This window comes from Curtobacterium sp. SORGH_AS_0776, assembly GCF_031453355.1.
Taxonomy (GTDB): domain Bacteria; phylum Actinomycetota; class Actinomycetes; order Actinomycetales; family Microbacteriaceae; genus Curtobacterium.
This window is the reverse complement of sequence record NZ_JAVIYU010000001.1, coordinates 3007628-3877562: the sequence shown is the minus strand read 5'-3', so window position 1 is coordinate 3877562 and position 869935 is coordinate 3007628. Positions and strand designations below refer to the sequence as shown.

General features: G+C 71.1%; 824 protein-coding genes, 15 tRNA genes, 3 rRNA genes, 2 other RNA genes, 19 pseudogenes and 1 riboswitch (1 of these 864 only partly in view). Of the genes and pseudogenes, 482 read left to right on the top strand and 381 right to left on the bottom strand.

Going from position 1 to position 869935, the window contains the following annotated elements; genetic code table 11:
• Nucleotides 1–29: 29 nt before the first annotated feature.
• Nucleotides 30–947, bottom strand: coding sequence for a pentapeptide repeat-containing protein (locus QE359_RS19015; RefSeq protein ID WP_309780381.1), 918 nt, complete (start codon nt 945–947; stop codon nt 30–32).
• Nucleotides 947–1417, bottom strand: a complete 471-nt coding sequence (locus QE359_RS19010; RefSeq protein WP_309780380.1) for a YbaK/EbsC family protein — start codon at nt 1415–1417, stop codon at nt 947–949. Before QE359_RS19010 ends, QE359_RS19015 begins: the two co-directional genes overlap by 1 nt.
• A gap of 127 nt (nt 1418–1544) precedes the next feature.
• On the opposite strand from QE359_RS19010, the gene QE359_RS19005 reads away from it, so the two are divergent.
• The 3 genes from QE359_RS19005 to QE359_RS18995 all read left to right on the top strand — a co-directional run bounded on the left by QE359_RS19005 (nt 1545) and on the right by QE359_RS18995 (nt 3329).
• Nucleotides 1545–1769, top strand: a complete 225-nt coding sequence (locus QE359_RS19005; protein ID WP_139219788.1) for a hypothetical protein — start codon at nt 1545–1547, stop codon at nt 1767–1769.
• Nucleotides 1770–1865: 96 nt separating this feature from the next.
• A complete protein-coding gene (locus QE359_RS19000; RefSeq protein WP_309780379.1) occupies nt 1866–2810 on the top strand; it encodes a hypothetical protein in 945 nt (314 codons plus the stop codon).
• Nucleotides 2811–2867: 57 nt separating this feature from the next.
• Nucleotides 2868–3329, top strand: coding sequence for a hypothetical protein (locus QE359_RS18995; RefSeq protein WP_309780378.1), 462 nt, complete (start codon nt 2868–2870; stop codon nt 3327–3329).
• 54 nt (nt 3330–3383) lie between these two features.
• Here QE359_RS18995 and QE359_RS18990 read toward each other — a convergent pair whose 3' ends face one another.
• Nucleotides 3384–4175: an SDR family NAD(P)-dependent oxidoreductase gene (locus QE359_RS18990; protein WP_309780377.1), complete on the bottom strand. Its 792-nt coding sequence runs from the start codon at nt 4173–4175 to the stop codon at nt 3384–3386.
• 53 nt (nt 4176–4228) lie between these two features.
• Between QE359_RS18990 and QE359_RS18985 the strand changes: the two genes are divergently transcribed.
• From QE359_RS18985 to QE359_RS18965, 5 genes are all read left to right on the top strand, one after another.
• Nucleotides 4229–5071: a helix-turn-helix transcriptional regulator gene (locus QE359_RS18985; protein WP_309780376.1), complete on the top strand. Its 843-nt coding sequence runs from the start codon at nt 4229–4231 to the stop codon at nt 5069–5071.
• A 60-nt stretch (nt 5072–5131) separates the two neighbouring features.
• Entirely contained in the window at nt 5132–6130 is a 999-nt protein-coding gene (locus QE359_RS18980) for an alpha-L-glutamate ligase (protein WP_309780375.1), read from the top strand.
• Between the two features lie 90 nt (nt 6131–6220).
• Entirely contained in the window at nt 6221–7273 is a 1053-nt protein-coding gene (locus QE359_RS18975; RefSeq protein WP_071302821.1) for an LLM class flavin-dependent oxidoreductase, read from the top strand.
• A complete protein-coding gene (locus tag QE359_RS18970) occupies nt 7273–8589 on the top strand; it encodes a PLP-dependent transferase (RefSeq protein ID WP_309780374.1) in 1317 nt (438 codons plus the stop codon). The genes QE359_RS18975 and QE359_RS18970 overlap by 1 nt, the downstream gene beginning before the upstream one ends.
• A gap of 9 nt (nt 8590–8598) precedes the next feature.
• Nucleotides 8599–9531, top strand: a complete 933-nt coding sequence (locus tag QE359_RS18965; RefSeq protein ID WP_070418109.1) for a 4-(cytidine 5'-diphospho)-2-C-methyl-D-erythritol kinase — start codon at nt 8599–8601, stop codon at nt 9529–9531.
• Between the two features lie 7 nt (nt 9532–9538).
• Here QE359_RS18965 and QE359_RS18960 read toward each other — a convergent pair whose 3' ends face one another.
• Nucleotides 9539–11206, bottom strand: a complete 1668-nt coding sequence (locus QE359_RS18960) for a hypothetical protein (protein ID WP_309780373.1) — start codon at nt 11204–11206, stop codon at nt 9539–9541.
• Nucleotides 11207–11298: 92 nt separating this feature from the next.
• On the opposite strand from QE359_RS18960, the gene QE359_RS18955 reads away from it, so the two are divergent.
• The 5 genes from QE359_RS18955 to QE359_RS18935 are packed head-to-tail and all read left to right on the top strand — an operon-like array spanning nt 11299 to nt 15528.
• Nucleotides 11299–11709: a TOBE domain-containing protein gene (locus QE359_RS18955; protein ID WP_309780372.1), complete on the top strand. Its 411-nt coding sequence runs from the start codon at nt 11299–11301 to the stop codon at nt 11707–11709.
• Complete coding sequence (locus tag QE359_RS18950; protein WP_309780371.1) at nt 11706–12809, top strand: ThiF family adenylyltransferase; 1104 nt, start codon at nt 11706–11708, stop codon at nt 12807–12809. Before QE359_RS18955 ends, QE359_RS18950 begins: the two co-directional genes overlap by 4 nt.
• Complete coding sequence (gene modA / locus QE359_RS18945) at nt 12806–13657, top strand: molybdate ABC transporter substrate-binding protein (protein ID WP_309780370.1); 852 nt, start codon at nt 12806–12808, stop codon at nt 13655–13657. The genes QE359_RS18950 and modA overlap by 4 nt, the downstream gene beginning before the upstream one ends.
• A gap of 3 nt (nt 13658–13660) precedes the next feature.
• On the top strand, nt 13661–14485 hold the full coding sequence (locus QE359_RS18940) for an ABC transporter permease (protein ID WP_070418114.1): 825 nt from the start codon (nt 13661–13663) through the stop codon (nt 14483–14485).
• Entirely contained in the window at nt 14482–15528 is a 1047-nt protein-coding gene (locus tag QE359_RS18935; protein ID WP_309780369.1) for an ATP-binding cassette domain-containing protein, read from the top strand. The genes QE359_RS18940 and QE359_RS18935 overlap by 4 nt, the downstream gene beginning before the upstream one ends.
• Nucleotides 15529–15600: 72 nt before the next feature.
• Here the strand turns inward: QE359_RS18935 and QE359_RS18930 are convergent, their stop codons facing one another.
• The 3 genes from QE359_RS18930 to QE359_RS18920 are packed head-to-tail and all read right to left on the bottom strand — an operon-like array spanning nt 15601 to nt 18337.
• A complete protein-coding gene (locus QE359_RS18930) occupies nt 15601–15846 on the bottom strand; it encodes a MoaD/ThiS family protein (RefSeq protein WP_070418116.1) in 246 nt (81 codons plus the stop codon).
• The gene (moaA, locus tag QE359_RS18925; RefSeq protein ID WP_071302813.1) at nt 15843–16886 is read right to left on the bottom strand and encodes a GTP 3',8-cyclase MoaA; all 1044 of its coding nucleotides are present in this window, start codon (nt 16884–16886) and stop codon (nt 15843–15845) included. Before moaA ends, QE359_RS18930 begins: the two co-directional genes overlap by 4 nt.
• Before the next feature lie 5 nt (nt 16887–16891).
• On the bottom strand, nt 16892–18337 hold the full coding sequence (locus QE359_RS18920; RefSeq protein ID WP_309780366.1) for a glycosyltransferase family 87 protein: 1446 nt from the start codon (nt 18335–18337) through the stop codon (nt 16892–16894).
• A 54-nt stretch (nt 18338–18391) separates the two neighbouring features.
• Here QE359_RS18920 and QE359_RS18915 point away from each other — a divergent pair, with 54 nt between their 5' ends.
• Genes QE359_RS18915 through pheA form a run of 4 tightly spaced genes read left to right on the top strand, consistent with a single transcriptional unit; the run spans nt 18392 to nt 21836 of the window.
• Entirely contained in the window at nt 18392–19819 is a 1428-nt protein-coding gene (locus QE359_RS18915; protein ID WP_309780365.1) for a molybdopterin-dependent oxidoreductase, read from the top strand.
• Entirely contained in the window at nt 19816–20253 is a 438-nt protein-coding gene (locus tag QE359_RS18910) for a hypothetical protein (protein WP_309780364.1), read from the top strand. The genes QE359_RS18915 and QE359_RS18910 overlap by 4 nt, the downstream gene beginning before the upstream one ends.
• A 28-nt stretch (nt 20254–20281) precedes the next feature.
• A complete protein-coding gene (locus QE359_RS18905) occupies nt 20282–20827 on the top strand; it encodes a MarR family winged helix-turn-helix transcriptional regulator (protein ID WP_070418120.1) in 546 nt (181 codons plus the stop codon).
• Between the two features lie 52 nt (nt 20828–20879).
• Nucleotides 20880–21836, top strand: coding sequence for a prephenate dehydratase (pheA, locus tag QE359_RS18900; protein WP_071296051.1), 957 nt, complete (start codon nt 20880–20882; stop codon nt 21834–21836).
• Between the two features lie 144 nt (nt 21837–21980).
• On the opposite strand, the gene QE359_RS18895 is transcribed toward pheA, so the two are convergent.
• Entirely contained in the window at nt 21981–23051 is a 1071-nt protein-coding gene (locus QE359_RS18895) for a diacylglycerol kinase family protein (RefSeq protein ID WP_083403430.1), read from the bottom strand.
• 140 nt (nt 23052–23191) lie between these two features.
• On the opposite strand from QE359_RS18895, the gene serS reads away from it, so the two are divergent.
• From serS to QE359_RS18875, 4 genes are all read left to right on the top strand, one after another.
• Nucleotides 23192–24457: a serine--tRNA ligase gene (gene serS / locus QE359_RS18890; protein WP_070418122.1), complete on the top strand. Its 1266-nt coding sequence runs from the start codon at nt 23192–23194 to the stop codon at nt 24455–24457.
• Nucleotides 24454–25308, top strand: coding sequence for an HAD family hydrolase (locus QE359_RS18885; RefSeq protein ID WP_309780363.1), 855 nt, complete (start codon nt 24454–24456; stop codon nt 25306–25308). The genes serS and QE359_RS18885 overlap by 4 nt, the downstream gene beginning before the upstream one ends.
• A gap of 52 nt (nt 25309–25360) precedes the next feature.
• Nucleotides 25361–25448, top strand: a tRNA-Ser gene (locus QE359_RS18880).
• A complete protein-coding gene (locus tag QE359_RS18875) occupies nt 25448–25975 on the top strand; it encodes a GNAT family protein (RefSeq protein ID WP_309780362.1) in 528 nt (175 codons plus the stop codon). Before QE359_RS18880 ends, QE359_RS18875 begins: the two co-directional genes overlap by 1 nt.
• A gap of 9 nt (nt 25976–25984) precedes the next feature.
• Here the strand turns inward: QE359_RS18875 and mtnN are convergent, their stop codons facing one another.
• Complete coding sequence (mtnN, locus tag QE359_RS18870) at nt 25985–26695, bottom strand: 5'-methylthioadenosine/S-adenosylhomocysteine nucleosidase (RefSeq protein ID WP_309780361.1); 711 nt, start codon at nt 26693–26695, stop codon at nt 25985–25987.
• An 84-nt stretch (nt 26696–26779) separates the two neighbouring features.
• On the opposite strand from mtnN, the gene QE359_RS18865 reads away from it, so the two are divergent.
• A complete protein-coding gene (locus tag QE359_RS18865; RefSeq protein WP_309780359.1) occupies nt 26780–27340 on the top strand; it encodes a GrpB family protein in 561 nt (186 codons plus the stop codon).
• Between the two features lie 249 nt (nt 27341–27589).
• Here QE359_RS18865 and QE359_RS18860 read toward each other — a convergent pair whose 3' ends face one another.
• Nucleotides 27590–28285, bottom strand: a complete 696-nt coding sequence (locus tag QE359_RS18860) for an SDR family oxidoreductase (RefSeq protein WP_309780358.1) — start codon at nt 28283–28285, stop codon at nt 27590–27592.
• Between the two features lie 84 nt (nt 28286–28369).
• Here QE359_RS18860 and QE359_RS18855 point away from each other — a divergent pair, with 84 nt between their 5' ends.
• Entirely contained in the window at nt 28370–28819 is a 450-nt protein-coding gene (locus tag QE359_RS18855; RefSeq protein WP_309780357.1) for a helix-turn-helix domain-containing protein, read from the top strand.
• 90 nt (nt 28820–28909) lie between these two features.
• Here QE359_RS18855 and QE359_RS18850 read toward each other — a convergent pair whose 3' ends face one another.
• Both QE359_RS18850 and QE359_RS18845 read right to left on the bottom strand, forming a co-directional pair.
• A complete protein-coding gene (locus tag QE359_RS18850; protein ID WP_309780356.1) occupies nt 28910–29923 on the bottom strand; it encodes a LacI family DNA-binding transcriptional regulator in 1014 nt (337 codons plus the stop codon).
• A 74-nt stretch (nt 29924–29997) separates the two neighbouring features.
• On the bottom strand, nt 29998–31230 hold the full coding sequence (locus QE359_RS18845) for a Gfo/Idh/MocA family protein (protein ID WP_396127746.1): 1233 nt from the start codon (nt 31228–31230) through the stop codon (nt 29998–30000).
• Nucleotides 31231–31429: 199 nt separating this feature from the next.
• On the opposite strand from QE359_RS18845, the gene QE359_RS18840 reads away from it, so the two are divergent.
• From QE359_RS18840 to QE359_RS18830, 3 genes are read left to right on the top strand one after another with little or no spacing between them, the layout of a single operon-like run.
• A complete protein-coding gene (locus QE359_RS18840; protein WP_083403428.1) occupies nt 31430–32404 on the top strand; it encodes a carbohydrate ABC transporter permease in 975 nt (324 codons plus the stop codon).
• A 29-nt stretch (nt 32405–32433) separates the two neighbouring features.
• The gene (locus QE359_RS18835; RefSeq protein ID WP_083295227.1) at nt 32434–33390 is read left to right on the top strand and encodes a carbohydrate ABC transporter permease; all 957 of its coding nucleotides are present in this window, start codon (nt 32434–32436) and stop codon (nt 33388–33390) included.
• Nucleotides 33391–33400: 10 nt separating this feature from the next.
• On the top strand, nt 33401–34774 hold the full coding sequence (locus tag QE359_RS18830) for a sugar ABC transporter substrate-binding protein (RefSeq protein WP_309780355.1): 1374 nt from the start codon (nt 33401–33403) through the stop codon (nt 34772–34774).
• A gap of 252 nt (nt 34775–35026) precedes the next feature.
• On the opposite strand, the gene QE359_RS18825 is transcribed toward QE359_RS18830, so the two are convergent.
• Genes QE359_RS18825 through QE359_RS18815 form a run of 3 tightly spaced genes read right to left on the bottom strand, consistent with a single transcriptional unit; the run spans nt 35027 to nt 37454 of the window.
• On the bottom strand, nt 35027–35455 hold the full coding sequence (locus QE359_RS18825) for an RbsD/FucU domain-containing protein (protein ID WP_071302897.1): 429 nt from the start codon (nt 35453–35455) through the stop codon (nt 35027–35029).
• Nucleotides 35455–36465, bottom strand: coding sequence for a LacI family DNA-binding transcriptional regulator (locus QE359_RS18820; protein WP_309780354.1), 1011 nt, complete (start codon nt 36463–36465; stop codon nt 35455–35457). The genes QE359_RS18825 and QE359_RS18820 overlap by 1 nt, the downstream gene beginning before the upstream one ends.
• Nucleotides 36462–37454, bottom strand: a complete 993-nt coding sequence (locus QE359_RS18815; RefSeq protein WP_309780353.1) for an aldo/keto reductase — start codon at nt 37452–37454, stop codon at nt 36462–36464. Before QE359_RS18815 ends, QE359_RS18820 begins: the two co-directional genes overlap by 4 nt.
• Before the next feature lie 120 nt (nt 37455–37574).
• On the opposite strand from QE359_RS18815, the gene QE359_RS18810 reads away from it, so the two are divergent.
• The 3 genes from QE359_RS18810 (at nt 37575) to QE359_RS18800 (ending at nt 40143) form a co-directional block, all read left to right on the top strand.
• Complete coding sequence (locus tag QE359_RS18810) at nt 37575–39125, top strand: alpha-L-fucosidase (RefSeq protein WP_309780352.1); 1551 nt, start codon at nt 37575–37577, stop codon at nt 39123–39125.
• Between the two features lie 84 nt (nt 39126–39209).
• Complete coding sequence (locus QE359_RS18805) at nt 39210–39821, top strand: ScbR family autoregulator-binding transcription factor (RefSeq protein ID WP_309780351.1); 612 nt, start codon at nt 39210–39212, stop codon at nt 39819–39821.
• 4 nt (nt 39822–39825) lie between these two features.
• Nucleotides 39826–40143, top strand: coding sequence for a hypothetical protein (locus QE359_RS18800; RefSeq protein ID WP_309780350.1), 318 nt, complete (start codon nt 39826–39828; stop codon nt 40141–40143).
• A gap of 33 nt (nt 40144–40176) precedes the next feature.
• On the opposite strand, the gene QE359_RS18795 is transcribed toward QE359_RS18800, so the two are convergent.
• A complete protein-coding gene (locus tag QE359_RS18795; RefSeq protein WP_083295228.1) occupies nt 40177–40605 on the bottom strand; it encodes a BLUF domain-containing protein in 429 nt (142 codons plus the stop codon).
• A gap of 76 nt (nt 40606–40681) precedes the next feature.
• A complete protein-coding gene (locus QE359_RS18790) occupies nt 40682–41890 on the bottom strand; it encodes an MFS transporter (RefSeq protein WP_309780348.1) in 1209 nt (402 codons plus the stop codon).
• 67 nt (nt 41891–41957) lie between these two features.
• Between QE359_RS18790 and QE359_RS18785 the strand changes: the two genes are divergently transcribed.
• Genes QE359_RS18785 through QE359_RS18775 form a run of 3 tightly spaced genes read left to right on the top strand, consistent with a single transcriptional unit; the run spans nt 41958 to nt 44012 of the window.
• Nucleotides 41958–42680, top strand: coding sequence for a histidine phosphatase family protein (locus QE359_RS18785; RefSeq protein WP_309780347.1), 723 nt, complete (start codon nt 41958–41960; stop codon nt 42678–42680).
• Nucleotides 42681–42714: 34 nt separating this feature from the next.
• Entirely contained in the window at nt 42715–43242 is a 528-nt protein-coding gene (locus QE359_RS18780; RefSeq protein ID WP_070418140.1) for a DUF3090 domain-containing protein, read from the top strand.
• Nucleotides 43239–44012 (top strand): SCO1664 family protein, encoded by a 774-nt coding sequence (locus QE359_RS18775; protein ID WP_309780346.1) that lies wholly within the window; start codon nt 43239–43241, stop codon nt 44010–44012. Before QE359_RS18780 ends, QE359_RS18775 begins: the two co-directional genes overlap by 4 nt.
• A gap of 369 nt (nt 44013–44381) precedes the next feature.
• Here the strand turns inward: QE359_RS18775 and QE359_RS18770 are convergent, their stop codons facing one another.
• Both QE359_RS18770 and QE359_RS18765 read right to left on the bottom strand, forming a co-directional pair.
• Entirely contained in the window at nt 44382–46394 is a 2013-nt protein-coding gene (locus tag QE359_RS18770) for a VWA domain-containing protein (protein WP_156794852.1), read from the bottom strand.
• Nucleotides 46387–47772 carry a magnesium chelatase gene (locus QE359_RS18765; protein ID WP_309780345.1) on the bottom strand — a complete coding sequence of 462 codons (1386 nt, stop codon included), beginning with the start codon at nt 47770–47772 and terminating at the stop codon, nt 46387–46389. Before QE359_RS18765 ends, QE359_RS18770 begins: the two co-directional genes overlap by 8 nt.
• 211 nt (nt 47773–47983) lie before the next feature.
• Between QE359_RS18765 and QE359_RS18760 the strand changes: the two genes are divergently transcribed.
• The 4 genes from QE359_RS18760 to QE359_RS18745 all read left to right on the top strand — a co-directional run bounded on the left by QE359_RS18760 (nt 47984) and on the right by QE359_RS18745 (nt 52400).
• Nucleotides 47984–49441, top strand: coding sequence for an MFS transporter (locus QE359_RS18760; protein WP_309780344.1), 1458 nt, complete (start codon nt 47984–47986; stop codon nt 49439–49441).
• A gap of 149 nt (nt 49442–49590) precedes the next feature.
• On the top strand, nt 49591–50265 hold the full coding sequence (locus tag QE359_RS18755; RefSeq protein ID WP_309780343.1) for a GntR family transcriptional regulator: 675 nt from the start codon (nt 49591–49593) through the stop codon (nt 50263–50265).
• Between the two features lie 195 nt (nt 50266–50460).
• Complete coding sequence (locus tag QE359_RS18750) at nt 50461–51897, top strand: LCP family protein (RefSeq protein ID WP_309780342.1); 1437 nt, start codon at nt 50461–50463, stop codon at nt 51895–51897.
• A gap of 413 nt (nt 51898–52310) precedes the next feature.
• Nucleotides 52311–52400: transfer RNA gene (locus QE359_RS18745), tRNA-Ser, on the top strand.
• Between the two features lie 253 nt (nt 52401–52653).
• Here the strand turns inward: QE359_RS18745 and QE359_RS18740 are convergent.
• Nucleotides 52654–53847, bottom strand: a complete 1194-nt coding sequence (locus QE359_RS18740) for an MFS transporter (protein ID WP_229086070.1) — start codon at nt 53845–53847, stop codon at nt 52654–52656.
• Between the two features lie 134 nt (nt 53848–53981).
• Here QE359_RS18740 and QE359_RS18735 point away from each other — a divergent pair, with 134 nt between their 5' ends.
• Nucleotides 53982–54431 carry a MarR family winged helix-turn-helix transcriptional regulator gene (locus tag QE359_RS18735; RefSeq protein ID WP_070418145.1) on the top strand — a complete coding sequence of 150 codons (450 nt, stop codon included), beginning with the start codon at nt 53982–53984 and terminating at the stop codon, nt 54429–54431.
• Between the two features lie 48 nt (nt 54432–54479).
• Nucleotides 54480–55481 (top strand): glycosyl hydrolase family 18 protein, encoded by a 1002-nt coding sequence (locus QE359_RS18730; RefSeq protein WP_309780341.1) that lies wholly within the window; start codon nt 54480–54482, stop codon nt 55479–55481.
• A 202-nt stretch (nt 55482–55683) separates the two neighbouring features.
• Here the strand turns inward: QE359_RS18730 and QE359_RS18725 are convergent, their stop codons facing one another.
• Nucleotides 55684–56679 carry a LacI family DNA-binding transcriptional regulator gene (locus tag QE359_RS18725; protein WP_309780340.1) on the bottom strand — a complete coding sequence of 332 codons (996 nt, stop codon included), beginning with the start codon at nt 56677–56679 and terminating at the stop codon, nt 55684–55686.
• A gap of 96 nt (nt 56680–56775) precedes the next feature.
• On the opposite strand from QE359_RS18725, the gene QE359_RS18720 reads away from it, so the two are divergent.
• The 5 genes from QE359_RS18720 to QE359_RS18700 all read left to right on the top strand — a co-directional run bounded on the left by QE359_RS18720 (nt 56776) and on the right by QE359_RS18700 (nt 63847).
• Nucleotides 56776–57999 carry a Gfo/Idh/MocA family oxidoreductase gene (locus QE359_RS18720; protein ID WP_309780339.1) on the top strand — a complete coding sequence of 408 codons (1224 nt, stop codon included), beginning with the start codon at nt 56776–56778 and terminating at the stop codon, nt 57997–57999.
• The gene (locus QE359_RS18715) at nt 57996–59000 is read left to right on the top strand and encodes a sugar phosphate isomerase/epimerase (RefSeq protein WP_309780338.1); all 1005 of its coding nucleotides are present in this window, start codon (nt 57996–57998) and stop codon (nt 58998–59000) included. Before QE359_RS18720 ends, QE359_RS18715 begins: the two co-directional genes overlap by 4 nt.
• A gap of 175 nt (nt 59001–59175) precedes the next feature.
• Nucleotides 59176–60168, top strand: coding sequence for a MoxR family ATPase (locus QE359_RS18710; RefSeq protein WP_309780337.1), 993 nt, complete (start codon nt 59176–59178; stop codon nt 60166–60168).
• Nucleotides 60168–61499, top strand: a complete 1332-nt coding sequence (locus QE359_RS18705; protein WP_309780336.1) for a DUF58 domain-containing protein — start codon at nt 60168–60170, stop codon at nt 61497–61499. Before QE359_RS18710 ends, QE359_RS18705 begins: the two co-directional genes overlap by 1 nt.
• Nucleotides 61496–63847 carry a DUF3488 and transglutaminase-like domain-containing protein gene (locus QE359_RS18700; RefSeq protein WP_309780335.1) on the top strand — a complete coding sequence of 784 codons (2352 nt, stop codon included), beginning with the start codon at nt 61496–61498 and terminating at the stop codon, nt 63845–63847. The genes QE359_RS18705 and QE359_RS18700 overlap by 4 nt, the downstream gene beginning before the upstream one ends.
• Nucleotides 63848–63968: 121 nt before the next feature.
• Here the strand turns inward: QE359_RS18700 and QE359_RS18695 are convergent, their stop codons facing one another.
• The gene (locus tag QE359_RS18695; protein WP_309780334.1) at nt 63969–64598 is read right to left on the bottom strand and encodes a TetR/AcrR family transcriptional regulator; all 630 of its coding nucleotides are present in this window, start codon (nt 64596–64598) and stop codon (nt 63969–63971) included.
• A 284-nt stretch (nt 64599–64882) separates the two neighbouring features.
• A complete protein-coding gene (locus QE359_RS18690) occupies nt 64883–65668 on the bottom strand; it encodes a trimeric intracellular cation channel family protein (protein WP_070418153.1) in 786 nt (261 codons plus the stop codon).
• Between the two features lie 69 nt (nt 65669–65737).
• Between QE359_RS18690 and efeU the strand changes: the two genes are divergently transcribed.
• Genes efeU through QE359_RS18675 form a run of 3 tightly spaced genes read left to right on the top strand, consistent with a single transcriptional unit; the run spans nt 65738 to nt 69868 of the window.
• Nucleotides 65738–67324 carry an iron uptake transporter permease EfeU gene (gene efeU, locus QE359_RS18685; RefSeq protein WP_309780333.1) on the top strand — a complete coding sequence of 529 codons (1587 nt, stop codon included), beginning with the start codon at nt 65738–65740 and terminating at the stop codon, nt 67322–67324.
• Complete coding sequence (gene efeO, locus QE359_RS18680) at nt 67311–68534, top strand: iron uptake system protein EfeO (RefSeq protein ID WP_071296022.1); 1224 nt, start codon at nt 67311–67313, stop codon at nt 68532–68534. Before efeU ends, efeO begins: the two co-directional genes overlap by 14 nt.
• On the top strand, nt 68531–69868 hold the full coding sequence (locus QE359_RS18675) for a Dyp-type peroxidase (RefSeq protein ID WP_309780332.1): 1338 nt from the start codon (nt 68531–68533) through the stop codon (nt 69866–69868). The genes efeO and QE359_RS18675 overlap by 4 nt, the downstream gene beginning before the upstream one ends.
• 305 nt (nt 69869–70173) lie before the next feature.
• On the opposite strand, the gene QE359_RS18670 is transcribed toward QE359_RS18675, so the two are convergent.
• From QE359_RS18670 to QE359_RS18660, 3 genes are all read right to left on the bottom strand, one after another.
• Complete coding sequence (locus tag QE359_RS18670; RefSeq protein WP_309780331.1) at nt 70174–72531, bottom strand: bifunctional UDP-sugar hydrolase/5'-nucleotidase; 2358 nt, start codon at nt 72529–72531, stop codon at nt 70174–70176.
• Nucleotides 72532–72623: 92 nt separating this feature from the next.
• A complete protein-coding gene (locus tag QE359_RS18665; protein ID WP_309780330.1) occupies nt 72624–74438 on the bottom strand; it encodes a thiamine pyrophosphate-requiring protein in 1815 nt (604 codons plus the stop codon).
• A 65-nt stretch (nt 74439–74503) separates the two neighbouring features.
• A complete protein-coding gene (locus tag QE359_RS18660) occupies nt 74504–75673 on the bottom strand; it encodes a Gfo/Idh/MocA family oxidoreductase (protein ID WP_309780329.1) in 1170 nt (389 codons plus the stop codon).
• 82 nt (nt 75674–75755) lie between these two features.
• Here QE359_RS18660 and QE359_RS18655 point away from each other — a divergent pair, with 82 nt between their 5' ends.
• The 6 genes from QE359_RS18655 (at nt 75756) to QE359_RS18630 (ending at nt 79479) form a co-directional block, all read left to right on the top strand.
• Nucleotides 75756–77180, top strand: a complete 1425-nt coding sequence (locus QE359_RS18655) for a glucose-6-phosphate dehydrogenase (RefSeq protein ID WP_309780328.1) — start codon at nt 75756–75758, stop codon at nt 77178–77180.
• 27 nt (nt 77181–77207) lie between these two features.
• Entirely contained in the window at nt 77208–77993 is a 786-nt protein-coding gene (locus QE359_RS18650) for a dienelactone hydrolase family protein (protein WP_309780327.1), read from the top strand.
• A 90-nt stretch (nt 77994–78083) separates the two neighbouring features.
• Nucleotides 78084–78156 (top strand) — tRNA-Arg (locus tag QE359_RS18645).
• Nucleotides 78157–78561: 405 nt separating this feature from the next.
• Entirely contained in the window at nt 78562–78978 is a 417-nt protein-coding gene (locus QE359_RS18640) for a hypothetical protein (protein ID WP_309780326.1), read from the top strand.
• Nucleotides 78971–79249, top strand: coding sequence for a hypothetical protein (locus tag QE359_RS18635; protein ID WP_309780324.1), 279 nt, complete (start codon nt 78971–78973; stop codon nt 79247–79249). Before QE359_RS18640 ends, QE359_RS18635 begins: the two co-directional genes overlap by 8 nt.
• Before the next feature lie 29 nt (nt 79250–79278).
• Nucleotides 79279–79479: a helix-turn-helix domain-containing protein gene (locus tag QE359_RS18630; protein WP_309780323.1), complete on the top strand. Its 201-nt coding sequence runs from the start codon at nt 79279–79281 to the stop codon at nt 79477–79479.
• Nucleotides 79480–79600: 121 nt separating this feature from the next.
• Here QE359_RS18630 and QE359_RS19155 read toward each other — a convergent pair whose 3' ends face one another.
• Nucleotides 79601–79852 (bottom strand): DUF3263 domain-containing protein, encoded by a 252-nt coding sequence (locus tag QE359_RS19155; protein WP_396127745.1) that lies wholly within the window; start codon nt 79850–79852, stop codon nt 79601–79603.
• A 38-nt stretch (nt 79853–79890) separates the two neighbouring features.
• On the opposite strand from QE359_RS19155, the gene QE359_RS18625 reads away from it, so the two are divergent.
• Nucleotides 79891–80172, top strand: a complete 282-nt coding sequence (locus tag QE359_RS18625) for a hypothetical protein (RefSeq protein ID WP_309780322.1) — start codon at nt 79891–79893, stop codon at nt 80170–80172.
• An 18-nt stretch (nt 80173–80190) separates the two neighbouring features.
• Here QE359_RS18625 and QE359_RS18620 read toward each other — a convergent pair whose 3' ends face one another.
• The 12 genes from QE359_RS18620 to QE359_RS18565 all read right to left on the bottom strand — a co-directional run bounded on the left by QE359_RS18620 (nt 80191) and on the right by QE359_RS18565 (nt 91652).
• On the bottom strand, nt 80191–80856 hold the full coding sequence (locus QE359_RS18620; protein WP_309780321.1) for a hypothetical protein: 666 nt from the start codon (nt 80854–80856) through the stop codon (nt 80191–80193).
• Nucleotides 80853–81329: a hypothetical protein gene (locus tag QE359_RS18615; protein WP_309780320.1), complete on the bottom strand. Its 477-nt coding sequence runs from the start codon at nt 81327–81329 to the stop codon at nt 80853–80855. Before QE359_RS18615 ends, QE359_RS18620 begins: the two co-directional genes overlap by 4 nt.
• Nucleotides 81330–81348: 19 nt before the next feature.
• Nucleotides 81349–81726, bottom strand: coding sequence for a hypothetical protein (locus QE359_RS18610; RefSeq protein WP_309780319.1), 378 nt, complete (start codon nt 81724–81726; stop codon nt 81349–81351).
• Nucleotides 81723–82040: a hypothetical protein gene (locus QE359_RS18605; RefSeq protein WP_309780318.1), complete on the bottom strand. Its 318-nt coding sequence runs from the start codon at nt 82038–82040 to the stop codon at nt 81723–81725. The genes QE359_RS18610 and QE359_RS18605 overlap by 4 nt, the downstream gene beginning before the upstream one ends.
• 8 nt (nt 82041–82048) lie before the next feature.
• Nucleotides 82049–82798 (bottom strand): hypothetical protein, encoded by a 750-nt coding sequence (locus tag QE359_RS18600; protein WP_309780317.1) that lies wholly within the window; start codon nt 82796–82798, stop codon nt 82049–82051.
• A gap of 61 nt (nt 82799–82859) precedes the next feature.
• The gene (locus QE359_RS18595) at nt 82860–83222 is read right to left on the bottom strand and encodes a hypothetical protein (RefSeq protein WP_309780316.1); all 363 of its coding nucleotides are present in this window, start codon (nt 83220–83222) and stop codon (nt 82860–82862) included.
• A gap of 113 nt (nt 83223–83335) precedes the next feature.
• Nucleotides 83336–83548, bottom strand: a complete 213-nt coding sequence (locus tag QE359_RS18590) for a hypothetical protein (protein ID WP_309780314.1) — start codon at nt 83546–83548, stop codon at nt 83336–83338.
• Between the two features lie 40 nt (nt 83549–83588).
• Nucleotides 83589–84782 carry a hypothetical protein gene (locus tag QE359_RS18585; RefSeq protein WP_309780313.1) on the bottom strand — a complete coding sequence of 398 codons (1194 nt, stop codon included), beginning with the start codon at nt 84780–84782 and terminating at the stop codon, nt 83589–83591.
• 38 nt (nt 84783–84820) lie between these two features.
• Nucleotides 84821–85924, bottom strand: coding sequence for a hypothetical protein (locus QE359_RS18580; RefSeq protein WP_309780311.1), 1104 nt, complete (start codon nt 85922–85924; stop codon nt 84821–84823).
• The gene (locus QE359_RS18575) at nt 85921–86853 is read right to left on the bottom strand and encodes a hypothetical protein (RefSeq protein ID WP_309780310.1); all 933 of its coding nucleotides are present in this window, start codon (nt 86851–86853) and stop codon (nt 85921–85923) included. The genes QE359_RS18580 and QE359_RS18575 overlap by 4 nt, the downstream gene beginning before the upstream one ends.
• A gap of 3 nt (nt 86854–86856) precedes the next feature.
• Nucleotides 86857–87711 carry a phage distal tail protein gene (locus QE359_RS18570; RefSeq protein ID WP_309780309.1) on the bottom strand — a complete coding sequence of 285 codons (855 nt, stop codon included), beginning with the start codon at nt 87709–87711 and terminating at the stop codon, nt 86857–86859.
• The gene (locus QE359_RS18565) at nt 87711–91652 is read right to left on the bottom strand and encodes a phage tail tape measure protein (RefSeq protein WP_309780308.1); all 3942 of its coding nucleotides are present in this window, start codon (nt 91650–91652) and stop codon (nt 87711–87713) included. Before QE359_RS18565 ends, QE359_RS18570 begins: the two co-directional genes overlap by 1 nt.
• A gap of 43 nt (nt 91653–91695) precedes the next feature.
• Between QE359_RS18565 and QE359_RS18560 the strand changes: the two genes are divergently transcribed.
• Nucleotides 91696–91977 carry a hypothetical protein gene (locus tag QE359_RS18560; RefSeq protein WP_309780307.1) on the top strand — a complete coding sequence of 94 codons (282 nt, stop codon included), beginning with the start codon at nt 91696–91698 and terminating at the stop codon, nt 91975–91977.
• Here QE359_RS18560 and QE359_RS18555 read toward each other — a convergent pair.
• From QE359_RS18555 to QE359_RS18355, 41 genes are all read right to left on the bottom strand, one after another.
• Nucleotides 91925–92272 (bottom strand): hypothetical protein, encoded by a 348-nt coding sequence (locus QE359_RS18555; RefSeq protein ID WP_309780306.1) that lies wholly within the window; start codon nt 92270–92272, stop codon nt 91925–91927. The two genes, QE359_RS18560 and QE359_RS18555, sit on opposite strands and share 53 nt — an antisense overlap.
• A gap of 86 nt (nt 92273–92358) precedes the next feature.
• Nucleotides 92359–92925: a hypothetical protein gene (locus tag QE359_RS18550; protein ID WP_309780305.1), complete on the bottom strand. Its 567-nt coding sequence runs from the start codon at nt 92923–92925 to the stop codon at nt 92359–92361.
• A gap of 196 nt (nt 92926–93121) precedes the next feature.
• On the bottom strand, nt 93122–93652 hold the full coding sequence (locus tag QE359_RS18545) for a hypothetical protein (protein ID WP_309780304.1): 531 nt from the start codon (nt 93650–93652) through the stop codon (nt 93122–93124).
• Entirely contained in the window at nt 93642–93812 is a 171-nt protein-coding gene (locus QE359_RS18540) for a hypothetical protein (RefSeq protein WP_309780303.1), read from the bottom strand. The genes QE359_RS18545 and QE359_RS18540 overlap by 11 nt, the downstream gene beginning before the upstream one ends.
• 479 nt (nt 93813–94291) lie before the next feature.
• Entirely contained in the window at nt 94292–94681 is a 390-nt protein-coding gene (locus tag QE359_RS18535) for a hypothetical protein (RefSeq protein ID WP_309780302.1), read from the bottom strand.
• On the bottom strand, nt 94674–95075 hold the full coding sequence (locus QE359_RS18530; RefSeq protein WP_309780300.1) for a DUF6093 family protein: 402 nt from the start codon (nt 95073–95075) through the stop codon (nt 94674–94676). The genes QE359_RS18535 and QE359_RS18530 overlap by 8 nt, the downstream gene beginning before the upstream one ends.
• Before the next feature lie 472 nt (nt 95076–95547).
• Nucleotides 95548–96438 (bottom strand): P22 phage major capsid protein family protein, encoded by an 891-nt coding sequence (locus QE359_RS18525; protein ID WP_309780299.1) that lies wholly within the window; start codon nt 96436–96438, stop codon nt 95548–95550.
• Nucleotides 96439–96488: 50 nt separating this feature from the next.
• Nucleotides 96489–96977, bottom strand: a complete 489-nt coding sequence (locus QE359_RS18520; protein ID WP_309780298.1) for a hypothetical protein — start codon at nt 96975–96977, stop codon at nt 96489–96491.
• Nucleotides 96978–97018: 41 nt separating this feature from the next.
• Nucleotides 97019–97834 carry a hypothetical protein gene (locus tag QE359_RS18515; protein WP_309780297.1) on the bottom strand — a complete coding sequence of 272 codons (816 nt, stop codon included), beginning with the start codon at nt 97832–97834 and terminating at the stop codon, nt 97019–97021.
• Entirely contained in the window at nt 97800–99149 is a 1350-nt protein-coding gene (locus tag QE359_RS18510; protein WP_309780295.1) for a phage portal protein, read from the bottom strand. Before QE359_RS18510 ends, QE359_RS18515 begins: the two co-directional genes overlap by 35 nt.
• Nucleotides 99143–100912 (bottom strand): terminase, encoded by a 1770-nt coding sequence (locus tag QE359_RS18505; protein WP_309780294.1) that lies wholly within the window; start codon nt 100910–100912, stop codon nt 99143–99145. The genes QE359_RS18510 and QE359_RS18505 overlap by 7 nt, the downstream gene beginning before the upstream one ends.
• Nucleotides 100896–101252, bottom strand: coding sequence for a P27 family phage terminase small subunit (locus tag QE359_RS18500; protein WP_309780293.1), 357 nt, complete (start codon nt 101250–101252; stop codon nt 100896–100898). The genes QE359_RS18505 and QE359_RS18500 overlap by 17 nt, the downstream gene beginning before the upstream one ends.
• 41 nt (nt 101253–101293) lie before the next feature.
• A complete protein-coding gene (locus tag QE359_RS18495; protein ID WP_309780292.1) occupies nt 101294–101857 on the bottom strand; it encodes a hypothetical protein in 564 nt (187 codons plus the stop codon).
• Nucleotides 101858–102026: 169 nt separating this feature from the next.
• On the bottom strand, nt 102027–102245 hold the full coding sequence (locus tag QE359_RS18490) for a hypothetical protein (protein ID WP_309780291.1): 219 nt from the start codon (nt 102243–102245) through the stop codon (nt 102027–102029).
• A gap of 1227 nt (nt 102246–103472) precedes the next feature.
• Complete coding sequence (locus QE359_RS18485) at nt 103473–103751, bottom strand: hypothetical protein (protein WP_309780290.1); 279 nt, start codon at nt 103749–103751, stop codon at nt 103473–103475.
• 238 nt (nt 103752–103989) lie between these two features.
• The gene (locus tag QE359_RS18480) at nt 103990–104256 is read right to left on the bottom strand and encodes a hypothetical protein (RefSeq protein WP_309780289.1); all 267 of its coding nucleotides are present in this window, start codon (nt 104254–104256) and stop codon (nt 103990–103992) included.
• Nucleotides 104253–104975 carry an HNH endonuclease gene (locus tag QE359_RS18475; protein WP_309780288.1) on the bottom strand — a complete coding sequence of 241 codons (723 nt, stop codon included), beginning with the start codon at nt 104973–104975 and terminating at the stop codon, nt 104253–104255. The genes QE359_RS18480 and QE359_RS18475 overlap by 4 nt, the downstream gene beginning before the upstream one ends.
• A gap of 82 nt (nt 104976–105057) precedes the next feature.
• Nucleotides 105058–105720 carry a hypothetical protein gene (locus QE359_RS18470; protein WP_309780287.1) on the bottom strand — a complete coding sequence of 221 codons (663 nt, stop codon included), beginning with the start codon at nt 105718–105720 and terminating at the stop codon, nt 105058–105060.
• 309 nt (nt 105721–106029) lie between these two features.
• Nucleotides 106030–106287, bottom strand: coding sequence for a hypothetical protein (locus QE359_RS18465; protein WP_309780286.1), 258 nt, complete (start codon nt 106285–106287; stop codon nt 106030–106032).
• A gap of 177 nt (nt 106288–106464) precedes the next feature.
• Entirely contained in the window at nt 106465–106839 is a 375-nt protein-coding gene (locus QE359_RS18460) for a hypothetical protein (protein ID WP_309780285.1), read from the bottom strand.
• A 118-nt stretch (nt 106840–106957) separates the two neighbouring features.
• The gene (locus QE359_RS18455; RefSeq protein ID WP_309780284.1) at nt 106958–107416 is read right to left on the bottom strand and encodes a hypothetical protein; all 459 of its coding nucleotides are present in this window, start codon (nt 107414–107416) and stop codon (nt 106958–106960) included.
• Nucleotides 107416–107724 (bottom strand): hypothetical protein, encoded by a 309-nt coding sequence (locus QE359_RS18450; RefSeq protein WP_309780283.1) that lies wholly within the window; start codon nt 107722–107724, stop codon nt 107416–107418. The genes QE359_RS18455 and QE359_RS18450 overlap by 1 nt, the downstream gene beginning before the upstream one ends.
• The gene (locus QE359_RS18445; protein ID WP_309780282.1) at nt 107721–108374 is read right to left on the bottom strand and encodes a site-specific DNA-methyltransferase; all 654 of its coding nucleotides are present in this window, start codon (nt 108372–108374) and stop codon (nt 107721–107723) included. Before QE359_RS18445 ends, QE359_RS18450 begins: the two co-directional genes overlap by 4 nt.
• Nucleotides 108371–108721, bottom strand: a complete 351-nt coding sequence (locus QE359_RS18440) for a hypothetical protein (protein WP_309780281.1) — start codon at nt 108719–108721, stop codon at nt 108371–108373. Before QE359_RS18440 ends, QE359_RS18445 begins: the two co-directional genes overlap by 4 nt.
• Nucleotides 108712–109524, bottom strand: coding sequence for a hypothetical protein (locus QE359_RS18435; RefSeq protein ID WP_309780280.1), 813 nt, complete (start codon nt 109522–109524; stop codon nt 108712–108714). The genes QE359_RS18440 and QE359_RS18435 overlap by 10 nt, the downstream gene beginning before the upstream one ends.
• A 15-nt stretch (nt 109525–109539) precedes the next feature.
• A complete protein-coding gene (locus tag QE359_RS18430; protein ID WP_309780279.1) occupies nt 109540–109860 on the bottom strand; it encodes a hypothetical protein in 321 nt (106 codons plus the stop codon).
• A complete protein-coding gene (locus QE359_RS18425) occupies nt 109836–110216 on the bottom strand; it encodes a RusA family crossover junction endodeoxyribonuclease (RefSeq protein ID WP_309780278.1) in 381 nt (126 codons plus the stop codon). Before QE359_RS18425 ends, QE359_RS18430 begins: the two co-directional genes overlap by 25 nt.
• Nucleotides 110213–110365, bottom strand: a complete 153-nt coding sequence (locus tag QE359_RS18420) for a hypothetical protein (RefSeq protein WP_309780277.1) — start codon at nt 110363–110365, stop codon at nt 110213–110215. The genes QE359_RS18425 and QE359_RS18420 overlap by 4 nt, the downstream gene beginning before the upstream one ends.
• Complete coding sequence (locus tag QE359_RS18415; protein WP_309780276.1) at nt 110362–110910, bottom strand: hypothetical protein; 549 nt, start codon at nt 110908–110910, stop codon at nt 110362–110364. The genes QE359_RS18420 and QE359_RS18415 overlap by 4 nt, the downstream gene beginning before the upstream one ends.
• Before the next feature lie 3 nt (nt 110911–110913).
• Complete coding sequence (locus tag QE359_RS18410; protein WP_309780275.1) at nt 110914–111450, bottom strand: HNH endonuclease signature motif containing protein; 537 nt, start codon at nt 111448–111450, stop codon at nt 110914–110916.
• 50 nt (nt 111451–111500) lie between these two features.
• On the bottom strand, nt 111501–112181 hold the full coding sequence (locus QE359_RS18405; RefSeq protein ID WP_309780274.1) for a YqaJ viral recombinase family protein: 681 nt from the start codon (nt 112179–112181) through the stop codon (nt 111501–111503).
• 374 nt (nt 112182–112555) lie between these two features.
• Entirely contained in the window at nt 112556–112750 is a 195-nt protein-coding gene (locus tag QE359_RS18400; protein WP_309780273.1) for a hypothetical protein, read from the bottom strand.
• Nucleotides 112751–112757: 7 nt separating this feature from the next.
• Complete coding sequence (locus QE359_RS18395; protein WP_309780272.1) at nt 112758–112976, bottom strand: hypothetical protein; 219 nt, start codon at nt 112974–112976, stop codon at nt 112758–112760.
• The gene (locus tag QE359_RS18390; RefSeq protein WP_309780270.1) at nt 112973–113224 is read right to left on the bottom strand and encodes a hypothetical protein; all 252 of its coding nucleotides are present in this window, start codon (nt 113222–113224) and stop codon (nt 112973–112975) included. Before QE359_RS18390 ends, QE359_RS18395 begins: the two co-directional genes overlap by 4 nt.
• Before the next feature lie 112 nt (nt 113225–113336).
• Nucleotides 113337–113651, bottom strand: coding sequence for a hypothetical protein (locus QE359_RS18385; protein WP_309780269.1), 315 nt, complete (start codon nt 113649–113651; stop codon nt 113337–113339).
• Nucleotides 113648–113980, bottom strand: coding sequence for a hypothetical protein (locus tag QE359_RS18380; RefSeq protein WP_309780268.1), 333 nt, complete (start codon nt 113978–113980; stop codon nt 113648–113650). The genes QE359_RS18385 and QE359_RS18380 overlap by 4 nt, the downstream gene beginning before the upstream one ends.
• The gene (locus QE359_RS18375; protein WP_309780267.1) at nt 113977–114288 is read right to left on the bottom strand and encodes a hypothetical protein; all 312 of its coding nucleotides are present in this window, start codon (nt 114286–114288) and stop codon (nt 113977–113979) included. The genes QE359_RS18380 and QE359_RS18375 overlap by 4 nt, the downstream gene beginning before the upstream one ends.
• Nucleotides 114289–114517: 229 nt before the next feature.
• On the bottom strand, nt 114518–114757 hold the full coding sequence (locus QE359_RS18370) for a hypothetical protein (RefSeq protein WP_309780266.1): 240 nt from the start codon (nt 114755–114757) through the stop codon (nt 114518–114520).
• 31 nt (nt 114758–114788) lie between these two features.
• On the bottom strand, nt 114789–115223 hold the full coding sequence (locus QE359_RS18365) for a GIY-YIG nuclease family protein (protein WP_309780265.1): 435 nt from the start codon (nt 115221–115223) through the stop codon (nt 114789–114791).
• A gap of 320 nt (nt 115224–115543) precedes the next feature.
• Nucleotides 115544–115747 carry a hypothetical protein gene (locus tag QE359_RS18360; RefSeq protein ID WP_309780263.1) on the bottom strand — a complete coding sequence of 68 codons (204 nt, stop codon included), beginning with the start codon at nt 115745–115747 and terminating at the stop codon, nt 115544–115546.
• Nucleotides 115744–115953 (bottom strand): hypothetical protein, encoded by a 210-nt coding sequence (locus QE359_RS18355; RefSeq protein WP_309780261.1) that lies wholly within the window; start codon nt 115951–115953, stop codon nt 115744–115746. The genes QE359_RS18360 and QE359_RS18355 overlap by 4 nt, the downstream gene beginning before the upstream one ends.
• Before the next feature lie 92 nt (nt 115954–116045).
• Here QE359_RS18355 and QE359_RS18350 point away from each other — a divergent pair, with 92 nt between their 5' ends.
• Together QE359_RS18350 and QE359_RS18345 are read left to right on the top strand one after the other, a co-directional pair.
• The gene (locus QE359_RS18350) at nt 116046–116447 is read left to right on the top strand and encodes a helix-turn-helix transcriptional regulator (RefSeq protein ID WP_309780260.1); all 402 of its coding nucleotides are present in this window, start codon (nt 116046–116048) and stop codon (nt 116445–116447) included.
• Nucleotides 116448–116456: 9 nt separating this feature from the next.
• On the top strand, nt 116457–116852 hold the full coding sequence (locus QE359_RS18345) for an ImmA/IrrE family metallo-endopeptidase (protein WP_309780259.1): 396 nt from the start codon (nt 116457–116459) through the stop codon (nt 116850–116852).
• Here QE359_RS18345 and QE359_RS18340 read toward each other — a convergent pair.
• Nucleotides 116769–118094: a tyrosine-type recombinase/integrase gene (locus tag QE359_RS18340; RefSeq protein ID WP_309780258.1), complete on the bottom strand. Its 1326-nt coding sequence runs from the start codon at nt 118092–118094 to the stop codon at nt 116769–116771. The genes QE359_RS18345 and QE359_RS18340 overlap by 84 nt on opposite strands.
• Before the next feature lie 187 nt (nt 118095–118281).
• Nucleotides 118282–118491 carry a hypothetical protein gene (locus QE359_RS18335; protein WP_309780257.1) on the bottom strand — a complete coding sequence of 70 codons (210 nt, stop codon included), beginning with the start codon at nt 118489–118491 and terminating at the stop codon, nt 118282–118284.
• 107 nt (nt 118492–118598) lie between these two features.
• On the opposite strand from QE359_RS18335, the gene QE359_RS18330 reads away from it, so the two are divergent.
• The 3 genes from QE359_RS18330 to QE359_RS18320 all read left to right on the top strand — a co-directional run bounded on the left by QE359_RS18330 (nt 118599) and on the right by QE359_RS18320 (nt 119666).
• Nucleotides 118599–118674: transfer RNA gene (locus QE359_RS18330), tRNA-Arg, on the top strand.
• A gap of 133 nt (nt 118675–118807) precedes the next feature.
• Nucleotides 118808–119248: a hypothetical protein gene (locus QE359_RS18325; RefSeq protein ID WP_309780256.1), complete on the top strand. Its 441-nt coding sequence runs from the start codon at nt 118808–118810 to the stop codon at nt 119246–119248.
• Nucleotides 119241–119666 carry a hypothetical protein gene (locus QE359_RS18320; RefSeq protein WP_309780254.1) on the top strand — a complete coding sequence of 142 codons (426 nt, stop codon included), beginning with the start codon at nt 119241–119243 and terminating at the stop codon, nt 119664–119666. The genes QE359_RS18325 and QE359_RS18320 overlap by 8 nt, the downstream gene beginning before the upstream one ends.
• An 18-nt stretch (nt 119667–119684) precedes the next feature.
• Here QE359_RS18320 and QE359_RS18315 read toward each other — a convergent pair whose 3' ends face one another.
• The 7 genes from QE359_RS18315 to QE359_RS18285 all read right to left on the bottom strand — a co-directional run bounded on the left by QE359_RS18315 (nt 119685) and on the right by QE359_RS18285 (nt 126738).
• Nucleotides 119685–119945, bottom strand: coding sequence for a hypothetical protein (locus QE359_RS18315; RefSeq protein ID WP_309780253.1), 261 nt, complete (start codon nt 119943–119945; stop codon nt 119685–119687).
• A gap of 63 nt (nt 119946–120008) precedes the next feature.
• Nucleotides 120009–121103, bottom strand: coding sequence for a hypothetical protein (locus QE359_RS18310; RefSeq protein WP_309780252.1), 1095 nt, complete (start codon nt 121101–121103; stop codon nt 120009–120011).
• Nucleotides 121104–121209: 106 nt separating this feature from the next.
• On the bottom strand, nt 121210–122304 hold the full coding sequence (locus QE359_RS18305) for an alkene reductase (RefSeq protein ID WP_092386067.1): 1095 nt from the start codon (nt 122302–122304) through the stop codon (nt 121210–121212).
• Nucleotides 122305–122356: 52 nt separating this feature from the next.
• On the bottom strand, nt 122357–122569 hold the full coding sequence (locus QE359_RS18300; RefSeq protein WP_175473687.1) for a hypothetical protein: 213 nt from the start codon (nt 122567–122569) through the stop codon (nt 122357–122359).
• A 63-nt stretch (nt 122570–122632) separates the two neighbouring features.
• Nucleotides 122633–123076 (bottom strand): MarR family winged helix-turn-helix transcriptional regulator, encoded by a 444-nt coding sequence (locus tag QE359_RS18295; protein ID WP_070418166.1) that lies wholly within the window; start codon nt 123074–123076, stop codon nt 122633–122635.
• A 313-nt stretch (nt 123077–123389) separates the two neighbouring features.
• Nucleotides 123390–126026 carry an MMPL family transporter gene (locus QE359_RS18290; RefSeq protein ID WP_309780250.1) on the bottom strand — a complete coding sequence of 879 codons (2637 nt, stop codon included), beginning with the start codon at nt 126024–126026 and terminating at the stop codon, nt 123390–123392.
• A 73-nt stretch (nt 126027–126099) separates the two neighbouring features.
• Nucleotides 126100–126738 carry a TetR/AcrR family transcriptional regulator gene (locus QE359_RS18285; RefSeq protein WP_139219791.1) on the bottom strand — a complete coding sequence of 213 codons (639 nt, stop codon included), beginning with the start codon at nt 126736–126738 and terminating at the stop codon, nt 126100–126102.
• 145 nt (nt 126739–126883) lie between these two features.
• Between QE359_RS18285 and QE359_RS18280 the strand changes: the two genes are divergently transcribed.
• From QE359_RS18280 to QE359_RS18270, 3 genes are all read left to right on the top strand, one after another.
• Nucleotides 126884–128365, top strand: coding sequence for a mannitol dehydrogenase family protein (locus QE359_RS18280; protein WP_309780249.1), 1482 nt, complete (start codon nt 126884–126886; stop codon nt 128363–128365).
• 94 nt (nt 128366–128459) lie between these two features.
• Nucleotides 128460–129155 carry a YafY family protein gene (locus QE359_RS18275; protein WP_309780248.1) on the top strand — a complete coding sequence of 232 codons (696 nt, stop codon included), beginning with the start codon at nt 128460–128462 and terminating at the stop codon, nt 129153–129155.
• Nucleotides 129156–129209: 54 nt separating this feature from the next.
• Nucleotides 129210–130019: a hypothetical protein gene (locus tag QE359_RS18270; RefSeq protein WP_309780247.1), complete on the top strand. Its 810-nt coding sequence runs from the start codon at nt 129210–129212 to the stop codon at nt 130017–130019.
• A 27-nt stretch (nt 130020–130046) separates the two neighbouring features.
• Here the strand turns inward: QE359_RS18270 and QE359_RS18265 are convergent, their stop codons facing one another.
• Nucleotides 130047–130547, bottom strand: a complete 501-nt coding sequence (locus QE359_RS18265) for a GNAT family N-acetyltransferase (protein WP_309780246.1) — start codon at nt 130545–130547, stop codon at nt 130047–130049.
• Between the two features lie 246 nt (nt 130548–130793).
• On the opposite strand from QE359_RS18265, the gene QE359_RS18260 reads away from it, so the two are divergent.
• Together QE359_RS18260 and QE359_RS18255 are read left to right on the top strand one after the other, a co-directional pair.
• On the top strand, nt 130794–131141 hold the full coding sequence (locus QE359_RS18260) for a hypothetical protein (RefSeq protein ID WP_309780245.1): 348 nt from the start codon (nt 130794–130796) through the stop codon (nt 131139–131141).
• 115 nt (nt 131142–131256) lie between these two features.
• Nucleotides 131257–132159 carry an arginase family protein gene (locus QE359_RS18255; RefSeq protein WP_309780244.1) on the top strand — a complete coding sequence of 301 codons (903 nt, stop codon included), beginning with the start codon at nt 131257–131259 and terminating at the stop codon, nt 132157–132159.
• Between the two features lie 199 nt (nt 132160–132358).
• Here QE359_RS18255 and QE359_RS18250 read toward each other — a convergent pair whose 3' ends face one another.
• A complete protein-coding gene (locus QE359_RS18250; protein ID WP_309780243.1) occupies nt 132359–132928 on the bottom strand; it encodes a GNAT family protein in 570 nt (189 codons plus the stop codon).
• Nucleotides 132929–132977: 49 nt separating this feature from the next.
• Nucleotides 132978–133547: a HEAT repeat domain-containing protein gene (locus tag QE359_RS18245; protein WP_309780241.1), complete on the bottom strand. Its 570-nt coding sequence runs from the start codon at nt 133545–133547 to the stop codon at nt 132978–132980.
• Nucleotides 133548–133649: 102 nt separating this feature from the next.
• On the opposite strand from QE359_RS18245, the gene QE359_RS18240 reads away from it, so the two are divergent.
• Entirely contained in the window at nt 133650–134069 is a 420-nt protein-coding gene (locus QE359_RS18240; RefSeq protein WP_309780470.1) for a helix-turn-helix domain-containing protein, read from the top strand.
• A gap of 46 nt (nt 134070–134115) precedes the next feature.
• Entirely contained in the window at nt 134116–134931 is an 816-nt protein-coding gene (locus QE359_RS18235) for an alpha/beta fold hydrolase (RefSeq protein ID WP_309780240.1), read from the top strand.
• Nucleotides 134932–134938: 7 nt separating this feature from the next.
• Here QE359_RS18235 and QE359_RS18230 read toward each other — a convergent pair whose 3' ends face one another.
• Entirely contained in the window at nt 134939–135574 is a 636-nt protein-coding gene (locus QE359_RS18230) for a TetR family transcriptional regulator (RefSeq protein WP_309780239.1), read from the bottom strand.
• 98 nt (nt 135575–135672) lie between these two features.
• Here QE359_RS18230 and QE359_RS18225 point away from each other — a divergent pair, with 98 nt between their 5' ends.
• The 3 genes from QE359_RS18225 to QE359_RS18215 all read left to right on the top strand — a co-directional run bounded on the left by QE359_RS18225 (nt 135673) and on the right by QE359_RS18215 (nt 138552).
• A complete protein-coding gene (locus tag QE359_RS18225; RefSeq protein ID WP_309780238.1) occupies nt 135673–136488 on the top strand; it encodes an SDR family oxidoreductase in 816 nt (271 codons plus the stop codon).
• A 118-nt stretch (nt 136489–136606) separates the two neighbouring features.
• Entirely contained in the window at nt 136607–137371 is a 765-nt protein-coding gene (locus QE359_RS18220; RefSeq protein ID WP_309780237.1) for an SDR family oxidoreductase, read from the top strand.
• A 158-nt stretch (nt 137372–137529) separates the two neighbouring features.
• A complete protein-coding gene (locus tag QE359_RS18215; protein WP_309780236.1) occupies nt 137530–138552 on the top strand; it encodes an aldo/keto reductase in 1023 nt (340 codons plus the stop codon).
• A gap of 122 nt (nt 138553–138674) precedes the next feature.
• Here the strand turns inward: QE359_RS18215 and QE359_RS18210 are convergent, their stop codons facing one another.
• A complete protein-coding gene (locus tag QE359_RS18210) occupies nt 138675–139118 on the bottom strand; it encodes a barstar family protein (protein ID WP_309780235.1) in 444 nt (147 codons plus the stop codon).
• 450 nt (nt 139119–139568) lie between these two features.
• Between QE359_RS18210 and QE359_RS18205 the strand changes: the two genes are divergently transcribed.
• Nucleotides 139569–139940, top strand: a complete 372-nt coding sequence (locus QE359_RS18205) for a VOC family protein (RefSeq protein WP_070418171.1) — start codon at nt 139569–139571, stop codon at nt 139938–139940.
• Nucleotides 139941–139982: 42 nt separating this feature from the next.
• On the opposite strand, the gene QE359_RS18200 is transcribed toward QE359_RS18205, so the two are convergent.
• Both QE359_RS18200 and QE359_RS18195 read right to left on the bottom strand, forming a co-directional pair.
• Nucleotides 139983–140534: a GNAT family protein gene (locus tag QE359_RS18200; RefSeq protein ID WP_309780233.1), complete on the bottom strand. Its 552-nt coding sequence runs from the start codon at nt 140532–140534 to the stop codon at nt 139983–139985.
• Between the two features lie 54 nt (nt 140535–140588).
• Entirely contained in the window at nt 140589–141581 is a 993-nt protein-coding gene (locus QE359_RS18195; protein WP_309780232.1) for an alpha/beta hydrolase, read from the bottom strand.
• 112 nt (nt 141582–141693) lie between these two features.
• Between QE359_RS18195 and QE359_RS18190 the strand changes: the two genes are divergently transcribed.
• The 7 genes from QE359_RS18190 to QE359_RS18160 all read left to right on the top strand — a co-directional run bounded on the left by QE359_RS18190 (nt 141694) and on the right by QE359_RS18160 (nt 149039).
• On the top strand, nt 141694–142605 hold the full coding sequence (locus QE359_RS18190) for an ABC transporter ATP-binding protein (RefSeq protein ID WP_309780231.1): 912 nt from the start codon (nt 141694–141696) through the stop codon (nt 142603–142605).
• The gene (locus tag QE359_RS18185) at nt 142602–143465 is read left to right on the top strand and encodes an ABC transporter permease subunit (protein ID WP_309780230.1); all 864 of its coding nucleotides are present in this window, start codon (nt 142602–142604) and stop codon (nt 143463–143465) included. The genes QE359_RS18190 and QE359_RS18185 overlap by 4 nt, the downstream gene beginning before the upstream one ends.
• A gap of 2 nt (nt 143466–143467) precedes the next feature.
• Nucleotides 143468–144727, top strand: coding sequence for a histidine kinase (locus QE359_RS18180; protein WP_309780229.1), 1260 nt, complete (start codon nt 143468–143470; stop codon nt 144725–144727).
• Nucleotides 144728–145375 (top strand): response regulator transcription factor, encoded by a 648-nt coding sequence (locus QE359_RS18175; RefSeq protein ID WP_309780228.1) that lies wholly within the window; start codon nt 144728–144730, stop codon nt 145373–145375. It abuts the gene before it with no gap.
• A 136-nt stretch (nt 145376–145511) separates the two neighbouring features.
• Nucleotides 145512–147563, top strand: a complete 2052-nt coding sequence (locus tag QE359_RS18170) for a transglycosylase domain-containing protein (RefSeq protein ID WP_309780227.1) — start codon at nt 145512–145514, stop codon at nt 147561–147563.
• A 49-nt stretch (nt 147564–147612) separates the two neighbouring features.
• On the top strand, nt 147613–148614 hold the full coding sequence (locus QE359_RS18165; protein ID WP_309780226.1) for a zinc-binding dehydrogenase: 1002 nt from the start codon (nt 147613–147615) through the stop codon (nt 148612–148614).
• Nucleotides 148611–149039, top strand: a complete 429-nt coding sequence (locus QE359_RS18160) for a MarR family transcriptional regulator (protein WP_309780225.1) — start codon at nt 148611–148613, stop codon at nt 149037–149039. Before QE359_RS18165 ends, QE359_RS18160 begins: the two co-directional genes overlap by 4 nt.
• 58 nt (nt 149040–149097) lie before the next feature.
• Here QE359_RS18160 and QE359_RS18155 read toward each other — a convergent pair whose 3' ends face one another.
• The 4 genes from QE359_RS18155 to QE359_RS18140 form a co-directional block, all read right to left on the bottom strand.
• Nucleotides 149098–150120: an ABC transporter substrate-binding protein gene (locus QE359_RS18155; RefSeq protein WP_309780224.1), complete on the bottom strand. Its 1023-nt coding sequence runs from the start codon at nt 150118–150120 to the stop codon at nt 149098–149100.
• An 11-nt stretch (nt 150121–150131) separates the two neighbouring features.
• Complete coding sequence (locus tag QE359_RS18150; RefSeq protein ID WP_309780223.1) at nt 150132–150998, bottom strand: ABC transporter ATP-binding protein; 867 nt, start codon at nt 150996–150998, stop codon at nt 150132–150134.
• Complete coding sequence (locus QE359_RS18145) at nt 150995–152029, bottom strand: iron ABC transporter permease (RefSeq protein WP_309780222.1); 1035 nt, start codon at nt 152027–152029, stop codon at nt 150995–150997. Before QE359_RS18145 ends, QE359_RS18150 begins: the two co-directional genes overlap by 4 nt.
• A gap of 92 nt (nt 152030–152121) precedes the next feature.
• Nucleotides 152122–153201 carry an iron ABC transporter permease gene (locus tag QE359_RS18140; protein ID WP_229086028.1) on the bottom strand — a complete coding sequence of 360 codons (1080 nt, stop codon included), beginning with the start codon at nt 153199–153201 and terminating at the stop codon, nt 152122–152124.
• 28 nt (nt 153202–153229) lie between these two features.
• On the opposite strand from QE359_RS18140, the gene QE359_RS18135 reads away from it, so the two are divergent.
• Nucleotides 153230–154069, top strand: a complete 840-nt coding sequence (locus QE359_RS18135) for a siderophore-interacting protein (protein ID WP_309780221.1) — start codon at nt 153230–153232, stop codon at nt 154067–154069.
• A gap of 168 nt (nt 154070–154237) precedes the next feature.
• Here the strand turns inward: QE359_RS18135 and QE359_RS18130 are convergent, their stop codons facing one another.
• The 3 genes from QE359_RS18130 to QE359_RS18120 all read right to left on the bottom strand — a co-directional run bounded on the left by QE359_RS18130 (nt 154238) and on the right by QE359_RS18120 (nt 157517).
• Entirely contained in the window at nt 154238–155152 is a 915-nt protein-coding gene (locus QE359_RS18130) for a carbohydrate ABC transporter permease (protein ID WP_083413944.1), read from the bottom strand.
• A gap of 1 nt (nt 155153) precedes the next feature.
• A complete protein-coding gene (locus tag QE359_RS18125) occupies nt 155154–155576 on the bottom strand; it encodes a sugar ABC transporter permease (protein WP_309780220.1) in 423 nt (140 codons plus the stop codon).
• 573 nt (nt 155577–156149) lie between these two features.
• Nucleotides 156150–157517: an extracellular solute-binding protein gene (locus QE359_RS18120; RefSeq protein ID WP_309780219.1), complete on the bottom strand. Its 1368-nt coding sequence runs from the start codon at nt 157515–157517 to the stop codon at nt 156150–156152.
• Between the two features lie 226 nt (nt 157518–157743).
• Here QE359_RS18120 and QE359_RS18115 point away from each other — a divergent pair, with 226 nt between their 5' ends.
• Complete coding sequence (locus QE359_RS18115) at nt 157744–159246, top strand: alpha-N-arabinofuranosidase (RefSeq protein WP_309780218.1); 1503 nt, start codon at nt 157744–157746, stop codon at nt 159244–159246.
• A 414-nt stretch (nt 159247–159660) separates the two neighbouring features.
• On the opposite strand, the gene QE359_RS18110 is transcribed toward QE359_RS18115, so the two are convergent.
• A complete protein-coding gene (locus tag QE359_RS18110) occupies nt 159661–159951 on the bottom strand; it encodes a hypothetical protein (protein ID WP_309780217.1) in 291 nt (96 codons plus the stop codon).
• A gap of 163 nt (nt 159952–160114) precedes the next feature.
• The gene (locus QE359_RS18105) at nt 160115–161152 is read right to left on the bottom strand and encodes a LacI family DNA-binding transcriptional regulator (protein ID WP_309780216.1); all 1038 of its coding nucleotides are present in this window, start codon (nt 161150–161152) and stop codon (nt 160115–160117) included.
• A 135-nt stretch (nt 161153–161287) separates the two neighbouring features.
• On the opposite strand from QE359_RS18105, the gene QE359_RS18100 reads away from it, so the two are divergent.
• From QE359_RS18100 to QE359_RS18080, 5 genes are all read left to right on the top strand, one after another.
• Nucleotides 161288–162223, top strand: a complete 936-nt coding sequence (locus tag QE359_RS18100; protein ID WP_070418185.1) for a carbohydrate ABC transporter permease — start codon at nt 161288–161290, stop codon at nt 162221–162223.
• Nucleotides 162220–163209: a carbohydrate ABC transporter permease gene (locus QE359_RS18095; RefSeq protein WP_261646502.1), complete on the top strand. Its 990-nt coding sequence runs from the start codon at nt 162220–162222 to the stop codon at nt 163207–163209. The genes QE359_RS18100 and QE359_RS18095 overlap by 4 nt, the downstream gene beginning before the upstream one ends.
• 99 nt (nt 163210–163308) lie before the next feature.
• Nucleotides 163309–164643: a sugar ABC transporter substrate-binding protein gene (locus tag QE359_RS18090; protein WP_309780214.1), complete on the top strand. Its 1335-nt coding sequence runs from the start codon at nt 163309–163311 to the stop codon at nt 164641–164643.
• A gap of 71 nt (nt 164644–164714) precedes the next feature.
• Entirely contained in the window at nt 164715–166568 is a 1854-nt protein-coding gene (locus tag QE359_RS18085; protein WP_309780213.1) for a beta-galactosidase, read from the top strand.
• A 44-nt stretch (nt 166569–166612) separates the two neighbouring features.
• On the top strand, nt 166613–166765 hold the full coding sequence (locus tag QE359_RS18080) for a hypothetical protein (RefSeq protein ID WP_175473683.1): 153 nt from the start codon (nt 166613–166615) through the stop codon (nt 166763–166765).
• A gap of 12 nt (nt 166766–166777) precedes the next feature.
• Here the strand turns inward: QE359_RS18080 and QE359_RS18075 are convergent, their stop codons facing one another.
• Together QE359_RS18075 and QE359_RS18070 are read right to left on the bottom strand one after the other, a co-directional pair.
• Nucleotides 166778–167230: a hypothetical protein gene (locus QE359_RS18075; protein ID WP_309780212.1), complete on the bottom strand. Its 453-nt coding sequence runs from the start codon at nt 167228–167230 to the stop codon at nt 166778–166780.
• Nucleotides 167227–167562: a biopolymer transporter Tol gene (locus tag QE359_RS18070; RefSeq protein ID WP_309780211.1), complete on the bottom strand. Its 336-nt coding sequence runs from the start codon at nt 167560–167562 to the stop codon at nt 167227–167229. The genes QE359_RS18075 and QE359_RS18070 overlap by 4 nt, the downstream gene beginning before the upstream one ends.
• A gap of 39 nt (nt 167563–167601) precedes the next feature.
• Here QE359_RS18070 and QE359_RS18065 point away from each other — a divergent pair, with 39 nt between their 5' ends.
• Entirely contained in the window at nt 167602–168675 is a 1074-nt protein-coding gene (locus tag QE359_RS18065; RefSeq protein WP_309780210.1) for a spore photoproduct lyase family protein, read from the top strand.
• Between the two features lie 51 nt (nt 168676–168726).
• On the opposite strand, the gene QE359_RS18060 is transcribed toward QE359_RS18065, so the two are convergent.
• From QE359_RS18060 to QE359_RS18045, 4 genes are all read right to left on the bottom strand, one after another.
• Complete coding sequence (locus tag QE359_RS18060; protein ID WP_139199296.1) at nt 168727–168903, bottom strand: CsbD family protein; 177 nt, start codon at nt 168901–168903, stop codon at nt 168727–168729.
• Between the two features lie 131 nt (nt 168904–169034).
• A complete protein-coding gene (locus QE359_RS18055) occupies nt 169035–170135 on the bottom strand; it encodes an SDR family oxidoreductase (RefSeq protein ID WP_309780209.1) in 1101 nt (366 codons plus the stop codon).
• Nucleotides 170136–170143: 8 nt separating this feature from the next.
• The gene (locus QE359_RS18050) at nt 170144–170734 is read right to left on the bottom strand and encodes a hypothetical protein (protein ID WP_309780208.1); all 591 of its coding nucleotides are present in this window, start codon (nt 170732–170734) and stop codon (nt 170144–170146) included.
• 1 nt (nt 170735) lies between these two features.
• Entirely contained in the window at nt 170736–171047 is a 312-nt protein-coding gene (locus QE359_RS18045) for a DUF3253 domain-containing protein (protein ID WP_309780207.1), read from the bottom strand.
• A 225-nt stretch (nt 171048–171272) separates the two neighbouring features.
• Here QE359_RS18045 and QE359_RS18040 point away from each other — a divergent pair, with 225 nt between their 5' ends.
• Nucleotides 171273–172559, top strand: coding sequence for an alpha-amylase family glycosyl hydrolase (locus QE359_RS18040; RefSeq protein WP_309780469.1), 1287 nt, complete (start codon nt 171273–171275; stop codon nt 172557–172559).
• A gap of 91 nt (nt 172560–172650) precedes the next feature.
• Here QE359_RS18040 and mmsB read toward each other — a convergent pair whose 3' ends face one another.
• From mmsB to chvE, 3 genes are all read right to left on the bottom strand, one after another.
• Nucleotides 172651–173832, bottom strand: coding sequence for a multiple monosaccharide ABC transporter permease (mmsB, locus tag QE359_RS18035; RefSeq protein WP_071295576.1), 1182 nt, complete (start codon nt 173830–173832; stop codon nt 172651–172653).
• Nucleotides 173819–175372, bottom strand: a complete 1554-nt coding sequence (gene mmsA / locus QE359_RS18030; RefSeq protein WP_309780206.1) for a multiple monosaccharide ABC transporter ATP-binding protein — start codon at nt 175370–175372, stop codon at nt 173819–173821. The genes mmsB and mmsA overlap by 14 nt, the downstream gene beginning before the upstream one ends.
• 106 nt (nt 175373–175478) lie before the next feature.
• Entirely contained in the window at nt 175479–176609 is a 1131-nt protein-coding gene (gene chvE / locus QE359_RS18025; protein ID WP_083295236.1) for a multiple monosaccharide ABC transporter substrate-binding protein, read from the bottom strand.
• A 179-nt stretch (nt 176610–176788) separates the two neighbouring features.
• Here chvE and QE359_RS18020 point away from each other — a divergent pair, with 179 nt between their 5' ends.
• Nucleotides 176789–177838, top strand: coding sequence for a substrate-binding domain-containing protein (locus QE359_RS18020; protein WP_309780205.1), 1050 nt, complete (start codon nt 176789–176791; stop codon nt 177836–177838).
• 111 nt (nt 177839–177949) lie between these two features.
• On the opposite strand, the gene QE359_RS18015 is transcribed toward QE359_RS18020, so the two are convergent.
• The 4 genes from QE359_RS18015 to QE359_RS18000 form a co-directional block, all read right to left on the bottom strand.
• The gene (locus tag QE359_RS18015) at nt 177950–178903 is read right to left on the bottom strand and encodes a carbohydrate ABC transporter permease (RefSeq protein ID WP_309780204.1); all 954 of its coding nucleotides are present in this window, start codon (nt 178901–178903) and stop codon (nt 177950–177952) included.
• Between the two features lie 3 nt (nt 178904–178906).
• The gene (locus tag QE359_RS18010; RefSeq protein WP_070418198.1) at nt 178907–179857 is read right to left on the bottom strand and encodes a carbohydrate ABC transporter permease; all 951 of its coding nucleotides are present in this window, start codon (nt 179855–179857) and stop codon (nt 178907–178909) included.
• A 67-nt stretch (nt 179858–179924) separates the two neighbouring features.
• Nucleotides 179925–181232 carry a sugar ABC transporter substrate-binding protein gene (locus QE359_RS18005; RefSeq protein WP_309780203.1) on the bottom strand — a complete coding sequence of 436 codons (1308 nt, stop codon included), beginning with the start codon at nt 181230–181232 and terminating at the stop codon, nt 179925–179927.
• Between the two features lie 4 nt (nt 181233–181236).
• A complete protein-coding gene (locus QE359_RS18000; protein WP_309780202.1) occupies nt 181237–183213 on the bottom strand; it encodes a beta-L-arabinofuranosidase domain-containing protein in 1977 nt (658 codons plus the stop codon).
• A gap of 165 nt (nt 183214–183378) precedes the next feature.
• On the opposite strand from QE359_RS18000, the gene QE359_RS17995 reads away from it, so the two are divergent.
• From QE359_RS17995 to QE359_RS17965, 7 genes and pseudogenes are all read left to right on the top strand, one after another.
• On the top strand, nt 183379–184434 hold the full coding sequence (locus tag QE359_RS17995) for a LacI family DNA-binding transcriptional regulator (RefSeq protein ID WP_309780201.1): 1056 nt from the start codon (nt 183379–183381) through the stop codon (nt 184432–184434).
• Between the two features lie 342 nt (nt 184435–184776).
• Nucleotides 184777–186522, top strand: coding sequence for an FGGY-family carbohydrate kinase (locus QE359_RS17990; protein WP_309780200.1), 1746 nt, complete (start codon nt 184777–184779; stop codon nt 186520–186522).
• Complete coding sequence (locus tag QE359_RS17985) at nt 186519–187217, top strand: L-ribulose-5-phosphate 4-epimerase (protein ID WP_309780199.1); 699 nt, start codon at nt 186519–186521, stop codon at nt 187215–187217. The genes QE359_RS17990 and QE359_RS17985 overlap by 4 nt, the downstream gene beginning before the upstream one ends.
• The gene (araA, locus tag QE359_RS17980) at nt 187214–188755 is read left to right on the top strand and encodes an L-arabinose isomerase (RefSeq protein WP_309780198.1); all 1542 of its coding nucleotides are present in this window, start codon (nt 187214–187216) and stop codon (nt 188753–188755) included. Before QE359_RS17985 ends, araA begins: the two co-directional genes overlap by 4 nt.
• A gap of 4 nt (nt 188756–188759) precedes the next feature.
• Nucleotides 188760–189137: pseudogene (locus QE359_RS17975) on the top strand (FAD-binding protein); the annotation flags it as partial.
• 70 nt (nt 189138–189207) lie between these two features.
• A complete protein-coding gene (locus QE359_RS17970) occupies nt 189208–190026 on the top strand; it encodes a D-arabinono-1,4-lactone oxidase (protein WP_309780468.1) in 819 nt (272 codons plus the stop codon).
• A gap of 96 nt (nt 190027–190122) precedes the next feature.
• A complete protein-coding gene (locus QE359_RS17965; protein WP_309780197.1) occupies nt 190123–190941 on the top strand; it encodes a hypothetical protein in 819 nt (272 codons plus the stop codon).
• A 14-nt stretch (nt 190942–190955) separates the two neighbouring features.
• Here the strand turns inward: QE359_RS17965 and QE359_RS17960 are convergent, their stop codons facing one another.
• Nucleotides 190956–191909, bottom strand: a complete 954-nt coding sequence (locus tag QE359_RS17960; RefSeq protein WP_309780196.1) for a DUF5937 family protein — start codon at nt 191907–191909, stop codon at nt 190956–190958.
• A gap of 56 nt (nt 191910–191965) precedes the next feature.
• On the opposite strand from QE359_RS17960, the gene QE359_RS17955 reads away from it, so the two are divergent.
• A complete protein-coding gene (locus QE359_RS17955; RefSeq protein ID WP_309780195.1) occupies nt 191966–193306 on the top strand; it encodes an MFS transporter in 1341 nt (446 codons plus the stop codon).
• Here the strand turns inward: QE359_RS17955 and QE359_RS17950 are convergent.
• From QE359_RS17950 to QE359_RS17940, 3 genes are all read right to left on the bottom strand, one after another.
• A complete protein-coding gene (locus QE359_RS17950; protein ID WP_309780194.1) occupies nt 193271–194773 on the bottom strand; it encodes a glyceraldehyde-3-phosphate dehydrogenase in 1503 nt (500 codons plus the stop codon). The two genes, QE359_RS17955 and QE359_RS17950, sit on opposite strands and share 36 nt — an antisense overlap.
• Nucleotides 194770–196680 carry a phosphoenolpyruvate carboxykinase (GTP) gene (locus QE359_RS17945; RefSeq protein WP_309780193.1) on the bottom strand — a complete coding sequence of 637 codons (1911 nt, stop codon included), beginning with the start codon at nt 196678–196680 and terminating at the stop codon, nt 194770–194772. Before QE359_RS17945 ends, QE359_RS17950 begins: the two co-directional genes overlap by 4 nt.
• Before the next feature lie 98 nt (nt 196681–196778).
• On the bottom strand, nt 196779–198221 hold the full coding sequence (locus QE359_RS17940; RefSeq protein WP_309780191.1) for a cation:dicarboxylate symporter family transporter: 1443 nt from the start codon (nt 198219–198221) through the stop codon (nt 196779–196781).
• A gap of 188 nt (nt 198222–198409) precedes the next feature.
• Here QE359_RS17940 and QE359_RS17935 point away from each other — a divergent pair, with 188 nt between their 5' ends.
• From QE359_RS17935 to QE359_RS17910, 6 genes are all read left to right on the top strand, one after another.
• Complete coding sequence (locus QE359_RS17935) at nt 198410–200068, top strand: ATP-binding protein (RefSeq protein ID WP_309780190.1); 1659 nt, start codon at nt 198410–198412, stop codon at nt 200066–200068.
• Entirely contained in the window at nt 200065–200745 is a 681-nt protein-coding gene (locus tag QE359_RS17930; protein WP_309780189.1) for a response regulator, read from the top strand. The genes QE359_RS17935 and QE359_RS17930 overlap by 4 nt, the downstream gene beginning before the upstream one ends.
• A gap of 213 nt (nt 200746–200958) precedes the next feature.
• The gene (locus QE359_RS17925) at nt 200959–202626 is read left to right on the top strand and encodes an ABC transporter substrate-binding protein (RefSeq protein ID WP_309780188.1); all 1668 of its coding nucleotides are present in this window, start codon (nt 200959–200961) and stop codon (nt 202624–202626) included.
• The gene (locus QE359_RS17920) at nt 202623–204377 is read left to right on the top strand and encodes an ABC transporter ATP-binding protein (RefSeq protein ID WP_309780187.1); all 1755 of its coding nucleotides are present in this window, start codon (nt 202623–202625) and stop codon (nt 204375–204377) included. The genes QE359_RS17925 and QE359_RS17920 overlap by 4 nt, the downstream gene beginning before the upstream one ends.
• Entirely contained in the window at nt 204374–205312 is a 939-nt protein-coding gene (locus QE359_RS17915; RefSeq protein WP_071295585.1) for an ABC transporter permease, read from the top strand. The genes QE359_RS17920 and QE359_RS17915 overlap by 4 nt, the downstream gene beginning before the upstream one ends.
• The gene (locus tag QE359_RS17910) at nt 205309–206307 is read left to right on the top strand and encodes an ABC transporter permease (RefSeq protein ID WP_309780185.1); all 999 of its coding nucleotides are present in this window, start codon (nt 205309–205311) and stop codon (nt 206305–206307) included. Before QE359_RS17915 ends, QE359_RS17910 begins: the two co-directional genes overlap by 4 nt.
• On the opposite strand, the gene QE359_RS17905 is transcribed toward QE359_RS17910, so the two are convergent.
• The 10 genes from QE359_RS17905 to QE359_RS17860 form a co-directional block, all read right to left on the bottom strand.
• A complete protein-coding gene (locus tag QE359_RS17905; protein WP_309780183.1) occupies nt 206304–206840 on the bottom strand; it encodes a hypothetical protein in 537 nt (178 codons plus the stop codon). The two genes, QE359_RS17910 and QE359_RS17905, sit on opposite strands and share 4 nt — an antisense overlap.
• Nucleotides 206837–208165 carry a DUF58 domain-containing protein gene (locus tag QE359_RS17900; RefSeq protein WP_309780182.1) on the bottom strand — a complete coding sequence of 443 codons (1329 nt, stop codon included), beginning with the start codon at nt 208163–208165 and terminating at the stop codon, nt 206837–206839. Before QE359_RS17900 ends, QE359_RS17905 begins: the two co-directional genes overlap by 4 nt.
• Nucleotides 208162–209193 (bottom strand): MoxR family ATPase, encoded by a 1032-nt coding sequence (locus tag QE359_RS17895; protein WP_309780180.1) that lies wholly within the window; start codon nt 209191–209193, stop codon nt 208162–208164. The genes QE359_RS17900 and QE359_RS17895 overlap by 4 nt, the downstream gene beginning before the upstream one ends.
• Nucleotides 209190–209726 carry a hypothetical protein gene (locus QE359_RS17890; protein ID WP_309780179.1) on the bottom strand — a complete coding sequence of 179 codons (537 nt, stop codon included), beginning with the start codon at nt 209724–209726 and terminating at the stop codon, nt 209190–209192. The genes QE359_RS17895 and QE359_RS17890 overlap by 4 nt, the downstream gene beginning before the upstream one ends.
• Nucleotides 209723–210511, bottom strand: coding sequence for a DUF4129 domain-containing protein (locus QE359_RS17885; protein ID WP_309780178.1), 789 nt, complete (start codon nt 210509–210511; stop codon nt 209723–209725). The genes QE359_RS17890 and QE359_RS17885 overlap by 4 nt, the downstream gene beginning before the upstream one ends.
• A gap of 9 nt (nt 210512–210520) precedes the next feature.
• Nucleotides 210521–210790 (bottom strand): hypothetical protein, encoded by a 270-nt coding sequence (locus QE359_RS17880; protein ID WP_309780177.1) that lies wholly within the window; start codon nt 210788–210790, stop codon nt 210521–210523.
• Nucleotides 210791–210889: 99 nt separating this feature from the next.
• Nucleotides 210890–211849: a prenyltransferase/squalene oxidase repeat-containing protein gene (locus QE359_RS17875; protein ID WP_309780176.1), complete on the bottom strand. Its 960-nt coding sequence runs from the start codon at nt 211847–211849 to the stop codon at nt 210890–210892.
• A gap of 185 nt (nt 211850–212034) precedes the next feature.
• Nucleotides 212035–212490, bottom strand: coding sequence for a DUF2087 domain-containing protein (locus QE359_RS17870; protein WP_309780175.1), 456 nt, complete (start codon nt 212488–212490; stop codon nt 212035–212037).
• Nucleotides 212490–213809 (bottom strand): GNAT family N-acetyltransferase, encoded by a 1320-nt coding sequence (locus QE359_RS17865; protein ID WP_309780174.1) that lies wholly within the window; start codon nt 213807–213809, stop codon nt 212490–212492. The genes QE359_RS17870 and QE359_RS17865 overlap by 1 nt, the downstream gene beginning before the upstream one ends.
• A 119-nt stretch (nt 213810–213928) precedes the next feature.
• A complete protein-coding gene (locus QE359_RS17860) occupies nt 213929–214423 on the bottom strand; it encodes a MarR family transcriptional regulator (RefSeq protein WP_309780173.1) in 495 nt (164 codons plus the stop codon).
• 90 nt (nt 214424–214513) lie between these two features.
• Between QE359_RS17860 and QE359_RS17855 the strand changes: the two genes are divergently transcribed.
• Nucleotides 214514–215443: an NADP-dependent oxidoreductase gene (locus tag QE359_RS17855; protein WP_309780172.1), complete on the top strand. Its 930-nt coding sequence runs from the start codon at nt 214514–214516 to the stop codon at nt 215441–215443.
• Nucleotides 215444–215494: 51 nt separating this feature from the next.
• Here QE359_RS17855 and QE359_RS17850 read toward each other — a convergent pair whose 3' ends face one another.
• Nucleotides 215495–217018 carry a cryptochrome/photolyase family protein gene (locus tag QE359_RS17850; RefSeq protein ID WP_309780171.1) on the bottom strand — a complete coding sequence of 508 codons (1524 nt, stop codon included), beginning with the start codon at nt 217016–217018 and terminating at the stop codon, nt 215495–215497.
• A gap of 165 nt (nt 217019–217183) precedes the next feature.
• Between QE359_RS17850 and QE359_RS17845 the strand changes: the two genes are divergently transcribed.
• Complete coding sequence (locus QE359_RS17845; protein WP_309780170.1) at nt 217184–218053, top strand: SDR family oxidoreductase; 870 nt, start codon at nt 217184–217186, stop codon at nt 218051–218053.
• Between the two features lie 8 nt (nt 218054–218061).
• Here the strand turns inward: QE359_RS17845 and QE359_RS17840 are convergent, their stop codons facing one another.
• The 5 genes from QE359_RS17840 to QE359_RS17820 form a co-directional block, all read right to left on the bottom strand.
• The gene (locus QE359_RS17840) at nt 218062–218589 is read right to left on the bottom strand and encodes a hypothetical protein (RefSeq protein WP_309780169.1); all 528 of its coding nucleotides are present in this window, start codon (nt 218587–218589) and stop codon (nt 218062–218064) included.
• 1 nt (nt 218590) lies between these two features.
• Nucleotides 218591–219235 (bottom strand): signal peptidase I, encoded by a 645-nt coding sequence (locus tag QE359_RS17835; RefSeq protein ID WP_309780168.1) that lies wholly within the window; start codon nt 219233–219235, stop codon nt 218591–218593.
• Nucleotides 219232–220125 carry a hypothetical protein gene (locus tag QE359_RS17830; protein ID WP_309780167.1) on the bottom strand — a complete coding sequence of 298 codons (894 nt, stop codon included), beginning with the start codon at nt 220123–220125 and terminating at the stop codon, nt 219232–219234. The genes QE359_RS17835 and QE359_RS17830 overlap by 4 nt, the downstream gene beginning before the upstream one ends.
• Complete coding sequence (locus QE359_RS17825) at nt 220122–220718, bottom strand: TasA family protein (RefSeq protein ID WP_309780166.1); 597 nt, start codon at nt 220716–220718, stop codon at nt 220122–220124. Before QE359_RS17825 ends, QE359_RS17830 begins: the two co-directional genes overlap by 4 nt.
• A gap of 135 nt (nt 220719–220853) precedes the next feature.
• Nucleotides 220854–221408 carry an alternate-type signal peptide domain-containing protein gene (locus tag QE359_RS17820; RefSeq protein ID WP_070419449.1) on the bottom strand — a complete coding sequence of 185 codons (555 nt, stop codon included), beginning with the start codon at nt 221406–221408 and terminating at the stop codon, nt 220854–220856.
• 345 nt (nt 221409–221753) lie between these two features.
• On the opposite strand from QE359_RS17820, the gene pnuC reads away from it, so the two are divergent.
• The gene (gene pnuC, locus QE359_RS17815; protein WP_309780165.1) at nt 221754–222419 is read left to right on the top strand and encodes a nicotinamide riboside transporter PnuC; all 666 of its coding nucleotides are present in this window, start codon (nt 221754–221756) and stop codon (nt 222417–222419) included.
• Nucleotides 222420–222475: 56 nt separating this feature from the next.
• A complete protein-coding gene (locus tag QE359_RS17810; RefSeq protein WP_309780163.1) occupies nt 222476–223108 on the top strand; it encodes a TetR family transcriptional regulator C-terminal domain-containing protein in 633 nt (210 codons plus the stop codon).
• A gap of 13 nt (nt 223109–223121) precedes the next feature.
• Here QE359_RS17810 and QE359_RS17805 read toward each other — a convergent pair whose 3' ends face one another.
• From QE359_RS17805 to QE359_RS17780, 6 genes are all read right to left on the bottom strand, one after another.
• The gene (locus QE359_RS17805) at nt 223122–224342 is read right to left on the bottom strand and encodes an ABC transporter permease (protein ID WP_309780162.1); all 1221 of its coding nucleotides are present in this window, start codon (nt 224340–224342) and stop codon (nt 223122–223124) included.
• A complete protein-coding gene (locus tag QE359_RS17800) occupies nt 224339–225286 on the bottom strand; it encodes an ABC transporter ATP-binding protein (protein WP_229086857.1) in 948 nt (315 codons plus the stop codon). Before QE359_RS17800 ends, QE359_RS17805 begins: the two co-directional genes overlap by 4 nt.
• Nucleotides 225287–225413: 127 nt before the next feature.
• Nucleotides 225414–227084 carry a glycoside hydrolase family 13 protein gene (locus tag QE359_RS17795; protein WP_309780161.1) on the bottom strand — a complete coding sequence of 557 codons (1671 nt, stop codon included), beginning with the start codon at nt 227082–227084 and terminating at the stop codon, nt 225414–225416.
• A gap of 35 nt (nt 227085–227119) precedes the next feature.
• Nucleotides 227120–228025, bottom strand: a complete 906-nt coding sequence (locus QE359_RS17790; protein WP_070418228.1) for a carbohydrate ABC transporter permease — start codon at nt 228023–228025, stop codon at nt 227120–227122.
• Nucleotides 228025–228993 carry a sugar ABC transporter permease gene (locus QE359_RS17785; protein WP_309780160.1) on the bottom strand — a complete coding sequence of 323 codons (969 nt, stop codon included), beginning with the start codon at nt 228991–228993 and terminating at the stop codon, nt 228025–228027. The genes QE359_RS17790 and QE359_RS17785 overlap by 1 nt, the downstream gene beginning before the upstream one ends.
• A gap of 10 nt (nt 228994–229003) precedes the next feature.
• On the bottom strand, nt 229004–230302 hold the full coding sequence (locus QE359_RS17780; protein ID WP_309780159.1) for an extracellular solute-binding protein: 1299 nt from the start codon (nt 230300–230302) through the stop codon (nt 229004–229006).
• A 133-nt stretch (nt 230303–230435) separates the two neighbouring features.
• On the opposite strand from QE359_RS17780, the gene QE359_RS17775 reads away from it, so the two are divergent.
• Entirely contained in the window at nt 230436–231602 is a 1167-nt protein-coding gene (locus tag QE359_RS17775; protein WP_309780158.1) for an ROK family protein, read from the top strand.
• Nucleotides 231603–231638: 36 nt separating this feature from the next.
• On the opposite strand, the gene QE359_RS17770 is transcribed toward QE359_RS17775, so the two are convergent.
• The gene (locus QE359_RS17770) at nt 231639–232052 is read right to left on the bottom strand and encodes a hypothetical protein (RefSeq protein WP_309780157.1); all 414 of its coding nucleotides are present in this window, start codon (nt 232050–232052) and stop codon (nt 231639–231641) included.
• Nucleotides 232053–232135: 83 nt separating this feature from the next.
• On the opposite strand from QE359_RS17770, the gene QE359_RS17765 reads away from it, so the two are divergent.
• Nucleotides 232136–232669 (top strand): hypothetical protein, encoded by a 534-nt coding sequence (locus QE359_RS17765; RefSeq protein ID WP_309780156.1) that lies wholly within the window; start codon nt 232136–232138, stop codon nt 232667–232669.
• Between the two features lie 111 nt (nt 232670–232780).
• On the opposite strand, the gene QE359_RS17760 is transcribed toward QE359_RS17765, so the two are convergent.
• From QE359_RS17760 to QE359_RS17710, 11 genes are all read right to left on the bottom strand, one after another.
• On the bottom strand, nt 232781–233974 hold the full coding sequence (locus QE359_RS17760; RefSeq protein WP_309780466.1) for an alpha-hydroxy acid oxidase: 1194 nt from the start codon (nt 233972–233974) through the stop codon (nt 232781–232783).
• Nucleotides 233975–234102: 128 nt separating this feature from the next.
• Nucleotides 234103–235578 carry a rhamnulokinase family protein gene (locus tag QE359_RS17755; protein ID WP_309780155.1) on the bottom strand — a complete coding sequence of 492 codons (1476 nt, stop codon included), beginning with the start codon at nt 235576–235578 and terminating at the stop codon, nt 234103–234105.
• A 22-nt stretch (nt 235579–235600) separates the two neighbouring features.
• On the bottom strand, nt 235601–237688 hold the full coding sequence (locus QE359_RS17750; RefSeq protein WP_309780154.1) for a bifunctional aldolase/short-chain dehydrogenase: 2088 nt from the start codon (nt 237686–237688) through the stop codon (nt 235601–235603).
• Between the two features lie 5 nt (nt 237689–237693).
• Nucleotides 237694–238863 (bottom strand): L-rhamnose isomerase, encoded by a 1170-nt coding sequence (gene rhaI, locus QE359_RS17745; RefSeq protein ID WP_071295609.1) that lies wholly within the window; start codon nt 238861–238863, stop codon nt 237694–237696.
• A gap of 282 nt (nt 238864–239145) precedes the next feature.
• Nucleotides 239146–239556, bottom strand: coding sequence for an alpha-L-rhamnosidase C-terminal domain-containing protein (locus tag QE359_RS17740; RefSeq protein ID WP_309780465.1), 411 nt, complete (start codon nt 239554–239556; stop codon nt 239146–239148).
• Nucleotides 239544–241463: a family 78 glycoside hydrolase catalytic domain gene (locus QE359_RS17735; RefSeq protein WP_309780153.1), complete on the bottom strand. Its 1920-nt coding sequence runs from the start codon at nt 241461–241463 to the stop codon at nt 239544–239546. The genes QE359_RS17740 and QE359_RS17735 overlap by 13 nt, the downstream gene beginning before the upstream one ends.
• A 120-nt stretch (nt 241464–241583) precedes the next feature.
• Nucleotides 241584–242450, bottom strand: coding sequence for a carbohydrate ABC transporter permease (locus tag QE359_RS17730; RefSeq protein ID WP_309780464.1), 867 nt, complete (start codon nt 242448–242450; stop codon nt 241584–241586).
• A 5-nt stretch (nt 242451–242455) separates the two neighbouring features.
• Nucleotides 242456–243385 (bottom strand): sugar ABC transporter permease, encoded by a 930-nt coding sequence (locus QE359_RS17725; RefSeq protein WP_309780152.1) that lies wholly within the window; start codon nt 243383–243385, stop codon nt 242456–242458.
• Between the two features lie 4 nt (nt 243386–243389).
• Complete coding sequence (locus QE359_RS17720; protein ID WP_309780151.1) at nt 243390–244712, bottom strand: ABC transporter substrate-binding protein; 1323 nt, start codon at nt 244710–244712, stop codon at nt 243390–243392.
• Nucleotides 244713–245067: 355 nt separating this feature from the next.
• The gene (locus tag QE359_RS17715) at nt 245068–246162 is read right to left on the bottom strand and encodes a LacI family DNA-binding transcriptional regulator (RefSeq protein WP_309780149.1); all 1095 of its coding nucleotides are present in this window, start codon (nt 246160–246162) and stop codon (nt 245068–245070) included.
• Between the two features lie 352 nt (nt 246163–246514).
• On the bottom strand, nt 246515–247525 hold the full coding sequence (locus QE359_RS17710; RefSeq protein ID WP_309780148.1) for a LacI family DNA-binding transcriptional regulator: 1011 nt from the start codon (nt 247523–247525) through the stop codon (nt 246515–246517).
• Nucleotides 247526–247648: 123 nt separating this feature from the next.
• Here QE359_RS17710 and QE359_RS17705 point away from each other — a divergent pair, with 123 nt between their 5' ends.
• From QE359_RS17705 to QE359_RS17690, 4 genes are all read left to right on the top strand, one after another.
• Complete coding sequence (locus QE359_RS17705; RefSeq protein WP_309780147.1) at nt 247649–249010, top strand: MFS transporter; 1362 nt, start codon at nt 247649–247651, stop codon at nt 249008–249010.
• Nucleotides 249011–249025: 15 nt separating this feature from the next.
• Nucleotides 249026–249367, top strand: coding sequence for an L-rhamnose mutarotase (locus QE359_RS17700; RefSeq protein ID WP_309780146.1), 342 nt, complete (start codon nt 249026–249028; stop codon nt 249365–249367).
• 103 nt (nt 249368–249470) lie between these two features.
• Nucleotides 249471–250385: a metallophosphoesterase gene (locus tag QE359_RS17695; protein ID WP_309780145.1), complete on the top strand. Its 915-nt coding sequence runs from the start codon at nt 249471–249473 to the stop codon at nt 250383–250385.
• 147 nt (nt 250386–250532) lie between these two features.
• On the top strand, nt 250533–251594 hold the full coding sequence (locus tag QE359_RS17690; RefSeq protein WP_309780144.1) for an NADP-dependent oxidoreductase: 1062 nt from the start codon (nt 250533–250535) through the stop codon (nt 251592–251594).
• On the opposite strand, the pseudogene QE359_RS17685 reads toward QE359_RS17690, so the two are convergent.
• The 3 genes and pseudogenes from QE359_RS17685 to QE359_RS17675 form a co-directional block, all read right to left on the bottom strand.
• Nucleotides 251591–252482, bottom strand: a pseudogene (locus QE359_RS17685) (ABC transporter permease). The gene QE359_RS17690 and the pseudogene QE359_RS17685 overlap by 4 nt on opposite strands.
• A complete protein-coding gene (locus tag QE359_RS17680; protein ID WP_309780143.1) occupies nt 252469–253419 on the bottom strand; it encodes an ATP-binding cassette domain-containing protein in 951 nt (316 codons plus the stop codon). The pseudogene QE359_RS17685 and the gene QE359_RS17680 overlap by 14 nt, the downstream one beginning before the upstream one ends.
• On the bottom strand, nt 253416–254486 hold the full coding sequence (locus QE359_RS17675; RefSeq protein WP_309780142.1) for a sigma-E factor regulatory protein RseB domain-containing protein: 1071 nt from the start codon (nt 254484–254486) through the stop codon (nt 253416–253418). The genes QE359_RS17680 and QE359_RS17675 overlap by 4 nt, the downstream gene beginning before the upstream one ends.
• 122 nt (nt 254487–254608) lie before the next feature.
• Between QE359_RS17675 and QE359_RS17670 the strand changes: the two genes are divergently transcribed.
• The gene (locus QE359_RS17670) at nt 254609–256087 is read left to right on the top strand and encodes an FGGY family carbohydrate kinase (protein WP_309780141.1); all 1479 of its coding nucleotides are present in this window, start codon (nt 254609–254611) and stop codon (nt 256085–256087) included.
• A 70-nt stretch (nt 256088–256157) separates the two neighbouring features.
• Here QE359_RS17670 and QE359_RS17665 read toward each other — a convergent pair whose 3' ends face one another.
• The 4 genes from QE359_RS17665 to QE359_RS17650 form a co-directional block, all read right to left on the bottom strand.
• Nucleotides 256158–256652, bottom strand: a complete 495-nt coding sequence (locus QE359_RS17665) for a ribose-5-phosphate isomerase (protein ID WP_309780140.1) — start codon at nt 256650–256652, stop codon at nt 256158–256160.
• Nucleotides 256649–258391: a dihydroxyacetone kinase family protein gene (locus tag QE359_RS17660; RefSeq protein WP_309780139.1), complete on the bottom strand. Its 1743-nt coding sequence runs from the start codon at nt 258389–258391 to the stop codon at nt 256649–256651. The genes QE359_RS17665 and QE359_RS17660 overlap by 4 nt, the downstream gene beginning before the upstream one ends.
• Before the next feature lie 71 nt (nt 258392–258462).
• Nucleotides 258463–259776 (bottom strand): MFS transporter, encoded by a 1314-nt coding sequence (locus QE359_RS17655; RefSeq protein WP_309780138.1) that lies wholly within the window; start codon nt 259774–259776, stop codon nt 258463–258465.
• 28 nt (nt 259777–259804) lie between these two features.
• Nucleotides 259805–260941: a zinc-binding dehydrogenase gene (locus QE359_RS17650; protein ID WP_309780136.1), complete on the bottom strand. Its 1137-nt coding sequence runs from the start codon at nt 260939–260941 to the stop codon at nt 259805–259807.
• Between the two features lie 105 nt (nt 260942–261046).
• On the opposite strand from QE359_RS17650, the gene QE359_RS17645 reads away from it, so the two are divergent.
• A complete protein-coding gene (locus QE359_RS17645; protein WP_309780134.1) occupies nt 261047–261853 on the top strand; it encodes a GolD/DthD family dehydrogenase in 807 nt (268 codons plus the stop codon).
• 25 nt (nt 261854–261878) lie between these two features.
• On the top strand, nt 261879–262841 hold the full coding sequence (locus QE359_RS17640; RefSeq protein WP_070418254.1) for a sugar-binding transcriptional regulator: 963 nt from the start codon (nt 261879–261881) through the stop codon (nt 262839–262841).
• Between the two features lie 72 nt (nt 262842–262913).
• Here the strand turns inward: QE359_RS17640 and QE359_RS17635 are convergent, their stop codons facing one another.
• Nucleotides 262914–263438, bottom strand: coding sequence for a DinB family protein (locus tag QE359_RS17635; protein ID WP_309780133.1), 525 nt, complete (start codon nt 263436–263438; stop codon nt 262914–262916).
• Between the two features lie 196 nt (nt 263439–263634).
• Nucleotides 263635–264657 (bottom strand): GTP-binding protein, encoded by a 1023-nt coding sequence (locus QE359_RS17630; protein WP_309780132.1) that lies wholly within the window; start codon nt 264655–264657, stop codon nt 263635–263637.
• A gap of 61 nt (nt 264658–264718) precedes the next feature.
• Between QE359_RS17630 and ykgO the strand changes: the two genes are divergently transcribed.
• Nucleotides 264719–264841, top strand: coding sequence for a type B 50S ribosomal protein L36 (ykgO, locus tag QE359_RS17625; protein WP_022905672.1), 123 nt, complete (start codon nt 264719–264721; stop codon nt 264839–264841).
• Between the two features lie 28 nt (nt 264842–264869).
• On the top strand, nt 264870–265526 hold the full coding sequence (locus QE359_RS17620; RefSeq protein WP_070418258.1) for a histidine phosphatase family protein: 657 nt from the start codon (nt 264870–264872) through the stop codon (nt 265524–265526).
• Between the two features lie 73 nt (nt 265527–265599).
• On the opposite strand, the gene QE359_RS17615 is transcribed toward QE359_RS17620, so the two are convergent.
• A complete protein-coding gene (locus QE359_RS17615; RefSeq protein WP_309780131.1) occupies nt 265600–267342 on the bottom strand; it encodes a glycerol-3-phosphate dehydrogenase/oxidase in 1743 nt (580 codons plus the stop codon).
• A gap of 180 nt (nt 267343–267522) precedes the next feature.
• Here QE359_RS17615 and QE359_RS17610 point away from each other — a divergent pair, with 180 nt between their 5' ends.
• The 4 genes from QE359_RS17610 (at nt 267523) to ald (ending at nt 272141) form a co-directional block, all read left to right on the top strand.
• On the top strand, nt 267523–268485 hold the full coding sequence (locus tag QE359_RS17610) for a sugar-binding transcriptional regulator (protein WP_022905765.1): 963 nt from the start codon (nt 267523–267525) through the stop codon (nt 268483–268485).
• 50 nt (nt 268486–268535) lie between these two features.
• Nucleotides 268536–269522 (top strand): helix-turn-helix domain-containing protein, encoded by a 987-nt coding sequence (locus QE359_RS17605; protein WP_309780130.1) that lies wholly within the window; start codon nt 268536–268538, stop codon nt 269520–269522.
• A 9-nt stretch (nt 269523–269531) separates the two neighbouring features.
• On the top strand, nt 269532–270920 hold the full coding sequence (locus QE359_RS17600) for an FAD-linked oxidase C-terminal domain-containing protein (protein WP_309780129.1): 1389 nt from the start codon (nt 269532–269534) through the stop codon (nt 270918–270920).
• A gap of 120 nt (nt 270921–271040) precedes the next feature.
• Nucleotides 271041–272141 carry an alanine dehydrogenase gene (gene ald / locus QE359_RS17595; protein WP_309780128.1) on the top strand — a complete coding sequence of 367 codons (1101 nt, stop codon included), beginning with the start codon at nt 271041–271043 and terminating at the stop codon, nt 272139–272141.
• A gap of 148 nt (nt 272142–272289) precedes the next feature.
• Here ald and QE359_RS17590 read toward each other — a convergent pair whose 3' ends face one another.
• Nucleotides 272290–273093, bottom strand: coding sequence for a tryptophan-rich sensory protein (locus tag QE359_RS17590; protein WP_309780127.1), 804 nt, complete (start codon nt 273091–273093; stop codon nt 272290–272292).
• Nucleotides 273094–273282: 189 nt separating this feature from the next.
• On the opposite strand from QE359_RS17590, the gene QE359_RS17585 reads away from it, so the two are divergent.
• The 8 genes from QE359_RS17585 to QE359_RS17550 all read left to right on the top strand — a co-directional run bounded on the left by QE359_RS17585 (nt 273283) and on the right by QE359_RS17550 (nt 282203).
• A complete protein-coding gene (locus QE359_RS17585; RefSeq protein ID WP_309780126.1) occupies nt 273283–274266 on the top strand; it encodes a magnesium and cobalt transport protein CorA in 984 nt (327 codons plus the stop codon).
• Between the two features lie 81 nt (nt 274267–274347).
• Nucleotides 274348–276561, top strand: a complete 2214-nt coding sequence (locus QE359_RS17580) for an alpha-galactosidase (RefSeq protein ID WP_309780125.1) — start codon at nt 274348–274350, stop codon at nt 276559–276561.
• Nucleotides 276562–276659: 98 nt separating this feature from the next.
• Nucleotides 276660–277952, top strand: a complete 1293-nt coding sequence (locus QE359_RS17575; protein ID WP_309780124.1) for a chloride channel protein — start codon at nt 276660–276662, stop codon at nt 277950–277952.
• A gap of 204 nt (nt 277953–278156) precedes the next feature.
• The gene (locus QE359_RS17570; RefSeq protein WP_309780123.1) at nt 278157–278264 is read left to right on the top strand and encodes an Rv0909 family putative TA system antitoxin; all 108 of its coding nucleotides are present in this window, start codon (nt 278157–278159) and stop codon (nt 278262–278264) included.
• A 121-nt stretch (nt 278265–278385) separates the two neighbouring features.
• Nucleotides 278386–279678, top strand: a complete 1293-nt coding sequence (locus QE359_RS17565; protein WP_309780463.1) for a SufS family cysteine desulfurase — start codon at nt 278386–278388, stop codon at nt 279676–279678.
• Nucleotides 279675–280124 carry a Fe-S cluster assembly sulfur transfer protein SufU gene (sufU, locus tag QE359_RS17560; protein WP_092386206.1) on the top strand — a complete coding sequence of 150 codons (450 nt, stop codon included), beginning with the start codon at nt 279675–279677 and terminating at the stop codon, nt 280122–280124. Before QE359_RS17565 ends, sufU begins: the two co-directional genes overlap by 4 nt.
• Before the next feature lie 172 nt (nt 280125–280296).
• Nucleotides 280297–281661: an LLM class flavin-dependent oxidoreductase gene (locus QE359_RS17555; protein WP_309780462.1), complete on the top strand. Its 1365-nt coding sequence runs from the start codon at nt 280297–280299 to the stop codon at nt 281659–281661.
• Nucleotides 281658–282203, top strand: coding sequence for a GNAT family N-acetyltransferase (locus tag QE359_RS17550; RefSeq protein WP_309780122.1), 546 nt, complete (start codon nt 281658–281660; stop codon nt 282201–282203). The genes QE359_RS17555 and QE359_RS17550 overlap by 4 nt, the downstream gene beginning before the upstream one ends.
• A gap of 4 nt (nt 282204–282207) precedes the next feature.
• Here QE359_RS17550 and QE359_RS17545 read toward each other — a convergent pair whose 3' ends face one another.
• On the bottom strand, nt 282208–282789 hold the full coding sequence (locus tag QE359_RS17545; RefSeq protein ID WP_309780121.1) for a VOC family protein: 582 nt from the start codon (nt 282787–282789) through the stop codon (nt 282208–282210).
• Nucleotides 282790–282968: 179 nt separating this feature from the next.
• Here QE359_RS17545 and QE359_RS17540 point away from each other — a divergent pair, with 179 nt between their 5' ends.
• The 8 genes and pseudogenes from QE359_RS17540 to QE359_RS17505 all read left to right on the top strand — a co-directional run bounded on the left by QE359_RS17540 (nt 282969) and on the right by QE359_RS17505 (nt 290995).
• Nucleotides 282969–283688: a VIT1/CCC1 transporter family protein gene (locus tag QE359_RS17540; RefSeq protein WP_309780120.1), complete on the top strand. Its 720-nt coding sequence runs from the start codon at nt 282969–282971 to the stop codon at nt 283686–283688.
• A 167-nt stretch (nt 283689–283855) separates the two neighbouring features.
• Entirely contained in the window at nt 283856–285415 is a 1560-nt protein-coding gene (locus QE359_RS17535) for an NCS1 family nucleobase:cation symporter-1 (protein WP_309780119.1), read from the top strand.
• Nucleotides 285416–285464: 49 nt separating this feature from the next.
• On the top strand, nt 285465–286229 hold the full coding sequence (locus tag QE359_RS17530; RefSeq protein ID WP_309780118.1) for an aspartate/glutamate racemase family protein: 765 nt from the start codon (nt 285465–285467) through the stop codon (nt 286227–286229).
• On the top strand, nt 286226–287623 hold the full coding sequence (gene allB / locus QE359_RS17525; protein WP_309780117.1) for an allantoinase AllB: 1398 nt from the start codon (nt 286226–286228) through the stop codon (nt 287621–287623). Before QE359_RS17530 ends, allB begins: the two co-directional genes overlap by 4 nt.
• A 43-nt stretch (nt 287624–287666) precedes the next feature.
• Nucleotides 287667–288044: pseudogene (locus QE359_RS17520) on the top strand (alanine--glyoxylate aminotransferase family protein); the annotation flags it as partial.
• 112 nt (nt 288045–288156) lie between these two features.
• Nucleotides 288157–288909 carry an aminotransferase class V-fold PLP-dependent enzyme gene (locus QE359_RS17515; RefSeq protein WP_309780116.1) on the top strand — a complete coding sequence of 251 codons (753 nt, stop codon included), beginning with the start codon at nt 288157–288159 and terminating at the stop codon, nt 288907–288909.
• Nucleotides 288906–290165 carry an allantoate amidohydrolase gene (locus tag QE359_RS17510; protein WP_309780461.1) on the top strand — a complete coding sequence of 420 codons (1260 nt, stop codon included), beginning with the start codon at nt 288906–288908 and terminating at the stop codon, nt 290163–290165. Before QE359_RS17515 ends, QE359_RS17510 begins: the two co-directional genes overlap by 4 nt.
• Nucleotides 290162–290995, top strand: a complete 834-nt coding sequence (locus tag QE359_RS17505) for an SIS domain-containing protein (RefSeq protein WP_309780115.1) — start codon at nt 290162–290164, stop codon at nt 290993–290995. Before QE359_RS17510 ends, QE359_RS17505 begins: the two co-directional genes overlap by 4 nt.
• Here QE359_RS17505 and QE359_RS17500 read toward each other — a convergent pair.
• Together QE359_RS17500 and QE359_RS17495 are read right to left on the bottom strand one after the other, a co-directional pair.
• Nucleotides 290962–291489 carry an SRPBCC family protein gene (locus tag QE359_RS17500; protein WP_309780114.1) on the bottom strand — a complete coding sequence of 176 codons (528 nt, stop codon included), beginning with the start codon at nt 291487–291489 and terminating at the stop codon, nt 290962–290964. The two genes, QE359_RS17505 and QE359_RS17500, sit on opposite strands and share 34 nt — an antisense overlap.
• On the bottom strand, nt 291486–292061 hold the full coding sequence (locus QE359_RS17495; RefSeq protein WP_309780113.1) for a GNAT family protein: 576 nt from the start codon (nt 292059–292061) through the stop codon (nt 291486–291488). The genes QE359_RS17500 and QE359_RS17495 overlap by 4 nt, the downstream gene beginning before the upstream one ends.
• 44 nt (nt 292062–292105) lie before the next feature.
• Between QE359_RS17495 and QE359_RS17490 the strand changes: the two genes are divergently transcribed.
• Complete coding sequence (locus QE359_RS17490; RefSeq protein ID WP_309780112.1) at nt 292106–293143, top strand: dipeptidase; 1038 nt, start codon at nt 292106–292108, stop codon at nt 293141–293143.
• A 12-nt stretch (nt 293144–293155) separates the two neighbouring features.
• Here QE359_RS17490 and QE359_RS17485 read toward each other — a convergent pair whose 3' ends face one another.
• On the bottom strand, nt 293156–293827 hold the full coding sequence (locus QE359_RS17485; RefSeq protein WP_309780111.1) for a DUF899 family protein: 672 nt from the start codon (nt 293825–293827) through the stop codon (nt 293156–293158).
• Between the two features lie 194 nt (nt 293828–294021).
• Between QE359_RS17485 and cysK the strand changes: the two genes are divergently transcribed.
• A complete protein-coding gene (gene cysK, locus QE359_RS17480; RefSeq protein WP_071294571.1) occupies nt 294022–294960 on the top strand; it encodes a cysteine synthase A in 939 nt (312 codons plus the stop codon).
• The gene (epsC, locus tag QE359_RS17475) at nt 294957–295541 is read left to right on the top strand and encodes a serine O-acetyltransferase EpsC (protein ID WP_229086908.1); all 585 of its coding nucleotides are present in this window, start codon (nt 294957–294959) and stop codon (nt 295539–295541) included. The genes cysK and epsC overlap by 4 nt, the downstream gene beginning before the upstream one ends.
• 10 nt (nt 295542–295551) lie before the next feature.
• Here the strand turns inward: epsC and QE359_RS17470 are convergent, their stop codons facing one another.
• Entirely contained in the window at nt 295552–295851 is a 300-nt protein-coding gene (locus tag QE359_RS17470; RefSeq protein WP_139201839.1) for an excalibur calcium-binding domain-containing protein, read from the bottom strand.
• Between the two features lie 83 nt (nt 295852–295934).
• Here QE359_RS17470 and QE359_RS17465 point away from each other — a divergent pair, with 83 nt between their 5' ends.
• Nucleotides 295935–296318 carry an MmcQ/YjbR family DNA-binding protein gene (locus tag QE359_RS17465; protein ID WP_309780110.1) on the top strand — a complete coding sequence of 128 codons (384 nt, stop codon included), beginning with the start codon at nt 295935–295937 and terminating at the stop codon, nt 296316–296318.
• Between the two features lie 25 nt (nt 296319–296343).
• Here the strand turns inward: QE359_RS17465 and QE359_RS17460 are convergent, their stop codons facing one another.
• Complete coding sequence (locus tag QE359_RS17460; protein ID WP_309780109.1) at nt 296344–297009, bottom strand: MOSC domain-containing protein; 666 nt, start codon at nt 297007–297009, stop codon at nt 296344–296346.
• 96 nt (nt 297010–297105) lie between these two features.
• Here QE359_RS17460 and QE359_RS17455 point away from each other — a divergent pair, with 96 nt between their 5' ends.
• From QE359_RS17455 to QE359_RS17440, 4 genes are read left to right on the top strand one after another with little or no spacing between them, the layout of a single operon-like run.
• Complete coding sequence (locus QE359_RS17455) at nt 297106–297267, top strand: hypothetical protein (RefSeq protein ID WP_175473682.1); 162 nt, start codon at nt 297106–297108, stop codon at nt 297265–297267.
• A 56-nt stretch (nt 297268–297323) separates the two neighbouring features.
• Entirely contained in the window at nt 297324–297878 is a 555-nt protein-coding gene (locus QE359_RS17450) for a sigma-70 family RNA polymerase sigma factor (protein WP_309780108.1), read from the top strand.
• Nucleotides 297875–298507, top strand: coding sequence for a hypothetical protein (locus tag QE359_RS17445; protein ID WP_309780107.1), 633 nt, complete (start codon nt 297875–297877; stop codon nt 298505–298507). Before QE359_RS17450 ends, QE359_RS17445 begins: the two co-directional genes overlap by 4 nt.
• Nucleotides 298504–298812, top strand: a complete 309-nt coding sequence (locus tag QE359_RS17440) for a hypothetical protein (RefSeq protein WP_309780106.1) — start codon at nt 298504–298506, stop codon at nt 298810–298812. The genes QE359_RS17445 and QE359_RS17440 overlap by 4 nt, the downstream gene beginning before the upstream one ends.
• 160 nt (nt 298813–298972) lie before the next feature.
• Here the strand turns inward: QE359_RS17440 and QE359_RS17435 are convergent, their stop codons facing one another.
• The 8 genes from QE359_RS17435 to QE359_RS17400 all read right to left on the bottom strand — a co-directional run bounded on the left by QE359_RS17435 (nt 298973) and on the right by QE359_RS17400 (nt 305853).
• Nucleotides 298973–300121, bottom strand: coding sequence for a low temperature requirement protein A (locus tag QE359_RS17435; RefSeq protein ID WP_309780105.1), 1149 nt, complete (start codon nt 300119–300121; stop codon nt 298973–298975).
• Nucleotides 300122–300195: 74 nt separating this feature from the next.
• Nucleotides 300196–301059 carry a phospholipase gene (locus QE359_RS17430; RefSeq protein WP_309780104.1) on the bottom strand — a complete coding sequence of 288 codons (864 nt, stop codon included), beginning with the start codon at nt 301057–301059 and terminating at the stop codon, nt 300196–300198.
• A 284-nt stretch (nt 301060–301343) separates the two neighbouring features.
• Entirely contained in the window at nt 301344–301805 is a 462-nt protein-coding gene (locus QE359_RS17425; RefSeq protein WP_070418288.1) for a MarR family winged helix-turn-helix transcriptional regulator, read from the bottom strand.
• Nucleotides 301806–301981: 176 nt separating this feature from the next.
• Nucleotides 301982–302632 carry a GntR family transcriptional regulator gene (locus tag QE359_RS17420; protein ID WP_071294568.1) on the bottom strand — a complete coding sequence of 217 codons (651 nt, stop codon included), beginning with the start codon at nt 302630–302632 and terminating at the stop codon, nt 301982–301984.
• Between the two features lie 108 nt (nt 302633–302740).
• On the bottom strand, nt 302741–303205 hold the full coding sequence (locus QE359_RS17415; protein ID WP_309780103.1) for a DUF1810 domain-containing protein: 465 nt from the start codon (nt 303203–303205) through the stop codon (nt 302741–302743).
• Complete coding sequence (locus QE359_RS17410) at nt 303202–304047, bottom strand: DUF2071 domain-containing protein (RefSeq protein ID WP_309780102.1); 846 nt, start codon at nt 304045–304047, stop codon at nt 303202–303204. Before QE359_RS17410 ends, QE359_RS17415 begins: the two co-directional genes overlap by 4 nt.
• Nucleotides 304044–304442 carry a hypothetical protein gene (locus QE359_RS17405; RefSeq protein WP_309780101.1) on the bottom strand — a complete coding sequence of 133 codons (399 nt, stop codon included), beginning with the start codon at nt 304440–304442 and terminating at the stop codon, nt 304044–304046. Before QE359_RS17405 ends, QE359_RS17410 begins: the two co-directional genes overlap by 4 nt.
• A 64-nt stretch (nt 304443–304506) precedes the next feature.
• Nucleotides 304507–305853: a bifunctional phosphopantothenoylcysteine decarboxylase/phosphopantothenate synthase gene (locus tag QE359_RS17400; protein WP_309780460.1), complete on the bottom strand. Its 1347-nt coding sequence runs from the start codon at nt 305851–305853 to the stop codon at nt 304507–304509.
• A gap of 65 nt (nt 305854–305918) precedes the next feature.
• Between QE359_RS17400 and QE359_RS17395 the strand changes: the two genes are divergently transcribed.
• A complete protein-coding gene (locus QE359_RS17395) occupies nt 305919–306707 on the top strand; it encodes an NRDE family protein (protein WP_309780100.1) in 789 nt (262 codons plus the stop codon).
• Nucleotides 306708–306818: 111 nt separating this feature from the next.
• Nucleotides 306819–307529: an SGNH/GDSL hydrolase family protein gene (locus QE359_RS17390; protein WP_309780099.1), complete on the top strand. Its 711-nt coding sequence runs from the start codon at nt 306819–306821 to the stop codon at nt 307527–307529.
• 56 nt (nt 307530–307585) lie between these two features.
• Here the strand turns inward: QE359_RS17390 and QE359_RS17385 are convergent, their stop codons facing one another.
• Complete coding sequence (locus QE359_RS17385) at nt 307586–308494, bottom strand: SDR family oxidoreductase (protein ID WP_309780098.1); 909 nt, start codon at nt 308492–308494, stop codon at nt 307586–307588.
• 110 nt (nt 308495–308604) lie between these two features.
• Here QE359_RS17385 and QE359_RS17380 point away from each other — a divergent pair, with 110 nt between their 5' ends.
• The 3 genes from QE359_RS17380 to QE359_RS17370 all read left to right on the top strand — a co-directional run bounded on the left by QE359_RS17380 (nt 308605) and on the right by QE359_RS17370 (nt 311252).
• Entirely contained in the window at nt 308605–309714 is a 1110-nt protein-coding gene (locus QE359_RS17380; RefSeq protein WP_309780097.1) for an LLM class flavin-dependent oxidoreductase, read from the top strand.
• A gap of 133 nt (nt 309715–309847) precedes the next feature.
• Nucleotides 309848–310471 (top strand): hypothetical protein, encoded by a 624-nt coding sequence (locus QE359_RS17375; protein ID WP_070418295.1) that lies wholly within the window; start codon nt 309848–309850, stop codon nt 310469–310471.
• Nucleotides 310472–310760: 289 nt separating this feature from the next.
• Nucleotides 310761–311252: a pyridoxamine 5'-phosphate oxidase family protein gene (locus QE359_RS17370; RefSeq protein ID WP_070418296.1), complete on the top strand. Its 492-nt coding sequence runs from the start codon at nt 310761–310763 to the stop codon at nt 311250–311252.
• A gap of 70 nt (nt 311253–311322) precedes the next feature.
• On the opposite strand, the gene QE359_RS17365 is transcribed toward QE359_RS17370, so the two are convergent.
• Entirely contained in the window at nt 311323–312567 is a 1245-nt protein-coding gene (locus QE359_RS17365; protein WP_309780096.1) for a hypothetical protein, read from the bottom strand.
• A gap of 249 nt (nt 312568–312816) precedes the next feature.
• Between QE359_RS17365 and QE359_RS17360 the strand changes: the two genes are divergently transcribed.
• Nucleotides 312817–313206, top strand: coding sequence for a RidA family protein (locus QE359_RS17360; RefSeq protein ID WP_070418297.1), 390 nt, complete (start codon nt 312817–312819; stop codon nt 313204–313206).
• Nucleotides 313207–313240: 34 nt separating this feature from the next.
• Here the strand turns inward: QE359_RS17360 and QE359_RS17355 are convergent, their stop codons facing one another.
• From QE359_RS17355 to QE359_RS17335, 5 genes are read right to left on the bottom strand one after another with little or no spacing between them, the layout of a single operon-like run.
• A complete protein-coding gene (locus QE359_RS17355; RefSeq protein ID WP_309780094.1) occupies nt 313241–314854 on the bottom strand; it encodes an amidohydrolase family protein in 1614 nt (537 codons plus the stop codon).
• On the bottom strand, nt 314851–315513 hold the full coding sequence (locus QE359_RS17350; protein ID WP_309780093.1) for a bifunctional 4-hydroxy-2-oxoglutarate aldolase/2-dehydro-3-deoxy-phosphogluconate aldolase: 663 nt from the start codon (nt 315511–315513) through the stop codon (nt 314851–314853). The genes QE359_RS17355 and QE359_RS17350 overlap by 4 nt, the downstream gene beginning before the upstream one ends.
• Nucleotides 315514–315530: 17 nt before the next feature.
• Entirely contained in the window at nt 315531–316508 is a 978-nt protein-coding gene (locus QE359_RS17345; protein WP_309780092.1) for a sugar kinase, read from the bottom strand.
• Entirely contained in the window at nt 316505–317347 is an 843-nt protein-coding gene (locus QE359_RS17340) for an IclR family transcriptional regulator (RefSeq protein ID WP_071294560.1), read from the bottom strand. Before QE359_RS17340 ends, QE359_RS17345 begins: the two co-directional genes overlap by 4 nt.
• Nucleotides 317347–318570, bottom strand: coding sequence for an alanine racemase (locus QE359_RS17335; RefSeq protein WP_309780090.1), 1224 nt, complete (start codon nt 318568–318570; stop codon nt 317347–317349). Before QE359_RS17335 ends, QE359_RS17340 begins: the two co-directional genes overlap by 1 nt.
• 156 nt (nt 318571–318726) lie before the next feature.
• Here QE359_RS17335 and QE359_RS17330 point away from each other — a divergent pair, with 156 nt between their 5' ends.
• Both QE359_RS17330 and QE359_RS17325 read left to right on the top strand, forming a co-directional pair.
• Nucleotides 318727–320130 (top strand): MFS transporter, encoded by a 1404-nt coding sequence (locus QE359_RS17330; RefSeq protein WP_309780089.1) that lies wholly within the window; start codon nt 318727–318729, stop codon nt 320128–320130.
• A gap of 134 nt (nt 320131–320264) precedes the next feature.
• Entirely contained in the window at nt 320265–321041 is a 777-nt protein-coding gene (locus QE359_RS17325; protein WP_083403156.1) for an endonuclease/exonuclease/phosphatase family protein, read from the top strand.
• Between the two features lie 328 nt (nt 321042–321369).
• Here QE359_RS17325 and QE359_RS17320 read toward each other — a convergent pair whose 3' ends face one another.
• From QE359_RS17320 to QE359_RS17310, 3 genes are read right to left on the bottom strand one after another with little or no spacing between them, the layout of a single operon-like run.
• Nucleotides 321370–322041: a methionine ABC transporter permease gene (locus QE359_RS17320; RefSeq protein WP_309780088.1), complete on the bottom strand. Its 672-nt coding sequence runs from the start codon at nt 322039–322041 to the stop codon at nt 321370–321372.
• Nucleotides 322038–323078 carry a methionine ABC transporter ATP-binding protein gene (locus tag QE359_RS17315; RefSeq protein WP_071302673.1) on the bottom strand — a complete coding sequence of 347 codons (1041 nt, stop codon included), beginning with the start codon at nt 323076–323078 and terminating at the stop codon, nt 322038–322040. The genes QE359_RS17320 and QE359_RS17315 overlap by 4 nt, the downstream gene beginning before the upstream one ends.
• Complete coding sequence (locus tag QE359_RS17310; protein WP_309780087.1) at nt 323078–324028, bottom strand: MetQ/NlpA family ABC transporter substrate-binding protein; 951 nt, start codon at nt 324026–324028, stop codon at nt 323078–323080. The genes QE359_RS17315 and QE359_RS17310 overlap by 1 nt, the downstream gene beginning before the upstream one ends.
• 143 nt (nt 324029–324171) lie before the next feature.
• Here QE359_RS17310 and QE359_RS17305 point away from each other — a divergent pair, with 143 nt between their 5' ends.
• Entirely contained in the window at nt 324172–324660 is a 489-nt protein-coding gene (locus tag QE359_RS17305; protein ID WP_309780086.1) for a 2'-5' RNA ligase family protein, read from the top strand.
• 50 nt (nt 324661–324710) lie between these two features.
• On the opposite strand, the gene QE359_RS17300 is transcribed toward QE359_RS17305, so the two are convergent.
• From QE359_RS17300 to QE359_RS17290, 3 genes are all read right to left on the bottom strand, one after another.
• On the bottom strand, nt 324711–325958 hold the full coding sequence (locus tag QE359_RS17300; protein WP_309780085.1) for a D-arabinono-1,4-lactone oxidase: 1248 nt from the start codon (nt 325956–325958) through the stop codon (nt 324711–324713).
• A gap of 43 nt (nt 325959–326001) precedes the next feature.
• A complete protein-coding gene (locus tag QE359_RS17295) occupies nt 326002–327480 on the bottom strand; it encodes an MDR family MFS transporter (RefSeq protein ID WP_309780084.1) in 1479 nt (492 codons plus the stop codon).
• A gap of 128 nt (nt 327481–327608) precedes the next feature.
• Nucleotides 327609–327872 carry an acylphosphatase gene (locus QE359_RS17290; protein ID WP_083403155.1) on the bottom strand — a complete coding sequence of 88 codons (264 nt, stop codon included), beginning with the start codon at nt 327870–327872 and terminating at the stop codon, nt 327609–327611.
• 122 nt (nt 327873–327994) lie between these two features.
• On the opposite strand from QE359_RS17290, the gene QE359_RS17285 reads away from it, so the two are divergent.
• From QE359_RS17285 to QE359_RS17255, 7 genes are all read left to right on the top strand, one after another.
• Nucleotides 327995–328693 (top strand): NrtR DNA-binding winged helix domain-containing protein, encoded by a 699-nt coding sequence (locus QE359_RS17285; RefSeq protein ID WP_309780083.1) that lies wholly within the window; start codon nt 327995–327997, stop codon nt 328691–328693.
• Between the two features lie 16 nt (nt 328694–328709).
• Nucleotides 328710–329981 carry a quinolinate synthase NadA gene (nadA, locus tag QE359_RS17280; protein ID WP_309780082.1) on the top strand — a complete coding sequence of 424 codons (1272 nt, stop codon included), beginning with the start codon at nt 328710–328712 and terminating at the stop codon, nt 329979–329981.
• 2 nt (nt 329982–329983) lie between these two features.
• Nucleotides 329984–331603: an L-aspartate oxidase gene (gene nadB / locus QE359_RS17275; protein ID WP_309780081.1), complete on the top strand. Its 1620-nt coding sequence runs from the start codon at nt 329984–329986 to the stop codon at nt 331601–331603.
• Nucleotides 331600–332484 (top strand): carboxylating nicotinate-nucleotide diphosphorylase, encoded by an 885-nt coding sequence (gene nadC / locus QE359_RS17270; RefSeq protein ID WP_309780079.1) that lies wholly within the window; start codon nt 331600–331602, stop codon nt 332482–332484. Before nadB ends, nadC begins: the two co-directional genes overlap by 4 nt.
• A gap of 1 nt (nt 332485) precedes the next feature.
• Nucleotides 332486–333625: a cysteine desulfurase family protein gene (locus QE359_RS17265; RefSeq protein ID WP_309780078.1), complete on the top strand. Its 1140-nt coding sequence runs from the start codon at nt 332486–332488 to the stop codon at nt 333623–333625.
• A gap of 90 nt (nt 333626–333715) precedes the next feature.
• Nucleotides 333716–333982: a hypothetical protein gene (locus tag QE359_RS17260; protein ID WP_070418313.1), complete on the top strand. Its 267-nt coding sequence runs from the start codon at nt 333716–333718 to the stop codon at nt 333980–333982.
• A gap of 245 nt (nt 333983–334227) precedes the next feature.
• On the top strand, nt 334228–334518 hold the full coding sequence (locus QE359_RS17255; RefSeq protein WP_309780077.1) for a hypothetical protein: 291 nt from the start codon (nt 334228–334230) through the stop codon (nt 334516–334518).
• A gap of 21 nt (nt 334519–334539) precedes the next feature.
• Here the strand turns inward: QE359_RS17255 and QE359_RS17250 are convergent, their stop codons facing one another.
• On the bottom strand, nt 334540–335001 hold the full coding sequence (locus QE359_RS17250) for an MSMEG_6728 family protein (RefSeq protein WP_261647219.1): 462 nt from the start codon (nt 334999–335001) through the stop codon (nt 334540–334542).
• A gap of 88 nt (nt 335002–335089) precedes the next feature.
• Between QE359_RS17250 and QE359_RS17245 the strand changes: the two genes are divergently transcribed.
• Nucleotides 335090–335686, top strand: coding sequence for an NAD(P)H-dependent oxidoreductase (locus tag QE359_RS17245; RefSeq protein ID WP_309780075.1), 597 nt, complete (start codon nt 335090–335092; stop codon nt 335684–335686).
• 168 nt (nt 335687–335854) lie between these two features.
• On the opposite strand, the gene aroQ is transcribed toward QE359_RS17245, so the two are convergent.
• The gene (gene aroQ / locus QE359_RS17240) at nt 335855–336298 is read right to left on the bottom strand and encodes a type II 3-dehydroquinate dehydratase (protein WP_070418316.1); all 444 of its coding nucleotides are present in this window, start codon (nt 336296–336298) and stop codon (nt 335855–335857) included.
• Nucleotides 336299–336437: 139 nt separating this feature from the next.
• On the opposite strand from aroQ, the gene QE359_RS17235 reads away from it, so the two are divergent.
• Nucleotides 336438–338108, top strand: a complete 1671-nt coding sequence (locus tag QE359_RS17235) for a sodium:solute symporter family protein (protein WP_071294544.1) — start codon at nt 336438–336440, stop codon at nt 338106–338108.
• A gap of 30 nt (nt 338109–338138) precedes the next feature.
• Nucleotides 338139–338468 carry a hypothetical protein gene (locus QE359_RS17230; RefSeq protein ID WP_309780074.1) on the top strand — a complete coding sequence of 110 codons (330 nt, stop codon included), beginning with the start codon at nt 338139–338141 and terminating at the stop codon, nt 338466–338468.
• 215 nt (nt 338469–338683) lie between these two features.
• Here the strand turns inward: QE359_RS17230 and QE359_RS17225 are convergent, their stop codons facing one another.
• A complete protein-coding gene (locus QE359_RS17225; RefSeq protein WP_309780073.1) occupies nt 338684–339217 on the bottom strand; it encodes a DUF3800 domain-containing protein in 534 nt (177 codons plus the stop codon).
• Nucleotides 339218–339313: 96 nt separating this feature from the next.
• Here QE359_RS17225 and QE359_RS17220 point away from each other — a divergent pair, with 96 nt between their 5' ends.
• From QE359_RS17220 to QE359_RS17210, 3 genes are read left to right on the top strand one after another with little or no spacing between them, the layout of a single operon-like run.
• Nucleotides 339314–339730, top strand: coding sequence for a VOC family protein (locus QE359_RS17220; RefSeq protein WP_309780072.1), 417 nt, complete (start codon nt 339314–339316; stop codon nt 339728–339730).
• Nucleotides 339731–339769: 39 nt separating this feature from the next.
• Nucleotides 339770–340387: a DNA-3-methyladenine glycosylase I gene (locus QE359_RS17215; RefSeq protein WP_309780071.1), complete on the top strand. Its 618-nt coding sequence runs from the start codon at nt 339770–339772 to the stop codon at nt 340385–340387.
• A 38-nt stretch (nt 340388–340425) separates the two neighbouring features.
• On the top strand, nt 340426–341235 hold the full coding sequence (locus QE359_RS17210; protein ID WP_229086308.1) for a DJ-1/PfpI family protein: 810 nt from the start codon (nt 340426–340428) through the stop codon (nt 341233–341235).
• 1 nt (nt 341236) lies between these two features.
• On the opposite strand, the gene QE359_RS17205 is transcribed toward QE359_RS17210, so the two are convergent.
• Both QE359_RS17205 and QE359_RS17200 read right to left on the bottom strand, forming a co-directional pair.
• Nucleotides 341237–341707 (bottom strand): GNAT family N-acetyltransferase, encoded by a 471-nt coding sequence (locus QE359_RS17205; RefSeq protein ID WP_309780070.1) that lies wholly within the window; start codon nt 341705–341707, stop codon nt 341237–341239.
• On the bottom strand, nt 341704–342465 hold the full coding sequence (locus tag QE359_RS17200) for a LysR family transcriptional regulator substrate-binding protein (RefSeq protein ID WP_309780069.1): 762 nt from the start codon (nt 342463–342465) through the stop codon (nt 341704–341706). Before QE359_RS17200 ends, QE359_RS17205 begins: the two co-directional genes overlap by 4 nt.
• 33 nt (nt 342466–342498) lie before the next feature.
• Here QE359_RS17200 and QE359_RS17195 point away from each other — a divergent pair, with 33 nt between their 5' ends.
• Nucleotides 342499–342888 carry a DUF5997 family protein gene (locus QE359_RS17195; protein ID WP_070418322.1) on the top strand — a complete coding sequence of 130 codons (390 nt, stop codon included), beginning with the start codon at nt 342499–342501 and terminating at the stop codon, nt 342886–342888.
• 36 nt (nt 342889–342924) lie between these two features.
• Nucleotides 342925–343431, top strand: coding sequence for a hypothetical protein (locus tag QE359_RS17190; protein ID WP_309780068.1), 507 nt, complete (start codon nt 342925–342927; stop codon nt 343429–343431).
• Here the strand turns inward: QE359_RS17190 and QE359_RS17185 are convergent, their stop codons facing one another.
• Nucleotides 343432–343842 (bottom strand): phage holin family protein, encoded by a 411-nt coding sequence (locus tag QE359_RS17185; RefSeq protein ID WP_309780067.1) that lies wholly within the window; start codon nt 343840–343842, stop codon nt 343432–343434.
• 234 nt (nt 343843–344076) lie between these two features.
• Here QE359_RS17185 and QE359_RS17180 point away from each other — a divergent pair, with 234 nt between their 5' ends.
• Complete coding sequence (locus tag QE359_RS17180; RefSeq protein WP_309780066.1) at nt 344077–344604, top strand: Lrp/AsnC family transcriptional regulator; 528 nt, start codon at nt 344077–344079, stop codon at nt 344602–344604.
• Between the two features lies 1 nt (nt 344605).
• Here QE359_RS17180 and QE359_RS17175 read toward each other — a convergent pair whose 3' ends face one another.
• Nucleotides 344606–345037 carry a GNAT family N-acetyltransferase gene (locus tag QE359_RS17175; RefSeq protein ID WP_070418328.1) on the bottom strand — a complete coding sequence of 144 codons (432 nt, stop codon included), beginning with the start codon at nt 345035–345037 and terminating at the stop codon, nt 344606–344608.
• 111 nt (nt 345038–345148) lie between these two features.
• Here QE359_RS17175 and QE359_RS17170 point away from each other — a divergent pair, with 111 nt between their 5' ends.
• From QE359_RS17170 to ribH, 7 genes are all read left to right on the top strand, one after another.
• A complete protein-coding gene (locus QE359_RS17170; RefSeq protein ID WP_309780065.1) occupies nt 345149–346495 on the top strand; it encodes a hypothetical protein in 1347 nt (448 codons plus the stop codon).
• A 90-nt stretch (nt 346496–346585) separates the two neighbouring features.
• Nucleotides 346586–348403: a chaplin family protein gene (locus QE359_RS17165; protein WP_309780064.1), complete on the top strand. Its 1818-nt coding sequence runs from the start codon at nt 346586–346588 to the stop codon at nt 348401–348403.
• Between the two features lie 173 nt (nt 348404–348576).
• Nucleotides 348577–349890, top strand: coding sequence for an alpha/beta hydrolase-fold protein (locus tag QE359_RS17160; RefSeq protein ID WP_309780063.1), 1314 nt, complete (start codon nt 348577–348579; stop codon nt 349888–349890).
• Nucleotides 349887–352310, top strand: a complete 2424-nt coding sequence (locus tag QE359_RS17155) for a DUF2156 domain-containing protein (protein WP_309780062.1) — start codon at nt 349887–349889, stop codon at nt 352308–352310. The genes QE359_RS17160 and QE359_RS17155 overlap by 4 nt, the downstream gene beginning before the upstream one ends.
• A gap of 197 nt (nt 352311–352507) precedes the next feature.
• Nucleotides 352508–352642, top strand: a riboswitch (FMN riboswitch).
• Nucleotides 352643–352733: 91 nt separating this feature from the next.
• Complete coding sequence (locus QE359_RS17150; RefSeq protein ID WP_309780061.1) at nt 352734–353435, top strand: riboflavin synthase; 702 nt, start codon at nt 352734–352736, stop codon at nt 353433–353435.
• Nucleotides 353435–354187, top strand: coding sequence for a 3,4-dihydroxy-2-butanone-4-phosphate synthase (ribB, locus tag QE359_RS17145; protein ID WP_309780060.1), 753 nt, complete (start codon nt 353435–353437; stop codon nt 354185–354187). The genes QE359_RS17150 and ribB overlap by 1 nt, the downstream gene beginning before the upstream one ends.
• Complete coding sequence (gene ribH / locus QE359_RS17140) at nt 354184–354663, top strand: 6,7-dimethyl-8-ribityllumazine synthase (RefSeq protein WP_309780059.1); 480 nt, start codon at nt 354184–354186, stop codon at nt 354661–354663. The genes ribB and ribH overlap by 4 nt, the downstream gene beginning before the upstream one ends.
• Before the next feature lie 172 nt (nt 354664–354835).
• On the opposite strand, the gene QE359_RS17135 is transcribed toward ribH, so the two are convergent.
• The 5 genes from QE359_RS17135 to QE359_RS17115 form a co-directional block, all read right to left on the bottom strand.
• Nucleotides 354836–355006, bottom strand: coding sequence for a hypothetical protein (locus tag QE359_RS17135; protein WP_156794867.1), 171 nt, complete (start codon nt 355004–355006; stop codon nt 354836–354838).
• 66 nt (nt 355007–355072) lie between these two features.
• Nucleotides 355073–355621, bottom strand: a complete 549-nt coding sequence (locus QE359_RS17130) for a TetR/AcrR family transcriptional regulator (protein WP_070418334.1) — start codon at nt 355619–355621, stop codon at nt 355073–355075.
• Nucleotides 355622–355769: 148 nt separating this feature from the next.
• Nucleotides 355770–356693 (bottom strand): carbohydrate ABC transporter permease, encoded by a 924-nt coding sequence (locus QE359_RS17125; protein WP_309780057.1) that lies wholly within the window; start codon nt 356691–356693, stop codon nt 355770–355772.
• Nucleotides 356690–357730 carry a sugar ABC transporter permease gene (locus tag QE359_RS17120; RefSeq protein WP_309780056.1) on the bottom strand — a complete coding sequence of 347 codons (1041 nt, stop codon included), beginning with the start codon at nt 357728–357730 and terminating at the stop codon, nt 356690–356692. Before QE359_RS17120 ends, QE359_RS17125 begins: the two co-directional genes overlap by 4 nt.
• Nucleotides 357727–359028 (bottom strand): extracellular solute-binding protein, encoded by a 1302-nt coding sequence (locus tag QE359_RS17115; protein ID WP_070418335.1) that lies wholly within the window; start codon nt 359026–359028, stop codon nt 357727–357729. Before QE359_RS17115 ends, QE359_RS17120 begins: the two co-directional genes overlap by 4 nt.
• A gap of 183 nt (nt 359029–359211) precedes the next feature.
• Between QE359_RS17115 and QE359_RS17110 the strand changes: the two genes are divergently transcribed.
• The 5 genes and pseudogenes from QE359_RS17110 to QE359_RS17090 all read left to right on the top strand — a co-directional run bounded on the left by QE359_RS17110 (nt 359212) and on the right by QE359_RS17090 (nt 365343).
• Nucleotides 359212–361272, top strand: coding sequence for an aldo/keto reductase (locus tag QE359_RS17110; protein ID WP_309780055.1), 2061 nt, complete (start codon nt 359212–359214; stop codon nt 361270–361272).
• On the top strand, nt 361251–362273 hold the full coding sequence (locus tag QE359_RS17105) for a LacI family DNA-binding transcriptional regulator (protein WP_071296384.1): 1023 nt from the start codon (nt 361251–361253) through the stop codon (nt 362271–362273). The genes QE359_RS17110 and QE359_RS17105 overlap by 22 nt, the downstream gene beginning before the upstream one ends.
• Before the next feature lie 220 nt (nt 362274–362493).
• Nucleotides 362494–364020, top strand: a pseudogene (locus tag QE359_RS17100) (MFS transporter).
• Between the two features lie 154 nt (nt 364021–364174).
• Complete coding sequence (locus tag QE359_RS17095; protein WP_070418339.1) at nt 364175–364684, top strand: flavin reductase family protein; 510 nt, start codon at nt 364175–364177, stop codon at nt 364682–364684.
• A gap of 44 nt (nt 364685–364728) precedes the next feature.
• Complete coding sequence (locus QE359_RS17090; protein WP_070418340.1) at nt 364729–365343, top strand: superoxide dismutase; 615 nt, start codon at nt 364729–364731, stop codon at nt 365341–365343.
• Nucleotides 365344–365443: 100 nt separating this feature from the next.
• Here QE359_RS17090 and QE359_RS17085 read toward each other — a convergent pair whose 3' ends face one another.
• Nucleotides 365444–366019, bottom strand: coding sequence for a TetR/AcrR family transcriptional regulator (locus QE359_RS17085; protein WP_309780054.1), 576 nt, complete (start codon nt 366017–366019; stop codon nt 365444–365446).
• A gap of 161 nt (nt 366020–366180) precedes the next feature.
• Between QE359_RS17085 and QE359_RS17080 the strand changes: the two genes are divergently transcribed.
• The gene (locus QE359_RS17080) at nt 366181–367155 is read left to right on the top strand and encodes a PfkB family carbohydrate kinase (RefSeq protein WP_309780053.1); all 975 of its coding nucleotides are present in this window, start codon (nt 366181–366183) and stop codon (nt 367153–367155) included.
• Nucleotides 367156–367206: 51 nt separating this feature from the next.
• On the opposite strand, the gene QE359_RS17075 is transcribed toward QE359_RS17080, so the two are convergent.
• The 5 genes from QE359_RS17075 to upp all read right to left on the bottom strand — a co-directional run bounded on the left by QE359_RS17075 (nt 367207) and on the right by upp (nt 372668).
• Nucleotides 367207–368652 (bottom strand): serine hydrolase domain-containing protein, encoded by a 1446-nt coding sequence (locus QE359_RS17075; RefSeq protein ID WP_309780052.1) that lies wholly within the window; start codon nt 368650–368652, stop codon nt 367207–367209.
• The gene (locus tag QE359_RS17070) at nt 368649–369998 is read right to left on the bottom strand and encodes a deoxyribodipyrimidine photo-lyase (protein WP_309780051.1); all 1350 of its coding nucleotides are present in this window, start codon (nt 369996–369998) and stop codon (nt 368649–368651) included. Before QE359_RS17070 ends, QE359_RS17075 begins: the two co-directional genes overlap by 4 nt.
• Nucleotides 369995–370507: a MarR family winged helix-turn-helix transcriptional regulator gene (locus QE359_RS17065; RefSeq protein WP_309780050.1), complete on the bottom strand. Its 513-nt coding sequence runs from the start codon at nt 370505–370507 to the stop codon at nt 369995–369997. Before QE359_RS17065 ends, QE359_RS17070 begins: the two co-directional genes overlap by 4 nt.
• Nucleotides 370508–370789: 282 nt before the next feature.
• On the bottom strand, nt 370790–371560 hold the full coding sequence (locus tag QE359_RS17060; protein ID WP_309780049.1) for a winged helix-turn-helix domain-containing protein: 771 nt from the start codon (nt 371558–371560) through the stop codon (nt 370790–370792).
• Between the two features lie 472 nt (nt 371561–372032).
• Nucleotides 372033–372668 carry a uracil phosphoribosyltransferase gene (gene upp / locus QE359_RS17055; RefSeq protein WP_070418346.1) on the bottom strand — a complete coding sequence of 212 codons (636 nt, stop codon included), beginning with the start codon at nt 372666–372668 and terminating at the stop codon, nt 372033–372035.
• 76 nt (nt 372669–372744) lie between these two features.
• On the opposite strand from upp, the gene QE359_RS17050 reads away from it, so the two are divergent.
• Nucleotides 372745–373176 (top strand): nucleoside deaminase, encoded by a 432-nt coding sequence (locus tag QE359_RS17050; RefSeq protein ID WP_309780459.1) that lies wholly within the window; start codon nt 372745–372747, stop codon nt 373174–373176.
• Nucleotides 373177–373186: 10 nt separating this feature from the next.
• Here the strand turns inward: QE359_RS17050 and QE359_RS17045 are convergent, their stop codons facing one another.
• Both QE359_RS17045 and QE359_RS17040 read right to left on the bottom strand, forming a co-directional pair.
• Nucleotides 373187–373564: a hypothetical protein gene (locus QE359_RS17045; protein WP_071296693.1), complete on the bottom strand. Its 378-nt coding sequence runs from the start codon at nt 373562–373564 to the stop codon at nt 373187–373189.
• 60 nt (nt 373565–373624) lie between these two features.
• Nucleotides 373625–374581 (bottom strand): cation diffusion facilitator family transporter, encoded by a 957-nt coding sequence (locus QE359_RS17040; RefSeq protein ID WP_309780047.1) that lies wholly within the window; start codon nt 374579–374581, stop codon nt 373625–373627.
• Nucleotides 374582–374645: 64 nt separating this feature from the next.
• Between QE359_RS17040 and proC the strand changes: the two genes are divergently transcribed.
• The gene (proC, locus tag QE359_RS17035; protein WP_070418349.1) at nt 374646–375476 is read left to right on the top strand and encodes a pyrroline-5-carboxylate reductase; all 831 of its coding nucleotides are present in this window, start codon (nt 374646–374648) and stop codon (nt 375474–375476) included.
• Nucleotides 375477–375495: 19 nt separating this feature from the next.
• Here the strand turns inward: proC and QE359_RS17030 are convergent.
• A pseudogene (locus tag QE359_RS17030) lies at nt 375496–376908 on the bottom strand (MFS transporter); the annotation flags it as partial.
• A gap of 51 nt (nt 376909–376959) precedes the next feature.
• Between QE359_RS17030 and QE359_RS17025 the strand changes: the two are divergent.
• Nucleotides 376960–377547: a TetR/AcrR family transcriptional regulator gene (locus QE359_RS17025; RefSeq protein ID WP_309780046.1), complete on the top strand. Its 588-nt coding sequence runs from the start codon at nt 376960–376962 to the stop codon at nt 377545–377547.
• Between the two features lie 60 nt (nt 377548–377607).
• On the opposite strand, the gene QE359_RS17020 is transcribed toward QE359_RS17025, so the two are convergent.
• The gene (locus tag QE359_RS17020) at nt 377608–378300 is read right to left on the bottom strand and encodes a TrkA family potassium uptake protein (RefSeq protein ID WP_175473676.1); all 693 of its coding nucleotides are present in this window, start codon (nt 378298–378300) and stop codon (nt 377608–377610) included.
• Nucleotides 378293–379726, bottom strand: a complete 1434-nt coding sequence (locus QE359_RS17015; RefSeq protein WP_309780045.1) for a potassium transporter TrkG — start codon at nt 379724–379726, stop codon at nt 378293–378295. Before QE359_RS17015 ends, QE359_RS17020 begins: the two co-directional genes overlap by 8 nt.
• A gap of 72 nt (nt 379727–379798) precedes the next feature.
• Between QE359_RS17015 and QE359_RS17010 the strand changes: the two genes are divergently transcribed.
• From QE359_RS17010 to QE359_RS16990, 5 genes are all read left to right on the top strand, one after another.
• The gene (locus QE359_RS17010) at nt 379799–380314 is read left to right on the top strand and encodes a helix-turn-helix transcriptional regulator (protein WP_070418353.1); all 516 of its coding nucleotides are present in this window, start codon (nt 379799–379801) and stop codon (nt 380312–380314) included.
• A gap of 81 nt (nt 380315–380395) precedes the next feature.
• Nucleotides 380396–380590, top strand: a complete 195-nt coding sequence (locus QE359_RS17005) for a helix-turn-helix domain-containing protein (protein ID WP_022902482.1) — start codon at nt 380396–380398, stop codon at nt 380588–380590.
• A 118-nt stretch (nt 380591–380708) separates the two neighbouring features.
• A complete protein-coding gene (locus tag QE359_RS17000; protein WP_003792170.1) occupies nt 380709–380807 on the top strand; it encodes a 30S ribosomal protein bS22 in 99 nt (32 codons plus the stop codon).
• 72 nt (nt 380808–380879) lie between these two features.
• Nucleotides 380880–381134, top strand: a complete 255-nt coding sequence (locus QE359_RS16995; protein ID WP_071296698.1) for a glutaredoxin family protein — start codon at nt 380880–380882, stop codon at nt 381132–381134.
• The gene (locus QE359_RS16990) at nt 381131–381424 is read left to right on the top strand and encodes a Dabb family protein (RefSeq protein ID WP_229086360.1); all 294 of its coding nucleotides are present in this window, start codon (nt 381131–381133) and stop codon (nt 381422–381424) included. The genes QE359_RS16995 and QE359_RS16990 overlap by 4 nt, the downstream gene beginning before the upstream one ends.
• Before the next feature lie 80 nt (nt 381425–381504).
• Here the strand turns inward: QE359_RS16990 and aspS are convergent, their stop codons facing one another.
• Together aspS and QE359_RS16980 are read right to left on the bottom strand one after the other, a co-directional pair.
• Nucleotides 381505–382845: an aspartate--tRNA(Asn) ligase gene (gene aspS / locus QE359_RS16985; protein WP_309780043.1), complete on the bottom strand. Its 1341-nt coding sequence runs from the start codon at nt 382843–382845 to the stop codon at nt 381505–381507.
• A 228-nt stretch (nt 382846–383073) separates the two neighbouring features.
• Nucleotides 383074–383448 carry a MerR family transcriptional regulator gene (locus QE359_RS16980; RefSeq protein ID WP_261647099.1) on the bottom strand — a complete coding sequence of 125 codons (375 nt, stop codon included), beginning with the start codon at nt 383446–383448 and terminating at the stop codon, nt 383074–383076.
• Nucleotides 383449–383501: 53 nt separating this feature from the next.
• Here QE359_RS16980 and QE359_RS16975 point away from each other — a divergent pair, with 53 nt between their 5' ends.
• The 6 genes from QE359_RS16975 (at nt 383502) to ccsB (ending at nt 389742) form a co-directional block, all read left to right on the top strand.
• A complete protein-coding gene (locus QE359_RS16975; RefSeq protein WP_309780042.1) occupies nt 383502–384992 on the top strand; it encodes a SulP family inorganic anion transporter in 1491 nt (496 codons plus the stop codon).
• Between the two features lie 68 nt (nt 384993–385060).
• The gene (locus QE359_RS16970; protein ID WP_071296702.1) at nt 385061–385717 is read left to right on the top strand and encodes a histidine phosphatase family protein; all 657 of its coding nucleotides are present in this window, start codon (nt 385061–385063) and stop codon (nt 385715–385717) included.
• Nucleotides 385714–386331: a TlpA disulfide reductase family protein gene (locus QE359_RS16965; protein WP_309780041.1), complete on the top strand. Its 618-nt coding sequence runs from the start codon at nt 385714–385716 to the stop codon at nt 386329–386331. The genes QE359_RS16970 and QE359_RS16965 overlap by 4 nt, the downstream gene beginning before the upstream one ends.
• A 45-nt stretch (nt 386332–386376) precedes the next feature.
• Nucleotides 386377–387075 carry a cytochrome c biogenesis CcdA family protein gene (locus QE359_RS16960; RefSeq protein WP_070419481.1) on the top strand — a complete coding sequence of 233 codons (699 nt, stop codon included), beginning with the start codon at nt 386377–386379 and terminating at the stop codon, nt 387073–387075.
• Nucleotides 387059–388750 carry a cytochrome c biogenesis protein ResB gene (locus QE359_RS16955; protein WP_309780040.1) on the top strand — a complete coding sequence of 564 codons (1692 nt, stop codon included), beginning with the start codon at nt 387059–387061 and terminating at the stop codon, nt 388748–388750. The genes QE359_RS16960 and QE359_RS16955 overlap by 17 nt, the downstream gene beginning before the upstream one ends.
• A gap of 5 nt (nt 388751–388755) precedes the next feature.
• Complete coding sequence (gene ccsB, locus QE359_RS16950) at nt 388756–389742, top strand: c-type cytochrome biogenesis protein CcsB (RefSeq protein WP_309780458.1); 987 nt, start codon at nt 388756–388758, stop codon at nt 389740–389742.
• A gap of 268 nt (nt 389743–390010) precedes the next feature.
• Here the strand turns inward: ccsB and QE359_RS16945 are convergent, their stop codons facing one another.
• On the bottom strand, nt 390011–390988 hold the full coding sequence (locus QE359_RS16945; protein WP_309780039.1) for an o-succinylbenzoate synthase: 978 nt from the start codon (nt 390986–390988) through the stop codon (nt 390011–390013).
• 162 nt (nt 390989–391150) lie between these two features.
• Here QE359_RS16945 and QE359_RS16940 point away from each other — a divergent pair, with 162 nt between their 5' ends.
• The 4 genes from QE359_RS16940 (at nt 391151) to QE359_RS16925 (ending at nt 394821) form a co-directional block, all read left to right on the top strand.
• On the top strand, nt 391151–391651 hold the full coding sequence (locus QE359_RS16940; protein WP_092386337.1) for a hypothetical protein: 501 nt from the start codon (nt 391151–391153) through the stop codon (nt 391649–391651).
• 22 nt (nt 391652–391673) lie between these two features.
• Entirely contained in the window at nt 391674–392603 is a 930-nt protein-coding gene (locus QE359_RS16935) for a 1,4-dihydroxy-2-naphthoyl-CoA synthase (protein WP_070418360.1), read from the top strand.
• Complete coding sequence (locus QE359_RS16930; RefSeq protein ID WP_309780038.1) at nt 392603–393739, top strand: AMP-binding protein; 1137 nt, start codon at nt 392603–392605, stop codon at nt 393737–393739. The genes QE359_RS16935 and QE359_RS16930 overlap by 1 nt, the downstream gene beginning before the upstream one ends.
• 86 nt (nt 393740–393825) lie before the next feature.
• Nucleotides 393826–394821, top strand: coding sequence for a 1,4-dihydroxy-2-naphthoate polyprenyltransferase (locus QE359_RS16925; protein WP_309780037.1), 996 nt, complete (start codon nt 393826–393828; stop codon nt 394819–394821).
• Between the two features lie 9 nt (nt 394822–394830).
• Here the strand turns inward: QE359_RS16925 and QE359_RS16920 are convergent, their stop codons facing one another.
• Entirely contained in the window at nt 394831–395157 is a 327-nt protein-coding gene (locus QE359_RS16920) for a DUF4229 domain-containing protein (protein WP_071296706.1), read from the bottom strand.
• A gap of 65 nt (nt 395158–395222) precedes the next feature.
• On the opposite strand from QE359_RS16920, the gene QE359_RS16915 reads away from it, so the two are divergent.
• Both QE359_RS16915 and menD read left to right on the top strand, forming a co-directional pair.
• Complete coding sequence (locus QE359_RS16915; RefSeq protein ID WP_071296707.1) at nt 395223–395621, top strand: PLDc N-terminal domain-containing protein; 399 nt, start codon at nt 395223–395225, stop codon at nt 395619–395621.
• On the top strand, nt 395614–397362 hold the full coding sequence (gene menD / locus QE359_RS16910) for a 2-succinyl-5-enolpyruvyl-6-hydroxy-3-cyclohexene-1-carboxylic-acid synthase (protein ID WP_309780457.1): 1749 nt from the start codon (nt 395614–395616) through the stop codon (nt 397360–397362). The genes QE359_RS16915 and menD overlap by 8 nt, the downstream gene beginning before the upstream one ends.
• 56 nt (nt 397363–397418) lie before the next feature.
• Here menD and QE359_RS16905 read toward each other — a convergent pair whose 3' ends face one another.
• Entirely contained in the window at nt 397419–398678 is a 1260-nt protein-coding gene (locus tag QE359_RS16905; protein ID WP_309780035.1) for an isochorismate synthase, read from the bottom strand.
• 59 nt (nt 398679–398737) lie between these two features.
• On the opposite strand from QE359_RS16905, the gene QE359_RS16900 reads away from it, so the two are divergent.
• From QE359_RS16900 to QE359_RS16885, 4 genes are all read left to right on the top strand, one after another.
• Nucleotides 398738–399529, top strand: coding sequence for a demethylmenaquinone methyltransferase (locus QE359_RS16900; protein WP_070419487.1), 792 nt, complete (start codon nt 398738–398740; stop codon nt 399527–399529).
• A 33-nt stretch (nt 399530–399562) separates the two neighbouring features.
• Nucleotides 399563–400642, top strand: a complete 1080-nt coding sequence (locus tag QE359_RS16895) for a polyprenyl synthetase family protein (protein ID WP_070418365.1) — start codon at nt 399563–399565, stop codon at nt 400640–400642.
• An 82-nt stretch (nt 400643–400724) separates the two neighbouring features.
• On the top strand, nt 400725–402107 hold the full coding sequence (locus tag QE359_RS16890) for an FAD-dependent oxidoreductase (RefSeq protein WP_309780034.1): 1383 nt from the start codon (nt 400725–400727) through the stop codon (nt 402105–402107).
• Between the two features lie 19 nt (nt 402108–402126).
• A complete protein-coding gene (locus tag QE359_RS16885) occupies nt 402127–403245 on the top strand; it encodes a heparan-alpha-glucosaminide N-acetyltransferase domain-containing protein (protein WP_309780033.1) in 1119 nt (372 codons plus the stop codon).
• Nucleotides 403246–403388: 143 nt separating this feature from the next.
• Here QE359_RS16885 and cls read toward each other — a convergent pair whose 3' ends face one another.
• Both cls and QE359_RS16875 read right to left on the bottom strand, forming a co-directional pair.
• A complete protein-coding gene (cls, locus tag QE359_RS16880; protein WP_070418368.1) occupies nt 403389–404849 on the bottom strand; it encodes a cardiolipin synthase in 1461 nt (486 codons plus the stop codon).
• A 16-nt stretch (nt 404850–404865) separates the two neighbouring features.
• Nucleotides 404866–405354, bottom strand: a complete 489-nt coding sequence (locus QE359_RS16875) for a YajQ family cyclic di-GMP-binding protein (RefSeq protein ID WP_309780032.1) — start codon at nt 405352–405354, stop codon at nt 404866–404868.
• A gap of 139 nt (nt 405355–405493) precedes the next feature.
• Between QE359_RS16875 and QE359_RS16870 the strand changes: the two genes are divergently transcribed.
• The 5 genes from QE359_RS16870 to QE359_RS16850 all read left to right on the top strand — a co-directional run bounded on the left by QE359_RS16870 (nt 405494) and on the right by QE359_RS16850 (nt 408093).
• A tRNA-Tyr gene (locus QE359_RS16870) sits at nt 405494–405578 on the top strand.
• A 57-nt stretch (nt 405579–405635) separates the two neighbouring features.
• Nucleotides 405636–406457 (top strand): inositol monophosphatase family protein, encoded by an 822-nt coding sequence (locus tag QE359_RS16865; protein ID WP_309780031.1) that lies wholly within the window; start codon nt 405636–405638, stop codon nt 406455–406457.
• A gap of 113 nt (nt 406458–406570) precedes the next feature.
• A complete protein-coding gene (locus QE359_RS16860) occupies nt 406571–407824 on the top strand; it encodes a M23 family metallopeptidase (RefSeq protein WP_309780030.1) in 1254 nt (417 codons plus the stop codon).
• A gap of 91 nt (nt 407825–407915) precedes the next feature.
• Nucleotides 407916–407987: transfer RNA gene (locus tag QE359_RS16855), tRNA-Thr, on the top strand.
• A gap of 32 nt (nt 407988–408019) precedes the next feature.
• Nucleotides 408020–408093: transfer RNA gene (locus QE359_RS16850), tRNA-Met, on the top strand.
• A gap of 727 nt (nt 408094–408820) precedes the next feature.
• Here QE359_RS16850 and QE359_RS16845 read toward each other — a convergent pair.
• Complete coding sequence (locus QE359_RS16845) at nt 408821–409054, bottom strand: hypothetical protein (RefSeq protein ID WP_309780029.1); 234 nt, start codon at nt 409052–409054, stop codon at nt 408821–408823.
• A gap of 256 nt (nt 409055–409310) precedes the next feature.
• On the opposite strand from QE359_RS16845, the gene QE359_RS16840 reads away from it, so the two are divergent.
• From QE359_RS16840 to QE359_RS16830, 3 genes are read left to right on the top strand one after another with little or no spacing between them, the layout of a single operon-like run.
• The gene (locus QE359_RS16840) at nt 409311–409760 is read left to right on the top strand and encodes a MaoC family dehydratase N-terminal domain-containing protein (protein ID WP_083295268.1); all 450 of its coding nucleotides are present in this window, start codon (nt 409311–409313) and stop codon (nt 409758–409760) included.
• Nucleotides 409757–410182 (top strand): MaoC/PaaZ C-terminal domain-containing protein, encoded by a 426-nt coding sequence (locus QE359_RS16835; protein WP_309780028.1) that lies wholly within the window; start codon nt 409757–409759, stop codon nt 410180–410182. The genes QE359_RS16840 and QE359_RS16835 overlap by 4 nt, the downstream gene beginning before the upstream one ends.
• 2 nt (nt 410183–410184) lie before the next feature.
• On the top strand, nt 410185–411213 hold the full coding sequence (locus QE359_RS16830; protein WP_309780026.1) for a UDP-N-acetylmuramate dehydrogenase: 1029 nt from the start codon (nt 410185–410187) through the stop codon (nt 411211–411213).
• A 76-nt stretch (nt 411214–411289) separates the two neighbouring features.
• Here QE359_RS16830 and QE359_RS16825 read toward each other — a convergent pair whose 3' ends face one another.
• Nucleotides 411290–412471 carry a pyridoxal phosphate-dependent aminotransferase gene (locus QE359_RS16825; RefSeq protein ID WP_309780456.1) on the bottom strand — a complete coding sequence of 394 codons (1182 nt, stop codon included), beginning with the start codon at nt 412469–412471 and terminating at the stop codon, nt 411290–411292.
• Between the two features lie 181 nt (nt 412472–412652).
• On the opposite strand from QE359_RS16825, the gene QE359_RS16820 reads away from it, so the two are divergent.
• From QE359_RS16820 to QE359_RS16795, 6 genes are all read left to right on the top strand, one after another.
• Nucleotides 412653–412725 (top strand) — tRNA-Trp (locus QE359_RS16820).
• 35 nt (nt 412726–412760) lie between these two features.
• Nucleotides 412761–413024 (top strand): preprotein translocase subunit SecE, encoded by a 264-nt coding sequence (secE, locus tag QE359_RS16815; RefSeq protein WP_370871658.1) that lies wholly within the window; start codon nt 412761–412763, stop codon nt 413022–413024.
• 119 nt (nt 413025–413143) lie between these two features.
• Nucleotides 413144–414193: a transcription termination/antitermination protein NusG gene (nusG, locus tag QE359_RS16810; protein ID WP_070418373.1), complete on the top strand. Its 1050-nt coding sequence runs from the start codon at nt 413144–413146 to the stop codon at nt 414191–414193.
• Between the two features lie 142 nt (nt 414194–414335).
• Nucleotides 414336–414767 carry a 50S ribosomal protein L11 gene (gene rplK / locus QE359_RS16805; RefSeq protein WP_022906459.1) on the top strand — a complete coding sequence of 144 codons (432 nt, stop codon included), beginning with the start codon at nt 414336–414338 and terminating at the stop codon, nt 414765–414767.
• Nucleotides 414768–414855: 88 nt separating this feature from the next.
• Nucleotides 414856–415545, top strand: coding sequence for a 50S ribosomal protein L1 (rplA, locus tag QE359_RS16800; RefSeq protein WP_070418374.1), 690 nt, complete (start codon nt 414856–414858; stop codon nt 415543–415545).
• Nucleotides 415546–415617: 72 nt separating this feature from the next.
• Nucleotides 415618–416226 carry a Pr6Pr family membrane protein gene (locus QE359_RS16795; RefSeq protein ID WP_092386359.1) on the top strand — a complete coding sequence of 203 codons (609 nt, stop codon included), beginning with the start codon at nt 415618–415620 and terminating at the stop codon, nt 416224–416226.
• Here the strand turns inward: QE359_RS16795 and QE359_RS16790 are convergent.
• Together QE359_RS16790 and QE359_RS16785 are read right to left on the bottom strand one after the other, a co-directional pair.
• Nucleotides 416223–416942: a YqaJ viral recombinase family protein gene (locus tag QE359_RS16790; protein WP_309780025.1), complete on the bottom strand. Its 720-nt coding sequence runs from the start codon at nt 416940–416942 to the stop codon at nt 416223–416225. The two genes, QE359_RS16795 and QE359_RS16790, sit on opposite strands and share 4 nt — an antisense overlap.
• Before the next feature lie 73 nt (nt 416943–417015).
• Complete coding sequence (locus QE359_RS16785) at nt 417016–418227, bottom strand: ROK family protein (protein WP_309780024.1); 1212 nt, start codon at nt 418225–418227, stop codon at nt 417016–417018.
• A gap of 145 nt (nt 418228–418372) precedes the next feature.
• Between QE359_RS16785 and QE359_RS16780 the strand changes: the two genes are divergently transcribed.
• The 6 genes from QE359_RS16780 to QE359_RS16755 all read left to right on the top strand — a co-directional run bounded on the left by QE359_RS16780 (nt 418373) and on the right by QE359_RS16755 (nt 424884).
• Nucleotides 418373–419119: a sugar phosphate isomerase/epimerase gene (locus tag QE359_RS16780; protein ID WP_309780023.1), complete on the top strand. Its 747-nt coding sequence runs from the start codon at nt 418373–418375 to the stop codon at nt 419117–419119.
• Nucleotides 419116–420273: a Gfo/Idh/MocA family oxidoreductase gene (locus tag QE359_RS16775; protein ID WP_309780021.1), complete on the top strand. Its 1158-nt coding sequence runs from the start codon at nt 419116–419118 to the stop codon at nt 420271–420273. The genes QE359_RS16780 and QE359_RS16775 overlap by 4 nt, the downstream gene beginning before the upstream one ends.
• Nucleotides 420274–420365: 92 nt before the next feature.
• Nucleotides 420366–421667, top strand: a complete 1302-nt coding sequence (locus QE359_RS16770) for an ABC transporter substrate-binding protein (RefSeq protein ID WP_070418380.1) — start codon at nt 420366–420368, stop codon at nt 421665–421667.
• Between the two features lie 263 nt (nt 421668–421930).
• On the top strand, nt 421931–422926 hold the full coding sequence (locus QE359_RS16765; protein ID WP_092386365.1) for a carbohydrate ABC transporter permease: 996 nt from the start codon (nt 421931–421933) through the stop codon (nt 422924–422926).
• Entirely contained in the window at nt 422919–423758 is an 840-nt protein-coding gene (locus QE359_RS16760; RefSeq protein WP_070418381.1) for a carbohydrate ABC transporter permease, read from the top strand. The genes QE359_RS16765 and QE359_RS16760 overlap by 8 nt, the downstream gene beginning before the upstream one ends.
• A 190-nt stretch (nt 423759–423948) precedes the next feature.
• Nucleotides 423949–424884: a biopolymer transporter Tol gene (locus tag QE359_RS16755; protein ID WP_309780019.1), complete on the top strand. Its 936-nt coding sequence runs from the start codon at nt 423949–423951 to the stop codon at nt 424882–424884.
• 93 nt (nt 424885–424977) lie between these two features.
• Here QE359_RS16755 and QE359_RS16750 read toward each other — a convergent pair whose 3' ends face one another.
• Both QE359_RS16750 and QE359_RS16745 read right to left on the bottom strand, forming a co-directional pair.
• Nucleotides 424978–425709 carry an ABC transporter ATP-binding protein gene (locus tag QE359_RS16750; protein ID WP_309780018.1) on the bottom strand — a complete coding sequence of 244 codons (732 nt, stop codon included), beginning with the start codon at nt 425707–425709 and terminating at the stop codon, nt 424978–424980.
• Nucleotides 425710–425792: 83 nt separating this feature from the next.
• Nucleotides 425793–426584, bottom strand: a complete 792-nt coding sequence (locus tag QE359_RS16745; RefSeq protein WP_309780017.1) for an FtsX-like permease family protein — start codon at nt 426582–426584, stop codon at nt 425793–425795.
• 101 nt (nt 426585–426685) lie between these two features.
• Here QE359_RS16745 and QE359_RS16740 point away from each other — a divergent pair, with 101 nt between their 5' ends.
• Nucleotides 426686–427171 (top strand): hypothetical protein, encoded by a 486-nt coding sequence (locus tag QE359_RS16740; protein WP_309780016.1) that lies wholly within the window; start codon nt 426686–426688, stop codon nt 427169–427171.
• A 242-nt stretch (nt 427172–427413) separates the two neighbouring features.
• Here QE359_RS16740 and QE359_RS16735 read toward each other — a convergent pair whose 3' ends face one another.
• From QE359_RS16735 to QE359_RS16725, 3 genes are read right to left on the bottom strand one after another with little or no spacing between them, the layout of a single operon-like run.
• Complete coding sequence (locus QE359_RS16735; protein ID WP_309780015.1) at nt 427414–428142, bottom strand: glycosyltransferase; 729 nt, start codon at nt 428140–428142, stop codon at nt 427414–427416.
• Entirely contained in the window at nt 428139–429500 is a 1362-nt protein-coding gene (locus QE359_RS16730) for a PIG-L family deacetylase (protein WP_309780014.1), read from the bottom strand. Before QE359_RS16730 ends, QE359_RS16735 begins: the two co-directional genes overlap by 4 nt.
• Nucleotides 429494–430570, bottom strand: a complete 1077-nt coding sequence (locus QE359_RS16725) for an acyl-CoA dehydrogenase (RefSeq protein ID WP_309780013.1) — start codon at nt 430568–430570, stop codon at nt 429494–429496. The genes QE359_RS16730 and QE359_RS16725 overlap by 7 nt, the downstream gene beginning before the upstream one ends.
• A gap of 105 nt (nt 430571–430675) precedes the next feature.
• Here QE359_RS16725 and QE359_RS16720 point away from each other — a divergent pair, with 105 nt between their 5' ends.
• The 4 genes from QE359_RS16720 (at nt 430676) to rplL (ending at nt 434215) form a co-directional block, all read left to right on the top strand.
• Nucleotides 430676–431416, top strand: coding sequence for a response regulator transcription factor (locus QE359_RS16720; RefSeq protein ID WP_031274250.1), 741 nt, complete (start codon nt 430676–430678; stop codon nt 431414–431416).
• 10 nt (nt 431417–431426) lie between these two features.
• On the top strand, nt 431427–432995 hold the full coding sequence (locus QE359_RS16715; RefSeq protein WP_309780012.1) for an ATP-binding protein: 1569 nt from the start codon (nt 431427–431429) through the stop codon (nt 432993–432995).
• A 269-nt stretch (nt 432996–433264) separates the two neighbouring features.
• A complete protein-coding gene (gene rplJ, locus QE359_RS16710) occupies nt 433265–433780 on the top strand; it encodes a 50S ribosomal protein L10 (RefSeq protein WP_070418388.1) in 516 nt (171 codons plus the stop codon).
• A 51-nt stretch (nt 433781–433831) separates the two neighbouring features.
• The gene (gene rplL, locus QE359_RS16705; RefSeq protein ID WP_022907351.1) at nt 433832–434215 is read left to right on the top strand and encodes a 50S ribosomal protein L7/L12; all 384 of its coding nucleotides are present in this window, start codon (nt 433832–433834) and stop codon (nt 434213–434215) included.
• A 151-nt stretch (nt 434216–434366) separates the two neighbouring features.
• On the opposite strand, the gene QE359_RS16700 is transcribed toward rplL, so the two are convergent.
• Together QE359_RS16700 and QE359_RS16695 are read right to left on the bottom strand one after the other, a co-directional pair.
• Nucleotides 434367–435194, bottom strand: coding sequence for a hypothetical protein (locus QE359_RS16700; protein ID WP_309780008.1), 828 nt, complete (start codon nt 435192–435194; stop codon nt 434367–434369).
• A gap of 305 nt (nt 435195–435499) precedes the next feature.
• Complete coding sequence (locus tag QE359_RS16695; RefSeq protein ID WP_396127744.1) at nt 435500–436969, bottom strand: amino acid permease; 1470 nt, start codon at nt 436967–436969, stop codon at nt 435500–435502.
• Between the two features lie 92 nt (nt 436970–437061).
• Here QE359_RS16695 and QE359_RS16690 point away from each other — a divergent pair, with 92 nt between their 5' ends.
• The 7 genes from QE359_RS16690 (at nt 437062) to QE359_RS16660 (ending at nt 447372) form a co-directional block, all read left to right on the top strand.
• On the top strand, nt 437062–438951 hold the full coding sequence (locus QE359_RS16690) for an ABC transporter ATP-binding protein (protein WP_396127765.1): 1890 nt from the start codon (nt 437062–437064) through the stop codon (nt 438949–438951).
• Between the two features lie 212 nt (nt 438952–439163).
• Nucleotides 439164–441389, top strand: a complete 2226-nt coding sequence (locus QE359_RS16685) for an adenylate/guanylate cyclase domain-containing protein (RefSeq protein WP_309780004.1) — start codon at nt 439164–439166, stop codon at nt 441387–441389.
• Nucleotides 441386–442819: a mechanosensitive ion channel domain-containing protein gene (locus QE359_RS16680; RefSeq protein WP_309780003.1), complete on the top strand. Its 1434-nt coding sequence runs from the start codon at nt 441386–441388 to the stop codon at nt 442817–442819. The genes QE359_RS16685 and QE359_RS16680 overlap by 4 nt, the downstream gene beginning before the upstream one ends.
• Before the next feature lie 10 nt (nt 442820–442829).
• On the top strand, nt 442830–444194 hold the full coding sequence (locus QE359_RS16675; RefSeq protein ID WP_070418392.1) for a cystathionine beta-synthase: 1365 nt from the start codon (nt 442830–442832) through the stop codon (nt 444192–444194).
• Between the two features lie 47 nt (nt 444195–444241).
• Nucleotides 444242–445387, top strand: a complete 1146-nt coding sequence (locus tag QE359_RS16670) for a cystathionine gamma-synthase (protein ID WP_309780002.1) — start codon at nt 444242–444244, stop codon at nt 445385–445387.
• Between the two features lie 40 nt (nt 445388–445427).
• Complete coding sequence (locus tag QE359_RS16665; protein ID WP_309780001.1) at nt 445428–446816, top strand: MFS transporter; 1389 nt, start codon at nt 445428–445430, stop codon at nt 446814–446816.
• 10 nt (nt 446817–446826) lie between these two features.
• The gene (locus QE359_RS16660) at nt 446827–447372 is read left to right on the top strand and encodes a substrate-binding domain-containing protein (protein ID WP_175496048.1); all 546 of its coding nucleotides are present in this window, start codon (nt 446827–446829) and stop codon (nt 447370–447372) included.
• Nucleotides 447373–447391: 19 nt separating this feature from the next.
• Here the strand turns inward: QE359_RS16660 and QE359_RS16655 are convergent, their stop codons facing one another.
• Nucleotides 447392–447973, bottom strand: coding sequence for a TetR/AcrR family transcriptional regulator (locus tag QE359_RS16655; protein WP_070418395.1), 582 nt, complete (start codon nt 447971–447973; stop codon nt 447392–447394).
• A 271-nt stretch (nt 447974–448244) separates the two neighbouring features.
• Here QE359_RS16655 and QE359_RS16650 point away from each other — a divergent pair, with 271 nt between their 5' ends.
• A complete protein-coding gene (locus QE359_RS16650) occupies nt 448245–449501 on the top strand; it encodes a multidrug effflux MFS transporter (RefSeq protein WP_071295965.1) in 1257 nt (418 codons plus the stop codon).
• Nucleotides 449502–449563: 62 nt separating this feature from the next.
• Nucleotides 449564–451534: a helicase HerA-like domain-containing protein gene (locus QE359_RS16645; RefSeq protein ID WP_309780000.1), complete on the top strand. Its 1971-nt coding sequence runs from the start codon at nt 449564–449566 to the stop codon at nt 451532–451534.
• A gap of 4 nt (nt 451535–451538) precedes the next feature.
• Here the strand turns inward: QE359_RS16645 and QE359_RS16640 are convergent, their stop codons facing one another.
• Complete coding sequence (locus tag QE359_RS16640; protein WP_070418396.1) at nt 451539–452180, bottom strand: hypothetical protein; 642 nt, start codon at nt 452178–452180, stop codon at nt 451539–451541.
• Between the two features lie 300 nt (nt 452181–452480).
• Nucleotides 452481–452568, bottom strand: a tRNA-Ser gene (locus QE359_RS16635).
• A 120-nt stretch (nt 452569–452688) separates the two neighbouring features.
• Between QE359_RS16635 and pta the strand changes: the two genes are divergently transcribed.
• Both pta and QE359_RS16625 read left to right on the top strand, forming a co-directional pair.
• Nucleotides 452689–454797, top strand: coding sequence for a phosphate acetyltransferase (gene pta / locus QE359_RS16630; protein ID WP_309779999.1), 2109 nt, complete (start codon nt 452689–452691; stop codon nt 454795–454797).
• Between the two features lie 51 nt (nt 454798–454848).
• Nucleotides 454849–456045, top strand: a complete 1197-nt coding sequence (locus QE359_RS16625; RefSeq protein ID WP_309779998.1) for an acetate kinase — start codon at nt 454849–454851, stop codon at nt 456043–456045.
• Between the two features lie 146 nt (nt 456046–456191).
• Here QE359_RS16625 and QE359_RS16620 read toward each other — a convergent pair whose 3' ends face one another.
• The gene (locus tag QE359_RS16620; RefSeq protein ID WP_309779997.1) at nt 456192–456866 is read right to left on the bottom strand and encodes an SDR family oxidoreductase; all 675 of its coding nucleotides are present in this window, start codon (nt 456864–456866) and stop codon (nt 456192–456194) included.
• Nucleotides 456867–456903: 37 nt separating this feature from the next.
• On the opposite strand from QE359_RS16620, the gene ffs reads away from it, so the two are divergent.
• The 13 genes from ffs to QE359_RS16555 all read left to right on the top strand — a co-directional run bounded on the left by ffs (nt 456904) and on the right by QE359_RS16555 (nt 478773).
• An RNA gene (ffs, locus tag QE359_RS16615) (signal recognition particle sRNA small type) lies at nt 456904–457000 on the top strand.
• A 163-nt stretch (nt 457001–457163) separates the two neighbouring features.
• A complete protein-coding gene (locus tag QE359_RS16610) occupies nt 457164–464741 on the top strand; it encodes a choice-of-anchor G family protein (protein WP_309779996.1) in 7578 nt (2525 codons plus the stop codon).
• Between the two features lie 142 nt (nt 464742–464883).
• A complete protein-coding gene (locus QE359_RS16605) occupies nt 464884–467799 on the top strand; it encodes a DNA polymerase III subunit gamma and tau (protein WP_309779995.1) in 2916 nt (971 codons plus the stop codon).
• Complete coding sequence (recR, locus tag QE359_RS16600) at nt 467799–468398, top strand: recombination mediator RecR (protein ID WP_261647353.1); 600 nt, start codon at nt 467799–467801, stop codon at nt 468396–468398. The genes QE359_RS16605 and recR overlap by 1 nt, the downstream gene beginning before the upstream one ends.
• A gap of 131 nt (nt 468399–468529) precedes the next feature.
• Nucleotides 468530–469795: an aspartate kinase gene (locus QE359_RS16595; protein WP_070418403.1), complete on the top strand. Its 1266-nt coding sequence runs from the start codon at nt 468530–468532 to the stop codon at nt 469793–469795.
• A gap of 17 nt (nt 469796–469812) precedes the next feature.
• Complete coding sequence (locus QE359_RS16590; RefSeq protein ID WP_309779994.1) at nt 469813–470865, top strand: aspartate-semialdehyde dehydrogenase; 1053 nt, start codon at nt 469813–469815, stop codon at nt 470863–470865.
• A gap of 93 nt (nt 470866–470958) precedes the next feature.
• Nucleotides 470959–472446 (top strand): malate:quinone oxidoreductase, encoded by a 1488-nt coding sequence (locus QE359_RS16585; RefSeq protein WP_261647351.1) that lies wholly within the window; start codon nt 470959–470961, stop codon nt 472444–472446.
• 46 nt (nt 472447–472492) lie between these two features.
• Complete coding sequence (locus QE359_RS16580; RefSeq protein ID WP_309779993.1) at nt 472493–473656, top strand: Rv2578c family radical SAM protein; 1164 nt, start codon at nt 472493–472495, stop codon at nt 473654–473656.
• 170 nt (nt 473657–473826) lie between these two features.
• Entirely contained in the window at nt 473827–475050 is a 1224-nt protein-coding gene (locus QE359_RS16575) for an ATP-binding protein (RefSeq protein ID WP_309779992.1), read from the top strand.
• The gene (locus tag QE359_RS16570; protein ID WP_309779991.1) at nt 475047–476285 is read left to right on the top strand and encodes a hypothetical protein; all 1239 of its coding nucleotides are present in this window, start codon (nt 475047–475049) and stop codon (nt 476283–476285) included. Before QE359_RS16575 ends, QE359_RS16570 begins: the two co-directional genes overlap by 4 nt.
• Nucleotides 476272–476973 carry a response regulator transcription factor gene (locus QE359_RS16565; protein WP_229086463.1) on the top strand — a complete coding sequence of 234 codons (702 nt, stop codon included), beginning with the start codon at nt 476272–476274 and terminating at the stop codon, nt 476971–476973. The genes QE359_RS16570 and QE359_RS16565 overlap by 14 nt, the downstream gene beginning before the upstream one ends.
• Nucleotides 476973–477599, top strand: coding sequence for a thymidine kinase (locus QE359_RS16560; RefSeq protein ID WP_071295952.1), 627 nt, complete (start codon nt 476973–476975; stop codon nt 477597–477599). Before QE359_RS16565 ends, QE359_RS16560 begins: the two co-directional genes overlap by 1 nt.
• Nucleotides 477600–477729: 130 nt before the next feature.
• A complete protein-coding gene (locus QE359_RS16555; protein ID WP_261647349.1) occupies nt 477730–478773 on the top strand; it encodes an LLM class flavin-dependent oxidoreductase in 1044 nt (347 codons plus the stop codon).
• 17 nt (nt 478774–478790) lie between these two features.
• Here QE359_RS16555 and QE359_RS16550 read toward each other — a convergent pair whose 3' ends face one another.
• The 7 genes from QE359_RS16550 to QE359_RS16520 all read right to left on the bottom strand — a co-directional run bounded on the left by QE359_RS16550 (nt 478791) and on the right by QE359_RS16520 (nt 484669).
• Nucleotides 478791–479414 carry a response regulator transcription factor gene (locus tag QE359_RS16550; RefSeq protein WP_309779990.1) on the bottom strand — a complete coding sequence of 208 codons (624 nt, stop codon included), beginning with the start codon at nt 479412–479414 and terminating at the stop codon, nt 478791–478793.
• Nucleotides 479411–480439 (bottom strand): ATP-binding protein, encoded by a 1029-nt coding sequence (locus tag QE359_RS16545; RefSeq protein ID WP_309779989.1) that lies wholly within the window; start codon nt 480437–480439, stop codon nt 479411–479413. Before QE359_RS16545 ends, QE359_RS16550 begins: the two co-directional genes overlap by 4 nt.
• Before the next feature lie 114 nt (nt 480440–480553).
• The gene (locus QE359_RS16540) at nt 480554–481039 is read right to left on the bottom strand and encodes a hypothetical protein (protein ID WP_309779988.1); all 486 of its coding nucleotides are present in this window, start codon (nt 481037–481039) and stop codon (nt 480554–480556) included.
• 5 nt (nt 481040–481044) lie between these two features.
• Complete coding sequence (locus QE359_RS16535) at nt 481045–483042, bottom strand: glycoside hydrolase domain-containing protein (protein WP_309779987.1); 1998 nt, start codon at nt 483040–483042, stop codon at nt 481045–481047.
• A 55-nt stretch (nt 483043–483097) separates the two neighbouring features.
• Nucleotides 483098–483370 carry a hypothetical protein gene (locus QE359_RS16530; RefSeq protein ID WP_309779986.1) on the bottom strand — a complete coding sequence of 91 codons (273 nt, stop codon included), beginning with the start codon at nt 483368–483370 and terminating at the stop codon, nt 483098–483100.
• A 128-nt stretch (nt 483371–483498) separates the two neighbouring features.
• Nucleotides 483499–484356 carry a hypothetical protein gene (locus tag QE359_RS16525; RefSeq protein ID WP_309779985.1) on the bottom strand — a complete coding sequence of 286 codons (858 nt, stop codon included), beginning with the start codon at nt 484354–484356 and terminating at the stop codon, nt 483499–483501.
• Nucleotides 484357–484595: 239 nt separating this feature from the next.
• Nucleotides 484596–484669, bottom strand: a tRNA-Pro gene (locus QE359_RS16520).
• Between the two features lie 256 nt (nt 484670–484925).
• Here QE359_RS16520 and QE359_RS16515 point away from each other — a divergent pair.
• Nucleotides 484926–485366, top strand: a complete 441-nt coding sequence (locus QE359_RS16515) for a hypothetical protein (RefSeq protein WP_309779984.1) — start codon at nt 484926–484928, stop codon at nt 485364–485366.
• 106 nt (nt 485367–485472) lie between these two features.
• Here QE359_RS16515 and QE359_RS16510 read toward each other — a convergent pair whose 3' ends face one another.
• A complete protein-coding gene (locus QE359_RS16510; protein WP_309779983.1) occupies nt 485473–486426 on the bottom strand; it encodes a metallophosphoesterase in 954 nt (317 codons plus the stop codon).
• Entirely contained in the window at nt 486423–488981 is a 2559-nt protein-coding gene (locus tag QE359_RS16505) for a transglycosylase domain-containing protein (protein WP_309779982.1), read from the bottom strand. Before QE359_RS16505 ends, QE359_RS16510 begins: the two co-directional genes overlap by 4 nt.
• Nucleotides 488982–489031: 50 nt before the next feature.
• Here QE359_RS16505 and QE359_RS16500 point away from each other — a divergent pair, with 50 nt between their 5' ends.
• A complete protein-coding gene (locus QE359_RS16500) occupies nt 489032–489190 on the top strand; it encodes a hypothetical protein (RefSeq protein ID WP_022907077.1) in 159 nt (52 codons plus the stop codon).
• A complete protein-coding gene (locus tag QE359_RS16495; RefSeq protein WP_309779981.1) occupies nt 489187–489648 on the top strand; it encodes a RidA family protein in 462 nt (153 codons plus the stop codon). The genes QE359_RS16500 and QE359_RS16495 overlap by 4 nt, the downstream gene beginning before the upstream one ends.
• A 78-nt stretch (nt 489649–489726) precedes the next feature.
• Here the strand turns inward: QE359_RS16495 and acs are convergent, their stop codons facing one another.
• A complete protein-coding gene (gene acs, locus QE359_RS16490) occupies nt 489727–491715 on the bottom strand; it encodes an acetate--CoA ligase (RefSeq protein ID WP_309779980.1) in 1989 nt (662 codons plus the stop codon).
• A 604-nt stretch (nt 491716–492319) separates the two neighbouring features.
• Between acs and QE359_RS16485 the strand changes: the two genes are divergently transcribed.
• The 9 genes and pseudogenes from QE359_RS16485 to QE359_RS16445 all read left to right on the top strand — a co-directional run bounded on the left by QE359_RS16485 (nt 492320) and on the right by QE359_RS16445 (nt 500749).
• On the top strand, nt 492320–493318 hold the full coding sequence (locus tag QE359_RS16485; protein WP_092386415.1) for a TadA family conjugal transfer-associated ATPase: 999 nt from the start codon (nt 492320–492322) through the stop codon (nt 493316–493318).
• An 8-nt stretch (nt 493319–493326) separates the two neighbouring features.
• Nucleotides 493327–494163 carry a hypothetical protein gene (locus tag QE359_RS16480; RefSeq protein WP_309779979.1) on the top strand — a complete coding sequence of 279 codons (837 nt, stop codon included), beginning with the start codon at nt 493327–493329 and terminating at the stop codon, nt 494161–494163.
• A 93-nt stretch (nt 494164–494256) separates the two neighbouring features.
• Nucleotides 494257–494463, top strand: coding sequence for a DUF4244 domain-containing protein (locus QE359_RS16475; RefSeq protein ID WP_071295957.1), 207 nt, complete (start codon nt 494257–494259; stop codon nt 494461–494463).
• Nucleotides 494464–494512: 49 nt separating this feature from the next.
• Nucleotides 494513–494818, top strand: a complete 306-nt coding sequence (locus tag QE359_RS16470; RefSeq protein ID WP_309779978.1) for a TadE family type IV pilus minor pilin — start codon at nt 494513–494515, stop codon at nt 494816–494818.
• A gap of 440 nt (nt 494819–495258) precedes the next feature.
• A complete protein-coding gene (gene topA, locus QE359_RS16465; RefSeq protein ID WP_309780453.1) occupies nt 495259–498051 on the top strand; it encodes a type I DNA topoisomerase in 2793 nt (930 codons plus the stop codon).
• A pseudogene (tmk, locus tag QE359_RS16460) lies at nt 498048–498557 on the top strand (dTMP kinase); the annotation flags it as partial. The gene topA and the pseudogene tmk, both read left to right, overlap by 4 nt.
• Nucleotides 498558–498710: 153 nt before the next feature.
• Complete coding sequence (locus tag QE359_RS16455; RefSeq protein ID WP_071302639.1) at nt 498711–499853, top strand: DNA polymerase III subunit delta'; 1143 nt, start codon at nt 498711–498713, stop codon at nt 499851–499853.
• 134 nt (nt 499854–499987) lie between these two features.
• The gene (locus QE359_RS16450) at nt 499988–500632 is read left to right on the top strand and encodes a TetR/AcrR family transcriptional regulator (RefSeq protein ID WP_071295960.1); all 645 of its coding nucleotides are present in this window, start codon (nt 499988–499990) and stop codon (nt 500630–500632) included.
• Between the two features lie 44 nt (nt 500633–500676).
• Nucleotides 500677–500749: transfer RNA gene (locus QE359_RS16445), tRNA-Thr, on the top strand.
• A 116-nt stretch (nt 500750–500865) separates the two neighbouring features.
• Here the strand turns inward: QE359_RS16445 and QE359_RS16440 are convergent.
• The gene (locus QE359_RS16440) at nt 500866–500991 is read right to left on the bottom strand and encodes an HAD family acid phosphatase (protein WP_309780452.1); all 126 of its coding nucleotides are present in this window, start codon (nt 500989–500991) and stop codon (nt 500866–500868) included.
• 193 nt (nt 500992–501184) lie between these two features.
• A pseudogene (locus QE359_RS16435) lies at nt 501185–502231 on the bottom strand (HAD family acid phosphatase); the annotation flags it as partial.
• A gap of 483 nt (nt 502232–502714) precedes the next feature.
• Between QE359_RS16435 and QE359_RS16430 the strand changes: the two are divergent.
• From QE359_RS16430 to QE359_RS16420, 3 genes are all read left to right on the top strand, one after another.
• Nucleotides 502715–503695, top strand: a complete 981-nt coding sequence (locus QE359_RS16430; RefSeq protein ID WP_309779977.1) for a Gfo/Idh/MocA family oxidoreductase — start codon at nt 502715–502717, stop codon at nt 503693–503695.
• Between the two features lie 99 nt (nt 503696–503794).
• The gene (gene dacB, locus QE359_RS16425) at nt 503795–505288 is read left to right on the top strand and encodes a D-alanyl-D-alanine carboxypeptidase/D-alanyl-D-alanine-endopeptidase (RefSeq protein ID WP_309779976.1); all 1494 of its coding nucleotides are present in this window, start codon (nt 503795–503797) and stop codon (nt 505286–505288) included.
• Between the two features lie 23 nt (nt 505289–505311).
• Nucleotides 505312–505932, top strand: coding sequence for an isochorismatase family protein (locus tag QE359_RS16420; RefSeq protein WP_309779975.1), 621 nt, complete (start codon nt 505312–505314; stop codon nt 505930–505932).
• Between the two features lie 37 nt (nt 505933–505969).
• Here the strand turns inward: QE359_RS16420 and QE359_RS16415 are convergent, their stop codons facing one another.
• The 8 genes and pseudogenes from QE359_RS16415 to QE359_RS16380 form a co-directional block, all read right to left on the bottom strand.
• Complete coding sequence (locus QE359_RS16415) at nt 505970–507790, bottom strand: ABC transporter ATP-binding protein (RefSeq protein WP_309779974.1); 1821 nt, start codon at nt 507788–507790, stop codon at nt 505970–505972.
• Between the two features lie 7 nt (nt 507791–507797).
• Complete coding sequence (locus tag QE359_RS16410; protein ID WP_022907338.1) at nt 507798–508013, bottom strand: hypothetical protein; 216 nt, start codon at nt 508011–508013, stop codon at nt 507798–507800.
• A 318-nt stretch (nt 508014–508331) separates the two neighbouring features.
• Nucleotides 508332–509744, bottom strand: coding sequence for an MFS transporter (locus QE359_RS16405; protein ID WP_309779973.1), 1413 nt, complete (start codon nt 509742–509744; stop codon nt 508332–508334).
• A gap of 228 nt (nt 509745–509972) precedes the next feature.
• Nucleotides 509973–510599: pseudogene (gene ribA, locus QE359_RS16400) on the bottom strand (GTP cyclohydrolase II); the annotation flags it as partial.
• 29 nt (nt 510600–510628) lie between these two features.
• Complete coding sequence (gene ribD, locus QE359_RS16395; protein WP_309780451.1) at nt 510629–511681, bottom strand: bifunctional diaminohydroxyphosphoribosylaminopyrimidine deaminase/5-amino-6-(5-phosphoribosylamino)uracil reductase RibD; 1053 nt, start codon at nt 511679–511681, stop codon at nt 510629–510631.
• Nucleotides 511682–511771: 90 nt separating this feature from the next.
• Entirely contained in the window at nt 511772–512371 is a 600-nt protein-coding gene (locus tag QE359_RS16390) for a GNAT family N-acetyltransferase (RefSeq protein WP_261646971.1), read from the bottom strand.
• Nucleotides 512372–512373: 2 nt separating this feature from the next.
• The gene (gene trpS, locus QE359_RS16385) at nt 512374–513384 is read right to left on the bottom strand and encodes a tryptophan--tRNA ligase (protein WP_070418426.1); all 1011 of its coding nucleotides are present in this window, start codon (nt 513382–513384) and stop codon (nt 512374–512376) included.
• Between the two features lie 37 nt (nt 513385–513421).
• Nucleotides 513422–514264 carry an exodeoxyribonuclease III gene (locus QE359_RS16380; RefSeq protein ID WP_071296540.1) on the bottom strand — a complete coding sequence of 281 codons (843 nt, stop codon included), beginning with the start codon at nt 514262–514264 and terminating at the stop codon, nt 513422–513424.
• Between the two features lie 56 nt (nt 514265–514320).
• Between QE359_RS16380 and QE359_RS16375 the strand changes: the two genes are divergently transcribed.
• Nucleotides 514321–514743, top strand: a complete 423-nt coding sequence (locus QE359_RS16375) for a hypothetical protein (RefSeq protein WP_309779972.1) — start codon at nt 514321–514323, stop codon at nt 514741–514743.
• On the opposite strand, the gene QE359_RS16370 is transcribed toward QE359_RS16375, so the two are convergent.
• Nucleotides 514718–514990, bottom strand: coding sequence for an HPr family phosphocarrier protein (locus QE359_RS16370; RefSeq protein ID WP_070418429.1), 273 nt, complete (start codon nt 514988–514990; stop codon nt 514718–514720). The genes QE359_RS16375 and QE359_RS16370 overlap by 26 nt on opposite strands.
• A gap of 76 nt (nt 514991–515066) precedes the next feature.
• Nucleotides 515067–515837 carry a DeoR/GlpR family DNA-binding transcription regulator gene (locus QE359_RS16365; protein WP_071303090.1) on the bottom strand — a complete coding sequence of 257 codons (771 nt, stop codon included), beginning with the start codon at nt 515835–515837 and terminating at the stop codon, nt 515067–515069.
• A gap of 266 nt (nt 515838–516103) precedes the next feature.
• On the opposite strand from QE359_RS16365, the gene ptsP reads away from it, so the two are divergent.
• The 4 genes from ptsP (at nt 516104) to QE359_RS16345 (ending at nt 521058) form a co-directional block, all read left to right on the top strand.
• Nucleotides 516104–517759 (top strand): phosphoenolpyruvate--protein phosphotransferase, encoded by a 1656-nt coding sequence (ptsP, locus tag QE359_RS16360; RefSeq protein ID WP_309779971.1) that lies wholly within the window; start codon nt 516104–516106, stop codon nt 517757–517759.
• 65 nt (nt 517760–517824) lie between these two features.
• Entirely contained in the window at nt 517825–519381 is a 1557-nt protein-coding gene (locus QE359_RS16355) for a PTS mannitol transporter subunit IICB (protein ID WP_309779970.1), read from the top strand.
• A gap of 85 nt (nt 519382–519466) precedes the next feature.
• Entirely contained in the window at nt 519467–519904 is a 438-nt protein-coding gene (locus QE359_RS16350; protein WP_022907882.1) for a PTS sugar transporter subunit IIA, read from the top strand.
• Nucleotides 519901–521058: a mannitol-1-phosphate 5-dehydrogenase gene (locus QE359_RS16345; RefSeq protein ID WP_071294737.1), complete on the top strand. Its 1158-nt coding sequence runs from the start codon at nt 519901–519903 to the stop codon at nt 521056–521058. Before QE359_RS16350 ends, QE359_RS16345 begins: the two co-directional genes overlap by 4 nt.
• A gap of 92 nt (nt 521059–521150) precedes the next feature.
• Here QE359_RS16345 and QE359_RS16340 read toward each other — a convergent pair whose 3' ends face one another.
• A complete protein-coding gene (locus QE359_RS16340) occupies nt 521151–522149 on the bottom strand; it encodes a diacylglycerol kinase family protein (RefSeq protein WP_309779969.1) in 999 nt (332 codons plus the stop codon).
• Between the two features lie 186 nt (nt 522150–522335).
• On the opposite strand from QE359_RS16340, the gene QE359_RS16335 reads away from it, so the two are divergent.
• The 4 genes from QE359_RS16335 to QE359_RS16320 all read left to right on the top strand — a co-directional run bounded on the left by QE359_RS16335 (nt 522336) and on the right by QE359_RS16320 (nt 525812).
• Nucleotides 522336–523598, top strand: coding sequence for an ice-binding family protein (locus QE359_RS16335; RefSeq protein WP_309779968.1), 1263 nt, complete (start codon nt 522336–522338; stop codon nt 523596–523598).
• 10 nt (nt 523599–523608) lie between these two features.
• The gene (locus tag QE359_RS16330; RefSeq protein WP_309779967.1) at nt 523609–524553 is read left to right on the top strand and encodes an NADP-dependent oxidoreductase; all 945 of its coding nucleotides are present in this window, start codon (nt 523609–523611) and stop codon (nt 524551–524553) included.
• Between the two features lie 72 nt (nt 524554–524625).
• Complete coding sequence (locus QE359_RS16325; protein ID WP_309779966.1) at nt 524626–525150, top strand: DUF805 domain-containing protein; 525 nt, start codon at nt 524626–524628, stop codon at nt 525148–525150.
• A complete protein-coding gene (locus tag QE359_RS16320; protein WP_309779964.1) occupies nt 525147–525812 on the top strand; it encodes a DUF805 domain-containing protein in 666 nt (221 codons plus the stop codon). Before QE359_RS16325 ends, QE359_RS16320 begins: the two co-directional genes overlap by 4 nt.
• Before the next feature lie 74 nt (nt 525813–525886).
• On the opposite strand, the gene QE359_RS16315 is transcribed toward QE359_RS16320, so the two are convergent.
• The 6 genes from QE359_RS16315 to QE359_RS16290 form a co-directional block, all read right to left on the bottom strand.
• Entirely contained in the window at nt 525887–526531 is a 645-nt protein-coding gene (locus QE359_RS16315; protein ID WP_070418435.1) for a TNT domain-containing protein, read from the bottom strand.
• Between the two features lie 75 nt (nt 526532–526606).
• Complete coding sequence (locus QE359_RS16310; protein WP_071295792.1) at nt 526607–527380, bottom strand: succinate dehydrogenase iron-sulfur subunit; 774 nt, start codon at nt 527378–527380, stop codon at nt 526607–526609.
• 1 nt (nt 527381) lies between these two features.
• Nucleotides 527382–529214, bottom strand: a complete 1833-nt coding sequence (gene sdhA, locus QE359_RS16305; RefSeq protein WP_309779963.1) for a succinate dehydrogenase flavoprotein subunit — start codon at nt 529212–529214, stop codon at nt 527382–527384.
• Nucleotides 529215–529245: 31 nt separating this feature from the next.
• Nucleotides 529246–529692: a succinate dehydrogenase, hydrophobic membrane anchor protein gene (sdhD, locus tag QE359_RS16300; protein WP_070418438.1), complete on the bottom strand. Its 447-nt coding sequence runs from the start codon at nt 529690–529692 to the stop codon at nt 529246–529248.
• Between the two features lie 11 nt (nt 529693–529703).
• Nucleotides 529704–530153 carry a succinate dehydrogenase, cytochrome b556 subunit gene (sdhC, locus tag QE359_RS16295; protein ID WP_083414140.1) on the bottom strand — a complete coding sequence of 150 codons (450 nt, stop codon included), beginning with the start codon at nt 530151–530153 and terminating at the stop codon, nt 529704–529706.
• A gap of 78 nt (nt 530154–530231) precedes the next feature.
• A complete protein-coding gene (locus QE359_RS16290) occupies nt 530232–531470 on the bottom strand; it encodes a glycosyltransferase family 1 protein (protein WP_229086419.1) in 1239 nt (412 codons plus the stop codon).
• 256 nt (nt 531471–531726) lie between these two features.
• Here QE359_RS16290 and QE359_RS16285 point away from each other — a divergent pair, with 256 nt between their 5' ends.
• From QE359_RS16285 to QE359_RS16220, 14 genes are all read left to right on the top strand, one after another.
• A complete protein-coding gene (locus QE359_RS16285; RefSeq protein WP_070418440.1) occupies nt 531727–532842 on the top strand; it encodes a mannose-1-phosphate guanylyltransferase in 1116 nt (371 codons plus the stop codon).
• Nucleotides 532843–533051: 209 nt separating this feature from the next.
• Complete coding sequence (locus QE359_RS16280) at nt 533052–534128, top strand: BMP family protein (protein ID WP_070418441.1); 1077 nt, start codon at nt 533052–533054, stop codon at nt 534126–534128.
• A gap of 75 nt (nt 534129–534203) precedes the next feature.
• Nucleotides 534204–535724 carry an ABC transporter ATP-binding protein gene (locus tag QE359_RS16275; RefSeq protein WP_309779962.1) on the top strand — a complete coding sequence of 507 codons (1521 nt, stop codon included), beginning with the start codon at nt 534204–534206 and terminating at the stop codon, nt 535722–535724.
• A complete protein-coding gene (locus QE359_RS16270) occupies nt 535721–537079 on the top strand; it encodes an ABC transporter permease (protein ID WP_396127743.1) in 1359 nt (452 codons plus the stop codon). The genes QE359_RS16275 and QE359_RS16270 overlap by 4 nt, the downstream gene beginning before the upstream one ends.
• A complete protein-coding gene (locus QE359_RS16265; RefSeq protein WP_070418443.1) occupies nt 537076–538365 on the top strand; it encodes an ABC transporter permease in 1290 nt (429 codons plus the stop codon). Before QE359_RS16270 ends, QE359_RS16265 begins: the two co-directional genes overlap by 4 nt.
• A 163-nt stretch (nt 538366–538528) precedes the next feature.
• Nucleotides 538529–538927 (top strand): cytidine deaminase, encoded by a 399-nt coding sequence (locus QE359_RS16260; protein WP_070419511.1) that lies wholly within the window; start codon nt 538529–538531, stop codon nt 538925–538927.
• A gap of 5 nt (nt 538928–538932) precedes the next feature.
• A complete protein-coding gene (locus QE359_RS16255; protein WP_092386459.1) occupies nt 538933–540222 on the top strand; it encodes a thymidine phosphorylase in 1290 nt (429 codons plus the stop codon).
• A gap of 132 nt (nt 540223–540354) precedes the next feature.
• Entirely contained in the window at nt 540355–541467 is a 1113-nt protein-coding gene (locus QE359_RS16250; RefSeq protein ID WP_309779961.1) for an adenosine deaminase, read from the top strand.
• A 3-nt stretch (nt 541468–541470) separates the two neighbouring features.
• The gene (locus QE359_RS16245) at nt 541471–541917 is read left to right on the top strand and encodes a PTS sugar transporter subunit IIA (protein WP_070418446.1); all 447 of its coding nucleotides are present in this window, start codon (nt 541471–541473) and stop codon (nt 541915–541917) included.
• Complete coding sequence (locus QE359_RS16240) at nt 541914–542192, top strand: PTS sugar transporter subunit IIB (protein ID WP_070418447.1); 279 nt, start codon at nt 541914–541916, stop codon at nt 542190–542192. The genes QE359_RS16245 and QE359_RS16240 overlap by 4 nt, the downstream gene beginning before the upstream one ends.
• A gap of 30 nt (nt 542193–542222) precedes the next feature.
• Complete coding sequence (locus QE359_RS16235; RefSeq protein WP_070418448.1) at nt 542223–543062, top strand: purine-nucleoside phosphorylase; 840 nt, start codon at nt 542223–542225, stop codon at nt 543060–543062.
• Entirely contained in the window at nt 543059–544723 is a 1665-nt protein-coding gene (locus tag QE359_RS16230) for a phospho-sugar mutase (RefSeq protein ID WP_309779959.1), read from the top strand. Before QE359_RS16235 ends, QE359_RS16230 begins: the two co-directional genes overlap by 4 nt.
• 197 nt (nt 544724–544920) lie before the next feature.
• Nucleotides 544921–545253, top strand: coding sequence for a hypothetical protein (locus tag QE359_RS16225; protein WP_309779957.1), 333 nt, complete (start codon nt 544921–544923; stop codon nt 545251–545253).
• A gap of 36 nt (nt 545254–545289) precedes the next feature.
• Nucleotides 545290–545874, top strand: a complete 585-nt coding sequence (locus tag QE359_RS16220; protein ID WP_309779956.1) for a hypothetical protein — start codon at nt 545290–545292, stop codon at nt 545872–545874.
• 120 nt (nt 545875–545994) lie between these two features.
• On the opposite strand, the gene QE359_RS16215 is transcribed toward QE359_RS16220, so the two are convergent.
• Nucleotides 545995–547773, bottom strand: coding sequence for a biotin carboxylase N-terminal domain-containing protein (locus QE359_RS16215; RefSeq protein ID WP_309779954.1), 1779 nt, complete (start codon nt 547771–547773; stop codon nt 545995–545997).
• 79 nt (nt 547774–547852) lie between these two features.
• On the bottom strand, nt 547853–548680 hold the full coding sequence (locus tag QE359_RS16210; RefSeq protein WP_309779953.1) for a Maf family protein: 828 nt from the start codon (nt 548678–548680) through the stop codon (nt 547853–547855).
• A 14-nt stretch (nt 548681–548694) separates the two neighbouring features.
• On the opposite strand from QE359_RS16210, the gene QE359_RS16205 reads away from it, so the two are divergent.
• The 4 genes from QE359_RS16205 to QE359_RS16190 all read left to right on the top strand — a co-directional run bounded on the left by QE359_RS16205 (nt 548695) and on the right by QE359_RS16190 (nt 553235).
• A complete protein-coding gene (locus tag QE359_RS16205) occupies nt 548695–549954 on the top strand; it encodes a class I SAM-dependent RNA methyltransferase (RefSeq protein WP_070418453.1) in 1260 nt (419 codons plus the stop codon).
• Nucleotides 549955–550126: 172 nt separating this feature from the next.
• Nucleotides 550127–550891, top strand: a complete 765-nt coding sequence (locus QE359_RS16200) for a response regulator (RefSeq protein ID WP_374115184.1) — start codon at nt 550127–550129, stop codon at nt 550889–550891.
• Between the two features lie 5 nt (nt 550892–550896).
• Nucleotides 550897–552189 carry an ATP-binding protein gene (locus QE359_RS16195; RefSeq protein WP_309779952.1) on the top strand — a complete coding sequence of 431 codons (1293 nt, stop codon included), beginning with the start codon at nt 550897–550899 and terminating at the stop codon, nt 552187–552189.
• Nucleotides 552186–553235 (top strand): hypothetical protein, encoded by a 1050-nt coding sequence (locus tag QE359_RS16190; protein ID WP_309779951.1) that lies wholly within the window; start codon nt 552186–552188, stop codon nt 553233–553235. The genes QE359_RS16195 and QE359_RS16190 overlap by 4 nt, the downstream gene beginning before the upstream one ends.
• Nucleotides 553236–553645: 410 nt before the next feature.
• Here QE359_RS16190 and QE359_RS16185 read toward each other — a convergent pair whose 3' ends face one another.
• Nucleotides 553646–553912 carry an acyl-CoA carboxylase subunit epsilon gene (locus QE359_RS16185; protein WP_309779949.1) on the bottom strand — a complete coding sequence of 89 codons (267 nt, stop codon included), beginning with the start codon at nt 553910–553912 and terminating at the stop codon, nt 553646–553648.
• Nucleotides 553913–553925: 13 nt separating this feature from the next.
• On the bottom strand, nt 553926–555521 hold the full coding sequence (locus QE359_RS16180) for an acyl-CoA carboxylase subunit beta (protein WP_070418456.1): 1596 nt from the start codon (nt 555519–555521) through the stop codon (nt 553926–553928).
• A 73-nt stretch (nt 555522–555594) separates the two neighbouring features.
• Between QE359_RS16180 and QE359_RS16175 the strand changes: the two genes are divergently transcribed.
• From QE359_RS16175 to QE359_RS16160, 4 genes are all read left to right on the top strand, one after another.
• Nucleotides 555595–556395, top strand: a complete 801-nt coding sequence (locus tag QE359_RS16175) for a biotin--[acetyl-CoA-carboxylase] ligase (protein WP_309779948.1) — start codon at nt 555595–555597, stop codon at nt 556393–556395.
• A 4-nt stretch (nt 556396–556399) separates the two neighbouring features.
• Nucleotides 556400–556948 carry a PH domain-containing protein gene (locus tag QE359_RS16170; protein WP_309779947.1) on the top strand — a complete coding sequence of 183 codons (549 nt, stop codon included), beginning with the start codon at nt 556400–556402 and terminating at the stop codon, nt 556946–556948.
• Nucleotides 556949–557010: 62 nt separating this feature from the next.
• Nucleotides 557011–558318: a UDP-glucose/GDP-mannose dehydrogenase family protein gene (locus QE359_RS16165; RefSeq protein WP_309779946.1), complete on the top strand. Its 1308-nt coding sequence runs from the start codon at nt 557011–557013 to the stop codon at nt 558316–558318.
• A 20-nt stretch (nt 558319–558338) separates the two neighbouring features.
• Nucleotides 558339–560216, top strand: coding sequence for a hypothetical protein (locus tag QE359_RS16160; protein ID WP_309779945.1), 1878 nt, complete (start codon nt 558339–558341; stop codon nt 560214–560216).
• On the opposite strand, the gene QE359_RS16155 is transcribed toward QE359_RS16160, so the two are convergent.
• A complete protein-coding gene (locus QE359_RS16155; protein ID WP_309779944.1) occupies nt 560197–561744 on the bottom strand; it encodes a DUF2142 domain-containing protein in 1548 nt (515 codons plus the stop codon). The two genes, QE359_RS16160 and QE359_RS16155, sit on opposite strands and share 20 nt — an antisense overlap.
• Nucleotides 561745–561796: 52 nt before the next feature.
• Nucleotides 561797–562279: a GtrA family protein gene (locus QE359_RS16150; protein WP_309779943.1), complete on the bottom strand. Its 483-nt coding sequence runs from the start codon at nt 562277–562279 to the stop codon at nt 561797–561799.
• Nucleotides 562280–562432: 153 nt separating this feature from the next.
• On the opposite strand from QE359_RS16150, the gene QE359_RS16145 reads away from it, so the two are divergent.
• The 4 genes from QE359_RS16145 (at nt 562433) to purE (ending at nt 566732) form a co-directional block, all read left to right on the top strand.
• Nucleotides 562433–563569: a 5-(carboxyamino)imidazole ribonucleotide synthase gene (locus tag QE359_RS16145; protein WP_092386483.1), complete on the top strand. Its 1137-nt coding sequence runs from the start codon at nt 562433–562435 to the stop codon at nt 563567–563569.
• Nucleotides 563570–563704: 135 nt separating this feature from the next.
• Nucleotides 563705–565069, top strand: a complete 1365-nt coding sequence (locus tag QE359_RS16140; protein WP_309779942.1) for a glycoside hydrolase family 6 protein — start codon at nt 563705–563707, stop codon at nt 565067–565069.
• A 28-nt stretch (nt 565070–565097) separates the two neighbouring features.
• Nucleotides 565098–566210 (top strand): hypothetical protein, encoded by a 1113-nt coding sequence (locus tag QE359_RS16135; protein ID WP_309779941.1) that lies wholly within the window; start codon nt 565098–565100, stop codon nt 566208–566210.
• 9 nt (nt 566211–566219) lie between these two features.
• A complete protein-coding gene (gene purE / locus QE359_RS16130) occupies nt 566220–566732 on the top strand; it encodes a 5-(carboxyamino)imidazole ribonucleotide mutase (RefSeq protein ID WP_071295772.1) in 513 nt (170 codons plus the stop codon).
• 31 nt (nt 566733–566763) lie between these two features.
• On the opposite strand, the gene QE359_RS16125 is transcribed toward purE, so the two are convergent.
• Both QE359_RS16125 and QE359_RS16120 read right to left on the bottom strand, forming a co-directional pair.
• Entirely contained in the window at nt 566764–567906 is a 1143-nt protein-coding gene (locus tag QE359_RS16125; protein ID WP_309779940.1) for a glycosyltransferase family 1 protein, read from the bottom strand.
• A 57-nt stretch (nt 567907–567963) separates the two neighbouring features.
• Complete coding sequence (locus QE359_RS16120; protein WP_083295289.1) at nt 567964–569019, bottom strand: YbhN family protein; 1056 nt, start codon at nt 569017–569019, stop codon at nt 567964–567966.
• A gap of 29 nt (nt 569020–569048) precedes the next feature.
• Between QE359_RS16120 and QE359_RS16115 the strand changes: the two genes are divergently transcribed.
• The gene (locus QE359_RS16115) at nt 569049–570227 is read left to right on the top strand and encodes a glycosyltransferase (RefSeq protein ID WP_309779939.1); all 1179 of its coding nucleotides are present in this window, start codon (nt 569049–569051) and stop codon (nt 570225–570227) included.
• Between the two features lie 124 nt (nt 570228–570351).
• On the opposite strand, the gene QE359_RS16110 is transcribed toward QE359_RS16115, so the two are convergent.
• From QE359_RS16110 to QE359_RS16085, 6 genes are read right to left on the bottom strand one after another with little or no spacing between them, the layout of a single operon-like run.
• On the bottom strand, nt 570352–572481 hold the full coding sequence (locus QE359_RS16110) for an acyltransferase family protein (RefSeq protein WP_309779938.1): 2130 nt from the start codon (nt 572479–572481) through the stop codon (nt 570352–570354).
• Nucleotides 572482–572540: 59 nt separating this feature from the next.
• Nucleotides 572541–573479 carry an NAD-dependent epimerase/dehydratase family protein gene (locus QE359_RS16105; protein WP_309779937.1) on the bottom strand — a complete coding sequence of 313 codons (939 nt, stop codon included), beginning with the start codon at nt 573477–573479 and terminating at the stop codon, nt 572541–572543.
• Nucleotides 573476–574327, bottom strand: coding sequence for a dTDP-4-dehydrorhamnose reductase (gene rfbD, locus QE359_RS16100; RefSeq protein ID WP_309779936.1), 852 nt, complete (start codon nt 574325–574327; stop codon nt 573476–573478). The genes QE359_RS16105 and rfbD overlap by 4 nt, the downstream gene beginning before the upstream one ends.
• A gap of 14 nt (nt 574328–574341) precedes the next feature.
• The gene (rfbB, locus tag QE359_RS16095) at nt 574342–575328 is read right to left on the bottom strand and encodes a dTDP-glucose 4,6-dehydratase (protein WP_309779935.1); all 987 of its coding nucleotides are present in this window, start codon (nt 575326–575328) and stop codon (nt 574342–574344) included.
• The gene (locus QE359_RS16090; RefSeq protein WP_309779934.1) at nt 575325–576908 is read right to left on the bottom strand and encodes a DUF2142 domain-containing protein; all 1584 of its coding nucleotides are present in this window, start codon (nt 576906–576908) and stop codon (nt 575325–575327) included. The genes rfbB and QE359_RS16090 overlap by 4 nt, the downstream gene beginning before the upstream one ends.
• Entirely contained in the window at nt 576898–577839 is a 942-nt protein-coding gene (locus tag QE359_RS16085; protein ID WP_070418474.1) for a glycosyltransferase family 2 protein, read from the bottom strand. Before QE359_RS16085 ends, QE359_RS16090 begins: the two co-directional genes overlap by 11 nt.
• Before the next feature lie 85 nt (nt 577840–577924).
• Here QE359_RS16085 and QE359_RS16080 point away from each other — a divergent pair, with 85 nt between their 5' ends.
• Genes QE359_RS16080 through QE359_RS16070 form a run of 3 tightly spaced genes read left to right on the top strand, consistent with a single transcriptional unit; the run spans nt 577925 to nt 581294 of the window.
• Entirely contained in the window at nt 577925–578533 is a 609-nt protein-coding gene (locus tag QE359_RS16080) for a dTDP-4-dehydrorhamnose 3,5-epimerase (protein ID WP_309779933.1), read from the top strand.
• A gap of 19 nt (nt 578534–578552) precedes the next feature.
• Nucleotides 578553–579416 carry a glucose-1-phosphate thymidylyltransferase RfbA gene (gene rfbA, locus QE359_RS16075; protein WP_309779932.1) on the top strand — a complete coding sequence of 288 codons (864 nt, stop codon included), beginning with the start codon at nt 578553–578555 and terminating at the stop codon, nt 579414–579416.
• 9 nt (nt 579417–579425) lie between these two features.
• Nucleotides 579426–581294, top strand: coding sequence for a glycosyltransferase (locus QE359_RS16070; protein ID WP_309779931.1), 1869 nt, complete (start codon nt 579426–579428; stop codon nt 581292–581294).
• A 440-nt stretch (nt 581295–581734) separates the two neighbouring features.
• Here QE359_RS16070 and QE359_RS16065 read toward each other — a convergent pair whose 3' ends face one another.
• The 5 genes from QE359_RS16065 to QE359_RS16045 form a co-directional block, all read right to left on the bottom strand.
• A complete protein-coding gene (locus QE359_RS16065; protein WP_309779930.1) occupies nt 581735–582589 on the bottom strand; it encodes a glycosyltransferase family 2 protein in 855 nt (284 codons plus the stop codon).
• Nucleotides 582586–583761, bottom strand: a complete 1176-nt coding sequence (locus QE359_RS16060) for a glycosyltransferase family 1 protein (protein ID WP_309779929.1) — start codon at nt 583759–583761, stop codon at nt 582586–582588. The genes QE359_RS16065 and QE359_RS16060 overlap by 4 nt, the downstream gene beginning before the upstream one ends.
• A gap of 74 nt (nt 583762–583835) precedes the next feature.
• Entirely contained in the window at nt 583836–584948 is a 1113-nt protein-coding gene (locus QE359_RS16055) for a glycosyltransferase family 2 protein (RefSeq protein ID WP_309779928.1), read from the bottom strand.
• Nucleotides 584867–586096, bottom strand: a complete 1230-nt coding sequence (locus QE359_RS16050) for an ABC transporter ATP-binding protein (RefSeq protein WP_070418481.1) — start codon at nt 586094–586096, stop codon at nt 584867–584869. Before QE359_RS16050 ends, QE359_RS16055 begins: the two co-directional genes overlap by 82 nt.
• Nucleotides 586097–586100: 4 nt before the next feature.
• Nucleotides 586101–587003, bottom strand: a complete 903-nt coding sequence (locus tag QE359_RS16045; protein WP_070418482.1) for an ABC transporter permease — start codon at nt 587001–587003, stop codon at nt 586101–586103.
• Nucleotides 587004–587209: 206 nt separating this feature from the next.
• Between QE359_RS16045 and QE359_RS16040 the strand changes: the two genes are divergently transcribed.
• Both QE359_RS16040 and QE359_RS16035 read left to right on the top strand, forming a co-directional pair.
• Nucleotides 587210–587773: a hypothetical protein gene (locus tag QE359_RS16040; RefSeq protein WP_309779927.1), complete on the top strand. Its 564-nt coding sequence runs from the start codon at nt 587210–587212 to the stop codon at nt 587771–587773.
• 357 nt (nt 587774–588130) lie between these two features.
• Nucleotides 588131–590212, top strand: a complete 2082-nt coding sequence (locus QE359_RS16035; RefSeq protein ID WP_309779925.1) for a hypothetical protein — start codon at nt 588131–588133, stop codon at nt 590210–590212.
• A gap of 86 nt (nt 590213–590298) precedes the next feature.
• Here the strand turns inward: QE359_RS16035 and QE359_RS16030 are convergent, their stop codons facing one another.
• Nucleotides 590299–591597: a glycosyltransferase gene (locus QE359_RS16030; protein ID WP_309779924.1), complete on the bottom strand. Its 1299-nt coding sequence runs from the start codon at nt 591595–591597 to the stop codon at nt 590299–590301.
• Nucleotides 591598–591733: 136 nt separating this feature from the next.
• Between QE359_RS16030 and QE359_RS16025 the strand changes: the two genes are divergently transcribed.
• Together QE359_RS16025 and QE359_RS16020 are read left to right on the top strand one after the other, a co-directional pair.
• Complete coding sequence (locus QE359_RS16025; RefSeq protein WP_309779922.1) at nt 591734–594223, top strand: glycosyltransferase; 2490 nt, start codon at nt 591734–591736, stop codon at nt 594221–594223.
• Entirely contained in the window at nt 594220–594969 is a 750-nt protein-coding gene (locus QE359_RS16020) for a polyprenol monophosphomannose synthase (protein ID WP_309779920.1), read from the top strand. The genes QE359_RS16025 and QE359_RS16020 overlap by 4 nt, the downstream gene beginning before the upstream one ends.
• Nucleotides 594970–595156: 187 nt before the next feature.
• On the opposite strand, the gene QE359_RS16015 is transcribed toward QE359_RS16020, so the two are convergent.
• Entirely contained in the window at nt 595157–596539 is a 1383-nt protein-coding gene (locus QE359_RS16015; RefSeq protein WP_309779919.1) for a hypothetical protein, read from the bottom strand.
• 80 nt (nt 596540–596619) lie between these two features.
• On the opposite strand from QE359_RS16015, the gene QE359_RS16010 reads away from it, so the two are divergent.
• Nucleotides 596620–596754 (top strand): hypothetical protein, encoded by a 135-nt coding sequence (locus QE359_RS16010; RefSeq protein ID WP_309779918.1) that lies wholly within the window; start codon nt 596620–596622, stop codon nt 596752–596754.
• A gap of 372 nt (nt 596755–597126) precedes the next feature.
• Here QE359_RS16010 and QE359_RS16005 read toward each other — a convergent pair whose 3' ends face one another.
• Nucleotides 597127–598413 carry an exopolysaccharide production protein gene (locus QE359_RS16005; RefSeq protein ID WP_309779917.1) on the bottom strand — a complete coding sequence of 429 codons (1287 nt, stop codon included), beginning with the start codon at nt 598411–598413 and terminating at the stop codon, nt 597127–597129.
• 175 nt (nt 598414–598588) lie between these two features.
• On the opposite strand from QE359_RS16005, the gene QE359_RS16000 reads away from it, so the two are divergent.
• A complete protein-coding gene (locus QE359_RS16000; protein WP_309779916.1) occupies nt 598589–599980 on the top strand; it encodes a hypothetical protein in 1392 nt (463 codons plus the stop codon).
• Between the two features lie 37 nt (nt 599981–600017).
• On the opposite strand, the gene QE359_RS15995 is transcribed toward QE359_RS16000, so the two are convergent.
• A complete protein-coding gene (locus tag QE359_RS15995) occupies nt 600018–601397 on the bottom strand; it encodes an O-antigen ligase family protein (RefSeq protein WP_309779915.1) in 1380 nt (459 codons plus the stop codon).
• 51 nt (nt 601398–601448) lie between these two features.
• Between QE359_RS15995 and manA the strand changes: the two genes are divergently transcribed.
• The 5 genes and pseudogenes from manA to QE359_RS15970 all read left to right on the top strand — a co-directional run bounded on the left by manA (nt 601449) and on the right by QE359_RS15970 (nt 608624).
• On the top strand, nt 601449–602657 hold the full coding sequence (gene manA / locus QE359_RS15990) for a mannose-6-phosphate isomerase, class I (RefSeq protein WP_309779914.1): 1209 nt from the start codon (nt 601449–601451) through the stop codon (nt 602655–602657).
• Between the two features lie 53 nt (nt 602658–602710).
• A complete protein-coding gene (galE, locus tag QE359_RS15985) occupies nt 602711–603673 on the top strand; it encodes a UDP-glucose 4-epimerase GalE (RefSeq protein ID WP_309779913.1) in 963 nt (320 codons plus the stop codon).
• 265 nt (nt 603674–603938) lie between these two features.
• Nucleotides 603939–604210, top strand: a pseudogene (locus tag QE359_RS15980) (WhiB family transcriptional regulator).
• Nucleotides 604211–604386: 176 nt separating this feature from the next.
• Nucleotides 604387–607224, top strand: coding sequence for a glycosyltransferase family 2 protein (locus QE359_RS15975; protein WP_071303825.1), 2838 nt, complete (start codon nt 604387–604389; stop codon nt 607222–607224).
• Nucleotides 607221–608624, top strand: coding sequence for a DUF5719 family protein (locus QE359_RS15970; RefSeq protein ID WP_309779912.1), 1404 nt, complete (start codon nt 607221–607223; stop codon nt 608622–608624). Before QE359_RS15975 ends, QE359_RS15970 begins: the two co-directional genes overlap by 4 nt.
• A 16-nt stretch (nt 608625–608640) precedes the next feature.
• Here QE359_RS15970 and QE359_RS15965 read toward each other — a convergent pair whose 3' ends face one another.
• Nucleotides 608641–609000: a metallopeptidase family protein gene (locus tag QE359_RS15965; protein ID WP_254789530.1), complete on the bottom strand. Its 360-nt coding sequence runs from the start codon at nt 608998–609000 to the stop codon at nt 608641–608643.
• Nucleotides 609001–609139: 139 nt separating this feature from the next.
• On the opposite strand from QE359_RS15965, the gene QE359_RS15960 reads away from it, so the two are divergent.
• Nucleotides 609140–609355: a DUF3499 family protein gene (locus tag QE359_RS15960; RefSeq protein WP_309779911.1), complete on the top strand. Its 216-nt coding sequence runs from the start codon at nt 609140–609142 to the stop codon at nt 609353–609355.
• Between the two features lie 103 nt (nt 609356–609458).
• The gene (gene ahcY, locus QE359_RS15955; protein ID WP_309779910.1) at nt 609459–610937 is read left to right on the top strand and encodes an adenosylhomocysteinase; all 1479 of its coding nucleotides are present in this window, start codon (nt 609459–609461) and stop codon (nt 610935–610937) included.
• Between the two features lie 339 nt (nt 610938–611276).
• Here the strand turns inward: ahcY and QE359_RS15950 are convergent, their stop codons facing one another.
• Nucleotides 611277–612146: an RDD family protein gene (locus QE359_RS15950; protein WP_309779909.1), complete on the bottom strand. Its 870-nt coding sequence runs from the start codon at nt 612144–612146 to the stop codon at nt 611277–611279.
• 80 nt (nt 612147–612226) lie between these two features.
• On the opposite strand from QE359_RS15950, the gene QE359_RS15945 reads away from it, so the two are divergent.
• Nucleotides 612227–613222 (top strand): stage II sporulation protein M, encoded by a 996-nt coding sequence (locus QE359_RS15945; RefSeq protein WP_309779908.1) that lies wholly within the window; start codon nt 612227–612229, stop codon nt 613220–613222.
• Nucleotides 613223–613229: 7 nt separating this feature from the next.
• Here the strand turns inward: QE359_RS15945 and QE359_RS15940 are convergent, their stop codons facing one another.
• Genes QE359_RS15940 through QE359_RS15915 form a run of 6 tightly spaced genes read right to left on the bottom strand, consistent with a single transcriptional unit; the run spans nt 613230 to nt 618080 of the window.
• The gene (locus tag QE359_RS15940) at nt 613230–614582 is read right to left on the bottom strand and encodes a DUF58 domain-containing protein (protein ID WP_309779907.1); all 1353 of its coding nucleotides are present in this window, start codon (nt 614580–614582) and stop codon (nt 613230–613232) included.
• The gene (locus QE359_RS15935) at nt 614582–615577 is read right to left on the bottom strand and encodes an AAA family ATPase (protein WP_396127742.1); all 996 of its coding nucleotides are present in this window, start codon (nt 615575–615577) and stop codon (nt 614582–614584) included. The genes QE359_RS15940 and QE359_RS15935 overlap by 1 nt, the downstream gene beginning before the upstream one ends.
• On the bottom strand, nt 615574–616818 hold the full coding sequence (locus QE359_RS15930; RefSeq protein ID WP_309779906.1) for a DUF4350 domain-containing protein: 1245 nt from the start codon (nt 616816–616818) through the stop codon (nt 615574–615576). The genes QE359_RS15935 and QE359_RS15930 overlap by 4 nt, the downstream gene beginning before the upstream one ends.
• Entirely contained in the window at nt 616815–617090 is a 276-nt protein-coding gene (locus tag QE359_RS15925) for a DUF4129 domain-containing protein (protein WP_309779905.1), read from the bottom strand. Before QE359_RS15925 ends, QE359_RS15930 begins: the two co-directional genes overlap by 4 nt.
• Before the next feature lie 13 nt (nt 617091–617103).
• A complete protein-coding gene (locus tag QE359_RS15920; RefSeq protein WP_309779904.1) occupies nt 617104–617454 on the bottom strand; it encodes a hypothetical protein in 351 nt (116 codons plus the stop codon).
• A complete protein-coding gene (locus QE359_RS15915) occupies nt 617451–618080 on the bottom strand; it encodes a hypothetical protein (RefSeq protein ID WP_309779903.1) in 630 nt (209 codons plus the stop codon). Before QE359_RS15915 ends, QE359_RS15920 begins: the two co-directional genes overlap by 4 nt.
• 975 nt (nt 618081–619055) lie before the next feature.
• On the opposite strand from QE359_RS15915, the gene mtrA reads away from it, so the two are divergent.
• The 6 genes from mtrA to secA all read left to right on the top strand — a co-directional run bounded on the left by mtrA (nt 619056) and on the right by secA (nt 627785).
• Nucleotides 619056–619730 (top strand): MtrAB system response regulator MtrA, encoded by a 675-nt coding sequence (gene mtrA, locus QE359_RS15910; RefSeq protein ID WP_070418502.1) that lies wholly within the window; start codon nt 619056–619058, stop codon nt 619728–619730.
• 5 nt (nt 619731–619735) lie between these two features.
• Entirely contained in the window at nt 619736–621418 is a 1683-nt protein-coding gene (gene mtrB, locus QE359_RS15905; protein WP_309779902.1) for an MtrAB system histidine kinase MtrB, read from the top strand.
• Nucleotides 621418–623100, top strand: coding sequence for an LpqB family beta-propeller domain-containing protein (locus QE359_RS15900; RefSeq protein WP_261646657.1), 1683 nt, complete (start codon nt 621418–621420; stop codon nt 623098–623100). The genes mtrB and QE359_RS15900 overlap by 1 nt, the downstream gene beginning before the upstream one ends.
• A 95-nt stretch (nt 623101–623195) precedes the next feature.
• Nucleotides 623196–623954: a phosphoribosyltransferase family protein gene (locus QE359_RS15895; RefSeq protein ID WP_309779901.1), complete on the top strand. Its 759-nt coding sequence runs from the start codon at nt 623196–623198 to the stop codon at nt 623952–623954.
• A gap of 184 nt (nt 623955–624138) precedes the next feature.
• Nucleotides 624139–624846, top strand: coding sequence for a ribosome hibernation-promoting factor, HPF/YfiA family (gene hpf / locus QE359_RS15890; protein WP_309779900.1), 708 nt, complete (start codon nt 624139–624141; stop codon nt 624844–624846).
• 158 nt (nt 624847–625004) lie between these two features.
• Nucleotides 625005–627785, top strand: coding sequence for a preprotein translocase subunit SecA (secA, locus tag QE359_RS15885; RefSeq protein ID WP_071294918.1), 2781 nt, complete (start codon nt 625005–625007; stop codon nt 627783–627785).
• Between the two features lie 77 nt (nt 627786–627862).
• On the opposite strand, the gene QE359_RS15880 is transcribed toward secA, so the two are convergent.
• Nucleotides 627863–628276 carry an Rv3235 family protein gene (locus QE359_RS15880; RefSeq protein ID WP_083403212.1) on the bottom strand — a complete coding sequence of 138 codons (414 nt, stop codon included), beginning with the start codon at nt 628274–628276 and terminating at the stop codon, nt 627863–627865.
• 117 nt (nt 628277–628393) lie between these two features.
• Here QE359_RS15880 and QE359_RS15875 point away from each other — a divergent pair, with 117 nt between their 5' ends.
• Entirely contained in the window at nt 628394–629902 is a 1509-nt protein-coding gene (locus QE359_RS15875; RefSeq protein WP_070418508.1) for a sensor histidine kinase, read from the top strand.
• A 489-nt stretch (nt 629903–630391) separates the two neighbouring features.
• Here the strand turns inward: QE359_RS15875 and QE359_RS15870 are convergent, their stop codons facing one another.
• Entirely contained in the window at nt 630392–630640 is a 249-nt protein-coding gene (locus QE359_RS15870) for a WhiB family transcriptional regulator (protein WP_022904217.1), read from the bottom strand.
• 260 nt (nt 630641–630900) lie between these two features.
• Here QE359_RS15870 and QE359_RS15865 point away from each other — a divergent pair, with 260 nt between their 5' ends.
• Nucleotides 630901–631323 (top strand): hypothetical protein, encoded by a 423-nt coding sequence (locus QE359_RS15865; RefSeq protein WP_309779898.1) that lies wholly within the window; start codon nt 630901–630903, stop codon nt 631321–631323.
• Between the two features lie 73 nt (nt 631324–631396).
• Here the strand turns inward: QE359_RS15865 and bcp are convergent, their stop codons facing one another.
• The gene (gene bcp / locus QE359_RS15860; protein WP_309779897.1) at nt 631397–631867 is read right to left on the bottom strand and encodes a thioredoxin-dependent thiol peroxidase; all 471 of its coding nucleotides are present in this window, start codon (nt 631865–631867) and stop codon (nt 631397–631399) included.
• 93 nt (nt 631868–631960) lie between these two features.
• Here bcp and QE359_RS15855 point away from each other — a divergent pair.
• Nucleotides 631961–632036 (top strand) — tRNA-Lys (locus QE359_RS15855).
• 105 nt (nt 632037–632141) lie between these two features.
• On the opposite strand, the gene QE359_RS15850 is transcribed toward QE359_RS15855, so the two are convergent.
• Nucleotides 632142–632792 (bottom strand): YigZ family protein, encoded by a 651-nt coding sequence (locus QE359_RS15850; RefSeq protein WP_309779896.1) that lies wholly within the window; start codon nt 632790–632792, stop codon nt 632142–632144.
• An 84-nt stretch (nt 632793–632876) separates the two neighbouring features.
• Here QE359_RS15850 and QE359_RS15845 point away from each other — a divergent pair, with 84 nt between their 5' ends.
• The 8 genes from QE359_RS15845 (at nt 632877) to QE359_RS15810 (ending at nt 638969) form a co-directional block, all read left to right on the top strand.
• Complete coding sequence (locus QE359_RS15845) at nt 632877–633317, top strand: hypothetical protein (protein WP_070419521.1); 441 nt, start codon at nt 632877–632879, stop codon at nt 633315–633317.
• Nucleotides 633314–633781 (top strand): ImmA/IrrE family metallo-endopeptidase, encoded by a 468-nt coding sequence (locus QE359_RS15840; protein WP_309779895.1) that lies wholly within the window; start codon nt 633314–633316, stop codon nt 633779–633781. Before QE359_RS15845 ends, QE359_RS15840 begins: the two co-directional genes overlap by 4 nt.
• The gene (locus QE359_RS15835; protein ID WP_309779894.1) at nt 633778–634704 is read left to right on the top strand and encodes a hypothetical protein; all 927 of its coding nucleotides are present in this window, start codon (nt 633778–633780) and stop codon (nt 634702–634704) included. Before QE359_RS15840 ends, QE359_RS15835 begins: the two co-directional genes overlap by 4 nt.
• A gap of 178 nt (nt 634705–634882) precedes the next feature.
• A complete protein-coding gene (locus QE359_RS15830; protein ID WP_070418512.1) occupies nt 634883–635095 on the top strand; it encodes an SCO4848 family membrane protein in 213 nt (70 codons plus the stop codon).
• A 263-nt stretch (nt 635096–635358) separates the two neighbouring features.
• Nucleotides 635359–636036 (top strand): response regulator transcription factor, encoded by a 678-nt coding sequence (locus QE359_RS15825; protein ID WP_309779893.1) that lies wholly within the window; start codon nt 635359–635361, stop codon nt 636034–636036.
• A complete protein-coding gene (locus QE359_RS15820) occupies nt 636029–637372 on the top strand; it encodes a HAMP domain-containing sensor histidine kinase (RefSeq protein WP_309779892.1) in 1344 nt (447 codons plus the stop codon). The genes QE359_RS15825 and QE359_RS15820 overlap by 8 nt, the downstream gene beginning before the upstream one ends.
• A 48-nt stretch (nt 637373–637420) precedes the next feature.
• The gene (locus QE359_RS15815; RefSeq protein WP_309779891.1) at nt 637421–638047 is read left to right on the top strand and encodes a PepSY domain-containing protein; all 627 of its coding nucleotides are present in this window, start codon (nt 637421–637423) and stop codon (nt 638045–638047) included.
• A gap of 85 nt (nt 638048–638132) precedes the next feature.
• Complete coding sequence (locus tag QE359_RS15810; protein ID WP_309779890.1) at nt 638133–638969, top strand: VOC family protein; 837 nt, start codon at nt 638133–638135, stop codon at nt 638967–638969.
• Between the two features lie 11 nt (nt 638970–638980).
• Here the strand turns inward: QE359_RS15810 and QE359_RS15805 are convergent, their stop codons facing one another.
• Both QE359_RS15805 and QE359_RS15800 read right to left on the bottom strand, forming a co-directional pair.
• Nucleotides 638981–639286, bottom strand: a complete 306-nt coding sequence (locus QE359_RS15805; protein WP_261646670.1) for a hypothetical protein — start codon at nt 639284–639286, stop codon at nt 638981–638983.
• Between the two features lie 116 nt (nt 639287–639402).
• Entirely contained in the window at nt 639403–641016 is a 1614-nt protein-coding gene (locus tag QE359_RS15800) for an amino acid permease (RefSeq protein ID WP_309779889.1), read from the bottom strand.
• Between the two features lie 428 nt (nt 641017–641444).
• On the opposite strand from QE359_RS15800, the gene QE359_RS15795 reads away from it, so the two are divergent.
• The 4 genes from QE359_RS15795 (at nt 641445) to QE359_RS15780 (ending at nt 645938) form a co-directional block, all read left to right on the top strand.
• The gene (locus QE359_RS15795; RefSeq protein ID WP_374475309.1) at nt 641445–642761 is read left to right on the top strand and encodes a glycine betaine/L-proline ABC transporter ATP-binding protein; all 1317 of its coding nucleotides are present in this window, start codon (nt 641445–641447) and stop codon (nt 642759–642761) included.
• Nucleotides 642758–643735 (top strand): proline/glycine betaine ABC transporter permease, encoded by a 978-nt coding sequence (locus QE359_RS15790; RefSeq protein ID WP_309779888.1) that lies wholly within the window; start codon nt 642758–642760, stop codon nt 643733–643735. Before QE359_RS15795 ends, QE359_RS15790 begins: the two co-directional genes overlap by 4 nt.
• Nucleotides 643736–643749: 14 nt before the next feature.
• On the top strand, nt 643750–644664 hold the full coding sequence (locus QE359_RS15785; protein WP_309779887.1) for a glycine betaine ABC transporter substrate-binding protein: 915 nt from the start codon (nt 643750–643752) through the stop codon (nt 644662–644664).
• Nucleotides 644665–644771: 107 nt separating this feature from the next.
• On the top strand, nt 644772–645938 hold the full coding sequence (locus tag QE359_RS15780; RefSeq protein WP_070418520.1) for a mechanosensitive ion channel family protein: 1167 nt from the start codon (nt 644772–644774) through the stop codon (nt 645936–645938).
• An 84-nt stretch (nt 645939–646022) separates the two neighbouring features.
• Here the strand turns inward: QE359_RS15780 and QE359_RS15775 are convergent, their stop codons facing one another.
• Complete coding sequence (locus QE359_RS15775; RefSeq protein WP_071294931.1) at nt 646023–646214, bottom strand: hypothetical protein; 192 nt, start codon at nt 646212–646214, stop codon at nt 646023–646025.
• A 93-nt stretch (nt 646215–646307) separates the two neighbouring features.
• Between QE359_RS15775 and QE359_RS15770 the strand changes: the two genes are divergently transcribed.
• On the top strand, nt 646308–647459 hold the full coding sequence (locus tag QE359_RS15770; RefSeq protein ID WP_070418522.1) for an SLC13 family permease: 1152 nt from the start codon (nt 646308–646310) through the stop codon (nt 647457–647459).
• Here QE359_RS15770 and QE359_RS15765 read toward each other — a convergent pair.
• Together QE359_RS15765 and QE359_RS15760 are read right to left on the bottom strand one after the other, a co-directional pair.
• Nucleotides 647456–648427 (bottom strand): magnesium transporter CorA family protein, encoded by a 972-nt coding sequence (locus tag QE359_RS15765; protein ID WP_309779886.1) that lies wholly within the window; start codon nt 648425–648427, stop codon nt 647456–647458. The two genes, QE359_RS15770 and QE359_RS15765, sit on opposite strands and share 4 nt — an antisense overlap.
• A gap of 67 nt (nt 648428–648494) precedes the next feature.
• The gene (locus QE359_RS15760) at nt 648495–651029 is read right to left on the bottom strand and encodes a hypothetical protein (RefSeq protein ID WP_309779885.1); all 2535 of its coding nucleotides are present in this window, start codon (nt 651027–651029) and stop codon (nt 648495–648497) included.
• Nucleotides 651030–651215: 186 nt separating this feature from the next.
• Here QE359_RS15760 and otsA point away from each other — a divergent pair, with 186 nt between their 5' ends.
• The 19 genes and pseudogenes from otsA (at nt 651216) to QE359_RS15665 (ending at nt 674507) form a co-directional block, all read left to right on the top strand.
• The gene (otsA, locus tag QE359_RS15755; RefSeq protein WP_070418525.1) at nt 651216–652808 is read left to right on the top strand and encodes an alpha,alpha-trehalose-phosphate synthase (UDP-forming); all 1593 of its coding nucleotides are present in this window, start codon (nt 651216–651218) and stop codon (nt 652806–652808) included.
• The gene (otsB, locus tag QE359_RS15750) at nt 652801–653583 is read left to right on the top strand and encodes a trehalose-phosphatase (RefSeq protein WP_071303818.1); all 783 of its coding nucleotides are present in this window, start codon (nt 652801–652803) and stop codon (nt 653581–653583) included. Before otsA ends, otsB begins: the two co-directional genes overlap by 8 nt.
• A 107-nt stretch (nt 653584–653690) precedes the next feature.
• On the top strand, nt 653691–655385 hold the full coding sequence (gene ilvD / locus QE359_RS15745) for a dihydroxy-acid dehydratase (protein WP_070418527.1): 1695 nt from the start codon (nt 653691–653693) through the stop codon (nt 655383–655385).
• 46 nt (nt 655386–655431) lie between these two features.
• The gene (locus QE359_RS15740) at nt 655432–657255 is read left to right on the top strand and encodes an acetolactate synthase large subunit (RefSeq protein WP_070418528.1); all 1824 of its coding nucleotides are present in this window, start codon (nt 655432–655434) and stop codon (nt 657253–657255) included.
• Nucleotides 657252–657752, top strand: coding sequence for an acetolactate synthase small subunit (ilvN, locus tag QE359_RS15735; protein WP_022907763.1), 501 nt, complete (start codon nt 657252–657254; stop codon nt 657750–657752). The genes QE359_RS15740 and ilvN overlap by 4 nt, the downstream gene beginning before the upstream one ends.
• Nucleotides 657753–657869: 117 nt before the next feature.
• The gene (ilvC, locus tag QE359_RS15730) at nt 657870–658895 is read left to right on the top strand and encodes a ketol-acid reductoisomerase (protein WP_070418529.1); all 1026 of its coding nucleotides are present in this window, start codon (nt 657870–657872) and stop codon (nt 658893–658895) included.
• 209 nt (nt 658896–659104) lie between these two features.
• Nucleotides 659105–660295 carry a mannitol-1-phosphate 5-dehydrogenase gene (locus QE359_RS15725; protein WP_070418530.1) on the top strand — a complete coding sequence of 397 codons (1191 nt, stop codon included), beginning with the start codon at nt 659105–659107 and terminating at the stop codon, nt 660293–660295.
• Nucleotides 660296–660356: 61 nt separating this feature from the next.
• On the top strand, nt 660357–660797 hold the full coding sequence (locus QE359_RS15720; RefSeq protein ID WP_070418531.1) for a hypothetical protein: 441 nt from the start codon (nt 660357–660359) through the stop codon (nt 660795–660797).
• Nucleotides 660794–661186: a hypothetical protein gene (locus tag QE359_RS15715; RefSeq protein WP_309779881.1), complete on the top strand. Its 393-nt coding sequence runs from the start codon at nt 660794–660796 to the stop codon at nt 661184–661186. The genes QE359_RS15720 and QE359_RS15715 overlap by 4 nt, the downstream gene beginning before the upstream one ends.
• A gap of 144 nt (nt 661187–661330) precedes the next feature.
• Complete coding sequence (gene serA / locus QE359_RS15710; protein WP_071294936.1) at nt 661331–662920, top strand: phosphoglycerate dehydrogenase; 1590 nt, start codon at nt 661331–661333, stop codon at nt 662918–662920.
• 13 nt (nt 662921–662933) lie between these two features.
• Nucleotides 662934–664001, top strand: a complete 1068-nt coding sequence (locus QE359_RS15705) for a 3-isopropylmalate dehydrogenase (protein ID WP_309779879.1) — start codon at nt 662934–662936, stop codon at nt 663999–664001.
• Nucleotides 664002–664016: 15 nt separating this feature from the next.
• A pseudogene (locus tag QE359_RS15700) lies at nt 664017–665127 on the top strand (branched-chain amino acid aminotransferase).
• A gap of 30 nt (nt 665128–665157) precedes the next feature.
• Entirely contained in the window at nt 665158–665928 is a 771-nt protein-coding gene (locus QE359_RS15695; RefSeq protein WP_070418535.1) for a fumarylacetoacetate hydrolase family protein, read from the top strand.
• Nucleotides 665929–666426: 498 nt separating this feature from the next.
• Nucleotides 666427–667948 (top strand): 16S ribosomal RNA (locus QE359_RS15690).
• Nucleotides 667949–668394: 446 nt separating this feature from the next.
• A 23S ribosomal RNA gene (locus tag QE359_RS15685) occupies nt 668395–671525 on the top strand.
• A gap of 135 nt (nt 671526–671660) precedes the next feature.
• Nucleotides 671661–671777 (top strand): 5S ribosomal RNA (gene rrf, locus QE359_RS15680).
• Together the 16S, 23S and 5S rRNA genes form the textbook arrangement of a ribosomal RNA operon.
• 117 nt (nt 671778–671894) lie before the next feature.
• Entirely contained in the window at nt 671895–673382 is a 1488-nt protein-coding gene (gltX, locus tag QE359_RS15675; protein WP_309779877.1) for a glutamate--tRNA ligase, read from the top strand.
• 76 nt (nt 673383–673458) lie between these two features.
• On the top strand, nt 673459–674391 hold the full coding sequence (locus QE359_RS15670) for an NAD(P)/FAD-dependent oxidoreductase (RefSeq protein ID WP_309780448.1): 933 nt from the start codon (nt 673459–673461) through the stop codon (nt 674389–674391).
• 44 nt (nt 674392–674435) lie between these two features.
• Nucleotides 674436–674507, top strand: a tRNA-Gln gene (locus tag QE359_RS15665).
• Nucleotides 674508–674696: 189 nt separating this feature from the next.
• Here the strand turns inward: QE359_RS15665 and QE359_RS15660 are convergent.
• On the bottom strand, nt 674697–675581 hold the full coding sequence (locus tag QE359_RS15660; protein WP_309779875.1) for a glycoside hydrolase family 16 protein: 885 nt from the start codon (nt 675579–675581) through the stop codon (nt 674697–674699).
• On the bottom strand, nt 675571–677751 hold the full coding sequence (locus QE359_RS15655; protein WP_309779874.1) for a hypothetical protein: 2181 nt from the start codon (nt 677749–677751) through the stop codon (nt 675571–675573). Before QE359_RS15655 ends, QE359_RS15660 begins: the two co-directional genes overlap by 11 nt.
• 293 nt (nt 677752–678044) lie before the next feature.
• On the opposite strand from QE359_RS15655, the gene QE359_RS15650 reads away from it, so the two are divergent.
• The 5 genes from QE359_RS15650 (at nt 678045) to QE359_RS15630 (ending at nt 686314) form a co-directional block, all read left to right on the top strand.
• Entirely contained in the window at nt 678045–679385 is a 1341-nt protein-coding gene (locus tag QE359_RS15650) for a glycosyltransferase (protein ID WP_309779873.1), read from the top strand.
• Nucleotides 679386–679544: 159 nt separating this feature from the next.
• Entirely contained in the window at nt 679545–682289 is a 2745-nt protein-coding gene (locus QE359_RS15645) for an alpha/beta fold hydrolase (RefSeq protein WP_309779872.1), read from the top strand.
• 273 nt (nt 682290–682562) lie between these two features.
• Nucleotides 682563–683393, top strand: a complete 831-nt coding sequence (locus QE359_RS15640) for a glycosyltransferase family 2 protein (RefSeq protein ID WP_083294974.1) — start codon at nt 682563–682565, stop codon at nt 683391–683393.
• On the top strand, nt 683390–684364 hold the full coding sequence (locus QE359_RS15635; RefSeq protein ID WP_070416441.1) for a glycosyltransferase family 2 protein: 975 nt from the start codon (nt 683390–683392) through the stop codon (nt 684362–684364). Before QE359_RS15640 ends, QE359_RS15635 begins: the two co-directional genes overlap by 4 nt.
• 42 nt (nt 684365–684406) lie before the next feature.
• Entirely contained in the window at nt 684407–686314 is a 1908-nt protein-coding gene (locus QE359_RS15630) for a discoidin domain-containing protein (protein ID WP_309779871.1), read from the top strand.
• Nucleotides 686315–686754: 440 nt separating this feature from the next.
• Here QE359_RS15630 and QE359_RS15625 read toward each other — a convergent pair whose 3' ends face one another.
• The 5 genes from QE359_RS15625 to QE359_RS15605 form a co-directional block, all read right to left on the bottom strand.
• Nucleotides 686755–688017, bottom strand: a complete 1263-nt coding sequence (locus QE359_RS15625; protein ID WP_309779870.1) for a glycosyltransferase family 4 protein — start codon at nt 688015–688017, stop codon at nt 686755–686757.
• Nucleotides 688014–689579: an oligosaccharide flippase family protein gene (locus tag QE359_RS15620; protein ID WP_309779868.1), complete on the bottom strand. Its 1566-nt coding sequence runs from the start codon at nt 689577–689579 to the stop codon at nt 688014–688016. Before QE359_RS15620 ends, QE359_RS15625 begins: the two co-directional genes overlap by 4 nt.
• Nucleotides 689576–690487, bottom strand: coding sequence for a beta-1,6-N-acetylglucosaminyltransferase (locus QE359_RS15615; RefSeq protein ID WP_261646391.1), 912 nt, complete (start codon nt 690485–690487; stop codon nt 689576–689578). Before QE359_RS15615 ends, QE359_RS15620 begins: the two co-directional genes overlap by 4 nt.
• 81 nt (nt 690488–690568) lie before the next feature.
• Nucleotides 690569–690739: a hypothetical protein gene (locus tag QE359_RS15610; RefSeq protein ID WP_156794728.1), complete on the bottom strand. Its 171-nt coding sequence runs from the start codon at nt 690737–690739 to the stop codon at nt 690569–690571.
• Nucleotides 690740–690901: 162 nt separating this feature from the next.
• Nucleotides 690902–692254, bottom strand: coding sequence for a glycosyltransferase (locus QE359_RS15605; protein WP_309779867.1), 1353 nt, complete (start codon nt 692252–692254; stop codon nt 690902–690904).
• Between the two features lie 314 nt (nt 692255–692568).
• Here QE359_RS15605 and QE359_RS15600 point away from each other — a divergent pair, with 314 nt between their 5' ends.
• The 6 genes and pseudogenes from QE359_RS15600 to QE359_RS15575 all read left to right on the top strand — a co-directional run bounded on the left by QE359_RS15600 (nt 692569) and on the right by QE359_RS15575 (nt 698319).
• Complete coding sequence (locus QE359_RS15600; protein WP_309779866.1) at nt 692569–693831, top strand: ABC transporter substrate-binding protein; 1263 nt, start codon at nt 692569–692571, stop codon at nt 693829–693831.
• A 159-nt stretch (nt 693832–693990) separates the two neighbouring features.
• Nucleotides 693991–694965, top strand: coding sequence for a sugar ABC transporter permease (locus QE359_RS15595; protein ID WP_309780446.1), 975 nt, complete (start codon nt 693991–693993; stop codon nt 694963–694965).
• Nucleotides 694966–695060: 95 nt separating this feature from the next.
• A pseudogene (locus QE359_RS15590) lies at nt 695061–695874 on the top strand (carbohydrate ABC transporter permease).
• A 5-nt stretch (nt 695875–695879) separates the two neighbouring features.
• The gene (locus QE359_RS15585) at nt 695880–696446 is read left to right on the top strand and encodes a hypothetical protein (RefSeq protein WP_309779864.1); all 567 of its coding nucleotides are present in this window, start codon (nt 695880–695882) and stop codon (nt 696444–696446) included.
• Nucleotides 696447–696466: 20 nt separating this feature from the next.
• Nucleotides 696467–697507 (top strand): LacI family DNA-binding transcriptional regulator, encoded by a 1041-nt coding sequence (locus tag QE359_RS15580; protein ID WP_309779863.1) that lies wholly within the window; start codon nt 696467–696469, stop codon nt 697505–697507.
• A 137-nt stretch (nt 697508–697644) separates the two neighbouring features.
• On the top strand, nt 697645–698319 hold the full coding sequence (locus QE359_RS15575; protein ID WP_309779862.1) for an MBL fold metallo-hydrolase: 675 nt from the start codon (nt 697645–697647) through the stop codon (nt 698317–698319).
• 23 nt (nt 698320–698342) lie between these two features.
• Here QE359_RS15575 and QE359_RS15570 read toward each other — a convergent pair whose 3' ends face one another.
• A complete protein-coding gene (locus QE359_RS15570; RefSeq protein WP_309779861.1) occupies nt 698343–699179 on the bottom strand; it encodes a DUF72 domain-containing protein in 837 nt (278 codons plus the stop codon).
• A 102-nt stretch (nt 699180–699281) separates the two neighbouring features.
• On the opposite strand from QE359_RS15570, the gene QE359_RS15565 reads away from it, so the two are divergent.
• The 6 genes from QE359_RS15565 to QE359_RS15540 all read left to right on the top strand — a co-directional run bounded on the left by QE359_RS15565 (nt 699282) and on the right by QE359_RS15540 (nt 701511).
• A tRNA-Glu gene (locus tag QE359_RS15565) sits at nt 699282–699357 on the top strand.
• Between the two features lie 71 nt (nt 699358–699428).
• Nucleotides 699429–699501, top strand: a tRNA-Glu gene (locus tag QE359_RS15560).
• Between the two features lie 71 nt (nt 699502–699572).
• Nucleotides 699573–699980 (top strand): RidA family protein, encoded by a 408-nt coding sequence (locus QE359_RS15555; RefSeq protein ID WP_229086634.1) that lies wholly within the window; start codon nt 699573–699575, stop codon nt 699978–699980.
• Between the two features lie 168 nt (nt 699981–700148).
• Nucleotides 700149–700538 (top strand): CrcB family protein, encoded by a 390-nt coding sequence (locus QE359_RS15550; RefSeq protein WP_309780445.1) that lies wholly within the window; start codon nt 700149–700151, stop codon nt 700536–700538.
• The gene (gene crcB / locus QE359_RS15545) at nt 700535–700909 is read left to right on the top strand and encodes a fluoride efflux transporter CrcB (RefSeq protein ID WP_309779860.1); all 375 of its coding nucleotides are present in this window, start codon (nt 700535–700537) and stop codon (nt 700907–700909) included. Before QE359_RS15550 ends, crcB begins: the two co-directional genes overlap by 4 nt.
• Nucleotides 700906–701511, top strand: a complete 606-nt coding sequence (locus QE359_RS15540) for a histidine phosphatase family protein (protein ID WP_309779859.1) — start codon at nt 700906–700908, stop codon at nt 701509–701511. The genes crcB and QE359_RS15540 overlap by 4 nt, the downstream gene beginning before the upstream one ends.
• Nucleotides 701512–701610: 99 nt before the next feature.
• Here the strand turns inward: QE359_RS15540 and QE359_RS15535 are convergent, their stop codons facing one another.
• Nucleotides 701611–702681, bottom strand: coding sequence for an FUSC family protein (locus QE359_RS15535; RefSeq protein WP_309779858.1), 1071 nt, complete (start codon nt 702679–702681; stop codon nt 701611–701613).
• Between the two features lie 160 nt (nt 702682–702841).
• Here QE359_RS15535 and leuC point away from each other — a divergent pair, with 160 nt between their 5' ends.
• The 6 genes from leuC (at nt 702842) to QE359_RS15505 (ending at nt 709323) form a co-directional block, all read left to right on the top strand.
• On the top strand, nt 702842–704281 hold the full coding sequence (leuC, locus tag QE359_RS15530; RefSeq protein WP_309779857.1) for a 3-isopropylmalate dehydratase large subunit: 1440 nt from the start codon (nt 702842–702844) through the stop codon (nt 704279–704281).
• Nucleotides 704281–704877, top strand: coding sequence for a 3-isopropylmalate dehydratase small subunit (gene leuD, locus QE359_RS15525; RefSeq protein WP_229086632.1), 597 nt, complete (start codon nt 704281–704283; stop codon nt 704875–704877). Before leuC ends, leuD begins: the two co-directional genes overlap by 1 nt.
• Nucleotides 704877–706244: a UDP-N-acetylglucosamine 1-carboxyvinyltransferase gene (gene murA / locus QE359_RS15520; RefSeq protein ID WP_071296140.1), complete on the top strand. Its 1368-nt coding sequence runs from the start codon at nt 704877–704879 to the stop codon at nt 706242–706244. Before leuD ends, murA begins: the two co-directional genes overlap by 1 nt.
• Before the next feature lie 85 nt (nt 706245–706329).
• A complete protein-coding gene (locus tag QE359_RS15515) occupies nt 706330–707085 on the top strand; it encodes a 1-acyl-sn-glycerol-3-phosphate acyltransferase (protein WP_092386723.1) in 756 nt (251 codons plus the stop codon).
• A gap of 91 nt (nt 707086–707176) precedes the next feature.
• Entirely contained in the window at nt 707177–708190 is a 1014-nt protein-coding gene (locus QE359_RS15510; RefSeq protein ID WP_070419107.1) for an NAD(P)H-dependent glycerol-3-phosphate dehydrogenase, read from the top strand.
• Between the two features lie 32 nt (nt 708191–708222).
• Nucleotides 708223–709323: a D-alanine--D-alanine ligase family protein gene (locus tag QE359_RS15505; protein WP_071302178.1), complete on the top strand. Its 1101-nt coding sequence runs from the start codon at nt 708223–708225 to the stop codon at nt 709321–709323.
• A 7-nt stretch (nt 709324–709330) separates the two neighbouring features.
• Here QE359_RS15505 and QE359_RS15500 read toward each other — a convergent pair whose 3' ends face one another.
• Nucleotides 709331–709816 (bottom strand): DUF3515 family protein, encoded by a 486-nt coding sequence (locus tag QE359_RS15500; RefSeq protein WP_071302177.1) that lies wholly within the window; start codon nt 709814–709816, stop codon nt 709331–709333.
• A gap of 24 nt (nt 709817–709840) precedes the next feature.
• On the opposite strand from QE359_RS15500, the gene thiL reads away from it, so the two are divergent.
• On the top strand, nt 709841–710848 hold the full coding sequence (gene thiL / locus QE359_RS15495) for a thiamine-phosphate kinase (protein WP_309779856.1): 1008 nt from the start codon (nt 709841–709843) through the stop codon (nt 710846–710848).
• Nucleotides 710849–710888: 40 nt separating this feature from the next.
• Here the strand turns inward: thiL and QE359_RS15490 are convergent, their stop codons facing one another.
• Nucleotides 710889–711452 carry an RsmD family RNA methyltransferase gene (locus QE359_RS15490; RefSeq protein WP_070416420.1) on the bottom strand — a complete coding sequence of 188 codons (564 nt, stop codon included), beginning with the start codon at nt 711450–711452 and terminating at the stop codon, nt 710889–710891.
• Between the two features lie 129 nt (nt 711453–711581).
• Here QE359_RS15490 and QE359_RS15485 point away from each other — a divergent pair, with 129 nt between their 5' ends.
• The 7 genes from QE359_RS15485 (at nt 711582) to QE359_RS15455 (ending at nt 720778) form a co-directional block, all read left to right on the top strand.
• Entirely contained in the window at nt 711582–713771 is a 2190-nt protein-coding gene (locus QE359_RS15485; RefSeq protein ID WP_309780444.1) for an ATP-dependent DNA helicase RecG, read from the top strand.
• A gap of 20 nt (nt 713772–713791) precedes the next feature.
• Nucleotides 713792–714286, top strand: coding sequence for a pantetheine-phosphate adenylyltransferase (gene coaD, locus QE359_RS15480; RefSeq protein ID WP_070416419.1), 495 nt, complete (start codon nt 713792–713794; stop codon nt 714284–714286).
• A gap of 87 nt (nt 714287–714373) precedes the next feature.
• On the top strand, nt 714374–714976 hold the full coding sequence (locus QE359_RS15475) for a DUF177 domain-containing protein (protein ID WP_070416418.1): 603 nt from the start codon (nt 714374–714376) through the stop codon (nt 714974–714976).
• A 47-nt stretch (nt 714977–715023) separates the two neighbouring features.
• Nucleotides 715024–715227, top strand: coding sequence for a 50S ribosomal protein L32 (gene rpmF, locus QE359_RS15470; protein ID WP_022905230.1), 204 nt, complete (start codon nt 715024–715026; stop codon nt 715225–715227).
• A gap of 13 nt (nt 715228–715240) precedes the next feature.
• Entirely contained in the window at nt 715241–715966 is a 726-nt protein-coding gene (gene rnc / locus QE359_RS15465; RefSeq protein WP_229086630.1) for a ribonuclease III, read from the top strand.
• A 4-nt stretch (nt 715967–715970) separates the two neighbouring features.
• Nucleotides 715971–716942 carry a bifunctional DNA-formamidopyrimidine glycosylase/DNA-(apurinic or apyrimidinic site) lyase gene (mutM, locus tag QE359_RS15460; RefSeq protein WP_309779854.1) on the top strand — a complete coding sequence of 324 codons (972 nt, stop codon included), beginning with the start codon at nt 715971–715973 and terminating at the stop codon, nt 716940–716942.
• 32 nt (nt 716943–716974) lie between these two features.
• A complete protein-coding gene (locus tag QE359_RS15455) occupies nt 716975–720778 on the top strand; it encodes an AAA family ATPase (protein WP_309779853.1) in 3804 nt (1267 codons plus the stop codon).
• A 164-nt stretch (nt 720779–720942) separates the two neighbouring features.
• On the opposite strand, the gene QE359_RS15450 is transcribed toward QE359_RS15455, so the two are convergent.
• Nucleotides 720943–721971 (bottom strand): TerC family protein, encoded by a 1029-nt coding sequence (locus tag QE359_RS15450; protein WP_309779852.1) that lies wholly within the window; start codon nt 721969–721971, stop codon nt 720943–720945.
• Nucleotides 721972–722189: 218 nt separating this feature from the next.
• On the opposite strand from QE359_RS15450, the gene ftsY reads away from it, so the two are divergent.
• Nucleotides 722190–723059 carry a signal recognition particle-docking protein FtsY gene (gene ftsY, locus QE359_RS15445; RefSeq protein ID WP_070416414.1) on the top strand — a complete coding sequence of 290 codons (870 nt, stop codon included), beginning with the start codon at nt 722190–722192 and terminating at the stop codon, nt 723057–723059.
• A gap of 58 nt (nt 723060–723117) precedes the next feature.
• Nucleotides 723118–723276, top strand: a complete 159-nt coding sequence (locus tag QE359_RS15440; RefSeq protein ID WP_139199230.1) for a DUF4175 domain-containing protein — start codon at nt 723118–723120, stop codon at nt 723274–723276.
• A 96-nt stretch (nt 723277–723372) separates the two neighbouring features.
• Here the strand turns inward: QE359_RS15440 and lipA are convergent, their stop codons facing one another.
• The 3 genes from lipA to QE359_RS15425 all read right to left on the bottom strand — a co-directional run bounded on the left by lipA (nt 723373) and on the right by QE359_RS15425 (nt 725657).
• A complete protein-coding gene (gene lipA, locus QE359_RS15435) occupies nt 723373–724356 on the bottom strand; it encodes a lipoyl synthase (protein WP_309779850.1) in 984 nt (327 codons plus the stop codon).
• On the bottom strand, nt 724353–725060 hold the full coding sequence (lipB, locus tag QE359_RS15430; RefSeq protein WP_309779849.1) for a lipoyl(octanoyl) transferase LipB: 708 nt from the start codon (nt 725058–725060) through the stop codon (nt 724353–724355). The genes lipA and lipB overlap by 4 nt, the downstream gene beginning before the upstream one ends.
• Nucleotides 725061–725123: 63 nt before the next feature.
• Nucleotides 725124–725657 carry a hypothetical protein gene (locus QE359_RS15425; protein ID WP_309779848.1) on the bottom strand — a complete coding sequence of 178 codons (534 nt, stop codon included), beginning with the start codon at nt 725655–725657 and terminating at the stop codon, nt 725124–725126.
• A gap of 59 nt (nt 725658–725716) precedes the next feature.
• Here QE359_RS15425 and QE359_RS15420 point away from each other — a divergent pair, with 59 nt between their 5' ends.
• Nucleotides 725717–726430, top strand: coding sequence for a VOC family protein (locus QE359_RS15420; RefSeq protein WP_309779847.1), 714 nt, complete (start codon nt 725717–725719; stop codon nt 726428–726430).
• A gap of 44 nt (nt 726431–726474) precedes the next feature.
• Nucleotides 726475–728025 (top strand): signal recognition particle protein, encoded by a 1551-nt coding sequence (gene ffh, locus QE359_RS15415; protein ID WP_022905829.1) that lies wholly within the window; start codon nt 726475–726477, stop codon nt 728023–728025.
• 74 nt (nt 728026–728099) lie between these two features.
• On the opposite strand, the gene QE359_RS15410 is transcribed toward ffh, so the two are convergent.
• The 3 genes from QE359_RS15410 to QE359_RS15400 form a co-directional block, all read right to left on the bottom strand.
• Nucleotides 728100–729344, bottom strand: coding sequence for an ATP-binding protein (locus QE359_RS15410; RefSeq protein WP_309779846.1), 1245 nt, complete (start codon nt 729342–729344; stop codon nt 728100–728102).
• 23 nt (nt 729345–729367) lie between these two features.
• The gene (locus tag QE359_RS15405) at nt 729368–730504 is read right to left on the bottom strand and encodes a tetratricopeptide repeat protein (RefSeq protein WP_309779845.1); all 1137 of its coding nucleotides are present in this window, start codon (nt 730502–730504) and stop codon (nt 729368–729370) included.
• A 99-nt stretch (nt 730505–730603) separates the two neighbouring features.
• Entirely contained in the window at nt 730604–731743 is a 1140-nt protein-coding gene (locus QE359_RS15400) for a glutamate--cysteine ligase (protein WP_217637395.1), read from the bottom strand.
• Between the two features lie 118 nt (nt 731744–731861).
• On the opposite strand from QE359_RS15400, the gene aroA (QE359_RS15395) reads away from it, so the two are divergent.
• The 8 genes from aroA (QE359_RS15395) to trmD all read left to right on the top strand — a co-directional run bounded on the left by aroA (QE359_RS15395) (nt 731862) and on the right by trmD (nt 741345).
• Nucleotides 731862–735014, top strand: a complete 3153-nt coding sequence (aroA, locus tag QE359_RS15395; RefSeq protein WP_309779844.1) for a 3-phosphoshikimate 1-carboxyvinyltransferase — start codon at nt 731862–731864, stop codon at nt 735012–735014.
• A 3-nt stretch (nt 735015–735017) separates the two neighbouring features.
• Entirely contained in the window at nt 735018–736187 is a 1170-nt protein-coding gene (locus tag QE359_RS15390) for an acyl-CoA dehydrogenase family protein (RefSeq protein ID WP_071302165.1), read from the top strand.
• Nucleotides 736188–736265: 78 nt separating this feature from the next.
• Nucleotides 736266–737120 carry an SDR family oxidoreductase gene (locus tag QE359_RS15385; RefSeq protein WP_309779843.1) on the top strand — a complete coding sequence of 285 codons (855 nt, stop codon included), beginning with the start codon at nt 736266–736268 and terminating at the stop codon, nt 737118–737120.
• A 4-nt stretch (nt 737121–737124) separates the two neighbouring features.
• Nucleotides 737125–739257, top strand: coding sequence for an FAD-dependent oxidoreductase (locus QE359_RS15380; protein ID WP_309779842.1), 2133 nt, complete (start codon nt 737125–737127; stop codon nt 739255–739257).
• A gap of 167 nt (nt 739258–739424) precedes the next feature.
• On the top strand, nt 739425–739841 hold the full coding sequence (gene rpsP, locus QE359_RS15375; protein ID WP_070416404.1) for a 30S ribosomal protein S16: 417 nt from the start codon (nt 739425–739427) through the stop codon (nt 739839–739841).
• Between the two features lie 4 nt (nt 739842–739845).
• A complete protein-coding gene (locus QE359_RS15370) occupies nt 739846–740082 on the top strand; it encodes an RNA-binding protein (protein WP_022902329.1) in 237 nt (78 codons plus the stop codon).
• Nucleotides 740083–740101: 19 nt separating this feature from the next.
• On the top strand, nt 740102–740647 hold the full coding sequence (rimM, locus tag QE359_RS15365; RefSeq protein ID WP_022905821.1) for a ribosome maturation factor RimM: 546 nt from the start codon (nt 740102–740104) through the stop codon (nt 740645–740647).
• 5 nt (nt 740648–740652) lie between these two features.
• On the top strand, nt 740653–741345 hold the full coding sequence (gene trmD, locus QE359_RS15360; protein WP_309779841.1) for a tRNA (guanosine(37)-N1)-methyltransferase TrmD: 693 nt from the start codon (nt 740653–740655) through the stop codon (nt 741343–741345).
• 189 nt (nt 741346–741534) lie between these two features.
• On the opposite strand, the gene map is transcribed toward trmD, so the two are convergent.
• Nucleotides 741535–742326, bottom strand: coding sequence for a type I methionyl aminopeptidase (gene map / locus QE359_RS15355; protein ID WP_309779840.1), 792 nt, complete (start codon nt 742324–742326; stop codon nt 741535–741537).
• Between the two features lie 166 nt (nt 742327–742492).
• Here map and rplS point away from each other — a divergent pair, with 166 nt between their 5' ends.
• The 9 genes from rplS (at nt 742493) to QE359_RS15310 (ending at nt 749607) form a co-directional block, all read left to right on the top strand.
• Nucleotides 742493–742849 (top strand): 50S ribosomal protein L19, encoded by a 357-nt coding sequence (gene rplS, locus QE359_RS15350; RefSeq protein ID WP_022905818.1) that lies wholly within the window; start codon nt 742493–742495, stop codon nt 742847–742849.
• 140 nt (nt 742850–742989) lie between these two features.
• Entirely contained in the window at nt 742990–743736 is a 747-nt protein-coding gene (lepB, locus tag QE359_RS15345) for a signal peptidase I (protein WP_309779839.1), read from the top strand.
• A complete protein-coding gene (locus QE359_RS15340; protein WP_309779838.1) occupies nt 743733–744440 on the top strand; it encodes a ribonuclease HII in 708 nt (235 codons plus the stop codon). The genes lepB and QE359_RS15340 overlap by 4 nt, the downstream gene beginning before the upstream one ends.
• 79 nt (nt 744441–744519) lie before the next feature.
• On the top strand, nt 744520–744843 hold the full coding sequence (locus QE359_RS15335; protein ID WP_070419101.1) for a DUF2469 family protein: 324 nt from the start codon (nt 744520–744522) through the stop codon (nt 744841–744843).
• 110 nt (nt 744844–744953) lie between these two features.
• The gene (locus QE359_RS15330) at nt 744954–745301 is read left to right on the top strand and encodes an Lsr2 family protein (RefSeq protein WP_070416398.1); all 348 of its coding nucleotides are present in this window, start codon (nt 744954–744956) and stop codon (nt 745299–745301) included.
• A gap of 50 nt (nt 745302–745351) precedes the next feature.
• Entirely contained in the window at nt 745352–745822 is a 471-nt protein-coding gene (locus tag QE359_RS15325; protein ID WP_309779837.1) for a YraN family protein, read from the top strand.
• Nucleotides 745819–747345, top strand: coding sequence for a YifB family Mg chelatase-like AAA ATPase (locus QE359_RS15320; RefSeq protein WP_309779836.1), 1527 nt, complete (start codon nt 745819–745821; stop codon nt 747343–747345). Before QE359_RS15325 ends, QE359_RS15320 begins: the two co-directional genes overlap by 4 nt.
• A complete protein-coding gene (gene dprA, locus QE359_RS15315; RefSeq protein WP_309779835.1) occupies nt 747342–748535 on the top strand; it encodes a DNA-processing protein DprA in 1194 nt (397 codons plus the stop codon). Before QE359_RS15320 ends, dprA begins: the two co-directional genes overlap by 4 nt.
• A gap of 25 nt (nt 748536–748560) precedes the next feature.
• Nucleotides 748561–749607, top strand: a complete 1047-nt coding sequence (locus tag QE359_RS15310; protein WP_309779834.1) for a tyrosine recombinase XerC — start codon at nt 748561–748563, stop codon at nt 749605–749607.
• 6 nt (nt 749608–749613) lie between these two features.
• Here the strand turns inward: QE359_RS15310 and QE359_RS15305 are convergent, their stop codons facing one another.
• Nucleotides 749614–750264: a M23 family metallopeptidase gene (locus QE359_RS15305; protein ID WP_309779833.1), complete on the bottom strand. Its 651-nt coding sequence runs from the start codon at nt 750262–750264 to the stop codon at nt 749614–749616.
• A 422-nt stretch (nt 750265–750686) separates the two neighbouring features.
• On the opposite strand from QE359_RS15305, the gene QE359_RS15300 reads away from it, so the two are divergent.
• The 10 genes from QE359_RS15300 to QE359_RS15255 all read left to right on the top strand — a co-directional run bounded on the left by QE359_RS15300 (nt 750687) and on the right by QE359_RS15255 (nt 759462).
• Complete coding sequence (locus QE359_RS15300) at nt 750687–752129, top strand: sugar porter family MFS transporter (protein ID WP_071296160.1); 1443 nt, start codon at nt 750687–750689, stop codon at nt 752127–752129.
• Between the two features lie 300 nt (nt 752130–752429).
• Nucleotides 752430–753371: a 30S ribosomal protein S2 gene (rpsB, locus tag QE359_RS15295; RefSeq protein ID WP_070416392.1), complete on the top strand. Its 942-nt coding sequence runs from the start codon at nt 752430–752432 to the stop codon at nt 753369–753371.
• An 81-nt stretch (nt 753372–753452) separates the two neighbouring features.
• A complete protein-coding gene (tsf, locus tag QE359_RS15290; protein ID WP_309779832.1) occupies nt 753453–754280 on the top strand; it encodes a translation elongation factor Ts in 828 nt (275 codons plus the stop codon).
• A 153-nt stretch (nt 754281–754433) separates the two neighbouring features.
• Complete coding sequence (gene pyrH / locus QE359_RS15285; RefSeq protein ID WP_070416390.1) at nt 754434–755153, top strand: UMP kinase; 720 nt, start codon at nt 754434–754436, stop codon at nt 755151–755153.
• 47 nt (nt 755154–755200) lie between these two features.
• The gene (gene frr / locus QE359_RS15280) at nt 755201–755755 is read left to right on the top strand and encodes a ribosome recycling factor (RefSeq protein ID WP_070416389.1); all 555 of its coding nucleotides are present in this window, start codon (nt 755201–755203) and stop codon (nt 755753–755755) included.
• Nucleotides 755755–756747: a phosphatidate cytidylyltransferase gene (locus QE359_RS15275; protein WP_175473642.1), complete on the top strand. Its 993-nt coding sequence runs from the start codon at nt 755755–755757 to the stop codon at nt 756745–756747. The genes frr and QE359_RS15275 overlap by 1 nt, the downstream gene beginning before the upstream one ends.
• 68 nt (nt 756748–756815) lie before the next feature.
• Nucleotides 756816–757364 carry a DivIVA domain-containing protein gene (locus QE359_RS15270; RefSeq protein WP_070419098.1) on the top strand — a complete coding sequence of 183 codons (549 nt, stop codon included), beginning with the start codon at nt 756816–756818 and terminating at the stop codon, nt 757362–757364.
• 60 nt (nt 757365–757424) lie between these two features.
• Nucleotides 757425–758417: a transglycosylase SLT domain-containing protein gene (locus tag QE359_RS15265; protein ID WP_309779831.1), complete on the top strand. Its 993-nt coding sequence runs from the start codon at nt 757425–757427 to the stop codon at nt 758415–758417.
• Nucleotides 758418–758431: 14 nt separating this feature from the next.
• A complete protein-coding gene (locus QE359_RS15260) occupies nt 758432–758737 on the top strand; it encodes a hypothetical protein (RefSeq protein ID WP_070416388.1) in 306 nt (101 codons plus the stop codon).
• Nucleotides 758734–759462, top strand: a complete 729-nt coding sequence (locus QE359_RS15255; protein ID WP_309779829.1) for an alpha/beta family hydrolase — start codon at nt 758734–758736, stop codon at nt 759460–759462. The genes QE359_RS15260 and QE359_RS15255 overlap by 4 nt, the downstream gene beginning before the upstream one ends.
• Before the next feature lie 89 nt (nt 759463–759551).
• Here the strand turns inward: QE359_RS15255 and QE359_RS15250 are convergent, their stop codons facing one another.
• Nucleotides 759552–761444 (bottom strand): hypothetical protein, encoded by a 1893-nt coding sequence (locus tag QE359_RS15250; RefSeq protein ID WP_309779828.1) that lies wholly within the window; start codon nt 761442–761444, stop codon nt 759552–759554.
• Nucleotides 761445–761630: 186 nt separating this feature from the next.
• Here QE359_RS15250 and QE359_RS15245 point away from each other — a divergent pair, with 186 nt between their 5' ends.
• The 3 genes from QE359_RS15245 to QE359_RS15235 are packed head-to-tail and all read left to right on the top strand — an operon-like array spanning nt 761631 to nt 764370.
• The gene (locus QE359_RS15245) at nt 761631–763154 is read left to right on the top strand and encodes a hypothetical protein (protein WP_309779826.1); all 1524 of its coding nucleotides are present in this window, start codon (nt 761631–761633) and stop codon (nt 763152–763154) included.
• Nucleotides 763139–763369: a hypothetical protein gene (locus tag QE359_RS15240; protein ID WP_309779824.1), complete on the top strand. Its 231-nt coding sequence runs from the start codon at nt 763139–763141 to the stop codon at nt 763367–763369. The genes QE359_RS15245 and QE359_RS15240 overlap by 16 nt, the downstream gene beginning before the upstream one ends.
• The gene (locus QE359_RS15235) at nt 763366–764370 is read left to right on the top strand and encodes a tetratricopeptide repeat protein (protein WP_309779823.1); all 1005 of its coding nucleotides are present in this window, start codon (nt 763366–763368) and stop codon (nt 764368–764370) included. Before QE359_RS15240 ends, QE359_RS15235 begins: the two co-directional genes overlap by 4 nt.
• 222 nt (nt 764371–764592) lie before the next feature.
• Here QE359_RS15235 and glgB read toward each other — a convergent pair.
• The 3 genes and pseudogenes from glgB to QE359_RS15220 form a co-directional block, all read right to left on the bottom strand.
• Nucleotides 764593–767245, bottom strand: a pseudogene (glgB, locus tag QE359_RS15230) (1,4-alpha-glucan branching protein GlgB).
• A gap of 110 nt (nt 767246–767355) precedes the next feature.
• The gene (locus QE359_RS15225; protein WP_309779822.1) at nt 767356–769356 is read right to left on the bottom strand and encodes a maltotransferase domain-containing protein; all 2001 of its coding nucleotides are present in this window, start codon (nt 769354–769356) and stop codon (nt 767356–767358) included.
• A gap of 141 nt (nt 769357–769497) precedes the next feature.
• Nucleotides 769498–771516, bottom strand: coding sequence for a glycogen debranching enzyme (locus QE359_RS15220; protein ID WP_309779821.1), 2019 nt, complete (start codon nt 771514–771516; stop codon nt 769498–769500).
• Between the two features lie 58 nt (nt 771517–771574).
• Here QE359_RS15220 and QE359_RS15215 point away from each other — a divergent pair, with 58 nt between their 5' ends.
• From QE359_RS15215 to QE359_RS15180, 8 genes are all read left to right on the top strand, one after another.
• Nucleotides 771575–772738 (top strand): cysteine desulfurase family protein, encoded by a 1164-nt coding sequence (locus tag QE359_RS15215; RefSeq protein ID WP_309779820.1) that lies wholly within the window; start codon nt 771575–771577, stop codon nt 772736–772738.
• A gap of 61 nt (nt 772739–772799) precedes the next feature.
• Nucleotides 772800–773909, top strand: coding sequence for a peptide chain release factor 2 (gene prfB, locus QE359_RS15210; protein ID WP_070419094.1), 1110 nt, complete (start codon nt 772800–772802; stop codon nt 773907–773909).
• Between the two features lie 51 nt (nt 773910–773960).
• A complete protein-coding gene (ftsE, locus tag QE359_RS15205; RefSeq protein ID WP_070416382.1) occupies nt 773961–774716 on the top strand; it encodes a cell division ATP-binding protein FtsE in 756 nt (251 codons plus the stop codon).
• On the top strand, nt 774713–775627 hold the full coding sequence (gene ftsX / locus QE359_RS15200; RefSeq protein WP_070416381.1) for a permease-like cell division protein FtsX: 915 nt from the start codon (nt 774713–774715) through the stop codon (nt 775625–775627). The genes ftsE and ftsX overlap by 4 nt, the downstream gene beginning before the upstream one ends.
• Nucleotides 775628–775832: 205 nt before the next feature.
• On the top strand, nt 775833–776309 hold the full coding sequence (smpB, locus tag QE359_RS15195; RefSeq protein WP_022907777.1) for an SsrA-binding protein SmpB: 477 nt from the start codon (nt 775833–775835) through the stop codon (nt 776307–776309).
• Between the two features lie 96 nt (nt 776310–776405).
• Nucleotides 776406–776783: a transfer-messenger RNA gene (ssrA, locus tag QE359_RS15190) on the top strand.
• 156 nt (nt 776784–776939) lie between these two features.
• Nucleotides 776940–777713 (top strand): hypothetical protein, encoded by a 774-nt coding sequence (locus tag QE359_RS15185; protein WP_309779819.1) that lies wholly within the window; start codon nt 776940–776942, stop codon nt 777711–777713.
• 126 nt (nt 777714–777839) lie between these two features.
• Complete coding sequence (locus QE359_RS15180; RefSeq protein ID WP_070416379.1) at nt 777840–779504, top strand: APC family permease; 1665 nt, start codon at nt 777840–777842, stop codon at nt 779502–779504.
• A 25-nt stretch (nt 779505–779529) separates the two neighbouring features.
• Here QE359_RS15180 and QE359_RS15175 read toward each other — a convergent pair whose 3' ends face one another.
• From QE359_RS15175 to aroA (QE359_RS15125), 11 genes are all read right to left on the bottom strand, one after another.
• Nucleotides 779530–780834 (bottom strand): LLM class flavin-dependent oxidoreductase, encoded by a 1305-nt coding sequence (locus tag QE359_RS15175; protein WP_309779818.1) that lies wholly within the window; start codon nt 780832–780834, stop codon nt 779530–779532.
• A 3-nt stretch (nt 780835–780837) separates the two neighbouring features.
• The gene (locus QE359_RS15170; RefSeq protein WP_309779817.1) at nt 780838–782247 is read right to left on the bottom strand and encodes a PLP-dependent transferase; all 1410 of its coding nucleotides are present in this window, start codon (nt 782245–782247) and stop codon (nt 780838–780840) included.
• A gap of 208 nt (nt 782248–782455) precedes the next feature.
• The gene (locus QE359_RS15165; protein ID WP_309779816.1) at nt 782456–782989 is read right to left on the bottom strand and encodes an NUDIX domain-containing protein; all 534 of its coding nucleotides are present in this window, start codon (nt 782987–782989) and stop codon (nt 782456–782458) included.
• 209 nt (nt 782990–783198) lie between these two features.
• Nucleotides 783199–783912: a M50 family metallopeptidase gene (locus tag QE359_RS15160; RefSeq protein ID WP_071302148.1), complete on the bottom strand. Its 714-nt coding sequence runs from the start codon at nt 783910–783912 to the stop codon at nt 783199–783201.
• Nucleotides 783909–784043, bottom strand: coding sequence for a hypothetical protein (locus QE359_RS15155; protein WP_302847773.1), 135 nt, complete (start codon nt 784041–784043; stop codon nt 783909–783911). Before QE359_RS15155 ends, QE359_RS15160 begins: the two co-directional genes overlap by 4 nt.
• 29 nt (nt 784044–784072) lie before the next feature.
• Complete coding sequence (glmS, locus tag QE359_RS15150) at nt 784073–785887, bottom strand: glutamine--fructose-6-phosphate transaminase (isomerizing) (RefSeq protein ID WP_309779815.1); 1815 nt, start codon at nt 785885–785887, stop codon at nt 784073–784075.
• 417 nt (nt 785888–786304) lie between these two features.
• Nucleotides 786305–789001, bottom strand: a complete 2697-nt coding sequence (locus QE359_RS15145) for a LuxR C-terminal-related transcriptional regulator (protein WP_309779814.1) — start codon at nt 788999–789001, stop codon at nt 786305–786307.
• 663 nt (nt 789002–789664) lie between these two features.
• On the bottom strand, nt 789665–790447 hold the full coding sequence (locus QE359_RS15140) for an inositol monophosphatase family protein (protein ID WP_083294964.1): 783 nt from the start codon (nt 790445–790447) through the stop codon (nt 789665–789667).
• 20 nt (nt 790448–790467) lie between these two features.
• Nucleotides 790468–791580, bottom strand: coding sequence for a hypothetical protein (locus tag QE359_RS15135; protein ID WP_309779813.1), 1113 nt, complete (start codon nt 791578–791580; stop codon nt 790468–790470).
• A gap of 170 nt (nt 791581–791750) precedes the next feature.
• A complete protein-coding gene (gene rsgA, locus QE359_RS15130) occupies nt 791751–792797 on the bottom strand; it encodes a ribosome small subunit-dependent GTPase A (protein WP_070416372.1) in 1047 nt (348 codons plus the stop codon).
• A 4-nt stretch (nt 792798–792801) separates the two neighbouring features.
• Entirely contained in the window at nt 792802–794163 is a 1362-nt protein-coding gene (aroA, locus tag QE359_RS15125) for a 3-phosphoshikimate 1-carboxyvinyltransferase (RefSeq protein ID WP_309779812.1), read from the bottom strand.
• A 126-nt stretch (nt 794164–794289) separates the two neighbouring features.
• Between aroA (QE359_RS15125) and QE359_RS15120 the strand changes: the two genes are divergently transcribed.
• From QE359_RS15120 to QE359_RS15110, 3 genes are read left to right on the top strand one after another with little or no spacing between them, the layout of a single operon-like run.
• Entirely contained in the window at nt 794290–795111 is an 822-nt protein-coding gene (locus QE359_RS15120) for a sigma-70 family RNA polymerase sigma factor (protein ID WP_309779811.1), read from the top strand.
• Entirely contained in the window at nt 795108–795350 is a 243-nt protein-coding gene (locus QE359_RS15115; protein WP_070416370.1) for a zf-HC2 domain-containing protein, read from the top strand. The genes QE359_RS15120 and QE359_RS15115 overlap by 4 nt, the downstream gene beginning before the upstream one ends.
• A gap of 52 nt (nt 795351–795402) precedes the next feature.
• The gene (locus QE359_RS15110) at nt 795403–795843 is read left to right on the top strand and encodes a GNAT family N-acetyltransferase (protein ID WP_309779810.1); all 441 of its coding nucleotides are present in this window, start codon (nt 795403–795405) and stop codon (nt 795841–795843) included.
• A gap of 19 nt (nt 795844–795862) precedes the next feature.
• On the opposite strand, the pseudogene QE359_RS15105 reads toward QE359_RS15110, so the two are convergent.
• A pseudogene (locus QE359_RS15105) lies at nt 795863–799613 on the bottom strand (multifunctional oxoglutarate decarboxylase/oxoglutarate dehydrogenase thiamine pyrophosphate-binding subunit/dihydrolipoyllysine-residue succinyltransferase subunit).
• A 212-nt stretch (nt 799614–799825) separates the two neighbouring features.
• On the opposite strand from QE359_RS15105, the pseudogene QE359_RS15100 reads away from it, so the two are divergent.
• A pseudogene (locus QE359_RS15100) lies at nt 799826–801266 on the top strand (GuaB1 family IMP dehydrogenase-related protein).
• A 200-nt stretch (nt 801267–801466) separates the two neighbouring features.
• On the opposite strand, the gene QE359_RS15095 reads toward QE359_RS15100, so the two are convergent.
• The 4 genes from QE359_RS15095 to QE359_RS15080 form a co-directional block, all read right to left on the bottom strand.
• Complete coding sequence (locus tag QE359_RS15095; protein ID WP_070416367.1) at nt 801467–802504, bottom strand: hemolysin family protein; 1038 nt, start codon at nt 802502–802504, stop codon at nt 801467–801469.
• Nucleotides 802501–803880, bottom strand: a complete 1380-nt coding sequence (locus QE359_RS15090; protein WP_070416366.1) for a hemolysin family protein — start codon at nt 803878–803880, stop codon at nt 802501–802503. Before QE359_RS15090 ends, QE359_RS15095 begins: the two co-directional genes overlap by 4 nt.
• Nucleotides 803881–804026: 146 nt before the next feature.
• Entirely contained in the window at nt 804027–805109 is a 1083-nt protein-coding gene (locus QE359_RS15085) for an NADH:flavin oxidoreductase/NADH oxidase (RefSeq protein ID WP_309779809.1), read from the bottom strand.
• Nucleotides 805106–805747, bottom strand: coding sequence for an HAD family phosphatase (locus QE359_RS15080; RefSeq protein WP_309779808.1), 642 nt, complete (start codon nt 805745–805747; stop codon nt 805106–805108). The genes QE359_RS15085 and QE359_RS15080 overlap by 4 nt, the downstream gene beginning before the upstream one ends.
• Here QE359_RS15080 and QE359_RS15075 point away from each other — a divergent pair.
• Nucleotides 805746–806633, top strand: coding sequence for an ADP/ATP-dependent (S)-NAD(P)H-hydrate dehydratase (locus QE359_RS15075; RefSeq protein ID WP_309779807.1), 888 nt, complete (start codon nt 805746–805748; stop codon nt 806631–806633). The two genes, QE359_RS15080 and QE359_RS15075, sit on opposite strands and share 2 nt — an antisense overlap.
• Before the next feature lie 97 nt (nt 806634–806730).
• Here the strand turns inward: QE359_RS15075 and QE359_RS15070 are convergent, their stop codons facing one another.
• Nucleotides 806731–807441: a YceI family protein gene (locus tag QE359_RS15070; protein WP_309779806.1), complete on the bottom strand. Its 711-nt coding sequence runs from the start codon at nt 807439–807441 to the stop codon at nt 806731–806733.
• A 64-nt stretch (nt 807442–807505) separates the two neighbouring features.
• Here QE359_RS15070 and QE359_RS15065 point away from each other — a divergent pair, with 64 nt between their 5' ends.
• The 4 genes and pseudogenes from QE359_RS15065 (at nt 807506) to QE359_RS15050 (ending at nt 810570) form a co-directional block, all read left to right on the top strand.
• The gene (locus QE359_RS15065) at nt 807506–808783 is read left to right on the top strand and encodes a glycosyltransferase 87 family protein (protein ID WP_309779805.1); all 1278 of its coding nucleotides are present in this window, start codon (nt 807506–807508) and stop codon (nt 808781–808783) included.
• Nucleotides 808780–808929, top strand: a pseudogene (locus QE359_RS15060) (MTH1187 family thiamine-binding protein); the annotation flags it as partial. The gene QE359_RS15065 and the pseudogene QE359_RS15060, both read left to right, overlap by 4 nt.
• A 77-nt stretch (nt 808930–809006) precedes the next feature.
• Complete coding sequence (locus QE359_RS15055) at nt 809007–810173, top strand: hypothetical protein (protein ID WP_309779804.1); 1167 nt, start codon at nt 809007–809009, stop codon at nt 810171–810173.
• Between the two features lie 88 nt (nt 810174–810261).
• Nucleotides 810262–810570 carry a thiamine-binding protein gene (locus tag QE359_RS15050; protein WP_309780443.1) on the top strand — a complete coding sequence of 103 codons (309 nt, stop codon included), beginning with the start codon at nt 810262–810264 and terminating at the stop codon, nt 810568–810570.
• 382 nt (nt 810571–810952) lie between these two features.
• On the opposite strand, the gene QE359_RS15045 is transcribed toward QE359_RS15050, so the two are convergent.
• The gene (locus tag QE359_RS15045) at nt 810953–811153 is read right to left on the bottom strand and encodes a hypothetical protein (protein WP_309779803.1); all 201 of its coding nucleotides are present in this window, start codon (nt 811151–811153) and stop codon (nt 810953–810955) included.
• Between the two features lie 617 nt (nt 811154–811770).
• Here QE359_RS15045 and QE359_RS15040 point away from each other — a divergent pair.
• The 4 genes from QE359_RS15040 to QE359_RS15025 all read left to right on the top strand — a co-directional run bounded on the left by QE359_RS15040 (nt 811771) and on the right by QE359_RS15025 (nt 814374).
• Nucleotides 811771–811926: a hypothetical protein gene (locus tag QE359_RS15040; RefSeq protein WP_309779802.1), complete on the top strand. Its 156-nt coding sequence runs from the start codon at nt 811771–811773 to the stop codon at nt 811924–811926.
• Between the two features lie 59 nt (nt 811927–811985).
• Nucleotides 811986–812600, top strand: a complete 615-nt coding sequence (locus tag QE359_RS15035; protein WP_309779801.1) for a hypothetical protein — start codon at nt 811986–811988, stop codon at nt 812598–812600.
• A gap of 256 nt (nt 812601–812856) precedes the next feature.
• Nucleotides 812857–813411, top strand: coding sequence for a hypothetical protein (locus QE359_RS15030; protein ID WP_309779800.1), 555 nt, complete (start codon nt 812857–812859; stop codon nt 813409–813411).
• A 66-nt stretch (nt 813412–813477) separates the two neighbouring features.
• Nucleotides 813478–814374, top strand: coding sequence for a hypothetical protein (locus tag QE359_RS15025; RefSeq protein ID WP_309779799.1), 897 nt, complete (start codon nt 813478–813480; stop codon nt 814372–814374).
• A 1471-nt stretch (nt 814375–815845) separates the two neighbouring features.
• Here QE359_RS15025 and QE359_RS15020 read toward each other — a convergent pair.
• From QE359_RS15020 to QE359_RS15005, 5 genes and pseudogenes are all read right to left on the bottom strand, one after another.
• A complete protein-coding gene (locus tag QE359_RS15020; protein WP_309779797.1) occupies nt 815846–816082 on the bottom strand; it encodes a hypothetical protein in 237 nt (78 codons plus the stop codon).
• Nucleotides 816079–817011, bottom strand: coding sequence for a hypothetical protein (locus QE359_RS15015; protein ID WP_309779796.1), 933 nt, complete (start codon nt 817009–817011; stop codon nt 816079–816081). The genes QE359_RS15020 and QE359_RS15015 overlap by 4 nt, the downstream gene beginning before the upstream one ends.
• Nucleotides 817012–817662: 651 nt before the next feature.
• A complete protein-coding gene (locus tag QE359_RS15010) occupies nt 817663–818331 on the bottom strand; it encodes a zinc ribbon domain-containing protein (protein WP_309779795.1) in 669 nt (222 codons plus the stop codon).
• A 6-nt stretch (nt 818332–818337) separates the two neighbouring features.
• Nucleotides 818338–818493 (bottom strand): annotated as a pseudogene (locus QE359_RS19150) (recombinase family protein); the annotation flags it as partial.
• Complete coding sequence (locus tag QE359_RS15005) at nt 818472–819068, bottom strand: recombinase family protein (protein ID WP_309779794.1); 597 nt, start codon at nt 819066–819068, stop codon at nt 818472–818474. The gene QE359_RS15005 and the pseudogene QE359_RS19150, both read right to left, overlap by 22 nt.
• Nucleotides 819069–819123: 55 nt before the next feature.
• Here QE359_RS15005 and QE359_RS15000 point away from each other — a divergent pair.
• From QE359_RS15000 to QE359_RS14985, 4 genes and pseudogenes are all read left to right on the top strand, one after another.
• Nucleotides 819124–819303 (top strand): annotated as a pseudogene (locus QE359_RS15000) (MTH1187 family thiamine-binding protein); the annotation flags it as partial.
• A gap of 88 nt (nt 819304–819391) precedes the next feature.
• Nucleotides 819392–820051, top strand: a complete 660-nt coding sequence (locus QE359_RS14995; RefSeq protein ID WP_309779793.1) for a hypothetical protein — start codon at nt 819392–819394, stop codon at nt 820049–820051.
• A 108-nt stretch (nt 820052–820159) separates the two neighbouring features.
• A complete protein-coding gene (locus QE359_RS14990; RefSeq protein WP_309779792.1) occupies nt 820160–820378 on the top strand; it encodes a hypothetical protein in 219 nt (72 codons plus the stop codon).
• 261 nt (nt 820379–820639) lie between these two features.
• Entirely contained in the window at nt 820640–821905 is a 1266-nt protein-coding gene (locus QE359_RS14985) for an MFS transporter (RefSeq protein ID WP_309779791.1), read from the top strand.
• A 147-nt stretch (nt 821906–822052) separates the two neighbouring features.
• Here QE359_RS14985 and QE359_RS14980 read toward each other — a convergent pair whose 3' ends face one another.
• The 6 genes and pseudogenes from QE359_RS14980 to QE359_RS14955 form a co-directional block, all read right to left on the bottom strand.
• Nucleotides 822053–822724: a response regulator transcription factor gene (locus QE359_RS14980; protein ID WP_070416359.1), complete on the bottom strand. Its 672-nt coding sequence runs from the start codon at nt 822722–822724 to the stop codon at nt 822053–822055.
• Nucleotides 822725–822838: 114 nt separating this feature from the next.
• Complete coding sequence (locus QE359_RS14975) at nt 822839–823582, bottom strand: hypothetical protein (protein WP_309779790.1); 744 nt, start codon at nt 823580–823582, stop codon at nt 822839–822841.
• A 576-nt stretch (nt 823583–824158) separates the two neighbouring features.
• On the bottom strand, nt 824159–825316 hold the full coding sequence (locus QE359_RS14970; RefSeq protein ID WP_309779788.1) for an ATP-binding protein: 1158 nt from the start codon (nt 825314–825316) through the stop codon (nt 824159–824161).
• 148 nt (nt 825317–825464) lie between these two features.
• Nucleotides 825465–826667, bottom strand: coding sequence for a homoserine O-acetyltransferase (locus tag QE359_RS14965; RefSeq protein WP_309779787.1), 1203 nt, complete (start codon nt 826665–826667; stop codon nt 825465–825467).
• 286 nt (nt 826668–826953) lie between these two features.
• A pseudogene (locus QE359_RS14960) lies at nt 826954–828286 on the bottom strand (bifunctional o-acetylhomoserine/o-acetylserine sulfhydrylase).
• A 285-nt stretch (nt 828287–828571) separates the two neighbouring features.
• Nucleotides 828572–829660: an acyltransferase family protein gene (locus QE359_RS14955; protein ID WP_309779786.1), complete on the bottom strand. Its 1089-nt coding sequence runs from the start codon at nt 829658–829660 to the stop codon at nt 828572–828574.
• A gap of 80 nt (nt 829661–829740) precedes the next feature.
• Here QE359_RS14955 and QE359_RS14950 point away from each other — a divergent pair, with 80 nt between their 5' ends.
• From QE359_RS14950 to QE359_RS14930, 5 genes are all read left to right on the top strand, one after another.
• The gene (locus tag QE359_RS14950; RefSeq protein WP_309779785.1) at nt 829741–830517 is read left to right on the top strand and encodes an SDR family oxidoreductase; all 777 of its coding nucleotides are present in this window, start codon (nt 829741–829743) and stop codon (nt 830515–830517) included.
• Between the two features lie 100 nt (nt 830518–830617).
• Nucleotides 830618–831151, top strand: coding sequence for a phosphoribosyltransferase (locus tag QE359_RS14945; protein WP_175473674.1), 534 nt, complete (start codon nt 830618–830620; stop codon nt 831149–831151).
• Nucleotides 831148–831867, top strand: a complete 720-nt coding sequence (locus QE359_RS14940) for a Type 1 glutamine amidotransferase-like domain-containing protein (RefSeq protein ID WP_309779784.1) — start codon at nt 831148–831150, stop codon at nt 831865–831867. Before QE359_RS14945 ends, QE359_RS14940 begins: the two co-directional genes overlap by 4 nt.
• A gap of 4 nt (nt 831868–831871) precedes the next feature.
• Nucleotides 831872–832555: a uracil-DNA glycosylase gene (locus QE359_RS14935; protein ID WP_309779783.1), complete on the top strand. Its 684-nt coding sequence runs from the start codon at nt 831872–831874 to the stop codon at nt 832553–832555.
• 10 nt (nt 832556–832565) lie between these two features.
• Nucleotides 832566–833168 (top strand): GNAT family N-acetyltransferase, encoded by a 603-nt coding sequence (locus QE359_RS14930; RefSeq protein ID WP_070416352.1) that lies wholly within the window; start codon nt 832566–832568, stop codon nt 833166–833168.
• Nucleotides 833169–833799: 631 nt separating this feature from the next.
• On the opposite strand, the gene QE359_RS14925 is transcribed toward QE359_RS14930, so the two are convergent.
• Nucleotides 833800–834498: an FCD domain-containing protein gene (locus tag QE359_RS14925; protein WP_309779782.1), complete on the bottom strand. Its 699-nt coding sequence runs from the start codon at nt 834496–834498 to the stop codon at nt 833800–833802.
• A gap of 206 nt (nt 834499–834704) precedes the next feature.
• On the opposite strand from QE359_RS14925, the gene QE359_RS14920 reads away from it, so the two are divergent.
• The 3 genes from QE359_RS14920 to QE359_RS14910 are packed head-to-tail and all read left to right on the top strand — an operon-like array spanning nt 834705 to nt 837193.
• Nucleotides 834705–836267, top strand: coding sequence for an SLC13 family permease (locus tag QE359_RS14920; RefSeq protein WP_309779781.1), 1563 nt, complete (start codon nt 834705–834707; stop codon nt 836265–836267).
• 38 nt (nt 836268–836305) lie between these two features.
• Nucleotides 836306–836785, top strand: a complete 480-nt coding sequence (locus tag QE359_RS14915) for a gluconokinase (protein ID WP_309780442.1) — start codon at nt 836306–836308, stop codon at nt 836783–836785.
• A gap of 39 nt (nt 836786–836824) precedes the next feature.
• Nucleotides 836825–837193 carry a YciI family protein gene (locus QE359_RS14910; RefSeq protein WP_309779780.1) on the top strand — a complete coding sequence of 123 codons (369 nt, stop codon included), beginning with the start codon at nt 836825–836827 and terminating at the stop codon, nt 837191–837193.
• Nucleotides 837194–837234: 41 nt separating this feature from the next.
• Here QE359_RS14910 and QE359_RS14905 read toward each other — a convergent pair whose 3' ends face one another.
• Both QE359_RS14905 and QE359_RS14900 read right to left on the bottom strand, forming a co-directional pair.
• On the bottom strand, nt 837235–838899 hold the full coding sequence (locus QE359_RS14905; protein ID WP_309779779.1) for an ABC-F family ATP-binding cassette domain-containing protein: 1665 nt from the start codon (nt 838897–838899) through the stop codon (nt 837235–837237).
• A 65-nt stretch (nt 838900–838964) separates the two neighbouring features.
• Nucleotides 838965–839270, bottom strand: a complete 306-nt coding sequence (locus QE359_RS14900; protein WP_070416347.1) for a putative quinol monooxygenase — start codon at nt 839268–839270, stop codon at nt 838965–838967.
• 119 nt (nt 839271–839389) lie between these two features.
• Between QE359_RS14900 and QE359_RS14895 the strand changes: the two genes are divergently transcribed.
• Nucleotides 839390–839950 carry an RNA polymerase sigma factor gene (locus tag QE359_RS14895; RefSeq protein ID WP_071302559.1) on the top strand — a complete coding sequence of 187 codons (561 nt, stop codon included), beginning with the start codon at nt 839390–839392 and terminating at the stop codon, nt 839948–839950.
• Nucleotides 839947–840807, top strand: coding sequence for a hypothetical protein (locus tag QE359_RS14890; RefSeq protein ID WP_309779778.1), 861 nt, complete (start codon nt 839947–839949; stop codon nt 840805–840807). Before QE359_RS14895 ends, QE359_RS14890 begins: the two co-directional genes overlap by 4 nt.
• A 1-nt stretch (nt 840808) precedes the next feature.
• Here the strand turns inward: QE359_RS14890 and QE359_RS14885 are convergent, their stop codons facing one another.
• From QE359_RS14885 to QE359_RS14875, 3 genes are read right to left on the bottom strand one after another with little or no spacing between them, the layout of a single operon-like run.
• Entirely contained in the window at nt 840809–841693 is an 885-nt protein-coding gene (locus QE359_RS14885) for a biotin-dependent carboxyltransferase family protein (RefSeq protein WP_309779777.1), read from the bottom strand.
• Nucleotides 841690–842343: an allophanate hydrolase subunit 1 gene (locus QE359_RS14880; protein ID WP_309779776.1), complete on the bottom strand. Its 654-nt coding sequence runs from the start codon at nt 842341–842343 to the stop codon at nt 841690–841692. The genes QE359_RS14885 and QE359_RS14880 overlap by 4 nt, the downstream gene beginning before the upstream one ends.
• Entirely contained in the window at nt 842340–843107 is a 768-nt protein-coding gene (locus tag QE359_RS14875) for a 5-oxoprolinase subunit PxpA (protein ID WP_309779774.1), read from the bottom strand. Before QE359_RS14875 ends, QE359_RS14880 begins: the two co-directional genes overlap by 4 nt.
• Before the next feature lie 39 nt (nt 843108–843146).
• On the opposite strand from QE359_RS14875, the gene QE359_RS14870 reads away from it, so the two are divergent.
• The 4 genes from QE359_RS14870 (at nt 843147) to QE359_RS14855 (ending at nt 845720) form a co-directional block, all read left to right on the top strand.
• Nucleotides 843147–843581, top strand: a complete 435-nt coding sequence (locus QE359_RS14870; RefSeq protein ID WP_309779773.1) for an HIT family protein — start codon at nt 843147–843149, stop codon at nt 843579–843581.
• Nucleotides 843582–843612: 31 nt separating this feature from the next.
• A complete protein-coding gene (locus QE359_RS14865; protein ID WP_229085629.1) occupies nt 843613–843912 on the top strand; it encodes a hypothetical protein in 300 nt (99 codons plus the stop codon).
• A 2-nt stretch (nt 843913–843914) separates the two neighbouring features.
• Nucleotides 843915–844937, top strand: coding sequence for an LD-carboxypeptidase (locus QE359_RS14860; protein WP_309779772.1), 1023 nt, complete (start codon nt 843915–843917; stop codon nt 844935–844937).
• 252 nt (nt 844938–845189) lie between these two features.
• Nucleotides 845190–845720, top strand: coding sequence for a glyoxalase superfamily protein (locus QE359_RS14855; protein WP_309779771.1), 531 nt, complete (start codon nt 845190–845192; stop codon nt 845718–845720).
• Nucleotides 845721–845761: 41 nt separating this feature from the next.
• On the opposite strand, the gene QE359_RS14850 is transcribed toward QE359_RS14855, so the two are convergent.
• The gene (locus tag QE359_RS14850; RefSeq protein WP_309779770.1) at nt 845762–846637 is read right to left on the bottom strand and encodes a LysR substrate-binding domain-containing protein; all 876 of its coding nucleotides are present in this window, start codon (nt 846635–846637) and stop codon (nt 845762–845764) included.
• A gap of 37 nt (nt 846638–846674) precedes the next feature.
• Between QE359_RS14850 and QE359_RS19145 the strand changes: the two are divergent.
• Nucleotides 846675–847467, top strand: a pseudogene (locus QE359_RS19145) (SDR family oxidoreductase).
• On the opposite strand, the gene QE359_RS14835 reads toward QE359_RS19145, so the two are convergent.
• Nucleotides 847421–848140 (bottom strand): GNAT family N-acetyltransferase, encoded by a 720-nt coding sequence (locus QE359_RS14835; RefSeq protein WP_309779768.1) that lies wholly within the window; start codon nt 848138–848140, stop codon nt 847421–847423. The pseudogene QE359_RS19145 and the gene QE359_RS14835 sit on opposite strands and share 47 nt — an antisense overlap.
• A gap of 67 nt (nt 848141–848207) precedes the next feature.
• Here QE359_RS14835 and QE359_RS14830 point away from each other — a divergent pair, with 67 nt between their 5' ends.
• Together QE359_RS14830 and QE359_RS14825 are read left to right on the top strand one after the other, a co-directional pair.
• Complete coding sequence (locus QE359_RS14830; RefSeq protein ID WP_309779767.1) at nt 848208–848645, top strand: GNAT family N-acetyltransferase; 438 nt, start codon at nt 848208–848210, stop codon at nt 848643–848645.
• A 53-nt stretch (nt 848646–848698) separates the two neighbouring features.
• Nucleotides 848699–848884, top strand: a complete 186-nt coding sequence (locus QE359_RS14825) for a hypothetical protein (RefSeq protein ID WP_309779766.1) — start codon at nt 848699–848701, stop codon at nt 848882–848884.
• 53 nt (nt 848885–848937) lie between these two features.
• On the opposite strand, the gene QE359_RS14820 is transcribed toward QE359_RS14825, so the two are convergent.
• On the bottom strand, nt 848938–849159 hold the full coding sequence (locus QE359_RS14820) for a hypothetical protein (protein ID WP_309779765.1): 222 nt from the start codon (nt 849157–849159) through the stop codon (nt 848938–848940).
• A gap of 465 nt (nt 849160–849624) precedes the next feature.
• On the opposite strand from QE359_RS14820, the gene QE359_RS14815 reads away from it, so the two are divergent.
• Nucleotides 849625–849849, top strand: a complete 225-nt coding sequence (locus QE359_RS14815) for a cold shock domain-containing protein (RefSeq protein WP_309779764.1) — start codon at nt 849625–849627, stop codon at nt 849847–849849.
• Between the two features lie 119 nt (nt 849850–849968).
• Entirely contained in the window at nt 849969–851051 is a 1083-nt protein-coding gene (locus QE359_RS14810; RefSeq protein WP_309779763.1) for a hypothetical protein, read from the top strand.
• Nucleotides 851052–851110: 59 nt separating this feature from the next.
• On the opposite strand, the gene QE359_RS14805 is transcribed toward QE359_RS14810, so the two are convergent.
• Nucleotides 851111–851539 carry a hypothetical protein gene (locus tag QE359_RS14805; protein WP_175473673.1) on the bottom strand — a complete coding sequence of 143 codons (429 nt, stop codon included), beginning with the start codon at nt 851537–851539 and terminating at the stop codon, nt 851111–851113.
• Nucleotides 851540–851684: 145 nt separating this feature from the next.
• Here QE359_RS14805 and QE359_RS14800 point away from each other — a divergent pair, with 145 nt between their 5' ends.
• Together QE359_RS14800 and QE359_RS14795 are read left to right on the top strand one after the other, a co-directional pair.
• Nucleotides 851685–852107 carry a hypothetical protein gene (locus QE359_RS14800; RefSeq protein WP_309779762.1) on the top strand — a complete coding sequence of 141 codons (423 nt, stop codon included), beginning with the start codon at nt 851685–851687 and terminating at the stop codon, nt 852105–852107.
• Between the two features lies 1 nt (nt 852108).
• Nucleotides 852109–852546 carry a hypothetical protein gene (locus tag QE359_RS14795; protein ID WP_309779761.1) on the top strand — a complete coding sequence of 146 codons (438 nt, stop codon included), beginning with the start codon at nt 852109–852111 and terminating at the stop codon, nt 852544–852546.
• Between the two features lie 8 nt (nt 852547–852554).
• On the opposite strand, the gene QE359_RS14790 is transcribed toward QE359_RS14795, so the two are convergent.
• The 3 genes from QE359_RS14790 to QE359_RS14780 all read right to left on the bottom strand — a co-directional run bounded on the left by QE359_RS14790 (nt 852555) and on the right by QE359_RS14780 (nt 854873).
• Nucleotides 852555–853100, bottom strand: coding sequence for a cysteine hydrolase family protein (locus tag QE359_RS14790; RefSeq protein WP_309779760.1), 546 nt, complete (start codon nt 853098–853100; stop codon nt 852555–852557).
• A 114-nt stretch (nt 853101–853214) separates the two neighbouring features.
• A complete protein-coding gene (locus QE359_RS14785) occupies nt 853215–853793 on the bottom strand; it encodes a hypothetical protein (RefSeq protein WP_309779758.1) in 579 nt (192 codons plus the stop codon).
• Nucleotides 853794–854702: 909 nt separating this feature from the next.
• A complete protein-coding gene (locus QE359_RS14780) occupies nt 854703–854873 on the bottom strand; it encodes a hypothetical protein (RefSeq protein WP_175473671.1) in 171 nt (56 codons plus the stop codon).
• Between the two features lie 455 nt (nt 854874–855328).
• Between QE359_RS14780 and QE359_RS14775 the strand changes: the two genes are divergently transcribed.
• The 3 genes from QE359_RS14775 to QE359_RS14765 are packed head-to-tail and all read left to right on the top strand — an operon-like array spanning nt 855329 to nt 857180.
• A complete protein-coding gene (locus QE359_RS14775; RefSeq protein WP_309779757.1) occupies nt 855329–855634 on the top strand; it encodes an EthD family reductase in 306 nt (101 codons plus the stop codon).
• Nucleotides 855631–856530 carry an NmrA family NAD(P)-binding protein gene (locus tag QE359_RS14770; protein WP_309779756.1) on the top strand — a complete coding sequence of 300 codons (900 nt, stop codon included), beginning with the start codon at nt 855631–855633 and terminating at the stop codon, nt 856528–856530. The genes QE359_RS14775 and QE359_RS14770 overlap by 4 nt, the downstream gene beginning before the upstream one ends.
• A 41-nt stretch (nt 856531–856571) precedes the next feature.
• Complete coding sequence (locus QE359_RS14765; RefSeq protein ID WP_309779755.1) at nt 856572–857180, top strand: dihydrofolate reductase family protein; 609 nt, start codon at nt 856572–856574, stop codon at nt 857178–857180.
• 59 nt (nt 857181–857239) lie between these two features.
• On the opposite strand, the gene QE359_RS14760 is transcribed toward QE359_RS14765, so the two are convergent.
• The 4 genes from QE359_RS14760 to QE359_RS14745 form a co-directional block, all read right to left on the bottom strand.
• Complete coding sequence (locus QE359_RS14760; RefSeq protein WP_309779754.1) at nt 857240–857911, bottom strand: response regulator transcription factor; 672 nt, start codon at nt 857909–857911, stop codon at nt 857240–857242.
• A complete protein-coding gene (locus QE359_RS14755) occupies nt 857908–859314 on the bottom strand; it encodes a histidine kinase (protein WP_309779753.1) in 1407 nt (468 codons plus the stop codon). Before QE359_RS14755 ends, QE359_RS14760 begins: the two co-directional genes overlap by 4 nt.
• On the bottom strand, nt 859301–860269 hold the full coding sequence (locus tag QE359_RS14750) for a CPBP family intramembrane glutamic endopeptidase (RefSeq protein WP_309779751.1): 969 nt from the start codon (nt 860267–860269) through the stop codon (nt 859301–859303). The genes QE359_RS14755 and QE359_RS14750 overlap by 14 nt, the downstream gene beginning before the upstream one ends.
• Before the next feature lie 152 nt (nt 860270–860421).
• On the bottom strand, nt 860422–861207 hold the full coding sequence (locus tag QE359_RS14745) for a glycoside hydrolase family 16 protein (protein WP_309779750.1): 786 nt from the start codon (nt 861205–861207) through the stop codon (nt 860422–860424).
• A gap of 280 nt (nt 861208–861487) precedes the next feature.
• On the opposite strand from QE359_RS14745, the gene QE359_RS14740 reads away from it, so the two are divergent.
• Complete coding sequence (locus QE359_RS14740) at nt 861488–862933, top strand: amidase (RefSeq protein WP_309779749.1); 1446 nt, start codon at nt 861488–861490, stop codon at nt 862931–862933.
• A gap of 28 nt (nt 862934–862961) precedes the next feature.
• Here QE359_RS14740 and QE359_RS14735 read toward each other — a convergent pair whose 3' ends face one another.
• The 3 genes from QE359_RS14735 to QE359_RS14725 are packed head-to-tail and all read right to left on the bottom strand — an operon-like array spanning nt 862962 to nt 866540.
• Nucleotides 862962–864617: an extracellular solute-binding protein gene (locus QE359_RS14735; protein WP_309779748.1), complete on the bottom strand. Its 1656-nt coding sequence runs from the start codon at nt 864615–864617 to the stop codon at nt 862962–862964.
• Nucleotides 864618–864666: 49 nt separating this feature from the next.
• Nucleotides 864667–865560, bottom strand: a complete 894-nt coding sequence (locus QE359_RS14730; protein ID WP_071296218.1) for a carbohydrate ABC transporter permease — start codon at nt 865558–865560, stop codon at nt 864667–864669.
• On the bottom strand, nt 865557–866540 hold the full coding sequence (locus QE359_RS14725) for an ABC transporter permease subunit (RefSeq protein WP_309779747.1): 984 nt from the start codon (nt 866538–866540) through the stop codon (nt 865557–865559). The genes QE359_RS14730 and QE359_RS14725 overlap by 4 nt, the downstream gene beginning before the upstream one ends.
• Before the next feature lie 120 nt (nt 866541–866660).
• Here QE359_RS14725 and QE359_RS14720 point away from each other — a divergent pair, with 120 nt between their 5' ends.
• The 3 genes from QE359_RS14720 to QE359_RS14710 form a co-directional block, all read left to right on the top strand.
• Nucleotides 866661–867782: a substrate-binding domain-containing protein gene (locus tag QE359_RS14720; RefSeq protein WP_309779746.1), complete on the top strand. Its 1122-nt coding sequence runs from the start codon at nt 866661–866663 to the stop codon at nt 867780–867782.
• Nucleotides 867783–867958: 176 nt separating this feature from the next.
• Nucleotides 867959–868942, top strand: a complete 984-nt coding sequence (locus QE359_RS14715; protein WP_071302536.1) for a hydroxyacid dehydrogenase — start codon at nt 867959–867961, stop codon at nt 868940–868942.
• Between the two features lie 14 nt (nt 868943–868956).
• Nucleotides 868957–869935, top strand: the 5' portion of a protein-coding gene (locus QE359_RS14710; RefSeq protein WP_309779745.1) for a heparinase II/III family protein. The gene runs 890 nt beyond the window's last position; only the first 979 of its 1869 coding nucleotides appear in the window; the start codon lies at nt 868957–868959; its stop codon lies off the right edge, out of view.

The following is an 869935-nucleotide window of genomic DNA, read 5'->3' as shown; positions in this document are numbered from 1 at the left end:
GGTCGACCCGACGGCTCGGGGCGAGATGCTCAGCGCCGACGACTTCGTGCGCCTCGGCCGGACGGTCCTCGCCGCGGCGGAGTGACCCCGGCGGCGGCGTCCGCCGTCGTGCTCCAGTGCCCGGGGCGCTGGAACCCCTCCGGCAGGACCGTGGCCGCGTCGCCCCGCGCCGCGTTGACCTGCATCTGCGTGAGGAACACCGCGCCACGGAGATCGGTGCCGCGCAGGTCCGCGTCGCGGAGGTCCACGCCGAGCAGATCGCAACGGTCCAACCGGGCGCCCCGGAGGTCCGCCGCGATGGCGAGCGACCCCCGCAGCGTCGCCCCGCGCAGGTCGGCCCCGCGCAGGTCCGCGCCGACGAGGTCCGTCCCCGGACCGACTCGCTGGTCGTGGGCACCGACCGGACCCTGCCGACGCGCGATCGCACTCGCCTCGAGCAGGAGCGGACGGGCACGGTCGTACTCCGTGTCGACGTCGAGGGTGGCGAGGTCCTCCGGTGTCCCGTCGCTCAGCAGACGGACGTGCTCGAAGGCCCCGACCCAGGGGGCCCCGTCGTGTGTCGCTCGCACGAGGGTGATCGCCTCGTCGAGGTACCGCAGGAGATCGTGGAGTCGTCGGACGACCGGGAACGTGGCGAACATGGACCGCCGCGTCTCGGGGTCGTCGCGCCACGAGCGGCCCGCGAAGGTGTGCCGGGAGACCTTCTGCCCGGCCCCCGAGCAGTCGAACACCGTGCAGCCGGAGAAGCCCCGCTCACGCAGGTGCGGGTGGATCCGGCAGCCGTCCGCGTCGTCGAGGTTCGTGCACGGGTCGCCGGCGTCCTTGTCGAACGGGAAGTCCGCGGACTTCGCGAACGCCAGGGCGACGCAGCACAGGCCGAAGCAGTTCGCGCAGTCGGCGCCGAGGTCCTCGCGTCGCCCCAGCTCGACCCGCGTCCGCGTCGCCATCATTGGTCGTTGACCCGCACGACCGTCCCACCGGTCAGCGACAGCAACTGCTCGAAGGTCAGGGGGAGCACGCTGTTCGCGGTCCCCGCCGCCGACCAGACCGTGTCGTACTCGCGGAGCGCCTCGTCGACCACCGTGCGGATCGGGGCCGGGTGCCCGACGGGGGAGACGCCGCCGATCGGCTGCCCGGTGATCTCGCGGACCTGCTTCGCGGTGGCCATCGTGAGTTCGGTCGCGCCGATCTGGGCGGCGAGCAGGTCGGTGTCGACCCGGTGCCGGCCGGACGTCATCGCGAGCAGCGGTTCCCCGTCGGCGAGGAACAGCAGGCTGCTCGCGATCGCTCCCGGTTCGGTGCCGAGCGCGGCGGCGGCCTGCGCGGCGCTGTGGGTCGAGTCGGGGAGTTCCCGGGCGGTCGCGTCGATGCCGGCTTCGGCGACGATGCGCTGGACGGTGGCGAGGGGGTCGTTCATCACCGTCCATCCTCGCGGGAAGCGATGTCCAACGCGAGCACTTGCCCCGAAGTCATGGAAATCCAACATGTTTGCCGACCGGCTCCGCACCCGCCTACGGTCGTCCCCACGAACCGAAGGAGACACCATGAGCGTCCAGTACCGACCGCCCGCCACCGACACCGCTCCGGCAGAGGTGCGTCACGGAGTCCGCGTGTTCACCGCGGCGGAGATGGCATCGATCCTCACACGAACGCCGCCGCGCGAAGGGACGCGGGAAGAACGTCGAGCTCGGCTGCATCGCGCGCTGAACTCATTCCAGGGCGAGGTCAGGCCCGCACCGGTCGAACACTTCCGACGCACCGCGGTCTGAGCCGGTGTTCGAGCCGCTCAGCCCGACGGCGTTCGGTGACCGCGGAGTGCTCTCCTACTCCACCTGCACCGCGCGGACCAGGTACTCCTCGACCTGATGGACACCACGATCCTCTCCACCACGCTCCTCGAGCTCGACGTGTTCGACGCGGCGTTCGACATCGGCCAGGACGCCGCGGCCTCGTACATCGCGGCTTGGCAGGGCATGCTCGGGTCGATCTCGATGCACTGGGTGGGCGTGGACGAGGTCTCGTCCGATCTCCCGCTCCTGATGTCGACGTGGGGCTCACCACCCGGGGAGCAGTTCAGGTCGCGACCGCGATCGCCGCCGATGTCAGCGCCTTCGTCACGTGCGACGTCGCGTTCGGCACCGTTCCGCGCGAGGAACTCCCGCTCCTCATCTCGCCTGACGGCGTCGATGCTGCGCGGCGACTGCGGTCCGGATCCGCGAGCTGACGAGATCACGAGCGTGAAGCGATCGCACCGCCCCTACGATGGCGGCATGACCGACGGGACGGTGCGATCGCACGCGCAGGGGATGGCCGCCGACAACGTGCTCGCGGCGACCGGTCGCACGCCGGACGACTGGTACGCCCGCATCGACGAGATCGACGGACGGACGATCGGGCACGCCGCCATCGCCGTCTGGCTCGTCGAACAGGGCGTCGAGCCGTGGTGGGCGCAGGGCGTCACGATCGGGTACGAGCAGGCGAGGGGCCTCCGGATCCCCGGGCAACGATCGGACGGCTCGTTCGCGGTGTCGGCGTCGCGCCAGGTCCCCGGGGAGCGCGAGACGGTGCTCGACGGGGTCGTGCCGGTCTGCACGACGGCGTTCGGGTTCGCCCCGACCTCGGAACGCCGGGGCGGGAAGCGGCCCTCGGCGCGGTGGACGTTCCCCGATCGCGAGTCGGTGCTGCTCACCACCGAGGACGGCTCCCGGGCGGGCACGGTCCGGATCGCCGTGCAGCGGGAACGGCTCACCGGACCGGAACGCATGCCCGACGCCAAGGCGGAGCTCCAGGACCTGCTGGCGGCACTCTGAACCGGGGTCCCGAACGGGGCACGCGCGGATCGACCGGATGGCCCTAGGCTTCGACGGGTGTCTGCACCGCGTTCCCGTTCCGCACTCGTCCTCCTGCTCACGGCAGTGGTCGCGGGGTGTGCCATCGTGGTCTTCGCCGTGCTCGCGCTGCTCCGGGATCCGTCCGACGACGCCGCGTGGGTGGCCGTCGTGCTGGGCGGGCTGTTCGTCGCGTGGGGGATCACGTTCGACCGCCTCCCCGACGACGACGATGACGATGACGATGACGATGACGGCGACCACCACGACCACGACCACAGCCACGGCCAGGGCTGGACACCCCGCCGCCTCAACGCCGCCCTGTCGACCGGCCTGGCGATGACGGGCGCGTACGTCGTGATCCGCGCGCTCGGCCGCCCGGTCGACACGGCGCTGGTCGGGGCCCTCGCGTGGCCGGCCTGGCGACTCGTCAACCGGATCCTCGACGGCGTGATCCGACGGCGCGGAGCCCGCGGCGAGGCGGACGGCGCCACCGACTGAACGAGGCGGACGGCGCCACCGCCGACTCGCCAGCGGAGGCCGGCGAGCCGGTCGTCAGTGCCCCCGCGACGCCAGCGCCTCGATGAGCTGCTGCTGCGTCCCGTCCCGCTCCGACCACCGCAGCGGCAGCACGTTCTGCACCAGGATCTCCGGCGCCGCGCCGGCCTGCAGCAGCGACACCACCTCGTCGAGGAACGAGGACAGCGGCATCCCGCCGAAGTCGACGCCCTCGCCCATCAGATCCGTGGCGACCGCCGGCGGCACGAGCTCGAGCACCGAGACGGGTGACCCGGTCAGCTGCTGGCGGAGCGACTGCGTGTACGAGTGCACCGCGGCCTTCGTGGCGCTGTAGGTCGGGGTCGCGGCGAGCGGTGTGTACGCCAGCCCCGACGACACGGTGACGATCGTCGACGCCGGACGACCGAGCAGGTGCGGCAGGAACGCGTCGATGAGGCGGATGGTGCCGAGCAGGTTCGTCTCGACGGTGGCGACGGCGTCGGCCAGGTGTTCCGACGATCGCAGGTCCTCGGCGCGCATGATGCCCGACATCGTGACGAGGGCGTCGAGCGACGGGTAGGCGTCGATGACGGAGGCGGCCGCGGCGGTGATCGACGCCGGGTCGGTGACGTCGAGCTCGACGGTGCCGAAGCCGTACTCGTCGTGCAGCGAGTCGAGCAGGGCGCGACGTCGGCCGCCGATGACGACGGTGCTGCCCGCTGCCTGCAGGCGCTGGGCCAGCCCGAGGCCGATGCCCGAGGTCGCGCCGGGGATGAAGACGGTGGAGTTCGTGATGTCCATGACGACCACGATCCACCCGCCCGACCGCCGGAACCAGAGCGCCGTCATCGGGGGACCGCCGATCCCTGGCACGGTCGCCGGGCCCGGTGCACGATGAAGGCATGGACCGCCCCGGGCTCGCCGACTTCCTCCGCCGCCGCCGCGAACTGCTGCGCCCCGAGGACGTCGGGCTCGGCTCCGGGCAGCGCCGCCGCACGCCGGGCCTCCGGCGCGAGGAGGTCGCCGCGCTGGCGGGGATGTCCGCCGACTACTACACGCGCCTCGAGCAGCAGCGCGGACCGCAGCCGTCCGAGCAGATGGTGGCGGCGATCGCCCGGGCGCTCCGCTGCATCCTCGACGAGCGCGACCACCTGTTCCGCCTCGCCGGGCACAACGCGCCCGCTCGGGTCCACCGTTCCGACCACGTCGACCCCGCGATCCTCCGGGTGCTCGACCGCCTCGAGGACACCCCGGCGATCGTGGTGAACGACCTGGGCGAGACCCTCGTCGAGAACCGGCTCGGGGCGGCGCTCCTCGGCACGACCACGGGGTTGCCGGGCAACGAGCGGTACCAGCCGTGGCGCTGGTTCATGACGGGCTACGAACGGGCGAAGTACGCGCCGGAGGAGCACGAGCGGCTCGCCCGGGCACAGGTCGCCGCACTCCGCGCCGCGGTCGGCGCCGCGGGACCGACGGACACCCGGGCGGCTGAGCTGATCGCCGACCTCGAGGCGAACAGCGCGGACTTCCGAGCGCTGTGGTCCCTGCACGACGTGGCGAGCCGGTGGGAGGACCACAAGACGTTCGTCCACCCCGAGCTCGGTCGCATCGCCGTGGACTGCCAGGTGCTCCACACGACGAGCCAGACGCAGGCGCTGCTGCTCTTCACGGCACCGACGGGCAGCGAGGACGCGCAGAAGCTCGAGCTCCTCGGCGTCGTCGGCCAGCAGACCTTCGCCCGCTGACGGAGTAAACCCGCGTCACACACCTGGCGACTCCCGGCAGGCCGTGCCTAGGGTGGCGAGGTGAGCACTCCCCGCGTGTACGTCATCCACGAGAACCCCGAGTGGTTCCCGCCGCTCGCCGCTGCCTTCGAGGCCGAGGGGGTCCCCGTCGAGGAGATCCTCCTCACCGAGGGACAGATCGACCTCGGAGCCGACCCCGAACCGGGCGTGTACTGGTCGCGGATGTCGGCGAGCTCCCACACGCGCGGGCACGAGCACTCGAAGGAGTACACCCGCGCGGTCCTCGGCTGGCTCGAGCGTGCCGGTCGACAGGTCGTCGGCGGCAGCCACGTCCTCGAGCTCGAGGTCTCGAAGGTGGCCCAGCACGGACTGCTCCGGAACGCCGGGTTCGACGTGCCCCGCACCACGGCCGTCTTCGGGCGCACGACGCTGAAGCAGGCCGCCCACGACTTCACCGGCGGCCAGGACGTGCCGTTCATCACGAAGCACAACCAGGGCGGCAAGGGCCTCGGCGTCCGCCGGCTCGACTCGCTCGCCGAGTTCGACGCCTACGTCGACAGCCCGGAGTTCGAGGAGCCCGTCGACGGCATCACCCTGCTGCAGGAGTACCTCACGGCCCGCGAGCCGTTCATCACGCGCGTCGAGTTCGTCGGCGGCGAGTTCGTCTACGCCGTCCGCGTCGACACGAGCGCCGGCAGCTTCGAGCTGTGCCCGGCCGACGCGTGCGAGGTCCCGCAGGTCATCGCCGGTGCCGTCTGCGACGTCCCCGGCACCGAGGCAGCCGGGGCGCCCCCGGCGTTCAGCGTCCGCACGGAGGTCACCGCCGAGCACCCGCTCGTCCAGCAGCTCCGCGGGTTCCTCGCGGAGCAGCGGATCCAGATCGCGGGCGTCGAGTTCATGGAGACGACGGACGGTCGCACGGTCGTCTACGACATCAACACGAACACGAACTACAACCCCGCCGTCGAGGAGACCGCGCCGGCCTCCGGCCCGCGCTCCATCGCACGGTACCTCGGTGGCCTGCTGGAGACGCAGTACGCGGCGCAGCTCACGGCCTGAAAACGCAAGATCCACCGGACTGGAGGCGCGGTGCGGGCCCGCCCCGCGCCTCCAGTCCGTCCCTCCCCACCTCCCCAAGGAACTCACCCCGTGCGATTCGGATACTGGACCCCGCTCTTCGGCGGCTGGCTGCGCAACGTCGACAACGAGAACATGCCGGTCACCTTCGACTACGTGAAGCGGCTGGCGCAGCGCGCCGAGCGGATCGGCTTCGACCTGACGCTCGTGCCGGAGCTCAACCTCAACGACATCAAGGGCACGGCCGCGCCCTCGCTGGAGGCCTGGTCGCTCGCCGCGGCCATCGCGGCGACGACCGAGCGCCTCGAGATCATGGCGGCGATGCGTCCCGGGTACCACCTGCCCGCGGTGACGGCGAAGCAGGCGGCGACGATCGACGACATCTCGTGCGGCCGGTTCACGTTCAACGTGGTGAGCGCGTGGTGGGCGGAAGAGGCCAAGCAGTACGGCGGTATCTTCTCGGAGCACGACGACCGGTACAAGCGCACGGCGGAGTTCGTCGAGATCATGAAGGGGCTCTGGCGGGAGACGCCGTACTCCTTCCACGGCGAGTACTACGACATCGAGAACAGCCACCTCGAGCCGAAGCCCCGGGTCACCCCCCGCATCTACGCCGGCGGCGAGAGCGAGGCCGGCAAGGCGGCGATCACCGGGTACGCCGACGCCTACGTGACCCACGGCGGCACCGTCGAGGAGCTCCGGACGAAGATCGCCGAGATGAAACAGCGCCGCGTCGACGCGGGGCTGCCGCCGTTCGAGGCGTTCGGCATGGCCGCCTACGTCATCGTCCGCGAGACCGAGGAGGAGGCGCAGGCCGAGCTCGCCCGGATCACCGACGTGCAGCACGGGCACGCGTACGAGTCGTACCAGGACTTCATCTCGAAGTCGCAGCTCGAGCACGTGCCGTCGCTCGAGGACTACTCGGTGTCGAACCGTGGGCTCCGCCCCGGGTTCGTGGGGACGCCGGAGCAGGTGGCCGCGAGGATCCGCGAGTTCGAGGACGCCGGGGTGGACACGCTGCTGCTGCAGTTCTCGCCGCAGCTCGAGGAGATGGACCGGTTCGGCGAGCAGGTCATCCCGCTCGTCCGGCCGTCCGTGGCCGCGCCGTCCGGGGCGGTCGTCTGATGGGCGACGCCTCCGACGGCACCGAAGCCGGCTGGGCGTTCGAGACCCGGCAGATCCGTGCCGGCTTCCGGGCGGACCCCGGGTTCGGCGCCAACGTGCCGCCGATCGCGCAGAGCGCCGCGTTCGTGTACCCGTCGGGCGAGGACGCGGCCGACCGGTTCATGCTCAACGCGCCCGGTCACACGTACTCGCGGGTGAACAACCCGTCGGCTGCGGCGCTCGAGCGACGCATCGCGGACCTCGAGGGCGGTGTCGGCGCCCTCGCGCTCGCGTCCGGGCAGGCTGCGACCTCGCTCGCCGTCCTCGGCCTGGCCCGCGCCGGAGACCACATCGTGTCGAGTGCGTCGCTCTACGGCGCGACCTACACGCTCTTCGCCTCCACCCTGGGCGACCTCGGCATCGCGTTCACGTTCGTGCAGGACCCGACCGACCTCGACGAGTGGGCGGCGGCGGTCCGTCCGGAGACGAAGGCGTTCTTCGGCGAGTCGATCCCGAACCCGCGCGGCGACGTCCTCGACTTCGCGGGGGTGGCCGGTGTCGCGCACGAGCACGGCGTGCCGCTCATCGTCGACAACACCATCGCCACGCCGTACCTCGTCCGGCCGATCGAGCACGGTGCGGACATCGTCGTGCACTCGGCGACGAAGTACCTCGCCGGGCACGGCAGCGCCATCGCCGGACTCATCGTCGACAGCGGGAACTTCGACTGGGCGGCGCACGCCGAGCGGTACCCGCAGCTCGCGACGACCGAGCAGTCCGGGTTCGCGAACACGAACTTCGCGGAGAAGTTCGGGCGGCGCGCCTTCATCCAGCGCACCCGCTCGAAGCTCTCCGCCGACCTCGGGCCGGCGATCGCCCCTTTCAACGCCTTCCTCGTGCTGCAGGGCATCCAGACCCTGTCGCTCCGGATGGACCGGCACGTGTCGAACGCGGCCGCGGTGGCGACGTGGCTCGACGCGCACGACCAGGTGCTCGGCGTGCACTACGCCGGGCTGCCCTCGTCGCCGTGGCACGAACTCGCCCAGCGGTACGTGCCGGCGGGTCCGTCGGCGGTGCTCGCGTTCGACCTCGACGGCGGGGTCGACGCCGGGCGGCGGTTCGTCGCGGCGCTCGAGCTGTTCGACCACGTGTCGAACATCGGCGACGTGCGCTCCCTCGTCGTGCACCCGGCGTCGACGACCCACGTGCAGATGACCTCGGCGGAGCGGGCGGCCGCGGGGGTCGGGGACGGGCTGATCCGGCTGTCCATCGGACTCGAGCACGTGGACGACATCCTCGCGGACCTCACGCGCGGCTTCGCGGCTGCGTCGGGATAGGTTGGGGGCATGACCACGCTGGCCGCACCGACCCGTGTGCGGACGCGCGCCCCCGGGAAGATCAACGTCTACCTGTCGGTCGGGGCCCTGCAGGACGACGGCTACCACGACGTGGCGACGGCGTACCAGGCGGTCTCGTTGTACGAGGACGTCTCGGCCGAGCCGGCGGACGACTTCTCGGTGACCTTCACCGGGCCGATCGACACCCGGTCGGTCCCGGTCGACGAGTCGAACCTCGCGATCCGGGCCGCGCGCCTCGTGGCCGACGCCGCCGGGTACCGCGGGGGCGTCCGGCTCACCATCGACAAGCAGGTCCCGGTCGCCGGTGGGATGGGCGGTGGATCGGCCGACGCCGCAGCGACCCTGCTCGCCGTCGACACGCTGTGGGGGACCGCGCTCGGGCGTGAGGAACTGCTGCGTCTCGCCGCGCAGCTCGGCGCCGACGTGCCCTTCGCCTTCGCCGGCGGGACCGCGGTCGGGACCGGGCGCGGCGACGAGCTGAGCCCGGCGCTGGCCAAGGGCGAGTTCCACTGGGTGCTCGCCCTGAGTGACGCCGGCCTCTCGACGCCCGCCGTGTACCGGGCGCTCGACGAACACCGTGAGCGGTACCGTGCGGACATCGCGCCGGCACCCACCACGCCCGTGGTCGAGGCGAACGTGCTGCAGGCCCTCCGCGCGGGCGATCCCGACCTGCTCGCGGACTGCCTGCACAACGACCTGCAGGCCCCGGCGATGCGCCTCCAGCCCGCGCTCGCGACGACGCTCGAGATCGGGGAGAAGGCCGGTGCCCTCGCCGGACTGGTGTCGGGCAGCGGGCCGACGGTGGCGTTCCTCGTCGCCGACCGCGATGCCGCGCTCGAGGTGCAGGTCGAGCTCAGCGCCGCCGGCATGGTCGCGGTGCGTGCCGCCGGACCGGTGCACGGCGCCCGCGTCCTGCACTGACAGCCGGTCAGTTCCGGACGTACTCCGTGATGACGACCGTGCCGGTCTTCCAGTGCTCCTTCGCCGTGAAGCCGTGCTCCGCGAGCACCGCGGCGGTCTCCGGCTCGATGTTGCGCGCCTTCACCGTCCCGCCGACGAACCAGACCGTGTCGATGTCGCCCAGGCGGCTCGGGATCGTCGTCTCGAGATCCCCGGTCTGGTTCCACAGGACGCCGGACTCGGTTCCGACCTTGCGCACGCCGAGGTCGGTCATGCCCGCGAACGCCGACGGGTAGGAGATGCGGATGACGTCGGCGGTGGTGCCGGGGTGCCCGTAGACGCTGCCGAACACGACACCCTCGTCGGCGTCGGCGCGGTTGGTGCTCCGCTCGGCGGCGATGATCGAGGCGGCACGGGCCCAGGTCGAATCCTGCTTCGCGAGCGGCTCCTTCACGGCGACGGCCGTCGGCACCGACAGCACGAGGACGGCGGCCACGGCGGCGGCGAGCAGTGCCTTCGGCCGGACCAGCGTCAGGGCGAGGGCGATGAGCAGTGCGACGAACGGCAGGCTGAGCGTGGCGTACTTCGGCGAGTACAGGTGCTTCCCCATCGCCGTGGCGAGGACGAGCGCGGCCGTGGGGATGACGACGAGCGGCACGGCGACGCGGACCGACTGCGCACGGACCAGGGACCGGACCGTGGCGGAGCGCCGGTGCGCCTCGACGAGGGCGAACACCGTGCCGACGAGCATGAGCGCCCACGCGCCCGCGGCGTACACGTCGACGCCGCCGAACCACGCCGTGGCGAACACCTGCACGCCCGTACGTTCGCCGATGCCGGCGATCCACGCGACCTGCTTCGACTGCGAGGCGACCTCGACGACGAGCGGCGAGACGGCCACGGCGGCGAAGACGGCTGCGACGGCCCAGCGGACCAGGACCCCGCGGGTGACGAGCGCCGGACCCAGGTCGTGGCCGCGGCGGGACACCGTGGCGCGACGGGCGGCGGCGCGGCGGGCGACCAGCGTCCACAGCAGGGTCACGGCGTGCGCGACGACCGCGAGCGAGAGGTAGACGTTGAAGGTCACCGAGACGAGTGCGAGTGCTCCGTAGGCCGCCCACCAGTGCAGGCTGCGACCCGACCGGGTGCGGCGGACCGCGGTCAGACCGACGAGGGTGAGGCAGACGGCCAGGGTCGTGATCGTGGCGTACGGCCGACCTTCGGACCCGGCCCACTGCACGCGGGGCAGCGCGAGGAACACGAGCCCGGCGGTGATGCCCAGGCGAAGTCCGCCGAGCCGGCGCCCGAGCGCGACGACGAGCCCCGCCGCCACGCCGATGGCCAGGGCGCTCGGGAACCGCAGCGTGAACGGCGTGTACCCGACGAGCCAGAACCAGACGTGCATCAGCGAGTAGTAGAGCCCGTGCACGGCGTCGACGCTGTGCAGCTCGGCCCACAGCTGCGGCCAGGTCCGCTGGGCGCTCGTGACCGTCGCCGCCTCGTCGTACCAGAGCGAGGGGACCCAGGCGAAGGCGGCGCAGACGATCACGCCGAACGCGCCGACCGTCAGCTCGGGCGTGCGGACGACGGCGGTGCCGATGCTCGACACGAGGCCCCGGAACCCGGAGCGGGCACGGACCGGCGCGATCCCCGTCGTCCGGGGGATGCTGATGGTGCCGGTCCGTGGTGCAGTCACGGTGAGGACGGTATCCGCGGCGGCTGGGCAGGTGCCCGGCGTCCCCGCAGCCCAGACTGAGAGTTCCACATACCGGTATCGTGCGGAGGACCATGACGAAGCTCCGCATCCGCGACGCCGCGCGGTACCTCGGCGTCAGTGACGACACCGTCCGGCGGATGGTCGACGCCGGGACCTTCACGCGGGGGACCGACCCCTCCGGACGGACCGTCGTGGACGGGCGGGAACTCGCGGCGCACATCCGCGGCGTCGGCGGGCAGCTCGACGACCCGTCGGGGACGAAGAGCTCGGCGCGCAACCGGTTCGTCGGGATCGTCACCGACCTCGTGGTCGACGGCGTGATGGCGCAGGTGGAGCTGCAGAGCGGCCCACACCGGGTCGTGTCGCTCATGAGCGCCGAGGCCGTCCGCGACCTCGGGCTCGAGGTCGGGACGGTCGCCGTCGCGTCGGTCAAGGCGACGATGGTGTCGGTCGAGGTGCCGGCGGAACCGACCGACGCATGACCGACGACCGGCACACGAGCGACGACCGCCGTCGGTTGCTGTCCCGGACCGCGGCGCTCCAGGGCGCGGGGGACCGGGCCGTCCGGGCGCTGTCCGAGGCGAGCATCCTCGTCGTCGGCGCCGGTGGCCTCGGCGCGCCCGTGCTCACGTACCTGGCCGGGTCGGGGCTCCGCCGCGTCACCATCGTCGACCACGACGTCGTCGACACGTCCAACCTGGCACGGCAGACGCTCTTCGCCGCGGCGGACGTCGGGCGACCCAAGGCCGAGTGCGCGGCCGAGCGGGTGCGGGGCGTCGACCCGGAGCTCGAGGTCGTCGCACTCGCCGAGCCGTTCCACGCCGACCACGTCGCGGGCCACGACGTGGTCGTCGACGCCGCGGACAGCGTCGAGGTCACCCGGGCGATCTCGGACGCCTGCTCCACGGCCGGGGTCCCGTTCGTGTGGGGCACGGTCCTCGGCACCGACGGGCAGGTGTCCGTGTTCCACGACGCCGGGCCGGAGCCGATCGACTTCCACGACCTGCACCCGGACGCCCTGCCGGACGAGGGGTCCTGCGCGCTCGACGGCGTGCTGCCCGCGCTGTGCGGCGCCGTCGGCTCGGTGATGGCGGCCCAGGTGACCGCGCTCGTCGCCGGCATCGGGGAGCCGTTGACCGGCAGGGTGCTCACGGTCGACGCCCGGCGGTGGCGCTGGACCGAGAGCACGCTGCGGCGCGGCCCGGGCTCCCGGCGTCCGGCCCCCTCGGTGGACGAGGCCCCGCCCCGGATCGCCCCGGCGGCACTCGCCGCCCGACTCGACCGGACCACCGGCGGCAGCGGCGGACCCGTCCTCGTCGACGTCCGCACCCCGGCCGAACGCGCCACCGGGATCGTCGCCGGCAGCATCCCGCCGGACGACCTCGCCGCAGACGACGACCGACCCGTCGTCGTGGTGTGCGCCAGTGGCGTCCGCGCGACCGCCTGGGCACGCGCAGCCCGTGCCGCAGGTCGTGACGCGACGGTCCTCGACGGGGGCATCCAGGCCTGGGACCGGGAGGGCCTGCCGACGATCCGGCCGACAGCGACAGCGACCGCAGATGCGGATACGATCGAGCAATGACGACGCACGTGCGGAACGCCGCCCTCCTGATCGCCGCGACCGCCCTCGTCACCGTCGGCCTCGCCGGCTGCAGCACGGCCGACACGGCTGGCACGGCTGGCACGGCTGGCACGGCCGGCACGACGGACACCACCGCCCCGAGCGCCAGCGCGAGCAGCACGGCCGGGGCCCCGACCGGGAAGATCACCGTCTTCGCCGCGGCGTCGCTCCAGAAGACGTTCACGACCCTCGGCGAGCAGTACGAGGCCGCCCACCCGGGGACCACGATCACCTTCTCGTTCGCCGGCTCGAGCGACCTCGTCACCCAGATCCAGAACGGCGCCCCCGCCGACGTGTTCGCGTCCGCCGACGAGGCGAACATGGACAAGCTCGTGAAGACCGACATCGCCGCCGGTTCGCCGCGGGACTTCGCCACGAACGTCCTCGAGATCGCCGTGGCGCCCGGCAACCCGAAGGGCATCACGACCCTCGACGACCTGACCGCCCCGGACGTGCAGCTCGTCACCTGCGCCACCCCGGTGCCGTGCGGTGCCGCGACCGCGAAGGTCGAGCAGGCCACCGGTGTCGACCTGCAGCCGGTCAGCGAGGAGCAGTCGGTGACCGACGTCCTCGGCAAGGTCGAGTCCGGCCAGGCGGACGCGGGACTCGTCTACGTGACCGACGTCGAGGGTGCCGGCGGCAAGGTCGACGGCGTCCGGTTCGACGCGGCGTCGAAGGCCGTGAACACCTACCCGATCGGTGTCCTGAAGGACGCGTCGAACCCCGACCTCGCGGCGGCGTTCACGGCGTACGTGCGTTCCGACGCCGGCCAGAGGGTGCTCGCCGACGCCGGCTTCGGAGCCCCCTGAGCCGTGCCCGACCACACTGACCGAACACCCCGGGCGAGCCCGTCCGTCCGCACGCCGGTGCCGTGGTGGCTGCCGGTCCCGGCGGTCCTCGGCGGCCTGTTCGTGGTGGTCCCGGTCCTGGCGATGGTCGGCCGCGTCGACTGGGGGTCGTTCGGCGCACTCGTCACGTCGCCCGCTTCGCTCACCGCCCTCGGACTGAGCCTCGGGACCGCTGCCGCCGCGACGGGCATCGCCTTCGTGCTCGGCTACCCGCTCGCCGTCCTGTTCGCCCGGTCCACGTCGCGGTGGATCGGGGCCGCACGCGCCCTCGTCCTGCTGCCGCTCGTGCTGCCGCCGGTCGTCGGGGGACTGGCCCTGCTCGCGGCGTTCGGTCGGCTCGGCGTCGTCGGGGCGTGGCTCGACGACCACGGTCTCCGGATCGCCTTCACCACGGCCGCGGTCGTGATCGCGCAGACCTTCGTCGCGATGCCGTTCCTGGTGTCCTCGATCGAGGGCGCGTTGCGCGTCGGCGGCGACCGGTTCGAGCGGGTTGCCGCGACGCTCGGCGCGTCCCCGACCCGGACGTTCCTGACCGTGACGACACCGCGGGTGCTCCCGGGCATCCTGGCCGGCCTCGTCCTCTGCTTCGCGCGTGCCCTCGGGGAGTTCGGCGCGACCCTCACGTTCGCCGGCAGCTTGCAGGGCGTCACCCGGACGCTGCCCCTCGAGATCTACCTGCAGCGCGAGATCGACCCGGACACCGCGGTCGCGCTGGCGCTCGTGCTGGTCGTCGTCGCGCTCGTGGTCATCGGTGCCTCCGCACTCCGCACCCGGACGGCACTCGCTTGAGCCGCGAGCGTCCGGCGCACCGCGGCCTCCGCGCCCACGTCGTCGTCCCCGACCGCGGCGTCGACGTCCACCTCGACGTCGCACCGGACGAGTGCGTCGTGCTGGTCGGGCCGAACGGCGCCGGCAAGTCCACGGTCGTCGAGGCCCTCGCCGGGCTGCTGCGCATCCGGTCCGGATCGGTCCTGCTCGGCGACCGCGACCTCACCGGCGTCCGAGCGCACCGCCGCGGGGTCGGGCTCGTCGCCCAGCGCGCGGACCTCTTCCCCCACCTGTCGGTCGCCCGCAACGTCGGCTACGGACCGCGCGCGGCCGGTTCCGGGGGCCAGGAGGCGCGGCTCCGCTCCGACGCGGCCCTCGCCGCCGTCGGCGTGGCCGGTCTGGCGGACCGCGCACCGGGGACGCTCTCGGGAGGGCAGGCCCAGCGCGTGGCGATCGCCCGGGCCCTCGCCACCGAGCCGGCACTCCTGCTGCTCGACGAGCCCACCTCGGCGCTCGACGTCGACGCCCGGGCCGAGGTCCGCTCCGCCCTCGGGACTGCCCGGACCGGTCGACCGACGGTCCTCGTCACGCACGACCCGCTCGAGGCCGTCACCCTCGCGGACCGCATCGTCGTGCTCGAGGGCGGCCGGGTCGCCGAGCAGGGGCCGACCGCCGTCGTCCTCGGGCGTCCGACCAGCGCGTTCGCGGCGTCCTTCTCGGGCCTGACGCTCCTGCGCGGCACCGCCACCCGGGGTGGGATCGCCCTCGACGACGGGGGTGCGCTCGCGTCGTCGACCGGCACCGCGCCTCCTGGCTCGTCCGCCCTCGCCGTCTACCACCCGACGGCCGCCGTCGTGACGCGCGACGGTGCCGGGCCGGAGCGCCGGGTGACCGGACTCGAACCGCGGGACGGGCTCGTCCGGGTGCGGGCCGGCGACCTCGTGGCGGACGTCACGGTCGCGGTGGCTGCGTCGCTGGGGCTCGCGCCGGGGGATGCCGTGCGGATCGCGGTCCCGGCGGACGAACTGACGGTCTACCGGCCGGACGGACCCACGCCGGACTGAGCCGGACTCGGCCGCGGGGCCCAGCTGCCGGACTCGGCTGCCGGGCTCAGCTGCCGGACTCGGCCGCCGGGTTCAGCCGCCGGCGAAGGGCGGCATGACGTCGACGACCGCCACGCCGTCGAGCCCGGTCGCCCGATCGCGCGTGGTCACCCCGTCGACGAGGTACGAGCAGCGCTCCTGCAGCGCCCGCCACCGATCGGGGTCGTCCGCCGTCACCGACCGCAGGGCCTCGTCGAGTGTCGCTGCCTGCACGGCCACGTCGTCCACGCCCACCGCTGCCCGTGCCGCGGCGAAGAACCGGATCGTCGTCACCGTCATCCGCCGATCGCGCTCATGCCCCGGGTGGGGTGCACCAGGTCGTCGCTGTCGTCGCCGTGGTCGCGGGGCTTCGCCCACATCGCCAGGCGCCAGAGCTCGGCGACCTCGTCGTCGGAGGCACCCTGGCGCATCGGGCCGAGCACGTCGGTCTCGTCGTCCGAGAAGAGGCAGCTGCGGACGTTGCCGTCGGCCGTCAGACGGGTGCGGGTGCAGTCGGCGCAGAACGACTCGGTGATGCTCGCGATGATGCCGATCGTGCCGAGCTCCGCACCGACGCCGCCGTCGGCCGTCCGCGCGAGCACCCGGAAGCGCTCCGCCGGGGCGCCGTCGCGGGGCGCCTCGTCCGGCACCAGGGCGAACGACTCGGACAGCATCGCCCGGGTCTCGGCCGCGGTCACCATCGACGTGCGGTCCCAGGCGTGGTCGGGGTCGAGCGGCATCTGCTCGATGAACCGGAGCTCGTAGCCGCGGTCGAGGCACCACCGCATGAGGTCCGGCGCCAGGTGGTCGTTCACGCCGCGCAGCAGCACCGCGTTGACCTTGATCGCGAGCCCCGCTGCCCGGGCGGCCTCGAGCCCGGCGATGACCTTGTCGAGGAACGGGCGCCGGGTGACGGTGGTGAAGACGTCCGGGTCGACGGTGTCGAGCGACACGTTCACGCGTCGGAGGCCGGCGTCGTACAGGGCGGCTGCGCGGTGGGCGAGCCCGATCGCGTTCGTGGTGAGCGACAGCTCCGGGGCGTCGGGGAGCGCGGCGCACCGGGCGATCACGTCGACGAGGTCGTGGCGGAGCATCGGCTCACCGCCGGTGAAGCGGACCTTGCGCACGCCGAAGCGGTCGGTCGCGAGCCGGACGAGCCGCTCGATCTCGGCCGCGGTCATGAGTGCGTCGTCGGGGGCGAACGGCAGCCCGGCCGCCGGCATGCAGTAGGTGCAGCGCAGGTTGCAGCGCTCGGTGAGCGACACGCGCAGGTCGACCGCGCGCCGCCCGAACCGGTCGAGCAGGCCGCCGGTGGAGCCGAGCATGGTCGCGGGTGCCATGAGCGTCAGCGTACGGGGTCGGCGGGTCCTCCACCTGATGACATCGCGAGCGCTCGTTCCCGGAAGGCGAGCCGGCGCCCCCAGCGCTCCCAGTCGGACCGCCGGGTGCGCACCAGCGTGACGACGATGACCACGGCGACCGCGGCGGCGAGCCACCAGCGGTACGCGTCCGCCGACGGCCAGACGCCGCGCAGGGCGATGGCGAGCCCGATCGACAGCCACTCCCAGCGTCCGGAGAGCACCACGAAGGGGATGAGGAGCAGCGCGTACCAGGGGTAGCGCGGGCTCACCGCGAGGAACGTCACGCCGATGAGGAGGACCTCGCCGGACCACGGCCGCGCGGGGTCGGACAGCCGCCACGCCACGAACGCCGCCAGCAGGACGAGCAGTCCGACCACGAGCGTCGCCGCGTCGCCGTGGAAGACCAGCGAGACCAGGGCGAACCGGGAGCCGTCCTCGTAGCCCTCTTCCGACAGGTACCCGGGCAGGTAGCCGAGGACGTCGAGGCCCGTCGTCAGCACGTACGGCACGTAGAGCAGCCCGAACACCGCGATGCCGACCGGGATCGCCCACCAGTTCCGCCACCGACCGAGCAGTGGCGGGTACACGAGCGCGGGGATGAGCTTCGTCGCGGTCGCGGCGCCGAGGGCGATCCCGCCCCAGATCGGCCGGCCGAAGGCGACGAGCACGGCGCCGGCGGTGGCCAGGGCCGCGCCGAGGGCGTCGACGTGCGAGTTGGTGACGGCCTCGGACGCGACGAGCGGGGACCACGCCCACAGTGCGGCCCACCACGTCGGACGACCGAGCTTGCGGAGCACGACGACCAGGCCCACGGTGACGCCGAGCGACAGGAGCAGCCCCGCGACCTGGAACGGCATGTACTGCGCGGTGGCCGGCACGAACGCCCGCACCGCCGCGAACCAGAGCTGGGCCATCGGCGGGTAGATCGTCACGACGTCCGGGCGGTTGATCGCGACGCAGTGCCCGTCCGCGCCGTCGCCGAGCCCGCGGAACCGGGGCTCGAGCGGCTTGCACGTGCCGTCGACCTTGTCGGGGAAGAGCCAGTCGGGGCGCAGACCGGACAACGCGGTCGACTGCGGCGTGTGTGCGTACGGCGAGATCCCGGCGTGTTGCACGATGCCGTCCCAGGCGTAGCGAGCAGAGTCGGTGCTGGTGTTGGGCGGCCCGGCGATGGCGGCGAGCCCGACCACCAGGCCACCGCCGACCACGAGCCACGTCATCCACTTCGCCGGGACGAACCGCAGCGCGAGCACCGCGATCGCGAACACCGTCCAAGCGATCAGGGTCCACGCAACGAATGGGGAACGATGACCGGACCGGAGGAACCCCAGATGCGTGACGCCGAAGGCGATGACGCCCGACAGAGCGAGCACGCCGACCACGGCCAGCACGGTCGGCAGGAGTCGGCCGGGGCGAAGTCGTTCACTCATGGTGCGACGAGGCTATCCATGGTCCGCGGGCTGCTCCTGGATGCACGATCCGCGATGGCGTCGCCGAACCGGAACGCGCGGACGGCGGTCGTCCTGGGGCGGTTGCTCGGGGTGGCGTTCCTCGTCTGCTTCGCGACCGGCGTCTACAGCTACTTCCTGCAGCAGCCGCTGCCGTGGATGCGGTTCCCGACCCGTCCCGCGCAGCTCTACCAGTTCACGCAGGGCGTGCACATCACCGCGGGGATCGCGATCATCCCGCTGCTGCTCGCGAAGCTCAACACGGTCATGCCGGCACTCGTGCAGACCCCGCCGGTGCGTGGGCCCCTGCACCTGCTCGAGCGGCTGTCCATCGCGGTGTTCGTGGCGTCGGCGATCGTGCAGGTGACGACGGGCCTGCTCAACACGTACCAGTGGTACCCGTGGCCGTTCCCGTTCAAGCAGGTCCACAACGCGCTCGCGTACGTGCTCATCGGGTCGCTCGTGCTGCACATCGGCGTGAAGCTCCGGCTGATCAGCCGGTACTGGCGGAAGCGCGACTCGTACGACGAGCACGGCCGGTTCGTGGTCGACCCGGCCGCGGGGAGCGAGCTGCTCTCGCCCGTCCAGGAGGAACGGGGCGCTTCCGCCGCGCCGGAAGCGGCTCCGCAGGCGGTCGCGTCCTACCCCCGCGGCATCACCGGCCGCGTGCTCCGCTGGGTCGACGGCGTCCCGGCCGTCCCGGCCGTCCCGGCGGACGCTGCCGAGACTCGTCCCGGCGGACCGGACTCGGCGTCCGCGACCCGAGCGGCGTCCGCAGAGCCGAGTCTCGGCGTGCCGCAGGCCGGTGCGGCGGAGGCGAGCCGCGCCTCCAGGGCCACGCCGGAGGCGACCGACGGTCGACGTGAGCGGATCGCCCGGCGCGGGTTCTTCGCCGGTGTGACCGCCGCGACGGTCGGTGTCGTGGCGTTGACCGCCGGACAGTCGAGCACGCTCGCCGAGCCGTTCAACGTGTTCGGCGCCCGACAGCGGCACCGCGGGCCGAACGACCTGCCGGTCAACCGCACGGCTCGTGCCGCCGGTGTGCTGGCCACCGCCACCGCCGCCGACTGGTCCCTGACCGTCGTCGGGCACGACGTGGTCCGCACCTTCTCGCGTGCCGAGCTCGTGGCGCTCGGCACCGCCGAGGCCGAGCTCCCGATCTCCTGCGTCGAGGGCTGGAGCCAGATGGCGACCTGGAAGGGCGTGCGGATGCGCGACCTGCTCGATGCCGTGCAGGCGGCGCCGGGGTCGCACGTGCGGGTGACGAGCCTCGAGCGGCACGGCGGCTACCGCATCATGGACATGGGCCCCGAGTACGCCGAGGACCCGACGACGCTCATCGCGCTCGAGCTGAACGGCGCGACGCTCGACCTCGACCACGGGTTCCCGGCGCGGATCATCGCTCCCGGACGACCCGGTGTGCTGCAGACCAAGTGGATCGAGAAGATCGAGGTGATCGCATGAGGGCCGCACGCATCGTGCTCGTCGTGGTCGGGGTGCTCGTCATCGCGTTCGGGGCGTACGTCCTCGTGACGACGGTCCGACCGAACCGGATCTGGGGGCTGGCGACCTGGCTCCTCGGGGCCGTGATCCTGCACGACGCGATCCTGTCGCCGTTCGTCGTCGGAGTGGGGCTCTTGCTCCGCCGGACCGGGCGGACGCTGCGTGCCTGGGCGCTCGTCGTCGTGCAGGCGGTCGTCGTGCTCGGGAGCGTCCTCGCGCTCGTGGTCCTGCCGGAGATCGCGGCGAAGGCGCACGGGCAGAAGAACCCGACGGTGCTGCCGTTCGACTACGGCGCGCGGCTGCTCCTCGTCGAGGGGGTCCTGCTGCTCGTCGTCGTGGCGGTGGTCGTGGTCGCCGCACGTCGTCCGGCACGCGTTCGCGCGAGTACTGGTTGAACCGACAACCTTTCGGTAGACTCGACGCATGACCGACGACACCCCGTGGCTCACCCGCGACCAGCTGCGCGCGTGGATGAAGCTCGTCGCGGTCATGGAGCTCCTGCCGGCCGCGCTCGACCAGCAGCTCCAGCGCGACGCCGACTTGACGCACTTCGACTACATGGTCATCGCGATGCTCTCCGAGACCGACTCCCGGACGCTCCGGATGTCGGCGCTCGCCTCGGCGACGAACGCCTCGCTGCCGCGGCTGTCCCACGTGGTGTCCCGGCTCGAGAAGCGCGGCCTCGTGGCGCGCTGTCCCTCGACCGACGACCGGCGCGCGACGGACGTCCGGCTGACCGATGCCGGCTACGCGACCATCGTCGACGCGGCGCCCGACCACGTCCGGACCGCCCGTCGCGTGGTGATCGACGCGCTGAGCGACGAGCAGGTCGGGCAACTCGACGGCATCGCCGCGGCGCTCCTCAGCCGGCTCGACCCCGAGGGGCGGTTCGCCGCCCTGACCTACCCGCGCGACGACGACGAGCCCGCCATCTGCGAGGCCCGGCTGACCGGCACGGCCACCGACTGACGCCGCCGTCACGCACGCCTGCGGGCCGTGGGCGTTGCAATAGGCTCGCCGCATGACCGAGTCCGCCGCGCCGTCCGACACGTACTCCTACCTCGGACCCGCAGGGACCTTCACCGAGGCCGCGCTCAAGCTCGTGGACGCCGCGGCCGGCAAGCCCTGGCGGAGTGTCAACAACGTCGGCGAGGCCCTCGACGACGTCGTCAGCGGCCGGTCGATCGGTGCCGTCATCGCCATCGAGAACAGCGTCGACGGCGGGGTCAGCGCGACGCAGGACGCCCTCGCCCGGATCCCCGGCGTGCGCATCGTGGGGGAGTACCTCGTCCCCGTCGACTTCGTGCTCGTCGCCCGCCCCGGCACCGCGCTCGCCGACGTCCGGACCGTGAACGCGCACCCCGTGGCCTACGCCCAGACCCACAACTGGCTCGAGGCGAACGTCCGCGGCCACGGGCACATCCCGGCGTCCTCGAACGTGGCGGCCGCGGCCGCCCTGCTCGACGAGCACCCCACCGCCGACGCCGCGGTCGCACCCCCGGGGATCACCGACCACTACGCGCTCGAGGTCCTGGCCTCGTCCATCGGCGACAACGCCTCGGCGGTCACCCGGTTCGTGCTCGTGTCGAAGACCCTGGCGCTGCCCGAGCCGACCGGGGCCGACAAGACCAGCGTCATCGTCGAGCTCCCCGCCGACCACCCCGGCGCCCTGGTCGACATGCTCGAGCAGTTCGCGACGCGGGGCATCAACATGGGGTTGCTGTCCTCGCGGCCGATCGGCGACGAGCTCGGGCGGTACCGGTTCGTCATCGACCTCGACGGACACGTGCGGGACGAGCGCGTGGCGGACGCACTGCTCGGCCTGCGGCGGTTCAGCCCGCGCGTGACGTTCCTCGGGTCGTATCCGCGGGCCGACGGGGTCCGGCCCGAGGTGCCCGCGCGATACTCGGACGTCGCGTTCGTCGAGGCGCGCGACTGGCTGCGCGCGATCGTGTCCGGCGAGCCCGAGGCGCGCTGAGCGCTGGCTCCGCGCGCTGCGCGTGCCCCTCGTGCACCGGCGCGATCTGCTCCCGCACAACCAAAGTCCCGCGGAACCACGTCGTCGCGTGGTTCCGAGGGACTTTCGTCGTGCGGAGCGCCGCGGCGCGCGCGGCGCGCGCGGCTACCGCCGGCGGCCGCGGCCCGTCGCCGGCTCGACCGCGGGGATCCGGACGTCCAGCGAGCCCGGGTCGATCTTCGCGCGGAACGCCACGATCTCGCCCACCGGGTCGCCGTCGATCTCGAACTCGTCCGGCTTCGCCAGGCGCAGCGTGAACTCCTCGCCGCGCAGGTACCGCAGCGGGCGCTCCTGCTTCGCGGCCGTCGTGATCCGGCGGCCGATCACGGTGTCGGACAGGGCCGACCGGCGGAACCACCGCAGGATCCCGTTCTCCCAGAACACCCGGGCGGCGATGCGCACCCAGCCGAAGAACCCCCGAGGCCGCATCACGACGATGTCGAACACCCCGTCGTCGATCTCGGCATCGGGCAGGAGCATGGCGTTGGCCTGGAGCATGCCGCAGTTGCCGACGATGACCGAGTGCGCCCGGACCGAGCCGTTGCGCGCCGACTCGTCGAGCCGGTACTTGAACTCGAAGCCGTCGGTGTCCCGGACGGAGCGGAACAGCGAGTCGAGGTAGGCGAGCCACCCGACGCGCTTCTTCAGCTCGGGGCGCGTGTTCGCGAGCATGCGGGCGTCGAGCCCGAGGCCGGCCATCACGACGAAGCCGAACCGGTCGCGGGAGCCGTCGGGACGCTCGACACCGAGCAGTCCGAAGTCGATCGAACGGTCGTGCCCGGTGAAGATCGCCTTGGCCATCCCGCCGAGGTCGTCCAGCGGCAACTTCATGTTCCGCGCGAGCAGGTTGCCCGTGCCGCTCGGCAGCAGCGCCAGCGAGGCGTCGGACCCGTGCACCACCTCGGCCACGGCGCGGACGGTGCCGTCCCCACCCGCGGCGGCGACGACGTCGGCGCCGGCTTCGAGCGCGGCGCGGGCCATGCCGCCGCCCGGGTCCTCCTCCGTCGTCTCGAACCAGAGGGTCTCGGCCCAGCCGGCCTCCTGCTGGTGCTTCTCGACGGTGCGCTTGAGGGTCGGCAGGTGGACCTTGACCGGGTTGTAGACCACCGCGGCCGTCCGCTGTTCGGTCTGGAGGGCGTCCTGGTCCGCGGGCGCGGTCTCCGAAGGGGTCGACATGCACCAACGGTACCGATCGGATGCTGCGAGCGGACGGCCCTCGCGAACCGTCTCGGGCCTGGAGGCGCGGGTCGGGCCCGCACCGCGCCTCCAGTCCGTCTCGCACCCGGTCCGCAACCGGCGCTGGCTAGGATGATCCGGTGATCGATCCCCAGCTGCTGCGTGACAACCCGGACGTCATCAAGGCCTCGCAGGAGGCGCGCGGCGCCTCCGTCGCCGTCGTCGACGAGGCCGTCGCCGCGGACGCGGCACGGCGGAGCGCGATCACCTCGTTCGAGTCCCTCCGGGCCGAGCAGAACGCCTTCGGCAAGACCGTCGCGAAGGCCCCGAAGGACGAGAAGGCCGCGCTCGTGCAGCAGGCCCAGGCGCTCGCCGCGAAGGTGAAGGAAGCGCAGGCGACCGTCACCGCGGCCGAGGAGTCCTTCAACGCGGTCGTCCGGAGCATCCCGAACGTCGTGCTGCCCGACGTGCCGAAGGGCGGCGAGGACGACTTCGTCACGCTCCGCACCGTCGGCACGAAGCCGGAGTTCGACTTCGAGCCGAAGGACCACGCCGACCTCGGCGAGCACCTCGGCATCATCGACATCCCGCGCGGCGTGAAGGTCTCCGGCTCGCGGTTCTACTTCCTGCGCGGCCTCGGTGCACGGCTCGAGATCGCCCTGATGTCGCTCGGCCTCGACCGTGCGATCGCCGCAGGCTTCGAGCCGCTCATCACCCCGACGCTCGTGCGCCCCGAGACCATGGCCGGCACGGGCTTCCTCGGCGAGCACGCGGCCGAGGTCTACCGGCTCGAGGCGGACGACCTCTACCTGACCGGCACGAGCGAGGTCGCCCTCGCCGGGTTCCACGCCGACGAGATCCTCTCCTTCGACGGTGGCGACGGCCTGCGGTACGCCGGCTGGTCGACCTGCTACCGGCGCGAGGCCGGGTCGGCGGGCAAGGACAACCGCGGCATCCTCCGCGTGCACCAGTTCAACAAGCTCGAGATGTTCGCCTACGTCCACCCGGACCAGGCCGAGGCCGAGCACGCCAAGCTCGTCGGGTACCAGGAGCAGATGCTGCAGGACCTCGGGCTGCACTACCGCGTGATCGACGTGGCGGGTGGCGACCTGGGCACGAGTGCGGCGCGCAAGTACGACATCGAGGCGTGGGTCCCGACGCAGGGCACCTTCCGCGAGCTCACGTCGACGTCGAACTGCACGACGTTCCAGGCTCGTCGCCTCGACATCCGGTACCGCACCGAGAGCGGGAAGACCGCGCCGGTCGCGACCCTGAACGGCACCCTCGCGACCACCCGGTGGATCGTCGCGATCCTCGAGACGCACCAGCAGGCCGACGGTTCGGTCGTCGTGCCCGAGGTCCTCCGTCCCTACCTGGGCGGCGTCGAGGTGATCGAGCCCCGATGAGCACGCAGGGTCGGTTCGTCGACGGTTCGGCCGGTGCGGGTGCGCCGGCCCGGACGAAGCGCTGGTTGGTGGCGCTCGACATCGACGGCACCACCATGCGCGAGGACGGTGTCGTCACCGACACCGTGATCGCCGCGCTCCGCGATGCCGAGGCGGCCGGACACGAGGTCATGCTCAGCACCGGTCGCAGCGAGGGCATGACCGTCCCGCTGCTCGACACGCTCGGCATCCAGCCGAAGTACCTCGTCTGCGCGAACGGAGCGCTGACGCTCGCACGACGTCCCGACGGCTCCTACGAGCGGGTGCACGTCGAGCAGTTCGACCCGAGCGAGGTCCTGCAGACCATCCACGGCGCCCTCGAGAACGCCGCGTTCGGCGTCGAGGACCAGACCGGCCACTTCCTGCTGTCCGGCAACTTCCCCGACGACACGATGACCGTCGCCGGTGAGCACGTCCCGTTCGAGCGGCTGCTCGGCGTCGAGGCGACCCGCGTCGTGGTCATCTCTCCCGGGCACGACACCGAGGACTTCCTGCAGATCGTCGAGCAGATGGGCCTGCACAAGGTCTCGTACTCGGTGGGCTGGACGTCGTGGCTCGACATCGCTCCCGAGGGCGTGACGAAGGCCACCGCGATGGAACGGGTCCGCGAGTGGCTCGACATCCCGCGCTCCCGCGTGTTCGCCGCGGGCGACGGTCGGAACGACATCGACATGCTCCGGTGGGCCTCGACCTCGGGGCGCGGCGTCGTCATGGGGCAGGCACCCGAGGACGTCGTGGACGCGGGCAACGAGCTCACGGGTGGCGTGACCGACGACGGCCTGGCGGCTGCGCTCGACTCCCTGCCGCGCTAGCCCGGTAGACTTCCCGGGACGCGATCACGTCTCGCCACGTGGTCGCGTCGCTGGAGGGTTGTCCGAGCGGCCGATGGAGCCTGTCTTGAAAACAGGTGGGCAGAGATGTCTCGTGGGTTCGAATCCCACACCCTCCGCCATGGACACACGCCTGCGCCTGATCCGCGTCGACGACGCCGCGACGCTCGCGGCCGTCGTCAGTGCGAGCGCCGACCACCTGCGGCCGTGGGAACCGACCCGTTCGCCCGCCTACTTCACCGAGGCGGGGCAGCACGACGTCATCGTCCAGGCCCTCGCGGCCGAGCGTGCCGGCACGTCCGTCCCGTTCGTGATCGAGTCGGTCGACGGCGAACTGCTCGGCCGGATCACGCTGAGCGGCATCACCCGCGGTGCCCTGCAGTCGTGTGCGATGGGGTACTGGATCCGCGCCGACCGGGTCCGGCAGGGGCATGCCTCCCGAGCGGTCCGGGCGGCTGCGGCGCACGCGTTCGAGGTGCTCCGGCTCCACCGTGTCCAGGCGGAGACCCTGCCCGAGAACGTGGGCTCGCAGCGTGCACTGCAGGCAGCGGGGTTCACGCGCTACGGCCTGGCGCCCGAGTACCTCAGGATCGCCGGGGCGTGGCGCGACCACGTCATGTTCCAGCTCCTCGCTCCGACCGACCGGTGAGCACCCGGTTCAGCTGACGAGCCCCGTCACGACGTCGTGCACCACGCGGGCGGCACGGGCGGCCGCATCGTCGAGGTGCTCCTTGAACTCGTCGCCGTCCGGCGCACACAGGTCGCTGATGCACCGGACGGAGACGAACGGCATGGCGTGGACGTGCGCGAACTGCGCGATCGCCGCCGACTCCATGTCGACCGCCGCGACCGTGGAGAACGCCGTCCGGAGCAGACGTGCTCGACCCTCGGTGACGAAGATCTCGCTCGAGCCGATCGTGGCCGAGCGGAGGCGGTACCCGGCGTCCGAGGCGAGTGCCAGCTCGACGAGCCGGTCGTCGGGCTCGTACCCGGTGGGCATGCCCGGGACCTGGCCGAGCGCGTACCCGAACGCCGTCGCGTCGGCGTTGAGGTTGACGTAGCGGTCCCCGACGACGACGTCGCCGATCTCGACGCCGTGCATCAGCCCACCGGCCGTCCCGACGCTGATCACCGGGATGCCCGAGCCGAAGTCGTGGAACGCGTGGGCGACCGCTGCCGTGGCGTTCGTGAACCCGATGCCGCTGCGGCGCACGGCGACCGTGGCGCCACCGACGTCGAGCAGGTGGTGTTCGTCGTGGCCGCCGACCGGACCGTCGAGGATCGGGACACCGCCGAGGAGCCCGGCGAACGCGGACACCTCTTCGCTCATGGCGGCGATGACGACCGCGATCGGGGGAGGGAGTTGCACTGATCGATGATCGCACGGGCCGCCGACCGTCGGGACACCGGGACGCGTACCGTGCACCGTGCGCGAGGAGATCCAGGGGGCGGTGTGGTCGAGGTCGTCGAGTACCGGGCGGAGTGGCCGCGGCGCTTCGCGGTGCTGCGGACGGCGTACGGCGCGGCGCTCCTCGCCGCCGGCGTCCCGCACCGCATCGAGCACGTCGGCAGCACGGCGGTGCCCGGCCTCGCGGCGAAGCCCGTCATCGACGTCGACGTGGTCGTCGGGGCGGCGGACGTGCCCGCGGCCGTCGAGGCCCTCGCTGCGGTCGGTTTCGTGCCGCGCGGCGACCTCGGCATCCCGGGGCGGCAGGCGTTCCGCACGCCCGAGCGCTTCGCCCCGAGCAACACCTACGTCGTGGTCGAGGGATCGCTCGCGCTCCGCAACCACCTCGGCGTGCGCGATGTCCTGCGCGCGGACGGCGCACTCCGCGAGGAGTACGCCGCCGTGAAGCGTCGGGCTGCCGCCGAGGCGCTGGACATCGACGACTACCTCGTGCGCAAGACCGCGGTGCTCGACGGGGTGCTGCGCGCGGCGGGCCTCACCGACTCCGAGCGCGCGTCGATCGCCGATGCCACCGCGGGCATCACCGGCCGAGGCGCCCACGGCTGACCCCTGACGCGCGGGTGTGACCCGACCGGCTGCGATCGGCCGACTCGCCGCGGTCGTGCGCGTGTCGTCCCGCCGTCGTGACCGTTCCGGTTCGCGGATCGCGGGATCCGCGAACCGGAACGGTCACGCGCCCCGCGGAACCGGCCGTCCCGACGCCGCAGCGCGCCGCGGCGTGTCCCGACGCCTCGCCGTCGCGCGGAACGGCGGGCCGGGTCGCGAGCGCCGCCGGGGCCATCGACAGCGAAGGCGTCAGGCAGACGCCAGCGCCGGGTAGAGCGCGGTGAGCGGGGCGCTCAGCCCGGCGCGGACGTCGCGGCTGACCTGGTCGGCCAGGACCTCGTGCTCGCCGGCCTCGAGGGCGTCGTAGATCGCCGCCACGATGTCCGCCGGGTCGGCCTTCTCGACGTCGAGGTCGGCCGTCATGCCGGTGTCCGTGTAGCCGAGGTGCGCTCCGAGGACCTGCGTCCCCTGGGGTGCGAGCTCGAGGCGCAGGGAGTTCGTGATCGACCAGAACGCGGCCTTCGAGGCGGAGTAGCCCCCGGCCAGCGCGATCCAGCTGAGCACCGAGTGCACGTCGATGAGCGCGCCCCCGGCCAGCGACGGAGCGAAGGCCTTGGCGACCCGGAGCGCACCGAAGACGTTCGTGGCGAAGACGTGCTCGACCTCGTCGACCGAGGTCTCGAGGAGCGGCGCGGAGCCACCGATGCCGGCGTTGTTCACGACGATCGTCGCGTCGGCTGCTGCACGGGCGGCGGCGTCGACGCTCGCCTGGTCGGTGACGTCGAGGGCCAGCGGCACGATGCGCTCGTCGTCCCAGGTGCGCGGGGCCCGGGCCGTGGCGTAGACCTTGGCGGCGCCGCGGTCGAGGGCCTGCTGGACGAACGCGGCGCCGAGGCCGCCGTTCGCTCCGGTGACGAGGACGGTCGCGTCGGTGAGGGTGGTCATGGAGTGCTCCTGTCGAAGAGATTGGGTACGGAAAGTGAACCTAGCACGGTGTGTCTGGATTCCGAACCCAGGTAGGATGAACACATGCTCGGCATCCTCGGCGGCGACGAGCGCTGCCCCATCGCGCGGTCCCTCGACGTCCTCGGCGAGAAGTGGACGCTCATGATCGTCCGCGACGCCCTCGCGGGGTCGACCCGCTTCAGCCAGTTCCAGCGGAGCCTCGGGGTCCCGCGGGAGGTCCTCACGGCACGCCTCGGCTCCCTCGTCGAGGGTGGCGTGCTCGAACGCCACGCCTACAAGCCGGACGGCGGACGCGTCCGTGACGAGTACGTCCTCACCGAGGCCGGTCGCGACCTCTCGCTCGTGCTGCTCGCACTGGGCGGGTGGGCGGACCGGCACCGGCCGTCCGAACGCACGTCCGACCTCCGCTTCGTCGAGGCCACCACCGGCGAGCCGGTCGAGGCGGTCGCCGTGACGCGCAGCGGGCACCGCCGCGTCGCGCTCGACGCGCTCGAGGCGGTCATGGAGGGCTGACGGTGCGAGCAGGCGGGCTGGCGTGACCAGCGTCGGACGGGAGGCGCGGGTCGGCCCCGCACCGCGCCTCCCGGACCGCAGGCGGGTGCGTCAGCGACGCACGCCGCACCCGCAACTGGCGCCGAGCACCAACTCGGCGGGGACGAGGTCCCGGTGCCACTGGTTGTCCGCGTCGAGGCCGAGCACCCGGTCGACGGCGGCGGTCGCCATCGTCTCGATCGGCTGCCGGACCGTGGTGAGCTGCGGGTTCGTGTAGTCGGCCTCGACCGCGCCGTCGAAGGAGACGATCGCGACGTCGTCGGGCGCGGACAGTCCGAGCTCGAAGAGGGCGCGCAGGAGCCCGACCGCCTGCATGTCGGAGCTGACGAACACCGCTCGGGGGCCGGAGCCCTCGCCGAACATGCGGAGACCGGCCTCGTAGCCGCCCCGTCGGGTGAAGTCGCAGCGGACGATCGGGCCGTCGGGCAGCCCGGCGTCGCGGAGCGCCCGCATCCAGCCCTGCTCGCGGAGCTCCATCGAGCCGGCGTGTCCCATGACCAGGCCGATCGATCGGTAGCCGTGCTCGACGAGGTGCTGCGTGCCGTCGTACGCGCCGCGCAGGGCGTCGACGCCGATGCTCGCGTAGTCGGGCACCTCGAAGAAGGTGTTGAGCAGGACCATCGGGATGCCGGGGTCCGTCACGGTGGACAGGTCCGGCCGCGTCATGATGCTCGTGACGATGATGCCGTCGACCTGCCGGGCGGAGAGGCTGCGCAGGCGCTCCCGTTCCTGTGCGGCATCGCCGTCGCTGTTGGCGAGCAGGACGTCGTACCCGCGCGCGGCGGCGGCGTGCGTCACCGCGACACCGAGCTCGGACCAGAACGGGTTGTCGAGCTCGGGGACGATGAGTCCGAGCATCTTCGAGGACCCGGTGCGGAGGGCCTGGGCGCTCGCGTTCGGGCGGTAGCCGAGGACGCGGATCGCCTCGCGGACGCGTGCCGCGGTGGCCGCTGCGACCGGACGGGGTCCGTCGTGCACGACGTAGCTCACGACGGAGGTGCTCACGCCGGCGTACCGGGCGACGTCGGCGCGGGTGACCGCCCTCGGGATCGTCGGGACGGTCACGGGTGCCACCTTCGTCGGGTCGGAAGTCGCGTTCGGGTGCCGGCCCGTGCGGACCGACACCCGAACACCACTTGCTAGTCGCTGGCGATACTAGACGAGCCCACCGCCTCGACCGTCTCCGGGGCGTCGCCGAAGTCCGGCACCTCGAGGCGGACGCCGCCCTGCAGTGCGGACTGGTGGGCGATGATGCCGGGCAGCGTGAACCGGGCGGCGGTCCAGGCGTTCACCGGCGGCAGGGTCCGGTCGACGACGGCCCGGACGAAGTCGTCGGCGAGGAACTGGTGGCTGCCCTCGTGTCCGGTCGGCACGCCGGCGTACTCGGCCGGCAGGCGCGACGTGTCGTGCACAGCCGCGTAGCCGGAGACGAACGCGTCACGGAGCGAGGGGTCGACGCCGGCGAGGCGCGGGTCGTCGAGCTCCATCGTGGCCTGGGTGTCGATCTGGTCGCTGATGTCGTGCGAGTCCTCCTTGTCCTGCCAGACGCTGACCTTGGCGAGCTGCTCGAAGCTCGCCTCGGTGCCGAAGTAGCGGAAGCGGGACTCGCGGATGTGCGACGGGTAGCCGACGCGGCGCATCTCGTTGATCCTCATGACCCCGCCGTTGTCGAGCTCGAACAGGGCGGTGGCGTTCGAGAAGTCGTTGTCGAACTGGCTGACGTCCTTGTCGAAGACCCCGTCGCCGCGGTCGTCCTTGACGCCGATGCAGCTGACGCTGACCGCGTGCCCCGGGATCGCACCGAGGACCCCGCCGACCGAGTGCGTCGGGTAGAGCATGGGCGGGTAGCTGGCGGTGCGCTTCCAGTCCTCGCCGCCGCTGAACTGGTACGCGGCGTAGAAGCCGAGGTCCATGTCGTGCACGTAGTCGCCCTCGGCGTAGAAGACACGGCCGAAAGCACCCTCGGCGACCTTCGAGCGGGCGAACACCGTCGCGGGGTTGTAGTAGCTCGTCTCGCCCATCATGTAGGTGAGCCCGGTCTCGCGGACGGCCTCGATGATGGCCTCGATCTCCTCGACGGAGATCGCCATCGGCACAGCCGAGTACACGTGCTTGCCGGCGCGGAGGGCCTTGACCACGAGCGGCCCGTGCGTCCAGCGCTGCGTGAAGATCGCGACGGCGTCGACGTCCGAGGCGAGCACGGCGTCGAAGTCCGGGAACGTGCCGTCGAGGTGCTGTGACTCGACGAGCTCGGATGCCCGGTCGTCGACGAGGTCGGTGACGAAGACGCGGTCGACGTCCGGGTGCAGCTTGAACAGCTTGGCGAACTGGGGGGCGAACTGGCCCGCGCCGACCATTCCGACAGAGATCATCAGTGACCTTTCCAGGTGGGGGATGCGTCGCCGGGCAGGTCGCTCCGATGCGATCGAGGGCCATCCTGACACCGATGTCTACACGTGACAACCCCTGATTCAAACCAAGAAAAAGCCTCTTGCTACCCGCTGTCCCCACGTGTAGATTCCCGGCTCACGGACTGCTGCACGTCAGTCCACCGCAGACGAAGGAGTCGCGATGGCCACCGAGAGCCCTGTGTCGTCACCCTTGACGACGGCCAGCACGAGACGGCGGAGTCGGGCGACCGACCTCGCCCGTGCCGGCACCACCTCCCCGCGACGCCGGCCCAGGAACGACCTCTGGCTGGCGCTGATCTTCATCGCTCCGGCATCGGTCGGCTTCGCCGTGTTCCTCGCGTGGCCCACCGTCCGGGGCATCTACCTCAGCTTCACGTCGTTCAACCTGCTCACGCCGCCGGTGTTCACCGGGCTGCAGAACTACGAGCGCCTGGTGCAGGACTCGATCTTCTGGCACTCGATGGCGGTGACGGTCGAGTACGTCCTGCTGAACATCGGGTTCCAGACGATCCTCGCGCTGTTCATCGCCGTGATGATGCACCGCCTCACCAAGTCGACCTTCGTCCGGGGCATCGTCCTCGCGCCGTACCTCGTGTCGAACGTCGTCGCGGCGCTCATCTGGCTGTGGATCCTCGACACGCAGCTCGGCATCGGCAACGAGATCCTGTCGGCGATCGGTGTGGGCCGCATCCCGTTCCTGCAGAGCGACTTCTGGGGCATCCCGACCATCGCGTTCATCAACGTCTGGCGGAACGTCGGCTACACGGCACTCCTCATCTTCGCGGGCCTGCAGGCGCTGCCGGAGCAGGTCTACGAAGCCGGCCGCATCGACGGCGCCAGCGAGTGGAAGATGTTCTGGCGCATCACCGTGCCGCTGCTCCGACCGATCCTCTCGCTCGTGCTCATCATCACGATCATCGGGTCGTTCCAGGTGTTCGACACCGTCGCCATCGCCACCCAGGGCGGACCCGCGAACGCCACGAACGTCGTGCAGAACTACATCTACAACCTGGCGTTCGGCCGGTTCCAGTTCGGCTACGCGTCCGCCGTCTCGGTGGCCCTCCTCATCGTCCTCAGCATCATCACGATCATCCAGTACCGACTCTCGCGTTCCGGCGAGAGCGACCTGGACTGACGGCCAGAGCACACGGAAGCGAGTCGAAGATGACCAGCACCCTGCCCCCGGTGGTCGAACCGCAGACCACCCGCGCGATCACCACCCGCGGCGGCCCCCGACCGCCTCGTCGGAAGCCCTCCGTTGGACGGGTCATCGCCTGGATCGCGATGATCGCCGTCATCGTCGTGACTCTGTTCCCGTTCTACTGGATCCTCCGCACCGCCCTGTCCTCGAACGGTGCGATCTCGGCCGACCCCACCTCGCTCCTCCCCACGGGCTTCAGCCTCGGTGGCTTCGAGCGCGTGTTCGGCCTGCAGTCCACGAAGGAGGCGCTCGCCCAGGGCGGGTCCGGCGCTGCCATCAACTTCTGGCAGTACCTGCTGAACTCGGTGCTCACCGCGACGATGATCACCGTCGGCCAGGTGTTCTTCTCGGCCGGGGCGGCGTACGCGTTCGCGCGGTTGCGGTGGCCCGGGCGCGACCGGGTCTTCGCGGTCTTCCTCGCCGGACTGATGGTGCCGACGATCTTCACGCTCCTGCCGAACTTCACGCTGATCAAGTCGCTCGGCCTGGTCGACACCCTGTTCGGGATCGCCCTGCCGTCGATGCTCATGACGCCGTTCGCGGTGTTCTTCCTCCGGCAGTTCTTCCTCGGGATCTCCCGCGAGGTCGAGGAGGCGGCACTCATCGACGGCGCCGGCAAGGTCCGGGTCTTCTTCCGGCTCATCCTCCCGATGGCCTCCGCCCCGATCGCGACGCTCGCCGTCCTGACGTACATCACGGCGTGGAACGACTACTTCTGGCCGCTGATGGTCTCGTACACCGACAGCTCCCGCGTGCTCACGGTGGCGCTCGGGGTCTTCAAGTCGCAGTCGCCGCAGTCCGGCACCGACTGGGCCGGGCTCATGGCCGCGACGCTCGTGGCGGCGCTCCCGATGATCGTGCTCTTCGGCGTCTTCGCCAAGCGGATCGTCAACTCCATCGGCTTCTCCGGCATCAAGTAGGGATCCGCACATGACGAACTCCATCACCCGCCGCGCCCTCTTCGCCGGCGGAGCGTCCGCCCTGGCGCTCGGTGCGCTCGCCGCCTGCTCCACCACGGGCACCCCGAACCCGCGGAGCGGTGCGACCGGCACGGTGTCCTACTGGCTCTGGGACTCGAACCAGCTGCCGGCGTACCAGGCCGTCGCCAAGGCCTTCGAGCGCGAGAACCCCGGCATCACGATCAGGATCACCCAGCTCGGGTGGGCCGACTACTGGACGAAGCTCACCGCCGGGTTCATCGCCGGCACCGCTCCGGACGTGTTCACGGACCACCTGTCGAAGTTCCCGCAGTTCGCCGACCTCGACGTGCTGTACGAGCTCGACGAGCTCGAGGCGACGTCGGGGATCCGTGACGACGACTACCAGTCCGGGCTCGCCCAGCTCTGGAAGGGGCGGGACGGCCACCGGTACGGCTCGCCGAAGGACTGGGACACGGTCGCGATGTTCTACGACCAGAAGGTCATCGCGAAGGCCGGGTACACCGCAGACGACCTGGCCGCCCTGTCCTGGAACCCCGATGACGGCGGCACCTTCGAGCGTGCCGTCGCGCACCTCACGATCGACGGCAAGGGGCGCCGCGGGGACGAGCCGGGTTTCGACAAGACGGACGTCGCCGTCTACGGGATGAGCGCCAACGGCAGCGGGGGCGACGGGTTCGGGCAGACCCAATGGTCGCCGTTCACCGGGTCGATCGACTGGTTCTACACGAACAAGAACCCCTGGGGGAACCGATTCCGCTACGACGACGCCGGGTTCCAGAAGACGATCTCGTGGTACTTCGGGCTCGCCGAGAAGGGCTACATGCCGAAGTACGGGGTCTTCTCCACGACCACCGGACCGGACGTCCAGCTCGGCTCGAAGAAGGTGGCGCTCTCGTTCAACGGCTCGTGGATGATCGGGACGTACGCGAACCTCCCGGGCATCGACGTCGGGATCGCGCCGACGCCGACCGGACCGATCGGGCACCGCGCGTCGATGTTCAACGGGCTCGGCGACTCGATCACGAAGCAGGCGCGGAACCCGGAGGCAGCTGCGAAGTGGGTCGCGTACCTCGGCAGCGCTGCCGCCCAGGAGATCGTCGGCCGGGCGGGCATCGTCTTCCCGGCACGCCGATCGGGGACCGACGCAGCGGTGGCGGCGTACGCGAAGCGGGGCCTCGACGTGACGGCTTTCACCGAGCAAGTCGAGGACGGCACGACGTTCCTGTTCCCCGTGACCCGCAACCCGGCCGACGTGCAGGCCATCGTGCAACCCGCGTTCGACGACATCTACGCGAACGGCAAGCCGATCAGCACGCTGACGGGCGTGAACGAGCAGGTCAACAACCTCCTCGCCCTCACCTGAGCCGCCGTTGGTCGACCGCCTGGAGGCGCGGGTCGGGCCCGCACCGCGCCTCCGGTCCGCACGTGGGGGACTGGAGGCGCGGGTCGGGCCCGCACCGCGCCTCCAGTCCGCCCGTGGGGACGCGCACGCCGACGCGCGGACGTGCGCACCCTGACGACGACTGCGCGTGGTGGAACGCGCGCAGTGGTCGTCAGCGCGCGCACTCACGCCCGCGCCCGACCGCGCCCGCCCCGCCGCCCGCGCCCGCGCGCCCTACCGCTCCGGCGCGCGCTGGAACCCGATCTCGAGCAGCAGGTTCGCGTGCGAGCGCTGGTCGCCGGTCGCGATGACCAACCCGGTCTCGGGCGCCCGGACCGCGTCGTAGAACGCGAACCGGTCGAGCGCACCGAGCGGCACGTCCGGCCCGAGGATGCGCCGGTAGCCCTCGTGCGCTGCTACGACGGTGTCCGCCGGAGCCTCCATGACCGTCGCCGCCTCGACCGGGACCGCGTCGAGCAGGGTCGTCAGGACCTCGTCGACGTCGAGCAGTCCGGGGCGGAAGTTGAGGTGCACGAGCGCGGCGCCGGGCCGCATTGCCGTCGCGAACGGGTAGTTCCCGTCGGCGACCAGCACCTTGGAGCCGTGCCCGAGCGACGCGAGCGCGCTCAGCGTCGGTTGGTGGGTGAGGGTGTAGCGCAGCATCATGCCTCCGTGGGGGTGACGAGTCGGGCGACCGATCCACCGGCGACCAGACGGGGTGCGACGACGACGTCGACGGGAGCCGGGTCGGCGTCGGGGTCCGTCAGGCGCGCGTGGATCAGGTCGGCGGCGCGGACGGCGAGCTCGTGCGTGGGCTGCACGATGACGGTGAGCTTCGGGACGGTGGCCTGGGCGAGTTCGAGGCCGTCGAACCCGAGCACGGAGAGCTCCCGGCCGAGGGTCAGCCCGGACTCGTTCAGCGCGATGACGGCTCCGAGGGTGAGTTCGTAGTTCGCGCAGAAGACCGCGGTCGGGCGGTCCGGCTGCACGAGGAGCCGCTGCATCGCCGCCTGCCCGTGCTGCACCGTGAGGGGCCCCTCGACGACCGAGTCCGGTCCGAGGACACCGCCCTCCCGTTCGACCACCGCACGGAAGCCCGCGGTGCGCTCCCGCATGGTGGAGACCGCGGGGTCACCCGCGACGACCCCGACCCGGCGGTGCCCGTGGTCGAGCAGGTGCCGGGCGGCGAGGGCGCCGGCGCCGCGGTTGTCGAGGAAGACGCCGTCGGCGGCGAGGGCGTCCGCACGCCAGTCGATCTGCACGACCGGCACGCGCTCGGCCGCACGCGCCAGCGCCTCGACGTCGTGGTCCGACGGCACCGCGATGATGCCGTCCACCATCCGGCTGAGGAGCAGGTCGACCGCGCCCGCGGCGGCGTCCGGGCTCGACGAGACGATGACGCTCGTCCCGTGCGCCCGGAGTGCGCTCTCGACCCCGGCGATCACGGTGAGGTGGAAGTCGTTGTCGAGCGCGGGCAGCAGGACGCCGATCGTGCCGGACCGCCGGGAGCGCAGGCTCCGGGCGAACCCGTTGGGACGGAACCCGAGCGTCGCCGCGGCCCGTTCGATCGCCTGTGCGTTCTCGTCACGAACGGTGCCGCCGTTGTAGAACTTCGAGATCGTCGCGAGCGAGAGCCCCGTCGCCCGCTGCAGGTCCTTGTAGGTCGCCGTCACCCGACGCCCCCGGGGATCGTGCCGTCCTCGTCCCACAGGTCGTGCCAGCTGTCGGCGCCCGACCACAGGAACACCTGCCCCTTGATGAGCCGGACGCCGTGGTCGACGTCCTGCATCGCCCGGAGTTCCTCGTCGGTGAGCGGGTCCGTCAGCGCGCCGTCGAGGTTCGCGCGGTACTGCTCGGGCTTCACCGAGAACGGGATCGGGACCTGCCCGCGCGCGACCGCCCACTTGAGGCAGACCACGGCGGGGTGCACGCCGTGCGCCTCGGCGATCCGCCGGACGACGGGGTGGTCGACGTCCACGGGGTCGTCGTCCTCGCGGTCGCGCTCCGGGCGGGACGGTGACCCGAGCGGCGAGTAACCCACGGGCTGGATGTCGTTCGCGCGGCAGAAGTCGAACAGCTCCGGTTGCTGGAACGTCGGGTGCAGCTCCATCTCGTTGAGCGCGGGGAGGACCCGGGCGTCGCGGAGCAGCAGCCGCAGCTTCGGGACCGTCGTGTTCGACGTGCCGAGGTGCCGGACCAGTCCGGCGTCGACGAGCCCCTCGAGCGACCGCCAGAGCGCGAGGTACGCGGCGTGGTCGTAGGGGCGGGCCGACCGGTCGCGGTCCTCGACCGAGGCGTGCGGCGCGTGGTGGTTCGGGAACGGCCAGTGCACGAACACCGCGTCGAGGTGGTCGACCCGCAGGTCCCGGAGTGATCGCTCGACCGACGCGACCGCATCGGCCGGGTCGTGCGCGTCGTTCCAGACCTTCGACATCACGAAGAGGTCCTCGCGCGGGACACCGCTCGCCGCGATCGCCACGCCGACCTCGGGCTCGTTGCCGTAGACGGAGGCGCAGTCGACCAACCGGTAGCCGGCGTCGAGGCCGCCGCGGACCGCCGCCGCCACCTCGTCCGGGCCGTACCGGTCGGAGCCGAACGTGCCGAGCCCGATCGTCGGGATGCGTGCGCCGGTCCGCAGGGGTCGGCTCGTCGGGACGTCCACGGTGGCCTGCTTCCTGCGCGTCGTCGCGCATCACTCAACGTTTCACCCATGCGGGTGCAATGCACGCTACCGTAGAACCGTCTCCAGGACGAAACGTTTCGCTCGACTCGAGGAGGAGTCATGCCCGAACCCCACGACCTGCCACGGATCGACCCGGCAGCCCTGCCGGCGCCGGTCGACGTCAGCGACAACTCGGTGGCGCTCGCCGCCGTCGCCGAGGTCGTCGCCGCCGGTCCGTACGAGGCGACCTGGGAGTCGCTCCGCGGGTACACGCCACCGCGCTGGTACGAGGACGCCAAGTTCGGGGTCTTCCTGCACTGGGGCGTCTACTCGGTGCCGGCCTTCCGGAACGAGTGGTACTCGCGGGACATGTACCGCGCGGGCACCCCCGAGTTCGAGCACCACGTGGCCACCTACGGACCGCAGTCGGAGTTCGGCTACAAGGACTTCATCCCGTCGTTCACGATGGAGCACTTCGACCCGCAGGACTGGGCGACCCTGTTCCGTCGCGCGGGGGCGCAGTTCGTGGTCCCCGTCGCCGAGCACCACGACGGCTTCGCGATGTACGACACCGACCGCTCCCGGTGGAGCGCGGCGCGGATGGGGCCGGAGCGCGACGTGTTCGGCGACCTGCTCCAAGCGGTCGACGACGCGTTCATGGTCCGCGGCGCTTCCTCGCACCGGGCCGAGCACTGGTTCTTCATGAACGGGGGCGCCCGGTTCGACTCGGACGTGCTCGACCCGCGGTTCATCGACTTCTACGGCCCGGCCCAGCGCGAGGAGACCGCGCCGAACGAGCGACACCTCGAGGACTGGTTGCTCCGGACCGTCGAGGTCATCGACAAGTACCGGCCGCAGGTGCTCTGGTTCGACTGGTGGATCGAGCAGCCAGCGTTCGAGCCGTGGCTGCGCACCCTCGCCGCGTACTACTACAACCGTGCCGCCGAGTGGGGGCGCGAGGTCGTCATCAACTACAAGTGGCAGGCGTTCGCGGACGGCTCCGCGGTCTACGACATCGAGCGCGGTGCGATGGGGGACATCCCGCCGGTCGTCTGGCAGAACGACACCTCGGTGTCCAAGTCCGCCTGGTGCTGGATCGAGGGGCACGACTACAAGACCGCGCGCGACCTCGTCGCCGAGCTCGTCGACGTCGTCGCGAAGAACGGCGTCCTCCTGCTCAACGTCGGCCCGAAGCCGGACGGCACGATCGCCGAGCCCGAGCAGCGGCTGCTGGAGGGCATCGGCCGGTGGTTGACCGCCAACGGCGAGGCGATCTACGGCACCCGTCCCTGGCGCGTCTTCGGCGAGGGTCCGACGCACGTCCAGGCGGGGTCGTTCGTCGACGGCGCCGCTCCGGCCTACACGTCCGAGGACGTCCGGTTCACCACCCGCCACGACGTCACCGGCGAGTACGTCTACGCGGTCCTGCTCGCCGACCCGGCGGCCGGTGTCGCGCGCATCCGCTCGTTCGGCAGCGGGACGAACCTGCTCAGACGGCCGATCCGCAGCGTCGAGGTGCTCGGCGCCGAGGGCGAGGTGCAGTGGACGCAGACCGCCACGGCGCTCGAGGTCGTGGTGCCTACCGGCACCGATCCCGATTCCGGCCCGGTCGTGAAGGTCTGGCTGCGTCCGGAGGAGCGGCAGGAGCGAACCGACTCGCTGCACGGGTGAGCGAGCGGTCCGACGGTGACCCCCCCTCGGACTGGAGGCGCGGTGCGGGCCCGCACCGCGCCTCCAGTCCGTGACACTTAAAGCGTGGAACGACGCGCACTGATCCTGGAGGCCGCCGCCCGTGAGTTCGAGCGTGTCGGCTTCGCCGCCACGACGATCGCGGCCGTCGCCCGCGAGGCGGGCGTCTCGCAGGGCGCCCTGCACTTCCACTTCCCCACCAAGCTGTCCCTCGCGCTCGGCGTGATCGACGAACAGAACGTGCGGACGTTCGACGTCGTGAGCCACCACGACGCGTCGCCCGCCGAGGCGCTCGTCCGGGCCTCCCGGGGCATCGCCCGCATGCTGCTGACCGACCCCGTCGTGAGCGCCGGCATCCGGCTCTCGCTCGAACGCGGCGAGTTCGGTGCCGCGACCGCCGCCTTCTACGACCAGTGGATCGGTGGGATCAGCGACCTGTTCCGCCTCGCGATCGCGAGCGGCGAACTCCGGACGGACCTCACACCCGAGCAGCTCGGCGCGACCGTCGTCCCGATGTTCACCGGGGTCCAGCTCGTCTCGGCGGTGCGGACCGGCCGGCAGGACCTCTTCCCCGCGGTCGCGACGATGTGGCGGATGGTGCTCACCGCCGTCGCGGACCCTCGGCACCGGCCCCGCTTGCTGGGGGTCGTGGCGGACGCGTTCGGCACGGCAGACTGACGCTGTGGGCACCAGCGAGCACGACACCCCTCCTTACGGCGACCCGGCGCTCGCGACGTCCGGGGTCGAGCGGGTGGGGTGGTCCGCGAGCGTCGTCGCGCTGCACGTCGTCGCGACCGTGCTGCTCGCGGTCGGGTTCATCGCCGTCGCGGTGACGCTCTGGTCCCTGTTCGTCACGGTCGACGACGGTGGCGGCGCGAACATCGGCGCCGGGATCCTCGGGGTGTTCGGCCTGGGCGTCGGTGCGCTCGGGCTGGTCGTGCTCGCCGCTGCGGGCAGTGCGGCCGCGGTCACCCGTGTCCGGCGCCGACGAGCGCACTGACGCGGGACGGCACGGGGGCCGGGCTGCTGCGGGTCAGCGGTCGTGGAGCTCGCGGTCGCGGAACCACTTCAGCAGCCAGGCCGCGCTCGTGCGGTCGAAGGACCGCGGGAAGTCGACGCCGTCCGTGAGGAACGGGCTGAAGCCCTCCTCGGCGGCGATGTCGGAGTCGTCGAGCGACCGGTAGGCCATCGACCAGCCGTCGAACCGACGGCGTTCGATGTCCTCGCGCACGAGCGACTTCACCTCACCGTGGCGGGGGTCGCGCGCGATCGCGGCGAACCGGTCGTCCACGCTCCACGCCGGGCCCTCGAGCAGCTGCATGAAGCGGCCGTCCTTCGCCAGCAGGATGCCGGAGACCCCCAGCGCCTCGTTCCGGAGCCGCGACCCACGCAGGAGTTCGGTCAGGGCGGCGTCGTCGAAGGGGGTGGCCGCCCGGCTCATGTAGACGATGGAGACGAGCACGGCTCCATCTTGGCGCGGGCCGCCGACGACACGAAATGGTGTCCGCTACACGTAGTCCGTGGTCGGAACCGTCCCGTCAGTCCGCGGACGGGGCCGGTGCGCCGACCGGGGGCTCCCGCACGTCGAGCGTGGTGCGGTTCCGGGTCGCCGGGGCGGCGAGCAGCGCCACGACGAGGAGTGCGGCGGGGACGAGCATCGCCGCCTGCAGGCCGAGGTGCTCGCCGAGGAACCCGAGTGCCGGAGGACCCGCCAGGAACGCGATGTAGCCCGCGGTCGCGACGACGGACACCCGTCGATCACCATCGGTCGGGTGGTCGCCGGCGGCCGAGATCGCGAGGGGGAAGCCGAGGGCGATGCCGAGACCCCACACCCCGGCGGCGGCCGCGGTCAGCACGGGGCTCGGCGACACCACGACGAGCAGCACGCCGACGGTGCCGACCGCGGCGCACACCCGGACGACCGGGGCGCGACCGAACCGGGCGACGAGGGGCGTGCCGGCCGTCCGCCCGACGAACATCGCGAGGGCGAAGCCGGTGAAGACCAGGGACCCGACGGCCTCGGGGGCGCCGTGGTCGGTCGTCATGAGCAGCGGGAGCCAGTCGCTCGCGGCACCCTCGGCGAACGCCATCGCCAGGGTGATCACGGCGATGAGCAGCACCTGCACCGTGAGCACGGCCCGGAGCCGCGGAGCCGGTGCGGCCGCGGACGACGCCTCGGGCGCAGCGCGGGGGACCGGACGGAGGTTCAGGGCGGCGAACGCGGCGAGTGCGGCCATGACGACGGTGGCGCCGAGCAGGTGCGTGAGGACCGGCGTCCGGGCAGCGGTCACCGCGATGCCCGCCACCCCGCCGAGGACCGTGCCGAGACTGAAGCAGGCGTGGAGCAGCGGGACGACCGGCCGACCGATCCGCCGTTCGACCGCGGCCGCCTCGACGTTCAGGCCGATCTCGGCGACGCCGGACCCGAAGCCGATGAGGAACAGCCCGCCCCACACCCCGGCGGCGAGCTGCGCGGGGGCGGACAGGGCGACGAGGAGCATGCCGACGACGGGCAGGACCCCGCCGAGGACGATGAGCGGCCGGGTCCCGAGTCGCCGGACGAGCACACCGGCGCCGAGGATCCCGATCATCGAGCCGATCGAGAGCCCGAGGATGACGATGCCCATCGCCTCGATCGAGGCCCCGAGCGCGTCGCGGATCGCGGGCGTGCGCGTGATCCACGAGGCGATCCCGAACCCGGTCATCGTCGACGTGGCGAAGAGTGCCGCGCGGTGGCGCTCGATCATGGGTCCATCAGAACGTCCCACCGTGGTCGAGTCAAGGGAACGCGGTCGGCGGCCTAGGATCGGGCACATGGCGACCGTCCTCCTCGTCCGGCACGGACGCACCACCGCGAACGCGACCGGCGTCCTCGCCGGACGGACGGCAGGGGTGGCGCTCGACGCCGTCGGTCGCGAACAGGCCGCACGGACGGCCGGGCGACTCGCCGCGGTCCCGCTCGCCGTGGTCGTGTCCAGCCCGCTCGAACGGTGTCGGCAGACAGCCCGCGCGCTGCTCGGACGCCAGGCGGGCGATCCGGAGACCCGCATCGAGCGGGCGATCACGGAGTGCGACTACGGCGACTGGCAGGGCCGGAAGCTCGCGGACCTCGCGAAGGAGCCGCTCTGGCGGACGGTCCAGGCGAACCCGAGCGCCGTCGTGTTCCCCGGCGGGGAGTCCATGCAGGGGATGCAGTCGCGCGCGGTCGGCGCCGTCCGCCGGATCGACGCCGAGGTCGAGGCCGCCCACGGTCCGGGCGCCGTGTGGGTCGCGGTGAGCCACGGCGACGTGATCAAGTCCGTGCTCGCCGACGCGCTCGGCATGCACCTCGACCTGTTCCAGCGCATCGCGGTCGGACCGGCGTCGGTGTCCATCGTGCGCTACGGCGAGCACCGTCCCGAGGTCGTCGCCTCGAACACCGAGTCGGGTGACCTGACGTGGCTCGCGGCCGCACCGGCGCCGAGCGCGGACGCCGCGGTCGGGGGCGGCGCCGGCCACGACGACCCCGCCACCGGGACCGCTCCTGCCGGAGCCTGAACGACTGTCGCCCGGCGCTCCTACAATGCGGGGTATGCCCACCATCGTGCACGGCTTCGACTGGCCGGACCGTCTCGTCGTCGGGACCGTCGGCCGTCCGGGCGAGCGGTCCTTCTACATCCAGGCGCGTGACGGCCGCCGTGTCACGAGCGTCGCGCTCGAGAAGGAGCAGTCGGCCGTCCTCGCGGACAAGATCGACGAGCTCCTGGACGAGGTCGCGACCGTCGAGGACAACCGGTTCAGCGTCCCGCCATCCGCGCCCGCAGAACTCCGTGACGGTGAACCGCTCGACCAGCCGGTCGAGGCCGAGTTCCGTGCCGGCGCCCTGAGCCTCGGGTTCGACCCCGCGACCGCTCAGGTCGTGATCGAGGCGTACCCCATCGACGACGAGCTCGAGATCGTCGCCGAGACGACCGAGGACGGCGAGGAGATCGAGGCCGTGGTCGAGATCCCCGAGCCCGCCGAGCTGTTCCAGGTGAAGATCCCGGTCGGCACCGCTCGCGCGTTCGTCGAGCGCACGCGGGAGATCGTGGCCGCCGGCCGTCCGCCAGGGGCCGCATGAGCGACGGGTCGCTGTCCATCCGGGCACGCATCCGGGAAGCCTCGAACGCCACCTTCCTCGCCGACCTCGACGGCGAGGCGGTCGTCTACAAGCCGATCGAGGGGGAGCGACCGCTCTGGGACTTCCCGGACGGCACCCTCGCCGATCGAGAGGTCGCGGCGTACCTCGTGTCCGAGGCGTTCGGCTGGGACGTCGTCCCCCCGACGTGGATGGGCGAGGGGCCGTTCGGCCGCGGCATGGTCCAGCGGTGGCAGGACGTCGATCCCGAGCAGGACGCGGTCGACCTCGTCCCCACCGAGGACGCCGAGGCCGAGCTGTCCGGCGACGGCGCACCCCGCTGGCGGCCGGTGCTCGAGGCGATCGACGAAGCGGACCGTCCGGTGACCCTCGTGCACGAGGACACGACCGCACTGCGGCGGATGGCGGTGTTCGACGTCGTGGTGAACAACGCCGACCGCAAGGGCGGGCACGTCCTCGCGATGCCGGACGGTCACCGCTTCGGCGTCGACCACGGGCTGACCTTCCACGTCGAGCACAAGCTGCGCTCGGTGCTGTGGGGGTGGATCGGCGAACCGCTCGACGCGGACGAGCTCGAGGGCATCGACCGGGTGACCGACGCGCTGCAGGGCGATCTGGGTGCCGCACTCGACGAGCACCTCACCGTGGCCGAGGTCGACACCCTGCGCGCCCGGTGCGCGGCGCTGCGGGCGGTCGGGCTGTTCCCGCCGCCACCGGGACACGGCCCCGCCGTGCCCTGGCCGCTCTTCTAGCGAAGCGCTCGGCCGCCGGCGCGGAGATCGGGTCGGCGGGTTCCGTCGGGTGCGGAACCCACCGACCCCTACCGCGTCCCGCCTGCCGGGGCGCGGTGACCCATGGCGGTCGGACGGAGCGCGCCGTTGCCCTCCGGGACCCCACGGGGGTCGACCGGCCGAGGACGGATCAGGTGCCATCGGTCGGTCATCACCACCTCACCGACGCTGTCGGTGTACCGACAGCATCGGTGTACCGACGTGGTCGGTTCACCGACGAGGTCGGTTCACCGACGAGGTCGGTCAGGTGGAGCGGTGATCGCGGCCGGGGTCTGGGGCAGCTGTGGCGTCAGCATACGACCGAGATCGCCGGAGGAACAGACCCTGCCGTCAGATTGTCCAGTCGTCCCGGAAGAGCGCTCCACCGCGGCGCGATCCCAGGTACGACCCGACCACCGCGACGCCGAGGTCGTCGTTCTCGGGCGCGACGACCTTGCCGTCCACCCGCTTCGCCATCGCGTCGATGAAGCGCGCCAGCCCCGGGTCGTCGCCGAGCCGGAAGAAGGTCGTCTGCGCGCCGAGTCGTCCGGCGTTCTCGAGCTCCCGGACGGACAGCGCGATCGTGATCGGGTCCGGCGGGTACCCGAACCACACCTGGCCGTTCGGTTCGAGGTGGGAGGTGGGCTCGCCGTCGGTGACGATGAGCAGCACGGGCTGGGCGGTCGGGTGCTTCCGGAAGTGCCGGTTCGCGAGCAGCAAGGCGTGGTGGAGGTTGGTGCCCTTGTCCCACATCGCGTCGAGGCCGACGAGTTGCTCGATCTCCATCACCTCGGCTTCGCGGCCGAAGGCGATGAGCTGCAGGTCGTCGCCGCGGAAGCGCGTGGACACGAGGGTGTGGAGTGCGAGCGCGGTGCGCTTCATCGGCACCCACCGGTCCTCCATCGCCATCGAGAACGACGTGTCGACGAGCAGTGCGACACAGGCCTGCGTCCGCGCCTCGGTCTCCTGCACCTCGACGTCGTCGATCTCCAGGCGGACGCCGGGACCCATCCGTCCCGAGGCAGCGGTGCGGGTGAGCGCGTTCGTGATCGACCGCGTGACGTCCCACGGCTCGGTGTCGCCGTACTGCCACTGCCGGGTCGCACCGGAGGGTTCGCCGGACGCACCGGAGCGGCGGAGGTCTCGGGCGCCCTGGCGGCCGGACATGCGCTCGGCGACGTCCCGGAGCAGGCTCTTCCCGAGCTGCCGCATCGCCTTCGGGGTGAGCCGGAGCTGCCCGTCGGCACCGCGGCGCATCGCACCGGAGTTGCGCAGGGCCTTCTCGAGCTGCTGCAGGGTCCTCGCGTCGACGACAGCGTCGTTCCCGAGCTGGCGGCCGAGGGCGTCGAGGTCGAGGTCGTCGAGGTCGGAGCCCGGTCCGGCCTGCGCGATCTGGTCGGCGAGGGCGTCGAGGTCGGCGATGTCCTGGAACACCCCGGTCCCGTCGCCGAGGCCGAGTCCCTGCTCGCCCTCCATCCGCTCGGAGCCGCCCCAGTCCTCGCCCGGCCGGAGCGAGCGGAGGGTGTCGTCGAGCTGGGCGAGCTGTCCCATCAGGTCGGGGGAGCCGAACGCCTGCTGGGCGAGGGCGTCGAGCTCGTCGCGCTGCTCCTGGGTCATCGAGTTGCGCATGCGCTGCGCCGCGGCCGCCCGGGCAGCGAGGTCGTCGAGCAGTTCCTCGACGTTCTGCGGGTCCGACGGGAAGTACTGCCCGTGCTCGGCCATGAACGCGTCGAACTGCTCCTGCGTGTCCGTCCCCGCACGGTGGTCCTCGAGCAGGGTGTTGAGGTCGCGCATCATCGCGGCGACGTCCTCGCGGTCCTGGTCGGTGGCGCCCTCGAGCGCCTGCTTCATGCCGGCGAACCGCTGGTCGAGCACCTCGCGGCCGAGCAGGTCCTTGATCTCCTCGTACTTCTGGCGCGCGGTCGGGCTCGTCCAGTCGTAGCCGCTCAGCTCCTGCACCGCGGTGGCGGGCGACGGTGACAGGCTGTCGAGCTGCATCTCGGCGAGGGCTCGGTCGCCGTCGTCGATCTCGGTGTCGCGGGCGAGTTGTCCGCGTTCCGCGAGCACGGCCTCGTCGAGCAGCTGCTTGACCTGCTGCAGGGTGCCGTCGAGGTTGTTCTTCGCCGTCAGCTCGCGACGTCGCTCGGCCACGCGGCGGGCCAGGTCGTCGAGGCCGCGCTGGTCCTGACCGCCGCGGCGCAGGTACTCCCGGATGGCACGCTCGGGCGAGGTCCCGCCCATGACGTCCTCGCCGATGGCGTCGAGCGCCTCGGCCAGGTCGACCGGGGGAGCGAGCGGGTCCGGGCCGTCCTCGTACTTCCCGTAGCGCGCGTCCCGCGCCAGGCGTCGGTTCGCCCTAGCCATAGACGGCTTCGCCCCCGCCGGACTCCTTGCTGATCCTCCGGGCGAGGTACAGCCCCTCGAGCGCGAGTTCGATGGCGCCGGCACGCTCGCCGTCGTCGGTCGCACCGAGCCGTTCGCAGATCTGGTCGTACAGGTCGGACTCGCCGATCGACGGCAGGCCCTCGAGGAAGGCGCGGGCGCTGACCTGCTCACCCGTGGTCACCATCGTGCCCCCGTCGAGCGCCTCGACGAGGACCGCGAAGTCGAGCCCGCGGAAGCGCGCCCGGACGGTCTCGGCGGTCGCGGTCCGGAGCAGGTGCTCGAGCACCTCGTCGGCGCGGTCCTCCTCGCCGTTCTCGAACTCGATCTTCCCGCCGAGGACGTCGATCGCGGTCTCGAGGTCGATCGGCCGCGCCACCGCGTGCTCCTCGCCCTGCCGCGCAGCGCGGTGCACCGCGGCGGCGGAGATCGTCTCCGCGCCGGCGATCGCGAAGCGGGCGCTGACGCCGCTGCGCTGGTCGACCGCACTCGATCCGCGCAGGGCACGCGTGAACCGGGCGAGGATCTCGACCAGCGCGTCCGGCACGTCGGCGGTGAGCCGCGCCTCCTGGCGGATCACGGCGATCTCGTCCTCGAGCTCGATCGGGTAGTGGGTGCGGATCTCGGCGCCGAAGCGGTCCTTCAGCGGGGTGATGATCCGACCGCGGTTCGTGTAGTCCTCGGGGTTCGCGCTGGCGACCACGAGCACGTCGAGCGGGAGCCGCAGGACGTAGCCGCGGATCTGGACGTCGCGCTCTTCCATCACGTTGAGCATCGCGACCTGGATGCGCTCGGCGAGGTCGGGGAGCTCGTTGATGGCGACGATGCCGCGATGGCCCCGGGGGACGAGGCCGAAGTGGATGGTCTCGGGGTCACCCAGGCTGCGGCCCTCGGCGACCTTCATCGGGTCGACGTCGCCGATGAGGTCCGCGACGCTCGTGTCCGGCGTCGCGAGCTTCTCGACGTAGCGGTCGTCGCGGTGCCGCCAGCTGATGGGCAGGGCGTCGCCGAGGTCCGCGGCCCGGCGGATGCTCGCGGTCGTGATCGGTTCGTACGGGTGCTCGCCGAGTTCGGAGCCGGTGATGACCGGCGTCCACTCGTCGAGCAGGCCCTGCAGGGTGCGGAGGAGTCGGGTCTTGCCCTGTCCGCGTTCGCCGAGCAGGACGACGTCGTGCCCGGCGATCAGGGCGCGTTCGAGCTGCGGGACGACGGTGGTGGCGAAGCCGTGGAGGCCGGGCCAGGGGTCGCGCCCCTCGCGGAGGGCGCTGAGCAGGTTGTCGCGGATCTCGGCGCGGACCGTCTTCTGGACGTGGCCAGAGGTGCGGAGCTCGCCGACCGTTCTGATGTCGGGTCGGGTCACCTCTTCGAGGTTACGCCGTTCGGGCCAGGAGGCGCGGTGCCAGCTGGCACCGCGCCTCCTGGCCTCCTGCTTGTGAGTTTTCATAGCAATTGCAATTATTGAGGAACCGGCATCGAGCCGGATTCGATTAGGGGGATCCGGCTCCGGGCCCGGGACCCGTTCGTTTCCGGATCTGAACCATCTCGTCGATCTGGGCGTACGTTCCCCTCTCGTGAGCAGCACGACGAACGGGGCGATCAAGAGCCTGGTCCCCGCCAGGATGGACAGACTGCCGTGGACACGGTTCCACTGGAGCGTCGTGGTGGGACTCGGTGTCTCGTGGGTCCTCGACGGCCTCGAGATCCAGATCGTGTCGAACGCCGGGTTCCAGGCCGACCTGGACCTGTCGACGCAGCAGGTGACCTCGCTCGGCACCATCTACCTCGTCGGCCAGGTCGTCGGCGCGATCGTCTTCGGTCGGATGTCCGACCGGCTGGGTCGTCGGAAGCTCTTCATCCTCACGCTGGCCATCTACCTCATCGGCTCCGGCATCGCGGGGCTCGCGCAGGACTTCTGGTTCCTCGCGGCCTTCCGGTTCGTCGCCGGGCTCGGCATCGGCGGCGAGTACGCGGCGATCAACTCGGCGATCGACGAGCTCATCCCCGCGAAGTACCGCGGGCACGTCGACATCGCGATCAACGGCACCTACTGGGGCGGCGCGGCACTCGGCGCGTTCGCGAACATCTACCTGCTCGACACGGCCAACTTCGCCGAGAACATCGGCTGGCGCATCGGCTTCTTCCTCGGCCCGGTGCTCGGCATCGCGATCATCTTCCTGCGGCGGCACATCCCGGAGAGTCCGCGGTGGCTCATGACGCACGGACGTGAAGAGGAAGCCGAGGCGACGGTCACGCAGATCGAGGAGTCGGTCGAGAAGTCCACCGGGCACCGGCTGCCGGAGGTCGACGAGTCCAAGGCGATGACCGTCACGCCGACGGACAACGTGAAGTTCCGGACGATCGTGAAGGTGCTGTTCCGGCAGTACCCGACCCGGACCCTGGTCGGCGCGACGATGATGATCACGCAGGCGTTCCTCTACAACGCGATCTTCTTCACCTACGCACTGGTGCTCACGAACTTCTTCGGCCTGAAGACCGCCGAGACGAGCGTGTACTTCTTCCCGTTCGCGATCGGCAACCTGCTCGGACCGATCATCCTCGGTCGGTTCTTCGACACCTGGGGTCGTCGGCAGATGATCTTCTCGACGTACCTGGTGTCCGGGCTCGTGCTCGCCACCTCGGCGTTCCTGTTCCAGGCCGATGCGATCACCGCGCCGGTGCAGGTCGTCTTCTGGTGCATCTCGTTCTTCTTCGCCTCGGCCGGTGCCTCGAGCGCCTACCTGACCGTGAGCGAGATCTTCCCGCTCGAGCTCCGGTCGCAGGCGATCTCGTACTTCTTCGCGCTGGCGCAGATCTTCGGTGCCGTCGCGCCGCTCATCTACGGTGCGCTCATCGGCGACGGGTCGTCCCGCGAGCCGCTGTTCTGGGGGTACCTGCTCGGGTCCGCGGTGATGATCGCGGGCGGTGTCGTGGCGCTGATCTTCGGCGTCGACGCGGCCCGGAAGGGACTCGAGGACGTCACGCAACCCCTGTCGGTCCTGACCAAGGAAGCGGACGCGGCGCGGAAGTAGTATTCCGTATGCGGAGTGTTTAGCGCCGCGCTCCGGGGTCTGTCATCGTCCTCGCATGGCAGTCCTCCACAGCACGACAGTGTCCTGCACGGTCCACGGGCCGACCACTCGCGAAGCCGGCGGCGTGGGCCGTGCGTGATCCTGGCGGCATGGAGCGAGCACAGCACCGACCGGGTCGCGACGACGACGACCCGCACGGCATCCGACGCAGTCTGCTGCGGGACGCGGTCTTCGCGCGGCTGCTCGACAACGTGCTGCGCGGGGTCTACCGCCGTGGCCAGCGGATCCGGCTCGACACGATCGCGGCGGACATGCGGGTGTCCCGGACGCCGGTGCGCGAAGCGCTCGTGCCGCTCGAGAACCTGCGGCTCGTCTCGGTGCAGCGGTACGTCGGGGTGGTCGTCGCGCACTGGACCGTCGACCACATGATCGAGCGGATCCGGATCGCGCGGACGATGATCACCGAACCCCCGGCCGGCGCGGTGCGGTGCGCGGATCGCTTCGACGTCGCCTGGCTCCGCGAGTGCGTGACCGAGGGCGGGGTCTTCGTCGAGCTCGGTTCGTGGTGGCTCCGCCGGAGCGGTGCAGCCGTCAGTGCCGACTGGCTCCTGTCGCAGCGTGCCGTGCTCGACGCGTTCTTCACGGACGACGTGGCGCTGGCGAACGGGATCGACGCCGTGGTCGCTCGTCGGGAACGCCGGAAGATCGCCGAACGCGCGACCGCCGCGGCCGAGCGGGACGCGCTCGACGAGTGCGCGGTGGCACTCGTCGAGCTCGCCGATGCCCTGATCGGCCTGCCGGAACGGTTCCGGGCGGCAGCGTGAGCACTCACCGCGGATTCCGGGGCCGCTCGCACTGAATCGACAGGCGGGCGCATGGCAGGGTGGTCCGGTTGCCGTCCCCGCGGCACCGGGATCGACCGGGCCAGCGCGGGACCCCTCGGTGCCCGACAGGGAGGGCACTACCCGCGTGCTCGTCCGCTCGAGCACGCACCGTGTCCGCACACGACAGGAGTGCCCGTGAACGACGTCCGCGACCGATCCCACCGGCTGAACCGAGCGACCGGGATCGCACGGCACGGACGTCTCCGGCACCGCAACCCCGTCGGCACCGCGATGAAGGCGCTCTCCGGCGTGGCCGCGGTCGCCCTCGTGAGCACGGCGTCGGTCGCCGCGATCGCCGCCAAGCAGGTCACCGACGACTTCGGCGACGGCGTCGCGATCCAGGGGCAGTCAGCGCAGCCGGCGAAGGGACCGGCAGCGCTGAGTTCGTACCAGGGCGGCTTCAACATGCTGGTCGTCGGCACGGACAACGACCCCGAGCAGGGCACGGCGTACGGCGAACGCGACGCCACGTTGAACGACGTCAACATCCTGCTGCACGTCTCGGCCGACCACACCAACGCCACCGCGGTGAGCATCCCGCGCGACCTCGTCACGCCGATCCCTGCGTGCCGCAAGCAGGACGGCTCCGGGACGACCCCCGCCATGGCTGCGCAGCCGATCAACAGCGCGTGGGGCGAGGGCGGGCTGAACTGCGTCGTGCAGACCGTGCAGGGGCTGACCGGCCTCGACGTGCAGTACTCGGCGGCGGTGTCGTTCCAGGGCGTCATCGAGATGTCGAACGCGATCGGCGGTGTGCCGGTGTGCGTCGCGCAGCCGATCCACGACCGCTACACGGGGCTCGACCTGCCGCAGGGCACCTCGACGCTGCAGGGCGACCAGGCGCTGGCGTTCCTCCGCTCCCGGCACGGTGTGGGCGACGGCTCGGACCTCGGGCGGATCTCCAGCCAGCAGGCCTTCCTGTCCTCGCTGCTCCGCACGGTGAAGTCGAACGACACCCTCACCTCGCCGCCCACCCTGTACAAGCTGGCCCGGGCAGCGGCCTCGAACATGCAGCTGTCGCAGAGCCTGAACGACGCCGGCACGATGGTGGAGATGGGGCGGGCGCTCCAGGACCTCCCGCTCGCGCAGGTCAACTTCGTGCAGTACCCGGGGACGACCGGTGGCACGGGGGTGTACTCGGGGAAGGTGCAGCCGTCGGCGGAGCTCGCGGCGCAGTTGTTCGCGAAGATCCGGGCGGACCAGTCGTTCTCGCTCGGCGCGGACAGTACCGGGATCGGGGCGGAGCGCGCGGCGGGCGCGGGGTCTGCCGCGGGGTCCGCTGCGGGGTCGTCGGCCGCTGGGTCCGCTGCGGCCGCGGGATCGGCCTCGGGCGCCGGCGGCTCGGCTGCCGGCGCGGGGTCAAGTGCCGGTGCGAGCGGCGCGGGCGCGGCTGCCGGTTCGGGTGCGGACCTCGGTACGGATGGTACGAGCGCAGGTGCATCCGGTGCCGCTGCCCGTGGAGCCTCCGCGCCCGCGAGCAGCCCCGCGGCGACGGCTCCGGCCGAGACCCTCGACGGCTTGCAGGGGCAGTCCGCCGACGAGCAGACCTGCTCGAAGGCATTCGGCTCCTGACACCGTCCCCGAGGTTTCGCGCCCACCGACACTCCACGCGCTCCCCGGCCCGTGAGATGTCGCCCAGCGCGAAGAACCGCCCGCGAATCCAGCGCGCCCAGCGCGCCCGAACCACCGAGAGCGGGGGCGCGGTGGTGGGCCGCGCCCCCTGGTCACTCCTCGGTCTGAGCCTCGCGCGATCGGGCGCGCGGCGGGCTCGCCGCCCAGGAGCGACATCGGTGCTGTGTCGCGGCGACGGGGTGAGACCCCGGAATGTGATGGCCGCGCCTCGACGATGCTATTGACCGGGGTACGGGTGGACAACCCCCGACTGTCCCCACTTCGGGGGACCCCGCCGTGCACCCGACGCAGGGTCGGTGTCGAGACAGTGCTCGACCTCCTGTATGGTGGTGGGAGCGCTCGCGAGAGTGCTTGGAGACGTCGCATAGTCCGGCCGAGTGCACCACCCTGCTAAGGTGGAGTCCCCTTTGAGGGGACCGAGGGTTCAAATCCCTCCGTCTCCGCGGCACACGAAACCCCGGTCCTCCAGGACCGGGGTTTCGTCGTTCCCGAGGAACACCGGGAGCACCGAGCGCATCGAGTGCGCGGCGCAACCACCGCCGGTCGGGAGGCGCGGTGCCAGCCCGCACCGCGCCTCCCGTCCGTGCGTGGGTGCCGTGACTGCCGCGCATCTCGTGAGCAGAAATGGTCGGGTGCGCGCACGTGACCCGACCATTTCTGCTCACGAAACCTCGCGGGGCGCCCCGCGCCCGCGCATCAGACCGTCGCGACGCTGCCCGTCGGCACCGCGCCGCGCGAGCGCGCGCGCCGCGCCGCGCCCGCGGCGACGGACGTCAGCACCACGGCCGCCGCCGTGATCCCGGCCCCCGCCCAGATCGGCGAGGTGTACCCGAGCCCCGCAGCGATCGTGAGCCCACCGATCCAGGCGCCGAGCGCGTTCCCGAGGTTGAACGCCGCGATGTTCGCCCCGCTCGCCAGGGTCGGCGCGTGGTCCGCGTACTGCATCACCCGCGTCTGCAGCGCCGGCACGGTGGCGAACCCGAACGCCCCCATGAGCACGAGCGCGATCACGGTGAGCACGGGCGAGGCCGCCACTGCCGCGAACACGGCGAGCACCACCGTGAGGACGACGAGCACCACGAGCAGTGTGCCGTCGATCGACCGGGACGCGAGCTTCCCGCCCGCGAAGTTGCCGACGAACAGCCCGACGCCGAACACGATGAGCAGCCACGGCACGGCGCCCGACGAGAACCCGGACACCGAGGTCAGCGTGTACGCGATGTAGGTGAAGGCGCCGAACATCCCGCCGTAGCCGAGCACGGTGATGCCGAGCGAGAGCCACACCTGGCCGGAGCGGAAGGCGCCGAGCTCCCGGCGGAGCGAGGGGACGGCTGCGTCGGCCGAGCGGACGGTGGGGACGAGCAGGGCGACCCCGACGAGGGCGACGACACCGATCGCCGCGATGGTCCAGAACGTGGCGCGCCAGCCGAGCGCCTGGCCGAGGAAGGTGCCGAACGGGACGCCGAGCACGTTCGAGGCGGTGAGCCCGGTGAACATCAGGGCGACCGCGGACGCCCGCTTCTCCTTCGCGACCATGTTCGACGCGACCACCGAGCCGATGCCGAAGAACGCCCCGTGGCAGAGGGCCGCGATGACCCGGCCGAGCATCATCACGCCGTACACCGGCGCGAGGGCGGACAGGGTGTTGCCGATCACGAACAGCACGAGCAACCCGATGAGCACCGGCTTGCGGGGGAGCCGGGTGGTCGCGGCGGTGAGTCCGAGCGCGCCGACGATGACGGCGAGGGCGTACCCGGTGACGAGCCACCCGGCGGTGGTCTCGGTCACGCCGTAGTCGGCGGCGACCTCGGGCAGGAGCCCGGTGATGACGAACTCGGTCAGGCCGATGCCGAATCCGCCGAGTGCGAGGGCGATGAGTCCCGCGGGCATGGATGTCCTTCCGTTGTGCGGTGCAGCTGGGCCGCGTACGCTGGTTGTTGCAGACGCGGGATATCGATAGTTGCACACGCGGGGTATCCGCGCAAGCAACCAATCCTGCCCGGAAGCACACCAGGAGGCCCCTCATGTCCGTCGACGACTCCTCCGTCGCCGTCCGCGCCCACGGCTGGCGCACGCTCGCGGCCCTGCACGGCCTCATCGAGACGCGGCTCGAGCGGGCGCTGCGCGCGGTCGACCTGTCGGTCGTCGAGTTCACGGTGCTCGACGCCCTCCGCCGCCAGGACGGCTTCCACATGCGCATGCAGCAGCTCGCCCGGGCGGCAGCGCTCAGCCCGAGTGCGACCACCCGGCTCGTGAACCGCCTGGAGGAGCGCGCCCTCCTCACCCGCGTGCTCTGCGCCGACGACCGCCGCGGGCTCTACACGGAGCTCACGCACGCGGGCCAACGACTGCTCGACGAGGCCACGCCCGTGCACGCCGCCGCGCTCGAGGAAGCGCTCGCCGAGGCGCGCGAGGTCCCCGAGCTCGAGGAGCTCGCCGTCGCGGTCGACCGGCTCGAGGGCGCCACCGTCTGAGGTCCAGGAGGCGCGGCTCGACCCCGCCCCGCACGCTACGGTGAGCGGGTGGTGCGGCGGACAGGACTCGTGGTCGGCGTCGCGGTCGTGGTCGCGCTGGCCCTCGGTGGCTGCGTCGCCACGCAGCGTCCCGACGCCGACCTCGCTGTCGAGGCGTACGTCGAACCGGGTGACGGATCGGCGGCGACGGTCTCGGACGCGTCCCGTCGTGCGGCGACGATCGGGATCGACGGCGTCACGGTGGCGGACGACGGCGCCGGGCTGAACGACCTGCCCGGCGGCGTGGCGGCACTCGCCCGCACGGCGCGGGCCGGTGGAGCCGACCCCGAACTGCTCGTCAGCAACTTCTCCGAGTCGATCGGGGACTTCTCACCCGAGGTCGGCACCGCGCTGCTGTCGGACACGGGGAACCGCTCGCGGGTCGCCGACCACCTGGCCGAAGTCGCGTCCGACGCGCACATGCGTGGCGTGCAGATCGACCTCGAGTCGCTCCGGAGCCGCGACCGTGCCGGGCTCGTGGCGTTCGCCGCGACGCTCGAGGGCGCCGTGCACGAGCGGCTCGGATCGGACGCCGAGGTGTCGATGGCGGTCATGGCCTCGACGGACGAGCGGGGCTACCGCGACACCGGGTACGACCTCGGCGCGCTCGCGGACCACGTCGACCGGTTCGTCCTGATGACGTACGACCAGCACGGGCCCTGGAGCGGTGCCGGCACCATCGGGTCCCTGCCGTGGGCGGAGCGGGTGGCCCATGCGGCCGAGCGCTCGGGCGTCCCGGCCGACCGGATCGACCTCGGCATCGCGGGGTACGGGTACGTGTGGGGCGGCTCGGGTGACGCACAGGTGAGCCCGGCGCGGGCGCGGGAACTCGCGGGCGACGATGCCCGGTGGTCGGCCCGCACCGGCGAGTGGTCGGCGACGCTCGACGACGGCCGCGAGCTGCACTGGTCCGACGCACGTTCCTACCGGGCGCGGGTCGCGCTCGCCGAGGACCTCGGACTGCACGGCGTGGCGCTGTGGTCCCTGAACACGCTCGCCCTGCCGGGCTGAGCCCGCGCCGGGCGCTTGCCGAACGGTCCGGGCGACCCGCGCCTCCCGTCCGTCCTCGGCCGCGGCGGTGCTGCGCACAACGCAAGTCCTTCCGAACCGCGCGGATGCGCGGTTCCGGCGTACTCCGGTTGTGCGCCCGCACTGCGAACCGCGGGGCCGCCGGCCGCCGGGCCGCCGGCCGCCGGGCCGCGGGCCCCCGCGGTCAGGCGCGCGGGGGAGCGGTCGTCGACCGGACGACGAGCGACGGCGGCACGAGGACCCGGGTCGGCTCTGGCCGCTCGGCCGCAGCGATCAGCTCGACGAGCCGGTCCGCCGCGAGTCGCCCGACCTCGTCGTTGTGCGGGTCCACGGTCGTCAGGCGCAGCAGGGGTGACGCGGCGAGCGGGGTCTCGTCGTTGCCCATGACCGACACGTCCTGCGGTACCCGGAGCCCGGCCTCGTGCACGGCGGCGATCGCGCCCATCGCCATCACGTCGTTCGCCGCGAACACCGCGGTCAGGTCCGGGTGGTCCTCCAGTGCGCGGACGGTGCCCCGGTAGCCGGTCTGCTCCGAGGTCGGTCCGTCTCCGTACACCAGTGGCTCGATGCCGGAGGCGACCATCCGGGCGACGGTGGCCTCGCGGCGGACGGCAGCCGGGCCTCCTGCGCCGGTGACGTGGGCGATGCGGCGGTGACCGAGTCCGACCAGGTGGTCCGCGGCCAGGCGTCCGCCGGCGGCTTCGTCGGAGGCGACGACGTCGAGTCCTCCCGGGACGTCGGCGCGTGCGCCGGCGATGACGACCGGGGTGTCCGCGGGGACGACGAGGTCGGGGAAGCCCTCGGCGGCGAGCACGACACCGTCGACACGGAGCGAGACGAGGTCGTCGAACGGCGAGGAGTCGAGGTGGGCGTTCGCGCGGCTGTCCGCGAGCGTGAGGCGCAGGCCGTGCGGGGCGAGCGCGTCGCGGATGCCGTCGAGCATCGGGACGTACCAGGGGTTCCGGAAGTCGTCGACGACGACGCCGATCGTGCGCGTCCGCGTGCCGGCGAGGATCGCGGCGGCACGGTTGGGGCGGTAGCCGAGCTCGGCGGCCGCGGCGAGGACGGCTGCCCGGCGGGTGTCCGAGACGCCGGGGTCGTCGCGCATCACCATCGAGACGAGCGACTTCGAGACACCGGCACGGGTCGCGACGTCGATGATCGTCGGTGGTCGGGACACGCGGCTCCTTGACAGGACATGGGTGGGTGCGTCTACAGTCTACCGACGCTCTCTGGAACGTTCCAGAGCCATCACCGACTTCTCGAGGGAGAGAACATGAGCGACAGCATCGGCGTCGCCGTCATCGGCGCCGGCATGGCCGGCAAGGCCCACATGGCCGCGTGGCGGAACGCACCGTCCCTGTTCGGTCACACGCTGCCGCCCGTCCGGCTCGTGTCGGTCGGCGACGTCTACGAACCGCTCGCGGCCGAGGCTGCGACGCGCTTCGGGTACGACCGGCACGACACCGACTGGCGAGCGATCGCCGAGGCCGACGACATCGACGTGGTGAGCGTCGTCGTCGCGAACACGCTGCACCGCGAGATCGTCGAGGGGCTCCTCGCCGCCGGCAAGCACGTGCTGTGCGAGAAGCCGCTCTCGGACTCGCTCGACGATGCCCGCGCGATGGCGTCCGCCGCATCGCTCGCGGCCGGTCGTGGTCTCACCGCCCGCGTCGGCTTCACCTACCGACGTGCTCCCGGCCTCGCGGCCATCAAGCAGCTCGTCGAGGACGGCACACTCGGTCGCGTCCTGCACGTCTCCGCGCGCTACTGGACCGACTACGGCTCCTCGCCCGACGTCCCGTTCTCGTGGCGCTTCGCGGGGGCCCCGGGGACCGGCGCCCTCGCCGACGTCGGGTCGCACCTCGCGTACGTCGCCGAGTTCCTGGCCGGCGAGGTGCAGAGCGTCAACGGCGGCATGTTCACCACGGCCGTCACGAAGCGGCCGATCGCCGCCGGGTTCGCCCTCCGTGGCCAGGCCGTACCGTTGACCGGGGAGTTCGCCGACGTCGAGAACGACGACTACGCCACGTTCACCGCGCGCTTCGGCGACGGCTCGGTGGTCGGTTCGCTCGAGGTCTCCCGGCTCGCGACCTCGCACCCGAACGGCCTCGTCGTCGAGGTGTTCTGCGAGCACGGCGCCGCACGCTGGGACCAGGAGCGCGCATCCGAGATCGGACTCGCGCTGCAGTCCGACGGCTCCCGTCTCGGCGGCTACCGTCAGGTCGTCCTCGGCCCGGACCACCCGTACGTCGCCGGCGGCATGGCGATGGACGCTCCCGGTGTCGGCTGGGGCCAGAACCAGATGTTCGAGTACCAGGCGCGTGCATTCCTCGACGAGGTCGTGGGCAACACGGCCGACCCGCTGCCGGCGAACGCCACGTTCGACGACGGCGTCCACAACATGGAGATCCTCGACGCGGTGGCCCGGTCCGCCGCCGACGGAGGAGCAACCGTCGACCTCACCGCGGCGTCCGTCACCGGAGGAGCACACGCATGAAGCTCGGTCTCTACAACGCGATCTTCCACGACCGCCCGCTCGCCGCGGCGCTCGAGGCCATCGCGGGCAACGGCCTCACCGGCATCGAGCTGAACACCGGCGGGTTCCTGCCGCCGGTGCACGTGCCGAACGTCGACGAGATCCTCGACGACGACGCGGCGCGCGACGCCTTCCTCGCGCAGTTCGACGGGACCGGCGTCTCGATCGCCGGCCTGAACTGCAACGGCAACCCGCTGCACCCGGACCCGGCGATCGGGCCGAAGCACGCGGAGGACGTCCGCCGCAGCATCCGGCTCGCGGCCCGTCTCGGCCAGGACCGGGTCGTGACGATGTCGGGTCTCCCCGCTGGGGAACCCGGCGGCACCCGGCCGAACTGGATCGTGAACGCCTGGAGCTCCGCCGCGCTCGACGTGATCGATTACCAGTGGAGCGTCGCGGTGCCGTTCTGGCAGGAGATCGACGCCCTCGCACGCGAGCACGGGGTCAAGGTCGCGCTCGAGCTGCACCCGCAGAACGTCGTCTTCAACCCGGCCACGATCCGCGAGCTCGTCGAGCGCGGCGGGCTGACCAACGTCGGCGTCGAACTCGACGCGTCGCACCTGTTCTGGCAGCAGATGGACCCGGTGGCGGTCGTCCGCGACCTCGGTCCGCTCGTGTTCCACGCCGCCGCGAAGGACGTCCGGATCAACCCGCAGGCCGCGATCAACGGCGTGCTCGACAACTCGTTCCGTCGGCTCTCGCCGGACGAGCCGCGCACGAACCTCGGCGGGGACGAGTGGGCGAACGAGTGGCCGAAGCCGTCCGCGTGGGACTTCGTCGCGCTCGGCAAGGGGCACGACGAGGCGTACTGGTCGGCGTTCCTCGAGGCCCTGCGCGAGGTGGACCCGGACATGTGGGTGAACATCGAGCACGAGGACACCGAGCTCGGGCGCGAGGAGGGCGTCGCCGTGGCGGCGCAGGTCCTGCTGGCCGCCGACGCGTCGCTGGCGGCTCGCGTCTGAGGTGCAGCGGGATCCGGACTGGAGGCGCGGATCACGTGCGCCGATCAGCGCACGTGACCCGCGCCTCCAGTCCGTCGCCGTGCGTCCGGCGGCCCGGTCGGTGACGCATCCCCCGGTCCCTGTCACCGGGCCGTTGTAGCATGCACGACACCTGTCCTGAGCCGAGGAGGCCTGCGTGCCGGAACCGACCGACCCCGCCTTCCCGATCGAGCGCATCCGGGACGTCGGTGACGACATCACCGCCGCCGTCTCCACCGTCGTCGACGGCAAGACCGAGGCCATCCGCACCGCCCTGACGGTGATGCTGGCAGAGGGACACCTGCTCGTCGAGGACGTCCCCGGCGTCGGCAAGACGGTGCTGGCCAAGGCGCTCGGCGCATCGGTCGGCGGGTCCGTGAACCGCATCCAGTTCACCTCGGACATGCTGCCGTCGGACGTCACCGGCGTGAACATCTTCGACCAGTCCTCCGGTGCCTTCCGGTTCTCGCCGGGGCCGGTGTTCGCGAACGTCGTGATCGGCGACGAGATCAACCGCACGAGCCCGAAGACCCAGTCGGCGCTGCTCGAGGCCATGGCCGAGGCACAGGTGACCGTGGACGGCGTGACGCGCAAGCTGGACAGCCCGTTCATGATCGTCGCGACGCAGAACCCGATCGACATGGAGGGCACGTACCCGCTGCCCGAGGCCCAGCGCGACCGCTTCATGGCCCGCCTGACGATGGGGTACCCGAGTGCCGACGCCGAACGGCAGATGCTGACCAACCGCGGTGGGGGCGACCCGTTGGCGCACCTCCGACCGATCGTCGACGTGGACACCCTCCGCGACCTCATCCAGTCGGTGCGCACGGTCCACGTCGCGCCCGACGTCGAGGCGTACATCGTCGCGATCGTCCGGGCCACCCGCAGCCACCCCGACATCGTGCTCGGCGCCAGCCCGCGGGCCACGCTGCACCTCGCCTCGGCCGCCCGTGCCCACGCCGCGCTGCTCGGCCGTCCCTTCGTCACGCCGGACGACGTCGCCACGCTGGCGCCGGTCATCCTCGCGCACCGGCTCGTGCCGGTCGCCCGCGGCCTCGGTGGCACGGGCGACGACACCGTCCGCGACATCGTGGTGCGCATCGTGTCCGACACGGCCGTGCCGTTCACGGCGACCCCCGTCCGCTCCTGATGTCCGGGTCCCCGGCGCCGACGTCGCTCGCGCTGCGTGCCGGCGCCCTGCGCTCCGGGGCGCTCCGGTACGGGAGGCGTGGCCTCGCGCTGCTGCGCCGCACGCCGTTCCCCCGACCGACCGTGCGCGGCTGGACCGTGATCGCGGTCGGCATCGGGCTGATCGGCGGCGGGCTGGTGGGGACGACGAGCGTCGCGGTGTCCGCGGGGCTGCTGCTCCTCGTGCTCGTGGTGCTCGGCATCGTCATGGCGTTCGTCGTCGCGGCACCGCTGCGCGGCAGCCGGAGCACGGCGCGCGCGATCGTCCAGGTCGGCGAGGTGTACCGCGAGCGGATCACCCTCGGCGGGACGAGCCTGCCGATCGGCCCGCGGTCGACGCTCCTCGTGCGCGAACAGCTCGACGACGCCCTCGTCAGCATGTCCACCGCCGAGACGTACGCCGCCGTCGGGCCGAACCTCCCGCCGGCGGTGCTCGACGTCGAGGCCCTGGCGATGCACCGCGGGCGCAGCGTGGTCGGCCCGGTGACGATCCGCGTCGAGGACCCGTTCGGCCTGCTCCGCATCGACCGCCCGGTGGTCGCCGCCGAAGAGGTCGTCATCGTCCCGGCATCGACGCCGCTCGCGTCGCTCGACGCGGGTGCGCTCGCCGGAGCCGTCTCCGCCGACGAAGGCCGGGTGGGGCAGGGCGGGTCGGCCGACGACAGCGAGCTCCGTCCCTACCGCCCGGGTGACCCGATCCGCCGTGTGCACTGGGCCCAGAGCGCCCGCCGCGGGGAACTCCACGTCCGCCAGACCACGCAGGCGCAGCCGCCGGAGGCCGTCATCGCGCTCGACGTCCGACGCGAGTCGTACCAGCGCCTCGGCCGCGACGACCTGGCGGAGCTCTCGGACCTCGGCGGCGACGCCGCGTTCGAGCACGCGGTCGTCGTCGCCGCGAGCGTCGCACGGGCACTGGCCGCACGGACCTCGCGCGTCGTGCTCGTCAGCGACGGACCGTCCGGCAGCACCCGGCACGCGGGGGACGCCGGCGGACTGACCGACGTGCTCGTGGGGCTCGCCGACGTCCGGGTCCGCTCCGACGCACGTGAGGTCACCGAGGTCCTCCCGGACGTCCGCGGCCGCGACGTGCACGGCATGACCGCCGTCGTCACCGGCAACTGCACCGCCGAGCAGGCCGCCGAGCTCGTCTCCGCGACGACCGGGTCGAGCCGGGGGATCCTGGCGACCATCGTCCCGCCGGACCCGGTGGTGCGCGGCATCCTCGACCGCGGCGGGTGGCGGACCCTGGTGGTCCCGGTCGCCGGTGCCCACGCGCCCGGGAGCATCCGGTGAGCGGCGTCGCCACCCGTCCGGCGCCGCCCCGGGGCGAGGCGCGACGCGAACCCGACCGACGGGTCGACCGACCGGACTCGCCGAGCCCCTGGGTCGTCGCGCTCGCACCGGTGCCCGTGCTCATCGCCGCCCTCGCCATGCGTCCCCTCGTGCAGGGCGTCGCGTGGTGGGTGTCCGGCGTCCTCGTCGCCGCCGTCCTCGTCGGCACGATGCTCGCCGTCCGTCGTCGGGCGCCCGGGGTGCGGTTCGTGGCACTCGTCGCGGCGCTCGTGGTCTGCTCGTGCGCCGCCGCGGTCGTGAACGACGTCCAGCCACTCGGGTGGCTCGACCGGAACGGTGCGCTCGGCGAGACGCTCGCGGCGATCCGGCTGAACCCCGCACCGCTGCCGCAGTCCGACGCGATCCGGCTCATCGTCACGGTCGCGATCGGCTGGGTCGCCGGCGTCTCGCTGTTCCTCGCGGCCGTCGCCCCGACCGCCGCACTCGCCGCCGTCCCCGCGCTCGTGATCCTCATCGTGCCGGGCGTCGTCACCGGAGCCCCCGCGGCACCCGGGCTCGTGATCGCCACCGGCATCGCCTTCCTCGTCCTGCTCTGGCTCTCGGTGCGGCCGGTCCAACGGGCGTTCCCCGCCGCCGTCGTCGGGGCGATCGGACTCGTCGTCGCCGTGGGACTGCCCGCGATCGTGCCGCTCAACGCCAGCTGGTTGTCCGGCGTCACCGGGGCGATCCAGTCGCCCGTGCAGCCCGGACGTCCCGGCACGCTGCTCAACCTCGGGCAGGACCTCCGACAGCCGAACGAGCTCGAGGTGTTCCGCTACCGCTCGTCCGACGGTCGGCCGGAGTACCTGAAGCTCGCGAACCTCGACGAGTTCGGCACCGGCGACTGGGTGCCGACGACCACCGACGCCGCGAAGTCCGAGACCGCCGACCAGCAGCAGTGGGCGGTCGGCATCAACCCGCGGCTCTCCAGCCGCGGCGACGTCACGATCCGGGTCACCGGGCTGTCGAGCAACTACCTGCCCGTCCCCGCCGGCGCGGTCTCGATCGAGTCCCGCTCGACGAACCTCGACCTGTCGCAGTGGCGCTGGATGGGGGAGTCGAGCACGGTGCGTTCCACCGGCCCGGCCACCCCGCGCGGCGCCACCTACGAGGTGTACGGCGCCTCGACGTGGTCCGGCGAGTACCTCGACGCGATCGCCGGCTCCGGCTTGCTCGGGCGTGCCGACGGCCGGGGGTTCGCGACCCCCTCGGCGAACCAGCTCCGGACCGACCGCGAACTCCCCGACAAGCTGCCGGTCAGCATCGCGCGGACGGCGCAGCGCGTCGCGGGCAGCGCGGCCACCGACTACGAGAAGGGCCGCGCGCTGGAGCAGTGGTTCCGCAGCGACCTGTTCACGTACTCCGAGACCGCGCCGGTCGAACAGGGCTACGACGGCGACAGCATGGACGTCGTCGCGAAGTTCCTGCAGGTCCGCGAGGGCTACTGCGTCCACTTCTCCTCGGCGATGGCGGTGATGGCCCGCACGCTCGGCATCCCGTCGCGCATCGCGGTCGGCTACCGGGCGGGCTCCACGCAGGCCGACGGCGAGTACACGGTGTCGAACCGGCAGCTGCACTCGTGGCCGGAGCTCTACATCAAGGGCGCCGGCTGGGTCGCGTTCGAGCCGACCCCCGACTCCGACGCCGCCGCGACGCCCTCGACCGAGGCCACCTCCACCCCCTCGGCGGCCGCCCCGGAGACACCGCTGCCCGCCCCGGGCGAATCCGCTCCCGCCGCGTCCGAGACGCCGACGCCGAGCGCGTCCGCCGCACCGGGAGCCGCCGGGTCGACCGGTGGCGGGGGCAACGGACCGCTCGGGCTCGCGGTGGGACTGGTGATCGCCGTGGCGCTGCTGGTGTCCCCGGCGCTCGTCCGGGCACTCCGCCGTCGGACACGACTCGGCGCGGTGCGATCGGGCAGGTCGCCGGCGGTGAACGCCTGGCGTGAGGCGCTCGACGACGTCGCCGACCACGGCTACGCGCCGGGCCTCGCGCCGCCGGGTGACGCCGCTGCCGCAGCGCGGACGGCACGTGCGGTGCTCGGGCGGCTCCGGCCGTCGGTGCCGGCGACGGTGCTGCCGCACCTCGAGACGATCGTCGACGCGGTCGACCGGGAGCGGTTCGCCGCGGACGGTGCGGCCTCGGTGGACGCTGCGGCGTTGCTCGTGGCGGTCCAGGAGGCGCGGGTCGCCCTGGACGCCTCGGCCTCCGGTGCGCGGGTGCTCCGGTCGCGCCTGGTGCCGCCGAGCCTGCTGCCCTCGTCCGCGTGGTCGCACGAAGGGCGGCGCGCGCGCCGCAGCGCGGCGTAGCGCCGCCGCGCGCGCCGCGCGCCGCGCGCTCGTAGCGTGCGAGGTTCCGCGCGTGGTGCGGGGCCCGCAGGGTCACACCGCGCGCGGAACCTCGCACACTGCGTCACCCGCCGCCGCGGCGTCAGCGCCGGCGGATGACCGCCTCGACGAGGGCCGCGACGACCTCGCCCGGGTTCACCCCGGGCAGCGCCGCCGCGTCGAACACCATCCCCACGTTCGCCCCGATGAGCACCCGGGAGAAGTCCTCGAGCGACATCCCCGCATCGATCTCCGGGTGCGCCCCGAACCACAGCTCCACGAGCTCGAACACGCCGTCCTGCAGCTCCCGCCGCTGCCGCACGAACTCGGGCAGGAACTCGGGGTGGCGCGTGGCGTACCCCCGGAACTCCGACAGCAGGGCGAACTGGCCGCTCTGGTCGTGCCGCCCGAACGCTGCCCGGACGACGTCGCCGATGTCCACCGCGGCGATGTCGGCGCGGACGAGTTCCCGCAGCGACCCGAGCACCAGGTTCGTCGCGCGCTGCATGACCTGCGCGACGAGGTCTTCCTTCGACGAGAAGTTCGAGTAGACGGCGCCCTTGCTGAACCCGGCGCGGGCGGCGACCTCGTCGAGCCGAGCCTCGTGCACGCCCTGCTCGGCGAAGACCTGGGCCCCGGCGGTGAGGAGTCGTTCCCGCACCTCGGCCCGCGGGGTCCGGGGCGTGGGCGAACCGGTGACGGAGGGGCTGGGGTCGGAGGCGTCGTCGCTCATGGTTCCTGATTCGACGGGCCCGCCGTGATCCGTCGGGTCCGGCTTCGTCGGGCTGGCGTGGTGGTGGGTCACGACCATTGTGCTGGAGGCAGGGTGCGTCGGGAGACCTGCCGCGCCGCGCGTCTGATCCCGCGCGGCATCAGCGAAGCCCCCAACCACAGGTCCGTACGGAACCGGCGCGTTCGGGTCGCGTCGGTGCGCCAGCGGACCATGGATGCCGGGTCGATACCCGGCGGTACTGATTGTACGACCGAGCACCGACAGATGACAGCCCCTTCGCGGATTCAGCCGTCCGACGCGTCCGCGGGCCCCGACTCGTTCTCGTGGTGCACGCTCCCCGCGCCGGACCGTCGCCCCGGCCGACGCAGCAACCGGATCGCGTCCGGTCGGAGCTTCCGGCCGCGCTGGAGCAGGGATCCGAGCGTGGACTTCGGCTGCCACTCACGACCGTTCGGCAGCCCCCATCCGCGCCGCACCGCGCCCCACCGCAGCCCGAGGGAGAGCACGATCGCGGCGACGATGCCGATCGACGGCGACCCGAGGTGCGACGCGACGACCATCACGGCGGACGCGGCGACGGCGACCGTGGCGTAGAGCGCGTTGCCGCCGAACACCGCGGGGACCCGGCGGAGCAGCAGGTCGCGCATCGCACCACCGCCGACGGCCGTGATCGTGCCCATGATGATCGCGGCCGGCCAGTCGAGACCGGCGTCGAACGTCCGCTGCACCCCGACGACCGACCAGAAGCCGATGACCGCAGCGTCGAGCACGGTGAACAACCGGTCCCAGGTCAGCTCGGAGAACGACACGAAGAAGGCGATGAGCGCACCGGCGATCGCGACCGGCACGTACAGCGGGTCGACGAGCGCGACGGGCGGCCCGTTCTGCAACAGGGTGTCGCGGAGCATGCCGCCGCCGAGGCCGGACACGAACCCGACGACGAGGAACCCGAAGAGGTCGAAGTCCATCGTCCGCGCGAGCGATCCGCCGAGGAGCGCCGACGCGAACACCCCGGCCAGGTCGAGCACGTTCGTGACCGACGCCAGGCCATCGACGGACAGCAGGTTCATGAGAACCATCAAACATCACCGGCGGGAGGTGGCGGGTCGCGCGCTGGTTAGGTTAGCCTCACCTTTGCCATGCTCGCCACCCTCGTCATCGGCCTCCGTGAAGGCCTCGAAGCGACGCTCATCGTCGGCATCATCGCCGCGTTCCTCCGTCGCAACCGCGTCCCCCTCGCCCCCATGTGGTTCGGCGTCGGGGTCGCCGTGGTGCTCAGCATCGCCGTGGGCTTCGGCCTGCAGGTCGTCGAGCAGGCGCTCCCGCAGGCCCAGCAGGAGGGCATGGAGGCGATCATCGGCATCGTCGCCGTCGTCTTCGTGACGGGCATGATCGTCTGGATGCGCACCCACGCGCGGACGCTCACGACCGAGCTCGAGGCGAGCGCGACCGAGGCCCTCGGCCGCGGCACCGCCTGGGCACTCGCCGGCATGGCCTTCCTCGCCGTCCTCAAGGAGGGCTTCGAGACCGCGGTCTTCCTGCTCGCCACGTTCCAGGCGTCGTCGGACACCGGGCTCGCGGCGCTCGGTGCGGTCATCGGCATCGCGGGCGCCGTGGTCGTCGGGTACGGCATCTACACCGGCGGCGTCCGGCTGAACCTGTCGAAGTTCTTCACCGGCACGGGGATCTTCCTCGTGTTCGTCGCCGGCGGCCTCGTGCTGACCGTGCTCCGCCGCGCGCACGAGGCCGGTTGGATCGTGATCGGGCAGCAGCGCACGGTCGACCTCAGCTGGCTCGCGCCGAACGGCTCCGTGCAGGGCGCCCTCGTCACGGGCGTCCTCGGCATCCCGCCGGACCCCCGGGTCATCGAGGTGCTCGGCTGGGTGCTCTACGTCGTCCCCGTCCTCGCGATCTCCCTCTGGCCGCGTGCCTGGCGTCCGTCCCGCGAACGGGTCCCCGCCGTGCGGCTCGGCATCGCCGGTGTCCTCGCCGTCGCCGCTGCGACCCTGGCGATCGCGGTCCCGACCGGGGGCGTCGACCTCCCGTCCACGACCGCCGTGACCGGCGGCGGCTCCGTCACCGCGTCCGTCGACGGGACGGCCGCGAGCATGCGCACCAGCGGCACGGGCCAGGAGGCGCGGTTCGCCTTCCCGGCGTCGACCCACCGGAGCGTCACCCGCGCGGGCGTGACCGCCGACCGCTGGCGGCGGACCGAGGACGGGTCGGCCGCGCAGCGGCCATCGACCCTGACGCTCGACGACCTCGTCGACCTGTTCGGCCGCGTCCCCGTCGGCATCTCACCGAGCACGAACCCCGGGCCGTTCTCGGCGCGCTGGGCCGTCCGCGACACTGTCAGCCTCTGGACCGTCCGGGGTGGCGTCCTGGACGCGAGCCGCGCGGAACGCACCGTGCTCACGTTGAGCGGTGGGGGCCTCCCGTCCGCTCGCACCACGACCCTCGACCGCACCGTCTGGTCCGTGCCGGACGCCCGCGTCCAGCAGGCCGCCACCGCGGTGGCGGCCGCGGACACCCGCTCCGCCGAGCTGCTGCTCTGGAAGGCCTGGCTGCCGATCGCCCTGGGCGTCGCCGCCGCTGCCCAGGCGTTGCTCGCCCTCCGCGACCGCCGTCGGCGGCCGGAGCCCACGACCACCACCCCCGAAACCGACCCGTCACGCGGCCCACCCGCGGACGACCCCACGAGGAGCCCTGAGTATGCCGTTCGGTAGGACTGCCCGCCCCCTGACCACCCTCGGCGCCCTCGGCGTCGTCACCGCCCTCGCCCTGACCGGCTGCGCGAACTCGTCCACGTCGGCGGGTGACACCGCGAGCAGCTCCGGCAAGGTCTCCCGCGTCTCGGTCACACTGACGAACGACGGCTCCGACAAGTGCGCCGTGTCGACCACGAAGGTCCCCGCCGGTCCGGTCACGTTCACCGTGAAGAACGAGTCGTCGACCGCGATCACCGAGGTCGAGCTGCTGCAGGACCAGCGCATCCTCGGCGAGAAGGAGAACCTCGCGCCCGGGCTCGCCGCGGTCACGTTCACCGCCACGCTCACCGGCGGCAAGTACCAGGTGTACTGCCCCGGCGCCGACCAGGAGCTCACGGACTTCACCGTCACCGGCAAGGTGACCTCGACGGCGAACAGCAGCGCCGCGACCCTCCTCGACGAGGGCACGAAGGGCTACGCCGAGTACGTCGACGGCCAGGTCACCGACATGGTCGCCGCGGTCGAGCAGCTGCAGAAGGACGTCGACGCGGGTGACCTCGCCGCCGCGAAGACCGACTACGCGAACGCCCGTCCGTTCTACGAGCACGTCGAGAGCGACGTCGACGGCTTCGTGAAGAAGGGCTTCAAGGCGACCGACAACGCCGGCAACCTCGACTACCTCATCGACATGCGCGCCTCGAACCTCGACCCGGCCGTCGGCTGGAGCGGGTTCCACGCGGTCGAGAAGGACCTGTTCGAGGCGGGGGCGATCACCGCCTCGACCAAGCAGACCGCCGCCGACCTGACCGAGAACGTCCAGCTGCTCGCGAAGCTCGTGCCGACCCTCGACTACAAGCCCGAGGACCTCGCCAACGGTGCCGCGGGCCTGCTCGAGGAGGTCCAGTCGAACAAGATCACCGGCGAGGAGGAGGCGTACAGCCACATCGACCTCGTCGACCTCGCCGCGAACGTGGAGGGCGCCCGCCAGGCCTTCGCGTACCTCAAGCCGGGCTTGACGAAGCTCGACCCGACGCTGACGAAGCAGATCGCGACGCAGTTCGACCGCACGAACACGCTCATGGACGGCTACCGCAACGCCGACGACCTCGGCGGCTTCGACACGTGGGACGCCGCGACCAAGGCCTCGGACGCGAACACGATCTCGCAGCAGGTCCAGGCGCTGCAGGACCCGCTGTCCCGCCTCGCCGAGAAGGTCGCCACCGCGTGACGACCCCGCACGACGAGCCGGCCCGCGACGGGACGAGCGCCCCGCCCCTGTCCCGCCGCGGGCTCTTCGGCGCCGGCCTGACCGCCGGTGTGACCGCCGGCGTCGCGGCGGCCGGAGCCGGCCTCGGAGCCGCTGCCGGCGTCGCCGGTGCCACGGCCGCGACCGGGGTGAACCCGTTCACCGCGGCGACGAACGGCGACGAGTCGATCGACCTCTCGCGGAGCCACCCGTTCTACGCGACCGCCGCGCGGCAGCCGCAGGGCGGGGTGCAGACCGCTCCGCAGCGGTACTGCGTGTTCATGACGTTCGACATGTCCTCGACGGTCCGGACCGACCTGCAGGTGCTCCTCGCCCGCTGGTCGGCGTCGATCGCGCAGCTGCAGGCCGGGAAGACCGTCGGCAGCGTCGAACCCGCCCACGGCGACGGCGTCGGTGCGGACACGGGGGAGGCGCTCGACCTCGGTCCCGCGTCCCTGACGGTCACCGTCGGGCTCGGGCCGGGGCTCTTCGACGAGCGCTTCGGCCTCGCGTCGAAGAAGCCGGCGCACCTCGCCGCGATCCCGACGCTGCCGAGCGACAACCTCGATCGTGCCCTCACCGGCGGCGACCTGTCGCTGCAAGCGTGCGCGGACGACCCGCAGGTGGCGTACCACGCGGTCCGCGACCTCGCCCGGATGGCCCGCGGCACCGCGACCGTCCGGTGGACGGTGCTCGGCTTCGGTCGCGCCTCGGCCGGGCCCGACCAGTCCACGCCCCGGAACCTCATGGGGTTCAAGGACGGCACCCGGAACATCACCACCGACGAGGACTACGAACGCTTCGTCTGGGTCGACGAACCGGGGTCCGGGGCCGGCTGGATGCGCGGCGGCACGTACCAGGTCGTGCGGAAGATCCGGATGAACATCGAGATCTGGGACGCGGACGTCGTCAGCGACCAGCAGCGCGTGTTCGGCCGCACGAAGATCGAGGGCGGACCGCTCTCCGGCGGCTCGGAGCACACCACACCGGACTTCCACGCGAAGGGCTCGGACGGCACGACGAAGATCGACCCGACGTCGCACATCGCGCTCGCGGCCCACGAGGCGAACGGCGGCGTGAAGATCCTGCGGCGGCCGTACAACTACACCGACGGGCTCAACCAGTACGGTCAGCTCGACGCGGGGCTGCTCTTCGCGGCGTACATGAACGACCCGGAGCACTTCACGACGCTCCAGCGGAAGCTCGGCGCCTCCGACCGGCTCAACGAGTACGTCTCGCACATCGGGAGCGGCGTGTTCGCCGTCCCGCCGGCTCCGCGCAAGGGCTCGTACATCGGCGAGCAGCTCTTCCGCTGAGGCAGTGAGATGGGTGCCCTCCGTCGTTTCCCTGGAGACGGAGAGCACCCGCGTCGCGGAGTCCCCCGGGCGGAACCACCGTCCGGGATGAGAGGCGACCCAGCGCGACGCGTCGCGATGCGACAGGGCTGAGCGTACCCCGCCGATCGCCGGTACAGCAGGGAGGTACCGTGATGGGACAAGCGTCGCGGGCCACCCGCGGACGGGCGCCGACGCTGCGGACCGGCACCGCGCCTCCTGGACCCACGAGAACGGGCCGTCCCACCTGGGTGGGACGGCCCGTTCTCCTGCCTGGAGGCGCGGCGTCAGTCCGTCAGGTCCGTCGCCTCGCGCTCGGCGCGCTTCCGACGCGCGAGCACCAGCGCCACGAGGCCCGCGAGGACCAGGAGGCCGGCTGCGACGGCCGGGGCCGCGATGTCGGCACCGGTGTACGCGAGCGCTCCGCCGGCGTTCGCCGGGACCGTGCCGTCGACGACGCCGTCACCGTCGGTGTCGACACCGACCGCACCGTCGTCACCGCCGCCGGCGCCCGGGGTACCAGGCGTGCCCGGGTCGGTCGGGTCCGTGGGGTCAGCGGGGTCGGTCGGATCGGTCGGGTCCACGGCCGCGGCGACGGGGATCGTCACCGCGAGCGTGATCGTCTGCCCGTTCGGCAGCGTGACGACGAGGGGCTCGTCGGTCGTGGCGGCCGGGGCCACGGCTGCCGCGAGGGTCGTCGTGCCGGCTGCTCGGCCCAGTGCGGTCGCGGGGTCCGTGGTTGCGCCGGGGACGAGGAAGGACAGCGTCGCCTGTCCCTGCTCGTCCGTCGTGTCGACGATCGTCGTGTCGATCGTCGCGCGGTCGAGTTCCTTCCCACCGGCGCTGACCGTGACCGTGCCGCCCTGATCGGGTTCGTTGCTGAACGTCAGCGAGGAGAGCTCGATGGTGACCCGGTCCCCGGGCTGGAAGCCGCCGTCCGGGGTCGCCGTCGTGCGGATGCCGGTGGAGCGCTGGTCGTGGGCGACCGTCACCGTGGGGTCCGCGCGGAAGTACTCGACCTGCGCCTCGAGGTCGACCTTGCCGCTGTCCTGCTTCGCCGCAGCCTGCTTGAACGCGGCGAAGTTGTCGCCGCCGCCCGCGAGGAACGAGTTGACGGTGACCTTGTAGGTCGTGTCCGCGTCGATCGCCGTTCCGTCGAGGGTCATCGTGGTGATGCGCGAGCCGGCCGGAGCACCAGGGTCGTAGGTGTACCCGAAGCCGTCCGAGGCGCCGAGCTTGAGGAACGGCCGGCTCGACCCGGAGGGCTGCCACTGCTGTTCGAGCGCCTCCCGGATCTGCGCGCCGGTCAGGTCGAGGACGACGAGCGTGTTGGCGAAGGGCTGGACGACCGCGGCCTCCTTGTAGGTGACCGTGCCCGACGCGATGTCGGCGCGGAGCCCACCGGGGTTCATGAACGCGATCTGCGAGCCCTGGCGGGTCGTCGCGGCGCGCTGCACCTCGGCGACGAAGTTCCCCAGCGTGGACTCGCCGCCGCGGTTCTCGGAACCGTTGCGCTGCTTCGCACGGCCCAGGTCGCGGTCGACCGTGCCGAGCTCGACCGCACCGAGGACCTCGGCTTCGGCCACCGCGTCGTCGACGGTGGCCTGCACGTCGGCGTCGGGCGTGAAGGTCCCGTCGACGAGCCGGATGTTCTCCGCGACGGTCGACGTGACGGTGCCGTCCGCCGCGACGGTGAGCTGCACGTGTCCGAGGTTGAAGCCGTACGAGCCGGTCTGGATCACCGGGCGGGTGGCGGGACCGGCGCCGATCTTCGCCTGGTGCACGTACGTCTGGTGGGTGTGCGCGGAGAGGATCGCCGAGACACGGGGGTCCACGTCGCGGACGGCACGGGCGAAGTCGGAGTCGCCGTCGAGGTCCGTCGCAGCAGCGGACTCGGCGCCGTCGTGCACGAGCAGGACGAGGACGTCGGCCTCGCCGTTGCCCTCGACGCCGTCGGTGAGGTCCGCTGCGACCTTGTTCACCTCGGTCGTGATGTCGCCCATCTCGAGGCCCTCGATGCCGGCCGGGCTCACGAGGCCCTGTCCGACGAGGTCGACCGTGGCGCCGATGAACCCGACGCGCTTGCCGCTGATCTCCTCGATCGCGTACGGGTCGAACGCGGGCTTGCCCGACGCGGTGTCGAGGATGTTCGCCGAGACGTAGTCCCACTGCGCGTTCCGGTCGCCCTGGGGTCCGATGACGCGGTCGCGCAGGTCGTCCTGGCCCTTGTCGAGCTCGTGGTTGCCGATGGCACTGACGGAGAGGTCCATCTGGTTGAGGACGTCGATCGTCGGCTGGTCGTCCTGGATGAAGGACTCGAACGTCGATCCGCCGATGTTGTCGCCGGAGCTGACGAACGCGCTCGTCGTGGGGTCCGGCCCGCGGAGCTGCTCGAGCGCACCCGCCAGGGTCGCGGCACCGGCGGCGTCGCCGTCGCGCGGGGTCGGCTTGCCGTCGGTCTGCGAGATCGACTGTGCGATGCGGCCGTGGAAGTCGTTGACGTCGTAGAGGTCGATCGTCGTGTCGCCCTCGGCTGCGCCGGCGACGGACGGGACGGACAGTGCGACGAGGACACCGGCGGTCGCGAGCGCAGCGCCCGCGACGAAGCGCCCGCGACGCGTTCGTGAGTGGTGGGAAGTGTTCATCGGCGTCGAACCTAGGAGAACGCACAGGCGACACGCCAGCTGCCCCCCGGACGCGTCACACGATGTTCACATCGGTGATGCCCACCGTGCCGTCAGTCCCGGCCGAACACGCCCTTCACCCGTTCGACCGCCTCCGCCGCCATCGCCTTCGCGGAGTCCTTGACGACGTCCAGCTCGACCGGGTCGCCCTTGAGCAGGCTCTTCGCGGTGTTCATCGCGTACTCGGCGGTGATGTGCGGCGGGAGCGGCGGCACGTTCCGGCTCACGTACGCGTCGATGACGGTCACGCCCGGGTTGTCGAACGCCCGCTGGACGGCAGCCTCGACCTCGTCGTCGCGGTGCACCGCGATGCCCGTGAACCCGAGGAGCTCGGCGTACCCCGCGTAGTCCATCGTCTCGACGTCCTGCGACCCCCGCCACATCGGGTTGCCGTCCTCCGTGCGCATCTCCCACGAGACCTGACCGAGGTCGTCGTTGTGCATGATCACGATGACGAGCTGCTGGTTCGGCCACTGGGCCATGTACTTCTTCACGGTGATGAGCTCGTTCATGCCGAGCATCTGGAAGGCCCCGTCACCGATGGTGCACACGGCGGGCTTGTCCGGGAAGGCGAACTTGGCCGTCACCGCGTAGGGCATCGCGGCGAGCATGGTCGCGAGCCGGCCGGACATGTCGCCGTGCATGCCGCGACGCAGGCGGATGTGGTGCCCGTACCAGTCGGCGGTCGTCCCGGCGTCGCAGGTCACCGTGACGCCCTCGGGCAGGTGGTCGTTCACGGCGCGGATGACGCGTCGGGGGTTCACCCCGTCGTCGTAGGCGACCTCGGCCTGGCGGGCCATCTCCGCCTCCCACTCGCGCATCTCGTCGGCGAGCCGCTCCTGCCAGCTGCGGTCCGACGTCTGCTCGAGGAGGGGCAGGACTGCCTCGAGCGTCGCACCGACGTCGCCCCAGAGGTTGAGCTCGGTCGGGTACCGCAGGCCGAGCTGCTCGGGCTTGATGTCCACCTGCACACCGCGGGCCTGGCCGGACTCCGGCAGGTACTCGCCGTAGGGGTAGTTCGTCCCGAGGAGCACGATCGTGTCGCACTCCTTGATCTGCGTGAGGCTCGGTCGCGACCCGAGGAGCCCGACCTGCTGCGTGTGGTAGGGCACGTCCGACGGGACGACGTCCTTGCCGCGGAGCGCCGTGATGATGCCGGCACCGGCCTTCTCCGCCGCGGCGAGGACCTGGTCCGTCGCACCGCGGGCACCGGCCCCGACGAGGAAGGTGATCTTCTCGCCGGCGTTGAGGATCTCGGCGAAGCGCCGGACGTCCTCGGCGGGTGGGGTGATCCGGGTCGACGCGGGGACGTCGCTCGAGCGGGAGACCCAGTGCTCGACGCCCGGCTCCTCGTACGCCATCGCCTGCACGTCATGCGGGAGGACGACCACGGCCGGCTGCTTGCGGAGCATCGCCGTCCGGAACGCGGTGTCGACGACGACCCCGACGGCGTCCGGCGTCGTCACGGTCTCGACGTAGCACGCGACGTCGGCGAACACCCGCTCGAGGTTCGACTCCTGCTGCGTGAACGTCCCGATCGAGGCCAGTCCCTGCTGACCGACGATCGCGACCACCGGCTGGTTGTCCATCTGTGCGTCGTACAGGCCGTTGAGCATGTGGAACGCGCCCGGGCTCGACGTCGCGACGCAGACCCCGACCTCGCCGGTGAACTTCGCGTGCGCGGTCGCCATGAGGGCGGCGATCTCCTCGTGCGTCGGACGGACGTACTCGAGTGCTCGTTCGCCGCCGTCCGCCTTGCCGAGGGCACCGTCGAAGGCGCCGATCCCGTCGCCTGGGTAGCCGAAGACGCGGGAGACCCCCCATGCCTCGATGCGGTCGATGACGAAGTCGCTCACGGTCGTGCTCATGCGCCCACCGTGCTCGGCGGTTCCTGTACGCGCTCAGCGACGAGGGGGACGCGCGTCCGTGCCCGTCAGCCGATCTCCTGCCACGTGCCGCCGGCGGCGCTGCCGACCACGGCGTCGACGAGGTGGGCCGACCGGGCGCCGTCGGCGAACGTCGGCAGACCCTCGGGCCACCCGTCCGGGTCGGGTCCGCTCCGGACCGCGTCGTAGGTGTCGGCGACGAACGCGGCGAACGCGTCGAGGTAGCCCTGCGGGTGCCCCGACGGCACCACGGCCAGGCGCCGCTGGTCCGGCACGCCGAGCGACGGGTCTCGGACGACGATCTGCGCGCCGCGTTCGTTCCCGAACCAGGCCGACTCCGGCTGCTCCTGGTCGAAGGCGGCGGACCCACGGGTGCCGTCGACCTCGAACCACAGCCGGTTCTTCCGTCCCGAGGCCACCTGCGAGATGACCACGTTGCCGATGCGGCCGGTGTCGGTCCGGAAGGTAGCGACCGCGGTGTCCTCGGTGGTGACCTCGGCGCGCTGCGAGGCGTCGGCCACCGGGTCGGGGTCGGGGGAGCCGGAGAACGACGGACCGGACGCCGCCGGACGCGTCGGGTAGACGATGTCGGTCGCGGCCGAGACCGAGGCGAAGCGCTCACCCGTGACGAACTCGACCAGGTCGCACCAGTGCGAGCCGATGTCGGCGAACGCCCGCGAGAGGCCCCCAGAGCCCGCGTCGACCCGCCACGACGAGGCGTCCTCGTCGAGCATCCAGTCCTGCAGGTAGTGGCCGTGGACGGCGAGCACGCGCCCCAGGTCGCCGTCGGCGATGCGTCCGCGGATCTCCCGGACGATCGGGTGGTACCGGTACACGAACGGCACGGTCGCCACGACGCCGGCCAGCCGTGCGGCCTCGACCAGCTCGTCGGCCTCGGTGGCGTCGATGGCGAGCGGCTTCTCGCACACGACGTTGATCCCGGCGCGGATGACCGCGAGGGCCTGCGGGTGGTGCTGGTCGTTCGGCGTGCAGACGTGCACGACGTCGGGAGCGTCCGCGATCACCTCGTCGAGCGAGGCGTACCCGCGGGGGAGGTCGAGCTGGGCGGCGACCTGCTCGGAACGGGACGGACTCCGACCGAGCACCCCGAGGACCTCGGCCCCGGCCGCGCGGGCGGCTCGCGCGTGGACGCCGGCGATCATGCCGGTGCCGACCACAGCGACGCGCAGGCGTCGCCCTCCGTACCCACTGCTCATGGTGCTCCCTCGCGCCGGACTGGACCCCACCGTACCGACGTCTCCCGGCCACACGCCGGAACGCATGAGTACGTTCTGGGGCATGTCGAGCCTCCAGACCTCCCTGCTCATCCTCGGTGCCAGCGGCGACCTGTCCAAGCGACTCCTCCTGCCGGGCCTGGCCACCCTCCTCGAGGTGAAGGACGACTGGGACGTCCAGCTCGTCGGAGCCGGCGTGGAGGACATCTCGGACGCCGACTGGAAGGCGCAGGTCCGCGAGTCCTTCGAGAACGCGCAGGCGTCGAAGAACGAGGAGGACGAGGGGGCTGCCGACGGCGGTGAGCGCCTCAGCGAGCGGCTCCTCGGTGTCATCGACGCCTCGACCTACCGCAGGGCCGACGTCACCGACGCCGACGACCTCCGGACCCTGCTCGGCGACTGCCGGTACGACCCCGCGATCTACTTCGCCCTGCCGCCCGCCGTCACCGAGAAGAGCTGCGAGGTGCTCAAGGACCTGGACCTGCCGTCCGGGACGCGCCTGGCGCTGGAGAAACCGTTCGGCACCGACGCCGAGAGCGCCGAGCACCTCAACGACGTGCTGCACTCGTTCCTCCCCGAGGAGCGCATCCACCGGGTCGACCACTTCCTCGGCCGGTCCACCGTGCTGAACCTGCTCGGCCTCCGCTTCGCGAACCGCATCATCGAGCCGCTGCTGTCGTCCGCACACGTCGCCCGCGTCGACATCGTCTACGACGAGACGCTCGGACTCGAGGGGCGTGCGCGCTACTACGACAAGGCGGGCGCGCTCGTCGACATGATCCAGAGCCACCTGCTCCAGGTGATGGCCGTGGTCGCGATGGAGGCGCCGGCGTCGATCGACGCGGACGACCTGCGCACCCAGAAGGAACTCGTGCTCCGCGCCGTCCGGCCGTGGGGTGGCGACGTCGTCGCGGCGGGCAAGCGCGCCCGGTACACCGCGGGCACGATCGGCGACCGCTCGCTGCCGTCGTACACCGACGAGGACGGCGTGGACCCGTCCCTCGGGACCGAGACGCTCGCGCAGCTCACCCTCGAGATCGCGAACTGGCGCTGGGCCGGGGTGCCCTTCACGCTGCGGTCCGGCAAGGCCCTCGCCGAGCAGCGCCGCGAGATCGTGATCACCTTCAAGGACTCGCCGCACGTGCCGGTCGGCCTGCACGGTGCGGAACTGCCCGATCGGCTCCGGATCTGGATCGCACCCGACGAGATGCAGCTCGAGCTCAACGTCAACGGCGCCGGCGACCCGTACACGATCGACCACACGAGCCTGGACGTCACGTTCAACCCCGGACGCCTCAGTGCCTACGGCGAGGTGCTCGCCGGGGTGCTCGAGGGCGACGCCACCCTGTCCGTCCGCGGGGACAGCGCCGTGCAGGGCTGGAAGGTCGTCGAGCCGTTCCTGCAGGCCTGGCGCAGCGGGAAGGCCCCGCTCGACGAGTACCCGGCAGGCTCCGAGGGACCCGGTTCCTGGGACAACATCGACTGCTGACGGACCGCGCGGCGTAGGTTCCGACGCGTGACCACGATCGACGACGTCCTGCAGACCGTTCCCGAACCCGCCGGCGCCGACGTGCGCGTCGACCCCGTCCGCTACGACCACGAGGGCACCCCGCTGCTCGGCGTGCTGGCGAAGGACGCGGCGATCGCCGGTCGTCGCCCGGCCGTGCTCGTCGTCCACGACTGGCACGGCGTCAACGAGCACGTCGAGGCGCGCGTCACGATGCTCGCCCGCCTCGGGTACGTGGCCTTCGGCGCCGACGTCTACGGCGAGGGCGTCCGCCCGGGCGACGACACCGCCGCCCAGGTCGCCGGGTCGTTCTACCAGGACCTCCCGCTCATGCGGGCCCGCGTCCGCGCCGGCCTCGACCGCCTGCTCGAGGACCCCGACGTCGACCCGGCCCGGGTCGTCGTGATGGGCTACTGCTTCGGCGGATCCGCCGCGCTCGAACTCGCGCGCACCGGGGCCGACCTCGTCGGCGCGGTCTCGTTCCACGGCGGGCTGCTCACGCACGACCCCTCCGACGCGGCCGACGTCCGGGCGAAGCTGCTCGTCCTGACCGGCGCCGCGGACCCGGTCGTGCCGGACGAGAAGGTCCACGCGTGGCAGGACGAGATGCGGGCGGCGCCGACCGTCGACTGGCAGGTCGTGACCTACGCGGGCGCGATGCACGCCTTCGCGGTCCCCGGCACCGACGCACCGGACCACGGCGCCCAGTACCAGGCACGTGCCGACCGTCGGTCGTGGCGGGCGCTCGAGGTGTTCCTCGCCGAGGTCTTCGACGAGGAGCTCGCCGCGCTCTGAGGGCCGACACGCCGAGGGTGGGCTCGGGGTGGCCTCGATTGGCGTTCGGGGCCGCAGCTGTTGTAGAGTCTTCCACGGCCGCAAGGCCACGCGCTCGTAGCTCAATGGATAGAGCATCTGACTACGGATCAGAAGGTTGGGGGTTCGAGTCCCTTCGAGCGCACTGGAAGTACTGATCGGGTGCATCCCGAGAAGTATCCCATCAGTAGAAACACCGAACAGACAAGCCCCCAGGCGGATCGCCTGGGGGCTTTGTCGTGCTGCGGCAAGCACGAACGCCCCCACGTATGCGGTGGGGGCGTTCTGTGCACCGGCATGATTCCCGTCCGGTTGATGGACTGCGGGTGCGGTGTGAGGGTAGCGCAGGGGTGGAGCGCACATCGAGCTCGCTGCGACGTAACTTGTCCGCATGACTACAGAAGAGACATGCGGCCACCACTGGACGATCGAACGCTACCTGGGCTCGAAGGCGGGCGACGAGGTGTGCACGAAGTGCGGTGAGGATCGACCTCGTGAACGGCGCAGTCATCTGTAGCGGTACTGGCGACGGTTGGGGTAAACTGTTGCTATGAGCGAGACAGATGACAGGGCGATGACCGCCCCGGAGCAGATGCGGGCGCTAGCTGCCGAAGCGCACGACGCTATGAGCAGCATGATCACCCAGATTGAGGGCGAGTGGGGCAAGGGTCACGGCATCGATACGCTCCGACAGCAGGGTGACGAGGATGTACTCCTAGCCGATCGCGTCGCTGCCGCTCTCCGCGACGCCGCCGACCAACTCGAAGCGGTGCAGGAAGCGCTGACGGGCGGATCGGTGGCGACGCCAATGGTGGTGCGTGTGGCTGAGGCTCGACGTGCGCTTGACCGGTCAGAGCGGCTGGCGGCTGAGCTGCGGACGACCACGCTACAAAACCTCGGTCGCAGCAAGCGCGACCACCGTCCACACACCGCCGACACCGCACCACAGGAGGACCGTGATGTCTGACCCGGTGGACACGGACGCGCTGCGGGACGTGGCAGTCGTTCTAGAAGGCCATCACTCCTGGAACGATGAGGCAGAAGCCGCTGACCTTCTCCGCGTTGCTGCCGTCGAAGTAGACCGGCTGCGCGCAGAAATGGCTACGGTCAGCATCAACGCCGGTCTGCGCCTAGAAGAGCTGCGCGCCGTCATCGAGAACGCACCGCATGAGTGGACATGTCCTGCACGGCAGGGTGATCACTTGATGTGTCTTTGCTGGAAGGCGGACGTGCTGTGACTGCTGCTGCGCCCGCTACAGTTCCTCGTGTGGGTAACCCGAAGCGTGTCCTGTCAGCGGAGGACGAGCAGGCGATCCGGGACGTGCTGAACCGTGCTCAGGCCGTGCAAGACGAGGTGCGTACTGCCGTCCTCACCGCACACGCGCACGGTGCGTCCGTCCGCTCCCTGGCCGAGTTCACCGGGATGAGCACCAACACGATCATGCGATGGAAGAAGGACGCGACGTGAGTGCAACACGCAAGAAGCGCCGGGACATGACCAAGTATGAGCGAGCAGTCGACTGGCGGGATCGTCTCTCGCCGCGCTGGTGGCGGGCGGTTTGGGTCATATTTGGCCTGTCCGGTGCGCTCTACGTCCTCGGCGCTGTGCTGCGGATTTCTGGCATCTGACGCAACCCATTTCGCCGGCTGATCCGGACAACTCGCGCGCACACCATCGGGCACGCGGCGACAGCATCCCGGTCGCGGGTGAGCTGCATGAGTCGCTGCTGGTATCTGACCCATGAGTAGCCGAACGTGTCCCGGATCGCGGCTTCTTTGCTGCGGTCGTTGCGGGGATGCGTGGACTCGAAGTCGAGTAGCAGCCTGTCCGCGCCGTTCATGTCCACCAGTGTCAGTGCAGCCGCTGACACTGGTACGCATGGGTGTCCGTCGCCGTGATCGTTGGTTGCCGCCGGAAGCGTTCTCACTGTCCGAGGAAGCACGCGGGGTGGTGCGGCACGAGTTCGACCCGCCACGACCCGTGTACGCCTGGTTGCAGACTTCTGACCGGCTGATCCGTGTCGACGCAATGGCACTCGCAGCATCCGACGACGCCGTACTCGTCGAGTGGGGCAGCGGGCAAGCGAAGACGAGCGCGTGGATCTGGCGCACGGCCGTCAAGCAGCGCAGAGACGACGAAAGCCGCCCGCCCACCATGTAGGTGAGCGGGCGGAACGTCTTACGGGGTTGGCGTGCACATCGACTGGACACGGCCGATCTCAGCACCAGACTGGTCGTAGAACACGATGAACGTGCTCAGGCCGTCAGCGGTGCAGCCAACGGACGTGACCGAACGACCGTCAGCACCCGGTGCACCGTTCACGCCGTCTTTCCCGGCAGGTCCGGTCGCACCAGCAGGGCCTGCGGGACCGGCTGGGCCTGCAGCTCCGACCGGACCTTGCGGGCCGGGAACCGTCGAGTCGGCTCCATCCTTCCCGGAACCGCCAGTAGGGCCGGCAACAGTCGAATCCTTGCCCGGTGAACCGTCAGCACCATCCTTGCCGTCACGTCCCGGCTCACCCTGTGGCCCCGTTTGACCGCGAACGCCCGGCAGGCCCTGCGGACCGCGCTCACCGACAGCGCCAGCAGCGCCAGGGATGCCAGCAGCCGGAACGTCGTCCTTCTTGATCTCGTCCGGCGTTTTCGTGTTCGGCTTCACACCGTTGTCGATCAGCTGCTTCTGCGCCTGGGTGAGCGCGTCCGACAGGCTGTAGTTCTGCTTTCGCTGCACGTCGATGATCTGTGTCTTGTGCAGGTCGTCGTACACACCGAAGCCGATCGCGAGAGCGATCACTGCGGCGAGACACCAGAACAGCCAACGTGTTGCTTTGCTCCACTCGCTCACAAGCCAACACCTCGCAGCAGGATCGGAACGAACACGGCGGCGGCGATACCCAGACCCCACGTGATCCACATTTTCGCGGTGGCGTCCTTGCGGTTCGCGTTCGCCTTCTCCGCCTCGTCCAGACGCTTACGGAGCCCGTCAACGTCCTGGTCATGTTTCGTTTCGAGCACGCCAATACGGTTGTTCACTTGCGTGTTGCGTTCCTTCGAACCCGCCTCGAGCTCGGCCGCGCGAGTTGCGGACGCTGCCTGCATGTCCGCGAGGTCCGTGTGGATCTCCGTCATCTCACGGCGTTGACCTTCCTGGTACAGCGTGAACACCTCGAGGGTGAGTGCTTTGTCCAGGCGTGATTCGATGCGTGCGAACGCTTCCTTGTTGGAGGACTCGATGCGTGCGAACGCGTCTTGGTTTGCCCGTTCGATGCGGTTCAGTGTCCGCATCAGTTCGGGGATGGATAGTTCCTGGTCCGGCACGGCTGCCCCCTCCGCGTGGTCAGCCGATGGCTGCGAGGATTTCGTTCTTCGCGTTCAGCACTTGCAGGTTGAGTGCGTTGGCGTTCTGGTCGTCGCGGTTCTGCACCTGCAGCATCCGGTTGGTGATGAAGTCTTCCGACGCGCCCTGGACGGTGAGGGGGATGTCGGATGCGGGGTAGAACCGTGTCCAGACGCTGCCCTGCGTGAGCGGGAGAACGTCGGGGTCCCAGCCGTTGTGCTTCAGGACGGTGCGGCACACAGCATCGTTGACGCTGGTGACCGTGTAGCCGGCGGTCGACATGTGCTGCGTCTGCGTTCCCGTCACCCATCCGAGGATCGCTGGACTGATCGACCAGACGATGCCGGTGTCCGTGTTCCGGATCAGCTTCTGCGTCATGCGGAGTGTTCCGGACCGCCGAGGCCGTCACCCTTGACCAGTGCGTCGCTGGGGCCGGGCGCGGGGACGACGGTCGGCTGCGACGGGAACCATGCCCCGAAGAACGCGAGAACGAAGCCGCCGCCCACGGATGCGATGATGCCGCCAACCTCGGGGCCGTCGATCTTCCCGTCAGCGAAGATCCCTGCGAGGGAGATGGAACCGAAGCCTGCGATCGCACCGGCGACACCAGCCGTGTACGCCTTCTTGGCGCGAGCAAGCGAGAACTGGTCCTTGAGTGTGGTGCCGACGCTGGGGTCGATGATCTGAGTCATGGGTGCTCCTAGCTGATCTTCTTGAGGGCGACGCGGATGACATCGAACTCGAGGTCGTTGAACGTGGCTCGTGCGGTGGGGACGGACGCTTCGACACGCTCGAGCAGTTCTGCCACCTGCGTGCCCTTGAACTTCTGCCCTGCGACGGTGAGGTCCGCGATCTTCCACGTGTTGCGTGCGCCGACCGCGACCTTGTATGAGCCGGCCTGGATGACCTTCATGTCTGCCTCCTTGGGTGCCGGCCTGGTGCCGGGGACGTTGTTTGCGGTTTCGCCCATGAGGGGCGCGCCTGCGATGGGTGCTCGGGTGGCGGCGTAGATGCCGTTGCAGTGCCACGCTTCGGGGACGCGGAATGTTGCTCCGGTGTGGATGACGCCGCGGCGGTTGAGGATCACGTACAGCTGCTGGAACTCGCTGTCGGTGAGTGCACGGTTGCTGCCGTCGAGGCGGGTGACGCCGAAGTCGACTGCGGTGCCGATCTGCGGTCCGTGCGTGGACGTGCCGGGGTAGGCGGCGAGCGAACCTTTGCCAGCCAGGTAAAGGTTGTAAAGGTCCCACTGCCGGTCGAGCTCGCGGACACCTTCGTTGGGGGTGAGGTGTTCTCCGTTGCTGCGGAGGACATCGCGGTCGAATTCGAATGCTGCGGACCGGAGCTGTTGCGCGAGGTACGCGTCGGTGACGGTCTGCAGTTTGCCGCGTGGGGTTGATGCGGTGCCGTCGTGGTACGACGACACCCCGATTGGGTACCGGTCGGCCATGCCGCCTCCTAGAACGACGAAAGCCGCCCCGGATGGGACGGCTTGGATGATGTGGTGCGAGTCAGACGTGGATGCCGTAGACGGTGAGCACGGCGGTTGAGCCGAGTGCGATGCCGAGTGTGCGGACGCTGACTTTGCAGCCGGTGGTGGTGATGCTGCCGGGGACGACTGCTGCGATTGCGCCGAGTGCTGCACCGGATGAGGTGACGGTTGCGGCGACGGCGTAGTTCGTGTCGGCCATTGCTGTGTCCCAGGTAATCGTGTACGTCTGTTCGGCGTTGATGCCGAGTGGTGTCATGCCTGTGACGGTTTTGACGCGGACGACTGCGGAGTCTTTCTGCGCATGCCACGCGATGTGCCACGCCTTGTACTGCTTCACGTTGGCGATGCGTGAGAAGCAGAGTTGGCAGGTGAGGGCGGGCACGACGTAGACATTTGCGTCTCCGGGTGCCCACCCGTTTGGTGCTGGTACTCCGTTGGCGTCGAGTGCGTATTCGTAGTCGACTTGCTGAAAGACGTCCACTGATCCCCCGTTGGTTAGTCGGTGAGGTAGGTGATGCCGTCGAGGATCGCGTAGGTGGTGGTGCCGTTTGCGATGTCTCGAATGTCGATCTGCCCGTTGGTGTTGAAGTTGAAGCGGAACGCGGTGCCGGCGGTTCCTGTTGCTGAGAAGATCCGCGTGGTGCCCCCCGAGGGGACAGAGGGTGCATATGCGGCGGGAACGGTGATGACGTTCGTTTGCGAAGCCATGTTCGCGTTCCGGTTTAGCTGCCCCGTCCATTCCACGCGGTTACCGATCTTCCGATAGCGGAGGGTGATTGACGCTGTAGCCGGAGCCAGTTGCAACCGTTGGTGACAACCATTTCGAGTCCGCAGTGATCGATGTGCCGTCGAGCAACTGGAAGTCTCCCGCTGTAACAATCACTTTCGAGAGCGGCACAACTCCATTGGAATCTGCGTAGGCCGGCTTCACGATGTCAACGACATCGCCTCCATATGGATTGATCCAAGAGAAGCGATTCCCGAAAAAGCGTGTCCCTGCTGCAGTCGTGCCTGTGGTTCCGTTGGAATCCGTTTCAATGATCGGCAACTTTGGCACATCAGTTGCCGACGACTGCCCAGCGAAGACTCTCCGTACAACGAAGTCCGCGGTCGCCAAGCCACTCGGGATGCTTGCGGAAACCTTCACGGTGCCCGTCCACGATCCGGTCAGCGATGTATTGACGGGCGTGTAGATATTGCACGTTCCCGCACCGTTCGGCCCGTTGGCTTTCAGTTGCAAACCCGCATATGCGGATGAGCTGTAGATGATGCCTTCGATGCTGGCAGCGGAGGCCGTGGCATCGCTATAGACGTCGAGTCGCGTGTTCAGCAATTCGATTCGCTTGCCAGATGCGGCTGAACGAATTGTCGCGCCTGTGATGGTCTGCCCGTCGACCGCTCCAGCTTTCACCGTGTCAGCGATTACGTTCCGGAGTGCCGCCCCGTCGATCGGCGTGAGCGTCCACTGCGAGTTCGATGCGGACCACCGGTACTGGGCGGTTGCGTTGCCGCCCGTGCCGTTCGTCACGTACCAGACGTCGCCGTCTGTGGTGCCGGGGTTCTGCGTGTTGTCCGGAACCGCCGTCGACCACGTGGTCTTCGTCTTCGCAGCTGCCGCCTGCTGAGCCGCCTGAGCCTGCTGCTGAGCAGTCTGAGCCGCCGTCTGGGCAGTCGACGCGTTCGTGTTCGCCGCAGCCGCATCAGTCGACGCCTGCTGAGCCGCAGTCTGCGCCGTCTGCGCCGCCGTGTTCGCAGTCGTCGCCGTCGTCTGAGCAGTCTGCGCGGTCGTCTGCGCCGTCGTCGCCGTGCTCTGCGCCGTCGTAGCAGTCGACTGAGCAGTAGTCGCCGTGGACTGGGCAGTGTTCGCCGTCGACTGCGCCGAACGAGCCGACTGATTAGCCGACGCGAACAACTCCCGCACCTGACGCTGCAACTCCTGCACCCGAGCCGGAGTCTCCGCCTTATTCGGCATCCGAACCATCAGTCACCCGGCCCTTCCAAAACAGGAGTCACCTGCTCCAGACCATCAAGATCCAGAACCCAACCCAAAGCACGAACAACACCCGACAAGCCGCCAGGGAACGACCGCACACCAATCACCACGTAACCGATGTCGTCACCCTCAACCCAGTCGACGCCGAGACGTGGCGCGTTCTCGACCGCCGCCTTCAACGCCAGCGTCCGTGTCCCCTCAACCGCCTCAGCAGCACGAGCGCGAGCGAACGAATCCAAACGGTCGTCCACGTCATCCACGTTCGTGTCCGGTGTGAACCGGAGCTCAAACGTGGGCCGGTTCAGGTCCGGCGTCACCACATGGTTCGACTGCGGACGGGCAGTGCCCGAAGCGTTCGACGTCGCCATGACATCGTTCGCGCCGTTCCCCTCCGTGTAGTCCCGGTCCATCGAAACCGACGACACGGGGCCGGGGATCTCGAACGTGGCAGGCGCGGACAGGCCAGCCGGGACACGGTTGCCGAGCGTGGTGCCCGACACGCGAAACACTGGCGTGTAGGTGCGGCCCGAGTCGAGTGTTTCCCACCCGATCGTCCACTCCGGCCCGCCGTCCAACGCGGACAGGGTTTGCAGCGCCGACAGGACGGTCTTGTCGTCCGTGTCCTGATACGACTGGTCCGTCACCACACCACGCGACGACCCCTCAACGACGACCCGCATGGGGATGCCGCCGTTCGAGCCGGTCAGCACAAACCGGTTCAGAAGGTCGATGATGATATCCACCGCACCGACCTGCGAGTAGTCCACATCACCCACGAAGCGCCGGGACAGGTAACCCGTCTCGTACGTCGCCAACGACACCGGCACCTTGTCCGACTCGTCCGGGATCGTGTGCGTCACCATGCCGCCCCACACCGGCACACCCGACGCATCATCCACGAGCACCAGCGCGGAACCGCCCTCGAGGATCGCACGACGCCAGTTCTCCGGCGTCTTATGCGTCAACGGCAAGGTGCCCGAAGCGGTCGAACCGCCCCCAACTTCCTTGGACACGATGCCGCATTCAAACTCAGTAAGCTCAGCCAGCAGCAGACCGGTACGGCTCTCCACCGCCAGCCATGAGTACGTCACACGACCGCCTGCCAATGAATGCCGCTGCCGGTCAGTCCGGACTGCGACGACCACACCGAACCGTTGTAGTAGACCCGCAGCGTCACGTTCGTCGCCGTAGTCCCGACCACACGAGTCGTGAACTCGCTACCACCCGACGTGCCGTACCACTGCGCGAAGAACTGCGACGGGGCAACACCCAGCGAGTGCGGTACGGACACGTCACCGTTTGCGTTGCTGCCCGTGATCGCCTGCGTACCGAACTGCTGCAGCAGCGGCGAGATCCGCACCCAAGCCGTGCCCGTCCACGAGTAGACGCCGTTGTTGGTCGCAGTCGAATCACCGACCACCGTTGCGAGCTGCCCCGCGTACCCTCCCGTGATGCCAGTGAGCACTGACAGGGCGTTGAACGGCAGCGTTCCGCCAGCAGCAGTCAGCGCTCGAGCAACCCAGGTCACAGTCGGCGTGCCACCGCCCGACTTCGGCACGTTGATGCGCGCCAGAACCAGCGAACGAGCCGGAGTTGCCGGCGCACTCGGAGACGCAGCAGCAGTACCCGCCAGGTACCCGATCGTCGCACCAGGAGTCGACGAACCATCCGACTCAGCCGGATCGTTCACCTGCACGTACACGATGTCCACACGCGGGTTCGACGCATCAGCAGCCGTCAAACTCCCCGACACAGTCCCATCGTTCGAGAACGTGTACGGGCCAGCCTCAGCAGCCGCCTGAGCATCCACAACACCCGCAACCGGAGCGCACGACCACGTAGTAGAAGTCGCCGTCACAGTCGCAGTTGACGTACCCGGACGCACACCCGACGTCGCCCCCAACGGACGAGCCGACGTCGCACCCGACACAAACGGCGCATTCGTCGTCTGCCGCAACTGACGGCCCGCATACGTCGGATTGTTCGAAACAGCATTCACAGGCCACACGTTGATCGCCATGCTCTACCTCCAAGCGGGGACCGCAGTGACGGTCAGTTGAGAAGATGCGTTGTACTGCGCAGCCGTGAACGACCACGTGTTCGCGCCAGGACGGAACGACGACCAACCACGCGACGTGATGTAGCCGGCGCGGTTCGCCTGCCCGTTCGCGAGTGCGGTCCGGGCGTCCATGTCGATCAGCAGGTATTCGCCCGCCTGCAACGCCAGCGAGCTCGAAAACGCCAACACCCGGCCGGACGGCTGATGCGTGACGATCGGACCAGTGCATGGACCGTCGATCCGCAGCACCACGGTTCCGGACTCGTTGCCCGTGTTCGTCAGGCTCACCTGACCAGTCACCGTCGTCGCGTTGATGCTGAACGGCACAGTGAACGGAACCGTCAAACCGCCAGTAGTCGACGGCAACTTCGTGGAACCGGACAGGCTCTCACCAAACTTCCGCCAGTCCGCCGCCTCAACCTGAATCGACCACGTGCCGATGTTCGTCATCAGCCAGTTCGTCAGCACATCATCCGACTGCTGCACGTTCACCCAACGAGTGCCCGCAGCATCAGTGACCGCGAACTGACGATCAACACCAGCCGGGATTGCTGCGTTCAGACGGTCGAACGCGGACGACAGCGACGCGGCATCCGGGGCGAAGATCTTCCCCGAAGCGGAGATCGACCGGGCACCCGAATACCCAGTCGACCTCCACCCGCCAGACTGACGCGGCTTCTGCGTGATCTCCGACGTCGAACGAGTGGAGCCAGTCCACCCCTCCAACTGCTCAATCGACCAATCAACACCGAACTCGTCAACCTGACCGAACGGGATACCACCAACCGTGAACGACACCTGATCGGTTTCAAGAAGCATCAGGCGTACTCCGATCGTTCACGACGCTCAACGGCCTGCACAAACGGTTCAGGGTCGAGCGTGGTCAGGTGGTAATGGCGATCCCCAGTGCGAACCGGGGATGCCGGGGCAGCGGTCTGCGCTCTCATCGGAGTGGCGTCCATGTACCGGACCGAACCGCCCGAGTTGATCGCCTCGAGCCACCCACGGTTCTGAGCAGTCGCAGCAGCGTTCACCACGAACTCACGCCCATGCACAAGGCCAGCGACCTGCCCGGTGCCGTAATCGCCCGTGTACCCACCAACCGAGTACCCAGGCACACCAAGCGCCTTACCAATCAGCCGCTGCAACTTCCGCGACTCCGTAGTGATCGCCTTCGAGATCCCAGCCGCGTTCGCCTTCGCATCCCGCAACTGACGTTCCGCCGTGTCAATCAGCTTCCCGAAGTTCGCATCCGCCACCTGCGACCCAATCGCCGCAGACGTCGACTGAACAGCCCCATACTGCGTGTTGATCGCAGACAGTTGCCCCTTCGACATCGCCGCCAACGACTTCGCCAACGGCATGCCCTCATCGACACCCAACGACGCGATCTCGTTCAGCAGAGCCGGCGCGAGCCCGTTCTTCTGCAACGACACCAGCAGACCCTGGAACTGCTTCAACTTCCCAGCGCGCGACGTCAACCCCGTCAGCAGAGACGCACCCGACCGGTAGTTCCCGTACGACACGTCCGACAGCTTCGACTGCACCGCCGACGCCATCGACGTAGCCGATGACTTCAGATCACCGAGCTTCGACGACGCCTTCTCCACAGCGGCAGCAGCAGACGTCGACTGCTTCTCGAGCGCCAACATCTTCTTCTCGGACTGATCCGCGACACGACCAACCGCGTTCCGGAACTGCTCCGGGAAACGCGTATCCGTCGCCAACGAAAACGCCCGCTGCACCGCGTTGGAACCAGTCAGCTGACCGGTACGCATCGCCGTGTTGAAGTCGTACACGTCAGACCAGCTCTTCCGACGAGCAGCCGCCGCACGGTACTGGGCAGCACGAGCAGCCTTCAACTGACGCTGACGTTCCTTCGCGGCCTTCTCAGCAGCCTTCTGCGCCTTCGACACTGACCCGCCAGAAGCGAACTTCTGCACGTAACCACCGTTTGCGTAGTGACCCGCGTTCACCCGATCCAGGAACGGCGTCCCATACCGTGCAACCGACGACGCCTTGATGACGTACTCGCCGTTCGACAGCATCGCCGGAATCGAATCCGACGTTGCAGTACCAGGACCGTAGACAGCGCCACCAGAAGCGCGGTTGTATGCAGCGCCCGCAGCACCTCGAGCAGCGCCAGCACTGACTGCCTCGTCAACCTTTCGGTTCACGGTTGTGACAGTCAGAGTCTTCGACTGCAGCTGATTAAGCGTCCGCAGAACGGAAAGAAGATCAGCGTTCGCCTGAGCGACTTCCGCCTGCACCTTCGTCTTCTTCGAAGCAGGCACGCTTGCCAGCTTCTTCTTGACAGATTCGAGCTTGTCCTGCGCGTCCTGAACTTCGCCCTGGACCTTCAGGATCTTCTTCTGCGTCGCCTTGTCCGCAGCCGCTTCCACGTTCTTTGCAGCACCAACAACGCCCTCAGCGCCCTGCTGCTCAAACAACGTAGACACGTTGTCCGGAATCAGCTTCAACTGATCCGCCATTGCAACAGCCTGGTCCTTTGTCAGACCGAACTGCTCGGCTGCCTTGATATACGCATCACGCGTCGACTGCATCTTCGCGGCAGCATCCTCCTGCGTACCACCGTTCTCAGCAATCGCCGCCGTAGCAGCAACACCATCCTGAGCGATCTGGCGAAGAGCAGCCGCATTCGCACGGCCCTTTTCCGTGTTCAGGTCAAGGCTCTTGCCGTTCTCCTTGAGTGCCGCAGCAGCATCGTCGATAGCAGCTTGGAAGTCAGACTCAGTGGACTCCACATCAAGCTGCGTCGAACCGAAGTTCCGGATCGAATCAGCGAGCTGTGAAATGTCCTGGTTCGCTTCTGAAGCGACACCGGAGAGCTCGGCCAGCTGTTCCTTCTGCTTCTGCGTGGACTCCGCAGCCAACTGAGCCGCAAGCTTGCCCTTACCCTGCGCCAGGTTCAGCAGCTCCTGCTCCGAGAGCGTCTTGCCCTGCGCGCCGGCCAGGTCGATCAGTTCCGCCTTATACGGGCCGAGCTGGTCAAGCAGTCTCTTCGCAGTGTCCGACCCGCCGCCCATCTGCTTCACCAGGCTGTTGAAGCCCTTAGAAGCAGACGCGAGATCCGAACCGGCAGTCGAAGCGAGCGTCGTACCGATCTGCCGGAACTGCGCCTCGAACCGCTTCGACGTGTCAGACACATGCGTCAGACCGAATGTGAGGCCATCGAACATTTTGCCGAACGCCACGTTGACCGGACCAGTGCCCTGCGTCAAACCGTCCAGCGCATCCTTCGCGGACTTCGCGTCCTTGCCGAACGCGTCGAACGCGCCACCGCCACCAGAGAACGTCTGGTTGAGCGCCTTGGAGGACTTCGCCGTGAGAGCAGCGTTAACCTTCGACACTTGCTCATCGGTCAGCTGCGCCTGCGAACCGAGCGCCGCGAACGCCGAAGCGAGAGCAGCAACGCCAACGAAGATCGCGCCACCCTTACCCAGCCCGACAGCCATAGCCTTACCGGTCAGGTTCAGGTCAACCATCGCCGCCTTCGCAGCAGCGATCTTCGGCACCAACGTCAGGAACCCGCCACCAGCAAGCGCAGTCGCACCCACAAGAGCCGTCAGCCCCAGCGCCGTCCCCTGCACCCACGACGGTGCCTCCGAGAACGCACGCGCCGCAGCAGTGACGTTCTGCACCAGATCACGCAGCATGTCATTCGACGCGGAACCGGACTTGATTAGCCCAGACTCGAGCGCCGCACCAAGCTTCTTTACGTCACCGTTCAGGTTGTCCGTCTTGCCAGCAGCCTGCTGAGCCGCGAACCCTGCATCGTTGACCGAGTTCACCCACTCACGGGTGCCCTTCGCGCCATCCTTGTACAGAATGTTCGCCGCACGGATCGCGTCGGAACCGAAGATGATGCCCAGAGCGGAGTCACGTGAAGCCGAGTCGACGCCCTTGAACCCCTTCTGCAACTGGTCCGCAAGCGACGTCAGGCCAACGAAGTCACCGTTCGCGTCGTACGCACTGATGTGGTACTGCTTCATCGCATCCGACGCCTGCTTCGTCGGCGTAGCGAGCTGCAGGAACATCTGCTTCAGCGACGTACCAGCGTCCGAACCCATCAGGCCGGCCGAGGCGAACTCAGCGAGGACACCAACCGTGTCGTCCACGGAAAGGCCGAACTGTGCAGCAACCAGGCCCGACTGCTTCAGCGCCGCACCGAGCTCTTCAACACCACCGAGCGACTTGTCCGCACCAGCAGCGAGCAGATCAGCGACGTGCGGAATGTCCTTGCCGGACAGGCCAAACTGCGTCATCGCCGTCGCAGCGATCTCCGTAGCCTCAGCCACGTTGATCTGCCCCGCAGCAGCAAGATCCAGCGCACCCTTCAGCGCGCCGCCCATGATGTCCTTGACAGAGATACCGGCCTTGACCAGCTCGGTCTCTGCGTCAGCAACCTCGGTCGCGGAGAAGCCGATGGACTGCCCCATCGTCAGGGCCGCGTTCCGGAGCGTGTCCATCTCCGCTGCCGTCGCGTGCGACAGGGACTGCACCTGCGACATCTGCGCGTCGAAGTCAGCGAACGACTTCACCGCGAGCGCCATAGCAGCCGCAGCAGCCGCACCGATCGTCAGCAGACCAGCGCCGACCTTCTCGAACGCCGCAGACTGCTTCTCGAGCTTCTGCGCCTCATCCGACGTCTTCGCGGTCGCCGCCCGCACCTTCTCCATGCCAGCGAGATACCCGGCAACCTCAGCCCGGATGCTTACGGATACGACCCGATCAGCCATGAAGGTCTCCCGTCAAACGCTATGAAGATGTAAAGTTCGAGGCATGTTCGTGCGGACACGCTTCGGAATCCCGGCCTTCTGGCAGATCGCCGCCGGGGTGGTCGTCCTGCTCGGCGCAATCGCGCTCGTCGTAGTCGCCTCAATGAGCAACATCACCTGGCTGCTCGCCATCGGCATGGTGCTGATCGTCGCCTCCGGCGCAGCGATCGCATTCGGTGTCAGCGCCGTCAACCAAGCCGAAGAAACCGCACGACAGCAGCGTCAGGCGGATCTCACAGGCGAGGCCGTCGCTCGATCACTTCGACGGGGAACACAAGACCGCTGAGGTTCGCGCCCTCACCGGCAGACTTCTTGTACGCCTCCATGGCGTCGTCCTGAGTGCGCTGCGCGTAGTCGACCAACGGCGCGTAGATCGTGTTGCCCTCCGGCGTCACAACTGGCACACCAGCCCGATACATGCGGACGCCGTTACGGTTCGACGGGTCAGAGTCCGGCGACATCGCCTCATCCATCGGCTGACCATGCGGCCCAAGAGAACGCCGAAATGCCTCAACGCCAAGCACCAACGCGAGCTGTGCTGGCGTCCACTCCGACTCGCGCTCCACCAGCGCCGAAACCACGCGCCCCGCATCGTCATACGAGTAGGTGACCGTCTGCGACGGCTCCCACCCACGAAGACGCTGCGGAGACACGCCCAGCTTGATCGCTAGTTCGACTTCGTCCCGGAGTCGGGGGTTCCGACGCGCAGCGCTTTTCCCAGCTCCACCGCCCGACTCGACTCGCCCTCATTCAGCGCGTACACCGCGTTCACAATCTGCTCATGATCGCTGCCAGCCAGGAGCGCGAACAGGTCATCCCACTCGCTATCAGTCAGCTCGCGTTCAACGCCATCCTCGACAAGAACACCAGACTGAATCGCCCCAGCACGAGTCACCGCCTGATAGTTGTAGCCCAGGAACGTATCCGTAAGCACGTCAGGTCGAGGCGGGTTCGTACCAGTCAGATCAAGCCAATCCGCACCAAGCATCCGCGTGAACTTCAAATCCACCAAAGTCCCGGAGAACTCAGCCTTGACGGCCTCGACATCCTTCAGCAGCTTTGCAAGCGGGGAGGACTTCGCCAGACGCCCATCATCGGGCTTCTTGGCCTCTTCCTGCACCCTCGCCTCGAGCTCAGCCAGACGACCCGAAACCTCAGCATCCAGGGAAACCGTCACCGTCCTAGACGGCCGGCCCTTCTCCTTCGCCGCAGCCAGCTTCTCGTTGAAACCCATAAGTCTATTCCTCACCCTGAGACACCCTTGGAAGTGGAACCCCGTGCGGACGGCAGGGTGAGAACCGTCCGCACGGGAGTAGGTCAGCGATTACTGATCGAGTGAGTCATTGCGATGGTGAAGACGTACTCGCCGCGCTCCACAGGGACATCGAATGGCTGCGTCTCAATCGGAAAATAACCGCCGTGTTCGAACATCAGGAGCCGGTAGCCGGGGTGACGTCGCGCTGCACCTTCTGCAGCGGGTACAGCACCTGCGTCTTCGTGAACACCGAGTTAGCCGCAGCCTGGTCACGCTGCTTCTTGCCCGCCTTCACGTACCAGAAGTCGAACTTGCTGGTCGTAGTGATCGCCTCATCGTGGTCAGTCGCCCAACGCACCGCAGCGATCAGCGCTTCGTCCTCAACGAGCGTGTCGTCAGCCTTTGCCGACTCGTCGCCGTACACGTACTGCACGGTCAGGCCATTCGTGACCTTGCCCGGCTGCGCGAACGTCTCAGTCGCCGTCAGACGGTCATCCGAGATCGTCTCCTGCGAAGTCGTCTCAGCCCAACCCGAACCAGCAGTCAGGTCGTACGTGACATCCACGAACGACGCCGAGTTCAGCTGCGTCACCGTGATATCCGTGAGCGACTTACCAGCCGTGAGGATGCTCGCCGGAGCGAACATCACCAGGAGGTTGCCCTCAGTACCAACGGACAGGGACTGTCCAGTCGTGTCAATTGCCATTCTCAGGCTCCTTCTTCTGCTTCTGCGTCTTCCCGTCCGCGGATGCGGAGGGCTTCTCTCCCACGAGCGGGAAGCGCTCAGGCATAGACGCCTGAGTGGTCTTGTGAACCTCCATGTGCAGCCCATGCGGGCCGTACACGAGGACGTGGTTGTCGTCCATGCGGATTGCTCCTTACATGCGAAAACCCCGCCGAAGCGGGGTTAAGAAGTGGGGGCGGGTTGCGCGTCGAAGCTGTACTCAACGGTCTGAAACCACATCGGCGGCGAGGTGTCCGGGTCGATCTGCGCCGGACCGATGTAGTCACGCCGCAGCGGCCCTGTGCGCTCGCTTGGGACGCTCAAACGCACGCCGCGACCATTCGGACGCAGCACCTTGTCCAAACGCTCTGTGACGCTGATCGCCTGATCCGGTGTTGTTCCCACACACTGAAACGTGGTCGATGGGCGACGGTTCACGTACGCGACCCGTCTGGCGCTCCTGCGAGTCGTCATCCGCGCCCGGCTGAATCACCACGTACCACGTGTTCGTGATCGGCTTACCGTCAGTCGTCACCGCGCGGCCCGTGTACAGCTTGCCGGCGGGAGCGAACGTCGATTCAGTCAGCACCAGAGCTTTCAACGCGGCATTCTCAGCAGCAGTCATAAGCCCGCCGCCTTTAGACCGTCATCGATGGCCTTGTCTAGACCCGCCTCAAAGTCGTCAGCATTGTCAGCGAGAGCCTTCGGAATGCGGTGCTTACCCGGCTGACCCGGCCGACCCGCGTCGACCAGGCCGACAACGGAACCCTGCCCACCGAGCTCGGGGCCAATCTCGGCGGAGATGCCGCCGAGCCGTGCCCCCGTTGAACCGTGAAGGTCATAGGAGATGGATCGGGAAGCGCCCCCCAGGTTCCGCGCCCCGCTGTAGTCGTCCTTGATCTGATCCTTGATGCGCCGAGCAGTTACTTCAATCGCCTTGCGCACGAACGGGCCAGTTTCCTTTGGGATCTCGCCAAGATCACGCGCAAGTGAGTACAGGTCGTCAGCCACTTGTCACCTCCGATGCGAAGCGCCGTGCGGTCGCATACGACGACTTGAACGGCGCTTTGATCGTCGCTTCAGTGCCGGGTAGCGCCGGATCAGTTGCCGATTCGGTGATGCGGACGAGCATGCCGTTCCGCACGCCACCTGACCCGTCGATCGGGAGGCTCAGCGTCGCCAACTGGGTGACGAGCAGCTGTGTGGCCGACTCGATATCGGAAGCTTGAACGTTGCCTGCTTTGAACCGGCAAGGGCCGCTGTACGCCTCGGTGAAGACGTACTCGTATTCCAGGGTGTCGGGGTTTTGAACCTGGTCCGACGACTGGGTGCCAATGACGCATCGGTCGGTCATGAACTCTGCAGCCAGGGTGCGGCCACGTGCGAGGATTCGTGCTGCTCGCACGTGACCACCTCCTAGTACCAGGGGAAGAAAACGTTCGGCGTGCCAGTGGGAACCCAGCCGGCCGCGTCAGGACGCCACTCGCCCCGTGTGGTTGCTACGGTCCCCAAACCTCCGAACGTGTTCGACGTTCGAAGCGAACCGAGCGTGCGCCGCTCCGTCGCCGTGAGATACGCGCCGGACTCGTCGACCTTCCAACCCTCGCTGTAATCGTCGAGCCCACCCGACGTCTGCGCGTTCCGGTTGTCGAACACCCGAGACGCGCAGTACAGCGTGACCGTGAAAGCTTCCTCTGGAACGGGCTTGAGGGAGCCGTCATCGTTGAGCCATGTCTGCCCTGATTCCTTACGAACCAGGGCAGACGCCAGCCGAAGGCACAGAGCGGCGCGCTTAGCGTCGTCCGTGCCATCAGCGATTGGCTCACCGAGCCAGTCGGCAAGATCGCTAACCCCGGCCAGAGTCGCCGGGGCAGCCATTACGCCGCCAGCTTGAGCGAGACAGCCCGGTTCGCGTCGAGCGTTGCGGCACCGAAGAAGGTGTCCACGACCGACTGGTCCTCGAGCTGCAGCGGGTTGTAGTGCTGGATCCAGCGGAGGGCGTAACCGTCCTGCGCGACCGTGGCCGAGTAAGCGGCACCCTGCGGCTGCTTCGACGGGCGGGTGACGTGGGCGAACGCGTCACGGTTGTACGCGATGCCGAAGTCATCCGGAAGCGTCGGGTCAGCGACGATGGTGAAGCCGAACAGCTGGCCGATGGTTGCGTTCCGGAGGGTGTCGCCCGAGCCGGACTCGTTGACCTTCTGCAGCAGCTCGTCCTGCAGCGCAGCGGCCTCCATGCCGGGGCCGACCGCGAGGGTGCGACCGCCGGCCGGGATCTTCCGGTCGTTGAGCACCTGCCGAGCCTTGATCAGCGCGGTACGGAAGTTGGAGCCGTCGTCCGCAACCTCGGGGATCGAGGCGTCGGTGCCGATGGCGACCATCTCCGCGATGAGCGGCGCAGCGAGCTGGTCAACGACCGACTCCGCCTGCGGGATGAGAACCTGCTGGGTGAGGTCCGTGATGGTGAACGTGGCGAAGTCGTCGGGGAGACGGATCGCGTTGTACACCTGGTCCTCAAGCGTCACCGGGAACCAGTTCTGCGTGAGGTCGTTGAACTGGATCGCCTGACGGGCGTCACGGTTCGCCTTCGTGTACACGTGAGCAGTACCGGCCGAGATGGGGCCGAGAACGTTCACGGTCTGGCCGCGACCAGCAACGAACTCGTTGCTGAAGTCCTGTCGGACGGTGCGCGGAAGGTTGGTGAGGTACCGGAGAGACGCAAGCGTGGCGCGAGCAGCCTGCTCCGGGGTGTAGAGGTTGTGTGCCACGGTGGGCCTCCTAGATGAGAAAGTGGTTCAGCACCACCGGGACGGGGTGCCTAGCGGCGGAATGCTTCAGCCGCGAACTTGTCGAGATCCGCAGTCGGGTCTGCCTCAGCGGTGGGGTCACCACCGCCACGCAGACGCTCCTTCGGCTGGTTCGTGGGCACGGTCTTGCCCTTGAACAGCTCCATGAGCTCTTCCGCGTCCTGCAGCAGTTCCTCTTCGGTTGAACCGGAGAGGCGCTTCACCAGGGACTCGGGAAGGCCGTGCTTCACTCCGATGCGGAGACGCAGGTTCTCGGCCTCCAGGGCCGTCAGCCGCTCGCCGTTGTCGGCGTTCTCCTTCGCCTGCTGCTCGGCCTTCACGGCACGCTCACGCAGGTTCTTGCTCTCAGAGTTCAGCTTGCGGATCTTCTCGCGCGCCTTATCGGCGTCGAACGAGGGTGCTTCCTGCTCCGACTCCTGCTCAGTCTCAGTCGACTCGTCCACCTCAGTGTCGGTTGCCTGCTCCTGCTCAGTGGCGGTGCTGTCAGCGGTGTCACTCATTGGCCCTCCAGGGGCGTGTAGGGCTGCCACCGGGGCAGCGGTTACCCGTCCTGGTCGGACTGGGTGGTCTTGTTTCGCACGGACGGCGAGTCGCGGAAGTCGCCGTTAGCGCGCAGCCGGGGAAGAACTGACTGCTGCGTGCGGGCAAACCCGGCAGCGTTCGCTTCACGTGCCGCCTTCTGGTAGGCGTCGATGAATCCCTGCTCCTGCTCGTTCGGTTCCCACGAGCCGTAGACGATCTCGGCGTGGCACCCGCAGTGCGCGTGGTAGTGCAGGCCATTCCCCGCCACCGGATCTCCGGCAGATGATGCCGACCGGTATACGGGACCACGGGAGCACAACATGGCGCAGAACGCGCACGGGTTGCCGTCTGATACACGCCGCCAACCAACAGCCTGCTCATCCTGCGAGGCAGTCAGATCGACTGTCTGCCGGCCGCCCATCATCACCTGTCGGCGCAGCATGCCCGCGTACCCGGATTTTGCTGCAGCAAGTGCGCTTGAGCCCGAGAAACCCCGGCTGATGAAGTTCTTCACCCGCACCGGGCCAGCAACCAACAGAATCTGCGCCGTGAGGGCCGCATCAAACGTCGGCACCAGGACCGGTGCCGTGTTTCCAGCGGCCTCAACCGCACGGTACTGGCTGATGTACTCAGCCGTGGTCCGCGAAGACTCGTCGTAGTACCGGGAAGCAAGCGCCGTGTTCGACGCCAACCATTCCGGCGTCGAACCGTCTAGGTTGCTTGCCTGCAACTGATCCCACAGGATTAGCCCCACACCAGCAGCTTGAGACGCCAACTGCAATTGCAGCAGCCGGTTAGTTTCAGTTAGCCGTCGCCCCTGCGCTGTCAGTGCCATTCGCCTGCCCCCTAAGAGCGTCAGCCAGAAGCTGCTCAGAAGAAGGATGCTGCTGCCGGTACTCGAGCCAGGACGCGGCCTCTTCCGCCGTGACGGACGGGATGCGGTCCCACAGCTTCTCCGGCGGGATGCCGAGCTGCGTTGACAGCTTCCCGAGTGCGTCAGCCGCCTGAGACAGCGAACGAGAACCGAGGTCCGCCCACTGAATCGTCAGCGTGAAGTCTGACGCGTCCTGCTCGCGACCCTCGACGTGTGATGCGAGGCGCAGTGTCTGAGCGTGCGAATCGCCGAACCCGATCTTCCGTTCGTTCGCCTTCAAATCCAGCATCGACCGAGCTTCCTCGATCGCGTCAGCGGACAGGTTGATCATCTCGCCCGTCAGCGCATGCGTCGGCGTCTGCGAGACAGCAGCAAGCGCCTCAATGTCCGACTTCCACGCCGCGATGAACCCGTCAAGCGGTGTCTCGTCCAACGTGCCGAACGTGACGCCCTCTTCGCCAGTCAGTATGTCCTGCTGGCGGAGCAGCATCTTCACCCGGTCGCGTTCCTCCTGCGACTCAGGCATGTCCAGCCCGGTCGCGTACCGGATCTTCCACGAGTTGAAATGCTGCGTCAGCAGACGGTCGTACGACGTCTTGTTGATGCGCTTCGCCAGCGGAATGAACGGCTCAACCTCGCCAGGAGTGCGACCCTCAACGTCAATCAGATTCGAGTACCGCACAGCCGGCGCGACACCGACATCGTGCGCGTCAAACGTGACGAACTGCAGCTTCCCGTCCTGCATGACGAGCGTGTACCGAGCCTCGTCGTCAACGACCTCGAACCGGTTGCCGTGCACCTCAAGGAAGTACTCCGGGTACTCGTCAACCACGGCGTCGTTGTAGACCGCATACAGGTCACGGGGAGAATGACCGCGAATCACCGCAGCATCCTCACCGTTCACCTCACCAGGCAGCACCGTCGAGTACGAGTACCCATACGTGAGCGCCGCCCGGTGGATTGCACGCTGTCGAGACGGCATCCGGTTCCGCAGCCACGGCGTCCAAATCGGCTGCACATCCTCCGACTGCGACGATCGCACGAGCTCGGCCACCAGCTGCTGGTTGATCGTCGTCACGACAAGCATCAACCACGGCGTCTCGGACAGGTCGCGCAGATCCCGATGCTCCGGAGCGGAATGCGCCGGGATCGTCACCTTGTCAGGGTTCCAACGGCCCCAGTTGTCCGCAGCATCAAGCCGCTGCTTCTCCTGCTGCCACCCCGGGATCAGAACATCCTTCGCGAGAGCGACCACGTTGGCCTGGGACATCACCATGCGCGCCCGCCCTTCTTCTTCGAGTTGTTCAGGATCAGACGGCGCACCATGCGGGCACCGACCATGCAGATAGCCAGGTCGATCTTGTTCCGCGACTCGCGGCCGTCCTTCGCGATCGACACGTACCCCTGCACGGGGTAACGTCGAGCGTTCAGAACGTGTCGGCGGAGACGAGCATCACCGTCGTACGTGAAGTCAGCGGACTTAATTTCTTCCAAAGTGAAGCCCACAGCTGCAGCGAACTCACGTGCGTTGTCACGTGCGGACATGTCGAACATGACCGAGTGACCTTTGCCGCCCTTCGTGCCCGAAGCCCACACACGCAGCTTCGACCGGTACTCGCGGTGCCACTTGTCGAACAGCGGATCCCAGTAGCGGTCCATCGTTTCGTCGTCGACCACATGGGACGGGTCACCGAAGAAGCCGACAACGCGGTACTTGCGGAACGCGCGGTCAACAGTCGCGTCGACCTCTTCGCGGGGTGCCAACCATCCGTCGCCGCGCTTGCCAGGCGGACGCTGCCACATGCCCATCGTGAACACGTGGCCATCCGACATTCGGACACCGATCAAACCAGTCGCGTCATCCGACTTCGAGCAATCGAGGAACATGGCGATCTCTTCGCCGTCCTCAACTGTCTTGTCGACGTCCTTCAATGGGTCGAACTCGGCCGGTTCAGTCCACGCATCCTCGGCGGCAGTGATCTGGTTGTACCACTTCCGCCGCGACTCGCTCGGCGTGTTAACCGGGTTCGCGATCGACTTCTTGATGCGGCCCTCGGCGTCAAGCCACACCGCGTCACCGCGAACCGCCTTCACGACAGACGGCGCAGCGTCCAACGTCAACGGCGCTTCCGGAGGGGCCTCGAGCGAGTCGTACATGACACCGAACTCAGCGTTCTCCGCATCATCAGAGCCCAACGTGGACTCATACGCCTCACGCTGCCGCTGCCCCACCGAATCCTCGCCCGGGCGGTACGCATTGCAGATGTCCAACATTCTGGCCGGGAAACCGATCTCAGCCTTCGCAGCATTACCCTCGATCGCGCCGGCCATGTCGTGGCCACCGTTCGAACCGTTCCAGTTCTGCGTCTCGTTACGCACGATCAGCGTCGGGCGGCCACCCTCAATCGCCATAACCGAAGCAGTGACCGCCTCAATCTGACGGGTATCACCCATGCCCCACACGTTCAACTTGCCGACCTGAATGCCGAACCGCTTGCGTGCTTCAGGGCTGATCAGCGACGGGAACAATTTCATCGTGTTCTGCGTCTGAACCTGCGACACAGCAACCATCTGCACCCACGCGTTCGGGTTGTCACGACCGATCGGCCGGTCACCCTCCCAGCGGTCAAACAAAGTCGGCCCAAAGAGATGCCCGACACCGAGCGTCGCCGCGATCGGGTCCTTACCCCAGCCCTTCAGCCGCTGCAGAACCGCCGAGTGGTACGAGAACTGCCCATCCGACTCGAGCGCGAAGAACCACAGCAAGAAGCGTGCCTGCTCGGGCGTGAACTGCCACGGGCCCTTCTTGCCGCGCAGCCACATGCCGCACCAAGCCATGAACTCCCAGCCCAGCGATGCCTCTGGGAGTAGCCAACCGTTGTCCCACTGCCACGTCGGGCCGATACGGACCGGCTCCCACGCCAACTCAGCCGGCGGTGCGGTCTGCTCCAGCAGTTCGCGGTACCAAGTGATGATCTCCGCGTACTCAGCGTCATCACTCGTCAGAAGGGCAGGGCCAGCACTACGCGCCCTTGCCATACGCGGACGCCCAACGCGACTGAGCAGCAGACCGCTGCTGGTTCGAAGCGCCCTCACCAGCCTCGTCAGGCAGCTTCAGCTTCGCGAACAGCTGAGCCAACGTCGCACGATGCTGACGAAGCTCCTGCACGAGTGGGTGCGCCACAATTTGCCCCTGGGAACCAAGGACCGTCAGCGGCTCATCCTCAAGCGCTTCCTCCATGCGGGTGATCAGATCCACCTCACCGCACGCAGCACGAAGCGTCTCCAACTCATCCTGACGGAGCTCATACGCCCCCGTAGTCTCACGCCACAGCTTCTTGCCGCCAGCCTTCAGACTCTTCGGTGCAGCCACCGCCATGATGCCCTCCAGGGACGCAACAGCGCCCACCAGGGACGCAACTACAAGCTCGGCACCACAAGCGGTGCAAGCGACAATGGGGAACGGTTGAACCGTCGCCCCGTCAAAGCGATGTAGCGCCCAACCGAGTACCACTCGATTGCACGCACCCCATCGCGTACATTCCGCCCAGGCCCCTCAGTGAGCAGCCCGAACACGTGCAAACCAGATCCTGAACGAGACACCTCGACGTAGGTGCCGGGGTTGTTGTCCAGCACTTCTTGCGCCCAGTCCGCGACACGACCGTCCTCGATGCAGTGATCCAAGTCGATGCAGCCGATGCCGTCACCAAGGACGAACCCGACACCCTCGCCAACCTCAGACGCGACCGCATCCTTGTGTGAGCTCCACGTCGCAGCGTTCGTCGACGAAGCGTTCCGGCCAGCGACTGTCAGCGGCACCTTCTTGCTCGAGTACCGCACGAACCGATCACGGGAACGCATCTCAGTTGGCAACTTCTTGGCCTCACGGGCGGCGTAAACGCGGCATTTCGCGGAGCAGAACCGCGCATCTTCGCGCAGCAGCATCAGCGATGCTCCGCAGTGACGGCAGGTTCGTGTCTCCATGCCGTTGAGCCTACCTGTTACGGATAATCCGCGCCAGCACTGGGATGCAGTGGGATCAGTCAATCCGTCGCCGGCCGGAAACTAGAGGCCAAAACAGGCCAAAAGACACCCTGACCAGGGCTTTTCGCGGCGGAAAAACACAGAAGAGCCGCACGCAGGACCGGAAATGCTATCCGGCGGTAGAACCAGACTCCTTTGAAGAGACCCCCCCACCCTTGTCGGAGTCGCTGGAGTCGGTGGTCTTCTTGGGTCGACCTCGACGAGCGGTGTTCTCGACCTCTTCAGCATAGCCGGTGTTGATGAGATAGTCAGCTGCTCCGGGCGAAACATCGTAGGTTTCGCCTTCCTTCTTGCCGCCGACTGCCTTGATGATCTTGATGCTGGTCATGCGTGTCTCCGTCCGGGGTGTTGCTCGGCTGGTCGTCGCTTGAGTGCAGCGTTCGAGCGGTTGCGTGCGGCTGTCTCGCGTGCTGTCTTGGCTTTGTGGCATGGTGCGCTGAGCCATTGCAGGTTGATAAGCGAGTGGTTGTCACCAGCGATGATGTGGTCGCAGTCAGTGCCGAGCCCGTCGCATCGTGGGTCGTGCCGTGTCGCCTCGCATCGTCCGTGTGCTCGCTGCTTGACCTGACGCTTAATGCTGACCCAGTTGCTAGGTAGCCGTGAACTACGGTCACTGGTTGACCAGGCCACCAACTACCACCATTCGTCCTTGCCCCACGGTCTTTGCTCTTCGGTGCAGCATCGTTCGGCTGCGATACTTGAGTTGTATTCAGCCCCGCAGTTCACGCATCTCACCATTGTCCGGATGCTTTCATCCATGCGCTGTAGAGCACGTATCCGACGAGGATGGTGGCGAGCAGCACGCCGATGATGTTCCAGATGCGTTCGCGCTTGCTCACGGCTTTACTCCGCATCGGAGGCACCTGTAATCGAATCCGTAAAAGTTTCCGAAATCGCGCGCTAAAAGGCGGCTGTTGGCTCGGAGCGTGATCATGCGGTCCGCGCGATATCCCCAGTCGTGCCAGCCAAAACAACAGAAGATGCGTCCGATCATCAGTCCCTGTCTTCTATCGGCTGTTCGAAGATGGCGTTGACGTCTTGTTCGAGCGTGGTGTGTGGCTGCTCGGGTCGTCGGTTGGTGCGCGTCCTATGCGCGCTGAGCTCGTCTTCCATGACGTTCTCCGTTGTGGTTGGTTCCCGTTCAGCGCTCGAGCCGCTTTGCTCACGTTGCGCCGTGCCTCACCCGCGCTGACCTTTTGGTGACTTGGCAGGGGCCGGCTGGTCGTTGTGGAGACGACTGGCGTGAACGGGAAAGGGGTCACGCTTACACCGTCTATGCGGACGGGTCAGCGCGCGTTCGGTATGGCAGGGGTGACAGGATTCGAACCTGCAGCCGGCGGGTTTGGAGTCCGCTGCTCTTCCGTTGAGCTACACCCCATCGAGGCCCCGTATGCGTCTGCGGGGCTACCAGCTCGTATTCACCACTCCGCACCCGACGCGGGGGTCAGCGCGTCATGATCGCGCTTGCTTGTGGGTATGAGTAAAGCCACCGACCTGGTGTGGTTTGGTGGCTTGAAGGCGCACTGGTGGTACGCACTTCCGATGGTACAGCATTTCAGTGCGTGTCGGGAGTGCTTTCTGACTGCGACACACCGATTTCCGAAAGGTCGCCGGAAGCCAGATCTCCGCACATCACCTCGGCGTTTACGTGTCCGGCGTTGTTAAGCGCCTTCCGGATTGCATCTCGTTCCTGACCGCTGTACAGATCGATGGCGGGAATGCCTTGTGCTGGTAGCGCTGGTGTCCAAATGCCGTCGTGCCCGTGGTCAACTTCCCAGACCTCCGTGCCGTCCTCGAGTCGGTATCCCCAGATCGTCTCTACCTGATCCATCATGCTTATATCCTCTCACTCACCTCGTTCAGTTCTTCCCCGAGTTCCTTGATCGCGTCCCAGTTGTCCCACGCGGCTCCTCGGCTTCCACTAGGGCGTTCGTACCAAATGCGGCTGGTGCGAGTATCGCACCCAACCACATATCCGCGCTCGAGCATCTTCGCCATGACCTTATCGGCTAGCTTTCGGGCAAGACGCCGCGAGGCCTCGCTGTATTCAAAGTGCGTGTCTACCGGTTCAGTCATTCGTCGTCTCCGGTGTACTGCTTCATGCCGAGCGCCGTGCGCAGGTCACGCTCGAACCGCCACGAGTCCTCCGGGCTGTACTCGTACCAGCCTGCGTAGTCTAGAACCTCCTGGCGCACCGCTTCGAGTCGATCGGCGGCGACTTCAAGCGATTCAGCAACTTCGATCCAGTCCTGCTCTGCTTCAGTTGCATCCGCTCTGATGTTCGACGCCTTCGTTCGCAAGTCCTGCACCAGGTACTGCTCAGAGGTGGGAGTGGTCATCGGTCTTCCTCTCGCTTCGCGGCGCGGTAGCGCCGTCCGTTTTCTCGACCAGCTTCCGCACATGGCGCACATCGGCAGCCTGTCGTGTATCCGCTAGTTTTTCCGTGGTACTTGTGTTGCGGATCTGCTGTCATCTCGGTGAGCTTTCGCTGACGCCAATCGGCAATGGTCTTCTTGCCCTGCTCGCTGGCGTTGTAGGCCTTGGTCGCGGCTCGAACGCGTTCCTTGTTCGCCTCGTACCAACGACGCTTCGATGCCTTCGCTGTTTCCTGGCGTTCGTCCATGGTCATTCGCACTACTGGCTTGCGATTGGCGGCCTCACGTGCGTTCTGGCACGTCTTGCAACGTCGCGTCACGCCATTCTTCCCAGTACGGCGCGTCAGGTAGGTGTTCTCCGGGGTGAACTGATGCCCGTTGACGCAGTGCGTCTTGGATGCGAAGTAGCCGCGCCCCATGTTCTCGAGGTGGCTGACATCCTGAAGGTGGAGAGGATTCACGCAGGCACGCGTGCGGCAGAGATGGTCGAGTTCTGCCGGCAGGTAGCCGTTTGCCAGGAAGAACGAGAACCGATGGGCGTACTGCTGGGTGCGTCCGTCCCAGAAGCTTCCGTAGCCGTGGTTGTTCTTCGCGGCGGTCCAGAGCCAGCATGCTCCGGACTTGTCGACCTTTGACCAGAACCTGACGAGAGTACTTGCTTCGATGGATGCGATAGGCTTCATCGCAGCCCTCCTTGTCTTCCCAAGTGAGCGGTTAGGCCGGGGTTAGTGTTCCACCACTTTCCCCGGCCGTTTCAGTATATGTCTATCCGCTTACTTTCTCTACAGCCTCGCGCAATTCGTCTCCCAATTCTTCAATTGCGCCGAGGCCCTTCCACTCTGCGCGGCATTCCGGGTTGCGGCAGATGGTCCGCGCATGGCTTAGGTCGGGTTCGTCACGGGGGTACTCGACGATCAGCATGTTCGGGTACGACTCGCCATCGGTTCCGATCCACGGCTTCGGCCCGCAGATTGGGCACGGATAACCAGCTTCGAATGACTTGGGCCGTTCCATGCGGTGCCGAATCTGACCAGCCCACTTGTTCAGCGTCGAGACGTACCAACCCTCAGCATCGAACTGAGCTCTACCGATGTAGGCGGCATACCAGGCTCGCAATGTCGCCGGCAAATCGCTGCGGTTGGCTGCTACGTCCACCCATGCGCACATGTCGATCAGCTGCTTCTGAATGAGCAGCAAGTCGTAAAGCGCGTCCGAGTCGAGCACGTTGCGTTCCCGTGCGCTGGCCGACTTGGAGCCGCCGTCGTTCCCAGCGGACGGCACGACCGCATCGGCCAACTGTTGCAGCAGTGGCGGGTGTTCGACGGGGACGGTGCGCAGGTATTCGCCGTCGTCGGTGGTCTGCTTCACGTGGTCGATGGTCGGCTTCGTGAGGGCGTCCACGGCGTCGAGTAGGCGGGTGTCACTCATCTTCTGCTCCTGATTCGTCGTGAAGTCTTCCGCCGAATGTGAAAGGTGGCCCAACGTACGGCGACACCATTGCTCTGTGACAGACCGCACAGCCGTTGAGTTGCCACCATTTGAGTTCGATACAGCACCAGAAACAGCGTCGTCGCATCACGTACTTAGTCACAGTCGTATACCTCCCAGTACGCCTTGTCGGTGCCGCGTCCGAGCGGCCACCGTTGGACAGAGTGAGGGCCAGCAGTCGTTGTGACTGCTGGCCCATTGCCGCTTGCTTCTTCGACTAGCCAGCGGCGGAAGCGGTGTTCGAGTGCGTCATCCATCGGCGTTCGTTTCGTCGTAGTCCCGTTGACGTGCTGCCATCGCTCCTGCTCGGGTTGCTTCGTCTGCCCAAGGGATGAGCGTCGTCGTGATACTGTTTGCTTCTTCGCGCACGCTGCCACGTTCGGGCCACGCACCGACGACCATCAGCCCTTCTTCACGGAAGCCGTCTTGGGGTACCTGGTCGGCGCTGAACCCGAGGCTTTCGAGGTAGGCGATGCGGTTGCGGTAGACGGGGTTGTAGGTTGCCATGTCACTCATCTTCCTCTGTCGGTCGCTCAACACGCACGGGCGTCTCGAGCCATTCGTCCGGGCCTGCTCCGATGCCGTCGCGTTCGTCGTGCATCCGGAGCGCGTACCCATCGCCCACCTCCCATCCGAATTCCCGCATGCCGCAGATCGGACCGCAGGTAGGGCACGCGTCATCGGTCATGGCGTCACCCAGTTCTTCACCGAGCGGTAGTCGATGTCCGTATAAAGGATTTCCTTGTCGTGCGTGACGTCCCAAAGCTTGCCACCTTCACGCACTTCCACCCCGATTGGTGCCAGACCGGTCCATCGCGAACAAACAAAGGTTGTGCCGGGAGCGGTACGGCTCAGATCTCGCGATTCGAGTAAATCGCCCACTTCTACCAGTACCGTCATCTCTGGCTTCGACAGGCGCTGAGCTTCGGATGCCCAGTCCTTCCGCTCTTCGCGGAGGCGTTCCCGTCCTGCAAGCCAACCAAGCTTGAACATCAGCTGCTCTTCGTGACTTGCGTTGTCGTAGCCGTATTCAGCCCAGCCGTTTTCCCACGTGCTCATGCGCTTTCTCCTTCTTCTGCGTATCCGGTGGTCACGCACTTTTCGTGATGCTCACTACTCCAGACGCCGGCGTAGCAGCGAGCGCAGAACTCTTCGTCATCAAGGTCTTCATCGGAGTTCACCACGGCACCTCAGCATCCGCAATCTGCCCCGCGGTCGCCCACGAGCCCTGCGCGCCCGTATGCGCCCCGTTCCCACCTTGCGTGTCCCACTGCGACTGCGGGGCGGTGTTCGGGGCCGAGACGGGCTGCTGGCGGTTATTCTGGTCAGCCACGCGAACACTGGTCGCCTTCACCACGAGGTCGTAGTACTTCTTCCCGTCATGCTCACGAACCTCAGTGACCTCGGTGCCGGTGACGATCACGCGGTCGCCCTTGCGGAACTGGGTGAAGTCGATGCGGACAGGCTGGTCGTTCGCGTACCCACCCTTCACGGTGCGGAACGTGCGAGCTGTGGTCACCCACTGGTCGCCGTCACGCTTCCGGTGCGGCTCTGCGGTCTTCATCGCCCAGTCGGGATGCTGCGGGTTGTTCTGCGTCCAGTCCTCGACGAACGCGGTGTACTCGATCTTCGCCATCAGGCTGCCTTCCTTGCCCGGTACGCCGCGATGGACGCTTCGAGCTTTCTGTCGTGTTCGGTCATGTGGTTGTGGATGTTGCGGTCGGCGTCTGCGAGTTGCAGTCGGTAAATCTCGCCGGCCATGTCGTCGTCGATGGCGTCTCGGATGCGTTCCTGTTTCAGCCATTCGTGCGCGTGACGCATCTCGTGGTCCTGTCTGCTGCCGGGACGTTCGTGCTCGAGGTTGCCGTGAACGCGCATCCGTTCCCGTTCGAGCGTTACCGGGTCGATGGAGGCGATGAAGTTCGCCCACGCGTCATCGGTCATGCGAGCTCGCCCAGGTCGAGCGTCTGATGCTGACTGAGCCGGATCGCTGCCTTCTCGCAGTACGCCTCGTCAAGTTCAACGCCGATCGCTCGCCGCCCCATCCGCTGCGCGCTGATAAGCGTCGAGCCCGATCCTGCGAACGGGTCCGCGATCGAGCCGACCGTCTTCGCAATGAGCTCGTCCATCAGTCGCAGCGGCTTCTGGTGCGGGTGCACGCGACCGTTCTTCGCCATCGACTGCACCGGAGCAACCGAGATGACGTCCGAGCCGCGTTCTCCCTGCCACTTGCCGGAACCGAGTACGTAGATCTCCTGGTGCGATGGCTTCCACGGGATGCGCAGGTCGCCCATCCCGAGCGCACCTTTCGTATCCCAAATCAGCAGCGCCTTGGTGTGCGCCGGTCGCTGGATCTTCCACGACCCGAATACCAGCGCCGGCTTGTCGCCCCAAAGTGAAAGGACACCGTCCCCGAAGGAGGTGTCCTTGTCGTTGAGGATCGACTTGGCTAGCTTGTCTCTCTGCCTGCCGCTGTCGTAATCGACTCCGTACGGCGGATCTGTCACGAGAGTGTCTGCGGTTGCCCACATGTCGATCTCGAGGCAGTCGCCGTGGTAGAGCGTCACGAGATCGTCTTCGTAGTACGGCTTCATGTCTCGCTCCTTTCGTTTCGCGCCGCCCTGTACGTGGCGAGCGCTTCCTGGAACTCGGCTTCATGCGCTGCCCGGTCGAGTGTCACGGCGGCTGGTTCGAGTGCCGGTCGTGACATCCGCTGCTGCCGTTCCAACGCGTCCTGTACGCGTCGTGCAGCCGCGTTCACATGCCCAGGAAGCAAGTAAGCCGTGGACTCCTTGAAGTGGAGCACCACGGCCTGCTGTGCGACGTCGAGCGTGAGATGTGCGAGTGCTTGCTGCCAGACGATGACGGTTTCGCGTTGCACGTTCCGGTTGTCGTACGCGGCAATGACGGTGAGCAGCTTCGCGGTTTCGTCTAGGTCCACTCGGTGCCTCCAATCGCAACTTGGTTGGTGCCGAACGTGCCGACGAATGACGCAGCTCTCTGTGCCGGCGACTGCTTCTGCTGGGGTAGCCGCTGGTAGTCGTTGCGCAGCCAGTTGTTCCAAGCCGATCGCCAGTTCACCTTGGCTGCGTCCTTGCCGCTCTTAGCTCTCCAGTAGTCGACGAACTTCGCCGTCGTGAAGTCGACGTCCACGCCTGGTGTGTTCTCCGCGGCCCACTGCCTCATTGCTCCATCGACAATGAACGGCTCGGGGATGCGGGTGCCGCGATTGCGCGCACCTCCACCTACTTCGTTAGAAGTAGGTACTTCTGTCTCTGTCTCTGTCTCTGTCTCTGTCTCTGTCTCTGTAATAGCTAGGGGTGCACTAGGGGTAGTGCTAGCGTTTTGCTGTAGCAGATCCGTAGCAGGTGCTAGCGATGTGCTACCCCTTTTGGCAGCTTTTGCTAGCCCGCCCCTACGCCCGGCCTCGCGTTTCGCCTCGATGTCCGCGTTCGTGGTCTGGTGTTCCGCGAAGTCGTGGATCATGTAGCCGTCCACGCCGTCCTTCACATGTGGGTGCCATGACGGACGCTCTGGATCGTTGGCGGTGAGCTCGTCGATGACGTCACGGCCCCATTTGCGCTCAGCGATACGTGCAGCAAGGAACCCGTCCGTCAGCTGACGTCTCGAGTACAACGTCGCTTCGACAAGTGCACGAAAGCCGGCGTCGGACAGCAGCATGATCTTCGGGTGCTCGTCCATCGCGATGTCAAAGCGGGCGTAGAGCCTGTCGTCCTTCGCCATCGGTTCTCCTTTCTTTCATTGCCGCCACCCCAGGTGTGAACGCATAGCCGCAAGCCCGGACAGCACGTCGAATTCGTCGCGGTCGATGTCGCGAACTGATTGCACCTCGCGATGTGTCCAGTGGCCACCCAGGCGCTCAGTGCCGGCGTGACACCCCGTAGTGACGTATCCGGTGCCGCCGTCGTCCCAGCCAACGAATGCGCCATCGACGCTGTGGTCGATCGGGCTGTAGTGGACAGACGTAACGACGCCGTGTCTGCCTCCGATGATGCAGTTCGTTCCGGACACCTCGACGTAGATCGTGTCTGCGCTCATCGCGTCCACTTCGTCGCCCACAATTCGATCTCGGTACGTGGGTTATCCCGGTCGAGGTGCTTGCTGGCGATGAGCGACATGATCTGTGAGTCATCCACCCATGCGAGCTTGTTGAGTGCGTCCAGTGGGATCTTCGCCAAGTTGTCGAGGTCTACTCGGCGCATGTTTTCTCGGAAGAACCGCAGCCTCACACGCAGCGGCCCGGTGACAGGCGACTCAATCGTGTGCCGGACCCCGAGGTTGTCGCGGAACGAAGAAGCCACTCGAGCTTCTGCTGCTCGAGTGGCTTCTGTCGTGTATCCGCGGCCCCGACCGAAACGTGGTCGTTCCTTGGGTTTGGGATTCCCTGGGACTGTGAAGGTGGCGATCTTGATCACGGGCGTACCTGCACGCCGTCGACCCATACCCACACCGGTCGAGGATCGACGCGTTCGGTGAGCATGCGGACTTCAATGTGGTCGTGGTATTCACGGACCTCCACCTCTGTGTCCGTGTCCCCGCCGACATTTGCGCTGCTGATGATCATGCTTGCTCTCCCTTCACCTGCTGGAATCGTTCCCGGATCTGCTGCACGACGTCTGCGGGTGCGCCTGCCTGTGTTGCCTGCTGTCCGAGTTGACCGATCGCGACAATGTCGGTTCCTGCGTTGGCGAGCTCGGTCAGCCATGCGCGCTGAGGTGCGGCGTCAGGAAGTGGCTGCACGGTGAAGTTCTTCCGCTTGCCACGAGTGGCGGTGAGTGCGACGGTGAGCGGCTTGTCGAGGTGGCTCATGGCGGCGACCTCGATCCCACCCACGCGCTCACGTCCGAACGTGATGTCGGGGTTGCGGGTGAGTGTCACGCGCCGGCCGACGTAGTTCGACGCTTCCGGCCCCCACGCAGCGACCAGGACTCTGCGCATCGACTTGGACGGTCGCCAGGTGCGGTCGGGGATCTCCTGCAGGTGCACAAACACTGGCTGCTCAGCGCTTCCCGATTCGACGCCTGTGATGGTGACGGTGCGGTCGGACGCGATCAAATCATCCGCGTTGACCTGTGAGCTGTTCGGCTCGATACTTCGGGTGAGGTCCATGCCTCAACCTGCCTTTCGTTGGTCATGGATCGACGCGGGCATGTTGTCTCTGCGCCATGCGACGATCGCTGCTTCGGCTTCGTTGACGGTAGGAAACGGCCCCATCCGATAGATGCGGTCCCGGACTGACGCGGCAGCCATGTAGCCCTTGCGCGCCTCGTTCCAATACACGCCGCGGACGCCTGTTTTGCTGTTGCTGTTGGCGCTCGAGCGGTTCTGGCCGTTCTTCTGGTGGTCAAGCAAGCGCAAGTGCGATGGCCGTACGCAGCTACGGTTGAAGCACATGTGGTCGACCTCCGCACCGTGAGGAATCGGCCCGTGCTCCCACATGAATGCGACGCGATGGGCAACGTGGTTTCGACTGTTGAGCCGGAAGATGCCGTATCGACTCATCGTTGCTCCGCGCCAGAGCCAGCATTCGCCAGTCTTGTCGACCTTCGACCAGAAGCGCTCCGCGTCAGTCGCACGTGCATTGCGGACCGGTGGCTCCATTGGTCGGCCAAGTCGCTGCCGGGCGTAGTGCGCGTTGCACAGACCCAAGGCCTTTCCTCGCGGCATATCGCAACTGCCGTAGCTGCATGTCCCTGCCATCAGATCCTGATCTCATCGTCAGTGAAGAACTCGTTGCGCTCGGTCATGGGCGCACCGTTGGTTCTGGCGGTGTAGGTGGCGGTGATGCGTTCAGCTTCGACTTCGAAGAGCTCAAGAGCGCCGAGGATGGCTTCGAACCATCGCTGGTCGGGGTAGACGCGCTTCACGTAGAGGGGCATGCCACCGCAGAAGGACACGTAGTCGAGCCATTCGCGGCCGGTGACGAGTAGCCCGGTCTGGCATTGCGCCATGTTCTCGAGCGGTACGGCGTCTGCGAGGACGGTTGCGAGTTGCTGCTTCTGCCGGCGTGACTTGATCTCAATGAGTCCGTCATCGCCGACCACACCGTCCGGGCTGTACCCGAGCGTGTGCCCGTTGAAGGTGTTCGTCATGAAACCAACTTCGACGGCTGGTGCGTAGTGCTCGGAGTAGACATCGCGGGCGTAGGGCTCGTCGATCTTGCCGCGTTCCATGTCCATGGATGCGTAGGTCGGTTCTGTGTACCCGGTAATCCGTTCGGCGGTGAGGTGCATGACGAGGGCGCGCGCGCTGTCGTTCGCTGCGACCTTGACCGTCTTCGGGGTGATGAGATGCCCAATCGTGGACGCTGTGACGATGCCGCGGCGCAGTGCGTGCCACTCGTCGGTGCCCTGCTCGACGTCGTGGATGGTGAAAGTCATCGGAATCCCATCAGATCAGGTGCTGCATACTTCGGAGGACATTCTTGGTATCCGTCCGCGTGCGTCCAATATGTTCCACCCGCCCCATAAGCGGTCACAGTCATGACTGGGTTGCCACAGTGCAGACATTTGGTTGCGTTTACCACGTCCGCATCTCCTTCCTAAGAGTCCAGATCATCCGCACCCTCTGCCACCAGTTCGGCATGATGACCCATTCGTCGGGGTCGAAACGGTCCCAACCGGTGCAGAACGTGCCGGTCATGCTGTCTGCTCTTTCTCGTATTCGTGTCGCCACTCACACTGTTCAGCGGCGGACCATGAGTCGTATTGTTCTTCGCATGTGACGCATTCGAAGAACCGTGTTTCGCGTGGCATTAGTGCGCCTCCACCCTGTCGTCTCCGAGCAAGCCGATTTTGGATCTCTCGATGCGGAGTGCGTCTTCAGCAAGGTTGGACAGGTCGCGGCGACTGAACGCACCGGACACGACTACTTTCCCGTCCTGCCAGACACGCCATTCGCCGTCTTCGTACAGCTCGAAGTCGTACATGCTGGCGATGAAGATCGGCACCAATTCGTCATCCATATTTCGCCTCATCCCATAGGTGCATCGTGTTGTCTGCCAAGAGCGGCAAATGTTGCACGAGCGCGGAAACGTCTCTGCTGTCGAGCACACCGGTTGTCCACGATTTACCGTCGCGGAGAAACGCCATCCATTCGCCGTCCGCCCAAATAAGAAGCCGCCCATCAGCGAGGATGATGGGCGGCTCACGGAACGACTCACGTTCGGACGTCATTGCTGCATCCGTTCATCGGCGGCGACGATGGCGGCGGCCATTAGCTCTGCATACATCCGCACAATCGACGAGTCGGTGATCGCCCAGCGCCACAACAGCCCATCGATAGCGTCAAGCAAGTCTGAGTTACCAGCAGTGCCGGTTACCAGTGCGAGCCTTTTGGGTGTCTGAGCGTCGCCAGGCGGGAACGAAACACTGTCCTCGCGCCACTTCGTAAGCACGTCGCGAGCCTTTTCGATGTCGTTCACCACATCACTTCCTCGTTGTTGCAGATCGCCCACCAGACGACCCGTTCATGGACGGTCAATTCCACCTGTTCACGTGCAGGCGGGTCGTACACCCAACGCCACGGGAGCTCGTTCATGCTCGTCTCCTTGGCAAATACGCCATGTCTGTTCGTGATCGTCGTTCGCGGCCTGTGAGGTCACCGCCGCGTGCGTAGTCAGCCCGCCAGTCGTGTTCGTTCGACCAGAGGACAGTGATGACGCATGCCCGGTCTTCGCTGACGGACAATGTGATGCGGCCACGTACGAACCACCAGCAAGCGTACTTACGCGACCACAGCACGTCTTCTGGCCGGTCAAAGCACGCGCGGATCTCGGTGCCATCCACGTTCATCTCGAGCGCACGGTCAACCGCATGCTTCGACATGGTGAACGGCAGCTGCGTGCTCATGCTTTCCGCTCCCGTGCTTGCGCCATCAGCCGTTTGCAGAGGCGGCATTCCACGAACCCGTCAGCACGCACCTTCGCGTGCACCGCCCTGTCGTGGCCGCGCTTGCATTGGCCGGTGATGACACGTTCCGTTGACTTGCTGTCGTACGACATGAGGCCAAGCGCCTGCATGAACGCCTTCAACTCGTCACCGTTGGTCGCCTGCCGTTGTGCGTGCCGGGTGACGTTCACTGTCTGCACTGCTGTCGGCTCGAACGTGGTCGTATACGGGTCGCCGGGGAAGTAACGGGCGAACAGGTCATGTGCGGTGCCGCCCTGCTGCTTGGTCATGCCGCCAGCTCCTGGTATCCGTAGACGCCGACCGTCTTGCCGTGCGAGCTCTTCGTCGTGCCCACCTTCTGGATGCGCTTATCGAGACGCCTCGCATCGGAGCATCGTTTGCGCACCGATTCCCAGTCGCAAATAGGCCAGTGAAAACCGACGTAGTGGTGGAAGTACAGGTCTGCGATCTGCTCATCCGAGCTCGGGCCGAGCGTGTACAACCAAGACACGGCCTCGAGGATGATGTGCGCCTGTTCCGGGTTGTATGCGGCTGCGGACTCGGACGGGTCGTTTGCTCTAGCGTGCGCAACACTCATGACGCCACCTCCACAACGTGCTTGTCGTACCGGAACTGGTGTTGGATACGCAGCGTCTGCGCGTACTCGTTGGTCACGATGTGCGACTGCTTCCACGAGCAATTACGGCACCTGAGATCGAACACCTGCATCGTTTCCATGTACTTGCCCTTCGTTGGGTTGTTCGTGTGCGTTGAAGAGCGCCGAGATAGAGCTTCGGGTGAACTATCTCGGCGCTCGGCCTGTGGGATCACCGGTATGCGGCGTCGCATTGGGTACGCGTCAACACCGGGTCAGCAGTCGTCACCGTGTCCATCTGCGCGGTAACGCAGTGGTTCACGTGTGCTGCGTGAGTGAGGGTGGCTGCTGCGACGATTGCGGCTGCAACCAGGACCGTGACGAACACGGCCGCGATAAGACGAGACAGCACCACGTTGATGTGATGCGACAAAATGGACTCGTTCATGTGGCTCCGGCGCGATTCGATCACGCACCCATTCAGGGATTTACGGAGCCTGGGGTTATGCAGTGAGAGCGATTCGAGTCATGGCAGCGAGTACTTCGGGGGCTGGAGAGAACCACTCGCCCTCGAGTTGATGTGCGGCTAGCTCGTGATGCAGATCTCGCTCCACATCGAAGCCGCCCGCGAAAGTGCCGAGCACCCTGAGTTCAACAGGTGAGTGAGTGCGCAATGTCTTCAGTCGTTTGCCGAAGTTGCGGCTTGCTCCGATTTTGATCGGACCGTTGGTGCCTTGCTGCACGAAGTACACAACCGCTGGTGTCGCTTTCCGCCTCATGTATTCTGCGGCGTATTGCAGCGACTTCTGCTCTTCGAGAAAAAGCCGCAGGAAGTTCGGATGATCGAGAGCGGTGAGCCGCCACTGGTAGTAGCCGGACTCGCCTGCCCATGTGTCTGTCATGGCTTCCGCGTCAGGAAGCAGATCGTTTTCGTCCATGTGGGGGCAGCCGGAGTCGAACCGGAAGCCGCCGCCTGCCGGCAGGGACATACCTGCCGGACGTACGCACCTGAATCGCGCCTTCCTAGGCGGCTCACCATTTCGCTGCATGTAAGGGACCCAGCCGCCCGGAGGCTGGCTTGGGGTTGCTTCCCGCGTATCTCGCAACCAGATGCTTGTCTGTGTTCTCGAATCGCCCCGTACGTAGAGGCCTCACCACCGATCGACGCCTGCCTGTGACGGGGGCTACTGGTGGATCGCGTGTCGCGCTCCGAGCGCGACAAGTAACGCCCTGGTCGGGCGTCAAAATCAGGCAGCTGCTAAGCAGCCGGCCTTTCAGAGGGGAGTGATGCGAGCCAGCGCTCGCCCTCCGCCTTGGAGATGATCGGCTTGCGGCCTGCCTTGGTGGGGTAGGCCGGGATCAGATCACCGGAATCGATCGCCTTGCGGATCGTGTCGACGCTGAGGTCGACCGCGGTGGCGAAGTTGGGGATCGAGTAGGCGAGCTTCTCGAGAGTGTTCATGCTGCGGCTCCTGCGAACAGGTCTTCGGGGCGCAAACGAAGAACGCCGCTGACGCGCACGATCTCGGGCATCGTGAGGTCTCCGGTGTGGAGGTGCTCAACGAGGCTCGCGACGGGCACGCCAGCGGCGTTCGCAACGGTTGCGGTGTCGGTGCCGGATGCGACGATCGCGGTGGCGATCGCCTCGGCGGTCCTCCTGAGGTTCATGTTTGACACGCTACAGGTCAAAGTTGACCTGCGCAAGCATGTACAGCATGTTTCTTGTCAGATTTGGCGTCTGATGGCGCTACTCTGGCATGGTGCCTGATACAGCAGACTTCATCACGCCCGCGCTAGCGGCCGTCCTCACCGGCGCTTACAACAAGAAGGGGCTGACGTTGGTCGCCCTGGCTGAGCGCACTGGGATCAGCGTCTCCTCGCTCGGTCGCTACTTCAACGGCAAGTCGCACCTCACCAGTCCGGTGTTCCTCAAGATCGTCGAAGCAATCGGTGACCGGCCGGCGGTTGACCTGTACTCGGAGGCTCTGCGCGATGCGGCCAAGATGGCCGCGGAAGCCGAGCGAGTGTCAGGGGGTCGTGGGCACAATCCCGTCATCCCGCTGCGGAACCGCTCCGTTGACGACCTGGAATCGTCTGGAGACGCACGGGCGGCTATGTCCCGTGATCCTGAGTCGGACGAGCCGGAGGACCAGGCACCGTAGGGAGAGGCAATGGCTGGGCAGTACGACCCGTATGCGCACGCAGACCAGCTTGGTATCGACGTCATCCACCGGAAGCTGCGAACCGCAAACGGCTTCTGGTACCCGGACCACAACCTCATCGTGATCCGGCAGGGCATGCGAACCGTGCACGACAGGTCTGCCCTCGCGCATGAGCTCGCGCATGCGCACCTCGGCCACCGCGACTCATCCCCGAAGCACGAAAAGACGGCCGACCGCTTAGCGGCCGGCCGTCTCATCAACGCGGGTGAAGCTCTTGCTGTGTGCCAGTGGACTGACGACCCGGCGAAGATCGCCGCCGAGTTAGGCGTCAGTCTGCGGCTGTGGCAGGTCTGGTTCAGTACCTACGGTGAGCAGCTTGGACATCTTGGTGAGGGCATCGCGTAGTGCCCGCTGGTTGCCTCGTGACCGGTAGCGGCGGGACATGCCGATGGTGGAGTGTCCGACGATCTCGGTGATGACTGCTTCGGGTACTTCTGCCTCGTAGAGCAGGTCGACTGTGGTGTGGCGTGCGTCGTGCAGTCGGGCGTCGTTCACACCGGCGCGCTGCAGCAGTTCGTGCCAGGCGGCGTTGTCCACGCGCGGGTCGATGGGGGAGCCATCGAGTGGAAGTAGAACGCCTTGCGGGGTGCGCTTCTGCTCGGCGGTCCACACGAGTCCGTGCGGGTTCGGTTCCGCGGTGGCCACTGCGATGCGCCGTTCGATGATCTCCCGCAGCGGGTCGACGAGTGGGATTACGCGCCACCCCGCCGCCGACTTCGGGCGTGACAGCCAGAGGCCGCCAGTGAGGTGCCGGTGCTCCCAATCCACGGGTGCGTCGAGGAATCGTTGCGGGCAATCCGCGCCACGCTTCCACGGGCACGTTGGCTGCCGCGGATCGCTCTTGTTGCAGCCGTGTGCCCATGTCAGGCGCTGCAGCTGCCACGACAGGTCGAGGTGGTCGGACACACGGTCGATCTCGAGTCCCAACACTTCACCCTGACGAGCACCGGTCAGTAGCGCCGTCGCCCAACGTGACCCCATGCGGTCACCCGGACGTGCTGACTCCTGCAGGATGCGCACGCCGGCATCGAGGTCGAGTACGGCGAGGTTTGTCTGCGCTCGGCGTGGTGCATCAACCAGGGTGGTGACGTTACGTGTGACGCGTCCTTCTCGTTCGGCGTCGCGGAGTGCTGTGCCGAGGATGCGGTGCGCTTGTAGTGCGGTGGTTGATGAGAGGCCCTTGTCCGTGATCGCGTCGTGCATGCGGCGCACGTGTAGCGGCTCGAGCTTGTCGAGCCGGGTGCTGCCGATTGCGGGGACGATGTGGTTGTCGATGATGCCGCGTTGGGTGGCTATCGTCTTGGGTCGTACGCGCTTGCTGTGGATCTGGTCGAACCAGTGCCGGAGCCACGACTCAAGCGTTTGCGATGCGGTGGGCAAGTCGCCTACCTTCGCGAGATCCTTCTGTAGTTCGCGGAGCTTCGTCAGTGCAACGCGCTTGTCCTTGGATCGGACGAACTTGCGTCGTCGTTCCCCGTTTCGGGGAGGGAGCTCTACCGTGGCCTGCCAGAACTTCAGCGGCTTGCTGGTGTCGGCAGGGACTCGGAACAGTGCTCCCTCGCCCTTACCTCGCGTGATGCGGGCCATCACGGCCTCCTTCTCCTGTCGTGCGCAGTCCATTGACCGCCGAGCACTCCTACGTGGGTGAAGGCTGCGGGCCTCCTACGTCGGTGGCGTGGTGTAACTTCCACTTCTGTTCCTCCTGTGCTTGCTTCACTGGTGGGGCGTGAGGGCTGGTCCGTTGCCGCGAACCGGCCCTCGTTGATTGCTGGGATCAGCCGTTGTACGGAACCCAGTCGGTGACTTCGCGGGTCACGATGTACGGCTTGAAGTTGTTTCGTGCGTTCTTCTCGTAGGAGCTCATATGCCACTCGAGGTTCTCGCGCGCGCTGCGCTCCGAGGTGTATGCGACAGTCCCTTGGCTGTGCCGAACAGCCCACTCGGTGTAGGCGGGCTTAGCGTCACTGCTTTCCTTGGCGTTCATCACGCCCTCCTTCTGCGGTGCATCCGTGTATCCGTTCGGTGTATCCATGTGCCCCAGCCTGTGTCGGCTTGTGCGGGCATGTTTGAGACTCTAGCAGTCAAATCTGACGCTTGTCCAGCCAGTTCAGCATACTTCTTCTGACTACGGATCAGAAGGTTGGGGGTTCGAGTCCCTTCGAGCGCACTGCACCGCCGAACCGATCGAAGGCCCCGCCGCACTGCGACGGGGCCTTCGTCGTGTTGGCAGAGCGGCCGCAACGCGAGTTCGTATGCGGACTCCTTGCAGCCCGATCTCCGTGCTGTCTAGGTTCGTGCCCATGGCACGGCGCACCCAGCAGCAGCGGCGAGATGAGCGTCGTGCGCGTGCCACGGCAGAGCGAGTCACCGCCGACCAGACGCGCGGCGAGTACCGGCCGCCGGACCGGTCCACCTGCACCGAGCGCTCCTGGTACCAGAGCGTCGACGACGCCGACACCGTCCGGGTCGACCACCGGCTCTTCCGGAGCGGCGGGAGGCTGGTCGACTTCGCCATCCTCGTCCACACGCTCGACATCGACGGGGAGTGGATCGAAGCTGCTCGTGTCGACTGCTGCCACGGGTACGTCCACCTCCACCACACCTCGGGCGAGGTCAGCAGCATCGGGCCGGTCCACAGAGCCGACGACGTGGCCGCACTCTTCGCCGTGGCATCGGACCAGGCCATGCGGTACGCCGTTACAATCCGGGACATGAAGGGCAGGGACGAGCGCGATGTCTGAGCTGGACGCATTCCGTGCGGAGATCAACCGGTCGCTCGCAGTCGGCGACTTCGCGGCCGTCGAACTCGAGGTCGTGGACGTCGAGGGCCGCACGCCGGTCGTCGTGGCCCTGGCGGACGAACGTCTCCCGGTGCTGTTGCGGCGGATCGAGGCGGTGGGCGGCTACGCGAACGTCTTCGTGAAGACGGGCAGTGGTGTTCGTCGCGTCGCCGTGATGGACGTCGACGGCGCGCTCGACGTCCGGTCCGCCGATGACATGCGGTCGGCGGCTGAACAGCCGAGCTCGGACAGCACGGTCGGGGCGTTCGTCGACTACCTCGCACACCGGGTCGGCGGTGTCGTCCTGCCGGCTCGCCTCGCGACCGCGTCGCGCAGCGCTCTGCCCGCACGTCAGGTGGAGATCGTGGCCGCCCGCTGACCGCGGGGCGGAGCCGCGTCAGCGCAGGCGCGCCGCCTGCTGCCGGTCCTTCTCGTGCTCCCGCACCACCGCGCTCACCGCGAGCCACAGGAGCAGCGACACGAACCACCAGAAGCTCACCACGGCAGCGGCGCCGGCGAGCGACGCCGCGAGCGGCATGAGCTCGACCGAGTCCGTTCCCTTGCCGAAGATGACGATCGCCGAGACCCAGAGCCCGATCGCCGCCAGCAGGGAGATGATCCACACGACCAAGAGACCGTCGCGCCACCCGTTGTTCACGAGACCACCGTACCGGAGCGTCCGCACAGGAACGCCGCGGACGCCGGCCACCGAGCAGCCCGGTCAGGACAGGTTGATCGCCACGATCAGCGCGACGAACCCGAGCGTCACCGTCCCGACGATGAGCACCGTCCCGGCACCCCAGGTCGTCCGGAGCCGCCTCCCGGGCTTCGCGACCTCCCGCACCCGCACGACCGGGCCGTCGTCGGCGGAGACAGCCACCTCGGAGCGTTCGTCCCGCCACCGCGCCCAGCGCTCGACCCGGTCGTCGAGGGCGTCGACCGCCGCCGCGAGGGCTTCCCACCGCTCGGGCCGGTCCGTGATCAGGTCACGGGCGCTGATCAGGTACATCCAGTCGTCCACGATCTCGACGTCGAGCCCCTGCACGTGGTCGACGAGCCGCGCCATCACGTCCGGCGTGAACAGGTACAGCGCGTCGCGTTCGTACCCGGTGGGGCAGTACAGACGGAAGTACCGGTCGAAGTCGCCCTCCAACGACAGCACCTGCGAGCCACGAACGACCGACGAGGTGTGCAGCGGGCGTCGAGGGCCCTCCTCGGACCGCAGCAGGATGTTCGGCAACGCCACCGGCAGACGCATCGCGCAGTACCCGCCGAACGCCGGTGAGGTGTTCGTCATGGTCGACCGGACGAGCTCGTGGTTTGCGAACTCCAGGCCTCGGGGCCCGGGGGTCCGGAGCACCCGGTAGCAGTTCAGCGCGCCGCGTCGCCGGAGCGGGGCGTCACGACGGGTCCCGGTCGGGCCCGGGCTGTAGGTCATGCCGTTGGCCGCCGCGAACCGGGCGAGGCGGTGGTGCACCCGCTTCCGTGGGCGTCGGCGCCGCACCCGGATCCACGCCCAGGTGCAGAGGACCCCGGCCAGGCCGAGGAAGGCGCCGATCACGCTCTGCACGAGCACGGCGGTCGCCACGTCCTCGCCGCCCTCGGCGATGGTGGCGGTGATGACGAGGGCGAACGCGAGCAGGCCGATCGGCAGGCAGAGCGCTCCGGCGCCGAGGACGATCCGTCGGACGAGTCCGACCAGGTCGCGCGCCTCGGGGTGTTCGGCGACGAGGGCCTTCCAGGTCCGTCGCGCGTCGCGGCGTCGGACCGGCTCGGTGAGGGCGGTGGTGTCGATCGGTGTGCGCAGTGCCTGCACGGTTCCCCCCGGTTCGTGACCTCACGACCCTACCGGGTGGGCGGACGGACGGGAGGCGCGGTGCCAGCTGGCACCGCGCCTCCCGTCCGTGACCCGGTCGCGTCGACTACGCGACCTGCGCGCGCACCTCGGCCAGCGTCGGGTAGTCGGTGTAGCCCTCGGCGCCGTTGCCGTAGAACAGCTCCGGGCGCGGCTCGTTCAACTCGGTGTCCTGCTCCCAGCGGTACGCGAGGTCCGGGTTCGCGATCGCCGCGCGACCGACGCCCACGGCGTCCGCGTGGCCCTGCGTGACGAGGGCGATGGCCTCGTCACGGGTGGTCAGCGCGCTGAAGCCGGAGTTGGCGATGAACGGGGCGCCCGCGGTCCGGCGAATGTGCTGCACGAGGTCGCCGGTCGGCTCGGCGTGCAGGATGTCGACGAAGGCGAGTCCGAGCGGCGCGAGGCCCTCGGCGACGGCGGTGTAGACCGCGTGGACGTCCGCCGGGTCGCTCTCGAGGACACCCTGGATGCCGTGCTCGGGGGAGAGGCGGATGCCGGTGCGGTCGGCGCCGATGGCCTCGGCGACGGCCGTGGTGACCTCGATCGCGAAGCGGGCGCGGTTCTCTGGCGAACCGCCGTACTCGTCGGTGCGCGTGTTCGACGCTGCCGACATGAACTCGTGCACGAGGTAGCCGTTCGCCCCGTGCACCTCGACGCCGTCGAGTCCGGCGGCGATCGCGTTGCGGGCGGCGCGGACGAAGCCCTGGACGGCCTCGCGCACCTCGTCGGTGGTCAGGGCGTGGGGGACGGGCATGTCCGCCTTCGAGCCGTCGGGGAGGTGGGTCTGCCCAGGAGCGGCGATCGCGGACGGGGCGACGATGCGCGGCGTGCCGGAGATGGCGGTGTGGGACACCCGGCCACCGTGCATGAGCTGCATCACGATGCGACCGCCCTCGGCGTGCACGGCGTCGGCGACGCGGCGCCACCCGGCGATCTGCTCGTCGGTCTCGATGCCGGGCTGCCCGGGGTAGGAGCGGCCCTCCTGCACGGGCCAGGTGCCCTCGGTGACGATGAGCCCGAGGCCGGCGCGCTGGGCGTAGTGCTCGACGAGCAGGTCGTTCGGGATGCCGTGCTCACCGGCGCGCGTGCGAGTGAGGGGCGCCATCACGATGCGGTTCGACAGGGGGAGTGCGCCGAAGTCGGCGGGTTCGAAGAGCTTCACGTCTGGGGGGAACGAGGTGTTGCCGGATGCAATTCCCCGTTCCGGTGGATCGTCAGGCTCGGGGGCACACCAACGTCGAGGAGCGCACCTGCCCCTCGGGGCGGATCACCTGGTGCTGGGAGAGGGGCTGGCCGCAGATCGGGCAGCCGCGGTCGATCGTGCGGTCGTCGATGCCCTCGGGGTGGCCGGCGCCGATCTGCGACGGGCCCATCTTGGCGATGAGCGTGCTGTTCCACCGTTCGTACCACTGTCCGAAGCGACCCACGGTCCGTCCTTTCGTTCGTACACGAACCATTGTGCCACGAACGGCTTCGCAGCACACGGCCGATCACACGGTGTCGACGCGTTCGAGCAGTTCGGTGAGCTCGTCCTTCAGTGCTTCGAGGCGTTCCAGCGGCCAGCCGAGGCGGTCGGCGACGGCGAGCGGGACCGCCCGGGCCTGTTCGCGCAGGGAGCGCCCGGCGACGGTGAGGGAGACCTCGAGCTGGCGTTCGTCCGTGGTGCTCCGGGTGCGGCGGACGTAGCCGGAGGCCTCGAGGCGCTTGAGCAGCGGGCTGAGGGTGGCCGAGTCGAGCCGGAGTTCGCGGGCGATCTCGCGGACGGAGCGTGGGTCCTGCTCCCAGAGGGCCAGCATGACGAGGTACTGCGGGTGCGTCAGGCCCATGGGTTCGAGCAGGTCGCGGTAGAGCCCGATGACGCTCCGGCTCGTCGCCGCGAGCGCGAAGCAGAGCTGTCGGTCGAGGGCGAGCGGGTCGACGTCGGTCTCGGTCATCCGCCCACCCTACCGTTCGTGTACGAAGGAGCGGCAGGGGTCTGCGCGCGCGGTGCTCGGTCGAGTGGTTGCGGGCGCGGGGTTGCGACATTGTCGCGGTCGTACGACATCGGCGATGTCGCTGGAGCGCGCGTGCAACGGTTGCGGGCGCGGGGCTGCGACACCGTCGCTGTCGTACGACGTCGGCGATGTCGTTCCGAGTCGGCAGCGGGACCTGGGCAGCGGGACCTGGGCAGCGCGCCGGACGCACGCACGGGAGGCGCGGGCCGACCCGTGTGGGTCGACCCGCGCCTCCTGGGTGGTCGCGTCGTGCCTACGCGCGGTGCGCCGGCGGGTGCCCCGACTCGTGCGCGTTCGCGTCCGGCTCCACGGGGAGCGCGTGCGACCCGGTGTGGGTGCTCTCGTGCCCACCGGCCGGGTGCGACCGCTCGAGCTTGGCGCCCTCGACGTCGACGTCCGGCACGATCCGGTCGAGCCACTTCGGGAACCACCACGCGCTCTCGCCGAGCAGGTGCATCGCGGCCGGGATGAGCAGCATCCGGACGACGAACGCGTCGACCAGCACACCGAACGCCAGGCCGAAGCCGATCGGCTTGATGGTGGAGGAGTCCGAGAAGATGAAGCCCGCGAACACCGAGATCATGATGATCGCGGCCGCCGTGACCACTGCGCGACCGGCGTGCAGGCCTCGCTGGACCGCGACCTTCGCCGAGGCTCCGTGGGCGTACGCCTCGCGCATGCCCGACACCAGGAAGAGCTGGTAGTCCATCGCGAGCCCGAACAGGATGCCGATCTCGATGATGGGCAGGAAGCTCAGGATCGGTGCGGGGTCGTGCACCCCGAACACGCTGCCGAGCCAGCCCCACTGGTAGATCGCGGTCAGGCCGCCGAACGACGCCAGGACGGACAGGATGAAGCCGGCCGTCGCGGTGATCGGCACGAGGAACGACCGGAACACGATGATGAGGATGATCAGCGACAGGCCGACGACCACAACGAGGTAGAGCGGCAGCACGTTCGAGAGCTTCTCGGACACGTCGATGTTGGCGGACGCGTTGCCGGCGACCCCGAGCGTGACCTTCCCGTCGTCGGTGGAGACGGTCTGCTCGCGGAGGTCCTTCACGAGCGTCTCGGTCGAGACGCTGTCCGGGCCACCGGCGGGCTTCACCTGGAACGCGATGATGTCGCGGTCCTTCGAGGCGCCGATCGGAAGAACGGCCTTGACGTCGTCGTTCTTCGCGATCGCTTCACCGATGGTGACCTCGGTCGCGGTGACGTCGTCCTCGCTGACCGAGTCCGGCAGGGTGGCGACCACGAGGAGTGGCCCGTTCTGGCCGGCACCGAACTCGTCGTCGAGGGCCTTGTACGCCTTGTACTGGCTGGACTCCACGGACTCGGACGCGCCCGTCGGCAGGCCGAGGCGCATCTGCGTCGCGGGCAGGGCGATGGTGCCGAGCACCGCGACGCCGGCGACGAGCGTGATGACCGCGCGCCAGGTCGACATCGGCTTGTTCGGGACGCGGGTCGAGTCGGTGTTGCCGATCTTCGCGCGCTCCTTCTTCCGGAGGATCCGCATGCCGATGAGCGACAGCAGTGCCGGGGTGAAGGACGTGGCGATGAGGATCGCGAAGAACACCGCGACGGCACCGACCGTGCCCATCAGGCCGAGGAACGGGATGCCCGTGATGTTCAGGGCGAGCAGCGCGACGATGACGGTCGCGCCGGCGAAGACCACGGCGTTGCCGGAGGTCCCGTTCGCGAGCCCGATGGACTCGTGCACGCCCATGCCCTGCTTCAGCTGGGTCCGGTGTCGGTTGAGGATGAAGAGCGAGTAGTCGATGCCGACCGCCAGGCCCAGCATCACCCCCAGCACCGGCGTGACCGAGATGAACTCGACGAGGCTCGAGAACGACAGGGCCGCGAGGGACGCGACGCCGACGCCGAGCACGGCGGAGACGAGCGGGACGGCGGCGCCGATGATCGTGCGGAGCATGAGGAACAGCACGATCGCGGCGATGATCACGCCGCCGATCTCACCGGGGCCGAGGATCGACGGGACGCCCTGGGCGATGTCGTTCGAGACGTACACGTCGACGCCGCTGATGTCGGCCGCCTCGGCGTCGTCCGCGATCTGGGTCTTCGTGTCGGCCGGGACCTCGTAGGTCGACTTCGTGAACTGCACGGTGCCGATGACGGCGCTGCCGTTCGACGACACGAAGCGGATGTCCTTCGACAGGTCGAGGAGCTTCGAGCCCTGCTCGAGCTCCTTTTCGCTGTCGTCGAGCTTCTTCGTGTTGTCGTCGATCTTCTGCTGTGCGGCCTTGATCTGCTGCTCGCCCGAGGTGATCTGCTGCTGCTGCGCGTCGATCTGTGCCTGTGCCTGGGCGAGCTGGGCCTGGGCGGCCGCCGCCGCGGCACCTCCCGCTGCCTCGGCCTGGGCCTTCTGCGCGTTCAGCTGGGCCTGCGCGCTGGCGATCTGCTCCTTGCCGGACGCCAGCTGCGACTTCTGCGCGTCGAGCTCCTCCTGACCGCTCTCGATCTGCGCACGGCCGTCGGTGATCTGCTCGCGGCCGTCGACGATCTTCTGCCGCTGGTCGTCGAGCTGCTGCTGGGTGTCGAACCCGCTCGTGGCGCCCTTGACGCCGTCGAGCTTCTCGACCTTCTGCAGGAAGTCGGCGACGTCGGACTTCTGGGCGTCGCTGAAGGCCTTGCCGTTCGTCGTCTCGAAGACGATCGTGCCGGTGCCGCCGTTCGCGGACGGGAACTTGTCGGCGAGCTCGTCCTGCACCTGGCTCGTCTTGGTGTTCGGGATCGTGATCGACGACGAGATGGTGCCGGCGAAGAGCGAGTACGTGACACCCGCGATGCCCATGATCACCACCCACGCGATGATCACGAGCCAGTGGCGTCGTGCGGAGAACCGTCCGAGACGGTAGAGGAGACCGGCCATGCGGTTGCCCCGATCCTTTCGTTGTCAGCTGCTGTGGAGCGGGGTGCGCCGGTGGACCCCTGGGAGGGAAGTGTCAGTCGTCGGCCATGTAGCCGCTGCGGACGCTGTGCACGAGTCGTGCGAGCAGGGCGTCCCAGTCGTCGAGCGCGTCCTGGTCGAGGCGGGGTCCGGTCGTCGTGAGCCAGTGCTCGGCGATCACGACGATCCCGCTCATCAGGGACTCGACGAGGAGTGCGGCGTCGAGGGCGTCGGCGGCCGGGTGGCGTCGGGCGACCTCGTCACGGAGCCGTTCGGTGACCCGTGCGAAGGCGGTCTGGGTGAGCACCGCGGCCTTGGGGTCGTCCTTGCCGGGGTCGCCGAGGATCCGGTACATCCCGGCGATCGCGGGCGCCAGGTCGGCACCGCGGGCGGCGGACTCGAGCTCGTCGAACATCGACGACCGGCTGCCGTCGCCGACCGGGGTCTTCGCCATGTCGGCGAGGAAGCGGTCGATGATGACCGAGAGCTCCTGCTCGCAGACGGCCAGCAGGACCTCGTCGAGGGACCCGAAGTGGTTGAACACCGTCCGGCGGGCGATGTCGGCCCGTGAGGCGAGGTCCTCGACGCTGAACCCGCGGCCCCCGCGCTCCTCGACGAGGTCGCGGGCGGCCTGCAGGATCGCCGCACGGTGCTTCGCCTTGAGGGCAGCACGGCGGTCGATCGACAGGGTCACGGCCACGACACTAGGTGCATCGATGCACTCGGTGCAACGACGTGGAGAGCATCTTCAGGTACGTACCCCGGCGGGAACCGTGGTTCTGAACAGATGTGCACGTGGTTGACTGGGCGAGCACGTCCGCCGTACGAAGGAGTACCCGATGCCCGTCCGACTGTCCCCGCAGCACCTCGACGAGATCGCCGCGAGCGGTGTCGCCGTCCCGACCTACGACCGCGACGGGATCACCGCCGGCATCGTGCACTTCGGCGTCGGCGGCTTCCACCGGGCGCACCAGGCGATGGTGATCGACCGGCTGCTCCAGCAGGGCGAGGCCCGCGAGTACGGCATCTGCGGCGTCGGCGTGCTCGAGCAGGACCGTCGGATGGCCACGGCGATGGCCGAGCAGGGCGGGCTGTACACGCTCGTCCTCAAGCACGCCGACGGCACCCGCGAGTCCCGCGTGATCGGCAGCATCGTCGACTACCTGCTCGCCGTCGACGACCCCGACGCCGTCGTCGAGAAGATGGCGCACCCGGACACCCGGATCGTCAGCCTGACCATCACCGAGGGTGGCTACAACTTCGACCACGTCACCGGCGAGTTCGTCGCCGACGAGCCGGGCGTCGCGGCCGACCTGCGCGGCGACGGCCCGCCGCACACCGTGTTCGGACTCGTCGTCGAGGCCCTGCGGCGCCGGCGGGACCGCGGGCTGGAGCCCTTCACCGTGATGTCCTGCGACAACATCCAGGGGAACGGGCACGTCGCCCGCGAGATGTTCACCGCCTACGCCCGGCTGCAGGACCCGGCGTTCGCCGACTGGATGGACGAGCACGTCTCGTTCCCGAACTCGATGGTCGACCGGATCACCCCGGTCACCGCCGACGAGGACCGCGCCTGGGTCCGTGACGAGCTCGGCATCGAGGATGCCTGGCCCGTCGTCGCCGAACCGTTCTTCCAGTGGGTGCTCGAGGACGACCACCCCGCGGGCCGCCCGCCGTACGAGCAGGCCGACGTCCAGATCGTCGACGACGTCGAGCCGTACGAGCTCATGAAGTTGCGACTGTTGAACGCGAGCCACCAGGGCCTGTGCTACTTCGGGTACCTGTCCGGGTACCGCTACGCGCACGAGGCCACGCAGGACCCGGCGATCGCGACCTTCCTGCGCCGGTACATGGACGAGGAGGGCACGCCGACCCTGCACCCGGTGCCCGGCATCGACCTCGAGGACTACAAGTCCACCCTCATCGAGCGCTTCCAGAACCCCGAGGTCCGCGACACCCTCGCCCGGCTCTGCGCCGAGTCGAGCGACCGCATCCCGAAGTGGCTGCTGCCGGTGGTGCGCGAGAACCTCGCCGCCGACCGACCCGTCACCCTGTCCGCGGGCATCGTGGCCTCGTGGGCGCGCTACGACGAGGGCACCGACGAGTCCGGCGAGCCGATCCAGATCGTCGACCGGCTGGCCGAGCCGTTGCACCGGATCGCGCTCACCCAGCGGGACGACCGGCTCGCCTTCATCCGGAACCGCCAGGTCTTCGGGGACCTCGTGGACGACGACCGGTTCGTCACGGCCTACCGTGACGCCCTCGACGGGCTGATCGCGGACGGTGCCCACGCGACGGTGACGCGCCTGTCGCGTTCCTGAGACGCGACCGTCCACGGGCCAGGAGGCGCGGTGCCGGCCCGCACCGCGCCTCCTGGCCCGTCCCGTGGTGCGTCCAGGGCGCTAGGGTCGCGTCGTGAACCGGACCGACCGCCTGTACGCGCTCGTCGAGGAGCTGCGCGCGGCGGCACCCGGCCGGCGGAGCGCTCGTCGCCTGGCCGAGCACTTCGGGGTGAGCGTCCGCACCGTCGAACGGGACCTGCGGGCGCTGCAGGAGGCCGGCCTCCCGATCTGGTCCGAGCCCGGACGCACCGGCGGGTACACCATCGACGCCCGCGCGACGCTTCCGCCCCTCGGGCTCACGGTGGACGAGGCGCTCGCCGTGGCGATCGGCCTCGGGACCCTCGGCGCGAGCCCCTTCCGCGACGCCGCCAGGAGTGCGGCGCGCAAGGTCACCGCGGTGCTCGCCGAGGACGACGCCCGTCGGACGGCCCGACTCGCGGCACGGGTGCTCCTGCTCGAGGCGGGGGACCGGGCCCCGGCACCCGTCGCACTCGCGGGAGCGCTCACGGGTGGACGCGTGGTGCGGATGCGGTACCGGGACGCGACCGGCACCGAGACCGACCGCACGGTCGAGCCGCTCGGGTACGTCGGCAAGGGGGAGGACTGGTACCTCGTCGCCTGGTGCCGACTGCGCGACGGGGTCCGGGCGTTCCGCGGCGACCGGGTGCTCGCCGTCGAGGAGACGGACGAGGTCGCGCCGCCGCGGATCGTCCGGACCGAGGAGCTGGACATCCCGCACGGGGTGCTCCGACCCGTCCTCGGGGACTGACGGACCAATCCGCGGAAACGGTGAGCGGGCCGACTCCGGTGCCATGCTGACGGGGTGATCTTGCTGACCGAAGCCGTACGCGGTGCGTGGATCGTCGAGCGTGCCGGCCGCTGGGCGACCGTCGGAGGTGTCGCTGGCACGGGCTTCGAGGCGTACGCGAGGCTGCTGCACCCGGTGGATGCAGACCGGACCGACCCGGACACTGTGGACGAGTGGGGTGATCCCGTCGATGTTGAGCACGCGCGTTGGCGGTGGGCTGAGGTCGCGCGTCGCAATGGCCGGGTGATGCACCCCCTGGTGCAGTGGTGGCGCATCACTGACGAAGAGCAGACCAGGAGCTGGGTGGACGGGTGGAGTGTCGGTCAGTCCGATGACGGGTGGTTCGACCCGGAGGATCTCGCGGTCCTGACGACGCACCTGCGCGCCGCGACGTCGACCCCGGATGACCTGGTCGTCGGATCGTGGGAAGGCACAGGCAACCCGCCATGGGCAGAGGGGGGTCGAAACGTTTTCGCGCGCGACCGCATGCAGTTGCACTGGCCGGGCCGTGACATGTGGTTGTTCGGTTCGAGCCTGGGCGAGCTGGCGGATCCGACGTGGGCGCACCGCACCGTGCCTGGGTGGGAATGCAGTCGCTCCAACCAGGAGGGGCCGTACACGTCGATGATCTGGCCAGAGGATCGCGCCTGGGTCGTCGCGTCGGAGGAAGACTGGGATTCGTCGATCGTCGCTGGCTCACGCGCACTCGTCGACAGCATCCTCGCGGACGACCGCTTCGAGGCCTTCGAGGTGCACCACGATGACGACCTGAGTTGGGACGGCGATCTCCTCAATCCCCGCCGGCACCCGACACCAGGGTCCTGAGGCGGCCAGGCGCCCGGAGAGGATCGGTCATCTGACAGCGAATCGGACCCAGGTGTCGGCAGGAAGATGGGGCTGGCCCGGGACGGCGCGGTGCTCGAACGTGCACGTCGGGTCGATCTCGGTCGCGACCGTGCGCCAGAACTTCGCTGCTACTTCGTTGCGGTCCTGGTGGGCCACCGTCCATCTCCCCGGGTGCGCCGCCGTCAGTTCACTCACGGCGGCGCATCCGATGCCAGCGCGCCGCGCTCCGTGCGCGATGAAGAAGCTGCTGATGACGTGCTCCTCTGCGTCCAGCCCGCGGAGGACCGCGAGTCCGACCGGGTGCGGTCCGAGGTGGAAGACGTGTGCCGACCAGCCCGGCTCCGCAAGGCCGGCGTCGAGTCGTTCTTGGCGGAAGCGGCCGCGCTCGTCGGGGAGCGTGCCGGTGAACGCTGACATCTCGTGCCGGAACATGGTCCAGAGCTGTTCGAGCTGAGAGCGGTGCCGTTCGTCCGCGGTGGTGATGGTCAGGGGCGTTGGGGTGCTCATACAAGAAAACCTCCGCCGTGGTCGGCGGAGGTTTCGTTGCTGACAGTCTATCGCCCCGTCCGGCTCCCGATCGGCCATCGGACGGTGTGGTCCGTCTTCGATTCTGCCCTCGTCGGCGTGGGTGCCGCGTGTAAACATTCTGTTGTGGGGAACGACGGCACGGGGCGGGACGGACGCTGGGCAGTCCCGCTGCGCCGTGTCTTCCCTTGGTGGTACCTAGCCGGCGTGGTGGCGACGATGGGAATCTTGATCCTGCTCAACCCTGAGGGCAGCCAGGCCGCGATCGCCGTGTGGGGGCCAACGATCGGTGTCGCCATTCGGGATCGAGAGCAAGCCGCACGAGTACGTCTGGATCAGGGTCTCCCGGTAGACCGAGCATCGTTGCTGTCTCCGCCGTGGCTCGAACCGGTCTCCGCTGCATTGCTCGCCGGATTCGCGGTCGGTCTTGGTCTCCTGCTCGACGCACTGCTCGGACATCGGACGTTCGTCACGGTGTGGGTCGGTCTCAGCTTCCTGATCAGCAGTTCCCTCGGGTTCCTGCTGCTGTTCATCGTTCTTCGCGCGCTGCGTCGACGGGGACGGGCATCCGCCTGATGCTCCGATCCGTCTCCCTCAACGATCGCCAATCGGACGCCTCTTGCCGCGGTGTGCCGTCGTATCCACTTAGCTTCGGGAGGAGGCGCGGAGCCGTTCTGTCAGACTCGGTTGGGTGATCGCGCTTGTCTCGGCCCCGACCAACCTCGGCCTGCGGCCACCCGAGCCCGGTGCGGTCCCCGGCGCGGCGAAAGCACCTGAGGCGCTCCGAGAAGCCGGGCTCTTCCGCTGGTTCACCGAGCGGGGAGCCATCGACGCCGGCGTCGTCCTCCCTGGCCGGTACGTCGACGACGACGCGACCCGCAGTCCGGGTGTCGTGCGGAACGAGGGCGCGATGGTCGATCACGCGCGGCGGCTCGCGGACCGTGTCGAAGCGGTCCTGGCCACCGGGGCGGCGCCGTTGGTCATCGGTGGAGACTGCAGCGTGCTCCTCGGGGCCGGCCTGGCGATGAAGCGACGTGGCGGTGTCGGGCTGGTGCACGTGGACGGACACACCGACTTCCGGCACCCGGGCAACAGCGACGGGTGCGCGAGCGTCGCGGGGGAGGACCTGGCCGCCGCTGTCGGGCTCCACTGGCCAGCCGTGTCCGACATCGACGGCGCCGGCCCGTACTTCGAGCCCGCACGGACTGCACACGTCGGCTGCCGTGACGACGACGCCGAACTCGCGGAGGTCCGCACCGTGGTCGGTGCGGTGGTCCCGACCTCGGAGTGGCGCGGTCGCGGCACCGCTGCCGTCGTCGATGCCCTGCGGACGACAGCCGGTGCTGCCGGCTACTGGTTGCAGGTCGACGTCGACGTGCTCGACCCGTCGGTGATGCCCGCGGTCGACAGTCCGGACCCTGGTGGTTGCACGCCGGAGGAGCTGATCGAGCTGCTCCGTGGCCTTGCACCGCGCGCCGTCGGCGCCTCGGTCACGGTCTACGACCCGGACCTCGATCCCAATGGCACGTACGCCCGCCTCTTGACGGAGATTCTCACGGTCAGCCTTGGTGACCTCGGAAGCGAGCTGCGGTAGCAACGTCCGGTAGCAGATCGGCAGCCGGACGCTCGGCACGAAGCGAGTCCCGCGGATGAACATGCTGGCACGGGGCCGGGGTGCTCCTCTTGGCGTTCGGTTGGCCTGGAGCTGCGGCTGCTGTCGTGGTTCTACCCGGGGCCGTTCGGTCAAGGACGTTGACGGCGTTCTTGGGCGGAGGATCTGCGCCTGCGGTTGTTTACCTTGTCGAAGGCAGTGCTCGCCGGCCGTGCTCCTCGCGCAGCATCGCCCAGGTGTCGATGCTCGTCCATTCACCCTTGAACCAATCCGCATCCACAGCGCGGCCCTCGTGCCGCAGGCCGAGCCGCCTGAAGAGTTGCGCCGCGGCGATGTTGCGCGCATCCGTCATCGCGATGATCCGGTGAGCCTCCTGCAAGCGGAACAGATCGTCGATGAGCTGACGGAGTGACTCCTGGCCCGCTCCGATACCTTGCCACTCGGGTGCCAGTGTCACGCCGAGTTCGTACGTGTCTGGCTGATCCGCGATGGCGTGCACGGCGGCGTCGCCGACGAGTGATGTGGTATCTCGGTGGTGGACTGCGATCTGGAGCCAGTCGCCCGAGCCTGGGAGCAGCTTCGTCGGCTGGTCGGCGATGAGCGCGTCGGTGTCGGCGTCGGACCAGCTCGGTGTCCACGACTGGAACCGTGCCACGTTGGGGTCGCGGCGGTAGGCCGTGAAGGCCGTTCGGTCAGCCCGGCTCAGCACGCTGAGGGTGAATCGTTCCGTGAGGATGGGGAACTCGAGCACGGCAGGAACGCTACCGGGACCTTCGGCGCGGCCGTCCGGTAACGCCACCTCAGCCCTTCGCGTTCCGGGTGTTCCCCTTCGCGACCTCGCGGCGCGCTGCCTCAACCGCGAGCTGGCTGCCGGCAGCCGGATCCGTGAGGAGCCTGAGGGTCGCGGCGGCATGTGGCTCCTCCGCGCGTGACTCGAGCAGGGGCGTGATGACGTCTGCTCCGAGCGCGACGAGCGCCTGGCTCAAACTGAGCTGGACGGCGCGGTCTCCACGCCCGAGCTGACTGATAAGCAGCTCACCCAACGCTGGGGCTCCGCCGACCGGCACGGTGGCGACGGCGGCACGCCACGCGGCGCGCGCGACCTCATCATCGGGGTCGGTGATGGATGCGACCACCACCTGGTGGGTGGACGTGTCGGCGATCTTCGAGAGCGTGTGCAACGCCTGACTCCGCGCCTGCGGGGTGCCGCGTTCGACCTCATCGAGGAGGCGCGGCAGCACGGCGCGTGCAGGGAGACGTGTGAGCGCCCACGTGAGCATGTCGCGGACGAAGAAGTCGGGCTCGACCGCGCACCGGACGATGAGGGCGTCGAGGTCGACCGGGTCTGCTGCCGTGCCGATAGCGAGCACGGCTTGCAGCCGAACGGAGGGCGATGCGGCGTCGAGGCCGCGCTGTCGTAGGTCAGTTTGTGCGTTCATGGTTGTTTGTGTCAGTATAGGGCCGTGAGCGAGATGCTGAGTGTCGAAGATGTGGCGGAACGTCTGAAGCTCCGCCCGCGGACCATCCGTGACTACATCCGGACGGGGCGGTTGCAGGCGACGCGGATCGGTAAGCAGTACCGGATCCGGGTCGAGGACCTCCAACTGATCGGCAGGCAGGGGTCGTCCGCCGCTGCACCGTCGACGAGTCAGCCGGGCGGTGAAGCCGCGGTCTCGGCGACGGTGGTGGTTCGCATCGAGGCCGCAGACAGCCGGCAGGAGGAACGGGTGTTCACGTTGTTGAACGTCGTGGGCGGGACCTCGGGGGTCGCGTTGCAGGTCGCACGCATACCGAAGGATGGTGCGCTCCAGGTCGTGGCGACAGGAGAGCTCGCCGGTGCGCTGGACGTCCTGACGTTCATCAGCAATGCGATGGAGGCAACCCGTGACTGAGGATCGCCGGTTCCGCAGCGCTGACGGTGCCGCCGAACTCACGCGGATGTACGACGCCCTCGTCGACGAGCACTTGCCCCACGTCGGCCGGCAAACGATCGCGACCACGATTGGGCCTGTTGCCGTGCTCAGTGCCGGTCCGAGTGACGGCCACCCCGTCGTTCTGCTGCACGGTTCCGGAGCAACAGCACTCTCCTGGGCGCCCACGATCCGACGCCTGTCCGACGAGTACCGCGTCCACGCCGTCAACCTCCCCGGGGAGCCTGGCCCGAGCACAGCAACCCGTGTTCCGTTCCGGGCGGCAGAACAGGCGGACTGGTCCGCCCAGGTCGTCCGCGCGGTGGCCGATCGTCCCGCTGCCGTCGTGGGAGTCTCGATCGGCGGATGGATCGCGACCGCGCTCGCAGCACGCAACCCTGAGCTGGTGGCTCATCTCGTGCTCCAATCCGCGAGCGGGCTCGGACCCCGTCGGGTGCTTCCGCTCGTCCTCGCCGGCGCCCTGACGGTGCTCGGCGAACGGGGGCGTCGATCTGCGCTTTCGTACCTCACCGGTCCCCACGCCGCTCCGTCGGAGCGCACGCCGATGAACCGAGACCTCGATGCCTTCTCGCTCCGGACGTTCGAGCACTTCAGGCCCCGCACCGACCCGCTCCCTGAGCACGACAGCGTTGACCTGCAGCAGATCCGCGCACGGGTCAGCGCTGCCTACGGGGAACTCGACAGGATGCTCGATGCTCGAGCCGCTGCCGACCGGATCCGAAACCTCTTCCCGGCGGCCGTCGTCGAGCTGCGAACCGGTGCCGGCCACCTGATCGGTGACCAGGCCGCGTTGACACACGAGCAACTCGCGGCATCCGGTTAGCGATGGCTCAGCGGACGGATTCCAGGGACCCAGGGCGTGCGGGTGCCGCGTCGAGGGCGCCCATCGCCCGGTCGAGGTACACCTCGTATGGTTCGGTCTGGTCTGACTCGAGCCACGCGAGCCTGGCGGCCTGCATGCATGCGAATGCGGCGCCGACGATCGCCGCGGGACGCGGGTCGTCCGGTGCGTCGGCGAGCCCGAGGCGCGTCGCCACGCGTCCGGTGAGCAGAGTCTGGAGGCGCTGCATCTTCTCAAGGTAACGGGCGGTGAGCTGCGGAGTGGTCTGCACGATGCGTTCCATCGCGTCGTTCCGGGCCCGCTGGTGGTCGTCGCGGACGTAGTCGAGGGTGATGTCGAACACCCGCCGGAGGGACGTCCACACGGACTCGTCTGTGGGCCGGGCATCGAGGGCGTCCGCCATCCGGTCGCCGAACAGGTCGTACTTGCCGATCACCAGGTCGTCCTTCGACGGGAAGTACCGGAAGAAGGTCCGCTTCGACATACCGGCGGCAGCCGCGATCTGATCCACCGTCGTCGCCTCATAGCCGTGCTCGAGGAACAGGTCCTGCGCAACCGACGTCAGCTCCGTCTGCGCCAGGCGACGTGTGCGCTCCCGGATCGGTGTCGGGGTGTCCTCGTTCATCTCCTCAGCATACCCCCAGGACGCACACTTGACACTCGGTGTCACGGACGGCGTAGGGTCTACCCAGCGTCAGACGGGCGCATGAGTGAAGGAGCGTCATGAGCAAGGTTTGGTTCGTCACCGGTTCGTCCAAGGGCTTCGGCCGGGAGTTCGTCCTCGCCGCCCTGCAGCGCGGGGACAAGGTCGCCGCGACCGCGCGGAACACCGACACCCTGCAGGATCTCGTCGACCAGTACGGCGACCAGGTCCTCCCCATCCAGCTCGACGTCACGAACCGTGACCAGGCGTTCGCCGCGGTCCAGCAGGCGCACGAGACGTTCGGGCAGCTCGACGTGGTGATCAACAACGCCGGCTACGGCCTGTTCGGTACCGTCGAGGAGATCACCGAGCAGCAGCTCCGCGACCAGCTCGAGACGAACCTGTTCGGTGTCTTCCACGTCACCCAGGCGGTCCTGCCGATCCTCCGCGAGCAGGGCTCGGGCCACATCATCCAGATCTCCACCATCGGCGGCGTCGCCGCGTTCCCGTCCCTCGGCGGCTACCACGCGTCGAAGTGGGCGCTCGAGGGCCTGACCGAGTCCCTGTCGCAGGAGGTCGCCGGGTTCGGCATCAAGGTGACTCTGGTCGAGCCCGGCGGGTTCGACACCGACTGGGTCGGCGCGTCCGCTGTCGTCGCTGACGCGCAGCCGCAGTACCAGCCCATCCACGACGCGATGGCATCGATGTCGGGCGCTGAGCAGCCCAAGCCCGTCGGGTTCGGCTCCGCGATCCTCAAGGTCATCGACGCCGAGCAGGCGCCGCTGCGGGTGTTCTTCGGCGAGCAGCCCACCCAACTCGCACCGCACGTGTACCAGCAGCGCCTGGCCGAGTGGGCCGAGTGGGCGCCCGTCTCCCGCGAAGCCGAAGGCAAGTAATACCCCTGATCCCCGGCAGGGGTGGGTTCCCCCCTTCTCCACCCCTGCCGGTTTCTCACACCCATCCGCGCCTGACGACGGTCGCCGCCCCGCGCACATACGAAAGGCACCACCGCACATGTCCGATCTCAATGGCAAAGTCGCCATCATCACCGGCGGCAGCAAGGGGCTGGGCCTCGGCCTGGCCAAGGCCTACGTCAAGGAGGGCATCGCCGTCGTCCTCACCGGCCGCACCCAGTCCACCCTCGACGACGCCAAGGTCGAACTCGAGCAGCTCGTTCCCGACGCGCGGGTCCTCACCATCGCCGGCGACAACAAGGACCACGACGTCCCCGCCTCCGTGGTCCAGACCACCGTCGACACCTTCGGCCGGCTCGACGTCCTGATCAACAACGCGCAGGAGTTCCGCACCGTCATCCCGTTCGAGGACACCACCTGGGACGACATGATCGTCACCTACGAGTCCGGCGTCTTCGCCACCTGGCGGTACATGGTCGCAGCCCTTCCGCACCTCAAGGAGACCAAGGGCACAATCCTCAACATGAGCTCCGGCGCCGGCGCGCAATCACTGCCCAACCACGCCGCGTACGCATCGAACAAGGAAGCCATCCGCTCCCTGACCCGCGTCGCCGCCCGCGAGTGGGGCCAGTACGGCATCACCGTCAACGTGATGAGCCCGTTCGTCGCCTCCGCCGAGTCCGAGCGGTGGGAACAGGAACACCCCGACGAGCTCGAAGCGGTCCTGAAGACCATCCCGCTCGGCCGGATCGGTGACGCCGAACTGCACGCCGGGAGCCTGGCCGTGTACCTCGCCTCCGGCGCCGGCCACTACATGACCGGCTCCACCTTCGACGTCGAGGGCGGCGCGTTCGTCCGCCCCTGACCCCGACTCGCACCACCACCTCGGTGCGCCGAGTGCGGGGCCGGTCGAACCCCCTCCGGCCCCGCACCCACCCAGCATCAGCACCAGCACCAGCACCAGCACCAGCACCAGCACCAGCACCACAATCGCGGCCGCAGCCGCACGGAAGGAACCACCTCGTGGAACAGCGCACCCTCGGCACCACCGGCATGAAGACCAGCGTCCTCGGCTTCGGCGCGATGAACCTCGGAGCCTGGGGCAACGTCGACCAGGCCGACGCCAACCAGCTCGTCGGCGAAGCCCTCGACGCTGGCATCACCCTCTTCGACACCGCCGACATCTACAGCGGCGGCGAGTCCGAGACCCTCCTCGGCAAGGCCCTCGGCAACCGCCGCGACGAGATCGTCCTCGCCACCAAGGCCCGCAACACGATGGACCAGCACCCGCTCGCGGGTGGAGCATCCCGCCGCTACCTCACCAAGGCCCTCGACGCCAGCCTCCGCCGACTCGGCACCGACTACATCGACCTGTACCAGATTCACCGCCCGGACTGGGACACCAGCCTCGAGGAGACCCTCGGCGCACTCACCGACTTCCAGCGCGCTGGCAAGATCCGCAACTTCGGCTCCTCCACCTTCCCCGCCCACACCATCGTCGAGGGCCAGTGGATCGCCAAGGAACGCGGCCTGTCCCGGTTCATGACCGAGCAGATCTCCTACTCGATCTTCCAGCGCGCCGTCGAGGCCGACGTCCTCCCCCTCGCGCAGCAGTTCGGCATGGGCATCCTCATCTGGAGCCCCCTCGCCAACGGCTGGCTCGCCGGCAAGATCAAGCGCGACCAGCCCGTCACCGCACACCGCGCGAACCTCGCCGGCGGCGAGTTCGACCTCTCCACCCCCGAAGCCCAGCGCAAGCTCGACATCGTCGACGGTCTGACTTCGATCGCCGCCGACCTCGGCATCTCCCTGCCCGAACTCGCCCTCGCGTTCGTGAAGACCCACCCCGCTGTCAGCACCGTCCTCATCGGACCGCGCACCCCCGAGCACCTGCGGCAGAACCTCCGCGCCGCCGACATCACCCTCGATGACGCGACCCTCGATCGCATCGACGCCCTCACCCAGCCCGGCACCGACGTCGCCCCCCAGGACCGGTACGAAGTCCCCGTCCCCGCCGTCGCCGACACCCGCCTCCGCCGCCGCTGAGCAAGACCCGCACCAGGTAGGCAGTCACAACCCTGCATCCAGTCGCCGCCTTCCGCCCCGACCTCCACACGGGAGGTCGGGGCGAAGCCGTTGCAACGACCGGCTGAACCCAAGGATCCTCTTCAGGACAAGATCGTGAGGAGCCGGTTCCCGAAGAGCGCTGCGTAGCGTCCCTGCCTCCTCAGAATGTGCTGCACATCGTCGGCTATCCGTGGGAGTCGCTGAGTGAAACGCTCGAAGCCGGAGAGGATCAGGACGAGGCCTGTCTCGGTCGCATTCCACCCGTAGTCCGCCTCGGCTACGTCTGACATGCAGTCGTTGAGCGCGTCCAGGTTCTTTCCGAAGTGGCTGGGGAACTGAAGGGCCGTCGCGAAGGCGATGTGCATCTGCTTGTCTTCTTGCCAAGCCCCGGCGTCCAGCTCGATGACCCGGTAGCCCTCGCGCCGAAGCCACGTCTCGGCATTGCGCAACGCAGCATCGTCTCGCAGCCTGCGGACGAATCCGTCGCGGGCAATCTCAAAGTCCAGCCTGTTGCCGAGGATGTCGTCGGTGGAGAACGCGGGCACGTTCGAACCGTAGTACGCGAGGAGGTCAGAGTACGGCCTCGACCGATCTCGCAAGAGCCGTCGCTGCCCATCAGCGTCTCCGACGGGGGTCCTGATGGTCGTCCGACAGCCGGTCGACTGCCGGACTCGGCGGCATCGAGAGCAGGGAATGGCTTGCCGCAAGCGAGGTCGGTGCGTCGCTGGGGCGTCTTCTCGCACTGGCCTCCGGGAGCTCCTGTCTCACATAGGTGGTCCGCGGTTCTTCGCAAGGAACGTGCGTCATGCGGACGCGTCGCTCGCCACGAGGTCCTGGGGTGCACGAAGGACCGTCCCCCCCCCCGAACCGCGACGAGCTGTACGCGCGGGCGACGAGTTGCGTGCGCTTCGACAGAAACCCCGACAGGACGGTGTCGCGGACGGCGAGGATGCTCGACCCCGGGTGGCCACGGTGGTCACCCGGGAAGGCACACCGTGGAGTTCGCATCGATCCGCATCATCACCGACGACCTGGACGGGATGGTGGCGTTCTACGAGCGCGTCACCGACACCACCGCCCGACGTCCGGCTCCGGTCTTCGCGGAGATCGTGACCGGCGGCCTCGTGCTCGCGCTCGGGACGCCGGCGACGGTCGCGGTGCTCGGCGTCGACGCGCCCCGGGCGGGTGCGGCAGGCAGCGCGATCGTCGAGTTCCTCGTGGCGGACGTGGACGCGACGTTCGACCGCCTGCAGGTGGGTCCCGCCGACGTGGTGCTGCCGCCGACGACGATGCCGTGGGGCAACCGGTCCGCGATCCTCCGGGACCCGGACGGCACGCTGGTGAACCTGTTCAGCCGTCCCGCGTGACCGTTCCGGTTCGTCGATCCCGGGGATCGCGAACCGCGACGGTCAGCGCTCGTCGTCGTCCCACGGCACCGGCGTGGTCGTGCCCGTCTCCCAGTCGCGGCGGAGCACGCCGTACCCGACCGAGGCGACGGGGCGTCCGCCCTCGACGGGCCATCCCTCGCGGTAGTGCGCCTCCTTCACCCAGCCGGCGCGGACGAACACGCGGCGCATCGCGACGTTGTCCTCGCGCGTCTGTCCCTCGAAGCGCGTGACCTCGGGCAGGGTGCCGAACACGTGGTCGGTCGTCGCGCGGAGTGCCGGGACGCCGAGGCCCTGCCCGCGGAACCGACCGGCGATCCGGAGGTCGAAGAGCGGGACGGGGTCGGCGAGGTCCTCGAGCCGGACGATCCCGACGCGGCCGAGCTCGTCGTGCTCCAACCAGGAGGTGTCGTGCTCGTCGTCGCGGTACGCACCGGCGTCGACTGCGGCCTCGGCGTCAGCGCGGGGGATGGTGCGCCGGACGTGGAACGGGAACTCCTCGCCGGTGAGGAACGCGATCAGGTCGGTGCGGTCGGCGCCGGTCGGGTCGAGCCGGACGAGCGAGACGGAGGACATGGCGATCAGGGTAGCGGCGTCGTGCTCAGCGGCGTCGTGTTCAGCGGCGTCGTGTCAGCGGGGGAGCGCGGCGGCCCAGCGGCCGACGGCGTCGTACGCGTGCTCGCGGACCTCGGGGGCGGAGAGCACGACGTCGTGCACGGCGCCGTGCAGGCGTCGGACCGTGACCTCGCTGCCCAGGGACAGGGCACGGTGCGCGACGACGTCCACGTTGAGCGCGACGTCCGCCCGCGCCATCCCGTCGTCCCACCGGGGTTGCAGCATGCTCTTGTCGCTGAGGAGGACGAGCACGGGCACCTCGAGGTCGAGTCCGGCCTCGACCGTGGCCTGGCCGTCGAACACCGCGGCGAGCCAGTTCGGGTGCAGGGGGAAGCCCCGGTCGGGTCGCCACTGCTGGTCGTACGTCCACGAGCCCTCGCCCGCGGCGGACACCGTGCGGGTGTAGAAGCCGGGGTCGACGGCGGGCATCGGCGCGAGCGGGTTCCGACGGGCGCCGAGCTTGATGACCGGCGCCACGATCGCACGGCCGACCGCGCTCGCCTGGAACTCGAGCCACGGGCTGTTCAGGATGAGACCGTCGACCCGGTCGGCGTGCCGGGCCGCCCACAGCGACAGGGTCAGACCGCCGGTCGAGTGGCCCATCGGCACGAGCCGACGACCGGTCTCGCCGTGGTGCTCCGCGGCGATGGCGTCGAGCGCGGCGCCGATGTCCCCGTCGTAGGTGGCGAGGTCGTCGACGTTCCCCGGGGTCTGCCGCGGTCGCAGGCTCCGCCCGTACTTGCGCAGGTCGAGGGCGTGGAACCGGGCGCCGAGCCGCTCGACGCGCTCCGCGAGCTCGACCTGGAAGAAGTAGTCCGACCAGCCGTGCACGTACAGCACGTCGACGCCGTGCAGCGGACCGCGTGCGTGCAGCAGGAGGTCCGCAGCGGATCGGCGTCGTCGGACGAGCGTCGCCACCACCGGTCCCTCGTGGTCCTCGCCGAGCGGGAGCTCGAGGCGCTCGAACGGCGCTCCGAGGACGTCCTCGCGCCACCCGTGGTCCGCCATCCGTCGAGCGTATCCGGAGCCCCTCCGCGTGGTACCGGGGTACCACGCAGCGCGCCCGGAGATCGGTTCCGGTGCCGATGTGCGGCGGGTGCGGTCTCCGTACGGTTGCCGCATGATCGAGATCCAGAACCTGACGAAGCGCTACGGCGAGAAGGTCGCCGTCGACGACGTGTCGTTCACCGTCCGCCCCGGGGTGGTCACCGGCTTCCTCGGCCCGAACGGCGCCGGCAAGTCCACGACCATGCGGGCCGTGATGGGCCTCGACAGCCCGACCTCGGGCAGCGCCGTGGTCGACGGGCGCCCGTACCGCGAGCTCCGCGACCCGCTCCGCCGCGTCGGGGCGCTGCTCGAGGCGAAGGCCGTGCACAAGGGCCGCAGCGCGTACGACCACCTGCGCGCCCTCGCCGCGACGCACCGGATCCCGAAGGCCCGGGTCGAGGAGGTCATCGGCACGACCGGTCTCGAGCGGGTCGCGAAGCAGCGCGTCGGTGGGTTCTCCCTCGGCATGGGACAGCGGCTCGGCATCGCCGCGGCGCTCCTCGGCGACCCGCAGACGCTCATCCTCGACGAGCCGGTCAACGGCCTCGACCCCGAGGGCGTCGTGTGGGTGCGGCAGCTCGCCCGGAGCCTCGCCGCCGAGGGCCGTGCGGTCTTCATCTCGAGCCACCTGATGAGCGAGATGGCGCTGACCGCGGACCGCATCGTCGTGATGGGCCGTGGCCGGGTCCTCGCCGACATGGACCTCGCCGACCTCGTCGCGTCCTCGACCGAGCGCTCCGTCTCCGTCCGGACGCCGGAGCCCGACCGGCTCATGACCGCCATCGCCGGTCCGGACGTCACGGTCACGTACGAGGACGACGGCGCCATGCACGTGCGCGGACTCGGCTCGGAACAGATCGGCGAGGCGGCCGCTGCGTCCGGGATCGTCCTGCACCGGCTGGCCTCCACCGAGGCGAGCCTCGAGCAGGCGTACCTCGAACTCACGCACGACGAGGTCGAGTACCGGTCGGAGGTCGCGCGATGAGCGCCACGTTGACGACCGAGCGGCCCCGCACGCTGCACCAGCACGACGCCGCACGCATCCGGTTCTCGGGCGTCCTGCACTCCGAGTGGATCAAGCTGCGGTCTCTCCGCTCCACGATCTGGAGCCTGCTCGTCCTCGTCCTCGTGCCGATCGGCATCGGCGTCCTGCTCGCCTCGCTGGCGGACGACGGGGGCCGGACAGTCACCGGGGACGCCGCCCGGAACGCGCTCGTGCAGTACAGCACCAGCGGTGCGACGATCGCCGTCCTGGTCGTGGCCGTCATCGGCGCCCTCGTCGTGACCGGCGAGTACGGCACCGGCATGATCCGGTCGACGTTCTCGGCGGTGCCCCGGCGGTGGGAGGCGCTCGCCGCGAAGGGCATCGTGCTCGCCGCGACCGTGTTCGTGACGAGCGCCGTCAGCGTGTGGGCGACGGCGTTCACGACGCTGCCGATCGCCGACGCGAACGGCGTCGAAGCCTCGCTCGACGCCAGCGTCGCGATGCCGCTGCTCGGTGCATCGGTGTACCTGACCCTCATCGCGCTGCTCGCCTTCGCCGTGGGCATCGTGCTGCGTTCCACCGCGGGGGCGATCGCCACCGTGCTCGGGCTCATGCTGGTGGCCCCGGTGGTGGTCCAGCTCGTGCAGGGGTTCACGAACGCGACGTGGCTCGGCACGCTGAACAACCTGCTCCCGCAGAACGCCGGGCAGCCGCTCATGCAGTTCGGCACCGAGGACACCTCGGGCTGGCACGACGGCGTCCTAGCCTTGGGAGGGTGGAGCGGATTCGCGGTGCTGGCGGCCTGGGTGGTCGCGGCGTCGGCGACGGCACTCGTCCTGGCGCAGAAGCGGGACGCGTGACGATGACCGAACCCGTCCCCGGCGCCGTGCACGACGGCGCCGGGGACCTCACGCTGCCCGTCGCACCCGGACGGATCCGGCGCTGGTGGGCCGGACACCCGCGTGCGGCGGACGTCCTGCTCATCCTGTTCTGGGGCGGCCCCGAGGTCGCCTTCGCGATCGGCGGTGTCTGGCGCGCGGACTCCTCGGTCACGAACACGGTCGTGGTGCTGGTCCTCGTCGGCATCGCGGTCGCGGGCATCCCGTTCCGTCGGACCCGGCCGCAGGTCACGGTCCTGGCCGGGCTCGTGTCCGTCGTCGCGATGGCGTGGACCGAGGCGGGGTACTCGCCGATGCTGTTCGCCGCCTTCGCCGCGTGCGTGTGGTGGTCGCGGGCAGCGGGGTGGTGGAGCATCGCCGTCGCGTCCGTGCTCGGTGCGGGAGCCACCGCGGTCCGGGTGTGGGTCGTGGCCCCGGGGTCGGGTGGACTCGGCGAGGTCTTCGCACCCGCGCTGCCGGCCTTCCTGGTCATCGCCGTGCTGATCGGCACGACGGCGGGGGACCGCTGCCGCTACACCGAGGCGCTCATCGACCGGGCACGCCAGCTCGCGCGCGAGCGCGATCAGCAGGCCCGTCTCGCCGCGGCAGCCGAACGCGCACGGATCGCCCGCGAGATGCACGACATCGTGTCGCACTCGGTCACGGTCATGGTCCGACTGGCCGAGGGCGTCGCGGCGGGGCTGCCGGACGACGACCCGTCCGCGACGGCGATGCGCGGCGTCGCGGACGTCGGCCGGAGCGCGATGACCGACATGCGGCGCATGCTCGGCGTGCTGTCCGAGCCGGGTGCCGGCAGCGGCGGCGCCGACGCTGCGGACTCCCTCGCCCCGCAGCCGGCCGTCCGTGACCTCCCGCAACTCGTCGACGGCTTCCGCGCGCTCGGCACCCCCGTCACGCTCGAGGTCGCCGGTGGTCCGCCGGACGACGACGCCCTGCAGCTGGCGGTCTACCGCATCGTCCAGGAGGCCCTCACGAACGTCGTGCGGTACGCCCCCCGTGCCCGCGCGGTGACCGCCACCGTGACCACTTCGTCCGACGAGGTCGTCGTCACCGTGACGGACGACGCTCGACGGACCGCCCCCGCACCGCAGATCGGTGCCGGGCGTGGGCTCGTGGGCATCCGCGAGCGCGTGCACGCCCTCGGCGGCAGCGTCCACGCCGGTCCGCGCCCCGCGGACGGCTGGGAGGTCCGGGCGACGATCCCGGTCCGGAAGGAGGCCTGAGTGATCCGCGTCGCGATCGTCGACGACCAGCAGCTCATCCGCACGGGGTTCCGGCTCCTGCTCGACGCCCAGCCCGACATCGAGGTGGTCGGGGAGGCCGAGGACGGCGCCGCCGGTGTCCAGCTGGCACGCGCCCACCACCCGGACGTCGTGCTCATGGACGTCCGCATGCCCCGCGTCGACGGGGTCACCGCGACCGCCGCGATCGTCGAGCAGCTCCCCGACACCCGCGTGCTCGTGCTCACGACGTTCGACCTCGACGAGTACGCGTTCGGCGGGTTGCGAGCGGGGGCGAGCGGGTTCCTCCTCAAGGACATCAGCTCTGCGCAGCTGCTCGACGCGATCCGTGCCGTGGCCTCGGGTGAGGCGGTCGTCTCGCCCCGCGTCACGCAGCGGATGCTCGACCTGTTCGGCACCCGGCTGCCGGATCCGGGGGACGGCGGCCCGGACCCCGCGGCCGCGCTCACACCGCGGGAACGGGACGTGCTGCTCGCGATGGCGCGGGGACTGTCGAACCAGGAGATCGCGTCGTCGCTGCACACGAGCGGGTCGACGGTGAAGACACACGTCGGCCGGGTCCTCGCGAAGCTCGGTCTGCGGGACCGCGTGCACGCGGTCATCTTCGCCTACGAGCACGGCCTCCTGTAACGATCCGTACCGCCTCGGGACCTTCCCAGCCGCCGTGACGGACTTCCCCGGGGAAGTCCCGGGTGCCGTCCGACCTCGGCTGGGACGCTCCGGGAACCGCAGCAGCGGTGATCCACACGAGGGGGAGGCCCAGGGGATGACGTTCAGACGTGCAGGAGGAGCCGCGCTCGGCTTCGTCGGCGGGAGTGTGCTCGCCGGGTTGCTGGTCGGGGTCGGCGTGACGCCGGTGCTGGCGGTGGCAGGGGTGGGGACGACCTCGGCGATCGGGGTCTTCGACTCGATGCCGGAGTACATCGAAATCGGTGAGCTGCCGCAGCGCAACGAGGTCTGGGCGTACCGCGGCGGGAAGCCGGTGCACCTGGCGAACGTCTGGGCGCAGAACCGGCAGGAGCTCAGCCTCGACCAGATCAGCGACACCCTCGAGCACGCGGCCGTCGACGGCGAGGACAAGCGCTTCTACGAGACCGGCGGCGTCGACGCGACGAGCATGGTCCGGTCCCTCGTGAGCGTGGTCGCCGCGGGCGGCAAGGGCGGCTCCGGCGGGTCGACCATCACGATGCAGCTGGTGCGGAACATCAAGATCCAGCAGGCGAGCGAGCTCCCGACGGCCGAGGAGCGGGACGCCGCGTACAAGGAGGCGACGAAGCGTTCCGCGCAGCGCAAGCTCGCCGAGATGAAGCTGGCGATCGGCCTCGCGAAGGAGTACTCGAAGCAGGAGATCCTGTCGGCGTACCTCAACATCGCGTACTTCGGCGACCAGACGTACGGGGTGCAGGCCGCCGCGCAGCGCTACTACGGCAAGGACGCCACCGACCTGTCCCCGGCCGAGGCCGCGTCGCTCATCGCGATCGTGCAGTGGCCGGAGCGGCGGGACCTGTCGCGCCCGAGCCACTCCGCCGACAACGTCGCCCGCCGCGACGTCATCCTCCGGTCGATGCACGACCAGGGGCACCTGAGCCGTGCCGAGCTCACCGAGGCACTGGCGTCGAAGCCGGCCGAGTACGTCCGACTGACGCCCCCGCAGCAGGGGTGCGAGGCCGTCGCCCGCGGCGCCGAGTTCTTCTGCCAGTACGCGGTCGAGGCCGCGCGGGAACTACCGCAGCTCGGCCCGACGCAGGACCGCCGCGACGACGCCTGGCGGAAGGGCGGCTACCGCGTGCAGACGACCCTCGACCTCGACCTGAACGGGCAGCAGAAGGCGCTGCTCGACCGCTACGACCCGGCCAGTGAGTCCCGGTTCGCCCTCGGCGCCACGCTGGACACGGTCGAGGCCGGGACCGGTCGGGTCCTGACGATGGCGCAGAACAAGGACTACGACCGCTCGTCGAACGCGCCCGCGAGCGCGACCTCGCTGAACTACGCCACCGACGAGGCGAACGGCGACTCGACCGGGTTCCAGGTCGGCTCGACCTACAAGATGTTCACGCTCCTGCAGTGGCTGGCCGCCGGCAGGAGCCCGGACGCGGTCGTCGACGGTACCCGGCACGGACGGAGCACGTGGACGCAGTGCGGGCAGCCGATCGACCGGTACTGGAACCCGAAGAACGACTCACCGGGGCAGACCGGCCCCTTCACCGTCCGCGCAGCGACGGCGCAGTCGGTGAACGCCGCCTACGCATCGATGGCCGAGCAGCTCGACCTGTGCGACATCCGCGACACCGCGGCGGCGCTCGGCGTGCACCCGGCGACCGGGGGAGCCCTGCCGGCGAACCCCGCAGCCGTGCTCGGCACGACGAGCATCGCGCCGCTCACCATGGCGGCCGCGTACGCCGGCGTCGCGAACGGCGGCGTGTACTGCGCGCCGGTCGTCATCGACGAGGTGACCTCGCGGGACGGCGAGCAGCTCGGCGGCCAGCAGCGCTCGTGCCGGCAGGCGGTCCCGACCGCCGTCGCGACCACCGCGTTCGAGGTGATGCAGGGCGCGTTCCGCGGCGGCACCGCGAGCGGCGGGCAGACCCCGGACGGTGCGACCCTGTTCGGCAAGACCGGCACCACGGACGACGCCGACCAGATCTGGCTCATCGGCGGGACGACCCGCGCGGTGACGGCCTACTGGCAGGGGAACACCGACGGCGGGAAGGCGAACCTGCGCCACTTCGACAACGTCGAGGGGACGTACGCGAGCACCCGTGCCGCCGTGTGGCGGCAGGCGCAGACGGCGGTCAACGCGGCGGTACCCGTGGGGTGACCGGAAGGAATCGCTAGAAGTATCTTCCGTGGAATGCTAATCTCGACGAATGGAAGACACGATGCGCGCGATCGTCCTCGACGCCCCCGGCTCGCCCGAGGCACTGCGGATGCGGACCCTGCCGATCCCCGACCCCGAGCCGGGCTGGGTCCTCGTCCGGGTCGAGGCGTTCGGTCTGAACCGGTCGGAGCAGCACTTCCGGCAGGGGCTCGGATCGTTCGGCTCCTTCCCGCGGGTGCCCGGCATCGAAGCCGTCGGTCGGGTCGTCCGGGCACCCGGTGGCGAGTTCGCCGAAGGGCAGCAGGTCGCCGCGCTCATGGGCGGCATGGGGCGCACGATCGACGGCGGCTACGCGGAGTACACCTGCGTCCCGGTGTCGAGCGTCGTCCCGTTCCGCAGCGACCTCGACCCCTCGGTGCTCGGTGCGCTGCCCGAGATGGTGCAGACCGCGTACGGGTCCCTCACCACGGGCGTCGACCTGCGTGACGGCGGGTCGCTCCTCGTCCGGGGTGGCACGTCGTCCGTCGGGCTCGCGGTCGCGGTGCTCGCGAAGGAGCGCGGTGCGACGGTCTTCTCGACGACGCGGTCGGCGGCCAACGCGGACGTCCTGCACGCCGCCGGCGTCGACCACGTGCTCATCGACGACGGCAGCGTGGCCGACCAGGTCCGCGCGGTGCTGCCTGGCGGTGTGGACGGCGCGGTCGAACTCGTCGGCACCGGTGCGCTCCGGGACACGCTGCGGGCCGTCGCCGTGCACGGCACCGTGTGCTTCACGGGCATGCTCTCGGACGAGTGGACCGTTCCGGACTTCTACCCGAACGACTTCATCCCGAACGGCGTCCGGCTCACGGCGTACTCGGGCGACGCGGCAGACCTGCCGGCGGCCGTCCTGCAGCGCGTGGTGGACGCCGTCGCCGTGGGGACCCTGTCGTTCCCGATCGGGCGCGTCCACGACTTCACCGAGGACGGCGTCGTCCAGGCGCACCGCGACATGGAGACCGGAGCCGTCCGCGGCAAGCTGGTCGTCCGCGTCGACGGGGCACAGCGATGACCCCGGCGGACCGCCTCGGCTTCTTCGACACCCTGGTGCGGAGCCAGATCGAGCTGTGGAACGCCGTCGACCATTCCGTCACCGCGGCGAGCGGCATGTCGCTCGGGCTCGCGACGGCACTGCGAGTGGTCGACGAGCTGGCCGGGGCGGCGCGGGTGCAGGACGTCGCCGACACGGTGGTCATCACCGTCGGCGCGGCGAGCAAGATCGTCGACCGGCTGGAGCGCGACGGGTTCGTCCGTCGTGTCCCCAACCCGGACGACCGGCGCTCGTCGCTGATCGAGGTCACCCCGCGGGGAGCGGGAGCACTCGCGCTGGCGCTGGACGCGCAGCACGAGGTGCTCGCGCGCGCGACGGCGGGCGTGGACGACGAGCGTCTGGTGGCGGCGGGCGCGGTGCTCGGTCGCATCCGGGCCGAGGCGTGACGGACGGGAGGCGCGGTGCCAGCTGGCACCGCGCCTCCCGTCATCCACCTGGTGGCGACTAGGACAGCTTCTTGCTGTCCTCGAGCCAGCCCGCGAGCTTCGTCATGTAGCCGGCCTGCGAGGCGTAGTCGAGCGCCGGGAAGGTCCAGCTGTGGACCTGGCCGGCGTCGAGCGCCGCGTTGTCGGCGAACGTCGGCTGCTTCTCGAGGTCGGCGACCTGGTAGCCCTGCTGTGACAGCAGGATCACGTCACCGGTGATCTGCCCGGCGTTCTCCCACGAGTAGACGCCCCAGTAGAAGCCCTTGGGCTTCGGGTTCACGAAGTCGACGCCGAAGGACGTGTACATCTGCAGCGTCGGCTCGTCGCTCGGGCGGGTGACGTAGGCGCCGTCGCCGTCGGCGTACATCGAGACGACCGAGAGGTCGGACTCCTTCGCGGCCTTCTCGAGGTCGTCCGCTGCGGTCTCGAAGCGGTCCTCGGCCGCGTCGACCGTGGACTCCTTCGCACCGAGCGACTCGGCGAGGTCGGCGATGGTCGTGATGACGTCCTCGCCCTTGCCGCCCCACTTGACCTGGGCGACCGGAGCGATCGCCTGGACCTGCTTCTGCTGTTCCTTGTCCTTGAAGCCGTAGCCCGGCTGGGTGGTGTCGAGCGTGCCCTTCTCGTCCGTCGGGTAGACCGAGGTGACGACGAGGTCGGGCTTCAGCGCGGCGAGCTGCTCGAGGTCGATGTCGCCGTAGGCCTCGCCGAGCTGCGTGATGCCGTCGGTGTCGAGGTCGTCGAAGCGGGCGTCCTTCGCCATGGTGAGCTGCCCGAAGGTGCCGACCGGCTTGAGCCCGTACTCGATGAACGAGATCGCGATGTCGTTGAGCACGACGACGCGCTTCGGGGTGTGGTCGACCTTGACGGTCGTGCCGGTGGCGTCCTTGTACGACCAGGCGCCGTCGGCCGCGGCGCTGCTGCCACTGCCGGCGCTGTCGTCGGAGCTGTTCGTGCTGGAGCAGCCGGCGAGGAGGAGGGCCGAGACGGCCACGGAGGTCACGAGGGCGGCGCGGAAGGAGCTGCGGCGGAAGGTCTTCACGTTAGGAGAGGCTAACCTAAGTTGAGCGCGCCCGCCAGTTCGTCGTGGCGGACCACGTCGTGCTCGTCGGCCTCGGGGACGATCATCGGGGCCCCGGTCACCGGGTCGGCGACGACGCGGGCGTGCAGCCCGAACGCGCGTTCCAGCAGCTCCGGCGTGAGGACGTCCGCCGGGGTGCCGTCCGCTGCGACACCGCCCTCGTGCAGGACCACGAGCCGGTCCGAGTACCGGGCCGCCAGCGTCAGGTCGTGCAGGACCATGACGACGGTCGATCCCTGTTCGCGGTTGAGGCGCCGGACCAGCCGGAGGACCTCGAGCTGGTGCGCCAGGTCGAGGTAGGTCGTCGGTTCGTCGAGCAGGAGGGTCTCGGCCTGCTGGGCGACCACGAGTGCGATCCACGCGCGCTGCCGCTGCCCGCCCGACAGGCTCGCGACGTCCCGGTGGGCGACCTCGGTCAGACCGGTCGCCGCGATGGCCTGCTCGGCGACGTCGGCGTCGTCGGCGGTCCACGGCTTCGCCCACGACTGGTGCGGGTTCCGGCCGCGCATCACCAGGTCGAGCACGCTCGTCCCGGCCGGGGCGACGGGGGACTGCGGGAGGATCGCGAGCTTCTTCGCGACCGCTCGGTTCGACTCCCGGCGGATCGGGGTCCCGTCGAGGTGGACCTCGCCGGCCTGCGGCTTGAGCACCCGCCCGAAAGCCTTGAGGAGCGTGGACTTCCCGCAGCCGTTCGCGCCGAGGAACGTCGTGACGGTGCCCCGCTCGATCCGCAGGTCGAGGTCGGAGAGGACGGGGTGCCGGTCGTAGCCGACCGCGAGCCCGCGGGCCTCGAGCACGGGGACGGTGGTGCCGGGCGTGGTGTCCGGGGTGCGGGTCATCGGGACATCTCCTTGCGGTGACGGATGAGGAGCCAGATCAGGTAGGGGGCGCCGATCACCGTCGTGATGATGCCGACCGGCACCTGCCACGGGAACGCCGACCGGGCGAGCAGGTCCGCGGCGAGGACGAGGGCGGCACCGAGCGCTCCGGCGAGCAGCAGGGGTGGACGGTTCGTGCCGGCGAGCCGGAGCCCGACCTGCGGGACCACGAACGCGACGAAGCCGACCGGGCCGGCCGCGGCGACGGCGGCGGCGGTCAGGACGACCGCGAGCGCGATCACGACGAGTCGGTGTCGCTGCACGGCCAGGCCGACCCCGGTCGCGACCTCGTCGCCGAGCTGCCCGATGCCGAGGGCGGCGCTCGTGGCCAGGGCCAGGGGGACGGCGATCGCGGCGACCACGAGCAGCGGCCAGACGCTCGACCACGAGGTGCTCGACAGGCTGCCGACGAGCCACTGCGAGGCCGCCGCTGCCGCCGTGATCTTCGCGCGGACGAGCAGGTAGCTCGTGACGGCGTCGAGCGTGGCGCTCACCCCGATGCCGACGAGGATCAGCCGGTAGCTCTGCACGCCGCCGCGCCACCCGAACCCGTACACCGCCGCGGCCGCGAGGAGCGCACCGATCGTCGCGGCCACCGGGATGCCACCGCCGAGGACGATCGCCGAGACCGAGTACGACCCGCCGCCGAGCACGATCGCGGCCACCGCTCCGACGCTCGCGCCGGAGGTCACCCCGATGATGTCGGGCGTCCCGAGGGGGTTCCGCGTGAAGGTCTGGGTGAGGGCGCCGGCGACGCCGAGGGTCAGGCCGACGAGTGCGCCGGTGAGGACGCGGGGGAGGCGCAGGGTGGAGACGATGAAGGCGTCCGGTCCCGTCTCGAGCCCGAACAGCGAGCGAAGGACCGTGACCGGGGCGATCCAGGTCGAGCCGATCGCGACACCGAGGACGATCAGGACGCCGACGGCACCGAGCGCTGCGACCGTGTACCAGAAGACGCGGGGGCGCCAGGCGAGCCCGACGGGACCCACCACGACGCCGCGACGGCCGGCAGCGGCGTGCGCACGGGGGTGTGCTCCCGTGCGCGCCTGCGCCTCCGTGCGCGTTCGCGCCTGCTCCGCCGCGCTCACAGCGACACCAGCGATCGGCGACGTGCGACCGCGACGAACACGGGCCCGCCGATGACGGCCAGGACGATGCCGACCTCCACCTCGGCGAAGCCGCCGATCAGGCGACCGACCACGTCCGCGAGCACGACGAGCGCCGCACCCACGAGCGCGGACACCGGCAGGGTCCAGCGGTGCCCCGTGCCGACGAGCGCCCGGGCGACGTGCGGCACCGTGAGGCCGACGAACCCGATCGGCCCCGCGGCGGCGGTCGCCCCGGCGGCGAGCAGCGTGATGCCGCCGAGTCCGACGAGCCGCGCGACGAGCACGTTCTCGCCGAGGCCCTTCGCCAGGTCCGTCCCGAGCCCGAGTGCGTCGAGCGCCCGCACGTTCAGCACGGCGAGCACGAGTCCGACGACGAGGAACGGCCAGACCGCTCCGAGGACGTCGAGCTGCCGTGCCGCGAGCGACCCGACGACCCACAGGCGGTACGCGTCGAGCGAGTCCTGGTCGGTGAGCACCACGAACGACGTCAGGGCACCGAGCAGCGCTGAGACCGCGGCGCCGGCGAGGGCGAGGGGCACCGGGCTCGCGGTCCCGCTGCCCGCGATCGTCACCGAGAACACGACCACGCTCGCCACGAGGGCCCCGACGAGCGCGAACCACACCGTGGCGCCCGTGCTCGTGATGCCGAACACGTAGACGCCGATCACGACCGCGAGGCCGGCACCGGACGAGACGCCGAACAGGCCGGGGTCGGCGAGCGGGTTCCGGGTGTGCCCCTGCATGAGCAGGCCTGCGATCCCGAGCGCTGCTCCGACCGCGGCACCGATGAGGGTGCGGGGGATTCGGGAGCCCCAGACGATCGCCTCGTCCGTGCTGCTGCCGGTGCGCATGAGCCCGTCGAGGACGCGGTCGGCGCCGATCCGGTTGCTGCCGAGGAGCAGGCTCGCGACCGCCACCAGGGCGAGCACCACGACGAGGGCGACGATCACCAGGGCCCGGCGTCGGACGGCGGTTCGGTGCACGCCGAGCGCGTCGGTCGGACGCGTGGCGGGGGCCTCCCGGACGGGAGCCAGGGTGGGGATGGGGGCTGGCACGGAGATCATCTTAGGTTAGCCTTGCCTCATGGCGAAGATCCCGCGGCTCCTGCCCGAGAACCCCCGGCTCTTCCGCGCGCGGGTCGTCCGCACCGACCGGGTCACCCCGTCGATGCACCGCGTCACGGTCACCGGCGACGACCTGCACGAGTTCCGGTACCTCGGGTTCGACCACTGGTTCCGCCTGTTCGTGCAGCGCCCGGACCAGGACGCCTTCCGGATGCCCGACCTCGACGGCACCAAGTGGTGGCCGACCTACCTCGCCATCCCCGAGGACGTCCGGCCGCACTGCGCGAACTACACCGTCGCGGCCTTCCGCTGGCTCGCCGACGGCACACCTGAACTCGACGTCGACTTCGTCGTGCACACCGACGCGGACGGCACCCCCGAGGGCCGCGCAGCCATCTGGGCCTGCGACGCCCGCCCCGGTGACGAACTCGCGATGCTCGACCAGGGCTGCATCTTCGACTGCCCGCCCGACACGAGCGAGGTGCTGGTCGCCGCCGAGGAGACCGGGCTCCCCGGGGTCGTCGGCATCGCCGCCTCGCTCCCGCGCGACGCGGTCGGCCGCATCATCCAGGAGGTCCCGTCCAGAGGCGACGTCCGCCCCCTCGACGCTCCCACGGGTGTCACCGTCACCTGGATCGTCCGCGACGAGGTCGCCCCGCACGCGGTCCCGGGTCGGGCGGCGCTCGCCGAGCTCCAGCGGCACGTCCCGGCCGACGATCGCGGCTACGCCTTCGTCGTGGGCGAGTCGACGCTCGCGACGGAGGGACGTCGACACCTGCACCGTGCCGGCCTGCCGAAGTCCCGGATCACGTTCTCCGGCTTCTGGAAGCACCAGGCCCGCGAGTCCGTCTCCGCCTGACCCGCACCGGGCCCGTTCCGATCGGGCGTGCCGGATGCACCTGATCGATTCGGGTGTACTGCTACGAAAATACGGACCAGGTACGCCCGTTCCGGCCAGGTACGTTCCCACATGCGAGACGGGAGGGACGGTGCCAGCTGGCACCGTCCCTCCCGTCCTGTGGTCGCGTCAGCCCTTGAGGCCGGAACCCGTCACGCCCTCGACGATCTGCCGCTGGAAGATCAGGTACAGGATGATCAGCGGCAGCGCCGCCAGGATCGCCCCGGCCTGGATGTCCGCGTAGCGCTGACCGAAGCTGCCCTGGACCGTGGCGAGCCCGACCGGGATCGTCATGAGGTCCGGGTTCGACAGCACGAACAGCGGCAGCAGCAGGTTGTTCCAGACCCCGACGAACGTCAGGATCGCCACCGCCGCGATGACCGGACGCGAGAGCGGCAGGATCACCGACCAGTAGATCTTCCACATGCCGGCGCCGTCGATGCGCGCCGCCTCCTCGAGCTCCCGGGGGATGCCGTCGAAGAACTGCTTGAAGATGAACACCGCGATCACGGCGGGCACCTGCGGGAAGATGACCGACCAGTAGGTGTTCAGCAGGCCGACCGAGTTGAGCTCCTGGAAGATCGGGATGATCAGGACCTGCGTCGGGATCATGATGCCCAGGATGATGAGCAGGAACGCGACGTTCCGCCCGCGGAAGGCGAGCCGGGACAGCGCGAACGCCGCCATCGACGCGAACAGCACCGTCAGGGCGGTCGTCACGAGGCTCGTGATGCCGCTCGCCAGGTACCAGTTCCAGATGTCGCCGGCCTGGAACAGTGCCGCGTAGGAGTGCAGCGTCGGGTTCCAGTTCGACAGGATCGAGTTGGCGCCGAGGGCCGCGACGCCGTTGTCGGACAGGGACGTCTTCAGGGCGAACAGGCTCGGGATGAGCCAGATCACGGCGAAGACGCCGAGGATGATGCCGGCGACGAGGTTGAAGCCCTTGCCGGAGACGCCGATCTTGGCGGCGTTCGCCGGTGCCGCCGCGGAGACCCCGGTGCGGAGCTTCGGGCGGTCGGTCGTGATGCTCTCGGTGGTGGTCACGTCAGGCACCCATCTCTCGCTTGGCGGCAGCGCGCTCGACGATCTGCCGGATGATCGCGATCGCGACGATCACGATGAACAGGAGCACCGATGCGGCCGATGCTGCGCCGAGTCGGTTGTCGGTGAAGCCGACGCCGGTGATGAGCTGCAGCGAGACCTGGGTCGAGATGCCCGGTCCGCCGTTCGTCATCAGGTACACCTGGTCGAAGATCTTCAGGCTGGCGATGATCTGCAGCAGGATGACCAGGGTCGTGGTGCGGCCGAGCAGCGGGAGCGTGATCGACTTGATCTGCTGCCAGTTCGACGCGCCGTCGACGGCCGCCGCCTCGTACAGTTCGCGCGGGATCTCCTGCAGGCCAGCCAGGTAGAGCACGAAGTTGAAGCCGAGGGTCCACCAGACCGTGGCGATCGCGACACCGATCATCGCGGTGTTCGGGCTCGCCAGGACACCGGCGCCGGGGGGTCAGCCCGAGGGCCGACTGGATCGACGCGAACAGACCGGTCGCGGGGGTGAAGATGAACACCCAGATCAGCGAGATCGTCGCCGACGGCAGGATGAACGGCAGGAAGAACGCCAGTCGGAAGAACCACTGACCGCGGTTCATCCGGTTCGTCAGCACGGCGAAGAGGAACGCCAGGATGACGAGCGGCGGCGTCGTGTAGAGCGTGAACTGCAGGGTGTGCCAGAGCGACGACCAGAAGTCGTCACGGCCGAGCATCTCGGCGTAGTTCGCGAACCCGGCGAAGCTGCCGAGCCCGGTGCGGACCGTCGAGGTGTTGAAGAAGCTCGACACGATCATCCACACCGTGGGGCCGAGCAGGAAGGCCAGGTAGAACAGGCCGAAGGGGGCGAGGAAGAGCCACCCCGTGCGGCCCTGGCCGCGCGTGAGGCTGGTCCGGAAGGAGCCGGCCCGGCGTGCACGCGGCGCCGTGGTGGCGTCGGTGGGCCGGTCGAGGACAGGTGCTGTGGTCACGTCATCGTGCCTTTCGCGCGGGCTTACAGCGGGCTCGGGGTGTTGAGGTAGGTGGACAGCTGGGACTTGATCGCGGACATGGCCTGCGCGGGGGAGCTGCTGCCCTGCTGGATGAGGGCGAGCTGGGCGCCGACCGTGTTCTCGAAGGTCGACCCCGATCCGCCGTACCAGGCCGGGTCGTCGAACACCGCGGTCTCGGCGGCCGAGGCGTAGTTCGCCTGCGGCTCGAGCTTCTTGTACGCTGTGCTGTCGTAGGTCGGCAGGTAGGCGGGCACGTGGCCGCCCTGTGCCCACGTGAGGCTCTGCTCGAGCATCTGCTTGATGAAGAGCATGTGCGCCTTGCGTTGCTCCGGGGTGCGGTCCTTCCTCGGCAGGATGAAGGTGTGCGAGTCGGCCTGCGCTGCGGGCTTGTCGAAGAGCTGCGGGATCGGCGCCATGCCGAACTTGAGACCCTTGATGGACTGCGCCGTGCTGATCTCCCACTCGCCCTGCATGAAGAAGCCCGCCTTGCCGGTGAACATCAGCGTCTGCGCGGTGGCGTAGTCGAGGCCCTTGTTGAGCCAGCCGTTCTTCACCCACTTCTGGGTCATGTCGGTGACCTTCGTGTACGCGTCCTCGTTGACGGTGAGCTTCGCGCCGCCGTCGCTGATGAACGGCGTCGCACCGTCGATCTGGTTGTACATCGTCCAGAAGAACCGCCACGGGGTGGCGATCTCGCTGACGTTGGCGACGTTGAGGGCCGTGCCGCCGGTGACCTTCGCGACCGCGGCGAGCGCGCTCTCGAAGGCATCGATCCCGGTCAGGTCCTTGAGCTTGCCGTCGCTGTCGATGAGGCCGGCCTTCTGACAGACATCAACGTTGTAGAAGAGGACGAACGGGTGCGTGTCGAGCGGCACGCAGATGTTCTTGCCGTCGGTCTTCTGCGCCGTCCAGGCCTTCTGGTTGAAGTCGCTGGCGCTCAGTCCGACGCTCGCCAGGTCGTCGCTCGTGATCGGGTCGAGCAGGTCGCCGTCCCAGAGCGGCTTCGCGCGGGTGAGGTGGGCGATCGCGACGTCCGGCGGCTTGTTCCCGACGGTGGCCAGTGTGACCTTGGAGTAGTACGGGTTGCCCCACGCGAACGTGGTCGCCTGCAGCGAGGACGAGCCGCCGTGCTGCTTGGCGTAGCCGGCCTCCATCTCCTGCATGCGGAGGCCGTCACCGCCGCCGAACAGGTTCCAGAAGACGAGCGTCTCCGGGTTGAGCGGTGCACCGGCGATGCCGGCGGCGAGGGGGCTGGAGCAGGCGGCGAGCGGCAGGACCGTCGCGGCGGCTGCGCCGGCGGCGAGGAGGCTCCGCCGTGTGAAGGCGCCGCCTCGTGGGTGCGGGGTGGGTACGGGGATTCGGTTCGGCATGGCATCACTCCATCGGGACGGGCCGAGTCGGAGCAGGGTCGGTGCTCCGTGAGCGCTCACATTAGCGCGCGTCCCGGCGTGCCGCCACCCTTTGGACACGGGTGACTGCCGATCCGTGATGTTCGGGGGCGCCCCCTTTCGTGTCGCGCGGAAAGCCGCTAGCGTTTCGGGAACGTGAGCGCTCACTTTGACCGAGCGCAGGCTGCCCCACGATCGAAGGAGATCCATGCCCCGCACACACCTCGTCCTCGACGCCGCGTTCACCGTGGGGCCGGTGCGACGTCGCCTGTTCGGCGGGTTCGTCGAACACCTCGGACGCCACGTCTACGACGGCATCCACGAGCCGTCGCACGAGACCGCCGACGAGCACGGCTTCCGCAAGGACGTCATCGACCTCGTCAAGGACCTCAACGTGTCCGCGATCCGCTACCCCGGCGGCAACTTCGTCTCCGGCTACAAGTGGGAGGACGGCGTCGGCCCGGTCGAGCAGCGCCCCCGCCGACTCGACCTCGCCTGGCACTCGACCGAGACGAACGAGGTCGGCTTGCACGAGTTCCAGCACTGGCTCGACCAGGTCGGCTCGGAGCTCATGCTCGCCGTCAACCTCGGCACGCGCGGCACGCAGGAGGCCATCGAGCTCCTCGAGTACGCGAACATCGACGCCGGCACCGCGCTCAGCGAGTACCGGAAGTCGAACGGCCGCCAGGAGCCCTTCGCCATCAAGATGTGGTGCCTCGGCAACGAGATGGACGGCCCGTGGCAGCTCGGTCACAAGAACGCCGAGGACTACGGCAAGCTCGCCGCCATGACCGCCAAGGCCATGCGGCAGATCCAGCCCGACCTCGAGCTCGTCGCCTGCGGTTCCTCCGGGGCGTCGATGCCGACGTTCGGCGAGTGGGAGCGGACCGTCCTCGAGCACACCTACGACGACGTCGACTACATCTCCGCCCACGCCTACTACGAGGAGGGCGACGACCTCGCCTCCTTCCTCGCCTCCGGCGTGAACATGGACCACTTCATCAAGACGGTCACGACCGCCGCCGACCACGTGCAGGCGCAGAAGAAGTCCGACAAGCGGATCGACATCTCCTTCGACGAGTGGAACGTCTGGTCCATCTCGAAGTGGAACGAGCAGCAGAAGACCTTCGAGCTGCAGGACTGGCCGGTCGCCCCGCGCCTGCTCGAGGACGTCTACACGGTCGCCGACGCCGTCGTCGTCGGTGGCCTGCTCATCTCGCTGCTGCGGCACGCCGACCGCGTCGCCTCGGCCTCGCTCGCGCAGCTCGTCAACGTCATCGGCCCGATCATGACCGAGCCCGGCGGCCCGGCCTGGCGCCAGACGACGTTCTTCCCGTTCTCGCTGACGTCGAAGCTCGCCAACGGCACGTCGCTGCAGGTCAAGGCCTCGGGTGACACGGTCGACGGCGGCAAGTACGGCGAGGTCCCGGTCGTCGACTCGGCCGCCACGGTCTCGGACGACGGCGCCGCGGTGTTCCTCGTGAACCGGCACCCGTCGGAGTCGACCACAGTCACGATCGACCTCGCCGGCCTGTCGGTCGACGGTGACGTCCGTGCCGAGGGCGTCTGGGACGACGACCTGCACGCCGTGAACGACCTGGCGAACACCGAGCGCGTCGGGCTCCGCACGAACGAGTCCGTCCGCCGCGAGGGTGACACCATCACGATCGAGCTCCCGCCGGTCTCCTGGACCGCCGTGTCGATCGGCTGAGACGCCTCGGCGCACGCTGCGGCGGGCGTCGAGTGAGCACAGAGGGCGTCGGACCGCTTCGCGGTACCGGCGCCTTCTGCCGTGCGGCGCGGCCGCGGGGCGAGCGCGGCGCGGTCGCGACTTCACGGGGTGGGTGACAGTTCACGGGGCTGTTGGCGCGTGAGGTGCCGGTGGACGCGCGAGGTGCGCGACGGCGGACGGGACGCGCGGTGCGGGCTGGCGCCGCGCCTCCCGTCCGTCGGGCGGTGCGGCGCGGTCCGTGCTGCGGAAGCGACACCGTGCCGCGTGCGGCGCGCGTCCGTGTCGCCAGGGCGACAGATGTGCGCCGGAGGTCCGCTGTGACGTGTCGCTTTCGCGACGGCGGACGGGAGGCGCGGTGCGGACGGGCGCCGCGCCTACCGTCTGTCGGGTGCGTCAGGCGTGCGGCGGCGTGCAGCGCACAGCGCGCGCCCGCCACGAGATCTCCTCGACGAAGGCGGCCGTGTCGGGGCCGAGCGGATCGTCGGCGGCGTCCTCGATGAGGAGCCCGAGCGCCGGGGCGAGCAGGAACGAGGTCGTCGTGGTGCTCCCGAACGCGTCGACGGTGGGGACGGCGACGGTGTCCGCGAGTCCGGCGTGCGCGAGTGCTGCGGCGTAGTCCAGCACGGCGTCCGCGGCCTCGTCAGAGGTCAGGACGGCGGTCAGGCCGTACACGATGTTCTTCATGATCCGAACGCGCCGAGGTGGGGAGATGAGGACCGCAGCGGTGGCTCGTCCTCCGGACACACGGAAGTGGCGCACACCCGGGGCCGGGACAGCAGACCGGCTCCGTGTGCACGGTACGCCCCACGCGCTGACCGTGTGACGGACGCCGTGGCCGCGAGGTCGGTCAGGCCGGCGGCGGCGCCGTGCTCGCCCGGACCACCAAGCGGACCGGCACGAGGTCGGCCTCGGCGCGGACCGGCTGCCCGTCGATCTGAGCGAGGAGGTTCCGGACCGCCCGGCGCCCGACCTCGTCGAAGGACTGGTGCACGGTGGTCAGCGGCGGCCAGAACGAGTCGGACTCGGGGGAGTCGTCGAAGCCCACCACGCTGAGGGTCTCCGGCACGGGCCGCCCGAGCTCGTGGGCGGCGCGGAGCACCCCGAGGGCCGTCTGGTCGTTCGCGGCGAACACGGCGGTGATCTCGGGGCGTCGAGCGATCTCCTGCCCGGCGCGGTACCCGGACTCGGCGCCCCAGCCGCCGCGGAACACCGGCGGGACGGTGCGCCCCGCGGCCTCGAGCGTGGCCTGCCAGGCGGCGAGACGCCGGGCGGCCGAGTACGACGACTCGGGGCCGGCGACGTGCCAGACGGTCTCGTGCCCGAGGTCGAGCAGGTGCTGCGTGGCCCGGCGGGCGCCGTCGGCCTGGTCGGTGTCGATCGCCGGGTGCTGCGTGGTGCCGGTCGAGTCGACGACGACCATCGGGACGCCGTCGGGCAGCACGACCTCGGCCGTGTCGATGATGTGCGACTCGATGATGATGACGACACCGTCGACGGCCTGTTCGTGCAGGCGGGAGAAGGCCGAGCGGACGCCTTCCTCGGTGCGGGAGGCCATCGGCAGCAACGTGATCGTGAAGTCGGCGACACCAGCAGCGTCGGCGATCGCCTCGAGCGTGCGCATGTTGCCGTACGACGCGAGGGTGAACATGATCACGCCGATCGTCCGGAAGCGCCCGGAGCGGAGGGCCCGGGCAGCGCGGTTCGGGCGGTAGCCGAGGTCGTCCATGACGCGCTGGACCCGGTCGCGGGTGTCCGGCGAGACGTTGTCGAAGCCGCGGGCGACGCGGGACACGGTCTGCATCGAGACCCCGGCGGCCTCGGCCACGGCGGCCATCGAAGGGGACCGGCGCGTGGCGGACAGGTCGGTCGTCAGGGGGTCTCCCATCGGTTGCGAGTGGACGTCGAGCGCGACGGCCTGCACCGGACGCTAGCGCATGTTGACGTTGCCATGCTATCGTCGCGCCGTTCGATGTTGACGTCAACATCGACGGACCCGAACACAGCACGACAAGGGAGTCACATGAGCACGCTGGAAGCGCGCGCAGCCGGAGCCACCGCCCCGGCCGTGCCACCGCGGCGCCGCGCCAGACCGCGCGGCCGGTACACGGGATGGCTCTTCGTCGGCCCGTTCGTCGTCGTCCTCGTCGCGATGCTCATCGTCCCGATCGGCTACGCGCTCTGGCTCAGCCTCTTCCGCGACCAGCTCATCGGCGGCAACCAGTTCGTCTGGTTCGCCAACTACGTACAGCTCTTCCAGGACGCGAAGTTCTGGTCGGGTCTCGGCCGGGTCGCGGTGTTCCTCGTCGTGCAGGTCCCGATCATGCTCGGCCTCGCGCTCGTCGCCGCCCTCGCACTCGACAGCGCGCGGCTCTGGGGAACGAGCTTCTTCCGCATCGCGGTGTTCCTGCCCTACGCGGTCCCCGGTGTCGTCGCCGCGCTGATCTGGGGCTTCATCTACGGCAACCAGTTCGGCCTCACCGGTACCGCGAACCACGCGCTCGGCATCGACCTGCTGCAGCCGTTCAGCCCGGACTGGGTCCTCACGTCGATCGGCAACGTGGTCACGTGGGAGTTCCTCGGCTACAACATGCTGATCTTCTACGCCGCGCTCCGCACCGTGCCCGGCGAGCTGTACGAGGCGGCCGAGCTCGACGGCGCCGGCCCGATGCGCACGGTCTTCTCGATCAAGCTCCCGGCCCTGCGCGGCCCGATGGTCATCGCCACGATCTTCTCGATCATCGGCAGCTTCCAGCTCTTCAACGAGCCGAACCTGCTCAAGACGCTCGCCCCGAACGTCATCGGCAGTGCCTTCACGCCGAACATGTACGCCTACTCGCTGTCCTTCAGCGGCCAGCAGTTCAACTACTCCGCCACCGTCGCGATCGTCATGGGCGTGATCACCGCGGTGATCGCCTACGTCGTCCAGGTCCGCGGCACCCGCGAGGAGAACCGATGAGCACCCTGCAGCACCCGGCGACCGGCGCGTCCGGCCCGGCCACCGTCACCGAGGCGACCACGACGCTGCGCGACCCGCAGGCCCGGTCGACCCGCGCCTCCAGGCGTGCCGAGCGGAAGGCCGAGCAGCACGTCGACGGACGCAAGCCGAAGCGTTCCGGCCTCCTCACGGCCGTGATGATCGTCTTCGTCGTCTACTCGTTCGCGCCGCTGTTCTACCTGCTCGTGAACAGCACGAAGACGCAGGCCTCGCTCCTGTCGACCTTCGGCCTGTGGTTCGGCGGGAAGTTCAACCTCTGGCAGAACATCGTCGACACGCTGACGTACAACGACGGCATCTTCGTGCAGTGGCTCGGCAACACGCTGCTCTACGTGGTCGTCGGCGCCGGTGGCGCGACCCTCCTCGCCACGATCGCCGGCTACGGCATGGCGAAGTTCCAGTTCCCCGGCCGTCGCGCGGTCTTCGCCGTCGTCCTCGGAGCGATCGCCGTCCCCGGCACCGCCCTCGCCGTCCCGACCTTCCTGCTCTTCTCGCAGTTCGGCCTGACGAACACCCCGTGGGCGATCATCCTGCCGTCGCTCATCAGCCCGTTCGGCATGTACCTGATCTGGACCTACGCGGTGGACGCGATCCCCGCCGAACTCCTCGAGGCCGCCCGCATGGACGGCGCCGGCGAGTTCCGGATCTTCTTCACGATCGCGCTCCGCCTGCTCGCGCCCGGTGTCGTCACGGTCCTGCTCTTCGCGGTCGTGGCCACCTGGAACAACTACTTCCTGCCGCTCATCATGCTGAGCGACCCGAAGTGGTACCCGCTGACGGTCGGCCTCAACCAGTGGAACGCGCAGGCCACCGGGTCCGGTGCCGAGCCGATCTACAACCTCGTCGTCACGGGATCGCTCCTCACGATCATCCCGATCGTGGTCGCGTTCCTATTCCTCCAGCGCTTCTGGCAGTCCGGCCTCGCGGCCGGTTCCGTCAAGGCCTGATCCGTCGGACGGGAGGCACGCAGCGGCCCCGCCACGCGCCTCCCAGCCCGACACACAGCAGCTCCACCCCCTCTCCACGAAGAAGTGAAAGGCACCTCCATGAACAAGCGTCTCCGGCGCGGCCTCAGCGCCGTCGCCATCGGCGTCACCGCAGCCGTCGCCCTCGCCGCCTGCGCCTCCGGCGGCTCCTCGTCCGGCGGGTCGTCCGACGACATCTCGAAGGCCCTCAAGGACGGCGGCACGCTGACCTACTGGTCGTGGACCCCGTCCGCGAAGGACCAGGTCGCCGCGTTCGAGAAGGCCTACCCCAAGGTGAAGGTCAAGCTCGTCAACGCCGGCACCGGCGCCGACCAGTACACGAAGCTCCAGAACACGATCAAGGCCGGCTCGGGTGCCCCCGACGTCGCCCAGGTCGAGTACTACGCGCTCCCGCAGTTCGCGCTGTCCGACTCGCTGCTCGACCTGTCCTCGTACGGGTTCGGCGACCTGAAGGACAAGTTCGCGACGAGCACGTGGAACTCGGTCGACATGGACGGCAAGATCTACGGGCTGCCCCAGGACTCCGGCCCCATGGCGCTGTTCTACAACAAGAAGGTCTTCGACAAGTACGGCATCGACGTGCCGACGACGTGGGACGAGTACGTCGCCGCGGCCAAGAAGCTGCACGAGGCCGACCCGGACGCGTACATCGCGGCCGACTCCGGCGACGCGGGCTTCACCACGAGCATGATCGCCCAGGCCGGCGGCACGCCCTTCACCACGAAGGGCGACAAGGTCACGATCAACCTCGAGGACGCCGGCACGAAGAAGTGGACCAAGACCTGGGACCAGCTCGTCGAGCAGGGTCTGCTGTCGAAGACCGTCGGCTGGAGCGACGACTGGTACAAGCAGCTCGGCAACGGCCAGATCGCCACGCTCATCACCGGCGCCTGGATGCCCGGCAACCTCGAGGCGAGCGTCGCCGACGCCAGCGGTGACTGGCGCGTCGCGCCGATGCCGACCTACGACGGCGGCACCGCGCAGACCGCGAACAACGGCGGCAGCGCCGAGGCGGTCATGAAGCAGTCGAAGAACCCGGCCCTCGCGGCGGGCTTCCTCAAGTGGCTGAACTCCTCGAAGGAGTCGACCGGCATCTTCATGAAGTCCGGTGGGTTCCCGTCGACCACCGCCGACCTCGAGTCCTCGGCGTTCCTCGACGAGAAGCCGGAGTACTTCGGCGGCCAGCAGATCAACAAGGTGCTCGTCGACGCGTCGAAGTCGTCCGACAACGACTTCACCTACCTGCCCTACCAGGTGTACGCGAACAGCGTGTACGCGGACACCGTCGGCCAGTCGTACGAGAACGGCACCTCGCTCGAGAGCGGTCTCGCCGCCTGGCAGAAGGCCCTCGCGAAGTACGGCAAGGACCAGGGCTTCACGGTCTCGTCCAAGTAGTCACCACACCAGTTCGACCCGGGGCCGTGCGGAACCTTCCGCACGGCCCCGTCTCCTGAAAGAGTTCCCCCATGCGCTTCGCCATCGGCGACACCGACTTCCTGCTCGACGGCGAGCCGCACCGGATCCTGTCCGGCGCGATCCACTACTTCCGCGTCCACCCCGACCTGTGGGCGGACCGGATCCGCAAGGCGAAGCTGATGGGGCTCAACACCATCGAGACGTACGTCGCCTGGAACGCGCACGCGCCGTCGCCTTCTTCGTTCAGTTTCGAGGACGGTCTCGACCTCGGCCGCTTCCTGGACCTCGTCGCCGCCGAGGGCATGCACGCCATCGTCCGTCCCGGCCCCTACATCTGCGCCGAGTGGACGAACGGCGGCCTGCCGTACTGGCTCTTCGCCGACGGCACCGTCGGGGTCCGCCGCGACGAGCCGGGGTTCCTCGCCGCCGTGCAGGGGTACTTGGAGCATCTCGCGCCGGTGCTGGTCCCGCGGCAGATCGACCACGGCGGGCCGATCGTGCTCGTGCAGGTCGAGAACGAGTACGGCGCGTACGGCTCCGACCCCGTGTACCTGCGGAAGCTCGAGGCGATGCACCGCGCGATCGGGCTCACCGTCCCCTTCACGAGCGTCGACCAGCCGATGGGCACGATGCTCGAGGACGGTTCGCTGCCCTCGTTGCACAAGACCGGGTCGTTCGGCTCGCGTTCCGTCGAACGGCTCGCACGGCTCCGACAGGCCCAGCCGACCGGCCCCCTGATGTGCTCCGAGTTCTGGGACGGCTGGTTCGACAGCTGGGGCGAGCACCACCACACCACGCCGGCCGCTGCTTCGGCATCGGACCTCGACGACCTGCTGGCAGCGGGCGGCTCGGTCAACATCTACATGTTCCACGGCGGCACGAACTTCGGCTTCACGAACGGCGCGAACGACAAGGGTGTGTACCGCCCGATCGCGACGTCGTACGACTACGACGCCCCGCTTGACGAGGCCGGGCGTCCGACGGAGAAGTTCCACGCGTTCCGCTCGGTCATCGAGCGCTACGCGCCCGTGCCGCCGCTGCCCGCTGCGATGCAGCCCGGTGGGTCGGGTCGGCTCGGGTCCGTCGGTCCCGTCGGACCCGTCGGTCCCGTCGGGTCGGCTCCGGGCCAGGAGGCTCGGCTCGCCCCCGCCTCGGACGTCGCCGTCGGTCTCGACCGCGTCACACCCCTGCGCGCCCTGCTGCCGTCCCTCACGTCGTGGTCCGCGCACGACACCCCGCCGACGTTCGACGCCCTCGGCGCTGCGAGCGGCTTCGTGCTGTACCGGACCGAGGTGGACCTGCCGTCGGGCGGCGTGCTCACCGTCGGTGAGGAGGTCCGCGACCGCGCGGTCGTCTCCGTGGAGGGGATCGTCGTCGGGGTCCTCGAGCGGGAGCACCACGACCGCGCCATCGCCCTGCCCCCGGTCACCGGGACGCTCGAGCTCCTCGTCGAGGACCAGGGTCGCGTCGACTACGGCCCACGCATCGGCGAGCCGAAGGGCCTGATCGGCGGGATCGCCGTCGACGGGGTCCCGCTCGCCCGCTGGACCGCGTCGCCCCTGGCCCTCGACCCGATGCCCGCGGCCGCGCTGACGATCCTCGCCGACGCCCTGCCCACCGACGGCGACGTGCTGGCCGGACCGGTGTTCGCCACGGGGTCGTTCGACCTCGCCGAGGCAGGGGACCGCTACCTCGCCCTCGACGGGTTCCGGAAGGGCGTCGCCTGGGTGAACGGGTTCTGCCTCGGCCGGTACTGGTCCCGCGGGCCGCAGCAGACCCTGGCCGTCCCCGGACCGGTGCTCCGTGCCGGGAGGAACGACGTCGTCGTCCTCGAACTGCACGCCGCCGCGTCCCGGTCGGTGTGCCTGCGGGTCGAGCCGGACCTCGGGCACACGGAGGGCTGACCGGGTTAGGCTTCGCTGGAGTCCGAGCAGCCGAGGGGGATGCGATGGTGCGGGTGCTGCAGTGGGTGGGGCGCGTGGTCGTCTCCGTGCTCCACGTCCTGGCGGGGGTGCTCACCTCGTTCGGTTCCGGCGGGATCGTCGGTGCGGGAGCGCCGCCGACCCCGACCCCGAACAAGCCCGACGACTACCGCCCCTGACCGCTCCGGGAGTCAGACTGCTCGAGCTCCGGCCCACGCCCGCACCTCGAGCAGCGCCGCACGTCGCCACCGCCACAGTGGGGCGAACTTGGTGCCGTCGTCCTCCCACGCCTGCGTGAGCATCCAGATCTGCCGCCGGTGTTCCGTGCCGCTGTCATCACGCCACTCGACGAACGCGTCGTCGAGCACCGTGGTGATGCCGTCGCGCGGCGCCGACCAGCTGACGAGGAAGCCGTGGTACCGCAGCGTGTCTCCGCACAGTTGGACGCCGAGCCGCGGGAGCCGGACCAACACCCAGGTAGCGATCGCAGCGAACACGACACCCAGGACGAAGACGAAGACCCGGGCTGACGCGCCCCGTGAGAAGGCGACCGAAGCAACCGCGGCACCCGTCCCGATGCCGACGGGACCGAAGACGATCATGTTGAGCACGCGGTCGAGTCGCGGCGGCCGGATGGTCTTCACGGCAGCGGCCGGCTCGAGGCGTCGGGCGAATCGGTGTCGAGCGCGTCGAGGTCGGCGAGGGCCGCTCGGGCGTCGGCGATCCGGTCGGCCTCGGGGCGGGTCCACCACTCGGGTCCGCGTTCGCCGAGCCCGTGCTTCGCCAGGCCGTTGCGGTGCCGTGCTGCGGCGAGGGCGTCCTCGTCGCCGGAGTGCTTGGCCTGCTTGACGGCGTTGCGGCCCCGACCGAGGTGCGACCGGAGTGCTGCGGCGACGTCCTCGGGGAGCGCCGGGTCGGTCCGTCGCCACCGCCGACCGTCGACCACGAAGAAGTGGTCGTCGGGCGTCGCGGTCATGCCGCCAGTCTGTCAGGGGTGGGCGGTAGAACGGCGGTGATGCCCGAACCCCGCACCCGCGCCCTGCTCGACGTCCGCCGGATCTACGCCGAGCCGGCAGCCCTCGGGCTCCAGCGCGGGCAGGAGGTCGTCGGGCAGTGGCCCGACGCCGAGATCGTCCCCGTCGAGTCGCACTGGAACATCCCCGAGGTGCACGGCGACGAACGGAACGTCCAGCGGTGGGTGCGCATCAAGACCGAGGCGCTCGTTCTCGGCGTGAAGAAGTCGCTCGTGACCCGGCCGAACGGGCGCTCGGCGGACTTCATCGCCCCGTCGACGGCGAACGGCTGTGCCATGGCGTGCGCCTACTGCTACGTCCCGCGGCGCAAGGGCTACAGCAACCCGGTGACGGTCTTCGCGAACATCGACCAGATCACGAAGCACGTCGCCCGCAACATCGCGAAGCAGGGGCCGAAGACCGAACCGAACCAGTGCGACCCGCACGCGTGGGTCTACGACATCGGCGAGAACAGCGACTGCTCGGTGGACGCGATGCTCAGCGACAACGTGCGGGACCTCTGCGACCTGTTCCGGATGTCACCGACGGCCAAGGCCTCCTTCGCGACGAAGTACGTCAACCGCGACCTGCTCGACTGGGACCCGATGGGGCGCACGCGCATCCGGTTCTCGCTCATGCCGCACGACACCGCGAAGGTCACCGACATCCGCACCAGCCCGATCGCCGAGCGGATCGCCGCGGTGAACGACTTCGTCGACGCCGGGTACGAGGTCCACCTCAACTTCTCGCCCGTCACCCTGACCCCGACGTGGGAGTCCGACTGGGCCGACCTCCTGCGTCAGGTGGACGACGTCCTCTCCCCGGCGGCGAAGGCGCAGCTCGCGGCCGAGGTCATCTTCCTCACCCACAACGAGCCCCTGCACGAGGTCAACCTCGGCTGGCACCCGAAGGCCGAGGACCTGTTGTGGCGCCCGGACCTGCAGGAGCAGAAGGTGTCGCAGAACGGCGCGGTCAACGTCCGCTACCGCTCCGGGATGAAGGGGCAGCTGGTCGAGCGGTTCCGGGAACTCGTCGCGGAGCACCTGCCGAGCTGCCGCATCCGCTACGCCTTCTGAGACGACGAACGCCCGCGCCGTCGGGCGCGGGCGTTGCGTGGTGCGATGGGCTCAGTGACCGTCGAGGTGGTCCTTCGCCTTCTCGGTCTCGAGACGGCCCTCGCCCATGACCTGGTCCTTCTGGCCCTGGTGCTTGAGCTCGTCGTCGTCGGTGTGCTTGCCGACTGCTTCCTCGACCTTGCCGACGACCTTCTGGGTGACGTCCTTCGCCTTGTCTCCGAGCGACATGGTGTCTTCCTTCCTCCGGGGACCGCCGAGGGTCCTCGGGGCCTGTGCCACGAAGACAACCAGGGCCAGCAGCGCGGCTCGCGGCCGGGCCGCAGGTTCGTGTACCCCGAATACTTCCACCGGGGTACGGATCAGGGGATCAGTCGGTCGGCCCGGTAGCGGTCGAACAGCTCGGCGAAGGCGCGTTCGGTGCGACGGAAGGCGGTGAAACCGGCGTCGCGGCTCTTGCCCATGTCGGTGACGACCTCCATCGCGCGACCGAGGTCGGCGTCGGTGTGCCACCACGAGGCGAGCCGGGCGATGTCGGGTTCGACGAGGCCGTGGCGCTCCGCGATGTCGGCCCACGCAGCCTCGTGCGGCGCCATCTGCTCCTCGAGCGGACGCGGCGCATCCTCGTACCCCACGACCCGCGCCGGGTCGACACCGAGGTGGGCGGCGAGCCGGGGCCACATCCAGCGCCAGCGGAACACGTCGCCGTTCACGATGTTGAACGCCTCGTCGGCACCCTCGGGCGTGGTCGACGCCCAGACCATGTGCTCGGCCAGGATGCCGGCGTCCGTCATGTCGGTGAGGCCGTTCCACTGCGCCTCGCTGCCCGGGAACACGAAGTCCAGACCGAGCTCCTTCGCCAGGGTCGCCTGCACCGCGATCGTCAGCCCCATGTTCATCGCGTTGCCGACCGCGTGGCCGATCACCGTGTGCGAGCGGTGCACCGACCAGGTGAAGCCCTGGCGGTCGGCGGCGGCGAAGAGCTCGTCCTCCTGGGCGTAGTAGAAGTTCGGGGTGTCGAGGCGCGGTTCTTCCTCGTGGAACGGGGTGTCGGGCATCTCGCCGGCGGCGTACGCCTCGAACGGACCGAGGTAGTGCTTCAGGCCGGTCACGAGGGCGACGTGCTCGAGCGGCGCGTGGGCGAGGGCGGCGAGCAGGTCGCGCACCATGCCGCCGTTCACGCGGATGTTCTCGGCCTCGGTGTCCTGCCGCTGCCAGGCGGTGAAGAAGACGTGGGTCGGGCGCTCGTCGGCGAGGGCGGTGCCCAGCGACTCCGGGTCGCGCAGGTCCGCGGCCACGGTGCGGACACCGTCGCGGGCGAGGGGCCGGCGGGAGAGTGCGGTCACCTCCCACCCGAGGTCGAGCAGGTGCGCGACGAGCGCCGATCCGGTGATGCCGCTGGCACCCACCACGAGGGCTCGGGGACGGTCGGGGGACTGTGCGGCGGTGTCGTCGAGGGTCATCCCGGTGGTCAACACGTGTCGTGCTGTGCTTGTTCCCGGACGAGCAGTTGACGCCGCGATTCGAGGCGACTGACCACGGTGATGAACACGGCGACGGCGAGGAGGCCGACCATCAAGGACCATCCAGCCGTCCCGTTGGTCATCGCGACCGAACCGGAGAGCCCGACCAGACTGAGGAACATCCCGACGAGCACCGGGACGGCGGCACGCGACGAGCGGCGCTGCCAGTCGATCATGCTCCGGACGAGTCCTGCGTACGGTTCCGTGACGGTGCCGGGTCGCCGCAACTGTCGTCGGAGTTCGCGACGTTGCGCCGGGGTGAGGACCGCGAGCGGCCGCTCGGGAGCGGTGAGGAAGAACGGCAGCAAGGCCCCGGTCCGGCGGGCACGGATCCACACGGTGACGGTGAGCACTGCACCGATCGCTGCGATGATCGTCCAGACGAGTTCCGCGGGCCGGGTAGTCCCGACGGCGCCGAGTGCGGTCCACAACACCGAGAGTCCGGCGAGGGCGGCCTGTTGCGAGATGCCGATGACGGTGCCGCCGACGGCAGCGAGGTGATCGGCGCGGTGAGTGGCCGTGACGAGGCGGTCGTCCATGTCAGCGCGGTCGGCGGATACGGATCGGGCCCTTGGCGGTGGACGGGTCGACGACGCTGCCGTGCTGGGTGATCTCGACCTCGCCTCTGGACATCATCCGCCGCGCCGCACGCCGGGCGGGTTCCATCAGGTCACGCCAGCCGTCGGGGTCGAGGGCCCGGGCGGCGTCGGACGGGCAGATGCTGGACGTGCGGGCCCGTGCGGCGAGGAGTTCGTCGATGCGCTGCTCGAGCGCGAGGTCGGTTTCGTCGACCCCGTGCTTCCGGCACGCTGCCGAGCACCACTTCGCCTCCGGCCCGGCGGACTCGGGCATCCGTCGTCCGCACGCGGCGCAGGTGCGCTCGGCGTGCGCTGCCTCGGATGCCGATGCATCCGCTGCCGTCCTGATCGCCCGTCCCATTCCTCCATCATGGTCCTCGGCACCCTGTCCGTCCTCAGCACCGGCACGCGTGACCCAGCCGGCGCTGGCACGATCGGGTCGGTGAACACCGACACTGCACCCGAGCGTCCCGCCGAGCCCGCCTGGGTCGAGCACGTCATGTGGTGGCACGTCTACCCACTCGGGTTCGTCGGTGCCGACGTCCGGCCGGACACCCCCGTGGACGAACGCTCCGTCGACCACCGGCTCGGCCGCATCGAGCCCTGGCTCGACCACGTCGTGGACCTCGGGCTGAACGGGCTGCTGCTGGGCCCCGTCTTCACGAGCTCGACGCACGGCTACGACACGGTCGACCACTTCCGGATCGACCCGCGGCTCGGTGACGACGACGACTTCGACCGGCTCGTCACGGCCGCGCACGACCGGGGGATCCGGGTCCTGCTCGACGGGGTGTTCAACCACGTCGGACGGGAGCACCCGGCCTTCCGCGCCGTCGAGGAGCAGGGCCCGGACGCGCCGACGGCGGATCTGTTCGCGATCGACTGGGCAGGCTGGTCGCCCGGCGACGACGTGCCGGTCGGACTCTTCGAGGGGCACGACATCCTGGTCGCGCTCGACCACGGCAGCCGGGCCACCGAGGACCTCGTCGTCGAGGTGATGACGCACTGGCTCGCACGGGGCGTCGACGGCTGGCGACTCGACGCGGCCTACGCGGTACCGACGGCGTTCTGGGCACGGGTGCTGCCGCGCGTCCGGGAGCGCTTCCCGGACGCCTGGTTCACGGGCGAGGTCATCCACGGCGACACGGCTGCGTTCGTCCGCGCCTCGACGGTCGACTCCACCACGCAGTACGAGCTCTGGCAGGGCATCTGGCACGGCATCGCCGACCGGAACTGCTTCGAGCTCGCCCACGCCGTCGAACGGCACGACGAACTGCTCGCTGCACAGGCGCCGAGCACGTTCGTCGGCAACCACGACGTGACGCGCATCGCGAGCGCCGTGGGGGAGCGGTTCGCCGGGCACGCCGCCGCCGTCCTCTTCACGGTCGCCGGGACCCCGAGCGTCTGGGCCGGTGACGAGTACGGCTGGACGGGGGTGAAGGAGGAGCGCGTCGGCGGGGACGATGCCGTCCGCCCGGAGTTCCCAGCCGCTCCGCCCGAGTCCGTGGCGCTCACGCACACGTACGAGGCGCTCATCGCCCTCCGTCGCCGCGAGCCCTGGCTGCACCGCGCCCACACCGACGTCGTCCACCTGACGAACACCGCGATCGTGCTGCGGACCGCGACCGCGGAGCGGGCGGTGGTGACCGCCCTGAACCTGTCGCCCGATCCCGTCGACCTGCCCACAGCGGGTGCGACGCGCGTCGAGGCGGGCGGAGCCGACGTCGGGGACGGGACCCTGCGCCTCCAGGGCGCCGCCTGGGCCGTCCTGACGGCCGCCCACTGAACCGAGACTCGGCCCGGCGGACAGTTCCGCGGCACGGATGCCGCGAACGTGTCCGCCAGGCCGAGTCTCGGGGGCGACGCGCGCGCCCGCGCTACTTGCGCGCGGACGCCGCCCGGCGCTTGTTGAACACGTCGAACGCGACGGCGGCGAGCAGCACCAGGCCCTTGATGAGCGACTGGTACTCGGTCCCGATGCCGAGGATCGACATGCCGTTGTTCAGGATGCCGATGATGAGACCACCGACGATCGCTCCCGGCACCGTCCCGATGCCACCGGTGACGGCCGCGCCGCCGATGAACACTGCGGCGATGGCGTCGAGCTCGAAGCCGTTGCCGGCACCCGGAGCCGCGAGGTTGAGCTGGCCGGTGAACACCACGCCGGCCAGGGCCGAGATGACGCCCATGTTGACGAAGAGCAGGAACGTGACCCGCTTCGTCTTCACACCGGACAGCTGGGCTGCGAGGGCGTTCCCGCCGATCGCGTAGATGTGGCGGCCGAACACCGCGCTCCGCATGACGACCGAGTAGATCACCACGAGCGCACCGAGCACGACGAGCACGATCGGGGTGCCGTTGTAGCTCGCGAGCAGGAGCGCCACGTAGATGACGAGCGCGACCGTGAAGGCGAGCTTCGTGATGAACCAGGCGAACGGCTCGCTCTCGAGCTGGTACTTGCGCCGTGTGGCACGACCGCGGAACGCCGTGACCACGAGGACGATCGCGGCCGCGAAGCCGAGGATCATCGTGAGCGGCTCGTACCCGGTGGTGCCGAACGACGGCAGGAAGCCGGAGCCGAGGGAGCGGAAGCCCTCCGGGAACGGCGAGATCTGCTGGTTGTGCAGGACGATCTGCGCGGCGCCACGGAACGCGAGCATGCCCGCGAGCGTGACGATGAACGCGGGGATCCCGAAGTAGGCGATCCAGAACCCCTGCCAGGCACCGACGAGGGCGCCGACCACCAGGCAGAGCACGACCGCGATCGGCCAGGGCAGGCCCCACTGCGTGATCATGACGCCGGCCATGGCGCCGGTGAAGGCCACGACCGAGCCGACCGAGAGGTCGATGTGCCCGGCGATGATGACCATCACCATGCCGATGGCGAGGATGAGGATGTAGCTGTTCTGGACGATCAGGTTCGAGACGTTGATCGGGGCGAGGGTGATGCCGTTCGTCGTCACCTGGAAGAAGATGACGATGACGATCAGCGCGATGAACAGGCCGATCTGTCGGAGCTGCCCGGTGAGGTAGCCGGCGGCGGACTTAAGCGCGTTCATTGACAGGGGTCTCCCGTTCCTGGGTCATGTACTGCATGAGGGCCTCGGGCGTGGCCTCGGAGCGGGGCACGTCGGCGGTGATCGTGCCCTCGGAGAGCGTGTAGATGCGGTCGCAGATGCCGAGGAGCTCGGGGAGCTCGGAGGAGATCACGATGATCCCCTTCCCCTGGTCTGCGAGCTGGTTGATGATCGTGTAGATCTCGTACTTCGCGCCGACGTCGATGCCTCGCGTGGGCTCGTCGAGGATGAGCACGTCGGGGTCGGCGTACATCCACTTCGACAGGACGACCTTCTGCTGGTTGCCGCCGGAGAGCTTCCCGGTGACGACGTCGACGTTCGGTGCCTTGATGTTGAGGCTGCGGAGGAACTGCCCGGCGACGGTGGTCTCCTCGGACGCGTTGACGAAGCCCCAGTTCGCGAGCTTCCCGAGCGCCGACCCGGAGATGTTCCGCTTGATGTCGTCGATGAGGTTGAGCCCGTAGCGCTTCCGGTCCTCGGTGACGTAGGCGATGCCGTTGTCGATCGCCTGCGACACCGTGTGGGTCTTGATCGGGACGCCGCGCTTGTACACGGTGCCGCTGATCCCGGTGCCGTAGGACTGGCCGAACACGCTCATCGCGAGCTCGGTCCGTCCGGCGCCCATGAGCCCGGCGATGCCGACGACCTCGCCCGCGCGGACGGAGAGGTTCGCCTGGTGGATGATCTCGCGCGAGGCGTCGAGCTGGTGGTGGACGGTCCAGTCCTCGATGCGGAGGAGTTCCTCGCCGATCTGCGGGTCCTCGCGCTCGGGGTACCGGTTCGACAGGTCGCGACCGACCATGCCGCGGATGATCCGGTCCTCGGAGACGTCGTCGGCGTGCATGTCGAGCGTCTCGATGGTCTTGCCGTCGCGGATGATCGTGACCTTGTCCGCGATCGCCTTGATCTCGTTGAGCTTGTGGCTGATGATGATCGCCGTCATCCCCTCGGCCTGCAGCGACCGGATGAGGTCGAGCAGGTGCGTCGAGTCGTCGTCGTTCAGCGCCGCCGTCGGCTCGTCGAGGATGAGGAGCTTCACCCGCTTCGACAGGGCCTTCGCGATCTCGACGAGCTGCTGCTTGCCGACACCGATGTCGACGATCTTCGTGACCGGGTTGTCCTTGAGGCCGACGCGCTGCAGGAGCTCGGCGGCCGCGAGGTTCGTCTTGTTCCAGTCGATGAACCCGGCCTTCGACTGTTCGTTGCCGAGGAAGATGTTCTCGGCGATCGACAGGAACGGGCTGAGCGCGAGCTCCTGGTGGATGATCACGACCCCGGCCGCTTCCGAGCCGTTGATGTCGCCGAACTCGACGGGGGATCCGTCGATGAGGATCTCGCCGTCGAAGGAGCCGTGCGGGTAGACCCCGGACAGCACCTTCATCAGGGTGGACTTGCCGGCGCCGTTCTCGCCGCAGATCGCGTGGACCTGGCCGCGCTCGACCTCGATCGAGACCCCCTGCAGCGCCTTGACCCCGGGGAACGTCTTGGTGATGTCACGCATCTCGAGGATGGTGTCCGCCATGTGGGACCGCCTTTTCGTCGTCCGCGCGTGGGCGCGCGGGTGGTGACGGACTGGAGGCGCGGGGCGGGGTCGACCCGCGCCTCCAGTCCGACAGATGGGTTGCGTCCTACTTGAGGTCGGCCTCGGTGTAGTAGCCCGAGTCGACGAGGACTTCCTTGTAGTTGTCCTTCGTCACGACGGTCGGCTGGAACAGGTAGGTCGGGACGACCTTGACCTTGTTGTCGTAGCTCTTCGTGTCGTTGACCTCGGGCTTCTTGCCGGTGAGCAGGTCCTCGGCCATGGTGACCGACTGCTTGGCGAGCTTGCGCGTGTCCTTGTAGATGGTCGAGTACTGCTGACCGGCGATGATCGACTTCACGCTGGCCTGCTCGGCGTCCTGTCCCGTGATGGTCGGGAGCGGGCGGTCGCTCGAGCCGTACCCGGCGCCCTGCAGCGCCGAGATGATGCCGATCGACATGCCGTCGTAGGGCGAGAGCACGCCGTTCAGCGTGGTGCCGCCGGAGTAGGACTTCGCGATGAGGTTCTGCATGCGGGCCTTGGCGGTCGCCGGGTCCCACTGCTGCGTCGCGGCCTGGGAGAGCTGGTCCTGGCCGGACTGGATCTTCAGGGTGCCGTCCTCGAGGTACGGCTTGAGGGTCTTCATCGCACCGTCGAAGAAGAAGCCCGCGTTGTTGTCGTCGAGCGAGCCGGCGAAGACCTCGATGTTGAAGGGGCCCTTCTCGCCGGTCTTCTTGCCGTCCGCGTCGAGCACGCCGAGGCCGGTGAGCAGGCTCGTAGCCTGGTCGACGCCGACCTTCTCGTTGTCGAACGACACGTAGTAGTCGACGTTCTTGTTGCCCGTGAGCAGGCGGTCGTAGGAGATCACCTTGATGCCGGCCTTGGCGGCGGCGTCGAGCTGGTCGGAGAGCGCGCCGCCGTCGATCGACGCGATGATGAGGACCTTCGCGCCCTTCGTGATCATGTTGCTGACCTGCTGCGCCTGCTGCTGGACCTTGTTGTCGCCGTACTCGAGGTCGACCTTGTAGCCGGCCTTCTCGAGGTCGCTCTTGACGGCGTTGCCGTCCTTGATCCAGCGTTCCGAGACCTTGGTCGGCATCGCGACGCCCACCAGGGCGCCCTTGTTGTCGCCGCTGCTGCTCCCACCGTCGGTGGACGCGCGTCCGCCGGCGGAGCAGCCGGCGAGTGCGATGGCGATGCCGAGGGCGGCGACGCCCGCGACGATCTTGCGCTTCATCATCGAAGTACCTCTGTTCCTGCGCGTCCACGTCGACGCGCTCGGTGCCGGGGCTGCTGTGCCCCGAGGGATTTGCTCGTGTGAGCGCTCACATACTGGGGGTTCCGTGACGGGGTGTCAACTCACCGTGACCGTTTCGCGATCTTGTCGCGTCGGCCGGACTGCGCGGTACGGTTGGCGACGTGACGACCACGACCGCGCTCGGGGACGCCGGCGGCAAACGTCGCAAGGCACCCACGATCTTCGACGTCGCCGAGCGCGCGGGCGTCTCCCACCAGACCGTCTCGCGGGTGATCAACGGCGACCCGACGGTCCGCGAGCAGTTCCGCGCCCAGGTGTCCGACGCGGTCACCGAGCTCGGGTACCGGCCCCGCGCCGCGGCCCGGGCGCTCGCCGGGGGGCGCAGTCGTGCGCTCGGCATCATCACGGCCGGGGACGCGCTGTACGGACCGTCGAGCACCGCCATCGGGTTCGAGCGGGCAGCCCGGTCCGCCGGCTACCACGTCCTGCTCTCGACGCTGCCCGACGACCCGCGCCCCGTCGACCTGTCGAACGCCCTCGTGACGCTGCTCGCCCAGGACGTCGCCGCCATCGTGCTCGTCGCCGCCGACAACCGGGTGCTCGACGCCCTCGCCTCGCTGACCGTCCCGGTCTCGGTGCCCGTCGTCGTCGCGAACGCCGTGCAGCGGGACGCGGCCAGGGCCCCGGTGGCGCCGAGCGTCGCGGCGGTCGCGATCGACCAGGCGGCGGGGACCTCGCTCGTGATGGAGCACCTGTTCGCCCGCGGGCACCGCCGGATCGTGCACATCGCCGGCCCCGCGGTCTCGCAGGAGTCCGAGGTCCGCCGGGTGACCTACGAGCGGATCATGCGCGACGCGGGGCTCGAGCCCGTGGTGCTCGACGGCGACTGGACCCCGGCGAGCGGGTTCGCGGCTGCCCGGACCATCGACGTGCACACCGTCGACGCGGTCTTCGCCGGGAACGACCAGATGGCGCTCGGGGTCCTGCACGCCTTCGCGGACGAGGGACTGCGGGTGCCGGACGACATCGCCGTGGTGGGCTTCGACGACGTGCCCGAGGCGGCGCACTTCACGCCGCCGCTCACCACCGTGCGGCAGGACTTCCGGGCGATGGGGGAGCGGGTGCTCGACACCGTGCGGGGCCTCGTCGAGGGGGAGCCGCGGGACGAGACGCTGCTCGTGCCCGAGCTCGTGGTGCGCCGGAGCGCGTAGGGCGCGGGGCGTGCGGGCCGCAGTGTGCGAGGTTCCGCGCGCGGTGCGGGGCTCGCGCCGTCCCACGGAGCGCGGAACCTCGCACACAGCAGAGCGCGGCAGCGCCGCCCGTCAGCCCTTCAGCGCGCCGGACGACAGCCCGGCGACGTAGAACCGCTGCAGCCCGACGTAGAGCGCGATGCACGGGATCATCGCCACGACCGACCCGGCCACGAGGTTCCCGTACGACACCTGCCCGTACGCCCCGGTCTGCAGGTTGAGCAGCGCGACGGGCAGCGTGTAGAGCGAGTCCTTCGTGAGGAACGTCAGCGCTCCGAGGAACTCCGTCCATGACGCCAGGAACGCGTACAGTGCGGCCGTCGCGGCACCGGGCAGCAGCAGCGGCCGCAGCACCGACACGACGACCCGGAAGCGCGAGGCACCGTCGACGAACGCCGAGTCCTCGAGCTCCGTCGGGATCGACTCGAACGCGTTCCGCATCACGAACACCCCGAACGGCAGGTTCACCGTCGTGTAGAAGAGCACGAGCCCGAGCAGCGAGTTCGTGAGCTTCATCGCGTTCATCTCGAGGTACAGCGGCGTGAGGATCGCCTGGAACGGCACCATCATCGTCAGCAGCACCAGCCCGAAGACGACGCCGGAACCGCGGAACCGGAACCGGGCGAACCCGTACCCGGCCATCGTCGCGATCACGGCGGTCAGGACGGCCGTGGCGATCGACACGACGAGCGAGTTCACCACGCCGGTGAGCAGGTGCGACGAGGGGCTGAACACCGCGGCGAAGTTCTGCCACCCGAGCTGGAAGAACGTCGCCGGGTCGGCCGCCTGCGTGATGACGGCCTCGGACTGGAAGGCCCGCAGGATCGACCAGGTGAGCGGGACGCCGAACACGAGCGTCGCACCGACCCCGGCGATGACGTACAGCGTGCGCTTCACCGCGGTGTCGCGCGGGTGGCGCACGCTGCCCTGGTGGCGGCGACGGCGGCCTCCGTCGCCGGAGGTGGTGAGCGTGCGTGTGGACAGGTCCGGGGCCGCGAGGCCCGCACGGGAAGCGGTGGTGCTCATGGCTCAGTCCTTCTCTCGCAGTGCCCAGAACTGGAACACGGTGACGGCGGCGATGACGACGACGAGGGCGATCGACTCGGCGGTCGCCGCACCGAGCTGCAGGTTCACGAAGCCGCGGTTGTAGATCGCGTTGACGATCGTCGTGGTCTCCGTGCCCGGCCCGCCCTGGGTCAGGATGTAGAACTGGTTGAACGCGAGCAGTGACCCGATGACCGAGATGATCGCGCTGAGGGCGAGCGTGGAGCGGATCATCGGCATCGTGATGAGGCGTTCGGTCTGCCACCACGAGGCCCCTTCGAGCTGGGCGGACTCGTACACCTCGTCGGGGATGCCCTGCATGGCGGACATCACGAGCACCATCGTCAGCCCGGACACCGCCCAGACGACGAGCACGCAGATGAGCAGCGTCGCGAGCGGGCCGTTCACGAGCCACGCCGTGCTGCCGTCGGTGATCCCGAGCCAGCGCAGCACCATGTTCACCGCGCCGGAGTTCGGTTGTGCCTCGAGCACGAGCATGAACGACAGCGTGGTCAGCCCGACGACGTACGGCAGGAAGAACACCGTGCGCAGGAACGTCGACCCGCGCCGTCGGGCCCGGATGAGCACGGCGAGGAAGTACCCGAGCGCCAGGATCGGCACCGTCACGATCGCCGTGTAGAGCAGCGTGTACCCGATGGCGTGCACGAACGTCGGGTCCTGGAACAGCGTCAGGTAGTTCTGCAGCCCGATGAACCGGTACGGGCCGATCAGGGGCCAGTTCGTGAACGAGATGTAGAGCGCGAACACCAGCGGCGCGAGGACGAACACCGCGACGAACACGATCGCCGGGGTGACGAGCACGGCGCCGGTGCGCGGCGGGTGCGTGAGCGAGTTCCGGGACGGACCCGGGCGGCTGACGCCACGGCCGACGGTCGGACGGCCGGCGCCGGTCCGTCGGTTGGAGACGGTGGTCATGTCTGCACCTCTCTGTGCAACGAGCGAACGAGCGAACGAGCGAACGGGCGAACGGGCGAGCGGTCGCTCAGGCCTGGACCTGGTTGAGGATGCGCGTGTAGTCCGACTGCGCCGTCTTCATGGCCGCAGCGGCCCCCGAGCCGAACACCGCCTCGCGGAACATCGCGAAGTACGGCGACGAGGGCTGGTTCACGAGCAGGTTGTACGCGAGCGTCTGCGGCGCGTACCCCTTCTCGATCGCGTCGAGCGGGCCGAACGCGAGCGGGTACTTCTTCCGGTAGGCCGGTGTCGCGGCGTCGGACCGGGTCGGGAAGTACCCGCCGTCCGGCAGCGCCTGCTGTTGCTGCAGACCGTTCGCGTACTGCATGAACGCCCAGCCCCCGGACGGGTTCGCCGCCCCGTTCGGGATGCACATGTTGTCGCCGCCGTCGAAGAACGAACGCTTGCCGTCCCACGACGGGATGAGCACCGTCTGCATCTTCGCCCGCATCGCCTTCGTGGCGGCGGGCACGGTCGCCCCGTACGAGGTCGGGAAGATGCCGACCTTGCCGGCCCGGAAGTCGGCGCCCCACGTGGTGCCGGCGTCCGCGTAGGTCGCCTTCGACAGCACGCCGTCCTTCCACAGCTGCCGGTAGAACTCGAGCATGCGTTCGAGCGCCTCGTTGCCGGTGATGTTCGCCGTCTGCTTGCCGACCTCGCCGGACATCATGTCGACGCCGGTGGCCCAGACGTGCGGCTGCGTGACGAACCCGATGATGCCCGCGGCGTTGCCCGAGATCGACCACCCGTACACGTCGTCGCCGGTCTTCCGGATCGCCTTCGCGGCGGCGAGCAGCGAGTCGAGGTCCTTCGTCGCGTCCTCGACGTCGAGGCCGGCCCGGTCGAACAGCTCGGTGTTGACGAACAACTGCGAGTTGTCCGCCAGGTACGGCAGCCCGTAGTACCGGTCGCGGTACTCGAGCAGCCGGAGGTGGCCGGGCGAGATCGCGTCGAAGTAGTCGAGCCCCTTCACGACGTCGGTGAGGTCGGCGAACGCCTCGCGGAAGATGAACAGCTGCGAGTTGATGTCGTCGATGTCCACGACGTCCGGCGGCTCACCACCACGGATCGCGGTCGCGAGCTTCGTCACGTACTGTCCGTCCGGCACGGGCGTCAGCTCGACCTGCAGCTTCGGGTTCGCCTTGTTGAACCCGGCGACGGCCGCCGTCAGTCCGGCCTGCGTCGCGGACCGGCACCAGACGTGCACGGTGCCGGTCGCGTTCCGGCCGAAGCTCGCGACGCGCGCGTCGACCTTCGGCAGGGTGCCGGAGCATCCCGCCAGGGCGAGGGCCGCCCCGCCGGCGAGACCGCCGGCGAGGAACGCTCTGCGGTCCATCGTGTCACCGCGCCAGCGGGAGCCAGACGCGCATCGGCGCGGCTCCGCGGTTCGCCCAGGCGTAGTACGGGACCGCGGTGGCGGTGACGTCCTGGAGGCGCGTGGCGGCCGCCGTGGACCCGGCCGCGTCGTCGACGCTGGTCGCCGCACCTGCGTGATCCGTTCCTCCTGGACCGTCCAGTCGGCGGTACGGCCACGCTGCCTGCGCGTGCTCGGCCGGGGCGCGTCCGGCGACGCGCAGCGTGACGACGCCGTCGAGGAGCCCCTCTTGGCGCTCCTCGGTGATCGGCGCGTCGGCGTCGACCGTCAGGTCGTCGACCGTGAAGCCCTGCTGGTCCGCCTGCTCGACCGCGTACACGAGCGGTCCGCGCTCGATGGCGACCTGCCCGCGTGCGGCGTCGATCCGGGCGTCGGCGACGTACCGGTGCGGCGTCGTGTCGAAGACGAGTTCGACGGTGTCGCCGGCCGCCCACTCGCGGTCGATGACGTGCAGCGTGCCCGCGGTGGGGCTGGCCGTGCCGTCCGGACCCTGCACCGTCGTGGTGTCCGACCACGACGGGATCCGCAGGCCGAGGGCGAGCGGGCCGTCCTCGGTGACGGTGACGACCACGCGGCCGTCGTGCGGGTACCCGGTCTCGACATCGACCGGGCCGAGCGAGGCCGTGGCGTACTGGTGCAGCTGGAGGCCGCCGTCAGTCGCGGTGGCGAGGTAGCCGTCGAGGCTCGCGAACGTCCGCATGATGTTCGGCGGGCAGCAGGCGCAGTCGAACCAGCCGCGGCGGCCGTGCGCGGGGGAGCGGTTCTCGTCCTGGTGCGCGTGGTCACGCTGCTGCAGCGGGTTGACGTAGAAGTACTCGGTGCCGGCGAGGCTCACGCCCGCGAGGAACGCGTTGTACAGCAGGCGCTCGATCGCGTCGGCGTACACGGGCTTCCCGGTCGCGAGGAGCAGGCGCCAGGCCCACTGGATCCCGCCGATGGCCGCACAGGTCTCGGCGTACCCGCGGTCGGTCGGGAGCTCGTACGGGTCTCCGAACGCCTCCCAGTCCCAGCGCGCGCCGAGGCCGCCGGTGATGAACGCCTTCGTGGCCATCATGTCCGCGAACTGCGTCTCGCTCGCGGTCAGGAGCTCGGTGTCGCCGGTCTCGATCGCGACGTCCACGGCGCCGGCCGCGAGGTACACGGCGCGGACCGCGTGGCCCTCGACGGTCGTGGCCTGGCGGCTCGGCACCCGGTCGGAGAAGTACGTCGGCTCGCCGCCGGCGCGCTCGATGATGCCGGTGCCCCGGGCGTCGACGAACCAGTGCGCGAGGTCGAGGTAGTCGCGGTTGCCGGTCTCACGGTAGAGCTCGACGAGCCCCATCTCGACCACCGGGTGGCCGTCGATGTCGCGGACCTTGCCGGGGCCGTCGCCGAACGTGCGGACGAGGTGGTCCGCGCTCTTGATCGCGACGTCGAGCAGCCCGGTGTCGCCCGTCGCCCGGTGCTGTGCGACGGCTGCCTGGTACAGGTGTCCGGCGCAGTACATCTCGTGGCTCCACTTGAGGTCCGTGTACCGCTCGCCCTTCCCGCGGATCTGCTGCACCGAGTCGAGGTAGCCGTCGTCGGCCTGCGCCTGGGCGTACAGGGCGGTGACCTCGCGCTGGAGTTCCAGCAGGTCGTCGGCGGGGGCCCGCCCGTACTCCCACGCCACGGCCTCGAGCCACTTCGTGACGTCGGAGTCCATGAAGATCGGGCCGGTCGCGTCGCCCTCCTCGAGGCCGGCGGCGATGCGGAGGTTCCGGAAGTTCCCGGCCGTCTCGAGCAGGGCGTACCCGCCGCGGACCGCGTCGCGGCCGTTCCGCTCCTGTCGGAGGGCCCAGAAGCCGCCGGTGATCCGGGCGTCGCCCGTGGGCAGCGGACGGAGCGTCAGGTGCGCGTCCGCGGTCGGGAGGACCGGGGTCGCGGTGTGCGCGCGGCTGTCGGTCGCGAGCGTGGTGGTCATGTCGCCTCCTTGCGATGTGACTCAGGCCGGGTCCGGTCCCGTGATGGTTCCGGAAAACGGTTTCTGCGGAGGACGTTACGACACGATCTAGAGGCGCGCAAGAGCGTCTTCTCACATCCTGCGTATAGTCATGGTCAGTTTCCCGCATCCGGAAAGGGGTTTGCCGTGACACTGGAGCGCGCTGGGCGGACCGTGCGGATCACCGACGTGGCGGCGCTCGCCGGCGTGTCGATCGGCACCGCCTCGAAGGCACTGAACGGCACCGGGCAGCTCCGGGAGTCGACGCGCGCCCGGGTGAAGGACGCCGCCGAGAAGCTCGGGTTCGTCGGCGATGCCCGGGCCCGCGCGCTCTCCTCGGGGCGGACCTACACGGTGGGCATGATCACGACGGACTCGTTCGGGCGGTTCTCGATCCCGGTGCTGCTCGGCGCTGAGGACGCCCTCTCCGCCGGGCAGATGGCCGTGCTGCTGTGCGACACCCGCGACGACCACGTCCGCGAGGCCCACTACCTCCGCTCGCTCGCCGCCCGCGGGGTCGACGGCATCATCGTGACCGGCCGTTCCGCCGACGCCCGGCCGCCGATCGACGTGTCGATCCCGGTCGTGTACGCGTTCACGCCCTCGACCGACCCGGACGACGTGTCGGTCACGCTCGACGACGCCGCCGGATCGGCGGCCGTCGCCGCGCACGTGCTGTCGACCGGGCGACGGCGGGTGGCGATCGTCACGGGGCCCGAGCGGCACCGGTCGGCGGTCCGGCGTGTGTACGGGGCCACCGAGGTGCTCGGCGCGAGCCTCGTGGCCGAACCGCTGTACGGCGAGTGGTCGGAGCGGTGGGGGCGGCAGGCGGTGGACGTGCTGGCGCGGGGCGTGGGGCTCGCGTCGGCGGGGACCGGGACCGGGGTCGAGGCGGCGTCTGGGTCGGGTGCCCTCGGCGTGGACGCGATCGTCTGCGGGAGCGACCAGATCGCGCGGGGCGTGTGTGATCGACTGCGCGAGCTCGGGCTGTCCGTGCCGGACGACGTCGCGGTCGCCGGGTTCGACGACTGGGACGTGATGGCGCTCGCGAGCCGGCCGCCGCTGACCACGGTGGACCTGCGCCTCGAGGAGCTCGGGCGCGTGGCTGGTCGGGCGCTGCTCGACCTCATCGACGGGGGCGCTGCGGCGTCCGCGGCCGTGACTCCGTCCCTGGTCGTCCGCGAGAGCACGGTCGGCGCGTAGGGCCCCGCGCGGCGCGCCAGCCGGCGGGCGGGCGGGCGGGCCGAGGTTGCACGACTCGCCGTGGTCCGCTCGGTCAGGTCGCACGTCCTGCCGTTCGGGGCGGCGGCGGGCGGCAGTTCGTGCGACCTCGCCGAACGCAGGCCGGCGCCCGGGTCCGCGTGCTGAGGTCGTACGACTCGCCGTGGTCGAGCTGTCCAGGTCGCACGAAGTGCCGGGCGGGGCGGCGGCAAGCGGCGGTTCGTGCGACCTGGGCGCGCGCGGGCGTGGCGGCGTTGCGGGAGTGAGCGCTCACGTGCCAGGATGTGAGCGCTCACGGAGGACGACGAGGTTCTGGAGGAACGCATGGGCGACGACCGCAGGCAGCAGGTCGTGGACGGCCGCACCACGCTCGGGATCGAGCTCGGCTCCACCCGCATCAAGGCGTGCCTCGTGGACGAGGACCTCGTCCCCATCGCCGCGGGTGCCCACGAATGGGAGAACGAGTTCGTCGACGGGCGCTGGACGTACTCCCTCGAGGCCGTCGAGACCGGACTCCGCGCCGCGTACGCCGCCCTCGTGGCCGACGTCGAGGCCCAGTACGGCGTCACCCCGACGACCTTCCGCGCCGCCGGCGTGAGCGCGATGATGCACGGTTACCTCGCGTTCGACGCCGCGGGCGAGCTGCTCGTGCCGTTCCGCACCTGGCGCAACACCTCGACCGGCCCCGCCGCCGAACGGCTCAGCGACGCCCTCGGGTTCAACATCCCGCTGCGCTGGTCCATCGCGCACCTGTACCAGGCCGTCCTCGACGACGAGCCGCACGTCGCCGGCCTCGCGAGCGTCACGACCCTCGCCGGGTACGTGCACCGACGGCTCACGGGGCGGGACGTCCTCGGCGTCGGCGATGCGAGCGGTGTCTTCCCGATCGACAGCACCCCGGCGGACAGCGGTCCGGGCGACCCCGGCACGCGCGACTACGACGGCGCGATGCTCCGGACGGCCGAGGACCTGATCGGGGTCGGGGACCTCCGGGCGCTCCTGCCCGAGGTGCTCGTCGCCGGGGACGACGCGGGAGCCCTCACCCCCGAGGGCGCCGCGTGGCTCGACCCGTCCGGCACCCTGCTCCCCGGCGTTCCCCTCTGCCCGCCCGAGGGCGACGCCGGCACGGGCATGGTCGCGACGAACGCCGTCGCACCGCGCACGGGCAACGTCAGCGTCGGCACGAGCATCTTCGCGATGGTCGTGCTGGAGCACCCGCTCGCGACCCCGCACGAGGAGCTCGACGTCGTCACCACGCCCTCCGGGGACGCCGTCGCGATGGTGCACTGCAACAACGGTGCGAGCGAGATCGCGAGCTGGGCGCGCGTGTTCGGCCGGTTCGCCGAGGCCGCGAGCGAGCGCACCGGCAGCACGGCACCGGACATGGACACCGTCTACGCGACGCTGCTGGCCGAAGCCGAGCACGCGGACCCCGACGCAGGCGGCCTGCTCTCCTTCAACTACCTCGCCGGGGAGCCCGTCACGCACGTCGAGGACGGCCGACCCCTGCTGCTCCGGACCCCGGACGCACGCTTCACGCTCGGCAACCTCGTGCGCTCCGAGGTGCACGGTGCCTTCGCCACCCTCGCGATCGGCATGGACGTCCTGCACGGCGAGGAGGTCCAGGTCGACCGGATGACCGCCCACGGCGGGCTCTTCCGGACGCCGGGCGCACCGCAACGCCTGCTCGCAGCCGCCCTCCGCGTGCCCGTCGCGCTCGAGGAGACCGCGGGTGAGGGCGGTGCGTGGGGGATCGCGGTGCTCGCCGCCTACCTCGAGCACACCGACCAGCACCTGGCGGACTTCCTCGCCGACACGGTGTTCGGGGGTGACGCCGTGCACGTGGCCGAGCCCGAGCCGGCCGACGTCGACGGGTTCCAGACGTACCTCGAGCGCTACCGGCGGGCCCTGCCCGTCCAGGACGTCGCCGCCGCCGCGACCCGCCCCGGAGCGACCCCCGCAAGCACCGACACCAGCGCCAGCGCCGCCGCCAGCGCGACCACCCCCGGAGCCGAGCCGACGTCGGCAGGCGAGCCGCGCCTCCAGGCCGAGAAGGAGCCGACCCGATGACCACCGACACCCAGCAGGCCGTCGCCGCCACCCGCGAACGCGTCGCCCGCCTGCACGGCGAACTCGTCCGCTACGGCCTCGTGATCTGGACCGGCGGCAACGTCTCCGAGCGGGTGCCGGGCACGGACCTCTTCGTCATCAAGCCGAGCGGCGTGTCCAGCGACGACCTGACCCCCGCGAACCAGGTCGTCTGCACGCTCGACGGGGTGCCGGCCGACGGCTGGGAGAACAGCCACGGGCCGAGCTCCGACACCGCCGCGCACGCCTACGTCTACCGGAACATGCCGGAGGTCGGCGGCGTCGTGCACACCCACTCGACGTACGCGACGGCGTGGGCGGCACGGGCGGAGCCGATCCCGTGCGTCATCACCGCGATGGCGGACGAGTTCGGCGGACCGATCCCGGTCGGGCCGTTCGCGATCATCGGCGACGACTCGATCGGGCACGGCATCGTCGAGACCCTCGCGGGCCACCGCTCCCGTGCCGTGCTCATGCAGAACCACGGCGTCTTCACGATCGGTCGCGACGCGAAGGACGCCGTGAAGGCCGCCGTGATGTGCGAGGACGTCGCCCGGACGGTGCACATCGCGAAGCAGGGCGGGGACGTCGTCCCGATCGCCGAAGCAGACATCGACCGACTCTTCGATCGCTACCAGAACGTCTACGGACAGACCCCCGAAGGAGCACTCCAGTGACCCACGACACTGCGACGCACGTCGTCGACCCCGCCGAGACGTTGGCGGGCTACGAGGTCTGGTTCCTCACCGGGTCCCAGGGGCTGTACGGCGAGGAGACCCTGCGCCAGGTGGAGTCGCAGAGCAAGCACGTGCACGAGACGCTGGCGCCGCACGTGCCGGTGAAGCTCGTCTGGAAGCCCGTGCTGAAGGACGCCGACGGCATCCGGCGCGCCCTCATCGAGGCCAGCGCGGACGACAGGGTCATCGGTGTGACGACGTGGATGCACACGTTCAGCCCCGCGAAGATGTGGATCGGCGGCTTGCAGGCGCTCACGAAGCCGCTGCTGCACCTGCACACGCAGGCGAACGTCACGCTGCCGTGGTCGGACATCGACTTCGACTTCATGAACCTCAACCAGGCGGCACACGGGGACCGGGAGTTCGGGTACGCCCTGGCGCGCCTCGGCGTCCGGCACGCCACCGCAGTCGGGCACGTCTCTGACCCCCGCGTCCAGCAGCGGGTCGCGAACTGGACCCGCGCGGCCGCCGGTGCCGCGGCCGTGCGGGAGCTCAAGCTCACCCGGTTCGGCGACAACATGCGGTACGTCGCGGTCACCGAGGGCGACAAGACCGAGGCGGAGATCGAGCTCGGCGTGCAGGTGAACACCTGGGCCGTCAACGAGTTGGCCGAGGCGGTCGCCTCGGCGGAAGCCGACACGGCAGCGGTCGATGCGCTCGTCGCGACCTACCAGCAGGACTACGACGTCGACCCGTCGCTCCGTGACAGCGGTGACCGCCACCAGTCCCTCCGCGACGGCGCCGCGATCGAGATCGGGCTCCGCACCCTGCTCGCGCAGAACGGGTCCGCCGCCTTCACCACCAACTTCGAGGACCTCGGCACGCTCAAGCAGCTGCCCGGCCTCGCCGTGCAGCGCCTGATGGCCGACGGCTACGGGTTCGGTGCCGAGGGTGACTGGAAGACCGCCGTCCTCGTCCGTGCGATGAACGTCGCCGGCGCCGGGCTCCCCGGTGGCGCGTCGCTCATGGAGGACTACACGTACGACCTCACGCCGGGTGCCGAGAAGATCCTCGGCGCGCACATGCTCGAGGTCTCGCCGACCCTCACCACCACGAAGCCGACGCTCGAGATCCACCCGCTCGGCATCGGCGGCAAGGACGACCCGGTGCGCCTGGTCTTCACCGCCGACGCCGGCGAGGCCGTCGTGGTCGCGCTCTCCGACACCCGCGACGGCTTCCGCCTCACGGCGAACGTCGTGGACGTCGTCCCGCCGACCGCGGCGTTGCCGAAGCTGCCCGTCGGTCGCGCCGTCTGGGAGCCGCGCCCGTCGTTCCCCGTCGCCGCCGAGGCCTGGCTCACCGCCGGCGCCGCCCACCACACCGTCATGACGTCGGCCGTCGGCCTGCAGGTGGTCGAGGACTTCGCGACCATGGTCGGCACGGAGTTCCTCGTCATCGACGAGCACACCACCGAGCGCGGGTTCCGCGACGAGCTGCGCCTCCAGCAGACGTGGCACCGTCTCGACCGGGGGTTCTAGGCTCGTGACCGTGAGCGCGACGACGCGGACGAACTGGGCGGGCAACGTCACCTACCGGGCGTCCGGCCTGGCGCGCCCGACGTCGGTCGACGAGCTGCAGCAGCTCGTCGCGTCGACGCCGCGCCTGACGGCGCTCGGGTCACGGCACTCGTTCAACACGATCGCCGACACCGACGCGCTCCAGGTGTCGCTGGCGGACCTGCCGCCGGTGCTCGACATCGACGAGGACCGCCGGGTCGTGCGCGTCGCCGCCGGCATGATCCACAGCCAGGTGGCCGCGGGCCTGGAGGCGCGGGGCTGGGCACTCGCGAACCTCGCCTCCCTGCCGCACATCTCCACCGCCGGAGCGGTCGCCACCGGCACGCACGGCTCCGGCGTGCGCAACCCGTCGCTCGCGCAGGCCGTGGTCGGCCTCGAGGTCGTCCGCGCTTCCGGAGACCTGGCGTTCGTCGATGCGTCGACGCCGGGCGGCGCCCTCGACGCACACCGGGTGGCGCTCGGCGCGCTCGGCGTCGTCACCGCGGTCGAGCTCGCGATCGAGCCCACCTTCCAGGTCGCCACGACCGTGCACCTCGACCTGCCGTGGGACGCCGTCGCCGCGCACTTCGACGAGGTCGTGTCGGACGCGTACTCGGTGTCGCTGTTCACCTCGTTCGACGACCGCGGGGCCCGGCAGGTCTGGGTCAAGCACCGCGTGGGCGAACCGGCACCGGCCGTCGACCTCGTCACGCTCGGCGCCCGTCCCGCCGACGGTCCGGTGCACCCGGGGGAGAACGACCCCGCCGGCGTCACCGAGCAGGGCGGCGTGCCGGGGCCGTGGTCCGAGCGGCTCCCGCACTTCCGGTCCTCGTTCACCCCCGTCGACCGGGGCCGAGATCCAGGCGGAGTACCTGCTGCCGGCCGGTTCCGCGGTCGACGCACTGCAGGCGCTCCGGCCCCTGGAGTCGCTGTTCGCGCCGATCCTCATCGCGACCGAGGTCCGGACGATCGCCGCCGACACCGCGTGGCTCGCGCCGTCCTCGGAGCGGCAGTCGGTCGGCATCCACTTCACGTTCCGGCGGGACGCGAGCGCGGTGGCAGCCGCGGTGGAGCGGATCGAGGAGGTCCTCGCGCCGTTCGACGCCCGCCCGCACTGGGGGAAGGTGTCGGCGGCGAGTGCCGAGCGGCTGCACGAGGTGTACCCGCGGCTGTCCGACTTCGCCGCGCTCGCCCGTGACCTCGACCCGACCGGACGGTTCCGGAACGCGTTCCTCGCGCGCATCCTGAACTGACCGGGGTCGGCGCTCCCAGGGGCTTCGGATGACATCTCCGGCCGATCCACCGGGGCGTTCCTGAGCGCTCACATGTGCGATCACAAAGGTTGGGGCATGGCGAACCTCAACCGCATCATCGGCATGGCCGGCAAGGTCATCGACAAGCAGCTCCAGAAGCGCGGGCAGGCGGGACCCGCGGCCGGCGCCGGGCAGCAGCAGGGCGGGACGGACTGGCGCGACATCGTCCGGAGCGCGGCCGACAAGCTGACCGGGGACGACCGGAACCAGCAGGCACAGCACGGGCAGCAGCAGCCGTACGGGCAGCAGCAGCACGGCCAGCGGCAGCACGGGTCGGCCGACTCCGACCAGGTCGCGATCGCCAAGTACGACTACCTGCTGCGGACCGCCCCGCCCCAGCAGCTCGAGCAGGTCCACCACGACGCCTTCGCCCGGCTCACCCCCGCGCAGCGCCAGCAGATCCGCAACCGTCTGAACTCCGAGCTGCCGCCGCACGAGCACCTCCGCGACGACTCCGCCGGTGGGATGGCCCGCGCGATGACCCGCGGTGAGGTCGCTCGGCCCGGACTCGTCCGACGCGTCCTGGGCGGCGGCGGATCGGCGGGGCGCGGCCGCGGTGGAGCGTTCGCCGGCGGGGCAGCGGTCGGCGCCGGTGCGATGGCGCTCGGCGGTCTGGGCGCAGCGGTCGCCGGTGGCGCCGTGCTCAGCGCGGCCGCGGGGCCGGTGCTGGCCGAGGCCGCGAACCTCGGCGTCGACTTCGAGGGCATCGCCGCCGGGATCGGCGACCTCGGACTCGGGGACCTCGGCGGTGGTGTCGAGGGGCTCGCGGGCGAGGGTGAGCAGCTCCTCGGTGGGCTCGGTGAGCAGGCGTCGAACCTCGGCAACGACTTCCTCGGCGGGCTGTTCGACCGCTGACCCGGTGCCGCCGGTCAGGTCCGGGTCAGGGCATCTCCCACGGCACTCCGGTAGTAGAGCACGGCCCGCCCGTACCGCGACCGGTTCAGCAGGCCGCCCCGCTCCATCACGCGCAGGTGCTGGTTGACCGCCGAGGTCGACACCCCGAACCGCAGCGCGAGGTCGGTCGACGACGCCGGTTCCCCGAGCGCGTCGAGCAGCGCCGCGCGGGTCGCCCCCAGGAGGTCCCGGACCGAACCCGCGTCCGGGTGGTCCGACGTCGACCACATCGCACCCTGTCCGCGGGCGGGGTACATCACGGTCGGCGGCAGCTCGTCGTCGATCGGGAGCGAGGCGCGGACGACGAACATCGACGGCACGAGGGTCAGTCCCTCACCGTCGATCGGTCGATCGCGGGCGACCGAGCTCGTCAGCCGCACGTCGAGGTGCGTGCCGTCGTACGTGACCGCTTCCGACAGCCCACCGAGGACCGTGCCGATCCCTTCGTGCGACGCGATCCGCGCCCGGTGGCTGACGTCCGCCTGCAGCACCGCACGCATCCGTGCCCAGTGCGGTGCGAAGCAGAGCTCCCACGCGGTCGAGAGCGCGTGCTGGAGCCGCTCGACGACGCTCTCGTACCGGCCGGTGAACACCCGCGGGACCGTACCGTGCACGCGTTCCAGGTCGGCGAGCATCCGCGCGCGGGGGAGCCGACCGAGCGCCCGGAGCTCCTCGTCGATCGACGTCAGCGGCGATGCGGGTCGCGGGTTGACGAAGTCGGCCACCCACCGGCGCTCGTCCACGAGTCCGAGCAGGACCTCGTCGTCGAGCAGGGGACGGACGGCAGCGATCCGGTCGAGCCAGGGCTGCTGCAGCGGGTACCGCTCGGGCGCCCGGAACGCCCGGAGCCCGAGACCGAGCTCGGAGAGGGGAGAGATGCCGAAGCGGATCGCCGAGACGTCGCTCGGCTCGAGTCGGTACCGGATCATGAAGCTACACGCTACATCCGTTGTCCCGGCCGCCGCATCGGTGCGAGAACTGGGACATGCACGGCACCACCGCACCACGCGTCCCGCTCAGCACGCTCGTCCGGGACGACCGGGCCCTCCGACGGCTGCTCGTCGTCACGTTCGTGGACACGCTCGGGCGCGGTGCGTTCTTCACGCTGACGACGCTGTACCTCACCACCATCGTCGGGATCGCCCCGGTCGTCGTCGGGCTCGGACTGACGATCGCGGGAGCCGTCGGCGTCGCGAGCTCCCTGGTGTTCGGGCACCTCGCGGACCGGTTCAGCTCGCGCCGGATGCTCGCCTGGCTGCACGTCGTGCAGGGACTCGCGCTCGTCGGGTACGTGCTCGTCCACGACCTCCCGACGCTCGTCCTGACGGCATCGGTCGTGACGCTGGCACAGCAGGGCGGCGGCTCGGTCCGCTCGGCCGCGGTCGGTCGGGCGTTCCCGGGGGAGGAGCGGGTCCGGGTCCGCGCCACGATGCGGACCGTCACGAACGTCGGCATCGGACTCGGCACCGCGGTCGCGGCGATCCCGCTGGCGGTCGGCACGGGCGAGGCGTACCGGGTGACGATGGTCGCCGCGGGCGTCCTCTTCCTGGCGTCGGCCGTCCTCGTGCTCGGCCTGCCCGCCGCGCGGGTCGACGCCGCGCCCGCCGAGCGCACCGACACGGGCACCGTCGTCGTGCGGAACCCCGAGGGCCGCAGCCCCTACCGTGACGTGCAGTTCCTGACGATCACCGTCCTCACCGGGGTCTTCGGTATCCAGTTCGGGTTGTTCGAGGTCGCGGTGCCGCTGTGGGTCGTGCAGCACACCGTGGCACCGGACGTCCTCGTGTCCCCCCTGCTCCTCGTGAACACGCTCGCGGTCGTGCTCCTGCAGGTCCGGATGAGTCGCGGGACGGACACGGTCGGAGGCGCTGCGCGGGTGATGCGGTACGCGGGGTGGCTGATGGCGCTCGCGTGCGGGCTGTGGGCAGCGGCCGGGTGGGTGCGCGGCGATGACTGGGTGCCGATCGCGTTCGCCGCCGGGATCCTCGTCGTCGCGGCGATCGCGCACTCGCTCGCCGAGATCACCTCGAGCGCCGCGGGTTGGGCGCTGAGCTTCGAGCTGGCGCCGGCCGACCGGGTCGGGGCGTACCAGGGCGTGTACGGCACCGGGTTCGCGATCGGCGCGATGGTCGCCCCGACGGTGGTCACCGTCACCGCCATCGACCTCGGCACCCCGGGGTGGGCGGTCCTCGCGGTCGTGTTCCTCAGCGCGGCGCTCGGTACCGCACACGTGGCCCGTCGCGCCGCGGTGACCGACGCCGGTGCACCCGGCCGCACCGCGCCTCCTGGATCAGTGCAGACTGCGCAGGGCGAGCCGCTCGGCTGACGCGGGGAGGGACACCGCTCGACCGCCGGTCATCTCCTGCAGGACCCGGAACACCTGCCGGCTGTACCCGGACTCGTTGTCGTACCAGACGTAGAGCACGACGTGCTCGGACCCGTCCGCGATGGTCGCGAGGCCGTCGACCACCCCTGCCCGACGGCTGCCGAGGATGTCCGTCGAGACGATCTCCGGCGACTCGACGTAGTCGATCTGCCGTCGCAGCGGTGACGTCAGCGAGGCCTGGCGGAGCAGCTCGTTGACCTCGTCGCGGGTGGTCGGTCGGTCCAGTGTGAGGTGCAGGATCGCCAGCGAGACGTTCGGTGTCGGCACCCGGACGGCGTTGCCGGTCAACCGCCCGCGCAGCTCCGGCAGTGCCTTCTCGGCTGCCCGCGCCGCGCCGGTCGCGGTGATGACGAGGTTGAGCGGCGCCGCTCTGCCACGCCGCTCAGCCGGGTGGTAGTTGTCCACGAGGTTCTGGTCGTTCGTCGCGGAGTGGACGGTCTCGACGTGCCCGTGCCGGACGCCGTACCGATCGGACACGGCTCGGAGGACGGGGACGATCGCGTTGGTCGTGCAGGACGCCGCGCTGACGATCGGTGCGTCCGCGACCGCGTCGTGGTTGATGCCGTGCACGACGTTCGGCAGGTCCCCGCTCCCCGGCGCAGTGAGCAGCACGCGGGACGCCCCCGGGGCGCGCAGGTGCTGGGCGAGACCGTCAGCGTCCCGCCATCGACCCGTGGTGTCGACGATGATCGCGTCGTCGATGCCGTACGCGCGGTAGTCGACCTCGGACGGGGAGTCCGCGGAGAGGAACTGGATCGACGTGCCGTTCGCGAGCAGGGTGTCGTGCTCTGGGTCGACCGTGATGCTGCCGGCGAAGGGGCCGTGGATCGAGTCTCGGCGCAGCAGGCTGGCACGTTTGCGCAGGTCGTCGGGTCCGCGGCGCTTGACCACGACGGCGCGGAGCGTGAGCGGGGCGTGCTCGCCCGCGCGCTCCAGGAGGATGCGGGCCATCATCCGGCCGATCCGACCGAAGCCGTAGAGGACGACGTCGCGGGGTGCGGGGTGCGGCACCGTGTCGCTGCCTCGCGCCGCGGTGCCGCGAGCGAGGAAGAGTTCGTCCTGGAGGAAGTCACGGAGCGCGGTCCCGATGCGGTCGGCCCGGAAACGGACGGCGAGCTCGGCGAGGTCCACCGAGGCCGAACCGAGGCCGAGGGTGTCGAGCTCGACCAGGATCGCGAGGGTCTCGTGGACGCCGACCTCGGTCTCGTCGATGCGGCGGGTCGCTCGGTGCGCCTTGAGGACCGCGACCGGGGACTGCCCGACGAGTGGGTTGCCGTGGACGCTCGTCACGACGTCGTCGCGGCGGTGGAGGCGGCCGATCAGCGGGACCATCGCCTCGGCGGCGGCGAGCTGGTCCGTCCAGGCGCGTTGGAGGGCGAGGCGTTCGGCCGCGGACGTCGGGGTCACCGGAGGGCTCCGCTGGCGACGACCGCGGGGGCGGGCTCGACCGTGGGGGCGGGCTCGACCGCAGCGTCGAGCTCCGCTCGCAGCGCAGCGCGTCGGGTCGCCAAGAGGGTGTCGAACACCGCCGGCGCCCGACCGTCGAACGTCCGCAGGAACTCCTCGGTGAGGTCGCACTCCGCGAGCCACGACTCCGGGTCGACGGCGAAGAGCCCGTCCAGCTGCGACGGCTCGAGGCCGAGGCCCGCGACGTCGAGGTCACCGACGGCCGGCAGCCACCCGATCGCGGACTCCCGGCGGTCGACGCGGTCCTCGATGCGCCGGACGATCCACTCGAGCACGCGGGTGTTCTCGCCGAACCCGGGCCAGAGGAACGCGCCGTGGTCGTCGGTTCGGAACCAGTTCACCTGGAAGACCGCCGGGGCGTCTGCACCGAGCTGCGCGCCGATGTCGAGCCAGTGCGTCCAATGGTCCGCCATGTTGTAGCCGCAGAACGGCAGCATCGCGAACGGGTCGCGGCGCAGCGTGCCGATCGTGCCCTCGGCGGCGGCCGTCTGCTCCGACGAGATCGTCGCCCCCATGAAGACTCCGTCCGTCCACGTCGGGGCCTGCGCGACGAGCGGCACGTTCGAGGAGCGTCGCCCGCCGAAGAGGACCGCGTCGATGGGGACGCTCTGGTCGGCGTCGTCGGCGAGCGAGGGGCACTGGTCGAGCGCCACGGTGAACCGGCCGTTCGGGTGCGCGGCCGGCGTGCCGAGGTCCGGCGTCCAGTCCGCTCCCGTCCAGTCGACCAGGTGGGCGGGCGGGTCAGGCGTGAGTCCCTCCCACCACACGTCGCCGTCGTCCGTGAGCGCGACGTTCGTGAAGATCGTGTTCGAGCGGATCGTGTCGACGGCGACCGGGTTGGTCCTCCTGCCGGTGCCCGGGGCCACCCCGAACAGGCCCGTCTCGGGGTTGATCGCGTGCAACCGGCCGTCGGCACCGGGCCGGAGCCAGGCGATGTCGTCGCCGATCGTCTCGACCTTCCACCCGGGCAGCGTCGGCTGGAGCATCGCCAGGTTCGTCTTGCCGCAGGCCGACGGGAACGCCGCCGCGAGGTGGAACGCGCGGCCCTCGGGCGAGGTGACCCGGATCAGCAGCATGTGCTCGGCGAGCCAGCCGTCGTCGCGGCCCATCACCGACGCGATCCGGAGCGCGAAGCACTTCTTGGCGAGCAAGGCGTTCCCGCCGTAGCCGGAGCCGTACGACCACACCTCGCGGGTCTCGGGGAACTGCACGATGTACTTCGTCTCGTTGCACGGCCAGGCGACGTCGTCGTGGAGCACGCCGTCGTCGTCCCGTAGCGGGTGCCCGACGCTGTGGACCGTCGCGACCCACGGCGTGCCGGCGTCGATCGTGCGGAGCACCCGGTCACCGAGCCGGGTCATGACCGCCATGCTCAGCACGACGTAGGCGGAGTCGGTGAGCTCGACGCCGACCTGCGAGATCGGACCGTCCACCGGCCCCATCGAGAACGGCACGACGTACATCGTCCGACCGCGCATGCTCCCGGCGAACACCCCGTCGAGCTCGGCACGCATCGCGTCCGGGTCGCGCCAGAGGTTCGTCGGACCGGCGTCCTCGGCATCGGCGGAGCAGGTGAACGTCCGTCCCTCGACCCGCGCGACGTCGTCGGGGTCGGACCGGGCGAGGAAGCTACCGGGGCGCCGTTCGGGATCGAGCGGGATGAGCTTGCCCTCGGCGACGAGCATCGCGGTCAGGCGGTCCCGTTCACCGGGCGAGCCGTCGCACCACTCGATGCGGTCCGGCTCCGTGAGCGCCGCGACGCGGGCGACCCAGGACTCGAGCGCGACGCGGGGGGATCCGGGGACGACGTTGGGGGAGCCCGGCGTCCGGGTGGGGTTGGTGATCATCGGCGATCTCCTCGTGGGGATGGGAAGGGAAGTGGGGGCGGGGTGTGGTCGACGTGGACCCCGCCGTGCGCAGGTTCGTCGGCGTCCAGGTCGGTCCGTCATCGGCGTTCGGCGCGGGCCGCTCGGTCCTCGTCGGCTCCGACGATCGTGCGGACGGCCTCGGTGGAGATCCGTTCGTCCCCGGTGCCCGCGGTCGTGACGGGGGCGGCGCCGTGGTCGTCCGCCGACATCGTGCGCTCGTCGAACGGCGCGGCCCCGGAGAGGACCCGCTCGACCTGGTCCTTGTCGACCTCACGGGTCCAGGTGCCGACGAGCAGGGTCGCCACGGCGTTGCCGGTGAAGTTCGTCAGGGCACGTGCCTCGGACATGAACCGGTCGATGCCGACGATCAGGCCGACGCCGTTGACGAGGTCCGGACGGTGCGCCTGCAGTCCACCGGCGAGCGTGGCCAGGCCGGCGCCGGTGACTCCCGCGGCGCCCTTCGACGCGATGATCATGAAGACCAGGAGCGAGATCTGCTCCGGGATGTCGAGCGGGGTGCCGAGTGCGTTCGCGATGAACAACGAGGACATCGTCAGGTAGATGGCGGTGCCGTCGAGGTTGAACGAGTACCCGGTCGGGACCGTCACGCCGACGACGGGCTTGGAGACGCCGAGGTGCTCCATCTTCGCGATCAGGCGGGGCAGGCTGACCTCGCTGGACGACGTCGACACGATGAGCAGGTACTCGCGGCCGAGGTACTTCATGACGCGGAAGATGTTGATGCCGGTGACGATCCGCAGCAGGGTGCCGAGCACCCCGACGATGAACACCGCGCACGTGATGTAGAAGGCGACCATGAGCGTGCCGAGGGCGACGAGCGCCGAGACGCCGGTCGCGCCGACCACCGCGGCGATCGCGCCGAAGGCACCGACCGGGGCGACCCACATGATCATCGCGAGCACCCGGAACACGAGCGCCTGGATGTGCCGGATGCCGGTGAGGACGGGGGTGCCCTTCGACCCCATCGCCTGCAGGGCGAAGCCGACGAGCAGGGCGACGAACAGGGTCTGCAGGATGCTGCCGCTAGTGAGCGAGGACACGAGTGTCGCCGGGATGATGCTGAGCAGGAACCCGCTCGTGGAGGAGGCGTCCTCCGTGGCGGACGTCGACGCAGGCGGCTCGTAGGTGGCGTTCGACAGGTCCAGGTGGTCGCCGGGGTGGATGAGGTTGCCGACGACCAGGCCGATCGCGAGCGCGAACGTGGACATCGCGATGAAGTAGCCGAGCGCCAGGCCCCCGACCTTGCCGACCGTCGCCGCCTTCGCGATCGAGCCGACGCCGAGGACGATCGTGCAGAAGATGACCGGCGCGATCATCATCCGGATCAGGGCGATGAACCCGTCGCCGATCGGCTTCAGCCCGACGGCGAAGTCGGGCGCGGTGAGCCCGACGACGATGCCGGCGAGGACGGCCACGACGACGGCGATGTAGAGCCAGTGGGAGCGGTCGATGCCGCGGCGCCGCGACGTGCGGGGCTGGGACGTGCGCAGTGAGGCCATGAGACTTCCTTGTCGTCAGGACCGGGGCACCATCGCTCCGGTCGGCTCGTGCTGGGGAGCACGGCCCCACACTCGTGCACGTCGGGACGATCGGGGGATTTGCGTTCATAGCGTTCACGGCGCCGCAGCGGGATCCCGTCCCGTGCGTCAGAATGGTGCTCCCGCAACGACGCGAGGAGGGTCGAGCAGTGGCACCGAGACGATGGAGCATCGCACGGCGGCTCTTCGCGCTGCAGCTGCTGTTCGTCGTCGTCGGCGTCGCGGTCGGCGGGCTCTGGAGCTGGCGGTCCGCCCGGGCCGACCTCGAGTCCAGCGCGGCGGAGAAGTCCACCGCGGTCGCGGTGTCCGTGGCCCGCAACCCGTTCGTCGTCGACCAGGTGACCGGTCCGGATCCGTCGCGCGAGCTCGAACCGTACGCGCTCGACCTGATGCGCCGGACGCACACCGACTTCATCACGATCATGGCTCCGGACCGCACCCGGTTCACGCACCCCGACCCGTCGGAGATCGGCCGACCGTTCCTCGGCACGACCGCTCCTGCCCTCGCGGGCGGGACCTTCACCGAGACCTCGTCCGGCACGCTCGGCCCGTCCGTCCGCGCGGTGACGCCGATCACCGACGACGACGGGCGGGTCGTCGGGCTCGTCGCCGCGGGCGTGACGGTCGCGAACATCACGGACGCGCTCGTCCCGCGACTCGTGGGCGTCATCGGGCTGGCCGCCGTGGTCGTGGCGGTGTCGGCGCTCTTCACGTGGCTGCTCAGCCGCTACCTCGACCGGGTCACGGCGGGACGCGGACCCGAGGAGCTCGCCCGCGTGTTCGCGTCGTACTCCGGGGTGCTGCACTCCGTGCACGAGGGTCTCGTCGTGGTGGACCGTTCCGGGAAGATCGTGCTGCACAACGACCGTGCCGCTGAACTCCTGCACCTGCCGGCACCCGACGACCACCAGGAGCCGATCCCCGTCGACGCGCTCGACGTGCCGGACGGGCTGCGCGCGCTGCTGCGGTCGGGTGACCGTGCCGTCGACGAGGTCCACGAGACCGCCGACCGGGTCCTGATCGTCAACCAGGAGCTGGCGTTCGCGCGGACGTCGACGAAGCCGCTCGGCACGGTCACGACGATCCGGGACCAGACCGAGCTGCTGCACCTGTCCGGGGAGCTCGCGGCGACCCGGACCCTCACCGACGCGCTGCGGTCGCAGACGCACGAGTTCGCGAACCGCATGCACGCCGTGGTCGCGCTGATGGAGCTCGGCCGGGTGGACGAGGCGATCCGGTTCGCGTCGGACGAGATCGAGCGGGCAGCGGACCCGACCGCGGCGGCTGTCGCGGACGCCCACACTGCGGACTCCGACCGGTCGGGTTCCCCGCGCGAGGTCGTCATCGCCCTGCTGCGTGGCAAGCAGGCACAGGCACGCGAGCGCGGCGTCGACCTCGTCGTCGACACCGGGCGCCTCGCCGACCGGGTGCCGGTGGACCAACGGGACGTCGTCACCGTGCTCGGGAACCTCGTCGACAACGCCATCGACGCGGTCTCCGAGACGTGCGGCCCCGGCGGTGCCGACGAGCAGGACACCGTCCGGCGACCGCTCGTCCGGGTGACCGTCGCGACCACCGACGGCACGACCCGCGTGGTCGTCGCGGACAACGGGTCCGGGATCGTGGACGTCGAGTCCGCGTACCGGCGCGGGTGGTCGACGAAGGCGGCCGGCCCGGAGGGACGTGGCTTCGGGCTGGACCTGGTGCGGTCGACGGTCGCTCGCCTCGGCGGTTCGGTCGCCGTCGAGACCGGCTCCGGCGGCAGTACCTTCACGATCGAGCTCGCGCCGCGGGGAGCCCGCGTGTGACCGATCCGATCCGCGTCCTCGTCGTCGAGGACGAGCCCCTCACCGCCGAGGCGCACGCCGCGTACGTCGGTCGGCTGGACGGGTTCGTCGTCGTGGCGACGGCAGCCGACGGACGCGAGGCGCTCGCCGCCGTGGCAGCACACGCACCGGACCTCGTGCTGCTCGACTTCAACCTGCCCGACGCCCACGGTCTGCAGCTGGTCCGTGCCCTCCGCGCAGCCGGGTCGGCGGTGGACGTGATCGCGGTCACGGCAGCGCACGACGCCCGAGGCGTCCGGAACGCCATCGCGCTCGGGGTCGTGCAGTACCTCGTCAAGCCCTTCAGCTACCGGACCTTCGCCGAACGGCTCACCACGTACCGTGCGTTCCGCCTCGGGTTCGACGACCGCCGCACCCTGACCCAGGCCGACATCGACGAGCGCCTCGGCTCACTGCGACCGGCGGGACAGCCGGAGCTCGCGAAGGGCATCGCTCGCGAGACGCTGCAGGCCGTCCGCGAGGTGCTGGTGCAGGCCGGCGGCGGGGTCTCCGCCACCGAGGTCGCGTCGACCACGGGCACGTCGAGGGTCACGGCGCGTCGGTACCTGGAGCACCTCGTCGATGCGGGTCAGGCGGACAAGGACGTCCGGCACAGCGGTCCGGGGCGGCCGGAGTACGAGTACCGCTGGACCCGGTGACGCCCCGAGACGTCGGGGCGGACGCATCGGGAATGCCGTGGTGCCCGGCCGGAGTTGGACCGTTACGCCGTGCGACGTCCAGCGCACGCGAGATTCGGACGGGTACTCCTCCGGATGTCAGGATGGACGACGCCCGGTGACCCGACCCGGGACACCCCAGGCGACCACTCCGCGGCCGTCGAGCACAACCTTCCCCACGAGGAGCACCCCGTCATGAGACGCCCCACGCGCCTGACCATCACCGCTGCGGTCGCCGCAGCCGCAGCCCTGGTTCTCACCGGCTGCTCGGGCGGGGGTGCCTCGGACGACGCCTCGGGCGGAACGTCCAAGGGCGGCACGCTCAACATCCTGACGACGGCCACCGCGGTGCACCTCGACCCGGCGACCAGCCAGAACCTCAACATCACGACGCTCGGCCTGGTGCTGCGTCGCCTCACCGCGTGGGACGTCGAGCCCGGCAAGACGGCCAAGGTCGTCCCGGACCTCGCGACGACCACCGGCGACTCGAGCGACGGCGGCAAGACCTGGACCTACCACCTCAAGAAGGGGCTGAAGTTCCAGGACGGCACCGAGGTCACCACGAAGGACATCAAGTGGGGCATCGAGCGCTCGTTCGCGCCGACGCTCACCGGTGGCCTGAGCTACCACAAGTCGCTCCTCGTCGGCGGTGACAGCTACAAGGGTCCGTTCGACGGCAAGACCCTCGACAGCATCGAGACCCCGGACGACTCGACGATCGTCTTCAAGCTCAACGCGGCGTACGGCGACTGGCCGTGGATCGTGTCGATGCCCGCGTTCGCCCCGGTTCCCGAGGGCGACGGCACCGACACCGGTGCGTACGACGCCAAGCCCGTCGCCTCCGGCCCCTACGAGGTGCAGTCGAACACGCAGGGCTCGCAGATCACCCTCGTCCGGAACGAGGAGTGGAGCGCGAAGACCGACGACGTCCGCACCGCCGGCCCGTCGAAGGTCGTGTTCAAGGAGAGCCAGGACCCGTCGACCGTCACCCAGACGCTGATCGCCGACAACGGTGACGCGAAGGACTCGTTCGGCGCGACGTACCTCGGTGCTGCGGAGCTGAACCAGGTCCGCTCGAACCCGGCCGCCCAGGACCGCCTCGCCACCTCGAAGGCCGGCCCGATCAACTACCTCGCGATCAACACGCAGAAGGGCTCGCTCAAGGAGCTCAAGGTCCGGCAGGCGCTGCAGTACGCCGTCGACAAGAAGTCGTACCGGATCGCCGCCGGTGGTGCCCTCGCCGGCTCCTACGCGACGACGCTCATCACGCCCGGCATCGCGGGGCGCCAGCAGTACGACCTGTACGAGCCCGGCTCCACCGGTGACGTGGCGAAGGCGAAGAAGCTCCTGCAGGAAGCGGGTGTCTCGGACCTCAAGCTGACCCTGGTGACGCAGAACGACTCGGCGAACCTGGCCGAGGCGCAGGCGATCCAGGCCGGCCTCAAGCGCGCGGGCATCACCGTGACGCTCAAGCCGCTCGACATCGACTCGTTCTACACGGCGACGACGGACGGCGACGACTTCGACCTCGCGATGTTCAGCTGGCAGCCGGACTTCCCGAGCGCGAACGCCAACATCCAGCCGCTGTACGACTCGTCGCAGATCGGTGGGGGCGGCTACAACGTCTCGAAGTACAGCAACCCCGAGGTCGACGCATTGATCAAGCAGGCGACGGGCACCATCGACCAGCAGGATGCGCAGAAGCTCTGGGCCGAGGCGGACAAGAAGATCATGGCCGACGCCCCGATCGTCCCGCTCACCTACGCGAAGCAGTCCTTCCTCGCCGGTTCGAACGTGCAGAACTTCCAGATCGCGGACTTCCCGGCGTACCCGAACTACCTCAAGGTCTCGCTCGCCAAGTGAGTGCACCGCTGCTCGAGGTCGAGGGGCTCCGCGTCGCGTTCGGCGACGCGGAGCCCGTCGTCCGTGACGTCTCCTTCACCCTGACGCCCGGCCGCGTGCTCGCCCTCGTCGGCGAGTCCGGGTCGGGCAAGTCCGTCAGCGCGATGAGCGTGCTCGGCCTGCTCCCGCCGGAGGCCCGCGTCACCGGCAGCATCCGCTTCCGCGGCACCGAGCTCGTCGGGGCGTCGGACGACGAGCTCCGAGCGGTCCGCGGTGCCGGCATCGGCGTCGTGTTCCAGGAGCCGATGAACTCCTTCACCCCCGTGCTCTCGATCGGCAGCCAGATCGCCGAGGCGATCACGGCCCACCCGACGGACCTCGACCGACGCGGTGTGTCCGCGCGGACCGACGAGCTCCTCCGCGCGGCGGGGCTCCCGGACCCGCAGCGGATCCGGAAGGCCTACCCGCACGAGCTCTCCGGCGGCCAGCTCCAGCGCGCGATGATCGCGATGGCCCTCGCCGGTGACCCGGTCGCCCTCATCGCGGACGAGCCGACCACCGCGCTCGACGTCACGGTGCAGGCGGGCATCCTCGACCTGCTCCGCACGCTGGGTCGCGAGCGCGACCTCGCCGTGCTGCTCATCACGCACGACATGGGCGTGGTGGCGGACGTCGCCGACGAGGTGCTCGTGATGCGGCGCGGCGACCCGGTCGAGCACGGGACCGTGGCCGAGGTGTTCGCGCACCCGGACGCCGAGTACACGCGGGCACTCCTCGCGGCGGTGCCGGCCCTGGAGGCGCGACCCACCTCCGCACCGCACGCTGCGGACACCCCTGTGGCCGAGACTCGGCCCAGCGGACGAGATGCGGACACGGACGCCGCGGAACTGTCCGCGGGGGTGAGTCTCGGGTCCCGCGACGCGAGCCGCGTGACGGAGACGAGCCGCGCCTCCCGGCCCCTCGTCGCGCAGCTGCGCGACGTCGCCGTGCGCTACGCGCGCCGCGGTGACCCCACCGTCTCCGGCATCGACCTGGCGCTCCGCGCGGGCGAGACGCTCGGACTCGTGGGGGAGTCGGGGTCCGGCAAGTCCACCATCGGACGTGCGCTCGCCGGTCTCGTGCCGGTCGTCGCGGGGTCCGTCGAGGTCGACGGCAGCGACCTCCGCACCGCTCGTGGTGCACGCCTGCGCGAGCTCCGCAGCCGGGTGGGCATCGTCTTCCAGGACCCCGCGTCCTCGCTCAACCCGCGACAGACCATCGGGTGGAGCATCGCCGAGCCGCTCCTCGTGCACGGCACGGCCTCGGCGGCGGACCGTGCCGAACGGGTCCGCGAGCTGCTCGTGGCGGTTCAGCTCGACCCGTCGTGGGCCGAGCGCTTCCCACACCAGCTCTCCGGCGGGCAGCGGCAGCGCGTGGCGGTCGCCCGGGCCCTCGCGCTCCGGCCCGCGCTCGTGATCGCCGACGAACCGACGTCGGCGCTGGACGTCACCGTGCAGGCCGCCGTGCTCGACCTCCTCGCCGCGTTGCAGCAGGACTTCGGCTTCGGCATGCTCCTCATCAGCCACGACCTCGCCGTGGTGCGGCAGCTCGCCGACGAGGTGGTCGTGCTGCACGACGGCCGCGTGGTCGAGCGCGGCACGACCGACGCCGTGCTGGACGATCCGCAGCAGGACTACACGCGCATGCTCCTCGCGGCAGCGCCCGTCGCCGACCCGGCGCGACAGGCCGCCCGCCGCGAGGCCTGGCGCGCGTGGGAAGGGGTGGCCTCGTGACCGCCAACGTCGTCGACCGTCCGGTCGCGGCAGCCGCGAACCGGAGCACCGGCTTCCGCGCCGTCGTCCGCCGCGTGCGTCAGGACCGCTGGGCGGTCGCGTCCGCGGTCGTCATCGTGGTGTTCGTCGTCGTCGCGCTCGCGGCGCCGCTCATCGCCGCCGTCACCGGCCAGGACCCGTACGGGTACCACATCGACGCGCTCAACTCGTTCGGCGCCCCGCGCGGGGTCGGCGGAGGGATCAGCGCCGAGCACTGGTTCGGGGTCGAGCCCCTGACCGGGCGCGACCTGTTCGCGATCGTCACCTACGGTGCCCGCACCTCGCTCGGCATCGGGATCGCCGCGACGATCGTCTCGATCGTCATCGGCGTGCTCGTCGGCGTGACGACCGGGTTCTTCGGCGGCTGGTACGACCGCGTCCTCTCCCGCGTCGTCGACGTCATCTTCGGCTTCCCGTCGCTCGTCTTCATGATCGCCCTGACCGCGATCGTCCCGACGTCGTTCCCGAAGCCCGTGCTCGTCGTCCTCGTCATCGGGTTCTTCGGGTGGCCCTCGGTCGCCCGTGTCGTGCGCGGGCAGACGCTGTCGCTCGTCACCCGGAACTACGTCGTCGCCTCCACCGCGATGGGTGCCGGGCGCTGGCACGTCATCCGGACGCAGCTGCTGCCGAACCTCGCCGCGACGATCACCGTCTACGCGACGATCTCGATCCCGTCGATGATCGGCGCCGAGGCCGCGCTGTCGTTCCTCGCCGTCGGCGTCACCCCGCCGACACCGTCGTGGGGTCGCAGCATCGGCGACGCGATCGGCTGGGTGCAGACCGACCCGATGTACCTCGTGTTCCCGGGCCTGGCGCTGTTCCTCATCACCCTGGCGTTCAACGTGCTCGGCGACGCCCTGCGCGACGCCCTCGACCCGCGGAGGAGCAACCGGTGACCACCTTCCGCTTCATCGCGATCCGCGTGCTCGGCGCAGCGGTCGTCCTGCTCATCGTGGCCGCGATCACCTACGCCCTGTTCATGCTGCTGCCGACGAACCCGGCGCGCGCGATCTGCGACAAGCCCTGCACGCCCGACCGGCTGCGCGAGGTGCAGGCGTTCCTCGGGACGGACAAGCCGTGGATCGCCCAGTTCGGGGCGTACCTCGCGGGCATCTTCACCGGGCGGACGTTCGGGTCCGGCGCCTCCGTCATCCACTGCGCGGCGCCCTGCTTCGGCTACTCGTTCCAGCTCCACGACAGCGTCACGAACCTCATCCTCACGCGCCTGCCCGTCACCGCGTCGATCGCGGTCGGCGCAGCCGTGCTCTGGCTCGTCGCCGGGGTGGCCGGTGGCGCGCTGTCGGCACTGCGCCGAGGCACGTACGTCGACCGGACGGTCATGACGATCGCCGTCGCCGGGGTGTCCGCGCCGTCCTACCTCGTCGGGCTGCTGGCGATCCTGCTGTTCGGGTTCGTCCTCGGCGTCCTGCCCACCAGCGGCTACGTCGCGTTCGGGGACGATCCAGTCGGGTGGTTCACGCACCTCGTCCTGCCGTGGTGCGTGCTCGCCTTCATCAGTGCGGCGATCTACGCCCGACTGACCCGGGGCGAGATGCTCGAGTCGATGTCGCAGGACTTCGTCCGGACCGCCCGCGCGAAGGGCCTCCGCGAACGCCAGGTCGTCGTGCGCCACGGGCTGCGGACGGCGATCCTCCCGGTCGTGACGCTGTTCGGGCTCGACCTCGGGTCGCTGCTCGGCGGTGCCGTCATCACCGAGAAGGTGTTCTCGATGCAGGGGCTCGGTGCGCTGCTCATCGACGCGGTGCACACGCTCGACCTCCAGGTCGTCGTGGGGTTCACGCTGTTCTCGGCGCTGCTCATCGTCACGGCGAACGTGATCGTCGACGTCGTGTACGCGTTCGTCGACCCGCGGGTGCGCCGCCGGGCCTAGCGCTCCGCGTCGTCTCCGGCGCGCAGCAGCGTCGGCACGAACAGGCCGATCGCGAGCGCCAGGAGCGCGGCCGTCCCGGCGATCGCCAGCCACACGCCGCCGACCGGGCCGGAGCCACCGAGGAGGGCGACGACCACGAACGCGACCGCCTGGCTTCCGACCTGCACGGCGACGAACCGCAGTGCCGACGGCAGGAGTGCGCGGAGCTGCACCCTGGCGGTGCGCGGCGTCCAGGCCCAGAGCAGGCTCGTGGCAAGGACGAGGTGCGTCGTCAGGAGGAGGACCGGGAGGTCCGTCCCGCCGATCCCGGCCAGGGCGAGCTGTCCCACGAGCAGCGCCGCGAACGGGCCGCGGGGCAGGACCGCTGCGGCCGCCGCGAGGACGACCGCGACGACGAGCCAGCCGCTCGCCCCGATCACGACGACCGACCCGACGACACCCGCGACCAGGCCGAGCGCACCGATCGTCCACGCCGGGACCGCCGGACCGATCGACGGTGCTCCGCTGCGCTCTGCGCGCGACCCGGCGGTCATCCGGTCCGCCGAGCGCGGCTGAGCAGACGGAGTTGCACGGCAGGGGCGTCCTCGTCACCGGTGCGCCAGTGGATCAGCTCGACGCCGGTTGCCGTCATCTCCGAGAGCCGGTCGGATCGTTCGAGGGCGATGAGCCGGGACGCAGTGCGTTCGTGACGGGTCGCTCGCCGGACGTCGGGCGACGGGAGCACGTCGACGGCCACGACCCGGTGGCCGGTCGCGGCCCAGGTCACCGCCATCGTCGACGCCTGGTCGTCGAGGAACGTCGACAGGACCACCACGAGGGACGCCGCCGGTACGAGCGGCATGCGTGCCGTGGTCGTCGCGTCTTGGCGCGGCGTCGCCGCGGCGATCGTCGTGCGGAGCCGCTCGAGGTGCCGGGTCCCGCCGCCGGGTTCGACCGACCGCGCGGTGCCGGCGAGGTCTCGGAAGCCGACCCGGTCTCCGGCGCTGATGTACGCGGTGGCGAGGGAGACGGCGGCTTCGCGTGCGAGGTCGAGCGACGTCGCCTGCTGTCTGCCGTGCCGGGCGCCGCTCCACTCCGTGACGTCGGCGCCGAGGTCGTCCCGGCTGTCGAGGACGAGCACGACGAGGGCGTCCGCCGTGGCGAAGGTCCGGCGCACGTAGAGCTCTCCCGGGCGCTCGGCTCGCCGTGCGGTGCGCCGCCAGTCGATGCGCCTGAGCCGGTCGCCCGGGGCGAAGAGCGCGACGTCGCGGAACTCGCCGCCGTCACCGGGGCGGGCTGAGTCGTGCGGACCGGTGATGCCCGTCACCCGGCTCGGCATCGGCAGGTGCTGCACGCGCAGGTGCGGTGGCGGGACGACCGCGGACCGCACCGGGCCCGCCGCCGGCACGGAGACGGCGGTGCCGCCCCGACCGAGGAGCGACAGGTGCGTCCGCAGGATCTCCTGGGGGCCGGAGTGCGTGACCGGGACGGTACCGGTGAGCCGCCTCGCGCGGCGAGGGTCGACCACGACGACGTGCCGTCGGTCGCCGGCGACGCGGAACTCGACGGCGACGGCCTCCGCGGCGGACGGCAGGTCGACCTCCGTTCGGTACGCCACGCCCTCGCCGGAGTCGGACGGCACGAGCGTGGTCGTGGTGCGGACGGGCGTCGTGTCGAGTCGGGGGCGGACGCCGAAGGCGGCGGTCACGAGTGCCGGCAGTGCCACGACCGCGAGCTCGGGACGACCGGTGAGGAGAGCGAGCCCTGCGAGCAGCACGCCGACGGCGAGCCCCGAGACCAGCGCCGGGTTCCGGACCCAGAGCGGCGCGGTCCCTGACCCGGAGGCGGGTCGGACCGACGGCTCGTCGGGAACGCTCACCGTGCCTCCAGGCCGGACACTGGCCGCCCGCCGGACGCTCCCGACCCGACCACCGGCGGCCCCGGCACCTGCGCGACGATGCCCCGCACGATCACCGCGGGGTCCACGCCGTTCGCCCACGCCTGCGGCGTCAGCGAGATCCGGTGCGCGAGCACCGCGACGGCCGCGGTCTTGACGTCCTCCGGGGTGACGAAGTCGCGCCCGTCCATGACGGCTCGCGCACGGCCGACGAGCATGAGCGCCTGTGCGCCGCGCGGCGACGACCCGACCTGCACGTCGCGGTGGGTGCGCGTCGCGGCCGCGAGGTCGACGCAGTACAGCGCGATGTCCTCGTCGACGTGCACCCCCTCGACCGTCGCCTGCATGCGCAGCACGTCGGTCGCGTCGACCACGGCGGAGACCGTCGCGACCTCCTGCCGCCGGCCGATCCGGTTGAGGAGCACCTGCTGTTCCCCCTCGCGCGTCGGGTACCCGACCGAGAGGCGCACCATGAAGCGGTCGAGCTGGGCCTCCGGGAGGGCGTACGTGCCCTCGTACTCGATCGGGTTCGACGTCGCGATGACGTGGAACGGCCGGGGGAGCGGGAAGCCCTCGCCCTCGACCGTGACCTGTCCCTCGGCCATCGCCTCGAGGAGCGCCGACTGGGTCTTCGGCGACGTCCGGTTGATCTCGTCGGCGAGGAACATCCCGGTGAAGACGGGGCCCGGGCGGAAGACGAAGTCCGCGGTCGCCGGGGCGTAGACGAACGATCCGGTGATGTCGGCGGGCAGGAGGTCCGGGGTGCACTGCAGACGGCGGAAGTCGAGACCACACGCGGCCGCGAGGCTCCGCGCCGCGAGCGTCTTGCCGAGGCCGGGGACGTCCTCGAACAGGACGTGGCCGCCCGCGAGGATGCTCGCGAACGCCAGCTCGAGCGGCTCCCGCATCCCGACGACGACCGCGCTGACCGTGTCGAGGACGTCGCGGGCGCGCGCGGCGACATCGGCGATGGGCAGGGACGGTGCGCTCGGTGTCTGGGGGTCGGTCACGGGTGCCTCTCGATCGTGGTGTGGTCGGTGGTGCGCTGCTCGGTGGCACGCCCGGTGCCGTGTTGCTCGGGCGCGGGTCCCAGCGTCTCGAGCGCGGTGAGGACGTTCCCGAACGCGACGAGGTCGATCTCGGACCGCCGCTCGCCCACGAGGACGGCGACCACTCCCGACGGCAGGACGGCATCGATCGCCGTCCGGTCGCGCGGGTCGTCGAGGTCGAGTCGGTGGCGCGTCCACAGGCGGTGTCGGGCCACCGCACGCGCTCGGGCGAGCGTCCGCTCCGGCACGCCGCCCCGGGCACGCAGCGCCCACGCCGTCTCGGACAGGTCGCGTCGGGCACCGGGTTCGGACCGGACGGGAGGCACGGGCCAGGTCAACGGGACGTCCTCACGGACCGCGCTCCACGTCAGACCCACCGCGGCGACGACGCCGCCCACGGCGAGCGACTGCACGACGCCGACGCCGAAGAACCACGTCATCGCCGCAGCCACGACGGCGAGCACGAGCACCCCAGCGGTGCGGCGGCGTGTCACGGGCGGCCCGTCGCCGTGTCGGCGTCCGCCGGGGTCGTGGCCGACGTGTCCGCCCGGGTGTCGGCCGGTGCCTCGGCCCACTGGCCGTCGAGCGTTCGCAGCGCGGCACGGACGTCGGCGACGTCGGCATCGGTCGCCGGGGTCCCGCCGAAACGCACCGCGAGGTAGCAGCGACGAAGGGTGCCGAGGGCGGTCTCGTCGACGTCGAGCCGTCGCAGGATCCGCGTCGTGAACTCGGTCGGCGTCTCCGCGGCCTCCCGACGGAACCCGGCGTCCTCTGCCGACTCCTGCAGGCCGAGCCACGCCGCGGTGACGGCGTCGGACGGGTCGCGGGGTCCGGACAGCACCTCGAGGGCACGACCGATCCCGCGACGCAGGTGCTGGCGTCCGACCTCGGTCGAGGGATCGGCGGGCACCTCGACCGCGAGGCCGGCCACCTCGATCGCACCCGGGCGCGTGCGACGGCGTCGCTTCCTCACGAGGTGCAGGACCACGAGCACGAGGAGGGCGGTGCCGATCACCCCCAGGACGACGAGGACCCACGATGTGTCGACGTGCTGGGCTGCCGGAGCTCCGAGCGTCTGCGGCTCGTCGGTGGTGGGCGGTGAGACGGTCGGCTCGACGACCGGTGCGCGGGCCGGGGCGACCGCGGGGGACCAGCGGGCGCCGGTCAGGACGGGGCGCGCTCCGAGTCCGGCGGCGATGACGACCAGCGCGCCGAGGGTGAAGGCAGCGACGGGGACGAACGGGAAGCCGCCGCGGTGCGGACCGTCGTCGTTCGCCATGCCGTCACGCTACCCCGGGTCGAGCGGGCTCAGCCGTCGACCGGCTCGGCGGACCGTGCAGCCCGGACGACCTGCCAGACCGCGAGGGCGACGACGGCGGGCCCCAGCTGCCCCGGCGATCCACGATCCGGCGACCCCGAGCACGGGTTCGGTCTCGCAGGAGCTCGTGCCCTGGCCGGGCGCGGCATCGGAGCAGCTGGTCACCTGGACCATGACCAACCACAGCACCGTCACGACCACGATGACGGCGACCGTGCTCCACCCCACCACTCGCTCCACGATCCGCTCCGTCCCCGACGTCATCAGTGACGACCAGGCTCGCACGGTCCGGGCCACCCGTCGGTCTCGATCGCGCAACAGGACGCGGCCGTCGAGGGCTCAGTCGCCGTCCCACCACCGCAGCACGCGCGTGCCCACGAGCGTGAGCCAGCGGGACGGCTCACCGGCCGGCACGTCCACCTCGAACCACTGCCGGCCCGGCGGGCGGACGCCCTGGAGCCACCGTCCGTCAGCACCACAGGCAGCGCGGACCACCTCGATCGCCTCGGCGGCGCGGGGGTCCGGTTCCGCCTCGTCACGGAGCGCCGCGGCCCGGAAGTGGTCGGTCGCGCGGAGCACGCTGTACTTCCAGCGGAACGGGTACGCGAACTCCGCGGCCCAGGGGCCGACGAGTGCTCCGTCGGACTTCCGGTGGAGCAGTCGTCGGTCGAGGAGGTAGTCGGCGCCTCGGTGTCGGGCGTCCCGGAGCTCGGCCGCGCGGGGATGCCGTCCGTCGGTCAGGACCTCGTGCTGCAGGAGCCCCTCGAGCACGTTGAGGGTCGAGTGGAACGACGAGACCGTGGAGCCCTCGACCCACTCGCAGTTCCACCCGCCGTCGGGCTGCTGGTGTTCGAGCACCCAGTCGGCGATGCCGTCGACGTCGGCGCCGAGCCACGCGCCGTTCGCGAGGGTGAAGGCGTTGATGCAGCAGTCGACCTCGCCGCCCCAGTACGGCAGGTTGTCGTACTCCCATCGGCTGTTCGCGTCGAGCCGTGCGGCGGTGTCGCCGAGGACCGCGGCGTCCAACCCCCACTCGCGCAGGGCGTTGAGGGACCAGGTCGTCGCGGTGTACGGCTGCCCGGGTCCCTCGGGCTCGGGTTCGGCGGGGAAGTACGCGCCGCCTGCCCACTGTCCGTCGGGGTCCTGGTGGGCGAGGAGTGCGGCGCCGAGGCCCTCGGTCGCGACCCGTGCACGCGTGGCCTGCCAGGTCGGTGCCGGCGCGCCGACGATGTCCCGTTCCACCTGCCACCGCAGGGCCGGGTCCGAGTCGAGGAGCCAGTCGACCACCGTGTCGTCCATGGCGCGCCAGACTACGCCGACCACGGCGCGCGGCCGGGTCCGCACAACGGAAGTCGATCGGAGCCGTGCGTTCCCGTGGTTCGCGCGCACTTCGGTTGTGCGCCACCGCGCCGAACCGCGCCCGACGCGGCGCGCGCGGCAGCGCAGCGCCGCGCAGCGCTGCGCTGCCGCGCCCCGCGCCCGCGTCAGCCGACGGAGCGGTACGACGCCCCGTCGTCCGTCCGCACGAGCACGCCGAGGTCCACCGCGTCCCGCCGCACGATCGCGACGTCCTCGGCGAACATGGCGATCGCGGCGTTGAGCACCGGCTCGGGGACCGGCCTGCCCGTGCCGAGCCGCTCGAACACGAGCTCGACGATGCGCACGGACAGCGGGTGGCGCTGGTCGTCCGGCACCGGCATCCGGGCGATCCGGTCGAACTCGAGCAGCGCCGCCGGCCCCTGCAGCCGCTGCAGCTCCTGCGCCGTCCGCCCGAGGAGCGCCGTGTCGGGTCCGTCGTCGCCGATCCAGTCGAAGGCCGCGACGGCAGCAGTCGTCCGCTCGTCGAGGGCTGCGCCGCCGACGATCGCGGACCGGAGCGACGGGCTCGCCAGCACCGCGACGGCCTGGCGAGCCCGTGCGACCGACTCGCGGAGGGGCATCAGAAGTACGTGATGCCGTGCGGCGTCCGCGGCGGAGTCAGCATCGCCCGCAGGAGTGCCGGCGCCGCCGGGTCCGCCGCGCGGAGGAGCCCGGCCGCCGCGAGCGTCGTCGGCGACACCGACCCGATGAGCAACGCACCGAGGTCCGCGACGTCGAGCTGGAGGTCGGACCCGGCCGCGTCGGCGTCGTCGGCGGTCTTCGTCACGGTGCCCCGCGCCTCCTGGACGTCCAGCCGGTACGTGCCGGAGGCGAACCCGAGCGCATCCGTCACGGCGAGCGTCAGCGAACCGTCGACGGCGTACGGACGCGATGCGAGCACCCGCTCGACGTCGAGGACGCGCAGCCAGACGTGGTCCTCCTCGTGGTCGACGTCGTACGCGCGGTTGTCGCCGAGCGCGGCGACGATCGGGTCGTCGAGCCGCGACCGGTTGTACCTGACGACGTCGTTGAGGTCGATCGAGAGCAGGAACTCCCAGAGCGACAGGTAGGCGTCGTCGGTCGCGTAGACCAGGTCGACGACCTCGAGCGTGGTGTCGCCGTCGCGGCTCTCCTTGACGCGCCAGGTCACGTAGCCGTCGAGCTCGTCGGAGTCGTCCGGGCGGTGCACGGCTGCGCGGACGTCCTTCGCCTGCTCACCGTCGCCGTTGCGCAGCCCGAACACGATGGGCCAGGTGCCGGTGTTGCGCACCATGGAGCCCGGCGTCCGCGCGTTGAACCGGTCGAAGACGGCACGGCCGGGACCGCCGGCGAGCCACTCGGGCGTGACGACGCTGACGACACCGGTGGTCGGTGCGAGGAGTGGGAGCGCACGCTCGCGGCGGACCCGGACAGCCCGCTCGCGGATCGCGCTGCCGAAGCCGAAGCGGCGGTAGATGGTGCCCTCCGACGCGGTCAGCGAGGCCATGGCGTAGCCCTCGGCGACACCGCGCGCGAGGGCGTGCGTCATCATCGCGCGGAGGATCCCGCGGCGACGCTCGGTCGGTCGGACGGTCACGGCGGAGATCGCCTGGGTGTCGATCGACGAACCGTCGCCCCAGCTCAGCTCCTTGCCGAACCAGGCGAAGGTACCGGCCGGCCAGGTCTCGTCGACGGAGCCCGGGGCAGGTCGGCGGACGTACGCGCCGAGCCAGGTCTCGTCGTCCTCGATGAAGTGCGCGACCATCCGCGCCGCCGCCTCGTCGCCGGGGTGCGGTTCGTGGAACCCGAGTCCGACGGCCTGCATCCAGGCCTCGGTCTCGGCGTTCGGTGCCCCCTGCTCGTCCGTCCCGGGCGCGAAGGCGCGCAGCTCGTAGCGGTCGTCGAATGCCTCGTTGCTCACGTTCCCGACCCTATCGGGGTCCGGTGACGGAACGACAGGCGCGACGAGCGGGCCAGGAGGCGCGGGTCGTCCCCGCCACGCGCCGCACGCGGGCTCGGGTCACGCCGTCGCGCGTCGGCTCACCTCGCGGCGCGGCGGGACGCCGATCGGGGCGGGTTCTTCCGGAGGTGCTCGCTGATCCGGCCGAGGATCCGGTCGAGCTCCGCGGCGTCCTCGTCCGTGATCGGTGCGAACAGCAGCCCGTGCACCGTGCCGATGTGCCCGGGGAACACCGCGGCGAGGACGGCTCGCCCGTCGTCGGTCAGCGACACCACGGTGCTGCGCTCGTCGTCCGGAGAGGGGCCGCGCGTGACGAGTCCGCGCTGCTCGAGCAACTGCGCCTGGTAGGTCAGCCCGCTGCGGCTGTAGACCACCCCGTCGGCGAGGTCCGTCATCCGCAGGTGCCCGTCGGGGGAGTCCCCGAGTCGTGCCAGGAGCTGGAACTGCACGTACGACAGCCCGCCCACGTCCTTGAGCTGCTGCTCGACCGAGGGGCGCAGGAGCGCACTGACCTCGGTGAACGACAGGTAGGCGCGCAGCTGCGTCGGCGTCAGGGACGAGGGGGTTCCGGACATGATCCGATCCTACCTGTTGCTTCGAGTTCGAAGCAGTGTTACGGTTCCATCAATCGCTTCGAATTCGAAGCAAATGACGGAGGAGTCATCATGAAGGCAGTGCAGTTCCACGAGGTCGGCGGTCCCGAGGTCCTCACCTACGGCGACGTCGACCAGCCCACCCCCGGCCCGGGCGAGGTCCTCGTCCGGGTCACGGCATCGGCGTACAACGCGGCGGACAACGGCATGCGCGCCGGCTTCCTGCCCATCCCGGTCGCCCTGCCCCACGTCCCCGGGTACGACGTCTCCGGCACGGTCGCGTCCCTCGGCGACGACGTCACGGACCTGGCGGTCGGCGACGCGGTGGTCGGCTTCCTGCCGATGGAACGCGACGGCGGAGCGGCCGAGTACGTCGTCGCTCCGGCGGACGCGCTCGTCGCCGCCCCGACGAGCATCCCGCTGGCGGACGCGGCTGCGCTGCCGTCGGTGGCGCTCACGGCGTGGCAGGCCCTCTTCGACGACGGTCGGCTCGAGGCCGGGCAGCGCGTGCTCGTCGTCGGCGCGGGCGGTGTGGTCGGGAAGTACGCGATCCAGCTCGCGAAGCGCGCCGGTGTCGAGGTCATCGCCACGGCCAGCCCGCGCAGCGCCGACGCCGTCCGTGCCGCCGGTGCCGACCAGGTCGTCGACCACACCACGACCGACGTGCTGCAGGCGGTCGACGGGCAGGTCGACGTCCTGCTCAACCTCGCCCCGATCGAGCCGGAGCAGTTCGCCTCGTTCGTGGCCGCGGTCCGCGACGGGGGTGCGGTCGTGAGCACGACGGCGTTCATGGCGACCCCGGGGGACGAGTCCCGCGGGGTCCGTGCTGCGACGGTGTTCGTGCTGCGGAACCGCGAACGGCTGTCCGAGCTCGTCCGGCTCGTCGACGCCGGGGAGCTCACGGTCGAGGTGACGCGGCGCATCCCGCTGACCGAGCTGCAGGCGCTGCACACCGAGGGCGCCGCCGGACGGATCGCCGGCAAGGTCGTCGTCCTCGTCTGAGCGACCAGCGACCCGGTGGGGGGATCGTGACCCACCACCGGGCCGGGCGCGTCAGGGGGAGCCGCGCCGCGCCTCCTGGGCCACCACCTCGTCGAGGTCCGCCAGCTGCCGCATCTGCTGGAGCGGACGGGCCATCCGGTTGTTGTCCCGCAGGGCGGGCTCCGTCCGCGCGAGGAAGGCCCAGTAGCCCGCGGTGAACGGGCAGGCGTCCTCGCCGAGCCGCTTCGTCGGGTCGTAGCGGCACCCGCCGCAGTGGTCCGACATCCGGTCGATGTACCGACCACCGGACGCGTACGGCTTCGTCGCGACCATCCCGCCGTCGGCGTGCTGGGACATCCCGATGATGTTCGCGGGCATCACCCAGTCGGTCCCGTCGACGAACACGTCCGTGAACCACTCGGTGAGGTGCACGGGGTCGTACCCGCGCTGCAGCGCCCAGTTGCCCAGCACCATGAGCCGCTGGATGTGGTGCAGCCAGCCGTGGTCGTGCAGGCCCTCGATCGCGGTGCCGAGGCAGGCGGCCTCGACCCGGGACGCGTCGAGCTCCCGCCACCACCGGGGGAGCCGCTCGTGAGCTCCGAGGGCGTCCTCCGACGCCCCGTAGTCGTCGCCGAACCACCAGTAGAGGTGCCAGACGTAGTCGCGCCACCCGGCGATCTGCCGGATGAACCCCTCGACGCTCGCGAGCGGGGCGTCGTCGTCGCGGTGGGCCACGAGTGCCGCCTCGATCGCATCGCGCGGGTCGAGGACACCGAGGTTCATCGGGACGCTGAGCAGCGAGTGCGCCATGGTCCAGTCGTTCGTGAGCGTGGCGTCCTCGAACGGGCCGAAGTCGTTCAGCCGGGTGCGCACGAAGTCGTCGAGGGCGTGACGGGCCTCGTCGGGCGTGACCGCGAAGCGCCGACGGTCGTCCGCACCGACGAAGCGGGCGATGCCGTCCCGCTCCCAGCGGTCGAGGTCGCGCCGGACCTCCTCGTCGACCTCGTCCTCCTCGGGCCACCACGGTTCCGGGAGTCCGAGCGTGGTCGCACCCTTCGGCGGCGACTCCCGGTTCTGCTCGTCGAGGCTGAACCTCCCGCCGACGGGCGCGTCCGAGCGCATCAGCCAGCCCTCGCGACGACGGACCCGCTCGTAGAACGTCTCCATCCGGAAGCGAACGGTGCCCTGCGCGGCCCACTCGGCGAACTCGTCCTCGTCGGTCACGAAGCCGCGGCTCGGCAGCACCTCGGTGCCCCTGCCCCAGTGCCGCACCTGTGCGCGGAGCGTCCGCGACGGCGGGTCGACGACCTCGAGGTCGTCCCGGCCGACCAGCGCCTGGCGGAGCGTGTCGACCTGCACGTGCTCGACGCGGTCGCCCTCGCCCCGGTCGCGGAGGTCGCGGACCAGGTGCCGGAGCGCACTCAGCCACAGGTGCGCCTTCGCACGGTGCACGGGACGCGCGGTGAAGAACTCGCGGGCCTCGACCACGAGGAGCGGGCCGCCGTCGTCGAAGTCCGGGCCGTACTGTCCCGGCAGGATGAGACGCCGGCGCCGTTCGGAGCGTCGGTCGGCCGGGGCGGTGCGCGCGTCCGTCATGCGGCGGACGGTACGCGAGCACGCCGGTGCGGGCCCGGGACGTCCCCCGACTCCACGGCGGTTCCGCGGGCGCGCCGTCCTGTGTAGGGTGGCCGACATGCAGTGCCGCTGAACCCGCTTCCGACTCCCTCCAGTGCCCCCGTCGGGGCCGTCGAAAGGTTCAGCATGCCCGCATCCACCCTGCCCCTCGCCGGCAAGACCGCCCTCGTCACCGGTGTCTCACGACGCCGTGGCATCGGGTTCGCCGTCGCGTCGAAGCTCGCCGACCTCGGCGCGAGCATCGTCGTGCACCACCACCGCCCGCACGACCTCGACCTGCCGTGGGGCGGCGACGACCTCGACGCCGTCCGCGACGGACTGCGCGGACACCTCACCGAGGGCGCCCGGTTCGCGGACGTCCCCGGCGACCTGTCCGATCCCTCCGTGATCCCGGAGCTGATCGACACCGCGACGGCACTCACCGGCCGCCTCGACGTCCTCGTGTGCAACCACGCCAAGAGCGGGGACGACGGCAGCATCCTCGACATGACCCCGGAGCGGCTCACCGCCTTCTGGGAGGTCAACACCCGCGCGACGATGCTGCTGACCGCCGAGTTCGCCCGGCGCCGCGCACCGCGGACGGACGAGCCACGACGGCCGGGGGACCGGATCGTGGGGACCGGCCCGTACGCCGAGGCGCAGGGGCACGTGTTCTGGATGACCTCGGGACAGATCCACGGGGCGATGATCGGCGAGGTCGCGTACGCCGCGAGCAAGGCCGCGCTCGCCGGGGTGACCGCCACGGTCGCGAAGGAGCTGCTCGAGCTCGGCATCGTGCTCAACACCGTCAACCCCGGGCCGGTGAGCACGGGTTACATGGACCCGGAGACCACGGACCGGTCGCTCGACGGCCTCGACGAGTACCTGGCGAGCACGCCGTTCGGTCGCGTCGGGACGCCGCAGGACCCGGCCGAGCTCATCGGGTGGCTCGCGTCGTCCTCCGGCAGTTGGGTCGTCGGGCAGGTCCTCACCTCGGACGGCGGCTTCAGTCTGTGACGTGGTGGTCAGTCGGTCGTGCCGCGCGGGGGATCGACCAGCAGCCCGACGCGGTCCGCCAGGTACGCCTCGAGCGGGACGGCGGCGCCCGCGGTGGGGGACCAGCGGACGAACGGGCCGCCGTCGTCGACGAACAGCACGCCGTCCGAGCCGACGAGCGACCCGTCGACCGGGATCGGCGTCGCGCCGTGGTTCACGGTGTCCCCGGGCTCGAAGTGCCCCTTCTGCGCCGCTGCCCGGTAGGCCCGACGGACCTCGGCGGAGACGGACACGAACTGCGACCGCCCGGGTTCGGTGACGCGCGTGATCCGTCCGGTCGCCCACACCCGGCCGTCGGTCTCGGGGGAGGACCCGAGCAGCAGCGCGCCGACCCGCCACACGCGGCCGAGCGATCGGATGGTGGGCTCGCGGCGGATGCCGAGCACGGCCTTCGGCTCGACGTACTCGCCGAGGGCCTCGTCCGGGACGTCGGCGTCGCGGAGCCGTCGCGCCGCGTCGTCGAGCAGCGCCCTCGCCCGTTCCACGCCGTCCGTCACGTCACCCGAGCGTAGCCCGGTGGGTGCCGCGACCGCGTGGTCCCCGCCCGTCGGCGTCGCCCGCGGCGCGTCGGCGACGCACGGCCGACACGGTGCCGATCGTGACCATGACGGCGCCGTACGCCAGCAGGACCCCAGCGATCGCGGGCACGAGCCACGAGCGCGACCCGTTGACGAGCTGGTTCACCAGGCCGATGTCCGGCAGGCTGTACCAGACGACGCCGCGTACCTGGGCAGCCGTCACCGGTGCGGGATCGGCGAGCGCGTTGTTGTCGCCCCTGAGCGTGAACGTCCGGGACCCGTCCGACGACGACGCGACCGAGACCACCCGGTGGCTGATGACCGCCGGCTGCCCGGACGTGATCTGGTAGGTCACGACGTCGCCGATGCGGATGTCCTCGACGGGCGTCGGCCGGACCACGAGGAGCGTGCCGGGCGGCAGCGTCGGGTCCATCGACTGCGTGAGGACGGTGAGCGGCGTGGACCCGGTCGCCTTCGGTACGACGATGAGCACGACGGCGAGCCCGGCGACGATGACGAGCAGCCCCGTGCTCAGCCCGAGCGCGATGGCGTGGACGACCGCACGCCAGCCGGTGCGCGGCGGGCGCCGGGCGCGCCGGGCAGCGCCGTCGGTGGCCGCGCTCATGCGCCGCACCGGACGGCCGCCCCGTCGTTCTGGGTGAAGAGGGTGATCTGCCCGGTCCCGACCACGGTGCTCGTGGGGTTGCCCGCGCTGTCGAGGATCTTCACGGTGATCAGCACCGGGCCGCTCGTGGCGACGCTCGCGGGGATCTGGCTCGGCGCGATGGTGAAGCGGCCGTAGTAGTCCTGCTGCTTCGGGGCGACCATCGTGGACGCGTCGCGCCCGGCGTAGGCGCCGTACCAGGTGTCCTTCGGACGGGACGAGGTGGCCCAGGCGACCTCGACGTAGTTGCCGCTGTGGTCCGTGCACGTGAGGGCGGGCATGGCGGCGGAGGTGTTCAAGTAGAAGCCTCCGGACACGATGCCCGAGCTCCACGTGCCGGCCGTCACCGTGAGGTTCACGTTCACGTTCGCGGTGCTCGAGGCCGGCGCGGACGAGGACGGCGTGCTGCGGGTGCACCAGACAGCACTGGCGCCGGCGGCGAGCTTCGTGGTCAGGCTCGGCAGCGACGCCCAGGTGCCGGAGACGGAGCCGGTGCCGACCGAGGTCGACGCCGTGCAGGCCGCGGTCCCGGTCACGGGCCACGCGACGACGCTCACGGCCTGTGCGAGAGCGGTCGAGCTGCCGGACACGACGGAGACGGTGGTGGTGGCGGTGCCGGCGAGCGACCCCGCGTTGGTCAGGGTGAGCGGCTTCGTCGTGCTCGTCACGCTCGAGGAGAACGTGGTCGTCATGTCGCTCGTGCCGGTGAGGGACGCCCCGGTCTTCCCGATGGTCACGCTCGAGGCCGTCGTGCCGGTCGCGCTCCAGAGCGCCCACGCGGCGGACGACCCGCCGACGACGAACGCCAGCGCGAGCAGCCCGGCGAGCACGGTGCGGAGTCGGCGGCTCATGCGCTGACCTGCGTCCCGGTCACGGTCAGGGTGAAGTCGGTGACGGCCCCGGCGACGGTCTGCGGTGCGTCGGCGTCGAGGTCCATCTCGACGCACCCGACCGCGCTCGCGCCGGCCGCGAGGGTGAACGAGCCGCTGCCGGTGTCGAAGGCAGCGATCCGTCCGCTCGCGCCGGACAGGCCGGTGCGGCAGTCGGCGGTGCTGCCGACCACCGCGAGGCGCAGGGTCAGTTCACCGAGCACCGCAGCCGGGGTCGCGTTCGTGGCGTAGGCGACGTTCGTCGAGGTGGTGGCGACCCGCATGGTGAGCGGGATCGAGCCGGTGTTGCGGACCGTGAACGTGCCGGTGACGCCGCCACCAGGACCGAGGACGGACGTGTTCATCGCGGAGAGCGGGCCGGTGGCGATGGTGGCGGTCGCGGACCGCACCGTCGAGGCCGAAGTGCTGGCGGTGCCGTTCCAGAGCGCGTAGGTGCCGCCCGTGCCGAGCAGCGCCGTCACGACCGCGACGACCAGGGCGAGGGCAGTGGGCCAGATCCACCGGTGACGACGCGGCGCCGCGTGGCGTCCGCTCGTCCTCGGTGTGCTGGTCATGTCCGTCCCCTGGTCGTCGTGGTGGTGTGCACCGCCGTCCGGCGGTGCGGGTGGGCCAGGAGGCGCGTGGTCGCGATCGGCGGATCAGGGACCCATCGAGACCACGGGCTTCACGGCCCGGGTTGCTTCCGCGGGTCAGGAACCGATCGCGGTCTGGGTCAGCGTGAACGCGAGCGCGCCGACGTTGAGCGTGCCGCCCTGGCCCGTGGTGGCCGACGACGGCAAGGTGATCGTGAAGACGACCTTGACGGTCGAGGTCGCGGCCGAGGGGGAGACCACGAAGGTGTTCGCGTTCGCGGTCGACTGCACGACCGAGGCGCTCGACGAGGTCACCGCGAGGGTCTTCGTCGTCGCGGCGAGCAGGGCGCTGTCACCGGTGATGCTCTGGCTCGCGTAGGTGAGGTTCGCCTTGAGGTCCTGGCCGGTTGCACCGATCGTCAGGGTCTGCGTGAACTGGTACGAGTTGCCCGGCACCATGAGGGCGCTCGCCGGGTTGATCGTCGCGGAACGGCCGTTCGTGATGTCCGTCCAGACGCCGTCGTTGTTCGCGCTGAGGGTCAGCGATCCCGAGCTCACCGAGGAGGCCGCCGTGCTGGCGCTGGCGTTCCACAGGGCGAAGGTGCCCGCGCCGCCGAGGAGGAGGGCGACACCGGCGGCGCCGGCGATGGCACCGGTCACGATCTTGTGCATGAGGGGTCCGTTCTGCGCGTTCGGGCGCGCTGCGACCATCGGCAGTGCCGACGGGACGATGTCATCGACCCGAGGTTCGTGCGGGTCGCGGCTGACCTGTGCCGGAGAGCTGTCGCCGGGCTCCGCGACGTGACACGTCGCGGGCGGGCTGGACTCGCTCTGGTGTCGACGCTACCGGTCCCCAAAAGTGCGGACAAGTGGGAACATGCGTCTGAATGGACCCAGTACAGGGGTCAATTTCGTCCCCGAGAGTGCCGACACGGTTTGTACCCCGATCGGTCTCGGTCGTGCAAGGAATGCCGACCACCCTCGTACCGTTGCACCGTCCGGAAACGAGGAGGGCCCATGGGCATCGTGCGGTGGCTGTTCGACGCGCAGCTCGTCATCGGCGACCAGACCGTGCTCTGGCGCGAGGTGATCGGCAACGTGTTCGGCCTGCTCAGCGCCCTCGGTGGGATGCGCCGCAAGGTGTGGGCCTGGCCGGTCGGCATCGTCGGCAACGCCCTGCTCTTCACGGTCTTCATGGGAGCGCTCTTCGACACCCCCAACCCCGTGAACCTGCTCGGTCAGGCCGGACGCCAGGTGATGTTCATCATCGTGAGCGTCTACGGCTGGTACCGCTGGACGCACCGTCCTGACGACGCGACGACCGTGATCGAGCCGCGCTGGGCCTCCTGGAGGGCCCGTGGACTGATGGTCCTCGTCATGGTGGGCGGCACCGCCGTCCTGACCCCGGTGTTCCGCGCCCTCGGCTCGTACGAGCCGGTGTGGAGCGACGCCTGGATCTTCGTCGGCTCGCTGCTCGCCACCTACGGCATGGCCAAGGGCTGGGTGGAGTTCTGGCTGATCTGGGTCGCGGTCGACCTGGTCGGTGTGCCGCTCCTGTTCTCGGCCGGGTACTACGCCTCCGGGCTCATGTACGTGTTCTACGGCGTCTTCACCCTGACCGGGTTCTTCGTCTGGATGCGCCAGCGCACGAAGCCCTCGGCGGCCCCGGTCACGGTCGGCTGACCGAGGCCCCCGCTCTGGGACGAGACAAACCCTCGGGAACAGTGTGTGATGGTCGGATGGCACACCACCACGACGCGGCCTTCGAGGACGAACAGTCCCTGGCCGAACGGATCGTCCGCGCCGCGATCCGCGCCTACCGACTGCACCCGTTCGACTGCGTCGACGCCGAGGTGGTCGCCGAGGTCGCCGGCATCGAGGTGACCACGGTGGAGCGGCTCTTCCCGACGTGGGACGTGCTGCTGCTCGTGACCTACGACCGGTGGACGCAGCTGCGCGGGACGCGTCGGAGGAACCCGCCGACGTGCACGATCGAGCACGTCCGGATGACCCTCGCCGAGGACGTCGCCGACCCCGGCCTCGTGCGGGTGCTCGCCGGTGCCATCACGATCGCGGCGGCCGACACCGGCTTCGCCGAGCTCTTCCGCAAGCGCTTCGAGGAGTACGCCGAGCAGCTCTCGTCCGGGCTCGAGCGCGACGTCGAGTCCGGGTCCGAGCGCCTGGCGATCCCCGCCTACCAGGCCGCGACGCAGCTGCTCGCAGTGTACGAGGGGCTGCAGATCCAGATGCTCGTGCGCCCGCACATCGACGTGCTCGTGGAGTTCGACCGTGCCGTCCGCACCCTCCGTCAGGGGTGGCGCGAGCGCGAGGTGCGGGCGTGGGACCTCGACGAGGTCGTCCTCACCAGCTAGCCGGTCGGGCCGGTCAGGCCCGCGACCGACGCCGCCACGACACGATCTGCCGGAGCGTCACCTTCGAGCCGTACTGCGCGACGGAGTGCCGGAACAGGTACTCGGCGAACCACAGCAGCACGGCCGCGACCACGAACACCTCGACGATGCAGACCACCGACTCGGTGACGGTGAGCGAGCCGACCGCGTTCCGGACCATCGCGGTGATCGGCGTGAACGTCGGGAAGTACGTGAAGAACGACGCCACCGGTGAGGTCGGCGTCGTCATCACGAAGAACGCCGCGTAGAGCGGGATGATCAGCGAGAAGATCGCCACCGACTGCAGCGCCGAGGCGTCCTTGATCGAGGGCACGGCGGCCCCGACCGCGACGAACAGCGCCGACGCCAGCAGGACCCCGCCGACGAGGAGCAGCGCACCGACCACCATTCGCCAGGGGTCGATGGTCAGCCCGCCGAGTCGTGACGCCACGAGGGGGAGCGCGGCGAGCAGCCCGATCAGCCCTGGGACGACGAACACCCCGACCTGGACGAACCCGACGAGCAGCATCGCGATGACCTTGCCGCGGATGAGGTCGCCGGCCGTGACGGTCGTGAGGATCATCTCGGAGATGCGGTTCTCCTTCTCCTCGACCACCACCGTGACCATGCGGGTGGCGAGCAGGATGACGAGCCCGAAGAACGCGGCGACGTAGAGGAACGGCGGCACGATCGACAACCAGCCCGGCGCCACACGGCCGTCCGCGTAGGTCGTCAGGTCGGTGTCCGGCGGGTTCCGGAGGAGTTCGACGGACTCCGGGTCGTCGACGGTCGCGGCGACGCTCTGCTCGAGGACCCGCTCCGCCAGCGACGAGTACCCGCCGTTCCCGAAGAGTCCGCGATCGGCCGCCTCGACGCGGATCGGCGACGTCGACGGCGACTCGGGGAAGGTGATGAACGCGTCGAGGATCCCGGAGCGCACCGCGGCCCGGTCGGCGGCGGGATCGGTCGACGGCGACCCGCCCCACTTCGCGGCGATGCTCTCGGACACCAGGCCGGAGTCGTCCACGTACCGGAAGGGCGTCTTCGTCGCGGACGAGCTCGACACCACCGAGTCGGTCCCGGCGGACTGCCCGACCCCGACGAGGAGCGACACCACGACGATGACGACCGGCAGAGCCAGCGTGCCGATCCAGAACGCGGGCTTCTTCACCGCACGCACGAACTCGAACCGGATGACGGTCCCGAGGCGGCTCACGCGGCGGCTCCGGCCCGAGCGGTGTCGGCGGCCGCGTCGGCTCCTGCGTCGTGGCCGTACACCTGGACGAAGATCTCGTCGAGCGGGATGCGCCGCATCTCGAACCCGGTGACGTGCACGCCGGCCGAGACGAGCGACGCGAGGATGTCCGACCCGTCGGCCGCGGCCGTGGGCATGGGCACGAGGTAGGCGACGTGCCCCTCGTGCCGGGCGAGGCGGTACAGCGGCGACGGCGGCACCGGCCCGTCGAGGCCGACCCGGGCGACCGCGCCGCCGAAGGCGTCCTGCACGTCGGGGATGGTGCCGTACGCGGCCGCGGTGCCGTCCTTCAGGAGCAGGATGCGGTCGCAGAGCCGCTCGACCTCGTCCATGTGGTGGGTGACGAGGACGACCGTGGCACCGTCGGCCTTCCGCTCGTCGACGAGGTCCAGCAGCAGCCGACGGTTGACCGGGTCGAGGCCCTTCGTCGGCTCGTCGAGGATGAGCAGCCGGGGCCGGTCCATGATCGTGATGCCGAGCTGGACCTTCTGCTGCTGGCCGCCGGAGAGCTTGTCCACCCGGAGCTTCGCCCGGTCCGCCAGGCCGACGCGGGCGAGGTAGTCCATGCTCCACGCCGTCGCCTCCGGCCCGCGCAGGCCGCGGAGCCGCCCGAAGTACGTCATCACGTCGATGACCGACTCCTTGCGGTACAGGCCGCGTTCCTCGGGCAGGTAGCCGATCCCGCCGGTGGCCGGTCGGTAGGGCTGCCCGTCGATCGTGAGGGTGCCGGCGGTCGGGGTGGTGATGCCGAGCAGCGCACGGATGGTCGTGGTCTTGCCCGAGCCGTTGCTGCCGAGAAGTCCGAAGGTCTCGCCGGGGGCGATGTCGAACGACAGCCCGTCGACCACGTTCCGGTCCCCGAACCGCATCACGAAGTCCTGCACGCTGATGGTCGCCCCGCTCATGCCGCGACCCTACCGGCAGCGCCTGACGGCGCTCGGGCGTGACCGCCTGACGGACTGGAGGCGCGGTGCCTGCCCGCACCGCGCCTCCCGTCCGTCACCTGGTCGCGTCCGCGAAGCGCACCCTCCGTCAGGAACGCAACCAGGCCGTCCCCACACCCGACAGTGCGCCGTCTGCCACCGGCGCGGAGGCGAGCAGCAGCTCGCCTGCGGGGAGCTCGTACGGCTCGTCGCCGAACACCGTCACGCTCGTCCAGCCGTTCGGCCGGCGGAACGCGAGCACGTCGTCGCGGCCGGTCTCGAGCCACTCGAGGTGTTCCTCGGACTGCAGCTGGCCGCGCAGGCCGAGCGCCTTCCGGTACAGGTTCAGCGTCGAGTCGGGGTCGGCGTCCTCGGTCTCGACCGACACGTCGGCGAACCACGCCGGCTGCGGCAGGTGCGCACCGCCGTCGCCGAACCCGAAGCTCCTGCCGCTCCGGGTCCAGGGGAGTGGCACGCGGCAGCCGTCACGGCCGACGTCGACGCCCGGGTTCCGGAAGAACGCCGGGTCCTGGCGGTCGGCGTCGGGGATGTCGCCGACCTCCTGCAGGCCGAGCTCCTCGCCCTGGTAGAGGTAGGCCGAGCCGGGCAGCGCGAGTTCGAGCAGCGTCGCCGCGGTGGCACGGCGCAGTCCGAGCGAGCGGTCGAGCGCGTCCGGCGAGCCGCCGGCGAGCAGCCACGCGCTGCCCTGCTTCTCCTCGGCGCCGTTGCGCGCCGGCAGTGCGCAGCGGGTGGCGTGCCGGACGACGTCGTGGTTCGAGAAGACCCACGTGGTCGACGAGCCGGACTCCTCGGCGAGCCCGAGGTTGAACTCGATGATGCTCCGGAACTGCCCGGCGTCGAAGTCGGCCTCGAGCAGGTCGAAGTTGAACGCCTGCCCGAGCCCCTCGGCGCTGGCGTACCGGGCGCGGCGGTCGGCGGCGACCCACGCCTCGGCGACGGCCGTGCGTGCGGGCGTGTACTCGTCGAAGACCTTCCGCCACTCGGCGTAGATCTCGTGGACGTCGTCGCGGTCCCAGAGGATGTGCGAGCCGTCCTTCGGCGACGCGAGGACCTCGGCCCACGTCGGGAGCGGGCCGGACGGCAGGTCCTTCGCCAGGCCGTGCGCGACGTCGATGCGGAAGCCGTCCACACCGCGGTCGGACCAGAAGCGGAGGGTGTGCAGGAAGTCGTCGCGGACCTCGCGGTTCGCCCAGTTGAGGTCGGGCTGTTCCTTGGCGAAGTTGTGCAGGTACCACTGGCCGTCGCCGACCGCGGTCCAGGCCGGGCCGCCGAAGATCGACACCCAGTCGGCGGGCGCTTCCGCCCCGTCGGGACCGGTGCCGTCCCGGAACACGTACCGGTCGCGTGCCGGGCTGCCCTTCGGGGACGCCAGGGCCTCGCGGAACCACTCGTGCCGGTCGCTCGTGTGGTTCGGGACGACGTCGACGATCACGCGGATCCCGGCACCGTGCAGCGCCGCGACCATCTCGTCGAAGTCCTCGAGCGTGCCGAGGCGCGGGTCGACGTCCCGGTAGTCGTCCACGTCGTAGCCGCCGTCGGCGAGGGCGGACGGGTAGAACGGGCTGAGCCAGACGGCCTCGATCCCGAGGGACGCCAGGTACGGCACCTTCGCGGTGACACCGGGCAGGTCGCCGATGCCGTCGCCGTTCGCGTCGGCGAAGGACCGCGGGTAGATCTGGTAGACGCTTGCCTGGCGCCACCAGGTGCTGCTCCCGTCCTCGGTCGCGGGTGCGGCGGCGGTCTCGACGACGTCGGTCATGGTGGGGGTCCTCTCGGTTGCGGAGTCGGTGGTCGTCACTTGATCGCGCCCTGCGTGACCCCGGCCATCACCCAGCGCTGCGTGAACAGGTAGACGATGATCGCCGGCGCCATCGCCATCAGGTACGAGGCGAACGACACGTTGTAGTTGTTGCTGAACTGCGTCTGGAACATCTGCTGCAGCACCGGCAGGGTCTGCAGCGCCGGGTTCGAGGTGATCAGCGACGGCATCACGAAGTCGTTCCAGGACGCGAGGAACGCGAAGATGCCGACGGTGGCGCTCATCGGTGCCAGCAGCGGGAACACGAGTCGCCAGAACACCTGCCCCGTGCTCGCACCGTCGATGCGGGCACTCTCCTCCAGTTCGGCCGGGATCGACCGCAGGAACGCGGTGAAGAGCAGCACGCTGAACGACAGCTGGAACATGACGTGCAGGATCGCGACGCCGAACGGGTTGTCGAGGTGCGCCAGGCCGGTGAGCTTCACCTGCGACAGCGCGAGCACCGGGAACGGCAGGAACATCGCGGCGAGCAGGTAGAAGAACGACCAGCGGAACAGCCGGCGGTCCCAGTTCCGGGCGATCGCGTACGCCGTGAACGACGCGAGCAGGATCGTGCCGACGACGGTGATCGCGGCGACGAGCACCGAGACGCCGAACGCGCGCGGGAAGTCCGTCAGCTGCCAGGCCTGCACGAAGCCGTCGACGCTGAACGGCGCCGGGAGGGAGAACGCGTTGCCGTCGACCGCCTGGCTCGTCGTCTTGAACGCCATCGTGATCGTCACGTACAGCGGGACGAGGACGGACAGGGTGCAGAGGACGAGGACGACCGTGACCGGCCAGTTGAAGCGCTCGCCACGACGGCCGGCGTTCCGATCGGCGTCGACGGAGCGGATGGTGCCGGTCGCGGTGGTCCCCGGCTGGAGGGGTGCCTGGATGGTCATCAGAGCGCTGCCTTCCCGCGGGTCGCCCGCAGCTGGATCACGGCGATGACGACCGCGATGACGAAGAAGATCGTGGCGTTCGCCATCTGGTAGGCGTAGTCGCCGCCGTTGAAGCCCTTGAAGATCGACATCGCGACGCTGGTGGTCGAGGTGCCGGGGCCGCCGTCGGTGAGGCCGACGATGATGTCGTACGAGTTCAGGAAGTTCTTGAACCCGATCACGAGGTTGATGAGGATGTAGCCCGCCGTGAGCGGTGCCGTGATCGACACGAGCTGCCGCCAGGCGCTCGCGCCGTCGAGCGCCGACGCCTCGTACACCTCGGCCGGGATCGAGAGCACGCCGGCGATGTAGATGAGCAGTGTCGACGGGATCGCCTGCCACGCGGTCACGACCACGATCGCGATCCACGCCAGGTCCGGGTTCGCGAGGATGCTCTGCTCGAGCGGCGCGAAGCCGAGCGTGGTCGCGAGCGCCGGCAGGCTGTTCGCGAACAGGAACGAGAACACGTAGGCGATGACGATGCCCGAGATCACCATGGGCAGCACGAACACGGCTCGGAGGGTGATCTTGCCGCGGACCTTCGAGGTCAGGGCGATCGCGAGCAGGAACGCGACCGCGTTCACGACGAGGACCGTGACGAGCGAGAACCCGATCGTGAACAGGTACGCCTGCAGGATCGCCGGGTCGCTGAACACGGCGACGTAGTTCGTCAGGCCGATGAACCGGAAGTCACCGAAGCCGACAGAGTCGGTGAAGCTCAGCACGATGCCCATCACGGCGGGGAGCGTGATCGCCAGGGTGAAGAGCAGGAGGGTGGGGATCAGGAAGACCAGGAAGAGCGGGTCGGTCCGGCTGCGCTTCGTGCGCAGTCCGGCTCCGCCCCGTCGTCCGGACTGGAGGCGCGGTGCGGCTCTGCCCCGTCGGCGGCTGCCCGCCGTCGTGACGGATTCTGTGGTCGTGGTGGCCAAGGTCGTCTCCTTACGCGGCCGTACGGAGCGCGAGACGCGCCCAGTCGCCGTCGAGGGTGCGGAGTTGGGGAGCGGGGGCACCGCCGAAGGCGATGGACTGCAGGTAGTTCGCCACCGGGATCTCGGCGGGGATGAGCTGCGAGGCGCCCAGGGAGAACTTCGCCTGGTCGTACGAGTCCTGCATGCCGCGGAGCGCGGGGTTCGATGCGGGCGGCGAGTCCTTCCGGACGCCGAAACCGTTGTTGTCGGCGTTGTACTTGTCGTTCACGGCGGGGCTCATCAGGAACGACAGGAACTCGCGCGCCGCCTCCTTCTTGCGGGACGCCTCCGGGATCCAGAGGCCGAGGTCGACGTTCACGCGCACCTTGTTGTCGGCGGCGTCGTCGGTCGCCGGGAACGGGAACGTGCCGAGGTCGATGTCCTTGTTCGACTTCGCGATCTCACCGAGCGCCCACGGCCCCTGCAGGTACATCGCGGCCTTCCCCTGCGCGAACGCGAGGTTGCCGTCGCCGTACCCGCGGCTCGCCGCGCCCTTCTGGTGCCACCGCAGGAGGTCCACCATGCGGTCGACGGGGGCGGCGAAGTCCTTCTCGAACGAGACGCTCGAGCTCTTGCCCACCTTGGTGCCCTCGCGGTCGAGTGCCGCGAAGGTCTGCTGCAGGTCGAGCATCCCGCCCACCGAGTAGTCGAACATGCCCTGGGCGATCGTCCAGTTGTCCTTGTACGTGCCGTACATCGGCGTGATGCCGGCCTTGGTGAGTCGTTCGCAGACGTCGCGGAACTCGCTCCACGTGGTCGGCACGTCGATGCCCTGGTCGGCGAAGATCTGCTTGTTGTAGATCACCGACGCTGCGGTCACCGAGTACGGCAGCACGCTCGTCCGACCCGGGTAGTCCGCGGTCTGCTTCATGAGCGGCCACAGGTCGGGGTTGATCGTGTCCTTCTCCGGCAGGTCCGACAGGTCGGAGAGGGCGCCGTGCTCGACGAACGAGACCATCGCGTAGTTGTAGTTCAGGCAGCCGAGGTCCGGCGGTCGGTTCCGGACGAAGTTGGCGGACATGTTGGACGTCGAGTCGCGGATGACGCGGATCTTCGACTGGCTGTCGTGGAACTTCGCGATGACCTCGTCGAAGTACCCGATGACCTCGGGCTTCGACACGTAGAAGGTGATCGTCTCGGGGCGGCTGCTCGAGGAACCGAGCGGGGCACAGCCGGCGAGGGCCAGGCCCGCTCCGATGCCGCCCGCCCCGAGCAGGAACCCGCGGCGGCTGAGCGCGGCGGCGTTCCTGGTGGTGGCGTGTGTCTGCACGTCGTCTCCGTCCGTCCGGACCCGGCGTCCCTGCCGTTCCGGTTCGCGGTCCGGCTCCACTGCCGCCCGCAGAACTAAATCTAGCGACAAAATCTAATTCTGCAAGGAACTGTTTCCGCGGTAGTGTGCGGGCATGCCGCCGCCCCGTGGAACGAGCGCAGAGACGCTGCTCGCGTACGCCTTCTCCGTGCGCGCGTTCACCGCGACCGAGGCGATCGACACGACCGGCCTGACCCGTTCCACCGTCCTGGCCGCGTGCGAGGAGCTCGTCCGCCTCGGCTGGGTCCGCGAACTCGACGACGCCCGGGCCGCGGGGGAGTACCGCATCGGCCGACCGGCGCGCCGGTACGAGCTCGACACCGCCGGCGGCGTGGTCGTCGGCATCGACGCCGGGCAGCACCGGGTGACCGTGCTCGTCGCCGATCTGCGCGGCACCGTGCTCGGCCGCGCCGAAGGGGCCCTCGGCGACTCCGGTCTCGACGTCCCGGTCCGGCTCGGGGTCGTCGGCGAGACCGTCGCCGCCGCACTCCTCGACGCCGGGGTCGACCCGCTGCGGGTGCTCGTCTCCGTCGTCGGCATCCCCGCCCCCGTGGACGCCGGCGGCGCGTCACCCGGCGACGGCGGGTTCTGGGACCGGATGAACCCGGGCTTCGCCGACGCCGTCCCGGGTCACCGGGTCGTGGTCGAGAACGACGCCAACCTCGCCGCGCTCGCCGAACGGCCGTCCTCGGGTGATGCCTCGTTCGCAGCCCTGCTCTCCGGCGAGCGGTTCGGCAGCGGGCTCGTCGTCGACGGGGTCCTGCTCCGGGGCGCCCACGGCGGCGCGGGGGAGATGCGCGTGCTCGACCTCGTCGAGGGCGTCGGGTCGTCCGACGGCATCGGTGCCACCGCCCGCCGGCTCGTCGCCGAAGCGCTCGCCGCGGGCGACGTCCCGCCGGACAGCCCCCTCGCCGCGGACGCCGACGCCTCCGTCCTGTTCCGCGCGGCGTACGACGGGGACCCGGTCGCCCTCGGCATCGTCGACCGCCTGGGGGACCGGTTGGCCCGCGTCTGCGTCCTGCTCGTCAGCCTGCTCGACATCGACCGCGTGGTCGTCGCGGGGGCCATCGCCGAGCCCGCCGGTGCCGTGATCGACCGGGCGCGGGCCTGGCTCGACGGCGCGGGGTTCGACCCGGTCCCCGAGATCGTCGCGTCGACGCTCGGCGCCGACGTCGTCGTGCTCGGTGCGGTCGCGCACGCGGTCGACGCGGTCCGGGCGGCGCCGCTGTCCTTCTCCGTCCGCTCCGCCATCGCGTCGTGACCGCGGGCGGGCGCTGCGCGGAGCAGTGCTGACAGGTCAGCTGGCGCCGTCCGCACTGATCGTCACCGGCAGGCTCGCGCCGGACCCCTCGCCGTCATGGCTGGTCACCGCGAGGACGGCGTCGCCCACCGGCAGGTCGTCGGGCAGGTCGAAGCGCCCGGCGACGGTGAACTGCTCGCCCTGCGGGGTCGGCCGCCCGAGCAGCACCGGGTCACCGGTCGACGCGGGCGTGATGGTCACCGTGACGTCGTCGGACGCGCGGAACGTGCCGCCGGTGTCCTCGCAGTCGCGGTAGAGCCAGTCGACGTGCAGGTCGACCGTGCCGCCGGGGCGCAGGTCCGAGTCGCCGAGGTCGATCGAGGTTCCGGCGCAGGACGCGGCCGCCCCGGCCTGTACGGCGCAGCCCGACAGCGCCGCCCCGACCAGCAGCACCACGACCATCCCCGTCACCGCACGACCCTGTCCCCACCGCATGACGGCATTCCATCACCTCCGAGCGGTCCATCGGGTCACGATCTCGGTACGGTCGGAGCGTGGGGAACGAAGGATCAGCTGACCAGACCGAGCCGGAGCACGACCCGTACGTCCGGCGCCCGGGCTACGTCACCGCCATCGACGGCCGGACCGACCGGGTCACGACTGCGGCGGCGGTCGGCGTGGGCGTCGGCCTCGTCACGTCCTGGGTGCTCGGCTTCTTCCAAGCGCCCGAATGGGTCGTGTGGGCGGGGGCCATCGCCGTCGGTGTGACGACGTGGCTGCTGCTGCGCGCTCGACAACGTCGCCGCGACCGAAGTGAAGGCCGCGCGCCCGGCGCGGTCGCCCGTGCCCGCGACCGTGCCATCGCCGACGCGAACGGCGGCCGACGCTTCTTCGTCGCCCCGAACCCGGTCGTCCTGATCGTGTTGGGCGGGATCTTCATCGCGCTCGCCGTCGGCACGCTCGGGCTCGGGAGCATGTCGGTCCTCACCGTGATCCGGACGATCGTCCTCGTCGGCGGTGGCGCGTACTTCGTCGTCCAGGGCATCGGGACCCTCGTCGTGCGCCGCCGCCCGCCCGACCCTCGCTGACCCGCGCCGCCGCGTCCGCGCCGAACCACGAATCCGACATCGAACCAGCGGCGCTGCCTGGTTCGACGTCGGATTCGTGGTTCGACGTCCACATCGGCCACGCCGCGCCGGTCAGCCCCGCGCGACCGGCGTCAACCGCTGCAACTGCGTCACGTGCCCCGGCTCGAGCTCGTCGAGCGAGGCCACCCCGAGCAGCCGCATCGTCCGCTCGATCTGCTCGGACAGGATCTGGATCATCCGGTCGACGCCGGCCTCGCCACCCGCCATCAGGCCGTACAGGTACGCGCGACCGACCATCGTGAACTTCGCGCCGAGCGCCACGGCGGCGACGATGTCGGCGCCGGACATGATGCCCGTGTCGAGGTGCACCTCGGTGTCCTTGCCGACCTCGCGGACGACGGAGGGGAGCAGGTGGAACGGAACGGGAGCGCGGTCGAGCTGCCGGCCGCCGTGGTTCGACAGCGTGATCCCGTCGACGCCCATGTCCGCCAGGCGCTTCGCGTCCGCCAGTGACTGCACGCCCTTGACGACGACCTTGCCCTTCCACTGCGACCGGATCCACTCGAGGTCCTCGTAGGTGACGGTCGGGTCGAACATGTGGTCGAGGAGCTCGCCGACGGTGCCGGACCAGCGGTCGAGCGACGCGAACGCCAACGGCTCGGTGGTGAGGAAGTCGAACCACCACCAGGGCCGCGGGATCGCGTTCAGCACGGTGCGGGCGCTCAGCTGCGGCGGGATGGAGAACCCGTTGCGCTTGTCCCGCAGCCGGGCACCGGCGACGGGCACGTCCACGGTGACGAGCAGTGTGTCGAACCCGGCCTTCTCGGCGCGGGAGACGAGCGCCATCGACTTCTCGCGGTCCTTCCACATGTAGAGCTGGAACCAGTTGCGGCCCGACGGGTTGGCGTCGCGGACGTCCTCGATCGCGGTGGTCCCCATCGTGGAGAGCGAGAACGGGATGCCGGCGCGGCCCGCGGCCCGGGCTCCGGCGCGCTCGCCCTCGGTCTGCATCATGCGCGTGAAGCCGGTCGGGGCGATCCCGAACGGGCGGGCGACGGGCGCGCCGAGCACGTCGCGCGACGTGTCGACCTTCGAGACGTCGCGCAGGATCGCAGGGGTGAACTCGATGTCCTCGAACGCCTGGCGGGCACGGGCGAGGGAGATCTCGGCCTCGGCGGCGCCCTCGGTGTAGTCGAACGCGGCCTTCGGCGTGCGTCGGGCGGCGATGTCGCGTAGGTCCCAGATCGTCAGCGCCGACTCCAGACGCTGTCGCCGACCCGGCAGCGACGGCTTCTTGAACTGCATGAGCGGCGCGAGGTCGCGCACGGTCGGCAGCTGCCGCTTGATCGGTGTGCGCCGGGCCGACGGCGCCCCGGGGGTCGCTGCCGGAGCGCCCGTCGCGGGGTCGACGCGGTGCTGGTCGTCGGTCGAGGTCATACAGACATCCTACGTCTCGGGGTGGATCGGTGGGGGGAATGGTCGGCTCGCGGGGTGTAGCGCACGGGTTCGACGGAACGGGCGATCGTCGAGCGCAGGGCCTCGAGTGAGGCGCCACCGAGGCCGCCGAGCGCGACGGCCCGCGCCTGCACGAGGACGTTGCCGAGCGCGGTCGCCTCGACCGGTCCGGCGAGCACGGGGAGCCCGGTGCGGTCGGCGGTGAGCTGGCAGAGGAGCCGGTTCTGCGATCCTCCGCCGACGACGTGCACCTGTCGGACGTCTCTGCCCGTGACGGCGACGATCGTCTCGAGGGTCGAGGCGTACGCGGAGGCGAGCGACTCGAGGATCGACCGCACGGTCTCGGCCCGCGACGCCGGGGCGGCGAGTCCGTGTGCACCGCACCAGGCGGCGATCCGTGCCGGCATGTCACCCGGCGCGGTGAACGTCTCGTCCGCGACGTCGAAGACGGGGACCGGGGCGGTGACGTCCGCTGCGGAGGCGAGCAGCGCCTCCAGGTCGATGCGCTCGCCACCGCGCTCCCAGGCGCGGACGCTCTCGGAGAGCAGCCACAGTCCGGACACGTTCTTCAGGAACCGGACGCGTCCGTCGACGCCGCCCTCGTTGGTGCAGTTGGCCTCGCGAGCCGCGTCCGACAGGACGGGTGCGTCGAGCTCGACGCCGACGAGCGACCAGGTGCCGGACGAGATGTACGCGAAGTCCGGGTCGGTGGCCGGTACCGCCACCACGGCCGAGGCCGTGTCGTGGGAGCCGACGAGCGTGACCGGCGCGGTGCCGCCGACCGCCTCGGCGACGGCGGGCAGCAGGGGACCGAGTCGGTCGCCCGGGTCGCGCAGGGTGGGCAGGAGTCCGCTCGGGAGGCGCGCAGCAGCCCGCAACGCCGGGTCCCACCCGCGGGTGGTCGCGTTCAGGACCCCGGTCGTCGAGGCGTTCGTGCGCTCGGCCGCCTCGACGCCGGTCAGCCAGTAGCCGAGCAGGTCGGGCACGAGCAGCGCCCGTTGCGCGAGCTGCAGGGACGGGTCGGCGGCGAACTGGAACAGGGTGTTGAACGGCAGGTGCTGCAGGCCGTTCCGGGCGTACAGCTCGGCGGCGGAGAGCCGCTCGTGCACGGTCGCGACGCCGCCCTCGTGCCGTTCGTCGCGGTAGTGGTACGACAGCCCGAGCAGCCGACCGTCGCGCAGCAGGCCGTAGTCGACCGCCCACGAGTCGATGCCGATGCTGACGATCGCCGGGTGCGTGGCGAACGCCTGACGGAGGCCGTCGGTCACCTGCCGGTGGAGCTCGACGACGTCCCAGTGCAGGGCCTCGCGGTCCTGCTCGTGCAGGGTCACAGGGCCGTTCGGGAACCGGGCGACGTGCTCCATCCGGACGCCGTCGGTGTCGACGTGGCCGACGATCACCCGCCCGCTCGTGGCGCCGAGGTCGACCGCGGCGACGCTGCCGCTGTTCGTCACGCTGCTCCCTCTGTCCCGGACATCAGCGCAGGAACGCTGCCGCGACACCGGCGTCCACGGGGACGTGCAGGCCGGTCGTGTGCGAGAAGTCGTCGGTGCAGATGGCGTAGACGGCGTTGGCGACGTTCTCGGGCACGACCTCGCGCTTGAGGATCGTGCGCTGGGCGTAGAACTTGCCGAGATCCTGCTCCTCGATGCCGTACGTCTTCGCCCGGTTCGCACCCCAGCCGGACGCGAAGATGCCCGAGCCACGGACGACACCGTCGGGGTTGATGCCGTTGACGCGCACCCCGTGCTCACCGAGTTCGGCCGCCAGCAGCCGGACCTGGTGCGCCTGGTCGGCCTTGGTCGCCGAGTACGCGATGTTGTTCGGGCCGGCGAACACCGAGTTCTTCGACGAGATGTACACGATGTCGCCGCCGAGGCCCTGCTCGATGAGGACCTTCGCGGCCGCCTTCGACACCAGGAAGGAGCCCTTCGCCATGACGTCGTGCTGCAGGTCCCAGTCCTGCTCGGTGGTCTCGAGCAGGCTCTTGCTGAGGCTCAGCCCGGCGTTGTTCACGACGAGGTCGAGGCCGCCGAAGTGCAGGAGCGTCTGCTGGACCGCGTGGTCGATCGCGTCGGCGTCCGTCACGTTCGCGGCGACGCCGATCGCCGTGTCGGTGCCCCCGATCTCGGCCGCGGCCTCCTGCGCCTTGGCGAGGTCGAGGTCCGCGATGACGACCGCGGCGCCCTCGGCCGCCAGGCGCTTCGCGATGGCCTTGCCGATGCCGCTCGCGGCTCCGGTGACGAGGGCGATGCGCGTGGCGAGCTTCTTCGGTGCGGGCATCCGCTGGAGCTTCGCCTCCTCGAGGGCCCAGTACTCGATGCGGAACTTCTCGGCCTCGTCGATGGGGGCGTAGGTGCTGAGGGACTCCGCACCACGCATGACGTTGATGGCGTTCACGTAGAACTCGCCGGCGACGCGGGCGGTCTGGGCGTCCTTGCCGTAGGAGAACATGCCGATGCCCGGGACGAGCACGATGAGCGGGTCGGCGCCGCGGATCGCCGGGCTCGTCTCGTCGGCGTGCCGGTCGTAGTACGCCTGGTAGTCGACGCGGTACTGCTCGTGGAGCTCGTGCAGGCGGGCGGTCTGCTCCTCGACCGTCGCCGTGGCGGGCAGGTCGAGGATGAGCGGCTTCACCTTGGTGCGGAGGAAGTGGTCCGGGCAGCTCGTGCCGAGAGCTGCGAGCTCCTCTGCCCGTGACGACGCGAGGAAGTCGAGCACGACGTCGCTGTCGGTGAAGTGTCCCACCACCGGCTTGTCGTGGCCGGCGATGCCCCGGATCGTCGGGGCGAGGGCTGCGGCGCGCGCGCGGCGTTCGTCCGTCGGGAGCGCCTCGAAGCCTCGGCGGACGGGGCCGAACGGCTGGTCCTTCCCGTGTTCGGCGATGAAGGCCTCTGCCGTGTCGATGATCCAGCGGGAGTTCGCCTCGGCCTCGTCGCTGGTGTCGCCCCAGGCGGTGATGCCGTGGCCGCCGAGGATCGTGCCGATCGCCGCGGGGTGGTCTCGCTTGACCGCCGCGATGTCGAGCCCGAGCTGGAACCCCGGTCGGCGCCACGGCACCCAGACCACCTTGTCGCCGAAGACCTGCTCGGTCAGGGCCGGGCCGTCGGCTGCGGTCGCGATGGCGATGCCGGCGTCGGGGTGCAGGTGGTCGACGTGCGCGGCGTCGACGAGGGCGTGCATCGCGGTGTCGATGGAGGGTGCCGCCCCACCGCGACCGAACAGGGTGTGGTCGAACGCGGCGACCATCTCGTCCTCGCGCTCCACGCCGGGGTAGACGTCCTGCAGGGCGCGGACGCGGTCGACGCGCAGGACTGCGAGGCCCGCCGGGGTGAGGATGCCGAGGTCGCCCCCGGAGCCCTTCACCCAGAGCAGCTCCACCGGTTCGCCCGTGACCGGGTCGGTGTCGGTGCCCTTGGCGGAGGTGTTGCCGCCCGCGTAGTTCGTGATCCGCGGATCCGAGCCGAGCGCGTTCGAACGCGCGACGAGCGCACTGATCGTCGTGTCTGCGTCGGTGCCGTGCGTTGCGGGGTCCACCCGGGCCTCCAGTCCTGTGCTTGTCATGATGTCTACGCGCCCCAGCCGGCCTGGACGCCGCCGACCCGGTCCTCGGCGATCTGCCGCTGGTAACCGGAGTCGAGGTAGGCGCGCATCGGGTTCGCGGGGAGACCGCGGGACTCGCGCCACGCGGCGAGGTCGGCGCGGACGTCGGTCTGGTACGCGTCCATGAAGATCTCGTTCGCGCCGAGGACGTCGTGCGCTTCCTGTGCGGCGGTCAGTGCGACGCGGTCGAGGAGCAGTGCTCGGGCCGTCATCTCCTGGACGTTGAGCACCGAGCGGATCTGCCCGGGGATCTTGTCCTCGATGTTGTGGCACTGGTCGAGCATGAACGCGACGTCGGGGTTGTCGTAGCCGCCGCCGCGGATGACCTCGACGAGGATGCGGAACAGCTGGAACGGGTCGGCTGCGCCCACGATGAGGTCGTCGTCGGCGTAGAAGCGCGAGTTGAAGTCGAAGCTGCCGAGCTTGCCGAGGCGCAGGAGCTGCATGACGATGAACTCGATGTTCGTGCCGGGGGCGTGGTGGCCGGTGTCGAGGCAGACCATCGCCTTGTCGCCGAGCGCGGCCGTCTGCACGTAGCTCGTGCCCCAGTCCGGGACGTCCGTGTGGTAGAACGACGGCTCGAAGAACTTGTACTCGAGCACGAGGCGCTGGTCCGGGCCGAGTCGGTCGTAGATCGTGGTCAGCGAGTCGTGGAGGCGGTCCTGGCGGGAGCGCATGTCCTCCTGGCCGGGGTAGTTGGAGCCCTCCGCGAGCCAGATCTTCAGGTCGCGGGAACCGGTGGCGTCCATCACGTCGATGCAGCGCAGGTGGTGGTCGATCGCCTTCTGCCGGATCGTCTCGTCGACGTGGGTCAGGGCGCCGAACTTGTAGTCGTCGTCCTGGAAGGTGTTCGAGTTGACGGTGCCGAGGGAGACGCCGTGCTCTTCCGCGTGGCGCTTCAGGTCGGCGAAGTCGTCGACGAGGTCCCACGGGATGTGGAGCGCGACGGTCGGTGCGAGCCCGGTGTACCGGTGGACCTGGGCGGCGTCGGCGATCTTCTCGTAGGGGTCGCGCGGGGTGCCGGGGGTCCCGAACACCTTGAAGCGGGTGCCGGAGTTGCCGAACGCCCAGCTCGGGAGCTCGATCGCCTGCCGGGCCAGCTGGTCGGCGACGGAGCTGAAGCTCGCTGATGTCATCGTGTCACTTCCTCGTGTCGATTGAATCGTTTCATACGGTACGTGCTGCGCGAGGTTCGCGCAAGCCGGGGTCTGGTCGCGCTCCGTGGTGGCGGTTCGGGGCGGTGCTGCACAACCACAGTGCGTTCGAACCGCGCGATCGCGCGGCGCAACGTGACTTTGGTTGTGCGCCGCCGCGGCCGCCGCGGCCGCCGCGGCGGGAGCGGGCGGCGGAGCCAGCCGGGAGCGGGCCGGGCGGCGGGCGGCGGGCGGTGGCGCCCGCCGCCCGCCGCCCGGCCGCCGCTACCCCGCGGGGACCGCGGCCGACGCGCGCAGCTCGTGCGTGCCTCCCGACACGCGCTGCTCCGCAGCACCGGGCAGCCGCACCACCGCGGTGACGCCCTCGGGCACGGTCACCCGCACGAGCAGCTCCCCGTCGACGAGCTCCCACCGCACGGCGACGTGCCCGTGCACGGTGTCGAGCGAGGTCGACGCCCACGTGAGACCGCCTCCGGGCTGCGGCGCCACGAGCACCGACTCGTACCCGGGCGTCAACGGCGCGAGACCACCGACCACGCGGTGCATCCAGTCCGCCACGGCACCGAGCGCGTAGTGGTTGAACGACGTCATCTGGCCCGGGTTGATCGTGCCGTCCGGCAGCATCGAGTCCCACCGCTCCCACACCGTCGTCGCGCCCATCGTCACCGGGTACAGCCACGACGGGCACTCGGTCTGCAGCAGCAGCCGGTACGCGTCCTCGAGGTGTCCGGGGTCTGCGTCAGCGCATCCGTGATGAACGGCGTCCCGGCGAACCCCGTCGAGATCCGGTACCCGGACTGCTCGACGAGCTCCGCCAGACGGTCGCCGGCCGTGGCCTGCTCCGCCTCGGACAGGATCCCGAACACGATCGCGAGCGTGTACACGGTCGTGCAGTCGGAGAGGATCCGACCGTCGTCCTGCAGGTAGTGGGTCCGGAAGCCGGCCTGGAGGCGCGACGCGAGTTCCCGGAACTCGCCCGCTTCCGCCTCGTGGCCGCCCAACAGCTCGGCCGCGTCCGCCGCGATGGTGGCGGACCGGTACGCGCAGATCGTCGCGACGACGCCCTTGTCGGCCTTCGCCGCCGCGGGGTCCTCCGGCGGGGCGTCCGGGTCCAGCCAGTCGCCGAACTGGAACACGGTGTCCCACAGGTCCTCGGGGGAGAGGTGGTCGCGGATCCGCCGGAGGTGCGCGGCCATGGACGGGAACTGCTCCTCGAGCACCGCGGTGTCGCCGTACGCCTGGTAGAGCGTCCAGGGCACCCACACCCCGGCGTCCGACCAGACGGCGGTGGCGTCGGGCTTGCCGAAGTCCTCGGCGGGGGAGTACTTCAGCACGTCCGGCACGACGAAGGGGATGACGCCGTCGGCGTGCTGCTGCTCGAGCCACACGTCGCGGAGCCAGTCGCCGAGGAACGCCCGCGTGTCGAAGAGGTACGAGGCCGTCGGCGCGAACGCCGCGATGTCGCCGGTCCACCCGAGTCGTTCGTCGCGCTGGGGGCAGTCGGTCGGCACGCTGAGGAAGTTCCCCTGCATGCCCCGCACCACGTTGTCGTGGAAGGTGTTCAGCAGCTCGTGGCTCGACTCGAACGTGCCGGTGCGGGGGAGGTCCGACCCGACCTGCACCGCGGTGAGGGCGGTGCGGAGCTCGTCGAGCGTGCCGGGCCACCCGTCGACCTGGGCGTACCGGAAGCCGTGGAACGTGAAGCGCGGCTCGAAGACGTCATGGCCGTCCCCGCTGAGGGTGAAGTGGTCGGTGGCCTTCGCGGTGCGCAGGGGACGCGTGCCGAGCTCGTCGTGCTCGAGGACCTCGGCGTGCTGCAGCGTCAGGACCGTCCCCGCCGGGCCAGACGCGGTCACCCGGATCCAGCCGACGAGGTTCACGCCGAAGTCGACCAGCGTGGCGCCGCCGGGGCTCGTCCAGACCTCGACCGGGGCGATCTCGGCGAGCGGTCGGACGGGTGGCACGGTGTCGGCGACGAGCTCGCGCTCCCCGAGGTCCACCGTGTGCACCGTGCTCGTGCGGCCCTCGTGCCCGTTCACGCTCGGCACCGTCACGTCGCCGGGCGTGAGGAAGGAGCCGTCGCGCAGGCGGGCGTCGACGTCCTCGCCGTCGTAGAGCTGGTCGGCCGTGATCGCACTCGACAGCGCCTGCCAGTCGGTGTCGGTCGCGACGAGCTGCTCGTGGCCGTCGGCGAACGTGAGGCGGAGTTCGGCGAACCCGGCGACCTCGTCGGCGTACCAGCCGCCACCGCCGCCCCAGGCGAGGCGTCCGGCGGCCCAGCCCTTGCCGAGGACGAGCGCGAGGACGGCGGCGCCACCCGGCTCGGCGTCGGTGAGGTGTGCCGTGACGCCGTGCGAGACGACGCGGACGCGCCACTCGTAGCTCGTCCACCCCGGCTCGAGCAGGTGGTCGGAGACGCGCTGCCCGCCGAGCCAGGCCTCGACGACGCCGAGGGCGCTGACGTCGAGGGTCGCGCTCGTCACGGCGCCGTGGCCGTCGTCGAGGGTGAACTCTCGGCGCAGGATCGGTGCGCTCCCGAGGTCGGCGTCGCTCGCGATGAACGGTGCTGTCCAGGCGGTCATGTGGTGTGTCCTTTCACGCGACCGGTCGTCGTCGACCGGTGCGAGGTCGTGGGCCCGGCCACCCGCCCGCGGGGGCGGGGTGGTGGAGGCGGGTCGCGCCTCCAGGCCGTGGATCGGGCGTCAGCCCTTGACGGCGCCGCTCGTCATGCCGGCGACGATCTGACGGTTGAAGAAGATGTAGAGGATCAGCGGCGGGATCGTGATGAGCAGCACGTCCGTGAACAGCAGGTTCAGCTGGCTGACCGACTGGCTCTGGAACGTGTACAGCGTCTGCTGCACCGTCGCGTTCTCGGAACCCGGCAGGAAGTACAGCGGGTTCGTGAAGTCGTTGAACACCGTCACCGACTGCACGAGCACGACCGTGATGATGACCGGCTTGAGCAGCGGCAGGACGACCCCGAAGAACAGGCGGATCGGACCGGCGCCGTCGAGCACGGCTGCCTCGTCGAGCTCCTTGGGGATCGTCGCGACGAACGCCCTAAAGAGCAGGATGCAGAACGAGAGGCCGAAGGTCGCCTCGATGAGGATCATCCCGCCCATGGTCTTGAACAGGTTGAGCCCCTGCAGCACCCAGATCGTCGGGACGATCGCGGGCGGGACGATGAGGCCGGCCAGGACGAAGAAGTTGATCAGGCCGTTCCACTTGCTCGGCCGCCGTTGCAGGACGTAGCCGACCATCGCGGAGAACACCACCATGATGATGACGCTCCCCACGGTGAGTACGGCGCTGTTCAGGAACGAGCGCAGGATCCCGCCGTCGCCGGTCTGCATGACCGCCACGAGGTTCTGCCACAGCTGCCACTGGGTCGGCAGGCTGAAGCCGAGCTGGTTGGCCTCGGCCGGGCTCTTCGCGGCCTGCAGCAGGACGAAGACGAACGGCACGAGGAAGACCACGAAGCTGACGACGATCGCGACGATGCCGATGACCCACTTGCGTGCGGTGTTGCGGCTCCGGGCTCGTGTGGGGGTCAGCCGCTGGCTGGTGATCGCGGTCACAGGTCCGCCTCCTTGCGGTTGATGAGCCAGGAGATGGGGACCATGATCGCCGTCACCACGATGAACAACACGACGTTGCCGGCGGTCGACAGCCCGTAGAACCCGGCCTGGTACTGCTTGTAGATCACGCTCGCGATGACGTCGCTCGTGAAGCCGGGTCCGCCGCCGGTCATCGCCCAGATGAGGTCGAACGACCGCAGGCCGCCGATGAGCGACAGGATGATGACCGTCCCCATCGCCGGGCGGGACAGCGGCAGCGTGATGTTCGTGAAGATCGTCCACGCGCTGGCGCCGTCGACCCGGGCGGCCTCGAAGTACTCCTGGGGGATCGCCACGATGCCGGCGATGAAGATGAGCGTCGCGATGCCGACGCCCTTCCAGACGTCCACCGCGGCGACGCTCCAGAGGGCGAGGGCCGGGTCGGTCAGCCACCCCGGAGTGGGGAGGCCGACCGCCCCGAGGGCGCCGTTGATGATCCCGTGGAAGGGGTCCATCAGCGCCTTGAACGTGATGCCGATGCCGATGGTCGACACCAGCACGGGGAAGAACACCACCGCTCGGAGGTACCCGCGCCCGAGCACGGGGCTCGTGAGGAGCAGGGCGAGGGCGAGTCCGAGGACCACCTTCGCCGCGCTCGTCACGAACCCGTACTCGAACGTGTGCACGAACCCGGAGACGAGCTGCGGGTCCTGGAAGAACCGGACGAAGTTGTCGAAGCCGATGAAGGTCTGGTCGAACAGCGTCCAGCGGGTGAGCGAGAAGTAGAACCCCGCGAAGGTCGGGACCGCGAAGAACACGACGTAGAGCGCGATCGCCGGGATGAAGAACCAGGCCGGGTAGAACGAACGCATCCGCCTGCGGGCCGGGCCGGGGCCCGTCTTCGTGGTCTGCGGCGGGGCCACCGCCGTCGTGAGGGTCGCGGTCACCGGATCACCAGCCCTTGATGCCGAGCTGCTGGGCCTGCTGGACGACGTCGTCGTCGTACTGCTTCGCACCCACGGAGGCGGAGGAGATCCCGGAGCCGACCTGCACGCAGATCTTCTCGAGGTTCGGGCCCTTGATCGGGGAGAGGAACTCGAGTGCCGGGCTCGCCTTGCCGTCGTCGAGGTACTTCTGCAGGTCGCCGATCATCGGCGGGACGGAGTCGGGCAGGGTGCAGGTCGAGATGACGTACGGGCCACCGGGGGTGCCGGTGTCGTTCTGCACCTTGCAGCCCTCGGACGAGTTCGCGAAGGCGACGAACTTCTTGGCGGCCGCGAGCTTGTCACCCGTGGTCGTCTTCGGGATGTAGAGGCCGTTCGGCTCCCAGATGGTGAGGTTCGTGTCGTCCGCGTTCTCCGCCGGCAACGCGAAGGCACCGATGTCGTTCACCGCGTCGGGCGAATCCTGCTGGATCGCCGAGATCGCGTTGGTCAGCATCGGGTACTGGGCACCCGTGCCCTCGGCGAGCATCTTCAGGCCGTTCGCCTGCGTGGCCGAGGCGTAGTCCTCGTTGTAGAGGTCCTTGTCCTTGCCCTCCTGGAGGTGCTGGAACCCGGCGAGTGCGGGCTGCTTCGCGTAGGACTCCTTGTGCTTCGTGTACTGCGTCGCCCAGTTCTTCTGCTGCGCGGTGATGTTCGCGAAGTCGCCGAGGACGAACAGCTGGCTGGTCCAGGTGTCGCCGTAGGTCTGGATGATCGGCGCGATGCCGGCGTCCTTGATCTTCTCGCTGTTGCTGATGAAGTCCGCCCACGTGGTCGGGACGCTCAGGCCGAGGTCCGCGTAGACTTTCTTGTTGTAGAGGACGGCGCCGCCGAAGCTGGTGCCGAACGGTGCGCCGTACATGCCCTTGTCGGTGCTGACGACCTTGGTGAACTGCGGGTCGACGTCCTTCGCCCAGCTCTCCTTCGAGAGGTCGACGAGCGTGTTGTCCGGGTTGAGCGCCTGCATGAGCGAGCCGGAGTTGTAGTTGAAGACGTCGGCCATCTCGCCGGTCGACAGCCGGGTCTTCACCAGATTGTCGCCGTCGGTGCCCTGCGGCTTCGTGTCGAACTTGACGGTGATGTCGGGGTTCGCCTTCTCGAACGCGGCGATGAGCGGCTTCGCGGTGGCGGCGGTGGCCTCGGCGTTGTCGGCGAGGTACGTGATCGTGACCTTGCCGCCGCCGCTGCCGGTGTCGGCGGAGCCGCCCGACGAGCACGCGGCCAGGCTGCCGATGAGGACCGCGGCGCCGCCGATGGCGAGCAACCTGGTGGTCAGGGGACGAGCTGACATTCCTTACCTCCTCGTAAGGCCCGGGACTGGGGGAACCCGGGTGAAACGGACCCGGTCACCGCGCCGATGCGGTTCCCGGTGGTGCTGTTTAGAACGTTTCAATCGGAATGGAACCATGCGGATTGAAGCGTGTCAATCACCGATCCTGATTCGTTACGCAAGTGCGCGGTCGCGAGGTTTCGCGCTGGCCGACAGTTCACGGGGCCGGCGGCGCGTGAGGTGTCGCACAGCGCGAAACCGCACGCGCCCGGACGGCCGCGCGAGACTCGCCTCGGCGGGCACTTTCGCGGCTCCGCGCCCGCGAAAGTGTCCGCCGAGGCGAGACTCGGGAACGCCGAGCGCCGCGCGCGCCGCGTCAGGCCTCGGTACGCCTCGGGTCGCTCGGCGCCGTCCGCGCAGCCACCTCGGCCGCCCGCGCCCGCCCGAGCGTGCTCTCGCGCGGCACGAGCTCGCTCCCGAGCACCACCGTCCGGTGCACGTGCTCCGCGGGGTCCTCGTCGAGCTCGGCCAGCAGGAGGTCAACCGCCACCGAGCCCATCTCCGACCCGTGCATCGTCACCGAGGTCAGCGGCACGGCACCACCCCAGGCGATCGAGTTGTGGTCGCAGCCCGTGACCGGGATGTCCTCCGGCACGCGCAACCCCGCCGCCCGCAGCTCCGTCACCACCGCCATCGCGAGGAGGTCCGTCACCCCGAGCACCCCGTCCGGCCGCGACTCCGCCGACATCGCCGCGATCCGGGCGCCGGCGTCGGTGCCTCCCGGCGGGTCGATGTCACCGGCGTCGACGTCCACGAGTTCGACCCCGGGGTGCTCCGCGATCGCCCGCAGCAGCCCCTGCCGTCGACGCGCCACGGGCTGGAGGTCCGGACGCGCACTCACGAACCCGATCCGCCGGCACCCCTGCTCGATGAGGTGCGTCGTCGCGACGTACCCGGCCTGCTCGTTGTCGACCACGACCGAGCAGGCGTCGACCTCGGCGGGTTCGTAGTTGACGTACACGACGGGCAGCCCGTGCTTGCGGACGGTCTCGACCTGTTCCTTCGAGGTCGTCATCGACGCCAGCAGGATCCCCGACACCCGTGTGCTCTCCAGGAACGCGAGGTGCTCTGCCTGCGCGTCGAGGTCGTTGTCGCTGTTCGTCACGAGCAGGGTGTTGCCCCGCGCCCGCGCCGTTGTCTGCGCCCCGCTCACCATGTCCGTGAAGAGCGAGTTCCGCAGCGAGGTCACGACGAGCCCGATCGCCCGCGTGCTCCCCGAGACGAGTGCCCGCGCGTTGCGGTTCGGCGTGTACCCGAGGTCGGTGATCGCGGCACGGACCCGTGCTGCGGTCGCGTCGGCCACGCGTTCCGGGTGGTTCAGCACGTTCGAGACCGTCGCGAGCGAGACGCCCGCCCGAGCGGCGACGTGGTGCACGCTCGGCGGTCCGTCGCGCCGGGGGACATGCACCATGCTCCGATCGTAGGCGGACCGGCGCTCCCTCCCGGCCATCCGCCGGACAGGCCGGCGCACCGACGCGTCCACCCGGCTATCCGTCGGACGGGAGGTGGGCCCCACCAGCCGGTTCCGGCGCACCGCGCCAGCGGGGCGACGGCCGTGACTGGAGGGACGGTGCGGCGCCGACCCGCGCCTCCCGTCCGACGCGGCTCGCCGCCCCGTTCGCGAAAGCGACGGTGTGCCGCGAACGGTTGCCGGGGGTCTGTCGCTCTGCCGTCACGGACGCCACGGCATGCCTGTGTCCTGTCGCTCCGGCGGCACGGTCACGGGCACGACCACGGACGCGCGGCGAAGCGCGCAGCGCCCCTCAGCGCTCGGCGACGGTGGACTGCCGCACGACGAGCTCGGGCGTGAACTCCACGTGCAGCTGGTCCGTGCCCAGCCCCTGGTCCACCTGGGCGAGCAGCAGTTCGATCGCTCGCCGCCCGAGGTCCTGCGCCGGCTGCCGCACCGAGGTGAGCGGGACGACCGCGGCCTCGGCGAACGCGATGTCGTCGTACCCGACGATCGCGATCTCCTCCGGCACGCGGATCGACCCGCGCATGATGAACGCCTGTTCGAGGCCGACGGCGAGCAGGTCGTTCGCCGCGAACACCGCGTCCGGGCGTTCGGCGGCCGGGCGGGCCTGGATCTCCTCGCCGACGCGCCGGCCCTCGAGGACCGAGAGCGACGTGGTCGGGATCACCTCGAGTGCCGCACCCGCCGCCCCGGCCGCGGCGACCGCGCCGGTGTGGCGGTCGGTGACCTGCCGGATGCCGAACGGGCCGCCGACGAAGGCGATCCGCCGGCGTCCGATCGCGGTGAGGTGTGCGACGGCGATGCGGCCTCCGGCGACGTCGTCGACGGAGACGGACGCGAAGTGCTCGTCGTCGGCGCGGCGGTCCACCAGGACTACGGCGGTGCCCTGGTCGCGGAGTCGCTCGAGGCGGCCGAGGTCGTCCCCGGCGGGGGAGATGAGGAGTCCGGCGACGCGGCGCTCCTCGAAGAGGTCGACGTAGGTGTGCTCGCGGTCGACCGACTCGTCGGAGTTCCCGACGAGGACGGCCAGGCCCTTCTGCATCGCCGCGTCCTCGGCGCCGCGGGCGACGTCGGTGAAGAACGGGTTGCCGCCGTCGAGCACGATGAGCCCGACGGTCGAACTGCGGCCGGCGCGGAGCTGGCGGGCGGAGTCGTTGCGGACGAACCCGAGTTCGGCGATCGCGGACTGCACGCGTTCGACGGTCCCCGGTGCCACCTTGTCGGGACGGTTCAGCACGTTCGAGACGGTGCCGAGTGACACGCCGGCGAGCGCTGCGACGTCCCGAACGCTCACTGCCATGGGGTCATCCTGACATCGGGGTGGCCGTTCCGGTGGAGCGACTTGCCCTCCGGCCGAACGACGAGTACCGTCTCCGCAGCACCGTTGAAACGATTCACAGTCGAACACGCGAACGGAGGACCAATGGCGGTCCGTATCGGAGCCCGCAACACCACGGGCTGGAAGGCGACGATCTCGGTCGCCATGTCGAACTACATCGAGTCGGGGTCGATCATCGCGATCGCCACGAGCCTCAGCCTCTGGCAGGCGCAGTTCCACGTCGGGGACCTGCAGGTCGGGCTCCTCGCCAGCCTGTCCGCGAACGCGTTCGGCGCAGCGGCCGGAGCCATCATCGGCGGCCCCCTGTGCGACCGCTACGGCCGGAAGTTCATCTACACCTACGACCTGCTGCTCTACATGCTCGGGATCCTGCTCGCGGTGTTCGCCGGCAGCTACGGCATGCTCCTCGTCGGGTTCATCCTCACCGGCATCGCGGTCGGCGCGGGCGTCCCCGCGAGCTGGACCTACATCGCCGAGCAGGCCCCGGCCGACAAGCGCGCGGCCCACGTCGGCACCGCGCAGCTCGCCTGGTCGATCGGCCCCATGGTCGGCTTCGCCCTGGCCATCGCCGCCGCGCCGCTCGGGCTCCTCGGCAGCCGCCTGATCTTCGCGCACCTGTTCGTCGTCGCCGCGATCGTGTGGTGGCTGCGGCGCGGCCTGCCCGAGTCCACGATCTGGAAGGACGAGCGCGCGGCCACCGGGTCCGCGAACTTCTTCCACGGCTTCACCCAGCTGTTCAGCCGCCGCAAGAACCTCACCGCGATGCTGTTCCTGTTCGGCGTCTACGCGCTCTGGAACACCGTGGCCGGGCAGGCCGGCATCTTCCAGCCCCGCGTCTACTCCGCCACCGGCGTGACGAGCGTCACCGAGCAGTACGGGCTGCAGATCCTCGTGTGGGGCTGCACCGTCGCCGCGACGTACTTCGGGTTCATGCGCTTCGCCGACCGGATGAGCCGGAGGCTGCTCTACGCGATCGGCGCCGCGCTCGCGGTCGTCGCCTGGGCCGTCCTCATCTACGCGCCCGCGAACCTCGGCACGCTGCTGTTCTTCGCGATCGCGTGGGGCATCTCGTCGGGCATCGGCGCGCAGGCGTTCTACGGGCTCTGGACGAGCGAGCTGTTCGCGACCCGGTACCGGGCGAGCGCGCAGGGCGTCCTGTTCCTCGCCGCGCGGGTCATGGTCGGCCTGCTGAGCATCTGGTTCCCGCTCCTGCTCTCCGACATCGGGCTCCGTGCACTCGGCGGGCTCATCCTCGGCCTGCTCGCGCTGTCGTTCCTGGTCGGGACGATCTGGGCGCCGCGGACGCAGGGCAAGACCCTCGAGGAGATCGAAGCCGAACGCTACGGCACCGTCACCAGCGCGACCGGCACGGTCCGCACGCCAGAGGAGCACGCCGCGCGCCAGCAGGCGCTGCGGGGTGCGCGAGACGAGCGGACGCCACGGTGAGCGACGCGGACCCGCGTGATCCGCGCCTGCTTCCGCCTGCAGGTGGGGACCGAGCACCTCGACGCCTACCGCGAGCGGCACGCCGCGGTCTGGCCGGCGATGCTGCGGGCGATCGCGGCCGCGGGACGTCGGAACTACTCGCTGTTCCTCGACGACGACGGCCTGCTCATCGGGTACTACGAGACGGACTCGGTGGCGGATGCCGACGCGTCGCTCGCAGCGTCCGAGGTGGCCGCCGCGTGGGAGGCGCACATGCAGGACCTGTTCGACGGCGCGACCGGGCGGGCGGACCAGGCGGCGCGTGTACTGCCGGAGGTCTTCAACCTCGAGGACCAGCTCGAGTCGGGCGCATCGTGAGCAGGAATGGTCGGGTCCCGTCGCCGGACCCGACCATTCCTGCTCACTGAACGACGTCCGCGGGGCACCGGGGACTGCAAGGCACCCTCGCTACCGTGGGGCCATGCAGCAGCCCGCAGCCGGGACCCTCCGCGTCCTCCACCTGTCCGACACCCACCTCGCGGGCGACGGTGCGCTGCACCAGGGGTCCGTCGACACGACCGCCGCGCTCGAGGGCGTGCTCGCCCGGGTCGACGGCGTCCCGGGGATCGGGCTCGTGGTGGTGTCCGGCGACGTCTCCGAGGACGGCACTCCGGAGTCGTACGCCGCAGTGCTCGAGCGCGTCGGCGGCTGGGCGGAACGCCACGGTGCGGCGCTCGTCACCGTCCCGGGCAACCACGACCTCCGCGAGGGGTTCCGACAGGTCCTCGCGAACGGCCACGTCCTCGGCGAGGGCGGCCGGCCGCTCATGCACACCATGGAGTACCACCCGCCGACCGTGCCGGTCTGGGGGCAGTCGATCGTCGCGGGTCGGCGGATCGTCACGGTCGACACGAGCGTCCCCGGGGTCGGCTACGGCGAGATCGCCGAGGCGTCGCTCGAACGACTCCGCGCCGCGCTCGCCGGCGACCACGCGCCGCACGGCACCGTCGTCGTGCTGCACCACCCGCCGTTGCCGGCACCGACCGCGCTGCACGAAGCCCTGCGACTCCGCAACCCGGAGGTGCTCGCTGACGCGATCCGCGGCTCCGACGTCCGGGTCGTGCTCGCGGGGCACTACCACCACCACTTCGCCGGGACCCTCGCGGGCGTGCCCGTGCTCGTCGCGCCCGGTGTCGCGAACGACACCGACGTCACCGGCGCCTACGAGGAGGAGTCCGCGTACGTCGACTCCGGAGCGCTCGTCGTCGACGTCGCCGAGGACGGCTCGGTCTGGTCGACACCGGTCCGCGTGCCGCGGCCGGACGCGGATCCGCTCGCGTTCGCGCTCGACGCGGACACCGTGGCGCGCGTCATCGAGGCGTCCACCGGGCAGTAGACGCACCGTTCGTCGGACGGGAGGGACGGTGCGGGCCCGCACCGTCCCTCCCGTCCGTCGTGTGCGGACGCCGGTACCCCGCGCGTTCGGGTTGCAGTCGGGAACTCCGAGTAGGCCGGTGGCACACCTGGAGCGAAGGAGCACCCCATGCGGATCGGCAGTGCAGTGCAGTACGACCGGTACGGCGACTTCGACGTCGTCGAGCTCGTCCCGCAGGAACGCCCGGAAGCGGGTCCCGGCGAGATCGTCGTCGAGATCGTCGCGGCGGGGCTCAACCACATCGAACGGTTCCTGCGGGAGGGCAAGCTCCAGGACCACATCGAGCTCACGTTCCCGGCTCGTCAGGGCGTCGACTTCGCCGGCATCGTCCGGGCACGCGGCGACGGGGTCAAGGACCTGCGCATCGGCGACGAGGTGATGGGGCACGCACCGAACGGCGGGTCGCACGCCACCTGGCTCGTCGTGCCGCGCGCTGCCGTCATCAAGAAGCCGGAGCACGTCGGCTGGGAGGTCGCCGGCGGCCTCTACCTGGCCGGGTGCACCGCGGTGTCGGTCGTCCGCAGCCTCAAGCTCGGACCGGAGGACACCGTCGTCATCACCGCCGCGGCCGGCGGCGTCGGGCACATCGAGTGCCAGCTCGCGCACGACGCCGGGGCGACCGTCATCGCGCTCGGCAGTGCGCGCAACCACGACTACCTCCGCCAGATCGGCACCCTGCCCGTCGTGTACGGCGAGGGCGAGGAGGAACGCATCCGTGCTATCGCGGACGGTCGCCCGATCACCGCGTTCATCGACAACCACGGTGAGAGCCGGGCCGAGGAACTCGCGGAACGCCTCGGCGTCGCATCGGGGCGGTTCGTGTCGTCCGAGGCGCGGCGCGACATCGAGATCCGGTTCCTGCGGGCGCCCGCGGAGGACGAGGAGACCCGGGAGCTCCTGACCCTCCTGGCGAGGGCCGTGCAGGACCGTCGGGTGCAGGTGCTCATCTCCGGGTTCTACCCGTTCGAGTACATCGTCGAGGCGTACGAGGACCTCGCCGAGATGAAGTCCCGCGGCAAGGTCGTGATCGGGATGCAGACCGTCGAGACCGGTGCACGGATGGACTGGTACCGCTCGGAGAAGGCCCGTGACCTGCGCGACCGGTACGCCGACGCGCGGGGGACCGACACTGAGACGATGGCGGGCGGGTCGGCGAGTCCGAGCGCCTAGCTCAGGACGTCCTTCGTGGGTGAACCGGCTGTACGCCAGCGCGCCGAAGACGACGACGTAGCCGAGCTGGAGCACGGCGTTCGACCCGAACGAGTCGAACGCGATCGGGTCGCGGAGCAGGTCACCGAACCCGAGCCACTGGTGCGAGAACAGGTACGGGTGCAGCCAGTCGAGCTGCGGCAGCTGGTCGAGCACCTGGGACGCCCCGGCGAGCACCACCGTCGCGGCCATCGCACCGACCGGCACGCTCGTCAGGGTCGAGGCGAACAGCCCGATCGCCGACAGCCCGAGCATCGACAGCGTCACGTAGAGCGCGAGCAGGACGGCCCGTCCGGCGTAGGACCATCCGTCGACCTGCGTGCCCGAGAGCAGGGTCACCGGGCCGATCGGGAACAGCACGGCGCCGATCGCGGCCCCGACCAGGACGATGAGGAGCGTCGCGGCGAGGCAGAACGCCACCGCCCCCGCGTACTTGACGAGGATGAACCGCACGCGGCCGGTCGGGGCCACGAGCAGGTAGCGGATGGTGCCGTGGCTGGCCTCGCCCGCGACGGTGTCACCCGCGACCACGCCCACGGTGAGCGGCAGGAACAGCGGGATCGACACGGTCAGCGCGGTGAACGCCACGAACAGCCCGTTGTTCGTGATGTCGCCGAGGAACGCAGGACCGCCGGAGTCGTCACCGGTCGTGACCCGGACGGCGACGGCGATGAGGATCGGCACGAGGGCGAGCGCCCCGAGCATCGCCCACGTGCGGCGGCGTCGGAAGACGAGGGCGAGCTCGGACCCGAGGAGTGCGAAGGGGCGCTGGCGGGGACGCGGGGAGGCGCGGACGTCGTGCGTCTGCGGGTCGTCCGTCGGCACGGTGGCGGCGTCAGGCTGCGACATCGAAGCCCTCTCCGGTGAGGGCGACGAAGAGGTCTTCGAGGGTGCCGCCGCCGACGGTGAGCCCGCGCACCCGGACGTCGGCGCGGACGAGCTCGGTCGTGATGGTCTCGGGCAGGACCTCTGGTGGCAGGTCGGCCACGAGGACGTCGGCGCCGCCCTCGTGCCGCGGGGTCAGACCGAGACGGCTCAGCACGGTGCCGGCCTGCCCGAGGTCGGGCGTCCGGACCGTGACCGTCCGGGCACCGGCGGCGCGGAGCTCGTCGAGCGGCCCCTGCGCGACGAGCTTGCCGGTCCGCATCACGGCGGCGTGCGTGCACACCTGCTCGATCTCGGCGAGCAGGTGGCTCGAGACGAACACCGTGGTGCCGTCGTCGGCGAGGGAGCGGATGAGGTTGCGGACCTCGCGCGTGCCCTGGGGGTCGAGGCCGTTCGTCGGTTCGTCGAGCACGAGGAGGTCCCGCGGGGCGAGCAGGGCGTTCGCGAGCCCGAGCCGCTGCTTCATGCCGAGCGAGTACGCGTGCGCCTTCTTGTCGGCCGCGTGCGCGAGCCCGACGCGGTCGAGGGCGCTCGCCACCCGGGTCTTGCGGGTCCGTGGGTCGGAGGTGGGGTCGGCGGCGTCGAACCGGAACAGGTTCGCGCGGCCGGAGAGGTACGGGTAGAACGCCGGACCCTCGACGAGTGCACCGACGCGCGGCAGCACGTCGTGGAGGGCCTTCGGCATCGGTTCGCCGAGCACCTCGATCGTGCCGCCCGTCGCGCTGGAGAGCCCGAGGAGCATGCGGATCGTCGTCGTCTTGCCGGAGCCGTTCGGCCCGAGGAAGCCGAACACCGCGCCGCGCGGGACGGCGAGGTCGATCCCGTCGACCGCGCGCTGCTTGCGGAAGACCTTCGCCAGTCCGGTGGTGCGGATCGCGAGGGCTGCGTCGGGCGTGCTCACTCGGCTGCGGCGACCAGCGCCGACACCGGGACCGCGCCCGCGAGGACCCGGCCGTCGTCGGTGAGGTAGACCGAGACGAGCGAGGTCTGCACCGCACGGCCGCCGTCGACCGAACGGGTCAGCTGGTCGAGCAGTCCACTGGCGTCGTCGCCGAGCGCGGTCTGGTCGACCGAGCCCTTCGGCAGTTCGGCGATGGTGCTCCAGCCCGTCCCCGTGAACGTCGGCTCGTCGCCGGCGCGTCCGTGTCGGTGCTGCGCGTCGCCCGCGCCGTGGGCTGCCGCGTCGGAGAGGTCCTTCGCCTCGACTGTCGCGCCCGTGGGCGGCGTGAAGTCGAACAGGCGTGCGGCCGGCGCGCCGTACTGCAGGCTCGTGAAGCCGACCTCGACGGCGGGGTCGGACTGGCCCTTCGCCGCGATCGTGGCGCGCAGCGGCAGGCCGGTCTGCTGGTCGACCGCCAGGCGCACGGACCCGACGAGCGTGCCCGTCGACTTCGGCGTGAGGGTGATCTGCCAGGCGTCGTGGCCGGCGACCCGGACGTCCTCCGGCTTCGACACCGTGGTGCTCGGCGTGATCGCGTCGATCGCCTGCTTGGCGATGTCGGACGGCGTCGCGGCGCCGGACTCCGGCGTCCGGGCGTCCTTCGGGAGGGTGACGTGCGTCGCCGTGCGCTCCTTCGAGTCCCAGGTCCAGACGTCGGACCCGTTCCGGACGAGGTCCTGCTCGGCGAGCTGCTGCGTCAGCTGGACGCGCTGCTTGTCGGGGCCGTCGACGTAGACGCGGGCGGTGTGCGACGAGGTGAGGAGGCCGAGCGCGTCCGAGGCGTCGCCCTCGAGCGAGGAGCCGCCGGACCCGGTCGGGAGCTCCGGCAGGCCGAGGTCGCTCGTCTGCACGAGCTTGCCGGAGTACTTCGCGTCGGACGACCCCGCGATGCTGGCGATGACGTCCGCCGCGCTCGGGTTCGTCCCCGCGACCGGGTCGCTCGACGCGTTCGCGATCATCGGCGCTGCGACGGCGCCGGCGACGACGACCGGTGCGATGACGGCGGGCAGCCAGGCTGACTTCTTCATCGGTTTCCCCTCGGTGGAGCATTCGGAGTCGGCAGTACGGTACGTCGGCCCGCCGACAGTGGGCTGGGCGTTCGTAGACTCGGGGGCGACCGACGCGGGTCGGCGGCGGCGAAGGAGGCGGCATGCGGGCGGTGCTCGGTCTGGACATCGGGACGTCGAGCACGAAGGCGCTGCTCGCGCGGTTCGACGGCACGGTGATCGCCGAGGTCGGACGACGGCACGAGGTCGACCGGCCGGAGCAGGGGCTCGTCGAGATGGACGCCGCGGTGTGGTGGGACGAGTTCACCGCCCTGACCCGTGAGCTGCTCGAGCGGGTGCCGGACGCCGAGGTCGAGGCCGTCGGCGTGAGCGGCATCGGCCCGTGCGTGCTCCTCACCGACGACGACGGGGAACCGTTGCGGCCCGCGATCCTGTACGGCGTCGACACCCGGACGGCCGAGATGCTCCCCGCCGTGACGGCCGAGCTCGGCGGCGAGGAGGCGATCCGTTCCCGGTGCGGCTCCGCCCTCAGCACGCAGGCGGCTGGGGTGAAGCTCGCCTGGGTCGCCCGGCACGAACCCGACGTGTGGGCGCGTGCGGCGCGGTTCACGATGCCGTCGTCACGCGTGGTGGAGCTGCTGACGGGGGAGTACGTGCTCGACCACCACTCGGCGAGCCAGTGCACGCCGCTCTACGACGTGCACGAGGAGACGTGGATCGACGCGTGGTGCGAGCAGCTCGCTCCGGGGCTGGCGATGCCGCGTCTGGTCTGGTCGGGTGACCGGGCGGGGACCGTGACGGCTGCGGCGGCCGCGGCCACGGGCCTCCCGGCGGGCATCCCCGTGACGGCCGGGACCATCGACGCCTGGGCCGAGGGCGTGAGCGTCGGAGCCGCCGTGCCCGGTCGGATGTTCCTGCAGTACGGGACGACGATGTTCATGATCGCGCCGACCGACGAGCCGGTCTCGGTGCCGGGGATGTGGACCACCGTCGGGACCCGTCCGGGGCAGCCGAGCGTCGCCGGCGGGATGGCGACCTCGGGAGCGATCACCGACTGGCTGCGGCGGCTCGTCGACGGCGAGTGGTCGACGATGCTCGAGGAGGCCCGCTGCGCCGGCATCGGTGCGCACGGCCTGCTGATGCTGCCGTACTTCGCGGGGGAGCGGACCCCGATCGCGGACCCGGACGCACGCGGGGTGATCGCGGGCCTCACGGTGCGGCACACCCGCGGTGACCTGTACCGGGCGACGCTCGAGGCGACGGCCTACGCGGTGCGGCACAACGTCGAGGTGCTGCGCGAGGCCGGGGTCGAGGTCCACGAGCTCGTCGGCGCCGGCGGCGGACTGCTCGGACGGCTCTGGCCGACGATCGTCTCGGACGTCACCGGGCTGCCGCAGACGGTCCCGAGCGTGACGATCGGTGCGTGCTACGGGTCGGCGCTCCTCGCGGCCGGGCTCGTCGAGGACGTGGACGTCACCGCGTGGAACCCGCCGGCCGCGCGCATCGAGCCCGATCCCGCGGCGACGGCGGCGTACGAGCCGGGCTACCGCGACTACCGCGAGCTGTACGAGGCGACGAAGGCCGTCGTGCACCGGTTGGCCGCGCGCAGTCGCTCGCACTGACGAACCACGAATCCGACATCGAACCAGGCTCGGCGGCCGGTTCGATGTCGGATTCGTGGTTCGGAGCGCCCTACGCGGAAGCGGAAGCGGACGCGTCCACGCCCGCCGGCGCGCTGCCGTCGTACTCGCAGATCGCCGCGACCTTCGACGCGCTCGCGGACGAGCGGTCGAACTCGTAGCCGAGCCACTCCTTCGCCATGCGCCGGGCGACCTCGACGCCGACGACGCGCTGGCCCATGCAGAGGACCTGGGCGTCGTTCGACAGGATCGAGCGCTCGACGCTGAACGAGTCGTGCGCGGTGACGGCCCGGATGCCCGGGACCTTGTTCGCGCTGATCGCGACGCCGAGTCCGGTGCCGCAGATCAGGATCGCCCGGTCAGCGTCACCGTTCGCGACGAGCCGTGCGGCGTCGACGGCGACGTGCGGGTAGGCGGTGTGCCCGTCCGCGTCGACCCCCACGTCGACCACGGACTCCACCCGCGGATCGGCGAGCAGGTCTGCCTTGATGATCTCCTTGTAGTCGAACCCTGCGTCGTCCGAACCGACCACGAGACGGTACGTCATGCGTGTGTCCCTTCCTTGTCTGCTGCACGGGTGGCGAGGACCTCGCCGACCCGCGTGAGGATCATCCCCATCGAGGTGGCACCCGCGTCGGGTGTCCCCAGGCTCTTCTCCGCCAGCGGTCGGGCACGCCCGACCTTCGGCTTGAGGTCTGCGGTCGCAGCGGCTTCCGTGACCGCGACCTGCGCGGCAGCCTGCCACGCCTCGGTGAGCGGCGTGCCAGCCTCGACGCCGCTCCGCAGCTCGTCGACGAACGGGAGCAGCGCGTCGAGCAGGGTCTTGTCCCCGCGGGACGCCCCGCCGAGGTGCACGATCGAGTCCGCGAACGCCTGCGCCGCCTCGACGACGTCGGACGCCTCGTACGCGGAGCGGTCGTCGCGGAGCGACCGGCCGAACGCCTCGAGCGCCGCACCCCACAGGACCCCGGAGGTGCCGCCCGCGAACTCGGCCCACGCGTCACCGGCGCGTCCGAGGACGAAGGCGACCCCTGCCTCCTGGCCCGCCCGGTCGACCGCCTTGCGGGCCGCACCGATCCCCTTCACCATGCCGCGTCCGTGGTCGCCGTCCCCGGCGACCGCGTCGATGCGGCCGAGCTCCTCCTCGTGCTCCCGCAGGAGCGCGTCGACCGCCTCGATCGCGGCGCGCGCCGTCTGCGCGGCCTGCCTGGAGGCGCCACTCGCGTCCGGCACGACCGTCGCCTCGTCCTCGGCTGCGTCCACGGCGTCGGCCGGCACGAGCGCCGCGACCGGCGCCGCCACCTTGCGGTACGCGGGCGTGTACGCGTCGGCCCTCCACAGCGTCTCGAGCTCGTCGTCGAGCCACTGCAGGGTGAGCGAGCAGCCGCCCATGTCGAGGCTCGTGACGAGTTCGCCGACCTCGGGCTCGACGACCTCGATCCCGGCGTCCTGCAGGAGCGGGAGCACACGGCCCCAGAGCAGGAAGAGCTCCTCGTACTTGGTGTCGCCGAGACCGTTCAGGATCGGCGCGACCCGGGTGCCGGCGGCGTCCGGGCGGTCCGCGAGCAGCCGCTCGACGAGGAGCGACGCGAGTTCGGTCGCACGGAGGAGTGGGACGTCCTCGATGCCCGGCTCGCCGTGGATGCCGAGCCCGAGGCCGAGGTGGCCCTCGGGGACGGTGAAGAGCGGCTCGGTCGCGCCGGGCATCGTGCAGCCGGAGAACGCGACGCCGATGGTGCGCGTCGCCCGGTTGGACGCCGTGCCGATGCGCTCGACCTCGTCGAGGTCGGCTCCGGCGGCCGCCGCGGCACCCATGGCCTTGAAGACCGAGAAGTCACCGGCGATGCCGCGGCGCTTCGACTCCTCGTCGGCGCTGGCGATGTCGTCGGTGACGACCACGATGCGGGTGTCGATGCCCTCGGCGTTCAGCCGTTCGGCCGCGAGCCCGAAGTTCATCGTGTCGCCGGCGTAGTTGCCGAACGACAGCACGACGCCCTTCCCCTGGTCCGCCGCCTTGGCGACCGAGTAGACCTGCGCCGTGGACGGCGACGTGAAGATGTTGCCGACGACGGCCCCGGTGGCGAATCCCGGCCCGACCACGCCGCAGAACGCGGGGTAGTGGCCGGAACCGCCGCCGACGACGACCGCGACCTGCGGCTCGGCCCCCTCCGTCGGCAGGGCGACGACGCCGCCGTGGACGCCGCGGACCCGGTCGGCGTAGAGGGCGAGCCAGCCCGCGAGCTGGTCCTCGGCGAACTCCTCCGGGTCGTCGTGGATCGTGGTCATGGTGCTTGTCCTTCGCATCGAGTGGGGGTGGTGCACCGGGCGACGGCGGGACGGCCGCCGTCGCCCGGGGTTCAGTGTCCTCGGTCTCCCTGCGGGACCTTGAGGAAGTGGATCATCACGAACGCGCAGGCGTACAGGCCGACGAACGTCCAGGTCACGGCCTGGCCGCCACCGCCCAGGGCGAGGACCGCGGCGACGACGCCCGTGCCGAGGAACGCGGCTCCGCCGGCGGCCGTGGTGTACATCGCCATCGCGGCACCCTTGTGCTCGGGGGCGAGCGCCGGCATGATCGCGCCCATCGGGACGAAGCCCGCGAGCAGGCAGCCGAACACGCAGCCGGCGACGACGGAGAGCACGTAGCCCCAGTCGGACCCGGCGGGGACGAGCTGCGGGACGTACCACCAGGCGATGAGCCCGAGGGCGGACCCGACGATGCCGAACCACTTGACGGTGCGCTGCCAGCCGATCTTGTCGCCGACCCAGCCGAACAGGGCGTTCACGAGGATGTTCGTCGCGTAGACGCACACCGTCATGAGCAGCCACCGGCTCTGGCCCCAGCCGCGCTCGTTCGCGATCACGGCCGGGAGGATGACGAACATGCCGAACTCCGGCGCGGTGTTGATCAGACGGACGAGGAAGCCCATCAGGATCTTCGGTCGCGTGGCCGTCAGGCGGATGCCGCTCGTCAGCACGCGCCAGGCGCTCTCGCCCTCCGGCGCGATGCGGGAGAACCCGTTCGGCAGGCGCACCCCGAACAGCAGGATGAGGAACCCGATCACGACGAGGCCGATCGAGGCGATCATCGCGCCGGTCTCACCGACCGTGCCGCCGCCGAACACCGGGATGGCGCCGATCGCGAAGAGCGAGCCGAGCGTGGGCAGACCGCCGGTGAAGGCGACGTAGAACCAGCCGACGGCCGAGCCGTTGCGCTCCACGGGCGTCGTGATGTTCACCCAGACCAGGAACGCGAAGGCGAACAGCGGGTACCCGAAGCCCCGGATGGCGTAGGCGACGGCGGCGAACGGCACGCTGCCGAGTCCGAGGGCGATGAGGAACAGGACCTCGAACACGACCCAGACGGCGAACCCGAGGATCATCACCCGTCGCGGACCGATCAGGTCGGCGAGTGCGCCGGAGACGTAGCTCCCCACCAGGGCGGCGAGGCTGTAGAACGTGACGATCGTCGCGACCGTGGCCTCGGGGGAACCGAGGACCGCGACCATGTGCGGCGTGATGAAGTTCGACTCGACGCCGTTGCCGGTCATGAAGACCAGGACGGCGAGGAAGCCGAGGGCGAGCGGGCGGGGGATGCCCAACTTGTCGAGCCGGCCCTCGGGGCGGGGCATCGTCGGCGCACCGGTGGCGCGCTGTGTCGTCGTTGACATGCTTGCTGACTCCTGTGGTGGCTGCGGCTCAGGCCTGCAGGGACGGGATGATCGAGACCTTGACGCTCGCGCCCGCGGAGTCGCCGACGAGGTCGAGGGCCTCCTGGAAGCGCTCGAGCGGGAACTGGTGCGTGCAGATCTCCGACATCGGCAGGGTCTCGGCCTCGAGCAGCTTGATCGCCGCCGGCCAGGTGTGCGGGCCGAGGTGGGCACCGCGGACGTCGAGCTCCTTGTCGTCCGAGATGATCGACCAGTCGACGGACACGTTGTCCTTGAAGACCGAGTACTCGACGAACGTGCCGAGCTTGCGGAGCAGGTTGAGTCCCTGCGGGACCGCGGACGGGTGCCCGGTCGCCTCGATGTAGACGTCGGCGCCGTACCCGTCGGTGAGTTCCTTGACCCGGGCGACCGCGTCGTCCTGGGCGATGTTGATGGTGATGTCGGCACCGACCTTGCGGGCGAGTTCGAGCTTGTCCTCGACGACGTCGAGCGCGATGATCCGCAGCGGGTTCTTCTGGCGGGCACCGGCGATCGCGGAGAGCCCGATCGGCCCGGCGCCCGCGATGACGACGGTGTCGCCGAACTTGATGTCGCCCCGCTCGACGGCGTGGAACGCGCACGAGAGCGGCTCGGCGAAGGCGGCGACCTGCCCGGGGAGGGCGCTCGACACCGGGTGGGTCAGGGCCTTCGCCGGCACCAGGACGTACTCGGCCATCGCGCCGTCGTAGCCCTTGAAGCCGAACATGTCGTGCACGTTGCACATCCAGTACGCGCCCTCGAGGCAGTAGCGGCACTCCCAGCACGGCACGATCTGCTCGCAGGCGATCCGGTCGCCCACGGACACCCCGCGCTTGGCGAGGGCGGCGTCGTCACCGGCGACGATCGTGCCGACGAACTCGTGGCCGGGGATCCGGTCGGTGTCGGCCCAGGCCGGGCGGTTCTCGTCGCCCCAGAACTTCGCGGCGCCGTGGTAGCACTTCAGGTCGCTCGCGCAGATGCCGACGGCGTCGGTGCGGAGCAGGAGTTCGCCGGGTCCGGGGGCCGGCACGGGGCGGGTCTCGAGGCGGTAGTCCTCGGGACCGTGGACCACGACGGCGCGCATCGTGGTCGGGATCTCGGTGGGCGTCGCGGCCGTGGTGGTCGCGTTCTCGGTCGTCGTCGACATGAGCTGCTCCTTCGTCGGGGTGCTTCGGCGACGACTGTACACCTCACGGAACGTTTGTCCAGAACACAATTTCTGGTACGGTCGGCGCAACGCAAGGGAGCGAACATGACCACCGACTTCGCCGCAGCCCTCCGACCGGGCCCGGACACGATCGACCTGACGAACGACTTCAGCGGCCGCACGGCGGTGGTCACCGGCGGGGCGTCCGGCATCGGCAACGCGATCGCCGTGGCCCTCGCGTCCCGCGGAGCCCGGGTCGCCATCGTCGACGTGCGGGCGGATGGCGCAGCAGCCGCCGCGGCAGCGCTGCCGACCGCCGGCGCACCGGCCCACCTCGGCCTCGGCTGCGACGTCACGGACGAGACGTCGGTGGCCCGCGCGGTCGCCGCCGTCACCGGTGCCGCCGGCCGGATCGACGTCCTCGTGAACTGCGCCGGCGTCGCGCTGCTCGCCCCCGCCGAGGACCTCGACCCCGGCGCCTGGGCCACGACCATCGACGTCAACCTCACCGGCACCCACCGGGTCGCCCAGGCCGTCGGGCGGCACATGCTCGCCGCCGGGTACGGCCGGATCGTGAACATCGCCTCGCAGGCAGCGCACGTCGGCATCGACGGCCACGCGGCGTACTGCGCGTCGAAGGCCGGCGTCATCGGGCTCACCCGCGTGCTCGCGCTCGAGTGGGGCGGACGGGGCGTCACCGTCAACACCGTGTCACCGACGGTCGTGCTGACCGACCTCGGCCGCGGGGCGTGGGCGAACGAGAAGGGCCTGCGCCACCAAGACGAGATCCCCACCGGACGGTTCGCGACACCCGACGAGATCGCCGCCGCCGTCCTGTTCCTCGCCGGGGAGTCGAGCGCCATGGTGAACGGCGCCGACCTCCGCGTGGACGGCGGGTTCACGATCCGCTGACGCGTGCCAGGGCTACGATCGCCCCATGTCCGCCGAGAACCCCGCCGCCGAGGGTGCCCGGACCCGCTTCCCGCTCGACACCGTCTACCAGGCCGCGCGGATGTACTACCTCGAGGACGCCACCCAGGTCGAGATCGCCTCGCGCCTCGGAGTGTCCCGTCCGACGGTCAGCCGGCTCGTCGCCGAGGCACGGAAGGCCGGCCTGGTCCGGATCGAGGTCGTCGACCCGTTCCAGGACGAGACCGTCGCGCTCGCCGAACGACTGCAGGTCGTGCTGGGACTCCGTGCCGTGCACCTCGCCGCGGTGACGCACACCGCCACGCTCGGCGCCGACCTCGCCGCCCCGCTCGCCGCCGCGGTCGAGGGGATGGGGCTCGTGCCGGGTGACGCCGTGCTCATGTCGTCGGGTCGGACGGTGTACGACGTCGCGCACGCCGGCATGCCGCAGCTGCCGGGCGTGCAGCTCGTCCCGACGGTCGGCGGGCAGGCCGACCCGATGCCGTGGTTCCAGACGAACGAGATCACCCGCGCCGCCGCCGAGCACTCCGGCGCGATCCCGGCGTTCCTGTTCGCGCAGGCCCTGCCGTCACCGGCGATGCGGTCCTCGCTCGACGAGGACCCCGCGTTCCAGCACGTCGTCGGCCTGTGGGGTCGGGCGAAGGGCGCCATCCTCGGCATCGGCGCGCCGACCCCGACCCGCGACGCACTCGCGCGGGGCGTCCCGGTCGAGGACGCCGTCTTCGACCAGGCGGCGGGTGACGTCTGCCTCAACTTCTACGCCGCGGACGGCTCGGCGATCGAGTTCCCGGGCAGCGACCGGATGGTGCGCACCTCCCGCGAGGTCCTCTCCGCCGTCCCGCACGCGATCGGCGTCGCGGTCGGTGCCGCGAAGGTGTCGAGCATCGTCGGGGCCGTCCGCGGGCGTCTCGTCAACGAGCTGGTCACCGACGCGGCCACGGCGCGCGCCCTGCTGGACGCGCTCGCCTGAGCGGTTCCCACCTGTGGGCCCGGAGGCGCGGTGCCGGCCCGCACCGTGCCTCCAGGCCCACAGGTGGTGCGTCTACTGCGTGCGCCGCACGTCCCACAGATGGTGCACCGGGTCGTGCGCGTAGTAGGTGGCGAGCGTGGCGACGGTGAACGCGCTGCCGTCCGACCGGAGGCCGGTGCGTCCCAGCTGGTCCTCCCGCACGTCGTCGAAGGCCCGGGCAGCACGGTGCGCCGCCTCGCCGAGCTCCCGCACGACGGTGGCGGGGTCCTGCTCGCCGTAGCGGTCCTCGACGGCCGTGGCGTCCTGGTCCCAGTTCGGGAAGGTCGGGGCGTCCTCGGTGAGCATGAGGGTCAACCGCTCCGCCATCTTCCGGTGGACGTCACGCACGTGCGCGGCGTACTCGAGCGGCGACCAGGTGTGGTCGTCGGGGCGGTCGCGCACGTCCGCACGGTCGAGGACCGCCGGCCACGCCGAGGTGTTCGCGTCGATGATCCCCGGGACGTCGCGGATCGTGACCGTGCTGCCGTCGTAGCCGCACTCGGGGCACGCGGACTCGATGACCCACGTCCAGTTCTTCGTCTCCGGTTCGATCGCCATGACTGGATCGTACGGCCTGGTCGCGGTCCGTCTTGATCCGCGTCCCCGCGTCCGTCGACGCGGAACGACGAGGTCGATGTCGTACGACGTCGACCTCGTCGTTCGTTGCACGCGCCGGTCGTTGCACGGAGGCGGGAACGATATCGCGGTCGTCGTACGACGTCGAGGATGTCGTTCGGGGTCGGACGCAGCGGCGTCACTCGTGCCGGTGCTCCTCCGACGGGTCGAGCGCCGGCCACACCGGGAACGGGTCGGCCCACGTGCGCCACACCTCCGGCCCCGCGAGCAGCTCGTCCGACGTGAGGAGCGCCCCGTCCAGCGCCCGCTCGATCGCCGGCACGTCCAACCGTTCGCCGACGAACCAGAGCGCCTGCCCGATCGGCGCGTCCGCGTCCCACGACGGGTTCGCCGTCGGGTCGAGCGCCAGCATCGCCCCGAGGCTCGACCACGACCCGACGTGGTCCGGCCGGGAGGCGAGCCGGAAGAACCCCCGGGACCGCAGCACCCGGCCGTTCCGCCCCGCGGCCAGGTCCCGCTCGATCACCGACGCCAGGCGGCCGGGGTGGAAGGGCAGCGGCTCCCGGTAGCGCAGTGCGACCAGGCCGTCCCGCGGGTCCCGCCCGACCGAGCCCGAGAGCGCGCGCATCCATCCCGCTCCCTGGGCGAGGACCCGCGCCGCCCCGCCGTTCGACGCGGGCAGGTCGGCCGCGCTCCGGATCGACGAGAGCGCCACGACGACCGCCTGCGGGGCCAACCGGTGGAGCAGCGCGAGCAGACCGCGGCGGCGCTCCAGCGGCACCGGGCCGACCCGGTCGAGGACGATCACCGTGGCGTACTCGACGAGCGACGCCACGCGGTCGGCCGCGACGAACGCGTCGTCGACCTCGGACCAGAGCAGGTGCGCCACGTCGTCTGCGCGCAGCACGCTCACCACGTGGCGGAGCACCCGGTCGTCGCCGGTCTCCGCGCGCGCGGCGTTGGCGAGCATCATCCCCACCGCCCGGGTGTCGGCACCCGGCGGGAGCGTGACGACGAGTCCGTGGTCGGCATCCGGCCCGCAGACCCGGTCGAGGTGCTCGGCGCGGTCGGCGACGGCCCGGACCGCGGCGACGGCGTTCGCGGGCGCGTGCATCCGGTGACCGGTCGCGAGCCGGACGGCCACGCGGTCGGCGTCGACGTCGTGCAGGGCGGAGACGAGGGTGATGGCGGCGGGACGCATGTCAGCTAATGTACATGATCATCGTTCTCAACAATGAGGACACCGACGCAGGAGGTCGCTCGTGAAGGTCCGCAACTCGCTCAAGGCGCTCAAGAAGATCCCGGGGTCGCAGGTGGTCCGCCGCCGCGGCCGTGTCTACGTCATCAACAAGCAGAACCCCCGGTGGAACACCCGGCAGGGGTGACGTCACCGGCGTTCCGTAGGGTGGCTCCATGCGACTGCTGCTCATCCGCCACGGCCAGACCCCTGCGAACGTGAACGGCGTGCTCGACGCCGTCGTCCCCGGACCGGGCCTGACCGAACTCGGGCAGCAGCAGGCCGACGCCCTGCCGGCAGCACTCGCCGACCGGGGCATCGAGCGGCTGTTCGTCTCGACGATGGTCCGCACGCAGATCACCGCGGCGCCCCTCGCCACGTCGCTCGGCCTCGAGCCGGTGGTCCTGCCGGGCCTCCGCGAGATCGAGGCCGGCGACACCCAGGGCAAGCGCGACCAGGTGTCCGTGCAGACGTACATCTCGACCGTGCACGGCTGGTCGCTCGGGGACCGCACCACCCGGATGCCCGGCGCCGAGAGCGGGACCGAGTTCTTCGCGCGCTACGACGACGCGGTCCGGCAGATCCTCGAGACCGGCGTCGACGTGGCGGCCGCGGTCAGCCACGGAGCGGCCATCCGGACGTGGGCGAGTGCCGCGGCCGACAACACGCCGGACCACTTCGGCACGAAGCGCCACCTCGAGAACACCGGGATCGTCGAGCTCGAGGGGTCGTTCGACGACGGCTGGCGCCTCGTCGACTGGGAGGGCGAGCCCGTCGGCGGCGAGCAGCTCATCGACCGGACGGCGCAGGACCCGACCGGCGAGCGGTTCTGACGCGACCAGCAGACAGACGGGAGGCGCGGTGCCAGCTGGCACCGCGCCTCCCGTCCGTGGTCGGTCGCGTGGACTACGCGAGCTGCGAGGCGGACGTCAGCGGCACGATCACCCGGTGCGCTTCGCGCAGGACGTCGAGCGTCTGCTGGACCTCGTCCGCACGCTCCTCGGGCGTCCAGCCGAGCGACCCGGCGAGCACGTCGGCCAGCTCGTCGAGCAGGTCGATCGTGACGCCGCCCACGAACGCGAGGTTCGTGCGGCGCAGCACCACGTCGACCAGGTGCACGGCCTGCTCGTGCTCCGCGAAGTACGCGACCTCGGCGCGGGTCAGCGCCGGGTCCGACTCGAGGGGCTCGACCGGTCCGTCGACCAGGACGTCGACGACCTCGGCGGCACGGGTGCCGTAGCGCTCGAGCAGCCCCTCGACGACGGATGCGTCGAGACCGTCGCGGTGCGACTTGATCCAGAGGGCGCGCTGGGCGTCGGTGGTCGGGAAGTCCTTGCCGCCGCCGATCGCCATGCCGGTCGTGTCGACCGTCCGGGTGATGCCGAGCTTCGTCGTGACGTCGGTGGAGAGGTGCGCGGCGAGGGCGCGGAACGTGGTCCACTTGCCGCCGACGAGCGACAGCACCGTGGTCCCCGGCAGCCCGGCGATCGGGGTGTCGACGATCCGGTAGTCACGCGAGACGAAGCCGGGGGCGGTGTCCTCGTGACGGGGGAGCGGGCGGATACCGGAGTAGCTGTAGACGATGTGGTCGCGGGTGAGCGCGATCTGCGGGAAGACGTGCGCCACCAGGCCGAAGAAGTAGTCGATCTCCTCGTCGGTGGTGGTGACGGGCTTCGCCGGGTCGGCGTCGATGTCCGTCGTGCCGATGAGCACCCGGCCCTTGAGCGGGTAGATGAGCACGATGCGGCCGTCGTTGTTCTCGAAGAACAGCTCGCGGCCCTTCGTCGCCTCGAGCAGCTCGGGGTTGTCGACGACGATGTGGGAGCCCTTCGTGCCGCCCATGAACTTCGTCTCGCCGCCGAACGCCTGGTTCGTGAGGTCGGTCCAGGGGCCGGACGCGTTCACGACGACGTCCGCCGTGAAGACGAACTCCTCGCCGGTCTCACGGTCGCGGAGCAGGACGCCACCGTCGCGGGTCCCGGCGGCCTCGACGTAGTTCACCGCACGGGCGGTCGACGCCGCGCCCTCGCCCGTCCCCGCGGCGAGGCCGTCCTTGAGCACGTCGAGCGCCAGGCGCTCCGGCTCGTGCACCGAGGCGTCGTAGTACGTGCCCGTGTACTTGAGGTCCTTGTTGAGCGCCGGCATGTCCGCGAGTGCGGCCTTCTTCGTGAGGAAGCGGTGCTTCGGGACCGAACCGCCGTCGCGCGAGAAGGAGTCGTAGATCGTCATGCCGATCTTGATGAGCGCGGCACCGCGCTCCTTCGTCGAGCGCTGCTTGTGCGTGAGCATCCGCAGCGGGGCGTTCATGATGCCCGAGAACGTCGAGAAGATCGGCATCGTGGTCTGCAGCGGCTTGACGTAGTGCGGGGCGATGCGGATGAGGCCGTTGCGCTCCTGCACGCTCTCGCGGACGAGGCGGAACTCGCCGTTCTCGAGGTACCGGATGCCGCCGTGGATCATGTGGCTCGACGCGGCGGACGCGCCCGAGGCGTAGTCGCCGCGCTCGACGAGGGCCACGTCGACCCCCTGCAGGGCGAGGTCGCGGAAGGTGGCGATGCCGTTGATGCCGCCACCGACCACGAGGACCTGTGCATTCGGGCGCTCCGTGAGCGCGTTCACCGTGTTCCGGGGCTGCGTCTTCTTCGACATTGCTGCGTCGCTTCCTTCGTGGGTTCCGTGGTGGTTCGACATCGATCGTGCGCCTCCGTGAGAAGGCGGGCAACTCGCGTGCACGAACGTGCAGCACACGTGTCCGGCCGGGCCGATCGAGGGTCGGGAGGCGCGACAGGGGTTGCAGAGGCCGTGCACGTCCGTGCATGCTCGGTTCCCATGAGTGACGCAGCGCAGCCCATGCGCACGCAGCAGGCGCTGCGCGCCGCGCATCTGTACTACCTGCAGGACCTGACGATGGACGCGATCGCCGACGAACTCGGCACCTCGCGGTCGTCGGTCTCCCGCCTGCTGAAGTACGCGCGGGACACCGGACTCGTCGACATCCAGATCCGCTCGCCCCTCGACCAGGCCGCGGCGCTCAGCCGGAGCATCCGATCCCGCTTCGGGGTGCACGCGCACGTCGTGCCGGTGCCGGACCACACGAGTGACGTCGACCGACTCGAACGCGTCGCCCTGTCCGCTGCGCGCATCCTGACGCAGTACGTCGAGTCGAACATGGTGATCGGGATCTCGTGGGGCTCGACCGTCAGCGCGGTGAGCCGTTACCTCGTGCCGAAGACCACGCACGGCTCCACAGTGGTGCAGATCAACGGCGCCGCGAACACCCGGACGACGGGCATCGTCTACGCGTCCGAGATCCTGCGGCGGTTCGGCGAGGCGTACGGCGCGTTCGTGCAGCAGTTCCCGGTCCCGGCGTTCTTCGACGACCCGGCCACGAAGCAGGCGCTCTTCCGGGAGCGTTCGATCCGCCGGGTGCTCGACCTGCACGAGCGCATGGACCTCGTCGTGTTCGGTGTCGGAGCGCCCCAGGCCCCGGTCCCCTCGCACGTGTACTCCGGCGGGTACCTCGACCCGTCCGACCGCGACGAGCTGACCAAGGCCCAGGTCGTCGGTGACGTCTCGACGGTGTTCTACCGCGCGGACGGCTCGTGGAAGGACATCGGGGTGAACGCCCGAGCCGGGGCTCCGGACCTCGACACGATCAAGCGTGCGCCGCGCCGGGTCTGCGTCGTGGCAGGACGCTCGAAGGCCGCGTCGCTGAAGGGCGCCCTCGCCGCCGGGTTGATCACCGACCTCATCCTCGACGAGAGCGTCGGGCAGGCGATCCTGCAGCCCTGACCCCGGGGGCGCGGTCCGGTTTGTCGGTGGTGCCCCGTAGGTTCTCGACCATGGTTGCCACGATGGACACCCGCCACTCCGGTGACGCCTGCAGCGTCGGGGACACGCGGTACTCGCGGCGGATCGCCGGCACCGACGTCGACCAGGCGCTCGCCTTCTTCACCGGGGACTACGACTTCCGCTCGCCCGCGGTCCGACGGACCCACCGCGACACCCGCTGGGACTTCGCCGGCGTGGGCGACGAGCTGTTGTCACTCCGGTCCTCGCGCTTCCTGGTCGACCTGCGGAGCGACAGCCGTGTCGACGACGCGTTCCTGGTCGCCTGGATGCGCAGCGGGTCGAGCACGATCACGTACGGCGGGAGCTCCCACGAGCTCGAACCGGGCGTCCCGGTCGTGCTGCCCTTCGCCGACACGTACGAACTGCACCACCGCGACATCGGCCTCAACCTGGTGCACCTCGACGCCGCGTTCGTGCGCTCGATCGTCGGCGAGGACGACTTCGCCTTCGAAGCGCTCCGCCGACCGACCGCCGACGGCATGCGGGCGTGGCAGTCGGTGGTGCGGGCGCACTCGTCGACCTGGCTGGACGTCGGGCACGAGCTCAGCGCGGTGACGCAGCGTGACATCGCCGAGGCGTTCGCGAAAGCGGCGGTCGCGGCCTTCCCCGAGCGGAGCCGCTGGCGCACGACGGTCACCGGCAGCGGGCCCGAGCACGAGCGGGTCCGCCGTGCGCTCGAGTACGTCCACGAGCACGCGCGCGACGCGATCGGGACGCCGGAGATCGCCGCGGCGGCGGGGCTCAGCCCGCGCGGCCTGCAGCAGTCCCTCCGCCGGCACCTCGACCAGACGCCGGGCGACCTGCTCCGCGGCGTCCGGCTCGACGGTGCCCGTGCCGACCTGCTTCGTGGCGATCGCGACGACACCTCGGTGGCCGACATCGCCCGGGCGTGGGGCTTCGGGCACCTCGGGCGCTTCTCGGCCACGTACCGGGCGCGGTTCGGGGAACTGCCGAGCGAGTCCCTCCGCGCTCGGTAGCGTGGCGGGATGGACACCGTCGTCACCGCCCTCCGTTCCGCGCTCGCCGACCCGGACGGCGTGGTCGTCCGGACGGAGCGCGGTGTGCTCGACGCGGCACGGACGGACAAGTCCGGCTGGATCGCCCCGGGCGGCCCCGTCGCCGTGGTCGAGGCCCGGACGGTCGAGCACGTGCAGGCGACCCTCCGGACGTGTTCCGGGCTCGGCGTCCCGGTCGTCCCGCGTGGCGCCGGCACCGGGCTCGCGGGCGGGGCGAACGGCACCGAGGGCACCGTCGTCCTGAGCGTGGCGCGCATGGACCGCATCGTCTCGGTCTCGACGGAGGACGAGTACGCCGTGGTGGAACCCGGCGTGCTGAACGGCGACCTGAACGCGGCCGTCGCCGAACACGGCCTGCGGTTCGCGCCCGACCCGGCGAGTGCGGCCATCGCGAGCGTCGGCGGGAACATCGCGACCAACGCCGGCGGCCTGCGGTGCGTGAAGTACGGCGTCACGAGGGAGGCAGTGCTCGGCCTCGACGTCGTCCTCGCGGACGGGCGGCTCGTCGCCACCGGGCACCGCACCGTCAAGGGCGTCACCGGCCTCGACCTCACGGCGCTGCTCGTCGGGTCGGAGGGCACGCTCGGGGTGATCGTCGGCGCGACCGTCCGGCTCGTGCCGATCCCGGCGGGGGAGCCGGCCACCCTCGGCGCGGTGTACCCGACCGTCGAGGCCGCCGCCCGCGCCGCGGCGTCCGTCGTCGCCGGTGCGGAGCGTCCGTCCACGGTCGAGCTGCTCGACGCCGCAGCACTCGAGGGGATCGCGGCCCACCTCGGGCCGCAGGTGATCGCGGAGACGGTGGGGAGCACCGCGGCGGGCGGGGTGTTCCTCCTCGTGGAGTACGACGGGCCGGGTGCGACGGAGGCGGCGCTGGGAGCCGTGCCGCGCCTCCAGGCCGAGGGCGGGACCGTGCACCTGGCCGGGTCGGCGGCGGAACGCGACCGCCTGCTGACGATCCGTCGATCGTTCCACCCGGCCATGGAGGCGCGTGGCCGGGTCCTCATCGAGGACGTCGCGGTGCCGCGCAGTCGGCTCGCCGAGATGTTCGCGCGTGTCGAGGCCATCGGGCAGCAGTACGGCATCGCAATCCCCACCGTCGCGCACGCCGGGGACGGCAACCTGCACCCGAACTTCGTGTTCGAGGGCGACGAGGTGCCGCAGCACGTGTGGGACGCGGCCGACGCGATGTTCCGGGCGGCGATCGAGCTCGGCGGGACGCTGACGGGGGAGCACGGCGTGGGGGTGCTCAAGCGGCGGTGGATCGGCGACGAGCTCGGTGACGACGTGCTCGAGCTGCAGCGGGGAATCCGACGGGTGTTCGACCCCGCGGGGATCCTCAACCCGGGCAAGGTGTTCTGACGCCGAATCTCGGCACACGGAACCGGGCCACATTGCTCAGATGTTCGGCCGAAACAGTCCTGTAACGAACCTCGGCGCATCGTGGGTGTCGAACGCGCACCGCCCACGAAGGAGTCAGTGATGCTGATCGGCGTCCCCACCGAAGTCAAGAACAACGAATTCCGCGTCGCCGGGACACCCGCCGGTGTCGCCGAGCTGGCGCTGCACGGACACGAGGTGCTCGTGCAGTCGGGCGCCGGTGACGGGTCGTCCTTCCCGGACGCCGAGTACGCCGCGGCCGGGGCCGCCATCGTCCCGACGGCCGCCGAGGTCTGGGCGCGCGCCGAGATGATCCTGAAGGTCAAGGAGCCGGTCGCCGCCGAGTACTCCTCGATCCGACCCGGGCAGGTCCTGTTCACCTACCTGCACCTCGCCGCGGACCGGCCGCTGACCGATGCGCTCGTCGAGTCCGGAGCGACGGCGATCGCGTACGAGACCGTGCAGCTGCCGGACCGGTCGCTGCCCCTGCTGTCGCCGATGTCCGAGATCGCCGGGCGGTTGTCGGCGCAGGTCGGCGCGAACCACCTGATGCGGGCGAACGGCGGGCGCGGGCTCCTGCTCGGCGGCGTGCCCGGCACCCCGAAGGGCCGCGTCGTCGTGATCGGCGGCGGGGTCGCGGGCGAGCACGCGGCGACGATGGCGCTCGGCCTCGGCGCCGAGGTCACCGTGTTCGACATCAGCCTGCCGCGCCTGCGGGCGCTGGACGCCCGGTTCGACGGACGCATCACGACGCTGCGGTCCTCGGCGCACGCGATCGCCTCGGCCCTGCGCGAGGCCGACCTCGTCATCGGGTCGGTGCTCATCCCCGGGGCCTCGGCGCCGAAGCTCGTGACCGACGCCATGGTGGCGGACATGCAGCCGGGGTCGGTGCTCGTCGACATCGCGATCGACCAGGGCGGGTGCTTCGAGGGCTCGCACCCGACCACGCACGACGACCCGACGTTCGCCGTGCACGACACCGTCTTCTACTGCGTGGCGAACATGCCGGGAGCGGTGCCTCGCACCTCGACGATCTCGCTGACGAACGCGACGCTGCCCTACGCCGTGGCGATCGCGAACCAGGGGTGGGAGGCGGCGACCGCTGCCGACCCGGCCCTGGCGCTCGGGGTGAACGTGCACGCGGGGCAGGTCGTGAACGCCGCCGTGGCGGCGGCGCACGGCCTGGCGGCCGCGGCGCGCTGAGCGCGGGCGCGCCGCCGCGCCGCGCGCCGCGCGCGGCGCGCCGCTTCGCCGAGACTCGGCCCGACGGACGGTTTCGCGGCGCCCAGCCCGCGAAGGTGTCCGCCCAGCCGAGTCTCGGCTGCCCCGCGCACTTCGCAGCCGCGCGCCGCTAGGCGGCCGCGACGCGCGCCGGCGCAGCCGCGCCGCGCCACCCCGCGCGAGCCCGCACCACGAGCGTCACGACGACCGCCGCAGCCGCGGCCACCACCGCCGCGACCGCGGTCGGCGTCGACACGAGCGGCCCGTCGAGCCGAGCGACCGCGACCCACGCCAACCCCCACGCGAGCGACGCCGTCGGCGCCAGGCGTCCCCGGTCCCACACCGCGAGGAGCACCCCGACGAGCCCGGCCACGAGCGCGATCACCACGCCCCAGACGTCCAGCGACAGCCCGAAGCCCCGGAAGCCCGCGGCCGTCAGCACCGCGGCCGTGTTCGCCGCCGTCGCGACGCACACCCACCCCAGGTAGAGCCCGAACGTGCCGTCGGTGACGATCGCCTCGACGATCCCGGACGGCGTCGACCGCCGCAGCAGCACGAACGTCCACACCAGCACGGCGAGCAGCGCGACGATGATCGGCTCGCTCAACCACAGGAACCCGAACTGCACGCTCAGGATCCACGCCGCGTTGAGCAGGAGCGAGAGCACCGCCGGCACGGTCAGCCGCGCGTGCCGGTCGTCGTCGGCGGTGCGGAAGCACTGGCGGATCGCGTAGGCGAGCAGCCCGACGTAGATGACGCTCCAGATCGAGAACGCCGGCCCGTCCGGCGCGATCGCCGTCGATGACGCCGACAGTGCTCCGCCGGCAGCATCCTGGATCGGCGTCCCGCCGGCGGCTCCCGAGCCGACGAACGCGCCGACCACCGCGACCACCGCGCTCACCGCGACTGCGATCCGCTTCCAGATCCTCTTCATGTCAGCCCCTTTCGTCAGCATGCTGATGACCTGCACCGTAGGCGCGTGGCCGGGCCCGGCCCGCAGCGTACGTCCAGCAGACGGGGGACGGGCCGGTCTGGAGGCGCGGTGCGGGCCCGACCCGCGCCTCCTGGCCCGCACCTCGGTCGCGTCCGTCCCCCGCACGCTCGCCCTGCGTACGGTGGTGACGTGTCTGTCGAACTGAACACCGTCTACGTCGACCGGATCGCCCCGATCCCGAGTCCCTCGCTCGACGACACCTTCCGCATGCTCGAGGACCAGGGAGCGAGCGCGTGCATCGTGCTCCACCAGCCCGACGCCGAGGAGCTCGGCGACGTCGCGGTCGCCCTCGGCCTGCACGAACTCGCGGTCGAGGACTCCGCCGAGGGGCACCAGCGCCCGAAGCTCGAGCGCTACGGCTCGACGCTCTTCGTGGTCCTCAAGCCCGCGCTGTACAACGACCAGCAGGAGGAGGTCGCGTTCGGCGAGGTGCACGCCTTCGTCGGGGAGGACTTCTTCCTCGTGGTCGTGAAGGCCGACCCCCGTGGCAAGCAGACCGTCCCGCGGGCACTCCAGCGGATGAGCGGCAAGCCGGGACTCGTGACGGTGGGCCCGCAGGCGCAGCTCTGGGCGCTGATGGACTCGATCGTCGACGGGTACGTGCCGGTGATCGACGGCCTCGAGGAGGACATCAACCAGATCGAGGACCAGCTCTTCGCGGGCGAGGCCGGGGTCTCCCGTCGCATCTACGAGCTGTTCGGCGAGGTCGTGGACTTCCAGCGCGCCGCCCGACCGCTCATCCACATCATCGAGAACCTGCACCGCGGGGCGGAGAAGTACCACCTCCCGGTGGAGATGCAGCGCCGGTTCCGCGACGTGCTCGACCACGCGATCCGCACGGTGGAGCGACTGGACACGTTCCGGCAGCTGCTGCAGAACGCGCTGACGGTCGACTCGACCCTCGCGGCGCAGAAGCAGAACGACGACACGAAGAAGATCTCGGGCTGGGCGGCGATCCTCTTCGCCCCGACGCTCATCGCGGCGATCTACGGCATGAACTTCACGCACATGCCCGAGCTCTCCTGGACGTGGGGGTACCCGCTGTCGATCGTGGCGATGATCGTGTTCGCGGCGGTCCTGTGGGTGGTGTTCAAGGTCAAGCGCTGGTTCTGACGTGTTCGACCGCGCGCCCCGGCTTGCGGACGGACACCCGGACCCGCCAGGCTCGGGACGTCCCCGCCGACTGGAGCACCGATGCCGCACGACCTCGTCCACCTGACCGCCGGGGGCGTCTCCCTCGTCCTCGACTGCCGCGACCGTGCCCTGCCCGCGGTTGTGCACTGGGGCGCGGCGCTCGGTCCGCTCGACGCCGCGGAGCTCGCTGTCCTGGCCGAGGCGGACGTGGCACCGGTCGCGCCGAACGAGGCGGACGTGCCGGTCCGGCTGGCGATCCTGCCCGAGCCGCACCGGGGGTGGACCGGGCGACCGGGGCTGTCCGGGCACCGGGACGGGCGCGACTGGTCCCCGGCGTTCACGGTCACCGAGCTCGAGGTGACCGGCGCCGCCGGCACCGCGGGCACCGCCGGCGCCGCCGACACGGCCCGCACCCGCACCGACACCGCCGAGGCCGCCGGCGCCGCCGACTCGGGCACCCCCGCCCCCGGCACCGTCACCGCCCACGCCGTGGACGCCACCGCCGGCCTCGCCCTGCGCCTCACCGTCGAGATGCTCCCCTCCGGCCTCGTCCGCACCCGCGCCGCCGTCACCAACACGGCCGCCGGCACCTACACCGTCGACGACCTCACCCTGGCCCTCCCGGTCCCGTCGCACGCCCGCGAGGTCCTCGACTTCGCCGGCCGCTGGGGCAAGGAGCGCACCCCGCAGCGCCGCGAGCTCGTCGTCGGCACCCATGAGCGCGAGGGCCGGAAGGGCCGGACGGGCGCCGATGCCGCCACGGTCCTGAGCGTCGGCGTCCCCGGGTTCGGGTTCGCCCACGGCGAGGTCTGGGGCGTGCACACGGCGTGGAGCGGCAACCACCGGCACCTCGCGGAACGCCTCGCCACCGGCCGCCAGGTCGTCGGGGGCGGCGAACTCCTGCTCCCCGGCGAGGTGCGCCTCGGCACCGGGGACAGCTACGAGGGGCCGTGGGTGTACGCCGCGTACGGGGACGGCCTCGACGACCAGGCCCGCCGCTTCCACCGGTGGCTCCGCAGCCGCCCGCAGCACCCGAGGACGCCCCGCCCGGTGACGCTCAACGTCTGGGAGGCGGTCTACTTCGACCACGACCTCGCCCGGCTGACCGACCTCGCCGAGCGCGCGGCACGGCTCGGGGTCGAGCGGTACGTGCTCGACGACGGGTGGTTCCGGCACCGTCGCGACGACCACGCCGGCCTCGGCGACTGGTACGTGGACGAGGACGTCTGGCCGGACGGCCTCGGTCCGATCGTCGACCGGGTGCGGGCGCTCGGCATGCAGTTCGGCCTGTGGTTCGAGCCCGAGATGGTCAACGAGGACAGCGACCTCGCCCGAGCCCACCCGGAGTGGATCCTGCAGGCGGACGGTCGCCTGCCGGTGCGGTCCCGGGACCAGCAGGTGCTGAACCTCGCGATCCCCGAGGCGTTCGCGTACCTGCTCGAGCGGATGACCGCGGTCATCGGCGAGTACGGCGTCGACTACGTCAAGTGGGACCACAACCGCGACCTCGTCGAGGCGGGGCGCCCCGGCGGCGGCGCAGCGGTCCACGAGCAGACCCTGGCGGCGTACCGGCTCATGGCGACGCTGAAGGAACGGTTCCCGGCGCTCGAGATCGAGTCGTGCTCGTCGGGCGGCGCCCGCGTGGACCTCGGCGTGATCGACCACACCGACCGCGTCTGGGTGTCGGACGACATCGACCCGCTCGAGCGCCAGCAGATGCACCGGTGGACGCAGCAGCTCCTGCCCCCGGAACTGCTCGGGTCCCACGTCGCGAGCGGCCGGAACCACACGACCGGCCGGGTGCATGACCTGGCGTTCCGTGCCGGGACCGCGATCGTCGGGCACTTCGGCATCGAGTGGGACCTCGCGCAGGCGACGGACGCCGAGGAGACCGCGCTCGCCGAGTGGATCGCGCTCCACAAGGAGTGGCGGGGGCTGCTGCACGGCGGCGACCTCGTGCGCGTCGACGAGGTCGACGAGACCCGGCTCGTGTCCGGCACGGTCGCCGCCGACAAGCGGCAGGCGCTGTTCTTCTTCGTCAGCACCGGCCGGTCCGAGGTGTCGGGTACCGGCCGCGTCACCTTCCGCGACCTCGACCCGGACACCGCGTACCGGGTCGACCCGGTCGTGGTCGGCGACGGGCACGGCATCGTGCCGCCCCCGTGGTGGTCGGGGGACCGGCTGTTCCGCGGGCGCGCGCTCGAGACGGTCGGCCTGCAGCCGCCGCTCGTGCCGGCCGACTGCGTGGTGCCGTACCGGCTCACGGCCGTCTGACGGCAGCGGGTGCGGCCACCGCCCAGGAGGCGCGGCTCGGCCCGGCAGCGTCCGCCCGGTCGCGGGGGCGGTGCCGGTGTGCCGATAGGCTTCCGGTCATGCCGCACCCTGGACACGCGACACGTGCGACCCCGGTCTGGGCACTCAAGCTCGCCGTCGTCACCGGACTGGTGGGGGTGGCAGGCGGCATCGCCGGCATCTCGGTGTGGCTCGCGCTGCAGCTCATCCAGTTCGTCGCGTTCGGGTACCCGTTCGGCGGCCACCTCGAGGCCGCAGACGCACCGAGTGCCCTGAACCGCTTCCTCGCCCTCGTCGCCGCCGGCCTCCTGACCGGCGTCGCCTGGTGGGCGCTCCGACGCTGGGGCCGCCCGGTCGTCTCCGTGCCCGCAGCCGTCGGCGGGAAGCGGATGCCCGCCCTCGCGACGGTGGCGAACGCGGGCGTGCAGATCCTGGCCGTGGGGCTCGGCGCCTCGATCGGCAAGGAGGTGGCGCCGCGCGAGATCGGGGCGTGGCTGTCCCAGCTCGTGACGGCACGGGCCGGCCTGACCGCCCGCGAGACGAAGATCCTCGTCGCGTGCGGTGCCGCCGCCGGTCTGGCCGCGGTCTACGACGTCCCGCTCGGGGGCGCCCTGTTCGCGGTCGAGGTGCTGCTCGGCGAGCTCACCTTCGCGACCGCGCTGCCGGCCTTCGCGACGAGCGCGGTCGCGGCGTTCGTGGCACGCCTCGTGATCCCGGACGAGGTGCTCTACCACGTGCCGGCGATGCACCTCTCGTCGTCGCTGCTCGTCTGGGCGGTGATCGTCGGGCCGGTCCTCGGGTTCGCGGGCGTCGGCTTCGTGAAGCTCACGAACCGGCTGCAGGGCCTCGCGCCGAAGGGGTGGCGGCTCATCGTCGTGCTGCCCGTCGTCTTCGCCATGGTCGGACTCATCGCCGTGCCCTTCCCCGAGATCCTCGGCAACGGGCGGGCGCTCGGGGTCCTCGCGATGAACGCCTCGCTCGAGGACGGCTCCGTCGCCGGGCTCTCGCCGATCCTGTTCCTGCTCGCGCTCGGGGTCATCCGCACGATCACGACCTCGGCCACGATCGGTGCCGGGGCCGTCGGCGGCACGCTCACCCCGTCGATCGCGATCGGCTCCGCGGTCGGCGGTGGACTCGGTGGCCTCTGGCTGCTGCTCTGGCCGACCGACGGGCCGAGCCTCACGGCGTTCGCGTTCATCGGCGCCGCTGCCTTCCTCGCGACGACGATGCGGGCGCCCTTCACGGCCCTCGTGCTCGTCGTCGAGTTCACCCAGCAGGGGACCGACATCCTCATCCCCTCGCTCCTGGCGGTGTCCGGGTCGGTCGCCGTCGGCTACGTGCTCGCCCGTCGACGCAGCGCGCAGATGGTGTGAACACTTCGTCACGAACCGGCACACCCGACGGGCCACCGGCCTACGATCGGCCGCACGACGGAGCACCGGGCTCCGTAACCGGCGACGAGGAGCAACCGATGGCGGGGTTCGACGACATCACGAAGAAGGCCCAGGACTTCCTGCAGGACAACAAGGTCCCAGGACGCCCTGAAGAGCGAGAAGGCCGAGGACATCAGCGACAAGGTGCTCGGCGGTGTCGCCGACGCCGTCAAGAAGGCCACGGGCGGCAAGTACGACGACAAGATCGACGGCGCCCGTGACGCCGCGGACAAGCAGATCGGCAACGAGTGACGCGGTTCCCGCGCACCGTACGGACGGCCCCGGACCACGTGTCCGGGGCCGTTCGCCGTCAGCGGTACCCGTCCGACTGGACTCCGGGCCGCGAGCAGACCACCATTGTGTGGTGACTGTCGTGGCGCCCAACCAACCGCTCACCGAGTCCGAGGTCGAGGCGATCAAACGGGACTTCCCGATCCTCCAGCAGGAGGTGAACGGGTTCCCCCTCGCCTACCTCGACTCCGGGGCCACCGCCGAACGACCCCGCCAGGTGCTCGACGCCGAACGACGCTTCCTCGAGCACGACAACGCCGCCGTGCACCGCGGCGCGCACACCCTCGCCGCGCTGAGCACCGACGCGTACGAGGACGCCCGGGCCACCGTCGCCGGGTTCGTCGGGGCCGCGTCACCGTCCGAGGTCGTGTGGACCGCGAACGCCACCGACGCCCTCAACCTCGTGGCGTACGGCATCGCGAACGCCAGCCGAGGCCGTGGGGGACCGGACGCCGAGCGCTTCCGCATCGCACCCGGCGACGAGGTCCTGGTCACCGAGGCCGAGCACCACGCCAACCTCGTCCCGTGGCAGGAGCTCGCCGCGCTGACCGGTGCGACGCTCCGCTGGGTCCCCGTCGCGGACGACGGCACCTGGACGGCCGAGGACGCCGTCGCCCTGGTCTCCGACCGCACGAAGGTCGTCGCCTTCGCCCACGTCTCGAACGTCACCGGCATGGTCGCCCCGGTGTCCGCCGTCGTCGCGGCCGCCCACGCGCACGGTGCCCTCGTCGTCCTCGACGCCTGCCAGTCCGCACCGCACCGGCCGCTCGACGTGCAGGCGCTCGGCGTCGACTTCGCGGCGTTCTCCGGGCACAAGATGCTCGGGCCGAACGGCATCGGCGTGCTCTGGGGCCGCCACGAACTGCTCGACGCCCTGCCTCCGTTCCGGACCGGCGGCTCGATGATCACCACGGTGACGATGGAGCACACCGACTTCATGCCGGCACCCGAGCGGTTCGAGGCCGGCACCCAGCCCGTGTCGCAGGCCGTGGCGCTCGCCGAGGCGGTCCGTTACCTGCAGGGCATCGGCATGGAGCGGGTCCGTGCGCACGAGGAGCACCTGGCCGAGCGCATGCTCACCGGACTCGCCGCGATCCCGGGCGTCCACGTCGTCGGTCCGCCCGCCGGCGTGCCGCGGTCCGGTCTCGTGTCGTTCGACGTCGACGGCGTGCACGCCCACGACGTCTCGCAGTACCTCGACGCGCAGGGCATCGCGGTGCGCTCCGGCCACCACTGCGCCCAACCGCTGCACCGTCGGCTCGGCCTCGTCGCCACCAGCCGCGCGAGCACGTACGTCTACACGACCGAGCAGGACGTCGACCGGTTCCTCACGGCCGTCGGCGAGGTCCGCGACTACTTCGGAGCGACCGCATGAGCGCCCTCGACTCCCTCTACCAGCAGGTCATCCTCGACCACGCGAAAGCCCGGCACGGCGACGGCGAGCTGCCCGACGCCGACGCCGAGCACTTCGAGCGCAACCCCACCTGCGGCGACGAGATCACCGTGCGCGTGCGCCTCGAGCCCGGCACCGACCGCATCGCCGGTCTCGCGTGGCAGGGTGACGGCTGCTCGATCTCGATGGCGTCGGCGTCGGTCCTCACGGACATGGCGGTCGGCCGCACGGTGCCCGAGCTGCTCGCGCTCACCGAGGAGTTCCGCACGATGATGCGCTCCCGCGGTGCGGGCGAGCCCGACGAGGACGTGCTCGAGGACCTCGTCGCGTTCCACGGCGTCTCGAAGTTCGTCATGCGGGTCAAGTGCGGGATGCTCGCGTGGGTCGCGGCCGAGGCCGCCGCGCGCGAGGCGACCACGCGCTCCTGACGCGACCGGTGTGCGGTCCCGGAGGCGCGGTGCGGGCCCGCACCGTCCCTCCCGACCCGCAGTCCCACGTCACGGTTCGTCACCTTCCGCCGTCCGCCCCGGGACGGCACGTACCGTCACGCTCGTGAGCACGAGCAGCGAGCACCGACAGATCCGGTTCAACGCCTTCGACATGAACTGCGTGGCGCACCAGTCCTCCGGGCTCTGGCGGCACCCGCGGGACCGGTCCCGGCACTACAACGACCTGTCGTACTGGACCGACCTCGCGCAGCTGCTCGAGCGGGGCAACTTCGACGGGATCTTCATCGCCGACGTGCTCGGGACGTACGACGTCTACGGCGACTCCAACGAGGCCGCGCTCCGCACCGGGTCGCAGGTCCCCGTGAACGACCCGATCCTGCTCGTGTCGGCGATGGCGTCGGTGACCGAGCACCTCGGCTTCGGGATCACGGCGGGGACCGCGTACGAGCACCCGTACCCGTTCGCCCGGCGCATCTCGACGCTCGACCACCTCACGAAGGGCCGCATCGGCTGGAACGTCGTGACCGGGTACCTGCCGAGTGCCGCGCGGAACATGGGGCAGACCGACCAGCTCTCGCACGACGACCGGTACGACGTCGCCGACGAGTACCTCGAGGTCCTCTACAAGCTGTGGGAGGGCTCGTGGGAGGACGACGCCGTGGTCGAGGACCGCGAGACCGGCGTCTTCACCGACCCCGCGAAGGTCCACCCGATCGAGCACCACGGCACGCACTTCGACGTCCCGGGCATCCACCTGTCCGAGCCGTCGGTCCAGCGGTCGCCCGTGATCTACCAGGCCGGGGCCTCGCCGCGCGGCATCCGGTTCGCGGCCGAGAACGCCGAGGCGGTGTTCGTGGGCGCACCGACCGTCGAGCAGCTCGCGTCGACCGTGCGGAAGGTCCGTGACGCCCTGGAGGCTGCTGGTCGCGACCGGTACGCCGCCCGCGTCTACACGTTGCTCACCGTCATCACCGACGCCACCGACGAGCTCGCCCAGGCCAAGTACGAGGACTACCTGTCCTACGCCTCGGAGCTCGGCGCGCTCGTGCTCAACTCCGGCTGGATGGGTGTCGACCTGTCGCAGTGGGACCTCGACGAGCCACTCGGCGACGTCGAGTCGAACGCGATCCAGTCCGCGGCGGCGAACATCGCGGCGGCCACCGGGTCCGACGGGTCGAAGTGGACGATCCGGGACCTCGCGCGGCACACGGCGATCGGCGGCCTCGGCCCGGTCGCGGTCGGCGGCGGGGCGACCATCGCCGACCGGCTCGTCGAGATCCAGGAGCAGACGGACGTCGACGGGTTCAACCTCGCCTACGCGGTGACCCCGGGGACGTGGGAGGACGTCATCGAATTCGTCGTACCGGAGCTCCGTGCCCGCGGCGTCTACCCCGAGGGCTACGAGCCCGGATCGTTGCGGCACAAGCTGCACGGCCGCGGTGACCGGCTGCCGGCGGAGCACCGCGGGGGCGTCGTTCCGGGTGGGGCAGTCCGCAGCCGTACGCTGAACGGGTGATCGGGTCCTCGTTCGTCGTGCGTGCCGCCGTCGAGGACGAGGCCACCGCGTGCGTCGACCTGTGGACGCGCGCCGTCGCCACCCGTGACGGCGTGCCCGAGTCGGACGCGGTGCGGGAACGCGCTCGGTCGAAGTTCGCGGTGCCCCGCGTCGCGCTCGTCGTGGCGTCGACGGAGCCGGACCGTGGTGCGGCCGCGGCGATCGCCGGGTTCGCGCTCGTCACCGCTCCGGGGACGGGGCGTCCGGGGGACCCGGAGGACGCGGCCTACCTCTCGCTCCTCGCCGTCGACCCGCGGGCCCAGGGGCACGGACTCGGACGGTCCCTGCTGCTGGGAGCCGTCGCCGAGGCCGGAGCCGCGGGCCACCGCCGAGCCCTGCTGCACGCGCTGGACGACAACGCGCCGGCGCTCCGGCTGTACCGCAGCGCGGGGTTCCGTCCCGGGGGCGACCCCTTCGCGCACGCACTGAGCGGTCGGCCGACCCGGGTCTGGGTCGCCGACGGCGTCGACGCTGCCGAGGGTGTCGTCGCTGCCGACGACTGACCCGTCAGGACGGCTGGGGCTCCGGCTCCGGCTCCGGCTGGGGAACGGGCAGCGCGTCCGCCGCGCTCGGCCACGGCGCCCACTTCGCCCGTGGTGCGACGAGCAGGTACGGCTGCGGCGTCGGGTAGCTGACGAGTTCGAGCGTCGAGCCCCACGGGGTCCGGGTGTACACGAACCGGTTCCCCTCGCCGACCTCGAGGCCGCGGAGGTCCCGAGGGTCCGAGTTGCGGGTGCCCCCGGCTGCCTCGATGCGGGCGAGCGTGCCGTCGAGGTCGTCCGTGTACATCGCGAGGTGCTGCCACCCGAGGTCCGCGGGGTGCACGGGACGGTGCTGGTCCGGTCCGTGGTACTCGAACAGCTCGAGCCCCGGTCCGTCCGGCAGCGCGAGCATCCGCATCGCGCCCTGTGCCATCGTCGACGGGATCCCCAGGTAGCGGTGCGCCTCGGCCGTCGCGTTCGGCTCCTCGGTGCGGCAGCGCATGTCGTACAGCACGACGGCGTCGAACGCCGCCTCGAAGAACGCCGTGGCGGCATCGATGTCCGGCACCGTGACGCCCACGTGGTCGATCCTGATTCCCGCGCTCATGCGCCGATCCTGGCACCCGGGCGCCCGCACGTTCCGCCCGGGTGCCGAGGGTGCGGTGCCGATGCGGCTTCCCGCACGCCGCAGACCGGTGAGGTGAGGCTGCCCTCATCCGAAAACCCCTGATCAGGGTAGCCTCACCATGCTGGCGCCGACCCGCGCCGAGTGGCATCCTGACTCGCATGTCGACCGCTGCGGACCTCGTCCTGCCCTCCACGGACCACGACGCCACGAGCGCCGCCCGACTCAACTGGCTGCGCGCCGGCCTGCTCGGGGCCAACGACGGCATCGTCTCGGTCGCGGCGGTGCTCGTCGGCGTCGCGGGAGCCGGCGCGGGGACCGGTCCGGTCATCGCGGCGGGCACCGCGGCCCTCGTCGGCGGTGCGGTGTCGATGGCCCTCGGCGAGTACGTGTCCGTCAGCGGTGCCCGTGACGCCCAGCGCACCGGCCAGGCCGCCCACCAGGCCGAGCTCGAGGCGGAGTCGGAGGACGCCGGCACGATCGCCGCCCACTACCGGAGCCTCGGCGTCGACCCTGCCGTCGCGAGCGCCGTCGCCGACGAGCTCGTCCGACCCGAGGTGCGCCGTCGACGGGCAGCGGTCGCGCTCCGCGATGCCGAGGACGAGGTGGTGAGCCCGTGGCGTGCCGCCTGGGTGTCGGCGGCGACCTTCACGACCGGTGCCGCGCTGCCGTTCCTCGCGATGCTCCTCAGTCCCGAGCCGGCCCGCATGGCGGTGACGGTCGTCGCGGTGCTCGTCGCGCTCGCCGCCACCGGGACGACCGGTGCCACGCTCGGTGGTGCGCCGCGCACGCGGGCGACGATCCGTGTCGTGACCGGAGGAGCGCTGGCCCTGGCCGCGACGTACGCGGCCGGGGCGGTCCTCGGGGCGCACGCGCTCTGAGCGGGCGGACGGCGATCGGTGTCGGTGTCCGTGTCGGAACGATCGTTCCAGGACGGGCGTCACGACACACGACCGTTACACGGGGGTAACGGGCCGGGCGCAGTGTCTCCGTAGCGTCGTGGCAGAGGCGGGCACCGCTCGCCCTTCCCACTCCTTCGGAGGACGCCATGGCAACAGAGATCCAGCCCCCGGTCGCCGCGCCCCACGCCCCCCGCACGACGGCAGCACCCGCCGGTGCCGGCGTCGTCCGCCCCGGGTACGACCCGGCGCTCACCAACGAGGACCTCGCTCCGCTCCGCAAGCAGACGTGGACGAGCTACAACATCTTCGCGTTCTGGATGTCGGACGTGCACTCGGTCGGCGGCTACGTCACCGCCGGGTCGCTCTTCGCGCTGGGCATCGCCAGCTGGCAGGTGCTCATCGCCCTGGTGGTCGGCATCCTCATCGTGCAGGTGTTCGCGAACCTCGTCGCCAAGCCGTCCCAGCGCACCGGGGTGCCGTACCCGGTGATCAACCGCGCCGTGTTCGGCGTGCTCGGGGCGAACGTCCCCGCCATCATCCGCGGGCTCATCGCGATGGCCTGGTACGGCGTGCAGACCTTCCTCGCCGCCCAGTCGCTCAACATCGTCTTCCTCAAGTTCATCCCGGCCTCGGCGGGGCTCCTCGAGCACTCGTTCCTCGGGCTCTCCGCGCTCGGCTGGATCTCGTACGCCATCCTCTGGGTCGCACAGGGCGCCCTCTTCTGGATGGGCATGGACGCGATCCGGAAGTTCATCGACTGGGCCGGCCCGGCGGTGTACGTCATCATGATCGCCCTCGCCATCTACCTCGTCAGCCGTGCCGGCATCGGGAACATCTCGTTCACGCTGTCCGCCGGTGCGCCGCTGTCGTTCGGCGCGAGCATCCCGGTGATGCTGTCCGCGATCGCCCTCGTGGTGAGCTACTTCTCCGGCCCGATGCTGAACTTCGGCGACTTCTCCCGCTACGCGAAGTCGTTCGACGCGGTGAAGCGCGGCAACCTCTGGGGCCTGCCGATCAACTTCCTGTTCTTCTCGGTGCTCACCGTCCTCTGCGCCAGCGCCACGGTGCCGGTGTTCGGCAAGCTCATCACCGACCCGATCGAGACCGTGCAGGCGATCGGGGCGCCGTTCGCGATCCTCCTCGGCGGGTTGACCTTCGTCACCGCGACCGTCGGCATCAACATCGTCGCGAACTTCATCAGCCCCGCGTTCGACTTCTCGAACGTGGCCCCGCGGAAGATCAGCTGGCGGGCGGGCGGCATGATCGCGGCTGTCGGCTCCGTCCTCCTCACCCCGTGGAACTGGTACGGCAACGACCAGGCGATCCTGTACACGCTGGGGGTCCTCGGCGCCCTGATCGGCCCGCTGTTCGGGATCCTCATCGCCGGCTACTACATCGTCGCGAAGCAGCGCATCGCGGTCGACGACATGTACACGAAAGACCCCGCGGCCCGGTACTGGTACGTCAAGGGCTTCAATCCGAACGCCATCTGGACGCTCGTCGTCACCGGTGCGGTGTCGGTCGCCAGTGCGGTCCTGCCGTCGGCGCTCGGCGTCGTCCCGTGGCTGTCGAACTACAGCTGGTTCATCGGGTGCGCCCTCGGCCTCGTCGTCTTCGTCGGGATGGAGCGCCTGCGTCCGAGCATGCCCGTGCTGGCCGCCGACGACCCGTCCGTCGACGACGGTGCCGCGGTCGGCCGGGCCTGACCGACCGAGTCGTCCCACCCGCACCACCCGCACCACCGGAAGGAACCCGATGCGCATCCGCGTCGTCAACCCCAACACCACCTCCTCGATGACCGCGGCGATCGGCAGCGCCGCCGCCGCGGTCGCCGGGCCCGGGACGATCGTCGAAGCCGTCGACCCCACCATGGGGCCGGCGTCGATCGAGAGCCACTACGAGGAGGCGCTGGCCGTCCCCGGGCTCCTCGAGCAGATCGCGCTCGGCGAGCAGGACGGTGTCGACGCCTACGTGGTCGCGTGCTTCGGGGACCCCGGGCTCGATGCGGCACGCGAGGTCGCGTCCGGACCCGTCATCGGCATCGCGGAGGCGGCCTTCCACGCCGCCGCGATGCTCGGGCGCCGGTTCGGCGTGGTGACCACCCTGAGCCGGACCACCGGCCGGGCGCACGAGCTCGCCGAACGGTACGGGTTCGCGTCGCTCGTGACCGAGGTCCGGGCGTGCGAGGTCCCCGTGCTCCGCCTGGAGGACCCGGACTCCGACGCCCGGGCACTCGTCGTGGAGGAGTGCCGGGCCGTGCTCGCCGGCGGCGCCGACGCCGTGGTGCTCGGCTGCGCCGGCATGGCGGACTTCTGCACCGAGGTGTCCCGCGCCGTCGGGGCGCCGGTCGTCGACGGTGTCGCGGCGGCCACGGTGCTCGCCGAGTCCCTCGTGCGCCTCGGGCTCACGACCGGGCGACGCGGCGAGTACGCGCCACCCCCGGCCAAGCCGATGTCGGGACTGCTCGCGGGGTTCGAACGCCGGCCGATGGCGGGCGCGACGGTCGGGGCGGGCGCATGACGCGCCTCCAGGGCCCCGCCGGCGACACGACGGCCGCACCCGCGCCCGCTGACCTGGTCCTGCGCGCCGGCCGCGCCTGGATCGACGGCGCCTTCCGACCCGCAGCCGTCGTCGTCCGCGACGGGCGGGTCGACGCCGTCGTGGCCGTGGACGAGCCCGTCGACGCCGTCGAGGACCGCGCCGTGCCCGATGCGCACGTCCTGCTCCCGGGCCTGGTCGACACGCACGTGCACGTGAACGAGCCCGGCCGCACCGAGTGGGAGGGCTTCGCCTCGGCGACCCGTGCAGCCGCACTCGGCGGCGTCACCACGATCATCGACATGCCGCTCAACTCGATCCCCGCGACGACCACCGTCGAGGCGCTCGAGGTGAAGCGCACGAGTGCCGCGGGCCGCGTCGCCGTCGACGTCGGGTTCTGGGGCGGCGCCGTCCCGGCGAACCTCGGGTCGCTCGACGGCCTGCACGACGCCGGCGTGTTCGGCTTCAAGTGCTTCACCGCGCCGTCCGGGGTCGACGAGTTCCCGCACCTCGACGCACCGCAGCTGCGCGCGGCGATCGAGGAGGTCGCCCGCATCGACGCCCTGCTCATCGTGCACGCCGAGGACCCCGAGTTCCTGGTCGACCACGCGGCGCTCGGCGGACACTACGAGGACTTCCTCGCCACCCGCCCGGTCGACGCCGAGCGGTCCGCGATCGCCCGGGTCGTCGAGGGTGCCCGCGAGACGGGCGCTCGCGTGCACGTCCTGCACCTGTCGGACGCCGGCGCGCTGCCGATGATCCGCGCCGCGAAGGACGACGGCGTGCGGATCACGGTCGAGACCTGCCCGCACTACCTCGCCTTCGAGGCCGGCACGATCCCCGACGGGGCGACCGAGTTCAAGTGCTGCCCGCCGATCCGCGACGACGCCAACCGCGACGCGCTCTGGGCCGGGGTCCTGGACGGGACGATCGACATGATCGTGTCCGACCACTCGCCCTCCACCGCGGACCTCAAGACCGACGACTGGGGGACCGCCTGGGGTGGGATCGCCGGGCTGCAGGTCGGCTTCCGTGCCGTGTGGACGGAGGCCCAGCGCCGCGGTGTCGCGCTCGAGCAGCTGCTGCCGCACTTCACGACCGGCCCGGCGGGGCTCGCCGGCTTCGCCGACCGCGGGCGCATCGCGCCGGGCGCACTCGCGCACTTCGCGGTGTTCGACCCGACCGCCTCGGCGGTCGTCGACGTGGCCGGGCTCGCGCACCGCAACCCCGTCTCGGCGTTCGCCGGCCTGGAGGCGCGGGGCAGCGTCACCGAGACCTGGTTGCGCGGGCGGCTGGTCGCGACCGCGGACGGCGGCGTCACGTCCGTCAGCGGGGCGCTCGTCGACCGACCCGTGCTCGCGGGAACAGCGCTGTAACGATCGTTCCGATACGATCTCCACCGGAACGAGAGGACCGAACATGCTCCCTGTGAACCCACCCGCCCGTCTGCTCATGGGACCGGGGCCGATCACCGCCGACCCGCGGGTGCTCCGTGCCCTGTCGACACCGCTCGTCGGGCAGTACGACCCGTGGATGACCACCACGATGAACGAGACGCAGGAGCTGTACCGGCGGGTGTTCGGCACCACGAACGAGGCGACCGTCCTCGTCGACGGGACCTCCCGCGCCGGCATCGAGGCGGCGCTCGTGTCCCTGCTCGCCCCGGGGGACCGCGTGCTCGTGCCGGTGTTCGGGCGCTTCGGGCACCTGCTCGCCGAGATCGCCGGGCGTGCCGGGGCCGAGGTCCACACGATCGAGACCGAGTGGGGGCAGGTGTTCACCCCGTCGGCGATCGAGGACGCGATCGCGCAGGTGCGCCCGAAGGTCCTGGCGATCGTGCAGGGCGACACCTCGACCACGATGAACCCAGCCGCTCGACGAGCTCGGAGCGATCTGCGAACGGTACGGCGTGCTGTTCTACACGGACGCGACCGCCACCGTCGGGGGCAACCCGCTCGAGGTCGACGCATGGGGCATCGACGCCGTGAGCGCGGGGCTGCAGAAGTGCCTGGGCGGACCGTCCGGCAGCGCGCCGCTCACCGTCTCGCCGCGGGCCGTCGCCGTGCTCGACCAGCGGCGCAGCGTCGAGGCGGGCATCCGCGAACCCGGGGACGAGGTCGCCGACGAACCCATCCGGTCGAACTACCTCGACCTCGCGATGATCCTCGACTACTGGGGCCCGCGACGGCTCAACCACCACACCGAGGCCGCGTCGATGCTCTACGCCGCGAACGAGTGCGCCCGGATCCTGCTGGAGGAGGGCCGCGACGCCGTGGTCGCACGCCACGAGACCGCCGGCCGCGCGATGACCGCCGGGGTGCAGGCACTCGGTCTCGGCGTCTTCGGCGACCTCGGGCACAAGATGCACAACGTCGTCGCGGTCGAGATCCCGTCGGACGTCGTCGGCGACCAGGTCCGTGCCGCGATGCTCGACGACCACGGCATCGAGATCGGCACGTCGTTCGGGCCGCTGCACGGACGGGTCTGGCGGATCGGCACCATGGGCTACAACGCGCGCAAGGACACCGTCGTGACGACCCTCGCCGCGCTCGAGCACGCCCTGCGCCGGGCCGGGCACGCGGTGCCGTCCGGCGGTGGCGTGGACGCGGCGCTCGACGTCTACGCCGGTGCTGGCGTCGTCGCTGCCGGGGTGTCGGCGTGAGCGCGCCGTCCGCGGTCCGGGCCTCCGCGACCGCCACCGCCGACGCGACGCTGATCGCCGGGTGGTGCGACGAACTCGCGACCGTCACCGAGGAGCCCGGCCGGATCACCCGCGTCTACCTCTCGCCGGAGCACGCACGGGTCAACGCGATCGTCGCCGGCTGGATGCGCGACGCCGGCCTCAGCACCTGGCAGGACGCGGCGGGCAACCTGCACGGCCGCGTCGGCGGTGCGACCCCCGACGCCCCCGTGCTGCTGCTCGGATCGCACCTCGACACCGTGGTGGACGCCGGCCGGTACGACGGGATCGTCGGGGTCCTCATGGCCATCCGGACGGTGGCACGGGTGACCGCCGACGGCCCGCTCCCCGTCGCGCTCGAGGTCATCGCGTTCTCCGACGAGGAGGGCACCCGTTTCGGCAAGGCGCTGCTCGGGTCCTCCGCGGTCGCCGGTGTCTGGGACGAGTCCTGGTGGGACCTCACCGACGGCGACGGGGTCACCCTCCGCGACGCCTTCACCCGCTTCGGGCTCGACCCATCGCGCGTGCACGAGGCCGCGGTCGAACCGTCGGCGCTCGCCGGCTACCTCGAGGCGCACATCGAGCAGGGACCGTACCTCGAACAGGCCGGTCAGGCGCTCGGCGTCGTCACGAGCATCGCGAGCGCACGGCGGTTCACCGTCGAGGCCGTCGGCGAGGCCCGGCACGCCGGCGGCACCCCCTACGACCGCCGGCACGACGCCCTGCTCGCCGCCGCCGAGGCCGCCCTCGCCGTCGAACGGATCTGCCGGGCGTCGCAGCACGTCGGCACGGTCGGCACCATGACCGTCGAACCCGGAGCCGTGAACGTCGTCCCGGGGCTGGCACGGTTCTCGGTCGACCTGCGCGGGGAGTTCGACGAGGGACGCGACGCCGTGTGGGACGAGATCACGAAGGCGTTCGCGCTCATCGGGGAGCGCCGTGGCGTCAGCGTCGAGCCGACCGAGGTCCACCGTGCGCCGGCGGTGTTCTGCGCACCGCGGCTGATGGACGCCGTCCGGGCGGGCATCGAGTCGACGGGGGAGCCATGTCCGATCGAGCTGTTCTCCCGCGCGGGACACGACGCCATGTCGCTCGGGCTCGTGACCGACGTCGCGATGCTCTTCCTCCGCAACCCGGACGGCATCAGCCACCACCCCGACGAGTTCGTCTCCACCGAGGACATCGCCCTCGGGCTCGACGCGCTCGCGGTCGCGGTCGGACGGGTGGCCGCAGCGTGAGCGCCGCCGGCCCCGACGTCCGGGCGCGCATCGACTCGGTGTGGGAGCAGCTGTCCCCGGCCGAGCGCCGCGTCGCCGCGATGGTGCGCCACGACCCCGAACTCCTGCTCGTCGGGACGTCGGCCGAGCTCGCCGCCGAGTCGGGCACCTCGAAGGCCACGGTCTCCCGGCTCGTCCGGTCGCTCGGCTTCCAGGACGCCGCCGAGGTCCGGCAGAACCTGATGTCGGCGCGGGGCTCCGGCCTGCCGTGGGCCGCCGAGGACGCGGCGCACGTCGACCAGCGCGCCGTCGAGTCGCGCAACCTCGACGCCGCGTTCGCCTCGCTCGCCCGGGCCGACCGTCCCCGTCTCGCCCGTCGGATCGTCCGCGCCCGCCGGGTGCTCGTGGCGGGGGAACGCGGGGCGTACCCGATCGCCCTCCAACTGCGCGCCCAGCTCGCGCAGGTCCGACCGGACGTCCGCATCGGCCCGGCCCCGGGACAGCGCCTCGGCGAAGAGGTGGCCGACCTCGACCGACGCGACCTCGTCATCATCGTCACGGTGCGCCGGCACGCCGCCGGCATCGGCAAGCTCGTGCGGCACTGCGTCGCCAGCGGCGCGGACGTCGTCGTCCTGGGCGACCCGACCGCGGCGGTCATCGCGGCCCCGGCGGCCACGGCGATCCTCTGCCCTGTGGACTCTCCGTCGGCGTTCGACTCGATGGCGGCGCTGTTCGCCGTCGTCGCCGCGGTCGCGAACGACGTGTACGAGGCATCCGGCCCGGGCGGACGCGCACGGGTGGACGCGGTGGCGCAGGCCTACGACGCGCTGGGGGAGCTCGCCGCGCCCTGACCCGTGCCGTCGCCGCGCTCGTCGTCGCCGGCACCGCCGCGCTCGCCGGCGAGTTCGGCCGCCAGCGAGGCGTTGCGCTCCCGGATCAGCCGCGGCAGGTACCGAGCCAGCGCGAGCCGTTCGGCGACGACCCCGAGCACCCCGAGCGGTGCACGGAACTCGATCTCGTCGACCATCCGCGTGCCGCCGGCCGACGGTTCGAACCGGTGCTCGTGCCGGAACCGGGCGAACGGTCCACGCACCTGTTCGTCGACGAACCGGTGGGGCGCCTCCAGAGCCGTGATCCGACTCGTCATCCGCCACACGATCCCGAAGTGCCGCGCGCGCCACGTGACGGACTCACCGAGCCCGATCGTGCCGGCCGTGGTGCCCGCGACCGCGTGCTCGTCCGTGGCGGCCATGGACCGCTCGTGCGCGCCGATGTCGAGCGACAGCGCGAACGCGCGCTCCGGCGGGGCGGCGAGGTCGGTGACGACCCGGAACGCGACGGTCACGACGTCGGCCAGACTGGTCGGACGGATCGGTCGTCGTCGCGCAGGACAGCTGCCAGCAGCTGGTCGTGGCGCCGGCCGTGCTGGAGCACCGCGGACCGCTGACGCCCTTCGTACCGCATGCCGAGCCGCTGCGCGACGGCGATCGACGCACGGTTCTCCGCCATCGCCCGCCACTGCACGCGCGCGAGCCCGAGCCCGTCGGGAGCCGGCGCGAACGCCCACTGCAGCACGCGGTCCGCCGCCTCGGTCACGAAGCCGTGCCCGCGGGCGTCCGGGTGGGTCGCGTACCCGATCTCCGCGCCGCCGCCTGCGAACCCGAAGAGCCCGACCGTACCGAGCAGCCGTGGGTCGTCGGCACGGCGGAGGGCGAACTCGTAGCGGGTGTCCGACACCCAGCCGTCCTGCACCACGGCCGTGAGCCAGTGGCGGGCCTCGGCGTGACCGTACGGTTCGGGCATCGGGATGAACGCCACCACGTCGGGATCGGTCGCGTAGGCGACGACGTCGTCGGCATCGGTGAGCTCGGGGACCGAGAGGACCAGCCGCTCGGTCCGCAGCGTGACGGGGTCCATGGGGCGAGCCTAGCGACGGCGGTCGTCGCGGTAGCGTCGGTGGCATGACGTTCGACGCGCTCCCGTTCCCGGTCATCGACGGACACAACGACCTGCCCTGGGAGCGGCGCGAGACCCACGACTCCGGGGTCGAGGGCATCGACTCCGAGCAGGGGTCCCTGCACACCGACCTGCCGAAGCTCCGTGCCGGCGGGGTGGTCGGGCAGTTCTGGTCGGTGTTCGTCCCCACCGACGTCCCCGATCCCGTCCGCGCGACGCTGCAGCAGGTCGACCTCGCACACCGGATCATCGAGCGGTACCCGGAGTCGCTCACCCTCGCACGTACCGCGGCCGAGGTCGTCGCGGCCGTCGACGCCGGGCGGACCGCGTCGCTCCTCGGTGCCGAGGGCGGCCACTCGATCGGCGACGACCTGGCGGTACTCCGCGACCTCGCCCGGCTCGGGGTCCGGTACATGACCCTCACGCACAACGACGACACACCCTGGGCCGACTCGGCCACCGGCTCCCACCCGCACGGCGGGCTGACCGACCGCGGGCGCGAGGTCGTGGCCGAGATGGAGCGGATCGGGATGCTCGTCGACCTGTCGCACACGTCGCCGGAGACCATGCGTGACACCCTCGACGTCGCCACGCAGCCGGTGGTGTTCAGCCACTCGTCGACGATCGCGGTGAACGACCACCCGCGGAACGTCCCGGACGACGTGCTCGCCCGCCTGCGCGGCAACGGCGGTGTGGTGATGATCACCTTCGTGCCGAAGTTCGTGTCCCGGGCGTGGGCCGAGTGGGAGGACGCCGGTTCGGCGGGGGAGCCCCCGCTCGTCACGGTGTCGGACGTGGCGGACCACGTCGAGCACGCGCGCGAGGTGGCCGGTGCGGCGCACATCGGGCTCGGCGGCGACTACGACGGGACGCCCGTGCTGCCGCCGGACCTGCGGGACGTGTCGCGGTACCCGGTGCTGGCGGCGGAACTGCAGCGTCGTGGCTGGGGCCCGGAGGACCTGCGTGCCCTGGCCGGGGGCAACGTGCTGCGGGTGCTCGCGGCGACGGACGAGCGGTTCGCGCGGACGGCGCACGTGCGCTGACCGGCGGTCCGGTCAGCCGTAGGTGGGGTACTGCGGCCAGCCCTCGGGACTGTCCTCCCAGTCCTGCTGCCGCCCGTACACCGTGCGGTCCATGATGTGCGGCACCGGCAGGATCGCCTCCGTCCCGCGCGCACCGGTCGCGTAGGTCAGGTACGGCACACCGTCGCGCAGCAGGTAGTACGAGTACCCGGGCACCGGGCCGTCCCAGTCGTCGCTGTGCACGGTCCAGCCCCAGTCGTCGTGGTAGCTCGTCGCGCCGGACGACACCCACGTGTGCGGCCACCCGTGCTGCTGCCGCCAGGCCTCGAGCCGCTCGATCGGCCCCTCGGAGACCATCGCGAACGCGATCCCCTCGTCGTCGAGCCGGCCCATGTCGGCGGGCAGGTTGTCGACGGCCCACGTGCAGCTCGGGCAGCCGGCGTCCCAGTCCCGTCCGTACATGACGTTCTGCACGAGGAGCAGGTACTTCCCGGCGAACAGCTCCGTCAGTCGCAGGGGACCGTCGGGACCCGTGAACTCGTAGTCGTCGACGCGGACCATCGGGAGCCGTCGCCGCGCGGCCGAGACGCGGTCGCCGTGGCGGGTGAGTTCCTTCTCGTCGCGCACCTGCGCGGCGAGCGCCGTGTCGAACGCTGCGCGGTCGACGACCGGTGGCGTGGCGTCGGGTTGCTGCTCCTTGGACATGGCGACCTCCTCGTCGTTGCGGCGCACGGTACGCGCGTCCCGGTCGCGGCGTGACGGACGCGAGGCGCGGCCGGCGCCCGGTGCGCAGCACGCGTCACGAGGCAGCACCATCCGGGGTCGGATCGCTAGGATCGCAGCGCACGCCGTGCCTCCAGGGCGGAGGCACGCGACCTGACCCGAAGAGGACGGTACCGATGAGCGGCACGATCCACGACAACATCTCGCAGGCGTTCGGGAACACGCCGCTGGTCCGGCTGAACCGCCTCCCGAAGGAGGGCGGCGCCGAGGTCCTGGCGAAGCTCGAGTTCTACAACCCGGGTGCGAGCGTGAAGGACCGGCTCGGCGTCGCGATCATCGACGCTGCCGAGGAGTCCGGCGAGCTGCAGGCCGGCGGGACGATCGTCGAGGGTTCCTCCGGCAACACGGGCATCGCGCTCGCACTGGTCGGTGCGGCTCGCGGGTACCGGGTCGTCATCACGATGCCCGAGACGATGAGCGTCGAGCGTCGTGCCCTCATCCGCGCCTACGGTGCCGAGATCGTCCTCACCCCTGGGCCGGAGGGCATGAAGGGCGCGGTGTCGAAGGCGGAGCAGATCGTCGCCGAGACGCCCGGCGCGATCCTGGCCCACCAGTTCGAGACGCCGGCGAACGCGGCCATCCACCGGAAGACGACGGCGGAGGAGATCCTCCGCGACACCGAGGAGCACGTCGACGTGTTCGTCGCGGGCGTCGGTACGGGCGGCACGATCACCGGTGTCGGCCAGGTCCTCAAGGAGCGCGTGCCCGGTGTGCAGATCGTCGCGGTCGAGCCGAAGGACTCGCCGCTGCTGACCGAGGGCAAGGCGGGTCCGCACAAGATCCAGGGCATCGGCGCGAACTTCATCCCCGAGGTCCTCGACCAGTCCGTCATCGACGAGGTGTTCGACGTCGAGCTGGACGACGCGCTCCGGGTCGCCCGCGACCTCGGCACCCAGGAGGGCATCCTCGCGGGCATCTCGTCCGGCGCGATCATCCACGCCGCGATCGAGATCGCCGCGCGTCCGGAGAACGCGGGCAAGCGGGTCGTCGCGATCGTGTGCGACACCGGTGAGCGCTACCTGTCGACGGTCCTCTTCGAGGGACTCACTGCGTGAGTCGTCCCGCCCGACGAGGCGTGCTGCGGACCGTCCGGGAGGACCTGGCCGCAGCACGCCGCGGTGACCCCGCGTCCCGTGGCGACCTCGAGAACGCGATCGTCTACTCGGGGCTGCACGCCGTCTGGACCCACCGACTGACGCACCGGCTCTGGATCGCCGAGGGGTTGCCGGGGTCGCGGTTCGCTGCCCGGGTCCTCGCGCAGGTCGCCCGGTCGGTCACCGGCATCGAGATCCACCCCGGTGCCCGCATCGGCCGCCGGTTCTTCATCGACCACGGCATGGGGGTCGTCATCGGGGAGACCGCTGTGGTCGGCGACGACGTCGTGCTCTTCCACGGGGTGACCCTCGGCGGCCGCGGGGGCGACCACGGGCCCGGAGCTCGTCGGCACCCGGCGGTGGGGGACCGCGTCGTGCTCGGTGCCGGGTCGTCGCTCATCGGCGCGATCACGGTCGGCGCGGACTCCGTCGTCGGCGCGAACACGGTGGTGACGAAGGACGTCCCACCGGGGTCGGTCGTGACGGGTGTCGCCGGGACGGCGCGCCCGCGCTCGGGACACGAGGGCGTCCCGCCCCTCTGACGAGTCGGGGTCAGCTCTTCTCGCAGGCGATCCCGTCGCCGTCGGCGTCCATCTTCTTGTTCGCCGCGTACAGCGCGTCGTCCTTCTTCACCGTGCCCTTGAGCGCCCGGTACGTGACCTTGCCCTTCGAGGTGACGCGGTTCTTCGTGACGGACTTCTTCGCGATCCCGCCCGAGTACACCTTCTGCACGGCGGTGCAGTTCTTGTAGACGGTCGGGGCGGCCTGCGCGGTCGAGGCGCCTCCGACGACGGCGGTGGCGGCGAGCACGGCGGTGGCGGCGGCGATGCTGAGGGTTCGGGTGATGTGCACGGCCTGAGGATAGTTCGGAACCGGGGTCCGCACGCACCCCAGAACGAGGTGCACCGTCGGCGGTCCGGTGCATGCTGGAGCACATGGACGGCGAGACGCTGCACGAGGTGGCGATCCGCACCGCGATGGCCCTGCCCGCGGTGGCGGAGACCCAGCCCTTCGGCGAAGGCTCGTTCGTCTACAAGGTCGTCGGCAGGATGTTCGTGATGACCTCCGAGCTCCGTGGCGTGCCGATCGTGAACCTCAAGTGCGCGCCGCCCCACGGTGCCGCCCTGGTGCGCGACCACGCCGAGATCACCCCGGGCTGGCACATGAACAAGCAGCACTGGATCACGCTGTCGCCCGGGGACGGCATCGACGAGACCCTGGTCGAGGACCTCGTCGGCAACGCGTACGACCTCGTCGTCGCGAAGCTGCCGCAGGCGAAGCGCCCGATCGACCCCGTGCGCCGGCCGCAGCCGGACTGACCACGGCCCGGCGGACCGCCCGCACTCAGGCGGTCGCGCGCGCCAGGACCTTCGACACGTCCCGGACGACCTTCGGCGCGAGCCCACCCGTCCCCGGGCCGCCGGGACCCGTCCCGCGCCCCGACGACAGCACGGCCCGCGCCTGCTCGGGCGTCAGGCCCGCGAAGAGCTGGCCGATCGTGACGCCGTGGTCCGGTCGGTGGGTGACGACGACCGGGTCGCCGGCGGACACGGGCCCGGACCGCACCACGCGGAGGTAGGCGCCGGGGCGGGCCTCCTCCGTGAACCGCTTGACCCACTTGTCCACCCGCATCCGGCGGGCGAAGGTGCCGCAGGGGATCCGCGGGATCGTGACCTCGAGCTCGAGGGTCTCGCCGATCCGCCAGCGTTCCCCCGTCACGGCCCCGGTGACGTCGACGCCCGTCGTGCGCAGGTTCTCGCCGAACAGCCCCGGCGGGACGTCCCGGTCGAGCAGGTCCGCGAAGTACGCCGCGTCCTCGTCCGCGTAGGCGTACACCGCCTGGTCCTCGCCGCCGTGGTGCTTCCGGTCCGCCTGCACGTCGGCGTACAGCCCGAGCGGACGGACCCGGACGGGGCCGTCGACGGGGCGCTTGTCGATCGCGGTGACCCCGATGGTGCCGGAGTCGGGCAGCAGGCGGTCGACGCGGCAGACGGCGGTGACGAGGGACATGCCCCCAGCCTGCCGCAGAACCCGCGCACGCAGAAGTGTGACGATCCGGCTGTTCGTTCCGTCCCATCGGTGAGCACCCCGATGGAGGACCCCGTCATGACCGACACCGCACCCGCAGCACACCTCGCGACCACCGCGCTCGTCCGCGTCGGGCACGAGCACGTCCTGGCGCAGGCACGCGTCCGGTCGCTGTCCGCGCGGCCCGTCGGCCCGATGAAGGTCCGCCGCACGCACGGACACCCGGCCCACACGGCCTAGCGGCACGACGGCACCGCACTCAGGAACCCCCGACCCCACACCAGTAGAAGGAAAGCGTGCACCACCAGCCCCTCACCGACCTCGACGACGCCGTCCTCGCTGGTCGATCGTCCGACGGCGACGTCCGGGCGTTCGAGGTCCTCATCCGGCGCCACACCCCCCTGCTCCGTGCCTACGCGCGCCGGACCCTCGGCTCGACCGACGAACTCGACGACGTCGTGCAGGAGACGTTCATCACCGCCTGGAACCAGCTCGACACGCTCCAGGACGGCGCCCGGGTCAAGGCGTGGCTCATGCGCATCCTCAGCCGGAAGTGCATCGACCGCATCCGGGCCCGGCGGTTCCACGACGACGTCACCGAGCTCGAGGTCGAGGCACCGGCGGACGACGCACCCGAACGCGTCGCCGAGGCCCGCTCCCGCGAGGAAGCGGTCGAGACGGCGCTCGCGGAACTGCCCGAGGCGCAGCGCCGCACGTGGGTGATGAAGGAAGTGCTCGAGTACTCGTACGAGGCCATCGCGGAGGAACTGGACCTCCCGCCCTCGACCGTCCGGGGACTGCTGTCCCGGGCGCGCAAGAACATGATCCGTCTCATGGAGGGATGGCGATGACCGAACCCGATCCCGTCCGGCTCGACTCCCTCGAACCCGACGACCTCGACGGCCACACGATCGACGAGCTGGCCGACTACCTCGACGCCGGCATGCAGCCGGCCGACCCGAGCATCGACCACTCCCCGGCCTGCCAGAACGCCCTCGCCGCCATCGTGCGGCTCCGGCAGTCCTCGCTCGGCTCGCTCGAGGCCGCTGCCGAACAGGAAGCACCCGCCGACGAGTCGTGGATCAGCGGCGTGCTCGCGAACATCTCGCTCGAGGCACGCGCCGGCCGTGACGTCCCGCTCCGCCCGGCGGCGCCCACCGAACGCCCGGTGATGACCGAGGGCGCCATCCGCTCGCTCGTCCGGACCGCCGGCGACGCGGTGCCCGACGCCCTCATCGCACGGTGCACGCTCGAGGGCGACGTCACCGAGCTCGGTGCCCCGGTGCGCATCGTCGTCGAGATCGCCGTCCGCGTCGGGTCGACGATCCAGCGCGTGGCGTCGGACATCCGCGAGACCGTCGCCGAGGTCCTCGCGACCGAGACCGACCTGCTCGTCGAGTCCGTGGACGTCGTGGTGCGCGACCTGCTGCCACCGTCCGACGACGAGCCGGACCCCGACGCCGAGGAGGAACGAGCATGAGCAGCCACGACGAGACCTTCGCCGCGATCGAGGCAGCGGTCGTCGCGGTCCCCGGGGTCGCGGAGCTCTACCGGGCACGCCCGACGCTCGGCAGCGCGGTCGGTGCCGCCAAGAACCTCGCGACCCGCACCGCGGTCGCGCGCGTGGTGCTCGACGACGACGTCCTCCGCATCGTGATCGGGACTGACGGTTCCGTCCCGGCACCCGAGACGGCACGCGCAGCGCACCTCGCGGCGCTCGCCGCAGCGACCGAGCACGGCCTGCCGCTCAGCCGGGTCGACGTGCGGATCGCGCGCGTCGGCTGACGCACCCGCCTGCGGTTCAGGAGGTGGGCCCCACACGCCGGTACCGGCGTGGCGCGCCAGCGGCACGACGGCCGTGACGGGAGGGACGGTGCGGGCCTGCGCCGCGCCTCCCGTCCGTCATCCGGTCACCGTCACGGGCCCGGCTCACGTCCGCCGCGGGTCACGGTCGCCGGTCGGCGACCTCCAGCACGACGACCACGGCGGCGACGAGCAGTGCCGTCGCCACGAGGGACACCGACGGCACGGCGATGCTCGCGAGCACCGCGAGCGCGAGCGCCACGACGACGACGTTCCAGCTGAGGCTGAGGGACGGCCGGAGCGCCAGCGCCCAGATCGACAGCACGAACAACGCGACCGGCACGGCGATCGTGGCGGCGACGGTCGCGTGCGACAGGTCGGCCTCGCCCGCATCGGCGCTCACCGCGACCTCGATCCCCGCAGGGAGCGCACCGGCGGCGGCGAAGACGAGGTAGTGACCGTAGCCGAACAGGAGCGCGGTCGGCAGGGACCGGATGTGGTCGTGCTGCTCGCGGGAGAAGTAGATCCACCACAGCCCGGCGACGATCACGAGCCCGCACGCCGCCAGCACGAGGAGCGACCCGAGGTGGTCGGCGTGCGCGATGCCGTCGATGACCGCGTTTGCCGAGGCCACGAGCCCCTCGCCGAGGACGATCAGCGTGAAGAGGGAGTATCGCTCCGCGATGTGCCGGGTGTGCCACGGCGTGGTCTGCGTGCCCGCCTCGGCGAACGGCGGGACGAGGACCTCGAGCAGGATGAGCACCGGGACCACACCCCACGAGACGCCGTCCGGCAGCAGGAGCGCGAGCACCCAGAGCACCTGGACGACGACGATGCCGCCGGCGTACCGGAGTGCGGTCCGCCGGTACTCCGACGACGACGCGGCGACCCGGAGCCACTGCCCGACGAGGGCGAGCCGCATGATGACGTAGCCGAGCACGACGACCGTGGTCGTCCCCTCGACCATCGCGGCGTGCACCCCGGCGGCGAGCACGAGCACCCCCGCCATCTGCACGAAGGTCATCACGCGGTAGAGCCAGTCGTCGGTGTCGAACGAGGTGGCGAACCAGGTGAAGTTGATCCACGCCCACCAGATCGCGAAGAAGACGAAGGCGTACGCGAGGACGGCCGACGAGACGTGCCCCTCGACCTCGATCTCGTGCAGGTTCGTCGCGGCGAACCCGACGGCGACCACGAAGACGAGGTCGAAGAGGAGCTCGAGGGGGCTGGCGGCGCGGTGTCCCTCGGTGGGGTCGCGGGGTGCCATGCGGCGGAGTCCGATGGTGGTCACCTGCGTATGCCTACACGATGAACGACCCCGGGTGCAGGACCCGGGGTCGTTCATCGTGCGTGCCTGGCGTCGGCTCAGTAGAAGTTCGACGCCTGCGAGTGCGACCACGCGGCGCACGGGGTGCCGTACGCGTCGCTGATGTACTGCAGGCCCCAGGTGATCTGGGTGGTCGCGTTCGTCCGCCAGTCGGAGGCGATCGTGGCCATCTTCGACCCGGGGAGGGCCTGCGGGATGCCGGTCGCGCCGCCGTTCGCGTTGACGGCCTGGTAGTTCCAGCCGGACTCCTTGGTCCACAGGTTGTCGAGGCACTGGAACTGGTCGGAACCCCAGCCGTACTTCGACGAGGCGAGCGAGCTCGCGGTCGCCTTGGCGCCCTCGACCGTGTTCGCGGCGGCCTGCTTGCGCGCGGCCTCGGCGGCTGCTGCCCGTTCGGCCGCGGCGCGCTCCGCTGCGGCGGCCGCGGCGGCCTTCGCGTCGGCGTCCTGCTTGTCCTGCGCGGCGCTGGCGTCCGCGACCGCCGTCGTGGCGTCGACCGTCGAGGAGATCCGCGAGGTCAGTGCCGCGCCGGAGAGCTTCCGGTAGTCGTCGAGCGCGTCGATGCGGCGCTCGAGGACGCCGGTGTCGGTCTTCTCGTTCGCCGAGTCGGCGATCGTCTCAGCCGTGGCGATGGTCGCCGCGGCCTGGGCCCGGTCGAGCGCGGTCCCGGCGAGTGCCGGTGCCGCGGTCGCACTGGCGGTCGGCATGCCGAGGGCCTCGCCGATCGCGGGCTGCGTGCCGACGGTGGCGATGCCTCCGGCGACGGCGAGGACTGCGGCCCCGCCCACGATGAGCGTGGTGGGGCGGCGGAGCGCGCGGCGGAGGCGCCGGTTGGGGGAGTTCAGGGCCTCACGTCGGGTCGAGGCGGTGGTGGTGGGGAGGTCGGTGTTGCGTCCTGTCATCGATTCCGGTGGTCGGCCGGCTCGTGGTGCGTGACTCGTGACGCTGCACGCGGGGTGGGGGAGCGCGCAGGGGTGCGGATGAACGAGACGTCCGTCGTCAGGAGTTCGCGAGCCGGGGGAGGACCGGACGGTGGTGTGGGGCCCGTCCGTCCGCCGACGGGCGACCGTGGGGTGGCCGCCGCTGGGCGAAGCCGCCACGATGACCGGTGTTGCTGGGTGCACCGTCCAGTTTGTCTGGCAGAACCGTCCGTCCACCCGTTGGTAACGGTTCGGTAACGGCCCGATCAGGCCCGGGAGGTGTGAGCTTCCTGGGTGCGCTCGCCCTGTGCGACGCGTTCGAGGGCGTCGAGCGCGGCGGCGATGGCGTCGACGTCGGTGTCGGGCAGTTCGGCGATGAGCTCGGCGACGATGCCGGTGCGGGTGGAACGGGCTCGCTCGACCGCTGCGATGCCCTCGGGGGTGGCCGTCACCATGAACGCCCGACCGTCTCGGGGGTCCGCCTCGCGCTCGATGAACCCGCGCTGCTCGAGCTCGGTCAGGATGCGGGTCATCGTCGGCTTCGTGACGACCTCGATCCGCGACAGGTCGCCCGGGCGCAGGGGTCCCTCGCGCTGGATCGTCGCCAGCGCCGAGACGATGCCGTACCCGAGCGAGGCCGAGTCCGTGCGGGCCCGCCGGTTGATCCGGCCGACCGCCGCGGCGAGGCGCGCGGCGATCTCGGTACGGTCCGGCTGGCGGTGGCTCATACGGTGCTCCGGGTCGCTCGACGGGGTGGTCGGGGCGATGCTACCGGCTCGTCGAACGGTGTGACTGGGAGCGTCGCGCGGGTCGCCGTGGGTGTCGCCGACCACCGTGGCGGACGGAGCACGCCCGCCTCGCGAGGGCGAGACGGGCGTGCTCCTGTACGGGCGCTCAGGTGGGGTCAGCGCTTCTCGCCGGGGAGCAGGTGGATCGCCTCGGTCGCGAGCTCCGCCTCGATGTTGTCCCCGGACGCGGTGGCCTCACGCAGACGGCGGAAGTCGGCCGTCATCTGGTCCCAGTCGACGAGTTCGTCGAGGTTCGGGAGCCGCAGTCGGAACGCGAGGCCGTCCATGGTGTCCCGGCAGACGCGCTGGAGGTTCTCGTTGCCGCACTCCTCGACGTAGCGGGCGAACACGGCGAGGGCGTCACGGTTCACCGCGGCGACGTCGTGCGACTCGTAGTCCGCGATGGTGGCGTCGAGCTGGGCGAGGATCTTCTTCTTCGCGCTCGCACCGAGGCGCGGCACCGCCAGCCGCACGACCCCGCCGAACAGGACGCCCAGGGTCTGCAGCGCCTCGACCACCTCGGTCGGGTCCGGCGTGGTGACCCGCGTGTAGCGGTTCGGCGCCATCTCGATCAGGCCGGCGCGCGCGAGCTGGCTCAGTGCTTCGCGGATCGGGGTGCGGGAGACACCGAGCCAGGCGATGAGCTCGTCGTCGTTGAGCCGCTCGCCGGGCTCGAGCGTGCCGTCCATGATCGCGGCGTGGATCTTGAGCCGGACGGTGTCGCGGAGCAGCTGGTGCTCGGTCGGTGCACTGCTGGGGACCGGCATGCGGGTTCCTCCGGGATCGTGGCGTCGGCGGGCGTCCCACCGGTCGGTGCGGACGCACGGTTCACCGTACCTGATATGTGAACGGTGTCCCTGTCGGCTCGGAGCGTGTCAGTCGTGGGGGTGGAGCAGCCGGAGGGTCACCGGGTCCTCGGTGCCGTCGTACCAGCGGTCGAGGACGGCCCGGAACGGTTCCGGGTCGGCGGCGGCCGCGGCGAACAGGGTCATGGACGACCGGAGCTTCAGCGCGTCGACGCCCCCGAGCAGGTCGTCGGCGGTCCGGGCCGGGGCGGACTCCGCCGCACGGGTCGCCTCGAGCAGCCGCGGGCCGAGGACGGGGTGGTCGAGGTACGCCCGGGTCTCGTCGAGGCCGTCGAGTGCGTACCGCTGCGCGGTGGGCGAGCGGCCGAGGCCGGCGAGCTGGGGGAACACGAACCACATCCAGTGCGACGACTTCCGGCCGCGCCGCAGCTCGGCGAGCGCGGTGTCGTGCACACCCTGCTGCGCACGGACGAACCGGTCGAGGTCGAACCGGTCCGTGCCGTGCTGGTCGGTGTCGTGCGGATCGTCGCTCACTGGACCACGTCCCCCCAGGCGTAGCGGACGGTCGTGCCGTCCACGACGAGCAGCGAGTCGGGTTCTCGGTCGAGGAGCCCGGGCATCCCGACGGCGTCGGGCAGGTCGCCGCCGAGCCGCTCGAGCCGTGCCGACCGGATCGTCAGCGGCGGGTGCTGGCGCTGCCAGAACAGCGTCTGCGCGAGGTGCCGGGCGTGGATGCCCTGTCGGGTGGTGAGGTCCGTCGCCAGCCGGTCGTCGACGACGTCACCGGCCACGACCCGGACGGTGGCGTCGTGGCGGGGTCGCACCGCGCCTCCTGGCCCACCCGTGCTGCCCGGCCAGACCGGACCGCCGGGCCACGCCGCGCCGGACCCGGTTCCGCCCCGGCGTCCGCGGAGCCAGCGGACCGGGTGGAGGGAGCGTGCCGGGTGCCGCACCGACCGGTAGGACAGCGTGTCCCCACGTCGTCGCGCCCGCGCGTGCGCGAACGTGTACGGCACCCCGAGCAGGGCGTGCGCCGCCACGATCGCGGGCACGTTCGCGGTGTCGACCGTGCGGTAGGCGACCCCGCGGCGACCGCGGTCGTCGACGGTGAGCACCTCGATCGTCACCTCGGTCATCGAGCCGAGGCGTCCGGACGGTGGGAACGGCGGCACCCGGGTCTCGCGGAAGACGTACGCCGTCAGGCCGGCCCACGCGCTCCCGTCGACGACGTCAGGGCGGGTGCCGCGCGGCACCAGACGCGCGAGCGACTCGGGGTCGTGACGCCAGTGCGCGAAGACGACGTCCTCCCAGGCGTGCACCGTCACCGGTCGGTGCAGCAGGGGGACCGCTGCTCGGTCCCGCGCGGGCTCGGTCACCGTCGTGGCGCGTGCCGGCCGACGCGCACGGCCCAGGCGACGAGGGGTGCCTGCAGGGGCAGGCGGAGCACCGACACGAGTCGCATCGCCCGTGTCGACCGCGGGCTGTCGAGCAGGTCGTTCGCCATCTTCACGTTCGCGGGGAAGACGGCGAGGAACAGCGCGACGGCTGCCCAGCCCGCGGCACGGCGGGTGGCCGGGATCGCCAGGCCGGTCGCGATGCCGAGCTCGGCGGCGCCGGACGCCAGGGTGGTCAGGCGCGGCGGGAGGGCGTCCGGGACGATCCGGTCGTAGCCCCTCGGCCGCAGGAAGTGGGTGACGCCGGCCCCGCCCAGCACGACGGCGAGGAGGGTGGCGGTCCGGGTGGCGCGTCGTGCGCGCTCGCGTCGTCGCATGCGTCCATGGTGCCCGCGGCGCGCTCGGGACGCACGGAGAGTCCTCAGGTCGGCTCAGCTCAGCTCAGGTCAGTGCGGTCGCGACGAGGTCGAGGACGACCGTCGCGACGTCGGCCTTGCTGCCGGAGGCCTCGCGGACCACCTCGCCGCCGGGGACGAGCACCTCGACGGCGTTCTCCTCGCGCTCGAACCCCGCGGACCAGCCGACGTGGTTCACGACGAGCATGTCCGCCGGCTTGCGGGCGATCTTGGCGCGGCCGAGCTCGATGCGCGCGGCACGGTCGGGTTCGGTCTCCGCCGCGAAGCCGACGATGATCTGGCCGGTCCGGCGGGACGCGACGAGGTCGGCGAGGACGTCGGGGTTCCGCACCAGCTCCAGCGTCATGGTGTCGCCCTGCGCCTCCTTCTTGAGCTTGTCGGCTCGCACCTCGGCGGGCCGGTAGTCGGCCACGGCCGCGGTCATCACGACGACGTCGGCATCGGCTGCTGCGGCGTGGACGGCGTCGGCGAGCTCCAGGGCGGATCCCACCGGCACGACGGTCGCGTCGAGTCCGTCGGTCAGCGACGCGTCCACGTTCGCGCTCACGAGCGTCACGGCCGCGCCGCGTCGGGCCGCGTCGGCGGCGATCGCGACGCCCTGACGACCGCTCGAACGGTTGCCGACGAACCGGACCGGGTCGAAGGGCTCGCGCGTGCCGCCGGCGCTCACGACGACGCGGACGCCGGCGAGGTCGCCGAGCTCACCGCGGGCGCCGGTGGTCCCCGCCTTCTCGGCGGCGGCTCCGGTCGGCGGGAGGGCGGTGTCGGTCGGGAGGCCCGGGTCGTCCCCGTCGCCGCGACCCGGCTCCGTCGGGTGGTCCGCGCCGGTCGGGCCGGCCGGTGCCGGGTCGTCCAGCACCGCCAGGGCGCCGGCGACGATGTCCTCGGGCTCCGCCATCCGGCCGATCCCCGCGTCGTCGCCCGTCAGGGCCCCGACCACGGGGCCGACGAACCAGACGCCGCGCTCCCGCAGGGTCCGGACGTTCGCCCGGGTCGCCGGGTGCTCCCACATCTGCGGGTGCATCGCGGGAGCAACGACGACGGGCGCCTCGGTCGCGAGCAGCGTCGTGCCGAGCAGGTCCCCGGCGAGCCCCGCGGTCATCCGGGCGAGCGCGTCCGCGGTGGCGGGGGCGACGACCACGAGGTCCGCCCGGCGTCCGAGCGAGACGTGGCGCACCTCGGCGACGTCCTCGAACACGCTCGTGGTGACGGGGTTGCGGCTGAGCGCCTCGAGGGTCGGCAGCCCGACGAAGCGGAGCGCGCCCTCGGTCGGGACGACGTGCACGTCGTGTCCCCGCTTGACGAGGTCGCGCACCACGCCGACGGCCTTGTACGCGGCGATGCCCCCGGTGATCCCGACGACGACGGTCAGACGGCGCTCTGCTGCTGCGTTCACACCGGTCACGCTACCCGGCACGTCGTGCGAGGATCGATCCCATGTGCACCGTCGTCGTCCGCGTCGACCCCGGGTCCGAGTGGCCCGTCACGATGCTCGCCATGCGCGACGAGTCGCCGGAGCGGCCGTGGGACCCGCCGGCAGCCTGGTGGCCCGAGCGCGACCCGTCGATCCGCGGCGTCCGCGACCGTTCGGCGGGCGGGGCGTGGCTCGCGGCGTCGGACGGTGCCGGGCTCGCGGTCGTGCTCAACCGGGGCGAACCGGTTCCGAGCGACGACGGCACGTGGACCACCCGCGGGGTCGTCCCGCTCGACGCGGTCACCGGGGCGCTCCCGGGCCACGACGGCACCCTGCCCACGACGCGCGCGTTCAACCTCGTGCGGGCGACGGCCGACGGCGCCGAGGTCACGACGTGGGACGGCACCGAGGTCCGGACGACCGCGCTCGGCCCCGGTGTGCACATGGTCACGCACGGCGAACCGGACGACCCCGCGGCGCCGCGCATCGGGCGGTGGCTCGACGCCTTCCGTGCCGTCGACGCTCCGGTCGGCCCGCCGGTGCTCGGCCCCTTCGACGAGCTGCGGGCGGCCGACGCCGGTGCCGACGCCGGCGACGGGTGGGGCGGCTGGTTCGGACTGCTCGCGGGGTCGGCGTCGCTGCCGGCGGACGACCCGGACGCGATCCTCCGGGACGCGCACGAGTCGGACGGGCACTTCGCGACGCTGTCGATCGTCGCCGCGGCGGTCGCCCCCGGACGTACCGTCCTGCAGCACGCGCGGCTGACCGAACCGGGCCGGTTGGACGGTTCGGTCGAGCTGCACCGCGCCTGAGCGCGGTCCTCGCCGAGCCGAACCGCGCTGCACCGCGCCGCACCGCGCCTGAGCGCACCCGCAGCGCGCACCCGCGGCCGGGCATGGCCGGAGCGCGTACCTTCACCGTTCGTGACCACCGCAACCCGGAGCGTGCTCGCCGTCCTCACGGCGGTCGTCGTGGCCGTCTCCCTCGGGGCGTGCGCCTCGAACCCGCCGGCCGCTGCCGACGCGACGCCCCACCCGACGGCGACGGCCCGCCCCTGGGACGACGCCGCGGGTGTCGGCGTGGTGGTCGTCGGCGACTCGATCAGCGGCGGGCACGGCCTCACCACCGCCGAGGCGTGGCCGGCCATCGTCGCGGACGCCCAGGGCTGGTCGCTCACGAACCTGTCGTGCGACGGTGCCGGTGTGGCTGCCCTCGGCGACGACGACGACTGCGCGAGCGACTACGCGACCATCGTCGGGCGCGCGGTCGACCTCAGACCCGAGGTCGTCCTCGTGCAGGCGAGCTCGAACGACCTCGGACTCGACACCGCCGAGGTCCGGAGCGCCACCGACCAGGTCGTCGACGAGGTGCACCGTCGGCTGCCGCACGCGCGGCTCATCGGCCTCAGTGCCATCTGGAACCAGGACGCCCCGCCCGCGCAGCTCGCGTCCATCTCGGGGGCGCTCCGGCACGCCCTCGCCCGCGAGGGCGGCACCTACGTCGACATCGGCGAGCCGCTGCGGGGGCACCCGACGTGGATGCAGTCCGACGACGTGCACCCGACCGTGCGCGGACAGCGGGCCATCGCTGCGGCGGTGACGGCCGCGTTCGAACGCGACCACGTGCGGTTCTGACGGCGGACGGGCGGGGACGAGCCGCGCCTCCTGGACCGTCCGACCGACCGGGCGACTCAGGCGGGCGGGGTGGTCCCGGTGAGGTCCTCGGCGACCGCCCAGAGGGAACGCGCCAGGTCGGCCTTCCGTGCCGAACCGGGGATCGACACGGTCGTGGTCGGCCCGACGAGCCCGAACGGCCCCGACGGTCCGTAGTACGCCCCGCCGACCGCGTTCGGCCCGACCGCGGCGTACAGCAGCGGCTCGGAGCCCTGCTCGACGTCCTGCGTGAAGGGCAGCGCGCGGTTCGAGGACCGGACGGGCTTCGACCGACCGAGCGACCGCCCCGCCGACTGCAGGTTCGTCCGGGTGTAGCCGGGGTGCGCGGCGGTGCTCACGAGCGGCCAGTCGAGCTCGACCGACAGCCGGTGCAGGTGCAGCGCCAGCAGCAGGTCGGCGAGCTTCGACTGCGCGTACGCCCGCCAGCCGTTGTAGCCGCGCTCCCACTGCAGGTCGTCGAAGCGGATCCGGCCGGGGATCGCCGCGAGGCTCGACATCGTGGCGACCCGGGCGTCTGGCGAGCGCAGCAGCGTCGGGAGCAGCAGGTTCGTCAGGGCGAACGGGCCGAGGAAGTTCGTGCCGAACTGCAGCTCGAAGCCGTCGACCGTCTCGAACCGCTTCGGTGGCGCCATCACCCCGGCGTTGTTGACGAGGACGTCGAGCGTCCGGTCGTCCGCAGCGATGCCCGCGGCGAACCGTCGGACGCTCGCGAGGTCGGCGAGGTCGAGCTCCCGCACCTCGACGTCGGCGCCGGGGTGCGCGGCACGGATGTCGGCTGCGGCCTGGTCGCCCTTCGCGATGGTGCGGACGGCGAGGACGACGGACGCGCCGGCTGCTGCCAGGCGGGTGGCGGTCTCCTTGCCGGTTCCGCTGTTCGCGCCGGTGACGACGATGCGGCGGCCGGTCTGGTCGGGGATCTGCGGCATGGGCGTGACCGTACTCCGCCGGGGGTGCGGATCCGGTGCGAGGGTGCTAGATTGATGCGAACGCATGAACATGCAGATGCATGGACGTGCGGTCGGGAGGACAGGACACCATGAGCAACGCATTCGGCACCGACCGCCCCTCGGACGTGCCACCGCCCGCCCCCGAACGGATCGGCCCCGTGCAGCTCGGCCTCGACACGTTCGGCGACGTCACCGAGCTGCCCGACGGCACCGTCAAGTCGGACGCCCAGAGCATCCGCGACGTCGTCGACCAGGCAGTCCTCGCCGACCAGGTCGGCCTCGACTTCATCGGCGTCGGCGAGCACCACCGCGCCGACTTCATCGTGAGCGCCCCCGAGGTCGTCCTCGCCGCGATCGCCGCCCGGACCTCCTCGATCCGGATCGGGTCCGCCGTCACCGTGCTCTCGTCCGACGACCCGGTGCGGGTGTACGAGCGCTTCGCCACCGTCGACGCGATCTCCGACGGCCGTGCCGAGGTCATCCTCGGCCGCGGGTCCTTCACCGAGTCCTTCCCGCTCTTCGGGTACGAGCTCTCCGACTACGAGGTCCTCTTCGAGGAGAAGCTCCAGCTCTGGGCAGCCCTCCGCGGCGGCGACGCGGTCACCTGGTCCGGCACGAAGCGCGCCTCGCTCGTCGACCAGGACGTCTACCCGAAGCTCGAGCACGGTCCCATCCCGACGTGGATCGGCGTCGGCGGGTCCCCGCAGTCCGTCATCCGTGCGGCGTCGTACGGTCTGCCGCTGTTCCTCGCGATCATCGGCGGACAGCCCGCGCAGTTCGCGCCGTTCTCGCGCCTGTACCGCCAGGCGCTCACGCAGCTCGACCTGCCGCAGCAGCCGATCGCGATGCACTCGCCCGGGTTCGTCGCCGCCACCGACGAAGAGGCGGCCGAGCGCTACTGGCCGTACCACAAGGCCGTCACCGACCAGCTCGGTCGGGAGCGCGGCTGGCCGCCCCTGGACGTCGCCGGCTACCGTGCCGGGCTGTCCGCGGGCGGGTCGCTCTACGTCGGGTCGCCGGAGACGGTCGCCCGGAAGATCGCGCGGAACATGCGGATCCTCGGCGTCTCGCGGTTCGACATGCGGTACGCGACGGGGCGTCTGCCGCACGAGGACATGATGCGGTCGATCGAGCTCTACGGCACGCAGGTCGCGCCGCGGGTGCGCGAGCTGCTCGCGGCGCCGGTGCCGGTCGCGTAGGCGCTGGGTCGGCCGCGGCGGTGCGGCCGGGTCGGCCGGGTCGATCGGGTCCGTTCGGGTCCGTCCGGCGGGCCTGGAGGCGCGGCTCGCCCCGTCCGCGCCGCTCACGGGGTCGCCGGGTACGGTCCAGGGCATGTCGTCACGCCCCGCTGCACTCGAACGTCGGTTCCGTGGTCGGATCATGGGCGTCGGCACGACCTCGGGCATCCGCATCGTGGTCGGCATGTGGGAGCGCTCGCCGTTCGGTGCCTTCACGGACGTCTTCCTCGAGCTGCCGGACGGCTCGTCGGTGCTCCTCGCGCCCGACGAGATCGTGGCCGCGTACGTCTCCGGGACCTACCGGTTCGACACGGTCTCGGTCGTCGACGTCTCGGCTCGCCGGACCGCCAGGGGACTCGAGCTGTCGGCGGGTGCCCTCGAGGCCTCCATCGACGTCGGCACGATCTCCCCGCTCGGGAGGGTGCTCCGCATCGTCCCCAAGCAGATCGCCCGCGACCCCCGGTGGCTCGCCGCGATCGACCCGGTCGCACGGCTCGTCGCTCCCGGGTCGGGGACCGCGGGGTCGGCGGGCAACGGGCGCCGCGAGTACTACGGCGTGACCGGGGCACACGACGTCACGGGCGTACGGGGGACCTGGGCGGGGGAGTCGCTCGGGTCGTTGGCGCCGCTCGACCCGCCGGTGGCGTTCGGGTTCGCCTCGATGCCGCGGATCCCGCAGGTCGTCGACGTCGAGACGACCATCCGCGAGCCCGTCTGAGGCGCGGCGGGCGTCCGGGTCCCACCGCGTTTCCGACGTTCCGCCAGTCGATCCGCTCACGTGGTGTCGCTCGTTGCGCACGCATCCGATGCTCGTGCATGCTCCGACATCCCACCCGTCGATCGACGTGCGGAACGTCGAACCCCGCCCGTGACCGCGCCCGCACGGCCCCGCAGCCCCGTCCGCCGGACGCGCTCAGCGTCGAGGGGCAGACTGGCCGGAACGGACAGCGCCCCGAGGGCCGGCCGCACGTCGAGCACAACGGGGCGCACGACGCGAGAGGAGCACCATGACCGACACAGAGGCAGACCAGCGCGCAGCCATCTCGGACATCGTCCACGGAGCCCACACGGCACTCCTGACGACCGTGAGCGAGGACGGCCAGCTCCACGCACGGCCGCTCGCCGTGCAGGACAAGGCGTTCCACGGCACACTCCGCTTCCTCGTGCAGGACGGGAGCGAGAAGGTCGAGGACATCGCCCGGAACCCGCACGTCAACGTCGCGATCGAGTCGCAGGGCGGGTACCTGTCGATCGCCGGGACCGCGACGGTCAGCCAGGACGACTCCGTCATCGACGAGCTGTGGTCCCCGTTCGCCGAGGCCTGGTTCCCGGACGGCCGCGAGGACCCCTCGATCCGACTCCTCACCGTCGAGGGCGACTCGGTCGAGTACTGGACGCAGGACACCGGCCCGGTCGGCAGCCTCGTGCAGACCCTCAAGGCCGCCATCGGCAAGCAGAGTCAGCCGGACACCGGCGACCACGGCACGATCGAGCTCTAGCGCCGAAGACGGACGCCCGGCACCGCGCCCGGTCCCCGCACACCGCGGGTACCGGGCGTCGTCCGTCCGGTCACGGCGGGCCGAGCAGCCAGAGCACGGCGACGAGCACCGGCTGCCCGAGCACCGCGCAGACCACCAGGGTCCACCGCATCCACGGCTTCGCCACGAGCTCCGGCGATCCGAACAGCGGCGCGAGCGGCATCAGGAGCCGGGGCGTCGAGGCCATCGGCAACGACACCGCGAAGACGTAGAGCGCGTACGAGGCCGAGAAGACCACGGTCGTGAACCCGAGGCGCCGGGTCGACCGACGCAGCAGCCAGACCGGGTACGACACGAGCAGGAACACCACGATGAGGACCCCGCCCACGCCCAACCACCGGCCGGCGATGAGGAACCACGGTGTGAGCGGCATGAAGTCCACCCGCCCGATGAAGTTCACCCACCAGGACATCTCGGTCTCGAGGTAGGCGTTCGGTGACCCGGTCACGTGCGCGGCGATGAGCGGCCACGCGAACCCGGCGACCACCATCACGATGCCGGCGGCAACGACCCGCACGCGCTCCGCCACGGGGAACGCGTCGAGCGACCGGACCCCCTCGGTCCGACGCGCCCGGATCCACCGCACCAGCGCGATGACCCCGAGGACGAGCGGGATCGCGAGGGCTCCGGGCCGGGTGAACGCGGCGACGACCCCGAGCACCGTGAGGAGCCCGTACCGCCGGCGGTCGAGCGCGAGGAGCGCCCCGAACACGAGGGCGAGGAACATGCTCTCGGCGTACCCGACCTGCAGCAGGAACGACAGCGGACCGCACGTGAAGAAGAAGACCGCCCACATGGCCGCCGCCGACCCCGCACGGTCGCGGACGAGCCGGTGCAGCAGGTAGGTGGCGAGGAGTCCGGCGAGGAGTGCGATCGCCGGTGCGCCGACGTCGAACGGGACACCGGTCGACGCGGTCAGCATCCGGATCGTGAAGGGGAACGCCGGGAGGAACGCCCACGCGTTCTGCGCGACGTGGCCCGCGGCGTCGAGCGGCAGGGTCGTCGGGTACCCGTGCACCGAGATCTGCTCGTAGTACTGCCCGTCCCACGCCGTCAGGAAGTTGAGGAAGCCGTGGTCGTTGCCCCAGATCGCGTTCTCCGGCAGGGCGCGCCCGATGAGCGGGAACGCGAGCGCCAACCAGAACGTCGACACGATGCGCCCGCCGGTCCACACCAGGAGCACGGCGGCCCACGCCGGCAGGGCGGTCGCGAGGTCGAGGACACGGCGGCGTCCGCTCGCGATCGACTCCGTCAGGGTCCCGTCCAGGCGGCTCACCGCGGCGCTCCGCGGTGTTCGGGCATGGCAGAGGGCACGGTACGAGCGTAGACGGCGATTGCTTGGGTGTTCCTCACGGCTCGGCTCGGGAGGCGCGACTCGCGTTCTGCAGACCGGAACGAGTCCGACGGACGGCCGGGTCCGGCGCGGGGCGCTCACCTAGCCTGGGAGCGTCGTCCTCCGGCCGCGACGGCGCGGTCGGTGCCGTGGGCGACGTCCGACCGACCCCGATCGACACCGAGGAGCACCGTGCCGAACAAGACCGCCATCGTGACCGACAACGCGCCGAAGCCCGCCGGCCCGTACAGCCAGGGGATCGTCGCGAACGGCTTCCTCTACACCGCCGGCTTCGGCCCGCAGGACCCGGCCACGGGCGAGATCGCCGACGACGTCGCCGGTCAGACCGCCCAGGTGCTCGCGAACGTCGCCGCCGTCCTGGCCGAGCACGGCGCCACGCTCGACGACGTCGTGAAGTCGACCGTCCACCTCGAGCACTCCGACCGCGACTTCCCCGCCTTCAACGAGGAGTACGCCAAGCACTTCTCGCAGCCGTACCCGGTTCGCACCACGGTGCAGTCGCACCTGGCGAACATCCTCGTCGAGATCGACGTCGTGGCGGTGCTCCCGACGGCGGAGTGACCCGGCCGGCCCGGCGCGATCGCTGAGCGAAGCCTCATCGACCCCCGGTGCGCGCACCGCCCGGACGGCTCCACGTCGTCCGGCGGATGCCGGCACCGGGGGTCGCGTGCGTCAGGACGCCGTCGGTGAGCACCGGGACGCCCGCGACGACGACGTCGTCGACGCCCTCGGCCAGCAGCATCGGCTCGGCGTACGTCGATCGGGCTCGGACGCGCTCGGGGTCGACGACGACGAGGTCGGCGATCCACCCGGGCGCGACGGCGCCGCGGTGCCCGAGTCCGAAGCGCTCGGCGGGCAGGGTCGACAGGTGCTGCTGGACCTCCCACCACGTGAGCAGCCCGGGCCGTGCGTAGTCCCCGAGGTACCGCGCGAAGGTGCCGTACGCACGGGGGTGCGGGTGCGTCCCGACGAAGATGCCGTCGGACCCGCCGGTGTGGCCGCCGGACCGGAACAGCTCCGCCAGCTGCTCGGGCGTCCGCGGGTGCGGCACCCGCATCACGACCGTGACCTGCAGGTCCGAGTCGACCAGGACGTCGAGCGCGAGGTCGACCGCGTCCGTCCCGGTGGCCGTGGCGGCCTCGGCGAGGGTGCGGCCCTGCAGCGCGTGGAACTCGGGCGCGGGGACGTGCGACAGCGTGATCTGCTCGGCCCAGCCCGGTCCGAGGTCGGCGCGCCCGAGGACCCGTTCGAGCACCGCGGCGCGGACGGCAGCGCGCCCGCCGTCCACTGCGAGCGCCCGGGCGAGGTCGTCGGTGCCCGGCCGGGCCAGGCCCGCGGGCAGGAGCAGCATCGACAGGATCGTGCAGCCGCGCGAGTACGGGTAGGCGTCGAACGACAGCGGGGCGCCCTGGGCCTCGGCGTGGGCGAGCTCCGCCAGCGCGAGGTCGACGGGAGCGTGGAGGTGCGAGACGTGGGCGCGGCCGCCGCCGGCGCGCACGATCCGGACGACCTCCTCGATGCCGGCGCCGGCGTTGGTCTCGTAGCCGCCGCGCATGTGGGTCACGTAGGTGCCGCCGGCGGCCGCGGACTCGGCGGCGAGGGCGGCGATCTCCGCGGTGCCGGCGTGGAGTCCGGGGACGTAGTCGAGGCCGGTCGCGAGCCCCACGGCGCCGTCCGTCATGCCCTGCCGCACGAGGGCGCGCATGGCGTCGAGCTGACCGGGGTCGGCCGGGGCCGGGTCGTCGCCCGTGACCTCGTGCCGGACGGTGCCGGCCGGCACGAGGGTGGCGACGTTCAGCGCGGTCGTGCCGTCGTACGTCGCGAGCAGCCCCGCGATGCCGCCGCCGCGGTACGTCGGGTGGGGGCCGTCGATCGCCGCGAAGTACCGCGCGGCGTAGGAGCCGTCGCCCGGTGCCGGACCGACGCCGTCCTGTCCGGTGACGATCGTCGTGACGCCCTGCCGGAGGAGGGCGAGCTGCACGGGCTCGTCGAACACGAGCGACCCGGCGTGGGAGTGCGCATCGACGAACCCGGGCATGACGAGCCGACCGGTGCAGTCGACCACCGTGGCGTCGGCCCCGGCCCGGAGACGTTCGCCCGGACCGCCTCGCTCGGCGACCAGTCCGTCGCGGACGAGGACGTCCGACCGGTGGGCCGAGCCGTCGGTGTCGACGACGGAGCCGCCGGTGAGCAGGACCTCGGACGTCACCGTGCGAGCCCCGCGACGAGTCGCTCGGCGCGGGTGCGGAGGCCGTCCAGGTCGCCGGTCGTCAGGGCGTCACCGACGAGCGGCGAACCCAGGCCGACGGCGACGGCGCCGGCCGCCAGGTACTCGGACGCGTCCTCGATGCCGATGCCGCCCGTGGGGATGACGTCGACGAAGTCGAGCGGGGCGAGGACCTGCTTGAGGAACGCGGGTCCGCCGAGCTGTGCGGCCGGGAACACCTTGACCGCGCGCGCCCCGAGCTGCCAGGCGCGGACGATCTCGGTCGGGGTGGCGGCGCCCGGGTACCAGCCCAGACCACGCTCGTGCGCCCGTTCCCCGATGTCCGGGTCGAGGTGCGGGCTCACCGCGAACACGGCACCCGCGGCGGCGGCCTCGTCGAGCTGTCGTGGTTCGAGGACCGTGCCGACGCCGATCGACGCGCCCGTGCCGTAGCGCTCGACGGCCCAGGCGATGCCCTCCCGCCAGCGGGGCGTGTTGGTCGTGATCTCGATCGCCCGGACCCCGGCGTCGACCAGTGTCGCGACGACGTCCTCGACGTGCTCACCCGTCCCGCCGCGCAGGATCGCGATCGCCGGGCCGGCGGCGTGCCGGTGCCGGACGCGGGGAGCGGCGGACGGGTCGGTGCTGGTGGTGTTCGTCATGGTCTTCGTTCCTCGCCTCAGCGGTCGACGCGGTCGTGGACGGCGTGGTCGACGTCCGTGGGGGTGGTCGGGTCGTGCAGCGCGGCCGGGTCCGGACGGCGCCAGTCGCTCTCGACCGTGCAGGCGAGCGCACCGGCGTCGGCGGCACGGTCGAGCGCCTCGGCCGTCGTGGCTCCGCCGAGGGTCGCCGCGAGCCAGCCCGCGACGAAGGCGTCACCGGCACCGACGGGGTCGACGACGCGCACCGGGGTCGCCGGGCGCCGCAGGAACGCACCGTCCACCGACGCCACCGCGCCCCGGGAGCCGAGCTTGACGACGGCACGACCCCGGCCGAGGGCGGCGAGCTCGTGCGCGAGCGTCTCGTCGTCGCCCTCGTCGTCGCCGAGCCCGAGCACGAGTCGGGCCTCGTCGTCGCCGGCGAACACGATCGACGACCGTGTGGCGACGGCCCGGTAGCGGGCGCGGGCTGTCTCGGCGTCGATGAGCTTGGGCCGGTGGTTCACGTCGAAGGACACCGGGACCTCGGCGGCGTCCGCGCGGTCGAGCGCGGCCTCGACCGTGGCCCTGGCGTCCTCGGAGATGGCGAGGGTGATGCCCGTGACGTGCAGGAGCGCGGCGCGTTCGACGGCGCTCGCCGGCAGGTCGCTCGCCCGCAGCGCCGATCCCGCCGAACCCCGGCGGTGGTAGGTCACCCGCGTGCGTCCGTCGGCCAGGCGCTCCTTCATCATGATGCCCGTCGAGCGGTCCGGGTCCGGCACCGCGACGACGTCGACACCCGCGCTCCGGACGTCGCGCGTCACGCGGTCCCCGGCGGGGTCGGTGCCGACGCGACCGATCCACGTCGTCGGGACACCGGCGCGCACGAGGCCGATCGCGACGTTGCTCTCGGCTCCGCCGGTGTCGACCCGCATGTGCTCGAGGTCGGGGACCGCACCCGTGTCCCCGCCGGTGAGGAGCAGCATCGTCTCCCCGAAGGTCAGGACGTGGCCGGTCACCGGGTGCCCTTCGCCAGGGCGAGCTGGGCGGAGGAGGAGCCGAGCGCGACCGAGATCTCCAGCGCGGTCCGGACGACGCCGTCGCCGAGTTCGCGGACGGCCGCGGCGGGGAACCGGGAGGCGAGCCCCGAGATGCTCATCGCGCCGACGACCTGGTTCGCGTGGTCGAGCACGGGCGCGGCGACGCAGCGGATGTCGGGCTCGTTCTCGCGGTCGTCGATGCCGTAGCCACGGCCGTGCGTCCGGTCGATCTCGGCGCGCCAGCGGTCGTCGTCCACGATGGAGTGCTCGGTCATCGCCGTGGCCGGTTCCGCCAGCACCCGGTCGAGCAGCTCCGGCTCGCCGAACGCCACCATCGCCTTGCCCGAGGCCGTGTTCCGCATCGGCAGTCGGTTGCCGATCCGCGAACCCATCCGGACCGTGCCGCGCGTCTCGACCTTGTCGACGTAGACGATGTCGGTGCCGTCCGGGACGACGAGGTGGCAGGTGAGACCCGTGCGTTCGGCGGTCCGCCGGAGGAACGGCGCTGCGGCGGCGCGGAGGTCGATGCCCTCGAGGTAGCTCTGCCCGAGCAGCAGCGCCCCGAGCCCGAGGGTGAAGCCGGCGTCCGGGGTGCGGCGCAGCAGGTCGTTCTCGAGCATCGGGGCGGTCAGCCGGAGCACGGTCGACTTCGAGGTGCCGAGCTCCGCGGCGAGCACGGTCAGCGACACCGACGGCTCGCCGTTCCGGGTGCGGTCGGCGATGCGGTCGAGCAGCCGCAGCCCGCGTCGGAGCGACAGGGCGGCGTTCCGTGCCGGAGCGTCCTCGGTGGAGGGGGCGACGGGGGTCGTGGCGCGCATCAGAACCACGTCGCGATCGTGTCGAGGACGGTCTCGTCGTCGTCGATGACGGTCACCTGGCGCCACTTGTCGAAGACGGTGCACGGGTGCGAGATGCCGAACACGACGACGTCGCCGGGCGCGAGCCCGGGTGCCCCGTCCGCCAGCGCGAGGTAGCAGTGCTGGTCGTCGAGGCGGGTGACGGTGACCGCCCCGGGGTCGGGTGCGACGGGGACGACGCCAGCCGCGCCTCCTGGGCCGACGTGCCGGACGGAACGGACGGAACGGACCACCGGCAGCCCCTCGTCGAAGGAGATGTCCCGCTTGCCGACCGCGACGAGCGCGAGCCCGGGCTCGGGGCACGACGTGACGCGTCCCCAGACCTCGATCGCGGCCAGGAGCGAGCCCTCGTCGGGGTGGCGACCGAAGGGGGTGCGCTCGGCGTAGAAGCCGTCGTCGTGGGTGAGGGACGCGCCGGACCGGAGCAGCACGTCGAGGTCGTCGGGGCGGGCGGCGACCGCGTCGACCACGCCGTCGAACCAGGCGCTGCCGCCCATGCTGAGCAGGGCGCGCGGGGCCTCGACCAGCGGGCGGACGGCTGCCGCGACGGCGAGCACCCCCTCGACGTAGGCGCGGGCGGCGTGCACGTCGGGCAGGCCGCCCTCGTACCCGGCCACCCCGCGGAGCGAGAGCCCCCGGTCGTGGGCGAGCTGTGCGAGGTCCCGTGCCTGCTGCGCGGTGCGGACGCCGGTGCGACCGCCGGGGAACCCGACCTCGACGACCACGTGCAGGTCGCCGTCGACCGCGTCCTGTGCCGCGCGGCCGGCCTCGACCCCGGCGGGGGAGTCGACCCAGCAGAGGACGTCGGCTTCCGGGTCGGCGGCGCGGCGGGAGGCGAGCCAGGCGAGACCGGTGGGGTCGAGGACCTCGTTCGCGACGACGATCCGGTGGATGCCGTGCTCCCACGCGACCATCGCCTGCTGGACCGCGGCGACGGTGACGCCCCAGGCGCCGGCGGCGATCTGTCGTGCGGCCAGTGCCGGTGCCATGTGCGTCTTCATGTGCGGCGCGAAGAGCAGACCGTGCCGCTCGACGTACGCCTGCATGACGGCGGTGTTGTTCGCCAGTGCCGACTCGCGGAGGGTCATCACCGGCAGGAACGCGTGCTCGAGGACGTGCCGGCGCACCGGTGCTGCCGGGTCGGGCGCGCCCTTCGTGGTGACCGTGCCGGGTGTGGTCGTCATCGATCCTCCTGTGCGTCTGCGGTGCCTCCACGCTCCCGGTGGCCGGGTGTCGGGGGCAACGCGCTCGTCCTCCTCATTCTGCGGTGCAGAACACCATCCCGTCAGCGCCGTCCCCGGACGTCTCGGAAACCGATCGGGCATAGCATTCGTCCTGCCATGACGACGACGATGACGACACGACGACGGGGGAGCACCGCGGTGGCCGTGCTCGTCGCAGGGACCTTCTTCATGGAGCTCCTCGACGGCACCATCCTGGCCACGGCCGCTCCTGCGATGGGTCGGGACCTCGGCGTCGACTCGGCGGCCATCGGCGTGGCGATCACGGCGTACCTGGTCACCCTCGCGGTGTTCATCCCCGTGAGCGGATGGTTGACCGACCGGATCGGCTCGCGGACGGTCTTCGCCGGCGCGATCGTCCTGTTCACCGTGGCGTCGGGGCTGTGCGCCCTCTCCACCGGGCTCGTCGACCTGACGATCTGGCGCATCGTGCAGGGGCTCGGCGGCGCGCTGATGGTCCCCGTCGGGCGGCTCGTCGTCCTGCGGAGCGCCGGACGCGAGCAGCTCGTCACGGCCATCGCGATCCTGACCTGGCCGGCCCTCGCCGCGCCGATCATCGCGCCGTTCGTGGGCGGCGTGCTCGTCGACACCCTCACGTGGCACTGGATCTTCCTCATCAACATCCCGCTCGGGGTCGTCGCGTTCGTCGCCGCGCTCGTCCTCGTGCCACAGGAGCGGGCGTCCGAGCGGGTGCCGTTCGACTGGTTCGGGTCGCTGCTCGCCTGCTTCGGCCTCGGGTCGCTCGTGGTCATGGCGTCCCTGCTCGCCCTCGACCGCGTGCCCGTGCTGGCGGTCGTGCTCTCCGGCGTCGTCGGGGCGGTCGGCTGCTGGCTGGCGATCTGGCACTTCCGCCGGGCGCCGCACCCGATCATGGGGCTCGACTCGTTCCGGCTCGAGACCTTCCGGGTGTCGCACGCCGGCGGCAGCCTGTTCCGCCTGGCCGTCTCCGCCGTGCCGTTCGTCCTGCCGCTGCTGTTCCAGGACGCGTGGGGGTGGAGCGCCGTGCTCGCCGGGTCCGCCGTGCTGTGGGTCTTCGTCGGCAACCTCGGCATCAAGCCCATGACGACGCCGTTCCTGCGCTGGTTCGGGTACCGGCCGGTGATCATCGTGTCGAGCGCGGTCGCGGCGCTGAGCGTCGTCGCGATGGTGTTCATGACCGAGGACACCCCGTTCTGGCTCCTCGCCGTGCTCCTCGTCGTCAGCGGTGCGGCGCGGTCGGTGGGCTTCACGGCCTACAACACGATCGCGTTCGCCGACGTCGAGCAGGCGGACATGACCCCGGCGAACACGCTCTCGTCGACCCTGCAGCAGACCGCCGCCGGGTTCGGTGTGGCGGTCGGCGCCGTGGTCATCCGGGCCGCGTCGGGCCTCGGTGGATCCGGTCCGTACGACGCCGCGTTCTGGGTCATCGCCGCCCTGCTCGTCGTCGCCTGCGTCGAGGGCGTCCTGATGAGCCGTACAGCCGGTGAGACCGTCCGCCCCGCCCGTCGCGTCCGGGCCTGAGCGCGCATCGTCCGTTTTCCCCGCGGTCACACGCACGAAACCGAGGCCGCGCTACAGTCTCAGCAACAGTCCGCGAACGCCGAGTACGGTTGCCGCGGCAGGGCGACCGGAAACGCCCGGAACAGGAAGGCAGCATGGCCGCGCCAGAGCAGCAGGGGACGATCACAGCCGAGACGGCCGTGGAACCGACCGGGTTGCGCGTCGTCAGCTACAACCTCCGCGAGCACACTGCGAACGGCGAGCTCGCCTCCCTGGCCGAAGCGTCCCAGGCGGACGTCATCTGCGTGCAGGAGTGCGACAGCAACGACCTCGCCCCCTCGATCGCCGGCCTCTCCCTCGCCGCGTCGACCAAGGCGAACCGGCTCGGCCTCGCGATCTACAAGCGCGACGACCGGTTCGAGGTCGAGGACTTCAGCATCCACTCCCTGCAGAAGTCGCTGCACGACCGGGTCCTCGCGCCCGCGCACGAGCGCCTGATCGCCATGCACCTGCGCGACAAGGAGGTCGACGCCGAGGTCATCGTGGCGTCCTTCCACGCCTCACCCCTCACCGCCACGAACTCGCTGCGCCGCAAGCAGATCGAGGCCGCGCACCAGTTCGTCCGCGAGCTCTCGAACGACGCCCCGGCGATCATGGTCGGCGACTTCAACTACCCCTGGTTCCAGACGAACCTGCGCCGGAAGATCGAGCAGCACGGGTTCGCGCTGTCGCTCTCCGACCAGCCGACGTACCTGCGCTACCGCAAGTTCACGGGGCACTTCGACTTCGCCACGAGCGTGGGGCTGCACATCGCCGGCGTGGAGACCCTGCCCGCGGGCATCTCCGACCACCGGCCGATCCTGGTGCGTGCGCACTACGAGCACCCGGGCGCGACGGGCACCGTCGCCACCGTGGAGTCCCCGGCCGCCTGACGCGCCCGCCGAGGTCGCGCAACACGCCGCACGTGGGTCGCCGAGGTCTCACGAACTGCCGCGCGCTCGATGCAGGGACGGCAGGACGTGCGACCTCGGCCCGCGCGGTGACGGACGCACGCACAGGAGGCGCGGTGCCGGTCTCGTGGACCGGCACCGCGCCTCCAGGCCGTCGCGGTCGCAGGACATGCCGCCAGCGTGACGCCGAGGTCGCACGACGTGCCGCTGCGCGGTGCAGACGGCGGCACTTCGTGCGACCTCGGCCCCGCGCGGCGCGCGCGCGCCGCGCGGCGCGCGCGCCGGGCGCCCGCGCCCGCGCGCCCGCGCGTCAGCGACGCAGGGTCGCCCGCGCCAGCCGGTTGCCGATGAACTGGCCGAGCTGCACGATGATGACGATCGCCGCCACCGACACGTACACGATCCACCAGTCGTACCGCTGCGACCCGTACGTGATCGCGTACTCGCCGAGCCCACCGCCACCGATCAACGCTCCCTGCGCCGTCATGTCAACGATGCCGATGTAGATGAACGTGTAGCCGAGGATGAGCGGCCCGAGGCCCTCGGGGATGAGGACCGTGAGCAGGATCGACAGCGGGTGCGCTCCCGATGCCCGTGCCGCCTCGACGACGCCGGGGTCCACGGACAGCAGGTTCTGCTCGACGATCCGGGACACCGCGAACGACGCCGCGAGCGAGATCGCGAAGGTCACCGCGGGGACGCCGATCGTGGTCTGCACGACCACGCGGGAGAGCGGGGCGATCGCCGCCAGGAAGATCACGAACGGGATCGGCCGGACGAGGTTCACGACCACGTTGATCATCGTGTACGCGGCCCGGTTGCCGAGCAGGTTGCCCGGGCGGGTGGCGTACAGCGCGAGGCCGAGCGCCAGGCCGATGATGCCGGCGATGACGAGCGACACCAGGGACATCACGATCGTGTCGCGGATGGACGCGACGAAGACGTCGAACGTGTCGATCACGCTCTGGAACGAGTTGTTCACGCTGCGCCCTCCTCGTCGGTGGTGATGCGCGCGGCACGGAGGGCCGCGACGGCCGCGTCGATCTCGGACGGACCGGCCGCGGTCAGCTCGTAGGTGAGCGACCCGATCCGGCGTTCCCGGATCTCGCCGACCCCGCCGTAGACGAGCTCGGCGGTCACCCCGGCGGAGCGGAAGACCTGGTCGATGCGGTTCTGCAGCCCGGCCTCGTCGGTGATCTGGACCGTGACGAGGCGACCGGGGTGCCGTTCGCGCAGCCGTGCGACGGTCTCCGCCGAGGGCCGGTCGTGCAGGGCGGTCCGGACGAAGCGCTGGGCCGCGCCGGTCTGCGGGTTCGCGAACACGTCGTAGACGTCCCCGACCTCGACGACGCGCCCCTGCTCCATGACGGCGACGCGGTCGGCGATCTGTCGGACGGCGTCCATCTCGTGCGTGATGACGATGATCGTGACGCCGAGCTCCTTGTTCACCCGGCGGAGGAGCCCGAGGACCTCGGACGTGGTCTCGGGGTCGAGCGCGCTGGTCGCCTCGTCGGCGAGGAGCAGGTCGGGCGACGCCGCGAGCGCCCGGGCGATCCCGACGCGCTGCTTCTGCCCGCCGGAGAGCTGTTCGGGGTAGGCGTAGGCGCGGTCGAGGAGCCCGACGAAGTCGAGCAGCTCGGCGACCCGGCGGTCCCGTTCCTCCTTCGGCACGCCCGCGACCTTGAGCGGGTACGCGACGTTGCCGGCGATGGTGCGGGACCGGAAGAGGTTGAACTGCTGGAAGATCATCCCGATGTTGCGCCGTGCCGTCCGGCGGTCCCGCTCGGGCAGCGCCGTGAGCTCGTTGCCGGCGACCGTCACCGACCCGGACGAGGGCAGCTCGAGTGCGTTGACGAGCCGGACGAGCGTGGACTTGCCGGCACCGGAGTACCCGATGACGCCGAGGACCTCTCCCTGGTGCACGTCCAGGGAGACGTCCTCGACGGCCACCACGGTCTCGCCGGTGTCGGCGCGGCGGTAGTGCTTCGAGACGCCGCGGAGTTCGACGAGGACCGGCACTACTGCTTGGCCGCCTTCGCGTCCTGCTCGACCTTCGCGAGTTCCTCTTGCAAGGAGGACGCGCTCTCGTCGCGGCTGACCGCCTCGGGCAGGTCCTTCTTGAAGACCTTCTGCACGGACTCGTCCTGGAAGAGCTTCGCGAGGTCGAGGTAGGTCGTGTTGTCCTTGTCGGCGTTGCGCACGGCGAAGACGTTGACGTACGGTGCCGCGCTCGCGCTCGAGGGGTCGTCCTGGTAGATCGCGTCGGAGATCGGCAGGCCGGCGGCGGTGGCGTAGTTGTTGTTCACCACGGCGGCCGCGACCGAGCCCTGCTGCAGGGCGTTCGCCGTCTGCGAGGCGTTGAGCGGCTGGACGTCGACCTTCGACGACTCGATGTCGGTGGTCGTCGAGAAGGCCGACCCGCCGTCCTTGAGCGTGACGAGCTTCGCTGCCTGCAGGATGAGCAGCGCGCGGGCCTGGTTGATCGAGTCGTCCGGGATCGCGACCTTGGCGCCCTCGGGCAGGTCGGCGACGTCGTCGTACTTCGTCGCGTAGAGCGGCAGCGGGTAGACGGCCGTCGAGCCGATCGGCTGCAGGTCGTCGTTCGAGGTGACGTTGTAGTCGGCCAGGTACTGGATGTGCTGGAACTGGTTGATGTCCAGCTGCTTGTCCTTGAGCGCCGGGTTCGGCAGCGAGTAGTCGGAGAAGTTCGTCAGCTTGACCGTCACGTTGAGCTTCGACTTCGCCAGCTTCGTGTAGGTGCTCCAGTAGGAGAGCGACTTGTCCGCGACACCGATCGTGACGGTCTTCGGCGAACCACCGGCGGCAGCGCCGTCGTCGGACCCGCCGGAGCGGACGGCGCCGACGATGAGGGCGACGACGATCGCGACGACGACCACCGCGGCGGCGATGATCCAGCCGATCGGGCGCTTGCCCTTCGGCTTCTCGGGCAGAGCGGGTGCAGCGGACATGTCGGAGCTCCTCGTGGGCAGTGCTGTGGGGGTCCGCGGTGGTCCGCGGCGTGCAGTCGAGTGTGACGGGCCGCCCGGCACGGTGCGAGTTCCGTTCCGCCGTGTTACATCGCTGTCACACGGTTCATTGGTTCACTCGGTACGTGCGCAGTCTCGAACTCGTCCTCGATCCGTCGTCGGACGCCGCCGTGCGCGCCGCGTGGGACGCGCTGGTCCGTGCGGACCTGCCGAGCCTCGGACGGTCGGACACCAACAGCCCCCACGTCACGCTGGCCGCCGGCGACGACCTCCGGATCCCGAGCGGGTTCGACGTGCCGGTGCCGTCGCGGCTCCGGCTCGGTGGCGTCCTGCTGTTCCCCGCGGGACCGGGGCGCTCGGTGCTCGCCCGCGCGGTGGTCGTCGGCCGTGCGCTCGCCGCGTTCCACGAGGCGGTGCACCGGGCGTCCCCGGGAGGGATCGAGACCACGTCGCCGGGGGCGTGGTCACCGCACCTGACGTTCGCGCGACGGGTCCGGGACGAGGACCTCGGTGCGGCCGTCGCGGCGCTCCGCGGGACCCCGCTCCCCGATCTCGTGGTCGGTGGCGTGCGGTTCTGGGACGGAGGGTCCAGGACGGTCACGCCGGTCGGGTGACGCGGGTTCGGCTCACGTCCGCGTCGTGACGATGGTCCAGGAGGCGCGGCTCACGTCCCCAGGACCCGCTCGCCGAACGACGACGCGAACGTCCGCTCCGGGTCGGCCGCCGCGACGAGGTCGCGGAAGTCGGCCAGCCGCGGGTACAGCCCGGCGATGGCGGCCGCGTCGAGGGAGCTCATCTTGCCCCAGTGCGGTCGTCCGTCGAACGGTGCGAGGAGCGCCTCGAGGTCCGGGAGCAACGCGGCCACCTCGGCCGGGTGCTTCTGCCACGTGAACGCGATGCAGAGCACGTCCTCGCCCTGCGTCGGGCTCAACCAGAACGGGTCCGCCGCCATCGTGCGGAGCTCGCAGACGTGCAGGTGCGGCTGGATGCGGGCGGCCATGGTCCGGACGGCGTCGAGTGCCGCACCCGCGTGCCGGAGGGGGACGAAGTGCTCGCTCTGCACCTCGGAGCCGTGGCTCGGCACGGAGTCGATCGGGAAGTGCGGCAGCCGGTCCCACCACGGCCCGACCGAGCCGTCCCGGGCGGTGTGGTGTCCGTCGCCGGGCGAGCCGGGCAGCCGGGGCGCGCCGAACAGCTCGTCCGGGACGGCCACGTCGTCGTCGCCGTCCGGCACGCGCGACTTCAGCAGGACCTCGCTCACCGTCTCGCCGAACACCGTGTACGAGCAGACGGACGTCGCGGCGGCGTGGACCTCGGCGACGTGGGCGGTGAAGGTGTCCCACGGGATCGGTCCGTAGGTGTCCTGGCGCATCCGGTAGCTCGGCTGGACGTCGAGCGTGACCCGGGTGAGGACGCCGAGCAGGCCGAGGTGGAGCACGGCGCCGTCGAACGCCGGGTCGTCGCGGTCGATCGTCCGTGCGGACCCGTCGGGCCCGAGCACCTCGAACGACCGGACCGCGGTGCTCAGCGACCCGAGTGCGGTGCCGGAACCGTGCGTGCCGGTCGCGATGGCGCCGGCGATCGAGATGTGGGGGAGCGACCCCGTGTTGTGCAGCGCGAACCCGGCGCGGTCGATCTCGGGCGCGACGACGCCGTAGCGGGTGCCGGCGCCCATCGTGACCGTCCGTCGCTCGGCGTCGACTGCGAGGTCGGTCGGGATCCCGGTGAGGTCGAGCAGCACGCCGGGGGCGTCCGGCGCGTCGTTGAACGAGTGCCGGGTACCGAGGCCGTGCACCCGGGGCGACCGGGCGACGATCTCGGCGGCCTCGTCGATCGACGACGGGCGGAGGACCCGTTCGGCCGTGTAGGTGACCGTGCCGGACCAGTTCAGCTCGCTCGTCGTCGACCGCATGACGCCCACGATGCCACGCGCACCCCGGCGCGTGCAGTTCCCGTCAGTGCATCGACGGTGCGGGGGTACCGTCCGGGGTCGCCGGGCGACGCACGAGGGAGCACATCACGATCCCGAACAGCGAGATCACCGCGCCGACGAGGAACGCCGTCCGCACGCCGGAGGCCGTGGCCTCGGCGAGGCCCGCGGCGCCGCTGCCGGCCGCCGCACCCGAGGCACCGATGGTGAGGAGCGTGACGAACAGCGCCGTGCCGGCGGCTCCGGCCAGCTGCTGCGCCGTGCCGAGGACCGCGCTGCCGTGCGAGTAGAGCTTCGGGGGCAGCCCGCCGAGCGCCGCGGTGAACAGCGGCGTGAAGGTGAGGGCGAGCCCGATGCTCAGGACGACGTGGGCGCCGAGGACGAACCACACGCTGGTGTCGACGCCGACGGTCGAGAGCGCCCAGAGGACGGCGCTGACGATGATCGAGCCCGGGATGAGCAGTACCCGCGGACCACGGCGGTCGTAGACGCGACCGACGATCGGGGACAGCAGACCCATGATGAGGCCGCCGGGCAGCAGGAGCAGGCCGACGTTCAGGACGTCGAGCCCGAGGACCCGCTCGAGGTAGATCGGCAGCAGGATCAGCGTGCCGAACATCGCCATGAAGCTCAGGCCCATCGCGACGATCGGGACGGTGAAGCCCTTCGTCTGGAAGGTGCGGAGGTCGAGCAGGGCGCGGTCGCCACGCTGCAGCCGGGTCTGCCGGAACACGAACAGGGCGAGGGCGAGGGCGCCGACGACGAGGGAGACGATCGGCACGAGCGGCCCGGTGGTGCCGGCCTCGCCGATGCTCGAGAGGCCGTAGACGATGCCGCCGAACGCGAAGGCGGACAGCACGACCGAGAGCACGTCGAGCGGGGCCTTGCGGGGCGTCGACACGTTGCGGACCTTGACCATGCCGAGGATCAGCGCGGCGAGGGCGATGGGCAGCACGAAGCCGAAGAGCCAACGCCACGAGAAGGCGTTGAGGATGAGCCCGGAGATGGTCGGGCCGATCGCCGGGGCGACGGAGATGACGATCGAGATGTTGCCCATCACGCGGCCGCGGTGCGCCGGTTCGATGAGCGTGAGCACCGTCGTCATGAGCAGCGGCATCATGATCGCGGTCCCGCTGGCCTGCACGATGCGCCCGAGCAGCAGCATCGAGAACCCGGGCGCGAGCAGCGCGATCAGGGTGCCGGCCGAGAACAGGCTCATCGCCCAGACGAACACCGGCCGGGTGTTGAAGCGCTGCAGCAGGAACCCGGTGATCGGGATGACGACCGCCATGGTGAGCAGGAAGCCCGTGGTGAGCCACTGCCCGGTCGCGGCGCTGATGTCGAGGTCGTCCATGAGCCGCGGGAGCGCGACACCCATGATCGTCTCGTTGAGGATCACGACGAACGCCGAGACGAGCAGCAGCCCGATCACGAGTCGGGTCTCGCCGGCGGAGGGCTGCGCGACGCTCCCGGTGCGGGGTGCGGAATCGACGGCCTGGGTCATGCGGGGCTCCTGGTGGATCACGACTGGTGGAACGAGGGGGCGCCATGGGCGCAGACAGGGCAACCGCCTGAGTGGATTCGATTATTCCGCTTCGGTCCGACATCCGTCGACGTCGGGCGGCGACCGGGTCAGTGCAGGATCGCGAAGCCGTCGACGTCGCCGTGCGGCACCACCGCGCGGCAGGTCACGTCGGTGACCTCGGCGGACGGCGGGCCGGTCCGGATGAACGTCATCAGGGCGTCGACCGCGGGGGCCGGACCCTCGGCCTCGACCTCGACCGTGCCGTCGAACAGGTTGCGGGCGTACCCGGCGAGTTCGAGCCCGTCGGCCTTCCGTGCGGTCCAGTACCGGAAACCGACCCCCTGGACCGTCCCCGACACGACGGCGTGCATCCTCGTCACCGTAGTCATGCGGCTCAATGTAGGCGCGCGGTCCGACCAGGAGTTTTCGACGCTGTTTCCGTCTCGTGAAACCCGGTGATAGTGTCATCCCAACCCGAACACTTCGAGTCATCATGACACTTACTCCCGAGCTCCCCATCCGCGTCGCGGTCTCCACCGTGATCGTGGCGCTGCGCCCGCACCCGGACACCGGGGCGCCGGCGCTGTGGATGCCGCTCGTGCGTCGGGTGGCCGAACCGTACGAGGGGGCGTGGGCGCTCCCCGGCGGTTGGGTACGGCCGGACGAAGGACTCGAGGACTCTGCCGCGGCCCGCCTCCGCGAGACCACCAACGTCCAGCCGCGCTACCTCGAGCAGCTCTACGCCTTCGGTGACGTCGACCGCTCGCCGAGCCGCGTCGTGTCGATCGTGTACTGGGCCCTCGTCCACCCGGACGAGGCGAGTTCGGTCCCCGACGACTGGAACGTGCGGTGGTTCCTCGCCGACGAACACCCGCCGCTCGCCTTCGACCACGACCGGATCGTCGCGTACGCGCTCTGGCGGCTCCGCAACAAGATGTCGTACTCCCGGATCGCCCAGGCGTTCCTGGGGGACCGGTTCACCCTCGCCGAACTCCGCGGGGTGTACGAGGCGGTGCTCGGGCGTGCGCTCGACCCCGCGAACTTCCGTCGCCAGGTCGAGAAGACCGACGCGATCCTGCCGACGGACGAGACCACGAGCGGGGGCCGGCACCGGCCGGCCCGGCTGTACCGCTCGAACCCCGACCTGGCCTACGCGGACAACGGTCCGCTGCAGCAGGGCAAGAAGCCGTAGAACCGAAGGAACACCCGTGTCCATCGCCACCACCATCGAACTGATCTCCAACGGTCAGGCCGCCGGCAGCACCTGCACGCCCGACCTGGCGTTGCCGACGTGGGACTTCGACTCCCGGCCCGGCTACGGCCCCGGCTCGTCGATGTCGGACGTCATCCCGACCTCGGCGCCCCGGCAGGGCGTCATCCCGGACGAGTACCGGAACGCCCCGGACGACGAGCTGCACGAACGCATCGAGCGGGCGAAGGCCATCCTCGGCGACCGCGTCGTGGTCCTCGGGCACTTCTACCAGCGCGACGAGGTCGTGCGGCACGCGGACTTCCTCGGCGACTCGTTCCAGCTCGCGAACGCCGCGCTGACCAAGCCCGACGCCGAGGCCATCGTGTTCTGCGGCGTGCACTTCATGGCCGAGACCGCGGACATCCTCGCCCGCGACGACCAGCGCGTGATCCTGCCGAACCTCGCCGCGGGCTGCTCGATGGCCGACATGGCCGACATCGACAGCGTCGAGGCGGCGTGGGCCGAGCTCGAGCAGGTCTACGGCACCGAGCCCGACGCCGACGGCCGCGTGCCGGTCATCCCCGTCACGTACATGAACTCCGCCGCCGACCTCAAGGCGTTCTGCGGGCGGCACGGCGGCATCGTGTGCACGTCGTCGAACGCCGCGACCGTCCTCGAGTGGGCGTTCGAGCGCGGGCAGCGCGTGCTCTTCTTCCCCGACCAGCACCTCGGCCGGAACACCGCCAAGGCGATGGGCATCAGCACCGACCTCATGCCGATGTGGAACCCGCGGAAGCCCCTCGGCGGCAACGACGAGCAGACCCTGCAGGACGCCAGGGTCGTCCTCTGGCACGGCTTCTGCTCGGTGCACCGCCGCTTCACCGTCGACCAGATCGACCAGGCCCGCCGCGAGCACCCCGGCGTGCAGGTCATCGTGCACCCCGAGTGCCCGATGGCCGTCGTCGACGCCGCCGACCACGCCGGCAGCACCGACCTCATCCGGAAGACCGTCGCAGCCGCCACCGAACCGACCACGTTCGCGATCGGCACCGAGATCAACATGGTGAACCGGCTCGCCGCCGAGTACCCGCAGCACACGATCTTCTGCCTCGACCCGGTGGTGTGCCCCTGCTCGACGATGTACCGCATCCACCCCGGCTACCTCGCCTGGGTCCTCGAGGCGCTCGTGCGCGGCGAGGTCCTCAACGAGATCGTCGTGCCGGCGGACGTCCAGGCCGACGCCAAGGTCGCACTCGAGCGCATGCTCGCCGCCCGACCCACGGTCTGACCGTGCACGTCGTCATCGTCGGCTCCGGCGTCGCCGGACTCACCGCAGCGATCCGCGCGAGTGCCCGTCACGACGTCACCCTGGTGACGAAGGGCGCGCTCGCCGACGGCGCGACGGCGTACGCGCAGGGAGGCGTCGCCGTCGCGCTCGGCGCCGACGACTCCGCGTCGCTCCACCAGGCGGACACCCACGTGGCGGCAGCGGGCAGCGCCGACGCCCGCGCCGTCGAGGTGCTCTGCACCGACGGCCCCGCGCGGGTGCGGGACCTGCTGTCGCTCGGCGTCCCCTTCGACCGCACCACCGACCCGACGAGCCTCGACCGGTACGGCGACGACCTGGCCCGCGGGCGCGAGGCAGCGCACGGCCGGTGGCGCGTCGTGCACGCGGACGGCGACGCGACCGGGGCCGCCATCGAGCGCACCCTCATCGCCGCCCTGCACCGCCGGCACGTCACGATCCTCGAACGGACCTGCCTCGTCGACCTCGTGGTCCGGGACGGCTCGGTCGTCGGGGTCGACGTCCTCGACCTCCTCGGCGAACCCCGGCGGATCGACGCGGACGCCGTCGTGCTCGCGTCCGGTGGCGCCGGACACCTGTTCCGCGAGACCACCAACCCGCTCGTCGCGACGGGCGACGGGCAGGCAGCCGCCTGGCGTGCCGGTGCCGTGCTGGCCGACCTGGAGTTCGTGCAGTTCCACCCGACCCGCCTCGCGGTCCCCGGCGGCGGGCTCGTCTCCGAGGCGGTCCGTGGCGAGGGAGCGGTGCTCCGTGACGCACGAGGGCACCGCTTCATGGTGGACGTCCACCCCGACGCCGAGCTCGCCCCCCGCGACGTCGTCGCCCGGGGCATCGCGGCCGCCGTCCGGGAGCAGGACGGAGAGCCCGTGCTCCTCGACGCGACCGGCCTCGACCCCGCCTTCCTCGTCCGGCGCTTCCCCGGGCTCACCCGCGCCACCCGGTCCGCCGGCTTCGACTGGACCCGCGAGGGCGTCCCCGTCTCCCCGGCCGCGCACTACTCGATGGGCGGGGTCGCCACCGACGCCGAGGGACGGACGAGCCTGCCCGGCCTCCTCGCGATCGGCGAGGTCGCCTGCACGGGCGTCCACGGCGCCAACCGGCTCGCGTCGAACTCGCTGCTCGAAGGACTCGTCTTCGCGGTCCGCGCAGCGGACGCGCTCGACGTGCCGCGACCCGGCAGACTCCGCCTGCGCGGCGACGCGGGTCTCCCCGTCACCAGCGTGCCGAGTGTGACCGACGCGATCCGCGCCTCCCGTCCCCTGCTCCCAGGAGGCGCGGCTCGACCCACCGGCGACGCCGACGTCCGCCAGGCGGTCCAGTCCGTCATGACGGACCGGGTCGGGCTCCTCCGCGACGCGAGCGGTCTCGCGAGCGCACGACGCGACCTGTCCGCCCTCGTCGTGCCAGGGCCGACCGGCGTCCGCGACCTCGAGGACCGGGCACTGCTCGACCTCGCCCGGGTCACGGCGCTCGCCGCCGAGGCCCGGACCGAGTCCCGCGGTGCCCACGCCCGCACCGACCACCCCGACACCGATCCCACAGCCCCCGCGTCGACCGCGTGGGTCGCCCAGCACACCGCCGTCCCGCAGGAGGTACCCGCATGACCGTCGACCCCGGCACGATCCCCCCGCACGCCCTCCGACGCGTCATCGACACCGCGCTCGAGGAGGACGCCCCCTGGGGCGACGTCACGAGCGAGACGCTCATCCCCGCAGACGCCACGGCGACCGCGACCCTGGCGGCGCGCGAGCCCGGCGTCCTCAGCGGCGGCGACGTGTTCGTCGCCGTGATGCACGCGGTCGACCCGACGATCGACGCGGTCCTGCACGTGCCGGACGGCAGCCGCTTCACCGCGGGCGACGTCCTCGCGACCGTGAGCGGTCCCGCCCGGTCGGTCCTCCGTGCCGAGCGCGTCGCACTGAACCTGGCGCAGCGGATGTCCGGCATCGCCACGGCGACCGCGACCTACGTGGCGGCCGTGGCCGGCACCCGTGCCCGGATCGTCGACACCCGCAAGACGACGCCCGGTCTGCGGGCCCTGGAGCGGTACGCCGTGCGGTGCGGCGGCGGGCACAACCACCGGACCTCGCTGTCCGACGCCGTGCTCGCGAAGGACAACCACCTCGCCGTGCTCCTCGCGGGCGGGATCGGCATCGGGGACGCGATCGCCGCGGCCCGCGAGCGGCTCGGGCACACCGTCCACCTCGAGGTCGAGGTGGACCGCATCGACCAGATCGAGCCCGTCGTGGCGGCCGGCGTCGACACGATCATGCTCGACAACTTCACCACCGACCAGCTCGAGGCCGGCATCCAGGTCGTCGCCGGGCGAGCCCTCGTCGAGGCCTCCGGCGGGGTGTCCCTCGACACGGTCGCCGCGATCGCCGCCACCGGGGTCGACGTGATCTCCGTCGGGGCGCTCACCCACTCGGCGCGGGCGCTCGACCTCGGGCTCGACGTCGACGTGGCCGTCGGCACCGGCGTCTGACGTGTTCTACCTGGACCGCGCGGCCACGACGCCCGTGCGCCGCGAGGTGCTCGAGGCGATGTGGCCGTACCTCACCGGGACGTTCGGCAACCCGTCCTCCACGCACGGGGTCGGCGACGCCGCAGCCCGGGGTCTCGCCGACGCCCGCGCCACCGTCGCCGCGGTCCTCGGGTGCCGCCCGGCCGAGATCGTGTTCACCACCGGCGGGACCGAGGGTGCGAACACCGCGGTGAAGGGCATCGCCCTGGCGTCCCCCCGCGGTCGCCACGTCGTCACCAGCGCGATCGAGCACGAGGCGGTGCTCGAGAGCTGCCGGTACCTCGAACGGTTCCACGGGTTCGACGTCACGGTCCTGCCGGTCGACCGCGACGGGGTCGTCGACCCGGACGTCCTCGCGGCGGCGCTCCGCCCCGACACCACCCTCGTCTCGATCGCGCACGCCGACAACGAGATCGGCACGGTGCAGGACGTGCCGGCGCTCGCCGCGGTCGCCCACGCCGTCGGGGCCCGGTTCCACACCGACGCCGTCCAGTCGGCGCCGTGGCTCCCGGTCGGGCTCGACGTGCTCGGCGTCGACGCGGTGTCGGTGTCCGGGCACAAGCTCGGCGCACCGAAGGGCACCGGCGTGCTCGCCGTCCGGTCCGGCGTGGCGCTCGAACCGCTGCTGCACGGTGGGGGACAGGAGCGGGGGAGACGCTCCGGCACCGAGGACGTCGCGGGTGCCGTCGGCGTCGCCACGGCCTTCGCGCTCGTCGCCGCGGACCGGGACGACGCGGCCCGGACCGCGACCGCCACCCGGGCCGCCGTGCTCGACGGGGTGCTCCGGTCGGTGCCCGGGGCGTTCGTCACCGGGTCGCGGACGTCGCGGCTGCCCGGCCACGCGTCGTTCTGCTTCCCCGGGGTGAACGGCGAGACGGTCCTGCTCGAGCTCGAGGAGCGCGACGTCGTGTCGTCGTCCGGGAGCGCCTGCGCTGCCGGCAGCACCGAGGCCTCGCACGTGCTCACGGCGCTCGGCCTGTCCGACGAGGTCGCCCGGACGGCGCTGCGTCTGACGTTCGACGCCGGCCTGACCGCGGCGGACGTCCCGGTGGTCGTCGAAGCCGTCGCCGCAGCCGTCGCGACCGTCCGCGCCCTCGCCTGACACCCACCAAGGGTGTACTAGACGTTCTACTCCATGAGTGGGGTCGTGTCCCCCCTTTTGCGGACCGGCGAAGTGCGCCAGAGTGTTCACATGGCAAACGCGATGACGACTCGGGTCCGGCAGGAGGACCACTTCCGGGCGGTCCAGCTCCTCCCCGCACCCGCGACCGTCCTCGCGCTCGTCCTGGCCGCGCAGCACGACCTCGGCACCGCCCCGCTCGGGCTCATCGCCGTCGTCGGAGCACTGGCGACCATCGGGAGTGCCCTGCTCCCCATGGTCCGACCCGCCGCGGCCCGACGGTCGATGCCCGCACCGACCGAGACGGACCGGTACCGAGAGGACACCGAACACCCTTGAGGACCAGCACCGTCGAGTCCGACCCCTGCGGACTCGCCGGTGCGACGAGCCGGACCAGGTTCCCTGACCTGCGTCCGGCGCGGGGCACGACACCCCCTGATTCGTCGTGCTCCGCAGCACCTGTGACCCGTCGTGGGCGCGGGCGTCGCTTCCCCTGTGCGATGCCCGAACCCCCTGTGCCCACGGCGGGTCCCGGTGCGCTGCTCCGCGCCCACGAGCCCGGGCGCTCGCACTAGCGTGGGGCCGTGCCCTCCTACCGTGTGACCCTCGCCGTCGGAGCGCTCGCACCCGGCGCCACCCCGGACGCCGTGCTCCCCGAGGCCGCACGGCTCGTCGCCGAGCTCGTGGTGGTCGAGGCGCGGGATGTCCGACTGCTCGGCGGTGTCCCGTGCGCAGTGGTCCGGTTCGAGTCGCCGTCGGACGACGTGGCCGGAGCCGTCGCCGAGCACGCGGCCACCGGGCTGCGAGCGACAGCCGAGGTGCGGTCCGTCGCGGTCACCCGCCGTGACGGCGGTCGCTGGACCCCGATCGCCTGAGGCGACGAGGAGGACGCGTCGTCAGCGCGGCACCGGCGCGACCGTCCCCGGCCAGACGTAGTCGAGGTCGTCCGGCACGTCGGGGAACAGCGGCCGGTAGTGCTCCGGCGCCTTCTGCACGAGCTTCGACCGGTGCGAGCGGTGCACGGCGGGGTCCGCGTTCCACGACGGCACCGGGTAGTCGGCCCGCTCGTACGCGTCGAGGTCCTCGGGGACGAGCGCGAGGTCGGCGAGCGTCTTCTCCAGGCAGGTGTCGGCGTACCCGCGCTCGGTCCAGGCGCGGCACGTGGCCTGCTGGTACGCCATCAGTGCCGGTCGGTACCCGCGCCACATCGCCACGACGGGGTGGTGCTGCCAGCCGTAGTCCGGCAGCGTCAGTGCCCGCATCACCTGCAGCGTCTCGACCCGTTGCTTGCCGAGCCGCCGGTCGTCGAGCACCTCGGCCGAGGCGCGGAAGTCCGGGTACGGCAAGAACGTCTGCATGGCGCGGACGGTACGCGGCGGCGCTGGAACCCGACACATGCCGTCACACGCCGACCGACGGGCGTCCAGGCGTGTGAGCATCGAGCACATGAGCGGAGAACTCGTCGTCGGCGTCAGTGGCAGCCCCTCGGACCCCTCGCGGACGTCCACGCTGGTGGCTGCGACGGTGGCGCGCCTCGGACAGGAGATCGACGACGCCCGCACCGAGACCGTCGAGATCGGGCCGCTGCTCGCCGATCTCGGCGCGGCACCGTCCCGCGAGGCGATGTCGGACCGCACGCGACGCGCGCTCGAGACGGTCGAGGCGGCGGACGTCCTCGTCGTCGGCAGCCCGGCGTTCCGCGCCGCGTACTCCGGTGCGTTCAAGCTCTTCTTCGACTGGATCGGGCAGTACGACCTCGTCGACACCCCGGTGCTGCTCACCGCGACCGGCGGGAGCGATCGGCACGCCCTGCTCGTCGAGCACCAGATGCGGCCCCTGTTCGGCTTCTTCCAGTCGACGACGCTGCCGATCGGCGTCTTCGGCAACGAGCGGGACTTCGCCAAGCGCGAGGGTGGCTACGACATCGCGAACGTCGACCTCGAGCTCCGCATCGACCAGGCCGTGCAGCGGGCGCTCCCGATCATCCGCGGGGGCTTCGCCACCGCTGCCACCACCGACGTCCGGCGCCCCGCCGACTTCTGACCCGGAGCCCGTCGCGCGGCGAGTCTCGGCTCCGCGGACACTTCCGTGGTCCGTCGGCCGCGAAAGTGTCCGCGGGCGCGAGACTCGGCGCACGCCGGCCGGGCGCGGGCGCGGGCGCGTGGGACGGGAGGCGCGGTGCGGGCCCGACCCGCGCCTCCTGGACCCGACTCAGCCGAGCAGGGACGCGACGTGCGCGACCGCCAGGCGGTAGCCGTCCGCGCCGGCGCCGGCGATGACGGCCGTCGCGGCCGTCGCGACGTGGTCGACGTGCCGGAACGGCTCCCGCTTCCACGTGTTCGAGAGGTGCACCTCGACGACCGGTACCGACAGCGCCTCGACCGCGTCGTGCAGCGCGACCGAGGTGTGCGCGTAGGCGGCGGGGTTGATCACCACGCCCACGAAGTCGTCGAGTGCCTCGTGCAGCCACTCGACGAGCTCGCCCTCGCGGTTCGTCTGCCGGAAGTCCGCCTCGAGCTCGTGCACCGCGGCCTCGGTGTGCACGATCGCCTCGATCTCGGCGAGCGTCACCGTGCCGTACTGGTCCGGGTCGCGCCGTCCGAGGATGTCGAGGTTCGGGCCGTTGAGGACGAGGATGCGCGGCTGCTCGGTCATGCCAGGAGCCTACCGAGCGCCCGCAGTCGCATTGCGGGTGCGATGCATACCTCGGCTATGTGAACGGTCACAATTCGGTGTAACGTTCCCGTCCGGGTCGGCGGAGTTGTCGATCGCAACACACTGACGTGGAGTTTGAATGGTTCTCGCTGCAGCGAACAACGGGATCCGGCTCGATCTGGGCTGGGTCGACTACCTGATGATCATCGTGTACTTCGCGGTCGTCATCGGGATCGGTTTCACCGCCCGGAAGCAGGTCCGGACGAGCATGGACTTCTTCCTGTCGGGCCGCTCGATGCCCGCGTGGATCACGGGCCTCGCGTTCGTGTCCGCGAACCTCGGCGCGACCGAGATCCTCGGCATGGCCGCCAACGGTGCCCAGATCGGCATGGCGACCCTGCACTACTACCTGGTCGGTGCCGTGCCGGCCATGGTGTTCCTCGGGCTCGTGATGATGCCCTTCTACTACGGGTCCAAGGTCCGGAGCGTGCCGGAGTTCATGCTCCGCCGCTTCGGCAAGGCCCCGCACCTGGTGAACTCGATCGCGTTCGCGGTGTCGAACGTGCTCATCGCTGGCATCAACCTCTACGCCATGGCCATCGTCATCGAGGCGATGCTCGGCTGGCCGGAGTGGCTCGCGATCATCGTGTCCGCGGGCTTCGTCCTCGTCTACATCACCCTCGGCGGGCTCTCCAGCGCGATCTACAACGAGGTCATGCAGTTCTTCGTGATCATCGCCGGCCTCATCCCGCTGACGATCGTCGGTCTGCACCGTGTCGGTGGCTGGAGCGGCCTCTCGAAGGCCATCACCGAGACCCAGGGCGTGCAGCACCTGCAGGCGTGGGCCGGCACCGGCTTCGGCGACGTCACGAACCCGATCGGTGCGAACTGGCTCGCGATCGTGCTCGGCCTCGGGTTCGTCCTCGGCTTCGGCTACTGGACGACGAACTTCACCGAGGTGCAGCGCGCGTTCTCGGCGAAGAACATGTCCGCCGCCCGCCGCACCCCGCTCATCGCCGCGATCCCGAAGCTCTTCATCCCGGCGATCGTCGTCATCCCCGGCCTCATCGCCGCGGCCGTCGTGGGCAACCAGTTCGCCTCGGGTGCCCTCGACTACAACGACGCGATCCCGAAGCTCATCCAGATGTACCTGCCGACCGGTGTGCTCGGCGTCGCGGTCACGGGGCTCCTCGCCTCGTTCATGGCCGGTATGGCGGCGAACGTGTCGTCGTTCAACACCGTCTTCACGTACGACATCTGGCAGCGCTACATCAAGCCGAACATGCCCGACGTGCACTACCTGAAGACCGGGCGCTGGGTCACCGTCGTCGGCGTGCTCGTCGGCATCGCGACCGCGTTCATCGCCGCGCAGGCGTCGAACATCATGACGTACATGCAGACGCTGTTCTCGTTCTTCAACGCGCCGCTGTTCGCCGTGTTCATCCTCGGGCTGCTCTGGAAGCGGATGACCACCGCCGGTGCGCTGTGGGGCTACATCCTCGGCATCGTGACGCCGACGATCACGTGGATCGCGTACCTCGTCAACCCGGACCTGTTCGCCACCGCGACCGCCGAGACCCTCTACGGCGCGATCATCTCGTTCGTCACCGTGCTCGTCGTCGGGTTCGTCGTGTCGATGGTCACGAAGCCGAAGGACGAGAAGGAGCTCGGCGGGCTGGTGTACGGCGTCGGCAAGATCGACCTGCACAGCGACTCCGTCGCGACCGACACCGCCTGGTACCGCTCCCCGGCGCTGCTCGGCACCGTCGCACTGATCCTGTGCGTCGTCCTGTACCTCCCGTTCCTCTAGGCCCGCGAAGAACCGCGAAGGAGATCTCCCATGAGCGACACCAACACCGCCATGACCGAGGAGCAGAAGGCCGCCCTCGTCCGCTCCACCCGCCGACTCGACCTGCGTCGCATCCTCGGTGGCCTGTTCGTCCTGTACGGCGTCATCGTGACCATCGTCGGCATCGTGCACTGGAACACCGACCCCGAGAAGACCGGTGGCATCCACATCAACCTGTGGGTCGGGCTGTCGATGCTCGTCGGCGGGCTGCTCTTCTTCCTCTGGGATCGGCTGAACCCCGTCCCGGCGGAGGACATCATCGGCCAGGCCGAGGCCAAAGAGCACCAGAAGGCGGCCGGCGAAGGCCGCGACCTCGCGTGACCAGCTGAACTGACCGACGGACGGGAGGCGCGGTGCCGGCTGGCATCGCGCCTCCCGTCCGTCTCGGTGCCGGTTGACGGCAGTTCGGCGGCGGTCCTAGTATTGATATGTCGATCGGGTGCTGCTCGATCGGAAGTGAGCCCCGGAGCATCCTGCAGTCAGCGCGGGACCGGGGTTTTGCGCCATCGGGGCCAGGTTTCGACGGACGCGGCCGGTCAGCTGACGGCGATGACCGTGTGCGGCGTCGCAGCGGGGATCATCCCGTGCAGGTGAGCGCCACACGCTGTGTCTGCAAGCCCGAGCAGCGGTTCGTCGGCGCCGCGAACGTGCTCGTACCGCAAGGTGTGCCCGACTCCTCGGGCACGAAGTGATTCGAGCACCGACGCGTCGCTCGAGTCGCGCGCCGACCCCCGAGACTCGAGCGCGAGGACGTGCACCTCGCGGCGTTCGAGTTCCCACACCAGGCGTTCGAGGCATCGCCGGCGGCGTCGCTCTGCGCGTGCTGGTGCGCCGTCGTAGAGCACCACGACGAGTGCGGCGGTGTGCACGAGCAACCCGATCCAGGTGAGGCGCTGTCCGTCTGTGGCTTCGTACCAGTGCAACTTCCGCATGCGTTTCGGGGTGGCGGCACGAACTGCGTCCCGCGCGGGATCTGCGTGGCGATCATCGACGACCGCGGCGGCCATCACGTACGCGGTGTGGTCGCGACCGCCGCCGGGTTCGGACTCGTCGACGTACGCGCGGTGCATCGAGCCAGTATATTGCGTACCGGTTGCTTCGCCGGTGAAACGGTTGCGCTCCGTCCCCGGGCGCGCCAGGTTGAGCACGACGAAAGGATCCTCCCCATGGACACGATGGTCTTCATCAACCTGCCCGTCGTCGACCTCGAGCGCTCGAAGGCGTTCTACGAGGCCCTCGGCTACTCGATCAACCCGGCGTTCAGCGACGACACCGCGGCGTGCGTCGTGGTGAGCGACACGATCTACGTCATGGTGCTCACCCACGCCAAGTTCGCGGAGTTCACCACGAAGACCATCGCCGACGCCGACACGATCGAGGTCATCAACTCGCTCAGCGCCGACTCCAAGGACGAGGTGCACCGGATCGTCGACGCAGCGGTCGCCGCCGGCGGCTCCGAGGACCGCCCCGAGATGGACCTCGGGTTCATGTACCAGCGGAGCTTCGTCGACCCCGACGGGCACCGCTGGGAGTACGTGTGGATGGACCCGCAGGCAGCGCAGGACGGTCCGCCCGCCGAGTGAGCGACGACGGGTGTCGGCGGCGACGGCCAGGATGGTGCCATGAGCTCCGAGTCCGTCGCCGCTGCCCCGTCCGACCTCGTCGTGGGTGACGACGGCCTCGCCCGGCCCGTGTGGGCATCGAGTGACGAGCTGTTGCGCGACTACTACGACACAGAGTGGGGCATGCCCGTGCGCGACGAGCGCGGAGTGTTCGAACGCCTGTCGCTCGAGGCGTTCCAGTCCGGGCTGTCGTGGCGGACGATCCTCGCGAAGCGTCCGGCGTTCCGGGCAGCGTTCGCGGACTTCGACGCCGACACGGTCGCGGCGTTCGGCGAGGACGACGTCGCACGGCTCATGGCCGACGCCGGCATCGTGCGGAACCGGGCGAAGATCCTCGCGACGATCACCAACGCGAACGCCACGATCGCCCTGCGCGAGGACGGCGGCCTGTCCGACTTCGTGTGGTCGTTCCGGCCGGCGACGACGCCCGAGCCGGTCACGTACGCCGACGTCCCGACGAAGTCGGATGAGTCCGTCGCACTGTCGAAGGCACTCCGGAAGCGGGGCTTCGCCTTCGTCGGGCCCACCACGATGTACGCGCTGATGGAGGCGCTCGGCATCGTCGACACGCACCTCGTCGGCAGCCACCGCCGGGGGACCTCCGGCGTCTGGAGCTGACCCCGACGGTGCCGACGGTGCAGGGCTAGGGTCGCGGCATGAGCTCCGAGAACCCACGCGTCCGCCCCGTCCACCCGGTCGAGGCCGAGGTGGTGGAGGTGCCCCTCGACGCCGAGGTGCCGACGCCCGAGCCGTCCGACGACCCCGGTGCCGGCACTCCCGAGCACGACCCGGCCGAGATCCGGATCGCGTTCCTGTTGTTCCCCGGCCTGACGCAGCTCGACCTGACCGGGCCGGCGCAGGTGCTGTCCCGCGTCCCGGGAGCCCGCGTCGAGTACGTCGCGGCGACGCTCGACCCGGTACCGAGCGACTGCGGGCTGTCCCTCGTGCCGACCACCACCATCGCGGACGCCAGCCCGGCCGACGTGCTCGTCGTCCCCGGCGGCGACGGCGCCTTCGACGCGATGCTCGACCCCGCGGTGATCGCGTTCGTCCGGCGCGAGGCCGAGCGCGCCACCTGGGTGACCTCCGTGTGCACCGGCGCGTTCGTCATCGGCGCGGCGGGGTTGCTCGCCGGCAAGCGCGCGACGACGCACTGGGCGTCGAAGCCGATGCTCGCGGCGTTCGGCGCGCAGCCGGTCGACGATCGTGTCGTGGACGACGGGGCCGTCGTCACCGCGGCCGGGGTGAGCGCCGGCATCGACATGGCGCTCTGGCTCGCGGCCGAGCTGGCGGGGCAGCCTGCAGCCGAGGCGATCCAGCTCCAGATCGAGTACGACCCGCAGCCGCCGTTCGACGCGGGTTCGGCCGTCCGGGCGGACACCCGGATCGTGACCGAGGCGCGTGCCGCAGCGGAAGCGGCACGTGGTGACCGGGTGGCGCGGGCGGCCGCGGCCGTGATGCGCTGAGTCAGACGAGCGGAAGCTGCATCTGCGTCGCGGTGACGCCGTAGCCGAGTCGCTCGTAGAGGTCCTGCGCGCCCGTGTTGTACCCGAACACGTTCAGGCCGATGGTCCGGGCGCCGTTCGCTCGGGCGACCTCGTGCGCCTGCTCGAGTGCTCGGCGGGCGTGCCCCCTGCGTCGGTGCGGCTCGTCGATCTCGACGTCGAACACCCACCAGTCGGTGCTGCCCGGTGCGAACGGGCCGATCCAGAGGTACCCGACCACGGCGTCGGCACCGTCGAGGACGTCCCAGACGAAGTGCTCGGGCAGCGGCGTGCCGTCGGGGAACCACTTGTCGAGGGACTGCTGCTTGTTCGCCTCGGCGCGCTCCCGCGTCTCGCCCGCCCGGATGCGTGACTCGACGTACTCCGCCATCGTGCGGTCGAGCCACCCGGGCAGTCGCTCGGCCGGCATCGCGACGAGGTGCGTGTCCGTCACCGGTTGCCCTTCGACCCGCGCTTCGGCTTGCCCTTCATGCCGCGCTGCACACGCCCGCGACCGGTCGAGTTCTTCCCGCCGCCGCTCTTGCCTCCGGTGCCCTTGGTGGCGCCGCGCTTGGCGACCGTCTTCGCGTTCGACGGTGCGGCCTTGCCGCCGCCCTTCGCCGGACGCGACCCGTCCTTCGGGTCGGGAGCCGCGCCTCCTGGCTGGTCCTGGTCGCCCCGCGAACTGTTCGCGGTGCGCCCGCGGACCACGCCGATGAACTCCTCGGTGGTCTCGGTGGCGTCCTCGGAACGCCAGACGAGCACGATCCGGGTGCCGGGCGAGCCGGCGAGCGTGCGGCTGACGAGCTCCTTGCGGCTCGCGGCACGGAAGAGGGACTGGGGGAGGACGGCCACGCCGACGTTCGCCTCGACCAGGTCGAGCGTGGCGTCGACGTCGTCCGGGACCGGGCCGGGGTCGACGACGTGCACGTCCGTCGCGGCGAGGTCGACCTCGGCGAGGTCCGCGAGCGGGGAGTCCTTCGGCATCGCGACGACGGCGGTCTCGGTCCAGAGCGGGATGGCGTTGTGCGCGTCGGAGACGGGGACCCGGGCGAACACCATGTCGGCCTCGCCGGCGAGTGCGTCGTCGACCTCGTCCGCTCCGATCGGGCGGAGTCGGAGCTCGGTCGTGGGGAAGCGCTCGCGCCAGACGCGGGCCCACTTCGCGGGGGACACCCCCGGCACGAAGGCGATGGTGAGTGCCGCGGTCATGCAACCGAGCATAGGGGCCGTACCCTTGTGTCCATGGCGCAGGAACAGACCATGAAGCCCGAGACGGCCGCGAAGAAGCTCGGCATCCTGCTGGCGGCCGCCCCGGAGACCTTCCGGGACGCGCCGATCAGCCGGACCGCGTTCGACGAACTCCGCACGGAACCCCCGACCTGGCTCGAGGACCTCCGTCGCGACGGACCGCACCCGCGACCCGTCGTGGCGCAGAAGCTCGGCGTGTCGATCTCGGGGCTGACCCGTGCGGGCATCGACGAACCGCTCACCACGGCGGAGATCAAGACGCTGCTCGAGCAGAAGCCCGAGTGGCTCGTCCGCGAGCGCGCGACCCAGGCCGCGGTGCACGCCGAGAACGCCCGCGTGAAGCAGGAGCGTGCCGCGAAGGCCGCTGGCCGCACCGAGGACTGACCCGACCCGCACCACCCCGCCGCCCGAGGACACCCCGTGCACGAGACCGTCGCCGACGCCATGCTCGTCGTGCCGCAGTTCGCGTCGGTGTGCTGCATCGTGGGGGACCGGTACCGGCCTCGCCCGGGCGTGATCGTCCCCGCGGCGGTGATGCTCGTCGCGATGCTCATGCCCGTCGTGCACGCCGGAGCGGTGTGGACGCTCTTCGCCGCCACCGTGCTCCTGCTCCTCGCGCCGCTGCCCGTCATGCGGCGGCGCCGCGCCGACGGTCGCCGCGCTGAGCCGATGGACGTCCACCGGGCGCTGTCCGCGGTCGTGATGTCCGGGATGCTCCTGATGGGGCACGCCACGGGCATCGCCGACGGACACGCCGGCCACGGCATCGCCCTGACCGCGGTGCTCGGCGCCGGAGTGATCGGCTACGCCGCGTTCAGCGGGTGGCTGCTCCGCCACGAGTGGGCACGAGAGGACCGGCGTGCCGTCCGGAGCGGCGAGGTCTTCGCGATGACGGTCGCCGTCGTCGGCATGACGCTCGCGATGTAGTCAGCGGTTCGCCACGCGCTCCTGCACCTCGTGGATCGTGTCGGACGGCACCGGCGGCACACCCCGACGGATGCCGGCGATGCCGACGGCCGCGAGGACCGCGGTGACGACGCCGAACACGACGAGCGTGATGCCGGTCGCGGCCCAGAGCGGGAGCGCGAGCGCGAGCAGCACCACCACGAACCCGGCGAGCAGGACGAGGGTCGTCAACGCGAACGCCACCGCGACGCCGGTGAGCACGAGGCCCGTCTTCGCGCCGTTGACGCGGTCGCCGATCTCGCGTCGTGCCGATGCGACCTCGTCGCGGACGGCGCGGAGCACCGGCTCGAGCGCCTTCTGCACGAGCCCGGCGGTGACGGTGTCACGGAAGGACGGCTTGCCGGTCGTGGTGTCGTCGTAGTCGGTGCTCATGGTGTCTCCTGTTCCTCGAGCGCGGTCGTCCGCACCCACCAGGGTGACGCGTCGGAGACGGGAGTCGTCACGCCTGCGACGCGCATGCTCGGCGGGTTCCCAGGACCGCCGGCGACGAGCAGGTTCCGTCCGGCGCGTGACGGTTCTGGTTCGCGGATGCCGGGGATCGCGAACCGGAACGGTCACACGGTGAGGAGAACACGGGTCCGGGCGCGTCCGCGGTAGCGTCGAGCCGTGTCCGATCGCCACGTCCGTCGCCCCGATCCCGCGCCGCGCCTCGACGAGGTCGACGAGCGGATCCTCTGGACCCTCGCCGCCGACGCCCGGATCCCGAACAACCGCCTCGCCGCTGCGGTCGGCATCGCCCCGTCGACGTGCCTGACGCGCGTCCGCGCACTCGAGGACGCCGGGATCATCCGTGGCTACCGGGCCGACGTGGACGTCGCACGGCTCGGCTTCGCGATCGAGGCGATGGTCTCGGTCCGGGTGCACGCCGCAGCACGCCACGAGCTCCGCGACTTCGCGAAGCGGCTGCTCGGGGTGCCCGTCGTGCAGGACGTGTCGTTCCTGGCCGGCGACAAGGACTTCCTCGTGCACATCGCGTGCACGTCCACCGAGCAGCTCCGCGACTTCGTGGCCGACGAGCTCAGCGGCGACCCCTCGGTGGCGACGACGCAGACGAACATCGTGTTCGAACGGCTCGTCGCCGACCGTGCACAGCAGGGGCGGTCGTTCGACGAGCTCCGGCGCTGGCGGGCCTGACTCAGCGCGTGCGGGTCATCGGGAGGTGGGGGATCCCGTCCTCGTTGAAGTCCTCGCCCGAGCGCACGAACCCGAACCGGGCGTACCACTGCTCGAGGTGCGCCTGGGCGTCGATCGCGATGCGCGGGGAGCGTGCCTCGGCGATCGCGGCCTCCATCAGCAGCGACGACAGCCCCTGCCCCCTGGCGGCCTTCGCCGTGGCGACGCGGCCGATGCGCTCGGTGCCGTCGTCCTCGCGGAGGAGCCGGAGCGTGGCGTCGACCGAACCTTGCCCCGCCCAGAACTGCAGCGTGCCGGGCTCGAGGTCGCGCCCGTCGATGTCCGGGTAGGCGGCTGCCTGCTCCACCACGAACACGTCCTGCCGGAGTCGCAGGATCTCGTGCAGGGTGACGACGTCCAGGTTGCGCGTCGGGGCGTTGAAGATCGAGACCAAGACCGGCCTTTCCTGACGATTTCTTCCGAAACATGGTGCGTTCCGGAACGGAGCGGCGTACATTGCCGGACAACCACTCTACGTGCGCAGCCGAGATCAGGAGGTGAGCGCATGGACCAGCCGTTGCGCGCACCCTGGCGCGCGATGATCCGGTACGTCGTGTTCGGCGTCGGCATCGCCGCTGCCCTCGTGCTGCTCTCGTTGGTGCTCGGCGCTCGTCCGGCCGCGGCGGCCCCCGCGCCCGCCCAGCAGACGCTGCAGACCCACCCGTCGCAGCAGCGCGGGCTGGTCGGCGGGGTCGTCGACGGCCTCGGCGACACCGTCCAGGGCGTCGCCGGTGGGGTCGGGCACGTCGTCGACGGCGTCGTCGCCCCGGTCCGGAAGGCCGTCGTCCCCGCCGCTCCGGCAGCTCCGGCCGCGCCCGCACCGAGCGCCCCGGCAGCGCACCCGGCACCCGCGGCCCCGGCGGCGCCGGCCCCCGCAGCTCCGGCGCCGACCCGCCCGTCGAGCGCCGCTCCGGCCCACACGCAGCCGTCGAGCGCCGCTCCGGCACCGTCCACACCGGCACGCACCGCGCCCGCCCCGACTGCCCCCGCAGCACCGGCAGCGCAGCCCGCGACCGCCCCCGCGGCGGCACCCGCAGCGACCAGCGCGACCCACGCAGCACCGCAGGCCGGACCGGCGGAGGCGAGCAGCGCCTCCAGGCCCGTCACCGGCACGGTCGCGACCGTCCTCCGTCCCGTCACCGGCGCCGTCCAGACCCTCACCGACGCTCGCCCCGTGACCACCGTCGTGCACTCGCTCGACCAGGTGGTCGGCGGCCTCCCGGTCGTCGGCACGGTCCTCGGCGACGACACCCTCGGCACCGTGACCGACCCGGTCAGCGCGCTGGTGGACGACACCCTCGGCGGCGTCGGCACGGTCGTCGGATCGGTGCCGGACGTGCTCACCGGCCTGCCGCCGACGGTCGGTGGCGTCCTGCCAGGAGGCACGGATCCCGTCGTCGGCCTCCCCACCGCTCCGGTGGGCGGCACGTCCACGGCCCCGGTCGCGTCGACACCGTCGCTCACGTCCCCGGGCGCTGCCAGCGCTGTCGCGCCGGCAACCGTCGCGCAGGGGACCGCTGCCGAGCGGACGGACGCCGTCGCCACCGAGCGGGCCTCCGTGCTCGCCGGAAGCGGGAGCGCCGCCGCCGCACCCGGCGTGCAGGACGCGACGTTCGGCGGCCGGGCTCTCCTCGTCCCCGAGGGCCACGGCGTCACGTTCGGCGGCCCCGCGGACGGTTCCGCCACCGGTTCCCTCGGCGGCAGCGCTGCCGGTTCCGCCGGGTCGGCAGCAGCCGTCGGCATCGTCGGTTCCGACGACCAGGTCTCCCTCGCAGCGGGGTCACGCGGCACCATCGCCGACGACGCGGTCCCCGCGTCCATCGTCGGCGAGCACGACGTCGCCCCTGACTGAGATCGGTGCGCCTGTCCGACACGGCAGGCACGCACCACCGGCCGCCATCGCGGTCGGTCCACATCTCATCTCGATCAGGGAGCAACGATCATGAACAAGTACGTCTCGAGAGGGCTCTGGTTCGCCCTCTTCGTCGGCGGTCTGACGCTCGGGGGTGCGGTCGCGGCGAACGCGGCGACGACCTCCGGAGCGGACGGCACCGCCTCGGGCACACAGGTGTCGCCGTCGATCGACGCGCCGGTGTCCGCGACCGGCAACGCACTCGGGGTCCTCGGCGACGCGGTGTCGTCGGTCACCCGTCCGGCAGCGCCCGCGGCCCCGGCCGCACCGTCGTCCTCGGCTCCGGCCGCGACACCGTCCACGTCGGGTGCCGACGGCATCGCCTCGGGGACGCAGGTCGTGCCGGACGTCGCGGCGCCCGTGCAGATCTCGGGCAACGCGATCGCGGTCGGTGGCGACGCTGCCGCGGCATCCGCACCGGCACCGGCTCCGGCAGCTTCGGCTGCTCCGGCGGCCCCTGCTGCTGCGCCCGCGGCGGCGCCGACGACCTCCGGGTCGGACGGCATCGCCTCGGGGACCCAGGTCGCCGGTGCGGTGACCGCGCCGGTCTCCGCCACGGGCAACGCGGTGGCGGTCGGCGGCGACGCCGTGTCCGCTGCCGCCACGCCTGCCGCGTCGGCGCCCGCTGCCTCGACGCCTGCTGCTCCGGCCGCGGCGCCGACGACCTCGGGGTCGGACGGCACGGCCTCGGGCACGCAGGTCGCGCCGGTGGTGTCCGTGCCGGTGACGGTGTCGGGGAACGGTATCGGGCTGCTCGGTGACGGCACCTCGGCGGGGGCAGCTGCCCCGGCGGCCGGCACCACGACGCCGGCCGCGGGCGGTTCGACCTCCGGCAGTGACGGACTCCTCTCGGGGACGCAGATCCTCGGTGCGGTTTCCGTCCCGGTGACGGTGTCGGGCAACGGCATCGGGCTGCTCGGTGACGGCACCTCGGCGGGGGCAGCTGCCCCGGCGGCCGGCACCACGACGCCGGCCGCGGGTGGTTCGACCTCCGGCAGTGACGGACTCCTCTCGGGGACGCAGATCCTCGGTGCGGTCTCGGTGCCGGTGACGGTGTCGGGGAACGGCATCGGGCTGCTCGGTGACGGCACCTCGGCGGGGGCAGCTGCCCCGGCGGCCGGCACCACGACGCCGGCCGCGGGTGGTTCGACCTCCGGGTCGGACGGCACGGCCTCGGGCACGCAGGTATCCCCGGTGGTGTCGGTTCCGGTGACGATCGGTGGGAACGGCATCGGCCTCGTCGGGGACGGCACGAGCACCGGTTCCACGGCCCCGGCGACCGGGACCACGACGCCCACCACGGGCGGCTCCACCTCGGGTGACGGGGGACTGCTCTCGGGCAGCCAGATCACACCCGTGATCAGCCTCCCGATCACCATCGGCGGCAACGGGATCGGCATCGTCGGCGACGGCACCAGCTCGACGACGACGCCCGGTGGCGGCACCACTCCCGGTGACGGCACCGACCCCGGTGACGGCACGGACCCGGGCGACGGCACCACCCCTGGTGACGGCACGGACCCCGGAGACGGCACCACCCCTGGTGACGGCACCGACCCCGGCGACGGGAACGGCGCCGGCGACGGCACCACGCCCGTCTCGGTGACCACCCCGGCCACCGGGGCCGGTGCAGTCGTGGCGACCAGCGCCTCCCGGCCCGCGACGGTCGTCGCGACGACCGCCGGTGCCTCGACGGTCGTCCAGGCCGCCGTCCGCACGGTGGCTGCGTCGAGCAGCCAGCCGGCCCTCGCCTACACGGGAGCGTCCTCGCCGGTCGTCCCCGCCGGCATCGCCCTGCTGCTGCTCCTCGCCGGAGCGGGGACCCTGGTGCTGCGCAAGCGGCACTGACGTCCGACGGGCTCGAGGGGCACCGCACCGCGGTGCCCCTCGCACCCGTGCCCACTGTCCGCCGTCCGCTGGACGAACGCCGAAGGCTCTCTGGGAGCCGACCATGGCGAACCTGTGCGGAGCAGAAGCGCCTCCGAGGCCGCCCGGCAGCGGGGCAGCGCCACGATGAGAGCGTGCTCCACGACCTCCTGCGCATCCCCATCACGGGCTCGACCGTCCTCGTACCGGTCGACGTGCTCGCCGCCGTCCTCGTCGTGTGGGCGCTCCTCGCCCGGCCGCGGTCGCTCGGCCGCGTCCTCGTCCGGATCGCCGCCCTCGGCGTCGGTGCGGTCGCCGGGCTGGCGCTCGTCTGGTGGTTCGGCGACGTCCAGGACGCGTTCGGTGTCGCGTTCACCTCGGTGACCCGGATGTGGGTCGCCCTGGCGTGCGCCGGGATCCTGCTGCTGGTCGTGCTGCTCGTGCAGGGCGGCTGGACGGGCCGGGTGGTCGCCGGGGCCGCCGCCGCGAGCCTGCTGCTCGCAGCGGGACTCGGCATCAACGTCGACTTCGGCTTCTACAAGAACGTCGAGCAGGCCATCGCCACGAACCCCTACAAGACGCGGACCCTGGCGGAACGGGACCCCGCGGTCGAGCGGCTCGTCGACCTGCACGACTGGCACGCCCCGGCGGACATGCCGAAGAAGGGGGAGACGTTCAGCGTGACGATCCCCGGCACGATCTCGCACTTCCACGCCCGGAAGGCCGTGGTGTGGCTCCCGCCGGCCGCGCAGGTCCGGAACGCCCCGGCGCTGCCCGTGCTCGTCGCACTCTCCGGGCAACCCGGCGAACCGGCCGACCTCTTCCAGACCGGCGACATCGGCCACTACCTCGACCGGTACGCAGCAGCGCACGACGGCCTCGCCCCGATCGTCGTCGCCCCGGACCAGCTCGGCGCTCCGAACCGCAACCCGATGTGCGTGGACTCCCGGCGGCTCGGGCGCAGCGAGACCTACGTCATGACGGACACCGTCGACTGGATCCGGAAGCACCTCGCGGTCGCGACGGCACCGACGGGCTGGGGCGTGCTCGGCTTCTCCGAGGGGGCCACCTGCGCGATGCAGTTCTCGTCCGCCCACCCCGACGTCATCGGGTCCGCGCTGGCGATCTCGAGCGAGATCGCCCCGAAGAACGGCAGCCTGCAGCACACCATCGCCGTCGGCTTCGGCGGTTCCCGCTCCGCCTACGACGCCGCGACGCCGGTCGCCGAGATGCGCGCCCACGGCCGGTACGCCGACCACCTCGTCGTGTTCGGGGTGGGCGGGGACGACGCCCCGTACAAGGCGTCCACCGCCACGCTCCGTGCGGCGGCCGCGAGGGAGGGCATCGCCACGCAGCTGGTCGTCTCCCCGGGGTCGGCGCACGACTGGAACACCGTCCGCTACGTGCTCGCGCACGGCCTCCCACCGGTGCTCGAGCACCTCGGGCTCCCCGCGAGCGGACCGCTGTGAGCGGCGTCGCATCGGCAGTGGCGACCGTCCGCCGGGTCGTCGTCACCCGCCCGGTCACCACGGCGATCGTCCTGCTCGTGCTGGCGACCTCGACGCTCGCGTTCGTGCTCCGGCTGGAACACGGAGCGCACGCGACCGTGTTCGGTCCGTTCCGGGTCTTCGCGGCGTCGACCGGCGTGCTCGCCCTGCTGCTGACGCTCGCCGGGGTGGTCGTGCTCGTCGGGGCCTCGGAGCGGCTCATGGGGTCCTGGCGCACGGCACTGGCGTTCGTGGTCACGACCGTCGTCGGTACGGGCATCGCCGCGTTCGCCGTGCTCGTCGACCTCGACGGCAGGGGCGTCGTGCCGATGGTGCTCGGCCGGGCGACGAGCTTCGACCCCTGGACCGCCATCGTCGGCACGGTCGTCACCGCCAGCGCCTTCGCGGGGACGCTGTGGCGGCGGCGGATCCGGGTGAACGCCCTCGCCGTGGTCGCCGCCCTCCTGCTCTACGCCGGGCACGTCTCCGACCTGTCCGCCGTCCTCGCCGCGGCCGCCGGGTGGCTTCTCGGCGAACTCCTGCGCCGCACACCGAAGCGGCAGGGCTGGGTGCGCAGCTCGCACCGCGAGATCCGGGTGCTGCTCGGCACCGCGGTGCTGGTGTCCGCCGTCGGCCCCGTCATCGCGCTGGTGTCCCGCGCGCGGGTGGGGCTCCTCGCACCGATCGCCGCGGTCGTCGGCGCCGGCCCCGTCACCCCGGTGCGGGGCTGCCGTGCGGACGCGGTCGCGGGGGAGTGCCTCCGCGGGCTCCTGTCCTTCCGCGCGACCGACCCGTGGACCCTCGTGCTCGCCGTCGCGCCCCTGCTCGTGCTCGTCGTCGGCGGACTCGGGCTCTTCCGCGGCAGTCGCTTCGCGGTGTGGCTCGTGGTCGTCGTCGACACGGTGACGGCGATCGCCGCCGCGATCACCTACGGCCTCGTCCCGGGGCGCGTCGTCGCGCAGCACGGCCTCGAGGACCAGTTCGTCACCGACGTGTCCATCGTCGCGTCGATCGTCGTCCCGCTCGGGACCGCGGTCGTCCTCGTCGTGCTGCGGCGGTCCTTCACGGTGCTCACCAGCCGGCGCCGCGTCGTCGCCTTCGCGGTCACCGTCGGTGCGGCCGCGGTCGGCATCGTCAGCGTGGTGCTGGTCGTCGCCGCGTCCTCGGCACACCACGTCGAGGACCCCCTGCGGCTGGCGCTCGCCGCCCTCGGCCCGCTCGCACCGGTGAGCTTCTGGGACCGGCTCCCGTCGCTCGACCACGCGCTCCGGCTCGTGCTCGGGCTGAGCGGACCGGTGCTCTGGCTGGTCGTGGCGATCGCCGCCGTCCGGCCGACCGGGGCCGTCGAACCCGACACCGACGCCGACGCTGCGCACGCCGACCGCGAGCGCGCCCGCGCCCTGCTCATCGCCGGTGGCGGGGACGCGTTCGGCTGGATGACGACCTGGCAGGGCAACGCCTACTGGTTCGCCGAGGACGGTCGCGCCGGCGTCGCCTTCCGCCGCAACGGCCGCGTCGCGGTGACGGTCGGCGGGCCCTTCGGCTGGCCCGACGCCCGCACGGCGGCGATGACCGCGTTCGCCCGGTGGTGCGACGACAACGGCTGGACGGCGGTCTTCTACGGCATCGGTGCGGAGACCGCCGGGGTGCTCACCGCGCAGGGCTGGGCGACGCTCCCGGTGGCCGAGGACGCCGACTTCGACCCCCGGACGTGGACGACGAGCGGGAAGAAGAAGCAGGACGTCCGGACCTCGGTGAACAAGGCGGCGCGCGAGGGCCTCACCGCGACCTGGTCGAGCTGGCAGCAGCTGCCCGCGTCCACCACCCGGCAGATCGAGGCGATCTCCGAGGAGTGGGTCGCCGAGCGCGAGCTGCCCGAGATGGGGTTCACCCTGGGCGGGGTCGACGAGATGCGCGACCCCGCGGTGCGCACCCTCGTCGCGCAGGACCCCGAGGGCACGGTGCTCGCGGTCACCAGCTGGTTGCCGGGGTACCGGGACGGCCGGGTCGTCGCCTGGACGCTCGACGTCATGCGACGCACACCCGCGGCACCGAACGGCGTGATGGAGTTCCTCGTCGCGAGTGCGGCCGACCGGATGCGCGAGGACGGCGTCGAGCGACTCAGCCTGTCCGCGGCCCCGCTCGCGCAGGCCGCCGAGGGCCCGCAGGCGAACGACGGCGTGCAGAGCCTGCTGGACCTGGTCGGCGGGGTCCTCGAGCCGGTGTACGGGTTCCGGTCGCTGCTGCGGTTCAAGCAGAAGTTCGGCCCCGAGCTGCACCCGCTGGTGCTCGCCTACCCGGACCCGGTCGCGCTGCCGGCGATCGGGATCGCGGTGGTGCGCGCGTACCTGCCGGACCTGTCGCTCCGGCAGGCGGTGGCGTTGGCGCGCGGGCGCGGCTGAGCAGACGGACCGACGGACGGTTCGGGAGGCGCGGCGCACCTCCGCCCCGCGGCCAGCGGGACCGGGTGGCGGACGTGGGTCGCGGGGTCGGCCGCACCGCGCCTCCTGGCCCGCAGCGCGGTCACGCGACGTCCGGTTACGCCCACGGAACCGGCGCAACGTGTCCGTCACCTGCGTGGGGTATCGTTCCCGGTACGCAAGCGCTCCGGGGTCGGTGCAAGTCCGAACCGGTGGTGACAGTCCACGAACTGATGACGGGTGCGAACCCGGCAGAGGTTGACCCGGTGGAACTCCGGGACCGACGGTGAAAGTCCGGATGGGAGGCGCGCTGGCGGACGAGACGTCCCACGATCCGTGGGTGCGACCCGTCCGTCGATGCCGACGATCGTCGAACGCCCCCGGAGTCCCGTTGAGAGGACACCAGTGTTCACCGGCATCATCGAGGAACTCGGCACCGTCACCGCCGTCGAGCAGCACGGCGACTCCGTCGCGCTCACCGTCCGCGGGCCCGTCGTCGTGCAGGACGCCCGGCACGGCGACTCCATCGCGACGAGCGGCGTCTGCCTGACCGTCGTCGAGCAGACCCCGGAGACCTTCACGGCCTTCGTCATGAAGCAGACGCTCGACATGAGCGCGCACGGGTCGCTCGCGGTCGGCGACCGGCTCAACCTCGAACGCGCGGCCTCGGTCGGCGACCGGCTCGGCGGGCACATCGTCCAGGGCCACGTCGACGGCACCGCCACCGTGCTCGAGACCGCGGACGGCGACGGCTGGCGGCGCGTCCGGTTCTCGCTCGCGCCGGACCTCAGCCCCCTGGTCGTCGACAAGGGCTCGATCGCGATCGACGGCGTCTCGCTGACGGTCAGCGCCGTGTCCTCCGAGGACACCCCCGCCGCGGACGCCTGGTTCGAGGTGAGCCTCATCCCCGAGACGCTCGAGGCCACCACGCTCGGCGCCCGCGTGCCGGGGGACCGGGTGAACATCGAGACCGACGTCCTGGCCCGGCACGTCCGGCGGATGCTGCGCCTCGACGCCGCGGTGCGGCCGCTCGAGGGCGATGCGCGTCCGCTCGAGGGCGATGCGCGTCCGCTCGAGGGTGCCACGCTCGGCCAGGAGGAACGGTGATGGTCGCCGGGGCACGTCCCGCCGCGCAGGCGGGTGCCTCCGGTGTGGTTGCTGCGTCCGGTGCGGTCGCCGGGTCCGGTGTGGTCGGCCCGGGATCGCTCGGGCTGTCGAGCGTCGACGAGGCCATCGCCGCCATCGCCGCCGGCCGCCCGGTGATCGTCGCCGACGACGAGGACCGCGAGAACGAGGGCGACGTCATCCTTTCCGCCGAACTCGCCACCCCCGAGTGGATCGCCTGGACCGTGGCGCACTCGTCGGGGTTCATCTGCGCACCGGTGAGCGTCGAGATCGCCGACGCACTCGACCTCCCGCCGATGGTCGCCCACAACGAGGACGTCCGCGGGACGGCCTACACCGTGACCGTGGACGCCGCCGTCGGGGTCACCACCGGCATCAGCGCCCACGACCGAGCGCACACGTTGCGGGTCCTCGCCGACCCGGCGTCCGTGCGCGACGACCTGCACCGGCCCGGACACGTCGTGCCCCTGCGGGCCCGTCCGGGCGGGGTCCGCGAGCGTGCGGGCCACACCGAAGCCGCGATCGACCTGGTCACCGCCGCAGGGCTCCGGCCCGCCGCGGCGATCTGCGAGATCGTCGACGAGGACGGCGGCATGATGCGTCTGCCGGGACTCCTCGGACTCGGGGCACGCGCCGGCGTGCCCGTCATCACCATCGCCGCGCTCGCCGAGTGGCTCGACGCGGCAGACCGGGCAGCGGCGGAGTCCGCGCCCACGGAAGGAACGGCACGATGAGCGGAGCAGGCGCGGCGGACCGCGACCACGTCGACGGCAGCGGCATCCGGGTGGCGATCGTCGCCGGGCAGTGGCACGACGAGATCGCCGGGGGCCTCCTCGCCGGGGCGCAGCGCGAGGTCGAGCGACTCGGTGCCATGGCGGAGGTCATCCCTGTCCCCGGGAGCTTCGAGCTGCCCGTGGTCGCGAAGGCCGCGCTCGAGGCCGGGTTCGACGCGGCGGTCGCCCTCGGCGTGATCATCCGCGGTGGGACCCCGCACTTCGAGTACGTCTCGGACGCGGCGACGAGCGGCCTCACCCGGGTCGCGATCGACGCCGGCAAGCCCGTCGGCTTCGGCGTGCTCACCCTGGACGACGAGCAGCAGGGCCTCGACCGTGCCGGGCTGCCCGGTTCGAAGGAGGACAAGGGGGCCGAGGCCGTGCACGCCGCCGTGTCGACCGTGGTGACCCTGCGCCGGCTGCGCGTGCTCGCGTAGGCGACCCGCGCCTCCTGGCCCGCCGCGCGTCAGCGCGTCCGCGCGTCGCTGCTGCGCTCGCACAACCGAAGTCACCCCGCGCCACGCGATCACGTGGTGCGGGGTGACTTCCGTTGTGCGAACGGCCCCGCACCTCTTCAGGTGCGGGGCCGTTCGTGTGCGGTGGTGCTGACTACCGCTTGCCGAACACGTGGATCGGCAGGAAGAAGGAGAGGCACATGAGCACGAGACCGCCCATGAAGATGAACGCCTGACCCGAGCTCACCTGGAACGCGAAGCCGAACAGGTACATCGAAACCAGCAGCAGCAGGATCGAGAAAACAGCGGCGATGACGCGGCCCACAGTGGTACCTCCGGAATCAGGCGGGTGGATCGGACCCAGTGTATCCCCAGGAGCGACGAACTCGGTTCACGCTCCGGGGCGGGTGGCGATCAGCCGGTCGACCACGGCGAGGAGCGGCTCCATGTCGACCGAGGCGCGGTCCGGTCGGACCTCGCTGGCGGCGCCGAGGGACGCCGCGTGGTACAGCCCGTCGCCCATGAGCTTGATCGCCTGCGCCGTGGGGACGTCCCCGAGCGAGTCGACGAGCGTGGCCAGCCAGGCGTTCTCGGTCTCGTCGAGGGTGCGGCCCGCCTCTTCGTAGCCGGCCTGCTGCAGTCGGCTCGCGGCGAGGAGGGCGAGGTCGAGCTCGCTGCCCACGAACTGGCAGTTCCGCACGAAGTAGCGGGCGGCGCCGTCCTCGGCGTCACGCATGCGCTCGACGTCGATGGCGGAGAGGTCGGACAGGCGTTCGCAGAGGCCCTCGACCAGGGCGGCCTTCGAGCCGAAGTGGTAGAGCAGTCCGCCCTTGGACACCCCGGCCCGAGCGGCCACGGCGTCGAGGGTCGCCGGACGCTCTCCTTCCTCGCACACGATGGCGACGAAGCTGTCCAGGACACGATCGCGGGCGCTTGCCATGCCGGAAGTCTGCCATGCGACGCGGGCGTGCCGCGTCCGGCGGGCGCAGCGCAGGCGCGGAGGAGGCGCGGTGCCGACGACACGGCGGGCGCAGCGCAGGCGCAGCGCAGGCGCCGTGGGCCATCCTCCACGGCGCCTGCGGGTCCGGTCAGCCCTTCAGCGCTCCCGCCGCGATGTTCGCGATGAAGTGCCTCGAGCCGATGATGAACACCCCGATGAGCGGGAACACGCTGATCACGGCACCGGCCATCACCGAGCCGAGGTCGGTCGCGTTCACCGAGCTGAGCGAGGCGAGTGCCACCTGGAGCGTCTGCCCCTTCGGGTCGATCAGCACGATCAACGGCCACACGTAGTCGTTCCACGCCGTGATGAAGGTGAAGATGCCGAGGAACGCGAGGCCTCCGCGGAGCATCGGGACCGCGATCGACCACCAGGTGCGGAAGAACCCGGCGCCGTCCACGCGCGCGGAGTCGATGACCTCGTTCGGGATCGACCCGGTGGCGAACTGCCGCAGGAGGAAGATGCCGAACGCGTTCGCCGCCCCGGGGACGATGAGCGCCTGGAGTCCACCGATCCACCCGAGGTGCGCCATGAGCACGAAGCTCGGCACGAGCGACAGGCTGCCGGGGACGAGGAACGTCGCCAGCATGACGGTGAACAGCGAGCGCTTGAACGGGAACTCGTACTTGGCGAAGGCGAACGCGGCCAGCGAGTCGAACAGCATGACCAGGACCGCGGTGCCGCCGGCGACGATGACGGTGTTGCCGAGCGCCCGCAGCATGTCGACGCTGCTGAACACCGTGGCGAGGTTCTGCATGGTGTGGTCGCTGAACCACAGCGACGGCGGGTAGCCGAAGATCTGCGCGTTGGACGACGTCGACATGACGAGCAGCCAGTAGAACGGGAAGATCGACAGCACGACGCCGACGATGAGGCACAGGTGCGTGACGAGCCGTCCGACCCAGCCGTGCCTGAACCCCCGGCGGTGGTCGTCGGGCCGGTCGGTGACGGCGTTCGGCCGGCCGAGTGCGGCGGCGGTGTTCGTGGTGCGGGGTGCGGTGTCGGCGCTCATGCGCGGGGTCCCTTCGCGCTGGTCGTGACGGTGCGCGGGGTGCGCAGTCGCCGTGGGGTCTTGAGCCCGTCGCGCTCGCTGAGCAGTCGCCAGTTGATGATCGCGAAGACCACGGAGAAGAAGAACAGCACCCAGGCGATCGCCGAGCCGTACCCGAAGTCGAACTGGTTGAACGCCTGGTCGTACTGGTAGAGCACGATCGTCATGCCGGCCTCGTCGGGGCCACCGACCGCCTGCCCGTTGAACAGGATCTGCGGCTCGGTGAAGAGCCCGAGGCCACCGATGGTCGACGTGATGACGGTGAACAGGATGACCGGCCGCAGCATCGGGATCGTGATCCGCGTGAAGATCTGCCAGGTGTTCGCACCGTCCACCTTCGCCGCGTCGTACAGCTCGGTCGAGATCGACTGCAGGCCGGCGAGGTAGATGATCGCGTTGTACCCGGTCCAGCGCCAGATGACCATGACCGCGATCGTGACCTTGATGCCCCAGTACGACGAGAGCCAGCCGACCGGGTCGGCACCGACGGCTCGGAGCGCGGCGTTGACGAGCCCGAACCCGTCCGAGAACACCGAGCCGAACACGATGGCCATCGCGACCATGCTCGTTACGTTCGGGATGAAGAACGCGACCCGGTAGAAGCCCTTCGCCCGGATGTTGCCGTGCAGCAGGAACGCGAGCACGAGGGCGAGGAACAGCATCGGGACGGTCGAGATGATCCAGATGATGAAGGTGTTCGAGACGGCGTTCCAGAACCGCGGGTCGGTCAGCAGGTACTGGTACTGCGCGAGACCGACGAACGCGGGGGAGCCGACACCGTCCCAGTCGGTGAACGACAGCACGATCGAGAAGACGATCGGGAACAGCCCGAACACGAGGAACAGCACGTAGAACGGCGCGATCGCCACGTACTGCGGCCAGAACCGGCGCAGGCTGAAGCGGTGCCCGGTCGCCGCGGTGGAGATCGAGGCCGTGGGGGCGCCCCCGACGACGGGGTTCGCGGTGGTGGCGGTCTTCTCGCGGACCGGCGCGCTCATGCCGACACCCCGCGCTTCGCCAGGACGCGGTCGGTCTGGTCGATGGCGTCCTGCCAGGCGCGCTCCGGGTCCTTGCCGCCGGACTCCACGTTCGTGATCTCGGTCGCGAACGCGCCGATGAACCGCTCCGAGTTCGAGATGTACGTCACGGGGACCTCCGGTGCGGCCTTGCTGAAGAAGTCGAGCGGGTTCTGGTCCCCGAAGAAGTCGCCGGGGTTGCGCATGATGCCGTTCTCGAACGACGCGGGTGTCGACGGGAAGAGCTGGATGTCGTTGTAGGTGTGGGACTGCACGTCCGCGCCGGTGATCCACTTGGCGAACGCCACCGCGGCTTCGGGGTTCTTCGACGTCTTGGGCACGGCCAGGAACGAGCCGCCGCTGTTGCCCGGTCGCTCGGGCTGCCGGGCGATCCGCCACTTCCCGGACAGGTCCGGAGCCGTGTCGTGGATGATCTGCGTCCACCACGCGCCCTCGATCTGCCCGGCGACCCGACCCGCGACCCACCCGGCGTTCTGGTCGGTCCCGGACTGCAGGTTGCCGGTGATCCCGGCGTGGATCGACTCGACCGCGTTCTCCCAGGCCTTGCGGATCGAGCTGTCGTCGTCGTGGTAGAGCGGCTGGTCGTCACGGTCGAAGTACCGCGTGGGGCTCGCGGAGACGAACTGGTTGAAGAGCTGCGTCGCGGTGATGATCGTCGCGGCACCGGTCTTCTGCTTGATCTGCTTGCCGAAGGTCCGGAAGTCCGCCCAGGTCTGGATCGCCGCGCTCACCTCGTCCGGGTCGGTGGGGAGGTCGGCCTTCTGCAGGACGTCCTGGTTGTAGAAGAAGCCGGTGGGGCCGGTGTCGACGGGCCAGAAGCACTGCCGCCCGGACGGGGTCCGGCCGAGCGAGAGCTTCCAGTCGTAGTAGGCGGACTTCTCGGTGGCGGAGGGATCGAAGTCGGTGAAGAGGTCCTCGTCGGGGAAGTAGAGCCAGCAGTTCGAGTTCACCATGAGGACGTCGGGGATGAACGCGTTCCCGGCGAGTGCGGTCCGGAACTTGGTGTCGTACGACGCCCCGCCGATGAGGTCCGGCCGCAGCCGCATCGGTTCGTGGCCGCTGATGCCCCCGGCCGCCTGCTTCAGGAACTTCGGGTCGAGGGACCGGTTCCAGTACCAGAGGACGAGTTCGTCCGGGTCCTTGGAGATCGCGGTGCCGGTGGAACACCCTGCGAGGAGGGCCGTGGTGGCGAGTGCGCCGAGGGCGCCTGCGCCGGCGAGGAACCCCCGCCGGCTGAGACTGTGCGTTGCTGCTGTCACTGGAGTGCCTGCTCTCGTCGTTGAGATGCGGAACCGTTGAGCGCTCGACCGTGAACGCTCACGAAGTGGTCAGAGCATGCCCCGGCCGACACGCCGTGTCAAGCATCCGCATCGTTGCAGGTGCGGAGACTGGCGGGTACGGTCGTCGGGACCGTGAAGGTTCACGACACGATAGGGATCCGCATGTCAGCGCAGACCGCGACCACCGCCAGCAGCACCTCCTCGACGGGGCACGACACCCCCGGTTGGGCCGTCCTCGGCCCCGGTGGGATCGCCCGCCGCTTCCTCTCCCAGCTGCCCTCGAGCGGCGTCGGGGCCACCCTCGTCGCGGCCGGCAGCTCGTCGGCGGAGCGAGCGGGAGCGTTCGCTGCCGAGGCTGCCGAGCACGGGTTCGCCGACGTCGCCGCGGCCACCTACGACGAGGTACTCGCCGACCCGCGCGTCGACGCCGTCTACGTCTCGACGGTCCACACCGGGCACGCGGCGCTCGTCCTCGCGGCGCTCGCGGCGGGCAAGGCGGTCCTCTGCGAGAAGCCGCTCTCGCCGAACCACGGCACGTCCATGGTGCTCGCCGATGCCGCACGCCAGGCCGGTCTGCCCCTCGTCGAGGCGTACATGTACCGCTTCCACCCGCAGACCGCGGCCCTGCTCGACCTCGTCCGGCAGGGTGCGATCGGTACCGTCACGCACGTCGACGCCTCGTTCGCGTTCCGGGCGGGCAGCCGGTCCGGCCGGCTCTTCGACGTCGACACGGCCGGCGGCGGGATCCTCGACGTGGGCGGCTACCCGGTGACCATGACGGCCGCGATCGTGCAGGCCGCGACCGGCGTGGCCGTCGCCGAGCCCACCGAGCTCACCGCCACCGGGACCGTCGGCCCGACCGGCGTCGACGAGTGGACGGTGGCACAGCTCAGCTACACCGGCGGGATCACCGCGAACCTCCGGACCGGCGTCCGCGTGCAGGACGACAACGCCGTGGTCGTCCACGGCACCACGGGCAAGATCACGCTCACCGACCCGTGGACCCTCGGCGACGACCCCACGATCGAGATCAGCACGGTCGACGAGGACGCGCGCACGCTGTCCTTCGCCGGCGCGCACCCCTACGCCCTCGAGGCCGACGCCACCACGGCGGCCCTCGCGGCCGGTCGTGTCGACGCCCCCGAGTTCACCCTCGACGAGTCGCTCGCCACCGCCCGGACGCTCGACAAGTGGCGTGCCGCGATCGGTCTGCGCTTCCCGTTCGAGGCCGAGACCGCCGACATCCCGACCGTCAGCGGCCGACCCCTCACGGTCGCCGCGCACGAGCCGGACCGTGCCGACAACCCGATGCGCTACGGCGAGGTCGCGGGTGTCGGCAAGCGCATGTCCCGACTGGTGATGGGTGTCGACAACCAGCCCGACCTGGCGCACGCGAGCGCGATCTTCGACCTGTTCGTGGAGCAGGGCGGCAACGTGTTCGACACCGGCTACATCTACGGCGGGGGCGTGCTCGAGGGCCGGCTCGGCAAGTGGATCCAGAACCGCGGCGTCCGCGAGGACGTGGTCGTGATCACCAAGGGCGCGCACACGCCGTACTGCGACCCGGAGTCCCTCACCCGGCAGTTGCTCGAGAGCCTCGAGCGACAGGGCACCGACTACGCGGACATCTACATGATGCACCGCGACAACACGGACATCCCGGTGGGGGAGTTCGTCGACGTCCTCGACGAACACCGTCGTGCCGGCCGCATCCGCGTGTACGGCGGATCGAACTGGACCCCTGCCCGGTTCGACGAGGCGAACGCCTACGCCCGCGCGAACGGCAAGCACGAGTTCGAGGTGCTGAGCAACCACTTCGGCCTGGCCGAGGCGTACGACGTGCCGTGGGCCGGCTGCGAGCACGCCACCGACGCGGCGTCGAAGCAGTGGCTCGAGGAGCGCCAGGTGCCCCTGCTGCCCTGGTCCTCGCAGGCGCGTGGGTTCTTCACCAGCCGGGCCAAGCCGGAGGACACGAGCGACGCCGAACTCGTGCGCTGCTACTACAGCGACGAGAACTTCGAGCGGCTGCGCCGTGCGTCGGAGCTCGGCGAGCGGTTCGGCGTCCCCGCGACGGCGATCGCCCTGGCCTACGTGCTGCACCAGCCGTTCCCGACGTTCCCGCTCTTCGGACCGCGTACGATCGCGGAAGCCCGGTCGTCCATGACCGGCCTCTCCGTCGACCTCACTCCGGAACAGGTGGCATGGCTGGACCTCCGCGACTGACCGAACCCGTTCCCGCACCCGGCGGCCGGGCGACGATCATCGACGTCGCCGCGGCCGCCGGGGTGTCCCGACAGACCGTCACCCGGGCGATGAACGGCATGTCCGGCATCAGCGCGGCGACGAAGGAACGGGTCCTCGCCGCCGCGGAGCGCCTCGACTACCGGCCGTCGCGCTTCGGCCGCGGGCTCGTCACGGGTGGCGACCACCAGCTCGGCCTCGTCGTGAACGACCTGCGCAACCCCTACACGCCGCAGCTCGCCTCGGCCGTCTTCCGGCTCGCCGCCGAGCAGGGCTGGAACGTCATGCTCGCCGACGTCGACCTGGCGAGCGACGCCGACCGCATGGTGCAGGCGCTCGGGTCGCAGACGGACGTCGTCATCGGGTACCTCGGCTCCCGTCGCGACCGGTGGCGCGAGCTCCTCGGCACCGTGCCGATGGTCGAGCTCGACCCGTACTCGGAGCCACCGACCGCAGCCGTCTGGATCGACCCCGCCGACGCGATCGAGGTCCTCGCCGACCACCTCGTCGCCACCGGGGTCCGGCACCCGGTCGTGCTCGACAACTCCTCGCCGGAGCACACGAGTGTCCGCGGCATCCTCATGATGGACGCCCTCCAGCGGCGTGGGTACCTGCCCGAGCTCGTGCACGCGGAGCACGGCACGGCGGAGTGCGGCGCCGAGGAGACGACACGGATCCTCCGGCGACGCCGACGACAGGACGCGATCCTCGCCTTCAACGACGTGATGGCGCTCGGTGTCCTGCAGGCCTGTCGGCGGGCGGGCGTCGACGTCCCGCGGGAGCTCCGGGTCGTCGGCGTCGACGGCCTGCCGCTCGGCTCGCTCGTCTCGCCGACGCTCACCACGTTGGCGGTGGACCTCGACGAGGTCGCGCGTGAGGCGCTCGACCTCGCCCTCGGCATGCTCGCCGGCGAGCTGCCGCGGCAGGGTGACGCGGTGCAGCGCACGGTGCGGCACCGCCTGCTCCTGCGCGAGTCGGCCTGACGACGCGGCCCACGAGACAGCGCGACCGGAGGACGGACGGGAGGCGCGGTGCGGGCCCGCACCGCGCCTCCCGTCCGTCATCAGTTGCATTTGCAACCATTACCGTCCAGACGGTACACTAACGAAGTCCTGACGGGATGCGTGCACACCCCGCGTCCCGTCCGGTCCGTTCGTCAGTTCCGCCGTCGACCTGGTCCGGCTCGAAGTCCCTGGAGTCACCGTGTCCGCCCTGCTCACCAGCCCGATCCCCACTGCCGCCACCGGCAGCCGCGCCCGCCGGTTCGCCGCCCTCGCGGTGCTCATGCTGCCCGTCCTCCTCATCTCGGTGGACAACACACCGTCCTGAGCTTCGCGCTGCCGTCGATCTCGCGCGCGCTGAACCCGGACGCCACCACGCAGCTCTGGATCGTCGACGCGTACCCGCTCGTCCTCGCCGGCCTCCTCGTCGTGATGGGCAGCATCGGTGACCGCATCGGACGCCGTCGGATCCTCGTCGTCGGTGCCACCGGCTTCGCGCTCTTCTCCGTCGCCGCGGCCTTCGCGACCGACGCCTGGATGCTCGTCGCCGCACGGATCGTCATGGGCGTGTTCGGCGCGATGCTCATGCCGGCGACCCTCTCGATCATCCGCAACGTCTTCGTCCACGCGGGGGAGCGGCGGATGGCGCTCGCCGTCTGGTCCACCATGTTCGCGGCGGGCAACGCCCTCGGGCCACTCGTCGGTGGCGTGCTGCTCGCGCACTTCCACTGGGGCGCGGTGTTCCTCGTCGCGGTGCCGATCCTCGTCGTGATGCTCGTCGCCGTGCCGTTCTGCGTGCCGGAGTCCCGCGACCCGAACCCCGGGGCCGGTCGATGTGCCGAGCATGTTCCTGTCGCTCGGCGCCCTCGCCCCGATCGCGTGGGCGATCAAGTCCGTCGTGCACCCCGAGGAGCGCGGCTTCGCGATCGCGATGCTCGCCGTCGGCGTCCTGTGCGGCATCGCGTTCGTCCGTCGGCAGCTCCGCTCGCGGACCCCGATGCTCGACCTCCGGCTGTTCCGGAGCACGGCGTTCACCGGCAGCGTGCTCATGAACATGGCGGCGATGTTCTCGCTGACCGGGTTCCTGTTCTTCATCGCACAGCACCTGCAGCTCGTCGCCGGCCTCGACCCCTTCGCGTCCGGCATGGTGCTGGTGCCGGGGTCGGTCCTCACGATCGTGGCGGGGCTCGTCGTCGTGCCGATCGTCGCCCGGGTCGCTCCGCGCTGGGTCGTCGCCGTGTCGCTGCTGTTCTCGGCGGCCGCGTACGCGATGGTCGCGGTCCTCGGGCACCACGCCTCGATCGTGGCGCTGGCGTTCGCGTTCGTGCTGCTCGGGATCGGGATCGGCGCCTCGGAGACGGTGACGAACGACCTCATCATCTCGACGGCGCCGGCGGACAAGGCCGGTGCGGCGTCGGCGATGTCCGAGACGGCGTACGAGATCGGTGCCGTGCTGGGGACCGCGGTGCTCGGGACGATCCTGGCCACGGCCTACCGGGCGCACGTCGTGGTGCCGGACGGGCTGTCCTCGTCGGCGCACACCGCTGCCCAGGAGACCCTCGGCGGAGCGGTGTCGGCGGCGTCGTCCCTCGGCGGGTCGGCGGGGCAGGCGCTGCTCGAGTCGGCGCGGGCCGCGTTCGACTCCGGCGTCACGGTGACGGCGGGGGTGGCGGCGCTCCTGATGGTGGTCGCGGCCGCCGGTGCCGTCGTCATGCTCAAGCGCCGGTAGCGCGAGGCTGCACCCGACGTCACACGGGGTCACACGGCACGCCCGGGATCGACCGAACCTGGGAATCGTTGACCTCAACCATGGTTCAGGTCATACGTTGGGACATGGCCGCGGAGCCGCGGCCCTCCCCATCGAAGGAACGACCACGACTCCCATGCCCGACGCAGCACCGGCGAACATCGCGGACGCCTACAAGGCCGCCTTCCGGGGACACCCGGCCGGTGTCGCCGTCATCACCGCCGAAGGCCCCGACGGTCCGACCGGCCTCACCGCATCGAGCGTCGCGAGCGTGGCGATCGACCCGCCCGTGCTCGTGTTCTCGCTGTCCACGAACTCCGGGTCCGCCGGGGTCGTGCTCGGCGCCCCGATCTTCGTGGTGCACCTCGTCGACTCGCTCGGCGTCGCCCTCGCCCGTCGCTTCGCCTCCACCGGCAGCCCCGCGGCCGACGACCCGATCTGGGGCACCCTGCCGTCGGGTGACCGCTACCTGCCGAGTGCCGCGAGTGCCCTGCGCTGCCGGCCCCTCTCGACCACGCCGATCGGCTCGTCGACCGTCGTCGTCGCCGAGGTCCTCGACATCGTCGTCGGCCTCGAGCGGGGCGAGCCGCTGGTCTACCACAACCGGGAATTCCACTCCCTCACCGATCGTTCCCGGCTCTCGTGAGCCGCGGAGCACCATCCGCACACCACTGATCGAAAGGAACTCACATGGCTGAGTACACCCTGCCGGAGCTGCCGTACGACTACGCCGCACTCGAGCCGCACATCAGCGGCAAGATCATGCAGCTGCACCACGACAAGCACCACCAGACCTACGTGACGGGTGCGAACACCGCGCTCGAGCAGCTCGCCGAGGCCCGTGAGTCCGGCAATCTGGCGAACGTCAACAAGCTCGAGAAGGACCTCGCGTTCAACCTCGGTGGCCACGTCAACCACTCGATCTTCTGGACCAACCTCGGCCCGGACACGAAGGTCCCCGAGGGCGAGCTCGCCGCGGCGATCGACGAGTTCTTCGGCTCCTTCGAGAAGTTCCAGGCCCAGTTCACCGCCGTGGCCACGGGCATCCAGGGTTCCGGCTGGTCCGTCCTCGCCTGGGACACCGTCGGCCAGAAGCTGACCACGTTCCAGCTGTTCGACCAGCAGGCCAACGTGCCGTTCGGTCTCGTGCCGATCTTCATGCTCGACATGTGGGAGCACGCCTTCTACCTCGACTACCTCAACGTCAAGGCGGACTACGTCAAGGCCGTGTGGAACATCGTCGACTGGGAGAACGTCGCCGCGCGCTTCGCGAACGCGAAGTCGCAGAGCTTCGTCACCCTCTGAGACGGACGCAGCGTGTCACGGTCGTGACCCGGTGAACGACGGGAGGCGCGGTGCCGGCTGGCACCGCGCCTCCCGTCGTTCGTCGGTGCGCGTCGACCGCTCAGGCCGACTGGACGTGGGCCCCGGCGACCAGCTCGTGCGCGATCGCGCGCAGCGCGGCGTCGGGCGCCGTGCGCTCGCGGTCGACGATCGTGCCCCACTGCACGCCCCGAGCCGCGAGGACGGCACCGCGGGCCGCTCGTTCGGCGTCCACCGCGCCGTAGCCGTGTTCGGCGCACCAGGCGGCGATCGCGCTCACCTGCGCGCGGTGGAAGGTGCGCTCGCGATCACGGCCGTCGAGCGACTCGACCGATCCGAGCTCGAAGGTGAGCCGGGCGGCGAGGGAGCGCTCGGGGTCGTCGAGCCCGCCGAACACCGCGATGAGGTAGTCGGTCAGCCCGAGGTCGTCGGCGCCGGGGTCGAGCGTGACGTCGGAGACGGATTCCGCGAGGTGTTCCACCACGGCGTCGATCAGGGCTTCGCGCGTGCCGAAGTGGTACACGATCGGGTAGGCGCTCGTCCCGAGCACCCGGCCGAGGCTGCGGACGGAGACGTCCTCGAGCTTGGTGTCCTGCAGGTGCTCGGCCACCTTCGCGATGATCGCCGGCTTGAGTGTCGGGTCGGGCTTGCGGGGCATGGCGTCTCCAGCGGGCGTGATGGGCAGTACGCGACCGTTCACATACGATCACAGAGTATATTACTGAAGGTCACCGGGTGACAGCCGGGAATCCATCGCATGTGCGAGCTTTTTCAGCAGCCAAAGCGGAGTTTTACTCGATTCCACGTAGGATGGGCCTGATGTCCATGCCTCCAGAGCGCCCTGTGGCCCCGTCGCGCCCCGAGGCACCCCGTGCCGGGCGGGCGGTCGCAGGACGCCGCCGCGGGGCGGGGAAGCGATTCCTCGTGGTCGGCGACGTCCTCGACGGCGTGCTCGTGCACACCACCGCGGTGTCCATGGGGTCGCACGACCCGGCCGCGGTCATCCGGCACCGACCGGTCGGTGCCGCGGGCAACACCGCGACCTGGCTCGGCTGGCTCGGCGCCGAAGTGGACCTGGTGGGGCGGGTCGGCGTGGACGACGTCTACCGGCACGAGCGATCGCTCGCCGACGCCGGTGTCCGCGCGCACATCCGCTACGACGCCCGGACCGCGACCGGCGCCGTCGTGTCCGTGCGGAACGGGAACGGTCGGACCGCGATGTCCGATCCCGCAGCGAGCGGGGTGCTGTCGGCGGAGGACCTGCCGGTCGACCTCGTGGCGCGCGCGGACATCGTGCACCTGACCGGCTCGGCGATGCTCGGCGGAGGCGGTCCGGACCGCATCGCGGCACTCGTCGCCCAGGCCCGGTCCGGTTCCGCCCGGGTGTCCCTCGACCCCTCGTCCGCCGCGGTGGTGCGTGCGGTCGGTGCGTCGGAGTTCCTCGAGGCGCTCTCCGGCCTCGATGCCCTCTTCCCGAGCGAGGACGAGGCCCTCGCGCTGACCGGAGCACCCACCGTCACGGAGGCGATCGAGTCGCTCGCCGACCGCGTGCCCCTGGTCGTGGTGACCATGGGGACCGAGGGCGTCCTGCTCGGGCGGCGTGGTCGGACGCCGCAGCGGGTGCCGATCACGCCTGCGACGGTGGTGGACACGCTCGGCGCCGGGGACGCGTTCGCGGCGGGGTTCCTCCGTGCGTGGGCGACCGATCCGGTGCGGGTCGCGGCGGCTGCGCGCGAGGGCACGCGGGTCGCGGCGCGGGCGCTCGGGTTCGTGGGCGGGCGTCCGCCGGTCTGACGCTCGCGCGTCAGCGCTCGCTGGGTGCGGCCCGGTCCACTGGTCGCGGCGTCAGCGCTCGCTGGGTTCGGCCCGGACCACCAGGGTCTGCACGAGGCCGGCCGCGAGCGGCGCCAAGCGGATCTCGACCCGCAGACGACCGGCCGTCCCCGGCAGCCACCAGCGCAGGTGCGACTGGGCCAGGGACTCCTCGGCCAACGGTTCCGCCCCGAGGTCGGCACCGACGGCCGCCACCGCTTCCGCGACGGCCCGGCGGCGTCGTTCGTACGGCACGTCCATCGCCACGTTCGGCGTGCAGATCGCATCGGCGAGGTCGTCGTCCCAGAGGGCCAGGAGGCGCGTCACGGCAGCCTGCGCCGCCCGCGTCGCGTCCACGGTCGGCCCGGTGCCGGGTGCACGGACCGCCGCGGCGGTCCCGCGGGCGGTCAGCACGAGGTCGAGCGCCCGGTCCGCCGCCGCCGAGACCTTCGCCTGCGTGGCGTTCTCGAACGCGACGACGCCGAGGCCGTCCCGGACCGACCACCGCATGTGCGCCGAGAACCCCGGGTACCCGCCGGAGTGCGAGACGAGCTCGCCGAACGCCGGGTCCTGCTCGACGAACAGCCCGAAGCCGTAGGCCGTCGCGCGGCTCGAGGTCGGCACCACCGCTCGGGGCACGACCCGCATCGCCTGCTGCATGAGTCGGCGGTCGGCGGGGGAGACCGGTCCGGGTTCGGGCGCCTCGGTGAACGCCGACGCGAGGTGCCGACCCCAGCGGGCCAGGTCGGTGACCGTCGAGAAGAGCCCGCCGATCGACGAGAACGCGCCGGGACCCGACATCGGCAGCGGCTCCCACGTGCCGACGCCCGCCCCGTCAGCGGCGGGGCGCACGCCCGTGACCACGTGACCGCGGGCGTCGTCGGCGCGGAAGACGGTGTCGCGCAGGCCGAGGGGGTCGAGGACGAGCTCGGTCGCGACCTCGGGGAAGGGACCGCCGGCCACGACGGCGATCGCCCTGCCGAGCAACGCGTACCCGGTGTTCGAGTAGGCGAACCGGGTGCCCGGGACCGAGTCGAACAGGAGCCCGGCGCGCAGGACGTCGTCGAACTCGGCGTCGGAGATTGACTCCTGCCGGTCGGCCCACGGATCGTCGGTCGGGAAGCCGCCGGCCATGGTGAGGAGCATGCGCAGCGTCGGCACGGGGGAGTCGGCGGTGGGCAGCACGACGTCCGCGAAGGCGGGCACGAAGTCCGTGATCGGGGCGTCCAGCCGGACACGGTCGTCCGCGACGAGGGCGAGCAGGGTGGCCGCCGTCACGCTCTTCGTGCAGGAGGCGATCCGGTACACGGTGTCGGCGTCGGGAGCGATGCCGTCGCCGCGGTCGCCGTGCCCGCCCGAGGCGACGAGCCCGGTGCGGTCGAACACGCCCCAGACGCTGCTCGGTGCGACGCCGCGTTCGACTCGTTCGCGGAACAGCGCGTCGACGTCCGCGATCACCTGCGGATCGGTGCCGCTCACGACCGGCGCATCCGGTCGTACGCGTCGAGTGCCCGCTGCCGGGTCTCCTTGAGATCGAGCATGGGCTCCGGACGGTCTTCGTCGGCGGGGACCCAGCGGTGCACGTACTCGCGGTGCGGGTCGAACCGCTCGAGCTGCCGGTCCGGGTTGAACACCCGGAAGTACGGCGCCGCGTCGAACCCGGAGCCGGCGACCCACTGCCAGTTCGCCGCGTTGTTGGCGGAGTCGGCGTCGACGAGGGTGTCCCAGAACCACTGCTCGCCCACGCGCCAGTCGACGAGCATGTTCTTCACGAGGAAGCTGGCCGTCGCGAGCCGGACCCGGTTGTGCATCGCACCCGAGTGCCAGAGCTCCCGCATGCCCGCGTCGACGAGGTCGAACCCGGTCGTCCCCGTGCGCCAGCGGTCGACCTCGGCGTCCGGGACGTCCCGCCAGGGGAAGGCGTCGAACTCGCGCCGGACGTTCACCGTGGTGATGTCCTCGCAGTGGAAGTACTCGTTCCAGTTGAACTCGCGCCAGGCCAGCTGCCGGAGGAACGCTGAGGCGTTCCTGCGCTGCTCGGGCTCGAGCTGGCCGTGCAGGCGGTGCCAGACCTGGTACGGGCTGACCTCGCCCCACCGCAGGTGCGGGGAGAGGTCGCTCGTGGCGGCCATCGCGGGTTCGTCGCGCTGGTCGTAGTCCTCGAGCGCATGGTGCACGAAGTGTTCGAGCCGCCGGTGCGCGCCCTGCTCGCCGGGTTCCCAGGCGTCCCGGAGGCCGCCGGCCCAGTCGGGGTGCGTCGGCAGCAGGTCCCAGTCGTCGAGGTCGTCACTCGCGACCCGGGGCGCCGCGGGGAGGTCACGCGGCTTGGGCAGCGGGTGGCGGGGCTCGGGCATCGCCTGGGCGGCACGCCAGAACGGCGTGAACACCTTGTACGGCTCGCCCTGTCCGGTGAGGACGGTCCACGGTTCCCAGAGCAGGCTCGCGGCGAAGCTGTGCGCCTCGGTCCCGCCGTCGGTGAGCGTCGACTTGATGCCGGCGTCGAGGTCCCGCTCGGCTCGGCCGTACCGGCGGTTCCAGAACACCGCGTCGGCGCCGGTGTCGGACACGAGCGCGTCGACGGCCTCGGCAGCTGGCCCGCGGCGGAGGACCAGACGGGACCCGCGCTCGCGGAGTTCACCGTCGAGCGCGGCGAGCGAGTGGTGCAGCCACCACCGGGCCGCAGCCCCGATCGGGCGGATGCCGGGGGACTGCTCGTCGAGGACGTACGCGACCGTGACGTCGCCGCCGTGGTCGATCGCTGCTCGGAGTGCCGGGTTGTCCGCGAGACGGAGGTCGTCGCGGAGCCAGACCAGGGCGCCGGTCACACCGCTGCCGCGTCGACGTCGGACGCCGCCCGGGTCCCGCCACGTCGGGGTGAGGCCGCACCGGCCGCGGTCCGGAGCTTCGTGCAGAGTTCGGTGAGCGTGCGCAGCTCGGCGTCGTCGAGGCCGGCACCGACCTGGTCGGCGATGGTCTGCGCGTGCTGGACGGCGACGGCGCGGTACACGTCGAAGCCGTGCGCGGTGAGGGCCACGATCACGCCGCGGGCGTCGGCGGGGTCCGGCTGCTTCTCGACGATGCCGCGCGCGGAGAGCCGGTCGACCAGGCGGCTGACGCTCGGCTGCGTGAGGAGCAGGTGACCGGTGAGTTCGCGCATCCGGCATCGGCGGCCCGGCTGCGTGGAGAGGTTGAAGCAGACGTCGTACTCGTTGAACGAGATCTCGCCGCCCGGGAAGTCGGCGTTGAGCGCGCGCATCACCGTGACCTGGGCGCGGAAGAGCGCTTCCCAGGCCGCGACGGCGGTCGCCTTCTCGCTGCGGCGTGGCTCGTTCACGATCCCGCTCCCTCTGGTCGTACGGTCATGCCACACTACCGACGGCCTGGGACACGCGATGCTGCTGACGCGCAGCCGTGTCCCCCGGGACGCAACGAGGGCCGGTCATCACTGGGATGACCGGCCCTCTCCCTTGCACCAAGAGTGTCCTGCAATCACATTCCACAGGCGGTGCCACAGCAAACACCGTCTGCACGCACGACTGTATAACGAACGGGTAACGACGCGCTACCGGACGCGGCGGTCGTTCGCTGCGAGTTCACCAAGAACGACCGATCAGGATCAGAAGAGGTCCGGCGACGGCGTCGATGCGTAGCGCACGGCGACGTCCGCGTGGCGGTCGAAGCGGTAGCCGACACCGCGCACGGTGCGGACGATCTCCTCGAACGCGCCGAGCTTCGAGCGGAGGCGACGGACGTGGACGTCGATCGTGCGCTCGTTCGGGGTCTCGTCCTCGCCGTCCGACCACAGGCCGTCGATGATCGCCGAGCGGTCGACGGTCTGGCCCTCGCGGAGGACGAGGAACTGCAGGAGCTCGAACTCCTTGTACGTCAGGGGAGCGGCCTCGCCGTCGAGCGTGACGCGCTTCCGGGAGATGTCGATGACGACCCCGGTCTCCTCCGGCTCGGGCTTCTCCGCCTGCTTGCGGGCGGCCACGGCGGAGCGGTCCTGCAGGGCGAGCCGGACGACGTCGACGTCACGGCCGCCGGAGCCCTCGGCGGCGACGGCCACCGCGGCGTACGTCTCCGAGGTCGGGACGAGCTGCGCGGTCAGGGCCTTGAGCTGCTCGACGACCGCAGCGAGGGTCGTGCCCGCCACCGCTGCCTTCGCCTCGTCGATGCCGACGTAGAGGGCGAAGCCGCGTGCCTCGGTGCCCTCGGGCAGGGCACGGTTGCGCTGCGGGGCGACGACCGGGCTGGTCGGCACGCCGGTGGCGACGGGCGGCGCGACGGGCTCGCGACGCGGACGGATCGGGGTCACGGTGCCGAGGTCGGTCGGCGCGGGTGCGGCGGTGCGGAGGGCGGTGCGGGGCTGAGCGATGGTGAGCGACATGGCGGTTCTCCGGGCGATGTGGCTGCGGTGTCGAGGTGTGCCGCGGCCGTGTCGAATGCGTCGGTCCGGGTACGGCGAGTGCCGTGGGCTCTGCGGTCCTGCTGCGGACCGGGGCCGACCCGGGGGTACGGGAGACAGACCTCGTGACGTGGTGCGCGTCGTCGACGTGGTCGTCACCCGGGGATCACGCTCGCGCGACGGGGGTGGTGTCGCGGGGGATCCGGCTGGAACGGGTGCCGATCAGGCACACATTCGACAACGCATGACGGCCGTGGCCGGCATCATCATGCCGGCGGTCCCCTGGGCCTCGGAGAGGACGCGGGTGGACACGGTTGCAGTCATGGGACGAGTATCGGTGGGATACCAACGTCGTGTCAACCGTCCGCACGGACGGTGCCGTGGACCGGACAGCAGACGGACAGGAGGCGCGGTGCCAGCCGGCACCGCGCCTCCTGTCGGAACGTGGTCGTGTCTACTCGGCGAGACCGTAGAGGCGGTCGCCCGCGTCGCCGAGGCCTGGAACGATGTAGCCGTTCTCGTCGAGCTTCTCGTCGAGCGCACCGAGCACGATCGAGACGTTGCGGTCGCCCACGGCGGCCTCGACCGCGGCGAGCCCCTCGGGCGCGCCGAGGATGCAGACGCACGTGACCTCTTCCGCACCGCGGTCGAACAGGAAGTCGATCGCGGCCGCGAGGGTGCCGCCCGTGGCGAGCATCGGGTCGAGGACGAAGCACTGCCGGCCGGAGAGGTCGTCGGGCAGGCGCTCGGCGTAGGTCTGCGGCTCGAGGGTCTCCTCGTTGCGCGCCATGCCGAGGAAGCCGACCTCGGCCGTGGGGACGAGCTTGACCATGCCCTCGAGCATGCCGAGCCCGGCACGCAGGATCGGCACGACGAGCGGGCGCGGCTTCGCGATCGAGACGCCCATGGTGTGTGCCACCGGGGTGTCGATCGGCGTCGCGGTGACCCGGACGTTGCGCGTGGCCTCGTACGCGAGGAGCGTGACGAGCTCCTCGGTGAGGGCGCGGAACGTGGGGGACGGCGTCGTACGGTCGCGGAGCACCGAGAGCTTGTGGGTGATGAGCGGGTGGTCGGCGACGTGGACTCGCATAGGGTCGAGCCTACCGTGCTGCCGACCGCCAGGAGGTTCCGTGGAAGCACCCGCCGCCCGCCCGTTCGTCCCCGCGATGGAACGCGCGCTCGACGAGGCCCGCGCGTGCCTCGCGACCGGGGACGTCCCGGTGGGGGCGGTCGTCCTCGACCGGGACGGCGCGGTCGTCGCCGTGGGACGGAACGAGCGCGAGGCGCGACAGGACCCCACGGCGCACGCCGAGGTCCTCGCGCTCCGGGCGGCCGCGGCGGCGATCGGCGACTGGCACCTCGAGGAGCACACCCTGGTGGTGACGCTCGAGCCGTGCCCGATGTGCGCCGGTGCGGTCATGGCGGCCCGGGTGCCGCGGATCGTGTTCGGCGCGTGGGAACCGAAGGCCGGCGCGAGCGGGAGCGTCTACGACGTCGCGCGGGACCGCCGGCTGCCGCACCGGTCCGAGGTGATCGGCGGGGTGCTCGAGGGGGAGTGCGCCGCGCTGCTCGACGCGTTCTTCGCCGAGCGTCGCTGACCGGTGGGCGTCACTTCCAGAGGACCGCGACGAACACGTTGACGATCGCGAGCGCCCCGGCCGAGTGGAAGAACGGCAGGGCGGCCTTCGCCGTCGCGGTGCCGGCGTCCGCTCGCTTCTGACGCGCCCGCGCGACGAGCGCCAGCACGAGTGCGACCGCCGCGATGACGAGCTTCACGCCGAGCTTGACGTGGTTCGCGCCGCCGTCCTGCGTCGCGTCGATGATCCCCATCATCCCGAGGCCCGTGACGAGCTGCACGACGAGGCCGGTGATCGGCCAGGAGGTCTGGAAGCCGCCCTTGCGGCGGACCTGCACCAGGAAGGCGCCGATGACGGCAGCGAGACCGAGGAAGTGGAGGACGAGCAGGATGCTGAAGAGCGCCGACATGTGACCATCGTGGATGACCGGCAACGGCGCTCGCCAGCAAGGTTCCCCTGAGTCTGCGGCTCAGTCTGCGGCGCGGATCACGATCGCCTCGGTCGGCGGTCGGGGGCCCGTCCGGAGCACGTCGGGTTCGACGTAGATGACGCGTGCGATCGGCACCGCCTGCCGCACCCGGTGCTCGACCGTGTCGATGCCCGCAGCGACGTCGCCGAGCCGTCGGTCGCCGTCCACCGCGACCTTCACGCCGACCATGAGCTCGTCGGGGCCGAGGTACAGGGTCTTGATGTGGATGATCGAGTCGACCTCGGGCCCGTCGAGCACCGCGTGCTTGATGCGCTCGACGTCGGCCGCGGTGGCACCCTCGCCGACGAGGAGGCTCTTCGTCTCGATGCCGAGCACGACCGCCACGGCGATGAGCAGCGCGGCGATGCAGATCGTGCCGATCGCGTCGAACACGCCGTTGCCCGTGATCGCGGTGAGGCCGACGCCGAACAGGGCGAAGACGAGGCCGAGCAGCGCCGCGGTGTCCTCGAGCATCACGACGGGGAGCTCCGGGGCCTTGGCGCGGCGGACGAACTGCACCCAGCTCTGCCGGCCCTTCTGCGGTCGTGCTTCCTTCAGTGCGGTGCGGAGGGAGAAGCCCTCGAGCCCGATCGCGATGACGAGCACCACGAGCGGCAGCCACCAGTTCTCGAGCGGGTGCGGGTGGGTGAGCTTCTCGATGCCCTCGTAGAGGGAGAACACCCCGCCGACCGAGAAGAGGATGATCGACACGACGAACGCGTACACGTAGCGCTCACGACCGTAGCCGAACGGGTGCTCCTCGTCGGCGGCACGCCGGGCCCGACGGCCGCCGAGGAGCAGGAGGAGCTGGTTGGCGGAGTCGGCGAGCGAGTGGACGCCCTCGGCCAGCATCGACGCGGAACCGCTGATCGCCGCGGCGATGAACTTCACGATCGCGATCCCGACGTTCGCACCGAGTGCGGCGAGGATCGCCCTCGTGCCTCCAGAAGCGCTCACAGCTGTCCCCTTCTCCCGATCTGTTGGACGATCCTAGGCGAGGGCGCTCGGTAGGGTCTGGGGCATGACGATCGAACTGCCCCGCACCGCCCTGCTCGGCGTCGGCTCCATGTCCGGCGCGGTCCTCGACGGCCTGCTCGCCGCCGGTCTCGACCGGGCCACCGTGACCCTGACGACGAAGTCGGAGCAGTCCGCCGCGGCGCACCGGGAGCGTGGCCTGGACGCCACCGCCACCGACACCGACCCCGACGCGAACCGGGCAGCAGTGCGCGGCGCGTCGCTCGTCGTGCTCGGGGTGAAGCCCTACGCGATCGGTGACCTGCTCGACGAGGTCTCGGCGGACCTCGAGCCGGGGACCGTCGTCGTGAGCGTCGCCGTGGGGACGACGACCGCGAGCATGGAGGCGAAGGTGCCGGCCGGTGTCCGGGTCGTCCGGGCGCTCCCGAACACGCCGATCGGCGTCGGGCACGGGGTGACCGGGATCAGCGCCGGAGCCTCCGCGGACGCCGACGCCGTCGCGCTCGCGTCCTCCGTGTTCGACGCGTCCGGTGTCGTGATCGAGGTGCCGGAGTCCCAGCTCGACGCGCTCTCCGCCGTCTCGGGCTCCGGGCCCGCCTACGTCTTCCTCCTCGTGGAGCAGTGGCAGCAGGCCGCCGAGTCGCTCGGGTTCTCCCACGACCAGGCCGAGGCGATGGTGCAGGGGACGCTCCGCGGTGCCGTCGAACTGCTCGCCGCCTCCGGCAAGGAGCCCGCCGACCTGCGGAGGGCCGTCACGAGTCCGAAGGGGACCACCGAGCGTGCCGTCGCGGTGCTGCAGGACGCCGATCTCGCGGGGACGTTCGAGCGGGCGTCCCGCGCGGCGATCGCCCGCGCCGAGGAACTGGCGAAGGGCTAGCGGTCGTCCCGGCACGTCCGGCCCGGACCATCGCCCAGACGACGAGCACCCCGGCGAGCACGGTGAGCACCGACCCACCGATCGTCACCGCGTGGTCGAACGCCACCCCCTGGGCGTGGGTCCACGGCGTCGCGGTGAGTGACCCGGTGAACACGGCACCGAGCACCGTGCCGGCGATCGCCACCCCGACGGCCGAGGCCACCTCGGACGAGGTGTCCACGAGGGCGGCGCCGATCGTCGTGCGGTCCTCCGGCAGCCCGCGCAGGACGTTCGTGCCGGCGACCACCCCCACGACCCGCATGCCCGCGGCGACGAGCACGAGCGCCAGGGCGATCCACCCGTAGCCGAGCGGCCCGAGCAGCGTGTACACCGCGAGCCCGACGACCACGGCGGCCGCGCTCGACCACGCGGCGTGCCCGAGTCCGACGCGCCGGACGAAGGGTCCGACGAACCCGCTCCCGGCCACGAGCACGGCGACCTGCGGGAGCATGCCGATCGCGGCGAGGGCCGGCGGCCACCCCCAGGCGAGCTGCAGGTGCAGCGTCACCAGGTAGCCGAGGCCCGCGACCGCGAGGCCCGTGGCCGCCTTGTACGCGAGGCCGCTCGAGACCAGCGGCCGGGCGACGAGCGCGAGGTCGAGCAGCGGATGCTCGACGCGGCGCTGTCGCACGGCGAACCAGACGCCGCCGCCGATCGCGCCCGCGGCGGCCCCCCATGCCGTCCAGTCGTCGAGCCCACCGTCGGCGAACCGCGTCGGCGCGACGAGGGCGAGGACGATCGTCACGGTCCCCAGTCCCGCTCCGGTCCAGTCCACGGGAGCCCGGTGCAGCCCCGCTGGGTCGTCCGCGGCGACGCCGACGCGGATCCCCACGAACGCGAGTGCGGCGATCGGGACGTTGACGAGCAGGAGCACCTGCCAGGGCGCGACGGCGAGGACGAGTCCGCCCACCGTCGGTCCCACCGCCAGCCCGACGAGCCCGACGGTGGAGATCACCGTGATCGCCCGGACCCGCCGCTCGTCGTCGTCGAAGAGCCGGAACGCGAGGGCCATCGACCCGGGCGTCGTCATCGCCGCCGCGATCCCGGTGGCGACCCGGACGGCGATCAGCTGGTCGGCGGTGGTGACGAACGCGGTCGCGAGGCTCGCCAGCCCGAGGAGCACGAGTCCCACGAGCATCACCCGGCGTCGGCCGTACCGGTCCGCGACGGCACCCGCGGCGAGCATGAGCCCGCCGAACACCACCGAGTACGCCGTCGTGACCCACTGCAGCCCGGTCGCGCCGACCCGCAGCTCACGACCGATCGTGGGGAGCGCGACGTTCAGGACGGAGTTGTCGAGCATCTCGAACAGGAAGACCGCGGCGAGCCCGGCGAGGGCGACACGCGATCCGCGCAGGGATCGGGGAGAGTGGGGGGACCGGACGGCGTTCATGCGTTTAGGTTAAGTCAGTAAACTGAGTGAGTCAATCAACGAGGAGTCCGCATGCCCAGGAGCGCGCCCCGCGGCGGGCCGGAGACCCGTGCGCGGATCGCCGAGACCGCGTCCGGGATGTTCGCCGAGCACGGCTTCGACGGCGTCACCGTCGCGCAGGTCGCGAAGGCCGCCGGGGTCTCGAGCGTCACGGTCTTCAAGCACTTCCCGCGCAAGGAGGACCTGTTCCTCGACCGCTCCGCCGAGACGGTCGCGCTGTTCGTCGCAGCCGTCGACAACGTTCCGCGTGACGAGGCGCTCGACGCGCTCGAGGCGCTCGCACTGCGCCTGGTCGACGAGCGCGCGCCGGTCTCCGGGCTGGCGCCCGGCGCGCACGCGTTCTTCCGGACGATCGCCGACTCGTCCGCCCTGCAGTCGCGCGCGCTCGAGCTCGTGGCGGGGGCGCAGCGCGCGCTCGGAGACGCCGTCGGCGACCGACTCCTGGCGGCGCTCTTCGTCGCCGGCTACGCCACGGTCTTCGTCGGGACGGCACGTGCCGTCCTCGCGGGGGATGACGAGGACACCGTCGTCACGGCGCACCGCGCCGGGCTGGAACGGCTCTTCCGCGCACTCCGGGACGGCGTCGCGTCCGCGACGTGACCGGCTGACGGACTGGAGGGACGGTGCGGGCCCGCCCCGCGCCTCCTGTCCGTCCCGTCTTCACTCCAGGGCGGCGAACCGTTCCAGCGCGCTCTCGGTCCCCGAGACGATGATGACGTCGTTCTGGCCGATCACGCTCTCCGGCGTCGCCGGGACGAAGGCCTCGCCGGGGGTCTTGATGCCGAGCACGGTCAGGCCGAAGCGCGTGCGGATCACCGTGGTCGCCAGGTCCTTGCCGCGGACCGACGCCGGCGGGAACATCTTGACCACGGCGAAGTCGTCGTCGAACTCGATGAAGTCGAGCATCCGGCCGGACACCAGGTGTGCGGTGCGCTCGCCGGCCTCGCGCTCGGGGTAGACGACGTGGTTCGCGCCGATGCGGGACAGGATCGTGCCGTGCGACCGGCTGATCGCCTTCGCCCAGATCTGCGGGATGCCGAGGTCGACGAGGTTCGCGGTGATGAGCACGCTGGACTCGAGGTCGCTGCCGGTCCCGACGACGGCGATCGGGAAGTCCTGCGCACCGATCTGCCGCAGGGCGTCGATGTCGGTCGCGTCCGCCTGCACCGCGTGCGTGACGCGGTCCGACCACTTCTGCACGAGGCCGGCGTCCGTGTCGACGACGAGGACCTCGCGGTCCTGCCGCTCGAGCTGCCCGGCGGTGGCGGCACCGAACCGTCCGAGGCCGATGACGAGCACCGGAGCATCGTGGCTGACGGCGCCGAGCGGGTGCGGACGGTTGCGGTCAGCCAACGATCGGCCTCTCCTCGGGACGGCGGAACAGTTGCCGGCTCTGGCTGGCGGCCAGTGCAGCGGCGATGGTCACTGTACCGACACGGCCCAGGAACATCGTCGCCGCGAGCACGTACTTGCCGGACTCGGGCAGGTTCGCGGACACCCCGGAGGACAGCCCGCACGTCGCGAACGCCGAGATGACCTCGAACAGCACGCGGTCGAGGGACTCGTGGGTGATCTGCAGGAGCACGACGGTCGCGACGGCCACGATGGTGGCGCCCCAGAGCACGACCGCCACGGCCACGCGCAGGACGTCGCTCGGGATGCGCCGGCCGAACGCCTCCATGCTCTGGCGCCCGCGGGCCTCGGCGACGGCGGCGAGGAACAGGACCGCGAGCGTCGTGACCTTGATGCCGCCGGCGGTCGAGGCCGAGCCGCCGCCGATGAACATGAGCATGTCCGTGACGAGCAGGCTCGACCCGTTCAGCTGGTCGAAGTCGACGAGGGAGAAGCCGCCGGACCGGGTCATCGTGGAGAGGAAGAGGGCCTGGAACGCCGTGCGACCAGCGCCCTCCTCGCCGAAGGTGGTCGGGTTCGATGCCTCGAGCGCGATGTACACGGCCGCGCCGCCGACGAGCAGGACCGCGCTCGTCGCGAGCGTGAGCTTGACGTGGATCGGCCAGCGGCGCGGCGTGCGGAGCTGCTTCGTCAGGGCACGGATCACCGGGAAGCCGATCGAGCCCGCGACCACGCCGACCATGAGCAGCGAGAGGAACCAGTAGTCGTGCGCGAACGGGGTGAGTCCGCTGGCGTTCGGCGCGAAGCCGGTGTTCGTGAACGCCATCGCCGCGTAGTAGAAGGAGTCCCCGACCGCCGTCCAGAAGGGCATCCCGGCGATGAGCACGGACGGCAACAGGAGGAGCCCGAGGACGATCTCGATCGACAGGGTGCTCACCGCGACCGTCGCGAGCAGGGTGCCGACCTCGCCGAGACGGACGGCCTGGCCCTCGGGCACGGCGCCGTGGTGGGTCCGCAGGGGGTTCGAGTCGCCGGCCGCCATGAGCTTCGCGCGGAGTCCGAGCTTCCGGGTGACGAAGAGGCCGAGGATCGAGGCGAACGTCAGGACGCCCACGGCCCCGATCTGCGTGCCGATCACCACGAGGGTCTTGCCGAACACCGACCAGTGCGTCGCCATGTCCACGGTGGCGAGCCCGGTGACGCAGACCACCGACGCCGCGGTGAAGAGGGCGTCCGCGAAGTGCGTCGAGCGTCCGTCCGCCGCGGCCCACGGCGTCATGAACAGGCTCGTGAAGACGAAGATCAGCGCCACGAAGACGACGATCGCCAAGCGGGACGGCGACGAGCGGAGGGCGGTGCCGAGACGGGACGGCCGTCGACGGAGCGCTCCCGCCGAGCGGGACGGCGGCTCGTGTCGGTCGAGCATCGTATGCCTCCGTGGACATGGGCGGGACTGTTCGTCATGGTACATCCGTGACGCCCCGGCTAGCCTTGCCCCATGGCCGACATCTTCAGCGTCGTGGCGGACCCCACCAGGCGTGAGCTGCTCGGGACGCTCCTGTCCGCGTACGGCTCGGACGTCACCGGCGGCGAGCTCAGCGTCGGCCAGCTCGTGGAACGCCTCGGCGTCAGCCAGCCGACCGTGTCGAAGCACCTGCGCGTGCTCCGCGACATCGGCCTCGTGACGAGCCGCGAAGAGGGGCAGCACCGCTACTACCGCCTCGACCCGGAGCCACTCGTCGGCATCGAGGAGTGGGTCCTCCCGTTCACCGGCGCGGTGGACGCCGACGGCACCCCGGCCACGACGGCGTGGACGCTCGACGGGCAACCGGTCTCGGTCCGACGCTCCGGCACGGCGGGCAAGGCCACGGTCGAGGTCGGCACCGAGCTCGGCCGCGTGATGGCCGAGGCGTCCTACCGCGCGACCGCGGCGCTGTCCGGCGCGCAGCAGGGCTGGGAACGGGTCGTCGACCGCAGCCGGAAGCGCTTCACGCGTCGGGGCGACGAGGACTGAACGGGACCTGGACACCGGGTCGCACCCGCCCCTACAGTTGCCAGTGACCACACAGGTCACACCGATTCCCGAAGGCGGACCATGACCGGCAGTTTCGACGACGTGCGCTTCCTCACCGTCGCTGAGGTCGCCGAGATGATGCGCGTCTCCAAGATGACCGTCTACCGCATGGTCCACGCGGGGGAACTCCCCGCCATCCGCTTCGGCCGGTCCTTCCGCGTCCCGGAGTCCGCCGTCGCGGACGTCCTGCGCGGTGGCATCGCCGACGTCGGCTAGGCGGGTCCGAACCGGCCCGTTCGACATCGCGTCAGGCCTCCGCTAGACTCGGCGGGGTTGTTTTTCCGCGGTCTCGTTGGCCCGGTGTCCACACAACATCAGTCCGAGTGAGGTCCGTATGGGTTCTGTCATCAAGAAGCGTCGCAAGCGCATGGCGAAGAAGAAGCACCGCAAGCTGCTTCGCAAGACGCGCCACCAGCGTCGCAACAAGAAGTAGGCCCCGAGCCTGCAGCGTCATGCCCCGGTTCGCCGGGGCTTTCGCGTTTCCGGGGGCGGATATGGTGGTCCCATGCCCGCCGTGACCCTGCTGACCAAACCCGGCTGCCACCTCTGCGACGACGCCCGACCGGTCGTCGAACGTGTTGTGGCCGAACACCCGGGGACGACCCTGCAGGAGCTGTCCATCCTCGACGACGACGCCCTCCGCCTGGAGTACGCGGAGGACATCCCGGTCGTCCTGGTCGACGGGCGTGTCCACAGCAACTGGCACGTCGACGCCGACCGGCTCCACCGTGCCCTCGAGAAGGCCGAGGCCCGCGCATGATCCACCACGTCGTCTCCTGGACCCTGCGCGAGGACCTCGACCGCGCTCAGTCCGTCGAGCGGATCCGCGAGCTCCTCGTCGGGCTGATCGGCACCGTCGGCTCGATCCGTTCCCTGCAGGTCGTCGAGAACGTCGCCTACCCGGGGAAGAACCAGGACGTCGCCGTCGTGGCGACCTTCGACGACCTCGCCGGCCTCGACGAGTACCAGGTGCACCCGCAGCACCAGGCCGCGGCGGCGGAGATCCGCGGCCTGGTCACGGGGCGGGCGGCCATCGACTGGGAGAGCTGAGCCGCGCCTCCTGGCCCGCTCCGGCGCACGCAGAACGGCCCCCGTCCTCGGACAGGGGCCGTTCTCCGTGCAGCGGGTGACTACGGGGTGAGGCGCGTCGGGCCGCGGAACAGGTACGTGACCTCGCGGATCGATGGCTCGTGCAGCGCGAGCATGAGCACGCGCGCCAGGCCCATGCCGAACCCGCCGTGCGGCGGCACGCCGTAGCGGAAGAAGTCGAGGTACCAGCCGAGCTCCTCGGGGTCGAGGCCCTTCTCGACGGCCTGTGCCGTCAGGGTGTCGACACGGTGCTCGCGCTGTGCACCGGTCGAGATCTCGGCGCCGTTGAACAGCAGGTCGTAGCTGTTCGTGAGCGTCGGGTCGTCGGCGTGACGCATGTGGTAGTAGGGGCGGATCGACGCGTCGTAGTCGGTGACGAAGACGAACTCCGAACCATGCGTCTCCTTCGCCCAGGCGCTCACGCGGCGCTCGCCCTCGGGGTCGAGGTCACCGTCGGCGCGGACGACCTCGTAGCCGCTGTCGGCGACGATCTTCCGGGCCTCGGCCAGGGTCACGCGCGGGAAGGGTGCGGTCGGGACGACGAACTCGAAGCCGAAGACCGCTTCGATCTCGGCGCCGTACTTCTCCTTGACGGCGGTGAAGCCGGCGACGAGGAGCTCCTCGTGCATGGCCATGACGTCCTCATGCGACTCGACCCACGAGATCTCGGCGTCGACGCTCGTGAACTCGGTCGCGTGGCGGCTCGTGAACGACGGGTCCGCACGGAAGGCGTCGGCGATCTCGAAGACCGCGCCGAAGCCGGCCGGCTGCGCCATCTGCTTGAAGTTCTGGGGCGACTGCGCGAGGTACGCCGTCGTCTCGAAGTACTCGAGCTGGAAGAGCTCGGCACGCGACTCGGACGCCGAGGCCATCAGCTTCGGGGTGTGGATCTCGATGTAGTCACGCTCGACCCAGTACGTGCGGAACGCGTGCTCCATCGTCGTCTGGATGCGGAAGATGAGGTTCTGCTTGCGGTTGCGCAGGTCGAGGAAGCGCCAGTCGAGGCGCTTGTCGAGCGAGGAGTCGTCCGCGATCGGGGTCTCCGGGATGGCGGCGCTGATGACGGTCAGGTCGCCGACCTTGACCTCGAGCCCGCCGAGCTTGACGCGCTCGTCGTGCTTCAGGGTGCCCTGCACGTGCACGAAGGTGCCGTGCGCGAGGCCGGAGATCGCCTCGGTCGTCGCGAGTGCGGCGGCGGAGGCGTCGTCGCCCTCGACCGCTTCGCGCGTGGCGGGGTTGACGAGCTGTGCGGCGCCGGACTCGTCACGGAGGACGACGAACTGCACCTTCTTCTGGTCTCGGACGGTCTCCACCCATCCGGCGACGGAGACGGGGCCGTCGGGGCGTGCGGCGAGGTCGGCGATGCGGGTGCGTTCGATCACGGTGGTCGAGTCTACCGGTTGCGCCTCGGGCGCCGTCGTCGGGTGCGTTCGTTCCTCCACAGGTCGGCTGGCGTCCGGCATCGTCCACAGGATGGGCCCGGAGGCGCGGGTCGGGTCCGATGTCTCCGTAGCGTTCCTGACGTGGCCGGGTCGCGAGCTGGAGGGAGGCCCCGCACGACGGCAGGGGTCGAGGGGCTCGCGGCCCGGCCGCCTGGGGCGGGGGAGCCCTCACGGGAGTGAAGCGCGCAGGCTGCCGAGCGTCCCGATGAACTCCTCGGCCATGCCCGCCCGCTCGATGAGCTTCGCGTGCCGCGCCCGCGCGTCCACGAGGAACTCGTCGAGCCGTGCGGCCAGCGCTGGCGCGTCCCCGGGGTCCTTCGCGGCCAGACCGTCGACGACCCGGAGCAGCTCGGCCATCTCGTCCAGCGTGAACCCGAGCGGCTTCATCCGCCGGATCACGAGCAGCCGTTCGAGGTCCTGTTCCGTGTAGACCCGGAACCCGCCGGTCGTCCGTCCGCTCGGCACGAGCAGCCCGACCTCGTCGTAGTGCCGGATCGTGCGGAGGGACATCCCGGCGCGGTCGGCCAGTTCGCCGATGTGCATCGTGGTGCTCACGGGGACGACTCTACCCTCACGTGAGGGTAGAGTTCAGGGCGATGTCCGTGACCACCCACGCTCCCACCGCTCCGAGCGTCCTCAGCGCCCTGCGTTCGCCCCGCCTCCTCACGCGCGAGGTCCTCGCCGGGATCGTCACCGCGCTCGCCCTCATCCCCGAGGCGATCTCCTTCTCGGTCGTCGCCGGGGTCGACCCGGCGGTGGGGCTCTTCTCGAGCGTCGTCATCGCCGTCGTGATCTCGATCGTGGGCGGCCGTCCGGCGATGATCTCCGCCGCTGCCGGGTCCGTGGCGCTCGTGATCGCCCCGCTCGTGCGCGACCACGGGATCGCGTACCTCGTCCCGACGATCGTCCTCGGCGGCCTCATCCAGATCGTGCTCGGCTTCCTCGGGGTCGCCCGGCTGATGCGGTTCATCCCGCGCAGCGTGAACGTCGCGTTCGTGAACGCCCTCGCCATCCTGATCTTCACCGCGCAGCTGCCGAACCTGTTCGGTCCGGACGTGCCGGCGGTGGTCTGGGCGCTGACGGCACTCGGCGTCGCCGTCATCATCGGGTTCCCGTTCGTCACGAAGGCGGTCCCGGCACCGCTCGTCGCCGTCGTCGTGATCACCGCGATCACGATCCTGTTCGGCGTCGCCGTGCCAACGGTCGGCGACGAGGGCGCGCTGCCGAGCGCGCTGCCCGGGTTCAGCGGCATCACCACGCCGTTCTCGCTGGACACGCTGCAGCTCATCGCGCCGTACGCGTTCGGGGTCGCGATCGTCGGGCTCATCGAGACGCTCCTCACCGCGCAGCTCGTCGACTCGATCACCGAGACCGGTTCGAGCAAGTGGCGTGAGTCGTGGGGCCAGGGCATCGCGAACGTCGCGTCGGCCTTCTTCGGCGGCACCGGCGGCTGCGCGATGATCGGCCAGACCGTCATCAACGTGAAGACGGCCGGGGCCCGGACGCGCATCTCCACGTTCGCCGCCGGAGCGTCGGTGCTCGTGCTGACGATCGTCCTGCACGACCTCGTGGCCGAGATCCCGATGGCTGCACTCACCGCCGTGATGATCATGGTCTGCGTCGCCACCTTCGACTGGCACAGCATCCGACCCCGCACGCTCCGGCGGATGCCCCTGGGGGAGACGGCGGTGATGGTGATCACCGTCGTGGTCGTCGTCGCCACGGACAACCTCGCGACCGGCGTGCTCGTCGGGGTGGTCGTCGCCGCGCTCGTCTTCGCCCGCCGAGCCGCCCACGTGGTGACCGTCGCGCGTGAGGTCGTCGACGAGCACACGGTCCGCTACCGGGTCCGCGGGGCGCTGTTCTTCGCCTCGTCGAACGACCTCGTCACCCGCTTCTCCTACGCCGAGGACCCCGAGCACGTCGTCATCGACATGTCCGACGCGCACGTGTTCGACGCCAGCACGGTCGCGGCCCTCGACGGGGTCGAGCAGCGATTCGCCAAGCACGGGTCGACGGTCGAGGTGGTGCACCTCAACACCGGGTCCACGGCGCTCCACGGGCGGCTCTCCGGCGAACTGGGCTGAGTGGTTCCGCATCCGGTGAATCCCCTGTGCGGGCGGTGGGAACCCCTGAGCGACCTACACTGGAACCCATGCCCGCGTCCCGAATCCACCTCGTCCGTCACGGCGAGGTGCACAACCCGGACCGTGTCCTCTACGGGCGGCTCCCCGGCTTCGGGTTGAGCGACCTCGGCAAGCAGATGGCCCTCGCCTCCGCGACCGCGTGGAAGGACGCCGGCGTCGACGTCCGACGGATCGTGGCCTCGCCGTTGCAGCGCACGCAGGAGTCCGCCGCGCCCTGGTCCGAGGCCTTCGGGCTCGACGTCGCCCTCGACGAGCGGCTCATCGAGCCCACCAACCGGTACGAGGGACAGCCCCCGGGCTTCACCAAGCGTTCGCTCGGACGCCCGGCTGAGTGGCCCTGGATCGCGAACCCGTTCCGGCCGAGCTGGGGCGAGGCGTACGAGTCCATCGCGAACCGGATGCTCGCAGCCATAGCCACCGCGTGGGAGAGCGTCGACGACGGTGACGTCGTCCTCGTCAGCCACCAGCTGCCGATCTGGATGGTGCACCGCCGTCTCGCCGGCGAACAGCTCTGGCACGACCCGCGCAAGCGACGCTGCGACCTCTCCAGCATCACCACCGTCGAGCGTGTACCCGCCACCTCGTCCGGTCGGTTCACCGAAGTCGGGTACGCGGACCCGGCGCAGGCCCTGCGCGCGACCGCCATCGACGAAGGAGCAGTGTGATCACCAGCAGGAGCAAGCGGTTCGCGGTGCTCGCGGCGACGGCGGTGACCGCCGCCCTCGTCCTGACGGGGTGCTCGTCCGACAACGACTCACTGTCGAAGCAGTACGGCAGCGGCACGACCCAGAACTACATCTCCGGTGACGGCGCCGTGACCGAGGTCGCCGCCGACAAGCGCACCGACGCGGTCGACTTCGAGGCGAAGGACATCGACGGCGAGCCCCTGTCGTCGAAGGAGCTCACGGGCAAGGTCGTCGTCCTCAACTTCTGGTACGCCGGCTGCCCGCCGTGCCGTGCCGAGGCGAAGTACCTCAACAAGGTCCACGACCAGTTCGCCGACGACGACGTCCAGTTCATCGGCGTCAACGTCCGTGACGAGCAGGCCACGGCCGAGGCATTCGAGCGCACCTTCAAGGTCGACTACCCGACGGTGCTCGACCAGAAGACCGGCGCGATGCAGCTCGCGCTCTCCGGGCAGATCGCCCCGAACGCCGTGCCCGCCACGATCGTGCTCGACAAGCAGGGCCGCGTCGCCGCCCGCGTCCTCGGTGCGGTCGACGGCCCGGGCATCCTGAACACGCTCGTCTCCGACGAGTTGTCGGGCAAGGCTTCCTGACCCGTGTCCAGCAACCCCTTCGCCGACGCGATCCTCAGCGGGCAGATGGCCGTGGCGCTCCCCGTCGCGGCACTCGCCGGGCTCGTGTCGTTCCTGTCCCCGTGCGTGCTGCCCCTCGTGCCGGGCTACCTCGGCTACGTCGGCGGCGTCGCCGAGGGCGGACAGCGCCGCGGTCGCGTGGTGCTCGGGGTGCTGCTGTTCATCCTCGGCTTCACCGCGGTGTTCGTGGCGTACACGACGGTCTTCGGTGCGCTCGGGTTCTGGCTCGTCCGGTGGCGCGACCTCATCACGCAGATCCTCGGCGTCGTCGTCATCGCGATGGGTCTCGTCTTCGTCGGCCGCTTCACCTTCCTGCAGCGCACGATCAAGCCCGGGTGGACGCCCGCGACCGGCCTGGTCGGCGCGCCCCTGCTGGGCATCGTGTTCGGGCTCGGCTGGACGCCCTGCCTCGGCCCGACCCTCGCGGCGATCAACCTGCTCAGCGTCCAGTCCGGCAGCGCATGGCAGGGCATGTGGCTCGGTGTCGCGTACTGCCTCGGCCTCGGCATCCCGTTCGTCCTCGTCGCGCTCGGCGCCGGCTGGGCCACGGGCGCGATCCGCGCCGTGAAGCGCCACATGCGCATCGTCAACATCATCGGAGGAGCGATCCTGATCGTCATCGGTCTGCTCATGGTCACCGGCATCTGGTCGGCCGTCATGTCGAGCGTCGGGGCGGTGATCCAGACCTTTGTCCCCGCAGTCTGACCCCGACATCGACTCCACCGACACCTCGGCGGACCCGCAGCGACCGTCGGACCACGTCGACGGATCCGGCCCGGAGACGGCTGCAGGCGGGTCGGGCGACTCCGGCGTCAACCAGCCGAAGCTCGGGGCCGTCGGGTACCTCCGCTTCTTCTGGCGGCAGCTCACGAGCATGCGCACGGCGCTGTTCCTCCTCATGCTGCTGGCGCTCGCGGCGATCCCGGGGTCCCTGGTCCCGCAGCGCACGGCCGACCCGAACGGCGTCGTCCAGTACAAGGCCGACCACCCGCAGCTCTTCCCGGTCCTCGACAAGCTGCAGGTCTTCGACACCTACACGTCGGTGTGGTTCTCGGCGATCTACCTGCTGCTCTTCGTCTCCCTGATAGGCTGCATCGTCCCGCGCACGAAGCACCACTGGCAGGCGCTGCGCACCCGACCCCCGAAGACCCCGGTCCGCCTGAGCCGTCTGGCCGGCTACCGCTCGATCGCCGTCGACGGCGAGGGCGTCACGCCGGAGCACGCCGTCACCCGCGCGATGGCGATCCTCAAGCGCTCCGGCTACCGCGTCGAACGCTTCGGCGACTCGGTGAGCGCCGAGCGCGGCTACCTGCGCGAGACCGGCAACCTGGTGTTCCACGCGGCGCTCGTGGGTGTGCTGCTCGCGGTCGGTGTCGGCGGCGGGTTCGGGTACACCGGCCAGCGGCTCCTCGTCGAGGGCCAGACGTTCTCGAACGTGCTCGGCTCGTACGACTCGTTCAACCCCGGCCGCTGGTTCCAGCAGAGCGATCTCAAGGGCTACAACTTCACGCTCGACAAGTTCGTCACCAAGTACGAGGAGCGCAACCTCGACGCCCTCGGCCAGGCGCTCGACTACTCGGCGACGGTGACGACGCAGGAGAAGGGCGGCTCCAAGCAGACGAGCCGCCTCGGCGTCAACGACCCGGTGAGCGTCGGCGGCACCAACGTCTACCTCCTCGGCAACGGTTACGCGATGGACGTCACCGTGCGCGACGGCGACGGCAACGTGGCGTTCCAGGACACCGTGCCGTTCCTCCCCGAGGACGCGAACTACACGTCGACCGGCGTCATCAAGGTGCCGGACGCGCTGCCGGACCAGCTCGGCATGGTCGGGTTCTTCTACCCGACCGCGTCGAAGCTCTCGACCGGCGCGTACGCCAGCGCCTACCCAGACGACCAGAACCCGCTGCTGACCCTGCAGGTCTACACGGGTGACCTCGGGCTCGACGACGGCGTCCCGCAGAGCGTCTACACGCTCGACACCAGCGGGCTGCAGCAGATCGCGGGCCGCCAGTCCAAGACCGCCAGTGTCGAGCTGAAGCCCGGGCAGACCAAGACGCTGCCGGACGGCGCCGGGTCGATCACGTTCGACGGGGTGAAGCGCTACGTCTCGCTCGACGTCCACCACGACCCGTCGCAGCTGTGGGTCGGCGGCTTCGCCGTGCTGTCCGTCCTCGGGCTCCTCACGTCGCTCTTCGTCCCGCGCCGTCGCGTCTGGGTGAAGGTCGTGCCGCGCCGCGACGGCAGCGCCGACGCCGAGCCGGGCTACGACCTCGAGTACGCGGGCCTCGCACGCGGCGAGGACCCGAACCTCGAACGGGCCGTGGCGGACATCGCCAAGCGCCACACGTCGGACCTCGGAGTTAGGATGCCCCAGTGAACGACATGACCACGAACCTCGCGACCTACTCGGTCGTGCTGACGTACTCCGCCATGGCGGTCTACGTCATCGCGTTCATCGCGTTCGCCCTCGACATGGCGAAGCGGGCCGGCGACGTGACGGCTGCGTCCGACGCCGCTGCGGCGCCCGCCGCCGGCGCGGAGCGGACCGTCGCGACCGTCCAGGGCGGCACCGTCGTCCTCGAGCAGGTCGCCGTCACCGACGAACGAGCCGGGCGCCGCGGGACGAAGTTCGAGCGGGTCGGCATGGCGATGACGATCCTCGCGCTCGTGCTGCACGTCGCGTCCGTCGTCCTGCGCGGGATCGCGGCCGACCGCGTGCCGTGGGGCAACATGTTCGAGTTCTCGCTGACCGGCACGGCGCTGATCACCCTGATCTTCCTGCTCGTGCAGTTCTGGCAGAACCTGAAGTTCCTCGGCGTCTTCATCACCGGCCTGACGATCATCCTGCTCGGCATCGCGACCGTGAACTACTGGGTGCCCGTCGTGCCGCTGCAGCCCGCGCTGCAGTCGTACTGGCTCGTCATCCACGTCTTCGTCGCCATCGCCGGCACGGGCTTCTTCGCCCTCGGCGCCGGACTCGCCGTGGCGCAGCTCGTGCAGACCTACCGCCAGGGTCGGACCGCCTCGGGCAAGCTCCGCTTCATGGAGACGCTGCCGGACGCCGACCGGCTCGAGGTCCTCACCTACCGCGTCCTGCTCGTCGGGTTCGTCCTCTGGACCTTCACGCTCATCGCCGGTGCGATCTGGGCCGAGCGCGCCTGGGGTCGCTACTGGGGGTGGGACACGAAGGAGGTCTGGACCTTCATCATCTGGGTGGTCTACGCCGGGTACATCCACGCGCGTGCGACCCGCGGGTGGCGTGGCGCGCGGTCGTCGTGGCTGGCCCTCATCGGCTTCGCCGCGGTGATGTTCAACTTCTCGGTCGTGAACGTGTTCTTCAAGGGCCTGCACAGCTACTCCGGACTCTGATCCGGACGGGTCGCTGATGCGGCCCTGGTCGCGACCACGACCGGACGGGAGGCGCGGTGCCAGCTGGCACCGCGCCTCCCGTCCGTCGTCGGCGCGAGTCCGAGGCCCGAGCCCCGGTGCGAGCCCAGGCGCGAGCGCGAGGTCGCGCAATCCGTCGCCCGGCGCGCGTCGGAGCGACCGAACGTGCGACCTCGGCGAACGTGAGCGGCAGGTCGTGCGACCGGGCAGACCCGGGCGGCCGAGCCGACCGGCGCGGCCGGGCGGGCGGTCAGCCGGCGAGGAGCGCGTGCACCCGCTCGAGCCGCGCGAGCCACCACGCGGTACGCTCCGGCGACGCGGCGTTCCGCTCCAGCAGGTCCCGGTCGACCTCGACCCGCCGCACCGGCACCCGCCCGTCCACCGGCAGCAGCGGTGCCGCCGACACGTCCGACGTGAACATCGCCGCGGTGCCGAGCCCCGCGGCGTACCCCAGCGACATCGCCTCGGCCGCGAGGAACGCCCCCATCCCCAGCCCGACCGACGTGTCGAGCGCACTCGACACGACGCAGGGGAGCCCGGCGTCGGCGACGACCGCACGCGCGGCGGTGATGCCGCCGAGGGGCTGCGCCTTCACGACGAGGACGTCGGCGGCACCGGCCCGGGCGACGGCGAGCGGGTCCGAGGCCTTGCGGACGCTCTCGTCCGCGGCGATCGGCACGCCGAGTCCGGCGATCCGCTGCCGGAGCTCGGCGAGTTCCGGCACCGTGCGGCACGGCTGCTCGGCGTACTGCAGGTCGAACGGGGCGAGGCGCTCGAGGGCCTCTGCGGCGGAGTCGACGCTCCAGAGTCCGTTCGCGTCCACGCGGACCGCGGCGGAGGGTCCCATCACCCGTCGGACCTCGGCGACGCGGGCCACGTCGTCGTCGATGATGGTGCCTGGTTCGGCGACCTTGACCTTGGCGGTCGTGCAGCCCGGGTACCGCGCGAGGAGGTCCGCGACGCCGTCCGGAGCGATCGCCGGCACGGTGGCGTTCACGGGGACGCTGTCCGCGGCGGGCTCGTGCGTCGTCCAGCCGAAGTCGACCGCAGCCCGGAGCCACGCGGCGGCCTCGGCGTCGTCGTACTCGACGAACGGGGAGAACTCGGTCCACCCGGCCGGACCGCGCAGGACGAGGGCCTCGCGCACCGTGATGCCGCGGAACCGCACCCGCATGGGCAGCGCCACCACGTGGGCGGCGGAGAGGAGGTCGTCGAGGTCGGGGAGCACCTGGCCATCATCCCAGGAGCACCCAGGGCACCCCACGGTTCCTCGGAGCGGACCGCCAGGGCAGCGCACTAGTCTGCATCGGTCGGCCACGGTCGGCACCCCAGCACGAACGTCGGCCACGGTCGGCACTCCAGCACCAGCACCGAGGACGAGGGAGGACCTGTGGCGCCGGAACCGCAGCAGCGCGCGTCGCAGCGATCCGCAGCACCGTCCTCGGCGCGTGCGCAGTCTCCGAGTGCGCGTGCGCAGGCCCCCGGTCGCGACACCGGCGAGTTCGCCCGGCTCATGCAGCGGAACACCGTCGACGTCCGGCAGGAAGCCCAGAAGGGGCGCAAGAAGCGCAACCCGGTGGTCGGCAAGATCGCCCTGGGGCTCGCGGTCGTCTCCGCCGCGGTCGACGCCAGCGCCTTCGCCGTGTTCATGGGCGGCGACACCGACTTCGCCTTCGGCATCTGCTTCGTGGTGGTCTTCCTCACGCTCATCGCCGCGGTGCTCGGGTTCGTCGCCGCTGTGGGCTCGTTCGGCCGCTGGTACGGCGCCGTCGGGGTCGTCGTGGCGTTCTTCGCGAACCCGGTGATCCTCATCGTGCTGCTCGTGATCGTCGCCCCCGAGCTGCTGACCGACATGGGTGGTTCGGCCGCGACGGACGGCGCGGGGCTGTAGCACGCGGCGGTAGCGTTGGAGCATGGCTGCTCCCGTCTCCGACCTGTTCGACCCCGACGTCTGGACCGCGGCTCCCATCGCGGAGCAGTTCACCGACATCACGTACCACAAGCACGTCTCCCACGGGATCGTCCGGGTCGCGTTCGACCGGCCCGAGGTGCGGAACGCCTTCCGTCCGCGCACCGTCGACGAGCTGTACCGCGCGCTCGACGACGCCAGGCAGGACCCGCGTGTCGGCGTCGTGCTCCTCACCGGGAACGGCCCGAGCCCGAAGGACGGCGGGTGGGCGTTCTGCTCCGGCGGCGACCAGCGCATCCGCGGCCGGAGCGGCTACCAGTACGTCGGTGACGAGGGTGCGCCGCCCGAGGGTGTCGACCCGGCAGCGGCGCAGGCGTCGATGGGGCGGCTGCACATCCTCGAGGTCCAGCGGCTCATCCGGATGATGCCCAAGGTCGTCATCGCCGTCGTCCCGGGGTGGGCGGCGGGTGGGGGCCACTCGCTGCACGCGATCTGCGACCTCACCATCGCGAGCGCCGAGCACGGCAGGTTCAAGCAGACCGACGCCGACGTGGGGTCGTTCGACGGCGGGTACGGCAGCGCCTACTACGCCAAGCAGATCGGCCAGAAGTTCGCGCGTGAGGTCTTCTTCCTCGCGCAGGAGTACTCGGCGCAGCGTGCGTACGAGATGGGCGCCGTGAACGCCGTCGTCCCGCACGAGGACCTCGAGCGTGAGGCGATCCGCTGGGGCGAGATCGTGCTCGGCAAGTCCCCGACGGCGATCCGGATGCTCAAGTACGCCTTCAACGCGGTCGACGACGGCATGGTCGGCCAGCAGGTGTTCGCGGGCGAGGCCACGCGGCTCGCCTACGGCACCGACGAGGCGGTCGAGGGTCGCGACTCCTTCCTCGAGAAGCGCGCGCCCGAGTGGACGTCCTTCCCCTGGCACTACTGATGGCCCGTCCGCTGGTCGCGACCGGCACGGCGGACGCGTCGGTCGTGCTGCGGGGCCTGGAGGCGGCACTCGCCGGCGGCCCCGCCCTGCTCCCGGTCGCGGACGGCGCCCCGGCGCTGCCGACACCCGCTCCGGCCACCGTCCCGCAGCGGGTCGCCCTGGTCGTCGAGACGAGCGGGTCCACCGGCACCGGCAAGCGTGTGGCGCTCTCGTCGGAGGCGCTCCTCGCCGGTGCCGCTGCGGCGGACGCGGCACTCGGGGGCCCCGGCGGCTGGGTGCTCGCGTTGCCGACGCACTACATCGCGGGGCTCAACGTCCTGACCCGGTCGATCACCGCGGGGACGGCGCCCGTCGTCGTCGCTCCCGGGCACTTCGACGCGGGTGCGTTCGCCGACGCGGCCGACCGGCTCGTCACCGGTCCCGGGGCACCGCGGCGCTACACCTCGCTCGTCCCGGTGCAGCTCGCCCGGGTCCTCGACGACGACCGGGCCACCCGTGCCCTCGCCGGGTTCGACGCCGTGCTCGTCGGCGGGCAGGCGACCCCGGCGCCGCTCCGTGACCGGGCCCGCGCCGCCGGCGTCCGGATCGTGACGACCTACGGCGCGAGCGAGACGAGCGGCGGGTGCGTCTACGACGGCGTCCCGTTCGGTACCGTCCGCACCGAGCTCGTGGACGGCGAACTGTTCCTGTCCGGGCCGATGCTCGCCGAGGGCTACCTGGACGACCCCGACCGCACGGCGGCGACCTTCACCGAGCGCGACGGACACCGCTGGTACCGCACGGGCGACGCCGCCGAGGTCGTCGACGGTGTCGTGCGGGTGCTCGGCCGGCTCGACGACGTCGTGATCTCGGGCGGCGAGAAGGTCCCGCTCGGCGCCGTCGAACGGATCGTCCGCGGGCTCGACGGGCAGGAGGGTGCGGTGGTCACGCGCCGGGCGTCGGGGGAGTGGGGCGAGGTCCCGGTCGTCGTGACCGAGCGGCCGCTCGACCTCGACGTGGTCCGCGCCGCGGTCGGCGACGCCCTCGGGCGCGCGGCACGGCCGGCCGACGTGCTCGTCGTCGAGCGGCTCCCGATGCTCGCGACCGGCAAGCCGGACCGCCGGGCGATCCGCGCGATCGCGGACCCGACCGCCTGACGGACGCGGGTCGACCGCCGATCGCGATCCGTTCCTCCTGGGCCGGCGTCCCGGACGCACGGCGGACGCGGATACGATGGACGCTCGTGGCACGCACGAAGAACACGAACCGGTCCAGGAACCGCTCCGGCAACCCGGCCAAGGCCGCGGCACCGCAGCGCACGAAGCGCCGCGCGACCGCGGGCGACTGGATCGGTGGGGCGCGCCTGCGCACCCTGACGCTCGGCGTCGTCCCCGTCGTGATGGGCACGACGGTCGGGTTCGTCGACAGCGGTGAGGCCGGTGACTTCGGCGACTGGCTCGCGAAGGGCCACCACCTGCCCATCGCGATCCTGGCGCTGCTCGTCGCGCTGTTCCTGCAGATCGGCGTGAACTACAGCAACGACTACTCCGACGGGGTGCGCGGTACGGACGAGTTCCGCGTCGGGCCGGCCCGTCTCACCGGAGCCGGACTCGCGAAGCCCCGCACCGTGCTGACCGTCGCGCTGACGTTCTTCGGCCTCGCAGCGGTGGCCGGCGTCGTCATCGTGGTGCTCACCCAGCTGTGGTGGCTCCTGCTCGTCGGCGCTGCCGCGATCGTCGCCGCGTGGTTCTACACGGGCGGGAAGAAGCCGTACGGGTACAACGCCCTCGGTGAGGTCTTCGTGTTCGTGTTCTTCGGACTCGTCGCCGTCCTCGGCACCCAGTTCGTCCTCATCGACCGGGTGACCCCGAGCGGGTGGGCCGCTGCGATCGCGGCCGGGTTCTTCGCCTGTGCGGTGCTGATGGTGAACAACATCCGCGACATCGACGAGGACCGGCTCGCGGGCAAGCGCACCCTCGCGGTCGTGGTCGGACGCCCGGTCGCCCGGGTGCTCTACGGCCTGTTCCTGATGCTGCCGTACGTGGTGCTGCTCTGGTTCGTGCTGCTCTACTTCCGCACCGGGTTCACGTACTTCTCGCTGCTGCTGGCGCTGCCGGCACTCGCGATCGGCGTCTCGTCGCGGAAGCCGCGGGAGCTCATCACGGCGCTCCAGCTGTCGTCGTTCGCGTCGCTCGTGTTCGGCGTGGTGCTCGGCATCACGCTCGCCGTCCAGCCGTAACCAGGCGGGTCAATCGTCGCGGTGCTCGCGGCGCGCTGCGTGGCGGTCGGCGTCGGAGACCGGCTGCTCGACCGGGGAGTCGCTGTCGGCCGCGTCGACGAAGTCGTCCTCGAAGTCGGTGTCGACGTCGTGCTCCGGCGCCGGTCGACGGTTCGCCAGGCTCTCGGTGACGCGACCGCGCAGCTTCGGCAGGGCGATGTACGAGATGAGCAGCGCCACCAGCGCGGCGACGATCGTCGCCCAGTAGCCGGGCATCGGAGTCAGGAGCAGGAGCAGTGCCAGCGCCGCGGCGAAGATGCCGAGGCGGGCCAGGGTGTACACGAGCCACGCTTTCACCTGCGCAAGTCTACGGATGCGCAACCGGCAGGGACCCCACAGGCTGCCGACCTAGACTCCCGGCCATGATCCGACTGTGGCTGATCGTCGTCGTGGCCGCCGTGGCGTTCACGGTCTACGCGGCGATCGACTGCGCCACGATGCCCCGCGAGCGTGTCCGTTCCCTCAGCCGTGGCGTGTGGGTCCTCCTCGTGATCGTGCTCCCCGTGCTCGGCGGCGTCCTCTGGTTCGTCCTCGGCCGGGCACCGGCGACCCGTCCCGGCGGTGGCTCCGGGTACCGTGGTCCCGAAGACGACCCGGACTTCCTCGGCGGCCCCAGCGGCCCCGAGCAGCACCGCACGGACAAGGACCAGGACGACGAGACCCTCCGAGACCTCGAACAGCAGTTCCGCGAACGAGAACGACGCGCCGACCGAGACCGCCGCGACCAGCACCGCGACGACGACGGCCGCACCGATCGCTGACGGCTCGGCCGGTTCCGGCAGCCCGGCGACCGACTTCGCCGTCGCGCTCCTGACCGAGCTCGCCCGGGCCGGTGTGACCGACGTCGTGGTGAGCCCCGGCTCCCGGTCGCAGGCGCTCGCCCTCGCTGCCGTCGCCGTCGAGCGCGCGGGCGGCATCAGCGTGCACGTCCGGCTCGACGAGCGCACCGCCGGCTTCTTCGCGCTCGGGCTCGCCGTCGAGTCCGGTCGGCCCGCCGCGGTCGTGACCACCTCGGGCACCGCGGTCGCCAACCTGCACCCCGCCGTGCTCGAAGCGCACCACTCCGGTGTGCCGATGATCGTCGTCAGCGCGGACCGCCCCGACGAGCTCCGCGGCATCGGCAGCAACCAGACCACGGTGCAGCCCGGGCTCTTCGGGCCGGCCGTCGCCGTCGTCCGCGACGTCGAGGCGCCCACCGCGCACGGTGTCGACGCCGACACCGCCGACACCGTCCGGGAACTCGTGCGCGAAGTCGTCGCCGCGGCCGCCGGCCACACGGGGCAGCCCGGGCCGGTGCAGCTCAACGTCGCGTTCCGCGAACCCCTGTCCGCCGGGCTCGGCGCGGGTGCGGTCCAGCCGGTGCCCGACGACGAGGTCGACCTCGCGTTCGCCACCCGGCGCGTGTACTCCGGTCTGCCGGTCGTCGACCTCGCGCCGGACGACGAGCCCGCGACGGTCGTCATCGCGGGACACGACGCGGGGGCGGACGCCGAGCGGATCGCCTGGGAGCTCGGTGCGCCGTTGCTCGCCGAGGTGTCGAGTGGTGCGCGGTTCGGGCGGAACCTGGTCGTCACCTACCGGGAGCTCCTGCGCGACCCGGACTTCGGCGGCGCGGTCCGCCGCACCGTCGTGCTCGGCCACCCGACCCTCAGCCGCGAGGTCCCCGCCCTGCTCCAGCGCGCCGACGTCGAGACGATCGTGGTCCGCGGACCGGGAGCCGATCCCTACGACCCGGCCCGCGCCTCCCGGCCCGACGCCGCGACCACCTTCGTGTCGGACGTCCGCGTGACGGGCCGCACCCGGCCGGAGCACCGCGCCTGGGTCGGCCGGTGGGTCGCCACGAGCCGCGCGCTGCTCGGCGGTGGCGACGCCGGCCCCGACCTCGATGCGAAGCGCTCCAGCGACCGCGCCGAGCGCAACAAGTTCCTCCGCGACGAGGTGGCGCTCCGCCGCCGCGCCGTCGACCGCACGATGCTCGCGGACGCCGTCTGGGGTGCGACCTGGCCGCACGACCGCCTCGTGCTCGGCGCCTCGCAGATCATCCGGGTGGCCGACGGGCACGTCGCGGGCAAGGCGATCCGCGTGCACGCGAACCGCGGGCTCGCGGGCATCGACGGGACGATCTCGACCGCGCTCGGGATCGCCGCCGCGCTCGAGCGTTCCACGGCCTCGGTCGGCACGACACGCGTCCTGCTCGGCGACCTCACGTTCCTGCACGACCTCGGGGCGCTCGTGGCCGGCACCGAGGAGCACCCGCACCGCGTGCAGGTCATCGTCGGGAACGACGGCGGGGGAGCGATCTTCCGGGGGCTCGAGGTCGCGGCGACGACACCGGAGGCCGACATGCGCCGCATGATGACGACGCCGCAGCACGTCGACGTCGAGCCGGTGGTGACCGGGCTCGGCTGGGAGTACCGGCGCGCGGCGACCTGGGGCGACCTCGAGCGGGTCCTGACGGACCCGGCCGAGCGCGTCGTCATCGAGGTGCCGCTGGCCGACTGAGCGGCACCGGGCCGCCGCCGGCGCGCCGGGCCGGCACCGCGCCTCCTGGCAGTCGACTAGGCGAGCGCGTCGGTGACCGGCCGGAACTTCAGGGCCGTCTCGGCGACCTCGCGCGCCGGGTCGGACCCGGCCACGATGCCCGCGCCGGCCCACGCCCGCACGGTGCCGTCGTCGGTGATCCGGGCGCTCCGCAACGCGAGCATCCACTCGCCGTCCCCGTTCGCCCCGAGCCACCCGACCGGCCCGGCGTAGCGCCCGCGGTCGACGCCCTCGAGCTCGGAGACGAGCCGGACCGCGACGTCGGTCGGGGTCCCCGCGACCGCGGCGGTCGGGTGCAGGGCGTCGGCGACGTCGAGCGAGGTCGTGCCGACGGGCAGCGTCGCCTGGACGTCGGTCGCGAGGTGCCACAGGTTCGGCAGCTGCAACCGGAACGGCTCCGGGTCGGCGCGGAGGTCGGACGCGATCGGGGCGAGCGCGGCCAGCAGGCTCTGGATGGCGAAGCCGTGCTCCTCGACGTCCTTCGCGCTCGCGGCGAGGGCCTCCGCGGCGGCGCGGTCGGACACCGGGTCGGTCCCGCGCGCCGCACTGCCCGCGAGCACGCGCGCCGAGAGCCGGGTGCCGTCGGTCCGGGCGAGGGTCTCGGGCGTCGCGCCGACGATCCCGTCGACGGCGAACGTGACGCACTGCGGGTACGCCTCGGCGAGGTCGAGCAGGATCGCTCGCTGGTCGGCGCCGTCGGGGAGGGTCCCGACGAGGTCCCGCGCGAGTACCACCTTCTCGGCGTCGCCGGCGGTGATCCGCCGGACGGCGTCGGCGACCGTCGCGGCGTAGGCGTCCTCGTCGATGGCACCGGGACGGAGCGCGACGGACACGTGCGGACCGACGCGTGGCACCGGGACCGACGTGCGCGTGAAGGTGAGGGGTTCGGGGTCGAGCGTGGTGTCGACGGCGGTGAGCCAGGCCTTCCCGCGGCGGCGGCCGATCACGACGCGCGGGACGATCAGCACGCTCGTCTCGGTCGAGTCGTCGGCGAACGCGAACGAGCCGAACGCCACGAGCCCGGTGCCGCGCAGCTGCACGGGGTCGTCGACCACGGCGTCGCGGACCAGGGACCGCCAGGCCGCCGAGGCCTCGCGCATCCGGTCCGGGCCGGTGAACGTCCACCGCACGGCCTCGCCGATGCCGACGATCCCGTCGCCGTTCCGGACGAACGCGAGCGGGCTGTCCCGGAGGGTGTGGCGGAGGACGGCGCCCGGGTCGTCGAGGATCCGGGTCGAGACCGTCAGCGGTGGGGCCGCCGTGGTGGTTCGGGTCACCCCACAGATCGTACGCGCCGCGCGGGGAACGTCCGGGCACGACCTCTAGGATGTTGTGGGTGAGCAGAGCGGACCTGAACAAGCGGCCGGACGAGGTGGCGGCCATGTTCGACGACGTCGCCGCGAAGTACGACCTCACGAACGACATCCTCTCGGCGGGCAACGCTCCGCTGTGGCGTGTCGCGACGGTCCGCGCGGTCGACCCCCAGCCCGGCGAGAAGGTGTTGGACATCGCCGCGGGGACAGGCACGAGCGCAGCGGCCTTCGCGAAGAAGGGTGCCGAGGTCACGGCGCTCGACCTCTCCGCGGGCATGATCGCCGTCGGCCGGGAACGCCACCCCGAGATCACCTTCGTCGAGGGCGACGCCGAGCAGCTGCCCTTCGACGACGACACCTTCGACGCCGTCTCGATCTCGTTCGGGCTGCGCAACGTGAACGACCCGATGCAGGCGCTCGGCGAGATGCTCCGGGTCCTCAAGCCCGGCGGTCGTGTCGTCATCTGCGAGTTCTCCACGCCGCCGCTCGCCCTGCTCCGCTTCGGCTACGGCACGTACCTCAAGCGCGTGCTCCCGGGCGTGGCACGGCTGTCCAGCAGCAACCCGGCGGCCTACCGCTACCTCGCCGAGTCGATCGAGGCGTGGCCCGACCAGCAGGTCCTCAGCCAGTGGCTGCGCGGCGTCGGGTTCTCGGTCGTCGCCTACCGCAACCTCACGGCGGGTATCGTCGCACTGCACCGCGGTCGCAAGCCCGTCGCGGGCGAGGTCCGCGAGTCCGTCGCCCGGCGCGCCAAGGCCCGTCGCGAGCACCAGCACACCGGTGAGCAGCCGAGCGTCGACCCCACCGACGCCTGACCGGTCCCTCCACCCCCGAACACGGAGCAGCACTTGAATCCGAGCGTCCCGGTCGCACGTCGCGCACCGAGTCTCCGCGCATCGCTGGGCATCGGCGAGCGACTGTTCGCCACGCCCGCGGAACGCCGGTTCATCGCCGCGGTCGACGACGGCCTCGAGCTCGTCGAGCAGGGGCTCGAGGAAGCCATGCGCTCCACCGACACCCTCGCCGACACGACGAGCCGGTACCTGCTGTCGGCCGGGGGCAAGCGGATCCGGCCGACGCTCACGCTCCTCATCGCGCAGCTCGGTGACGGGGTGACCGACGCGGTCGTGAAGGCCGCCGTGAGCATCGAAACGACCCACCTGGCGTCGCTCTACCACGACGACGTGATGGACGAAGCGCCCGTCCGACGCGGTGTCCCCGCGGCCCACGTGACCTACGGCAACAACGTGGCGATCCTCACCGGCGACCTGCTGTTCGCGCGTGCCAGCCTCATCACGGCCGACCTCGGCACCGAGGGCATCCGGATGCAGGCGGAGACCTTCCAGCGGCTCTGCATGGGGCAGCTCCACGAGACGACGGGCCCCCAGCCCGAGGACGACCCGGTCGAGCACTACATCCAGGTGCTCAGCGACAAGACCGGCTCGCTCATCGCGACGGCCGCCCGTGCCGGCGTGATGTTCTCGGGCGCCGACCGCACGTACCTCGACGCCGTCGGCACGTTCGGCGAGAAGGTCGGCGTGGCCTTCCAGCTCGTCGACGACGTGATCGACCTCGCCCCCGCGAAGGCCAAGACCGGCAAGATCGCCGGCAACGACCTGCGCGCCGGCGTCGACACCCTGCCGCTGCTGCAGCTCAAGCGCCTCGCCGCGACCGGTGCCCCCGACGCGGTGGACCTGCTCGGGCGCATCGAGCGCGACGTGAACGCCGCACCGGACGACGTCGTCGACTCGGCGCCGTACCAGTCCGCCGTGGCCGCCCTGCGCGAGCACGAGGCGACCGCCGCGACCCGTGCCGTCGCGGTCCGCTGGGCGACGGACGCCGTCGACGCCCTCGCACCCCTGCCGGACGGCACCGTCAAGCGGGCACTCGTCCGCTTCGCCGAGTCCGTCGTCGAACGCAGCCGCTAGCGCCGGACCGCCGCGGAGACCGACGGTCCCGCCCCTCGAACCCCCTCGGGAGCACCCCACCCGAACGAACTGGAGACGATCAGTGCCCACCCTCCGAGTCGCCATCGTCGGCGCAGGCCCTGCCGGCATCTACGCCGCCGACATCCTGCTGCGCGAGGCCCACGGCCACGACGTGTCGATCGACCTGTTCGAGCAGCTGCCCGCCCCCTACGGCCTGGTCCGCTACGGCGTCGCCCCGGACCACCCGCGCATCAAGGGCATCGTCAACGCGCTGCGCGACGTGCTCGACCGCGGTGTCGTGCGGCTGTTCGGCAACGTCCGCTTCGGCGAGGACATCACCCTCGACGACCTCCGGCAGCACTACCACGCGGTCGTGTTCTCGACGGGTGCGATCAAGGACGCCGACCTCGACGTCCCCGGTGTCGAGCTCGACGGGTCGTACGGCGCCGCCGAGTTCGTCAGCTGGTTCGACGGCCACCCCGACGTCCCGCGCACCTGGCCGCTCGAGGCCGAGAGCGTCGCGGTGATCGGCAACGGCAACGTCGCCCTCGACGTCTCGCGCATCCTCGCGAAGCACGCCGACGACCTGCTGCCGACCGAGATCCCCGCGAACGTGTACGAGGGGCTCAAGGCGTCCCCGGTCACCGACGTGCACGTGTTCGGCCGCCGCGGCCCGGCGCAGGTGAAGTTCACCCCGCTCGAGCTCCGCGAGCTCGGCGAGCTCCGCGACGTCGACATGATCGTCTACGACGAGGACTTCGACCACGACGAGGCCTCGATGACCGCCATCGCCACGAACAAGCAGGTCATGGTGATGAACCGCGTCCTCGAGCAGTGGCGCACCCGTGAGACCGGCCAGGCGAGCCGCCGACTGCACCTGCACTTCTACGCGAAGCCCCTCGAGTTCGTCGGCGAGGACGGCAAGCTCACCGCCATCCGGTACGAGCGCACGCGGCCGAACGGCCAGGGCGGCGTCGAGGGCACCGGGGAGATCCGCGAGATCCCGATCCAGGCCGCCTACCGCGCGGTCGGGTACTTCGGCTCGCCGTTGCCCGGCGTCCCGTTCGACGAGCGCCACGGCGTCATCCCGAACCACGAGGGCCAGGTCCTCGACGACGACAACCAGCAGATCCCGGGCGTCTACGCGACCGGCTGGATCAAGCGCGGCCCCGTCGGGCTCATCGGCCACACCAAGTCCGACGCGATGGAGACCGTCCAGCACATCGTGAACGACCAGGCGAGCTGGTGGACCCCGGCCGACCCGTCCGAGGGGGCGATCCCGGCCCTGCTCGCCGAGCGCGGGGTCGAGTACACCGACCTCGACGGTTGGCACAACCTCGACACCCACGAGCTCGCCCTGGGCGAGGCCGAGGGGCGCGAGCGCATCAAGGTCGTCCCGCGCGAGGACATGGTCGACGTGTCCCTCGGCCGCGTCGACGCCCGCACGGGCTCGGCGACGAGCTGACCGGCAGCCCGCGAACGCCATGACGACCGCACGCCCCGCACCGCCCACCGCGCTGCGGGGCGTGTCCGTCTCTGGGGTCCGGCTCGAGGGCGTCGACGTCGCCCGTGCGCTGGCGCTGCTCGGCATGATGGCGACCCACGTCGGGGGCATCGCCGACCAGGTCGACTGGTCCGACCCCGGCACCTGGGCCGCCGTCGCCCACGGCCGGTCGTCGTCGCTCTTCGCGGTGCTCGCCGGCGTCTCGATCGGTCTGACGAGCGGTCGGACGTCGCCGCCCGGCCCGCCGCGGATCGGTCGGGTCCGTGGCCGGCTCGCGATCCGCGCGCTCGTCGTGGTCGCGGTCGGCTTGCTGCTCATGGCGCTGCGGACCCCGGTCTACGTCATCCTCCCGACGTACGGCGTGCTGTTCCTGCTGGCGATCCCGGTGCTCCGGGTCCGTGCGCGCTGGCTGCTGGTCCTCGCTGCGGCGTGCGCCGTGCTGTCGCCCGTCGTCGCCCTCGGCATCGTCCCGCTCTACGCGGACGCCGGCATGTGGGAGGTCCAGCTCGGCCTCGTCTACCCCGTGGTCACCTTCCTGGCGTACGTGCTAATCGGTCTCGCGATCGCCCGTGTCGGACTGGAGGCACGGCGCACCCAGGTGGTCCTCCTCGCGTCCGGCGCGGTGGTCGCCGCCCTCGCCTACCTCGTCGGCAACGCCGTCGCGCCGGTGCCCGCCGACGCCGGGTTCGCGTTCCCCGGTGTGCCGTACGCGGGCGAGGGGAGCACCGCCGCCGAGGCCACGGCGCAGCTGTTCCTGTCGCCGCGGGACCACTCCTCGTCGATCGTCGACGTCGTGGGGACCGCGGGGGTGGCCGTCGCCGTCATCGCGCTCTGCACGCTGGTGTTCGACGGGCGGGGCGAGGTCGTCCGACGCATCGGGTACCCGTTGGCCGCCGTGGGGTCGATGCCGCTCACGGTCTACGCGGGGCACCTCGTCGTGCTCGCGGCGCTGCCGACGTACCCGGACTCGGCGGCGGCGTGGGGCTGGTTCGCGCTGGGGTCGATCGTGTTCGCGATGCTCTGGAGGCGGTTCCTCGGGCGGGGACCGCTCGAGCGCGTGACGGCCCGGCTCACCCGCCTGGTGCCGGACCCGCGCTGACCGCCGCCGCCGCGCACCCGCGCACGCGCACCCGTGCCCGCGCACTCGCGCGCGCGGCACCGCCGTCGCGCACCCGCGCCCGCGCGACCACCCGCCGCCCGCACCTGCCCGCCGGTCGCGACCCGCGCCTCCTGGGCCGGCCGCTACTGCAGCGCCGCCGTGAGCCGCGCGACGTTGTCGAGCACCTGCGATCGACGCGGCCGCTCCACCCACGCGTCGAGCGTCAACTCGAAGCTGTGCTCCTTGTAGGCGTCCTGGACCTCGCGCAGCGCATCGACGAAGCGGCTGCCGCGGACCATCACGGAGACCTCGAGGTTGAGGCTGAACGACCGCATGTCCATGTTGCTCGACCCGATCACCGCCACGTCGTCGTCGATCGTGAAGTGCTTCGCGTGCAGGATCGTCGGCGCCCGGTACAGCCAGATCTTCACGCCGGCCCGGAGCAGCCCCTCGTAGTAGGAGCGCTGCGCGTGCCACGTCATCGCGTGGTCGCCCATCTCGCCGACGAACAGCTCGACCTCGACCCCGCGCTGCGCCGTGGTCGTGATGGCGTAGAGCATGGAGTCGTCGGGGACGAAGTACGGCGAGGTGATCGACACCTTCTGCTGGGCCGAGTAGAGCAGGGCGTTGAAGAGGCGCAGGTTGTTCTCGCCGTCGAACCCGGGGCCGGACGGGACGACCTGGCAGTCCAGTGCGTCACCGCGGTCGGCCCGCTGGACGGGGTCGCTCTCGCGGAGGAGCAGCTCGTCGGTCTCGCTGTACCAGTCGGTCACGAACAGGGCGTTGAGGCCGGCGACGACGGGGCCCTCGAACCGTGCGAAGAGGTCCTTGTACTGCATGCCCTTGTCGATGTGGGACTTCAGGTCGTAGGACTTGTCGATGAGGTTCTGCGACCCGGTGAACGCGATCGACCCGTCGATGACCACGATCTTCCGGTGGTTGCGGAGGTCCGGGCGCTGGAACTTCCCCTGCAGCGGCAGCAGCGGGAGCATGAGGTGCCACTCGATGCCCGCGCGGTCCATGAACGCGAGGGTGTCCTTGTAGCCCGGGTAGCCGCGGCTCGCCCAGTGGTCGAGCAGGACCCGGACGGTGACGCCGCGGGCCTGGGCGCGGGCGAGCGCCTCGAAGAACGGGCGCGTGGTGTCGTCGAGGGTCGCGATGTAGAACTCGACGTGCACGAACCGCCGCGAGCCGTCGATCGCGCGGGTCATCTCGGCGATCGACTCGTCGTAGTCGGGGTAGAGCTCCGCGGAGTTGCCGCCCACCAGGGGCATGGCGCCGAGTTCGCGGTTCAGGCGGGTGATGCTGTCCAGCCACGCCGGCCACGGGTGGTCGCGACGGACGCGCTCGATCCCCTCGGTCTGCTCGAGGATGTACGCGTTGATCTCGGTCTGCTTCTCACGCCGGGCGTGCGGGAGCTTCGTCGACCCGATGACGAGGAAGACGATGAACCCGATGTAGGGGATGAGGAAGATCGCCAGCAGCCAGGCCGTCGCGGTCTGCGGCTTCCGATTGATCGGGACGTAGATGATCGAGAAGACGCGGATCGCCAGGTCCAGCAGGACCAGGAAGACCGTGATCGCGACGGTGAGCCAGTGCTCCACAGCGGCGGGCGGCGCGTCAGCGGAAGTTGATGAACTGCAGCGGCACGTCGAACTCTTCACCCTTGAGGAGCTGGATCGTGTTCTGCAGGTCGTCGCGGCTCTTCGAGGAGACGCGCAGTTCGTCGCCCTGGATCTGGTTCTTCACGGTCTTCGGGGCGTTGGCCCGGAGGAACGCGCCGATCTTCTTCGCCGCGTCCTGCTCGATGCCGTTCTTGAACTTCACCTCGATGCGGTACTCCTTGCCCGACGGGTACGGGTCGCCCGCGTCGAGGCTCTTGAGGCTGATGTTCCGCTTGATCGCCTTGCTCTGCAGGACGTCGAGGACGGCCTTCGCGCGCTCTTCCGAGTTCGCCTTGATGAGGACGTCCTCACCGCTGAACGCGATCGATGCGTCGGCGCCCTTGAAGTCGTACCGCTGCTCGATCTCCTTGGCGGCCTGGTTGAGGGCGTTCTCCGCCTCCATCTTGTCGACCTTGCTGACCACGTCGAAGGAACTGTCTGCCATGCGGGACAGCCTAACGGCGGACGGGAAGCGCGGTTCGGCACCCGTGGATCGGCCCACGGTGGTCACGAGCACCGTCTGGGATCGGCTATGCTTTCATGCGCGCCTTCGGTTGGTGACTACACGAGCCGGGTGCGCACATGGCAAGTTACCCAAGCGGCCAAAGGGATCTGACTGTAAATCAGCCGGCGTAGCCTTCGGGGGTTCGAATCCCTCACTTGCCACCAACGGAACGGCCCCGTCCTCATCGGACGGGGCCGTTCCGTTTCCGCGAGGATGGACGCATGCCCTCCGACCTCACCGCCGTCCAGTTCGCCGACCTCGCCGAGTCCATCGCCCGAGAGGCAGCAGCGCTCGCCGCACGCCGACGGGTCGAGGGGGTCGAGGTCGCCGACCGGAAGTCGAGCATCGTCGACGTGGTCACGGCTGCCGACCGCGAGGTCGAGGCACTCGTCCGGGCCCGGATCGCCGAGGCCCGGCCGGACGACGCGTTCTTCGGTGAGGAGTCCGGCACCGGCGCGGGGACCTCGGGCATCACGTGGGTGGTCGACCCGATCGACGGCACGGTCAACTACCTCTACGGCAGCGCCGAGTACGGCGTGAGCATCGGCGTGGTGCGCGGGCCGGCCGACCCGACCTCGTGGGAGCCGATCGCCGGCGTGGTCGTCCAGCCCGCGACCGGCGTCGTGTTCCGCGCTGCCGCCGGCGAGGGTGCCACGCGCGACGGGGTGCCGCTGCACGTCGGGACGCCGGCCTCGCTCGCCGAGACGCTCGTCGCCACCGGCTTCGGGTACACCGCCGAGCGCCGCCGGCAGCAGGTCGCGGTGCTCGCCGGACTCATCGGCGAGGTCCGCGACATCCGCCGTGGGGGAGCGGCCTCGCTGGACTGCTGCGCGGTGGGGCTCGGCACCGTGGACGCCTACTACGAGCGCGGGATCAACCCGTGGGACATGGCTGCCGGGTCGATCGTCGCCCGTGAGGCCGGCGCCGAGACCCGGATCTGGGAGGCCGGCGGCACGCGGTCGTTCCTCTTCACCGCACCCGCGGTCGCGGACGAGCTCGCGGACCTGCTGCGGCGCCTCGAGGAGTCTGTGCTCGCCGGGTGAGGACATCCCGAGGACTGGCGTCTCCCGGACGCTCCTGCTAGCGTGCTCGGGTCCCGTTATCTGCTCGTTACCAACGAGCGCGTCTCGCCCCGATCAGGATCCACGCCGAACACATGCCCCACGCTCCCCTCACGCCCGTGCACACCGACGGCTCCGCGGACGCTCCCGCACCGGTCGTCCACCTGACCCGACGGGCCCGCATCGAGGCGGAACGCGCGGCGGCGACGGCGTCCTCCGGGGGAGCACCGGAGCACGTCGAGCACGCGACGGTCGTGGCGGAGACGAGCCGCGCCTCCCGGGCCGCCCTCGGTGACGCGACCTTCGACGACCTGGTGAGCCCGGGGACACCCGCGACCCCGGCCGCACCCGTGTCGCCCATCGACCTCGCGCCGGCCTCGCCCGCGATGCCCGCGGCGACCGCATCGCCCGTGACGCCGCCGGCGCCCTCGTCGCCGGTCGTGGCTGCTGCCCCTGCGGTCGCGGCACCCACACCGTCCGCGCCGGCCGCGCGCCGTGTCCTCGGACAGGTGCCGGCGTCCCGTCGGACCGGGCGTGCCGTCACCGCCCCGGTGCCGGCCGACCGGGCCACGCGCCACATCGCTCGCACCGCTCCCGCTGCAGCGACTCCGGTCGCCGGGGTCGCGCCGCGTGCCGCGCGGGGGTCGCAGGGTGCGTCGTTCCGTCGGGCGGCCTCGCGGGTGACGGCCGTCGGCGCGCTGCTGTTCGTCGCGGGGCTCGTCGTGTCGACCTCGCTGCCCGCACAGGCGCTGTACACCCCCGAGCCCGGCTCGACGTCGGCGCGGGCGACGGCCTCGGGTGACACGCAGTCCCTCAGCGTCGGTGCCGGCGCGACCGACGCCGAGACGAACCGCGACCAGTACTCGGTGTCCTCGGCGACGCAGTACAAGAACGTCGACTCCTCGAGCTTCACGAACGACCCGAACGGCACGATCCAGTGGCCGTTCCTGACCGGTGTGCCGATCACCTCCGGGTTCGGCGGACGCCAGGTCGAGGGATGCTCCTTCTGCTCGACGAACCACATGGGCGTCGACTTCGCTCCGGGTGAGGGCACGCCGATCCGGGTCATCGCCGCCGGCACCGTCCTCAAGGTGCAGGCGAACGACGGCGGCTTCGGCAACGACGTCTGGGTCGAGCACGACGTCGACGGCAAGCAGTTCGTCAGCGTCTACGGCCACATGGAGGACAACTCCTTCAAGGTCGTCAAGGGCCAGCAGGTCGAGGTCGGCGACGAGCTCGGTCTGGTCGGCAGCACCGGCAACTCGACCGGTCCGCACCTGCACCTCGAGGTGCACGTCGACGGTGTCCCGGTGGACCCGCTGGCGTGGCTCGAGGCCAACGCGAACTAGCGGTTCCACGCGGCACGCCCGGGCGTCACAGCCGGTTCCTGACCACCGTCGCGGGTCTGCTATCCTCGTGTGGTGCCGCCGAGCGGCACATGCCCCGATAGCTCAGTGGTAGAGCACTTCCATGGTAAGGAAGGGGTCGTCAGTTCAATCCTGACTCGGGGCTCCGACCCGGTGCGGTAGTCGTGCCGGATCCTTGGCGGGGTAGCTCAGTTGGTTAGAGCACACGACTCATAATCGTGGGGTCGCGGGTTCAAGTCCCGCCCTCGCTACCGCAAGCCCGGCGATCCGTTCGCCGGGCTTTCGTCGTTCTCGGGGCGGTGCCGTGCGCGCGTCTTGCGTGTGCGTCGGCGCGTCGGCGTCGGTGCCTCGGTGTGGGCTGCGGCGTCGAACCACGTTCCCGACGTCGAACCGGCCCCACGACCTGGTTCCGTGTCGTTCCCGTGGTTCGTCCCCGCGCCCGCGCACGCGCCGCCCCGCCCGCGCGTTGCGGGGTGCGCCGCGGCGCCGCCCCGCCCCGCCCGCGGCGTCGGGTGCCTGCGCACAACGCAAGTCGCCCCGAACCTGGGGAGTGCGCGGTTCGCCGTGCCTTGCGTTGTGCGGCGCGCGTGCCGGCGCGGGCGACCGCTCACCGTCGCGGTCCGCGGGCTGCGTCGAACCACGTTCCCGACGTCGAACCGGCCCCAGGACCTGGTTCCGTGTCGTTTCCGTGGTTGGTTCCCGGCCGCCGCGCGCCGCGCGCCGCGCGCCGGGCGCCGGCAGCGCCGGGCGCCGGCAGCGCCGGGTGCGTGCGCACAACGCAAGTCCCGCCGAACCGTGCGAAGACGCGGTTCGCAGCGACTTGCGTTGTGCGGCCAGCGCCCGCGCCCGGCGACGCGCCCGCGCCCGGCCGCAGGCGCCCGGCGGCCCGGCCCGGCCCGCCCGGCCCGCGGCGCGTCCCGCGCGCCCGCGCCCGCCCCCGCGCAGCCCGCGCCCCCCGCGCCGCCCCCGCGCGGCGCGCTACCGCGCGCTGAGCACGCCCGCCTGACGGAGCGCCCGCTCGATCACCGCGGCGGTGCTGCGCCAGGCATCGTGCCGCCGCTTCGCACCGATCTCCCCGCCCGACACCGCGGTGCCGTGCCCGGAGTGCCGCAGCGTGATCGTGGTCGACGTCCCCGTGACGGTCGTCGAGAGCTCGTACCGCCGGAACTCCCGCGACGGGTGCACGAACGCCCCGAGCAGGATCGTGAGCACTCGGTTGCCGGTCGTCGCGGTGAGCGTCCCGCCCGTCGACTCGACGTGGTGCCCCGCCCCGCTGCAGTGCGGCGCCGGCGGCCTCCATCGCGGTGCAGCGGTCGCCCGTGTGCACGGCGAACTCTGTCGTGTGGTCCATCGTTCCTCCCCATCCCCGGAGATCGGTGTCGGTTCCCCCGAACCGCGTCGGGTCAGCATAGCCGATGCATACTCATGGACACAGGCCCCCCGAGCGGGCGTCGCTAGACTGCCGGACGTGTCTGTGAACCCCGAGCTCGTCGGCAGGACGTTCCCGCCGGCCCAGCCCTACCTGGTCGGTCGTGAGAAGGTGCGCGAGTTCTCCCGCGCCGTGTTCGCGACGAACCCGATCCACCACGAGCCCGAGGCCGCCCGCGCCGCCGGCTACGACGACGTCGTCGCCCCGCCGACCTTCGCGGTCGTCGTGCAGGAGGCCACGCTCGCCCAGCTCCTCGCCGAGCCCGACGCCGGCATCGACTTCTCCCGCGTGGTCCACGGCGAGCAGGCCTTCGCCTACGAGCGCCCGATCGTCGCCGGGGACGAGCTCACCGCGACCCTGACCGTGACGAGCGTGAAGACCCTCGGCGGCAACGCCATGGTCACCGCCGAGAGCACGATGAACGACGCCGCGGGGGAGCACGTCGTCACGGCGACCTCCACCCTCGTGGTCCGAGGAGACGACGCATGACCACCGCACCCGTGACCGCGCTCGAGGTCGGCACCGTCGTCGCCGAGCGCGAGGTCCACCTCACCCGCGACTCGCTCGTCCGCTACGCCGGCGCGTCCGGCGACTTCAACCCGATCCACTACCGCGACGACGTCGCCGCCTCCGTCGGGCTGCCCGGTGTCCTGGCGCACGGCATGCTCACGATGGGACTCGCTGTGCAGCCGGTCTCCGAGTGGCTCGGCGACCGCGGCTGGGTGGTCCGCTACGGCGTCCGGTTCACCCGCCCCGTGGTCGTCGACCCGGAGCAGGGCGCCACCGTCGGCGTCGTCGCCAAGGTCGGCACCGTCGACGACGACGGCCGTCCGCAGCGCATCGACCTCACCGTGACCGCCGCCGGGCAGACCGTGCTCGGCAAGGCGCAGGTCACGGTGGCGTTCCGCTGACCGTGACGGAGTCGGTGCTCGCCGACCTCACGACGCTGCGCGTCGGTGGTCCCGCGGCGCGGCTGCTCACGGCGTCGACCACCGATGAGCTCGTCGCGCACGTGACGTCGGCGTGGGACGACGACGAGTGGCTGGTCCTCGGTGGCGGCAGCAACCTGCTCGTCGCCGACGACGGCTTCGACGGCACCGTCGTGCTCGTGCGCACGACGGGCATCGAGCACGACGCGGACGACGACGGCGTCACCGTCCGCGTCGCGGCCGGCGAGCCGTGGGACGCGTTCGTCGCCACGACGGTCGAGAACGGGTGGACGGGCCTGGAGGCGCTGAGCGGCATCCCGGGCACGGTCGGCGCCGCCCCCGTGCAGAACATCGGCGCCTACGGGGTCGAGCTGTCCGACGTGCTCACCCGGATCGAGTTCCTCGACGCGTCGACGGGGGAGCGCGCGTGGGTACCAGCGGCCGAGCTGGCGCTCGGCTACCGCACCTCGACCCTCAAGCACGGACGGCGCGGTGCCGTGCTGACGGTCGAGTTCCGGCTCGGAACCGTCCGCGGCGCCGGGGTCCCGGTCCGCTACGCCCAGCTCGCCGGGTCGCTCGGCGTCGAGCTCGGGGCGTTCGTCGGGCCGGCGACCGTGCGGTCCGAGGTCCTGCGGCTCCGAGGGTCGAAGGGGATGGTCCTCGACGCGAACGACCACGACACGTGGAGCGCGGGGTCGTTCTTCACGAACCCGATCGTGTCCGCCGCCTTCGCCGAGACCCTGCCGGCCGAGGCGCCGCGCTGGCCGGCGGGCGACGACGTCAAGCTCAGCGCCGCGTGGCTCATCGAGCACGCCGGCGTCCACCGCGGGTACGCCGTCCCCGGGTCCCGCGCCGCGATCTCGTCGAAGCACACGCTCGCGCTGACGAACCGCGGGGGAGCGACCGCCGCCCAGGTGGCCGAACTCGCCCGCTACGTCCAGGTGACCGTCCTGAACCGCTTCGGTGTCTCGCTCGTGCCGGAACCCGTCGTGGTGGGCGACCTGCTCGCCTGAGCCGAGCCGCGCCTCCTGGCCCGCAACGCGGAACGGCCCACCTCGACGAGGTGGGCCGTTCTGCGTCAACGGGTGACTACGCGAAGAACTTCGCGAGCCGCGCGACGCCCTCGGCGATGTCGTCGTCACCGAGCGCGTACGACAGGCGGAGGTAGCCGGAGGGGCCGAACGCCTCACCGGGGACGACCGCGACCTCGGCGTGCTCGAGGATGAGGTCGGCGAGTTCGAGCGTCGTGGTCGGAGTCGAGCCGGCCCACTCGCGGCCGAGGAGCGCCGAGACGTCCGGGTAGACGTAGAAGGCGCCGTGCGGGGTCGGCGTGACGAAGCCCGGGATCGCGTTCAGACCCGCGACGATCGCCTGACGACGGCGGTCAAAGGCCTCGCGCATGGCCGTGACGGGTTCCTGTGGGCCGGTCAGCGCGGCGATCGCGGCGCGCTGCGACACGTTCGACACGTTGCTCGACAGGTGCGACTGGAGGTTCGACGCCGCCTTGACCGCGTCGGACGGGCCGATGAACCACCCGACACGCCACCCGGTCATCGCGTACGTCTTCGCGACGCCGTTGACGAGGATCGTCGTGTCGGCGAGGGCCGGCACCGCCTCGAGGATGCCGGTGAACCGCACGCCGTCGTACACGAGGTCCTGGTAGATCTCGTCGCTGATGACCCAGATGCCGTGCTCGAGCGCCCACTCGCCGATGGCCTTCGTCTGCTCGGCGGTGTACACCGAGCCGGTCGGGTTCGACGGCGAGCAAAACAGCAGCGCCTTGGTCTTCGGGGTGCGGGCGGCCTCGAGCTGGTCGACCGTGACGAGGTAGTCCTGGTCGCTGCCGGCGAAGACGTCGACGGGGACGCCCCCGGCGAGCCGGATGGCCTCGGGGTAGGTGGTCCAGTACGGCGCCGGCAGGAGGACCTCGTCGCCCTCGTCCACGATCGTCTGGAACGCCTGGTAGACGGCCTGCTTGCCGCCGTTCGTGACGATCACCCGGGCGGGGTCGACGGTGATGCCGGACTCGCGGGCGGTCTTCTCGGCGATCGCCTGCTTGAGCTCGGGCAGGCCGGTCGCGGGCGTGTACCGGTGGTTCTTCGGGTCCTGCGCTGCCTGCACGGCGGCGTCGACGACGTGCTGCGGCGTGGCGAAGTCCGGCTCGCCCGCGGCGAACGAGATGACCGGGCGACCGGCGGCCTTGAGCGCCTTGGCCTTCGCATCGACCTTGAGCGTCGCGGACTCGGCGATCGCGGCGATGCGGGACGCGATGCGCGGCCGATCGGTGGTCGCGGCAGCGGGGTGGGCGGTGGACTCGGGGCCTGGGGCTTCGGTGCTCACGGGGCCCAGCCTACCGGCGCGGCACGCCGGAGCATCCGTCAAGTGGACACCGTGTGACGGACTCCCGTACACTCGACCACCGGAACACGGATCGGTGACGAACCGTGTCCGAAGGGCGGTGGCTCAATTGGTAGAGCAGCGGTCTCCAAAACCGCAGGTTGCAGGTTCGAGTCCTGTCCGCCCTGCACATCTGGAAGGGTAGAAGTTGGCGAGCAAAGACATGGAGACGACGGCGGATGACGTCGTCGCCAAGGCGAAGCAGGACCGGGCCGAGCGCCGTGGTCCGTTCGCTGCCATCGTGCTCTTCATCCGTCAGGTCCTCGGCGAGCTCCGCAAGGTGGTCACGCCGACCCGCAAGGAGCTCTTCAGCTACACGGGCGTCGTCCTGGTCTTCGTCGTCGTGATGATGATCCTGGTGTCGGTCCTCGACTTCGTGTTCGGACTCGGCGTCGGGTACGTGTTCGGCAACGGGCCGACGGCCTGAGCCGGACGCCGGCTGTCCTGACCGCTCGCGGACAGGAGTACGGTCGCCCGAGACGGCGCCGGTCGTGAACCGATCCGCCCGCCAACCCGATCCGCATCACCGAACGGAAAGATTCGACAGTGTCTGACAACTCCCGCGACGACATCGACCTCGCCACGGCTGCCGAGCAGTCCTCCGAAGTCGAGGAGAACCAGGAAGGCGACGTCGAGACCGGCGAGGAGCGTTCGGCCGAGTCCGCCGAAGAGCGAGCCATCGAGATCGAGGACGAGAACGACGAGTCCCTCGGCCTGAGCGACGAGCCCGACGACGGCACCGTCGACGCCGGCATCGACGAGGCGCTCACCGCGCTGGCCGAGTCGCGCGACCCCGAGGCCGACGCCGTCGTGGACGACGCGCTCGAGATCGACACCGCCGACGAGGCCGAGGCCGCCGTCGAGGCAGTCGAGGACGAAGAAGAGGTCGAGCTGGAAGAGGAGACCGCGGCCGAGGCCAACGCGACCCTCGCCGCCGACGAGGCCCTCGACGCTGAAGAAGCCGAAGAAGAGGCCGAGGTCGACCCGTACGAGGCCTTCAAGGCCGAGCTGCGGATGAAGCCGGGCAAGTGGTACGTCATCCACTCCTACGCGGGCTTCGAGCGCCGCGTGAAGTCGAACATCGAGAACCGCATGGTCTCGATGTCGATGGAGGACTACATCTACCAGGTCGAGGTCCCGATGGAGGACGTCGTCGAGATCAAGAACGGGCAGCGCAAGCTGGTCACCCGCGTCCGGATCCCCTCGTACGTGCTCGTCCGCATGGACCTCAACGAGGACTCGTGGTCCGTCGTCCGGCACACCCCGGGTGTCACCGGCTTCGTCGGCAACGCCCACAACCCGACGCCGCTCCGCTTCGACGAGGCGTTCGGCATGCTGAAGTCCCTGGTCCAGGTGGCCGAGGCCGCTCCGACCAAGGGCGGCGCGAAGGGCTCCGGCGGCGCACAGTCCCAGCCGGCGGCCGAGGTCGACTTCGAGATCGGCGAGACGATCACCATCAAGGAAGGTTCGTTCGCGGGTCTCCCGGGGTCGATCTCTGAGATCAAGCCGGAGAGCGGCAAGCTCACGGTCCTCGTCTCGCTGTTCGAGCGCGAGACCCCGGTCGAGCTCAGCTTCGACCAGGTCACCAAGCTGTAGTCCAACCCGATCATCGGGTAGACTCAACGAGTTTGGCCCCGCACGCTTCGTGCGTGCGGGGCTTCACCGCGGTCCGGAACGGCCGGGCCAGCGGGAGAGTGCACGGATCCCCGTGCGTTCGATTCCAGGAGGAAGACAAGTCATGGCACCGAAGAAGAAGGTCACGGGCCTGATCAAGCTGCAGATCAACGCGGGCGCCGCCAACCCGGCCCCGCCGATCGGTCCGGCGCTCGGTCAGCACGGCGTCAACATCATGGAGTTCTGCAAGGCGTACAACGCGGCGACCGAGTCGCAGCGTGGCAACGTCGTGCCGGTCGAGATCACCGTCTACGAGGACCGTTCGTTCACGTTCGTCCTCAAGACCCCGCCGGCGGCAGAGCTGATCAAGAAGGCCGCGGGTGTGCAGAAGGGTTCCGCGACCCCGCACACGGTCAAGGTCGCGAAGATCTCGATGGACCAGGTCCGTCAGATCGCCGAGACCAAGCAGGCCGACCTGAACGCCAACGACATCGAGCAGGCCGCGAAGATCATCGCCGGCACCGCTCGCTCGATGGGCATCACGGTCGAGGCGTAAGCCCCACCTGCTCAGGCACACAACCGAACACCCTTCCGTGGGAGAGCCGCGCCGGCTCGTCAACCACGTAGCTCCCAAGGAGAACACCATGGCGAAGAAGTCCAAGGCCTACCAGGCCGCGGCCGCGAAGATCGAGGCCGACAAGTTCTACACCCCCACCGAGGCAGTCGCCCTCGCGAAGGAGACCGGTTCCACCAAGACCGACTCCACCGTCGAGGTCGCCCTGAAGCTCGGTGTCGACCCGCGCAAGGCGGACCAGATGGTCCGTGGCACGGTCATCCTGCCGCACGGCACGGGCAAGACCGCCCGCGTCATCGTCTTCGCGGTCGGCGCAGCGGCTGAGGCCGCCATCGCCGCCGGCGCCGACGAGGTCGGTGGCGACGAGCTCATCGCGAAGGTCGCCGAGGGCTACACCGCCTTCGACTCCGCCGTCGCGACGCCGGAGCTCATGGGCAAGGTCGGCCGTCTCGGTAAGGTGCTCGGCCCGCGCGGCCTCATGCCGAACCCGAAGACCGGCACCGTGACCCCGAACGTGGCGCAGGCCGTCAACGACATCAAGGGCGGCAAGATCGAGTTCCGTGTCGACAAGCACGCCAACGTGCACTTCGTCGTCGGCAAGGCCTCGTTCACGCCGGAGCAGCTCGACGAGAACATCTCGACCGCACTCGAGGAGATCAACCGCCTCAAGCCGAGCGCCTCGAAGGGCCGCTACATCATGAAGGGCGCCGTCTCGACGACCTTCGGCCCGGGCATCCCGCTCGACGTCAACAGCATCTGAGTCATCTGACCAAGTGAAGGACCCGCACCGCTCCCGGTGCGGGTCCTTCCGCGTTCCCGGTAACGTGGCCTGGTGCGCACCCTCGTGAACTCGCTCCGGCTGCTCGCGGTCATCGCCGTCGTGGCCGCCATCGTCGGGCAGTGGCTGGTCAGCTCGAAGCTCCCGAGCTACAACCCGTGGAACTTCTTCGGCTACTTCACGATCCAGTCGAACATCATCATCGCGTTGGCCTTCGCCGTGACCCTCGTCGCGGCGGCCCGCCGGAAGCGCGGGGACCTGCGCGTGAGTCTGTTCCGCGGCGCGGCGACGGTGTACATCGCGACGACGGGAATCGTCTACAACACCCTGCTCACCGGGGTCGACGTGTCGGCGAACGTGCAGTGGTCGAACGACATCCTGCACAAGGTCCTCCCCGCGTACGCGGTGCTGGACTGGCTGCTGTTCTCCGACCGGTCGAAGCTCCTGCTCCGCCACGTGTGGTGGTTCCTCGTCTACCCGGCCGTCTGGACGATCGTGGTGCTGGTCCGCGGCGCGACGGACGGATGGGTGCCGTACCCGTTCCTGAACCCCGACCTGGGCTACGGCGTCGTCGCGCTGTACTGCCTCGGGGTAGCCGTGTCGATCGTCCTGCTCGGCGTGCTCGTCATCGGGATGAGTCGCCTGCGGATCGTGAAGGTCTAGCTCCGGAAGTCGCGCAGCCGGTCGAGCACGAGGTCGGCGAGCTGGATCAGCCCGCGGATCTGGTCGTCGTCGCGGTCGACCCACCGGCACTCGGGCTCGTCGGCGACGGGCACGAAGCCGTCGTGGCGTTCCCAGACGAACAGGGTGCGGTCGGCACCGAGCACGTACTGCTGCCACCAGATCTGGCGGAGGTAGTGCCGGGGGATGCTCCGCCACCCCTTGCCGGTGGTCTTGATCTCGGCGAGGACGACCCGTGACGAACCGTCGACGCCGACGCCGTCCGGGGTCGCGAGGTGGGCGCGGTTGGTTGCGGCGTGGAACAGGTGTGCGGACGGCTGGATGCCGTGCGTCGCGGCGACCCAGGCGGCGATGACCGGTTCGCGTTCCTTGCCGTGCTCCGTGAACGAGTTGCCGGAGAACCGCGAGCCGTACCGCTTGTCGGTGACGACCGCGTCGACGGCGCGCAGCGAGGCGAGCCGGGCGACGTCGGTGGCGGTGATGCCCATGGCGCGGGCGCGGAGCCACGCGACGCGGTCGGAGGAGTGCGCGACGATGCGCTCGGTGTGCCCGCGGAGCGCGGTGAACGCGTCGTGGACGACGGGGCCCGATGCCGTGGAGCCGGCCACGGATGCGACCGACGCCGGCGTACCGGGGGCGGGTTGCGCCTCCAGGCCGGGGTCCAGGTCGCCCCACAGGGTGGGCTGCACGATCGTCACCCGTCGATTCTCTCCCCACGCACCGACGAGACGAAACCGACGCACCGGCGGACGCACGGACGCGACGCACCGGTCAGGAGACCAGCTGGCGCCCCTCGGCGAACGTCACCAGCTCGTCGACCCCCGCGGGGGAGAGCGCGTACCCGATGGCGAGCGCCGCCGCGCCCTGGAGCGCCGCGAGCGACCCGGCCCGCGACTGCGCGATCACCAGGTGTTCCGTGGCGAGGGGCATGGAGCGGGAGTAGACGACCTCGCGGACCCCGGCGAGGAGGTGCTCCCCGGCCTGGGTGATCGATCCGCCGAGCGCGATGACCGACGGGTTCATGAGCGAGACGCACGTGGCGAGGACCTCGCCGATGTCACGTCCGGCCTGGCGCACCGCCTGGATGGCGTCGAGGTCCGACCGGTTGACGAGTTCGAGGACGTCCGCGCTGGAGTGCACGTCGTGCCCCTTCGCGCGGAGTCGTCGGGCGATGGCCGGACCGGAGGCGACGGCCTCGAGGCACCCGGTGTTCCCGCAGTGGCACGGCACGTCGCCGGCGCTCGAGACCCGGACGTGACCGATGTCACCCGCGGTGCCCTGCGCGCCGCGCTGGAGCTCGCCGTCCGAGACGATCCCGGAGCCGATGCCGGTGGCGACCTTGACGAAGAGCAGGTGGTCGACGCCGGGCCAGCCGTGCTCGCGCTCCCCGAGGGCCGCGATGTTCACGTCGTTGTCGAGCAGGACGTGGGCGGCGATGTGCGCGCGCAGCCATCCGGGCACGTCGAAGCCGTCCCAGCCCGGCATGATCGGCGGGTTCGCGGGGCGTCCGGTGGAGAACTCGACCGGCCCCGGGACGCCGATGCCGATCGCGATGACGTCCTCCCGGGCGCGGCCGACCTCGTCGAGGAGCGCGTCGATCGTCTCGACGAGCCACGTCAGGGTGGGGACCGGGCCGGCAGCGATGTCGATGCGTGCCTCGCGGGTGGCGAGCGGCTCGGCGACGAGGTCGGTGACGGCGACGCGGCCGTGCGAGGCCCCGAGGTCGGCGGCGATGACCAGGCGTGCGCGGGGCATGAGCGCCACCTGCGCGGGCGGGCGTCCGCCCGTGGACGCCGCGGTGTCCACGGGTCCGACGAGCCCGACCTCGATGAGGGCATCGAGGCGCACGCCGATCGTGGAGCGCGCGAGTCCCGTCAGGCTGGCGAGCTCGGCCCGGGTCCGCGGCACGCCGTCGCGGAGGATCTGGAAGAGCTCGCTCGTCCCGACCGGAGGCGACGCTGCCGTCCGGTTCAAGTCGACCATGTGGGGGAGTGAAGCACACATCGAACGCGCCACGCAACGAAGTTCGTCGAAGAACCACGAACTTCTGCTTGACCGCCGACAAAAGTGGTCATAGTGTGACGCTCGGTCGACGTCGACCACACCATCTCGACGAGGAGAACCCCTGGTGACCCAACCGCTCTCGGTCCAGCTCTACACAGTCCGCGACGCCCTCGCTGCCGATCTGCCCGGCACACTGCAGCGCATCGCCGACATCGGCTACACGAACGTCGAGGCCTTCGGCTTCGTCGACCGCGCCGAGGCTCTGCGCGATGCCCTCGCCGCGGCCGGACTGCAGAGCCCGAGCGGCCACGCCCGGCTCCTCGACGCCGGCGAGCAGGACCTCGAGCAGATCTTCCACGCGAGCGTCACCGTCGGCCTCACGACCCTCATCGACCCGCACATCGACGAGGCCCGCTGGACCACCCGCGAGGACGTCGAGGCCATCGCCCGCGAGCTGAGCGCCCTCGCTCCCCGTGCCGCGGACCACGGTCTCACTCTCGGCTACCACAACCACGCGTTCGAGTTCTCGAACCGCATCGACGGCGTCTCCGCCTACGAGGTCTTCGCCGACGCGCTGTCCGACGACGTCGTGCTCGAACTCGACACCTACTGGGTGAAGGTCGGCGGCGACGACCCGGTGGCGATCATCGACAAGTACGGCGACAAGGTCCAGTTCCTGCACGTCAAGGACGGCGACGGTTCGCACGACGACAAGAAGCAGGTCGCCGTGGGCAACGGTGTCATGCCGATCCGCGAGATCATCGCCGCGGCGCCGGACGCGCTGCACGTCGTCGAGCTCGACGACCACGAGGGCGACGTCTTCCAGGCCGTCACCGACTCCTACACGTTCCTCGAGGGGGCCCGCGCATGACCGACACCACCACCGCGACCGACACGCAGGTCGACGCCACCGAGACCACCCGCACCGGCCCGGTCGGCGTCGGCGTCATCGGCGCCGGGGTCATCTCGGACCAGTACCTCTCGAACCTCACGGTCTTCCCCGACGTGACGGTCCACTTCATCGCCGACATCGACCTGCCCCGCGCAGCGGCCCAGGCGGAGAAGTGGGGCGTCGCCGGATCCGGCACGGTCGAGGAGCTCCTCGCGAACGACGACATCGAGATCGTCGTCAACCTGACGATCCCGGCCGCCCACGTCGAGGTCGCCCTGCAGGCCCTCGCCGCCGGCAAGCACGTCTGGGGCGAGAAGCCCTACGCCCTCGACCGTGCGAGCGCCGCCGAACTGCGCGACGCCGCCCGTGCCGCCGGCAAGACCGTCAGCGTCGCCCCGGACACGTTCCTCGGTGCCGGGCTCCAGACCGCGCTGCGCACCATCCGCGACGGTCGCATCGGCACCCCGCTCAACGGCCTGACGCTCTTCCAGAGCCCCGGCCCGGAGTCGTGGCACCCGAGCCCCGAGTTCCTCTTCGCGTACGGCGCCGGCCCGCTGTTCGACATCGGCCCGTACTACATCACGACCCTCGTGCAGGCGTTCGGCCCGGTGAAGAAGGTCACCGCGACCGCGTCGAAGTCCCGCGCGACCCGCACCATCGGCTCCGGCCCGAAGGCGGGCACCGAGTTCCCGGTCGAGGTCCCGACGAACCACTCGGCCCTCATCGAGTTCGAGAACGGTGGCAGCGCGCAGAGCGTCTTCTCGTTCGAGTCCGACCGCGGCCGCACCGGCTTCGTCGAGATCGCGGGCGAGACCGGCACGGTCGTGTTCCCCGACCCGAACAACTTCGACGGCGACACCGAGCTGTACGCACTCGGTTCCGAGGAACCCGAGACGATCCCCGCCGTGGGGTCCACCTACTCGCGCGGCACCGGCGTGGTCGACCTGGCCCGCTCGCTCCGCGCAGGAGCGGAGAACCGGGTCCCCGGTGCCCTCGCCTTCCACGTCCTCGACGTGATGGTCTCCATCGCCGAGGCAGCCGAACGTGGTGAGGCGGTGCTCGTGGAGAGCACCGTCGCACCCTCCCCGACCCTCCCCGAGGGCTGGGACCCCGCGGCGTCGACCCTGGCCTGACCGGCCGGAGCGGCACCGCACACACAGCAGCACCCGACAGCACGAACAGCACCACCCCCTGCACCATCTCAACGACGAGAAAGTAGAGAGTCATGCGCACTGCCATCCGCGCACTGGCCATCACCGCGGCCGCGGCACTCACCGTGACCGGCCTCGCAGCCTGCTCCTCCGGAGGCTCCGGTTCGTCCGGCGACTCCAAGACGCTCACCTACTGGGCGTCCAACCAGGGCACGTCGCTCCAGAACGACAAGGAGGTGCTGACCCCCGTCCTCAAGAAGTTCACCAAGGAGACCGGGATCAAGGTCGACCTCCAGGTCATCGGCTGGAACGACCTGCAGAACAAGATCCAGACCGCCGTCACCTCGGGCCAGGGCCCGGACGTCGTCAACATCGGCAACACCTGGGCGACCTCGCTCCAGGCCACCGGCGCCTTCCAGGAGTTCGGTGACTCGGAGATGAAGGCGATCGGCGGGTCCGACAAGTTCGGCAAGGTCGCGCTCTCGACCGGTGGCGCGCCCGGCAAGACCGTCACGAGCGTCCCGCTCTACGGCCTCGCCTACGGCCTGTACTACAACAAGAAGATGTTCTCGGACGCCGGCATCGAAGCGCCGACCACGTGGGAGGACCTCACCGCCGACGCGAAGAAGCTCACCTCGGGTGACAAGTACGGCTTCACCATCGCCGGTGGCTCGTACACCGAGAACTCGCACTTCGCGTTCATCACCTCCGCCCAGAACGGCGGCGAGTGGTTCGACAAGGACGGCAAGCCGACCTTCACCCAGAAGGCGAACGTCGACGGCATCAAGCGCTACCTCGACCTGATGCAGTCCGACAAGGTCGTCAACCCGTCGAACGCGCAGTACGACAACGGCACCCAGGCCGTCTCGGACTTCGCGAACGGCAAGGCCGCGATGATGCTCACGCAGAACAACGCGAACGCGACCATCACGTCGCAGGGCATGAAGACGGACGAGTTCGGCGTCGTGCCGTTCCCGACCACCGCTGACGGTCAGGACATCGCGTCCTTCCCGGCCGGCATCAACCTGTCGATCTTCAAGAACACGAAGAACAAGGACGGCGCGCTCAAGTTCGTCAAGTACATGACGAGCGCGGACACGCAGACGACGCTCGACAAGCCGTACTCGGCGCTGCCGGTGCTCGCCGCGGCTGCTGACTCGGTCACCGACGAGCAGACGAAGACGTTCCTCGACATCTACAACAACAAGGCGAAGCCGCTCCCGCTGGTGCCCGCCGAGGACCAGTTCGAGTCCACGGTCGGCAAGGCGATGAACGACATGTTCGCCAAGATCGCGACCGGTTCCACCGTCTCGGACAGCGACATCAAGTCGGCGCTCCAGACCGCCCAGGACCAGGTGTCCCAGGCCGCTGGTTGATCCGCCCAGGAGGCCCGGGTCGCGTCCGAAAGGACGCGCCCCGGGCCTCCACCCCTCAGGTCTACGGCCCCTCCCGCTCCGGGACGGTCGTTTCCAGCCCCCTCAGGTCCACGGCCCCGCCCACGTCGAGCCCGCGACCTGCGGTTCCGCACCCGGCCACACGCCGGGGGTGAGCCGATCGGCTCACGCATGCCGCGCCTCCCGACCGCTGCCACGGTCCGCGCGAAGCACCCGATCCCCCTCCTGCCGAAAGGCCCCCGCTCATGTCCACCTCGGTCCTGCCCGACTCCGAGCGCATCGACCTGACCCACACGAAGGGCCCGACCACGTCGGGCCGTCCGCCCGGTCGGAAGCGCAAGGGACACTGGCTGCCCTACGCGCTCGTCGCGCCCGCCATCCTCTTCGAGCTGCTGATCCACATCGTGCCGATGCTCACCGGCATCTGGATCTCGTTCATCCAGCTCACCAAGTACTTCATCGCCAACTGGGGTGCCGCACCGTTCGCGGGGCTGCGCAACTACTCGGTCGTCATCGACTTCGACCAGGCGATCGGCAAGGGCGTCCTGAACTCGTTCCTCATCACGTGCGGCTTCACGGTCCTCGTGGTCGGGCTCTCGTGGACCTTCGGCATGGCCGCCGCGGTCGCGCTGCAGAAGCCGTTCAAGGGTCGCGGCCTGTTCCGCACGCTCTTCCTCGTGCCGTACGCGCTGCCGATGTACGCCGGCATCATCACCTGGAAGTTCATGTTCCAGCGTGACTCGGGTGCGATCAACCACATCCTCGTGGACCAGCTGCACCTGTTCAACGGCACCGGCCCGTTCTGGCTGATCGGCTCGAACGCCTTCGTCTCGGTCGTCGTCGTGGCGATCTGGAAGACCTGGCCGTTCGCGTTCCTCATGCTCATGGCCGGCCTGCAGTCCGTGCCGAACGACGTGTACGAGGCCGCCTCGGTCGACGGCGCGAAGCCCTTCCGGCAGTGGCGCTCGATCACGCTGCCGATGGTGCGCCCGGTCAACGTGACGCTCGTGCTCGTGATGTTCCTCTGGACGTTCAACGACTTCAACACACCGTTCGTGCTGTTCGGTTCGACCGCCCAGCCCCCGGCGGCGGACCTGCTGAGCTTCCACATCTACAACGCGTCCTTCATCACCTGGAACTTCGGCTCCGGTGCCGCGATGAGCGTCCTGCTCCTCATCTTCCTGCTCATCGTCACCGGCATCTACCTCGCCGTGACCAACCGGAGGTCCGTCCGTGCGTGAGACATTCGGCGCCAAGTCCTTCAAGGTCGTGACCCTGGTCGTCCTGACCCTGTTCACGGTCGTCCCGCTCTACGTGATGATCACCACGGCCATCAAGCCGCTCGGTGACGTGCAGAACGACTTCACGTGGATCCCGACGAACATCACCATCCAGCCGTTCATCGACATGTGGTCGACGGTCCCGCTCGGCAAGTACTTCATCAACTCGCTCGTGGTCTGCACGGTCGCGACGGTGTTCTCGCTGATCATCGCGACCTTCGCCGCCTACGGTGTCTCGCGCTGGAACTTCAAGGGCAAGAGCACCTTCACCACCGCGGTGCTCTCCACCCAGATGTTCCCCGGAGTGCTGTTCCTGCTCCCGCTGTTCCTGATCTTCACGAACCTCGGGAACGCGCTCGGCATCCAGCTCGTCGGCAGCTGGACCGGCCTGATCATCACCTACCTGACGTTCACGCTCCCGTTCTCGATCTGGATGCTCGCGGGCTACTTCGAGACCATCCCGCGTGAACTCGACGAGGCCGCGATGGTCGACGGCTCCGGCCCGATGGGTGCCCTGTTCCGGGTCATCCTGCCCTCGGCGCGTCCGGGTCTGGTCGCGGTCGGCATCTACTCGTTCATGACGGCCTGGGGCGAGGTGCTCTTCGCCTCGGTCATGACGAACGGCGACGGGCAGACGCTGGCGGTCGGTCTGCAGCAGTACTCGACGCAGACGAACGTGTACTGGAACCAGATCATGGCGGCGTCCCTCGTCGTCTCGATCCCGGTCGTGATCGCGTTCCTCATCGTGCAGCGGCAGTTCGTGGCCGGCCTGACGGCCGGTGCGGTGAAGTAGGCAGGACCGCCTGACGGGAGGCGCGGTGCGGGTCCGACCCGCACCGCGCCTCCCGTCCGTGCGTGCGCTGGTGCGCGGGTGCGTGCGCTGGCAGCGAGACTCGGCCGGGCGGACGCTTTCGCGTCCCCGAGGCCACGAAGGTGTCCGCCGGGGCGAGACTCGGCGGACGGAATCCAGACAGGATGGGACCATGAGCGAGCCACGCGGGCGGCAACTGCTGCCGGGACAGACCAGCCGGGTGCACGTGTACGACGTCGAGAGTCGGACGAGCCGGCTCGTCTTCGAGTCGAGCTCGGTGCTCGTCGAGGCGCCGAACGTGCTGCGGGATGGCACCCTCGTGCTGAACGGGGACGGCGATCTCTGGCTGCTGCGCCCCCCTGCCGACGGCGACGCCGTGCTCGACGAGACCGCCCTCGTGCGCGTCCCGATGCCCGGCGTCCCCGAGATCAACAACGACCACGTGCTCGACCCCTCGGGCAACTCCGTCGTGGTGAGCGCCCGCGACGGGGACCTGTACCGGGTGCCGGTGCCGGCCGGGGGAGCGGCGGCGACCCTCACCGACGTCACCACCGCGCTGCCGGTCGTCCGGAAGTTCTACCTGCACGGCATCGCGCCCGACGGCGAGACCCTCGCGGCGATCGTCGGGGAGCGCACCGAGGAGGGCGTCTGGACCACCGACGTCGCCCTCGTCGACCCGGCCACCGGGGACCCGACGTTCCTGACCCGCGACGAGCACCCCGACGACGGCGTCTCGTTCGCGGGCGAGATGCTCGTGTGGAACTCGGAGCGGTTCACGCCGGGCACCGCGCAGCTCGTCGCCCTCTGGCCCGGTGCGACCGACCCGGTCCGGATCACGAACGACGACCGGGTGAACTGGTTCCCGCACGTCTCGCCGGACGGTGCCCACCTGCTCTACCTGTCGTACGAACCCGGCGTGCAGGGCCACCCCGCTGACCACCGCGTGGAGCTCCGGCTCCTGCCCGGCTCGCTCGTGCGCGGCGCCCGGATCGCTGTCCAGCCGGAGACCCTCGTCACGCTCGAGGGCGGGCAGGGGACCGTGAACGTGCCGCCGTGGTCGCCGGACTCGCGCTGGTTCGCGTACTGCGACTACCCGGCGGGCGGCTGAGGGGCGCGAGACTCGCCGCCGCGGACACTTTCGTGGGTCGAGTGCCACGAAAGTGTCCGCATGGCCGAGACTCGGCCCCGGCGGCCGGCCTGCCTACACCTCGCGCACCTGGCCCTGCTTGATGTGCAGGCGGCGCTCGGCCCGCTTCGCCACCCACGAGTCGTGCGTGACGATGACCACGGTGAGCCCGCGCTCCTTCCACTGCTTCTCGATGAGCCCCATGATCTCGTCACGGGTCGTCTCGTCGAGCGCACCGGTCGGCTCGTCCGCCAGCAGCACGCTCGGGTTCTTGACCAGCGCCCGCGCGATGGCCACGCGCTGCTGCTGCCCGCCGGACAGTTCCGCGGGCAGGTGGTCGAGCCGTTCGCCGAGGCCGACCTCCCGGAGCGCAGCGGTCGCCCGGTCGCGGATCTCCGACCGCGACCGGTTCGCGAGGGACCCGGCGAACGCGGTCTCGACGTTCTCCAGCGCCGTCAACGTCGGGATGAGGTTGAAGCTCTGGAAGACGAACCCGATCTCGGTCGCCCGCAGGTTCGTCAGCGCCCCGTCCCCGAGCTCCGCCACGTCCTGGTCACCGAGGAGCACGCTGCCGGCACTCGGACGGTCGAGCGCGCCGAGCATCTGCAGCAGGGTCGACTTGCCGCCGCCGGTCGGCCCCTGGATCGCGACGAGCTGTCCCTGCGGGATGGTCAGGTCGACGTTCGTCAGCGCGGTGACGGTCCGGTTCTTCTGCTTGTACGTCTTGCTCACGTTCTTCAGGGCGTAGATCGGCCTGGAGGCGCGGCTCGCCTCCGCAGCGGAGGGGGCGGTCTCGATGCTGGTCACGGGGGCTCCTGTCGGTTCCGGTGTCGATGCGGTGCTGTCGGGGCCGGCGACGACGGGGGTCGTGCCGGTGGTCGGCCCGGGCATCAGGCCACACTCCGCAGTGCCTCGGCCGGACGGAGCCGGCTCGCCCGCCAGCCGCCGAGTGCGCCGGCGATGAGGCCGCCGAGCACGGCGAGGCCGATCGCGAGCAGGATCACCTCGACGGTGACGGGGGCGTGCAGGACGACGTCGGTCGTCGAGGCCGTGCTCGCACCGCCGCCGAACCCACCGGCGGGGGCGCCACCGGTCGTACCGCTGCCGGCCGCCGCCGTCGCCGCGCCACCGGGCATCCCGCCGCCGCCCATGCCGCCGCGGTTCGTCGTGGACGAGGCGCTCGCCGAGATCGTCGGGGAGATGACGTTCACGACGAGGATGCCGATGAGACCAGCGGCCGCACCGATCACGCCGCCGATGATGCCCTGCACGAGGGACTCGCCGGCGACCTGGCGCGTGATGCGGCCGTTCGACCAGCCGATCGCCTTGAGGGTGCCGAACTCCCGCGTGCGTCGGGTGACGCCGGAGATCGTGAAGAGGATGGCGATGAGGAACGCCGCCGCGAGGACGACGATCGACAGCCAGGTGCCGAGGTTCGAGACGAGGCTCGAGGCGGTGCTCAGCGAGCCGGAGACGCTCGACGCGAGGTCGGCCTCGGTCGAGACGGTGGCGCTGGTGAGCTGCTTCTGCAGCGCCGACTTGATCGTGCCGACGTCCGACGAGGACGACGCCGAGACGTAGATCGAGGTGACCTTGCCGTCCAGGTCGGCCAGGGACTGCGCGGTGTCCAGCGGGATGTACGTGTTCGAACCGGTGGTCGACGACGAGCCGGTGGACGACACGATGCCGATGACCGAGAAGTCCTTCCCGGCCGATGGAGACGGTGTCGCCGACGGCCTTCGACTCGCTCTTCGCGTAGGCGGCGTCGAGCACGACGACGTCCTTGCCCGCGTCCGCCGACGTGAACGCGCGACCCTTCGTGAGCTCGGTGCTCGTCAGCGGCCCGACGGTGTCACCGGACACCGGGATGCCCGTGACGGTGAACGAGTCGACGCTGAACGACCCGCCGCCGAAGCCGCCGCCCTCGCCGCCGCTCGGCGGACCCTGCTGGGTCCCGGTGCCGCTGCTGTCGCTCGAGCTGCTGCTGCTGTCCGACTGCTGCTGCACCTGGCCCGAGAACGTGCTGTTCTCGAGGGTCAGGACACCGGTCGCGGCCTTCACTCCGCTCGTGCTCGTGACGGTCTGCACGTCCGACGCGCTGAGCGTGCTGGACCCGCGGGAGACGGCGAGCCGGGACTGCGACAGGTCGGTCGAACCACTGCCGCTGCCGGAGCTGCCCTGGCTGCCGAAGTCGAAGCTCGGACGCCCGGTGGCGGAGCCGGTCGGGGTCTCGGTCTTCGTCACGGTGATGTCGGTACCGACGCCGTAGACGGACTGCAGCACGCTCGCCTGCGCGGCCTTCACGCCGCCCGCGATCGAGGACACGATGACCACGAGGGCGATGGCGAGCGCCATGCCGATCGCGATGATGACGGTCTGCTTCTTGCGGTTCGTGAGTTCGCGCCTGAGGTAGGTCAGGAACATGGTTCTCCTCGGTGTTGGGGTCGAGGAGACCGTAGGGAGGCAGTCGATGAGCGGTGCTGCGGGATCCCAAGAACTTCCGATGAAGCCTCAGCTGGCGTCGCCGTACGTCCGGCGGAGGTGCTCGGCGTAGCCACCGGGTGTCCGACCGTCGAACCGGCCGCTCGTCACCACGGGGAGGTCCGTCGTCGCACGCACGTCGAACCCGAGGGCTCGTGCACGCTCGACGAGCCGGACGTCCTCGTGCTCGGGCACCGGGTCGAAGCCGCCGATCGCCAGGCACACGTCCCCCCGCAGCCCGAGGTTCGCACCGTGCACGTGGCCGAGCGTCGACCCCGGCGGGTGCGCGTGCGTCCACCGGGCGAGGACCACGGGGTCGAGGTCGTCCGGGTCCGGGACCACCGCCCCCACCAGGACGTGCGCGCCGTCGGCGTGGGCCTCGACCTGCTGCACGAGCCAGCCCGGGTCGACGCGGGAGTCGGCGTCCGTGTGGGCCGTCCACCGCTCGGACGGATCCGGGCCCGTCGCGAGGGCACGGGTGGTCCCGACGGCCCGTGCTCGTCCGACGCCGAGGTGCGCGGTCTCGACGACCTCGAGGGGGACCTCGGTCCAGAGCGGGTCCGCGGCCGCCGCCGACCGGAGGACGAACGCCGTCCGGTCCGTGCACCCGTCCAGGACGACCACGACCGACACCTCGACGGTGGGGTGCGCTCGCCGCAGGACCCGGACCGCGTCGGCGAGGGCCTCGACGCAGCCGCCGATGCCGTCCTCCTCGTCGTGCGCCGGCACGACGACGTCGACGCGTGCGGGGAGCGTCACGGGGTCAGCCCTTCCGTCGTCGCGACGGAGACCACCGCCGGACCGGGGAAGACGCTCAGGACGAAGTCCTCCTCGACGTGCCGGACGAGCGCGGGCCGCGGCCACCGCTCGGCGATCCGGGCGTCCACGGCGTCGCCCGAGGTCACGGCGTCGTCGTCGGGGTGCCGCCAGTGACAGGCGACGAGGACACCGTCGTCGTCGAGGGAACCGAGCACCCGGTCGATCGTGGCGTCGAGGTCCGCCGGCGACAGGTAGTACCCGACCTCGGACACCACGACGAGGTCCCATCGACCGTCCGGCCACTCCGACGGCAGCTCGGCCTGGACGAACCGGGCGGCCGGCGCACGCAGCCGGGCACGTTCCAGTGGTGCCGCGGCGATGTCGGTCCCGAGCACGGCGTCGGCGCGCTCGGTCAACGCGGCCGTCAGCACCCCCGTCGCGCAGCCGAGCTCGAGCGCGGACCGGTACCGCTCGCGGGGGAGCGCCGCCAGGGTCACGGCACGCTTCCGCCGTTCGTACCAGGAGCCCTCGAAGTCCCAGCCCTCCGGCTTCCGCTCGTAGTGGGCGTCGAAGGACTCCCGGGAGCGGGAGGACTGCACCGCGGACACGGCGAAGAACCACTCGGTCGGCCGCAGGTGGTGCGCGGCGTGCCGGGCGTCGACGATCGCCTCGTCGCCCGGGGCCGGCGAGAGCGGCCGGGTCTGCGAGGGGTAGGCGTCGAGTGCAGCGCGCTTCCGGTCCAGGACCGCCGACGACAGCGCCAGCGACCGGGCCCGGTCCCAGGGCGCCGCGGGATCGGACGGCTCGTCCCAGTGCCACGCCCAGATCGGGTACTCGAGCATCTCCGCTCCCGGAGTGCCCGCGACGACGTCCGCGGCGACCTCGCCCGCGATGCGGTGGTCCCGGTGCCCGTCCCCATGCCACGGCGCGACGACGAGCACGGGACCGTCGACCGGCCCGACCCGCTCGGTGAGCGCGGCCCGGAGCACGTCCGGGTGCTCGCGGAGCCCACCGTCCGGGACGTCCAGGACCGTCGCGCTCGCCGTGGGGGCGAGTGCTGTCAGCGCCGCCCGGAACTCGGTGTCCCGGATCGTCCGGAGCCGCTCGGGGGAGGTGGTCGGCGAGTCCGGGTGCGAGCCCTCGCCGCGGGTCACGAGCAGCACGTGCACGGGGACACCGGCGTCCGCGGCGGACGCGATCAGCCCGCCGGCGCCGAGGGTCTCGTCGTCGGGGTGCGGTGCGACGACCACGACCGCGGCGACCCCGTCGAGCCGCACCGGCAGCGAGGGCACCGACCGCAGGAAGGGCGTCCAGTCGGCGGGGTCGGTGCCCGGCTCGCGGTGGTCGAAGCTCACCACGCGACACCGCCTCGCTCGACGACGAAGCGACCGGCGCGGGCGAGGTCCCGCTCGCCGTGGTCCTGCAGCACGTAGAGCTCGAGGTCGGCGACGCGCGCGGCGACCGCCGGGTCCGAAGTCAGAGGAGCGGGGCCGATCGTCCGCACGACCCGCTCCCGGACGGCGTCGACCGCCCGACGGACCCGGGAGCGCACGACCTGGGCGAGCAGCGACCAGTCGTCGTCGGAGATCGGGGCGGCTGCGGCGCCGGAGTCGGTGCCCGCGCCGTCGATCCGGGCCGCGGCGTCGGCGAGGGCGTCCTCGGCGTCGGCGAGGTCGGCGACCGTCGCGCCGAGGGCGGCCTGCAGCAGCTCGGACCCGGGCCGGGACGCCACCAGGGAGCGGAGGACCCGGGCGAGTCCGACCGCGCCGCCCCACCAGCACGCCGCGACACCGATCCCGCCCCAGGCGAACCCCGGACGTGTGAGGTACCAGCCGGGAGCGCCGACGGGCGTCGCGTGCACCCCGTCGAAGTCGACCGGGCCGCTCGGCACGTCCGGCATGCCACGGGCGACCCAGGCCTCGTCGTGCACCGTCACACCGTCCTGCCGGAGGTCCACCGCGAACAGCTGCCGCTCGTCCCCGACGTGGGCGGTGACGAGCGCGTTCGAGAGGCTCGACGCGAGGGAGCACCACGGCTTCGTGCCGTCGAGCGCGAACGAGCCGCCCGAGCCGCCCGACGTCGCCGTGAGCCGCAGCCCCGTGCCCTCGGCGGCGAACACGCCCCACGTCGACCCCTCCGGAGCGTCCACCCCGGCCTGCGCGAGGATGCCGAGCGCGTCGAGGTGCGGCTCGACCGTGCGCGCGAGGGCGACGTCCGCGGCCGCGACGGCAGCGAGCGCGGCGAAGGACCCGCCGGCCGTCCCCGCGGACAGCAGCGGGGCCGTGGAGGCGACCGACCGCGCGAACGCGAGCCGGTCCGCCGCGGTCGCGCCGCGCCTCCCGGGACCGCCTGCGATCCGGGCGGACTCCTCGATGCGCGCGGTGTCGACGGATCGGGCGGAGGCCGGCCAGGCCGAGGATCGGAGCATGGCACTCACGCTACGGAGCAGGCGCCGTGCGCCGGCTCGGGAATCCACAGAGCGCGGAGGGGCGCCCCACAGACCGCTCATAGGAAACTCTCGATACTCGAAGACGTGACCATCTCCCAGCCTGCAGCAGCCCCGCGCCTCACGCGTGCCGACGGAACCCCGTTGCGCATCCTCGTCGTCGACGACGAGGCCAGCCTCACCGACCTCCTGTCCATGGCGCTCCGCTACGAGGGCTGGGACGTCAAGAGCGCGAACGGCGGCCAAGACGCGCTGAGCACGGCACGCGAGTGGAAGCCGGACGCGATGGTGCTCGACGTGATGATGCCGGACCTCGACGGTCTGCAGGTGCTCAGCCGGCTGCGGCAGAACAACGACGACACCCCGGTGCTGTTCCTCACCGCCAAGGACTCCGTGGAGGACCGCGTCACCGGTCTCACCGCGGGCGGCGACGACTACGTCACGAAGCCCTTCTCCCTCGAAGAGGTCGTGGCGAGGCTCCGCGGGCTCATCCGTCGCTCCCAGATCTCGATCTCCGAGGCCGGCGACTCGCGCATCGTCGTGGGCGACCTGGTGCTCGACGAGGAGTCGTACGAGGTGTCCCGCGCCGGTCGGCCGATCGAGCTGACCGCGACCGAGTTCGAGCTCCTCCGCTTCCTGATGCGCAACCCGCGCCGCGTGCTGTCGAAGGCGCAGATCCTCGACCGCGTGTGGTCCTACGACTTCGGGGGCAAGTCCTCCGTCGTCGAGATCTACATCTCCTACCTGCGCAAGAAGATCGACGCGGGCGAGACCCCGATGATCCACACCGTGCGCGGCGTCGGGTACGTCATCAAGCCCACGTCCTGAGGTCGGTGCAGTGACCCTTCGTCGTCGGCTCGTCCTGAGCATCGTCGCGCTCGTCGTCGCCGTCAGTGCGGTCATCGGTGCCGGGAGCATCATCGCGCTCGCGTCCATCCAGACGGGCACGATCGACAGCCAGCTCTCGAAGGCGACCGACCGTGCGAGCACGAAGTTCGGCGAGGGACAGCAGAACCCGAACGGACAGCGCCCGAACGACGACGCCCTGCAACCCCTCGGCCAGGCGGCCGGCACCCTCACCGCGTACTACTTCTCCGGTGGTGGCGCGGGCGGGATCGTCCTGACCGACAACAGCTCGCGGCTGCAGCTCACGACGACGCAGCTCGACCGCCTCGGCAACGTCAAGGTCGGCGTCGACCCGGCAACGATGGACCTCGGCGGTTCGCTCGGCCGCTACCGCGTGGCCGCCGTGCAGGTCGACAACCCGGTGCTCGGCAACGCCGTCCTCGTGGTCGGACTCCCGATGTCGCCCGTGTACGAGAGTGTCCGGTCGCTGCTGCTCGTCGTGATCATCGTCGTCGCGGCGGCGCTCGTCGCCGCGTCCGTCGTCGCCGCGGTCGTCGTCCGCCGGTCCCTGCGGCCGCTCGAACGGGTCGCCGAGACCGCCTCGACCGTCGCCCGCATGCCACTCGAGCGCAGCGACGCCCTGCAGGACGTCCGCGTGCCCGACACCGACCCCCGCACCGAGGTCGGCCGCGTCGGCAGCGCCTTCAACCGGATGCTCGGCCACATCGCCGGCGCCATGCAGGCCCGCGAACGCTCGGAGCAGAAGGTCCGCCAGTTCGTCGCCGACGCGTCGCACGAACTGCGGACGCCCCTGGCATCGGTCCGCGGGTACGCCGAGCTCACCCGTCGGATGGGTGCGGACCTGCCGAAGGACGTCGTGTACGCGATGAGCAGGATCGAGTCCGAGTCGAAGCGCATGACGAGCATGGTCGAGGACCTGCTGCTGCTCGCCCGACTCGACGAGGGCCGCGAGATCCAGTTCGACGACGTGGACCTCACCGGGCTCGTGCTCGACGCGGTGAACGACGCGCACGCGGCCTCGCCGGACCACCCGATCGAGGTGGACGTCCCGTCGACCCCGGTGACGGTGGTGGGCGACGCCGCGCGCCTGCACCAGGTGATCGTCAACCTCGTCACCAACGCCCGGACCCACACCCCGGACGGCACCCGCATCACCGTGGGGCTCGCGCCGTCGGCCTCGGGCACCGGCGTGGACCTGACCGTGCGGGACACCGGGCAGGGCATCGACCCCGAGTTCCTGCCGAAGCTGTTCGAGCGGTTCGCCCGCGCCGACAGCTCCCGCTCGCGCACCGCGGGCTCGACGGGGCTCGGGCTCGCCATCGTGGACGCGGTCGTGCAGGCGCACGGCGGGTCCGTGGACGTGACGAGCGAGCCGGGGGACACCGTGTTCACGGTGCACCTGCCGTCGGAGCGGCCGGCGGCCGACGCGGCGTCGGCCGCGTCTGCTTCTGCTTCTGCTTCTGCTTCCGCTTCCGCTTCCGCGTCCGGGGACGCGACCGACGACTGGTCGGCGACCCCGGTCCCGTCCGCCACCGACTGACGGACGGGAGGCGCGGTGCGGGCCGGCACCGAGCCTCCCGTCCGACGGTTGGTCGCGACCGTCGTGCCGTGCTACAGTTCTCAAAGCCAAAGACCGCCGGTTGTCGTGCTGCTCGCAGCGCGAACGAAGGTCCTCACTCATGAGGCAGCCCGCGCAGGTGTTCCGAACCTCTCCTTCCGTTCGCGGGGGAGCAGCTCCGAGCCTCTGCGCCGGAGCTTTTTTCATGTGGTGGAGTCCTGGGGCTGCCGGCAAGAACCCCAAGGAGAACCATGGCGAACAAGGAAGCTGCGGTCGCCGAGCTCACGGAGTCCTTCCGTAGCTCGAACGCCGTTCTGCTCACCGAGTACCGCGGTCTCACGGTCGCGCAGCTCAAGGAGCTCCGCAACTCGATCCGTGAGCACGCCACGTACGCCGTGGTGAAGAACACGCTGACCAAGATCGCGGCGAACAACGCCGGCATCTCGTCGTTCGACGACGAGCTCGCCGGTCCGTCCGCTCTCGCCTTCGTCCACGGTGACACCGTCGCCGTCGCGAAGTCGCTGCGTGCATTCGCCAAGGCGAACCCCGAGCTCGTGGTGAAGGGTGGTTACTTCGACGGTAACCCGCTCTCCGCGACCGAGGTGGACAAGCTCGCCGACCTCGAGTCCCGTGAAGTCCTGCTCGGCAAGCTCGCCGGCGCCTTCAAGGCCTCGCTGTTCGGTGCTGCGTACCTGTTCCAGGCCCCCCTCTCGCAGGCCGTCCGCACCGTGGACGCCCTTCGCGAGAAGCAGGAGTCCGCGGCCTGATCAGGCTCGCGTTCCACAACCACACGATCTAGCTAGTAGTAGGAGAAAATCATGGCGAAGCTTTCGCAGGACGAGCTCATCGAGGCCTTCAAGGAGCTCACGCTCATCGAGCTCTCGGACTTCGTGAAGAAGTTCGAAGAGGTCTTCGAGGTCACCGCGGCCGCCCCGGTCGCCGCTGCCGCTCCGGCCGCCGCCGGTGCCCCGGCCGAGGCCGCTGAGGAGAAGTCGGAGTTCGACGTCGTCCTCAAGTCCGCTGGTGACAAGAAGATCCAGGTCATCAAGGAGGTCCGTGGCCTGACGTCGCTCGGCCTCGGTGAGGCCAAGGCGCTCGTCGAGACCGCTGACGCCAAGATCCTCGAGGGTGTCAACAAGGAGACGGCCGACAAGGCGAAGGAGGCCCTCGAGGCCGCCGGCGCCACGATCGAGCTCGCGTAGTCTCGACCGTTCGGTCACGAAGGCCGCTGCCCCTCGGGGCGGCGGCCTTCGTCGCGTGGGGGGGGGGGGGGGCTGCGCCGAGACTCGGCCAGGCGGACAGTTTCGTGGCGACGTCGCCGCAAAAGTGTCCGCGGAGACGAGTCTCGCGTGGTCACAAGAGCACACCATGCGCGCGGAAGAGCGCGCGGAGGCGATCCGGCTCGAGCAAGTGCCACCACGTCACCCGGATGACGGTCCTCACCCCGGGCTGGCTGCGGATCCGATCCTCGCGGAGTTTCTCCTGCCACAACGCTTCCTGCGGTGAACGGTTGCCGAGCATCGCCGGATCGACGTACTTCTGCTTGCCGTCGAACTCGACGACGACTCCGAGATCCGGGAGCCAGAAGTCCACGCGGTCGATGTGCTCTCCTGTCCGGAACTCGTGCTGCGGTTCGATCGATCGGACTCCGTGTTCGATGAGCCGGATCGCGGTGAAGGACTCACCGACGGACTCGTGCCGGGCGTCGAGCGCCATCGAGACGAGCCTCGCCCGCCGCGAACCGCGACTCGGGCCGGCGGGGAGCGCCCGTGTGAACCGGTCCACATCGAGCTGTCCGGCCCGGACCGCGGAGTCGACCGCCACCGCTGCCACGTGTGGTTCCAACGTCGTCGCCAGGAGCACGGCGGTGGAGACCGCATCGGCAACCGGAACGCCGTCGAAGCGCCCGGGAACCCGGCCGGGAAGTCGTCCCGCTGCGCCGTGTCGCACGACGCCCGCTCGGTGTTCGACACCCCGGAGCGTCTCGTCGACGACGTGGACGCGATCGGTGATCCCGCCGATCAAGGGCCAGCCGTGGATCAGTGCGGCGGTCTGGTGCGAGAAGACGGACGATCCCGGGAGTTCCGGCGCGATCGCCCAGGCACGGATGAGATGGCGGTCCGCGGTCTCGGCCGCCGTCCAGACGTCTGTTGCGACGTAGACCGAAGCACGGAGGCGCACGAGTTTGCCGGCCGCGTGGAGTCGTCTGAGCCGACGGCTCTCGGAAGGATCGGTTCCGCGAGCACGGAGGAGCGGTGGTCGAGTTCGGCGGTATCGCATGCCGAGATGCTGGCGCCCGGTGGGGGATCTGCGGCTCATGTCCGAGCTCGCTGTGGACAGGCCGGCACTCGTGGCGCGTTGTGCGGGAGTGCCGAGACTCGGCCGGGCGGACACTTTCGCGGCTCGCAGACCGCGAAAGTGTCCGGGGAGCCGAGTCTCGGGCGGGCGGGCGGGCCGGCGGGCCAGGCGGGTGGCAGCGCCGCGCGTCAGCGCAGCGTGCTGTGGCGGCGGCCGTAGGCCAGGTAGAGCGCGGCGCCGGCGACCATCCAGATGCCGAACGCGATCCAGGTGCCGATGCCGAGGAACACCGCGAGCAGCACGCAGCAGAGCGCGCCGACGATCGGCACGACGGGGAACAGCGGCACGCGGTACGACCGCTCGAGCGACGGCTGGGTCCGACGGAGCACGATGACCGACACGTTCACGAGGGCGAACGCCACGAGCGTGCCGATGCTCGTCGCGTCCGCGAGCTCCCCGAGCGGTACCAGTGCGGCGACGATCGTCACGACGACCCCGATGATGAGGGTGTTCCAGACGGGGGTGCCGGTGCGGTGCGAGACCCGGCCGAACACCTTCGGCACGAGTCCGTCGCGGGCCATCGTGAGCAGGATGCGGGTCTGCCCGTAGAGCACGGTGAGCACGACGCTCGCGATCGCGATGACGGCGCCGATCGAGAACACCAGGGCGACCCACGGCGCTCCGGTGACGTCGACGACGATGCGCACGAGCGAGGCCTCGGTCGACGAGAACGACGTCCACGAGCGGGCGCCGATGGCCGCGATCGCGACGAGGATGTACAGCGCCGTGATGAGCGCGATCGACCCGATGATCGCGCGGGGGAGGTCTCGGCGCGGGTTCTTCGCCTCTTCCCCGGCGGTCGACGCGGCGTCGAACCCGATGTACGAGAAGAACAGCCGGGACGCGGCCGCGGTGACCCCGGCGGCACCCATCGGTGCGAGCGGCTCGAAGTTCTGCGTCTGGAACGCCGAGAACGCCACGATGACGAAGAACACGAGCAGGGCGATCTTCACGATGACCATGACCGTGTTCACCCAGGCGCTCTCGCGCGCCCCCGGGAGGAGGACCGCCGTGGCGAGCAGCACCAGGACGGCGGCCGGCAGGTTGACCATGCCGCCCTCGCCCGGAGGCGCCGACAGTGCGGTCGGCAGGTGCAGGCCGAACACCCGCAGGGTCTCGTCGACGTACTCGCTCGCGCCGACCGCGACGGCGGCCACGGAGACGGCGTACTCGAGCACGAGGCACCAGCCGCACACCCAGGCGATGCCCTCGCCCATGGTGGCGTAGGTGTACGAGTAGCTCGACCCGGACGTCGGCACGGCACCCGCCATCTCGGCGTACGACAGCGCCGAGAGGAGGGCGGCGACACCGGCGACGACGAAGGAGATCCAGACCGCGGGACCGGCGAGCGGCACGGCGGTCCCGAGGACGACGAGGATGCCGGTGCCGAGCGTGGCGCCGACACTGATCATCGTGAGGTGCCAGACCCCGAGCGACCGCCGGAGGGGCTCGCCGTCCACCCCCGCCGAGGCCTCGGCCTGCAGCTGCTCGATCGGCTTCCGTCGGGCGAGCTGTGCGCGGAGGGACGTGGGGCGGGTGGGCGCGGACGTCAATGGGACCTCGAGTGGTGCGGGGAAGGGGACGGGAAATGGTCGCATGCCCCCTGAACGGGGTCAAATGAGCCACGGCGGCCCGATGTCCCACCCCGGGGCTAGGTTTGCAGCATGGATCGGGGTGACGCATCGTGAGCATGCACGGCGGGATGCGCGGCGGCGGCGGCGGTGGTGGCGGTCGCGGTGGCGGCCGGATCTCCAGCGGCGACTTCGAGGCGCAGAAGGCCGCCAACGCCGAGGCGCCCAAGATCCCGAACCTCCTCAAGCGCATCGCCGGGCTGTTCGTGCCGCACCGGAACGCGATCATCCTGACCGTCGTGCTGGTGCTGATCGGCGCCGCGATCTCCGTCGTCCCGCCGCTCCTCACCCAGCGGGCGTTCGACGAGGGGCTCTTCCCGAAGGGCGGCGGTGGGCCCGACCTGCCCGTGCTGTACGTCCTCGTCGGCGCCATGGTGGTGCTCTGGATCGCGAGCGCGGGGATCGGCGTCTGGCAGACCTACCTCACCGCGACGGTCGGCAACAAGGTCATGGGCGCGATGCGCATGCGGCTGTTCGGACACCTCCAGCGCATGGAGCTCGCGTTCTTCACCCGCACGAAGACCGGTGTCATCCAGTCCCGCCTGCAGAACGACGTCGGTGGCGTCGCGAGCGTGCTCAACAACACGATCTCGTCGATCCTCGGCAACACGGTGACGGTGATCGCCGCCGTCGTCGCGATGCTGCTCCTCAGCTGGCAGATGACCCTCATCGCGGTCGTCCTGCTGCCCCTCCTCGTGATCGCGCAGCGACGGGTCGGCCAGGTCCGGGCCAAGATCGCCGCGCAGACGCAGGAGTCGCTGTCGGACATGACCGCGATCACGCAGGAGGCACTGAGCGTCTCCGGCATCCTGCTCGCGAAGAGCTTCAACCAGCAGCGTGCGGAGACGCAGCGGTACGGCAACGAGAACCGCAACCAGATCCGCCTGCAGGTCCGTCAGCAGATGTCCGGTCAGTGGTTCTTCGCGATCGTGTCGATCTTCCTGTCGATCATCCCGGCGATCATCTACGTCGTCGCCGCGTACCTCATCATCGGCGACGTGCCGATCACGGCCGGCACGATCGTGGCCTTCACCACCGTGCAGTCCCGGTTGCTGTTCCCGACCGTCGGTCTGCTCCGGGTCGTCCTCGACCTGCAGACCTCCGGTGCGCTGTTCGCCCGCATCTTCGAGTACCTCGACCTCAAGCCCGCCATCACGGACCCGCCCACGGCGAAGCCCGTCGACGAGTCCCGGGTGGGGCACGTCGCCTTCGACGACGTGACGTTCACCTACCCGGACGGCGAGGCGGACAAGCCGACCCTCCGCGGGGTGTCGTTCGAGCTCCAGCCCGGCCAGTTCGCCGCGTTCGTGGGGCCGTCGGGTGCGGGGAAGACGACCGTGTCGTACCTCGTGCCCCGGCTGTACGAGGCGACCGCGGGCTCGGTCCGGTTCGCCGGACAGGACGTCCGCGAGCTGGCGCACGAGGACCTCATGCGCCACGTCGGCATCGTCAGCCAGGAGACCTACCTCTTCCACGCCACCATCGGCGACAACCTGCGGTACGCCAAGCCGGACGCGACCGACGACGAGATCGAGCAGGCCGCGCGGGCGGCGAACATCCACGAGACGATCGCCTCGTTCCCGGACGGCTACGAGACGGTCGTCGGGGAGCGCGGCTACCGGCTGTCCGGCGGCGAGAAGCAGCGGATCGCGATCGCGCGGGTGCTGCTCAAGGACCCACCGGTGCTCGTGCTCGACGAGGCGACGAGCGCCCTCGACTCGATCTCCGAGCGTGTCGTGCAGACGGCCCTCGACAACGCCGCGGCCGGCCGGACGACGATCTCGATCGCGCACCGGCTCTCGACGATCCGCGACGCCGACGTCATCTTCGTGCTCGACCACGGCCGGATCGTCGAGCAGGGCACGCACGAGGCGCTCCTCGAACGGGACGGCACGTACGCGATGCTGCACCACCAGCAGAACGCCCCCGCCGACGCCGTCGGCAGCTGACGCACCAGGTGAACGCGCACAGGCGAGCGTGCACCCGCCGAGCGCACCGCAGGCGGGACGGGAGGCGCGGTGCGGGCCCGCACCGCGCCTCCCGTCCGACGCCTGGTCGCGACCACGGCGTTTTCCGGTCGACCCGACGGACACGAACGATGCTCGCGTGGTAGCTGTGAAGGAACCACACAAGCGCACCGTGCCCCTGAGCGGAGTCCGAAGTGACAGCTGTCCCACCGACGTCCGACCCCATCCCGCCGACGGGCCCGATCGCCCCCGATGCACCACGCGTCGTCGAGGACGCGCCCCGCAAGAAGGGGAAGCTCCGCGCGTTCCTCACGAGCGGCTCCCTCGACATCCAGTCCAAGCTCCTCGTGATGCTCCTCGCGGTGAGCATCCTGGCGGCGCTGGTCGTCGGGGTCGTCGGCTACCTGAACGGCCGGAACTCGCTCGAGGCCGCGGCGTTCAACCAGGTGACCTCGTTGCGCGAGGCGAGGATCACCGAACTGCAGCGCTCGTTCGGCCAGTTCACCCAGACGGTCGTCGCGCAGACCCGCAACGAGAGCGTCATCGGCGCGACGAAGGCGTTCGAGTCGGGGTGGAACGACCTGCAGTCGCGGCCGGTGTCCGACGACGACCACACGAAGGTCGAGGACTGGTACCGGGACTCCTTCGTCCCGCAGCTCGACGACCGAAGCGGCGGCACCGCCAACCCGGACCAGTTCACGCCGACCGAGGACCCGCAGGCCTACCTGCAGGCGCGGTACACGGCGCCGTTCACCGACTACGACGAGGCCATCGGCCAGGACGACGCCGGTGACGGCAGTGCGTGGTCGGCGGCGCACGCCGAGTACCAGCCGTACTTCAAGCAGGCGGTCGAGGCCGCCGGGTACGAGGACCTCCTGCTCATGGACACCGACGGGGACGTCGTGTACTCGGCGTACTCCGGCGCGGACCTCGGCACGAACCTCGAGAGCGGGCCCTACCGCGACTCGAACCTCGCGACCGGGTACCAGCAGGCCCTGCAGCTGACGAGCTCGGACGACTTCGTGGTGACGGACTTGGCGCGGTACGTGCCGAGCCTCAACGTCCCGACGCTCTGGGTGATGTCGCCGGTGGGGGAGGACGGCAAGATCATCGGGGTGATGGCCGTCCAGGTGCCGGTCGACCTCATCACGCAGGTCATGACGGGCAACGAGCAGTGGAAGGACGACGGCCTCGGGGACACCGGGGAGTCGTACCTCGTCGGTGCCGACCACCTCATGCGGTCGTACCCGCGCCAGCTCATCGAGCACCCGAAGCAGTACCAGCGCGACGTCGTCGCTGCCGGGACGGCGCCGTCGACCGCGGCCCGCCAGGTCGCGGTGAAGGGATCCGTGCTCCTGCAGGAGGTGAACACCACCCCGGTGACACGCGCGCTGCAGGGGAAGTCCGGGACGGTGATCTCGACGGACCACCGCGGGAAGGAAGTGCTCGCGGCGTACGCGCCGCTCGAGGTCGACGGGCTCCGCTGGGTCGTCGTGGCGCAGATGGACACCGCCGAGGCGTTCGCCCCGGTGAACGACTTCGCCCGCAACATCGGCCTCGCGCTCGTCGGCATCATCGTCCTCGTCAGCCTGCTGTCCCTGCTGCTGGCCCAGGTGTTCGTCCGGCCGATCCGGCGGTTGCAGACCGCGGTGAACCGGGTGTCGTCCGGCGACCTCGGCGTCGAGGTGCAGACGAAGGCCGGCGACGAGATCGGCGACCTCGGACTCGCGTTCAACGACATGAGCCGCAGCCTCCAGGTGAAGCAGGACCTGCTCGACGAGCAGCGGCGGGAGAACGACACCCTGCTGCTGACGCTCATGCCGGAGGAGGTCGCCCGTCGCTACAAGCAGGGCGACGAGACGATCGCGGCCGACCACCAGGACGTCGCCGTCGTCTACGCGGACATCATCGGGTTCGACGAGTTCGCCGCCGGCCTCACCGCCGAGGAGTCCCTGTCCCTCGTCAACGACGTCTGGCGCTCCCTCGACGAGGCGGCCACCCGCCACGGCGTCGAGCGGGTGCGCACGACCCGGAGCGGGTACCTCGCCAGCTGCGGCCTGAGCGTGCCGCGTGTGGACAACGTCCGCCGCGTCGTCGACTGGGCAGAAGAGGCGCAGGGCGTGCTCGAGCGCTTCAACGCGCAGCACGGGTCGAAGATCGGCCTGCGCGCTGGCATCGACACCGGCCAGGTCACGAGCGGGCTCGTCGGGCGCTCGAGCATCGTCTACGACATGTGGGGCGACGCCGTCAGCCTGGCGTACCGGGTGCAGGGGATCGCCCCGGCGCCGGGCGTGTACGCGACGCAGCGCGTGGTCGACAAGCTCGGCGACCGCGGGGGCGTGCAGGACGCCGGCGAGGTGCAGACGCAGGCCGGCCCGCAGCGGGTCTGGAAGCTCGAGCGCACCGGAGCGGCGTCGTGACCGCGTTCTGGGAGCAGCCGTGGTTCTGGCCGGCGATCAGCGTCATCGTCGGCCTGCCGCTGCTGCTGCTCGTCCTGACCGAGCTGCAGTCGAACCTGGAGCGGCGCGGCAACTCGCTGCACAAGGTGGTCGGACTGCTGCGGAACGCCGTGGTGCCGGTCATCGCGATCCTCGTCCTGTCCGTCCAGGTCACCGACGCGGTCGACCCGGGCAAGCCCGTGGTGAACCAGATCATCGGCACCGTGCTCGGGTTCCTCGTGATCGTGTTCGTCCTGAACGGGCTGAACATCGTCCTGTTCACGAACGCCCGCAAGGGCACCTGGCGCGAGAAGATCCCGTCGATCTTCGTGGACATCGCCCGCATCGTGCTCATCGCGCTCGGGCTGGCGCTGGTGTTCAAGATCGTCTGGGGTGCGGACGTCGGCGGGATCTTCACCGCGCTCGGTGTCGGCTCGCTCGTCATCGGCCTCGCGCTGCAGTCCGCCGTCGGTCCGGTGATCGCCGGGCTGTTCCTGCTGTTCGAGCAGCCGTTCCGGCTGGGGGACTGGCTCGACGCCGGTGGCGTGCGCGGCCGGGTGGTCGAGGTGAACTGGCGGTCGGTGCACATCGACACGGGCGCCGGGATCCTCATCATGCCGAACTCCTCGTTGGCGGGGGCGTCGTTCACGAACCTCAGCCGGACAGGAGGCACGTTCCCGGTCGCCACGGACGTCACGTTCACGACGGACGATCCGCCGGCAGCGGTGGTCGCCCTGCTGCAGCGGGTCGCGTCCGGCCTGCCCCAGCGGTACCCCGGCACGCAGCCGGTGGCGGTGCCGACCGGCGGATCGTCGTACACCGTGTCCTTCGAGGTGCGCGGACCGTCGCAGGAGGGCGACGCACTCGCCCAGTTCCGGATGTGGCTCTGGTACGCCGCCCGGCGCGCAGGGCTCGGCCTCGACGGCGACACGACCGACGACTTCGTCACCGACGAGCGTCGGGACGCCGCCCTGGCGTCGATCGCGCCCACGCTGTACCTGACGGGCGACGACGGGGCCGCGCTGGCACCGCTCGTCCGGCTCGAGCGGTACGCCGCCGGCGAGACGATCGTCACGGCCGGCTCGGTGCCGGACGCGGTCCGGTTCGTCCTGTCCGGCAGCGTCGACCTGCGCGTCCCGTTCGAGGACGCCGAGTTGCCGGCGACCCGCGTCGAGGCCGGCGACTACCTCGGGCAGACGGCGTTGACCCGGGAGGCGCTGCTCACCACCGCCGTCGCGCTCACCGAGGTCGCGGTGCTGGTCGTGCCCGCCACCGCGCTCGACCAGATCGTGCGCGGCACGCCGGCGCTCGCCCGGGACATGGGGGAGGTCATCGACCGCCGCCGGCAGGAGGTCTCCGCGGCGGTGTCCGCCCACGTCGCATCCCAGCGGAAGACGGTGTCCGCCGCCTAGACTCGACCGCGTGCGTTACGCGAACTCCGTGGTCGACCTCGTCGGCGACACCCCGCTCGTCAAGCTCAACCGGGTGACCGAGGGGGTGCGCGCGACCGTCCTCGTGAAGGTCGAGTACCTCAACCCCGGTGGGTCGTCGAAGGACCGGATCGCCACCAGGATCATCGACGCGGCCGAGGCCTCCGGCGACCTGGGCCCCGGTGGCACGATCGTCGAGCCGACCTCCGGCAACACCGGTGTCGGCCTCGCGCTCGTCGCCCAGCAGCGCGGCTACCGCTGCGTGTTCGTCCTGCCCGACAAGGTCGGCGAGGACAAGCGGAACGTGCTCACCGCGTACGGCGCCGAGATCGTCGTCACGCCGACGGCCGTCCCGCCCGAGCACCCGGAGTCGTACTACTCGGTGTCCGACCGGCTGGTGCGCGAGATCCCCGGCGCCTACAAGCCGAACCAGTACGCGAACCCGAACGGCCCGCGCAGCCACTACGAGACCACCGGTCCGGAGATCTGGCGCGACACCGAGCAGCGCATCACGCACTTCGTCGCGGGTGTCGGCACCGGCGGCACCATCTCCGGTACCGGACGCTTCCTGAAGGAGGCCTCGGACGGCCGTGTCCGCATCGTCGGCGCCGACCCCGAGGGCTCCGTCTACTCGGGCGGCACCGGTCGCCCCTACCTGGTCGAGGGTGTCGGCGAGGACTTCTGGCCGACCGCGTACGACCCCGGGGTCCCCGACGAGATCATCGCCGTGTCGGACGCCGACTCGTTCGCGATGACCCGTCGGCTCGCCCGTGAAGAGGGCCTGCTCGTCGGTGGCTCGAGCGGCATGGCGGTCGTCGCCGCGCTCCGAGCCGCCCGCGACCTCACCGAGGACGACGTGGTCGTGGTGCTCCTGCCGGACGGCGGCCGCGGCTACCTCGGCAAGATCTTCAACGACCGGTGGATGCGCTCCTACGGCTTCGCCGAGACCGACGACGAGCGCACCGTGGGGTCGCTCATCGCGGGCAAGGACGGCCGGCTGCCCGACCTCGTCCACGCCCACCCGGCGGACACCGTGCGCGAGGTCGTCGACATCATGACGAAGTACGGCGTCTCGCAGATGCCCGTGCTCAGCGCCGAACCGCCCGTCGTCATCGGCGAGGTCGTCGGCGCGGTGGCGGAGAAGGACCTGCTCGAGCAGGTCTTCACGGGCGCCGCGAAGATGACGGACGCGCTGTCCGGGTTCGTGGGCGACCCGCTCCCGCTCATCGGTGTCGGCGAGTCGGTCTCGTCGGCGCGACGTGCGCTCGAGTCGGCGGACGCCCTGCTCGTCGTCGAGGACGGCAAGCCCGTCACCGTGCTGACCCGCCACGACCTGCTCGCCTACCTGTCCGAGTGACCCGCGTCCCGCGTGACGCCCCCGACCCAACGAGGAACGAAGCCCGCATGACCGAGTTCAGCACCCGCGCCGTCCACGCCGGCCAGGAGCCCGACGGCCCCACCGGCGCCGTCATCCCCCCGATCCACCTCACGTCGACGTACGTGCAGGACGGTGTCGGCGGCATGCGGAACGGCTACGAGTACTCGCGCGCCGGCAACCCGACGCGCGACTCGCTGCAGACCCTCCTGGCGGACCTCGACGGTGGCGTCGCGGCGTACTCGTTCGCGTCCGGGCTCGCCGCCGAGGACGCCCTGCTGCGCGCCACGCTCGTCCCCGGTGCCCGCGTGGTGATGGGCAACGACGTGTACGGCGGGACCCACCGCCTGGTCAGCCGGTTGCACGTGCCGTGGGGCGTCGAGCTCGTGGTCGTGGACATGAGCGACACCGACCGCGTCCGTGCCGCGCTCGAGGGTGCTCCGGCGCAGACCGTCCTCTGGGTCGAGACCCCGACGAACCCGCTCATGAAGATCGCCGACATCGCCGCGCTCGCCGAGATCGGCCACGCGGCCGGTGCCGTGGTCGTCGTCGACAACACCTTCGCGTCGCCGTACCTGCAGCAGCCGCTGTCGCTCGGCGCCGACGTCGTCGTGTACTCGACGACGAAGTACCTCGGCGGCCACTCCGACGTCGTCGGCGGCGCCGTGGTGCTCGCCGACGAGGAGCTCGCCGCGAAGGTGCAGTTCCTGCAGTTCGGCGCCGGGGCGATCTCGTCGCCGTTCGACGCGTTCCTCACCACGCGCGGCATCAAGACCCTCGCGGTCCGGATGGAGCGGCACTCGCGGAACGCCCAGGCGGTCGCCGAGGCACTCGTCGGAGCACCGGGAGTCGAGCGCGTGTACTACCCGGGGCTCGCCGAGCACCCCGGCCACGAGGTCGCGGCACGCCAGATGCGCGGCTTCGGGGGCATGCTCTCGGTCGCGCTGAGCGGTGGACCCGAGGCAGCGCGCCGTTTCGCGGAGTCGACCGAGGTGTTCGCGCTCGCCGAGTCGCTCGGCGGGGTCGAGTCGCTCATCGGGTACCCGTCCGAGATGACGCACGCGTCGGTGAAGGGCACGGAGCTGGCGGTGCCGGAGAACGTCGTGCGCCTGTCCGTCGGCATCGAGGACGCCGGCGACCTCGTGGCGGACCTGCAGCAGGCGCTCGCGCGCTGACGCACCGCGGGCCGTCGGTGGGCGGCCCTACGATGATCGGGTGAGCACCGCGGCGACGAGGACCAGCCTGTTCAGCGGACCGTACGCCCTCGCCACCGTCGGCATGGTCGCGATCGTCGCGGTCGCGGCGTTCCAGAACCTGGCGATGACCACCGTCATGCCGGAGATCAGCCGCGACCTCGACGGCGAGACCCTCTACGCGCTGGCCTTCGCCGCACCCCTGGCGGCCGGCGTGCCGGGCATGGTCCTCGCGGGCAACTGGACCGACCGCGCGGGTGGGCGCATCGTGGCGTGGGTGTCGGCCGGCCTCTTCGCCGTCGGCACCGCCGTCGTCATGCTGGCCCCGACGATGGAGGTCTTCCTCGTCGGCCGGCTCGTCGAGGGCTTCGGCGCCGGCGCGATCGACGTCGTGCTCTACGTCCTCGTCGCCCGGATCTTCCCCGCCGACCTGCACGGCCCGGTGTTCGCCGGGTTCGCCGCCGCGTGGGTGGTGCCGGCGCTCGTCGGTCCGGCGCTCGCGGGCATCGTCACCGACGTCTGGAACTGGCACTGGGTGTTCGCCGGTGCACTCGTCATCGCGGTCGGCGCGTTCTCCCTGCTCGTCCCGACCCTCGGCCGGCTGCACCCACCCGCACCCGAGCTCCGTCCGGCGTGGCAGCGGTCCCGGATCGGCTGGTCGGTCGCCGCCGCGGTGGCGATCCTGCTGCTCAACGTCGCCCCGGACCTCGGCGCGTGGGCGCGGGGCGCCGCCGTGCTCATCGGCCTCGTCGGGACGTGGTTCGCACTCCGCCCGCTGCTGCCCGCCGGCACCTTCCGCGCCGCCCCCGGGCTGCCGTCGGTGATCCTGCTGCGGGGGCTCGTCGCCGCCGCGTTCTTCGGCAGCGAGGCGTACGTGCCGTTCCTGCTGCAGGCGAAGGACGGCCTGTCCGCCTCGGCAGCGGGACTCGCGCTGACGGTCGCGGCGCTCAGCTGGGCCGGGTCGAGCTGGCTGCACGGACGGCTGGGCGAGGAACGGCTCACCGCGACCCGGACCTTCGCGATCGGGCTCGCGCTCGTGCTCGTCAGCCTGCTCACGGCGCTGACGGTCGCCACGTTCGGCCTGCCGTGGTGGCTGCTCGTGGTCGGGTGGTTCGTCGGCGGCGCGGGCATGGGGGCGATCTACCCGCGCACCTCGATGCTGACGCTGCGCTTCTCCGGCGAGGGCGACGACGGGTTCGCGAGCTCGGCCCTGACCATCGCCGACGCCTCGGGCAGCGTGATCGGGCTCGCCGTCACCGGGCTGCTGTTCATCGGGACGGGCGGTGCCGACGCCGCGGTGTCGTTCCCGCTCGTCTTCGGCGGCATGACCCTGATCGCGGTCCTCGCCGTCGCCGCGGTCCGTCGCCTCGGCCCTGTCCCGGCACCGTCCGTCGTCGCGGTGGGCGGGTAGCGTGGCGGTCGTGCTCCTCCGCGTCGTCACCGCCACCGTCGTCATCGGTGCGGCCCTCGCCCTGGCCGGCTGCCAGGGCACGACGTCGGCCGCGCCCACGCCGGTGCAGAGCACGGACCTGACCAGCTCCGACGGCGGGTTCGACCGGCACGCGGTCATCGGCGTGGTCCTCGAACCCGGGCAGGACACGCTCGGCGCAGACCTGCGGGCCGGACTGACCGACGCCGGCTTCGCCCCGGACGTCCGCGTCGCACCGGCCGACGGGTCCGCCGCCGCGCAGCGCACCGCGGTGGACCAGCTCGTGCGCACGGGCGCGAAGGCGTTGCTCGTGCGGGCGGTCGACGCCTCGGCGCTGACCGGGGTCATCCAGACGGCGCACGACGCCGGTGTCGTCGTGGTGTCGCTGGGGGACCCGCTGCCGACGAGTGGCACGGGTGGCGACGGGGTCTCTGCGGACTACCGCGTGCCGGCCGGCGACGACCAGGCCGACCTCGTCAGCGGGGCCGTCGACGTGGTCGAGTCGCTCCAGCGCGGCGAGAAGCCCACGACCGACTGACGTCCGTCGGGCAGGGCGGTCAGCGCCACCACGACGGGAACGACAGCACGATCGTGTCGACCAGTGCCTTCCGCGACCGTCGCGGTCCGGCGAGCCAGGCCTCGATCGCGCCGACGAAGCCCTGCGCCACGAAGCCCGCGGCGACGTCGTCGAGGAGTTCCGGCCGGTGCTCGCGCTCGAGCGTCCGGATGTGCTGCTCGCTCGACACCGTGAAGTGCTCCACGAGGAGACGGTGCAGCGACGCGTCGTTCGGGTCCGGCAGCGCCTTGCCGTAGATCTCGCGGTGCGCGACGACGTGCTCGACGACGGCGTTGATGCCGCGTCGGGTGATCGTCGCGAACTCGTCGACGCCGGCACCCCGGGCGAACGCCGCGCGTCGGACCTCGGCGTCGTCCTCGCGGATGCGGTCGAGCTCCGGCGTGAGGACGTCGGCGAGCAACGACCCGGGGGAGACCGCGTGCGAGTAGAACGTGGCGCGGTTAATGCCGGCCGCCCGGGTGACGTCGGCGACCGTGATCTCGGACACCGGCCGGTCGGCGGCCAGTCGCAGGATCGCCTCGCGCAGGGCAGCGGTCGTGTGCAGGATGCGGGCATCCACCATGACGCCACCCCCTTCTGATCCGGTTCCGTCCCGCCGGTGTTCCGGCGGAACGGGCGGGACGACGTCCGCCGGCGGTCGACCGGCGGCGAGCAGTCCGACGGTACCGCATGTGCCGCGTCCGAGCGGAGCGGGAGCCGTGGCAACACGCGGGAGAACGCCCCGGACTGCTGCGGTGGTGCTCGGGGGACCCGTAGGATGGTTCCGCGGACGAATCGATTCGATCGACGCCGCGATCACCTCCCCACCCCTCACCGTCGAAGGACTCCTGCTCGTGACCGCGCCCGCCACCACCGGTTCGCTCCGTGTCGTCCTGCATCCGGGAGACGCGCTCTCCCGCCGGCAGCGACTCGTCTACGTCTTCGTCCTGGGCGCCCTCACCGCGCTCGGACCGTTCACGATCGACCTCTACCTGCCGGCGTTCCCGTCGCTCAAGGACGAGTTCGGCATCACCGACGGGGCGGTGCAGCTCACCCTCACCGCGACGACGCTCGGCTTCGCGGCCGGACAGCTGCTGGTCGGCCCGTGGAGCGACAAGGTCGGTCGCCGGCTCCCGCTCATCATCGCGACGAGCCTGCACGTCGCAGCATCGCTCGGAGCCGCACTGGCGCCGAACGTCGAGGTGCTGGCGCTCTTCCGCGTCCTGCAGGGCATGGGTGCAGCGGCCGGTGGCGTCGTGGCGATGGCGACCGTGCGCGACCTGTTCGGCGGCAAGCCGCTCGTGCGGATGCTGTCCCGCCTCGCGATGGTGAACGGCCTGGCGCCCATCCTCGCCCCGCTCATCGGCTCGCAGATGCTCCGGTTCGTGAGCTGGCACGGGATCTTCGTCTTCCTCGCCTGCTACGGCGCCGCTGTCGTGCTCGCCGCGGTCCTGCTCATCGTCGAGACGCTCCCGCCGGCACGTCGGCACGAGGCCGGGCACTCCACCATCGGGCAGCGGTACCGGGCACTCTTCTCCGACCGCGTCTTCGTGGGGGTCGCGCTCATCGGGGCGATGGTCTTCAGCGGGCTCTTCTCGTACCTCAGCGCGTCGCCGTTCCTGTTCCAGGGCCTGTACGGGCTCGACGCGCAGCAGTACGGCCTGCTGTTCGCGGTGAACTCGGTCGGCGTCGTCGTCGGCGTGCAGGTCTCCGCGCGGTTGGCGCAGCGCGTCGGGCCGCAGTGGATCCTCGCGTGCTCGACCGCGACCCTGTTCCTCGCCGCCGTCGCGATCATGGTGCTCGACCAGCTCGGCGCCGGACTCGTCGGGGTTCTCGTGCCGCTCTGGTTCTTCATCGCCGCGTGCGGCTTCTCGTTCCCGCTCGTCCAGGTGATCGGGCTCGCCGCCCACGGCAAGGAGGCCGGCACCGCCGCCTCGCTGCTCGGCGCGCTGAACTTCGGCGTGGCGGGGATCATCTCGCCCGTGGTCGGGTGGATCGGCATCACCACGGCGACCCCGATGGCAGCGGTGATGGCGTGCACGTCGGCCGTCGCGATCGTGCTGCTCTGGGCGGTCGTCCGACCCAGGACGGTCCCGGCGCTCACGCACTGACCGTCGCACGGTGCCACGGCACGCGCCGGACAGGAGCGTCCGGCCGTTCGTATGCTGTGGACATGAGCGACGTGGTGGCGCAGGCACGAGCAGCGGCCGAGGCAGCGAAGCAGGCGGCCGACGAGGCCCGGCGCCTCGCGGACGAGGCGGTGCAGCGGGCGGAGGAGCTCGCCGCCGCGGTGGCGCAGGGCCAGGAGGCGCGGCTCGAGCCCGACGCGGAGCCGGCGGTCGTCGACTCCCCGGCCCCGGCGGTGGACGCGACCGCCCCGGCGGGCGAGCCGACGTCGACGACCGGCACCGTGCCTCCCGAGCCGACCACGAGCGAGGGGCCGCTCGGCGCCGACGCCGTCGCGGCGATCCGCGCCGGCTACGAGGTCGAGGGCAGCGCGCTGCAGCTCGGTGCCCTCGTGAACGGCGCCGCGGTGCCGGACGTGCAGGTCCGGATCCCGCTCGGCATGCTCAACCGACACGGTCTCGTCGCGGGCGCGACCGGCACGGGCAAGACGCGCACGCTGCAGGTCCTCGCCGAGCAGATCGCCGCGAACGGGGTGCCCGTCTTCGCGGCCGACATCAAGGGCGACCTGTCCGGGCTGGCGGTCCCGGGCACGCCGAACGACAAGCTCCTCGCGCGCACCGCCGGGATCGGCCAGGAGTGGCGCGCGGTGGCGAGCGAGGCGGAGCTCTACTCGCTCGGCGGGCAGGGGACCGGCGTGCCGATCCGTGCGACCGTGTCCGGGTTCGGGCCGCTCCTGCTGTCGAAGGTGCTCGGGCTGAACGACACGCAGGAGTCCTCCCTCGGGCTCGTGTTCCACTACGCCGAGCGGGCCGGGCTCCCGCTCGTCGACCTGTCCGACCTGCGGAGCGTGCTGACCTTCCTCGTGAGCGACCAGGGCAAGGCGGAGCTCGCCGAGCTCGGCGGGCTGTCGAAGCAGACCGCCGGGGTGATCCTCCGCGAGTTGATCACCTTCGCCGACAAGGGCGCCGACCAGTTCTTCGGCGAGACGGAGATCGACACGACCGTGTTCCTCCGCACCGCCGCCGACGGCCGGGGGATCGTCAGCCTGCTCGAGGTGCCCGGCGTGCAGGACCAGCCCGAGGTCTTCTCGACGTTCCTGATGTGGCTCCTCGCCGACCTCTTCAACGAGCTCCCCGAGGTGGGCGACCAGGACAAGCCGAAGCTCGTGTTCTTCTTCGACGAGGCGCACCTGCTCTTCAGCGGGGCGTCGGCGGACTTCCTCGAGCAGATCGTCCGCACGGTCCGGCTCATCCGTTCGAAGGGCGTCGGGATCTTCTTCGTCACGCAGACCCCGAAGGACGTCCCGAACGACGTGCTCGCCCAGCTCGGCTCGCGGATCCAGCACCAGCTGCGGGCGCACACCCCCGACGACGCGAAGGCGCTGCGGGCGACGGTGTCGACCTACCCGACGAGCGACTACGACCTCGGGGAGGTGCTGACCTCGCTCGCCACCGGTGAAGCGATCGTCACCGTGATGAACGAGAAGGGCGCGCCGACGCCGGTGGCCTGGACGCGCCTGCGAGCCCCCGAGGGGTCGATGGACCCGATGCCCGCGGCCGAGATGACGGCGCGGGCGCAGGCATCGCCGCTCCTGCCCACCTACGGCACGCGGCTCGACCCCGACTCGGCGTACGAGATGCTCGCCCGCCGGATGGAGGCCGCCGCTGCGGACGCGGCTGCCGCGGACGCCGAGAAGGCCGCGGCGACCGCTGCCGCCGAGGCGGAGAAGGAGGCGGCCCGCGCCGCTGCCGCCGCAGCGAAGGAGGCCGCCGCGAAGGAGAAGACCGAGGCGCGCGAACGGGCCGCGGCGCAGAAGGAGTACGAGCGGGCGCAGCGGGAGTTCGAGCGAGCCGAACGGGCGGCGGATGCGCGGCGGTCGGGGCGGACGTCGTCCCGGACGACGACGTCACGGAAGGCGGACGACCCGCTGTCGGACCTGCTCGGGTCCGGACTGGGCAGGACGATCGCCAAGGAGGTCGTGCAGGGGATCTTCTCGACCCTGCGCCGCCGTCGCTGAGGGGTCAGCCGAGGAGGCCGGTGGTCTCGACCACGAGCAGTCCGGCGACCGCGAGGACCGCCACCGCACCGACGGCGACGTACGCTCCGCGCTGCTCGTACCAGGACCGGCTCGCCGGGTAGCGCCGCACGAACTCGCGGATCGACATCGGCCGGGTCTCGTCGGTGACCTGCACGCCGAGGGCGTCCACGATGCTGTCGATGCCGGCGTCGCTCCAGGTGTCGGCGCGGAGGCGGAACAGGTGGGCACCGGCGGCGTCGAGCGCGATGAGCTCGCGCGTCGTGCGCTCGACCGCGCTGCCGTACGTGGTGGCGAGGACCAGGCTGTGGACGCGGTCGCGGTCCACCCGACGGTTCTGCGTGAGGACGCCGCGCACCGTGATCGCCACCGGGTCGATACCGATGAACGCGGTGCCGAGGCGCACGAAGACGACGGCGACGGCGGCCGCGAGCAGGATGACCGCACCCGTGACGACCGGCCAGAGGCGCATCGGGAGCGAGACCCAGACGAGGGCGACGGCGAGGGGGACGGCCGAGAACACGACGCTCAGGATCGTCGAGCGCACGAGCGAGCGACGCGGCCGGAGGACCACGTCGTACACGGTCGCGCTCGGCCGAGCTGCTGCCGGCGCCGTCAGGTCCCCCACGTGGACTCCTCGTCCCTCGGGTGCCCGGGCGGCGTTCGACGCTCGCCCGGGGAGCGCGCCCCTGCCGCTCCGTGCACCGTGTCCGACCCGTCCCGGGGTCGTCCGTCTGGGCAGTCTAGGCGACCGACGGGTATCGGGGACAGCCCGTTCCACCCCTCGGCGTCGTTTCCCGGCCAGTCCATGGCGAACGGGGTTCGGCCGGGTCCGCCGGGTGGGGGACCGTCCTGTCCGGAGTGCGCTGGAGCGCCCTGGACGACGGAAGCCCCGGGAACCGATCGGTTCCCGGGGCTTCCGGGCTGGTGGCGGAGAATGGGGGATTCGAACCCCCGAGGGCTTGCACCCAACACGCTTTCCAAGCGTGCGCCATAGGCCACTAGGCGAATTCTCCTGGCGCCGTCTTCCGACGACGACACCCAATGGTACAGGTTCTCCGGAGTGCTCACGACCGCGTGTCGGAAGTGCCGGGGCTCCCAGATGTCGTGCCGTGTGCGCCGACTACCCTGGACGCGTGTCGACCCGCATCTACATCACGTCAGCAGAAGGACACACGGGCAAGAGCACCGTCGCCCTCGGTGTCCTCGAGACCCTCGCACGCTCGGTCGGACGGGTCGGGGTGTACCGCCCGGTCGCCCGCTCCGTCGACGAACCGGACTACGTGCTCGAGCTCCTGCTGCAGCACACCGCGGTCGGCATCTCCTACGACGACGCGGTCGGCGTCACCTACGACGACGTGCACGCCGACCCGGACGCGGCGCTCGCGACGATCGTCACCCGCTTCGCCCAGGTCGAGCGGCAGTGCGACGCGGTCGTGGTGCTCGGGTCGGACTACACCGACGTCGGCAGCCCGACGGAGCTGTCGTTCAACGCCAAGGTCGCGGTCAACCTGGGCGCTCCGGTGCTGCTCGTGCTCGGTGGCCGCGACGCCGCCGAACGCGGTGCCCGCACCCCCGAGGACATGGCCCAGGTCGCCGACGTCACGACGAGCGAGCTCCGCGCCGCGCACGCCCAGCTGTTCGGCATCGTCGTGAACCGTGCCGACCCCGATGCCCTGCCGTCGGTCGTGTCGAGCGTCCGCCAGGCCGTCAGCGACGACCACCCCGACCTGCCCGTGTGGGCCATCCCCGAGGACCGCGTCCTCGTCGCCCCGACCGTCCGCGCCCTGCTCGAGGCGACCGGGGCGACCCTGGTGCGCGGCGACGAAGCGCTGCTCGACCGCGAGGCCCTCGGCACCGTCGTCGCCGGCATGAGCATGGAGAACGTCCTGCCGCGCCTGATCGAGGGCGGGATCGTCGTCGTCCCGGGGGACCGCAGCGACGTCCTCATCGCGACGCTCCTCGCGAACCAGTCCGAGACGTTCCCGAGCCTCGCCGGGGTGATCCTCAACGGCGGGTTCGAGACGGCACCGCAGATCTCCCGCCTGCTCGAGGGGCTGTCGAGCTCGCTGCCGATCGCGCAGAACGACCTCGGCACCTACGACACCGCGCTCCGCATCACCCAGACCCGCGGACGGCTCGCGGCGGACTCGCCCCGCAAGGCCGACCTCGCGCTCGCGCTGTTCGAGCAGCACGTCGACGCCGACGCCCTCCGCGACCGCCTGCAGCTCACGCCCTCCGGGGTCGTGACGCCGCTCATGTTCGAGCACGGACTGCTCGACCGGGCCCGCGGGTACGGCAAGCGCATCGTCCTGCCCGAGGGCGAGGACGACCGCATCCTCCGCGCCGCGTCCACGCTCCTGCAGCGTCAGGTGTGCGAGCTCACGATCCTCGGCGACCCCGCCGCGATCCGGCCCCGGGCGACCGAGCTCGGCCTCGACCTCGACGCCGCGCAGCTCGTCTCCCCGTTCGACCCCGAGCTCCGTGAGCGTTTCGCCGAGGAGTACACCCGCCTCCGGGCGCACAAGGGCATGTCGATCGAGCTCGCCCGCGACACCGTGACCGACGTGTCCTACTTCGGCACGATGATGGTGCAGCTCGGGCTCGCCGACGGCATGGTCTCCGGCGCGAAGCACACCACGGCGCACACGATCCGGCCGTCGTTCGAGATCATCAAGACCCGGCCGGACACCTCGATCGTGTCGAGCGTCTTCCTGATGGCCCTCGCCGACCGGGTCCTCGTCTACGGCGACTGCGCGGTCATCCCCGACCCGACGAGCGAGCAGCTCGCGGACATCGCGATCTCGTCCGCCGAGACCGCGACGCAGTTCGGCATCGACCCGCGCGTGGCGATGCTCAGCTACTCGACGGGCGACAGCGGCTCGGGAGCGGACGTCGACAAGGTCCGCGCCGGTACCGCCTTCGTGCGCGAGCGCCGCCCGGACCTGCTCGTCGAGGGACCGATCCAGTACGACGCCGCCGCCGACCCGACGGTCGCGTCGACGAAGATGCCGGACTCGCCCGTCGCGGGTCGCGCCACGGTGTTCATCTTCCCCGACCTCAACACGGGCAACAACACGTACAAGGCCGTGCAGCGCTCGGCCGGTGCCGTGGCGATCGGCCCGGTCCTGCAGGGTCTGCGCAAGCCGATCAACGACCTCTCCCGCGGTGCGCTCGTCGGCGACATCGTCAACACCGTCGCGATCACCGCGATCCAGGCCGGCACCGCGACCGACGCGGGCTGACCGCGCGACCCGCACCGCGCCTCCCGTCCGACCGAGAAAGTGACCCATCCCGTGACCGCAGCCCTCGTCGTGAACTCCGGATCGAGTTCGTTCAAGTACCAGCTCATCGAGCTCGAGGGGGAGCGCACGCTCGCCTCCGGGCTCGTCGAACGCATCGGCGAGTCGACGGGGGCGTGGAAGCACACCAACGCGCTCACGGGGGAGTCCTCGTCGAACGACTCGACCCCGGTGGCCGACCACGCGGCCGGTTTCCAGGCCATGATCGACGCCTTCGCGAAGGTCGGGCCGTCCTTCGACGAGCACCCGCCCGCCGTTGTCGGCCACCGCGTCGTGCACGGGGGCACCACCTTCGACCGGGCCACCGTGGTGACGGACGAGGTCGAGCGGCAGATCGAGGAGCTGAACAGCCTCGCGCCGCTGCACAACCCGGCGAACCTCGAGGGCATCCGCGCGGCGAAGCAGGTCTTCTCGGACGTGCCGCAGGTCGCCGTGTTCGACACCGCGTTCCACCAGACGATGCCGCCGCACGCCTACACGTACGCGATCCCGGCCGACCTCGCCGCGAAGTACGCGATCCGCCGCTACGGCATGCACGGGACGAGCCACAAGTACGTGTCCGAGCAGGCCGCAGAGTTCCTCGGCCGTCCGCTCGCCGAGCTCAAGACGATCGTGCTGCACCTCGGCAACGGGGCGTCCGCCGCGGCGATCGACGGTGGACGCTCGATCGAGACCTCGATGGGTCTCACCCCGCTCGAGGGTCTCGTGATGGGCACCCGCTCCGGGGACCTCGACCCCGCGGTCCTCATCCACCTCCACCGCGAGGCCGGGCTCTCCTTCGACGAGCTCGACACCATGCTCAACAAGGAGTCCGGGCTGCTCGGCCTGACCGGCAACGGGGACATGCGCGACGTGCAGGATGCGGCGCTGCACGGCGACGATGTCGCCGAGGCGGCGCTCGCCGTGTACCGCCACCGCATCCGTCGGTACGTCGGCGCCTACACGGCGCAGCTCGGCGGGCTGGACGCGGTGGTGTTCACCGCGGGTGTCGGCGAGAACAACGCGCTGCTGCGCCGGCGCGTGCTCGCCGGGCTCGAGCACCTGGGCATCGAGATCGACGCGGACCGCAACGAGTTGGCATCTCGGGAGGCGCGGCTCATCTCCACGGACACGTCGCGCGTCGCGGTGCTCGTGATCCCGACGAACGAGGAACTGGAGATCGCCCGGCAGTCGGCTGCGGTCGCGCTCTGAGGCGCGGCGCGCGCGGCCCGGCGCCGCGCGGCGGGCGCTTGCGGCGGGCGCGGCGCGGCGATCGAACCACGAATCCGACGTCGAACCAGCGTCGTCCCCCGGTTCGACGTCGGATTCGTGGTTCGACGCTGCTGCCGTGGTGTGCGTCAGCCGAGTGACGCGACCGCCGCGGGGATCGGGGTGTCGCCGCTCGTGACCTCGAACTGCACGCCGACCGCGGTGTCGTCGAGGAGCGCGTGGAGCACCACCGCCGCGACGTCCGCCCGTGGGATCGTGCCGCGGGGCACCGTGGCGCCGACGTCGACCGTGCCCTGGGGCGGCGTGTCGAGCAGACCCCCGGGTCGGACGATCGTCCAGCGCAGGTTCCGCGCCCGCAGGTTCGCGTCCGCCTCGGCCTTCGCGCGGAGGTACACCTGGAAGACGTCGGCCTCCGACCGGGCGGGCACGACCGCACGCTCCGGGTCGTACGAGTCCGCCGCCATCGCCGAGATCATCACGTAACGGCGGATGCCGGCGCGCTCGGCCGCGTCCGCCAGGAGGATCGCCCCGTCCCGGTCGACCGAGAGCTTCCGCTCGGCGCCGCTCCCCGGACCGGCCCCGGCGGCGAACACCACCGCGTCGACCCCGCGGAGCCGGAGCCCGAGTTCGTCGTCGTCGAGCTGCTCGAGGTCGGCGACGATCGCCCGTCCGCCCTTCTGCTCCACGTCGGTGACGTGCGCGGGGTTGCGGACGATGGCGACGGCGTCGTGGCCGGCGTCGGTGATCTGGCGGGCGAGGAGGAGGGCGATCTGGCCGTGGCCTCCGGCGATGGCGATCTTCATGTGTCCGATCTTGCCCGTCGCGTCCGGTAGACTTCTCGGCGGCTCCTCACGTGACGCCATCCAGGCCAACTCCCCCAGGGCGGAAACGCAGCAAGGGTAACCGGGCTCTGGCGGGTGCGTGAGGAGTCTTTTCGTGCGCCTGGTGTCTCTTTCGTAACGGGTTGCGGACAGCAACCTGATCGTGTGCAAAGATCGCCCTCAGGAACCCCCAACCAGGGCTCCTGACCCTCCACCGCCTCACCAGCGGGGGAGTTCCGGATCAGGTGGCGAGCGCGCTCGCCAGGAAAAGAGACACGCATGCGCAGGCACGTGTCGCTGCGGGGTACCCGTGTACCCACGACGGCGGGCGACTGGACACGACGGATCTTCGGTGCTGGCGGCCGAGCTCGACGACGAGCATCGGACGATCGGCGTCTCCTCCTGCGCGGCGGCGTCATCGCCACGGTGACGGCGCTCCTCGCCGCCACCGTGGCGATCCAACCCGCTGCGGCTGCACAGACCGACGTCTCCGAGGCCGAGGGGCTCCTGCTCAGCGGCTCGGGCATCGTGGACGTCGACGGCATCGCCCAGCTCGGCGGCGCCTACTCCGCACGCGGTGCGACGACCGGCGGCGGGACGACGAACCAGCCGCTCAACGTCGAGGCGCTGAACACCGTGGGGGTGGACCTCGGCAACGACATCGACCTGCTCGGGGCGAACGGCATCCTCACCCTCGGGGTGGCCGGCCAGTACGCGACGACCTCGGCGAACGGTGCGACGGCGTCCTCCGGCCTCCTCACGAACGACGGCGGCATCGGCGTCGGCACCGGGATCGGCACCGGGGCGTCGACGCTCGACCTCAACCCGCTCTTCAGCCGGGTCGGTGCCGACACGACGGTGCTCTCGAACGCGCAGCTGCGTGTCGGGGCGCTCGCCTCGACCCTGTCCGCGACGCGCGGCGCGACGGTCAGCACCACGAGCGACTACCGCATCGCCGGAGCCGACCTCACGCTGACGAGCCCCGCCGTCCAGGGGCTGACGACCTCGCTCCGCGACGAGCTCCGCACGGTCTCGGGTTCGGTGAACGGCGTCTTCGGCACCGGGGGAGCACTGCAGGGCACCACCGCGGCGGTGTCGAGCCAGATCCAGACGCTCCTCCGCCAGGCGCTGCTCGGCACGGTGAACGTGAGCGGCACCACCATCACCGCGAACGTGGACCTCAACCTCGACGGCACCCTCACCCAGGTCCTCCAGCAGCCGCTCACGGACGGTGCCGTGACGATCGTCCCGGCGACCGGCACCATCACGGTCGACCTCGACAAGCTCACGGCCCTCAACGGTCAGCCCGCGAACACCCCGGTGCTCACGACCGCCGCGGTGAACTCGATCAACCAGAGCATCACCACGATCCTCGGCACGCAGCTGCCCACGACGCTGCAGACCGCCGTGGTCAACACGATCAACTCGACCGCGGTGCGCGTGGACATCGCCACGAACGCGACCGTCGTCGGACAGCCCTCCGCTGCGATCGGTCTCCGGATCGACACCACCCTCGGAGCGCTCGCCGGTACGGCGACCGCGAACCCGACGGTCACCACCTCGGGGAGCCTCGTCGGCCTGCCGCTGCCCCTCGGCACCGTGCTCGCACCGGTCGTGAGCGGAACCGTCGTCCCCGCGCTGCAGAACGCGCTCCGACCGATCATCGGTGGGACCGCCCTGGCACAGCTCGGCACCGCCCTGACGAACACGACCACTGCCGTCGCGACCCTGCTGTCCCCGGTCGTTCTGCTCCTCCGCCAGGTCGTCGACCTCACCGTCAACGCGCAGGACACCACGACCGGGTTCCGCGACGGCCGCGGGTACGACCCCGGCTCGCGGAGCGTGCACGCCCTGCGGCTGTCGATCCTGCCCGGGGCGAACGTCGCCACCGTCGACCTCGCCACGTCGACCGTGCGGGCCTCGGCCTTCGTCGCGCCGACGATCACGGCACCGACCGCGAACCAGGTGTTCAGCGTGCCGACGGCGTCCTCCACCCGCACCGTCACGATCAGCGGCGCCGGCGAGCCCGGAGCCACGATCGCGGTGAGCCTCGGCGGCGGCCGGACGGGCACCGCGACCGTGGCGGCCAACGGGACGTGGACCACCTCGGTGGCGAACGTACCGACCGGCTCGTACACCGCGACCGCGACCCAGACCGTCGGGGGAGCAGCGGCGGGCTCGGCCACGCAGCAGTTCTCGGTCGTCGCGCAGCAGGCCCTGACCATCTCGACGCCGACCGCGGGGCAGACCTTCACGACCACCGGCACCACCGCGCCGGTGACCCTGACCGGCACCGCGACCGCGAACGCCCGCATCGACGTCGACCTCGGCGGCGGCCTCACCGCGACCGGCACGGCGAACGCGAGCGGCGCGTGGAGCATCACGGTGCCGGACGTCCCGATCGGCGAACCGACCGCGAGCGTGACGCAGACGGTCGGGGACACCACCTCGGCGCCCGTGACGCGGGCCTTCCGGGTCGTCGCCGCAGCCGGCCTCACGGTCGACAGCCCGACGGCCGGCCAGGACTTCCCGCTCGCCGGGACCACCCGGGACGTGCCGTTCTCCGGTTCGGCGCAGCCCGGCGCCCGGGTCGACGTCGACCTCGGTGGCGGCCGCACGGCCACGACCACGGCGAATGCCGGCGGTACCTGGTCGACGACGGTGACGGGTGTCCCCGCGGGGTCGTACTCCGCCCAGGTGACGCAGACCGTCGGGTCCTCGACGAGTGCCCCCGTGACACGTGCCTTCACGGTCACGGCCGCCCCGGCGCTGACGATCGACGCTCCCGAGGACGGCAGCACGATCACCGTCGCGGACCCGACCTCGACCACGCCCGTCACGGTGTCCGGCACCGCCGCACCGAACGCGCAGGTCACGGTCGGCATCGGCGGGTCCTTCGCCGCGACGGTGACCGCGACCGGCGGCGGCGACTGGGAGGCGACCTTCCAAGGCGTCCCGGTCGGCGACCGCACCGCGACCGCTCGGCAGACCGTGGGCGGGACGACCTCCGGCCCCGTGACGAGCGACTTCACCGTCGCCGCCGGTGACCCGATCGCGATCACCGCCCCGGCACCCGGTGCCACCGTCACCGTGCTCGACGCGGACACGACGACCGACCTCGACGTGACCGGTACCGCCGAGCCCGGCGCCGACGTCGCGGTCTCGCTCGGCGGCGGGCTGACCGCCACCGCGACCGCGAACGGCGACGGGGACTGGACCGCCACGGTCCAGGACGTCCCGGTCGGCCGGTACACGATCCAGGCGACGCAGACCGTGGGCGGGACCACCTCGCCGGCGGTCCGCCAGGTCGTGACGGTCGTCGCCGGCGCGGCGCTCGCCGTGACCTCGCCGACCCAGGACAGCACGACCGACGTCGCGACCGACGGCTCGACGATCGACGTCGTCGTCTCGGGCACCGCGCAGCCGGGCGCCGGCATCAGCGTCGTCCTCGACGGGACGGGCGACCCGGTCACCACGACCGCCGGCGACGACGGTGCGTGGTCGGTGACGCTGCCGGACGTCGGCACGGGCGACCACACCGCGAGCGTCACGCAGACGGTCGGCGGGCAGACGTCCGCAGCCGTCGACCGGGACTTCGCGATCGCGGTCGGCGACGACCTGGTGATCGAGTCACCGACGGACGCGCAGGAGGTCCCCGCGGGAGCGGGCGGCCAGATCGGCGTCGTCGTGCGCGGCACCGCCGAGCCGGGTGCGAGCGTGCGGGTCACGGTCGACGACGGCGACCCGGTCGACGTGGTCGCCGACGGCTCCGGCAACTGGGCGACCGACCCGACGCAGCTCGGCATCGGCGACCACACCGTCACCGCCGTGCAGACCGTGAACGGCACGACCGGACCCACGGTGACGCGCGACTTCACCGTCGTGCCGGGGACCGCCGTCGCGATCGACTCGCCGGCCGTCGGTTCGCGCTTCGTCGTCGTCGACGGCGACGCGACCGCGACCGTCCCGATCTCCGGCACCTCGGAGCCGGACGCGGACATCACGGTCTCGCTCGGCCCGGACACGCAGTTCACCACCACGGCCGACGGCGACGGCGTGTGGAGCGTCGACGCCACCGGTCTCGCACCCACCGGCACGTACACGGTGAACGCGAGCCAGAGCGTCGAGGGCGTGGTCACCACCGCGATCCCGACCACGTTCCAGGTCGTCACGGCCGCGCAGCTCGCGATCTCCACCCCCGGCACGGCGCCGATCACGGTCGCGGGCGACGACGTCCGACGTGACGTGACGGTCTCCGGCACCGGCCAGCCCGGCGCCGCGGTGACCGCGAGCACGACCGGCGAGGACGACCAGCGGACGACGGTCGCCCCGGACGGCACCTGGTCGGTGACCTTCCCGGACCTCGCGGTCGGCGAGCACCCGGTGTCGGTGACGCAGACGCTGCCCGGGACGGTCTCGTCCCCGGCGGTCTCCGACCCGGCGACGCGCACCGTCACGATCGAGGCCGCGGACGCGGTCACGGTGACGACCCCGGCCGCCGACGCCGTGCTGCTCGTCCCGGACGCCGACGCGACGCGTGACGTCACGGTCACCGGGACGGCCGAGCCGAACGCTCCGGTCACGGTGCGACTCGGCGACGACGAGGCGACCACCACCGCGGACGGCGACGGCGACTGGACGGTCACGTTCGGCGGGGTCGGTGTCGGTGACCCGACGCTCACCGCGACCCAGACGGTCGGCGGGACCAGCGCCTCCAGTCCCGCACAGACCGTCACCGTCCGTGCCGGGACCGCGCTCTCCCTGACCGCTCCGACGAACGGCGCCGTCCTGACGGTCGCCGACGCGGCCGGCACGGCCGACGTGCGGGCCGCGGGACGGGCCCAGGGCGGGGCCACGGTCACGGTGACGCTGTCGAACGGCGACTCCGACGAGGTGACCGCCGCTGCCGACGGCGCCTGGGAGACGACGTTCGCGGACGTCCCGGTCGGCGACTACACGGTCCGCGCGACGCAGGTCGTCGGCGGGCAGACGTCGGCACCCGTCACCGCGGCGGTGTCGGTCCGCGCCGGTGCGCCGCTCACGGTGACGACCCCGGCCCGGGCCACCTCCGTGACGGTGGCCGACGACGACGCGACGACCGACGTGCGGTTCGCCGGCACCGGCCAGCCCGGGGCGACCGTCACGGTCGACCTCGGTGACGGCGGGACCGCGACGGCACGGGTCGGCGACGACGGGGACTGGGCCACGACGGTCGAGGACGTGCCCACCGGTTCGTGGACGGCCGAGGTCACCCAGGCCGTGAACGGGACGACGAGCGCGGCGGTCGCACGACCGGTGTCCGTCGTCGCCGCGGCCGACCTGACCGTCCGCCAGCCCGGCGAGGACCCGATCACCGTCGCGGACGGCGACGCCACCACCACGGTGACGATTGCCGGTGACGCCCAGCCGGGCGCCACCGTCACGGTCACCGTCGACGACCGCGACCCCGTCGAGGTCACCGCCGGTGACGACGGCGCGTGGAGCGTCGACGTGCCGGACCTCGGCGTCGGCACGCACGACGTCAGCGTCACGCAGACGGTCGACGGGTCCACGTCCACCACCCCGGTCGAGTCGGCCTTCGAGATCGAGGCCGGAGCCCCGGTCGAGATCGCCGAACCGACGGCAGGCCAGGAGTACACCGTCGCCGGCGAGGGCGCGACCACCACGGTCGACGTCAGCGGGACGGCGGAGCCCGGTGCGACCGTCGTGGTCGACCTCGGCGGCGGACGCAGCGAGTCCACCACCGCGGACACCGACGGCAACTGGAGCGTCTCGGTGCCCGACGTGCCCGCCGGCACCCCGACGGTCAGCGTCACGCAGCGGATCGGTGACACCGTCTCCGCCCCGGTCACCGTCGGCATCCGGGTGCTCGTCGCGGACCCGATCACGATCGCCACCCCGGCGAACGGATCGACCGTGCGCGTCGCGCAGCAGGACTCGATCGCGACCGTGACCGCGAACGGCGCCGCCGAGCCGCTGGCGACCGTCCGGGTGGCGGTCGACGGGGGCGACCCCCGGACCGTGACGGCGACCGCCGCCGGCACCTGGTCCGTCGACCTCGAGGGCCTCGGCACCGGCGAGCACACCGTCCGTGCCACCCAGACGGTCGAGGGATCGACCTCGGCGCCGGTCTCGACGACCTTCACGGTCGCCGCGGGTGCAGCGCTGACGGTCGACACGCCGGCGGACGGCGACACCGTGACCGTGCCGGCCGGCACCACGACCGCGAGCGTCCCGGTCAGCGGCCAGGGGCAGCCCGGCGGCACCGTGCGGATCGTGACCGACGACGGCGTCCCCGTCCAGGTCCCGGTCGGCCCGGACGGTCGCTGGTCGACCGAGCTCACCGGTCTCGACGCCGGCGACCACACGATCGTCGTCACGCAGGTCGTGAACGGCACGACGTCGTCGCCGATCGAGCGCGACCTGACGGTGGAGGTCGCCGCGGTGGACGCGATCGTCGTCACCTCCCCGGAGAACGGCACCGCCTACCGCGTGCTCGGCGGCACCACGGACGTCCGGGTCTCCGGTGTCTCCGCCCCGAACGCGGCCGTCTCGGTCCGCGTCGACGGCGGGACCCCGGTCACGACGACGGCGGACGGCGACGGCGAGTGGGCCGTCACCGTGCCGGACGTCGGCACCGGCCCGCACACGATCGCCGCCGCGCAGACGGTCGGTGGGACGACGACGAACGCCCCGCAGGTCGGGTTCTCCGTCGCCGCGGCCGCACCGGTCCGGGTCACCAGCCCGACCGACGGCCAGGTCGTCCCGACCACCGGTGCCACGACGTCGATCCCGGTCAGCGGTACCGCCGAGCCGGGCGCCACGGTCTCCGTCGACATCGACGGCCGGACCGCGACGACGACCGCGGGTGGTGACGGTTCGTGGACCGTCACCGTCACCCGGGTCCCGCCGGGCACCCACACCGTGTCGGTCACCGAGACCGTCGGCGGCGTGACCTCCGACCCGGTGACGAGCACCGTGCGGGTCGTGGTCGCCCAGCCGACCGACGTGACCATCACGAGCCCGGTCCCCGGTCAGCTCATCCCCGCGACGGGCACCGGTGACACCGGCAGCTTCACCGTGACCGGGCACGCCACACCGGGAGCGCTCGTCACGGTGCGCCTGTCGAACGGGCAGGTCCGCACCACGACCGCGGACGCCGACGGCGACTGGAGCGTCACGTTCGACCGCGTCCCCGAGGGGGAGTGGACCATCGAGGCGTCGCAGTCCGTGAACGGCACGACGACGGTCTCGCAGCCGGTCCCGATCGTGGTCGACGCGGTGGAGCCGCTCGCGGTCACCTCGCCCACGCCGGGCGCGCACCAGACGGCCTCGGCCGCCGGGACCGTCGACTGGCGGGTCACCGGGACCGCCGAGCCGGGAGCGACCGTCACCGTCGTCGCCGACGACGGCACGCCGGTCACCACGACGGCGGCCGAGGACGGCACCTGGTCGGTCGTCCTGCGACTGGCGGTCGGGCAGCACACGATCCGCGTAACGCAGACGGTGGCGGGTGCGACGTCGGCCGTGCAGTCGGTCGCGGTCGTGGTCGACGCCGCGGTGCCGGGTGGCCCCGGCACGCCGGGGACGCCCGGAACGCCCGGAACGCCTGGGACACCCGGAACGCCTGGGACACCCGGAACGCCCGGGACGCCCGGGACGCCGGGCGCGCCCGGGACCGGCGGCAACGGGTCCGGGAGCGGGAGCGGGAGCGGCTCCGGGTCCGGTGGGCTCGCGTTCACCGGTGCCGACGTGGCCCCGCTCGCCGGGGCAGCGGGTGGCCTGGTGGTGCTCGGCTTCCTCCTGCTCGGTCTGTCGCGGCTCGCCCGCGGCCTCCGCCGCCGCGGACGCGTCTGAGTCCGTCGCACGCACGAACCGCGCCTCCCTTCCCGTCGTCTGCACGGACGGGAGGCGCGGTTCGTCACGCGCCCGCCGCCCACTTCCCACAGGTGGTCCGGTCCGACCATCGGGTGTCGGTCGTCCCGGCTACCCTTGGGGCGTGGTCACCGCCCTGTATCGCCGTTACCGGCCCGAGAACTTCGCCGAGCTGATCGGACAGTCGCAGGTCACCGATCCCCTCCGGACGGCCCTGCGCACGAACCGGGTCAACCACGCCTACCTGTTCAGCGGCCCGCGCGGCTGCGGCAAGACGACGTCCGCGCGCATCCTCGCGCGCTGCCTGAACTGCGCCGAGGGCCCCACCGACACCCCGTGCGGCGTCTGCCCGAGCTGCGTCGAACTCGCACGCGGCGGCGGGGGATCGCTCGACGTGATCGAGATCGACGCCGCCAGCCACAACGGCGTCGACGACGCCCGTGACCTGCGCGACCGCGCCGTGTTCGCCCCGGCGCGCGACCGCTACAAGATCTTCATCCTCGACGAGGCGCACATGGTGACGCCGCAGGGCTTCAACGCGCTGCTCAAGCTGGTCGAGGAACCGCCGGAGCACGTCAAGTTCATCTTCGCGACGACCGAGCCCGAGAAGGTCATCGGCACCATCCGGTCGCGCACCCACCACTACCCGTTCCGCCTCGTCCCACCGGCCGCGATGCTCGAGTACGTCGAGCAGCTCTGCCAGCAGGAGTCGGTCTCGGTCGCGCCCGGCGTGCTGCCCCTGGTCGTCCGCGCCGGCGGCGGTTCCGTCCGTGACACCCTGTCGCTGCTCGACCAGCTCATGGCCGGCAGCGAAGACGGGGCGATCGCGTACGAGCGGGCCGTCGCGCTCCTCGGCTACACCGACGCCGCACTGCTCGACGACGTGGTCGACGCGCTCGCCGTGGCCGACCCGGCATCGGCGTTCGCCGCCATCGACCGGGTCGTGCAGACCGGGCAGGACCCTCGTCGCTTCGTCGAGGACCTCCTCGAGCGCCTCCGTGACCTCATCGTCGTGGCCGCCACCAACGAGAGCGCCGCGGCCGTGCTCCGGGGCGTCTCGCCGGAAGAGCTCGACACGATGACCCGGCAGGCCGGTGTCTTCGGTGCGACCGGGCTCTCGCGTGCGGCGGACATCGCGAACCGGGCGCTGACGGACATGACCGGGGCGACCTCGCCGCGGTTGCACCTCGAACTCATGACCGCGCGGATGCTCGTGCCCGAGGCCGACGACACCCAGCGCGGTGCCCTCGCCCGGGTCGAGCGACTCGAGCGACGCATCGGTGTCGGGGACGCCGGCGGGCACCAGGCCGGGCCGGAGTCGCTCCCGGCCGCGGGATCGACCACCGCCCCCGCGCCGAGCACGCAGCCGGCCGCACCCGCTCCTCGGGCGGCCCAGGTCCCCGCGGCTCCCGCCCAGACCCAGGCCCAGGCCCAGACGCCGGCTCCTGCTCCGGTCGCCGCCGAACCGGCCGCCACCCCGGCCCCGACGTCGACCGACCCCGGGGCCACCGCTCGGGATGCCGCTGCCTCGTGGGCCGCCGCGGTGCCGAGCGCACCCGAGGCGCCGTCGAGCGGACCCGGGTCGACGCCGGCCCCCGGTGCGGCACCGACGCCCGCCGCGGGCGCTGCGAACGCGTCTTCGACCGGCCAGGGCACGGCTGCGGGTGACGAGCCGGCCGTGCGTCCCATCGGCGCCGTCGGGTTCCAGCAGCTCCGCGACTCCTGGCCGCAGATCGTCGAGCACGTCCAGCGGCAGAAGCGTTCTGCGTGGTCCGTGGTCGTCACGGCGCAGGTCACGGCGCTGCGCGACGACGTCCTCACCCTCACGTTCCCGAGCCAGCAGGACGTCGCCTCGTTCAAGGAGATGTCCGACCCGAACGCCAGCGTCAGCGAGCTCCTGCGGGCCGCGATCGTCGACGTGCTCGGGCTGCGTGTGAAGTTCGTCGCCCGTGGTCCCGGTGGGCCGGGGCAGCAGCGACCGCCGCAGCAGCCCGGGGCCCAGCCGCCGCAGGGGGCCGCGCAGCCGGTGCCGAGTGCCGCGCCTGCCGGTGCCGCTGCTGCGGGTGCTGCGCGACCCGGTGCCGACCAGGCCGCCGAGACAGCTCCGGCCGCTCCCGCGCGTCCGGAGCCGACGACGTCCGAGCCGCACGGGTCCGCCGAGCAGCCGGCGGCGGGGGAGTCCGCCGACCGATCCGCTGCCCAGGGGTCCGGTGGGGGCGCATCCGCCACCGGAGCATCCTCGGCGCCGGAGCCCGCCGCGCGCGAGACGGCAGCGTCGGAGCACGTGGCACCAGCACAGTCGCCGGCACCGGCACGGCCGGATGCGGCGCCCGCGCAGGGAGACCAGCGCCCGACGCAGTCCCGCCCTGCACCCACCCCCGCCTCGGAGCCCACCCCCGCCCCGGAGCCCACCCCCGCCCCGGAGCCCACCGGCGCCCCGGTCACCGAGTGGGCCGTCGCCACGATCCCCGCCGCGGATCCCACCGCCGGGGCCGAGCGCTCGTGGTCGGCACCGTTCGGCACCACCGACACCGGTGAGCCCGTCGCTCCCGTCCCGACCACGTCCGACCCGACGGTGGACGCGGCCCTCGCGGCACAGCTGCGCCCCGCGTCCTCGCTGGGCGCCCCCGCACCGCAGGCGACCCCGTCGACGCAGGCCGCGCCTCCCGGCAGTCCGGACACCGACGCCGATCGTGGCCCGGGCGCCGCGCCGTCCACCGGTCCGGCCACCGCACCGTCCGGCGGTCCGTCCGCCGCACCGGGCGGCAGCCCGGACGTCCCCGTCGACGACTACCCGCTCGACGACGACCCGTACGGCGACGGCGACCCCTACCCCGACGCGCAGCAGTCCGCCGCACCGCAGCAGCCCGCCGCCCCCGCGCCGAGCCAGCAGCGCCCGGCACCGGCCCAGCGCCCCGCCGCACCCGCACCGAAGGTCCGCCGGACCCCCGTCGCGGGCCGCTACGGCGAGGCCGTCGTCCGTGAGATCCTGAACGCCCAGTTCATCGAGGAGACCTCCCTCCACGAGGAAGGCGCCTGATGTACGACGGCATCGTGCAGGACCTCATCGACGAGTTCGGTCGCCTCCCCGGCATCGGACCGAAGTCGGCGCAGCGCATCGCGTTCCACATCCTCCAGACCGAGTCGTTCGACCCCACCCGGCTGTCCGAGCTCCTGGCGGACGTCAAGGAGCGGGTCCGCTTCTGCGAGATCTGCGGCAACGTCACCGAGAACGTGCAGTGCAGCATCTGCCGTGACCCGCGTCGGTCGCCGGCGGTCATCTGCGTCGTCGAAGAGGCGAAGGACGTCGCCGCGATCGAACGGACGCGCGAGTTCCGCGGGCTGTACCACGTGCTCGGCGGCGCGATCAGCCCGATCGACGGCGTCGGTCCGGACGACCTGCGCATCCAGCAGCTCATGACGCGGCTGGCGGACGGCACGGTGGACGAGGTCATCATCGCCACCGACCCCAACCTCGAGGGCGAGGCCACGGCGACGTACCTCAGCCGACTGCTCGTCCCGATGGGCATCCGCACGACTCGCCTGGCGTCCGGGCTGCCCGTCGGCGGCGACCTCGAGTACGCCGACGAGGTCACGCTCGGCCGCGCGTTCGAGGGCCGTCGGGTCGTCGGCGGCTGACCTGCCGGAGCCGAGCAGCGCGCAGGATCCTTGCGTCTGCACCGGCTCTGACGCAACATCCTCGAAACACCGACTACCATCATGAGACCGCGTGACAGTCGCGGAACCGTCGTCCCCGGGAGTACCAACCAGTGGCCTTGATCGTGCAGAAGTTCGGTGGATCGTCCGTCGCGGACGCCGAGAGCATCAAGCGCGTGGCGAAGCGGATCGTCCAGACGAAGAAGGCCGGCAACGACGTCGTCGTGGCCGTCTCGGCGATGGGCGACACCACCGACGAGCTCGTCGACCTCGCGCACTCCGTGACGCCGATCCCCGCCGGACGTGAACTCGACATGCTCCTCACCGCGGGGGAGCGCATCTCGATGGCGCTCCTGGCGATGGCGATCAAGAGCCTCGGGGTCGAGGCGTCGTCGTACACGGGCAGCCAGGCCGGCATGCTCACCGACGCCCAGCACGGCAAGGCCCGCATCGTCGACGTCACCCCGAAGCGCGTGCGCGAGGCACTCGACGCCGGGCACGTCGCGATCGTCGCCGGGTTCCAGGGCTTCAACCGCACGACCGGCGAGATCACCACGCTCGGTCGCGGCGGTTCGGACACGACGGCCGTCGCCCTCGCCGCGGCGCTCGACGCCGACATCTGCGAGATCTACACCGACGTGGACGGCATCTTCACCGCCGACCCGCGCGTGGTGCCGAAGGCCAAGAAGGTCGACCGCATCACCAGCGAGGAGATGCTCGAACTCGCAGCGTCCGGTGCCAAGGTCCTCTACATCCGTGCCGTCGAGTACGCCCGTCGGCACGGCGTCACCCTGCACGTCCGCTCCTCCTTCAGCAACGCCGAGGGAACCATCGTCTACAACCCTGCAGAGGGGGAAACCGTGGAAGAACCGATCATCACCGGCATCGCCGGAGACCTCTCCGAGGGCAAGATCACCGTCGTCGGCGTGCCCGACACCCCGGGCAAGGCGGCGGAGATCTTCACGATCGTCGCCCGCGCCGGCGCGAACATCGACATGATCGTGCAGAACGTGTCCGAGGCCGTCACCGGGCGGACCGACATCTCGTTCACGCTGCCGAAGGACCAGGGCCAGGGCGTCCTGACCGCGCTCGAGGTCGCGAAGGCCGACATCGGCTACGAGGGCATCCAGTACGACGACCAGATCGGCAAGCTCGCCCTGGTCGGCGCCGGCATGCGCACGAACGCGGGCGTCTCGGCGGCGCTCTTCCGCGCCCTGCACGAGGCGTCGATCAACATCGAGATGATCTCCACGTCGGAGATCCGCATCTCGGTCGTCACCCGTGCCGACACCCTCAACGAGGCCATGCGCGTGGTGCACAACGCGTTCGGCCTCGACGCCGACTCCGAGGCCGTCGTCTACGCCGGCACCGGCCGCTGACCCGTCAGGAGCACCGCATGAGCACCCTCACCGTCGCCGTCGTCGGCGCCACCGGCCAGGTCGGCGCCGTGATGCGCCGCCTGCTCGAGGAGCGCGCGTTCCCGGCCGACCACGTCCGGTTCTTCGCGAGCGCCCGGTCCGCCGGCACCACGCTGCCGTTCCGCGGCGAGCAGATCGTCGTCGAGGACTCCGAGACCGCCGACCCGTCGGGCATCGACATCGCGCTGTTCTCGGCCGGCGCCACCGCCTCGCGGGCACTCGCGCCGAAGTTCGCCGCCGCGGGCGCCCTCGTCGTCGACAACTCCAGCGCCTGGCGCATGGACCCGGACGTCCCGCTCGTCGTGAGCGAGGTGAACCCGCACGCCATCGACGATGCGCCGAAGGGCATCATCGCGAACCCGAACTGCACGACGATGGCGATCATGCCGGTCCTCAAGGTGCTCGACACCGAGGCCGGCCTCCGTCGCCTCGTCGCCACCACCTACCAGGCGGTCTCGGGTTCCGGGCTCGCCGGCGTCGAGGAGCTGCTCGGCCAGGCGCGGGCAGCGCTCGAGCAGGACACCGCGGCGCTCACGCACGACGGCTCCGCCGTGACGTTCCCCGAGCCGGTCAAGTACGTCCGCCCGATCGCGTTCGACGTCATCCCGCTCGCGGGCAGCATCGTCGACGACGGGCTGGGCGAGACCGACGAGGAGAAGAAGCTCCGCAACGAGAGCCGCAAGATCCTCGAGCTCCCCGACCTGCTCGTCGCCGGGACGTGCGTCCGCGTGCCCGTCTTCACGGGTCACTCCATCTCGGTCAACGCCGAGTTCGCGCGCCAGCTGTCGCCCGAGCGTGCGACCGAGATCCTCGCCGACGCGCCCGGTGTCGAGCTCGCCGACGTCCCGACGCCGCTGCAGGCCGCCGGGCAGGACCCGTCCTTCGTCGGCCGCATCCGTGCGGACCAGTCCGCACCCGAGGGACACGGCCTCGCGCTCTTCGTCAGCAACGACAACCTCCGCAAGGGCGCCGCGCTGAACGCGGTGCAGATCGCCGAGGCGATCGTCGCGCGCCGGACGGTCGCTGCGTAACCCTGTGCGATCCAGGAGGCGCGGTGCCAGCTGGCACCGCGCCTCCTGGCGTTCCCGGCCCGGCTTGTCAGCCGACGCCGCTAGCATTGTCGGGTGGCAGTGAAGCAGGTGGACCCCATCGACGTCGTCCTGGTCGGGGGAGGGATCATGAGCGCCACCCTCGGCGCCATCATCCACCGGCTCGAACCCACCTGGAAGATCCGCGTCTACGAGCGCCTCGGCACCGTCGCGCAGGAGAGCTCGAACCCGTGGAACAACGCCGGGACGGGCCACTCCGCGCTCTGCGAGCTGAACTACACGCCGGAACTGTCGGACGGCCGTGTCGACATCAGCAAGGCCGTGACCGTCAACGAGCAGTTCCAGGTCTCGCGCCAGTTCTGGGCCCACCTCGTCGAGACCGGTGACCTGCCGGAACCGTCGAACTTCATCAACCCCACGCCGCACATCTCGTTCGTCTGGGGCGCCGACAACGTCGAGTACATGCGCAAGCGGTACGAGGCCATGAAGGACCACCCGCTCTTCGCCGGGCTCGAGTTCTCCGACGACCCGCAGCAGATCCGGAAGTGGGCGCCCGCGCTCATCCCGGGCCGGAAGAAGGACCAGCCGATCGCGGCGACGTACTCCGCCGCCGGCTCCGACGTGGACTTCGGGTCGCTCACCCGGCAGCTCTTCGACCAGCTCGAGATCGACGGTGTCGAGTTCGAGCCGTCGCACCAGGTCACGAAGCTCACGCGTTCGACCGTCAGCGAGGGCTGGGTGCTCGACGTCCGCAACGAGATCGGTCGGTCGACCCAGCGCATCGCGGCGAAGTTCGTCTTCGTCGGCGCCGGGGGCGGGGCCCTCCACCTGCTGCAGAAGTCCGGCATCCCGGAGATCCGCGGGTACGGCGGGTTCCCGGTCTCCGGCGAGTTCCTCCGCACCGACGACCCCGAGGTGGTGCAGAAGCACTCGGCGAAGGTCTACGGCAAGGCCAGCGTCGGTGCACCGCCGATGTCCGTCCCGCACCTCGACACCCGGATCGTCGACGGCAACGCCTCGCTCATGTTCGGGCCGTACGCGGGCTTCAGCCCGAAGTTCCTCAAGCAGGGCTCGCTCTTCGACCTCGTGAAGTCGATCCGGCCGCACAACCTCCGGCCGATGCTGAGCGTCGCGTTCTCCAACTTCGACCTGGTGCGCTACCTGATCGGGCAGCTCCTCGCCTCGAAGCAGACGAAGTTCGACGCCCTGCGCGACTTCATGCCGAGCGCCGAGCCGGGCAACTGGCACCGGATCACCGCCGGACAGCGCGTGCAGGTCATCAAGCCCGACAAGGACAAGGGCGGCGTCCTGCAGTTCGGCACCGAGGTCATCACCTCGGCCGACGGCTCGATCGCCGGCCTGCTCGGTGCGAGCCCGGGGGCGTCCACCGCGGTGCCGATCATGCTCGGCCTGCTCCGGAAGTGCTTCCCGGACCGTTGGGACCGCTGGGAAGCCGCGGTCCGCGTGATGGTGCCCACCTACGGGCAGGACCTCGGGTCCGACGCCGAGCTCGCCGACGCGACGCTCGAGCGCACGGCGAAGGTGCTCGGACTCCACCACTGAGCCGGCCCTGCTTGCATGTCGTTCGAACGTGTGTTCGAATGACTGCATGCGGTGGAGTGGGCAGGCGATCGATGCCTCGCGGAGCGATGCGCTCCCCGGGCTCGAGTCGAACAGCGGGTTCGTCCGGAGCGTGACGACGCCGGAGTTCGCGGGTGTCACCTTCCACGAGGTCCTGGCCAAGAGCGCGCTGAACCGTGTCCCGAGCGCGGACGGCAGTGGGACGTACGGGTGGACGATCAACCCGTACCGGGGCTGCAGCCACGCGTGCGTGTACTGCTTCGCCCGCCCGACGCACACCTACCTCGAGTTCGACGGGGGAGCGGACTTCGACCAGCAGATCGTCGTGAAGACCAACGTGGCCGACGTCCTGCACCGCGAGCTCACGAAGCCGAGCTGGGACCGACACCCGGTCGCGCTCGGCACGAACACCGACCCGTACCAGCGGGCCGAGGGCAAGTACCGGCTGATGCCCGGCGTGATCCGTGCCCTGGCCGACTCGGGCACGCCGTTCAGCATCCTGACGAAGGGCACCCTGCTGCGCCGCGACATCCCGTTGCTGGTCGAGGCCGCGCGGTCGGTGCCGGTCGACCTGGCGATGTCGATCGCGGTCTACGACGACGAACTGCAGCAGCAGGTCGAGCCGGGCACCCCGACGACGGCGGCGCGCCTGGCGACGGTCCGGGCCATCCGTGACGCGGGCCTGACGTGCTCCGTGTTCCTCATGCCCGTCCTGCCGTACATCACCGACACCCGGGCCCACCTCGACGACGCCGTCGGGCGAGCCGCGGCCGCCGGGGCGTCGAGCGTCATGTACTCCGCACTCCACCTGCGTCCCGGCGTGAAGCCCTGGTGGTTCGCGTGGCTCCAGCGCACGCGGCCGGACCTCGTCGAGCGCTACCGGTCGATGTACCTCGACAACACCTACGCGCCGAAGGACTACCGGCGCTGGTTGTCGGAGCGGGTCCGTCCGATCCTGCGCGCGCACGGCATGGGGCTCGGCCACGTCGATCCGGCGACCGGCTCGATGGGGTTCTCGAACCGGCTGAGCGACCCGGGGGCAGCGCCCGCGACGCCGGCGGGAGCGATCTCCGGACCGTCGCCGTTCGAGGAGCAGTCCCGTCCGACGTCCTCGCCGCTCAAGCGCGCGGATCCGGGGTTCGACCAGCGCCTGGTCCCTCGGGCTGCACCGGTCGTGCCGACGCTCTTCTGACGGGCGTCTGGCACGAGGGCGTCGCTCCGCGTTCGGGGGACACCGGGAACGCCCGTGTGCCGGTATCATCGAGCGGGTCGCCGATCACTCCGACAATCGGGGTACACGGTCGCACCAACGGTGGTTGGATCGTGGGCGGCGTTCCCCCACGTCCGGAAGGACCCCCACCCGTGCTCGGCATCCCCACGCACCTCGCTCCGCGAGTGAACGCGTGGTCGACCGTGCGGGCCTTCCACGCAGCGGCCATCGGTTCGCTCGCCGCCGCCGCGATCGCCCTGGTCCTCTACCGGCTGGCCGAACCGGACGTGCGGGTGATCGGCGCCGTGCTGGCGCTGGTCCCGATGCTCGGCATGATCGCCGTGCACGTGCAGTTCGGCACGTGGCGGTCGGCGGTCGCGTTCCTCGTCGTCGGAGGGGTGTGCGCGTGGTGGTTCGCCGTCGTCGTGCAGCGCGAGGTCCCCGCCGGGTGGGTCGCCTCGTACCTGCTCTCCCTGTCGATCATCCCGCTCGTACTGGTGGGCGGTGCCGGCGCGGTCGCCGGCCGGGTGGCGCTGTGGTCGATCGCCGGGTTCCTGGTGGGTCGGGTCGCGACGTCGATCGCGATCGCGCAGGAAGGCGGCCCTTCGCACCCTCTCGCACTCGCGTGGGTGACGCTCGCGTTCGTCATCGCCCTCGTGCTCATCACGAGCCGCAACACCGCCCGCTCCGAGCGTGTGCAGCCCGAGCTGCTCCGTTCCGCGCGTGAGGAGCACGTCTCCGCGTACCGCGCCGGGGTCGAGGCCGAGGCGGCGGCCATCCTGCACGACACGGTCCTCAACCACCTCGGCGCGATCGCCCTCGCGCCCGACGGCCCGATGGACCCGCAGCTCGCCCGCACGGTCGAGGCGGACGTCGCGATGCTCACGGGCAAGGAGTGGCTCGCCCCCGGGGCCCGCCCGGCGCGAGCCGAACCCGGTGCCGCGGTGCGCGCGTTCGAGCAGATGGTCGACGACCACCGTGCGCTCGGACTCACGGTGACCGTCACCGGTGACCCCGCGGCCCTCGTCCGGTTGGACCAGGCGGCGATGACGGCGATCCTCCGTGCCGTCGGCCAGTGCCTGGCGAACGTCCGGAAGCACGCGGGCACCGACGCGGCCGAGGTGAGCGTGTTCGACGACGGGGTGGCGTGCACGGTCATGGTGGTGGACGACGGCCGCGGCTTCGACGAGTCCACGACGAGCCCCGACCGGATGGGCCTGCGCGGATCCGTGCGGGAGCGGATCGGCCGGGTCGGCGGCGACGTCCAGGTGTGGTCGTCGCCGGGCTCGGGGACGAGCGTCATGATGTCCGTGCCGTACGGTGCGGTCACCGGGACGACCCCGGTGCCGAACGCCGGGTCCGAGGTCGGCCGGTGACGCGCCCCGGTGCCGCCCGCGACGTCGGCCGCACCGCGCAGCAGTACGACCCGCTCGGCGCGATGGGGTCCCGCCCGCTGGCGATCGTGCTCGGCGCCTGCGGCGTGCTGTGGGCGCTGTTCGTGTCCGTCTTCGACCGGGACGTCGTCGGCAGCCCCACCCTGAGCGCCCTCACCGTGCTGCTCGTCGCGGCGTCCGGAGCGGTCGTGTTCGTCGCGTCGAGTCCGTTCCGCGCACCGTTCCCGCGCTGGGCCTTCGTGGTGCACGTGCTGCTCCTCGCCGCGGCGACGATCACGAGCGTCGCCGCCCAGTGGGGCCCGGACCGCAGCGCACTGAACGACTTCATGTCCCTGCTCGCCGCGACCGGCATCGTGATGACGGCGCCGTACCGACCCTGGACGGACCTGGCCCTGGGCGGCCTGCTGCTCGCGGTCGTCACCGGGGTCTCGTGGGGCATCGGGGCGTGGGCGTTCCCGCACCACGTCCCGATCGGCGTCGCGGCGTTCCTGGCAGCAGCGCCGACGCTCGTGCTCACCGCGGCCTCGGCGGTGTTCGCGTGGACGTTCGCCGGGCTCGCCGAGCGCGTGCAGATCCGTGCCGGGTCGTACTCGGTCGAGCGCGCGGAGCGCGACGGCATCGACGCCAGCGTGCAGCAGGACCGTTCGACGATCCTCGCCCGCGACGTCGCACCCTTCTTCGCCGAGCTCCGCACGCGCGAGGTCATCACCGACGCCGACCGCGCCCGGGCCCGGTCTATCGCCGACGGCATCCGGCGCTCGATGGTGGCCGACGCCGACCGGACCTGGTTCGAGCAGGCCGTCCGCACCGACGGTGGCACCGACGCCGTCGTCGACGACCCCGACGGGCTCATCGCCACCCTCGACGCCGACCAGCGCACGGTGGTCCGGACGTTCCTGCGGGCCGCACTGCGTGCATCCACGGTCGACCCCGCGGGGTTCCGCGCCACGATCCGACGGACGGGGACGGACGACGGGGCGCGCGGTGACGCGGACGGAGGCGCAAGTGGCGACGAGCGCACCACCGGCACCGCGCAGCCGCCCGCGACGAGCCGCGGCGTGACCGTCGCGATCGACCTCGCCGTCGCCGATTCCGACGTCGGCATCCACCGCACCTTCGACCCCTACTTCGCGGTCCTCCGCGTGACGTTCCCCGATCTGGACGTCGCGGTCCGACCCTCCGCCCTCGCACTAAGGTTCTCGTATGACCAGCACTGACCCGAGCCGGATCACGGATGGTGCGCCCGCCGTCCCGAACCCGGGGACACGACGCGTGCGGCTGGCGATCCTCGACGACCACGAGGTGCTGTTGGACAGCCTGTCGAGCTGGATCGCGGTGAACGCGTTCGACTTCGACCTCGCGCTGACGGCCCACACGTGGCTCGAGATGGTGCACAGCGAGAACTTCCCGACCGACCTGGTGTTCCTCGACTTCCAGCTCAAGGAACCGGTCTCGATCGAGGCCCGCGTGCGCACCTGCCGTGCCGCCGGGGCCAAGGTCATCGTCCTGTCGAGCGTCGACAGCCGAGAGTCCCGCGACCGTGCGCTCGCCGCCGGCGCCGCCGCCTTCCTGTCGAAGTCGCTCCCCATGCGCGAGGTCATGGACGTCGCGCGCGAGATCATGGGTGTCGCGCGGGACACCCCGCCGCAGCGCGACTGGCGGCCGCTGCCGACCGGGGCGAACGCGCACCAGCGACCGAAGCTCAGCCACGGCGAAGAGGAAGCGCTGCGCCTGTACGTGTCGGGCTACTCGACGAACGAGGTCGCCGCGCAGATGAACGTGCAGTACGAGACGGCGAAGACCTACCTGCGCCGCGTGCGCGAGAAGTACAGCAAGGTCGGCCGACCCGCGTCCAAGAAGTCCGACCTCATCCGTCGTGCGGCCGAGGACGGGTTCCTCGCGTAGTGGCGAAGCTCTACTTCCGCTACGGCGCCATGAACAGCGGCAAGAGCACCGGGCTCCTGCAGGCGGCCTACAACTACGAGGAACGCGGTCACCGGGTCCTGCTGGCGAAGCCGTCGGTCGACACCAAGGGCGACCGTGAGATCGTCTCGCGCCTCGGGGTGACGCGCACCGTCGACATCGTGTTCACGCCCGACGCCGACGTCCGCGCGGCGGTCACCGAGGCCGGTGCCACCGACCCCGAGTCCGACCGGCTCGACGGCATGGTCCGGCCGGTCAGCTGCGTGCTCGTCGACGAGGCGCAGTTCCTCACGCCCCGCCAGGTCGACGACCTGCTGCGCATCGCCGTCCTCGACGAGGTGCCGGTCATCACGTACGGCATCCGGACGGACTTCCGCACCGAGGCGTTCCCCGGCAGCGCCCGGCTGCTCGAAGTCGCGCACTCGCTCGAGGAACTCAAGACGATCTGCCGCTGCGGCCGCAAGGCGGTCTTCAACGCCCGCAAGGTCGACGGACGGTTCGTCTTCGACGGATCGCAGGTCGCGATCGACGGCGTGGACGTCACCTACGAGTCGCTCTGCGCCAACTGCTACCTCACGGAGTCCGGCGGACGCCTCGACGGCGACTGACGGGTCCGCCGGCCCACCTCGTGCAGACGCGACCGTCTGCCGGACTGGAGGCGCGGGTCGGCGCCGACCCGCGCCTCCAGGCCCGCACGCGGTGCGGAATGCACGTCGGCCGGGTGGCGTTGGCGACTGCATGAGCGACGCATCCGTGCACCTGTCCGTCCTCGACCTGGCGACCCGCGAGTACGGCCAGTCCAACACCGAAGCCCTGCAGGGCTCCATCGACATGGCGGTGCACGCCGAGAAGCTCGGCTACGAGCGCTTCTGGGTCGCCGAGCACCACGGCATGCCGGGGATCACGTCCTCCGCGCCGGCGGTGCTGCTCAGCGCCGTGGGGGCCGCGACGTCCACCATCCGGATCGGCTCCGGCGGCGTCATGCTCCCGAACCACGCGCCGCTCGTCATCGCGGAGCAGTTCGGCACGCTCCGCGCGCTCTACGGCGACCGGGTCGACCTCGGCCTCGGGCGTGCCCCGGGCACCGACGGCGCGACCGCGATGGCGCTGCGCCGCACGGACCGGCTCGACGTCGACGACTTCCCCGACCGGCTGGCCGACCTGATCGGCTTCTTCACCGGGATGGACCCCGCGAACCCCCTCGCCAGGATCCAAGCGGTGCCGGGCTACGGCGACGTGCCGGAGTTCTGGCTGCTCGGGTCCTCCGGGTACAGCGCGCAGGTCGCCGGTGCCCTCGGCGTCTCGTTCGCCTTCGCGCACCACTTCGCGTCGGACAACACCGAGGCCGCGCTCGCGCTCTACCGTGACTCCTTCCGGCCGTCGCGCTTCCGGCAGACCCCGAACGCGCTGATCGGCGTGCAGGTCGTCACCGACGAGGACCCCGCCGTGATCGACGAGCAGAGTGCCCCGGGCATGATCTCGTTCATCCGGATGCGGCAGGGCGCGAAGCCCGAGCCGGTGTCCATGGAGGAGGCCCGCGCGTACGAGTTCAGCGACCTCGAGCGGCGGTTCATCCAGGCACGGACCGAGCGTCAGGCGTACGGCACCGCGGACGAGGTCGCGGCGAAGATCAACGCCCTCGTGGCGTCGACCGGGGCGAACGGCGTGATCGTCGCTCCTGGCGCGGCCCAGGCGCGGTACCGGCACCAGGCGCTCGACGTGGTGGCGGGGCTGCACGCGGAGGGCCGGCTCGTGGCTGCGGGGGAGGGCGCGTCGGTCTAGCCCGTCCGAGCGGGCGCTCAGTCGAGCAGGCCGAGCCGTGTCGCGGCGGAGATCGCGGCGACGCGGGAGCTGACCTCGAGCTTGCGGAAGACGTTGTAGACGTGTCGTTTGACCGTCCCGATGGCGAGGCCGAGTTCGGCGGCGATCTCGGCGTTGGTACGGGCGCGCGTGATGAGCCGGAGGACCTCGAGCTCCCGGTCGCTCAACAGGGCGGCCGTCCCCGTGTCGGACTGCGTCTCCGCCGTCGACGACGTGGGCGGACGGTCGGACGCCGCCCGGATGATCCGCTCGACGAGTTCACTGCTCGGCGTGGTCTTGGTGAGGAAGTCGGTCGCACCCGCCGCGAGGAGCGTACGGCGGAGGACCGCGTCGCGGTGCATCGTCAGCACGATGACCGCGATGTCCGGACGCGTCCGGCGCAGTGATGCGATCGTGGTCCGAGCGGGCGGCCCGTCGAGTTCGACGTCGAGGAGCAGTACGTCGATGGCCACGGCCTCCGTCGTGGCGAGGACGTCCGCCGGGCGAGCGCCGTGCGCCACGACCCGCAACCCGGACCGTGCGCCGAGGATAGCCGCGAGGCCTTCGCGGAACAGGTCGTGGTCGTCGACGATCGCGACGTGGACCACACCGAAGCCGGTCACACGCCGCCGATCGGGACGATGAGCGCGACGGTGGTCCCGTCGCCCGGTCGGCTCGTGATCGCGAACCGGGCGCCGATCAACCCGGCTCGCTCCTGCATCGTCCGGCGCCCCAACCGGCCCCTGCGCTCCTCGGTGTCGTCGAAGCCCGGTCCGTCGTCCGAGACGGTGACGGTGACGGCGGTGTCGGACCACTCGAAGTGGACGGTCGCGGTCGAGTCCCGCGCGTGCTTCCGCCAGTTCGTCAGCGCCTCCAGCAGGATCGTCAGGGCCTCCTCGGACTTCCAGCTCGGCATCGCCACGGGTGTCCCGTGCGAGCTGATCGAGATCGATGCGTCCTCGGGGAAGAGGTCCGCCGCGTGGCGTGCCAGCGCGGAGTCGAGGAGGTCGTCACCGACCCGGGCGTGCAGGGCGACCGCGAGGTCCTGCACTTCGCCGAGCGCGTCGCGGAGGAGTCGTGCCGCATCCTCGAGGTGTCCGACCCTCGTCGGCGCCGGCGGATCCGTGAAGAGGACGAGGTCGACCCGCTGCACCCCGGCGATGATCGCGTGGGCGATCCGGTCGTGGAGGTCTCGGGCGATCTGCGTCCGTGAGTCCAGGTGCGCGCTGCTCGCCCGCTGCCGGAGCGCTTCGGTGTAGGCGATGGCGCCGGCGGGGAACCGGTTCCAGATGCCCGCGTGGAGCGCGCGGGTGGCTCGCAGGACGTCGGGGACGTCGACGGCACCGACTTCCTCGACGAAGACCGGCAGGTACGCGTCGAAGAGCATCTCCGCTGCGAGCATCGCTCCGGCGGGGTGCTGCGACTGCTCGGCGTGCAGGGTGCCCGTCGCGAGGTGCTCGGGGTCGAGGAACGCATCGCTCACGATGCTGGAACCGTCGCCCGCGGCGTAGCGGGCGTAGGCCTCGTGGATCATCGAGGTGACGTTGTCCTCGAGGCTCTGCGCCAGGTCCGGGTCCGTGGCCAGTTCGGGGAAACGCGCCTCGATCTGTTCGGCTATCGCGATGAGGGGGTCGCTCGGATGTTGCATGACACGGTCAGGTTACCCCAACCCAGCAGTGGCACGAGCCGGAGATCGGACAGTGGAAGATCTGGAGGGTGTCGCCCCGCTCCTGGCTCCACTGTTTTGACGCAGCGCTTCCCGTCAAGCAGCGAGACCATGACTGAGGACAGCGATGCGCAGGGACGCGACACCTACCGGCAGGAACGCGGTGACCAAGCCGAGCGGAATGAAGACCGCACTAGGAACTCGCTGCGTCCCCAGTGCTATGACGCCCACGACGGACGCGGCCGACCATGCGGCAGCGAACGTGCCCGTCGCAGCAAGGAGCAACCCTTCGAGCAGGGGGTGCCCGTGCATCGCGACGAAGCTGATGAAACCGAAAACGGCCACGGTGCAAGCCAGCACCACGGCTGCACCGATCAGAGCGGGCCGACGATACTGCTGCATGGAAGGACGACGGAGGACGGCTGCCATCACGAACCCGGCTCCGGCCAGCACGGCGATCTGCGCGACCAGACCCAGCCAGCTGGGCGCAAGTAGATTCGCGCGGGCGGAGAAGTTCGTGGCCAGCCCGCTCAGCACAGCTGAGTACCCCGCGGCGGCGGCGAATGCGATGGACCCGGACAATCGTCTCACCCGAGGCCCGCCTTGTCGTAGAGCTGCTTCACAGCGCTAGCGGCGAAGGTCTCGAGCTCGGAGTCCGTCGGGAATGCCTTGAAATCGACGAATGCAAATACGCTGGCGAAGTTCGTGAACGAAGCAGACCGGAAAACATCCTTGACGGCAGCGACCGCGACAGCACGGCTTCCGAAGCGCGCGTTCAAGAAGGCTGCTAAACGGTCCTCCGCCCGGGCGTTCGCCACGTAGACCGCACGGAAAGCGTCGTCCGCAGCTAGTCCGCCCCTCGTTGCGTGGCCAACAAGCCAGCCGTCTGCATCGCCGAACAGGTCGCTTTCACCGAAGGTGTTCTCGTCGTCTTTGACTCCAAGGTGTGCCGACACGAAGCTCTCGATGTCTGGATTTCCTGCTGCCCTGTACTTGCCCCAGAACGTCGCGAGATCAAGGGCCCAGCCTCCCAGATCGCCCTTTCCGAGCAAGCTCGAATGTGCGTGGTCTCCCCAGTGCAGGACGCCCTGTGCTGTCGCGGCCATGTGCGCCGGATCATGTGGCATGTTCGCAAGGACCGCCGTTACGTCCGGGAATGTACTGTCTATCTCCCCACGTACCCGTGAGTGCGCCAGCCCCAGATCACCCGGAGCATTCTGGAGCCGAGGCAAATAGGCATTGAATGCCGCGGCAAACGACTTGCCTACTTGCGCCGAATCGTAATAGCGTTGCATCAGGAATCCCAGCGTGTGGATGCTTGCAACATCTTCCGCCGGCTCCAAAGCTTCTCGGGAAGCGACCTTCGCGGCCACGTATTGAATCTTCGACACGTCGAACTGGGCCGACCAAATCTCCTCAGAGTATGCGGGAGAAAGCGACACGTCGGCGCGCGTCGCTGGAGCCGCAGAACTGGATACCGCATTCCGATCGATGTTCTGGCTCTTGTCTTCCTTTATCTGGTTGTACCACCAACCCCGAGGCATCGGGTAGCCGAGGTTGCCTGAGTACCCCGTCGACATACCGCTCACCCAGATGGCGTCGGCAAGGCCCATAGACGCAACCTCCGCTGCGACGTTCCTCGTAGCGTAGACCCCGATGCGATACGGCCGTACTGACGCTTTGAGTCCGTTTCGGAAGCCCACGAAGTACGGCCGGATGCGGGTCTGAATTTCGGCGCCGAACGCGTCGTAGTCCACCGCAACGAAGATCACTGTGTTTTCGGTGAAGCCAAGTTGTCGTGCTCTGAGGCTTGCGGCGTAGCCGTCCTCATAGCCGAAGTCCTCACGGAAGAACTCGGCGGCATTGTTCCAGTTCTGCATGACCGGCGAGACCCGAAAGCCAGCACTGAACAAGGTGTCCAGTTCGCCCCTCGCGATGCTCTTGGCGGCAACGGTGAGATAGCGAAGGATGACGTCAAACCCTTGGGTGCGAAGCGAGGCTGCCATCTCCTTGGACACCTTCGTGGTGGTGTCGACTCCTCGCACCGGACGGTCCGGGTTTCCCGTGCTAACGAGTAGCGCAGCCCACGTATCGAAGTCGCCTCGCCCAGTCTGTTCGAGGAGCATGAAGCTCTGGTACTTCCGAACTGAGGCCTCCAGTGTGCTGTTGAACGAACCGGTTCGCGTCACGCTTTCGCCATTGAACAGCAATGCCAACTGGAAGAGCGAGACAAACTTTTTTGCGCCATCCGCTGACCCAGGGCCCACATTCGCTTGATTTCGAAGCCCAGACTGGGTGCTTGGGCCGAAGTTCCCGTTCGCAGCGCTGTCCGAGATGCCGATCTCGTATTGAATACCGAGCATGAAACCGAACTGAACGTCGCGGCTGTAAATCCCATCGCAAGGGACAAGTCGATAACCCGAGTGGGACGAATAGCGTCCATTGAGCCACTGCTGTGCTTGGCGCACCGCCGCGCTTCCGCCGGACAGCATGGTGTAGGCGTCCAGCGTCAAGAGAGACCGCATAAGTTTCACGTCGACGTCAGTTCCGCTGGTTACGCCGAGGCGAGCGCGGATCGTCGACACCGACGACGATGTTGCGTCCGCCCATGTGCCGAAGGTTGCTCCCGCTGCATACCCTTTACACCAGAGAGCGGCATTGCAGCAGCCCGATCACGTTCTTGTACTTCGAGGAAGACGAGAGCTTGTTGATCTTGGAGACGTATGCAGAAGCGGTGCCTTCTCCGAAGTTGTTGGACAACGCGCTGATCCCGAGCTCGTGCTGGAGACCCTTCGTGATCGCGTACATCGTTGCCCATCCCGGGATGCCGTCCGCGGATATTACCTCGTACCCCTTGATGGACCGGTAGCGGGTGTTCAACCAGTTCTGCGCGGCCTGCACTTGCGCATCCATCAGTTGACTCCTTGAAGTCGAGGAGCAGTTGTCGAAAGTCCGCCACTCGTTCGTGAGGTCTCTGTCATGCTCGCTGCCGGTCGGATTCGCGCGAAGTGCTCGCTCGTGAGTTGGAGTGAGACCGCGGCCTATTGAGGTGCGTGCCCCTGTACAAGGTCAGTCGCGAAGGTCAGCTCGGCGGACACCGAGTGGCCCGGCAACAGGTCGTGGATCAGGCGAAGACTGAGGCTTCCGGGCCCGGATGAGTCGAGTTCCAAATCGAGTGCAGTCTGCCCCTGGGACGGGACGGATGGATCCACTACTCGAGATAACGAGCACGCTCTGACTATCTCAGGGTCATAGCTCACCGCGATGAGCGCGCCGACAGGGAGCGCTCCTGGACCTTCATTGAGTACCGTGATGACCGAAGGAAGATCGTACTCGCCATCAGTCAGACGAATCGACGTCCATCCGACCGACAGGATGGGGCGGAACGCGGGTGCGGGAAGTTCGACCGAGGCCGGACGGTCGACAGGTGTGCGCGTCGTGCCTGTGCTTGTCTCGATCAACATCGCTGACGGCCTGAGAGCGCCGATGCCGTCATTCATCAGAGGTCCTACGCTGGCGAGGGGGAGGGCGAGTGCGCCTCCACGCTCCGCGTCACTGATTTCCTGGGGAAGAGTGACTGTCACGCTTCCGGCCTGACGACGGGTAGGGCAGGCGATCGTGCTCTTCCCGAACGACAGCATGGCGTCGTCGAGGGTGTCCGAGAAGCCCCGCTCGTCGAAGGTCAAGGTGAAGGAGGCCCCAGCCAACGCGGCGATAGCGGGTACGGTGACCACGATTGGGGCGGTATTTTCGTAACGGATGCGGTGCGCCGTGTCGAACGTGGAGGTGGTCGTTACCGCGACGTCGAATGGCGGCACGACGGTTCCTGCTTGCGCTGGAGAGGTCTCGAGAGAAGCGACCACCCATGCCGACGCGACTGCACCGCTCGTTGCGATCATGGATCGTCGGCTCATGCCTCGCCGTTTCGGGACGTCCGTACCTGTGGAGTGATGCACTCTCGGAAAGCTAGCGAGCTCAGGCGGACGATCAGGCAAGGGATCTGGCAGATGTGTCTGGAGACGCATCGGCGCTCCTAGCGAACTGTCCTCTGGACAGCTTCAGTTGCGCGACGAGACGACGGAAGCCTGGCGTCCATCGACGCCAGGCTTCCGGTGTTACTTACTGTCTCAACACAGTGTCGGGGTGACAGGATTTGAACCTGCGACCTCCTCGTCCCGAACGAGGCGCGCTACCAAGCTGCGCCACACCCCGCGGTGTGTTCGCTTCTCTCGAAGCGACGGATCGAGTCTACACGACCGGATGGGTGGTCTTGACCACGCACGTGGCGGCACTGTGTCCTGCGATGCATTGCGGGTTGTCGACTTGCACCGGCGGGTCTCTGCTGCCAGCTTCGACCCGGGGCGGCGATCATCATTCGTAGGGGGAGTCGCCTCGTCGTACAGAGCTCAGCGCGTCACATGACGCATGAAGCCCTACCAGCTTGGTGGGGAAGGAAGGGTGTGCACCCATGGAAACGAAGAAGCGTTTTGCCCTGATTGCGGCTTCGGCAGCGGTTGCGATGGGACTCGTGATCGGTCCGGCCGCGTCGGCCTCGGCTGCGACGACTTCGACGATCGAAGGAAGCGTCCCGAAGAACGGCGGCAACGCGTTCTTCGAGCGGGGGCGATCCCACAGCTCGGGTCCGATCAAGGTGTCGATGTCCTCGTACAACGGGTGCGGTAGCCAACTCGTCATGGCCCTCCGCAACGGCCCGAGCGCCGGCGCGACGCGTGTCACGAACGTCGTTCAGTTCAAGAAGCTGAACACGACGTACACGTTCACGAAGAAGGGTTCGACCTCGACGACCATCCCGAGCGGGACGTATTACATCACGGCGGCGCTGGTCGAGCCCGGCGCTGGCTGCCCTGGGCAGAACCAGCTGCCGTTCTCCGGCAAGATCACCATCTGAGTCGGACACGAACTGGCGACGCGATCCGGGAGGGCAGCAGATCGTCCCCTGGAGCACTCGAGTGGCCCCGCTGCACTGGTAGCGGGGCCACTTCCAGCTTGGCCGGTCAGGCTCGGGCGGTCAGGGTGACCACGACGGCCTCGGGTCGGCAGGCGAAGCGGACCGGCGCGTAGATCGACGTGCCCAGGCCCGCAGAGACCTCGAGCCACGACCAGTGCCCACGGTGCTGCCACTTGTGCAGCCCGCTGACGTACCGACGCGGCAGGTCGCAGTTCGTGACGAGGGCACCCACGCCGGGGACCTGGACCTGTCCGCCGTGGGTGTGCCCGGCGAAGATGACGTCGGCGCCCTGGGTGACGAAGGCGTCGAGCACCCGGCGGTACGGCGCGTGGGTGATGCCGAGGGCGACGGGGGAGGGGCCGTCCTCGTCCTCCGACCAGGGCACGTCGCCGCGCATCTCGTCGACGTTGGTCGGCAGCAGGTCGAGCCGGTCCCAGTCGCGGTGGGCGTCCGACGTCCCGAAGAGCTCGAACCGCGACCCGCGGAGTTCGATGGCGTGTGCCTGGTCGTTCACGTCCAGCCAGCCGAGGGACTCGAAGAACGCCGTCTGCCGGTCGATGTCGAGCTCGACCGGACGGGTGCCGTGCTTGTGGGTGCTCGGACCGCCGAAGTACTTGAGCGGGTTGCGCGGCGTCGGCCCGTAGAAGTCGTTCGACCCGTGCGCGAACGCCCCGGGGACGCCGCGGAACGGCTCGAGCGCGTACTCCACCGCAGCGTTGGCCGTGGGGTGCCCGAGGTTGTCGCCGGTGTTGACGATGAAGTCGGGCTCGACGAGGCTCAGGTCACGCAGCCACTGCTGCTTGTCGGCCTGCCACGGCGCCATATGGATGTCGGACAGGTGCAGCACGGTGACGTCGCGCGACCCCGGCGGGAGCACCGGGATGGTCTCCCACCGGATACCGAACCGACGTCGCTCGACGAGCGTGCCCCAGGCCGCCGACGCGGCACCGACGGCCGCGCCCGCTGCGATGACCCCCAGCGCAGCGCGACCGCGACTCACTTGCAGTCCTTGGGCGCCTTGCCGTTCTTGTCGCCGTAGAGGGTCAGCGTCACCGCGGAGTCCTTGCTCGCCGCGGCGTGCACGCCCGGGTCGACCGAGGCCACACGGCACGTCTTACCGGCGCCGCCCTTCTCGTAGGAGCCTGAGATGTTCACGTTCGTGAAGCCGAGCTGGTTGAGCTTGGAGCGGGCGGTGTCGAGCGTTGCGCCGGCGATGGCGGGCATGACGATCTGCGATCCGTCGGAGGTGTACACCGTGACGCTCGCGCCCTTCGACAGGAACGAACCGCTCGCGGGGGAGGTCGCCTTCACGGTGCCGGCCTTCTCGGAACCCGGCTGCGAGCCGCCGTCGACGTACGTGAACCCAGCGCCCGCAATTGCTGAACGGGCTTCCTCGACGGTCTTCCCCGCGACGTCGGGGATTTGGATGCTGTTCCCGCGGATCGATGACGACGACGGATCAGTGAAGGCGCCCCCCGGGTACGCGGCGTTCACCGGGGTCTGCGCCTGGCGCCAGACGTCGGCACGGACGCCGGCGTACGTGCCGTTCACACCATTGCTGAAGTGACGGAGGTTGATCTTCTTGCCGTCGGTGTTGCCCTGCCAGTACGCGGTCGCGACGCGGGTGCTCGCGCCGACGAGCCAGATCTGCTCAGCCTCGTCCGTGGTACCGGTCTTGGCGAACATCTGCGTGCCGTCGTAGGTCTGCGCGCCGCGAGCGGTACCGCTCGTGATCGTCCGCTTCATCGCGTACACCGCGGTCTGCGCGACCGCGGGGTCGATGGCCTGCTTGCAGTCCTTCGGCTGTCCGCCGAGCTGCTTACCGTCGGCGTTCGTGATCTGCTCGACCGCCACCGGGGCGCAGAAGAGGCCGTTGTTCGCGATACCGGCGTAGGCGGCGGCCATCGTGAGCGGCGCGATCTCGTTCGTACCGAGGATGAAGGACGGATTCGTGGTCAGCTCGCCGCCGTCGGCACGGTGCACGCCGAAGTTCTGCGCAACGCTCTTGATCTCGCAGAGATCGAGCTTCTGTGCCATTGAGGCGAATGCGCCGTTGATCGAACCAGCGGTGGCTCCGATGACGCTGTAGTTTCCGTTCTCGCCAGGCGAGTCGTTCGAGACGTCGAACTGCGTGTAGTCGGTTTGACCACAGATATTCCACGGCGACACCACCCGCGCCGTGCCGTTCACCGTTTCGTTGAGCCCGTGCCCGGCCTTGATCCAGTCGAGCAGTGTGAACGCCTTGAAGGTCGAACCCGTCTGGAAGCCGTTCGAGTTGCCGTACTTCTTGTCGACGCTGTAGTTCAGCGAGGTCGCGGTGGGCGGGGACTGCAGGGACTGGTCGTAGTCCTTGTTCTGCGCCATCGTCAGGATGCGTCCGGTGCCGACCTCGACCGAGTCGAGCGTGGCTCCGAGCGCGATCCGGGTCTCCGCCTTGTTGTCGTACGTGTTCAGGATCTGCTTCTGCTGCGCGTTCAGGTCGATGTCCAGCGTTGTCTGGATCTTGTACCCGCCGTTGCGCCATGCAGCATCGCGGTCCTTCTGGGTGGCGCCGAGCTGCGACATCTCCTTGACGACCTTGACCGCGTAGTCGCAGAAGAACTGCGAGCCGTCGCCGACAGAGGCGCGGCATCCCTGGGACGGCTGCGTCAGGTGGACGTAGTCCTTCGGGTTCGACTTGACGGCTTCGTCGTACTCGGCCTTCGTCAGGTGCTTCTGCGCGTACATCGACTTGAGGATGACGTTGCGGCGAGCGACGTTGGCGTCGTAGTACTTCGGGTTCGACAGGTTGCGCGTGTTCGGCGACTGCACGATCGCGAGGATCGAGGCGGCCTCGGCCGGGGTCAGGTCGGTCGCGCTCTTGTTGTAGTAGTGCTGCGCGGCGGCCTGCACGCCGTAGGTCTGGTCGCCGAAGTACGCGATGTTGAGGTACCCGGTGAGGATCTCCTTGTGGGTGTACTTCTTGGCGAGCCCGATCGCGAGCTTCATCTCCTCGAGCTTGCGGGGGATGGAGGTCTCGGTCGCTTCTTGGTAGGCCTTGAGCTGCTCTTCCTTCGTCGGGAGCTCGAGCGCCTGGTTCATCTTGATGTTGCGGACGAGCTGCATGGTCAGCGTCGACCCACCGCCCGACTCGCCGAGGCCGCCCGCGAGGGAGCCCACGCCCGCGCGGACGAGCGAGGTCATGTCGACGCCGCCGTGGTCGTAGAAGCGCTTGTCCTCGCCGTCGATCGCCGCGTTCTTCAGCTGGTCGCTGATCTGGTCGAACTTCAGCTCCTGACGGTTCTGGTCGTAGACCGTCGCGAAGTGCACGCTCTTGCCGCCCTGGTACGCGTACAGCTCGTTGCGCTGCGGGAGGTCACCGATCTCGATGTACTCCGGCAGGGACTCGAACACGCCGATCGTCGACGTCGTCGTGACACCGGCGACCGCGATGGCTGGGGTGACACCGATCGTGACGAGCAGACCGGCGAGCACGCTGAAACCGACGAAACCGACGAAGGCGCCGACTGCAGAGACGGGCTTGGTCCGCGAGGCAGACGTCTTCTGGGCAGACATAGGATGCAGCCTAAACGACACCGCCGACTGAAAGGCTGGCAAGGATCTCCATGACTCGCTGGGAATACCTCACGACCCCGTTGATCATCCACAACACCACCGCCATCCTCAACAACTTCGGTGACGAGGGGTGGGAACTCGTCCAGGTCGTCACCGGCCCCGAGGGCGGACTCGTCGCCTACCTGAAGCGCCCGAAGGCCGACGCATGACCATCGCGGACCGGCTCGCCGAGCTCGGGCTGACCCTGCCGGCGGTCGCGGCCCCCGTCGCGGCCTACGTGCCCGCCGTCGTCACCGGCCGGTACGTCTACACGGCCGGTCAGCTGCCGTTCGTGGACGGTTCGCTGCCGGTCACCGGCAAGGTGGGCGGCACGGTCGACGCCGAGACCGCCACCGCCCAGGCGCGGGTGGCGGCACTCAACGCCCTCGCCGCCGTCGAGTCGGTCGCCGGTTCGCTCGAACGGGTCGCCCGGATCGTCAAGGTCACGGTGTTCGTCGCGTCCGACGCGTCCTTCACCGGGCAGCCGGGTGTCGCGAACGGCGCATCGACGCTCGTCGGCGACGTGTTCGGTGATGCCGGCGTCCACGCGCGGAGCGCGGTGGGCGTCGCCGTGCTCCCGCTTGACGCGCCGGTCGAGGTGGAGCTGGTGGTGGAGCTCACCGACTGACGGACCGTCAGCAGCGCACGTCACGCGAGCCGCGCCTCCAGTCCGAACGGACAGGAGGCGCGGCTCGCGTCGTTCCTGCTACATGAGTTCCGAGATGGTCGCCATGATCGTCGGGTCGGCCAGCGTGGTCGTGTCGCCGATGCGACGGCCCTCGGCCGCGTCGCGGAGCAGGCGACGCATGATCTTGCCGGAGCGTGTCTTCGGCAGCTCGGGCACGATCACCACCTGCCGGGGCTTCGCGATGGCGCCGATCCGCTTGCCCACCCAGTTCCGGAGCTCCGCGGCGGCGGACTCGCGGTCGACATCGGCCGCCGCTTCCGAGGTGAGGATGACGTAGGCGACGACCGCCTGCCCGGTCGTCTCGTCGGCGGCACCGACGACCGCGGCCTCGGCCACGCCCTCGTGCCCGACGAGGGCCGACTCGATCTCGGCCGTCGACAGGCGGTGTCCCGACACGTTCATGACGTCGTCGACCCGACCCTGGATCCAGATGTCGCCCTGGCCGTCGAGTCGGGCGCCGTCGCCCGCGAAGTACCGACCGGGGAAGCGTGACCAGTAGGTCTCGACGAAGCGGTCCGGGTCGCCCCAGATGCCGCGCGCCATCGACGGCCACGGCTCGGTGATGGTGAGGTAGCCGCTCTCGCCGGGGTCGGCGCGGTGGCCGTCGTCGTCGACGATCTCGGCGACGATGCCGGGCAACGGTGTCTGGGCGGCTCCGGGCTTGAGCTTCGTGACGCCGGGCAGCGCGGAGATCATGATCGCGCCGGTCTCGGTCTGCCACCACGTGTCGACGATGGGCGTGCGGTCGTGGCCGATGACCTGGCGGTACCAGTTCCAGGCCTCGGGGTTGATCGGTTCGCCGACGCTGCCGAGCAGGCGGAGCGTCTCGAGGCTGCGGGCCTCCGGGACCGCGCGGCCGGCCTTCATCGCGGCGCGGACCGCGGTCGGCGCGGTGTAGAGGACCGTGACGCCGTACGCGTCGACGATGTCCCACCAGCGGCCGGGCTTCGGCTCGTCCGGGGTGCCCTCGTAGAGCACCTGCGTGACGCCGTTCGCGAGGGGGCCGTAGACGACGTAGGAGTGCCCGGTGATCCAGCCGATGTCGGCGGTGCACCAGTAGACGTCCTTCTCCGGGTGCATGTCGAACACGTTCTTGTGCGTGTACGCCGCCTGGGTCAGGTACCCGCCGGAGGTGTGCACGATGCCCTTCGGCTTCCCGGTCGTGCCGGAGGTGTAGAGGATGAAGAGGGGTGTCTCGGCGGGGAAGGCCTGCGCCTCGTGGGTGGGGTCCGCCTTCGCCAGTTCGTCGTGCCACCAGAGGTCGCGCTCGCTCCAGGCGATGTCGTTGCCGCCGCGCTTGACGACGAGGACGTGCTCGACGCTGTCGGTGCCCTCGCCCTCGAGTGCCTCGTCGACCGCGGGCTTGAGTGCTGAGACCGCGCCACGGCGCCAGCCGCCGTCGGCCGTGACGACGAGCTTCGCGCCGGCGTCCTCGATGCGGGCGCGGAGGCTCTCGGCGCTGAAGCCACCGAACACGACCGAGTGCACGGCGCCGATGCGGGCGACGGCGAGCATCGTGACGACGGCCTCGGGGATGAGGGGGAGGTAGACGACGACGCGGTCGCCCCGCCCGACGCCGAGGTCGGTGAGCATGTTCGCGGCGCGCTGCACGTCGGCGGTCAGCTCGGCGTAGGTGATGCGTCGGGTGTCCCCGGGAGCGCCCTCGAAGTGGATCGCCACCCGGTCGCCGTTGCCCGCGCGGACGTGCCGGTCGAGGCAGTTCTCGGCGACGTTGAGCGTGCCGTCGGCGAACCACTTCGCGAACGGGGCTCCGGACCAGTCGAGGGTCTGGGTGAACGGCGTCCGCCAGTCGAGGAGCGCGCGGGACTGGTCCGCCCAGAACGCCTCGCGGTCGGCGGAGGCGGCCTCGTGCAGGTCCTCGTGCGCGACGGCGTCGGCGACGAACTCCGGCGACGGGGGGAACGTGGCGTCTCGGCCGGCGTCCGGGGTGTCCGGGCTGCCGGGGGCTCCGTCGTTGCGGGGGTCGGTCTGGGTCGGAGCGGACATCGATGTCCTTTCGCGTCGTTGCGGCAGGGGTGCAGTCGGAGACTACCCCTCGGCATGGGCGCGGGTCGGCGGGGGCGCGTGCGGCCGTGGCGGTCCTGTTCGCTCTGGGCGTGCAGCGCGGCACGCCGAGAAGTCGATCCGGGGGTTGCTTCCGGAGGCCGATCATGGGGTACAGTAGTTCCCGCTGGACTCGTTTCCGGCGGCAACGGTTCGGATTCCCCCCAATCCACCGATGTCAAGGCGGCACCTGTTCCCCCCAACCGGTGCCGCCTCTTCTCGTTTCCGGGCCGGTTCGTGCCACGGTCGACCGCGCTCGGGGTCGGCGACACGCGTCGATCCGCGCGGGCAAGCCGAAGCGTGGACAGACCTGTCCATGCTCCTGCATCGAACCGCGCTGTGGGTTGTTCGACACGTGTTGCACAATCGAACTCGGTACCGCTGGGCGGGTGGTGGTGTCCAGGCGTTCCAGCACTGGGACACCGACTGGGGTACGGCATTGCGTGCCGGGGTACAAAACGGTCCGTTGCTCGCCGAGCGGGCAGCTCTCCACAGGAGGTGGAGTGGACCTCCGAGCGGCGACGGCCGCTCCCTACTCTCTGGTCGCATGCACCGACACCGTGCCGACGCCCCGTTCCTGCCCGGCGCCACGCGACCGATCCGGAGTCGGGACGTCGTCGCCGCCGAGTTCGAGGAGCTCGCCGCGCTCGTCGGCGACGCGGGCGTCACCGACGTGCTCGTGGTCGGCGGCCGCGGGACGTGGGTCGACCGGGGGCGCGGGCTCGAACGCGCCGGCCCCGAGCTGCCCGAGCGGCGGGTGCGGGAACTCGCGACCGAACTCGTGGCACGGGGCGGGCGGCACGTCGACGAGACCACGCCCTGCGTCGACGTCCGCCACGGCGACGGCATCCGCGTGCACGTCGTGCTCGCACCCGTCTCCGTCGGCGGGACCGCGGTCTCGATCCGACTGCCCGCGCCGACCCGGCCGACCCTGCAGTCGCTCGAGGCGCTCGGAGCGTTCGCGCGCGTCCCTCGGTCGGTCCTCGAGCGAGCGGTCGACGAGCGCCGCAACGTGCTCGTCACCGGCGCGACCGGGAGCGGCAAGACCACCATGCTCGCCGCGATGCTGGCGGCCGTCCCGCCCGACGAGCGGATCGTCACCGTCGAGGACGTCGCCGAACTCCGGATCGACCACCCGCACGTCGTCACGCTCGAGGCCCGGCAGGCGAACGCCGAGGGCGCCGGTGCGCTCGGCCTCGACCGGCTCGTCCGCGAAGCGCTCCGCATGCGGCCAGACCGCATCGTCGTCGGGGAGTGCCGGGGCGCCGAGGTCCGCGAGCTCCTCTCCGCCCTGAACACCGGGCACGACGGGGGAGCGGGGACGGTGCACGCCAACGGGATCGCCGACGTGGCGGCGCGGCTCGAGGCGCTCGGTGCGCTCGCCGGGCTCGGGCCGGAGGCGCTCGCCCGACAGGCGGTCAGTGCGCTCGACCTGGTGGTGCACGTCGAGCGGCACGCGGGTCGGCGGCGGTTGGGCGCGGTGGGTGCGTTCCGTGTCGGGCCGGACGGGAGGCTCGTGGTCCGTCCGGTGGACCGGTCGCGGTGAGACGGTCGGTGCGCTCACCGCACGCGGCCCTCGACCCAGCGGCGGCGGCCCGGACGCTGGACCGGGTCGCGACGCTCGTCGCCGCCGGCGTCCCGCCCACCCGGGCGTGGGCACTGGTGGGCGGCTTCCCGCAGGACGCCGGTCCCGCGTGGCAGGACGTCGCCGCCGTGCTCCGCGTCGCCGAACACACCGGGGCGCCGTCGGCGGGTACCGTCCGCGCACTCGCCGGAGCGCTCCGGCGGTCGGCGGCATCGGACCGCGCCGTCCTCGTGGCACTCGCCGGTCCACGAGCGAGCGCCCGGGTGGTGCTCGCGCTGCCGCTGCTCGGCATCGCGCTCGGGTCGACCTGGGGATCGGGTGCCGTCCAGGTGCTCGTGGCGTCGCCGGTCGGCTGGACCTGCGTCGTCCTCTCCACCGTGCTCGTCGTGCTGGGGCGGGCGTGGACCGCGCGCCTCGTCTGTGCGGTGACGCCCGACGGGCACCTGCCGGGCGTGCTGCTCGACGCGTGGGCGGTCGCGGTGTCGGGTGGTGGGTCGTGGGCGGACGGGGGAGCGGCCGTGCGGACCGCCTTCGCCGACCGACCGTGCCGTGCTGCGGACGGCGAACACCTCCGGGAGGTCCTCGCACTCGCGCAGCGTGCCGGGGTCCCGGCGGCGTCGCTCCTCCGCGCGGCTGCCGAGGACGTCCGCGACGACGTCGCTGCCGCGGGCCTCGCCGCCGCGGAACGGCTCGCGGTCCGGCTCGTCCTGCCGCTCGGCGTGTGCGTCCTCCCCGCGTTCGTCCTCGTCGGGGTCGTCCCGGTGGTGGTCGGCGTCCTCTCCTCCACCGTCGTCGACGTCGGGTGATCCTCCACAGATCCGGTGACCGGTCCCGTGCCGAGGGCGGCCCGCGGCGAGGCTGGTCGCATCGCATCGCATCGCATCAGGAAGGACAGTCACATGACCGACTCACCCAGCACGCACCGCCAGCCCCTCGGCGCCCGACTCCGGCGACGACTCGACGACGACCGTGGATCGGCGACGGCCGAGTACGCGGTGGTGATCCTCGCCGCCGTCGCGTTCGCCGGGGTCCTCGTCGCCGTGATGCGCTCCGGAGAAGTGCAGAGCATCCTCACGGAACTCGTCCGTGGTGCCCTGTCCCTCTGACCCGCGCACGGCTGACCCGCGCCCGGCGGCGGACGGGGAGCGCGGCACCGTGAGCGTCGAGTTCGCGGTCGTGCTCCCCGTCGTGGCCCTCGTCCTGACCTCGCTCGTCGCCGCGGTGCTCGTCGTCGACGGTCTCGGTCGCCTCCAGCTCGCGGCGGCCACGGCGGCGCGAGCGTTCGGTCGCGGGGACGACGACGCCGGGCGCGCAGCCCTCGAGCACCTCGCACCCGGGGCCGGCATGACGGTGCACCGCGACGGCGGCGTCGTCTGCGTCCGGGCAGCACGAGGGGCCGCGGGGCCGTTCGAGGCCGTCCCGCTCCGTGCCACCGGCTGCGCTGCGGAGGACGGACGGTGAACGAGCGCGGGTCCGCCACGGTCCTCCTCTCGGCGGTCGTCGGCGTCGTCCTCGTCGTCCTGACGGCGGCGCTCGCCGGAGCCGGACTGCGCGTGGCCACGATCCGCGCCCAGGCTGCTGCCGACGCCTCGGCGCTCGCCGCCGCGGCGGCCCTCGTCGGGCTCGTCCCGGGCGAACCCTGCGCCGCCGCGACGCGCGTGGCAGCGCGGAACCAGGCAGCCCTCGACACCTGCGGCACGGCTGCCTCCGCCGCCCGGGTCCGGGTCGTGGTCGGCGGCGGACCGTTCGCCGTGGGCGCAGTCGCAGTCGCCGGTCCGGCGGACGACCAGCCCGAACACTATGTGTATGGTGTGCCTGTCGGCCCCCGGTCATCGGTGCCCCGGTCGACCCGGACGCGCTCGTCGTCCAGGGCCGACGCGCACCATCGATCAAGGAGACACGTGCCAGGCACGAAGAAGCTCGTCATCGTCGAGAGCCCCGCGAAGGCCAAGACGATCGCGCAATACCTCGGTGACGGATACGAGGTCCAGGCGTCCGTCGGACACATCCGGGACCTCGTCGAGCCCAAGAACCTGCCGGCGGAGCTCAAGAAGGGCTCGCTCGGCAAGTTCTCGGTGGACGTCGACAACGGCTTCGAGCCCTACTACGTCGTCTCGGACGCGAAGAAGAAGACCGTCTCCGAGCTGAAGCGTGCGCTCAAGGAAGCCGACGAGCTCTACCTCGCAACTGATGAGGACCGCGAAGGCGAGGCCATCGCGTGGCACCTGCTGCAGGTCCTCAAGCCCAAGGTGCCGGTCAAGCGCATGGTCTTCCACGAGATCACGAAGGAGGCGATCCAGCGCGCGCAGGAAGCCACCCGTGAGCTCGACACCGCGCTCGTCGACGCGCAGGAGACCCGCCGCATCCTCGACCGTCTCTACGGGTACGAGGTCTCGCCCGTGCTCTGGCGCAAGATCGGGCCGGGGCTCTCGGCCGGTCGCGTGCAGTCCGCTGCCACGCGTCTCGTAGTCGACCGTGAGCGCGAACGCCTCGCGTTCGTGTCCGCCAACTACTGGGACCTCAGCGCGCGCTTCGAGAAGGAGGGCGACGCCGCCTTCACCGCTCGACTCGCGCGGGTCCAGGGGACCCGCGTCGCCTCCGGTCGTGACTTCGACGACCGCGGTGCCCTGAAGGGCGAGGCCGTCCGCCTCGACGAAGCCGCCGCGGCCGCGCTCACCACCGTGCTCGAGCGTGCCGGTGACGCCACCGTCCGCAGCGTCGAGTCGAAGCCCTACACGCGCCGCCCGGCAGCGCCGTTCACGACGTCGACCATGCAGCAGGAAGCAGCGCGCAAGCTCCGCCTCTCGCCGAGACAGACCGCCCGTGCGGCGCAGACGCTGTACGAGAACGGCTACATCACCTACATCCGTACGGACTCGGTCAACCTGTCGAAGCAGGCGCTCGACGCCGCTCGCAAGCAGGCAGCAGACCTCTACGGCGCCGCGACCGTGCCGGACAAGCCGCGCGTCTACGCGAGCAAGAGCAAGAACGCGCAGGAAGCGCACGAGGCGATCCGCCCCGCCGGCGACACCTTCCGCACCCCGTCGCAGCTCGAGGGGACGTTGACCGGTGTCGAGTGGCGCCTCTACGACCTCATCTGGAAGCGCACCATCGCGTCGCAGATGGCGGACGCCAAGGGCTCCACGGCGTCGATCGTGCTCGGAATCTCCTCCGAGGAGTCCGTCGAGGGCATCCCGGCCACGGCGAACGGCACCGACGCCGAGTTCACGGCGTCCGGCACGGTCATCACCTTCCGCGGGTTCCTCAACGCCTACGAAGAGGGCAAGGACGAGGACCGCCACGAGTCCTCGGACCGCTCGGGCAACGACGTGGCGCTGCCGGACGTCAAGGAAGGCGAGCACCTCGCCGTCGACGACGTCGTCGCGAAGGGGCACGACACCACCCCGCCGCCGCGCTACACCGAGGCGAGCCTCATCAAGACGCTCGAAGACCTCGACATCGGTCGCCCGTCGACCTTCCCGACGATCAGCCCGACGATCATCGACCGCGGCTACGTCTCGCTGCGCGGGACCCAGCTCGTGCCGAACTGGATCGCGTTCAGCGTGGTCCGGCTGCTCGAGGAGTACTTCGGTGACCTCGTGCAGTACCAGTTCACGGCCGACATGGAAGCCGACCTCGACCGGATCGCGAACGGCGACGCCGACCGGGTCGACTGGCTCAAGGAGTTCTACTTCGGTGGTGGTGACCAGCGCGGGCTCCGCACGGTCATCGACAACCTCGGCGAGATCGATGCGCGCGAGATCAACTCCGTCGAACTGGCGCCGGGGCTGACCCTCCGCATCGGTCGCTACGGCCCCTACATCGAGGTGCCGAGCGACGACCCCGAGAAGCCCCGTCGCGTCAACGTGCCCGAGGACCTCGCTCCCGACGAGCTCACCGCCGAGAAGGCCCGCGAGCTCGTGGACGCCCCGGTGCTCGGTGACCGCGTCGTCGGCATCAACCCCGAGACCGGGAAAGAGGTGCTCGCGAAGGACGGCCGGTTCGGTCCGTACGTGACCGAGCGCACCCCGGAGCCGGAACCCGCGGTCGACGCCGCGACGGGCGAGGTGCTCGACGCGCAGGCCACGCCGGCCGCCGCCGAGGCGGAGCCCGCAGCGAAGACCACCGCGAAGGGGGCTGCGAAGAAGGCACCGGCGAAGAAGACCACGAAGAAGCCCGCGGCGCCCAAGGAGCGCACGGCCTCCCTCTTCAAGTCGATGGACCCGCAGACGGTCGACCTCGAGACGGCGCTGAAGCTGCTCGACCTGCCGCGGGTCGTCGGCAAGGACCCCGAGTCCGGCGACGACATCACCGCGCAGAACGGCCGGTACGGTCCGTACCTCAAGAAGGGCACGGACACCCGGACCCTGCCGGGCGAGGACGCGATCTTCGACATCGACCTCCCCGGTGCGCTCGAGCTCTTCGCCCAGCCCAAGTACGGCGGCCGCAGCTCGGCGAGCGCAGCGCTCAAGGAGTTCGATGCCGACCCGGTCTCCGGCAAGCCGATCAAGATGAAGGACGGCCGGTTCGGTCCGTACGTCACGGACGGCGAGACCAACGCGACGATCCCGCGCGGTGAGGACGTCGAGGCGGTCGACCACGCCCGCGCCGTGCAGCTCATCGCGGACAAGCGGGCCAAGGGACCGGTGAAGAAGAAGGCACCGGCGCGGAAGCCGGCGGCCAAGAAGAAGTGACCGGCCGGTTCATCACGCTCGAGGGCGGCGACGGCGCGGGCAAGACGACCCAGGCGGAGCTGCTGACGGCCTGGCTCGAGGAGCACGGCCGGACCGTGGTGCGCACCCGTGAGCCGGGCGGCACCGACCTCGGCACGCGGATCCGCGAGATCGTCCTGCACGAGCGCGGCCACGTCGCACCTCGGGCCGAGGCCCTGCTCTACGCGGCCGATCGCGCGCACCACGTCGAGACCCTCGTCCGCCCTGCCATCGCTCGCGGCGACGTGGTGCTGCAGGACCGGTACATCGACTCCTCGGTCGCGTACCAGGGGGTCGCGCGCGGCCTCGGCGCCGAGCACATCCGTTCGGTGTCGGACTGGGCGTCGGACGGGCTCACGCCGGACCGCACGATCCTGCTCGACCTCGACGTCACCGCCGGGCGTGCGCGGGTGGCCGCGGCGCGCGGCGACACCTTCGACCGACTCGAGTCCGAGGCCGAGACGTTCCACGAGACGGTCCGCCAGGCGTTCCTCGACATGGCCGCCGCCGAGCCCGAGCGCTTCCTCGTCGTGGACGCGTCCGCGCCCCGGCCGCGGACGTCCAGCGCGCGATCCGTGCCGCGGTCGCTCCAATGGTCGGGATCGTCGAAGGATGACGGTGGCGGCTGGCAGGATGATCCCGTGAGCGTGTGGGACGGCCTGACAGGGCAAGAGGAAGCGGTCGCGTCGCTCCGCAACGCGGCCGAGTCGCCCGACGGCACCGGTGGCATGACGCACTCGTGGCTGATCACCGGGCCTCCCGGCTCCGGCCGGTCGAACGTCGCGTCCGCCTTCGCCGCCGCACTCGTCGGGAACGGTCCGGACGACGACCACACGCTCCAGCAGATCACCGCGAAGACCCACCCGGACGTCTCGGTCCTGACCACGCAGCGGGTCATCATCACCATCGACGAGATCCGGCAGCTCGTCACGTCGTCGCACTACTCGCCCTCCGTCGGCCGGTACCGCGTGGTGATCATCGAGGACGCGGACCGCATGACGGAACGCACGTCGAACCTGCTCCTCAAGGCGCTCGAGGAACCGCCGGAGCGCACCGTGTGGATCCTCTGCGCCCCGAGCGAGGCCGACCTGCTGCCGACGATCCGGTCGCGCGTGCGGTCGGTCCGCCTCCGCGTGCCGGGCATCGAGTCCGTCGCAGACCTGCTCGTCGCCCGGACCGGTGTGGACCGCGTCCTCGCGATGGACGCCGCACGCCAGGCGCAGAGCCACATCGGCATGGCACAGCGTCTCGCCACCAGCGAGGACGCCCGCGACCGTCGACGCCGCACGCTCAGCACGGTGCTCGGCGTCCGGACCGTCGGAGACGCCGTGATGGCCGCCGCCGACCTGCTCGCCGTCGCCGACGAGGACGCGAAGGCGATCACGCAGCAGCGCGACGCCGAAGAACGTGACGCCGCGATGCGCTCGCTCGGCATCGAGCCCGGCGGCACGATCCCGCCGGCGCTCCGTTCGCAGCTGCGCCTGCTCGAGGAAGACCAGAAGCGTCGGGCGACGCGGAGCCTCCGGGACGGGCTGGACCGGATCCTCGTGGACGTCTCGTCGCTGTACCGTGACCTGTTGCTGCTCGGGCTCGGGGCGCCGGCGGAACCGGTGAACCTCGCGATGCGGGAACAGCTCGACCACGCGCTGCAGTCGGTGACCCCGGCCGCTGCGCTCGAGGTGCTCGACGCCATCGCGCTCGCTCGGCAGCGCATCGCCGCGAACGTGGCGGCCCTCCTCGCGCTCGAGGCGCTGCTCGTCACCATCGCTCGCGCGCGCCGCTGACCCGCGCCCTGGGCGGGACCACCTGCCCGAGGTGCGACGCAGGACGCGCTCGCACCGCGCCTCCAGGCCGTCCGGAACCACACCCTGTGACGTTCCCCATCCGCCCGCGCCCCCGCGCATGGGACAATCACCGCATGTCCGACGCAGAACCCGGCCTGCGCGAGCGGAAGCGCCGCGCCACCCGACTCGCGATCCAGCAGGCCGCGCTCCGCATCGCGATCGAGGAAGGGCTCGCGGCTGTGACGGTCGACGAGATCTCGCGGCGGGCAGACGTGTCGCCGCGCACGTTCTTCAACTACTTCCCGAACAAGGAAGGCGCGATCCTCGGCGACGATCCGACACTGCCGGACGACGACACCCTCGCGGACTTCGTGGCCGGTGGGCCGACGGGGGACCTGCTCGCCGACCTCGGGGCGTTGCTCGTGCACTCGACGCGCGAACTCATCGAGGAGCGTGGGCTGATCGAGGAGCGGCAGCAGGTGCTCCGCGCCGCGCCGGAGCTCTTCAGTCGGCGGATGGAGTCGATGAAGGAGTTCCAGGCGGCGATCGAGGGGGCCATCGTGGCGCGCTTCGCGGCGGCCGCGGACGGAGCTCCGGACGCCTCCGGAGAGACCCCGGAGCGGCGTCGGCGGGCGCGGCTGGCGTCCCTCGTGGCGTTGGCTGCGCTGCGGCACGCGTGGTGGGAGTGGTCGGACGCGGGGTCGGACACCCACCTCGTCGACGAGCTCGAACGGTCGTTCGCCGACCTCGACGCGCTCGTTTCGCGTTCGCTCGTCTGAACCTGTATAGTCGTGTCCCGTGCCGCTCCGGCAACGGAGCGTCCGCCGCCTTAGCTCAGTCGGCAGAGCGATTCACTCGTAATGAATAGGTCGTCGGTTCGATTCCGACAGGCGGCTCCGAGAAGCCCCGGTCAGACAGTGTCTGACCGGGGCTTTCTGCTTCGCGCGCCGCGCGCCGGGCGCCGGGCGCCGGGCGCCGGGTCGGGCCGAGCGCCTGCGCGCCCGGCCCGGCCTCAGGGCAGGTAGTACGTCGGGTTCGGCAGCTTCACGCTCCGGTCCGCCGACCCGCCGAGCAGGTCGCTGTACTGGTCGCCGAAGTTCGCCACCACGTCGTACCGCCCACCCGAGCGCGACTCGATGTGCGCACGGGTCTGCGACTTGTACTCGACGGTGGTGCACTTCGCCGTGGCGCAGGTGATGTACGACGGCTGCTGCGAGGCCCCGACGCCGGTCCACTTCGTGTAGTACGTCTGCGTGCCGCGCCTGCGTCGCCGCGAACTGCGGGTACCCGACCTTCTGCAGGTTCTCGATCGTGGCGGTCTTCTGGTCGTCGTTGCGTCCGGTGAGCCCGATGATCGTGCAGCCGGAGCGCTGGGCGATCGACACGAGCGAGGTCATCGACGGGGTGGCGGGGAAGCGCTCGTCCTGCACCCACTCGTCCTGGCGGGCGGGATCGAACACGAAGTGCATGTCGGCGACCTCCATGTCGTAGGTCCACAGAGTGGTGTCGTCGGCGTCGAGCACGATGGCGGGGTTGCGGTGGAGCTTCCGGCCGACGGCGCACTGGGCGGCGACGACGGGAGCCTGCTTCCGGACGATGGAGCGCATCTCGCGGATGTACGGCGAGTCGGTGCGGTTGGCGAGGCCGGTGCCGGGGTCGCCGTAGTACGTCGCGATGGTCGACTTCACGGAGTCGATGTTCGGGATGCCCTCGCCGCTCTGGGTCGCGCCGGAGGAGCCGTCGGCGGCCATGGTGAAGTGCGTGCGGGGCGTCAGGCGCGGCTCGGACACGCCGTGCAGGTCGGCCGAGGGCAGGTAGTAGGTCGGGTTCGGCAACTTCACCGCGCGGTCGGCGTACCCGCCCTGCAGGTCGCTCCACTGGTCACCGACGTTGAGCGTGATGTCGTAGCCGAGGTCCTGCTCGATGTGCTTCCGCGTGAGCGCCTTGTACTCGACGGTCGTGCACTTCGCCGTGGCGCAGGTGATGTACGACGGCTGCTGGGACGTCCCGACTCCGGTCCACTTCGTGAAGAAGCGGTCCTGGGTGAACGCGGTGTAGCCGACCTTCGACAGGTTCTGGACGGTGGCGGCCTTCTGGTCGTCGTTCCGACCGGTGAGTCCGAAGACCGTGAACCCGAGCGACTGCGCCCGGTTCACGAAGCCGACCATCGACGGCGTCGCGGGGAAGCGCTCGTCCTGCACCCACTCGTCCTGGCGAGCCGGGTCGAACACGAAGTGCATGTCCGCGACCTCCATGTCGTAGGTCCACAGCGTCGTGTCGTCGGCGTCGAGGACGATCGCGGGCTTCTCGCCGCGACGGACCGCGGCGTCGTGGATGCGCTGCAGCTGGGCGCTCTGCCGGTCGACGATGGACCGCATCTCGCGGATGTAGGGGGAGTCGGTGCGGTTCGCGAGTCCGGTGCCGGGGTCGCCGTAGTACGTCGCGATGGTCTTCTTGACCGAGTCGATGTTCGGGATGCCCTCGCCGCCCTGGCTCGCGCCGGAGGAGCCGTCGGCCGCCATCGTGAACTGCGTCCGGGGCTGCAGCCCCGCGTCGGCCGAGTGGCCCGGCGGTGCCCAGCCGTGTCCGGGCGATCCCCAGCCGTGCGCGGTCGCCGGGGTGACACCGACGAGGGTCGAGGTGATGACGATGGCCGCGCTCGTGGCGACGACGGACAGGACGGATCGGCGCATGGAGGACCTGATCGCTTTCTGCTGGGGGAGCGGCCGTCGGACGCGACCGCGGGACCCCCGTTCAGGGGGCGCAGCAGCACGCTAGCTGGCAATCACCAGTGCAGTCCATACCAAAGTGCTGCGGGTGGACAGCGGTGTGCCGAGCACGGCCCCTGGTAGACAGGTCCCATGACGGTTCGCTGGGGAGTCATCGGTACGGGCGGCATCGCACGGTCCTTCGTGGGCGACTGCACGGCCGCGGGGGTCGAGTTCGTCGCGGTCGGCAGCCGGACGCCCGCGAGCGCCGAGACGTTCGCGGCCGAGTTCGGGATCCCGCGGGCGCACGGCTCCTACGAGGACCTCGTCGCCGACGACGGCGTCGACGCCGTCTACGTCGCGACACCGCACTCGCGGCACGCGGCGGACGCACTGCTCGCCATCGAGGCCGGCAAGCACGTCCTCGTCGAGAAGGCCTTCACGATCACGGCGGACGAGGCCCGCCTGGTGGTCGACGCCGCCCGGCGCGCCGACGTCGCCGTCATGGAGGCGATGTGGACGCGCTTCCTCCCGCAGATGTCGATGATCCGCGAGCTCGTGGCCGAGGGCCGCATCGGGCGGGTCCGGCTCGTCGAGGCGACCCACCACCAGGCGCTGCCGTCCGACCCGGCACACCGGTTGAACGACCCTGCGCTCGGCGGTGGCGCGATGCTCGACCTCGGCATCTACCCGATCTCCTTCGCGGTCGACGTCCTCGGCGTCCCCACGTCGGTCGTCGCCGCGGGCACCCTGAGCGAGCAGGGCGTCGACACCCAGATGGGCCTGGTGCTGACGCACGAGGGCGGGACGCAGTCGATGCTCCACTTCGGGCTCGACCTCCGCAGTCCGAACACCGCCTCGGTCATCGGCGAGGACGGCCGCATCGACCTGGACTCGACGTGGTTCACGCCGACGACCTGGCGGCTCCGCGACCGCGACGGGAACGTCGTCGAGGAGTTCGACGGGCGCGAGGAACTCACCGGCTACGCGCACGAGGTCCGCGCGTTCGAGTCGATGGTCGAGTCCGGCACCCACGAGGGCGGCCCGATGGACCCCGAGGAGACGGTCGCGATCATGGCGCTCATGGACGAGGCTCGCCGACAGGTCGGCGTCCGGTACCCGGCTGACGGCTGACGCGACCGACCGACGGCTGACGCCCGGAAGGGCGCGGAACGTCCGGATCCGGAAAGTGGGCCTGGAGGCTCCTCCCGCAGTTCCGTAGGATCGTTCGCGATGTCCGACCAGCAGCCTTCACCGCGCGGCGTCGCGGACCGCCTCCGCGACGCGCGCACCGCCGTCCGCGCCTCGTTCGCCCGCCGCCCGGTGCCGTGGGTCGCGGGTGGTCTCGCGACCGTGCTCGTGCTCGGGTCCGGCGGTGCCGTGGCCGTGGCGGCGGCGACGATGCCGACCCCGACGACCACGGCGGCCGCGACGCCGTCCGCCACCGCGTCGAGCAGCCCCGCACCGACGACGGCCGCCCCCACCCCGACACCGACGCCGAGCGGCCGCACGGTGCCGGACGACGCCGCGGGCCCCTCCGCCCTCCGGACGTGCACGATCACGAACGCCGCCTCGGCGAGCGGCCTCGGCGCGTTCGAGGGGTACGTCATGAACGCGAAGACCGGCGAGGTGCTGTTCTCGCGCAACGGTGACGAGGCCGCACAGACCGGCAGCGTGATGAAGACCCTGACGACGGCGACCGCGCTGGCCGTCCTCGGCGGCGACCACCGCATCCCGACCACCGTGACGAAGGAGTCCGGCGGTGCGATCGCCCTCGTCGGCCACGGTGACGCCACGCTCTCGGCAGGCGGAGCGACGGTGTACCCGGGCGCCCCGACGCTCGCGCAGCTCGCCCAGCAGGTGAAGGCGAAGCTCGGCAACACCCCGGTGACGACGATCGTCACGGACGACACGTACTGGAACGACGCCGACGCCTGGGACCCCACCTGGCCGGTGAGCGAGCGGACGATCGGCTACCAGCCGAACGTCACGGCGCTCATGGTCGACGGTGACCGCGCGAACCCGGGTGCCCAGACCTCGCCGCGCTCCACCGATCCGGTCGGTCGCGCCGGGGACCTGTTCCGCACGGCCCTCGCGAACGCCGGGGTCGCCGGTGCGGGGAACGCGCAGATCGTCAAGCGTGCCACGACCAGCACGGACACGATCGCCACGGTCTCCTCGCAGCCGGTGTCGACGCTCATCGGGCAGATGATCCCGAACTCGGACAACACCCTCGCCGAGATGCTCGCGCGGATCTCGTCGAAGGAGTCCGGCTCGGACGGCTCCGCAGCCTCGCTGACCGCCGTGTACCAGGCAGCCCTGAAGTCGTACGGCGTCGACCCGGCCGGCATCGTCATCAAGGACGGCTCGGGGGAGAGCGCCGCGAACGCCGTGTCGCCGAACTTCGTCGCGCACCTCATGGTGCAGGTCGCCGCCGGTGCGAAGGGCCTCGGGACGCTCGCGAACGCCCTGCCGGTGTCCGGACAGTCCGGCACGCTGGCCAGTCGGTTCACCGGGGCGAACGCCGTCGCCCGGGGCAAGGTGCACGCGAAGACCGGGTGGATCGACAGTGCGAACACCCTCGGCGGCTACATCGACGCGGCCGACGGCACCCGGCTGACGTTCGCCTTCTACGCGATCGGGTCCTCGCGGGCCGCGGCGCTGCCCGCACTCGACGCGGTGACGGCGGCGACCTACTCGTGCGGGAGCAGGCTCACCGGCTCCTGAGGCCGCGGGTGTTGGATGGACCCATGTCCAGGGCACTCCTCGTCGTCGACGTCCAGAACGACTTCACCGAGGGCGGTGCCCTCGGTGTGACCGGCGGGGACGACCTCGCGCGACGCATCACCGCGTTCCTCGGTCGGCACGCCGACGAGTACGACCTCATCGTCGGCTCCCGCGACTGGCACCACGGCGACGACGACAACGGCGGCCACTTCGCCGGTCCCGAGGGTCCGGACTACGAGACGACCTGGCCGGTGCACTGCGTCGCCGGGACCCCGGGGGCCGAGTACCACCCGCGGCTCGACACCGCTCCGATCGACGTGCACGTCTTCAAGGGGCAGGGCACGCCGGACTACTCGGCGTTCCAGGCGCGCACCGAGGACGGCGTCCCGCTGCCCGAGGTCCTCGCCGAGCACCGCGTCGTGACGATCGACGTGGTCGGCATCGCCACCGACCACTGCGTGCGCGCATCGGCGCTCGACGCCCGGGCTGCGGGATACGACGTCGCGGTCTACGACGACCTGGTGGTCGGGGTGGACGAAGCCCGCAGCGCGCGGGCGCTCGACGAGATCCGCGCCGCAGGCGGGCACGTCGACCACAGCGACATGGACGAGGGACTGGCGAACCCCGGCGGGGCGCTCCTCTGACCTCGGCGTACCGTCGACCGACCGCGGCCGCGCCGGCTCAGACGAGCAGCTGGTGCTTCGCCAGGTCGCGGTAGAGCGGCGTCGACTCGACGAGTTCCGAGTGGGTCCCGACGCCGACGACCCGGCCGTGCTCGAGCACGACGATCACGTCCGAGTCCACCACCGTGGACAGTCGGTGCGCGATCACGAGCAGCGTGCGGTCCTCGGTCACGGCGTCGATCGCGAGGCGCATCTTCTGCTCGTTGACGCCGTCGAGCGACGAGGTGGACTCGTCGAGCAGCAGGATCGGCGGAGCGGCGAGGAGTGCCCGTGCGATCGCGAGCCGCTGCCGTTCACCGCCGGAGAGCATGACGCCGTCCTCGCCGACCTGGGCGTCGAGGCCGCGGGGATCGCGGTGCAGGACCTCGCCGAGGTTGACGGCCTCGAGCACGCGGACGCAGTCGTCCTCGGTGGCGTCCGGTGAACCGAGCAGCAGGTTCGCCCGGATCGTGCCGGCGAGCACCGGAGCGTCCTGTTCGACGTACCCGATCTGCGCGCGCAGCTCGGCGCGGTCGAGGCCACGGACGTCGACGCCGCCGAGCCGGATGACCCCGTCGGTCGGGTCGTAGAACCGTTCGATGAGGGCGAGCGTGGTCGACTTGCCCGCGCCGGACGGTCCCACGAGTGCGACCCGCGATCCGCGTGGGACCCGGAAGGACACGTCGTGCAGCACCACGTCGTCGGAGGCGGTGTCGTCGTCGACGGCCGGCTCGGCGCCGTCCGCACCGGAGGCTTGGGCCGGACGCGCGTACCGGAACGACACGTGTTCGAAGGCGATCGCGTCGTCGCTCTCCACCGCGGCGGCGACGCGGACGGCCTGATCCTCCTGCGCCTCGGTCGGGAGGTGCAGGATCTCCTCGATGCGGCCGAGCGCACCGAGCGCCTGGGCGACGGCGACGGCAGCGCCCATGGCCTGGCCGAGCGGCATGATCATCATGAAGAGCAGCAGGATGAACGTGATGAGCGTCGCGATCGTGATGGTGCCGGCTGCGACCTGCGCACCACCGACGCCGAGGACGGCGATGAACGCGACCTGCATGACGATGCTCGCGACGGGCACCACGAACGCCGACATCCGCGCGATGTCGAGGCCACGACGGTAGGCCTCGGTCGCGTGGCTGTCGACCTCGTGCACCTCGCGCTCAGTGGCACCGGCGGCACGGATCGTGCGGACGGCACCGATGCCGCGTTCGACCGCCGCGGTGAGGTCGCCGACCTTCTCCTGCGCACGCTTCGACGCGACGCGGATGCGGCGGCTGAGCCCGCCGACGACGACGATCGCGACGAGCACGATGACGACGACGATGCCGAGGAGCAGTGGGTCGATGACGGCCATCGCGATGATGGCGCCGATGAACGTCAGGGCGCCGCCGATCGACTCGATGAGGCCCTGCGTCAGCACGGCGCGCAGCAGTGTCGTGTCGCTGCCGACGCGGGAGACGAGGTCGCCAGTGCGGCGCGTGTCGAACTCGGAGATCGGCAGGTTGAGGATGCGCGCGATGAGCTTCCGCCGGGTGGACAGGACGACGCCTTCACCCGCGCGCTGCAGCAGGAAGTGCTGCACACCGTTGAGGACGCCCGCGACGATGACGAGTCCGACGAGCAGCCAGACGAGGGTGCTCAGGGTGTTGCCGTGCTGGACGGCGGTGATGACCTGGTTGACGAGCAGCGGCTGCGCGAGGGACGCACCCGCACCGAGGACGCTCAGCACGATGATGACGACCATCGCGGGCTTGTTCTCGAACAGGTAGCTCAGCAGTCGGCCGAACGTGGCGCGGGGACCGTCGGTCTTCTTGGGTCTGGCGAAGGGGGAGCTCATCGTGTTCCTAGTTTCTGCCGTACTTCTTGTGCACTGCCTGGCGGCTGACGCCGAGCAGCGTCGCGATCTCCTGCCACGAGGCGCCGGCGTTCCGGGCACGTCGGGCCGCGAGTTCCTCGGTCCGGTCGAGCTCACGACGGAGTTCGCGCACGCTGGCGAGGGCGGAGAACGGGTCGTCTCCGGCTGCGCCGGCGGCGAGGCTCGTGATGGTCGGTCGGTCCACGCGTGTCAACCTACATTGACGCACCGATAGTGTCAACTCGGGTTGACGCGCGGGGGTGGGCGGCGTGGTGCGGTGACGCCTGTGAGCGTGCATGCGCGTGCACGTTCCGACGAAGCACGCGTCGATCGACTGGTGGAGTGTCGGAACATGCGGACGCACACGGTACGCGTGCATGTTCCGACGAAGCGCGCGTCGATCGACTGGTGGGGTGTCGGATCATGCGTACGGCCCCGGTACGTCCCCGGTACGTCCCCGCACGACGGACGGGAGGCGCGGTGCCAGCCGGCACCGCGCCTCCCGTCTGCGGAGGTGGTCGCGTCAGGCGCGCGCGTCCACCGGTGCTGCGTCCGGTTCGCCGGCGGTGTCCGCCGCGTCGAGCGCGGCGCTCTTCGTCTCACGGATGAAGAACAGGGCGACGAGCGTCACGACCGCGGCGATCGTGAGGTAGAGCCCGACCAGGAAGATGTTGCCGTCCGGCTGCCACAGCGCGAGCGCGATGGTCGGAGCGAGCGAAGCGCCGAGGATCGACGCGACGTTGTAGGCGATCGCCGAACCCGTGTACCGCACGTTCGTCGGGAAGAGCTCCGGCAGCAGGGCGCCCATCGGACCGAACGTCAGGCCCATCAGCGACAGTCCCACGATCAGGAACGTCACCACCGTGATCGGACCGGTCGACGCGGCGAACCAGAACTGGAACGTCAGGCCGAAGATCGCGATGCCGATCGTGGTCGGGATGAGCGTGCGACGACGGCCGAACTTGTCGGCGAGGATGCCTGCGATCGGCGTGAAGATGCCGAAGAACACGACGCCGATCATGAGCAGCGTGAGGAACTCGCCACGGGTGTAGCCGAGGCCGATCTTCGGGACGAGGGGGCCGGCCTCGGCTCCGGTGGTGCCGTAGGACAGCGTGAACGTCGTCATGAAGTAGAAGAGGACGTAGGTCGCGACCATGCCGAAGGTCCCGACGATGACGGCGCGCCACGAGGTGCGGAACACCCGGCCGAGCGGGACCTTGGCGACCGAACCGGACTCCTGGACGCCACGGAACACCGTCGACTCGACGAGCTTGAACCGCACGTAGAGGCCCACGATCACCAGGACGGCCGACAGCAGGAACGGGAGTCGCCAGCCCCAGGCCTGGAAGTCCGGGTTCGGGGTGCCGTCGGCGCCGGCGGGCATCGCCGCGTTGATCGCGATGAACAGGCCGTTGGCGAGCAGGAAGCCGATCGGGGCGCCGAGCTGCGGCATCGAGCCGAACACCCCGCGCTTGCCCTTCGGCGCGTTCTCGGTCGCGAGCAGTGCCGCGCCCGACCACTCGCCACCGAGCCCGACGCCCTGCGCGAAGCGCATCACGGCGAGGAGCACCGGAGCCCAGATGCCGATCGAGTCGAACGTCGGCAGGCAGCCGATGAGGAACGTCGCGGTGCCCATCACGAGCAGGGACGCCACGAGGGTCGCCTTGCGGCCGACGCGGTCGCCGAAGTGGCCGAAGATGATCGACCCGACCGGGCGGGCGAAGAACGCGAGGGCGAACGTGACGAACGAGGACAGCTGCGAGGCCGTCGGGTCCTCGTTCGGGAAGAAGAGCGTCGGGAAGACGAGGACCGCGGCGGTCGCGTAGACGTAGAAGTCGTAGAACTCGATGGAGGTGCCGACGAGGCTGGCGATCACGACGCGGGAGCGCGGGTTGCCTGCGGTCTTCGGGGATGCGGGTGCCGGTGCGGCGGACATGGGGTGAGGAGACTCCGTGGATGACGCTCACGGGGGAGCGCAGCGGTGTTCCGGACGGCGGACACCGATCGGTTCGCGCAGGGTGGCGCGGGCACTGATCGGGTGCGTTCGGTTCGGGGTGGTGTACCGCTTGTGACGGGGGCCACCATCGTACGACAGATGTCGGGAACCTGCGAATCCGCTGGATCGTGCCCGGGCCGGGCCGGGCCGGGCCGGGCCGGGGCTCGGTCAGGCCAGCGGGCTGCCCGCTTCGAGGTGCGCGGGGAGCTGGTGCCCCATCCGGTCGCGCTTCGTGTCGAGGTACGCCGCGTTCTGCGCGGAGACGCCGACGACCAGCGGCACCAGGCTCTCGACCGTGATGCCGTGCTCCTCGAGCTGACGACGCTTCTCGGGGTTGTTCGACAGGAGGCGGACGGTGGTGATGCCGAGGTCGGCGAGGATGCCGGCCGCGCCGCCGTACGCCCGCGAGTCGGCGGGGAGACCGAGCGCGAGGTTCGCGTCGAGCGTGTCGAGGCCGTCCTCCTGCAGGCGGTAGGCCTTGAGCTTGTTGATGAGACCGATGCCGCGGCCCTCCTGCCCGCGGAGGTAGATCACGACGCCGCCCTCGGCCGCGATCGTGTCGAGCGCGGCGTCGAGCTGCGGGCCGCACTCGCACTTGAGGGACCCGAACGCCTCGCCCGTCAGGCACTCCGAGTGCACCCGGACGAGGGCGCCGTCGCGCGGTGCTGCACCGTCCGGGCCGGTGGCGATGATCGCGACGTGCTCGGCGCTCGTCACGAGGTCGCGGTACGCGCGCATCTCGAACGTGCCGTGCGTGGTCGGGACGTTCGTCGACACCTCGAACTGGACCGGGCTCCCGGGGGTGGGGGAGGTGAGTGCATCGGTCATGTGGTGCTCCGGTCGTTCTGGGGCCCCGCGATCCCGGGCTCGGCCGCTGCCGGCCGGGGTGCGCGGTGGGGTCGTGCTCGGACCAGCAGGTCGGGGCCGAGGCTGGTGGTCGATAGTACGTCCAACCGCCGACGCTCGCCGATGCTTCCCACGCCGACGTCACCGAGGGCGACACGGGGGCCGCCGAGCAGGACGGGCGCGAGGTAGACGAGGTACTCATCCACCAGACCGGCCGCGATGAGCGCCGAGGCGACGGTGGGCCCGCCCTCGACGAACACCGAGTGCACGCCGTGGTCCCGCAGTGCGTGGAGCGAGGCGGCGAGGTCGTGGCCGGACAGCGTCAGCAGGGTGCGAGGGTGGCGGCGGACCGCGGCGTCGTCGGGGACCGGCCGGTCGCCGAACACCACCGGGACGGGCTGGTCGGCGAGGAGTTCGCCGGCGTCGCCCCGCGCGGTGAGGCTCGGGTCGTCGGCGAGGACCGTGCCCGTCCCGACGAGGATCGCGTCGTGCGCGGCGCGCTGTTCGTGGACGTGCTGGCGTGCGGCCGCACCGGTGATCCACTGGCTCGTGCCGTCGGCCGCTGCGGCCCGGCCGTCGAGGCTCGATGCCCACTTCACCGTCACCCACGGGCGTCCGAGGCGCACCGAGAGGAGCCAGCGCTCGAGGAAGTCCTCGACCTCGTCGGCGAGGACGCCCGAGACGACGTCGACTCCGCCGGACCGCAGTCGCTCGGCACCCCCGTGGGCCGCCGGCCCGGGGTCGTCGACGGCGTACACGACGCGGCCGATCCCCGCTTCGAGCAGGGCGACGGCGCACGGACCGGTGCGTCCGGTGTGGTTGCAGGGTTCGAGGGTGACGACGGCGGTCGCGCCGACCAGGTGTGCGGGGTCGACCTTCGCCATCGCGTCGACCTCGGCGTGCGGGGTGCCGGCGCCCTTGTGCCAGCCCTCGGCGAGGACCGCTCCGTCGGGGGAGAGGATCACGGCGCCGACGCGGACGTGGTCACCGACCGCAGGGCCGAGGGCCGCGAGCTCGAGGCCGCGGCGCATCGCACGGAGCTCGGCCGGCGAGACCGAGGGGTGCGCTGCGGGGGAGGCCGCGGAGTCCGACGGCCGAGGGGTGACGGTCACGGTCCGAGACTATCCGCGAACGGTCGGTGACGCGTCATCCGGGCGTGCCGTCGTCGTCTCGGCCGGCCACGGCAGGTCGGACGCGGGAGCGCCGTCGGCCCGTCGGAGCCCCTTCCACGCCGTCGTCGGAGCGCCGTCCCGCCCGGGGATGAGCGCGTCGCCGGTGCCGGTGTACGAGAACCCCGCGGCACGGGCGACCGAGGCCGAGGCGGTGTTGCCGACGTAGCACTCCCAGTACACGTCCGGCGCACCCTGCGCGAAGGCCCAGTCGAGCACGAGGCCGACGGCGTCGTGCATCAGCCCGGCCCCGCGTGCGGAGGGTGCGAGCCAGAAGCCGAGGTCTCGCCGCGCGGTGCGGTACCCGATGATCCCCTCGAGCCAGGTGGACCCCGTCCGACGGATCGCCCAGGTGTACTCGCGGTCGGAGGCCCACCCCGGACCGACGAGCGCGTCGACGAAGGTCGTGGCGTCCCGGGCGGTGTAGGGCGTGGGGATCGTCGTCCAGCGCACGATGTCCGGGTCTTGGCAGGCCTCGGTGATCGCCGACGCGTCCGCCCGGGTGGGCACGTCGAGGTGCACCCGGGCGGACGACAGCGTGACGGGGCGCACGGTCAGCGCCGGGTGCGGGGCACGAAGCCGATGCGCTCGTAGACCTTCGCGAGGGTCTCGGCGGCGATCGACTCGGCACGCTCGGCGCCGACGGCGAGGAGCCGATCGAGCTCGGCCGGGTCGTCGAGCAGCTCGAGCGTGCGGGCGCGCACGGGCTCGAGCTCGGCCACGACGGCGTCGGCGACCTCGCCCTTCAGGTCGCCGTAGCCCTTGCCCTGGAACGACTCCTCGAGCGCGGCGACCGGGGTGCCGGTGAACGCCGAGAGGATCGACAGCAGGTTCGTCACGCCCGGCTTCGCCTGACGGTCGGCCCGGATCTCGCGCTCGGTGTCGGTGACCGCCGAGCGGATCTTCTTCGCGGTGCGCTTCGGGTCGTCGAGCAGGCGGATGAGGCCGTTGTCCGACGCGGCCGACTTGCTCATCTTGCTCGTCGGGTCCTGCAGGTCGTAGATCCGCGCCGTGTCGGTGAGGATCCGGGCCTCCGGCACGACGAACGTGTCGCCGAACCGCGAGTTGAAGCGCCCGGCGAGGTCGCGGGTGAGCTCGACGTGCTGCCGCTGGTCGTCACCGACCGGCACGACCTTCGTGTCGTACAGCAGGATGTCCGCCGCCATCAGGATCGGGTACGTGAAGAGCCCGACCGACGCGGCTTCGGTGCCCTGCCGAGCGGACTTGTCCTTGAACTGGGTCATCCGGCTCGCCTCGCCGAAGCCGGTGAGGGTGTTCAGCACCCACGCGAGCTCGGCGTGCGCCGGGACGTGCGACTGCACGAACAGCGTCGCCTTGGTCGGGTCGATGCCCGAGGCGATGTACTGCGCGGCCGTCGCCCGGGTGTTCGCGCGGAGCTCGGCCGGGTCCTGCGGGGACGTGATCGCGTGCATGTCGACGACGCAGTAGATGGCGTCGTAGTCGTCGAGCAGCGTCCGCCACTGCATGAGCGCGCCGATGTAGTTGCCGAGGTGGAGGGAACCGGCCGAGGGCTGGATGCCCGAGAAGATGCGCGTCTTGGTCATGGTGCTGTCCTGTGCTGGAGAAGTGTGGGGGTGCGGGTCAGAGCTCGTAGTCGACGACCACGGGGGCGTGGTCGGACCATCGCTGGTCGTACGCGGCAGCGCGGTCGACCGTGTACTGCGTGACCTTCGCGGCGAGTTCCGGGGTCGCCATCTGGTAGTCGATCCGCCAGCCCGTGTCGTTGTCGAACGCCTGGCCGCGCCACGACCACCACGTGTACGGCCCCTCGACGTCGCCGGCCTGGGCGCGACCGACGTCGACCCAGCCGAGACCGGGCCCGGTCGTGCCGTCGGCGCCCTCGACCTCGGCGCCCTGCTCGCCGAAGAACCGCGAGAAGTAGGCACGCTCACGCGGCAGGAAGCCCGCGCGCTTGACGTTGCCCTTCCAGTTCTTGATGTCCCGCTGGTCGTGCCCGACGTTGAGGTCGCCGACGACGACCGCGAGCGGGTTGTGCTCGCGGAGCTTCGGCAGCCGCTCGGTCATCGCGTCGAGGAACTTCCACTTCTCGTCCTGCTTCGGGGTGTCCACCTCGCCCGAGTGCACGTACGTCGAGACGACCGTCACCGTGGTGCCGCCGATCTCGTAGTCGGCCTCGAGCCAGCGCCCGGCGGAGTCGAAGTCGTCCGCACCGAGCGCGACGCGGTGCACGTGCGCGCTGTGGCGGGAGGCGATCGCGACGCCCGCCCGACCCTTCGCGGTGGCGGGGTCGTGCACGATGTCCCACTCGTCGCCGAGGAGCCCGGCGAGGTCGTCGCTCGACGCGCGGACCTCTTGCAGGGCGAGCACGTCGACGTCGCGGGTGGCGAGCCAGTCGCCCATGCCCTTCCGGAACGCGGCACGGATGCCGTTCACGTTGACGGATGCGAGGCGCAGGCGTGTCATGCAGAACACCCTATCGGCGGGTGCCGACACGGCTGCGCCGGTCGTAGGCTCGCGCCGTGACCGTCGTGATGACCGTGGGGGAGCTGCTCGATGCGTTCCGTCCCGTGGCCGAGCAGATGCTGCGCCGGGACGAGTTCCGTGCGGCGGAGTTCTGGGTGTACAGCGACTGGTCCGAACGATTGCGGCGGGTGGTCGACACCGAGGTCGCCGACGAGGGGATGGCGCTCGCCTGGTCGGTCGCCGGGGACGACGGCGATTCGTGGCTGTGGCTCCGCGACGGGGAACCGGAGATGCTGCTGAAGATCGCCGACGACTTCCAGGACTTCATCGCCGAGAGCGCCTTCGCCTGGGGGCGAGCTGCGCCCGATCCCGCCGCTGGGGCAGTAGGGGCGACCGGACGACGGACGGGAGGCGCGGTGCCAGCTGGCACCGCGCCTCCCGTCCGTCCTGTGGTCAGGCCGCGTCGTGGTCCGTCTTGAGGAACTCGACCAGGCTGTCCGCGGTGGTCTCGGCGTCGTCGCCGTTCACCGTGAGGGTGACCTCGTCGCCGTTCTCGATGCCGAGGCCGAGGAGCGCGAGGATGCTGCCGGCGTTCCCGGACTTGTCGCCCTTCGCGATCGTGACCTGGTGGCCGGACGCGGTCACGGTCTGGACGAAGAGGGAGGCCGGGCGTGCGTGCAGGCCGGACGCGCTGGCGACGGTGACGGTGCGGGTGGCTTCGGACATCGATGTACTCCTGTCGATGGGTGGTTGGCTCATGGTAGCGAGCGCGGGGTGGGCGGTTCCGGGGCGGGACGCAGGGTCAGTCGCGGCCGGGCCAGAAGACCTCGGTGCCGGCGGCCTCGACCTCGCGGACGAGGTCGGCGTTCACGCCGGGGTCGGTGATGATCGTGTCGATCGCGGCGAGCGGGGCGACGCGGCCGAACTCCTCGCGACCGAACTTGGTGTGGTCGGCGAGCAGGATGCTGCGGCGCGCGGACTTGATCATCGCGGACTTCACGGCGGCCTCGGCCATGTTATGCGTCGTGAGGCCGCGCTCGGGCGTGATGCCGTTGATGCTGATGAACGCGACGTCCACGCTGACCATCCCGATGAGCTGGTGCGTCCACGTGCCGACGCCGGCGAGCGAGTCGCTGCGGATGTTGCCGCCGAGCAGGTGCAGGTCGATGCCCGGCCGGTTCGCGACCGCCATCGCCACTGGGAGGGAGTGCGTCACGACGGTGAGGCCACGGTCGGTCGGGAGCATCTCGGCGAGGCAGATCGTCGAGGTGCCGGCGTCGATCATGACCGACCCGTTCTCGGGCAGCTCGCCGAGCGCGGCCTCGGCGATGACCATCTTCTCGGCCTGGTTGATGCCGCCACGGTCGCCGACCCCCGGGTGCAGGGTGATGCGTTCGACGGGGATCGCGCCACCGTGCGCACGTCGGACCAGCCCGCGCCGCTCGAGCGAGGTGAGGTCGCGGCGGATCGTCTCGGGGGTCACCTCGAGCAGCTCGGCGAGGTCCTTGACGTCGACCCGGCCCTGCGCACGCGCCTGTTCGACGATGCGCTGGTGGCGCTCTGGTGCGTACATCGGGGCCTCGTCGTCTCGGAAGCGGTGGGGGAGTCGGAACGGAACGGACACGACCGGGCACGTCTCCAGCGGCAGCGACCCGAACGGATCCGCCGCCAGACGCAAACGGGCATCTGTTTCTGCATTTTTATCCCCGGATGTGTTTGTTTGTCAACGTGGATCGGGGTATGGTGCTGCTCAGCCGCACCGGCGGGGTCCCGTCTCCGCGCTGCGCGCACCGAACGAACCACCCCACCGCAAGCGCGCGTGAGATGAAGGAGTCTCGAATGTCCGAACTGCTCGGCACCGGCGTCGGCCGTGGCGTCGCCCACGGCCCCGTGCTCCGCATGGCCGACCCGCTCGGCGAACCGTCGAAGGACGCCCTGACCGGTTCGGCGGACGACGCGAAGCAGGCCGTGGCCGCCGCGATCGCAGCGGTGGCGGAGGACCTCAACAAGCGGGGGCAGCTCGCCGGCGGGGACGCCCAGGCCGTGCTCGAGGCGCAGGCGCTCATGGCGCAGGACCCGACCCTCCTCGACGACGTGCACGCCCGCATCGACGGCGGCACCAACGCCGAGCGCGCCGTGTTCGAGGCGTTCGGCCAGTTCCGCGACCTGCTCGTCTCGATGGGCGGCTACATGGGGGAGCGTGCCGCCGACCTCGACGACGTCGCCCAGCGCATCATCGCCAAGCTCCGCGGCGTCCACGCCCCGGGTGTGCCCGAGTCGGACACCCCCTTCGTGCTCGTCGCCCGCGACCTCGCGCCGGCCGACACTGCACTCCTCGACCTCGACAAGGTCCTCGCCCTCGTCACGCGTGACGGCGGCCCGACCTCGCACACGGCGATCCTCGCCCGCGCCAAGGGCATCACCGCGATCGTCGGCGTGACCGGTGCGGACGACCTGTCCGACGGCACGGTCGTCGTCGTGGACGCCGCCGCCGGCACCGTCGTGACCGACCCGTCGGCCGAACTCGTCGCCGACGTCGAGCAGCGCATCGCCGACCGCCTCGCCGCGGCCGCAGCGCCCCTGACCGCCGGCGCGCTCGCCGACGGGCACACCGTCCCGCTGCTCGCGAACCTCGGCAGCCCCGCCGACGCCGCGGGCGCCGTCGCTCTCGGTGCGGAGGGCGTGGGGCTCTTCCGCACCGAGTTCCTCTTCCTCGACTCGCCGAAGGCGCCGACCGTCGACGAGCAGAAGGACTCCTACAAGCAGCTGCTCGAGGCCTTCCCGGGCAAGAAGGTCGTCGTCCGGGCGCTCGACGCGGGTGCCGACAAGCCCCTGCCGTTCCTCACCGACAAGGACGAGGAGAACCCGGCCCTCGGTCGACGCGGTCTCCGGGCGCTCCGGAACCACCCCGAGGTGCTCCGCGACCAGCTCACCGCACTCGCCCAGGCCGACGCCGAGACCGAGGCCGACCTCTGGGTGATGGCCCCGATGGTCGCCGACGCCGAGGAGACCGAGTACTTCGTCGACCTCGCCCGCGAGCTCGGGATCCGCACCGCCGGTGTGATGGCCGAGGTCCCCTCGCTCGCGCTGATGGCCGAGCAGGTGTTCACCTCCGCCGACTTCGTGTCGATCGGCACGAACGACCTCACCCAGTACACGATGGCCGCCGACCGCATGCTCGGCACCGTCGCGTCCTACCAGGACCCGTGGCACCCCGCCGTGCTCCGCCTCGTCGCGCAGCTCGGCGCAGCGGGTGCGGACGTCGGCAAGCCCGTCGGCATCTGCGGCGAGGCAGCGGCCGACCCGCTGCTCGCCGTCGTGCTCGTCGGTCTCGGCGCCACGACCCTCTCCATGACCCCCGCGGCCCTGGCCGACGTGCGCGCCGAACTCGGCAAGCACACCCTCGACCAGGCCCGCGAGATGGCCCAGGCGGCACTCGCCGCGAGCACGGCGGCGGCCGCCAAGTCCGCCGCGGCCGCGACGCACGCCGCCTGATCCGAACCCCCAGCACCACCTCCCCTCCACACGCAGCAGCAGCACCTCACAGAAAGTCACCGCACATGACAACGTCGTCCGTTGCAGCGCCCGACGCCCCCGCGAAGTCGCGGGGCGGCGCACGCGTCGCCGTTCAGAAGTTCGGCACGTTCCTCTCCGGCATGGTCATGCCCAACATCGCGATCTTCATCGCGTGGGGCATCATCACCGCCTTCTTCATCGAGACCGGCTGGACGCCCGTGGGCATCCTCGGCGGCTTCGGTGAGACGGGCGGCGTCGCGAACGTCGGCCTCGTCGGCCCGATCCTGACCTACCTCATCCCGCTCGCGATCGCGATCCAGGGTGGCCGGATGGTCTACGAGACCCGTGGTGCGGTGGTCGGTTCGATCATGACCATGGGTGTCATCATCGGCGCCAACGGCACGACGATGATCCTCGGCGCGATGATCTGCGGGCCGCTCGGCGCGTACCTCATCAAGCAGATCGACAAGCTCTGGGACGGCAAGATCCGGCCCGGCTTCGAAATGCTCGTGAACAACTACGCGGCCGGCATCCTCGGCTTCGGGTTGGCCATGGCCGGGTTCTTCTGGCTCGCGCCGCTGTTCAAGCTCATCGCCGAGGGCCTTGGCGACGCGGTGAACTTCCTCGTCCAGCACTCACTGCTCCCGCTCGCCAGCGTGATCATCGAGCCGGCCAAGGTGTTCTTCCTCAACAACGCCATCAACCACGGTGTGCTCGACCAGCTCGGCGCGCAGCAGGTCCAGGAGTCCGGCAAGAGCATCCTCTTCCTGCTCGAGGCGAACCCCGGCCCGGGTCTCGGCATCCTGCTCGCCTTCACCTTCTTCGGTGTCGGCATCGCCCGCTCGACCGCTCCCGGCGCGATCATCATCCAGTTCCTCGGCGGCATCCACGAGATCTACTTCCCGTACGTGCTGCAGAAGCCGGTCCTGTTCATCGCCGTCATCCTCGGTGGTGCCACGGGCGTCGCGACCAACGTCGCATTCCACTCCGGTCTCGTCGCCCCGGCGTCGCCCGGATCGATCTTCGCGGTGCTCGGTGCGACGGCGAAGGACAGCTTCCTCGGCGTCATCCTCTCGGTCGTCCTGTCCGCAGCGGTGTCGTTCGCGGTCGCGTCGTTCTTCCTCATCGCGACCCGCAAGCGTGACCTCGCGAACGGTGGCGGCGACATGAGCGCCGCGATGGCGAAGCTCCAGGCGAACAAGGGCCGCGACGTCAACGCCGCGACCTCGGGCCTGCTCGGCAACAACTCCCCGGCGAACGAGGAGGAGGCCGAGGCCTCGCTCGGTGGCGTCGGTTCGGCGACCACCGCGACCGCGACCCGTGTCCAGAACCTCGTGTTCGCCTGCGACGCCGGCATGGGCTCCAGCGCGATGGGCGCCAGCGTCCTCCGCAACAAGATCAAGAAGGCGGGCATCGAAGGGGTCACGGTCTCCAACAAGGCGATCGCGAACCTCTCCGGTGACGAGGACCTGATCATCACGCAGGAGGAGCTGACGGAGCGCGCGAAGCAGAAGAACCCGAACGCACAGCACGTGTCGGTCGGCAACTTCATGAACGCGCCGCAGTACGACCAGGTCGTCGAACAGCTCAAGAACCAGTAACGAAGTGCAGTATCGGAGGGGACGGGCCACGGCTCGTCCCCTCCACACGTCCACGACGCCACGTCACGAAGCAAGGAGAACCCCGATGCCCGTCCTGCAGGAGAGCCAGATCCGGATCCACACCGAGGACACCGCACCGACCAAGTCGGAGGCGATGAAGGAGGCGGCCGAGATCCTCGAGGCTGCAGGCGCGGTCACGGCGGACTACTACCCGGCGATGCTCGAGCGCGAGAAGAGCGTCTCGACCTACATGGGGAACTTCCTCGCCATCCCGCACGGCACGAACGACGCGAAGGACGCCATCAAGTCCTCGGCGCTGTCGTTCATCCGCTACGCGACCCCGATCGACTGGGACGGCAACCCCGTCCGCTTCGTCGTCGGCATCGCCGGCGTCAACAACGAGCACCTCGACATCCTGTCCAAGATCGCGATCGTGTTCAGCGACGAGGACGAGGTCCAGAAGCTGACGGACGCACCGGACACCGCCGCGATCCTGTCGATCCTCGGCGAGGTCAACGAGTGAGCACCCCCACCGCCGTCCACTTCGGCGCGGGCAACATCGGCCGCGGCTTCGTCGGACTGCTCCTGCACGAGGCCGGCTACGAGGTCGTCTTCGCCGACGTCGCAGCGCCCCTCATCGACGCACTCGCCGCAGCCGACTCGTACACCGTGCACGAGGTCGGTCAGAACGCGCGCGACCACGAGGTCACGAACTTCCGTGCCCTGAACAGCGCCCAGGACGAATCGGCCGTCGTCGCCGAGATCGCCACGGCGTCCATCGTCACCTGCGCCGTCGGACCGAACGTCCTGAAGTTCATCGCGCCGGTCATCGCGAAGGCGCTCCAGCAGCGCGACGCGGACGCCGCGCCGATCGCCGTGATGGCGTGCGAGAACGCCCTCAACGCCACCGACCGCCTGCGCGAGTTCATCGTCGAGGCGCTCCCCGCCGACGTCCGCGACCAGGCCCTCGCCAAGGCCGTCTTCGCGAACACCGCGGTCGACCGCATCGTCCCGGCGCAGCCCGAGGGCGCGGGCCTGGACGTCACCGTCGAGACCTACTTCGAGTGGGCCATCGACCGCACGCCGTTCGGCGGGAACGAGCCGGAGATCCCCGGCGCCCACTACGTCGACGGCCTCGCCGCGTCGATCGAGCGCAAGCTGTTCACGGTGAACACCGGGCACGCCACCGTCGCGTACCACGGCTTCCTCGCCGGGGCGGACAAGATCTCGGACGCCATCGCGATCCCCGCGGTCCGGTCCGAGCTCGAGTCCGTGCTCGCCGAGACGAGCGACCTGCTCGTCCGCCGCCACGAGCTCGACCCCGAGGTGCACCGTGCGTACGTGCAGGCCATCATCGGGCGCTTCGAGAACCCGCACCTGCCCGACACCGTGACCCGCGTCGGCCGACAGCCGCTGCGCAAGCTCTCCCGCGACGAGCGCTTCGTGTCGCCCGCCGCCGCCCTCGCCGAGGACGGCACGGAGCCGACGGCGCTGCTCGACGCCATGGGCGCCGCGCTGCGCTTCGACGTGCCGGACGACGAGCAGAGCGTCGAACTCCAGGCGCTGCTGCGCTCGGACCGGAGCGACGCCGAGGTCGTGACCGAGATCACCGGGCTCGACGAGCAGCACCCGTTGCACGCCGCGTTCGCGGACCGGGTGCGGTCCGCGCGCGCCTAGCGTCCTCGACGCATCCACCTGACGGACTGGAGGCGCGGTGCCGGCTGGCACCGCGCCTCCAGTCCGTCACGCACCCACGTCGGACCGCCGCGTCAGGCCGTCCGCAGCACGAGACCGCCGTGCTCGACGCGCAGGCTGGCAGCGGCCACCAGGCCGAACGGATCACCGTCCAACTGCAGCTGCTCGGGCTCGTCGAGCACGAGGTCGAGTCGCCGCGCCGTCGTGTAGCCGAGCGTCCGCGACCGCGGCAGGAAGCGCGCGAGCAGCCGTCCGAAGCGCGTCCGGTGGTAGAAGCGGTTGAGCGAGAGGCCGTAGCCGATCTTCGTCCAGCCGAAGGCGCCACGCGGGCGGAACGCCACCGCGTCGAGGAGCCCGTCGTCGGGCTGCGCTTCGGGGAGGAGCAGCAGGCCGGCCGTGAGGGTCCCGCAGTTGCCCACGATGACGGTGTGCGCCCGCATGCTGTGCTCGTCGCCCTCGTCGAGGCGGTACCGGAGGTCGACCTGGCGGTTGCCGACCACGGACCGCATGATCGGGTCGGAGTAGGCGAGCCAGCCGAAGCGCTTCTTCAGCCCGGCGTTCGTGTCCGCGGCCATCCGGGCGTCGAGCCCGATCCCCGCCATCACGAGGAACGCGTGCTCGGTCGTGTCCCCGTCGGCGGTGGTGAGCGCGGCGAAGGCGACGTCCACGGCACGGTCCGCGCCGTGGAAGGCCGACCGGACGGCCGCGGTGACGTCACCGATCGGGATGCCGAGGTTCCGTGCGTAGAGGTTGCCGGTGCCCGTCGGGAGCAGGGCGATCGGGATGCCGGACCCGTGCAGCACCTCGGCCGCGACCCGCAGCGTGCCGTCGCCACCGACGACCAGCACGACGTCGGGTGCGCTGTCACGAGCGGCGCGTGCGGCGGCGCGGCCGTCGTCGTCGGCCGCGGTCTCGAACCAGGCGGTGTCGGCCCAGCCGAGCGACCCCTGCTCGGTGGCGACCGCCGAGCGGAGGGCGGCGAGGTCGACCGCGGAGGGGTTCACGACGACGGCCGCGTGCTGCGGGCCGTCCGTCCGGTGCGTGCGGTCGGGGGCTGCGGGAGTGGAGGGCACCAGTCGACGGTACCGCCGGACGCGAGGCGATCGCGCCGCGGACCGGTGTGTCCGATCCCCGCGGATCCGCCGAACCTGGCAATCGGGACCCTCACGCACAGGTACGCGAGCGAGACTCGCGGCACGGCGAGTGCCGGGTGACTTCGACACCTGTGCGGTACCTCTCCTGAACAGGCAGGGGCCGTCATGGCCAGCACGCCCATCGTCCGCTCACTCACCCTCATCGGCACCGGGATCGGACTGGCGGCAGCGCTGGCGCTCGCGTCCTCCGGTCCCGCCTCGGCCGCGACCGTCATCGACGGTCCGATCGGGCTCGGCACGGCCGCGACGTACGGTGTCCTCGGCGCCTCGACCGTCACGAACACCGGGCCCACCACCGTCCAGGGCGATCTCGGGCTCTCCCCGGGGACCTCGATCACCGGGTTCGGCGGACCCGGCAACGGGATCGTGAACGGCACGGTGCACCAGACCGACGCGGCAGCGACCCAGGCCCAGGCCGACACCACGACCGCGTACAACGTGGCGGCGTCGCTGACCCCGACGCAGACCGGCGTCTCGGAGCTGAACGGCCTCAGCCTGTCGCCCGGTGTCTACACCGGCGACGCACTGCGACTCGCGGACACCGGGACGCTGACGCTCGCGGGCAGCGCCGACTCCGTGTGGGTGTTCCAGGCCGCGTCGACGCTGACGATCGGATCGGGCACGCGCATCCTCACCACGGGTGGCGCGAGCTCCTGCAACGTCTTCTGGCAGGTCGGCAGCTCGGCCACGATCGGCAGCGCCGCGCAGTTCCAGGGCACGGTCCTCGCGGACCAGTCCGTCACGGCCACCACGGGCGCGACGGTCGTCGGGCGTCTGCTCGCACGGACCGCAGCCGTCACGCTCGACACGAACACGATCACGGCGCCGACCGGCTGCCCGGCCCCCGGCACCCCGTCCGAGACGGTCGCACCGACCATCACGTCCGGCACGCCCACGGCCGCGACCGCCGGCACGCCCTACTCGTTCCCGGTGACGGCGACCGGGACGCCCGCGCCCACGTACTCGGACGGCGGGACCCTGCCGCCCGGGCTCACGATCAACCCGACGACCGGGGTCATCTCCGGCACCCCGACCACCCCCGGCACCACGACGGTGACGATCACGGCGGACAACGGCACGGCCCCGGCCGACACCGAGACGTACGTGCTCACCGTCCGCGCTCCCGCGGTGGTCCCGACGCCGACCCCCACTCCCTCGGCACCGACGTCGAGCGCTCCGGCCGTGCCGGTCGCTGCGGGCTCGGGCAGCGGTGGTTCCGGGAGCTCCCCGGCGGAACTCGCCTTCACCGGCAGCGACCCGACGGTGCCGCTGACGATCGCCGGAGCACTCCTCGTCGCCGGCTCCGCACTGCTCGTGCTGCGGTCCCGTACCCTGCGTGCCCGACGACGTCCGGCACCGCGCGCGTAGCGTCGGGAGCATGACGAAGCACTGGGTGGCCCCGCGGTTCGGCGGCAGCGAAGTCCTCGAGTACGTCGACACCGAGGTGCCGGCCCCGGGCCCCGGCGAGGTGACGATCGACGTCCGCGCCGCGGGCATGAACCCCGCCGACACGAAGCACACCCGGCAGGGCGACCCGTCGGACCTGCCGATCGCGATCGGCTACGAGGTTGCGGGCGTCCTGAGCGCCGTCGGCCCGGACACCGAGATCGCGTCCGGCGGGGGAGCGGTCGGTGACGAGGTCCTCGCGTTCCGGGTCGCTGGTGGCTGGGCCGAGCGACTCACGGTGCCGGCAGGGGACGTGTTCGCCAAACCCGCGGCCCTCGGCTTCCCCGAAGCCGCGAACCTCCTGCTCGCCAGCACCACCGCCGCGGACATGCTCCGGGTGACCCGGGCCTCGGGGAACGACACGGTCCTCGTGCACGGTGCCGCCGGTGCCGTCGGGGTCAGCCTCCTGCAGCAGCTCCGCCTCCTCGGGGCGCGGGTCATCGGCACCGCCTCCGAGCGCAACGCCGACACCGTCGCGGACTTCGGCGGTGAGTGGATCGCCTACGGCGACGGACTCGAGGACCGTGTCCGGGCACTCGTGGCGGACGGCACGGGCGACGGCGTCGACGTGGCGCTCGACTGCGTCGGGACGGACGAGGCCGTCGACGTCTCGCTCGCGCTCGTCGCGGACCGGTCGCGCATCGTCACGATCGCCGCGTTCGGTCGAGCGGGGGCCGACGGCATCCGGGCGATCGGCGGAGCCCAGCCGGAGAGCAAGGCGTTCCGCGACTCGGTTCGGCCGCGACTCATCGACCTCGCGGGCGACGGGCACCTCGTCGTCCCCGTCGCGAAGACGTTCCCGCTCGCCGAGGCGAAGGCCGCCGCGGAGCTGCTCGAGTCACAGCACCCCGGCGGGAAGCTCGCGCTCGTCCCCTGACCCGTCGCGGACGCGGCCGGGGCGTTCTGGTTGAATCGCTGTCGTACTTCAGCCAACACCCGAGGGGGACCCATGACCGACCAGTACCCGCCACAGAACCCGTACGGCCAGCAGCCCGCACCGACCGGACCCGGGGGTGAACCGCCGATCTGGGCACCGTGGTACGGCATCTCGTTCGGCAAGGCGTTCTCGCGCGTCTTCAAGAAGTACGCGACGTTCAGCGGCCGTGCGAGCCGCAGCGAGTACTGGTGGTGGTACCTCTGGAGCGCCATCATCTGGATCGTGGCGTCGGTCATCACGGGCATCCTGACGGCGGCCACCGGCACGACGACCACCACGACCTCCTCGACGTACGTGGGCTTCTCGACGATGTCGACCAACCCGCTCGCCGGGACGGCCTTCTGGGTCGTCGGACTCGCGCTCGTCATCCCGACGCTGGCGCTCATCGTGCGACGGCTGCACGACGCGAACCTCAGCGGACTCCTCGCGCTGCTGCTGCTCATCCCGTTCTTCGGTGCGATCGCGGTGTTCGTCATGATGTTCCTGCCGTCGAACCCGCAGGGCGCCCGGTTCGACCGGCCGACCGGATCGCGATGACGACCGGCGGCGAACCCGGGTGGGGGCAGCCGGACGGGCAGCAGCCGCCGGCCGGGCAGCCGAACGGCCAGCCCTCCGCGCCCTACGGTCAGCCTTCCGCGCCGTACGGGCAGCAGAACGGCCAGCAGTACGGTCAGCCGTTCCCGCCCTACGGTCAGCCGTACGCGCAGCTCCAGCCCCCGATCCCGGTCGGGCCGGACGGCACGCCCCCGCTCTGGGCACCCTGGTACGGCATCGGCTTCCTCGACGCCGCCGCGCGGTTCTTCAAGAAGTACGCGCGGTTCGACGGGCGGGCCAGCCGGAGCGAGTTCTGGTTCTGGGCGCTCGCCAACGGGCTGGTCAACCTCGTCTTCCTCGGCGCCTACCTCGTCGCGCTGTTCTCGTGGATCGCGGCGAACACCTCGACCGACGCGTACGGCGTGGCACGGTCCGACGCCGTGGGGCCGCCCGTCGTCGCCCTGCTGATCGGCGGGGTCTGGGGGCTCTGGTGGCTCGCGACGATCGTGCCGAGCCTGGCCCTGGGGTGGCGCCGGGTGCACGACGCGAACCTGGCCGGACCGTTCTGGCTCATCGCGCTGTTCGTCGGGATCGCCGGGATCGTCTTCGGCGCCCTCGAGTCGAACCCGGCCGGTGCGCAGTACGACCGCCCCGACCTCGGGTAGCGCGACGACCACGACGAAGCGGCCCGCCCCGGCAGGGGGCGGGCCGCTTCGTCGTGCTGCGGTCGGGGCGCGGGTCAGACCACCCGGAGCCGCGAGAGCGAACCGTCCACGACCAGGTCGCGCACCGTGACGGACGGATCCGCCGTCTGGAAGCGCAACGCGCCTCCGGGCTGGTCGAACCAGGGCTGGACGAACCGGACCGTCACCAGGAACGGCCGTTCGACCAGGTAGCGGTGCGTCTCGGGCGCCGACGCGACGTGCGGCGGCAGCGAGCGCTGCGGCAGCGGGGTGTCGAGCGGGTGCAGCAGGTAGCCGTCCGGGCCACCGACGCGGTCCACCGGCACGCCGGCCGGCACCTGGATCGTGAGGCCCTGCTCGCCTGCCTGCGCCACCTGCTGCGCGAGCTGCGGGTACGTCGACGCCGCCCGGTCGCGAAGCCCGTCGAGCTCGTACCGGGGGATGTCCTTCGGCGCCGGGAACGGCCGGTTGAGGAAGCGACGGAGCATCTCGACCGCGTCCGCCTCGCCCCGGGCGGTCGCGAGACGCCGTGCGGTCCCGTAGTCGACGACCTCGAGCGCGAAGTCGCCCGTGCCCTCGACCGCGACGACTCGCAGCGCGCCCTCGACCGGGGGCTCGTGCAGGGTCTCTCCGGGGAGCTGCACGTAGCGGATCGTGTAGCCGAGCTGGTCGAGGATGGGGCGCGTGTCCGCGAAGGTCATGGAGCGGAGCCTATCGGTGGTGCCCCTGACGTGCCTTGGACGGAGCCGAGCGTCGGCCCCGTCCCGGCGACGTCGTCAGGCCCGGCCCCGCATGACGGCCTGCTTGACCTCGGAGATCGCCTTCGTGACCTGGATGCCGCGCGGGCAGGCGTCGGTGCAGTTGAAGGTCGTGCGGCAGCGCCACACGCCCTCCTTGTCGTTGAGGATGTCGAGCCGGACGTCGGCCGCGTCGTCGCGCGAGTCGAAGATGAACCGGTGCGCGTTCACGATGGCGGCGGGGCCGAAGTACTGGCCGTCCGTCCAGAACACCGGGCAGGACGACGTGCACGCGGCGCAGAGGATGCACTTCGTGGTGTCGTCGAAGCGCGCACGGTCGGCCACCGACTGGATGCGCTCCTTGCCCGGGGTGGGGGCGGTCGCGGGCTGCAGGAACGGCTGGACCTCTCGGAAGGACTTGAAGAACGGCTCCATGTCGACGACGAGGTCCTTCTCGAGCGGCAGGCCCTTGATCGCCTCGACGTAGATCGGCTTCGACACGTCGAGGTCCTTGATCAGCGTCTTGCACGCCAGCCGGTTGCGTCCGTTGATGCGCATCGCGTCGGAGCCGCAGACGCCGTGCGCGCAGGAGCGCCGGAAGGTCAGGGAGCCGTCCTGGTCCCACTTGATCTTGTGGAGCGCGTCGAGGATGCGGTCGGTCGGCAGCATCATGACGTCGAAGTCCTGCCAGCGCGGCTCGTCGTCGACGTCCGGGTCGAACCGGCGGATGATGAGCGTCACCGGGAACGATCCGGGAGGGGCGTCCTGCACGGTGTCGGTGCGGGGTGCGTCGGAGACCAGGGTGTCGGTCATCTCAGTACTTCCTCTCCATCGGCTGGTACCGCGTCACGACGACTGGCTTCCAGTCGAGGGTGATGTGGTCGTCGGCGAGTGACGAGTGCGGGTCGCCCGTCAGGTACGCCATGGTGTGCTGCATGTAGTTCTCGTCGTCGCGCTTCGGGTAGTCGTCGCGCATGTGGCCGCCGCGGGACTCCTTGCGGTTCCGGGCGGAGTACACGACGACCTCGGCGAGGTCGAGCAGGAACCCGAGCTCGACGGCCTCGAGCAGGTCGGTGTTGAACCGCTTGCCCTTGTCCTGCACGGAGACCTGCAGGAAGCGGTTCCGGAGCGTGTGGATGGTCTCGGTGACGCGGGCGAGCGACTCGTCGGTGCGGAACACCTGCGCGTTCTTGTCCATCTCGTCCTGCAGTTCCTTGCGGAGCACGGCGATGCGCTCGGTGCCGGTCGAGGCACGGAGCTGCGCGAGCATGTCGCGGACGCCGGCGGCCGGGTCCTCGGGCAGGGGGAGGAACTCGGCGGTCTTGACCCACTCGGCCGCGTTGTTGCCCGAGCGCTTGCCGAAGACGTTGATGTCGAGCAGCGAGTTGGTGCCGAGGCGGTTCGAACCGTGGACGGACACGCAGGCGCACTCGCCGGCGGCGTAGAGCCCGGGGACGACCGTGGTGTTGTCGTACAGGACCTCGGCGTCGGTGTTGGTCGGGATGCCGCCCATCGCGTAGTGCGCCGTCGGCATGACGGGCACCGGCTCGACGACCGGGTCGACACCGAGGTAGGTGCGCGCGAACTCGGTGATGTCGGGGAGCTTGGTCTCGAGCACCTCTGCCCCGAGGTGCGTGCAGTCGAGCAGCACGTAGTCCTTGTTCGGCCCCGCGCCACGGCCCTCGGCGACCTCTTGCACCATGCACCGGGCGACGATGTCACGCGGGGCGAGGTCCTTGATGGTGGGGGCGTAGCGCTCCATGAACCGCTCACCCGAGGCGTTGCGGAGGATCGCGCCCTCACCGCGGGCGCCCTCGGTGAGGAGGATGCCGAGGCCGGCGAGCCCGGTCGGGTGGAACTGGAAGAACTCCATGTCCTCGAGCGGGAGGCCGGTGCGCCAGACGATCCCGACGCCGTCGCCGGTCAGGGTGTGCGCGTTCGAGGTGGTCTTGTACATCTTGCCGAAGCCACCGGTGGCGAAGATCATCGCCTTGGCGTGGAAGACGTGGAGGTCACCGGTCGCGAGCTCGTACGCCACCACACCGGCGGGCTGCTTGCGGGTGACGCCGTCCTCGCCGACGACGTCGACCATGATGAGGTCGAGCGCGTAGAACTCGTTGAAGAAGTTCACGCCGAGCTTCACGCAGTTCTGGAACAGCGTCTGCAGGATCATGTGGCCCGTGCGGTCCGCGGCGTAGCAGGCCCGGCGGACGGGGGACTTGCCGTGGTCGCGGGTGTGACCGCCGAAGCGCCGCTGGTCGATCTTGCCCTCGGGCGTGCGGTTGAACGGCAGCCCCATGTTCTCGAGGTCGATGACCGCGTCGATGGCTTCCTTCGCGAGGATCTCGGCGGCGTCCTGGTCGACCAGGTAGTCGCCGCCCTTGATCGTGTCGAAGGTGTGCCACTCCCACGAGTCCTCTTCGACGTTCGCGAGCGCCGCGGCCATCCCGCCCTGCGCCGCACCGGTGTGCGAACGCGTCGGGTACAGCTTCGAGATGACGGCCGTCTTCGCCTTCGGGCCGGCCTCGATGGCGGCACGCATGCCGGCACCGCCCGCGCCGATGATGACGATGTCGAACTGGTGGTGGTGAACGGTGGTCTCGGTCACTGGGGCCTTTCCGGAGTGGTGCCGCGCCGGCAGGGGCATGCGGCGGCGAGGTCGAGGACGCGTGCTGCGGCTACTGGGCCGGGCAGAACGACGGCAGGTCCGCGGCGGCTGCGCCGGCGGGGCACGGGTCGAACGTCCAGCACACGAGCAGGCCGAGCACGATGAGCACGACGCAGGCGATGAGGATCGCGACGAGCAGGGTCTTGCGGATGCCCGGCTTCGACACGTAGTCGTTGACGATCGTCCGCATGCCGTTCGAACCGTGGATCAGCGCGAGGACGAGCATGAGCGAGTCCCACACCTGCCAGAACGGCGACGCCCACTTGCCGGCGACGAACGCGAAGTCGATCTGCTTGACGCCCTCGCCCGCCACCATGTTGACGAAGAGGTGCCCGAAGATCAGCACGACGAGCAGGACGCCCGAGCCGCGCATGTAGATCCAGCCCCACTTCTCCCAGTTGGTGGAGCGGCGGGCTGCTGCTGCCGAGCGCGGGGGCTCGATGGTCTGCGTGGTCATCCGGATGCCCCCTAGTTGAAGTCCGCGACGAGGTTCATGAGCTGGCGCGGCAGGAAGCCGGCGATGGCGATCGCCCAGAGGACGATCACGATCCAGAACATCGCCCGCTGGTACTTCGGGCCCTTCGACCAGAAGTCGATGAGGATGATCCGGAGCCCGTTGAACGCGTGGAAGACGATGGCCATCACGAGCGCGATCTCACCGAGGTTCATGATCGGCGTCTTGTACGTGCCGATGACCGCGTTGTACGCCTCGGGGGAGAGCCGCACGAGGGCGGTGTCGAGGATGTGCACGAGCAGGAAGAAGTAGATCGCCACACCGGTGATGCGGTGCAGGACCCAGGACCACATGCCGGTGGACCCCCGGTAGAGCGTTCCCTGCGGTGTCCGAGAAGCGCGCGGCGCCTCGATCGTCACCTGGGGTGCGGCGGTCGCCGTACCCCCTGCGGTCTGCTCGGCCATGAGCTCGTCCTCCCATAGGACGGGCTCGCCCGATCGGCGAGCCCTTGCCGTTCGTGTTCGTGTGGAACACGACCCATCCTATGCGCGTGCGCTGACCTTCTCGTGCCAACCGGTCCGGGCACCCCGAGTCGTGGCGGGCGGCGCGCCGATCGTGCGGGCCGTGTCGTGGTGGTCGAGCAGTTCGTCGCCGATCGCCTCCCACGTCGTCCCCTCGACCCGGAGCCGCCCGGCGGAGCCCATCCGCTCGGCCAGGGCGCGGTCGTGGTGCAGGGCGAGGACGGCTCGACGCAGGGCCTGTGGCTCGTCCGGGTCGTACAGCTCGCCGTCGAGTCCCGGTGCGACGAGGTCGAGCGGCCCGCCGGCGCTCGGCGCGACGACCGGCAGCCCGCTGGCGTGCGCCTCCTGTAAGGTCTGGCCGAAGGTCTCCGCCGGTCCCGTGTGGACGAACAGGTCCAGGGCCGCGTAGGCGTCCGCGAGCGCGTCCCCGCGGAGCGGACCGGTGAACGTGACGTCCAGGTGGCGGAGGCGCCGTTCGAGCGCGGCCCGGGAGGGACCACCGCCCGCGACCACGATCCGGATCCCGGGGATGCCGCCGAGCTCCGCGAGCCGCTCGACCTCCTTCTCGGGCGCGAGCCGCCCGACGTACCCGACGATGGTCTCGCCGCGCGGGGCGATCCGCCGCCGGAGCGCCCGCACGTGCGCCGACGAGCGGCGCGCGGGGTGGAACAGCTCGGTGTCGACGCCGCGGCCCCAGCGCGCGACGCGGGGGACGCCGTCCTCGGCGAGCATCGCCGCGGTCGCGCTCGACGGCGCGAGCGTCAGCGAGGCTCCGGCGTGGATGCGTCCGAGGATCTTCCGCACCAACGGGACGGTCGCGGTCAGGCCGTTGCGGCGGGCGAACCCGGCCACGTCGGTCTGGAAGACGGCGACGGAGGGGATGCCGAGCCTCCCGGCCGCCGTGATCGCGCGCCCACCCAGCAGGAACGGACTCGCGGCGTGGAGCACGTCGGCGCCGGAGGCGGCGAGGATCGTGTCGAGCACCGGGTGGGGGAGCGCGACCGGGAACTGGCGGTACGCCACGGCCGGGACCCGGTGGACGTCGAAGGAGCGGTACCGCTCCACCGCGGTCCGCGAGCGGAACTGCGCGATGCCGGGGGTGTCCGGCGCGATGACGACCGCGCGGTGACCGCGGCGTTCCAGGTGGTCCAGCACCGCGAGGACGCTGGTGGTGACGCCGTTGAGGGTGGGCAGGAAGCTCTCGGTCACGACGGCGACGGTCCGTTGGGACGTGCCGCGCTCCACGCTGCGTGCGTTCATGGCGGTGTCCATGCTCCGCGCACGGCGTGTCCCCGCGGGGCCGCCGACGTGAACGCCCGGCACGCAGGCGGTGAACAGCCGCGTCCGCGTGCGGTGGACGGTCGCGTCCGCGGGTGGTGGACGAACGGACTGGAGGCGCGGCGCACGACCGGCGGGCCGGCTGCGGTGGCCGTGTGCGGACTCCCGCACCGCGTGCGTGCGGGAAGCGTGCGGGAACCACCCAGGTCGCGCCCGGCCGCACCGGTACGGTGAGCACGTGGCAGACGCACTCGAGGACTTCTACGCGATCATCCCCGCCGGGGGCATCGGATCGCGGCTCTGGCCGTTGTCGCGTGCCGACGCGCCCAAGTTCCTGCACGACCTGACCGGGTCCGGCACCTCGCTGCTCCGGCAGACGTGGGACCGCCTCGCGCCCCTGGCCGGCGAGCAGCGGATCATGGTCGTCACCGGCCGTGCGCACCGGGTCGCCGTCGAGTCGCAGCTCCCCGGCGTCGAGGACCACAACGTCGTGCTCGAGAGCGAGCCGAAGGACTCCACGGCGGCCATCGGCCTCGCCGCGGCGATCCTGCGCCGCCGCGAGCCGGACGTCGTCATCGGCTCCTTCGCGGCCGACCACGTCATCGGTGACGCCCGGGGCTTCCGCCGGTCGGTCCGCGAAGCGGTCGTCGCCGCACGCGCCGGCTACATCACGACGATCGGCATCACGCCCACCGAGCCGGCGATCGGCTTCGGCTACATCCACGCGCACGACGACCCGATCGGCATCGAGGGCGCCCCGACCGCCCACGCGGTGCGCTCCTTCGTCGAGAAGCCCGACCTCGACACCGCGCGCTCGTACGTCGAGCAGGGCACCTACCTCTGGAACGCGGGCATGTTCATCGCCCGCGCCGACGTGCTGCTCGCCGAGATCGGCCGGACGAAGCCCGAGCTGCTCGCCGGCATCGAGGAGCTCGCCGACGCGTGGGACACCTCGGCCCGTGGTGCCGTCGTGGACGCGGTGTGGCCGAACCTCGAGAAGATCGCCATCGACTACACGGTGGCCGAGCCCGCCGCCGCCGCAGGGCGCATGGCGGTCATCCCCGGCGACTTCGACTGGGACGACGTCGGCGACTTCGCCTCGCTCGCGAAGCTGCAGTCCGGCGGCCGCGCGAACAACCTCGCGGTGCTCGGGGACGGTGCTCGCATCCTCGCGGACTCGTCGAGCGGCATCGTCGTCTCGCACAGCCAGCGGCTCATCTCGCTCATCGGCGTCGAGGACATCGTCGTCGTGGACACCCCCGACGCCCTGCTCGTGACCACCAGTGCGAACGCGCAGCGCGTCAAGGGTGTGGTGGATGCACTGAAGATCAGCGGCCGCGGCGACGTCCTGTAGCGCTCCACCACGAAAAGCGCTTGACGTCCCCCGAACTGGGGGCAGAACCGTGACTTCGCGTTACGGGCGCGTTTCGGCGCGGTCGCGATCCCGTAACTGATCCCAGGAGTCCCTCAGGGGCGTTCTGTACCGGCCGGGCGGTCGTGTACTGTCGCCACGATCGCCCGGAACGCACGTGGTCCGGGCACGCTCCCCGGAGGAACCCACCCGTGACATCTCGTACCCGTCAGGTCCTGCTGAGCTCCCTCGCGCTCGCCGGTACCGTCGCCGTCCTCGCCGGTTGCTCGGCCGCCCCGTCCGACACCGCGTCCGGCGACAACAAGACCAGCTTCCGCCCCTGCATGGTCTCCGACGCCGGTGGCTTCGACGACAAGTCGTTCAACCAGCTCGGGTTCGAGGGCATGAAGGACGCCGCGTCCGACCTCGGTGCCACCTACAAGTCGGCCGAGTCCAAGGACGCCACCGTCTACGACTCGAACATCGAGCAGCTCATCGGCCAGAACTGCAACCTCATCGTCACCGTCGGCTTCAACCTCGCCGACGCCACGAAGAAGCAGGCCGCGGCGAACCCCGACACCGACTTCGCGATCATCGACGACAACTCGATCGACGCGAAGAACGTCAAGCCGATCACCTTCGACACCTCGCAGGCGGCGTTCCTCGCCGGCTACGCGGCCGCCTCGTACTCGAAGAGCGGCGTCGTCGGCACCTTCGGCGGCATGCAGATCCCGACCGTCACCATCTTCATGGACGGCTTCGCGGACGGCGTGAAGTACTACAACGAGCAGAAGTCGAAGGACGTCAAGGTCGTCGGCTGGGACGTCGACAGCCAGAAGGGCTCCTTCACGGGCGGCTTCGAGGCCGGCACGCAGGCCAAGGCCGTCGCGCAGACCCTGATCGACCAGGACGCCGACGTGATCCTGCCCGTCGGTGGCCCGATCTACCAGTCGGCAGCCGAGGCCATCAAGGACGCGAACAACGGTTCCGTGCTGATCGGTGCGGACAGCGACCTCTACGAGGCCGACCCGCGCTACAAGGACATCGCGTTCACGTCCGTCGAGAAGGGCATGCGCCCCGCCGTCAAGGACGTCGTCGAGCAGGCCGCCGACAAGAAGTACTCCAACGAGCCGTACGTCGGCACGCTGAAGAACGACGGCGTCGGCATCGCGCCGTTCCACGACTACGCCGACAAGGTCGACAGCGGCCTCGAGAAGGAGCTCGACACCATCAAGTCGGGCATCATCGACGGCTCGATCAAGGTCGAGACCAAGGCGACCGTCAAGTAGTCCGGTGAACGCGGGCGGGGGAACCTCCCTCGCCCGCGTTTCCGTGCGTCGATCACAGAAACAGACCCAGAGAACATGAAGCTCGAACTCCGCGGCATCACGAAGCGGTTCGGCCCCCTCGTCGCCAACGACCACATCTCGCTCACCGTCGAGCCCGGTGAGGTCCACTGTCTCCTCGGGGAGAACGGCGCCGGCAAGTCGACCCTGATGAACGTCCTGTACGGCCTGTACCAGGCGGACGAAGGCGAGATCCTCCTCGACGACGTCGTCCAGGACTTCGACGGACCCGGTGACGCCATGCGTTCCGGCATCGGCATGGTGCACCAGCACTTCATGCTGGTCCCCGTCTTCACCGTCGCCGAGAACGTCATGCTCGGCCAGGAGCAGACCGCGTTCGGCGGCCGGCTCGACCTCGCCGGCGCCCGCAAGCGCGTGCGGGAGATCTCCGAGCGCTTCGGGTTCGACGTCGACCCGGACGCCAAGGTCGAGGACCTCCCCGTCGGTGTCCAGCAGCGGGTCGAGATCATCAAGGCGCTGTCCCGCGACGCCTCGGTCCTGGTGTTCGACGAGCCGACGGCCGTCCTCACCCCGCAGGAGACCGACGAGCTGATGGGCATCATGCGCCAGCTCCGTGCGGCCGGCACCGCGATCGTGTTCATCACCCACAAGCTGCGCGAGGTCCGCGAGGTCGCCGACCGCATCACCGTGATCCGCCTCGGCAAGGTCGTCGGCGAGGCATCGCCCACCGCGACGAACAACGAGCTCGCGGCGCTCATGGTCGGCCGTGCTGTCTCCCTCGTCGTCGACAAGGCACCAGCGACCGGTGGAGAGGACGCCCTCGTCGTCGACGGGCTGACCGTCACCGACCCGTCCGGCATCGTCCTCGTCGACGACGTCTCGTTCACGGTCCGGCGCGGCGAGGTCCTCGCCATCGCCGGGGTGCAGGGCAACGGGCAGACCGAGCTGACCGAGGCGATCCTCGGCCTCGAGCCGGTGCACGCCGGCCACGTCACGCTCGACGGGCGCGAGCTCACCGGCCGCACCGTCAAGCAGATCCTCGACGCCGGCGTCGGCTTCGTCCCGGAGGACCGGAAGGAAGACGGGCTCGTCGGCGAGTTCACCATCGCCGAGAACCTCATGCTCGACCGTGCCGACCACGCCGAGTTCGTCCGCGCCGGCACGATCCGATCGGCGGAGCGCGACGCGTTCGCCGACGAGAAGATCGCCGAGTTCGACATCCGCACGCCGAGCCGCACCACCGCGGCCGGCCGGCTGTCCGGCGGCAACCAGCAGAAGATCGTCCTCGCCCGCGAGCTGAGCCGCGACCTGCGCCTCTTCGTCGCGGCGCAACCGACCCGCGGCATCGACGTCGGGTCGATCGAGTTCGTGCACAAGCGCATCGTCGCCACGCGCGACACCGGGGTCCCGGTCATCGTCGTCTCCACGGAGCTCGACGAGGTCGTGGCACTCGCCGACCGGATCGCCGTGATGTACCGCGGCGGGATCGTCGGCATCGTCCCCGCGGACACCCCGCGCGACGTCCTCGGCCTGATGATGGCCGGGGAACTCCCAGAAGGAACGGAGCTGGCAGCGTGAGCAACACGCCAGACAACACGCAGCCGGATGCCCAGCCGACGGCCGACACGCAGCCGGACGCACCGCTGACCGACGACCGCCTGCAGGACGTCGAGTCCACCCCGCACCTCATGACGGACTCCGCCGAGGACACCGAGCGACGCCAGGGCGGCGACCGCTGGCAGGCCGCACTGCAGGGCATCGTCAACGGCTCTGCCCTCGTCACGGTCCTCGCCGTCGTGCTCGCCCTCGTCGCCTGCGGCATCCTCATCGCCATCACCGACGAGAACGTCCGCTCGGCCGCCGGGTACTTCTTCGCGCGTCCGGCCGACACCTTCCGGGCGATCGGCACCGCGGTCGGCGGCGCGTACGCGTCGCTGTTCGAGGGGTCCGTCGTCAACTTCGGCGCGTCGAGCTTCCAGCAGGCCATCGTGCCGCTGACCCGCTCGATCGACTACGCCGTGCCGCTCATCGCGGCCGGTCTCGGCATCGCGCTGTCGTTCCGCGCCGGCCTGTTCAACATCGGCGGCCAGGGCCAGATCCTGATGGGCGCCGCGGCGGCCGGCTGGGTCGGCTTCTCGTTCGACGGCCCCGCGGCGATCCACATCCCGCTCACGATCGTCGCCGGCATCGTCGGTGGCGCGGTGTGGGCCGGGATCGTCGGCGTCCTCAAGGCGCGGACGGGTGCCAACGAGGTCGTCCTCACGATCATGCTCAACTACGTCGCGCTGTACCTCGTGAGCTACCTGCTCCGCACGCCGGGCCTGCTGCAGGCGCCGGGCAGCCCGAACCCGATCTCGCCCGCGACGAAGGACAGCGCGGTGCTCCCGCCGCTGTTCGGGGCGCGCTACGGCGTGGACCTCGGCTTCGTCGTCGCGATCATCGCGGTCGTCGTCGTGTGGTGGCTCGTGAACAAGTCCTCGCTCGGCTTCCGCTTCCGCACCATCGGTGAGAACCCGCGTGCCGCCCGCGTGGCCGGCATGAGCGTGCCGTCCCTGACCATCTGGGTCCTCGTCATCTCCGGTGCCCTCGTCGGCATCGCCGGCGCGTACCAGGTGCAGGGCGCGGTCACGACCGGGTTCACCTCCGGCATCGACGCCGGCATCGGGTTCGACGCCATCACCGTGGCGCTGCTCGGCCGGTCGAAGCCGTGGGGCGTGTTCTGGGCCGCGATCCTGTTCGGCGTGCTGAAGAACGGCGGCTACGCCATGCAGGCCGCGAACGGCATCCCGATCGACATCGTGGGCGTCATCCAGGCCCTCATCGTCCTCTTCATCGCGGCGCCGCCGCTCGTCCGCGCGATCTTCCGGATCCCGCAGCCGGGTGCTCGTCGACGCGTCTCCACGAAGAACAGCAAGAAGGCGGTCGCCGCGTGAGCACCCTCAGCCCCACCGCGCCCAGCGCGTCGCCGGTCGCCGGCCGTCCGGTCGAGACCACCCGCAGCTGGAAGCTCGCGATCGGGTACGGCGTCTTCACGCTGATCGCCCTCGTGCTCTTCGCGCTGCTGCCCCGCACCGGGACGACCACGTTCCGCCTCGCCAACAGCGGCGACTTCTTCGCCCTGCCCGACGTGCCGCTGCCGGCCGTGGGCACCGGGATCGTCGTGGTCGTGCTGCTCGCGATCCTCACCGTCTACGCGGTCGTCGAGACCCGTGCGGTGCGCCGCGTGCCGATGTGGGTCACCGCGGTGTTCGCCGTGGTGTTCGTCATCGGGTTCCTGACGTGGGCGGCCGCCGGCAAGTCCCTGCCGATCCCCGGCCTGCTGCTCGGCGCGCTGAGCCTCAGCGTCCCGCTGGTGTTCGGTGCCCTCGGCGGCGTCATCTCCGAGCGCGTCGGTGTCGTGAACATCGCGATCGAGGGACAGTTCCTCGCCGGTGCGTTCAGCTCCGCCATGGTCGCGTCCATCACCGGCTCGCCCTGGGTCGGCCTCGTCGCGGCGCTCGTCGCGGGCACGCTCGTGTCGTTCATCCTCGCGGCGTTCAGCATCAAGTACCTCGTCGACCAGGTGATCGTCGGTGTCGTCATCAACGCCTTCATCTCCGGCCTGACCGGCTTCCTGTACTCGCAGGTGCTCTCGCCGAACGAGACCACGCTCAACGTCGGCGTCCGGTTCCCGATCATCCCGATCCCGGTCCTGCACCAGATCCCGGTCATCGGTCCGGTGTTCTTCGAGCAGCGGGTCACGGTCTACCTGGCCTACGTGGCGGTCGCGGTCGTGACGTTCGGGCTCTTCAAGACCCGCTGGGGCCTGCGCCTCCGCGCGGTCGGCGAGCACCCGCAGGCGGCGGACACGGTGGGCATCAACGTCACCGGGACCCGGTTCTGGAACGTGTCCCTCGCCGGAGCGATCGCGGGCCTCGGCGGCGCGTACTTCACGCTCGACGCGGTCGGCCCGTTCACCAAGGACATGACCGCCGGCGCGGGCTACATCGCGCTCGCGGCGGTCATCTTCGGTCGCTGGGACCCGATCAAGGCGACGTTCGCGGCGCTGCTGTTCGGCTTCGCGTCGAACCTGCAGAACACCCTCGGCGCGATCAACTCGCCCGTGCCGAGCGAGTTCCTGCTCATGCTCCCGTACGTGGTGACGATCTTCGCGGTGGCCGGCCTGGTCGGGCAGTCGCGTGGGCCGGCCGCGTCCGGCAAGCCGTACATCAAGAGCTGACGGCCAGGAGGCACGGCACATGACCGACACGCACGCTGCGGGCGACGACGGGGTGGCGTCCACCGACGCGACCGCCTGGGCGGACCCGGCCACGGCCCTGGACGGGCGCGGCGGCCGGACCGCCGGCGACGGGACGGGGGCCGAGCCGCGCCTCCCGTCCGACGTGGACTGGACCGCCCTGCGGACCGCCGCGACGGCCGCGATGGGCCACGCCTACGCGCCGTACTCGTCGTTCCCGGTGGGCGCCGCGGCGCTCACCGACGACGGCCGGATCGTCTCCGGCTGCAACGTCGAGAACGCGTCCTACGGGGTGACGCTCTGCGCGGAGTGCTCGCTCGTCTCGCAGCTGCACATGACCGGCGGCGGCAAGCTCGTCGCGTTCACGTGCGTCGACGGTGACGGGGCGACCCTGATGCCGTGCGGCCGGTGCCGTCAGCTGCTCTTCGAGCACTCCACCGAGGGCATGCTGCTCGAGACCGTCTCCGGCATCCGCACCATCGACGAGGTCCTGCCGGACGCCTTCGGGCCGCGGACCCTCGCCACCTACCAGCAGGAGCACTGATCCACATGGCCGTCGAGCCGTTCGACACCGTCGACCTCATCCGCACGAAGCGCTCCGGGGGCGCCCTGAGCACCGCCGAGGTCGACTGGCTCGTCGACGCCTACACGCGCGGCTACGTCGAGGACCCGCAGATGGCGGCGATGGCGATGGCGATCTTCCTGAACGGGATGGAGCGCCGCGAGATCAAGGACCTCACCCTCGCGATGATCGCGTCGGGGGAGCGGATGTCGTTCTCGTCGCTCGGCAAGACGACGGTCGACAAGCACTCGACCGGTGGCGTCGGCGACAAGATCACGCTGCCGTTGGCGCCCCTCGTGGCGTCGTTCGGGGTCGCGGTACCCCAGCTGTCGGGCCGCGGGCTCGGGCACACCGGCGGCACGCTCGACAAGCTCGAGTCCATCCCCGGGTGGCAGGCGGCGCTGTCGAACGACCGTCTCCTCGAGGTGCTGACCGACGTGGGTGCGGTCATCTGCGCCGCCGGTACCGGCCTGGCTCCGGCCGACAAGAAGCTCTACGCCCTGCGGGACATCACCGGCACCGTCGAGAGCATCCCACTCATCGCGTCGAGCATCATGTCGAAGAAGATCGCCGAGGGCACGGGTGCGCTCGTGCTCGACGTGAAGTTCGGGTCGGGGGCGTTCATGCCCTCGTACGAGGCGTCGCGCGAGCTCGCGCAGACGATGGTCGACCTCGGGAACGACGCCGGGGTGAAGACCTCGGCGCTGCTGACCGACATGGAGGTCCCGCTCGGGCTGACGATCGGCAACGCGCTCGAGGTGCGGGAGTCGGTCGACGTGTTGGCGGGCGGGGGTCCAGCCGACGTCGTCGCGCTGACCGTGGCGCTGGCGACCGAGATGCTCACGCTGGCCGGGCTGCCGGACGCCGACCCGGCCGCCGCACTGGCCGACGGCCGAGCGATGGACACCTGGCGGCGGATGATCCAGGCGCAGGGCGGGGACCCCGCAGCCGCGTTGCCGGTCGCCCGCGAGCAGCACGTCGTCACCGCGCCGTCGTCGGGCGTGCTCGCGCAGCAGGACGCCCTGCCCTTCGGCGTCTCGGCCTGGCGCCTGGGTGCCGGCCGTGCGCGCGCGCAGGACCCGGTGCAGGCCGGGGCGGGCATCGAGCTGCACGTCAAGCCCGGTGACACCGTCGCCGCGGGGCAGCCGCTCTGGACGCTGCACACCGACGACGCGTCGCGGATCCCGCGGGCGCTCGAGTCGCTCGAGGGTGCGTGGTCGATCGGCACCGAGGCGCCTCGGCGTGGGCCGATCGTTCGCGAGCGCATCGCGGGCTGAACCCGGGCCGTGGGACCGGCCACCGGCCGGGCTGCGGCTGCCTGCCCGGCTGTGGAGAGCCTCCAGTGGGTCCCGTCGTCTGTTGTGCACAGGTGCCTGCGCGGGGTCGGTGACCACCGATAGCCTGGGGGCATGAGCTCCGACGCCACGACCTACCGCCTGCCCGACGCCGGAGCGGTCATCAACGACCTGCCCAAGGTCTCGCTGCACGACCACCTCGACGGTGGTCTGCGTCCGGCGACGATCGTCGAGCTGGCTGCCGAGGCCGGCGTGGCGCTGCCGACCACCGACGCCGTGGCGCTCGGTGCGTGGTTCGCGGACCAGTCGAACTCCGGCTCACTCGTCGAGTACCTGAAGACCTTCGACGTCACGACCTCGGTGATGCAGACGGCGCCGCAGCTGCACCGCATCGCGAAGGAGTTCGTCGAGGACCTGGTCGCCGACGGCGTCGTCTACGGCGAGGTCCGCTGGGCGCCCGAGCAGCACCTGCAGGGCGGGCTCACGCTCGACCAGGCGGTCGAGGCCGTGCAGGCCGGTATCGAGGAAGCGGTCGACGCCGCCGGCGGCAGCATCCGCGTCGGCCAGCTCGTCACGGCGATGCGCCACGCGGACCGCGCACTCGAGATCGCCGAGCTCGCCGTCCGGCACCGCGACGCCGGCGTGGTCGGCTTCGACATCGCCGGGGCCGAGGCCGGATTCCCGCCCTCGAACCACCGTGCGGCGTTCGACTACCTCGCGTCCGAGCTCTTCCCCGTGACGGTGCACGCGGGCGAGGCCGACGGGCTCGCCTCGATCCGCTCCGCGCTCGTCGACGGGCGGGCACTGCGCCTCGGCCACGGCGTCCGTCTCTTCGAGGACGTCGTCCTGTCCGACGCCGGTGACGGCTCGACGCTCGCCTCCCTCGGCGAGGTCGCCTCGTGGGTGCGCGACCGTGAGATCCCGCTCGAGGTCTCGCCGTCGTCGAACCTGCAGACCGGGGCCGTCGCGGCGTGGGGCGACGACCTCGCCGACCACCCCTTCGACGTGCTCTACCAGCTCGGCTTCCGGGTCACGGTGAACACCGACAACCGCCTGATGAGCGACACCTCGCTCTCGAAGGAGCTCGCGCTGCTGGCGGGCACGTTCGGCTACGACCTCGACGACCTCGCGGCGTTCCAGATCAACGCGGCCCTCGGCTCGTTCCTGCCGCTCGAGGACCGCGAAGAGATCATCGCCACCATCACGGCCGGCCACCAGGAGGCCTGACGCATGCCACTGCCGCCGCTGCCGGACTCCGCCGTCGTGCTCGGGGCGACCGCGTCCTCGTGGCGCGACGCGCTCCGGCTGGCCGGCGGTGCCCTCGTGTCGTCGGGAGCGGCCACCGAGCCGTACACCGACGCCATGATCGGCCTGGTCGAGGAACACGGGCCGTACATCGTCATCTCGCCCGGGCTGGCGTTCGCGCACGCCCGGCCGGGGCCCGCGGTGCTGCGTGACGGGCTGTCCGTCGTGACGCTCGACGCGCCGGTGTCGTTCGGACACCCGCACAACGATCCGGTCCGCGTGGTGCTCGGGCTCGCGGTCGCCGGGGTCGGCACCCATCTCGAGTCGATCGGGGAGATCGCGAACCTGTTCAACGACGCTTCGGTGACCGGTCGGATCGCCGATGCCGCCACCGCGGACGAGGTCCGCGCGATCATGGGGGTCACGGCATGAAGATCGTCACCATCTGCGGCGCGGGCATCGGTTCCAGCGCGATCCTCAAGGTGAACGCCGAGAAGGCCCTCGCGGCGCTCGGGCTGACCGCGTCCGTCGTGGCGGCCGACGTCGCGTCCGTGCAGAAGGTGTCCGACGACGCGAACGTGATCCTCACCAGCCAGGAGTTCGTCGAGGCGATCGGGTCCACCTACGCCGAGGTCATCGTGATCCGGAACCACTTCGACCAGGCCGAGATCACGGCCGCGGTGGACCGGGCGCTCGGCGAACACTGACGCCGGTTCCGTGGCCTCTAGAGTTGGGGCATGAGCACGGAGAACCCGCTGAACGACCCCGCCGCCGACCCGTTCGAGGTCGCGCGTGACGCCGCCGAGGTCATCGCCTCGAAGTCCGGCATCGAGCGCCACGACATCGCCCTGACCCTCGGGTCCGGGTGGGGGAAGGCCGCGGACCTCATCGGCGAGACCGTGTCCGAGATCCCCGCGTCCGAGGTCCCCGGCTTCAGCGCCTCGGCCGTCCCCGGACACTCCGGTACGGTCCGCTCGATCCGTCTCGCCGACGGCCGGCACGCGCTGGTCATCGGGGCGCGCACGCACTACTACGAGGGCCATGGGGTCCGTCGGGTCGTGCACAGCGTCCGGACCGCGGCGGCGACCGGCGCCTCGATCATGGTGCTCACGAACGGTGCCGGGGGCATCAAGGAGCACTGGACGCCCGGCACGCCAGTCCTCATCAGCGACCACATCAACCTCACCGCGGACAGCCCGCTCGAGGGCGCCACGTTCGTCGACCTCACCGACCTGTACTCGGCGCGGCTCCGGTCGGTCGCTCGCGGCGTGGACCCCTCGCTCGACGAGGGCGTCTACACCCAGTTCCGCGGTCCGCACTACGAGACGCCGGCCGAGGTCCAGATGGCGAAGACCATCGGCGGGCACATCGTCGGCATGTCCACCGCGCTCGAGGCCATCGCGGCGCGGCAGGCCGGCATGGAGGTCCTCGGCTTCTCGCTCATCACGAACCTCGCCGCCGGCATCCAGAAGACGCCGCTGTCGCACGCCGAGGTGCTCGAGGCCGGGCGCGAGGCCGAGCCGGTGATCGCCGACCTGCTGGCCCGCGTGGTGACCGCGCTGGGCTCAGCGTCGTGAAGCTCGACGTCGACGGCGTGCTCGCCGAGGCTCATGCCTGGAGCGCGCAGGACCCGGACCCCGTGACCCGTTCCTCGCTCGATGCGGCGATCGACGCGGCGGCGACCGGCGACGGTCCCGCCGTGCAGGACCTCGCCGCGCGGTTCGCCGGGCGCCTGGCGTTCGGCACCGCAGGCCTCCGCGCCGAGCTCGGGTACGGACCGCTCCGGATGAACCGGGTCGTCGTGACCCAGGCCGCCGCGGGACTCGCGCGCTTCCTCATCGACACCGGTCGTCGACGCAGCGTCGTCATCGGGTACGACGGCCGGGTGAACTCGGACGTCTTCGCCCGCGACTCCGCCGAGGTCATGCGCGGCCTCGGGCTCGAGGTCACCCTGCTGCCGTCGGCGCTCCCCACGCCCGTGCTGGCGTTCGCCGTGCGGCACCTCGACGTCGGTGCCGGGGTGATGGTGACCGCGAGCCACAACCCGCCGCGGGACAACGGCTACAAGGTCTACCTCGGCGAGGACGACGAGGGGTCGCAGATCGTCCCGCCCGTCGACGCCGACATCGCCGCCGCGATCGACGCCGTCGCCGCGGGCTCGATCGCGGACCTGCCCCGTGCCACCGACTACACCGTCGCCAAGTCCGAGCTGCTCGACGCCTACGTGTCCGACACCGCGGCGACGGTGGCAGCGCCCGGGCTCGCTCCGGACGCGCAGCCGAAGGTCGTCTACACGGCCATGCACGGCGTCGGGTGGGAGACCGCCCGCGCGGTGTTCGAGGCGGCCGGGTTCGCCGTGCCGGTGACCGTGCCCGAGCAGATCCAGCCGGACGGGGCGTTCCCGACGGTGTCGTTCCCGAACCCTGAGGAACCGGGGGCGATGGACCTGTCGATCGCCCGCGGGGTCGCGGTCGGTGCGGACCTCGTCATCGCGAACGACCCGGACGCCGATCGGCTGGCGCTGGCGATCCCGGACGGCGACGGTTCCTTCCGCAGGCTCTCGGGCAACGAGGTCGGCTGGCTCCTCGGGTGGCGCGCTGCAGCCCGGGCGTCCGACGACGGTGTGCGGGGAACGCTCGCGGCGTCGATCGTGTCCTCGCCGGCGCTCGCACGGGTCGCGGCGCGGCACGGGCTGGAGTACCGCGACACCCTCACCGGCTTCAAGTGGGTCTCCCGCGTCCCCGGGCTGCTGTTCGGGTACGAGGAAGCGCTCGGCTACCTGGTCGACCCGGAGGTCGTCCGCGACAAGGACGGCATCTCGGCGGCGCTGTCCCTGCTGTCCCTCGCCGCGGACCTGGCCGCCCAGGGCTCGTCGATCGCCGGGCAGCTCGACGCCTTCGCGGCCGAGTTCGGGGCGTTCGCGTCCGGGCAGGTGGCGACCCGGGTGGACGACCTGTCCCGCATCGGTTCGATCATGGCGTCCCTGCGGTCGACGCCGCCGACGACGCTCGGCGGGCTGTCGGTGCTGTCGGTGACGGACTACGCCGGTGGTGTCGAGGGCTTCCCGCCGTCGGACATCCTCCGCTACGACCTGACGGGTGACGCCCGCGTGATCGTCCGCCCGAGCGGGACCGAGCCGAAGGTGAAGGTCTACATCGACACCGTCGCGGCGACCCCTGCCGAGGCGCAGTCGCTCGTCGACGCCCTCGCCGCCGACATCCGCCCGCTGGTGTCGTAGGCGCGGCCGCGCCGGCGGCCGGGCTTGCCCGCCGCGCGTCGAAAGTCGCTTCGAACCGGGATTCCCCGCGGTTCGGAGCGACTTTCGTTGTGCAGCGGCGAACGACGCCGTCCTCCACAGGACCCCGGGATCGCCGTGCGGTCCACAGAAGCGGGCGCAGACGTCGGTTCGCAGCGATCGAGCGCGATCCTCGTTCGATGGCACGACTCACGATCATCCACGGTGGCACCGCCGACCCCTCCGGCCGCAGGGGACGAGCACTCCAGCGCGCTGCCGACGCAGGGGACCTCGTACGGCTCGTCCCCGGCCGGTTCGTCGACGCCGGGGAGTGGCGGCGCGCGACGCCTGGTGAACGGCACATCGCGCGGATCAAGGCGGTGCACGATCGGCTCGCTCCGCGACTCGTCGTCTCTCACGCGTCGGCGGCCGCGTTGCACGGCCTCCCGTGGGCCGGAGAATTCCCCGAGACCGTCGACGTGCTCGATCCCCGACGGACGACGTCGCAGGGGCTCGCACACGTCCGGAAGTGACCTGGTGCCGGCCGGACGTTCCGGACCCAGACGATGGTGGCGAAGGACCGTCTGCTCACCGACCTCGTGAGCACGGCGGCCGACCTCGCGATCTCCTACGAACTCCGCATCTCCGTGCCGGCACTGGACTCTGCCCTGCGGCGGGGCGCAGCCCGAGCGGACATCCGGGCAGAGGTCGACGCCCGGAACGCCGTGCACGGGCGGCATCGCGCGATCACCGCGATCGAGCTGGCCGATGCGGCGAGTGGCTCACCGGGGGAGTCCGTCGGGCGCGTGGCGCTCGACGAGGTGGGCGCTCCTCGCCCCGTGCTGCAACAGGAGTTCCGCGATGCAGACGGCTTCATCGGGCGCGTGGACTTCTGGTTCCCCGACCAGGGCGTGATCCTGGAGTTCGACGGCAAGGCGAAGTACGTGGACCCTGCTCTCCGAGCAGCCGGTACGACCGCGGCCGACGTGGTCGTGTCGGAGAAGCGACGGGAGGATCGACTCCGCCGGCATCGGGACGTGCGGGCCGTCGGACGGTTCGGCTGGCCGGAGGCGCACGATGCTGAGGCGCTCCGAGCGCTGCTCCAGGGGGTGGGAGTCCGGACGACGCCGCGCTCGTTCACGCTGCTGCGGTGACGACGCTGGCGGCTCGGGGTGCCTGCGCACAACCAAAGTCCCTTCGAACTGCGCCGATGCGCGGTTCGAAGGGACTTTGGTTGTGCGAAGCGCAGCGGCGCCGCAGCGCGGCGCAGCCGCCTACGCGAGCTCGAGCAGCACGTGGCCGGACGAGATCGTCTGGCCGACGGGGGCGTTCAGCCCCGTGACGACACCGTCACGCGGGGCAGCGACGGGCTGCTCCATCTTCATGGCCTCGAGCACGACGAGCAGGTCGCCCTTCACCACGGTGTCACCCTCGGCGACCGCGAGCTTCACCACGGTGGCCTGCATCGGGGACGTCACGGAGCCGGACGACGCCAGGCCGCCACGGACCCCGGACGACCGGCGCTTCGGCGGAGCGGACGGCCCGGCCGGACGACGACCGGCAGCACCGGCGACGCCGCCGGCGACGATCGACGGCATGGTGACCTCGATGCGCTTGCCCTGCACCTCGACGACCACGCTCTCGCGGGCTGCCGGTGCGGGGAGCTCCTCGGGGGAGCCGCTCCACGCCGGGATCTCGTTGACGAAGTCGGTCTCGATCCACTGCGTGTAGATGCTGAACGGGGTCTCGTCGGGCGTCGCGAACGCCGGGTCCGACACGACCGCACGGTGGAACGGCAGCACGGTCGGCAGGCCGGTGACCTCGAACTCGGCGAGGGCACGACGCGACCGCTCGAGCGCCTCGGCGCGCGTGGCACCGGTGACGATGAGCTTCGCGAGCATCGAGTCGAACGAGCCGGAGACGACGTCGCCGGAGACGACGCCGGAGTCGACGCGGACACCGGGGCCGGACGGCGCGTGGAACGCGTGCACGGGGCCCGGCGCCGGGAAGAAGTTGCGACCCGGGTCCTCGCCGTTGATGCGGAACTCGAACGAGTGCCCGCGCGCGACCGGGTCGGAGTAGTCGAGCACGCCGCCCTCGGCGATGCGGAACTGCTCGCGGACGAGGTCGATGCCGGTGACCTCTTCGGAGACGCAGTGTTCGACCTGCAGGCGGGTGTTCACCTCGAGGAACGAGACGGTGCCGTCGGCGCCGATGAGGAACTCGCACGTGCCGGCACCGACGTAGCCGACCTCGCGGAGGATCGCCTTCGACGACTCGTACAGCCGTTCCTCCTGCGACGCCGTCAGGTACGGCGCGGGCGCTTCCTCGACGAGCTTCTGGTGCCGACGCTGCAGCGAGCAGTCGCGCGTCGAGACGATGACGACGTTGCCGTGCTCGTCGGCGAGGCACTGCGTCTCGACGTGGCGCGGCTTGTCGAGGTACTTCTCGACGAAGCACTCGCCGCGGCCGAACGCCGCGATGGCCTCGCGCGTCGCCGATTCGAAGAGCTCTTCCACCTGGTCGCGCGAGCGGACCACCTTGAGACCACGGCCGCCACCGCCGAACGCCGCCTTGATCGCGACGGGCAGTCCGACCTGGTCGACGAAGTCGAAGACCTCGGACACGTCCTGCACGGGCTCGATCGTGCCCGGCGCGAGCGGCGCACCGACCTTCTCGGCCACGTGCCGCGCGGAGACCTTGTCGCCCAGGCGCTCGATCGACTCCGGCGAGGGGCCGATCCAGGTCAGCCCGGCGTCGATGACGGCGCGGGCGAAGTCGGCGTTCTCGGCGAGGAACCCGTAACCCGGGTGCACGGCGTCGGCGCCGGAGCGTCGAGCGACCGAGATGATCTTGTCGATGACGAGGTAGGTGTCGGCGCTCGTGGTGCCGTTCAGCGCGTAGGCCTCGTCGGCGAGGCGTGCGTGGAGGGCGTCACGGTCCTGGTCGGCGTAGACCGCGACCGATGCCTTGCCTGCGTCGCGGGCCGCGCGGATGATGCGGACGGCGATCTCGCCGCGGTTCGCGATGAGGACCTTGCTGATACGGGGCATGGTAAGTCAGCGTATTCGTGCGGCAGAGGCGCGAATTGACTGGCACCCACAAAGAACCGGCGCGAAGAAGTGTGGATGTCTACAGTGCCCAGAGGTCGTGCCACGCGATGCCGAACCCCCGCAGCAGCATCGAGCGCAGCACCGGGAGCGAGAGCCCGACCACCGCGGACGGTGCGCCGTCGATCCGGGTGATGTACGCGGCGGCCCGACCGTCGATGGTGAACGCCCCGGCGACCTCGAGCGGTTCGCCGGTGGCGACGTACGCGTCGATCTCCGCGGGCGACATGTCGTCGGCGAAGGTGAGCACGGCGCTGTCGACCGCCACCACCTGGTCGCCGTCGGCCACCATCGCCGACCCGCCGGGCGCGACGCCCGCGACGAAGGCAGCAGCGCCGAGCGGCCCGCCGCCCGACGCGTCCACGGTGCGGACGGGAGGCACGGTGCCGGCCCGACCCGCGCCTCCAGGCCCCGGATCGGGTGCGTCCAGGGCGTCGGGTGCGTCCACGACGTCGGGCGCGTCCGCGGCGCGGCGCCGGTCCACGACGCAGTGCCCGCTCCAGAGCGTGCCGCCGCCGGCGGCGAGCATCTGCCGCCACCGCTCCCGCGCGACCTCCGGCTCGTGGGGCTTGCCGTACAGCACGCCGTCGACCTCGAACGCGGAGTCCCCGCCGAACACGAAGCCGTCGACCGGTGAGCCGTCGACCGGGGCGTCCGCGACGGCCGAGGCCTTGGCGACCGCGAGCATCGCCACCAGCTCCGGCCCGGTCAGGTCGCGGCCCAGGGACGCGGCGGCCGCGGCGACCGCGGCGTCCTCGTCGACCCCCGGCGCGACGAGCACCGGCTCGATCCCGGTCTGGGCGAGCAGGGCGCGGCGGGCGGGGGAGGTACTCGCGAGGTACAGACGCATGGGAACATCGAACCATGGGTGAATCCGTCGGAACGCTGCTCGACCTCGACGTCACCGGGATCGCCCACGGCGGCATCTCGGTGGCACGGCACGAGGGGCGGGTGGTGTTCGTGTCGGACGCGATCCCCGGCGAACGGGTGACCGCCCGCGTGACCGAGGACCGGAAGAAGTCGTTCTGGCGTGCCGACACCGTGTCGGTCGAGACGCCGAGCGAACACCGCGTCGACCACGTCTGGCCCGAGGCCGCCCTCGACCGCGACCCGGCCGTCCGCGCCGGCGGTGCCGAGTTCGGGCACATCGCCCTCGGCCACCAGCGCACGCTGAAGCACGACGTCCTCGTCGACTCCTTCGCGCGCTTCGCCCGCACGGACCTCGCTGCCGTGCTCGGCCACGACGTCGTGGTCGAGGCAGCCCCCGGCGACGACGAGTCGAACGGCACCGGCTGGCGCACCCGCGTCCGCCTGCACGTCGACGAGGACGGCACCGCCGGCCCCTTCGCGGCCCGGTCGCACACCGTCGTGCCCGTCGCGTCCCTCCCGCTCGCGAGCCGGGTCGTGCAGGAGAGCGCACCGCTCGGCCGCGGCGCGATGCCCGGCGCGTCCGTCGTCGACGTCCTCGCGCCGAGCGGCTCCGAGGGTGCGCGACTCGTGATCGACGAGCAGAAGCCGACCGTCGTGACCGAGGTCGTGGGGGAGCGTTCGTTCTCGGTCGACGACAACGGCTTCTGGCAGGTCCACCGTGCGGCTCCGGCCGTGCTGACCGCCGCCGTGCAGGACCTCGTCGACCGCGACCGGCTCGACCCCGAGGGGCAGCACCTCGATCTCTACGGCGGTGTCGGCCTGCTCGGCGCCGCGCTCGGCGACCTCGTCGGGCCGCGCGCCAAGCTCACCAGCGTCGAGAGCTCGGAGCGCGCCACCGAGCACGCGCAGGAGAACCTCTCCGAGTGGATCGGCGCCCGTGCCGAGACCGGCCGCGTCGACCGCTGGCTGCAGCGCACCGTCTCGACCCTGTCCGCCGGCGAGCGGCAGCGGCACCGCGCCGGGACGATCGTGCTCGACCCGCCGCGCTCGGGTGCCGGGCGCGAGGTCGTCGTGCAGATCGCGGCCCTCCAGCCGGCGCAGGTCGTCTACGTCGCCTGCGACCCGGTCGCGTTGGCGCGCGACGTCGCGACGTTCGCGGACCTCGGGTACCGCCTGGAGGCACTGCGCGCCTTCGACCTCTTCCCGCACACCCACCACCTCGAGGCCGTGGCGCGCCTGGTGCCCGTCGCCTGACGTCGATCGCGGGTCGCCTCCAGGGCGGCGGGCGCGCGCTCGACGGCGGTCGCGCGGGCGCCGCGCCGACCTGGCCGATTTGCGCGACGCGTGTCCGAGCGCACGACGACCGGCCGTGTCACGACCGCGTCGCGCCGCTGCCTGAGTCCGACCTGGGTATCCTTGGTCGTTGATGGCGAACCGGTTTCAGGGGCCGGGGAGCGCATCGACCAGAGAGGCCACCGTGGCAACAGACACGACCACAACCGGAACGACCGGACTGGCGACCAAGCCCGTCCGTGTCGCGATCGTCGACGACCACGAGTCCGTGCGGCTCGGGATCCAGGCAGCCTGCCAGAACGAGGGGTTCGAGGTGGTGCTGACCGCCGCGAGCGTGCCCGAGTACATCGAGAACCTCGGTGGGCGTGAGGTCGACGTCGTCGTCCTCGACCTGTCCCTCGGCGACGGCTCGACCGTGACCGCGAACGTGAAGGGTGTGCAGGGCACCGGTTCCGCCGTGCTCGTGCACTCGATCGCCGACCGCGTCGCGAACGTCCGCGAGGCACTGGCCGCAGGGGCGGCCGGCGTCATCCCGAAGTCCTCGGCGACGAAGACCGTGATGGCCGCCGTCGCCACCGTCGCTCGCGGGGACGTGCTCAACAACCTCGAGTGGGCCAGCGCGATCGACGCCGACCGGGACTTCGCGAAGGCGCAGCTCGGACGCCGCGAACGCGAGATCCTGCACCTCTACGCCTCGGGCCTGCCGCTCAAGCTCGCCGCGCAGCAGCTCGGCATCGGGTACTCCACCGCCCGCGAGTACCTCGATCGCATCCGTGTGAAGTACGTCGAGGTCGGTCGACCGGCACCGACGAAGGTCGACCTCCTCCGCCGTGCGGTCGAGGACGGCATCCTGCCGGGGCTCGACTCGGGCATCGACCCCGACGGCGACGGCCGCTGAGCAGCATGACGGCGGCTGACGCTGCACCCGGGGCCGGGGCCGGGGCCGGGGCTGCGGCCGCCCGGACCGCGGCCGGGCGGATCGAACCCGCGCCGTTCGGGGCCGATCCCGCGCGGAGCGTCCGCGCGTCCATCACCCAGGCGTCCGTCGAGCGCGCGTTCGCGATCCTCCTCGCCGTGGCCGCACTCGGCTTCGGCGCGACGACCGTGCCCGCGGTGCTGTCGCAGCTGCCGTACCTCGACCCGGTGTGGGGTCCCGTCGTCGCGTTGGCGCTCGCCGCGTCGTTCCTCTTCGTCGGGGCGTCCGTCTTCGCGAGGCGCCTGGCGCAGATCGCGCAGATCGTGTGCGCCCTGGTGTTCCTCGTCGCCCTCGTCACCTGGCCGTTGACCGTGCAGGAGCCGATCCCGTCCGACCAGGCGCCGTGGCCCTGGTGGCTCTGCACGGTGGGGTCGACCGCGGCCGCGATGGGCTTCGCCCCGTGGCGGGCGTCCGTCTACACCGCGCTCGTGCCGGCCGTGTACGTGGCCATCCGGTTCACCCCGCTGGGCGGCGACGCGGGTGTCGGGGCGTTGCTCAACGGCTTCTACACGGCGATCCTCAGCGGGGCCGCCCTCATCATCGTGATCGTGCTCCGCCGTGCAGCGGCAGCCGTCGACGCAGCCCAGGCCACGGCCGTCCGGCGGTACTCGCACGCGATCCGCGAGCACGCCACCGAGGTCGAGCGGGTCCAGGTCGACGCGATCGTCCACGACAGCGTGCTCACGACGCTCCTCTCCGCCGCCCGGGCTGACACCCGCGACGCCGAGATGCTCGCCGCGCGGATGGCCCGGAACGCCATCGACCACCTCGAGGCCGCGGCGGCGGACGGCCCAGGGGACGCACCCCCGGTTTCCCTCGTCGACCTGCGGACCCGCATCTCCGACGCCGTCGGTGCGCTCGCGGCGCCGGTCCGGGTCGACCGTGGGCACGTCGGGTCGGTCCGGGTGCCCGCGATCGTCGCGGACGCCGTCGCCTCGGCGGCCGTCCAGGCCGCGGTGAACAGCGTGCAGCACGCCGGTCCGGCCGAGGTCGACCGGTGGATCGTCGTCGAGCAGCGCGGCGCCGGCGTCCACGTCGAGGTCGGGGACGACGGTGCCGGCTTCGACATCGCGGGGATCCCCGCCGAGCGACTCGGCGTCCGTCGTTCGATCGTGGAGCGGGTGGTCGCTGCCGGGGGCACCGCCGAGATCGTCACCGCGCCGGGAGCGGGCACCCGTGTGCTCCTCGACTGGGCGCCGGCGGCGGGGGAGCACCGGTGAAGGCCTCACTCCCGGCCGGGGTCGCGATCGGGCTCGCGACGCTCTTCTCCGTGTACCACCTCGTCCTCGCGGCGACGACGCTCCCCGGAGCCGCCCAGATCGGGCCGGTCGTCGCGTGCATGGTCCTCTACGCTGCGGCGACCGGTGTGGCGGTGTTCGTGCCCGGTCGGCCGCTGCCGGTCTGGGCGGCGTGCTTCGCGCTCGCGACGGCCGTGGTGCTGCCCGTCGTCGCCTCGCCCACGGTCGACCTGACCGCCGGCCCTGGCAACGGCACGTGGTGGATCGCCGCGGTCGGCACGCTGATGGTCGTCCTCGTCGTGCGCGTGCGCGTCGCGTTCGCCTGGGTCGGTGTCGGATTCCTCACCGTGCACGCCGTCGCGTGGGCCGGACTCGGGGCGCTCGGGTCGCTCGGCGTGCTCGGCAGTGTGGTGTGGGTGGTGATCGCCACCGGCCTCACTGCCGCGATGAGTCGGGCCACCCGTGTCACCCGCGACTTCGTCCGCGCCGAGCAGGAGACCGCCGACTGGCAGGCGGCGCAGGACGCCCACGTCTTCGAGCGGCAGTTCCGGCTCAGCCAGACGACGCGCATGGCGCTGCCGATGCTCCAGCGGATCATCGAGACCGGCGGTGACCTGGACGACGCCGAGCGTGCCGAGTGCCTGCACCTCGAACAGGCCATCCGCGACGAGATCCGGGGCCGGTCGCTGCTGTCGGAGGACGTCCGCGACGAGGTCATGCGCCTCCGTCGTCGTGGCGCCACGGTGCAGCTGCACGACGACGGCGGTCTCGACGACCTCGAGATCGACGACCTGCGCCGGGTGCACGCCCGCATCGCCGAGGCCCTGCGCCAGGCGCGCGAGGCCGACAACGTGATCATCCGGACCGTCCCCGAGGGATCCGAGTCCGCCGTGACCGTCGTGGGGCTGCGGCTCGACCTCGCGGCGAGCGAGTCGGCGGCGCTCGGGGCGGGGATGGACGACGAGGACGGCGACGAGGACGAGTCGGTCGTCGTGTGGCTCGAGATCCCGCGGCACGAGACCGTCTGAGGCGGACCGACACCGAACGTCGTCGGCGCCCGCGCGAACGACAGCGCCCGGAAACGGGGAACGGGCCGGTCGGATACCGACCGGCCCGTTCACGACCCGAGTCTGAGCGACAACCCGAATATCGCCCTGACTCGTAGCTGGTAGGTGGCTTCGTACCCTAGTCGGCCACCGACCTGCGATGTTCTTCGTTGAAGGACACCGAACACGAACTACTATGCCCGCAGCCGAACGCTCTGTCAGTCGTCATTATGGGGGACAAAATCGGCCATTTCCGCCGCCCTCGGCCCCTGCTGTCCCCCGTCTGCGGGGAGACCGACCGGGAATCCCGCGGTCGGGGCGCCGAAACCGCCCGGTACCCAGGGGTACATGGTCGCCCGCACCGTGCGGCACGCGCAAGCCCCCGGAGCGGCTCAGCGGAGCGATCGGCTCCAGGCGCCGGCACCGTGCTCGAGCGGTCGACGGAGGCCCCGGGCGGACACGTCCCACCCCGAGCGCGGCGACACGGTGACCTCGGGACGGCCGAGCGACGCCGCCTCGTCCGCCTGACGCTGCAGGACGGCGATGACGGCGGCGAGCTCCTCCGGCGTGGGCTCCCCGGAGACGACACGGACGTCGGCGGCCGCCGCGACCGCCTGCTCGACGGGGACCGCGGGGACCACGGCTGCGTGGCGGCCCATCAGCGTGCGCCCGTCACAGCGGGATGTTCCCGTGCTTCTTGGGCGGCAGCGTCGCGCGCTTGCCACGGAGGGCCCGCAGCGCCTTGACGACCGAGACGCGCGTCGCGTGCGGCTGGATGATCCCGTCGAGCTCGCCGCGCTCGGCGGCGAGGTACGGGGACGCGACGTTGTACGTGTACTCGTTCGCGAGCTTCGCACGGACGGCCGCGACGTCCTCGCCGGACTCCTCGGCGCGCTTGATCTCGGCGCGGTACAGGATGTTGACGGCGCCCTGGCCACCCATCACGGCGATCTCGGCGGTCGGCCACGCGAGGTTGATGTCGGCACCGAGCTGCTTCGAGCCCATGACGATGTACGCGCCGCCGTACGCCTTGCGGGTGATGACGGTGACGAGCGGCACGGTGGCCTCGGCGTAGGCGTACAGGAGCTTGGCGCCCCGGCGGATGACACCGGTCCACTCCTGGTCGGTGCCGGGCAGGTAGCCGGGCACGTCGACGAGGGTGAGGATCGGGATGCCGAACGCGTCGCAGAAGCGGACGAAGCGCGCGGCCTTCTCGCCGGCGTCGATGTTCAGCGTGCCGGCCATCGCCTGCGGCTGGTTCGCGATGATGCCGACCGTGCGCCCCTCGACCCGACCGAAGCCGATGAGGATGTTCGGCGCGAAGAGCGGCTGGACCTCGAGGAACTCGCCGTCGTCGACGATGTGCTCGATGATCGTCGTCACGTCGTACGGCTGGTTCGTGGAGTCCGGGATGACGACGTCGAGTTCGCGGTCGGCGTCGGTCGTCTCGAGCTCGGGCGCGACGTCGTAGGCCGGCGCGTCGGACAGATTGTTGTCCGGCAGGAAGCCGATGAGCGAGCGGGCGTAGTCGAGCGCGTCGGACTCGTCCTCGGCGAGGTAGTGGGCGACGCCGGAGATCGCGTTGTGCGTCTGCGCGCCGCCGAGCTCCTCGAAGCCGACGTCCTCGCCGGTGACGGTCTTGATGACGTCGGGCCCGGTGACGAACATGTGGCTGGTCTTGTCGACCATGATCACGAAGTCGGTGAGGGCGGGGGAGTACACCGCACCGCCCGCTGCCGGGCCCATCACGATCGAGATCTGCGGGATGACGCCGGAGGCCTGGGTGTTCAGGCGGAAGATCTCGCCGTACTTGCCGAGGGCGACGACGCCTTCCTGGATGCGGGCGCCACCGGAGTCGAGGATGCCGATGATCGGCACGCCGGTCTTCAGCGCGTGCTCCATCACCTTGATGATCTTCTCGCCGGCGACCTCGCCGAGGGAGCCGCCGAAGACGGTGAAGTCCTGCGCGTACACGGCGACGTTGCGGCCGTGGATGGTGCCGAAGCCGGTGACGACCGCGTCGCCGTAGGGCCGCTTCGACTCCATGCCGAAGGCGTGGGTGCGGTGGCGGACGAACTCGTCGAGCTCCACGAAGGAGTTCTCGTCGAGCAGCTGCTCGATGCGTTCGCGCGCCGTGGTCTTGCCCTTGGCGTGCTGCTTCGCGATGGCGGCCTCGCCCGCGGCGGTCACTGCTTCGTGGTACCGCTCGCGGAGGTCGGCGAGCCGGCCGGCCGTCGTCGAGAGATCGGGGGTGTCTCCTGGGGTCACCCGCTCACCCTACCGGCGGCGACGGCGGGGTCGGTTGGAGGACCCCCACGGTTCCTGCCCGTAGATTTGCTGTATGTCCACACCTGCGTCGTCGACGTTCCCGCTGAGCCGAACCGTCGTCGAGGCCGCGGGCGCGGTGCTCACCGAGCCGGTGACGACCGGGTCGACGAACGCCGACCTGCTCGCCCTGGCGACGACGCAGCCGCACGGCAGCGTCGTGGCGACGCTCGACCAGACCGCGGGTCGCGGCCGCCTCGACCGGACCTGGTCGGCGCCCGCCGGCCAGACGCTCGCGGCGAGCGTGCTCGTCCGCGCGGACCTCGACGACCGCGACCGCGGGTGGCTGCCGCTCGTGGCCGGCGCCGCGATGCGCGACGCGATCGTCGCCGTGCTCCACGGTCCGGAGCGTGTCGCGGTGAAGTGGCCCAACGACGTCCAGATCGACGGCCGCAAGGTCTGCGGCATCCTCTGCCAGGTCGCCGCCGACGGCAGTGTCGTCGTCGGCGCCGGCGTGAACCTGACCATCCCCGCCGACCGGCTCCCGACGCCGACGGCGACCTCGCTCGCGGTCGCGGGCGCGACGGGCTCGGCACCGGACCTCGCCGACCGTGTGCTGTCCGCGTTCCTCCGCGCAGTCCAGGAGGCCGTGGTCGCCCTGGTCGCCGGCGGTGCGGCCGCGGACGGGGTCCGGACCCACGTCCGGTCGGCCTGCGGCACGATCGGGCAGCGGGTGCGCCTCGAGCTGCCGGACGGCACCACCTCGGAGGGGGACGCGACCGGCATCGACGACGACGGCCGGATCACGATCCGGGATCGAGCGGGCGTCTCCAGGGGCGTCGCCGTGGGGGACGTCACCCACCTGCGGTATGCATGACGGCATGACCGACGAGCCGCCGCCCGAACGCGTGGTCGCGCGGCTGCGTCCGCACGCTCGTCGGCTCGTGCGCCCCGCGGTGTTCGTGGTGCTCGTCATGCTCGCCGGCGGGTTCGGCTTCGGGGTGTTCCGGGCGCAGCTCGCCTGGCTGAACGCGGTCGTCGCCGGTCTCGTGGTGCTCCTCGTGTTCCTCGGCGGCGCGATGCCGCTGTTCCGCTGGATGTCGGAGCGCTACGTGGTGACCACCAGGCGCCTCGTCGTCGTGCACGGACTCGGCACGCGCACCCGGCGGGAGCTCCTGCACTCGCGGGGCTACGACGTGACGGTGCGTCGCCGCGGCATGCAGGGGGTGTTCCGGTCCGGCGACGTCCTCGTGTTCCCCGGTGACGAGCCGGCCCTGGTGCTCGGCGACGTGCCGCACGCGGACCTCGTCGTGGCGGTCCTGCACGACCTCGTCGAGGCGCACGAGGCCCGGCGACGGCACCGCGAACCCGACTGGGACGAGATCGTCGGCGGGGCGGATCGCCCGCGATGGGGCGACGTCAGACCCTGACGATGTCTCGACAGCGGGCGGTGCGGACGAGAACTGCGCCGAGGTTCCGGTACCGTCTTCCCGTGCGTATCTCTGTCATCGGCTGCGGTTACCTCGGTGCCGTGCACGCCGCCTCCATGGCCAAGCTCGGGCACGAAGTCGTCGCAGTCGACGTCGACCCGGTCAAGATCGAGCGGCTCGCCGCGGGTGAGGCTCCCTTCTTCGAGCCCGGTCTCCCCGAGATCCTGAGCGATGCGCTGGCCTCCGGCCGCATCCGCTTCACCACCGACATGGCCGAGGTCGCCGGTGCGCGCGTGCACTTCCTCGCCGTCGGCACGCCGCAGGGGCCGACCGGCGCCGCGGACCTCACCTACGTCGACGCCGCCGTCGCCGCGCTCACCCCGCACCTCGCCGCCGGCGAGTTCGTCGTCGGCAAGTCGACGGTCCCCGTCGGCACGGCCGCGCGCCTCGCCGCCGAGGTGTCCGAGGCGGTCCCCGGTGCGACGCTCGTCTGGAACCCCGAGTTCCTCCGCGAGGGCTTCGCGGTGCAGGACACGATCAGCCCGGACCGGTTCGTCTACGGCGTGCCCGACGGCGACGCCGGACAGGCCGCCGTCGAGGCCCTCGACGAGGTCTACGCCGAGGCCCTGGCGAGCGGTACGCCCCGGCTCGTGGTCAACCTGCCCACGGCCGAGCTCGTGAAGATCAGCGCGAACGCGTTCCTCGCGACGAAGATCTCGTTCATCAACTCGATGGCCGAGATCGCCGAGGTCGCCGGTGCCGACGTCACGGCGCTCGCCGACGCGATCGGCCACGACGCCCGCATCGGCCGAAAGTTCCTCAACGCCGGCCTCGGCTTCGGCGGCGGCTGCCTTCCGAAGGACATCCGGGCGTTCCAGGCGCGGGCGGACGAGCTCGGCGTCGGGGAGTCCCTGGCGTTCCTGGCCGACGTCGACGCCACGAACCTCCGTCGCCGCGCGCACGTCGTCGAGCTCGCGCAGGAGCTCCTCGGCGGGGCCGTCGCGGGCAAGCGCGTCGCCGTGCTCGGCCTGGCCTTCAAGCCGAACTCCGACGACGTCCGTGACTCGCCGGCGCTCGACATCGCCGCCCGGCTGCTGGGTCTCGGCGCCTCGGTCGCCGCGTACGACCCGGAAGCCGTCGTCACGGCGCGCCGCGTGCACCCCGAGCTCGACTACACCGAGAGCGCGACCGATGCCCTGCGTGACGCCGACCTCGTGCTGGTCCTCACCGAGTGGACCGAGTTCCGCGAGCTCGACCCGGCCGTGGCCGCCTCGCTCGTGGCGACGCCCGTCGTGATCGACGGGCGCAACTGCCTCGACCGCGACGCCTGGACGGCTGCCGGCTTCACCTACCGCGGCATGGGCCGCTGAACACCGCGCAGGGGAGCAGCATGACGATCGACGACGCCGTGACGACCGAGGAGCCGGTCGTCGACGCTCCCGTGGAGCACCGACGCCGCTTCGGGGCCTTCCACGAGGGACGGCGCCCGTCGCGGGTGTCCCTGCTCGCGAACGGTGCGCTGCTCCTCGTCGCCTCGCTGCTCGTCGCCGTGATCGCGTTCCGCACGCGGCTCGAGATGACGAACATCGACGGCATCTCGTACATGTCGATCGCGAAGCAGTACGCCGAGTGGCACTGGGCGGACGCCGTGAACGGCTACTGGTCGCCGATGGTGTCCTGGCTGATGGCGCCCTTCATCGCCGTCGGTGTCGGGCAGACCACGGCCTTCGCGATCGTGAACACGCTGTCCTGCGTCGCCGTGATGGCGATGGGGGCGTGGCTGCTGCTCCGGACGACCGGCAACGGCTGGACCGCTGCGTGGTCGATCGCCGCGACGGCCCCGCTCCTGATGGCGAACGTCAGCCTGCAGACCCCGGACACCCTCGTGCTCGTGTGGTGCCTCGGGTTCCTCTGGGCCCTGCTCGCTGCCGACCGCGCCTGGCACGGCTCGGTGCGACGGATCGTGCTCACCGCGGTGCTGCTCGGCGCCGTGTGCGCGTTCGGGTACTTCACGAAGGCGTTCCTCGTCCCGGTGTTCCTCGTGGTGGTGCCGGTGTGGGCGGTCGTCCGCTGGTTCCAGGACCGTCCCGAGGCCCGCGAGCGCCGGTCCGTCCTGCTGCCCGTCGTGGCCCTCGTCGCCGTGGTCCTCGTCTCCGCGCCGTGGGTCATCGCCCTGTCGGTGAAGTTCGGCGGCATCGAGGTCGGCTCGTCGCTGACCGTGAACGTCTCCGGCAAGTTCAGCGACACGTCGAGCACCGACGGCGACGAGTACCGCATCGCGACGCCGCCGAACGCCCGTGCGGTGTCGCCGAACGAGGACCGCACGCCGTCGATCTACGACGCCGGGATCCTCGAGGCCGAGCGCACGCTTCCCGCGGTGCCGCAGCCGGGCGCCGAGGCCGCTCCGGCCGAGAGCCACACCACGACCCTCGTCGGCAAGGTGCGGTACTACGTCGAGCAGCGACTCGAGGCATTGCCGTACTACTTCAACCGCATCGGGTCGTTCGCGCCGTTCGCGCTCGCGATCGGCGTCGTCTTCGTCGGCGCGGTCGTGGCGGGCGTCGTGCACTACCGCCGGTTCGTCTTCGCGAGCATCGTCGGCATCTTCTCCGGGGTGTACCTGCTCGGGTACGCGGGCATCGCGACGGTGGACACGCAGGGCGGCAACGCGCGCTACTACCTCCCGCTCTTCATCGGGTCGGTCCTGATCGCCGGTGCGCTCCTGCCCGCGTTCTGGCGGGCGGCTCGTCGGGGACGTCGTGTGCGGCAGGTCGTCGCCGTGGCCGCGTGCGCCGTCCTGGTCGTCGCCGCGTACAGCCAGAACGTCAACGGCGTGAAGGCGCCCTTCTCGACGATGGGCACGCGCCCGTCGGGCATCCCCGTCGGGCAGGTGTTCGGCGGGGTCATCACGCCGGACGAACCGCTCCCGGACCTGCTGCTGGCCAACCACACGCTGCCCGCCGGCAGCACGATCCTCGGGACGAACACCCGGGACGCCACGCTCGTCGCGTTCCGCACCGGCACGCAGATGTACGGCGAACCGGGCCAGGAGTACGACTACCAGGACCCGTCGTTCGTCGCACTGCTCAAGAAGTCGGGCGTGCAGTACTTCCTGAACTACACGAACGCCCTCATCCCGAAGGACCGGGACTACTCGGCGATCGGCACGCTCGAGGACAGCTTCACCGTCCAGCAGACGTGCCAGGACATCCGGTCCGCGCCGGTCCAGGCCTGCCGGGTCGACGTCGTCAAGGTGTCGGGGAACTGACCTCGGTCGGCGTGCTGCGGGTCGGGGCGAACCACACCCGCAGCACGCCGCCGGTCAGCCCGACCGCGACGAGCAGCGCGACGACCGCGACCACGGCGAACGGCACCGGGCCCCACGACTCGTAGCGGGCGATGCTCGCGGCCGAGAGCGGTCCGGTCGCGGCGTTCCAGAACCACCCGGCGGCGACCGCGAGGCCCCAGAGCCCGATGGCCGGGAGCGCCACGGCCAGCACCCGGGGCAGCACGGCCGTCCCGCGTCCGGGCAGGGGCAGTCGCCGCCACGCCACGGCGCTCAGCACGACGAGGCAGAGCAGCGCCGGGAACAGGTAGCGGCCCTGCGTGCCCGCGACCTCGGTCGTGTCGAGGTAGGCCTTCGCGCTGCTCGCGGTCTGCAGGAGCAGCAGGAGCGCCGGGAACACCGCGAGGGTCCACGCGGTGCGCCGGGTCCGGCCACGGCGGAACGCCCAGCCGACGAGCACGAGGAGCGCGACGAGCGTCAGGACCGCTGTGAGGAGGTCGCCGATGCTCACCTGCGCGCGCTGCCCCGGGGAACCCCAGAAGGTCCGGGCGAGGGTGCCCCAGCTGACGTCGAGGAAGTGCCACACCGAGGGGCCCTGGCCGTCGGGGAACGGGCGGTCCGGACGGATCGCGGCGTAGCCGTCCGGCTGCAGGGTCCGGAACCGCCAGAGGTTGCGCAGCCACCACCAGGCGCCGATCACCGCGGCGACGCCGAGGGCGACGGCGGCGCGGAGGACGCGACGGCGGAACGGGACGACACCCGCACCGGCGACGAGGGTCACGACCGCGACGAACGGCACCGCCGGCAGCCCCGTGCCCTTCGTCCAGACGAGCAGTCCGAGCGCGACCCCGAGCCCGACGAGCGTCCGGCGCCGCAGGTCCCCGGTGAGGAGCCGCGTCGCGAGCCACACCACGACGCCGCCGAGCAGGAACGTCAGGGCGTCGTTCGTCACGGAGGCCCCGATCGACGCCAGCTGCGGCGTCGCGAACAGCGCGAGTGCGCCCATCAGGCCCGCCCTCGGCGACCGGGTGACCCGCCGGACCGATGCCCACGCGAGGAGCGCGAGCGGGGTCACGAGCAGCGCGTCCACCAGCCGGAGCGCCACGAGGGCGTGGTCCCAGCGGAGCGAGCCGTAGTGCAGCACGCGGAGCACGACGGCGTCCACCACGTAGGCCGTCGGCGGGTGCTGCGTCATCTGGTCCACCGTCGTGGAGTCGCCGGGGTGCGCCGCGAGCAGCTCGCTCACGGTCGACCACGTCGAGGAGTCGCCGGCGACCTGTTCGCGTTGCGCGGCCTGCACGGCGTTCGACACGTGCAACGTCCCCGGTGCCGGCCAACCGGACCCGGTGGCGACGTGCACGGCGGCGTCGAGGTGTGCGGGCTCGTCCGGCGCCTGGAACGCCGGCACGACGATCGCCCAGAGCACCAACCAGAGCCCGAACACCGCCGTCAGGACGGCGACCCACAGCCCCTCGCTCCGCGAGACGACGGGGTGCGGTTCGGACTGCATCGAGCGGACTCCCGGGGTCGGCGACGCCACCCGTGTCGGTGGCGCGTCGAGCCTACTGGCCCACGACCTCGGAACCGGTGGTGGAGCCCGTCGTCTCGGCGGCGGGGACGGCCCGGTCGTGTCCGCGCTCGGGGTGGTACACCCACACCTTGTAGAGCCAGAAGCGGAACACCGTGCCGAGCACGAGTCCGATCACGTTGCCCGAGATGTTGTCCGCCAACGCCGAGGTCAGCCCGAGCACGTAGTGCGAGATGCCCAGGCAGCCGAGTGAGATGACCATGCCGCCGAGCGACACGACGACGAACTCGATGCCCTCACGCGTGGCCACCGCCCGCCGCTGCTCGCGGAAGGTCCAGTAGCGGTTGCCCATCCAGTTGACGAAGATGGCCACGATCGTCGAGACGACCTTCGCCCAGAACGGCCCGGAGTGCACCTCGTCCGGACTGAGCACCGTCGCCCGCAGCACGTTGAAGATGCCGGTGTCGACGACGAACCCCACCGCGCCGACGACGCCGAAGCGTGCCAGTTGGGCCACCAGTCGCCGCACGGTCTCTCCCGGGTCCGTAGAGTTGTCGCTGGTCGTGCTCACGAGGGCCGACCCGCAGGTCGCACAGGACGGCGACCCGAACAGCGATTCTAGACAGCGCGTTCTCGCCGGACGGTGTGAACGACGGAAGGAACACACAGCATGGCGTTGCGCGTCGGGGTCATCGGTGGGGGACAGCTGGCACGGATGATGGTGCCGGCCGCGGTCGAGCTCGGTCTCGACATCCGGGTGCTGGCCGAGGGCCCGGGCATGTCGGCGGCCATCGCGGCCACCGCCGAGGGGGACTACCACGACGCCGCGACCGTGCTCGCCTTCGCGCGGGACGTCGACGTCGTCACCTTCGACCACGAGCACGTGCCGCAGGACGTCCTCCGTGCCCTCGTCGACGCCGGCGTCGCCGTGCACCCCGGCCCGGAGCCGCTCGCCGTCGCGCAGGACAAGATCACCATGCGCACGCGCCTGTCCGAGCTCGGGCTGCCGGTGCCGGACTGGGCCGCCGTGCACGACCCCGACGAGCTGCAGGCGTTCCTCGACGACCACGGTGGACGTGCCGTCGTGAAGACCGCCCGTGGCGGGTACGACGGCAAGGGCGTCCGAGTGGTCACCGACCCGGCCGACGTCGCCGACTGGTTCATCGCCGTCGCCGAGGCAGGCGGCCAGCAGGCGCTGCTCGTCGAGGAACTCGTGCCGTTCACCCGGGAGCTCGCGCAGTCCGTCGCCCGACGCCCCTCCGGCGAGGTCGTCGCCTGGCCGCTCGTCGAGACCGTGCAGCGCGACGGCGTCTGCGCCGAGGTCTTCGCCCCCGCCCCCGACAGCGCCGGACGCATCGCCGACATGGCCGAGGACATCGCCGTGCGGATCGCGACGGAGCTCGGCGTCACAGGTGTGCTCGCGGTGGAGCTGTTCCAGACCGACGACGAGCGCATCCTCATCAACGAGCTCGCCATGCGCCCGCACAACACCGGTCACTGGACGATCGACGGCGCCACGACGAGCCAGTTCGAGCAGCACCTGCGTGCCGTGCTCGACCTGCCGCTCGGTGCCACCGGGTCGTTCGCCCCGGCCGCGGTCATGATCAACGTGCTCGGCGGTCCGGCGGACGGCGACCTCGCGGCGCGGTACCCGGGTGCGCTCGAGGCCTTCCCCGAGGCCAAGTACCACTTCTACGGCAAGGCTCCCCGGCCGGGTCGCAAGATCGGGCACGTGACCGTCATCGGCGACGACCTCGACGACGTCACGTACCGCGCCCGGTCCGCAGCGGCCCACTTCGACGACTGAGGCCGCGGTCCGCTCGGACGGTCCGCAGAAGGGCGGACACCCGGTCGGGTGGCACCCGATCTGGCGTGTGTACCCCCGCGCGTGCGCGTGCTCCCATGGACGGGTCAGGGATCCACCGTCCACAGGGAGTACGTCATGCGCCGCGCCAGTGTGTTCGCCACCACGGGAGCGGTGAGCGCCTTCGTGGCGCTCGCCGCGGGAGCGCTCACGCCGACCACCGCCGTCGCGGCGACGAGCGCCGCCACGATCCGTGCGGCCGCTGCGTCGTCCCTCTACGCCTCCGGTCCCTACCGTTCCGACACGAGCGAGGCGGCGAAGCAGGCGACCGCCCTCGCGACGAGCGACCCGAGCGGCGCGGCCGCGGCGAAGACCATCGCGCAGTACCCGGTCGCGATCTGGCTCGGGGACTGGACGCAGGGGGCGACCCTGACGCGGACGATCGACGCCGCGATCGCGGGTGCCGAGCGCACCGGCACGACCGCGGTCTTCGTGACGTACGCGATCCCGCAGCGTGACTGCGGCGGGTACTCCGCCGGCGGCTTCGACGAGGCGACCTACGACGCGTGGGTCGACCAGATCGTCGCCCGGGTCGCCGGGCACCGGGCGGCCGTGATCGTCGAGCCGGACTCCCTCGCGATGCTCAGCAACAGCGCGTGCAGCGAGACCCTCGACGCCCAGCGGTACCGCATCCTCGCCCGCGAGGTCGCTGCCTTCACGGCGGCGGGCGTGCCGGCCTACCTCGACGCGGGGAACTCGAACTGGGTCCCGCCGGCGGTGATGGCGTCCCGGCTGAACAGCGCCGGGGTCCAGCGCGCGCGGGGCTTCTTCACGAACGTCGCGAACTACTACCCGACCGCGCAGGAGCAGGCCTACGCCGAGAAGGTCTCCGCGGCGACGGGCGGGTCCCACTACGTGATCGACACCTCCCGGAACGGCCAGGGCTGGCGCGGCACCTGGTGCAACGGTCCGGGCTCCGGGCTCGGCACCTCGCCGCGGGTGGTGTCGGACGGTTCGGCCCTCGACGCGCTGCTGTGGGTGAAGACCCCCGGTGCGAGCGACGGCACGTGCAACGGCGGGCCGGCGGCGGGGAAGTGGTGGTCCGCGTTCGCGAAGTCCCTCGTGGCGAACGCGCGACTCGGGACGCCGGTCGCCACGGCCGCTCCCGCCCGGAAGGCCCCGTCCGTCGCCCCGACGGCACACCGGGACTCGGTCGCGTCCACGGCGAAGCGGCGCGTCACGGTGTCGGGATGGACGTTCGACCGCGACGACCTCACGAAGCCGGTCACCGTGCGCGTCACGGTCGGCGGGAAGGTGGTGGGGACCGCCACGGCGGACGCCTCGCGGCCGGACGTCGACCGGGTGCACCGGGCCGGGCGGAACCACGGGTTCCGGGCGACCGTGGCGGTGTCGAGCGGGAAGCGGAGCGTGTGCCTGACGGCGGTCGGGATCGGCCGGGGCGGGGACACCTCGATGGGGTGCACGACCGTCACGGTCCGCTGACGCCACCGGATCGCGGGAGGATGGGCGCATGCCGCGTGATCTCGTCCGCCGTGCCGCCCGTCGACTCCGTCGCTCCCTGACCGGGGCGGGGTCGGCCCCGGTCACGGAACCCGTGCGACTGCCGGTCCTCGGCTACGTCGTGGCCGGGGGCGGTGGGGCGCACCCCGCCTCGGCCCACGTGCGGGTCGTCCGTCGCACCGAGCACGTCGCGCGCACCGGTGCGGCCGAGGTCCGGCAGGTCGACCCCGCCGCGTTCGTCGACGGGACCGACACGACCGACTACCGGGCCGTCCTCGTGCAGCGGGACGCCCTGCCGCGGGACCTCGTGGCACCCTTCCTGGCCGCTGCCGCCGAGCGGGGGACCCGGACCGCCGCCGAGGTCGACGACGACTTCTTCACGGACTCCGGCCGCGACCGTCTGGCCCGGGCCGAGTACGACCCGGACCGGCTGGCCTCGATCGACGCCCTCGTGCGCGGCGCCGACCTCGTGGTCGTCAGCACCGAGGAGCTCGCAGCGCTCGTGCGGCCGCTCGCGCACCGGGTCGTGGTGGTCCGGAACGCCCTGGACCCGACGATCTGGACCCCGGGCGAGCCGGCCGCCGACGACGTTCGCCCCGCCGACGAGCACCGGGTGCTCTACATGGGGACGCTCACGCACGGCGCCGACCTCGAGCTGCTCCGGGACGTCTTCACGGACCTGACCGCACCCGACGGCACGCCGATCCGCCTCGAGGTGATCGGCGTGACCGAGGACGCCGACGATCCCGGCTGGTACCGCCGCGTCGAGGTGCCGGACGGCCACTACCCGGCGTTCGCCCGCTGGCTCGTCGACCACCGGCAGCGCTGGCGCGCAGGCGTCGCTCCGCTGCGGGACGAGGAGTTCAACCGGGCGAAGAGCGACCTCAAGGCGCTCGAGTACACCGCGCTCGGGCTCCCCGCGGTCGTCTCCGACCGGCCGTCCTACCGGGATGCGCGCGGGCACGGCGTCGTGGCCGTGCCGGACGACGTCGGTGCCTGGCGCGACGCGGTCCGGAGCGCCGTCGCCTCCGGGTCCGCCGACGCCGTAGCCGCCCGCTGGGTCCGCGACGAACGGACGATCGGCGACGACGGGGACGCCTGGCGGTCCGCTCTGCTCGACTAGGCTCGTCGCGTGACCGACACCGCAGCCCCCGTCCAGCCGCTCGTCTCGATCATCATGGGGTCGGACTCCGACTGGCCGACGATGCGCGCCGCGGCGGACATGCTGACCGAACTCGGCATCCCGTTCGAGGCCGACGTCGTGTCCGCCCACCGCACCCCCGACAAGATGACGCGGTTCGCCCGCGGCGCCGCTGCCCGGGGCATCCGCGTGGTCATCGCCGGCGCCGGTGGGGCGGCGCACCTGCCGGGCATGGTGGCCTCGATGACGACGCTCCCGGTGATCGGCGTGCCCGTGCAGCTCGCGCGCCTCGACGGACTCGACTCGCTGCTGTCCATCGTGCAGATGCCCGCCGGCATCCCGGTGGCGACGATGGCGATCAACGGAGCGGCGAACGCCGGGCTCCTCGCCGCGCGCATCATCGGCTCGGCCGACCCCGCGATCGCGGCGCGCCTCGGCGAGTACGCCGAGGGGCTCGAGCAGCTCGTCGAGGAGAAGGCGCAGCGCCTGCGCGACTCGCTCTAGCCGGCGGCACCCCGGCAGCAGGGACCGACCGCTAGAGGTCGGCGTGCAGCTGCCAGGTCTCGGCAGCCGAGTCCTTCCAGTCGTACATGCGCGCCCGGTCCGGACCCGCGACGGCCAGCTGCCCGGCGAGCAGCGGGTCGTTGACGACCTGGTAGACCGCCTGCGCCAGTCGTTCGGGGTAGGAGTCGCGGGGATCGCGGGCGACCGTCACACCGGCGTCCGAGGCGACCTCGCGCACGGCGTCGTCGTCCGAGTGCACGACCGGCGTGCCGAAGCTCATCGCCTCGATCACGGGGAGCCCGAACCCCTCGGCGAGGCTCGGGAACACGAACACCGTCGCCCGGTCGTACGCCACGGCGAGGTCCTGGTCGACGATCCGGCCGAGCACCTTCACGCGGTCGCGGGACAACCCTGCGCGCTCCGCGGTGCCGTACACGTCGACGTCGCCCCAGCCGTCCGGGCCGGCGATCACGAGCGGGACGTCGGCGGGGGCGTCCGGGTGTGCCATCGCCTCGATCAGGTACTGCAGGCCCTTCCGGGGTTCGAGCGTGCCGACCGCGAGCACGTAGCGCTCCGGCAGGCCGAGCCGCTCGGCACGGAGGTCGGCGTCGACGGGGGTCCGCAGCCGCCCGCTCGGCGCCCCGCCGATGACCCGGAGCCGTTCGTCGAAGCGGTGGATGCCGTTCAGCGTCGCCGCGACCGCGTGGGTCGGCACGACGACGGCGTCGGCGTGCTTCCACGCACGCTTCACCATCGCCCGGTGGAAGTGGACGCCGCGGGGTGTGAGGGTCTCGGGGTGGGTCCACGGCACGGTGTCGTGCACGGTGACCACCGTCTGCCGGCCCGGATCGCTGAACCGGTCGTGCTTGACGAGGGGCGCGAGCACGCTCGGTGAGTGCACCATGCCGCGTCCGACGCCGCCGACGAAGCCGCCCTGCCACGCGAGCGAGAGCTCACGGCGGGGGAGCGCCAGGCGGTCCAGGTCGCCGAGACCGGGGAGCAGCGTGCGGATGTGCGCGAGCTCGTCCTTGCCGACCGCCGAGACGATGCCGGCGACGTCGGCACCGTCCGGGGCACCCGCGATGAGGTGCCGTGTCAGTTCTTCGGCGTACCGACCGATGCCGCCGGGGACGGGGGCGACGATCTGGTCCACGACGACGTGGAGTGTTGTCATGCGGTGCGCCTCCTCGTGGTGCTGTGGTGCGCACTGCGCGGCCGGAAGCCGACCATATCAGTCCGCGCGGGGAGGGACCGGGGCGCCGGAGCGAGGTGTGGCGGCGGCGGTCACGCGGCGGTGCCGGGCGGCGAGGGCGGCCCCGACGCCGGCGAGCACGACGTCGCCGATCGTCATGAACACCCGGCTGATGACGGCGAGCGCGAGCGGGGCGGAACCCCCGGCGACGCTGCCGAGCAGGAGCACGAGGATGCCCTCGCGGGGGCCGATGCCGGCGGGGGCGATGACCACGATGAAGCCGACGAGCCAGGCGACGGCGTACGCACCCACGGCCACCGGGAACAGGGTCGGGGAGTCGGCGCCGAAGACCCGGAGCACGACCGTGGCCTGCACGCCGTACGCGATCCACATGACGAGCGACCAGACGAGCGACATGACCGTGCCGGACCAGGTCAGCGTGGTGTCCTGCGGCGGGCGGCGGAGCACCCGGAAGGCGATCGCGATGAGCCGACCGAGCACGGGCGGGGTGAGGCACACCAGGCCGACGACGATCACCGGGATGAGCCACCAGAAGGTCGCGAACCCGGTCGACGAGGCGAGCAGGACGGCGACGATCCCGACGACCGCGGCCGTGACCATGCTGACGAGCATCGAGGCCAGCGCTGCGACCGCGCTGCCGGTGCGCTGCAGTCCGTGCGCACGCCCGAGCTCGGCCTGGGCGGCGATCGACCACACACCGCCGGGGATGTACTTGCCGAGCTGCCCGACGAAGAAGATCGAGGACGCCGCGGCCAGGCGCACCCGGTACCCGCTGGCGGCCATCATCGCGCGCCAGGACAGCATGTTCGCGACGAGGGCGACGATGGTGAAGACGATGCCGACGACCACCGTGAGGGCGTCGAGCCGCACGAAGTCACGGGCGATGTCGTCCCACTGCTTCGCGATGCTCCACACCAGGAACACGACGGCCACGACCGCTGCAGCCCACTTCACGACGGTCAGCACGCGAGCGCGCCGACCGGTCGTCGGCACCGCGCCCGTGGCGACGTCGGAGGAGGTGTCGAGCGGGTCCGGTGACCCTGCGGCCGACCCCGTAGGCTGTTGTGCGTCCATCGACCGACAACTCTAAGGGAGCGCGCTGGATGCGACCCGATCCGGATCCCCGTCCGACCCTCCTCGTCGCCGCGTCGACCTTCCCGGCCGAGGCCGGCGACGGCACGCCCGGCTTCGTCCTCGACCTCGCGACCGCCCTCTCGGACGAGTACCGCGTCGTCGTCGTCGCCCCGATGACGAAGGGCGCCCGCGCGCACCAGCGGATCGGTGACGTCGAGGTCCGTCGGTACGGGTACTTCCCGGCCCGGTGGCGCGACCTGGCGGACGGCGCGATCGTCGACAACCTCAAGGCGAAGAAGTCCCGCTGGCTCCAGGTCCCGTTCTTCTTCGGCTCGATGGCCGCCGCGCTCCGCCGGGAACGCCGGCGCTCGCAGCCCGACGTCGCCCTGCTGCACTGGATCATCCCGCAGGGTGCCGTCGGCCAGCTCGTGCTCGGTGACCTGCCCCGCGTGGTGACCACGCTGGGCGGCGACCTGTACGCCCTGCGCAACCCGGTCCTCCAGCGGGTCAAGCGCTCCGTGATCCGCAGCGCTGCGTCGGTCACCTGCATGAGCACGGACATGGCGCGCGAACTCGGCAAGCTCGGCGCCCGCGACGACCAGGTGCACGTCGTGCCGATGGGCGTCGACCTCGAGCCGATCACCCGCGCGGTGGCGCGCGAGACCCGCGTCCCCGGCCGGGTGCTCTTCGTCGGCCGGCTCGTCGAGAAGAAGGGCGCGATCGTCCTGCTCGACGCCCTCGACCGGATGGCCGAGCAGCCGGCCGAGGTCGCCGTCGTCGGCGACGGTCCGCTCCGCACGCAGCTCGAGGCCCGGGCCGGGTCCGCCGTCACGTTCCTCGGCGCCCGTGGCAAGGAGGACCTCGCGTCCGAGTACGCCAAGGCCCGCATCGCGCTCTACCCGTCCGTCCCCGCCGCCAACGGCGACCGCGACGGCCTGCCCGTCGCCCTGCTCGAGGCGATGTCCGCCGGGTGCGCGATCGTCGCGTCGGCCGTGCCCGGCATCGTCGACGTCATCGAGGACGGCGTGAACGGCCTGCTCGTCGAGCCCGGCGACGCCGCGGCGCTCGCTGCTGCCGTGGACCGCCTGCTCGCCGACCCCGAGCTCGCCGAGCGGCTCGGCCGTGCCGCGGCCGAGACGGCGGCCGCGCACACCGTGGACGCCGTCGGTGACCGGTACCGCGGACTGCTGGCGGCCGCGCGCCGCTGACGCGCGTCCCTGCGGGTCAGGAGGGGGCCCCACCAGCCGGTACCGGCGCACCGCGCCAGCGGGGTGACGGCCGTGTCTGGAGGGACGGTGCGGGCCCGCACCGCGCCTCCTGGACCGCATCAGGTCACCGTGAGAACGACGCGAGCTTCTGCTTGAGCTGCTGGTCGATGTACGGCTCCAGCGACTTCGCCCAGGTACCCGTGATGTGGCTCGTGTCGCGGTAGACGAGCACGCCACCGATCACGGCCGGGCAGGTCGTGTCCGTGCAGTAGTACTTCGTCAGGTCGAGCACGCTGCCCGTGCCTCCGGCGGCGGTGAACGCCGCCATGGCCTCGGCCGACGAGTCGGTCTGGGCGAGGGCCACGGACCGCGGGTTGTCGCAGGACGAGTCGGTCGGGCCGGTCATCCGGCTCACGCACGCCACGACGTCGCGTCGGGGGACCGGGTTGTCGCGGACCGCGATCACGGGGAGGTCGTCGCCCGCTGCCTGCTGCCAGGCGTCGAGGAGTCCGGCGCGGGTGGCGTCGTCGCGCTGCTGGCCCTCGGGGGCGTCCACCGGCATCTGGGTCGTCGAGTGCGCGACGATCAGGGCGTCGGCGTCCCGGTGCTGCTTGACGAACGCGATCGCCTGCTGCTTCCAGCGGTCGCAACCGCGACCCGAGGCCGGGCTCAGGGACTGCTGGTGCGCGGTCGTCAGGTAGCACCCGCCGATGCCGGCGAGGTCGATCCGCCAGTCGTTCTTCGCGGCCAGGTCGCGGTAGACGCCGAGCAGGGTGTTGCTGTGCGAGTCGCCGATGACGAGGAGGTGCTTCGAGTAGCCGGTGGTCTTGCCGAGCACGCAGGTCTCGAAGCGGCCGCTCCAGCACTTCTTGATGTTCGGGTCCGGCTCGTCGGGTGACGGGTTCGGGTCGTCCTCCTTGGCGGCGGACGGCGCGGGGACACGGACGTCGGCGAGCTTCGGGTCCACGCACGGCTTCGCTGCGCTGATCTGCGCCGCAGCCCCGAAGCACGAGACCTCGCCGTCCTGCAGGCGCTTCGTGAAGGTCGCGGCCTGGACCTCCTGGACGTGCACTGCGGTCAGCGTCGAGACGCCGAGTGCCGCGACGACCACGGTGCAGACGACGCCGAGGACGGCGACACGACGCGGCCGCAGGGTGCGCACCCAGCCGGAGAACCGGAGCGGCTCCTCGAACCACACCGTCGTGACCGCCGCGAGGACGAGCGAGACCACCAGGACCGCGAGCTTGCTCTTCCAGCCGAGCGGGTGGTCGAGCCAGATCGGCACGATGACCACGAGGGGCCAGTGCCACAGGTAGAGCGAGTACGAGATGCGCCCGACGAACGCGATCGGGCGGACCGCGCCGAGGAGCTCGAACAGCGTGCCGGCACCGAACGTCACCATCAGCGTCGCGCCGACGACCGGGAGCGCAGCGGCGATGCCGGGGAACGGCGTCGTCGGGGTGATCACGACGAGCGAGGCGAGGAGCGCGAGCGCCCCGACGATCGCGGCACCCGAGCGGACGGACCGGGCCACGACCGTGCGCGGTGCGGGGAGCGCGACGGTCGCCGCGAGCCCGCCGAGCGCGAACTCCCACGCGCGGGTGGCCGTCGAGAAGTAGGCGACGCCGGGGTTCGTGTTCGTCTGCACGATGCACCAGACGAGCGAGACCACGACGACCGTGCCGAGCAGGATCCGTGCCGTGGTGACGGGGGAGACGCGCTTCCGCACGACGAGCGTGAGCAGGAGCAGCAGGAGGGGCAGCGCGATGTAGAACTGCTCCTCGACCGAGAGCGACCAGAAGTGCTGGAACGGCGAGGCCTGGTTGTCGGCGTCGAGGTAGTCGACCGAACTGGCCGCCAGCTCCCAGTTCTGCGCGTAGACCGTCGAGGCGATCAGCTCGCGACCGTACTGCGACCAGAGGGCGCTCGGGACGACGAGGAGCACCGCGGCGCCCGTCGCGAGGATCGTCAGGAACGCGCCGGGCAGCAGCCGCTTCGCCCGCCGGGACCAGAACTGCCCGAGTCGGATCCGGCCGGTGGAGAGCTGCTCGCGCAGCAGGTGGCCGGTGATGAGGTAGCCCGAGATGACGAAGAAGACGTCGACGCCGACGAACCCGCCGTGCAGCCGGTTCGGCCACAGGTGGTAGACGACGACGGCGAGGACTGCGAACGCCCGGAGCCCCTGGATGTCCCAGCGGGTGGTGTCCCGAGCGCGATGTGCGGGTCCGCGCGGGTCCTCGGTTGCAGTGGTCACTGACGAAATCCTACGAGTTGTCGTGCGATCCTCGGAAACGGACGCGGCTTCGGGGACGTTCAGATCCGGGCGGCACGCAGGGCGTCGACGGTGTTGCGGACGCCCTGGCCGAAGTCGGTGAAGTCGCGGGCGTCCACGGTCGGCAGCACCCGGGAGCCGAACCGGAGGTCGAGGCCCTGGTAGGTCGCCGAGGGGTCGGCACCGTGGCGGACGTCGAGGGGTTCCCCGAAGGCGTCCTCGACCGCGGCGACGACTTCGGTGATGGTGGCGCTGCGGCCGGAGGCGAAGATCTTGGTGACGGCGGTGCCGGCGTCGGTCGACCGTTCGGTCGTGTCCAGTGCGTCCAGCACCATCGCCGCCGCGTCGTCGATGTAGAGGTAGTCCCGCGTCGTCTCCGTCGGGACGTAGATCGACGACGGCCGGCCTTCGAGGTGCGCGAGCGCCAGCTGGGACACGAGCCCCTGCGCCTTGCCGAGGTTCGCCCCGGGCCCGTACAGGTTCGAGAACCGTCCGACGAGCAGCCGCGCACCGGTCGACTCGGCCCAGGTGCGGAACCGCGCTTCCGACGCGAGCTTCGACCGGCCGTACGGCGCGAGCGGAGCCGGCTCGGAGTCCTCGTCGAAGGGGGCCGGCGAGGAACCCGCGTAGACGGCGCCCGCCGAGGACGCGAAGAAGAGCGTCCCCGGGGCGGCCTCGTCGCCCGCGAGGGTCTCGAGCACCCGCCCGATGAGCTGCTGCTCGGCCTCGAACACCTCCGCACCGGTCGCGACGACGCCCGTCCCGGCGCACCAGACGACGCGCCAGGGGGAGTCCGGCGTGCGGACGCCCCGGATCGCCGTCACGAGCGCCTCGACCGCGGCGTCCTGGTCGTCCCAGGGCACCGAGGCCGCGCGGACGTCGGTCCCCGGTGCCGCCTCGGCCGCCGCACGACGGACGGCGCGCCCGAGGAAGCCTCCGGAGCCGACGACGAGCGTCGCCGGGGTCGACGAGGCCGTCACGCTGCGAAGACCCCGGCGGCCGTCGCCGCGTGCAGCGCCTCGCGCCAGTCGCGCATCGGCGCCAGGCCCGCGCGGGACCAGCCGTCGTGCCCGAGCACACTGTACGCCGGACGCGGCGCGGGACGCACGAAGGCGGCGCTGTCGGTCGGGAGGACGCGGTCCGGGTCGAGCCCGTTCTCGGCGAAGATCGCCTTGGTGAAGTCGTACCAGGACCCCTGGCCGGAGTTCGTGCCGTGGTAGATGCCAGCCGGGGCGTCCGCGTCGACGAGCTCGACGATGCGCGCCGCGAGGTCACCGGTCCACGTCGGCTGCCCGACCTGGTCGGTCACGACGGACACCGTGTCGTGCGTCTGCGCGAGCCGGAGCATCGTCGCCGCGAAGTTCGGCCCGTGCGCGCCGTAGATCCACGCGGTCCGCACGATGTACGACGAGTCCGGCGCGATCCGGCGGACGTGTGCCTCGCCCTCGGCCTTGGTCCGGCCGTAGGCGTTCAGCGGGTCCGTCGGGGCGTCCTCGGCGTAGGGCGCGGTGCCGTTGCCGTCGAAGACGTAGTCCGTCGAGATCGTCACGAGCTTCGCGCCGTGCCGGACGGCCGCCTCGGCGAGGAGCCTCGGGCCCGTCGCGTTGACCGCTGCGGCGTCGGACTCGTGCGTCTCGGCGTCGTCGACCTTGGTGTACGCGGCCGAGTTGATCACGACGTCGTGGCCGGCGACGGCGGCGTCGACCGCGTCGGGGTCCGTGATGTCGAGGTCGGCGCGACCGAGCGCGGTGACGTCACGACCCTGCAGCGCGAGCTGCAGGTCGCGACCGAGCATGCCGGCGGCGCCGGTGATCAGGGTGCGGGTCATCGTGGCGTCCGGGCTCAGGCGAGCGCCGCGCGCTCCTTGAGGGGCTCCCACCACGCGCGGTTGTCGCGGTACCACTGGACGACGTCGGCGAGACCCTGCTCGAACGGCACCTGCGGCTCGTAGCCGAGCTCCGCCTGGATCTTCGAGATGTCGACCGAGTAGCGGAGGTCGTGGCCGAGGCGGTCGGCGACGCGGTCGACGTACGACCAGTCCTTGCCGGTCGCGTCGAGCAGCAGCTGGGTGAGCTCCTTGTTGGTGAGCTCGGTGCCGCCGCCGATGTTGTAGATCTCGCCCGCGCGGCCCTTGGTGAGCACAAGCGCGATGCCACGGGTGTGGTCGTCGACGTGCAGCCAGTCGCGGATGTTGTTGCCCTCGCCGTAGAGCGGGACGTGCTTGTCGTCGATGAGGTTCGTGACGAACAGCGGGATGACCTTCTCGGGGAAGTGGTACGGCCCGTAGTTGTTCGAGCAGCGCGTGATCGAGAGGTTCAGCCCGTGCGTGCGGTGGTAGCTGCGGGCGAGCAGGTCGCTGCCGGCCTTCGACGCCGAGTACGGCGAGTTCGGCTCGAGCGGACGCTCCTCGTCCCACGAGCCCTCGCTGATGGAGCCGTAGACCTCGTCGGTGGAGACGTGCACGAAGCGCTCGGTGCCGTGCCGGAGCGCGGCGTCGAGCAGACGCTGGGTGCCGACGACGTTCGTCTCGACGAAGATGCCGGAGTCGCGGACCGAGCGGTCGACGTGGGACTCGGCGGCGAAGTGCACGATGGCGTCGATGCCGGGGATGACCGCGTCGAGCTTGGCCGCGTCGCGGATGTCGCCCTGCACGAAGGTGTAGCGCGGCGAGTCCGCGACGGGGGCGAGGTTCTCGAGGTTGCCCGAGTAGGTCAGGGCGTCGTAGACGACGACCTCGGCGCCCTCGAGTCCGGGGTACGCGTCCTGCAGGGTGCGACGGACGAAGTTCGAGCCGATGAAGCCGGCTCCGCCGGTGACGAGGATCTTCACGAGGTCAGGTTCCTTTTCGGAGTCGGTGACGTTGGATCGATGGACGAGTGTAGCGGGGCGTCCCGGAGCAGCAGGTTCCGGCGGGCCTCGACGAGTGCCCAGACCCCCGCGACGGCGGCGAGGAGCAGCACCACGACGAAGCCGTACCGGCCGGCGGGCGTCAGGTTCACGAGTCGACCGAGACCGGCGACCGTGACCTGCAGGTGGGTGTTCTCGTAGAAGCCGCGGTAGGCGACCGTCAGGCCGTAGAGCCCGATCACGGGGAAGCCCCAGAGCGCGAAGGAACCGACGCGGCCGCGCTCCGGTGCGCTCGTCACGAGGTTCCGCCACGCGATCGCGCTGACGGCGATGAGCGGGACGAGCCCGATGAACAGGTAGCGGCCCTGTGCACCGGCGATGAGCTGCGTGTCGTCGTAGGAGGAGAAGTTGTTCTGCAGCTGGATCACGAGCGTCAGCGCAGGCAGGACGAGCAGCACGATCGCCGTGCTGCGCTGCGCGGTGCGACGGAACGCCCACCCGACGATCACGGCGAGGGCGATCACGGTCAGGGAGTCCGTGAGGATCTGCGTCATCGGGTAGCGGAGCGCACCGAACTGGCCCCAGAACGACGAGGTGAGGCGGTCCCACTCGACGTTCATGAACTCGCCGAAGTTGGCGCTCGTCTCGCGGCCCCACGGCTTGTCCTGGCGGACGGCGCTCACGCCGTCGGGCTGGAGCGTGCCGAAGAGGACCAGGTTGCGGATCCACCACCACGAGCCGGCCGCGGCGACGATCGCGCCGGCGACGGCGGTCCGGCCGATGCGGGCACCCCACGACAGGGTCCCGTGGCCGGCGACGAGCAGGGCGATCGCGACGAACGGCACCGTCGGCAGCCCGGTGCCCTTCACCGAGCACACCGCGGCGACGGCCACCCCGAGCCACACGACGATGCGCCACCGGTGGTCGCCGGTGAGGGCCCGGGCGGCGAGCCACGAGATCACGGCACCGAGCACGATGACGGGCGCGTCGTTCGTGACGGACGAGCCGATCTGCGCCAGCTGCGGCACGGCGAACAGGGCGAGGACGCCCACGATCGCGGTGCGCGGCGAGCGGGTGACCCGCCGGACGGTCGCCCACGTCAGGAACGGCAGCGGGAGCAGCATCACGACGTCCATCAGGCGCAGGGCCATGACGCCGATGTCCCAGCGCAGGTGGAAGAACCCGATCGCCTTGAGGACGACCGCACCGACGCCGTAGTACGTCGGCGGGTGCTGCGACATCTGGTTGACGAAGTCGTGGTTGCCCGGGTTCTCCGCGGTGAGTTGCGCGACGGTCTCACGGTCCGCCGCGGCGACGTTCGTGGACTGCCCCTGCTCGACGTACGTCGTCTTGAGCAGGTCCATGTCGCCCGGCGCCGGCCACCCCTTGCCGAGCGCGAGCTGTTCGGCGGCGTCGAAGTGCGCTGCCTCGTCCGGGGCCGCGAACATCGGCGTCAGGAAGGCCCACAGCGTGAGCAGCAGCGCGAACGCAGCCGTCAGTGCGATGACGGCGCGTCGTTCCCCCCGGGTCACCGGCAGAGCGGCGGTGACCTCAGTCGCCATAGCGCTGGAGTTTCTGCAGGTCGAGCTGTTCCTCGGCCAGCGTGCGGTTGAGCCGCGTGAGGTCGGCGACGACGCCGATCACGATGCTGAGCACCGCGGTGATGAGCAGGACCACCCCGAGGATGATCGACTGCAGGTGGTTGCCGCCGGTGTGCATCGCGAGGAGCACGAGGTACCGGACGAGCGGCCACGCCCCGAGCGCGCCGAGGATCGCCGCGACCCAGAGGAAGAGCGCCATCGGACGGTACATCAGGTACACGCGGGCGATCGCCGACCCGGACTGGAACATGTGCTGCCAGATGTTCTTGAACAGGCGGGACTCGCGCGTCTTCGGGTTCGTCGTGATCGGGATCGACGCGATCGCCAGGCGCTTGTACCCGGCCTGCACGATCGTCTCCATGCAGTAGCTGAAGCGCGTCACGATGTTGAGGCGGATGAGCGAGTACTTCGAGTACGCGCGGAATCCGCTCGCGGCGTCCGGCAGGTCGAGACCCGCCGCGCGCGAGGCGACCCACGAGCCGAAGCGCTGCATGAGCTTCTTGAACCCGGAGAAGTGCTCGATCGTCCGGGTCTGGCGGTCGCCGATCACGATCTCGGCTTCCTTGCGGAGGATCGGCTGGACCAGCTCGGCGATGTGCGCCTGCGGGTACTGGTTGTCACCGTCGGTGTTCACGACGATGTCGGCACCGTGGAGCAGCGCGTAGTCGACGCCGTCCCGGAACGACCGGGCGAGGCCCATGTTCGTGGTGTGGTGCACGAAGTGCCGGACACCGTGCTCCTTGGCGACCTCGACCGTGCGGTCGGTGCTGCCGTCGTTGATGACCAGGATCTCGATCTCGTCGATGCCGTCGATCTGCTTCGGGATCGAGTCGATGACGCTGGCGAGGGTGTTCTCCTCGTTGAGGCAGGGGATCTGGACGAATAGCTTCACGGGCTCGCTTGGTCTCGTTTCGGGAGTCGGCAGTGCGCAGAACCATGACAGCCTATGCGAACTCGCGCCTTGCTAGGCTTCCCCGGTGCAGATCCGCGAACTGAAGATCCCCGGCGCGTGGGAGTTCACGCCCGTCCAGCACGGCGACGCACGAGGAGCATTCCTCGAGGCGTACCGGGCCGACGTCCTCGAGGAGACGGTCGGCCACCCGCTCGACCTGCGGCAGGTGAACATGTCGATCTCGGCGGCCGGCGTCGCACGGGGCATCCACTACGCCCTCGTCGCACCGAGCCAGGCGAAGTACGTCACCGCCGTCCGCGGGGCGTTCATCGACTACATCGTCGACATCCGCGTCGGCTCCCCGACGTTCGGGCAGTGGGACTCGGTCCGCATCGACGACGTCGACCGCAAGGCGGTGTACCTGTCCGAGGGGCTCGGGCACGCGATCGTCGCGCTCGAGGACCAGTCGACGGTGAACTACCTGGTCAGCGCGCACTACAACCCCGAGCGCGAGAAGGGGATCACGATCCTCGACCCGACCGTGGGGCTCACGCTGCCGGACGGGCTCGGCGAGCCGGTCCTCTCCGAGAAGGACACCAGCGCACCGACCCTCGAGCAGGCTGCCGCCGCAGGGCTGCTCCCCACCTACGAGGAGTGCTTGGCCTACACCGAGTCCCTCCATACGACGAAGTAACGAAGCAAAGGACGCACCCGTGAAGGGCATCATCCTCGCCGGGGGTTCCGGCACCCGTCTCTGGCCGATCACCAAGGGCATCAGCAAGCAGCTCATGCCGATCTACGACAAGCCGATGGTCTACTACCCGCTGTCGACGCTGATGATGGCCGGCATCCGCGAGGTGTTGGTCATCACGACGCCGGAGTACAACGACCAGTTCCGCGCGCTCCTCGGCGACGGCTCGGCCCTCGGCATGGACATCCAGTACGCCGTGCAGCCGAGCCCGGACGGCCTCGCGCAGGCCTTCGTCATCGGCGAGGACTTCATCGGCGACGACAGCGTCGCGCTGGTCCTCGGCGACAACATCTTCCACGGCACGGGCCTCGGCACGAACCTCCGCAAGAACACCGAGGTCGAGGGCGCGACGATCTTCGCCTACCACGTGGCCGACCCGAAGGCGTACGGCGTCGTCGAGTTCGACGACAGCTTCACCGCGGTCTCCATCGAGGAGAAGCCGACCGAGCCGAAGTCGAACTACGCCGTCCCCGGCCTGTACTTCTACGACAACAAGGTCATCGAGATCGCGAAGACGATCGAGCCGAGCGCCCGCGGGGAGCTCGAGATCTCGACCGTGAACGAGCGCTACCTCGACGCCGGCGAGCTCGGCGTGCAGGTCCTCGACCGCGGCACGGCCTGGCTCGACACCGGCACGTTCGAGTCGATGATGCAGGCGTCCGAGTACGTCAAGGTGATCGAGGACCGTCAGGGCTTCAAGATCGGCTGCATCGAGGAGATCGCCTGGCGCAACGGCTGGATCGACGACGCACAGCTCGCCGACCTCGCCGCCCCGCTCGTCAAGGGCGGCTACGGCGTCTACCTCCAGCGCCTCCTCGCCGCCTAGTCACACCCCGTGGCGCCCGGCTCTGGTTGGTTCGGTCGACGCCGCCGTCGCGACGCGACGCCCTCCGGCCCCGATGCGGTCCAGGAGGCGCGACACCCGTCCGCGACGGCGGCGCCGCCCGAGCGGGTGGCCGGGTTCGACGGCCCGGCGCAGGTCCGGCAGACCGGCGTCACCGTGCTCCTCGTCAGCCGGTCCGACCGGCACGACCGGTTGCCCGCGATGGTCATCGCTGCCCGGACCGCCTTCGGTCCCGAGGCGGACGTCCGTGCCGTGGCCTACGTCGCGGACGCCTCCCCGGTCCTGCCGTCGCCCCGGGGCGTGCCGTGGGTGCGGCCGGACGCCGTCGACGGCATCGGATCGGCCGTGAACGCCGGGGTCGTCGGTGGGGTGCGGGGCGTGCTCGTCGTGGTGGACTCGACGGTGGGCGTCACCGACCAGGACCTCCAGGTGCTCGCCGAGGCCGGTGCGCACGGTGTGGCGCAGGCCCGGGTCTGGCTCGCCGACGGCTCCGCACGCCACGGGGCCCGGCTCCTCCGGCCGGGGGCGCTGCCCTGGAGCGACGACTCCGCGTCGGTCGTCCCCGGCGACGACGGACTCCGGTCGACGATCCTCACCGCACGCGACACCGCAGCCGCTGCGACCGTCTTCGCCGCGGACCAACCCGCACTGGCGATGCCCGGACGTGCGCTGGTACCGGCACCGTGCCTCCCGGACGAACGCACCACGCTGTCGGCCTGGAGCCGCGCGGTCGCGGACCGCACCGATCGTGACGTCGCGCTCGTCTGGGCGCTCGAGCGCTCGGACGAGGCGGGGCGCACCGTCGATGCGGCGACCGTCGACGCCGTCTCGGCGTGGCGCGACCGCGCCGTCGACGGGACCGGCTCGGTCGTGGCCGGGCCACCGGTGCCGCCGTGGGGCGCTCGGCCGGTGGCACCCGTGGCCCCGACGGTGTCGGCCACCGAGCAGCTCGCGTGGTCGCTGAAGATCGCCGCGCCCGCCGGACCCGAGGGCGACGGCTGGGGCGATGTGCACTTCGCCGCCGAGCTCGCCGCCGCGCTCGAGCGGCTCGGACAGCGGGTCCGCGTCGACCGCCGCGACGCCCACGTGCGGGACGACGACGGCGCGGACGACGTGACGCTCGTCGTGCGGGGGCTCGACCGGGTGCCGCCGAACCCGGCGTCCGTGAACCTGCTCTGGGTGATCAGCCACCCGGACGACGTCGCGGACACCGAACTGCGGTCGTTCGACCGGGCGTTCGCGGCGGGTCCGGCATGGGCCGCCGCGGCGAGTGCGCGGGCGGGCGTGCCGGTCCGGACGCTGCTGCAGGCGACCGATCCGGCGGTGTTCCGCCCGGGCGTGTCGTCCGGGCCCGACGCCGGCCGCGTCGTCTTCGTCGGCTCCACCCGCGGTGCCGCTCGCCCCGTCGTCGCGGACGCGGTCGCACTCGGTGCCGACTTGCGCGTGCACGGGCCCGGGTGGGAGGACGTCGTGCCGGAGTCGTCGCTCGGGGCGCCGTCGTTGTCCCGCGCCGAGGTCGCCCGTGCCTACGCGTCCGCCCGTGTCGTGCTGAACGACCACTGGCCGGACATGGCCGCCGGGGGGTTCGTGTCGAACCGGGTGTTCGATGTCCTGGCCGCCGGGGGAGTCGTGGTGACCGACCCCGTCGTCGGGCTCGGCGAGGTGCTCGACGTGCCGACGCTGGCGGTGGCGGGGTCGCGGGAGGACCTCGCGGCGCTGCTCGACCCGGCGTACCCGTGGCCCGCCGAGGCCTCGCGTGCCGAGGTGGCCGCGCGCATCGCCGCCGAGCACTCCTTCGATGCCCGTGCCCGCGTGCTGCTCGACGCCGCGCGCGCCGAGCGTGCGCGCCTGCGGCGCTGAGCGCGCCGCGGTTGCTGCGGCGGCGGCTGCGCCGCCCGCGGCGTCGAACCACGTTCGCGACGTCGAACCAGGCCGCGCGCCCGGTTCGACGTCGGACTCGTGGTTCGACGCGTGCGCGCCGCCGCGCGTTGCGCGGCCGCGCGCCCGCGCCTGCGCCGCCGCACAACCGAAGCCGCGCCGAACCGCGGAAACGCGCAGCGCGAAGTGGTTTTGGTTGTGCCGCGCCGCGGCTGCGTCGAACCACGTTCAGGACGTTGAACCAGGCCGCGCGCCCGGTTCGACGTCGGATTCGTGGTTCGACGCGGGCGCGCCTGCGCCGCCGCACAACCAAAGCCGCGCCGAACAGCGGGAAGGCGCGGCGCGACGTGGTTTTGGTTGTGCGCAGCCGCAGCCGCAGCCGCAGCCGCAGCCGCAGCCGCAGCCGCAGCGCGCCGCGCGCGCTACTTGCGCGTCACCCAGCGCGCCCGGACAGCGAGCCCGACGCGCAGCACCGCCCGCAGCGGCCACAGCCACCACGCCCGGTACTTCCGCGACAGGAACCGGTAGGCGCTCCGGTGGTGCTCGATCTCCATGCGGCGCCGGTTCGACGAGGTCGAGTGCGCCCCGGTGTGCGTGACCACGGCGGTCGGCACGTACACGTTCGCCCGCCCGGCGAGCCCCACGCGCTGCCCGAGGTCGACGTCCTCGAAGTACATGAAGTACGACTCGTCGAAGCCCCCGAGCTCGCGGAACAACGACGTCCGGATGAGGAAGCACGCGCCGGACAGCCAGCCGGCCTCGCGCTCGACGACCTGGGTGGTGGACCAGTACCGCTGGCTCCAGGGGTTCGCCGGCCAGAAGCGCGAGAACGCCGCGTGTCCGAGGCCGGTCCGGAGCGACGGGAGCTGGCGCGCCGAGGGGTAGGTGTCGCCCTGCTCGTCGAGGATCCGCGGGCCGAACGACCCGCCGGACGGCAGCCGGTCGGCTGCGGCCACGAGCTCGTCGACGGAACCGGGGGCGAGGACCACGTCGGGGTTCGTGACGAGCAGGAACTCCGGCCGGACGTCGGGGAGCACGTCGTCGAGTGCGCTGAGGGCCGCGTCGATCCCGCCGCCGTAGCCACGGTTGCCCCCGGAGGACACGACGACGGCGCCGTACGACTCGCCGATCGCCCGCAGTGCGTCGAGGTCGGCCGAGCCGTTGTCCGCGATCACCACGGCCACGGGTTCACTGGACGCCGCAGCGATGCTCGCGAGGAACGGCCGGATCGTCTCACCGGTGTTGTACGTGACGGTGAGCACCGCGACCCGGGTCATCGTGTTCCCCCGGCGACGGCCCCGGCGACGGTCCCGGCGACGGCGGCGTACGCGTCGACGTGCACGGCGGCCGTGGCCTCCCACGTGAACGAGGAGGCCCGGCGGAGTGCGGCGGCGCGGTGCGATGCGACGCGTGCGGGGTCGTCGAGCAGTGCGGCCATCGCCGCCCCCAGCGCCGACGTGTCGGGCTCGGTGTAGACGGCGGCGTCGCCCCCGACCTCCGGCAGCGACAGGCGCCTGGTGGTGAGCACGCACGCGCCGGCCGCCATCGCCTCGACCACCGGCAGGCCGAAACCCTCGCCGAGGGACGGGTACACGACGAACTCCGCGCCGCCGAGGAAGCCGGAGAGGTCCTCGAGCGGGAGGTACCCGGCCTCGATGACGTGGTCGGCGTCCTGCAGCGCGTCGAGCCGGGCGATCGCGGCCTCGTCCCAGCCGCGGGCACCGGAGAGCACCAGCCAGGGTGTGTCCGACCCCGTGACCGCACGGGCGTCGCGGACCGCGGCGTAGGCGTCGAGCAGGGCGGTGACGTTCTTGCGCGGCTCGATCGTGCCGAGGAACGCGATCCAGGACGCGTCGTCCGGGAGGGTCGCGGCGATGCGGGCGTCCTCGACCTCGGCGGTGGACGGCTCGTGGAACACGGTCCGGTCGACCCCGAGCGGTGCGACCCGGACGTCCGCACGGATGCCGGACACCACGCGTGCAGCCTCGGTCGCGGTGGCGGCGCTCGGCACGATGACGACCGGACGGGTCCGGAGCGATCGGCGGCTCCACCAGGTGAAGAACGTGCGCTTCAGGCGGGAGTGCCACTCGGGGTTCGAGAAGAACGTGGCGTCGTGCAGCGTCACCACGGAGCCGCGGCGCCACGAGAACGGGAACGTGTAGTGCGGGGAGTGCAGCACCGCCGCGCCGATCCGCCGACCGAGTGCCGGCAGCCCGGTCTGCTCCCAGAGGAAGCGCAGCGGCACGGAGTCGGTCCACGCCGGTGCCGTGTGCAGCGTCACGTGCGGTGCGACGTCGCGGAAGTGCGCGGCGTGCACGGGCCGGACGACGAGGTGCACGTCGAGCGACGGGTCGGTGAGGTGCGACGCGACCCCCTCGACGTAACGTCCGACACCGCCGAGGTTGCGCGGTACCGCGGTCCCGTCGATGAGGACGGTGAGCTGCGGCACGCGAGGTTCCTTCCGGCCGGGGACGCCGCGGCCGGAACCGTCGACGGGGGAGTCCCCAGGATAGCCCGCTCCGCTCATGCGTCCGGGTCCACGGCGCTCCGCGGGACGGACGCGACCCGCGTCTCACGGAGCCGCCGCGCGAGGTGCGCGGGGAGGTGCCCCGTCACGTCGGCCAGGGCTGCCAGGACGAGCCGCGCCTCCCGTCGGGTGCGACCGGAACGCAGTCCGACCAGGCCGCGCGCGGTCGTCCGGACCGCAGCCCGCAGGACCGTCGGCCACGGCGCGTGCCACAGGGCGACGACCAGCCGGTTGCGGGCGTTGCGGAAGACGAACAGGTCGCTCTGCACGCCGGACGACGCCGAGTGGTCGTGCTCGACGACCGCGGCGGCCGCGTACTCGACGCGCCACCCGCGGCGGCGGAGCCGCCAGGCGAGCTCGGTGTCCTCGTAGTACATGAACAGCGACTCGTCGAGGAGGCCGACGTCGTCGAGCGCGGCCTTCCGGAGCGCGGAGGCGCCGCCCGAGAACCCGAACACGTCGCGGTCCGCCGCTTGGTCGGCCGCGCCGAACCAGTCGCGGTCCATGCCGTTGCCGTCGCGGTCGACGCGCACGCCGGTCGAGTTGAGGCGGACTTCGCCGTCGGCATCGGGCACCCACAGGTGGCCGGTGTGGTCGCGCAACGCCCGTCCGGCGGGGGCCGGGGCACCGGCCTGGAGGCGCGACCAGCGCCCGGCGAGCACGATGCGGCCCGTCACGGCCGCCACGGCCGCAGGGGCGGCGTCGAGGTGGTCGCGGAGGGCCGCGACGAAGCCCGGAGCCGGCTCGGCGTCGTTGTTGAGCAGGACGACGACGTCGGCGTCCGCGTGCCGGATGCCCGTGTTCGCGCCCGCGGCGAACCCGCCGTTGGTGTCGCGGACCAGCACCGTCGCCTCGGGCAGCTCGCGGCCGAGCACGGCGACGGAGTCGTCCGACGACCCGTTGTCGACCACGATGACCTGGTCGGCCGCGCCGTCGTCGAGCACGGCGCGGGCGGCCCGGGTCGTGAGGTCCGCACGGTTCCAGTTGACGACGACGACCGCGGTACGGGAGGCGCCGTCGGTGGGCGTCAGCCGAGCTCCTCGATGGAGGGCTTCGCGTAGACGCTGCCGACGGCGTCGCCGAACGACGGGACCTCGAACGAGTCGCACTCCGGCAGGTCGTGCAGGTGCCGCCCGGCGGAGTCCATCATCGACACGTTGATGAAGTACTTGCCGGTGCCGAAGTTCGTGTCCGTGATCCGGAGGCGGAGCTTCCGGCGCCCGTGCAGCGGCTGGAGCGTGACGCCCATGATGCCGGTGGTGGTGCCGTAGACGACCTGCCCGGCGGTGTTGTTGATCTGGACGGCGGCCTCCCAGTCGGCGACGCCGTCGAGGTGCTCGAACTCCATGTCCACGACGAGGTCGTCACCGGGCAGGACGTCGGCGCGGTGCTCCTTGCCGTCGGCGTGGACGGTCGCCCCGAGGACGGTGCCGCGGCCCACGGCGACGTCGGCGCTGAGCTCGCCGGACCGGCGCTCCTCGAGCACGTCACGGAACTTGCTGACCGCCTGGACGGCGTCCCCGTCGTGCAGGACCTTGCCCTTGTTGAGCAGCACGACCCGGTCGCACATCTCCTGCACCTGGCTGAGCGAGTGCGTGACGATGATGATCGTCTTGCCCTGCTCCTGGAACGAGCGGATGCGGTCGAGGCACTTGCGCTGGAACGCCTCGTCGCCGACGGCGAGGACCTCGTCGACGAGCAGCACGTCGGGGTCGGTGTGCACGGCCACGGCGAACGCGAGTCGCACGTACATGCCGGAGCTGTAGAACTTCACCTGGGTGTCGATGAAGTCGCCGATGCCGGAGAACGCGAGGATGTCGTCGAACCGCGCCTCGGTCTCCTTGCGGCTCAGACCGAGCAGCGCCGCGTTGAGGTAGACGTTCTCGCGGCCGGACAGGTCCGGGTGGAAACCGGCGCCGAGCTCGAGCAGCGCGGCCAGCCGCCCCCGGCGGGAGACGGTGCCGGACGTCGGCTGGATGATCCCGCCGATGGCCTTGAGCAGCGTCGACTTGCCGGAGCCGTTCTGGCCGATGAGGCCGACGGTGGTCCCGGCCTGGATCGACACGGTGACGTCGTCGAGCGCCCAGAAGTCCTGGCGGTGCTTCCGGCCGGCGCGGCCGAGCGTGACGATCCGCTCGCGGATGGTGTTGTCCTTGCGAACGGTGAAGCGCTTGCGGACGTGGTCGATGACGATGACGTCGGGGCGCTCGTCGCCGCGCTGCTGGGCGGTGGGTGCGACGGGGGTGCTGATGGCCATGGGTCTAGAGCTCCTGCGCGAAGTTGCCCTGCAGGCGTGAGAACACGCGCTGCGCGCCGATGAGGCAGAACAGGCCGATGACGAACGCGATGCCGAGTCGGAGCATGAGGTGGTCGGGGTAGACGACCTTCGCCGGGTCGTGCAGCCAGATGGCGTTCTGCATGCCGAGGACGGACAGCGTGAGGGGGTTGTTCGTGTACACCGCGAGGATCCAGTCGACCTTCAGCCGCTGGACGACCATCGAGTACGAGTAGACGATGGGGGACGCCCAGAGCAGGACCATGAGGCCCACGTCGATGAGGAACTGCACGTCGCGCAGGTAGACGTTGAGGGCCGCGAGCACGAGCCCGATCGCGGCGCCGTACACGAGGATGACGAGCAGCGAGGGGATCAGGTAGACGAGTCCCTCGTGCCAGGGGAACACCCCGATGACGAGGGTCGCGGCGATGAGGATGGCGAACTGGATGACGTAGTTCACGAGCGCGGCACCGACGCTCGCGAGCGGGAAGACCTCGCGCGGGACGTAGACCTTCTTGATGAGCCCGCTGTTGCCCACGATCGAGCTGGTGGAACCCGCGACGATCTCGCTGAAGAGCGTGTAGGCGCTGAGTCCGGTGAAGACGTAGATCGCGAAGTTGTCGATGCCCTTGGCCGCGCCGAGGATCTGCCCCATCACGAAGTAGTAGATGAGGAGCTGGGTCAGCGGGCGCACCAGCGTCCACACGAATCCGAGCGCCGAGTCCTTGTACCGCGCCTTGAGGTCGCGGCGCACGAGCATGCCGAGCATCTCGCGCTGCCGGAAGACGTCGCGCAGTTCTCGCCAGGTTCCTCGGATGGCACTCGTCGGAGCGCCGACCACGACCAGGGGCTCCTTCGCGAGCGCGGCCATGCGGGCTTGATCGACCATGTGTCTCTTCGTTCGTGGGGGCAGGACCGGAACAGCATACTCACCGCATCACCCAGGACGCCGGTGCGCGCTGCGGACCGGGCGACACCTGTCGTCCGCCCCCGTGCGGGGGTGAATGTGCGCGGATTGAACCCTCAACCTTCACTTTGGGGTTACCGTTGACGCAACCCGGACCCTTGTCAACATCCACAGGACGGCCCGTCAGCATGCACTTCGCGTCACGGCCGATCGCTGCGTTCGCGGTGGTCGGTGTTCTCAGTCTCCTCGCGGCGGGTTGTTCCGCCACGAGTGACGACGACCCCACCGCGTCGCCCACGCGGTCCGCCGCACCGACTCCGACCGCATCGGCGACCGCGACGTCCGGCCCCTCGTCGACCCCGTCGCCGAGCAGCTCCGACGACGCGGACGACAGCCCCTCGGCGTTCCCGGGCTCCGGCCAGACGACCGAGCCCGACGACGACCCGTCGGACTTCCCGGCCACCGCCGTCGTCACGTACGCCGGGTGGGACACGGGCAGCCGGACGCTCCAGGCCGGTGGACTCGTGTCCGGCACGACGAACACGTCGGGCACGTGCACGTTCACCGCGACGAAGAGCGGTGTCACCCGGACCCTGACCAGCACGGCGGAGGCGAGCGCGTCCTCCGTGAACTGCGCGCAGGTGTCCTTCCCGGCGGCCCAGGTGTCCAGCGGCACCTGGTCCATCACCCTCGACTACCGGGTCGGCGCACAGTCGACCACGTCCGACCCGATGACGGCGGAGGTGCCGTGATGCGATCCATCCGAACCGACGGGCGACGACGCCCGCTGCGGTCGTCCCTCGCCCTCGTGGCCGCCCTCGCGGTCGCCGTGAGCGGCCTGACCTTCGGCACGGTGCTGTCCGAGCAGACGACGACGGCGTCCGCCTCGGCAGCGACCGCCGCGTCCTTCGACCCGGGCAACATCATCAGCGACGTGAACTTCTACAACGGGTCGGCGATGAGCTCGTCGTCCGTGCAGTCGTTCCTCAACAGCGTCGCGCCGAACTGCAAGCAGGCATCGGGCGGCCCGGCGTGCCTCAAGAACTTCTCGCAGAACATGAGCGGCATCGCCGCCGTGTCCGGTCGGTGCTTCCGCGATCAACGGCGGCGTGAAGTCGGCGGCCACGGTCATCGCGCAGGTCGGCGCCGCGTGCGGCATCAGCCAGAAGGTCCTGCTCGTGCTCCTGCAGAAGGAGCAGGGCATCGTCACGACGAACAGCCCGACGAGCTACATGTACCTGCACGCCACCGGCTTCGCGTGCCCGGACACCGCGCCGTGCGACCCGAAGTACTACGGCTTCGGCCAGCAGGTGTACGCCGCCGCGCTGCAGTTCAAGCGCTACCAGGCCTCGCCGACGTCGTGGGCGTACCAGGCCGGCCGCAACAACTCGATCCTCTACAACCCGAACGCCGCGTGCGGTCGGAAGACGGTCTACATCAAGAACCAGGCGACCGCCGGGCTGTACATCTACACGCCGTACACCCCGAACGCCGCCGCGATGTCGAACCTCTACGGCACGGGTGACAGCTGCTCGGCGTACGGCAACCGGAACTTCTGGCGCATGTACACCGACTGGTTCGGCTCGCCCACCGGTGGCAGCTCGCCCGCCGGGCACGTCGACTCCGCGACCGCCGGGTTCCGCCAGGTCACGGTGGGCGGCTGGGCGTACGACCCCGACGTCGCGACGAGCCCGATCCGGGTGGCGTTCTACGTGGACGGCGTCGGCAAGAAGACCATCACGGCCGACGGGGCGCGTTCCGACCTGGGCAGCCAGCTCGGCGCCGGCAACACCAGCCATGGGTTCTCGACGACCCTGACCGGGATCTCCGGCGGCAGCCACAACGTCTGCGTGTTCGGCATCAACCAGGGCGCCGGTGCCAACGCGCTGCTCGGCTGCCAGCAGGTGACCGTCCGGACCGGGGCACCGTTCGGCAAGCTCGACCAGGCCACCCTCGCGGCGGACAAGCTCAGCGTCCGCGGCTGGGCGATCGACCCGGACACGAAGTCCTCGATCCCCGTGCAGCTCCGCGTGGACGGCGTGGCGAAGAAGGCCTGGACCGCCAGCGCCTCGCGCGCCGACGTCGGGAAGATCTACCCGGGCTGGGGCGACGCGCACGGCTACTCGGCGACGATCAGCGGTATCGGTGCCGGGAAGCACACGATCAGCACGTGGGCGAAGGACACCTCCACGGGCAAGTGGACGCAGCTCGGGGCGAAGACCGTGACGAAGGCGAGCGGTTCGCCGTGGATCGTCATCGACGAGGCATCGTCGACCGCTCCCGGCAAGCTCAAGATCCGCGGCTGGACGGCCGACCCGGACACGATCGCCCCGCTGCGCGTGCACCTGTACCTGGACGGCAATGCCCTGACCTCGTTCACGGCCGACCAGACCAAGGCGGGCCTCGACAAGGCGCTGCCCGGCTACGGTGACGACCACGCGATCCTGTTCACCCGCAGCAGCGTCCCGGCCGGGAAGCACCAGCTCTGCATCATCGCGATCAACGTGGGACCCGGCGGCAACAGCAACGTCTGCACGACGTTCCAGACGCCGACCGGCCCGCCCAAGGTGAAGATCGAGTCCGGTTCGTCGCCGACGCTCGGCTCGCTGCAGGTCAGCGGCTACGCGGTCGACCCCGACACGGTGCAGCCGATCGGTGTGACGTACACGGTCGACGGCAAGAAGGTCACCACCGGCACGGCCGACCAGGCCAGCGCCACCGCGGCGAAGGCGTACCCCGGGTACTACTCGAAGCACGGCTTCCAGGCCACGCTCACCGGCATCGGCCCGGGCAAGCACACCGTGTGCGTCGTCGGGACGAACGTCGGGGGCGGGAAGGACGCCAGCGCCTGCAGCACGGTCGCGATGACCTCCGGCAACCCGGTCCTGCTGCTCGACGAGGTGTCCTCGCCCGCGGCCGGCCAGGTCAAGGTGCGCGGGTGGACGATCGACCCGGACACCGCGTCCCCGATCCAGGTGCACGTGTACGTGAACGGCGCCGGCGCGAAGTCGCTCACCGCGAACGAGGCGAAGGCGTCGCTCGCCACCACCTACGGCGGGTACGGCGCGAACCACTCGTTCTCGACGACCGTGTCCGGCTACAGGGCGGGCAGCACGCAGGTCTGCGTCTACGCGATGAACACCGGCGCGGGAGCGAACACCACGCTGTGCCGGACGATCACGGTGAAGTAGTGCGCTGACGGTCCGACGGACCACGATGCGAGACGGGAGGCGCCCCACCGGCCGGTGGGGCGCCTCCCGTCTCGTCCGTGGTCGGCTCAGCCGCGTCCGGTGCCGCGGCGCACGGCGCGCGCCAGACCGCCGAAGCGGTGCAGCAGGCGGTACTCGGCCGACCGGGTGAGCTCGTCGTACCGCAGAGCGATCGTGTCGCGCTCCTCCTCCGCACGCCGACGCGCGGCGTCGAACGACGCCACCGCCTGCTCGGCCACGACGAGCCGCTCGTTGATGTCGCGGACGCCCTGCAGGTGCACGTCGCGCTCGAGCTCGGCGACCCGCAGGACCTCGCGCTCGTTCGTCGCCCAGCGGAGGAACGGGGAGCGGCTGCCGGTGCGGGACCGGGCGTGCTCGATGGCCGCCTCGAGGACCGGGCGCACCTGTTCCGCACGCGCCGCGAAGGAGTGTCGCTCGACCACGACGGCGCGCAGCCGTTCGACCAGCGCCGTCCGCTCGCCGGCGGGCATCGCGAGCGCCCGCTCGAGGGACGCGGCGTCCTCGAACACGGGGACCTCGCCGAGGCCGAGCTCGTCGAGTCCGAGCGCGCAGTCCGTCACGGGGAGCGCCCCGGACGCGAGCGACTCGTAGAGGCGGGAGTTCAACGTGCCGTACTCGGCGGCGGGCGCGATGACGTCGTCGACGACGAAGGCCGCCGACCGGTAGACCTCGGGGAGCGCGAAGTAGGGGACCATCGGCCGCAGCTCGACGCCGGGGGACGGGTCGACGTGCTCGGCGTTCGCGGCGAACCAGACGATCGGCTCGGCCGGACGGACGTCGTCGAGGACGTCCTGCACGTGGCGGCGGACGCCCCAGAAGTTCACGGTCGCCACCGCACGGTCGCTTCGCGGGGTACCCGGGTCGGTCGTGAAGAGCTCGAGGTCGACGCCGATCGGCACGACCTCGACCGGGCCGTCGTAGTGCGCGGCGACGGCGTCGCGTGCGGTGCTCGACGACGTCCAGATCGCCTCGAACTCGTCGAGGTACGGTAGGGCCGCCCACTTCGCCGTCCAGTTGCGCACCCAGGCAACGAGGGCGGTGGACGGCGGCACCCGGCCCGGCACGAAGGACTCGATCATCACGACCACGACGGCGGTGTCGTCCGGGACCGGGTCGGCCCAGCGGGTGATCGGCCACATCGCGACGCCCCACCCGGCGTCCCGCAGCGCCCGTGCCAGCCCGAGCGCGACGTAGAGGTCGCCCTTGCCCTCGGCCGGGTCGTCCGTCGACACCGCGAACCGGACGGTCCCGCGCGGCCCCTCGGCGTGGTCGCCCGCGGCGATCGCGGCGTAGTCCGCGGCGAGGGGGGAAGACGTGGGAGCGGTCGGGATGCTGGTCGCGGTCACCGAGCCATTCTGCACGAATCGGCGCTGATCACAGGGGAGCGCGGGCGCGCGCCTTGTAGGGTGTCATCGGCCGTCGGCACCCCGCGGCCGACCCGTCGACCCGCGCCAGGTGCGCGGCAGCTGCTGGAGGAACCGCGTGACAGAGCGCAAGCCGGGAGTCGTGTCCGTCATCCTCGTGAACTACAAGGGCACGGACGACACCCTGACGAGCATCGCGGAGCTCCGCAAGCAGGACTGGCCGCAGGATCGGCTCGAGGTCATCGTCGTCGAGAACGGTTCCGGCCCCGAGCACCTCGGTCGGCTGAAGGCGTCGGAGCTCGACTTCACGCTCGTCGACGCCGGTGCGAACCTCGGCTTCACGGGCGGCTGCAACCTCGGCGTCGAGAAGTCCTCCGGCGAGATCGTGGCGTTCCTCAACAACGACGCCCGACCCGACACCGGCTGGGTGCGCGAGGCCATGGCGACGTTCGCCTCCGGCGCGGACATCGGTGCCGTGGCGTCGAAGGTCCTCGACTGGGAAGGCGTCAACGTCGACTTCACCGAGGCCGCGATGACCTGGTACGGCATGGGCTACAAGCCGTTCGCGGGCTCGCCGGACACCGGGCGCTGGGAGTCCGAGACCGACGTGCTGTTCGGCACCGGCGCGGCGATGTTCATCCGGGCGGAGCTCTTCGAGCAGCTCGACGGCTTCGACGACCGCTACTTCATGTTCTACGAGGACGTCGACCTCGGCTGGCGGCTCAACCTGCTCGGCTGGCGCTTCCGGTACCAGCCGAAGTCCGTCGCGTTCCACAAGCACCACGCGTCGATGAACAAGTTCGGCGACTTCCGCGAGACCTACCTCCTCGAGCGGAACGCCCTCTTCACGCTCTACAAGAACCTCGGTGACGAGCAGCTCGCAGCGGCCCTGCCCGGGTCGCTCGCGCTCGTCGTCCGTCGCGCCGTCGGTCGTGGCGAACTCGACTCGACCGAGCTCGACCTCCGCAACCCCGGCGACGACAGCGTCCCGACGATCCCCGTGCCGAAGACGGCGATGGCGGGCATCTACGGCGTCGACCAGTTCGTCGAGCAGCTGCCGTCGATGACCGAGTCGCGTCGGCAGATCCAGGCGACCCGCGTGCGCAGCGACCGCGAGCTCCTGCGCCTCTTCGGCAACCGCGACGAGCCCGCGTACCCGATCGAGAACTACCTGGCCGGTTACGACAAGATCGTGCACTCCCTCGGCGTGCTCGAGGTCGGCACCCGGCGTCGCGTCCTCATCATCACCGGCGACTCCATCGGCGAGAAGATGGCCGGTCCGGCGATCCGTGCGACCCAGATGGCGAAGCAGCTCGCCGGCGAGCACGACGTCCGGGTCATCAGCCTCACGCGCTCGTCGCAGATCGACCCCTCGTACGAGGTCGTCACCGTGCCGCACCGCCACCCGCGCCAGATGGTCGAGCACGAGGCCTGGGCCGACGTCATCATCGTGCAGGGCCACGCGCTCCGCCTGTTCCCGGTGCTCGAGTCGACGAGCAAGATCCTCGTCGTCGACGTCTACGACCCGCTGCACCTCGAGCAGCTCGAGCAGGGCCGCAGCGACGACGTCGACCAGTGGAACCGGCAGATCCTCGACGCGTCGGACACCCTGAACCACCAGCTCGAACTCGGCGACTACTTCATCTGCGCCTCCGAGCGGCAGCGCATGTTCTGGCTCGGCCAGCTCGCCGGCTCGGGTCGTGTGAACGCCCGGACGTACTCGCGCGACCCCGACCTCCGCTCGCTCATCGGCGTCGTGCCGTTCGGCCTGTCGTCGACGCCGCCGGTGCACGACCAGCAGCGGGTCAAGGGCGTCGTCCCCGGCATCGGGAAGAACGACAAGCTCGTCGTCTGGGGCGGCGGCATCTACGACTGGTTCGACCCGATCACGCTCGTCCGCGCCATCGGCCGGCTCGCCGCGAAGAAGCCGAGCGTCAAGCTCTTCTTCATGGGCGTGCAGCACCCGAACCCGGACGTGCCCGAGATGGACATCGTCGCCAAGGTGCGCGCCGAGGCCGACGCGCTCGGGCTGACCGGCAAGAACGTGTTCTTCAACGACGCGTGGATCCCGTACGAGGAACGCGGCGCCTACCTGCTCGAGGCCGACGCCGGCGTCTCGACGCACTACGAGCACCTCGAGACCACGTTCTCGTTCCGCACCCGGATCCTCGACTACCTGTGGGCACGCCTGCCGATCGTCACGACCGCCGGTGACTCCTTCGGTGACCTCGTCGCCGAGGAGAAGCTCGGCATCGCCGTGCACGAGCAGGACATCGACGGCCTGGCCGCAGCGCTCGAGACGGCGCTCTTCGACAAGAAGGCCCGCGCCGAGTTCATCGGCAACGTCGACCGCGTGCGCGAGCAGTTCACGTGGGAGAACGTCCTCGCCCCGCTCGTCGAATTTTGCCGGAACCCGATCCGCGCGGCCGACAAGAGCGTCCGCGACACTTCGTCGACGATCCAGCCGCACGCCATGCGCGTGCGCGTCCCGGACCGCAAGAAGCTCTACGGCGTCCGCCACGACCTCGGTCGCGCCGTGCACTACTTCCGGACCGAGGGCCCGCGGACCGTCGCGGGCAAGATCAAGCGTCGGCTGCAGAACCGGTGACCGCGGGCGCCACGGCGCTCGTCATCGTCCCGACCTACAACGAGGCCGAGAACGTCCGCACGATCGCCGCAGCCGTCCTGGGCGCGCTGCCGGACGCACACCTGCTCGTCGTCGACGACGCGAGCCCCGACGGCACGGGTGACCTCGTGCGGCAGCTCGCCGCCGCGGACGAGCGGGTGCACCTGCTCGAGCGTTCCGGCAAGCTCGGCCTCGGGACGGCCTACGTCGCCGGCTTCCGGTGGGGGCTCGAACGCGGGTACCCGCTGCTCGTCGAGATGGACGCAGACGGCTCGCACCCGGCCGACCGGCTCCCGGCACTCGTGGCCGCGGTCGACGGCGCCGACGACGTCCTGCTCGCGATCGGGTCGCGGTGGGTCCCCGGTGGGTCGGTGGTCGACTGGCCGCTCCACCGCGAGGTCCTCAGCCGCGGCGCGAACACCTACGCCCGGTTCGTGCTCGGCATCGGCGTGCGGGACGTCACCGCGGGCTTCCGGGTCTACCGCGCCGACGCGATCGCCCGGATGGACCTCGACTCGATCGACTCGAAGGGGTACTGCTTCCAGGTCGACATGACGTTGCGGGTGGACGACCTCGGCGGCCGCATCGTCGAGGTCCCGATCCGGTTCCGTGACCGGGTGCACGGCGTCTCGAAGATGAGTCGTTCCATCGTGCTCGAGGCGATGCTCCGCACCACCCAGTGGGGCCTGCAGCGGCGCTTCGGTCGCCGACGCGGCGCACGTCGCTGACGCGAGCCGCGCCCCGCGCCCCACGCCTCGCACCTGGTGCTTTCGCGCGTACCTGCTGGAAAGTTCTGACCCGGTACGCCCGTTCCTGCAAGGGATCGCACCTGTTCTGGGAAGAACGGAGCTACGGACAGACGGGAGGCGCGGTGCCAGCTGGCACCGCGCCTCCCGTCCGTGCAGGGGATGCGTCTCAGACGCAGCTCACGTTGTAGTCCTGGTTCCCCACGACGTACTGGGCCATCCGCACCTGGCTGCCCGCGGTGAGGCCGCCCGCCGAGCACGCCTTCTGCGCCGCCGCGACGCCGTCGTTGCCCACCGCGATCCAGCTCGGCAGCCCGCGGAGCGTCGAGGTCGACGGGACGGTCCCCACGATCTGCCCGAACTGGTACCCCGTCGAGTAGATGCCGATCGTCGACACGCCCGCGGCCTTGAGCGCGGCGACCATGCCCTCGATGTCGGCGCGGTTCTGCGTCTGGTCCTTCTGCCAGGTGGGTCCGGTCCCGTCATCAGCCTTCTCGACGTCGATCCACCAGCGGTAGGTCTGCGGCCCGACGACGCCGCGAGTGTGCGTTGCTTCGTATGCACGTGCGTAGCCGTACATCCAGGAGCATCCCGCGTCGAAGCCACCAGTGCACGGATTGTACGGATGCTTGATGGTCTGTCCCGACGGATCCTTATCAGTCGACGGCCAGACCGAAGCTTGCGATCCGGGGTTTGCGGCGAGCATGTAGAGCTGAGCCTTCGGCTGCGACGTGCCGCCCGACGAGTTCTTCGCCCACGTCAGCTGTTCCGTGAAGCAGCGGTTGTCGTTGTTGACGAGGTTGCCGTTCACACCGACCACACCGAAAGCGACGTTCGACACGAGCGCCTTGTCACACTGCGGCCACGAGACGTCGGCCCCGAAGCCGGAACCGCTCGACCCGTCGAGGAAGTACCCCGCGACGTCGAGGTGCAGCTGCGCGGACCCCTTCGACACCTTCGCCTGCACCCGGCGGTCGACGCTCGACCCGGTGACCTTCGCGACGACGAGGTTCGCGACCGAGGTGCCGGCGTCGAACACCTGCGTCGCGACCTGGGGGTCCTGGCCCGCGGGCGTCACGCGGAGGTACGCGGCCGCGGTGGGCTTCGTCGTCTCGGCGTTCGCGACGACGGCCGTGGCGGTCCCGGGGACGCCGGCGACGCCGGACAGTCGGATGGTCCCCGCGGTCGCGGACACCGAGCCGGCGAACGCACGGGTGGTGTCGATCGGGACGAACACCGAGCCGGTGGACGAGTTCGAGTAGTAGCCGGCGACGTCCATGTAGACCGTGCCCGAGCCCTTCGAGAGCTTCACCTGGGCGGCACCGTCGTCGGAGAGCTTCACGATCGCGAGGTTCGACAGCGCCTGACCAGCCGAGTAGAGCTGCGTCACGACCGAGGGGTCCTGCCCGGCCGTGGTGACGCGGACGTACCCGGCGACCGTCGGGTTGCTGACCTGCACGTTCACGGCGACGGCGGTCGCGTCGGCGGGGATCCCGGCGCGGCCGGCGAGGGGCACCTGCGTCGGCGTGGTGCCCACGGTGGCGCCGAACACCCGCGCGGCGTCGAGCGGGGTGTAGGTGGCACCGGAGCCGTCGGCGTAGTACCCGGCGACGTCGAAGTACCCGCCTCGCCGTGCCCTTCGAGAGCTTCGCCTGGATCGAGCCGTTCACGAGCCGCACGGTGACGAGGTTCGCGATCGTCTGGCCGGCGGCGAAGTCCTGCGTCGCGACGGTGGCGTCCTTGCCCGCGGGGGTGACGCGGACGTAGCCGGCCGCGGTGGGCTTGGCGACCTCGACGTTGACGACGACGGCCGTGGCGTTCGTGGGGACCCCCGCGTTCCCGGCGATCTTCACCACCTTCGGCGACGTCGTCAAGGCGCCCGACCAGACGCGGGTCGTGTCGATCGGCGTGTACCGGCCGGTCGTCGGCGCCGCGGCCTGCGCGGTCGGGACCGGTGCGACGACGGCGACGGCGGTGGCGACGAGCGCGGTGGTCAGGGCGAGTGCGAGGCGTCGGTGCAGGCGCATGTGGTTCTTCCCCAGGTTCGTGGACCGCCCCCTGACGGTCTCCGGCAGTCTAGGTGCACGATGCAACGGATCGGGGATCGCGGAGCACACCTGTGCACTCCGACACAGTCGCTCAGCCGCGCGGCAGGTGCCGCCGCCACGACCGCCGCCGTGCGGCGATCACGAGGACGGCGACGAACACCATCAGCCCGGCCCCGTGCAGCAGGTAGCTCTCCGCCGCACTCGTGACGCCCAGCAGCACCAGCACCGCCGCCGGCCACACGTAGGCGACCCCCGGGAACGTCGTCGCCGTGACCCAGGCCCGCGCGAACGCGAGCAGCGCCGTCACCGCGAGGATGATCGTGCCCGCGAGCCCGATCTGCAGCCAGGCGTCGACGAACGCGTTGAGGCCCGACGTGAACCGCTGCCCGGCCGGGTCGATGAACGTCACGTAGGGCACCACGGCCTCGTGCGGCCACGTGCCGACCCAGCCCCAGCCCTGGATCGGGAACTGGCTCACGAACACGCGGATCTGCGCCCAGAGGTCCACCCGGGTCGCCGTGCCCCCGGCCGCACCGATCTCGGCGAGGACCCGGTGCCGGGCGACGATGCCGAGGCCGATCATGAGCAGGACCGCCCCGCCGAGCACGCCGTTCACCACCGGCCGGGTCGTCGGTCGGGCGTGCCGGAGCGACCACAGCGCGAGGGCGGTCACGGCCAGGGCGATCATCGCGAGCCCGGTGATGGGGGACTGCACGAGCATCAGGGCGATGACGGCGAGGGCGGTCGAGCCGATCGCACGCCACATCGTCACCGAGCGGGTGAGGAATTCGACCACGAACGTCACCAGCGCCATCGCGGCGATGAAGCCCATGAAGTTGCGGGTCCCGCCGATGCCCTGGATCGGGCCGCCGTACGCGATGTTGCCCTGGATGCCGAACGCCGGGATCGGGGTGTCGAGGACGAGGCCGGACAGGACCTCGAGGCCGAGCGCGACCACGAGCAGGATCCGGAAGGCGTCGCCGGAGGCCCGGATGACCTGCACCAGGTCGCGGCCGAGCGCGAGGTAGAGCCCGAGCCCGATGAAGCAGACGGTGCCGACCAGCCCCCGGAGCGCCACCCACGAGTACTCGCTCCAGAGGACGCTCAACGCGCAGTACCCGACGAACGCCAGGAGCGAGAGGGGGAGCACCCCGTGCCACTCGATCCGGTAGCGCTGCCCGAGCAGGCTCAGGCCGGCGAGGACGAACAGCGTGACGAGCACGGCCCACACACCGGCGCGACCGACGAGCGCGGTCACCGTGGGTTGCGCGAACGCGAAGAGCACGATCACGGTCGCGAGTGCCTGGCTGAACCGGCCGCCCGCGGAGAACCCGATCCACGCCGACAGGTACCGTCGCGCGAGCACGCGTCTGGTCACCCGGCCGTCCGTCACCTCACCATCTTGGCCCATCCGGCCTCGTCGGCAGGTGGACGCCCCGGCGTCGTGCCCGGCGGCGGCCCCGATCGGCGTGCCCCGGACGTCCGCGACACGACGGGTGCGCCCCCGCGCGGATATCCACGATCCGCGATGTCGGCGGTACGATCGCGGCACCATGGCGCGCGGGTGGCGGCTGTACGGCGCACCGACGGTCGCTGCGGTCGTCGGTGGGTCCGCCACGGCCGTGGCCTGGTGGCGGCTCGGCCCGGTGACCCGCGGGACGGTGTGGGCCGAGGACGGCGGGGTGTTCCTCCGCGAGCGGCTCGCACTCGGCCCCGGCGCCGTCCTGGAGCCGTACGCCGGGTACCGCCACCTCGTCCCGCGCGTCGTCGTCGACCTCGCCTGGCTCCTGCCCGTCGAGCGGTACGCGGTCGCGGTGTCGGGCATGTCCTGCCTGGTCGTCGGGGTCGTCTGCGCGCTCGTGTTCCTGCTGTCCGGCGACGTCGTCCGGCCGTGGCCGCTCCGGGTCCTGCTCGCCGCGGTCCCCGTCTTCCTGCCGCTCGCCCCCGTCGAGATCAGCGGCACCGCGGCGAACCTGCACTGGTACGTGCTCGTCCTGGTGCCGTGGCTGTACACGAACCGTGCCCGGACGTGGTGGGGAGCGGTGGCGCTCGCCGTGGTCACGGCCATCGGCGTGCTGAGCGAGGTCCAGGCGACGCTGTTCCTCCCGCTCCTGCTGGTCGCCTGGCTCCCGCTGCGACGCACGGCGACGGGACGGGTGGACCTCCGCCCGCTGCCGGTCACCCTGGCGGCGGTGGTGGCCGGCGCGGTGCAGGTCGCGACGGCGCTCACGGACCCGCGAGCGTCCCGGCCGGGCGACCCGGGCGCCTCCGACGTGCTCGCCGGGTACCTGCTGCAGCCGCTCGGGGGCGCGTGGGACCGTCGGGTCGGTGTCGTCGCGGAGACGGTGCACGCGCACGGGTGGGGCGTGGTCGTCCTGCCGACCGTGCTGCTGGTGGTCGTGCTCGTGACGGCCGTGGTGCTCGGCCGGGGGCGTGCGCGGTGGGTCGTGGTCGCCCTGGCCGGAGGCTCCGTCGTGGTGTGGTGGGCAGCGCTGGTGGCGAACGGGTCGGCGGTGCAGGACTGGGTGGGTCTCGGGCCGGCCGCGCTGGCGGCGGGGCCGCAGCGGTACGCGGCAGCGTCCGGGTTGCTGCTCGTGTCGGGAGCGGTGGTGGCGGCGTCCGTGGTCATCGGGTCGGTGGGGCTGCCAGGAGGCGCGGGTCGAGCCGGTGCGGGTCGGTCCGGTCCGGCAGTCGGCCGGTCGGCGGCCGCGGGTCGGCTGGTGGCGGTCGTGCTCGCGTGGTGCGTGGTCGCCGCGGTGGTCGTCGCCGCCGCCTGGAACGCCGCTCCGGGGGCGACCCGGCGGAGCGCCGGCCCGGTCTGGTCCGCGCAGGTCCCCGCGGCCGCCGAGGCCTGTCGCGCCGACCCGACGCTGCCGTCCGTCGTGCTCCGGACCGCGCCGTGGCGGGCCGCGGTGCCGTGCGACCGTCTGGTCGAGTGGCCGTGACGACGGGACCGGTGCCGGAGGCCGGGGCGGGCTCGGGTCAGCGGCGCGCGGGCGTCCGGAACTCGCGGCGGGCCGGGGGCGTGCGGGGACCGTCACCGGCGGACACCGGCTCCTCGCCGACGAGCACGATCCGGGTCTTGATCGCGATGAGGGCGAACAGGACCCAGTTGCCCTGGTAGAGCAGTCGGGACTCGGCGACCGACTGCACGAGCAGCGCCACGACGACGAGCAGCGGCAGGAGCGACACCGGGTCGAACGGACGGGGGGAGAGCGACGCGTCGTAGCCGATCCGGGTCGCCGAGGCCCAGGACCGGCTGAGGGTCGTGACCACGTAGACCACGAAGACCGCCAGTCCGATGACACCGGTCTGCATCCACACGTCGAGGTAGGCGTCGTGCGCCTGCAGGTAGGTCACGCCCTTGCGGTGCGCGAGGTCCGCGAGGGTCGGGATGCCCGGCCACCAGTAGCCGATCCAGCCCCAGCCGACGACGGTGTGCTCCTGGATGAGCCCGATGACCCGCTCCCAGATCACGCCGCGGCCGGTCGCGTCCGAACCCTTGCCGAGCAGCTCGGACACCTGGCCGCGGGCGAGGAACCCGAGCACGGCGACGACCACGGCCCCGACGGCGACGGCGAGGTAGCGCGGTGTCCGTCGTTCGGTCGGGACCCGGCGGATCCAGAGCGCGACGGCGAGCGCGACGAGGACGACGAGCCCGGCGGCCAGCACGGTCGAGGAGCGGGTGAGTGCGAGGACGACGAGGGCCACGACGGTCCAGCCGATCGCGCGGTTGCGTCGGAGTCGCCCCTCGGCGTACTGGACGGCGACGGCGATCACGGCGAGGAGCGCGACCATCGCGAGCAGGTTCGCGTTGCCGGGGAGGCCCTGGATGCGCCCGCCGGTGAAGAGCTCGGCGCGTGAGAAGTAGAAGGCGTCCGGGATCTTCCGGTCGCCGTAGTCCGTCCACGCCGGTGCGATCGGGTGTCGGAGGACGACCGCGACGAAGGCCTCGAAGAGCAGCGACCCCATCAGGACCCAGCGCAGCGCGAGGCTCAGCGCGTCGGTGATCCGCCGCCACGTCAGGGTCGAGGCGATCGCGAAGGCCGCGCCCGCGCAGATGACCTGGACCGCGAGGCTCGAGATCGTCGCGAACCGCCAGTGCGACCACACGACGGACACCAGGCACCAGGCGAGGAAGAGCCAGAGCGCACGCGGTGTCCGGGTGAGCGGCGGGCGGGCCCGGACGATGATCGTCGTGGCCCAGACCCCGGCGGCCGCCCAGAGCAGTCCCGCCCCGACCCACGTGAGCGTGTTCGGCACGGCGTCACCGGCGAAGAGCACGAACAGGATCGTCGCGCCGAATGCGAACGCCTCGCGCTCGGGCACGGATCCGCGCGCCAACGGCCAGGTGTTCGTCACGACGCCAGGGTACCCGGGGAGCGCACGTCGACCGCCGATAGGCTCGTGCGCATGTTCCTCGGCATCACGAACACGCCCCGCGACTACGCCTGGGGATCCGTCACGGCCATCCCCGAGCTCCTCGGCCGGACCGTCACCGGCGCACCGCAGGCCGAACTCTGGCTCGGCGCGCACCCGGGCAGCCCGAGCGTCGTCGTGAACCCGGCGATGGTCGGCGGCGCGGACACGCTGCTCGACTGGATCACCGCGGAGCCCCGGGACGCCCTCGGACCGGACCGCACGGGGCTCCCGTTCCTGCTGAAGGTCCTCGCGGCCGCCGCCCCGCTCTCGCTGCAGGCGCACCCGACACCCGAGCAGGCGCGCGAGGGGTTCGAGCGCGAGGAAGCGGCGGGTGTCCCGATCGACGACCCGGCCCGCAACTACAAGGACCCGTTCCCGAAGCCCGAGCTCGTCGTGGCGCTCAGCGAACGCTTCGAGGCGCTGAGCGGCTTCCGCCCGGTGGCCGAGACGCTCGCCGACGTCGAGACGCTCGACGCCGGGTCCGGTCGGCTCGGCCCCCTGGTCGTGCACCTGCAGCGCGGGCTCGAGGACACGGTGCGGTGGCTCGAGACCGGCGACTCCTCGGCGCAGGCCGTCGTACAGGCCGTGAGCGACCTCGCCGCCGCGCTGCCCGACGACGCCGTCACCCCGAACACCGCGACCGTGCGCGACCTCGGCACGAGCTACCCGGGCGACCCCGGCATCGTGGTGTCCCTGCTCATGCACCGCGTGACACTCGCCGCGGGTGAGGCGATGTACCTGCCGGCCGGCAACATCCACGCCTACCTCGACGGGCTCGGCATCGAGCTCATGGCCCCCTCCGACAACGTCCTGCGCGGCGGCCTCACGCCGAAGCACGTCGACGTCCCGGAGCTGCTGCACGTCCTCGACTTCACCGCGTACCCGGCACCCGTCCTGGCCCCCGAGTCGGTCGCCGCCGGCGTCGAGCGCTTCGCGCCGGACGGCGTCGGGTTCGCGCTGCTCCGCGTCACGGGGGACGGACGCCCGGTTGGCCTGGCCTCCGGCGGGGTCGCGCCGCTGCGCGGCCCCTCGATCGCGATCTGCACGGCGGGTGCGGTGACGCTCGTCGGGGCGCAGTCCGCGACGCTGCTGCGCCAGGGGGAGTCCTGCTACATCACCCCCGACGAGGGCGACGTCACGGTCGAGGCCGACAACGGCAGCGGTCTGGCGTCGACGGTCTTCATCGCGACGGGTGCGTGAACCCGCAGCGCGTGGCGGTCTGACGCCGCGCCGGTTCCGCTAGCGTGGCCAGCATGAGTTGGCTGGTCACCGGCGGCGCCGGGTACATCGGGTCCCACGTCGTCCGAGCACTGCGTGCGGCGGGCATCGACACCGTCGCGTTCGACGACCTCTCGAGCGGCTTCCGGGCGTTCGTGCCCGAGGACGTGCCGTTCGTCGAGGGCACGATCCTCGACGGTGCGCTGGTGGCCCGGACGCTGCGCGAGCACGCCGTCACCGGTGTGGTGCACGTCGCGGGCTTCAAGTACGCGGGGGTGTCGGTCGAGCGACCGCTGCACACCTACGAGCAGAACGTCACCGGCATGGCGACGCTCCTCCGGGCGATGGCGGAGAACGGCGTCACCAAGGCGGTGTTCTCGTCGAGCGCCGCCGTCTACGGCACGCCGGACGTCGACACCGTGGTCGAGGACACCCCGAAGGCGCCGGAGTCGCCCTACGGCGAGTCGAAGCTCATCGGTGAGTGGCTGCTGCGCGACATGGAGGTCGCCGCGGGCTTCACCACGACGTCGCTGCGCTACTTCAACGTCGTCGGGTCGGGGGAGCCGGACCTGTACGACGCCAGCCCGCACAACCTCTTCCCGCTCGTCTTCGACGCCCTGCTCGCCGGTCGCACGCCGCGGATCAACGGCGACGACTACGCCACGCCCGACGGCACCTGCGTGCGGGACTACATCCACGTCGCCGACCTCGCGCACTCGCACGCGGTCGCCGCGCAGAAGCTCGAGGCGGGCCAGACCCTCGAGCGCGCGTACAACCTCGGCAGCGGCGACGGGGTCAGCGTCCGGCAGATCATGGACGCCATGGCGAAGGGCACCGGCATCGCGTTCGAGCCCGAGATCGCGCCGCGACGCGCCGGTGACCCCGCGCGGATCGTCGCGACGGGCGAAGCGGCTGCGCGTGACCTCGACTGGGCGATGCGCCACACGCTCGACGAGATGGTCACGAGCGCCTGGGAAGCCCGGCGCCGCATCGGCTGACGGGCCGTCGCGGCCGGCTGAGGGGGCGTCAGTTGTCCCCCGAAACTCCGACAGACCGGCCGCGACACGCCCGTACGGGGGACATGACACGCCGGAACCGTCAGTGCCTTCTATGATCCGCGACTTGACTCTCGCGAATGACACCGCTGTAATTACAGGCAACGACAGCGATCGTTGTGGTCCCGTTATCGAGACGTCAGGGGTGATCAGGGTGAACGGTTCCGACTTCCACGCCGGAGTACCGGAGGACTGGCACGTCGACCCCGTGTCGCTCGGCGTCCCGGGTGTCCGGCGTCCGGAGACCGACGACGAGGAGAACCCGCTCGCCTGGCAGGTGGACTCGCTCTGCGCGCAGACCGACCCCGAGGCGTTCTTCCCCGAGAAGGGCGGGTCGACGCGCGAGGCCAAGAAGATCTGCACCTCGTGCGAGGTCCGGGCGCGCAGTGCCTCGAGTACGCGCTCGAGAACGACGAGCGATTCGGCATCTGGGGCGGCCTGTCCGAGCGCGAGCGCCGCAAGCTCCGCAAGCGCGCCTGAGCGGTCAGGGCGCGCCAGCGCCCTGCGAAGGTGCGCCGAGGAGCCTGCGACGAGGGCGCCGGGGCCATCCATCCGCCCACCTCGCGCGCACCGCACGTTGATGGCTCCCACAGGTTCACGGCGCGCCGCCGTCCGCAGGCCGAGCCGCGCCTCCAGACCGTAGAGTGACGCCCGTCATGCAGCCCAGAGTCACCGCGATCCTCGTCGCCGCCAACGGGGCGGACCACCTCGACCGGACCCTGGACGCGCTCGCCGCCCAGACCCGTCACCCCGAGAACCTCGTCGTCGTCGACCTCGGGTCGACCGACGGTTCGACCACCGACCTCTCGTTCGGCGGCTCCGCCGAACTCCTGCGCCTGCCGGCCGGCCGGCCCTTCGGCGAGGCGGTCGCCCGCGGCGAACGCGAGGCCCCGCCCGCGGTCGCGGACGAACCCGTCGACGAGTGGCTCTGGCTGCTCGGCCACGACAACGCGCCGGCGCCCACCGCCCTCGCCGACCTCCTGTCCGCGGTCGAGATCGCGCCGAGCGTGGTCGTCGCGGGGCCGAAGCTCGTCGACGTCGACGACCCGTCGCGGCTCCGGGCGTTCGGCGAGAGCATGACCCGCTTCGGCCGGTCGATCGTCCTCGTGCAGGACGAGCTCGACCAGGGCCAGCACGACCGGAACACCGACGTGATGGCGGTCGCCGCCGGCGGGATGCTCGTCCGACGCTCGGTGTGGAACGAACTCGGCGGCTTCGACCCCGCCCTGCCGAACGTGGATGCCGCACTCGACTTCTGCGTGCGCGTGCGCCTCGCCGGACACCGTGTCGCCGTCGTCCCTGAGGCCCGCGTGACGAGCGCCGGGCCCATCGAGGAGTTTGGGCGCAAGCGGGTCTCCGAGGGGCGGCGCGTCCGGATGCACCGGCAGGCGCAGCTGCACCGCCGGATGACCTACGCGTCCGCCGGGGTCCTCTGGATCCACTGGCTCACGCTCGTGCCGTTCGCGATCGGCCGCGCGATCGGGCACCTCGTCGCCAAGCACCCGGCCGCGGTCGGGGCCGAGCTCGCCGCGGCGTTCTCGGTCGCCTTCGGCGGCGGGACCGGACGCTCGCGCCGGGTCCTCGCACGCGGCAAGAAGCTCGGGTGGGCGGCGGTCGAGCCGCTCCGCGTCAGCTGGCGCCGGGTGCACGAACGGCGGACCACGTCGCGCGACGTCGAGCTCGCCCGGGTCGAGGACGCACCGATCGCCCGGGCGTCGTTCCTCGGCGACGGCGGCATCTGGGTCGTCCTCGCCGCGGCGGTCCTGAGCGTCGTGACCCTGTACCCGCTGCTCGGCTCGCCGGCGCTGACCGGTGGCGGGCTCCTGCCGCTGAGCACCGACGTCGCCCGGCTGTGGCAGAACGTCGGCTACGGCTGGCACTCGATCGGCACCGGGTTCACGGGGCCGAGCGACCCGTTCGCCGCGGTCGTCGCCGTGCTCGGCTCGATCACGTTCTGGTCGCCGTCGACCTCGGTCGTGCTCGTGATGCTCGTCGCGTTCCCGCTCGCCGCGCTCGGCGCCTGGTTCGCGGTGCGGAAGCTGACGACCCGCACCTGGGTCCCGGTGATCGGCGCGGCGCTGTACACGATCGCCCCGACGCTCGTCGGTGCCGTCACGAGCGGGCACCTCGGCGCCGTGATCGCGCACGTCCTCCTGCCCTGGCTGTTCCTCGCCGTGCTCGAGGCGCACCGCTCGTGGGCGTGGGCCTCGGGCGCGTCCCTGCTCTTCGCCGTCATCGCGGCCTCGGCGCCGTCGCTGCTGCCGGTGCTGCTGCTCGGCTGGCTCGTGTCGCTCGCGGTCGGGTGGCGTCGTGCGCACCGTCGGGTGTTCATCCCGGTGCCGGCAGCCGTGCTCTTCCTGCCGCTCGTGCTCGCGCAGGTCGCCCGCGGCAACGTGCTCGCCGTCTTCGCGGACCCGGGCGTGCCCTCGGCCACCCGCGCACCCTCGGCCTTCCAGCTGGCCATCGGCCAGCCGGTGCCGGACTGGAGCGGCTGGCTTCCCACCACGTCCGGGCTCGCGCTCGCCGCCTGGATCCTGCCGGTCCTCATGGCGGTGCTCGCGCTCCCGGTGGCCGTCGCCGCCATCGGTGCGATGCTCGGCCACCGTTGGGCCGTCGCGGGAGCCACGCTCCTCATCGCGCTGGCCGGCTTCGCCACCGCGTTCGCCGCCACCCACGTCACCGTCACCGGGGTCGGGTCCACGACCACGATCATCTGGCCGGGAAGCGGGCTGAGCGTGTACTGGTTCGGCATCGTCGCCGCCGCCTGCATCGGGATCGACGTGCTGCCGCGGATCGCCCCGGTCGCGGGACTCGTGACGACCGTGGTCGCCGCCGTCACCGTGGCACCGGCGTTCGGGGCGTTCTACCTCGGCAACGCGGTGATCCAGCCGACCTCCGGCCGGGTGCTCAGCGCCTACGTGAACGCCGAGGCGCAGGCCAACCCCGACGTCGGCACGCTCGTCGTCGACCCACAGGACGACGGCTCGCTCGCGGTGTCGCTCGAACGCGGGCAGGGTTCGACGCTCGACGACCAGACCACCCTCGACTCGACGGCGCTCACGCTCAGCCGTTCCGGTGCGCAGCTCGCGACCCTCGCCGGCAACCTGGCGAGCCGGAGCGGGTACGACCCCGAGCCCGCACTGCGGCAGCTCGGCGTGAGCTTCGTCCTGCTCGACGACGCCCCCGACGGTTCCTCCGCGCAGGCGGTCCACGACCGTGCAGCCGGGGCGATCGGTCAGAACGCGCTGTTCACGAGCATCGGCGAGACGACGAGCGGGCAGCTGTTCCACTACGAGGGCGACGTCGACCGCCCGTCCACCGGGTCGGCCGGGGCACAGGCGACGCACGTGCTCTACCTGGTGGTCCTCGGGGTCGTGTTCGGCGCCGCGGCACTGCTGGCGGTGCCCACCGCGCCCCGTCGACGCCGTGCCACCTCGAACGTCATCGAGGCCGAGGAACCCGCCACCACCTTCGACGAGGAGCGCGACGAATGAGCCGTACCCCCGCCTCCGTCCGCCGCTGGGTCGTCCGCGGCACGGCGACCGCGATCGCCGTCGTGGTCGCCGCCGGAGCCGTCACCGCGGCGCACGCCCTCGGGACCGACACCGACCCGGGTCGTCCCGCGGGCAAGACGGTGACACCCGTCCCGGCCGACGCCGAGCGCGTCTGCGCGGGCAACGCGCTCCGGCTCTCGGACGACGCCGGCAACGACGCGACGAAGGCGAGCACCGTCGGCTCGGCCACCGTCGCCACCGCGACCACCGGGTCGAGCGTCGAGCGCTCCGGCCTCGACGACTCCGCGACCGGCGGGAGCAAGCCGCGCCTCCTGACCGCTCCGGCGGGGGACACCACCCCGCAGGTCGCCGGCAGCAGCTACCAGAGCGTCGCGAGCGGGGACGTCGTCGGCGTCGGTGCCGCGTCGTGCGACGACCCGAGCCAGTCCACCTGGCTGGTCGGCGGGTCCACCGAGACCGGCCGCACGAGCCTCGTCACGCTGTCGAACCCGACCGACGTGAACGCGACCGTCGACCTGTCGATCTACGACGGTTCGGGCACGGTCAGCGCCCCTGGCACGACCGGCATCGTCGTCGCGCCGAACACCCAGAAGGTCGTCCCGCTGTCCGGGTTCGTCTCCGACCAGGGCTCGACCGTCGTGCACGTCGAGTCCTCCGGCGGCCAGATCGTCGCCCACATGCAGGAGTCCATCGTCCGCACCCTCACCCCCGGTGGGTTCGACATCATCTCCGGCGGTGCGGCGCCCTCGACGTCGCAGATCATCCCGGGCGTGGTCCTCGACGGCGCCCAAGAGGCCCAGCGCGGCGACGACACGGCCGACGCCGCGCCCATCGTCCGGCTGTTCGTGCCCGGCACGAAGGCGGCCCGCGTGACCCTCGGCATCACCACCGCCGACGGGGGCGGGTCCACCGTGAACGCCACCGCCGAGCCCGGTGTCGTCACCGACGTCACGCTCGACGACTTCCCGGACGGTCGCTACGCCTTCACCGTCACGTCGACCGAGCCGCTCGTCGCCGGCGCCCGCACGACCACGCCCACCTACGACGGACGCACGGACGTCGGGTGGTTCGCCTCCGCCGACCCGCTCGGCGAGTCCACCATCACGGCGGTCGCGCCCGGTGAGAACCAGCGCCTCACGCTCGTCAACCCGACGCGCTCCGACGCCGACGTCACGATCCGCTCCGGCAACGAGACGCAGGACGTGCAGGTCGTCGCCGGTGGCGTGCGCACCGTGGTCGTCCCGGTCGCGAAGCAGCTCGAGCTGCAGGGGACCGAGGGGCTCGTCGCCGGGGTGACCTACATGGGCGACGACGGCATCGCCGGGTTCCCGGTGCGGGCGGCGACCGAGGTCTCGACGCCGGTCCGGGTCTACCCCTGAGCCGTGGCGCGCTGCGTCACCAGTGGCGGTAGCGGTCCGGCGCCAGGTCCCACGGGTCCTTGTCGATCAGCTCGCCCACCGCACGGAACACCGCGGTCTCGATGATGATGCGCTTGTCGGTGTCGTCCTTCTCGGGACTGCGGGTGACCCGCTCCACCGGGACGCGGAACACGGTCACGCGGCGCTGCTCGCGGTCCACCCGCCAGCGGGGCATGTGGTCCGGCAGGGTCGAGTCCGTCGGCATGTCCGCGACCTGGAACACGACGCCCTCGAGCTCGGCCGGCCAGAGCCCGAGCAGGTAGTGCGCGGTGTCGCCGACGATGCGGTCGAACGTCTCGGCGCGGGTGATGATCGGCGCGAGGTCCGGACCGGTCACGCTGGACCGTCCGCCGCGTCCGTGCCGGGACCGACCGCGGCCCCGGTCGACGGGTGTGACGAGACGAGTCCTGCGACGCATCCCCACATCGTACGCGGCGCGGGCGGTGCCGCCCTGCTCCGATAGGGTCGGTGGCGGTATGGACGTGAGGATCTGCAGCAAGGTCGCCTGTGGCGCGAGCGCCTCGGCGACCCTGACGTACGACTACGGGGACTCCATGGTCGTCGTCGGCCCCCTCTCCACCCGCATCGAGCCCCACGGCTACGACCTCTGCGCCCGCCACGCGGCGCAGCTGCGCGTCCCACGCGGGTGGCAGGTCGTGCGGCGCGAGTCGCTCCGTCGCGACGCGGACTGACGCGGTCGGGGCCGGTCCTCCACAGGGGGATCCCCGGAGGCGCGGCTCACGGTACGGACGTCGGCTGACGACCCGCGCCTCCCGGCGTGGAAGACTGGGCGGCATGCCCACCGAAGCCCGTACCGCAGCACCGTTCCGCGTCGCCGACCTCGCCCTCGCCGAGGCGGGGCGCCACCAGATCCGCCTCGCCGAGAACGAGATGCCGGGGCTCATGTCCCTGCGCGAGGAGTTCGGCGCGTCGCAGCCGCTCGCCGGCGCGCGCATCGCGGGTTCGCTGCACATGACGGTGCAGACTGCCGTCCTCATCGAGACGCTCGTTGCGCTCGGGGCGCAGGTCCGGTGGGCGAGCTGCAACATCTTCTCGACGCAGGACGAAGCCGCCGCTGCCATCGCCGTCGGCCCGACCGGCACGCCTGGGTCGCCGGCCGGCGTCCCCGTGTTCGCGTGGAAGGGCGAGACGCTCGAGGAGTACTGGTGGTGCACCAGCCGGATCTTCGACTGGTCGGCCGAGGCCGCAGCCGCCGGCGCCGACTGGATCGGCCCGAACCTCATCCTCGACGACGGCGGCGACGCCACGATGCTCGTGCACACCGGCGCCGATGCCGAAGCCGCCGGCCGTGTGCCCGATGCCGGGGCCGACGCGAGCACCGAGTGGAAGATCGTCCTCGACACCGTCGCCGCCTCACTGCAGGAGTCGTCGGACCGCTGGACCCGCATCGCGGCCGACATCGAGGGCGTGACCGAGGAGACCACCACCGGCGTGCACCGCCTCTACGAGCTGTCGCGCACCGGCGAGCTGAAGTTCCCGGCGATCAACGTCAACGACTCCGTCACGAAGTCGAAGTTCGACAACAAGTACGGCATCCGGCACTCGCTGCCCGACGGGCTCAACCGGGCGACAGACGTGCTGATCGGCGGCAAGGTCGCGTTCGTCGTGGGCTACGGCGACGTCGGCAAGGGTGCGGCCGAGGCGCTCCGCGGGCAGGGCGCCCGCGTGATCGTGTCCGAGGTCGACCCGATCTGCGCGCTCCAGGCCGCGATGGACGGGTACCAGGTGGCGCGCCTCGCGGACGTCGCCGACCAGGTCGACATGGTCGTCACGTGCACGGGCAACCTGGGCGTCGTCGGTGTCGACGAGATGCTGGCACTGAAGCACCTCGCGATCGTCGCGAACGTGGGGCACTTCGACAACGAGATCGACATGGCGGGCCTCGAGTCCCTGCCGGGGGTCGAGAAGGTCGAGATCAAGCCGCAGGTGCACGAGTGGCGTCTGCCGACCGGCCGGTCGATCCTCGTGCTCTCCGAGGGGCGGCTCATGAACCTCGGCAACGCCACGGGGCACCCGTCCTTCGTGATGAGCAACTCCTTCACGAACCAGGTCCTCGCCCAGATCGAGCTGCACACCCGCCGCGCCGAGTACCCGACGGGGGTGTACGTGCTGCCGAAGCACCTCGACGAGAAGGTGGCGCGGCTGCACCTCGACGCGCTCGGGGTCGCGCTGACCGAGCTCCGGCCGGAGCAGGCGGCGTACATCGGTGTGCCGGTCGAGGGCCCCTACAAGCCCGAGCACTACCGGTACTGACGCGGGCGCGCCGCGGGCGCGGGCGCGCCGCCGCGTGCCGCCGCCGCGCGCTGCCGCCGCGCGCTGCCGCACCGCACAACCAAAGTCGCCCGGAACCACGCATCCGCGCGGCTCCGCGTGCTTTTGGTTGTGCGCCGGCCGCCGGCGGCCGGCCGCCGGCACCCGGCGCGACCGAGCGCGGCTCGCGGCTCGCGGCCCGCGGCCGGGCGCGGGCGCCCGCAGCGCGGGCCCGGCGACGAACCACGTTTCCGACAACGAACCAGGCAGCCGCGCCGGTTCGACGTCGGAAACGTGGTTCGAAAGCCGGACGCCAGCGCCGCGCGCTCGCGGCGGCGCCCGTCAGCGCGGGAACCCCGGCGGCCGCGCCGTCGCCACCGCCGACGCCCGGTCGAGCACCGCCGCCCGACCCCGCAACGCGCGCAGGTCCCGCTCCCGCCGCAGCACGACCACCCCGGCGAGGAACACCTCGGGGTGGACCGCCGGCACCGGGTGCGCGTACTCGGCGACCGCTGCCGCGAGGGACCGTGCCGCCGCCTCCCGGAGCTCGGGGCGGAGGTCGGCAGCACCGCGGAAGAACGCCCCGAGCCGGTTCTCGAGCCGCTGCGGCAGCGCCGACACGTCAGCGACCCCGGCCCAGGCCACGAGCTCCGCGGGCATGAGGACCTCGGGGGACCGCTGCTTCGCCGCCCGCTCGTGCTGCACGAACGTTCCGGCGAGCAGGTCCCCGAGCCGCCGCGGACGGGACCCGAACAGCGCGACGAGCAGCGCCACGGAGCCGAACGTCATCCACAGCTCGAACAGCCCGACGAGCGCACGGGTGAACGCGTGCCGGAACCCGATCGCCCCGCCGTCGAGCCGGACGACCCGGGTGCCGGTGGCGTACCGGCCGACGCTCTTGCCCCGGGTGACGGTCTCGAGCGCCGCCGGGACGAGCACGAGCACGATGACGAGCACGCCGATGCTGAGCGCCGCTGCCCAGGCCTCGTCGAGGTCGCTCGGCCAGACCCGTGACAGGCCGATCATGAGCATCACGTACAGCGCGAGCAGGCAGACCCCGTCGAGGAGCGCCGCCGCGAGCCGCAACGCGATGCCGGCGGGCTGCACGTCGAGTGCGACGGCCTCACCGACGACGAGCTCGTCGTGGGTGTCGTCGAGCGCGACGACGAACCGACCGTCGGCGAGGTCACGCGGCACGCGGGTCTTCGGCATGGGATCATTCTGTCGGAGACGCACGCCCGCCGCCCGGACGGCACGGACGCGCGAACACCGGAACGAGCGGGGGAGACGCTGTGGACCTGGACGCCTACACCGAGGTGCACCGCGACCGGTGGCAGGAACTCGACCGGCTCGCCCGCACCCGCCACGCCTCCGGTGCCGACGTCGACCGCCTCGTCTCCGGCTACCAGGCGGCAGCGACCGACCTCGCCCGCATCCGCGGCGCCGCCCCGCGCACCGCCGTCGGCGACCGGCTCTCGCTGACGCTGTTCCGTGCCCGACTCCGGTTCACCGGCACCCCGGTCGACCCGCTCGCGGCGCCGACGTCCTTCTTCGTCCTGCAGCTCCCCGCCGCCCTGTACCGGATCCGCTGGGTCACGATCTGGGTGGCGGCCGCCACGGCGGCGATCGCCGCGATCACGGCGGTCTGGATCACGACCACCCCGGGCGCCGTCGACACGTTCGGCACTCCCGAAGCACTCCGGCAGTACGCGACCCGGGACTTCCAGGCGTACTACTCCGACCACGGTCTCGGTGCCTTCACGGCGCAGGTGTGGACGAACAACGCGTACATCGCCGCCACCATGGTCGCGTTCGGGATCACCGGCCTCTTCGTGCCGTTCTCGATCGGCCAGAACGGGATCAGCCTCGGCGTCTCGGCGGCCATCCTGCACGACCAGGGCCGCCTCGGTGACTTCTTCCTCTACATCGCCCCGCACGGGCAGCTCGAGCTGTACTCGATCTTCCTCGCGGCCGCCGCCGGCCTGATGATCTTCTGGTCGTGGGTCGCCCCCGGTGCCCGCACCCGCGGACAGGCCCTCGCCGAGGACGGCCGAGCACTCATCACGATCGCCGTCGGCCTCGCCCTGACGCTCCTGCTGTCCGGTCTCGTCGAGGGCACGGTGACCCGGCAGGACTGGCCGTGGCCCGTCAAGATCGGGATCGGCACCGTCGCCCTCGCGGCCGTGCTCTGGTACCAGTGGATCCTCGGCGGTCGGGCGTACCGCGCGGGGCAGCGCGGCGACCTCGAGGAGTTCGAGCGCGGCACGTCCGCGCTCGTCGCCGACTGACGGACGACTAGAGCCGTCCGGTCGCCTTCGCGCGGATGTACGCGTCCGCGACGAGCGGCGGCACCTGCTCGGGTGCGGCCCGGACGACCTCGGCCCCGGCGCGGCGCGCCACGTCGGCCACGCCGTCGGCATCGAGGAGCGTGCGTTCGGCGGCAGCGCGTCGGTACACGTCGCGCTCGGCACGGCCCTGGAGGGACGGCGCACGTCCGCCCCGCCGCCCCGGTCCCGAGACCGCCGGGTCCACCGCCCCGCTCGCCATCCGCTCGACGGCCGGGTCCGTCACGCTGGTGACGACGACCGCGTGCTGCCGCGTCAGGCGGGGGAGCACGGCGAGCAGGTCACCCGACGCGCCGACCGAGTCGAGGCTCGACACGAGCACCACGAGGGCCCTGGAGGTGGTGATCGAGTCGACGAGCCCGGGCACCGCCGACCAGTCGGTGGCCGCGATCCCGGGTTCCGCGAGCGCGAGCGTCTCCCCGAACCGCTGCACGACGTCGGTGCGCGTGGCACCGTGCACGCGACCCCGGACGGCGTCGTCCAGCACGGCGAGGTCCACCCGGTCGCCCGCGGCCGCCGCGAGTGCACCGAGGAGCAGCGCGGACTCGATGAACGTGTCGAGCCGCGGTTCGTCGTCGACCCGTCCGGCACCGGCACGCCCGGCGTCTACGACGACGATCACCCGACGGTCCCGTTCCGGACGCCAGGTGCGCACCACGAGGTCCTGGCGGCGGGCGGTCGCACGCCAGTCGATCGACCGGACGTCGTCGCCGCGCACGTAGTCCCGCAGCGAGTCGAACTCGGTGCCGTGGCCCCGCAGTTGGAGGGTGGTCTCGCCGTCGAGTTCCCGCAGCCGCGCGAGCCGCGAGGGCAGGTGCCGACGCGACCGGAACGGCGGCGTGACGACGAGCTCGGCGGGCGCCACGAGGACGCGTTGGCGTGCGGCGAGCCCGAGCGGCCCGAACGCGCGCACCGCGACGCCCGCGGAGGCCCGGCGGCCGCGACGGAACGGGGCGAACCGCATTCGCGCGGTCCGTCGCTCCCCGGCGGGCACCTGCAGGTCGATGCGGCGCGGGGCCTGCCCGGCGGATGGCTCCCACATGTCGCGCACCACACCGCGGAGCATCCGGCGGCCGTCGTTGGCGAGCACGAGGGTCCCGTCGGCGGTGGTGTCCCGGCGGGCGAGCCGGGGCATCCGCCGCTCGACGCGCACGGCGGTGAGGTCGGCGGCGAGCAGCACGTCGAGCAGGGCCGCCAGCACGACCACGCCCGCCCAGGCCGCACCCGCCCATCCCGTGCCGAGCAGCACGGTGGGCACGATCGCGACGGCGAGGAGCGCGACGAACCGGCCGGAGATCGCCACTAGATCGGCACCCGGACCTGCTCGAGCACCTGCTGCAGCACCCCGTCGGCACCGACGCCCTCGAGCTCGGCGTCGGCGGCCACCCGCAGCCGGTGCCGCCACACCGGCAGGAGCATGGCCTGGACGTGGTCCGGCGTGATCGCGTCGTAGCCGGTGAGCCAGGCCCAGGCCTTCGCGGCGGCGAGCAGTGCGGTCGCACCGCGCGGGCTGACCCCGACCCGGACGGACGGCGCCTGCCGGGTGGCGCGGGCGAGGTCGACGATGTACGCGAGGACGTCGTCCCGCGCCCCGACCCCGCGGACCGCGCGCTGTGCGGCGAGGACCTCGTCGACCCCGAGGACCGGCGCGATCCCGGCCGACCGGACGTCCCGCGGCACGAAGCCGTCCGCGTGCCGACGGAGCACCTGCCACTCGACGTCGCGCGGCGGGACGTCGAGCGTGAGCTTCATGAGGAAGCGGTCGAGCTGGGCCTCCGGGAGCGTGTACGTGCCCTCGAACTCGATCGGGTTCATCGTCGCCGCGACGAAGAAGGGGTCGGGCAGTACCCGGGCGTCGCCGTCGACGCTGACCTGGCGTTCCTCCATGGCCTCGAGGAGTGCGGACTGGGTCTTCGGCGGCGTCCGGTTCACCTCGTCGGCGAGGAGCACGTTCGTGAACACCGGTCCCTCGCGGAACGGGAAGGTGCCCGTCGAGGCGTCGTACACGAGCGAGCCGGTGACGTCGCCGGGCATCAGGTCCGGCGTGAACTGGATCCGCTTCGTGTCGAGCGACATCGCGGCGGCGAGGCTCCGGACCAGCAGGGTCTTCGCCACGCCGGGGACGCCCTCGAGCAGGACGTGCCCCTGCGCGAGGATGCCGACGATCATGCCGGAGACGGCGCCCTCCTGCCCGACGACGCCCTTGCCGACCTCGGCGCGCAGCCGTCCGAACACGTCGCGCAACGGATCACCAGCGGGGGTCGCCTGTGGGGTCTGGGTGGTGGACGGATCGGTCACGGTCGTGCTCCTCGGTGGTCTCGGTCGGTCTGCTGGGCGCCGGTGGTCGCGGCGAGGACGGCACGCTCGAGGTCGTCGAGCGCCGCTGCCCCGGCGGTGAGGGCCCGGTCGCCGGTGGCCGGGCCGCCGACGAGGACCGCCCCGACGCGCCGGTCGGGGATCCCGGTGGCGCGTGCCGCGGCCCGGACGACCTCGTCGACGTGGGCCGACCGGGGGAGCCCGAGCCGGCGTGCCGTGCGGCGGAGGGCCGCGATCCGGAGCGTGTCGAGCGCGTGGGTCCGGTCGCCGGTGCGTGCGGCGAGCCGGGCACGGCCCTCGGTGGTCTCGGCGGCACGGACGACGACGGGCATCCGCTCGACCACGAGCGGGCCGAGCCGGCGGCCGCGCCAGACCGCGGCGGCGACGGCGACGAGTCCGAGCAGCACGAGTGCGCTCGGCACCCACGGCGGTGCGAGCGACCCGAGGGTCGGTGCCGCGTCCGCCGTGCCGGGGGTCGGCGTGTACCAGGTGAGCGTCGCGTCGTCGCCGAGCAGGCCGAGGGCGAGGGCGGCGTTGCCGGCGGTGGTGATCGTGTCGTTCCGGAACGCCGCCGTGGTCCCGACGAGGGTGACGTCACCGGCCGGGGTCGCCGTCCGGACGAGGCCGTAGGCCCGGTCGCCGCCCGAGCCGGACGGCGCGCAGAGGTTGGTGCCGCTGGGGGCCGGGCCGCCGTCCGGCACGGCGTACCCGGTGCCGCCGAGGGTGACCCGCTCGGCACCGGCAGCGGCCGGGATCGCGCACGAGGTGGTGGACACGGTGTCGTCCCCGCCGACCTGCGTGACCGGCTCGACGTCGAGCCCGAACGCCTCCAGCGTCGCGGGGGCCGTCGACACGAGGACGACGTGGTTCGCCTGCCGAGCGATCCGCCGCGCGACGCCTCGGTCGAGGACGCCCTGCTCGTCGTCGACGAACACGGTGCCGTCCCCGATCCGGTCGGCACGGTCGACGATCCGGACGTCGGTGCCCTGCTGCTCGAGGACCCGCACGAGTGCCTTCGCGCCGCTCGCCGTCGCGGAGGTCGGGTCGAGCGGTGCCTGCCCCGGGCCGGTCCGCCCGACGACGGCCGTGAGCACCGCGAGCACCGTGCCGACCAGGACGATGGCGACCCAGAAACCGACGCGGAGCCCACGGCCCGCGCGGCGCGGCGCGGTCGAGGTCGAGGCCTCGCCCGACGGTGCGGACGGGGTGGCGGTCGCGGTCACGCGGGGACCGCCGGGGTCGTCGTCCGTGCGGGGCGTGCCGTCCGGACCGCGTGCTCGGTGTCCAGGACGTCGCGGGCGCTCCGCTCGGTCGCGTCGGCGCCGAGGTACCGCACCTCGTCGAAGGTGGCCGCGGCGCGCTCGAGCCGCGCGGCCTCGGCCGGGAAGACGGCGGCCGCCCGGCCGGCGATGGCACGCGCGGTGGCACCGGGGACGTCGGGGACGAGGTCGCGCTCCCCGAGCCCACGGGCGAGGGCACGGTACCCGTCGAGCACGGCGCGGGACCAGTCACCCGCGCGGCAGGGCCGCTCGGGCGTCCTCGGCGATGGCACCGGCGGGACGCAGGTCGTCGTCGTCGAACACCCCGCCGACCTGCCCGTCCGCGAGCCGAGCGCGACGCCGGGGGAGTCCGCGGGCGACGACCACGAGGACGACCACCGCGACGAGCACGACGACGGCCGTCCAGAGCAGGGTGTGCGCGACCGCGGGGGAGCCGAGGCCGTCCGCTCGGAGCGAGCCGAGCCAGTCGAGGACCGCGCGCGAGGCGCGGTCCCACCACGTCACGTGGGCACCGTCGTACTCCGACCGCTCGAGCTCGCGTTCGAGGAGCCGTCGTGCGTCGTCGGGGTCGATCGTCATGCGCGGCCGTCCGGCGGGTACCGTCCGGGTTCGCCGCCCCACTGCGGCGGCGTCGGGCCGCCCGGCTGCTGGCCGCCCGCGCCCGGCTGCCCCGGCCACGGCTGGCCAGGCCACGGCTGCTGCGGACCCGGACCGCCACCGGGCCAGGTCGGCCCCGGCCACGGCTGCTGCGGCCCCGGACCGGCACCCGGCCACCCCTGCCCCTGCCCCTGCCCCGGCCACGCCGGCCGGTCCACCCGCGGCGACGGTGCGAACGGGTCTCCCGGCTGTCCGGTCTCGAGGTGCGACGCGATCCGCTGGTCGAGCGCCTCGGTCCGGATGCGGCGGTCGATCGCCAGGAAGGTCACGACGGACGCGGAGAGCACGTCGGTGATGCACTGCACCGCGATCCCGAGCAGGCTCCCCACGACGATCGCCACGAGCCCGCCGACCCCGGCTCCCGACCCCGCATCGGTCTGCCCGAGCGGGTCGAACGTGCCGCCGACGAGCGTCGCACCGATCGTGAGCGGGACCGAGGCGATCGACACCGCGAAGGCGAACATGACCTGCACGAGCAGGATGATGCCGAAGGTGCGCCAGAAGGCTCCGCGGGTGAGCCGCCACGACTGCGCCGCGGCCTGGAACACGGGGCGTCCCTCGAGCGCGATGGTCGGGACGGTGAGAACGCGAACTTCGTCCCGAGCCAGACGAGCACGACGGTGAAACCGAGGCCGAGCACGAAGAAGGTGAGCAGGAAGCCGCCGATGCCCGACCCGTTGCCGGAGAGCCCGGCGGCGGCGCCGACCAGCACGAGCACGAAGACGATCCCGATGACGGCACCGGCTGCGAGCTGCAGGAGGATCCAGGCGACCACCGACCAGCGTCGTCCGGCGAGGAGCGCCCAGAGCCCGCGGAAGGTGGCGCGCCGTCCGAGGATGCGTTGTCCGGTGTCCGCGGCGACCGGGGCGACGAGGAAGCCGCGCCCGAGGTAGGCCAGGAACGGGAGCCCGATCGACAGCACCAGCCAGAGCGTCACCGAGCCGGCGAGGATCGACGTCTGGCCGTCCACGTCGCCGTCGACCGCCGAGAGCATGCGGGACTGGATCGCACGCTGGCCGAACGCACTCGCGATGGTGGAGAGCAGCCCGAGGACCCCGCTGAGGAGCACACTCCAGAGCAGGAGCACCCGCGCGTTGCGGCGGAACACGGTGAAGGCGCCGCTCAGGACGTCACCGAGCCCGAGCGGTCGCAGCGGGATGACCGGCCGCGACCCGGCCGGCGGCGGCCCCGGTGGCCGACCCGGCCCACCGGCGGAAGGCCCGCTGCCGTACGGTCCACCGGCGGACGGACCACCGGACTGGCCCGGCCACGGGGCGGACGGCTGCTGCCCCGGGGGCTGAGCCGCGCCTCCTGGGCCGTTCCCCCGACCGTCCTGCGGACCGCCGGGCGCCCCCGGTACCTGCCAATCGGACATCGCCGCCCCCTCGTGGTCCCGACCTAGCACGCGGAAGGCGCGGTCGACACCCATCCTGTCGGAAAACGCCGTCGCACGGGGCCTCGGCTATCGTGAGTGGTCAGGTGCCGACCGGGTACCGCTGCACGTCACACGGAGTCCCCATCACATGACACCGCGCATCCTCGTCGTCGACGACGACCAGGCCCTCGCCGAGATGATCGGCATCGTCCTCCGCTCCGAGGGCTACGAACCCGAGTTCAGCGCCGACGGCAACGACGCCATCGACGCGTTCCACGGGACGAAGCCCGACCTGGTGCTGCTCGACGTGATGCTCCCGGGCATCGACGGCATCGAGGTCTGCAAGCGCATCCGCGCCGAGAGCGGCACGCCGATCATCATGCTCACCGCCAAGGGCGACACGTCCGACGTCGTCGCCGGGCTCGAGAACGGCGCCGACGACTACGTCGTGAAGCCCTTCAACCCGAAGGAGCTCGTCGCCCGCATCCGCACCCGGCTCCGCCCGACGGCCGCCGATGCGACGGTGCTGCACGTCGGCGACCTCACCGTCGACGTCGCCGGGCACGAGGTCCGTCGCGGCGACGCCGTCATCGCGCTGACCCCGCTCGAGTTCGACCTCCTGCGGGCGCTGTCCGAGAAGCCGAACCAGGTGTTCACCCGCGAGATGCTGCTCGAACAGGTCTGGGGCTACCACTACAAGGCGGACACCCGCCTGGTGAACGTCCACGTGCAGCGCCTCCGCGCGAAGATCGAGCACGACCCCGACAACCCGAAGATCGTCACCACGGTGCGCGGCGTCGGGTACCGGGCCGGAGGAGCCTGAGCACCGTGCCGTCCGCAGCGTCGACCGGCGGCGTCGCCGTGCAGGGCAGGCTCGCCCGCGCCGGCCGTCGCCTTCGACGGTGGGTCCGGCGCGGCTGGCGCGCCGCGGCGTACCTGTGGCGTCGTTCCCTGATGTTCCGGTCGGTCGCGATCACGGTGATGACCACCGGCCTCGCGGTCGCGATCATCGGCACGGCCGTCATGATCAGCATCTCGAACAACGTCTACTCGCAGCGCCGCGACCAGATCGAGTCCGAGTCGGCGCGCGCGACGATCGTCGCGCAGGGCATCTTCGACGCGGCCACCGCGGGCGAGGACAACAACCAGAGCGAGCTCGAGACCCTGCAGAGCGAGGCGCAGCAGGCGATCCTGTCGAACACCACGAGCCCCGGCGGCACGAGCATCGCCATCGAGCGGAGTCCCGACCAGCCCGGGCCGCAGACGGTGCAGAACGTCGCGAGCCAGGGCTTCCCGGACGCCGTGATCACCGACGCCCTCCGCAAGCAGGTCGGCAAGAACACCGGCACGCTCAGCCTGCAGCCCGTGCGCCTCGACGACGACGGTCGCCACCAGCCCGGCCTCGCCGTCGGGTCGACCCTGCAGATCCCGAGTGCCGGTCAGTACGAGCTGTACCTCGTCTACGACCTGTCGGACGCCCAGCAGACCCTCGACTTCGTCTCGCAGACGCTCTCGATCGGCGGTGTCGCGCTCATGGTGCTCATCGCTCTCGTGACCTCGCTCGTCGTCCGTCTCGTGGTCGTGCCGATCCGGGGCGCGGCCGAGACGAGCCGGAAGATCGCCGCCGGCCGGCTCGACGAACGCATCCCCGTGCGGGGCAACGACGACATCGCCACCCTCGCCCGCAGCTTCAACGGCATGGCCGACGCGGTGAGCCGGCAGATCACCCAGCTCGCCGAGCTCTCCCGCGTGCAGCAGCGGTTCGTCTCCGACGTCTCCCACGAGCTCCGGACCCCGCTCACGACCATCCGGCTCGCCGGCGACATGCTGTTCGACTCCCGTCACGCCTTCGAGCCGTCGGTCGGTCGGTCCGCCGAGCTCCTGCACGCCCAGGTGGAGCGGTTCGAGCTCCTGCTCGCCGACCTCCTCGAGATCTCGCGGTTCGACGCGCAGGCGGTGCACCTCGATCCCGAGCCCGTCATCCCCGCGGCCCTGGCGACCGACATCGTCGACGAGTTCCGGCCGCTCGCCGAACGCGCCGGCATCGACCTGCAGCTCGCCACACCCGGCGGGCACACCACCGTGCAGCTCGACGCGAAGCGCATCCGCCGCGTGCTCCGCAACCTCGTCGGCAACGCGATCGAGCACGGCGACGCGAAGCCCGTGCAGGTCGTCGTCGACAGCGACGCCCGCTCGGTCGCGATCGCCGTGCGCGACCAGGGCGTCGGCATGCCGCCGGAGGACGCCGCCCGCGTGTTCGACCGGTTCTGGCGCGCCGACCCGAGCCGCAAGCGGACCATCGGCGGGACCGGCCTCGGACTCGCGATCTCGCTCGGCGACGCGAACCTGCACGGCGGCCGCATCGACGTGTGGTCCCGCCCCGGCGAGGGCTCCACCTTCGTGCTCACGCTGCCGCGCAACGACCGCGTCACCGTGACGACCTCGGCGATCCCGCTGCCGGACCTCGACGAGTCGTACGACGGCCCCCGCGCCGTCAGGGAGGACGACTGATGCGCACCCGCTTCCGCACCCTGGTCGCCACGGCGCTCGCCGCGCTAACGATCGTCGCCGTGTCCGCCTGCGCCGCGATCCCCACCGACGGCGCGGTGCGCTCCGGCGGCGTGATCAAGGACCAGTCGGTGTCCGGCGTCGACTACCGGCCCGGCAAGCCCGTGCCCGGCGCCGACCAGACGACGATCCTCCGCGGCTTCATCGCGGCCGGCACCGGTGCGGCGGACGACTACGCCGTGGCCCGGGAGTTCCTCGCCTCGAACTTCTCGACGAAGTGGAACCCCCGGCGCTCGGTGACGATCCAGCCCGGCAACCCGGCGATCGAGCGGGTCGGCGAACGCGAGCTGACCTACACCCTCACCGCCAGCGCCTCCGTGGACGCCGACGGTGAGTACACGCAGGCGGTCCGACCGACCTCGTCCACGCTGACGTTCCAGTTCACCCGCGAGGACGGCGAGTGGCGCATCGCCTACGCCCCCGACGGCATCATCCTGTCGCCGGTGAACTTCGAGTCGGTGTTCCAGCAGCACGCGCTCTACTTCTACGACCCGACGTACAAGTTCCTCGTCCCCGACGAGCGCTGGTTCCTCGCCAGGTCGTCGACGAGCACCCGCATCGCGAGCGCGCTGCTCGCCGGACCCGCGAGCTGGCTCAAGGGGGCCGTGGTCACCGCCTTCCCCGAGGGAACGCAGCTCTCCCTGAACGCGGTCACGATCCAGAGCGGGACCGCCCTCGTCGACCTGTCCAGCGACGCCCTGCGCGCCAGCAGTCAGGACCGGATCCGGATGCGCGAGCAGCTGAGCAAGTCGCTCGCCTCGGTCGCCACGGTGTCCTCCGTCGACATCACGGCCGAGGGCACGACCTTCGCCGTCCCCGACGGCAGCGGGTCCGACGCGCAGCAGAACCCCGACGTCGATGCCCGCCCGCTCGTCGACCAGGACGGCACCGTGGGCTACTCGGCCCTCGGTGGCGGGAAGATCGCACCGCTCGGCAACGGCATGGGCGCGGAGATCGGCGACCTCGGGCCGTCCTCGTTCGCGTTGTCCGCGTCCGGGACCGCTGCGGTGGTCGGGAACGGCGACGGCGTGACGGTCGTGCGCGGACGCTCCCACCTGCGCATCGACGCGACCGACGGCCTGGTCCCGCCGTCGATCGACGACCTCGGCTTCGTCTGGGTCGCGTCCGAGAAGAACACCCGCCGGGTGACGGCCTACGGCCTCGGCGGCGATCCGCACGCGGTGAACACGACGCTCCCGGCCGGCGACCTCGTGTCGTTCCAGGTCTCGCGCGACTCGACCAGGGCCCTCGCGCTCATCCAGACGAACGACGGACCGAGCCTGTACGTGATGGCCATCGTCCGCGGCGCCGACCGCACACCGACCGCGCTCGGCTCCCCGGTGCGCGTGCAGGCCGCCACGGGCAACGCCGTCGGGGCCGCGTGGATCAGCGACTCCGACGTCGCCTCGGTCGGGCAGACGTCCTCCGGCCCGGACGTCGTCCGCTCCACGATCGGTGGGCAGTCGAGCACCCTGCCGAAGCCCGACGGCCGGGCGACCGAGATCGTCGGCGGGAGCGGCGGTTCGATGCTCCTGCGGATGTCCGACGGGTCGGTCCTGCAGTCGACCGGCGGTGGCTGGGTCACGACGGGGATCAGCGCGGACGTGCTCGGCGTCCAGCGCTGACGTCACTCCTCCACAGGGCGGCGGTCCATGAGGCGCGTCCCCAGGCCCACGGATCGGCGCGCGCCCGCCGGCGGGTGGCGGTCAGGATCGTCGGCATGACGACACGGGACAGCCTGCGGCCGTGGCTCGACGCGGCCGTCGCGGTGCTCGGGCTCTTCCTGCCGGTGGACTGCGTCGGGTGCGGCCGGCCCGACCGGGCACTCTGTGCCGCGTGCCGACACGCGCTCGACGCGATGCCCCGTCGGGTGCGTCTCGTCGCCGGGGTCCGGTTGGACGCGGCGTTCGAGTACACGGGACTCGTGCGGACGATGCTCCTCGAGCTCAAGCTGCGCGGGCGCGTGGACCTCGCTCGGCCCCTCGGCGCCCGGTTCGGTGGGCTCGTGCGGGCGGCGCTCGCCGACGCCGGTCCCGGGGCCGTGCTGCTGCGGGTGCCGCCCTCGCGGCAGGGTGCTCGGCGGCGGGGGTTCGACCCCGTCGTGCTGCTGGCGGCGCGCGGGGGAGTGCGGCGGTCGCGGGCGATGTCGAGGTTGCGGACAGGAGGGCTGGCGCGGCGCCGCGCCGGCGCCGGCGTCGGTGCAGGTGTCGCCGTCGGTGCTGGTGCTGGTGCTGGTGCAGGCGCCGGCGTCGGCATCGGTGCGGACGCAGTGCACGGCGGGCAGAAGGAACGCAGCGCGGTGGAACGGGTGGCCGCGACGGTCGGCACCCTCTCGGTCACCGGCGTCACCGGTCGAGCCGTCGTCGTGGTGGACGACGTCGTGACCACCGGCGTCACGATGGCCGAGGCCGTCCGCGCCGTGCGTGCCGCCGGTGGTCGGGTCGTGCGGTGCGTCGCCGTCGCGAGCGTCGACGACTGAGGAGCGCCCGCCCGGAGCCCTCGGCGCATCGGTGAACGCTCGGTGGCCACTGTGTGTCCGGTGGGTGTCCTGGCGACTCACCGACATCGCGTGACGCCGGAGCGCCACCGGGTCTAGCCTCGCGGCAAGGCGTTCAGGATCGCCGGATGGAGGCGACGCGCTGAGTCTGGATGGGAGCCGCCACATGGACGTGACGATCACGGGCCGGAACATCGGGGTCACCGACCGATTCCGCACCTACGTCGAACAGAAGTCCGAGAAGATCGACGTGCTCGCCGACCGCGCCCTCGCCTTCGAGGTGCGCATCAGCCGCCACAACGAGAAATCGGGCGGTTCCCAGGGCGAGGACCGCGTCGAGCTGACATTGATCGGCCCCGGCCCCCTCGTGCGGGCGGAGTCCGCCGCGTCGGACAAGTACGCCGCCTTCGATCTGGCCTTCGCCCGGATCATGGAACGACTCCGCCGAGCACGCGACCGCCGCAAGGTGCACCGCGGCCGCCACCGTCCGACCTCCGTGTCCGAGGCGTCCGGCACCGCGTTCGAGCGCATGGGTGTCGTCCCGGCCGACGGCAAGCTCATCGAGGACGTCGCGACGGGTGCCGTCCCGGTGGTCGACGCGAACGCCGAGGATGACGAGAACGAGGTCTACAGCCCCGTCGTGATCCGGCACAAGGTCTTCGAAGCCGGTCCCATGACGGTCGACGACGCCCTGTACTTCATGGAGCTCGTCGGGCACGACTTCTACCTGTTCGTCGACGCGGAGACGCACCGGCCGAGCGTGGTCTACCGCCGCAAGGGCTGGGACTACGGCGTGATCGGCATCGACGACCCGTCCGCCGAGCACGCTCCGGCAGCGGCGCCGGAGTCCGAGCCGGCGGTCGCGATCGCCTGACGATCGCTCAGTACGGCAGACCGAACCCGGGTGTGCGCGGACCGTTCGCGGGCCGCGCACACCCGCGCTGTTCACAGCGGCCGGAGTCGACGGGTTGCTAGCATGACTGGCTGTTCGCATCGCGCAGGTCGCGCGTGACGATCTCGTAAGGAGCTCACGTGGCAAACGTGCTGGAGAAGGTCCTCCGCATCGGCGAAGGACGCACCCTCCGACGGCTGAAGGCGTACGCCTCGGCCATCAACGACCTCGAGGACGACTTCGCGAGCCTCACCGACGAGGAACTCCAGGACGAGACCAAGGAGCTCCGCGAGCGCTACGCGAACGGCGAGACCCTCGACGACCTGCTGCCCGAGGCGTTCGCCGCCGTGCGGGAAGCAGCGAAGCGCACCCTCGGCATGCGGCACTTCGACGTGCAGCTCATGGGCGGTGCCGCGCTGCACCTCGGCAACATCGCCGAGATGAAGACCGGTGAAGGCAAGACCCTCGTCGCCACGACGGCCGCGTACCTCAACGCCATCCCGTCGCGCGGCGTGCACGTCATCACCGTCAACGACTTCCTCGCGTCGTACCAGTCCGAGCTCATGGGCCGCGTGTTCCGGGCGCTCGGCATGACGACCGGCTGCATCATCGCGAACCAGTCCCCGGCCGAGCGTCGCGAGCAGTACGCCGCCGACATCACCTACGGCACGAACAACGAGTTCGGCTTCGACTACCTCCGCGACAACATGGCGTGGCAGGCATCCGACATGGTCCAGCGCGGCCACTTCTTCGCGATCGTGGACGAGGTCGACTCGATCCTCATCGACGAGGCCCGCACGCCGCTCATCATCTCCGGTCCCTCCTCAGGCGAGGCGAACCGCTGGTTCACCGAGTTCGCGTCGATCGCGACCCGCCTCACCCCGGGCGAGGACTACGAGGTCGACGAGAAGAAGCGCACCGTCGGCGTACTCGAGCCCGGCATCGAGAAGGTCGAGGACTACCTCGGCATCGACAACCTGTACGAGTCGGCGAACACCCCGCTCATCTCGTTCCTGAACAACTCGATCAAGGCCGTCGCCCTCTTCAAGCGTGACAAGGACTACGTCGTGATGAACGGCGAGGTGCTCATCGTCGACGAGCACACCGGCCGCATCCTGATGGGCCGCCGCTACAACGAGGGCATCCACCAGGCGATCGAGGCGAAGGAGAAGGTCGAGGTCAAGGCCGAGAACCAGACCCTCGCCACGGTCACGCTGCAGAACTACTTCCGCCTCTACCAGAAGCTGTCCGGCATGACCGGTACGGCCGAGACCGAAGCGGCCGAGTTCATGTCGACGTACAAGCTCGGCGTGGTCCCCATCCCGACGAACAAGCCGATGCAGCGCATCGACCAGACCGACCTCGTCTACAAGAACGAGAAGGCGAAGTTCGAGCAGGTCGCCGAGGACATCGCCGAGCGCCACGAGAAGGGCCAGCCGGTCCTCGTCGGCACCACGAGCGTCGAGAAGTCCGAGTACCTGTCGAAGCTCCTCGCGAAGAAGGGCGTCAAGCACGAGGTCCTCAACGCGAAGAACCACGCGCGTGAGGCCGCGATCGTCGCCCAGGCCGGTCGACTCGGCGCCGTGACGGTCGCGACGAACATGGCCGGTCGCGGTACCGACATCATGCTCGGCGGCAACTCGGAGTTCCTCGCCGTGCAGGAGATGCACGCCAAGGGGCTGTCCCCGACGGAGACGCCGGAAGAGTACGAGGCCGCGTGGGACGACGTGTTCGACCGCGTCAAGGCCGAGATCAAGGACGAGGCCGACAAGGTGCGCGAGGTCGGCGGCCTCTACGTCCTCGGCACCGAGCGCCACGAGTCCCGTCGCATCGACAACCAGCTGCGCGGTCGATCCGGCCGTCAGGGCGACCCCGGCGAGAGCCGGTTCTACCTGTCGCTCACCGACGACCTCATGCGCTTGTTCAACTCCGGTGCCGCCGAGAGCCTGATGGGCCGCTCGAACGTCCCGGACGACCTCGCGATCGAGAACAAGCTCGTCGGCCGTGCGATCCGGTCGGCCCAAGCGCAGGTCGAGGGCCGCAACGCCGAGATCCGCAAGAACGTCCTGAAGTACGACGACGTCCTCAACCGCCAGCGCGAAGCGATCTACAGCGACCGCCGCCACATCCTCGAGGGCGACGACATCCACGACCGTGCGCAGTCGTTCCTCAAGAGCGTCGTGGACGACGTGATCGACTCCCACACCGCCGAGGGCAACGCGGACGACTGGGACCTCGACGCCATGTGGACCGAGCTCGGGACCCTGTACCCGATCTCGATCTCCATCGACGAGGTCATCACCGAGGCCGGCTCGAAGGGCAAGGCCTCGCGCGAGTTCCTCGGCCGCGAGATCCTCTCCGACGCCAAGCTCGCCTACCAGCAGCGCGAGGAACTCCTCGGCGACGAGGCCATGCGTGAGCTCGAGCGCCGCGTCGTCCTCTCGGTGATCGACCGCCGCTGGCGCGACCACCTCTACGAGATGGACTACCTCAAGGACGGCATCGGCCTCCGTGCGATGGCACAGCGCGACCCGCTGGTCGAGTACCAGCGCGAGGGCTACGCGCTCTTCCAGAGCATGATGGGCCAGATCCGCGAAGAGTCGGTCGGCTACCTCTTCAACCTCGAGGTGCAGGTCCAGTCCGACGGCGAGAACGCCGTCATCGAGGCCAAGGGCCTCGGTGAGGACGAGGTCTCCGGTCTCGAGTACTCCGCTCCGTCGATCGACGGCGAGGTCGAGGTCCGCGACGAGCGCGGTCGCCTCGAGCAGGCCGCGACCGCGCGGGCGCAGAAGGCGCAGGCCGAGGCCGAGGCGGCCGCCGGGCCGGAGCAGGGCTCCGCGTTCGGCAACGCCGCGACCGCGTCCGGCCAGGCTGCCGCGGGCAACCGCGCCGAGCGTCGTCAGGCCGCCAAGAAGGGCTGACGCGACCACGTCCGGACAGGAGGTGCGGTGCCGGCTGGCACCGCGCCTCCCGTCCGTTCCCCGTCACGTCTCGGGCGTCACAGGACCCCGACCGCCGTCGCGCGCCAGCGACCCTGCCGTTCCTCCAGGCGCATCGCGACCGCACGGGCGTGACTGCGCGTGTGCACGACGACCGTCGCCTCGGCGACCCCGTCGGCGGGGCGGCACACGATCACGCTGCCGACCCGGAGCAGCGCTCGTCCGCGCGACCGGCTGCCGAGCTGCCGGGCCCGCGCCGCCACCGCCGCCCGCTGTTGCAGGTGCCGGTGCACCTCGTCGGTGATCCACCGGGCGATGCTGTCGACCTCGCGTGACCCCGTCAGGATCTCGGCGACGCAGAGGCCGAGCGCGCGAGCGGTGTCCTCGACGTCGGTCGGTGGCGGTACCGCGCTGAGTCGCGGGACGTCCCCCATCGGCTCTGCGTCATCGATCCGGCGTGCTTCCTCGGCCACCCCTGCCCCTTTCGTCGGGGCTGAGCGTAGAGCGAGTACAACATGAGAAATATGACTGCCCTCCAGCCTGTGGAGAGAGCGGAGTTGTCCACAGTGGTGCGCACCTAGACTGGGCGGGTGTCGACCCTCAGTGACCTCGTCCTCGCGCAAGGCCGTTCCTCCGAAGCCGACGTGGAGTGGCTCCACCTGCTCGTCGGGGACTGGCAGCTGCTCGCCGACCTGTCCTTCGCGGACATGGTCCTCTGGGTCCCGACCGCCGAGGACGGCTCGTTCGTGGCGGTGGCGCACGCTCGCCCGAGTTCCGCGGCGACGCTCTTCTACCGCGACATCGTCGGGCAGGAGATCCGCGAGGAGTGGCGCGAACAGGTCACCGAGAGCTTCGTCGGCGCGAAGGTCGTCGACTCCGCCGAGCCGGACTGGTACGAGGACACCCCGACGCGCGTCCGGGCGATCCCGGTGCTCCGGCGGCTGAGCGCGAACAGCGCTGAGACGACCGAGCGCCCGATCGCGGTCGTGACGCGGCACTCGAACCAGGACGAGATGCGCACCCCGAGCCGCCAGGAGCTCAACTTCACCGCGAGCGCGAACGACCTGTTCGGCATGATCGCCACGGGTGACTTCCCCGACATCGGTGCGCCGGCCGGACCCCGACGCGGTGCACCGCGCGCCAGCGACGGCCTGCTCCGCCTCGACACGAACGGGATCGTCACGTTCGCCAGCCCGAACGGCCTCAGCGCCTTCAACCGGATGGGCTTCGAGGGCGAGCTCGAGCGGAAGTCCCTCGCCGAGGTCACGACCGAGCTCATCGGTGCGCAGCTCGACGTCGACGAGTCGCTGCCCCTGGTCGTCACCGGCCGTGCCCCGTGGCGTGCCGACGTCGAGTCGAAGGGCGTCACGGTCTCGCTGCGGTCGATCCCGCTGCGCGACCACGGCGAGCGGATCGGTGCGATCGTCCTCTGCCGCGACGTCACCGAGCTGCGGCACCAGGAGCGCGAGCTCATCACCAAGGACGCGACGATCCGCGAGATCCACCACCGCGTGAAGAACAACCTGCAGACCGTGGCCTCGCTCCTGCGCATCCAGGCGCGCCGCACCCACTCGGACGAGGCCCGGACGTCGCTGCAGAACGCGATGCGCCGCGTGGCCGCGATCGCCGTTGTGCACGACACCCTGTCGACCGGCCTCAGCCAGAACGTCGACTTCGACGAGGTCTTCGACTCCGTGCTGAAGCTCGTGACCGAGGTCGCGGCGTCGCACAACACGACCGTCCGCCCGAAGAAGACCGGGGAGTTCGGGGTGCTGCCTTCCGAGGCGGCGACCCCGCTCGCGCTCGGGCTCACCGAGCTCGTCACGAACGCCGTCGAGCACGGGCTGGACGGCCGCGACGGCGAGGTCGAGATCGTGGCGGAGCGCTTCGACGACCACCTCGACATCCAGGTCCGCGACAACGGGCGGGGCCTGCCCGAGGGCAAGGTCGGGTCGGGCCTCGGGACGCAGATCGTCCGCACGCTGATCCAGGGCGAGCTCGGCGGCACCATCGACTGGCACACCCTGACCGGCAGCGGCACCGAGGTCACCATCACGATCCCGTTCCGCTGGCTGACGGCGACGCCGGGCGCCGCGTAGCGCGCTCCGCGCCCGCGCCGCGCGCTGCCTGGATGCGTGGTGCGCGCCCGCCAGGGCCGCGTCGAACTACGTTCCCGACGTCGAACCGCCGTCCGGCCCTGGTTCGACGTCGGTCCCGTGGTTCGTCGCGCGGCCGCACAACGAAAGCACGTCCGAACCGCGCGGTGCCGCGGCGTCGCGTGCTTTCCGTGGTGCGGAGGCACGTGCAGCGGCCTGGAGTCGCGGCGTGCGCCCGCCAGGCCCGCGTCGAACCACGTTCCCGACGTCGAACCGCCGTCCGGCCCTGGTTCGACGTCGGTTCCGTGGTTCGTCGCGCGGCGCGTCGGGCGGCCGCACAACGGAAGTGCGTCCGAACCGCGCGATGGTGCGGCGTCGCGTGCTTTCCGTTGTGCGCAGGCATGTGCAATCGCCTGCAGCCGCGCCCCGCGCACGACGACGCCCGCCGGCCCCGTGGGGGCGGCGGGCGTCAGGCGCGCAGCAGGCGCCGGGTCAGGAAGCGCGGCGAGCGCGGGCGGCGCGGCGCTTCAGCGCGCGGCGCTCGTCCTCGCTCAGGCCACCCCAGACACCGGAGTCCTGGTTGTTCTCGAGGGCGTACTGCAGGCACATCTCGGTGACCGTGCAGCGAGCGCAGACCGACTTGGCCTTCTCGATCTGATCGACGGCCGGTCCGGTGTTCCCGACGGGGAAGAAGAGCTCGGGGTCCGCGGTGAGGCAGGCTGCCTGGTCACGCCAGTCCATGTGTGGTGCTCCTTGAAATCGATGCTCGAACGGCAGGCCGGGGCCGTGGTTCGGGGATCGGAACGCTGAGCATGCGCGAGGCACGAGGGGACACCCGTGGGGGAGGAGTCCGCTGGAAGCGAGTCTGACGCCCGCAGAACGCTCGGGGGAGGAGCGTCGAACCACGGGAGACGCACACCACATCGTGCCGTCCAAACGACCTCGAATATCGTTCCATACTGGTAGGGCCAAATCAAGGGTTCCGACGCTGGAGGAATGCTGTGCCCGACACCACCCCGACCGAGCCCGACCACGTCGAGCGGCGGTCGCCTGCCCTCCTGGCGCTCCTCGTCGTTGTCGGACTCGAGTTCGTCGCCCTCGTCGTCGTGACGATCGTCCTCATCGTCGAACTCATCGTCGCGCCGGCCACGAGCATCGCGTCCGGGATCGCGCTGACGGTCCTCGCGGCCATCGCGGCGCTCTGGCTCGGCTCCCTGTGCATCGGCCTCCGCAACCGTCGTCCGTGGGTGCGGTCCGGGATCATCGTCTGGCAGGTCCTGCAGGGTGCGCTCGCGATCGGGGCGTTCCAGGGCGTGTTCCGCGTGCCCGCCGTCGGCTGGTTCCTGCTCATCCCCGCGCTGCTGGGCATCACGCTGGTGCTGTCGCGACCGGTGACGGACGCGCTCGCCCGTCCGGTCGAGTAGACGGTCCCGATCCACGGACGGGAGGCGCGGTGCCAGCTGGCACCGCGCCTCCCGTCCGTCGATCAGTCGGCTCTCAGACCAGGCCGAGCTTCTTCCGCAGGCTCGCCACGTGCCCCGTCGCCTTGACGTTGTAGAGCGGCAGCTGCACGGTGCCGTCCTCGTCGACCACGATCGTGGAGCGGATCGTGCCGGTGACGATCTTCCCGTAGTTCTTCTTCTCACCCCAGGCGCCGTACGCCTTGTGCACGGCGAGGTCCGGGTCGCTCAGCAGCGGGAAGGTCAGGGCCTGCTCGTGCTGGAAGGTCTTGAGCGCCGGCAGGTCGTCCTTCGAGACGCCGAGCACCTCGTACCCGGCGGCCTGCAGCGAGGACATGTTGTCGCGGAAGTCGCACGCCTCGGTGGTGCACCCCGGCGTCGACGCTGCCGGGTAGAAGTACACGATGACCTTCTTCCCACGCAGGGCCGAGAGGGAGTGCTCGGTGCCGTCCTGGTCCGGCAGGGTGAAGTCGGGGGCGGTGTCGCCGGCGGCGAGGCGGTCGGTCATGGGGCTCCTGTTCGTGGTCCGTGCCCCGAGTGGTCAAGAGCACGCGAAACCCATGCTATTGTTGTTTCCCGTTGCAGCACGGAAGCGCAACATGCACCTCTAGCTCAATTGGCAGAGCAACTGACTCTTAATCAGTGGGTTCTCGGTTCAAGTCCGAGGGGGTGCACCAGCAAGGCCCCGACTCATCGAGTCGGGGCCTTCGTCGTTCCCGGCGCGCGGTGCCGCACGGTGAGACACGCCCGGAGTGCGATTCGGCCGCGACTCCGCGTGCGGATCAGTCGGCGGGGACGTCGACCACGCGCTCCTCGCCGATCACGGGGTCGAGCGCGCCCGCCGAGGTCGCGGCGAGGTCGGCACGCAGCGGTTCGATGCCGTCGCCCGGCACCCAGAGCTCGAACGTCGCGGCAGCGCCGTACGCGGGGTCGCCGAGCGTGGCTCCGTGGTGCCGGACCCAGTCGCGCAGCACGTTGTCGATCCGGCCGGCGTCGGCGTGCGGGACGTCCACCGTCACCCGGGTCAGTGCGCGCCGGTGCACGAGCGTCGCGCGGTCGAGTGCCTCGGACACCGAGGTCGAGTAGGCACGGACGAGGCCGCCGGCACCGAGCTTCACGCCCCCGAAGTACCGCGTGACGACTGCGACGACGTCGGTCAGCCCGCGACGCCGGAGCACCTCGAGCATCGGGACGCCGGCGGTCCCGGAGGGTTCACCGTCGTCGCTCGACCGCGCCTGGTCCCCGAGCACGCCGGTGACCATCGCGGTGCAGTTGTGCCGGGCGTCCCATCGGCGGCGGCGGACCTCGGCGATCACCCGGTCCGCGTCCGCGACCCCGGACACCGGCGCCACGGTCGTGATGAAGCGCGACTTCGTGATGACGATCTCGTGCTCGACCGGGGCGGCGACCGTGGACGGGTACGGGGTGCTCACACCGTCGAGGCTAGCGAGGTCCTCGTCGGCGGCTCGCGATACCATGTCCTGCACGACGTGCGGCTGGGGAGGAGTCCGATCGACATGGCGACAGCAGATCCGAGGGGTGGCGTGCTCGACGCCGCGGAACTCGCGCGCCGGCTGAACCTCCTCCTCGACTTCGAGGAAGCGCAGCGCGGCGCCCCCGTCCCGTTCGCGGCGATCGAGGAGTACGTGGCGGCCCAGGGCGGCTCGCTGTCCCGGGCGAAGTGGACGTACATGCTCTCCGGCGACGGCCGTCGCAACCGTGACACCGGGCTGCTCCGCCTGCTCGCGGGCTTCTTCGAGGTCGACGAGCGCTTCCTGCTCGAGGACAGCGACGTCCCGGAGCGCATCGGCGCCCAGCTCGCCCTCGTCCGCTCCCTCCGATCGGCACGTGTCAGCGGGTTCGCCGCCCGGACCTTCCCCGGTGAGCTCTCGCCCGAGGCGCTCCGTCGCATCGCCGAGGTGCTCGAGGAGGAGTCCGCCCGGGGGAGCGTCGCATGAGCGCGCCGACCGACCTCGTCGAGGCGTTCTGGGCGCGTGGTGCGGCCGAGGGGTGGTCCGACGTCGACCAGGCCGTCGCCGCCGCGGCCGAGGTGGTCGGCAAGCCGATCGTCGTCCGTGAAGAGGCGTTCCTCACCGCCGAGCCCGTGTGCGGCTTCGTGGCGACGCTCGAGCGGCAGCACCTGGTGATGATCTCCCCGACGGCCTCGCGGACGTTCCGGTCGTTCGTCATCGGCCACGAACTCGGCCACATCCTGCACCGCCACCAGGACCACGCACCGCAGGCGGCCTACATCCGCGACGTCATCCCGGACCTGCCGGAGTACAAGGTCGAGCGGGCACTCGCCCGCGGGCTGTTCTCGAACGAGTACGAGCACGAGGCCGAGGTCTTCGCCGACCGGCTCGCCGGGCTCATCCGCGGCCACCGCGACCGTCCGAGCGCGTTCCGCGGGGTGTTCGGGTGATCGTCTCCCTCGTCCAGGCGCTGCTCCTGATCGCGGGCACGGTCACGCTGTTCGTCCTGCAGCGCGGGCAGGACCGCACGCTCGCGGTCACCTTCCTGCTGTTCGCCGCGACGATCGTCACGAACGTCGACCCGCTGTACCGGTGGCTCGATCCGCTGTTCGGCGGGTTCAACGTGGTCACGGTCGTCAGCGACTGCCTGATGGTCGCGGGGACGAGCACCCTGCTCTGGGGTGTGGCGAAGGCCGTCGGTGCTGCACGGCCGTGGCTCCGGAACGCGATCGTCGTGACGTGCGCGGTCGTCGTCGTGGTGGTCATCGTGGCGTTCACCGTCCTCGACAAGCCCGCGACGACGACGACCTTCATGCTCGACGCCGGATCGCACCCGGCGGCGACGGTCTACTCGATCGCGCAGACGGTCTACCTCGGGGTGGCGCTCGGCGCGACCGGACTCATCTGCGTCCTGCACCTGCGCGAGGCACGGACCGCCACCGACCTCGTCGGCCTGTGGGTCCTCGTGCTCGGTGGGGTCCTCGGTGTCGTGCGGATGGTCGTCGTCGTGGTGATGGACCTCGCGCACGTCCTGGGCGACCTCGGCCTCACCCGGGCCCTCGCGCTGCCCTACGACGTCACGACCCCGGGTGCGGTGATCTGCGTGTCGTCCGGGATGCTCCTGCTCGTCATCGGCCACCAGGTCTCCCGTCGTCGGCGCTCCCGTCGGGTGGAGACCGCCCTGCGCGCCCTCACGCCGTTGCACGCGCGGATCGGCACCGACAACGCCTACCCCGACTCCGGCGACCCGGCGACGCGGCTCAGTCGGCTCATCGTCGAGATCAACGACGGCGCCCGTCGGGCCCGGCAGCCGCTGAGCGAGTCGGAACAGCTGGCCCTGGCCGACGCCGAAGCGGCCCTCGACGCGGCGTAGCGCCAGTCGTTACCAGAACGGGACATCGATCCCACTGGATGGGTCGACGTCGTCCGGGCTGCCGTGTAGGGTCTGTAGCAGGTGCTACACGCGATGTAGCAGCACGGGGTGGGACTCGGCCGCGTTGGGGGCGGCCGAGCACCACCGGCCCCGTGCCCGCGGTGTCTAGGATCGTCGGGTGACCGTCTTCGCAGCCCTCGTCCTGTTCATCGGTGCCGTCTTCAACGTCGTCACCTGGCCGCGCTTCTTCCAGCGGGTCGCGAAGGACTCCCGGGCGCGTGACGCCGCCGGCAAGCCGACGACGTTCTACACGGTGCACCTCGTGCTGCTGCTCATCGCGCTGGCGATCGCCGTCGCGGCCGTCGTCGCGGGGATCCTCCTGCTCGTCTGAGCCGTTCCCGACCGGCCTCGCCGACCCGGTCGACTGCGAGCGTGTCCGCCGCCGAGGGAGCAGGATCGGCGCTGGTACCGTCGCCGCCGGAGGCCGGGCCAGAACCCGAATCCGTCCCGGGACCCGGCGACGACGGGGCTGTGGACGCGACCCGGTGCGGGCCAGGAGGCGCGGTGCCGGCCCGCACCGCGCCTCCTGGCCCGCGACCGGTCGCGTCCAGGGCGCTTCAGGCCTGCTTCAGCGGCGCACGGCAGGATCGGGGCATGCGTGTCCTGGTGGTCGACGACGAGGTGCGGCTCGCCGACGGCGTCCGTCGCGGGCTGGAAGCCGAGGGGTGGGCGGTCGACGTCGCCCGAGACGGCGTCGACGGACTGTGGCACGCCCGCGAGTTCGGCTACGACGCGATCGTGCTCGACCTGATGATGCCCGGCCTCAGCGGCTGGGCCGTGTGCGCGCAACTCCGTGCCGACGGCGACTGGACGCCCGTCCTCATGCTGACGGCGAAGGAAGGCGAGTGGGACCAGGTCGAGGCGCTCGACGCCGGGGCCGACGACTACGTGACGAAGCCGTTCTCGCACCCGGTCCTCGTGGCGAGGCTGCGTGCCCTGGTCCGCCGCGGTGCGCGCGAGCGCCCGGCGATCCTGACGCTCGGCGACCTCGTCGTCGACCCGGCCGCCCGGACGGTCTTCCGGGCGTCGACGCCCGTCGAGCTGACGAGTCGCGAGTTCGCCGTCCTCGAGTTCCTGGCGCGCCGCGCCGGCGAGGTCTGCTCGAAGCGCGACGTCATCGAGAACGTGTGGGACGTCGACTTCGACGGCGACCCGAACATCGTCGAGGTGTACGTCGGACACCTGCGTCGGAAGGTCGACCGGCCGTTCGGTCGCACCGGGATCGAGACCGTGCGCGGCGCCGGCTACCGGTTGGCGGCGGACGGTGGCTGACGGCGGCCGTCGGCGCTTCCGGTCCGTCCGGGCGCGGACCACCCTCGGGGCGGTCGTCGTCGTGCTCGCGGCGCTGCTCCTCGGTGCGGCGGCGTTCGTCGTCGTGCTCCGCCTCGTCCTCCTCGACGGGGTGCGGACCACGGCGGAGTCGGGGCTCGAGCAGGCCTCGGCGCGGGTCGAGGCCGACGGCGCCGGGGTCGTGAGCGGCTACGAGGACGTCCTCGTGCAGGTCGTGGGGGACGACGGGTCGGTCCTCGCCCACGGGGACGACGCCGATCCGCCGGCGCTCCCGACGGCCGACGAGTCCCGCTGGACCGACGACGGCGAGCGGTGGCTGCTCGTCGCCGACGACGTCGACCTGCCCGGCGGCGGGGACGCGACGCTGGTCTACGGGGTCTCCCTCGACCAGACCGACGCCGCCGTCGGTGCCGCGGTCGCGCTGCTGTCCGCGGGCGTCCCGGTGCTCGTGCTCGTGATGGGGGCCGTCACGTGGGTGGTCACCGGCCGGTCGCTGCGCCCGGTCGAACGCATGCGCACCGAGGTCGAGACGATCCGCGCGGCACGACCGGACGCCCGGGTCGCCGTCCCGGACACCGGCGACGAGATCGCCCGGCTCGCCGCGACCATGAACACCATGCTCGACCGGCTCGACCGTTCCGCCGCGGGGCAGCGGCGGTTCGTCTCCGACGCCTCCCACGAGCTGCGGTCGCCGATCGCGACCATCCGCCAGCACGCCGAGGTCGCCGCGGCGCACCCCGACCGCGCCGACGTCGTCGAGCTGTCCGAGGTGGTGCGCTCGGAGGCGCTTCGGCTGCAGGACCTCGTGACGGGCCTCCTCGAGCTCTCGCGGCTCGACGAGGGCGACGTGGGCGTCCGGCGTCCGGTGGACCTCGACGACCTGGCGCTCGACGCCGTGGCCCGGGCGCGCGGACGGCTCGGCAGGAGCAGCGACGGGTCGATCCGGGTCGAGGGGTCCGGGATCGGGCCGGCCCGTGTCCTCGGGGACGAACGGCTCCTCGCCGCCGTGGTCCGCAACCTCGTCGACAACGCCGTCCGGCACGCCGAGGGTCGGGTCGTCGTCGCGCTCGCCGAGCAGGACGGACGCGCGGTCCTGACGGTGGACGACGACGGCGCGGGCATCGCCCCGGCGGACCGCGAGCGCGTGTTCGAACGCCTCGTTCGGCTCGACGAGGCGCGCAGCCGGGACGCGGGCGGTGCGGGGCTCGGCCTCGCGATCGTCCAGGACGCCGTCCGGGCCCACGGCGGGGACGTCGTCGTGACGGACTCGCCGCTCGGCGGCGCCCGGTTCGCGGTCCGCATCGCACTCGGCGGCTGACCAGGGGGCTTCAGCCGTGCTTCAGCACCCGCCCGGCACCGTGGTCGCATGAACGCACTCCGCACCACCACAGCCCGCTCCACCCGTCGTGTCGCCGGCATCGCCGCCCTGCCGCTCGTGGCGTCCCTCGCCCTCGTCGGGTGCTCCACCGCGCAGTCCGACGGGGCCTCGTCCACGACGTCGTCATCGTCCTCGTCCGGATCGGCGTCCGGCGGCGCGACCGCTGCGTCCGCCACGTCGAACGACGCCCTGCGTGCCGCCGTCGCCACCGCCCGCGACGCCGTGGGGTCGGGCACCGTGATCTCGGTCGAGCAGGAGCAGAACGGCACCGCGTACGAAGTGCTGGTCGTCACCGGCGACGGCACCGAGCACGAGGTGCACACGAACGAGGCCGGCACGGCGGTGTCCGGTTCGCCGCGCACCGAGACCTCGGACGCCGACGACCGGGCCGAGAACGAGCGCTTCACGGCCGCGGCCGACCTGACCGTGGACGACGCGGTCGGCCGGTTCGAGGACCTGCACGCCGGCACGATCACCGAGCTCGGGCTCGACGACCACCTCGGGAAGGTCGTCTGGGAGGGCGACGTCCGCGACGCCTCGGGCACGAAGCACAGCGTCCGCCTCGACGCGGGCACCGGCAAGGTCGTCACGGACGAGGTCGACACCGACGACTGAGCCGCGGGCGCGGGTGCGAGGGTCGTCGGTGGTCCGCGGTAGACCTGGGGCATCCGGCCACGCGCCGGCGGACCCGGGAGCGACGATGACCGACCAGACCCCGCGCACGTACCCCCAGGGCGTCCCCAGCTGGATCGACGCCCGACAGCCGGACCCGGATGCAGCCCAGGCCTTCTACGGCGGGCTGTTCGGCTGGGACTTCGAGGAGCGGCTCCCGCCGGAGGCGCCGGGCTCGTACCGCATCGTGTCGATCGACGGGCACGAGGTCGGTGCCGTCGCGTCGAGTGACGAACCGGCCACGTGGCTCACGTACATCGCGGTCGACGACGCCGACGCCGTGGCCGGTCGCGTCACGGTGCTCGGCGGCACCGCTGGTCCCGCCGAGGACGCCGGACCCGGGGGAGCGGCCGGCCGCAGTGTCGACTGCGTCGATCCCCGCGGTGCCGCGTTCGGGCTGTGGCAGGCGCGTGCCCGACTCGGCGCCCAGCACATCAACGCCCCCGGTGGGTGGGTGTTCAGCGACCTCCGCTCGACCGACCCGGCGCAGGCGATCGGGTTCTACGAGCAGCTCTTCGGCTGGCAGGTCTCCGGCATCGAGGAAGGCCCGAGCGCGATGGTCCGGCTGCCCGGGTACGGCGACCACCTCGCGGCGACCTCGGACCCGGACATCCGCGAGCGCCAGGTCGGCGCGCCGGAGGGGTTCGCCGACGTCATCGGCGCGCTCGCCCGGCTCGACGCCGGTGCTGACGACTGGCACGTGTCGTTCAGCGTGGCGGACCGCGACGGTGCCGCCGCGCTCACCGAACGGCTCGGTGGACGGGTGCTGGGCTCGTGGGACGGCTCCTGGACCCGGGCTGCGGAGCTGCAGGACCCGCAGGGTGCGACGTTCCGCGTCACGCAGTTCGCGCCGCAGGACGGCTGAGTCTGCCCGGCTCAGGACGCGGACGGCAACGGCGCGCCGAGGGCTCGACGCAACGCCAGCCCGGCGACCTGCTCGTCCGTCGTGTCGAGCAGCACCCGGTAGGTCTCCCCGGGCGTGACGAACTCGACGCACACCGCGTCGAAGTCGCACGGTTCGATCCGCCACCCGCGCACGGACTCCATCGGCACCGGCGTCAGGGCGTCCCGCTCGTAGCTGGTCTCGGCGGCGACGCGGTCGTCGAACACCCGGACGCGGCCGAAGGTGCCGCGCCAGGTGAGCTGGAGGTCGAGCGTGGGGGAGACAGATTGGTCCGGCACCCGCCGATCGTACCGACGGGTGCCGGACCCTCCTGCACGCCCAAGGCGCGCTGTTTCGCTATCCGGACACTCCGCCCGTCGCCGGTCGAGCCGACGGACGGGGGAGCGGCCGGTGGTCAGGCCCGGTGGTCGTCCGAACCGGCATCCGACCCGGCGTCCGGACCAGCGGACGCATTCGTGGACCCGGTCGACGAACCCTCCGTGCCGGCGCCGCTCCGGCGCACCTGGTTCGCCGGGTCCCGACCGGTCACCGGGTACGGACCCGTGATGCCCGAGCGGAGCGAGGCGATCCGGAGGATGCGGTCGCGCTGCAGGAACCAGCCGAGGATGAGCAGCGGGATCACGATGATGAGCGACGCGATCGTGTACGTGCCGATCGGGTAGTCGATCGCCATGAGCACGATGACGGTCGCGAGGAACACCAGCGTCAGCCAGGACGTGTACGGCGCCCCCGGCAGCTTGAACGACGGCTCCTTCGCGAGTCCCTGCTTCGCCCACGACCGCAGCTTCATCTGGCAGAGGATGATCGTGCCCCAGGCCGTGATGATGCCGAGGCTCGCGATGTTCAGGGCGATCTCGAACGCCTGCCCGGGGACGAACAGGTTGAGGATGACGCCGACCAGCGTGAACGCCGAGGTGAGCAGGATGCCGGCGAACGGCACGCCGCCCTTCGTCATCTTCGTGGTCCACTTCGGCGCGGAGCCGTTCATGCCCATCGAGTGGAGTGCGCGACCGGTCGAGTAGAGCCCGGCGTTCAGCGACGACAGCGCCGCGGTGAGGACGACGAAGTTCATGATCGAGCCGACGACCTGGCCGACCTGCGGGTTGCCGATCGACGAGAAGAAGGTCACGAAGGGGCTGACGCCGTCCTTGTACGAGGTGTACGGCAGGAGCAGCGAGAGCAGGACGACCGACCCGACGTAGAACACCGCGATGCGGAAGACGACCGAGTTGATCGCGCGGGGGATGACCTTCTCGGTGTCCTGCGTCTCGCCGGACGCGGTGCCGACGAGCTCGATCGCGGCGTAGGCGAACACGACGCCCTGCACGACGAGGACCGCCGGGAGCAGGCCGGTCGGGAAGAGGCCGCCGTTGTCACCCCAGATCTGGAACCCGGTACGGACCGTCTCGCCGCCCGTCTCGACGGGGAACGCGAACACGAGCCACACGAGCGCGACGATGAGGAAGGCCACCAGGGCGGCGACCTTGATGATCGCGAACCAGAACTCCAGCTCGCCGAACACCTTCACGGCGACGAGGTTCGCGGCCAGCACGACGACGAGCGCCGCGAGGGCCAGCGCCCACTGCGGGATCGCGCGCGGTCCGGCCCAGTAGTGCAGGTAGAGCGCGACCGCGGTGGTGTCCACGATCGAGGTCATCGCCCAGTTGAGGAAGTACATCCACCCGGCGGCGTAGGCGAACTTCTCACCGAAGAACTCGCGGGCGTACGAGATGAACGACCCGGACGACGGACGGTGCAGCACGAGCTCACCGAGTGCCCGGAGGATGAAGAACGCGAAGATGCCCGCGATGAGGTACACGACCGCCAGGGCCGGCCCCGCGGTGTGCAGGCGACCGCCCGCACCGAGGAAGAGCCCTGTGCCGATCGCGCCGCCGATGGCGATCATCTGCAGTTGCCGGGGCTTCAGCCCGTGCTGGTAGCCCTCCTGCTCGTGCGAGAAGTCGTTCGCGGGCGCGCGGTCCACCCCGGTGTCGTTCTGCGCTGTCATGCGCGACACGCTACAGGTGCGTCGAACCGGGGTGGCACACAACCATGCGAGTCTCCTGAAAAGTAACGAGCCGGTCACGATCGCGATCCCCGCACCGATGGGCGACACGCCGTGAACGGGGTACACCGGTGCCGGGATTCCGGCGGACCCGGATTCGCGACGGGGGACAAGCGCCGATAGCCTTGAACGTCCCTTCAGGGGACACCGACGATCAGGACGCGTCCGCCGCAGCAGCACAGCGGGGGCCGTACGGTCGGCTGGACCGGGGTCGTCCCGAGTACGACCCCCGCGTGCGTGATCGCTCGCCCTGCGCCGTTGCGCGGGCTCGATGCGATGCCGCCGAACACGGTGCCGGGCGACCCGTCCGCAACCACCGGTACCGCCGTGCGCCGTTCCGCGCCGCGGTCCCGCGAGGAGCACCGTTGACCATCGCACCACCCCAGGACCGGCGTGCCGTCACGCCGGACCACCCCACCGACGTCCCGGCCGTGCGCGTGCACGGCGCCTACAAGGTCTTCGGCCGCCGGCCCGGTGAAGCGGTCCGCCGTCTGGCCGACGGCGCCACCCGTGACGAGGTCCGTGACCTCGGCTCGGCAGCCGTCATCGACGCGTCCTTCGACGTGCGTCCCGGCGAGATCTTCGTCGTCATGGGCCTGTCCGGCTCGGGCAAGTCGACGCTCATCCGCATGCTGAACGGCCTGCTGGAGCCGACCGCGGGCAGCGTCGAGATCGGCGGCCGGACGGTCACCAAGGCGACGCCGAAGGAGATCCGCGAGATCCGCCGCACCAGCGTGTCGATGGTCTTCCAGCACTTCGCGCTGCTGCCGCACCGCACGGTGCTCGAGAACGTCGCGTACGGCCTCGAGGTCAACGGCGTCGACAAGGCCACCCGGCTGGCCAAGGCCCGCGAGGTCATCGGCCTGGTCGGACTCGACGTCTGGGCGGACGCCAAGCCCGACGAGCTCTCCGGCGGCATGCAGCAGCGCGTCGGCATCGCCCGCGCCCTCGCCGCCGAGACCGACGTCCTGCTGATGGACGAGGCCTTCAGCGCCCTCGACCCGCTCATCCGCCGCGAGATGCAGGAGCAGCTCGTCGACCTGCAGCAGCGCCTCGGCAAGACGATCGTCTTCATCACGCACGACCTCAACGAGGCCATGTTCCTCGGCGACCGGATCGCCGTGATGCGCGACGGCCGGATCGTGCAGATCGGTTCGCCGGAGGACATCCTCACGGACCCCGCGAACGACTACGTCGCCCAGTTCGTGCAGGACGTCGACCGCGCCCGCGTGCTCACCGCGTCGAGCGTCATGGAGCCCGCACGTGCCGCGGTCCCGCTGACCGTCGGCCCGCGTGGCGCGCTCCGGACCATGCGCGACCTGCAGACGGCCGCGGTCTTCGTGACCGGACGCGGCCGGAAGCTCGAGGGCTGGGTCCGCGACCGGCACGTCATGCGCCAGGTCAAGGCCGGCGACACGAACCTCGACGCCATCGTCAACACCGAGTACGCCCGGGTCGCGCCGGAGACCGCGCTGACCGACCTGTTCGAGCTCGCGGTGGAGTCGCCGCTGCCGATCGCGGTCGTCGACGACGAGGGGCGCCTGCTCGGGGTCGTCCCGCGCGTCACCCTGCTCGCCGCCCTCGGCAACGTGCCGACGGCGACGATGCCCATCCCGGTGCTCGAGCCGGTCACCCGCATCTCCGACTCCGACATGGACTCGACCCTCGCCGAAGGAGACCACGCATGATCACCCCCGGAACCAACTCCTTCGGCGACTTCCACCTGCCCCTCGGCACCTGGGTCGCAGCGATCGTCGACTGGATCACCACCTACCTCTCCGGCTTCTTCGACGTCGTCCGCTACGTGTTCACGTGGATGGACGCGTGGATGGAGTACTTCCTCTCCACGCCGCCGTTCTGGGTGGTCGTCGCGATCCTCGTGGTCCTGGCGTTCGTCGCGAAGGGCTGGAAGCTCGCGCTCGGCGCCGCCGTCGGTCTGCTCTTCATCGTGAGCGTCGGCCAGTGGACGAACGCGATGGACACCCTCGCCCTCGTGATCGTCGCCGCGGGGCTCGCTGTCGTGTTCAGCATCCCGCTCGGCATCTGGGCCGCCCGCTCGGACACCGCCAGCCGGATCATCCGCCCGGTGCTCGACTTCATGCAGACCACCCCGGCCTTCGTCTACCTGATCCCGGCGCTGCTGCTCTTCCGCGTCGGCGTCGTCCCCGGCATCGTCGCGACGATCGTGTTCGCGATGGCTCCGGGCGTCCGGCTCACCGAGCTCGGCATCCGTGGGGTTCCGAGCGAGGTCGTCGAGGCCGGCGCCGCGTTCGGGTCGAGCCCGTGGCGCATCCTCCGCCAGATCCAGCTGCCGCTCGCGAAGGCCAGCATCATGGCCGGCGTCAACCAGGTCATCATGCTGTCGCTGTCGATGGTCGTCATCGCCGGCATGGTCGGCGCCGGGGGACTCGGCGAGCAGATCGTCGCCTCGCTGAACCGCATCGACGTCGGTCTCGGTGCGGAAGCCGGCCTGTCGGTGGTGGTCCTGGCGATCCTGCTGGACCGCCTGACCGCAGCGCTCGGCGGTGACTCGGGCCGCGCCTCCAGGCTCTTCGGACGCGCGAAGCGGAAGCCCACCATGACCGCGACGTCGAACGCGGCGACCGCCCAGACCGCCGCCACCACCGAAGCGGTCACCGACCGCCAGACCGTCGACGCGTGAGGAAGGAACAGATCATGAAGCGAACCAAGCGCACCCTCGCGGCCGCCGCGCTCGCCGCCGCCACCGCCCTCGGCCTGTCCGCGTGCATGCCGCCCGGGTACTACGGCGCCTCCGGCACGCTCGACAACGGCGACCAGAAGTCGATGCACGTCGTCGTCTTCAACGGCTGGGACGAGGACACCGCCGCGAGCTACCTCTGGAAGCACGTCCTCGAGGAGAAGGGCTACGACGTCCAGCTCACGAACTCCGACGTCGCACCCGCCTACACGGGCCTCGCATCCGGCGACTACGACGTCGTGTTCGACACCTGGCTGCCGAACACGCACAAGGAGTACATGGACACGTACGGCAAGGACCTCACGGACCTCGGCGCGTGGAACGAGCAGGCGTCCCTCGAGCTCGCCGTGCCGGAGTACTCGGAGATCGACTCGATCGACGAACTGAAGGCGAAGGCCTCGGACTTCGGCAACAAGATCGTCGGCATCGAGCCCGCAGCCGGCGAGACGAAGGTCGTGCAGGACCAGGTGATCCCGCAGTACGGCCTCGACGGGATGGACTTCATCACGAGCTCGACGCCGGCGATGCTCGCCGACCTCAAGGCCGCGATCGCGAAGAAGGAGGACGTCGTCGTGACGCTGTGGCGTCCGCACTGGGCGTACGACGCCTTCCCGATCAAGGACCTGGAGGACCCGAAGGGCGCCCTCGGCAAGAACGAGGAGATCCACACCATCGCCAAGAAGGACTTCGCCGACGAGTTCCCGCAGGCGTCGAAGTGGATGGAGGACTTCGAGATGGACTCCGACACGCTCTACTCACTCGAGAACGCGCTCGTGAACAGCGGTGCGAAGACGAGCGAGTACCCGGCGATCACCGCGAAGTGGGCGTCCGAGCACCAGGACTACGTGGACTCGCTCACCTCGACGAAGTAGCAGCAGCCCCTGCCAGGAGGCGCGGTGCCGGTCCGGCGCCGCGCCTCCTGGCATGCGGGTGGTCGCGTTCCTGAACGACGTCCGTCGTCCACCGCTTCGATGGAGGGATGGACATCCTCCTCCGGCTCCTCGTCGCGATCGGCGTCGCGCTGCTCGTCACCGCCGCCGCCGCGCTCGTCCTGCACCTCGTCTTCCGCGCACTCGCGCGGCGGGAACGCTGGGCGGCCGTGCTCTCCCGACGCATGAAGCACCCGTTCCGCACCGAACTGCTCGTCGTGCTCCTCTGGGTCGCCTTCGTCACGAGCGTCCCGAACCGGCCGGACGCCTTCCCGTGGCGCGCGCCGGTGTCGCACGGCTTCCTCATCGCCACGATCGCCGCGGGCACCTGGCTGGCGTGCCAGATCGCGATCTTCCTCGAGGACCTCGGCCTGCACCGCTTCCGCATCGACGTCCCGGACAACCGGCAGGCCCGCCGCATCCGCACGCAGGTCCTCGTGATCCGCCGGCTGACCGTCGCGGTGCTCGTGATCATCGGCATCGGCGCGATCCTGCTGACCTTCCCGGGGGTCGAGGCAGCCGGGGCGAGCGTGCTCGCGTCGGCGGGGCTCATCTCCGTCATCGCGGGCCTCGCGGCGCAGTCGACGCTGGGCAACGTCTTCGCTGGCATGCAGCTCGCGTTCTCCGGGTCGATCCGTGTCGACGACGTCGTCGTGGTCGAGCAGCAGTGGGGTCGGATCGAGGAGATCACCCTCACCTACGTCGTCGTGCACCTGTGGGACGACCGGCGGTTCGTGCTGCCGTCGACGTACTTCACGAGCACGCCGTTCGAGAACTGGACCCGGACCAACAGCGAGCTGCTCGGGGCCGTCGAGCTCGACCTCGACTGGCGGGTCCGGCCGGGGGAGATGCGGGCCGAGCTCGACCGGATCCTCGACCGCACCGAGCTCTGGGACCGCCGGGTGAAGGTCCTGCAGGTCACCGACGCCGTGCAGGGGTCCGTGCGTGTCCGGGTCCTCGCGACCTCGCACGACGCGCCGTCCCTGTTCGACCTGCGCTGCTACATCCGCGAGGAGCTCGTCGACTGGATCCAACGGACCCACCCCGACGCGCTGCCGGTCCAGCGGGTACTCATGGTGGACGAGGTCGCGGCGCCGCGACGGCGCGCGGCGTCGACCGCCTCGGAGTCCGCGCTGTTCACGCCGGACCAGGACGACCGTGCGGCGCTCTTCACGGGACCGATCCAGACCTCGGACATCCCGCGGTCGGAGCGCTGACCGGCCGGCCCCGGAACAGACGGACGGGAGGGACGGTGCCAGCTGGCACCGTCCCTCCCGTCCGTCACCGGGTCGCGTCGCGGTCTACGGCTGCTTGGCCTTGACGGCGCGGTCGTCCTCGACGACCGTGCCGATCGCTACGAGCGTCGTCGCGATCCACGCCACCCACGTCAGCGCGAGGCGCCAGTCACGCGGGCCCTGCCGCGTGGTCTGCAGCACGCTGTAGCCGCTGATGATCGAACTCCACACCGCACCGCTGAACATGAACTTCCGCACGGGTTCCTCCTGTCGTCGTCCCGTCAACGCTACCGGCCGCTACATTGGAGCGCCGCCGGACGCCCTGCCCGGCGCACTCGTGGAGGAGTCGTCGTGCGCCAGGCCGTCATCGGGGGAGTCCTGCTCGTGGTGGGCGCGGTGTGCGTCGCCCTCGGGTTGCTCCCACTGTCCGACCTCGCCGAGCTCGCCGACCGGGTCGTCCCGGTGCTGGCCTTCGTGCTCGGACTCACCGTCGTCGCCGAGCTCGCGGCGGACGCCGGGGTCTTCGACCGGCTCGCCGACGTCGCCGCACGGGTCGGGGGCGGGCGGACGATCGGGCTCTGGGGCGCCGTGGTCGTGCTCGCCGTCCTGTGCACCGTGTTCCTGTCGATCGACACCACGGCGGTGCTCCTCACCCCGATCGTCATCACGCTCGCCCGGCGGGTCGGACTGCCGCCGATGCCGTTCGCGCTGACGACCGTGTGGCTCGCGAACACGGCGTCGCTGCTGCTGCCGGTGTCGAACCTGACGAACCTGCTCGCCGTCGACCGCATCGGGCTCGACGGGCCGATCCCGTTCGCCGGGCTCATGGTGTGGGCGGCCCTCGCCGGTGTCGTGATCCCGTGCGCCGTGCTCCTCGTGGTGTTCCGCGGCAAGCTCTTCGGTCGGTACACGCCGGTCTCGGTCAGGGCGGCGACCGACCCGGTGTTCTTCTGGTCGGCGTCGGCGGTGCTCGTCGCGCTGGTGATCGCCCTGACCGCCGGCGTCACGGTGTGGATCGCCGCGATCGCCGCGGCGGTCGTGCTCGTGGTCGTCGCGGCCTTCCGGGCGCCGTCGGAGCTCAAGCCGTCGCGCGTGCCGTGGTCGACGCTCGTCTTCGCGGCCGGGTTGTTCGTGGTCGTCGAGACACTGCACACGACCGGCATCACCGACCCGATCGTGGCTGCGCTCTCCGGTGGCACCGGGACGGGGTCGCTCCTGGTGCTCGGCGGTGCCGGCGCGCTGGCGGCGAACGCGATCGACAACCTGCCCGCCTACCTGGTGCTCGAGCCGGCCGCCGGGCACGAGGCCCTGCGCTACGCGGCGCTCCTCGTCGGGGTGAACGCCGGCTGCCTCATCACGCCGTGGGCCTCGCTCGCGACGCTGCTGTGGCACGCACGACTGTCGTCCGAGGGCGTCCACCTGTCGTGGGGGCGGTACATGGCGCTCGGGTGCATCGTGGCACCGCTCACCGTCGTCGCCGGGGTCCTCGCGCTGCGGCTCTAGAGCCAGTCCTTCTTCTTGAACACCCCGTAGAGCGACAGGGACGAGACGACCACCAGTCCGAGCGCGTAGAACAACCCGCTCCAGTGGCTCTCGCCGGGGAACGTCACGTTCATGCCGAACGCCCCCGTGATCGCCGTCGGGATCGCGATGATCGCCGCCCAGCTCGTCACCTTCTTCATGACCGTGTTCTGCCGGTTCGACGCCAGGTTGAGGTTCGTGTCGAGGACGCTCGACACCGCGTCGCGGAGCTGGTCGACGGAGTCGGTGATCGACACGAGGTGGTCCTCGACGTCGCGGAAGTAGGGGCGGATGCCGTCCGAGATCGTCTCGGCGTCCCCGTGCAGCAACGAGGCGACGCTGTCCCGTGTCGGGACCACCTGACGGCGCAGGACGCCCAGGGCCTTGCGGAGGCGGAACGATCGCCGCTGGATCTGCTTCTCACGCGGGGTGCCGTGTTCGAAGAGGTCCTCCTCGAGCGCGTCGATCCGGCGCTCGATGTCCTCGACCGTGTTCGTGGCGTGGTCCGTGACCGCGTCGAGCAGGCCCCACATCAACCACGGGACGCCGTGGTCGGCGATGTCCGTGGTCGCGTCGAGCCGGCGCTCCATCGCCCCGGTGTCGACGTCGCCGCCGTGGATCGTGACGAGGGCGTGCTCGGTCACGAAGGCCTTCACCTCGTGCGTGGTGAGGTCCCCGGCGTGGTCGAGGCCGCCCACGTCGTAGACGACCAGGAAGAGGCTGTCGCGGTACCGATCGAGCTTCGGGCGCTGGCCGCGCTCGACGGCGTCCTCGACCGCGAGCGCGTGGATGCCGAGCTCGGCCTCGACGTGTTCGAGGTCGGACGGATCGGGGTCCGTGTAGTCGACCCACACGAAGGTGCCGTCCTCGGCGATGAGCTCGGAGATCCGGTCGACCGGGAAGTCCCGTTCCGCCGCGGTGCCGTTCCGCCACGCCCGTGTCATGACCATGGGGTCGAGCCTAGTGAGACGGCCGACCCCGGGACTCCAGGGTCGGCCGTGCACGCGGTGCGGGCTCTCAGTACGCCGAGACGAGCTTCCCGTCCTCGACCTTCAGGTAGACGTCCACGTCGAACGTGTCCTCGCCCTTCTGCGCGTCCCCGAAGTAGTCCGTGTACGAGTACCCGATCCTGCCGTCTGCGGTGCTCGTCACCTCGACGAGTCCGCCACCGGACGACTGCACCTCCAGGTCCGGCTTCGACCGGACGTCGTACTGGACCGCGCCGTCCGCGTCGTACGGGCCGTACCAGGGGCAGCCGTCCGCGTAGCTGATGTCGGTCTTCGCCGCGCAGTCGTCGATGAGGTCCGACACGTACTGCTCGGCGTCGGTCTCGAGCTGCTTCGTGGGCTTCGCCTCGAAGTCGGCGTACGGCGAGCTCGACGACCCCACGCGGAGCGTCTCGGTGCCGCCGGTGAAGTACTCCGTGCCGCCGACCTCGACCTGGTAGCTGCCCGGGTACGCGAGCGACTGGAACGAGCCGTTCTCGATGACGCCCACCTTCTTGCCGCCGACGGTCACGTCGGCGCCCTCGAGGACCTGCGCGGCCGAGACCGTCACACGGTCCGTGAGCGGCTCCGTGACGCGCCACTCGTCCTTCACGAGGAACGACGTGCCGGTCCGCTCGAGGACGATCTGACCCGAGCGCTGCGCGTCGCCCTGCCGGAAGGTGACGTTCGCGTACGCGGTGTCCCCGCTGGTCGACACCCGGCCGACGCGGACGTCGGTGGGACGGTCCTTGGCGCTCTGCAGCACGGCGGAGTCGAGCATCGAGGCGTCGCCGGTCACCTCGCTCAGGCTCGCCGCGGTGTCCGCGTCGCCCTGCGCGATCGCGTCGACGTAGGACCGGGCCGTGGGTCCGGGACCCCAGACGGTGGTGCGGAGCACGCCCGTGGTGATCGCTCCCGCGACGACGACCACGACGACCGCGCCGCCCGCGATGAGCGAGCGCACGAGGACCTTCTTCGCGCGCGGGGACATCGGCGCGGGGGCGGGGGCGCCCTGGCCGACGAAGGGCTGGCTCGGGTGCGGCTGGCCGACCGGCGCACCGGGCTGGACGGACTGGTCCGGCTGCGTCGGGCCTGCCGGGGCCGCCGCATCCGCGGGCACCGCCCACACCGGAGCCGCACCGTCGGCCGCCGAGCCGGTCGCCCCCGTGGCGGGAGCGACGGGTGCCCCGGGCACGCTAGCGCCGGCGGACCCGTCGAGCGGAGCGGTCGGCCGGGCCGGCACCGGGTCGGTCCCGACCACGCGCGCCGTCCGCAGCAGCACGCCACCGCCGAGGCGGGGGAGCAGCACGGGTGCGACGTACCGGGCGACGACCTCGACGGCCGCGCCCCAGAGCGCGAAGACGACGGGCGTCCACGGCGTCACACCGACCGAGCCGGACCCGCCGACCGCACTCGAACCCGTCACCTGGTAGGACACCACGCCGGTGCCGAGCACGAACAGCACGAGTCCGGCGACGAACCAGACCACGGGCGTCGCGACCCAGTCGAGCGTCGTGCGGACCCGGTCGTTCCGGCGCACCGCGAGCGCCAGACCGGCCGCGAACGAGCTCACGACGACGAGCAGGACGACGAGCCAGGTCCAGCCACCGGCGCCCGCGAAGACCGAGGCGTCGCTCCCGGCGGCACCGAGTCCGGACCTGCCGACCCCACCGAGGAAGCCGAGCGCGGTCAGGGCGACGGCCGCGTTGCCGAGCAGCAGCGGTAGGGCGGCGCCCCACGACGGCTGCGCGACGAGCGCCACGACGACGAGCACGAGGGCGAGCAGGACGAGGAGCCCGCCGAACTGCCACGTGGCGACCCGCAGGGCACCGAGTGCCCGGGCGACGGAGGTGTTCCCGCCGACGAGCAGCGACGGACGCGCGAGCAGCACCGCGAGGGTGCCGATCACGAACGACCCGAGCACACTGCCGATCCCCACGGCGTGCACGGGGTCGATCTGCACCCCGGAGACGGCGGGGAACCGGATGGCGAGCACGAGGCCGGCGAGTGTGGTGACCGCGGTGGTCACGAGCCCGGCGACGACCGCCGTGACGACGAGCTGCGGGAGCGCGAGGACCCGGCTCCGGATGCGGCGAGTGAGCACGACCGCGAGCACGACCTGCGCCGCGAGCACCAGCACGGGCACGACGCCGACCGACCCCGACCCGGAACCGAGCAGCAGGATCGAACCGGAGCCGTGCAGCCGCCCGAGGTCCGCGAGGGCGACGAGCTGCGCCGGGGACCCCAGCAGCACGCTCACCCCCGACAGGAGCGACTGGACGTCGGGTGCCCCGGCCGACCCGAGGTCGGAGCCGCCGGTGCCGAGGCCCGAGGACGAGCCCGTGGACACCGGACCGGAACCGGCGGCGGCCACGGCGACCGTCAGGAACAGCGAGATCGCCGCGACGACGTACGCGGCGACCCACCCGCCGACGGCCGCGACGACGGCGGCGACCCAGTCACGACCGGGGACGGCGCGGAGCAGGCGACCGAGCGGGTCGGACGCGGCCGGCGCGGCTGACGGGGGCCCGGGCGGAACGGGCGGGACGGGCGACTGATCGCTCACGACGGTTGGGTCCTCTCTCGTCGAGAGCGCGGTGACGACCCCGTGCGTCACCTGCGTGTCCCCCCGACACGATGGACGCAGCGTACCGGAAGCCGTCGATCCGCCGTGAATCCGCTGTCGGCACGCTGGTAACTTCGGCACCGAACCCGGCGTTCGTGCCGGGCGGAACGGAGACCCCAGCACCCCATGGCAGCACCCCGCACCGAACAGACCCGCTACGCCTTCGTCGTCGCCTCGAACCGCCTGCCGGTCGACCGCATCGTCGACGAGGACGGCAACGAGGGCTGGCGGCACTCGCCCGGCGGCCTCGTCACCGCACTCGAGCCGGTGATGCGCGCGAACGACGGTGCCTGGGTCGGCTGGGTCGGCCAGCCCGACGTCGAGGTCGCCCCGTTCGACAACGAGGGCATCCACATCGTGCCCGTACCGCTGAGCAACGACGACGTCGAGGAGTACTACGAGGGGTTCAGCAACGACACCCTCTGGCCGCTCTACCACGACGTCATCGAGCACCCGAGCTACCACCGCGACTGGTGGAACGCGTACAAGCGCGTGAACCAGCGCTTCGCCGAGCAGATCGCCGAGATCGTCGAGCAGGACGGCATCGTCTGGGTGCAGGACTACCAGCTGCAGCTCGTCCCCGCGCTCCTCCGCGAGCTCCGCCCGGACCTGACGATCGGCTTCTTCAACCACATCCCGTTCCCGCCCGTCGGCATCTACGCCCAGCTCCCGTGGCGCGCGCAGATCCTCGACGGCCTGCTCGGGGCGGATGTGATCGGCTTCCAGCGGCACGACGACGCGAGCGACTTCCTCCGGGCGGTCCGGCACATCAAGGGCTACACGACCAAGGGGCAGACGATCGACGTCCCCGTCGACGACCCGGACGCACCGCGCAGCCGCAAGGGCATCACGGTGCGACACGTCGAGGCCCGGCACTTCCCGATCTCCATCGACGCCGCCGGCTTCGAGGAGATCGCGCACCGACCCGAGGTGCAGGAGCGCGCCCGTGAGATCCGTGCGAGCCTCGGCAACCCGAAGACCGTGCTGCTCGGTGTCGACCGCCTCGACTACACGAAGGGCATCCGCCACCGGATCAAGGCCTTCGGCGAACTCGTCGAGGACGGCCGCATCGCGGTCGAGGACGCCACCCTCGTGCAGGTCGCCAGCCCGAGCCGCGAGCGCGTCGACACGTACGCCACGCTCCGCGACGAGATCGAGCTCACGGTCGGCCGCATCAACGGCGACCTCGGCGTGATCGGACACCAGCCGATCGCCTACCTGCACCACGGCTACCCGCGCGAAGAGATGGTGGCGCTCTACCTCGCCGCCGACATCATGCTCGTCACGGCCCTCCGCGACGGCATGAACCTCGTCGCGAAGGAGTACGTCGCGGCCCGGTTCGACAACGACGGCGTCCTCATCCTGTCCGAGTTCGCCGGTGCCGCCGACGAACTGAAGCAGGCCGTCATCGTCAACCCGCACGACATCGGCGCGCTGAAGGACTCGATCCAGCGCGCGATCGAGATGCCCCGACGCGAACGCTCGACCCGCATGCGGGCCCTCCGCAAGCGCGTCCGCGACAACGACGTGGCGCGCTGGTCGCGCTCGTTCCTCGAGGCGCTCGACCGCCACGCCCCGAAGAACGCGCAGATCGACCCCTCCGCGGCGGACCCGAAGGACCAGCACCGCGAGGCGCAGACGGACAACATGTCGATCTTCGACCAGGACGCCCAGACGGCGCGTGCTGCCGAGGACACCCGGGAGGCGCGTGATGCCTGAGACGACCACCGACCAGACCGCCGTCGACCGGGCCCTCGAGACGCTCGCGGCTGCGCCGCGACTCATCGTCGCCCTCGACTTCGACGGCACGCTCGCGCCGTTCGCCGACGACCCGTCGCAGGTCGGCGCGCTGCCCGGCTCGTGGGCGGCCGTCCTCACCCTGCACCGGGCGAAGGACACCGAGGTCGTCCTGGTCTCCGGGCGTCCCCTGGACAGCCTCGCCGCGGTGACGCACGCCCCCGCCGAGATGGCCCTCGTCGGGTCGCACGGCGTCGAGTGGCGCGTCGACGGGCACGACGAAGCGGCCCTCACCGACGACGAGCAGGCCCGGGTGGCCCGGATCGGCACGGCGCTCGACGCGGTCGGGGAGCGGTTCCCGGGTGTCGTCATCGAGCACAAGCCGGCCGGCCACGGCGTGCACACCCGCCGGGTGAGCGCCGAGGTCGCGGCCGAGGCGAACGCCGCCGCGAGTGCCGCCGCGCACGAGGCCGACCCGGACGTCCTCGAACGCGGGGGCAAGGACATCCTCGAGTTCGCCGTCCGGCACGTCACGAAGGGCGACGCGATCGCCAGGCTGCGCGACCTGCACGGCGCCGACGCGGTGTTCTTCGCCGGCGACGACGTCACCGACGAGGACGCCTTCCGGGTGCTCCGCGACGGCGACGTCGGCGTGAAGGTGGGGGAGGGCGACACGCTCGCCGGCTACCGGGTCGCCGACCCCGCGGCGCTCACCGACGTGCTGAAGCAGCTCGCTCGGATCCGCGCCACGCGCTGACCCGCAGCGACCCGACGGACCCGAACCGCGCCTCCTGGACCGCCCGTTCCCCATGCGGATGCATGGAGTTGTCGGCTTGGTATCCCAACTGCGCCTAGACTCACCCCATGCCTGATATCGACGTCAAGCCGCGCAGCCGGGTCGTCACCGACGGGATCGAAGCAACCACCTCGCGTGGCATGCTGCGTGCCGTCGGGATGGGGGACGAGGACTGGGAGAAGCCGCAGATCGGCATCGCCTCCTCGTGGAACGAGATCACCCCGTGCAACCTCTCCCTCGACCGCCTCGCGCAGGGGGCGAAGGAGGGCGTCCACTCCGGGGGCGGGTACCCGCTCCAGTTCGGCACCATCTCCGTCTCCGACGGCATCTCGATGGGCCACGAGGGCATGCACTTCTCCCTCGTCTCGCGTGAGGTCATCGCCGACAGCGTCGAGACCGTCGTGAACGCCGAGCGACTGGACGGCACCGTCCTGCTCGCCGGCTGCGACAAGTCCCTTCCAGGCATGCTCATGGCGGCCGCGCGCCTCGACCTCGCGAGCGTCTTCCTCTACGCGGGCTCGGTCATGCCGGGCTACGTGAAGCAGGCCGACGGCTCCTTCAAGGAGGTCACGATCATCGACTCCTTCGAGGGCGTCGGCGCGTGCAAGGCCGGCACCATGTCGGAAGAGGAACTCAAGAAGATCGAGTGTGCGATCGTCCCGGGCGAGGGCGCTTGCGGCGGCATGTACACCGCGAACACCATGGCGTCGGTCGCCGAGGCTCTCGGCATGTCGCTCCCCGGCTCGGCAGCGCCGCCCAGCGCCGACCGTCGTCGTGACTACTACGCGCACCGCTCCGGCGAGGCCGTGGTCAACATGCTCCGCCTGGGCCTCACCGCCCGCCAGATCCTCACGAAGGAGGCGTTCGAGAACGCCATCGCCGTCGCCATGGCACTCGGAGGCTCCACGAACGTCGTCCTCCACCTCCTCGCGATCGCGCACGAGGCCGAGGTCGAGCTCTCCCTCGACGACTTCAACCGCATCGGCTCGAAGGTCCCGCACCTCGCCGACATGAAGCCGTTCGGCAAGTACGTCATGGTCGACGTGGACCGCAACGGCGGCATCCCGGTGATCATGAAGGCGCTGCTCGACGCCGGCCTGCTGCACGGCGACGTCATGACCGTCACCGGCAAGACCCTCGCCGAGAACCTGGCCGAGATCGACCCGCCGGAGCTCGACGGCGAGGTGTTCCGGACGCTCGACAACCCGATCCACGCCACCGGCGGCCTGACGATCCTGCAGGGCTCCTTCGCGCCGGAGGGCGCCGTGGTGAAGACGGCGGGCTTCGACGCCGAGGTCTTCGAGGGCCCCGCACGGGTGTTCGACCGCGAGCGCGCCGCCATGGACGCCCTCACCGAGGGGAAGATCCAGAAGGGCGACGTCGTCGTCATCCGGTACGAGGGCCCCAAGGGCGGCCCTGGCATGCGCGAGATGCTCGCCATCACGGCGGCCATCAAGGGCGCTGGACTCGGCAAGGATGTACTACTGTTGACGGACGGACGATTCTCAGGCGGCACAACCGGCCTGTGCATCGGCCACATCGCACCGGAAGCGGTGGACGCAGGTCCAGTCGCATTCGTGCGCGATGGCGACCGCATCCGTGTCGACATCGCGGCTCGCTCGCTCGACCTACTGGTCGACGAAGCCGAGCTGGAAGCCCGCCGAGAAGGCTGGGCCCCGCTGCCCCCGCGCTACACCCGCGGAGTCCTCGCGAAGTTCGCGAAGCTCGTCCAGTCCGCCGCCAAGGGCGCGGTCACGGGCTAGCGTCGACACACGCACCATCGCCATCACTCCAGGCAAGGAACACCTCATGCCCACGGAAGCCACTCCGCTGTCCGCGGCCGCCGGTGCACGCCGGACGCCGGAGATCCTGACCGGCTCGGGAGCCGTCCTCCGGACGCTCGAGCACCTCGGGATCACCGACGTCTTCGGCCTGCCGGGCGGTGCGATCATCCCGTTCTACGACGAGCTCATGGCGTCGCAGACGATCCGCCACGTCCTCGTCCGCCACGAGCAGGGCGCCGGCCACGCCGCCGAGGGCTACGCCTCGGCGTCCGGCAAGGTCGGCGTCGCCATCGCCACCTCGGGTCCCGGTGCGACGAACCTCGTCACCGCGATCGCCGACGCCTACATGGACTCGGTGCCGTTCATCGCGATCACCGGCCAGGTCTTCTCGACCCTGATGGGGACGGACGCCTTCCAAGAAGCCGACATCGTCGGCATCACGATGCCGATCACGAAGCACTCGTTCCTCGTGACCGACCCGGCCGACGTGCCGGCGACCCTCGCCGCGGCGCACCTCATCGCGACGACCGGACGGCCCGGCCCCGTGCTGGTCGACATCACGAAGGACGCCCAGCAGAAGTCGGCGCCGTACGTCTGGCCGCCCAAGATCGACCTGCCCGGCTACCGTCCGGTCACCAAGGCGCACGGCAAGCAGATCACCGCGGCCGCGCAGCTCCTCGCCGAGTCCGAGCGCCCGGTGCTCTACGTCGGCGGCGGCGTGATCCGCTCCCGGGCGACCGCCGAGCTGCTCCGCTTCGCCGAGGCCACGGGTGCGCCGGTCGTCACGACGCTGATGGCACGGGGCGCCTTCCCCGACTCGCACCCGCAGCACCTCGGCATGCCCGGCATGCACGGCACCGTCCCAGCGGTGCTCGGCCTGCAGGACAGCGACCTCATCATCGCGCTCGGCGCTCGCTTCGACGACCGCGTGACCGGCAAGGCCGACGAGTTCGCGCCGAACGCCAAGGTCGTGCACGTCGACATCGATCCGGCCGAGATCTCGAAGATCCGCTTCGCCGACGTCCCGATCGTGGGCGACGCGAAAGAGGTCCTGGTCGACCTGCTCGACGCGTGGGGCGGCATCCCGACCGACCAGCGTGCGAGCACCGCCGAGTGGTGGGCGAAGCTCGAGCAGCTCAAGGTCGACTTCCCGCTCGGCTACGCGGAGCCGACGGACGGCCTGCTCGCGCCGCAGGCCATCATCAAGCGCATCGGCGAGCTGAGCGGCCCCGAGGCGATCTACGCCTCCGGCGTCGGGCAGCACCAGATGTGGTCGGCGCAGTTCATCAAGTACGAGCGGCCGAACGCCTGGCTGAACTCCGGCGGCGCGGGCACGATGGGCTACTCCGTCCCCGCCGCGATGGGCGCGAAGGTCGCCGAGCCGGACCGCGTGGTCTGGGCGATCGACGGCGACGGCTGCTTCCAGATGACCAACCAGGAGCTCGCGACCTGCGTCATCAACGACATCCCGATCAAGGTCGCGATCATCAACAACTCGTCGCTCGGCATGGTGCGGCAGTGGCAGACGCTGTTCTACGACGGCCGCCACTCGTTCACCGACCTCGAGACCGGCCACGACTCGCGCCGCGTGCCCGACTTCGTGAAGCTGGCGGACGCGTACGGTGCCCTCGGCATCCGCGTCGAGAAGGCGGACGAGGTCGACGCCGCCATCCAGCTCGCCCTCGAGACGAACGACCGCCCCGTGGTGATCGACTTCGTCGTGAGCCGCGACTCGATGGTCTGGCCGATGGTCCCGCAGGGAGTCAGCAACTCGTCCATCGAGTACGCCCAGGCCCTCGCCCCCACCTGGGACGACGAGGACGCCGACATGACGGGGGAAACCGCATGAGCCACGTCCTCTCCCTCCTCGTCGAGGACAAGCCGGGTCTGCTGACCCGCGTCGCCGGGCTGTTCGCGCGCCGCGGGTTCAACATCGAGTCCCTCGCGGTCGGCAACACCGAGGTCGACGGCCTCAGCCGGATCACGGTCGTCGTCGACGTCGAGGACCTCCCGCTCGAGCAGGTGACGAAGCAGCTCAACAAGCTGGTCAACGTCATCAAGATCGTCGAGCTGGACTTCTCCCAGTCCGTCCAGCGCGAGCACATGCTCGTGAAGGTGCGGGTGGACAACCAGACGCGCTCGGCCGTGCTCGAGGCAGTGAACCTGTTCCGTGCGCAGGTCGTCGACGTCGCGAACGACTCGCTCATCGTCGAGGTGACCGGCGACCCCGGCAAGATCCAGGCGATCCTCCGCGTGCTCGAGCCTTACGGCATCAAGGAGCTCGCCCGTGCGGGCCTCCTCGGCATGGGCCGTGGGCCCAAGAGCATCACCGACCGGGTGCGCTGACCGCGACCCGTGACGGACTGGAGGCGCGGGTCGCCACCCGCACCGCGCCTCCAGTCCGTCTCCTCCCGACTCACCGCAACCAACGCTTCCCGAACCGACCACAGGAGAACCACCACCGTGACTGACATCGTGTACGACGCCGACGCCGACCTGACGCTCATCCAGGGCAAGAAGGTCGCCGTCATCGGGTACGGCTCGCAGGGCCACGCCCACGCCCTCAACCTCCGCGACAGCGGCGTCGAGGTCAAGATCGGCCTGCAGGAGGGCTCGAAGAGCCGCCAGAAGGCGGAAGAGGCCGGCTTCGAGGTCCTCACCCCGGCCGACGCCACGGCCTGGGCGGACGTCGTCGTCATCCTCGCGCCGGACCAGGTCCAGCGCATCGTCTACAAGGACGACATCGAGCCCAACCTCAAGCCGGGCGCCACGCTCGTCTTCGGCCACGGTTTCAACATCCGCTTCGGCTACATCCAGGCGCCGGAGGGCGTCGACGTGTCGCTCGTCGCCCCGAAGGGCCCAGGGCACACCGTGCGCCGCGAGTACGAGGCCGGCCGTGGCGTCCCCGTGATCGTCGCCGTCGAGGTCGACGCGTCCGGCTCCGCCTGGGACCTCGCGTGGTCGTACTCGAAGGCCATCGGCGGCCTCCGCTCCGGCGGCATCAAGACGACCTTCACCGAGGAGACCGAGACCGACCTGTTCGGCGAGCAGGCCGTCCTGTGCGGTGGCACCTCGCAGCTCATCCAGTACGGCTTCGAGACCCTGGTCGAGGCCGGCTACCAGCCGCAGATCGCCTACTTCGAGGTCCTGCACGAGCTCAAGCTCATCGTCGACCTCATCTGGGAGGGCGGCCTCACGAAGCAGCGCTGGTCGATCTCCGACACGGCCGAGTTCGGTGACTACGTCTCCGGCCCGCGCGTGATCTCGCCCGAGGTCAAGGAGAACATGAAGGCCGTCCTCGCGGACATCCAGAACGGTGCCTTCGCGAAGCGCTTCATCGACGACCAGGACGCCGGCGCGCCGGAGTTCAAGGCACTCCGCGCGAAGGGCGAGGGCCACCCGATCGAGGCGACCGGTCGCGAGCTGCGCGCCCTCTTCGCGTGGAAGTCGAACGACGCCGACTACGTGGACGGTTCCGCCGCGCGGTAGTCTTCGCAACACCACTCGACGACGAGGCGGCGGTGCACCCGCACCGCCGCCTCGCGATGTGACCCGAACGTTATGCAGCACTTCACCACCAGCCCCGACGCCGCCCACCGGCGTCCCCTCGGCGTTCCCGGGGACGTTTCGCGACGACCGTCGTCCGGCCCGGACATGGGCGGTCCTCAGGTCGTCGTCCAGCATGGGAGGATCGTCGGATGGCGGTGACGAAGCGAGCGGTCCACATCGGCGCCGGCAAGATCGGACGCGGGTTCGTGGGGCAGTTCCTGGTCGCGAGCGGCTACGAGCTCACCTTCGTGGACGTCGACGACCGCGTCGTCTCGGCACTGAACGAAGCCGGCCGGTTCGTCGTGCACGAGGTCGGCGAGATGCCGGTCGAGCACCTCGTCTACGGGTTCACGGCCCTCAGCAGCAAGACCGACCGCGAGCAGGTCGTCCGGGCCATCGCCGAGGCCGACGTCGTCACGACCGCGGTCGGCGCCCGCACCCTCCCGCTCGTCGCCCCCGTCATCGCCGAGGGGTTGGCGGCCCGGCCGCTCGACCGCGGCGACGTCACGATCGTGGCGTGCGAGAACGCCTTCAACGCGACGGACTCCCTGCACGCCAGCATCCGTCGAGCCCCCATCCTCGAGGACCGCGACATCGCCGCCGTCTTCGCGAACTGCGCCATCGACCGCATCGTCCCCGACCAGTCCGGGGTGCTCGGCCAGTCCGGCGGCCTCGACGTCGTGCTCGAGCCGTTCTACGAGTGGGTCATCGAGCGCACGCCCTTCGCCGACTCGGACGCCGAGCCGCCCGCGATCGACGGCGTGACCTGGGTCGACGACCTGCAGCCGTTCGTCGAGCGCAAGCTCTACACGGTGAACACCGCGCACGCGACGGCCGCCTACCACGGCTACGTCCGGGGCATCCGCCTCATCCGCGAGGCCCTCGAGGACGAGGCCGTCCGCGCCGAGGTCGACGGCGTCCTCGCCGAGACCACAGCACTCCTCGTCGCCAAGCACGGCTTCGACCCGGAGGAGCACGCGCGCTACGTCGCCGCGAACCTCTCCCGCATCGCGAACCCGCACCTCCCGGACACGACCGTCCGCGTCGGACGCAACCCGCTCCGGAAGCTCGGCCGCCGCGAGCGCTTCGTCGGCCCGGCCGCGCAGCTCGCCGAACGCGGGCTCCCCGTCGACCACCTGCTCGGCGCCGTGCGCGTCGCGCTCGACTTCGACGACGAGAACGACCCCGAGTCGATCGAGCTGCACGCGCTGCTCCGCTCGGGTGCGACGGCACACGCCCTCACCGAGATCCTCACCGGCCTGATGGAGAGCCACCCGCTGTTCCCCGCGGTGCGCGAGGTCGTCGCCGAGGTCCTCGAGACCCAGCCCGCCGACGTCTGACCAGCGGCCGTACCGGTCGTCCGTGGTCGAGCCGGAGCGGCACGCCTCGTAGAATCGAGGCATGACCACGGCAGCATCCCCGCCCGACGGCTCGGTCGACCACGACGACGACGCCCTCAGCTGGGGCGACGCCGACGACGCGACCCACGTCGACGCGGCGCACAACCCGGTCACCGTCAAGGAACGCTCCGGCCGTGACCCCGAGGCCCCCGAGACCTCCGGCGCGCTCATCGGGTTCGGCGTCTTCGGCGGCCTGTACCTGCTCTACACGGTGGCCTGGCTGCTCACGGCCTCGACCTCGTACGTCTCGGACGTCGACACCGTGCTGACCGTCTTCGTCGAGGTCCTCCGGTTCCTGTCGATCGTCGCGCCCGCGCTGTGGTTCACCGTCGTGCTCTGGGCCGGCCGTGGACAGCGCACGCGGAGCCGTCTGCTGTGGATGCTGCTCGGCGCCCTCGTCCTCTTCCCGTGGCCGTTTCTCATGACGCGGAGCTTCGGGTGACCGGCGCGACGCCGACCGTCCATCGGTCGTCCCGGGCGTTCGTCGGCAAGGTCGTCGTCTGGCTCGTGTTCGCCCTGCTGTTCGCGTACATGACCGTCCAGAGCGTCGGCAACCTCGTGAACATCTCGGGTTCGGTCCGGCAGTTCAACGCCTTCCTCGACACGACGTCCGGCGGCGATTCGCTCCGGAGCAGCACGCCGTGGCTCTGGCTCGTGCTGGACATCGCGATCGCGCCGGTCGCGTTCGTCGTCGCCCTGTGGATCACCCGACGCGCTCGACTCGCGGTGACCATCGGTGTCTTCGTGCTGGCCTTCGCGGCAGCCGGCGCGCTGTGGCTGGACCTGCAACTGTTCGTGCCGAGCCTGCTGGACTTCGGACGCTCCTCCTGACGGCCAGGAGGCGCGGTGCCAGCCGGCACCGCGCCTCCCGTCCGTCGTGTGGTCGCCCACCGGACCGACCCTGCGGTCGTAACCACGTGCACACGTCGATACGATGGTGGGATACCGCCCGTCTCGTGTGAGGAAACTGCAGCTGTGCCGAAGCCGGTCGTCCTGATCGCCGAAGAACTCTCGCCCGCCACAGTCGACGCCCTCGGGCCCGACTTCGAGATCCGGAACGTGGACGGTACCGACCGCCCCGCCCTCCTGGCCTCCCTCGCCGATGCGCACGCCATCCTGGTGCGCTCCGCCACCAAGGTCGACGCCGAGGCGATCGCCGCGGCCCCGAACCTCAAGGTCGTCGCCCGTGCCGGCGTCGGCCTCGACAACGTCGACATCAAGGCGGCGACCACCGCCGGGGTGATGGTCGTCAACGCGCCGACGTCGAACATCATCTCCGCCGCCGAGCTCACGGTCGGCCACATCCTGTCGCTCGCGCGCCACATCCCGGCCGCACACGCGTCGCTCGCCGCCGGCACCTGGAAGCGCTCCGCGTACACTGGTGTCGAGCTGTACGAGAAGACCGTCGGCATCATCGGCCTCGGCCGGATCGGTGCGCTCATCACCCAGCGCCTGCAGGCGTTCGGCGTCCAGGTGATCGCGTACGACCCGTACGTCACCACGGCCCGTGCCCAGCAGCTCGGGGTCGAGCTCGTCTCGCTCGAGGACCTGCTCAAGCGTGCCGACTTCACCACGATCCACATGCCGAAGACGCCGGAGACGGTCGGCATGATCTCGGACGACCAGTTCGCGCTCATGAAGCCGACCGCGTTCGTCGTGAACGTCGCCCGTGGCGGGCTGATCGACGAGGACGCGCTGCACCGTGCGCTCACCTCGAACACGATCGCCGGCGCCGGTCTCGACGTCTTCGTGTCCGAGCCCCCGAAGGACTCGCCGCTCGTCGCGCTCCCGAACGTCGTCGTCACGCCGCACCTCGGTGCCTCGACGGACGAAGCGCAGGAGAAGGCGGGCGTCTCGGTCGCCAAGTCCGTGCGGCTCGCCCTCGGCGGCGAGCTCGTCCCCGACGCGGTCAACGTCGCCGGTGGCGTCATCGACCCGTACGTGCGCCCGGGCATCCCGCTCGTCGAGAAGCTCGGTCAGGTGTTCACCGGCCTCGCGACGTCGCCCGTCACCAGCATCGACGTCGAGGTGCACGGCGAGCTCGCGGAGTTCGACGTCAGCGTGCTGAAGCTCGCGGCGCTCAAGGGCGTCTTCACCGACGTCGTCAGCGACCAGGTGTCCTACGTCAACGCACCGTTGATCGCCGAGCAGCGCGGGGTCACCGTGCGGCTCATCACCGACTCGGACAGCCCGGAGTACCGGAACGTGCTCACGATCCGTGGGGCCCAGTCCGACGGCCCGGCGATCAGCGTGTCGGGCACGCTCACCGGCCCGAAGCAGGTCGCGAAGCTCGTCGAGATCAACGGTCACGACGTCGAGGTCGCCCTCGCCGAGCACCACGTGGTGATGGAGTACACCGACCGGCCCGGCATCGTCGCGGTCTACGGCAAGGAGTTCGGCGACGCCGGCATCAACATCGCGGCGATGCAGATCTCGCGGGAAGCCGCCGGCGGCCAGGCGCTCAGCGTCCTCACCGTCGACTCGCCGGTCCCGGCCGAGATCCTCGAGCACGTCCGGTCCACGATCGACGCGGCCTCGCTCCGCGAGATCGACATCACGCTGTAGGGGAGTGGCGGACATGACGCAGACGGTGAAGCTCGCGGTGATCCGCGGGGACGGCATCGGACCCGAGGTGGTCGACGAGGCGCTGAAGGTCCTGCGCGCCGTGCTGCCGGGCGACCTCGTGGTGGAGGAGACCCCGTTCTCCCTCGGTGCCGACCGGTTCCTCGAGACCGGTGACATCCTCACCGAGGACGACATGTCCGCCATCGCCACCCACGACGCGATCCTGCTCGGCGCGGTCGGCGGCGACCCCCGCGACCCCCGGCTCGCGGGCGGGATCATCGAGCGCGGGCTGCTGCTGAAGCTGCGGTTCGCCTTCGACCACTACGTGAACCTGCGCCCGACCGTCGTCTACCCGTCGGTGACGACGCCGCTGACGTCCCCCGGTGACGTCGACTTCGTGGTCGTACGCGAGGGCACCGAGGGACCGTACGTCGGCAACGGCGGCGTCATCCGCGTCGGGACCCCGCAGGAGATCGCGACCGAGGTCTCGTTGAACACCGCGTACGGTGTCGAGCGCGTCGTCCGGTACGCGTTCGAGCTGGCGGACCGGCGGCCGCGCAAGCACCTCACGCTCGTGCACAAGAGCAACGTCCTGGTGCACGCCGGAGCCCTCTGGCAGCGCACCGTCGCGGCCGTCGGGCAGGAGTACTCGGACGTCACGGTGGACTACCAGCACGTCGACGCCGTCACCATCCACATGGTGCGGGAACCTGCTAGGTTCGACGTCATCGTCACCGACAACCTCTTCGGGGACATCATCACCGACCTGGCCGGCGCGATCAGCGGCGGCATCGGTCTGGCGGCCTCGGGCAACATCAACCCGGACGGCACCTTCCCCAGCATGTTCGAGCCGGTCCACGGCTCCGCGCCGGACATCGCGGGTCAGCAGAAGGCCGATCCCACGGCCGCCATCCTGTCCGTCGCACTGCTGCTCGACCACATCGGTCGCAGCGATCTCGCGGCGGCGGTCACGCGGGCGGTCGAGGCCGACCTCGCCGACCGGGGCACCTCGCAGCGTCGCACGGCCGAGATCGGCGACGCCATCGCCGCCGCGGCCACGGCACGCACCACCACCGCCTGACAGGAGTCTCCCCGTATGAGCACCGACACCGACTTCGGACTCGCGTTCGCCACCACCCCCTCACCCGAGCGCCGTGCCGCCGCCGAGCGCGAGGAGATCCTCGCCGACCCGGGCTTCGGCAAGCACTTCACGGACCACATGGCCACCGTGCAGTGGACGCTGGACGCCGGGTGGCACGATGCCTCGGTCCACCCGTACGGGCCGATCAGCCTCGACCCCAGCGCGAGCGTCCTGCACTACGCGCAGGAGATCTTCGAGGGGCTGAAGGCCTACCGGCACGCCGACGGCTCGGTCTGGACGTTCCGCCCGGACGCCAACGCCAAGCGCTTCCAGCGGTCCGCGCGGCGGCTCGCGCTGCCGGAGCTGCCGGTGGAGACCTTCGTCGACTCCATCCGCGAGCTGGTCCGGACCGACGTCGACTGGGTGCCCTCGGCGCCCGAGACGAGCCTGTACCTGCGGCCGTTCATGATCGCGACCGAGTCGTTCCTGGGGGTGCGTGCGGCACAGGCGGTGGCGTACCACTGCATCGCGAGCCCGGCGGGGGCGTACTTCACCTCCGGACCGAAGCCGGTGTCGATCTGGCTGTCCACCAACTACGCCCGGGCCGGCAAGGGCCGGCACGGGTGCGGCGAAGACCGGCGGCAACTACGCCTCGTCGCTCCTGCCCCAGCAAGAGGCGTACGAGCACGGCTGCCAGCAGGTCATGTTCCTCGACTCGGTCGAGGGCAAGTACCTCGAGGAACTCGGCGGCATGAACGTCGTGCTGGTGGAGGCGGACGGCACGCTCGTCACGCCGGACTCCGACTCCATCCTCGAGGGCATCACGCGCGACTCGATCCTGCAGCTGGCGGAGGACCGCGGGCTGCGCGTCGAACGCCGTCGGGTGACCCTCGACGAGTGGCGTGACGGCGTCGAGGACGGCTCCATCACCGAGGCCTTCGCGTGCGGGACCGCCGCCGTCGTGACCCCGATCGCGGAACTCCGCGGCGAGGGCTTCACGATCGGGTCGCCGACCGTCGGGGCCGGCGAGCTGACGATGTCCCTGCGCGACGAACTCACCGACATCCAGTACGGCCGCCGTGCCGACCCGCACGGGTGGATGACGCGCCTGACCGACCCGGCCTGAACGCACACCACACGTCGATAAGCTCCAACGGTGAAGATCGCACGGTTCAGCAGCAAGGGCGAAGACCCCCGGTACGGCATCCTCGACGAGCGCGACCTGGTCGTGCTGGCGGGTGACCCGATGTACCAGGGGTTCGAGACCACGGGGGAGCGGGTGCCGCTGGCCGACGCCAAGCTCCTCGCCCCCGTCATCCCGCGGTCGAAGGTGATCGGCGTGGGGCTCAACTACGCCGAGCACGCGTCCGAGATGGACGAGCGCTCCGGGGACGACCCGGTGGTGTTCCTCAAGCCGAACACGTCGGTGATCGGCCCCGAGGACCCGATCCGTCTCCCCGCCGGGGTCGGACGCGTCGACCACGAGGGCGAGCTCGCCATCGTGATCGGGTCGCTCGCGAAGAACGTCACGCGCGAGGACTTCGCGAGCGTGATCCTCGGCTACACGATCGCCAACGACGTGACCGCCCGTGACCTGCAGGCGCGCGACGGCCAGTGGACCCGGTCCAAGGGCTTCGACACCTTCTGCCCGCTCGGGCCGGCGATCGAGACCGAGATCGACCCGTCGGACATCCGCATCGAGACCCGCGTGGACGGCGACCTGCGCCAGGTGGGTTCGACGAGCGAGATGGTGCACGACATCCCGTCCCTCATCGAGTTCGTCTCGTCGATCTGGACGCTCCTGCCCGGCGACGTCATCCTGACCGGCACCCCTGCCGGCGTCGGCGAGATCCGCGACGGCGAGGTCGTCGAGGTGACGATCGAGGGGATCGGCACACTCAAGAACCCGGTCATCGCCAAGCACTGACGCGCGTCACCGAACGGCCCGCTCCCACCGTGGGGGCGGGCCGTTCCGCGTCTCCGCGCGGATCGGCCCGTGCGACACGCCCGGGGTGCGGGACGGTTGGCGGGGCCCCCAGGGCGTGTGTAGAGTAATCACTCGTTGCCGCTGAGGCGGAGAACGGAACGGCCGAGACGGTCACCGGAGCGAATGCCCCGGAGATGCAGTCCGGACGGGGTCCCGCTCAGGCAACGAATCCCGATGACGATCCACTCTCGAAGTGGTCTGTTCGGGGTGAGACGAAATGCCTCTCTGGCGACGCTCGTGTTCCACGGGTCGAGTGGGGAGTGCGTCTGGTCCTTGAGAACTCAACAGCGTGCACATTGTCAATGCCAATTTATTGACCCCGTGACTCATCAGCTTGCTGGTGGGTTCGGAGACAATTCCTTTTGGATTGAAGATTGTCAGTAGACAGTCAACAGTCAGAATCAACTCGCTGACATCTTCGGGTGTTGGTTGTAATTTTTTACGGAGAGTTTGATCCTGGCTCAGGACGAACGCTGGCGGCGTGCTTAACACATGCAAGTCGAACGATGATGCCCAGCTTGCTGGGTGGATTAGTGGCGAACGGGTGAGTAACACGTGAGTAACCTGCCCCTGACTCTGGGATAAGCGTTGGAAACGACGTCTAATACTGGATATGACTGCCGGCCGCATGGTCTGGTGGTGGAAAGATTTTTTGGTTGGGGATGGACTCGCGGCCTATCAGCTTGTTGGTGAGGTAATGGCTCACCAAGGCGACGACGGGTAGCCGGCCTGAGAGGGTGACCGGCCACACTGGGACTGAGACACGGCCCAGACTCCTACGGGAGGCAGCAGTGGGGAATATTGCACAATGGGCGAAAGCCTGATGCAGCAACGCCGCGTGAGGGATGACGGCCTTCGGGTTGTAAACCTCTTTTAGTAGGGAAGAAGCGAAAGTGACGGTACCTGCAGAAAAAGCACCGGCTAACTACGTGCCAGCAGCCGCGGTAATACGTAGGGTGCAAGCGTTGTCCGGAATTATTGGGCGTAAAGAGCTCGTAGGCGGTTTGTCGCGTCTGCTGTGAAATCCCGAGGCTCAACCTCGGGCTTGCAGTGGGTACGGGCAGACTAGAGTGCGGTAGGGGAGATTGGAATTCCTGGTGTAGCGGTGGAATGCGCAGATATCAGGAGGAACACCGATGGCGAAGGCAGATCTCTGGGCCGTAACTGACGCTGAGGAGCGAAAGCGTGGGGAGCGAACAGGATTAGATACCCTGGTAGTCCACGCCGTAAACGTTGGGCGCTAGATGTAGGGACCTTTCCACGGTTTCTGTGTCGTAGCTAACGCATTAAGCGCCCCGCCTGGGGAGTACGGCCGCAAGGCTAAAACTCAAAGGAATTGACGGGGGCCCGCACAAGCGGCGGAGCATGCGGATTAATTCGATGCAACGCGAAGAACCTTACCAAGGCTTGACATACACCGGAAACGGCCAGAGATGGTCGCCCCCTTGTGGTCGGTGTACAGGTGGTGCATGGTTGTCGTCAGCTCGTGTCGTGAGATGTTGGGTTAAGTCCCGCAACGAGCGCAACCCTCGTTCTATGTTGCCAGCGCGTTATGGCGGGGACTCATAGGAGACTGCCGGGGTCAACTCGGAGGAAGGTGGGGATGACGTCAAATCATCATGCCCCTTATGTCTTGGGCTTCACGCATGCTACAATGGCCGGTACAAAGGGCTGCGATACCGTAAGGTGGAGCGAATCCCAAAAAGCCGGTCTCAGTTCGGATTGAGGTCTGCAACTCGACCTCATGAAGTCGGAGTCGCTAGTAATCGCAGATCAGCAACGCTGCGGTGAATACGTTCCCGGGCCTTGTACACACCGCCCGTCAAGTCATGAAAGTCGGTAACACCCGAAGCCGGTGGCCTAACCCTTGTGGAAGGAGCCGTCGAAGGTGGGATCGGTGATTAGGACTAAGTCGTAACAAGGTAGCCGTACCGGAAGGTGCGGCTGGATCACCTCCTTTCTAAGGAGCATCTGGTTCGTCGTGTCCTTCGGGGGACGGTGGGTCCAGGCGCCGGATCGAGACGAACGTTCTCGCCGGTAGCTCATGGGTGGAACATTGACAGTGCAGTCGGGAGCGCAGCTTCCTGATCTCAGTACGCCGGGGCCTTCGTGGTTCGGGTTGGAACGGGTTGGGGGTGAGCGGGTCGGCTGGTGCACGTTGTTGGGTCCTGAGGGACCAGGCTTCCTGACCGTGATGGTCGGGGGTTGAGCCGTGACTGGGGCCTTTTGGGTTCTGGTTGGGTTCTTCGGTGGGCCGCATGATGCTGGGAGCATGGCTTCTGGGGGAGTGTGGTGCCGATCGTATGTTGAGAACTACACAGTGGACGCGAGCATCTTAGATCGCTCGGAACGATGATGACTTTCGGGTTGTTGTTGTTGTGAGTCGATCGCAATTTTAATCTTTGTGGTCAAGTTTCTAAGAGCAAACGGTGGATGCCTTGGCATCTGGAGCCGAAGAAGGACGTAGAAATCTGCGATAAGCCTCGGGGAGCTGATAATCGAGCTGTGAGCCGAGGATTTCCGAATGGGGAAACCCCGCTGGGCGCTTTTGTGACCTGGTGACTCCCGCCTGAATATATAGGGCGGGTAGAGGGAACGTGGGGAAGTGAAACATCTCAGTACCCACAGGAAGAGAAAACAACATGTGATTCCGTGAGTAGTGGCGAGCGAAAGCGGATGAGGCTAAACCGATCATGTGTGATAGCCGGCGGGCGTTGCATGGTCGGGGTTGTGGGACACGTCGCTCAGTTCTGCCGGACTGGGGCGGTTACAGCGCATCATAGTCGAACCGGTTTGAAAGCCGGGCCGTAGTGGGTGCCAGCCCCGTAGACGAAATGGTGTTATGGCCGGATGTGTATCCCAAGTAGCACGGGGCCCGAGAAATCCCGTGTGAATCTGTCAGGACCACCTGATAAGCCTAAATACTCCCAGATGACCGATAGCGGACAAGTACCGTGAGGGAAAGGTGAAAAGTACCCCGGGAGGGGAGTGAAATAGTACCTGAAACCGTTTGCTTACAAACCGTCGGAGCCTCCTTGTAGGGGTGACGGCGTGCCTTTTGAAGAATGAGCCTGCGAGTTAGTGATATGTGGCGAGGTTAACCCGTGTGGGGCAGCCGTAGCGAAAGCGAGTCTGAATAGGGCGATTTGAGTCGCATGTCCTAGACCCGAAGCGAAGTGATCTATCCATGGCCAGGTTGAAGCGACGGTAAGACGTCGTGGAGGACCGAACCCACTTCAGTTGAAAATGGAGGGGATGAGCTGTGGATAGGGGTGAAAGGCCAATCAAACTTCGTGATAGCTGGTTCTCTCCGAAATGCATTTAGGTGCAGCGTTGCGTGTTTCTCGCCGGAGGTAGAGCTACTGGATGGCCGATGGGCCTCAACAGGTTACTGACGTCAGCCAAACTCCGAATGCCGGTGAGTGAGAGCGCAGCAGTGAGACGGTGGGGGATAAGCTTCATCGTCGAGAGGGAAACAACCCAGACTACCAACTAAGGCCCCTAAGCGTGTGCTAAGTGGGAAAGGATGTGGAGTTGCATAGACAACCAGGAGGTTGGCTTAGAAGCAGCCACCCTTGAAAGAGTGCGTAATAGCTCACTGGTCAAGTGATTCCGCGCCGACAATGTAACGGGGCTCAAGCACACCGCCGAAGTTGTAGATTTCGCACACTCGATAAGCCTTCGTGGTTCAGTCGTGCGGAGTGGTAGGAGAGCGTCGTGTGGCGAGTGAAGCGGCGGAGTGATCCAGCCGTGGACGCTACACGAGTGAGAATGCAGGCATGAGTAGCGAAAGACGGGTGAGAAACCCGTCCTCCGAAAGACCAAGGGTTCCAGGGCCAGGTTAATCCGCCCTGGGTAAGTCGGGACCTAAGGCGAGGCCGACAGGCGTAGTCGATGGACAACGGGTTGATATTCCCGTACCGGCGAACAACCGCCCAAGCTAATCCAGTGGTGCTAAGAGTCCTAACCCGCATTGACCGGATCCCTTCGGGGTGATGGCGTGCGGTCTAACGCTCGACCCCATGCTGGTGCGGTTAGCGTATGAACAGGTGTGACGCAGGAAGGTAGCTGAGCCAGGCGATGGTATCCGTAAGGTGATCCTGGTGTAAGGATGTAGGGCTGACGATAGGCAAATCCGTCGTCTAGATGCCTGAGATCCGACGCGTACCCGTAAGGGGAAATCAGTGATCCTATGCTGCCGAGAAAAGCATCGACGCGAGGTTGCAGCCGCCCGTACCCGAAACCGACTCAGGTGGTCAGGTAGAGAATACCAAGGAGATCGAGAGAATCGTGGTTAAGGAACTCGGCAAAATGCCCCCGTAACTTCGGGAGAAGGGGGGCCGGACACGTGATGCGGACTTGCTCCGCTGAGCGTTGAAGGCCGCAGAGACCAGTGGGAAGCGACTGTTTACTAAAAACACAGGTCCGTGCGAAGTCGCAAGACGATGTATACGGACTGACGCCTGCCCGGTGCTGGAAGGTTAAGAGGAAGGGTTAGCCTTTGGGCGAAGCTCTGAATTTAAGCCCCAGTAAACGGCGGTGGTAACTATAACCATCCTAAGGTAGCGAAATTCCTTGTCGGGTAAGTTCCGACCTGCACGAATGGCGTAACGACTTCCCAGCTGTCTCAACCGCGAACTCGGCGAAATTGCACTACGAGTAAAGATGCTCGTTACGCGCAGCAGGACGGAAAGACCCCGTGACCTTTACTACAGCTTGGTATTGGTGTTCGGTGTGGCTTGTGTAGGATAGGTGGGAGACTGTGAAGCGGGCACGCTAGTGTTCGTGGAGTCGTTGTTGAAATACCACTCTGGTCACTCTGGATGTCTAACGTAGGACCCTGATCGGGTTCATGGACAGTGCCTGGTGGGTAGTTTAACTGGGGCGGTTGCCTCCCAAAGAGTAACGGAGGCGCCCAAAGGTTCCCTCAACCTGGTTGGCAATCAGGTGGCGAGTGTAAGTGCACAAGGGAGCTTGACTGTGAGACTGACAGGTCGAGCAGGGACGAAAGTCGGGACTAGTGATCCGGCAGTGGCTTGTGGAAGCGCTGTCGCTCAACGGATAAAAGGTACCTCGGGGATAACAGGCTGATCTTGCCCAAGAGTCCATATCGACGGCATGGTTTGGCACCTCGATGTCGGCTCGTCGCATCCTGGGGCTGGAGTAGGTCCCAAGGGTTGGGCTGTTCGCCCATTAAAGCGGTACGCGAGCTGGGTTTAGAACGTCGTGAGACAGTTCGGTCCCTATCCGCTGCGCGCGTTGGAAATTTGAGAAGATCTATCCCTAGTACGAGAGGACCGGGATGGACGAACCTCTGGTGTGTCAGTTGTTCTGCCAAGGGCACCGCTGATTAGCTACGTTCGGACCGGATAACCGCTGAAAGCATCTAAGCGGGAAGCCGTCTTCGAGATGAGATTTCCATGCACCTTGAGTGTGAGAGGCTCCCAGCAGACTACTGGGTTGATAGGCCGGATGTGGAAGCGGGGACTAACGACCCGTGGAGCTGACCGGTACTAATAAGCCGAAGACTTGACAACACAACTATTTCCCACACTTCGGTGTGGGGCTCGCGTCCACTTTGTGGTTCCCGACAGACGATCGGGAACAAGAAACTGAACACCGCGCATGCGCGGAACAGCTTTCGAACTTCCAAGCGATTGGGTCGAAGGTGTTCCGGTGGTCATAGCGAGAGGGAAACGCCCGGTCACATTCCGAACCCGGAAGCTAAGCCTCTCAGCGCCGATGGTACTGCAAGGGGGACCTTGTGGGAGAGTAGGACGCCGCCGGACTCAACGTTACGAATACCAGGGAACCCCTGACCACCACGTGGTCAGGGGTTTTCTGCGTTCGCGGGTCTTCCACACCCCTCGTGGCGGTCGGTGCCGGGCCGGTAGGATCGTCATGTCATGACTGCGCCATTCACCACCGCTTCCGGTTCCGATGTCCGTGTCCGTTTCTGCCCGAGCCCGACGGGGACGCCGCACGTCGGACTGATCCGTACTGCGCTGTTCAACTGGGCGTACGCGCGGCACACCGGCGGCAAGCTCGTGTTCCGCATCGAGGACACCGACGCCGCCCGTGACAGCGAGGAGTCGTACCAGCAGATCCTCGAGGCACTGCGCTGGCTCCGGCTCGACTGGGACGAGGGCGTCGAGGCCGGCGGCCCGCACGGTCCGTACCGGCAGTCCGAGCGGACGGACGTGTACGAGGACGTCATCGCGAAGCTCAAGGCCTCCGGACACGTCTACGAGTCCTTCGTCACCCCCGAGGAGATGGAGGCCCGCAACAAGGCCGCCGGGCGTGACCCGAAGCAGGGGTACGACAACCACGAGCGCGACCTCTCCGACGCCGAGCGCCAGGCCTTCCGCGACCAGGGGCGTGAGCCGGCACTGCGGCTGCGTGTGCCCGACCGCGACCTGAGCTTCGAGGACCTCGTGCGCGGTGAGATCACCTTCAAGCAGGGCACCTTCCCGGACTTCGTGGTCGTCCGGCCGAACGGCAAGCCGCTGTACACGTTCACCAACCCGGTGGACGACGCGCTGATGGGCGTGACGCACGTGCTCCGCGGCGAGGACCTCCTGTCGTCGACGCCACGTCAGATCGCCCTGTACGAGGCGCTGTACGAGGTCGGTCTCGCCGAGTTCATCCCGGTGTTCGGGCATCTGCCGTACGTCATGGGGGAGGGCAACAAGAAGCTCTCGAAGCGCGACCCCGAGTCGAACCTGTTCCACCACCGTGCCGCCGGGATGATCCCCGAGGGGCTCGTCAACTACCTCGCGCTGCTCGGGTGGTCGATCGGTCCGGACCGCGACGTGTTCACGGTCGACGAGATGGTCCAGGCGTTCGAGGTCTCCGACGTCAACCCGAACCCCGCGCGCTTCGACCACAAGAAGGCAGAGGCGATCAACGGCGACCACATCCGCCTGCTGGACGCCGACGACTTCCGCGGGCGGCTGCTGCCGTACCTGTCGGGCATCGTGTCGGATCCGGTGACGCCGGAGCAGCTCGAGGTCCTCGCGAAGGCGGCGCCGCTCGTCCAGGAGCGCATGCAGCTCCTCGGCGAGGCACCGGGGCTCCTCGCGTTCCTCTTCACGTCGGACGACGCCCTCGAGATCGACGAGGACGCCCTCGGAACCCTCAAGGCCGACGCCGGTGACGTGCTCCGCGCGAGCATCGCCGCGCTCGAGCCGCTCGACGACTGGACGACGGCCTCGATCGAGGGCGCGCTCCGTGCGGCGCTCATCGACGGTCTCGGCCTGAAGCCCCGTGTGGCGTTCGGTCCGCTGCGCGTCGCGGTGTCCGGTCGACGGATCAGCCCGCCGCTGTTCGAGTCGATGGAGATCCTGGGCAAGGAGTCCACCGTCACGCGCCTGCGTCGCCTCGCGGACCGCTGACGTGGCCGAACGGCAGGGGGACGCGGCCGACCGGCAGGCGGACGCGGCCGAGCGCCCGGGTGACGCAGCCGAGCGGCTGACGATCGACGTCGACGTCGTCGTCGTCGGTGCCGGCCCGGCTGGGCTCAGCGCCGCCCTCAACCTCGTCCGTGCGAAGCGCACCGTGCTCCTCGTGGACGCCAACCGTCCCCGGAACGCCGCCACGCTGCGGTCGCACGGGTTCCTGACGCGCGACGGTGTCTCACCCCTCGAGCTCCGGAAGCTCGGGCGCGCAGAGGTCGAGGCCTACGCCGAGGCCACGGTCGTGCAGACGGTCGTGGACCGGATCGCGCCGGAGGGCGACCGGTGGCTCGTGCACGGTGCCTGGCGCGGCACCGAGGTCGAGGCGACGGCTCGTGCCGTCGTGCTCGCGACGGGCCTGCGCGAGGAGTTCCCGGCGCTCCCGATGCTCCGCGCCTTCTACGGCACCGCGGTGCACAGCTGCGTCGAGTGCGATGCCTACGAGAAGGCCGGCGAGCCGTTGGCGTTCCTCTGCGAGACGGACGACGTCGTCGATCGCGCCCTGCTGCTCGCGGCGTGGGCGGACGACCTCATCGTGTACACGAACGGCATCGCGCCGCTCGACCACGCCGGCCGTGCCCGCCTGGCCGCAGCGGGCGTGCGCGTCGACGAGCGGGCCGTGGCGGACCTCGAGGGGGACCGCTCCGGGATGACCGGCGTCCGCCTCGCAGACGGGCACGTGGAGCCGCGGACGGGTGGGTTCGTCCGGCCCCGGTGGCACGCCGACCTGGACTGGGTCGACGCGGACCTCCGCCGCGACGCCGAGGGGCTCGTCGTGGTCGACCGCTCCGGACGGACGAGCGTGCCCGGGCTGTACGCCGTGGGCGACGTGACGCCGCCCGGACCGGAACAGCTGATCGTGGCGGCCGGCCACGGGGCGGTCACGGCCGCCGCGGTGCACCGGGATCTCGTCGGTGGTCTCACGGACCTCCGGGATGCTGTACAGTAGTTGATCGTGCCCCGGGCAACCGGGACCGAAGGCCTCCGGGCCTTTGGGGTATGGTGTAATTGGCAACACAGCGGTTTCTGGTACCGTCGTTCTTGGTTCGAGTCCAGGTACCCCAGCACTCGTAGAACAAGCCCCCGGGATATCCCGGGGGCTTGTTCCGTTTCCGGCGCAGAAGCCGCGTGACACGCCAGGCGACGAACCGACACGCCAGGCCACAGCCCGACACGCCAGGCGACGAACCGACACGCCAGGCCACAGCCCGACACGCCAGGCCACAGCCCGACACGCCAGGGCGGCCGATCAGGTCAGGACTGCACCCTGCTCTTCCGGTACGCGACCACCCAGTCCACGAGCACGTGCCCGGAAGCGTCGGCCGGCACCTCGGCGTCGTGGATGATCGTCTCCGCCTGCAGCGTCACGCGCATCGGCGTCGTGGGCACCGCGCCCGTGACCGTCTCGAGCAGCTCGTCGTCCCAGTAGAAGCGCACCGCGTCGGCGGTCCACTCGACGGTCGCGACGTGCCAGTCGGTCTGCCCGCCGGACACCACCGTCGGGTCCTCGGGGAGGAACGTCATCGCCTCGGTCGTGGGGTCGTAGCTGCCCGGGATCGCCGACACCGGGCGGACGTCGCCGGTGAGGTCGCCCTCGGGCCAGTCGATCTCGCCCTCGTTCCAGTCGCCGGACAGCGGCCAGAGGATCATGACGAACTTGTAGCCGGGGACCTCGTCGGCGCGGTACCGGATCGAGACGCGCTGGTGCGTGTACGCCCGGTAGCCGGCGGGGAGGACCGTCGCCACGAGGGGCTGGGACCCGTTGCTGCGGAGGTGGAAGTCGAGCACCGAGTCGTGCACCGACACCACCTGGTCGGGGGAGTAGAGCCCCTTGCCCGACGTGTCCCGCATCCCGCTGTACTCCGCCATCCGCGGGTACACCGCGAGGAGTTCGCCGAGCGCGGCGTCGAGGTCGAAGTCCTGTGCGAGGTATGGGACCCACCGCGTCCCCTCGGACTCGAGCGCCCCGGTGGGCATGCGTTCGGCACGGGCGGTCGAGTCACCGGCACGCGTGGGCAGCACGACGGCCGTGGTGCCGGCGACCACGGCGACCCCCGCGATGCCGGCGATCGTCGCGCCGCGGCGCAGGAAGGACCGCCGGGTGGTCATCCGGTGACGTGCACCAGGCTCATGCTGCATCGCGCACCTCGTAGATCCGGACTCCGTCGCGGTCGTAGCGGAGGGTGCCCTCGTCGGCCACGGACCGCTCGATGGCGTCGATCTGCGCGCCGGTGAGTGTCCCGCGGGTGACGGCGTCGGCCCGCTGCGCCGTCGAGAACACGAGCCAGGAGTGTCCGCCCTGGTCGCGGTCCTGCAGGACACCGGTGAGGTCGTCGGCCGTCATGCCCTTCGGGAACCACGCGGCCTCGCTCTGCAGCGAGTCGACCTGGCCCCAGTGGCGGAGGAAGTTCTCGTAGTTCCCGCCGATGATCGACGGGAAGCTGCCGACGGTCGTGAGGGTGTCGTCCGCCTGGAACCGGCCGTCGAGCCACTTCGCCGCGGCCACGTCGGCCGGTGCGGTCTGGTTCGCCTGCTCGGTCTGGAACGTGGCGCCGAGGAACAGCGCGGTGGTCACGGTCAGCACCAGGGCCGTGGCGACGATGCGGAGCCGGCGGCCGTGGAAGGCGTGGACGGCTGCGATCGCCAGGAACGGCGCGGAGAACAGGACGACGCGGAACTTCGCCTCGCCGCCGTAGCTCTGCCCGAGCACGAGCACGATCGGGCAGGCCGCCAGCCAGAGCACCACGAGGGCGCGTCGGGCGTGCCCACCGCGGACCATGCGGACGAGTCCGATGACGGCGCACACGGCGACGAGTGCCGTGATCCCGAGGACCGCGCGGGACTGCAGGGTCGTCGCGATCGACGGGATGGCGATCGACGTCGACGCGGCGGTGACGTTGCTCACCGGGTCGAAGCCGGTGGTCAGACCGAACTTCTCCTGGATGTAGTCGAGGTTCGGCACGAGGTAGAGCAGGGGGAGCAGCGTCAGCGGGACGGCGAGCCACCAGGGGCGGAGGAAGCCGAGCACGAGCAGCGGCACGAACGCGGCGACGACCACGAACGGGGTCAGCTGGTGCGAGGCCGTGATGACGAACTGCAGGACGACGACGAGCGCCACCGCCGCGACCACGGCGGCCCGCGTCGGCGTGGCGACCGCCTCGGACACGGGGGAGCGGCGTGCACGGAGCAGCCGGCCGGTCAGCGTCGCGCTCCACCGCCCGATCACGTTGGGCTTGCCGCGGAGGACGGTCAGCGCGACGAGGACCGCCGCGAGGAACAGGAAGAACGCGAACGCCTGCGGGGAGTAGTAGTCCTGCCCGACCCAGTTCGCGGCGCTGAACAGGACCGCGGCGACGTAGGCCCAGCGGCCGTTCGCACCGAGTGCCCGTGCGATCCCGAGGACGAGCGCCCCGTCGGCGAGGGCGAACGCGAGTTCCGTCCACCGCACCGGGTCCGCCGCGTCGAGCGTCCCGGTGGCGGCGCCGAGGAACGCGCTGAAGCTGAAGAACCCGGGCCAGCGGTTGTAGATGTCGATCGACGGGTCGACGGCGCCGTGCTGCAGGATGTACGCGGTCACCGCGATGTGCTTGAACACCCACGGCGGTCGGGGCTCGGCGGCGATCAGGTTCGAGGTGCCGTACATGACGAGCAGGAGGACGCCGGAGGACACCGCGCGGACCACCACGTGGTGGCGACGGTCGACGAGCGTCACCAAGGCGACGACGAACACGAGTGCGGCGCCGGCCCACCAGACCGCGGGCAGTGCAGCCAGGAGGCCCCACTCGCCCAGTCCGGTCGAGTCCGTCTTCGCGACACCCACCGCCCAGAGCGCGGCTCCGGTGACGAGGACGCCGGACGCGGCGACGGTGCGGACCAGGACCGCGGTCGGCAGGGCCGACCGCGCGCGGGCCGACCTGGGCGCGGTGCGCGCGGTCTGGACGCCCTGGCCGAGCGACACCCACCCGGCGACGAGCAGGAGGAGCCCGGCGGCGGGCAGCGGGACCCACTGCCCCGTCCAGACCATCGCGAGCCCGAGGACCGCGTCGATCGCGGCACTGGACGCGACGACGAGTCCGGCGCGCCCGATCGGCTCGCGGAGCCCGAGCAACCGGACCACGGGCAGACCCGGGACGACCAACAGCGCGACGAGCACGACGGCCGTGCGGAGCGGACCGGACGCGTCGGCCGCGATGAGGGCGGCTCCGGCGAAACCGAGACCCGCGGCGACGAGGGACGGCACCGGTGAGGTCGGCAGCACGCGGGTTCCGTGGCGGAGCGACATCCTGGTGGGGGTCGTGGTGGCGGTCACTGCTCGACCACCGCGATCGACTGACGCATCGAGCGTCCCTTCGGGTCTGGGCCGGCGACTGGCAGCGGCCTGCGGGTGTCACGACGGTAACCGGGGGCCGAGGGCGCACGGGAGAGCGGTCACCGGGAAGTGCGGAGGGCCTGCGGCATTGCGGGATCACGCACGCGTGGCGGGCGTCGTACGAGGAGAAACCGCACGGTTCCGCCTGCTCGTTGACCCCCGCCGTCCCCGCAGCGACGGTGGGATGGCCGGCTGCGACCGCGCACGTCCCCCGACACGAGACAGGCTCTCCCATGACCGACACCATCCAGCGCTCGCTCCCGCCCCGCGTCGAGCTCGCCCGCCCGATGTCGAGCGCCGTCGACCCCACCTGGGGCGGTGCCGTGTGGGTCGGTGCCGTCGACCTCGCCGAGGTCCCCGGGGACGACGCCGGCACGGTGGGGCTGCACGACGCGGCCGGCCACCGGTCGGCCAGGCTCCTCGTCCGCGACGGCGTGGCACCCCTCGGGTTCGTCGACCTGCCGGTGTCCGACGAGACGATCGAGGTCGCCGCGCTCCGTGCCGCCGTCGCCGCCCTGCCCGCCGTCCCGCAGCCGCCGATCCCGGTCCGCCTGCCGAGCACCTCCGTCGTCCTGTGCACCCGTGACCGCGCCGACCAGCTCGGCGCCGCCCTCGACTCGCTGCTCGCCCTGGACCACCCCGACTTCGAGGTCGTTATCGTCGACAACGCGCCCTCCGACGAGTCGACGCGCGAACTCGTCGAGGCCCTCGACGACGACCGTGTGCGGTACGTCCGCGAACCCGTCCCGGGCCTCTCGAGCGCACGCAACGCCGGCGTCCTGGCCGCGCGGCACGAGATCGTCGCGTTCACGGACGACGACGTCGTGGTCGACCGGGCGTGGCTCCGTGCCGTCGCCTCGGGGTTCTCCCGCGGGGACGACGTCGTCTGCGTCAGCGGACTCGTCGCCAGCGGTGAGCTCCGCACCCCCACGCAGCGGTACTTCGACGAACGGGTGACCTGGTCGCGCAACCTCGTGCCGCGCGTGCACCGCCTCTCGGCACCGCCCGTCGACCGGCCGCTCTTCCCGTTCGCGGTCGGTGACTACGGCACGGGTGCGAACTTCGCGATGCGGCGGTCGGCGATCACCGACCTCGGCGGCTTCGACGAGGCACTCGGCGTCGGCACGGTCACCGGCGGCGGCGAGGACATCGACATGTTCTCGCGCGTCGTGCTCTCGGGTGCGGCGCTCGTCGTCGAACCCGCGGCGCTGGTCTGGCACCGGCACCGTGCGGACCTCCCGGCGCTCCGGAAGCAGGCGGAGGGCTACGGCACCGGACTCGGGGCCTGGCTCACGAAGATCGCCCTGCAGCCCCGCACGCTCGGGATGGCGCTGCATCGCGCCCCGCGGGCCGTGCGCCACCTCGTCTCGGGCACCGCCGCCGAGCCGGCCGTCACCCCGGCAGCGGCACCGATCGCCGTCGGCACCGCGGACGCGCCGCTCGACGACGCCGCGTTCCTCCGCGAGGTCGGACGGATGCGCTGGGTCGAGCTCCTGGCCGTCGGGCGTGGTGTGCTCCGCTACGGGCGGTCCCGCCGCACCGTCCGCGCCCGCGAGCGCACAGCGAACCGATAGGTCCGTCACCGGGCATCCACGGCGGATCGCGAGGATGCGCCAAACCGCAGGTTCCCCGCACGGCGGTCCTCGGCCCCTCGATCCGGGGCGTCGGGTCGGCTTACCGTCCTCCAAGCACCAGCAGCGCACCACCGGCCCGCACGACCCAGGGGAGAAGCAATGCGTCCGACACACCCGACAGCGCGTCACCGGACGGTCGAACCGGCCGTCCCGGCATCCGACGACCACTCGGTCCTCGACCGGTGGACGCGCGTCGTCGCAGCGTTCCCCGAGTCCCCGGCGCTCGCCGGTGCCGGGACCGCCCGCACGTTCGCCGAGACGGACCGGACGGTCCGGGCGCTCGCCGCACGGCTCACCGAGGTCCTCCGGCCCGACGACCGCACCGGCGCCGGCGTCGGACCCGAGCGCACCGGCGCGTCGGTCCCGGTGGGGATCATGGCCGGGCACACGACCGAGACCGTGGTGGGCATGCTCGCGCTGATCGCCGCCGGGCGGACGATCGTCGTGCTCGACGACCACCTGCCCGAGGCGCGCCTGCAGCACGTCGTCACGCTCGCGGGGATCGCCGAGGTGCTCGCCGACGACACCCGTGCGGACCTCGCCGCCGCGGTCCTCGGCCCGGACGGCACCGTGCACGACCTCGACGCCCTCATCGCGACGAGCACCGAGCAGGCCGCGACCGGCAGCGCGACCGCCGCCGGCACCGCGACCGGCACCGGCACCGCAGCGACCGCCCGCCCCGGTGGCACCGACCCCGCCGCGATCGTCTTCACCTCGGGCTCCACGGGCCTGCCGAAGGGCGTCGCGATGACGCATCGGCAGCTCCTCCGGAACACCGAGCAGAGTGCCTGGAGCGCCGACTACCGGCCCGGCGACCTCGTGGGCGTCGTGCTGCCGCTGTCCTTCGCCGCCGGCATCCTCACCACGCTCGACAGCATGCTGAGCGGGGCCGCCGCGGTCCTGCTCGACGCACGCGACCTCGGGACCGAGCGACTGCTCGAGGGCATGTCCGCCGAGCACGTCACCGCCGTGGTCTGCACGCCGCACCTGCTCCGGTCGGTCGTCTCCACCGTGCGCGACCGCGGCACGGACCTGCACCCCGCGCTCGCCGGACTCCGACTCGTCATGACGGTCGGCGAGCCGATCACCGGCACCGACGTGCACGCCGCACGCCCGGTCCTCGGCGCCCGCACGGTCCTCTGGAACGGGTTCGGGTCGAGCGAGATGGGGGCGGTCTCGTACTTCCCGGTCGGTCCGGACGACGCCGTGCCGAACGGCGTCGTGCCGGCCGGGTACGTGCCGCCGGGCAAGACCGCCCGGGTCCTCCGCGAGGACGGCACCGCCGCCGCGACGGGGGAGACCGGCCAGCTCGTGGTCATCGGGGACGGCATGACCGCCGGCTACTGGGGCGCGCCCGAGAAGACGAGTGAGCACCTCTCCGTCGACGAGGACGGCACCCCGCTGTGGCGCCAGGGCGACCTCGCGCGCGTCGAGGAGGACGGCTGCCTGGTCCTGCTCGGCCGCGACGACGACGCCGTGAAGGTCCGCGGGTACCTCGTCGAGCCGAGCGAGGTCGAGGCGGCACTCCGTGCCGTCGAGGACGTCCACGACGTCGTGGTCACCGCCCTCGTCGACCCGCCTGCCGTCACGCGCCTCGTCGCCTACGTCGTCGGCCGTCCCGGTCGCCGCACCCCGGCGCCGGCCGCCCTGCGCCGCGCACTGCGGGCGAAGCTGCCCGAGTACATGGTGCCGGCGGCGATCGTCCCGATGCCCGAACTGCCGCGCAACGAGCGCGGCAAGGTCGACCGGGCGAAGCTGCCCGGTGCGCCGTCGCTCGAGGTCGAGATGGTCGAGGGCGAGTACGACCAGTGGGAGCTCGTCGTCGGGCAGATCTGGGCCGAGGTGCTCGGACTCCGCGGCGTGCACCTCGACGAGGACTTCACCGCGCTCGGCGGCGACTCGCTCTCCGCCGAGGAGATGCTCGCGATCGTGCAGGCCCGGCTCGGCGTCGACCTCCGCGCGTCGGAGCTCCTCGAACAGCCCACCCTGCGCGCCTTCGCCCGACGGGTGCGCTCGGGGGCGAAGTCCCTGCCGAGCCACCCCGACGTCGTCAAGGTCTCCGAGGCCCGCGTCCCCGGGCGCCCGCCCGTGTTCTGCCTCAGCGGGGCCGGAGCCCTCGGCCTGACGTTCCTGCCGCTGTCCCGGTACCTGCCCGAGCACGACGTGTACGCCTTCCAGCAGCACGGTCTCGAGCGACGGGCGATCCCGGACTGGAGCATCCAGCGCACCGCGCGGCGCACCGTCGAGCTCATGCGCATCGTCCAGCCCCGCGGCCCGTACCTCCTCGTCGGGCACTCCCTCGGCGGCCTCGTCGCCCTCGAGGTGGCGAAGCTCCTCACCGAGGGCGGCGAGCGGGTCGAGCACGTCGCGATCCTGGACAGCTACCTGCCGCGCAGCAGCACCGAGCAGGCGCAGCTGCACTTCGGCCGGATGGCGGAGAGCCCGGTGCGCAACCCGGCGCTCCGAGCACTCAAGCGCGGGCTCGACCGGGCGGCGAAGCGCATCCTGCCCGCCGGCGTGCCGGTGGGCGAGGAATTCGCCAAGCGCGTCCGCGCCTACGGTGCCGGTGTCCTCCGCTACGGCGGGCAGAAGGACTTCGACGCCCTCTTCGACCAGGCCACGATCGTGACGCGGCGGCACACGCCCTCGCCCTACGACGGCACGGCGACGTTCGTGCTCGCCGACGGCAACCCCGACGTGGACGGCTGGAACGACGTGCTCCGCGGTGCGACGACCACGGTGCGCATCGAGAGCGAGCACAGCTCGCTCCTCCGCGAGCCGCACGTCGCCGAGCTGGCGACCGCGTTGCGCGCCGCCTTCACGACGCACGAGTCGCGTCCCTGACGTGACCAGCGAGGGCCCTGGAGGCGCGTGGCGGGCCCGCCCGCGCCTCCAGGGCCCTCGTGCGTGCCGACACGCCACCCGGCCGCGGCTTGCGGGTTTCCGTATCCGCACTCGGGGGTCCGCAACCAGTGCCCACCCGCATTGACCAGCCCCGTCCGCCGGACGATGGTTGGTCCAAGCCCAGGGAACGGTGTACCCCCGTTCCGACGCCCACCCAGCGCCGGGTCCTCCCTCGACCACTCCCGCATGCAGCCTGAACCCGACAGGAGCACCATGTCCGCCAGCACCGTCCGACCCCGAGACCCCCGCGTCTCGGTCGTCATCCCCGCGAGGAACGAGGCCCGCAACCTCGAGATCATCCTCCCGCAGCTCCCGCCCGTGTACGAGGTGATCCTCGTCGACGGCAACTCGGTGGACGACACCATCGCGACGGCGCAGCGCCTCATGCCGACGATCAAGGTCGTGCAGCAGACCCGCAAGGGCAAGGGCAACGCGCTCGCCTGCGGCTTCGAGGCCGTGACCGGCGACGTCGTCGTCATGTTCGACGCCGACTGCTCCGCCGACGCCGCCGAGATCCCGCGCTTCGTGCAGGCGCTCGTCGACGGTGCCGACGTCGCGAAGGGCTCCCGCTACGCACCCGGCGGCGGCAGCGACGACATCACGATCATCCGCGGCCTCGGCAACAAGGGGCTCAACATGATCTCCAACGTGCTGCTCCGTGCGCGGTACACCGACCTCTGCTACGGCTACAACGCCTTCTGGGCGGACACGCTGCCGACGATCGGGCTCCTGTCGTCGACGCTCCCGCAGCCGACCGACGGCTCGATGCGCTGGGGCGACGGCTTCGAGATCGAGACGATCCTGACCTGCCGCTGGTCCGCCGCGGAGTTCGCGATCACCGAGGTGCCGAGCCACGAGAAGCTCCGCGTGCACGGCACCAGCAACCTGAACGCGGTCAGCGACGGCATCCGCGTCCTGAAGTCGATCATGCACGAGCGTCGTCGTGCCCGCGAGGCCAAGGCCCGCATGCGCCTCATGCCGACCCCCGTCTCGGGCCTCGTGGTCCCGGCCGCCGTGCCGGCGATGGACGAGGAAGCGGCGTGAGCGTCGCGACGGTCGCCGTCGTCATCTGCGCCTACACGCAGCAGCGCTGGGGTGACCTGCAGGACGCGGTCGAGTCGGCGAAGCGCCAGCCCGACGCGACCGAGGTGATCGTCGTCATCGACCACGAGCCGGAGCTGTTCCGCCGAGCGGCCGCCCGCTGGCCGGAGCTCCGGGTCGTCGAGAACGCCGAGGACCGCGGCCTCTCGGGTGCGCGCAACACCGGTGTCGCACTCACCGAGGCCGACGTCGTCGCCTTCCTGGACGACGACGCGACGGCCGACCCGGACTGGCTGATGCACCTCGTCGAGGCGCTCGAGCTGCCCGACGTCGTCGGTGTCGGCGGCCGGGCGACCCCGTCGTGGCCGACCGCGACCGGCGCCGGGCCCTACCCGGACGAGCTGCTCTGGATCGTCGGGTGCAGCTACACCGGCCTCCCCACCACGTCCGCGGACGTCCGCAACGTCATCGGGTCGAGCATGGCCTTCCACCGTGACGTCGTGCTCGCCGCCGGCGGCTTCCGCTCCGGCATCGGTCGCGTCGGCAACCACCCGCTGGGGTGCGAGGAGACCGAGCTCTGCATCCGCATCGCCCGGATCCGTCCCGGCGCCCGCATCCGCTTCGAGCCGCGCTCGAACGTCTCGCACCGGGTCTCCCCGGACCGCGTCACGATGCGGTACCTGCGGCGCCGGAGCTACTACGAGGGCATCTCGAAGGCCGTGCTGAGCCGCCGGGTCGGTGCCCGCGACTCGCTCTCGAGCGAGTCGACGTACCTCACCCGGGTCCTGCCCGGCGCGGTGCTCCGCGAGCTCGGGGCCCTCGGTCGCGGTGGGGGCCTCCGTGCCCTGGCGATCGTGACCTCGGCGGTCTCGACCGTGTTCGGGTACGCCGTCGGCCGTGTCTTCGGCACCGTCGTGGTCCGTGCACCCGCCCCGGTGTCCGCGCCCGTGCAGCAGCCCGTCGGCGCTCCCTGACCGACACCCACCCACCCGACCCACCCACGCACAGAAGACGACATGCAGCGAAACGCCCCGACCCCGAGTGCCACCATCCGACGCCGTTGGAAGGTGGCACTCGCGGTCGCGGCAGCGGTCATCACGGGCGCCACCGTCTCGGCGCCGAGCCTCCTCGCGCCGTCGAGCGCCGGTGCGGCGACCACCGCGGACTGCAGCGCGGGGAAGGTCCTCACCGTCGTGGCGCACGCCGACGACGACCTGCTGTTCGAAGGGACCGAGCTCCGCAAGGACATCGACGCGGACAAGTGCGTCCGCTCGGTCATCGTCACCGCCGGGGACGCGGGCAAGTCCGCCACGTACTGGAAGGGCCGGCAGACGGGCCTCGAGGCCGCCTACGCGAACCTCGCCGGCGTCACGAACGCCTGGACCTCGGGCTCGGTCAGCGCCGGTGGCAAGACCGTCGTGACGCGCACCCTGACGGCGGACCCGCGGCTCAGCCTGGTCTACCTGCAGCTGCCGGACGGCAACATCGACGGCTCCGGGTTCGCCGCCACCCGGTACCAGAGCCTGCAGAAGCTCTACCAGCGCTCGATCGCGAGCATGAGCACGGTCTCCGGTGCGACCTACGGGACCACCTACACGCTCGCCCAGCTCCAGGCCACCGTGCTCGCGCTGATGAACGGGTACGGGCCGCAGGAGGTGCACACCCTCGACCACGTCGGCACCTACGGCGACGGCGACCACAGCGACCACCACACCGTCGCGTACCTCACCAAGTCCGCGCAGCAGCAGCTCACGACGGCGAGCACGCTCACCGGGTACATGGGGTACCCGATCGCGGACAAGCCCTCGAACCTCACCGCCGCGCAGACGCAGGCGAAGGGGAACGCGTTCTTCGCCTACTCCGCGTACGACGCCGAGACCTGCGCCTCGGTGGCGTCGTGCTCGTCGCGTCCCGAGGGCTCGTGGCTCAGCCGTGAGTACACCGTCGGCACGCAGACACCCACCGACCCGGGCACCGGTTCGGGCGGGTCCGTCGGAGCCGACGTGACCGCCGGTGCGGCCGTCACCGCGAGCAGCGAGAACCCCGCGGACGGGCAGACCGCCGTGAAGGCGGTCGACGGCGTCGCGAGCGGCTACCCCGACGCCCCGACCGCCGAGTGGGCGACCCGCGGTGGCGGCACCGGTTCGTGGCTGCAGCTCGCGTGGTCGAGCCCGATGACGCTCGGCGCCGTGGACCTCGCGGACCGTCCGAACGCCGACGACCAGGTCACGGCCGGCACGCTGACGTTCTCCGACGGGAGCAGCGTCGCCGTGCCGACGCTCGACAACGGCGGCGCCTTCACCCGCGTCACCTTCTCGTCCCGGCAGGTCAGCTGGGTGAAGTTCACCGTCACCGGCGTCAGCGCGACGACGCGCAACGTCGGCCTAGCGGAGATCCGGACGTTCGCCCCGGGCAGCACGACGCCGACCCCGACTCCGACTCCGACCCCGACTCCGACCCCGACCCCGACTCCCACGCCCACGCCCACGCCGACGCCCGGGGGCGCGACCGACGTCACGGGTTCGGCGACCGCCACCGCGGCGTGGGACGACACCTCGACCGGGCAGACCGCCGCCAAGGCGATCGACGGGGTCGTCAGCGGCTACCCCGACAACACGACCGCCGAGTGGGTCGCTCCCTGGGGGACGACCGGTGTCTGGTTGCAGCTCGACTGGTCCTCGTCGAAGGCGTTGGACCGGGTCGTCCTGTACGACCGACCGAACGGGGATGACCAGGTCACGAGCGGCACCCTGACGTTCTCCGACGGCAGCCAGGTGGCGGTCGGGACACTCCCGAACGACGCGTCGCCGCTCACGGTGGACTTCTCGGCACGCAACGTCGCGTGGGTCCGGTTCACCGTCACCGGGGTCTCGGCGAGCACGCGGAACGTCGGCCTGGCCGAGTTCCGGGCGTTCACCGGCTGACCCGGGAGCACTCGACGGACGGGAGGCGCGGTGCCGGTGGGTACCGCACCTCCCGTTCGTCGTCCGCGCGTGTGCGCGGGTCGCGGGTGCAGCGTGGGAGGTTCCGCGTGCGGTGCGGTACGCGAGGCCTCGCACCGTGCGCGCGACCTCGCACGCTGGTGTGGCGCGTGCCGCCGCGGCTGACCGTCGCCGTCGGCGCGGCCACGGGGCGGACGGGAGGCGCGGTGCCGGCCCGCCCCTCGCCTTCCGTCCGCGCGTTTGCGCGGGTCGCGGGCGCAGCGTGCGAGGTTCCACGCGCGGTGCGGCGTGTGAGGCGTTGCACCGTGCGCGCGACCTCGCACGTTGGTGCGGCGCGTGCCGCCGCGGGTGACCGTCGCCGTCGGCGCGACCACGGGGCGGACGGGAGGCGCGGTGCCAGGGGAAGCCGCGCCTCCTGGGCTTCAGTGACGGGCGTGCGTGAGGAGGGCGCGGAGGAGACCGGCCACGTGCGGTCCGCGGCCGTAGTGGTCGCGTACCCAGGCGCGGCAGCGCTCGCCGAGGGAGGGGTCGCGGTCGGCGCGGTCGAGGGTGTCGAGGACCTTGGTGGCGAGCGCCTCGGGGTCGGTCGGGTCGACGGTCGACGTCGCCCATTCGCCGGCGAGGATCTCGCCCGTGCCACCGCTCTCGGCGGCGACGACCGGGCGGCCGGCGGACATCGCCTCGACGACGACCCGGCCGAAGCCCTCGGGCTCGATGGAGGGCACGACGACCATGTCGGCGGCGTGGAGCAGGGTGACGACGTCGTCCCGCTCGGGGAGGAGCACGACGGAGCCGGCGGGGAGGGACGCGACGGCGCGTCGGACGTCCTCGGCGTCGTCGGGGTCGGCCGCCCCGGCGAGCACGAGCACGGGCGGGTGGTGCGGCTGCGTGGCGTGGTGCGTGCTGGCGGGCCCGAGCGCGGGGGTGAGGGCACGCACGGCGGCGCGCGGCGCGCGGGCGCGGTGGCGTTCGGCGTCCTGCTCGAGCACGAGGCGCCAGGCCTCGAGCAGCGCGAGCACGCCCTTCGACCGGGTGAGACGGCCGTAGTAGAGGACGGTGCGGGTGTCGTCGTCGAGCCCGAGGGTGCGGCGTGCGCGGACGGTCGCGGACGGCGTGGCCGCGGGGAAGAGTGCAGTGTCGACGCCGTTCGGGACGACGGTGATCCGCGAGGCGGGGATGCCCACGTCCGCCCACGCACGAGCCATCGCGTGCGAGACGGCCAGGTAGTGCGTGCGGCCGCCGGCGATCGGGCCGAGGCGTCGGTAGTTCGGCGCGTGGTGCAGGTGCACGACGAGCGGGACTCCGGAGACCACGGACGCCACACGACCCCAGGGGAGGTGCTCGGGCCGGTTCAGCCAGATGACGTCGGGGCGCGAGCGGCGGAGGCGGAGGCCGTCGAGGACGAACCGTGCGGCGTCGCCGGCAGCGCTGCGGAGGCCGAAGGACCGGTTGCCGGTGCGGTGCAGGGTGACCCCGAGCTCGGCGAACTGGTCGCTGCCGGGCTCGGCGCCGTCGGCTCCCGGGGCGAGGTGGCCGCGGTGCCAGACCTCGACGTCCTGCCCGGCGCGCACGAGCTCGCGGGTGTCCTCGAGGACGCACCGCTCGACCCCGCCGGTGATGGCGAGCCCGTTCGTGACGACCGCGATCCGGAGTCGACGGTCGGGGCGTTCCGGGGCGTGGGTCACGGTGTGCCTCCTCGGGCGATCGCGAGCCTGCGGATGAACCAGGGCAGGCAGCCGAGGACGCCGGCCACGCGGACGATGTTCCACACGAGGTCCTGGGGCACGAGGACGGACACCCCGGCGACGACCACCACGGCCGCCAGGATGAGGACCGTCCGGGCACGCGGGCCGCGCCACTCACGGCGGTCGGGGAGCGAGAGCTGCTGCAGCGCCGCGAGCACCATGTAGGCGAAGACCGTGGAGACCCCGGCACCGGCGATGCCGAGCAGCGGGACCAGCAGCAGGTTCGCGCCGATGTTGACGGCACCGGCGACGGCCGCGATCACCCCGACGGCGACGCCGCGACGCTCCACGAGCAGGAGCCGTCCGGTCGCGCCGCTGGCGATCACCGGGAACGCCGTCAGCGCCACGATGAAGACCACGACGGTGAGCTCGTGCACGCGGTACGACGCCGGTGCGAGGATCGGCAGCGCGACCGGCGACACGAGGGTGACCGCGAGCAGCACCGGGGCGAGCAGCAGGTACAGCTGGTCCCGGGCGTGCAGGGCCAGCTGTCGGCGGGCGACGGCGTCCCGGAGCGCCGCGAAGTGCGGTGCCCAGGCCTGGTTCGTGAAGGTCAGCAGGAGGATCACGGCGGAGCCGACGACGTAGGCGATCTGGTAGCGCGCGACCTCGTCCGGGCCGAGCAGCCGCTGCACGACGATCCGGTCGCCGGCGTTCAGCACGAAGTAGGACAGGTTGCCGAGGGCGATCGGCACGCCGAGCTTGAAGGCCCGTGCGGTGGTCTGGCGGTCGAACAGGCCGGCGAGGCGAGGCCGGGTCGCCGCGAAGCCGATGACCATCGCGGCGGCCTGGGCGAACACGCCGCCCCAGGCGTAGGTCGTGGCGTCGGCGTGCACGAACACGAGCAGGCCGAGGCCGATGATCGAACCGCCGACCGAGGACAGCAGGCTCGTGACCGCGAAGACCCGGATGCGGTCCTGGGCGACCAGGATCGCGAGGGAGAGCTGGACGACCGCGGCGGGGAAGATCCAGAGGACCGCGACGAGCAGGATCGGGTGTTCGCCGACGAACCCGGCGACGTCGCCCCAGAGCGGGATCGTGGCGAGGGCGACCGCGGTGACGACGGCTGCGAGGACGATGCCGACCGCGATGAGCCCGCGGGCCTTCCGGTCGTCACCGCCGTCCTCGGCGCGCTGCAGCACGGACGCCTGGTCGAGTCCCGCGACCGCGAGCACGACGAGCGCCTGGTAGAGCGCGATCGCCGAGGCGAGCACACCGAACTCGGAGAGCGGCATGAGGTGCGCGAGGACCGGCGAGATCAGCGAGCTCACGACGAGCTGCATCGACCACACGACCACGTACAGCAGGCCACGGCCGAACAGGACGGACGCGCCCTTCTGGACCGCGGTGCTGCCGGTGTCGGGGACGGTGTGGGCGGCGGCCTCGACGGCGGCGGCTGCCTCGGCGGCCTCGACCGCAGCGGCCTTCCGACCGGTGCTGTCGGCGTCGGGCGGGGTGGCTGCGGCGTGGCGGGCCTCGCGGCGGGTCTGGGGAACGGTCACGAGACACCCACCTCCGGGGTCCGGACGTGCTGTCGGAGTCCGAACGCCTGGTCGACGAGGTCGAGCAGGTCCGAGCTCGCAGCGGTCGAGAACTTGCGGGCGAAGAGGTGCGGCATCGCGGTGGGGTCCGTCGTCCATCGTTCGAGCAGCCGACCGGCGTGGGGGAGCGTCAGCCACGGCGGGCTCTTCATCTTCGAGCCGTCCCAGCCGATGAACCACAGGGTGTGCGGGACGTGGTCCTCGGCGAAGCCGTCGACCAGGGCGGGGGAGTTCAGCACGGTCGGCACGAACGACTCGTCGGCGATCCAGGTGCGGCGCCAGAAGCGGACCAGGTCGGGACGGGCATCGACGACCTCGACGACGGCGGCTGCGTGCGCGGCGCTGAGGACCTTGAGCTGCGACCCGCCCGTGAGCACCACGTCACGCGGGATCCGGCGGGGGATCGGCAGGCGGAGCATGTGCTTCCGCCACGCCCAGTGCGGGTACCGCATCCGGGCGACCCCGCCGCTGGCGCCCCACGCCGCGTGTGGGAGGGGGTGCGGGATGAGGAAGGACTGGTCGCGGTGGGCGTCGAGCAGCGCGGTGATCTCGGCGGGGTTCGCCAGCGGGTAGTCGCTGCCGGTCAGCACCGCCACGTGGCGCGCGCCGGTCTCGGCGAGGGCGGCACGGTAGCCGGAGACCTCGGCCGCGACGTTCTCCCACTTCGCCCAGCCCGTCCGCAGTCGCGGCAGGAGGCGGACCCGGTCGGGGAGCCCCTCGGTCATCGCACGGTGCACGTCGTCCGGGGTCCGCGCGTCGACGTGCAGGAACACCGGGAACGGGTCGAGTGCCTCGACGAGTCGTCGGACGTGCTGGGGGTCCTCGTGGGCGAGGACGATGCACGCGAGCGCCGCGGGGGAGTTGGCCATGTCTCGAGTGAACAGGGCCGTCCGGACACCGACAAGGCGGTCCCGGGGCGGGTGCGGGGAAGCGGCGGTTTCCCGCAGCGGTCACCGGCGGCGGCGGTACCTCGGGCAGTCGCAGAGGGCGCAGTCGCTGCCCGGCCGGTAGTGCTCGTGGGCGTCCTGCGCGTGGCCGCACACGCAGACGGCCGTCTCCGTGGTGGCGTGGGACGTCGGCACGGTGACGGGCTCGAGCACGAGCGTGGGCCCCAACGGCATGCGTCCTCCTCCGACCCGCGCGGTACGGGCAGCTGCACCGATCCTACGGGGCAGGGAGCGACGCGTCCGCCGACCGAGGGGCCACCGGGCGTGGAACCGGCCGCGGGCTCACCGGGCGCGGAACCGTCCGCGGGCTCACCGGGCGTGGACCCACCCGCGGGCTCACCCGGCGTGGAACCGTCCGGCCTCGACGTCCCGCCAGCGACGACGGCTGCGGAACCACGCCGCCGGGCCCGCCGGGAAGCCCCGGAGCTCGTGGTAGGCCAGCGACCGCGGCACCCCGGCGTCCGGGACGGCGGGGATCGCGGGACCGACGGGCGCGGACTCGACGGCAGCGGGGGCCGGTGCGCTGCCGGTGCGCAGCCGTCCGACCGTCTCGCGGAGCTTCACCATCGCGGCGGCGGGCACGAGCCGGGCGAGGACCGCGACGTGCCGTCGGTCCTTGGCAGCGAGGGCGCACATCAGCGCGGTGAACCCGACGCCGTTGCCGTGCAGCTGCTTGTGCAGGTCCTCGATGCTCTGCCGGTGCCGGTGGTGCACGACCGCTCGCGGCTCGAACCCGATGCGCCCGCCGCGCCAGAGCGTCTCGATGAACATCGCCAGGTCCTCGCCGCCACGGGCCGGGGAGCCCGCGCCGAGCGTGGTGTCGAACCCGCCGACGGCGTCGATCACCGACCGCCGGAACGCCATGTTGGCGCCCGCGCCGTAGGCCCCGATGCCGTACACGGCGAAGTGCTTCACGACCGACCCGTCGGGGCGGACCGCCTGCACCCGCGCGTGCCGCATCGTGCCGGCGACATCGTCGGGGACGATCGTGACGGGCGCGAAGGTGCGCTCGCCGCTGAACCCGCCGTAGTACGCCTCGTACCAGATCTGCGCGGGCGTCGAGAGCTCGGTGGGGAGGATCACGCCGGACACCGCGTCGAGGTCGGCCTCGCGGACGAACCGCGCGCCGAGTGCGCGCAGCCACTGCGGGTCGACCCGCACGTCGTCGTCGGTGAACGCGACGACCTCGCCGCGGGCGGCTGCGACCCCGGCGTTGCGGCCGGCGGACAGGCCGGGCCGGCGCTCCGTCACGAGGCGCACGCCCCGACCGGCGAGCAGTGCCGGGAGCCGGTCGTCGGCAGCGGGCACCCGGACCCGGTTGTCGACGACGATGACCTCGTGGTCGGGGTAGTCCAGGTGCTCGAGGACGTCGAGCAGTGCGCCGAGGTCCTCGACGCGGTCCACCACCGTCGAGACGACCACGGAGATCGTCGGCAGGAGGGCATCCGGCACCGGTTCGACGTCGGCGAGCACGGTCTCCCGCAGCGATCCGAGCGCACGGGCGGCGTCGGCGGGGTCGTCGGTGAGCTCGACGTCGAGCGTGCCCGTCGGACGCCCGCCGCGGTAGCCGATCACCAGCGCGGACGAGCCCGTGCCGTCCGCGACGAGGCGGGGGAGCGGTGCGTCGAGGTCGACGTCGATCACGCGTCGGGGTGCGGGGAGTGCACGAGCGGTGCTGGTGGTGGCCATGGTGTGGACGGTAGGTGCCAGGCCGCGGCGGCGACAACGGGGAGCGGGGCCGCTGGCGGTGATCGTGCGGAACCCCGCACGGCCGCGCTGACGAGCCCCCGGACGAGGGTGAGCGCTCACACCCGAAAAGCGAACGGCGCACGGTGGTCACGAGCAGGTCACGGATTCTTTGCAACCGGTTGCGAACGGCTGAGAGCGGGCGTAGCTTCCTCCTCCAGCAGGCAGCGTCGCCTGCTCCAGGCAGCGTCGACCCGATCGTCCTCGCCTGGTGATCTCAACGTGGAGACGACACTGTGAAGACAACACGCGCCAAAGTGCGGTTCGCATCCGTAGCGGGGATCGCGGTCATCGGCCTCGTGCTGACCGGGTGCTCGAGCGGCAGCTCGGCGTCGGACGACGCCAAGAACGGTCAGGACAGCCGCGGGCCCATCACCTACGTGCAGGGCAAGGACAACTCGAACGTCGTCCGCCCCCTCATCGCGAAGTGGAACAAGGCCCACCCCGACGAGAAGGTCACCTTCAAGGAGCAGTCCGACCAGGCCGACCAGCAGCACGACGACCTCGTGCAGCACTTCCAGGCGAAGGACGCGAACTACGACGTCGTCGACGTGGACGTCGTCTGGACCGCCGAGTTCGCGGCGAAGGGCTGGCTCACCCCGCTCACCGGCAGCATGAAGATCGACACGTCGAAGCTCCTGCCGGCCACCGTCAAGACGGCCACCTACAACAACACGCTCTACGCGGCACCGCAGACCTCCGACGGCGCGCTGCTCTACTACCGCAAGGACCTCGTCAAGACGCCCCCGACCACCTGGGCCGAGATGATGAAGGACTGCGACATCGCCAAGCAGGCCGGCATCGGCTGCTACGCCGGGCAGTTCGCGAAGTACGAGGGCCTGACCGTGAACGCCTCCGAGGCGATCAATGGCTCCGGCGGCTCGGTCCTCAGCAAGAGCGGCACGCCGGACGTCGACACGTCCGACGCGAAGGCCGGCCTGCAGAACCTGGTCGACGCCTTCAAGGACGGCAACATCCCCGCCGAGGCGATCACCTACCAGGAGGAGCAGGGCCGCACCGCCTTCGAGGCCGGCAAGCTCCTGTTCCTGCGCAACTGGCCGTACGTCTACAGCCTCGCGAAGACGGACGGGTCGAGCACGGTCAAGGACACCTTCGGCATCGCCCCGATCCCCGGCAAGGACGGCACCGGCGCCTCGACGCTCGGCGGTCACAACGCCGCGATCAGCGTGTACTCGAAGCACAAGGCGACCGCGCACGACTTCCTCGAGTTCCTGGAGTCGAACGAGACGCAGAAGTTCTTCGCAACGCAGGGCTCCCTCGCCCCGGTCGTCGGTGACCTCTACACCGACTCCGAGCTGACGGCGAAGCTGCCCTACCTGCCGACCCTGCTCAAGTCCATCGAGTCGGCCGAGCCGCGCCCGGTCACGCCGTTCTACCCGGCCGTGACGAAGGCGATCCAGGACAACACCTACGCCGCCCTCAAGGGATCGAAGAGCGTCGACGAGGCGATGAAGGACATGCAGGCGGCCCTCGAGACGGCCACCAGCAGCGGCAGTTAGCACCCGAGTACGCGGCGGACGCCGCATCGGACTGGAGGCGCGGGTCGACCCCGCCCCGCGCCTCCCGTCCGTCCCATCCTGCGTTCCGACACCCGGCAAGGAGGCCGTCACGTGTCAGCAGCAACCGAGATCCCCGCCGCCATCCCCAACCCGACGGGCATGGAGCCGCAGAAGCGGCGAAAGGGCGGACTCAACGCCGAGCACGGCCGATGGGCCGTGTACCTCATCGGCCCGACGATCGTGCTCCTCGCCATCGTCATCGGCTACCCGGTGGTCAGCGCGATCATCCAGTCGTTCCAGCTCGACGCCGGACTCGACAAGGCCACCGGCCTGTTCGTGCAGGGCGGCTTCGCCGGCGTCACCAACTACGTGCACTGGCTCGCACAGCAGTGCGGCAACACCACCTGCCCGCCCGGCAGCATCGGCTCGCAGTTCTGGGTGTCGATGGGCAACACGTTCTTCTTCACGGTCGTCACCGTCGCCCTGGAGACGGTGATCGGCGTGTGGATGGCGATCATCATGAACCGCAACTTCAGGGGCCGCGCGCTCGTCCGTGCCGCGATCCTCGTGCCGTGGGCCATCCCGACCGCCGTCACCGCGAAGCTCTGGTACTTCATCTTCGACGCGAACGGCGTGCTCAACCACGTCCTCGGGCAGCAGATCCTCTGGACGAGCGGCGAGTGGGCGTCCCGGTGGGCGGTCATCATCGCCGACACCTGGAAGACCACGCCGTTCATGGCGCTGCTCATCCTCGCGGGGCTGCAGCTCATCCCGGAAGAGGTCTACGAGGCCGGGAAGATGGACGGCGCCTCCACCGTCCAGCGCTTCGTGCTCATCACCCTGCCGCTCATCAAGCCGGCGCTCATGGTCGCCGTCCTGTTCCGCGTGCTCGACGCGCTGCGCATGTACGACCTGCCGGCGATCCTCACCGGCGGTGGCGGTGGTTCCGGCAACGCCACCACGACCCTGTCGATCCTCGTCGTCGAACAGATCCGGCAGGGCTTCAACTCCGCGTCGGCACTGTCGACCATCACCTTCCTGGTGATCTTCATCGTCGCGTTCGTCTTCGTGCGGTTCCTCGGCGCCAACGTGGTGCAGACGCAGGCCGCCCAGCAGAAGGGGGAGCTCAAGTGACCCTCGCAGCCGACCGTCCCCGCTCCAACGCCCGAGCCCGCGACATCGCCGTCGACCGCAGCGACGTGCGGGTCAAGCGCCACACCGGCCCGCGGATCCGCACCGCCGTGCAGGCCATCGTCATCGCCGTCTGGTGCCTCCTGCCGTTCTACTGGATGGTGGTGACCAGCTTCCGCGACGTCGGGTTCACGTTCGACGCCACACCGTGGCCGACGCACGTCACGCTCGACAACTACGCGACGGCGTTCTCGACGTCGCTCGGCAACCACCTGGGGCGGGCGCTCGCGAACAGCCTCCTCATCGGTGGCGTCGTGACGATCATGGCCCTGCTCGTCGGCACGAGCGCGGCGTACGCCCTGGCCCGTCTGGAGTTCAAGGGCAAGTCGCTCATCGCCGGTGCGATCCTCGCGGCGTCGATGTTCCCGGGCGTCGCGCTCATCTCCCCGTTGTTCCAGCTGTTCACGGACATCGGGTGGATGGGCTCGTACCAGGCGCTGATCCTGCCGAGCATCTCGTTCGTGCTGCCCCTGACCGTCTACACGCTCGCGAGCTTCTTCCGCGAGATGCCGTGGGACCTCGAGGAAGCGGCACGCATCGACGGGTGCACCCGCGTGCAGGCGTTCCGACGGATCATCCTGCCGCTGGCCGCCCCCGGCCGTGTTCACGACGGCGATCCTGGCGTTCATCTCCAGCTGGAACGAGTACCTCATCTCCTCCCAGCTCTCGAGCGACGCGACGCAGCCGGTGACCGTGGCGATCGCCTCGTTCGCCGGGTCCCAGCCGCACCAGGAGCCCTACACGGCGGTGATGGCCGCCGGCACGATCGTCACGATCCCGCTCGTGGTCCTCGTGCTCATCTTCCAACGACGCATCGTGGCCGGCCTCACCGCCGGCGGCGTGAAGGGCTGACGACCATGGCACAGCGCGGACCGACCCGGCCCACGGCCCGGATCGAGGAGGCCATCGGCTTCGTCGGCACGTTCGGCATCCTGTTCCTCGGGGCCACGGTGTTCTGCGAGCTCACCGGTCGCCCGGCGCTCGGCTGGGCGCTCACGCTGCTCGTCTGCGTGCTCGGCGTGGTGGTGCTCGACCGGTGGCGGGTGTCGGTGCTCCGCCGCACCCGTTCGACCGACGGTGTCGGCGGGGCGGCGCCGGTCGTCGCTCCGGTCGCGCGGCCGGCAGCGGCGGCGGGCGTCGCGGCCGGCTCCGGTCCGTCGGGGTGGCGGTCGGACCCGTCCCGCATCGCCGTGCAGCCCGCGGTGGACGGTCGGGTGCACCGCCACGTCGGGTGGGACGAACTCGCGCCCGTCGGTCGTCGGGCCGCTCGGACACGCCGCGCCGCGGTCCCGCGCACCGGAGCAGCGCCGGGCACGGCGCTCCCCGGGGCGGACAGTGCGCTCCCCGGGGCGGGCAGTGCGCCGTCGGTCGCGCGAGCGCAGACCGGCCCCGTCGCCGACGTGCGGCGGCCGTCGGACGGGTGACGGGCCTCCCGGGACCGTCCATGGGCATCCAGGAGATCGCGACCGTCACGGGCCTGTCGAAGTCGACGGTGTCCCGCGCACTGCGTGGGATGTCGACGGTCGCGGACACCACGATCGACGAGGTGCGACGGGTCGCCGACGAGCTCGGGTACGTGCCGAGCTCGGCGGCGGCCGGCCTCGCCACGGGGCGGCAGCGCGCGATCGGCGTCGTCGTCCCGGTGATCGACCGGTGGTTCTACGTCAAGGCGCTCGGCGGTGTCGACGCCGAACTGCGGCGGGCCGGGTACGACCTGGTGCTGTACAACCTCGGCGGACCCGGCGGCGACCGCGACCGGGCGTTCCGACGGTCGATGCTGCGGCACCGGGTCGACGGCCTCGTCCTGCTGTCGCTCGTGCTCGACGAGACCGAGCGCGCCGAGCTGGAACTCACGCGGCACCCCATGATCGTGATCGGCGGTCCGGCGCCGGGCCTCCGGAACGTCGGCGTGGACGACGTCGCCGTGGCCGTGATCGCCGTCGAGCACCTGTGCGGACTCGGGCACCGGGACGTGGCCTACGTCGGCGGACAGGACGAGGCGGGGATGAACGTGGCGGTGCCGTGGCTGCGGCGGGACGGGTTCGTGGACGCACTCGCCGCGCGGGGGATCGCGGTGCGGGAGGACTGGATCCTCGACGGGCGGTTCTCCTTCGCGGGCGGCGTCGACGCGGGGGAGGCGTTGTTCGGCGGGCGTGACGGGCGCCGCGGTGTCGGGCGTGACGGCGCGTGGCCGACCGCGGTGTTCTGTGCATCGGACGAGATGGCGCTCGGGGTGGTCCTCGCCGCGCGTCGAGCGGGTCTCTCGGTGCCGGAGGACGTCTCGGTCATCGGCATCGACGGCCACGAGTACGGCGAGGTCGCCGGGCTGACCACCATCGCCCAGGACCCGGTTGCCCAGGGTCGGGTCGCGGCACGGGCCGTGCTCGCCGAGGTCGACGGCGGGCTCGCGGGGCCGTTGCCGGCGTCACCGGCGCACCTCGTGGTGCGGTCGACGACGGGGCCGCCCCGGGCCGTCCGCGCGTAGGCGGTGGCATCGCCGCGCTCCGAACCACGAACGCGACATCGAACCGGGCGTCGTGCCTGGTTCGACGTCGCTTTCGTGGTTCGACCCAAGCCGCGCCGCGCCGTCGCTCTGCCACGCCGCCGCGTAGGGTCGCCCGCATGGAGGTCACCAAGCTCGAGCACGCCTGCCAGATCGTCACCGAGGGCAGCGCGCGCCTCGTCATCGACCCGGGCAACTTCACCCGGCCCGTCGACGTCACCGGTGTCGTCGCCGTCGTCGTCACCCACGAGCACCCGGACCACGTCACGCCCGAGCAGGTCCGGCGGATCCTCGACGCGAACCCCGGGGCGGTCGTGATCGGCCCCGCCGGTGTCGCCCGGGCGCTCGCCGGCGCGGACGGCGCGGACGGCGCGGACGGGTCGGGCGGCGCGGACGGCGTCGTGGTGGACGTCGTCACCGCCGGGGACCGACGCACCGTGGGTCCGTTCGACCTGTCGTTCCACGGCACGCGCCACAACCTGATCCACTCGAGCGTCCCGATCGTCGACAACGCCGGTGTCCTCGTGAACGGCAGGCTCTTCCACCCGGGCGACTCCTACACGGTGCCCGACGTCCCGGTCGAGGTCCTCGCCGCACCCGTCGGCGCCCCGTGGCTCAAGGTGTCCGAGATGATGGACTACGTCCTCGCGGTCGGGCCCCGCCTGGCCTACCCCGTGCACGAGGCAACGCTCTCCGACGTCGGCTACGGCATGCACACCGGTCGTCTCCGCGAGGCCGTGGAGCCCTCCGGCTCGGTCGTCGTCCTCCGTCCCGGGGAGTCGCTCACGATCTGACCGACTGGTCCAGGAGGCACGGCTCACCTCTGCGCGTCTCGCCTGCGCAGACGGTCGCGCACTATCCGGTCGAGCGCGAGTGCGTCCCAGGGAGCGTGCCGCTCGGCGTCGTTGTCGAAGTACACGTACGCGTCCCGCCCGGCATCGAGGTGCTCGACGATCGTCGTCGCCCACCGACCGAGCGCCTGCGGCGAGTAGCCGTCGTGGTAGGTCCTGGGTGCGCCGTGCAGTCGGAGGTAGGCGATGCGTGCGCCGGTGTCGACGCGCAGGCGTGGGAAGTCGCCCGCGTGCGAGTCGACCAGGGTGGTCCGGTGCCGTCGGAGCACATCGGCGTGCTCAGCACCGAACCCCACCGCCCGCACCTCGACGGCGTGCTCGATCACCCGGCCGGGGTCCTCTGCTTCGACGGCGGGGACCGGGACCTTCTCGTCGTGCCGTCGGGCGAGCGCTGCCGCTGCACCGTGCGTGCGGGGGAGTCGCCCGAGGAAGTCGTCGAGCACCTCCGGTGTCGGCAGGAGCGCCTCGGGGAGCTGCCAGAGCACCGGGCCGAGCGTCGACCCGAGCTCCAGTGGCCCGGACGCGAAGAAGTTCGCCAGCGCCGTGTCGACGTGCCTGAGGCGCAACATGTGCGTCACGTAGCGCCCTCCCTTGAGCGCGAAGCGGAACGTCGGGGGAACTGACTCGCGCCACGCTCGGTACCGCGACGGCCGCTGCAGCGAGTAGAAGGAGCCGTTGACCTCGACCGTCGAGAAGTGTCCGGCAGCGTACGCGAGCCATCGGCGCTTCGGCACGTCGGCGGGGTAGAAGTCCCCGCGCCAGGAGTCGTACTGCCAGCCCGACAGTCCGGTGCGCACGATCACCGCCCCACCGTATTCCCGCCGCGGCATGGCGCCGCACCCGGGCGACACGCCTCGTTTTGGCACGGCGCGGGGCTTGTGCAATACTTGTCGAGTTGTCGGAACGGCCCCATCGTACAGCGGCCTAGTACGTCGCCCTCTCACGGCGGTAACGCGGGTTCGAATCCCGCTGGGGTCACCACAGGTGGCTTGCCTCCCACTCCGACAACGACCATGACCCCCGCTTCCGGGCGGGGGATTCCCATGTGTGACGGCCCCATCGTACAGCGGCCTAGTACGTCGCCCTCTCACGGCGGTAACGCGGGTTCGAATCCCGCTGGGGTCACACCAGCACGAAAGCCCTCCGGTCCGCCGGGGGGCTTTCGTCGTCCCGGTCGGCTCTGCGAGGCTGACGGGGTGACCAGTGTCGTGCAACTCATCCGTTCCGGTGCCCTCAGCGACGTCGCGGAGTACGCGTACGCCGCGTCCGTGCCCGCCGGCAGCCGACTCGTGTTCCTCGCCGGCGCGTGCCCCCTCGACGCCGACGGCCGGACCGTGGCCGTGGGCGACGTCCGCGGTCAGGCGGCGCAGTGCGTCGAGAACCTCCGCACCGCGCTCGACGCCGCGGGGGCCGGGATCGCCGACCTCGCCCAGACCCGGGTCCTCGTCGCGTCGACGCGGCAGGCCGACCTCGTGGCCGCGTGGGAGGTCGTCCGCGAGGCCATGGGCGACCACGACGTGCCGAGCACCCTCGTCGGGGTGACCGTCCTCGGGTACGACGACCAGCTCGTCGAGATCGAGGGCATCGCGGCCGTCGCGGACTGACGCGGTACGCTGATCCGGTCGTCAGACCCGGCAGTGGGGCCTGCCGGACCCAACCGCGGCCAGCCGCCAACGGTCCCTATCCCGAGAACACCGCACGCGCGGAGACGATCCGGCGTGCTCGGCGATAGGAGCACCGTGCACAAACGTCCACCCCACCTCCGCTGGTCGATGCTCGGCGTCGTCGCACTCGGCGGGGCGATCGGCACCGGTGTCCGAGCGCTCCTCACCGAGGTCTTCCCGGCGCACGACGGCATCAGCTGGGCGATCTTCGCGATCAACGTCGTCGGCGCGTTCTGCCTCGGCCTCCTGCTCGAGGCGCTGGCGCACCGCGGCCCGGACGTCGGGCGTCGTCGGGGCCTGCGGTTGTTCGTCGGCACCGGGGTCCTCGGCGGCTTCACGACCTACAGCACGCTCGCCGACGACACCGCGCAGCTGCTCGACGTCGGTCGCTGGGGCGCCGGCAGCGGGTACGCCCTGCTCACGGTCGTGGTGGGGCTGCTCGCCGTCGTGGCCGGCATCGGACTCGCCACGGTGCTCCGGTCCGGAGGCGCCCGGTGAACGCCCTCGAACTGCTCCTCGTCGCGGTCGGCGGGGGAGTCGGCGCGGCGCTGCGCTTCCTCCTCGACGGCGTCGTGAAAGTCCGGGTGTCCGGCTTCCCGCTCGGCACGGTCGTCATCAACGTGTCCGGATCGCTCGTCCTCGGGCTTCTGACGGGCCTCGGGCAGGCGGGCACGATCCCGCTCCCGGTCGTCGCGGTGCTCGGAACGGGCATGATGGGTGGGTACACGACGTTCTCGACGGCGAGCGTCGAGACCGTACAGCTCCTCCGATCCGGCAAGCCCCGGCTCGCCGTCCTGAACGGCCTCGGGATGCTCGTCGTCTCGGTCGGCGCAGCCGCGCTCGGCCTGCTCATCGGAAGGAACACATGACCTCGGAACGCCCCGGCGAACTCGTCCTCGTCCGTCACGGAGAGACGGAGTGGTCGAAGAGCGGGCAGCACACCGGCCGCACCGACATCCCGCTCACCGAGAACGGCATCGAGCAGGCGAAGCGCGCCGGCCGGTACCTGGCGGACCGCACGTTCGCGCTGGCGCTGTCCAGCCCGCTGCAGCGCGCCCGCGACACGGCGGCGCTCGTCGGTGTCGACGCGGAGCTCGACGAGGACCTCTACGAGTGGGACTACGGCGCGTACGAGGGGCTCACCACGCCGCAGATCAAGGTCCTCCGGCACGGCCCGTGGGACCTCTGGACCGACGGCGTGCCCGCCGGTGACACGCCCGGCGAGAACGCCGCCGAGGTCCGGGTCCGCGTCGAGCGCATCCTCGACCGTGCCCGACCGGTCCTCGCCGAGGGGCAGGACGCGATCGTCGTCGCCCACGGGCACGTCCTCCGCGCGCTCGGCGCCGCGTGGATCCGCCTCGCACCGCAGGACGGCGCCGTGCTGAAGCTCGGCACCGCCTCGGTGAGCGTGCTCGGGTACGAGCACGGCCGCCCTGTCATCGACGCCTGGAACATCCAGCCCCGCGACTGACGCGTCCGCGCAGGCGGCCGCAGCGGGCCTGCGGCGGCCTGCTGCGGACGGGAGGCGCGGTGCCGGCCCGACCCGCCCCTCCTGTCCGCGCAGCCCGCGTCAGACGGTGCGGATCGCGCTCGTCGCGCCCAGCGCGCGACCGCGCCGCCGCTCGATCCCACGCCCCACGAACAGCAGCGCGACGCTGACGAGCGCGCCCAGGGTGGTCTGCGCGACGCGGTCGAGCGCGAGGAGCTCCGGCGCCTCGGGCAGGCTCAGCCACGACACGGCGAGCGCGAGCGGCGTGAGGAAGAGCAGGCACACGGCGTAGTGCCGCGCGACGAAGATCTCGGCGAAGAACTGCCCGACGACGGCGATCAGGACGATCCACCACGCCGAGGGCTCCAGCAGCAGGATGCCCACCGCGATCACGGTGCCGCCGATCGTGCCGATGAACCGCTGGAACGCCCGGAACACCGTGTGCCGCTGGCGCAGTGCGGGCAGCGTCGACACCACGGCGATGACCGCCCAGTAGGGGTGCCCGAGCCCGGGGATCGTCTCGGCGACGGCCCCGGCGACGAGCGCTCCGACCACGTTGAGGGCCACGGTCTCCCACAGCGCGGGCGGGGTCCGGAGCACCGCGAGCGACCGGTGCTTGCGCTCCGCCAGCGGCCGGAACCGGTGCGGGGCGTGCGGGTGCAGCACGAGGCGCAGGACGGAGCCGGACATCGCGACGAGCCAGGCCCAGACGACCGAGCACACGATGATCGTGGCGATGACCGGGACGTCGGCTGGCCGGACCGGCACGAGCGACGAGACGAGGAACGCGAACACCGGGAAGATCGGCTGCGCCGGGATCGAGCGGAGGGCGCTCAGCGTGCAGACGGCGAAGACGAGCACGAGGACGAGCCCGACCGCCTGCATCCAGAGCTGCGACCCGGCCAGGGCGACCCCCACGCCGGCGGCCATGCACACCGCCTGCATCGCGCCGGCGACACCGGTCGTCACCGCACGCTGCCGGTAGGGCTCGGTGGCGCCGAAGATCGCCGTGAACCCGGCGAACATGGCGAAGGCGGCGTACCCGGGCATCCCGAGGGCGATGAGCAGCGCGAGCGGGGCGCCACCGGCGACCGCGGCGCGGATCGCGCCCTCGATGTTGATGGTCCGGGTCGAGTGCGCAGGTGTCGTCATGTCGCGACCATCTTCCCACCGCGACGGGTGTCGCGGAGTCGAGCCGCGCCTCCAGGCCGCCGGATCGGGGCGGGAGCACGTTGGTATACCAACCTGCTAGACTCGCCGGACCGAGCCGCGACAGCGGCGCGTCGACGACAACGAGGAAGGGTCGCACCCGATGGGAAAGACGCTCGCCGAGAAGGTGTGGGACGACCACGTCGTGGTCAAGGGCGAGGACGGCAACCCCGACCTCCTCTACATCGACCTCCACCTCGTGCACGAGGTCACGAGTCCGCAGGCGTTCGACGGCCTGCGCCAGGCCGGCCGCCCGGTGCGCCGCCTGGACCTGACGATCGCGACCGAGGACCACAACACCCCGACCCTCGCGATCGACCGTCCGATCGCGGACCCGACCAGCCGGACCCAGATCGAGACGCTCCGTCGCAACTGCGAGGAGTTCGGCGTCCGCCTGCACTCCCTGGGCGACAAGGAGCAGGGCATCGTCCACGTGGTCGGTCCCCAGCTCGGCCTGACCATGCCCGGCATCACGGTGGTCTGCGGCGACTCGCACACCAGCACGCACGGGGCGTTCGGTGCGATGGCGTTCGGCATCGGGACGTCCGAGGTCGAGCACGTCCTCGCGACCCAGACCCTGCCGCTCAAGCCCTTCAAGACCATGGCGATCACGGTCGAGGGCACGCTGCGTCCGGGCGTGACGGCGAAGGACATCATCCTCGCCGTCATCGCGAAGATCGGCACCGGCGGCGGGCAGGGCTACGTGCTCGAGTACCGCGGCTCGGCGATCCGTGCGCTCTCGATGGAGGGCCGCATGACGATCTGCAACATGTCGATCGAGGCCGGTGCCCGCGCCGGCATGGTCGCCCCCGACCAGACCACCTACGACTACGTGCAGGGCCGCGACCACGCCCCGACCGGCCAGGACTGGGACGACGCCGTCGCGTACTGGGACACCCTGTCGACCGACGACGACGCGGTGTTCGACGCCGAGGTCTTCATCGACGCCGACGAGCTCGAGCCCTTCGTCACCTGGGGCACCAACCCCGGCCAGGGCGTCTCGCTGTCCGAGAGCGTGCCGTCGCCCGCGGACTTCGACGACCCGAACGACCAGGCCGCCGCGCAGCGTGCGCTCGAGTACATGGACATCGCGGCCGGTACCCCGATGAAGGACATCGCCGTCGACGCGGTCTTCATGGGGTCGTGCACGAACTCGCGCATCGAGGACCTCCGGGCCTTCGCGTCGATCATCCAGGGCCGCAAGAAGGCCGACGGGGTCCGGGTCCTGGTCGTGCCCGGGTCCGCACGGGTCCGGCTCGAGGCCGAGGCCGAGGGGCTGGACAAGGTCATCACGGAGTTCGGCGCCGAGTGGCGGTTCGCCGGCTGCTCGATGTGCCTCGGCATGAACCCCGACCAGCTGGCACCGGGGGAGCGCTGCGCGAGCACGTCGAACCGCAACTTCGAGGGGCGTCAGGGCAAGGGCGGGCGCACCCACCTGGTGTCCCCGCTCGTGGCCGCGGCGACCGCCGTGCGCGGCACGCTCTCCAGCCCGTGGGACCTGGAGACGTCCGAGTCGAACGCCGTCCTGGAAGGGGCACACTGATGGACAAGATCTCGACCGTCACCGGAATCGCCGCACCGCTCAAGCGGTCCAACGTCGACACCGACCAGATCATCCCCGCGGTCTACCTCAAGCGGGTCACGAAGACCGGCTTCGAGGACGCCCTGTTCTCCGGCTGGCGCCAGGACCCCGACTTCGTGCTGAACCAGCCCGAGTACCAGGGCGCGAAGGTCCTGGTGGCAGGCCCGGACTTCGGCACCGGCTCGTCGCGTGAGCACGCCGTCTGGGCGCTCCGTGACTTCGGCTTCCAGGTCGTCGTCTCGCCCCGCTTCGCCGACATCTTCAAGGGCAACGCGGGCAAGCAGGGACTGGTCACCGCGATCGTGACCGAATCGGAAGTCGAGCGGCTCTGGGCCGAGATCGAGCGGAACCCGGGGGTGTCGGCGACCGTGGACCTGGTGGCGCAGCGCGTGTCGCTCGGGGATGTGGACGTCCCCTTCGAGATCGACGCTTACACTCGTTGGCGGTTGATGGAAGGGCTCGACGACATCGGGCTCACCCTCCGTGACGAGACCTCGATCACGGAGTTCGAATCCCGCCGCTCCCGTTGGCGGCCGAAGACATTGCCGGTGAAGTAGTGAACTCTCTCGTACAGGACGCAGCGGCCGCAGGGGCGCGCGTGGGCCTCAAGTCGGACGAGATCGTCATCCGCGGGGGCAAGCCGCTCGTGGGGCGCATCGAGGTCCGCGGGGCGAAGAACCTCGCGACCAAGGCCATGGTGGCGTCGCTGCTCGGTGACACCCCGTCGATCCTCAAGGACGTCCCGGACATCTCCGACGTCAAGGTCGTCCGCGGGCTGCTCGAGGTGCACGGCGTGCGCATCACCGATCCTGCACGAGGCGAGCTCATCCTCGACCCGTCGAACGTCGAGTCGGCGCACTTCGCCGAGATCGACGCCCACGCCGGTTCGAGCCGCATCCCGATCCTGTTCTGCGGTCCGCTGCTGCACAAGCTCGGCGAGGCGTTCATCCCCGACCTCGGCGGCTGCCGCATCGGCGACCGCCCGATCGACTTCCACCTCGACGCCCTCCGTGCCATGGGCGCGGTCGTCGACAAGCAGGTCAACGGCATCCACCTCACCGCTCCGGACGGCCTCAAGGGCGCGTACATCGAGCTGCCGTACCCGAGCGTCGGCGCCACCGAGCAGGTCCTGCTGTCCGCGACCCTCGCCGAGGGCGTCACGGAGCTCCGGAACGCCGCGATCGAGCCCGAGATCATGGACCTCATCGCGATCCTGCAGAAGATGGGCGCCATCGTCTCGGTCGAGCCGAACCGCGTCATCTTCATCGAGGGCGTCCAGTCGCTCCGCGGCTACACGCACCGTGCGATCAACGACCGCAACGAGGCCGCCAGCTGGGCCTCCGCCGCGCTCGCGACCAACGGCGACATCTTCGTCGAGGGCGCGAAGCAGCAGGAGCTCATGACGTTCCTCAACGTCTTCCGCAAGGTCGGCGGCGGGTTCGACATCCAAGAGGACGGCATCCGCTTCTACCGCGAGCTCGAGGTCCTCAAGCCGGTCGTCATCGAGACCGACGTGCACCCCGGGTTCATGACGGACTGGCAGCAGCCGCTCGTCGTGGCCCTGACCCAGGCCGCCGGGCAGAGCATCGTGCACGAGACCGTGTACGAGAACCGCTTCGGCTTCACCGACGCCCTGAACGAGATGGGCGCGGACATCGTCGTCCACAAGGAGGGTCTGCCCGGGCACGACCGTCGCGTCGCCCGCCGTCCCTTCGAGCAGGCCGCGGTCATCACCGGCCCGACGACGCTCCACGCCGCCAACGTCCGCGTCCCGGACCTCCGCGGCGGCTTCAGCCACCTCATCGCGGCACTCACCGCCGAGGGCGAGTCCCACATCACGAACGTCGGCATCATCAGCCGCGGCTACGAGCACTTCATCCCGAAGCTGCGCAAGCTCGGCGCCGACTTCGACTTCGCGGGGTAGCGCGGTGACTGCTGCTCCGGCACCTCGCGGTGACGGTGAGGGCCAGGAGGCGCGGCGCGCCTCCGCCTCGCAGGTCACCACCGGCATGCCCGTCCCTGGGCGCCGGTGGCGCCGCGGCGAGCTGAACACGGCCTTCCGGATCCTCGCGACCGTGGTCATCCCGACCTTCCGCTTCTCCGCGCGCTACCACTGGCACGGACCGAACCGGTTGCCGGCCGAGGGCGCGTTCGTGCTCGCACCGAACCACTTCACGAACATCGACCCGCTCGTCGTCGGCACGGCGGTCTGGCTGTCCCGTCGGGCGCCGCGGTTCCTCGCGAAGGCGTCCCTCTTCAAGGTCCCGGTCTTCGGCAAGATCATGTCCGGCATGGGCCAGATCCCCGTCGAGCGTTCCGGCCGTACCCGGCTGAGCGACCCGCTCGGCGGCGGCCGGTCGCTGATCGAGCAGGGCGGCGCCATCATCGTCTACCCCGAGGGCACGCTCACCCGTGACCCCGACCTGTGGCCGATGCGCGGCAAGACCGGCGCGGTGCGGATCGCCCTCGAGAACGACGTGCCGCTCATCCCGATGGCCCACTGGGGCACGCAGAACATCATGGCGCGGTACGGCAAGAAGCTCCGGCTCATCCCGCCGTCTCGCGTGGACGTCATCGTCGGCGACCCCGTCGACCTGTCGGCGTACCGCGGCAAGCCGATCGACCAGCAGGTGCTCGTCGAGGCGACCGAGCTGCTCATGCGGCACATCACCGCGCTGCTCGAGGAGATCCGCGGGCAGCAGGCACCCCCGACCCGCTGGGACCCGGCGGCGAACAACCAGAAGGAGACCGGCCGGTTTGAGTGAGCAGCGACCGGGCCTCCGCCCGCACGATGACCACCCGGACCCCGCGGTGGCAGCCCCCGGAGCGGTGGACACCGCCGCGATCCGCGTGGTCATGCAGTCGACCGACAAGCCGCGCGTCGCCGTCATCGGTGCCGGCAGCTGGGGGACCACGTTCGCCAAGGTCCTCGCCGAGGGCGGTGCCGACACGGTCGTGTGGGCACGTCGTCCCGAGGTCGCGCGCGAGATCACCGAGACCAAGCGCAACTCGGAGTACCTGCCCGGCATCAACCTCCCGCGCACCCTGACCGCCTCGACGTCGCTGTCCGCCGTGCTCGACGGCGCCCAGCAGGTGTACGTGTCGGTGCCGTCGCAGACCCTGCGGTCGAACCTCGACGCGATCGCGCCGCTGCTCGCGCCGGGGGTGCCCGTGGTGAGCCTGATGAAGGGCGTCGAGAAGGCGACCGGTCTGCGGATGAGCGAGGTCCTGCTCCAGGGCCTCGGCATCGACCAGGACCGCATCGCCGTCGCGAGCGGCCCGAACCTGGCGCTCGAGATCGCCCGTCGGCAGCCCACCGCGGCCGTCGTGTCCTCGTCGTCGGCCGAGACCGCCAGCGCGGTGGCCGCCGTCGCCACGAACCCGTACTTCCGGTCGTTCATCAACACCGACGTCATCGGCACCGAGTTCGGCGGCGTGCTGAAGAACCTCATCGCCGTGGCGATCGGCATCGTCGACGGCGTCGGCTACGGCGAGAACACGAAGGCGTCGATCATCACGCGCGGGCTCGCCGAGATGACCGACTTCGCGGTGTCGCTCGGCGCCCAGCCCTCGACGCTGTCCGGGCTCGCCGGTCTCGGCGACCTCATCGCCACGTGCCAGTCACCGCTCTCTCGGAACAACACCGCGGGGCGGCTGCTCGGCCAGGGGTACCGGTTCGACGAGGTCGTGCGCCAGATGAACCAGACCGCCGAGGGGCTCGCCTCGGTCGCGCCGATCCTCGAGCTCGCCGCGGCGAACGGCGTCGACATGCCCATCGTGGGGCAGGTCGCCGAGGTGCTCGCCGGTAGGCTCGATCCGCGCAACATCGCGCCGCACCTCACCGAGACCGACGAACCCCAGGGCGAGTGACCGGTCCGACCCCGACCAGCAAGAGGACTGCCATGCCCACGATCGCACCCGTGCCACCGACGACCGTCGCCGTGCTGTTCGGCGGCCGTTCGAGCGAGCACGAGATCAGCTGCGTGACCGCCGGCGGGATCATGGACGTCGTCGACCGTGCCGAGTACGACCTCGTGCCGATCGGCATCACGAAGGACGGGGCGTTCACGCTCCAGCCCGACGACCCGGCGCAGTGGGCGCTCCGTGACGGCACGCTCCCGACCGTGCCCGACAACGGCACCCGCGTGGCGTTCCCGACGTCGCCGGCGACGAACGAGCTCGTGGTCTCGCACCCGGACGGCTCCGTCACGACGATCGCGGTCGACATCGTCTTCCCGATCCTGCACGGCCCGTTCGGCGAGGACGGCACCGTCCAGGGGCTCCTCGAGATCGCCGGTCTGCCGTACGTCGGCGACGGGGTGCTCGCGAGCGCCCTGGCCATGGACAAGCACGTCGCCAAGGCGGTCCTCGAGCACGCCGGGCTCCGGGTCGCGCCGTGGACGACCGTGCTCCGTCGCGAGTGGTCGGCCGACCCGGTCGACGTCGCCGAGGCGATCGCCGCGCACGGGTGGCCGCTCTTCGTGAAGCCGGCACGTGCGGGCTCCAGCATGGGGGTGTCCCGCGTGGACGGCCCCGACGAGCTCGGTGCCGCGATGGACCTGGCGTTCGAGCACGACTCCAAGGTCATCGTCGAGCCGCGGGTGATCGGGCGCGAGGTCGAGGTCGCGGTGCTCGAGGGTCGTGACGGCGTCCCGCGCACGAGCCTGCCGGGCGAGATCGTCGTCGCCGAGGACGGCTTCTACGACTTCGCGTCGAAGTACCTCGGCGGTGACGAGTCGCTGCTCTGCCCGGCCCCGCTCACCGAGGCGCAGACGGACGAGATCCGATCGATCGGCGCCCGGGCGTTCGAGGCGATCGGCGGCTCCGGGCTCGCCCGCGTCGACTGCTTCCTGACCGACGACGGCTTCGTGGTGAACGAGGTCAACACGATGCCGGGGTTCACGCCGCTGTCGATGTACCCGCGTTGCTGGGCGGCGTCGGGCGTGTCCTACGGTGAGCTCGTCCGCGAGCTCATCGAGCTGGGGCGCGCCGCCGTCCGCTGACCCGGGCCTACTGGTCGACGTCGGACGGGTCCAGGCACTGGTGCCCGTCCTTCGGGAGCGTCGACACCGCGTCGGTGACGTCCTGCACGACCTGGTTCGTGGTCTTCGTCGCGTCGATGACGAGCTGGACCGCCGGCGACCGCCCGAAGGTCGTGTAGACGATCTGCCCGCCACGGTCGTCCCGGATCCAGTCGACGTCACCGAGCGAGAAGCACGGCAGGTCGGAGACCGTCGGGACGGCCACACCGCAGTGGTACAGGGCCACCTCGGGGTCGCCCCACGCCGCCGTCGACTGGGCGTTCGTGTTCCGCAGGTCGAACTTCGAGTCGACCGCTGCCGGCAGCCGGACCTGCACGGCCGCGCACGCGGCGGCGTCCGCGGAGGGCGCCGGGGACATCGCGACGGCGTTCGTGCAGCCGGTCAGACCGGCCGCGAGGGCGATCACGACGCCCACGATCGCGGTCTTCCGGGTGGGGCGGCGCACGGTGTCCATCGACGTCCAGGCTACCGTTCTCGTGTGGACGCGACGTACGACGCCTGGGCCGGACCGACCGTGGGGGAGCTCGGCGAACTCATCGTCCTCGACCGCATCGTGCGCCGGTTGCCCGCCGGAGCGCCGCTGCTCGGCCCCGGCGACGACTGCGCGGTCGTGGCGGCACCGGACGGCCGGTTCGTGGTGACCACGGACATGATGGTGCACGGGCCGGACTTCCGCTGGGCCTGGTCCGCACCCGAGGACGTCGGGTGGAAGGCCGCGGCGACGAACCTGTCCGACGTCGCCGCGATGGGTGCGGTGCCGACCGGTCTCGTGATCGCCCTGGCGGCACCGCAGGACACCCCCGTGGCGGTGCTCGAGTCCTTCGCGGACGGGGTGCGCCTGGCGGTCGACGCCCTGGCGCCCGGCTGCGGTGTCGTCGGCGGGGACCTCTCCACGTCGTCGGCGTTCACGGTGTCGGTGACGGCGTTCGGCGACCTGGAGGGCCGTGCCCCCGTCGTCCGTTCTGGTGCCCGCCCCGGGGACGTCCTCGCCGTCTCGGGGGAGCTCGGGCCGGCGGCGCGTGGGTTGACGCGGCTCTTCCGCGAGGGTGTGGACGCCGGCGGCGAACCCTCCCGCGAGGCGGTCGTGGCGAGCGGCGCGGACACGGACCCCGACGTCGGACGACAGCGGCGCCCGGTCCCGCCGATCGCGGACGGGCCACGCGCGGCGTCCGCGGGGGCGACGGCGATGCTCGACCTCTCCGACGGGCTGGCGATCGACGCCGGACGGCTCGCCCGGGCCAGCCGGGTGACACTGGCGCTCGACGAGGCCTCCGGCACCGGGCCCGTCATCGACGAGGTGGCGCTGCACGGCGGCGAGGACCACGGGCTGCTCGCCGCGTTCCCGCCCGGTGCCCCGCTGCCCGGGGGGTTCCGTCGGATCGGCGTCGTGCTCGACCGGGGCGATGCGGACCTCGTGCGCGGGGGAGTGCCCGTGCCGACGACCGGCTGGGACCCCTACGCCGACTGGGACGGCGCGGCCGGCTGACCGGTTCGCGGGCGCGGCGTCAGCGGGCGTGGGCGCGGCATCAGGCGGCGGCGACCACGGCCTCCCACGCGACGGTCTCGCCGTAGCTCCGCTTGCTGAACGGCTCGAGCCCCGCGGGCCACGTCGGCTCGGGGGAGCGCTTGCTCCGCTCCACGACGACCACCGCGGCCGCCGTGAGCCGCGGCACGAGCGTCTCGAGCACCTCGGCCAGCTCGTGCTCGGTGACGTCGTACGGCGGGTCGATGAACACCAGGTCGAACGTCCGGACGGTGCCGCGCAGGTACCCGAGCACCGGCTGCGGCTGCACGTCGATCCGCACGCCGGGAACCCGCTGCTGCACGGCCTTCGCGTTCGCCCGGCAGGCCTGCGCTGCCGCCGACGCCCGGTCGACGAGCACGACCTCGACCGCACCGCGGGACGCCGCCTCGAGCCCGAGGGCGCCCGTGCCGGCGTAGAGGTCGGCGACGGAGGTGTCGTCGACGAGCCCGCGTGCCTCGAGCGACGAGAACAGCGCCTCGCGCACCCGGTCGCTCGTCGGCCGCGTGCCGGACTTCGGCACCCGGAGCGTCGTGGAGCCGGCGGCGCCGGCGATGATGCGGGTCATGCAGCCACCGTAGCGGGCCGCCGGGCGCTCCAGGAGTTCTCCACGGGCGGTCCAGGAGGCGCGGATCGCGTCGGTGCCGCCGGGTACCGTTGACGTGTGGTCACGACCGGAACGACAACCGAGCCGGCGGTGCCGGACCTCGGCCCCGCACCGCTCGACGCGCGGTTGTCGACCGTCCTCGGTGGACGGACGGCGAGCGCGATCGAGAAGGCGTTCGGGTACCGCACGGTCGGCGAGTTCCTCGAGCACGCACCCCGGCGCTACGCCGAACGCGGCGCCCTGACCGCGCTCGACTCCCTCGCGATCGGCGAGTCGGTGACGATCGTGGCCGAGGTCGTCGACGTCCGCGAACGGACGATGCGTGCGCGCCGCGGCTCGATCCTCGAAGCCAAGATCGGTGACGGCAAGGGGCTGCTCACCCTGACGTTCTTCAACCAGGGCTGGCGGACGAAGGACCTCGTGCCCGGTGCCCGTGGCATCTTCTCCGGCAAGGTCGGCGACTACCGCGGCGCACGGCAGCTCGCCCACCCCGACTACGAGCTGTTCGACCGCGACGACCCCCGGGCGACGGCGGACCCCGAGTCCGAGGAAGCCATCCGCTTCTCGCGCCAGCCGATCCCGATCTACCCGGCGACGTCGACGCTGACCTCGTGGCAGATCGCCAAGTCGATGGCGCTCGTGCTCGACACGCTGCCCGACGTCCCGGACCCGATCCCCGCCCGGGTGCGGACCCGGCTCGACCTCGTGCCGTTCCGCAAGGCCCTCGAACTCCTGCACCGCCCCGAGAAGGTCGCGGACTTCAAGCGCGCGCAGGACGCCCTCCGCTACCGCGAGGCGTTCGTGCTCCAGACCGCCCTCGTGCAGCGCCGGATCGCCGCGCGTGCCACGGCCGCGACGCCGCGCTCCGCCGCGCCCGGCGGGATCCTCGAACGCTTCGACGCCACGCTGCCGTTCACGCTCACGGACGACCAGCGGTCGGTCGGCGCCGAGATCGCCCACGACCTGGCGGCGGACTGGCCGATGCACCGCCTCGTACAGGGCGAGGTCGGCTCCGGCAAGACCCTCGTGGCGATCCGGGCGATGCTCACCGTGGCCGAGTCCGGCGGGCAGTCGGCGCTCATCGCCCCGACCGAGGTCCTCGCGGCGCAGCACCTCCGGTCGATCGTGAAGTTCCTCGGCCCCGACCTCGCGGCCGAGCTCCGGCCGGTGATCCTCACGGGGTCGCAGTCGACGGACGAACGGCGGCGGGCCCTGCTCGCAGCGGCGTCCGGCAGCTCGCGGCTGGTGGTCGGCACGCACGCGCTCCTCGGCGACCGGGTGGACTTCGCCGAGCTCGGCCTCGTCGTGGTGGACGAGCAGCACCGCTTCGGGGTCGAACAGCGCGAAGCACTCCGCACGAAGGGGGCCACACCGCCGCACGTGCTCGTCCTCACCGCGACGCCCATCCCGCGCACGGTGGCGATGACGGTGTTCGGCGACCTTGACGTCTCGACGATCACCGGGCTGCCCTCCGGCCGCGCCGGCGTCGAGACCTTCACGGTGCCGCTCGCCGAGCACCCGGGCTGGGAGTCCCGCATCTGGACCCGCATGGCCGAGGAACTCGCCGACGGCCGACAGGCCTTCGTGGTGTGCCCGGCGATCGACGACGCCCACACGGAAGACGACGGCGAGCCCGACCCGGCGAACGACGACGCCCCGAAGCGCGCCCCGGCCACCGTGCTCGCCACGGCGGAACGGATGCGGACGATGCCCGTGCTCGCCGACCGCCGGATCGAGGTCCTGCACGGTCGCATGACGGCGGACGAGAAGGACCGCGTGATGACCTCCTTCGCGGCCGGCACGGTCGACGTCCTCGTGGCGACGACCGTGATCGAGGTCGGCGTCGACGTGCCGAACGCCTCGATGATGGCCGTGCTCGACGCCGACCGGTTCGGCGTCTCGCAGCTCCACCAGCTCCGCGGGCGCATCGGCCGCGGCCAGTACGCCGGCGTGTGCCTGCTCGTGACCGCGGCCGAGGCCGAGACGACCTCGCGGGAACGGGTCGACGCGGTGTCGGCGTCCGACGACGGGTTCGAGCTCGCGCGGGTCGACCTCGAGCTCCGGCGCGAGGGCGACGTGCTCGGCGAACGGCAGTCGGGTGGGCGGTCGTCGCTCAACCTGCTGCGCGTCGTGGAGCACGCCGACCTCATCGTCGACGCGCGCGAGGAAGCCGAGCGCGTGCTGGAGCCCGATCCGCAGCTCGACGGGCACCCCGCGCTCCGCGAAGCCCTGGCCCGGCGGCTCGACGAGTCCGACGCCGCGTTCCTCGGCAAGAACTGAACGCCGGTATCGTCGCTGGCATGGCGCAGATCGCGGTGGTCCCCGGTTCCTTCGATCCCGTGACCCTCGGGCACCTCGACGTGATCGGGCGTGCGGCGGGGCTCTTCGACGAGGTGCACGTGCTCGTCGTGCACAACCCCGACAAGCGACCGGCGATGTTCGACGCGGTCGACCGTGTCCGCCTCATCGAGGAGTCGCTCGTCGAGACGGGCGTGTCCGACAACGTCCGGGTCGGGGAGTGGACCTCGGGGTTGCTCGTCGACTACTGCCGGCAGGTCGGTGCGAAGGTCCTCGTCAAGGGCGTCCGATCCGGCGAGGACGTCGCGTACGAGACCCCGATGGCGATCATGAACCGCCACCTCGCCGACGTCGAGACGGTGTTCCTGCTGCCCGAGGCCGCCCGCGCCCACGTGTCGAGCTCGCTCATCCGTCAGGTGGCGTCCCTCGGCGGCGACGTGACCCCGTACGTGCCGCAGGTGGTCGCGGCGGCCCTCCACGAGCACACCGGGCGCTGAGCGCCGGACGCACGGAACCGGACACGCCTGCTCCCGCCTCGACTCGCAGGCCCGAGCGATGTAGGCTTGTCGATCGTGTCTTCCCACGTGAACAGCCCCTACGCCCTGCGCGTGCGCGACCTCGCGCACCGGCCGGGCGAGATGCGCGAGCACTCGCTCGACATCGCGGTGCCGGATGCGATGGGAGCCGGTGTCATCTCCGTCCGCGAAGGCGCAGAGATGCACATCGACCTCCGGCTCGAGGGCCTGCACGAGGGGGTCCTCGTCTCCGGGCACGCCAGCGCCGAGGCCGAGGGCGAGTGCTCCCGGTGTCTCATCGACATCAGCGAGCCCGTCGAGGTCGATTTCGCCGAGCTGTTCGCGTATGATGCCTCGGAGGATTTCGACTTCTTCGTTCACGATGACCACGTGGATTGTGAACAGGTCGTTCGAGATGCGGTGGTGCTGGCGCTGCCGTTCCAGCCGGTCTGCCGACCGGACTGCCCAGGCCTCGACCCGGTGACGGGCGAGCGACTGGCCGACATCGGCGAGCAGCGCGCTCACGAGGTCCTGGACCCGCGGTGGGCTGCGCTGAGCGGCATCACCCTCGACGACGCGACGAGCGGCGGCGAGGACACCGACGCAGCCAGCACGACCACGCCCCAGACCACCGAGGGTCAGGAGCGGTCCGACGCCGACCAGGCCGACTGACCGCCGCCCCTCGCCACTGACCACCGACCAACCGAAAGAGAACCACCATGGCCGTTCCCAAGCGCAAGCAGTCCCGTGCCAACACGCACGCCCGTCGTTCGCAGTGGAAGGCCGCGCCGGTCCAGCTCGTGAAGACGATCGAGAACGGCAAGGTCACCTACAGCCTCCCGCACCGCGCCAAGGTCGTCGAGGACTCCGCCGGCACGCCCCTGTACATGGAGTACAAGGGCCGCAAGGTCGCCGACGTCTGATCGGACCACACGCATGACAGCGACGTCCGGCGCCACGGGGTCCCGCCCCGTGGGGCCGGACGTCGTTCGTCTGCAGGGGATTCTCGGGGCCGACATCGACCTCGAGCTCCTGCAGCTCGCCCTGACCCACCGCTCGTACGCGTACGAGCACGGTGGCATCGGGCACAACGAACGCCTCGAATTCCTCGGGGACTCGATCCTCGGCCAGGCCGTGACCGTGAAGCTCTACCGGTCCTTCCCCGACCTCGACGAAGGCGACCTCGCCAAGCGGCGCGCGAGCCTGGTGTCGACGGTCGCCCTCGCCGAGATCGCCCGCATGATCGGGCTCGGACAGTACCTCCGGCTCGGCAAGGGCGAAGAGCAAACCGGCGGCCGCGACAAGTCGTCGATCCTCGCCGACACGGTCGAGGCCGTGATCGGCGCGACCTACCTCTCCGCCGGCCCCGACCCGGCGACCGCGCTGGTGCTCCGGCTGGTCGAACCGCTCCTCATCGACCCGGACCGCTTCGGCGCCGCGATGGACCCGAAGACGAGCCTGCAGGAACTCGCGTCGAGCCTGTCGCTCGGCAACCCGTCGTACCGCGTGACCGAGGCCGGTCCCGACCACGACAAGACCTTCCACGCCACGGTCGTGCTCCAGGGCGAGGACGTCTCCACCGGCACCGGGTCGAGCAAGAAGACCGCCGAGATGGCAGCGGCGCTCCAGGCGTGGACGCAGCTCTCCGGCCGGGCGGCCTGACCGCGTGCCCGAACTGCCCGAGGTCGAGGTCGTCCGCGCCGGCCTCGAACCCGCCGTCAGCGGCGCGCGGGTCCTGCACGTGGACGTCGTCGACGACCGGGCACTGACCCGGCACGACGGTCCGGCCGAGGACTTCGCCGACCGCCTGACCGGTCGCACCATCGCCGCCGCGGTCCGTCGTGGCAAGTTCCTCTGGATGCCCCTGCAGCCCGAGCACGAGGGCGACCGACCCGAGGCCCTCGTGGCCCACCTCGGCATGAGCGGTCAGATCCTGCTCGGCCGCGGGCGCGAGGCGGCGAAGCACCGACGGATCCTCCTCGACGTCCAGCCCACCGGCACCGACCGCGACGGCTCCCCGGAGCCACCGGTCGAGCTCGAGTTCGTCGACCAGCGCACGTTCGGCTCGATGGCGATCGACGAGATGGTCCCGACGATCGACGGGGCGCCGGCCGGTTCCGCCGGACACGTCGACGAGGTCGATCCCGACGCCGTGTGGCGCCGGAGCATCCCGAAGCAGGTGTCGCACATCGCCCGCGACCCGCTCGACCCCGCGTTCGACGACGACCGCTTCATCGCCACCGCCCGGAAGCGCTCGAGCGGCATCAAGCGCGTCCTGCTCGACCAGGGCTTCGTGAGCGGCATCGGGAACATCTACGCCGACGAGTCCCTCTGGGCGGCCAGGCTGCACTACGACCGCCCGGCCGAGCGGCTGACCCGCGCCGACCTGCACGGCCTCCTGGCTGAGGTGCGGCACGTCCTCGGCCGTGCGCTGGAGGACGGCGGCACGAGCTTCGACGCGCAGTACGTCAACGTGAACGGGCAGTCCGGGTACTTCTCGCAGCGGTTGCACGTGTACGGGCAGCAGGGGAAGCCGTGCCCCCGGTGCGGCACCACGATCGTGCGTGAGGCCTTCATGAACCGATCGAGCCACATCTGCCCCGTGTGCCAACCACGCCCACGCCGTCGCACGCGTTAGCCTGACGCCCAACCAGAGCATCCGGAGACCGCATGTACTTGAAGAGCCTGACCATCAAGGGGTTCAAGTCCTTCGCGCAGCCGACGACGTTCGCGTTCGAACCGGGCGTCACGTGCATCGTCGGCCCGAACGGCTCCGGCAAGTCCAACGTCGTGGACGCCCTCGCGTGGGTGATGGGGGAGCAGGGGGCGAAGACCCTCCGTGGCAGCAAGATGGAGGACGTCATCTTCGCGGGCACCTCGACGCGCGGTCCGCTCGGCCGTGCGCAGGTGCTGCTGACGATCGACAACGCCGACGGCCTGCTGCCGATCGAGTACTCCGAGGTCACGATCTCCCGCACGCTTTTCCGCAACGGCGGCAGCGAGTACGCGATCAACGGCGAGAACTGCCGCCTGCTCGACGTCCAGGAGCTCCTGAGCGACACCGGCCTCGGCCGTGAGATGCACGTCATCGTCGGCCAGGGCCAGCTCGACAAGGTCCTCCACGCGACTCCCGAGGACCGCCGCGGCTTCATCGAGGAGGCCGCCGGCATCCTGAAGCACCGTCGACGCAAGGAGAAGACCCTCCGCAAGCTCGACGCGATGCAGACGAACCTGACGCGCCTGTCCGACCTCGCGGGGGAGATCCGCCGCCAGCTGAAGCCCCTCGGACGCCAGGCCGAGGTCGCGCGCAAGGCCCAGTCGGTCGCAGCGGTCGCCCGTGACGCCAAGGCCCGCATCCTCGCCGACGACGTCGTCCGCCTGCGCCGCGAGCTCCACGAGCACCAGGAGGTCGAGGCCGGACGCAAGTCCGAGCGCATCGTGCTGCAGGAACGGCTCGACCAGACCCGTGCCCGCCAGCAGCACGTCGAGCAGAGCATGGTCGGCGACGACGTCGACCGCGCCCGCACGGTGGTGCACCGGCTGGAGAGCGTGCAGGAGCGGCTCCGCGGCCTGTCGAGCCTGGCGAACCAGCGCCTGATGTTCCTCGCGCAGCAGGCCGACGCTCCGCAGCAGGGCCCCACGATCACGCCGGAGCAGGTGCAGGGCGTCCGGAACGAAGCCGACCGGCTCGAGGCGCAGGCGGCGGAGATGACCGGCGGCACGGCGGTGGCGGCGCAGCGGGTGCAGGCGGCCCGTGCGGCGCTCGACGCCCTCGACGAACGGATCGCCGCCCAGGCCGCCCTCGTCTCGCAGCACGACCTCGAGGCCCAGCGCCTCGGTTCCGCGGTGGACGTGGCGACGTCGAAGCGCGGCTCCGCGGCGGCCGACCGGGAACGGCGAGAGCGGGCGCTGGCCGAGGCAGGGGAGCGGTCCGAACGGGCGGCTGCGGCCCTCGCCGAACTCGGCGCGGACCCGTCCGAGGGCATCGACGAGGACGCGCTGACCGCCGCGCTCGAGACCGCCCGCGAGCAGCAGGAAGCGGCCCAGGCGGCGCGTGACGAACTCCGTGACCGCCTGCACACCCTCGAGCGCGAACGGGACGCCCTGGACGCCCGTGTCGCCGCGCTCGGCATGTCGATCGACGTCCGTGACGGTTCGCAGGCGCTCATCGAGGCCGGGCGCGACGGCATCGTGGGTCGCCTCGCGGATCGTCTCAGCGTGACGCCCGGGTTCGAAGGGGCGATCGCGATCGCCCTCGACGGGCTCGCCGACGCTGTCCTCGCCGACGACCGGTCCGTCGCGCTCGACGCCGTCGCGCACGCCCGCACCGAGGACATCGGACGCATCGACGTCGTGGTCGCGGACGCCGACGCCCCGCCGTCCGGACTGCCCGCGCGGCTCCCGGCCGGGGTCCGCCGCGCACTCGATCTCGTGCAGGGTCCGCCGGGGATCGCCGCGATCCTGCGGGACACGCTCGTCGCGGACACCGACGGGGTCGACCTGGAGGCGGTGCTCACCGCCGCCCCGCAGGCCACGGTGGTGACGCGGTCCGGTGACCTCGTCCGTGCGGTCCGCGTGACGGGCGGCGGGGAGCGCGTGACCTCGCGCATCGAACTCGTCGCGGAACGCGACGACGCCGTGACCCGCCGCGACGCGATCGCGCGCGACGCCGAGGACGCGGCCACGCGCCTCCAGGCCGCCCGCACCGCCGTCGAGGACGCACGTCGCGCGGCGGACGATGCGGACGCGGCCTCGCGCGCCCACGCCCGGGCGAAGGCGGAGTACGACCGGACCAGCGCGTCGACCCGCGCGAAGGTGGAGAACGCGGCCGCCGAGGTCGAGCGACTGCGTGCGGCCCTCGCCGAGACCGACGGCGCGGTCGAGGCTGCCGAGGCGGCCCTGGCCGAGGCTGAACGCGCACGCCAGGAGTTCGCCGACCGTCCGCGCCCCGTCGTCGACGCGTCCGAGCGCCCCGGGCTGCAGGACGCGCTCGAGGCCGCACGCGCCGCCGAGATCGAGCAACGCATCCAGGTCGAGACCGTCCGCGAGCGTGTCCGTGCGGAGCGGACCCGCGCCGACCAGCTGGAGCGGCAGCTCGAGGCCGAACGTGCCGCAGCGGCGGAGGCCGCACGACTCGCCGTGATCCGCCGTGGGCAGATCGCCGTCGCCGAGGACGTGCTCGCCGACCTGCCCGGGCTGCTCGGTGCCGTCGACCGGTCCCTCGCCGAGGCCCGCGTGCAGCTCGCCACCGAGGAGGCCGAGCGGTCGAAGCGGAACACCGAGCTCCAGACGATCCGGAACGAGGAGCGCGAACTCCGCGACCGCCTGCAGTCCATCACCGACGGCGTGCACTCGCTCGAGATGGAGATCTACGAGAAGAAGCTGCACGTGTCCGGCGTGCTCGACCGGGCGCAGAGCGAGCTCGGGCTCGTCGAGGCCGTGCTGGTCGCCGAATACGGGCCGCACGTGCCGGTGCCGGTGGACGTCCTGATCGACCCCCGGGTCCTCGCCCGGAAGCACCGCGACGCCGAGCGGGCCGCCGCTGCCGCCGCGGCGGGGACGGCCCTGGACGGCGCCGTGCCGGAGGCGGCGGCGGAGGACGGGGCCGAGCCGCGCCTCCAGTCCGACGACTCGCCGACCGACGCCGACTCGCCGACCGACGCCGACCCGACCACCGACACCGACGACGACCTGGTCGAACTGGTCGACGCGGAGTCGACGCTCCCGGGCGGCCCCGCCCTGCCCGAGTTCGACGCCACCGAGGACGTCGACCCCGCCGACGTCGAGACGGTGCCGTACGTCCGCGCCGAGCAGGAGCGACGGCTCAAGGCGGCCGAGCGGGACCTCGGCCAGCTCGGCAAGGTGAACCCGCTCGCGCTGGAGGAGTTCCAGGCGCTCGAACAGCGCCACGCGTTCCTCGCCGAGCAGCTCGAGGACCTGCAGAAGACCCGGACCGACCTCATGACGATCATCGACGAGCTCGACCAGAAGATGCAGACGATCTTCGAGTCCGCGTTCGACGACACGAAGGAGGCGTTCGACGTCATCTTCCCGATCCTCTTCCCCGGCGGCTCCGGGTCGATCACGCTGACGAACCCCGACGACCTGCTGAACACCGGCATCGAGGTGCAGGTGAAGCCCGCCGGCAAGAAGATCGACCGGCTGACCCTGCTGTCCGGCGGCGAGCGGTCCCTGGCCGCGGTGGCGCTGCTCGTGGCGATCTTCACCGCCCGCCCGTCGCCGTTCTACATCATGGACGAGGTCGAGGCGGCGCTCGACGACGCCAACCTCGGGCGGCTGCTGACGGTGTTCGAGCGGCTGCGGGCGTCGTCGCAGCTCATCGTGATCACGCACCAGAAGCGCACGATGGAGATCGCGGACGCGCTGTACGGGGTCTCGATGCGGCAGGACGGCGTCTCCGCCGTCGTCGGCCAGCGGGTGCAGAAGCGGTCCCCGGAGCCGGCGGTCGCGTAGGCCCGAGTCCGAGACTCGGCTCCGCGGACAGTTTCGTGCCCTCGCGACCACGAAACTGTCCGCCTGGCCGAGTCTCGGCGCGCCGCCGGCCTGCGGGACCACACGACGGACGGGAGGCGCGGTGCCAGCTGGCACCGCGCCTCCCGTCTGGCGTGTGGCCGCGACTAGTGCGCGTCGGCCTCGACGGCCTCCTTCGGCTCGCCCGTCGGGGTGAGCCCGCGCTCCTGGCGACGCTTCGACACCACGAGCGACGCCACCGTGGCGACCGCGATCGTCAGCATGATGAAGCCCAGCGAGAACCAGATCGGGATCTCCGGAGCCCACTCGATGTGCTCGCCGCCGTTGATGAAGGGCAGCTCGTTGACGTGCATGGCGTGGAAGACGAGCTTGACGCCGATGAACCCGAGGATGACCGCGAGGCCCTGCCCGAGGTAGATGAGGCGTTCGAGCAGCCCGGCGATGAGGAAGTACAGCTGACGGAGCCCGAGCAGCGAGAACGCGTTCGCGGTGAACACGATGAAGGCGTCCTGCGTCAGCCCGAAGATCGCGGGGATCGAGTCGAGCGCGAAGAGCACGTCGGTGAGGCCGATCGCGACCATCACGAGCAGCATCGGCGTGAACAGGCGCTTGCCGTCGACCTTCGTGGTGAGGCGGTCGCCGTCGTAGTGGTCCGAGGTCGGGATGACGCGCTTGAGGATCCGGATCAGGCGGGAGTCACCCTCGTCGCCGCCGTGGTCGTTGCCGCTGCGGGCCTGCGACCAGGCGAGCCAGAAGAGCAGCGCGCCGAACAGGTAGAACACCCACGAGAAGTTGTCGATGATCGTGACGCCGAGGGCGATGAAGATGCCGCGTGCGACGAGGGCGATCGCGACGCCGACGAGCAGGACCTTCTGCTGGAACTCCTTCGGCACGGCGAAGCTCGTCATGATGATGAGGAATACGAACAGGTTGTCGACCGACAGTGCCTTCTCGGTCAGCCACCCGGCGAAGTACTCACCGCCGGCCTGTCCGCCGCCGAAGACGAGGATGCCGACACCGAACAGGATCGCGAGCCCGACGTAGAACGCCGACCAGAACGCGGATTCCCTGATGTGCGGGACGTGCGGGGTGCGCACGTGCGAGAAGAAGTCGAACACCAGCAGCGCGAGGATGCCTGCGATGGTGAGGAGCCAGACGAAGAGTGGGACGTCCACGGGTTTCCTTCAGGTCGATGGGCGCAACCAGGTGGTGGGTACGCCGAGGCCTGAAGGTCTCTTCCGCCGCGGTCCGCACGATGTGTCGACCACGACCGGCGCCCCGGGCCCGGATCGTTCCGGACCGTACTGACGGGGACACCGAGGAGGAATACTCCCCTTCGTGGTGTCGAGCGTACCGGGCGCCGCCCACATGCGCCGCGCTCTAAGCTGGGAACATGGCGAGTTCCTGGTCACTGTCCTCCCGGCTGCGCGGGCTGTTCCAGCGCAAGACGATCGACGAGACCACGTGGGAGGACCTCGAGACGGCGCTCATCGGTGCGGACTTCGGCCCGGACATCGCCGACGAGATCATCGAGGACCTCCACGCGCGCGTCGACCGCTACGGCACGACGGACCCCGCCGACCTCCAGCGGATGCTGCGCGAGGTGCTCGAGGAACGGCTGTCGAAGCTCGACACCACGCTGAAGCTCAGCAACCGGCCGGCGGTCGTGCTCGTCGTCGGGGTGAACGGCGTCGGCAAGACCACGACCATCGGCAAGTTCGCGAAGTTCCTCAAGACGTACGACCGCACCGTGCTCGTCGGTGCGGCGGACACCTTCCGCGCCGCCGCGGTCGAGCAGGTCGCGACGTGGGCGGAGCGAGCGGGCGTCGAGGTCGTGCGACCGGCCCAGCCCGGGCAGGACCCGGCGTCGGTCGCCTACCAGACGGTCGAGAAGGCCATCAGGGACAACACCGAGATCGTCGTCATCGACACCGCCGGCCGACTGCACACCAAGGCCGGGCTGATGGACGAGCTCACCAAGATCAAGCGCGTGGTCGAGAAGCAGACCGAGATCGCCGAGGTCCTGCTCGTGCTCGACGCCACGACCGGCCAGAACGGCCTCGCGCAGGCGCAGGCGTTCATCGAGGGCGCGGGCGTCACCGGCCTCGTCATCACCAAGCTCGACGGCTCGGCCAAGGCCGGGTTCGTGCTGAGCGTGCAGGAGAAGACGGGCATCCCGATCAAGCTCATCGGCCAGGGCGAGGGCATCAACGACCTCACCGGTTTCACCCCGCACGTGTTCGTGCAGAACCTCGTCGGCTGATTGCGGGTACCGTCTGCGCAGTACAGGGATCGTCCAGGTACACGGAAGGAGCCCTCACATGCCCGCTCTGCTGATCATCGCGATCATCGTCGGCCTCGTCCTGCTCTTCAGCGGCATCTTCGTCGGTGCCCTGAAGTTCCTGCTGTGGGTCGGGATCGTCCTCATCATCCTGGCCGTCATCGGCTGGCTGCTCAGGAGCATCCGCGGTCGCGCGTAGCGACCGACGCGTCCGTCACGGACGCATGCGCGGAACGGGAGGCGCGGTGCCAGCTGGCACCGCGCCTCCCGTCCGTCGTCCGTCCGGTCCCAGCGCTCAGACGGCCTGGCGACCCGGCGTCGCGTCGAGCAGGTGCGACAGGTGCTCCGGCACCGTGCCGCCACGGGTGACCGTGGCACGCGCCCAGAGGCGCCCGGCCCGGTAGGACGACCGGACCAGCGGCCCGGCGAGGACCCCGGCGAAGCCCATCTCCTCGGCCACCTCGCGCAGGGCGACGAACTCCTCGGGTGCGACCCACCGCGCGACCGGCAGGTGCCGCGGCGACGGGCGGAGGTACTGCGTCAGCGTGATGATGTCCGTGCCGGCGTCGTACAACCGCTGCAGGGCGTCCTCGATCTCGATGCGCTCCTCGCCCATGCCGAGGATCAGGTTCGACTTCGTGACCAGCCCCGCGTCGCGTCCCTGCGTGATGACGTCGAGGGAGCGCTCGAAGGTGAACGCCGGGCGGATGCGCTTGAAGATCCGGGGCACGGTCTCGACGTTGTGGGCGAAGACCTCGGGACGGGCGGCGAACACCTGCCCGAGCTGGTCCGGGCGGCCGTTGAAATCGGGCACGAGGATCTCGACGCCGGTGCCGGGGGAGTGCTCGTGGATCTGGCGGATCGTCTCCGCGTAGAGCCAGGCGCCACCGTCGGGCAGGTCGTCGCGGGCCACACCGGTGACCGTGGCGTACTTGAGGCCCATCTCGGCGACGGAGTCCGCGACACGGCGGGGCTCGTCGCGGTCGAGCGGCTCGGGCTTGCCGGTGTCGATCTGGCAGAAGTCGCAGCGGCGCGTGCACTGCGAGCCGCCGATGAGGAAGGTGGCCTCGCGGTCCTCCCAGCACTCGAAGATGTTCGGGCAGCCGGCCTCCTGGCAGACGGTGTGCAGCTGCTTGCTCCGCACAAGGCCGGACAGCTCGCGGAACTCCGGGCCCTGGGTGGCGCGGGTCTTGATCCACGCCGGCTTGGTCTCGATCGGGGTCTCGGCATTGCGGGCCTCGACGCGGAGCATCCGGCGGCCTTCGGGGGCGAGGGTCATACGAGGGTCTCCTGTCGTGTGGGCGTGGTGGCGGGCGTGCCCGCGGCGCTGCTGATCCGGTGTCCGGCGTGCATGCCCCGCTCTGCGGCGCGGAGGCGGTCGAGCACCACGGGGACGATCTCGTCGACCGTCACGGTGCGACCTGCTGCGCGGCTGAGGGTGGTCACCCCCGCGTCGCTGATCCCGCACGGCACGATCGCGGCGTAGGCGTCGAGGCTGTTCGTGCAGTTGATCGCGAGGCCGTGGCTCGTCACCCCCTCGGCGACGTGCAGGCCGATCGCGCCGACCTTGGCGTGCGGGGCACCGGCCGGGCCGGGGACCCAGGCGCCGCTGCGTCCCGGGACCCGCTCGGCGAGCACACCCACGGCGGCCGCCGCGTCGACGATGACCTGCTCGAGGTCCCGCACCCAGGCGACGACGTCGAGCGGCTCGGCCAGCCGGACGATCGGGTACGCGACGAGCTGCCCCGGTCCGTGCCAGGTGATCCGTCCGCCGCGGTCGACGTCGACCACGGGGGAGCCGTCCGTCGGCAGGTCGGACGGTTCGGTGCGACGCCCGGCGGTGTACACGGACGGGTGCTCGCACAGGACGACGGCCCCGGGTGAGCGGCCGGCGACGACGTCGGCGTGGAGGGCCCGCTGCAGTGCGAGTCCCTCGGCGTGGTCCAGCAACCCGGACGGGCGCACGATGTCGAGTTCCGGCATGCGCGCCAGGCTACGACAGTTTCTGTACTCCGTCCAACAACGGCATCGACGGGTGTCCGGAGGTCACGGCACGCGGACGTCCTGCCACGTTGCCGTGCGGAGCTCCTCCTCGTACAGCGCACGAGCCCGTGGCAGGTGGCGTCGTTCGACCGCGAAGACGTGCACCGCGATGCCCGCCCACAGCACCCCGGGGAAGAGCGCGAGCACGACGTCCTGCCAGTCGGTCGCGTCGAACAGCTGCGGGACGACCAGCGCGAGGATCAGGACGGCCAGGACCGCGGAGAGCCACGCGAACCAGCTGGTCCGGTCCACGAAGTGTGCGAGCCACCGGACCCGCCGTCGGGCGGGGACGCCGACCGGCTCCGGACCCCCTCGAACCCACTCCCGCAGCGCCCGCTGGGTGGCGTACCCGCCGATGGTGGCCCAGGCGACGACGACGAGGACGGTCACGAGCACCCCTGCGCCGATGCCGACGGCCACGACGGTCGACACCGGGATCGCGAACCGTGACGCGAACACGGCGGCGGCGAACCCGCAGAGCAGTGCGACGGCAGCGGCACGGGCCCAGCCGCCGAGGTCGATCTCCCGGAGGTGCATGCGTCGGACAGTAGTCCGGGGCTTGACCTGAAGTGCGGTTGAGGGTGTCGGGTGGGGCCATGCACATCCGCCAGGTCCAGCTCGCCACCCGCTCCCTCGACGACACCGTCCGCTTCTACGAGCGACTCGGGTGCGCCGTGCTCGCCGACGACGACTCGGTCCGGGTCACCGTCGGGTCGTCGCAGCTCGTCTTCCGGGAGCTCGACGGGATGACCGGGGCGCACCACCTCGCGTTCACGATCCCGACCGGGACGTTCGCGGACGCGAAGCGCCGGGTGGCCGAGGTCGCGACGGTGCTCGGGGCGGACGGTGCCGACGAGTTCGAGGGGCCGGCGGGCTGGGACTCGCGGTCGGTGTACTTCGAGGGGCCTGACCGGCAGCTGCTCGAGCTCATCGAGCGACGGGAGCTCCCCGACGGCGACGCCGCGCCGACCGGCGGACAGGGCGCGTCGGCCGCCGGGCAGGCCGCGCCGGCCGACGGGCACGCCGCGCCGCTCGCCCCGCTGCTCGTGTCGGTCAGTGAGGTCGGCATCGCCGTCCCGGACGTCCCCGGGGCGGTCGAGACGCTCAGCCAGCACGGACTCGACCCCTACGCCGACCCGCCGGGGCCCGACTTCGCCCCCGTCGGCGACGTCGACGGGCTGCTCATCCTGGTGTCGCCCGGTCGGCAGTGGTTCCCGACGCTCGACCGAGCCCCGTCGTCGGCTCCGGTGGTGGTCGATCTCGGGCTCGGCACGACGGTGGAACTCGCCGAGGGCGTCCTCCTGCGGTGAACGGGCGAGAGCGTCCGGGCCGGGCCTTGTAGAATCGACGGATCATGGCGCAATTCGGTTCACTCTCCGATCGGCTGACCGAGACCTTCCGCAACCTGCGGAGCAAGGGTCGGCTGACTCCGTCCGACGTCGACGGCACCGTCCGCGAGATCCGGCGGGCGCTCCTCGACGCCGACGTCGCGCTCGAGGTCGTCAAGGCGTTCACCGCAGCCGTCCGCGAGCGGGCCCTCTCCGACGAGGTCAACCGTGCGCTCAACCCGGCGCAGCAGGTCGTCCAGATCGTCAACGAGGAACTCGTCGGCATCCTCGGCGGCCAGCAGCGGCGTCTCGAGTTCGCGAAGCGGCCCCCGACGGTCATCATGCTCGCGGGCCTCCAGGGCGCCGGCAAGACCACGCTCGCCGGCAAGCTCGGCAAGTGGCTCAAGAAGGACGGCCACACGCCGATGCTCGTCGCGGCGGACCTCCAGCGTCCGAACGCCGTGCAGCAGCTGCAGGTCGTCGGCGAACAGGCCGGCGTGCACGTCTTCGCGCCGGAGCCCGGCAACGGCGTCGGCGACCCGGTCAAGGTCGCGAAGAACGCCATCAAGGCCGCGGTCGACCAGCAGTACGACACCGTCATCGTGGACACCGCCGGTCGTCTCGGCGTCGACGCCGAGCTCATGAAGCAGGCCGCGAACATCCGCAAGGCCGTCGACCCCGACGAGGTCCTCTTCGTCATCGACGCGATGATCGGTCAGGACGCGGTCAACACCGCCCGCGCCTTCCAGGAAGGCGTCGACTTCACCGGCGTCGTCCTCTCGAAGCTCGACGGCGACGCCCGCGGTGGTGCGGCCCTGTCGGTCGCCAGCGTGACCGGCCGTCCGATCATGTTCGCCTCCACGGGCGAGGGGCTCGACGACTTCGAGCCGTTCCACCCGGACCGCATGGCGAGCCGCATCCTCGACCTCGGTGACATCCTCTCCCTCATCGAGCAGGCGCAGGGTGCCTTCGACGAGGAAGAAGCGCGCAAGGTCGCCGAGAAGATCGCGAGCGACTCGTTCACGCTCAACGACTTCCTCGAGCAGATGCAGCAGCTCCGCAAGGCCGGCTCGATCAAGGGCATGCTCGGCATGCTCCCCGGCGCCAAGGGCATGCGCGAGGCGCTCGACAACTTCGACGAGCGCGAGATCGTCCGCACCGAGGCGATCATCCAGTCGATGACCCCGCAGGAGCGCGAGCTGCCGAAGCTCCTCAACGGCTCCCGCCGCCTCCGCATCGCCAAGGGTGCCGGCTCCACCGTGACCGAGGTCAACGCCCTCGTGAACCGGTTCGAGCAGGCCGCGAAGATGATGAAGACCGTCGCCCGCGGTGGCGTCCCGCAGATGCCCGGCATGGGGCCGATCCCCGGTATGCACGGCGGCAAGAAGCAGCAGCAGGGCGGCAAGAAGAAGTCCAAGGTCGGCAACCCGGCGAAGCGTGCGGCGCTCGCCGCGGGTGCGGCCGCGGCGCCGCAGCAGGCGCCGAAGGGGTCCGGTCTCGGGCTCGGCGGCGGCAAGGGCGGCAAGGCGCCGACCGAGGAAGAGCTCGCGTCGCTGCAGAAGTTCCTGGGTCGCTGACGCGGCTCGCGATCGCAACCAGTTGACTGACTGGAGGCGCGGTGCCGGCTGGCACCGCGCCTCCCGTCCGTCGGTCAGCGCTTGGACCGCTTGAGCCAGGCCCGCAGGTCGGCGTACGTCCCGTCGTCCTCGCCGAAGAGGACGACGTTGCGCGCGGCGTCCAGCCAGGCACCGGTGGACGGGCGCACCTCACCGAGGGCACCGAGCAGGTCCCCCATGCCGATCAGCCGGACCGACCCGGTCGTGACGCTGTCCATGAGCGCCCGTTCCGCGGCGACCTCGCAGACGTAGGCGATGTCCGCGCCCGAGAACCCCTCGGTGCGCTTCGCGAGCGCTGCGGCGTCGATGCCCTCGACGGGTCGGTCCCGCAGGTGGCTGCGGAAGACCGCCTCGCGCGCGGGGGCGTCCGGCGGCAGCACGAGCACGGTGCGGTCGAGCCGTCCGGGTCGGCGGAGCGCGGGGTCGACGTCCCAGGGCTGGTTCGTCGCCGCCAGGACGAACACGCCCTCGTTCCCGCCGTCGATGCCGTCCAGCTCGGTGAGGAGCTGGTTCACCATCCCGCGGACGTGCGAGCTCCGGGTCTGACTGCGCCGTTGTCCGAGCGCGTCGACCTCGTCGAAGAACACCACGCAGGGCGCCGCAGCCCGGGCGGCGCGGAACACGGCCTCGATGTTCCGTTCGCTCTGGCCGACGTAGGGGTCGAGCACGTCGGTGATCGAGACGCTCATGAACCGTGCGCCGAGTTCGCCCGCGACGGCCCGGGCGATGAACGTCTTGCCACAGCCTGGCGGCCCGTACAGGAGCAGGCCACCGCGGAGGCTCTTGCCGTAGAGCGTGCGCAGCTCGGGATTCGCGAGCGGTGCGAGGAACGCCGCGGTCAGGCGCTGCTTCACGGTCTCCATGCCACCGACGTCGGCGAACCGGACACCCGCGCGCTCGACGGAGAACGCCGACGCGGGGTCCGGGTCCGGGCCGTCGTCGTCGACGAACGCCGGTTCGACGATGTGCTCCACCTGCTGCTCGGCGGCGTGCCAGTCGAACCCGGTCGCGGACGGGGGACCGGCGTCGTCCGTCGCGGCGTCGTCCGGTCCGGGCGCGGCGGGGCCGGCCGTCGCGTGGGGTTGCAGTGCCTCGAGCATGAGCGCCCGGGCCGCGGCGTCGTCGGGGGCGACCGAGACCGCTGCCGCCGCTTCGGTCGTGGCCTCGACCCGGCGCCCCGCGTCGAGGAGCAGGCGGCCGAGGTGGACCCGGAGCGTGACGTCCTCCGGAGCGGCCACCACGGCTCGCCGGATCGCGTCGATCAGTGGGTCGTCGTCCATCGGGACTCCTCGTCCGTCGTCGTTCACCACGGGTTCCCCCAGCCGTCGTCGCCGTGGTCGGTCCGGCCCTCGTCGACCTCCTGCCGCACGGGCGTGGTCTTCGGGAACGCGCGCATCGTGCTCCGGATGCGCACCGAGGCGACGACCACCCCGACGAACACGAGTCCCTGTGCCACCACGGCCGCGACCGGCGGGAGGAAGAGCCCCACGACCGAGACGGCCGTCGCGGCCCCGAGCACGCCGACGGTCGTCGTCCACCCGGGGACCGCCCGTCGCGCCGCGCGCACGAGGAACCCCGTCCGGGGCCGGGTCTCGGCGGCGAACCGGAGCACGACGACCACCACGAGCGCGAGTCCGATCACCGGCGGGAGCGTCGTGTACCAGCGGCCGGTGTCCGACGGCGCGTCGAGGGAGACCAGGTACTGGAAGCCGGTCATCAGGGCGCCGGCACCGAGTCCGAACCGGATGCGCGCGGGCGGGTTGAGGACCCCGACGACGAGGTTCCGTCGGGCGAGCGCGTTCGTGGGGTCCGTCGCGAGGATCCCGGCGAACGCGAGCGCGGACTCGCCGTCGTGACCCCGCCGGAGTCGCGACACCGCGAAGTTGTGCCGTGCGCCGCGGTCCTCCGGGGCGAGCTCGAGGCCGCGTCGGTAGGCGGCCTGGGCGTCGCGCTGCCGTCCTGCCGCGAGCAGGAGGTCGCCGTGTCGGCGGTGCGCCATCGGTTCGAGCGGCGCCAGCCGCACGGTCTCGTAGCTCGCACGGAGCGCCTCGGGTCGACGACGCTCGTCGAGCCAGAGGGCGTCGGCCACCGCGAGGTGTGCGAGCCACGACCCGGGATCGGCCTCGACGGATCGGCGCGCGGCGGCGACGGCTCCGGTCTGGTCACCCGAGCGGATCAGGGTCGTCGAGAGGATCCGGAGTGCGACGGAGTCGGTGGGGGCGAGGCCGACCGCGCGTCGGGCCTCGTCCTGGGCCTCGTCCGGACGGTCGAGCGCCAGGAGGGCCAGCGCCCGGACGCGGTGCCCGGCGACCGAAGCGCCCTGGTCCCGTTCGACGACGGCGAGGTCGGCGAGGGCGTCGGCGGGCCGTCCCGCGTCGATCAGCGCGGCCGCGCGCTGGACGGTCGGCCCTGCTCCGCGTTCCGCGTTCCCCCCTGTCACAGGGGAACTGTAGCGGTCGCGCGGACTCCCGCACGTCCCCCAGGACGGGAGGCGCAGTGCCGGCCGGCACCGCGCCTCCCGTTCGTCGGACGGTGACGGTCAGAGCGAGTCGCGCAGCTCGGTGACCAGGTGCCGGACGACGGCGCGGAGGTCCCCGCCGTTCTCCTGCGCGACCTGCAACTGCCGCTGGTAGGAGGCACCGTCCGCGATCATCGTGTCGAGGTGGTGCAGCTCCTGCTGGCACCCGAGACGGTCCGCCACCGGGTCGAGCCGCTGCACGAGGTCGTGCACCTCGTCGGTCACGAGCCGCTCGTCGCCGGCCGCGTTCGTGATGATCTCGGCCTCCATGCCGTACCGGGCCGCGCGCCACTTGTTCTCGCGGACGAACCAGGGCTGCATGGTCGGCAGGGTCTCGCCGGCGTCGAGCCGGTCGGACATCTCGGTGACGAGGCACTGGACGAGCGCGGTCACGGCCCCGACCTCGTGCAGGGTCGAGATGCCGTCGGAGACGCGGTTCTCGAGGGTGCCCCAGCCGGGCGACGGGCGGATGTCCCAGCGGAGGTCCTTGACGCCCTCGATGACGCCGGTGCGGGTGAGGTCGTCGACGACCTCCTCGAAGTTCGCCCACGCGCCGAGTGCCGGCGGCAGGCCACCGGTCGGCAGCTGCTGGAACATCAGGGCGCGGTTCGAGGCGTACCCGGTGTCGGTCCCCGCCCAGAACGGGCTCGAGGCGGTGAAGGCCTGCAGGTGCGGGACGTACGCGAGCATCGCGCCGAGGATCGGCAGCGCCTTGTCGCGGTCGTCGATGCCGACGTGGACATGCACGCCCCAGATGAGCATCTGACGGCCCCACCACCGGGTGCGGTCGATGAGGGTCGTGTAGTGCTCGCTGTCCGGCGTGATCTCCTGCTGGTCCCACACGGCGAAGGGGTGGGTGCCGGCGCACATGACCTGCGCGTCGAGCGGTTCGGCGGCGTCGACGACCTCGCCGATGATGCCGGACAGCTCGCTCGTGGCACCGCTCACCCGCGAGTGGACGCCGGTGACGACCTCGACCGTGTTCGTCAGAAGCTCCTCGGTCACCCGGTCGTGATCACCGAGCCGCTGCTGCACCGCCTGGATGACGGCGGGGGCACGCGGGGTCAGGTCGCCGGTGTCCCGGTCGACCAGGGGGAGCTCCCACTCGACGCCGATGGTCGACGGGCGGGACTCGGTGAAACGGATGTCCATGCTGTACATCCTGCCCGGCTCCTTGTCGGACACGCACAAGGAACCGCACTCCCGGTCGTGCGGATCCGATTCACAGACGATCCACACCGGGCGTACCGTAGTAACGCTCAACAGGGAAGAGGTAGGCATGCAGCTGGTCGTGCGCGGGACGAACGCACCGCTCGTCGGAGAACTCGACATCCCGGTCTCGAAGTACCACGCGCACCGCGCGCTGGTGCTCGCGTCGCTGGCGAAGGGGACGAGCATCGTCTCCGGCATCAGTGCGACCCGGCAGGTCGAGTGGACCGTGGGCACGCTCCGTGCCCTCGGCGTCGACGTCAAGCGTCGCGGGAACGAGTACCACGTCACCGGCCTCGGCGGTCGGTACGAGGCCACCGACGTCGTCGACCACGGCTCCCGGGGCGCCGACGGGCTCCTCAACATGGGCTCCTCGGGCACCACGCTCTACTTCATGACGGGGCTCGCGTCGCTGGCGGACAAGCCGATGACCCTCTCGGGCATGAAGTACTTCCAGCGCCGCCCGATCAAGGCCCTGCTCACCTCGCTCACCCAGATGGGCATCGAGCTCGAGGCCACGAACGACTGCCCGCCGGTCACCGTGCAGCCGAAGCGTCCGCGCGGCGGCGACGTCCAGATCGCCGGCACCCTGTCGCAGTGGATCTCCGGCCTGCTCCTCGTCGCGCCCTTCGCGGAGGAGGAGACCCGGATCCACATCACCGGCGGACGGCTCAACGAGCAGCCGTACGTCGAGCTGACCGTGCGTATGATGCGCCAGTTCGGCCTCACGGTCGAGGTGTCCGACGACTGGCTCGAGTACCGGATCCCGGCGAACCAGCAGGCCACCCCGCACGACTACGTGATCCCGCCGGACATCGGCTCGGCGGCGTTCGGCATCGCCGCGGCCGGCATCCGCGAGTCGAACGTGCTGCTCCGCGGCATGACGGCGTTCACCACCGCCGAGACCGACCACCCGGAGAGCGAGTTCCTCGACCTCGCCACGGCGATGGGCGTCCCGATGCGGATCGACGAGGAGACCGGCTTCGTGCGCATCGAGCACGACGGCTCCCCACTGCGCCCCCTCGACATCGACTGCCAGCCGATCCCGGACCTGCTGCCGATCCTGTCCACGATGGCGACCTTCGCCGAGGGCACGACCCGGCTCTGGAACGTCGCGCACATCCGGTTGAAGGAGTCCGACCGCGTCGCGGCGATGCTCCAGCTCAACCGACTGGGCGGCCGCGCCGAGCAGGGCGCCGACGAGCTGCGCGTCACCGGTGTCCGTCCGGGTGACCTCCACGGGTCGCCGATGTCCTCGTTCAACGACCACCGCGTGCTCATGTCGCTGGCCGTCGCCGCGTCGAAGGCCGACGGCGTCTCCGCCCTCACCTACCCGCGCGCCTACCGGATCTCGTACCCGACCTTCCTCGAGGCGATGAACTCGGTCGGCCTCGACATGGAGGTCGGCGACGGCGCCGAGGCGCAGATCGCCCGCGACGACCGGATCGACGCCGCCGAGGCCGCTGCGGAGAGCACGGACCTGGGGGAGGAGCAGGAGACGGTGACGAGCGCGCTGCCCGAGCTCGCCGGCGTCGACGCCGACCCGCTCGTCCTCAGCGAGAAGGTCCGCGCACTGTCCCAGCAGGACCCGGACGGCCTCGCCGTGATCGAGGTCGGCGGCCCCGAGCCGGTGAACACGACGTGGCGCGAGCTGCAGGACGAGGCCGACAAGGTCTCCGCCCTGCTCCTCGAGCTCGGTGTCCGCACCGGCGAGTCCGTGGCGATGCAGCTGCCGAACTGGCGCGAGTTCGTCTCGATCACCCTCGGTGCGATCCAGATCGGTGCCGTCGCGACGCCGATCATGCCCGTGTTCGGTCCCCGCGAGACCACGATGACGCTGGCCCGGTCCCGCGCCCGCGTGGTCTTCCTGCCGAACGTCTTCCGGAAGCGTCGCCCGGCGCTCGAACTGCTCGAGGTCATCGACGAGGCGAAGGCCCAGAAGCGCCGCCTGTCGGTCGAGCACGTGGTCGTGCTCCGCTCCGAGGCGCGCGGGCAGGCGGACAGCCCGACGAACCAGCCGCCGCTGCCCGCCGACGCCGCCGACCGCGTCGCCGCGAGCGAGTGGAACTGGCGCTACTTCGACACCGCGCTCGACTCTGTCCAGGTGGACGTCGACCAGATCCTGTCCCACGCGCCCGGCCCGGACGACGTCTGCCAGCTGCTCTTCACCTCCGGCACGACCGGCGAGCCGAAGGGCGTGCAACACCCGCACCGCACGCTCGGCCTGGCGACCGCGATGCACGTCGCGCAGTCCGGCCTGACGAGCGAGGACCGGATCTACATCCCGTCGCCGCTCGCCCACCAGACCGGGTTCCTGTACGGCATGCTCCTGGCCTTCCGGCTCGGCGCACCGCAGGTCATCCAGCCCGTGTGGGACGGCACCGTCGCGCTCGAGCAGGCGTTCGGCGCCGCGAAGGCCACGTTCGTGCAGTGCGCGACGCCGTTCCTGACCGACCTCGTCGACCTCGTCGAGGCCGGGGCCGGACAGCCCGAGTCCCTCCGGATCTTCGTGCCGACGGGCGCCGCGGTGCCCCGCGCACTGGCCCAGCGTGCCGCGACGGTCCTCGGCACCGCGATCCTCGGGGCGTTCGGCACGAGCGAGACCTGCCTCGGGGCGCTCTCCAGCCCGACCGACGACCCGGCGGACGCCTACGGCCACGACGGTCGCGCGCTGCCCGGCATCCGGATCCGCATCGTCGACGACGAGGGGCACGAGCTGCCGGCGGACACCGAGGGCAACTTCGAGCTGCACTCGCCGACGATGTTCGACGGGTACCTCGACCGGCAGGACCTCACTGACGACGTCTTCACCGAGGACGGCTGGTACAAGACCGGTGACCTCGCGAAGGTCGACGCCAAGGGCTTCCTGTCCATCACCGGCCGCGTCAAGGACGTCATCAACCGCGGTGGCGAGAAGATCCCGGTCGTCGAGATCGAGAACCTGCTCTACCAGCACCCGCTCGTCACCGACGTGGCGATCGTCGCGATGCCGGACGCCCGTCTCGGGGAGCGCGCCTGCGCGTTCGTCGTGCCGGCGGCCGGAGCTGAGCAGCTCGACTTCGCCGCGATGCAGCACGCGCTCGACAAGGCCGGCGTGAGCAAGTACTACTGGCCTGAGCGTCTCGAGTACATCGCCGAGCTGCCGCGCAACGCGGTCGGCAAGGTCCAGAAGAACGTCCTGCGCGAGCAGGCAGCCGCGCTCGTCGCGACGAAGGAGAACTGACAGATGACGATGGTCATGGAGCCGCAGACCGAGGCCGCCTTCCAGGAGCTCAAGGCCGAGGTGACCGAGTGGGTCCGCGGTCGCGGCGAGGAGTGGGCGGAGGAGATCGAGCGCACCGGACAGGTCGCGCCCGAGCTGTTCCAGGAGCTCAAGGACAAGGGGTGGCTGTCGCTCGCCGCCCCGGCCGAGCTCGGCGGACGGGGCATCCCGTTCTCGCGCTACCTCGAGATCATGGAGATCGTGTCGCGCTCGCACGCGTCGATCCGCATGCTCGTGCACGTCATCAACGGCACCTGGCGCGCCATGCAGCCGTACGCGACGCCGGAGCAGCTCGACGAGGTCGTGAAGCCGAGCGTCGCCGGCGACAAGCTCGTCGCGTTCACGCTGACCGAGGCGACGGCGGGCACGGGTGCCGACATCCGCACGACCGTCCGCCGCGAGGGCGACACCTACGTGATGAACGGTGAGAAGCACCTCATCACGTTCGGCGTGAAGGCCGACTACTGGCTCATCGCCGCGCGCCTCGAGGGCACCACGGGCCAGGACGGCACCGTCGCGTTCCTCATGCCGAACTCCGGCCTGCCCGGCGCCGAGGTGATCGACGACTCCGACACCATGGGCATCCGTGGCACCGACCACGCGATCCTCCGCTTCACCGAGACCCCGATCCCGGCCTCCGCCCGCCTGGGCGAGGAGGGCCAGGGCCTCGAGGTCGCACTCGGCGGCTTCCTGCTGCCGAGCCGCGTGTCCGTCGCGATGAGCGCCGTCGGCCTCGCCGAGCGTGCGAACGAGCTCGCCGTCGAGTACGCGAACAAGCGCGAGACGTTCGGCAAGAAGCTCTCCAGCCGGCAGGCGATCCAGTTCTACGTCGCGGAGAACTACGCCGACATCGCCGCCGCGCGCGCCCTCGTCCTCGAGGCGGCCCGCGCCTACGAAGAGGGCCGTCCGGACGCAGGCACGCTGTCCAGCGCCTCGAAGATGGTCGCCGTCGACATGCTCGCCCGCGTCACCGACAAGGCACTGCAGGTGCACGGCGGCCAGGGCTACTGGAAGCGCAACGCCATCGAGCGCGTCTACCGTGACGCGCGCGCGCAGCGCTTCGAGGAGGGCACCAACGAGATCCAGAAGCTGGTCGTCGGACGCGCCGTCGTGACCGGCCAGGCCGGGTTCTGACCCGCAACCACTCCATGGCCTGGAGGCGCGGTGCGGGCCCGCACCGCGCCTCCAGGCCCTGACAACGCAAGGAACACATTGGCTGCAACCACTGCTCCCATCGCCCTCATCACGGGCGCTTCCCGCGGCATCGGCCGCCTGCTCGCGCAGAAGCTCGGCCAGCGCGGCGTCACCGTCGTCGTGACGTACAAGGGCAACGCCGACCTGGCCGAGGAGTCGCTCGCCGACGTCAAGGCCGCCGGCGGCGACGGGATCACGGCGCAGGTCGACATCGAGCAGCCCGAGTCGATCGACGCGCTGTTCGACCTGGTCCGCGACACGTACGGGCGTCTGGACTACTTCGTCGCGAACGCCGCCGCGAGCGCCTTCAAGCCCGTCGCGGACCTCAAGCTGCACCACCTCGACCGCAGCTACGCCACGAACGCCCGCTCGTTCGTGCTCGGTGCGCAGCGTGCCGCGCAGCTCATGGACAAGGGCGGCCGCATCGTGGTGGTCACCTCGTACGGGTCGCTCCGCGCGTTCCCGACGTACGCCGCGCTCGGTGCCGCGAAGGCCATGAGCGAGTCCTACATGAAGTACATGGCGGTCGAGTTCGGGCCCCGTCAGATCACCGTGAACGCGGTCAACGGCGGGCTCATCGACACCGACTCGCTCGAGTACTTCTACACGAAGGTGCCCGGTCAGGCGCCGATCGACACCGTGTTCGAGAAGCTCCCCCTGCAGCGACCAGGCACCGCCGACGACATGGCCGACGCGGTGGACTTCCTGCTCTCCGACAAGGCCGGCTACATCACGGGCCAGGTGCTGTCGGTCGACGGCGGCCTGACCGTGATCGCCCCGCCGTTCTGGGCGGACACGACGTCCCCGCTGCGCGACGCGGTCCTGCCGCCGGCCGACGCTGCTGCCGACTCGGCTGTCGACACGGCAGAGTAGGCGCATGAGCACCGTCGCCATGCCCGACCTCGCCGTCGTCTCCTCGCCGTGGACGCTCGGCCCCCTGACCCTGCCGAACCGGGTGGTCATGGGGTCGATGCACACCGGGCTCGAGGTGCACGACGACGGCGGGGCCGGCATGGCGGCGTTCTACCGTGAGCGCGCCGCGGGCGGTGCCGCGTGCATCATCACCGGCGGCATCGCGGTGAGCGACGAGGCCCGTGGTGGCCCGGACTTCGCCGTGTTCGGCGTCGGGGGAGCGGACGAGCGGTTCCGTGCGGCGGTCGACGCCGTGCACGACGCCGGTTCGGTGATCCTCGCGCAGCTCTTCCACGCCGGGCGGTACGCGCTCGCGTCGGGGATGGTCGACCGGCACGGGGAACCCCAGCGTGTGGTGGCCCCGTCCGCGTTGCCGTGGGCGGCTGCCCGTGGCGTGGTGCCGGTCGAGCTGACCGCCGCCGAGATCGAGCAGACCATCGAGGACTTCGCCGACGCCGCCCGGTCCGCGCGGGACATCGGCTTCGACGGCGTCGAGATCATGGCGTCCGAGGGCTACCTCATCAACCAGTTCCAGTCGCCGCTGACGAACCTGCGCGACGACGAGTGGGGCGGGGACGCGGTCCGGCGTCGTCGGTTCACGGTGGCGGTCGTCGACGCCGTCCGCAGGGCGGTACCGGACCTCGCCGTGACGATCCGGCTCTCCGGCGCCGACCTGATGCCCGGCTCGTCGACCGACGACGACGTCGACGCGCTCGTGCACGAGCTGCTGCCCCTCGGCCTCGACGGGATCTCGGTCGGCATCGGCTGGCACGAGTCCCGCACGCCGACCGTGCAGGCCGCGGTGCCGCACGGCGCGTGGCTCGCGTACGCCGCCCGCATCGCCGGCGTCGTCCGCGCTTCGGCGTACCCGGACGTGAAGGTCATCGCGTCGAACCGGATGACGGACCTGCGCGACGGTGAGGCCGTGCTGGCCGACGGGCTCCTCGACGCGGTCGCCCTCGCGCGCCCGTTCCTCGCCGACCCCGCGATCGTGAACCGGTCGCTCGCCGGCGCCTTCGACCTCGTCAACACCTGCATCGGCTGCAACCAGGCCTGCCTCGACCGCTCGATCGTCGGCCAGCCCGTGTCGTGCCTGGTCAACCCGCGCGCCGCCCGCGAGGTCGCCTTCCCCGCTCGCCCGACGACCGACCCGAAGCGCGTCGACGTCGTCGGTGGTGGCCCGGCCGGGCTCGCCGCCGCGGTCGACGCCGCTCGTCGCGGCCACACCGTGACCCTCTGGGAGGCGTCCGACCGGCTGGGCGGACAGTTCGACCTCGCCGCGCTGGTGCCCGGCAAGGAGGACTACGCGGCGACGGTCCGCGCCGCCCGCGCCGAGCTCGAGGACCGCGGCGCGACGATCCACCTCGGTCGGGCCGCCACGGCCGCCGACCTCACCGCGAGCGAGGCCGTCGTGCTCGCCCCCGGTGTCGTGCCCCGGACGATCGACGTCCCCGGTGCCGACCTGCCGCACGTCCGGTCATACGAGCGGGCGCTCCGCGAGGGCGTCCCCGCCGGGACCGTCGCGATCATCGGCGGCGGTGGGATCGGCGTCGACACGGCGGCGTTCCTCGTCGAGTCGCCCGACGAGGCCCGGCGAGCGACCGAGTTCGGCGCCCGCTGGGACCTCGACGTCGCCGACACCGTCGTGGGAGACGTGCCGCAGCGGCTCCCCGTGGCGACCCGCACGCTCCGACCCGGCGGCGACGTGACCGTCCTCCGTCGCTCGGGCAAGTTCGGGCAGGGCATCGGCATCACCTCCCGCTGGGTGGCGATCGGCCGGCTCCGGGACGCCGGCGTGCACCTGGTCGGCGGCGTGCAGGAGTACCTCCGCATCGAGCCCGGTGTGCTCTGGATCCGCGACGAGCACGGCGAGGAACGCGGCGTCCCCGCGGACACCGTGGTGGTCTGCGCCGGGCAGGAGCGGGCGCTCGGGACGGGCGCCGAGGCGGGCGCAGGGCCGTCCGACGGACTCGAGCCGCGCCTCCTGGCAGCCGGTGTTCCGTACGCCGTTGTGGGCGGCGCACGTGACGCCCGGAGCGTCGACGCGGTGCGTGCCACGTCCGAAGCGCTCGAAGCGGTTCGGCGACTCGCACCCTGACGGCGCGTCCCGACTCGCTTCTCGCTCGGAAACCTGCAAGAATGAACGGTCGAATCGTGTCCGCTCGACCCTCTATCCAGCGGATCACGGTCTCATCGAGCTTCCACCGTGTGTGCCCCCACGCCCGCGGTCCGGTTCAACCACAACAACACGCAACAGGAGCATTTGTGGCTGTCAAGATCCGTCTCAAGCGTCTCGGTAAGATCCGGGCGCCGTACTACCGCATCGTCGTCGCCGACTCGCGCACCAAGCGCGACGGTCGCGTCATCGAGGAGATCGGTCAGTACCACCCGACCGAGGAGCCCTCGGTCATCAAGATCGAGTCCGAGCGTGCGCTCTACTGGCTCGGCGTCGGCGCGCAGCCGACCGAGCAGGTCGCGGCCCTCCTCAAGCTGACCGGCGACTGGGCCAAGTTCAAGGGCGAGAAGGACACCGAGTCCAAGGTCAAGGTCGCCGAGCCCAAGCAGGCGTTCGTCGTGGACTCCTCCAAGAAGGCCGTCCTCAAGCCGAAGTCGGAGAAGACGGCCCCCGCCGCCGCTCCGGCCGAGTCGGCCGACGAGACCGCAGAGACGACCGAGGCGTAATTCCTTGCTCGAATCCGCGCTGACGCACCTCGTCAAGGGGATCGTCGATCACCCTGACGACGTGCGCGTCGCCAGTTCCACCTCCGCGCGGGGCGAGGTCCTCGAGGTGCGTGTGCACCCCGAGGACCTCGGCCGCGTGATCGGTCGCGCCGGACGGACCGCAAAGGCGCTGCGCACCCTCGTCTCGGCTCTCGCCGACGGCAAGCGGGTGCGTGTCGACGTGGTCGACACCGATTCCTAGGGAGACGACCCAGCTCCGGGTGGGTCGCATCACGAAGGCGCACGGGCTGAAGGGCGGCATCAAGCTCGAGCTCTACACCGACGACCCGGATCGTCGGTTCACGCCCGGAGCAGTGTTCACGCTCCAGGTCCCGGACGACTCGCCCTGGGCCGGCAAGACCATCGCACTCGACGAGCTCCGCTGGTACAACGGCCACCCGGTCGCCTTCTTCGAGGGCATCGGGGACCGCACCGCAGCCGAGACGCTCGCGCGGGCGATCCTCTGGGTCGAGCAGGACGCCGACGCCGAGACCGGTGAGGACGACGCCTGGTACGACCACCAGCTCGTCGGGCTGACGGTCCTCCGCGACGGCGTCGAGGTCGGTACCGTCGCGCGGGTCGACCATCTGCCGGCGCAGGACCTCCTCGCCATCGACACCCCGTCGCGGGGCGAGGTCCTCGTGCCGTTCGTCTCGGCGATCGTGCCCGCGGTGGACATCGCCGCCGGCACCGTCACCGTGACGCCGCCGACGGGCCTGTTCGAGGACCCCGAGGACACGTCCCGACCCGAGACCGTGACGGACTAGCGCGCGTGCGCATCGACATCGTCACGATCTTCCCGGAGTTCTTCTCCGTGCTGGACGTCTCGCTGCTCGGCAAGGCCCGCTCCGGCGGCCTGCTCGACCTGCACGTGCACGACCTCCGCTCGTGGACGACCGACCGGCACCGCACCGTCGACGACACCCCGTACGGCGGGGGAGCGGGCATGGTCATGAAGCCCGAACCGTGGGCGCTCGCGCTCGAGTCGCTGTTCCGGCCCGACGGCTCGTCGACCCTGGTGGTCCCGACGCCCGCCGGCACGCCGTTCACGCAGTCGATCGCGCGCTCGCTCGCGTCGACGTCGGACCACCTCGTGTTCGCCTGCGGGCGGTACGAGGGGATCGACGCCCGGGTCTTCGAGTGGGCCGCGGCGCACGCCACGGTCGTCGAGCTCTCGCTGGGCGACTACGTGCTGAACGGCGGCGAGGTCGCAGCGATGGCGATGATCGAGGCCGTCGGGCGACTCGTGCCCGGAGTCGTCGGGAACCCCGAGTCCCTCGTCGAGGAGTCCCACGAAGACGGGCTGCTCGAGTACCCCTCGTACACGAAGCCCGCGTCCTGGCGTGGCTTCGACGTGCCGGACGTGCTGCTCAGTGGGCACCACGCCCGCGTCGGTGCGTGGCGGCACGAGCAGCAGATGGAGCGGACGCGGCGCGTCCGGCCGGATCTGCTGCCGGACGCGTAGGGCGCGGCTGGCGCTGCGGGCGTCCGTCGCTCTCGCGACACGGACCGTGCCGCACGGCTGTGACCCGTCGCTTTCGCAGCTTCGGCGCCGGCCGCGCACTGCGAGACGGGAGGCGCGGGAGCGGCCCGCACCGCGCCTCCCGGCCAAGACGTGACCGCCTGGGCTCGGTGCGCCGCCGGCTGCGGACCCTCAGGCAGTCGCGTCGGCGCGCTGGGCGCGACGCAGGGTGAGGACCTCGGGACCGGCGTCGGTCACGGCGACCGTGTGCTCGACGTGCGCGGCGCGCGAGCCGTCGACGCTCTTCAGCGTCCAGCCGTCGTCGTCCTGGAACAGGTCGGCGGTGCCCTGCATGAGCCACGGCTCGATCGCCACGACCAGCCCCTTCTGGAGCTTGAGACCGCGCCCGGGCCGGCCGTCGTTCGGGACGTGCGGGTCGCCGTGCATCGTCCTGCCGACGCCGTGCCCGCCGAACTGCAGGTTCACGTCGTAGCCGGCGTCCTTCGCGACGCGACCGATCGCGTACGACACGTCGCCGAGCTTGTTGCCCGTGCGGAACTGGGCGATGCCCGCGGCGAGCGCGCGCTCGACGGTGTCGATCAGGCGCTGGTCGTCCTCGCGCGGGGTGCCGACCTGCACCGTGACGGCGGAGTCCGCGACCCAGCCGTCGACGCTCGCGGCGAAGTCGAGGCTCACGAGGTCGCCGTCGACGAGCACACGGTCGTACGGCAGGCCGTGCAGCGCAGCGTCGTTGACCGAGGTGCAGAGGTTCTTGCCGAACGGCGACTTGCCGAACGAGGGGTGGTAGTCGACGTAGCAGCTCACCGCGCCGCGGTCAGCGATCATCCGTGCGGCCACCCGGTCGAGGTCGAGCAGGTTCACGCCGACGTCGACGGTGTCGAGCAGTTCGTCGAGGACGTCGGCCACGAACCGACCGGCGGCGCGCAGGCCGTCCAGCTCGGCGTGGGTGCGGAGTTCGATCATGGGACCATCCTCGCGCGTTTTGCGGACGTGGGTTGCTGTGGCAAGATGGGTAGCCGTGCCCTGGCTGGACTCTGCCACGGGGGAGTCGCCGACACCGGGCACGCACCTTCACTTACCGAATTCGATCCGCGGCGACCCGTGTGCGTCCGCAGAGAGTGACCCAATCATGAGCCAGCTCCTCGACCACGTCGACGCAGCGTCGCTGCGCACCGACGTCCCGGACTTCCGCCCCGGCGACACCATCAAGGTGCACGTCAACATCATCGAAGGCACGCGCTCGCGTGTCCAGGTGTTCCAGGGCGTCGTCATCGGACGCCAGGGTCACGGCCTCGGCGAGACCTTCAAGGTCCGCAAGGTGAGCTTCCAGGTCGGCGTCGAGCGCTGGTTCCCGGTGCACTCGCCGATCATCGACCACATCGAGATCGTCACCAAGGGTGACGTCCGTCGTGCGAAGCTCTACTACCTCCGCGAACTCCGCGGCAAGGCTGCCCGTCGCAAGATCAAGGAGAAGCGCGACTCCTGATCGCCTTCACAGTGAGCGTCCGCGAGCCGGACGCCGCTGTCGGCCCCTCGTCCATGTACGGTTGTGCATCGACGGGGGGCTTTCCCTTTCGTGGACTCCTGCGGTCCGCGACGGGATCCTGTGGTTGAACGAGAGCGGAAATGACGGACACGACTGACGAAACCGGGCGCCGGCCCCGTGTCGAGAAGAAGCGGAACGGTGTCCTCACCTTCCTCCGCGACCTCGTCATCATCTTCATCGCGGCGTTGCTCGTCTCGTTCCTCGTCAAGACCTTCCTGATCCGGTCGTTCTACATCCCGTCGGCGTCGATGGAGAACACGCTGCAGATCAACGACCGGGTGATCGTCAACGAGCTCGTGCCCGACGTGGTGTCCCTCAAGCGCGGTGACGTCGTCGTGTTCAAGGACCCGGGCGGGTGGCTCACCGGCTCCGAGGTGCCGAACGTGACGCCGACGACGCAGCCGGCGAAGGCCATCGACTGGCTCCTCACCCAGGTCGGCCTCGGCACCGGCGACAGCGACGACCACCTCATCAAGCGCGTCATCGGCCTGCCCGGCGACAAGGTGTCCTGCTGCAACGACCTCGGGCAGATGTCCGTGAACGGCGTGCCGATCAAGGAGCCGTACCTCAAGCTGCCCACGGGGGAGACCCGCGCCTCGGGGACCGACTTCTCGGTGACCGTGCCGAAGGGCACCATCTGGGTGATGGGCGACAACCGCTACGACTCGAAGGACTCGCGGTACAACGGCGACACCCCGTCGAAGGGGTTCGTGCCGCTGTCCGACGTGACCGGCCGTGCCTTCGTCATCTCGTGGCCGTCGAGCCGGTGGACCTGGCTGGACGACCACCCCGAGGTGTTCGCGGGCGTGGAGGAGCGAGGGAAGTGACCGCCGTCCGGCCGTCGCTCCGGCTCGAGAAGAAGCTCCTGGCCGACGGCCGGGTGACCGTCATCGGGATGGACGAGGTCGGCCGCGGCGCGATCGCCGGGCCAGTCGCCGTCGGGGTCGCTGCCGTGACGCTCGACATCGGCCGGGTGCCCCAGGGACTCGCAGACTCGAAGCTGCTCACCGCCGCTCGTCGCGAGGCCCTCGACCCCGTCGTCCGCCGGTGGACCCGGACCGCGGTGGGGATGGCGTCCGCCTCGGTGGTCGACGAGCAGGGCATCGTGCCGGCGCTCGGGCAGGCCGGTGCGTCGGCGATCGGGGCCCTCGTGGCGGACGGCCTCTCGCTCGACGGGGCCGTGGTCGTGCTCGACGGCTCGTTCGACTGGCTCACCCGTGCCGTCCCGATGACGCTCCGGCTGCCGTCCGACCCGCTCGAGGTCGTCGTGCGGGTCAAGGCCGACCGGGACTGCGCCTCGGTGGCGGCGGCGTCGGTCGTGGCGAAGGTCGCCCGTGACGCGCTGATGACGGCTGCGCACGACGAGGCGCCGCACTACGCGTGGGCGTCGAACAAGGGGTACGGGTCGACGGCGCACTACGACGCGATCCGATCGGTGGGGGCGCACGCACTGCACCGGAAGAGCTGGTTGCACCAGGCGTCGAGCGTGGCGCTGGACGGGTTCGCCGAGTTGGACGCGCTGGCGGGCTGAGCGCGTTCGGTCGCGCGTCGGGCTGCGGGTCGGTCGCGGTGTGTCGTCGGTGCTCCCGTCGCCGTAGACTGTGGGCGCGATGGATGACGACGAATTCGACGACTACGACCGCGAGGTCGAACTGGCCCTGTACCGCGAGTACCGCGACGTCGTGTCGCAGTTCCGGTACGTGGTCGAGACCGAGCGACGTTTCTACCTGGCCAACGAGGTGGAACTCGCCCGCCGTGACACCGAACACGATTTCTACTTCGAATTGACGATGAACGACGTCTGGGTGTGGGACGTCTACCGTTCCGACCGATTCGTGAAGTCCGTCCGGGTGCTGACGTTCAAGGACGTGAACGTCGAGGAACTCACTTCCCGCGAACTCGAGCTGCCGAAAGAACTCGCGCTCGACGAGTGATCTTCACTTCTTTTCGGTGGATCTGAGAATCGCCGAGACAATTGTGCCGGAATGCATTCCGCCCGCTAACGTGAAGGGGATTTCCCGTCCCCCTGCACAAGGAGCACGTCATGGCACAGAAGGTCACCGTTCAACTCGTCGACGATCTCGACGACACGCCCATCACCGCCGGCTCGGGTCGGACCGTCGAATTCGCCTTCGACGGATCGTCGTACGAGATCGACCTGACCGACGACAACGTCGACAAGTTCCGTGAGGCGATCTCCGACTACGTCGCCGCTGCGCGCAAGGTCTCCGGCCGCCGTTCCGGTGGGACTGCTCCGAAGGCGGCGCCGAAGCGCGGCAACTCGGAAGAGCTCGCCAAGATCCGTGAATGGGCGAAGGAGAACGGGTACGAGGTCTCGACCCGCGGGCGTATCTCCACCCAAGTGCAGGAAGCGTACGCAGCCGCACACTGAGTGCCCCTGCTGCAGGACCCCGGACGGCTTCGGCCGACCGGGGTCCTTCCTTGTCCTCCACAAGTCGTCTTCCGCCGATTCCCGTCCACAAATCGTCAGGTGCGACTCGATGGCGCTTCGATTCCCGGGATCGTCGTGGCGGAGGCAACGACATGGAACGAACACCGCTGCGGAACAGCAGTCTCGGACGATTCGGCGAAGAACAGGCCGCGGAATGGCTCGAACGCCACGGGTTCCGCGTCGTCGAACGCAATTGGCGATGCGCCCGCGGGGAGATCGACATCGTCGCGTGGCAGTCCTGCACGCTGTGCTTCATCGAGGTGAAGACCCGGTCGGGGAACGCGACCGGCCATCCGTTCGAGGCGATCACGGCATCGAAGGTCACACGACTGCGCCGCCTCGTGCCGGCCTGGTTCGCGGACCATCCCGAGGTGTCGGCGCGGATGATCCGCATCGATGCCGTCGCCGTGCACGTCCACGGTGACCGCGTCGGGGTCGAGCACGTGGCGGGCCTGCTGTGACGACGGACATCGGGCGCGCGTCCGCGATCGCGCTCGTCGGGGTCCAGGGTCGTGTGATCGAGGTCGAGGCGCACCTCACGAGCCAGCTGCCGGGCTTCAGCATCATCGGGCTGCCGGACGCGGCCCTGGGCGAAGCGCGTGAGCGGGTCCGGTCGGCCAGCGCCGTCGCCGGCTGTCCGCTCCCGGCGCGGCGGATCACCGTGAACCTCACCCCGGCGTCGATCCCGAAGCGTGGTTCCGGGTTCGACCTCGCCATCGCCATGGCGGTCCTCGGGGCCGAGGGCATCGCGCCGCAGGTCTCCCGCGACGTCGCGTACATCGGCGAGCTTGGACTCGACGGGCGGGTCCGGCCCGTGCCCGGGGTCATCCCGATGGTGATCGCCGCGCGGGACGCCGGCATCCACACGGTCGTCGTGCCGTTCGGCAACGTCGAGGAAGCCCGGATCGTGCCGGGCGTCGAGGTGATCGGCACACCGTCGCTCCGGGCGAGCGCGATCACCGCCGGTGCGCTCCTGCCGCCGGTCGAGACCGACCCCGTCCTGCAGCCCGCCGTGGCTGAGGTCCGTCCGGACGTGCACGACCTCGCAGACGTGATCGGCAACGCCGTCGGCGTCCGGGCGGTGATCGCGGCCGCGGCCGGAGGACACCACGTGTTCCTGCTCGGCCCGCCCGGCGCCGGCAAGACGATGCTCGCCGAGCGGCTGCCGGGGCTCCTGCCGGACCTCGACCCCGAGGCAGCGCTCGAGGTCGCGGCCGTCCGCTCCGTCAGCGGGCTCGGCAACCAGTCCTGGAGTGTGCGACCGCCGTGGGAAGCGCCGCACCACTCGTCGTCGGCGATGGCCCTGATCGGCGGGGGCTCGGGGCTCCTCCGCCCCGGTGCCGTGTCGCGGGCCACGCGCGGGGTGCTCTTCCTCGACGAGGCGACCGAGTTCCCGCGGGCGGTCCTCGACGCGCTCCGCCAGCCGCTCGAGTCCGGTCGGATCACGATCCACCGCAGCGTCGGCAGTGCCGAGTTCCCCGCACGGTGCCAGGTCGTGCTCGCGGCGAACCCCTGCCCGTGCGGCAACGCGGGGACCCGGGGTGGCCCGCTGTGCTCGTGCAGCCCGAGCACCGTGCGGAAGTACCTCGGCCGTCTCTCCGGACCGCTCCTCGACCGGATCGACATCCGCGTGGCGGTGCCCCGGGTGACGACGGGCACGATCCGCTCGGCGGAGGGCACCGCGCCCACCACCGCCGAGGCGGCAGCGCGTGTGGCCGCAGCCCGACGTCGGATGGCCGATCGGCTGCTCGGCACCGGCTGGGCCTGCAACGCCGAGGTCACCGGGCCGTGGCTCCGGTCGGAAGGCCGGGCAGAGCCGGGCGCGACGGCACCCCTCGACCGGGCACTCGACTTCGGCACGCTGACGATGCGGGGGTGGGACCGGGTCATGCGGTTGGCGTGGACGATGGCCGACCTCGACGACGTCGAGCGTCCGGGCTCCGCCGAGGTCCGGCGCGCGCTGACACTGCGGAGCGCGCTGTGACCGCGCCGGCCGGCGACGACACCCTCGCCCGGGTCGTCTGGAGCGTCCTCGCCGAACCGGGCGACGCCGTCGCGGGAGAACTCGTCGCAGCGCTCGGACCGGACGAGTCCCTCGCACTGGTCCGTCGTGCGGCTGCGGGCGGCGCGAGCGAACTCCTCGAGCAGGTCGGTACGGACGCCTCGTTCGCCGATGGACCCGACCGGGTCCGCGCGGCACTCGAGTCGGCGTTCGACCGGTGGCGACCGCGACTCGGGGGAGCGGACGACCGCGCCGTCGCGGCCATGGCGTCCGCCACGGCGGTCGGCGCGCGCCTCCTCGTCCCGGGCACGCCCGAGTGGCCGAGCGGGTTGGAGGACCTCGGGCCGCACGCGCCGTTCGTGCTCTGGAGCCGATCCGAGCTGGACGACCCGGTCGGCGCCGCGGGCTGCCGCGTGGCGCTCGCGATCGTCGGGTGCCGGGCGAACACCGTCGCCGGAGCCGAGGCCACGGCGGAGATCGCCTCCGTCGCGGCGGACGACGGCGTCGAGATCGTGTCCGGTGGCGCGTACGGCATCGACGCAGTGGCCCACCGGGTCGCCGTCGCCGCCGGGACCCCCACGACGGCGGTGCTCGCCGGCGGTGTCGACCAGTTCTACCCAGCGGGCAACCACGACCTGCTGCGCAACGTGCTCGGACGGGGCCGGGTGCTGTCCGAGTCGCCACCGGGGACCCGGCCGACGCGGTGGCGCTTCCTGCACCGCAACCGGCTGATCGCTGCCCTCTCCGGGGCGACGGTGGTCGTCGAGGCCGCTGCTCGGTCGGGGGCGCTCAACACCGCCCACCACGCGCTGCACCTCGGTCGTCCGGTGTTCGCCGTGCCCGGGCCCTTCGCGTCGGCCGCCTCGGTCGGGTGCCACCGGTTGATCGCCGACGGGAACGCCCAGATCGTCGTCCAGCCCCGTGACCCGGTCGCAGCGGTGTCCGCGGTCGCCGACCACGACGCGCCGCCGGTGGCGGAGGTCCTCGCCCTCGGGACCCGGTCGGATCCGCACGTCACGCGGGCGCTCGACGCACTCGACCGGCGGCCGCTCCCGGTGGAGGAGATCGCCCGTCGCAGCGGGCTCTCCGTCGACGACACGGCGGACGCGCTCGCCCTGGCGCAGCTCGAGGGGCTGGTGGTGGCCGTGGCCGAGGGATGGTGCCGACGATGACGGACGTCGGACCTACGCTGGGCGGGTGACGGAACGCACCGGGGAACGGCTCGCAGTGGCGGTGGACGCGTTCCTCGCGCACGCCCGCCACGGCCGCGGACTCAGCGAGCAGACTGTCCGCGCCTACGCCAACGACCTCGAGCAGCTCGTCGCGTTCGCCACCACTCGGGGAATCGATCGGCTGTCGGACCTCGGCCTCGAGCTGCTGCGCGACTGGCTGTGGGACGCCGACCACCGGGGCCTGGCTCGGTCCACCATCGCTCGCCGGTCGTCGTCGGTCCGGGCGTTCACCCGGTGGGCGAGCGAGTCCGGGTGGATCGCGTCCGACCCGGGCGTGCGGCTCCGGGCGCCGAAGGGGGCGTCGCACCTCCCGCGCGTGGTGTCGTCCGACCAGGTCCGGACGATGCTCGACGGATTGGCCGCTCGGGCCGCGACCGACGATCCCGGCGCGCTCCGCGACCTCGCGGTCGTGGAACTCCTGTACGCGGCGGGGATCCGGGTGAGCGAACTCGTCGGCATCGACGTGCGCGACCTCGATCGGGGCCGGCTGACCGTCCGGGTGCTCGGCAAGGGCGGGAAGGAGCGCGTCGTGCCGTTCGGGGTTCCCGCACGCGACGCGCTCGAGGCGTGGCTCGACCGTGGTCGCCCGGCGTTGCTCACCAGCGCGCAGGCGGGCGACGGCCATGCGGCGGGCGACGGCCGTGCGGCGGGCGACGGCCGTGCGGCGGGCGGTGGCCACGCGGCGGGCGGTGGCCGCGCGGCGGTCGGCGGTGCCCGGAACGCCGCGCCGGCAGCGGACGCGCTGTTCCTCGGTGACCGCGGTGGCCGGCTCGGGGTCCGAGGCGCGTACCGGATCGTCGCTCGGCTCCTGCAGGACCTGCCGGGCGAGGGCCCGAGCGGTCCGCACACCTTCCGGCACACGGCGGCGACGCACTTGCTCGACGGGGGAGCGGACCTCCGTGCCGTGCAGGAGCTGCTCGGGCACGCCAGCCTCGGGACGACCCAGATCTACACGCACGTCTCCTCCGCACGGCTGCGGGAGGTCTACCGCACGGCACACCCCCGCGCCTGACCGGACTCACCCCGTCCAGGCGGACTCGGGCAGCAGCACCGGCCACGCCGCCGCGGGCAGGTACGGCGTCGGATCGACGTACCGGTCGTCGAGCCGTGCGCCGAGGTGCAGGCACGGGTTCGCTGCCGGACAGTGACCGACCGACGCCGTGCCCACCGCGTCACCCTGCGCCACGGCGTCCCCCGTCGCGACCCTGGGCGCGACGGAGTCGACCGTGCTCCGGAGCCCGCCGCCGTGGTCGATCGTCACGACCCCGCGTCCGGCGACCTGCCCGGCGAACGTCACCGTCCCGTCGTCGACGGCCACCACCACGGTCCCGAGCGGTGCCGCGACGTCGATCCCGCGGTGGCCCGCTGCGTAGTCGTCCGCCGGGGCCTCCCACGGACGGCCGACCACCCGGCTGCCGGTCGGCCACACCCACGGTGCCTCCGCCGTCGCGCGGCCGAGGTCGGCACGGGAATCCTCGAGCGGCGGCGGGACGACCCGGTCCACCACGGTTGGGACGGCACCGGGTCCGGTGACGAGTCGGCCAGTCTCGACCAGCGGTGCGCCGGCCGCCCACCGGTTGCCCGCGGAGAGAAGCCACACGACGAGCGACACGACGAGCACCACGACCGCGCCGACGGCGACGGCGGGGACTGGATGACGGAACGGCATGGGCACAGCCTTCCGGCGGTGGACGCGGAGGGTGTCGGCGGTGCGTCGAACTGTGGAGGGCGAGCCGCGCCTCCTGGCTTGTGGAGGGTGAAGCGCGCCCGATGCGTGCGCAACGGGCGACATCATCGGTGTCGTACGACGTCGACCATGTCGCAACCGGGCGGACGCAACCGTTGCGTGCGCGCCGGAGCGACAACATCGCTGTCGTACGACGTCGACCATGTCGTTCCGAGTCGGACTGCACCCACCCCGCCCGCGCGCCGCACCCACCCCCCCGCCCGCGCGCCCGGTTGGCCCCCGCGCCCGATCCGGGAGTACAGTCGGGGCCGCTCCGGAACACGCAACGCCGCTCGGACGGCGAACCAGCCGACCGCCGGGGCACCGTGCAGCATCCCGCACGGCGGCGGGAAACCTGGAGCATCGTGTCGAACGCGACAACGCAGCACGGCGAAGACCGTGCATTCAAGGGGAAGGTCACGCTGTTCGCCATCGCGGCAGCGGTCGGCGGCTTCCTCTTCGGATTCGACTCGTCCGTCATCAACGGTGCGGTCGAGGCCATCAAGGGCGAGTTCGGCCTGTCCGAGGCAGCGAGCGGCTTCGCCGTCGCCTCGGCACTCATCGGCTGCGCGTTCGGCGCCTACTTCGCCGGCCGCCTCGCGGACCGCTGGGGTCGCACGCGCGTCATGTTCTGGGCCGCCGTCCTGTTCTTCGTGAGCTCGATCGGCAGCGCGTTCGCGTTCGCCACCTGGGACCTCGTGATCTGGCGCCTCGTCGGCGGTCTGGGCATCGGCACCGCGTCGGTCATCGCGCCGGCGTACATCTCCGAGGTCTCGCCGAAGGCCATCCGCGGTCGCCTGGCCTCGTTCCAGCAGCTCGCGATCACGCTCGGTATCTTCGCCGCGCTCCTGTCCGACCAGCTCTTCGCGGTGACCGCCGGCGGCGCCTCGGAGCAGGTGCTCGGCCTCGCCGCGTGGCGCTGGATGTTCCTGGTCGGCGTGATCCCCTCGGTCGTCTACGGCGTCCTCGCCATCACGCTCCCCGAATCGCCGCGCTTCCTCCTCGCCAAGGGCAGGACCGACGACGCGCGCGAGGTGATGGGCAAGATCGTGCCGCGCGACACGGTGAACACCAGCCTCGAGGAGATCCAGGACGGCATCAAGAAGGAGGCCAGCGAGAAGAAGGGCTCCATCCGGGGCAACCGCTTCGGGCTCCAGCCGATCGTCTGGGTCGGCATCATCCTCGCGGTGCTGCAGCAGTTCGTCGGCATCAACGTGATCTTCTACTACTCGACGACGCTCTGGCAGGCGGTCGGCTTCAAGGAGGACCAGTCCTTCCTCATCTCGACCATCACCTCGGTCGTGAACGTCGCCGTCACCTTCATCGCGATCTTCACGGTGGACAAGCTCGGTCGGAAGCCGTTGCTCATCGCGGGTTCGACGGGCATGTTCGTGTCGCTGCTCATGGTCGCGATCGCGTTCTCGCAGGCGACGATCGTGAACGGCGAGCCGAACCTCCCCGGTGCGTGGGGCGTCATCGCGCTGATCTTCGCGAACCTCTTCGTCGTGTCGTTCGGCGCCACCTGGGGCCCGCTCATGTGGGTCCTGCTCGGTGAGATGTTCCCGAACCGCATCCGTGCGACGGCACTCGGCATCGGGTCCGCGGCGAACTGGATCGCGAACTTCCTCGTCACCATCACGTTCCCCGTCCTGTCCGGCTTCAACCTGACCGTGACCTACGGCATCTACGCGCTGTTCGCCCTGCTCTCCCTCTTCTTCGTCATCGCGAAGATCCCGGAGACCAAGGGCCGCTCCCTCGAGGAGATGGGCATCACGGCCGAGGGCGACACGGTCGACGCAAAGGCCTGACGCACCAGCGTCACCACCGTCCAGGAGGCGCGGTGCGGGTCCGACCCGCACCGCGCCTCCTGTGCGTCCACCGTCTGCTAGCATCTGATCAGCAGTGCGCTCCGGCGCGCTGACTTCGCGTGTCCACAGCGCCGTCACCGGCGCGGCACTCGACCATCGGTCTCGCTCTCACGAGCGGGCGGTCGCGTGCCAGGGCACCAGGGACCACGACCGACGGTCGTGATCGACACAACCGCAACAGGTCCGCAGCGACGTGCAAGAGCACGGCTGCGCGCCGAGAAGACAGAAGGAGGACGGCACATGGCCGTCGTCACCATCCGCCAGCTGCTCGACAGCGGCGTCCACTTCGGACACCAGACCCGTCGGTGGAACCCGAAGGTGAAGCGATTCATCCTCGCCGAGCGCTCCGGCATCCACATCATCGACCTGCAGCAGTCGCTGGCCTTCATCGACCGCGCGTACGACTTCGTCAAGGAGACGGTCGCGCACGGTGGCACGATCCTCTTCGTGGGCACCAAGAAGCAGGCCCAGGGCTCCATCGCCGAGCAGGCGACCCGCGTCGGCCAGCCGTACGTCAACCAGCGTTGGCTCGGCGGTCTGCTCACGAACTTCCAGACGGTCTCCAAGCGCCTCGCGCGCATGAAGGAGCTCGAGGAGATCGACTTCGACGACACGACGAAGGGCTTCACCAAGAAGGAGCTCCTCATCAAGAAGCGCGAGCTGGACAAGCTCCACAAGACCCTCGGTGGTATCCGCAACCTCACGCGGACCCCGAGCGCGCTCTGGATCGTCGACACCAAGAAGGAGCACCTCGCCGTCGACGAGGCGCAGAAGCTCGGTATCCCGATCATCGGCATCCTCGACACCAACTGCGACCCCGACGAGATCACGTACCCGATCCCGGGCAACGACGACGCGATCCGCTCCGTCGGTCTCCTCACCCGCATCGTCGCCGACGCCGCGGCCGAGGGTCTGAAGACCCGCCACAACGGTGGCGACGACGAGGCTGCGGCCGAGCCCCTCGCCGAGTGGGAGCAGGAGCTCCTCGGTGGCGAGACCGCCGCGCCGGCCGCTGCGACCGCGACGCCCGCCGCTGCCGAGGCCGAGACCCCGGTCGAAGAGAACGACGCTGACGCGCAGGTCGCCGCGAAGGAGATCGGCGAGCCGATCGCCGACGACGCGAAGAACGCAGAGCCGACGGCCGAGGCCGAGGCCGCTGCGGAGACCACCCCCGCCGAGTGACCATCGGGGGCGTCGGGCCGATCGGTCCGGCGCCCCTGCTCCACTCTCCACAAACGCTCAGTCCAGAAAGGACTCCAGTCAATGGCCAACTACAGCCTTGCTGACGTGAAGAAGCTCCGCGAGGACCTCGGGGCCGGCATGATGGACGCGAAGAACGCGCTCGTCGAGGCCGACGGCGACTACGACAAGGCCGTCGAGCTGCTCCGCATCAAGGGCGCGAAGGCCGTCGCCAAGCGCGACGACCGTGCGACCTCCGAGGGTGTCGTCGTCGCGTCGACCGACGGTGGCGCCGCGACCGTCGTCGAGCTCGCGAGCGAGACCGACTTCGTCGCGAAGAACGAGAAGTTCACCACCCTCGCCGACAAGGTCGTCGCCGCGGTCGCCGCCGCCGGTGCCGCCGACGTCGAGGCCGGCAACGCTGCGCCGCTGGACGGCAAGACGGTCGCCGAGGTCATCGACGAGGCCGCTGCCGCCCTCGGTGAGAAGCTCGCGCTCCGCACGGTCACCCGTGTCGAGGGCGACGCGTTCGAGGTCTACCTGCACAAGACCAGCCAGGACCTCCCGCCGCAGATCGCCGTCGTCATCGCCTACTCGGGCTCCGACGCGGCCGAGGCCCGTTCCATCGCGCAGCACGTCGCGTTCGCGAACCCGACCTACCTCACGCGGGACGAGATCCCGGCCGAGGCGATCGAGAAGGAGCGCGCGACCGTCGAGGCGATCACGCGCGAGGAGGGCAAGCCCGAGGCCGCCCTGCCGAAGATCGTCGAGGGTCGCCTCAACGCCTACCGCAAGCAGGTCGCGCTCCTCGACCAGGACTACGCGAAGGACAACAAGCTGTCCGTCGCGAAGGCCGCCGAGAACGCCGGCATCATGATCCAGGGCTTCGCCCGCGTCAAGGTCGGCGCGTAACGAACCCGTGACGGGGCTCGGAACCACCAGGTTCCGGGCCCCGTTTTCGCGCGCCGACACGCGCGAGCACCGACTGGAGGCGCGACCCGCCTCCGCCGGACCGGCTGCGGCCGGGTAGATTCCCACGAGACATTCGACGAAGGGTGCGACCACATGACGAACGAGAAGACCGGACGCCGCCGGGTCCTGCTGAAGCTGTCGGGGGAGGCGTTCGGTGCCGGTTCGCTCGGTGTGAACCCGGACGTCATCAGCACGATCGCCAAGGAGATCGCGGTCGCCGCGCAGGAGGTCGAGGTCGCGATCGTCGTCGGCGGCGGGAACTTCTTCCGCGGCGCCGAGCTCTCCCAGCGGGGCATGGACCGCGGGCGCGCCGACTACATGGGCATGCTCGGGACGGTCATGAACGCCCTCGCGCTGCAGGACTTCCTCGAGCAGGCCGGAGCCGCCACGCGGGTGCAGTCGGCGATCAGCATGACCCAGGTCGCCGAGCCGTACATTCCGCGGCGCGCCGAGCGGCACCTCGAGAAGGGGCGCATCGTCATCTTCGGTGCCGGGGCGGGCCTGCCCTACTTCTCGACCGACACGGTCGCCGCGCAGCGTGCCCTCGAGATCGACGCACAAGAGGTCCTCGTCGCCAAGAACGGCGTCGACGGCGTCTACACGGCGGACCCGAAGAAGGACGCCACGGCGGAGAAGCTCCACCACGTCACCTACCAGGACGCGCTCCTGAAGGGCCTCAAGGTCGTGGACGCCACCGCGTTCTCGCTCTGCATGGACAACGGCATGCCGATGCACGTCTTCGGCATGGAGGGCGACGGCAACGTCGCCGCCGCGATCCGGGGCGAGCGCATCGGCACGGTGGTCAGCAACTGACCCCGTCCGCTGACTAGACTCGACGCCAGTACCGAAGGAGTAACACCGTGATCAGTGATGTCCTGACCGAAGCCACCGAGAAGATGGCGAAGGCGGTCGAGGTCGCCAAGGACGACTTCTCGACCGTCCGCACCGGCCGCATCAACGCGGCGCTCTTCCAGAAGATCCCGGTCGAGTACTACGGCACGCCGACGCCGCTCGCGCAGCTCGCGTCGCTGCAGACCCCCGAGGCCCGCACGCTCATCGTGACGCCGTACGACAAGACGGCGCTCAAGGAGATCGAGCGCGCGATCGCGACGTTCCCGAACCTCGGCGCCAGCCCGACGAACGACGGTGACATCGTCCGCGTGACGATCCCGGAGCTCACGCAGGACCGCCGCAAGGAGTTCGTCAAGCTCGTCCGGAGCAAGGGCGAGGACCACAAGGTCGTCATCCGCAACATCCGCCGCAAGGCCAAGGACGACCTCGACGCGCTGAAGGGCGAGATCTCGGACGACGAGATCTCCCGTGGCGACAAGGACCTCGAGGCCCTGACGAAGAAGCACGTCGACCAGATCGACGACTCGCTGAAGAAGAAGGAAGCCGAACTCCTCGAGGTCTGATGCACCGTCCGGACCAGGGCGGTGACCGCCCCACAGCAGAGAAGCGTTCCGCCAAGGGGCTGCGTCAGGACTTCGACGCGCGCGCACGAGCCGCACGCACTGACTTCGAGGCGCAGCTCCGGCAGCGGAAGGCCGACTTCGGCGCCCGCAACGAGGCGCTGACGGCACGCACCGGACGCAACCTGCCGGCCGCGATCGGGATCGCCCTGGCGTTCGCGGTCGTGATGCTCGGCTCGTTGCTCATCTGGAAGCCGTCGTTCATGGTCGTCGGGGCGTTCCTGCTCGGCGTCGGCGTCTACGAGCTCGCGAGCGCCATGCGGTTCGCCGGGCGCGACGTGCCGCGCATCCCGAGCGTCATCGTGAGTGTGGCGATCGTGCCGGCGGCGTTCATCGGCGGTCAGATCCCGGCGCTGTTCACGCTCCTCGGCGGCATCGTGTTCATCAGCCTCTGGCGCCTGGTCGAGGTCGCGATCGCGCGTCCGAAGCCGGCCGCGGGCAACGTGGTGCGGGACCTCACGAACGGCTTGTTCGTGCAGGCCTACATCACGCTCCTCGGCGCCTGCGTGGTGCTGCTGGCGGCACAGCCCAGCGGGCAGCTCTGGGTGATCGGCTTCATCCTCGTGGTCGTCGCGGTCGACACCGGCGCGTACGCCACCGGGCTCAACCTCGGCAAGCACCCGATGGCGCCCCGGATCAGCCCGAAGAAGACGTGGGAGGGATTCGCGGGCTCGGTCGCCGCCAGCATCATCGTCGGCATCCTCGTCTCGTGGCTCATGCTCGGGCTGCCCTGGTGGACGGGCATCATCCTCGGCGTGCTCATCTCCGGGTCCGCCACGCTCGGCGACCTCACCGAGTCGATGATCAAGCGCGACCTCGGCATCAAGGACATCTCGTCGTTCCTGCCCGGGCACGGTGGACTCCTCGACCGCATCGACAGCATCCTGCCGTCCGCCGCCGTCGCCTACGTGCTGTACCTCGTCGTCAACCACTGAACGGACCCCTGGCCCACGCCCCAGCGCGTCCAGGTCACACCATGGTCCGGTCCTGGCAGAATGTCGCCGTGGCCACCACCTTCCCGAACGCAGACCGCTCCGCCCTCGGATACGACGTCGACGAGGTCGAGCGCTTCCTCGAGGACGCCCGCCGCGCCTACACGGCGAACGACACCGCTCCGGCGATCGAGGCCGCGAAGATCCGGGCCACCGCCTTCTCGATGCGCAAGGGCGGCTACTCCACCGCACACGTCGACGCCGCACTCGAACGGCTCGAGGACGCCTTCGCGGCTCGTGAGCGCGAGCGGGAGATCGCGGACATCGGGCAGAAGGCCTGGTACGCCGAAGCGCGGTCGAAGGCCTCCGACGTCGTGGCGCGTCTCGAGCGTCCGGACGGGCAGCGCTTCGGTCGCGTCAGCTTCCTCGGCACCGGGTACCACCCGAAGGACGTCGACGCCTTCGCGAAGCGGCTCGAGGGCTACTTCCGCGACGGCAAGCCGCTCAGCCTGACCGAGGTCCGCTCGATCGTCTTCCGACCCAAGCACGGCGGCTACCGCGAAGCACAGGTCGACGCGCTGCTCGACGCCGTGGTCGAGGTCATGCTCGCTGTCCGCTGACGACGCGCTGGTGGCGGGTGCTTCGCTTTCCGTGATCGTTCCGTTATCCTGGTCGAACTCATGGGCAGGCACACGGCAGACATCAGCTCCGACCGCGATACCCGCGAGCACCTCGGCCTCACGGCCGCCGGTGAGCGCCGCGCGGCACTGAACCGAACCCGCACGGCGGAGAACTCGGTCCTCCCGGCGAACCCGACGGTGGTCACGGCATCGGTGCCGACCGCTCCGGCCGTCGCCCCCAAGTCGGTCGCGGCGAACCGCGTGTCGGACACGACGGACGCGCAGGCGTCGGTCGCCCACACGGTGCCCGCCACCCCTGCCGACCCCCGCATCGTCAAGCAGCGTCGTGCCCGCGCCGTCGCCGCAGGGGCGAAGCCGTCGTCGTCGCCGCAGAGCATGAACACCTTCGTGCGCAAGCGCGCTGCAGTGCCGGTGCTGTCCTTCTTCGCGGTGTCCGGCATCGTCGTCGGCTCGCTGTTCAACCCGCTGCAGCCCGACGTGGCCCAGGCAGCGGTCTCCGCTCCGGTGCTCGTCAAGGCGCCGGCTGCCCCGCAGGAGTACACGGCGCACGGCACCTACGCCGCGTTCGACGTCTCCCGCGACGCGTACGGCGTGACGCTCCCGAAGCCCAAGGTCGTCGAGAAGCCGAAGACCGAGACCGACACCACGGATGCCGACGCGGACACCGCCACGGACGAGACCGCCTCGGTGAGCGCCTCGAACACCCTCGCGGCGGCCGCTGCGACGCCGGACCCGGGCAGCGCCCAGGCCATCGCGCAGGAGATGGTGGCCGCGCGCGGCTGGGGGACCGACCAGTACAACTGCCTCGTCTCGCTCTGGAACAAGGAGTCGGGCTGGCGCGTGAACGCGTACAACCCGAGCGGTGCCTACGGAATCCCGCAGGCGCTCCCCGGCAGCAAGATGGCATCGGCCGGCGCTGACTGGCAGACGAACCCGGCGACGCAGATCACCTGGGGCCTCAACTACATCTCCGGCGTCTACGGCACGCCGTGCGGTGCCTGGGGCCACAGCGTCGCGAACAACTGGTACTGATCGGCTGAACGCAGGTGCCGCGGAGCAACCGGCCGCGACGCCCTCGGGGCCGCGGTCCCGAGCAGGACGACGAGCCCACCGGTCTCGACCGGATGATGAGCTCGTGGAAGCGCACCGAGGTGCGTCGCGGGCGTGAGTACCTCGTGCAGCCCATCTCCGCCGCCTCGGCGCAGAAGGAGTACATCTGCCCGGGCTGCGGGGGCACCGTGCTGCCCGGCGTGGCGCACGTCGTCGTCTGGCGTGCCGACGGTGTCCTCGGGGACGAGGCCGACCTGGCGTCCCGACGCCACTGGCACAACCACTGCTGGAGCATCGCATGACCACCGAGATCCGGTCGAACACCGAGCTGCCGGCCCGACGCACCGACATCGAGCTCGTCACGGACGACCACCTCACCCTGGTCGGAGAGCTCGCCGAGCCGCTGGAGCACGCTGCTCGCGGCACGATCGTCACGCTGCACCCGCTGCCGACCGCGCACGGCTTCATGGACTCGCACGTGCTGAAGAAGGCGGCGGCCCGGCTCCCGGCCCTCGCGGACATCGCGGTGCTCCGCTTCAACTTCCGCTCGGTGACGTCCCCGCGCGGCACGTCCGAGGGCGTCTTCGGCGACGGCGTCTCCGAGGGGTTCGACCTGCGCGCCGCCGTCACGGACGTCGTGGACCGCGGTCTGCCGACACCGTGGCTCGTCGGGTGGTCGTTCGGCACCGAGGTGATCCTCAAGCACGCGCTCGAGCACGTCGAGGCCGGCCGGGTCGCCGGTGTCGTCCTGCTCTCGCCGCCGCTGCACCGCGCCACCGACGACGAGATCGCCCGCTGGGGGGAGGTGTCCGTCCCCGTCGTGGCCCTCGTCCCCGAGTACGACGACTTCCTGCAACCGGACGAGGCAGCACGTCGGTTCGCCATCGCGCCGAACGTCCGTGTCGTCCCGGTCGAGGGGGCGAAGCACCTCTGGGTGGGGGAGAAGTACGTCCGGATCGTGCTCGACGCGATCGCGGACCTCGTCGTGCCGGGCAGTGCACCGCTGCCGACGCACGTCACCGACTGACGGACGGGCCGGGTCGCGGGGAACGGGTCGCGTCGCCGACGCGGGCCGGTCCAGGAGGCGCGGGTCGCGCCTCCTGGACCGGCCGACGCTCAGCGCGTGGTCGCGTCCTCGTCGTCGGTGACCGTCGCGTCGTCGGTGACCGACTCGTCGTCGGGCTCGATCACGAGCTCGGCCGGCTCCGCGGCGTCGACCGACGGTGCCGTGCCGAGCAGACCGGTCGCGTTGGTCAGGACCCCGCGGAGGTTCTCGAGGTAGCCGGCGACGGCGTCGCGTTCGGTCCGGATGGCCGCGAGGCGGTCCTCGGACTCGGCGATGATCGCGGCGGTGCGCTCCTCGGCGTCGGCGATCATCTTGTGCACGCGGTCCTGGGCGTCCGCGACGATCGTGCGTGCGTGCTCCTGCGCGTCCGAGGTGCTGGAGCGCTCGAGGTCGTCGGCCTCCTGCTGGAGGCGCTCGGCCCGTTCGCGTGCCTCGGTCGCGCGGCGCGTCGCCTCGGCGAGCTGCAGGTTCGCCTCGTCGAGGTACTTCTGCGTCTCGGTGACCGTGTCGTGGTGCTTCTGCAGGTAGTCCTGCTCGGCGTCGTCGCGTCGGGCGGCGAGTTCCGACTCGAGGGTCGTGCGGGCCTCGTCGCGTTCGCGGGCGATCTCGGCACGGACCTCGTCGCGCTCGCGGGTGAGGTCGGCACGGGCCGTGTCGATCTCCTGCCGGAGCGCCGTGCGCTCGGCCTCGAGCGTGCCGAGCTCGGCGGTGCGGCGGTCGGCGATCTCGGTGTCGACCTCGGCGTGTTCGCGTTCGCGGCGGGCGGCGAGTTCGTTCTCGTGCTCGCGGGCGGCGCGTTCCGCGGTCGCCTCGGCCTCGGCGCGCTCCCGCTCGATGCGCGTCGCGTGCTCGTCGAGTTCGCGGGCGATGCGGTCCGCGGTCTCCTGCACCAGCCGGGCGTTCTCGGTGCGGGTCTGCTCCTCGTCGACGCGGAGCTGGGCGCGTGCAGCCTCGATCTCCTGCTCGAGCGCGGCGCGGGCCGAGGCGAGTTCGCGGTCCCACTCGGCGCGGGCGGCCGCGAGCTCCTCGTCGAGGACACGGCGGCGGTCGGCGAGCTCGGTGTCGAGCTCGGCGCGACGGCGGTCGACCTCGGCGGCGAGGTCGGCGCGTCCGGTCTCGAGCTCGAGCGCGTGGGCCTGCTGCTCGTCGTCGCGCTCACGGTGCCAGGCGGCGCGACCCTCGGCGATCTCGCGCTCGAGGGCGTCGCGGCGGGTGGTCTCGTCGCGGTCGAGGTCCTCGACGCGGCGGGCGTGGTCGGCCTCGAACACGCTGCGGCGGTGCTCGGTCTCGCGGTCGAGGTCGGCGGCGGCGCGACGGGCCTCGGCGGACTCGCGCTGGGTGACCTCGCGGAGCTCGGCGACCTCGTGCTCGACCTGGGCGCGCAGCGCGTTCGTCTCGCGGATCGCGACCGAGCGGACCTCGGCCGCCTCGGTCACGGCGGCACCGCGGATCGCGGCGGCCTCGTTGCGGGCGTCCTGCGTCAGGAGCCCGGCCTCGGCGCGGGCGCGTTCGACGGTGTCGGCCGACTCGGCGCGGGCACGGGTGAGCTCGTTCGTCGACCGGGTGCGGGCGTCCTCGAGCGTGTCGCGGGCTTCGTCCTGCGCTTCGCGAAGGGTGCGGTCGGCCTCGGCGCGGCTCGAGGCACGGAGCCGCTGCGCGTCGATGTCGGCCTGGCTGATGAGCCGCGTGGACTGCTCCTCGGCGACGCGGAGGGTCGACTCGAGACGGGTGCCGAGTCCGCTGTACGTGGGGGTGCCGGCCTCGTCGAGCTCGCCCTGCAGCTCGGAGACGCGTGCTTGCAGGAGTCGGATTTCCTTCGCGGCGTCAGCGCGGTCGTTGTTCGACTTGATGAGCTCGCGACGCAGATCGTTCAGCGCGCGGTCCACGTCTTCGCGGCGGTACCCGCGCAGCTCGGTCCCGAACTCTGCCTCGTCGTTCGCCACGTGTTCGCTCCTGGGTGCTCGGCGGAGGGCACAGGGAAGGCCCGGCCACGATTGTAGTGGCGTGCGGGGACGGCGGGCTGTGACCGCCGACAGCGGTGGGGGATGCGCCGCCCAGACTCCCTCGCTATCCTGGAGCGCTGATTCGCGCGCCGACACCCCACCCCCGGCGCGGTAGGGAGAAGATCCGTGCGATTCGTCCTGGCGATCGTCAGTTTCGTCATCGGTCTGCTGCTCGTCGCGCTCGCGGTCGGCCAACGGACCGTGTTCGAGCCACCATCGACCCTCGTCGCGGCATCGTCCTCGAAGAGCTCCGCCCCGGTGACCGTGATCCCGGGTTCGACGCTCAACGCCAACCCCGGCTACCAGCGCATCAACGTCTCCGGCTCCGGCAAGGTGTTCGCGGCCTACGGCAAGACGAGCGACGTCGACGCCTGGATCGGCGACGCGAAGCACACGACGATGCGGTTCGACGCCGAGCAGGCGAAGCTCGTCGGCCGCACGACCGGGTCCGAGTCCACCGTGCCGAACCCCGCGGGAAGCGACCTCTGGTACCAGGAGTACGACAGTGCCGGACAGTTCACCGTCCGTCTGCCCGAGGACGTCAGCGTGATCATCGTCGGCGACGGCACGGCCGCGGCGCCGAGCGACGTCTCGGTCACGTGGCCGCGCGACACCGCGACGCCGTCGGTCGGTCCGCTCCTCGTCGCCGGTGGCGTGTTCCTCGTCGGCGGCATCGTCCTGCTCGTCTGGGCGTTCGTGCACCAGCGTCGTGGTCGCGGACCGCGCCGCCGCAGCGGGGGCTCCCGCCCGCCGCGCGTGCGTGCCTCACGCCGTGCCGCGGCCGCCGGCGCCCAGGTACCGGTCCGCGGTCGTCGCGGCCGCCGGGCGTTCGTGGCGATACCGGTCCTGCTCGTCGGGGCCCTCGGTCTCGCCGGCTGTTCGTCCGACTACTGGCCGCAGGGGGCGTCCGCGGCGAGCCCGACGCCCACCGCGACGGCGACCGGGACGGCTGCGCAGACCGAGCCGACCGCCGCCACGAAGCAGCAGATCACCCGGATCGTCCAGCGGGTCGCGTACGTGGCCAAGCGTGCCGACGATGCTCGCGACGCGACGCTCGCCGAGCAGCGCTTCACGGGTGCGGCACTCGACCTGCGCGCGGCGAACTACACGATCCGCGGCAAGGACTCGGACGTCGATGCCCCGCCGACGATCTCGGGGGAGCAGGTGTGCGTGGCGCTGCCGCAGCAGACCGACTCGTGGCCGCGCACCGTGTTCGCGGTCGTCGCCGAGGACTGCGACGCGAAGTCGGCCCCGCAGGCGCTGACGCTCGTGCAGGACTCCGCCCGCGACGACTACAAGGTCGCCTACGACGTCTCGCTCGAGGCCGCGGCGAAGATCCCGAGCCTCGCGCCCACGTCGATCGGCGCCGCCCTGCTCGCGTCGAACACGAAGCTGCTCGCCATCGCACCCGACGAGATCGCGAAGGCGTACGGCGACATCCTCTCCAAGGACAAGGACAGCTCGTACGCGTCGCTGTTCCAGGCGGACGGCGACGGCCTCCGGTCGACCATCGGCAAGGCCTACAAGGACAAGAAGTCCGAGTCGCTGCCGGACACCGCGAAGATCGAGTACTCGTCCGAGGTCCCCGACGACAGCGCCGTGGCGATCGCGCGACGGACGGTGCCGGAGCGCTCGTGTCCGCCGACCTGAACGAGGTCGAGAAGGTCACGCCGACCGCGGCCGGCGCCGAGGTGAACACCGAGGGTGCGGTGAAGGCGCTCTCCGGTGTCGACTCCAGCACGAAGGGCATCAGCGCGACCTACGGCGTGCAGCTGCTCTTCTACGTGCCCCCGGTGGGCACCGATGACAAAGTGGTCCTGCTCGGGTTCACGCAGGGCCTGACAGCAGCGAGTGAGGTGCAATGACCAACGTCCCCCCGACCCCGTCCGGTCTCCGCGGAGCCGTCGACCTGTCGTCCCTGGTGGACCGCGCCCAGCGGCCGCCCCAGCCCGGCGGGGCCGCTGCCGGCGGCCCCGGGTCCGGCGTCGCCGCCGGTGCTCCCGGCAGCGAGACCGGTGCCGACCTGACCGTCCCGTCGCTCGTCCTCGACGTCACCGACCAGACCTTCCAGGACGTCCTGCAGCTCTCCACGATCGTCCCCGTGATCGTCGACATCTGGGCCGAGTGGTGCGGGCCGTGCAAGCAGCTCTCGCCGATCCTCGAGCAGCTCACCGCCGAGTACGACGGCCGTGTGCTGCTCGCCAAGGTCGACGCCGACACGAACCCGCAGCTCGTGCAGGCGTTCCAGGCGCAGTCGATCCCGACCGTGGCCGCGCTCATCGGCGGACGCCCCCTCGGGCTCTTCGTCGGTGCGCTGCCCGAGGCGCAGGTCCGTGACGTCTACGAGCAGGTCCTCGCCGCAGCCGCCGAGAACGGTGTCTCCGGCCGCGTCACGGTCGACGGAGCGGCCCCGGCCGACGCAGTCGAGCAGGGCGAGCCCGAGCCGGAGCCGCTGCCGCCGCACCACCAGGCCGCGTACGACGCGATCGAGCAGGGCGACTACGCCACCGCGATCCAGGAGTACAAGACCGCGATCGCGCAGGACCCGCACGACCAGATGGCCGTCGCCGGGCTCGCACAGGTGTCGCTGCTCGACCGGCTGAACGGTCGCACCGCTGACGACATCCGGGCTGCTGCGGCCGCCGGGCCCTCCGACGTGCAGGCGCAGCTCGCGGTCGCCGACCTCGACATCTCGGGCGGGCACGTCGACGACGCGTTCGGCCGGTTGCTCGACCTCGTCCCGACGGTGTTCGGGGACGAGCGCGAGGCGCTCCGCGTGCGGCTCGTCGAGTACTTCGAGCTGATCGGCACCGAAGACCCGCGCGTGGTCGCCGCGCGCCGGCGTCTGGCGAGCGCCCTGTACTGAGCGCCGACGCGCCGGCGCGCCGGACGCGCCCGGCGCCGACGCGAGCGTCGAACCACGAAACCGACGTCGAACCACGGTCGCACCCTGGTTCGACGTCGGTTTCGTGGTTCCACACCGTGGTCCTGCACCGCGGTCGTGGTCGCGTCCGGGACGCGACCGCACGACGGACGGGAGGCGCGGTGCCGACTGGCACCGCGCCTCCCGTCCGTGTCGTGCGTGCGGCTAGCGCGCCAGCTTCAGCCAGACCGCGCCGAGCGGCGGCACCACGAGGTGCGCGGACGCCGGACGCCCCGCCCACGGGGTGTCCTCGGCCGTGACCACGCCGAGGTTCCCCACGCCCGACCCGCCGTACTCCGCGGCATCGGTGTTGAGGACCTCGTGCCAGGCACCGGCCGCCGGCAACCCGAAGCGTCGCTCGACCGGCACACCGGAGAAGTTCACGAACACCGCGAGCCGGTCGTCGCCGTCCTTCCGCAGGAACCCGAGCGTCGAGTGCGGTGCGTCGCCACCCTCGATCCACTCGAAGCCGTCGGCCGTGGCGTCGTGCGTCCAGAGCGCCGGCGTCTCGCGGTACACCCGGTTGAGCGAGGACACGAGGTCCTGCACACCGCGGTGCCCCGGGTCGTCGAGGAGCCACCAGTCCAGCCCGCGTGCCTCGGACCACTCGCTGGGCTGGGCGAACTCCTGCCCCATGAAGAGCAGCTGCTTGCCGGGGTGCGCCCACATGAACGCGAGGTAGGCCCGCCACGTTCGCGAGCTTCTGCCACTCGTCGCCGGGCATCTTGCCGTAGAGCGATCCCTTGCCGTGCACGACCTCGTCGTGGCTGATCGGCAGGGTGAACTGCTCGCTGAACGCGTACACGAACGAGAAGGTGATCTCGTCGTGGTGGTAGCTCCGGTACGCCGGGTCGCGCTCGATGTACTGCAGGGTGTCGTGCATCCAGCCCATGTTCCACTTCTGGCCGAACCCGAGCCCGCCCGCGCTGGTCGGCTGCGTGACGCCCGGCCACGAGGTGCTCTCCTCGGCGATCATCACGATGCCCGGGTAGCGCTTGTACGCGGTCGCGTTCGTCTCCTGCAGGAACGAGATCGCCTCGAGGTTCTCGCGTCCGCCGTGGATGTTCGGCAGCCACTCGGTGCGCGAGTAGTCGAGGTACAGCATCGAGGCGACGGCGTCCACGCGAAGCCCGTCGATGTGGAACTCCTCGAGCCAGTAGAGCGCGTTCGCGACGAGGAAGTTGCGGACCTGCGGCTGTCCGAAGTCGAACACGTACGTGCCCCAGTCGAGCTGCTCGCCACGGCGGGGGTCCGGGTGCTCGAACAGCGCGTAGCCGTCGAACTTCGCCAGGGCCCACTCGTCCTTCGGGAAGTGCCCGGGGACCCAGTCCATGATCACGCCGATGCCGGCGGAGTGCAGCCGGTCGACGAGGTACCGGAGGTCGTCGGGGGAGCCGAACCGGGCAGTCGGGGCGTAGTAGCCCGTGACCTGGTAGCCCCACGATCCGCCGAAGGGGTGCTCGGCGAGCGGCAGGAACTGCACGTGGGTGAAGCCCGTGTACTGGACGTGGCCGATGAGTTGGTCGGCGACCTCGCGGTAGGACAGCCCCGGACGCCACGAACCGAGGTGGACCTCGTAGACGCTCATCGGACGGTCGTGCGTGGTCGTCCGTGCCCGGTGCTCCATCCACTGCGCGTCGCCGTCGGACCACTCGTGGTGCGACTCGTCGATCACGGAGGCGGTCAGCGGCGGGACCTCGGTCCGCCGGGCGAACGGGTCGGCCCGCTCCACCCAGCCGGAGTCGGTGAGGAGCTGGAACTTGTACCGCTGACCGACGAGGGCGCCGGGCCAGAACAGCTCCCAGACACCGAGGTCGGTCAGGCGACGCATCGCGGTGGTGCGGCCTTCCCAGCCCTCGAAGTCACCGATCACCCGGGCTGCGGTCGCCCGCGGGGCCCAGAGCGTGAACGAGACGCCGTCCACGCCGTCGACCGTGGTGACGTGCGCGCCGAGGTGGTGCCACAGCTGCTCGTCACGGCCCTCGCCGAAGAGGTGCAGGTCGAGCTCGCCGATCGTCGGGGGGAACCGGTACGCGTCGTCGGTCGTCCAGGTGATGTCGTCGCTGTCGGTCGACGGGTCCGGGTCGTAGTCGGCCTCGACCCGGTACCGTCCGAGCTCGCCGGGGGTCGCGCCGGCCCAGAGGCCGTCGCCCTCGTGCGTGAGCTCGACGTCGTCGCCGTCCGGTCGGACGATCCGCACGGCGGTCGCGAGGTGGCGGACCACCCGGACGCTCGTGCCGCCGTCGACGGGGTGCGGTCCGAGGACGTCGTGGGGCTGGGACCAGCGGGCCTCGGCGACCTGCTGGCGGAGCCACTCCTCGACGGGGGCGGGACGCGGGCCGGTCGTCTCCGGCGTAGTGTCGGCCGGACGGGAGGCGCGGGTCGACCCCGCCTCGCTCGTCGCGGCGAGCGGGCTGCCGCCTTCGCTGGTCGGCGCGTCCGCCCCGTTGCCGGGGCCGTCCGTGTCGCCCGCGTCGGCCGACGTCGTGACGCCGGTCGCGCCTCCTGTGCCGTCACCGGCGGCCGCGGACCGCTCGACGGACTCGACGGACTCGACCGCCTCGACCGTGACGTGCCGCGGGTGGGCCGCGTCGGACGCGTGTCCGGCGAGCGTGGCCGATTCGGCGACGTCGCGGTCCGGCGCTTCCCGTCGGGCCGGGGGTGCACCGGGCAGGTCCTCGCCGGGCGCCGAGACTCGCGGCTCGTAGCGGGGGGCCGCGGGCTCCGGGGAGGCGGACGGACGCGGTCCTCCGGCTGCCGGCGGCTCCGGCGCGACGTGCTGTGCCGGGTGCGTCGGGCGCGGGGTGTCGGCCGGCATGCGGCGGGGCAGCTCGGGCGGCGGGGGCGGCGGCACCGGCGGAACGCTCGGCCCCTGCCCGCGGTCGTTCGGCGCTGCCGTCGGTGCGTCGTCCTCGGGGTGGGTGTCGGTCATCGGTGGGGTCCCTCCACGACGAGCAGGTGCACGGGTTCCTGGAACGCGTCCAGGCGGACGTAGTTCGACGATCCCCAGACCCAGCGCTGCCCGGTCACGACGTCGCGGACGTCGAACGCCTGCTCCGGGTCGAGGCCGAGGGCGGCGAGGTCGAGGTGGACCGTGGTCTCACGGGCCGAGTGGGGGTCGACGTTCGCGACGACGATCACGGTGTCGTCGCGCCCGGAGCGGATGAACCGTCCGGGCAGGTGCTTGGAGTACACGACGATCGCCGGGTCCTCGGCGTCGTGCACGTGCAGGTTCCGGAGCTGGCGGAGCGCCGGGTGCGCCTGCCGGAAGCGGTTGAGCATCGTCACGTACGGCGCCAGGCTCGCACCCTCGGCCTCGGCCAGGGCGAAGTCACGAGGCTTGTACTCGTACTTCTCGTTGTCGATGTTCTCTTCCGAGCCGGGGCGTGCGACGTCCTCGAACAGCTCGTACCCGGAGTACATCCCCCACGTCGGCGCACCGGTGGCCGCGAGCGCCGCACGGATCTTGTACCCGGCGCGGCCGCCGAACTGCAGGTACTCGGTGAGGATGTCGGGCGTGTTCACGAACAGGTTCGGACGCAGGTAGGCGCTCGTCTCGTGCGAGAGCTCGTCGAAGTAGTCGGCGATCTCGTCCTTCGAGTTCCGCCACGTGAAGTACGAGTACGACTGCTGGAACCCGACCTCGGCGAGGGCGCGCATCATCGCCGGGCGCGTGAACGCCTCGGCGAGGAACACGGTGTCGGGGTGCTCGTCGCGGATCTCGCGGATGACCCGCTCCCAGAACCAGAGCGGCTTGGTGTGCGGGTTGTCCACGCGGAAGATCCGGATGCCGAGTGCGATCCAGTGGCGCAGGACCCGCAGGACCTCGGCGACGATCCCCTCGGGGTCGGTGTCGAACTGGATCGGGTAGATGTCCTGGTAGCGCTTCGGCGGGTTCTCGGCCGTGGCGATGGAGCCGTCCGCGCGCACCGTGAACCACTCGGGGTGCTCGGTGACCCAGGGGTGGTCGGGCGAGCACTGCAGGGCGAAGTCGAGCGCGACCTCCATCCCGGTGTTCTTCGCCGTCTCGACGAAGTCGCGGAAGTCGTCCTCGGTGCCGAGGTCCGGGTGGATGGCGTCGTGCCCGCCGTCGGGGCCGCCGATGGCCCACGGGCTGCCGGGGTCGTGCGGGCCGGGGGTGAGCGTGTTGTTCGGGCCCTTGCGCGCGGTCGTGCCGATGGGGTGGATCGGCGGGAGGTACACCACGTCGAAGCCCATGCGGGCGACACCCGGGAGCCGTCGTGCCGCGGTGCGGAAGTCGCCGCTCTTCCACGAGCCGTCGGGGTTCTTCTTCGCGCCTTCGCTGCGGGGGAAGAACTCGTACCAGGCGCCGACACCGGCGCGGGTGCGCTCGACGTCGAGCAACTGCGTGGGCGAGTGCGTCCGGAGCGAGGTGAGCGGCGCTTCTTCGACCTCGCCCGTGATGCGCGGGTCGTCGACGGCGGCGAGTCGTTCGGCCGGGTCGAGGTCGGTGTCGCGGATGCGCGCCGCCGCACGCGTGGCGGCGGGGGAGTCGGTCTCGTCGGCGAGTCGGTCGAGGAGCGCCGCCCCGTCGAGCAGGGTGGCCTCGGTGTCGACGCCCGCGGCGATCTTCAGGCGGGCACCGTGCAGCCAGGACGACCAGTCGTCGGCGTAGGACTCGACGTGCCACGTCCACACGCCGGTGTGGTCGACCTGGACGGTCGCTTCGTAGCGGTCGGTGCCCGGGGCGACGAGCACCATCGGGACCGTCCGGGTGCCGCCGTCCGGTCGTTCGAGGACGAGGTCGGCGCCGATGACACCGTGCCCTTCGCGGAAGACGGTCGCACCGAACGTGATCACCTCGCCGTCGAACGCCTTGCCGGGGAACCCGTTGGGCGTCGTGGGGGCGAGCTCGGTGATCGGGATGCGCCCGATCTTCGGTCGGCGGGGTCGGTCTGCAGTGGCCACGGAGCCGACGCTACCCGGCGAGCGCCTCCGCGTTCCCCGGAACGTGCCGTCCGTGGAGACCCGGGCGCGCCGTGGCGCTGTGGAGGAGCACCGCGCGACCGTCGTGCCGGAGCCGACCCGCGCCTCCTGGACGGGCCGCCGTCAGGCGATCTCGAACACGTGGATGCCCGGCCCGTACGCCGTGAACACCTGACCCGCGGGCCGGAGCCGCTCGTGGTCGCGGTGCTTCTCGCTGGACCAGGCGAGCCGGTATCCGAGCACGTCCTCGCGCACGGGCAGCGTCATGTCCCGCGTGCGCCCGCTGCCGTGCACCACCACGAGGACGCGGTCGAACGGCTCGTGCTCCGGCGTCGACTCGACGAAGTACTGCAGTGCGCGGTGGATCGGCTGGTCCCACCCCTCGGCCGTCATCGGGTGGCCGTCGGGCCCGTACCAGGACATCCGGGACGCGCCGGGGGTCTCCTGCCCCTCGACGCCGAACCGGGTCGGCCGGAGCGCGGGGTGCGCGGCGCGGAGCCGTGCGAGCGCCGAGACGGCCTCGGTCATCGCCTCGGCGTCCTCGTCGTCCGACCAGTCGACCGGGGTGAGGTCCTCGGACACGACGTAGGCGTTGTTGTTGCCGTGCTGCGTCCGGCTCCGCTCGTCGCCGGCGGTGAGCATCGGCACGCCCGCGGAGAGCATGAGCGTCGCGACGAGGTTCCGCATCGATCGGCCCCGCGCCGCCCGCACGCCGCGGTCGGCGGTGTCGCCCTCGATGCCGTGGTTGAACGAGCGGTTGTCGTTCGAGCCGTCGCGGTTCTCCTCGCCGTTCGCCTCGTTGTGCTTGCCGTCGTACGACACCAGGTCGAGCAGGGTGAAGCCGTCGTGGGCGGTGACGAAGTTGATGCCGGCGAGCGGCCCGCGTGCCGTGTCGAAGAGGTGGCGCGAGCCGGTCAGGGCCCCGGCGAGCGCGCCGATGCCGGTGGCGGGGGCGCCGTGGCGTCGCTCCTCGGCGATGTCGGTGAGCCAGAACTGCCGCACGGTGTTCCGGAAGCCGTCGTTCCACTCGCTCGTCCGCGCGCCGAACGAGCCCGTCTTCCACCCGTCCGGTCCGACGTCCCACGGTTCGGCGATGACCAGGGTGTCCTGCAGGTCCGGGTGGTTCCGGATCCGCTCGAGCAGCGGGTGCGACGGGTCGAACACGTGGTCGGCGTCGCGGCCGAGCGCCGCCATCAGGTCGAACCGGAACCCGTCGACCTGCACCTCGCGCGCCCAGTAGCGCAGGCTGTCGACGATGAGGTCGGCCGTGGCCTCGACCGAGGTGTCGAGGGTGTTGCCGCAGCCGGTGGTGTCGTAGTACGAGGCGCCGTCGGCGGTCCACCGGTAGCGGTTCGCCCCGTCGATGCCCCGGAGCGAGGTCGTCGGGCCGCCGAGGCCCTCTTCCGCGGTGTGGTTGTAGACGACGTCGAGGACGACCTGGATCCCGGCGGCGTGCAGGAGCCGGACCATGCCCTTGAACTCGCGCAGCACCGCGGAGGCGCCCTCGGCCCGCGCACCGGGGGAGGCGTGGGCCGCGTGCGGCGCGAAGAACCCGAGCGTGTTGTAGCCCCAGGCGTTCTCGCGTCCGGCGTCCCGCAGCCACCGTTCGGTGTCGAAGGCGTGCACGGGCAGCAGCTCGAGCGTGGTCACGCCGATCCGGTGCAGGTGCGCGATGGTGCTCTCGTGGGCGACGCCGGCGTACGTGCCGCGGAGGTCCTCCGGGACGGCCGGGTTCGTCGCGGTCAGGGTCCGGACGTTCGCCTCGTACACGACGACCCGGTCGAGCGGCGTCGTCGGCTTGACCACCCCGCCCCAGTCGAACGCGTCGTCGACCACGACACCCGTCCAGCGTGGTCCGGTGCCGCGCACGATCCCACGGGCGTACGGGTCGAGCAGCGGACGCTCCGCGTCGAACTCGTCGAACGGACCGGCGGGACCGTCCACGAGCAGGTGGTACGTGTCCCCGGGTTCGACTCCCGGCACGGCACCCGCCCAGACGTCGCCGGACCGCGTCAGCGGGAACGTGCCGCGGCCGTCGACCACGACCGACACGGCCGTCGCCGTCGCCGTCCGCACCGAGAACCGCGGGACGTCGGCGGTCAGGAGGAACCCCGGGGTCTCGTCGATCGCCGTCTCGTGCATGGCACCAAGGGTACGAGGACCGACGAGTATCCTGGAAACGCTCGTTCAGGGGGTGCAGATGCCGGTCTACCTCGACCACGCCGCGACGACGCCGATCCTGCCGGAAGCGCTCGCCGCGTTCACCGCCGCGCTCGGCACCGTCGGCAACCCGTCGTCGATCCACAGCGCGGGGCAGCAGGCGAAGATGCTGCTCGAGGACGGCCGCGCCGCCGTCGCCGCCTCGCTCGACGCCGACCCGGTCGAGGTCGTCTTCACCTCCGGCGGCACCGAGAGCATCAACCTCGCCGTGAAGGGCATGTTCTGGGCGCGGCAGCAGGACCGTCCGCGCCCGCGCATCGTCGTCCCCGGCGGGGAGCACCACGCGACGGTCGACACCGTCGAGTGGCTCGAGCGCCACGAGGGCGCGGTCGTCGACGTGGTCCCGTTGGACGCGCAGGGTCGCGTCGACCTGGTTGCCCTGGAGGCGCGGCTCGCCGACGCCTCGGACGTCGCCCTGGTCACGTTCCTGTGGGCGAACAACGAGGTCGGCACGATCGCGCCGGTGTCGCGGATCGTCGAGCTCGCGCACGCCGCGGGCGTGCCCGTCCACAGCGACGCGGTCGCCGCGTACGGCCAGGTACCGGTGTCGTTCGCCGCCTCCGGGCTCGACGCGTTGAGCGTGTCGGCGCACAAGATCGGCGGCCCGGTCGGCATCGGCGCGCTCGTGCTCGGCCGTCGTGCGACCGTCGAGCCGCTCATCCACGGGGGCGGGCAGCAGCGCCAGGTGCGGAGCGGGACGCAGGACGCCCCGGCAGCGGCGGCCTTCGGGGTCGCGGCCGCGATGCCGCACGCGGACGTCCGGGCGCTGCGGGACCGGCTCGTCGCCGGGGTGCGGGCAGCGGTGCCCACCGCGGTGCTGATGGGGGACCCGGTCGACCGACTCCCCGGCAACGCGCACTTCACGTTCCCGGGCTGCGAGGGGGACTCGCTGCTCTTCCTGCTCGACGCGGCCGGGGTCGCCGTGTCGACCGGTTCGGCGTGCCAAGCCGGCGTGCCCGAGGCCTCGCACGTCCTGCTCGCCATGGGCCTGTCGGAGCAGGACGCCCGCGGTGCGCTCCGGATCACGCTCGGGCACACCACGACCGACGCCGACGTCGACGCGTTCCTCGCCGCCCTGCCGGACGCGGTGGCGCGCGCCGGAGCCGCGGGGATGGCGTCGAGGGAACCGCTCCTGGGACGCTGACCGGTCCACCGGGGCCGAGCCGCGCCTCCCGGGCTGGGAAGCACCGGTAGGATCGGTGATCATGGTCGAACTGGACTTCACCGAGCAGCTCTCCGCCCTCCGCGAGACCTTCGGCAACATCCGCTCGGTGGTCGACGTCGACCGCCTGCAGCGTGAGATCGCCGACCTCAGCGAGCAGGCCGGGGCCCAGGACCTCTGGGACGACGTCGAGCACGCGCAGCAGGTGACGAGCGCGCTCTCGCACCGGCAGTCGGAGCTGAAGAAGATCACCGACACCGAGCGCCGCATCGACGACCTCGAGGTGTTGGTCGAGATGGCGAACGAGGCCGACGACCAGGACTCCGCCGACGAAGCTGCTGCCGAGCTCAAGGCGATCCAGAAGACGATGGGCGACCTCGAGGTGCAGACGCTCCTCGACGGTGAGTACGACGACCGCCCCGCGGTCATCACGATCCGTGCCGGTGCCGGTGGTGTCGACGCCGCGGACTTCGCCGAGATGCTGCTGCGCATGTACCTCCGCTACTCGGAGCAGCACGGCTACAAGACCACCGTGATGGACACGTCCTACGCGGAAGAAGCGGGCATCAAGTCCGCCACGTTCGAGGTCGACGCCCCGCACGCGTTCGGCACCCTGTCGGTCGAGGCCGGCACCCACCGCCTCGTCCGGATGTCGCCGTTCGGCGCCGCGGGCAAGCGGCAGACGTCGTTCGCCGCGGTCGAGGTCATCCCGCTCATGCCGGAGACCGAGTCGATCGACATCCCCGAGAACGACATCCGCGTCGACGTGTTCCGCTCGTCGGGCCCCGGTGGGCAGTCGGTCAACACGACGGACTCCGCGGTCCGCCTGACCCACATCCCGACCGGCACCGTCGTCTCGATGCAGAACGAGAAGTCCCAGATCCAGAACCGTGCCGCCGCCATGCGCGTGCTGCAGTCGCGCCTCCTGCTCCTCAAGAAGGAAGAGGAGAACGCGAAGAAGAAGGAACTGGCCGGCAACATCACGGCGAGCTGGGGCGACCAGATCCGCTCGTACGTGCTGGCGCCGTACCAGATGGTCAAGGACCTGCGGAGCGAGCACGAGGTGAACAACCCCTCAGCCGTGTTCGACGGTGACCTCGACGGGTTCATCAACGCGGGCATCCGCTGGCGCAAGCAATCCGACGATTCCTGAGCCGCGCGCCTCGGTTGATTTCCGGGCGACGCGACCTACCCTGATCCGGTCATGATCAAATTCGACCAGGTCACCAAGGTGTACTCGGGCAACCCGAGCCCCGCCCTCGACGCCATCTCCCTCGAGATCCTCAAGGGGGAGTTCGTCTTCCTCGTGGGCGCGTCCGGGTCCGGCAAGTCCAGCTTCCTCCGCCTCGTGCTGAAGGAGGAGAAGCCGTCGCGCGGGCAGATCCACGTGCTCGGGCAGCGGCTCGGCGCCCTGTCGTCGCGCAAGGTCCCGTACTTCCGTCGCAACCTCGGCGTGGTCTTCCAGGACTTCCGGCTCCTGCCGAACAAGAACGTGTTCGACAACGTCGCGTTCTCGCTGCAGGTGATCGGCAAGAGCAAGGGCTTCATCAGCGAGGCCGTCACCGACGTGCTGAAGCTCGTGGGCCTCGCCGGCAAGGCGACCCGCATGCCGCACGAACTCTCCGGCGGTGAGCAGCAGCGCGTGGCGATCGCCCGAGCCGTCGTCAACAAGCCGGCGATCCTCCTCGCCGACGAGCCCACCGGCAACCTCGACCCGACGACCTCGGCCGGCATCATGGCGCTCCTCGAACGCATCAACCAGGGAGGCACCACCGTGCTCATGGCGACCCACGACGCCAGCATCGTCAACCAGATGCAGCGCCGCGTCATCGAGCTCTCGAACGGGACCATCCTGCGCGACGAGCAGTCCGGCGGCTACCAGACCCAGGCTGTGCCGATCCAGCGCGCGGGCGTCTCGAACACCACCGGCATCCAGACCATCCCGGGGATCATCCGATGAGGCTCGGGCTCGTCATGTCCGAGGTCGGCTCGGGCCTGCGGCGCAACGCGTCCATGGTCGTGTCCGTCGTCCTCGTGACCTTCATCTCGCTCACCTTCGTCGGCACCGCGATCCTGCTCCAGATGCAGATCAACCAGATGAAGGGGTACTGGTACGACCGGGCGCAGGTCGCGGTCTACCTCTGCACCGACACCGACACCACTGGTAACTGCACGGGCGCCAAGGCCACCGACGACCAGCGCAAGCAGGTCCAGGAGCAGCTCGACTCGTCGACCCTCAAGCCGTACATCGAGAAGACGTACTACGAGGACCAGGACCAGGCGTACGACCGGTTCAAACAGCAGTTCAAGGACTCGCCGGCGACGGAGTTCGTCAAGCCCGAGTACCTCAACGAGACGTTCTGGGTGAACCTGAAGAACCCGTCGCAGGCGGACGTCCTCGTCGAGAGCCTGTCGAAGGTCGCCGGCGTGCAGAGCGTGGTCGACCAGCGCGGGTACCTGCAACCGATCTTCAACCTGCTCAACGCCTCGTCGTACACGGCGATCGGCATCGCGGCGCTCATGCTCGTCGCCGCCGTGCTGCTCATCGCCACCACGATCCGGTTGTCCGCGTTCAGTCGACGGCGAGAGCTCGGCATCATGCGCCTGGTGGGGGCGTCGAACCGGTTCATCCAGACACCCTTCGTGCTCGAGGGGGTGATCGCCGCTGCCATCGGGGCCGTCCTGGCCGGTGGCGCGATCACTGCGGTGGTCTGGTTCTTCGTGCGGAACTACCTCGCGCAGCGGTTCTCGGGCACGGCGTTCATCGGCATGGGGGACGCGGCCGTCGTGGTGCCGTCGGTGATCGTGATCGGCATCGTGCTGGCGGGACTGTCCGCCTTCGTCGCGATCCGCCGCTACCTGAAGGTCTGACGCGTCGGCGGTCGTGCTGGCCGAGTCTCGGGCCGGCGGACACTTTCGTGCCTCCGGTGCCGCGGAAGTGTCCGCGTGGCCGAGTCTCGGCGGCGGCCGACACCGGCCCGGCGCGGGCGGCGCGCCGGGAAGGTGCGGTGGACGCCGCGCGTTGGGTAGTCTGTAGGGCTGCGCATCCGCAGCGACCGCACGGAAGGAGACACGCATGGCGAAGGAACGCGGCGAGAAGATCGTGGCGACGAACCGTCGCGCGCGTCACGACTACCTGATCGAGGACACGTACGAGGCCGGCATGGTGTTGTCCGGCACCGAGGTGAAGTCCCTCCGCGAAGGGCGCGCCTCGCTCGTCGACGGGTACGCCTTCATCGACGGCGGCGAAGCCTGGCTCGACGCCGTGCACATCCCCGAGTACACCGAGGGCACGTGGAACAACCACGCTCCCCGGCGCAAGCGGAAGCTGCTCCTCCACAAGCAGCAGATCGTGAAGATCTCGCACAAGACGGCGCAGGGCGGCTACACCCTCGTGCCGTTGCAGATCTACTTCCACGACGGCCGGGCCAAGGTGGAGATCGCGGTCGCGAAGGGCAAGCGGGAGTTCGACAAGCGCCAGGCCCTGCGCGAGAAGACGGACAAGCGCGAGGCCGAGCGGGCCATGCGCACCCGGAACCGCGTCGGCGAGTAGCGCGGTCGCACCTCGGTCGGCTAGACTGAGGGACTGCTCCGATCGGAGCATTGGCAACTCAACAGCGTGACAGCGGTTCGCACGTCCGGCCCGCATGGGGATGATCGGTTTCGACATTGCCTGTGTGCCGACGGGAAGCGGGCCGAGGACCCACGGTCATCTCGTCAACGATCCGTGGAAAACAACAAGTGCCAATTCCAAGCGCACTGACTTCGCTCTCGCTGCGTAAGCAGCCCAGCACATGAAGTCCGTCGGCCAGGTGATCGTCTTCTAACCTGAGTTCCGGCGTCATCCAGAGGACTTGCTGCACGGTTGCGCCTCAGGGCCGTGCGGGACTTGCACTGAGACTGGGCCCGTCGTCCTAGAAGCCGGTAGCAAAGGACGGGGCCGAGCAGAACGAACCATCCGGATACGCCCGTAGAAGACGTCGAATTGCAGCGATGGACGGGGGTTCGATTCCCCCCATCTCCACCATTCGTCGGACGCCGCACCGCTGTCACGCACTGCCACACCGAACGCCCCGACACCGTCCCCGGACGATGCCGGGGCGTTCGCTGTCCCGCCACCTCCGAGGACTACGATCCGCAGCAGGCGCGGGAACACGCCCGTGCCCACGAACGGGAGGTCCACGTGGTGCAGGAGATCGCGATCCGAGTCCGTCTGCGCGAGCAGGAGCGAGTGGTGCTCGCCGACTACGAGCGGGCGGTGGGCTCGGTCGCGACCGTCGCTGCGCTGGCCGCGTGGCTGCCGACGCCGGACGCCCGGTTGGTCATCCGCGGGCGTGGGGCCGAGCCGGTCCGCCTCGAGACGGTGACGTACGGCGCGGTGATCGAGATGCTCGTCGTGCTCGACCAGCGATCCGCAGCCGTCGAGCGTGGGGCGGCCGCGATCGCCGCGCTCATCGAGTCCGTGCGGCACGAGCACGTCGAGGACGACGTCTCCGGTGTGGCCGGTGAGCTCGACCGCCTCGACCGTTCGGCGCCGCGGGGCCGTTCGGTGGTCGAACGGTCGCTCCGTGCCTTCCTCGAGGGTGCCCGCGCCGACGTGCTCGCCCGGAAGACGACGACCCGCGTCCGGGCAGCCCAGGCGCTCGTCCGGCTCGCCGAGGACGGTGCGTCGATCGTCGTCGAGCGGGTGGAGGACGCGCTCGCGCCGACGCTCGAGGAGCACGAGGTCGACGTCCTCGCCGACACGGGGAGCGCGGTGGTGGTCGAGCCCGTCGACGGGGTCGAGTCGCCCGAGCCCGAGCCCGAGCCGGACAAGAAGGGCAAGCAGAAGTCCGACAAGAAGAAGTCCGGCAAGAAGCAGGACGCGAAGAAGAAGCACGACAAGAAGTCGGACAAGAAGCAGGACGAGAAGAAGAAGTCGGACAAGAAGAGCAAGAAGAAGCCCGAGAAGAAGTAGCCTGAGGGCTTGTACAGCACGTTTGTTTCCATTGTGTTAAACAATCCGACCAAAGTGCTGTCACGGTGCCAGAGTCGATGAGCGCAGCCCCCGTCCGAGGGGCGGCGCTCATCGACAGGAGCAACAGTGGCTACAACGACACAGGCGCTGCCGGACTCCGGCCTCAAGCGCAACGTCGGCTTCATCGGGCTCATCTGGGCCTCGACGGGGTCGATCATCGGCTCCGGCTGGCTCTTCGGTTCGCAGGAGGCCCTGAAGACCGCCGGGCCCGCCGCGATCATCTCGTGGCTCATCGGAGGGGTGGCGATCCTCGTCCTCGCACTCGTGCACGCCGAGCTCGGCGGCATGTTCCCGATCGCGGGTGGAACAGCGCGGTTCCCCCACATCGCCTTCGGCGGCATCGCCGGCGCCTCCTTCGGGTGGTTCTCGTGGCTGCAGTCCGTGACGGTCGCCCCGATCGAGGTCGAGGCGATGATCAAGTACGCACAGCACTGGCAGTTCGCCCACCCGTGGCTGCACACCGTGGTCATCGAGGGGGAGACCCAGCAGCTGCTGACCGGCGCCGGGATCGCGGTCGCGATCGTCCTGATGGCCGTCGTCACGGTGATCAACATGCTCAGCGTGAAGATCCTCGCGAACACGAACTCCGCGGCGACCTGGTGGAAGGTCGCCATCCCCCTGCTGGTCATCATCGTCCTGGCGTTCAGCGGGTTCCACGGCTCGAACTTCACGGCGGCGGACGGCTTCATGCCCGAGGGTGCGAAGGGCATCCTCGCCGCGGTGTCGACGTCGGGCATCATCTTCGCGTTCCTCGGCTTCGAGCAGGCGGACCAGCTCGCCGGCGAGGCCAAGAACCCGAAGCGGGACATCCCGCGCGCCGTCATCGGCTCGGTGCTCATCGGCCTCGTGATCTACCTGCTGCTCCAGATCGTGTTCCTCGGCGTCCTGCGTTCCGACGCGATCCAGGGCTCGTGGGCGACCGCGGACTTCACGAAGTACACCGGACCGTTCGCCGACATCGCGATGGCGGCCGGCATCACCTGGCTCGCCGTGGTCATCTTCATCGATGCGATCATCTCGCCCGCCGGCACCGGCCTCATCTACGTGACGGCCACGAGCCGCATCTCGTACGGGCTCAGCCGCAACGGGTACTTCCCGAAGGCCTTCGAGTGGACGACGAAGCAGGGCGTGCCCTGGGTCGGCCTCATCGTGGCGTTCGTCGTCGGGTGCGCGTGCTTCGCGCCGTTCCCATCGTGGCAGGGGCTGGTCAGCCTCATCACGAGTGCGTCCGTCCTGATGTACGCGGGTGCACCGTTGGCCCTCGGCGCGTTCCGGAAGCGGATCCCCGAGGTCGAGCGCCCCTACCGGATGCCGGCCGCGACGCTGCTCTCACCGATCGCGTTCGTCGTCGCGAACCTCATCATCCTCTGGACCGGGTGGGACACCGACTGGAAGCTCGGGGTCGCGATCCTCATCGGTGCCGTGGTGATCATCCTGAACAACGTGTTCCGCGGCGCCTCGAGCGTCCGCCCGCGCTGGGACTGGAAGGCGGCCCAGTGGCTGCTGCCGTACCTGATCGGCATGGGGCTCATCGTGTTCCTCAGCGACTTCGGCCCGCTGACGCACCCGGTGTTCCCGCTGTGGATCGACATCGTCGTGGTGGCGGTGTTCTCCCTGGTGATCTACTACTGGGCGATCAACTCGGCGTCCGACCGCGACGAGATCCTCCGCACCGCCGAGGACGTCCGAGACGTCGAGGAGAGCGGCGTCGTGGAGCCCGTCCACCACTAGGACCCGCGCCACTGGGCGCGCGGTCTCAGAAGTCGAACAGGTTCTGCCGGATGCCTCCGGCGCCGTACTCCCGTCGCAGGAGCCCACGGCGCCGGAGCACCGGCACGAGGTCGCCGAGCATCCGGTAGACCTGCGCCGGGTGCAGGTCGCCCGAGAAGATGATGCCGTCGTTGTCGGCGTCCGCGCCGAGCTCCTCGATGAAGTCCGCGAACTCGTCGGCGGTCCCGACGAAGCCCTCGCGCGAGGACACCCGACCCTTCCGGGCCTTGCGCTCCAGGAGCGTGCGCAGCGGTGCGTCGGGGGTGTCGCCGACGAGGCCGCGGATGGTGCCGGCCGAGACGTGGTCGCCGAACGTCCCCGCCGGGATCGGCGCGTCGAGGTCGAGCGCGAGCAGGTCCGTCTCGGAGTCGCTCGACCACGCGATCGCCGCGGTGCGGAGGTCGTCGTCGGACGGGTGCCGGGAGGCGTCGACGACGCGGTCCGCCTCGGCCGCCGACGACACGATCTCGGGCTTGAGGACGAACAGGATCCGCAGGGCGTCGGCAGTGCGTCCGGCGTCGGCCGCGGCGGAGAGCACCCGCGCGCGGTAGTCCCGCACGGCTGCCGCGGACAGCGGTGCGAGCGCGAGCTGCACGTCCGAGTGCGTGCCGGCGAACCCGAGCCCGCGGCCGGAGCCACCGGGGGAGACCACGATCGGGTCGGAGTCGAGCGGGAGGGCGTTGAGCGGGCCGTCCGCGGTGAAGTAGGCGCCCTCGTGGTGGAACGCGTCGAGGGCGTCGCCGTCGGCGAAGTGCCAGTCGGAGCGGTCCCCGACGTACCCGGAACCCCACGAGTGCCAGAGCCGCCGCACGAGCTGCAACCACTCCTCGGCGCGGTCGTACGCCGCGTCGTGCGGGAGCGGAGCGAGCCCGGCGTGCCGAGCGCTCCCGGTGTCCGTCACGACGTTGACGCCGAAGCGGTCGCCGGAGAGGTGCGCGAGCGTCGCGAACTGCAGAGCGGCGAGGTACGGCGGAGTGAACCCGGCGTTCACGGTCGGGGCGATGCCGATGTGCGAGGTCGCGGCGAACAGGTACGGCGCGAGCAGGAGCGGGTCGTGCTTCGGGCCGCCGTACGCCTGCCGGATCCGCAGGTCGAGCGTCGACGGGTTGCCGAGCGAGATCGCGTCCTCGGCGATGACGAGGTCCATGCCGGCCTGCTCGAGGGCGCGGACGGACTGCTGGTACAGGTCGGGCTTCGTCCAGTCGTGCCCCCAGTCCCAGTCGGACCGGCCCCACGCCTGCGGGCCGAACCCGCGCGAGAAGAAGTACCCGAAGTGCTGCAGTCCGGCCATTGCCTAGAGTTCCTCCGCGATGACGTGGTTGCCGGGAACGGCGTGTTCGAGGGAGGCGAGCTCCGAGTCGGAGCCGACCCGCGCCTCCTGGCCGACAGCGCCGACAGCGCCCGCCCCCGCGCCGCGCAACGCGGCGAACCCGCGCGACAGGTCGCGGACCAGGTCCGCGACGTCCTCGATGCCGACCGACAGGCGGATGAGGCCGTCGTCGATGCCCTGGTCGGCCCGTTCCTGGGGCGTCTTGCCGGCGTGCGTCGTGGTGGCGGGGTGCAGGATCAGCGAGCGGACGTCACCGAGGTGGGTCATCCGGCTGAACAGCTGGACGCTGTCGATGAAGGTCCGCGCGGCGGCTTCGCCGCCGTCCAGCGTGAACGCGAAGACGGACCCGGCACCGCGCGGCAGGTAGCGCTGGGCGAGGTCGTGGAACGGACTGGAGGCGAGACCCGCGTAGTCGACGCTCGTCACCTCCGGCTGCTGCTCCAGGAAGGACGCGACGGCCAGCGCGTTCGCGCTGTGGCGTTCCACGCGCAGCGACAGCGTCTCGATGCCCTGGCGGAGCAGGAAGGAGTTGAAGGGGGAGGGCGTCGGGCCGATGCGCGAGGCGACGACGTCGCGTGCGAAGACGACGAACGCGCGGCTGCCGTAGCGCTCGACGTAGCTCTCGCCGCCGAGCGACCGTTCCGGGCTGGTCAGGTGCACCCAGCGGTCCGGAGTCGCCGACCAGTCGAAGGTGCCGCCGTCGACGACCACGCCGCCGAGCCCGGCACCGTGGCCGGAGAGGAACTTCGACGCCGAGTGGACGACGATGTCGGCACCGTGGTCGACCGGGCGCACGAGGTACGGCGTCGCGAGGGTGTTGTCGACGATGAGCGGCACACCCGCACGGTGCGCGGTGTCGGCGACGCCGGTGATGTCGAGGACGTCGTTCTTCGGGTTCGGGATCGTCTCGGCGAAGAACGCCTTCGTGTTCGGTCGGACGAGTCGCGCCCACTCGTCGAGGTCGCGCTGGTCCGCGACGAAGTCGACCTCGATCCCGAGGCGTCCGAGGTTCTGCACGAGCAGGCCCTTGGTGCCCTCGTAGATGCTGCGCGCCGCGACGACGTGGTCCCCGGCCTGCAGGATGCCGAGGAACGCGACGGTGGCGGCGGCCTGCCCACTGCCCACCAGGATCGCCTCGACGCCGCGCTCGAGCAGCGCGACCCGGCGCTCGACGTCGGCGTTCGTGGGGTTGCCGAGCCGCGTGTAGGTGTAGCCGTCGTCGGTCCCGGCGAAGCGGTCGCGGGCCTGGTCGAAGTCGTCGAACAGGAAGCCCGAGGACATGTGGATCGCGGGGACCCTCGCACCGTGGCCCTGGTCGGGCTGGAACCCGCCGTGCACCTGCTCGGTCGCGAAACCGTGCGCCTCGTCCGTCACGGGACACCTCCTGCCGTCGTCGTGCCGGTACTCTCGCAGGCTTCTCCCCACGGTTCCCGTTTGCGGCGTTCCGTTACGGCGGGCGGCGGGCGCGTTCGCGCGGCGATCGCGACACTGCACCCGTCGATCGACGCGTGTCACGTCGGAAGGTGCGCACGCACCGGACTGGAGGCGCGGGTCGGCGCCGACCCGCGCCTCCAGTCCGGTGTCAGTCGCGGTGCGCGACCGTGGCGACCACCGCGGCCAGGCGTGCGGGCAGCCCGGGCGCGAGGCCCTCGGGCAGTGCGTCGAGGGCGAACCACCGGACGTCGTCGCTCTCGTCGCTGACGGTGGTCGTCCGAGCGGGATCGACCACGGCGACGAAGCCGACGTCCCAGTGCGCGGCGCAGGCGAAGCCCCCGTGCAGGTCGTGCCGGTCGAGGTCGGCCACGGAGGCGTCGAGCAGGTCGAGGTCGGCGATGCCGGACTCCTCGCGGGCCTCGCGACGGGCGGCATCGGCGAGGTCGCGGTCGCCCGGTTCGAGGTGTCCACCGAACTGCGCCCAGAACCGGCCCTTGCGGTGCAGGCACAGCAGCACGCTCCCGAGGTCGGGCGAGAACACGAAACACGACGCGGTGAGGTGCTCCGGGCCGCCGTCGCGTCGGAGTGCCGCGTCGCCGTTGGCCCGCACGAACGCGAGGAAGCGGTCGCGGTGCGGAGCGGTCGTCGCGGCGAGGGCGGTGGTCACGTCGTCGAGGTGCACCGTGCCATCGTCGCATCGGTCGTTGCGCGCGCGGGGTTGCGACGACGTCGATGTCGTACGACAGCGGGCTCGTCGTTGCCGCGCGTGCGCAACTGTTGCGCGCGCGGGGGTGCGACGACGTCGATGTCGTACGACGGCGACGATGTCGTTCCGAGTCGGCCACGGCCCACGGCCCACGGCCCACGGCCCGCCGCCCGCCGCCGCACGCGTCAGAACAGCGCGCGGACCCCGTCTGAGACGGTCGCCCACACCTCGAGCAGCGGACCGCGCGCGAGCCACACCGCGGCGGCGTTCACGGCGACGAACAGCACGAACCACACCGTCGCCGGCACCCGCATCTCGGCCGCGGCGATGTGGAAGTCGGTCTGCACACGGGCCCCGGTCGCGAGCCACCGGGCGACCTGCACCACCGAGCGCAGCCCGTCCACGACGAAGAACGCACCGACCGCGGCGACCACGAGCACGGTCGTCTCGGACGGGCGCAGGGCGACCCAGAGCGCGAGCGCGTCGAAGCCGAGGACCACGAGGATCCCGAACCAGTTCCGCACGAACGCGAGCGCGACGAGCCCGACGACGCCGAGGACCACGACGGGCACCCACCTCGACCCGTGCAGCACCCCGGTCACGAGCAGCACGCCGGCCCAGAGCGGCGCGCTGTAGCCGGCGTAGAGGTTGACGATCCGCACGAGCCACCGGATCGCGCCGGGGACGCGACCGAGCTGGACCCAGGCCTCGCCCGAGCCGTCCGGGTGCAGCTCGATGCGCTGGATGCGTCCGCCGAACGGCACGACGACGACGGCGTGCCCGACCTCGTGCGCGATCGTCGCGGCGATGCGCGCCACCCGGCCGACGAACGGCACGAACGGCAGGACCGCGCCCACGAGGAGCGCGACGACGACGAGGGGCGGGGCTGCGGTGGTCAAGGGACCAGGATCGCAGCACCGCCCGTGACGAACCCGGCAAGACCCTGGGGGAGCAACGACGGCACCAGCGTCGCGGCGATCACGATGACCGTCGCGACGATGGCGAGCGCCGTGAGGACGGCGAGGAACACCGTCAGGCGGTTGAAACGCGTGTGCCTGGCTATTCGACCGTCACCGACTTGGCGAGGTTCCTCGGCTTGTCCACGTCGCACCCCAGCTGGAGCGCGAGCTCGCGGGCGAGCATCTGCAGCGGGACGACGGCCTCGAGCGGACCCCACGGTGCGGTCGCGCGACCCCAGGCGAGGTCGCCGACGATGCGCCGGCCGAGTGCGGGGATGTCCGACCCCTCGCCGCCGATCGTGATGACGAACCCGCCGCGGGCACGGACCTCGGCGATGTTCGCCTGCAGTCGGTGGTCGCCGTGGTCGATGACGACGACCGGGGTCCCCTCGTCGACGAGGGCGAGCGGGCCGTGCTTCAGCTCGCCGGCCGGGTAGGCCTCGGCCCAGCGGTAGCTGAGCTCCTTGAGCTTGAGCGCGCCCTCGGCCGCGTAGGGCAGCCCGGCGCCGCGGCCGAGGAAGAGGAAGCCGGTTGCGTCCTTGACGCTCGAGACGAGCAGCGGGATGCGGTCGGCGGCGATCGCGGCGGCGTGGTCGATGCGGGCGGGGAGGTCGGAGAGCTCGCCGACGAGCGCGGCCGCGCGTTCGCCGTCGATCCGACCCGAGGCGACGAGCGCGGAGATCACCGCGGCGACGCCGACGACGACCTGCGCGGTGAACGTCTTCGTCGCGGCGACACCGATCTCCGGGCCGGCGTGGCAGTCGAGCACGGCGTCCGCCCGTCGGGCCAGGGAGGAGTGCACGTTGTTCGTGAGCGCGAGCACCGGGTGCCGGTCCTCGAAGCGGTCGAGCGCGCGGAGGACGTCGGCGGTCTCGCCGGACTGGCTGATGGCGACCACGAGCGTGCCCGGGCCGAGCACCGCCTGGTCGGCCTCGCTCGCGACGACGATGTCCGTCGGCACGCCGCCGATCCCGCGCAGCGCGGTGGCGATCACCTGCCCGGCGTTGAGCGAGGTGCCGCACGCGACGATCGCCAGTCGGTGGAACCCGGGGAGCCCCAGGCCGACCCACATGCTGCCGTCCGCGGCCCGGCGGGCGACCCGGTCGAGGATCGAGGCGACGACCTCCGGCTGCTCCTCGATCTCCTTCGCCATGTGGTCCGGGTGGTCGCCGAGGTCGAGCGCGGTCGCGGCGAACGGGGACGGCGTCGGGAAGGGCACGGGGACCGTGACGCCGGAGGACGACCACGTCCAGGCCTCGCCGAGTTCGACGACGTCGCCGTCGCGGAGCGCCACGAAGGTCTCGCACCACTCGGCGATCGCCCCGATGTCGCTCGCCACGAAGTCGCCGCGGGCGGACCGTGCGACGACGAGGGGGGAGCGCTCGGCGGCGACGACCATGCGGCCGTCCCGGGCGTCGAGCACCACGATCGCCCACGAGCCCTCGAGCTGCGCGGTCGCGATCTGCACCGCGAGCATGAGGTCCGGGTCCACCGCGAGCGCCCGCTCGACGAGGTGCGCGATGACCTCGGAGTCGACGTCCGACGAGAACACGTGGCCCTGGCGCTCGAGCGTCGCACGGAGCCGGTCGGCGTTCTCGACGATGCCGTTGTGCACGATGCTGATCCGGCCTGAGCAGTCGGCGTGCGGGTGCGCGTTCGACTCCCGCACGACGCCGTGCGTCGCCCACCGGGTGTGCCCGATGCCGACCCCCGTCAGCGCGTCGCCGGAGCGTGCGGCGACGAGCGTGCGCAGGTCACCGACACGGGACACGGACCGGATGGTCTCGGTGCCGCCGTGGGCGGTCCGGACGGCGATGCCCGCCGAGTCGTACCCGCGGTACTCGAGTCGTTCGAGTCCGTCGAGCAGGTAGGGGGACGCGTCGTCGGTGACGCGGGCCGCGATGATGCCGCACATCTGGTTTCCCTTCGGGTGGGAGGAGCAGCTCGGGTGGGGGAGGGAGGAGCCTTGCGGCACCGACCGCCGTCGGGTCTGCCGTGCGTCCGGTCCGCCAGCCCGGGCCGCCGCCCGTCCTCGGATCAGGCGAGGACGGACGACGGCGTTCGTGGGCCGACGGTTCGGGTACCGGACGGGGTACCACGGGCGGGCTCCCTGAGGAGCACGGCGGTCGGTGCACGAGAAGCATCACCCGCCGGTCGGTGACACGGCAACGGTCGTCGCCCGCTCTTGCGGTTCACCGCGAGCGGTCCCCCGTTCGGAGGACAGGGCGTGCGGAGTCCCGCAACCCGCATCCACGGCCCGCACCGACGACGAACGGGAGGCGCGGTGCCAGCTGGCACCGCGCCTCCCGTCCGGTGGTGGGTCGCGTCTCGACTACGTGAGCAGCGCGACCAGGTGCGAACGCGAGCGCGCTCCCACCTTGCGGTAGATCTGCGTCAGCCGCAGCTCCACCGTCCGCTGCGACATGAAGAGCGACGAGGCGATCTCGCGGTTGCGGTACCCCTCCGTCACCTTCTGCACGACGGCGCGCTCCTCCGCGGTGAGCGAGGTGAGCACCGCCGAGGCGTCCGGCGCGCTGCGCGGCGTCCCGGGCATCTGCGCGGACAGCACCGGCCCGGACCGGAGCGACGTCGGCGAGCCGAAGACCGGCATCGCGACCGTCGCGGCCGGGGTGGCCAGCGGACGCCGGAGCCCCGCCGCCTCGTACGCCGCCGCAGCGGCCGCACCGAGACGCGGACGCTCCGCCGGGGTCCCCACGGCGGCGAGCGCCGCGAAGGTCCGAGCACGTTCGAACTGCGAGTCGTGCGGCTGGAACAGCTCCAGTGCACGGCGACGCGCGGTGTCACGGGTGGTGTCGTCCGCGACCAGCGCGAGGCTCCGCGCCAGGACGAGGGCGCCCCAGCGCGACGGGCGGGCGTGGTGGTCCGCCGCCAACCGTGCGGCGATCGCCCGGGCGTCGTCGATCCGGTCGAGTCGCGTGTACGCCTCCACCAGGTCGCCGAGGTGCCGGAGCAGCGCCGGGTTCCGCAGGGAACGACCGATCGCGTCCGCCGCCTCGAGCGATGCCGCCGCCTCGTCGAGCCGACCGTCGAGCAGCAGCACCCGGCCGCGGAGGGCGTGCAGCTTGGCGGTCGCACCCCACAGTCGGTTCGTGGAGCGCTGCGCGAGGCACCGGTCGATGACCTCGAGCGCCTCGGGGGAGCGCCCCTCGGCGAAGTGCCGCCAGGCCAGGGCGATGGCACGGGACGGCTCGCGGAGCCGTTCGACCACCGACGACCCGGCTTCCCACACGTCGATCGCGCGGAGCGCCTGCCGGAAGTTCCCGGAGCGCACCTCGTTCTCGGCGGACAGGTAGCGCGCGGCCTCGGTCCAGACCGGCATGGCCTGCTGTCCCCGTGCGAGGACGAGGGCGAACACGCGGCGTGCGCTCCGGTACCGCTCGGCGATGCTCAACGCGTGGGCGAGCAGCAGCAGCGCCGGGTCGGACATGCCGACCAGCGTCGCGGTGGACAGCCCGTCGTGCAGGGCCGTGTCGGCCGGGAGGGTCCCGTCGACCGCGGCGATGAGCTCGTGCACGGTCCCGGTGATCTCCAGGGTGTGCGCGGACGCGGACCCCTTGAGCGGCTCGGCCCGGGCGAGGAGGTCCCTGGCGTGGTCGAGCTCCCAGGCCTCGGCCCGGAAGGAGGCGACCATCGCGAGGAGTCCGCTGAGCGCGTCCGCCTCGGCGGCGTTCTCGGGGTCGACCGGCACGAGGAGCTCGTCCGCGTGCACGGCGTCGCCGCTGAGGTACTGCACCGAGTACGACAGCCGGAGCCGCCGGGTCTCGTCCGCGGTCGCTCGGAACGGCCGGATCGCGGCGAGGTACCGCGCGGCGAAGCCGAGCAGCCGGTTCGCGAGCAGGGCCTCGGCGACACCGAGGAGCGCCGCGTGCTCGTCCTCGTGCCCGGAACCGATGTGCAGGGCGCGTTCGGTGAGCACGACCGCGGCCTGGGCGTTGCCGTCCACGACGTACGAGCGGGCTGCACGGAGCAGTGCGACCACGTCCGGGACGTCATCGACGAAGCTGCGGTGCCACGCGGCCGCACGCGGGTCGGACTCGGCGCTCGCCGCGGCGAGTTCCGTGTGCGCGGCCCGACGGTCCCGTGCCGGCATCCGCCAGTACAGCGCGGAACGGACCAGGGGATCGCGGACCGAGACGGTCTGCCCCTTGACGGTCGTGAGTCCGGCGTGTGCCAGGTCGTCGAGCTCGTCGCGGTCCCAACCGGTGGTCTTCGCCACGGGGACGAGGGCCAACCGCGCCAGGACGTCCAGATCGCGTCCTGCTGCGGAACCGAGCACCAGGGCCGCGATGGCCTCGGTGGTCGGGGTCGGTCGGAGCGGCAGCACGAGCGGCTCGGAGCCGTTCAGCTGCTCGCGACTGAGCACGGCGAGCTGCTCGCGCAGTGCGCCGGGGTTGCCACCGGTCTCCTCGGCGAGGACGGCGAGGACACCCTCGTTCGCGTCTTCCGGAGCCATGTCACGGGCGAGCACGAGTGCTTCGTCCGAGGGCAGCGGTTCGATCCGGAGCGTCGGCAGGGCCGCGAGCGGTCCGGCCGGCGGCACGGTGCGGACCGTGGCGACGACGCGCAGTGCCGTACCGGCGAGCCGCGACGCGAGGAACGCGATGAGCTCCTGGCTCTCCACGTCCATGCGGTCGAGGTCGTCGATCAGCACGAGCGTCGGCGGCAGGGTGAGGGCGTGCACGGCGTCGAGGAAGTCGTGCGCTGCCGCCAGCCCCGGCGTCTGCCGGTCGACGGGTGCGCTCCCCTGGAGGAGGTGCGCGATGTGGGCCGTCGCACGGGGATCGTCGAGTGCGGTGAAGAGCGAGGTCACGCCGGCCAGGGGCCAGTGGGACTCACTCCCGTTCACTCCGACGCGTACGACGGGGAGGGAGACGCGGTTGGACACCGCGTCGAGGACGCTGCTGCGTCCGGAACCAGGGTCGCCGACGACGACCATCGCGGACTCACGAGGGAGTACAGCGAGGGTCGCGATCCGGTCGACCTCGAGACGGCGACCGGTGAGTGCCATGACTCACCGGCCTCCGGGCCCGGAAGCGGATGCAACGGAGGAGAGGGACCGGTCGGAGGCACGGCGGGTGACCGCGCGCAGAGCCGGACGTGGGGCACGCAGGGAAGAACGCGTGCCGGAGCAGTCGGAAACGGAATGCGGATGACGAGTGAGGGTGCACTCGGTTCCGCTCGGGAACGATGAAGTCATCGTCTGTATCACCCCTCGGGTTAGGGTCTTCGGACGAAGCACGACCGGTCTGGCATCCCGTTCGGAGCTAGGGACTCCGAAGCGGCACCTGACCTGTCGCCTGAAAGCAAGATAACTCAGGTTCTGGCTCGGATGGCCGGTCTCCGCAATCCGATGTCCACCCGCGGTGTCCCCAGTCCGGGGGGCCACGTGCCCCCCTCGGGGGGCGTTCCCGGATCGGCTCCGGCGATCCGCGGTACGAAACCGGGGTACAGCCGGTGTCCGCCGCAGGGCCGACCCGCGGGGTGGTCGTCGGTCGAGCGTTCGTGCCGACTCGGAACGACAACGCCGATGTCGTACGACGTCGATGATGTCGCTCCCGCGCGGCCGCAACGGTTGCGCGCGCGGGACTGCGACGAGGCCGCTGTCGTACGACGTCGACGATGTCGCACCGCGGCGCGTGCAACAGTTGCACGCGCCGGGCGTTCGGGGCCGTCAGCGGCGGATGACCTCGACCACGGCGTCGTGCACGAGTCCGTTCGTCGCGAGGGCGCTGCCGTGCCAGGGACCGGGATCGCCGTCGAGCGAGGTGAACCGGCCACCGGCCTCCTCGACGATCGGCACGAGCGCCGCCATGTCCCACGGCTTGAGGTCGGGTTCGCCGGCAACGTCGAGGACGCCCTCGGCCACGAGCATGTACGACCACATGTCGCCGTAGGCCCGGGTGCGCCAGACCCGACGGGAGAGCGTCACGAGGGCGTCCAGGCGGTCGTCGTCGTCCCACTGCTGGATGCTGTTGTAGCTCAGGCTGGCCTCGGCCAGGGAGTCGACGCCGGAGACGTGCAGTGGTCCGTCGAAGGAGTGCGCGCCGAGCCCCTCGGCCGCCCACCAGCGCTTGCCGAGGGCGGGGGCGCTCACGACGCCGAGGACCGGGCGCCCGTCCACCGCGAGCGCGATGAGGGTGGCCCAGACCGGGACGCCGCGGAGGTAGTTCGCGGTGCCGTCGATGGGGTCGACCACCCACTGGCGGTGGCCCTCGCTGACGGCCTCGGCGCCGGTGTCGGCGGTGGTCTCCTCGCCGAGGAAGGCGTCGTCGGGACGCTCGGCACCGAGCCGCTCGCGGAGCGCTCGTTCGACCGCCTGGTCGGCGTCGGTGACGTGCGTGCTGTCGGCCTTCTTCGACACGTGCAGGTCGGCGGCGCGGAACCGCTCGAGGCTGATCGCGTCGGCGGTGTCGGCGAGGGAGCGGGCGAAGTCCAGGTCGGCGCTGAGGTCCACGGTCGCCAGCGTAGCGGGGGCTACGCCGCCACGACCTCTTCCTCCTCGAGGGCGGTGACCTCGCGCGCACGGGCGATGCGGGCCCGGCGGGCGACGAGACCGTGCACGACGACGCAGAGCAGCACGGCTGCGGCGAGCCAGAGTGCCAGCACGAGCGACGACCGACCGAGCGAGGCGCCCGGGAAGTACTGCAGGTCCTGCGCTGCCTGCAGCCAGGCGGCGCCGCTCCAGAACGTGTTGAGACCGGCGAAGAACCCCGGCTGGAACGCCGGCTGGAAGATGCCGCCGGACGACGTGAAGTTGAGCATCACGAACAACATCGTGAGGATCGGCGTCGTCCACCGGCCGAGCAGCGGGTGGAGGCCGACCCCGAGCGCGACGATGATCGCGTCGTACATCCAGGCGAACAGGAAGATCTCCCACCGGTTCGTCGTGATGGTGCCGTACAGCGGACCGGCGATGAGGATGCCGATGCCCGCGACCACTCCGGCCGTCGCGAGGCCGGTGACGGCGGTCCACAGCGGTCGCAGCCGGGTGGCGAAGGCGGCCACCGCGATCGCGGACGCGTAGCCGCCGACGCTCAGGGCGACGAGCAGGAAGAACAGGCCCTGTCCGGTGGTGTCCTCGTCGCCGGAGGGCACGACGTCCTGCACCGTGAAGGGCAGGTGCGACCGGTAGGCGATCGGCATGAAGATCTTCTGGGCCGCGCTCGCGGTGGTCTCCGACGCCGCGGTCGAGACGTAGAGCGTCGCGCCGGTCGCGGTCGGTGCGTAGACGGCGGCGAGGTCGCGGTCACGGACCTGGCGCTCGGCCTCGGCGGTGGAGGACACGACGTGGGTGACGAGGGCGCCGTCCGACTCGTCCGTGACGGTCTGTGCGAACACCTGGGTCGCCGCACCCTGTCCGACGATGCCGACCGGGAGGTCGTGCGGCGTCGGGGCGTGGAAGGCGCCGAGGTAGGCGAGACCCATGCCGATCGCGAGGAAGAGGGGCACGAGGATGTGCGAGCCGAAGCTCAGCAGGGTGCGGCCGAGTCCCTGAGGACGGAGCGTCGACGGGCCGTTCGGCTGACGCGGGGCCCTGGAGGCCCGAGGGGCGGCGTGCGAGTGGGTGTGGGGGGAGGTGGTGTGCACGTGCGACGTCGTTGTCGTCATGGGGGAGGACGGGGCGTCGACGGCGGGGGTCGGCGCAAAGTTGTACTTTGCAACTTCAGACACGAAGGGCAACTGTACAACGTCGGTGCACACCTGTCGACCCGGGTGCTGCGCGAGGCGCGAGGCGCGAGGCACGCCGGCGCCCCGCGCTACTCAGTGCCCGGGTCCTCGGCACCCATGCCGGTCAGCAGCGCGCGGAACGAGTCGAGCCGCTCGACCCCGGTCGACCCGAGCTCGCCCGCCTGCACCCGGTCGACGATCTCCCAGTCGTGCGCCTGGGAGAGGGGGATCCCGTCCGCCGGCTCGCGGACGGGCACGGCGTGCGAGGCGAAGGCACGGAACACGTTCGCGGGGTCGACGTGTCCGAGCCCGAACGACCGGACACCCGGGGTGTCGATGATCCACCCGCCGTCCCGCACCTGCAGCGCGATCGACGACGACGAGGTGTGCCGTCCCCGACCGGTCACCGAGTTGACGACCCCGGTGGCCCGGGAGGACCCGGTCAGCGCGTTCACGAGCGTCGACTTCCCGACGCCCGAGTGCCCGACGGTCACGGTCACCTTGTCGTCGAGGACCTCGTGCAGGGCGTCGAACGGCACGTCGTCCGAGCGGCTCGTCACGATGCGCAGGTCGAGGCACGCGAAGTGCGCGAGGAACTCGGTGGGATCGGCGAGGTCGGTCTTCGTGATGCAGAGGATCGGGTCGAGGCCGGCGTCGAACGCCGCCACGAGGTACCGGTCGATCAGTCGGGTGCGCGGCTCGGGGTCGGCGGCGGCCACGACGATGAGCATCTGGTCGGCGTTCGCCACGATGACGCGCTCGACCTCGTCGGTGTCGTCGGCGCTCCGGCGCAGCAGCGTGGTGCGCTCGGCGACCTTCACGATGCGCGCGAGGGAGCCCGGTTCGCCGGAGACGTCGCCGGCGAGGTGGACCGTGTCGCCGGTGACGACGGACTTCTTCCCCAGCTCGCGGGCCTTCGTGGCCGTGATGACCCGGTCCCCGACGAGCACGCCGAAGCGCCCGCGGTCGACGTTCGTCACCCACCCGGTGGGGGCGTCCTCGTACGTCGGACGGACCTTCGTGCGGGGGCGGTTGCCCTTCGGGTTGGGTCGGACCCGGACGCTCGACTCGTCGTACTGCCCGTACGGCTCGTCCGCGTCGGAGTCGTCACCGTCGACGTCGTCCCACCAGCTCATCGCGTCAGACCCCCGCGTCGCCGGTCGCGACCAGGGCCGCCCACAGCTCGGGGAACTGCGGCAGCGTCTTCGCGGTCGAGCCGATGTCGTCGACGGCGACGCCGTCGACGACGAGGCCCACGACCGCGCCGGCCGTCGCCATCCGGTGGTCGTCGTACGCGGCCCAGTCGCCGCCGTGGAGCGCGGCAGGCTCGATGCGCAGGCCGTCGTCGAGTTCGTGCACCGCGCCTCCCGAACGGTTGACGTCCGACGCGAGCGCGGCGAGACGGTCCGTCTCGTGCCCACGCAGGTGGCCGATCCCGGTGATCTCGGACGGGCCGTCGGCCAGGGCCGCCAACGCGACCAGGGCAGGCGCGAGTTCGCCGCCGCGGCTGAGGTCGAGTTCGAGACCCGGGAGGGAGGCGCCACCCCGGACCCCGACGCCGCCGTCGAAGACGAGGTCGTCGCCGTCCCGCGTGACGGTCGCGCCCCACAGGGGGAGGAGCCGCTCGAGGTCGGCACCGACCTGGGTCGTCGCCGTCGGCCAGGTGCGGATGCGGACGGTGCCGCCGGCGACGAGCGCCGCCACGGCGAACGGCGCGGCGTTCGACAGGTCGGGTTCGATGGTGACGTCGCGGGCAGCGATGGGACCGGGGTGCACGACCCACTCGCCGACCGCGGGCTCGTCGACCCGGACACCGCGGGCACGGAGGGCGGCGACGGTCATCTCGATGTGCGGCATGCTCGGCAGGCGCTCGCCGATGTGCGTGAGGTGCAGGCCCTCGTCGAAGCGCGGGGCGGAGAGCAGGAGCCCGGAGACGAACTGCGACGAGGCCGAGGCGTCGATCGAGAGCGATCCGCCGCGGACCGAGCCGGTGCCGGTGAAGGAGAACGGCATCGCGCCGCCGCCGTCGTCGGTGACGTCCACGCCGAGGTCGACGAGCGCCTGGATGACGGCGTGCATCGGCCGCTTGCGCGCGTACGGGTCGCCGTCGATCGTGACCGGCCCGACCGCGAGGGCGGCGAGGGGCGGCAGGAAGCGCATCACGGTGCCGGCGAGCCCGCAGTCCACCCGCACGTCGCCGTGCATCGGCGCCGGTGTGATGCGGAGGTCGGGGCCGTAGGGGTTCGGGGTCGCACCGGGCGCCGGCGCGACCTCGTCGATCCCGACGCCGAGCTGCCGGAGCGCCTCGACCATGAGCGCCGAGTCGCGCGAGTGCAGCGGCAGCCGGATGGTCGACGGACCGTCGGCGAGGGCAGCGAGCACGAGTTCGCGGTTGGTGAGCGACTTCGACCCGGGCAGCGACACGTCACCGTGCAGCGGACCCCGCGCGAGCGGGGCGATCCAGGGCTCGGTCCGGGACTGGGAATGCGTCGTGACTGCCATCGGTTCACAAGGGTACTGAACGCACCGGGAGGATCAGTGGCGACAGCGACACTCGCACGACCGCGGACGACTCTGCCCGCCGTGCCGACGACGCTCGGGAGCACCGTCGGCCTAGACTCGACGGCGATGACGACCGACGAACCGCACGCAGCACCGCACGACCTGGTCGAGGAGACCGAGGCGCAGCTCGACGCGGTGTCCGAAGAAGCAGCACTGCGCGAGGACGAGGCCAGCGACCGAGAGGACGAGGCCAGCGACGACGAGGCCACCGCGGTCGACGTCGTCGACGCGAAGACCGTCTCCGAGGCCGAGCTCCGTTCCCTCTTCGAGGACCAGGCACTGCCCTTCATGGACCAGCTCTACGGTGCCGCGATGCGGATGACCCGCAACCCGGCCGACGCGTCCGACCTCGTGCAGGAGACCTTCGTCAAGGCCTTCGCCGCGTTCCGCCAGTTCAAGCAGGGCACGAACCTCAAGGCCTGGCTGTACCGCATCCTCACGAACACGTTCATCAACACGTACCGCAAGAACCAGCGCAACCCGTACCAGGGCACGATTGACGAGCTCGAGGACTGGCAGCTCGGTGGCGCGGAGAGCGTGACGCAGTCGATCTCGGCGCGCTCCGCCGAGGCCGACGCCATCGACCACCTGCCGTCCTCCGCCGTGAAGGACGCGCTGCAGGCCATCCCGGAGGACTTCCGGATGGCCGTCTACTTCGCCGATGTCGAGGGGTTCTCCTACCAGGAGATCGCCGACATCATGAAGACCCCCGTGGGGACGGTCATGAGCCGCCTCCACCGTGGCCGCCGGCTCCTCCGCGGGCTCCTGGCCGACCACGCACGTGAGACCGGCATCGTCCCGGACGCAGCGTCGACGGCGACGATGCGCGGACGAGGCCGGAAGGTTGCCGCGGCGTCGAGCCGCGTCGAAGGGAAGGAAGCACGATGAGCGGCTGCGACTGCTCGAAGGCGAAGGCCGAGCTCGAGGAGTTCCTGCACGGGGAGCTCTGCCGCGAGGACGCGGCGGACATCCGTGAGCACATGGACGACTGCGAGGACTGCACGACCGAGCACCGCGTCGGCGTCGTCCTCATCGAGACGGTCCGTCGCGCGTGCAAGGAGACGGCACCCGAGGAACTCCGCACCGAGATCCTCGCCCGCATCCGCCTGGAGCAGGCCACCCACTGAACGTCCTGGCAGCCGTCGTCACACGCACGGCGCTGTCGGTAGTGTCGCGGGCATGACCCTCTCCGTCGAGTCGATCACCACCTGGTCCGACACGGACGTCGCCGACGTCGCCGCCCTCGTCCGACTGCTCGGCCACGAGGTCGACGACGCCGCCATGCGCGCCCGCCTCGAGCGGCTCACGCCCGAGGCCGGCCACCGGACGTGGGTGGTGCGGGACGACGACGGTCGTGCGATCGCGGTCGCCGGCGCGCAGGTCACGTGGGCGTACGCGAGCGACGAGCCGACGGCGCAGCTGCTGCTGATGGTGGTCGACGATTCGGCCAGGAGGCTCGGCACCGGTTCGGCGCTCATCGGCACGTTCGAAGCATGGGCGGTCGAGCAGGGTGCGCGTCGCCTCAGCGCCGTCAGCGCTGCGGCCACGGACAGCGCGCACCGGTTCTACCAGAAGCGCGGGTACCACGACGCCGGGGTGCGCTACACGAAGATCGCGTAGCGCACCCCGGCGTCGGGGGTCAGCCCAGCGCTCGCGTGATGACGTCGGTCGCTTCCTGTGCGGAGCGCTTCGAGGACCCCGTGGCCGGCGCGGCACTCGCAGGACGCGCGGCGACCGACAGCGGCCGACCGTCGAGGTGCGGCGACAGGTTCATGCACACGAACGGCCAGGCGCCCTGGTTCTCCGGCTCTTCCTGCGCCCACACGACGTCGGCGCCCGGGTAGCCCGCGAGCACCTGGAGGATCTGCTCGAGGGGGAGCGGGGCGAGCTGCTCGAGCCGGACGAGGGCGACGTCGGTGGCGCCGCGCTTGTCGAGCTCGGCGCGCAGGTCGTGGTGCACCTTGCCGGAGTGCAGGACCACCCGGCGCACCGCCGACTTGTCGGTCACGCGGTCGTCGTCGAGGACCTCCGAGAAGGTGCCGCTCGTGAACGCATCGACGGGGCTCGTCGCCTGGCGGAGACGCAGCATCGCCTTCGGGGAGAACACGATGAGCGGCTTCTGCGGCCGCTCCCACGCCTGGCGTCGCAGCAGGTGGAAGTACGACGCCGGGGTCGACGGCCGGGCCACCACCATGTTGTCCTCGGCGCAGAGCTGCAGGTACCGCTCGATGCGCGCCGACGAGTGGTCCGGTCCCTGACCCTCGTAGCCGTGGGGGAGCAGGAGCACGAGGCCCGAGCGCTGTCCCCACTTCTGCTCGGCGGAGGAGATGAACTCGTCGATGACGGTCTGGGCGCCGTTCGCGAAGTCGCCGAACTGCGCCTCCCACAGGACGAGGGCCTCGGGACGCTCGACCGAGTAGCCGTACTCGAACGCCATCGCCGCGTACTCGCTGAGCAGCGAGTCGTAGATGTACAGGCGGGCCTGGTCCTCGGTGAGGTTCGCGAGCGGCAGCCACTCCTGGCCGTTCACCCGGTCGTGGAAGACGGCCTGGCGCTGCACGAACGTGCCACGTCGGGCGTCCTGCCCGGCGAGTCGGACGGGCTTGCCCTCGACGAGGATCGACCCGATGGCCATGAGCTCCGCCATCGCCCAGTCGACGCCGCCGTTGCGGGTCATGTCGGTGCGCTTGGACAGGAGCTGCTGGAGCTTCGGGTGGACCTGGAAGCCGGCGGGCGGGTTGCTGTGCGCGTCGCCGATCGCCCGGACGAGTTCCTCGGACACCGCGGTCTCGTGCACCTCGACCTCGGAGTCGTCGCGCTGCGCCGCCGGTCGTTCGAGGCCCTGCACCGCGCCGTCGTCGTCGACCGTGATGACCGGGATCGTGCCGGTCTGCGCCTCGTGCGTCTCGGCGAAGGCGCGTTCCAGGCGGTCCTGGAAGTCGCGGTGCGCCTCGTCGTACTCCTCCTGCGTGATGTCGCCGCGGCCGACGAGGGCCTCGGTGTAGAGGGTGCGGACGGAGCGCTTCGCCTCGATGAGGTTGTACATGAGCGGCTGCGTCATCGACGGGTCGTCGCCCTCGTTGTGTCCGCGGCGGCGGTAGCAGATGAGGTCGATGACGACGTCGCGGTGGAACTCCTGCCGGTAGGCGAAGGCGAGCTCGGCGACGCGGGCGACGGCCTCGGGGTCGTCCCCGTTCACGTGGAAGATCGGCGCCTGGATCGTCTTCGCGACGTCGGTGGAGTACACCGAGCTGCGGGCCGACTCCGGCGGGGTGGTGAACCCGACCTGGTTGTTGATCACGAGGTGCACGGTGCCGCCGGTGCGGTAGCCGCGCAGCTGCGACATCTGCAGGGTCTCGACCACGACGCCCTGCCCGGCCATCGCGGCGTCGCCGTGGACCAGCACGGGCAGGACGCCGAACGTGCCGGGGGCCTGCCGGTCCTGCTTCGCGCGGACGATGCCCTCGAGCACGCCGTCGACGGCCTCGAGGTGGGACGGGTTCGCGGCGATCGTCACCGGGATGGCGGTGCCGTCGCTGGCGCGGAACACGCCCTCGGTGCCGACGTGGTACTTCACGTCGCCCGAACCCTGGCCGGAGACGGCGCCGGGGAGCGACGACCCCTCGAACTCGCGGAAGATCTGGCCGTAGGTCTTGCCGGCGATGTTCGTCAGCACGTTGAGTCGGCCGCGGTGGGCCATGCCGATCGCGACTTCTTCGAGGCCGGCGGTCGCCGCGCGCTGGATGAGCGAGTCGAGGAACGCGATGGTGGACTCGCCGCCCTCAAGCGAGAAGCGCTTCTGGCCGACGTACTTCGTCTGCAGGAAGGTCTCGAACGCCTCGGCCTCGTTGAGCTTGCCGAGGACCCGGAGCTGGTCGTCCTTCGACGGCTTCGAGTACGGGACCTCGATGTGGGCCTGCACCCAGCGACGCTGTTCCGGGTCCTGGATGTGCATGTACTCGATGCCCACCGTGCGGCAGTAGGCGTCGCGGAGGATCCCGAGCACGTCGCGCAGCGGGGCGTTCGTCGTGCCGGCGAGGCCGCCGGTGACGAACTCGCGGTCGAGGTCCCAGAAGGTCAGCCCGTGGCTCTCGATCTCGAGGTCGGGGTGGGTGCGCTGCCGGTACTCGAGCGGGTCGATGTCCGCCATGAGGTGCCCGCGGACACGGAAGCTGTTGATGAGCTCCTGCACGCGTGCCGTCTTGTTCACCCGGTGCGCGAGGTCGACGTTGATGTCGTTCGCCCACTGGATCGGCTTGTACGGGATCCGGAGCGCCGCGAAGATGCCCTCGTAGAAGCCGTGCTCGCCGATGAGCCGCTCGTGCACCTTCTTGAGGTACTCGCCCGACCCGGCGCCCTGGATGACGCGGTGGTCGTAGGTGCTCGTGAGCGTGATGGTCTTGCCGATGCCGAGCTCGACGAGGGTCTTCGCCGCCGAGCCCTGGAACTGCGCCGGGTACTCGAGGGCACCGGCGCCGATGATGGCACCCTGCCCCTTCGTCAGGCGCGGCACCGAGTGGACCGTGCCGATGCCGCCCGGGTTCGTCAGCGAGATCGTCGTGCCCTGGAAGTCGGCCGGCGTGAGCTTGTTGTCACGGGCACGCTTGACGAGGTCCTCGTAGGCGGAGAGGAACTGGCCGAACGTGAGGGTCTCGGCGCGCTTGATGCTCGGGACGAGCAGGGAGCGCGAGCCGTCCTTCTTCGGGACGTCGATCGCGATGCCGAGGTTGACGTGCGCGGGGGCCACCACGAAGGGCTTGCCGTCGCGCTCCTCGTAGAAGACGTTCTGACTCGGGAAGTCCTTGAGTGCCTGCACCATCGCCCACCCGATGAGGTGCGTGAAGGAGATCTTGCCACCGCGGGCCCGACGCAGGTGGTTGTTCACGACGATGGCGGTTGTCGATCATCAGCTTCGCCGGGATCGTCCGCACGCTCGTCGCGGTCGGGACCGTGAGCGAGGCGTCCATGTTCGAGGCGAGCGTCTTCGCCATGCCCCGGAGCGGGGTCGCCACGTCCTCGTGGGTCTCCTCGTGGTCGTCGGCCTCGTCGTTGGCCTCGGCCGGGATCGGCTGCGGCGTGGGCTGGCGCGACGTGGTCTTCGCCTGGATCGGCCCGGACTTCGCCTCGCCGGGGGCGTCACCGGTCGCGGGCTGCTGGGTCGTGGACTGCTGCTGCTCCGAGGCGGCCGGAGCAGCAGGGGCGGAGGGGGACGGAGCCGGTGCGGACGCGTCGCCGCCCTGGGTGCGGTGGTAGCTCTCGAGGACCGGCCACCAGGACTTGTCGACGGACTCCTTGTCGGCGACGAACTGCTCGTAGAGCTCGTCGACGAGCCACTCGTTCGCCCCGAATTCGCCCGCGGTCTCGTCCGTTCCGGTCAGATGGCTCGACACAGCCGATCGCCCACTCTCCGTCGATAGATGCTCGTGTGTGTCGTGCGTGGCAACCCTGCCTCGCACAGGTCCCAAGCCTAGCCGCTCGCAGATGACCGTTCGGTGTCAGGCGGAGGTGGGTCGCGCCTCCCGACCGGGTGTCGCGCGTGTCGCACCGGAGGCGTGCCGAGCCGCCCAGACCGGCCACCCTGCGGAGCCGTACAGTGGGGCCCATGAGGTTCTACGAGACGCGGCCGACACACGACCTGACCTACTCCGACGTCTTCCTCGTCCCCACCCGGTCGGCGGTGACGAGCCGGTTCGACGTGGACCTCTCGGCGAACGACGGGTCCGGTGCGACCATCCCGATCGTCAGCGCCAACATGAACTCGGTCACCGGGCCGCGCCTCGCCGCGACGCTCGCCCGGCGCGGCGGCCTGGGCGTCCTGCCGCAGGACATGCACCTGCAGGACCTCGACGCCGCGATCCGCTGGGTCAAGGACCAGCCGGTCGACTTCGACACCGCCTACGACATGGGCGCGCACACCACGGTCGCCGAGGCCCTCGAGCAACTCCTGCCCGTCGCGGGACGGGGCGTGGTCGTCCGCGACGCCGCCGGCGAGTACCTCGGCTGCGTCCCCGCCGGGCGCCTCGGCGACGCGGGTCCCGACGCCACGCTCGGCGACCTGCTGCACGGCGCCTCCACCGCGATCGACGCCGAGGACGCCGGCACGCCCCGGCACGTGTACGACGTGCTGACCGCGGCCGAGGTCGACTTCGCGCCCGTCATGCGGCACGGCAAGGTCGTCGGCACGGTCAGCCAGACCAGCGCGATCCGCTCGGACATCTACCGGCCCGCCGTCGACGCGTCCGGACGCCTGCGGGTCGCCGCCGCGATCGGCATCAACGGCGACGTCGCCGCGAAGGCACAGGCCCTCGCGGCCGCCGGCGTCGACGTGCTCGTCCTCGACACCGCGCACGGCCACCAGGAGGGCATGCTCCGCGCCCTCCGCACCGTCGCCGCCCTCGGCCTCGACATCCCGCTCGTCGCGGGCAACGTCGTCACCGCCGACGCGGTCGCCCACCTCGTTGAGGCCGGCGCGAGCATCATCAAGGTCGGCGTCGGACCCGGCGCCATGTGCACCACGCGCATGATGACCGCCGTCGGCCGCCCGCAGTTCTCCGCCGTGCTCGAGACCGCCGCCGCGGCCCGGTCGCTCGGCGCGCACGTGTGGGCCGACGGCGGCGTCCGGTACCCGCGCGACGTGGCGCTCGCCCTCGCCGCCGGCGCGTCCGCCGTGATGATCGGCTCGTGGTTCGCGGGCACGCTCGAGGCGCCCGGAGTCCTCCGTCGCGACGCCGCGGGCAAGGCGTACAAGGAGAGCTGGGGCATGGCCAGTGCCAAGGCCGTCCGGGAGCGCTTCGAGCGCCTCGACCCCTACGAGCGGGCCCGCAAGGCGCTCTTCGCCGAGGGGATCTCGTCGTCGACCATCTACCTCGACCCGGAGCGGCCGAGCGTCGAGGGACCTGCTCGACATGATCACCACCGGCGTCCGCAGCTCGGCGACGTACGCGGGCGCGTCGTCCCTCGCGGAGTTCTCCGAGCGGGCTCTCGTCGGCATCCAGTCGGCCGCCGGCTACGAGGAGGGCAAGCCGCTCCCCGTCAGCTGGTAGCGCAGCGCCGCGGCGCGGGCGGCGCGGCGCCGCGCGCCGACGCGCCGCGCGCGGGGGCGGCGAGACTCGGCGCCGCGGACAGTTTCGTGGCACACAGGCCGCGAAACTGTCCGCCCAGCCGAGTCTCGGGTGGCGACCACGGACGGACGGGAGGCGCGGTGCCAGCTGGCACCGCGCCTCCCGTCTGCAGGTGCGCGCGTCTACCGCCGTCGGGTCGCGTCCTCGACGGTGCCGACGAGCTCCTCGAGGATGTCCTCGAGGAAGAGCACACCGAGCGTCCGGCCCTCGGCGTCGAACGCCCGCGCCACGTGACGACCGGCGGCGCGCATGGTCGCGAGGGCGTCCTCGAGGTCCATCTCCGTGTACAGCGAGATGAGCTGCCGGATCCGCTTCGGCGGCACCGGGTCGTCGTACTCGTCCGGTCGGAGGTCGATGACGTCCTTCACGTGCACGTAGCCCGTGGGGGAGCCGTCCTCGGCCACGAGCACGTACCGCGAGAACCCGCGCTGGGCCACGGCCCGCTCGACATCACCCGGGGTGGCGTCCTCGGGGAGGGTGACGAGCTCGGCCATCGGCACCGCGACGTCCTTGACCTTCTTCTCGGTGAACTCGAACGCCAGGGCGAGCTTGCCGTCGTCGGTGAGGGTGCCCTCGCGGCGGGACTGCTCGACGATGGTCTGGACCTCCTCGACGGTGAACGCGCTCACGGCCTCGTCCTTCGGCTCGACCCGGAAGAGCCGGAGCACGGCGTTCGCGACCTCGTTCAGGCCGACGACGACCCAGTGCAGGCCGTGGCCGATGTACCAGAGCGTCGGCACGAGGAGGAGCGCCGCACGGTCTGGCATCGAGAACGAGATGTTCTTCGGGACCATCTCGCCGAACACCACGTGCAGGAACGACACGAGCAGCAGCGTGAACACGAACGCCACGACGCCGATGACCTCGACGCTCCAGCCGGTGAGGTGCAGCGGGACCTCGAGCAGGTGGTGGATCGCCGGCTCGGAGACGTTGAGGATGAGCAGCGAGCACACCGTGATGCCGAGCTGGGTGGTGGCGAGCATGCGGGTGGCGTGCTCCATCGCCCAGAGCGTCATCTGTGCGGCGCGCGAGCCCTCTTCTGCGCGCGGCTCGATCTGGGAGCGGCGTGCGGAGATGACGGCGAACTCGGCCGCGACGAAGTAGGCGTTGCCCATCAGGAGGACGACGAGCCAGAAGATGCCCCACCAGTCGGAGCTCATCGGGTGCCGCCCTTCGCAGAGGCCTTCGAGGCCGTGGCCTTCGTGGCCGGGATGATGATGCCGGTCGCCGGGGTCTCCGGCGGTGTGGGCGTCCAGCGGATCCGGTCGATGCGGCGCCCGTCGAGGCGTTCGACGCGGAACACGCCGTCCTCGAGCGGTACCTCGTCACCGACGGCCGGGAGCCGCCCGAGGGTCGACATGATGAACCCGCCGACGGTCTCGTACGGGCCGTCCTCGGGGACCTTCACACCGGCGCGGTCCTCGAGCTCGTCCGGGCGGAGGAGCCCCGGGAACGTCAGCCAGTTGCGCGACCGGACGACGTCGATCCGTGCACGGTCGTGCTCGTCGGACACCTCGCCGACGATCTCCTCGATGAGGTCCTCGAGCGTCACGACCCCCGCGGTGCCGCCGTACTCGTCCACGACGATCACCATCTGGTAGCCGCGACCGCGGACCTCGGCGAGCAGCGTGTCGCCGGGCATGGTCTCGGGGACGCGCTCGGCGTCGGTCATGAGGGCGCCGACGGGGACCTCGGGGCGCTTCTCGCGGGGCACGGCGACGGCCTGCTTCACGTGCACGATGCCGACGACGTCGTCCGCGTCCTCCTCGATGACGGGGAAGCGGCTGAACCCGGTCTTCCGGGCGAGCGCGATGACGTCGTCGGCGGACTCGGACACGCGGATCGTGGAGAGCCGGGGGCGCGGGGTCATCACGTCGCTGGCGCTCAGTTCGGAGAACGAGATCGTCCGTTCGAGCAGCGTCGCGGTGTCCTGCTCGAGGGAACCCTCGGACGCGGACCGACGCAGCAGCGAGGTGAGCTCCTCGGCGCTGCGCGCACCGGACAGTTCCTCTTGCGGCTCGATGCCCATCGCCCGGAGCACGGCGTTGGCGGTGCCGTTCAGCACCGCGACGGCCGGCTTGAACACCGTGGTGAACGCGATCTGCAGCGGCACGACGAGCTTCGCGGTCTGCAGGGGGAGCGCGAGCGCGAAGTTCTTCGGCACGAGCTCACCGAGGATCATCGACAGCAGGGTCGCGATGACGAGCGCCACGATCGAGCCGACGGTCTCGACGATCGCCTCGGGCAGCCGCATCGCGAGGAACGGCGCTTCGAGCAGCTTGGCGATCGACGGCTCGAGCAGGTAGCCGGTCAGCAGGGTCGTCAGCGTGATGCCGAGCTGCGCGCTGGAGAGGTGCGTCGAGGTGACCTTCAACGCACCGATGACGGGTGCGAGGCCGGTCTCACCGCGGTCTCGTCGGGCCTCGACGTCGGCGCGGTCGAGGTTGACCAGCGCGAACTCGGACGCGACGAAGACACCGGTGCCGAGTGTCAGCAGGATGCCGCCGATCAGCATGACGATGTCGATCGGACTCATGATTCACCTCCCGCAGGGCGCGAGGCAGTGCAGCTCACCGAGTGAGCGGCGGATGAGTGAGGCGAAGAACTGTTCGGGGGATCGTCCACAGTGAGGCAATCGTACTGCCTGGCACGCTGCCAAGCCGAGAGAACGTACAGAACGGCCTACGCCGTGACGCGCGCGCGGTGGTACTGCTGCGGCTCGTAGTCCACGGAGGCGCCGAGCTCGACGGCGGCACGGAGCGGGAAGCCCGGGTCGCGCAGGAACTCGCGGCCCACCATGACGACGTCCGCCTGGCCGGTCGCCACGATCTGCTCGGCCTGGAACGCCTCCGAGATCATGCCGACCGCGATCGTGCCGATGCCGGCGTCGCGCTTGATCGCTTCGGCGAAGGGCACCTGGTAACCCGGGCCGACCGGGATCGGCGCGCTCGCGACGTTGCCACCGGTCGAGACGTCGGCGAGGTCGGCACCGTGCTCGGCGGCCCAGCGCGCGACCTGCGTGGTCTCCTCGAGCGTCAGGCCGCCCGGGGTCCAGTCGGTCGCCGAGAAGCGGACGACGACCGGGAAGCCCGCGCCGACCTCGGCACGGACGGCGTCCAGCACCTCGAGCAGGGCGCGGGCGCGGTTCTCGAGCGAGCCGCCGTACGAGTCGGTCCGGTGGTTGCTCAACGGCGACAGGAACTGGTGCAGCAGGTAGCCGTGCGCGGCGTGGATCTCGACGAGGTCGAAGCCGGCCTCGACCGAGCGTCGAGCGGCAGCGGCGAACGCCAGGGCCACCACGCGGATGTCCTCGGTGGCGAGCTCGCGCGGCTCGGCGTACCCGTCGAATGCGACCGCGGACGGTGCCACGGTGTTCCAGCCGCCCTGGTCCGCCGGGACGGAGCCGTGCGTCGACTCCCACGGGCGGAACGTCGACGCCTTGCGGCCGGCGTGCGCGAGCTGGACGCCCGCGGCGGCGCCCTGCGAGTGGATGAAGTCGACGATCGGGCGGAACGCGTCGCGCTGCTCGTCGTTCCAGAGCCCGAGGTCCTGCGGGCTGATCCGCCCCTCCGGCACGACGCCCGTGGCCTCGACCACGACCGCGCCGGCACCGCCCTTGGCGAAGCCGCCGAGGTGCACGAGGTGCCACGGCGTCGGCACGCCGTCCTGCGCCTCGACCGAGTACTGGCACATCGGGGAGACCCAGATGCGGTTGCGGACGGTCAGTTCGCGGATGGTGATCGGTTCGAACAGGGCGTGCGTCACGCGGGCTCCTTCTCGGCGGTCGCCCTGGTCGCGAGTTCCTGCAGGAACGCGCGGAGTCCGGCGGGCGACGTGTAGTGGTGGCCGACCGCCCCGATCGCTTCCGCGCCGGCGGCGTTCTCGGCCCTGTTGTCGACGAACACCATCTGCGCGGCGTCGATTCCCAGGCGCGCGCACGTGTCCAGGTAGATCGAGGCGTCCGGCTTCAGGACGTGCTCCTCGGCGCTCACCACGACGGTCTCGAACAGGGACCCCATCGGGGACCGGCGGTACGGGTCACCGAAGTCGAACCCGGCGTTCGACAGCAGGGCGACCCGGGTGCCGGCGTCGTGCAGCTCCTCGACGATCGCGAGGGTCTCCGGCTCGACCTCGAACCAGCCGGTGAAGTCGATCGCCCAGAACCGGTGGATGTCGGTGATGCGCCAGGTCCGGCCGGTGCGCTCGGCGATCGCCCGCCAGTAGTCCACGACGGAGAGGTCGCCGCGGTCCAGGTCGTGCCGGAGCTCCTGGTAGACGGGGAAGAGCTCGTCCGCCGGCACACCGGTCGCCGCGACGAGGGCGTCCCGCGAGCCGTGCGGCGTCCGGCTGATCACCTCGCCGTAGTCGAAGACCACCACGCGACCGGGCAGGAACAGGCTCATGCGCTCCACCGTAACGTGGCGTTCCGTGAACGACTTCGTCCCCTTCGCCCCGACCGACGCCGCCGCCTGGACCACCGCCCCGCACGGCGACTCCACCAAGTACCGGCGGGGTGTCCTCGGCGTCGCGACCGGCTCCGACCAGTACCCGGGTGCCGCCGTGCTGGGCGTCGACGCCGCCGTGCACACCGGCGTCGGGATGGTCCGGTACGTCGGACCGTCCCGCGCGTCGGACCACGTGCTCGCGCGGCGTCCCGAGGTCGTCGCGGGGGTCGGACGGGTGCAGGCGTGGCTCGTCGGCTCCGGGATCTCGGCGGGCTCGCTCGACGACCTGGACGACGTGACGGCGGAGGGGTTCCGGCACGCCTCGGACGACGGGGTCCCCGTGGTCGTCGACGCCGGGGCGATCCCGCTCGTCGAGCTCGGGCCCCTCGCGGTGCTGACGCCGCACGCGGGGGAGCTCGCCGGCGTCCTGCACGAGTCGCGGGAGGCCGTCGAGCAGGACCCGGCCGCGGCCGCGCTCCGTGCCGCCGCGCAGACCGGGAGCGTCGTGCTCCTGAAGGGGTCCGCCACGCACGTCGCGACACCCGACGGGTCGGTGCGGCTCGTGGCCTCGTCGGCGACGCCGTGGCTCGCGGCCGCCGGAGCCGGCGACGTCCTCGGCGGGGTGCTCGGGGCGCTCCTGGCGGCTCGGCAGGGAGCGGCGGAGGCGGCCGGGTCGTCGCTGTCGCCGTCCGACCTGGCACACCTGGCCGCTTCGGCTGCGGTGGTGCACGGGATCGCGGCGCGACGGGCGTCCCGGGGTGGGCCGTTCACGATGGCGGCGCTGGTCGAGCAGCTGCCGGGCGTGGTGCGCGACCTCGTCGTCGAGGGCGACGCGCGGGGGTAGCCGCGAGCGGCGACGGACGGGAGGCGCGGTGCGGGCCGGCACCGCGCCTCCTGGCCGTCAGGTGGTCACGTCCGGGGCGTGACGCGCGTCGTGCGCGTCAGGTCGCGGGGGTGGCGTGCACGAGGAACTCGACCGCACCCGCGTCGTCGACCTGCACGAAGCCGAGGCTCGGGGCCTGCACGCCGAAGTCCGAGAAGGTGATCGGGATCGAGCCGGAGACGTCGACGCCGTCGCCGTTCAGCCCGACCTCGAGCGTCGCGGTGACCGACTTCGTGACGCCGTGCAGGGTGAGGTCCCCGGTGGCCTCGACCTTCGTCGTGCCGGAGCCGGACGGGACCGCGTCCGCGATCGGCTCGGTGAGCGTGAAGGTCGCAGTGGGGAACGCCGACGTGTCGAGCGCCGAGTCGCGGAAGTACGAGTCGCGCTGGGCCGAGTCCGTGGCGATGTCGGCGACCTGCACGGTGATGGTCGCCTTCGTGATGGCGGTGCCGTCGACGGTGGCGCTGCCGGTGACGCTGTCGGTGCGCCCGGTGACGGTGACGTCCGAGCCGTTCAGGACCTCGTGGACGCGGTACCCGGCCTCGGAGTCCCCGCCGACCGTCCATGCGCCGGACAGGTCCGCGGCGTCGAGCGTGGACGGGGCGCGGCTCGCGGCGACGCTCGGGGCGGCGGAGGCCTTGGCGTTCTCGCTGCTCGTGTAGAGGTTCGTGCCGACGATCGCGGCGACGACGCCGATGACGACGACGGCGGCGACGACCGCGATCCAGATGACGGCCGTGCGGCGCGTGCGCGGGGTGTCGGAGGTCACGCGGAGAACGGTGACACGTCATGCTCGGGGGAACCTGTGACGGGCGTGCCGCTACGCTCGTCCGGTGCAGAGGACGGTGCAGCGGCCGGTGTGGGCTTCGCGGTGGTTCGAGGTCGCGGTCTTCGTCGTGGCGTTCGTCGCCGTGCACGCGGTCCTCTGGTGGCTGACGACCGTGTCGGGCAACCTGCCGCTCGGTGACGTGACGATCACCTACCGGCGGTGGATCGAGACCGGCCACCTGTCCGGGTTCTGGGTCGGGATCGACGAGGACTGGGTGTACCCGATCCTCGCGATCGTCCCGATGGCCGCTGCCGCCGTCGGGGGCGTGACGTCGATCGGCACCGGGTGGCTCGTGCTCATGGTCGTGCTCGACGCCGTCGCGTGCGCGTTCCTGTGGCGCTTCCGTGGGCTCGGCGTGCGCGTCGTGTGGTGGTGGCTCGCCTTCCTGCTCGCTCTCGGACCGATCGGCCTCGGGCGCATCGACACCGTCGCGACCGTCCTCGCCCTGGTCGGGGTGGCCTTCGTCGCGTCGCGGCCGGCCGTCGCGTCGGTGCTGTTCACCGCCGGCGCATGGACGAAGGTGTGGCCCGCGGCGCTCGTGGGCGTGCTCCTGCTGCTCCGCCGTGGCCACCGCCGCGGGGTGCTCGTCGGCGCACTCGTGCTGACTACGCTCATCGTCCTCGTCGACGTCCTGTACGGGGGTGCGGCCCACCTGCTCTCGTTCGTGGGGCAGCAGAGCGGCCGTGCGCTGCAGATCGAGGCGCCGCTCGCGACCCCCTTCATGTGGGCGGCGGCGCTCGGCGTCCCCGGTGCCGCGGTCTACTACGACCAGCAGATCCTGACGTTCGAGGTGTCCGGCGCGGGGACGCACGCGGCAGCCGCGGTGTCGACGCCGCTCATGGCCGTGGTCGTCGTCGGTGGGGTGCTGCTCGCGCTCTGGGCCGTGCACCGCGGCGCGCACCGGGCCGAGGCCGCGCCGCTGCTGGCACTGCTCCTGGTGGCCGCGCTGGTCGCCGCGAACAAGGTCGGGTCGCCGCAGTACATCGGGTGGTTCGCCGTGCCGATCGTGTGGGGGCTCGTCGCCGGTCGTCCGAGCGCCCGGCGCTTCCTCCCCGTCGCCGTCGCCGCGATCCCGATGGCGCTGCTGACGCAGGTGATCTACCCCGGGTTCTACGACCAGGTGCTCACCGTGCAGCCCTGGGTGCTCGTGGTCCTCACGGTCCGGAACGCGCTCGAGGTCGGGGTGCTGGTCTGGAGCGTCGTCGCGATCGTCCGACTGGGCGTCGGGGCCGGCGGTGCGCCCGTACCGGTCGTCCCGGAGCGGGGCAGAATGGACGCATGATCGTCGCGTTCTCCGTCGCCCCGTCCGGTGGTCCCTCCGCGAGTTCGGACGGGTCCGTGCACGACGCCGTCGCCGCAGCTGTGCGCATCGTCCGCGAGAGTGGGTTGCCAAACCGCACCTCGTCGATGTTCACCGAGGTCGAGGGCGCGATAGGGCGTAAGTGTATATGACAAGATGAGCTGATCTCGCCGTATTGCGGGATCTGAAGAGCTAGGGGATACGTGTGACCGACAGTGACGGCGCTGCTGGGACGGACGGCGATGTTGCCGTGGACGAAGCCGCTGAGGCGGGAGACGTCGACACGGCCGAGGGTGATTCGGTGCCCGGTGCGGGACGAGCGAAGCGGTCGCCGGTCGCGCGGCCTTACCCGCGCCGAACGCTCGAACAAGCACTTCGAGTCCCTCGCGCAATCAAGGAGAAGAACGGCGGCCAGCCGTGGAGCCCGGCTGATGTGGCCGGGGCCCTTGGCATGGGTGGCGGAAAGTCTTCGAACTTCTTCTACCTGGCTGCCGCGTCTCGCGATTTCGGCCTCACCGACGGCACGAACTCATCCTCGGAGATATCGATTACCGACGCGGGGCGGAAGATCATCTCCCCGAGTTATCCCGGCGAAAGCGAGGAGGCGCTGCGTGCGGCGTTTCTTAGCGTCGACCTTTTCCGTAAAGTCGTTGCATATTACGGCGGCAGCAATCTGCCCGAAGAGCCGTATCGAACTAACACTCTGACCCAGACCTTCGAACTCGATCCCTCTATCGTTCCTGAATTCATCGAACTCTTCGAGAAGAACGCTCGGTTCGTTGGCATTGGCAATGACTTCAAGCCCGGGGACTCTCCGGCGGGAGTGCGCGGAGTGAGCGGCTCGGTATTTGTCGCGGCCCCTAGCGCGAGCCTGAAGGACGCGTCTGCACCAAGTGTCGACGGAGAGCTCGTTTGTTTCATTGCTATGCCCTTCACTGAGCACACGGACGAGCAGCCAATCGGGTTTTTCGAGGAGGTCTTGACGTCGTTGCTGACTCCCGCGATCACCGCGGCAGGCTTTACGGTGCGCACTGCCAAGCGGCAAGGGTCGGATATTATCCAGTCGACGATCGTCAATGAACTACTTGAAGCCGATCTCGTCCTCGCTGACTTGACCGAGCATAACCCAAACGTGCTTTTTGAACTAGGAATGCGGATGAATGCGGACCGGCCGGTCGCTCTCATTCGCGCGAAGGGTACTGGCGCTATCTTCGACGTCGATCACATGCTTCGTGTTGAAGAATACAATCCGAATCTTTGGCCCAGCACGGTGGCGAAGGATGTCCCGGCTCTCACTCGTCATATCCAGGCGGCTTGGGATGATAAGGATAGCGGTGCGACCTTCATGAAGATCCTCCGGGGAGCCGTGTGAATTTCGCAAACCTCGAAGCCTGTCGGTCCATGCCAAAAGAATTCGGCGGCGCGATAGTGCAGAAGAGTACATGGAAGGGCTATGCGTGATGCTGGTCGCATTCAGTGTTTCGCCGAGCGGCAACGGGCGCGAAGACGGCTCGGTGCACGACGCCGTCGCCGCGGCCGTCCGGGTCGTACGCGAGAGCGGACTCCCGAACCGCACGACGTCAATGTTCACGGAGGTCGAGGGCCCGGACTGGGATGCGGTGATGGACGTCGTGAAGCGGGCAACCGAAGCGGTTGCGCCTTTCGGGAGCCGTGTATCCCTTGTCCTGAAGGCCGACATTCGCCCGGGTCACACCGGCGAAATTGACGGGAAGGTCGAACGGCTGGAGCGCGCGATCGACGAGCTCTGAGCGCGAACGGGACAGGACAAGCCACCTCCCGAAACGAATTCGGAGGGGGGCCGCTCGTCCCATCATGAAAGCTGAAAGCAACGAGATAATCACATTCGCGGTGTCCCTGGCGGCGGTCGCTGTGTCGGTCGTCACGTTCGTGGCGGCCGTCCGCGGAGCTCGGAGCTCGCGGTGACCGCCCCTTTGCACTACACGAGGACTGGCGGATTCGCGTCGGCGCGGAGGTCAAGTCCTACTCCGCCACCTGCGGAGACCGGGTCCGCCTCGACGCCGAGGTCGGCTACTGGAAGACCACTCTCTGACATTGGCGGCGCCCGCCGGATACGCCAAAGGCCCTCACTAGCTCGTGCGGGTGGGGGGCTTCTCTGTGGTTCACGGCGGATCACCATACGCACGCCTGGAGCGGGTAGCCGTCGCCGTGACCGAAGCGCACGAGGACCGCGTCGGGAGTCTGCATGACAGCCTGACCGTCGACGCGGACGAGCCCCTCCCGTGCCTGCACGTAGGCACGGACCGGGAGGAGCCCCGCGCCGGTGACCGGCCCGCCGATTGTCTCCTCGGGGAGGCTGAAGGGCGCCGTCACCGGCGGCGTGTAGCGATTCGAGCGGCGAGGTCCCACGGGGGACAGTCTCTCGGGGAGGACCAACTCCCGGAGCCGCGTACGGTCCGGGCATGGAGTCACGGTCGGACCTCGGCAAGGCGCTCACCGCGGCGAACTCGTCGGGTTGGAGGACGCCGCGGCGGCTGACGGTGGCGCGAAGCTCACTAGGTGGATTGCTGAGGCTGTGTTGGAGAAGGCTCGACGTCGAAGGCACTGAACGACGAAAGGCCCCGTCAGCGGGAAGCTGACGGGGCCAGTGGTCACAATCCGAAGGCGGCCTTTCGGTCGAGGGTCTCCCAGAGAGCGCGCTCGAAATCGAGCGACTCGCAGGGGCCGCATCGTGCATGACGGTCGAGCCGGATCGTCCCGCCGCGAGCTCGCGCCCGAGACCGCCGCGGACGCGAGGCGCCTCTGGAGTCTGCGACGCGAGCGCGATGACTGCGCAGGCGTGATCGGCGACGCCGCACCGCTGCTATCCCAGGCATCCGAGCGGGAGGCGCGGAGCTCGGCGGGGCCGTCGAGCTGGTCGCCCGTGAGCGACGTCCGCACGGCGTTTACACCGCACGACGATCGCGCCCTTGCCGAGGTGGACGTCCGGCATGACGTACGCCGTGGACCCAAGCGGGATCGCCGATGCGCCGGAGCTGCTGGAGGGCCTGCGGCTCGTGCTCGTGCTCGTGCGCGCAAAGGCGGGTCGGCTTGCCGGGCTCGCGGAGCGCGCCCGGAAAGTTGGGAAGGAGGTCAGGCGCGGTTGACGTTGAAAGGGACTGGTGAGCGGGTCTGTTCCGCAGCCTTTCCAAGCTAGTGTCAACCCATGACGGATGCTCAAAGGGCAGAACGGCCGCTCTCCAGAATCGAGTGGTGCTTGCTGATCGGCAGTGGCCTGGTGATTGTTGCGTTCGCCGTGATGGCAGCGCGCTTCGCCGACGGCTTCGTTGATCGAACCGGCGTGGTCGGAGTTGGAGTTACTGTCGCCGGCTTGCTTGTGGCGGTGGCAATCTTTCTGAAGCAGGGCCGCTCCTCGGCAGCTTCCGAGGGGCGTCTGACCGAGAAGATTGCGCAAAACGCCGTCGCGGCGGTCCAAAACGATCAGGCGGATGCCCAAGCCGAAGATGACCCCGACAACTTCCCGGTCGAGTACGCCGAGCTCGGTGCCCCCGTCCCTGGCGCTAGCGAGGTGCTGCGGCTCGAGCCCGATGAAGTTCCCCTTCAGCTCATTCGGGACCTCGTAAGCGGCTGGGAACGAGCAAATGAGGACGGTTCTTGGACCGTCGGAGACCTGCGCCTCGCGCTTCGGCGGAAGGGGAAGGGCAATCACGCCTGGTGGTTCGTCTTCCGACGACCAAACGGCGAGCACCTCCTGAAGATGAGCCGTGGTGGCCGCGGGAACGGACCGCAAGACATAACGGTGAAAGAAGTCACCAGCTAACGACGAGAGCCCCAATCGCCCCGAAGGTGTCAGGTCAGGCGGCCTCATTGCCGCTCGCAACGCGACGCCGGACGGGGATGAAAAGCCATCACCGCGGAAGTGCGGCGAGGGTTGTGGTGTCGGCGCTTCGTGAGAAGCTCGGAACGTGAACGAGCGACCCGGAGGCTTGAGCGCCGAGGTGAGGCGTGCGCGACTAGCAAAGTTCCTTGCACGAGCGGACCGCGCGCTGCAAGGGCGCTTGTTCGAGGCGCGAGCGATGGACGCCAAGGGATGGGAATTGCGATTCATCGGCAAGCCCATCCCCGGGACTAACCGGGTGCAGATCACCGACCTCGATTTCGGCGTGCCAAACCTCAGCGAGGACGAGCTCGAAGCGAACGCTGTGCGTTGCCGAGTTTTCTTCGCCCAGGACGAGGACAACTACCTGCCGAAGGTCGTCAACGTGCTTCGCCAGTCGGTCGGCTCGGAGCGGAACGCCGAACTCGCGAGACTGAAGTCACTCGTGAACGGGCGGGTCAAGGATGGGAAGTTGATCGGCGCGCACATGTACTCCGGTCGGCTCGAAGCGGACAACGGACTGGGACCCGGGCAACTTCTCGGCAACGATCAGATCGCCATGGACTACCTCTACGGTCGGCTCCTGCACGAGGACGACGACGCGCTCGCCCGACTCGCGAATGTCACGACCGATCGGACCGTCCGGCACGCAATCGTGTCCAAGCTGCACGACCTCATGCAGGCGGTGTACTGGACGCGGTGGGAGATCAGGCGCGCGGCGGCGGACGGCGAGCTCGATTTCGACCTCAATTGAAAGCTGGCCCGAGGACCGATGCGCGCGAGCTCTGGGTATGCCCCCGGCTCGTGAGACGATGAAGAAATGGCTCAGCTTTCGGATTCGCTCTCAGACAGCCGTCGATTCATGGCGTGGGCGGGAAGTGCATCAGACCTCCTTCCGATTCTGGAGGCGATGGAGCGTCAACTTGCCGATCAGCGTGCAAGTTACCTCGATGCGCGAACCTCCTTTTACCGAGCTGAGGTCGAACGACACCAAAAAGACCTCGCCGAAGCACAGGCATCGTTCGCCCGACGGCACCCTGACGCGGCAAGCGGCGAGGACGCCCGCGATTCGTTGGTTAAGATGTACAGCCAGCTTCATGAAAGCGCTCTCTCGCGCTTGCAAGAAGTAGAGGAGGCGGCTGAGAAGTTCGACGAGGTGGCTGTTACCCTCCGCTCCAAGCGGGGCCAAGGCGCCCGACGAACTCGCGGGCGGCCTTCAGAAATTGTCGGCTACTTGACCCATCTCGACGTCCGGGAACTGGAGTTCGAAACCCCCGCGGGCAGCGGCACCGGCCACCGCGTCTCGGTCCGCTTCGACGAAGAGGGTGTCCGTATCACCGCCTCCTCTACTGATTCGCGCTGGACCAGTGCCGCCATGTCTCAGGTTACCGAGGCTGTGCGGCGTCGGGTCCCCTGGTGGCGATGGATGCGCTCTCTTTGGTTCCTGATTCCCATGATGGCAATCGCATCAGTCTTCCTGGTAGCTAGCGTCGTCAGTGCAGTGCCGAAGGGAACGGTCGATAACGGCGTACTTACGCCCGTGTTTTTGGGCGGCGCCTGGGTGCTGACCCCTCTCGCCGTATGGGGGGCAACCAAAGCGTTGCCGCCCTTCGAGTTGACTTCCTCGGAGCGGCCGACTGGAGCACGAGTGTTCTACGTTCTCGGCAGCACGCTCGCTAGCTTTGGGATCGGTGTCGTCGTCAATCTAGTGAGCTAGCCCTTCCCGCAAGTGCCGCCGCCCTGGCAATCCGTCAGCGGATTTCCCAGGGCCTCTCAGGGGATGGATCGGGGTTGATGAGGCGCGTGCGCGGTGAGGTTGCCTCGGATTGATGACGACCTCTATGCCCGTACGCACAGCGAGCCGCTATGCCGAACCGGGAAGGCGTCAGGGGGGTGGGGGGAGGGGACCCCCCACCTTCGCCGGGCTCGCCCGGTCAGCTCGCCATGCCGGGATGCGGCTCCGGGGGCACGGGTGCGGCTCGCCCGCGGGCGGCGTGCGGCCACTCCTTCGGCGCTGCTCTTGCGCGCGTGGTGCCAGCGGCACAGCGCCTGGAGGTTCGCGAGCTCGTGGTCGTCGCCGTGCACGATGTGGTCGACCTGATTCGCGGGCTTGCCGCACAGGACGCCGGTCGAGTCGCGGGCCTGACAGCGGTAGCCGTCTCGCCGAAGGACACGGACCCGGCGCGTACTCCAGTCGCTCGGGAGTCGAGCGCCGCGGTCGCTGGTGGAGTCTGAGGTCCAGGCCACGGAGCACCTCCTCGGGAGGGTAGGGCGCCGAGCAAAGGGGGAGGGCCTGCCACGGGAGGGGTAGGGGCTCGGCGGAGGGGGTAGGCCCTGGTGCGGCGGAGGGGAGTGGGGGGAACACAAACGCCCGGGCCTCTCCGGTGAGGGAGAGGCCCGGGGCCGTCGGGGAGTGGCATCGCACGGCCGCTGGGCGCGGTTCGGCGACCCGTGCAGGTGCTAACAGGGAAAGAGCGGCTTGGTTGTCACTCCTTCCGCTCTCGTCGACGCTCCGCACGCTTGGAGCGTCGAGCCGCCCCCGCTGGCTGGTCACAACTACTGGTACACGCGACGACGGGGCGCGGCCCAGCGGCGGGCAGCCAGTGGCCGCACCCGGTCGCGCATCGGACGACGTAGCGGCCAGAGCCGCTCACCCGCCGCGGTATCTCAACCGTGCGAATTCGAGCTCGCGCCGCCTGCCGGTCTCTCTCGGCGCGCTCACGGTCGTGAGTGACAGCGGCTGCCGCACGGTCGAGGTGCAGCGCAATGCGGCGGTTCGCCTGCGCCGCGCCGTGAACAGCGACAAGTTGAATTGCCCACGCCGCGACCGCCTCGCGACGAGCGTCCGAGGACAGCGCCGAGAAACGGTCCGGTAGAGCGTCGAGCAGGTCTCGCCGGAGGTGCTGCCGGGCGCCCGCGGAAGCAAGGAGTGGGAGGCGGGCACCGTGCTCGCTGTCGAGGAGCTCGCGGGCATGACGAAGGAGAGGGAGCATAGGACGCATGAGGGTTGCGGTATCCAACCGCGCGCGGGCATATCGCACCCGCGCTCTAATGAAGTAACTGGTGGTGTGCCTAGTCGGCGCGAGGAAGGTCGCTGATGTCGAGGAACGCGATTGGGTCGCCGTCCTCCGGTCCTGCTGCAGCGATGTAGACCGTGCCGTCGACGACAACGGCTTTTCGCTTGGCGCTCATCGCTCGGCCCGGACTGCGGCGACCACGGCGTCGGTATGGGCGTCTCGCGCCGATCGCGCTCGGTTGTTGGTGAGGGCTTCCCGGTAGTACGTCTCAGGCGGGACGCCTTCCCGGAGGGCCAGGATCGCTAGGTGACGACGGCTTTGCTCGTCGAGGTCGTTGACCCGGTTCGGTAGCGGAGCAGCTGCCTGGACAGCGGTGGCGATGCGCGCGGCGCGCTCTGCGGCGATCACCGGCTGCCCTCGTCGAGACCGTCGGTGAGCGCGCCGGAGCGGAACTGCTCGATCTCGGCGATTTCGAACGCGCGGAGGTCGTAGCTAGTCCGGCCGACGGTGACGACCCCGCCACCAACGAAGTGCTGCCAGGTAGAGGGCGAAGCGTCGCGGTCACGCAACGCCGCCCGAGCCTCAGCGATCGCGGCGACGACGCGGGCATGCGAGCGGCGCACCGCCTCGGCGGACATGGCGCGGAGGTCGACCTCTTCGGCGGTCTTGGCCGCCAGTCGACGAAGCTCCGCTTCGGCGCGTGCGATTGCCGGATCAGGGCGGGCCTCGGCGTCCAGTTCACGGCCACGGCGCAAGAGCGCGTCGACCTCGGCGTGGGTAACGTGCGCCTTGGGCACGCGTTCGCCGGGGTTCCCCTGCGTGCCCGTGAGGATCGTCTTTGCGACGATCTCATGGCCCAAGGCGACGCGCTCGGAACGGAGCGGAGCGACGCGCGCCTTATCGGCGGCGACGAGCTCGCGCCAGGTGTCGCGCTTCGCGACCGCTTCGGGGCTCGCGGCGTAGAGCCAACCAGGGAGCTCTTCAGGGGTCCGCTTATCAGTCATGGTGGGTCGGTCCTTTTCGGTGGGGCGCGGGCTATCGCCGCGCGGGGACATGGGGATCGGTAGGGAGCGTCGAGCTTCGACGAGGGCGTCGTCGATCAGCGCGGAGAAGTGCTTCAGCGGCGCTGAGTGGATTGCTGCGGGCGTCTCGGCGGCGTGCTGAGCGAGGACCTGCCGGACGGCTTGCTGCGCTTTGTCAAAGGCACTCGTCGCGGCACGGTGATTTCGTCGTGCGCGGGAAGCATCGACGCGGTGGGAGGTGGAGCAGTATTTGGCGTCTGTGCGGCTGGCGGCGAAGCTCGCGCCGCACCACAGGCAGCCACTTGGGGAGACCACTCGGCTCCTTCCTCACTTGTAGGCAACGTTTCGTGACAGGCAAAAGCCCCGCGCTCCGGGCATAGTTCGAAACGCGGGGCTTTGGTGTGTCCCACCGAGGCGGCCGACGTCCCTCGGCCTACCTGAGGAGGGGACCACGGCCCTGGCAAGCAAAGGGCCGTTTGTACCGATTGCCGGACGGGACGCCGACGGCAGGAGCGGCACCGGAGCTCCTTCCCGTCGTGCCTCGTCGCGTCAGCGCCGAACGCCGCGAACGGCTTTAGCTCCTCGCATCGGAGGCACACCTTCCCGGCCGAGGACTGCCGCCGGGCCAGCGCACGGGGCGCGGGCGCGGCGACCTCCTCGTCCCAACCGAGAGCCTTCGTCGCGTCGAGGAAGCGGGCTTCAGGGGTGGGCGCGTGCGCCGGGTCGGCAGCGGAGGTAGCGGTCATATCAGAGGAGGGGACCGAGGCGCCTAACCTGCTCAGTGCGACTCGCCGACGGCCCGTGGTGGTGAAGTGGCGGAAGTGATGGGTCCCCTGTATCTGCTGCTGAGAGAACCGAACCTCGAGGAGGAGATAGAGAAGAGAGTCACTTCTGTCACTTCGCCACTCGATCAGTAGACGAAGTCGGGCTCCGGCGGCCCGCGAGGCGTTCCGAACGACCACGGCGTCAGGCATTCAGTGTCACGGCGACGCGTGACGGATCCCACTTCCCGCGTTGCCGCGCTCGCGCCACCTCAATCTGAGCGCCCGCGTTGAGGAGCATTCGGCGTCGTTCCAACATTCCGAGGCGAGGCCACGCGTCAGCGAACGTCTCGCCGGTCTCCACTAGCTCCACCACAGGTTCGGCAGGCAGTGCTTCCATGCGCTCACGCTCCGCGCGGAGCTTGTGCAAGCGCTCGACGAGCGCAGTGACGTCCGCAGACGGGTAGCGAAGCGAATCGGTCGTGTCACGGATTGACTCGTCCACGGCGGCCATGTGGGCAACGTCGCGGACGCTTGTCCTCGCCTCGACGACCTCGAAGCGCCCGACCGCTTGGAGGAATTGCCGTTCTACCTCGGCCTCGACACGAACACATTCGACCGCGATGCCGCGCGGGCAGTTGCGTCCCTGCGCGGCAGCCTGGCATGCGTATATGTCGTTGCTTGTCGCACGAGTCTTCGCGATCAGGTTCCCGCCACATCCAGGGCACTGGAGCATCCCGGACAGTAGCCGGGATGCGCGCGTGCGGCGCCGACCGGCCTGAGTCGCCGCTGCGCGTCCCGGCGTCGGCACCCATTCCGTGATTCGGCGAAGGGCCTCGACGTCCTCGACCGACAGCAGCGGCTCCCAGAACACGACGGGGAGCCCGGTCTCGGAGTCGCGAACGAGCTCGCCTTGTGCCTTTACTCGACCAAGGACGTGATTCGACCGGAGGAGCCGCTGAAGCGCGGTCGGTCCCCACTGCTCGGCGCGACGCGGCTTGATTCCCTCTCGGTTCAGTCGAGCGCACGTCGCGTAGACCGACGCACCGCCGAGAACTTCGTCGGCAGCGCGGCGGACAACTGCGGCCTCGACCGGGGCTCCAAAGCTCGGCCGACGCCGCCCGGGTGGGGGACCGCGCGATAGCCGTACGGGACAACTCCGCCTGGGAACCGCCCTGTCTTCCGAAGGTGCTCCTGAGACGCCGAGACGCGGAGGCCGATCGTCTTCGCCTCCATGCTCGCGAAGACCTGGAGGATCTCGACCATTGCGCGGCCCATCGGCGAGATCGTGTCGAGGCTCTCCGTCGCGCTGATGATCTGAAGTCCTTCGTCAAGAAGCACGCCAACGTCGACGACCGAGCGCACGAGCCGGTCGAGTCTCCAGACCATGACGGCGTCGGCTTCTCCGTCTGCGATCATCCGTCGCACGCGGGACAGTCCAGGTCGGTCGAGGCGTGAGCGGGTGGCGGAGACGTTGTCGTCGACGATCGTCTGGACGAGTTCCATCCCGCGGAGCTCGCATGTCTTCTCGATCAGCTCGCGCTGGCGGACGATGGACGTTGACTCCTCTCGGGATGCTCGGGACAGACGGGCGTAACCGATGACTCGCATGAGGTCTCCTTCTCGTGGTCGCGCCGTGGGGCGCAAGGGAGAAGGGGACCAACTGCTCTTCCCTGCTCACGAGGGGGAGTGGGACGAGGTCATGGACGTCGTCAAGCGCGCCACCGAGGCCGTCGGGGCGTACGGCACGCGGGTGTCCCTCGTGCTCAAGGCCGACATCCGCCCGGGGCACACTGGCGAGATCGACGGCAAGCTCGAGCGGCTCGAGGCTGCGCTCGACGACTGACACCATCGGGTCCTTCGACAGTCGGTGTCCCCGAACTGGGGCCGCTCTCGGCGCTGGTTCCCGATAAGTCCTCGATAGCGTGGTTCCGATGAATGCGGAACTTATCGGTGGCATCGTGGCCAGTCTCGTGGGCTCGGCGGGTCTCGGTGGGCTCCTCGGCGGCGCAGCTTCCGTCAGCCGCCGCGGGAGGCTCGAACGCCGGGTGTCCAGAGCGCTTCAGATGCGTCCGCGCCTGCGGGAGCAGGATCGAAACACTCGCGCTATCGACCGCCAGATTGATGAAGACGCCGTGCACTTGGCCGCATGCAGCCTCCTGAAGCCTGGGATACTCGCAGACCCGTTTCGCTACCTGGTTCTGGGCCTTTTCACTGTCCTGGTATCGGCATTGCTGGCTGTGACCCTCTATTCAGCGCTCGGCCTCCAGTCCGAGAAGCAGTCGACGTTCATCTCAGTCGCCTGGAACGATCATCGCATCGGCACGGTCTCGTACGTGCTTGCAATAGTGGTGTGGGCGTTATGGGGCGCGTGGCTCCTCATCCGCGAGGGCGATCAATTCCGCAGATACTTCGTGGCGCTCGTTCTCGCGGGGCAGGCTCCAGAGTCAGCTGCAGCCTTCGTTTCGAGCAGCCGCCGGCGCAGACGGTCGTCCAGAGCGAGGACAATGGCGATCAACGATGAGGTGCGGGCCGTAGTCGAGCGGTTCGAACCCGAACGGCGGAGAGCGTCGCGGGCGAGCGAGCCGCGCTGAATCCGCAATGAGGTCATCTGGAGCAAGCCTCGGACCGAGCAACACGCCGTGGGCCTCCCGCGCATGTCAGTGGTCGGGTGTCTCATGGTTCTCATCGAGCCAAGACTGGTGGCTGCGAATCGGACGCACGACGACGAGGAGTACGTGATGATGCACGACGGCTGGTGCCCCGACTGCGACCTGCGGACGGTCGTCATCGACTCGGACGAGCACGGCGACACCGCCTGGGCGAGCTGCACCGAGTGCGGCGCCGGGTGGGTCCACCGTGACGAGCTCCCGGGGCTCGTCGTCACGGCCCACGCGGAGCCGGAGCGTCGCGCCGCCTGACGCGGGTCGAATCGATTCGGCCGAGCGACTTCCGTTCGGCCTTTGGAGCGGTCTACACTGCTGGGACCGGTCGCTCTCGGCGGCCGGTCGTCCACGTTCGCCGCTGAACCAGGACCACCCTCCGCCCGACACCGGTCGCACCGTCCGCGATCCCCGGGCCGGGGGCACGGTGCGGTGACCACGCGCACCGACGGTCCCAGCCGACTCACGCGAGTCGACGTCCGGAACCCGTCCCGCTCCTCCCGTCCCGAAACAGGCACCATGTCCCAGCTCACGCCTGCGCGTCGCGCACTCGCGCTCATCGCACTCGCCCTCGGCGGCTTCGCCATCGGTTCGACCGAGTTCGTCGCGATGGGGCTCCTGCCGAACATCGCCGAGGCACTCCTGCCGCGCCAGTACGGCCTCGACCCGGACGCCGGGATCGCGCACGCCGGCTGGCTCGTGAGCGCGTACGCCCTCGGTGTCGTCGTCGGTGCCCCCACGATCGCGGCGATGTCGGCGAAGTTCCCGCGCAAGGGCCTGATCCTCGTGCTGCTCGTCGGGTTCGTCCTGGCGACGGTCGCGAGTGCGATCCTGCCGTCCTTCGGCCTCGTGCTCGTGGCGCGGTTCGTCGCGGGACTCCCGCACGGTGCGTACTTCGGCATCGCGTCCATCGTGGCGGGCGACATCATGGGGCCGGGCAAGCGCGGCAAGGGCATCGCGATGGTGCTGCTCGGCCTGTCGGTCGCGAACGTCGTGGGCGTGCCGGCGATCACCTGGGTCGGGCAGGTCGCCAGCTGGCGCATCGCGTACGGCGTCGTCGCCGTCCTGTTCGCCCTGACGTTCCTCGCGGTGTGGGCCTTCGTGCCGCGCAGCGCCCGTGACGAGCACGCGACGATCGGCCGAGAGCTCCGGGCGTTCCGCGTGCCGCAGGTCTGGATGGTCATGGGCCTCGGAGCAGTCGGCTTCGGCGGCTTCTTCGCGGTCTACTCGTACATCTCGCCGCTCGTGCAGAACGTCACCGGGCTGTCGGAGTCGTTCGTGCCGCTCGTCCTCGTGGTCGTCGGTATCGGCATGGTCATCGGCGGCGTGCTCGGCGGGCACCTGGCCGACCACAGCGTCAAGCGCACGATCTACGTCGGCATGTTCGCGCTGATCGGTGCCCTGCTCGTCACCGTCCTCACCGCGCAGTGGGTGTGGGGGGTCTTCCTCGGTGCATTCCTGCTCGGTGCGACCTCGTCCGCGATCCCGCCGGCCGTGCAGTCCCGCCTGATGGACGTCGCCGGAGATGCACGGACCATCGCGGCGGCGCTCAACCACTCGGCGTTCAACATCGGCAACTCGATCGGTGCGGCCCTGGGCGGCGCCGTCATCGCTGCCGGGTTCGGCTTCACGGCCCCGGGCTGGCTCGGTATCGTGCTGGCGCTGCTCGGTGTCCTCATGACGATGGTGAGCTACGGCGCCGAGCGCCGCAGTACCCGCCGTGCGTCGCTCCGGTCGTCGTCGCCGACCACCGGCCCGATCACCGCGCCCGTCCCGCTCGGCTGACGCGAGTCCCACCGGCCTGGAGGCGCGGGGCGGCCCCGCACTGCGCCTCCTGTCCGTCGACGGTGCGGCAGACCGCCGATCGTGAGCAGAAGAGGTCGGGTCCTGTGACGGGACCCGACCTCTTCTGCTCACGAAGCGTGCGGCGCACTACAGGCCCAGCGGGCTGCCGTCCTGGACGATGATGCCGTCGGTGATCGCGCGCTTCCGCAGCGCCACCTTCGTGCCGACGTCGAAGCCCGCGACGCGGTACTTCTCGCGGATGCGCTTGAGGTAGCTCTTCGCGGTCTCCTCGGAGATGCCGAGCTGGTACGCGACGCTCTTCACCGGCTCGCCGCCGCCGTACAGCGCCATGACGCGACGCTCCTGGGCGCTGAGCTTCGGAACGCCACCGACGTCACCGCTGTTGATCGCCAGGTCGAGCTCGGCGGAGACGTACTGCTCGCCGCGCTGGGCGGAGCGGATGGCCTCGACGATCATCTCGGCGTCCTCGCTCTTCACGAGGTAGCCGAGGGCGCCGGAGGCGAGGGCCTCGCGGACGACGTTCGGCTCCGAGTAGGTGCTCATCACGACGGTCTTCACACCGGCGGTCTTGAGCGTCGAGATCTTCAGCGAGACCGGGATCGAGTCCTTGAGGTCGAGGTCGAGCAGCACGACGTCGACCGGGAACGCCGGGCTCGTGAGGAGCTCGGGCCAGGTGGTGACGGCGGCGACGAGCGTGATGTCGTCGGCTGCGTTCCGGATCCACTCGGTGAGCGCGCCGAGGAGCATCCTGTGGTCGTCGACGAGTGCGAGTCGGATCGGTTCCTCTGGAGTCGCCATGGTGGCGTCCTTTCTCGGGGGCGGTCGTGGGCCGATCCTAGGGGGACGGACCACGGGGCACGGGCAGGCTGGTCAGGGTGTCCGGCAGTCGGGCCAGCCGGTTCCGTGCGACGACTACATCGACGGATGTCGGTCGACGACGCAGTGCGCGACGACGTGCAGGACGCCGTCGCGGACGGAGTCCTGGTACGGGCCGATCCGCTGCAGGGCGCTCCACGCGGTCGGGCCGAGTCGACGCCGGGGGACACCGCGCGACTCGAAGACGACCGGGACGTCCATCGTCTCGTCGGTGACGGGGTGCCCGTCCGAGCCGACGGGGCCGAGCGTCACGGAGACGACCGGTGATCCGGCCTGGGTCTGCTTGCCGTCGCCGACCATCTGCCAGAGCGTCTGCAGCAGGCCGTCGCGCTGCGCGGGGGAGAGGTGGCCCGCGAGCGACTGCGGATCCGCGACGCTGACCGAGCGGCCGAGGTTGTCGGACTCCGTGATCGCGTGGTAGAGCCAGGTCTCGCGGCGGCCCTCGATGAGGTGCAGGCGCAGCTCGGTGGCGAGCGAGGCGGCGACCGAGGCGGACGCGTCCGAGAGCGGCAGGGGGTCGCTGCCGTTGGCGACGGCGTCGAGGAGCTTCTCGGCGGCGAGGTCGAGCCGGGCGAGTTCGTCGGAGGCGAGCATGCCCACGGCGAACTGCGGTGCCTGCACGTTGCTCTGCACGAGGACCCGGTCGAGTTCACGCTGCACGAGCTGGCGGAACCGGTGCACCACGAAGAGCGCGATCGACGGCGGGACGGTCACGAGCGCCACGGTGGACACGATCGCGGGCAGGGTGTCGCTCGTGATCGGCGTCGAGGCGACCGCCATCCCGACGAACGCGAGGCCGAGGACGGCGATGGCGGCCGGCGACCTCGCGGGCCGGGCGCAGGGTCGCGACGGGCAGGAGCGCGAAGCCGGCGGCGACGGACGCGGACGCCGAGTGGGCGATGTCGTGCTCGGGCCAGATGCCGATGAAGTCGAGCGTCACGACGCAGCCGAGGACGACGCAGATCAGCGCGAAGGCGAGCCCGGTCAGTCGTTCGCCGTACGTGAGCAGGCTGAGTCCGACCCCGACGGCGGCGACGAGGTAGAGCGCCCAGGCGGCCGCGGGCAGCCACGGGTCGGTGAACTCCGTCCAGCGGATGAGGAAGAAGACGATCCCCGCGACGGCTTCGATACCGGTGAGGACCGCGGCGCCGAGTCCGAGGTAGCCGGCGCCGAGCGAGGCGCCGGGCTTGGCGGCCTGCCGCAGCGAGCGCGCGCCGGTGGAGGTGGAGGGGAGGCCGCGCGCCTGTCGACGTTCGCTGCCCCGGTACCGCTCCCGCGCCTCCCGTCGGGTCCGCGGAGCGGGCTGCACGGTCTCGCCGGGGAGCCCGCGGCTGATGGTGTCCTCGGGGACGCGGCTCATCTGGGGGCCTCCAGGACGACGGTCGTGCCGGATCCCGGCGCGGAGAAGAGCTTCGCGTCGCCGCCGACCTCGCGGAGGCGGTTCACCACGCTCTCCTTGAAGCCGAGCCGTTCGGCACTGACGTGGGTGAGGTCGAAGCCGACGCCGGAGTCGGTGACCATCGCGCGGACCATCTCGTTGTCGTGCACGATCGTGACGTGCGCCTCGCCGACCCCGGCGTGCCGACGGACGTTCTCGAGGCACTCGCCGAGCGCGAGCAGGAAGGCGTCGAGCACGTTCGACGGCAGGAGGACCTGCCCGGTGCCGTGCCAGCTCACCTCGAGGCCCATGCGGCCGAAGCGCTGCTTGACCGACTCGAGGGTCTGGCCGAGCGGGGACTCTTCCTCGCGGGTGAGCGAGTAGTCACCGGACTGCTGCGGCTGCGGCGTCGCACCGAGGCGGAGGTGGCGGAGGAGTCGGGCGTCCTCGGCGGCCTGCTCACGCATCGCCTGCTCGGAGACGCCCACGCCGGAGTGCGCGAGGAGGGTCAGCGTGGCGAGCACGGTGTCGTGCAGGAGCCGGGCACCCTGTCGTCGCTGCGCCTCGGTCTCGCTCGCCTGGCGTTCGGCGCGGTGCGCGGTGCCGATGCTGTAGATCCGGCGGGCGACGCGGGGGATGCTCCGGGAGATCCAGATCGTCACGACGGCGATGAGCACCCACCCGAGCAGCGCGCCGGTGACCGGGGCGGCGAGGACGCTGCCGCTCGCCCACACGATCGCGACGACGACGATCGCCCCGGCGAGGATGGTCAGCCCGAGGCCCACAGGGCTCCCGCGCTGGGACATGAGCGGTGCCGAGATGCTGCCGGCGGCGAGGGGCACCACCGCGGAGGCGATGATCGGACGCGCTGCCTCGTCGACGCCGAGCAGCAGGAGTGCGAGCGCGCCGAGGCCGGAGGCGAGGATGAGCGCCGTCCACCACACGGACGCGTTCCACCCGAAGACCAGGAAGCCGGCGATCATGATCGCGATGCAGGCGAGCCCGCCGAGCAGCGGGACGACCGGGACCGCGAGGGCGCAGATCACCGCGACGACCGACACCAGGGCACAGACGATGCCGACGACACGGGTCGTCGACCGGAGCAAGCGGTCGCGTTCCTGTGCGATGAAGTCCATCGGTGTCCTGGTCGTGGCGGTGTGGCTGAGGGAAAACCGAGCCTGGTTCAGGCTGGGCACCACGCCATCATTCCACGCGCGACACCCGTTGGGGGGTGTTCGGCGCGCCATCCCGTGTCGGATGGTGCCGCGATCGTCATTGCAAGCGTTATGCGTCCAAGAGCCGCCGGAGGTGCGCCCCCACGGCCTCGTGCTCGATCAGGAACCCGTCGTGCCCGAACTCGCTCTCGATCACGGCCGCGCGGTCACCGTCGAGGGTGTCCGGCACGCCGGCCGCGATGCGGTGCTGGTCCTCGATCGGGAACAGCCGATCGCTCGACACCCCGACCACGAGCGTGCGGGCCGTCAGCTGCGCCAGCGCCGCCGCGATCCCGCCCCGACCGGCTCCGACGTCGTGCGAGTCCATCGCGTGGGTGAGCGTGATGTAGGAGCTCGCGTCGAACCGACGGGTGAACTTGTTGCCGTGGAAGTCGAGGTAGCTCTCGACCGAGAAGCGGCCGTCGTCGCCGAGCGGTGAGACGTCGCTCTGCCACGAGCGGGCGAACCGGCCGTTCAGCTCGTCGGACGCCCGGTAGGTCATCAACGCCATCCGCCGAGCCAGCGCCAGCCCGCGGTGGGGGCCCTCGCCGGCGTCGGCCTCGTAGTAGTCGCCGCCCGCGAACGCCGGGTCCATCTGGATCGCAGCGCGCTGCAGCGAGTTCGCGGCGATCTGGTCGGCGGTGGTCTGCGCCGTGCTCGCCAGCACCGCGAGCCGGGACACCCGTGCAGGGTGGGTGACGGCGAACTCGAGCGCGTGCATGCCGCCCATCGACCCGCCGACGACGGCCGCGAAGACGTCGATGCCGAGCCGGTCGGCCAGCTGTGCCTGCACCGCCACCTGGTCGCGCACGGTGACGAACGGGAAGCGGGATCCCCACTCGAGGCCGTCCGGCGACACCGACGACGGCCCGGTCGTGCCCTGGCAGCCGCCGAGCATGTTCGGTGCGACGACGAACCACCGGTCGGTGTCGATCGCCCGGCCGGGGCCGACGACGTCGCCCCACCAGCCGGCGGTGCGGTGTCCGGGCCCGGGTGCTCCGGCGACGTGCGAGTCGCCGGTCAGCGCGTGGAACACCAGGACCGCGTTGTCGCGGTCGGCGTTGAGCGTGCCCCAGGTCTCGTACGCCACGCGCACGGCGGGGATGCGTCCACCCCGCACCCACTGCTCACCGAGGGACGCGAAGTGCCGGGAGCCGGGGTGGTCGCCCGGGCGCCAGGCGCCGGTCACCGGGGGCTTGCCGAGCGTGCCGAGTTCGGTTCCGGGCACGAGGGTGGACGGCACGGAGTCCTCGGGGGTCGTCTGCCAGTCCATCGGGTCCAGTCTGCCGGGAGGCGCGGCGCGGGCCGCCAGTGTTACGTCACGTCCGGCGCGTCGCGGGTCCACTGCGGCGGGTCGCGGGGGCTCGCCGGCTGCTTGGTCGGCGTCGTGCTGGTCGGGTGCCGAGTCGGAACGACTTCGTCGACGTCGTACGACATCGACGTTGTCGCTCCCGGGCGCACGCAAGTGTTGCGCCTGCAACGAACGACGTGGCCGTTGTCGTACGACAACGACCACGTCGTTCCGAGTCGCCCCCGCGACAGCCCCCCGCCCGGGGCCGCTACGCGCGCTGGCCCTCCTGCGCGACCGCACGGGCAGCGGCGAGCCCGGCCTCGAGGTCGGCCTTGAGGTCCTCGACGTTCTCGATCCCCACCGACAGCCGCACCAGCCCCGGCGTGACACCGGTGGTGAGCTGCTGCTCGGGCGTCAGCTGCGAGTGCGTGGTCGACGCCGGGTGGATGACGAGGGAGCGCACGTCGCCGATGTTCGCGAGGTGCGAGAACAGCTGCAGGTTGTCGACGAACGCCTTGCCGGCGGGCACGCCGCCCTTGAGCTCGAACGACAGCACGGCCCCGACGCCCTTCGGCGCGTAGCGGTTCGCCGCGGCGTACCACGGCGAGGTCGGCAGCCCGGCGTAGGCGACGGTCGCGACGTCCGGGTGCCGGTCGAGCCACTCGGCGATCTCCTGCGCGTTCGACACGTGCCGCTCGATGCGGAGCGACAGCGTCTCGATGCCCTGCAGCAGCGCGAACGCGGTGTCCGCCGAGTTCGACGCACCGAGGTCGCGGAGCAGCTGCACCCGGGCCTTGACGATGTAGGCGAGCTCGTTGCCGACGGCCTCGGCGAAGACCGCGCCGTGGTACGAGGGGTCCGGCGTGTTGAACTCGGGGAACTTGTCCGGGTGCTGCGACCACGCGAACTTCCCGGAGTCGACGATGATCCCGCCGATGACGGTGCCGTGCCCGCCGAGGAACTTCGTCGCCGAGTGCACGACGATGTCGGCACCGTGCTCGAACGGACGGATGAGGTACGGCGTCGCGATCGTGTTGTCGACGATGAGCGGCACGCCGGACTCGTGGGCGACCTCGCTGACACCGGTGATGTCGAGCACGTTGATCTTCGGGTTGCCGATCGTCTCGGCGAAGAACAGCTTCGTGTTCGGTCGGATCGCGCGGCGCCACTCGTCGAGGTCGTCCTGGTCCTCGACGAACGTGGTCTCGATGCCGAGCTTCGCGAGCGTGTACTTGAACAGGTTGTACGTGCCGCCGTAGATCGACGACGAGGACACGATGTGGTCCCCGGCGCCCGCGATGTTGAGCACCGCGTAGGTCTCCGCCGCCTGGCCGCTCGACACCAGGAGCGCCCCGGAGCCGCCCTCGAGCGCCGCGATCCGCTGCTCCACGACGTCGTTCGTCGGGTTCATGATGCGCGAGTAGATGTTGCCCGCGCTTGGCCAGGGCGAAGAGGTCACGGGCCTCGTCGGAGTTCGCGAAGACGTACGAGGTCGTCTTGTAGATCGGCGTCGCGCGGGCCCCCGTGGTCGGGTCGGGCTGTGCGCCGGCGTGGATCTGCGTGGTCTCGAACCGCCACTGGGCGGCGTCGTTCTGGGTCATCTCGTGCTCCTGTCCGGTGGCGGTCGTCGGGTCGTCGGGTCGCCCAGCGCTCGGCCCAGGAGGCGCGGCGCGGCTGTGCGTCGCCCGTCACGGTACGCAGGTGGTCGCGTCGGCACCAGCGCGCCCGCCTCGGGACGTAACGACCGAGGCGGAGGCGAGCCGCGCCTCCTGGCCCGTGCGTGCGCACTCACACGCCGGCGGCGACCACGGGGGGAGGTCGCGGCCTGCCGCGACGTCGCGCGCCGCCGACTGAGCGCAGCGAAGACGACGGCTTGCGCGGGGATGTCACTGCTCGCGGCGGAAGAGCCAGCGCACGTTCGGTTCGAGGAGCCAGCGCATCCCCCGGCGGACGAACGGCTGGGCGAGGAACAGGCTCACCGCGCAGGCGATCGCCACCATGAGCAGCACGTACGGCCACGCCGAGTGCTGCCCGGCGAGCACCCCGGACTCGCGGATCGGGTAGAGCACGAACGTGTGCAGCAGGTACACGTACATCGTCGCCGCGCCGAACTGCGTGATCCAGACGTTCCGACGGGGCACGAGCAGCAGGAACGACGCGGTGAGGAGGGTCGCCAGCAGCATCAGCCCGAAGCGGACCGCACCGGCCCACCAGGCGTCCTCGCCGAGTCCCGAGTAGGAGTCGTCGTAGAAGAACCAGTGGTGCAGGTCGAACTGCTTGAACTGCGGGATCCAGATCGCACACGCCACCGCCCACGCCACGAACACCGCACCGGCCGCGATGCGCACCCGGACCACGACCCGCCGCGGAGCCTCGTACCAGCGGTCGAAGACGCCCCACTGCTTCACCTGCCAGCCGAGCAGGAAGAACGGCAGGAGGCTGATCGCCCGCGACAGCGAGAGCGTGGAGTCGACGTTGTCGAAGTAGCCGACGCCGATGCTGAACACGACGGCCCAGAACAGCGGCCACCGGAGCTGTGCGAGGTACGGGAGGATCAGCTTGAAGATCCCCAGCGCGAGCAGGAACCAGAGCGTCCAGGTCGGCTGCGTCGGGTTGAACTTCTTCCCGCCCTCGACCAGGGCCTGCACGACGGTCCAGATCGTCTGCATGATGATGTACGGCACGACGATGTCCGTGATCGTCCGGCGCATGCGCTTCGCGGTCGGGGTGTCGGCGGAGGAGAAGTACCCGCTGATGACACCGAACGCCGGCATGTGGAACGCGTAGATGAAGGTGTACAGCGCAAGGGCGTGCTCGCTCGCCGCCGTCTGGCGCTGGATCGCATGGCCGATCACCACGAGCGTGACCGCCAGGAACCGCGCCGTGTCCCACATCGGGATACGGCGCTTCGCACGTCCGGGCTCGAGCTGCGAGGCGGGCGCCGAGGGCGCGGGAGGGGCGGCGTCCGTCGTCATCGCCGGTCACGTTACCCGATCGTGACCTTGCCGGATCGGTACGGTTGGGACATCCCACCCCGTCCCCCTGGAGGAAGCACATGGCATCTCGTCGCGCAGTCGTCACCGGAGCGAGCTCGGGCATCGGAGCAGCGACCGTCCGACTGTTCCGCGCACACGGGTGGGACGTGCTCGCCGTCGCCCGCCGTGCCTCGAAGCTCGAGGCGCTCGCCGGGTCGACCGGAGCCGACGTCCTCGTCGCGGACATCACCAGCGCCTCCGACGTCGAGGCGCTGGCCGCCCGTGTCCACGAGCTCGGGGGAGCGGACGTGCTCGTGAACAACGCCGGCGGCGCCTTCGGGTCCGCGTCGGTCGAGGAGTCGGACGTCGAGGACTGGCGCGCCATGTTCGAGGTGAACGTGATCGGCACGAAGCGGGTCGTCGCGGCGTTGCTCCCGCACCTTCGTCGGCGCGCGGCGGACGCCGGGAGCGCCGACATCGTCACGGTGACGAGCACGGCCGGGCACGTGGCGTACGAGAACGGCGGCGGGTACAACGCCGCGAAGTTCGCCGAGCACGCCCTCGTGGCTGCGCTCCGGCTCGAGCTGAACGGTGAACCGATCCGGGTCGTCGAGATCGCGCCGGGCCTCGTGAAGACCGACGAGTTCGCCCTGACCCGGTTCCGTGGCGACGCGGAGAAGGCCGCGGCGGTCTACGACGACGTGCCGGAGCCGCTCGTGGCCGAGGACGTCGCCGAGGCGATCGTGCACGCGGTCGAGCTGCCGGCGCACGTGAACCTCGACCTCGTGACGATCCGCCCGGTGGCGCAGTCGGCCCAGCACAAGCTCGCGCGGGGGAAGCTGACGCCGCGGGTGTGATCCCCGCGGGTGCCGCGCACCCGGCCCGCACCCGGCCCGCACGCGCCCGGGCCGCACGTGCGGGTCGCGGGCGCGGGGTCCGTGCCGGTACCGTTGTCGGATGCCGATCAGCAGCGAATCCGGGTCACCCGCCCAGGCTCCCTCGACCGTGACCGTGACGAGCGGGCCCGAGGTGCTCGGATGGCTCGAGTTCGGTGACGCAGCACGCCTGCTCGCCAAGGACGTCTTGTCCTCCGGCTTCGAACCCGAGGTCGTCGTCGCCGTGGCCCGCGGTGGGCTCATCATCGCCGGTGCGGTCGCCTACGCCCTCGGCACCAAGGAGTGCGGTTCGATCAACGTCGAGTTCTACACCGACGTCGAGCAGCGCCTCGAGGAGCCGGTCATCCTGTCGCCGGCGCTCGACGCCCCGAGCCTCGCCGGCAAGCGCGTCCTCGTCGTCGACGACGTGTCGGACTCCGGCCGGACCCTGCGCCTGGTGGTCGACATCATCCGGAACGCCGGCGCCGACGTCCGCAGCGCCTGCCTCTACTCGAAGCCCGGCACCGTGCTCGAGCCGGACCACGTCTGGCGTCGCGTCGACGGGTGGATCACCTTCCCGTGGAGCGCCCTCGCCCCGGTGACGGCCGAGTCGTGAGCATCCACCTCGTCGGCGGCGGACCCTTCGCCGCCTCGGACGCCGCCGCGCCCTTCGTCGCCGAGGCCACGGTCCGCTCCGCAGCGGTCGGCCGCACGGTCCCGCGCATCGCCCTGCTCTCCGTCGCCGACGGGTCCGGGGTGAGCCCCTCCGGCACTGCCGACATCGCCGGGGTGCTGACCGGCCCGCGCACGGCCGAGGTCCTCGTCACCGAGGTCGCCGCCGGCCAGGTGTTCGACACCACGGTCCTCAGCGACGTCGACGCCCTCGTGGTCGGCGGCGGGGTCACGCCGGACTACCTCGACGCCGTCGCCCCGCTCGTCGACCAGATCCGCCTGCTCGTCTCCGACGGCCTGCCCTACCTCGGCTACTCGGCCGGCGCGATGATCGCCGCCGATCGTGCCCTCGTCGGCGGCTGGCGCATCGGTGGCGTCGAGATCTGCCCCGAGGAAGCCTCCGAGGGCCTCGACGAGGTCGAACTCCGCGAGGGGCTCGGCCTGGTGGACCTGACGATCGACGTGCACGCCGTCCAGGCCGGCACGCTCGCCCGGCTCATCGCGAGCGCCGAGGCCGAGTTCGTGACCGCCGGCCTGGCGATCGACGAGGACACCACGCTGGTCGTGGGCGAGGGTGCGCTCGAGGTCCGCGGCACCGGCAGCGTCTGGCGCGTCGTCGCCGGCGAGGACTCGGTCGCCGTCGCCACGATGGGCGCCTAGCCCCGTGCAGGCCCGACCGCTCGCCGACCTCGTCGACCCCGGCTGGGCCGAGGCCCTCGCCCCGGTCGAGGACGACGTCCACCGGATGGGCGACTGGCTCCGCGCCGAGACCGGTGCCGGTCGGCAGTACCTCCCGGCCGGGGAGCACGTCCTCCGCGCCTTCGCCGAGCCGTTCGACGACGTCCGGGTCCTCGTCGTCGGACAGGACCCGTACCCGACGCCCGGGCACCCGGTCGGCCTGTCGTTCGCGGTCGACCCGCACGTGCGACCCGTCCCGCGCAGCCTGGCGAACATCTACCGCGAGCTCGAGGCCGACCTCGGCGTGACGCCGCCGGCGCACGGGGACCTGCGGGCGTGGTCGGCCCAGGGTGTCCTGCTGCTCAACCGCGTCCTGACCGTCGAGGCCGGAGTCGCCGGCAGCCACCGCGGGAAGGGCTGGGAGGCCGTCACCGACCAGGCAGTCCGTGCCCTCGTCGCCCGTGGGAAGCCCCTCGTCGCCGTCCTCTGGGGTGCGCAGGCGGCCTCGGTCCGGCCGCTCCTCGGGGACACCCCGGTCGTCGCGTCCGCCCACCCGAGCCCGCTCAGCGCCTCGCGCGGGTTCTTCGGCAGCCGCCCGTTCTCGCAGGTGAACGAGCTGCTCGTCGCGCAGGGCGCCGAACCGGTCGACTGGACCCTGCCCGCGGCATAGGCTCGGACCCGTGCTCGAGGAGGAATACCAGCGACGGCGGGTCCTGCCGCGACACCTGCGCGCCCCGGTCCCCGCCGAGGCCGCGTTCACCTACACGATCCGCGCTGCCGAGCCCAGCGACCTCCCCGACGTCCGCGAGATCCACACGCACTACGTCCGGAACTCCTCGGTGACCTTCGACCCGTCGGCGTTCACGTTCGCCGCGTGGAAGCGCCGCTACGACGAGATCCGTCGTCGCGGTCTGCCGTTCCTGGTCGCTGAGAACCCCTCGGGGCAGGTGCTCGGCTACGCGCTCGTCGACCCGTGGAACCCCCGCGACCGGTCGAACCGCGTCGTCGAGGACTCGATCTACCTCGGTGCCGCGTCCGGCGGGAAGGGGCTCGGGCGGGCCCTGATGGAGGCGCTGATCGACGAGTGCCGTTCGGCCGGCGTCCGCGAGGTCGTCGCCGTCATCGCCGACCGCCAGGCCGAGGCGTCGATCCGGCTCCACGAGCGGCTCGGCTTCGAGGAGGTCGGTCGCATGGGGAAGGTCGGCTACAAGTACGACCGGTGGCTCGGCACGGTGACGATGCGGCTGCGCCTGCGCGGTCCGCGCCTCTTCGCGCGCGGGTAGTGCGCGCGGCCGCCGTCGAGGTCGCACGATCGGCCGCTTCCGGCGTGCGCGCGCGGCGTGTCGTGCGACCTCGGCGGAGAACGTGCGGCGTGTCCTGCGACCCGGCCACGGTCGGACGGGAGGCGCGGGTCGGCCCCGCACCGCGCCTCCCGTCCGCCCGTCGGTCGCGTCCCGGGCACGCGAGGTCGCGCGATCGGTCGCTCCCGTCGCGCGCTTGCGGCGCGTCGTGCGACCTCGGCGGAGAGCGTGCGGCGTGTCCTGCGACCCGGCCACGGTCGGACGGGAGGCGCGCGGGTCGGCCCCGCACTGCGCCTCCCGTCCGCCCGTCGGTCGCGTCCCGGGCACGCGAGGTCGCGCGATCGGCCGCTTCCGGCGCGCGCACACGGCGTGTCGTGCGCCCTCGGCGGAGAGCGTGCGGCGTGTCCTGCGACCCGGCCACGGTCGGACGGGAGGCGCGGGTCGGCCCTGCACCGCGCCTCCCGTCCGTCGATCGGTCGCGTCTCGGGCGCGCGAGATCGCGCGATCTGCCGCTCCCGCCGCGCGCGTGCGGCGTGTCGTGCGCCCTCGGCGACCCGCACGCGGCGTGTCTCGCGCCCTCGGCGACCCCGGCGGCCCTGGCCGCGCCCTCGGGTCAGGACCTCGGCGCCTCCGCGATGAACTCGTCCCGCGTCACCCGCACGAGCTCGCGCGCCGCAGCCGACGCGGCCGCGCCGTCGCCCGCGACGAGCGCCAGCCCCACGGCCTCGTGCCGGGCCGCCGCGTCGCGGGTCCAGCGCGTGATGGTGTCCCGCGACTCCGAGGTGCGGGTCCGCAGCAGCGCCTCGACGGTCCCGGCGAAGTGTGCGAAGACGGCGTTGCCGGAACCGGTCAGGAGCGCTCGGTGGAAGCGGACGTCGGCCTCGAGGTAGGCGCGGCTGTCCTCCCGACCGCAGGCGTCGGTCATGTCGGTGGCGGCGGCGAGCACCGCTGCGGCACCCGGTGTCCCCGCCGTGAGCGATGCGGCGACGGGCTCGACGCCGAGGCGCAGCTCGAGCAGTTCCCGCTGCTGTGCGAAGTACCAGGGCGAGGCGCCGCGCCACCGGATCACGGTCGGCGCGAGCAGCTCCCACGACACGATGTCGAGCACCAGCGTGCCGACGCGCTGGCGGGGTTCGACGAGCCCGAGCGACTGCAGGACGCGCAGCGCCTCGCGGACGACCGACCTCGACACGCCGAACTCCGCCGCGACGGCCTCGGGCCGGACGACGGTGCCCGGGGCGAGCGCGCCGTCGACGATCCGCTGCCCGAGCGTCTCGAGCACCTGGGCGTGCAGTCCGCGGCCGGTCGCCATCGTTCCTCCGTGCAGTACGCGGCACGCACGGCGCGTGACACGGTGTCCATCGAATCGGCAGACTGCCCCGGAGGGCGGATGCCGCGCGGTGGATCGTCGTATAGTCTGATTAATCAGATTATTGACGGTCGACGCGCAGCACGCCAGACCGTCCTCGACACGAAGGCGACGGAGCCGCGCGGCAGCGGCTCCAGGAAGGGGCACCGATGCCTCACGCTCTCCCGGCCGATCCGGCCACGGTCCACGCGGCCGCGGCCCACGCGGTCACCGTCCTGGCGGCAGAACCAGCCGGCACCGAAGCCGTCGACCCGTCGGGGCCGGTCGCGCAACTGATCATCGCGGCGATCATCGGCATCGTCGTGATCATCGCCCTCATCACCTGGCTGAAGGTGCACCCGTTCATCGCGCTCACGATCGGGGCGCTCGGCGTCGGGATCGGTGCGGGTCTCGCTCCGGACAAGGCGGTGACGAGCTTCGGCAACGGCTTCGGTGCGACGATGACGAGCGTCGGCATCCTCGTCGGCCTCGGCTCGATGTTCGGCAAGATGCTCGTCGACTCCGGTGCGGCCGACCGTGTGGTCGACACCCTCGTGCGGAGGTCGTCGAAGGCGGCGCTGCCGTGGACGATGGCCCTGATCGGAGCACTCATCGGCCTGCCGATGTTCTTCGAGGTCGGCCTCGTCCTGCTCATCCCGATCATCGTCCTGGTGGCGAAGCGCAGCTCCGTCCCGATCATGAAGATCGCCGTGCCCGCCCTCGTCGGCCTCTCCACGATGCACGCGTTCGTCCCGCCGCACCCCGGCCCGCTCGTCGCCATCTCGACGGTCGGTGCGAACCTCGGCACGACGCTCGCCTTCGGCATCGTGCTCGCGATCCCCGTCATCGTCCTCGCCGGCCCGGTGTTCGCCCGCTTCGCGGCGCGCTGGGTCGACATCCCAGCGCCCGACATGTTCGGGTCGCGCGGTTCCGACGCAGGTCCCGTCGGCGACGACCCGGCACACGCGGGTCGGGAGGCGCGGCGCGGCCCCGCCACGCAGGACACCGCATCCCTGCCCCACGGCAAGAGCGACTTCACCCGCGTCATCAGCGAGCCGTGCAGCCCGTCCTTCACGGTCGCGCTGGTCGGCATCCTGCTGCCCGTCGTCCTGATGCTCGCGCAGGCCATCCGCGAGGCCACCGTCCCGGACGCCTCGGGCTCGTGGGTCAGCCTGCTCGACTTCCTCGGGTCGCCGATGATCGCGATCGGCATCGCCGCGGTCTACGCGATGATCTTCTTCGCCATCGGCGGCGGCATGGACCGTTCCGCTGTGTCGAAGTCCCTCGAGAGTGCCCTGCCGCCGGTCGCGGGCGTCCTGCTCATCGTCGGCGCCGGCGGTGGCTTCAAGCAGGTGCTCATCGACACCGGGATCGGCGGGGTGATCGCCGACGCCGTGAAGGACTCCGGCATCTCGGTGCTGCTCGTCGCCTGGGTGGTGTCTGCCCTCGTGCGCGTCGCCACCGGGTCGGCCACGGTCGCCACCGTCACGGCCGCGGGCATCATGGCGCCGATCGCGCACGACCTGTCCTCGCCGATGACCTCGCTGCTCGTGCTCGCGATCGGCGCCGGGTCGGTCTTCCTGTCGCACGTGAACGACGCCGGGTTCTGGCTCGTGAAGGGGTACCTCAACACCACGGTCGGGCAGACCTTCAAGACGTGGACGATGCTCGAGTGCCTCATCTCGGTGTTCGGCCTCGCCGGGGTCATGCTCGCGGGGGTGTTCATCCATTGAGCGACGACACCGCACTCGATGCCCGCGTCCTCGTGGTGATGGGGGTCTCCGGATCGGGCAAGTCGACCGTCGCCGCGATGGTCGCCGAGCAGCTCGGGTGGGACTTCGCCGAGGGCGACGCCATGCACCCGCAGGCGAACGTGGACAAGATGCACGCCGGCACCCCGCTGACCGACGAGGACCGCTGGCCCTGGCTCGACGTCATCGCGGCGTGGATCCGGTCGCACCTCGACGGTGGCACCCCCGGCGTGGTGACCTGCTCGGCGCTGAAGCGCTCCTACCGCGACGTCCTCCGGGCACCCGGAGTGGTGTTCGTGCACGTCGCCGGGGACGGGTCCCTCATCGAGGACCGGATGTCGAAGCGCTCCGGGCACTTCATGCCGACCTCGCTCCTGCAGTCCCAGCTCGCCACCCTCGAGCCGCCGCAGGACGACGAGGCCCACATCACCGTCGCGGCGGACCGGACCCCGCAGGAGGAGAGCGCCGAGGTCATCGAGCGGCTGGCGCTCCGCCGCTGACCACGCACGGAGCGTCCGGCCACGGTGTAGGCCTGGCGCATGCCGCACTTCGTCGTCCTCATCCACGGTGGCCCGGGCGAGGCGTCGCCCGACGAGCTCGCCGCCCACGACCGGCACGCCTCGGACCTCATCGACTCCGGCGCGCTCGTCGCGGCGTTCGCGTTCGGCCCTGCCTCCGAGGTGGTGCGCATCGACGGCGACGGTCCGTCAGCCCGTCCCGAGGCGACGACCGCGCTCGACGGCATCGGGGTCATCGAGGCGCGGGACCTCGACGCCGCGGTCGCGATCGCCCGCCGGAACCCCGCCACGGAGCAGGGCGGCTTCGTCGAGGTGCGCCCGGTCGCCGGTTCGTGGACGCGGGACGGTGGTGCGGCCGCGGGTTCCGCGCCCGGCGTGCCGACGCCCTGACGGGGCTCGGCAGTCACGACCCCGAGCGATCAGACGACCGGTCAGGCCTCGGTGACGCGACCGGCCTCGACGCGCCACTGCCGGTCGAGGCGGACGGTCTCGAGCATGCGGCGGTCGTGCGTGACGAGGAGCAGGGTGCCGTCGTACGAGTCGAGGGCCTGTTCGAGCTGCTCGATCGCGGCGAGGTCGAGGTGGTTCGTGGGCTCGTCGAGCACGAGCACGTTCACCCCGCGGGCCTGCAGGAGCGCGAGGCCGGCGCGCGTCCGCTCACCGGGGGAGAGCGCGTTCGCCGGACGGCCGACGTGGTCCGCCTTCAGCCCGAACTTCGCGAGCAGGGTCCGGACGTCGGCCGTCGTGTACTCGGGCACGATCGCCTCGAACGCGTCGGCCAGCGGCTGGTCACCCGTGAAGGCCGCGCGTGCCTGGTCGATCTCGCCGACCGCGACGCTGGAGCCGAGCGACGCCGTGCCCGTCGTCGGCGCCTGCTTGCCGAGCAGCGCCCGGAGGAGCGTGGACTTGCCGGCACCGTTCGGACCCGTGATGCCGATGCGGTCACCGCCGTCGATCTGCAGGGAGACCGGCCCGAGCGTGAAGTCGCCCTGGGTGAACGTCGCGTCGGACAGGGTAGCGACGACCGCCGAGGACCGGGGCGCGCTGCCGATCGTGAACTCGAGCTGCCACTCCTTGCGCGGCTCCTCGACCTCGTCCAGCCGGGCGATGCGGGACTCCATCTGCCGGACCTTCTGCGCCTGCTTCTCACTCGACTCGGAGGCGGCACGACGGCGGATCTTGTCGTTGTCGGGACTCTTCCGCATCGCGTTCCGGACGCCCTGGCTCGACCACTCGCGCTGGGTCCGGGCCCGGGAGACGAGGTCGGCCTTGGTGGACGCGTACTCCTCGTAGGCGTCGCGCTTGTGCTGCCGTGCGATCTCGCGCTCCTCGAGGTAGGAGTCGTAGCCGCCGCCGAAGAGCCGGTTGGTGGACTGCGCGAGATCGAGCTCGAGGACGGCGGTCACCGAGCGCGCCAGGAACTCGCGGTCGTGGCTGACGAGCACGACACCGCCGCGGAGGCCCCGGACGAAGCCCTCCAGCCGGTCGAGGCCGTCCAGGTCGAGGTCGTTCGTCGGTTCGTCGAGCAGCACGATGTCGAACCGCGAGAGCAGCAGTGCGGCGAGCCCGACGCGGGCCGCCTGCCCGCCGGACAACGCGGTCATGAGCGACTCCGGCCCGACGCCGTCCTCCTCCGAACCGACGGCCAGGCCGAGGTCGGCGAGCACGACGGGGATGCGGTCGTCGAGGTCGGCCGCGCCTGCCGCGAGCCAGCGGTCGAGCGCCGCCGAGTAGGCGTCCGCCGCGGCGTCACCGGCGTCGGGGTCGCCGAGCGCCGCGGCTGCGGCGTCCATCGTCGCGGTGGCCTCGGCGCACCCGGTCCGCCGGGCGATGTAGGCGGCGACGGTCTCACCCGCGAGGCGTTCGTGCTCCTGCGGCAGCCACCCGACGAACGCGTCCGTCGGTGCGAGCGACACGGTGCCGGCCAGCGGCTCGTCCACCCCGGCGAGGAGCCGGAGCAGGGTCGACTTGCCGGCGCCGTTCACCCCCACGACGCCGATGACGTCCCCCGGGGCGACGGTGAGGTCGAGGGAGTCGAAGAGCGTGCGTGCGGCGTACCCGCCGGAGAGTCCCTTGGCGACGAGCGTGGCGGTCATGCCCCAATCGTCCCATCCCCGCGACGGACCATCGACCGGAGCGGGGCCGGGTCAGCGGTGTCGGGTCAGTCGAGCGTGATCGTCCGGCCGAACCGACGGGTGACCGGCGGGGCGGCGACGACGGCGGCGAGGGCGTTCGCCGCACCCTCCGGCGTGCCGCGCCAGGCGACGTAGGCGTCGTGGGCCTCAGGCGTCGTCCAGCGCTCGACGACGACCACCCGTGACGGGTCGGTGTCGTCGACGAGGACCTCGAGCGACTCGTTGCCGGCGAACGCACCGGTCTGGGCGAGGGTCTCGCGGATCGCGGCCTCGGTGGTCTCGGTGGGGAGGTCGCTCCGGAGCTGGACCTCGAGCAGGACGGTCATCGACATGGTGCACCTTTCGTCGTCGTTGCCGGATGCAACCGCACCCGGCAGCGGGGTGTTCCGGACTCGCCGTCGACCGGTGCGGCGGGGTGGAACCGATCCGGTCGTCCCGGACACTGCAGGGTATGGACAGCGGGGACTGGGCGATGGCGCTCGAGGGCGACGGCGAGGCGTTCGGGCGGGTGTTCGACCGGCACCGCCACCGGGTGCAGCGACACTGCATGCGGCTCGTGCCGGTCGACACGGACGCGGCCGACTCGGTCGCGATCGTGTTCCTCGAGGCCTGGCGGAACCGGGCTCGGGTCCGGCTGGTCGACGGGTCACTCCTGCCGTGGCTGCTCGTCACGGCCACCAACGTCGCCCGCAACCAGACCCGCGCGGCCCGGCGGTACCGGGCCGCGCTCGACCGGTTGCCACCACCCGAACCCGTCCCCGACCACGCGGACCGGGACGATGACGGGGACGCCGTCCGGGCGCTCCGGCAGCTCGGGCACCGCGACCAGGAGATCATCACGCTGTCGGTCCTCGAGGGCTACAGCGAGCGGGAGATCGCCGCCGCACTCGGCATCGCGCCGGGAACGGTGAAGTCGCGCCTCTCCCGCGCACGGACCCGGCTCGCCGCGGCACTCACCGCGAGCGGGCCCACGACACAGCCGGCCGTCGAACGGAACGGAGCACGATCATGAGCACCTCCACGAACAGGGACACCGACGACCGCGACCGGGCACTGCGGGCATTGCTCGTCGACACGGTCGAGCACACACCTCGGCGGCGTCGACGGTGGCGGGCGGCGACGATCGCGGGAGCGGTGGTGTGCGTCCTCGGTGGCGCCGCCGCCGGTGGTGCGATCACCGCGGCGGCGAGTCCGGACCCGGCCGCCCTCGAGGCGCAGAGCCAGGCCGCGACGGTCGTCGGCGGGTCGGGCGCGACGTACCTGCGGGTCGTCGGCAGCCCGGTCGGGCGGGTCGGGTCGTCGAACGAGACGATCTCGGTCGGACGCGCTCCCGCCCGTGCCGACACGTTCACCTGGGTCGCCACGTGTCGCACCGGGAGCGGCGAGATCACCGAGCGCGGGTCCGGTGTCGATGACGGTAAAGCGTCGTGCGCCGCCGGGTCGCACGTCACGGGCTCGTACGCGGCGTCGGAGATCGCCGGGCACCGGATCCGGCTCAGCGTGGACGGGGACCTGGGGTGGACGCTGTCGTACGGCTGGCTGCGCACACCCCCGATGCCCGCGGCGAGCGCGGCGCAGGACCAGGCGACCGAGGACGGCGTCGTCACCCGGAGCGAGTACCTCGCGGCCTTCGACCGCCTGCAGGGGTGCATGACCGCACGGGGGGAGTCGCTCGGCCGGATCCCGAGGTCGTCGTTGTTCGTGGCGCCGACGGCCCACGACGCGTACGTGCTCGACTGGTGCAGCGCATCGGAGTGGTCCGCGGTCGACGTCCTCTGGCAGAACGAGCACCCGGCCCCGTCGTCGGACGACGACTCGTGGGGATGGCAGCCGTACGACCCCGCGTCCGATCCGCGCTACGCCGGCTGAGTCAGTCGAGGACGCGGAAGCGGACCGCGTCGCCCGGTCGGAGCTGGGCGGCGCGGTCGACCGACGCGGGGGTGAGCACCGTGACGACGGGGTAGCCGCCCGTGACGGGGTGGTCGGCGAGGAACAGGACGGGGTGCCCCGCCGGCGGGACCTGCAGCGACCCGGTCTCGACGCCCTCGCTCGGCAGCTCACGGGTCACGGCGCGGACGAGTGGCCGGGCAGCGGTGGTCCGTACGCCGACCCGGTCACTGTCGGGGGTGACGTGGTGGACCTGGCCGGCCAGGACCGTCCGCCAGTCCGGGGTGAACCAGTCGTCGCGGGGTCCGGCGGTGACGTCGAGCACGACCGCCTCGCCCGGTGGTGACCAACGCGGCGGGGCGACGGCGTCGACGAGTGGCCAGGCACCCGCGGCGTCCCCGATCGGCAGGACGTCCCCGATCGTGACGGGAGGCGGACCGAGGCGCGCGAGGGAGTCCCACGAGCGGCTGCCGAGCACGGGTTGGACGGCGAGGCCTCCGCGGACCGCGAGGTACGTGCGGAGCCCCGCGGTGGCCGTCCCGACCCGGAGCACGTCACCGGGTGCGAGCGTGACGACCTCGAAGCAGGCCGCGCCGCGGACCCGGCCGTCCGCGGACTCGACCGTCACCGGGCAGGGTGCGCCGGTCAGGGACGCGACCACGTGCTCGTCCGAGCGGAGCGTGACGGAGCCGAGCAGCGCCTCCAGGACCGCCGCGTCGGGACGGTTGCCGACCAGCCGGTTGGCGAGTGCGGCGGCCCCGCGGTCGGCGGCACCCGCGGCGCCGAGGCCCGTGTCGCTGAACCGGGGCCGGCCGAGGTCCTGCGTCGACGTGCCGGGGCCCACCTGCAGGACGGTGAGGGTGCTCATGCGCGGCCGGCGTCGACGAACCGGATCCGGGTGTCGGCCGGCGCGAGCGCGGGCGGGTCGCGGTCGAGCGACCACATCGCCACGTCGGTGCGGCCGATGAGCTGCCAGCCGCCGGGCGACGCGCGCGGGTAGACGGCGCTGAACTCGCCGGCGAGGGCGACGCTACCGGCGGGCACGGACCTGCGGGCGCTGGTGCGTCGGGGCAGGTCGAGCGACGGGGCGGAGCCGGTGAGGTAGCTGAAGCCGGGTGCGAAGCCGCAGAACGCGCTCGTCCAGGTCTGGCCGGTGTGCCAGGCGACGAGCTGGTCGGCTGTGGTGCCGACCAGTGCGGCGACGGTGTCGAGGTCCTCGCCGTCGTAGGTGACGGGGATCGTGGTCACCTCGGGGACGTCGGCCCGGGTGGGCACGACGGGTTCGACGGCCTGGAGGCGCGGTGCGAGTCGCGTGGGATCGGTGCGTTCCGGGTCGAAGCGGACGAGCAGCGTGCGGGCTCCGGACACGAGTTCGGTCACGCCCGGCACGCGTTCGGCCTCGAGTCCGGCGCGGAACGCGGTGACCTCGGCGAGCGTGCCGAAGGTCACGAGCACCGCACGGGTCCCCGCGCGACGCACGTCGAGGGCGGGTCCGCCCTGCTCGGCCGGCGCGCTCACGGTGCGGGGGCGAACGGGGTGGTCGCGACCCCGTGCCGGTCGAGGAGCGCGCGGATCGCCCGGGCCATCGCGACGGCGTCGGGGGAGTCGCCGTGCACGCACACCGAGTCCGACCGGACCGGGACGACCGAGCCGTCCACCGCGGTCACGGTGCCGTCGGTGACCATCCGGAGGACCCGGTCGGCGACCGCTGTCGGGTCGTGCAGGACGGCGCCCGGACGGCTGCGCGGGACGAGGGACCCGTCGGGTTCGTACGCCCGGTCGGCGAAGACCTCGGACACGGCGCGGAGCCCGTGGGCGGTCGCTGCGCGGAGGAGCTCCGAGTCCGGCAGCGCGAGGACCGCGAGGGACGGGTCCACGTCGGCCGTGGCACGGACGACGACCTCGGCCTGGACCGGGTCGGCGCACGCGGTGTTGTACAGGGCGCCGTGGGGCTTCACGTACGTCACCGCGGTGCCGGCGACCCGGGCCGTGGCGAGCAGGGCGCCGAGCTGGTGGACGAGGTCGGCGTAGAGCGCCTCGGGTGCGACCTCGACCGCGCGACGACCGAACCCGACGAGGTCGCGGTAGGCGACGTGCGCCCCGACCGCGACGCCCCGCTCGGCGGCGAGGCGGCAGGTGTCGAGCATGATCGCGGGGTCGCCGGCGTGGAACCCGCAGGCGATGTTCGCCGAGGAGACGACGTCGAGCATCGCCCGGTCGTCGCCCATCGTCCAGGCGCCGAAGCCCTCGCCGAGGTCGCTGTTGAGGTCGATGGTCGTCACGCTGCCAACCTACATTCGGCCCATCGCTACGCTCAGCGCATGACGGCGGACCACTCGTGCGACTTCTGCGCCGCCCTCGCGGCCGATTCCTTCGAGGTCGTCGTCCGCGGCGACCTCGTCGTCGCGGTCCTCGACCGGCACCCGATCAACCCGGGGCACCTGCTCGTGCTGCCGCTCCGGCACGCGACCGACCTCGCCGCGCTCGACACCCGCGAGGTCACCGAGCTCGCCCTCGTCGCCCAGCGCGCCGACCGTGCACTGCGCGAGGTGCTCGGCGCGGCCGTCGAGGGGACGAACCTGGTGATGTCGAACGGCTCCGTGGCCGACCAGGGCGTCCCCCACGCACACCTGCACGTCATCCCGCGCGCCTCCGGGGACGGGTACGAGTTCCGCGAGGATACGAGCCGGTACCCGGTGGCGCCGCTCGACCCCGCCGACCGCGCGGCGATCGCGGCGCACATGCGCGACGGCTGAGTCGCGCGCGGCGGCCCCGTATCCTGCGACGGTGGAAACGACACAGCCGTCCGGCACGACCAAGCGTCGCGTGGAACTCGAGATCACCCGCCCGATGCTCACCTGGTTCGCCCGACCGACCGTGACGATCGACGGCGTCGGGCACCCGGCGCAGTGGGGGACCGGCACGTGGGCGGTCCCGGACGACGGCGGCACGGAGATCGGCGTCTACCTCTACAACCGCGTGTGGCGCTTCGGCGCAGCCACCAGGACCGTGACCGCGACCGACGTGTCGCTCGTGTACCGCGCCGGACCGCTGCCGGTCGGCGCCGGTCGGATGGCCCCCGCCTGAGCATGGCCGGCATCACCTACCCGAGGCCCCTCGTCGCCGGCGGGCGCGTCGAGGTCCCCGCGCCGTCGATGGGCGTCCCCGAGCACCTGCACGGCCGACTGCAGGACGGTGCGGACGCCCTGACGGCTCGCGGACTCAGCGTGCACGTGCGGCCGCACGCCACCACCCCGGGGCTCGTCCCGGCCAGCGTCACCGAACGCGTCGCCGACCTGCACGACGCGTTCCGGAGCGCCGACGTCGTCCTCCCGCCGTGGGGTGGTGAGCTCGCGATCGAACTCGTCGGGTCGGTCGACTGGCACGCCCTCGCCGCCTCGCGCGCCTGGTTCGCCGGCTGGTCGGACATCTCGACCCTGCTCCTCCCGCTCACGACGATGACGGGCCTCGCGACCCTGCACGGTGCGAACCTGATGGACGAGCCGTACGAGGTCCCCGCCGAGTTCGCCCGCTGGACCGACGTCGCAGCGCTCCCACCGGGCGGCACGGTCGAGCAGCGCAGTGCCCCGCGTCGTCGCAGCCGCCCGTGGGGCGCCTGGGCCGACGAGGTCCTCGACCGCGACGGCGCCTACGACACCCCGACCCGCTGGCGCGCCCTCGACGGCGCGCCCCAGGTCGCGATCCGCGGACGCCTCATCGGCGGGTGCCTCGAGACCGTGTCACTGCTCGCCGGAACCCCCTACGGCGACGTCCCCGGCTTCGCCCGGCGGGACGCGCCGGAGGGCACGATCGTGTACCTCGAGGTCGCGGAGTCGAACGCGGTCACCGCGTTGCGGATGCTCACGTCGCTGCGGCTCGCCGGCTGGTTCGACGACGCGAACGGCGTCCTCATCGGGCGCACCGAGGGAGCGGCGGTTCCCCAGCTGGACCAGGACGAGGCCGTCCGGCACGCACTCGGCGACCTCGGCATCCCCGTGGTGCTCGACTTCGACACCGGCCACCAGCCGCCGCAGATGCCGCTGGTGAACGGCGCGCTCGCCGACGTCGTGCTCGACGGACCGGTCGGCAGCATCACCCAGCGCTTGGTCTGACGGACGGGAGGCGCGGTGCGGGCACGACCCGCGCCTCCCGTCCGTCGGTGCGCACGCCGACCGGACGACCGGAGCGCCGTGCGCTCCGCGACCCTCGACCGGTAGCACGCCCGGAGGTAGGCTGACGTCGGCTCCGGTGGCCAGCCCCTGCATCCGGTGAACACCGACGAACGATCCTCTTCCGGTCGATCTCGATCCTTCCGCGATCCCTGGCAACGCAGGAACCAGGCCCCATCGCGCGATTGGAACATCGTGATCACGATCGAAGAAGCCAAGCGACTCGCCCGCGAGCTCAGCACCGGTACTGACATCCCGTACTCGAAGGTGCTCGAAGCAGCCGCCCACGCAGCAGGCCTCCGTGACTGGAACACCCTGGCCGCGTTGCACCACCGGCAGGACTCGGAGAAGCGCAGCACGCCGAGGGTCATCCCGGTGCTGCGCGTGTTCGACCACGCGGTCGCCCGGGACTTCTACTGCGACTACCTCGGGTTCGAGTGGGAATGGCAACACCGGTTCGAACCTGACCTCCCCGTGTACGCGCAGGTGTCGCTCGACGGCAAGGTGCTGCACCTGACCGAGCACCACGGTGACGCCACACCGGGAGGGGCCGTCATGCTCGTCGTGGACGACGTCGCCGCCTACCGGGACGTCCTGCTCGCGCAGCGGCATCCGCGATCCCGGCCCGGCCTCGACTCCAACGACTGGGGACGGACGATGCTCGTCATCGACCCGTTCGGCAACCGGCTCCAGTTCTGGGAACCGAACGCGTCGTCGCGGAGCTGACCTGTCCAGACGGCGGATGATCGCCGACCGGATCGTGACACTCAGCGTGGAGTGGCGACGGCCTGCGCGGCATCCACGAACGCCGTGATGCGCTCCGAGGTACGGCTCGCTTCCCAGGCGAGGTGCACCGCGGTCGGTGCCAGGTCGGTGACCGCACGGAAGGTCACGTCCGGGCGGCGGTAGAACCGTGCCGTGGAGAGCGGCAGGATCGCGATGCCGGCACCTCCGGCGACGAGTTCCAGCTTCTCTTCGACGGTTCGCGACTTGCGTGCGGCAGAACCCTGCAGCGCAGCTCGAACGGGCTGAGCGGCGGACCATTCGGGCACAGCAGCCGGGTCCTGCAAGAGCACCTCGGATCCGAGGTCCTCCATCGTCACGTGGTCGTCGCTGGTCAGGGGGTGACCGGTTGGCAGCATCACGACCCTCGATTCCTCGTGGAGGACCACCGTCCGGACCCCCGCACCGTCGAAGGGTTCACGGAGGTAGCTGACGTCTGCGCGGCCGTCGTGCAGCACGGCGACCTGTTCCTCCCACCCGGTGCGCATCACCCTGACCTCGACGGACGGCGCCCCGCGTCGGAAGCCCCGCACTGCGTCGGTGACCGTCAGTCCGGGCATGAAGCCCACCGTGAAGACGTCCTGACCGCGCGCCGCGATCGCGACTCGTCGGCGCACCGCAGCGGCTGACGCGAGAAGCGAGCGCGCTTCGGCGAGGAGGACTCGTCCGTTGTCGGTGAGTTCGGTACCGCGGGTGTCGCGGACGAAGAGCTGCATGCCGAGTTCCTGCTCGAGGGCGCGGATCTGCCGTGACAGCACCGGCTGCGCGATGCGGAGTCGTTCCGCGGCGCGTCCGAAGCTCAACGTGTCCGCGACCGCAGCGAAGTACCGCAACTTGCGGAGATCGAGATCGGCGTTCACGCGCCCATCATGACTCATACCCGTCGGGTGTCAGCAGGTGTGGAAGAGGTCTTGGACGAGCTGGTGCTCGAGCGCACACACTCGATCCCGTTCGATCGAAAGGAACACCTTGTCCCTCACCAATCAGCGCGTCGTCATCATCGGCGGCACATCGGGAATCGGCCTCGCCACGGCTCACGCTGCCGTGGACGTCGGCGCCGAGGTCGTCATCGCCTCGCGCCGCCAGTCCAGCGTCGACGCCGCCCTCGGCGAGCTCACCGCTTCCACCACCGGCCGGGCACTCGATGTGCTCGACGCCGACCACGTCGCGTCGTTCTTCGAAGCCATCGGCGAGTTCGACCACCTCGTCTACACCGCCGGTGAACCCCTCACCCTGATGCCCGTCGACGGCCTCGACCTCGACCAGGCGCGCGGGTTCTTCCAGGTGCGCTACTTCGGTGCGCTCAACGCGGTCAGCAAGGCCGCGCCGCACGTCCGGCCGGGGGGGATCGATCACCCTGACCTCCGGGTCAGCGCGCACCCGATCGGGCGCCGGGTGGGCGGTCGCGTCGAGCCTGTGCGGAGCGATGACGAGTCTCGCCGGCGCTCTGGCCGTCGAGCTGGCGCCGACTCGGGTCAACGTCGTCGAGCCCGGCATCATCCGGAGCCCGCTCTGGGCGGGGATGACCGCCGACGAGCAGCAGGCCATGTTCGACCAACAGGCCCAGACACTCCCCGTCGGCCGCGTGGGCGAGGTGAGCGACGTCGCGCAGGCGTTCCTGTACGCGATGACGCAGCCCTTCGTCACGGGAACCTCGATCCCCGTCGACGGCGGCGCGCTCCTCGTCTGAACGAGGTAGCCGGCGGCTGGTCTGACGGACGGGAGGCGCGGTGCGGGCCCGACCCGCGCCTCCCGTTCGACGGTGCGCACGTCACTACCGAGGGCGCGGCTCGAGCGTCACCCACTCCTCGTCGCGGACGTAGCCGAGGGCGGCGTTCGCCGCGCGCGATCGCGGTGTTCTCGGCGGAACCGCCGGTGCGGAAGCGGGTGGTGCCCGCGTCCGCCAACGCGAGCACCGACGCAGCCTTGACCGCCTGTCCGAGCCCGCGGCCGCGCAGGCCGGGGTGCACGACCGTGAAGTGGGTCTCCGCGTGGGGCCCGTCCGTGTCGACGAACGTCATCGCGACGAGTTCGCCGTCCGGCGTGACCGTTCCGAACGCGGGCCGTGCCGGTGAGGGGGTCGCTGCAGCGCGGTCGAGCGGCTCGTGCTGGGTCGCGACGCCGCCGGGGTAGTCGTGGGCCGTCAGCGCGTCGAGCCGCAGGACCGCGTCGACGTCGTCGGGACCGAGCGGCCGCGTCGTCCCGATGTCGGCGGTGCGGTCCACGAGCGCCTGCAGCCGCTGCCGGTCGATCCGGTCGGCGTCGAGCTGCGCGCCGAACGAACGCGCTGTGACCCGCCACCCCTGCGCTTCGAGTTCTGCGACCTCGGGCGCGTCCGCTGGCAACACTCTCGTTTCCCCCACGGCTCCGATCCTCGCACGGCCGCTCCGGGAGCGGTCGGTCGGACGCCCGTCCGCGATGACGCCCCTGGTGCAGCCGACTCCCTCGTGGGAGCTCGGGACGATGGACCACGAGGACGTGACCCTGACCTGGCGCTCGAGCATCGGCGACGAGGAGCTCGTGGACCTCACCGCGGCGCACGGAGGGACGCCCGAGCCCGGTTGGTGGGATCGGGTCCGCCCGCACTCGCTCGGCAGGGTCGCGGCGCGGGACACGCACGGGGCCCTGGTCGGCTTCGTGAACGTCGCGTGGGACGGTGCGGACCACGCGTTCCTCATCGACACGAAGACGCATCCGTCTCGTCAGCACCAGGGCCTCGGGACCGCGGTCGTCCGCTTCGCGGTGGAAGCGGTCCGCGCTGCCGGCTGCGAGTGGTTGTTCGTCGACTACGGCGAGGACATGGTGCCGTTCTACGAGGGGGACTGCGGCTTCCTCCCGACGCGAGCTGGACTCGTGCACCTGCGCTGATCCGGTGTCTCGGTCGTCTTGTGGAGTGCTCGTGGTGGACGTGGTGGGGCGTCATGGTCATCGCGCTGGCGGGGCTCGGGCTGATCGGGCGCGCGGCTGTGATCGCCAGTCGCAGAGATCGGATCGGCCGGGCGAGGGCGGAGCGTGGGACCAGTGCTCCGTGGTTCTGGTCCGGGATCGGCGTGCTGATCGTCGCGGGCCTCCTGCTGATCCCGTGGGTCATCGCACTCGACAGCTGACTGCTTGGACGACGGACCTGGCTCGGTGGAAGCTCCTCCGAAGAGGCGCGCCTTCAACCACGAAGGATGTGCACGAGCAGCGTCACTGCCGCCACCACACCGCCGAGCACGAAACCGCACCCGATGAACCTCGCCGACTCCGGGGTGAACTGACCTCCCCAGAACTCGCCTTGCACTTTCCGAGAGAACCGTGCGATCGGCTCGGGGAAGGTGAGCAGGACACTGCCCCAAGCAAGGCAGACCACGGCCGCCAGCCCGATCCAGAGAGCACCCACCAGGCCAACGCTACCCGCCTAGTCGTCGCGCAAGCGGATCGGTCGTCGAAAGGGCTGGAGTCAGCTGCTCGGCGGACCGCTACCGCTCGCCCGTGCGGCGAGCACGGAGCACGACGACGATCACGACGACCGCCAGTTCGCACAGATGCCCGCCGACAGGACCCAGAACGACTGCTCGCTGAGTGGCTGTAGGCTCCACGCGAGCCCGTCCAAGGCGCATCTACCCGGTACGGGTGCGTCCTGCCCGCAGCACGGCGAGGGTGGCTGCCCGTTCGAGCCGGGCCGGGTCCGTAGGCCTCACTTCGCTGCGGGCGATGTCGGAGGTCACCAACAGCGTGGTCCCCGACCCGCGCGCCAGCAGATGGGGCAGCGATTGGTCGCCGACAGGCGTGGACGGCCTCGACCGATGATCCCGCTGTGGTTGACCTTCACCAGCTGGTTGCCTCCACGCGGTACGTTGCGGTCGTGCAGGTCGTCGAAGGCGTTTGTGTTCGGTGGAGTGACGACGACGGCTGGGGCGCCCTCCGTTCGGAAGCGCTCGAGTCTGACGTCTTCGTGCACTTCTCCGTCCTGGATGGTCCCGGCTTCCTCTCGCTGCGGCCCGGCCAGGCCGTGCGGTTCGAGGTGGAGCCCTACCCTGCCGGACAGGACGGGTACTTCTTCCGAGCGCACAGCGTCACGGGCATCTGATCACTGACCGATGGTCGAAGGGACGGCCGTGGGTGGACCGAGCGGCCCCCGGTTCACGGTGCTGTGCGGACGGTCGAGCGCCGCTAGTGTTCGGGGACATCGACGTGAGGGAGGCGCGCATGGCGAGCACGGATGTGGTGACGGGCACGATCGACCCACGGTGGGCGAAGGTCCGTCCACTGGTGTTCCGGACGATCATCGGTGCCGTCGTCGCTGCCGGCCTGGTCGGCATCGTCGCGGTGCTCCTCGGGGACTTCGGCCGGGTCGCGGTGCAACTCCTGCTGACCGTCGTCGTGGTCGTCGTCTTCGCGCTCCTGTCCTGGTACGACGCCGACGTGTCGTCGCGGCGGTCCGGGAGGTTCGCGTTCGCGAGCATCGTCGTCTCGCTGTACTTGCTCGTGACCGGCTTGGCCAAGGTCTGGATCGTGCCGGTCGACTCCCTCGGAGGGGACGGGATCTGGCTCGTCGGCGAACGGTTCATGCAGTGGATCGGCATCGTGTTCGTCGCACGCTTCGCGCTGCTGCACGTGCACCTGCTCCTCGTCATCCACCGGCGGTACCCGACCCCGCTGCTGCAGCTCGTCGCGAAGGCGACCGTCGGGGTGATCGCGCTCCTCGCCCTGCTGCTGTCGGTGCCCCTCCTCGCTCCCGACCTCGACCTCGCCAGCGGGTACTGGCGACTGGTGTGGGTCGTGGTCATCCTCGACCTGCTCGGAACCGTCGTCGTGCCGCTGAGCAACGCGCTGTTCCGACCGCGTGACCACGACCGCGGGGGCCAGGGTGGGTCCTCCGCGCCGTCCGCAGCCGTGTGGCCACGACCGTCCTCGACGCCGGACGGTGCGGCCTCCACCACGCCACCGGTGGTGGAGCCCACGGCGACGTCAGGCTCGGAGCGGCACGCTGCAGCCGTTCCGCCCGTCGGCGAGTGGACGAGCGTGCCCGGACCTGCCGTCCCTCCAGCGGCATCCGGGCGGCTCGTCGACCACGAGGTGCCTCCGGCTGAGGCGGCCCGGTCGGCCCGAGCGGACGGCGCTTCGAAGACCCATGAAACGGCGCTGACGGTCACGGGCAGCGACGGTCTGCTCTACGAACGTCGACCGGATGGTGCCCGCGCGCTCGCGTGGCCGCGCTACGTCGACGGGACGCCGGTGCCGGCGGCGCCGGACGGCTCCCCGGACTTCAGCGGCGTCGCTCGCCCCTGACCCGCCGGCTCGACACCAGGCGGCGAGAGGCTCTCGGTGGAGCGCGAGCAGCCGACGGGTCAGACCTCTCCGAGCACCTTGCGCCAGACGGCCGTCAGCGTGGCGTACTCGTCGTCCGAGACGAGGTCGCGTACCCCGCTCGCGAGCACCGCGGATCGGACTGCCTCCTCGGCGCCCGCACGATCCCGGAGGTGCGCCTCCGAGTGTCGCACCGCGCGTCCAGCCTCCTGCGCGGCCTCGATCTCCTCGACGCGTCCCGCTGCGCCAGCGGCCTCGAGCGCGTGCTGCCAAGCGGCCACGAGGTCGGCGTTCGTGACCATCCGCCCGTCAGCGCCTCCCTGGATCGCGAGGGAGGCACTCGGTTCCGGCAGCAGGATCGCCTCGTCGGCTTTCCACGCGATGTCGAGCGACTCTGCCTCGTCGGCGGTGATCTGCCCGGCTCGGTCGATCATTGCCTGCAGTCCGGCATCGCTGATGTCGTTCGTCACGGTGTCCTCTCCGACCGCCGCGCTCGCGTGGTCCGATCCATCTTGCTGGCCGTCCCCGTCTCGCGCTCAGCCGCCACCCAGAGGAGTGCGGGCGGACGACCGGTCGGCCCGCAGCTGCGGGCTCCATCCGCATCACAATGGGAGGGTGGACACCAACATGGTCGACAACGCCTGGCTCAACGCGGTGGTGCGGAGCATCGGTGGAACGCCCACACGTCTCGAACCGCTCCCGGGCGGCACGGTCAACCACACGTTCCGCCTCGAACGCGCAGGAGGCAACCCCGTCGTTCTCCGGTACCCGGTCGATCCGCTCCGTGCCGATGAGTTCCCAGTCGAGGCCTGGGCGGCGGACGCGGCCGCCCGAACGGGCATCGCCACCGCGGAACCCCTCGCTCACGGAGTGGAGGGTGGGGTCCCCTTCTCGTTGTCGATCTACGTCGCACCTGACGACCGCGCGGTCCTGCGGCCGTGGTCATGGCTCGGCGTCTACGCCCGCACGGTCGGCAGGGTGCCCCTGCACGACGCCCCGCTGTCCCTCTACTCCCGGTTCGGGCCCCGGGCCGGATGACGTGCTCTTCGAAGACGGCGCCTACGAGCAACGAGCAGTCGTCGATCCCATGTTCGCCCACCTGGCCAGCGGGACCTACGAACACGGCCTGGCACACGGCGACCTCGCGCCCCGCGACCTCATCCCCCGCGGCCCGGAGGCCCCGCCGGTCCTGATCGACTGGGGCGGAGCCGAGGCCGGACCAACGCCTTGGACCGACGCTCGGCGGGTCTTCGAGTGGTGCTTCATCGACGAATCGGTCGATCGGCAGGACTACGACGACTTCGGGGAAGCCGCCGGTCTCGGCTCGGACCGGGCGCGGGATGAACTCGCGATGATGACCGCTCTGCATCTCGTCGACGTCACCCGCTGGGCGCTCGACAACCGTGCGGATCTGTGCGCCGGGTACGTCCAGCGCTGCCACGACGGCCTCGGTGTAATCCAGGAGCTCATCCGGTAGCCGATCCGTCAGGGACCGGGCGCGAATTCCACTCGGTCGTGTCGCTCGGCGGCGTAGTGCCGGCCGGGGTACCTGAGCCCGCCGAAGTACATGTTCGTGTGGGCGATGATCTGCTCCCCACTGATGCGGACACCGTCGTGCTCTGCGTCCGTCGTCGTGTGTGCATCGGACACCAGCGTCACGTCGAAGCCACGCGCGGCCGCGGCCTGGGTCGTCGTCCGGATGCAGTGGTCGCTCTGCGCACCCGCGACGACGAGATGCCGCACGCCCAAGCGATCCAGGACCTCGTCGAGGTCCGTGTCCGAGAACGAGTCCCGGTACTCCTTCTTCACCAGTGGCTCGTTCGATCGCCGCTCCAGCGGCGCCGCCAGTTGCCAGTCTGTGGACCCCTCCGCGAAGTCGTCGTGATCCTGCACCCACACGACAGGAACATCGCTTGCTCGGGCACGATCAACGAGTCGGGCAGTCCGCGCGAGCACACCCTCCGCGTCGAAACAGTCCCTCATCACGCCCTGCTGCAGATCGATGACAAGAAGCGCACTCATGGTCGGCATGACCAGCATCCTGTCACCCATGTGCGATCCGGATGACGGGTCGGACAAGCGTGGGGCCCTGAGCAAGGTCTCGACATCTGCTCCGCAACCGGTCGCCGCCACAGGCGCGTGGCTTCAGTACTCGAGCCGGGGCCACTCCTGCAGTCGCGCGAAGCGCGGGCGCGGAGGTATCGACTCGTCGTCGTCCAAGATGCGGAGCTCGGTGATCACCGTGACCTGATCCACTCCGTACGAGCGGTAGGCGACTCCGTCACGTTCGTCGATGACAAGCGTCGTGCGTTGTGCGGGGTCGAGCTCGTGCTCGAACGTGAAGAGCAGCCAATGACCCCTGACGCGCTGGACGAGCACCGGGGCGTAGCTCGCGGGTGAGCCCCAGAGGAGGAGCAACTCAGGGGTGAGCAGGCGGACGGGAGAGGCAACCGTGCCGCTGCGAGCGAAGCTGACTTCCGAAGAACCGTCAACGGTGTGGATGACGCCGTCCTCGTAGCGGTCGCGGTGCGCATACCCCTGCTGGTCGAACGTCCAGCTCTTGTTGCGCTCGTCGACGAGGGCTTGGAACTGCGAGGGGCGTTCGCGCCCGTCGCGTCGCGTGGTCACGCCTCGCGCCAGTCGACGTCCCGGGAGCCGGAGCGCAGCAACCTCAGCTCGGACGGTGGGGACGTCCGCCTCGGTCAGTACGGTATCGAGACGCACCCGACCAGTGTGGCCGATCCTCGTGGCTCTGACCACAGAGGGGCACGTAAGCCGATCCGCTACCGGCCACCTCCGGATAGCTTCACCAACACGACGACTCTTGGGCGATCAGGTCGACGCCTCCCGCTGTGGACGTTGGTGCTCGGAGGGGTCGTTCTCCTGGGTGTCGCTGCGCTCCTGTTGTTCCGCGTCGACTCGATGATCGTGTTCCTGGCGATCTCTCCACTCACGATCAGTGGGCTGTACACGCTTGACTACGCTGGCGGCGAGTGGCGACAGCGAAGCGACGAACGGGACGTTCGATAGCCGATCGTTCAACGAGACGTCGGTGCCCCCGTTCCACGGGTCCATGACCGGTCCTCTCTGTCGGACCCGCGCTGCCGATGGCAAAGCGTTAGTTGCTCACAAGCTGTACAACGAGCGAGGTCGCCGCGAGAGCGAGGACGATCCCGAACACGACCCAGGTCCCCGGAGTGATGGGCTTCCGCGGTTTTCCCTCAACTCGATCACGAGCGGCATTGCCCCATCGAGTGGCGCGCACGACGATGAGCGCGAAACAAACCACCACCGCCAGGATCCCGAGAGCAACCGTCATTGGGCGACATTCGCGGTCGTTGCGACGCACGCGCGAGAAAGTCGTGTTTGACGCTGAGTCATCGGAGACAATGCAAGCTTCGATCGGGGCACCGTTCTTACGCTACCGAGCAAGGCCGGGAGCAGTCGCGCACATCGCGCCCCGTTAGCCGATCCTCTCCCGCACGCGTGTTCGGTAGGCGGGGCGGGGCGGGGCGTTCTGATGATGAGTGTCACGCTGAATTGCGCTGCTCCGACCAGATCCGCATTCGTAGAACGCTGCGCTGTGGAGAAACGAGAGCCCCAGCACCGATGGATGTTGCGGCTCTCGTTGTCTCACCGGCGTGCTGACGTCTGCCGCTTGTGTCGAGCGATCAGGGCGTCCCCGGCGATGAGGGCGAGTGCCGAGGCGGCTCCGAGGATGGCGAGCAACCACCAACTGATGTCGGCGAGGAAACCGATCAAGCCGAGGATGATGATCGGGATCGGGATGAACTTCAGCAACATCGGTTGCACCTCAACTGCAGTTGTTCCGGGCGGTCTTCACGAAGGCCGTGCGTCGAAGTGCGTATGTTCTTGTATTCACGTTCGATCCCCTCATCGGTATGACGCGGTGCGCCGGTCGGAGCCTGACAGCTGCGCGAGAGCCCGCGCATCCACCGAGAGGGGGAGGTGCTCCACCGGTCGGCCAGCCCGCGGTCCGCCTGGGCAGGTGGGCGTCTGACACTCGCCGCGTCCAGCCACAGGCCTGCGAGCACGTCTCGCCAGCCGATCGGCCACCGAGGCGGGCGGCCGAGGGCTCGCTGGGGCCAGCCGTACCGCACGAGTCGGCGTCGCATCGCGGACCGGAACATCCGAGAACCACCCGCTGACCAGTCGAACGCGACGGAGACGCGTGCGCGCGCAGCGACGAGATCCGACCCCTCCGGACGGCGACAGCGACGAGGGAGAACACTGGCCCCATGACGACCAAGATCACCCTCATCATCGACAACCCGACCGACCCCGCCGCCTTCGAGCAGGCGTACCCCGCACTCGAGGAAGCAGCCGGCGCCCTGCCGCAGCTCCGCCGCCTCGAGGCCGGGAAGGTCTGGCCGAAGGAGGACGGCACGCCCACCCCGGCGCACCGGACGCTCGACCTGTACTTCGACTCCTACGACGACGCCTCGGCAGCCGTCGCCGGCGAGGAAGCGGGCACGTTCTTCGGCCAGCTCGGCGCCACCGGAGCGACCTTCACCGGGCTCTTCTCCGACGTCGAGAAGGCGTGACCACCACCGTCCTCGTCGCCGGCGCGACCGGTGACCTCGGCGGACGCATCGTCCGGGCACTCCGTCGGCACGACACCCACGTCCGCGTCCTGACCCGCCCAGGGTCCACGGCGACTGCGCCGACCGAAGGCGACGACCACGTCGAGATCGTCCGCGCCGACTACGACGACCACGCAGCGCTGACCTCGGCGCTCGCCGGGGCCGAGGTCGTGGTGTCCGCGGTCAGCGGCACGCGCTCGGTGATCGTCGACGCGCAGCGCGCGCTGCTCCGGGCAGCGGTGGACGCCGGCGTCGAACGGTTCATCCCGTCCGACTACGCCGCCGACTACCGGTCCATCACCCCGGGGACGAACCGGAACTTCGAGCTGCGCCGCGAGTTCGCCGCCGACCTCGACGCCGCACGCATCCGGGCGACCTCGGTGCTGAACGGCGCGTTCACCGACATGCTCACCGGGCAGGCGCCGCTCATCCTGTTCGACCGACAGCGGGTGCTCTACTGGTCCTCGGCCGACCAGGTGCTCGACTTCACCACGAAGGACGACGTCGCCCGCACCACCGCCCTCGTCGCGCTCGACCCGGGTGCACCGCGCTTCGTCGAAGTCGCGGGGGACCGGGTGACCTCGCGGAGCATCGCCGACACGATGTCCCGGCTCACCGGCACCCCCTTCCGACTGCAGTGGGCGGGAACCGCGTCGACGCTCTCGGCGATGGCCCGGGTGGGACGACGCCTGTCGAAGGCCGGCGACGACGAGCCGTTTCCGGCGTGGCAGGGCATGCAGTACTTCGTCAGCATGTTCAGCGGCGAGGCCACGCTGCGCCACGTCGACGACGAGCGGTACGGTGCAGAGGGCTGGACGACGGTGCGGGACGTGCTCGCAGAACACGTCCGAGCCTGAACCCACGACCGAGCCGGAGCCCTCGAACGGAAGCGCACCTGATGACCGACACCACCTGCCACATGTCGATCTCCCTCGACGGCTTCGTCGCCGGGCCCGACCAGCGCCTCGACCAACCCCTCGGACGCCGGGGCGGGGAGCTCCACACCTGGCACATGCCCGGCGCCGACGTCGGCGAGGCGGACCGCACGGCAGCGGGCTGGCTCATGCGCCCCCGCGGCGCGTACGTGATGGGCCAGAACATGTTCGGGCCGCCCAGCACCGAGCGGCCCGACGACTGGACGGGCTGGTGGGGCGACGAACCGCCGTACCACGCACCCGTCTTCGTGCTCTCGCACACGGCCCACGACCCGATCGAGCTCGACGGCGGCACGACCTTCCACTTCGTCACCGACGGCTTCGACGCCGCCTACGCCCGCGCGGTCGAGGCGGCCGGAGACGCCGGGGTCGACATCGCCGGCGGCGCCTCGACGGTCCGCCAGGCGCTCGCCGCCGGGGTCGTCGACGAACTCACGCTCGACGTCGCGCCGGTGCTGCTCGGCTCCGGAGAGCGGATCTTCGAGGACGGCGCCGAGTCGTTCGATTTCGAGCCCGTCGAGGTCCTGCACTCGCCGCTGACGACCCACATCCGGTACCGCCGCCGCGCCTGACCATCGGCGCAGAACACGGCCACGAGCACGAACAGACGTACGAGCACGCGCCGAGACCGTCAGGACCCGTCCGGCACCGTCACGATCCGGTTCTGGTACGCCCACACCACGGCCTGCAGCCGCGACCGCACCCCGAGCTTCGGCAGCATCCGGGCGAGGTGCGACTTCACCGTGGAGACCTCGACGACGAGCGCGGCGGCGATCTCCTCGTTCGACATCCCCTGGGCGAGCAGCAGGAGCACGTCCCGCTCGCGTGCCGTGAGGACCTCGTCGGCCCGGTCGCCCGACACCGGCTGCAGACTTCGCCGCGCGACGAACTCGCGCAGCACACGACGGGTGAGCGCCTGGTCGATGGTGCCGTTCCCGGCGGCGACCTGCCGCACGGCCCCGACGATCACGTCGGGCTCGGCGTCCTTCAGGAGGAAGCCCGACGCACCCGCCTCGAGCGCGCCGAACACGAGGTCGTCGAGGTCGAACGTGGTGAGCACGAGCACCGGGACCGAAGGGTCGGCCCCGGGGGCGCAGAGTTCGCGCGTGACCTCGATGCCGTTCCGCACCGGCATCCGGATGTCGAGGCACGCGACGTCGGGCCGGGTGGTCCGGGCGAGTGCGAGGGCCTCGCCACCGTCGGCGGCGACCCCGACGACCTCGATGTCGGGCTCTGCGGACAGCAGGGCGGAGACACCGGCGCGGACCAGCGGCTGGTCGTCCGCCACCAGCACGCGGATCACCCGGCCACCTCCGGCGCGTCGGCCGACGTGTCGGCGGCGGGTCGCGCCTCCCGAGCCGTCACCAGCTCGACCGTCCAGCCACCGTCACCGGTGGGTCCGACCTGGAGGCGCGCCCCGACCAGTTCTGCCCGCTCGCGCATGCCGCGCAGTCCGTTCCCACCCGACGGCGAGCTGCCGACAGATGGTGCGGTGGGCACCCCGTTCTCGACGCGGACCGTCAGGTGGTCGGGATCGCGGTCGTCGACGGTCACCCGGCACGGTGCGCCGGCGGCGTGGAGCGCGACGTTGGCGAGGGCCTCCTGGACGGTGCGGTAGGCGACGAGCTGGGTGAGCGGACCGATGCCGTCCGCCAGCGGGTGATCGCCCGGCTGCACGGTGAGCTCGACCGCGCTGCGCGTGCGGGCGGCCTCGACGAGGTCGACGATGCCGGCGACGGTCTCGACCACGGTCTCGGCGGGGGTGTCGTCGCGGAGGAGTCCGACGAGGCGGCGGAGGTCCTCGAGGACGGCCGTGCTCTGCTCGCGCACCTGCCGGACACCCTCGTGCGCGCCGTCCGGGTCGGTGTCGATCTGCCGGTCGACGACGGCCGACATCAGGGCGATCCCGGACAGGTGGTGGGCCGCGATGTCGTGCAGCTCGCGGGCCATCGCGGCGCGTTCGCGGGAGACGGCCGCCTCGACGCGGGCGTCCTGCTCCCGGGCGAGGGCCGCCGCTTCGGCCGTCCGGGCGTCGGCTGCCGCGGTGCGGGCGTCGGCTGCTGCGGTGCGGGCGTCCGACTCGGCCCGACGTGCGGCACGGAGCTCGCGGCGGGACCGGACGATGAGCGTCACCACGAGGGGGAGTCCCACTGCACCGACGGCCTGCAGCACGCCCTGCCCGGCCGACGCGCCGAGCCCGGACACGACGCCGCTCCGCATCGCGCCGGAGCCGTGGGCCCACGTGATCCCCGTGCCGACCGCCACGAGCACCGCCGATCCCGCGACGGCCGGCCAGAGGCGGGGGAGCGGGACCCGGAGCGTGGCGAGCACGACCGCCACGACGACGGGCAGTGCGGTGAGGCCGAACGCGGCACTCGTCGACACGAGGGCCAGGAGGATCGGCAGCGCACCGACGGCGAGGAGCACGGAGCGGGGTGCTCGGCGGGCGCCGAGCAGCAGGGCCGACTGGGCGACCAGGGTGATCGCGAGGAGGGTCCACGCTGTCCCGCCGACATCGGGGAACCCGGGGCCCGCTCCCATCGTGCCGGCGGTGTCCGGGTCCATGGCGTCGAGTGGCGGCAGGCCGAGCAGGAGTCCGAGCGTGACCACGGCGGTACCGGCGGCGACGAGCAGGTCGGTCCAGCGGCGTCGTCGGGTGGGCACGCCGCGTGCGTCGCGTCGGTCGGGCGCGTCAGCGGGTGCCATCGTTCGATCCTACGAGTCGGGGCGTGCCGACGGTGCGGCCGCTGCCGCCGCGTCCGCCGCCGGTGTAGCCGAGCCGCCCCCGTGTCACCACGAGCAGGACGAGGGCCGCGACGGTGGACACGATCGCGAGGCCGTGCATCATCGTGCCGGCGGTCATCCCCGGGTACATGTCGGCCCACAGTGTCGAGATGGTGTTGTTGACGCCGACGTGCAGGAGGAGGGCGACCGGCAGGCTCTCGCCGGTGCGGTTGAACACCCACGTCATCACGACGTTGAAGGTGATGGTGAACAGGGCGAACACGACCGGCTCCGTCCAGTGCGCGTCCGGCCACCCGCCCCAGTCGCTGAGGTAGAGCGGCATGTGCCAGAGCGCCCACAGCGGACCGAGCACGGCGGCGGCGCCCAGCGGGCCGAACCGCTCCTGCAGTCGAGGCAGGGCGAAGTCGCGCCAGCCGGGCTCCTCGGACAGCCCGGTGGAGAAGAGCTGCACCACGAGGCCGGGAACGAGGGCGAGCAGCGCGAGCGCACTCGGCGCCTGCACCTGGCCGCCGGCGAAGGGCAGCCCGGTGGCGACGATGATCGCGGGCACGCCGACGAGGGCGAGGGCGTACCAGTACCAGGCGACCCGCCAGCGCCAGAGCCGACCGACCCAGCGGCGGAGTCCGGGGCGGCCGTCGGCGATCGCCGTCACGAGGAAGGCACCGCCGAGGGGGCCGAGCAACGCTCCCGGCAGGACGCCGGTGAACTGCGCCGTGCCGAGGAACTCGGGGAAGTGGAGGTCCCAGACGCCGAGGCCGTGCGGCGACAGGATGTAGGGGATCCACGCCAGCCAGCTGAGGCCGAGGGCGAGGGTGGCGAAGGAGGCCAGCGGGTGCCGCGTGGTGACCCCGCGGACCCCGGTCCGACGGGCGGTGCCGGTGCGGGCGGTGTGCCGGTCTTCGGTGGTGATCGTCATGGCATCGACGCTACGAACGGGGCGTCCGACGGACGACCGGCGAAGGGACGCACTCCGCGGGGTTCCTCCGAAGGATGCAAGGACGTGGACGCGAGGACCACGGACTGGAGGCGCGGTGCCAGCTGGCACCGCGCCTCCAGTCCTTCACTCGGTCAGTCCCAGATCGAGACCCAGTCGATGTCGACGTGTCCGCTCGCGGACGCCGGCACGGAGCCGCCGATGGCGGTCTCCGCCTGCAGCGTGACCCGCATCGGGTCCGTCGGGACCGCCTTGCGGGTGACCGACACGAGCGAGTTGTTCCAGTAGAACCGGACCACGCCGTGGTCCCACTCGGTGGTCGCCACGTGGTAGCCGCTGCTCTGGGCCGACTTGGTCGGCTTCTGCACGCTGCCGTCGAACGACATCATCCCGTTCCGCATCGATCCCGGGATCGCCGACGCGGGTCGAGCCGTGCTGCCGAGGTCACCCTCGGGCCAGTCGATCTCGCCCTTGTTCCAGTCGTCGTCCGTCGGCCACAGCATCCCGACGAACTTGTAGCCCGGGGTGTCCGTCGTCTTGTAGCGGATGGACACCCGACCCGTGGTGTGTGCGCGGTAGTCGTCCGGCAGCACCGTGGCGACGAGTGGCTGCCCGTTCTCCGAGTGCACCCAGAAGTCGAGCTTGCCGTCCTTGACGCTCAGCACCTTGTCCGGTGCGTAGAGCCCGCGACCACTCGTGTCGCGGTAGCCGTCGTAGGCCCCGAGGCCCGGGTACTTGCTGAGGACGCTGCCGCGTGGTGCAGCGGTGGAGAAGTCCTCGGCGTACGTCTGCTTCCACGTCCGACCGTTCGACACCACCGTGCCCGTGGGCATCTTGGTCAGCGAGGTGGTCGCCGCTTCGGACGCGCTCGGTTGCTGCGCGAGTCCGATGACGACGGCACCGGCCGCGACGAGTGCCATCCCTGCGGCGACTCGCCTCCTGGTGCGGGTCCTGGTCGTGTGGTTCGTTTCCCTGTTGTCCATGTCCTTCTTCCGGGTGTCCCTGATCACCGTCTGCTCGCGTCCTCCTGCGGGTCGTGAGCGACGCGGAACCGTACCCCGTGCTCGCTGCCCGCCCGCCGAGGAGTCCCCAGGGAAATCGGATGAGCAATGCTCTGGGACAGCCGCGGATCGGCCCCCCGAACGGGGGACGCGTCACTGAGTGGATGTTCAGGATTCTGGTCGCACCTAGGCTGAGGCGGTGTTCGAACTCCACCACCTCGCCGCGCAGGAACTCTGGGACTGGATCCGACGCGGTGAGGCGACCGCGCTCGAGGTGACCGACCACTACCTGGCGAGGATCTCCCGGCTCGATCCCGGTCTCGGCGCCTTCGTGACGGTGACGGCGGACGCCGCACGCGACCGAGCCGAGCACCTCGGCCACCGGGTGCCGACGTCGCGGCCGCTGTGGGGCCTCCCGTCCGCCGACAAGGACCTGTACGACCGCGCCGGCGTCGCCACGCGGAACGGAACCACGAGTCTGCCCGACCGCCCCGCGGCAGCCGACCACCCGCTCGTCGCGGCGCTCGACGCCGCCGGTGCGGTGAGCCTCGGGAAGACGGCGTCGCCCGAGTTCGGGATGTCCTCGTCGTCGGAGACCCGGTTCGGCGTGACCCGGAACCCGTACGACACGAGCCGCGCGCCCGGGGGATCGTCGAGCGGTGCGGCGGTCGCGGTCGCGGCCGGACTCCTCCCGGGCGCGGTGGGGTCGGACGGTGGGGGCTCCGTGCGGATCCCGGCGGCGGCGACCGGGTTGGTGGGGCTGAAGCCGAGCCGTGGTCGTGTGCCGTCGATGCCCGGACGCTCGGGCGTCGGCGGGCTGTCGGTCGCGGGGCCGATCACGCGGAACGTCGCGGACGCGGGCATGCTGCTCGACGCGCTCGTGTCGCCGACCGGGCTCCCGGAGCCGCACCCGTACGCGCTGGTCACGCCCGACGTCGGCGAGGGGCCGTTCACCGCCGCGGCCGTCCGCGGTGAGGGGCGCTTCGTCATCGGGCTGCTCGAGGGCTCCCCGTGGGACGACACCGTCGACGTGGCGGTCGACCCCGCGGCACGCGCCGCCGTCGAGACCGCCGTCCGGGTGCTCGGCGAGGTCGGGCACGGCGTCGAGGACGTCCGGATGCCCCGGGCGCCGTACGCCGACGCGTTCCGGGTGGCGTGGGAGTCGAGCGCCGCCCGGCTGCCGATGGTCCCCGGGATCGACCTGTCCGGGCTGACGCCGCTGGTGTCGTGGCTCGTCGACCGCGGCCGCGCGCTGACCGGCACGCAGGTGCTCGACGCGATGACGGCGCTCGACACCTTCTCGGCGGCGCTCATCGGGGCGTTCGACCGGTTCGACGCCGTCCTCACGCCGACCCTCGCGCTCACGCCGCGGCCGCTCGGCTGGTACGGGTCCGACCCGGAGGAGGACTTCCGCCGCCAGTGCGCCTACTCGCCGTGGACGTCGATGGCGAACGTGGCCGGGCTGCCGGCGATCACACTGCCGGTCGGTGTGACGGACGAGGAGCACCCGGACGGTGCGGGACTGCCGATGGGCGTGCAGCTCATCGGGCGTCCCGGTGGCGAACGGGTGCTCCTGGCGATCGGCGCGCAGCTCGAGCGACGGCTCCGGTGGCAGCGGCGGCACCCGGCGGCCTGGACCGCCTGACCGGGCGCTCGGTTTCGGAGCCCAGGGCTCAGCCCTGCTTCTCCATCGCCTCGCTGTACTCCTTGCGCATCTTGTCGCCTGCGGCAGCGGTCCACGTCTTCACCCCGGCCTTGACGGCGGTGAGGTTCGTCCGACCGAGCACGTAGTCGTTGCAGACGCTGTTGAACGCCTGGTTCGCCGACTGCGTGGACGTGGCCGAGGGGGAGTAGAAGCCGTCGACCGGGTTCTTCACGAGCATGTCCTGCGTGGCGACCTGCCACGCGTGCGACTGGCGGAGCTGCTCGTCGATCCGGACCGCGGTGTTGAGCACCTGCGGACCCGCCGCGAGCCGGTACAGCGAGCTGGCGTTGATCATCTGCTCGCCGGTCTTCGTGAGCACCGCATCCGGTCCGCTGCCGGTGTGGTGCACGTTCTTCTTGCCGTGGGTGAGCGTGAAGGCCTCGCGCGAGCCGAACGGTGCCGACAGGTAGTCGAGCAGCCGGAGCTGGGAGCGGATCCTCGCCGGGGTGGTCTTCTTCAGTGCGGCGAACGAGAAGCTCGACGTGCCCTGGTAGTTCGCGCCCTTCCCGCCGTCGGCACCGAACGGCACGATGCCGCCGGTCACGATCCCCTTCGGCATGGTGACGTCGAGCAGCGCCGAGATGCCGTCGAGGTGCATGAGCACGGTGCCGTTGTTGATGTACGTCTTCGCCTTGGCGCTCTCGAGGCTCGGGGTGTCCGGGTGGTAGATCCCGAGGTTCCAGAGCTTCTTGATGTACGAGAGCATCTCGAGCCAGGCACCGGTCTCGTTCTTGTGCGTGAGCGTCCCGCCCGAGGACTGCTTCCACTGGTTCGGGACGCCGAAGGTCGCGCCGATGAAGTCGTACGACCAGTCGACGCCGCTCGATCCACCGCCGCCGGCGATCGCGTACCGGCCGGCCTTGGTGTCCGTGACCGCCCTGCAGAGCTCGGTGAACTCGTCCTTGTCCTTCGGCGCGGGTGCTGCGCCGGTGAGCTGTTCGATGAGGTCGGGGCGGCAGACCATGACCGACCCGAACGGCGGACGGTGCTCCGGGACGCCGTAGATCTTCCCGTTGATGCGGGCACTCCGCCACGACGCGGTGGGGATGTTCGCGAGGTTCGGGTAGTCCTTCACGGCATCGCCGGACAGGTACTCCGACAGGTCCGAGAACTTCGCGTCGAGCAGCTGCGGGAACCGTGGTGGCATCGCGAAGGTCAGGAACTCGACGATGTCCGGGATGTCGTTGCCCGCCGTCATCGTGGCGAACTTCGTGTCGAACGAGTCGCCGGGGACGAACGTCAGGTCGTACTCGGTGTTCGTCAGACTACCGATGTAGTCGAGGAACGAGTTGTCGGCGGGCGGTGGTGCCGTGTACGTGACGACGAACCCGGACGTCTTCGACCCGTCGGCCACCTTCCCGGTCACCGAGGTGAAGAGTTCGCTGTCCTGGGGGTACGAGTAGTACACGGGCTGCACGACGTCGTTGCCGGGCAGGTCCGGCTTCGGACCCTTCGTGATCGGCACGTACGTCGGCAGCGCGGCGACCGTGTCGGAGATGGTCGCGGCGGTGCCGCCGGAGGAGCAGCCGGCGAGGCCGCCCGCCGCGCTGAACGCGACGAGGCCGAAGGCGGCGCCGGAGAGGAGGGTCCGTCGGCTGAGGCCGGCGGTGGTCGTGTCGGTCATGGCTTCTCCCTTGAAGCGTTCGGGTGGAGGGTGGTTCGGCGGGGCCGCGTCAGCCCTTGACGGCGCCGGTCAGGACGCCCTTGGTGAGGTGGCGCTGGACGAGCGGGTAGGCGGCGAGGATCGGGATGATCGCGATCATCACCACCGCCATCTGGATCGACTCCGCCGGCGGCTGCATGGTCGCGTCCGACCCGGCGCCGGACACCAGGCTCGATCCCTGCAGCACGTACGTCCGGAGCACCAGCTGGAGCGTCCACTTCGTCGAGTCCGACAGGTAGAGCAGGGCGTTGAAGAACGCGTTCCAGTACCCGACCGCGTAAAACAGCCCGACGACGGCGATCACCGCGCGCGACAGCGGCAGCACCATCTGCCAGAGGATGCGGAACTCGCCGGCGCCGTCGATCTTCGCGCTGTCGATGAGCTCCTGCGGGATGCTCATCATGAAGCCGCGGACGACGACCATGTTGAACACGCTGAACGCGCTCGGCAGGATCAGCGCCCAGTAGTTGTCGAGGAGCCCGAGCTGCTTGACCATCAGGTAGAGCGGGATCATCCCCGGCGCGAACAGGAACGTGATGAGGACGAACGTCAGCAGCGGCCGCTGGAAGAGCGATCCCTGCCGGCTGAGCGCCCAGGCGGCGAGGACGGTCGACGCGAGGCTGATCGCCGTGCCGACGATCGTCACCAGGAGCGTGACCACCACGGCGCGGGTGACGACCCCGCCGGACAGGATCTGCACGTAGGCGGAGAGGTCGAAGGACCGTGGCCAGACGACGTAGCCGCCGGCGGCCGTGACGTCGGCCTGGCTCGACACGCTCGTCGAGAAGACGATGAGGAACGGGAACAGCACCACCGCGAGGATCAGGACGATCGCGACGGCCTTCAGTGCGAGGACGACGGGCTTGGGCTTCCCGGCCCAGACCGGACGGACGATGGTGCTCATGATCGCGAATACACTCCCTGCTCACCGAGCATGTGGGCGGCCTTGTTCGCCGCCATGATGAGGACGAACCCGACGAGGCCCTTGATCAGGCCGACGGCGATGCCCGTGGACCAGTTGCCGTCGACGACGCCGTGGTAGTAGACGTAGGTGTCGAGCACTTCGGCGGCATCGGCCCCCACGGCGTTCCGTTGCAGGATGATCTGCTCGAAGCCGACGGACAGCGCCTCGCCGAGCCGCAGGATGAGCAGCAACACGATGATCGGCCGGATGCCGGGCAGCGTCACGTGCCAGAACCGGCTCCACGCACCCGAGCCGTCGATCGCGGCGGCCTCGTACAGGTTGTCGTCGATCGCCGCGAGGGCCGCGAGGAAGATGATCGTCCCCCAGCCGGCGTCCTTCCAGATCACCTGGCTCGTCAGCAGCAGCTTGAACGTCGACGGGTCGCTCATCACGCTGACCGTGCCGGCGTCGAGTTGCCGGAGCGCGTGGTTCACGACACCGCCCGAGCCGAGCGACTGCTGGAAGAACCCGACGACGATGACCCAGGACAGGAAGTGCGGCAGGTAGAGGACCGACTGCACGGTCGCCCGCAGCCACGGCCACACCAGCGAGTGGATGAGCAGCGCGAGGGCGATCGGCACCGGGAAGAACAGCACCAGCTGGATGAACGTGATCTCCAGCGTGTTGAGCGTCGCGCGCCAGAAGTCCGGGTCCGCGAAGAGCACCTGGAAGTTCGACAACCCGACCCACGGGCTCTGGGCGATCGGGATGTACGGCTGGTAGTCCATGAACGCGATCACGTTCCCGAGCATCGGGACGTACACGAACAGCAGGAGCAGGACCACCGCCGGCGCGACCATGATCAGCAGCGGGTAGTCCCGTCGCAACCTCGCGGTGAACGGGACCTTGCGGGCCACCGGGACGCCGTCGGACCGTGGGGTCCGCGTCTCGGTGGCCGGGTCGACCATCGTCGCGCTCATGTGGCTCCTTTGCTCACGTGGCTGGGGTCCGCGGCCGGACCTCCGGTGGCGGTTTCGTCATCCTGGGACGTCCGTATGATGACGGTCAAGCGGGCGTATTCACCCGCACACGAAACGAACATGGGAGCGACGATGCACCCGACCAGACGGCAGGAACGGATCCTGGCCGAACTCCGTGTCCACGGCAGCCTGTCCGCCTCGGACTTCGCAGCGCGCGAAGGGATCTCGGCGATGACGGTGCGCCGCGACCTGTCCGAACTCGCTGACCGCGGACTCGTGCGACGTGTGCACGGCGGCGCGGTGTCGGTCGAGACACTGCCCACCGCCGGCGCACCGCACCGTCCGGCACCGCGACCCGAGCCGACCACGCGGACCGCGACCGAACCCGGCGCGCTGTTCACCCTCGGACTCGTCGTCCCCGACCCGGGCTACTACTTCCCGAAGATCGTCGCGGGCGTCGCCGAGCGCACCGAGGCCCTCGGCGGACGGGTCGTCCTCGGAGTGTCCCGCTACGACCCGGACCGCGAACGACAGCAGGTCGAACGGCTCATCGCCGCCGGGGTCGACGGGCTCCTCGTGACGACCACCGTCGCGGACGCCGTCGACACCCTCGAGCTCCTCGACCGGGCACCGATGCCCGTGGTCGTCGTCGAGCGCTCCCTCACCGAGGCACCCGTCGGCACGCAGCTCGAGTCCGTCCGGAGCGACCACGAGGCCGGGGCCGGGATCGCCCTCCGCCACCTCGCGTCGCTCGGGCACCGGAAGATCGGCATGGCCGTGTTCGAGACCCCGACGACCCCGCAGCTCCGTACCGGCTACGAGCGCAGCGTCCGCCAGCTCGGCCTCGGCACCGACGCACCCGTCGAGGTGATCGACGAGACGCACGCGGTCGGCGAGGCCACACGGGCGTTCGTCCGACGCTGCATCGACACGGGCACCACCGCGGTGTTCGTGCACTCGGACCACTACGCCGTGGAGTTCGTCGAGACCGTCACCGAGATGGGCCTGACGATCCCGGGCGACCTCTCCGTGGTGGCCTACGACGACGAGGTCGCCGCGCTCGCCGGGGTCCCGCTCACCGCGGTGGCGCCACCGAAGAACGACGTCGGCCGGTTCGCGGCGACGATGTGCTTCGAGCGGATCTCGGCCACGGCGCAGACCGGGTTCGCCCGACGGCACATGACCCTGACGCCGACGCTGAGCGTGCGCGGGTCCTCGGTCGCGCCGGTGTTCGCTTCGTGATCGTTTGCGCGGCCGTTCTTGACATCGAACACCGCGCGGCGCTGGCATGGTGATCGCCGACCGCCTACGAGGAGCCGCCGACGATGACGTCACACCCCCGCACGCACCGCGCCGTACCGCGGGTGTCCGAACCCGTGCCCCCGCCCGGAACAGGCCGCGTACCCGTCGCGTTCGTGATGCCGGAGACGACCTTCGCGCGGGTGTTCGACCACGGGGACCTCGCCGCACTCCACGCCTCCGAGGCGATCCGGCTCATCGCCGACCGCCCGCTCGACCCGGACGACCCGCGTGACGCCGTGCTCCTCACCGAGGTCGAGGTCCTCGTGACCGGGTGGGGGAGTCCGGAGCTCGACGCGGGCCGCCTCGACCGGATGCCGCGGCTGCGCGCCGTGGCGCACTCCGCCGGGTCGGTGAAACCCGTGGTGGACGACGACGTCTGGTCCCGGGGCATCGCGGTGACCTCGAGCGCCGCTGCGAACGCCGTGCCGGTCGCCGAGTTCACGGTCGCGATGATCGTCCTCGCCGCCAAGCGCGCGTTCGCGACCGCTGCCGCCCTCGGGTCCGCCACCGGGCCCGTCGACGTCGAGGGGTCCTGGCCGGTCGTCGGTATGCACGGCATCACCGTCGGCGTGGTCGGTGCCTCCCGCGTCGGCCGTGCGGTGATCGAGCGGCTCCGGGCACACGACGTCCGAGTGCTCGTCAGCGACCCGTACCTCGACGACGACGAGGCCACGCTGCTCGGTGTCACCGTGGTCGACCTGGACACGCTCGCCGTCACGAGCGACATCGTCACGCTGCACGCGCCGCTGCTGCCGTCCACCCGGGGCATGATCGACCGGCACGTCATCGGCCTGCTCCGCCCGGGGACCACCGTCGTGAACACCGCCCGTGGCGCGATCCTCGACCAGGACGCCCTCGCCGACCGACTGGACCGCGGTGACCTCGCCGCCGTGCTCGACGTCACCGAACCCGAGCTCCTGCCGCCGGACGCGCGCCTCCGCTCGACGCCGAACACCTTCATCACGCCCCACATCGCGGGCTCACTCGGCAACGAACTCCGCCGGCTCGCCGAGAACGCGGTGCGCGAGACCATCGCCTTCGCCGCGACCGGCGCCTTCACCGACCCCATCGTCCCCGACGGCTTCGCCGTCCAGGCCTGACCGCTGGAACCCCCATGACCGTCACCGTCGACGCCCAGACCCTCACCGACCGCTTCACCGCGACCGCCCGCCGGGCGCTCCGACCGAGGACGTGGCGACCCGCGCCTCCCGTCACCGACCGCGCCGCGTGGGCCGACGTGGCGACGGCGGACCAGGAGGCGCTGCTCGCGGTGGCGAGGGACCGTCGCGACGCCGCCGCGGTCGCCTTCCCGACCCTCTCGCTCTGGGCGCGCTACAGCCGGGACGGCGACCGGCAGCCGTACGAGCGCGCGCAGCGGAACCTGCTCGAGTCGGCCGCTTCGGCCGCGCTCGCGCTCGCGGTGACCGACGAGGACGAGTGGGCGACGGTCCTCGCCGACCAGGTCTGGCGGATCTGCGAACTGCGCGCGTGGTGCCTACCGTCGCACTACGCGCTGCCGGAGAGCGGCGAGCGGCCGTTCCTGCCGGTGCCGGGCCGGGACGTGCTCGACCTCTCGGACGCGTACGTCGGCGGCATGCTGGCGGCGATCGACGCGATCGCCGGTGAGCGGCTCGAACGCGACGCGCCGGGCGTCCGCGCCCACGTGCACCACGAGGTCCGCCGCCGCGTCCTGGACCCGTGGGAACGCGAGGAGTACTTCTGGCACGGGGTCGACGGGCCGCCCAACAACTGGGCGCCGTGGATCGTGTCGAACGTGCTCGTCTGTGCTGCCGTGGTGGAGCCCGACGCCGAGCGACTCGGGGCGACGATCGACCGCGCGCTCGTCATCCTCGACCGGTTCCGGGCCGGGTACGACGCCGACGGCAGCTGCGACGAGGGCGCGACCTACTGGTGGTGGGCCGGTGCGACGCTGTTCGAGGCACTCGACCTCGTCGAGCAGCTCACCGACGGGGCCTTCGACGGCTTCGTGGTGGAACCGGTGGCCGCCACGGCACGGTTCCCGATGGGCATGCAGATCGACGCCCACCGCCAGGTCAACCACTCCGACGGGTCGCCGGTGCTGCCCGAGAACG

Excerpts from the sequence above, each read along its gene's own strand:
- QE359_RS14885 (WP_309779777.1), bottom strand. The coding sequence starts at position 841,693 with ATGAGCACCCTCACCGTCCTGCAGGTGGGCCCCGGCACGTCGACGCAG.
- QE359_RS18610 (WP_309780319.1), bottom strand. The coding sequence starts at position 81,726 with ATGACGCAGAAGCTGATCCGGAACACGGACACCGGCATCGTCTGGTCG.
- QE359_RS17555 (WP_309780462.1), top strand. The coding sequence starts at position 280,297 with ATGAACTGCGTGGCGCACCAGTCCTCCGGGCTCTGGCGGCACCCGCGG.
- QE359_RS17795 (WP_309780161.1), bottom strand. The coding sequence starts at position 227,084 with ATGACCGACGTCGTCGAGACCGCCGCCGCACCCGCGACCGAGGACGGG.
- QE359_RS19005 (WP_139219788.1), top strand. The coding sequence starts at position 1,545 with ATGAGCGTCCAGTACCGACCGCCCGCCACCGACACCGCTCCGGCAGAG.
- QE359_RS18225 (WP_309780238.1), top strand. The coding sequence starts at position 135,673 with ATGAGCAAGGTTTGGTTCGTCACCGGTTCGTCCAAGGGCTTCGGCCGG.
- QE359_RS17825 (WP_309780166.1), bottom strand. The coding sequence starts at position 220,718 with ATGACCAGCACACCGAGGACGAGCGGACGCCACGCGGCGCCGCGTCGT.
- QE359_RS16160 (WP_309779945.1), top strand. The coding sequence starts at position 558,339 with ATGACGATCGACGACGCCGTGACGACCGAGGAGCCGGTCGTCGACGCT.
- QE359_RS16415 (WP_309779974.1), bottom strand. The coding sequence starts at position 507,790 with ATGAGCTCCCCCTTCGCCAGACCCAAGAAGACCGACGGTCCCCGCGCC.
- QE359_RS14955 (WP_309779786.1), bottom strand. The coding sequence starts at position 829,660 with ATGACGACGGACGCCGCCCCTCCCGCGCCCTCGGCGCCCGCCTCGCAG.
- QE359_RS18720 (WP_309780339.1), top strand. The coding sequence starts at position 56,776 with ATGAGCGACAGCATCGGCGTCGCCGTCATCGGCGCCGGCATGGCCGGC.
- QE359_RS17600 (WP_309780129.1), top strand. The coding sequence starts at position 269,532 with ATGGACACCGTCGTCACCGCCCTCCGTTCCGCGCTCGCCGACCCGGAC.
- QE359_RS16065 (WP_309779930.1), bottom strand. The coding sequence starts at position 582,589 with ATGACCCGGGTCGCGGTGCTCACCGTCACGTACAACACCGGTGAGACG.
- QE359_RS16885 (WP_309780033.1), top strand. The coding sequence starts at position 402,127 with ATGACGACCGCACGCCCCGCACCGCCCACCGCGCTGCGGGGCGTGTCC.
- QE359_RS18810 (WP_309780352.1), top strand. The coding sequence starts at position 37,575 with ATGCCCGAACCCCACGACCTGCCACGGATCGACCCGGCAGCCCTGCCG.
- QE359_RS18380 (WP_309780268.1), bottom strand. The coding sequence starts at position 113,980 with ATGACCAAGCAGCAGGGCGGCACCGCACATGACCTGTTCGCCCGTTAC.
- QE359_RS15900 (WP_261646657.1), top strand. The coding sequence starts at position 621,418 with ATGCGCACCCGCTTCCGCACCCTGGTCGCCACGGCGCTCGCCGCGCTA.
- QE359_RS18970 (WP_309780374.1), top strand. The coding sequence starts at position 7,273 with ATGGGCGACGCCTCCGACGGCACCGAAGCCGGCTGGGCGTTCGAGACC.
- QE359_RS17300 (WP_309780085.1), bottom strand. The coding sequence starts at position 325,958 with ATGCGGTCGACGACGAGCGAGCTGAACTGGTCCGGCACGGTCACCTAC.
- QE359_RS16245 (WP_070418446.1), top strand. The coding sequence starts at position 541,471 with ATGCCACTGCCGCCGCTGCCGGACTCCGCCGTCGTGCTCGGGGCGACC.
- QE359_RS14950 (WP_309779785.1), top strand. The coding sequence starts at position 829,741 with ATGGCATCTCGTCGCGCAGTCGTCACCGGAGCGAGCTCGGGCATCGGA.
- QE359_RS15095 (WP_070416367.1), bottom strand. The coding sequence starts at position 802,504 with ATGAGCTCCGACTGGTGGGGCATCTTCTGGCTCGTCGTCCTCCTGATG.
- QE359_RS18705 (WP_309780336.1), top strand. The coding sequence starts at position 60,168 with ATGTCCGGGTCCCCGGCGCCGACGTCGCTCGCGCTGCGTGCCGGCGCC.
- QE359_RS16255 (WP_092386459.1), top strand. The coding sequence starts at position 538,933 with ATGGCCGTCGAGCCGTTCGACACCGTCGACCTCATCCGCACGAAGCGC.
- QE359_RS15845 (WP_070419521.1), top strand. The coding sequence starts at position 632,877 with ATGGCGACAGCAGATCCGAGGGGTGGCGTGCTCGACGCCGCGGAACTC.
- QE359_RS16545 (WP_309779989.1), bottom strand. The coding sequence starts at position 480,439 with ATGCAACATCCGAGCGACCCCCTCATCGCGATAGCCGAACAGATCGAG.
- QE359_RS18135 (WP_309780221.1), top strand. The coding sequence starts at position 153,230 with ATGGCGAAGATCCCGCGGCTCCTGCCCGAGAACCCCCGGCTCTTCCGC.
- QE359_RS18465 (WP_309780286.1), bottom strand. The coding sequence starts at position 106,287 with ATGGCAACCTACAACCCCGTCTACCGCAACCGCATCGCCTACCTCGAA.
- rplS (WP_022905818.1), top strand. The coding sequence starts at position 742,493 with ATGAGCCAGCTCCTCGACCACGTCGACGCAGCGTCGCTGCGCACCGAC.
- QE359_RS16115 (WP_309779939.1), top strand. The coding sequence starts at position 569,049 with ATGCGACCCGATCCGGATCCCCGTCCGACCCTCCTCGTCGCCGCGTCG.
- QE359_RS17985 (WP_309780199.1), top strand. The coding sequence starts at position 186,519 with ATGACCACCGACACCCAGCAGGCCGTCGCCGCCACCCGCGAACGCGTC.
- QE359_RS18445 (WP_309780282.1), bottom strand. The coding sequence starts at position 108,374 with ATGAAGCCGTACTACGAAGACGATCTCGTGACGCTCTACCACGGCGAC.
- QE359_RS17455 (WP_175473682.1), top strand. The coding sequence starts at position 297,106 with ATGACCGACACCGCACCCGCAGCACACCTCGCGACCACCGCGCTCGTC.
- QE359_RS16200 (WP_374115184.1), top strand. The coding sequence starts at position 550,127 with ATGGCGAACCGGTTTCAGGGGCCGGGGAGCGCATCGACCAGAGAGGCC.
- rpmF (WP_022905230.1), top strand. The coding sequence starts at position 715,024 with ATGGCCGTTCCCAAGCGCAAGCAGTCCCGTGCCAACACGCACGCCCGT.
- QE359_RS14920 (WP_309779781.1), top strand. The coding sequence starts at position 834,705 with ATGCCTCACGCTCTCCCGGCCGATCCGGCCACGGTCCACGCGGCCGCG.
- QE359_RS17005 (WP_022902482.1), top strand. The coding sequence starts at position 380,396 with ATGACCGGCAGTTTCGACGACGTGCGCTTCCTCACCGTCGCTGAGGTC.
- QE359_RS17655 (WP_309780138.1), bottom strand. The coding sequence starts at position 259,776 with ATGTCAACGACGACACAGCGCGCCACCGGTGCGCCGACGATGCCCCGC.
- QE359_RS16140 (WP_309779942.1), top strand. The coding sequence starts at position 563,705 with ATGCGCCGCGCCAGTGTGTTCGCCACCACGGGAGCGGTGAGCGCCTTC.
- QE359_RS17810 (WP_309780163.1), top strand. The coding sequence starts at position 222,476 with ATGGCACACCACCACGACGCGGCCTTCGAGGACGAACAGTCCCTGGCC.
- QE359_RS16355 (WP_309779970.1), top strand. The coding sequence starts at position 517,825 with ATGACAACGTCGTCCGTTGCAGCGCCCGACGCCCCCGCGAAGTCGCGG.
- efeO (WP_071296022.1), top strand. The coding sequence starts at position 67,311 with ATGCCGTTCGGTAGGACTGCCCGCCCCCTGACCACCCTCGGCGCCCTC.
- QE359_RS18990 (WP_309780377.1), bottom strand. The coding sequence starts at position 4,175 with ATGACGGCGCTCTGGTTCCGGCGGTCGGGCGGGTGGATCGTGGTCGTC.
- QE359_RS17325 (WP_083403156.1), top strand. The coding sequence starts at position 320,265 with ATGGCCGCGCCAGAGCAGCAGGGGACGATCACAGCCGAGACGGCCGTG.
- QE359_RS16335 (WP_309779968.1), top strand. The coding sequence starts at position 522,336 with ATGGCCAGCACGCCCATCGTCCGCTCACTCACCCTCATCGGCACCGGG.
- QE359_RS16610 (WP_309779996.1), top strand. The coding sequence starts at position 457,164 with ATGCGCAGGCACGTGTCGCTGCGGGGTACCCGTGTACCCACGACGGCG.
- QE359_RS14905 (WP_309779779.1), bottom strand. The coding sequence starts at position 838,899 with ATGACCGCCACGCTCGTCGCCAAGGGACTCTCCGGCGGGTACGCCGCA.
- QE359_RS17835 (WP_309780168.1), bottom strand. The coding sequence starts at position 219,235 with ATGAGCGCGGCCACCGACGGCGCTGCCCGGCGCGCCCGGCGCCCGCCG.
- pyrH (WP_070416390.1), top strand. The coding sequence starts at position 754,434 with ATGACGAACGAGAAGACCGGACGCCGCCGGGTCCTGCTGAAGCTGTCG.
- QE359_RS18090 (WP_309780214.1), top strand. The coding sequence starts at position 163,309 with ATGAACAAGCGTCTCCGGCGCGGCCTCAGCGCCGTCGCCATCGGCGTC.
- QE359_RS16135 (WP_309779941.1), top strand. The coding sequence starts at position 565,098 with ATGCCGCGTGATCTCGTCCGCCGTGCCGCCCGTCGACTCCGTCGCTCC.
- QE359_RS18070 (WP_309780211.1), bottom strand. The coding sequence starts at position 167,562 with ATGACCGCGACGCCCGACGACCACTTCTTCGTGGTCGACGGTCGGCGG.
- QE359_RS16235 (WP_070418448.1), top strand. The coding sequence starts at position 542,223 with ATGAGCACGGAGAACCCGCTGAACGACCCCGCCGCCGACCCGTTCGAG.
- QE359_RS18485 (WP_309780290.1), bottom strand. The coding sequence starts at position 103,751 with ATGATGGATCAGGTAGAGACGATCTGGGGATACCGACTCGAGGACGGC.
- QE359_RS15420 (WP_309779847.1), top strand. The coding sequence starts at position 725,717 with ATGCACATCCGCCAGGTCCAGCTCGCCACCCGCTCCCTCGACGACACC.
- QE359_RS15800 (WP_309779889.1), bottom strand. The coding sequence starts at position 641,016 with ATGACAGCGCAGAACGACACCGGGGTGGACCGCGCGCCCGCGAACGAC.
- QE359_RS17720 (WP_309780151.1), bottom strand. The coding sequence starts at position 244,712 with ATGTCAGCTCGTCCCCTGACCACCAGGTTGCTCGCCATCGGCGGCGCC.
- QE359_RS17120 (WP_309780056.1), bottom strand. The coding sequence starts at position 357,730 with ATGAGCGCGCCGGTCCGCGAGAAGACCGCCACCACCGCGAACCCCGTC.
- QE359_RS17405 (WP_309780101.1), bottom strand. The coding sequence starts at position 304,442 with ATGCGACGACGCGAGCGCGCACGACGCGCCACCCGGACCGCCACCCTC.
- otsB (WP_071303818.1), top strand. The coding sequence starts at position 652,801 with ATGCCTGAGACGACCACCGACCAGACCGCCGTCGACCGGGCCCTCGAG.
- QE359_RS16725 (WP_309780013.1), bottom strand. The coding sequence starts at position 430,570 with ATGCTCCGATCCTCGGCCTGGCCGGCCTCCGCCCGATCCGTCGACACC.
- QE359_RS15780 (WP_070418520.1), top strand. The coding sequence starts at position 644,772 with ATGGACATCCTCCTCCGGCTCCTCGTCGCGATCGGCGTCGCGCTGCTC.
- QE359_RS16175 (WP_309779948.1), top strand. The coding sequence starts at position 555,595 with ATGTCCACACCTGCGTCGTCGACGTTCCCGCTGAGCCGAACCGTCGTC.
- QE359_RS18460 (WP_309780285.1), bottom strand. The coding sequence starts at position 106,839 with ATGAGCACGTGGGAAAACGGCTGGGCTGAATACGGCTACGACAACGCA.
- QE359_RS18560 (WP_309780307.1), top strand. The coding sequence starts at position 91,696 with ATGTTCGTGCGGACACGCTTCGGAATCCCGGCCTTCTGGCAGATCGCC.
- rfbD (WP_309779936.1), bottom strand. The coding sequence starts at position 574,327 with ATGACCCGCACCCTGATCACCGGCGCCGCCGGCATGCTCGGTCGCGAC.
- QE359_RS16995 (WP_071296698.1), top strand. The coding sequence starts at position 380,880 with ATGCCCGCCGTGACCCTGCTGACCAAACCCGGCTGCCACCTCTGCGAC.
- QE359_RS15510 (WP_070419107.1), top strand. The coding sequence starts at position 707,177 with ATGCAGTCGACCGACAAGCCGCGCGTCGCCGTCATCGGTGCCGGCAGC.
- ffh (WP_022905829.1), top strand. The coding sequence starts at position 726,475 with ATGGCGCAATTCGGTTCACTCTCCGATCGGCTGACCGAGACCTTCCGC.
- QE359_RS18385 (WP_309780269.1), bottom strand. The coding sequence starts at position 113,651 with ATGAGCACGCAGCTGCCGTTCACCATGTCGAAGCATGCGGTTGACCGT.
- QE359_RS16365 (WP_071303090.1), bottom strand. The coding sequence starts at position 515,837 with ATGTACGCACCAGAGCGCCACCAGCGCATCGTCGAACAGGCGCGTGCG.
- QE359_RS18055 (WP_309780209.1), bottom strand. The coding sequence starts at position 170,135 with ATGACCCTCGACGACACCGCCGCACAGTCCCCCGACCGTCCCCGAGCC.
- QE359_RS17465 (WP_309780110.1), top strand. The coding sequence starts at position 295,935 with ATGGACGGCGAGACGCTGCACGAGGTGGCGATCCGCACCGCGATGGCC.
- recR (WP_261647353.1), top strand. The coding sequence starts at position 467,799 with ATGTACGACGGCATCGTGCAGGACCTCATCGACGAGTTCGGTCGCCTC.
- QE359_RS14810 (WP_309779763.1), top strand. The coding sequence starts at position 849,969 with ATGGCGAGCACGGATGTGGTGACGGGCACGATCGACCCACGGTGGGCG.
- QE359_RS14975 (WP_309779790.1), bottom strand. The coding sequence starts at position 823,582 with ATGGCGGTCGCCTCGACGCCGATCACGAGCGACACCCTGCCCGCGATC.
- QE359_RS18475 (WP_309780288.1), bottom strand. The coding sequence starts at position 104,975 with ATGAAGCCTATCGCATCCATCGAAGCAAGTACTCTCGTCAGGTTCTGG.
- QE359_RS16495 (WP_309779981.1), top strand. The coding sequence starts at position 489,187 with ATGACCATCGCGGACCGGCTCGCCGAGCTCGGGCTGACCCTGCCGGCG.
- QE359_RS16275 (WP_309779962.1), top strand. The coding sequence starts at position 534,204 with ATGAAGCTCGAACTCCGCGGCATCACGAAGCGGTTCGGCCCCCTCGTC.
- QE359_RS17090 (WP_070418340.1), top strand. The coding sequence starts at position 364,729 with ATGGCTGAGTACACCCTGCCGGAGCTGCCGTACGACTACGCCGCACTC.
- QE359_RS15645 (WP_309779872.1), top strand. The coding sequence starts at position 679,545 with ATGCGTCCGACACACCCGACAGCGCGTCACCGGACGGTCGAACCGGCC.
- QE359_RS16185 (WP_309779949.1), bottom strand. The coding sequence starts at position 553,912 with ATGGGCCGCCACGCAGCCGTGGTCCCCGCGGTCCCCGTCGAGCAGGCG.
- QE359_RS18120 (WP_309780219.1), bottom strand. The coding sequence starts at position 157,517 with ATGCCGAACCGAATCCCCGTACCCACCCCGCACCCACGAGGCGGCGCC.
- QE359_RS17535 (WP_309780119.1), top strand. The coding sequence starts at position 283,856 with ATGGCAACAGAGATCCAGCCCCCGGTCGCCGCGCCCCACGCCCCCCGC.
- QE359_RS17235 (WP_071294544.1), top strand. The coding sequence starts at position 336,438 with ATGGTTCTCGCTGCAGCGAACAACGGGATCCGGCTCGATCTGGGCTGG.
- QE359_RS17260 (WP_070418313.1), top strand. The coding sequence starts at position 333,716 with ATGGCAAACGCGATGACGACTCGGGTCCGGCAGGAGGACCACTTCCGG.
- QE359_RS18295 (WP_070418166.1), bottom strand. The coding sequence starts at position 123,076 with ATGACCGAGACCGACGTCGACCCGCTCGCCCTCGACCGACAGCTCTGC.
- QE359_RS14780 (WP_175473671.1), bottom strand. The coding sequence starts at position 854,873 with ATGTTGCTGAAGTTCATCCCGATCCCGATCATCATCCTCGGCTTGATC.
- QE359_RS16330 (WP_309779967.1), top strand. The coding sequence starts at position 523,609 with ATGACGAAGCACTGGGTGGCCCCGCGGTTCGGCGGCAGCGAAGTCCTC.
- QE359_RS17545 (WP_309780121.1), bottom strand. The coding sequence starts at position 282,789 with ATGAGCGCGGGAATCAGGATCGACCACGTGGGCGTCACGGTGCCGGAC.
- QE359_RS19010 (WP_309780380.1), bottom strand. The coding sequence starts at position 1,417 with ATGAACGACCCCCTCGCCACCGTCCAGCGCATCGTCGCCGAAGCCGGC.
- QE359_RS16970 (WP_071296702.1), top strand. The coding sequence starts at position 385,061 with ATGCCCGCGTCCCGAATCCACCTCGTCCGTCACGGCGAGGTGCACAAC.
- QE359_RS18080 (WP_175473683.1), top strand. The coding sequence starts at position 166,613 with ATGGTGCGGGTGCTGCAGTGGGTGGGGCGCGTGGTCGTCTCCGTGCTC.
- QE359_RS18510 (WP_309780295.1), bottom strand. The coding sequence starts at position 99,149 with ATGGTGATGTCCCAGGCCAACGTGGTCGCTCTCGCGAAGGATGTTCTG.
- bcp (WP_309779897.1), bottom strand. The coding sequence starts at position 631,867 with ATGACCGACCGCCTCGCCGCCGGCGACACCGCCCCCGACTTCACCCTG.
- acs (WP_309779980.1), bottom strand. The coding sequence starts at position 491,715 with ATGTCCGCTCCGACCCAGACCGACCCCCGCAACGACGGAGCCCCCGGC.
- QE359_RS18290 (WP_309780250.1), bottom strand. The coding sequence starts at position 126,026 with ATGGCCGGTCTCCTCTACCGTCTCGGACGGTTCTCCGCACGACGCCAC.
- manA (WP_309779914.1), top strand. The coding sequence starts at position 601,449 with ATGTTCCTCGGCATCACGAACACGCCCCGCGACTACGCCTGGGGATCC.
- QE359_RS16785 (WP_309780024.1), bottom strand. The coding sequence starts at position 418,227 with ATGGTCGACTTGAACCGGACGGCAGCGTCGCCTCCGGTCGGGACGAGC.
- upp (WP_070418346.1), bottom strand. The coding sequence starts at position 372,668 with ATGCGAGTCCACGTCGCCGACCACCCGCTCATCACCCACAAGCTCTCG.
- QE359_RS15175 (WP_309779818.1), bottom strand. The coding sequence starts at position 780,834 with ATGGCCGGACTGCAGCACTTCGGGTACTTCTTCTCGCGCGGGTTCGGC.
- QE359_RS18840 (WP_083403428.1), top strand. The coding sequence starts at position 31,430 with ATGGCCACCGAGAGCCCTGTGTCGTCACCCTTGACGACGGCCAGCACG.
- QE359_RS17630 (WP_309780132.1), bottom strand. The coding sequence starts at position 264,657 with ATGCGTCCCGCCGCCATCACCCTCGTCTCCGCCCTGCACGACGTCGAC.
- prfB (WP_070419094.1), top strand. The coding sequence starts at position 772,800 with ATGGTCGAACTGGACTTCACCGAGCAGCTCTCCGCCCTCCGCGAGACC.
- QE359_RS16860 (WP_309780030.1), top strand. The coding sequence starts at position 406,571 with ATGCCCCACGCTCCCCTCACGCCCGTGCACACCGACGGCTCCGCGGAC.
- QE359_RS16350 (WP_022907882.1), top strand. The coding sequence starts at position 519,467 with ATGCCCGTCCTGCAGGAGAGCCAGATCCGGATCCACACCGAGGACACC.
- QE359_RS18495 (WP_309780292.1), bottom strand. The coding sequence starts at position 101,857 with ATGGAGACACGAACCTGCCGTCACTGCGGAGCATCGCTGATGCTGCTG.
- map (WP_309779840.1), bottom strand. The coding sequence starts at position 742,326 with ATGATCGAACTCCGCACCCACGCCGAGCTGGACGGCCTGCGCGCCGCC.
- QE359_RS16935 (WP_070418360.1), top strand. The coding sequence starts at position 391,674 with ATGGCTGCTCCCGTCTCCGACCTGTTCGACCCCGACGTCTGGACCGCG.
- gltX (WP_309779877.1), top strand. The coding sequence starts at position 671,895 with ATGACTGCGCCATTCACCACCGCTTCCGGTTCCGATGTCCGTGTCCGT.
- QE359_RS16155 (WP_309779944.1), bottom strand. The coding sequence starts at position 561,744 with ATGCAGTCCGAACCGCACCCCGTCGTCTCGCGGAGCGAGGGGCTGTGG.
- QE359_RS17285 (WP_309780083.1), top strand. The coding sequence starts at position 327,995 with ATGACACTTACTCCCGAGCTCCCCATCCGCGTCGCGGTCTCCACCGTG.
- QE359_RS15440 (WP_139199230.1), top strand. The coding sequence starts at position 723,118 with ATGCCCGCTCTGCTGATCATCGCGATCATCGTCGGCCTCGTCCTGCTC.
- QE359_RS16120 (WP_083295289.1), bottom strand. The coding sequence starts at position 569,019 with ATGGACGCACAACAGCCTACGGGGTCGGCCGCAGGGTCACCGGACCCG.
- QE359_RS15960 (WP_309779911.1), top strand. The coding sequence starts at position 609,140 with ATGGACGTGAGGATCTGCAGCAAGGTCGCCTGTGGCGCGAGCGCCTCG.
- QE359_RS15025 (WP_309779799.1), top strand. The coding sequence starts at position 813,478 with ATGGCTCAGCTTTCGGATTCGCTCTCAGACAGCCGTCGATTCATGGCG.
- QE359_RS16565 (WP_229086463.1), top strand. The coding sequence starts at position 476,272 with ATGACCAGCACTGACCCGAGCCGGATCACGGATGGTGCGCCCGCCGTC.
- QE359_RS18860 (WP_309780358.1), bottom strand. The coding sequence starts at position 28,285 with ATGACCACCCTCACCGACGCGACCGTCCTCGTCACCGGAGCGAACGGC.
- QE359_RS17420 (WP_071294568.1), bottom strand. The coding sequence starts at position 302,632 with ATGCCGGTCCCCAGCAGTGCACCGACCGAGCACCAGCTGCTCCGCGAC.
- ahcY (WP_309779910.1), top strand. The coding sequence starts at position 609,459 with ATGCCCACCGAAGCCCGTACCGCAGCACCGTTCCGCGTCGCCGACCTC.
- QE359_RS14970 (WP_309779788.1), bottom strand. The coding sequence starts at position 825,316 with ATGGACTTCATCGCACAGGAACGCGACCGCTTGCTCCGGTCGACGACC.
- QE359_RS15215 (WP_309779820.1), top strand. The coding sequence starts at position 771,575 with ATGCCGGTCTACCTCGACCACGCCGCGACGACGCCGATCCTGCCGGAA.
- QE359_RS16590 (WP_309779994.1), top strand. The coding sequence starts at position 469,813 with ATGAGCACCCTCACCGTCGCCGTCGTCGGCGCCACCGGCCAGGTCGGC.
- QE359_RS18365 (WP_309780265.1), bottom strand. The coding sequence starts at position 115,223 with ATGGACGAAAACGATCTGCTTCCTGACGCGGAAGCCATGACAGACACA.
- ftsX (WP_070416381.1), top strand. The coding sequence starts at position 774,713 with ATGAGGCTCGGGCTCGTCATGTCCGAGGTCGGCTCGGGCCTGCGGCGC.
- QE359_RS17250 (WP_261647219.1), bottom strand. The coding sequence starts at position 335,001 with ATGCAGACGTTCTTGCCGTACCCGGACTTCCGCGCCTCGGCCGAGGTG.
- QE359_RS14790 (WP_309779760.1), bottom strand. The coding sequence starts at position 853,100 with ATGCCGACCATGAGTGCGCTTCTTGTCATCGATCTGCAGCAGGGCGTG.
- QE359_RS16325 (WP_309779966.1), top strand. The coding sequence starts at position 524,626 with ATGACCGACCAGTACCCGCCACAGAACCCGTACGGCCAGCAGCCCGCA.
- QE359_RS17050 (WP_309780459.1), top strand. The coding sequence starts at position 372,745 with ATGGAACGCGCGCTCGACGAGGCCCGCGCGTGCCTCGCGACCGGGGAC.
- QE359_RS17330 (WP_309780089.1), top strand. The coding sequence starts at position 318,727 with ATGACGACGACGATGACGACACGACGACGGGGGAGCACCGCGGTGGCC.
- smpB (WP_022907777.1), top strand. The coding sequence starts at position 775,833 with ATGGCGAAGGAACGCGGCGAGAAGATCGTGGCGACGAACCGTCGCGCG.
- QE359_RS18690 (WP_070418153.1), bottom strand. The coding sequence starts at position 65,668 with ATGAACCTGCTGTCCGTCGATGGCCTGGCGTCGGTCACGAACGTGCTC.
- QE359_RS15740 (WP_070418528.1), top strand. The coding sequence starts at position 655,432 with ATGCCCACGGAAGCCACTCCGCTGTCCGCGGCCGCCGGTGCACGCCGG.
- QE359_RS14730 (WP_071296218.1), bottom strand. The coding sequence starts at position 865,560 with ATGAGCACCATCGTCCGTCCGGTCTGGGCCGGGAAGCCCAAGCCCGTC.
- QE359_RS18160 (WP_309780225.1), top strand. The coding sequence starts at position 148,611 with ATGACCCCGGCGGACCGCCTCGGCTTCTTCGACACCCTGGTGCGGAGC.
- QE359_RS17105 (WP_071296384.1), top strand. The coding sequence starts at position 361,251 with ATGGCTGGACCTCCGCGACTGACCGAACCCGTTCCCGCACCCGGCGGC.
- QE359_RS18715 (WP_309780338.1), top strand. The coding sequence starts at position 57,996 with ATGAAGCTCGGTCTCTACAACGCGATCTTCCACGACCGCCCGCTCGCC.
- QE359_RS17025 (WP_309780046.1), top strand. The coding sequence starts at position 376,960 with ATGCCCAGGAGCGCGCCCCGCGGCGGGCCGGAGACCCGTGCGCGGATC.
- QE359_RS15115 (WP_070416370.1), top strand. The coding sequence starts at position 795,108 with ATGAGCGGCTGCGACTGCTCGAAGGCGAAGGCCGAGCTCGAGGAGTTC.
- QE359_RS17955 (WP_309780195.1), top strand. The coding sequence starts at position 191,966 with ATGCACGGCACCACCGCACCACGCGTCCCGCTCAGCACGCTCGTCCGG.
- QE359_RS17715 (WP_309780149.1), bottom strand. The coding sequence starts at position 246,162 with ATGGTGCATGTCCCCCGGCGCGACGGACCGCCGAGCGTGCACCACGTC.
- QE359_RS18220 (WP_309780237.1), top strand. The coding sequence starts at position 136,607 with ATGTCCGATCTCAATGGCAAAGTCGCCATCATCACCGGCGGCAGCAAG.
- QE359_RS17605 (WP_309780130.1), top strand. The coding sequence starts at position 268,536 with ATGGTTGCCACGATGGACACCCGCCACTCCGGTGACGCCTGCAGCGTC.
- ribB (WP_309780060.1), top strand. The coding sequence starts at position 353,435 with ATGGTCGCCGGGGCACGTCCCGCCGCGCAGGCGGGTGCCTCCGGTGTG.
- QE359_RS18740 (WP_229086070.1), bottom strand. The coding sequence starts at position 53,847 with ATGCCCGCGGGACTCATCGCCCTCGCACTCGGCGGATTCGGCATCGGC.
- QE359_RS14755 (WP_309779753.1), bottom strand. The coding sequence starts at position 859,314 with ATGGCACCCGCTGACGCGCCCGACCGACGCGACGCACGCGGCGTGCCC.
- QE359_RS17110 (WP_309780055.1), top strand. The coding sequence starts at position 359,212 with ATGTCAGCGCAGACCGCGACCACCGCCAGCAGCACCTCCTCGACGGGG.
- QE359_RS15075 (WP_309779807.1), top strand. The coding sequence starts at position 805,746 with ATGCGCTCCACCGTAACGTGGCGTTCCGTGAACGACTTCGTCCCCTTC.
- QE359_RS16975 (WP_309780042.1), top strand. The coding sequence starts at position 383,502 with ATGTCCGTGACCACCCACGCTCCCACCGCTCCGAGCGTCCTCAGCGCC.
- QE359_RS15580 (WP_309779863.1), top strand. The coding sequence starts at position 696,467 with ATGGGCATCCAGGAGATCGCGACCGTCACGGGCCTGTCGAAGTCGACG.
- QE359_RS18670 (WP_309780331.1), bottom strand. The coding sequence starts at position 72,531 with ATGAACACTTCCCACCACTCACGAACGCGTCGCGGGCGCTTCGTCGCG.
- QE359_RS16475 (WP_071295957.1), top strand. The coding sequence starts at position 494,257 with ATGACCGACTCACCCAGCACGCACCGCCAGCCCCTCGGCGCCCGACTC.
- QE359_RS18450 (WP_309780283.1), bottom strand. The coding sequence starts at position 107,724 with ATGACCGATGACGCGTGGGCGAACTTCATCGCCTCCATCGACCCGGTA.
- coaD (WP_070416419.1), top strand. The coding sequence starts at position 713,792 with ATGGCGCAGATCGCGGTGGTCCCCGGTTCCTTCGATCCCGTGACCCTC.
- QE359_RS17940 (WP_309780191.1), bottom strand. The coding sequence starts at position 198,221 with ATGGCCTCACTGCGCACGTCCCAGCCCCGCACGTCGCGGCGCCGCGGC.
- QE359_RS14735 (WP_309779748.1), bottom strand. The coding sequence starts at position 864,617 with ATGACCGACACGACCACCGCCGGCCTCAGCCGACGGACCCTCCTCTCC.
- QE359_RS14720 (WP_309779746.1), top strand. The coding sequence starts at position 866,661 with ATGGGAGCGACGATGCACCCGACCAGACGGCAGGAACGGATCCTGGCC.
- nadC (WP_309780079.1), top strand. The coding sequence starts at position 331,600 with ATGACCGTCGACCCCGGCACGATCCCCCCGCACGCCCTCCGACGCGTC.
- QE359_RS17850 (WP_309780171.1), bottom strand. The coding sequence starts at position 217,018 with ATGACGGACGCGCGCACCGCCCCGGCCGACCGACGCTCCGAACGGCGC.
- QE359_RS17095 (WP_070418339.1), top strand. The coding sequence starts at position 364,175 with ATGCCCGACGCAGCACCGGCGAACATCGCGGACGCCTACAAGGCCGCC.
- QE359_RS15030 (WP_309779800.1), top strand. The coding sequence starts at position 812,857 with ATGGACGCCAAGGGATGGGAATTGCGATTCATCGGCAAGCCCATCCCC.
- QE359_RS18640 (WP_309780326.1), top strand. The coding sequence starts at position 78,562 with ATGAGCGAGACAGATGACAGGGCGATGACCGCCCCGGAGCAGATGCGG.
- QE359_RS17310 (WP_309780087.1), bottom strand. The coding sequence starts at position 324,028 with ATGTCCGCTGCACCCGCTCTGCCCGAGAAGCCGAAGGGCAAGCGCCCG.
- QE359_RS18625 (WP_309780322.1), top strand. The coding sequence starts at position 79,891 with ATGGGTGTCCGTCGCCGTGATCGTTGGTTGCCGCCGGAAGCGTTCTCA.
- QE359_RS17705 (WP_309780147.1), top strand. The coding sequence starts at position 247,649 with ATGGCGGTCCGTATCGGAGCCCGCAACACCACGGGCTGGAAGGCGACG.
- QE359_RS18915 (WP_309780365.1), top strand. The coding sequence starts at position 18,392 with ATGGCGTCGCCGAACCGGAACGCGCGGACGGCGGTCGTCCTGGGGCGG.
- QE359_RS17340 (WP_071294560.1), bottom strand. The coding sequence starts at position 317,347 with ATGCGCGCCACGACCCCCGTCGCCCCCTCCACCGAGGACGCTCCGGCA.
- QE359_RS18855 (WP_309780357.1), top strand. The coding sequence starts at position 28,370 with ATGCTCGGCATCCTCGGCGGCGACGAGCGCTGCCCCATCGCGCGGTCC.
- QE359_RS15550 (WP_309780445.1), top strand. The coding sequence starts at position 700,149 with ATGCTCGGCGTCGTCGCACTCGGCGGGGCGATCGGCACCGGTGTCCGA.
- QE359_RS15810 (WP_309779890.1), top strand. The coding sequence starts at position 638,133 with ATGACCGACCAGACCCCGCGCACGTACCCCCAGGGCGTCCCCAGCTGG.
- QE359_RS14895 (WP_071302559.1), top strand. The coding sequence starts at position 839,390 with ATGGACAGCGGGGACTGGGCGATGGCGCTCGAGGGCGACGGCGAGGCG.
- QE359_RS17540 (WP_309780120.1), top strand. The coding sequence starts at position 282,969 with ATGTCGACCGCTGCGGACCTCGTCCTGCCCTCCACGGACCACGACGCC.
- rplA (WP_070418374.1), top strand. The coding sequence starts at position 414,856 with ATGGCGAAGAAGTCCAAGGCCTACCAGGCCGCGGCCGCGAAGATCGAG.
- QE359_RS16045 (WP_070418482.1), bottom strand. The coding sequence starts at position 587,003 with ATGGTCGATCAAGCCCGCATGGCCGCGCTCGCGAAGGAGCCCCTGGTC.
- dacB (WP_309779976.1), top strand. The coding sequence starts at position 503,795 with ATGTCCGACCAGCAGCCTTCACCGCGCGGCGTCGCGGACCGCCTCCGC.
- aroQ (WP_070418316.1), bottom strand. The coding sequence starts at position 336,298 with ATGACCGAGCAGCCGCGCATCCTCGTCCTCAACGGCCCGAACCTCGAC.
- QE359_RS16960 (WP_070419481.1), top strand. The coding sequence starts at position 386,377 with ATGGCCGTGGCGCTCCCCGTCGCGGCACTCGCCGGGCTCGTGTCGTTC.
- QE359_RS17170 (WP_309780065.1), top strand. The coding sequence starts at position 345,149 with ATGGACCAGCCGTTGCGCGCACCCTGGCGCGCGATGATCCGGTACGTC.
- rsgA (WP_070416372.1), bottom strand. The coding sequence starts at position 792,797 with ATGAGCTGGTGGGACGACGTCGACGGTGACGACTCCGACGCGGACGAG.
- QE359_RS17010 (WP_070418353.1), top strand. The coding sequence starts at position 379,799 with ATGGCCGACATCTTCAGCGTCGTGGCGGACCCCACCAGGCGTGAGCTG.
- moaA (WP_071302813.1), bottom strand. The coding sequence starts at position 16,886 with ATGGCACCCGCGACCATGCTCGGCTCCACCGGCGGCCTGCTCGACCGG.
- QE359_RS15765 (WP_309779886.1), bottom strand. The coding sequence starts at position 648,427 with ATGGTCATGACACGGGCGTGGCGGAACGGCACCGCGGCGGAACGGGAC.
- QE359_RS15330 (WP_070416398.1), top strand. The coding sequence starts at position 744,954 with ATGGCACAGAAGGTCACCGTTCAACTCGTCGACGATCTCGACGACACG.
- QE359_RS16250 (WP_309779961.1), top strand. The coding sequence starts at position 540,355 with ATGAGCTCCGACGCCACGACCTACCGCCTGCCCGACGCCGGAGCGGTC.
- ftsY (WP_070416414.1), top strand. The coding sequence starts at position 722,190 with ATGGCGAGTTCCTGGTCACTGTCCTCCCGGCTGCGCGGGCTGTTCCAG.
- rhaI (WP_071295609.1), bottom strand. The coding sequence starts at position 238,863 with ATGACATCAGCGAGCTTCAGCTCCGTCGCCGACCAGCTGGCCCGGCAG.
- QE359_RS18190 (WP_309780231.1), top strand. The coding sequence starts at position 141,694 with ATGATCGAGATCCAGAACCTGACGAAGCGCTACGGCGAGAAGGTCGCC.
- QE359_RS18060 (WP_139199296.1), bottom strand. The coding sequence starts at position 168,903 with ATGTCGCTCGGAGACAAGGCGAAGGACGTCACCCAGAAGGTCGTCGGC.
- QE359_RS17875 (WP_309780176.1), bottom strand. The coding sequence starts at position 211,849 with ATGGACGACACGGTGGTCGACTGGCTCCTCGACTCGGACCCGGCCCTG.
- QE359_RS17395 (WP_309780100.1), top strand. The coding sequence starts at position 305,919 with ATGTGCACCGTCGTCGTCCGCGTCGACCCCGGGTCCGAGTGGCCCGTC.
- QE359_RS17750 (WP_309780154.1), bottom strand. The coding sequence starts at position 237,688 with ATGACAAGCACAGGACTGGAGGCCCGGGTGGACCCCGCAACGCACGGC.
- QE359_RS17370 (WP_070418296.1), top strand. The coding sequence starts at position 310,761 with ATGACCGACACAGAGGCAGACCAGCGCGCAGCCATCTCGGACATCGTC.
- QE359_RS18570 (WP_309780309.1), bottom strand. The coding sequence starts at position 87,711 with ATGCTTCTTGAAACCGATCAGGTGTCGTTCACGGTTGGTGGTATCCCG.
- QE359_RS15605 (WP_309779867.1), bottom strand. The coding sequence starts at position 692,254 with ATGGCCACCACCAGCACCGCTCGTGCACTCCCCGCACCCCGACGCGTG.
- QE359_RS18660 (WP_309780329.1), bottom strand. The coding sequence starts at position 75,673 with ATGAGCAGTGGGTACGGAGGGCGACGCCTGCGCGTCGCTGTGGTCGGC.
- QE359_RS15145 (WP_309779814.1), bottom strand. The coding sequence starts at position 789,001 with ATGGCACTCACCGGTCGCCGTCTCGAGGTCGACCGGATCGCGACCCTC.
- QE359_RS18540 (WP_309780303.1), bottom strand. The coding sequence starts at position 93,812 with ATGGACGACAACCACGTCCTCGTGTACGGCCCGCATGGGCTGCACATG.
- lepB (WP_309779839.1), top strand. The coding sequence starts at position 742,990 with ATGACGGACACGACTGACGAAACCGGGCGCCGGCCCCGTGTCGAGAAG.
- QE359_RS17495 (WP_309780113.1), bottom strand. The coding sequence starts at position 292,061 with ATGGACCCCGTCACGCTGCGGACCGAGCGGCTGGTCCTCTCGGTCCCC.
- QE359_RS14915 (WP_309780442.1), top strand. The coding sequence starts at position 836,306 with ATGGGGGTCTCCGGATCGGGCAAGTCGACCGTCGCCGCGATGGTCGCC.
- QE359_RS18790 (WP_309780348.1), bottom strand. The coding sequence starts at position 41,890 with ATGATCGAGCGCCACCGCGCGGCACTCTTCGCCACGTCGACGATGACC.
- QE359_RS18590 (WP_309780314.1), bottom strand. The coding sequence starts at position 83,548 with ATGGCTTCGCAAACGAACGTCATCACCGTTCCCGCCGCATATGCACCC.
- QE359_RS16000 (WP_309779916.1), top strand. The coding sequence starts at position 598,589 with ATGGCGCGCGGGTGGCGGCTGTACGGCGCACCGACGGTCGCTGCGGTC.
- QE359_RS15120 (WP_309779811.1), top strand. The coding sequence starts at position 794,290 with ATGACGACCGACGAACCGCACGCAGCACCGCACGACCTGGTCGAGGAG.
- mmsA (WP_309780206.1), bottom strand. The coding sequence starts at position 175,372 with ATGGCGGACACCATCCTCGAGATGCGTGACATCACCAAGACGTTCCCC.
- QE359_RS18015 (WP_309780204.1), bottom strand. The coding sequence starts at position 178,903 with ATGAGCACCACCGCTTCCCGTGCGGGCCTCGCGGCCCCGGACCTGTCC.
- pnuC (WP_309780165.1), top strand. The coding sequence starts at position 221,754 with ATGGGCATCGTGCGGTGGCTGTTCGACGCGCAGCTCGTCATCGGCGAC.
- QE359_RS18050 (WP_309780208.1), bottom strand. The coding sequence starts at position 170,734 with ATGGACGACCGCCTCGTCACGGCCACTCACCGCGCCGATCACCTCGCT.
- QE359_RS15265 (WP_309779831.1), top strand. The coding sequence starts at position 757,425 with ATGGGCAGGCACACGGCAGACATCAGCTCCGACCGCGATACCCGCGAG.
- modA (WP_309780370.1), top strand. The coding sequence starts at position 12,806 with ATGACGACGCACGTGCGGAACGCCGCCCTCCTGATCGCCGCGACCGCC.
- cysK (WP_071294571.1), top strand. The coding sequence starts at position 294,022 with ATGAGCGGCACGATCCACGACAACATCTCGCAGGCGTTCGGGAACACG.
- QE359_RS18170 (WP_309780227.1), top strand. The coding sequence starts at position 145,512 with ATGACGTTCAGACGTGCAGGAGGAGCCGCGCTCGGCTTCGTCGGCGGG.
- QE359_RS14870 (WP_309779773.1), top strand. The coding sequence starts at position 843,147 with ATGACGGCGGACCACTCGTGCGACTTCTGCGCCGCCCTCGCGGCCGAT.
- QE359_RS17045 (WP_071296693.1), bottom strand. The coding sequence starts at position 373,564 with ATGTCGGCGCTCTTCAGCATCCTGCTCGTCCTCCACTTCCTCGGTCTC.
- QE359_RS17380 (WP_309780097.1), top strand. The coding sequence starts at position 308,605 with ATGAGCAACGCATTCGGCACCGACCGCCCCTCGGACGTGCCACCGCCC.
- QE359_RS14945 (WP_175473674.1), top strand. The coding sequence starts at position 830,618 with ATGCCGATCAGCAGCGAATCCGGGTCACCCGCCCAGGCTCCCTCGACC.
- QE359_RS18265 (WP_309780246.1), bottom strand. The coding sequence starts at position 130,547 with ATGAGCACCCCAACGCCCCTGACCATCACCACCGCGGACGAACGGCAC.
- QE359_RS16695 (WP_396127744.1), bottom strand. The coding sequence starts at position 436,969 with ATGCGACCATTTCCCGTCCCCTTCCCCGCACCACTCGAGGTCCCATTG.
- QE359_RS18505 (WP_309780294.1), bottom strand. The coding sequence starts at position 100,912 with ATGGCAAGGGCGCGTAGTGCTGGCCCTGCCCTTCTGACGAGTGATGAC.
- QE359_RS15335 (WP_070419101.1), top strand. The coding sequence starts at position 744,520 with ATGGATGACGACGAATTCGACGACTACGACCGCGAGGTCGAACTGGCC.
- QE359_RS18000 (WP_309780202.1), bottom strand. The coding sequence starts at position 183,213 with ATGACCACCACGCTCGCGACCGACAGCCGCGCGCACACCGCGACCCCG.
- QE359_RS18095 (WP_261646502.1), top strand. The coding sequence starts at position 162,220 with ATGAGCACCCTGCAGCACCCGGCGACCGGCGCGTCCGGCCCGGCCACC.
- QE359_RS15040 (WP_309779802.1), top strand. The coding sequence starts at position 811,771 with ATGACGTACGCCGTGGACCCAAGCGGGATCGCCGATGCGCCGGAGCTG.
- QE359_RS18605 (WP_309780318.1), bottom strand. The coding sequence starts at position 82,040 with ATGACTCAGATCATCGACCCCAGCGTCGGCACCACACTCAAGGACCAG.
- QE359_RS18235 (WP_309780240.1), top strand. The coding sequence starts at position 134,116 with ATGTACGACGCCCTCGTCGACGAGCACTTGCCCCACGTCGGCCGGCAA.
- QE359_RS16770 (WP_070418380.1), top strand. The coding sequence starts at position 420,366 with ATGCGCACTGCCATCCGCGCACTGGCCATCACCGCGGCCGCGGCACTC.
- QE359_RS18150 (WP_309780223.1), bottom strand. The coding sequence starts at position 150,998 with ATGACCCGCACCCCGGACACCACGCCCGGCACCACCGTCCCCGTGCTC.
- QE359_RS16865 (WP_309780031.1), top strand. The coding sequence starts at position 405,636 with ATGCCCTCCGACCTCACCGCCGTCCAGTTCGCCGACCTCGCCGAGTCC.
- QE359_RS14775 (WP_309779757.1), top strand. The coding sequence starts at position 855,329 with ATGACGACCAAGATCACCCTCATCATCGACAACCCGACCGACCCCGCC.
- QE359_RS18930 (WP_070418116.1), bottom strand. The coding sequence starts at position 15,846 with ATGACGGTGACGACGATCCGGTTCTTCGCCGCGGCACGGGCAGCGGTG.
- QE359_RS17000 (WP_003792170.1), top strand. The coding sequence starts at position 380,709 with ATGGGTTCTGTCATCAAGAAGCGTCGCAAGCGCATGGCGAAGAAGAAG.
- QE359_RS17970 (WP_309780468.1), top strand. The coding sequence starts at position 189,208 with ATGCGTCGACGCCGGGCGGCGCCCTCGACGCACACCGGGTGGCGCTCG.
- QE359_RS16655 (WP_070418395.1), bottom strand. The coding sequence starts at position 447,973 with ATGGTGGATGCCCGCATCCTGCACACGACCGCTGCCCTGCGCGAGGCG.
- QE359_RS18375 (WP_309780267.1), bottom strand. The coding sequence starts at position 114,288 with ATGAGTGTTGCGCACGCTAGAGCAAACGACCCGTCCGAGTCCGCAGCC.
- QE359_RS15110 (WP_309779810.1), top strand. The coding sequence starts at position 795,403 with ATGACCCTCTCCGTCGAGTCGATCACCACCTGGTCCGACACGGACGTC.
- allB (WP_309780117.1), top strand. The coding sequence starts at position 286,226 with ATGACGCGCCTCCAGGGCCCCGCCGGCGACACGACGGCCGCACCCGCG.
- QE359_RS18105 (WP_309780216.1), bottom strand. The coding sequence starts at position 161,152 with ATGGGAGACCCCCTGACGACCGACCTGTCCGCCACGCGCCGGTCCCCT.
- QE359_RS14900 (WP_070416347.1), bottom strand. The coding sequence starts at position 839,270 with ATGTCGATGACCGTCCTGCTCGAGGTCCAGCTCCGGAGCGACCTCCCC.
- QE359_RS18905 (WP_070418120.1), top strand. The coding sequence starts at position 20,282 with ATGACCGACGACACCCCGTGGCTCACCCGCGACCAGCTGCGCGCGTGG.
- QE359_RS17640 (WP_070418254.1), top strand. The coding sequence starts at position 261,879 with ATGTCCGCCGAGAACCCCGCCGCCGAGGGTGCCCGGACCCGCTTCCCG.
- QE359_RS17960 (WP_309780196.1), bottom strand. The coding sequence starts at position 191,909 with ATGATCCGGTACCGACTCGAGCCGAGCGACGTCTCGGCGATCCGCTTC.
- sdhC (WP_083414140.1), bottom strand. The coding sequence starts at position 530,153 with ATGGCCGAGCAGACCGCAGGGGGTACGGCGACCGCCGCACCCCAGGTG.
- QE359_RS17440 (WP_309780106.1), top strand. The coding sequence starts at position 298,504 with ATGAGCAGCCACGACGAGACCTTCGCCGCGATCGAGGCAGCGGTCGTC.
- lipB (WP_309779849.1), bottom strand. The coding sequence starts at position 725,060 with ATGCCGGAACTCGACATCGTGCGCCCGTCCGGGTTGCTGGACCACGCC.
- mtrA (WP_070418502.1), top strand. The coding sequence starts at position 619,056 with ATGACACCGCGCATCCTCGTCGTCGACGACGACCAGGCCCTCGCCGAG.
- QE359_RS14745 (WP_309779750.1), bottom strand. The coding sequence starts at position 861,207 with ATGGCACTCGTCGCGGCCGGTGCCGTCGTCATCGGACTCGCGCAGCAA.
- ccsB (WP_309780458.1), top strand. The coding sequence starts at position 388,756 with ATGACCACGAACCTCGCGACCTACTCGGTCGTGCTGACGTACTCCGCC.
- QE359_RS16420 (WP_309779975.1), top strand. The coding sequence starts at position 505,312 with ATGTCCAGGGCACTCCTCGTCGTCGACGTCCAGAACGACTTCACCGAG.
- QE359_RS16555 (WP_261647349.1), top strand. The coding sequence starts at position 477,730 with ATGAGCGACGCATCCGTGCACCTGTCCGTCCTCGACCTGGCGACCCGC.
- QE359_RS15575 (WP_309779862.1), top strand. The coding sequence starts at position 697,645 with ATGGAGGTCACCAAGCTCGAGCACGCCTGCCAGATCGTCACCGAGGGC.
- QE359_RS17860 (WP_309780173.1), bottom strand. The coding sequence starts at position 214,423 with ATGTCCGGAACCCCCTCGTCCCTGACGCCGACGCAGCTGCGCGCCTAC.
- QE359_RS18010 (WP_070418198.1), bottom strand. The coding sequence starts at position 179,857 with ATGACCACCGTCTCCAACCGACGGACCGGCGCCGGCCGTCCGACCGTC.
- QE359_RS16835 (WP_309780028.1), top strand. The coding sequence starts at position 409,757 with ATGACCACCGCACCCGTGACCGCGCTCGAGGTCGGCACCGTCGTCGCC.
- QE359_RS18885 (WP_309780363.1), top strand. The coding sequence starts at position 24,454 with ATGAGCACGCAGGGTCGGTTCGTCGACGGTTCGGCCGGTGCGGGTGCG.
- QE359_RS17710 (WP_309780148.1), bottom strand. The coding sequence starts at position 247,525 with ATGGCAGTGAGCGTTCGGGACGTCGCAGCGCTCGCCGGCGTGTCACTC.
- QE359_RS18575 (WP_309780310.1), bottom strand. The coding sequence starts at position 86,853 with ATGGCGATCAACGTGTGGCCTGTGAATGCTGTTTCGAACAATCCGACG.
- QE359_RS16430 (WP_309779977.1), top strand. The coding sequence starts at position 502,715 with ATGACGGTTCGCTGGGGAGTCATCGGTACGGGCGGCATCGCACGGTCC.
- secE (WP_370871658.1), top strand. The coding sequence starts at position 412,761 with ATGGAGACGACGGCGGATGACGTCGTCGCCAAGGCGAAGCAGGACCGG.
- QE359_RS16620 (WP_309779997.1), bottom strand. The coding sequence starts at position 456,866 with ATGAAGATCGCCATCGCCGGAGGCCACGGCCAGATCGCCCTCCTCCTC.
- QE359_RS18470 (WP_309780287.1), bottom strand. The coding sequence starts at position 105,720 with ATGAGTGACACCCGCCTACTCGACGCCGTGGACGCCCTCACGAAGCCG.
- QE359_RS18395 (WP_309780272.1), bottom strand. The coding sequence starts at position 112,976 with ATGACGTCCGAACGTGAGTCGTTCCGTGAGCCGCCCATCATCCTCGCT.
- QE359_RS18825 (WP_071302897.1), bottom strand. The coding sequence starts at position 35,455 with ATGCTGCGCTACACCCTCACCCACCAACCGACGCTGAGCGCGCTCGCG.
- QE359_RS15500 (WP_071302177.1), bottom strand. The coding sequence starts at position 709,816 with ATGGACACCGTGCGCCGCCCCACCCGGAAGACCGCGATCGTGGGCGTC.
- QE359_RS15920 (WP_309779904.1), bottom strand. The coding sequence starts at position 617,454 with ATGACGATCGACCCCGACGACGCACGACGGCTCCTCGAACGCGAGCTC.
- QE359_RS18420 (WP_309780277.1), bottom strand. The coding sequence starts at position 110,365 with ATGATCATCAGCAGCGCAAATGTCGGCGGGGACACGGACACAGAGGTG.
- glmS (WP_309779815.1), bottom strand. The coding sequence starts at position 785,887 with ATGTGCGGCATCATCGCGGCCCGCGTCACCGACGACGCGTCCCCCTAC.
- QE359_RS15080 (WP_309779808.1), bottom strand. The coding sequence starts at position 805,747 with ATGAGCCTGTTCCTGCCCGGTCGCGTGGTGGTCTTCGACTACGGCGAG.
- QE359_RS18910 (WP_309780364.1), top strand. The coding sequence starts at position 19,816 with ATGAGGGCCGCACGCATCGTGCTCGTCGTGGTCGGGGTGCTCGTCATC.
- QE359_RS17060 (WP_309780049.1), bottom strand. The coding sequence starts at position 371,560 with ATGTCGCTCACCATCGCTCAGCCCCGCACCGCCCTCCGCACCGCCGCA.
- QE359_RS16205 (WP_070418453.1), top strand. The coding sequence starts at position 548,695 with ATGGGTGAATCCGTCGGAACGCTGCTCGACCTCGACGTCACCGGGATC.
- QE359_RS16775 (WP_309780021.1), top strand. The coding sequence starts at position 419,116 with ATGACCGACACCACCACCGCGACCGACACGCAGGTCGACGCCACCGAG.
- QE359_RS18200 (WP_309780233.1), bottom strand. The coding sequence starts at position 140,534 with ATGTCCTCCGTCTCGCTCGTCCGGCTCGACCCGACCGGCGCCGACCGC.
- QE359_RS18515 (WP_309780297.1), bottom strand. The coding sequence starts at position 97,834 with ATGGCACTGACAGCGCAGGGGCGACGGCTAACTGAAACTAACCGGCTG.
- QE359_RS18405 (WP_309780274.1), bottom strand. The coding sequence starts at position 112,181 with ATGACTTTCACCATCCACGACGTCGAGCAGGGCACCGACGAGTGGCAC.
- QE359_RS16145 (WP_092386483.1), top strand. The coding sequence starts at position 562,433 with ATGGCGTTGCGCGTCGGGGTCATCGGTGGGGGACAGCTGGCACGGATG.
- QE359_RS17430 (WP_309780104.1), bottom strand. The coding sequence starts at position 301,059 with ATGACAGGACGCAACACCGACCTCCCCACCACCACCGCCTCGACCCGA.
- QE359_RS15970 (WP_309779912.1), top strand. The coding sequence starts at position 607,221 with ATGAGCCGTACCCCCGCCTCCGTCCGCCGCTGGGTCGTCCGCGGCACG.
- QE359_RS18845 (WP_396127746.1), bottom strand. The coding sequence starts at position 31,230 with ATGATCTCTGTCGGAATGGTCGGCGCGGGCCAGTTCGCCCCCCAGTTC.
- QE359_RS18180 (WP_309780229.1), top strand. The coding sequence starts at position 143,468 with ATGACCGAACCCGTCCCCGGCGCCGTGCACGACGGCGCCGGGGACCTC.
- QE359_RS17575 (WP_309780124.1), top strand. The coding sequence starts at position 276,660 with ATGCCGCACCCTGGACACGCGACACGTGCGACCCCGGTCTGGGCACTC.
- QE359_RS16225 (WP_309779957.1), top strand. The coding sequence starts at position 544,921 with ATGGCACGACTCACGATCATCCACGGTGGCACCGCCGACCCCTCCGGC.
- sdhD (WP_070418438.1), bottom strand. The coding sequence starts at position 529,692 with ATGACCACGCAGACCATCGAGCCCCCGCGCTCGGCAGCAGCAGCCCGC.
- QE359_RS16915 (WP_071296707.1), top strand. The coding sequence starts at position 395,223 with ATGATCCGACTGTGGCTGATCGTCGTCGTGGCCGCCGTGGCGTTCACG.
- QE359_RS17165 (WP_309780064.1), top strand. The coding sequence starts at position 346,586 with ATGAACAAGTACGTCTCGAGAGGGCTCTGGTTCGCCCTCTTCGTCGGC.
- QE359_RS17185 (WP_309780067.1), bottom strand. The coding sequence starts at position 343,842 with ATGAGCACCGACTACGACGACACCACGACCGGCAAGCCGTCCTTCCGT.
- QE359_RS17200 (WP_309780069.1), bottom strand. The coding sequence starts at position 342,465 with ATGACCGCGGCACTCACCATCGCCTTCGTGCCGGGGGTGTCCCCCGCG.
- QE359_RS16515 (WP_309779984.1), top strand. The coding sequence starts at position 484,926 with ATGGAAACGAAGAAGCGTTTTGCCCTGATTGCGGCTTCGGCAGCGGTT.
- QE359_RS16500 (WP_022907077.1), top strand. The coding sequence starts at position 489,032 with ATGACTCGCTGGGAATACCTCACGACCCCGTTGATCATCCACAACACC.
- QE359_RS15660 (WP_309779875.1), bottom strand. The coding sequence starts at position 675,581 with ATGCAGCATGAGCCTGGTGCACGTCACCGGATGACCACCCGGCGGTCC.
- QE359_RS17965 (WP_309780197.1), top strand. The coding sequence starts at position 190,123 with ATGGCGAACCTCAACCGCATCATCGGCATGGCCGGCAAGGTCATCGAC.
- QE359_RS16485 (WP_092386415.1), top strand. The coding sequence starts at position 492,320 with ATGCACCGACACCGTGCCGACGCCCCGTTCCTGCCCGGCGCCACGCGA.
- QE359_RS18830 (WP_309780355.1), top strand. The coding sequence starts at position 33,401 with ATGACGAACTCCATCACCCGCCGCGCCCTCTTCGCCGGCGGAGCGTCC.
- QE359_RS17695 (WP_309780145.1), top strand. The coding sequence starts at position 249,471 with ATGCAGCAGCCCGCAGCCGGGACCCTCCGCGTCCTCCACCTGTCCGAC.
- QE359_RS16090 (WP_309779934.1), bottom strand. The coding sequence starts at position 576,908 with ATGGCGACTGAGGTCACCGCCGCTCTGCCGGTGACCCGGGGGGAACGA.
- QE359_RS18185 (WP_309780230.1), top strand. The coding sequence starts at position 142,602 with ATGAGCGCCACGTTGACGACCGAGCGGCCCCGCACGCTGCACCAGCAC.
- QE359_RS15390 (WP_071302165.1), top strand. The coding sequence starts at position 735,018 with ATGACGATGGTCATGGAGCCGCAGACCGAGGCCGCCTTCCAGGAGCTC.
- QE359_RS18345 (WP_309780259.1), top strand. The coding sequence starts at position 116,457 with ATGGCTGGGCAGTACGACCCGTATGCGCACGCAGACCAGCTTGGTATC.
- QE359_RS15090 (WP_070416366.1), bottom strand. The coding sequence starts at position 803,880 with ATGAGTCCGATCGACATCGTCATGCTGATCGGCGGCATCCTGCTGACA.
- QE359_RS17855 (WP_309780172.1), top strand. The coding sequence starts at position 214,514 with ATGAAGGCAGTGCAGTTCCACGAGGTCGGCGGTCCCGAGGTCCTCACC.
- QE359_RS15050 (WP_309780443.1), top strand. The coding sequence starts at position 810,262 with ATGCTGGTCGCATTCAGTGTTTCGCCGAGCGGCAACGGGCGCGAAGAC.
- QE359_RS18565 (WP_309780308.1), bottom strand. The coding sequence starts at position 91,652 with ATGGCTGATCGGGTCGTATCCGTAAGCATCCGGGCTGAGGTTGCCGGG.
- QE359_RS18040 (WP_309780469.1), top strand. The coding sequence starts at position 171,273 with ATGTGGTGGCACGTCTACCCACTCGGGTTCGTCGGTGCCGACGTCCGG.
- trpS (WP_070418426.1), bottom strand. The coding sequence starts at position 513,384 with ATGACCAAGACGCGCATCTTCTCGGGCATCCAGCCCTCGGCCGGTTCC.
- QE359_RS14825 (WP_309779766.1), top strand. The coding sequence starts at position 848,699 with ATGGTCATCGCGCTGGCGGGGCTCGGGCTGATCGGGCGCGCGGCTGTG.
- QE359_RS16405 (WP_309779973.1), bottom strand. The coding sequence starts at position 509,744 with ATGTCCGCCGCACCGGCACCCGCATCCCCGAAGACCGCAGGCAACCCG.
- QE359_RS17460 (WP_309780109.1), bottom strand. The coding sequence starts at position 297,009 with ATGTCCCTCGTCACCGCCGTCTGCCGCGTCGACCGCCTGCTGCCCGAC.
- QE359_RS16505 (WP_309779982.1), bottom strand. The coding sequence starts at position 488,981 with ATGTCTGCCCAGAAGACGTCTGCCTCGCGGACCAAGCCCGTCTCTGCA.
- QE359_RS17130 (WP_070418334.1), bottom strand. The coding sequence starts at position 355,621 with ATGGCAAGCGCCCGCGATCGTGTCCTGGACAGCTTCGTCGCCATCGTG.
- QE359_RS15255 (WP_309779829.1), top strand. The coding sequence starts at position 758,734 with ATGACCACCGAGATCCGGTCGAACACCGAGCTGCCGGCCCGACGCACC.
- QE359_RS17195 (WP_070418322.1), top strand. The coding sequence starts at position 342,499 with ATGGCGCAGGAACAGACCATGAAGCCCGAGACGGCCGCGAAGAAGCTC.
- QE359_RS16645 (WP_309780000.1), top strand. The coding sequence starts at position 449,564 with ATGAGCGACGTGGTGGCGCAGGCACGAGCAGCGGCCGAGGCAGCGAAG.
- QE359_RS18775 (WP_309780346.1), top strand. The coding sequence starts at position 43,239 with ATGAGCGACGGGTCGCTGTCCATCCGGGCACGCATCCGGGAAGCCTCG.
- QE359_RS17335 (WP_309780090.1), bottom strand. The coding sequence starts at position 318,570 with ATGACGACCACACCCGGCACGGTCACCACGAAGGGCGCGCCCGACCCG.
- aroA (WP_309779812.1), bottom strand. The coding sequence starts at position 794,163 with ATGGCAGTCACGACGCATTCCCAGTCCCGGACCGAGCCCTGGATCGCC.
- QE359_RS18500 (WP_309780293.1), bottom strand. The coding sequence starts at position 101,252 with ATGGCGGTGGCTGCACCGAAGAGTCTGAAGGCTGGCGGCAAGAAGCTG.
- QE359_RS14750 (WP_309779751.1), bottom strand. The coding sequence starts at position 860,269 with ATGACGATCACCACCGAAGACCGGCACACCGCCCGCACCGGCACCGCC.
- QE359_RS16170 (WP_309779947.1), top strand. The coding sequence starts at position 556,400 with ATGACCGACGAGCCGCCGCCCGAACGCGTGGTCGCGCGGCTGCGTCCG.
- QE359_RS16050 (WP_070418481.1), bottom strand. The coding sequence starts at position 586,096 with ATGGCCATCAGCACCCCCGTCGCACCCACCGCCCAGCAGCGCGGCGAC.
- QE359_RS18985 (WP_309780376.1), top strand. The coding sequence starts at position 4,229 with ATGGACCGCCCCGGGCTCGCCGACTTCCTCCGCCGCCGCCGCGAACTG.
- QE359_RS17660 (WP_309780139.1), bottom strand. The coding sequence starts at position 258,391 with ATGACCACGATCCACGACGACCCGGAGGAGTTCGCCGAGGACCAGCTC.
- QE359_RS19015 (WP_309780381.1), bottom strand. The coding sequence starts at position 947 with ATGGCGACGCGGACGCGGGTCGAGCTGGGGCGACGCGAGGACCTCGGC.
- QE359_RS19000 (WP_309780379.1), top strand. The coding sequence starts at position 1,866 with ATGGACACCACGATCCTCTCCACCACGCTCCTCGAGCTCGACGTGTTC.
- QE359_RS17820 (WP_070419449.1), bottom strand. The coding sequence starts at position 221,408 with ATGCACAAGATCGTGACCGGTGCCATCGCCGGCGCCGCCGGTGTCGCC.
- QE359_RS16765 (WP_092386365.1), top strand. The coding sequence starts at position 421,931 with ATGTCCACCTCGGTCCTGCCCGACTCCGAGCGCATCGACCTGACCCAC.
- QE359_RS17760 (WP_309780466.1), bottom strand. The coding sequence starts at position 233,974 with ATGCAGTTCAAGAAGCCGTCGCTGCCGGGTCGGCGACAGCGTCTGGAG.
- QE359_RS15515 (WP_092386723.1), top strand. The coding sequence starts at position 706,330 with ATGCCCGTCCCTGGGCGCCGGTGGCGCCGCGGCGAGCTGAACACGGCC.
- QE359_RS17580 (WP_309780125.1), top strand. The coding sequence starts at position 274,348 with ATGCCGCACGACCTCGTCCACCTGACCGCCGGGGGCGTCTCCCTCGTC.
- QE359_RS17905 (WP_309780183.1), bottom strand. The coding sequence starts at position 206,840 with ATGACCGCCGGGTCGCGCGCAGAGCGCAGCGGAGCACCGTCGATCGGT.
- QE359_RS17925 (WP_309780188.1), top strand. The coding sequence starts at position 200,959 with ATGAGACGCCCCACGCGCCTGACCATCACCGCTGCGGTCGCCGCAGCC.
- QE359_RS18550 (WP_309780305.1), bottom strand. The coding sequence starts at position 92,925 with ATGGGTTTCAACGAGAAGCTGGCTGCGGCGAAGGAGAAGGGCCGGCCG.
- QE359_RS17530 (WP_309780118.1), top strand. The coding sequence starts at position 285,465 with ATGCGCATCCGCGTCGTCAACCCCAACACCACCTCCTCGATGACCGCG.
- QE359_RS17425 (WP_070418288.1), bottom strand. The coding sequence starts at position 301,805 with ATGAGCCACCGCCAGCCGGACCGTACCGAGATCGCCGCGCGCCTCGCC.
- QE359_RS18230 (WP_309780239.1), bottom strand. The coding sequence starts at position 135,574 with ATGAACGAGGACACCCCGACACCGATCCGGGAGCGCACACGTCGCCTG.
- QE359_RS17225 (WP_309780073.1), bottom strand. The coding sequence starts at position 339,217 with ATGCACCGCGCGTACGTCGACGAGTCCGAACCCGGCGGCGGTCGCGAC.
- QE359_RS16980 (WP_261647099.1), bottom strand. The coding sequence starts at position 383,448 with ATGCACATCGGCGAACTGGCCGACCGCGCCGGGATGTCCCTCCGCACG.
- QE359_RS17295 (WP_309780084.1), bottom strand. The coding sequence starts at position 327,480 with ATGACCCAGGCCGTCGATTCCGCACCCCGCACCGGGAGCGTCGCGCAG.
- QE359_RS18435 (WP_309780280.1), bottom strand. The coding sequence starts at position 109,524 with ATGGCGAAGGACGACAGGCTCTACGCCCGCTTTGACATCGCGATGGAC.
- QE359_RS18545 (WP_309780304.1), bottom strand. The coding sequence starts at position 93,652 with ATGGCAATTGACACGACTGGACAGTCCCTGTCCGTTGGTACTGAGGGC.
- rnc (WP_229086630.1), top strand. The coding sequence starts at position 715,241 with ATGACAGCGACGTCCGGCGCCACGGGGTCCCGCCCCGTGGGGCCGGAC.
- QE359_RS16315 (WP_070418435.1), bottom strand. The coding sequence starts at position 526,531 with ATGACCTTCGCGGACACGCGCCCCATCCTCGACCAGCTCGGCTACACG.
- QE359_RS18320 (WP_309780254.1), top strand. The coding sequence starts at position 119,241 with ATGTCTGAGCTGGACGCATTCCGTGCGGAGATCAACCGGTCGCTCGCA.
- QE359_RS17830 (WP_309780167.1), bottom strand. The coding sequence starts at position 220,125 with ATGAGCCGCCGACTCCGCACCGTGCTCGCCGGGCTGCTCGCGCTGGCG.
- QE359_RS16040 (WP_309779927.1), top strand. The coding sequence starts at position 587,210 with ATGCACTTCGCGTCACGGCCGATCGCTGCGTTCGCGGTGGTCGGTGTT.
- rplL (WP_022907351.1), top strand. The coding sequence starts at position 433,832 with ATGGCGAAGCTTTCGCAGGACGAGCTCATCGAGGCCTTCAAGGAGCTC.
- QE359_RS15005 (WP_309779794.1), bottom strand. The coding sequence starts at position 819,068 with ATGCGAGTCATCGGTTACGCCCGTCTGTCCCGAGCATCCCGAGAGGAG.
- QE359_RS17735 (WP_309780153.1), bottom strand. The coding sequence starts at position 241,463 with ATGACCGCCTGGACAGCACCGTTCATCGCGAGCGACGCCGACCTCGGG.
- QE359_RS17610 (WP_022905765.1), top strand. The coding sequence starts at position 267,523 with ATGAGTGACGCAGCGCAGCCCATGCGCACGCAGCAGGCGCTGCGCGCC.
- QE359_RS18635 (WP_309780324.1), top strand. The coding sequence starts at position 78,971 with ATGTCTGACCCGGTGGACACGGACGCGCTGCGGGACGTGGCAGTCGTT.
- QE359_RS17800 (WP_229086857.1), bottom strand. The coding sequence starts at position 225,286 with ATGAGCGGGGCGACCATCAGCGTGCAGGACTTCGTGATGCGGTTCGGG.
- QE359_RS14965 (WP_309779787.1), bottom strand. The coding sequence starts at position 826,667 with ATGGACTGGCAGACGACCCCCGAGGACTCCGTGCCGTCCACCCTCGTG.
- QE359_RS15895 (WP_309779901.1), top strand. The coding sequence starts at position 623,196 with ATGACGACACGGGACAGCCTGCGGCCGTGGCTCGACGCGGCCGTCGCG.
- QE359_RS17245 (WP_309780075.1), top strand. The coding sequence starts at position 335,090 with ATGAGCGGAGAACTCGTCGTCGGCGTCAGTGGCAGCCCCTCGGACCCC.
- ptsP (WP_309779971.1), top strand. The coding sequence starts at position 516,104 with ATGTCCGAACTGCTCGGCACCGGCGTCGGCCGTGGCGTCGCCCACGGC.
- QE359_RS18165 (WP_309780226.1), top strand. The coding sequence starts at position 147,613 with ATGGAAGACACGATGCGCGCGATCGTCCTCGACGCCCCCGGCTCGCCC.
- QE359_RS15720 (WP_070418531.1), top strand. The coding sequence starts at position 660,357 with ATGACCACGGCAGCATCCCCGCCCGACGGCTCGGTCGACCACGACGAC.
- QE359_RS18665 (WP_309780330.1), bottom strand. The coding sequence starts at position 74,438 with ATGAGCACGACCGTGAGCGACTTCGTCATCGACCGCATCGAGGCATGG.
- QE359_RS18780 (WP_070418140.1), top strand. The coding sequence starts at position 42,715 with ATGCCCACCATCGTGCACGGCTTCGACTGGCCGGACCGTCTCGTCGTC.
- ribD (WP_309780451.1), bottom strand. The coding sequence starts at position 511,681 with ATGCGCCGCGGCCTCGAGCTCGCGGCCCTCGGCCCTGCGGTCGGTGAC.
- QE359_RS15540 (WP_309779859.1), top strand. The coding sequence starts at position 700,906 with ATGACCTCGGAACGCCCCGGCGAACTCGTCCTCGTCCGTCACGGAGAG.
- QE359_RS18355 (WP_309780261.1), bottom strand. The coding sequence starts at position 115,953 with ATGAACCTCAGGAGGACCGCCGAGGCGATCGCCACCGCGATCGTCGCA.
- QE359_RS18280 (WP_309780249.1), top strand. The coding sequence starts at position 126,884 with ATGCCCGTCCGACTGTCCCCGCAGCACCTCGACGAGATCGCCGCGAGC.
- QE359_RS15035 (WP_309779801.1), top strand. The coding sequence starts at position 811,986 with ATGACGGATGCTCAAAGGGCAGAACGGCCGCTCTCCAGAATCGAGTGG.
- QE359_RS16580 (WP_309779993.1), top strand. The coding sequence starts at position 472,493 with ATGCGGTGGAGTGGGCAGGCGATCGATGCCTCGCGGAGCGATGCGCTC.
- sdhA (WP_309779963.1), bottom strand. The coding sequence starts at position 529,214 with ATGCCCCTGCCGGCGCGGCACCACTCCGGAAAGGCCCCAGTGACCGAG.
- QE359_RS17290 (WP_083403155.1), bottom strand. The coding sequence starts at position 327,872 with ATGCACGCCGTCGTGTCGGGGACGGTCCAGGGGGTCGGTTTCCGGTAC.
- QE359_RS19155 (WP_396127745.1), bottom strand. The coding sequence starts at position 79,852 with ATGAACGGCGCGGACAGGCTGCTACTCGACTTCGAGTCCACGCATCCC.
- QE359_RS14765 (WP_309779755.1), top strand. The coding sequence starts at position 856,572 with ATGACCGACACCACCTGCCACATGTCGATCTCCCTCGACGGCTTCGTC.
- QE359_RS17790 (WP_070418228.1), bottom strand. The coding sequence starts at position 228,025 with ATGACCATCCAGGCACCCCTCCAGCCGGGGACCACCGCGACCGGCACC.
- QE359_RS15615 (WP_261646391.1), bottom strand. The coding sequence starts at position 690,487 with ATGGCCAACTCCCCCGCGGCGCTCGCGTGCATCGTCCTCGCCCACGAG.
- QE359_RS18520 (WP_309780298.1), bottom strand. The coding sequence starts at position 96,977 with ATGAGTGACACCGCTGACAGCACCGCCACTGAGCAGGAGCAGGCAACC.
- QE359_RS15725 (WP_070418530.1), top strand. The coding sequence starts at position 659,105 with ATGGCGGTGACGAAGCGAGCGGTCCACATCGGCGCCGGCAAGATCGGA.
- QE359_RS18340 (WP_309780258.1), bottom strand. The coding sequence starts at position 118,094 with ATGGCCCGCATCACGCGAGGTAAGGGCGAGGGAGCACTGTTCCGAGTC.
- otsA (WP_070418525.1), top strand. The coding sequence starts at position 651,216 with ATGGCAGCACCCCGCACCGAACAGACCCGCTACGCCTTCGTCGTCGCC.
- QE359_RS14890 (WP_309779778.1), top strand. The coding sequence starts at position 839,947 with ATGAGCACCTCCACGAACAGGGACACCGACGACCGCGACCGGGCACTG.
- QE359_RS17375 (WP_070418295.1), top strand. The coding sequence starts at position 309,848 with ATGTCGTCACGCCCCGCTGCACTCGAACGTCGGTTCCGTGGTCGGATC.
- QE359_RS16310 (WP_071295792.1), bottom strand. The coding sequence starts at position 527,380 with ATGACCGACACCCTGGTCTCCGACGCACCCCGCACCGACACCGTGCAG.
- QE359_RS18600 (WP_309780317.1), bottom strand. The coding sequence starts at position 82,798 with ATGGCCGACCGGTACCCAATCGGGGTGTCGTCGTACCACGACGGCACC.
- QE359_RS15705 (WP_309779879.1), top strand. The coding sequence starts at position 662,934 with ATGACGCAGACGGTGAAGCTCGCGGTGATCCGCGGGGACGGCATCGGA.
- rplJ (WP_070418388.1), top strand. The coding sequence starts at position 433,265 with ATGGCGAACAAGGAAGCTGCGGTCGCCGAGCTCACGGAGTCCTTCCGT.
- ftsE (WP_070416382.1), top strand. The coding sequence starts at position 773,961 with ATGATCAAATTCGACCAGGTCACCAAGGTGTACTCGGGCAACCCGAGC.
- QE359_RS15975 (WP_071303825.1), top strand. The coding sequence starts at position 604,387 with ATGCAGCCCAGAGTCACCGCGATCCTCGTCGCCGCCAACGGGGCGGAC.
- QE359_RS15235 (WP_309779823.1), top strand. The coding sequence starts at position 763,366 with ATGACCAACGTCCCCCCGACCCCGTCCGGTCTCCGCGGAGCCGTCGAC.
- QE359_RS17885 (WP_309780178.1), bottom strand. The coding sequence starts at position 210,511 with ATGGCGAACGACGACGGTCCGCACCGCGGCGGCTTCCCGTTCGTCCCC.
- QE359_RS18325 (WP_309780256.1), top strand. The coding sequence starts at position 118,808 with ATGGCACGGCGCACCCAGCAGCAGCGGCGAGATGAGCGTCGTGCGCGT.
- QE359_RS18415 (WP_309780276.1), bottom strand. The coding sequence starts at position 110,910 with ATGGACCTCACCCGAAGTATCGAGCCGAACAGCTCACAGGTCAACGCG.
- rpsB (WP_070416392.1), top strand. The coding sequence starts at position 752,430 with ATGGCCGTCGTCACCATCCGCCAGCTGCTCGACAGCGGCGTCCACTTC.
- QE359_RS15400 (WP_217637395.1), bottom strand. The coding sequence starts at position 731,743 with ATGTACAGCATGGACATCCGTTTCACCGAGTCCCGCCCGTCGACCATC.
- QE359_RS16450 (WP_071295960.1), top strand. The coding sequence starts at position 499,988 with ATGTCCGACGCAGAACCCGGCCTGCGCGAGCGGAAGCGCCGCGCCACC.
- efeU (WP_309780333.1), top strand. The coding sequence starts at position 65,738 with ATGCTCGCCACCCTCGTCATCGGCCTCCGTGAAGGCCTCGAAGCGACG.
- QE359_RS14980 (WP_070416359.1), bottom strand. The coding sequence starts at position 822,724 with ATGGCGACTCCAGAGGAACCGATCCGACTCGCACTCGTCGACGACCAC.
- QE359_RS18895 (WP_083403430.1), bottom strand. The coding sequence starts at position 23,051 with ATGTCGACCCCTTCGGAGACCGCGCCCGCGGACCAGGACGCCCTCCAG.
- QE359_RS16195 (WP_309779952.1), top strand. The coding sequence starts at position 550,897 with ATGACGGCGGCTGACGCTGCACCCGGGGCCGGGGCCGGGGCCGGGGCT.
- QE359_RS15505 (WP_071302178.1), top strand. The coding sequence starts at position 708,223 with ATGCCCACGATCGCACCCGTGCCACCGACGACCGTCGCCGTGCTGTTC.
- QE359_RS18695 (WP_309780334.1), bottom strand. The coding sequence starts at position 64,598 with ATGAGCGACGACGCCTCCGACCCCAGCCCCTCCGTCACCGGTTCGCCC.
- QE359_RS14725 (WP_309779747.1), bottom strand. The coding sequence starts at position 866,540 with ATGAGCGCGACGATGGTCGACCCGGCCACCGAGACGCGGACCCCACGG.
- QE359_RS18835 (WP_083295227.1), top strand. The coding sequence starts at position 32,434 with ATGACCAGCACCCTGCCCCCGGTGGTCGAACCGCAGACCACCCGCGCG.
- ribH (WP_309780059.1), top strand. The coding sequence starts at position 354,184 with ATGAGCGGAGCAGGCGCGGCGGACCGCGACCACGTCGACGGCAGCGGC.
- QE359_RS17590 (WP_309780127.1), bottom strand. The coding sequence starts at position 273,093 with ATGAAGAGGATCTGGAAGCGGATCGCAGTCGCGGTGAGCGCGGTGGTC.
- QE359_RS15490 (WP_070416420.1), bottom strand. The coding sequence starts at position 711,452 with ATGACCCGCATCATCGCCGGCGCCGCCGGCTCCACGACGCTCCGGGTG.
- QE359_RS17675 (WP_309780142.1), bottom strand. The coding sequence starts at position 254,486 with ATGAAGAAGTCAGCCTGGCTGCCCGCCGTCATCGCACCGGTCGTCGTC.
- QE359_RS15610 (WP_156794728.1), bottom strand. The coding sequence starts at position 690,739 with ATGCCGTTGGGGCCCACGCTCGTGCTCGAGCCCGTCACCGTGCCGACG.
- QE359_RS15305 (WP_309779833.1), bottom strand. The coding sequence starts at position 750,264 with ATGCCGTTCCGTCATCCAGTCCCCGCCGTCGCCGTCGGCGCGGTCGTG.
- QE359_RS17670 (WP_309780141.1), top strand. The coding sequence starts at position 254,609 with ATGCGGGCGGTGCTCGGTCTGGACATCGGGACGTCGAGCACGAAGGCG.
- QE359_RS15275 (WP_175473642.1), top strand. The coding sequence starts at position 755,755 with ATGCACCGTCCGGACCAGGGCGGTGACCGCCCCACAGCAGAGAAGCGT.
- QE359_RS15595 (WP_309780446.1), top strand. The coding sequence starts at position 693,991 with ATGGAGCCGCAGAAGCGGCGAAAGGGCGGACTCAACGCCGAGCACGGC.
- QE359_RS17690 (WP_309780144.1), top strand. The coding sequence starts at position 250,533 with ATGCGGATCGGCAGTGCAGTGCAGTACGACCGGTACGGCGACTTCGAC.
- QE359_RS16380 (WP_071296540.1), bottom strand. The coding sequence starts at position 514,264 with ATGACACGCCTGCGCCTCGCATCCGTCAACGTGAACGGCATCCGTGCC.
- QE359_RS15455 (WP_309779853.1), top strand. The coding sequence starts at position 716,975 with ATGTACTTGAAGAGCCTGACCATCAAGGGGTTCAAGTCCTTCGCGCAG.
- QE359_RS15840 (WP_309779895.1), top strand. The coding sequence starts at position 633,314 with ATGAGCGCGCCGACCGACCTCGTCGAGGCGTTCTGGGCGCGTGGTGCG.
- ilvN (WP_022907763.1), top strand. The coding sequence starts at position 657,252 with ATGAGCCACGTCCTCTCCCTCCTCGTCGAGGACAAGCCGGGTCTGCTG.
- QE359_RS14985 (WP_309779791.1), top strand. The coding sequence starts at position 820,640 with ATGTCCCAGCTCACGCCTGCGCGTCGCGCACTCGCGCTCATCGCACTC.
- QE359_RS15640 (WP_083294974.1), top strand. The coding sequence starts at position 682,563 with ATGTCCGCCAGCACCGTCCGACCCCGAGACCCCCGCGTCTCGGTCGTC.
- QE359_RS16290 (WP_229086419.1), bottom strand. The coding sequence starts at position 531,470 with ATGAACGCACGCAGCGTGGAGCGCGGCACGTCCCAACGGACCGTCGCC.
- QE359_RS17385 (WP_309780098.1), bottom strand. The coding sequence starts at position 308,494 with ATGCCGCAGATCCCCGACCAGACCGGCCGCCGCATCGTCGTCACCGGC.
- QE359_RS14860 (WP_309779772.1), top strand. The coding sequence starts at position 843,915 with ATGGCCGGCATCACCTACCCGAGGCCCCTCGTCGCCGGCGGGCGCGTC.
- QE359_RS18875 (WP_309780362.1), top strand. The coding sequence starts at position 25,448 with ATGGACACACGCCTGCGCCTGATCCGCGTCGACGACGCCGCGACGCTC.
- chvE (WP_083295236.1), bottom strand. The coding sequence starts at position 176,609 with ATGATGAAGCGCAAGATCGTCGCGGGCGTCGCCGCCCTCGGCATCGCC.
- QE359_RS17485 (WP_309780111.1), bottom strand. The coding sequence starts at position 293,827 with ATGTCCAAGGAGCAGCAACCCGACGCCACGCCACCGGTCGTCGACCGC.
- QE359_RS18240 (WP_309780470.1), top strand. The coding sequence starts at position 133,650 with ATGCTGAGTGTCGAAGATGTGGCGGAACGTCTGAAGCTCCGCCCGCGG.
- QE359_RS18115 (WP_309780218.1), top strand. The coding sequence starts at position 157,744 with ATGCCCCGCACACACCTCGTCCTCGACGCCGCGTTCACCGTGGGGCCG.
- QE359_RS17125 (WP_309780057.1), bottom strand. The coding sequence starts at position 356,693 with ATGAGCGCCGACACCGCACCCCGCACCACGAACACCGCCGCCGCACTC.
- QE359_RS17645 (WP_309780134.1), top strand. The coding sequence starts at position 261,047 with ATGACCACCGACTTCGCCGCAGCCCTCCGACCGGGCCCGGACACGATC.
- QE359_RS18045 (WP_309780207.1), bottom strand. The coding sequence starts at position 171,047 with ATGCCCGAGTCCGCCGGGCCGGAGGCGAAGTGGTGCTCGGCAGCGTGC.
- QE359_RS17620 (WP_070418258.1), top strand. The coding sequence starts at position 264,870 with ATGCGACTGCTGCTCATCCGCCACGGCCAGACCCCTGCGAACGTGAAC.
- QE359_RS15380 (WP_309779842.1), top strand. The coding sequence starts at position 737,125 with ATGAGCACCGTCGCCATGCCCGACCTCGCCGTCGTCTCCTCGCCGTGG.
- QE359_RS16690 (WP_396127765.1), top strand. The coding sequence starts at position 437,062 with ATGCACGGCGGGATGCGCGGCGGCGGCGGCGGTGGTGGCGGTCGCGGT.
- QE359_RS18785 (WP_309780347.1), top strand. The coding sequence starts at position 41,958 with ATGGCGACCGTCCTCCTCGTCCGGCACGGACGCACCACCGCGAACGCG.
- QE359_RS16210 (WP_309779953.1), bottom strand. The coding sequence starts at position 548,680 with ATGCGTCTGTACCTCGCGAGTACCTCCCCCGCCCGCCGCGCCCTGCTC.
- QE359_RS15220 (WP_309779821.1), bottom strand. The coding sequence starts at position 771,516 with ATGCACGAGACGGCGATCGACGAGACCCCGGGGTTCCTCCTGACCGCC.
- QE359_RS17015 (WP_309780045.1), bottom strand. The coding sequence starts at position 379,726 with ATGCTCGACCGACACGAGCCGCCGTCCCGCTCGGCGGGAGCGCTCCGT.
- QE359_RS16530 (WP_309779986.1), bottom strand. The coding sequence starts at position 483,370 with ATGGATGCGCAAGTGCAGGCCGCGCAGAACTGGTTGAACACCCGCTAC.
- QE359_RS18755 (WP_309780343.1), top strand. The coding sequence starts at position 49,591 with ATGGAGCGAGCACAGCACCGACCGGGTCGCGACGACGACGACCCGCAC.
- QE359_RS17080 (WP_309780053.1), top strand. The coding sequence starts at position 366,181 with ATGTCCATGCCTCCAGAGCGCCCTGTGGCCCCGTCGCGCCCCGAGGCA.
- QE359_RS18770 (WP_156794852.1), bottom strand. The coding sequence starts at position 46,394 with ATGGCTAGGGCGAACCGACGCCTGGCGCGGGACGCGCGCTACGGGAAG.
- sufU (WP_092386206.1), top strand. The coding sequence starts at position 279,675 with ATGAGCGCCCTCGACTCCCTCTACCAGCAGGTCATCCTCGACCACGCG.
- QE359_RS14715 (WP_071302536.1), top strand. The coding sequence starts at position 867,959 with ATGCCGGAGACGACCTTCGCGCGGGTGTTCGACCACGGGGACCTCGCC.
- QE359_RS14995 (WP_309779793.1), top strand. The coding sequence starts at position 819,392 with ATGAATGCGGAACTTATCGGTGGCATCGTGGCCAGTCTCGTGGGCTCG.
- QE359_RS16320 (WP_309779964.1), top strand. The coding sequence starts at position 525,147 with ATGACGACCGGCGGCGAACCCGGGTGGGGGCAGCCGGACGGGCAGCAG.
- QE359_RS17615 (WP_309780131.1), bottom strand. The coding sequence starts at position 267,342 with ATGTCGAAGAAGACGCAGCCCCGGAACACGGTGAACGCGCTCACGGAG.
- QE359_RS15870 (WP_022904217.1), bottom strand. The coding sequence starts at position 630,640 with ATGGACTGGCGTGACCAGGCAGCCTGCCTCACCGCGGACCCCGAGCTC.
- mmsB (WP_071295576.1), bottom strand. The coding sequence starts at position 173,832 with ATGAACGCGCTTAAGTCCGCCGCCGGCTACCTCACCGGGCAGCTCCGA.
- QE359_RS16240 (WP_070418447.1), top strand. The coding sequence starts at position 541,914 with ATGAAGATCGTCACCATCTGCGGCGCGGGCATCGGTTCCAGCGCGATC.
- QE359_RS18005 (WP_309780203.1), bottom strand. The coding sequence starts at position 181,232 with ATGGACCGCAGAGCGTTCCTCGCCGGCGGTCTCGCCGGCGGGGCGGCC.
- QE359_RS18110 (WP_309780217.1), bottom strand. The coding sequence starts at position 159,951 with ATGAAGAACATCGTGTACGGCCTGACCGCCGTCCTGACCTCTGACGAG.
- QE359_RS15790 (WP_309779888.1), top strand. The coding sequence starts at position 642,758 with ATGATCACCCCCGGAACCAACTCCTTCGGCGACTTCCACCTGCCCCTC.
- QE359_RS16875 (WP_309780032.1), bottom strand. The coding sequence starts at position 405,354 with ATGGCAGACAGTTCCTTCGACGTGGTCAGCAAGGTCGACAAGATGGAG.
- QE359_RS15535 (WP_309779858.1), bottom strand. The coding sequence starts at position 702,681 with ATGACGACACCTGCGCACTCGACCCGGACCATCAACATCGAGGGCGCG.
- QE359_RS15585 (WP_309779864.1), top strand. The coding sequence starts at position 695,880 with ATGGCACAGCGCGGACCGACCCGGCCCACGGCCCGGATCGAGGAGGCC.
- QE359_RS18965 (WP_070418109.1), top strand. The coding sequence starts at position 8,599 with ATGACCACGCTGGCCGCACCGACCCGTGTGCGGACGCGCGCCCCCGGG.
- QE359_RS18100 (WP_070418185.1), top strand. The coding sequence starts at position 161,288 with ATGAGCACGCTGGAAGCGCGCGCAGCCGGAGCCACCGCCCCGGCCGTG.
- QE359_RS15410 (WP_309779846.1), bottom strand. The coding sequence starts at position 729,344 with ATGGACGACGACCCACTGATCGACGCGATCCGGCGAGCCGTGGTGGCC.
- QE359_RS18735 (WP_070418145.1), top strand. The coding sequence starts at position 53,982 with ATGTCCGTCGACGACTCCTCCGTCGCCGTCCGCGCCCACGGCTGGCGC.
- QE359_RS15825 (WP_309779893.1), top strand. The coding sequence starts at position 635,359 with ATGCGTGTCCTGGTGGTCGACGACGAGGTGCGGCTCGCCGACGGCGTC.
- QE359_RS16990 (WP_229086360.1), top strand. The coding sequence starts at position 381,131 with ATGATCCACCACGTCGTCTCCTGGACCCTGCGCGAGGACCTCGACCGC.
- QE359_RS16670 (WP_309780002.1), top strand. The coding sequence starts at position 444,242 with ATGACCGAGTTCAGCACCCGCGCCGTCCACGCCGGCCAGGAGCCCGAC.
- QE359_RS17650 (WP_309780136.1), bottom strand. The coding sequence starts at position 260,941 with ATGTCGACGACGACCGAGAACGCGACCACCACGGCCGCGACGCCCACC.
- QE359_RS15425 (WP_309779848.1), bottom strand. The coding sequence starts at position 725,657 with ATGCACCTCCGGGAGATCGACCTCGGCGGCTGGGCCCGTGCCGCTGCC.
- QE359_RS17215 (WP_309780071.1), top strand. The coding sequence starts at position 339,770 with ATGAGCTCCGAGTCCGTCGCCGCTGCCCCGTCCGACCTCGTCGTGGGT.
- QE359_RS17665 (WP_309780140.1), bottom strand. The coding sequence starts at position 256,652 with ATGACGTACCGTCTCGTGGTCGGTTCGGACGACGCAGGGTTCGACTAC.
- QE359_RS16215 (WP_309779954.1), bottom strand. The coding sequence starts at position 547,773 with ATGCCCCGTATCAGCAAGGTCCTCATCGCGAACCGCGGCGAGATCGCC.
- QE359_RS15650 (WP_309779873.1), top strand. The coding sequence starts at position 678,045 with ATGACCGACACCATCCAGCGCTCGCTCCCGCCCCGCGTCGAGCTCGCC.
- QE359_RS17490 (WP_309780112.1), top strand. The coding sequence starts at position 292,106 with ATGACGTTCGACGCGCTCCCGTTCCCGGTCATCGACGGACACAACGAC.
- aroA (WP_309779844.1), top strand. The coding sequence starts at position 731,862 with ATGCAGCTGGTCGTGCGCGGGACGAACGCACCGCTCGTCGGAGAACTC.
- QE359_RS14925 (WP_309779782.1), bottom strand. The coding sequence starts at position 834,498 with ATGGCGACCGGCCGCGGACTGCACGCCCAGGTGCTCGAGACGCTCGGG.
- QE359_RS18360 (WP_309780263.1), bottom strand. The coding sequence starts at position 115,747 with ATGAACACTCTCGAGAAGCTCGCCTACTCGATCCCCAACTTCGCCACC.
- galE (WP_309779913.1), top strand. The coding sequence starts at position 602,711 with ATGAGTTGGCTGGTCACCGGCGGCGCCGGGTACATCGGGTCCCACGTC.
- QE359_RS17635 (WP_309780133.1), bottom strand. The coding sequence starts at position 263,438 with ATGGCGATCGAACCGGAGACGAAGAACTGGACGTGGGTCATCGAGTCC.
- QE359_RS17990 (WP_309780200.1), top strand. The coding sequence starts at position 184,777 with ATGGGCGACGACCGCAGGCAGCAGGTCGTGGACGGCCGCACCACGCTC.
- ald (WP_309780128.1), top strand. The coding sequence starts at position 271,041 with ATGCTGATCGGCGTCCCCACCGAAGTCAAGAACAACGAATTCCGCGTC.
- QE359_RS15950 (WP_309779909.1), bottom strand. The coding sequence starts at position 612,146 with ATGCCGAAGACCCGCGTGCCGCGTGACCTCGCCGACGGTCGGTTCGTC.
- QE359_RS18125 (WP_309780220.1), bottom strand. The coding sequence starts at position 155,576 with ATGATCGGTGTCGCGATCGCCACGGTCTGGTGGACCCTCGGCTTCAAC.
- lipA (WP_309779850.1), bottom strand. The coding sequence starts at position 724,356 with ATGACCCTCGCCCCCGAAGGCCGCCGGATGCTCCGCGTCGAGGCCCGC.
- proC (WP_070418349.1), top strand. The coding sequence starts at position 374,646 with ATGACGATCGAACTGCCCCGCACCGCCCTGCTCGGCGTCGGCTCCATG.
- QE359_RS18065 (WP_309780210.1), top strand. The coding sequence starts at position 167,602 with ATGCCCGAACCCCGCACCCGCGCCCTGCTCGACGTCCGCCGGATCTAC.
- QE359_RS17945 (WP_309780193.1), bottom strand. The coding sequence starts at position 196,680 with ATGATCACCAACCCCACCCGGACGCCGGGCTCCCCCAACGTCGTCCCC.
- QE359_RS18335 (WP_309780257.1), bottom strand. The coding sequence starts at position 118,491 with ATGAACGCCAAGGAAAGCAGTGACGCTAAGCCCGCCTACACCGAGTGG.
- QE359_RS18455 (WP_309780284.1), bottom strand. The coding sequence starts at position 107,416 with ATGGCGAAGATCGAGTACACCGCGTTCGTCGAGGACTGGACGCAGAAC.
- QE359_RS18655 (WP_309780328.1), top strand. The coding sequence starts at position 75,756 with ATGTCGAGCCTCCAGACCTCCCTGCTCATCCTCGGTGCCAGCGGCGAC.
- QE359_RS18920 (WP_309780366.1), bottom strand. The coding sequence starts at position 18,337 with ATGAGTGAACGACTTCGCCCCGGCCGACTCCTGCCGACCGTGCTGGCC.
- QE359_RS17775 (WP_309780158.1), top strand. The coding sequence starts at position 230,436 with ATGCCGCCGCCCCGTGGAACGAGCGCAGAGACGCTGCTCGCGTACGCC.
- rplK (WP_022906459.1), top strand. The coding sequence starts at position 414,336 with ATGGCACCGAAGAAGAAGGTCACGGGCCTGATCAAGCTGCAGATCAAC.
- QE359_RS16755 (WP_309780019.1), top strand. The coding sequence starts at position 423,949 with ATGAGCGAGCCACGCGGGCGGCAACTGCTGCCGGGACAGACCAGCCGG.
- ilvD (WP_070418527.1), top strand. The coding sequence starts at position 653,691 with ATGCCTGATATCGACGTCAAGCCGCGCAGCCGGGTCGTCACCGACGGG.
- QE359_RS15785 (WP_309779887.1), top strand. The coding sequence starts at position 643,750 with ATGAAGCGAACCAAGCGCACCCTCGCGGCCGCCGCGCTCGCCGCCGCC.
- QE359_RS14910 (WP_309779780.1), top strand. The coding sequence starts at position 836,825 with ATGCCGCACTTCGTCGTCCTCATCCACGGTGGCCCGGGCGAGGCGTCG.
- QE359_RS17230 (WP_309780074.1), top strand. The coding sequence starts at position 338,139 with ATGAGCGACACCAACACCGCCATGACCGAGGAGCAGAAGGCCGCCCTC.
- QE359_RS16930 (WP_309780038.1), top strand. The coding sequence starts at position 392,603 with ATGGCCCGTCCGCTGGTCGCGACCGGCACGGCGGACGCGTCGGTCGTG.
- QE359_RS16125 (WP_309779940.1), bottom strand. The coding sequence starts at position 567,906 with ATGACAACACTCCACGTCGTCGTGGACCAGATCGTCGCCCCCGTCCCC.
- QE359_RS15630 (WP_309779871.1), top strand. The coding sequence starts at position 684,407 with ATGCAGCGAAACGCCCCGACCCCGAGTGCCACCATCCGACGCCGTTGG.
- hpf (WP_309779900.1), top strand. The coding sequence starts at position 624,139 with ATGGACGTGACGATCACGGGCCGGAACATCGGGGTCACCGACCGATTC.
- QE359_RS16525 (WP_309779985.1), bottom strand. The coding sequence starts at position 484,356 with ATGATCGCAACGAGCGGTGCAGTCGCGTCGGCATGGGTGGTCGCTTCT.
- QE359_RS17220 (WP_309780072.1), top strand. The coding sequence starts at position 339,314 with ATGGACACGATGGTCTTCATCAACCTGCCCGTCGTCGACCTCGAGCGC.
- leuD (WP_229086632.1), top strand. The coding sequence starts at position 704,281 with ATGGACAAGATCTCGACCGTCACCGGAATCGCCGCACCGCTCAAGCGG.
- leuC (WP_309779857.1), top strand. The coding sequence starts at position 702,842 with ATGGGAAAGACGCTCGCCGAGAAGGTGTGGGACGACCACGTCGTGGTC.
- QE359_RS15815 (WP_309779891.1), top strand. The coding sequence starts at position 637,421 with ATGAACGCACTCCGCACCACCACAGCCCGCTCCACCCGTCGTGTCGCC.
- QE359_RS17445 (WP_309780107.1), top strand. The coding sequence starts at position 297,875 with ATGACCGAACCCGATCCCGTCCGGCTCGACTCCCTCGAACCCGACGAC.
- QE359_RS18950 (WP_309780371.1), top strand. The coding sequence starts at position 11,706 with ATGACCGACGACCGGCACACGAGCGACGACCGCCGTCGGTTGCTGTCC.
- QE359_RS18490 (WP_309780291.1), bottom strand. The coding sequence starts at position 102,245 with ATGACCAGCATCAAGATCATCAAGGCAGTCGGCGGCAAGAAGGAAGGC.
- pheA (WP_071296051.1), top strand. The coding sequence starts at position 20,880 with ATGACCGAGTCCGCCGCGCCGTCCGACACGTACTCCTACCTCGGACCC.
- QE359_RS16370 (WP_070418429.1), bottom strand. The coding sequence starts at position 514,990 with ATGTCCGAAGCCACCCGCACCGTCACCGTCGCCAGCGCGTCCGGCCTG.
- QE359_RS18085 (WP_309780213.1), top strand. The coding sequence starts at position 164,715 with ATGCGCTTCGCCATCGGCGACACCGACTTCCTGCTCGACGGCGAGCCG.
- QE359_RS18480 (WP_309780289.1), bottom strand. The coding sequence starts at position 104,256 with ATGACCACTCCCACCTCTGAGCAGTACCTGGTGCAGGACTTGCGAACG.
- QE359_RS17210 (WP_229086308.1), top strand. The coding sequence starts at position 340,426 with ATGAGCTCCGAGAACCCACGCGTCCGCCCCGTCCACCCGGTCGAGGCC.
- QE359_RS17870 (WP_309780175.1), bottom strand. The coding sequence starts at position 212,490 with ATGCCCCTCCGCGAGTCGGTCGCACGGGCTCGCCAGGCCGTCGCGGTG.
- QE359_RS18195 (WP_309780232.1), bottom strand. The coding sequence starts at position 141,581 with ATGGCGGACCACGGGTGGCGCGAGGACGTCCTCGGAGCGCCGTTCGAG.
- QE359_RS17350 (WP_309780093.1), bottom strand. The coding sequence starts at position 315,513 with ATGACGAACACCACCAGCACCGACCCGTCCGCCGCTCCCCGCGTCCGG.
- tsf (WP_309779832.1), top strand. The coding sequence starts at position 753,453 with ATGGCCAACTACAGCCTTGCTGACGTGAAGAAGCTCCGCGAGGACCTC.
- QE359_RS17845 (WP_309780170.1), top strand. The coding sequence starts at position 217,184 with ATGCCCGCATCCACCCTGCCCCTCGCCGGCAAGACCGCCCTCGTCACC.
- QE359_RS18955 (WP_309780372.1), top strand. The coding sequence starts at position 11,299 with ATGACGAAGCTCCGCATCCGCGACGCCGCGCGGTACCTCGGCGTCAGT.
- QE359_RS17085 (WP_309780054.1), bottom strand. The coding sequence starts at position 366,019 with ATGCCCCGCAAGCCCGACCCGACACTCAAGCCGGCGATCATCGCGAAG.